809 protein-coding genes, 13 tRNA genes, 4 other RNA genes, 23 pseudogenes, 1 riboswitch and 2 other annotated features (1 of these 852 running past the window's edge) are annotated in these 851,046 nt (G+C 58.2%); of the genes and pseudogenes, 487 read left to right on the forward strand and 362 right to left on the reverse strand.

Going from position 1 to position 851,046, the window contains the following annotated elements:
- Positions 1 to 254, reverse strand: partial view of an S-formylglutathione hydrolase gene (gene fghA, locus ACLH1I_RS01570; RefSeq protein ID WP_004201634.1) — the 5' portion only. 580 nt of this gene lie to the left of the window's left edge; 254 of the gene's 834 nt are visible here — the first part of the coding sequence; it begins with the start codon at positions 252 to 254; its stop codon lies beyond the left edge, outside the window.
- A gap of 360 nt (positions 255 to 614) precedes the next feature.
- Here fghA and folE point away from each other — a divergent pair, with 360 nt between their 5' ends.
- The 6 genes from folE to mglC all read left to right on the forward strand — a co-directional run bounded on the left by folE (position 615) and on the right by mglC (position 7,593).
- On the forward strand, positions 615 to 1,283 hold the full coding sequence (gene folE / locus ACLH1I_RS01575) for a GTP cyclohydrolase I FolE (RefSeq protein ID WP_004201633.1): 669 nt from the start codon (positions 615 to 617) through the stop codon (positions 1,281 to 1,283).
- 15 nt (positions 1,284 to 1,298) lie between these two features.
- Complete coding sequence (yeiB, locus tag ACLH1I_RS01580; protein ID WP_017899326.1) at positions 1,299 to 2,456, forward strand: DUF418 domain-containing protein YeiB; 1,158 nt, start codon at positions 1,299 to 1,301, stop codon at positions 2,454 to 2,456.
- Between the two features lie 155 nt (positions 2,457 to 2,611).
- Complete coding sequence (galS, locus tag ACLH1I_RS01585; protein WP_017899327.1) at positions 2,612 to 3,634, forward strand: HTH-type transcriptional regulator GalS; 1,023 nt, start codon at positions 2,612 to 2,614, stop codon at positions 3,632 to 3,634.
- 295 nt (positions 3,635 to 3,929) lie between these two features.
- Positions 3,930 to 4,928, forward strand: coding sequence for a galactose/glucose ABC transporter substrate-binding protein MglB (gene mglB, locus ACLH1I_RS01590; RefSeq protein WP_004201626.1), 999 nt, complete (start codon positions 3,930 to 3,932; stop codon positions 4,926 to 4,928).
- A 118-nt stretch (positions 4,929 to 5,046) separates the two neighbouring features.
- The gene (mglA, locus tag ACLH1I_RS01595; protein WP_004201625.1) at positions 5,047 to 6,567 is read left to right on the forward strand and encodes a galactose/methyl galactoside ABC transporter ATP-binding protein MglA; all 1,521 of its coding nucleotides are present in this window, start codon (positions 5,047 to 5,049) and stop codon (positions 6,565 to 6,567) included.
- Between the two features lie 15 nt (positions 6,568 to 6,582).
- Positions 6,583 to 7,593, forward strand: a complete 1,011-nt coding sequence (gene mglC, locus ACLH1I_RS01600) for a galactose/methyl galactoside ABC transporter permease MglC (RefSeq protein WP_002912871.1) — start codon at positions 6,583 to 6,585, stop codon at positions 7,591 to 7,593.
- 70 nt (positions 7,594 to 7,663) lie between these two features.
- Here the strand turns inward: mglC and sanA are convergent, their stop codons facing one another.
- The 4 genes from sanA to ACLH1I_RS01620 all read right to left on the reverse strand — a co-directional run bounded on the left by sanA (position 7,664) and on the right by ACLH1I_RS01620 (position 10,758).
- Complete coding sequence (sanA, locus tag ACLH1I_RS01605) at positions 7,664 to 8,380, reverse strand: outer membrane permeability protein SanA (RefSeq protein ID WP_004201624.1); 717 nt, start codon at positions 8,378 to 8,380, stop codon at positions 7,664 to 7,666.
- A gap of 275 nt (positions 8,381 to 8,655) precedes the next feature.
- Positions 8,656 to 9,540: a cytidine deaminase gene (gene cdd / locus ACLH1I_RS01610; RefSeq protein WP_017899328.1), complete on the reverse strand. Its 885-nt coding sequence runs from the start codon at positions 9,538 to 9,540 to the stop codon at positions 8,656 to 8,658.
- Positions 9,541 to 9,668: 128 nt separating this feature from the next.
- Positions 9,669 to 10,364, reverse strand: a complete 696-nt coding sequence (locus ACLH1I_RS01615; protein WP_004201621.1) for a CidB/LrgB family autolysis modulator — start codon at positions 10,362 to 10,364, stop codon at positions 9,669 to 9,671.
- A complete protein-coding gene (locus ACLH1I_RS01620; RefSeq protein WP_004201620.1) occupies positions 10,354 to 10,758 on the reverse strand; it encodes a CidA/LrgA family protein in 405 nt (134 codons plus the stop codon). Before ACLH1I_RS01620 ends, ACLH1I_RS01615 begins: the two co-directional genes overlap by 11 nt.
- Before the next feature lie 357 nt (positions 10,759 to 11,115).
- On the opposite strand from ACLH1I_RS01620, the gene dusC reads away from it, so the two are divergent.
- The 5 genes and pseudogenes from dusC (at position 11,116) to ACLH1I_RS01645 (ending at position 18,168) form a co-directional block, all read left to right on the forward strand.
- The gene (dusC, locus tag ACLH1I_RS01625) at positions 11,116 to 12,048 is read left to right on the forward strand and encodes a tRNA dihydrouridine(16) synthase DusC (RefSeq protein ID WP_004201619.1); all 933 of its coding nucleotides are present in this window, start codon (positions 11,116 to 11,118) and stop codon (positions 12,046 to 12,048) included.
- A gap of 356 nt (positions 12,049 to 12,404) precedes the next feature.
- The gene (locus ACLH1I_RS01630) at positions 12,405 to 13,769 is read left to right on the forward strand and encodes a carbohydrate porin (protein WP_151628793.1); all 1,365 of its coding nucleotides are present in this window, start codon (positions 12,405 to 12,407) and stop codon (positions 13,767 to 13,769) included.
- Between the two features lie 155 nt (positions 13,770 to 13,924).
- The gene (gene bglG, locus ACLH1I_RS01635) at positions 13,925 to 14,758 is read left to right on the forward strand and encodes a transcriptional antiterminator BglG (protein ID WP_004201616.1); all 834 of its coding nucleotides are present in this window, start codon (positions 13,925 to 13,927) and stop codon (positions 14,756 to 14,758) included.
- A 28-nt stretch (positions 14,759 to 14,786) separates the two neighbouring features.
- A pseudogene (gene bglF / locus ACLH1I_RS01640) lies at positions 14,787 to 16,758 on the forward strand (PTS beta-glucoside transporter subunit IIABC).
- A 15-nt stretch (positions 16,759 to 16,773) separates the two neighbouring features.
- Entirely contained in the window at positions 16,774 to 18,168 is a 1,395-nt protein-coding gene (locus tag ACLH1I_RS01645) for a glycoside hydrolase family 1 protein (RefSeq protein WP_017899331.1), read from the forward strand.
- 33 nt (positions 18,169 to 18,201) lie between these two features.
- Here the strand turns inward: ACLH1I_RS01645 and ACLH1I_RS01650 are convergent, their stop codons facing one another.
- Positions 18,202 to 18,936 (reverse strand): class I SAM-dependent methyltransferase, encoded by a 735-nt coding sequence (locus ACLH1I_RS01650; protein ID WP_017899332.1) that lies wholly within the window; start codon positions 18,934 to 18,936, stop codon positions 18,202 to 18,204.
- 128 nt (positions 18,937 to 19,064) lie between these two features.
- On the opposite strand from ACLH1I_RS01650, the gene mdtQ reads away from it, so the two are divergent.
- The gene (gene mdtQ, locus ACLH1I_RS01655; RefSeq protein WP_017899333.1) at positions 19,065 to 20,504 is read left to right on the forward strand and encodes a multidrug resistance outer membrane protein MdtQ; all 1,440 of its coding nucleotides are present in this window, start codon (positions 19,065 to 19,067) and stop codon (positions 20,502 to 20,504) included.
- Between the two features lie 33 nt (positions 20,505 to 20,537).
- On the opposite strand, the gene ACLH1I_RS01660 is transcribed toward mdtQ, so the two are convergent.
- The gene (locus ACLH1I_RS01660; protein WP_023318737.1) at positions 20,538 to 21,107 is read right to left on the reverse strand and encodes a DedA family protein; all 570 of its coding nucleotides are present in this window, start codon (positions 21,105 to 21,107) and stop codon (positions 20,538 to 20,540) included.
- A 153-nt stretch (positions 21,108 to 21,260) separates the two neighbouring features.
- On the opposite strand from ACLH1I_RS01660, the gene ACLH1I_RS01665 reads away from it, so the two are divergent.
- Together ACLH1I_RS01665 and pbpG are read left to right on the forward strand one after the other, a co-directional pair.
- The gene (locus ACLH1I_RS01665; protein WP_004201605.1) at positions 21,261 to 21,848 is read left to right on the forward strand and encodes a Yip1 family protein; all 588 of its coding nucleotides are present in this window, start codon (positions 21,261 to 21,263) and stop codon (positions 21,846 to 21,848) included.
- Positions 21,849 to 22,036: 188 nt separating this feature from the next.
- Positions 22,037 to 22,987 carry a D-alanyl-D-alanine endopeptidase gene (gene pbpG, locus ACLH1I_RS01670; RefSeq protein ID WP_074194143.1) on the forward strand — a complete coding sequence of 317 codons (951 nt, stop codon included), beginning with the start codon at positions 22,037 to 22,039 and terminating at the stop codon, positions 22,985 to 22,987.
- A gap of 218 nt (positions 22,988 to 23,205) precedes the next feature.
- Here the strand turns inward: pbpG and ACLH1I_RS01675 are convergent, their stop codons facing one another.
- Both ACLH1I_RS01675 and dld read right to left on the reverse strand, forming a co-directional pair.
- Positions 23,206 to 23,760 (reverse strand): GNAT family N-acetyltransferase, encoded by a 555-nt coding sequence (locus ACLH1I_RS01675; RefSeq protein WP_002912829.1) that lies wholly within the window; start codon positions 23,758 to 23,760, stop codon positions 23,206 to 23,208.
- Between the two features lie 85 nt (positions 23,761 to 23,845).
- The gene (dld, locus tag ACLH1I_RS01680; RefSeq protein ID WP_065803059.1) at positions 23,846 to 25,591 is read right to left on the reverse strand and encodes a D-lactate dehydrogenase; all 1,746 of its coding nucleotides are present in this window, start codon (positions 25,589 to 25,591) and stop codon (positions 23,846 to 23,848) included.
- A 194-nt stretch (positions 25,592 to 25,785) separates the two neighbouring features.
- Here dld and bglX point away from each other — a divergent pair, with 194 nt between their 5' ends.
- The 5 genes from bglX (at position 25,786) to ACLH1I_RS01705 (ending at position 31,960) form a co-directional block, all read left to right on the forward strand.
- On the forward strand, positions 25,786 to 28,083 hold the full coding sequence (bglX, locus tag ACLH1I_RS01685; RefSeq protein ID WP_004201601.1) for a beta-glucosidase BglX: 2,298 nt from the start codon (positions 25,786 to 25,788) through the stop codon (positions 28,081 to 28,083).
- A 136-nt stretch (positions 28,084 to 28,219) separates the two neighbouring features.
- A complete protein-coding gene (locus ACLH1I_RS01690) occupies positions 28,220 to 29,137 on the forward strand; it encodes an ABC transporter substrate-binding protein (protein WP_004201600.1) in 918 nt (305 codons plus the stop codon).
- 7 nt (positions 29,138 to 29,144) lie between these two features.
- On the forward strand, positions 29,145 to 30,299 hold the full coding sequence (locus ACLH1I_RS01695) for an ABC transporter permease (RefSeq protein WP_198079950.1): 1,155 nt from the start codon (positions 29,145 to 29,147) through the stop codon (positions 30,297 to 30,299).
- Positions 30,292 to 31,239: an ABC transporter ATP-binding protein gene (locus ACLH1I_RS01700; RefSeq protein WP_048295203.1), complete on the forward strand. Its 948-nt coding sequence runs from the start codon at positions 30,292 to 30,294 to the stop codon at positions 31,237 to 31,239. The genes ACLH1I_RS01695 and ACLH1I_RS01700 overlap by 8 nt, the downstream gene beginning before the upstream one ends.
- Positions 31,223 to 31,960 (forward strand): ABC transporter permease, encoded by a 738-nt coding sequence (locus tag ACLH1I_RS01705; RefSeq protein ID WP_004201597.1) that lies wholly within the window; start codon positions 31,223 to 31,225, stop codon positions 31,958 to 31,960. The genes ACLH1I_RS01700 and ACLH1I_RS01705 overlap by 17 nt, the downstream gene beginning before the upstream one ends.
- On the opposite strand, the gene ACLH1I_RS01710 is transcribed toward ACLH1I_RS01705, so the two are convergent.
- The gene (locus ACLH1I_RS01710; RefSeq protein WP_002912762.1) at positions 31,935 to 32,048 is read right to left on the reverse strand and encodes a protein YohO; all 114 of its coding nucleotides are present in this window, start codon (positions 32,046 to 32,048) and stop codon (positions 31,935 to 31,937) included. The two genes, ACLH1I_RS01705 and ACLH1I_RS01710, sit on opposite strands and share 26 nt — an antisense overlap.
- Before the next feature lie 229 nt (positions 32,049 to 32,277).
- Here ACLH1I_RS01710 and ACLH1I_RS01715 point away from each other — a divergent pair, with 229 nt between their 5' ends.
- Genes ACLH1I_RS01715 through ACLH1I_RS01725 form a run of 3 tightly spaced genes read left to right on the forward strand, consistent with a single transcriptional unit; the run spans position 32,278 to position 35,197 of the window.
- Entirely contained in the window at positions 32,278 to 33,966 is a 1,689-nt protein-coding gene (locus ACLH1I_RS01715; RefSeq protein WP_004201596.1) for a sensor histidine kinase, read from the forward strand.
- A complete protein-coding gene (gene btsR / locus ACLH1I_RS01720) occupies positions 33,960 to 34,679 on the forward strand; it encodes a two-component system response regulator BtsR (RefSeq protein ID WP_004144215.1) in 720 nt (239 codons plus the stop codon). The genes ACLH1I_RS01715 and btsR overlap by 7 nt, the downstream gene beginning before the upstream one ends.
- Before the next feature lie 47 nt (positions 34,680 to 34,726).
- Positions 34,727 to 35,197: a DUF1456 family protein gene (locus tag ACLH1I_RS01725; protein WP_049092378.1), complete on the forward strand. Its 471-nt coding sequence runs from the start codon at positions 34,727 to 34,729 to the stop codon at positions 35,195 to 35,197.
- A 109-nt stretch (positions 35,198 to 35,306) separates the two neighbouring features.
- Here ACLH1I_RS01725 and metG read toward each other — a convergent pair whose 3' ends face one another.
- Positions 35,307 to 37,340 (reverse strand): methionine--tRNA ligase, encoded by a 2,034-nt coding sequence (gene metG, locus ACLH1I_RS01730; protein WP_004201594.1) that lies wholly within the window; start codon positions 37,338 to 37,340, stop codon positions 35,307 to 35,309.
- A 153-nt stretch (positions 37,341 to 37,493) separates the two neighbouring features.
- Between metG and apbC the strand changes: the two genes are divergently transcribed.
- Positions 37,494 to 38,603 carry an iron-sulfur cluster carrier protein ApbC gene (gene apbC, locus ACLH1I_RS01735; protein WP_198079952.1) on the forward strand — a complete coding sequence of 370 codons (1,110 nt, stop codon included), beginning with the start codon at positions 37,494 to 37,496 and terminating at the stop codon, positions 38,601 to 38,603.
- Here apbC and ACLH1I_RS01740 read toward each other — a convergent pair.
- Positions 38,600 to 39,061, reverse strand: coding sequence for a GNAT family N-acetyltransferase (locus tag ACLH1I_RS01740; RefSeq protein WP_017899343.1), 462 nt, complete (start codon positions 39,059 to 39,061; stop codon positions 38,600 to 38,602). The two genes, apbC and ACLH1I_RS01740, sit on opposite strands and share 4 nt — an antisense overlap.
- Positions 39,036 to 39,353, reverse strand: a complete 318-nt coding sequence (locus tag ACLH1I_RS01745; RefSeq protein ID WP_004201590.1) for an RcnB family protein — start codon at positions 39,351 to 39,353, stop codon at positions 39,036 to 39,038. The genes ACLH1I_RS01740 and ACLH1I_RS01745 overlap by 26 nt, the downstream gene beginning before the upstream one ends.
- A gap of 183 nt (positions 39,354 to 39,536) precedes the next feature.
- On the opposite strand from ACLH1I_RS01745, the gene ACLH1I_RS01750 reads away from it, so the two are divergent.
- Positions 39,537 to 40,436, forward strand: coding sequence for a LysR family transcriptional regulator (locus ACLH1I_RS01750; protein ID WP_004201589.1), 900 nt, complete (start codon positions 39,537 to 39,539; stop codon positions 40,434 to 40,436).
- On the opposite strand, the gene ACLH1I_RS01755 is transcribed toward ACLH1I_RS01750, so the two are convergent.
- The gene (locus ACLH1I_RS01755; protein WP_023318729.1) at positions 40,426 to 41,769 is read right to left on the reverse strand and encodes an NCS2 family permease; all 1,344 of its coding nucleotides are present in this window, start codon (positions 41,767 to 41,769) and stop codon (positions 40,426 to 40,428) included. The two genes, ACLH1I_RS01750 and ACLH1I_RS01755, sit on opposite strands and share 11 nt — an antisense overlap.
- A gap of 2 nt (positions 41,770 to 41,771) precedes the next feature.
- Positions 41,772 to 43,583 carry an adenine deaminase gene (locus tag ACLH1I_RS01760; protein ID WP_151628791.1) on the reverse strand — a complete coding sequence of 604 codons (1,812 nt, stop codon included), beginning with the start codon at positions 43,581 to 43,583 and terminating at the stop codon, positions 41,772 to 41,774.
- 120 nt (positions 43,584 to 43,703) lie between these two features.
- On the opposite strand from ACLH1I_RS01760, the gene ACLH1I_RS01765 reads away from it, so the two are divergent.
- Positions 43,704 to 44,618 carry a LysR family transcriptional regulator gene (locus ACLH1I_RS01765; protein ID WP_025999155.1) on the forward strand — a complete coding sequence of 305 codons (915 nt, stop codon included), beginning with the start codon at positions 43,704 to 43,706 and terminating at the stop codon, positions 44,616 to 44,618.
- Here ACLH1I_RS01765 and ACLH1I_RS01770 read toward each other — a convergent pair.
- The gene (locus tag ACLH1I_RS01770) at positions 44,615 to 45,037 is read right to left on the reverse strand and encodes a universal stress protein (protein ID WP_017899346.1); all 423 of its coding nucleotides are present in this window, start codon (positions 45,035 to 45,037) and stop codon (positions 44,615 to 44,617) included. The genes ACLH1I_RS01765 and ACLH1I_RS01770 overlap by 4 nt on opposite strands.
- A gap of 184 nt (positions 45,038 to 45,221) precedes the next feature.
- A riboswitch (TPP riboswitch) is annotated at positions 45,222 to 45,319 on the forward strand.
- Positions 45,320 to 45,353: 34 nt separating this feature from the next.
- Between ACLH1I_RS01770 and thiM the strand changes: the two genes are divergently transcribed.
- The 3 genes from thiM (at position 45,354) to fbaB (ending at position 48,124) form a co-directional block, all read left to right on the forward strand.
- A complete protein-coding gene (gene thiM, locus ACLH1I_RS01775) occupies positions 45,354 to 46,127 on the forward strand; it encodes a hydroxyethylthiazole kinase (RefSeq protein ID WP_151628789.1) in 774 nt (257 codons plus the stop codon).
- Complete coding sequence (thiD, locus tag ACLH1I_RS01780) at positions 46,124 to 46,924, forward strand: bifunctional hydroxymethylpyrimidine kinase/phosphomethylpyrimidine kinase (protein ID WP_009307429.1); 801 nt, start codon at positions 46,124 to 46,126, stop codon at positions 46,922 to 46,924. Before thiM ends, thiD begins: the two co-directional genes overlap by 4 nt.
- Positions 46,925 to 47,071: 147 nt before the next feature.
- A complete protein-coding gene (gene fbaB / locus ACLH1I_RS01785; protein WP_004201578.1) occupies positions 47,072 to 48,124 on the forward strand; it encodes a class I fructose-bisphosphate aldolase in 1,053 nt (350 codons plus the stop codon).
- 60 nt (positions 48,125 to 48,184) lie between these two features.
- On the opposite strand, the gene ACLH1I_RS01790 is transcribed toward fbaB, so the two are convergent.
- The 3 genes from ACLH1I_RS01790 to ACLH1I_RS01800 all read right to left on the reverse strand — a co-directional run bounded on the left by ACLH1I_RS01790 (position 48,185) and on the right by ACLH1I_RS01800 (position 51,933).
- Positions 48,185 to 49,468: an RbtT/DalT/CsbX family MFS transporter gene (locus ACLH1I_RS01790; RefSeq protein ID WP_004201577.1), complete on the reverse strand. Its 1,284-nt coding sequence runs from the start codon at positions 49,466 to 49,468 to the stop codon at positions 48,185 to 48,187.
- A gap of 80 nt (positions 49,469 to 49,548) precedes the next feature.
- Positions 49,549 to 51,156 (reverse strand): FGGY-family carbohydrate kinase, encoded by a 1,608-nt coding sequence (locus tag ACLH1I_RS01795; RefSeq protein WP_198079954.1) that lies wholly within the window; start codon positions 51,154 to 51,156, stop codon positions 49,549 to 49,551.
- 27 nt (positions 51,157 to 51,183) lie between these two features.
- Positions 51,184 to 51,933, reverse strand: coding sequence for an SDR family oxidoreductase (locus ACLH1I_RS01800; protein ID WP_049116329.1), 750 nt, complete (start codon positions 51,931 to 51,933; stop codon positions 51,184 to 51,186).
- Between the two features lie 255 nt (positions 51,934 to 52,188).
- Here ACLH1I_RS01800 and ACLH1I_RS01805 point away from each other — a divergent pair, with 255 nt between their 5' ends.
- Complete coding sequence (locus ACLH1I_RS01805; RefSeq protein WP_136084910.1) at positions 52,189 to 53,190, forward strand: substrate-binding domain-containing protein; 1,002 nt, start codon at positions 52,189 to 52,191, stop codon at positions 53,188 to 53,190.
- Positions 53,191 to 53,204: 14 nt separating this feature from the next.
- Here the strand turns inward: ACLH1I_RS01805 and ACLH1I_RS01810 are convergent, their stop codons facing one another.
- Entirely contained in the window at positions 53,205 to 54,146 is a 942-nt protein-coding gene (locus ACLH1I_RS01810; RefSeq protein WP_004201572.1) for a sugar-binding transcriptional regulator, read from the reverse strand.
- A 206-nt stretch (positions 54,147 to 54,352) separates the two neighbouring features.
- Here ACLH1I_RS01810 and dalD point away from each other — a divergent pair, with 206 nt between their 5' ends.
- The 4 genes from dalD to ACLH1I_RS01830 all read left to right on the forward strand — a co-directional run bounded on the left by dalD (position 54,353) and on the right by ACLH1I_RS01830 (position 59,252).
- The gene (gene dalD / locus ACLH1I_RS01815) at positions 54,353 to 55,720 is read left to right on the forward strand and encodes a D-arabinitol 4-dehydrogenase (protein ID WP_032456385.1); all 1,368 of its coding nucleotides are present in this window, start codon (positions 54,353 to 54,355) and stop codon (positions 55,718 to 55,720) included.
- Positions 55,721 to 55,729: 9 nt separating this feature from the next.
- A complete protein-coding gene (xylB, locus tag ACLH1I_RS01820) occupies positions 55,730 to 57,193 on the forward strand; it encodes a xylulokinase (protein WP_085845942.1) in 1,464 nt (487 codons plus the stop codon).
- 69 nt (positions 57,194 to 57,262) lie between these two features.
- Positions 57,263 to 58,540, forward strand: a complete 1,278-nt coding sequence (dalT, locus tag ACLH1I_RS01825; protein WP_069734087.1) for a D-arabinitol transporter — start codon at positions 57,263 to 57,265, stop codon at positions 58,538 to 58,540.
- Between the two features lie 49 nt (positions 58,541 to 58,589).
- Positions 58,590 to 59,252: an HAD family hydrolase gene (locus ACLH1I_RS01830; RefSeq protein WP_117263287.1), complete on the forward strand. Its 663-nt coding sequence runs from the start codon at positions 58,590 to 58,592 to the stop codon at positions 59,250 to 59,252.
- Between the two features lie 254 nt (positions 59,253 to 59,506).
- Here ACLH1I_RS01830 and yegS read toward each other — a convergent pair whose 3' ends face one another.
- The 8 genes from yegS to ACLH1I_RS01870 all read right to left on the reverse strand — a co-directional run bounded on the left by yegS (position 59,507) and on the right by ACLH1I_RS01870 (position 73,392).
- Positions 59,507 to 60,403: a lipid kinase YegS gene (gene yegS / locus ACLH1I_RS01835; protein WP_198079956.1), complete on the reverse strand. Its 897-nt coding sequence runs from the start codon at positions 60,401 to 60,403 to the stop codon at positions 59,507 to 59,509.
- 242 nt (positions 60,404 to 60,645) lie between these two features.
- Complete coding sequence (gene yegQ, locus ACLH1I_RS01840) at positions 60,646 to 62,007, reverse strand: tRNA 5-hydroxyuridine modification protein YegQ (protein WP_198079958.1); 1,362 nt, start codon at positions 62,005 to 62,007, stop codon at positions 60,646 to 60,648.
- A 317-nt stretch (positions 62,008 to 62,324) separates the two neighbouring features.
- Complete coding sequence (gene baeR / locus ACLH1I_RS01845) at positions 62,325 to 63,047, reverse strand: two-component system response regulator BaeR (protein ID WP_048295158.1); 723 nt, start codon at positions 63,045 to 63,047, stop codon at positions 62,325 to 62,327.
- Positions 63,044 to 64,540, reverse strand: a complete 1,497-nt coding sequence (baeS, locus tag ACLH1I_RS01850) for a two-component system sensor histidine kinase BaeS (protein WP_048295157.1) — start codon at positions 64,538 to 64,540, stop codon at positions 63,044 to 63,046. Before baeS ends, baeR begins: the two co-directional genes overlap by 4 nt.
- Positions 64,537 to 65,952, reverse strand: coding sequence for an MFS transporter (locus ACLH1I_RS01855; protein WP_004201556.1), 1,416 nt, complete (start codon positions 65,950 to 65,952; stop codon positions 64,537 to 64,539). Before ACLH1I_RS01855 ends, baeS begins: the two co-directional genes overlap by 4 nt.
- Before the next feature lies 1 nt (position 65,953).
- On the reverse strand, positions 65,954 to 69,031 hold the full coding sequence (gene mdtC, locus ACLH1I_RS01860; protein WP_198079960.1) for a multidrug efflux RND transporter permease subunit MdtC: 3,078 nt from the start codon (positions 69,029 to 69,031) through the stop codon (positions 65,954 to 65,956).
- Positions 69,032 to 72,154, reverse strand: a complete 3,123-nt coding sequence (locus tag ACLH1I_RS01865) for an MdtB/MuxB family multidrug efflux RND transporter permease subunit (protein WP_069135510.1) — start codon at positions 72,152 to 72,154, stop codon at positions 69,032 to 69,034.
- Entirely contained in the window at positions 72,154 to 73,392 is a 1,239-nt protein-coding gene (locus tag ACLH1I_RS01870; RefSeq protein ID WP_198079961.1) for an MdtA/MuxA family multidrug efflux RND transporter periplasmic adaptor subunit, read from the reverse strand. Before ACLH1I_RS01870 ends, ACLH1I_RS01865 begins: the two co-directional genes overlap by 1 nt.
- Before the next feature lie 300 nt (positions 73,393 to 73,692).
- On the opposite strand from ACLH1I_RS01870, the gene ACLH1I_RS01875 reads away from it, so the two are divergent.
- Complete coding sequence (locus ACLH1I_RS01875; protein ID WP_198079963.1) at positions 73,693 to 74,967, forward strand: dicarboxylate/amino acid:cation symporter; 1,275 nt, start codon at positions 73,693 to 73,695, stop codon at positions 74,965 to 74,967.
- 274 nt (positions 74,968 to 75,241) lie between these two features.
- Here ACLH1I_RS01875 and ACLH1I_RS01880 read toward each other — a convergent pair whose 3' ends face one another.
- From ACLH1I_RS01880 to yegD, 5 genes are all read right to left on the reverse strand, one after another.
- Positions 75,242 to 75,853, reverse strand: a complete 612-nt coding sequence (locus tag ACLH1I_RS01880) for a helix-turn-helix transcriptional regulator (RefSeq protein WP_004201550.1) — start codon at positions 75,851 to 75,853, stop codon at positions 75,242 to 75,244.
- Between the two features lie 116 nt (positions 75,854 to 75,969).
- Positions 75,970 to 76,110, reverse strand: a complete 141-nt coding sequence (locus ACLH1I_RS01885; RefSeq protein WP_004146563.1) for a small membrane protein — start codon at positions 76,108 to 76,110, stop codon at positions 75,970 to 75,972.
- A gap of 237 nt (positions 76,111 to 76,347) precedes the next feature.
- On the reverse strand, positions 76,348 to 77,055 hold the full coding sequence (locus ACLH1I_RS01890) for a response regulator transcription factor (RefSeq protein WP_198079965.1): 708 nt from the start codon (positions 77,053 to 77,055) through the stop codon (positions 76,348 to 76,350).
- 14 nt (positions 77,056 to 77,069) lie between these two features.
- Positions 77,070 to 78,926 carry a sensor histidine kinase gene (locus ACLH1I_RS01895; RefSeq protein WP_198079975.1) on the reverse strand — a complete coding sequence of 619 codons (1,857 nt, stop codon included), beginning with the start codon at positions 78,924 to 78,926 and terminating at the stop codon, positions 77,070 to 77,072.
- 288 nt (positions 78,927 to 79,214) lie between these two features.
- Positions 79,215 to 80,567 (reverse strand): molecular chaperone, encoded by a 1,353-nt coding sequence (gene yegD, locus ACLH1I_RS01900; protein WP_004201546.1) that lies wholly within the window; start codon positions 80,565 to 80,567, stop codon positions 79,215 to 79,217.
- Positions 80,568 to 80,704: 137 nt separating this feature from the next.
- Here yegD and alkA point away from each other — a divergent pair, with 137 nt between their 5' ends.
- The 4 genes from alkA (at position 80,705) to asmA (ending at position 84,859) form a co-directional block, all read left to right on the forward strand.
- Positions 80,705 to 81,553 (forward strand): DNA-3-methyladenine glycosylase 2, encoded by an 849-nt coding sequence (alkA, locus tag ACLH1I_RS01905; protein WP_130942612.1) that lies wholly within the window; start codon positions 80,705 to 80,707, stop codon positions 81,551 to 81,553.
- Between the two features lie 114 nt (positions 81,554 to 81,667).
- Entirely contained in the window at positions 81,668 to 82,309 is a 642-nt protein-coding gene (gene udk, locus ACLH1I_RS01910; protein WP_002912442.1) for a uridine kinase, read from the forward strand.
- A gap of 90 nt (positions 82,310 to 82,399) precedes the next feature.
- Positions 82,400 to 82,981: a dCTP deaminase gene (gene dcd / locus ACLH1I_RS01915; RefSeq protein WP_004151145.1), complete on the forward strand. Its 582-nt coding sequence runs from the start codon at positions 82,400 to 82,402 to the stop codon at positions 82,979 to 82,981.
- A gap of 30 nt (positions 82,982 to 83,011) precedes the next feature.
- On the forward strand, positions 83,012 to 84,859 hold the full coding sequence (asmA, locus tag ACLH1I_RS01920) for an outer membrane assembly protein AsmA (protein ID WP_004201544.1): 1,848 nt from the start codon (positions 83,012 to 83,014) through the stop codon (positions 84,857 to 84,859).
- A gap of 417 nt (positions 84,860 to 85,276) precedes the next feature.
- Here the strand turns inward: asmA and ACLH1I_RS01925 are convergent, their stop codons facing one another.
- Positions 85,277 to 86,860 carry a TerC family protein gene (locus ACLH1I_RS01925; RefSeq protein WP_117263282.1) on the reverse strand — a complete coding sequence of 528 codons (1,584 nt, stop codon included), beginning with the start codon at positions 86,858 to 86,860 and terminating at the stop codon, positions 85,277 to 85,279.
- Positions 86,861 to 87,618: 758 nt separating this feature from the next.
- Between ACLH1I_RS01925 and galF the strand changes: the two are divergent.
- Together galF and ACLH1I_RS01935 are read left to right on the forward strand one after the other, a co-directional pair.
- Positions 87,619 to 88,592 (forward strand): annotated as a pseudogene (gene galF / locus ACLH1I_RS01930) (GalU regulator GalF).
- A gap of 315 nt (positions 88,593 to 88,907) precedes the next feature.
- Positions 88,908 to 89,537, forward strand: a complete 630-nt coding sequence (locus tag ACLH1I_RS01935; protein WP_198079967.1) for a phosphatase PAP2 family protein — start codon at positions 88,908 to 88,910, stop codon at positions 89,535 to 89,537.
- Between the two features lie 544 nt (positions 89,538 to 90,081).
- Here ACLH1I_RS01935 and ACLH1I_RS01940 read toward each other — a convergent pair.
- A pseudogene (locus ACLH1I_RS01940) lies at positions 90,082 to 90,176 on the reverse strand (hypothetical protein).
- Positions 90,177 to 90,494: 318 nt separating this feature from the next.
- Between ACLH1I_RS01940 and ACLH1I_RS01945 the strand changes: the two are divergent.
- The 17 genes from ACLH1I_RS01945 (at position 90,495) to ugd (ending at position 111,584) form a co-directional block, all read left to right on the forward strand.
- On the forward strand, positions 90,495 to 91,928 hold the full coding sequence (locus ACLH1I_RS01945) for a capsule assembly Wzi family protein (RefSeq protein ID WP_198079969.1): 1,434 nt from the start codon (positions 90,495 to 90,497) through the stop codon (positions 91,926 to 91,928).
- 145 nt (positions 91,929 to 92,073) lie between these two features.
- Positions 92,074 to 93,210 (forward strand): polysaccharide export protein, encoded by a 1,137-nt coding sequence (locus ACLH1I_RS01950; RefSeq protein WP_048330978.1) that lies wholly within the window; start codon positions 92,074 to 92,076, stop codon positions 93,208 to 93,210.
- 1 nt (position 93,211) lies between these two features.
- A complete protein-coding gene (locus tag ACLH1I_RS01955; RefSeq protein WP_198079971.1) occupies positions 93,212 to 93,649 on the forward strand; it encodes a protein tyrosine phosphatase in 438 nt (145 codons plus the stop codon).
- Between the two features lie 14 nt (positions 93,650 to 93,663).
- Complete coding sequence (locus ACLH1I_RS01960) at positions 93,664 to 95,832, forward strand: polysaccharide biosynthesis tyrosine autokinase (protein WP_049093120.1); 2,169 nt, start codon at positions 93,664 to 93,666, stop codon at positions 95,830 to 95,832.
- 102 nt (positions 95,833 to 95,934) lie between these two features.
- Complete coding sequence (gene wbaP / locus ACLH1I_RS01965) at positions 95,935 to 97,362, forward strand: undecaprenyl-phosphate galactose phosphotransferase WbaP (RefSeq protein WP_198079973.1); 1,428 nt, start codon at positions 95,935 to 95,937, stop codon at positions 97,360 to 97,362.
- Positions 97,363 to 97,399: 37 nt separating this feature from the next.
- A complete protein-coding gene (locus ACLH1I_RS01970; RefSeq protein WP_075201785.1) occupies positions 97,400 to 98,311 on the forward strand; it encodes a glycosyltransferase family 2 protein in 912 nt (303 codons plus the stop codon).
- Positions 98,312 to 98,752: 441 nt separating this feature from the next.
- Positions 98,753 to 100,546: a hypothetical protein gene (locus tag ACLH1I_RS01975; protein ID WP_227679856.1), complete on the forward strand. Its 1,794-nt coding sequence runs from the start codon at positions 98,753 to 98,755 to the stop codon at positions 100,544 to 100,546.
- Between the two features lie 31 nt (positions 100,547 to 100,577).
- Positions 100,578 to 101,348: a glycosyltransferase family 2 protein gene (locus tag ACLH1I_RS01980; RefSeq protein WP_075201778.1), complete on the forward strand. Its 771-nt coding sequence runs from the start codon at positions 100,578 to 100,580 to the stop codon at positions 101,346 to 101,348.
- A 1-nt stretch (position 101,349) separates the two neighbouring features.
- Positions 101,350 to 102,600: an O-antigen polymerase gene (locus tag ACLH1I_RS01985; RefSeq protein WP_049092898.1), complete on the forward strand. Its 1,251-nt coding sequence runs from the start codon at positions 101,350 to 101,352 to the stop codon at positions 102,598 to 102,600.
- Positions 102,593 to 103,444: a hypothetical protein gene (locus ACLH1I_RS01990; RefSeq protein ID WP_232693621.1), complete on the forward strand. Its 852-nt coding sequence runs from the start codon at positions 102,593 to 102,595 to the stop codon at positions 103,442 to 103,444. Before ACLH1I_RS01985 ends, ACLH1I_RS01990 begins: the two co-directional genes overlap by 8 nt.
- 82 nt (positions 103,445 to 103,526) lie before the next feature.
- Complete coding sequence (locus ACLH1I_RS01995) at positions 103,527 to 104,957, forward strand: MOP flippase family protein (RefSeq protein ID WP_198080132.1); 1,431 nt, start codon at positions 103,527 to 103,529, stop codon at positions 104,955 to 104,957.
- Between the two features lie 198 nt (positions 104,958 to 105,155).
- Positions 105,156 to 106,562, forward strand: coding sequence for an NADP-dependent phosphogluconate dehydrogenase (gene gndA, locus ACLH1I_RS02000; RefSeq protein WP_000043542.1), 1,407 nt, complete (start codon positions 105,156 to 105,158; stop codon positions 106,560 to 106,562).
- Positions 106,563 to 106,785: 223 nt separating this feature from the next.
- A complete protein-coding gene (gene rfbB, locus ACLH1I_RS02005; protein WP_198080130.1) occupies positions 106,786 to 107,850 on the forward strand; it encodes a dTDP-glucose 4,6-dehydratase in 1,065 nt (354 codons plus the stop codon).
- 26 nt (positions 107,851 to 107,876) lie between these two features.
- Positions 107,877 to 108,746, forward strand: coding sequence for a glucose-1-phosphate thymidylyltransferase RfbA (gene rfbA, locus ACLH1I_RS02010; protein ID WP_135770620.1), 870 nt, complete (start codon positions 107,877 to 107,879; stop codon positions 108,744 to 108,746).
- Between the two features lie 31 nt (positions 108,747 to 108,777).
- Positions 108,778 to 109,668: a dTDP-4-dehydrorhamnose reductase gene (rfbD, locus tag ACLH1I_RS02015; RefSeq protein WP_198080128.1), complete on the forward strand. Its 891-nt coding sequence runs from the start codon at positions 108,778 to 108,780 to the stop codon at positions 109,666 to 109,668.
- Positions 109,669 to 109,682: 14 nt separating this feature from the next.
- Positions 109,683 to 110,237 carry a dTDP-4-dehydrorhamnose 3,5-epimerase gene (gene rfbC / locus ACLH1I_RS02020; protein WP_198080126.1) on the forward strand — a complete coding sequence of 185 codons (555 nt, stop codon included), beginning with the start codon at positions 109,683 to 109,685 and terminating at the stop codon, positions 110,235 to 110,237.
- A 180-nt stretch (positions 110,238 to 110,417) separates the two neighbouring features.
- Positions 110,418 to 111,584, forward strand: a complete 1,167-nt coding sequence (gene ugd / locus ACLH1I_RS02025) for a UDP-glucose 6-dehydrogenase (RefSeq protein ID WP_198080124.1) — start codon at positions 110,418 to 110,420, stop codon at positions 111,582 to 111,584.
- A 423-nt stretch (positions 111,585 to 112,007) separates the two neighbouring features.
- Here ugd and ACLH1I_RS02030 read toward each other — a convergent pair whose 3' ends face one another.
- Both ACLH1I_RS02030 and ACLH1I_RS02035 read right to left on the reverse strand, forming a co-directional pair.
- Positions 112,008 to 112,130, reverse strand: coding sequence for a small membrane protein (locus ACLH1I_RS02030; RefSeq protein WP_000429184.1), 123 nt, complete (start codon positions 112,128 to 112,130; stop codon positions 112,008 to 112,010).
- Between the two features lie 399 nt (positions 112,131 to 112,529).
- Entirely contained in the window at positions 112,530 to 113,534 is a 1,005-nt protein-coding gene (locus ACLH1I_RS02035; RefSeq protein WP_198080122.1) for an NAD-dependent epimerase, read from the reverse strand.
- 1,075 nt (positions 113,535 to 114,609) lie between these two features.
- On the opposite strand from ACLH1I_RS02035, the gene ACLH1I_RS02040 reads away from it, so the two are divergent.
- From ACLH1I_RS02040 to wbdC, 8 genes are read left to right on the forward strand one after another with little or no spacing between them, the layout of a single operon-like run.
- Complete coding sequence (locus ACLH1I_RS02040; RefSeq protein WP_102002442.1) at positions 114,610 to 116,025, forward strand: mannose-1-phosphate guanylyltransferase/mannose-6-phosphate isomerase; 1,416 nt, start codon at positions 114,610 to 114,612, stop codon at positions 116,023 to 116,025.
- Positions 116,026 to 116,048: 23 nt separating this feature from the next.
- Complete coding sequence (gene rfbK, locus ACLH1I_RS02045) at positions 116,049 to 117,431, forward strand: O9 family phosphomannomutase RfbK (protein WP_012967600.1); 1,383 nt, start codon at positions 116,049 to 116,051, stop codon at positions 117,429 to 117,431.
- A gap of 5 nt (positions 117,432 to 117,436) precedes the next feature.
- The gene (gene wzm, locus ACLH1I_RS02050) at positions 117,437 to 118,222 is read left to right on the forward strand and encodes an O9 family O-antigen export ABC transporter permease subunit (protein WP_004203602.1); all 786 of its coding nucleotides are present in this window, start codon (positions 117,437 to 117,439) and stop codon (positions 118,220 to 118,222) included.
- Positions 118,223 to 118,224: 2 nt separating this feature from the next.
- The gene (wzt, locus tag ACLH1I_RS02055; RefSeq protein WP_004203600.1) at positions 118,225 to 119,520 is read left to right on the forward strand and encodes an O9 family O-antigen export ABC transporter ATP-binding subunit; all 1,296 of its coding nucleotides are present in this window, start codon (positions 118,225 to 118,227) and stop codon (positions 119,518 to 119,520) included.
- A gap of 19 nt (positions 119,521 to 119,539) precedes the next feature.
- On the forward strand, positions 119,540 to 121,666 hold the full coding sequence (locus tag ACLH1I_RS02060) for a class I SAM-dependent methyltransferase (protein WP_017899710.1): 2,127 nt from the start codon (positions 119,540 to 119,542) through the stop codon (positions 121,664 to 121,666).
- Between the two features lie 10 nt (positions 121,667 to 121,676).
- Entirely contained in the window at positions 121,677 to 124,199 is a 2,523-nt protein-coding gene (gene wbdA / locus ACLH1I_RS02065; protein ID WP_017899709.1) for a polymannosyl GlcNAc-diphospho-ditrans,octacis-undecaprenol 2,3-alpha-mannosylpolymerase WbdA, read from the forward strand.
- 46 nt (positions 124,200 to 124,245) lie between these two features.
- Complete coding sequence (locus ACLH1I_RS02070) at positions 124,246 to 125,391, forward strand: glycosyltransferase family 4 protein (protein ID WP_004203596.1); 1,146 nt, start codon at positions 124,246 to 124,248, stop codon at positions 125,389 to 125,391.
- A gap of 9 nt (positions 125,392 to 125,400) precedes the next feature.
- Positions 125,401 to 126,516: an N-acetyl-alpha-D-glucosaminyl-diphospho-ditrans,octacis-undecaprenol 3-alpha-mannosyltransferase WbdC gene (wbdC, locus tag ACLH1I_RS02075; RefSeq protein WP_049092725.1), complete on the forward strand. Its 1,116-nt coding sequence runs from the start codon at positions 125,401 to 125,403 to the stop codon at positions 126,514 to 126,516.
- 38 nt (positions 126,517 to 126,554) lie between these two features.
- On the opposite strand, the gene hisIE is transcribed toward wbdC, so the two are convergent.
- From hisIE to hisL, 9 genes are all read right to left on the reverse strand, one after another.
- On the reverse strand, positions 126,555 to 127,151 hold the full coding sequence (hisIE, locus tag ACLH1I_RS02080) for a bifunctional phosphoribosyl-AMP cyclohydrolase/phosphoribosyl-ATP diphosphatase HisIE (RefSeq protein WP_198080120.1): 597 nt from the start codon (positions 127,149 to 127,151) through the stop codon (positions 126,555 to 126,557).
- Positions 127,145 to 127,921 carry an imidazole glycerol phosphate synthase subunit HisF gene (hisF, locus tag ACLH1I_RS02085; protein WP_101993210.1) on the reverse strand — a complete coding sequence of 259 codons (777 nt, stop codon included), beginning with the start codon at positions 127,919 to 127,921 and terminating at the stop codon, positions 127,145 to 127,147. Before hisF ends, hisIE begins: the two co-directional genes overlap by 7 nt.
- The gene (gene hisA, locus ACLH1I_RS02090) at positions 127,903 to 128,640 is read right to left on the reverse strand and encodes a 1-(5-phosphoribosyl)-5-[(5-phosphoribosylamino)methylideneamino]imidazole-4-carboxamide isomerase (protein ID WP_004200373.1); all 738 of its coding nucleotides are present in this window, start codon (positions 128,638 to 128,640) and stop codon (positions 127,903 to 127,905) included. Before hisA ends, hisF begins: the two co-directional genes overlap by 19 nt.
- Positions 128,640 to 129,230: an imidazole glycerol phosphate synthase subunit HisH gene (gene hisH, locus ACLH1I_RS02095; protein ID WP_198080119.1), complete on the reverse strand. Its 591-nt coding sequence runs from the start codon at positions 129,228 to 129,230 to the stop codon at positions 128,640 to 128,642. The genes hisA and hisH overlap by 1 nt, the downstream gene beginning before the upstream one ends.
- Positions 129,230 to 130,297 carry a bifunctional histidinol-phosphatase/imidazoleglycerol-phosphate dehydratase HisB gene (gene hisB, locus ACLH1I_RS02100; RefSeq protein WP_114505975.1) on the reverse strand — a complete coding sequence of 356 codons (1,068 nt, stop codon included), beginning with the start codon at positions 130,295 to 130,297 and terminating at the stop codon, positions 129,230 to 129,232. The genes hisH and hisB overlap by 1 nt, the downstream gene beginning before the upstream one ends.
- On the reverse strand, positions 130,294 to 131,355 hold the full coding sequence (gene hisC, locus ACLH1I_RS02105; RefSeq protein ID WP_064183786.1) for a histidinol-phosphate transaminase: 1,062 nt from the start codon (positions 131,353 to 131,355) through the stop codon (positions 130,294 to 130,296). The genes hisB and hisC overlap by 4 nt, the downstream gene beginning before the upstream one ends.
- Positions 131,352 to 132,656, reverse strand: a complete 1,305-nt coding sequence (gene hisD / locus ACLH1I_RS02110) for a histidinol dehydrogenase (RefSeq protein ID WP_198080117.1) — start codon at positions 132,654 to 132,656, stop codon at positions 131,352 to 131,354. Before hisD ends, hisC begins: the two co-directional genes overlap by 4 nt.
- Before the next feature lie 39 nt (positions 132,657 to 132,695).
- Positions 132,696 to 133,595 carry an ATP phosphoribosyltransferase gene (gene hisG, locus ACLH1I_RS02115; protein WP_002912152.1) on the reverse strand — a complete coding sequence of 300 codons (900 nt, stop codon included), beginning with the start codon at positions 133,593 to 133,595 and terminating at the stop codon, positions 132,696 to 132,698.
- A gap of 47 nt (positions 133,596 to 133,642) precedes the next feature.
- Positions 133,643 to 133,765, reverse strand: a sequence feature (His leader region).
- Positions 133,741 to 133,791 carry a his operon leader peptide gene (hisL, locus tag ACLH1I_RS02120; protein ID WP_004899375.1) on the reverse strand — a complete coding sequence of 17 codons (51 nt, stop codon included), beginning with the start codon at positions 133,789 to 133,791 and terminating at the stop codon, positions 133,741 to 133,743. (Overlaps the previous feature by 25 nt.)
- A 175-nt stretch (positions 133,792 to 133,966) precedes the next feature.
- On the opposite strand from hisL, the gene ACLH1I_RS02125 reads away from it, so the two are divergent.
- From ACLH1I_RS02125 to plaP, 4 genes are all read left to right on the forward strand, one after another.
- The gene (locus tag ACLH1I_RS02125; protein ID WP_198080115.1) at positions 133,967 to 134,791 is read left to right on the forward strand and encodes an SDR family oxidoreductase; all 825 of its coding nucleotides are present in this window, start codon (positions 133,967 to 133,969) and stop codon (positions 134,789 to 134,791) included.
- 38 nt (positions 134,792 to 134,829) lie between these two features.
- Positions 134,830 to 135,720 (forward strand): LysR family transcriptional regulator, encoded by an 891-nt coding sequence (locus tag ACLH1I_RS02130; protein WP_198080113.1) that lies wholly within the window; start codon positions 134,830 to 134,832, stop codon positions 135,718 to 135,720.
- A gap of 236 nt (positions 135,721 to 135,956) precedes the next feature.
- Positions 135,957 to 136,019, forward strand: a complete 63-nt coding sequence (gene yoeI, locus ACLH1I_RS02135) for a membrane protein YoeI (RefSeq protein WP_096335043.1) — start codon at positions 135,957 to 135,959, stop codon at positions 136,017 to 136,019.
- Complete coding sequence (gene plaP / locus ACLH1I_RS02140) at positions 136,009 to 137,367, forward strand: putrescine/proton symporter PlaP (RefSeq protein ID WP_004203583.1); 1,359 nt, start codon at positions 136,009 to 136,011, stop codon at positions 137,365 to 137,367. Before yoeI ends, plaP begins: the two co-directional genes overlap by 11 nt.
- Before the next feature lie 851 nt (positions 137,368 to 138,218).
- Here plaP and ACLH1I_RS02145 read toward each other — a convergent pair.
- The 4 genes from ACLH1I_RS02145 to nifL form a co-directional block, all read right to left on the reverse strand.
- Positions 138,219 to 138,734 (reverse strand): nitrogen fixation protein NifQ, encoded by a 516-nt coding sequence (locus ACLH1I_RS02145; RefSeq protein ID WP_004203576.1) that lies wholly within the window; start codon positions 138,732 to 138,734, stop codon positions 138,219 to 138,221.
- On the reverse strand, positions 138,734 to 140,140 hold the full coding sequence (gene nifB / locus ACLH1I_RS02150) for a nitrogenase cofactor biosynthesis protein NifB (RefSeq protein WP_049003992.1): 1,407 nt from the start codon (positions 140,138 to 140,140) through the stop codon (positions 138,734 to 138,736). The genes ACLH1I_RS02145 and nifB overlap by 1 nt, the downstream gene beginning before the upstream one ends.
- 164 nt (positions 140,141 to 140,304) lie before the next feature.
- Positions 140,305 to 141,879, reverse strand: coding sequence for a nif-specific transcriptional activator NifA (gene nifA / locus ACLH1I_RS02155; RefSeq protein ID WP_004203574.1), 1,575 nt, complete (start codon positions 141,877 to 141,879; stop codon positions 140,305 to 140,307).
- Entirely contained in the window at positions 141,876 to 143,360 is a 1,485-nt protein-coding gene (gene nifL / locus ACLH1I_RS02160; RefSeq protein ID WP_004203573.1) for a nitrogen fixation negative regulator NifL, read from the reverse strand. The genes nifA and nifL overlap by 4 nt, the downstream gene beginning before the upstream one ends.
- Positions 143,361 to 143,679: 319 nt before the next feature.
- On the opposite strand from nifL, the gene ACLH1I_RS02165 reads away from it, so the two are divergent.
- Positions 143,680 to 144,210 (forward strand): flavodoxin, encoded by a 531-nt coding sequence (locus tag ACLH1I_RS02165; protein WP_004203572.1) that lies wholly within the window; start codon positions 143,680 to 143,682, stop codon positions 144,208 to 144,210.
- Positions 144,211 to 144,232: 22 nt separating this feature from the next.
- On the opposite strand, the gene nifM is transcribed toward ACLH1I_RS02165, so the two are convergent.
- From nifM to nifH, 14 genes are all read right to left on the reverse strand, one after another.
- Positions 144,233 to 145,033 carry a nitrogen fixation protein NifM gene (gene nifM, locus ACLH1I_RS02170; protein WP_004203570.1) on the reverse strand — a complete coding sequence of 267 codons (801 nt, stop codon included), beginning with the start codon at positions 145,031 to 145,033 and terminating at the stop codon, positions 144,233 to 144,235.
- The gene (locus tag ACLH1I_RS02175; RefSeq protein ID WP_004203569.1) at positions 145,033 to 145,476 is read right to left on the reverse strand and encodes a nitrogen fixation protein NifZ; all 444 of its coding nucleotides are present in this window, start codon (positions 145,474 to 145,476) and stop codon (positions 145,033 to 145,035) included. The genes nifM and ACLH1I_RS02175 overlap by 1 nt, the downstream gene beginning before the upstream one ends.
- The gene (locus tag ACLH1I_RS02180; protein WP_004203568.1) at positions 145,473 to 145,730 is read right to left on the reverse strand and encodes a nitrogenase-stabilizing/protective protein NifW; all 258 of its coding nucleotides are present in this window, start codon (positions 145,728 to 145,730) and stop codon (positions 145,473 to 145,475) included. The genes ACLH1I_RS02175 and ACLH1I_RS02180 overlap by 4 nt, the downstream gene beginning before the upstream one ends.
- 2 nt (positions 145,731 to 145,732) lie before the next feature.
- Positions 145,733 to 146,875: a homocitrate synthase gene (nifV, locus tag ACLH1I_RS02185; RefSeq protein ID WP_032456840.1), complete on the reverse strand. Its 1,143-nt coding sequence runs from the start codon at positions 146,873 to 146,875 to the stop codon at positions 145,733 to 145,735.
- Between the two features lie 15 nt (positions 146,876 to 146,890).
- A complete protein-coding gene (gene nifS, locus ACLH1I_RS02190) occupies positions 146,891 to 148,093 on the reverse strand; it encodes a cysteine desulfurase NifS (RefSeq protein WP_049003989.1) in 1,203 nt (400 codons plus the stop codon).
- 15 nt (positions 148,094 to 148,108) lie between these two features.
- Positions 148,109 to 148,948, reverse strand: coding sequence for a Fe-S cluster assembly protein NifU (gene nifU, locus ACLH1I_RS02195; protein ID WP_004203564.1), 840 nt, complete (start codon positions 148,946 to 148,948; stop codon positions 148,109 to 148,111).
- A gap of 194 nt (positions 148,949 to 149,142) precedes the next feature.
- Entirely contained in the window at positions 149,143 to 149,613 is a 471-nt protein-coding gene (locus ACLH1I_RS02200) for a NifB/NifX family molybdenum-iron cluster-binding protein (protein WP_065877377.1), read from the reverse strand.
- Positions 149,600 to 150,985: a nitrogenase iron-molybdenum cofactor biosynthesis protein NifN gene (gene nifN, locus ACLH1I_RS02205; protein ID WP_049003986.1), complete on the reverse strand. Its 1,386-nt coding sequence runs from the start codon at positions 150,983 to 150,985 to the stop codon at positions 149,600 to 149,602. The genes ACLH1I_RS02200 and nifN overlap by 14 nt, the downstream gene beginning before the upstream one ends.
- A 9-nt stretch (positions 150,986 to 150,994) precedes the next feature.
- Positions 150,995 to 152,368 (reverse strand): nitrogenase iron-molybdenum cofactor biosynthesis protein NifE, encoded by a 1,374-nt coding sequence (gene nifE / locus ACLH1I_RS02210; RefSeq protein ID WP_004203560.1) that lies wholly within the window; start codon positions 152,366 to 152,368, stop codon positions 150,995 to 150,997.
- 583 nt (positions 152,369 to 152,951) lie between these two features.
- On the reverse strand, positions 152,952 to 153,614 hold the full coding sequence (locus ACLH1I_RS02215) for a NifB/NifX family molybdenum-iron cluster-binding protein (protein WP_151628755.1): 663 nt from the start codon (positions 153,612 to 153,614) through the stop codon (positions 152,952 to 152,954).
- Positions 153,615 to 153,624: 10 nt separating this feature from the next.
- Positions 153,625 to 153,843, reverse strand: coding sequence for a putative nitrogen fixation protein NifT (gene nifT, locus ACLH1I_RS02220; protein ID WP_004203557.1), 219 nt, complete (start codon positions 153,841 to 153,843; stop codon positions 153,625 to 153,627).
- A gap of 39 nt (positions 153,844 to 153,882) precedes the next feature.
- A complete protein-coding gene (gene nifK, locus ACLH1I_RS02225) occupies positions 153,883 to 155,445 on the reverse strand; it encodes a nitrogenase molybdenum-iron protein subunit beta (protein WP_151628753.1) in 1,563 nt (520 codons plus the stop codon).
- Between the two features lie 55 nt (positions 155,446 to 155,500).
- The gene (gene nifD, locus ACLH1I_RS02230) at positions 155,501 to 156,949 is read right to left on the reverse strand and encodes a nitrogenase molybdenum-iron protein alpha chain (RefSeq protein WP_004203555.1); all 1,449 of its coding nucleotides are present in this window, start codon (positions 156,947 to 156,949) and stop codon (positions 155,501 to 155,503) included.
- A gap of 16 nt (positions 156,950 to 156,965) precedes the next feature.
- Positions 156,966 to 157,847, reverse strand: coding sequence for a nitrogenase iron protein (gene nifH / locus ACLH1I_RS02235; RefSeq protein WP_004203553.1), 882 nt, complete (start codon positions 157,845 to 157,847; stop codon positions 156,966 to 156,968).
- A 403-nt stretch (positions 157,848 to 158,250) separates the two neighbouring features.
- Between nifH and nifJ the strand changes: the two genes are divergently transcribed.
- A complete protein-coding gene (nifJ, locus tag ACLH1I_RS02240) occupies positions 158,251 to 161,766 on the forward strand; it encodes a pyruvate:ferredoxin (flavodoxin) oxidoreductase (RefSeq protein WP_099441894.1) in 3,516 nt (1,171 codons plus the stop codon).
- 16 nt (positions 161,767 to 161,782) lie between these two features.
- Here the strand turns inward: nifJ and ACLH1I_RS02245 are convergent, their stop codons facing one another.
- Positions 161,783 to 162,091: an ArsR/SmtB family transcription factor gene (locus ACLH1I_RS02245; protein WP_151628751.1), complete on the reverse strand. Its 309-nt coding sequence runs from the start codon at positions 162,089 to 162,091 to the stop codon at positions 161,783 to 161,785.
- 240 nt (positions 162,092 to 162,331) lie between these two features.
- Between ACLH1I_RS02245 and fusA the strand changes: the two genes are divergently transcribed.
- Entirely contained in the window at positions 162,332 to 164,434 is a 2,103-nt protein-coding gene (gene fusA / locus ACLH1I_RS02250; RefSeq protein WP_198080110.1) for an elongation factor G, read from the forward strand.
- 222 nt (positions 164,435 to 164,656) lie between these two features.
- Here fusA and sbcB read toward each other — a convergent pair whose 3' ends face one another.
- Complete coding sequence (gene sbcB / locus ACLH1I_RS02255; RefSeq protein WP_198080108.1) at positions 164,657 to 166,081, reverse strand: exodeoxyribonuclease I; 1,425 nt, start codon at positions 166,079 to 166,081, stop codon at positions 164,657 to 164,659.
- A gap of 180 nt (positions 166,082 to 166,261) precedes the next feature.
- On the opposite strand from sbcB, the gene dacD reads away from it, so the two are divergent.
- The 6 genes from dacD to cobT all read left to right on the forward strand — a co-directional run bounded on the left by dacD (position 166,262) and on the right by cobT (position 171,878).
- Positions 166,262 to 167,425 (forward strand): serine-type D-Ala-D-Ala carboxypeptidase DacD, encoded by a 1,164-nt coding sequence (gene dacD / locus ACLH1I_RS02260; RefSeq protein WP_004203546.1) that lies wholly within the window; start codon positions 166,262 to 166,264, stop codon positions 167,423 to 167,425.
- A 185-nt stretch (positions 167,426 to 167,610) separates the two neighbouring features.
- Positions 167,611 to 168,084, forward strand: coding sequence for a DNA gyrase inhibitor SbmC (gene sbmC / locus ACLH1I_RS02265; protein ID WP_062914130.1), 474 nt, complete (start codon positions 167,611 to 167,613; stop codon positions 168,082 to 168,084).
- 98 nt (positions 168,085 to 168,182) lie between these two features.
- Positions 168,183 to 169,241, forward strand: a complete 1,059-nt coding sequence (locus tag ACLH1I_RS02270; RefSeq protein WP_004203544.1) for an FUSC family protein — start codon at positions 168,183 to 168,185, stop codon at positions 169,239 to 169,241.
- Between the two features lie 167 nt (positions 169,242 to 169,408).
- The gene (locus ACLH1I_RS02275) at positions 169,409 to 169,732 is read left to right on the forward strand and encodes a DUF496 family protein (protein WP_002911883.1); all 324 of its coding nucleotides are present in this window, start codon (positions 169,409 to 169,411) and stop codon (positions 169,730 to 169,732) included.
- A gap of 310 nt (positions 169,733 to 170,042) precedes the next feature.
- Positions 170,043 to 170,783: an adenosylcobinamide-GDP ribazoletransferase gene (gene cobS / locus ACLH1I_RS02280; protein ID WP_017899696.1), complete on the forward strand. Its 741-nt coding sequence runs from the start codon at positions 170,043 to 170,045 to the stop codon at positions 170,781 to 170,783.
- A gap of 27 nt (positions 170,784 to 170,810) precedes the next feature.
- Positions 170,811 to 171,878 (forward strand): nicotinate-nucleotide--dimethylbenzimidazole phosphoribosyltransferase, encoded by a 1,068-nt coding sequence (gene cobT, locus ACLH1I_RS02285; RefSeq protein WP_151628745.1) that lies wholly within the window; start codon positions 170,811 to 170,813, stop codon positions 171,876 to 171,878.
- A 34-nt stretch (positions 171,879 to 171,912) separates the two neighbouring features.
- Here cobT and ACLH1I_RS02290 read toward each other — a convergent pair whose 3' ends face one another.
- Positions 171,913 to 173,022, reverse strand: a complete 1,110-nt coding sequence (locus ACLH1I_RS02290) for an adenosylhomocysteinase (protein ID WP_198080165.1) — start codon at positions 173,020 to 173,022, stop codon at positions 171,913 to 171,915.
- A 198-nt stretch (positions 173,023 to 173,220) separates the two neighbouring features.
- Here ACLH1I_RS02290 and ACLH1I_RS02295 point away from each other — a divergent pair, with 198 nt between their 5' ends.
- The gene (locus ACLH1I_RS02295; protein WP_017899693.1) at positions 173,221 to 173,952 is read left to right on the forward strand and encodes an HPP family protein; all 732 of its coding nucleotides are present in this window, start codon (positions 173,221 to 173,223) and stop codon (positions 173,950 to 173,952) included.
- Between the two features lie 21 nt (positions 173,953 to 173,973).
- Here ACLH1I_RS02295 and ACLH1I_RS02300 read toward each other — a convergent pair whose 3' ends face one another.
- Positions 173,974 to 174,363, reverse strand: coding sequence for a tautomerase family protein (locus ACLH1I_RS02300; protein WP_004203532.1), 390 nt, complete (start codon positions 174,361 to 174,363; stop codon positions 173,974 to 173,976).
- A gap of 116 nt (positions 174,364 to 174,479) precedes the next feature.
- On the opposite strand from ACLH1I_RS02300, the gene ACLH1I_RS02305 reads away from it, so the two are divergent.
- Positions 174,480 to 175,436, forward strand: coding sequence for a LysR family transcriptional regulator (locus ACLH1I_RS02305; RefSeq protein ID WP_032456350.1), 957 nt, complete (start codon positions 174,480 to 174,482; stop codon positions 175,434 to 175,436).
- Here the strand turns inward: ACLH1I_RS02305 and ACLH1I_RS02310 are convergent.
- Together ACLH1I_RS02310 and shiA are read right to left on the reverse strand one after the other, a co-directional pair.
- Positions 175,396 to 176,136 (reverse strand): lipoyl protein ligase domain-containing protein, encoded by a 741-nt coding sequence (locus ACLH1I_RS02310; RefSeq protein ID WP_017899690.1) that lies wholly within the window; start codon positions 176,134 to 176,136, stop codon positions 175,396 to 175,398. The two genes, ACLH1I_RS02305 and ACLH1I_RS02310, sit on opposite strands and share 41 nt — an antisense overlap.
- Positions 176,137 to 176,182: 46 nt before the next feature.
- Positions 176,183 to 177,445, reverse strand: a pseudogene (gene shiA / locus ACLH1I_RS02315) (shikimate transporter); the annotation flags it as partial.
- A gap of 216 nt (positions 177,446 to 177,661) precedes the next feature.
- Between shiA and ACLH1I_RS02320 the strand changes: the two are divergent.
- The 4 genes from ACLH1I_RS02320 (at position 177,662) to ACLH1I_RS02335 (ending at position 180,979) form a co-directional block, all read left to right on the forward strand.
- Positions 177,662 to 178,159 carry a molybdopterin-dependent oxidoreductase gene (locus ACLH1I_RS02320; RefSeq protein WP_017899688.1) on the forward strand — a complete coding sequence of 166 codons (498 nt, stop codon included), beginning with the start codon at positions 177,662 to 177,664 and terminating at the stop codon, positions 178,157 to 178,159.
- A gap of 10 nt (positions 178,160 to 178,169) precedes the next feature.
- On the forward strand, positions 178,170 to 180,080 hold the full coding sequence (locus ACLH1I_RS02325; RefSeq protein WP_017899687.1) for a putative bifunctional diguanylate cyclase/phosphodiesterase: 1,911 nt from the start codon (positions 178,170 to 178,172) through the stop codon (positions 180,078 to 180,080).
- A 223-nt stretch (positions 180,081 to 180,303) separates the two neighbouring features.
- On the forward strand, positions 180,304 to 180,639 hold the full coding sequence (locus ACLH1I_RS02330) for a DUF1971 domain-containing protein (RefSeq protein WP_198080164.1): 336 nt from the start codon (positions 180,304 to 180,306) through the stop codon (positions 180,637 to 180,639).
- A gap of 4 nt (positions 180,640 to 180,643) precedes the next feature.
- Positions 180,644 to 180,979: a DUF1869 domain-containing protein gene (locus ACLH1I_RS02335; protein ID WP_151385333.1), complete on the forward strand. Its 336-nt coding sequence runs from the start codon at positions 180,644 to 180,646 to the stop codon at positions 180,977 to 180,979.
- 5 nt (positions 180,980 to 180,984) lie between these two features.
- Here ACLH1I_RS02335 and ACLH1I_RS02340 read toward each other — a convergent pair whose 3' ends face one another.
- On the reverse strand, positions 180,985 to 181,899 hold the full coding sequence (locus ACLH1I_RS02340; protein WP_198080162.1) for a LysR substrate-binding domain-containing protein: 915 nt from the start codon (positions 181,897 to 181,899) through the stop codon (positions 180,985 to 180,987).
- A gap of 131 nt (positions 181,900 to 182,030) precedes the next feature.
- Between ACLH1I_RS02340 and ACLH1I_RS02345 the strand changes: the two genes are divergently transcribed.
- The 3 genes from ACLH1I_RS02345 (at position 182,031) to ACLH1I_RS02355 (ending at position 184,812) form a co-directional block, all read left to right on the forward strand.
- On the forward strand, positions 182,031 to 182,606 hold the full coding sequence (locus ACLH1I_RS02345; RefSeq protein ID WP_032456345.1) for a hypothetical protein: 576 nt from the start codon (positions 182,031 to 182,033) through the stop codon (positions 182,604 to 182,606).
- Positions 182,607 to 182,798: 192 nt separating this feature from the next.
- Positions 182,799 to 183,635: an alpha/beta fold hydrolase gene (locus tag ACLH1I_RS02350; protein ID WP_004203515.1), complete on the forward strand. Its 837-nt coding sequence runs from the start codon at positions 182,799 to 182,801 to the stop codon at positions 183,633 to 183,635.
- 205 nt (positions 183,636 to 183,840) lie between these two features.
- On the forward strand, positions 183,841 to 184,812 hold the full coding sequence (locus ACLH1I_RS02355) for a sensor domain-containing diguanylate cyclase (protein WP_004203513.1): 972 nt from the start codon (positions 183,841 to 183,843) through the stop codon (positions 184,810 to 184,812).
- Here ACLH1I_RS02355 and ACLH1I_RS02360 read toward each other — a convergent pair.
- Entirely contained in the window at positions 184,809 to 185,912 is a 1,104-nt protein-coding gene (locus ACLH1I_RS02360) for an AarF/UbiB family protein (RefSeq protein WP_064149672.1), read from the reverse strand. The genes ACLH1I_RS02355 and ACLH1I_RS02360 overlap by 4 nt on opposite strands.
- A 281-nt stretch (positions 185,913 to 186,193) precedes the next feature.
- Positions 186,194 to 186,269: transfer RNA gene (locus tag ACLH1I_RS02365), tRNA-Asn, on the reverse strand.
- Between the two features lie 5 nt (positions 186,270 to 186,274).
- Between ACLH1I_RS02365 and ACLH1I_RS02370 the strand changes: the two genes are divergently transcribed.
- The 3 genes from ACLH1I_RS02370 to ACLH1I_RS02380 all read left to right on the forward strand — a co-directional run bounded on the left by ACLH1I_RS02370 (position 186,275) and on the right by ACLH1I_RS02380 (position 188,101).
- A complete protein-coding gene (locus ACLH1I_RS02370) occupies positions 186,275 to 186,454 on the forward strand; it encodes a DUF5951 family protein (protein WP_219633510.1) in 180 nt (59 codons plus the stop codon).
- Positions 186,455 to 186,462: 8 nt separating this feature from the next.
- The gene (locus tag ACLH1I_RS02375; protein ID WP_032456343.1) at positions 186,463 to 187,899 is read left to right on the forward strand and encodes an EmmdR/YeeO family multidrug/toxin efflux MATE transporter; all 1,437 of its coding nucleotides are present in this window, start codon (positions 186,463 to 186,465) and stop codon (positions 187,897 to 187,899) included.
- A gap of 126 nt (positions 187,900 to 188,025) precedes the next feature.
- Positions 188,026 to 188,101: transfer RNA gene (locus ACLH1I_RS02380), tRNA-Asn, on the forward strand.
- A 168-nt stretch (positions 188,102 to 188,269) separates the two neighbouring features.
- On the opposite strand, the gene ACLH1I_RS02385 is transcribed toward ACLH1I_RS02380, so the two are convergent.
- Positions 188,270 to 189,724, reverse strand: a complete 1,455-nt coding sequence (locus ACLH1I_RS02385; protein WP_004203506.1) for an AMP nucleosidase — start codon at positions 189,722 to 189,724, stop codon at positions 188,270 to 188,272.
- A gap of 129 nt (positions 189,725 to 189,853) precedes the next feature.
- Positions 189,854 to 190,099 carry a signal transduction protein PmrD gene (gene pmrD / locus ACLH1I_RS02390; protein ID WP_004203504.1) on the reverse strand — a complete coding sequence of 82 codons (246 nt, stop codon included), beginning with the start codon at positions 190,097 to 190,099 and terminating at the stop codon, positions 189,854 to 189,856.
- A 270-nt stretch (positions 190,100 to 190,369) separates the two neighbouring features.
- On the opposite strand from pmrD, the gene ACLH1I_RS02395 reads away from it, so the two are divergent.
- Positions 190,370 to 191,992, forward strand: coding sequence for an alpha/beta hydrolase (locus ACLH1I_RS02395; RefSeq protein WP_049004400.1), 1,623 nt, complete (start codon positions 190,370 to 190,372; stop codon positions 191,990 to 191,992).
- Here ACLH1I_RS02395 and ACLH1I_RS02400 read toward each other — a convergent pair.
- The 3 genes and pseudogenes from ACLH1I_RS02400 to ACLH1I_RS02410 all read right to left on the reverse strand — a co-directional run bounded on the left by ACLH1I_RS02400 (position 191,903) and on the right by ACLH1I_RS02410 (position 194,632).
- Entirely contained in the window at positions 191,903 to 192,835 is a 933-nt protein-coding gene (locus ACLH1I_RS02400) for a nucleoside recognition domain-containing protein (protein WP_017900815.1), read from the reverse strand. The two genes, ACLH1I_RS02395 and ACLH1I_RS02400, sit on opposite strands and share 90 nt — an antisense overlap.
- Positions 192,836 to 192,953: 118 nt before the next feature.
- Positions 192,954 to 193,868 (reverse strand): MDR family oxidoreductase, encoded by a 915-nt coding sequence (locus ACLH1I_RS02405; protein WP_227680094.1) that lies wholly within the window; start codon positions 193,866 to 193,868, stop codon positions 192,954 to 192,956.
- Positions 193,807 to 194,632 (reverse strand): annotated as a pseudogene (locus ACLH1I_RS02410) (TetR/AcrR family transcriptional regulator). The gene ACLH1I_RS02405 and the pseudogene ACLH1I_RS02410 overlap by 62 nt, the downstream one beginning before the upstream one ends.
- 492 nt (positions 194,633 to 195,124) lie before the next feature.
- On the opposite strand from ACLH1I_RS02410, the gene ACLH1I_RS02415 reads away from it, so the two are divergent.
- Positions 195,125 to 196,759, forward strand: coding sequence for a Na+/H+ antiporter (locus ACLH1I_RS02415; RefSeq protein WP_004203499.1), 1,635 nt, complete (start codon positions 195,125 to 195,127; stop codon positions 196,757 to 196,759).
- 93 nt (positions 196,760 to 196,852) lie between these two features.
- Here the strand turns inward: ACLH1I_RS02415 and ACLH1I_RS02420 are convergent.
- Positions 196,853 to 196,928 (reverse strand) — tRNA-Asn (locus ACLH1I_RS02420).
- 330 nt (positions 196,929 to 197,258) lie between these two features.
- On the opposite strand from ACLH1I_RS02420, the gene nac reads away from it, so the two are divergent.
- The 3 genes from nac (at position 197,259) to ldtA (ending at position 200,253) form a co-directional block, all read left to right on the forward strand.
- Positions 197,259 to 198,176 (forward strand): nitrogen assimilation transcriptional regulator NAC, encoded by a 918-nt coding sequence (gene nac / locus ACLH1I_RS02425; RefSeq protein ID WP_004203498.1) that lies wholly within the window; start codon positions 197,259 to 197,261, stop codon positions 198,174 to 198,176.
- Between the two features lie 106 nt (positions 198,177 to 198,282).
- Positions 198,283 to 199,233, forward strand: a complete 951-nt coding sequence (gene cbl / locus ACLH1I_RS02430) for an HTH-type transcriptional regulator Cbl (RefSeq protein WP_004180456.1) — start codon at positions 198,283 to 198,285, stop codon at positions 199,231 to 199,233.
- Positions 199,234 to 199,311: 78 nt separating this feature from the next.
- Complete coding sequence (gene ldtA / locus ACLH1I_RS02435; RefSeq protein ID WP_064757110.1) at positions 199,312 to 200,253, forward strand: L,D-transpeptidase; 942 nt, start codon at positions 199,312 to 199,314, stop codon at positions 200,251 to 200,253.
- An 89-nt stretch (positions 200,254 to 200,342) separates the two neighbouring features.
- Here the strand turns inward: ldtA and ACLH1I_RS02440 are convergent.
- Together ACLH1I_RS02440 and mtfA are read right to left on the reverse strand one after the other, a co-directional pair.
- Positions 200,343 to 200,418, reverse strand: a tRNA-Asn gene (locus ACLH1I_RS02440).
- Positions 200,419 to 200,518: 100 nt separating this feature from the next.
- Entirely contained in the window at positions 200,519 to 201,319 is an 801-nt protein-coding gene (mtfA, locus tag ACLH1I_RS02445) for a DgsA anti-repressor MtfA (RefSeq protein ID WP_072140495.1), read from the reverse strand.
- Positions 201,320 to 201,409: 90 nt separating this feature from the next.
- Between mtfA and ACLH1I_RS02450 the strand changes: the two genes are divergently transcribed.
- Positions 201,410 to 201,499: transfer RNA gene (locus ACLH1I_RS02450), tRNA-Ser, on the forward strand.
- Between the two features lie 112 nt (positions 201,500 to 201,611).
- On the opposite strand, the gene ACLH1I_RS02455 is transcribed toward ACLH1I_RS02450, so the two are convergent.
- The 9 genes and pseudogenes from ACLH1I_RS02455 to ACLH1I_RS02495 all read right to left on the reverse strand — a co-directional run bounded on the left by ACLH1I_RS02455 (position 201,612) and on the right by ACLH1I_RS02495 (position 209,588).
- On the reverse strand, positions 201,612 to 202,604 hold the full coding sequence (locus ACLH1I_RS02455; RefSeq protein ID WP_004184758.1) for a tyrosine-type recombinase/integrase: 993 nt from the start codon (positions 202,602 to 202,604) through the stop codon (positions 201,612 to 201,614).
- A 1-nt stretch (position 202,605) separates the two neighbouring features.
- Entirely contained in the window at positions 202,606 to 202,833 is a 228-nt protein-coding gene (locus tag ACLH1I_RS02460) for a DUF4224 domain-containing protein (protein WP_004184757.1), read from the reverse strand.
- A 307-nt stretch (positions 202,834 to 203,140) separates the two neighbouring features.
- The gene (locus tag ACLH1I_RS02465; protein ID WP_411302676.1) at positions 203,141 to 204,094 is read right to left on the reverse strand and encodes a hypothetical protein; all 954 of its coding nucleotides are present in this window, start codon (positions 204,092 to 204,094) and stop codon (positions 203,141 to 203,143) included.
- Positions 204,095 to 204,318: 224 nt separating this feature from the next.
- Positions 204,319 to 204,678: pseudogene (locus ACLH1I_RS02470) on the reverse strand (ead/Ea22-like family protein); the annotation flags it as partial.
- Between the two features lie 190 nt (positions 204,679 to 204,868).
- The gene (locus tag ACLH1I_RS02475) at positions 204,869 to 205,945 is read right to left on the reverse strand and encodes a DGQHR domain-containing protein (RefSeq protein WP_117069552.1); all 1,077 of its coding nucleotides are present in this window, start codon (positions 205,943 to 205,945) and stop codon (positions 204,869 to 204,871) included.
- Positions 205,942 to 206,730, reverse strand: coding sequence for a ParB/RepB/Spo0J family partition protein (locus ACLH1I_RS02480; RefSeq protein ID WP_411302677.1), 789 nt, complete (start codon positions 206,728 to 206,730; stop codon positions 205,942 to 205,944). Before ACLH1I_RS02480 ends, ACLH1I_RS02475 begins: the two co-directional genes overlap by 4 nt.
- A complete protein-coding gene (locus tag ACLH1I_RS02485; protein ID WP_040186300.1) occupies positions 206,730 to 207,029 on the reverse strand; it encodes a hypothetical protein in 300 nt (99 codons plus the stop codon). The genes ACLH1I_RS02480 and ACLH1I_RS02485 overlap by 1 nt, the downstream gene beginning before the upstream one ends.
- A gap of 87 nt (positions 207,030 to 207,116) precedes the next feature.
- Positions 207,117 to 208,034, reverse strand: coding sequence for a recombination-associated protein RdgC (rdgC, locus tag ACLH1I_RS02490; protein WP_411302678.1), 918 nt, complete (start codon positions 208,032 to 208,034; stop codon positions 207,117 to 207,119).
- Between the two features lie 894 nt (positions 208,035 to 208,928).
- Positions 208,929 to 209,588, reverse strand: a complete 660-nt coding sequence (locus ACLH1I_RS02495; protein WP_016530207.1) for a LexA family protein — start codon at positions 209,586 to 209,588, stop codon at positions 208,929 to 208,931.
- A 92-nt stretch (positions 209,589 to 209,680) separates the two neighbouring features.
- On the opposite strand from ACLH1I_RS02495, the gene ACLH1I_RS02500 reads away from it, so the two are divergent.
- The 36 genes from ACLH1I_RS02500 (at position 209,681) to ACLH1I_RS02675 (ending at position 237,223) form a co-directional block, all read left to right on the forward strand.
- On the forward strand, positions 209,681 to 209,878 hold the full coding sequence (locus ACLH1I_RS02500) for a Cro/CI family transcriptional regulator (protein ID WP_016530206.1): 198 nt from the start codon (positions 209,681 to 209,683) through the stop codon (positions 209,876 to 209,878).
- Between the two features lie 25 nt (positions 209,879 to 209,903).
- Positions 209,904 to 210,365 (forward strand): YmfL family putative regulatory protein, encoded by a 462-nt coding sequence (locus ACLH1I_RS02505; protein ID WP_000230161.1) that lies wholly within the window; start codon positions 209,904 to 209,906, stop codon positions 210,363 to 210,365.
- 237 nt (positions 210,366 to 210,602) lie between these two features.
- Positions 210,603 to 210,815, forward strand: coding sequence for a DUF4222 domain-containing protein (locus ACLH1I_RS02510; RefSeq protein ID WP_411302679.1), 213 nt, complete (start codon positions 210,603 to 210,605; stop codon positions 210,813 to 210,815).
- Positions 210,772 to 211,686, forward strand: a complete 915-nt coding sequence (locus tag ACLH1I_RS02515; protein ID WP_411302680.1) for a conserved phage C-terminal domain-containing protein — start codon at positions 210,772 to 210,774, stop codon at positions 211,684 to 211,686. The genes ACLH1I_RS02510 and ACLH1I_RS02515 overlap by 44 nt, the downstream gene beginning before the upstream one ends.
- Complete coding sequence (locus ACLH1I_RS02520) at positions 211,683 to 212,492, forward strand: DNA adenine methylase (protein ID WP_130940239.1); 810 nt, start codon at positions 211,683 to 211,685, stop codon at positions 212,490 to 212,492. The genes ACLH1I_RS02515 and ACLH1I_RS02520 overlap by 4 nt, the downstream gene beginning before the upstream one ends.
- A 9-nt stretch (positions 212,493 to 212,501) precedes the next feature.
- The gene (locus ACLH1I_RS02525) at positions 212,502 to 212,879 is read left to right on the forward strand and encodes a RusA family crossover junction endodeoxyribonuclease (RefSeq protein WP_004184734.1); all 378 of its coding nucleotides are present in this window, start codon (positions 212,502 to 212,504) and stop codon (positions 212,877 to 212,879) included.
- Positions 212,880 to 212,891: 12 nt separating this feature from the next.
- A complete protein-coding gene (locus tag ACLH1I_RS02530; RefSeq protein ID WP_411302681.1) occupies positions 212,892 to 213,872 on the forward strand; it encodes a DUF968 domain-containing protein in 981 nt (326 codons plus the stop codon).
- 13 nt (positions 213,873 to 213,885) lie between these two features.
- Positions 213,886 to 214,464, forward strand: coding sequence for a DUF1133 family protein (locus ACLH1I_RS02535; protein ID WP_208486891.1), 579 nt, complete (start codon positions 213,886 to 213,888; stop codon positions 214,462 to 214,464).
- 155 nt (positions 214,465 to 214,619) lie between these two features.
- Positions 214,620 to 215,006: a phage holin family protein gene (locus ACLH1I_RS02540; protein ID WP_001294159.1), complete on the forward strand. Its 387-nt coding sequence runs from the start codon at positions 214,620 to 214,622 to the stop codon at positions 215,004 to 215,006.
- Positions 214,993 to 215,274, forward strand: a complete 282-nt coding sequence (locus tag ACLH1I_RS02545) for a phage holin family protein (RefSeq protein ID WP_411302682.1) — start codon at positions 214,993 to 214,995, stop codon at positions 215,272 to 215,274. Before ACLH1I_RS02540 ends, ACLH1I_RS02545 begins: the two co-directional genes overlap by 14 nt.
- The gene (locus ACLH1I_RS02550) at positions 215,274 to 215,903 is read left to right on the forward strand and encodes a glycoside hydrolase family 19 protein (protein WP_208486890.1); all 630 of its coding nucleotides are present in this window, start codon (positions 215,274 to 215,276) and stop codon (positions 215,901 to 215,903) included. Before ACLH1I_RS02545 ends, ACLH1I_RS02550 begins: the two co-directional genes overlap by 1 nt.
- 2 nt (positions 215,904 to 215,905) lie before the next feature.
- Positions 215,906 to 216,181, forward strand: coding sequence for a hypothetical protein (locus tag ACLH1I_RS02555; RefSeq protein WP_241505271.1), 276 nt, complete (start codon positions 215,906 to 215,908; stop codon positions 216,179 to 216,181).
- Entirely contained in the window at positions 216,132 to 216,326 is a 195-nt protein-coding gene (locus ACLH1I_RS02560; RefSeq protein WP_241505270.1) for a hypothetical protein, read from the forward strand. Before ACLH1I_RS02555 ends, ACLH1I_RS02560 begins: the two co-directional genes overlap by 50 nt.
- Positions 216,323 to 216,607, forward strand: a complete 285-nt coding sequence (locus ACLH1I_RS02565) for a hypothetical protein (RefSeq protein ID WP_191973880.1) — start codon at positions 216,323 to 216,325, stop codon at positions 216,605 to 216,607. The genes ACLH1I_RS02560 and ACLH1I_RS02565 overlap by 4 nt, the downstream gene beginning before the upstream one ends.
- A gap of 104 nt (positions 216,608 to 216,711) precedes the next feature.
- Positions 216,712 to 216,957, forward strand: coding sequence for a DUF2560 family protein (locus ACLH1I_RS02570; RefSeq protein WP_064824393.1), 246 nt, complete (start codon positions 216,712 to 216,714; stop codon positions 216,955 to 216,957).
- A 61-nt stretch (positions 216,958 to 217,018) separates the two neighbouring features.
- Positions 217,019 to 217,369, forward strand: a complete 351-nt coding sequence (locus tag ACLH1I_RS02575; protein ID WP_021313631.1) for an HNH endonuclease — start codon at positions 217,019 to 217,021, stop codon at positions 217,367 to 217,369.
- A gap of 158 nt (positions 217,370 to 217,527) precedes the next feature.
- Entirely contained in the window at positions 217,528 to 218,025 is a 498-nt protein-coding gene (locus ACLH1I_RS02580) for a phage terminase small subunit P27 family (protein ID WP_411302683.1), read from the forward strand.
- A gap of 3 nt (positions 218,026 to 218,028) precedes the next feature.
- Positions 218,029 to 219,780 carry a terminase large subunit gene (locus ACLH1I_RS02585; RefSeq protein WP_004206689.1) on the forward strand — a complete coding sequence of 584 codons (1,752 nt, stop codon included), beginning with the start codon at positions 218,029 to 218,031 and terminating at the stop codon, positions 219,778 to 219,780.
- 147 nt (positions 219,781 to 219,927) lie between these two features.
- A complete protein-coding gene (locus ACLH1I_RS02590; RefSeq protein WP_000923127.1) occupies positions 219,928 to 221,154 on the forward strand; it encodes a phage portal protein in 1,227 nt (408 codons plus the stop codon).
- Positions 221,147 to 221,746, forward strand: coding sequence for an HK97 family phage prohead protease (locus ACLH1I_RS02595; protein ID WP_000999827.1), 600 nt, complete (start codon positions 221,147 to 221,149; stop codon positions 221,744 to 221,746). Before ACLH1I_RS02590 ends, ACLH1I_RS02595 begins: the two co-directional genes overlap by 8 nt.
- Before the next feature lie 9 nt (positions 221,747 to 221,755).
- A complete protein-coding gene (locus ACLH1I_RS02600; protein WP_004104235.1) occupies positions 221,756 to 222,994 on the forward strand; it encodes a phage major capsid protein in 1,239 nt (412 codons plus the stop codon).
- Positions 222,995 to 223,071: 77 nt separating this feature from the next.
- Positions 223,072 to 223,389: a head-tail connector protein gene (locus ACLH1I_RS02605; RefSeq protein WP_019705272.1), complete on the forward strand. Its 318-nt coding sequence runs from the start codon at positions 223,072 to 223,074 to the stop codon at positions 223,387 to 223,389.
- An 8-nt stretch (positions 223,390 to 223,397) separates the two neighbouring features.
- The gene (locus ACLH1I_RS02610) at positions 223,398 to 223,736 is read left to right on the forward strand and encodes a phage head closure protein (protein WP_019705271.1); all 339 of its coding nucleotides are present in this window, start codon (positions 223,398 to 223,400) and stop codon (positions 223,734 to 223,736) included.
- Positions 223,733 to 224,182, forward strand: a complete 450-nt coding sequence (locus ACLH1I_RS02615; RefSeq protein WP_019705270.1) for an HK97-gp10 family putative phage morphogenesis protein — start codon at positions 223,733 to 223,735, stop codon at positions 224,180 to 224,182. Before ACLH1I_RS02610 ends, ACLH1I_RS02615 begins: the two co-directional genes overlap by 4 nt.
- Positions 224,179 to 224,526 carry a DUF3168 domain-containing protein gene (locus ACLH1I_RS02620; protein WP_087851069.1) on the forward strand — a complete coding sequence of 116 codons (348 nt, stop codon included), beginning with the start codon at positions 224,179 to 224,181 and terminating at the stop codon, positions 224,524 to 224,526. The genes ACLH1I_RS02615 and ACLH1I_RS02620 overlap by 4 nt, the downstream gene beginning before the upstream one ends.
- Before the next feature lie 56 nt (positions 224,527 to 224,582).
- Entirely contained in the window at positions 224,583 to 225,287 is a 705-nt protein-coding gene (locus ACLH1I_RS02625) for an immunoglobulin domain-containing protein (RefSeq protein ID WP_004177142.1), read from the forward strand.
- 30 nt (positions 225,288 to 225,317) lie between these two features.
- Positions 225,318 to 225,722 (forward strand): phage tail assembly chaperone, encoded by a 405-nt coding sequence (locus ACLH1I_RS02630; RefSeq protein WP_021313622.1) that lies wholly within the window; start codon positions 225,318 to 225,320, stop codon positions 225,720 to 225,722.
- A gap of 11 nt (positions 225,723 to 225,733) precedes the next feature.
- A complete protein-coding gene (locus ACLH1I_RS02635) occupies positions 225,734 to 226,030 on the forward strand; it encodes a DUF4035 domain-containing protein (protein WP_411302723.1) in 297 nt (98 codons plus the stop codon).
- A 73-nt stretch (positions 226,031 to 226,103) separates the two neighbouring features.
- Positions 226,104 to 226,337: a YebO family protein gene (locus ACLH1I_RS02640; RefSeq protein WP_410215598.1), complete on the forward strand. Its 234-nt coding sequence runs from the start codon at positions 226,104 to 226,106 to the stop codon at positions 226,335 to 226,337.
- Positions 226,338 to 226,397: 60 nt separating this feature from the next.
- A complete protein-coding gene (locus ACLH1I_RS02645) occupies positions 226,398 to 229,994 on the forward strand; it encodes a phage tail tape measure protein (protein WP_411302685.1) in 3,597 nt (1,198 codons plus the stop codon).
- Positions 229,995 to 230,014: 20 nt separating this feature from the next.
- Positions 230,015 to 230,488 carry a hypothetical protein gene (locus ACLH1I_RS02650; protein WP_004177132.1) on the forward strand — a complete coding sequence of 158 codons (474 nt, stop codon included), beginning with the start codon at positions 230,015 to 230,017 and terminating at the stop codon, positions 230,486 to 230,488.
- Positions 230,475 to 230,951, forward strand: coding sequence for a DUF1833 family protein (locus ACLH1I_RS02655; protein WP_004864228.1), 477 nt, complete (start codon positions 230,475 to 230,477; stop codon positions 230,949 to 230,951). Before ACLH1I_RS02650 ends, ACLH1I_RS02655 begins: the two co-directional genes overlap by 14 nt.
- 12 nt (positions 230,952 to 230,963) lie before the next feature.
- Entirely contained in the window at positions 230,964 to 231,344 is a 381-nt protein-coding gene (locus ACLH1I_RS02660; RefSeq protein ID WP_040181864.1) for a nitrite transporter, read from the forward strand.
- A complete protein-coding gene (locus ACLH1I_RS02665; protein WP_411302687.1) occupies positions 231,341 to 234,418 on the forward strand; it encodes a host specificity factor TipJ family phage tail protein in 3,078 nt (1,025 codons plus the stop codon). Before ACLH1I_RS02660 ends, ACLH1I_RS02665 begins: the two co-directional genes overlap by 4 nt.
- Positions 234,419 to 234,495: 77 nt before the next feature.
- Entirely contained in the window at positions 234,496 to 236,454 is a 1,959-nt protein-coding gene (locus ACLH1I_RS02670) for a hypothetical protein (protein ID WP_411302688.1), read from the forward strand.
- Between the two features lies 1 nt (position 236,455).
- A complete protein-coding gene (locus ACLH1I_RS02675) occupies positions 236,456 to 237,223 on the forward strand; it encodes a hypothetical protein (protein ID WP_411302689.1) in 768 nt (255 codons plus the stop codon).
- A gap of 80 nt (positions 237,224 to 237,303) precedes the next feature.
- Here ACLH1I_RS02675 and ACLH1I_RS02680 read toward each other — a convergent pair whose 3' ends face one another.
- Positions 237,304 to 238,566, reverse strand: a complete 1,263-nt coding sequence (locus ACLH1I_RS02680; RefSeq protein WP_099721913.1) for a hypothetical protein — start codon at positions 238,564 to 238,566, stop codon at positions 237,304 to 237,306.
- A 137-nt stretch (positions 238,567 to 238,703) separates the two neighbouring features.
- On the opposite strand from ACLH1I_RS02680, the gene ACLH1I_RS02685 reads away from it, so the two are divergent.
- From ACLH1I_RS02685 to ACLH1I_RS02695, 3 genes are all read left to right on the forward strand, one after another.
- Positions 238,704 to 240,014, forward strand: coding sequence for a right-handed parallel beta-helix repeat-containing protein (locus ACLH1I_RS02685; RefSeq protein WP_094818666.1), 1,311 nt, complete (start codon positions 238,704 to 238,706; stop codon positions 240,012 to 240,014).
- Between the two features lie 105 nt (positions 240,015 to 240,119).
- Positions 240,120 to 240,359 carry a hypothetical protein gene (locus tag ACLH1I_RS02690; RefSeq protein WP_032443530.1) on the forward strand — a complete coding sequence of 80 codons (240 nt, stop codon included), beginning with the start codon at positions 240,120 to 240,122 and terminating at the stop codon, positions 240,357 to 240,359.
- Complete coding sequence (locus tag ACLH1I_RS02695; protein ID WP_101307362.1) at positions 240,316 to 240,687, forward strand: hypothetical protein; 372 nt, start codon at positions 240,316 to 240,318, stop codon at positions 240,685 to 240,687. The genes ACLH1I_RS02690 and ACLH1I_RS02695 overlap by 44 nt, the downstream gene beginning before the upstream one ends.
- 607 nt (positions 240,688 to 241,294) lie before the next feature.
- On the opposite strand, the gene ompC is transcribed toward ACLH1I_RS02695, so the two are convergent.
- Positions 241,295 to 242,431, reverse strand: a complete 1,137-nt coding sequence (gene ompC, locus ACLH1I_RS02700) for a porin OmpC (protein ID WP_017900242.1) — start codon at positions 242,429 to 242,431, stop codon at positions 241,295 to 241,297.
- Positions 242,432 to 242,968: 537 nt separating this feature from the next.
- Between ompC and drpB the strand changes: the two genes are divergently transcribed.
- The 4 genes from drpB (at position 242,969) to ACLH1I_RS02720 (ending at position 245,954) form a co-directional block, all read left to right on the forward strand.
- A complete protein-coding gene (drpB, locus tag ACLH1I_RS02705) occupies positions 242,969 to 243,250 on the forward strand; it encodes a cell division protein DrpB (RefSeq protein WP_198080020.1) in 282 nt (93 codons plus the stop codon).
- 41 nt (positions 243,251 to 243,291) lie between these two features.
- Complete coding sequence (locus tag ACLH1I_RS02710; protein ID WP_004203487.1) at positions 243,292 to 244,002, forward strand: phosphohydrolase; 711 nt, start codon at positions 243,292 to 243,294, stop codon at positions 244,000 to 244,002.
- Between the two features lie 76 nt (positions 244,003 to 244,078).
- Complete coding sequence (locus ACLH1I_RS02715; protein WP_192796518.1) at positions 244,079 to 245,479, forward strand: DNA cytosine methyltransferase; 1,401 nt, start codon at positions 244,079 to 244,081, stop codon at positions 245,477 to 245,479.
- Entirely contained in the window at positions 245,460 to 245,954 is a 495-nt protein-coding gene (locus tag ACLH1I_RS02720) for a very short patch repair endonuclease (protein ID WP_004203485.1), read from the forward strand. The genes ACLH1I_RS02715 and ACLH1I_RS02720 overlap by 20 nt, the downstream gene beginning before the upstream one ends.
- Here the strand turns inward: ACLH1I_RS02720 and yedA are convergent.
- Positions 245,929 to 246,840 (reverse strand): drug/metabolite exporter YedA, encoded by a 912-nt coding sequence (gene yedA / locus ACLH1I_RS02725; protein ID WP_117131191.1) that lies wholly within the window; start codon positions 246,838 to 246,840, stop codon positions 245,929 to 245,931. The two genes, ACLH1I_RS02720 and yedA, sit on opposite strands and share 26 nt — an antisense overlap.
- A 183-nt stretch (positions 246,841 to 247,023) precedes the next feature.
- On the opposite strand from yedA, the gene ACLH1I_RS02730 reads away from it, so the two are divergent.
- A complete protein-coding gene (locus ACLH1I_RS02730; RefSeq protein WP_023318643.1) occupies positions 247,024 to 247,935 on the forward strand; it encodes a DUF808 domain-containing protein in 912 nt (303 codons plus the stop codon).
- 116 nt (positions 247,936 to 248,051) lie between these two features.
- Positions 248,052 to 249,731 (forward strand): cellulose biosynthesis regulator diguanylate cyclase DgcQ, encoded by a 1,680-nt coding sequence (gene dgcQ / locus ACLH1I_RS02735; protein ID WP_017900237.1) that lies wholly within the window; start codon positions 248,052 to 248,054, stop codon positions 249,729 to 249,731.
- 299 nt (positions 249,732 to 250,030) lie between these two features.
- Here dgcQ and yodD read toward each other — a convergent pair whose 3' ends face one another.
- Positions 250,031 to 250,252: a YodD family peroxide/acid resistance protein gene (gene yodD, locus ACLH1I_RS02740; protein WP_004203478.1), complete on the reverse strand. Its 222-nt coding sequence runs from the start codon at positions 250,250 to 250,252 to the stop codon at positions 250,031 to 250,033.
- 135 nt (positions 250,253 to 250,387) lie between these two features.
- On the opposite strand from yodD, the gene dsrB reads away from it, so the two are divergent.
- Positions 250,388 to 250,579, forward strand: a complete 192-nt coding sequence (gene dsrB / locus ACLH1I_RS02745) for a protein DsrB (protein ID WP_004203477.1) — start codon at positions 250,388 to 250,390, stop codon at positions 250,577 to 250,579.
- Positions 250,580 to 250,611: 32 nt separating this feature from the next.
- Here the strand turns inward: dsrB and rcsA are convergent, their stop codons facing one another.
- Positions 250,612 to 251,235 carry a transcriptional regulator RcsA gene (gene rcsA, locus ACLH1I_RS02750; protein ID WP_004203475.1) on the reverse strand — a complete coding sequence of 208 codons (624 nt, stop codon included), beginning with the start codon at positions 251,233 to 251,235 and terminating at the stop codon, positions 250,612 to 250,614.
- Positions 251,236 to 251,609: 374 nt separating this feature from the next.
- On the opposite strand from rcsA, the gene yedD reads away from it, so the two are divergent.
- The gene (yedD, locus tag ACLH1I_RS02755; RefSeq protein WP_072140493.1) at positions 251,610 to 252,044 is read left to right on the forward strand and encodes a lipoprotein YedD; all 435 of its coding nucleotides are present in this window, start codon (positions 251,610 to 251,612) and stop codon (positions 252,042 to 252,044) included.
- A 41-nt stretch (positions 252,045 to 252,085) separates the two neighbouring features.
- Here yedD and amyA read toward each other — a convergent pair whose 3' ends face one another.
- Positions 252,086 to 253,573 carry an alpha-amylase gene (gene amyA, locus ACLH1I_RS02760; protein WP_004203469.1) on the reverse strand — a complete coding sequence of 496 codons (1,488 nt, stop codon included), beginning with the start codon at positions 253,571 to 253,573 and terminating at the stop codon, positions 252,086 to 252,088.
- A 200-nt stretch (positions 253,574 to 253,773) separates the two neighbouring features.
- Between amyA and tcyJ the strand changes: the two genes are divergently transcribed.
- From tcyJ to sdiA, 5 genes are all read left to right on the forward strand, one after another.
- The gene (gene tcyJ / locus ACLH1I_RS02765) at positions 253,774 to 254,574 is read left to right on the forward strand and encodes a cystine ABC transporter substrate-binding protein (RefSeq protein WP_004203468.1); all 801 of its coding nucleotides are present in this window, start codon (positions 253,774 to 253,776) and stop codon (positions 254,572 to 254,574) included.
- Between the two features lie 95 nt (positions 254,575 to 254,669).
- Complete coding sequence (dcyD, locus tag ACLH1I_RS02770) at positions 254,670 to 255,656, forward strand: D-cysteine desulfhydrase (RefSeq protein WP_151385234.1); 987 nt, start codon at positions 254,670 to 254,672, stop codon at positions 255,654 to 255,656.
- Between the two features lie 15 nt (positions 255,657 to 255,671).
- Positions 255,672 to 256,340 (forward strand): cystine ABC transporter permease, encoded by a 669-nt coding sequence (gene tcyL, locus ACLH1I_RS02775; RefSeq protein ID WP_004203466.1) that lies wholly within the window; start codon positions 255,672 to 255,674, stop codon positions 256,338 to 256,340.
- Entirely contained in the window at positions 256,337 to 257,089 is a 753-nt protein-coding gene (tcyN, locus tag ACLH1I_RS02780; RefSeq protein WP_004203465.1) for an L-cystine ABC transporter ATP-binding protein TcyN, read from the forward strand. The genes tcyL and tcyN overlap by 4 nt, the downstream gene beginning before the upstream one ends.
- 314 nt (positions 257,090 to 257,403) lie before the next feature.
- The gene (gene sdiA / locus ACLH1I_RS02785) at positions 257,404 to 258,126 is read left to right on the forward strand and encodes a transcriptional regulator SdiA (protein WP_004203458.1); all 723 of its coding nucleotides are present in this window, start codon (positions 257,404 to 257,406) and stop codon (positions 258,124 to 258,126) included.
- A gap of 67 nt (positions 258,127 to 258,193) precedes the next feature.
- Here sdiA and ACLH1I_RS02790 read toward each other — a convergent pair whose 3' ends face one another.
- Positions 258,194 to 258,418: a DUF2594 family protein gene (locus ACLH1I_RS02790; protein WP_004203457.1), complete on the reverse strand. Its 225-nt coding sequence runs from the start codon at positions 258,416 to 258,418 to the stop codon at positions 258,194 to 258,196.
- A gap of 461 nt (positions 258,419 to 258,879) precedes the next feature.
- On the opposite strand from ACLH1I_RS02790, the gene uvrY reads away from it, so the two are divergent.
- The 8 genes from uvrY to ACLH1I_RS02830 all read left to right on the forward strand — a co-directional run bounded on the left by uvrY (position 258,880) and on the right by ACLH1I_RS02830 (position 265,538).
- Positions 258,880 to 259,536, forward strand: coding sequence for a UvrY/SirA/GacA family response regulator transcription factor (gene uvrY, locus ACLH1I_RS02795; protein WP_002911539.1), 657 nt, complete (start codon positions 258,880 to 258,882; stop codon positions 259,534 to 259,536).
- Positions 259,533 to 261,365: an excinuclease ABC subunit UvrC gene (gene uvrC / locus ACLH1I_RS02800; RefSeq protein ID WP_004203456.1), complete on the forward strand. Its 1,833-nt coding sequence runs from the start codon at positions 259,533 to 259,535 to the stop codon at positions 261,363 to 261,365. Before uvrY ends, uvrC begins: the two co-directional genes overlap by 4 nt.
- Positions 261,366 to 261,422: 57 nt before the next feature.
- Positions 261,423 to 261,971 carry a CDP-diacylglycerol--glycerol-3-phosphate 3-phosphatidyltransferase gene (gene pgsA, locus ACLH1I_RS02805; protein ID WP_004141115.1) on the forward strand — a complete coding sequence of 183 codons (549 nt, stop codon included), beginning with the start codon at positions 261,423 to 261,425 and terminating at the stop codon, positions 261,969 to 261,971.
- Positions 261,972 to 262,121: 150 nt separating this feature from the next.
- A tRNA-Gly gene (locus ACLH1I_RS02810) sits at positions 262,122 to 262,197 on the forward strand.
- Between the two features lie 40 nt (positions 262,198 to 262,237).
- Positions 262,238 to 262,311, forward strand: a tRNA-Cys gene (locus ACLH1I_RS02815).
- A gap of 13 nt (positions 262,312 to 262,324) precedes the next feature.
- A tRNA-Leu gene (locus ACLH1I_RS02820) sits at positions 262,325 to 262,411 on the forward strand.
- 1,478 nt (positions 262,412 to 263,889) lie between these two features.
- Positions 263,890 to 264,771: a dihydrodipicolinate synthase family protein gene (locus ACLH1I_RS02825; RefSeq protein WP_017900232.1), complete on the forward strand. Its 882-nt coding sequence runs from the start codon at positions 263,890 to 263,892 to the stop codon at positions 264,769 to 264,771.
- A 98-nt stretch (positions 264,772 to 264,869) separates the two neighbouring features.
- A complete protein-coding gene (locus tag ACLH1I_RS02830) occupies positions 264,870 to 265,538 on the forward strand; it encodes a YecA family protein (RefSeq protein ID WP_032456330.1) in 669 nt (222 codons plus the stop codon).
- A gap of 25 nt (positions 265,539 to 265,563) precedes the next feature.
- On the opposite strand, the gene tyrP is transcribed toward ACLH1I_RS02830, so the two are convergent.
- Positions 265,564 to 266,775, reverse strand: a complete 1,212-nt coding sequence (gene tyrP, locus ACLH1I_RS02835; protein WP_004203453.1) for a tyrosine transporter TyrP — start codon at positions 266,773 to 266,775, stop codon at positions 265,564 to 265,566.
- Between the two features lie 191 nt (positions 266,776 to 266,966).
- On the opposite strand from tyrP, the gene ACLH1I_RS02840 reads away from it, so the two are divergent.
- Positions 266,967 to 267,206: a YecH family metal-binding protein gene (locus tag ACLH1I_RS02840; RefSeq protein WP_004203452.1), complete on the forward strand. Its 240-nt coding sequence runs from the start codon at positions 266,967 to 266,969 to the stop codon at positions 267,204 to 267,206.
- A 36-nt stretch (positions 267,207 to 267,242) separates the two neighbouring features.
- Here ACLH1I_RS02840 and ftnA read toward each other — a convergent pair whose 3' ends face one another.
- On the reverse strand, positions 267,243 to 267,740 hold the full coding sequence (gene ftnA, locus ACLH1I_RS02845) for a non-heme ferritin (RefSeq protein ID WP_004203451.1): 498 nt from the start codon (positions 267,738 to 267,740) through the stop codon (positions 267,243 to 267,245).
- Positions 267,741 to 267,797: 57 nt separating this feature from the next.
- Positions 267,798 to 267,962, reverse strand: coding sequence for a hypothetical protein (locus ACLH1I_RS02850; protein ID WP_032456329.1), 165 nt, complete (start codon positions 267,960 to 267,962; stop codon positions 267,798 to 267,800).
- Between the two features lie 187 nt (positions 267,963 to 268,149).
- On the opposite strand from ACLH1I_RS02850, the gene ACLH1I_RS02855 reads away from it, so the two are divergent.
- Entirely contained in the window at positions 268,150 to 268,788 is a 639-nt protein-coding gene (locus tag ACLH1I_RS02855) for an RpiB/LacA/LacB family sugar-phosphate isomerase (RefSeq protein WP_004203450.1), read from the forward strand.
- A gap of 37 nt (positions 268,789 to 268,825) precedes the next feature.
- Here the strand turns inward: ACLH1I_RS02855 and ACLH1I_RS02860 are convergent, their stop codons facing one another.
- A complete protein-coding gene (locus ACLH1I_RS02860; RefSeq protein WP_094309041.1) occupies positions 268,826 to 270,247 on the reverse strand; it encodes an MFS transporter in 1,422 nt (473 codons plus the stop codon).
- A gap of 147 nt (positions 270,248 to 270,394) precedes the next feature.
- Between ACLH1I_RS02860 and ACLH1I_RS02865 the strand changes: the two genes are divergently transcribed.
- On the forward strand, positions 270,395 to 270,646 hold the full coding sequence (locus tag ACLH1I_RS02865; protein WP_004203448.1) for a DUF2766 family protein: 252 nt from the start codon (positions 270,395 to 270,397) through the stop codon (positions 270,644 to 270,646).
- Between the two features lie 37 nt (positions 270,647 to 270,683).
- On the opposite strand, the gene ACLH1I_RS02870 is transcribed toward ACLH1I_RS02865, so the two are convergent.
- Positions 270,684 to 272,195 carry an MFS transporter gene (locus tag ACLH1I_RS02870; protein WP_004203444.1) on the reverse strand — a complete coding sequence of 504 codons (1,512 nt, stop codon included), beginning with the start codon at positions 272,193 to 272,195 and terminating at the stop codon, positions 270,684 to 270,686.
- Between the two features lie 66 nt (positions 272,196 to 272,261).
- Here ACLH1I_RS02870 and ACLH1I_RS02875 point away from each other — a divergent pair.
- Positions 272,262 to 272,339, forward strand: a pseudogene (locus ACLH1I_RS02875) (succinate dehydrogenase); the annotation flags it as partial.
- A gap of 160 nt (positions 272,340 to 272,499) precedes the next feature.
- Here ACLH1I_RS02875 and ACLH1I_RS02880 read toward each other — a convergent pair.
- Positions 272,500 to 273,009, reverse strand: coding sequence for a non-heme ferritin-like protein (locus ACLH1I_RS02880; protein WP_048324866.1), 510 nt, complete (start codon positions 273,007 to 273,009; stop codon positions 272,500 to 272,502).
- 892 nt (positions 273,010 to 273,901) lie between these two features.
- Between ACLH1I_RS02880 and ACLH1I_RS02885 the strand changes: the two genes are divergently transcribed.
- The 5 genes from ACLH1I_RS02885 (at position 273,902) to otsA (ending at position 279,801) form a co-directional block, all read left to right on the forward strand.
- Positions 273,902 to 274,882, forward strand: coding sequence for an arabinose ABC transporter substrate-binding protein (locus tag ACLH1I_RS02885; RefSeq protein ID WP_004203441.1), 981 nt, complete (start codon positions 273,902 to 273,904; stop codon positions 274,880 to 274,882).
- A 60-nt stretch (positions 274,883 to 274,942) separates the two neighbouring features.
- A complete protein-coding gene (araG, locus tag ACLH1I_RS02890) occupies positions 274,943 to 276,457 on the forward strand; it encodes an L-arabinose ABC transporter ATP-binding protein AraG (RefSeq protein WP_004203440.1) in 1,515 nt (504 codons plus the stop codon).
- A gap of 14 nt (positions 276,458 to 276,471) precedes the next feature.
- Positions 276,472 to 277,452, forward strand: coding sequence for an L-arabinose ABC transporter permease AraH (gene araH, locus ACLH1I_RS02895; protein WP_064189392.1), 981 nt, complete (start codon positions 276,472 to 276,474; stop codon positions 277,450 to 277,452).
- A 161-nt stretch (positions 277,453 to 277,613) separates the two neighbouring features.
- Complete coding sequence (gene otsB / locus ACLH1I_RS02900) at positions 277,614 to 278,402, forward strand: trehalose-phosphatase (RefSeq protein WP_004203436.1); 789 nt, start codon at positions 277,614 to 277,616, stop codon at positions 278,400 to 278,402.
- A complete protein-coding gene (gene otsA / locus ACLH1I_RS02905; protein WP_004203435.1) occupies positions 278,377 to 279,801 on the forward strand; it encodes an alpha,alpha-trehalose-phosphate synthase in 1,425 nt (474 codons plus the stop codon). Before otsB ends, otsA begins: the two co-directional genes overlap by 26 nt.
- 23 nt (positions 279,802 to 279,824) lie before the next feature.
- Here otsA and uspC read toward each other — a convergent pair whose 3' ends face one another.
- Positions 279,825 to 280,253 carry a universal stress protein UspC gene (uspC, locus tag ACLH1I_RS02910; RefSeq protein WP_004203433.1) on the reverse strand — a complete coding sequence of 143 codons (429 nt, stop codon included), beginning with the start codon at positions 280,251 to 280,253 and terminating at the stop codon, positions 279,825 to 279,827.
- Positions 280,254 to 280,605: 352 nt separating this feature from the next.
- Between uspC and ACLH1I_RS02915 the strand changes: the two genes are divergently transcribed.
- Positions 280,606 to 282,189, forward strand: a complete 1,584-nt coding sequence (locus ACLH1I_RS02915; RefSeq protein WP_017900226.1) for an MFS transporter — start codon at positions 280,606 to 280,608, stop codon at positions 282,187 to 282,189.
- 4 nt (positions 282,190 to 282,193) lie between these two features.
- The gene (locus ACLH1I_RS02920; RefSeq protein WP_004203430.1) at positions 282,194 to 283,333 is read left to right on the forward strand and encodes a glycoside hydrolase family 105 protein; all 1,140 of its coding nucleotides are present in this window, start codon (positions 282,194 to 282,196) and stop codon (positions 283,331 to 283,333) included.
- Positions 283,334 to 283,393: 60 nt separating this feature from the next.
- Here the strand turns inward: ACLH1I_RS02920 and argS are convergent, their stop codons facing one another.
- The gene (gene argS / locus ACLH1I_RS02925; RefSeq protein ID WP_151385198.1) at positions 283,394 to 285,127 is read right to left on the reverse strand and encodes an arginine--tRNA ligase; all 1,734 of its coding nucleotides are present in this window, start codon (positions 285,125 to 285,127) and stop codon (positions 283,394 to 283,396) included.
- A gap of 236 nt (positions 285,128 to 285,363) precedes the next feature.
- Here argS and ACLH1I_RS02930 point away from each other — a divergent pair, with 236 nt between their 5' ends.
- The gene (locus ACLH1I_RS02930; protein ID WP_048295107.1) at positions 285,364 to 285,933 is read left to right on the forward strand and encodes a VOC family protein; all 570 of its coding nucleotides are present in this window, start codon (positions 285,364 to 285,366) and stop codon (positions 285,931 to 285,933) included.
- Between the two features lie 76 nt (positions 285,934 to 286,009).
- A complete protein-coding gene (gene cutC / locus ACLH1I_RS02935) occupies positions 286,010 to 286,753 on the forward strand; it encodes a copper homeostasis protein CutC (protein ID WP_062914116.1) in 744 nt (247 codons plus the stop codon).
- Positions 286,754 to 286,833: 80 nt separating this feature from the next.
- Here cutC and cmoB read toward each other — a convergent pair whose 3' ends face one another.
- The 5 genes from cmoB to ACLH1I_RS02960 are packed head-to-tail and all read right to left on the reverse strand — an operon-like array spanning position 286,834 to position 290,448.
- Positions 286,834 to 287,838 (reverse strand): tRNA 5-methoxyuridine(34)/uridine 5-oxyacetic acid(34) synthase CmoB, encoded by a 1,005-nt coding sequence (cmoB, locus tag ACLH1I_RS02940; RefSeq protein WP_053810186.1) that lies wholly within the window; start codon positions 287,836 to 287,838, stop codon positions 286,834 to 286,836.
- Positions 287,835 to 288,578 (reverse strand): carboxy-S-adenosyl-L-methionine synthase CmoA, encoded by a 744-nt coding sequence (gene cmoA, locus ACLH1I_RS02945; RefSeq protein ID WP_004203422.1) that lies wholly within the window; start codon positions 288,576 to 288,578, stop codon positions 287,835 to 287,837. Before cmoA ends, cmoB begins: the two co-directional genes overlap by 4 nt.
- A 40-nt stretch (positions 288,579 to 288,618) precedes the next feature.
- Positions 288,619 to 289,014 (reverse strand): MAPEG family protein, encoded by a 396-nt coding sequence (locus tag ACLH1I_RS02950; protein WP_004203421.1) that lies wholly within the window; start codon positions 289,012 to 289,014, stop codon positions 288,619 to 288,621.
- A gap of 52 nt (positions 289,015 to 289,066) precedes the next feature.
- Positions 289,067 to 289,885, reverse strand: coding sequence for a DUF72 domain-containing protein (locus ACLH1I_RS02955; RefSeq protein ID WP_004203419.1), 819 nt, complete (start codon positions 289,883 to 289,885; stop codon positions 289,067 to 289,069).
- On the reverse strand, positions 289,882 to 290,448 hold the full coding sequence (locus ACLH1I_RS02960) for a hydrolase (RefSeq protein WP_017900220.1): 567 nt from the start codon (positions 290,446 to 290,448) through the stop codon (positions 289,882 to 289,884). The genes ACLH1I_RS02955 and ACLH1I_RS02960 overlap by 4 nt, the downstream gene beginning before the upstream one ends.
- A 267-nt stretch (positions 290,449 to 290,715) precedes the next feature.
- Here ACLH1I_RS02960 and aspS point away from each other — a divergent pair, with 267 nt between their 5' ends.
- The 6 genes from aspS (at position 290,716) to ruvB (ending at position 295,982) form a co-directional block, all read left to right on the forward strand.
- Positions 290,716 to 292,503: an aspartate--tRNA ligase gene (gene aspS, locus ACLH1I_RS02965; RefSeq protein WP_004203416.1), complete on the forward strand. Its 1,788-nt coding sequence runs from the start codon at positions 290,716 to 290,718 to the stop codon at positions 292,501 to 292,503.
- A 1-nt stretch (position 292,504) separates the two neighbouring features.
- Positions 292,505 to 292,948: a dihydroneopterin triphosphate diphosphatase gene (nudB, locus tag ACLH1I_RS02970; RefSeq protein WP_002911477.1), complete on the forward strand. Its 444-nt coding sequence runs from the start codon at positions 292,505 to 292,507 to the stop codon at positions 292,946 to 292,948.
- Between the two features lie 27 nt (positions 292,949 to 292,975).
- Positions 292,976 to 293,716: a YebC/PmpR family DNA-binding transcriptional regulator gene (locus tag ACLH1I_RS02975; RefSeq protein ID WP_002911459.1), complete on the forward strand. Its 741-nt coding sequence runs from the start codon at positions 292,976 to 292,978 to the stop codon at positions 293,714 to 293,716.
- A gap of 34 nt (positions 293,717 to 293,750) precedes the next feature.
- Positions 293,751 to 294,272 (forward strand): crossover junction endodeoxyribonuclease RuvC, encoded by a 522-nt coding sequence (ruvC, locus tag ACLH1I_RS02980; RefSeq protein WP_004203412.1) that lies wholly within the window; start codon positions 293,751 to 293,753, stop codon positions 294,270 to 294,272.
- A 79-nt stretch (positions 294,273 to 294,351) separates the two neighbouring features.
- Positions 294,352 to 294,963, forward strand: a complete 612-nt coding sequence (gene ruvA / locus ACLH1I_RS02985; RefSeq protein WP_151385199.1) for a Holliday junction branch migration protein RuvA — start codon at positions 294,352 to 294,354, stop codon at positions 294,961 to 294,963.
- Between the two features lie 8 nt (positions 294,964 to 294,971).
- Positions 294,972 to 295,982: a Holliday junction branch migration DNA helicase RuvB gene (ruvB, locus tag ACLH1I_RS02990; protein ID WP_004148860.1), complete on the forward strand. Its 1,011-nt coding sequence runs from the start codon at positions 294,972 to 294,974 to the stop codon at positions 295,980 to 295,982.
- 63 nt (positions 295,983 to 296,045) lie between these two features.
- Here the strand turns inward: ruvB and znuB are convergent, their stop codons facing one another.
- Both znuB and znuC read right to left on the reverse strand, forming a co-directional pair.
- Positions 296,046 to 296,831 carry a zinc ABC transporter permease subunit ZnuB gene (znuB, locus tag ACLH1I_RS02995; protein ID WP_004203408.1) on the reverse strand — a complete coding sequence of 262 codons (786 nt, stop codon included), beginning with the start codon at positions 296,829 to 296,831 and terminating at the stop codon, positions 296,046 to 296,048.
- Positions 296,831 to 297,550: a zinc ABC transporter ATP-binding protein ZnuC gene (gene znuC / locus ACLH1I_RS03000; protein ID WP_229583919.1), complete on the reverse strand. Its 720-nt coding sequence runs from the start codon at positions 297,548 to 297,550 to the stop codon at positions 296,831 to 296,833. The genes znuB and znuC overlap by 1 nt, the downstream gene beginning before the upstream one ends.
- A gap of 111 nt (positions 297,551 to 297,661) precedes the next feature.
- On the opposite strand from znuC, the gene znuA reads away from it, so the two are divergent.
- The 3 genes from znuA to lpxM all read left to right on the forward strand — a co-directional run bounded on the left by znuA (position 297,662) and on the right by lpxM (position 301,030).
- Positions 297,662 to 298,606, forward strand: a complete 945-nt coding sequence (gene znuA / locus ACLH1I_RS03005; protein WP_032431085.1) for a zinc ABC transporter substrate-binding protein ZnuA — start codon at positions 297,662 to 297,664, stop codon at positions 298,604 to 298,606.
- A 15-nt stretch (positions 298,607 to 298,621) separates the two neighbouring features.
- Positions 298,622 to 299,941: a murein DD-endopeptidase MepM gene (gene mepM, locus ACLH1I_RS03010; RefSeq protein WP_004203403.1), complete on the forward strand. Its 1,320-nt coding sequence runs from the start codon at positions 298,622 to 298,624 to the stop codon at positions 299,939 to 299,941.
- Between the two features lie 117 nt (positions 299,942 to 300,058).
- Positions 300,059 to 301,030: a lauroyl-Kdo(2)-lipid IV(A) myristoyltransferase gene (gene lpxM, locus ACLH1I_RS03015; protein WP_017900217.1), complete on the forward strand. Its 972-nt coding sequence runs from the start codon at positions 300,059 to 300,061 to the stop codon at positions 301,028 to 301,030.
- Positions 301,031 to 301,060: 30 nt separating this feature from the next.
- Here the strand turns inward: lpxM and dcuR are convergent, their stop codons facing one another.
- From dcuR to ACLH1I_RS03030, 3 genes are all read right to left on the reverse strand, one after another.
- Positions 301,061 to 301,777, reverse strand: a complete 717-nt coding sequence (dcuR, locus tag ACLH1I_RS03020; RefSeq protein ID WP_043520567.1) for a two-component system response regulator DcuR — start codon at positions 301,775 to 301,777, stop codon at positions 301,061 to 301,063.
- A 53-nt stretch (positions 301,778 to 301,830) separates the two neighbouring features.
- Positions 301,831 to 303,516 carry an NAD-dependent malic enzyme gene (locus ACLH1I_RS03025; protein WP_151628735.1) on the reverse strand — a complete coding sequence of 562 codons (1,686 nt, stop codon included), beginning with the start codon at positions 303,514 to 303,516 and terminating at the stop codon, positions 301,831 to 301,833.
- Positions 303,517 to 303,578: 62 nt separating this feature from the next.
- Entirely contained in the window at positions 303,579 to 304,526 is a 948-nt protein-coding gene (locus ACLH1I_RS03030) for an AEC family transporter (protein WP_004203397.1), read from the reverse strand.
- A gap of 416 nt (positions 304,527 to 304,942) precedes the next feature.
- On the opposite strand from ACLH1I_RS03030, the gene ACLH1I_RS03035 reads away from it, so the two are divergent.
- The gene (locus tag ACLH1I_RS03035; RefSeq protein ID WP_053810189.1) at positions 304,943 to 306,277 is read left to right on the forward strand and encodes a 2-hydroxycarboxylate transporter family protein; all 1,335 of its coding nucleotides are present in this window, start codon (positions 304,943 to 304,945) and stop codon (positions 306,275 to 306,277) included.
- A gap of 59 nt (positions 306,278 to 306,336) precedes the next feature.
- On the opposite strand, the gene pyk is transcribed toward ACLH1I_RS03035, so the two are convergent.
- Both pyk and ACLH1I_RS03045 read right to left on the reverse strand, forming a co-directional pair.
- Positions 306,337 to 307,779 carry a pyruvate kinase gene (pyk, locus tag ACLH1I_RS03040; RefSeq protein WP_151385201.1) on the reverse strand — a complete coding sequence of 481 codons (1,443 nt, stop codon included), beginning with the start codon at positions 307,777 to 307,779 and terminating at the stop codon, positions 306,337 to 306,339.
- Positions 307,780 to 307,904: 125 nt separating this feature from the next.
- The gene (locus tag ACLH1I_RS03045; protein ID WP_072096624.1) at positions 307,905 to 308,810 is read right to left on the reverse strand and encodes a MurR/RpiR family transcriptional regulator; all 906 of its coding nucleotides are present in this window, start codon (positions 308,808 to 308,810) and stop codon (positions 307,905 to 307,907) included.
- A 159-nt stretch (positions 308,811 to 308,969) separates the two neighbouring features.
- On the opposite strand from ACLH1I_RS03045, the gene ACLH1I_RS03050 reads away from it, so the two are divergent.
- From ACLH1I_RS03050 to ACLH1I_RS03065, 4 genes are all read left to right on the forward strand, one after another.
- Positions 308,970 to 309,119, forward strand: coding sequence for a hypothetical protein (locus ACLH1I_RS03050; RefSeq protein ID WP_032425929.1), 150 nt, complete (start codon positions 308,970 to 308,972; stop codon positions 309,117 to 309,119).
- A 10-nt stretch (positions 309,120 to 309,129) separates the two neighbouring features.
- The gene (gene zwf, locus ACLH1I_RS03055; RefSeq protein ID WP_004203394.1) at positions 309,130 to 310,605 is read left to right on the forward strand and encodes a glucose-6-phosphate dehydrogenase; all 1,476 of its coding nucleotides are present in this window, start codon (positions 309,130 to 309,132) and stop codon (positions 310,603 to 310,605) included.
- A gap of 222 nt (positions 310,606 to 310,827) precedes the next feature.
- A complete protein-coding gene (gene edd / locus ACLH1I_RS03060) occupies positions 310,828 to 312,639 on the forward strand; it encodes a phosphogluconate dehydratase (RefSeq protein ID WP_004203393.1) in 1,812 nt (603 codons plus the stop codon).
- A 38-nt stretch (positions 312,640 to 312,677) separates the two neighbouring features.
- Complete coding sequence (locus ACLH1I_RS03065) at positions 312,678 to 313,319, forward strand: bifunctional 4-hydroxy-2-oxoglutarate aldolase/2-dehydro-3-deoxy-phosphogluconate aldolase (protein WP_002911423.1); 642 nt, start codon at positions 312,678 to 312,680, stop codon at positions 313,317 to 313,319.
- A 58-nt stretch (positions 313,320 to 313,377) separates the two neighbouring features.
- Here ACLH1I_RS03065 and purT read toward each other — a convergent pair whose 3' ends face one another.
- Complete coding sequence (gene purT / locus ACLH1I_RS03070) at positions 313,378 to 314,556, reverse strand: formate-dependent phosphoribosylglycinamide formyltransferase (protein ID WP_151385202.1); 1,179 nt, start codon at positions 314,554 to 314,556, stop codon at positions 313,378 to 313,380.
- A 135-nt stretch (positions 314,557 to 314,691) separates the two neighbouring features.
- Between purT and ACLH1I_RS03075 the strand changes: the two genes are divergently transcribed.
- The 3 genes from ACLH1I_RS03075 (at position 314,692) to ptrB (ending at position 318,059) form a co-directional block, all read left to right on the forward strand.
- Entirely contained in the window at positions 314,692 to 315,039 is a 348-nt protein-coding gene (locus ACLH1I_RS03075) for a YebG family protein (RefSeq protein WP_017900213.1), read from the forward strand.
- Between the two features lie 179 nt (positions 315,040 to 315,218).
- Entirely contained in the window at positions 315,219 to 315,878 is a 660-nt protein-coding gene (locus tag ACLH1I_RS03080) for a tellurite resistance TerB family protein (RefSeq protein ID WP_004203389.1), read from the forward strand.
- Positions 315,879 to 315,998: 120 nt separating this feature from the next.
- Positions 315,999 to 318,059: an oligopeptidase B gene (gene ptrB, locus ACLH1I_RS03085; RefSeq protein WP_032456310.1), complete on the forward strand. Its 2,061-nt coding sequence runs from the start codon at positions 315,999 to 316,001 to the stop codon at positions 318,057 to 318,059.
- A gap of 3 nt (positions 318,060 to 318,062) precedes the next feature.
- On the opposite strand, the gene exoX is transcribed toward ptrB, so the two are convergent.
- Positions 318,063 to 318,722, reverse strand: a complete 660-nt coding sequence (exoX, locus tag ACLH1I_RS03090; protein ID WP_198080024.1) for an exodeoxyribonuclease X — start codon at positions 318,720 to 318,722, stop codon at positions 318,063 to 318,065.
- A 78-nt stretch (positions 318,723 to 318,800) separates the two neighbouring features.
- Positions 318,801 to 319,031 carry a DNA polymerase III subunit theta gene (locus ACLH1I_RS03095; RefSeq protein WP_002911406.1) on the reverse strand — a complete coding sequence of 77 codons (231 nt, stop codon included), beginning with the start codon at positions 319,029 to 319,031 and terminating at the stop codon, positions 318,801 to 318,803.
- A gap of 112 nt (positions 319,032 to 319,143) precedes the next feature.
- Here ACLH1I_RS03095 and yobA point away from each other — a divergent pair, with 112 nt between their 5' ends.
- Genes yobA through ACLH1I_RS03110 form a run of 3 tightly spaced genes read left to right on the forward strand, consistent with a single transcriptional unit; the run spans position 319,144 to position 320,746 of the window.
- Positions 319,144 to 319,518, forward strand: coding sequence for a CopC domain-containing protein YobA (yobA, locus tag ACLH1I_RS03100; RefSeq protein ID WP_004203386.1), 375 nt, complete (start codon positions 319,144 to 319,146; stop codon positions 319,516 to 319,518).
- A gap of 3 nt (positions 319,519 to 319,521) precedes the next feature.
- On the forward strand, positions 319,522 to 320,391 hold the full coding sequence (gene copD / locus ACLH1I_RS03105; RefSeq protein ID WP_043520552.1) for a copper homeostasis membrane protein CopD: 870 nt from the start codon (positions 319,522 to 319,524) through the stop codon (positions 320,389 to 320,391).
- 16 nt (positions 320,392 to 320,407) lie between these two features.
- Positions 320,408 to 320,746 (forward strand): YebY family protein, encoded by a 339-nt coding sequence (locus ACLH1I_RS03110; RefSeq protein WP_002911404.1) that lies wholly within the window; start codon positions 320,408 to 320,410, stop codon positions 320,744 to 320,746.
- A gap of 648 nt (positions 320,747 to 321,394) precedes the next feature.
- Here the strand turns inward: ACLH1I_RS03110 and ACLH1I_RS03115 are convergent.
- A complete protein-coding gene (locus tag ACLH1I_RS03115) occupies positions 321,395 to 321,538 on the reverse strand; it encodes an Ecr family regulatory small membrane protein (protein ID WP_032425946.1) in 144 nt (47 codons plus the stop codon).
- 103 nt (positions 321,539 to 321,641) lie between these two features.
- On the reverse strand, positions 321,642 to 322,610 hold the full coding sequence (locus ACLH1I_RS03120; protein ID WP_151628733.1) for a VirK/YbjX family protein: 969 nt from the start codon (positions 322,608 to 322,610) through the stop codon (positions 321,642 to 321,644).
- A gap of 156 nt (positions 322,611 to 322,766) precedes the next feature.
- Here ACLH1I_RS03120 and pphA point away from each other — a divergent pair, with 156 nt between their 5' ends.
- Positions 322,767 to 323,420, forward strand: coding sequence for a protein-serine/threonine phosphatase (gene pphA, locus ACLH1I_RS03125; protein WP_032456309.1), 654 nt, complete (start codon positions 322,767 to 322,769; stop codon positions 323,418 to 323,420).
- Here the strand turns inward: pphA and ACLH1I_RS03130 are convergent.
- The 5 genes from ACLH1I_RS03130 to yebS all read right to left on the reverse strand — a co-directional run bounded on the left by ACLH1I_RS03130 (position 323,417) and on the right by yebS (position 329,509).
- Complete coding sequence (locus ACLH1I_RS03130; protein WP_002911395.1) at positions 323,417 to 323,608, reverse strand: YebW family protein; 192 nt, start codon at positions 323,606 to 323,608, stop codon at positions 323,417 to 323,419. The two genes, pphA and ACLH1I_RS03130, sit on opposite strands and share 4 nt — an antisense overlap.
- Positions 323,609 to 323,705: 97 nt before the next feature.
- Entirely contained in the window at positions 323,706 to 323,945 is a 240-nt protein-coding gene (locus ACLH1I_RS03135; protein WP_002911393.1) for a YebV family protein, read from the reverse strand.
- A gap of 116 nt (positions 323,946 to 324,061) precedes the next feature.
- Positions 324,062 to 325,495 (reverse strand): 16S rRNA (cytosine(1407)-C(5))-methyltransferase RsmF, encoded by a 1,434-nt coding sequence (rsmF, locus tag ACLH1I_RS03140; protein ID WP_032456308.1) that lies wholly within the window; start codon positions 325,493 to 325,495, stop codon positions 324,062 to 324,064.
- Between the two features lie 128 nt (positions 325,496 to 325,623).
- Entirely contained in the window at positions 325,624 to 328,257 is a 2,634-nt protein-coding gene (locus ACLH1I_RS03145) for a PqiB family protein (protein ID WP_017900210.1), read from the reverse strand.
- Entirely contained in the window at positions 328,226 to 329,509 is a 1,284-nt protein-coding gene (gene yebS, locus ACLH1I_RS03150) for a membrane integrity lipid transport subunit YebS (protein ID WP_004203379.1), read from the reverse strand. Before yebS ends, ACLH1I_RS03145 begins: the two co-directional genes overlap by 32 nt.
- Before the next feature lie 132 nt (positions 329,510 to 329,641).
- On the opposite strand from yebS, the pseudogene ACLH1I_RS03155 reads away from it, so the two are divergent.
- The 4 genes and pseudogenes from ACLH1I_RS03155 to htpX all read left to right on the forward strand — a co-directional run bounded on the left by ACLH1I_RS03155 (position 329,642) and on the right by htpX (position 334,102).
- Positions 329,642 to 330,155: pseudogene (locus ACLH1I_RS03155) on the forward strand (GAF domain-containing protein).
- Positions 330,156 to 330,236: 81 nt separating this feature from the next.
- The gene (gene proQ, locus ACLH1I_RS03160) at positions 330,237 to 330,914 is read left to right on the forward strand and encodes an RNA chaperone ProQ (protein WP_151385203.1); all 678 of its coding nucleotides are present in this window, start codon (positions 330,237 to 330,239) and stop codon (positions 330,912 to 330,914) included.
- Positions 330,915 to 330,933: 19 nt separating this feature from the next.
- Positions 330,934 to 332,982, forward strand: a complete 2,049-nt coding sequence (gene prc / locus ACLH1I_RS03165; protein ID WP_004203373.1) for a carboxy terminal-processing peptidase — start codon at positions 330,934 to 330,936, stop codon at positions 332,980 to 332,982.
- Positions 332,983 to 333,217: 235 nt separating this feature from the next.
- Positions 333,218 to 334,102 carry a protease HtpX gene (gene htpX, locus ACLH1I_RS03170; RefSeq protein ID WP_004203371.1) on the forward strand — a complete coding sequence of 295 codons (885 nt, stop codon included), beginning with the start codon at positions 333,218 to 333,220 and terminating at the stop codon, positions 334,100 to 334,102.
- A 69-nt stretch (positions 334,103 to 334,171) separates the two neighbouring features.
- On the opposite strand, the gene ACLH1I_RS03175 is transcribed toward htpX, so the two are convergent.
- Positions 334,172 to 335,542, reverse strand: coding sequence for an MFS transporter (locus ACLH1I_RS03175; protein WP_004203370.1), 1,371 nt, complete (start codon positions 335,540 to 335,542; stop codon positions 334,172 to 334,174).
- A gap of 177 nt (positions 335,543 to 335,719) precedes the next feature.
- Between ACLH1I_RS03175 and kdgR the strand changes: the two genes are divergently transcribed.
- Positions 335,720 to 336,511 (forward strand): DNA-binding transcriptional regulator KdgR, encoded by a 792-nt coding sequence (kdgR, locus tag ACLH1I_RS03180; RefSeq protein ID WP_004203369.1) that lies wholly within the window; start codon positions 335,720 to 335,722, stop codon positions 336,509 to 336,511.
- Between the two features lie 55 nt (positions 336,512 to 336,566).
- Here kdgR and ACLH1I_RS03185 read toward each other — a convergent pair whose 3' ends face one another.
- Complete coding sequence (locus tag ACLH1I_RS03185) at positions 336,567 to 336,806, reverse strand: YobH family protein (protein WP_004203368.1); 240 nt, start codon at positions 336,804 to 336,806, stop codon at positions 336,567 to 336,569.
- A 159-nt stretch (positions 336,807 to 336,965) separates the two neighbouring features.
- Here ACLH1I_RS03185 and mgrB point away from each other — a divergent pair, with 159 nt between their 5' ends.
- From mgrB to rlmA, 6 genes and pseudogenes are all read left to right on the forward strand, one after another.
- A complete protein-coding gene (gene mgrB, locus ACLH1I_RS03190) occupies positions 336,966 to 337,109 on the forward strand; it encodes a PhoP/PhoQ regulator MgrB (protein ID WP_002911375.1) in 144 nt (47 codons plus the stop codon).
- Positions 337,110 to 337,183: 74 nt separating this feature from the next.
- On the forward strand, positions 337,184 to 337,474 hold the full coding sequence (locus ACLH1I_RS03195; RefSeq protein ID WP_151385256.1) for a YebO family protein: 291 nt from the start codon (positions 337,184 to 337,186) through the stop codon (positions 337,472 to 337,474).
- A 591-nt stretch (positions 337,475 to 338,065) separates the two neighbouring features.
- Positions 338,066 to 338,137: pseudogene (locus tag ACLH1I_RS03200) on the forward strand (DUF2627 domain-containing protein); the annotation flags it as partial.
- Positions 338,138 to 338,222: 85 nt separating this feature from the next.
- Complete coding sequence (cspE, locus tag ACLH1I_RS03205) at positions 338,223 to 338,432, forward strand: transcription antiterminator/RNA stability regulator CspE (protein WP_001062678.1); 210 nt, start codon at positions 338,223 to 338,225, stop codon at positions 338,430 to 338,432.
- Positions 338,433 to 338,619: 187 nt separating this feature from the next.
- The gene (ftsI, locus tag ACLH1I_RS03210; RefSeq protein ID WP_004203364.1) at positions 338,620 to 340,368 is read left to right on the forward strand and encodes a peptidoglycan glycosyltransferase FtsI; all 1,749 of its coding nucleotides are present in this window, start codon (positions 338,620 to 338,622) and stop codon (positions 340,366 to 340,368) included.
- Between the two features lie 61 nt (positions 340,369 to 340,429).
- Positions 340,430 to 341,224: a 23S rRNA (guanine(745)-N(1))-methyltransferase gene (rlmA, locus tag ACLH1I_RS03215; protein ID WP_004203363.1), complete on the forward strand. Its 795-nt coding sequence runs from the start codon at positions 340,430 to 340,432 to the stop codon at positions 341,222 to 341,224.
- Positions 341,225 to 341,227: 3 nt separating this feature from the next.
- Here rlmA and mntP read toward each other — a convergent pair whose 3' ends face one another.
- From mntP to manX, 5 genes are all read right to left on the reverse strand, one after another.
- Positions 341,228 to 341,794 (reverse strand): manganese efflux pump MntP, encoded by a 567-nt coding sequence (mntP, locus tag ACLH1I_RS03220; protein ID WP_017900206.1) that lies wholly within the window; start codon positions 341,792 to 341,794, stop codon positions 341,228 to 341,230.
- 419 nt (positions 341,795 to 342,213) lie between these two features.
- Positions 342,214 to 342,672: a DUF986 family protein gene (locus ACLH1I_RS03225; protein WP_004203361.1), complete on the reverse strand. Its 459-nt coding sequence runs from the start codon at positions 342,670 to 342,672 to the stop codon at positions 342,214 to 342,216.
- Between the two features lie 62 nt (positions 342,673 to 342,734).
- Entirely contained in the window at positions 342,735 to 343,586 is an 852-nt protein-coding gene (locus ACLH1I_RS03230; RefSeq protein WP_004145526.1) for a PTS mannose transporter subunit IID, read from the reverse strand.
- 12 nt (positions 343,587 to 343,598) lie between these two features.
- On the reverse strand, positions 343,599 to 344,399 hold the full coding sequence (locus ACLH1I_RS03235) for a PTS mannose/fructose/sorbose transporter subunit IIC (RefSeq protein WP_004203359.1): 801 nt from the start codon (positions 344,397 to 344,399) through the stop codon (positions 343,599 to 343,601).
- Positions 344,400 to 344,455: 56 nt separating this feature from the next.
- The gene (gene manX / locus ACLH1I_RS03240) at positions 344,456 to 345,427 is read right to left on the reverse strand and encodes a PTS mannose transporter subunit IIAB (RefSeq protein WP_004203357.1); all 972 of its coding nucleotides are present in this window, start codon (positions 345,425 to 345,427) and stop codon (positions 344,456 to 344,458) included.
- A 446-nt stretch (positions 345,428 to 345,873) separates the two neighbouring features.
- On the opposite strand from manX, the gene yoaE reads away from it, so the two are divergent.
- Positions 345,874 to 347,436, forward strand: a complete 1,563-nt coding sequence (gene yoaE, locus ACLH1I_RS03245; protein WP_004203354.1) for a CNNM family cation transport protein YoaE — start codon at positions 345,874 to 345,876, stop codon at positions 347,434 to 347,436.
- A gap of 36 nt (positions 347,437 to 347,472) precedes the next feature.
- On the opposite strand, the gene ACLH1I_RS03250 is transcribed toward yoaE, so the two are convergent.
- The 4 genes from ACLH1I_RS03250 to pabB form a co-directional block, all read right to left on the reverse strand.
- Complete coding sequence (locus ACLH1I_RS03250; protein ID WP_060656060.1) at positions 347,473 to 349,029, reverse strand: EAL domain-containing protein; 1,557 nt, start codon at positions 349,027 to 349,029, stop codon at positions 347,473 to 347,475.
- Positions 349,030 to 349,218: 189 nt separating this feature from the next.
- On the reverse strand, positions 349,219 to 350,583 hold the full coding sequence (sdaA, locus tag ACLH1I_RS03255; RefSeq protein ID WP_004203344.1) for an L-serine ammonia-lyase: 1,365 nt from the start codon (positions 350,581 to 350,583) through the stop codon (positions 349,219 to 349,221).
- A gap of 162 nt (positions 350,584 to 350,745) precedes the next feature.
- Complete coding sequence (locus tag ACLH1I_RS03260; RefSeq protein WP_004203342.1) at positions 350,746 to 351,324, reverse strand: CoA pyrophosphatase; 579 nt, start codon at positions 351,322 to 351,324, stop codon at positions 350,746 to 350,748.
- 3 nt (positions 351,325 to 351,327) lie between these two features.
- Entirely contained in the window at positions 351,328 to 352,683 is a 1,356-nt protein-coding gene (gene pabB / locus ACLH1I_RS03265) for an aminodeoxychorismate synthase component 1 (RefSeq protein WP_023318607.1), read from the reverse strand.
- Positions 352,684 to 352,771: 88 nt separating this feature from the next.
- Here pabB and ACLH1I_RS03270 point away from each other — a divergent pair, with 88 nt between their 5' ends.
- Positions 352,772 to 352,957, forward strand: a complete 186-nt coding sequence (locus tag ACLH1I_RS03270) for a YoaH family protein (protein ID WP_004203339.1) — start codon at positions 352,772 to 352,774, stop codon at positions 352,955 to 352,957.
- Here the strand turns inward: ACLH1I_RS03270 and ACLH1I_RS03275 are convergent, their stop codons facing one another.
- Positions 352,958 to 353,302, reverse strand: a complete 345-nt coding sequence (locus ACLH1I_RS03275; RefSeq protein WP_002910910.1) for a RidA family protein — start codon at positions 353,300 to 353,302, stop codon at positions 352,958 to 352,960.
- A 131-nt stretch (positions 353,303 to 353,433) separates the two neighbouring features.
- Between ACLH1I_RS03275 and ACLH1I_RS03280 the strand changes: the two genes are divergently transcribed.
- The 5 genes from ACLH1I_RS03280 to rnd all read left to right on the forward strand — a co-directional run bounded on the left by ACLH1I_RS03280 (position 353,434) and on the right by rnd (position 359,893).
- Positions 353,434 to 355,344: an ATP-dependent DNA helicase gene (locus tag ACLH1I_RS03280; protein ID WP_198080029.1), complete on the forward strand. Its 1,911-nt coding sequence runs from the start codon at positions 353,434 to 353,436 to the stop codon at positions 355,342 to 355,344.
- A gap of 145 nt (positions 355,345 to 355,489) precedes the next feature.
- Positions 355,490 to 356,185 carry a tRNA (adenosine(37)-N6)-threonylcarbamoyltransferase complex dimerization subunit type 1 TsaB gene (tsaB, locus tag ACLH1I_RS03285; RefSeq protein WP_004203334.1) on the forward strand — a complete coding sequence of 232 codons (696 nt, stop codon included), beginning with the start codon at positions 355,490 to 355,492 and terminating at the stop codon, positions 356,183 to 356,185.
- A 38-nt stretch (positions 356,186 to 356,223) separates the two neighbouring features.
- Positions 356,224 to 356,805 carry a Slp family lipoprotein gene (locus tag ACLH1I_RS03290; RefSeq protein ID WP_004203333.1) on the forward strand — a complete coding sequence of 194 codons (582 nt, stop codon included), beginning with the start codon at positions 356,224 to 356,226 and terminating at the stop codon, positions 356,803 to 356,805.
- A 205-nt stretch (positions 356,806 to 357,010) separates the two neighbouring features.
- Entirely contained in the window at positions 357,011 to 358,696 is a 1,686-nt protein-coding gene (fadD, locus tag ACLH1I_RS03295; protein ID WP_025999236.1) for a long-chain-fatty-acid--CoA ligase FadD, read from the forward strand.
- 81 nt (positions 358,697 to 358,777) lie between these two features.
- Positions 358,778 to 359,893, forward strand: a complete 1,116-nt coding sequence (gene rnd / locus ACLH1I_RS03300) for a ribonuclease D (protein ID WP_072140568.1) — start codon at positions 358,778 to 358,780, stop codon at positions 359,891 to 359,893.
- A 77-nt stretch (positions 359,894 to 359,970) separates the two neighbouring features.
- Here rnd and minE read toward each other — a convergent pair whose 3' ends face one another.
- Genes minE through minC form a run of 3 tightly spaced genes read right to left on the reverse strand, consistent with a single transcriptional unit; the run spans position 359,971 to position 361,778 of the window.
- Complete coding sequence (gene minE / locus ACLH1I_RS03305) at positions 359,971 to 360,240, reverse strand: cell division topological specificity factor MinE (RefSeq protein ID WP_004103270.1); 270 nt, start codon at positions 360,238 to 360,240, stop codon at positions 359,971 to 359,973.
- A gap of 3 nt (positions 360,241 to 360,243) precedes the next feature.
- Positions 360,244 to 361,056, reverse strand: coding sequence for a septum site-determining protein MinD (gene minD, locus ACLH1I_RS03310; RefSeq protein WP_080841590.1), 813 nt, complete (start codon positions 361,054 to 361,056; stop codon positions 360,244 to 360,246).
- 23 nt (positions 361,057 to 361,079) lie between these two features.
- Positions 361,080 to 361,778, reverse strand: a complete 699-nt coding sequence (minC, locus tag ACLH1I_RS03315) for a septum site-determining protein MinC (RefSeq protein WP_004203323.1) — start codon at positions 361,776 to 361,778, stop codon at positions 361,080 to 361,082.
- A 126-nt stretch (positions 361,779 to 361,904) separates the two neighbouring features.
- Here minC and ACLH1I_RS03320 point away from each other — a divergent pair, with 126 nt between their 5' ends.
- From ACLH1I_RS03320 to ACLH1I_RS03330, 3 genes are all read left to right on the forward strand, one after another.
- Positions 361,905 to 362,186 (forward strand): YcgL domain-containing protein, encoded by a 282-nt coding sequence (locus ACLH1I_RS03320; protein ID WP_004203320.1) that lies wholly within the window; start codon positions 361,905 to 361,907, stop codon positions 362,184 to 362,186.
- 16 nt (positions 362,187 to 362,202) lie between these two features.
- Positions 362,203 to 362,862 carry a fumarylacetoacetate hydrolase family protein gene (locus tag ACLH1I_RS03325; protein ID WP_023318603.1) on the forward strand — a complete coding sequence of 220 codons (660 nt, stop codon included), beginning with the start codon at positions 362,203 to 362,205 and terminating at the stop codon, positions 362,860 to 362,862.
- A 94-nt stretch (positions 362,863 to 362,956) separates the two neighbouring features.
- Complete coding sequence (locus ACLH1I_RS03330) at positions 362,957 to 363,403, forward strand: YcgN family cysteine cluster protein (RefSeq protein ID WP_017900197.1); 447 nt, start codon at positions 362,957 to 362,959, stop codon at positions 363,401 to 363,403.
- Between the two features lie 5 nt (positions 363,404 to 363,408).
- Here the strand turns inward: ACLH1I_RS03330 and ACLH1I_RS03335 are convergent, their stop codons facing one another.
- The 3 genes from ACLH1I_RS03335 to nhaB all read right to left on the reverse strand — a co-directional run bounded on the left by ACLH1I_RS03335 (position 363,409) and on the right by nhaB (position 366,111).
- Positions 363,409 to 363,753 (reverse strand): DUF1971 domain-containing protein, encoded by a 345-nt coding sequence (locus ACLH1I_RS03335; protein ID WP_002910895.1) that lies wholly within the window; start codon positions 363,751 to 363,753, stop codon positions 363,409 to 363,411.
- A 148-nt stretch (positions 363,754 to 363,901) separates the two neighbouring features.
- Positions 363,902 to 364,432, reverse strand: a complete 531-nt coding sequence (dsbB, locus tag ACLH1I_RS03340; RefSeq protein WP_004203315.1) for a disulfide bond formation protein DsbB — start codon at positions 364,430 to 364,432, stop codon at positions 363,902 to 363,904.
- 128 nt (positions 364,433 to 364,560) lie between these two features.
- Entirely contained in the window at positions 364,561 to 366,111 is a 1,551-nt protein-coding gene (nhaB, locus tag ACLH1I_RS03345; RefSeq protein ID WP_004203313.1) for a sodium/proton antiporter NhaB, read from the reverse strand.
- Between the two features lie 248 nt (positions 366,112 to 366,359).
- Here nhaB and fadR point away from each other — a divergent pair, with 248 nt between their 5' ends.
- Positions 366,360 to 367,079 carry a fatty acid metabolism transcriptional regulator FadR gene (gene fadR, locus ACLH1I_RS03350; protein ID WP_004203311.1) on the forward strand — a complete coding sequence of 240 codons (720 nt, stop codon included), beginning with the start codon at positions 366,360 to 366,362 and terminating at the stop codon, positions 367,077 to 367,079.
- Between the two features lie 73 nt (positions 367,080 to 367,152).
- Here the strand turns inward: fadR and ACLH1I_RS03355 are convergent, their stop codons facing one another.
- On the reverse strand, positions 367,153 to 368,685 hold the full coding sequence (locus ACLH1I_RS03355) for a SpoVR family protein (protein ID WP_004203310.1): 1,533 nt from the start codon (positions 368,683 to 368,685) through the stop codon (positions 367,153 to 367,155).
- A 76-nt stretch (positions 368,686 to 368,761) separates the two neighbouring features.
- On the opposite strand from ACLH1I_RS03355, the pseudogene ACLH1I_RS03360 reads away from it, so the two are divergent.
- The 3 genes and pseudogenes from ACLH1I_RS03360 to dadX all read left to right on the forward strand — a co-directional run bounded on the left by ACLH1I_RS03360 (position 368,762) and on the right by dadX (position 371,385).
- Positions 368,762 to 368,908: pseudogene (locus ACLH1I_RS03360) on the forward strand (hypothetical protein).
- Between the two features lie 98 nt (positions 368,909 to 369,006).
- Positions 369,007 to 370,305 carry a D-amino acid dehydrogenase gene (locus ACLH1I_RS03365; protein WP_023318600.1) on the forward strand — a complete coding sequence of 433 codons (1,299 nt, stop codon included), beginning with the start codon at positions 369,007 to 369,009 and terminating at the stop codon, positions 370,303 to 370,305.
- 9 nt (positions 370,306 to 370,314) lie between these two features.
- Positions 370,315 to 371,385 carry a catabolic alanine racemase DadX gene (gene dadX, locus ACLH1I_RS03370; RefSeq protein ID WP_004203306.1) on the forward strand — a complete coding sequence of 357 codons (1,071 nt, stop codon included), beginning with the start codon at positions 370,315 to 370,317 and terminating at the stop codon, positions 371,383 to 371,385.
- Positions 371,386 to 371,527: 142 nt separating this feature from the next.
- On the opposite strand, the gene ACLH1I_RS03375 is transcribed toward dadX, so the two are convergent.
- From ACLH1I_RS03375 to ACLH1I_RS03390, 4 genes are all read right to left on the reverse strand, one after another.
- The gene (locus ACLH1I_RS03375) at positions 371,528 to 371,980 is read right to left on the reverse strand and encodes a hypothetical protein (protein ID WP_198080033.1); all 453 of its coding nucleotides are present in this window, start codon (positions 371,978 to 371,980) and stop codon (positions 371,528 to 371,530) included.
- Positions 371,973 to 372,446: a hypothetical protein gene (locus ACLH1I_RS03380; protein ID WP_198080049.1), complete on the reverse strand. Its 474-nt coding sequence runs from the start codon at positions 372,444 to 372,446 to the stop codon at positions 371,973 to 371,975. Before ACLH1I_RS03380 ends, ACLH1I_RS03375 begins: the two co-directional genes overlap by 8 nt.
- 3 nt (positions 372,447 to 372,449) lie before the next feature.
- Positions 372,450 to 373,379, reverse strand: a complete 930-nt coding sequence (locus ACLH1I_RS03385; protein ID WP_198080048.1) for a tyrosine-type recombinase/integrase — start codon at positions 373,377 to 373,379, stop codon at positions 372,450 to 372,452.
- Positions 373,380 to 373,482: 103 nt separating this feature from the next.
- A complete protein-coding gene (locus tag ACLH1I_RS03390; RefSeq protein WP_032426921.1) occupies positions 373,483 to 373,782 on the reverse strand; it encodes a helix-turn-helix transcriptional regulator in 300 nt (99 codons plus the stop codon).
- A gap of 81 nt (positions 373,783 to 373,863) precedes the next feature.
- Here ACLH1I_RS03390 and ACLH1I_RS03395 point away from each other — a divergent pair, with 81 nt between their 5' ends.
- The 13 genes from ACLH1I_RS03395 (at position 373,864) to ACLH1I_RS03455 (ending at position 383,740) form a co-directional block, all read left to right on the forward strand.
- Positions 373,864 to 374,130 (forward strand): DNA-binding protein, encoded by a 267-nt coding sequence (locus tag ACLH1I_RS03395; RefSeq protein ID WP_198080035.1) that lies wholly within the window; start codon positions 373,864 to 373,866, stop codon positions 374,128 to 374,130.
- 11 nt (positions 374,131 to 374,141) lie between these two features.
- Complete coding sequence (locus tag ACLH1I_RS03400; RefSeq protein ID WP_227679901.1) at positions 374,142 to 374,372, forward strand: DUF4761 domain-containing protein; 231 nt, start codon at positions 374,142 to 374,144, stop codon at positions 374,370 to 374,372.
- A gap of 11 nt (positions 374,373 to 374,383) precedes the next feature.
- Positions 374,384 to 374,623 (forward strand): DUF4754 family protein, encoded by a 240-nt coding sequence (locus tag ACLH1I_RS03405; RefSeq protein WP_044784288.1) that lies wholly within the window; start codon positions 374,384 to 374,386, stop codon positions 374,621 to 374,623.
- A gap of 2 nt (positions 374,624 to 374,625) precedes the next feature.
- Entirely contained in the window at positions 374,626 to 374,898 is a 273-nt protein-coding gene (locus ACLH1I_RS03410; protein WP_032415217.1) for a hypothetical protein, read from the forward strand.
- 68 nt (positions 374,899 to 374,966) lie between these two features.
- A complete protein-coding gene (locus ACLH1I_RS03415; RefSeq protein WP_198080037.1) occupies positions 374,967 to 375,191 on the forward strand; it encodes a hypothetical protein in 225 nt (74 codons plus the stop codon).
- Between the two features lie 8 nt (positions 375,192 to 375,199).
- On the forward strand, positions 375,200 to 375,769 hold the full coding sequence (locus ACLH1I_RS03420; protein WP_227679915.1) for a 3'-5' exonuclease: 570 nt from the start codon (positions 375,200 to 375,202) through the stop codon (positions 375,767 to 375,769).
- Between the two features lie 232 nt (positions 375,770 to 376,001).
- Positions 376,002 to 376,196 (forward strand): hypothetical protein, encoded by a 195-nt coding sequence (locus ACLH1I_RS03425; protein WP_198080041.1) that lies wholly within the window; start codon positions 376,002 to 376,004, stop codon positions 376,194 to 376,196.
- Entirely contained in the window at positions 376,189 to 377,136 is a 948-nt protein-coding gene (locus ACLH1I_RS03430; RefSeq protein WP_198080043.1) for a DNA adenine methylase, read from the forward strand. Before ACLH1I_RS03425 ends, ACLH1I_RS03430 begins: the two co-directional genes overlap by 8 nt.
- 264 nt (positions 377,137 to 377,400) lie before the next feature.
- Positions 377,401 to 377,574: a hypothetical protein gene (locus ACLH1I_RS03435; RefSeq protein WP_198080045.1), complete on the forward strand. Its 174-nt coding sequence runs from the start codon at positions 377,401 to 377,403 to the stop codon at positions 377,572 to 377,574.
- Between the two features lie 138 nt (positions 377,575 to 377,712).
- The gene (locus ACLH1I_RS03440; protein WP_198080046.1) at positions 377,713 to 378,729 is read left to right on the forward strand and encodes a DNA cytosine methyltransferase; all 1,017 of its coding nucleotides are present in this window, start codon (positions 377,713 to 377,715) and stop codon (positions 378,727 to 378,729) included.
- Complete coding sequence (locus ACLH1I_RS03445; protein ID WP_198080047.1) at positions 378,722 to 381,316, forward strand: replication endonuclease; 2,595 nt, start codon at positions 378,722 to 378,724, stop codon at positions 381,314 to 381,316. The genes ACLH1I_RS03440 and ACLH1I_RS03445 overlap by 8 nt, the downstream gene beginning before the upstream one ends.
- A gap of 149 nt (positions 381,317 to 381,465) precedes the next feature.
- Complete coding sequence (locus ACLH1I_RS03450; RefSeq protein WP_411302699.1) at positions 381,466 to 383,037, forward strand: AAA family ATPase; 1,572 nt, start codon at positions 381,466 to 381,468, stop codon at positions 383,035 to 383,037.
- Positions 383,027 to 383,740, forward strand: a complete 714-nt coding sequence (locus ACLH1I_RS03455) for an HNH endonuclease (RefSeq protein ID WP_198079595.1) — start codon at positions 383,027 to 383,029, stop codon at positions 383,738 to 383,740. Before ACLH1I_RS03450 ends, ACLH1I_RS03455 begins: the two co-directional genes overlap by 11 nt.
- 389 nt (positions 383,741 to 384,129) lie before the next feature.
- Here ACLH1I_RS03455 and ACLH1I_RS03460 read toward each other — a convergent pair whose 3' ends face one another.
- Positions 384,130 to 385,182, reverse strand: a complete 1,053-nt coding sequence (locus ACLH1I_RS03460) for a phage portal protein (RefSeq protein WP_198079597.1) — start codon at positions 385,180 to 385,182, stop codon at positions 384,130 to 384,132.
- Positions 385,182 to 386,903, reverse strand: a complete 1,722-nt coding sequence (locus tag ACLH1I_RS03465; RefSeq protein ID WP_198079599.1) for a terminase large subunit domain-containing protein — start codon at positions 386,901 to 386,903, stop codon at positions 385,182 to 385,184. Before ACLH1I_RS03465 ends, ACLH1I_RS03460 begins: the two co-directional genes overlap by 1 nt.
- Before the next feature lie 159 nt (positions 386,904 to 387,062).
- Here ACLH1I_RS03465 and ACLH1I_RS03470 point away from each other — a divergent pair, with 159 nt between their 5' ends.
- The 17 genes from ACLH1I_RS03470 (at position 387,063) to ACLH1I_RS03550 (ending at position 399,581) form a co-directional block, all read left to right on the forward strand.
- A complete protein-coding gene (locus ACLH1I_RS03470; protein WP_198079601.1) occupies positions 387,063 to 387,896 on the forward strand; it encodes a GPO family capsid scaffolding protein in 834 nt (277 codons plus the stop codon).
- A 24-nt stretch (positions 387,897 to 387,920) separates the two neighbouring features.
- Positions 387,921 to 388,970, forward strand: a complete 1,050-nt coding sequence (locus tag ACLH1I_RS03475) for a phage major capsid protein, P2 family (RefSeq protein ID WP_032737919.1) — start codon at positions 387,921 to 387,923, stop codon at positions 388,968 to 388,970.
- A 47-nt stretch (positions 388,971 to 389,017) separates the two neighbouring features.
- Positions 389,018 to 389,914 carry a phage terminase small subunit gene (gene gpM, locus ACLH1I_RS03480; RefSeq protein WP_198079602.1) on the forward strand — a complete coding sequence of 299 codons (897 nt, stop codon included), beginning with the start codon at positions 389,018 to 389,020 and terminating at the stop codon, positions 389,912 to 389,914.
- 102 nt (positions 389,915 to 390,016) lie between these two features.
- Positions 390,017 to 390,514 (forward strand): head completion/stabilization protein, encoded by a 498-nt coding sequence (locus ACLH1I_RS03485; RefSeq protein WP_198079604.1) that lies wholly within the window; start codon positions 390,017 to 390,019, stop codon positions 390,512 to 390,514.
- Positions 390,514 to 390,714: a tail protein X gene (locus ACLH1I_RS03490; RefSeq protein WP_064169227.1), complete on the forward strand. Its 201-nt coding sequence runs from the start codon at positions 390,514 to 390,516 to the stop codon at positions 390,712 to 390,714. The genes ACLH1I_RS03485 and ACLH1I_RS03490 overlap by 1 nt, the downstream gene beginning before the upstream one ends.
- Complete coding sequence (locus tag ACLH1I_RS03495; protein ID WP_044784790.1) at positions 390,705 to 390,986, forward strand: hypothetical protein; 282 nt, start codon at positions 390,705 to 390,707, stop codon at positions 390,984 to 390,986. Before ACLH1I_RS03490 ends, ACLH1I_RS03495 begins: the two co-directional genes overlap by 10 nt.
- A complete protein-coding gene (locus ACLH1I_RS03500) occupies positions 390,983 to 391,534 on the forward strand; it encodes a lysozyme (RefSeq protein WP_198079605.1) in 552 nt (183 codons plus the stop codon). The genes ACLH1I_RS03495 and ACLH1I_RS03500 overlap by 4 nt, the downstream gene beginning before the upstream one ends.
- Complete coding sequence (locus ACLH1I_RS03505) at positions 391,531 to 391,926, forward strand: DUF2570 domain-containing protein (protein WP_198079607.1); 396 nt, start codon at positions 391,531 to 391,533, stop codon at positions 391,924 to 391,926. The genes ACLH1I_RS03500 and ACLH1I_RS03505 overlap by 4 nt, the downstream gene beginning before the upstream one ends.
- A 144-nt stretch (positions 391,927 to 392,070) precedes the next feature.
- A complete protein-coding gene (locus tag ACLH1I_RS03510) occupies positions 392,071 to 392,529 on the forward strand; it encodes a phage tail protein (protein ID WP_198079609.1) in 459 nt (152 codons plus the stop codon).
- Positions 392,526 to 393,167 carry a phage virion morphogenesis protein gene (locus tag ACLH1I_RS03515; protein WP_198079610.1) on the forward strand — a complete coding sequence of 214 codons (642 nt, stop codon included), beginning with the start codon at positions 392,526 to 392,528 and terminating at the stop codon, positions 393,165 to 393,167. The genes ACLH1I_RS03510 and ACLH1I_RS03515 overlap by 4 nt, the downstream gene beginning before the upstream one ends.
- Positions 393,167 to 393,751: a phage baseplate assembly protein V gene (locus ACLH1I_RS03520; protein ID WP_198079612.1), complete on the forward strand. Its 585-nt coding sequence runs from the start codon at positions 393,167 to 393,169 to the stop codon at positions 393,749 to 393,751. The genes ACLH1I_RS03515 and ACLH1I_RS03520 overlap by 1 nt, the downstream gene beginning before the upstream one ends.
- Positions 393,748 to 394,113 (forward strand): GPW/gp25 family protein, encoded by a 366-nt coding sequence (locus tag ACLH1I_RS03525; protein WP_198079614.1) that lies wholly within the window; start codon positions 393,748 to 393,750, stop codon positions 394,111 to 394,113. The genes ACLH1I_RS03520 and ACLH1I_RS03525 overlap by 4 nt, the downstream gene beginning before the upstream one ends.
- Positions 394,100 to 394,999 carry a baseplate J/gp47 family protein gene (locus tag ACLH1I_RS03530; RefSeq protein ID WP_198079615.1) on the forward strand — a complete coding sequence of 300 codons (900 nt, stop codon included), beginning with the start codon at positions 394,100 to 394,102 and terminating at the stop codon, positions 394,997 to 394,999. Before ACLH1I_RS03525 ends, ACLH1I_RS03530 begins: the two co-directional genes overlap by 14 nt.
- Complete coding sequence (locus ACLH1I_RS03535; protein ID WP_198079617.1) at positions 394,992 to 395,594, forward strand: phage tail protein I; 603 nt, start codon at positions 394,992 to 394,994, stop codon at positions 395,592 to 395,594. Before ACLH1I_RS03530 ends, ACLH1I_RS03535 begins: the two co-directional genes overlap by 8 nt.
- A gap of 1 nt (position 395,595) precedes the next feature.
- On the forward strand, positions 395,596 to 397,725 hold the full coding sequence (locus ACLH1I_RS03540; RefSeq protein WP_198079619.1) for a hypothetical protein: 2,130 nt from the start codon (positions 395,596 to 395,598) through the stop codon (positions 397,723 to 397,725).
- Between the two features lie 2 nt (positions 397,726 to 397,727).
- The gene (locus tag ACLH1I_RS03545) at positions 397,728 to 398,495 is read left to right on the forward strand and encodes a hypothetical protein (RefSeq protein ID WP_198079621.1); all 768 of its coding nucleotides are present in this window, start codon (positions 397,728 to 397,730) and stop codon (positions 398,493 to 398,495) included.
- A 12-nt stretch (positions 398,496 to 398,507) separates the two neighbouring features.
- Entirely contained in the window at positions 398,508 to 399,581 is a 1,074-nt protein-coding gene (locus tag ACLH1I_RS03550; RefSeq protein ID WP_198079622.1) for a phage tail protein, read from the forward strand.
- Between the two features lie 127 nt (positions 399,582 to 399,708).
- On the opposite strand, the gene ACLH1I_RS03555 is transcribed toward ACLH1I_RS03550, so the two are convergent.
- The 6 genes from ACLH1I_RS03555 to ACLH1I_RS03580 are packed head-to-tail and all read right to left on the reverse strand — an operon-like array spanning position 399,709 to position 405,335.
- Positions 399,709 to 400,197, reverse strand: coding sequence for a phage tail protein (locus ACLH1I_RS03555; RefSeq protein ID WP_198079624.1), 489 nt, complete (start codon positions 400,195 to 400,197; stop codon positions 399,709 to 399,711).
- Between the two features lie 9 nt (positions 400,198 to 400,206).
- On the reverse strand, positions 400,207 to 403,122 hold the full coding sequence (locus ACLH1I_RS03560; protein ID WP_198079626.1) for a phage tail tape measure protein: 2,916 nt from the start codon (positions 403,120 to 403,122) through the stop codon (positions 400,207 to 400,209).
- A complete protein-coding gene (locus tag ACLH1I_RS03565; RefSeq protein ID WP_032415160.1) occupies positions 403,112 to 403,252 on the reverse strand; it encodes a GpE family phage tail protein in 141 nt (46 codons plus the stop codon). Before ACLH1I_RS03565 ends, ACLH1I_RS03560 begins: the two co-directional genes overlap by 11 nt.
- A 32-nt stretch (positions 403,253 to 403,284) precedes the next feature.
- Positions 403,285 to 403,584 carry a phage tail assembly protein gene (locus tag ACLH1I_RS03570; RefSeq protein WP_198079628.1) on the reverse strand — a complete coding sequence of 100 codons (300 nt, stop codon included), beginning with the start codon at positions 403,582 to 403,584 and terminating at the stop codon, positions 403,285 to 403,287.
- A gap of 54 nt (positions 403,585 to 403,638) precedes the next feature.
- Entirely contained in the window at positions 403,639 to 404,154 is a 516-nt protein-coding gene (locus tag ACLH1I_RS03575; protein WP_032421201.1) for a phage major tail tube protein, read from the reverse strand.
- On the reverse strand, positions 404,154 to 405,335 hold the full coding sequence (locus ACLH1I_RS03580; RefSeq protein ID WP_198079629.1) for a phage tail sheath subtilisin-like domain-containing protein: 1,182 nt from the start codon (positions 405,333 to 405,335) through the stop codon (positions 404,154 to 404,156). The genes ACLH1I_RS03575 and ACLH1I_RS03580 overlap by 1 nt, the downstream gene beginning before the upstream one ends.
- Positions 405,336 to 405,488: 153 nt before the next feature.
- Here ACLH1I_RS03580 and ACLH1I_RS03585 point away from each other — a divergent pair, with 153 nt between their 5' ends.
- Entirely contained in the window at positions 405,489 to 406,643 is a 1,155-nt protein-coding gene (locus ACLH1I_RS03585) for a phage late control D family protein (protein ID WP_198079631.1), read from the forward strand.
- 44 nt (positions 406,644 to 406,687) lie between these two features.
- Positions 406,688 to 406,936, forward strand: coding sequence for an ogr/Delta-like zinc finger family protein (locus ACLH1I_RS03590; RefSeq protein ID WP_116696474.1), 249 nt, complete (start codon positions 406,688 to 406,690; stop codon positions 406,934 to 406,936).
- 579 nt (positions 406,937 to 407,515) lie between these two features.
- Here ACLH1I_RS03590 and ACLH1I_RS03595 read toward each other — a convergent pair.
- On the reverse strand, positions 407,516 to 409,249 hold the full coding sequence (locus ACLH1I_RS03595) for a potassium/proton antiporter (protein ID WP_004203303.1): 1,734 nt from the start codon (positions 409,247 to 409,249) through the stop codon (positions 407,516 to 407,518).
- Between the two features lie 92 nt (positions 409,250 to 409,341).
- Positions 409,342 to 410,256 carry a muramoyltetrapeptide carboxypeptidase gene (ldcA, locus tag ACLH1I_RS03600; protein ID WP_043520540.1) on the reverse strand — a complete coding sequence of 305 codons (915 nt, stop codon included), beginning with the start codon at positions 410,254 to 410,256 and terminating at the stop codon, positions 409,342 to 409,344.
- Between the two features lie 175 nt (positions 410,257 to 410,431).
- On the opposite strand from ldcA, the gene emtA reads away from it, so the two are divergent.
- Positions 410,432 to 411,043, forward strand: coding sequence for a membrane-bound lytic murein transglycosylase EmtA (gene emtA, locus ACLH1I_RS03605; protein WP_004203299.1), 612 nt, complete (start codon positions 410,432 to 410,434; stop codon positions 411,041 to 411,043).
- Between the two features lie 32 nt (positions 411,044 to 411,075).
- Here the strand turns inward: emtA and ACLH1I_RS03610 are convergent, their stop codons facing one another.
- The 4 genes from ACLH1I_RS03610 to ACLH1I_RS03625 all read right to left on the reverse strand — a co-directional run bounded on the left by ACLH1I_RS03610 (position 411,076) and on the right by ACLH1I_RS03625 (position 417,062).
- On the reverse strand, positions 411,076 to 411,885 hold the full coding sequence (locus ACLH1I_RS03610; protein WP_225983756.1) for a TIGR04222 domain-containing membrane protein: 810 nt from the start codon (positions 411,883 to 411,885) through the stop codon (positions 411,076 to 411,078).
- A gap of 27 nt (positions 411,886 to 411,912) precedes the next feature.
- Positions 411,913 to 412,455, reverse strand: a complete 543-nt coding sequence (locus tag ACLH1I_RS03615; RefSeq protein WP_225983755.1) for a hypothetical protein — start codon at positions 412,453 to 412,455, stop codon at positions 411,913 to 411,915.
- 489 nt (positions 412,456 to 412,944) lie between these two features.
- Entirely contained in the window at positions 412,945 to 415,065 is a 2,121-nt protein-coding gene (locus ACLH1I_RS03620) for a TonB-dependent siderophore receptor (protein ID WP_048324803.1), read from the reverse strand.
- A 251-nt stretch (positions 415,066 to 415,316) separates the two neighbouring features.
- Positions 415,317 to 417,062, reverse strand: a complete 1,746-nt coding sequence (locus tag ACLH1I_RS03625; RefSeq protein ID WP_151628729.1) for an alpha,alpha-trehalase — start codon at positions 417,060 to 417,062, stop codon at positions 415,317 to 415,319.
- A 486-nt stretch (positions 417,063 to 417,548) separates the two neighbouring features.
- Here ACLH1I_RS03625 and ACLH1I_RS03630 point away from each other — a divergent pair, with 486 nt between their 5' ends.
- The 4 genes from ACLH1I_RS03630 to ACLH1I_RS03645 are packed head-to-tail and all read left to right on the forward strand — an operon-like array spanning position 417,549 to position 421,486.
- Positions 417,549 to 418,988, forward strand: coding sequence for a circularly permuted type 2 ATP-grasp protein (locus tag ACLH1I_RS03630; RefSeq protein ID WP_004180417.1), 1,440 nt, complete (start codon positions 417,549 to 417,551; stop codon positions 418,986 to 418,988).
- Positions 418,982 to 419,911, forward strand: a complete 930-nt coding sequence (locus ACLH1I_RS03635; RefSeq protein ID WP_002910835.1) for an alpha-E domain-containing protein — start codon at positions 418,982 to 418,984, stop codon at positions 419,909 to 419,911. Before ACLH1I_RS03630 ends, ACLH1I_RS03635 begins: the two co-directional genes overlap by 7 nt.
- Positions 419,908 to 420,723: a transglutaminase domain-containing protein gene (locus tag ACLH1I_RS03640; RefSeq protein ID WP_004203291.1), complete on the forward strand. Its 816-nt coding sequence runs from the start codon at positions 419,908 to 419,910 to the stop codon at positions 420,721 to 420,723. Before ACLH1I_RS03635 ends, ACLH1I_RS03640 begins: the two co-directional genes overlap by 4 nt.
- 16 nt (positions 420,724 to 420,739) lie before the next feature.
- Positions 420,740 to 421,486, forward strand: coding sequence for a proteasome-type protease (locus ACLH1I_RS03645; protein WP_004203290.1), 747 nt, complete (start codon positions 420,740 to 420,742; stop codon positions 421,484 to 421,486).
- Between the two features lie 61 nt (positions 421,487 to 421,547).
- Here ACLH1I_RS03645 and ACLH1I_RS03650 read toward each other — a convergent pair whose 3' ends face one another.
- The 5 genes from ACLH1I_RS03650 to ACLH1I_RS03670 are packed head-to-tail and all read right to left on the reverse strand — an operon-like array spanning position 421,548 to position 426,576.
- Positions 421,548 to 422,633 carry an ABC transporter ATP-binding protein gene (locus tag ACLH1I_RS03650; RefSeq protein ID WP_411302704.1) on the reverse strand — a complete coding sequence of 362 codons (1,086 nt, stop codon included), beginning with the start codon at positions 422,631 to 422,633 and terminating at the stop codon, positions 421,548 to 421,550.
- Positions 422,620 to 423,582 carry a carbohydrate kinase family protein gene (locus ACLH1I_RS03655; RefSeq protein ID WP_004203288.1) on the reverse strand — a complete coding sequence of 321 codons (963 nt, stop codon included), beginning with the start codon at positions 423,580 to 423,582 and terminating at the stop codon, positions 422,620 to 422,622. The genes ACLH1I_RS03650 and ACLH1I_RS03655 overlap by 14 nt, the downstream gene beginning before the upstream one ends.
- A 2-nt stretch (positions 423,583 to 423,584) precedes the next feature.
- A complete protein-coding gene (locus ACLH1I_RS03660; RefSeq protein WP_004203287.1) occupies positions 423,585 to 424,424 on the reverse strand; it encodes a carbohydrate ABC transporter permease in 840 nt (279 codons plus the stop codon).
- Positions 424,414 to 425,322 (reverse strand): carbohydrate ABC transporter permease, encoded by a 909-nt coding sequence (locus tag ACLH1I_RS03665; protein ID WP_151628727.1) that lies wholly within the window; start codon positions 425,320 to 425,322, stop codon positions 424,414 to 424,416. Before ACLH1I_RS03665 ends, ACLH1I_RS03660 begins: the two co-directional genes overlap by 11 nt.
- Before the next feature lie 9 nt (positions 425,323 to 425,331).
- The gene (locus tag ACLH1I_RS03670; protein WP_151385253.1) at positions 425,332 to 426,576 is read right to left on the reverse strand and encodes an extracellular solute-binding protein; all 1,245 of its coding nucleotides are present in this window, start codon (positions 426,574 to 426,576) and stop codon (positions 425,332 to 425,334) included.
- A gap of 214 nt (positions 426,577 to 426,790) precedes the next feature.
- Here ACLH1I_RS03670 and ACLH1I_RS03675 point away from each other — a divergent pair, with 214 nt between their 5' ends.
- The 3 genes from ACLH1I_RS03675 to ACLH1I_RS03685 all read left to right on the forward strand — a co-directional run bounded on the left by ACLH1I_RS03675 (position 426,791) and on the right by ACLH1I_RS03685 (position 429,853).
- Positions 426,791 to 427,999, forward strand: a complete 1,209-nt coding sequence (locus ACLH1I_RS03675; RefSeq protein ID WP_004203282.1) for an ROK family transcriptional regulator — start codon at positions 426,791 to 426,793, stop codon at positions 427,997 to 427,999.
- Positions 428,000 to 428,073: 74 nt separating this feature from the next.
- Positions 428,074 to 429,060 carry a fatty acid desaturase gene (locus tag ACLH1I_RS03680; protein ID WP_074384497.1) on the forward strand — a complete coding sequence of 329 codons (987 nt, stop codon included), beginning with the start codon at positions 428,074 to 428,076 and terminating at the stop codon, positions 429,058 to 429,060.
- The gene (locus ACLH1I_RS03685) at positions 429,053 to 429,853 is read left to right on the forward strand and encodes a phosphate/phosphite/phosphonate ABC transporter substrate-binding protein (RefSeq protein WP_004203279.1); all 801 of its coding nucleotides are present in this window, start codon (positions 429,053 to 429,055) and stop codon (positions 429,851 to 429,853) included. The genes ACLH1I_RS03680 and ACLH1I_RS03685 overlap by 8 nt, the downstream gene beginning before the upstream one ends.
- A 47-nt stretch (positions 429,854 to 429,900) precedes the next feature.
- Here the strand turns inward: ACLH1I_RS03685 and ACLH1I_RS03690 are convergent, their stop codons facing one another.
- The 6 genes from ACLH1I_RS03690 to ACLH1I_RS03715 form a co-directional block, all read right to left on the reverse strand.
- Positions 429,901 to 431,325 carry an LLM class flavin-dependent oxidoreductase gene (locus ACLH1I_RS03690; RefSeq protein WP_306052944.1) on the reverse strand — a complete coding sequence of 475 codons (1,425 nt, stop codon included), beginning with the start codon at positions 431,323 to 431,325 and terminating at the stop codon, positions 429,901 to 429,903.
- The gene (locus ACLH1I_RS03695; protein ID WP_062914099.1) at positions 431,303 to 432,202 is read right to left on the reverse strand and encodes an ABC transporter substrate-binding protein; all 900 of its coding nucleotides are present in this window, start codon (positions 432,200 to 432,202) and stop codon (positions 431,303 to 431,305) included. Before ACLH1I_RS03695 ends, ACLH1I_RS03690 begins: the two co-directional genes overlap by 23 nt.
- A gap of 60 nt (positions 432,203 to 432,262) precedes the next feature.
- The gene (locus ACLH1I_RS03700; protein WP_004203269.1) at positions 432,263 to 432,931 is read right to left on the reverse strand and encodes an ABC transporter permease; all 669 of its coding nucleotides are present in this window, start codon (positions 432,929 to 432,931) and stop codon (positions 432,263 to 432,265) included.
- A complete protein-coding gene (locus ACLH1I_RS03705; RefSeq protein ID WP_004203268.1) occupies positions 432,931 to 433,560 on the reverse strand; it encodes an ABC transporter permease in 630 nt (209 codons plus the stop codon). Before ACLH1I_RS03705 ends, ACLH1I_RS03700 begins: the two co-directional genes overlap by 1 nt.
- Complete coding sequence (locus ACLH1I_RS03710; RefSeq protein WP_017899866.1) at positions 433,553 to 434,641, reverse strand: ABC transporter ATP-binding protein; 1,089 nt, start codon at positions 434,639 to 434,641, stop codon at positions 433,553 to 433,555. Before ACLH1I_RS03710 ends, ACLH1I_RS03705 begins: the two co-directional genes overlap by 8 nt.
- Before the next feature lie 437 nt (positions 434,642 to 435,078).
- Positions 435,079 to 435,201 (reverse strand): hypothetical protein, encoded by a 123-nt coding sequence (locus ACLH1I_RS03715; RefSeq protein WP_032447029.1) that lies wholly within the window; start codon positions 435,199 to 435,201, stop codon positions 435,079 to 435,081.
- Positions 435,202 to 435,398: 197 nt separating this feature from the next.
- Between ACLH1I_RS03715 and tdcA the strand changes: the two genes are divergently transcribed.
- The 5 genes from tdcA (at position 435,399) to pflB (ending at position 442,337) form a co-directional block, all read left to right on the forward strand.
- Entirely contained in the window at positions 435,399 to 436,337 is a 939-nt protein-coding gene (gene tdcA / locus ACLH1I_RS03720; RefSeq protein ID WP_004203266.1) for a transcriptional regulator TdcA, read from the forward strand.
- Between the two features lie 93 nt (positions 436,338 to 436,430).
- A complete protein-coding gene (tdcB, locus tag ACLH1I_RS03725; RefSeq protein WP_057215977.1) occupies positions 436,431 to 437,420 on the forward strand; it encodes a bifunctional threonine ammonia-lyase/L-serine ammonia-lyase TdcB in 990 nt (329 codons plus the stop codon).
- 25 nt (positions 437,421 to 437,445) lie between these two features.
- The gene (tdcC, locus tag ACLH1I_RS03730; protein ID WP_004203264.1) at positions 437,446 to 438,777 is read left to right on the forward strand and encodes a threonine/serine transporter TdcC; all 1,332 of its coding nucleotides are present in this window, start codon (positions 437,446 to 437,448) and stop codon (positions 438,775 to 438,777) included.
- 27 nt (positions 438,778 to 438,804) lie between these two features.
- A complete protein-coding gene (tdcD, locus tag ACLH1I_RS03735) occupies positions 438,805 to 440,013 on the forward strand; it encodes a propionate kinase (RefSeq protein ID WP_085845992.1) in 1,209 nt (402 codons plus the stop codon).
- Positions 440,014 to 440,042: 29 nt separating this feature from the next.
- A complete protein-coding gene (pflB, locus tag ACLH1I_RS03740; protein WP_151628864.1) occupies positions 440,043 to 442,337 on the forward strand; it encodes a formate C-acetyltransferase in 2,295 nt (764 codons plus the stop codon).
- A 51-nt stretch (positions 442,338 to 442,388) separates the two neighbouring features.
- Here pflB and ACLH1I_RS03745 read toward each other — a convergent pair whose 3' ends face one another.
- Positions 442,389 to 442,535 (reverse strand): hypothetical protein, encoded by a 147-nt coding sequence (locus ACLH1I_RS03745; protein ID WP_032425919.1) that lies wholly within the window; start codon positions 442,533 to 442,535, stop codon positions 442,389 to 442,391.
- A 289-nt stretch (positions 442,536 to 442,824) separates the two neighbouring features.
- Here ACLH1I_RS03745 and ACLH1I_RS03750 point away from each other — a divergent pair, with 289 nt between their 5' ends.
- From ACLH1I_RS03750 to ACLH1I_RS03770, 5 genes are all read left to right on the forward strand, one after another.
- On the forward strand, positions 442,825 to 443,883 hold the full coding sequence (locus tag ACLH1I_RS03750; protein WP_025999207.1) for a branched-chain amino acid ABC transporter substrate-binding protein: 1,059 nt from the start codon (positions 442,825 to 442,827) through the stop codon (positions 443,881 to 443,883).
- Positions 443,884 to 443,992: 109 nt separating this feature from the next.
- Positions 443,993 to 444,907, forward strand: a complete 915-nt coding sequence (locus ACLH1I_RS03755; protein ID WP_096833398.1) for an ABC transporter permease subunit — start codon at positions 443,993 to 443,995, stop codon at positions 444,905 to 444,907.
- Positions 444,908 to 444,916: 9 nt separating this feature from the next.
- A complete protein-coding gene (livM, locus tag ACLH1I_RS03760) occupies positions 444,917 to 446,203 on the forward strand; it encodes a high-affinity branched-chain amino acid ABC transporter permease LivM (RefSeq protein ID WP_004203256.1) in 1,287 nt (428 codons plus the stop codon).
- The gene (locus ACLH1I_RS03765; protein WP_004148803.1) at positions 446,200 to 447,075 is read left to right on the forward strand and encodes an ABC transporter ATP-binding protein; all 876 of its coding nucleotides are present in this window, start codon (positions 446,200 to 446,202) and stop codon (positions 447,073 to 447,075) included. The genes livM and ACLH1I_RS03765 overlap by 4 nt, the downstream gene beginning before the upstream one ends.
- A complete protein-coding gene (locus ACLH1I_RS03770; protein ID WP_032456283.1) occupies positions 447,072 to 447,791 on the forward strand; it encodes an ABC transporter ATP-binding protein in 720 nt (239 codons plus the stop codon). The genes ACLH1I_RS03765 and ACLH1I_RS03770 overlap by 4 nt, the downstream gene beginning before the upstream one ends.
- A gap of 5 nt (positions 447,792 to 447,796) precedes the next feature.
- Here the strand turns inward: ACLH1I_RS03770 and ACLH1I_RS03775 are convergent, their stop codons facing one another.
- The gene (locus ACLH1I_RS03775) at positions 447,797 to 448,690 is read right to left on the reverse strand and encodes a LysR substrate-binding domain-containing protein (protein ID WP_004203253.1); all 894 of its coding nucleotides are present in this window, start codon (positions 448,688 to 448,690) and stop codon (positions 447,797 to 447,799) included.
- 283 nt (positions 448,691 to 448,973) lie between these two features.
- On the opposite strand from ACLH1I_RS03775, the gene pckA reads away from it, so the two are divergent.
- The gene (gene pckA, locus ACLH1I_RS03780) at positions 448,974 to 450,617 is read left to right on the forward strand and encodes a phosphoenolpyruvate carboxykinase (ATP) (RefSeq protein ID WP_004203251.1); all 1,644 of its coding nucleotides are present in this window, start codon (positions 448,974 to 448,976) and stop codon (positions 450,615 to 450,617) included.
- A gap of 49 nt (positions 450,618 to 450,666) precedes the next feature.
- Here the strand turns inward: pckA and ACLH1I_RS03785 are convergent, their stop codons facing one another.
- Positions 450,667 to 451,143: a GNAT family N-acetyltransferase gene (locus tag ACLH1I_RS03785; protein ID WP_004203250.1), complete on the reverse strand. Its 477-nt coding sequence runs from the start codon at positions 451,141 to 451,143 to the stop codon at positions 450,667 to 450,669.
- A 99-nt stretch (positions 451,144 to 451,242) separates the two neighbouring features.
- Between ACLH1I_RS03785 and ACLH1I_RS03790 the strand changes: the two genes are divergently transcribed.
- From ACLH1I_RS03790 to ACLH1I_RS03800, 3 genes are all read left to right on the forward strand, one after another.
- Positions 451,243 to 452,175 carry a LysR family transcriptional regulator gene (locus ACLH1I_RS03790; protein ID WP_049003803.1) on the forward strand — a complete coding sequence of 311 codons (933 nt, stop codon included), beginning with the start codon at positions 451,243 to 451,245 and terminating at the stop codon, positions 452,173 to 452,175.
- A gap of 326 nt (positions 452,176 to 452,501) precedes the next feature.
- The gene (locus tag ACLH1I_RS03795; protein WP_151628725.1) at positions 452,502 to 453,797 is read left to right on the forward strand and encodes an MFS transporter; all 1,296 of its coding nucleotides are present in this window, start codon (positions 452,502 to 452,504) and stop codon (positions 453,795 to 453,797) included.
- 11 nt (positions 453,798 to 453,808) lie between these two features.
- On the forward strand, positions 453,809 to 454,618 hold the full coding sequence (locus ACLH1I_RS03800) for a substrate-binding domain-containing protein (protein WP_025999205.1): 810 nt from the start codon (positions 453,809 to 453,811) through the stop codon (positions 454,616 to 454,618).
- Here the strand turns inward: ACLH1I_RS03800 and ACLH1I_RS03805 are convergent.
- The gene (locus ACLH1I_RS03805; protein ID WP_017899856.1) at positions 454,593 to 455,492 is read right to left on the reverse strand and encodes a LysR family transcriptional regulator; all 900 of its coding nucleotides are present in this window, start codon (positions 455,490 to 455,492) and stop codon (positions 454,593 to 454,595) included. The two genes, ACLH1I_RS03800 and ACLH1I_RS03805, sit on opposite strands and share 26 nt — an antisense overlap.
- A 114-nt stretch (positions 455,493 to 455,606) precedes the next feature.
- Positions 455,607 to 456,089 (reverse strand): cold-shock protein, encoded by a 483-nt coding sequence (locus ACLH1I_RS03810; RefSeq protein WP_004203243.1) that lies wholly within the window; start codon positions 456,087 to 456,089, stop codon positions 455,607 to 455,609.
- A 191-nt stretch (positions 456,090 to 456,280) separates the two neighbouring features.
- Here ACLH1I_RS03810 and ACLH1I_RS03815 point away from each other — a divergent pair, with 191 nt between their 5' ends.
- Complete coding sequence (locus ACLH1I_RS03815; RefSeq protein WP_032456279.1) at positions 456,281 to 456,979, forward strand: RluA family pseudouridine synthase; 699 nt, start codon at positions 456,281 to 456,283, stop codon at positions 456,977 to 456,979.
- Between the two features lie 24 nt (positions 456,980 to 457,003).
- On the opposite strand, the gene ACLH1I_RS03820 is transcribed toward ACLH1I_RS03815, so the two are convergent.
- A complete protein-coding gene (locus tag ACLH1I_RS03820) occupies positions 457,004 to 457,543 on the reverse strand; it encodes a DUF2058 domain-containing protein (protein WP_017899854.1) in 540 nt (179 codons plus the stop codon).
- A 115-nt stretch (positions 457,544 to 457,658) separates the two neighbouring features.
- Entirely contained in the window at positions 457,659 to 457,988 is a 330-nt protein-coding gene (locus ACLH1I_RS03825; protein ID WP_004203231.1) for a gamma-glutamylcyclotransferase family protein, read from the reverse strand.
- Positions 457,989 to 458,285: 297 nt separating this feature from the next.
- Between ACLH1I_RS03825 and ACLH1I_RS03830 the strand changes: the two are divergent.
- The 3 genes and pseudogenes from ACLH1I_RS03830 to ACLH1I_RS03840 form a co-directional block, all read left to right on the forward strand.
- Positions 458,286 to 458,648: pseudogene (locus tag ACLH1I_RS03830) on the forward strand (VasL domain-containing protein); the annotation flags it as partial.
- 131 nt (positions 458,649 to 458,779) lie between these two features.
- A complete protein-coding gene (locus ACLH1I_RS03835) occupies positions 458,780 to 459,694 on the forward strand; it encodes a sugar ABC transporter substrate-binding protein (RefSeq protein ID WP_004203227.1) in 915 nt (304 codons plus the stop codon).
- 83 nt (positions 459,695 to 459,777) lie between these two features.
- Positions 459,778 to 460,107: a DUF1869 domain-containing protein gene (locus tag ACLH1I_RS03840; protein WP_004203225.1), complete on the forward strand. Its 330-nt coding sequence runs from the start codon at positions 459,778 to 459,780 to the stop codon at positions 460,105 to 460,107.
- A gap of 86 nt (positions 460,108 to 460,193) precedes the next feature.
- Here ACLH1I_RS03840 and ychF read toward each other — a convergent pair whose 3' ends face one another.
- Together ychF and pth are read right to left on the reverse strand one after the other, a co-directional pair.
- Entirely contained in the window at positions 460,194 to 461,285 is a 1,092-nt protein-coding gene (ychF, locus tag ACLH1I_RS03845) for a redox-regulated ATPase YchF (RefSeq protein WP_004203224.1), read from the reverse strand.
- 117 nt (positions 461,286 to 461,402) lie between these two features.
- Entirely contained in the window at positions 461,403 to 461,987 is a 585-nt protein-coding gene (gene pth, locus ACLH1I_RS03850; RefSeq protein WP_004180389.1) for an aminoacyl-tRNA hydrolase, read from the reverse strand.
- Positions 461,988 to 462,259: 272 nt separating this feature from the next.
- Between pth and ychH the strand changes: the two genes are divergently transcribed.
- The gene (gene ychH, locus ACLH1I_RS03855; RefSeq protein WP_002910437.1) at positions 462,260 to 462,535 is read left to right on the forward strand and encodes a stress-induced protein YchH; all 276 of its coding nucleotides are present in this window, start codon (positions 462,260 to 462,262) and stop codon (positions 462,533 to 462,535) included.
- 222 nt (positions 462,536 to 462,757) lie between these two features.
- Positions 462,758 to 463,804, forward strand: coding sequence for a MerR family transcriptional regulator (locus ACLH1I_RS03860; protein WP_048324773.1), 1,047 nt, complete (start codon positions 462,758 to 462,760; stop codon positions 463,802 to 463,804).
- Here ACLH1I_RS03860 and dauA read toward each other — a convergent pair whose 3' ends face one another.
- From dauA to lolB, 4 genes are all read right to left on the reverse strand, one after another.
- The gene (gene dauA / locus ACLH1I_RS03865; RefSeq protein WP_004203219.1) at positions 463,805 to 465,484 is read right to left on the reverse strand and encodes a C4-dicarboxylic acid transporter DauA; all 1,680 of its coding nucleotides are present in this window, start codon (positions 465,482 to 465,484) and stop codon (positions 463,805 to 463,807) included.
- A gap of 250 nt (positions 465,485 to 465,734) precedes the next feature.
- Positions 465,735 to 466,682: a ribose-phosphate diphosphokinase gene (gene prs, locus ACLH1I_RS03870; protein WP_002910407.1), complete on the reverse strand. Its 948-nt coding sequence runs from the start codon at positions 466,680 to 466,682 to the stop codon at positions 465,735 to 465,737.
- A 183-nt stretch (positions 466,683 to 466,865) separates the two neighbouring features.
- Complete coding sequence (gene ispE / locus ACLH1I_RS03875; RefSeq protein ID WP_072140567.1) at positions 466,866 to 467,714, reverse strand: 4-(cytidine 5'-diphospho)-2-C-methyl-D-erythritol kinase; 849 nt, start codon at positions 467,712 to 467,714, stop codon at positions 466,866 to 466,868.
- On the reverse strand, positions 467,714 to 468,325 hold the full coding sequence (gene lolB / locus ACLH1I_RS03880; protein ID WP_151385250.1) for a lipoprotein insertase outer membrane protein LolB: 612 nt from the start codon (positions 468,323 to 468,325) through the stop codon (positions 467,714 to 467,716). The genes ispE and lolB overlap by 1 nt, the downstream gene beginning before the upstream one ends.
- Before the next feature lie 271 nt (positions 468,326 to 468,596).
- Here lolB and hemA point away from each other — a divergent pair, with 271 nt between their 5' ends.
- From hemA to kdsA, 6 genes are read left to right on the forward strand one after another with little or no spacing between them, the layout of a single operon-like run.
- Positions 468,597 to 469,853, forward strand: a complete 1,257-nt coding sequence (hemA, locus tag ACLH1I_RS03885; RefSeq protein ID WP_151385249.1) for a glutamyl-tRNA reductase — start codon at positions 468,597 to 468,599, stop codon at positions 469,851 to 469,853.
- 42 nt (positions 469,854 to 469,895) lie between these two features.
- Positions 469,896 to 470,978, forward strand: coding sequence for a peptide chain release factor 1 (prfA, locus tag ACLH1I_RS03890; protein WP_004203214.1), 1,083 nt, complete (start codon positions 469,896 to 469,898; stop codon positions 470,976 to 470,978).
- Positions 470,978 to 471,826: a peptide chain release factor N(5)-glutamine methyltransferase gene (prmC, locus tag ACLH1I_RS03895; protein WP_017899848.1), complete on the forward strand. Its 849-nt coding sequence runs from the start codon at positions 470,978 to 470,980 to the stop codon at positions 471,824 to 471,826. Before prfA ends, prmC begins: the two co-directional genes overlap by 1 nt.
- Entirely contained in the window at positions 471,826 to 472,218 is a 393-nt protein-coding gene (gene sirB2 / locus ACLH1I_RS03900; RefSeq protein ID WP_008804389.1) for an invasion regulator SirB2, read from the forward strand. Before prmC ends, sirB2 begins: the two co-directional genes overlap by 1 nt.
- 3 nt (positions 472,219 to 472,221) lie before the next feature.
- Positions 472,222 to 473,034, forward strand: coding sequence for an invasion regulator SirB1 (gene sirB1, locus ACLH1I_RS03905; protein WP_017899847.1), 813 nt, complete (start codon positions 472,222 to 472,224; stop codon positions 473,032 to 473,034).
- Positions 473,035 to 473,073: 39 nt separating this feature from the next.
- Positions 473,074 to 473,928, forward strand: a complete 855-nt coding sequence (gene kdsA / locus ACLH1I_RS03910) for a 3-deoxy-8-phosphooctulonate synthase (protein ID WP_002910393.1) — start codon at positions 473,074 to 473,076, stop codon at positions 473,926 to 473,928.
- Between the two features lie 87 nt (positions 473,929 to 474,015).
- On the opposite strand, the gene chaA is transcribed toward kdsA, so the two are convergent.
- Positions 474,016 to 475,116, reverse strand: coding sequence for a sodium-potassium/proton antiporter ChaA (gene chaA, locus ACLH1I_RS03915; protein WP_004203207.1), 1,101 nt, complete (start codon positions 475,114 to 475,116; stop codon positions 474,016 to 474,018).
- Positions 475,117 to 475,379: 263 nt separating this feature from the next.
- Between chaA and chaB the strand changes: the two genes are divergently transcribed.
- Positions 475,380 to 475,610: a putative cation transport regulator ChaB gene (chaB, locus tag ACLH1I_RS03920; RefSeq protein ID WP_004203206.1), complete on the forward strand. Its 231-nt coding sequence runs from the start codon at positions 475,380 to 475,382 to the stop codon at positions 475,608 to 475,610.
- A 136-nt stretch (positions 475,611 to 475,746) separates the two neighbouring features.
- Entirely contained in the window at positions 475,747 to 476,427 is a 681-nt protein-coding gene (locus ACLH1I_RS03925) for a gamma-glutamylcyclotransferase (protein WP_004203203.1), read from the forward strand.
- Between the two features lie 56 nt (positions 476,428 to 476,483).
- On the opposite strand, the gene ACLH1I_RS03930 is transcribed toward ACLH1I_RS03925, so the two are convergent.
- Together ACLH1I_RS03930 and ACLH1I_RS03935 are read right to left on the reverse strand one after the other, a co-directional pair.
- Positions 476,484 to 476,726: a DUF1883 domain-containing protein gene (locus tag ACLH1I_RS03930; RefSeq protein ID WP_002910387.1), complete on the reverse strand. Its 243-nt coding sequence runs from the start codon at positions 476,724 to 476,726 to the stop codon at positions 476,484 to 476,486.
- A 238-nt stretch (positions 476,727 to 476,964) separates the two neighbouring features.
- Positions 476,965 to 477,318, reverse strand: coding sequence for a DsrE/DsrF/TusD sulfur relay family protein (locus ACLH1I_RS03935; RefSeq protein ID WP_002910380.1), 354 nt, complete (start codon positions 477,316 to 477,318; stop codon positions 476,965 to 476,967).
- Between the two features lie 68 nt (positions 477,319 to 477,386).
- Between ACLH1I_RS03935 and nasR the strand changes: the two genes are divergently transcribed.
- From nasR to ACLH1I_RS03970, 7 genes are all read left to right on the forward strand, one after another.
- Entirely contained in the window at positions 477,387 to 478,568 is a 1,182-nt protein-coding gene (gene nasR, locus ACLH1I_RS03940) for a nitrate regulatory protein NasR (protein ID WP_017899845.1), read from the forward strand.
- Positions 478,569 to 478,812: 244 nt separating this feature from the next.
- Positions 478,813 to 480,069: a CmpA/NrtA family ABC transporter substrate-binding protein gene (locus tag ACLH1I_RS03945; protein ID WP_049003798.1), complete on the forward strand. Its 1,257-nt coding sequence runs from the start codon at positions 478,813 to 478,815 to the stop codon at positions 480,067 to 480,069.
- A gap of 1 nt (position 480,070) precedes the next feature.
- Entirely contained in the window at positions 480,071 to 480,955 is an 885-nt protein-coding gene (ntrB, locus tag ACLH1I_RS03950) for a nitrate ABC transporter permease (RefSeq protein ID WP_017900761.1), read from the forward strand.
- Between the two features lie 9 nt (positions 480,956 to 480,964).
- Positions 480,965 to 481,753: an ABC transporter ATP-binding protein gene (locus ACLH1I_RS03955; protein ID WP_004203195.1), complete on the forward strand. Its 789-nt coding sequence runs from the start codon at positions 480,965 to 480,967 to the stop codon at positions 481,751 to 481,753.
- 10 nt (positions 481,754 to 481,763) lie between these two features.
- Complete coding sequence (nirB, locus tag ACLH1I_RS03960) at positions 481,764 to 485,831, forward strand: nitrite reductase large subunit NirB (RefSeq protein WP_077252857.1); 4,068 nt, start codon at positions 481,764 to 481,766, stop codon at positions 485,829 to 485,831.
- Positions 485,831 to 488,437, forward strand: coding sequence for a nitrate reductase (locus tag ACLH1I_RS03965; protein ID WP_126065618.1), 2,607 nt, complete (start codon positions 485,831 to 485,833; stop codon positions 488,435 to 488,437). Before nirB ends, ACLH1I_RS03965 begins: the two co-directional genes overlap by 1 nt.
- Before the next feature lie 153 nt (positions 488,438 to 488,590).
- Positions 488,591 to 489,973 carry a YchO/YchP family invasin gene (locus tag ACLH1I_RS03970; protein ID WP_049092153.1) on the forward strand — a complete coding sequence of 461 codons (1,383 nt, stop codon included), beginning with the start codon at positions 488,591 to 488,593 and terminating at the stop codon, positions 489,971 to 489,973.
- Here the strand turns inward: ACLH1I_RS03970 and narL are convergent.
- Together narL and narX are read right to left on the reverse strand one after the other, a co-directional pair.
- Positions 489,970 to 490,620, reverse strand: coding sequence for a two-component system response regulator NarL (gene narL / locus ACLH1I_RS03975; protein ID WP_002910198.1), 651 nt, complete (start codon positions 490,618 to 490,620; stop codon positions 489,970 to 489,972). The genes ACLH1I_RS03970 and narL overlap by 4 nt on opposite strands.
- 10 nt (positions 490,621 to 490,630) lie before the next feature.
- Positions 490,631 to 492,409, reverse strand: coding sequence for a nitrate/nitrite two-component system sensor histidine kinase NarX (gene narX, locus ACLH1I_RS03980; protein ID WP_017900764.1), 1,779 nt, complete (start codon positions 492,407 to 492,409; stop codon positions 490,631 to 490,633).
- 311 nt (positions 492,410 to 492,720) lie between these two features.
- Here narX and ACLH1I_RS03985 point away from each other — a divergent pair, with 311 nt between their 5' ends.
- From ACLH1I_RS03985 to narI (ACLH1I_RS04005), 5 genes are all read left to right on the forward strand, one after another.
- Positions 492,721 to 494,109, forward strand: a complete 1,389-nt coding sequence (locus ACLH1I_RS03985; protein ID WP_198079670.1) for a NarK family nitrate/nitrite MFS transporter — start codon at positions 492,721 to 492,723, stop codon at positions 494,107 to 494,109.
- 403 nt (positions 494,110 to 494,512) lie between these two features.
- On the forward strand, positions 494,513 to 498,256 hold the full coding sequence (locus tag ACLH1I_RS03990; RefSeq protein WP_411302707.1) for a nitrate reductase subunit alpha: 3,744 nt from the start codon (positions 494,513 to 494,515) through the stop codon (positions 498,254 to 498,256).
- Positions 498,253 to 499,788: a nitrate reductase subunit beta gene (gene narH / locus ACLH1I_RS03995; RefSeq protein ID WP_004203183.1), complete on the forward strand. Its 1,536-nt coding sequence runs from the start codon at positions 498,253 to 498,255 to the stop codon at positions 499,786 to 499,788. Before ACLH1I_RS03990 ends, narH (ACLH1I_RS03995) begins: the two co-directional genes overlap by 4 nt.
- A complete protein-coding gene (gene narJ, locus ACLH1I_RS04000; protein WP_004203182.1) occupies positions 499,785 to 500,495 on the forward strand; it encodes a nitrate reductase molybdenum cofactor assembly chaperone in 711 nt (236 codons plus the stop codon). The genes narH (ACLH1I_RS03995) and narJ overlap by 4 nt, the downstream gene beginning before the upstream one ends.
- Entirely contained in the window at positions 500,495 to 501,172 is a 678-nt protein-coding gene (narI, locus tag ACLH1I_RS04005; protein WP_057215919.1) for a respiratory nitrate reductase subunit gamma, read from the forward strand. Before narJ ends, narI (ACLH1I_RS04005) begins: the two co-directional genes overlap by 1 nt.
- Here the strand turns inward: narI (ACLH1I_RS04005) and ACLH1I_RS04010 are convergent.
- A pseudogene (locus ACLH1I_RS04010) lies at positions 501,169 to 502,064 on the reverse strand (DMT family transporter). The gene narI (ACLH1I_RS04005) and the pseudogene ACLH1I_RS04010 overlap by 4 nt on opposite strands.
- A 107-nt stretch (positions 502,065 to 502,171) precedes the next feature.
- On the opposite strand from ACLH1I_RS04010, the gene ACLH1I_RS04015 reads away from it, so the two are divergent.
- Entirely contained in the window at positions 502,172 to 502,615 is a 444-nt protein-coding gene (locus ACLH1I_RS04015) for an Lrp/AsnC family transcriptional regulator (RefSeq protein ID WP_004203179.1), read from the forward strand.
- 116 nt (positions 502,616 to 502,731) lie between these two features.
- On the opposite strand, the gene ACLH1I_RS04020 is transcribed toward ACLH1I_RS04015, so the two are convergent.
- From ACLH1I_RS04020 to ACLH1I_RS04050, 7 genes are all read right to left on the reverse strand, one after another.
- A non-coding RNA gene (locus ACLH1I_RS04020) (RtT sRNA) lies at positions 502,732 to 502,863 on the reverse strand.
- A 43-nt stretch (positions 502,864 to 502,906) separates the two neighbouring features.
- Positions 502,907 to 503,038, reverse strand: a non-coding RNA gene (locus ACLH1I_RS04025) — RtT sRNA.
- A 44-nt stretch (positions 503,039 to 503,082) separates the two neighbouring features.
- A tRNA-Tyr gene (locus ACLH1I_RS04030) sits at positions 503,083 to 503,167 on the reverse strand.
- Between the two features lie 38 nt (positions 503,168 to 503,205).
- Positions 503,206 to 503,338: non-coding RNA, RtT sRNA (locus tag ACLH1I_RS04035), on the reverse strand.
- A 43-nt stretch (positions 503,339 to 503,381) separates the two neighbouring features.
- Positions 503,382 to 503,466, reverse strand: a tRNA-Tyr gene (locus ACLH1I_RS04040).
- 159 nt (positions 503,467 to 503,625) lie between these two features.
- Entirely contained in the window at positions 503,626 to 504,468 is an 843-nt protein-coding gene (gene purU, locus ACLH1I_RS04045) for a formyltetrahydrofolate deformylase (RefSeq protein ID WP_004203178.1), read from the reverse strand.
- A gap of 42 nt (positions 504,469 to 504,510) precedes the next feature.
- On the reverse strand, positions 504,511 to 504,969 hold the full coding sequence (locus ACLH1I_RS04050) for a YchJ family protein (RefSeq protein ID WP_017900770.1): 459 nt from the start codon (positions 504,967 to 504,969) through the stop codon (positions 504,511 to 504,513).
- 112 nt (positions 504,970 to 505,081) lie between these two features.
- Between ACLH1I_RS04050 and rssA the strand changes: the two genes are divergently transcribed.
- From rssA to galU, 3 genes are all read left to right on the forward strand, one after another.
- Positions 505,082 to 505,984 (forward strand): patatin-like phospholipase RssA, encoded by a 903-nt coding sequence (gene rssA / locus ACLH1I_RS04055; RefSeq protein ID WP_004203175.1) that lies wholly within the window; start codon positions 505,082 to 505,084, stop codon positions 505,982 to 505,984.
- A gap of 89 nt (positions 505,985 to 506,073) precedes the next feature.
- A complete protein-coding gene (rssB, locus tag ACLH1I_RS04060) occupies positions 506,074 to 507,087 on the forward strand; it encodes a two-component system response regulator RssB (RefSeq protein WP_017900771.1) in 1,014 nt (337 codons plus the stop codon).
- 197 nt (positions 507,088 to 507,284) lie between these two features.
- Positions 507,285 to 508,187, forward strand: a complete 903-nt coding sequence (galU, locus tag ACLH1I_RS04065; RefSeq protein WP_048324758.1) for a UTP--glucose-1-phosphate uridylyltransferase GalU — start codon at positions 507,285 to 507,287, stop codon at positions 508,185 to 508,187.
- A gap of 122 nt (positions 508,188 to 508,309) precedes the next feature.
- Here galU and hns read toward each other — a convergent pair whose 3' ends face one another.
- Positions 508,310 to 508,717, reverse strand: coding sequence for a histone-like nucleoid-structuring protein H-NS (gene hns, locus ACLH1I_RS04070; RefSeq protein ID WP_002910103.1), 408 nt, complete (start codon positions 508,715 to 508,717; stop codon positions 508,310 to 508,312).
- 561 nt (positions 508,718 to 509,278) lie between these two features.
- Here hns and tdk point away from each other — a divergent pair.
- Positions 509,279 to 509,896 (forward strand): thymidine kinase, encoded by a 618-nt coding sequence (gene tdk / locus ACLH1I_RS04075; protein ID WP_025999297.1) that lies wholly within the window; start codon positions 509,279 to 509,281, stop codon positions 509,894 to 509,896.
- Between the two features lie 146 nt (positions 509,897 to 510,042).
- On the opposite strand, the gene adhE is transcribed toward tdk, so the two are convergent.
- A complete protein-coding gene (gene adhE / locus ACLH1I_RS04080) occupies positions 510,043 to 512,718 on the reverse strand; it encodes a bifunctional acetaldehyde-CoA/alcohol dehydrogenase (protein WP_004203165.1) in 2,676 nt (891 codons plus the stop codon).
- 77 nt (positions 512,719 to 512,795) lie between these two features.
- On the opposite strand from adhE, the gene ACLH1I_RS04085 reads away from it, so the two are divergent.
- From ACLH1I_RS04085 to ACLH1I_RS04120, 8 genes are all read left to right on the forward strand, one after another.
- Complete coding sequence (locus ACLH1I_RS04085) at positions 512,796 to 513,011, forward strand: hypothetical protein (protein WP_032456270.1); 216 nt, start codon at positions 512,796 to 512,798, stop codon at positions 513,009 to 513,011.
- A gap of 183 nt (positions 513,012 to 513,194) precedes the next feature.
- Positions 513,195 to 513,842, forward strand: a complete 648-nt coding sequence (locus ACLH1I_RS04090) for a YchE family NAAT transporter (RefSeq protein ID WP_002910095.1) — start codon at positions 513,195 to 513,197, stop codon at positions 513,840 to 513,842.
- Positions 513,843 to 514,585: 743 nt separating this feature from the next.
- Complete coding sequence (oppA, locus tag ACLH1I_RS04095) at positions 514,586 to 516,220, forward strand: oligopeptide ABC transporter substrate-binding protein OppA (protein WP_198079671.1); 1,635 nt, start codon at positions 514,586 to 514,588, stop codon at positions 516,218 to 516,220.
- An 85-nt stretch (positions 516,221 to 516,305) separates the two neighbouring features.
- Entirely contained in the window at positions 516,306 to 517,226 is a 921-nt protein-coding gene (gene oppB, locus ACLH1I_RS04100; protein WP_198079673.1) for an oligopeptide ABC transporter permease OppB, read from the forward strand.
- 14 nt (positions 517,227 to 517,240) lie between these two features.
- Entirely contained in the window at positions 517,241 to 518,149 is a 909-nt protein-coding gene (gene oppC, locus ACLH1I_RS04105; protein WP_004145396.1) for an oligopeptide ABC transporter permease OppC, read from the forward strand.
- An 11-nt stretch (positions 518,150 to 518,160) separates the two neighbouring features.
- Complete coding sequence (locus tag ACLH1I_RS04110; protein WP_004151853.1) at positions 518,161 to 519,174, forward strand: ABC transporter ATP-binding protein; 1,014 nt, start codon at positions 518,161 to 518,163, stop codon at positions 519,172 to 519,174.
- The gene (oppF, locus tag ACLH1I_RS04115; RefSeq protein ID WP_002910083.1) at positions 519,171 to 520,175 is read left to right on the forward strand and encodes a murein tripeptide/oligopeptide ABC transporter ATP-binding protein OppF; all 1,005 of its coding nucleotides are present in this window, start codon (positions 519,171 to 519,173) and stop codon (positions 520,173 to 520,175) included. The genes ACLH1I_RS04110 and oppF overlap by 4 nt, the downstream gene beginning before the upstream one ends.
- Before the next feature lie 54 nt (positions 520,176 to 520,229).
- Complete coding sequence (locus ACLH1I_RS04120) at positions 520,230 to 521,057, forward strand: ion transporter (protein WP_004203160.1); 828 nt, start codon at positions 520,230 to 520,232, stop codon at positions 521,055 to 521,057.
- A gap of 63 nt (positions 521,058 to 521,120) precedes the next feature.
- On the opposite strand, the gene ACLH1I_RS04125 is transcribed toward ACLH1I_RS04120, so the two are convergent.
- Complete coding sequence (locus ACLH1I_RS04125) at positions 521,121 to 521,450, reverse strand: HI1450 family dsDNA-mimic protein (RefSeq protein ID WP_002910079.1); 330 nt, start codon at positions 521,448 to 521,450, stop codon at positions 521,121 to 521,123.
- A 34-nt stretch (positions 521,451 to 521,484) separates the two neighbouring features.
- The gene (cls, locus tag ACLH1I_RS04130) at positions 521,485 to 522,945 is read right to left on the reverse strand and encodes a cardiolipin synthase (protein ID WP_004203158.1); all 1,461 of its coding nucleotides are present in this window, start codon (positions 522,943 to 522,945) and stop codon (positions 521,485 to 521,487) included.
- A gap of 143 nt (positions 522,946 to 523,088) precedes the next feature.
- Between cls and ACLH1I_RS04135 the strand changes: the two genes are divergently transcribed.
- The gene (locus ACLH1I_RS04135; RefSeq protein WP_023290120.1) at positions 523,089 to 523,262 is read left to right on the forward strand and encodes a YciY family protein; all 174 of its coding nucleotides are present in this window, start codon (positions 523,089 to 523,091) and stop codon (positions 523,260 to 523,262) included.
- Positions 523,263 to 523,540: 278 nt separating this feature from the next.
- On the opposite strand, the gene ACLH1I_RS04140 is transcribed toward ACLH1I_RS04135, so the two are convergent.
- Positions 523,541 to 524,188, reverse strand: a complete 648-nt coding sequence (locus tag ACLH1I_RS04140) for a YceI family protein (RefSeq protein ID WP_074437505.1) — start codon at positions 524,186 to 524,188, stop codon at positions 523,541 to 523,543.
- A gap of 683 nt (positions 524,189 to 524,871) precedes the next feature.
- A complete protein-coding gene (locus ACLH1I_RS04145) occupies positions 524,872 to 525,168 on the reverse strand; it encodes a YciI family protein (protein ID WP_151385216.1) in 297 nt (98 codons plus the stop codon).
- A 210-nt stretch (positions 525,169 to 525,378) separates the two neighbouring features.
- Here ACLH1I_RS04145 and tonB point away from each other — a divergent pair, with 210 nt between their 5' ends.
- Positions 525,379 to 526,125 (forward strand): TonB system transport protein TonB, encoded by a 747-nt coding sequence (gene tonB / locus ACLH1I_RS04150; RefSeq protein ID WP_004203153.1) that lies wholly within the window; start codon positions 525,379 to 525,381, stop codon positions 526,123 to 526,125.
- A 43-nt stretch (positions 526,126 to 526,168) separates the two neighbouring features.
- On the opposite strand, the gene ACLH1I_RS04155 is transcribed toward tonB, so the two are convergent.
- From ACLH1I_RS04155 to pfkB, 3 genes are all read right to left on the reverse strand, one after another.
- A complete protein-coding gene (locus ACLH1I_RS04155) occupies positions 526,169 to 527,041 on the reverse strand; it encodes a fructosamine kinase family protein (protein WP_004203150.1) in 873 nt (290 codons plus the stop codon).
- A gap of 105 nt (positions 527,042 to 527,146) precedes the next feature.
- Positions 527,147 to 527,431 (reverse strand): type V toxin-antitoxin system endoribonuclease antitoxin GhoS, encoded by a 285-nt coding sequence (gene ghoS / locus ACLH1I_RS04160; protein ID WP_065877460.1) that lies wholly within the window; start codon positions 527,429 to 527,431, stop codon positions 527,147 to 527,149.
- Between the two features lie 93 nt (positions 527,432 to 527,524).
- On the reverse strand, positions 527,525 to 528,457 hold the full coding sequence (gene pfkB / locus ACLH1I_RS04165) for a 6-phosphofructokinase II (protein WP_151628719.1): 933 nt from the start codon (positions 528,455 to 528,457) through the stop codon (positions 527,525 to 527,527).
- A gap of 356 nt (positions 528,458 to 528,813) precedes the next feature.
- Between pfkB and ACLH1I_RS04170 the strand changes: the two genes are divergently transcribed.
- The 10 genes from ACLH1I_RS04170 to ihfA all read left to right on the forward strand — a co-directional run bounded on the left by ACLH1I_RS04170 (position 528,814) and on the right by ihfA (position 537,675).
- Entirely contained in the window at positions 528,814 to 529,572 is a 759-nt protein-coding gene (locus tag ACLH1I_RS04170) for a YdiY family protein (RefSeq protein ID WP_004203142.1), read from the forward strand.
- A gap of 269 nt (positions 529,573 to 529,841) precedes the next feature.
- Complete coding sequence (locus ACLH1I_RS04175; protein WP_004203141.1) at positions 529,842 to 530,075, forward strand: hypothetical protein; 234 nt, start codon at positions 529,842 to 529,844, stop codon at positions 530,073 to 530,075.
- Positions 530,076 to 530,506: 431 nt separating this feature from the next.
- On the forward strand, positions 530,507 to 532,435 hold the full coding sequence (thrS, locus tag ACLH1I_RS04180) for a threonine--tRNA ligase (protein WP_017900777.1): 1,929 nt from the start codon (positions 530,507 to 530,509) through the stop codon (positions 532,433 to 532,435).
- Positions 532,436 to 532,438: 3 nt separating this feature from the next.
- Complete coding sequence (gene infC / locus ACLH1I_RS04185) at positions 532,439 to 532,981, forward strand: translation initiation factor IF-3 (protein WP_004189469.1); 543 nt, start codon at positions 532,439 to 532,441, stop codon at positions 532,979 to 532,981.
- A gap of 92 nt (positions 532,982 to 533,073) precedes the next feature.
- Complete coding sequence (rpmI, locus tag ACLH1I_RS04190) at positions 533,074 to 533,271, forward strand: 50S ribosomal protein L35 (protein ID WP_001124225.1); 198 nt, start codon at positions 533,074 to 533,076, stop codon at positions 533,269 to 533,271.
- A gap of 50 nt (positions 533,272 to 533,321) precedes the next feature.
- Positions 533,322 to 533,678 carry a 50S ribosomal protein L20 gene (gene rplT / locus ACLH1I_RS04195; RefSeq protein ID WP_000124850.1) on the forward strand — a complete coding sequence of 119 codons (357 nt, stop codon included), beginning with the start codon at positions 533,322 to 533,324 and terminating at the stop codon, positions 533,676 to 533,678.
- A 118-nt stretch (positions 533,679 to 533,796) separates the two neighbouring features.
- Positions 533,797 to 533,921: a sequence feature (Phe leader region), on the forward strand.
- Positions 533,802 to 533,846, forward strand: coding sequence for a pheST operon leader peptide PheM (gene pheM / locus ACLH1I_RS04200; protein WP_001386830.1), 45 nt, complete (start codon positions 533,802 to 533,804; stop codon positions 533,844 to 533,846). It overlaps the preceding feature by 45 nt.
- Positions 533,922 to 533,984: 63 nt before the next feature.
- Positions 533,985 to 534,968 carry a phenylalanine--tRNA ligase subunit alpha gene (gene pheS / locus ACLH1I_RS04205; RefSeq protein ID WP_002909105.1) on the forward strand — a complete coding sequence of 328 codons (984 nt, stop codon included), beginning with the start codon at positions 533,985 to 533,987 and terminating at the stop codon, positions 534,966 to 534,968.
- Between the two features lie 15 nt (positions 534,969 to 534,983).
- Positions 534,984 to 537,371, forward strand: a complete 2,388-nt coding sequence (gene pheT / locus ACLH1I_RS04210; protein ID WP_017900778.1) for a phenylalanine--tRNA ligase subunit beta — start codon at positions 534,984 to 534,986, stop codon at positions 537,369 to 537,371.
- Between the two features lie 4 nt (positions 537,372 to 537,375).
- The gene (gene ihfA / locus ACLH1I_RS04215) at positions 537,376 to 537,675 is read left to right on the forward strand and encodes an integration host factor subunit alpha (protein ID WP_002909098.1); all 300 of its coding nucleotides are present in this window, start codon (positions 537,376 to 537,378) and stop codon (positions 537,673 to 537,675) included.
- A 52-nt stretch (positions 537,676 to 537,727) separates the two neighbouring features.
- Here ihfA and ACLH1I_RS04220 read toward each other — a convergent pair whose 3' ends face one another.
- Genes ACLH1I_RS04220 through ACLH1I_RS04230 form a run of 3 tightly spaced genes read right to left on the reverse strand, consistent with a single transcriptional unit; the run spans position 537,728 to position 540,295 of the window.
- On the reverse strand, positions 537,728 to 538,081 hold the full coding sequence (locus ACLH1I_RS04220; protein WP_004203134.1) for a RidA family protein: 354 nt from the start codon (positions 538,079 to 538,081) through the stop codon (positions 537,728 to 537,730).
- Complete coding sequence (locus tag ACLH1I_RS04225; RefSeq protein ID WP_322966467.1) at positions 538,078 to 539,343, reverse strand: D-amino acid dehydrogenase; 1,266 nt, start codon at positions 539,341 to 539,343, stop codon at positions 538,078 to 538,080. Before ACLH1I_RS04225 ends, ACLH1I_RS04220 begins: the two co-directional genes overlap by 4 nt.
- A gap of 37 nt (positions 539,344 to 539,380) precedes the next feature.
- Entirely contained in the window at positions 539,381 to 540,295 is a 915-nt protein-coding gene (locus tag ACLH1I_RS04230) for a LysR family transcriptional regulator (RefSeq protein ID WP_411302708.1), read from the reverse strand.
- A gap of 276 nt (positions 540,296 to 540,571) precedes the next feature.
- On the opposite strand from ACLH1I_RS04230, the gene ACLH1I_RS04235 reads away from it, so the two are divergent.
- Together ACLH1I_RS04235 and btuC are read left to right on the forward strand one after the other, a co-directional pair.
- The gene (locus tag ACLH1I_RS04235) at positions 540,572 to 542,005 is read left to right on the forward strand and encodes a gluconate:proton symporter (protein ID WP_198079675.1); all 1,434 of its coding nucleotides are present in this window, start codon (positions 540,572 to 540,574) and stop codon (positions 542,003 to 542,005) included.
- A gap of 121 nt (positions 542,006 to 542,126) precedes the next feature.
- Positions 542,127 to 543,104 carry a vitamin B12 ABC transporter permease BtuC gene (gene btuC / locus ACLH1I_RS04240; protein ID WP_032456262.1) on the forward strand — a complete coding sequence of 326 codons (978 nt, stop codon included), beginning with the start codon at positions 542,127 to 542,129 and terminating at the stop codon, positions 543,102 to 543,104.
- Between the two features lie 45 nt (positions 543,105 to 543,149).
- Here btuC and ACLH1I_RS04245 read toward each other — a convergent pair whose 3' ends face one another.
- Entirely contained in the window at positions 543,150 to 543,950 is an 801-nt protein-coding gene (locus ACLH1I_RS04245; protein ID WP_004203125.1) for a MetQ/NlpA family ABC transporter substrate-binding protein, read from the reverse strand.
- A gap of 236 nt (positions 543,951 to 544,186) precedes the next feature.
- Between ACLH1I_RS04245 and ACLH1I_RS04250 the strand changes: the two genes are divergently transcribed.
- From ACLH1I_RS04250 to selO, 4 genes are all read left to right on the forward strand, one after another.
- Positions 544,187 to 544,738 carry a glutathione peroxidase gene (locus ACLH1I_RS04250; RefSeq protein ID WP_004203124.1) on the forward strand — a complete coding sequence of 184 codons (552 nt, stop codon included), beginning with the start codon at positions 544,187 to 544,189 and terminating at the stop codon, positions 544,736 to 544,738.
- Positions 544,738 to 545,487 (forward strand): vitamin B12 ABC transporter ATP-binding protein BtuD, encoded by a 750-nt coding sequence (gene btuD / locus ACLH1I_RS04255; RefSeq protein WP_017900780.1) that lies wholly within the window; start codon positions 544,738 to 544,740, stop codon positions 545,485 to 545,487. The genes ACLH1I_RS04250 and btuD overlap by 1 nt, the downstream gene beginning before the upstream one ends.
- Before the next feature lie 81 nt (positions 545,488 to 545,568).
- Positions 545,569 to 546,033 (forward strand): NlpC/P60 family protein, encoded by a 465-nt coding sequence (locus ACLH1I_RS04260; RefSeq protein ID WP_002909082.1) that lies wholly within the window; start codon positions 545,569 to 545,571, stop codon positions 546,031 to 546,033.
- A 113-nt stretch (positions 546,034 to 546,146) separates the two neighbouring features.
- Positions 546,147 to 547,589, forward strand: a complete 1,443-nt coding sequence (gene selO, locus ACLH1I_RS04265) for a protein adenylyltransferase SelO (RefSeq protein ID WP_151628717.1) — start codon at positions 546,147 to 546,149, stop codon at positions 547,587 to 547,589.
- Between the two features lie 29 nt (positions 547,590 to 547,618).
- Here selO and hemP read toward each other — a convergent pair whose 3' ends face one another.
- The 4 genes from hemP to ACLH1I_RS04285 all read right to left on the reverse strand — a co-directional run bounded on the left by hemP (position 547,619) and on the right by ACLH1I_RS04285 (position 550,251).
- Positions 547,619 to 547,798, reverse strand: coding sequence for a hemin uptake protein HemP (hemP, locus tag ACLH1I_RS04270; protein WP_023290103.1), 180 nt, complete (start codon positions 547,796 to 547,798; stop codon positions 547,619 to 547,621).
- Positions 547,799 to 547,952: 154 nt separating this feature from the next.
- Positions 547,953 to 548,999, reverse strand: coding sequence for a 3-deoxy-7-phosphoheptulonate synthase AroH (gene aroH / locus ACLH1I_RS04275; RefSeq protein ID WP_004203118.1), 1,047 nt, complete (start codon positions 548,997 to 548,999; stop codon positions 547,953 to 547,955).
- Between the two features lie 154 nt (positions 549,000 to 549,153).
- On the reverse strand, positions 549,154 to 549,987 hold the full coding sequence (locus ACLH1I_RS04280; protein ID WP_002909061.1) for a pyruvate, water dikinase regulatory protein: 834 nt from the start codon (positions 549,985 to 549,987) through the stop codon (positions 549,154 to 549,156).
- A gap of 144 nt (positions 549,988 to 550,131) precedes the next feature.
- Complete coding sequence (locus ACLH1I_RS04285) at positions 550,132 to 550,251, reverse strand: hypothetical protein (RefSeq protein ID WP_004203117.1); 120 nt, start codon at positions 550,249 to 550,251, stop codon at positions 550,132 to 550,134.
- Between the two features lie 75 nt (positions 550,252 to 550,326).
- On the opposite strand from ACLH1I_RS04285, the gene ppsA reads away from it, so the two are divergent.
- Entirely contained in the window at positions 550,327 to 552,705 is a 2,379-nt protein-coding gene (gene ppsA, locus ACLH1I_RS04290; RefSeq protein ID WP_004203115.1) for a phosphoenolpyruvate synthase, read from the forward strand.
- A gap of 85 nt (positions 552,706 to 552,790) precedes the next feature.
- Here the strand turns inward: ppsA and rprA are convergent.
- An RNA gene (gene rprA / locus ACLH1I_RS04295) (antisense sRNA RprA) lies at positions 552,791 to 552,898 on the reverse strand.
- Between the two features lie 190 nt (positions 552,899 to 553,088).
- Positions 553,089 to 554,201 (reverse strand): AI-2E family transporter YdiK, encoded by a 1,113-nt coding sequence (gene ydiK / locus ACLH1I_RS04300; RefSeq protein WP_198079676.1) that lies wholly within the window; start codon positions 554,199 to 554,201, stop codon positions 553,089 to 553,091.
- Positions 554,202 to 554,419: 218 nt separating this feature from the next.
- Between ydiK and ACLH1I_RS04305 the strand changes: the two genes are divergently transcribed.
- The 3 genes from ACLH1I_RS04305 (at position 554,420) to ACLH1I_RS04315 (ending at position 558,334) form a co-directional block, all read left to right on the forward strand.
- Entirely contained in the window at positions 554,420 to 557,476 is a 3,057-nt protein-coding gene (locus ACLH1I_RS04305) for an FAD-binding and (Fe-S)-binding domain-containing protein (RefSeq protein ID WP_032456259.1), read from the forward strand.
- Positions 557,473 to 557,883: a 1,4-dihydroxy-2-naphthoyl-CoA hydrolase gene (menI, locus tag ACLH1I_RS04310; RefSeq protein WP_004203111.1), complete on the forward strand. Its 411-nt coding sequence runs from the start codon at positions 557,473 to 557,475 to the stop codon at positions 557,881 to 557,883. The genes ACLH1I_RS04305 and menI overlap by 4 nt, the downstream gene beginning before the upstream one ends.
- A 202-nt stretch (positions 557,884 to 558,085) precedes the next feature.
- Positions 558,086 to 558,334 (forward strand): GlsB/YeaQ/YmgE family stress response membrane protein, encoded by a 249-nt coding sequence (locus ACLH1I_RS04315; RefSeq protein ID WP_004203110.1) that lies wholly within the window; start codon positions 558,086 to 558,088, stop codon positions 558,332 to 558,334.
- Positions 558,335 to 558,432: 98 nt separating this feature from the next.
- On the opposite strand, the gene ACLH1I_RS04320 is transcribed toward ACLH1I_RS04315, so the two are convergent.
- The gene (locus tag ACLH1I_RS04320; RefSeq protein WP_004203108.1) at positions 558,433 to 558,753 is read right to left on the reverse strand and encodes a hypothetical protein; all 321 of its coding nucleotides are present in this window, start codon (positions 558,751 to 558,753) and stop codon (positions 558,433 to 558,435) included.
- 597 nt (positions 558,754 to 559,350) lie between these two features.
- On the opposite strand from ACLH1I_RS04320, the gene ACLH1I_RS04325 reads away from it, so the two are divergent.
- Complete coding sequence (locus ACLH1I_RS04325; RefSeq protein ID WP_198079678.1) at positions 559,351 to 560,328, forward strand: DUF1852 domain-containing protein; 978 nt, start codon at positions 559,351 to 559,353, stop codon at positions 560,326 to 560,328.
- 23 nt (positions 560,329 to 560,351) lie between these two features.
- Positions 560,352 to 561,383: a methionine synthase gene (locus tag ACLH1I_RS04330; RefSeq protein WP_004203106.1), complete on the forward strand. Its 1,032-nt coding sequence runs from the start codon at positions 560,352 to 560,354 to the stop codon at positions 561,381 to 561,383.
- 64 nt (positions 561,384 to 561,447) lie between these two features.
- On the opposite strand, the gene ACLH1I_RS04335 is transcribed toward ACLH1I_RS04330, so the two are convergent.
- From ACLH1I_RS04335 to ACLH1I_RS04355, 5 genes are all read right to left on the reverse strand, one after another.
- Positions 561,448 to 562,680, reverse strand: coding sequence for an MFS transporter (locus ACLH1I_RS04335; RefSeq protein WP_087771280.1), 1,233 nt, complete (start codon positions 562,678 to 562,680; stop codon positions 561,448 to 561,450).
- Positions 562,681 to 562,691: 11 nt separating this feature from the next.
- On the reverse strand, positions 562,692 to 563,453 hold the full coding sequence (locus ACLH1I_RS04340; protein WP_064177687.1) for an ABC transporter ATP-binding protein: 762 nt from the start codon (positions 563,451 to 563,453) through the stop codon (positions 562,692 to 562,694).
- On the reverse strand, positions 563,453 to 564,490 hold the full coding sequence (locus ACLH1I_RS04345) for a FecCD family ABC transporter permease (RefSeq protein WP_004203101.1): 1,038 nt from the start codon (positions 564,488 to 564,490) through the stop codon (positions 563,453 to 563,455). Before ACLH1I_RS04345 ends, ACLH1I_RS04340 begins: the two co-directional genes overlap by 1 nt.
- Positions 564,490 to 565,488 carry an ABC transporter substrate-binding protein gene (locus tag ACLH1I_RS04350; protein WP_198079680.1) on the reverse strand — a complete coding sequence of 333 codons (999 nt, stop codon included), beginning with the start codon at positions 565,486 to 565,488 and terminating at the stop codon, positions 564,490 to 564,492. The genes ACLH1I_RS04345 and ACLH1I_RS04350 overlap by 1 nt, the downstream gene beginning before the upstream one ends.
- 157 nt (positions 565,489 to 565,645) lie before the next feature.
- Complete coding sequence (locus ACLH1I_RS04355) at positions 565,646 to 566,557, reverse strand: LysR family transcriptional regulator (RefSeq protein ID WP_135731014.1); 912 nt, start codon at positions 566,555 to 566,557, stop codon at positions 565,646 to 565,648.
- 96 nt (positions 566,558 to 566,653) lie between these two features.
- Between ACLH1I_RS04355 and ACLH1I_RS04360 the strand changes: the two genes are divergently transcribed.
- The 4 genes from ACLH1I_RS04360 (at position 566,654) to ACLH1I_RS04375 (ending at position 572,643) form a co-directional block, all read left to right on the forward strand.
- Positions 566,654 to 567,649, forward strand: coding sequence for an NAD-dependent epimerase/dehydratase family protein (locus tag ACLH1I_RS04360; protein ID WP_135731016.1), 996 nt, complete (start codon positions 566,654 to 566,656; stop codon positions 567,647 to 567,649).
- Between the two features lie 97 nt (positions 567,650 to 567,746).
- Positions 567,747 to 568,361, forward strand: a complete 615-nt coding sequence (locus ACLH1I_RS04365) for a TetR/AcrR family transcriptional regulator (protein ID WP_017900853.1) — start codon at positions 567,747 to 567,749, stop codon at positions 568,359 to 568,361.
- 74 nt (positions 568,362 to 568,435) lie between these two features.
- On the forward strand, positions 568,436 to 569,545 hold the full coding sequence (locus ACLH1I_RS04370) for an efflux RND transporter periplasmic adaptor subunit (protein ID WP_096833391.1): 1,110 nt from the start codon (positions 568,436 to 568,438) through the stop codon (positions 569,543 to 569,545).
- Complete coding sequence (locus ACLH1I_RS04375) at positions 569,542 to 572,643, forward strand: efflux RND transporter permease subunit (RefSeq protein WP_096833390.1); 3,102 nt, start codon at positions 569,542 to 569,544, stop codon at positions 572,641 to 572,643. Before ACLH1I_RS04370 ends, ACLH1I_RS04375 begins: the two co-directional genes overlap by 4 nt.
- 55 nt (positions 572,644 to 572,698) lie before the next feature.
- Here ACLH1I_RS04375 and lldD read toward each other — a convergent pair whose 3' ends face one another.
- The 4 genes from lldD to ACLH1I_RS04395 form a co-directional block, all read right to left on the reverse strand.
- The gene (lldD, locus tag ACLH1I_RS04380; RefSeq protein WP_198079686.1) at positions 572,699 to 573,883 is read right to left on the reverse strand and encodes an FMN-dependent L-lactate dehydrogenase LldD; all 1,185 of its coding nucleotides are present in this window, start codon (positions 573,881 to 573,883) and stop codon (positions 572,699 to 572,701) included.
- A gap of 272 nt (positions 573,884 to 574,155) precedes the next feature.
- Positions 574,156 to 574,788, reverse strand: a complete 633-nt coding sequence (locus ACLH1I_RS04385) for a TetR/AcrR family transcriptional regulator (protein WP_032456249.1) — start codon at positions 574,786 to 574,788, stop codon at positions 574,156 to 574,158.
- Complete coding sequence (locus ACLH1I_RS04390; protein ID WP_151385435.1) at positions 574,785 to 575,180, reverse strand: DoxX family protein; 396 nt, start codon at positions 575,178 to 575,180, stop codon at positions 574,785 to 574,787. The genes ACLH1I_RS04385 and ACLH1I_RS04390 overlap by 4 nt, the downstream gene beginning before the upstream one ends.
- A 118-nt stretch (positions 575,181 to 575,298) precedes the next feature.
- Positions 575,299 to 575,418: a hypothetical protein gene (locus tag ACLH1I_RS04395; RefSeq protein WP_032456247.1), complete on the reverse strand. Its 120-nt coding sequence runs from the start codon at positions 575,416 to 575,418 to the stop codon at positions 575,299 to 575,301.
- On the opposite strand from ACLH1I_RS04395, the gene ACLH1I_RS04400 reads away from it, so the two are divergent.
- The 8 genes from ACLH1I_RS04400 (at position 575,417) to ACLH1I_RS04435 (ending at position 582,705) form a co-directional block, all read left to right on the forward strand.
- Positions 575,417 to 575,614 carry a hypothetical protein gene (locus tag ACLH1I_RS04400; protein ID WP_004203090.1) on the forward strand — a complete coding sequence of 66 codons (198 nt, stop codon included), beginning with the start codon at positions 575,417 to 575,419 and terminating at the stop codon, positions 575,612 to 575,614. The genes ACLH1I_RS04395 and ACLH1I_RS04400 overlap by 2 nt on opposite strands.
- A gap of 480 nt (positions 575,615 to 576,094) precedes the next feature.
- Complete coding sequence (gene sufA, locus ACLH1I_RS04405; protein WP_004203089.1) at positions 576,095 to 576,472, forward strand: Fe-S cluster assembly scaffold SufA; 378 nt, start codon at positions 576,095 to 576,097, stop codon at positions 576,470 to 576,472.
- A 2-nt stretch (positions 576,473 to 576,474) separates the two neighbouring features.
- Positions 576,475 to 577,962 (forward strand): Fe-S cluster assembly protein SufB, encoded by a 1,488-nt coding sequence (gene sufB, locus ACLH1I_RS04410; RefSeq protein WP_002908877.1) that lies wholly within the window; start codon positions 576,475 to 576,477, stop codon positions 577,960 to 577,962.
- 16 nt (positions 577,963 to 577,978) lie between these two features.
- Positions 577,979 to 578,725, forward strand: a complete 747-nt coding sequence (sufC, locus tag ACLH1I_RS04415) for a Fe-S cluster assembly ATPase SufC (protein ID WP_004203085.1) — start codon at positions 577,979 to 577,981, stop codon at positions 578,723 to 578,725.
- Positions 578,700 to 579,974, forward strand: coding sequence for a Fe-S cluster assembly protein SufD (gene sufD, locus ACLH1I_RS04420; RefSeq protein ID WP_048295038.1), 1,275 nt, complete (start codon positions 578,700 to 578,702; stop codon positions 579,972 to 579,974). Before sufC ends, sufD begins: the two co-directional genes overlap by 26 nt.
- Positions 579,971 to 581,191 (forward strand): cysteine desulfurase SufS, encoded by a 1,221-nt coding sequence (gene sufS, locus ACLH1I_RS04425; protein ID WP_032456245.1) that lies wholly within the window; start codon positions 579,971 to 579,973, stop codon positions 581,189 to 581,191. The genes sufD and sufS overlap by 4 nt, the downstream gene beginning before the upstream one ends.
- An 11-nt stretch (positions 581,192 to 581,202) precedes the next feature.
- Positions 581,203 to 581,619: a cysteine desulfuration protein SufE gene (sufE, locus tag ACLH1I_RS04430; RefSeq protein ID WP_004203081.1), complete on the forward strand. Its 417-nt coding sequence runs from the start codon at positions 581,203 to 581,205 to the stop codon at positions 581,617 to 581,619.
- A gap of 99 nt (positions 581,620 to 581,718) precedes the next feature.
- Positions 581,719 to 582,705: a L,D-transpeptidase family protein gene (locus ACLH1I_RS04435; protein ID WP_004203079.1), complete on the forward strand. Its 987-nt coding sequence runs from the start codon at positions 581,719 to 581,721 to the stop codon at positions 582,703 to 582,705.
- Positions 582,706 to 582,766: 61 nt separating this feature from the next.
- Here the strand turns inward: ACLH1I_RS04435 and ACLH1I_RS04440 are convergent, their stop codons facing one another.
- Both ACLH1I_RS04440 and pykF read right to left on the reverse strand, forming a co-directional pair.
- The gene (locus ACLH1I_RS04440) at positions 582,767 to 583,003 is read right to left on the reverse strand and encodes a major outer membrane lipoprotein (protein ID WP_002908860.1); all 237 of its coding nucleotides are present in this window, start codon (positions 583,001 to 583,003) and stop codon (positions 582,767 to 582,769) included.
- A gap of 313 nt (positions 583,004 to 583,316) precedes the next feature.
- Positions 583,317 to 584,729, reverse strand: a complete 1,413-nt coding sequence (pykF, locus tag ACLH1I_RS04445; protein ID WP_004203076.1) for a pyruvate kinase PykF — start codon at positions 584,727 to 584,729, stop codon at positions 583,317 to 583,319.
- Positions 584,730 to 584,866: 137 nt separating this feature from the next.
- Between pykF and ACLH1I_RS04450 the strand changes: the two genes are divergently transcribed.
- On the forward strand, positions 584,867 to 584,998 hold the full coding sequence (locus tag ACLH1I_RS04450) for a hypothetical protein (RefSeq protein ID WP_004217210.1): 132 nt from the start codon (positions 584,867 to 584,869) through the stop codon (positions 584,996 to 584,998).
- 236 nt (positions 584,999 to 585,234) lie between these two features.
- Complete coding sequence (gene fumD, locus ACLH1I_RS04455) at positions 585,235 to 585,447, forward strand: fumarate hydratase FumD (protein ID WP_004203074.1); 213 nt, start codon at positions 585,235 to 585,237, stop codon at positions 585,445 to 585,447.
- Between the two features lie 17 nt (positions 585,448 to 585,464).
- Here the strand turns inward: fumD and ACLH1I_RS04460 are convergent, their stop codons facing one another.
- The gene (locus tag ACLH1I_RS04460) at positions 585,465 to 586,103 is read right to left on the reverse strand and encodes a TetR/AcrR family transcriptional regulator (protein ID WP_004203071.1); all 639 of its coding nucleotides are present in this window, start codon (positions 586,101 to 586,103) and stop codon (positions 585,465 to 585,467) included.
- A 126-nt stretch (positions 586,104 to 586,229) separates the two neighbouring features.
- On the opposite strand from ACLH1I_RS04460, the gene ACLH1I_RS04465 reads away from it, so the two are divergent.
- The 3 genes and pseudogenes from ACLH1I_RS04465 to ACLH1I_RS04475 all read left to right on the forward strand — a co-directional run bounded on the left by ACLH1I_RS04465 (position 586,230) and on the right by ACLH1I_RS04475 (position 590,328).
- Positions 586,230 to 588,083, forward strand: a complete 1,854-nt coding sequence (locus tag ACLH1I_RS04465) for a bifunctional sugar phosphate isomerase/epimerase/4-hydroxyphenylpyruvate dioxygenase family protein (protein ID WP_198079691.1) — start codon at positions 586,230 to 586,232, stop codon at positions 588,081 to 588,083.
- Positions 588,084 to 588,154: 71 nt separating this feature from the next.
- A pseudogene (locus tag ACLH1I_RS04470) lies at positions 588,155 to 589,476 on the forward strand (MFS transporter).
- Positions 589,477 to 589,491: 15 nt separating this feature from the next.
- The gene (locus ACLH1I_RS04475; RefSeq protein ID WP_151385436.1) at positions 589,492 to 590,328 is read left to right on the forward strand and encodes a shikimate dehydrogenase family protein; all 837 of its coding nucleotides are present in this window, start codon (positions 589,492 to 589,494) and stop codon (positions 590,326 to 590,328) included.
- Between the two features lie 87 nt (positions 590,329 to 590,415).
- On the opposite strand, the gene ACLH1I_RS04480 is transcribed toward ACLH1I_RS04475, so the two are convergent.
- Positions 590,416 to 591,228 (reverse strand): DNA-binding transcriptional regulator, encoded by an 813-nt coding sequence (locus ACLH1I_RS04480; protein ID WP_023318526.1) that lies wholly within the window; start codon positions 591,226 to 591,228, stop codon positions 590,416 to 590,418.
- A 177-nt stretch (positions 591,229 to 591,405) separates the two neighbouring features.
- Here ACLH1I_RS04480 and ACLH1I_RS04485 point away from each other — a divergent pair, with 177 nt between their 5' ends.
- From ACLH1I_RS04485 to ACLH1I_RS04520, 8 genes are all read left to right on the forward strand, one after another.
- The gene (locus ACLH1I_RS04485; RefSeq protein WP_151385437.1) at positions 591,406 to 593,070 is read left to right on the forward strand and encodes a bifunctional 3-(3-hydroxy-phenyl)propionate/3-hydroxycinnamic acid hydroxylase; all 1,665 of its coding nucleotides are present in this window, start codon (positions 591,406 to 591,408) and stop codon (positions 593,068 to 593,070) included.
- Position 593,071: 1 nt separating this feature from the next.
- Complete coding sequence (gene mhpB / locus ACLH1I_RS04490; RefSeq protein WP_198079693.1) at positions 593,072 to 594,016, forward strand: 2,3-dihydroxyphenylpropionate/2,3-dihydroxicinnamic acid 1,2-dioxygenase; 945 nt, start codon at positions 593,072 to 593,074, stop codon at positions 594,014 to 594,016.
- Positions 594,017 to 594,033: 17 nt separating this feature from the next.
- Positions 594,034 to 594,900 carry a 2-hydroxy-6-oxonona-2,4-dienedioate hydrolase gene (gene mhpC, locus ACLH1I_RS04495; RefSeq protein ID WP_017901283.1) on the forward strand — a complete coding sequence of 289 codons (867 nt, stop codon included), beginning with the start codon at positions 594,034 to 594,036 and terminating at the stop codon, positions 594,898 to 594,900.
- A gap of 9 nt (positions 594,901 to 594,909) precedes the next feature.
- Complete coding sequence (gene mhpD / locus ACLH1I_RS04500; RefSeq protein ID WP_017901282.1) at positions 594,910 to 595,716, forward strand: 2-keto-4-pentenoate hydratase; 807 nt, start codon at positions 594,910 to 594,912, stop codon at positions 595,714 to 595,716.
- Entirely contained in the window at positions 595,709 to 596,659 is a 951-nt protein-coding gene (mhpF, locus tag ACLH1I_RS04505) for an acetaldehyde dehydrogenase (RefSeq protein WP_004203053.1), read from the forward strand. Before mhpD ends, mhpF begins: the two co-directional genes overlap by 8 nt.
- Positions 596,656 to 597,672, forward strand: a complete 1,017-nt coding sequence (mhpE, locus tag ACLH1I_RS04510) for a 4-hydroxy-2-oxovalerate aldolase (protein ID WP_023318522.1) — start codon at positions 596,656 to 596,658, stop codon at positions 597,670 to 597,672. The genes mhpF and mhpE overlap by 4 nt, the downstream gene beginning before the upstream one ends.
- 71 nt (positions 597,673 to 597,743) lie before the next feature.
- Positions 597,744 to 598,940 carry a 3-(3-hydroxy-phenyl)propionate transporter MhpT gene (gene mhpT, locus ACLH1I_RS04515; RefSeq protein ID WP_151628673.1) on the forward strand — a complete coding sequence of 399 codons (1,197 nt, stop codon included), beginning with the start codon at positions 597,744 to 597,746 and terminating at the stop codon, positions 598,938 to 598,940.
- Between the two features lie 101 nt (positions 598,941 to 599,041).
- A complete protein-coding gene (locus ACLH1I_RS04520; protein ID WP_025999346.1) occupies positions 599,042 to 599,767 on the forward strand; it encodes a polyphenol oxidase family protein in 726 nt (241 codons plus the stop codon).
- A gap of 12 nt (positions 599,768 to 599,779) precedes the next feature.
- On the opposite strand, the gene ACLH1I_RS04525 is transcribed toward ACLH1I_RS04520, so the two are convergent.
- Both ACLH1I_RS04525 and ACLH1I_RS04530 read right to left on the reverse strand, forming a co-directional pair.
- A complete protein-coding gene (locus tag ACLH1I_RS04525; protein WP_065877489.1) occupies positions 599,780 to 601,360 on the reverse strand; it encodes a rhodanese homology domain-containing protein in 1,581 nt (526 codons plus the stop codon).
- A 5-nt stretch (positions 601,361 to 601,365) separates the two neighbouring features.
- Positions 601,366 to 601,968, reverse strand: coding sequence for a cysteine dioxygenase (locus tag ACLH1I_RS04530; RefSeq protein WP_004203047.1), 603 nt, complete (start codon positions 601,966 to 601,968; stop codon positions 601,366 to 601,368).
- Positions 601,969 to 602,074: 106 nt separating this feature from the next.
- Here ACLH1I_RS04530 and ACLH1I_RS04535 point away from each other — a divergent pair, with 106 nt between their 5' ends.
- The 7 genes and pseudogenes from ACLH1I_RS04535 to ACLH1I_RS04565 all read left to right on the forward strand — a co-directional run bounded on the left by ACLH1I_RS04535 (position 602,075) and on the right by ACLH1I_RS04565 (position 609,118).
- Complete coding sequence (locus ACLH1I_RS04535; protein ID WP_043519836.1) at positions 602,075 to 602,968, forward strand: LysR family transcriptional regulator; 894 nt, start codon at positions 602,075 to 602,077, stop codon at positions 602,966 to 602,968.
- 144 nt (positions 602,969 to 603,112) lie between these two features.
- A pseudogene (locus ACLH1I_RS04540) lies at positions 603,113 to 604,208 on the forward strand (LLM class flavin-dependent oxidoreductase).
- Positions 604,195 to 605,346 (forward strand): acyl-CoA dehydrogenase family protein, encoded by a 1,152-nt coding sequence (locus ACLH1I_RS04545; protein WP_048295024.1) that lies wholly within the window; start codon positions 604,195 to 604,197, stop codon positions 605,344 to 605,346. Before ACLH1I_RS04540 ends, ACLH1I_RS04545 begins: the two are co-directional and overlap by 14 nt.
- A gap of 5 nt (positions 605,347 to 605,351) precedes the next feature.
- Complete coding sequence (locus ACLH1I_RS04550) at positions 605,352 to 606,326, forward strand: ABC transporter substrate-binding protein (protein WP_151385518.1); 975 nt, start codon at positions 605,352 to 605,354, stop codon at positions 606,324 to 606,326.
- Entirely contained in the window at positions 606,323 to 607,360 is a 1,038-nt protein-coding gene (locus ACLH1I_RS04555) for an ABC transporter substrate-binding protein (RefSeq protein ID WP_151628671.1), read from the forward strand. The genes ACLH1I_RS04550 and ACLH1I_RS04555 overlap by 4 nt, the downstream gene beginning before the upstream one ends.
- Positions 607,341 to 608,336, forward strand: a complete 996-nt coding sequence (locus tag ACLH1I_RS04560; RefSeq protein WP_053810247.1) for an ABC transporter permease — start codon at positions 607,341 to 607,343, stop codon at positions 608,334 to 608,336. The genes ACLH1I_RS04555 and ACLH1I_RS04560 overlap by 20 nt, the downstream gene beginning before the upstream one ends.
- Positions 608,330 to 609,118, forward strand: a complete 789-nt coding sequence (locus tag ACLH1I_RS04565; protein ID WP_017901271.1) for an ABC transporter ATP-binding protein — start codon at positions 608,330 to 608,332, stop codon at positions 609,116 to 609,118. Before ACLH1I_RS04560 ends, ACLH1I_RS04565 begins: the two co-directional genes overlap by 7 nt.
- A gap of 255 nt (positions 609,119 to 609,373) precedes the next feature.
- On the opposite strand, the gene ACLH1I_RS04570 is transcribed toward ACLH1I_RS04565, so the two are convergent.
- The gene (locus ACLH1I_RS04570; RefSeq protein WP_198079732.1) at positions 609,374 to 611,446 is read right to left on the reverse strand and encodes a TonB-dependent siderophore receptor; all 2,073 of its coding nucleotides are present in this window, start codon (positions 611,444 to 611,446) and stop codon (positions 609,374 to 609,376) included.
- Between the two features lie 505 nt (positions 611,447 to 611,951).
- Here ACLH1I_RS04570 and ACLH1I_RS04575 point away from each other — a divergent pair.
- From ACLH1I_RS04575 to ACLH1I_RS04610, 8 genes and pseudogenes are all read left to right on the forward strand, one after another.
- A complete protein-coding gene (locus ACLH1I_RS04575; RefSeq protein ID WP_004203036.1) occupies positions 611,952 to 612,773 on the forward strand; it encodes an ABC transporter ATP-binding protein in 822 nt (273 codons plus the stop codon).
- Positions 612,770 to 613,795 carry a FecCD family ABC transporter permease gene (locus tag ACLH1I_RS04580; protein WP_130944637.1) on the forward strand — a complete coding sequence of 342 codons (1,026 nt, stop codon included), beginning with the start codon at positions 612,770 to 612,772 and terminating at the stop codon, positions 613,793 to 613,795. The genes ACLH1I_RS04575 and ACLH1I_RS04580 overlap by 4 nt, the downstream gene beginning before the upstream one ends.
- Positions 613,792 to 614,844, forward strand: coding sequence for a FecCD family ABC transporter permease (locus ACLH1I_RS04585; protein ID WP_060655985.1), 1,053 nt, complete (start codon positions 613,792 to 613,794; stop codon positions 614,842 to 614,844). The genes ACLH1I_RS04580 and ACLH1I_RS04585 overlap by 4 nt, the downstream gene beginning before the upstream one ends.
- Positions 614,834 to 615,811: an ABC transporter substrate-binding protein gene (locus tag ACLH1I_RS04590; RefSeq protein WP_074195275.1), complete on the forward strand. Its 978-nt coding sequence runs from the start codon at positions 614,834 to 614,836 to the stop codon at positions 615,809 to 615,811. The genes ACLH1I_RS04585 and ACLH1I_RS04590 overlap by 11 nt, the downstream gene beginning before the upstream one ends.
- A pseudogene (locus ACLH1I_RS04595) lies at positions 615,777 to 616,710 on the forward strand (MurR/RpiR family transcriptional regulator). Before ACLH1I_RS04590 ends, ACLH1I_RS04595 begins: the two are co-directional and overlap by 35 nt.
- Positions 616,711 to 616,802: 92 nt before the next feature.
- Complete coding sequence (locus tag ACLH1I_RS04600; RefSeq protein ID WP_004203029.1) at positions 616,803 to 617,570, forward strand: basic amino acid ABC transporter substrate-binding protein; 768 nt, start codon at positions 616,803 to 616,805, stop codon at positions 617,568 to 617,570.
- A 63-nt stretch (positions 617,571 to 617,633) separates the two neighbouring features.
- A complete protein-coding gene (locus ACLH1I_RS04605; RefSeq protein WP_004151161.1) occupies positions 617,634 to 618,398 on the forward strand; it encodes an amino acid ABC transporter permease in 765 nt (254 codons plus the stop codon).
- Positions 618,385 to 619,107: an amino acid ABC transporter ATP-binding protein gene (locus ACLH1I_RS04610; protein ID WP_151385375.1), complete on the forward strand. Its 723-nt coding sequence runs from the start codon at positions 618,385 to 618,387 to the stop codon at positions 619,105 to 619,107. Before ACLH1I_RS04605 ends, ACLH1I_RS04610 begins: the two co-directional genes overlap by 14 nt.
- Before the next feature lie 148 nt (positions 619,108 to 619,255).
- Here ACLH1I_RS04610 and ACLH1I_RS04615 read toward each other — a convergent pair whose 3' ends face one another.
- Entirely contained in the window at positions 619,256 to 619,582 is a 327-nt protein-coding gene (locus ACLH1I_RS04615; protein WP_135730026.1) for a nitroreductase, read from the reverse strand.
- A gap of 375 nt (positions 619,583 to 619,957) precedes the next feature.
- Here ACLH1I_RS04615 and ACLH1I_RS04620 point away from each other — a divergent pair, with 375 nt between their 5' ends.
- Positions 619,958 to 620,428, forward strand: coding sequence for a GNAT family N-acetyltransferase (locus ACLH1I_RS04620; RefSeq protein ID WP_198079696.1), 471 nt, complete (start codon positions 619,958 to 619,960; stop codon positions 620,426 to 620,428).
- A gap of 312 nt (positions 620,429 to 620,740) precedes the next feature.
- On the opposite strand, the gene ACLH1I_RS04625 is transcribed toward ACLH1I_RS04620, so the two are convergent.
- Positions 620,741 to 621,544 carry a helix-turn-helix transcriptional regulator gene (locus tag ACLH1I_RS04625; RefSeq protein WP_057215810.1) on the reverse strand — a complete coding sequence of 268 codons (804 nt, stop codon included), beginning with the start codon at positions 621,542 to 621,544 and terminating at the stop codon, positions 620,741 to 620,743.
- A 116-nt stretch (positions 621,545 to 621,660) separates the two neighbouring features.
- Here ACLH1I_RS04625 and ACLH1I_RS04630 point away from each other — a divergent pair, with 116 nt between their 5' ends.
- Positions 621,661 to 623,115, forward strand: coding sequence for an MFS transporter (locus ACLH1I_RS04630; RefSeq protein ID WP_057215806.1), 1,455 nt, complete (start codon positions 621,661 to 621,663; stop codon positions 623,113 to 623,115).
- Positions 623,116 to 623,180: 65 nt separating this feature from the next.
- Here the strand turns inward: ACLH1I_RS04630 and ACLH1I_RS04635 are convergent, their stop codons facing one another.
- The 3 genes from ACLH1I_RS04635 to ACLH1I_RS04645 form a co-directional block, all read right to left on the reverse strand.
- Positions 623,181 to 623,567: a VOC family protein gene (locus ACLH1I_RS04635; RefSeq protein ID WP_135730024.1), complete on the reverse strand. Its 387-nt coding sequence runs from the start codon at positions 623,565 to 623,567 to the stop codon at positions 623,181 to 623,183.
- A 41-nt stretch (positions 623,568 to 623,608) separates the two neighbouring features.
- Positions 623,609 to 624,043 (reverse strand): VOC family protein, encoded by a 435-nt coding sequence (locus ACLH1I_RS04640; RefSeq protein ID WP_017899595.1) that lies wholly within the window; start codon positions 624,041 to 624,043, stop codon positions 623,609 to 623,611.
- Between the two features lie 115 nt (positions 624,044 to 624,158).
- Entirely contained in the window at positions 624,159 to 625,358 is a 1,200-nt protein-coding gene (locus ACLH1I_RS04645) for an MFS transporter (RefSeq protein ID WP_023318505.1), read from the reverse strand.
- 296 nt (positions 625,359 to 625,654) lie between these two features.
- Between ACLH1I_RS04645 and ACLH1I_RS04650 the strand changes: the two genes are divergently transcribed.
- Positions 625,655 to 626,812 (forward strand): M20 aminoacylase family protein, encoded by a 1,158-nt coding sequence (locus ACLH1I_RS04650; protein ID WP_004203021.1) that lies wholly within the window; start codon positions 625,655 to 625,657, stop codon positions 626,810 to 626,812.
- 42 nt (positions 626,813 to 626,854) lie between these two features.
- On the opposite strand, the gene fdhF is transcribed toward ACLH1I_RS04650, so the two are convergent.
- Both fdhF and ACLH1I_RS04660 read right to left on the reverse strand, forming a co-directional pair.
- On the reverse strand, positions 626,855 to 629,005 hold the full coding sequence (fdhF, locus tag ACLH1I_RS04655) for a formate dehydrogenase subunit alpha (RefSeq protein ID WP_151628663.1): 2,151 nt from the start codon (positions 629,003 to 629,005) through the stop codon (positions 626,855 to 626,857).
- 246 nt (positions 629,006 to 629,251) lie between these two features.
- Positions 629,252 to 630,331, reverse strand: a complete 1,080-nt coding sequence (locus ACLH1I_RS04660; RefSeq protein ID WP_004203019.1) for a malate/lactate/ureidoglycolate dehydrogenase — start codon at positions 630,329 to 630,331, stop codon at positions 629,252 to 629,254.
- 303 nt (positions 630,332 to 630,634) lie between these two features.
- Here ACLH1I_RS04660 and ACLH1I_RS04665 point away from each other — a divergent pair, with 303 nt between their 5' ends.
- The 3 genes from ACLH1I_RS04665 (at position 630,635) to ACLH1I_RS04675 (ending at position 634,629) form a co-directional block, all read left to right on the forward strand.
- Positions 630,635 to 631,723 (forward strand): ABC transporter substrate-binding protein, encoded by a 1,089-nt coding sequence (locus ACLH1I_RS04665; protein ID WP_151385372.1) that lies wholly within the window; start codon positions 630,635 to 630,637, stop codon positions 631,721 to 631,723.
- 73 nt (positions 631,724 to 631,796) lie between these two features.
- Entirely contained in the window at positions 631,797 to 633,566 is a 1,770-nt protein-coding gene (locus ACLH1I_RS04670) for an ABC transporter permease (RefSeq protein WP_023318500.1), read from the forward strand.
- Positions 633,559 to 634,629 (forward strand): ABC transporter ATP-binding protein, encoded by a 1,071-nt coding sequence (locus tag ACLH1I_RS04675; protein WP_049115564.1) that lies wholly within the window; start codon positions 633,559 to 633,561, stop codon positions 634,627 to 634,629. Before ACLH1I_RS04670 ends, ACLH1I_RS04675 begins: the two co-directional genes overlap by 8 nt.
- A 7-nt stretch (positions 634,630 to 634,636) precedes the next feature.
- On the opposite strand, the gene ACLH1I_RS04680 is transcribed toward ACLH1I_RS04675, so the two are convergent.
- Entirely contained in the window at positions 634,637 to 635,008 is a 372-nt protein-coding gene (locus ACLH1I_RS04680) for a VOC family protein (RefSeq protein ID WP_198079698.1), read from the reverse strand.
- A gap of 501 nt (positions 635,009 to 635,509) precedes the next feature.
- On the opposite strand from ACLH1I_RS04680, the gene ACLH1I_RS04685 reads away from it, so the two are divergent.
- The 12 genes from ACLH1I_RS04685 to ccmI all read left to right on the forward strand — a co-directional run bounded on the left by ACLH1I_RS04685 (position 635,510) and on the right by ccmI (position 646,016).
- Entirely contained in the window at positions 635,510 to 636,265 is a 756-nt protein-coding gene (locus ACLH1I_RS04685) for a gluconate 2-dehydrogenase subunit 3 family protein (RefSeq protein WP_164877815.1), read from the forward strand.
- A 2-nt stretch (positions 636,266 to 636,267) separates the two neighbouring features.
- On the forward strand, positions 636,268 to 638,052 hold the full coding sequence (locus tag ACLH1I_RS04690) for a GMC family oxidoreductase (RefSeq protein WP_151385371.1): 1,785 nt from the start codon (positions 636,268 to 636,270) through the stop codon (positions 638,050 to 638,052).
- A 10-nt stretch (positions 638,053 to 638,062) separates the two neighbouring features.
- Entirely contained in the window at positions 638,063 to 639,403 is a 1,341-nt protein-coding gene (locus tag ACLH1I_RS04695) for a c-type cytochrome (protein WP_192796511.1), read from the forward strand.
- A gap of 83 nt (positions 639,404 to 639,486) precedes the next feature.
- A complete protein-coding gene (gene ccmA / locus ACLH1I_RS04700) occupies positions 639,487 to 640,107 on the forward strand; it encodes a cytochrome c biogenesis heme-transporting ATPase CcmA (RefSeq protein ID WP_151385370.1) in 621 nt (206 codons plus the stop codon).
- Positions 640,104 to 640,763, forward strand: a complete 660-nt coding sequence (gene ccmB, locus ACLH1I_RS04705; protein WP_017899585.1) for a heme exporter protein CcmB — start codon at positions 640,104 to 640,106, stop codon at positions 640,761 to 640,763. Before ccmA ends, ccmB begins: the two co-directional genes overlap by 4 nt.
- A 49-nt stretch (positions 640,764 to 640,812) precedes the next feature.
- On the forward strand, positions 640,813 to 641,550 hold the full coding sequence (locus ACLH1I_RS04710; protein ID WP_017899584.1) for a heme ABC transporter permease: 738 nt from the start codon (positions 640,813 to 640,815) through the stop codon (positions 641,548 to 641,550).
- Complete coding sequence (gene ccmD, locus ACLH1I_RS04715) at positions 641,547 to 641,777, forward strand: heme exporter protein CcmD (protein WP_004203001.1); 231 nt, start codon at positions 641,547 to 641,549, stop codon at positions 641,775 to 641,777. Before ACLH1I_RS04710 ends, ccmD begins: the two co-directional genes overlap by 4 nt.
- A complete protein-coding gene (gene ccmE, locus ACLH1I_RS04720) occupies positions 641,761 to 642,219 on the forward strand; it encodes a cytochrome c maturation protein CcmE (protein ID WP_198079705.1) in 459 nt (152 codons plus the stop codon). Before ccmD ends, ccmE begins: the two co-directional genes overlap by 17 nt.
- Positions 642,216 to 644,168: a heme lyase CcmF/NrfE family subunit gene (locus ACLH1I_RS04725; RefSeq protein WP_017899582.1), complete on the forward strand. Its 1,953-nt coding sequence runs from the start codon at positions 642,216 to 642,218 to the stop codon at positions 644,166 to 644,168. Before ccmE ends, ACLH1I_RS04725 begins: the two co-directional genes overlap by 4 nt.
- Positions 644,165 to 644,719 (forward strand): DsbE family thiol:disulfide interchange protein, encoded by a 555-nt coding sequence (locus tag ACLH1I_RS04730; RefSeq protein WP_004202997.1) that lies wholly within the window; start codon positions 644,165 to 644,167, stop codon positions 644,717 to 644,719. Before ACLH1I_RS04725 ends, ACLH1I_RS04730 begins: the two co-directional genes overlap by 4 nt.
- An 11-nt stretch (positions 644,720 to 644,730) precedes the next feature.
- Entirely contained in the window at positions 644,731 to 645,177 is a 447-nt protein-coding gene (locus tag ACLH1I_RS04735) for a cytochrome c-type biogenesis protein (protein ID WP_074447397.1), read from the forward strand.
- Positions 645,174 to 646,016: a c-type cytochrome biogenesis protein CcmI gene (ccmI, locus tag ACLH1I_RS04740; protein WP_049115554.1), complete on the forward strand. Its 843-nt coding sequence runs from the start codon at positions 645,174 to 645,176 to the stop codon at positions 646,014 to 646,016. Before ACLH1I_RS04735 ends, ccmI begins: the two co-directional genes overlap by 4 nt.
- A gap of 1,102 nt (positions 646,017 to 647,118) precedes the next feature.
- On the opposite strand, the gene ACLH1I_RS04745 is transcribed toward ccmI, so the two are convergent.
- Positions 647,119 to 647,814, reverse strand: a complete 696-nt coding sequence (locus ACLH1I_RS04745) for an alpha/beta fold hydrolase (protein WP_017899579.1) — start codon at positions 647,812 to 647,814, stop codon at positions 647,119 to 647,121.
- Positions 647,815 to 647,983: 169 nt separating this feature from the next.
- Complete coding sequence (locus tag ACLH1I_RS04750) at positions 647,984 to 648,208, reverse strand: hypothetical protein (RefSeq protein WP_158431848.1); 225 nt, start codon at positions 648,206 to 648,208, stop codon at positions 647,984 to 647,986.
- A gap of 26 nt (positions 648,209 to 648,234) precedes the next feature.
- On the opposite strand from ACLH1I_RS04750, the gene ACLH1I_RS04755 reads away from it, so the two are divergent.
- Entirely contained in the window at positions 648,235 to 648,597 is a 363-nt protein-coding gene (locus tag ACLH1I_RS04755; RefSeq protein ID WP_151385538.1) for a TonB family protein, read from the forward strand.
- A 124-nt stretch (positions 648,598 to 648,721) separates the two neighbouring features.
- Here the strand turns inward: ACLH1I_RS04755 and ACLH1I_RS04760 are convergent, their stop codons facing one another.
- Genes ACLH1I_RS04760 through budA form a run of 3 tightly spaced genes read right to left on the reverse strand, consistent with a single transcriptional unit; the run spans position 648,722 to position 651,984 of the window.
- A complete protein-coding gene (locus tag ACLH1I_RS04760) occupies positions 648,722 to 649,492 on the reverse strand; it encodes a (S)-acetoin forming diacetyl reductase (protein ID WP_004151179.1) in 771 nt (256 codons plus the stop codon).
- A 23-nt stretch (positions 649,493 to 649,515) separates the two neighbouring features.
- The gene (alsS, locus tag ACLH1I_RS04765) at positions 649,516 to 651,195 is read right to left on the reverse strand and encodes an acetolactate synthase AlsS (RefSeq protein ID WP_004202990.1); all 1,680 of its coding nucleotides are present in this window, start codon (positions 651,193 to 651,195) and stop codon (positions 649,516 to 649,518) included.
- A 9-nt stretch (positions 651,196 to 651,204) separates the two neighbouring features.
- Complete coding sequence (gene budA, locus ACLH1I_RS04770) at positions 651,205 to 651,984, reverse strand: acetolactate decarboxylase (RefSeq protein ID WP_002908205.1); 780 nt, start codon at positions 651,982 to 651,984, stop codon at positions 651,205 to 651,207.
- Positions 651,985 to 652,090: 106 nt separating this feature from the next.
- Between budA and ACLH1I_RS04775 the strand changes: the two genes are divergently transcribed.
- Positions 652,091 to 652,963, forward strand: coding sequence for a LysR family transcriptional regulator (locus ACLH1I_RS04775; RefSeq protein ID WP_004145376.1), 873 nt, complete (start codon positions 652,091 to 652,093; stop codon positions 652,961 to 652,963).
- Positions 652,964 to 652,982: 19 nt separating this feature from the next.
- On the opposite strand, the gene ACLH1I_RS04780 is transcribed toward ACLH1I_RS04775, so the two are convergent.
- The 6 genes from ACLH1I_RS04780 to ACLH1I_RS04805 are packed head-to-tail and all read right to left on the reverse strand — an operon-like array spanning position 652,983 to position 658,707.
- Positions 652,983 to 653,753 (reverse strand): 3-hydroxybutyrate dehydrogenase, encoded by a 771-nt coding sequence (locus tag ACLH1I_RS04780; protein WP_004202988.1) that lies wholly within the window; start codon positions 653,751 to 653,753, stop codon positions 652,983 to 652,985.
- A 23-nt stretch (positions 653,754 to 653,776) separates the two neighbouring features.
- Positions 653,777 to 655,171, reverse strand: a complete 1,395-nt coding sequence (locus tag ACLH1I_RS04785; RefSeq protein ID WP_196531944.1) for a GntP family permease — start codon at positions 655,169 to 655,171, stop codon at positions 653,777 to 653,779.
- A gap of 44 nt (positions 655,172 to 655,215) precedes the next feature.
- Positions 655,216 to 656,139 carry a 3-hydroxyacyl-CoA dehydrogenase family protein gene (locus ACLH1I_RS04790; RefSeq protein ID WP_048295006.1) on the reverse strand — a complete coding sequence of 308 codons (924 nt, stop codon included), beginning with the start codon at positions 656,137 to 656,139 and terminating at the stop codon, positions 655,216 to 655,218.
- An 11-nt stretch (positions 656,140 to 656,150) separates the two neighbouring features.
- A complete protein-coding gene (locus tag ACLH1I_RS04795; protein WP_151385315.1) occupies positions 656,151 to 657,332 on the reverse strand; it encodes an acetyl-CoA C-acetyltransferase in 1,182 nt (393 codons plus the stop codon).
- A 9-nt stretch (positions 657,333 to 657,341) separates the two neighbouring features.
- Positions 657,342 to 657,998, reverse strand: a complete 657-nt coding sequence (locus ACLH1I_RS04800; RefSeq protein ID WP_004202984.1) for a CoA transferase subunit B — start codon at positions 657,996 to 657,998, stop codon at positions 657,342 to 657,344.
- A 1-nt stretch (position 657,999) separates the two neighbouring features.
- Positions 658,000 to 658,707: a CoA transferase subunit A gene (locus tag ACLH1I_RS04805; protein WP_151628659.1), complete on the reverse strand. Its 708-nt coding sequence runs from the start codon at positions 658,705 to 658,707 to the stop codon at positions 658,000 to 658,002.
- Positions 658,708 to 658,847: 140 nt separating this feature from the next.
- On the opposite strand from ACLH1I_RS04805, the gene ACLH1I_RS04810 reads away from it, so the two are divergent.
- A complete protein-coding gene (locus tag ACLH1I_RS04810) occupies positions 658,848 to 659,738 on the forward strand; it encodes a LysR family transcriptional regulator (RefSeq protein ID WP_017899570.1) in 891 nt (296 codons plus the stop codon).
- Between the two features lie 44 nt (positions 659,739 to 659,782).
- Here ACLH1I_RS04810 and ACLH1I_RS04815 read toward each other — a convergent pair whose 3' ends face one another.
- Entirely contained in the window at positions 659,783 to 659,923 is a 141-nt protein-coding gene (locus ACLH1I_RS04815; protein ID WP_002908189.1) for a hypothetical protein, read from the reverse strand.
- 289 nt (positions 659,924 to 660,212) lie between these two features.
- On the opposite strand from ACLH1I_RS04815, the gene ACLH1I_RS04820 reads away from it, so the two are divergent.
- The gene (locus tag ACLH1I_RS04820) at positions 660,213 to 661,121 is read left to right on the forward strand and encodes a DUF535 family protein (protein ID WP_004202981.1); all 909 of its coding nucleotides are present in this window, start codon (positions 660,213 to 660,215) and stop codon (positions 661,119 to 661,121) included.
- Between the two features lie 60 nt (positions 661,122 to 661,181).
- Here ACLH1I_RS04820 and ACLH1I_RS04825 read toward each other — a convergent pair whose 3' ends face one another.
- Complete coding sequence (locus ACLH1I_RS04825) at positions 661,182 to 662,399, reverse strand: MFS transporter (RefSeq protein WP_049115475.1); 1,218 nt, start codon at positions 662,397 to 662,399, stop codon at positions 661,182 to 661,184.
- 236 nt (positions 662,400 to 662,635) lie between these two features.
- A complete protein-coding gene (locus tag ACLH1I_RS04830) occupies positions 662,636 to 663,097 on the reverse strand; it encodes a winged helix-turn-helix transcriptional regulator (RefSeq protein ID WP_048324517.1) in 462 nt (153 codons plus the stop codon).
- A 60-nt stretch (positions 663,098 to 663,157) separates the two neighbouring features.
- Here ACLH1I_RS04830 and ACLH1I_RS04835 point away from each other — a divergent pair, with 60 nt between their 5' ends.
- From ACLH1I_RS04835 to chrA, 4 genes are all read left to right on the forward strand, one after another.
- Complete coding sequence (locus ACLH1I_RS04835; protein ID WP_004202976.1) at positions 663,158 to 663,394, forward strand: tautomerase family protein; 237 nt, start codon at positions 663,158 to 663,160, stop codon at positions 663,392 to 663,394.
- Positions 663,395 to 663,591: 197 nt separating this feature from the next.
- Positions 663,592 to 664,785, forward strand: coding sequence for an MFS transporter (locus ACLH1I_RS04840; protein ID WP_004202975.1), 1,194 nt, complete (start codon positions 663,592 to 663,594; stop codon positions 664,783 to 664,785).
- Positions 664,786 to 664,914: 129 nt separating this feature from the next.
- Positions 664,915 to 665,874, forward strand: coding sequence for a chromate resistance protein ChrB domain-containing protein (locus ACLH1I_RS04845; protein WP_077258637.1), 960 nt, complete (start codon positions 664,915 to 664,917; stop codon positions 665,872 to 665,874).
- A complete protein-coding gene (gene chrA / locus ACLH1I_RS04850; RefSeq protein WP_017899566.1) occupies positions 665,843 to 667,210 on the forward strand; it encodes a chromate efflux transporter in 1,368 nt (455 codons plus the stop codon). Before ACLH1I_RS04845 ends, chrA begins: the two co-directional genes overlap by 32 nt.
- Positions 667,211 to 667,346: 136 nt before the next feature.
- On the opposite strand, the gene ACLH1I_RS04855 is transcribed toward chrA, so the two are convergent.
- The 10 genes from ACLH1I_RS04855 to ACLH1I_RS04900 all read right to left on the reverse strand — a co-directional run bounded on the left by ACLH1I_RS04855 (position 667,347) and on the right by ACLH1I_RS04900 (position 677,254).
- On the reverse strand, positions 667,347 to 667,829 hold the full coding sequence (locus ACLH1I_RS04855; protein WP_072071532.1) for a hypothetical protein: 483 nt from the start codon (positions 667,827 to 667,829) through the stop codon (positions 667,347 to 667,349).
- Positions 667,830 to 667,956: 127 nt separating this feature from the next.
- Positions 667,957 to 669,303 carry a patatin-like phospholipase family protein gene (locus ACLH1I_RS04860; RefSeq protein WP_227506507.1) on the reverse strand — a complete coding sequence of 449 codons (1,347 nt, stop codon included), beginning with the start codon at positions 669,301 to 669,303 and terminating at the stop codon, positions 667,957 to 667,959.
- A 265-nt stretch (positions 669,304 to 669,568) separates the two neighbouring features.
- The gene (locus ACLH1I_RS04865; protein ID WP_032425888.1) at positions 669,569 to 670,990 is read right to left on the reverse strand and encodes an FAD-binding oxidoreductase; all 1,422 of its coding nucleotides are present in this window, start codon (positions 670,988 to 670,990) and stop codon (positions 669,569 to 669,571) included.
- 26 nt (positions 670,991 to 671,016) lie between these two features.
- Positions 671,017 to 671,832 carry an ABC transporter permease gene (locus tag ACLH1I_RS04870; protein WP_004202964.1) on the reverse strand — a complete coding sequence of 272 codons (816 nt, stop codon included), beginning with the start codon at positions 671,830 to 671,832 and terminating at the stop codon, positions 671,017 to 671,019.
- Between the two features lies 1 nt (position 671,833).
- Entirely contained in the window at positions 671,834 to 672,664 is an 831-nt protein-coding gene (locus ACLH1I_RS04875) for an ABC transporter ATP-binding protein (protein WP_032431880.1), read from the reverse strand.
- Positions 672,661 to 673,644 carry an ABC transporter substrate-binding protein gene (locus ACLH1I_RS04880; RefSeq protein ID WP_048324513.1) on the reverse strand — a complete coding sequence of 328 codons (984 nt, stop codon included), beginning with the start codon at positions 673,642 to 673,644 and terminating at the stop codon, positions 672,661 to 672,663. The genes ACLH1I_RS04875 and ACLH1I_RS04880 overlap by 4 nt, the downstream gene beginning before the upstream one ends.
- On the reverse strand, positions 673,644 to 674,525 hold the full coding sequence (locus ACLH1I_RS04885; RefSeq protein ID WP_023318467.1) for a creatininase family protein: 882 nt from the start codon (positions 674,523 to 674,525) through the stop codon (positions 673,644 to 673,646). Before ACLH1I_RS04885 ends, ACLH1I_RS04880 begins: the two co-directional genes overlap by 1 nt.
- Positions 674,522 to 675,001: a RidA family protein gene (locus ACLH1I_RS04890; RefSeq protein WP_048324511.1), complete on the reverse strand. Its 480-nt coding sequence runs from the start codon at positions 674,999 to 675,001 to the stop codon at positions 674,522 to 674,524. The genes ACLH1I_RS04885 and ACLH1I_RS04890 overlap by 4 nt, the downstream gene beginning before the upstream one ends.
- Positions 674,991 to 676,274 carry an amidohydrolase family protein gene (locus ACLH1I_RS04895; RefSeq protein ID WP_151385314.1) on the reverse strand — a complete coding sequence of 428 codons (1,284 nt, stop codon included), beginning with the start codon at positions 676,272 to 676,274 and terminating at the stop codon, positions 674,991 to 674,993. Before ACLH1I_RS04895 ends, ACLH1I_RS04890 begins: the two co-directional genes overlap by 11 nt.
- Before the next feature lie 11 nt (positions 676,275 to 676,285).
- On the reverse strand, positions 676,286 to 677,254 hold the full coding sequence (locus ACLH1I_RS04900) for a PDR/VanB family oxidoreductase (RefSeq protein ID WP_004202954.1): 969 nt from the start codon (positions 677,252 to 677,254) through the stop codon (positions 676,286 to 676,288).
- A gap of 207 nt (positions 677,255 to 677,461) precedes the next feature.
- Here ACLH1I_RS04900 and ACLH1I_RS04905 point away from each other — a divergent pair, with 207 nt between their 5' ends.
- The 4 genes from ACLH1I_RS04905 to ACLH1I_RS04920 all read left to right on the forward strand — a co-directional run bounded on the left by ACLH1I_RS04905 (position 677,462) and on the right by ACLH1I_RS04920 (position 682,085).
- Complete coding sequence (locus tag ACLH1I_RS04905; RefSeq protein ID WP_004202952.1) at positions 677,462 to 678,361, forward strand: LysR family transcriptional regulator; 900 nt, start codon at positions 677,462 to 677,464, stop codon at positions 678,359 to 678,361.
- Between the two features lie 294 nt (positions 678,362 to 678,655).
- Entirely contained in the window at positions 678,656 to 679,645 is a 990-nt protein-coding gene (locus tag ACLH1I_RS04910) for an ABC transporter substrate-binding protein (RefSeq protein ID WP_043519923.1), read from the forward strand.
- Between the two features lie 11 nt (positions 679,646 to 679,656).
- Positions 679,657 to 681,075 carry an amidohydrolase family protein gene (locus ACLH1I_RS04915; protein WP_151628657.1) on the forward strand — a complete coding sequence of 473 codons (1,419 nt, stop codon included), beginning with the start codon at positions 679,657 to 679,659 and terminating at the stop codon, positions 681,073 to 681,075.
- A gap of 20 nt (positions 681,076 to 681,095) precedes the next feature.
- Positions 681,096 to 682,085, forward strand: a complete 990-nt coding sequence (locus tag ACLH1I_RS04920; protein ID WP_198079711.1) for an isopenicillin N synthase family dioxygenase — start codon at positions 681,096 to 681,098, stop codon at positions 682,083 to 682,085.
- 74 nt (positions 682,086 to 682,159) lie between these two features.
- Here the strand turns inward: ACLH1I_RS04920 and ACLH1I_RS04925 are convergent, their stop codons facing one another.
- A complete protein-coding gene (locus tag ACLH1I_RS04925) occupies positions 682,160 to 683,077 on the reverse strand; it encodes a LysR family transcriptional regulator (RefSeq protein ID WP_109938399.1) in 918 nt (305 codons plus the stop codon).
- A 116-nt stretch (positions 683,078 to 683,193) separates the two neighbouring features.
- On the opposite strand from ACLH1I_RS04925, the gene ACLH1I_RS04930 reads away from it, so the two are divergent.
- From ACLH1I_RS04930 to ACLH1I_RS04940, 3 genes and pseudogenes are all read left to right on the forward strand, one after another.
- Positions 683,194 to 684,726: an MFS transporter gene (locus ACLH1I_RS04930; protein WP_048324498.1), complete on the forward strand. Its 1,533-nt coding sequence runs from the start codon at positions 683,194 to 683,196 to the stop codon at positions 684,724 to 684,726.
- 159 nt (positions 684,727 to 684,885) lie between these two features.
- A pseudogene (locus tag ACLH1I_RS04935) lies at positions 684,886 to 684,999 on the forward strand (LuxR family transcriptional regulator); the annotation flags it as partial.
- 822 nt (positions 685,000 to 685,821) lie between these two features.
- Positions 685,822 to 685,959: a hypothetical protein gene (locus ACLH1I_RS04940; RefSeq protein ID WP_229583961.1), complete on the forward strand. Its 138-nt coding sequence runs from the start codon at positions 685,822 to 685,824 to the stop codon at positions 685,957 to 685,959.
- 13 nt (positions 685,960 to 685,972) lie between these two features.
- Here ACLH1I_RS04940 and ACLH1I_RS04945 read toward each other — a convergent pair whose 3' ends face one another.
- The 13 genes from ACLH1I_RS04945 to ACLH1I_RS05005 all read right to left on the reverse strand — a co-directional run bounded on the left by ACLH1I_RS04945 (position 685,973) and on the right by ACLH1I_RS05005 (position 698,396).
- A complete protein-coding gene (locus ACLH1I_RS04945) occupies positions 685,973 to 686,461 on the reverse strand; it encodes a DinB family protein (RefSeq protein WP_048324493.1) in 489 nt (162 codons plus the stop codon).
- A gap of 118 nt (positions 686,462 to 686,579) precedes the next feature.
- Positions 686,580 to 687,107, reverse strand: coding sequence for an anti-virulence regulator CigR family protein (locus ACLH1I_RS04950; RefSeq protein ID WP_048324490.1), 528 nt, complete (start codon positions 687,105 to 687,107; stop codon positions 686,580 to 686,582).
- Between the two features lie 368 nt (positions 687,108 to 687,475).
- Positions 687,476 to 688,447 carry an ABC transporter ATP-binding protein gene (locus ACLH1I_RS04955; protein ID WP_130944658.1) on the reverse strand — a complete coding sequence of 324 codons (972 nt, stop codon included), beginning with the start codon at positions 688,445 to 688,447 and terminating at the stop codon, positions 687,476 to 687,478.
- Positions 688,444 to 689,424, reverse strand: a complete 981-nt coding sequence (locus ACLH1I_RS04960; RefSeq protein ID WP_023318454.1) for an ABC transporter ATP-binding protein — start codon at positions 689,422 to 689,424, stop codon at positions 688,444 to 688,446. The genes ACLH1I_RS04955 and ACLH1I_RS04960 overlap by 4 nt, the downstream gene beginning before the upstream one ends.
- On the reverse strand, positions 689,421 to 690,371 hold the full coding sequence (opp4C, locus tag ACLH1I_RS04965) for an oligopeptide ABC transporter permease (RefSeq protein WP_151628655.1): 951 nt from the start codon (positions 690,369 to 690,371) through the stop codon (positions 689,421 to 689,423). Before opp4C ends, ACLH1I_RS04960 begins: the two co-directional genes overlap by 4 nt.
- The gene (locus tag ACLH1I_RS04970) at positions 690,368 to 691,327 is read right to left on the reverse strand and encodes an ABC transporter permease (RefSeq protein ID WP_004202926.1); all 960 of its coding nucleotides are present in this window, start codon (positions 691,325 to 691,327) and stop codon (positions 690,368 to 690,370) included. Before ACLH1I_RS04970 ends, opp4C begins: the two co-directional genes overlap by 4 nt.
- Positions 691,328 to 691,371: 44 nt before the next feature.
- Positions 691,372 to 693,075 carry an ABC transporter substrate-binding protein gene (locus ACLH1I_RS04975; protein ID WP_004202925.1) on the reverse strand — a complete coding sequence of 568 codons (1,704 nt, stop codon included), beginning with the start codon at positions 693,073 to 693,075 and terminating at the stop codon, positions 691,372 to 691,374.
- Positions 693,076 to 693,223: 148 nt separating this feature from the next.
- Complete coding sequence (locus ACLH1I_RS04980) at positions 693,224 to 694,267, reverse strand: methionine ABC transporter ATP-binding protein (protein WP_048326362.1); 1,044 nt, start codon at positions 694,265 to 694,267, stop codon at positions 693,224 to 693,226.
- A 52-nt stretch (positions 694,268 to 694,319) separates the two neighbouring features.
- Complete coding sequence (locus tag ACLH1I_RS04985; protein ID WP_017899539.1) at positions 694,320 to 695,096, reverse strand: MetQ/NlpA family ABC transporter substrate-binding protein; 777 nt, start codon at positions 695,094 to 695,096, stop codon at positions 694,320 to 694,322.
- A 31-nt stretch (positions 695,097 to 695,127) separates the two neighbouring features.
- A complete protein-coding gene (locus ACLH1I_RS04990) occupies positions 695,128 to 695,802 on the reverse strand; it encodes a methionine ABC transporter permease (protein WP_194418528.1) in 675 nt (224 codons plus the stop codon).
- A 1-nt stretch (position 695,803) separates the two neighbouring features.
- Positions 695,804 to 697,027, reverse strand: a complete 1,224-nt coding sequence (locus ACLH1I_RS04995; protein ID WP_198079713.1) for an SfnB family sulfur acquisition oxidoreductase — start codon at positions 697,025 to 697,027, stop codon at positions 695,804 to 695,806.
- Positions 697,028 to 697,297: 270 nt separating this feature from the next.
- A complete protein-coding gene (locus ACLH1I_RS05000) occupies positions 697,298 to 697,981 on the reverse strand; it encodes a CatA-like O-acetyltransferase, family 1 (RefSeq protein WP_151385226.1) in 684 nt (227 codons plus the stop codon).
- A 31-nt stretch (positions 697,982 to 698,012) separates the two neighbouring features.
- Entirely contained in the window at positions 698,013 to 698,396 is a 384-nt protein-coding gene (locus ACLH1I_RS05005; RefSeq protein WP_004202917.1) for a VOC family protein, read from the reverse strand.
- A gap of 90 nt (positions 698,397 to 698,486) precedes the next feature.
- Between ACLH1I_RS05005 and ACLH1I_RS05010 the strand changes: the two genes are divergently transcribed.
- Positions 698,487 to 699,257, forward strand: coding sequence for a DeoR/GlpR family DNA-binding transcription regulator (locus tag ACLH1I_RS05010; protein WP_004202915.1), 771 nt, complete (start codon positions 698,487 to 698,489; stop codon positions 699,255 to 699,257).
- Positions 699,258 to 699,260: 3 nt separating this feature from the next.
- Here ACLH1I_RS05010 and ACLH1I_RS05015 read toward each other — a convergent pair whose 3' ends face one another.
- Positions 699,261 to 699,890 carry a LysE family translocator gene (locus tag ACLH1I_RS05015; protein WP_023318448.1) on the reverse strand — a complete coding sequence of 210 codons (630 nt, stop codon included), beginning with the start codon at positions 699,888 to 699,890 and terminating at the stop codon, positions 699,261 to 699,263.
- A 249-nt stretch (positions 699,891 to 700,139) separates the two neighbouring features.
- Between ACLH1I_RS05015 and ACLH1I_RS05020 the strand changes: the two genes are divergently transcribed.
- On the forward strand, positions 700,140 to 700,775 hold the full coding sequence (locus ACLH1I_RS05020) for a carbonic anhydrase (RefSeq protein WP_004202911.1): 636 nt from the start codon (positions 700,140 to 700,142) through the stop codon (positions 700,773 to 700,775).
- Between the two features lie 47 nt (positions 700,776 to 700,822).
- Here ACLH1I_RS05020 and ACLH1I_RS05025 read toward each other — a convergent pair.
- The 4 genes and pseudogenes from ACLH1I_RS05025 to ACLH1I_RS05040 all read right to left on the reverse strand — a co-directional run bounded on the left by ACLH1I_RS05025 (position 700,823) and on the right by ACLH1I_RS05040 (position 703,480).
- Positions 700,823 to 701,837, reverse strand: a pseudogene (locus ACLH1I_RS05025) (zinc-dependent alcohol dehydrogenase family protein).
- A 152-nt stretch (positions 701,838 to 701,989) separates the two neighbouring features.
- Complete coding sequence (locus ACLH1I_RS05030) at positions 701,990 to 702,199, reverse strand: YdgH/BhsA/McbA-like domain containing protein (protein ID WP_004202908.1); 210 nt, start codon at positions 702,197 to 702,199, stop codon at positions 701,990 to 701,992.
- Between the two features lie 84 nt (positions 702,200 to 702,283).
- A pseudogene (locus tag ACLH1I_RS05035) lies at positions 702,284 to 702,999 on the reverse strand (hypothetical protein).
- A gap of 45 nt (positions 703,000 to 703,044) precedes the next feature.
- Positions 703,045 to 703,480, reverse strand: a pseudogene (locus ACLH1I_RS05040) (winged helix-turn-helix domain-containing protein).
- 400 nt (positions 703,481 to 703,880) lie between these two features.
- Between ACLH1I_RS05040 and ACLH1I_RS05045 the strand changes: the two are divergent.
- On the forward strand, positions 703,881 to 704,030 hold the full coding sequence (locus ACLH1I_RS05045) for a hypothetical protein (protein WP_002907802.1): 150 nt from the start codon (positions 703,881 to 703,883) through the stop codon (positions 704,028 to 704,030).
- A gap of 87 nt (positions 704,031 to 704,117) precedes the next feature.
- Here ACLH1I_RS05045 and ACLH1I_RS05050 read toward each other — a convergent pair whose 3' ends face one another.
- Together ACLH1I_RS05050 and ACLH1I_RS05055 are read right to left on the reverse strand one after the other, a co-directional pair.
- Positions 704,118 to 704,954: an MBL fold metallo-hydrolase gene (locus ACLH1I_RS05050; RefSeq protein WP_151385224.1), complete on the reverse strand. Its 837-nt coding sequence runs from the start codon at positions 704,952 to 704,954 to the stop codon at positions 704,118 to 704,120.
- A 7-nt stretch (positions 704,955 to 704,961) separates the two neighbouring features.
- The gene (locus tag ACLH1I_RS05055; RefSeq protein WP_048294980.1) at positions 704,962 to 705,477 is read right to left on the reverse strand and encodes a hypothetical protein; all 516 of its coding nucleotides are present in this window, start codon (positions 705,475 to 705,477) and stop codon (positions 704,962 to 704,964) included.
- A gap of 156 nt (positions 705,478 to 705,633) precedes the next feature.
- On the opposite strand from ACLH1I_RS05055, the gene ACLH1I_RS05060 reads away from it, so the two are divergent.
- Positions 705,634 to 706,518, forward strand: a complete 885-nt coding sequence (locus ACLH1I_RS05060) for a LysR substrate-binding domain-containing protein (RefSeq protein WP_032456178.1) — start codon at positions 705,634 to 705,636, stop codon at positions 706,516 to 706,518.
- A 1-nt stretch (position 706,519) separates the two neighbouring features.
- On the opposite strand, the gene ACLH1I_RS05065 is transcribed toward ACLH1I_RS05060, so the two are convergent.
- The gene (locus ACLH1I_RS05065) at positions 706,520 to 707,440 is read right to left on the reverse strand and encodes an AraC family transcriptional regulator (protein WP_057215636.1); all 921 of its coding nucleotides are present in this window, start codon (positions 707,438 to 707,440) and stop codon (positions 706,520 to 706,522) included.
- Positions 707,441 to 707,537: 97 nt separating this feature from the next.
- Here ACLH1I_RS05065 and ACLH1I_RS05070 point away from each other — a divergent pair, with 97 nt between their 5' ends.
- Positions 707,538 to 708,290: an SDR family oxidoreductase gene (locus ACLH1I_RS05070; RefSeq protein ID WP_004202898.1), complete on the forward strand. Its 753-nt coding sequence runs from the start codon at positions 707,538 to 707,540 to the stop codon at positions 708,288 to 708,290.
- A 121-nt stretch (positions 708,291 to 708,411) separates the two neighbouring features.
- On the opposite strand, the gene ACLH1I_RS05075 is transcribed toward ACLH1I_RS05070, so the two are convergent.
- The 3 genes from ACLH1I_RS05075 to ACLH1I_RS05085 all read right to left on the reverse strand — a co-directional run bounded on the left by ACLH1I_RS05075 (position 708,412) and on the right by ACLH1I_RS05085 (position 708,650).
- Positions 708,412 to 708,488, reverse strand: a tRNA-Val gene (locus ACLH1I_RS05075).
- A 4-nt stretch (positions 708,489 to 708,492) separates the two neighbouring features.
- Positions 708,493 to 708,569 (reverse strand) — tRNA-Val (locus ACLH1I_RS05080).
- A gap of 4 nt (positions 708,570 to 708,573) precedes the next feature.
- Positions 708,574 to 708,650: transfer RNA gene (locus tag ACLH1I_RS05085), tRNA-Val, on the reverse strand.
- Between the two features lie 253 nt (positions 708,651 to 708,903).
- Between ACLH1I_RS05085 and ACLH1I_RS05090 the strand changes: the two genes are divergently transcribed.
- Positions 708,904 to 709,482, forward strand: a complete 579-nt coding sequence (locus ACLH1I_RS05090; protein WP_004202897.1) for a TIGR00730 family Rossman fold protein — start codon at positions 708,904 to 708,906, stop codon at positions 709,480 to 709,482.
- A 139-nt stretch (positions 709,483 to 709,621) separates the two neighbouring features.
- On the opposite strand, the gene asr is transcribed toward ACLH1I_RS05090, so the two are convergent.
- Positions 709,622 to 710,086 carry an acid resistance repetitive basic protein Asr gene (gene asr, locus ACLH1I_RS05095; RefSeq protein WP_032456174.1) on the reverse strand — a complete coding sequence of 155 codons (465 nt, stop codon included), beginning with the start codon at positions 710,084 to 710,086 and terminating at the stop codon, positions 709,622 to 709,624.
- Between the two features lie 177 nt (positions 710,087 to 710,263).
- Entirely contained in the window at positions 710,264 to 711,637 is a 1,374-nt protein-coding gene (gene mdtK / locus ACLH1I_RS05100) for an MdtK family multidrug efflux MATE transporter (protein ID WP_004202895.1), read from the reverse strand.
- Positions 711,638 to 711,866: 229 nt separating this feature from the next.
- On the opposite strand from mdtK, the gene ACLH1I_RS05105 reads away from it, so the two are divergent.
- Entirely contained in the window at positions 711,867 to 712,502 is a 636-nt protein-coding gene (locus ACLH1I_RS05105; protein ID WP_004202894.1) for a riboflavin synthase, read from the forward strand.
- Between the two features lie 36 nt (positions 712,503 to 712,538).
- On the opposite strand, the gene cfa is transcribed toward ACLH1I_RS05105, so the two are convergent.
- Complete coding sequence (gene cfa, locus ACLH1I_RS05110) at positions 712,539 to 713,687, reverse strand: cyclopropane fatty acyl phospholipid synthase (RefSeq protein WP_198079717.1); 1,149 nt, start codon at positions 713,685 to 713,687, stop codon at positions 712,539 to 712,541.
- Positions 713,688 to 713,981: 294 nt separating this feature from the next.
- Positions 713,982 to 715,163 (reverse strand): purine nucleoside transporter PunC, encoded by a 1,182-nt coding sequence (gene punC / locus ACLH1I_RS05115; RefSeq protein ID WP_065802511.1) that lies wholly within the window; start codon positions 715,161 to 715,163, stop codon positions 713,982 to 713,984.
- A gap of 112 nt (positions 715,164 to 715,275) precedes the next feature.
- Here punC and punR point away from each other — a divergent pair, with 112 nt between their 5' ends.
- Entirely contained in the window at positions 715,276 to 716,187 is a 912-nt protein-coding gene (gene punR, locus ACLH1I_RS05120; protein WP_004202889.1) for a DNA-binding transcriptional activator PunR, read from the forward strand.
- Positions 716,188 to 716,205: 18 nt separating this feature from the next.
- Here punR and purR read toward each other — a convergent pair whose 3' ends face one another.
- Entirely contained in the window at positions 716,206 to 717,231 is a 1,026-nt protein-coding gene (gene purR, locus ACLH1I_RS05125; protein ID WP_004202888.1) for an HTH-type transcriptional repressor PurR, read from the reverse strand.
- Positions 717,232 to 717,523: 292 nt separating this feature from the next.
- Here purR and ACLH1I_RS05130 point away from each other — a divergent pair, with 292 nt between their 5' ends.
- Positions 717,524 to 717,616, forward strand: coding sequence for a YnhF family membrane protein (locus ACLH1I_RS05130; protein ID WP_002907776.1), 93 nt, complete (start codon positions 717,524 to 717,526; stop codon positions 717,614 to 717,616).
- A 167-nt stretch (positions 717,617 to 717,783) separates the two neighbouring features.
- Entirely contained in the window at positions 717,784 to 718,953 is a 1,170-nt protein-coding gene (locus ACLH1I_RS05135; protein WP_109883115.1) for an MFS transporter, read from the forward strand.
- A gap of 59 nt (positions 718,954 to 719,012) precedes the next feature.
- Here the strand turns inward: ACLH1I_RS05135 and sodB are convergent, their stop codons facing one another.
- Positions 719,013 to 719,594 carry a superoxide dismutase [Fe] gene (gene sodB / locus ACLH1I_RS05140; protein WP_004202885.1) on the reverse strand — a complete coding sequence of 194 codons (582 nt, stop codon included), beginning with the start codon at positions 719,592 to 719,594 and terminating at the stop codon, positions 719,013 to 719,015.
- 481 nt (positions 719,595 to 720,075) lie between these two features.
- On the opposite strand from sodB, the gene ACLH1I_RS05145 reads away from it, so the two are divergent.
- Positions 720,076 to 720,561: a helix-turn-helix domain-containing protein gene (locus ACLH1I_RS05145; protein WP_198079720.1), complete on the forward strand. Its 486-nt coding sequence runs from the start codon at positions 720,076 to 720,078 to the stop codon at positions 720,559 to 720,561.
- Here the strand turns inward: ACLH1I_RS05145 and ACLH1I_RS05150 are convergent.
- Positions 720,516 to 721,388: a C40 family peptidase gene (locus tag ACLH1I_RS05150; protein WP_004189707.1), complete on the reverse strand. Its 873-nt coding sequence runs from the start codon at positions 721,386 to 721,388 to the stop codon at positions 720,516 to 720,518. The two genes, ACLH1I_RS05145 and ACLH1I_RS05150, sit on opposite strands and share 46 nt — an antisense overlap.
- A gap of 340 nt (positions 721,389 to 721,728) precedes the next feature.
- Here ACLH1I_RS05150 and ACLH1I_RS05155 point away from each other — a divergent pair, with 340 nt between their 5' ends.
- Positions 721,729 to 722,076 carry a Grx4 family monothiol glutaredoxin gene (locus tag ACLH1I_RS05155; RefSeq protein ID WP_002907768.1) on the forward strand — a complete coding sequence of 116 codons (348 nt, stop codon included), beginning with the start codon at positions 721,729 to 721,731 and terminating at the stop codon, positions 722,074 to 722,076.
- Between the two features lie 47 nt (positions 722,077 to 722,123).
- Here the strand turns inward: ACLH1I_RS05155 and rnt are convergent, their stop codons facing one another.
- The 4 genes from rnt to ACLH1I_RS05175 all read right to left on the reverse strand — a co-directional run bounded on the left by rnt (position 722,124) and on the right by ACLH1I_RS05175 (position 725,145).
- Positions 722,124 to 722,771: a ribonuclease T gene (gene rnt, locus ACLH1I_RS05160; RefSeq protein ID WP_048294973.1), complete on the reverse strand. Its 648-nt coding sequence runs from the start codon at positions 722,769 to 722,771 to the stop codon at positions 722,124 to 722,126.
- A gap of 137 nt (positions 722,772 to 722,908) precedes the next feature.
- Complete coding sequence (gene gloA, locus ACLH1I_RS05165) at positions 722,909 to 723,316, reverse strand: lactoylglutathione lyase (RefSeq protein ID WP_004202879.1); 408 nt, start codon at positions 723,314 to 723,316, stop codon at positions 722,909 to 722,911.
- A gap of 78 nt (positions 723,317 to 723,394) precedes the next feature.
- On the reverse strand, positions 723,395 to 724,492 hold the full coding sequence (locus tag ACLH1I_RS05170) for an alkene reductase (protein WP_004202878.1): 1,098 nt from the start codon (positions 724,490 to 724,492) through the stop codon (positions 723,395 to 723,397).
- Between the two features lie 53 nt (positions 724,493 to 724,545).
- Positions 724,546 to 725,145: a TetR/AcrR family transcriptional regulator gene (locus ACLH1I_RS05175; protein WP_004202876.1), complete on the reverse strand. Its 600-nt coding sequence runs from the start codon at positions 725,143 to 725,145 to the stop codon at positions 724,546 to 724,548.
- 139 nt (positions 725,146 to 725,284) lie between these two features.
- On the opposite strand from ACLH1I_RS05175, the gene ACLH1I_RS05180 reads away from it, so the two are divergent.
- The 3 genes from ACLH1I_RS05180 (at position 725,285) to sodC (ending at position 727,063) form a co-directional block, all read left to right on the forward strand.
- Entirely contained in the window at positions 725,285 to 725,527 is a 243-nt protein-coding gene (locus ACLH1I_RS05180) for a DUF1289 domain-containing protein (RefSeq protein WP_017901094.1), read from the forward strand.
- 48 nt (positions 725,528 to 725,575) lie between these two features.
- Positions 725,576 to 726,472, forward strand: a complete 897-nt coding sequence (locus tag ACLH1I_RS05185) for an aldo/keto reductase family oxidoreductase (RefSeq protein WP_004202873.1) — start codon at positions 725,576 to 725,578, stop codon at positions 726,470 to 726,472.
- Positions 726,473 to 726,541: 69 nt separating this feature from the next.
- Positions 726,542 to 727,063, forward strand: coding sequence for a superoxide dismutase [Cu-Zn] SodC (gene sodC / locus ACLH1I_RS05190; RefSeq protein WP_017901092.1), 522 nt, complete (start codon positions 726,542 to 726,544; stop codon positions 727,061 to 727,063).
- Here the strand turns inward: sodC and ACLH1I_RS05195 are convergent.
- From ACLH1I_RS05195 to ACLH1I_RS05205, 3 genes are read right to left on the reverse strand one after another with little or no spacing between them, the layout of a single operon-like run.
- Positions 727,056 to 729,080 (reverse strand): FUSC family protein, encoded by a 2,025-nt coding sequence (locus tag ACLH1I_RS05195; protein WP_004202870.1) that lies wholly within the window; start codon positions 729,078 to 729,080, stop codon positions 727,056 to 727,058. The two genes, sodC and ACLH1I_RS05195, sit on opposite strands and share 8 nt — an antisense overlap.
- Positions 729,080 to 729,976 (reverse strand): HlyD family secretion protein, encoded by an 897-nt coding sequence (locus ACLH1I_RS05200; RefSeq protein WP_099441281.1) that lies wholly within the window; start codon positions 729,974 to 729,976, stop codon positions 729,080 to 729,082. The genes ACLH1I_RS05195 and ACLH1I_RS05200 overlap by 1 nt, the downstream gene beginning before the upstream one ends.
- 10 nt (positions 729,977 to 729,986) lie before the next feature.
- Entirely contained in the window at positions 729,987 to 730,223 is a 237-nt protein-coding gene (locus ACLH1I_RS05205) for a DUF1656 domain-containing protein (protein WP_151385221.1), read from the reverse strand.
- Positions 730,224 to 730,395: 172 nt separating this feature from the next.
- Here ACLH1I_RS05205 and slyA point away from each other — a divergent pair, with 172 nt between their 5' ends.
- A complete protein-coding gene (slyA, locus tag ACLH1I_RS05210; protein WP_017901090.1) occupies positions 730,396 to 730,836 on the forward strand; it encodes a transcriptional regulator SlyA in 441 nt (146 codons plus the stop codon).
- A 34-nt stretch (positions 730,837 to 730,870) separates the two neighbouring features.
- Here slyA and ACLH1I_RS05215 read toward each other — a convergent pair whose 3' ends face one another.
- Entirely contained in the window at positions 730,871 to 732,232 is a 1,362-nt protein-coding gene (locus ACLH1I_RS05215) for a GGDEF domain-containing protein (protein WP_116397426.1), read from the reverse strand.
- Positions 732,233 to 732,456: 224 nt separating this feature from the next.
- Positions 732,457 to 732,924: an outer membrane lipoprotein SlyB gene (slyB, locus tag ACLH1I_RS05220; protein ID WP_002907749.1), complete on the reverse strand. Its 468-nt coding sequence runs from the start codon at positions 732,922 to 732,924 to the stop codon at positions 732,457 to 732,459.
- Positions 732,925 to 733,192: 268 nt separating this feature from the next.
- Between slyB and anmK the strand changes: the two genes are divergently transcribed.
- The 6 genes from anmK to pdxY all read left to right on the forward strand — a co-directional run bounded on the left by anmK (position 733,193) and on the right by pdxY (position 737,768).
- On the forward strand, positions 733,193 to 734,317 hold the full coding sequence (gene anmK, locus ACLH1I_RS05225; protein ID WP_062914275.1) for an anhydro-N-acetylmuramic acid kinase: 1,125 nt from the start codon (positions 733,193 to 733,195) through the stop codon (positions 734,315 to 734,317).
- Positions 734,318 to 734,409: 92 nt separating this feature from the next.
- Positions 734,410 to 734,733: a C-type lysozyme inhibitor gene (mliC, locus tag ACLH1I_RS05230; protein WP_004202862.1), complete on the forward strand. Its 324-nt coding sequence runs from the start codon at positions 734,410 to 734,412 to the stop codon at positions 734,731 to 734,733.
- 57 nt (positions 734,734 to 734,790) lie between these two features.
- Positions 734,791 to 735,447 carry a pyridoxamine 5'-phosphate oxidase gene (pdxH, locus tag ACLH1I_RS05235; protein ID WP_025710831.1) on the forward strand — a complete coding sequence of 219 codons (657 nt, stop codon included), beginning with the start codon at positions 734,791 to 734,793 and terminating at the stop codon, positions 735,445 to 735,447.
- Complete coding sequence (locus ACLH1I_RS05240) at positions 735,448 to 735,585, forward strand: hypothetical protein (protein WP_017901085.1); 138 nt, start codon at positions 735,448 to 735,450, stop codon at positions 735,583 to 735,585.
- The gene (tyrS, locus tag ACLH1I_RS05245) at positions 735,572 to 736,846 is read left to right on the forward strand and encodes a tyrosine--tRNA ligase (RefSeq protein WP_004175868.1); all 1,275 of its coding nucleotides are present in this window, start codon (positions 735,572 to 735,574) and stop codon (positions 736,844 to 736,846) included. The genes ACLH1I_RS05240 and tyrS overlap by 14 nt, the downstream gene beginning before the upstream one ends.
- Before the next feature lie 61 nt (positions 736,847 to 736,907).
- Positions 736,908 to 737,768 carry a pyridoxal kinase PdxY gene (gene pdxY / locus ACLH1I_RS05250; RefSeq protein WP_004202858.1) on the forward strand — a complete coding sequence of 287 codons (861 nt, stop codon included), beginning with the start codon at positions 736,908 to 736,910 and terminating at the stop codon, positions 737,766 to 737,768.
- Between the two features lie 42 nt (positions 737,769 to 737,810).
- Here pdxY and gstA read toward each other — a convergent pair whose 3' ends face one another.
- The 13 genes from gstA to blr form a co-directional block, all read right to left on the reverse strand.
- Entirely contained in the window at positions 737,811 to 738,416 is a 606-nt protein-coding gene (gene gstA / locus ACLH1I_RS05255; protein ID WP_004202856.1) for a glutathione transferase GstA, read from the reverse strand.
- A gap of 110 nt (positions 738,417 to 738,526) precedes the next feature.
- The gene (gene dtpA / locus ACLH1I_RS05260) at positions 738,527 to 740,032 is read right to left on the reverse strand and encodes a dipeptide/tripeptide permease DtpA (RefSeq protein WP_004202855.1); all 1,506 of its coding nucleotides are present in this window, start codon (positions 740,030 to 740,032) and stop codon (positions 738,527 to 738,529) included.
- Between the two features lie 602 nt (positions 740,033 to 740,634).
- The gene (nth, locus tag ACLH1I_RS05265; RefSeq protein ID WP_023289926.1) at positions 740,635 to 741,270 is read right to left on the reverse strand and encodes an endonuclease III; all 636 of its coding nucleotides are present in this window, start codon (positions 741,268 to 741,270) and stop codon (positions 740,635 to 740,637) included.
- A 1-nt stretch (position 741,271) separates the two neighbouring features.
- On the reverse strand, positions 741,272 to 741,970 hold the full coding sequence (locus tag ACLH1I_RS05270) for an electron transport complex subunit E (RefSeq protein WP_017900824.1): 699 nt from the start codon (positions 741,968 to 741,970) through the stop codon (positions 741,272 to 741,274).
- A gap of 2 nt (positions 741,971 to 741,972) precedes the next feature.
- Positions 741,973 to 742,593, reverse strand: coding sequence for an electron transport complex subunit RsxG (gene rsxG, locus ACLH1I_RS05275; RefSeq protein WP_004202852.1), 621 nt, complete (start codon positions 742,591 to 742,593; stop codon positions 741,973 to 741,975).
- 10 nt (positions 742,594 to 742,603) lie between these two features.
- Complete coding sequence (gene rsxD / locus ACLH1I_RS05280; RefSeq protein ID WP_049004654.1) at positions 742,604 to 743,656, reverse strand: electron transport complex subunit RsxD; 1,053 nt, start codon at positions 743,654 to 743,656, stop codon at positions 742,604 to 742,606.
- On the reverse strand, positions 743,657 to 745,816 hold the full coding sequence (rsxC, locus tag ACLH1I_RS05285; RefSeq protein ID WP_151628651.1) for an electron transport complex subunit RsxC: 2,160 nt from the start codon (positions 745,814 to 745,816) through the stop codon (positions 743,657 to 743,659).
- Complete coding sequence (rsxB, locus tag ACLH1I_RS05290) at positions 745,809 to 746,387, reverse strand: electron transport complex subunit RsxB (protein WP_004202846.1); 579 nt, start codon at positions 746,385 to 746,387, stop codon at positions 745,809 to 745,811. Before rsxB ends, rsxC begins: the two co-directional genes overlap by 8 nt.
- Positions 746,387 to 746,968, reverse strand: a complete 582-nt coding sequence (gene rsxA, locus ACLH1I_RS05295; protein ID WP_002907658.1) for an electron transport complex subunit RsxA — start codon at positions 746,966 to 746,968, stop codon at positions 746,387 to 746,389. Before rsxA ends, rsxB begins: the two co-directional genes overlap by 1 nt.
- Before the next feature lie 78 nt (positions 746,969 to 747,046).
- Positions 747,047 to 747,487 carry a DUF2569 domain-containing protein gene (locus ACLH1I_RS05300; protein ID WP_004202845.1) on the reverse strand — a complete coding sequence of 147 codons (441 nt, stop codon included), beginning with the start codon at positions 747,485 to 747,487 and terminating at the stop codon, positions 747,047 to 747,049.
- A 75-nt stretch (positions 747,488 to 747,562) separates the two neighbouring features.
- Positions 747,563 to 747,778, reverse strand: a complete 216-nt coding sequence (ydgT, locus tag ACLH1I_RS05305; protein ID WP_004202843.1) for a transcription modulator YdgT — start codon at positions 747,776 to 747,778, stop codon at positions 747,563 to 747,565.
- A gap of 215 nt (positions 747,779 to 747,993) precedes the next feature.
- On the reverse strand, positions 747,994 to 749,364 hold the full coding sequence (locus tag ACLH1I_RS05310) for a GH1 family beta-glucosidase (protein WP_060655927.1): 1,371 nt from the start codon (positions 749,362 to 749,364) through the stop codon (positions 747,994 to 747,996).
- Between the two features lie 115 nt (positions 749,365 to 749,479).
- Positions 749,480 to 749,617 (reverse strand): division septum protein Blr, encoded by a 138-nt coding sequence (blr, locus tag ACLH1I_RS05315; RefSeq protein ID WP_012541534.1) that lies wholly within the window; start codon positions 749,615 to 749,617, stop codon positions 749,480 to 749,482.
- Positions 749,618 to 749,807: 190 nt separating this feature from the next.
- On the opposite strand from blr, the gene ACLH1I_RS05320 reads away from it, so the two are divergent.
- On the forward strand, positions 749,808 to 750,848 hold the full coding sequence (locus ACLH1I_RS05320) for an oxidoreductase (RefSeq protein WP_004202837.1): 1,041 nt from the start codon (positions 749,808 to 749,810) through the stop codon (positions 750,846 to 750,848).
- Between the two features lie 35 nt (positions 750,849 to 750,883).
- Here the strand turns inward: ACLH1I_RS05320 and add are convergent, their stop codons facing one another.
- Positions 750,884 to 751,885: an adenosine deaminase gene (gene add / locus ACLH1I_RS05325; RefSeq protein ID WP_004202835.1), complete on the reverse strand. Its 1,002-nt coding sequence runs from the start codon at positions 751,883 to 751,885 to the stop codon at positions 750,884 to 750,886.
- Positions 751,886 to 752,042: 157 nt separating this feature from the next.
- Positions 752,043 to 753,197 carry an MFS transporter gene (locus ACLH1I_RS05330; RefSeq protein WP_025999263.1) on the reverse strand — a complete coding sequence of 385 codons (1,155 nt, stop codon included), beginning with the start codon at positions 753,195 to 753,197 and terminating at the stop codon, positions 752,043 to 752,045.
- A 194-nt stretch (positions 753,198 to 753,391) separates the two neighbouring features.
- On the opposite strand from ACLH1I_RS05330, the gene ACLH1I_RS05335 reads away from it, so the two are divergent.
- Together ACLH1I_RS05335 and ACLH1I_RS05340 are read left to right on the forward strand one after the other, a co-directional pair.
- Positions 753,392 to 753,856, forward strand: coding sequence for a winged helix-turn-helix transcriptional regulator (locus tag ACLH1I_RS05335; RefSeq protein WP_017900466.1), 465 nt, complete (start codon positions 753,392 to 753,394; stop codon positions 753,854 to 753,856).
- A gap of 230 nt (positions 753,857 to 754,086) precedes the next feature.
- Positions 754,087 to 754,272 carry a hypothetical protein gene (locus tag ACLH1I_RS05340; RefSeq protein WP_004202827.1) on the forward strand — a complete coding sequence of 62 codons (186 nt, stop codon included), beginning with the start codon at positions 754,087 to 754,089 and terminating at the stop codon, positions 754,270 to 754,272.
- A gap of 9 nt (positions 754,273 to 754,281) precedes the next feature.
- On the opposite strand, the gene ACLH1I_RS05345 is transcribed toward ACLH1I_RS05340, so the two are convergent.
- Positions 754,282 to 754,650, reverse strand: a complete 369-nt coding sequence (locus ACLH1I_RS05345) for a hypothetical protein (protein WP_004202826.1) — start codon at positions 754,648 to 754,650, stop codon at positions 754,282 to 754,284.
- Positions 754,651 to 754,893: 243 nt separating this feature from the next.
- Between ACLH1I_RS05345 and cybB the strand changes: the two genes are divergently transcribed.
- The 3 genes from cybB (at position 754,894) to ACLH1I_RS05360 (ending at position 756,944) form a co-directional block, all read left to right on the forward strand.
- Positions 754,894 to 755,421 (forward strand): cytochrome b561, encoded by a 528-nt coding sequence (gene cybB, locus ACLH1I_RS05350; protein ID WP_004202824.1) that lies wholly within the window; start codon positions 754,894 to 754,896, stop codon positions 755,419 to 755,421.
- Positions 755,422 to 755,525: 104 nt separating this feature from the next.
- Positions 755,526 to 755,801: a metal/formaldehyde-sensitive transcriptional repressor gene (locus ACLH1I_RS05355; RefSeq protein WP_004202822.1), complete on the forward strand. Its 276-nt coding sequence runs from the start codon at positions 755,526 to 755,528 to the stop codon at positions 755,799 to 755,801.
- Between the two features lie 24 nt (positions 755,802 to 755,825).
- Positions 755,826 to 756,944: an S-(hydroxymethyl)glutathione dehydrogenase/class III alcohol dehydrogenase gene (locus tag ACLH1I_RS05360; protein ID WP_004202819.1), complete on the forward strand. Its 1,119-nt coding sequence runs from the start codon at positions 755,826 to 755,828 to the stop codon at positions 756,942 to 756,944.
- Between the two features lie 68 nt (positions 756,945 to 757,012).
- On the opposite strand, the gene ACLH1I_RS05365 is transcribed toward ACLH1I_RS05360, so the two are convergent.
- From ACLH1I_RS05365 to pcaH, 4 genes are all read right to left on the reverse strand, one after another.
- On the reverse strand, positions 757,013 to 759,385 hold the full coding sequence (locus ACLH1I_RS05365) for a glucose/quinate/shikimate family membrane-bound PQQ-dependent dehydrogenase (RefSeq protein ID WP_032456161.1): 2,373 nt from the start codon (positions 759,383 to 759,385) through the stop codon (positions 757,013 to 757,015).
- 277 nt (positions 759,386 to 759,662) lie between these two features.
- A complete protein-coding gene (locus ACLH1I_RS05370) occupies positions 759,663 to 760,586 on the reverse strand; it encodes a LysR substrate-binding domain-containing protein (RefSeq protein ID WP_004143800.1) in 924 nt (307 codons plus the stop codon).
- Between the two features lie 177 nt (positions 760,587 to 760,763).
- The gene (gene pcaG / locus ACLH1I_RS05375) at positions 760,764 to 761,384 is read right to left on the reverse strand and encodes a protocatechuate 3,4-dioxygenase subunit alpha (RefSeq protein WP_004202817.1); all 621 of its coding nucleotides are present in this window, start codon (positions 761,382 to 761,384) and stop codon (positions 760,764 to 760,766) included.
- The gene (gene pcaH, locus ACLH1I_RS05380; protein ID WP_004202816.1) at positions 761,381 to 762,121 is read right to left on the reverse strand and encodes a protocatechuate 3,4-dioxygenase subunit beta; all 741 of its coding nucleotides are present in this window, start codon (positions 762,119 to 762,121) and stop codon (positions 761,381 to 761,383) included. The genes pcaG and pcaH overlap by 4 nt, the downstream gene beginning before the upstream one ends.
- Positions 762,122 to 762,360: 239 nt before the next feature.
- Between pcaH and ACLH1I_RS05385 the strand changes: the two genes are divergently transcribed.
- The 4 genes from ACLH1I_RS05385 to rimL all read left to right on the forward strand — a co-directional run bounded on the left by ACLH1I_RS05385 (position 762,361) and on the right by rimL (position 767,853).
- Positions 762,361 to 763,704 (forward strand): VOC family protein, encoded by a 1,344-nt coding sequence (locus tag ACLH1I_RS05385; protein ID WP_023318417.1) that lies wholly within the window; start codon positions 762,361 to 762,363, stop codon positions 763,702 to 763,704.
- Between the two features lie 41 nt (positions 763,705 to 763,745).
- Entirely contained in the window at positions 763,746 to 765,251 is a 1,506-nt protein-coding gene (locus ACLH1I_RS05390; protein ID WP_062914271.1) for a carboxylesterase/lipase family protein, read from the forward strand.
- 315 nt (positions 765,252 to 765,566) lie between these two features.
- Complete coding sequence (locus ACLH1I_RS05395) at positions 765,567 to 767,222, forward strand: glucan biosynthesis protein D (RefSeq protein WP_032456160.1); 1,656 nt, start codon at positions 765,567 to 765,569, stop codon at positions 767,220 to 767,222.
- A 52-nt stretch (positions 767,223 to 767,274) separates the two neighbouring features.
- Entirely contained in the window at positions 767,275 to 767,853 is a 579-nt protein-coding gene (rimL, locus tag ACLH1I_RS05400; protein ID WP_004202802.1) for a 50S ribosomal protein L7/L12-serine acetyltransferase, read from the forward strand.
- Here the strand turns inward: rimL and ydcK are convergent.
- Positions 767,839 to 768,819, reverse strand: a complete 981-nt coding sequence (ydcK, locus tag ACLH1I_RS05405; protein ID WP_004202800.1) for a YdcK family protein — start codon at positions 768,817 to 768,819, stop codon at positions 767,839 to 767,841. The genes rimL and ydcK overlap by 15 nt on opposite strands.
- 111 nt (positions 768,820 to 768,930) lie before the next feature.
- On the opposite strand from ydcK, the gene tehA reads away from it, so the two are divergent.
- From tehA to ACLH1I_RS05420, 3 genes are all read left to right on the forward strand, one after another.
- Complete coding sequence (gene tehA, locus ACLH1I_RS05410; protein WP_032456157.1) at positions 768,931 to 769,935, forward strand: dicarboxylate transporter/tellurite-resistance protein TehA; 1,005 nt, start codon at positions 768,931 to 768,933, stop codon at positions 769,933 to 769,935.
- Positions 769,932 to 770,528, forward strand: a complete 597-nt coding sequence (tehB, locus tag ACLH1I_RS05415) for a tellurite resistance methyltransferase TehB (protein WP_017900473.1) — start codon at positions 769,932 to 769,934, stop codon at positions 770,526 to 770,528. The genes tehA and tehB overlap by 4 nt, the downstream gene beginning before the upstream one ends.
- A 262-nt stretch (positions 770,529 to 770,790) precedes the next feature.
- Positions 770,791 to 771,459, forward strand: a complete 669-nt coding sequence (locus ACLH1I_RS05420; RefSeq protein WP_004202796.1) for a DUF3313 domain-containing protein — start codon at positions 770,791 to 770,793, stop codon at positions 771,457 to 771,459.
- 47 nt (positions 771,460 to 771,506) lie between these two features.
- On the opposite strand, the gene ACLH1I_RS05425 is transcribed toward ACLH1I_RS05420, so the two are convergent.
- Entirely contained in the window at positions 771,507 to 772,403 is an 897-nt protein-coding gene (locus ACLH1I_RS05425) for a DMT family transporter (protein WP_032456156.1), read from the reverse strand.
- 185 nt (positions 772,404 to 772,588) lie between these two features.
- Between ACLH1I_RS05425 and ACLH1I_RS05430 the strand changes: the two genes are divergently transcribed.
- Positions 772,589 to 773,458, forward strand: coding sequence for an AraC family transcriptional regulator (locus ACLH1I_RS05430; RefSeq protein ID WP_004202793.1), 870 nt, complete (start codon positions 772,589 to 772,591; stop codon positions 773,456 to 773,458).
- On the opposite strand, the gene ACLH1I_RS05435 is transcribed toward ACLH1I_RS05430, so the two are convergent.
- Positions 773,435 to 774,601 (reverse strand): benzoate/H(+) symporter BenE family transporter, encoded by a 1,167-nt coding sequence (locus tag ACLH1I_RS05435; RefSeq protein ID WP_114465543.1) that lies wholly within the window; start codon positions 774,599 to 774,601, stop codon positions 773,435 to 773,437. The genes ACLH1I_RS05430 and ACLH1I_RS05435 overlap by 24 nt on opposite strands.
- Positions 774,602 to 774,785: 184 nt before the next feature.
- Here ACLH1I_RS05435 and ACLH1I_RS05440 point away from each other — a divergent pair, with 184 nt between their 5' ends.
- The gene (locus ACLH1I_RS05440) at positions 774,786 to 775,355 is read left to right on the forward strand and encodes a helix-turn-helix domain-containing protein (protein WP_004202791.1); all 570 of its coding nucleotides are present in this window, start codon (positions 774,786 to 774,788) and stop codon (positions 775,353 to 775,355) included.
- A 10-nt stretch (positions 775,356 to 775,365) separates the two neighbouring features.
- On the opposite strand, the gene ACLH1I_RS05445 is transcribed toward ACLH1I_RS05440, so the two are convergent.
- Positions 775,366 to 775,533 (reverse strand): hypothetical protein, encoded by a 168-nt coding sequence (locus ACLH1I_RS05445; protein ID WP_032425876.1) that lies wholly within the window; start codon positions 775,531 to 775,533, stop codon positions 775,366 to 775,368.
- Between the two features lie 33 nt (positions 775,534 to 775,566).
- Between ACLH1I_RS05445 and ACLH1I_RS05450 the strand changes: the two genes are divergently transcribed.
- Entirely contained in the window at positions 775,567 to 777,528 is a 1,962-nt protein-coding gene (locus tag ACLH1I_RS05450) for a peptidase U32 family protein (RefSeq protein WP_004202789.1), read from the forward strand.
- A 12-nt stretch (positions 777,529 to 777,540) separates the two neighbouring features.
- Here ACLH1I_RS05450 and ACLH1I_RS05455 read toward each other — a convergent pair whose 3' ends face one another.
- From ACLH1I_RS05455 to ACLH1I_RS05475, 5 genes are all read right to left on the reverse strand, one after another.
- Positions 777,541 to 777,774, reverse strand: coding sequence for a DUF2554 family protein (locus tag ACLH1I_RS05455; protein ID WP_017900476.1), 234 nt, complete (start codon positions 777,772 to 777,774; stop codon positions 777,541 to 777,543).
- A 149-nt stretch (positions 777,775 to 777,923) separates the two neighbouring features.
- Positions 777,924 to 778,208 (reverse strand): hypothetical protein, encoded by a 285-nt coding sequence (locus ACLH1I_RS05460; protein ID WP_004202787.1) that lies wholly within the window; start codon positions 778,206 to 778,208, stop codon positions 777,924 to 777,926.
- Between the two features lie 96 nt (positions 778,209 to 778,304).
- Positions 778,305 to 778,430 (reverse strand): DUF2474 domain-containing protein, encoded by a 126-nt coding sequence (locus ACLH1I_RS05465; protein WP_004202785.1) that lies wholly within the window; start codon positions 778,428 to 778,430, stop codon positions 778,305 to 778,307.
- Positions 778,430 to 779,440 carry a cytochrome d ubiquinol oxidase subunit II gene (gene cydB, locus ACLH1I_RS05470; RefSeq protein ID WP_065904367.1) on the reverse strand — a complete coding sequence of 337 codons (1,011 nt, stop codon included), beginning with the start codon at positions 779,438 to 779,440 and terminating at the stop codon, positions 778,430 to 778,432. Before cydB ends, ACLH1I_RS05465 begins: the two co-directional genes overlap by 1 nt.
- Positions 779,440 to 780,837: a cytochrome ubiquinol oxidase subunit I gene (locus ACLH1I_RS05475; RefSeq protein ID WP_151385263.1), complete on the reverse strand. Its 1,398-nt coding sequence runs from the start codon at positions 780,835 to 780,837 to the stop codon at positions 779,440 to 779,442. The genes cydB and ACLH1I_RS05475 overlap by 1 nt, the downstream gene beginning before the upstream one ends.
- 720 nt (positions 780,838 to 781,557) lie before the next feature.
- Between ACLH1I_RS05475 and ACLH1I_RS05480 the strand changes: the two genes are divergently transcribed.
- The 6 genes from ACLH1I_RS05480 to patD all read left to right on the forward strand — a co-directional run bounded on the left by ACLH1I_RS05480 (position 781,558) and on the right by patD (position 788,628).
- Positions 781,558 to 782,970 (forward strand): PLP-dependent aminotransferase family protein, encoded by a 1,413-nt coding sequence (locus ACLH1I_RS05480; protein ID WP_017900480.1) that lies wholly within the window; start codon positions 781,558 to 781,560, stop codon positions 782,968 to 782,970.
- A gap of 305 nt (positions 782,971 to 783,275) precedes the next feature.
- The gene (gene ydcS, locus ACLH1I_RS05485; RefSeq protein WP_017900481.1) at positions 783,276 to 784,421 is read left to right on the forward strand and encodes a putative ABC transporter substrate-binding protein YdcS; all 1,146 of its coding nucleotides are present in this window, start codon (positions 783,276 to 783,278) and stop codon (positions 784,419 to 784,421) included.
- Between the two features lie 16 nt (positions 784,422 to 784,437).
- Positions 784,438 to 785,451 carry an ABC transporter ATP-binding protein gene (locus ACLH1I_RS05490; protein WP_048294949.1) on the forward strand — a complete coding sequence of 338 codons (1,014 nt, stop codon included), beginning with the start codon at positions 784,438 to 784,440 and terminating at the stop codon, positions 785,449 to 785,451.
- A 1-nt stretch (position 785,452) separates the two neighbouring features.
- A complete protein-coding gene (locus ACLH1I_RS05495; RefSeq protein ID WP_004202776.1) occupies positions 785,453 to 786,382 on the forward strand; it encodes an ABC transporter permease in 930 nt (309 codons plus the stop codon).
- Positions 786,372 to 787,178, forward strand: a complete 807-nt coding sequence (locus ACLH1I_RS05500; RefSeq protein WP_017900483.1) for an ABC transporter permease — start codon at positions 786,372 to 786,374, stop codon at positions 787,176 to 787,178. Before ACLH1I_RS05495 ends, ACLH1I_RS05500 begins: the two co-directional genes overlap by 11 nt.
- Before the next feature lie 22 nt (positions 787,179 to 787,200).
- Positions 787,201 to 788,628: an aminobutyraldehyde dehydrogenase gene (gene patD, locus ACLH1I_RS05505; RefSeq protein ID WP_151385261.1), complete on the forward strand. Its 1,428-nt coding sequence runs from the start codon at positions 787,201 to 787,203 to the stop codon at positions 788,626 to 788,628.
- Between the two features lie 340 nt (positions 788,629 to 788,968).
- Here the strand turns inward: patD and ACLH1I_RS05510 are convergent, their stop codons facing one another.
- Complete coding sequence (locus ACLH1I_RS05510; protein WP_004175940.1) at positions 788,969 to 789,091, reverse strand: small membrane protein; 123 nt, start codon at positions 789,089 to 789,091, stop codon at positions 788,969 to 788,971.
- Between the two features lie 487 nt (positions 789,092 to 789,578).
- On the opposite strand from ACLH1I_RS05510, the gene ACLH1I_RS05515 reads away from it, so the two are divergent.
- Complete coding sequence (locus ACLH1I_RS05515; protein WP_151385260.1) at positions 789,579 to 789,830, forward strand: hypothetical protein; 252 nt, start codon at positions 789,579 to 789,581, stop codon at positions 789,828 to 789,830.
- A 51-nt stretch (positions 789,831 to 789,881) separates the two neighbouring features.
- Here the strand turns inward: ACLH1I_RS05515 and yncL are convergent, their stop codons facing one another.
- A complete protein-coding gene (yncL, locus tag ACLH1I_RS05520) occupies positions 789,882 to 789,974 on the reverse strand; it encodes a stress response membrane protein YncL (protein ID WP_002906891.1) in 93 nt (30 codons plus the stop codon).
- Positions 789,975 to 790,169: 195 nt separating this feature from the next.
- On the opposite strand from yncL, the gene ACLH1I_RS05525 reads away from it, so the two are divergent.
- Positions 790,170 to 790,343, forward strand: a complete 174-nt coding sequence (locus tag ACLH1I_RS05525) for a GhoT/OrtT family toxin (protein ID WP_004202771.1) — start codon at positions 790,170 to 790,172, stop codon at positions 790,341 to 790,343.
- An 88-nt stretch (positions 790,344 to 790,431) separates the two neighbouring features.
- The gene (locus ACLH1I_RS05530) at positions 790,432 to 791,181 is read left to right on the forward strand and encodes an alpha/beta fold hydrolase (protein WP_004202769.1); all 750 of its coding nucleotides are present in this window, start codon (positions 790,432 to 790,434) and stop codon (positions 791,179 to 791,181) included.
- 12 nt (positions 791,182 to 791,193) lie between these two features.
- On the opposite strand, the gene ACLH1I_RS05535 is transcribed toward ACLH1I_RS05530, so the two are convergent.
- Entirely contained in the window at positions 791,194 to 792,627 is a 1,434-nt protein-coding gene (locus ACLH1I_RS05535; RefSeq protein ID WP_017900487.1) for an aldehyde dehydrogenase, read from the reverse strand.
- Positions 792,628 to 792,899: 272 nt separating this feature from the next.
- On the opposite strand from ACLH1I_RS05535, the gene ACLH1I_RS05540 reads away from it, so the two are divergent.
- Both ACLH1I_RS05540 and ACLH1I_RS05545 read left to right on the forward strand, forming a co-directional pair.
- A complete protein-coding gene (locus tag ACLH1I_RS05540) occupies positions 792,900 to 794,498 on the forward strand; it encodes an ABC transporter substrate-binding protein (protein WP_198079722.1) in 1,599 nt (532 codons plus the stop codon).
- A 16-nt stretch (positions 794,499 to 794,514) separates the two neighbouring features.
- Positions 794,515 to 794,748, forward strand: a complete 234-nt coding sequence (locus tag ACLH1I_RS05545; RefSeq protein WP_004202765.1) for a YdcY family protein — start codon at positions 794,515 to 794,517, stop codon at positions 794,746 to 794,748.
- Between the two features lie 8 nt (positions 794,749 to 794,756).
- Here ACLH1I_RS05545 and ACLH1I_RS05550 read toward each other — a convergent pair whose 3' ends face one another.
- Positions 794,757 to 795,206 carry a DMT family transporter gene (locus ACLH1I_RS05550; protein WP_004202763.1) on the reverse strand — a complete coding sequence of 150 codons (450 nt, stop codon included), beginning with the start codon at positions 795,204 to 795,206 and terminating at the stop codon, positions 794,757 to 794,759.
- On the reverse strand, positions 795,203 to 795,721 hold the full coding sequence (locus ACLH1I_RS05555) for a GNAT family N-acetyltransferase (protein ID WP_004202758.1): 519 nt from the start codon (positions 795,719 to 795,721) through the stop codon (positions 795,203 to 795,205). Before ACLH1I_RS05555 ends, ACLH1I_RS05550 begins: the two co-directional genes overlap by 4 nt.
- A 160-nt stretch (positions 795,722 to 795,881) precedes the next feature.
- Between ACLH1I_RS05555 and ACLH1I_RS05560 the strand changes: the two genes are divergently transcribed.
- Complete coding sequence (locus tag ACLH1I_RS05560) at positions 795,882 to 796,463, forward strand: helix-turn-helix domain-containing protein (protein ID WP_004202756.1); 582 nt, start codon at positions 795,882 to 795,884, stop codon at positions 796,461 to 796,463.
- 65 nt (positions 796,464 to 796,528) lie between these two features.
- Positions 796,529 to 797,566: an NADP-dependent oxidoreductase gene (locus ACLH1I_RS05565; RefSeq protein ID WP_080935657.1), complete on the forward strand. Its 1,038-nt coding sequence runs from the start codon at positions 796,529 to 796,531 to the stop codon at positions 797,564 to 797,566.
- A gap of 62 nt (positions 797,567 to 797,628) precedes the next feature.
- Here the strand turns inward: ACLH1I_RS05565 and rihA are convergent, their stop codons facing one another.
- Entirely contained in the window at positions 797,629 to 798,564 is a 936-nt protein-coding gene (rihA, locus tag ACLH1I_RS05570; protein WP_048324425.1) for a pyrimidine-specific ribonucleoside hydrolase RihA, read from the reverse strand.
- Positions 798,565 to 798,841: 277 nt separating this feature from the next.
- Here rihA and ACLH1I_RS05575 point away from each other — a divergent pair, with 277 nt between their 5' ends.
- Positions 798,842 to 799,141 carry a DUF406 domain-containing protein gene (locus ACLH1I_RS05575; RefSeq protein WP_020481014.1) on the forward strand — a complete coding sequence of 100 codons (300 nt, stop codon included), beginning with the start codon at positions 798,842 to 798,844 and terminating at the stop codon, positions 799,139 to 799,141.
- A gap of 68 nt (positions 799,142 to 799,209) precedes the next feature.
- On the opposite strand, the gene pqqU is transcribed toward ACLH1I_RS05575, so the two are convergent.
- Complete coding sequence (gene pqqU / locus ACLH1I_RS05580; protein ID WP_198079724.1) at positions 799,210 to 801,315, reverse strand: TonB-dependent receptor PqqU; 2,106 nt, start codon at positions 801,313 to 801,315, stop codon at positions 799,210 to 799,212.
- A gap of 257 nt (positions 801,316 to 801,572) precedes the next feature.
- Here pqqU and ACLH1I_RS05585 point away from each other — a divergent pair, with 257 nt between their 5' ends.
- Together ACLH1I_RS05585 and ACLH1I_RS05590 are read left to right on the forward strand one after the other, a co-directional pair.
- Positions 801,573 to 802,634, forward strand: coding sequence for a YncE family protein (locus ACLH1I_RS05585; RefSeq protein WP_127113504.1), 1,062 nt, complete (start codon positions 801,573 to 801,575; stop codon positions 802,632 to 802,634).
- A gap of 148 nt (positions 802,635 to 802,782) precedes the next feature.
- Positions 802,783 to 803,004, forward strand: coding sequence for a YgdI/YgdR family lipoprotein (locus ACLH1I_RS05590; protein WP_002906779.1), 222 nt, complete (start codon positions 802,783 to 802,785; stop codon positions 803,002 to 803,004).
- A 50-nt stretch (positions 803,005 to 803,054) separates the two neighbouring features.
- Here ACLH1I_RS05590 and ansP read toward each other — a convergent pair whose 3' ends face one another.
- Entirely contained in the window at positions 803,055 to 804,509 is a 1,455-nt protein-coding gene (gene ansP, locus ACLH1I_RS05595) for an L-asparagine permease (protein ID WP_004202744.1), read from the reverse strand.
- 189 nt (positions 804,510 to 804,698) lie between these two features.
- Positions 804,699 to 804,950: pseudogene (locus ACLH1I_RS05600) on the reverse strand (hypothetical protein); the annotation flags it as partial.
- Between the two features lie 160 nt (positions 804,951 to 805,110).
- Between ACLH1I_RS05600 and dapF the strand changes: the two are divergent.
- Positions 805,111 to 805,977 carry a diaminopimelate epimerase gene (dapF, locus tag ACLH1I_RS05605; protein WP_151628645.1) on the forward strand — a complete coding sequence of 289 codons (867 nt, stop codon included), beginning with the start codon at positions 805,111 to 805,113 and terminating at the stop codon, positions 805,975 to 805,977.
- Between the two features lie 23 nt (positions 805,978 to 806,000).
- On the opposite strand, the pseudogene ACLH1I_RS05610 reads toward dapF, so the two are convergent.
- Positions 806,001 to 806,270 (reverse strand): annotated as a pseudogene (locus ACLH1I_RS05610) (class I SAM-dependent methyltransferase); the annotation flags it as partial.
- A gap of 104 nt (positions 806,271 to 806,374) precedes the next feature.
- Between ACLH1I_RS05610 and ACLH1I_RS05615 the strand changes: the two are divergent.
- From ACLH1I_RS05615 to pptA, 11 genes and pseudogenes are all read left to right on the forward strand, one after another.
- A complete protein-coding gene (locus ACLH1I_RS05615; protein ID WP_004202738.1) occupies positions 806,375 to 806,767 on the forward strand; it encodes a cell envelope integrity protein TolA in 393 nt (130 codons plus the stop codon).
- Between the two features lie 193 nt (positions 806,768 to 806,960).
- Positions 806,961 to 807,512, forward strand: coding sequence for a shikimate kinase (locus ACLH1I_RS05620; protein WP_043519654.1), 552 nt, complete (start codon positions 806,961 to 806,963; stop codon positions 807,510 to 807,512).
- 91 nt (positions 807,513 to 807,603) lie between these two features.
- Complete coding sequence (locus ACLH1I_RS05625; RefSeq protein WP_151385259.1) at positions 807,604 to 808,611, forward strand: MsnO8 family LLM class oxidoreductase; 1,008 nt, start codon at positions 807,604 to 807,606, stop codon at positions 808,609 to 808,611.
- The gene (locus ACLH1I_RS05630) at positions 808,601 to 809,722 is read left to right on the forward strand and encodes a M20 peptidase aminoacylase family protein (protein ID WP_080846777.1); all 1,122 of its coding nucleotides are present in this window, start codon (positions 808,601 to 808,603) and stop codon (positions 809,720 to 809,722) included. Before ACLH1I_RS05625 ends, ACLH1I_RS05630 begins: the two co-directional genes overlap by 11 nt.
- Positions 809,723 to 809,746: 24 nt before the next feature.
- Positions 809,747 to 812,010 (forward strand): annotated as a pseudogene (locus tag ACLH1I_RS05635) (NtaA/DmoA family FMN-dependent monooxygenase).
- Between the two features lie 11 nt (positions 812,011 to 812,021).
- Positions 812,022 to 812,531, forward strand: a complete 510-nt coding sequence (locus tag ACLH1I_RS05640) for a GNAT family N-acetyltransferase (RefSeq protein WP_004202731.1) — start codon at positions 812,022 to 812,024, stop codon at positions 812,529 to 812,531.
- A 9-nt stretch (positions 812,532 to 812,540) separates the two neighbouring features.
- Positions 812,541 to 813,467 (forward strand): amino acid ABC transporter permease, encoded by a 927-nt coding sequence (locus tag ACLH1I_RS05645; protein ID WP_004202730.1) that lies wholly within the window; start codon positions 812,541 to 812,543, stop codon positions 813,465 to 813,467.
- Complete coding sequence (locus tag ACLH1I_RS05650) at positions 813,451 to 814,230, forward strand: amino acid ABC transporter ATP-binding protein (protein ID WP_023318389.1); 780 nt, start codon at positions 813,451 to 813,453, stop codon at positions 814,228 to 814,230. The genes ACLH1I_RS05645 and ACLH1I_RS05650 overlap by 17 nt, the downstream gene beginning before the upstream one ends.
- A gap of 38 nt (positions 814,231 to 814,268) precedes the next feature.
- Positions 814,269 to 815,120 carry a transporter substrate-binding domain-containing protein gene (locus tag ACLH1I_RS05655; RefSeq protein WP_074440910.1) on the forward strand — a complete coding sequence of 284 codons (852 nt, stop codon included), beginning with the start codon at positions 814,269 to 814,271 and terminating at the stop codon, positions 815,118 to 815,120.
- A gap of 77 nt (positions 815,121 to 815,197) precedes the next feature.
- Complete coding sequence (locus ACLH1I_RS05660; protein ID WP_198079726.1) at positions 815,198 to 815,815, forward strand: glutathione S-transferase family protein; 618 nt, start codon at positions 815,198 to 815,200, stop codon at positions 815,813 to 815,815.
- A 70-nt stretch (positions 815,816 to 815,885) separates the two neighbouring features.
- A complete protein-coding gene (gene pptA / locus ACLH1I_RS05665; protein ID WP_032456134.1) occupies positions 815,886 to 816,113 on the forward strand; it encodes a tautomerase PptA in 228 nt (75 codons plus the stop codon).
- A 39-nt stretch (positions 816,114 to 816,152) separates the two neighbouring features.
- Here pptA and ACLH1I_RS05670 read toward each other — a convergent pair whose 3' ends face one another.
- The 3 genes from ACLH1I_RS05670 to ACLH1I_RS05680 are packed head-to-tail and all read right to left on the reverse strand — an operon-like array spanning position 816,153 to position 820,781.
- Complete coding sequence (locus tag ACLH1I_RS05670; protein WP_032456133.1) at positions 816,153 to 817,757, reverse strand: carbohydrate porin; 1,605 nt, start codon at positions 817,755 to 817,757, stop codon at positions 816,153 to 816,155.
- 43 nt (positions 817,758 to 817,800) lie between these two features.
- Positions 817,801 to 819,183, reverse strand: coding sequence for a glycoside-pentoside-hexuronide (GPH):cation symporter (locus ACLH1I_RS05675; protein WP_151628641.1), 1,383 nt, complete (start codon positions 819,181 to 819,183; stop codon positions 817,801 to 817,803).
- Positions 819,184 to 819,209: 26 nt separating this feature from the next.
- Positions 819,210 to 820,781, reverse strand: coding sequence for a family 78 glycoside hydrolase catalytic domain (locus ACLH1I_RS05680; protein ID WP_151385257.1), 1,572 nt, complete (start codon positions 820,779 to 820,781; stop codon positions 819,210 to 819,212).
- A gap of 203 nt (positions 820,782 to 820,984) precedes the next feature.
- On the opposite strand from ACLH1I_RS05680, the gene ACLH1I_RS05685 reads away from it, so the two are divergent.
- A complete protein-coding gene (locus ACLH1I_RS05685; protein WP_048324394.1) occupies positions 820,985 to 821,809 on the forward strand; it encodes a helix-turn-helix domain-containing protein in 825 nt (274 codons plus the stop codon).
- Positions 821,810 to 821,933: 124 nt separating this feature from the next.
- Here the strand turns inward: ACLH1I_RS05685 and ACLH1I_RS05690 are convergent, their stop codons facing one another.
- Entirely contained in the window at positions 821,934 to 822,515 is a 582-nt protein-coding gene (locus ACLH1I_RS05690; protein WP_048324393.1) for a flavin reductase family protein, read from the reverse strand.
- Positions 822,516 to 822,729: 214 nt separating this feature from the next.
- Here ACLH1I_RS05690 and ACLH1I_RS05695 point away from each other — a divergent pair, with 214 nt between their 5' ends.
- From ACLH1I_RS05695 to nhoA, 4 genes are all read left to right on the forward strand, one after another.
- Complete coding sequence (locus ACLH1I_RS05695; protein WP_048324392.1) at positions 822,730 to 823,431, forward strand: ABC transporter ATP-binding protein; 702 nt, start codon at positions 822,730 to 822,732, stop codon at positions 823,429 to 823,431.
- On the forward strand, positions 823,428 to 824,396 hold the full coding sequence (locus tag ACLH1I_RS05700; protein WP_151385542.1) for an ABC transporter substrate-binding protein: 969 nt from the start codon (positions 823,428 to 823,430) through the stop codon (positions 824,394 to 824,396). The genes ACLH1I_RS05695 and ACLH1I_RS05700 overlap by 4 nt, the downstream gene beginning before the upstream one ends.
- 55 nt (positions 824,397 to 824,451) lie before the next feature.
- Entirely contained in the window at positions 824,452 to 826,107 is a 1,656-nt protein-coding gene (locus ACLH1I_RS05705) for an ABC transporter permease (protein WP_151628639.1), read from the forward strand.
- Positions 826,108 to 826,183: 76 nt separating this feature from the next.
- Positions 826,184 to 827,029 carry an N-hydroxyarylamine O-acetyltransferase gene (nhoA, locus tag ACLH1I_RS05710; protein ID WP_004202712.1) on the forward strand — a complete coding sequence of 282 codons (846 nt, stop codon included), beginning with the start codon at positions 826,184 to 826,186 and terminating at the stop codon, positions 827,027 to 827,029.
- A gap of 551 nt (positions 827,030 to 827,580) precedes the next feature.
- Here the strand turns inward: nhoA and narI (ACLH1I_RS05715) are convergent.
- The 6 genes from narI (ACLH1I_RS05715) to ACLH1I_RS05740 all read right to left on the reverse strand — a co-directional run bounded on the left by narI (ACLH1I_RS05715) (position 827,581) and on the right by ACLH1I_RS05740 (position 836,481).
- Positions 827,581 to 828,261: a respiratory nitrate reductase subunit gamma gene (narI, locus tag ACLH1I_RS05715; RefSeq protein WP_023289864.1), complete on the reverse strand. Its 681-nt coding sequence runs from the start codon at positions 828,259 to 828,261 to the stop codon at positions 827,581 to 827,583.
- Entirely contained in the window at positions 828,258 to 828,953 is a 696-nt protein-coding gene (gene narW, locus ACLH1I_RS05720) for a nitrate reductase molybdenum cofactor assembly chaperone (protein WP_032453024.1), read from the reverse strand. The genes narI (ACLH1I_RS05715) and narW overlap by 4 nt, the downstream gene beginning before the upstream one ends.
- Positions 828,953 to 830,497, reverse strand: a complete 1,545-nt coding sequence (narH, locus tag ACLH1I_RS05725; protein ID WP_004202708.1) for a nitrate reductase subunit beta — start codon at positions 830,495 to 830,497, stop codon at positions 828,953 to 828,955. Before narH (ACLH1I_RS05725) ends, narW begins: the two co-directional genes overlap by 1 nt.
- Entirely contained in the window at positions 830,494 to 834,234 is a 3,741-nt protein-coding gene (locus tag ACLH1I_RS05730) for a nitrate reductase subunit alpha (protein ID WP_080846770.1), read from the reverse strand. Before ACLH1I_RS05730 ends, narH (ACLH1I_RS05725) begins: the two co-directional genes overlap by 4 nt.
- Positions 834,235 to 834,347: 113 nt before the next feature.
- Positions 834,348 to 835,730, reverse strand: a complete 1,383-nt coding sequence (locus tag ACLH1I_RS05735; protein ID WP_004202706.1) for a NarK family nitrate/nitrite MFS transporter — start codon at positions 835,728 to 835,730, stop codon at positions 834,348 to 834,350.
- Between the two features lie 175 nt (positions 835,731 to 835,905).
- On the reverse strand, positions 835,906 to 836,481 hold the full coding sequence (locus ACLH1I_RS05740; protein ID WP_004202704.1) for a TetR family transcriptional regulator: 576 nt from the start codon (positions 836,479 to 836,481) through the stop codon (positions 835,906 to 835,908).
- A 119-nt stretch (positions 836,482 to 836,600) separates the two neighbouring features.
- On the opposite strand from ACLH1I_RS05740, the gene kmrA reads away from it, so the two are divergent.
- Positions 836,601 to 838,100 carry an efflux MFS transporter KmrA gene (kmrA, locus tag ACLH1I_RS05745; protein WP_048294927.1) on the forward strand — a complete coding sequence of 500 codons (1,500 nt, stop codon included), beginning with the start codon at positions 836,601 to 836,603 and terminating at the stop codon, positions 838,098 to 838,100.
- Here the strand turns inward: kmrA and ACLH1I_RS05750 are convergent.
- The gene (locus tag ACLH1I_RS05750) at positions 838,095 to 838,985 is read right to left on the reverse strand and encodes an IclR family transcriptional regulator C-terminal domain-containing protein (RefSeq protein ID WP_072140467.1); all 891 of its coding nucleotides are present in this window, start codon (positions 838,983 to 838,985) and stop codon (positions 838,095 to 838,097) included. The genes kmrA and ACLH1I_RS05750 overlap by 6 nt on opposite strands.
- A gap of 118 nt (positions 838,986 to 839,103) precedes the next feature.
- On the opposite strand from ACLH1I_RS05750, the gene ACLH1I_RS05755 reads away from it, so the two are divergent.
- From ACLH1I_RS05755 to benD, 7 genes are all read left to right on the forward strand, one after another.
- Positions 839,104 to 840,267, forward strand: coding sequence for a muconate cycloisomerase family protein (locus ACLH1I_RS05755; protein WP_165455551.1), 1,164 nt, complete (start codon positions 839,104 to 839,106; stop codon positions 840,265 to 840,267).
- Positions 840,268 to 840,286: 19 nt separating this feature from the next.
- Positions 840,287 to 840,577 (forward strand): muconolactone Delta-isomerase, encoded by a 291-nt coding sequence (gene catC, locus ACLH1I_RS05760; protein WP_004202698.1) that lies wholly within the window; start codon positions 840,287 to 840,289, stop codon positions 840,575 to 840,577.
- 69 nt (positions 840,578 to 840,646) lie between these two features.
- Positions 840,647 to 841,573 (forward strand): catechol 1,2-dioxygenase, encoded by a 927-nt coding sequence (gene catA, locus ACLH1I_RS05765; protein ID WP_043519645.1) that lies wholly within the window; start codon positions 840,647 to 840,649, stop codon positions 841,571 to 841,573.
- A gap of 109 nt (positions 841,574 to 841,682) precedes the next feature.
- Entirely contained in the window at positions 841,683 to 843,065 is a 1,383-nt protein-coding gene (locus ACLH1I_RS05770; protein WP_004202694.1) for a Rieske 2Fe-2S domain-containing protein, read from the forward strand.
- The gene (gene benB, locus ACLH1I_RS05775; RefSeq protein ID WP_004202692.1) at positions 843,065 to 843,550 is read left to right on the forward strand and encodes a benzoate 1,2-dioxygenase small subunit; all 486 of its coding nucleotides are present in this window, start codon (positions 843,065 to 843,067) and stop codon (positions 843,548 to 843,550) included. Before ACLH1I_RS05770 ends, benB begins: the two co-directional genes overlap by 1 nt.
- Positions 843,551 to 843,559: 9 nt before the next feature.
- Positions 843,560 to 844,576, forward strand: a complete 1,017-nt coding sequence (gene benC, locus ACLH1I_RS05780) for a benzoate 1,2-dioxygenase electron transfer component BenC (protein WP_151385457.1) — start codon at positions 843,560 to 843,562, stop codon at positions 844,574 to 844,576.
- Positions 844,577 to 844,585: 9 nt separating this feature from the next.
- Complete coding sequence (gene benD / locus ACLH1I_RS05785) at positions 844,586 to 845,359, forward strand: benzoate diol dehydrogenase BenD (RefSeq protein WP_096833371.1); 774 nt, start codon at positions 844,586 to 844,588, stop codon at positions 845,357 to 845,359.
- Here benD and yddG read toward each other — a convergent pair.
- On the reverse strand, positions 845,356 to 846,234 hold the full coding sequence (yddG, locus tag ACLH1I_RS05790; RefSeq protein ID WP_096833370.1) for an aromatic amino acid DMT transporter YddG: 879 nt from the start codon (positions 846,232 to 846,234) through the stop codon (positions 845,356 to 845,358). The two genes, benD and yddG, sit on opposite strands and share 4 nt — an antisense overlap.
- A 225-nt stretch (positions 846,235 to 846,459) precedes the next feature.
- Here yddG and fdnG point away from each other — a divergent pair, with 225 nt between their 5' ends.
- From fdnG to fdnI, 3 genes and pseudogenes are all read left to right on the forward strand, one after another.
- Complete coding sequence (gene fdnG, locus ACLH1I_RS05795; RefSeq protein WP_096833368.1) at positions 846,460 to 849,507, forward strand: formate dehydrogenase-N subunit alpha; 3,048 nt, start codon at positions 846,460 to 846,462, stop codon at positions 849,505 to 849,507.
- Between the two features lie 11 nt (positions 849,508 to 849,518).
- The gene (gene fdxH / locus ACLH1I_RS05800; protein WP_032456118.1) at positions 849,519 to 850,403 is read left to right on the forward strand and encodes a formate dehydrogenase subunit beta; all 885 of its coding nucleotides are present in this window, start codon (positions 849,519 to 849,521) and stop codon (positions 850,401 to 850,403) included.
- A pseudogene (gene fdnI, locus ACLH1I_RS05805) lies at positions 850,396 to 850,935 on the forward strand (formate dehydrogenase-N subunit gamma); the annotation flags it as partial. The gene fdxH and the pseudogene fdnI, both read left to right, overlap by 8 nt.
- 15 nt (positions 850,936 to 850,950) lie before the next feature.
- On the opposite strand, the gene ACLH1I_RS05810 reads toward fdnI, so the two are convergent.
- Positions 850,951 to 851,046: IS1 family transposase (locus ACLH1I_RS05810; RefSeq protein ID WP_000851394.1), on the reverse strand; the 96-nt coding region annotated here is incomplete at its 5' end.

Consider the following 851,046-nt stretch of genomic DNA (forward strand, 5'->3'; position numbering starts at 1 on the left):
TCACCGCGCGGGCTGGTATCCGGCATCACCAGCGCGATGCCCAGCTCGGCGGCAATGCGCTGCGCGCCCGCCTTGGTGGTAAAGTTTTCATCGTTACAGGTCAGCCCGGACAGCCAGTACAGCACCGGCGGCGGCGTTTCGCGCTCAGGCGGTAAGAAAATGCTGAACGTCATGGCGCAGTTCAGGACAGGGGAGTGATGACGCCAGCGTTGTTGCCGGCCGTCAAAACAGCGATGCTCTTCAAGCAGTTCCATGCAAGGCTCCTCGGAAGGGGTGTGCGCGTAAACGTTCATAATACAGATATTTCATTAGCCGGTGAGCAACTTTCACTTTCTCCTTTTGAGAACTTACTGCATCATTAATGCAACTTATAGCCAACATGCCGGTGTAGCGATGGCGCTTATGGATGCGTACAGCGGTTGGATCATTCCGGATTCGGCGGTAGGGATTTGGCGCCGCGCTTGAGGCGAGACTTCGCGCCTTAATAAAAGGCAGCGCCAATTTCAATAATTATCGTTACGGCTACTGGATTCTGTGCGCCGCCTCACGCACAATGAATACAAACTTTGCCCCCAGAAAAAGCAAAGAGCGCCACACCTGCAGGAGAAACCCAAATGTCATCACTGAGTAAAGAAGCCGTCCTCGTTCATGAAGCGCTGGTCGCTCGTGGGCTGGAGACGCCGATGCGTGCGCCAGTACAAGAAATTGATAACGAAACACGCAAGCGTTTGATTACCGGTCATATGACCGAGATTATGCAACTGCTGAATCTGGATCTGAGTGATGACAGTCTGATGGAGACCCCGCATCGCATCGCCAAAATGTATGTCGATGAGATCTTCTCCGGACTGGATTATTCTCGCTTCCCGAAAATCACCGTCATTGAAAACAAAATGAAGGTCGATGAAATGGTCACTGTACGCGATATCACCCTGACCAGCACCTGTGAACACCATTTCGTCACCATCGATGGTAAAGCGACGGTAGCCTATATCCCGAAAGATTCGGTGATCGGCCTGTCGAAAATCAACCGTATCGTGCAGTTTTTCGCCCAGCGTCCGCAGGTCCAGGAGCGTCTGACGCAGCAGATCCTGATTGCGCTGCAGACGCTGCTCGGCACCAGCAACGTGGCGGTATCCATTGACGCGGTGCATTACTGCGTGAAAGCGCGCGGCATCCGCGACGCGACCAGCGCCACTACCACCACCTCCCTCGGTGGCCTGTTCAAATCCAGCCAGAATACCCGCCAGGAATTCCTGCGCGCAGTACGTCACCACAGCTAAAACGGAGCAGGGTACATGGAGAGAAATGTCACGCTGGACTTTGTCCGCGGCGTCGCCATCCTCGGTATCCTGCTTCTCAATATCAGCGCCTTCGGCTTGCCGAAGGCCGCTTACCTCAATCCGGCCTGGTCAGGAAGCGCGACCCTCAGCGATACCTGGACATGGGCGCTTCTCGACCTGCTGGCGCAGGTGAAATTTCTCACCCTGTTCGCGCTGCTGTTTGGCGCCGGTCTGCAGCTTCTGCTCCCCCGCGGAAAACGCTGGATCCAGTCGCGCCTGACCCTGCTGGCGCTGCTTGGTTTCATTCACGGTCTTTTCTTCTGGGATGGCGACATTCTGCTGGCCTACGCCCTGGTGGGGCTGGTGAGCTGGCGCATGGTGCGCGAGGCGCAGCATGTCAAATCGCTGTTCAACACTGGGGTGGTGCTCTACCTCACCGGCATTGCGGTGCTGGTCCTGCTGGGGATTATCTCGGGGACGGCCGCGAATCGCTCCTGGGTACCGGACGCGGCCAATCTGCAGTATGAGCAGTACTGGAAGCTGCACGGCGGCATGGAGGCGGTCAGCAACCGGGCGGATATGCTGTCGGACAATCTGTTGGCGCTCGGCGCGCAGTATGGCTGGCAGCTGGCGGGGATGATGCTGATAGGCGCGGCGCTGATGCGCAGCGGCTGGCTGAAAGGGCAGTTCAGCCAGCGTCACTATCGGCGCACCGGCGTGCTGCTGGTGGCGGCCGGGATGGCGGTGAATGTGCCGGCCATTGTCGCCCAGTGGTATCTGGCCTGGGACTATCGCTGGTGCGCGTTTTTACTGCAGGCGCCGCGTGAACTGAGCGCCCCGCTGCAGGCTATCGGCTATGCCTCGCTGGCCTGGGGCTACTGGCCGCAGCTCTGCCGTTTCCGCCTGGTGGGGGCTATCGCCTGCGTTGGACGCATGGCGCTGACCAACTATTTGCTGCAGACCCTGATCTGCACCACCCTGTTTTATCATCTCGGGCTGTTTATGCGCTTCGATCGTCTGCAGCTGCTGGCCTTTGTTCCCCCCATCTGGGCCGTAAACCTCCTTCTGTCATCACTCTGGCTGCGCCGCTTCCGCCAGGGGCCGGTGGAATGGCTGTGGCGTCAGTTAACCCTGCGTGCGTCAGGGACATCATTGAAAGACACATCCAGATAACGATCTCGATCACAATCATTAACAAAACGGATGTAAACGTTTCCAGCCGTGTGACCTCACTCACGTAGCGGACCGCGGGTCGCTGCCAGAATAGCCTCCTTGCTGAGCACAGGAGGTGAATGTGACGTGCTGTAATTCTCTTAAGGTCGCTGAGTATGATCACCATTCGTGATGTCGCCCGCCAGGCGGGCGTATCCGTGGCCACCGTGTCGCGGGTGCTGAACAACAGCGCGCTGGTGAGTCCGGATACGCGCGACGTCGTGATGAAAGCGGTGACCCAGCTGGGCTACCGGCCAAACGCCAATGCCCAGGCGCTGGCCACCCAGGTCAGCGATACCATCGGCGTGGTGGTGATGGACGTCTCCGATGCCTTCTTCGGCGCGCTGGTGAAAGCGGTGGATACCGTCGCCCAGCAGCATCAGAAGTATGTGCTGATCGGCAACAGCTATCACGAGGCGGAAAAAGAGCGCCACGCCATCGAGGTGCTGATCCGCCAGCGCTGCTCGGCGCTGATCGTCCATTCGAAAGCGCTCAGCGATGCTGAACTGAGCGACTTTATGCAACATATCCCGGGGATGGTGCTGATCAACCGCATCGTGCCGGGCTTTGCCCATCGCTGCGTGGGTCTCGACAACGTCAGCGGCGCGCTAATGGCTACCCGCATGCTGCTCAATCACGGCCACCAGCGCATCGGCTATCTCTCCTCAAATCACGGCATTGAAGACGACGATATGCGCCGGGAAGGGTGGAGCAAAGCGCTGCAGGAGCAGGGCATCATCGCCCCGGACAGCTGGGTCGGGTCCGGCTCCCCGGACATGCAGGGCGGCGAAGCGGCGATGGTCGAACTGCTGGGGCGGAATCTCGGCCTCACCGCCGTGTTCGCCTATAACGACAGCATGGCGGCCGGCGCGCTGACAACGCTAAAGGATAACGGCATTGTCGTGCCGCAGCATCTATCGCTGATTGGCTTTGATGATATTCCTATTTCCCGTTACACCGATCCTCAACTGACCACCGTGCGCTATCCGGTGATGTCGATGGCGAAGCTGGCCACCGAGCTGGCGCTGCTGGGGGCGGCCGGCAAGCTGGATCGCGAGGCGACGCACTGCTTTATGCCGACCCTGGTGCGCCGTCACTCCGTTGCCCAGCGGCAAACTGTGGGGCCGATCACTAACTGAAGCGGCAGCGGGATGTAACCGCTTTCAATTTGTGAGTAAATTCACAGTATATTAACATTCGCCTGATTATGATGGCAGCGTTTACCAGTCTGAACCACAAGGTGAGGGGAAATCCTCACTTTTACTATTAGGAACAAGGCGTTAAACGAGTATTAGATCCGTATTTTCCTGGAGCGTTACCCGACACGGAAGACCGAATTTTCGTCGTGAAATGCGTTGTGCGGTAACACTAATGCAACAAGTCCCGCCCGCACTTTTCACAAAAATGACCCTGCATAATAAAACCGGAGATTCCATGAATAAGAAGGTGTTTACCCTCTCTGCTGTAATGGCTGGTCTGTTATTTGGCGCCGCAGCACACGCAGCAGATACCCGTATCGGCGTGACGATTTATAAATATGACGACAACTTTATGTCGGTGGTGCGTAAGGCGATTGAAAAAGATGGCAAATCCGCGCCTGACGTCCAGCTGCTGATGAATGACTCGCAGAACGACCAGTCGAAACAAAACGATCAGATTGACGTGCTGCTGGCGAAAGGCGTGAAAGCCCTGGCGATCAACCTGGTTGACCCGGCTGCGGCGGGAACGGTCATCGAAAAAGCGCGCGGGCAGAATATTCCGGTGGTGTTCTTCAACAAAGAGCCTTCCCGTAAAGCGCTGGATAGTTATGACAAGGCTTACTACGTCGGTACCGACTCGAAAGAGTCCGGGATTATTCAGGGCGATCTGATCGCCAAGCACTGGAAAGCAAACCCGAACTGGGATCTGAATAAAGACGGCCAGATCCAGTACGTCCTGCTGAAAGGCGAACCGGGCCATCCGGATGCGGAAGCGCGTACCACCTACGTTATCAAAGAGCTGAACGATAAAGGTCTGAAGACCCAGCAGCTGCAGATGGACACCGCTATGTGGGATACCGCCCAGGCGAAAGACAAAATGGACGCCTGGCTCTCCGGCCCGAATGCGAACAAGATTGAAGTGGTGATCGCCAACAATGACGCCATGGCGATGGGTGCGGTTGAAGCGCTGAAAGCGCACAACAAGAGCAGCATTCCGGTGTTCGGCGTTGACGCCCTGCCGGAAGCCCTGGCGCTGGTGAAATCCGGCGCGATGGCCGGTACCGTGCTGAACGATGCTAACAACCAGGCGAAAGCGACCTTCGAGCTGGCGAAAAACCTTGCCGACGGAAAAGAGGCGGCGGCAGGCACCAACTGGAAAATTGACAACAAGATTGTTCGCGTCCCCTACGTGGGGGTCGATAAAGACAACCTGAGCCAGTTTACCGGCAAATAATCGTGATGTGAGTTGCGGGCGTGGGTTATCCACGCCCGATTATTCCTGATACAGAACCAGACTCCTGCTGGCGTTATTGCGCCGGACGGGGCGTGCATGAACGCAGCCAGGTATAACTATGGTCAGCAATAATAGCGAACGGTCAGGCGAATATTTGTTGGAGATGACCAACATCAACAAATCGTTTCCTGGCGTCAAGGCTCTTGATAATGTCAACCTGAAGGTTCGTCCGCACTCCATTCATGCGTTAATGGGTGAGAACGGCGCCGGAAAATCGACATTATTAAAATGCCTTTTTGGGATCTATCAAAAAGATTCCGGCAGCATTCTTTTTCAGGGAAAAGAGATCGATTTCCATTCGGCGAAAGAAGCCCTGGAAAACGGTATTTCGATGGTGCATCAGGAATTAAACCTGGTCTTACAGCGTTCGGTCATGGACAACATGTGGCTCGGCCGCTATCCCACCAAAGGCATGTTTGTCGATCAGGACAAAATGTACCGGGATACCAAGGCTATTTTTGATGAGCTGGATATTGATATCGATCCGCGCGCCCGCGTCGGGACTTTATCGGTATCTCAGATGCAGATGATTGAGATCGCGAAGGCGTTTTCCTATGACGCCAAAATCGTCATCATGGACGAGCCGACGTCATCGCTGACGGAGAAAGAGGTCAACCATCTGTTCAAGATCATCCGCAAGCTGAAAGATCGCGGCTGCGGTATCGTCTATATCTCGCACAAAATGGAAGAGATTTTCCAGCTGTGCGATGAAATTACCATCCTGCGCGACGGCCAGTGGATCGCTACCCAGCCGCTGGAAGGGCTGGATATGGACAAGATCATCGCCATGATGGTCGGGCGTTCGCTCAATCAGCGCTTCCCGGATCGTGAAAACACCCCGGGGGAAGTCATCCTCCAGGTGCGCAATCTCACCTCCCTGCGCCAGCCCTCCATTCGCGATGTCTCCTTCGACCTGCATAAGGGCGAAATTCTCGGTATCGCCGGTCTGGTGGGCGCGAAGCGTACCGACATCGTGGAGACCCTGTTCGGGATCCGTGAGAAGGCCAGCGGCACCATTACCCTGCACGGGAAGAAGATCAACAACCACAGCGCCAATGAGGCGATTAACCACGGTTTTGCGCTGGTAACCGAGGAGCGGCGCTCCACCGGAATTTACGCCTATCTGGACATCGGTTTTAACTCGCTGATCTCCAATATTAAGAAATATAAAAACAGCGTCGGCTTGCTGGATAACTCGCGGATGAAGAGCGATACCCAATGGGTGATTGACTCCATGCGCGTTAAAACCCCCGGCCAGCATACGCAGATTGGTTCGCTTTCCGGTGGTAACCAGCAAAAGGTCATTATTGGCCGCTGGCTGCTGACCCAGCCGGAGATCCTGATGCTGGACGAGCCGACGCGCGGTATCGACGTCGGTGCCAAATTCGAGATCTATCAGCTGATTGCCGAGCTGGCTAAAAAAGATAAAGGGATCATTATTATTTCTTCCGAAATGCCGGAACTGCTGGGGATTACCGACCGCATTCTGGTAATGAGCAACGGCCTGGTCGCGGGCATTGTTGAGACTAAAACCACCACGCAAAACGAAATACTGCGTCTTGCGTCATTGCACCTTTAAGATCAGGGGCTTCACATGAGTGCGTTAAATAAAAAGAGTTTTCTCACTTACCTGAAAGAGGGTGGGATATATGTCGTCCTTCTGGTCCTGTTGGCCATTATTATTTTCCAGGATCCGACATTTTTAAGTCTGCTCAACCTGAGTAATATTCTGACCCAGTCCTCGGTGCGTATTATTATTGCCCTCGGCGTGGCCGGGCTTATCGTCACGCAGGGCACGGACCTCTCCGCCGGCCGTCAGGTGGGACTGGCGGCGGTGATTGCCGCGACCATGCTGCAGGCGGTGGATAATGCCAACAAGGTGTTCCCGGATATGGCGACCATGCCGATCCCACTGGTCATCCTGCTGGTATGCGCCATCGGGGCGGTCATCGGCCTGATTAACGGGATCGTCATTGCCTATCTGAACGTGACGCCGTTTATTACCACCCTCGGGACCATGATCATCGTCTACGGCATCAACTCGCTGTACTACGATTTCGTGGGCGCGTCGCCGATCTCCGGCTTCGACAGTCACTTCTCCCATTTCGCGCAGGGGTTTGTGGCGCTGGGCTCGTTCCGCCTGTCCTATATCACCTTCTACGCGCTGATTGCCGTCTTCTTTGTCTGGATCCTGTGGAACAAGACGCGCTTTGGCAAAAACATTTTCGCTATCGGCGGTAACCCGGAAGCGGCGAAAGTCTCCGGGGTTAACGTGGCGTTGAACCTGCTGATGATCTATGCCCTCTCCGGGGTGTTCTACGCCTTCGGCGGCCTGCTGGAAGCCGGTCGTATCGGCTCGGCGACCAATAACCTCGGCTTTATGTACGAACTGGACGCCATCGCCGCCTGCGTGGTGGGCGGTGTATCGTTCAGCGGCGGGGTAGGGACCGTATTCGGCGTGGTGACAGGGGTAATTATCTTCACCGTGATCAACTACGGCCTGACCTACATTGGCGTCAACCCTTACTGGCAGTACATCATTAAGGGGGCGATCATTATCTTCGCCGTGGCGCTGGATTCCCTGAAATACGCCCGTAAGAAGTAATTTATGCCTGAGTAAAAACCCGCGCCTGGCGCGGGTTTTTTTATACCTGAAACGGATGCGATGATGGAGGCTACTTTTCTTTCTGCAGCTCCAGCAGCTGCTCCGGCGTGACCGCCGGGTAGGACTGGGCGTCATCCGGCACGTCGTGCTGCTGCGCCGGAATCGGGATTAAAGGGCCAAGGAAGCGCGGTTCCCGTTTGAAAATGTAGAGGTCCGCCAGCGCGCCGAAGCGGGCGCCGAATTCGCGCAGCCGCACGCTCCACATATCCTTCGGCGACGGCACCGCGTAGCACTGGGCCTGGATCCCCATATGCAGGGCGATAAACAGCGCCCGTTCGCAGTGGAAGCGCTGGGTGATGATAATGAAGTCGTTGGTGTCGAACACTTTGCGGGTGCGGACGATCGAGTCAAGCGTGCGGAAACCGGCATAGTCCAGCACGATATCCGCCGGATCGACGCCGCCTTTAATCAGGTCTCGGCGCATGGTCATCGGTTCATTGTAGCTTTGCAGAGCATTATCGCCGCTCAGCAGCAGATAGTTGACCTTGCCGCTGTTGTAGGCGTTCAGCGCGCCCTGGATGCGGTAGCGGTAATACTGATTGATGACGCCGGTGCGGTAGTATTTAGCGGTGCCCAGCACCACGCCGACCTGGCGGTAGGGGAGGTCCTGCAGCTCGTCATAGATATAGGGCGCGGTTTTCCAGCTCATCCAACGGTCAAGACCCAGCACGGTCAACAGCAGCAGGCCGAGCAGGACTAACAGGCTGTAGAACACACGCTTTAACATGAACTTGGCTCAATAATAGACAACGGAGTCTTCAGGCTACTTTACCCGCCGGGTAAGCGCAAGAAACCCGCGTTTGATTGCGGGGATTTTCAGCAATATAGACAGATCGCCGAACGCAGGCCGGGTAAGGCGTGAGCCGACACCCGGCATAGGGGTCTTCAGCTCGCCATGGCGCGAACCGTAGGTCGGGTAAGCGTAGCGCCACCCGACACCTAAGGGTATAAAAGGTAGGCCGGATAAGCCGAAGACGCCATCCGGCCGTCTGCGCAGGCGGATTAACCTAACAGCACGCGCTCGATATTGTGGCAGCCCAGCGCCTTCAGGGTGGCGACGGTGGCGTCCCACTGAATCAGCGCCGCATCGGCTTTCTCCGCCAGGATCGCCCGCTGGATGTCCGGATAATCATAGCCGTTGAGGCTGAGAAGATTCAGCGCCCCCTGCAGCGGCGGCAGCGTCGGGTTGAACGCCGCGTTTTCCGCATAGCTGCCGCTGAAAAGGGTGCCATCTTTCAGCTCCAGCGCCACGCCGGAAGGCGAATGGCTGTACGGCGCATGGCAGCGGTTAGCGGCCTCAATCGCCGCCTGCGTCAGGGCATCGCCGCTGACCGGGAAGCCGTGGTCCTGGTGGTCCATCAGCAGGGTTTTGATCTCCAGGTCTTTCGGGCCGAAGGCATCCGGCAGATAGTGCTGCAGAGAGTGGGCTTCGCGACCGGGCAGATGAATGCGCAGCGCCAGTCCGCTGTTCAGTTCGTTCATAAACTGACGGCAATGGCCGCACGGCGTGTAGTTCACCGTGATAGCGCGCAGGGAGGTTTCACCGCGCAGCCAGGCGTGGCTGATGGCGCTCTGCTCCGCATGGACGGTCTGCTGCATGGTGGCGCCGAGAAACTCCATGTTGCCGCCAAAGTACCAGCGGCCGCTGACGCCGCGGGCGATAGCCCCGACGTTAAAGTGAGAAAGGTCGGCGCGCGCGCAGGCGGCGGCCAGCGGCAGTAGCGCAAAGGCCAGCGCGTCTTCGTCCAGACCTGTCGCCTGTTGCAGCGTCGCCACCTGATCGGCTTCGAGCAGCGCCGGGAAGTGCGGGTCGGCGAGCATCGGGGAGATGGCCGCCTGCAGGTCTGCTGCCAGAGTCGTCAAAGCAGCTTGAAAACGTGAGTGCATAGCGTTGCCTCATAACAGTGTAATGGGGAACCAGTGTACGGGCGTCAAGGGGTTTCAAATGTGATTTACATCCCATTGCTAATGCAACTTTTCATTGTTGCATTAATAAATGTGACTTGAATCACAATTTATCCCACCACCGCGAGGATCAGTGGGAATAAAAATGGCGCCATCAACGAGGTGATGATCCCGCACAGCACCAGCGCCAGCGAGCTGAACGCTCCTTCCTGATAGTCCAGTTCCGCACAGCGGGCGGTACCGAGGGCGTGCGAGGCGGTGCCCATCGACAGGCCACGCGATGCTTTGGTGCGAATACGCATCAGGTTGAGCAGCGTATGGCCGAATACCGCGCCAAGGATACCGACAAAAATCACGCACACGGCGCTGATGGCCGGGATGCCGCCGATACTGCCGCTCACCGCCATCGCAATCGGCGTGGTCACCGATTTGGGCAGAACAGAGGCGGCGATTTGCGGCGTGGCGCCCATCAGCAGGGCCACGGTGGTACCGGTGATCATCGCCACGCAGCTGCCGATAAAGCAGATGGTGATGATCGATTTCCAGCGCGCGCGGATCTGGTGCAGCTGTTCATATAGCGGGAAGGCCAGCGCGACCACCGCCGGCTGCAGCAGATCGTTCAGGATCTTGCTGCCGGCAAAATAACGTTCATAGGAGATCCCGGTCAGCAGCAGAAAGGGAATGATCACCACCATCGCCACCAGCAGCGGGTTGAGCAGCGGGAATTTGAAGCGGGCCGCCAGTTTGCGAGCGAGGAAAAAGACGATCAGGGTAAGCGGTAGCGACCACCAGATTTCATGCATCATTTTTCTTTTCCTTTTGCCCAATCACTTTACGTTCGCCATGCACCAGATGGGAACTCCAGCTCACCACCACAAACACCACCAGCGTGCTGATGGCGCAGGAGATAACGACAGGCCCAAGCTGGGCGCGTAGCAGATCCCAGTACTGCATCACGCCGACGCCGATCGGCACGAACAGGAGCGCCATATAGCGGATCAGGATATTGCAGCCGGGGTTGACCCACTGCGGCGGCATAATTTGCAGCGCCAGCAGCACGAAGAGGATCAGCATGCCGATGATGCTGCCGGGGATGGTGATGGGCAGCAGCCCGGCGATAAATATTCCGGCGTACAAGCAGGCGTAAATCAGGACGAAAGCCCGCAGGTACTGCCAGATAATAGTCAGCGATTTACTCATGGTAATAACCCTTGATGAAGTGCATTCATCATACAATTAATCCCTAAAATGTGCTACCGATCACATCATGAATTCTATGCATAGCGCTGATAGCTTACGGGAACCATCGTCTCGCCCGTCAGAGTCCGAAGCCTTGCGGCTTAGACGGTTTCTCTCCCCACGCTACCTTGCTGGACGAGGCGCGGCAAATAAAGGTAAATGAGACGCCACAGGCCCCTGTAAAGCATAGAGATTATCTCGCCGTTTTGCCGCCTCGGGCGTCCGGGGACCGGAGTGCGCCGGGTCGGACGCATTGAGCGCTTTCAACCAACGCCCGGAGGCGCTACCATAGCGCCTCTTTTTTTTCCGGGTAACGATATGCGTGTACTACTGGCGCCGATGGAAGGCGTGCTCGATTCGCTGGTGCGCGAGCTGCTGACCGAGGTTAACGATTACGATCTGTGCATCACCGAATTTCTGCGCGTGGTGGACCAACTGCTGCCGGTCAAATCGTTCTACAGGCTGTGCCCGGAACTGCATCATCAAAGCCGTACCCCGTCCGGTACCCGCGTGCGCGTCCAGCTGCTGGGACAATATCCCGAGTGGCTGGCGGAAAACGCCGCCCGCGCGGTGGCGCTGGGTTCGTGGGGCGTTGATTTAAACTGCGGCTGTCCGTCGAAGCTGGTGAACGGCAGCGGCGGTGGGGCGACGCTACTGAAAGATCCAGAGCTGATCTATCGCGGCGCCAAAGCCATGCGCGAAGCGGTCCCTGCGGATTTACCGGTGACCGTCAAGGTGCGTCTCGGCTGGGATAGCGGCGAAAGGCGCTTTGAAATCGCCGACGCGGTGCAGCAGGCAGGGGCCAGCGAGCTGGTGGTCCATGGCCGCACCAAAGAAGATGGCTACAAAGCAGAGCGCATCAACTGGCAGGCCATCGGCGAGATCCGCCAGCGTCTGACTATTCCGGTGGTCGCCAACGGCGAGATCTGGGACTGGCAAAGCGCGCAGGACTGTATGGCCGTCACCGGCTGCGATTCGGTGATGATTGGCCGCGGGGCGCTCAACGTGCCGAACCTCAGCCGGGTGATCAAATACAACGAACCGCGCATGCCGTGGCCGCAGGTGGTTCAGCTGTTGCAAAAATATACCCGTCTGGAAAAGCAGGGCGATACCGGCCTGTATCATGTGGCGAGAATTAAGCAGTGGCTGGGCTATTTACGCAAGGAATATACCGAGGCGCTGACGCTGTTTAATGAAATTCGCGCCCTGCAAACCTCTGCTGAAATAGCGGCGGCGATCGCCCGCTATTAAGCGCCATATTGTTATTCGCTTCACATATTATTACTTGCATGCCTATTGATGATAGGCATGTGTTGAATAAAGTGATAATGTGCCGTCAATCAATTCAGGATTGCTACTGAACACAGGCAAAACCTAAGCACTTCCGTCATGCGTGGCGGCAAGTGCTTAGGTTTTTTTTTGGCAAAAATTTAACGGTGGGTAAATGATGACGTAAAACAAGCGGTTGTAATTAATCTTTTCTCTGGCTCGGTCGCGGTTTTATTACCGAAGGACGCCCCTTGCCATTCATTTTTTAAAAAAGAAAACAGGTAAATAAATAGCCTGGGGATCCCCTTTGTTTTTATTCAGTCACGGTGGAGATCACAATGTATAACAAAAAAATAAATCAGCTTTTTATCGGCGCGGCGCTGGCGACTATGGCGCCCGCCGTGAACGCGGCGCAAACCCCGGCGTGGAACGGCAGCGTGCTGGGGTTTGAAGCCGGACAGCCAGGGCTGCTGGGCGATATGCTGGGCATTCGTCCCATCCTTGAAGAGAACGGCTTTCATTATAATCTTGGCTATCTTAACGAGATGGCCTACAACGCCGGCGGCGGCTATAACCATGATAAACATCTGGCCTATATTGACCAGGTGTCATTGACCTTTACCCAGGATCTGGAGCGCTGGACCGGCATACCGGACGCGCGGCTTGAGGGTAATATCGTCAACCGCAACCATGATGATAACCTCACCACGAAACGGCTGCAGGATCCGCGGGTCAGCTTTAACGATCTGTCGCAGGAGAGCTGGGGCGGCGGGTCGATCACCCGTCTCGGCTGGCTGACCTTCGCCCGCAGCTTTGACGACCGTCGCCTGACCTGGCGTATCGGCATGATGAACAAGGTGCAAACCTTCGACCAAATCATTCCCTGCGATTTCCAGCTGCTGACCCAGTGCGGCGGCAAATCGGCCAACTCGCTGACGTGGAATAACTGGAATATCCACACCTGGGGCACCACCCTCGAGTACAAGCTGACGCCGACGGTCACCCTCAAAGGCGGGGTGATGGAGCAGAACCCGCAGGCCGCCTCGCGCAGCCACGCCTGGAGCTGGTCGACGAAGGGCAGCAAAGGCATTTTACTGCCAATGGAGATCGAAACCCGCCCGCTGATTAATGGCCTTCCGGGGGCCTATAACCTCGGTGTGGTCTGGACTAACGCGCCGCAAAGCGACCTCTATAGCGGCAAATCTGGCGGCGCCGGGGCGACGGACCCGCAAGGCTACGCCGAGCACGACAGCACCTGGTTTATTTACGCTGGCCTGAACCAGCAGATTACCCGCCATGCCGACGATCCGCTGCGGGGAATGAGCGTCTCGCTGAGCGGCAGCCTCAGCGACCAGCGCAGCAACTATATCCACTCCGCCGTCGCCGCCTCACTGCGCTACCGCGGGCTGTTTGACGCCCGTCCGGAGGACTGGATCGGCTTCGGCCTGACGTGGATCGACATGAGCAGCCACTACGCGCGCAATCAGCGCTATATGAACCAGCTCAGCGGCGCCACCGACTATAACGATCCGGCCTGGCTGCCGGTGGTAGGCCACTCGCTGAATGGCGAACTCTATTATCGCTTCCGCCCGGTCTCCTGGCTGGAGCTGCAACCGGGCCTGCAGTACTGGCACCGTCCGGGCGGCGTTGCGCAGACCCAGGACGCGTGGGTGGTGGAGTGGAAAACCGTCGTGACCTTCTGATAGTCGCGATCTTTATCACGTTTTTTCACTTGTCAGGTTGAGCGCGCAGCAGAAGTTGTTACAGTGCTGCCGTTGGATTGCAACTGCTGCGGCAGGCAAAACCTGATTACCTGGCGTTTCGTCGGGGGTCAGGTTTTTTTGTTTCTGGGGTCAATATGCAAATCGCCAAAGTACTCAATAACAATGTGGTGGTGGTTCTTGACGATCACCAGCGCGAACAGGTGGTGATGGGGCGAGGGCTGGCCTTTCAGAAACGCCCGGGCGACGCGCTGGACGACAGCAAAATTGAAAAAGTCTTCGCCTTACAAAGCGATGAACTGGTAGGCCGTCTGGGTGAGTTACTCAGTCAGATTCCGTTAGAAGTGATGACTACCTGCGATCGCATTATCGACCTGGCACGCGGGCGGTTGGGCAAGTTACAGGAAAGTTTGTACATCACGTTAACGGATCACTGTCACTTTGCTATCGAGCGGCAAAAAAAGGGCATCGCGCTGCGTAACGTACTGCTGTGGGAGATCAAGCGGCTCTATCCGAAGGAGTTCGCGCTGGGCCAGGAGGCAAGGGCCATCATTGCCAAAAGGCTCGGCGTGGCGCTGGCGGAGGATGAAGCCGGATTTATCGCCCTGCATCTGGTGACGGCGCAGCTCAACAGCGAAATGCCGGAGGTCATGCACGTGACCCGGGTGATGCAGGAGATCCTGCAGCTGGTGAAGTATCAGCTGCAGCTGAACTACGACGAGGAGTCGCTGAGCTATCAGCGTTTCGTCACCCACCTGAAGTTTTTCGCTCAGCGGATGCTGACCCGCACGGTGGTGGAAGATGACGACGTCTCGCTGCACAGCGCGGTGAAAGACAACTACGCCAAAGCGTGGAAGTGTGCGGAAACGGTGGCGACGCATCTGCAAAAGCAGTATCAGCGGGCGCTGACCACCGAAGAAATTATGTTTCTTGCCATTCATATTGAACGGGTAAGAAAAGAGGGACGCTAAGTCTCCCGACAAACTGGATTGTTACTGCATGATGCAGGCAAAACCTGAGCGCGACGCCTACCGGCGTGGTTCTCGGGTTTTTTTTATTTTTACTACTCAGTCGCCGGTTGTCTGCGGGCAGCGGCAGTAAGGAAAAGAGCATGGAATATAAAGCACTCGCGCAGGATATTCTCAACCGCGTCGGCGGCAAAGAGAACATTGTGAGTCTGGTTCACTGTGCGACACGTCTGCGTTTTAAACTGAAAGATAACGGCAATGCCGATGCCGAAGGGCTGAAGGCGAATCCGGGCGTCATTATGGTGGTGGAGAGCGGCGGCCAGTTTCAGGTGGTGATTGGCAACCACGTCCACGACGTCTGGCAGGCGGTGCGCCAGGAGGCTGGGCTGAGCGATGACAGCGAGCCGACGGCGGAAAGCGTTGAAAAAGGGTCGCTGCTGGGGCAGATCATCGATGTCGTGTCGGGGATATTCACGCCGTTTATCGGCGTGCTGGCAGCCTCTGGTATCCTCAAAGGAATGCTGGCGCTGGCGGTCGTCTGCGGTTGGCTGACCCCGCAACAGGGAACCTATAAAATCTGGTTTGCCGCCAGCGACGCGCTGTTCTTTTTCTTCCCGCTGTTTCTCGGTTACACCGCCGGTAAAAAATTTGGCGGTAACCCGTTTGTTTCAATGGTGATCGGTGGAGCGTTAACCCACCCGCTGATGATTCAGGCCTTTGAGGCCAGCCAGGCGCCGGGCGCGGCGGTGGAGCACTTTCTCGGCATCCCGGTGACCTTTATCAATTACAGCTCATCGGTGATCCCGATTATTCTCGCTTCATGGGTCTGCTGCTGGCTGGAGCGCAAGAGCAACGCGCTGCTGCCGTCATCGATGAAAAACTTTTTTACCCCGGCGATTTGTCTCGCCGTTGTGGTTCCGCTGACGTTTCTGCTGATTGGTCCTCTGGCGACCTGGCTCAGTCATCTGTTGGCCCAGGGGTATCAGATTATCTACGCGGTGGCGCCGTGGCTGGCGGGAGCGGCGATGGGCGCGCTGTGGCAGGTTTGTGTGATCTTCGGCCTGCATTGGGGGCTGATTCCGCTGATGATTAACAATCTGACGGTGCTTGGCCATGATTCCATGCTGCCCATGCTGTTGCCGGCCGTGATGGGACAGGTCGGCGCGGTGCTGGGTATTTTGCTGAAAACCCGCGACGCCCGCCAGAAAGTGCTGGCCGGCTCTGCGTTTTCAGCGGGCATCTTCGGCATTACCGAGCCGGCTATCTATGGCTTAACATTGCCGCTGCGCCGGCCATTTATCTTCGGCTGCGTGGCGGGCGCCATTGGCGGCGCGATTGTGGGCTTCAGCAACGCTCACGTCTATTCATTCGGCTTCGGGAACATTTTTACTGTCGCACAAATGATCCCGCCCCAAGGGCTTGATAGCACCGTTTGGGGCGGCGTAGTGGGTATCTTCGCGGCGTTGATTATCTCCTGTGGTTTAACTTTCTTCGCCGGCCTGCCGCGCGCCAGCGCCGCGCCGGGCGCCGTGGCGGTAGCGCCGGTCTCGGCAAATGACATCCTGGCGCCGATGAGCGGCAGCGTCATCGCCCTCGATCAGGTGCCGGACAGCACCTTCGCCAGCGGCCTGCTGGGGAGAGGAGTCGCCATTATCCCGGCGGTGGGAAAAGTCATTGCCCCATTCCCGGGCGAAGTGGCTTCCCTGTTTCAGACTAAACACGCCATCGGCCTGCAGAGCGACAGCGGCATCGAGCTGCTGATCCACGTTGGCATCGACACGGTCAAACTCGACGGCGTGCCGTTTACCGCGCATGTGAAAGAGGGCGACAGGGTACAGGCCGGCGATCTGCTGATTGAGTTCGATCGTCAGGCGATTCTGGACGCCGGTTACGACCTGGCGACCCCGATTATTATCAGCAACAGCGATGACTATCGTGAGATCGACACGGTGGCGCCCAGCGCCGTCGAAGCCGGTCAGCCGTTGTTGTCAGTCAGCCATTAATCACAGGAGAGAGAGATGAAAACATTCCCGACAGATTTTTTATGGGGCGGCGCGACCGCGGCGAATCAGGTGGAAGGGGCGTACCTGGAAGATGGCAAAGGGTTATCCACCTCCGATGTGCAGCCGCACGGCGTCTTCGGCGAAGTGGTCGAGCGCGTACCCGGCGACAGCGGCATAAAGGATGTGGCGATCGATTTTTACCATCGCTACCCGGAAGATATCGCCCTGTTCGCTGAGATGGGCTTTAACTGCCTGCGGGTCTCCATCGCCTGGACGCGAATTTACCCCAACGGCGACGACGCCGAGCCGAACGAAGCCGGACTCGCCTTCTACGACAAATTGTTCGACGAGATGGCGAAGCACAACATCACTCCGCTGGTGACGCTGTCGCATTATGAAATGCCATGGGCGCTGGTGAAAAATTACGGCGGCTGGGGCAGCCGGCAGGTGATTGGCTTCTTTGAGCGCTACGCCCGGACGGTGTTCAGCCGTTATAAAAACAAAGTCAAACTGTGGCTGACCTTTAACGAAATCAATATGTCGCTGCATGCCCCGCTGACCGGCGTCGGCCTGCCGGCCGGCAGCAGCAATGGCGAGGTGTATCAGGCCATTCATCACCAGCTGGTGGCCAGCGCTCTGGCGGTCAAAGCCTGTCATGAGCTGGTGCCCGAGGGCAAAATCGGCAATATGCTGCTCGGCGGGCTGATGTATCCCCTGAGCTGCAAACCGGAAGATGTGTTTGAGACGCTGCAGGAGAACCGCAGCTGGCAGTTCTTCGGCGACGTGCAGGCGCGCGGGGCGTACCCGGGCTATATGCAGCGCTTTTTCCGCGACAACGGCATCACGCTCGACATCACCGAGGCCGATCGCGAAACGCTGAAAACCACCGTCGATTTTATCTCCTTCAGCTACTACATGACCGGGTGCGTCACCGCCGATGAGGCGCTGAACCAGCAGGCGCGCGGCAATATACTTAGCATGGTGCCGAACCCGCACCTGGCGAGCTCGGAGTGGGGCTGGCAGATAGACCCCCTCGGCCTGCGTACGCTGCTGAACGTGCTGTGGGATCGCTATCAGAAGCCGCTGTTTATCGTGGAAAACGGTCTGGGCGCCAAAGATAAGGTGGAAGCCGACGGCAGCATTAATGATGACTACCGCATCAGCTACCTGAACGACCACCTGGTGCAGGCGCGGGAAGCCATTGACGATGGCGTTGAGCTGATGGGCTTTACCAGCTGGGGGCCGATTGACCTGGTGAGCGCCTCGAAGGCGGAGCTGTCGAAGCGCTACGGCTTTATCTATGTTGACCGCCATGATGACGGCACCGGCACCCTGGCACGCAGTAAGAAGAAGAGCTTTGACTGGTATAAAGAGGTGATTGCCAGCCGCGGCGCCAGCCTGAAAGCGTAATGCTTCCCCGCCCGGCCATCGCCGGGCGAGGGATCAGCCCGGTTTACGCGCGCGCAGTAAAAAGATCATCGGACGCTCTTTCTCTTCATCCAGGGCAGGCTGTTGAGCAATCTGTTCGGCGCTCGGACCCCACTCATCCAGCTGCTCCAGCACAAAACCAGCGGCGATAAGCGCGTTTACCCAGCTTGAGAGTTTGCGGTGCTGTTTAATGACGCCCTCGGCAAACCAGTTGCTTACGCGCTCGCCCTCCTGCTGATAGTGGCTGACCGGCCAGCTTTTTTGCCCCTGCTCATTTACCTGCCATCCCTGCTGCAGCGGCGCGGTATAGATGGGATGTTCCGCGGAAAAGACCAGGATGCCGCCAGGGACCAGCGCCTGCTGCAGGACGGTGAAGAGCGGGGCGATGTCTGGTAAGTAATGGAGCGCCAGTGAGCTGTAAACCAGATCGCAGCTGTTGGCGGGCAACGTCAGGGTTTGCAGATCGGCGCAGCGGTAGTCAATCTCATCCCCGCGGGTCATCTCTCGCGCCTGCGCCAGCATACGTCGGGAGATATCAAAACCAATTATCTGGCTGGCTCCCTGCTGCTGCGCCCAGCGGCAAAACCAGCCGTAGCCACAACCGAGATCCACCACCCGCAAACCGGTTACTGGCGGCAGCATTGCCTGCAGCGATGGCCACTCTGGTGCACCCTCCAGTCCCTTCACCGAGCGATCGAGGGTCGCATAGCCGGCAAAGAACTGCGGGTCGTCATAAATATTCTGACTCATATTCATCCCTTGAATTGATAAGGTTGTTTATTTTTAGCTAACTAATAATTTAGTCACACGCTTTACTAAACGCGTTTAATTCAATTAATTTATGATAACCAACCTGATTATGTTATCTGACCTGTTAAATGAAATTGATATTAAAAAATAGCGTGCTGGCGGCGTTGCCCCTGGCCATCGCGCTGGCTGGCTGCGCGCCTTCTCATGAGGTCGCTAATCCGCCGCAGCAGCAAATTCCGGCTTCCCACGTTTCCATGGATCTTCCCGCCGCCGTCAAAAATGGCTGGCCACACACCGACTGGTGGAAAGACTACCACGATGCCCAACTGGATAATCTGATTCAGCGCGCACTCGCCAACGCGCCGGACATGCAGATTGCCGAACAGCGCATCAGGCTTGCTGAAGCGCAGGCGCGAATGTCGCAGGCGAATCTTGGCCCGGAGATGGATTTCTCCGCCGATATCGAACGGCAGAAAATGTCCGCTGAAGGCCTGATGGGGCCGTTCGCCACCGATACCGACGGCAATACCGGCCCGTGGTACACCAATGGCACCTTCGGCCTGACTGCCGGCTGGGATCTCGATCTGTGGGGCAAAAACCGCGCGCAGGTGAAAGCGCGCATTGGCGAGCTGAAAGCCCAGGTGGCCGAGCAGGCCCAGACCCGCGAGCTGCTCTCCGGCAGCGTGGCGCGCCTGTACTGGCAGTGGCAGACGGAAGCGGCGATCAAAGCGGTGCTGCAGCAGGTGAAAAACGAGCAAAATAATATCGTGACGGTCGACAAGGCCCTGTATCAGCGCGGGATCACCAACTCCGCCGAAGGGGCGGAGAACGATATTAACGTCAGCAAAACCGACCAGCAGCTGGCGGACGTGGCGGGCACGATGAAAGAGATTGAAGCGCGGCTGATGGCCCTGACCAACAGCCAGAGCCAGTCGCTAAACCTCAAACCCGCCAGCCTGCCGACGGTCAGCGCGCAGCTGCCGGATACCCTCGGCTATGAGCTGCTGGCGCGCCGCCCGGATCTGCAGGTCGCTCACTGGTATATCGAGGCGTCGCTGAGCGAAGTGGACGCGGCGAAGGCGGCGTTTTATCCGGACATCAACCTGATGGCTTTCCTGCAGCAGGATGCCCTGCACTTAAGCGATCTTTTCCGCCATTCGGCGCAGCAGATGGGCGTCACCGCCGGACTGACGCTGCCGATCTTCGACAGCGGTCGTCTCAATGCTAATCTGGATATCGCCAGCGCGCAGAACAGCCTGTCCATCGCCCAATACAACAAAGCGGTGGTGGACGCCGTCAACCAGGTGGCGAAAACCGCCAGCCAGGTTGAGACGCTGATGGCCAAAAGCCAACAGCAGCAGCAGGTTGAAAAAGACGCCCAGCGGGTGGTGGATCTGGCGCAGGCCCGAATGGCGGCGGGGATCCTGCCCGGCTCCAGGGTGAGCCTGGCGAAACTCCCGGCGCTGCAGGAGCGTATCACCGCCTTGCGCCTGCACGGCCAGTGGATTGACGCCAGCATTCAGCTGACCTCGGCCCTTGGCGGCGGCTACCATCAGACGGTGAAGTAACCGCCAACCACGGTGCGCCCGCGGGCGCGCCGCTCAGTCTTTCTTCTTACTCTCGCGCCGCCTGAGCCACCAGTGGGCGGCCACGACCACCAGCACCGCGAGGATCAGCCAGATCCAATGCTTCAGATGGGCGTCCAGATGGTGCAGCCACGGGCCGACCACCTCGCCGCCAAGATAGCCTATGGTGGTAAACAGCAGGGCCCACACCAGCGCTCCGACAATATTCAGCGGCAGGAAAATGCGCGGCGGCAGGCGGCTGGCGCCGATCAGCAGGGGGCCGATCACCCGGAAGCCGTACATAAAGCGGGTGCCGATGACAAACAGCCACGGCCGGTGCTGGATCATGCGCTGCGCTTTCCGGATCCGCGCCTTCTGGCTGGCGAAACGGCGCAGAATGCGCCCGCCGAAGCGGCGACCAAGCAGATAGAGCAGCTGATCGCCAATCATCCCGCCGAGGGCGACGGCGATCACCACCAGGGGAAACTTCAGTAGCCCCTGATGCGCTGCGACGCCGCCCAGCAGGGTAATGGTCTCACCTTCCGCCATGCTGCCGACGATCAGCGCCGCGTAGCCATACTGGGAAATCAGGTGATTGATATCCATAAACAGCTTTTCTCCTTACCTCATCACCTCTTAATCATACACCCTGCTGACCAAAACGCGGCGAGGCAGATTTTTTGCGCTGTACACAAAATAATCTACAGGGTGAATTATACTTGGATCAGTGCAGTACGAAGCCGTGACAAGGGGGACGCTATGAACCATGTCTGGGGGCTCTTCGCTCATCCCAACCGGGAGATGAGCGTGATTAAGAGCGAGAATGAAACCATTTCTCATCACTATACGCACCATGTGCTGCTGATGGCGGCGGTTCCGGTGGTTTGCGCCTTTATCGGCACCACGCAGTTGGGCTGGAACTTCGGCGACGGCACTATTATTAAACTGTCGATGTTGACCGGGCTGGCGCTGGCGGTGCTGTTTTATGCCGTGATGCTCGCCGGGGTGGCGATCATGGGGCGGGTCATCTGGTGGATGGCCAGGCAATATCCACAGCAGCCTTCCCTGAAACGCTGCATGGTATTTGCCGGCTATGTGGCCACACCGCTGTTCCTGAGCGGGATTGTGGCGCTCTATCCGCTGGTCTGGCTATGCGCGCTGATCGGTACCATTGCCCTGTTCTATACTGGCTATCTGCTCTATCTCGGGATCCCGACCTTCCTGAGCATTAACCGGGAAGAGGGGCTCAGTTTCGCCAGCTCAACCCTGGCCATCGGGGTGCTGGTGCTGGAAGTCCTGCTGGCGATCACCGTGGTGCTGTGGGGGTATGGCTACCGACTCTTCTGATCGGACGTAACGGGTCAATATGCATTGCCGGCAAATATGTATTTTATGTCGGCAATGCAGCATTTCTTCACGATTCTTATTAGGCACAGGGCCTTACAGCGCGGTATGATGGCGTTTGCCAGCGAAGTTGCCCACTTAACCTCGCGGCGTACGTTGCATAACGTGCAAAAATACTTTTCAGAATGCCCATGATGCCGAAATTTCGAGTCTCTTTGCTCAGCCTGACCTTGCTGCTGGCTGTGCCTTTTGCGCCCCAGGCGTTAGCAAAAACCCCGATGGCGGTGACCGCCTCGCAGCCGGACATCGCTTCCGGCAGCGCCATGATCGTCGATCTGGCCACTAAAAAAATCATCTACGCCAGCCAGCCGGATCTGGTGCGCCCGATGGCGTCGATCACCAAGGTGATGACCGCCATGGTGGTGCTCGATGCCCATCTGCCGCTGGATGAGATGCTGACGGTGGATATCAGCCATACCCCGGAAATGAAGGGGATTTACTCGCGCGTGCGTCTCAACAGCCAAATCAGCCGCCGCGATATGCTGCTGCTGGCGCTGATGTCTTCCGAGAACCGTGCGGCCGCCAGCCTGGCGCATCACTATCCGGGCGGCTACGACGCCTTTATTCGCGCAATGAACGCCAAAGCGCAGGCGCTGGGGATGACCCATACCCGCTACGTGGAGCCCACCGGACTGTCGGTGCATAACGTCTCCACCGCCCGCGATCTGACCAAACTGCTGATCGCCAGCGAGCAGTACCCGCTGATCGGCCAGCTGAGCACCACCAAAGAAGAGACCGCCACCTTTGCCCATCCGGCCTACAGCCTGCCGTTCCGCAACACTAACCATCTGGTGTATCGCGACAACTGGAACATCCAGCTGACCAAAACCGGCTTCACCAACGCCGCCGGCCACTGCCTGATTATGCGCACGGTGATCAACCAACGCCCGGTGGCGCTGGTGGTGATGGATGCCTTCGGCAAATATACCCACTTTGCCGACGCCAGCCGTTTGCGCACGTGGATCGAGACCGGGAAGGTGATGCCGGTGCCGGCTTCGGCGCTGAGCTATAAGAAGCAGCGCGAAGCGCAGATGGCGGAGGCGATGCTGAAAGGCGGCGCCCAGACCGCGCAGAACGATTAATCTGCACATCCCCCGGATGACGGCGCATTGCGCCTTATCCGGGCTACGTGATTTGGCACCCGGTTCGCCCCCTTCGTAGGCCCGGCAAGCGCAGCGCCGCCGGGCAATCAGGCCGAGTGGCGGATGGTGGCTGACGCCTTATCCGGCCTGGGGAACCGCGCTGAACGGTAGCCCGGCTGAGGCGTTTACGCCGCGAGCCGGGGATTTGACGCCGAATATTACTCCGGGAGCGTCCAGTCGCCGTCACCCAGCGCGCGCTGCATAATCAACGTATCCCGCCAGTCGCCCATCTTATAGCCGACGCTGCGCAGCTGACCCGCCACGGTAAAACCGAACTTTTTATGGATCGCCAGCGAGCCGGCATTGTTATGGCCATCGCCGATGATCGCCAGCATCTGCCGCCACGGGCCTTTCTCGCATTCGGCGATCAGCCGCGACAGCAGCGCGCTGCCGATGCCGCGCCCGCCCATTCCGGACTCCACGTAGATCGATTCCTCGAGGGTATAGCGATAGGCCGGGCGCGGGCGATAGAAAGTGGCGTAGCAGTAGCCGACGATAGCCCCGCGCCACAGCGCGACCAGCCAGGGCAGCCCGTTATCGCGCACGGTCTGGATCCGTTTACGCATTTCGTCAACGGTGGGGGGGATCTCTTCGAAGGAGGCGCGGCCATTAAGCACGTGCCAGACATACAGCGCGGCGATGGCGTGCGCATCGTCGGGCAGCGCTTCACGAATTTCTAAATCACTGTCGAGTAACGGGGCCTCTGCGGGCATGGCGGCGCTCCTGAATCTGCCGGAGAGACATTCTCCGGCGTGCAGCGTAATACAGAAGCGCCAGGCTGAATAGCCCTGCCGCCGATTATTGCGGATCCGCCGGGGAGACCGGCGCCGGGGCCGCTTCACCCCAGTATTTTTGCTTGCTGGTTTTACCAATCCCCGGGTTCATGCTGTTGGTCGGATCGTTCTGGCGATAGAACTGCTGCAGGCTCTCCGACGCTTCATACAGATGACCCACGTTATGCTCCGCCGGGTACTGGGCGCCGCGCGCTTTAAGCAACTCCAGCATCTGCTCCTTCAGCGCATGGGCATCGACCCCTTTCTTGACGATGTAATCCTGATGGAACACATGACACATAAAGTGGCCATAGTAGAGCTTGTGCACCAGCTGGCTGTCGATCTCCGGCGGCAGATTTTCGAACCACTCGGTATCGTTGCGGCGCAGGGCGATATCCAGCGCCAGAATATCTTCGACTTCGTCGGCATGCACCGCCTGATAGCGGATCGCCGCGCCGGCGGCGGCAAAGCGGTGGAGGAATGCCTTGCTGCCTTCCTCCGGCGTACAGGCGAAGAAATCTCCCTCGGCCTGCTGGAAGTATTCCGTCAGCCAGCGCTGTGCTTCTTCGATGCCGTCGCCGGCCATCTTCAGCAGCAGATGGTGTTCATATTTGTCGCGCCAGGTTTTCATCCGCTCCGGTAAATGCGCCGGGAAGACGTGGCCGAGCTTCTGCATAAAGCGGTCGGTAAAGTGCGGTTTAAACAGCGACACTTTCTCCAGCATCGCGTCGGTTCGCCCCTTCATGGTGAAGAAGAACGGCATTTTGTCGGTGCCGAGCTTGTCGATCATCAGGAAGGTGTCTTTGCCATACTTCTCGGCGATATCGTAAATATCGCGGTGCATATATTCCCCGGCCACCGGCAGATGCTGGAACTCGGCGAGGATATGGCGGCGGATCTCGGTCAATACCTGCGGCTGGTTGGTGCCAATGTAAAACACCTGCTGGCGCTTTTCCGCCGGGAAGGTATCGAGACGCACGGCGAAAACCGCCAGCTTGCCGGCGCAGCCGGAGGATTCGAACAGGCGGTCCGGGTCGGCGTTGTAGCGCGCCGGGGTGTCGGCATCGACATCGCGCACGCGGGTAACATAGTCGTGATCGTGGGCGTGGCGGCCATCGTGCAGCACATCGCTATCGCTGATCCGCTCGTCGTCGAGTCGGCTGAGGATCTGCTCCGGCGTACTGCCGAGATCGATGCCCAGATGGTTGACCAGCTTCAGCTTGCCGTCGGCGTCAATCTGTGCGAACAGCGACATCTCGGTGTAGGCCGGCCCGCGCTGCACCAGGGAACCGCCGGAGTTGTTGCAGATCCCGCCGATCACCGACGCGCCGATGCACGATGAGCCGATCACGGAGTGCGGCTCGCGCCCCAGCGGTTTCAGCGCTTTTTCCAGTGAGTAGAGCGTGGTGCCGGGCCAGGCCAGCACCTGCTCGCCTTTGTCCAGCAGATGCAGTTTATCCAGGCGCAGAGTGCTGATAATCACGATCTCGCGATCGTAATCATTGCCGTTGGGGGTGGAGCCTTCGGTCAGGCCGGTGTTGGCCGCCTGCATCAGAATGATTTTATCGGCGTCGACGCAGGCGTTGAGCACGCGCCAGAGTTCCAAAAGGGTGCCGGGAAAGACAACCGCCAGCGCCTCGCCCTGACCGGAGCGGAAGCCTTTGCGGTAGCGCTGGGTTTTTGCCGGGTCGGTCAGCAGATGCGAAGGGCCAACCAGGCGCGCGAGGTCAGCCAGAAACGTTTTATTGGTGTTAGTGGGTGCAGATGACATGTTCCACTCCTTGTGGTGGTGCGCGAAATATCGAGGATAAGCATAGCGCTTTGTATGACAATTTGATGCATGAATGTTTCGCAAAAATCAGAGAAGAACCTTAGCATTCTGCGGGCGCGTTGTTTATATATATGGCAAACTGCGGTTTTTATTATGTTTTACCGAGTCCCCGTCTGAGAAAAAGCGAGATAACAATGAAATGGCTCTGCACTGTAGGCGTCGCCGTGAGTCTGGCGCTGCAACCCGCGCTGGCGGATGAACTGTTTGGTAACCACCCCCTGACCCCGCAGGCGCGGGATGCTTTTGTCACCGACCTGCTGAAAAAAATGACCGTAGACGAGAAAATCGGCCAGCTGCGTCTGATAAGCGTCGGCCCGGATAACCCCAAAGAGGCGATCCGTGAAATGATCAAAAACGGTCAGGTGGGGGCGATTTTTAATACCGTTACCCGCCCGGATATCCGCGTGATGCAGGATCAGGTGATGCAGCTCAGCCGCCTGAAAATCCCGCTGTTCTTTGCCTACGATGTGCTGCACGGCCAGCGCACCGTCTTCCCGATAAGCCTCGGCCTGGCCTCGTCGTTTAACCTCGACGCGGTGAAGACCGTGGGCCGGGTGTCAGCTTATGAAGCCGCCGATGACGGGCTGAACATGACCTGGGCGCCGATGGTCGACGTCTCCCGCGACCCGCGCTGGGGACGCGCTTCCGAAGGGTTCGGGGAAGACACCTATCTGACCACGATGATGGGTCAGGCGATGGTGGAGTCGATGCAGGGCAAAAGCCCGGCGGACCGCTATTCGGTGATGACCAGCGTCAAGCACTTCGCCGCCTACGGCGCGGTGGAGGGCGGGAAAGAGTACAACACGGTCGACATGAGCCCGCAGCGCCTGTTCAACGACTATATGCCGCCGTATAAAGCCGGGCTGGATGCCGGCAGCGGCGCGGTGATGGTGGCCCTGAACTCGCTGAACGGCACCCCGGCGACCGCCGATTCCTGGCTGCTGAAAGATGTCCTGCGCGACCAGTGGGGCTTTAAAGGCATCACGGTCTCCGACCACGGCGCCATTAAAGAGCTGATCAAGCACGGCGTGGCCTCCGACCCGGAAGACGCGGTGCGCGTGGCGCTCAAGTCCGGCATCAACATGAGCATGAGCGACGAGTATTACAGCAAGTACCTGCCGGGGCTGGTGAAGTCCGGCAAGGTGACCATGGCCGAGCTGGATGACGCCACCCGTCACGTGCTTAACGTCAAATATGATATGGGGCTGTTCAACGATCCGTACAGCCACCTGGGGCCAAAAGATTCTGACCCGCAGGACACCAACGCAGAAAGCCGTCTGCATCGTAAAGAGGCGCGGGAAGTCGCCCGCGAGAGCCTGGTGCTGCTGAAAAACCGGCTTGATACGCTGCCGCTGAAAAAATCCGGCACGATCGCGGTGGTGGGCGCGCTGGCGGACAGCAAACGCGACATGATGGGCAGCTGGTCGGCAGCGGGCGTGGCCGACCAGTCGGTGACCGTCCTGACCGGCATCAAAGAAGCGCTGGGCGATAACGGCAAAGTGATTTACGCCAAAGGGGCGAACGTTACCGACGACAAAGGCATTGTCGATTTCCTTAACCTGTATGAGAACGCGGTGCAGGTTGACCCGCGCTCGCCGCAGGAAATGATCGACGAAGCCGTCGCGGCGGCGAAGCAATCCGACGTGGTGGTTGCCGTAGTGGGCGAGGCGCAGGGCATGGCCCATGAGGCCTCCAGCCGGACCGACATCACCCTGCCGCAGAGCCAGCGCAACCTGATTGCCGCCCTCAAGGCCACCGGCAAACCGCTGGTGCTGGTGCTGATGAACGGCCGTCCGCTGGCGCTGGTGAAAGAGGATCAGCAAGCCGATGCGCTGCTGGAGACCTGGTTTGCCGGCACCGAAGGTGGGCATGCCATCGCCGACGTGCTGTTTGGCGACTATAACCCGTCGGGCAAGCTGCCGATGTCCTTCCCGCGCTCGGTGGGGCAGATCCCAACCTACTACAGCCACCTGAATACCGGTCGTCCGTATAATCCGGAGAAGCCGAACAAGTACACCTCGCGCTACTTCGATGAAGCCAACGGCCCGCTGTACCCGTTTGGCTACGGCCTGAGCTATACCACCTTTAGCGTCTCCGATGTCACCATGTCGTCGGCCACCCTGCCGCGCGACGGCAGCGTGACCGCCAGCGTGCAGGTGACCAATACCGGCAAACGCGAAGGGGCGACGGTCATTCAGCTGTATCTGCAGGACGTCACTGCCTCCATGAGCCGGCCGGTGAAAATGCTGCGCGGCTTTAAAAAGGTCAACCTCAAGCCGGGCGAAACGCAAACCGTCAGCTTCCCGATCGACGTCGACGCGCTGAAGTTCTGGAACCAGCAGATGAAATACGTCGCTGAGCCGGGCAAATTCAATGTCTTTATTGGCGTGGACTCCGCCCGCGTGAAGCAGAGCGAGTTTGAGCTGTTGTAAGGCATAGCCCTTAAGCCCAACGTCACACTTAAAAGGCCGATTAATCGGCCTTTTCTTTTTCGTATCGCTGGCAAATGGACTACGCTTTTCTCTTAAGCTTCTGTAAGCGAAGCGCAAAAGAACTGAGGGATGCGGGATGAAGATGGCGACGAAATGGTCCGGCGCGCTGGCGCTGGCCGCCCTGATAAGTGTGCCGCTGCAGGCGGCGGAGCCGGTGAAGGTCGGCTCGAAAATTGATACCGAAGGGGCGCTGCTGGGTAATATGATCCAGCAGGTGCTGGAAAGCCACGGCGTCAAAACGATTAACAAAATCCAGCTCGGCACCACGCCGGTGGTGCGCGGGGCGATTGTCGCCGGCGAGCTGGATATCTACCCGGAATATACCGGCAATGGCGCTTTTTTCTTTAAAGATGAAAACGACCCGGCATGGAAGAATGCTCAGCAGGGCTATGAGAAGGTGAAGCGCCTGGATCAGGAGAAACATCAGCTGGTATGGCTTACCCCGGCGCCGGCTAACAACACCTGGACCATCGCCGTGCGTCAGGAGCTGGCGGAGAAAAATCACCTGACTTCGCTGGCCGACCTCAGCCGCTATCTGCAGCAGGGCGGCGAATTTAAGCTGGCGGCCTCGGCGGAGTTTATTGAACGCCCGGACGCGCTGCCGGCGTTTGAAAAAGCGTATGACTTTAAACTCAACCAGAACCAGCTGCTGTCGCTGGCCGGGGGCGATACGGCGGTGACCATCAAAGCGGCGGCGCAGCAGACCTCCGGCGTCAACGCGGCGATGGCCTACGGCACCGACGGCCCGGTGGCGGCCCTGGGATTACAGACGCTGAGCGACCCGCAGGGCGTGCAGCCGATTTACGCCCCAACGCCGGTGGTGCGCGAGACGGTGCTGAAAGCCTACCCGCAGATCGCCGACTGGCTGAAGCCGGTCTTCGCCAGCCTCGATGAAAAGACCCTGCAGCAGCTCAACGCCCGCATCGCAGTGGAAGGCCAGGATGCGAAGCGCGTGGCGGCAGATTATCTGCAGCAGAAAGGCCTGCTGAAGTAAGCCTCCGGTGACCATTCGCTGTACTCACCGCGTCGGCCTGCTGACAGGCCTGCTGCTGGTTACGCTGGCGCTGCCGTTTATCACTTACGCGCCGAATCGCTTACTCTCCGGGGAAGGGCGCGGGCTGTGGCAGGTGATGCCCTGGCTCGCCGGCGTTCAGCTGGCGGCAGCCCTCGCCGGGATCCTGCTCTGCTGGCTGCCGGGCAGGGTCGCGCCGCTTCTCCATCTGCTGCTGGCCGAACTGCTCTTCCCGCTGCTTATCTGGGGCAGCGGCCAGGCGGCGCTTGAGCTCTCCCGGCACGGCTCGCCGCTGGCGTGCACCTCGCCCGGCAGCGGCCTGTGGCTGTCGCTGGCGCTCTGCCTGCTGCTGGCCAGCGAGGCCATTCGTCATCTTACCGCCCGGCCGCTGTGGCGCTGGCTGCTCAATGCGCAAGTCTGGCTTCTGCCCATCATCCTGCTCGCCGCCGGGGCGCTCGATCAGCTCTCGCTGCTGAAAGAGTATGCCAACCGCCAGGAGGTGTTTGACGACGCTCTGCGCCAGCATCTGCTTCTGCTGTTTGGCACCCTGCTGCCGGGCCTGCTGATCGGCCTGCCGCTGGGGGTATGGCTCTGGCGGCGTCCGCGATGGCAGGCGCCGGCCTTCACCGTGCTCAATGTGATCCAGACTATCCCGTCGGTGGCGCTGTTCGGCCTGCTGATTGCCCCGCTTGCCGGTGTGGCGCGCTATTTTCCGGCGCTGGGCGAGCTGGGCGTCTCCGGGACCGGCGTGGCGCCGGCCCTGATTGCCCTGACGTTGTATGCGCTGTTGCCGCTGGTGCGCGGGGTGGTGACCGGCCTGCAGCAGGTGCCGCAGGATGCGCTGGAGAGCGCGACGGCGATGGGCATGAGCGCCGGGCAGCGCTTTCGTCAGGTGCAGCTCCCGCTGGCGATGCCGGTGCTGCTGCGCAGCCTGCGGGTGGTCAGCGTGCAAACCGTCGGCATGGCGGTGGTGGCGGCGCTGATCGGCGCCGGCGGCTTTGGCGCGCTGGTATTTCAGGGGCTGCTGAGCAGCGCGCTGGATCTGGTGCTGCTGGGCGTGGTGCCGACCATTGCCCTGGCGGTGGTGGTGGATGCTCTGTTCGCGCTGTGGGGCGCCTGGCTAAAAGGAGAGGCCAATGATTGAATTTCAAGGGGTCAGCAAAGCGTTTGCCGGCCACCCGGCGGTGAAGGACCTGACCCTGGAGCTGCGCGAAGGCGCCTTTTCGGTGCTGGTGGGGACCTCCGGCTCGGGCAAGTCGACGACGCTGAAAATGATCAACCGCCTGCTGGAGCCGGACCGGGGCATGATTCGCTTTGCCGGCGAAGACATCCGCCAGCAGCCGCTCCTGACCCTGCGGCGACGGATGGGCTATGCCATCCAGTCTATCGGCCTGTTTCCCCACTGGACGGTGGCGCAGAATATCGCCACCGTGCCGCAGCTGCAAAAATGGCCGCGGGCGAGGATCGCCGACCGGGTCGACGAGCTGATGGCGCTGCTGGGGCTGGAGGCGACGCTGCGCGACCGCTACCCCCATCAGCTTTCCGGCGGCCAACAGCAGCGGGTCGGGGTGGCGCGGGCGCTGGCGGCAGACCCGGAGGTGCTGCTGATGGATGAACCCTTCGGCGCCCTCGACCCGGTGACCCGCGAGGCGCTGCAGCAGGAGATGCTGCGCATTCACCGCCTGCTGGGGCGGACGATTGTCCTGGTGACCCATGATATTGACGAAGCGCTACGTCTGGCGGACCACCTGGTGCTGATGGACGGTGGCGAGGTGGTCCAGCAGGGGGCGCCGCTGGCGATGCTCCTGCGGCCAGAGAATAGCTTTGTGCAGACCTTTTTTGGCCGCAGCGAGCTGGGCGTGCGCCTGCTGTCGCTGCGTGAGGTGCGGGACTATCTGCGCCCCGACGAGCGGCTGGCGGGCGAGGGGCTGACCGTCACCATGACCCTGCGGGAAGCGCTATCGCAGTTTGTCGCCCGGCGCTGCGAGGCGCTGCCGGTGGTGGATGCCGAGGGGCAGCCCTGCGGCACGCTGCATTTTGCCGATCTGCTGCGCCAGGAGGCGAGTCATGAAGGCGCTTCGTGAGCCGTTGTGGTGGCTTATCGCGCTGTTCATCGGCCTGCTGATGGGGCTACCCTACAGCGCGCCGCTGTTCAGCCGGCTGTTTCCGGAGCTGCCGCGGCCGGTTTACCAGCAGGAGAGCTTCTGGGCGCTCACTCTCGATCACGGCTGGCTGGTAGTGGTATCCAGCCTCGCGGCAACCGCCGTCGGGCTGGGGGCAGGGGTGGCGGTTACCCGGCCCGCGGGCAGCGCGTTTCGTCCGCTGGTGGAGACCATCGCCGCTATCGGGCAGACCTTTCCGCCGGTGGCGGTGCTGGCGATGGCGGTACCGGTGCTGGGCTTTGGCTGGCTGCCGGCGCTGATCGCCCTCGCGCTGTATGGCATACTGCCGGTGCTGCAGGGGACGCTGGCCGGGCTGGGATCGATACCGTCGGGCGTGTCAGATGTGGCAGAAGGGATGGGAATGACCGGCTGGCAGCGTCTGTATAAGGTGGAGCTGCCGCTGGCGGCCCCGGTGATCCTGGCGGGGATCCGCACCTCGGTCATCGTCAATATTGGTACCGCGACGATAGCCTCGACGGTGGGGGCCAATACGCTTGGGACGCCGATCATCATCGGCCTGAGCGGGTTTAATACCGCCTATATTGTGCAGGGGGCGCTACTGGTGGCGCTGGCGGCGATCATTGTCGACCGCGCGTTTGAGCGTCTGACCCGCTGGATCAGCCGACACCGCCACGCACAATAAAGGAATAGCCGGCCAGCATTACGCCGCTGATCCCGCCGATGGCCATAAGTAAGAAGAGAGTGACGACCGCGATTTTCGCTGGCTTCATAATAGGCTCCTGATGTTAACAGGGGGATTATACGGTGAAGCGCAGGTGTTAATGAAACATTAATTGCGGTTTAGCGCGCCGCGCCGGGCTTTTTGCCGCTTTGGCTGAGCAACGCGCCGCAAAAAAGTGTGATCCTGCCCGTCATTTTTCATTTTTATGCAGGGCTTCAAAGAAAGTTTTCGCCAGTCAGGGTATGGTACGCGCTTTCTGAAATGTGTGGTTTGCGGGTATGTACGAGTTTGATCTGGTGTTGCTGCTGCTTCAGCAGATGTGCGTATTTTTGGTCATCGCGTGGTTGATGAGCAAAACCCGACTGTTTATCCCCCTGATGCAAGTCACCGTTCGCCTGCCGCACAAGCTGCTGTGCTACGTCACCTTCTCCATTTTCTGCATTATGGGGACCTATTTTGGTCTGCATATCGAAGACTCTATCGCCAATACCCGCGCCATCGGCGCCGTGATGGGCGGCCTGCTCGGCGGCCCGGTGGTCGGCGGGCTGGTGGGGCTGACCGGCGGCCTGCACCGCTACTCGCTGGGGGGGATGACCGCCTTAAGCTGTATGGTCTCCACCATCGTCGAGGGGCTACTGGGCGGTCTGGTGCACAGCGTGCTGGTCAAACGCGGCCGGCCGGACAAAGTCTTTAGCCCGCTCACCGCCGGGGCGATCACCTTCGTGGCCGAGCTGGTGCAGATGATGATCATTCTGCTGATTGCCCGCCCGTTCCAGGACGCCCTGCATCTGGTGCAGAGCATTGCCGCGCCGATGATGGTGACCAATACCGTCGGTGCGGCGCTGTTTATGCGCATTCTGCTGGACAAGCGGGCGATGTTCGAGAAGTACACCTCCGCTTTTTCCGCCACGGCGCTGAAGGTGGCGGCGTCCACCGAGGGGATCCTGCGTCAGGGGTTCAACGAAGAGAACAGCATGAAGGTGGCCCAGGTGCTTATCCAGGAGCTGGATATCGGCGCGGTGGCGATCACCGATCGCGACAAGCTGCTGGCGTTTACCGGCATCGGCGACGACCACCATCTGCCGGGCAAACCTATCTCCTCGTCGTATACGCAACGGGCGATTGAGACCGGGGAGGTGGTGTATGCCGACGGCAACGAGGTGCCCTACCGTTGCTCGATTCATCCGCACTGTAAGCTGGGATCGACGCTGGTGATCCCCTTACGCGGTGAGAACCAGCGGGTGATCGGCACCATCAAACTGTATGAGGCGAAAAACCGTCTGTTCAGTTCGATCAACCGCACCCTCGGAGAGGGTATTGCTCAGCTGCTGTCGGCGCAGATCCTCGCCGGGCAGTACGAGCGGCAGAAGGCGCTGCTGACGCAATCCGAAATCAAGCTCCTGCATGCCCAGGTTAACCCGCACTTCCTGTTTAACGCGCTCAACACCCTGAAGGCGGTGATCCGTCGCGACAGCGAGCAGGCCGGCCAGCTAGTGCAGTATCTGTCGACCTTCTTTCGCAAGAACCTGAAGCGGCCGACGGAAATCGTCACCCTCGCCGATGAGATAGAGCATGTTAACGCCTATCTGCAGATTGAGAAGGCCCGCTTTCAGGCTAACCTGCAGATCCAGATGGCGGTGCCGGAAGGGCTGGCGCATCACCAGCTGCCGGCCTTTACCCTGCAGCCGATCGTGGAGAACGCCATTAAGCATGGCACATCGCAGCATCTAGGCGTCGGCGAAATTACCATTCGCGCCAGCCAGGACGATCGCTGGCTGCAGCTGGATATCGAAGATAACGCCGGGCTGTACCAGGCCAACCCTCAGGCCAGCGGGCTGGGGATGAATCTGGTGGACAGGCGGCTGAGGGCGCGTTTTGGCGCCGACTGCGGCATCAGCGTCACCTGCGAGCCGGAGCGCTTTACCCGTGTCACCCTACGTCTGCCCCTGGAGGAGAATGCATGCTGAGAGTATTGATCGTCGATGATGAGCCGCTGGCGCGGGAAAACCTGCGTATATTGCTGGAGACACAGCGCGATATCGAGATCGTCGGCGAGTGCGGCAACGCGGTGGAGGCGATTGGCGCGGTACATAAACTGCGTCCCGACGTGTTGTTTCTCGACATCCAGATGCCGCGCATCAGCGGTCTGGAGATGGTCGGGATGCTCGACCCGGAGCACCGCCCCTATATTGTGTTTCTCACCGCCTTTGATGAATACGCGGTGAAAGCCTTTGAGGAGCATGCTTTTGACTATCTGCTCAAGCCGATTGAAGCTGCGCGGCTGGAGAAAACCCTCGCCCGCCTGCGCCAGGAGCGTAATCTGCAGGATGTGTCGCTGCTGGATGATGCTCAGCAGACGCTGAAATACATACCCTGTACCGGTCACAGCCGTATCTGGCTGCTGCAGATGGAGGATGTAGCCTTCGTCAGCAGCCGGATGAGCGGCATCTACGTGACCGACCGCGAGGGCAAGGAAGGGTTTACCGAGCTGACCCTGCGCACCCTTGAGAGCCGCACGCCGCTGCTGCGCTGCCATCGCCAGTATCTGGTGAATATGGCGCACCTGAAGGAGATTCGCCTGGAGGAGAATGGTCAGGCGGAGCTGCTAATGCGCGCCGGGCAAACGGTGCCGGTGAGCCGACGCTATTTAAAAAGCCTGAAAGAGGCGATTGGCCTGTAAAGCTGCTACACTGCGCCCCATTGCATCATCGACAGTAAAAGGCACTCATGCTCAGTAATGATATTCTTCGTAGCCTGCGCTACACCCTGAAAGTCAATAATAACGATATGGTGCGCATTCTTGCGCTATCCGCGATGGAATCCACCTCCGCCAGCTTCGACACCTGGACCACGAAAGAGGATGAAGAGGGCTTTGTCCGCTGTCCGGACATTATCCTGTCGGGTTTCCTCAACGGCCTTATCTATGACAAGCGCGGCAAAGACGATTCGGCGCCGGAGTTAGCGCTGGAGCGTCGGGTGAATAACAACACGGTGCTGAAAAAGCTGCGGATCGCCTTCGCGCTGAAAACGGACGATATTGTGGCGATCATGAGCGAGCAGAAATACCGCGTGTCGGTGCCGGAAGTGACCGCCATGATGCGATCGCCTGACCACAAAAACTACCGCGAGTGCGGCGACCAGTTTCTGCGCAATTTCCTGCGCGGGCTGACCCAGCGGGTGCATCACCCGAAACCGTGATTTTTGCCGGGTGGCGGTTTCGCCTTACCCGGTCTACATAACCCGTAGGCCCGTGCAAGCGCAGCGCCGCCGGGCAAAAAAAAGCCGGATGGTTAATCCGGCTTTTTTATTATTTCACCTGCTGACCCGGCCTGGCGCCGTCGTCAGGGCTTAACAGGAAGATATCCTTCCCGCCAGGGCCGGCGGCCATCACCATCCCTTCCGAGATACCGAAGCGCATTTTGCGCGGCGCCAGGTTGGCGACCATCACCGTCAGGCGGCCAATCAGCGGCTGCGGATCCGGATAAGCGGAGCGGATGCCGGAGAAGACGTTACGCTTCTCGCCGCCCAGATCCAGCGTCAGGCGCAGCAGCTTGTCGGAGCCTTCAACAAATTCCGCGTTCTCAATCAGCGCCACGCGCAGATCGACTTTGGCGAAATCGTCAAAGGTGATGGTGTCCTGAATCGGATCGTCCGCCAGCGGGCCGGTCACTGGCGCAGCTGCGGCTTTCACCTCTTCTTTTGACGCTTCAACCAGGGCTTCCACCTGTTTCATCTCGATGCGGTTGTACAGCGCCTTAAACGGATTGACCTTATGCGCCAGCAGCGGCTGCTGAATGGCGTCCCAGCTCAGCTCGCTGTTAAGGAACGCTTCCGCACGCGCGGCCAGCTGCGGCAGGACCGGTTTCAGCCAGGTCATCAGCACGCGGAACATGTTCAGACCCATGGTGCAGATGGCCTGCAGGTCGGCGTCGCGGCCTTCCTGTTTCGCCACCACCCACGGCGCCTGCTCATCGACATAGCGGTTGGCCACGTCGGCGAGCGCCATGATTTCGCGGATGGCCTTGCCGAACTCGCGGCTGTCCCACGCTTCGCCGATGCTTTCCGCCGCGTCGGTGAAGGTTTTGTACAGCGCCGGGTCGGCCAGCTCAGCGGCCAGCACGCCGTCAAAACGCTTGCTGATAAAGCCGGCGTTGCGCGAGGCGAGGTTAACCACCTTGTTGACGATGTCGGCATTCACGCGCTGGATAAAGTCTTCCAGGTTAAGGTCGATATCATCGATGCGCGAAGAGAGCTTGGCGGTGTAGTAGTAGCGCAGGCTGTCGGCATCAAAGTGTTTCAGCCAGGTGCTGGCCTTGATAAAGGTGCCGCGCGACTTGGACATCTTCGCGCCGTTGACCGTCACGTAGCCGTGCACGAACAGGTTGGTCGGCTTACGGAACTGGCTGCCTTCCAGCATCGCCGGCCAGAACAGGCTGTGGAAGTAGACGATGTCCTTGCCGATAAAGTGATACAGCTCGGCCGTGGAGTCTTTCTTCCAGTATTCGTCGAAGCTGGTGGTGTCGCCGCGCTTGTCGCACAGGTTCTTGAAGGAGCCCATGTAGCCGATCGGCGCGTCCAGCCAGACGTAGAAGTATTTGCCCGGCGCGTTCGGAATTTCGAAGCCGAAGTACGGCGCATCGCGGGAGATGTCCCACTGCTGCAGGCCGGACTCAAACCACTCCTGCATTTTGTTCGCCACCTGCTCCTGCAGCGCGCCGCTGCGGGTCCACGCCTGCAGCATTTCGCTGAATGACGGCAGGTCGAAGAAGAAGTGTTCGGAGTCACGCATCACCGGCGTGGCGCCGGAGACCACCGATTTCGGGTCGATAAGCTCGGTAGGGCTGTAAGTCGCGCCGCACACTTCGCAGTTATCGCCGTACTGGTCTGGAGATTTACACTTCGGACAGGTGCCTTTCACAAAACGGTCCGGCAGGAACATGCCTTTTTCCGGATCGTAGAGCTGAGAGATGGTACGGTTTTTGATAAAACCGTTCTCTTTCAGACGAGTGTAGATCAGCTCCGACAGCTCGCGGTTCTCATCGCTATGCGTCGAGTGATAGTTATCGTAGCTAATGTCGAAGCCGGCAAAATCGGTCTGATGCTCCTGGCTCATCTCACCAATCATCTGCTCCGGAGTGATACCGAGCTGTTGCGCCTTGAGCATAATCGGCGTGCCGTGGGCGTCGTCGGCGCAGATGAAGTTGACTTCATGGCCGCGCATTCGCTGGTAACGGACCCAGACATCAGCCTGGATGTGCTCCAGCATGTGGCCGAGGTGGATGGAGCCGTTGGCGTACGGCAGGGCGCACGTTACCAGAATTTTCTTCGCGACTTGAGTCATAGTGAGCATTACATCTTCTGTTGTAAAAAGGGCTTCCGATATTACCAAAAGGGCTGTGGGTGCGCCATAAATGGCTGCCCATATATGGATAATCCTTACCTGTGATAAACTCTGTGATTACTGAAAGCATCTCAAAACAACAAAGGAGTCGGGATGAATTCGCAATCCCAGGCCAAATCCCCCGAGCGCCTACGTGCTATGGTCGCCGGGACGCTGGCCAATTTCCAGCACCCAACCCTGAAACATAACCTCACCACCCTCAAGGCGCTGCACCATGTCGCCTGGCTGGATGATACCATTCATATTGAGCTGCAGATGCCGTTCGTCTGGAGCAGCGCCTTCGAAGCGCTGAAAGAGCAGTGCAGCGCCGAGCTGCTGCGCATCACTGGCGCGAAGGCTATCGACTGGAAGCTGACCCACAGCATCGCGACCCTCAAGCGCGTGAAAAACCAGCCCGGGATCAACGGCGTGAACAACATTATCGCCATCAGCTCCGGGAAAGGCGGCGTCGGTAAATCCTCCACGGCGGTAAACCTGGCGCTGGCACTCGCCGCGGAAGGGGCGAAGGTGGGCATTCTGGATGCCGATATCTACGGCCCGTCGATTCCCACCATGCTTGGCGCGGAAGACAGCCGCCCGACCTCGCCGGACGGCACCCATATGGCGCCGATCATGAAGTACGGGCTGGCCACCAATTCCATCGGCTACCTGGTGACTGACGACAACGCCATGGTCTGGCGCGGCCCGATGGCCAGCAAGGCGCTGATGCAGATGCTGCAGGAGACCCTGTGGCCGGATCTGGATTACCTGGTGCTGGATATGCCGCCGGGCACTGGCGACATTCAGCTGACGCTGGCGCAGAACATTCCGGTGACTGGCGCGGTGGTGGTCACCACGCCGCAGGACATCGCGCTGATCGACGCCAAAAAGGGCATCGTGATGTTCGAGAAAGTGGAAGTGCCAGTGCTGGGGATCGTGGAAAACATGAGCATGCATATCTGCAGCAACTGCGGGCACCACGAGCCGATCTTCGGCACCGGTGGCGCGCAAAAACTGGCCGAGAAATACCACACCCAGCTGCTGGGCCAGCTGCCGCTGCATATTACGCTGCGGGAAGATCTGGATAACGGCACGCCGACGGTGGTGGCGCGTCCGGAAAGTGAATTTACCGACATTTACCGCCAGCTGGCGGGCCGGGTGGCGGCCCAGATGTACTGGCAGGGAGAAGTGATCCCGGGTGAGATTGCCTTCCGCGCCGTTTAAGGCCGCGGCGAGCGCATCAGCCAGTATCCGCCCTCGGGCGAGGCGCCCTGTGCTTCGATGGTCCAGCCGTGACGCTGGTAGAAGCGCAGGGCGTTTTTATTTTCCATCAGGCACTTCAGCGTCCCGCTGGCGGTAAAGGTCCGTTCGACCTGCGCCAGCAGCGCGCTGCCGATATGTTTGCCCTGCCAGTCCGGGTCGACGAACAGATGGTGAAGGAAATTATCGGCGGTCCATACGGCGGCAAAGCCCACCGGCAGGCCGTCGCATTCCGCGACCCACAGCTGTTCATCCGCGGTGGCGGCATCGAAATCTTCCAGCCGCCAGGTCGTGGAGGGAAGCCAGGTCCACGATACACTGCGCGCCCGCAGGAAGAGCTGGCGCAGCGCCGGAGAGTCCGCTGGTTCGCCGGGGCGGATGCGGATATTGAGCGGATCAGCGATGATAGAAGATCTCGCCATCGTACACCTTGAGGATTTTGCCTTCGGTGTCGGTGATCAGCACGTAGTTACCGCCCATATAGGTCCAGTGGCTGCCGGCGTCCGGCGCGGGAAGATTACGCTGCTGCCAGCCTTTGATGTTGTATTCCGGGGTAAGGTACATCGCCGGAACGGTGTCGCCAATGTGAAACTGGGTGAAGTCGGCGGTGAACTCTTTCAGCGCATACTGATCGATCCCCGCGGCAGAAGCCGTCCAGCTGGCGCCAGCGGTGGCAAGGAGTACGCCCAGAAGCATCATTTTTGTTTTACGCATAATTTCCTCAATATTACCTGGACTCAAAATAGCAGCCTCGTATCATTCCTGATGCGTTGCTGAAATGGCAAGCACTGGATTTTTAAAAAGTGTAAGCAAAACACGGCGCAAGTCCGGCGCCGCTTGCGTTGCAGCGACGGTGATGCGTATTTTGGGAGCAATCTGAAGCAGGGGAGAATCGGCATGTTCAGGCTGGAAGATCTGACCTTATTTGTCCGCGCCGCGGCACTGGGCAGTTTTAGCGACGCCGCGCGCGAGGCGGGGCAGCAGCCGGCGCAGGTGAGCGCGGCGATTAAACGTCTGGAGACGATCCTCAATATTCGCCTGTTCGCCCGCTCGACCCGCAGCCTGCGCCTGACGCCGGAGGGGGAGACCTGGCTGCCGTATGCCACCCAGATGCTCGATACCCTCGAGGCCGGCCTGCAGAAGATCCAGACCCCGGATGATGAAATTCGCGGCATGCTGCAGATTGCCGTGCCGTCAGACCTCGGGCGTAACCTGCTCCTGACCTTGTTCCGCGACTTTCGGCAACGCCATCCGGCGCTGCGCCTGCGGCTGCTCTTTTCCGACCAGCTGACCGACGTGTTTAAAGATCCGGTGGACGTCGCGTTTCGCTATGGCAATAACGATGACGCCTCGTTTATTTCGCTGCCGGTGGCGCCGGAAAATCGTCGGGTGCTGGTGGCCTCCCCAGAGTGGATCGCCCGCCACGGCGAGCCGCAGACCCTTCAGGAGCTCGGCCAGCACAATGCGTTGATCTACATTTTGCGCGGCCGCCCGTTCGACCGCTGGTCACTGAGCCTCGACGGAGAAGTTCAGCAGCAGAAGGTCTCCGGCACGGTGATGAGCGACGACGCGGAGGTGATCCGGCGGCTGGCGGTGGCCGGGGAGGGCATTGCCTATAAATCGATGCTCGACGTCAGCGACGATCTGCGGGCGGGCCGCCTGCGGCGCCTGCTACCGCGTTACCAGGGGGATATGGTGCCGTTGAACCTGATTTGTCCGCACCGCAAGCAGCTCTCTGCCGCGGTGCGTTTGTTATATGAAGAGGTGAAAGCACATTGTGAAGGGCTTAATGTCTAACTAAGGTCGCGAAGTAGTAGACCAGCGGGACGGCCAGCACCCACAGGCCAATCGGGATTTCCCGCCACTTGCCGGCGATGGCCTTGATCACAATGTAAAACAGCAGCCCGCCGGCGATACCGGTGCCGAAGCTGTTGGCGATGAGGGTGATCATCACCATCATCAGCACCGGCAGGCCGTCGGTGAAGTTGCCGAGATCCACTTTGCGCAGGCCGCTGAACATGTTCAGGCCGATCAGGATCAGCGCCGGGGCGGTGGCCTCCTTCGGGATCATCAGCGCCACCGGCGTGAACAGCAGCATCAGCAGGAACATCACCGCTGCCGACAGCGCGGTGAGGCCGGTTTTGCCGCCGGCTTCCGCTGCCGCAGATGACTCGATCAGCGCCGTTGCCGCCGGAATCCCCACCCACGGGCCGAGCGCCGCAGCAATCGAATCGACCATAAACGGGCGATTAATCTGCGGCATGTTGCCTTCTTCATCCAGCAGACCTGCCTCGCCGCCCACCGCCAGCGTCGTCCCCATGGTGGAGAAAAACTCAGAAGCGAAAAAGACGAACAGGAACGGCAGGAAGGCGATGTTTAACGCCCCCAGCAGGTCGACCTGTCCCAGCACCGGCGCCAGCGAGTGGGGGACATCGATAAAATGCGTCGGCAGTTTGGTCACGCCGAACGGGATCCCCACCAGGGTAGCGCACAGAATGGCCCACAAAATGGCGCCCGGCACCTTACGCGCCTGCAGGGCTATCGCCAGGAACAGGCCGCACAGCGCCACCAGCGCGCCGGGGGCGAGAAAGTCGCCGAGCATCAGGGCGTTGGTTTTCGCATTGGCGAGCACCAGCCCGGCGTTGCGAAAGCCGAGAACGGCGACAAACAGGCCGATGGAGGCCGTCAGCCCCAGCTTGATCGACTGCGGCACCGAGCGGGTGACCACTTCGCGCAGGCCAAAGCGGGTCAGCAGGAAGAAGAGAACCCCTGACCAGCAGGCGATCCCGAGGCCTGTCTGCCAGCCAATCCCCTCGCTACCGGCCAGCGTAACCCCTACCAGCACCGAGCCGCCAATGCCCGGGCCGACGATAAACGGCAGGTTGGCGTAAAACGCCATCAGCAGCGAACCGACGACGAAGACCAGAATGGTGCCGGTGGTGGCGGCGCCTTTGTCCATCCCGCCGATCGCCAGCAGTCCCGGGATGACCACCAGTAAATAGGCGGCGGCGAGGAAACCGGTGATCCCGGCCAGGCATTCAGTGCGTAGCGTGCCGCCGCGCGAGCGCAGCGCAAAGCGGCGCTCCAGCCAGTTATCGCGGGCGGAAGAGTGAAGTGTGTTATCGGCCATGCTCAGGCTCCCTGAGGATTATTGTTGTGAGGCGTTGGCGCCGGGGTCTCCCGGCAGGCTATCAACGGGTCGACTATCTGGCGGCTGCCGCCGTCGGTGAGACCCAAATCGGTTAAATGCGGCCCGGCGTTACAGGCAAGACAGGTGCCTTCAATAGCCTTGAAGACCCGGTACGGCGGCTCCCAGTCAGCGACTCTGCTGCTCAGATCGCGCAGCTCGCGGAACTGACGCGCCAGCTCGACGGCCGGCAGATCCGACAGCATGCCGGCAATCGGCATCGCCACATGGGCGAGGATCTCGCCCTGTTGCGCCAGCGCCATCCCGCCGCCGGAGGCGATAAGCTGGTTGGCCGCCAGCGCCATATCCTCAGCATCGCGCCCGAGCACCACCAGATTGTGTGAGTCGTGGGAGTAGCTGGTGGCGATGGCGCCGCGCAGCTCGCCCCAGCCTTCAAGCAGGGCGATTTGCGGCGTCGCCTGATGGCGGCCGTGGCGGTGCTTGACCCAGATCAGGCTGAAGCCGGCGGGCAGCTGGACCTGGCCGTCGCGGATCTGCACCTCGACCTCACCCCACTGGGTGAAGCGCGCGCCGCGGATATGGCGCAGGCGGGCGACGCCGTGGCGAATGCCCTTGATGCGCAGGATAAAGTCATCGGCGGCGAGGGGGGCTATCTGTAAGGTATCGCGCGGCGGCGTTACGCCCGGCGCCCGGGCGATCGGCTTCAGCAGGCGGCCGGCCTGGGCCAGCCGTTCCCCGCCAACATAGACTTCGCGGGCCGCCAGTTTTTCCAGGGAGTCAAACACCACCAGATCGGCGCGCCGCCCGGCGGCAATCAGCCCGAGATCGTGGCGCTGCAGACGAATAGCGGCGTTGAGGGTAGCGAAACGCAGCGCGTCGACCGCCGGTAAACCGTGCTCGATCAGCAGGTTGAGCAGGGCGATGATCCCGCCTTTCTCCAGCAGCATATCCGGCGGCACGTCATCGGTGCAGACGGTGATCTGCGAGGAGAGGTGCGGCAGCGTTTTCAACGCCGCGACGATATCCGGCAGCAGATAGGGGTGCGAGCCGCGGATCTCGATCGTCAGACCGGCGCGCAGTTTTTCCAGCGCGTCGTCCGCCGAGGTCAGTTCATGATCGGAGGTGACGCCGGCGGCGAGGTAGGCCTGCAGGTCGGCGCCGCTCAGGCCGCGGGCGTGGCCTTCAATCAGTTTGCCGCTGTTAAGACCGGCCTGGACAATCTCCTGCATCCGCTCGCTGCCGTGCAGCACGCCGTGCATATCCATCACTTCTGCCACGCCGCGCACTTCCGGCCAGCCGAGCATGGTCTCCATTTCCGCGCCGGCGAAATCGGCGCCGGACATTTCGAGGCCGGGGGTGGAGGGCACGCTCGACGGCGCGGCGACCATCACCTGCAGCGGCAGGTGGCGGCTGGCGTCTACCGCGTAGCGCACACCCTCGACGCCGAGGACATTGGCCAGCTCATGCGGATCCCAGAACACCGCGGTGGTGCCCTGGGTGAGGACGATTTCGGCGTAGCGCTCGGGCGGCAGGTGGGAGCTTTCGAGGTGCACGTGGGTGTCCATCAGGCCGGGCGACAGGTAGCCGCCGGACAGGGAACGCACTTCATGGGCGTCGACGCGACTGCCGCGCGGGTGGACGCTGGCGATCATCTCGCCGACGATACCTACATCAGCCGGGCGGATTTCGCCCGTGGCCATATCGACGATCTGCGCATCGACCAGCAGCAGATCAAACGGGGATTCGCCGCGCGCGGCCTGCACGGCGCGACGGCGGACTTGAGCATTGCTGGACATAACCACTCCGGCACAAGGATAATGCGGATACTCTAGGGGCACAGCAAACGTTTGCCCAGATGAATAAATTTATCACCCGATAAGTTCGGGTTATTGTGCAGGACCACCGTAGCGAACCCGATAATGAAAGAACCCTGGCAGCGACTGCCCGCGCTCTCACTTAAACAGCTTCAGTATTTCGTCACCCTGGCCCAGCTGCGCCATTTTACCGATACCGCCAGTCGGCTGGCGATTAGCCAGCCGGCGCTGAGCAGCGCCCTGCGGCAGATTGAAACGGTGCTCGGCGGCAAGCTGGTCAACCGCACCGCTTCGGCGGTCACCCTGACTGAGCTGGGGGCGGCGATTTTACCCCACGCCCAGCGGATCCTCAGCGTGGCGCAGGCGGCCTTTTTCGATATGCAGCAGATCGTCGAGGCGGGCGGCGACGGGACGGTGCGCATCGGCCTGGTGCCGTCGGTCAGTTCGCTGCTGTTTCCTCTGCTGCCGCAGACCCTGGCCCAGGCCTTTCCCCGCCTGCGCATTGAATTTCACGATCAGACCAACGATGCGCTTATCCTGGCGCTGCAGCGTGGCGAGATTGATTTCGGCATCGGGGCGATCGACAGCTCACTGCCCGCGGAATTGCTGGTCTATCCGCTGCGCGACGATCCCTTCGTGGCGGTGCTGCACCGCGACGATCCGCTGGCCGCGCAGGCGCATCTGCCGTGGAAACAGCTGGTGGGGCGGGACATTGCCGTGTTCTCGAAGGGCAATATCCAGCGGCTGGTGGCGGCATTAGTGGAGAGCCATCGCCTGACGCTAACCACCCGCTACCAGGTGGACTATATCGAAACCTTGTATGGCCTGGTACGCTCGCGCTTAGCGGTGGCGATTCTGCCGGAGCTGTACACCACCCATCTGCAGGACCCGGCGCTCAAGGTCGCGCAGCTGCAGCAGCCGGCGTTGACCCGCACGGTGGCCCTGATGCGCGGGCCGCAGGCGCTGCCGCCGCTTATCGAAGACTGTTTTTCCCTGCTACAGGCCGCCTTGCGCTAGGGCAGGTGCTTGATCAGCACGTCTATGGTTAAGTGGTTGATGTACTCCAGCGAGTGTGAGGAGAGGACGCCCAGCAGCCTGTTATGGTGCCCGGCAATAATTAAATCGATCTGCCGCTGTCGAATGCAGGCTTCGACATCTTCAAACCGGCGAGTGGTCACCAGCGAGAGAGTATCCACCGGCAGGGAGACGGTGCAGGCCAGCTCGTTGAGCAGGGCTTTGGCCTGGATCACCTCCTGCGAGACCTGATCGTCGCGCAGGCTGTCGGAAACATAGTTCAGCGCCCGGTAGTCGGTGCTGATGTGGGCGATGGTGATGCGCATGCCGTTCTCTTCCGCCATTCTGGCGGCATGCTCGAGCAGCGGGACGCCGTCCTGACTGCTGTTAATCAGTACCAGCGCATGGTGATAAACGGCCATGGCGTATATCCTCGGTAGGCTAAATAGCGCGTGATGTCATCATTTTCCGCTCGCCAGCAGCGGAATGCAATCTCGCCCGGTCGCTTGATGAGCATGATGGCCGCGATGGTGTCGTTGCAGGGCTAAAGGCTTGTTGTATGAACCGGTGAGTTGCGGTAAATTCCACAACGCTTAACAATTTCACTATTTTGACTCGGGGTGCCCTTCTTCGTTGAAGGCTGAGAAATACCCGTACCACCTGATCTGGATAATGCCAGCGTAGGGAAGTCAGAGACCGCAGGGTCATTGCTTCTACCTCGTCTGGCGGGAGCAAACCATGCCTGAGCTGCTGAATCCCGCGCCTGTCGCGCACCTGCGCCATCTGCTGCGCGCCCATTCCCCCCTTGTGCACTGCATGACCAATGACGTGGTGCAGACCTTTACCGCCAATGTTCTGCTGGCCGTCGGCGCCTCGCCGGCGATGGTGATCGATCCCCGCGAAGCGGCGCAGTTCGCCGCCATCGCCGATGCGCTGTTAATCAACGTCGGCACCCTGACCGCAGACCGCGCCGTGGCCATGCGCGCCGCAGTGGAGCAGGCCCGCCAGGCCGGCAAGCCCTGGACGCTGGATCCGGTAGCGGTCGGCGCCCTGACCGTGCGCACGGCCTTTTGTCACGAGCTGCTGGCCCTGCAGCCGGCGGCCATTCGCGGCAATGCCTCTGAAATTCTGGCGCTGGCCGGGATGAGCGGTGGCGGGCGCGGGGTGGATACCACCGATACGGCCGCCGCAGCGCTGCCGGCGGCCCAGGCGCTGGCTCGTCAGTTGACCACCGTAGTGGCGGTCACCGGCGAGGTGGATTACGTCACCGACGGCGAGCGGGTGCTCAGCGTGGCGGGCGGCAGCGCGCTGATGACCCGGGTGGTGGGCACCGGCTGTGCGCTGTCGGCGGTGGTGGCGGCGAGCGTGGCGCTGCCGGGCGACCGGCTGGAAAACGTGGCCGCCGCCTGCGGGCTAATGAAGCAGGCCGGGGAAATCGCCGCCCGTCACGGGGGACCCGGGAGCTTTGTTCCGGCGTTTCTCGACGCGCTGTATCAGGAGGTGCGCGCATGAAACGCATCAATGCCCTGACCATCGCCGGCACCGATCCCAGCGGCGGGGCCGGTATCCAGGCCGATCTGAAAACCTTCTCCGCGCTGGGGGCCTATGGCTGCTCGGCGATCACCGCCCTGGTGGCGCAGAATACCCGCGGCGTGCAGTCGGTCTATCGTATTGAACCGGACTTTGTGGCGGCGCAGCTCGATTCGGTATTCAGCGATGTGCGCATCGATACCACCAAAATCGGCATGCTGGCGGAGACCGATATTGTGGAAGCCGTAGCCGAGCGGCTGGCGCGCTACCGGGTGGCCAATGTGGTGCTGGATACCGTCATGCTGGCGAAAAGCGGCGATCCGCTGCTGTCGGCCTCGGCGGTGGAGACCCTGCGTCAACGATTGTTGCCGCAGGTGTCGCTGATCACTCCAAACCTGCCGGAAGCGGCCGCCCTGCTTGACGCCCCCCATGCGCGCAACGAGCGCGAAATGCTGGAGCAGGGGCGGGCGCTGCTGGCGCTGGGCTGCGGTGCAGTATTAATGAAAGGCGGCCATCTCGACGATGCCGAAAGCCCGGACTGGCTCTTCACCCGCGAAGGGGAACAGCGATTTACCGCGCCGCGAGTGCAGACCAAAAACACCCACGGCACCGGCTGCACGCTCTCCGCCGCGCTGGCGGCGCTGCGCCCGCGTCACGCCGACTGGGCGGCCACCGTTACCGAGGCCAAGGCCTGGCTGTCGGCGGCCCTGGCCCAGGCCGACTCCCTGGAGGTGGGCCACGGCATCGGACCGGTACACCATTTCCACGCCTGGTGGTAAATGGCAGCGTAACGGGACAGCAGAATCTCCTGAAAAAATGCCCTCCCGGCTGGAAAATAGGCTAAGTCGGTACCAGGCTTAACCTGCCCAAAATAATTGGGTTGGGATAATGCATGCCGGCTCCGGCCGGCCTTACGGGAGATTGCTATGACTGATATTACGCAGTTGCTGGGCAAAGATGCCGAGAGCCTTTTGCAGCACCGTTGTATAACCATTCCGGCCGACCAGCTGTATCTGCCTGGCGCAGATTATGTTGATCGGGTGATGGTGGATAACAACCGGCCACCGGCGGTGCTACGCAATATGCAAACCCTGTACAACACCGGACGTCTGGGGGGGACCGGCTACCTTTCCATTCTGCCGGTCGACCAGGGGGTGGAGCACTCGGCGGGGGCCTCCTTCGCCGCCAACCCGCTGTACTTCGATCCGAAAAATATCGTCGAGCTGGCGATCGAAGCCGGCTGTAACTGCGTGGCGTCGACCTACGGCGTGCTGGCCTCGGTGTCGCGCCGTTACGCGCATCGCATTCCTTTCCTGGTGAAGCTCAACCATAACGAAACGCTGAGCTACCCCACCGAGTACGACCAGACCCTCTACGCCAGCGTTGAGCAGGCGTTCAATATGGGGGCGGTGGCCGTGGGCGCGACGATCTATTTCGGCTCGGAACAATCGCGTCGTCAGATAGAAGAGATTTCCGCTGCCTTTGAGCGGGCGCATGAGCTGGGCCTGGTCACCGTGCTGTGGGCCTATCTGCGCAATTCGGCTTTCAAGAAAGACGGTGTCGACTATCATGTTTCCGCTGACCTGACCGGTCAGGCCAACCACCTGGCGGCCACCATCGGCGCCGATATCGTTAAGCAGAAAATGGCGGAGAATAACGGCGGCTACAAAGCGGTTAACTTCGGCTATACCGACGACCGGGTGTACAGCAAACTGACCAGCGATAACCCTATCGATCTGGTGCGCTACCAGCTGGCCAACTGCTATATGGGCCGCGCCGGGCTGATTAACTCCGGCGGCGCGGCGGGCGGGGAGACCGACCTTGCCGACGCGGTGCGCACGGCGGTGATCAATAAACGCGCCGGCGGCATGGGGCTGATCCTTGGCCGTAAAGCGTTTAAGAAATCGATGGCCGACGGCGTGAAGCTGATCAATGCCGTGCAGGATGTCTACCTCGACGGCAAAGTCACCATCGCCTAAGGCGAAAATCCGGGCGTCACCGCCCGGATTGCTCGTTGTTCCTACCCGATGTCGGGTTTATTAAGACTCCGCCGCGTTGGCGGTAAACGGTTTTGCACTCTGAGCACTGGTAAAGCCAGGCTGTTCAACGCGGATTAACGGGCACAGGAAGAAGGCCAGAATATATAAGGCGGTATAGGCAATCACCACCCCGATGGTGCTGAAATAGGGCAGCAGCACCACGGCGATCGCCGGCGCCAGAAAGTTCGACAGCCCGGCTGACAGGTTATAGACCGAAATCGCCGCGCCTTTATGGTTCGGCTCCAGCGCCGGGAACACCGCCGCCATCGGCACGAATGCGGCGACGAAAATACCCAGGGCAATAGCCGGCACCAGCGCCATCGCAAAGCTGTGGCCAAAGTGCTGAGGGATGTAGTAAAACGCCAGGCTGGAGAACGCCATCCCGATGCAGCCGAACCAGCGAATCACCTTCATCCAGCCCATTTTCTCCGCCACGATCCCCCAGAAAACGTTCGAAAAGATGGTGGTGAAGAAGAAGGCCGCCCACACCTGGAGCCACTCCGAGGTGGTAAACCCCAGCTCATCAACGAACATCATCGGCATAATCACCGCAAAACCAAACAGCGACAGGGTGTTAATAATGCGCACAATGCTCGAGAACAGGATGCTGCGGTTGGTATAGAGTAGCGTCGCGGCGCGCCCCAGTTCGGCGAGTTTTTCGCGAGTGGTCAGGTTCTGCATATGGCGCGGCGTTTCGGTATGACGCATCGACACCAGCGCAATGATGCCGCCGGTGGCGCAAAAGACCAGCGCCAGCCACAGGGTGCCCATTTCGCCAATGTGGGGAATGGTGAAACTCGGAATATAGCTGCCGAACACGCCGATGCCCACGGAGTAGACCGCCCAGAACCAGCCCAGCGCAGAGCTGGAACTGTCGCTGCGAACGTTGTGGATAATGGCGACGATAAATGAGTAGAGGAACAGCGGGTAGGCCAGGCCGCGGATGCCATAAAACAGCAGGATCAGCGCATAGTTGGCGCGACCGAGGCCGAAGACGAGGAACAGTACATGGAATACGCACCACAGCACGAAGCCGATCATCATGGCCTTGCGTGGGGTGATGATCTCCGCTACCACGCCGGAGACCCACGCCGACAGGGCGGCGGCCAGACCGTATAGCGTAAAGGCAAAGGAAGCCTGCGCCGGGGTGAATCCGAGTGCTTTGATGTAGTGCGACAGAAAAGCCAGCTCAAAGCCGTCGCCGGTCATAAACACGGCGATGGCGACATATCCCCAGATGAGGTTGAGCGGTAGACCGTACCACTGTTTGTTATTAACGGACATGTTGACCTCGATTTCAGAGTGCAGATGAGTGTCTCCGCTGCACAGCAGCGGAGCATTATTGTTATTAAAAAAGAGGGATGTTATTCGCGAATCAGCCTGCCGGCCTGTTGTAGCGCCTTATAGGCCTCATACCTGCGCTGATGTAGCGAGCTAAACGCAGTCTCGCTGTGATAGGTGGCATCCACCTGAGTAAATTGCTTCATGGCCTCCGGCAGTGAAGCCGCGATTCCGCCCGCGACGGCGCCGAGGATGGCGGAGCCTAACAGCACCGGCTCGCTGCAGGCGGTGCTCACGACGCTAACGCCACAGGCGTCGGCCAGCAGCTGCCGCACCAGCGGATGCTGTCCGGCCCCGCCGCTGATGACGATATTTTCACTCTCAATTCCGCAGGCGCGCTGGGCGTCGAGGATCTGTCGCAGGCCATAGCCAATCCCGCATAACCCGGCAACGTACAGCGCGGTCAGGTTATCCAGGTCCCGCTCCATCCCCAGCCCGGCAATCAGCGCTTTCGCGTGGGGGTCGGCAAGCGGCGCGCGGTTACCGAGAAACTCGGGCACCACGTGTAGACCGGCGGCCAGCTTGACAGCCTCAGAAGGCGAGGCAGCCTGCGCCAGTACGCGATCTGCCAGCCAGACCGGCAGAGGGACGCCCGCGGCTTTAGCCTGCTCGCAAGCCGCCGCCGCCGCCGGATGGAAGCTCAGCAGCTGGTCGATTGCTGCGCCGGCGGCGCTTTGTCCGCCTTCAATCAGCCAGTAGCCCGGGACCATCGCCGAATAGTAGGGGCCCCAGACGCCGGGGACGAACACCGCTTCCTCAGTGGTGGTCATGGTGCAGGAAGAAGTGCCGAAGACGTAGGCCATATTGTTGACCGCGCCGTTAAGCACCCCAACGGTGCCGATGCCGCCCGCGTGGGCGTCAATCATCCCCACTGCCACCGGCGTGCCGATCGGCAGGCCCATCTCTTCTGCCGCCGTGGCGCAAAGACCGTCGCCGCAGGGGGTTCCAGGGGCGACAATCCGCTGGCCGATGCGGACAAAATCTTCATCCGCCAGCTCGTCGAGGCCAATCTGGCGGAAGTAGCCGGCATCCCAGCGTTGTTCATGCGCCAGGTAGGTCCATTTACAGGTCACCGTGCAGACCGAGCGGGCGTCATCGCCGGTTGAGCGCCAGGTAAGGTAATCGGCGAGGTCGAAGAAGTGGCGCGCCTGCTGATAGATGTGCGGGCGATTCTCCTTCAGCCACAGAATTTTCGGCGTTTCCATCTCCGGCGAGATTTTGCCGCCAACGTACTGCAGCACCGGGTGGCCCGTCGCGTTGATCTTTTCCGCCTGCGCGGTGGCGCGATGATCCATCCAGACAATAATATTGCGGTCCGGATCGTCCGAAGGCCCGACCGCCAGCGGCGCGTCGTTATCGCCAATCACCACCAGCGAGCAGGTGGCATCGAAGCCGAGCCCGGCGATCGACGACGGCGGGACGCCGGCGCTGGCCACCGCGGTTTTAATGCAGTAGCACACCGCCAGCCAGATTTCACGGCTCGACTGCTCAACCCTATTCCCGGCGCTGCGAAACAGGGTAATTTCCCGGGTCGCGTGGGCGAGAAGCTCGCCCCGCAGATTGAAGACTCCGGCGCGCACGCTGCCCGAACCGACATCCACACCAATAATGTTTTGCGTATCGTTTTGCATCACATCCTCTCACAGGCTGGTTACGGGTCAGAGATCCACGCTGTTCGGCAGGATCACAATGTCGCGTACGGTGACGTTTTTCGAACGCGTCACCATAAACAGCACTGACTCCGCCACTTCAATCGGCTGCATCAGACTGCCGTTGGCCAGCGCTTCATCCATTTTGGCTTTTGGCCAGTCGTCCAGCAGCGCGGTCACCACCGGGCCCGGCAGTACGGCGCCGACGCGCACGCCATACTGCGCCACCTGACGACGAGTGGTGTGGACAAACGCCTGCACAGCGAATTTCGACGCGGTATAGACAGGCTCCCAGATCACCGGCACCACGCCCGCGATGGAGCTGGTGAAAATAATATCTCCGGATTGTTGCGCGATCAGATGCGGCAGGACGCTGCGCACGCAGCGGAAGGCGGCGTTGATGTTGAGGTGCAGCACGCGGTCCCAGACGTCCGGGTCGCCCTCGGCCACCGGCCCGCCGATATAGGCGCCGGCGTTGGCGTGGAAGATATCGAGACGCCCGGTAAGCTGCAAAATGCCCTGCAGAAGATTATCGACCTGCTCCGCCTGCATCAGATCCACCTGCAGAGCGAAGGCGTTTTCGCCAAGTTCGGCGACCAGTTTGTTGAGCTTTTCGCCTTCGCGGTCGATTAGCACTACTTTTGCGCCAGCCCCCAGCAGGGTCTTCGCGCACTCGAGGCCGATACCGGACGCCGCGCCAGTGATCGCGGCGACTTTACCGCTGAGGGAAGTATTCATAGAGGAGACAGAGTGGTTCATTTTATAATCCTTTGCCGTGTCTGGTTAAAACTATCGAACCCGAGGGCATCGCGTTCGAGGTTATGGACAAAAACCTGGTAACATATTGAATATCAGCATCATTATTCAGGCTTGCTGGCATGTTAAGGCAGTATGCGCGCGTACTTCCTGGCGTGAAATGGATGCTCAATCGATGAAGCTATGTTGCGCTCGCTTCATCGATTGAGCAAGTGGGGAAATTAACAGCGACATGATTTTGTGACGCAAGTTGGAAAAATGAAGAAGATAACGATTTACGACCTGGCGGAGCTTTCCGGCGTTTCGGCGAGCGCGGTGAGCGCTATCCTCAACGGTAACTGGAAAAAACGCCGCATCAGCGCAAAGCTTGCCGAAAAGGTGACCCGGATTGCTGAGGAGCAGGGCTATGCGATTAACCGCCAGGCCAGCATGCTGCGCAGTAAAAAATCACACGTCATTGGCATGATTATCCCCAAATACGATAACCGCTACTTCGGTTCCGTCGCCGAACGCTTTGAGGAGATGGCCCGCGAGCGTGGCCTGCTGCCGATTATCACCTGTACGCGCCGAAGCCCGGAGCTGGAGCTCGAAGCGGTAAAAGCGATGCTCTCCTGGCAGGTTGACTGGGTGATCGCGACCGGGGCGACCAATCCGGATAAAATTTCCGCGCTCTGCCAGCAGGCGGGCGTGCCTACGGTCAATCTCGACCTGCCGGGGTCTCTCTCTCCGTCGGTGATTTCGGATAACTACGGCGGTGCGAAAGCGCTGACCCACAAGATCCTCGCTAACAGCGCCCGCCGTCGGGGATCGCTGGCGCCGCTGACCTTCATCGGCGGGCGCAGCAGCGACCATAACACCAGCGAGCGTTTACGCGGTTTCCACGATGCGCATCACGAGCAGGGGCTGAGCGTGCCGCAGGCGAATATTCTGGCTCCCGGCTATTCGAAAGGTCACGTTGAGGACTGCCTGCAGGAGCGCTTTGGCAGCACGAAGACGCTACTGCAGGGGATATTTGTTAACTCGACGATATCCCTTGAAGGGGTTGTGCGCTGGCTGTCGCAGGTGGGGCTGACCGGCAGCGAGCAGCCGCCGATGGGCTGCTTCGACTGGGATCCGTTTGTCTATCTGCTGGGGCACGATATCGACATGGTGCAGCAGGACGTGCCGGCGATGCTGGACGCTGTTTTTTCGATTATTGACGCCGGCGAAGCCAGCCAGCAGCGGATTGAAATTCCGCCGCGACTGATGAGCAGCAGCTGAGTCGCTGTTTGCCGTTAGCGCGTCAGCAGCCAGCGAGCGGTATGTTCATCGGTCACCAGGCCGTTGATCCAGCCGCCTTTAAGGGCGGCCAGGATCGCCGGTCGTTTGTATTCTCCACAGGCCGCGGCAATCCGCGGGCAGTGGTTCTGGCGGATATCATAGCTGGTGATCATGCGGTTGATCTCGCTGTCGACCACCTCGCCTTCTGCATCAATAAACCGCCCGAGGATCTCCCCGATGCCGCCGCGGGCGGTCAGCTCATCCATCTGCGCCTGATTGATAAATCCGTCTTTAAAGATCGGGCTTTGCGTGCCCAGCGGACCAATACCGACAAAAATCACGTCCGCCTCCCGGGCGACGCCAGAGACGCTGCGGAATAAGCGATTGGTGCACCACATCTCATACTCATCCGCGGTCTGGGCGTAGCGCGGCGCCGGCCACTGATAGTACTTGGCTTTTATTTTGCTCGTCAGCAGCAGGGGCACGTCATCGTAATAGTTGCACTGCCCGTCGGCGTCCATGGCGCTGATCAGCGCCACGCAGCGGGTATTCAGGCTGTCGAAATCGATGCGCTGCAGCGCTTTTTTCAGGGTCAGGCCCGAGCCCAGACCGATGATTTTCTCTTTATCATCCTGCAGGTAGCGAGCCATCAGCTGATAGCAGCCAAACGATACGCTGTCGAGGGTGCTTTCTTCGCTAAAGGCGGGGACCACATTGCACTCAAGAAGCCGATACTTTTCCTGCAACAACTGCGCATAATCGAGGCAGTTCGCCACTGGATGGTGCAGATTAATCGACACAATCCCTTCTTCTTTCGCGGCGGCGATCAGCCGTTGCACCACCGGTCTGGAGGTGCCCAGCTGGCTGGCAATCTCGCTCTGATTCTGGCCGGCGATGTAGTACATCCATGCGGCACGCACCTTCTGATCCAACCGGATATCGTCTTCTTTACTCATGGTTTCCCGCCCTAAGTTGCTGGCCTGGGCACGCAATTGGCCCGGCGAATACCCGCATTCTCGCCGTGGTTGGCATAACTGGCAAGCTTTTGCTCTCGACTGGTCATTTGTAATTTAATTGGGTAATTGTTCTTTTGTGATCTGTGGCTCTTATTTTGGTCAAATGATCAATTACAGTGGCGCCATCAACTCAAGGAGAGCAGAACATGAACAATCAATTCACATGGCTTCACATTGGTCTGGGTTCTTTTCATCGCGCGCATCAGGCGTGGTATCTGCATCGTCTGATGGCTTCCGGGGATAAGCGCTGGCGCATCGCGGCGGGCAATATCCGCAACGACGCCGAGCAGGTGGTGCAGGCGCTGGCGGCGCAGGGAGGACGTTACGTGCTGGAGACCGTCAGCCCGGAAGGGGAGCGCGAATATGAAGAAATCACCTCTATTCAGAAACTGCTGCCGTGGCAGGCAGGGCTGCAGCCGCTGATTAACGAAGGGGCCAATCCGCAAACAAAAGTTATCGCCTTTACCGTGACGGAAGGGGGGTACTACCTGAACACCCGCCATCAGCTGGAAACCAGCAACCCCGATCTGCAGGCCGACCTGAAAGGCGAATGCAAAACCATTTACGGCACCCTCGCACGAATTCTGGAAAAGCGCATGGCGGACAACGCCGGGCCGCTGACCCTGCTCAACTGCGACAACGTGCGGCATAACGGTGAGCGCTTCCACGACGGGATGGTGGAGTTCCTGCAGCTTACCGGCAAACAGGCGGTGATTGACTGGATGGCCGCGAATACCACCTGTCCGAATACCATGGTGGACCGCATCACCCCGCGTCCGGCGGCCGATCTGCCGGCCCGTATCAAAGCGCAAACCGGCATTGACGATAAGGCGCCGGTAATGGGCGAGACCTTTATCCAGTGGGTGGTGGAGAACAACTTCCGCGATGCCCGCCCAAATCTGGAAGCGGTCGGCGTGGAGATGGTCGAGTCGGTTATCCCCTATGAAGAGGCGAAAATCCGCATCCTGAACGCGTCCCACAGCTGCATTGCCTGGGCGGGGACCTTAATCGGCCAGCAGTATATTCACGAAAGCACGCTCACCGATGCTATCTACGCCATTGCCGACCGCTACGTCACGGAGGATGTCATTCCTTGCCTCGGTGATAACGGCATTGATCTGCCGACCTACCGCGATGTGGTGCTCAAGCGCTTTACCAACCCGCATATCCAGGACACCAACCAGCGCGTTGCCGCCGATGGCTTCTCAAAGATTCCGGCGATGATCGCGCCAACCTTGCAGGAGTGCTATCAGCGCGGCGTCCGTCCGGAAGCGACCGCCATGCTGCCGGCGCTGTTCTTCGTCTTTATGGAGCAGTGGCATAAGGGAACCCTGCCGTATCAGTACCAGGACGGCATCCTGGATGAGCAGGCGGTGCATGAGATGTATGAGGCTCAGGATCCGGTGGCTGTCTTCGCCCGTGATAAAGCCCTGTTTGGTGACCTGGCCGACAACGCGGATTTCCTGGCGCTGATGCGCGAGAAAGTCGCCGCTGTTTACACGCTGATTAAATAAGAGGTGGCTATGTATCTGGGTATCGATCTTGGCACATCGGAAGTCAAAGCGCTGGTCATTGATGAGAACAATCAGGTTATCGCCAGCCATAGCGCGCCGCTGAGCATTCAGCGGCCTCATCCGCACTGGTCAGAACAATCGCCGGAGTTATGGTGGGAGGCGACGGAGTACCTGATGGCCACCCTACGGGAAAAATGCGCTCAGCACTGGTCGGCCGTCAAGGCGATAGGCCTCTCCGGACAGATGCACGGTGCGGTGCTGCTGGATGAAAAGGGGGAGACGATCCGTCCGGCCATTTTGTGGAACGACACCCGCTGCGCCGCAGAGTGCGCAGAGCTGGAGGAGATGGCGCCGGAGCTGCATCAGGTGGCGGGCAACCTGGCGATGCCGGGCTTTACCGCGCCGAAGCTGCTGTGGGTGCGTCGTCACGAGCCGCAAAACTTTCAGCGCACCGCCACGGTGCTGCTGCCGAAGGATTATCTGCGCTACCGGATGACCGGGAAGAAAGTCTCCGATATGTCGGACGCCGCCGGAACGCTGTGGCTGGACGTGGCGAAGCGCGACTGGTCCGACTCGCTGCTGGATAAATGCGGCCTGTCGCGCAGCCAGATGCCGACGCTGGTGGAAGGCTGTGAGGTTTCCGCCACCCTTGACCCGCAGGTGGCTGCGCGCTGGGGGCTGAACGCCTCGGTGGTGGTGGCCGGGGGCGGCGGCGATAACGCGGTCAGCGCCATTGGCGTCGGCGCGGTCTCGCCGGGGGACGCGTTTATTTCGCTCGGTACCTCCGGGGTGCTGTTTGTGGTGACCGACGCCTATCGTCCGGCGCCGCAGTCGGCGGTCCATGCGTTTTGTCACGTTCTGCCGAACCTGTGGCATCAGATGAGCGTGATGCTTAGCGCCGCCAGCTGTTTGCAGTGGTTCTGCCGCCTCACCGGCACCACGGAAGTGGCGCTGCTGGCGGAGATTGCCGAGCTAAGCGAGGAGGATAAAGCCAACGCGCCGTTCTTCCTGCCTTATCTCTCCGGGGAAAGAACCCCGCATAACGATCCTGACGCCCGCGGCATCTTCTGGGGCATGACCCACTCCAGCCTGCGTGCCCAGCTCGGCTACGCGGTGCTGGAGGGGGTGAGCTTTGGCATCAACGACGGCCTGCAGGCATTGAAAGAGAGCGGGACGCCGATCGCGCAGTGCTCGCTGGTGGGCGGGGGCGCCCGCAGTCCGTTCTGGGCCCAGCTGCTGGCCGATATTCTCGCTATGCCGGTGGTGACCCACAAAGGCGGAGAGACCGGCGGCGCACTGGGCGCGGCGCGGCTGGCCTGCCTGGCGACGGGCAAACCCATTGACGCGGTGTGTGAAAAACCGGAAGTCTGGCAGACCTGGCGTGCGGATCCTGTTCGCCACCACACCCTGATGCAACGCTATGCGCAGTTTAAGGCCCTGTATTTAAACGATCTGCACTATCGGCAGCACTAATTTTACCACCACAGCCGCTTCGTTGAACGTCGCGGAGCGGCCACCCTGTACCCTGAAAACGAGGTCATTATGTCTATCAATAATAAACAGTGGCTCGGTTTACCCCTGAACCTGCTCTGGGGATACATCGCCATTGCCGTATTTATGACCGGCGACGGTTTTGAATTAGCGTTTCTCTCACACTATATCAAAGCGCTCGGCTTCTCTCCGGCGGAGGCCTCCTTTGCCTTTACCCTCTACGGCCTGGCCGCCGCGCTGTCGGCGTGGATTTCCGGCGTGGTGGCGGAAATTATCACCCCGCTGAAAACGATGATGATTGGCTTCGTACTGTGGTGCGTGTTCCACGTGCTGTTCCTCGTTTTCGGCCTCGGTCACGCCAACTATGCGCTGATCCTGCTTTTCTACGGCATCCGAGGCTTCGCCTATCCGCTGTTCCTCTACTCGTTTATCGTGGCGATTGTCCATAACGTCAAAAGCGACAACGCCAGCTCGGCCATCGGTTGGTTCTGGGCGGTCTATTCCATCGGCATCGGGGTCTTCGGCAGCTATATTCCGAGTTTCACCATTCCGCATATTGGCGAAATGGGCACCCTGTGGCTGGCGCTGGCCTTCTGCCTTACCGGGGGGGTGATTGCTCTGGCTTCCCTGCGCCATATTCAAACGCCGCAGCATATGCAGAATCTCACCACCCGTGAGAAGTTTGCCGAGCTGGGACGCGCCGCGACGCTGCTCTATACCAACCGCAATATTCTGCTGTCGAGCATGGTCAGGATCATCAATACCCTCTCGCTGTTCGGGTTTGCGGTGATTATGCCGATGATGTTCGTTGATGAGCTGGGCTTCAGCACTTCAGAATGGCTTCAGGTGTGGGCGGTCTTCTTCTTCACCACCATTTTCTCTAACGTGCTGTGGGGCATTTTGGGTGAAAAACTGGGCTGGATGAAGGTGGTGCGCTGGTTCGGCTGCATCGGGATGGCGCTCTCCAGCCTGGCGTTTTACTACATTCCTCAGCACTTTGGCCATAGCTTTGCGATGGCGCTGATCCCCGCCATCGCCCTCGGGATCTTTGTCGCCGCCTTCGTGCCGCTGGCGGCCGTGTTCCCGGCGCTGGAGCCGAAGCATAAAGGCGCGGCCATTTCGGTGTATAACCTGTCGGCGGGGATGTCTAACTTTCTCGCTCCGGCGATTGCCGTGGTGCTGCTGCCGTTCTTCAGCACCATTGGGGTAGTCATCGCCTATACCGCATTGTACGTGGTGGCCTTTTTCCTCTGTGCGTTTATCCGCGTGGAGCAGCCGGGATTTTCCCACAAGGAAGCGACTGCCCGCGAGCAGGTTGAATTCTCTTAAGGTGATGTGGCTGGCATGGGCTCCATGCCAGCCTTAATGAGGTGAACGAATGAGTTTGCAGGCGGTTATTTTTGACATGGATGGCGTGATTATTGATTCCGAGGCGCTGTGGCGCCAGGCGCAGATTGACGCCCTTGCGCAGTGGGGAGCAACGGCGAGCGTGGCTGAGTGTGAAACCCTGACCAAGGGCAAGCGTCTCGACGAAATCGCCGACACCTGGTGCCGCTATTTTCAGCTTAACTTTGCCCCATCGCTGCTGGAAGAGGCCATATTGCAGCGCATCACCGGCCTGATTGCCGCCGATGGCGAGCCGATGCGTGGGGTGCAGGAGGCGTTAGGCTATTTTCGCGCTGCCGGCTATAAAATTGCGCTCGCCACGTCATCATCCCGCCAGGTTATCGCCGCCGTGCTGAACAAGCTTTCGCTCTGGCACTTTTTTGACGCGATCTCCAGCGCGGATGATGAACCACGCGGCAAACCGCACCCGGCGGTGTACCTCACGACGCTGCGGAAGCTCAATCTCAACGCCAGCCAGTGTCTGGTGATTGAGGATAGCTTTACCGGCTTTTGCGCGGCCCAGTCGGCGGGGATTGCCACGATAGTGATTGCAGAAGATAGCCAGCACGCGCGTTTCCAGGCCGCCGCTGGCCGCTATCAAACCTTACCTGAACTGCTGGAAGCGCTTAGCGCGGAGCCAGCGGCAGCGGTTTAAGTCAGCCATTTGTGGGCGCAGACATTCCCGGGATGTAGCTGGTCGGTTAATCTCTTCTCTGCGCTCACGCCCCATTCATCGCTTTAATTTGCGGGAAGGAGCCAGGGCGCTGCGCCGAACCGGTGTTTTGCCGGGTGGCGGCTGACCCGGCCTACATTGACTCATCGGATAGCGTGGCGCTTATCCGTGCTGATGAGATCTGTGTACCGCAGGCCCGGCAAGCCCAGCGCCGCCGGGCAGGATATCGGCCATCCTCAGCGCAACAGCGGGCAATCGGGCGGCAGCCGGCAGCGCAGGGCCGCCGGTAACAGCTCCATACGGAAGGTTTTGCCACTGAGCGGCTCGCCGTCGAGGTTAAACGTCATCTCATGGGGGGCGGTGATCTCAAACCACGAGGAGACGCCGTCGACAATATTCGGCGAGTTTTCCGGATTCGCCAGGGTGCTGAAGAGGGCAGGGATCAGCTCTTCGCCGGTGAAAATGCGCAGATGCAGCAGACCATCGTTAATCAACGCCTCCGGACATAGCTGCTGGCCGCCGCCCGCCTGGCGGCCGTTGCCGATGCCGATGACCAGCGCATCGCCCTGCCAGTGAAAGTTCTCCCCGCGGATCTCGCAGCGGTCCGGCTTCAGGGTATCCATGCGCATCAGGCCATGGATTAAATAAGAGACACCGCCAAGCGCGGCTTTGAGCTTTTCCGGCGTTTCGGTGGTGATCCGGGTGCCGAACCCGCCGGTCGCCATATTAATAAAGCCGGTCTTATCATTAACCCGGGCGATATCTATCGGCATATCGCGACCGACGATCGCCAGCTTGAGGGCGCTGGCCAGATCCTGTGGAATACCGACGCTGGTGGCGAAGTCGTTGGCCGTGCCCAGCGGTAAAATCCCCAGCGCCATGTTGCTGCCGCGCTCCACCAGCGCGGTCGCCACTTCATTAATCGTGCCGTCGCCGCCGCCGGCGATCACCGTTTCAACGTTCAGCTGCAGGGCTTCATCGATAAACCGCGCGGCATCGCCCTTTTCCCAGGTCACGCGGACGTGAATATCAATCCCTTCATCGCGTAACAGGTTAACCGCTTCGCGTAGCTGCGGTTCATTGGCACCTTTGCCGTTAAGGATCAGTAAGCTGGCAGGAAACGTAGACATCATCAAGGGAACCTTTATTGCTCAATGTTGCATAAAGTGTACCGCATGACGCAAGCGAAGGCCGGAAGAGAGGCAAAAAAATAAGCCCGCGTAAGGGAGATTACGCAGGCTAAGGAGGTGGTTCCTGGTACAACTAGCATTTATGGGTTATGTTTTTCAGCGAAATGGATGATACCTGTTTCGATCGAAACGGTATGTGATCCGATTCTAATATCCTTACATCGTGAAAAAATAACGCAAATTAACTAGTTACCGTGCGGGTTTCTGGTTGTCTGACCAGTAAAGTTGCGCATCAGCAGCGCATACTGCAGGGGCAGGTCGTCCGGCACAGGCAACCATACGGTATAGCCGTCGCCCGGGGCCACCGGCATGGCTTCGCCTTTGCCATTTTCCATGTGCTCGAGGGTGAAGTTGACGTTACCCTGCGGAGTCATCAGTTCAAGGCTGTCGCCAACGCTGAACTTATTTTTGACCGCCACTGCCGCCAGCGGGCCGTTCCGCTCCCCGGTGAATTCGCCGACAAACTGCTGGCGTTCGGAGAGGGAGTAGCCATATTCGTAGTTCTGGTAATCGTCATGGGTATGGCGGCGCAGGAAGCCTTCGGTGTACCCGCGATGGGCCAGCCCCTCAAGGGTTTCCAGCAGGCTGGTATCGAACGGTTTGCCGGCGGCGGCATCATCGATCGCCTTGCGGTAAACCTGGGCGGTGCGCGCGCAGTAGTAGAAGGATTTGGTGCGGCCTTCGATCTTCAGCGAGTGAACGCCCATCTGGGTCAGACGCTCAACGTGGGCGATAGCCCGCAGATCTTTCGAGTTCATGATGTAGGTGCCGTGCTCATCTTCGAAGGCGGTCATGTACTCGCCCGGACGTTTGGCTTCCTCGATCATAAAGACTTTATCGGTCGGTGCGCCAATGCCGAGGGTTGGCTCCACGGTCTGCACCGGAATCGGCTCATATTTGTGAACGATATTGCCGACGTCGTCCTCTTTACCTTCCGCCACGTTGTATTCCCAGCGGCAGGCGTTGGTGCAGGTTCCCTGATTCGGGTCGCGCTTGTTGATATACCCGGAGAGCAGGCAGCGGCCGGAGTAGGCCATGCACAGCGCGCCGTGGACGAAAATCTCAATTTCCATCTCCGGCACCTGGCGGCGGATCTCTTCGATTTCATCCAGCGACAGTTCACGCGACAGGATCACGCGGGTGAGGCCCATCTGCTGCCAGAATTTGACCGTCGCCCAGTTGACGGCGTTGGCCTGCACTGAAAGATGGATCGGCATATCCGGAAAGTTTTCCCGCACCAGCATGATTAAACCCGGATCGGACATGATCAGCGCGTCCGGACCTATCTCCACCACCGGCTTCAGATCGCGAATAAACGTTTTCAGCTTGGCGTTATGCGGGGCGATGTTGACCACCACATAGAATTTTTTACCCAACGCGTGGGCTTCATTGATGCCGAGCTGCAGATTTTCGTGATTGAATTCGTTGTTACGCACGCGCAGCGAGTAGCGCGGCTGGCCGGCATAAACGGCATCGGCGCCATAGGCGAAAGCGTAACGCATATTCTTCAGCGTTCCCGCCGGGGAAAGGAGTTCTGGTTTAAACATGGTGTTCTCGTTCTGATGACAGGTCAGATTCGCCGCACCGGGTGCGGCGAGTTGGGGAGTGTCCCCACATTAAGGGCGGGCATTGTAGCGCCGCGGCGAAGGGGAGTAAATATCAGATGGGTAACTTTCAGTATGGCTAATTTGTTTGCCATTTTGAACCTGGGCAGTGCTCACACTGACAGCACTCATAACGCCTGGTGGGATAGACGCTACGGAGTTTCCCGGGTTGCGGCGTAAACGCCTTACCCGGGTTACGGATTGCAGACGGCGGTGGACTTGTAGCCCGGCTAAGCGCAGCGCGAGCCGGGAAAGGCTCACTACGCCAGCCGGCAGGCGTCGGCTTCCCAGCGGTAGCCAACCCCGTACACGGCGCGGATAAACGACTGTTCGGCGTCCAGCGCCTCCAGCTTGCGCCGCAGGTTCTTGATGTGGCTGTCAATGGTGCGGTCGGTCACTACCCGATAGTCGTCATACAGATGGTTGAGCAACTGTTCGCGGGAGAAGACCTTCCCCGGCTCCTGGGAGAGAGTTTTCAGCAGCCGGAACTCGGCGGGAGTGAGGTCCAGCAGCTTGTCGCGCCACGAGGCCTGAAAACGGCCCTCGTCGACAATCAGCGGACTCTGCGCGTCCAGCGCCTGCAGGTCGCGCTGCGGCCTGCAGCGGCGGAGAATGGTTTTCACCCGGGCGACCACTTCCCGCGGGCTATAGGGCTTGCAGATATAGTCGTCGGCGCCAATCTCCAGCCCCAGCAGGCGGTCGATCTCTTCGATTTTCGCCGTCACCATCACCACCGGAACGTCGGAGAAGCGGCGAATTTCGCGGCACAGCGTCAGGCCGTCGGTACCGGGCAGCATCAGATCCAGCAGGATCAGGTGCGGCGGAGTCTGGCGAACGTAGGGCAGGACCTTGTCGCCATGGTTAATCAGCGTAGGCGCATAGCCGGCGGCCTGCAGATAATCAATCAGCAGCTGGCCGAGCTTGGGTTCATCTTCCACGATAAGAATGCGCGGGGTGTTTTCATCTACAGGCAATTCAGTCATACGTCTCTCGGTAAATCATGTTCCAGAGGTAACTCAACTTTAATGCTAACCCCGCCAAAAGGCGAATGGTCGGCACGCAGGGTGCCGCCGTGGGCCGCTACGATATTGAGGCAAATCGCCAGCCCAAGGCCGGAGCCGCCGCTGGCGCGGTTGCGCGATCCTTCCGCCCGGTAAAAGCGCTCGCACAGGCGGGCCAGCTGCTCATCGCTGACCCCGGGGGCGCTGTCGGCGAAGTCGATCACCAGCATCCGTCCGCTGCGGCGGGCGGTGATGTGCAGGCTGCCGCCGCTGTCGGTATAGCGCAGGCTGTTTTCCAGCAGATTGTTGAAGAGCTGCATCAGGCGGTCGCGGTCGCCGAAGATCATCGCCTGCTCCGGGAGCGACACCTGGATGCTCAGCTGCCGGCCGGCGAAGCGCTCGCGAAAAGCGCCTGCGGCTACCTCCAGCAGGGTGATGATATCCAGCGAGGTTTTCTGGTAGGCCAGCGCTCCCTCATCGGACATCGACAGCTGATGGAGATCGTCTACCAGCTTGGTGAGGGTGGCCACTTCAGCCTGCAGAGAGGGAATGGATTCAGGGGTAAAACGCCGGACCCCGTCCTGAATCGCCTCCAGCTCGCCGCGCAGCACCGCCAGCGGGGTACGCAGTTCATGGGAGATATCGGCCATCAGGTCGCGACGCATCTGCTGGTTGCGCTCCAGGGTGCTGGCGAGCTGGTTAAAATCCTGCGCCAGGCGGCCGAGCTCATCGCCGCCGGTCACCGTCACGCGGGTGGAAAAGTCGCCCGCCGCCAGCTTATGGGTGCCTTCCACCAGCCGTTTCACCGGCGCCAGCAGGCCGCGGGCCAGCGGGAAGGTGGCCAGCGCGGCAAGCAGGGTGGCGAGGGCGACAATCAGCCAGCTGGTGCGCTTCTGCTGCCGGTCGAAGTTAATGTCGGTATTGCGGGTTAGCCGCTCCACCGGCGAGGCGATCACTCTGCCTACCTCCACGCCGTTGACCATAATGCTGCGCTGGCTGCCGTCCTCCGGCACGCGCTCGCGGGGGCCCACCAGCACCCGGCCAGACTGATCGACCACCCAGAACATGGTGCGCCAGCCGTGGGGCGGCATTTCCGGCCTCGGGCGCGGGCCGTCAGGGGGACCATCCGGCGGCGGCCCATCGGGACCGGCGCCCGGCGCGTCCATCGCCCCCGGCTTCATGGCGTGCCCCGGCGGCGAGCGGTCGTCATTATCCCGTTCGAAGGTGCGCAGCAGCTGGAAGATAAAGCGGTCATTGTTGCGCAGAAACGCCCAGCTGCCGTGCTGGGCATACTGCTCGCTCAGCGCGTCGCTAAGCATGGTTAACCGCTGCTCATTGCCGCGCTTGATGTAATCGATAAACCCGCGTTCGAAACTGATGCGCACCGCCCAGTGCATGCTGATCAGCAGCACGATGCAGGTGGCGAAAATAGCGAGGAACAGCTTGCCGGTAATGCCCGGGCGCCAAAATTTCACGATCCACTCCTGTTGCGTCGACGGATGACGGTATTGCTGCCGACGTCATCCGGTACCCGGGAAAAGATGAGCGCCGGCAGGGCGATGATCGCCGCCATGCTCAGATAGGTATAGAGAAAGACCTGATGGGTGCCGGCGGCGTCGAGGCTCAGATGCTGCTGGCCGTACAGCCCCAGCAGCAGCCCGGCGATGGTCACGCCAATACTCATCGACAGCTGCATCACCATCGACAGCAGGCTGTTGCCGCTGCTGGCCAGATCGTCCGGGAGATCTTTCAGGGTCAGGGTATTCATCGACGAGAAGCGGCTGGCGTTGATCATCCCCTGCAGAAACAGGATCAGCGGCAGCGCGTAATACCAGCCCGCCAGGGCGCAAAACATAAACAGCAGGCTGACTGCCGCCAGCCCCAGAGTGCTGGCGACCAGCACCCGACGGTAGCCGAAGCGGTTGACCACCTGGACCACGATCCGCTTCATCCCCATGCTGCCGAGCACCATCGGGATCATCATCAGCCCGGCGTGGAAGGGGCTAAAACCGAGGCCGATCTGCAGGAACACCGGGGTCATAAACGGCAGCATGCCGCTGCCGATGCGCCCGGCGAAGCTGCCGCCGAGGCCAAGGGAGAAGGTGCGGTTGCGAAACAGGTTAAGGCTGAACAGCGCCCGGGCGTTACCGCGGGCGTGCCACAGGTAGAGCAGCAGGGCGGCGAGGCCGACGGCCACCAGTCCCGCCAGCCAGGCGGGGGAAATGCCGAGCCCTTTCTGGCCATCCAGCGCCAGGGTCAGGGTCGCCATCCCGGCCGCCAGCAGCACAAAGCCGGCGAGATCGAAGCGTCGGGTCTGCATGGTGTAGTTGGGCATCAGGCAGAGGGTGGCGATGGCGCCGACGATCCCCACCGGGATGTTAATGAGGAAGATCCAGTGCCAGGAGGCGTACTCCACCAGTACCCCGCCCAGCGCCGGGCCGAGCAGCGGGCCGACCTGGCCCGGCAGGGTAACGAAGGTCATCGCCGCCATGTACTGATCGCGCGGGACGATCTTCATCACCGTCAGGCGACCGACCGGCACCATCATCGCGCCGCCGATACCCTGCAGCACCCGCGCCATCACCAGCTGGTCAAGGGTGCTGGCCTGGGCGCAAAACAGCGATCCAGCGGTAAACAGCACGATGGCGGTAAAGAAAATATTGCGCACCCCGACCCGGTCGGCCAGCCAGCCGCTGGCCGGCAGCATCACCGCCACCGTCAGGACATAGGAGACGATGATCATATGCATATGCAGCGGACTCTCCCCAAGGCTTTTGGCCATCGAGGGGAGGGCGGTGTTGACGATGGTGGTGTCCAGCGACTGCATAAAGAAGCCGAACGCCACTATCCATAGCTGCCAGCGCACGCTGGCCGGGAGGTCTGTCATCTTATTCGCTTACCGGTTGAGTGGAATGACGCGAAAAACGCAGCCGCAAACGGTCAAAGAAAAGATAGACCACCGGCGTGGTGTAGAGCGTTAACAGCTGGCTCATCACCAGACCGCCGACGATAGTGATCCCCAGCGGCTGGCGCAGTTCGGATCCGTCGCCGCCGGAGAGCACCAGCGGCAGGGCGCCGAACAGCGCGGCGAGGGTGGTCATCATAATCGGCCGGAAACGCAGCAGGCAGGCCTGGAAAATCGCCTCTTCCGGCGTCAGGTTGCCGGTGCGCTGCGCCTCAAGGGCAAAATCAACCATCATGATGGCGTTTTTCTTCACGATGCCAATTAATAACATGATCCCGATAAGGGCGATTAGGCTGAACGGGGCATCGAATATCTCCAGCGCCAGCAGCGCGCCCACCCCGGCGGAGGGTAGCGTCGAAAGGATGGTCAACGGATGTACATAGCTCTCGTAGAGTATCCCCAGCACGATATAGACCGTGGCAATGGCCGCGAGGATCAGGATCACCTGCGCGTTCATGGTCTGCTGGAACACCTGAGCGGTACCGGCAAAGGAGCCACGTACGGTGGACGGCACCCCGAGCTGGGTCATCGCGCGGTTAATCGCCTCGCTGGCTTCCGACAGCGAGCGGCCGGTGGGCAGGTTAAAGGAGATTGTGGACGCCGCCGACAGCCCCTGGTGGTTCACCGACAGCGGGGCGTTGGCCGGCTGCCATTTGGCGAAGTAGGCCAGCGGGATCGGCTTGCCCTCGCTGTTGATGACAAACATCTTATCCAGGGCGCTGACGTCCTGGGTGTAGGCCGGATCCACCTCCATCACCACCTTGTACTGGTTAAGCGGCTGGTAGATGGTGGAGATCTGCCGCTGGCCGAAGGCGTTGTTCAGCAGGTTGTTGGCGTCCTGAACGCTGATGCCGAGGCGCGACATGGTATCCCGGTCATAGACCAGGTCCATTTCGGCGCCATTGTCCTGCTGATCCGAGTTGACGTCCGCCAGCTCAGGCAGCGCCGCCAGCGCTTTGCGGATCTTCGGCTCCCACTCGCGCAGCGCCGACAGGTCATCGGACAGCAGGGTGTACTGATAGCTGGCGTTCGACTGCCGGCCACCGACGCGGATATCCTGCACCGCCATCAGGAACAGGTTAGCCCCGGGCTCGTTGGCCAGCTTTTTGCGCAGCCGGTCGATCACCTGCTGCGCCGTCTCGTGGCGCTGGTCGCGCGGCTTGAGGGTGATAAACATCATCCCGCTGTTGACCCGCGAGCCGCCGGTAAATCCGGTGACGTTATCCACCGCCGGATCTTCGCGAATGATTTTCATAAAGTCCTGCAGCTTGCCGCGCATCGCCTGGAAGGAGATGCTCTGGTCGGCCTGAATGCCGCCCATCAGCACGCCGGTGTCCTGCTCCGGGAAGAAGGTTTTCGGGATCGAGATATAGAGCCAGACGCTGAGGGCGATGGTGCCCAGCACCACCAGGCCGGTCAGGCGGCTGTGCTTCAGCACCCATTTTAACGATTTACCATAGCCGCCCTGTACGGCCACCAGCAGGCGGCCAAAGCCGCGGTTGCGCGTCGGCTGGTGGGGTTTGCCGCTTTTCAGCAGCCAGCCGCACATCATCGGCGTCAGGGTGAGGGAGACCGCCAGCGAGATGCCGATCGCCACCGACAGGGTGACGGCGAACTCGCGCAGCAGGCGGCCCGGCAGGCCGCCCATCAGCAGCAGCGGTAGAAACACCGCCACCAGCGACAAGCTCATCGACAGGACGGTAAAGCCGACCTCGCGGCTTCCCTGCAGCGCCGCCTGCAGCGGTTTCATCCCCGCCTCCAGATGGCGGGAGATATTCTCCAGCACCACGATGGCGTCATCCACCACGAAGCCGGTGGCGATAGTCAGGGCCATCAGCGACAGGTTATTGAGGCTGAAACCGCATAAGTACATCGCGGCGAAGGTGCCGATTAAGGAAACCGGAACGGCGACGGCGGGGATCAGCGTGGCGCGTCCGGAGCGCAGGAACAGGAACACCACCAGGATCACCAGCGCCACCGAAATCACCAGCGTCTGCTCCACCTCCTCCAGCGAGGCGCGGATGGTCGGCGAGCGATCCTGGGCGATCTGCAGGTCGATGGCCGCCGGGATGGTCTGCTGTAGCTCCGGCAGGCGGGCGCGGATGCTGTCCACCGTCTGAATGATATTGGCTTCCGGCAGTTTGCGGATCATCAACAGGATCGCCGGCTTGGCGTTGGTCATCCCGGCGTTGCGCACGTCCTGCACCGAATCTGACACGGTGGCAACATCCCCCAGCCGCACCGCGGCGCCATTCTGGTAGTGGACGATCAGCGGCTGATAGTCGGCGGCGGTCTTCAGCTCATCGTTGGTATGCACCTGCCAGCGGTGGGCGCTGTCCTCCAGCGCCCCCTGCGGCTTGCGCACGTTGGCGTCGCTGATGGCGGTGCGCACCGCGTCCAGCGACACGCCCTGGTTGAACAGCGCCTGCGGGTTGAGGTCGACGCGCACCGCCGGCAGGGAGCTGCCGCCGACGTCGACATCGCCGACGCCGTCAATCTGCGCGATGGTCTGCGCCAGCTGGGTGGAGGCGAAATCATACAGCTCACCCTGGGAGTAGGTGTCGGAGGTCAGCGTCAGGATCATGATCGGCGCATCCGACGGGTTGGCTTTGCGGTAGGTCGGCCGGCTGGGCATCCCGCTCGGCAACAGGCTTTGCGCGGCGTTGATCGCTGCCTGGACATCGCGCGCCGCGCCGTTGATATCGCGGTCGAAGTTAAACTCGAGAATGATGCGGGTGCTGCCGAGTGAACTGGAGGAGGTCATCTCATTGACCCCGGCAATCCGCCCCAGGGAGCGCTCCAGCGGGGTGGCCACCGACGAGGCCATGGTCTCCGGCGAGGCCCCCGGCAGCGAGGCGCTGACCATAATCACCGGGAAATCGACCTGCGGCAGCGGGGCCACCGGCAGCAGCCGGAAGCCGAGAATGCCGCACAGGGTGATGGCCAGCGAGATGAGGATCGTCGCCACCGGGCGGTAAATGAAGAGGGCGAAAAACTTCACTTACGCCTCCTCTTCCTGACGCGGGAAGCGGCGCTTCAGGTGCAGCGACAGGCGGTCGAACAGCAGATAGATCACCGGGGTGGTGAACAGGGTCAGCACCTGGCTGAGCATCAGGCCGCCAACCATGCCGATCCCTAACGGACGCCGCAGCTCCGCGCCGACGCCTGTGCTCAGCATCAGCGGCAGGGCGCCGAGCAGGGCGGCGAGGGTGGTCATCAGGATCGGTCGGAAGCGGAGCAGGCAGGCCTGGTAGATCGCCTCCCGCGGCGGCATGCCCTGCTCGCGCTCGGCGGCCAGCGCGAAGTCGATCATCATGATGGCGTTCTTCTTCACGATGCCGATCAGCAGAATGATGCCGATGATGGCGATCACGTCCAGCTCGCTGCCCGCCAGCCACAGCGCCAGCAGCGCCCCGACCCCGGCGGTGGGCAGGGTGGAGAGAATGGTGATCGGATGGATAAAGCTCTCATACAGCACCCCCAGGACGATATACATCGCCACCACCGCGGCCACGACCAGCCAGACGGTGCTGCCCAGCGCCGACTGGAAGGCCAGCGAGCTGCCCTGGAACTGAGTGCGAATATCGCTCGGGAAATCCAGCGACTGTTCGGCGGTGAGGATAGCCTCTACCGCTTCGCCCAGCGAGTAGTTGTCCGGAACGTTAAACGAGATGGTGGTCACCGGGAACTGATCGAGGTGGTTCACCGACAGCGGGGTAAAGCGCTGCTCCACCGTGGCGATGGCGGTCAGCGGCACGATGCCGCCGTCGCTGCTGGTCAGGCGGATATTATCCAGCGCCGCCAGGCCCGGGGTCGCCTCGGTATCCTGCTCAAGCACCACGCGATACTGATTCGCCTGGGTGTAAATGGTGGAGATCAGCCGCTGGCCGAAGGCGTTGTACAGCGCGTTATCGACATCGGCCATCGAGATGCCGAGGCGGCTGGCGCTGTCGCGATCCACCTTGATATAGGCGGCCAGGCCTTTGTCCTGCCAGTCGCTGCTGACGTCGGCCAGCTGCGGCTGAGCCTGCAGGCGACTGAGCAGCGGCGGCACCCACGTGCTCAGCGCCTCGAGAGAGTTCGCCTGCAGAGTGAACTGGTACTGGGTGCGGCTCACCGTGGTGTCGATGGTCAGATCCTGGGTCGGCTGTAGATAGAGCGCCACGCCCGGGACACCGGCCACCGCCTGCTGCAGACGGCTAATCACCGTCTGGACGCGGTCGTCGCGTTCATCCAGCGGCTTGAGGTTGATCTGCAGGCGGGCGCTGTTCAGCGCCGGGTTGGTGCCGTCAACGCCGACGAACGAGGTCAGGCTCTCCACCGCCGGATCCTTGAGAATAATGTCGGAAACCTGCTGCTGGCGCTGGGCCATACTGGCGAAGGAGACCGACTGCGGCGCCTGGAGGGTGCCCTGGATAATGCCGTTATCCTGGATCGGGAAAAAGCCTTTCGGGATAAAGACCCACAGGAGGATCGACAGCGCCAGGGTGCTCAGGGCGACGCTGAGCGTCAGCCAAGGATGGTTCAGCACCCGGCTCAGCCAGCGGCCATAGACGGCGATCACCCGGTCGAAGAAGCGCTCGCTGGCCCGCGAGAAGCGGTTCTGCTTACGCAGCGATTCGTGGCTTAACATGCGGGCGCACATCATCGGCGTCAGGGTCAGGGAGACCACCGCCGAGATCAGGATGGCGACGGCAAGGGTAACGGCGAATTCGCGGAACAGGCGGCCAACGATATCGCCCATAAACAGCAGCGGGATCAGCACCGCGATCAGCGAGAAGGTGAGGGAGATAATGGTGAAGCCGATTTCTCCCGCGCCTTTCAGCGCAGCGGCCAGCGGCTTCTCGCCTTTCTCGATATAGCGCGAGATGTTCTCGATCACCACGATGGCGTCATCCACCACAAAGCCGGTGGCGATGGTCAGGGCCATCAGCGTCAGGTTGTTGATCGAGAAGTCGAGGAATACCATCACCGCGAAGGTGCCCACCAGCGACAGCGGCACCGCGACGCCGGGAATAATGGTCGCCGGCACGTTGCGCAGGAACAGGTAGATGATCATCACCACCAGGGCGATGGCCAGCATCAGCTCAAACTGGGTGTCGCGCACCGAGGCGCGAATGTTGGTGGTCCGGTCGGAGAGAACCTGCACCTTCACCGATTTCGGCAGGCTCTCGGTGAGCTGCGGCAGCATCTGGCGAATGCTGTCGGCGGTGTCGATGATGTTGGCCCCCGGCTGACGCTGGACGTTCATCACGATCGCCCGCTGCTGGTTGGCCCACGCCCCCAGCCAGCTGTTTTCGGCCCCTTGTTCGACGCTGGCGACATCGCCGAGCCGGATCGGCGCCCCGTTCTGATAAGCGATAATCAGGCGGCGGTAATCCTCAGCGGACTGCATCTGATCGTTAGCGGAAAGCGTTACCGCGCGGGCCGGGCCGTCGAGGCTGCCTTTCGCCGAGTTAACGTTGGCGCTGGTGATGGCGGTGCGCACGGTTTCGCTGGTCAGGCCGAGGGCGGCGATGGCCTGGGCGTTAAGCTTCACCCGCACCGCCGGGCGCTGGCCGCCGGCGAGGGTCACCAGACCGACGCCGGAAACCTGAGAGATCTTCTGCGCCACCCGCGTCTCCACCATATCCTCTACCTGGGTCATCGGGATCGCGGAGGAGGTAACGGCGAGGGTCATGATCGGCGGATCCGCCGGGTTCACCTTGCTGTAGACCGGCGGGTTGGGCAGATCGTTCGGCAGCAGGTTGGTGGCGGCGTTGATGGCCGCCTGCACTTCCTGCTCGGCAACGTCCAGCGGCAGGGTCAGCTGGAACTGGAGCGTGACGACCGAGGCGCCGCCGGAACTTTGCGATGACATCTGCTTAAGCCCGGACATCTGGCCGAACTGGCGTTCCAGCGGGGCGGTGATGGCGGAGGTCACCACGTCCGGGCTGGCGCCCGGATAGAGGGTGACTACCTGAATGGTCGGGTAATCCACCTCCGGTAACGCGGAGACCGGCAGAAAGCGGTAGCCGATGATCCCGGCTAACAGGATCGCTACCATCAGCAGAGTGGTGGCCACCGGACGCATAATAAACAGCCGGGACGGGCCGCCGGTGCGGCCTGGGGGTAACACCTGCATCAGGAACGCGCTCCGTGTTTACCGCTCTGGCGCGGGGCGGGCTGCGCCTGCTCGCTGCCGCTGGCGGTGACAACTTCCACTTTCGCCCCTTCGGTCAGGCGGTCAATCCCGTCGGTGACCACGCGATCCCCGGCGGAAAGCCCGGCGCCGATGACCACTTTCTGGCTGTCCTGGATCCCCGGGGTGACGCTGTGTTTGCTGACCTTATTCTCATCGTTCAGCACCCATACAAAATGCCCTTCGTTGCCCATCTGCAGGGCGGCGGCAGGGATGACCACCGCGTTCTGCTGGGTGTCCACCAGCAGGCGGGCGTTAACGAACTGGTTGGGGAACAGGGCGTCGTCCAGATTGCTGAAGCGCGCCTTCAGCTTGATGGTCCCGGTGGTCGCATCGATCTGGTTGTCGAGGCTCAGCAGCTCCCCGACGCTGATTTTCTGCTTATTTGTGCGGTCCCAGACTTCGACGCTGAGCGCTTTACCCGCTTTCTGCGCCTGCACCACCGTGGCGATGCTGTTTTCCGGCAGGGTAAAGACCACGTCGATCGGATGCGTCTGGGTGAGAACCACAATCCCGGTGGTATCCCCGCTGGAAATTTGGTTGCCGATATCCACCTGCTTTAACCCAACGCGGCCGTCGATCGGCGCGGTGATGCGCGTCCAGTCCAGCTGCAGCTGGGCGCTGGCGACGGCTGCTTCATCGGCTTTTACGGTGCCAGCGGATTCCACCACCAGCGACTGCTGGGTGTCGAGCTCCTGGCGGGAGACGAGATTGGTTTTCACCAGCTGCTGGTAACGGGCGAGATCGCGGCGGGCATTCGCCAGAGTGGCGTTATCTTTCGCCAGCTGACCCTGCGCTTGGGCGAGGGCGACTTTAAACTGGCTGGGATCGATCTGCGCCAGCAGATCGCCGGCTTTGACCTGCTGACCCTCCTGGAAGTGAAGGCTAAGCAGCTGGCCGTCGACCCGGCTGCGCACGGTGACGGTATTGGCTGCCGTCACGGTACCCAGCCCGGTGAGATAGCGCGGGACCGCTTGTTCGGTCGCGGTGGCGGCCTGCACCGGCGCCAGCGCGCCGCCAAAGCGGCCATGGCGCGCGCCACCCGGCCCCTGCGGACCCTGCCCGGCGGCGGGCGTCCCGCTGCCGCTCGTTCCACGATCGTGCCAGAACCAGTAGGCGGCCCCGGCGATAATCACTACCGCCAGCGCGGCGCCCCAACGACGTATGTTACTGCCTTTCATTAGTTTACGGTCTCATCCTGAAGCGTTTCGCTGAATGATACTAGTTTAGTGAGGGAAGGGGCCGTAAAAATGGAGGAATTATGAAAAGAAGGTTGAGAAATGTCTGGATAACGGCGGCGATGGCGGGCGGTCTCGCCGCTGATTTCCGGGGTGATATCAACTTTTAGTTTAAAAAAGTAAAAAATAGTTGTATCCGCGGGGGCTTTTATTAGATTTATGCGGTGAATAAATTAGTGCATTCTCATAATAACAAAATATGCACTTAAAAATCAACGTGTTAAATAATCAGGGGTCATTGCTGTGGCAAACGCAAACAAACTCACGCTCTTCATCGTCATTTTTATGCTGATGGGGATCCTCTCCGGCGCGGCTATCCATGACTACGCGACGCCGACTACCATCTCCGCCTGGGCAGACAACATCACGCTGCTGACCGATCTGTTTCTGCGCTTAATCAAAATGGTTATCGCGCCCTTGGTGTTCAGCACCCTGACGGTCGGGATCATGCGCCTCGGCGAGACGGCGACCATCGGCCGGGTGGGCGGTAAGGCGATGGTGTGGTTTATCACTTCATCGGTATTATCCATTCTCGTCGGGCTGGTGATCGTCACCTTCCAGCACCCGGGTGCCGGGTTGAACCTGACGGTACCGAAAGAGGCGGTGGATACCGGCCTGGCGGTCAGCGGCATGACCCTGAAAGGGTTCCTGTCGCATACCATCCCTACCAGCATCACCGAGGCGATGGCCAACAACGAGATCCTGCAGATCGTGGTGTTCTCGATGTTCTTTGGCATCGCCGGCGCGTCGCTGGGCGAGAAGTTTAATGCTCCGCTGGTGGCGGCCCTTAACGTGGTGTCGCACATTATGCTGAAGGTGACCGGCTATGTAATGTACGTTGCGCCGCTGGCCATCTTCGCCGCCATCTCGTCGGTGATTGCCTCGCAGGGGTTGGGGATTTTACTCAACTACGCTTCGTTCATCGGCGGTTATTACCTGGCGGTGCTGTTGACCAGCGCGGTGCTGATTGCCGTCGGCTATATGGTGCTGAAGAAAGAGGTCTTCCGTCTGCTGAACATGCTGAAAGATCCGGTGCTGGTAGCCTTTACCACCAGCAGCTCGGAAGCTGCCTATCCGAAGACCCTCGAACGGCTGGTGAAGTTTGGTTGTTCGCGCAATATCGTCTCGTTCGTTCTGCCGATTGGCTACTCGTTTAACCTCGTCGGCTCGATGGTCTACTGCTCCTTCGCCGCGATGTTTATCGCCCAGGCCTATAACGTGCCGCTGAGCTTCAGCGAGATTACGGTCATGATGTTGACCCTGATGCTGGCCTCGAAAGGCATCGCCGGGGTACCGCGCTCGGCGCTGGTGGTGCTGGCGGCCACTATCCCCAGCTTCCATATCCCGGTTGCCGGGATCCTGCTGCTGATGGGCATCGACCATTTCCTCGATATGGGGCGCTCCGCCATCAACGTACTGGGTAACGGCATCGCCACCGCTATGCTGTCGAAAAACGAAGGTCTGCTGACCGACGAGGAAGCGCAGCCGGACTGGCAAGTGGAGAAAGTGGAAGCCTGATCCTGCCGCGCCCTCGCGCAGAGGGCGCCATTCCACACCGAAAAAAAGACCCCTGACAGGCACGTCAGGGGCAATGTGACGAAGTATCAGTTTTCCTCGTAAATAGTCTTTTTTCTTATATAAAGGCGAGCGGTAACGTCTTTATACCGAGGAAGCGTCAGAGTTTAACGTTATGTCTGGCAGCGCTGGCGCTTTTTTAGCATCCTGTGGCTATTTTCGGATTTACGACAATATCGCCAGGCGAATATCTTATTCTCTTCTGCTCGCTATTTAGCTACCAGCGCTCTCGTAACAGATTCATAAACTGGAAAAAGTCATGGTTATTATTCAGACTGTATTTTTCCATAATCTTATTTTTATGATAGGCGGCGGTACGGGGACTGACGCGCTGCAGGGCGGCGATTTTACTCATATCCATCCCTTCGAGAATACCGTGCACCACGGCGGTCTGCGAGCGCGACAGCACGCGGTGCGGGCAGCTGGCGCAGCTGAGTTCCCGACCCGCGGCGTCGGTGGCTGACGGGCTCATACAATGCTGGAGCTCGCTTTTAATGATCGTCAGCAGTTGCGGAATACTGGCGGTTTTTAGCGAAACAAAAATAACCCCTTTCAGGCAGTTAATCATGAAATCATCTTCCGGCAACTGGTCGTAGCTGTGGAGGATAATCAGCGAACTGCCTTTTTTCCTGTTTTTAATCAGCGTATTGCACAGGTAGATTTCGCCGGGGATCACTTCGCAAATGATGATGTCTTCCCCTGACAGGTCATTATTACGCCAGGAAAAACGCGCCCGTATTTCGCCCTGCGTGAGGTCATTGACCATAGCCATCAGCGATTCACGGACAAAGGTATTGCGGGTGTTGATGGTGACATTAATGTTTCTCATGGCGTTATTTCCTTACGCAAAAACATAACGCCATGCTGTGACACATCCTCCGGGCCTATGCGGTGTGTTGACTGTATTAAAGTATCTACAATATGTTTTTATTATTCTAAAGTGAATTATTTACGACGCATTGAACGCTTATCGTTAAATGTAAATTTCTGCCGTCTCCTGTCTTTCAGATAGGAAATAAAACTGTATACAGAGATGCTGAAGAAAAAAATGCATAGCAATAAAACTAACCACGTTTGCATGGCCATTGTTTATACCTTGTTTGTGTTGCATGGTGTCAGAATTTGCCGCGAACGGCTAATACGTTTTGTTATATGCTTTTCTGTCCGATGAAAATCATACGACATCATCCTGATGTAGTAGCACTATAAGAAAGTTCTTAAGGTCATCGTCAGTCTCATTCCTCTCATTTCTCTCAGAAAATGAGAAAAATTAACACTTGCGAGTCATTCATATCCCGCGCGGCCGCCGACATGCCCCGTCGTTCAGGAGATAAAGGCCAGCCCCTTACCAAAGATTGCGCGTACGGGCAGATGGATCCCCTGCTGGCGAGCCTTGTGGCGCAGGCGGCTAACCACCACGTCGATACGGTGCAGGTCAGGCTCGCTTTCATGGGCAAACAGGCAAGCATGAAGCTCCAGTTTGCTACACACTTCGTTGCGATTGCGCATTAAGAGTTCCACCAGGCGATATTCCTGCTGGGTTAATTCCAGCGTCCGGGCGTCTGGGGAGATCAGTTTATCCTCATGCAGACGCCACAGTCCGGTGGCGGGAGCGGGAGCGGGGGCGGCGCTGGCCATCTCTGGCTGCTGGGGAGCCGGCCGATCCTGCTGCAGGCGGGCGCCGAGGGCGGTCAGGGTCTCCGCGAGATGGGCGAAGTTAACCGGCTTGATCAGATAGGCATCGGCCCCGAGGCTCAGCGCCTGCAGTTTATCCTGCTGTTGGCCGCGGGCGCTGACCACCACCAGACCGTAGTGCCCCAGCTCGTGCAGGTAGCTCAGCACGCTGAAGCCATCCTCGCCGGGCAGACCGATATCAATCAGCACGATGTCCACCGGATGGCTGTGCAGTTGCCGCCAGAAGGCCTCAGCGCTCCGCGTCCCCCATACCTCGAAGCCGCGATAGCCCAACCAGGCCAGCAGTTCATCCAGCAGATCGGGGTTATCTTCAATTATCGCCAGCCGTAAAGCCATGCGTTGTTCTCCTCTTAAGCAACCGTGGGGAGGGTGAGAATAAAGGTGCAGCCGTCCGGGCCATGCTCGGCCAGCCACAGTTTGCCATCATGAGCCTGCACGATCTGACGCGCAACATACAGTCCGAGACCGGTGCCGCCCGGCACCGGCGACGTATGTTCCCCGCGGCGATAGCGCTCAAAGATCAGTTCCGCCTGTCCGGCGGGGAGCCCAGGACCGTAGTCGCGAATGCGCAGCTCTGTTTGCCCGGCATCAGCGTGAATATCGATGGTGATTTCTCCCGGCGGCGAATACTTGACCGCGTTATCCAGCAGGTTAGCAATGGCGATGCACAGCAGGCCGGCATCGGCCTGCAGTTGGGGGCTTTCCACCGCGCCGTGATGGTGGATGTTCAGGTAGTGATCATGGGAGATGGCCACCACCGAGGCGGCCATGTTGATCACCGCCAGCAGGGCGGTCTGCTGGCGGTCGACGTGCAGATCGTGGGAGGCGAGGCGCGCGTCGGCGAGGCAGTTATCGGTGAGCTGTACCAGACGGGTGGTGGCGCGGCCGATGCGATCGAAGCGCGCCTCCTGGCTGGCGGAGGCCGCCGAGAGGCGGAGATTCTCCAGCGCCGCCTGGATCACCGCCAGCGGGGTGCGGAATTCGTGCGCCACCATGCCCATAAACTGCCGCTGGTGGAAGCTGGCCTCGCGCTCAATCTGCAGCTCGCGCGCCAGGCGCTGCTTCTGCTCCAGCTGGCGGTTTTCAGCCCGCACCCGCAGGATGGCAATGATCAGCACCGTAATGATGTGGACGATCAGCGCATACTGCCAGAGGGAATAGATCGCCATATGAAACGGGATAATGCCGTGGATCGACAGCTGCACCAACACCGCGGCGGCGACATAGAACGGCGGCAGGAGCCCCAGCAGGAGGGTGTTGCGGTCGATAGCTTTTTTGCGCCACAGCCACCAGGAGGTGAACAGCAGCACCGGGGTGATAATGATGAAGACGACCCCTTCAATCTGCATCGCGAGGCCGTAAAAACCCAGCGGAATACTGACCTGCAGCAGCAGGTTGAGCACCACGGCGGCGATCAGCAGCCGGTAAAGCCGCGGCATATTTTTCTTTAAATCGAATATCTCACTGTGTAGCCAGAGGGCGGTGGCATAGCTGAACAGCGAGAGGCTACTGATCATAAAATCCTGGAAGGGCAGCGCGGCGTGGCCGAAGAACCACTCCGGGAAGCCGTGCAGGGCAGCCACCAGCGGATAATTGAGCGAGAAGAAGCAGATGCCCCATAGCAGACGCCGGCGCAGGGCCAGGGCCAGCCACAGCGCCACGCCGCTGGCGACCGCCGCGAGACCAAAATAGAAGCTCCAGAAGGCGGTGTCGGCGGCGGCCCGTTGCACGTAGGCCTGCGGCGAGGAGAGCGAGGCCAGCAGGATCAGAGTGCTGGTGCTCTGCAGACGAAAGACTATCTCATAGCCGGCGGCGGTCGGCGGCGGAGGGAGGATCAGCACGCTTTCCCGATAGTGAAGATCGCTCTCGCGGGCCGGGTCGCGGTCGCCAAAGGTACGCGCTGTCCACGGCGCGTCGCTGCCCAGTGGCCGGTAATAGAGAGTCAGGTGGTCGACGAAAGAGGGACCAATCTGCAGCCAGCGCGACTCGCCGGCAAACCAATCACCCGGCAGCTCGCTGCGCAGCCACAGGGTTTTGCGTGAATAGCCGAAGGAGGGGATTTGCCGGGTGGTGGCGAGCCGGTCCACGGGCAGGTCGGCAAAGCGATCGATGGTCATCTGGCCGCTGTCGTCCGCGTACCATTCGACGGGAATATCCGTCCCCAGTTGTCGGGGCGCCGACTGCGCCTGCGGAGCGATCAGCAGCAAGAGCAATCCGCAGCTGACCAGCCAGCCTGCCAGGAACTGCGGCCGGCAACGCCGGACCGCTGCGAAGATCGCAGATACCCTTTTCAATCACGCCCCCTTGCGGCATGCAAAGATTACTGACCGCAGACGACTGGCTACGGTATGGATAATACGCCCCCGGAAGCTGAGGAAAGTGGACAGGCCTGTCCGGAAGAACAGGCCATTTTGCGTGGGAGACCAGGAATATTCCAGCGTAATCTGCAGCGCCACGATCAGGACAGACCTGCTGCGCGGCAGCGCCGGGGGGGACTAGCGGAAAACCACCTGCGCCCAGCGGGCCAGCCCGGCGGTTACCGAGCCAAAATCATCGCCACCGGCCAGCGGAATACCGGGCAGCCGGGCCGCCAGCGCCTTTTTGATCAGCGGCGAGCGGGCGCTACCGCCGGTAAGATAGATCACATCCGGGGTGGTCTGGCTGCTGTCGAGGGCGAGCTGCACCTGCTCCATAATGCGGGCCAGAGGCTGATCCAGCGCCGCTTCCAGACCCTGCTGAGCGATATCGGTAGCCAGCTCGTCCTGAATAAACGGCAGCGCGGTCTCAACGCGGGCTGCGCTGGAGAGGGCGATTTTGCTCTCTTCGGCGCTGCGCACCAGGCGATAGCTCAGACGCTGACGCCAGACCTTCAGCAGCAGGGCCACCTTATCGGCATCCCGGGCGCTGCGCAGCAGATCGTTCAGCAGTCGGCCATTGGCGGTACTGTAGAAATCGCTCTGCGCCGGGACGTCGTTGATCGCCACCGCATTCCACCACGGGAGGATCGGCAGCGCGGTGCCTTTCTCCGTTTCGCCGCCCATGCCGAGAAGGGGCATCAGGCATTTAAAGGCCAGGGCAATGTCGAGGTCGTTACCGCCGATGCGGCAGCCGCTGTGGCCGAGCAGGCTCTGCTGGCGGTCGGCGCGCTCCCGCCACTGCGGACCCATCAGCAGCAGGGAACAGTCGGTGGTGCCGCCGCCGATATCGACGACCAGCACCCGCTTCTCTTCATTGAGGGTAGCTTCGAAATCCAGGCCGGCGGCCACCGGTTCAAACTGGAAGACCACGTCGCGGAAACCGGCGCGGAGGGCGGCCCGCTCAAGGATCCCCTGCGCCTGGGCGTTGGCGTCGTCGCCGCCAAGGCCCTGGAAGTTAATCGGTCGGCCAATCACCGCCTGGTCAATCTGCTCGGGCAGCTGGCTTTCCGCCTGCAGTTTGATGTGCAGCATCATGGCGCAGACCAGGTCTTCAAACAGGGCCACCTGCTGCGGCTTGAGGCCGCTGGCGCCGAGGAAGGACTTTGGCGATTTAACGAAGTAGACCTCTTGCGGATCTTCAACATATTGATGCAGTGAGGCGAGGCCGAACTGCACGCTGTTGCGCAGCACCTCGATGTCTTCGTCGCGGTTGGCGGCAATCGCCCGGCGCAGCAGCGCCTGGTTTTCGTCGCTGTGGGTGGGCACATCGTGATGGCGATAGAGCCACTCGCTGACCGCTTCGCGCGTCGGCGCGCAGAGCATGGAGGGCAGCAGGGCGCTGCCGTTTTCCAGCGTCAACAGCTGGGGCTTGTTTTCCCGCATCACGGCCACCGAACAGTTGGCGGTGCCGTAGTCAAAACCAATAAACATCGTCTGCAAAATCCCCATGCCGGTGAAGAAGGGGGGCGACTTTAGCGGATCGCCGTCATGGCGACAACCGGAATTTAAAAGCAAGGCGCTGACGGTGAAGGGCGACTATCATTGAAACGCTATATAAAGGAGAGCTTATGGTGCTGTTACCCTGGACCCCGCCTTACGACTGGGCGTGGATGGTTGGTTTTCTGCAGGCGCGTGCGGTCGCTGGCGTTGAGCGTTTTCATGACGGCGGCTACAGCCGCAGCTTTCGCGTAGCAGGCCACGGCGGGCTGATTCATCTGACGCCGGACGAGGAGGCGCAAGGCCTGCGGGTGACGCTCTCCCCGGGGCTGCAGCCGGTGGCTGAGATCTGCTATGCGCGAATTGGCCAGCTGTTCGATCTGGCATGCGACCCGCAGCAGGTCGCTCGCACGCTGGGCGACCTGGCACAGGCGCGACCGGGGCTGCGCCTGCCCGGGGCGCTTGACGCTTTCGAACAGGCGGTGCGCGCGGTGCTCGGCCAGCTGGTGAGCGTGGCGATGGCCGCCCGGCTCACCGCCAAAGTGGCGGCCGGCTGGGGCGAACCGCTGGCGGACGCCCCCGGCTATATCTTATTTCCGACGCCGGAGGCGCTCTCCCGGGCCGATCCGCAGGGGCTGAAGGCGCTGGGGATGCCGCTTCGCCGCGCGGAGGCGCTGATCCACCTCGCCCGGGCGGCGCTCAGCGGCGAGCTGCCCCTGACGGCGCCGGCCGATATCGACGCCGGGCTGCGTCAGCTGCAGACTCTGCCCGGGATTGGCCGCTGGACGGCAAACTACTTTGCCCTGCGCGGCTGGCAGGCGAAGGATATCTTTTTGCCGGACGACTACCTGATTAAACAGCGCTTTCCGGGAATGACGCCAGCCGCCATCGCCCGCTATGCCCGCCGCTGGCAGCCGATGCGATCTTATGCGCTGTTGCATATCTGGTATACCGATGACTGGGCGCCGGCGGCGGAATAGCCGTCCGGGGCGCATACCACTGGTATCGGGACGCTGAAATCCCTATAATTGCCGCGTTTGGCGGTCCGCCGCCACCCTCCATCTCTATCCAGGTTAATCAGGTCGCAAAAATTTATGACTGATATGTCCCATCAGTGCGTCATTGTAGGTATCGCCGGCGCATCGGCTTCTGGCAAAAGTCTTATTGCCAGTACTCTCTATCGCGAATTGCGTGAACAAGTTGGCGACGAACATATTGGCGTCATTCCGGAAGACAGCTATTACAAAGATCAAAGTCATCTGTCGATGGAAGAGCGCGTCAAAACCAACTATGACCACCCGAGCTCAATGGACCACAGTCTGTTGTTCCAGCACCTGCAGATGCTGAAAAGCGGCCAGCCGATTGAACTGCCGGTCTACAGCTACGTCGAGCATACCCGCACGCCGAACACCATTCACGTCGAGCCGAAGAAGGTGATTATTCTTGAAGGGATCCTGCTGCTGACCGACGCGCGTCTGCGTAACGAGCTCAACTTCTCTATTTTCGTCGACACCCCGCTCGATATTTGCCTGATGCGCCGCATTAAGCGCGACGTAAACGAGCGCGGCCGCTCCATGGACTCGGTGATGGCCCAGTATCAGAAAACCGTGCGCCCGATGTTCCTGCAGTTTATTGAGCCGTCGAAGCAGTATGCCGACATCATCGTGCCGCGCGGCGGCAAAAACCGCATCGCGATTGATATTCTGAAGGCCAAAATCAGTCAGTTCTTTGAATAACCTGGCCGAATTGTGTAACGTGCAAAGAGTAGCCCTGTTGCCCTCTCCGCCGCGAAGCGTGCGGGAAGCAGCCTTATAAGGAGAAAGCCCATGCGTCTGTGTGACCGAGATATTGAAGCCTGGTTGGATGAAGGGCGACTGGCCATCAATCCGCGCCCGCCCGTTGAGCGTATTAATGGCGCGACGGTTGATGTACGGCTGGGTAATAAATTCCGCACCTTCCGCGGCCACACGGCGCCGTTTATCGATTTAAGCGGTCCGAAGGCCGAGGTCAGCGCCGCGCTGGACCGCGTGATGAGCGAAGAGATTGTCCTGCCGGAAGGGGAGGCCTTTTTCCTGCATCCGGGCGAACTGGCGCTGGCGGTGACCTATGAGTCAGTCACCCTGCCTGCCGATCTGGTGGGCTGGCTCGACGGACGCTCCTCACTGGCGCGGCTGGGGCTGATGGTGCACGTTACCGCGCACCGCATCGACCCGGGCTGGTCCGGCTGCATCGTGCTTGAGTTCTACAACTCCGGCAAACTGCCGCTGGCGCTGCGCCCGGGGATGCCCATCGGCGCGCTGAGCTTTGAACCCTTATCGGGCCCGGCGGCGCGGCCATATAATCGCCGTGAAGACGCCAAATATCGCGACCAACAGGGCGCGGTGGCGAGCCGAATCGACAAGGATTGATAACGTCAACGGGGTGTTGCTGAGGGTGCCATGAGACGAATACTGACAACGCTGATGATCCTGCTGGCGGTCATTGTCGCCGGGCTTACCTCGTTGGTATTGCTGGTCAATCCCAACGATTTTCGCGCCTATATGGTGCATCAGGTGGCAGAGCGCAGCGGTTATCAGCTTGAACTCGATGGCCCGTTGCGCTGGCACGTCTGGCCGCAGCTCAGCATTCTCAGCGGACGCATGACGCTGACCGCCCGAGGCGCCGAAGAGCCGGTGATCCGCGCCGACAACATGCGCCTCGACGTGGCGCTGCTGCCGCTGCTTTCGCACCAGCTGCAGGTGAAGCAGGTGATGCTCAAGGGGGCGGTGATCCAGCTGACCCCGAAAACCGAGGCGGTTCGCGACAGCGCCGCGCCGGTGGTGCCGCATGACAACACCCTGCCGCTGGCTCCGGAGGACCGCGGATGGTCCTACGACGTGCGCCAGCTGCAGGTGGCCGACAGCGTGCTCTTCTTCCAGCATGAGAACGGCGAGCAGGTGACCGTGCGCGACATCCGCCTGCAGATGGAGCAGGATGAGAACCACCGGGCCACCGTCGATTTCTCCGGCCGCGTCAACCGCGACCAGCGCGACCTGGCGCTGAGCTTCTCCGCCACCGTGCAGGGTGGCGACTATCCGCACTCGTTAAAAGCCGACTTTAGCCAGCTCAGCTGGCAGCTGCGCGGCGCCGAGCTGCCCCCCGACGGCATCAATGGTCAGGGGAGTCTGCAGGCCAGCTGGCAGGAAGATAGCAAAACCCTGCGCTTTGATAATCTGAACCTGATGGCCAGCGGCAGCACCCTCACCGGCAACGGCAGCGTGGTGCTGGGAGACCGCCCGGACTGGTCATTGGATCTGCACGCCACCACCCTGAATCTTGACAGTCTGCTGGCGTCCTCTTCGCCGGCGACCGACAGCAGCGCCAGCCAGCAGGGCCAGAGCCAGACGCGCCCGCTGCGTCCGGTGATCGCCGACAGCGATGAGCGCGAAGATTACCAGAGCCTGCGCGGCTTTAACGGCCGGATGGCCCTGAGCGCCGACCAGCTGCAGTGGCGCGGCCTGAACTTCACCCAGGTGCAGAGCGAAATCAGCAATCAGCAGGGGCTGCTGACGGTCAGCAAAATGCAGGGCAACCTCGACGGCGGCCAGCTCTCCCTCCCCGGGACCCTTGATGCCCGCGGCGACACGCCGCAGGCGACGTTCCAGCCGGCGCTGCAGAACGTGGAGATTGGTTCGCTGATCAAAGCCTTCAACTATTCATTAAGCCTGACCGGCAAGCTGTCACTGACCGGCGAGTTTTCCGGAACGCGCATTGACGCGGATGATTTCCGCCGTCACTGGCAGGGCCAGGCGCAGCTCCAGATGACCGATACCCGAACCGAAGGACTTAACTTCCAGCAGCTGGTGCAACAGGCCGTGGAGCGCAGCACCAACGTGCGGGCGCAGGAAAACTATGACAATGCCACCCGCCTGGATGCCGTGAGCAGCCAGCTCACGCTGGATAACGGGCTGGTGACGCTGAACCGCCTGCAGGGGCAGTCCGATGTGATGGCGATGACCGGCGAAGGTCAGCTCGATCTGCAGAAAGAGAACTGCGATATGCGCTTTAACGTGCGCGTGCTCGGCGGCTGGAAAGGCGAGGGCAAACTTATCGACCGCCTGAAACAGACCGCTATCCCGCTGCGCATCTATGGCGACTGGCAGTCGCTGAGCTACAGCCTGCAGGTCGACCAGATCCTGCGCAAACAGCTGCAGGATGAAGCGAAGCAGCGCCTCAACGACTGGGTCGAACGTAATAAAGGCAGCAAAGAGAGCAAAGACGCCAAAAAGCTGCTCGATAAGCTGTAATCGTCCAGACCAGCAGCCCGGGACTACCGGGCTGTGAGCATGTCGTCAAAGTAGGATGTCACGTGGATGCCGGGCGGCGGCTACGCCTGACTAGGCCTGGGTTGTGCGGCAGGGGGTAATTCCCCGGTTTGTGTCGCCATTCCGTAGGCCTGATAAGCGAAGCGCCATCAGGCAGTGTGGCGGCTGTAGAGCATCAATTCCCCGTGATGAGAGAATATCGTCAAAGTGTGATGTCACCTTAATGCCGGGCGGCGGCTACGCCTGACGCGGCCTGGGTTGTGCGTCAGGGGGTAATTCCCCGGTTTGTGTCGCCATTCCTTAGGCCTGATAAGCGAAGCGCCATCAGGCAATAAACAGGGTCCCTGGCTATCAATTTTACGGCCCGGGATACCCCGGGCCGTTATTTATCCCTTAGGATTACACCTCATAATCCAGCTCATCCTGCTTTACCGGCGGGACGATCTGCACCTTTTGCACCCGATGGCTGTCGACCTGCAGCGTGCGCAGGGTATAACCGTCAATCTCAATGGTTTCCCCCACCTGCGGCACATGCTGCAGATACTCCATCAGCAGACCGGCAACGGTGTGGTACTCACGTTTATCATCCAGTGGCAGCGGAACGTACTGCACCAGATCCTCCAGCGGCATATGGCCGTTAACTGTCCACGAACCGTCCTGATGATGCTGAATATCATGTCGGGCGTCGATCTCCTCCACCTCGTTGGGCAGATTGCCGGCGATAGTCTCCATCACGTCGCTCAGGGTCACAATCCCCTCGACGGAGCCAAACTCGTCCACCACAAAGGCAAAGTGGGTGCGGGCCTGACGGAACTGCTCGAGCGCGGAGAGGAGCGGCAGCCCCTCCGGAAAGACCAGCGGTTGGCGCACCAGCGCCTGCAGATCCAGCGGCTCCTGGCGCAGGGACTGCTGGAGCAGGTCGATAACATGCACCACTCCCAGCAGGTCTTCATTATCTTTCCCGCCGGTCACCACCAGGCGGGTATGCTGATTTTTTTCCACCAGGCTGCGGATCTCTTCCTCCGGCGCACTGAGGTTGATGCGCTCGATATCATGGCGCGACGTCATAATACTGCTGACGCTGCGCTGATTCAGGTTCAGCACCCGCTCAATCATCAACCGTTCCTGCGGATTAAACAGTGGATGATGATCCTGATCGGCGACTAGTGACGCTGTGTCAGCATCCAGTTCAGCTTTTTCTTTCTGACCGCTCAGCAGGCTCATCACCGCCTCGGTGGTGCGCTGACGCAGCGTCATATTGGCGGAAAGAAAGCGACGGCGGTTAAACAGCGCCAGCTGGTTAAGGGCTTCAATCATCACCGAGAAGCCAATTGCCGCGTACAGATAGCCTTTCGGAATAATAAAGCTGAAGCCTTCAGCAATCAGGCTGAAGCCGATCATCAGCAGGAAGCTAAGACAGAGGATCACGATGGTCGGATGGCTGTTAACAAAGCGCGTCAGCGCCTTGCTGGCCATCAGCATCAGGCTGATAGCGATGATCACCGCGGCCATCATCACCGCCAGGTGGTCGACCATGCCGACGGCGGTGATCACCGAGTCGAGCGAAAAGATGGCGTCGAGCACCACGATCTGCGCAACCACGGCCCAGAATTTCGCCCCTTTGCGCTGGGTGGGGTTATCGCTGTCTTTCCCTTCCAGCCGCTCATTAAGCTCGACGGTCGCTTTGAACAGCAGGAATAAGCCGCCAAACAGCATGATTAAATCGCGGGCGCTAAAGCTGAAGTCGCGAAAAGCAATTAACGGTTTGGTCAGGGTGACCAGCCAGGAGATAGAGGCCAGCAGCAGGAGACGCATGACCATCGCCAGCATCAGACCAGTGATCCGCGCGCGGTCGCGCTGGGCGGGCGGGAGCTTTTCGGCGAGGATAGCGATAAAGACCAGGTTATCGATGCCCAACACCAGTTCGATAACCACCAGCGTGACGAGACCTGCCCAGATTGACGGATCGGCAATCCATTCCATATGTATTAAAACCTGTACGACTGCGGTATGTGCTACCACGATCATGGATAAGATGAGTCTAAAATGCAATAACGACGCGGATATCGCCCTACCATGGATGGATATATTTCCAGCACATAAAGCGAACCGATAAGAATTATGTTCCGGTAAAGAACAGTGAAAAAATAACACCATGGCGACTGCTCTGGAATAAGCGAGCCGGTATCAGAACTTTTTCGGCTGCGTATCAGCGAGGGCGGTAAAAGGGCTTCATCCCACGGTTCGTCACGACGAGCATTGATGCGCACAGGAGAAGCGAAGCGCGAAGCCCGCTCACAAAACCGGCAAAATTCATATTATGAAGTGAGCGCAGAATAGGGCAGATCGCAGTTCATAGACGCGGAATTGCGGTAATATGTCACCATATCTGGCTGTTTATGCTGAAATATATTGTCTGGCAAAATTTATTATCTATATCTATTCTTTGCGGGCACAGGCGCGGCGTGGCGGGCACGGCGCCCCGGAAAGCCCGCCTGGCGCGCCTCTCCGCCACATGGCGCCGTGCATGAAACGAGCCGCTGAATAACCTGAACGAAAATAAGATTATTCTCAGCTCTAACTGTTGGTAAATGGAAGTTGTGTGTATTCTTTTAGGTGACAGTGAATTTAAGAATTTGGCGGGCAGATGCCCGGGCAGTATCCGTGTATTATCAGTTTCAATGGATTTGTGACATGTACAATTTTGCATAACTGCGTGTTTTGCAACCAAACAGGTGAAGATGAATATGGCGAATTTGAAAGCGGTTATTCCGGTCGCAGGACTAGGCATGCATATGCTGCCGGCCACAAAGGCAATTCCAAAGGAGATGCTGCCGATCGTTGATAAGCCAATGATTCAGTACATCGTTGATGAAATCGTCGCCGCCGGGATCAAAGAGATTGTCCTGGTGACGCACTCCTCGAAGAACGCGGTGGAAAACCACTTCGACACCTCCTACGAGCTGGAAGCCCTGCTTGAGCAGCGCGTGAAGCGCCAGCTGCTGGCGGAAGTCCAGGCCATTTGCCCGCCGGGCGTAACTATCATGAACGTGCGCCAGGCACAGCCGCTGGGTCTGGGCCACTCCATCCTCTGCGCCCGCCCGGTCGTCGGGGATAATCCGTTTGTCGTGGTGCTGCCGGATATCATCCTCGACGGCGGCACTGCGGACCCGCTGCGCTATAACCTCGCCGCCATGGTCGCCCGCTTTAACGAGACCGGCCGCAGCCAGGTGCTGGCGAAACGCATGCCGGGGGATCTCTCCGAATATTCCGTGATTCAGACCAAAGAGCCGATGGTGGCGGAAGGGCAGGTAGCGCGTATCGTCGAGTTTATTGAAAAACCGGACGAGCCGCAGACCCTTGACTCCGACCTGATGGCGGTGGGCCGCTATGTGCTGTCGGCGGATATCTGGGCCGAACTGGAGCGTACCGAACCGGGTGCCTGGGGCCGTATCCAGCTGACCGACGCCATTGCCGAACTGGCGAAAAAGCAGTCCGTTGACGCGATGCTGATGACCGGCGAAAGCTATGACTGCGGTAAGAAAATGGGCTACATGCAGGCCTTCGTCACCTACGGAATGCGTAACCTGAAAGAAGGCGCCAAATTCCGCGAAAGCATCAAAAAACTGCTGGCCTGACCGCTGGCGTAAAGATGAGCGGCAGGGCAGAACCTTTCGCCACGCCGCTCATAACGTTATGCAGAAATTATTCATAACGTGAATGTTATAACGATTGTAAAGAAACGTATGGCTTCGGAGACTTCTGGTAGTTTGTCTCTGGCCTCTGTGGTGCAATGGTCGGAGTAGCGGCAATAATGCTTTGCGAATAGTCACTTAGTGCGACAATTCCTAAAGTGCAGGGTAAGCGGTCAACGTCAGCCAAAAATAAAACTTGACTGCGATCATGTTTCCGCTTTAAACATCTCACTTGCATGCATAAAAATGTGAAATGAATTGGCATGCGAGCTGGTACAGACATTACGGATAATCCCTGAGCACGGCAGTGGACATCATCGAAGGATCACAGGTATATGAACTGGCAACTCATCTCATTTTTTGGCGATAGCACCGTTTTGCTGCCCAGCGCAGCGGCGCTGTTTATTGTCCTGATGCTGCGTAAAACGTCGCGGTTGCTGGCGTGGCAGTGGAGTTTGCTGTTCGGCATCACCGGCGCTATCGTCTGCGCCTCCAAACTGGCCTTTATGGGCTGGGGTCTGGGCATTCGTGAGCTGGATTACACCGGCTTCAGTGGCCACTCCGCGCTCTCCGCGGCCTTCTGGCCTATCTTCCTGTGGCTGCTCAGCGCTCGTTTTTCGGCGGGTGTGCAAAAAGCAGCGGTCGCCGCCGGCTATATTCTCGCCGCTGTGGTGGGGTATTCACGGCTGGTCATCCATGCGCATTCCGACTCGGAAGTGATCGCTGGCCTGCTGCTCGGCGCTGCCGGCAGCGCATTATTCCTGCGGCTGCAAAAACGTACCACCCATTCGGAAAGCGTGAGTATTTCCTGGGGCGGCGTCGCGTGCCTGGTGATGGTCCCCCTTATCCTGTTGCATAGCGGCAATAAAGCGCCGACTCAGTCCCTGCTTGGGGAAATCGCCACTGCAATTGGGCCGCTGGATAAACCCTTTACTCGAACTGATCTACATAAGCAGGTCTGGTAATCGCCATTTGTTTTACAGGGGAAATTAAGTTTTCGCAGGTTAATTAGACAAATAAGAAAATAATCTACTATATGCCAGGCGATTGATAATTCATATTTATGAAATAATGAAGTGCTACTACATTGCTATTGCATATTTGCCTGGATATTGCGGGGATGAGACGTTTCTTAAATGCACTGAGAAAGGACCTGAAGCACGTCTGCTGAATATTCTGATACCAGGAAACTATTAGAAATTGTAGTTGACTTAGACGCCATCATCTGATTTTTGAATGACGCGGCCTTTTCATAAAATATGTTGTTTTACAGATGGTTAGTCTCATGCTTGATAGGGTGGCAACAACGCTTCACTGTATGGCCGATTAGCTTAGTGAATAATCTTAAGCGTTGACCCGCTTATTTTCGCCAATAAAAGGGCAAGCGGCATTAATTGGCAGATATTCGGCAGCAAGACTCCCAATTGTGACCGAAATCCCGTAGACTTAACGCCGCAAAAAATAAAGGCCTGACCAATTATTCACCCAAAGGCCGATTAAATAAGCCGTTCAGGTAGTCAGTGCGCTGGTAGCTGTTAAGCCAGGGGCGGTAGCGTCGCTGAAATCGCCTGCTGCAACACAAAACACCTTCTTTGAACGGCTATAAAAATCGACACTCTCTGGGTGATTAACGCGATGAGATATCTATGATGCTTATCAGATATCCTCAAAAAGGGTCAGGAGCGGCTGCTGATAGCACCTTTAAACCAACTTTCCCGTCTCATCGATAGCCTGTAGGGTAAAATTCGCCTACATTGTGAGCTGGGTGGAAGTTATAAGGCTTACAAGCAGCTTAGGGTAACTGTACTTGCCTCGCCGGTGTTGCACAGTGAAGTCAGCTGGTGCCGCGAGCGCTTTCTATCTTGGTATTCCCCTCATTCTCATTGAGATACGACAGCGGGGCTGAAAATGGATCTTGTACAATGATAAAAATTGCGCGCATTGCCGTGACGCTGGGCTTGCTTTCCTCACTGGGAGTCCAGGCTTACGCGGCCGGGTTAGTAGCAAATGATAACGATCTGCGTAACGACCTGGCCTGGCTTTCCGATCGCGGGGTCATCCATCTGAGCCTGTCGACCTGGCCGCTGAGCCAGGAAGAGATTGCCCGGGCGTTAAAAAAGGCCAAACCGTCCTATTCTTCTGAACAAGTGGTGCTGGCCCGTATCAACCAGCGACTGTCTGCCCTAAAAGCGGATTTCCGCGTCACCGGCTACACTTCAACCGATCAGCCGGGCACCCCACAGGGTTTTGGCCAGACGCAGCCGGCAGATAACTCGTTAGGCCTGGCGTTTAACAACAGCGGCGAATGGTGGGATGTCCACCTTCAGGGGAACGTCGAAGGGGGGGAGCGGATCAGTAACGGATCGCGTTTCAACGCCAACGGCGCCTACGGCGCGGTGAAATTCTGGAACCAGTGGCTCTCCTTTGGTCAGGTTCAGCAGTGGTGGGGGCCGGGCTATGAAGGCAGCCTGATCCGCGGGGATGCCATGCGGCCGATGACCGGCTTTCTGATGCAGCGAGCCGAGCAGGCGGCGCCGGAAACCTGGTGGCTGCGCTGGGTAGGCCCGTGGCAGTATCAGATCTCTGCTAGTCAGATGAATCAGTACACCGCTGTGCCACACACTAAAATTATCGGTGGCCGCTTTACCTTCACGCCGTTTCAATCACTGGAATTAGGCGCATCACGCATTATGCAGTGGGGTGGGGAAGGGCGACCGCAATCATTTAGCAGCTTCTGGGATGGCTTTACAGGGAAAGACAATACCGGAACGGATAACGAACCGGGGAACCAACTGGCCGGCTTTGACTTTAAGTTTAAACTCGAGCCGACGCTTGGCTGGCCGGTCAGTTTCTACGGACAGATGATCGGTGAGGATGAATCTGGTTACCTGCCTTCAGCAAATATGTTCCTCGGCGGGATTGAAGGGCACCACGGCTGGGGTAAGGATGCGGTTAACTGGTACCTGGAAGCGCATGATACGCGCACCAATATGAGCCGGACCAATTACAGTTATACGCATCATATCTATAAGGATGGCTACTACCAGCAGGGTTATCCTCTGGGTGACGCAATGGGCGGGGATGGTCAACTCGTTGCCGGTAAGGTTGAGCTTATTACGGAGGATAACCAGCGCTGGAGTACACGCCTGGTTTACGCCAAAGTTAACCCGGAGAATCAGTCGATCAACAAAGCATTCCCTCATGCTGATACCTTGAAGGGGGTCCAGCTGGGTTGGAGCGGAGATGTTTATCAGTCGGTCCGTCTGAATACCTCACTGTGGTACACCAACGCTAACAATAGCGACAGCGATGACGTTGGGGCTAGCGCAGGGATAGAAATACCGTTTAGTTTATAAGGCTGAATGCTGAAAACAGGGGAGAGAGGGTGGTAGCGCTGCAGGACGCAGTCAGCTTTTATCTCTCCACAAGCCGGCAGGGAAGCAACGGCGATGACAGCTGCTCAGGAATTGGCAAATTGTGATTTACTGATAATGTGACATTATGAAGAAAAAAATTGTTAGATTTTCGGCATTAGCGTTGGCGATTGGGTTTTTATCGGGTTGTACCATTATCCCTGGTCAGGGATTAAACAGTCTGCGTAAGAACGTGGTTGAGCTTCCGGATAGCGACTACGATCTGGATAAACTGGTGAACGTGTATCCAATGACTCCAGGACTTATCGATCAGCTTCGACCGGAAACCGTTTTGGCTCGTCCAAATCCGCAACTGGATAATTTACTGCGTAGTTATGAATATCGCATTGGTGTGGGCGATGTATTGATGGTTACGGTATGGGATCACCCGGAGCTGACAACGCCTGCAGGTCAATACCGTAGCGCCAGCGACACCGGCAACTGGGTCAATTCCGACGGCACTATTTTCTATCCTTATATCGGTAAGGTGCAGGTAGCGGGCAAGACGCTTAGCCAGGTACGCCAGGATATAGCCAGCCGATTGACTACTTATATTGAAAGCCCACAGGTTGATGTTAGCGTTGCTGCGTTTCGCTCTCAAAAGGTTTACGTGACAGGCGAAGTGACAAAATCAGGCCAGCAACCTATTACCAATATTCCTTTAACGGTTATGGATGCAATAAATGCCGCTGGTGGGCTGGCACCAGACGCAGATTGGCGTAATGTTGTGCTGACTCATAATGGTAAAGATACAAAAGTATCACTTTATGCATTAATGCAAAAAGGGGATTTAACACAAAATCACATGTTATATCCTGGAGATATTCTCTTTGTACCAAGGAATGACGATCTTAAAGTGTTTGTCATGGGAGAGGTTGGCAAGCAGAGTACATTGAAGATGGATCGTAGTGGAATGACATTAGCAGAGGCAATCGGGAATGCGGAAGGCATGTCTCAAGCTTACAGTGATGCCACGGGAGTCTTCGTTATTCGCCAACTGAAGGGTGATAAACAAGGTAAAATTGCTAATATCTATCAGTTGAACGCGCAAGATGCCTCCGCGATGGTTCTTGGTACAGAATTTGAATTACAACCTTATGATATCGTCTATGTCACATCGGCTCCATTAGTACGTTGGAATCGTGTAATTTCCCAACTTGTACCTACCATTACTGGAGTACATGATATGACAGAAACTGTAAGATATATTAGGACCTGGCCATAAAATGTTTGAATCAATTTTAGTTATTTGTACGGGCAATATTTGTCGTTCTCCAATAGGAGAACGGCTTTTACGAAAATTGCTTCCCTCAAAGGTGATTAATTCGGCTGGTACGAATGCAATGGTTGGTTATGGCGCCGATTTGAATGCTTGTAAAATCGCATCATTGCATAATCTTTCGCTCGAAAATCATGTAGCGAAACAATACTCAGCGTCCATGGGGCGCAAGTACGATCTTATATTAGTAATGGAAAAGGCCCATATAGAGCAAATCGGGCGTATGTCACCCGAAGCCAGAGGGAAAACAATGCTTTATGGTCACTGGTGCAACCAGCGAGATATCCCAGATCCATATAGGAAAAGTGAAGAAGCATTTGCATCAGTATATAATTTAATAGAATTGGCCGGTGAGCGGTGGGCTGAAAAACTAGGCGCAAAATAATCAGGAATATTTTAATGTCACCAGTTATTAATAAACAAGCATCTCAGGAATCTGATGAAATCGATTTTGGTCGCTTAATCGGTGAATTGATTGACCATCGCAAATTGATAATTTCAGTAACGTCTCTATTTACCGTTATTGCATTGATTTATTCCATTTTTTCAACACCAGTGTATCAGGCGGATGCGTTGATTCAAGTGGAGCAAAAACAGGGTAATAGCATTTTAAACAATCTTAGCCAAATACTTCCGGATAGTCAGCCGCAGTCTGCACCTGAAATAGCGTTATTACAATCAAGGATGATTTTGGGGAAAACGGTAGATGATCTAAACTTACAGGCAGTTATTAAGCAAGATTACTTCCCTGTTTTTGGTAGGGGATTGGCTAGGTTGCTAGGGGACAAACCAGGCAATTTAACTGTCGGGCGGTTATATATAACAGGTAGCCATGATGAAATCCCGAAAATTATAATAACAACTAATGATAAGAATAGCTATACGGTAGAATATAATGATGAAAAGTTCAATGCTAGCATTGGAAAGTTAGTAAATAAAAATGATGTCACAATTAAAATTGATAAAATAGACGCTGAGCCAGGTACTAGCTTTACTGTATATTATACTTCTAAATTGGATGCAATAAGTGCGTTACAGAAGAAATTCAATATTTCAGAACAAGGCAAAGATACGGGTATTTTAAACTTAACTCTTACAGGAGAAAATCCGAAACAAATTAAAGAAATCATCAATAGTATTAGTGAGAATTACCTTGCACAAAATATCGCAAGGCAAGCAGCGCAAGATGCAAAGAGTTTAGCATTCTTGAATGAGCAATTACCAATTGTTAGAAGTGATTTAGATAACGCTGAAAGCAAACTTAATCAGTATCGGAGGCAGAATGATTCGGTTGATTTATCCTTAGAAGCCAAATCTGTACTTGACCAAATAGTAAATGTAGATAACCAATTAAATCAACTAACTTTTAGAGAATCAGAAATATCACAACTTTATACCAAAGAACATCCTACTTATAAGGCCTTACTTGAAAAAAGAAAAACCTTACAAGATGAAAAGTTAAAGCTTAATAAAAAAGTGTCAGCCATGCCGGCAACACAACAGGAAATATTACGTCTAAATCGTGATGTCGAATCTGGGCGTGCTGTCTTCATGATGTTACTTAACAGGCAGCAAGAACTGAATATAGCGAAATCAAGTGCAATTGGTAATGTTAGAATTATTGATAATGCAGTAACACAACCTGAACCCGTAAAACCGAAAAAAATTCTGGTTGTCATAGTCGGTTTTGTTCTTGGCTTACTGATATCAATTGGTGTTGTCTTATTACGTGTATTTTTGCGAAGAGGAATAGAAACCCCTGAGCAACTCGAAGAGTTGGGTATAAATGTTTATGCAAGCATTCCTATTTCTGAGTTACTTACCCAGAAAGCTACTAAATTAGAGGGTTTGAGAAAGAAAGAACAATCAGAACCTCAAACTTTTCTTGCGATTGAAAATCCTGCTGATATTGCAATTGAAGCGATTAGAGGATTACGCACAAGCCTGCACTTTGCAATGATGGAGGCTAGAAACAATATTTTAATGATATCAGGTGCAAGCCCTAATGCAGGTAAGACTTTTGTAAGTTCAAACTTATCAGCAGTAATAGCACAAACTGGAAAATCTGTTCTATATATTGATACAGATATGAGGAAAGGATATGCGCATAAGCTCTTTGAGTTAGATAACAATAACGGCCTTTCTGAAATATTGTCAGGGAAAGTTGAAGTATCCCAAGCAGTGAAAAAAGTACATAGCGCTGGTTTCGATTTCATTTCTCGTGGACAGGTTCCACCTAACCCGGCCGAATTACTTATGCACAGACGTTTTGGAGAGCTTTTAGCTTGGGCAGAAAAAATTTATGATATTGTGATTCTTGATACTCCACCTATTTTGGCTGTCACTGATCCGGCAATTATTGGGCATTATGCAGGTACAACCTTGCTTGTCGCAAGGTTTGAAAAAAACACAGCCAAAGAAATTGAAATTAGTGCGAAACGTTTTGAAAATAGTGGTGTAATAGTAAAAGGTTGCATCTTAAACGGCGTGGTGAAGAAAGCTAGTAGTTATTATGGTTATGGCTATAATAATTATGGTTACTCATATAATGACAAGGATAAGCACTAATTGAATGCTTACCCCAATTATCTTTATTGATATTTGGGGTAATGAGAAGGAAAATTTATATTAGTGTAATAATATATATTTAATTAATTTTGAGAGGATTTCATGAGGCTTCTCGTAAAGAATGTCATAGTTAGTATCACATTGGCTTTATCAGATTTCATTTCATTCATTCTTTCTTTATACATAGCATTGGGTGTGTTATCATTAATTGTGGAAAAGAATGATTATTTATTACTAACTAATGAAATTGATGGGTGGTTTTTACTTCATTGGATTCTCGGTGTTTGTTGTGTAGGCTGGTATTCAGTTAGACTAAGACATTATTTTTATCGTAAAACATTTTGGTTTGAACTTAAAGAAATACTTCGAACCTTGGTTATTTTTGCAATAATCGAAATTGCTGTTATGGCTTTTACCACTTGGTCATTCTCTCGTTACTTATGGGTGATAACGTGGTTATTTGTAATCATACTTGTTCCATTGTCAAGAATGCTAACGAAGACCTTATTGAATAAAGCGGGCTTGTGGCAAAGAGATACTTGGATAGTAGGTAGTAGTGAAAATGCTCATGAAGCATATAAAGCAATTAGCGGAGAAAAAAACTTAGGTTTAAACATTGTCGGTTTCATATCAAGTCCTGGCGGAGTTCAATCAGGAGAGGCAATTGATGGTATACCAGTGATTGAGAATAATCTAGAATGGCTTAATGATATTGATCCCAAAACACAATTCATTGTTGCTGTAGAGTCTCATCAAAGTAAAATAAGAAATGCGTGGCTTAGAAACTTTATGATTAAAGGCTATCGATATGTCTCAGTTATTCCAACATTACGTGGAATGCCACTTGATAGCACAGATATGTCATTCATATTCAGTCATGAAGTTATGATTTTTCGTGTACAGCAAAATCTAGCCAAATGGTCGTCAAGAATTCTCAAAAGACTTTTTGATATTATTGGCTCATTGTCTATAATTACTCTTCTTTCACCAGTGTTATTATATATAAGTATTAAAGTTAAAAAAGATGGAGGCCCGGCAATATATGGTCATGAAAGGATCGGGAAAGGAGGTAAACCCTTTAAGTGTTTGAAGTTCAGATCTATGGTAATCAATTCCAAAGAAGTTCTTGAAGAACTTCTAAATAATGATATAAATGCGCGAGAAGAATGGAATTTAACATTCAAATTGAAAAACGACCCAAGAATAACAAAGATAGGTGGTTTCCTTAGAAGGACAAGCCTGGATGAATTGCCGCAGTTATTTAATGTATTAAAAGGAGAAATGAGTTTAGTTGGACCAAGGCCTATCATTACTGCTGAGTTAGAAAGATACAATGAAGAAGTTGATTATTATTTATTGAGCAAACCAGGAATGACAGGCCTATGGCAAGTTAGTGGGCGTAGTGATGTGGATTATGAGACACGTGTTTATCTTGATGCTTGGTACGTTAAAAATTGGTCAATGTGGAATGATATCGCGATTTTATTTAAAACTGTGGGTGTTGTATTAAAAAGAGACGGTGCGTATTAACTTCCAGCCTTTATATAACAGTCAGGATAATCTATCAATGAAATACTATATTGCCATCCCAACTTATAATGGTGGAGATTTGTGGCGTACTACGGTCGATAATATAAAAAAAAACACGCCTGCAAACACATTGGTACACGTAATCGATTCTGGTAGTAAGGATGATACAGCCACCGTAGCTTTAAATAATGGTTTTGATGTGATATCTATTCAAAGCTCAGATTTTAATCATGGTGGAACTCGTAACGAAGCAATTAATCAATATATTGAGGATTACGATGTAGTCATATTCCTCACACAAGATGCTATACCTGAACCGGGATTTATTGAAAGCATAATAACTGTTTTTCAAGATGAAGAAATTGTATGTGCCTATGGAAGGCAGTTACCACATACTGATGCTAATCCATTGGCACAACATGCCAGAGCATTTAATTATCCAGATAAAGGGTATATTGCGTCTAAAAGCAGCATACCTAAGATGGGGTTGAAAACAGCATTTATGTCTAATTCTTTTTCGGCCTATAGATTATCTGTATTTAAAAAAATAGGCGGCTTCCCGTCGAATACAATATTATGTGAAGATATGTTTTACACGGCAAAAGCAATAATGGCAGGTTACAAAGTAGCTTATGTGCCCGAAGCAAAAGTACATCATTCTCATAATTATTCTCCATCAGAAGAGTTTAAACGCTATTTTGATATTGGTGTATTCCATACGGATGAACCTTGGATTAGGAATAATTTTGGAGGTGCAGGTGGTGAAGGCAAGCGTTTTATTATTTCAGAGTTCAAATTTTTGCTAAAAAATTATCCACACTGGATACCCGCCTCATTTTTATATAATGTTATGAAATTTATAGGTTTTAAAGCAGGTAAAAGTTATCAGTTCTTACCAAGGTTTTTGATTAAAAAATTCAGTATGCATAAGAGATTCTGGGGATATTAAAGTAATCTATAAAATCACATATTAAAAATCTTACTCTTTTATATTACGAGCTCCAATGAAGATTAATGAGTTGAGCTGTAAAGTATTCAACTCATTGTTTTTTTGGCCGTGTAACATATTAAGAATATTACTAACTTTTATTCTTCATGGTGTTCTGCTTTAAATTATTTATAACTAGTTCAATTTGATAAATATCATTCATTAGTACTATCATTGACTAATACTAATATATGGTATTTATCTATTTGTAAATGCCTGTGTCAATATATCCTCTCGGTTGCGAAAAGTATTATTTCTATAGTTTATGGCCCTTAAGTTATGGGCCATATAAAAATATTGTATATTAATACTAATATGTGAGTTTGAAACATTTCTTATTTTCCAATCTTTAAATAAAATGGTATAACAAACGCCAAAATTTGTGATTCGGGTGAGGGTAAAATGAGACGTAGAGATTTACTTAGAAGCATGGCGTTATCACCTTTAGTTATAAGCATTCCTTCAAAAGGTAAAGAAGGTTTTAAAACTCAACCTGAGAACCTTGGATGCCAAATAAGTACAGACTCAGTATCACCTGAAATGTTTGGTGCAAAATCTGATGGTGTTTTCAATAATAAAGAGGCTATTGAAAAAGCCCTACAATATGCTTATATTAATGGATTAAGTTGTACTTTTTTAAAAGGTCAATATTACAGCGAAGATATTTCTATTGACTTCCCTATAAGAATTGTTTTACAAAACGGATGTTACTTAAATTTTGAGCTTTCTATCATTGGTGGGCTCTTTTATTCTGAAAGCGAATCTATAATAAACCAAGATTGGGAAGCTTTTTCTCGCGGAACTCGCTCTTTTTCTAATAAAAACTCTAAAATGAATAAAGGTGATATGGTTTCAGTTTCATTAGATTATCGGCATGGTGGTAGTGCTCAAATTGGTAATGAAAATGGCATAGATATTCTGAATGTTGTTGATGTTAATGAAACTGATTTTATAGTTAAAAATGGAACTAGATTTCCGTATAGTTACCCAATCATAAGTAAACTTAAAAGCGTTATTGCTTTTAAAGGCGAAATACCAAAAGATTCATATATAATTAATGGTGACTTCATAAATAAATTTAGTCCCGGTGATATTATTCGTATCGAAAATGTAGACGGCACAGATAGTGTTGGTGGCGGTAAGTATTATTTCGAATATGTTGAAGTCAAGAGCGTTAATAACTCTCATATCATTTTGAGTGCCCGAACTGTATATTCTCACTCTAATCCGTGGTTAATAAAGACTAATTTTATAAACCATGTTAATTTAACAGGTGAAGGGCGCATAAAAAAACTTGTTCTAAGGAACATTAAAAACGTAAAGCTTTCTTCTTTATATATTAACCGCCTTATTATATCTAGCTGCTATGGAGTTAACGTTAGTAATTTAACTTTAACTGGTCTTGGCGAACCGTCAACAGTCAACATAACTTATTGTTTCGGGAAAAGTATTTTCCAGAACTTACAAATTTCAAATTCTGAAAGCAACAGTGATAATTCAACCTTAAAAATCATGAGTTCACCTCAGATTATTTTATCAAATATTACTATAAGTGATTCAAATTCATCCTCAAAAAAACAAAGTAATTACTCCCTTTTTGTCGATTCTTTATACACACCATATTCCTGCTGGAACGATAATATAATTGTTAATAATGTTATTTGCGAGCGTCCAAGGTCACATTTCAAACGTGGAGTATGGTTTTATGGTCTACGACGTTCAGTCATTGACTCGATCGTCGGAGCTGATGTGTTTCTACAGGGGTCAGTTGACTGTTATTTTAAAAATTTCAATGTATCAAACTATATGTTAGAAATTAAGGACTTAGTTAGATGTGATGTGACTGCTAAATGTATGAGCGCAGTTACTAGAGGTGGTATAGACAATGTATTAAGGCTAGAATTTGATGGACCTTTAACCGGAGATTTTTCGGACGAGAGTTATTATTGTAAATTTACTGCGGGAACATTAGACCCTGAAAAAGGAGGTAATTATTCCCAAGGAGATGGTAATTATCTTTATTTCAACTCTCCTACTTTAAATTCTACTGATAATAAAATAAATTTAAGCGTAGAGTTTCAAAAAAATTTGATTATTGAACCAACTAGATTATCGTTGGTTAGACAAAGAGAGTTTTTGAAGATTGGTAAAGATGTTTCAAATATCTATATCAAGAATAACTTTCAAAAATTTTAAATTATTTTAAATCAAATTTAAGGTGTCGTTAATGGATATCAGTGTTATTATTCCCTGTTATAATCGTGAAGCTAGCATTCAAGGGGCTGTACTTTCTGTTTTAAACCAAGTTGGTAATCATAATATCGAGGTTATCGTAGTTGATGATGGTTCTACAGATGGGTCTATTGATAGACTAAAAGGTTTAAATATAAAAGTTTTGCATACAAATGGAAGAACCGGAGCATGCAATGCTAGAAATATAGGAATAGAAGCGGCAATGAATGAGTGGGTTGCTTTTAACGATAGTGATGACTTTTGGAGAATTGATAAACTTAATTATATAGAGGGAGCTATTAATTCAAATAACGGTGATATAGATTACATTTTTCATCCTTTTATTCGTGTTGTTGGACTGAAATCAATCATAGGTGGAGTTTATCATTCCACATCAGGTGCTATTAAAAACGATTTTCTAAAAAAAATGTTAGCCAATAATATGATTAGCACTCAATGCTTAATTTCAAAAAAAAATACATTAATTGATTGTGGGTATTTTGATATTCATTTAAAAAGATTCCAAGATTGGGAATTTGCATTAAGGATAGCATGTAAATCTCAAGGCTTCTATATATCGGAACCTTTAGCTTTATGCATTGAATCCTCTGACTCAATATCGAAAGGTTTTAAAAAAGGTATTGCAGCACGAGAGTATATATTCGATAAACATCGATCACTTTATTTAAATAATAAATCTTCCATGTATAGGTTTTTATTCTCATTGCAACTTAGAAAGATTGTTAGTCTATTGAAGAGAGACTGAAATGGCTATATCGAATGCTATAAAAAATTTTTCAATACACAAGGGAAAATTAACATCACCATTATTTACTTTTTGCTTTATATGGTTTGGTGTTTTTATCCTCTATACTCTAAGTTTATCAGATTTATTGATATTTCCTATTAGTGAAATTGCGGTTACAGTAACAATCATTATTGTGCCTTTCTTGGTCGGATATTCACTTTTTACTTCAATAAATAAGTTGGCACCTAAGAAGAAAATAGATGTGAAGTATAGCGTTGTTGATTTCAATACTGTAGCTGCAAGGGCTTTAAGGAAAACAAGAAATTTGACTTTCATTTTTTTTGCTCTCGTATTAGTTGAAATTGCAATTGCTGGTTATATACCATTAATATCAATGGCTACAGGACGCACAGTTTCCCAATTCGCATTTGGGATTCCATCATTGCATGGTTTTGTTCTTGCATTTGGTTGTCTTTTGGTTGCATCTAATTATTATGATTATATATGTTTTAAAAATAAAAAGTCATTATGGTTCTCCTTTTTTATTATTTCTATTTTTGTTCTGCTCGTTACTAGAAAAATGATTATGGTATCCTTCATACAATTAGGAATGATACATCTAATCACAACAAAAATTAGGCCAAAAACAATTTTTTTAGTTGTTTTGTCTGTTTTGTTAGTGTTTTTATTGTTTGGATATATTGGTGATATCAGGACTGGCAGACAATTATTTATACAATTGGCTCATCCAAGTTTTGAATATCCCGACTGGATGCCAAGTGGGTTTATGTGGGCGTATATTTACATTGTAACGCCAATAGTAAATTTAACTAATGCTATTCACATGGGACAAACAGATACAAACCTTAATTTCTTATGCAGTCTTTTGCCAAAAGTTGCACGGGGGGCATTAGAATGTGTTGTAACAGATGAAGATGCATTTGCTAGATCTTATCAAATAAGTGGTGCGTTTAATGTTGGAAGTGGATATATTGAAATTTTCCTATCCCAAGGAATACTTGGAATGGTTGTTTTTAGCTTTGTACATGGCCTAATCTCATCTTATGTATTTAATCGTGTAAAAAAGAAAAAATCAGCAATTTTGCTTTTCTCTGTCATTAGCCAGATAAATTTGCTCTTAATTTTCGGAAACGGATATTTCAATCTCAATGTATTAGCACAGATTCCCATGGCAGTTTTATTCTTCAATAATAAAAAATTGAATTATATTTATGACTCTAATAACCTTGATGGAGTAATTCGTGAATAATATTATTGCAGTTGTTTTATATAACAAAGGATTCTCCTCATCTTTAACGTTAAATAATTTATTACATATAACTCTAAATGATACCCATTTAGTCATTATCAATAATGGGCCTAATGAAATTAAATTTGATTCTTTATATTATGAATTGAAAAGTAAATTTACAAGAGTGACGTATCTCGAATATCTTGAAAATAGATCCTTGGCTGTGATTTATAATACAATAATTAATAATTACAATGCGTACGATCGTTTTATATTATTTGATGATGATACCAATATATCTGATCTTTTTTTTCAAGATATGCAAAATTACTATAATGCCGATGTGATGTTACAAATCCCTCGAATTATTGATTCGGAACGAAAATTAATACATTATCCATTATGTAATGATAGAGTGTACAATGCAGACATTCCATATACTTTTAATGTCAATGATAAAATTATTTCAATTGGGTCTGGATTAGTTATTTATAAAAGTCTTGTTGAATGTTTCAGGAAAGATAATATAAAACTTTTTGATGAGCGTTATGCCCTCTACGGAGTCGATTACAGTTTTTTTCGTAGGATTCAAAGGATAAAAAAACAGTATGATATTCGGGTCCAAATTTTTAGCACATTGGAACACTCTCTTTCAAAAACAAATACATCCTTCTCCGAATGGCGGCATCGTGAACATTTATATGATTATGCAATTTCGTGCCGCTTTTATTCTAAATCTGGTATTCATATGGTTTTGGGAATGACAAGATGTTTTCTTAGAGAGATAATCAGCTGTAGGTTTAACAATTTGAAGTTGCTTACTTTAACTTTCATTAAAGGGCATCATCCCCGATGCCATTAATTTGATGCATTAACATCTCTCATACTAATCATAACTTCATAAACTCATATATCCCTAGTGCATACTCAAAGGCTCGCCTGATATGACATTGCTTTCAAATGCTAAATGGAACATGGCATCACAATTTATCAAAATGTTAGTGCAACTAACAAACATAGTCTATTTAGCAAAAATTATTCCTCCAAGCGAATATGGTTTAATGGCTATGGCTCTTGTTGTTGTGAACTTAGGTATCCTGTTACGAGATTTAGGCACTTCTGCTGCATTAATACAAAGGAAAGATCTTACTGAGTCTCTAATTAATACTGTTTTTTGGTTAAATCTCCTCATGGGATTGACTTTATTTGTTCTGGTTTTTTCGGGCTCTAGTGTGATATCCAGTATCTATCATCAGCCTAAATTAACTTTAGTATTGATGTTGCTAAGTTTTACATTTCCTCTTTCGAGCTGTGCGGCAGCTCACCTTGCTTTGCTTGAGAGAGACTCGAAATTCAAAACAGTCTCTAGGATAGAAATTTCTTCTTCACTTGCTTCATTAGTACTAGCGATTGTTTTAGCAAATATGGGGTTTGGTGTTTTCAGTCTTGTTGGTCAAGCTTTAATACTTAATCTGATGTCTGCTATACAATTCTGGCTTGCATCAAATTGGAAACCTTCTATTAGGGTTTTTATTGATTATAAGGATTTGAAAAGTATTTTTAGTTTTAGTGCAAATTTATCAATGTTTAATTTTATAAATTATTTTTCAAGGAACGCAGATAGCTTTATAATTGGTAAATTCATGTCTGCTTCAATTCTCGGGAGTTATAATCTTGCTTATAGAATTATGCTTTTCCCATTGCAAAGTCTTACCTTTGTCGCAACTAGGTCACTTTACCCAATATTAAGTAAACAACAAAGTAATAATCAGCATATATCAAAAATATATCTAAATTGTGTCTATGCTGTGTTGTTTATAACATGTCCATTGATGTCTGGACTGGCATTTTATAGTGAGCCTTTTATCCGACTAGTATTCGGTGATGAATGGTATCTGACGGGGATAGTATTAAAATGGTTAGCGCCAACTGCAATAATACAAGCGGTACTTAGTACTTCTGGTTCAGTTTTTATGGCTAAAGGTCGTACAGATATTTTACTAAAGCTAGGCATTATTGGAATGATCTTGCAAGTGGGAGCTTTCATCATAGGTGTTCAATATACAATAACTACATTTGCTATGTGTTATCTTCTCGCTAATGTTATTAATTTTTTTCCTGTCATGTGGTCTTTAATGAGTTTGTTAGGGGAGAGTCTCAATGTTTTTTTTAAAAAGAACTATTCAATTGTTTTGGCTACATTAGTCATGTTAAGTTACTTAAAACTCATCGATTATTTCTTTTTTCCCAATGCTATTGCGAGCCTTAATATTTTAGTGCTATTATCCTTCTCTGGTGCCGTTGTTTATTTATTAGTCTCTCTCACTCTTTCCACAACTCTTAGAACATTTGTGCTATCAAAGATTAAAAAATGATTGTCGCTCACAACAGTTGATTTTTAATCCAACTATGATTTGGTTATGATTTTTTCCTGATTAAATAGTTTTAAAGTTTAATGAAAGCTAATTACACATTTTTGTTATACTTTTAATCAAAAATTATAGTATAACTAGTTAGCTGGTCAAGGTCAGTAATTAATGTGATATTGTTTGATTCACCTACAGGAGTATGTAATGTCCAAGCAACAGATCGGAGTTGTTGGTATGGCTGTGATGGGGCGTAACCTAGCGCTGAACATCGAAAGCCGTGGTTATACCGTCTCCGTTTTCAACCGCTCCCGTGAAAAGACCGAAGAAGTGATTGCCGAAAATCCAGGCAAGAAACTGGTCCCTTATTACACAGTACAAGAGTTTGTTGAATCCCTCGAAACACCACGTCGTATCCTGTTGATGGTGAAGGCCGGGGCTGGCACCGACAGCGCCATCGATTCCCTGAAGCCTTACCTTGATAAAGGTGACATCATCATTGATGGCGGCAACACCTTCTTCCAGGACACCATCCGTCGTAACCGTGAGCTGTCTGCCGAAGGTTTTAACTTTATCGGTACCGGTGTTTCCGGTGGCGAAGAGGGGGCTCTGAAAGGGCCTTCCATCATGCCTGGTGGGCAGAAAGAAGCCTATGAGCTCGTAGCTCCGATTCTGAAGCAGATTGCTGCAGTTGCTGAAGACGGTGAGCCCTGTGTGACCTATATCGGTGCTGATGGCGCAGGCCATTATGTGAAGATGGTACATAACGGCATCGAGTATGGCGACATGCAGCTGATTGCTGAAGCTTATGCGCTGTTGAAAGGCGGTCTGGCTCTTTCCAACGAAGAGCTGGCGCAAACCTTCACCGAATGGAACGAAGGCGAGCTGAGTAGCTACCTGATCGACATTACTAAAGATATCTTCACCAAAAAGGATGAAGAGGGTAAATACCTCGTTGATGTTATTCTTGATGAAGCAGCAAACAAAGGTACCGGCAAGTGGACCAGCCAAAGCTCACTGGATCTCGGCGAACCTCTGTCTCTGATCACAGAGTCCGTGTTTGCTCGTTATATCTCTTCTCTGAAAGACCAGCGTGTAGCCGCTTCGAAAGTGCTGAGTGGTCCGCAGGCTCAGCCGGCCGGTGATAAAGCTGAATTTATCGAAAAAGTTCGTCGCGCCTTGTACCTCGGTAAAATCGTTTCCTATGCCCAGGGCTTCTCACAACTGCGTGCTGCTTCTGATGAATACAACTGGGATCTGAACTATGGCGAGATCGCTAAGATTTTCCGCGCGGGCTGCATCATTCGTGCACAGTTCCTGCAGAAGATCACCGATGCTTATGCGCAAAACGCTGGCATTGCTAACCTCCTGCTGGCGCCGTACTTCAAACAGATCGCTGATGACTATCAGCAAGCGCTGCGTGATGTCGTGGCTTATGCCGTACAGAATGGTATTCCGGTACCGACGTTCTCTGCGGCAATTGCTTACTACGACAGCTACCGTTCCGCAGTTCTGCCAGCTAACCTGATTCAGGCTCAGCGTGATTACTTTGGTGCGCACACCTATAAGCGTACTGATAAGGAAGGCGTTTTCCATACTGAGTGGTTAGATTAATATTTCTCTTATTAGACCTCCTGCAATTTAATGGAGGTCTAATGTTAAAGTACATATATAATCAAGCTCTACTCTGAAAAATAGCGGAAAATTAAGAATTTCGCTATTTGTTTTTAAAGTGTTCCTTCGATATTATCCCCATTAAATTACATCTCCAGCATTTTAATATATAGATTTATGCAATTATTTTCTTTTTGCATGAGTAATCAAAGGTAAATAAAATATGAAGATTCTTGTCACCGGTGGCGCGGGCTTTATTGGCTCTGCCGTAGTTCGTCATATCATTGAAAATACCCGGGATGAAGTCCGCGTGGTGGACTGCCTGACCTATGCCGGCAACCTCGAATCCCTGGAGCCGGTGGCTGGGAGCGAACGCTACTCGTTTTCCCAGACTGATATCACGGATGCCGCTGCCGTGGCGGCCCAGTTTAGCGAGTTCCGCCCGGATATCGTGATGCACCTGGCGGCAGAAAGTCATGTGGATCGCTCCATTGATGGCCCGGCCGCCTTCATCCAGACCAACGTGATCGGCACCTTCACTCTGCTGGAGGCAGCCCGCCACTACTGGTCCGGACTTGGAGAGGAACAGAAGCAGGCCTTCCGCTTCCATCATATCTCCACCGATGAAGTGTACGGCGACCTGCACGGCACCGATGACCTGTTCACCGAAGAAACCCCGTACGCGCCGAGCAGCCCGTACTCCGCCTCCAAAGCGGGCAGCGACCATCTGGTTCGCGCCTGGAACCGCACCTACGGCCTGCCGGTGGTGGTGACCAACTGCTCCAACAACTATGGTCCGTATCACTTCCCGGAAAAACTTATCCCGCTGACTATCCTTAACGCCCTGGCGGGTAAACCGCTGCCGGTATATGGCAACGGGGAGCAGATCCGTGACTGGCTGTATGTTGAGGACCATGCCCGTGCGCTGTACAAAGTGGCGACCGAAGGCAAGAGCGGCGAGACCTACAACATCGGCGGTCATAACGAGCGTAAAAATATCGATGTGGTGCGCACCATCTGCGCCATTCTCGACAAGGTGGTGTCGCAGAAGCCGGGTAACATCACTCATTTCGCAGATCTGATCACTTTTGTCACCGACCGTCCGGGACACGACCTGCGCTACGCCATTGATGCCGCGAAAATTCAGCGCGATCTGGGCTGGGTGCCGCAGGAAACGTTCGAGAGTGGGATTGAGAAAACCGTGCACTGGTACCTGAACAACCAGACCTGGTGGCAGCGCGTGCTGGACGGCTCCTATGCCGGCGAGCGTCTTGGCCTCAATGACTGATATCTGACTGATTAAGGAATAGATTTATGAAAGGTATTGTTCTGGCCGGCGGCTCCGGCACGCGTTTATATCCGATCACCCAGGGCGTCTCCAAGCAGCTGCTGCCAATCTATGACAAGCCGATGATTTTCTACCCGGTGTCCGTCCTGATGCTGGCGGGGATTCGCGATATCCTTATCATCTCCACCCCGGACGACATGCCTTCCTTCCAGCGCCTGCTGGGTGACGGGTCGCAGTTCGGGGTGAACTTCAGCTACGCCATCCAGCCGTCGCCGGACGGCCTGGCGCAGGCCTTTATCATTGGCGAGAAGTTTATCGGCAACGATGCCTGCGCCCTGGTGCTGGGGGATAATATCTACTTTGGCCAGAGCTTCGGTAAAAAGCTGGAGGCGGCAGCGGCGAAAACCTCCGGCGCCACGGTGTTTGGTTATCAGGTGCTGGATCCTGAGCGCTTCGGGGTGGTGGAGTTCGATGAGAACTTTAAGGCGCTGTCCATCGAGGAGAAACCGCTGAAGCCGAAATCCGACTGGGCGGTGACCGGGCTCTACTTCTACGACAACAACGTGGTGGAGATGGCGAAGGACGTGAAGCCTTCTGAGCGCGGTGAGCTGGAGATCACCACCCTGAACCAGATGTATCTGGAGCGCGGTGATCTGCATGTTGAACTGCTGGGGCGCGGTTTTGCCTGGCTGGACACGGGCACCCACGACAGCCTGATGGACGCATCACAGTTTATTCACACCATTGAGAAGCGCCAGGGGATGAAGGTCGCCTGCCTGGAAGAGATTGGTTACCGCAATCAGTGGCTGTCGGCGGAAGGTGTTGCGGCTCAGGCCGAACGCCTGAAGAAAACCGAGTACGGTGCTTATCTCAAGCGCCTGCTGAACGAGCGTTAATGCCTTCTCCGTCAACGACAGGATACAGAGAATGAAGATTTTACTGATTGGTAAGAATGGCCAGGTGGGCTGGGAGCTCCAGCGTTCACTGTCCACGCTAGGCGACGTGGTCGCGGTGGATTACTTTGATAAAGAGCTGTGCGGCGACCTGACGAATCTGGAAGGCATCGCGCAGACCGTGCGTACCGTCCGCCCCGACGTGGTGGTGAATGCCGCCGCGCACACGGCGGTGGACAAGGCCGAAAGCGAGCGAGAGCTCTCTGACCTGCTGAACGACAAAGGGGTGGCGGTGCTGGCGGCAGAGTCGGCGAAGCTGGGCGCCCTGATGGTGCACTATTCCACGGACTATGTGTTCGACGGCGCCGGCAGCCATTACCGCCGGGAAGATGAGACAACTGGCCCGCTGAACGTCTACGGCGAAACCAAACGTGCCGGTGAACTGGCGCTGGAGCAGGGCAACCCGCGTCACCTGATTTTCCGTACCAGCTGGGTGTATGCCACCCGCGGCGCCAACTTTGCCAAAACGATGCTCCGCCTGGCATGTGAGAAAGAGACGCTCTCCATCATTGACGACCAGCACGGGGCCCCCACCGGCGCTGAGCTGCTGGCAGACTGCACGGCGACGGCAATCCGTGAAACGCTGCGTGATCCAGCGCTGGCCGGCACCTATCATCTGGTGGCCAGCGGCGAGACCAGCTGGTGCGACTACGCCCGCTATGTGTTTGAGGTGGCGAGAGCGCACGGTGCCGAGCTGGCGGTTCAGGAAGTGAAGGGCATTCCGACGACGGCCTATCCGACGCCGGCGAAGCGTCCGCTCAACTCACGCCTGTCGAATGAAAAATTCCAGCAGGCATTTCGGGTGACTCTCCCGGACTGGCGTCAGGGTGTGGCTCGCGTGGTAACTGAAGTCCTGGGCAAATAAACGGGTAGCAAAAGATGAACATTATTAAAACAGATATTCCTGACGTGCTGATTTTTGAACCGCGCGTGTTTGGTGATGCGCGGGGTTTCTTCTTTGAGAGCTTCAGCAGCAAGGTGTTTAATGAGGCGGTGGGCCGCCAGGTGGAATTCGTCCAGGACAACCATTCCCAGTCCCAGAAAGGCGTATTGCGCGGGCTGCACTATCAGCTGGATCCGCACGCTCAGGGCAAACTGGTCCGCTGTGTGGAAGGTGAGGTATTTGACGTGGCGGTGGATATCCGTCGTTCATCGCCAACCTTTGGCAAATGGGTGGGCGCGGTGCTCAGCGCAGAGAATAAACGTCAGCTGTGGATCCCTGAAGGATTCGCCCACGGGTTTATGGCGCTGAGCGACACGGTGCAGTTTGTGTACAAGGCGACGAACTACTACGCGCCGCAGTCAGAGCGGAGCATCATCTGGAACGATCCGGAGATAGGGATTGACTGGCCGGCGCTGGGCGACTGCGCGCTGTCGCTGTCGGAGAAAGATCTGCAGGCACATACTCTGGCCACTGCAGAAGTATATAAATAATTGGGTTGTTTTTTCCTAAAATGGCGGGTTCCAAATGGAACTCGTCATGTTTATTCGTTTACAAGCCGGGCCGACCGACCGGCTTGACTTACCTTCCTTCTCAGCGTAAAAACGCCCACAGTATTATTTAATTTCGTGGCTATCCGCCATTATCCAGTTAACTGATTAAAGTGTAATCTCATGAAAATTACTATTTCCGGTACAGGTTATGTTGGTTTATCGAACGGTGTCCTGATTGCGCAAAACCACGAAGTGGTGGCCCTGGATATCGTACAGGCCAAAGTGGATATGCTTAACCAGAAGATCTCTCCGATTGTCGATAAAGAGATTCAGGAATATCTGGCAGAAAAACCGTTAAACTTCCGTGCCACCACGGATAAGCACGACGCATACCGTAATGCCGACTACGTGATCATTGCGACGCCGACCGATTACGATCCCAAAACCAACTACTTCAACACCTCTACGGTGGAAGCGGTTATTCGCGATGTCACCGAGATCAACCCGAACGCGGTGATGATCATTAAATCGACCATCCCGGTGGGGTTCACCCGCGACATCAAAGAACGTTTAGGGATTGATAATGTTATTTTCTCTCCTGAGTTCCTGCGTGAAGGCCGTGCGCTGTACGACAACCTGCATCCATCGCGCATTGTCATTGGTGAGCGCTCTGCGCGTGCCGAACGTTTCGCAGACCTGTTGAAAGAAGGCGCGATTAAGCAGGATATCCCGACCCTGTTTACCGACTCCACCGAAGCGGAAGCGATCAAACTGTTCGCGAACACCTATCTGGCGCTGCGCGTTGCCTATTTCAACGAGCTCGACAGCTATGCTGAAAGCCAGGGGCTGAACAGCAAGCAGATTATCGAAGGGGTATGCCTGGATCCGCGTATCGGCAACCACTACAACAACCCGTCCTTTGGCTACGGCGGCTACTGCCTGCCGAAAGATACCAAGCAGCTGCTGGCGAACTACGAATCGGTCCCGAACAATATCATCGCGGCTATCGTCGATGCCAACCGTACCCGTAAAGACTTTATCGCGGATTCTATTCTCGCTCGTAAGCCGAAAGTGGTGGGTGTGTATCGCCTGATCATGAAGAGTGGTTCGGACAACTTCCGCGCCTCTTCTATTCAGGGCATTATGAAGCGCATCAAGGCGAAAGGTATTCCGGTTATTATCTATGAACCGGTGATGCAGGAAGATGAGTTCTTCAACTCCCGCGTCGTGCGCGACCTGAATGCCTTCAAACAAGAGGCGGATGTCATCATTTCCAACCGTATGGCGGAAGAGCTGGCGGATGTCTCAGAAAAGGTTTATACCCGCGATCTGTTTGGTAACGATTAATCCTGCCTGTCTGACACTGGCGGCTCCTCGCCGCCAGTATGCTTCTTTATCTCCCCGCTATATCCCTCACTGCGCGTATTTCTCGCACATTCAGATTAACCTCAATAAATTGTGATGGACATTACGATCCTGCACGAAACCCGTTGCGGGTTGAAAACAGGTCCGATAAGTTAAACTTACCTTGTGAAGAGCTACCGTCACTGTGATGTAGATGCCGGAGATAAGCGCCGGGAGGTAAAACAAAGCCTGCAACGCAGGCTTTTGTTATTTATGCCCTGGGGAAATACGAGGGACTGGGCGCGAATAGCTTTATTTTTTTCTTGCCTTAAGGCCATGCCAAAACGCAGAATGAACGGTCATTCTGTCATATCATTTTTTTATCTCTTAATATTATCTTAATCTAATTGCAATATGGAGCGGGCCTTACCACTTGCGTTTATTAAACGTCAGTTTCGTTTTCTTTCTGTCTTTCAGATATGAAATTAAAAAGAAAACAGACACAGCAAGTAGTATGGCAGCCACCACTAAGAAAAACAGGTTTTCCATAATATCTACCACAGCTTTAGTTGGTTGAATCATTAGCAAGTTAAGCAATATATCAGCGTGGAAGGTGCTGTATTGCGATGTCTAACATATCCTCTTCTTAAGAAAATTCCTACAGAAAGTAATGTCTTTTATTTATCAGGAGAAAATGCTGAAGGAGCCATTAAAAATAGTATTGAAAAGAGTGACAGCAGCGGACCAGGCTTATAGTTGTTGTCTTTTTCGCTGGCGGGCAGATGAAACTGGTTTCAGCACCGTCGTTAAAACCAGTAAAAATTATTCTTTAGCACAAAAAAGTATAGCCTGTGCCTGGCTCGGGTAAAGAAATGAATGATAAATGAAGGCAATACGGGATGTTTATCCATTGCCGCAATCAGCTGATCGCGGCAGGGCAGAGACAGGTTAGATCTGATAGTAATCCTTATACCACTCCACGAAGTTCTTCACGCCTTCCTTCACTGACGTCTGCGGCTTGAAACCCACCAGGTCATATAGCGGTTGGGTGTCTGCGTTGGTGTCCAGCACATCGCCCGGCTGGATCGGCATCATATTCTTCTTCGCTTCCATTCCCAGCGCCTCTTCCAGAGCGGTGATGTAGTCCATCAGTTCCACCGGCGAGCTGTTGCCAATGTTATAGACCCGATACGGCGCGGAACTTGTCGCCGGGGAACCGCTCTCAACGGTCCAGTCGGCATTGGCCTGCGGGATCACATCCTGGACGCGCACCACCGCCTCGACGATGTCGTCGATGTAGGTGAAGTCGCGCTTCATTTTGCCGTAGTTGTAGACGTCAATACTTTTCCCTTCCAGCATCGCTTTCGTGAACTTGAACAGCGCCATATCCGGGCGTCCCCACGGACCATAGACCGTAAAGAAGCGCAGGCCGGTAGTCGGGATGCCGTACAGATGGGAATAGGTATGCGCCATCAGCTCATTGGCTTTCTTGGTGGCGGCATACAAGGAGACCGGATGATCGACGGAATCCTCCGTGGAGAACGGCATTTTGCGGTTAAGGCCGTAAACCGAACTGGAGGAGGCGTACACCAGGTGTTTCACTTTGGTGTGACGGCAGCCCTCCAGAATGTTCAGATACCCCATCAGGTTAGCGTCCGCGTAGGCATAGGGGTTTTCCAGCGAATAGCGCACGCCCGCCTGGGCCGCAAGGTGGATCACGCGGTCAAACTGTTCTGCGGCGAACAGCGTCGCCATCCCCTCACGGTCGGCAAGATCCAGCTGCTGGAAATGAAATGCCGGAGATGCCAGACGATCCAGGCGAGCCTGCTTCAGGCTGACGTCATAATAGTCATTCATGTTGTCGATCCCGACAACATCATGCCCTTCATCCAGCAGGCGCTGCGCGATATGAAAGCCGATAAAACCTGCGGCACCAGTGACCAAAAACTTCATATTTTTCCTCCGGGGTGTGGATATCCCGTTCTACATAAGTGCCGATTTTACACTGGCTTGCGGTTGGGATCACTTGCTTTGCCGCGTCTATTCCGCCAGGCGTGAACTGAAAGGCGTTTTTTCTGACAAAACCGTGGTGGCAAAGGCAGATAAATAACAACGTTTCTCATTTGACCGTTAGCTGTCGAATAATAACCTTGTGACTGGTCAGCGGCTTAGCGATTCATGGCGATACCATGAAGGCAGTCAATACCCTCAGGCACGGCGTAATTTTGTTTAAAGTTATATTTTTGGTCGGCGGATCATTTAGCAAATGGGCAAAATTCTCGTCGAGCTTGCATTTTTTATCTTAAATATCAATTGGTTAATGTTGATCTTTTTGTTTAACGAATGTTTAAGATGTGTATTATTTGAGTAATCCATTAATCAGTAGGCTTTTTTATTTTTATTCCCCGCGACCAGCGCTATAATCTGCGGACGATTTTCTTAGTGGAATGTGCATTGTAGAGCATGAGTCGTTTATCCCACCTGTCGGAACGTAGCGCCGTCGCCATGTGCAAAGGGCAACCAGGCCCGCAAGCGCGTTGTCTCCTCAGCGGCGAAGACGATGTCTCTTCTCATCTTTCCCTTTATCGTGAACGCCCCTCTATAACGGTTACTGGCATCGGTAAACCGCCGGTTTCGTTTTCTTCGGTGGCGGCAAGCGCGTGCGTTTTGCCCTGCGTAAATGAGAAAGTCCTGATGGTTAACCCGGCGGCAAATGCGGAAAGTGTGGTGCATTTCGCGGCCAGGTGAGGGAAGATGCATGTTAAAAGCAGAGATATGCCTGAAGGTATATCTCTGCTTTTAGGTTTTCAGGACACCCGTTCCGTCAGGCTGGCTTTTCAGACCGCTGAGTGAACGTTCTGCCGATAGCCTGAAGCGAAAGAGGGTGGCGTTTAGCCTGAAACACGGGAGCAGTACGCATTTTGGTTGCGACAGCCAATGGCGGTAGCGTGCCTGAAAAAGGCCATTCCACCCGACGGTCGATTGATTGATAGTAAAATAAAGCAATTATTTATTTAAGGATTTCATTATGTTACTTCCTGTAATTATGGCTGGTGGTACCGGCAGTCGTCTCTGGCCGATGTCTCGCGAGCTTTACCCGAAACAGTTCCTCCGGCTGTACGGGCAGAACTCCATGCTGCAGGAAACCATCACCCGACTCTCGGGCCTTGAAATCCATGAACCGATGGTCATCTGTAACGAAGAGCACCGCTTCCTGGTGGCCGAACAGCTGCGTCAGCTCAACAGGCTGTCCAACAACATTATTCTCGAGCCGGTCGGGCGCAACACCGCCCCGGCCATCGCCCTGGCGGCCCTCCAGGCCACCCGCCACGGCGACGACCCGCTGATGCTGGTCCTCGCCGCCGACCATATCATCAATAACCAGCCGGTCTTCCACGACGCCATCCGCGTCGCCGAGCAGTACGCCGATGAAGGCCATCTGGTCACCTTCGGTATCGTGCCGAACGCCCCGGAAACCGGCTACGGCTACATCCAGCGCGGCGTGGCCCTCACCGACAGCGCCCACACCCCGTACCAGGTGGCCCGCTTCGTGGAGAAGCCGGACCGCGAGCGCGCCGAGGCCTACCTCGCCTCCGGGGAGTACTACTGGAACAGCGGCATGTTTATGTTCCGCGCCAAAAAATACCTCTCCGAGCTGGCCAAATTCCGCCCGGATATCCTCGAAGCCTGCCAGACCGCGGTGAACGCCGCCGACAACGGCAGCGACTTCATCAGTATCCCGCATGACATTTTCTGCGAGTGCCCGGACGAGTCCGTGGACTACGCGGTGATGGAGAAAACCGCCGACGCGGTGGTGGTCGGTCTCGATGCCGACTGGAGCGACGTCGGCTCCTGGTCCGCCCTGTGGGAGGTCAGCCCGAAAGATGAGCAGGGCAACGTCCTCAGCGGCGACGCGTGGGTGCACAACAGCGAAAACTGCTACATCAACAGCGACGAGAAGCTGGTGGCGGCCATCGGCGTGGAGAACCTGGTGATTGTCAGCACCAAGGACGCCGTGCTGGTGATGAACCGCGAGCGTTCCCAGGACGTGAAGAAGGCGGTCGAGTTCCTCAAGCAGAACCAGCGCAGCGAATACAAGCGCCACCGCGAGATTTACCGTCCCTGGGGCCGCTGCGACGTGGTGGTCCAGACCCCGCGCTTCAACGTCAACCGTATCACGGTGAAACCGGGCGGCGCCTTCTCGATGCAGATGCACCACCACCGCGCCGAGCACTGGGTCATTCTCGCCGGCACCGGCCAGGTGACGGTCAACGGCAAGCAGTTCCTGCTGACCGAGAACCAGTCCACCTTTATTCCGATTGGCGCCGAGCACAGCCTGGAAAACCCGGGCCGCATTCCGCTGGAAGTGCTGGAGATCCAGTCGGGGTCGTACCTCGGCGAGGACGACATTATTCGTATTAAAGACCAGTATGGTCGTTGCTAATTTTTTTCGGGACAAAACGCAGAATGACACAGTTAACATGCTTTAAGGCTTATGACATCCGTGGTGAACTGGGCGAGGAGCTGAACGAGGACATCGCCTACCGTATCGGCCGCGCCTACGGCGAATTTCTGAAACCCGGGAAGATAGTGGTGGGGGGCGATGTGCGCCTCACCAGCGAGTCGCTGAAGCTGGCGCTGGCCCGCGGGCTGATGGACGCCGGCACCGACGTGCTGGATATCGGCCTGAGCGGTACCGAAGAGATTTACTTCGCCACCTTCCACCTCGGGGTGGACGGCGGTATCGAGGTGACGGCGAGCCACAACCCGATGAACTACAACGGCATGAAGCTGGTGCGCGAGAACGCGAAGCCCATCAGCGGCGACACCGGCCTGCGTGACATCCAGCGCCTGGCGGAGGAAAACCAGTTCCCGCCTGTTGACCCGGCGCGTCGCGGCACCCTGCGCCAGATTTCGGTGCTGAAGGAGTACGTTGACCACCTGATGGGCTACGTGGACCTGGCGAACTTCACCCGTCCGCTGAAGCTGGTGGTGAACTCCGGCAACGGGGCGGCGGGGCACGTGATTGATGAGGTGGAGAAACGCTTTGCGGCGGCCGGGGCGCCGGTGACCTTTATCAAGGTGCATCACCAGCCGGACGGCCATTTCCCGAACGGTATCCCGAACCCGCTGCTGCCGGAGTGCCGCCAGGACACCGCCGACGCGGTGCGTGCGCATCAGGCAGACATGGGCATCGCCTTTGACGGCGACTTCGACCGCTGCTTCCTGTTCGATGACGAGGCGTCGTTTATCGAGGGGTACTATATTGTCGGCCTGCTGGCGGAAGCGTTCCTGCAGAAGCAGCCGGGGGCGAAAATCATTCACGACCCGCGCCTGACGTGGAACACGGTGGACATCGTGACCCGCAGCGGCGGGCAGCCGGTGATGTCGAAGACCGGGCATGCGTTCATCAAGGAGCGGATGCGCCAGGAAGATGCCATCTACGGCGGGGAGATGAGCGCGCACCACTACTTCCGCGACTTCGCCTACTGCGACAGCGGGATGATCCCGTGGCTGCTGGTGGCGGAGCTGCTGTGTCTGAAGAACAGTTCGCTGAAATCGCTGGTGGCGGACCGCCAGGCGGCATTCCCGGCGTCGGGGGAGATCAACCGCAAGCTGGGTAATGCGGCGGAGGCGATCGCGCGCATCCGGGCGCAGTATGAGCCGGCGGCCGCACACATCGACACAACGGACGGTATCAGTATTGAATACCCTGAGTGGCGCTTTAACCTGCGCACGTCCAACACGGAGCCGGTGGTGCGTCTGAACGTGGAGTCCAGAGCGGATACGGCGTTGATGAACGAGAAAACCGCCGAGCTGCTTAACCTGTTAAAAGAGGAATCGCTTTGAGTCCTATGTTTTCAGCGATCTATCGCTACCGTGGCTTTATTATTGACAGCGTTAAACGGGACTTTCAGTCCCGTTACCAGACCAGCTTTTTAGGCGCGGCATGGCTGATTTTACAGCCGATCGCCATGATTTCCGTCTATACATTAATCTTTTCTGAGTTAATGCGTGCCCGCCTGGCGGGCATGGACGGCCCTTTTGCCTATAGCATCTACCTCTGTTCCGGGGTGTTAACCTGGGGGCTGTTCACGGAAACGCTTAACAGTCTGGTCAACGTTTTTCTGACCAACGCCAACATTCTTAAAAAGCTCAGCTTTCCGCGGATCTGTTTACCGATCATCGTCACGGCTTCGGCGTTCATTAACTTTCTGATCATTTTCGGTCTGTTTGTGCTGTTTCTGATCGTCACGGGGAATTTCCCGGGCATGATTTTCTTTGAAATCATTCCGGTGCTGATCGTCCAGATGCTGTTCACCCTGGGCCTCGGGATCATCCTCGGGGTGCTGAACGTTTTTGTCCGCGACATCGGCCAGTTCGTCAATATCCTGCTGCAGTTTTGGTTCTGGTTTACGCCTATTGTTTACGTGTCCAAAACGCTGCCGGAATGGGTATCAGGCCTGCTGGCCTATAACCCGATGGCGACCATTATCGGTTCCTACCAGAATGTGATGCTCTATCACCAGAGCCCTGACTGGATGGCGCTACTTCCGGTCACGGTGGTGTCCGTCATTCTGTTTTTATTTGCCTGGCGTTTATTTAAAAAACATGCCGCTGATATTGTGGACGAGATTTAATCATGAGTATCAAAGTTCAGCACGTCGGCAAGGCGTATAAATATTACCCATCCAAATGGAACCGGGTCATTGAGAAACTGCTGCCGGGCGATAAGCCGCGGCACAGCAAAAAATGGGTGTTAAAAGACATCAATTTCAGCATTGAACCCGGTGAAGCGGTCGGCATTGTTGGGGTGAACGGCGCAGGTAAAAGTACGTTACTGAAGCTGCTGACTGGCACCACCCAGCCCACCAAAGGCAGCATTGAGATCCAGGGGCGCGTCGCTGCGCTGCTGGAGCTGGGCATGGGTTTCCATCCCGACTTTACCGGCCGGCAGAACGTGTATATGTCCGGGCTGATGATGGGCCTGAGCCGCGAAGAGATCGAGCGCTTAATGCCGGAGATCGAAGCCTTTGCAGATATCGGCGACTACATTGAAGAGCCGGTCCGTATCTATTCCAGTGGCATGCAAATGCGTCTGGCGTTCGCCGTGGCTACCGCTTCTCGCCCGGATATTCTGATCGTCGATGAAGCGCTCTCCGTTGGCGACTCCCGCTTTCAGGCGAAGTGCTACGCCCGCATCGCAGACTTCAAAAAGCAGGGGACCACGCTGCTGCTGGTTTCCCACAGCGCCGGGGATATCGTCAAACACTGCGACCGCGCCATCTTCCTCAAAAATGGTGACATCTGCATGGACGGCACCGCCCGTGACGTGACCAACCGTTACCTGGATGAGCTGTTTGGCAAACCTGATAAAGACAGCGCGAAGAAAAGCGAAACGGCTACCTCGTCAGCCAGTGGTGAAAGCCAGATGTCGCTCGATGAGATTGAAGATGTGTACCACACGCGACCAGGCTACCGTCCGGAAGAGTACCGCTGGGGGCAGGGGGGCGCGAAAATCATCGATTACCATATTCAGAGCGCCGGGGTTGATTTTCCGCCCTCGCTGACGGGCAATCAGCAGACAGATTTTCTGATGAAGGTCGTGTTTGAATACGATTTTGATTGCGTGGTGCCAGGCATCCTGATTAAGACCCTCGATGGCTTATTCCTCTACGGAACCAACTCTTTCCTCGCCTCAGAAGGGCGCGAGAATATTTCGGTTTCCCGCGGTGATGTTCGGGTGTTTAAATTTAGCCTTCCGGTGGATTTAAACAGTGGCGATTACCTGCTGTCATTTGGTATCTCTGCCGGCAACCCGCAGACGGATATGACGCCGCTGGACAGACGTTACGACTCCATTATTTTACATGTTACCAAGAGCATGGATTTCTGGGGTGTCATCGATCTTAAGTCGTCCTTTACTAGCTACCAATGACGTTGAGAAAAACGATTCCATGACTAAAAACTTAAACACGCTGGTTAGCGAATTACCTGAGATTTATCAAACTATTTTTGGACATCCCGAGTGGGATGGCGACGCCGCTCGCGATTGTAATCAACGTCTCGATTTGATTACCGAACAGTACGATAACTTATCCCGGGCGCTGGGCCGCCCGCTTAAAGTTCTCGATCTGGGCTGCGCTCAGGGCTTTTTCAGCCTGAGCCTGGCAAGCAAAGGCGCGACTATCGTTGGTATCGATTTCCAGCAGGAAAATATTAACGTGTGCCGCGCGCTGGCCGAAGAAAACCCCGACTTTGCCGCCGAATTCCGGGTAGGCAGAATTGAAGAGGTGATCGCCGCGCTGGAAGAGGGCGAGTTTGATCTGGCCATTGGCTTAAGCGTGTTTCATCATATTGTTCATCTTCATGGTATCGATGAAGTTAAACGTCTGCTCTCGCGCCTGGCGGATGTTACCCAGGCGGTGATCCTTGAGCTGGCGGTGAAAGAAGAACCGCTCTACTGGGGCGTTTCTCAGCCGGAAGATCCGCGCGAACTGATTGAGCAGTGCGCGTTTTATCGCCTGATTGGCGAGTTTGATACCCATTTATCCCCCGTTCCGCGCCCGATGTACCTGGTCAGCAACCACCGGGTGCTGCTCAACGATTTTAATCAGCCGTTCCAGCACTGGCAAAATCAGCCCTATGCCGGGGCCGGCCTGGCGCATAAGCGCAGCCGTCGCTACTTCTTTGGCGAAGATTATGTGTGCAAGTTTTTCTATTACGACATGCCTCACGGCATCCTGACGGCGGAAGAGAGCCAGCGTAATAAACATGAACTGCATAATGAAATAAAGTTCCTGGCGCAACCGCCAGCGGGCTTTGACGCGCCGGCATTACTGGCCCACGGCGAAAACGCCCAGTCTGGCTGGCTGGTGATGGAAAAGCTCCCGGGTAGCTTGCTGAGCGATATGCTGGCGGCCGGGGAAGAGATCGATCGTGAAAAAATCCTTGGCAGCTTGCTCCGTTCCTTAGCGGCGCTGGAGAAGCAAGGGTTCTGGCATGACGATGTACGCCCGTGGAACGTGATGGTCGATGCCCGGCAGCATGCCCGCTTAATCGACTTCGGGTCTATCGTCACCACCCCACAGGACTGCAGCTGGCCGACAAACCTTGTCCAGTCGTTCTTCGTGTTTGTGAATGAGCTGTTTGCCGAAAACAAAAACTTAAACGGTTTCTGGCGCTCGGCGCCCGTGCATCCGTTCAACCTGCCGCAGCCGTGGTCAAACTGGCTGTATGCAGTCTGGCAGGAGCCGGTTGACAGCTGGAACTTTGCTCTGCTGTTGTCGCTGTTCGACAAGAAAGCGAAACTGCCGTCAGCTGAACAGCAGCGTGGGGCGACGGAGCAGTGGATTATCGCTCAGGAAACGGTGCTGCTGGAGCTTCAGTCCCGGGTGCGCAATGAAAGTGCCGGCTCGGAGGCGATGCGTGGGGAAATCCAGGCTCTGGAGCAGCAGATCGTTCAGCTGCAGGCGGCACAGGATGCGTTAGTCGAAAAAGCGCAACAGCCAGTGGAAGTCAGCCATGAGCTGAGCTGGCTGACTGAGAATATGGCGCAGCTGACCGCGCTGCTGGAGTCGGCAAAAGCTCACGCCCAGGCTGACATTCAGCCCGAGCTGCCGCCGGAAACCGCTGAGCTCCTCCAGCGACTGGAAGCCGCGAACCGGGAGATTCACCATTTACATAACGAAAACCAGCAGCTTCGCCAGGAAATTGAAAAAATCCATCGCAGCCGTTCCTGGAGAATGACCAAGGGTTATCGTTATCTGGGACTGCAGATCCATTTGCTGAGACAGTATGGTTTCGTGCAGCGTTGTAAACATTTTATTAAGCGCGTCCTGCGCTTTGTTTTCTCGTTTATGAGAAAACATCCGCAGGTAAAACATACCGCGGTAAATGGGTTACATAAGCTGGGTCTTTATCAACCGGCATACCGTTTGTATCGTCGTATGAATCCGCTGCCGCATAGCCAGTATCAGGCTGATGCGCAGATTTTATCGCAGACTGAGCTGCAAGTGATGCATCCGGAGCTTCTACCTCCGGAGGTTTATGAAATTTATCTCAAACTAACGAAAAATAAATAAGGAGATTAACTTGCATATTTTGATTGATGTCCAGGGCTACCAGTCGGAAAGCAAATTCCGCGGTATCGGTCGCAGTACCCTGGCCATGAGCCGCGCCATTATTGAAAATGCCGGTGAGCATCGCGTCAGTATTCTGATCAATGGTATGTATCCCATTGACAATATTAATGATGTAAAAATGGCTTATCGGGACCTGCTGACGGACGAAGATATGTTCATCTTCTCCGCCGTCGCGCCAACGGCCTATTGCAATATCGATAACCACGGTCGTAGCAAAGCCGCCCAGGCGGCCCGCGATATCGCTATCGCCAATATCGCGCCTGATATTGTCTATGTTATTAGCTTCTTCGAAGGCCATGGGGATAGTTATACCGTGTCTATTCCGGCGGACAATGTGCCGTGGAAGACGGTGTGCGTATGCCACGATCTGATCCCGCTGTTAAATAAAGAACGTTATCTCGGCGACCCGAATTTCCGCGAGTTTTATATGAACAAGCTGGCGGAGTTTGAGCGGGCGGATGCGATCTTCGCTATTTCGCAGTCGGCGGCCCAGGAAGTGATCGAATATACCGACATCGCCAGCGATCGGGTATTGAACATCTCCTCGGCGGTGGGCGAAGAGTTTGCGGTGATCGATTATTCCGCTGAGCGTATTCAGTCTTTAAAAGACAAATACAGCCTGCCGGATGAGTTTATCCTAACGCTGGCGATGATCGAGCCGCGGAAAAACATTGAAGCGCTTATTCATGCTTACAGCATGCTGCCTGCCGAACTGCAGCAGCGCTATCCGATGGTGCTCGCGTATAAGGTGCATCCTGAAGATCTGGAGCGTATTCTGCGTCTGGCGGAAAGCTATGGCCTCTCCCGCAGTCAGCTTATCTTTACCGGCTTCCTGACCGACGACGATCTGATTGCCCTGTACAACCTGTGCAAACTGTTTGTGTTCCCGTCGCTGCATGAAGGTTTCGGCCTGCCGCCGCTGGAAGCGATGCGCTGCGGGGCGGCGACCTTAGGTTCAAACATTACCAGCCTGCCGGAAGTCATTGGCTGGGAAGATGCGATGTTCAATCCGCATGACGTGCAGGATATTCGCCGGGTGATGGAGAAGGCGCTGACCGATGAGGCGTTTTACCGTGAGCTGAAGGCGCATGCTCTGACGCAGTCGGCCAAATTCTCCTGGGCCAATACCGCCCATCTGGCGATCGATGGTTTCTCTCGTCTGCTGCAGTCGTCCAAAGGGGCACATGCTGGGCAGGCGGAAGGCGTGACCGCCTCGCGGATTCAGACGATGCAGAAAATTGATGCGCTGAGCGAAGTCGACCGTCTCGGTCTGGCGTGGGCCGTTGCGCGCAATGGCTTTAAGCAGCATACCCGCAAGCTGCTGGTGGACATTTCGGTTCTGGCGAAGCATGACGCGAAGACCGGGATCCAGCGCGTCTCGCGCAGTATTCTCAGCGAATTACTGAAATCCGGCGTGCCGGGTTATAAGGTTTCCGCCGTCTACTACACCCCAGGCGAGTGTTACCGCTACGCTAACCAATATCTGTCCAGTAACTTCCCGGGCGAATATGGTGCCGACGAGCCGGTGCTGTTCAGCAAAGATGATATTCTGATCGCCACCGATCTGACCGCGCATCTCTTCCCGGAGGTGGTGACGCAAATTGACAGCATGCGCGCCGCCGGGGCGTTCGCCTGCTTCGTGGTGCATGATATTTTGCCATTACGACGCCCGGAGTGGAGTATCGAAGGCATTCAGCGTGAATTCCCGATCTGGCTGTCCTGCCTCGCGGAGCATGCCGACCGGCTGATCTGCGTCTCTGCAAGCGTCGCCGAGGATGTGAAAGCGTGGATTGCGGAAAATAGCCATTGGGTGAAACCGAATCCGCTGCTGACCGTCAGCAACTTCCATCTGGGCGCCGACCTCGATGCCAGCGTACCGTCCACTGGCATGCCGGACAATGCACAGGCGCTGTTAGCCACGATGGCCGCAGCCCCGTCATTTATCATGGTGGGCACCATGGAGCCGCGCAAAGGTCACGCCCAGACGCTGGCCGCCTTCGAGGAGCTGTGGCGCGAGGGCAAAGACTACAACTTGTTTATCGTCGGCAAACAGGGCTGGAACGTTGACAGCTTGTGCGAAAAATTACGCCATCATCCTCAGCTGAACAAAAAGCTGTTCTGGTTGCAGAATATCAGCGACGAGTTTTTGGCCGAGCTATACGCTCGTTCACGGGCGCTGATCTTTGCCTCGCAGGGGGAGGGCTTTGGCCTGCCGTTGATTGAAGCGGCGCAGAAAAAGCTGCCGGTGATTATCCGCGATATCCCGGTGTTTAAAGAGATTGCTCAGGAACATGCGTGGTATTTCTCCGGGGAGGCGCCGGCTGACATTGCTAAGGCCGTCGAAGACTGGTTAGCCCTGTATGAGCAAAACGCGCATCCTCGCTCCGAAAATATCAACTGGTTAACCTGGAAGCAGAGCGCGGAATTTCTCCTGAAAAACCTGCCGATTATCGCGCCAGCCGCGAAGCAATAATCGCTATCAACAGGGCCGCCCCGGTGGCCCTTGTGATGAGTTCGTTATGAAAATTATTTTTGCTACTGAGCCAATTAAATATCCGTTAACGGGCATCGGTCGGTATTCCCTGGAACTGGTTAAGCGGCTGGCGGTTGCTCGTGAAATCGAAGAGCTGAAGCTGTTTCACGGCGCGTCGTTTATCGACCAGATCCCCCAGGTTGAGAATAAAAGCGATACCAAAGCCAGCAATCATGGTCGTCTGTCGGCGTTTCTGCGCCGCCAGCCGCTGCTGATTGAGGCGTATCGCCTGCTGCATCCGCGGCGCCAGGCGTGGGCATTGCGCGATTACAAAGACTACATTTACCATGGCCCTAACTTCTATCTGCCGCATCGCCTGGAACGCGCCGTAACCACGTTTCATGACATCTCTATATTTACCTGCCCGGAATATCATCCAAAAGATCGGGTTCGCTATATGGAGAAGTCCCTGCACGAGAGCCTGGATTCGGCAAAGCTGATCCTGACCGTCTCTGACTTCTCGCGCAGTGAAATCATCCGCCTGTTCAACTATCCGGCGGAGCGGATCGTTACCACCAAGCTGGCCTGCAGCAGCGACTATATTCCGCGCAGCCCGGCGGAGTGCCTGCCGGTCCTGCAGAAATATCAGCTGGCGTGGCAGGGCTATGCGTTGTATATCGGCACCATGGAGCCGCGTAAAAATATCCGCGGTCTGCTGCAGGCCTATCAGCTGCTGCCGATGGAGACCCGCATGCGCTACCCGCTGATCCTCAGCGGTTATCGCGGATGGGAAGACGATGTGCTGTGGCAGTTAGTCGAGCGCGGTACGCGAGAAGGGTGGATCCGTTACCTGGGCTATGTCCCGGATGAAGACCTGCCTTATCTGTACGCGGCGGCCAGAACCTTTGTTTATCCCTCCTTCTACGAGGGATTCGGTTTACCTATTCTTGAAGCGATGTCTTGCGGTGTGCCGGTAGTATGTTCCAATGTCACTTCTTTGCCTGAGGTGGTTGGCGATGCCGGCCTCGTTGCCGATCCTAATGATGTAGACGCGATTAGCGCGCATATTTTGCAGAGCCTGCAGGATGATAGCTGGCGGGAAATCGCCACCGCGCGCGGTCTTGCCCAGGCGAAACAGTTTTCGTGGGAGAACTGTACGACCCAGACCATTAACGCCTATAAATTACTCTAAGGGTGTCAGTTGAGAGTTCTACACGTCTATAAGACCTACTATCCCGATACCTACGGCGGTATTGAGCAGGTCATTTATCAGCTCAGTCAGGGCTGCGCCCGCCGGGGAATCGCAGCCGATGTTTTTACTTTTAGCCCGGACAAAGAGACAGGACCTGTCGCCTACGAAGACCATAGGGTCATTTATAATAAGCAGCTTTTTGAAATTGCCTCCACGCCGTTTTCGCTGAAAGCGTTAACGCGTTTTAAGCAGATTAAAGATGACTACGACATCATCAACTACCATTTTCCGTTTCCATTCATGGATATGTTGCATCTCTCGGCGCGGCCTGACGCCAGAACAGTGGTGACCTATCACTCGGATATTGTGAAACAAAAACGGTTAATGAAGCTGTACCAGCCGCTGCAGGAGCGATTTCTCGCCAGCGTCGACTGCATCGTCGCCTCGTCGCCCAACTACGTGGCCTCCAGCCAGACCCTGAAAAAATATCAGGATAAAACGGTGGTGATCCCGTTTGGTCTGGAGCAGCATGACGTGCAGCACGATCCGCAGCGGGTGGCGCACTGGCGGGAAACCGTCGGCGATAACTTCTTCCTCTTCGTCGGCGCTTTCCGCTACTACAAAGGGCTGCACATTCTGCTGGATGCCGCCGAGCGTAGCCGGCTGCCGGTGGTGATCGTCGGGGGCGGGCCGCTGGAGGCGGAAGTGCGGCGTGAAGCGCAGCAGCGCGGGCTGAGCAATGTGGTGTTTACCGGCATGCTCAACGACGAAGATAAATACATTCTCTTCCAGCTCTGCCGTGGCGTGGTCTTCCCCTCGCATCTGCGCTCCGAGGCGTTTGGCATTACGTTACTGGAAGGCGCGCGCTTCGCCAGGCCGCTGATCTCCTGCGAGATCGGCACCGGGACCTCGTTCATTAACCAGGACAAAGTAAATGGTTGCGTGATCCCGCCGAATGACAGTCAGGCGCTGGTGGAGGCGATGAATGAGCTCTGGCATAACGATGAAACCGCCAGCCGCTATGGCGAAAACTCGCGTCGTCGTTTTGAAGAGATGTTTACTGCCGACCATATGATTGACGCTTACGTCAATCTCTACACTACGCTGCTGGAAAGCAAATCCTGAGGCCAGCTACCCCCGCCGTTGCGGCGGGGGTCAACGCGTTAGTGCCGACTCTTCAGATTATCAATCACTTCCCCGAGATCCAGCCCCTGGTCCTGCAGCAGCACCAGCAGGTGATACATCAGGTCTGACGCCTCATTCTTCAGCTCGAAGCGGTCGTTCACCGTGGCGGCCAGCGCGGTCTCCACGCCTTCTTCTCCCACTTTCTGCGCGATGCGCTTGGTGCCGCTGGCATACAGCTTCGCCGTGTAGGAGCTCTCCGGGTCGGCGTGCTTGCGCTCGGCCAGCAGCTGCTCCAGCTGATACAGGAACAGCCACTGGTGGCCGGCGTCGCCGAAGCAGCTGGTGGTGCCTTTGTGGCAGGTCGGCCCAATCGGGTTCACCAGCACCAGCAGCGTATCGTTGTCGCAGTCCGGTGTGATGCTCACCACGTTGAGGACATTGCCCGAGGTTTCACCCTTGGTCCACAGCCGCTGTTTGGTGCGTGAGTAAAAGGTGACCTTGCCGATGGCTTCGGTTTTCTCCAGCGCGTCCTTGTTCATGTAGCCCAGCATCAGCACTTCGCCGGATACGGCGTGCTGCACGATGGCCGGCATCATGCCGTCCGTTTTTTCCCAGTCCAGCTGTTCAGTCAACATACCCTTATCTCCACGCCCTGTGTCGCCAGGTACGCTTTCAGTTCGCCAATATTAATAATCTGTTTGTGGAATACCGAGGCCGCCAGCGCGCCGTCAACGTCGGCGTCGCGGAAGGCTTCGAGGAAGTGTTCCATGGTGCCTGCGCCGCCGGAGGCGATCAGCGGCACATGGCACACCGCGCGGACCTTCGCCAGCTGCTGCAGGTCGTAGCCGTTGCGCACCCCGTCCTGGTTCATCATATTGAGGACGATCTCGCCCGCGCCGCGCTTCTGCACTTCCTCCACCCAGTCGAGGGTTTCCCACTGCGTCACCCGGGTGCGGCTCTCGTCGCCGGTGTACTGATTAACGTGATACTTGCCGGTCTGTGCATCAAACCAGGTATCAATCCCCACCACGATGCACTGCACGCCAAAGCGGTCGGCAAGGCGGGTGATCAGCGTCGGGTCGGCGAGAGCAGGGGAGTTAATCGAGATCTTATCGGCGCCGAAGGAGAGGATCTGCGCCGCGTCTTCCAGCGACTTGATCCCGCCCGCCACGCAGAAAGGAATATCGATTACTTCCGCCACCCGCGACACCCAGCTCTTGTCGACCACCCGGCCGTCGCTGGAGGCGGTGATATCATAAAACACCAGCTCGTCGGCACCTTCGTCGGCATAGCGCTTGGCCAGCGGGACGATATCGCCGATGATCTCATGATTACGGAACTGCACGCCTTTCACTACCTGGCCGTCGCGGACGTCGAGGCAGGGGATTATCCGTTTTGCCAGCATTGAATGGCCTCCGTTACGTTGAATTTGCCTTCCAGCAGCGCGCGACCGACAATCACGCCGCGCACCCCGGTGCCGCGCAGGGCGGCAATATCATTGAGATCGCCGATGCCGCCGGACGACTGAAACGCCACCTGCGGGTAGCGGGCGCAGACTTCCTCGTACAGCGAGACGTTGGAGCCCGCCAGCGTGCCGTCGCGGGAGATATCGGTGCACAGCACATGCTGCAGGCCGACCGGCAGATAGCTCTCCACCAGCTCCTCCAGGGTCACGCCGGAGTTTTCCTGCCAGCCGCTGACCGCCACCTGCTTATTGCCGTCGGCGTCGATACGCACGTCGAGGGCCAGCACCAGCCGCTCAGGGCCAAAGCGTTTAAACCAGCCTTTCACTTCCTCCGGGGATTTCACCGCAGTGGAGCCGACCACCACGCGGGCGACGCCGGCTTCAAGCAGGGCCGCGACATCCGCCTCGGTCCGCACGCCGCCGCCGACCTGCACCGGGACGTCAACGCCGGCGACCAGCGATTTCAGCAGCGGGATCTGGCGCTTCGCCGGATCCTTCGCCCCGGTCAGGTCGACCAGGTGCAGGACTTCCGCTCCCTGAGCGGCATAGGACTGCAGGCGCGGCAGCGGATCGCTGCCATAGTCGCGCTGCTGGCCATAATCGCCCTGGTGGAGACGAACGACGGTGCCGTCGATTAAATCTAAAGCAGGAATAATCATCACATCTCCAGGAAGTTTTTCAGCAGCTGCGCCCCGGCGCTCCCGGAGCGCTCCGGATGGAACTGCACGCCAAAGAAGTTATCTTTCTGCACCGCGGCGGTGAACGCCTCGCCGTAATTGCACTGGGCGATGGTGTACGGGTTGACCGGCATGGCGTAGCTGTGCACGAAGTAGAAGTAAGCCCCTTCTTCAATGCCGCGGAACAGACGATCGCCTGCTTTGGCATACACCCGGTTCCAGCCCATGTGCGGCAGCGGCAGGCCGTAGTCGGTCATCTTCGGCACCTCTTCCTCGATAATGCCCAGCAGATCGACGCCGTTGTTCTCTTCACTGCGCTTGCCGAGCAGCTGCATGCCCAGGCAAATCCCCAGCACCGGCTGGGTACAGGCTTTGATCAGGTCGATCAGTTCGCGGTTGCGCAGCTGGTCCATCGCCGCCTGGGCGGTGCCGACGCCGGGAAGAAACAGTTTATCGGCACGCAATACCACCTCCGGGTCGCGGCTGACCACCGGCTCATAGCCGTGGCGGCCAATCGCCGATTTCACCGAATTGAGGTTGGCGCACCCGGTATCAAGGATCACCACATTCATTACAGCACCCCTTTGGAAGACGGCAGGGCATCGCCCTGGACGCGGATCGCCTGGCGCAGCGTACGGCCAAAGGCTTTGAACAGGCTCTCCACGCGGTGGTGATCGTTCTTGCCCTTGGTTTTCAGGTGCAGCGTCACCGCCATGGTGTAAGAGAGCGAGCGGAAGAAGTGTTCCACCATCTCGGTGCTCAGATCGCCGACGCGCTGATAGGTGAAGTCCGCCTTATACTCCAGGTGTGGACGGCCGGAGATATCCAGCGCGCAGCGGGCGAGACACTCGTCCATCGGCAGCACGAAGCCGAAACGGTTGATGCCGCGCTTGTCGCCAAGCGCCAGCTTCAGGGCTTCGCCGAGGGCCAGGCCGGTATCTTCCACCGTGTGGTGATCGTCGATGTACAGATCGCCGCCGACGTTGACCTCCATGCGGAAGCCGCCATGGGTGGCGATTTGGTCGAGCATATGGTCAAAAAAGCCGACGCCGGTGTGGATCTTGCTGCCGCCTTCGCGGTCCAGCCACACTTTCACATCCACCTGGGTCTCTTTGGTGATGCGCTCGACGTGGGCATAGCGGTCACGGCGGGTCAGTTGCTCGCAGATGGTCGGCCAGTTCAGCGTCTCGCGGTCATAGCGCAGACCGATAATCCCCATGTTATCCGCCAGCTCAAGGTCGGTGGCCCGGTCTCCAATCACATAGCTGTGGGCTTTATCCAGTACGCCCTCTTCCAGCCACGGCAGCACCAGCTGGGTTTTCGGCTTGCGGCAGGCGCAGTTGTCGCCCGGGAAGTGCGGACAAATCAGCACTTTTTCAAAGTTAACGCCCTGCGAGGCGAAGATCTGCATCATCAGGTTGTGCGGGCCATCAAACGCCTCCTGCGGCAGGCTGTCGGTGCCCAGACCATCCTGGTTGGTGATCATCACCAGCTTATAGCCTTCCTGCTGCAGCTTCAGCAGCGCCGGGATCACCTGCGGCTCAAACGCCAGCTTGTCGAAACGGTCCACCTGGAAATCCACCGGCGGTTCGGAAATCAGGGTGCCGTCACGGTCAATAAAGAGATACTTCTGGGTCATACATTCTCCGCAGTCAAGGCGTCAATCACGCGCTGGCTCTCGGCACGGGTACCGATAGTGATACGCAAACAGCCGCTCAATGAAGGTTGTTTATTCTGGTCACGTAAGATAATGCCCTGATCCCACAAAGATTTAAACACTGCGCTGGAGGCGGTTATCCGCGCCAGGACGTAGTTGGTTTCGGAATCGAAGACCTGCTCCACGCAGGCGATGCCGCGCAGCTGTTCCACCAGGTAGCGGCGCTCGTCGAGGATCTGCGCCACGCGCTGACGCATCGCGGCGATCCCTTCCGCGCTCAGCGCCTGGGCGGCGATATCGGCCACCGGCGTGGAGAGCGGGTACGGGGCGATCACTTTCAGCAGCACGTTAATCACCTCGGCGTTGGCGAGGGTGAAGCCGCAGCGCAGGCCGGCGAGGGCGAAGGCTTTGGACAGCGTGCGCAGCACCACCAGGTGCGGGTAGTCGCTGAGCCAGCCGGCGAGCGTCGCCTGCGGGCAGAATTCAATATAGGCTTCGTCGGCTACCACGATAGCTTTGCCGCGGGTCATCTCCAGCAGGTCGCGCATCGACTGCGGGTCGATAATCTGCCCGGTCGGGTTGTTCGGGCTGCAGACGAAGACCACCTTCACCCCGCCCAGCTGCGCCTCGATGCCCGGCAGGTCGAGCTGCCAGTCGGCCAGCGTCGGCACGGTGCGGCACTCGACGCCGATGGTCTCGGCGCTGACGCTGTACATGCCGTAGGTCGGCGGGCAGTAGAGCACGGCGTCTTCGCCTGGCTCGCAGAAGGCGCGGATCAGCAGCTCAATGCCTTCGTCGGCGCCGCGGCTGACCAGCACCTGCTCCGGTTTAACCTCGGCGTAGCGGGCGTAGCTCTCAATCACCGCCTTCGGCTGCGGCTCCGGATAGCGGTTCAGCGTCTGCTCGGTCAGCTGGAAGGCCACGGCGGTGGGGAATTCGTTAGCGTTCAGCCAGACATCGCCTTTCCCGCCCAGGCGGCGAGCGGATTGATACGGGGTCAGCGCGCGAACGTTGGCGCGGGCTAAATCTTCAATGCTCATGCTTGCTCCTTCAGGGCGGCAACGCGCAGCGTTACGGCGTTTTTGTGGGCGTCAAGGCGCTCGGCGGCGGCCATAGTCTCAATCGTCGAGGCGAGGGCGGCAAAGCCGTCGCGCGACAACTCCTGCACGGTCATCCGTTTCTGGAAATCGGCCAGACCGAGGCTTGAGCAGGTGGCGGTGTAACCATAGGTCGGCAGGACGTGGTTGGTGCCCGAGGCGTAGTCGCCCGCGGATTCCGGTGACCAGTCGCCAAGGAAAACGGAACCGGCGCTGGTGATGCTATCCACCAGCTCGCGGGCCTGACGGGTCTGAATGATCAGGTGCTCCGGGCCGTACTGGTTGGAGATGGCCACGCACTGCGCCAGGTCGCGGGCCACGATGATCCGGCTGGCGGAGAGCGCCACGCGGGCGGTTTCGGCGCGCGGCAGGGCGGCCAGCTGGCGCTCCACGGCCTCGGCGACGCGGTTGCCCATCCCGGCGTCCGGGGTCAGGAGGATCACCTGCGAGTCCGGGCCGTGTTCCGCCTGCGACAGCAGGTCGGAGGCGACGAAGTCCGGGTTGGCGCCGCTGTCGGCGATCACCAGCACTTCCGACGGGCCGGCCGGCATGTCGATGGCCGCGCCGTCCAGACGCTGGCTGACCTGGCGTTTGGCCTCCGTGACGTAAGCGTTACCCGGGCCAAAGATTTTATCCACCTTCGGCACCGACTCGGTTCCGAGGGCGAGGGCGGCGATGGCCTGCGCGCCGCCGACGTTAAAGATGGTTTTCACGCCGCACAGCTGCGCGGCGTAGAGGATCTCATCGGCAATCGGCGGCGGCGAGCAGAGCACCACCTGCTGACAGCCGGCGATGCGCGCCGGCGTCGCCAGCATCAGCACCGTGGAGAACAGCGGCGCCGAGCCGCCGGGAATGTACAGCCCGACGGAGGCGATAGGGCGGGTGACCTGCTGGCAGCGCACCCCCGGCAGCGTTTCGACATCCACCGCCTGCAGCTTTTGCGCGTTGTGGAAGGTCTCGATGTTTTGCACCGCCACCGCCATCGCCTGCTTCAGCTCGTCACTGAGGCGCTCGCCGGCGGCGGCGATCTCCGCCTCGCTCACCTGCAGCGCGGCGACGGTGGTTTTATCAAACTTCGCGCTGTATTCGCGCAGCGCCGCATCGCCATTGGCTTTGACGTTATCGAGGATCTCCGCCACCGTTTTACTGATGCTGTCGGAGGCGGAAATCGCCGGGCGCGTTAAGAGTTGTCGCTGTTGGTCAGCGCTACAGCCGTTCCAGTCGATGATTGTGTTGAAGCTCATGATTGTTTTCCCCTGTGTGTCCCGTGACCGGCTGGCCGATTACTCCATCATCTTCTCAATCGGCAGCACCAGAATGGAGCTGGCTCCCAGCGCCTTCAGTTTTTCCATGGTCTCCCAGAACAGGGTTTCGCTGCTGACCATGTGCATCGCCACGCGCTGCTTGTCGCCTGCCAGCGGCAGAATGGTCGGACGCTCGGCGCCCGGCAGCAGGGCAACCACTTCCTCAAGGCGTTCGGTCGGGGCGTGCATCATGATGTATTTCGACTCGCGGGCCTGGATCACGCCCTGAATACGGGTCAGCAGGCGGTCAATCAGCTGCTGTTTGGCGTCGGCCATTTCGCCGTCGCGCTGGATCAGGCAGGCTTTGGAGCGGTAGATCACTTCCACTTCGCGCAGGCCGTTGGCTTCCAGGGTGGCGCCGGTGGAGACGAGGTCGCAAATGGCGTCGGCGAGGCCGGCGCGCGGCGCCACTTCCACGGAGCCGTTCAGCAGACAGGATTTAAAGGAGATACCTTTTTGATCGAGGTAGCGCTTCAGCAGGTGCGGGTAAGAGGTGGCGATACGTTTGCCGTCCAGCGCCGCCGGGCCGTTCCAGGCTTCATCCACCGGGGTCGCCAGCGACAGGCGGCAGCCGCCGAAGTCCAGACGGCGCAGGGTGAAATAGCGCGGGTCTTCGCCCTGGGCGCGGCGGCTGAGCAGCTCTTCTTCCAGCACGTTTTCGCCGATAATGCCGAGGTCGACAACACCGTCCATCACCAGGCCCGGGATATCGTCATCACGCACGCGCAGAATGTCGATTGGCATATTTTCCGCCAGCGCAATCAGACGCTGGGTGTGCAAATTGACTTTAATGCCGCAGCGGCTGAGTAATTCGCGTGAATCTTCGCTTAAACGGCCTGATTTCTGAATAGCTATGCGTAAACGGGTGTTGTCTAACATTGTTCTTTTCCTCTGAATACCTGTCTGAATCTGTCCGAATTTGGTCCAAAAAAAAGCCCCCGGAAGTGAATCTTCCGGGGGCTCTCTGCGCGTTCATGCACCACTGGAAGATCCAAATGTCTTCCAGCACACATCGCCTGAAAGACTAGTCAGGATGATGGTGATGATGGTGGTGTTTAAATTGAACGCGGTTCATAAAATTCTCTGTGAATGACTATGCATTTGATGTCCTTTAACCTAAACCACTTCCGCCGCAGAAAGCAAGGGCTTTTTTCTATCATTAATTCATTTCACATTGAGCGAAGAAATTGTCAGTTGCCGCTGGCTGGCGTAGCCTGTAATCAGCACAGCGAAAGAGTCAGGAGCCTGGGATGAAAAAGGTCGCGATAGTCGGTTTGGGATGGCTGGGGATGCCGCTGGCGCTGTCGTTGACGGCGCGAGGCTGGCAGGTCACCGGCAGTAAAACCACGCAGGATGGCGTGGAGGCGGCGCGGATGTGCGGGATCGACAGCTATCCGCTGCGCCTGGAGCCGCAGCTGGTCTGTGATACCGAGGACCTCGACGCGCTGATGAACGTCGATGCGCTGGTGATCACGCTGCCGGCCCGGCGGACCGGCGCGGGGGAAGGGTTTTATCTGCAGGCGGTGCAGGAGATCGTCGATACCGCGCTGGCGTACCATATTCCGCGGATCGTCTTCACCAGCTCCACCTCGGTGTATGGCAACGTCAACGGCACGGTGAAAGAGAACTCCCCGCGCCTGCCGGAGACCGCCAGCGGGCAGGTGCTCAAGGAGCTGGAAGACTGGCTGCACAACCTGCCGGGGACGTCGGTGGATATTCTGCGCCTGGCCGGGCTGGTGGGGCCGTCCCGTCATCCGGGACGTTTTTTCGCCGGCAAGTCGGCGCCGGATGGCCAGCATGTGGTCAATCTGGTGCATTTGCAGGATGTGGTGGCCGCCATCGAACTGCTGCTGCAGGCTCCGAAGGGCGGGCACATCTATAATCTATGTGCGCCCCGCCATCCGGCACGCGGCCTCTTTTATCTGCAGATGGCCCGCGAGCTGGGGCTGCCGCCGCCGGTGTTCAGCGACAGCCCGGACGGCGGCCAGGGCAAGATTGTGGATGGCAATCGAATCTGCAATGAGCTGGGGTTTGAGTACCAGTACCCCGATCCGCTGGTGATGCCGATGGAGTGATTCGCCAGCGGTGATTCGCATACCGTAAGGGGGTAGCGATGAAACCACTGCTGGATGTCCTCGTGATCCTCGACGCACTGGAAAAAGAGGGGAGCTTTGCCGCGGCGTCGGCAAGGCTCTTTAAAACGCCCTCGGCGCTGAGCTACACCATTCACCGGCTGGAAAGCGATCTCAATATTCAGCTGCTTGACCGCAGCGGTCACCGCGCGCGCTTTACCCCCACCGGACAGATGCTGCTGGAGAAAGGACGGGAAGTGCTGCATATCGCCCGCGAACTGGAGATCCGGGCGGTTAAGCTGCAGCAGGGGTGGGAGCATACCCTCCGCCTGGCGGTGGACAGCACCTTTCCCGTGGCGCAACTCTCGCCGCTGATCGCCGCATTTTATCAACAGCAGCCGCTGACCCGGCTGCACTTCACGCTGAACCCCTCGCTGCTGGACTGGCGGCCGCTGACTGAAGGGCAGGCCGATCTCCTGCTGGGGGCGCTCGGCGAGCCGCCGCCGCTGAGCGGCTATGATTATCTTCCCCTTGGCGAGCTGGATCTGGAGCTGGTGGTCTCCCAGCAGCATCCTCTGGCGGAGCGTCGCGCCCCGTTGAGCTGGCGAACTCTGCGTCGTTACCGCGCGGTCGCCACCGGCGAGGGCGGGGCGCTGCTCGGCGATCAGGAGACCCTGACGGTATGTGACGTTACGGGTCAGCTGGCGCTGCTGCGCATGGGGCTGGGGTGGGGCTGCCTGCCGCGTTACCAGGTGCAGGGGCTGCTGGAGAGCGGCGAACTGGTCAGCTTGACCGTGCGCGGGCAGTCGCCTCGTCAGCACGCGTGGATCGCCTGGAATGACGCTACCTGCGGTTTGGCTGGCAAATGGTGGCGGGATACGCTATTAGCAAATAGTGCTATTTTTACAATTTATCATATGGAAACCGTATAGATATTAGCACGTTAAAAAATATGCTTACGCAATGAACTTCATAACATCTTGTCAACGCCGTTGAATTTGTTGCAAAATATGCGGCCTGAAAACCAGAGACTAGCCGACGCTTTTTTTAAAGTGTCGGTTATTTTTTTGGTCGAAAGACACATCATTCAATACCAAGAGGCCGGGCTTCGTACCGGATAGATATTTACTAAAAACCGACAGTCGTTGTCGCTGAGGAATAGAAAGAAATGGGGCAATTTTTTGCTTACGCGCTGGCGTTCACCGTAAAAGGGGATAACTATGTCGCATAACGCTACTCCAAATACCTCTCGCGTGGAATTACGTAAAACACTTACGCTAGTTCCGGTTGTAATGATGGGCCTGGCCTATATGCAGCCGATGACGCTGTTCGATACGTTTGGTATCGTCTCTGGTATGACCGACGGTCACGTGCCGACGGCCTACGCCTTTGCGTTAATCGCTATCCTGTTTACTGCGCTGAGCTACGGCAAGCTGGTACGTCGTTACCCGTCCGCCGGCTCGGCGTATACCTATGCGCAGAAATCCATCAGCCCGACCGTTGGCTTTATGGTGGGTTGGTCCTCGCTGCTCGACTACCTGTTCGCGCCGATGATCAACATTCTGCTGGCGAAAATCTATTTTGAAGCGCTGGTGCCTTCGATTCCGTCGTGGGTGTTTGTTATCGCGCTGGTCGCCTTTATGACCGCCTTTAACTTGCGCAGCATTAAATCCGTGGCCAACTTCAACACCGTGATCGTGGTGCTGCAGGTGGTGCTGATTGCCGTGATCCTCGGCATGGTGATTTATGGCGTGTTTGGCGGCGAAGGCGCCGGTACGCTGGCCAGCAGTCGTCCGTTCTGGTCCGGTGACGCGCACGTGATCCCGATGATTACCGGGGCGACGATCCTGTGCTTCTCGTTTACCGGCTTCGACGGCATCAGCAACCTGTCTGAAGAGACCAAAGATGCAGAGCGCGTCATTCCGCGCGCGATCTTCCTGACCGCGCTGATCGGCGGCCTGATCTTCATCTTTGCCACCTACTTCCTGCAGCTGTACTTCCCGGATATCTCGCGCTTCAAAGATCCGGATGCGTCACAGCCGGAAATTATGCTCTACGTGGCAGGTAAAGCCTTCCAGGTGGGCGCGCTGATCTTCTCCACCATCACCGTACTGGCTTCCGGTATGGCGGCGCACGCTGGCGTGGCGCGTCTGATGTACGTGATGGGTCGTGACGGCGTGTTCCCGAAAAGCTTCTTCGGCTACGTCCACCCGACCTGGCGCACTCCGGCGATGAACATCATCCTGGTCGGCGCTATTGCCCTGCTGGCGATTAACTTCGACCTGGTGATGGCGACGGCGCTGATTAACTTTGGTGCGCTGGTTGCGTTTACCTTTGTTAACCTGTCGGTAATTTCGCAGTTCTGGATCCGTGAGAAACGCAACAAGACGCTGAAAGACCACTTCCAGTATCTGTTCCTGCCGATGTGCGGCGCCCTGACCGTCGGCGCGCTGTGGGTCAACCTGGAAGAGAGCTCGATGATTCTGGGCCTGATCTGGGCCGGTATCGGTCTGGTCTATCTGGCCTGCGTGACCAAAAGCTTCCGCAACCCCGTGCCGCAGTACGAAGACGTGGCGTAAGGCGTAGCGTGATGTGAATGAGAAAAGCCGGAGGGAAACCTCCGGCTTTTTTTCGTTTGGCCCGGTGCTATATCTTTTGCCCGGCGGCGCTGCGCTTGCCGGGCCTGGGGTATATAAGCTGACGGGAGGCCTCCGTAGGCCGGGTCAGGCGCAGCCGCCACCCGGCACAAAAGCGGCTCCGCGCCCGCTGCCCTTGCCCGGCAATATGTTGGCCACGGAAACGACTGCCGGACGGTTCCCTCTCCCCCCGGGAGAGGGTTAGGGTGAGGGAAAGCACTGCTGGGAAGTCTTTTATGTTATCTGTGGCTTCAGCGGGCATTGCGCTCCCGGTAAGTCTTCTGCGTTATGTCTCTCATGGCGCAGGGAGCGCACAGGGGGCGGCCAGTCGCCGCCGCCCCCTGTACCCCCGGGATCCGGCCAGCAAAATCGCCGCTACGCGGTACCTTCGACTTATCCCTGCAGGCTTCGGGTCGGGCCGAGGCAGCGTCCGTGCAAAACACGGCCCTCAGCCCGCATCCATGCGGGCTGCCCCGGCCTTCCGGGAACGTCTCAGCGATTTTGAGGCCGCCAGCACCGGCAGTTTCAGTCACGCAAGTGGGTAAATCAAGGACAGGTCGCACGAACCCTGTAGGCCGGGTAAGGCGCCAGCCGCCACCCGGCACAAAAGCGGCTCCGCGGCCGCTACCCTTGCCCGGCGGCGCTGCGCTTGCCGGGCCTACGGTAATGAATAACCTTCTGATATATAAATGGCTTTGTAGGCCGGGTAAGCGAAGCGCCACCCGGCAGATATTCGCGTAAAGCGGTAAAACAGAAGCAGTATTGGGTTAGCGGTCAGGACACCTGCGGGTTGTTTATTGCGGCGGCGGTTCGAAGCAGAGGCTGCGCTCCAGGCACTCGTCGCAGCTCGGCGAGCGGCAGACGATCTCCCCCTGCGACTGCAGGCAGCGCTGGCGATAAAAGAACTTTTTCCAGCGCATATGGTGGACGTTCTGCGCCACCAGCTGCGGAAAGCAGTCGCGCATCAGCCGGCCCAGTTCCGCCCGCGAATCCAGACCCAGATCCTCCCACAGATGATTAAACGCCAGCGCCGCCCCGGCGACGATCGGCGCCATCGGTTCGGCTCCCGGCGCCATCCACTCCGCCAGCCACCGCGCCAGCTGGCGGCGCTCTTCGTCGCGGGTGGCATTCAGCTCCGTCATCAGCCGGCGGCGGCTCAGCGCCTCGCTGTCCAGCGGCGTCGCCATCTCACCCAACCGCTGCTGCAGGGCCAGCCACGCCTCGACGCTCAGACCCATCCGCAGCGGAAAGCAGCCTTTTCCGGCGTGATACAGTCGCCACAGGCGGGTCAACCAGTCAACCGGCGCCATCAGGCGACCCCCTGACGCAGACGCGATGCCGCCAGGCTCTGTCGCCGCCGCTGCCACCAGGCGGGCAGCACCTCGGCGACCGACCGCCACGCGCCGTCCACCTGCGGCTCAATGCCCTGTCGCTCGAGCTGTTGCCATGGCGTATGGCCGATACGCACGCAGAACACCGCTTTCACGTCGGCTAGCAGCGCGAGGAGCGCCGCCAGTCTGGCCTCGTTCTCCTGCGGTTCGCACTCCCCCGCGCCGCGGCAATATTTCGGCGTAAAGCGCTCGCCTACCAGCACCATGCCGGCGGCCGACAGGCTGTAGATCGAGAAGCGGTCGGCATGGCCAAAATGACAATCAATCACCTCGCCGCGGCTGGAGGCTACCGCCACCAGACAGGCGTCATCCGCCTCCGACTCTCCCCGGGTGGCGAGGCTGGCATGAAGTTCGGCGCGTTGGTGGAGGATGGGTAGCCAGTCGGGGAGGCTGTCCGGGTCCGGAAGCTGGGTAAACTGCTGGCTGCGATCTTCGCCCAGCATGCCGATGGCGTCGGCGCGGCACTGGTGGCAGTGGGTCATCTGCGGCATCGCTGCCCCGCACTGGCTGCGGATCGCGGCGAGCATCCCGGCGTCTGGCTCTGGCTGGCCGTTGAGGCCAAAGACCGTGCCGTGCTCCGGTCTGGCAATCAGCGGCATAATATTGTGAATAAACGCGCCGCTTTCCCGCAAACAACGGCTGACCTCGGCCATGCCGCTGTCGTTGATCCCCGGGATCAGCACCGAGTTTATCTTGACCAGCACCCCGGCGTTGGTTAGCCTGCGGACCCCCTCCAGCTGGCGGGCTATCAGGATCTCCCCGGCTTCCCGGCCGCGGTAGCGTTCGCCGTCGAGCCACAGCCAGGCGTAGATTTGCCCGGCGATCTCGGCATCCAGAGTGTTGATGGTCACCGTAACGTGATCCACGCCGACCTCCAGCAGGCGATCCACCGCGTCGGGCAGCATCAGCCCGTTGGTCGACAGGCATAATTTCAGGTCCGGAAGCTGGTCGCGGACCAGCTCCAGGGTGCGGAAGGTGCGGGTCATATTGGCCAGCGGATCGCCGGGCCCGGCAATGCCAACCACCGACAGCTGCGGAATGGCCTGGGCCACCTGGCGCACTTTCAGCACCGCCTGCTCGGGGGTCAGCAGCGTCGATGACACCCCGGGGCGGGATTCATTGCTGCAGTCGAATTTACGGTTGCAGTAGTTGCACTGCAGATTGCAGGCCGGGGCGACCGGGAGATGCATCCGGGCGAAACGGTGGTGCCCGCTGCGGGAGTAGCAGGGGTGCGCGGCGACCTTATCGGCCACTCGCGGCGCTAACGCGCTGGCGTCCGCCGACTGACAGGCGTTGCCGCCGGAAAAAGAAGAGCAGGAAGTCATGGTCGTACCTTCTTGGTTGGGCGATACCTTCCTGCTGCAAAGGGCATACCAGAGAGCGATTTTATATCACACTGAAAAATAATGAGTTATTCCGCTTCCCTGCGGCAAAATATTGTCGTGTTCCCGCCGCACGGGCGACAATGTCCTGAACCTGACACCGCGGCCTACAGACGCGGCAGGGTGATATCCATGATCTGGATCCGGTAGGCGACCTGGCGCGGCGTCATCCCCAGCAGCCGCGCCGCCTTGGCCTGCACCCAGCCGGCTTTTTCCAGCGCGGCGATCAGCCGCTGGCGTTCATCCAGGCTGTTGTCCAGCCAGCTGTCTTCCGCTGGCCCGCTGGCGGGCAGGGCTTTGGCCGGACGTTCCTGGTGGGTGAAGAGGATCACGTCGCGATCGATCAGGCCGCTCTCGGACATCACCGCCGATCGTTCGAGGCAGTTCTCCAGTTCGCGGACGTTGCCCGGCCAGCTGTACTCCATCAGCAGGCGGATCGCCCCCTCGCTGATCCGCAGCGTGCGCCCCTGATGCTGGCCAATTTTGCGCACCAGAAAGTGCGCCAGCTCGGCGATGTCCTCCTGACGCTCGCGCAGCGGGGGCAGGGCGATGGGCATCACGTTCAGGCGATAGTAAAGATCCTCGCGGAAGTGGCCCAGCCGGACCTCCTCCTCCAGGTGGCGGTTGGTGGCAGCGATGATGCGGACATTCACCCGCAGGGTCTCATCGCCGCCGACCCGCTCCATCTCCCCCTCCTGGAGGATGCGCAGCAGCTTAGCCTGGAATGAGGCGCTGCTTTCGCCAATCTCGTCGAGAAACAGGGTGCCACCATCCGCCAGCTCAAAACGCCCCTTACGCTGGCGCACCGCCCCGGTAAAGGCGCCTTTTTCATGGCCGAACAGTTCGCTTTCCAGCAGGTTGTCCGGCAGCGCCGCGCAGTTAAATTTGACGAAGGCGGCGCCAGCCCGCGGCGAATGGTGGTGGATGGCATTGGCGATCAGCTCCTTCCCGGTGCCGCTTTCGCCGCGCACCAGCACGGTGGTGTCCCAGCGCGAAACCTGGCGGATCACCTCCACGATCTGGCGCATCGCCGGGCTCTTGCCGACCATATTGTCAAGGCCCACCCCGCGCGACGACGAGCAGGCCGGCGGCCGTTCCACCTTCGGCGGCTGGCGGCCCGGCAGGGTGGCGGAGGCCGGGAGGATCATCAACCGGATGGTCTGGGCGATGAGGTTGGCGACGGTTTCGAGAAAGCGGGTGCAGGCCGGCAGCCGCTCTTCCTGGCGCGCCATCGGCTGGGCCGCCAGCACTCCCATGGGCCGGGCGTTGGGCCCCATCAGCGGCACGGCGATAAACGGCAGGTCATAATCGTAGAGGCTCAGACGGTCGAGAAAACGCTGATCGTCGGCGACCCGCGGCAGCACCAGCGACTGCCCCTGGGCCAGCACCGTCCCCACCAGCCCCTCGCCGGGACGATAGCGGATCTGCGCGCTGCCGGGGAGGGTCTGCTGCTCGGTTTGCTGCAGCGCTTCGATACTGAGGATCTCCTGCTCGCTGTCGTAAAGACAGATCATCCCATGCTGCATAAAGGCATCGTTGTGCAATACGCTGAGCACCTCCTGTAGCGTTTTGCTGGCCTCGGTGGCGCGGCTCAGCACCACGCTTATCCGCTGCATGGCGGTGAACTGCTGAGAGAGGTCGAAGCGTCTGACGGTGGTGTCCGGGTCGGATTCGGGGATCATGCTTCACCTCCGTTCAGGGTGTTAAACAGCGGGAAACGCAGGGTCAGGCAGGTGCCGCCCTGCGGCCGGGAAGCCAGCTCGATGGCCCCGCGATGGTGCGCCACCAGGGTCTGGATCAGCCGCAGCTCCATGCCTTTGCCCGGCGAATTCAGCGCGTCGGGGGAGTGGGCGTAGCGCACCTGCAGCAGCGGCACGTTGTCGGTCAGGTACAGCGCCAGCCAGCCGTCGTTTTCCTCGGCATAGAGCTGCATCGCCAGCGGGACGGAAGGCAGCTCGGCGGCGAGGGCCAGGGTGCGGTCGAGCCACAGGCTTAAGCACGCCAGCAGCTGAGTGCGCTGGCCAAAACCGATCAGATGCGGTGAGGCCATTTCCAGCTGTAGCCCCTCGGGATCGAAGCGGGTGCGGTAGAGGGCGCACAGGTCGTCGAAAAAGGGCTGCAGCGGCCAGACGGCGGGGCTTTCGAGTTCCAGCGACGGGCGACAGCGCTGGAGCCGGGCCATCGCCTCTTCCCCTTCTCGCCAGGCGGCCTCCAGCGCCACGTTGCCGCTGCTCTCGCCGTTCAGCCGACGGGCCGCCGCCAGCATGTTAATCGGGCAGTTCAGCTGGATCAGCGCGGCGTCCAGCGACTCGCGGATCGCCGCCAGCAGCTTGCCGGCGGTCATTTGCTGCTTCAGCCGGTCGAGGCGGCCCTGCTCCTGCTGCTGGCGCTGCTGGGTACAGTCGGCGATCACCACCAGGCTTCGCGCCAGGGCGCTGTCGATAAAGTAGCGGCTGGCCTCTTCGCTGACGCCGGGCAGCGGCCAGCAGGTCACCGACAGCCAGCGCGCGGCCCCGCGGATCGCCACCGGCAGGATCTGTTCCACGCCGGGCGTCATTCGGCCAGGGGAGACCTGCAGCTCGGTGAGCAGCTCCCGGCCGCCGCAGTCGGCGCAGAAGGTTTTATAGGCGAGGTTGTCCATCACCACCCGATCCTGCTCGTCCACCACCACCACGGCGGCGGGAATATTATTCAGCACCGCCTCCATCAGGGTCATATGGTTGCGCAGCCGCTGCTCCAGGGTATAGCTGACGCTGATATCCCGCTGCATCGCCAGATAGTGCTCCAGTTCCCCCTGCGGACTGAGCACCGGAGTGATGTCAATCTCCACCAGGTACAGGCCGCCGTCACGCCGCTGGTTAATCAACTGGCCGCGCCACGGCTGACGCTGGAGCAGGGTGTGCCACATCTCCTGATAGATCTCGCGCGGCGTCTGGCTGCTGGCCAGCAGGCGCGGGTTCTGATTTAACAATTGCGCCAGCGAATAGCCGGTCTGGCGGCAAAACGCCGGGTTGGCGTAGATGATCCTGGCGCTGGCGTCGGTGAGTGAGATCGCCACCGAGGCCTGTTCCACCATGGTAAAAAACAGCCCCGGATGTTGTTGAGTCAGCGCGCCGGCGATGGCTTCCGGCGCGGCGTTATCGAGCATCATATTCAGGGTCATCGTAAACTCCTGTGTCGCAGTTATGACAAATTGTCCGACACCCTGCGCGGATCGCGGCGGGCTGAGCCGAACCCGGATAACCATGCAAACTGTGCGCCCTTATCGAAACGACCGAACGAAACATTGATCCGACAGGGGGAAAATCCGCTGATTTTTACCTTTCGGCCCGCCGGGGCCGCCTTTCGCGGGCGCTGCTGCGGCGGGAAGCGATCCTGATGGGGCAGGGATGGGCCGTCACGGTGCAGGGCAACCTGGCACAGCCTTCGCAATACCCCTGCGGTTATCCCTATTTCCGACACCATTCCGACAGGAGCGTACTATGGCGAACATTGGCATTTTCTTTGGCACCGATACCGGTAAAACCCGCAAAATCGCGAAAATGATCCACAAGCAATTAGGGGAGGCCGCCGCCGCCCCGGTCAATATTAACCGCGCCACGCTGGCGGACCTGCTGGCCTACCCGGCGCTGCTGCTGGGCACGCCGACGCTTGGCGACGGCCAGCTGCCGGGCCTTGAGGCCGGGGGCGAGAGCGAGTCGTGGGCGGAATTTCTTCAGACCCTCGGCGACGTCAGCCTGCAGGGGAAAACGGTGGCGCTGTTTGGCCTCGGCGATCAGCGCGGCTATCCCGATAACTTCGCCAGCGGGCTGCGGCCGCTGTACGACGCCCTGCGCGCCCGCGGGGCGACGATGATCGGCAGCTGGCCGAACGAGGGGTATGAGTTCAGCGCCTCATCTGCGCTGGAGGGGGAGCGGTTTGTCGGGCTGGTGCTGGACCAGGATAACCAGTTCGACGAGACCGACGCGCGTCTGGCGACCTGGCTTGAGGAGATTAAACCGCATCTGCTGTAGGCGATGGCGGGTAGCCTGTCGGCTACCCGCACAGCCCCGGCTGGCGCGCTAACATCTCAGCCAGCCACTGGCGCTGGTGGCGGCGCTGGCTCTGTTGACTGAGGTAATCGCGGGCGCTTTCCAGCGCCTGCTCAGGCGTCATCGGCGCGGCGGGGCGGATGGCTTCGCACCATACCAGGTGCCAGCCCAGCTCGCTGGCCACCGGCGCGCTCAGCGCGTTTTCCGTCAGCGCAAACAGGGCCTCCTCCAGCTGCGGATAAAGCAGCCCCCGGCCGATCCACCCCAGCAGTCCGCCGTCCAGCGCGCTCGGACAGTGGGAGTGTCGCTGGGCCAGCGGCGCAAACGCCTCGCGGGAGGCCGCGATTTGCCCATGAAGCGCCTGGATGCGCGAGTAAACCGCCTGCTCATCGCCATCGACGGTGAGCAGCAGATGGCGGGTCAGGCGCTGTTCCGGGCGGATAAACTGCGCCTGATGCCGCAGATACCAGGCCTGCACCGTGGCGGGATCCGGCTGCGGCGCCTGGCTGGCAATCCCGGCGAAGGCGGTTTCCAGCCGGGCATGGTGCAGGACGATCGCCGCCCGCTCCGGCGGGGTAAACCCGCCCTCATCCAGCCAGGCGCCCAGCGAAGCGGCGAGGCCTTCCCGTAGCGCGGCGGGGATCGCCTCCGCCGCGACCTGGGCGACCAGCGCCTGCTCCACGCTGGCCTGACGCTGCCAGGCCGCCTCGAAGGCCTCCCGGTCCGCCGCGGCGATGGCCGCCGGTTCGCAGTTCCAGCGGCTCTGCGCCAGCCGCCGCCGGCCAAATCGTTGCCATGGCTGCATTATTCTTCCTCCTCTGCCAGGGCCAGCGCGGTCACCGGCACCTGGAACCAGCGGCCGCCGAAGTCGACGATATAGCCGTCGCCGCGCTCGCCCCGATCGGTGGCTTCAATGCGCCCCTGCTGACCGACGTTGACCACCACTTCGCCCTGCAACGTCAGCGCCGTCTGGCAGGTGACGTTATCGCCATACTGCAGATTCCCCGCCAGCCAGGGCCGATCGCCGGCAATCAGCTCCTGTTCGCGGCAGCCGACAACCCGGTCACAGTCCGGGAAGTGGATCTGGTAGATGATCTGGTCCTGCAAGAACACCCCCCAGTCGCGGACATAGCCGATGCTGCCCCGGCGCACCAGCAGGGCGCCGGATGGCAGGCCCGCATAGGTGCCATCGTTGCGGATGGCGCGCACGACGCGGACCGCTTCGCTAAAGGTGAATGTGGGTCTCATGGCCTGTTCTCCTCGAACTGTTGCTGATAACTCTCCGCCAGCAGCCGGCGCGCCAGCAGCCAGTGCGCGCGCGGGTTCTCCTCCAGCTGGTTGAGCAGAGGCACTTCCGCCTTCAGCTTACGGTGAAAGGCGGCCAGCACCGGCAGGCTGCAATGGGCCAGACGCTCGGGCTGGTAGGGAACGGCGAAAAACTGAAAGAAGGCGTCGGCGGAGCGCAGGTCGTCTACGCCGGGGATCTGATAAAACCACTCCATGCTTACCCCCTGGCCTGCAGCGTTTCGGCGCCGCAGAGCGCGTGAAAGATTGCCGCCAGCTCATCATCCCGCGGGCTGCGTTTACCGGTTTCCGCAAAGTGGCGGAGCGCGGGCAGCAGCTGGTCAATTTGCGCTGACGTCAGGTGATAGCCCATCCGGTCGAAGACGCCGTTAACCGCCTGGCGACCAGAGTGTTTGCCCAGCACCAGCCGATAGCCGCGGCCCAGCAGGGCGGGGTCGATCGCCTGATAGCTCTCGCTGTCGCGCAGCAGCGCCGCGACGTGCACGCCGGATTCGTGGGTAAAGACCAGCTCACCCACCAGCGGCTGCTGGGGATCCACCGGGCGGCGGGTGGCGAGGGCCACCTGTTCGCACAGCGCCGGCAGGGCGGTGAAACGCACCCCGGTCTCGACGCCCAGGCAGCGCTCCAGCCCGAGCGCCACGGTCTCCAGCGCCGCGTTGCCCGCGCGTTCGCCCAGGCCCAGCACGGTGGTGTTCACGCTGGTGGCCCCGGCGCGGACCGCCGCCAGGGTGTTGGCGGTAGCCAGGCCCAGATCGTTATGGGCGTGCATCTCGAGTTCGCCGGGCCAGACGCGGCGCAGGGCGGCGATCTGCGCCGCGGTAGTGAACGGGTCGAGGATACCGAGGGTATCGGCATAGCGCAGACGGGTGGCTCCCGCCTCGCCGGCCTGCCGGGCAATGTCCTGCAGCGTCGCGTCGCTGGCTCGCGAGGCGTCCTCACAGCCAATGCAGACCTTCAGGCCAAGGGTGTGGGCGAGGTGGATCAGGGCCGCCAGCCGCTCCAGCAGCAGCGGTAAGCTCTCGCGCAGTTTGTACTGCCGCAGCTTGTCGGAGGCGGGAATGGAGATATCCACCCAGTCCATGCCCAGCTCGGCGCTCTGGCGAATTTCGCCGGCCTGCATTCGGCACCAGGTCATCAGCGTGGCGCCCGGGAGCTGACGGCGCACCAGCCGGATACGGGCGCACTCCTCCTCGCCCATCGCCGGGGTGCCGACCTCCAGCGCCTCGATCCCCGCCGCGTACAGCGCCTCGGCGATGGCGATTTTTTCGCTGGCCTGGAAGGCCACGCCGGGACTCTGTTCGCCATCGCGCAGGGTGGTGTCATTGATCAGTACGCGTCCCATTTTCGTCTCTCCGTCTTAACCGTAGACCGGCGTGAAGGCGCCATCCTGCAGGTGCGGCTGGCCGTTCCGCCAGTAGGGCGACAGGGCGCGCAGCCGGTCGATAATGGGCGGCAGGGCGGCGATGACGTAGTCGATCTCTTTTTCCCGGGTGTAGCGCGAGAGGGAGAAGCGAACGGTGCCGTGGGCCGCGGTGTAGGGGATATTCATCGCCCGCATGACGTGCGACGGCTCCAGCGAGCCGGAGGTGCAGGCGCTGCCGCTGGAGGCGGCGATCCCGGCCTGATTCATCAGCAGCAGGATCGCCTCGCCTTCAATGCACTCGAAGGCCAGATTAAGCGTGCCGGGCACCCGCGGCTGGCTGCCGCCCATCACCGTTACCGCCGGGATAGTGGCCTGGAGATGGTGTGCAAGGCGATCGCGCAGCTGGCTAATCTGCGCCATGCCCGGGAGATGGACCTGCGCCAGCTCGCTGGCGGCGCCCATCCCGACAATGCCGCTGATATTTTCCGTACCGGCCCGCCGGCCATGCGCCTGGTGGCCGCCGCGCAGCAGCGGGCGAAACCGCGTTCCCCGCCGCAGCCAGAGGCAGCCCACCCCTTTGGGGCCGTGGAATTTATGCGCCGAGCAGGAGAGCATATCGATCCGCGTCTGGCTGAGCGCCATCGGGATTTTGCCCACCACCTGCACGGCGTCGCAGTGAAACAGCGCGCCCTGCTCATGGGCCAGCTCCGCCAGCTCGGGCACCGGGAACATGACGCCGGTTTCGTTATTGGCCCACATAATGCTGACCAGCGCCACGCGCGGGCTAAGCGCCGCCCGAAACTGCGCCATATCGAGGGCCCCCTGCCGATCCACGGCGATACGGTGGATCAGGTATCCCTGGCGCTCCAGCTGTTCGCACACCGCCAGGGTGGCGGGATGTTCGACCACGCTGGTGATGATCTCGCGCCGCTCCGGCATCAGGGCCACCGCCGAGACGATGGCGGTGGTGGTGGCCTCGGTGGCGCAGGAGGTAAAGATGATCTCGCTGGGGTAGTCGGCTCCGAGCAGGGCGGCCACCTGTTGGTGCGCCCGTTCAAGGGCGGCCTGCGCCGGCAGACCAAAATCGTGTATCGACGACGGATTGCCGTAAAAGTCGGTCAAAAAGGGCATCATCGCGTCGAGAACCATCGGGTCGAGACGGGTGGTGGCGTTGTTATCGAGATAAACAGGTTTCATCGTATCCCCCTTGGGTTAGTTAACCGCGGCCGGGGCCGCCACCACGTCCATGTAACTTCCGGTACGCTCCATCAGCTTCTGCTGCAGCCAGGCGAGGGTCATGTCGGTCATCATGCAGCCGCTGCAGCTGCCGGAGAGGCTGACGGTCACCTGGCGCGGGGTGACGCTCACCAGCGTCATGTCGCCGCCGTCGGCCTGAATGTGCGGGCGCAGCTCGTTGATGGTATCGACCACGCTTTGCCAGTGCGCATCCTGGGTCGTCTCCGCCGGCAGGGGGGCGGGCGGCTGTTGGGCGAGGATCGCCGCCAGCGCCAGCTCAATTTTTTCATGGCAGGCGGTACAGCCCCCGCCGGCCTTGGTGTAGTTGATCACTTCCTCGAGGGTGGTCAGGCCGTTGTTCACCACGGCCCGGCGAATATGCCCTTCGTCGACGCCGAAGCATTTACAGATCAGCTTGCCCTCCTCATGCTCCTCCTCAAGGCTTTCGCCGCGAAAATGGGCGATGGCCGCACGCAGCGCCTCCTGGCCCATCACCGAGCAGTGCATTTTCTCCGGCGGCAGACCGTCGAGGTAGTCGGCGATCTGCTGGTTGGTGATCTGCCCGGCTTCGGTCAGGGTGTGGCCGATAATCAGCTCCGTCAGCGCGGAAGAGGAGGCGATGGCGCTGCCGCAGCCGAAGGTCTGGAAGCCGGCCTCCTCGATGATCTCGGTGTGCGGATCAACCCGCAGCATCAGGCGCAGCGCATCGCCGCAGCTTAATGAACCCACATCGCCCACCGCGTTGGCGTTGTCGACCACGCGCGCGTTGCGGGGATGAAAAAAATGGTCTTTCACTTTCTCGGAGTAGTTCCACATGCTGTCAGCTCCAGGGATGATGACGAAAACGCCGGGGCGCGGTGCACCGCAGACTGGCGGTGGTACTGTTCCCCAAGCAATTGCAGTACCAACGCATAAAAACCTTATTTATTAATTATCTGGCTGAATCAGCTCCCCCGACAGAGCCGACACTGTTGTGGCGTTTTGTGGGCTTTGTCACATAAACGACAGGCTCAGGGCTGCGGGTCGGGCTCCTCCCGCCATGTCTGCTCCTCCAGCAGGCGGTTAAAGCGCTGCGGGTCGCGTTGCCGCGCGCTGCGGCGCTGCGCTTTTTCATACCAGGAGAGCTGGATCTCCTGCAGTAAGCCGAGGATGGTGGTTTGGTCGGGAACCCGTTCGGCGCGGACGCCCACCTGCAGCAGCTGGCGAAAAACCGCCTCGCCAATCGCCACGCAGAACAGGGTGACGCAATCCTCCAGGGCGTGGACACGCTCGGCTATCTTCTCGGTCTGATGGCCGCTGACGACCGGGAACTCCACCACCCGCAGCAGGGTGACTCGATCCGCCTTGACGCCGTAGACCACCAGCCGGGGCGTGGCGCCAAAATGCTGATCGACGTGGCGGTAATCGGAGCTGGCGAAGGCGACTTTCATCGACCACTCGTCGGCGTGGACCATCTCAAACTGTCGGTTAATGGGCGGCATAAGTGTCTCCTGAAGCCGGCTGGGGGTCGGCGCCCTGGCGAAGCGGCGAGCGGTAGAGGGCGGTGTGGTGATGGCGGTCGCGCAGCAGATTGGCCAGCTCAAACAGCGTGTCGCGCATGCCGGCGTACCCCTGGCGGACCCGGCGAAACTCGCCGAGCCGGTCGAAAAGGGGAAAGCCGACGCGGATCAGCGGCAGGGCAAACTGCTCCGCCAGATCGCGGGCGTGCGAGTTAGCCACCAGCAGATCGGCGGGTTGGTGGCTCAGCAACTGCTGGAGATCCTCAAGATCCCCCGGCACCACCTGCTCGACCGGCAGCTGGCGCAGGCTGGGGTGGCTGGTGGGGGCGACCAGCGGGCCGGGCTGGATCCCCTGGCTGCGGGCGAAATCACACCATGCCGCCAGCAGGTCGCCCTCCGCGGCCATCGCCATGCGCTGGCCCTGCAGCCACATATGGCAGTCGATCATCGCATCCTGCAGCTGGCCGCGCTGGCGCTCAATCCAGGCCGGTACGCGGCGTCCGGACAGCTTCGCCAGCTGATGGATAAAGGTATCGCAGTGGTCGAGAGTCATCAGGTGCGGCAGGGCGATCACGTCCCCCCGGCTGCGCTGGCTCAGGAGGGATGCCGCCCGCTGCATTGACACGCCGATGGCGAAGCTGCCCAGACTCTGGCCCATCTGCGCAATCTGGCGCAGCGAGGCGCCGCCCTGGGTCAGGGGCGTAAAATCCCCCTGACCGAGGTGGCCATCCATCGACAGCGAGAGGTCCGGCAGGACCACCGGCTGCAGGCCAAAGGCCTCCACGCAGCGGCTCAGCCATTCGATATCCCCTGGCGAACAGAGGTGGCTGACCAGCAGGTTGACCCGCCGGGGGCGCTGCCCCGGCCGCGGCGTCGGCGCCACCCACTGCTCGATGATGCTCTCGATCACCGCGCTGTAGCCGTTTTCCATAGAGCCAAAAAAATCCGGGGTGTTGACGGTGAGGATCGCCACCCCGTTATGGCGGGGATGCGCCTCGCGAAACTGGCGCACCACCCGGGCGATATCGCTGCCCTGCGCTTCCGCCAGACCGGTGCTGAGCAGCACGATGGCCTGCGGACTGTGGCGCTGGCAGAGGGTGTCGAGCGCGGTGAAGATATTGCCGTCGGCCCCCATGATCGTGGCGGTCGGATCCATGGCCGTCGACTGCAGCGGCACCGGGTCATGGAAATGCTGAATAAAGAAAACTTTGGCGAAGGCGCTGCAGCCCTGGGCGCCGTGGACCAGCGGGATGGCCTGGGCCAGCCCGAGGCTGGCGAGGATCGCCCCGAGCGGTTGCCCGGTTTTAATCGGGCTCACCGCCAGCGGTTTTTCGCTACGGATAAGGTCTGCCATGGTGTTCTCCTAGCGCCACGGGGCGCGGGCATGCGTTTGCGGCCAGACGGGGCTGGCGAGGGTCAGACAAAGCTGGCGGGCGAGGGTGATGATGCCCTGGTAGCCAGCGTAGGCGTGCTCCCGCTCCTGATTGATATCGAGAAATGGCAGCCGGGCTTTCCAGGCGGTGTACATATTGCGTCCGCCGGCGATCATCAGATCCGCCTGATAGCGGTACACCACGTCGAGCAGGGTGCGGGCGTTGCCCTCCTCAAGCATCACCGCCTCGTCGCCCATCAGCTCCCGGATCCGCTGTTTATCCTCCTCGGTGGATTTCCGCGTGCCGGTGGCCACCACGGTCATGCCGAGATCCTGCAGGGCCGAGACCACCGACCAGGATTTCACGCCGCCGGTGTAGAGCAGCACCTTGCGCCCGCGGAGCTGCTCGCGCCACGGCGCCAGCGCCTGCTCCGCCGCTCGCTCCTCGCGGGCGATCAGCGCCTCGGTGCGGCGGCACAGGTCGTCATCCCCCAGCAGCGCCGCCAGCTGGCGCAGGGCGTCGGAGGTGGCGCGGATCCCGTAGAAGCTGCCTTCAAACCACGGCGTGCCGTAGCGCAGCTCCAGCCCCCGGGCGACGTTGATCAGCGCCCGCGAGCAGACCAGCATATTGGCCTGCGCCCGGTGCAGGGTCTGGATCTCGGCAAAGCGGCCGTCGCCGGAGAGGCTGCCGAGGACGCGGATCCCCAGCTCGTCGAGCAGCGGCTGGACCTGCCAGAACTCGCCGGCGATATTGAATTCGCCAATCAGGCCGATATCGTGGCGCTGGGCCGGGGCAAAGGGCGTGTTGTCCGGCCACGGGGCGGGTTCGCGCTGGCCAATCACCTGCCTGAGCATCACATCGCCCGCCATCCGGTTGCCAAGATTTTTGCTGCCGTAGAAGCCGGCGGCGTCAATGGCGATGACCGGCACGCCGGTGGCGGTCTGCGCGGCCTGGCATACCGCCTCGATGTCATCGCCCTCCATCGCCGGTACGCAGGTGTTGTAGATAAAGACCGCCGCCGGATGATAGCGGTCGACGATGTGACGCACGGCGTGGAACAGGCGGCGTTCGCCGCGGCCCATAATCACATCCTGTTCGTTGAGATCGGTGGTAAAGCCGAGCCGGTTGAGGGCCGGGCCGGCGCTGATGCTGCCGCGGTTATCCCACGAGCTGCCCGCGCAGCCGATGGGGCCGTGCACCAGGTGCGCGACGTCGGCGATGGGCAGGAGCGTTATCTGCGCGCCGTCGAAGGCGCAGCCGCCGGCGGTGGCGCCGGGCTTAGGGGCGCTGCAGCCGGATTTTTGCTTCTGGTTGTGCTCGCAGGCGGGTTCGTCCAGCAGCGCCAGAATTTCCTTTCCCTTCATAGTGACCTCGTTGACGGTGGGAGACCGGAGAGGTGATGCAATTCGCGCTCCAGGGAGAGGGGGATTGATTTTTAAGGAAAAAGGGTTGTGGGTTTTGCGACAAAGGCAACAATCGGACAAGGGGGGCATGATTTATCGCGCTGATAACTGGATTTACCGCGACAGTATTGCTGCAGACTGGTGAATGGCGGGAAAGGTCGATAAGGTGGACTATTCCGTTCACCGACCTTCCTCTCTATTTCATCGCGCCCTCTGCGGGTGAACGGCATGGGGGGCGTTTCGCCCGCCCCCCATGACCCCCCGCATGGCGCTGAAAATTGCCGCTGCGCGGTCCGCTCCACTCCGGCTTCATCTGGCGGAACGGGCGGACTCGACATCCCTGTCTCGACCGCCCTCTGGCCGCCGTCCTGGCGGCCAGTCCTGGATGCGCGCCTGCGTTCTCGCCAATTTTCCTGATGCGCCCAACCCCCCGCTGTCACTTTTGTCCCTGTCCTGCGGCGCTTGCCTTGCTGAAAGAAAGGATGTCCCTGCAGGGGTAAAAAAAGGCCCGCGGGGTCGGCGGGCAACAAGCACAACACAACGATTAAAAAACACGTTCCTCCAGAGGGTTATCCCGGTTGAGGCGCTTCGCCAGCCACGGCGGCAGCCGACCGGCCAGCATCGCGCTCACCGCGGCGCACTGCGCCTGAATCGTCGTGCCCGGCGGCGCTTTCATCGGATGGATCTGATGGCGGATCAACCTCGCGGCGGCAGGCCCGCCAATCTCCTGACAAAACAGCAAATGGCAATCCTTCAGTAGCCTGGCGCGCATCTCGCTGGCGTCAGACACCGCCGAAGGGGAGGCATAGCGGCGCAGATCCTCCAGCCAGCCGCCCTGGTCATCGAAGGTATAGATAAAAAACAGCCGGTTCTGGCCAAAATGGCCATTGATGGCCAGGCCATCCTGCGAACAAAAGGCGACCCGCAGCTGCGGCGTTCGCTGAGGGTGGCGGGCGATGCGCAAATGGCCGGGCAGCGCCCCCTGCAGGCAGGCGATGACCCGCGCCCAGCGGGCCGGGGACATCACCGCCGTCGCCGAAGGAAAGCTGGCGGCCAGCTGAGACTGCGTCAGGGTGGTTAAGCGTGCCGGGGTCAAGGTCTCGCCGCACTCCTGCGCCAGCCAGTCGACGACTTGCACCGGCTGCAGCTCCGGCAGCGTCTGGAACAGCGCCAGCAGACGCCAGAAAAGGGTATCGTTATCGGACATTTCCAGCTCCTTATAGCAGCGTGCTGCGGGTGGCGCGCAGGCTTATCGGGAAGACCGGCCGCCCCGGCTGCGGATTGACGTAGTAGCGACGCCCCCCTTCAAGGGCAATCGCGCCGCCCCAGCGGTCGGTCTCGTCATGTTCGACCTGGAGCACCCGAGCCTCCAGATCCTGTTTGGCGATATAGGCATACAGCGCCTCGCCGCGCTCACGGAAAATCACGATGGGCATACTCCCTCCTGGCCCCGCCTGCGGCGGGGCGCCTGATGGTTAACGAACGAGGTCGAAGCTGTAATCGGTTTTGCCCAGCTGGCTGGTGTCGTGGTCCAGTTTTTCCAGCACGGCGTTCACCAGCGTCGTGACGATGTTCATTGCGCCTTCATAGCCCCAGGTGGTCTGGCGGTGCAGATGATGGCGGTCGAACAGCGGAAAGCCGAGACGGATCAGCGGCACTTCGAAGGCTTTGCCCTTCGCCAGGGTATCGCGCTGGATAAACTTGCCGTAGGAGTTACCGATCATAAAGTCCGGCTGGCGGGTGAACATCAGCGACCGGAAGTGCCACAGGTCGCAGTTGATGAACACTTCGCTGTCCTGGCCGTACGGCGAGGCATCGAGCATTTTCTTCATCGCTTTTTGCCAGCGTTTATTGGCGTTATGGCTGAGGATCACCGTCGGCTCGCAGCCCAGCTCCAGCAGGAAGCGCGTCAGGCCCATCACGAAATCCGGATCGCCATAGAGGCCGAATTTTTTGCCGTGCAGCCAGGTGTGGGAGTCCAGCATCATGTCCACCAGCCGGCCGCGCTCCAGGGTCAGGGCGTCGGCGATCGGTTTGCCGGTTAGCTGACTGACGGTCATCAGCAGCGCGTCGGTAGCGGCCAGACCCAACGGAACGGCCACCTCCGTCGCGGGCTGATTCCACATCTCCTGAACCACCTTTTTGCTTTTCACCAGCTGCCACGGCTGCAGCAGCAGGGTGTCAATGGCGTCCGGCGCGGTTTTGATCTCCTGCTGGCTGGTGCCGCCGGCGTACATCCGGTAATGGCCGTCGGCGGGGGTGTCGAGCACCTCGGATGGGTCGGAGAGCAGGCTGCACGGGACATCCATCTGCGCCATCATCCGCTTCAGCACGCGGAAGTTGCCGAGATAGGTCTCAAATCCGGTCACCAGATTGAGCTTTTGCAGTTTGCCCGGCTGCCCGGCGTAGTCAGCGGTAAAGGTCTTCGCGAACCCTTCGAACATATTGTCCCAGCCGGTGACATGGCTGCCGATAAAGCTGGGGGTATGGGCGTAAGGAATGGCGATGCTGTCGTCGACAAATCCCTCTTTTTTGGCATTGGCGATAAACGCCTGCAGATCGTCGCCGATCACCTCGGCCATGCAGGTGGTGGAGACGGCGATAATCTCGGGTTTATACAACGCGCTGGCATTCTGCAGGCCCAGATTCATGTTGTTGTTGCCGCCGAACACCGCCGCGTCCTCGGTCATGGAGTCGGAGACGCAGGCCACCGGCTCTTTAAAATGGCGGTTAAAGTAGGTGCGAAAATAGGCGACGCAGCCCTGGGAGCCGTGCACGTAGGGCAGGGTACCGGCGAACCCCAGCGCGCAGAGTACGGCGCCGAGCGGCTGGCAGGCTTTGGCCGGGTCGACGGTCAGCGCCTCGCGCTGGAAGTTCAGCGCTTCATACTCGGCGGTGGTGGTCCAGGCAAACACCTCCTGGACGCGCTGTGCGTCGTGCGCCTCTTCAAGGCTCTTTTTGTTCTGGAACAGGGTCTGGTATTCATCCTGTTCAAACAGCGGATAACAGCTGAGAATTTTATCGATCGTTTGGCTCATGGTGTTCTCCTCCCGCGCCACAAATCGGTGGACTGACGGGATAGTGAAGGGGCAATCACGCAGACTTCAGCCACGGGGCAGTCAGTTCGTTCCACGCCGGATTGTTCAGGGTCATATCCATATCGCGGGCAAAGATGGCGAAGCCGTCATAGCCGTGATAGGGGCCGGAATAGTCCCAGGAGTGCATCTGGCGGAACGGCACCCCCATTTTCTGGAAGATATATTTCTCTTTGATCCCGGAGCCGATGAGGTCGGGCTTCAGCGCTTTGACGAAGGTCTCCAGCTCATAGCTGCTGGCATCGTCAAACAGCAGAGTGCCCTCTTTCAGGTCCGGCAGGGTGCGGTCGTAATCATCGTTATGGGCAAACTCGTAGCCGGCGGCGATGATCTCCATCCCGAGATCCTCATAGGCGCCGATGACGTGGCGCGGCCGCAGCCCCCCCATGTACAGCAGCACTTTGCGCCCCTCCAGCCGCGGGCGATATTTGGCGATGATGGCCGCCATCTGCCCCTCATATTTGGCGATCACCGCTTCCGCATTGGCGCGAATGGTGTCATCAAATTGATCGGCGATTTTGCGCAGTGATTCGGCGATTTTGGTCGGGCCGAAGAAGTTATATTCCATCCACGGGATCTGATGTTTCTCCTCCATATGGCGGGCGATATAGTTCATCGAGCGGTAGCAGTGGACGAGGTTGAGCTTAACGAACGGGGTGTTCTCCATCTCCACCAGGGTGCCGTCGCCGGACCACTGCGCCACTACCCGCAGCCCCATCTCTTCCAGCAGAATGCGCGAGGCCCAGGCGTCGCCGCCGATGTTGTAATCGCCAATGATGGCGACATCGTACGGGGTGCTGGCAAACGGCTGCCCTTCGCGATTGTTCAGCACCCAGTCGCGCACCACGTCGTTGGCGATATGGTGGCCCAGCGACTGTGAGACGCCGCGAAAGCCTTCGCAGCGCACCGGGATCACCGGTTTTTCCAGCGCCTTGCTGCTGGCGTTGGCCACGGCGCTGATGTCATCGCCGATGAGGCCCACCGGGCACTCCGACTGGATAGTGATCCCTTTGGTCAACGGGAACAGCAGCTCCATCTCTTCGATCAGTTTGCTCAGCTTTTTATCGCCGCCGAAGACAATATCGCGCTCCTGAAAATCAGAGGTGAAGTTCAGGGTGCCGAAGCTGTCGACACCGCTGACGCCGGTATAGTAGTTGCGCCGTCCGGCGCGCGAGTACTGGCCGCAGCCGATGGGGCCGTGCGAGATATGGGCCATGTCTTTGATTGGCCCAAACACCACCCCTTTCGAGCCGGCGTAGGCGCAGCCGCGCACGGTCATCACTCCGGGCTGCGATTTACGGTTCGAGATAATGCACTTGCCGACGCTCTCCATCTGCGGATCGCTGATCATCATGTGCTTTCTGCGCTCTTTGCGCGCGGTTTCGGGAAACACCTCCAGGACTTCCTGGATGAGCGCAAGGTTACGTTCGCCTGTTGCGTTGGTCATGGTGAGGATCCTGTACTCAGGCCGCGTTTTCTTCAGCGGCGGTTTTACCAATGATGCTGGTGTCTTCTTCTTCCATGATGCCGAACTCCATCAGCAGCGACTCCAGCTCGTCCATGGTGCAGGGGGTCGGCACCACTTTTTTGGTGTTATTGACGATCTTCTGCGCCAGTTGACGATATTCGTTGGCCTGCTGACAAGTCGGGTCGTACTCGATCACCGTCATCCGGCGGATCTCCGCGCGCTGCACAATGTTGTCGCGGGGAACGAAGTGGATCATCTGGGTGCCAAGCTTCTCCGCCAGGGCGATGATCAGCTCATCTTCGCGGTCGGTTTTACGCGAGTTACAGATCAGGCCGCCGAGGCGTACCTTGCCGGATTTGGCGTACTTCACGATCCCTTTGGAGATATTGTTGGCGGCATACATCGCCATCATCTCGCCGGAGCAGACGATGTAGATCTCCTGGGCTTTGTTTTCGCGGATCGGCATAGCGAAGCCGCCGCAGACCACATCGCCGAGGACGTCATAGAAGACGAAATCCAGATCTTCTTCATAGGCGCCTTCTTCTTCGAGGAAGTTGATGGCGGTGATCACCCCGCGTCCGGCACAGCCGACGCCTGGCTCCGGGCCGCCGGATTCGGCGCAACGGACATCGCCATAGCCGATTTGCAGCACGTCTTCGAGCTCCAGATCCTCGACCGAGCCCACTTCCGCCGCCATCTCCATAATGGTGTTCTGGGCTTTCGCATGGAGGATCAGACGGGTGGAGTCCGCCTTCGGATCGCAGCCGACGATCATCACTTTCTTACCCATCTCGGCGAGAGCCGCGACGAGATTCTGGGTGGTGGTGGATTTACCGATACCGCCTTTACCGTAGATAGCGCATTGACGCATGGTCATGGTGACTTCTCCTGTTGTTGAGTGTTTGCCAGCAGAGAAGTGCAGGGAACATACCAGCTGTAATTTTTTATTTATGCGTTTGATAAGTAAGTATTTTTTGTAAATCGGCCGCGCAGGGGGCCTGCGCAAACGGCACAATAACGCCACCAAATGTGCGAAACAGAACAATTTCCCGCCACCGGCCCGGCGCGGCGCTTTGTCGCCTGTTCAACAGCTTGTCGCGCCCTGTGTCTTATTCCCCGCAATTCCGCCGGACGGATCTGCGCCTTTCTTCCCTTAACCTGTTGAATTAATAAGCGACAGGCGGCAATTCGCGAGCTGGCACAGGCTGTGCTTGAAGAGGAAACAGGGTTTGCCGCGGGCTGTCGCGGTAAAGAGAACGCTCACCTTCGAGGATTGAACGATGTCCGGAAACATGAAAACAATGGATGGCAACGCGGCGGCGGCCTGGATCTCCTACGCCTTTACCGACGTGGCGGCCATCTATCCCATCACCCCCTCCACGCCGATGGCGGAAAATGTCGATGAATGGGCCGCTAAGGGGAAAAAGAACCTCTTTGGTAGACCGGTGCGCCTGATGGAGATGCAGTCTGAAGCCGGTGCCGCCGGGGCGGTGCACGGCGCGCTGCAGGCGGGGGCGCTCACCACCACCTACACCGCGTCGCAGGGGCTGCTGCTGATGATCCCCAATTTATACAAAATCGCCGGGGAGCTGCTGCCGGGCGTCTTTCACGTCAGCGCCCGGGCGCTGGCGACCAATTCGCTGAATATTTTTGGCGACCATCAGGACGTGATGGCGGTGCGCCAGACCGGCTGCGCCATGCTGGTGGAGAATAACGTTCAGCAGGTGATGGACCTGTCGGCGGTGGCTCACCTGGCGGCGATCGCCGGGCGGATACCGTTTATCAACTTCTTCGACGGCTTTCGTACTTCGCACGAAATACAGAAGATCGAGGTGCTGGCGTATGAGCAACTGGCGACGCTGCTGGACCGCCCGGCGCTGGAGCGCTTTCGTCGTCAGGCGCTGCACCCGGATCACCCGGTGATCCGCGGCACCGCGCAAAACCCGGATATCTACTTCCAGGAGCGGGAGGCCGGTAACCGCTTCTACCTCGCGCTGCCCGATCTGGTGGAAAGCTATATGGCGAAAATCACCGCGCTGACCGGGCGGGAATATCACCTGTTTAATTACCACGGCGCGCCGGACGCCGAGCGGGTGATTATCGCCATGGGCTCAGTGTGCGACACCGTCCAGGAGGTGGTGGAGACGCTCAATGCGGCGGGGGAGAAGGTGGGGCTGCTCAGCGTTCATCTCTATCGGCCGTTCTCGCTGGCGCACTTCTTCGCCCAACTGCCCGCCAGCGTGCAGCGTATTGCCGTCCTTGACCGCACCAAAGAGCCGGGGGCGCAGGCAGAACCGCTGTGCCTCGACGTTAAGAACGCCTTCTATCAACGCGACGATGCGCCGCTGATCGTCGGCGGCCGCTACGCGCTCGGCGGTAAGGACGTGCTGCCCAACGATATCGCCGCGGTGTTTGATAACCTCAGGCAGCCGCTGCCGAAGGACGGCTTTACCCTGGGCATTGTCGATGATGTCACTTTTACCTCGCTGCCCGCCCGGCAGGAACCGCTGGCGGTCTCCCATGCCGGGATCACTGCCTGCAAATTCTGGGGCATGGGCTCGGATGGTACCGTCGGGGCGAACAAAAGCGCCATCAAGATCATCGGCGATAACACGCCGCTCTACGCTCAGGCCTACTTTTCCTACGACTCGAAAAAGTCCGGGGGGATCACCGTCTCACACCTGCGCTTTGGCGATCGGCCGATCACCTCGCCCTACCTGATCCACCGGGCCGATTTTATCGCCTGCTCTCAGCAATCCTATGTCGACCGCTACGACCTGCTGGAGGGGCTGAAGCCGGGGGGCACTTTTCTGCTCAACTGCAGCTGGTCCGAGGCGGAGCTGGAGCAGCACCTGCCGGTCAGCGTCCGGCGCTATCTGGCGCAGGAAAAGATCGACTTTTATACCCTCAACGCGGTGGACATCGCCCGCGAGCTGGGCCTCGGCGGGCGCTTTAACATGCTGATGCAGGCGGCGTTCTTTAAGCTGACGGCCATTATCGATCCGCAAACCGCGGCGGACTATCTCAAGCAGGCGGTGGAGAAAAGCTATGGCAGCAAAGGGGCGAGCGTCATTGAGATGAACCAGCGGGCTATCGAGCTGGGGATGGCGGCGCTGCGTCGGGTGACGGTTCCCGCCCACTGGGCGACCCTCGAGGCGCCGGCGCCGCAGGCGACAACCCTGATGCCGGACTTTATCCGCGATATTCTGCAGCCCATGAACCGCCAGCGCGGCGACCTGCTGCCGGTGAGCGCCTTCGCCGGGATGGAAGACGGCACCTTTCCCTCCGGCACCGCCGCCTGGGAGAAGCGCGGCATTGCCCTGGAGGTGCCGGTCTGGCAGCCCGACGGCTGCACCCAGTGTAACCAGTGCGCTTTCGTCTGCCCGCATGCGGCGATCCGCCCGGCGTTGCTGAGCGCTGAAGAGCAGGACGCGGCGCCCGCCGGGCTGCTGAGCAAACCGGCCCAGGGGGCCAAAGACTACCACTATCATCTGGCTATCTCGCCGCTGGACTGCTCCGGCTGCGGCAACTGTGTGGAGAGCTGCCCGTCGCGCGGCAAGGCGCTGCAGATGGTCTCCCTCGACAGCCAGCGCGCGATGGCCCCGGTCTGGGATTACGCCCTGGGGCTGGCGCCAAAAGACAACCCGTTTCGCAAAACGACGGTCAAAGGCAGCCAGTTCGAAACGCCGCTGCTGGAGTTTTCCGGCGCCTGTGCGGGCTGCGGCGAAACACCCTATGCCCGGCTGATCACCCAGCTGTTTGGCGACCGGATGCTGATCGCCAACGCCACGGGCTGTTCTTCGATTTGGGGCGCCAGCGCGCCTTCAATGCCCTATACCACCAACCACCGCGGCCACGGGCCGGCCTGGGCAAACTCGCTGTTCGAGGATAACGCCGAGTTCGGGCTTGGCATGATGCTTGGCGGCCAGGCGATCCGCCAACAGATCGCCGAGGAGATGACCCGCGCCCTGGCCCTGCCGGTCAGCGACGCGCTTCACGCCGCGATGCGGCAGTGGCTGGCGCAGCAGGATGAGGGGGAGGGGACCCGCGAACGCGCGGACCGCCTCAGTGCGTTGCTGGCGGCGGAAAAAGAGGGGGTTCCGCTGCTGGAGCAGCTCTGGCAGAACCGTGACTATTTCGTCCGGCGTTCGCAGTGGATCTTCGGCGGCGATGGCTGGGCCTACGATATCGGCTTCGGCGGCCTCGATCATGTGCTGGCCAGCGGGGAAGACGTCAATATTCTGGTGTTTGATACCGAGGTCTACTCCAACACCGGCGGCCAGTCGTCCAAGTCGACCCCGGTGGCGGCGATCGCCAAATTTGCCGCGCAGGGGAAACGCACGCGGAAAAAAGATCTCGGCATGATGGCGATGAGCTACGGCAATGTTTACGTCGCCCAGATCGCCATGGGCGCCGATAAAGATCAGACCCTGCGGGCCATCGCCGAGGCCGAAGCCTGGCCGGGGCCGTCGCTGGTGATCGCCTACGCCGCCTGTATCAACCACGGTCTGAAAGCCGGGATGCGCTGCAGTCAGCGCGAGGCGAAGCGGGCGGTGGAGGCGGGATACTGGCACCTGTGGCGCTATCATCCGCAGCGCGAAGCCGAGGGCAAAACGCCGTTTATACTGGACTCCGAAGAGCCGGAAGAGAGCTTCCGCGACTTTTTGCTCGGCGAGGTGCGCTATGCCGCGCTGCACAAAACCACACCGGATCTGGCGGACGCCCTGTTCCGGCAAACGGAGGACGATGCCCGGGCCCGTTTCAGACAGTATCAGCGGCTGGCGGGGGAGGAGTAGGCTGTCGGTTAGCGATTCATGGCTGCTGCATCACGTTCAGCAGCGTATCCAGCAGGCCGGGAAAACGGGCGTCCAGATCTTCCCGGCGCAGCGAAATCATATTCTCCCGTCCCTGAGGCCGCTGCCAGATCACACCGCTGTCGCGCAGGACGCGCCAGTGGTGGGTCATGGTGGACTTGGCCACCCCTTCCTGACGCAGCGCGTTGCAGCTCTGCTCGCTGCCGTCGGCCAGCGTGCGGATGATCTCCAGTCGCAGCGGGTTGCCGAGCGCGGAAAGGACATTTTCCAGGCGAATTTGTTCTCGTTCGGGGTGATTGGCGATCATAATAATCCTGTGTCGGCGTTGGCGCGGCGCATGGCGGTCGCAGCCCGTATCGGCGGCTGGCGGCTACTATACCCAAACTCCAGGTCTGATACCACGCGCGCCGCCGCAACCTGACCAATCATAATAATAGTCAAAATAGTTCGAATATACTCGTACAATTGTACTATCATAAGCGGCAGTGAAATGAACTGCGGATCATTCCGACCGCAGACTGACAGTCAAAACGACTAAGGACGCATCATGCCCCGACCCATCCCCCTCGAACGTTATCGCAACATCGGTATCTCCGCGCATATCGATGCCGGTAAAACCACCACCACCGAGCGCATCCTGTTTTACACCGGGATGAGCCATAAGCTGGGTGAAGTACACGATGGCGCGGCAACCACCGACTGGATGGCCCAGGAGCAGGAGCGCGGGATCACTATTACCTCGGCGGCGGTGAGCTGCTTCTGGCCGGGTATGGACCGCAGCTTCGAGCCGCACCGGATCAATATCATCGACACCCCGGGGCACGTGGATTTCACCATTGAGGTGGAACGTTCCATGCGCGTGCTCGACGGCGCAGTGATGGTGTATGACTCCGTCGGCGGAGTGCAGCCCCAGTCGGAGACCGTCTGGCGCCAGGCGAATAAATACCATGTCCCGCGGCTGGCCTTCGTCAACAAGATGGACCGCCCCGGGGCGGATTTCTTCCGCGTGGTGCAGATGATGGTCGACCGCCTGAAGGCCAACCCGGTGCCGATTGTCATCCCCATTGGCGCCGAAGAGCATTTCACCGGCGTCGTCGACCTGGTGAAAATGCGTGCCATCCTGTGGGATGACGCCACTCAGGGCATGACCTTCAGCTACGGGCCGGTCCCTGACGATCTGCTGGCGACTGCCCGCGAGTGGCGGGAGAAAATGGTCTCGGCGGCGGCGGAGGCCAGCGACGCGCTGATGGACAAATACCTCGAAACCGGCGAGCTGGACGAGGCGGAGATCGTCGCCGGTCTGCGCCAGCGCACGGTGAAGGGGGAAATCCAGGCGGTGCTCTGCGGGAGCGCCTTTAAAAACAAAGGTGTGCAGCGCATGCTCGATGCGGTGGTGGAGCTGATGCCGTCGCCGCTGGATATTCCGGCGATACAGGGCGTGGATGAGAAAGGCCAGCCGGCGGAACGCCATCCGAGCGACGATGAGCCGCTGTCGGCGCTGGCGTTCAAACTGATAACCGACCCCTACGTCGGCCAGCTGACCTTTATCCGCGTCTACTCCGGGACGCTGAAGAAAGGCGATGCGGTGTGGAACCCGGTGAAGGGCAAGAAAGAGCGCATCGGGCGTATCGTGCTGATGCAGGCCAACGATCGCCATGAAGTTGACGAACTGCACGCCGGGGATATCGCGGCCTGCGTTGGGCTGAAGGATGTGACCACCGGTGATACGCTATGCGATCCGGATGCGATTATTACCCTTGAGCGCATGGAGTTTCCGGAGCCGGTGATTTCGCTGGCGATTGAGCCGAAGACCAAAGCGGACCAGGAGAAAATGGGCATCGCGCTGCAGCGGCTGGCGGCGGAAGATCCGTCGTTCCGTCTGCATACCGATGAAGAGTCCGGCCAGACGATTATCTCCGGCATGGGCGAGCTGCATCTGGAGATCATTGTCGACCGGATGAAGCGCGAGTTTGGCGTTGAGGCCAACATTGGTCGTCCGCAGGTCACCTACCGCGAAACCCTGCGCAAGAAAGTGACGGACGTGGAAGGCAAATTTGTGCGCCAGTCCGGCGGTAAAGGACAGTACGGGCACGTCGTGCTGACCCTGGAGCCGCTGGAGCCGGGCAGCGGTTTCGTCTTCGAGGACGCCACCAAAGGCGGGGTAGTGCCGCGCGAGTACATCCCTTCCGTGGAGAAAGGGCTGCGCGAAGCGATGGGCACCGGCGTGCTGGCGGGCTATCCGGTGGTTGACGTGAAAGCGACCCTGACCTTCGGGTCGTACCACGACGTGGACTCCTCGGAAATGGCGTTCCGCATGGCGGCGATCTTCGGATTCCGGGAAGGGGCGCGCAAAGCGGACCCGGTGATCCTTGAGCCGGTGATGCATGTGGAGGTGGAGACGCCGGAAGAGTACGCCGGGAATATCATGGGCGATCTCTCTTCCCGTCGCGGGATGGTGCAGGGGATGGAAGAGCGCTTCGGCAGCCAGATCATCCGCGCCGATGTGCCGCTGGCGGAGATGTTTGGTTATTCCACCACGCTGCGCTCGATGTCTCAGGGACGAGCAACCTACAGCATGGAGTTCCACCACTACGCGGAAGCGCCGCGCAACGTAGCGGATGAAATCATCGCCAGCCGTGCGAAAAGTTAAGCCAGTCATCCCGGGTAGCGGCTAGCGCCTTACCCGGGCTACTCTGGTACCAGCGTCCAGGCCCGGTAAGGCGAAGCCGCCACCGGGCAAAAAGGTAAGCACGAACTGGGGAGGCAATGCCCGGCGGCGCTGCGCTTGCGCGTGCCTGCGGTCAGGCGTCCTCCCCGGTCATCGTTTGTAGCCCGGGTAAGGCGTTAGCCGCAACCCGGGCATATCTGCCAATCAGACGATATCCTGAGCGTACTGCCACAACGCCTTCAGCTGCGCCAGCTTCTCTTTATCATCCGCATACTCCTGATACAGCATCTGCAGCTCATCGGCATAGGCCTGCAAAAACTCAGGCGTAAATACCTGACGACGGTGTTCTAACCAGCGCTGCTGCTCATGTTCATCGAGCGTGCCGGGGAAGTTGCGCGCCCGGTAGTTAAACAGCAGGCGTTCGATGCGCTTGTCGGCGAAGGTGATATCCAGCGCCGGCAGATTGCGCGGTTCGGTTTCCAGCACGATTTTCATCGCCGCGCGGTCGGCATCGCTAAAGAACCCATTGTAAAGCTGGGCGTCGACGTTTTCGGACGGCACGAACGGCTCGGCTTCGGCATAGACCGCCACCACTTTCTCCCGCACCTGCGGATTCGCCCGCAGCAGCTGGGCATTCTCCAGACAGCGTTGAATGGAGATCCCCAGCCGGTCGGCATCCTGCGGGCGCAGGGTATTGGCCTGGGCCAGCACCGGACATTTGTTCAAATGCACCAGCTTAATCGGCGCCGCCGGAAGATCGCCAAGCTCGGCGCGCGGGGTGTAAAGCCGCTCGTGCAGGGCGTCGGCATCCAGTTCCAGCAGCGGCGCCATATCCCCCGCCAGATCGACCATGATCACCGCATTGCGGTTTTCCGGATGCCAGGCCAGGGGCGCCACCAGGCTGGTGTTGCCGCGCGCGGCGCCGAACATGCCGGAGACATGCACCAGCGGCTTCATTTGCGGCACGTCGATGAGCGTCGCCAGCTTGCGCTTATTGCGGTGGCTGTAGAGATAGTCAAACAGCCGCGGCTGCCGGGTTTTCACCAGCTTCGCCATGGCGATGGTGGCGTAAACGTCGGCCATCGCGTCATGGGCGTTCTGGTGTTCAATACCGTTGGCGACGGTCAGATGTTCAAGCCGGAAGCTCGGCAGACCCTCGTCATTCTCCGGCCAGGCGATCCCTTCCGGACGCAGGGCATAGCAGGCGCGCATCACGTCGAGCAGATCCCAGCGCGAGTTATCGTGCTGCCAGCTCCAGGCATAAGGGTCATAGAAGTTGCGATAGAAGATATTCCGCGTCACTTCGTCGTCAAAGCGCACGTTGTTATAGCCGACGATGCAGGTCTGCGGCACCGTGAACAGATCGTGGATGCGGCGGGCAAACGCGGCCTCGTTATCCCCTTTGGCCAGCGCTTCCTGCGGGGTGATCCCGGTGATCATCACCGCCTGCGGCTGCGGCAGATAATCGTCAGCGGGCTTGCAGTAAAAGACCTCGGGCTCGCCGAGCACGTTTAACTCCGCGTCGGTGCGGATGGCGGCGAACTGCGCCGGCCGGTCGAGGGAAGGGCTGGTGCCGAAGGTTTCATAATCGTGGAATAAAAATCCGGGCTGGTTGACGCTATCTTGCATAGTCTGTTCATTATCCGTGGTGGCGTGCGACCGGTATGGTAAACGATTTGCCCGGTCATCAGAAGGGTAACGGCAAGCAACTTCCTCTGCTGTGTCATATTTTCTTGCAATTAAACCCTGATATGAAACGCGAAGTTCCGTAAAAAGGACGGCGGATCTGTAAATCTAGAGGATATGCCGTTGAAAGGCCGTTTGTTTATTGCTGTATCTTTGCTCGCTTCGAGCGTTTCCTGCGCATTTGCCGTCGACTTACCTGCTACGGTCGCGCCGCCTTCCATTCAGGCTGGCTCCTGGGTGCTGATGGATTACACCACCGGTCAGGTGCTGACCGCGGGTAACGAACATCAGCAGCGTAATCCTGCCAGCCTGACCAAACTGATGACCGGCTACGTGGTCGATCGCGCCATCGACAGCCATCGTATCACCTTTGACGATATCGTCACCGTAGGTAAAGACGCCTGGGCGAAGGGCAACCCGGTGTTCGACGGGTCATCCCTGATGTTCTTAAAGCCAGGGGACCGCGTCAGCGTCCGCGACCTCAGCCGTGGGCTGATTGTCGACTCCGGCAACGACGCCTGCGTCGCGCTGGCCGACTATGTCGCCGGCGGCCAGCCGCAGTTTGTCGCCCTGATGAATCAGTATGTCGAAAAACTGCATCTGCAGGACACCCATTTCGAAACCGTCCACGGCCTTGATGCCCCGGGCCAGCACAGTTCGGCCTATGATCTGGCGGTGCTGTCGCGGGCGATTATCCATGGCGAGCCTGACGTCTACCACATGTACAGCCAGAAAAGCCTGACGTGGAACGGCATTACCCAGCAAAACCGGAACGGTCTGCTGTGGGATAAAACCATGAACGTCGATGGCCTGAAAACCGGCCACACATCGGGCGCCGGGTTCAACCTGATCGCCTCGGCGGTGGATGGCCAGCGCCGGCTGATCGCCGTGGTGATGGGGGCCGACAGCCCGAAAGGCCGCGAGCAGCAGGCCGCGAAACTGCTGCACTGGGGGCAGCAGAACTTCGACACCGTGCAGGTGCTGCAGAAGGGGCAGAAGGTCGGCACCGAGCGCATCTGGTACGGCGATAAAGAGCAGATTAAGCTCGGCACCGATCAAGATTTCTGGTTAGCGCTGCCGAAGGCGGAAGTATCGCGGATTAAGGCGAAATACGTGCTGGATAAAAAGGATCTGGAGGCGCCGATCGCCGCCAACCAGCGGGTCGGCGAGATTTCGCTGTATGACGGCGACAAGGTCGTGGGCCACTATCCGCTGGTCACCCTCGAAAGCATTAATAAAGGCGGGGTGTTCTCGCGAATGAGCGATTACCTGCACCACGAGCTGTAACCATGCCAACCGCCTCTTTGCAGGCGGTTTTTTTTCGCCTGCCGCCCGGCAGACGCGGCGACAAAATCGCCGTTTTTTTCATCAGCCGCAATGGCGACTCTGTGAATTCGCGCACATACTGAGGGGGGATCTCCTGCTAGATTAACTGTATATTTATACAGTAATATGTTCACGAAGGAGGCAAGATGAACTACAGCGTCACCACCCTCGGCAAGAAAATCATTGCCGGTTTCCATCTGGTCGGGCCCTGGGATCAAACCGTCAAGCAGGGGTTTGAGCAACTGATGATGTGGGTTGAGAACCATCAGGTGCCCGCCCGCGAGTGGCTTGCCGTCTACTACGATAACCCGGAGGACGTGCCAGCGGAAAAACTACGCTGCGCCACCGTGGTCGCCGTTGACGAGGATTACGTCATTCCCGCCAACAGCGAAGGGGTGATACTGGCGGCGATTGCCGGCGGGGATTACGCCTGCGCCCGCGCGCGAGTGGTGGATTACGATTTTGCTACCCCGTGGATGCAGTTTTTCGACAGCCTGCTGCAGAGCACGGCGTATCGCATCGCCCCCCAGCCCTGCTTTGAGGTCTATCTTAACGACGGCAACCACGACGGCTACTGGGATATCGACATGTATGTCCCCGTTGAGCGCGTCGCGTCGTAGCGGTTTACCCCTGTTCCGGACAAGGATTTTTACATTCCCGGCATGCTCCGGGCGAAAAAGCAGTTACAATTGGCCTTTTCGTTTTGCCGGAGAGGGTTGTGCGCGCTGATAAATCACTCAAGCCATTTGAGATCCGCTTGTATCGCCATTATCGGGTGGTGCATGGTGTGCGGATTGCGCTGGCCTTTGTGCTCACCTTTTTGCTGGTGCGGCTGCTGAACGTGCCCGAGGGGACCTGGCCTCTTATCACCCTGGTGGTGGTGATGGGGCCGATCTCCTTCTGGGGCAACGTCGTGCCGCGGGCGTTTCAGCGCATCGGCGGCACGATCCTCGGCTCGGCGCTGGGGCTGGTGGCGCTGAAGCTTGAGCTTATCTCCCTGCCGCTGATGGTCCTCTGGTGCGCAGCGGCAATGTTCCTCTGCGGCTGGCTGGCGCTGGGCAAGAAACCCTATCAGGCGCTGCTGATCGGCATTACCCTGTCGGTGGTGGTCGGGGCGCCGCCCGGCGATATGCATACCGCGCTGTGGCGAAGCGGCGACGTGATCTTCGGCTCGCTGCTGGCAATGCTGTTTACCGGTATCTGGCCGCAGCGGGCGTTTATCCACTGGCGTATCCAGATGGCCAGCTACGTCACCAACTTCAACCGCCTCTACCAGGCCGGCTTCTCGCCAAATCTGGTGGATCGGCCGCGCCTGGAAAAACATCTTCAGCAGGCGCTCAACGACGTCGTCAAAATGCGCGGGCTGATCACTCCCGCCAGCAAAGAGACGCATATTCAGAAGGCGATCTTCGAGGCTATCCAGACCGTCAGCCGCAACCTCGTGTGCATGCTGGAGCTGCAGATTAACGCCTGGTGGGCAACCCGTCCGGGTCACTTCGTGATGCTCAATGCGCACACCCTACGCGAGACGCAGCAGATGACCCAGCAGACGCTGTTGGCCATCGCCCACGCGCTGTACGAAGGAAACCCTCAGCCTGTGCGCGCCAACAATGAAAAGCTGAATGAGATTGTCCTCGAACTGCGCCAGCTGATGAAAGAGCAGGGGGACGACAGCCTGGCGGAAACCCCGATCCATGGCTATGTTTGGCTCTCAATTGAACTGGCACGCCAGCTGGAGCTGCTGTCGCATCTGATCTGCCGCGCATTGCGCAAATAAGCACCAGATGCGCTGGGTAACAGCATGGGTTGTTTCGATTCAGCAGCGTTTAGGGTTATGATAAACGCAAAGGAAAAAACATTGTCATCAGCGACTGCTAGCAGTTATGTTAGCCCTATAACGCAGTCGCTTTACGAATCCGAATCTCAATTATTAGGGGTGTAAAAATGGAAACAACTAAGCCTTCTTTCCAGGACGTACTGGAGTTTGTTCGTCTGTACCGTCGTAAGAACAAACTGCAGCGTGAAATTCAGGACGTTGAGAAAAAGATCCGTGATAACCAGAAGCGCGTTCTGCTGCTGGACAATCTCAGCGACTACATCAAGCCGGGCATGAGCGTGGAAGCTATCCAGGGCATCATCGCCAGCATGAAGAGCGATTACGAAGACCGCGTTGATGACTACATCATCAAGAATGCCGAGCTGTCCAAAGAGCGTCGCGACATCTCCAAAAAACTGAAAGTGATGGGCGAAGCCAAAGTCGAAGGCTAATGCCTGCTGTCCGGCGGCGGTCAGCGTCGCCGGGCTGTTCTGCACTACCAGCTCCTGTCTCTTTTTCTGCGAAAACTTTGTCCCGGCAACTGCCTCTCCTCACCGACTCTTTGCTATACTGCCCCGCGAAAACGTATTGATATCGGAAAGGTTTCTCTCATCCTGGCCGGGCATCTGACGCAGCGGCGTCAGGGCGATATCTCAACACCTCTCACCTCTCCGACGATCGATTCGCCAGAAGACAAACTCAGGTGCTGACCGGGCGCGACAGAACTCTTCCGCTGCTTTCGCCGACAGGAGTCAACCCCACGTGATTAAGTCATTCTTTGCTGCACTCTCGTTTATCAGCCGTCTGCCGGTCCCGGCGCGGTTATCCCAGGGGCTGGAGATCGAACAGTACCAGCGCAGTATCGTTACCTTCCCGCTGGTCGGTTTACTGCTCGGCGCCATCGCCGGCGCGGTGGTGTACCTCCTGCAGCCATGGTGCGGCGTCCCGCTGGCGGCGCTGTTCGGCGCGCTGGCGCTGGCGCTGCTCACCGGCGGATTTCACCTTGACGGGCTGGCCGATACCTGCGACGGCATCTTCTCCGCCCGCACCCGCGATCGGATGCTGGAGATCATGCGCGACAGCCGGCTGGGTACCCACGGCGGGCTGGCGCTGATTTTTGTGCTGGTGGCCAAGGTGCTGGTGGTCGGCGAACTGCTGCTGCGCGATGTCAACCCCATCGCAGCGCTGGCGGCGGCCTGCGCCGTCGGTCGCGGGATGGCGGTACTGCTGATGTATCGCCATCGCTATGCGCGGGAAAAAGGGTTGGGCAATCTGTTTATTGGCAAAATTAGCCTGCAGCAGACGCTAACGACGTTGGCGATAGCGATCGCGCTGGCCACCGCCCTGCTGGGGCTGCAGGGGCTGCGCGCCGCGCTGATCGCCCTGGTGCTGATCGGGGGCCTGGGGTGGGCGCTGAAGCGCACCCTCGGCGGGCAGACCGGGGATACCCTCGGAGCGGCGATCGAGCTGGGCGAATTATTCTTTTTACTGGCGCTACTGTAAGGCCTGGCATCCACGGTGAGGAACAGAATGGACACACTTTCGGCGTTACTGGCTGCCATTCCGCAGCCCGATGTGGCGGGCATGGCGCGCGCGCAGCAGCATATTGACGGCCTGTTAAAGCCGCCCGGCAGCCTTGGCCGTCTGGAGAGCCTGGCGGTGCAGCTGGCCGGTCTGCCGGGGCTGCAGGGGCAGCTGGCGCTGAGCGATAAAGCCATCGTGGTCATGTGCGCCGACCATGGCGTCTGGCATGAAGGCGTGACCCCTTCGCCGCAGGCGGTGACGGCCATTCATGCCGGCAATATGGTGCGGGGCAACACCGGGGTCTGCGTGCTGGCGGCGCAGGCCGGGGTGAGAGTGGAGGTGGTGGATGTCGGCATCGACGCCGAGCCGCTGCCGGGCCTGATCAACCTCAAGGTGGCCCGCGGCAGCGGGAATATCGCCCGGGCGGCGGCGATGAGCCGTCAGCAGGCGGAGACGGTGCTGCTGGCCAGCATGCGTTTCACCCGCCAGCTTGCCGCCGACGGAGTGAAAGTCTTTGGCGTGGGAGAGCTGGGGATGGCTAATACCACTCCGGCGGCAGCGACGATCAGCGTCCTGACCGGCAGCGACCCCGACGCGGTGGTGGGCTGCGGGGCTAATCTGCCGCTGGCACAGCGGGGCCATAAGGTGGCGGTGGTGCGCCAGGCGATCGCTTATAACCAGCCGAACCCGGCGGACGGGCTGGACGTGCTGGCGAAGGTGGGCGGTTTTGATCTGGTGGGCATGACCGGGGTGATCCTCGGGGCGGCTTCCTGCGGTCTGCCGGTGGTGCTGGATGGTTTCCTCTCCTACGCTTCGGCTCTGGCGGCCTGCCGCATGGCCCCGGCGGCGCACCCGTATCTTATCCCTTCGCACCTGTCGGCGGAGAAAGGGGCGCGGATCGCCCTCGACGCGCTGGGTCTGCGCCCGTATCTCGATATGGACATGCGCCTGGGGGAGGGCAGCGGCGCCGCGCTGGCCATGCACCTGCTGGATGCCGCCAGCGCGATGTACCATCAGATGGGGACCCTGGCGCAGAGCAACATTGTGCTGCCCGATAGCGCGCCAACGTCCTGAAGATAAAGCGCATCGTTTCGACGATGCGCCGGGTTTACAGCGCCTGCTGCCAGACCGCCTGCGGTAGCAGGTAAACCTGCGCCGGGGCGCGCATACCGTCGCTGACAATATGACCGATACCGCTGGCCATCACCGCCAGGGTGACGTCAAAGGCGTTCAGGCTGTCGCCGAAGCCGGCGGTCAGGTTGAGCATCGAGCCATTGGCCATCAGGTAGACGGTTTTGTCAGCCATGCGGTAGGCGTTGATATACGGCATCACCTCTTCCTGAGGATACTGGCGCAGGTATTCGCCGTCGATCTCTTCCGCCACGTGGCCGACGTTAAGGATAAACACTCCCGCTTTCGCCCGGTCCAGCGCCTGGCGATTAACCACGTTTTTACCGCCTGTCGCCGTGGCGACCACGTCCGCCGAGGCGATAGCCTCCTGGAGATCGACCACGTGCCAGCCGTCATAGGCCGCCTGCAGTCGACGGGCAGGATCGATCTCCGTCACCATCACCTGGCCGCCAAAAGCTTTTGCCGCCGCCGCGACGCCCTGGCCAACCAGGCCGTAGCCGATTACCAGCACTTTTTTCTCATGCAGGGTGAGATGAGTGGTCTGGAAGAAGGTATGCCAGGCGGTGAGTCCGACCATATGGCGGTTATGCAGCCCCTCTTTGACCGGCAGATCGTCCCAGTTAAAGATCGGATAGCCGGGCTGAATATCCCCCAGCCGATTGACGCCGGAGCCGGTGGCTTCCAGACCCGCCACGATGTTGCCGAACTCGCCGCGCTGGTGGAGGAGGGGGGTGATATCGGCTCCCATTTCGCACAGGTGAGTCGGCTGCCAGGCGATCGCTTTTTCCCATGACTGTTGCCAGTCGGCATCGCTCATATTGCGCCAGGCGCAGGCCTCGGCGCCATGCTCCACCAGCCAGGCCACCACGTCGTCCTGCACGGTGGTGGGGTTACAGGTGGTTAAAAAGACCTGAGCGCCCTTGTCGAGGATCCCCTGCACCAGCGGGATCATTTTCATGTCGAGGTGCATACAGCAGGCCAGGCGGACGCCGCTGAGGTCGGGCAGGGCGGCGACCTGGCGCAGGGTACGCGGCATATTCTGGCTGGCCCATGCCACTTCTTTCGCTAAAGAGATTTTATTATTCACTGGGTTATGACCTTCAGTTCGCAAAGGGGTATCCCCCTGACAGAAAAGGGATTCTATCAGTCCGGGCGAGAATTCACAGCCCTGTGCCGCCTGGAAATCGCCGCCCGTGCAATCCCCTGCGAAATACAGGGTTGTTAATGAAAGGTTAAAAAAAGAAAATAAAATATAAGTTATTCCTATGATCTGAGCGATAAAGCGATGTTGAGTGTCATTCCCGCGGGCCTGTTTTCACGGCTGCGGATTTTCCTTGGGCGGTTGAAGCCGCATGCGCTGCCGGTGGCTCGACGGCATATTGTGCTGGGATCCATCGGCGCCGGCACCGGCCTGGCGGTGACCAGCATGTTCAGCCACTGGCTGCTGGGCGAAGTTAACCTGTGGTTTATTGCCCCCATGGGCGCCTCGGCGGTACTCCTGTTTGGCGTGCCGAGCAGTCCGCTGGCGCAGCCGTGGTCGATTGTCGGCGGCAATGTGCTGTCGGCGCTGATCGGCGTCACGGTGGGTATGCTGGTGCCCGACCCGGCGCTGGCCTGCGGGCTGGCGGCGGCGCTGGCCATCGCCGGAATGTATTTTCTGCGCTGCCTGCATCCTCCCGGCGGCGCGGTGGCCCTGACGGCGATCCTCGGCGGCGCCGGGGTGCACAGCGAAGGCTATCACTTTGTGCTGACGCCGGTGCTGCTCAACTCCCTGATGCTGGCGCTGCTGGCCATCGTGTTTAACAATCTGGTTGGCCGCCGCTACCCCCATCCGCTGGCGGCAGAGGAGGTCAAATCCCGGACGGTGCCGCTGGGCATTTCGGTTACCCGGGAAGATATTCACGCCGCGCTGCTGGAAGGACAGTTCCTCGATATTGACGAAGACGATGTCCAGGAACTGCTGGAAAATATCGAACAGCAGGCGCGCCAGCGCATCGCGGCGGCTGGCCGCCGCTGACAGCGCTCTCCCGGCCGCGGGTTAAAGATCGCCGGTAAGATACTGGGCGACCCCGCGGCCAAAGCTCCAGTCGCCTTTCTGGTTGCTGATAATCGACACCATCAGATCATCGCCGCTCAGGCCGCAGTGTTCCGCCAGCTCCTCCTGCAATATGGCGAAGAAGCGCTGCTTCTGCGCGTCGCTGCGCGGGCTGGTATAGACCCGCACCACCACCAGATCCCGCGTGCGGGTCAGTCCGAGACCGGTATCTTCAATCACCATATGATGGGCCTTGTTTTCGTGAACAATCTGGTAGCGGTCGCGTTCCGGTACCTCGAAGGCGCGCAGCACGGCGCGATGAGCGGCATCCAGCAGGGTTCTGATCTCCTGTTCCGTACGGCCTTCAATCAGATCAAATGTCAGTAATGGCATGCAGGTGTTCCTTATCGTTAGGCAATAATCGCGGTCTGATAAAGATGCTAGCCGATGCCGTCGCGGGCAAAAACCGCTATAGTTGAATACATTGTTTTTACTGGTGAACAATCAACATGAGCGAGAGTCGTCCGGAGAGTTACTGGGCCCATCTCTACTGGCTAACGGTGCTGGAAGAGCAGAAAAGCTATACCCGGGCCGCGGAAAAGCTGGGGATCAGCAAGTCGGCCATCAGCCAGAAAATCAGCGAGCTGGAGCGGGTGACCGGTAAAACACTGGTCCATCGCACCACCCGCAGCGTCAGCCTCAGCGACGACGGGCTGCGGCTGGTGGCGGAGCTCAATGAGCCGTTTGGCCAGCTGCGGGATATTTTCACCGGCGCTTGCGATGAGGGCGGGCCGCTGCGGGGGACGCTGCGCCTGACCGCGCCGGTGGCTTTTTCCCGTCAACAGCTGGTGCCGGCGATCGCGCCCTTTTTGCATCAGCATCCCCAGCTGCATCTGCAGCTGGAGGTGACCGACCGGCTGGTCTCTCTCGGCAGCGAAGGGTTCGACCTCGCCATCCGCCACTGTCGGCGCGAGGCGCTCCCGGACACCCACGTCGCCTGGCCGCTGTGCCACACCGCGACGCTGATCGTCGCGTCCGCCGACTATATCCGCCGCCATGGCCGCCCCGAGACGCCTGACGATCTGCGTCATCACCAGTGCCTGACCTACCCCCGTGGGCCCCAGCGCCCGCAGTGGACGTTTGCCTCCCGCCAGACGCCCGATGAACGGGTGACCATCAACGTGCAGGGGCCGTTCGCCACCAACAACAGCGAGTCGCTGCGCGATGCGGTGCTGGCGGGGTTGGGGGTGGCGCTGCTGCCGGATTTTAGCGCCCGGGAGGCCATCGGCCGCGGGCAGGTGCAGGAGCTGCTGCCGGCGTGGCAGCCGGTGGAAGTGTTCGCCGATCGGCTGTACGTCATCCGGCCCTATACTCCGCGGGTGTCGCGCGCGGTGGAGACATTCAGCCGCTACCTGAAAGCAACCTTCAGCGAGCCGCGTCCAGCTCCCGCGCCAGCGCTTCGCTGAATCGGGGGAGCAGATGGCGCTCGCCGGGAAGCAACTGCGCCAGGGTGACGGTTTTGTCGGCGCGGTAGACCCGCCCGCTGCCGAGCTGCGCTTCGAAGGCGTTCGCCGCCTGATGCGCCGCGCTCAGGTCGGCGTCAATAAGGATCACCGCATGGGCCAGCACCACATGGCCGCCGCTCGCCGTCAGCGGCCGCCAGTACTGGGCGGTACCGACAATCTTACGCGCCGCCTCTCCCTCCCCGCAGGCGAGGTTATACCGGCCATCGCAAAAGGAACCGCTCACCGCCCGGGGGTGGCTGGCAACGCCGAAGCGCGCGAGGGTGCGCTGAAGCACAGCGCACAGCGAGTGATAGATGGGTTCGGCGGCTTCGCCGAGCGGCTGCTGCACCGGCCAGGCGAGGCTGAGGTTGATAATCCCCGGCCCCTGGGGCACCAGACCGCCCCCGGAGCGGCGGAGCCATACCGGCCAGCCCCGCGCGGCAAAATGCGCGCTGACCGCCGGCAGGTCCGCAAACTGACGATAGCTCCCCGGCACCACGAATCCCTGCGGCGCCTGCCAGAGCTGGGCGACGGCCTCGCCGGCGCAGGCTTTGGCAAACAGCGGCTGTTCTGCCAGGGTGGGGTCCTCGCAAAACTGCAGCGCCAGCGAGGCGGGGGTAAAGCGGCGTGGCCAGCAGTCGGCCAGAGGCAATAAAGACATGCATTCTCCTTACCGGAGGGCGCGGGTCGCGCCCTCCGAAGGCTGGTCAGTCGACGGTACGTTTTTTCATCAGCAGCGCGGTGAGTGCTGACAGCAGGCATCCCGCGGTCAGATAGAGGGCCACGCTGTGCCAGGCTCCCCCGGAGAAGGTGACCAGCGCCGCGGCGATAAACGGCGTAAAGCCGCCGCCGACTACGCTCGCTACCTGGTAGCCGACGCCGGCGCCGCTATAGCGATAGCTGGCGCCGAACAGCTCGGTAAACATCGGCTGCTGGACGCAGACCACCATATCATGAGCGATATTGGCCAGCATCAGGGCGAAGAACAGGATCCAGAAAACGGACTGACTCTCCAGCGCCATAAAGAACGGGAAACCGCTCAGCGTGCCGATTAGCGCCCCGGTAATGTAGATCCGCCGACGGCCAAAGCGGTCCGCCAGCCAGGCGAAGCAGGGGATAGTCAGACAGCTGAGGCCGCCCACCAGCAGGCCGATGTTGAGGAACAGCTCGCGCGGCAGGCCGAGGTTTTGCGTTGAGTAATTGAGGGCGAAGGCGGTAACGATATACATGGTCAGCAGTTCGCACAACCGCAGGGCAATAATCAGTAAAAACGCCCCGGGATGGCGAAGCAGGGCTTCCACCACCGGCAGCCGCTTTTTCACCTGCGGCGCGTTGGTCTGGCGCTGTTGGGCCTCAAACTCCTGCGATTCGGCCATACCGTTACGGATCCACAGCGCAATCAGGACCAGCGCCACGCTGAACAGGAAGGGTAAGCGCCAGCCCCAGCTGAGAAATTGCTCGTCGGTGGTCAGGCTGCTGATCAGCGATACCAGCCCGGTGGAGAGCAGCAGGCCGACGCCGTAGCCCACCTGCACGCCGCTGCTGTAAAAGGCTTTTTTTCCCTTCGGGGCGTTCTCCACCGAGAGCAGCGCCGCGCCGCCCCATTCGCCGCCGACGGCAAAGCCCTGAACCGCCCGCAGGAATACCAGCAGCACCGGCGCCCACCAGCCGATCTGGCTGAACGACGGGAGCAGGCCGATGCAGGCGGTGGCGATACCCATCATCCAGACGGTCATCATCAGCATCCGCTTGCGCCCGAGACGGTCGCCGAAGTGGCCAAAGATAATCCCGCCCAGCGGGCGAAAAAGAAACCCGACGCCGAAGGTGGCAAATGCGGCAAGGGTGCCCATCGCCGGGCTGATTTGCGGGAAAAATTCGCGGTTGAACACCAGCGCGGCGGTAATGCCATAGAGAAGAAAATCGTACCAGTCGACCACGGCGCCGGCAAAGCTGCCCCATGCCGCCCGCCGTGGAGGAAAGTAGTTTGCCTGCTAAGCGGAGAACTGGTGCAAAAATAAGCGGCCGGAAAGGCGGGCGAAATCACACCCTTTACTAAACATTCTGGCAATTTGCCAGCCAGCTTATACTTTTAATTAAATCAACGGATAACAAAGAGGAGCACCTTTTAAGAATTGACGTAAATGGTTTACACTTAACATGTCTCCTTCTCTGGAATGGTGAGTTAAATGCGTCTACTTCTTGCAGTTTTATTTTGTTCTGTCATGTTGCCTTCTGCTTATGCTGAAAAACTGCCTGCGCCGACAGGAAAACCTGTACTGACCATTTCCGGGAAAATCGGAAATACGAACGTCGGTGACAAGGCGGTTTTTGATCTCGCGATGCTGGAAAAACTGGGCATGAAGACGGTGGAAACCACCACCCCCTGGTACACCGGGAAGGTCCGTTTTGATGGCATTCCCCTTAATAAACTCATGGATTTAGTCGGCGCTAAAGGCCAATCCGTCCGCGTGCTGGCGCTCAACGACTACACCACCCTTATCCCGATGGACGATTTTTATAAATTCCCGGTCATTATGGCGTTAAAAATGAACGGCGAATATATGCGCGTTCGGGATAAAGGCCCGTTATTTATCGTCTACCCTTACGACAGCAGTGCTGAATTACAGAACCAGATCTATTATTCCCGATCGGCCTGGCAAGTTTCTAAGATTATTATAGAGTAAGGGTTGGATCTTGAATCGAATACTCACGGCTATTATTTTGTCGTTGTTTATTGTTACTGGATATATTACTTATCTGGTGCATGAGCGACAAAGTGAGTTGCAAAAATTTACCCGCTATACGGACTCGTGGTCAATGTCGCAGATGGTATCGGAATATATGCGACTGGAGTCTCGTCTGGCGGGCATGGCGATTGGGGCCGAAGGGGCGGACCACGATGAGGTGCGCCTGCGCCTCGAGATCATGATGAGCCAGATCGAACTTCTGCAGCAGGGCGATCTGGGTCGCTTTATTAATAAAAGCGAACAGCGGAAGGCGGTGGTCGCCACGCTGATCCGCAATCTTCATTTGCTTGATAAACAAGTTGACACCATGACGCCGGCACAGGTTAAAGCGATCCTGCCGGTGTTAAGCGAGCTGGATGGTCCCCTGACCTCAATGGCGGCCGCCACGCTGACGCAAGATATTAATATCGTTAATATCACCCATGATAAAATTCAGCATCTCTATTATATCTACTCGGTGATCTCCATTTTGCTGATCGCCATGTGTATTACCCTCGGGCTGCTGATGCTGCGGCAGAATAATAATCTGCGGCGCGCCCACGTTCGTATGAAAACCCTGGCCAACGATCTGCAGGTCTCGAAAGAGAAGCTGCAGGTGCAGAACCGTCGTCTGCAGTACGACGCCTACCATGATTCGCTGACCGGTATGCCAAACCGTCTCTCTTTCTGGCAGCGTCTGCAGGAGATCGTCAATCAGGTGCGTCCCTATAACGGATGCGCCGTGGTGATGCTTTTTGACCTCGACAGCTTTAAGGATGTAAACGATACCCTCGGCCATGACGCCGGCGATAAGCTGCTGCAGGATCTGGCCAGCCGCCTCTCTTTTTTCCGTAAAACCTCTGAGACGCTGTATCGCCTCGGCGGCGATGAGTTCGCGATGCTCTCTTACGATCTCACCGAAGAGATGGCCCTCGAGCGGGCCAATGTTATCCGGGAGAAGATCAGCCAGCCCTATCAGATCTACGATGCGCAGATTAATATCGACGCCTGCATCGGGATCGTGATCTCTGATGGCGAAAGCCGGACCGATTATCTGTACAAGTGCGCCGACCTCGCGCTGTATGAGGCGAAAAAAGAGGGCAGCGGCCATGTACAAATCTTCCGGCCGGGGATGCTGCAGCGTCTGCAGGAGAATAAATCGTTTGAAGACGATCTGCTGCAGGCCCTATCCCATGACGAATTCAAAGTCTACTACCAGCCGATCGCCGATACCGTCACGCGCGAAATCTACGGCTACGAAGCGCTGGTTCGCTGGTTCCATCCGGTGCGCGGCGCCGTGCCGCCGACGGTGTTTATCCCGGTGGCAGAGAAAATCGGCCTTATCAATGCCCTCGGCGAGTGGGTGCTGAAAACCGCCTGTGCCGAAGCGGCCAGCTGGGCGACGCCGCTCAAGGTCTCGGTCAACGTTTCGCCGATTCAGCTGATGAACACCTCGCTGACCGACACCATTATCAGCGTATTGCAGCAGACTGGCCTCGACCCGCGACGGTTGGATCTGGAGATCACCGAGTCGGACGTGTTCAATGAGAACACCCGTTCGCTGGAAATTCTCAGCCAGCTGCGCGAGCAGGGCATTCAAATCTCCATCGATGACTTCGGTACCGGCTATTCTTCGTTGTCACGTTTAAGCTACTTCCCGTTCGACAAAATCAAAATCGACCGCTCGTTTGTTATTAATATTCCGGAGCAAAAAGACGATCTGGATATCGTGCGCCTGATTATCAGCATGGGAAAGAGCCTGCATATGCGTATTGTGGCTGAAGGCGTGGAGACCGAAGAGCAGTTGGCCTCGCTGCAGGCGCTGGGCTGCGATCTGGTGCAGGGCTATTTAATCGGCAAACCGAGTCCGCTGCGCTAATTTAAATGTAAACGGCTTAACATAATTATTGCGGGGCGATTTCAGGACACTGTAATCGCCTTTTTTATTTTATCAAAGCGTTAATCCCTGAGGGGTATAAAAAGGAGTAGAGGTAAAATTCACCAGCAAAATAATATCCTTCCCCTTTGAAAGAGGTATATGATATGCATCATATCGATTATTTCTGACCGTATCCTGTGCGACGGTAAAGTGAGGCGCAATCATGCAGCGACGAATTATTATTCCCACCCATTACGTTCATACCCGCAGCACGCCGCTGTGGACAAAGGAGACCGCGCCGGCCTCTATCTGGCGCCGCCATCTGGACGCTGGCACCCGCCAGGGAGTCTATCCCCGGCTGTCGGTGATGCAGGGGGCGATCCGCTATCTCGGCTATGCCGATGAGAGCAGCCCCGAGCCGGTTGAAACCCTGACCATTGAAGCCGGCCAGTTTGGCGTTTTTCCGCCGGAAAAATGGCACTGCATTGAGGCCCTGTCGGAGGACACGGTATTTAATGTCGACTTCTATGTTGATCCGAATATTCTTATCGAGGGCTAAAAGCATGAACAGTGAAAATAAAGGTTATACCTTAGCGGTAGAGAATGGCCGCCTTCAGCGGAAACAAGAAAAAATATTCCTCAAACCGATGGCATTGTATATTCCGCAGCAGGCGGTGGAGGCCGTTAATGGGCTGCTGAGCGATCTGCCGGACGACAATGTAGAGGGGGAGTTTGTGCTGACGGTCACCAATAACAATAACGGCGTCTCGGTCGATAAAAGCTTTTCCTCGCTGGCGGCGCTGCGCGATCCGCTCGCCGCGGCCGATGCAGTGAAGGAGCTGATCAATATCGTCCGCGGCTATGAGTCCGACGAAGAGACCAACGTTTGCGGCTGGTAAGGCCGCTATCCCGCTGCCGGCTGGCCGCTGTCGCCCGAGGCCATCTGCCCCACCAGCCACTCCCGCAGCGCGATAATATCCCCCCGCTGCGCTGCCGCCTCGGTGGTGACCAGGTAGTAGCTGGCGCCCGGTAACGCGCTGCTGAATGGCGCGGATAACACTCCGCGCTGCAGCAGATCCCGCGCCAGCAGTTCGCTGGCGATCACCGCCCCCTGGCCAGCCACCGCCGCCTGCAGGGCATGGGTTTCATCGCTAAAAGTTAACCCCGTGTCAATATTCAGCGTCGGCGGTCCATAGCGGCGACGCCAGTTCTCCCAGCTCGGCGAATCCGCCGGTACGTGCCGGTTGGCGACGTGAAACAGTGTTACTTCCGCCAGATCGTCAGGCCGACTGAGGGCCAGCGTCGGGCTGGCGACCACGATAAAGCGATCCTCATGCAGCAGCGTACAGCACAGATCCGGCTCGGGCGTTTCGCGATAGCGAATCGCGGCGTCCACCGTGCCCAGATGCAGATCCACCCGTTCGACGCTGGTGTGCAGACGCAGGTCGATAGCCGGAAAGCGGGCGGTGAAGTCCGCCAGCCGTGGCACCAGCCAGTGGGTGAGAAAATTGGAGGTGGTGGTGACGGTTAAGGATGGCGGCTGGCGGGCCTGGGCTATCTGCACAACGGCCTGCTCCAGGGCGCTGAAGGCGCGCTGGGTGGCGGCGTAGAGGATCTCGCCGTCGGCGGTCAGGCTGACGCCCTGCGCGCTGCGCTCGCAGACCCGGCACTCCAGGACCGATTCCAGCAGTTTAATCTGATGGCTGACCGCCGTCGCGCTGACGCCGAGCGCCCCGGCGGCCAGTTTAAAACTACGCTGGCGGGCGACGGCGTGGAAGGCGCGCAGGGCGCCCAGCGGCGGCAGGCGGGGTGTTCTCATGGCTGAGTTTTTCTCATCTATGGCTGAAAACTATGCGTTTGTGTGTCCCTGTATAGTGGCGATAGGCTACGGGCATGTAAAGACGATGGCATGAGTTATTTTCATGTCGTTTACAGTGTCAGGAGCTGAATATGCACGTTTTACACCACCATGCCGCCGCGGACGCGGCGGGAACCATCGACCCGCGCGGCCGCGCCATCGCTCTCAGCGTGCTCTTCGCCGCCGGGGCCTTGCTGTTAATCATGGCTCCCGTTATCGGGGCGAGCGGCACGCTGGGTCTGCTGGCGCTCCTGATCGCGGCCTTCGGCGCCGGATGGGGATTCGCGCGCGCGCAGCCCAGGCTCTATCGGGCGCCCCTGGCGGCAACGCGCTGGGCTTTCCTGCTGTCGGCGGCCGGCTGGCTGCTGGCGCTGGTGGCGTGGTATGGCGGCCAGGCCTGGCCGGCGCTGCTCCCCGGAGTGACGTTCGGCAGCGCGGGGGCGGCTGTCGCCTGGCGCGTTGCCGCGGGACGGGCGGCACTGTCGGGTAGCCGCGTCAGCGGCGCCACGGCGCTGAGCGTGGCTGTCGCCATCGCGGCGACGCTGCTGACCTGGCACACCGCCGGGGCAGGACGCGGCGGTGTGTGCTTTGCCTTCGCCGTGCTGCTGGACTGGGCGCTGCTCGGCGCGCTGATTGTGCGGATCCGCCAGCAGGAGAGTGCGGCGTAGCCGCTGGCGCTTGCTGGGCTTGAGCGAGCCGATCAAGCGAGACGGGATAAGTCGTCCGGCGGGGTGATAAATTTCTTCTACACTGTTACTGGCATCACATTCCTGCGCGGCTGGCATCTCAGCCGGCCGCCGTCGGCATTCAGCCCAGGCACGGGCCTGCAGGCTGGTTATCCTGAGAGAGGAGTCTGTAACATGGCATTTGTCACCACCCAAGACGGCGTCAATATTTACTTCAAAGACTGGGGTCCAAAGGAAGCTCAGCCGATTGTTTTCCATCACGGCTGGCCGTTAAGCGCCGACGACTGGGATAACCAGATGTTGTTTTTCCTTGCCGAAGGTTTTCGGGTCATCGCTATCGACCGCCGGGGCCATGGCCGCTCCGATCAGGTCAGCGAGGGGCATGATATGGACCATTATGCGGCAGACGTCTCGGCGGTAGTGGAGCATCTGGATCTGCACAATGCGGTCCATGTTGGACACTCTACCGGCGGTGGCCAGGTCGCCCGCTACGTGGCCCGCTACGGTCAGCCGCAGGGGCGGGTGGCGAAGGCGGTGCTCATCAGCGCCGTCCCGCCCCTGATGGTCAAGACCGAACAGAATCCTGGCGGCACGCCGATCGAGGTGTTTGACGGTTTCCGCAAAGCGCTGGCGGCTAACCGCGCCCAGTTCTATCTCGACGTCGCCTCTGGCCCGTTCTATGGCTTCAATCGTGACGGGGCGGAGGTGTCGCAGGGGACGATCCAGAACTGGTGGCGACAGGGGATGATCGGTAGCGCCAAAGCCCATTATGAAGGCATCAAGGCGTTTTCAGAAACCGACCAGACCGAAGATCTTAAGTCGATTACGCTGCCGGTGCTGGTTATGCAGGGGGATGACGATCAGGTCGTTCCCTATAAAAATGCCGCTATCCTGCAGGACCAGCTGCTGCCCAACAGCCAGCTGATCATTTATCCTGGCTTCCCGCACGGGATGCACACTTCTCACGCCGATACCATCAACGCCGACCTGCTGGCGTTTATCCGCGCCTGATCTTCCCTTTCGCCGGGCGGAAAGCCGTCAATGGCCTTCCGCCAGCGCCCTGGCCGCCAGTCGCCGGGGCGCGCCGGTTGACGAGCAGGGGAAATCTGCTTAACTCATGGGATACCTGACGACTATTTTTCCCCTGGCAGGATAAAACACCGGGTTTCCAGCGGGAATCCCGGTGGAATTCTGCGCAAGAGACAAGAGAGAGACAATGAAATTAGCCGGACTTCATCCCGACGAGCAGCGTCGCCTGCAATCGCTTCGCTCTTCCGGGCTGTTGAATAGCGGAAAAGAAGAACGCTTTGATCGCCTGACCAGGCTTGCCCGTTCGCTGTATAACCTGCCGGTGGCCTCCATCAGCCTGGTAGGGGAAGATCTGCTGCACATCAAATCCTGTGCCGGTCTGGATGTGGACACGGTGCCGAGAGATATTTCATTTTGCGCCCATACCATTTTGCAAACCGACCCGCTTATCGTTAACGACATGCAGCAGGACGAGCGTTTTCACGACAATCCGCTGGTGATTCAGGCGCCGTTTATCCGCTTTTACGCCGGGTACCCGGTTCAGCTGCCGGATGGCGCGACGGTGGGGTCTTTTTGTCTGATGGACCATCAGCCGCGTTCGTTCTCCGCGCATGAAATACAGATCTTAAGCGATCTGGCGGCGATCGTGGAGGATGAGTTCAAGGTGCTGGATGCGGCAACCTCCGATGAGCTGACGGGACTGTTTAACCGCCGGGGATTCCTCACCCTCGCCGAGTATGCCCTGCTGACGGCCCAGCGCCGCCATGAGCCGGTGAGCCTGGCGTTTGTCGACCTCGATCGCTTTAAGCACATCAACGATACCTGGGGGCATGAAGAGGGCGATCGCGCGCTGATCGCCATCGCCGATTTGATGAAAAGCGCCTTCCGTGAATCCGATATCCTCGCCAGGCAGGGAGGCGATGAGTTTATTATTCTGTTCGCCAATACCAGCCGCCACGATGCCGCGGCGGCAATGGAGACGCTCAGCCACAACGTAGCGCGTTTCAATCAACAGGCGGCTCACCCCTGGCAGCTGGCGTTCTCCTGGGGCTGCGTCGAGTACGATCCCGCCAGCCATCCCAGTCTCAACGCGCTGGTGGCCACCGCCGACCGCCTGATGTATCAGGCGAAGCAGAAACAGGGGCGCGAACGCCGTTAATCCTTTGCCGCGGCGGCATTGAGCAGGTACTGCTGCGCCTGCTGCCGCTTCTGCGCATAGTCACCGAGCAGCGCCTGCTGCGATTTCCCAGCGTTGTCGTAAAACAGGCCGCCTTCGTCGGCGATAAAGCGATAATGCTGTTCCAGCTGGCCTATCACCCAGTCGATACGTTGCAGGGTGAGCAAGGTGCAGGACTGGCCATGCAGGTCGTCTTCAATATCCAGCACATGGGAGCGGAAGGCTTCCAGGGCGAACAAGCGGCGCAGCGCGGCAGGGTCAGCCAGCGCCGTCTCCCAGCGCGTCGTTATCTGCTGAAAATGAGCCTGCACCTGCGGGGCTGCCCGCCGGGCGCGAAGCCAGACCAGCTTGCGCCGGTAGCTTTCGACGGCCAGCCGCTTCATCTCGCGATACTGCGCCAGCTGCTGTTCGGCATCGGGCACCCGGGTCATCAGCCAGCTAAAAAAGAAGCGGGTCTCAAAGCGCTCGACAAAGTGAAACAGGGGATCGGCCAGACCGTTGCTGTTGAATTCTTTCAGCGGGTCGAAGGGATACATATAGCCAAAATCGAACAGCCACAGCTGCTCCTCCCGGTCCACCAACAGGTTCCCGCTACAGAGATCCCACTCCATCAGCCCCTGCTCCTCGCAGGCTTCCAGCGTGGTGAACAGCTGGGCGATCAGCGGCGGGGTCAGCTGGTGAATCGGCTCGCCATCGATCCAGGGGGAGAGCAGGATGCCGAGGCGATAGTCGGCATACAGCGTTGGGACGATGTGGGTGAAGCGCGGTGCGGTATTTGGGTCATCCTTCAGCCGTTGCAACGCCTGCCGGCGCTGTACCTCATTCAAAAACGACAGCTGGCCGTTAAGGTTGGCAACGCCGGCGACGGCGCGTCGTTTCTTTAAATTATACTCTTTACCGGCGATGCGCAGCCGGTAAACCTCGCCGGTCAGACCCGAACCGTATACCTGCGCCACATAGGGGGAATCCGGACCCAGCGCGGCGAGGGTCTCCGGCGGCAGTGGACAGTGGTTGACGTCGCCGACGATAAGCGGCTGACCGCTGCGGTCAAACGCCTGCTGCTGCTGTTGTCTGAGGTTCATGGCGCCTCCTTATAAGACATGGGACAGAGTGATTCATTCACGCTATCTCACCCGCAAGCGTCAGCAAAATCATCCTACCGCCGGGCGCTTTTTCAGGCTGAGCGGTGGCGCGTTCATGGAGGATACCTGGGGCGTAGGGCGGCGGTAGCGAAATGCAAGCGTCTGAAACGCATACCTGTCGCCGTTGTCAATGAGGTGCTTGCCGGGCTGGATGCGATTCTGCGCTAAGGCCAGAGACGCAGAAAAGCAAAAAGCCTGCTCGAAAGCAGGCTTCTTAAATGTGGCTCCTCTGACTGGACTCGAACCAGTGACATACGGATTAACAGTCCGCCGTTCTACCGACTGAACTACAGAGGAATCGTGTGGAGTCGTATCTTAGCGGCGAAAAATCTTTTGTCAAACATCAATTCGTCCGTTCAGGTGCAACTGCCGCTTCCATCAACAATTTGTTGTCATTTCCGACAATTATTACGGAAAAATACTTTGCAGGATATCCATTTCTCGATCATCATTTGAAATGTTGTTTCAACATCTCTCACTAAGGTCTCTCTTGAACGTCACCTCCGCCGTACGCCAGGCAGTCGAACGGACATCCTGGTTTAAAAAACGTCAGCGTTATCGTGTGCTGTACTGGCGCGAAATCAGCCCCCTCGCTGTGCCCATCCTGCTGGAAAATGCCTGCGTATTGTTGATGGGGGTGTTGAGCACCTTCCTTGTCAGCTGGCTGGGAAAAGAGGCCATGGCCGGGGTGGGTCTGGCCGATAGCTTTAACATGGTGATCATGTCGTTCTTTGCCGCCATCGATCTGGGTACCACGGTGGTGGTGGCCTTTAGCCTTGGCAAGCGAGATCGGCGGCGGGCGAGAGCGGCCGCGCGCCAGTCGCTGGCCATTATGACCCTGTTTTCCATTGTGCTGGCGGGGGTGATCCACGCCTTTGGTCAGGAAATTATTAATTTTGTCGCCGGCGATGCCACCCCCCAGGTCAAGGACCTGGCGCTGACCTATCTCGAGCTGACGGTGCTGAGCTATCCGGCGGCGGCGATTGCGCTGATCGGCAGCGGGGCGCTGCGCGGGGCCGGTACCACTAAAATCCCGCTGTTGATCAACGGCGGGATGAACATCCTCAATATCCTAATCAGCAGCGTGCTCATCTATGGCCTCTTCTCCTGGCCGGGGCTGGGCTTTGTCGGCGCCGGTCTCGGGCTGACCATTGCCCGCTATATTGGCGCCATCGCCACTATCTGGGTGCTGATGGTGGGCCTCAATCCCGCGCTGCGGCTGTCGCTGAAAGGCTACTTCAAACCCTTTAACTTCGCCATTATCTGGGAAGTGATGGGGATCGGCATCCCGGCCAGTATCGAATCGGTTCTCTTCAATGGCGGTAAGCTGCTGACCCAGATGTTCGTCGCCGGGATGGGCACCAACGTTATCGCCGGCAACTTCATTGCTTTTTCGGTGGCGTCGCTGATTAACCTGCCGGGCAACGCCCTCGGCTCCGCCTCGACGATCATCACCGGCAAGCGGCTGGGGAAAGGGCAGATTGGTCAGGCGGAATTCCAGGCCTGGCATGTGTTCTGGCTGTCGACCATTATTCTGACGCTGATTGCCTGGGGCAGCGCCCCGTTCGCGGGCTTTATCGCCTCTTTCTATACCCATGAAGAGGATGTAAAAGAGGTGGTGAAGCAGCTGCTGTGGCTCAACGCCCTGTTTATGCCGATCTGGTCGCTGTCGTGGACTTTACCCTGCGCCTTTAAAGGCGCCCGTGACGTACGCTATACCATGTGGGTGTCGATGCTCGGCATGTGGGGCTGTCGGGTGGTGGCGGGCTATACGCTGGGCATCGTGCTGGGGATGGGGGTGATCGGCGTCTGGTTAGGGATGGTGCTCGACTGGGCCGTGCGCGGCGCGCTGTTTTACTTCCGCATGGTGAGCGGTCGCTGGCTGTGGAAGTACCCGCGGGTTAAGGCCTCAACGCCGGAAACCTGATCCGTTTGCCGGATAAACGCCATTTTTTGCGCAAAGTGAGGAATAATTCGGCAAACGATTCATTTTATTAAAAACAGGCTTTACAGCGTCCGGTGTCATCGTTAATATTCGCCCCGTTCACACGATTCCTCTGTAGTTCAGTCGGTAGAACGGCGGACTGTTAATCCGTATGTCACTGGTTCGAGTCCAGTCAGAGGAGCCAAATTTAAAAAAGCCTGCTTTCGAGCAGGCTTTTTGCTTTTCTGTCTGCCTGTTTCCTTGCGGACGAAAAAACCGGAGCCACCGCCGGGCCGTTCGTTTCGCTCACCCGAGCGCTGACGCTCCCCTGCGGGGAACGCCAGCGTTTTCCTCTCTCTTCCCCCGTTGCCGGTTAGCGGAACGGCGGTTCGTTGAAGGTGCGTAGCTTACGCGAGTGCATGTGATCCCCCTCGGCGCGCAGCAGATCGATGGCCCGGATGCCGATCTGCAGATGCTCAGAGATGGCCCCCTCATAGAAGCGGTTGGCCTGACCGGGGAGCTTGATCTCACCGTGCAGCGGTTTGTCCGAGACGCAGAGCAGCGTGCCGTAGGGGACGCGAAAGCGATAGCCCTGGGCGGCGATGGTCGCGCTCTCCATATCGATAGCCACCGCGCGGCTGAGATTAAAGCGCAGCGCGGAAGCGGAATAGCGCAGCTCCCAGTTACGGTCGTCGGTGGTGACCACCGTCCCGGTACGCAGCCGCTGCTTCACCTCCTCGCCCGGCATCCCGCTCACCTGCTTGGTGGCGTCGTACAGGGCGCGCTGCACTTCGGCAATGCTGGGGATGGGAATATCCGGCGGCAGCACCGCATCCAGTACATGGTCGTCGCGCAGATAGGCGTGGGCCAGCACATAGTCGCCGATGGCCTGGCTTTCGCGCAGGCCGCCGCAGTGGCCGATCATCAGCCAGACATCCGGGCGCAGCACCGCCAGGTGGTCGCAGATGGTTTTGGCATTGGCCGGGCCGACGCCAATGTTAATCAGGGTGATCCCTTTGCCGTCGTGGGTGATCAGATGCCAGGCCGGCATCTGGTGCTTCTTCCACGCCAGATCGGAAATGGCCTGCTCCGGCGCTTCGGTTTCGGCGGTGATCCAGATCCCGCCGGCGCAGGAGAGAGCGATATAGGGGCTGTCGGGATCGAGGATCTGGCTGCAGCCCCAGCTGACGAACTCATCCACGTAGCGGGTATAGTTGGTGAACAGCACGTAGGGCTGGAAGTGTTCCGCCGGCGTGCCGGTATAGTGCCGCAGACGCGCCAGCGAAAAATCGACGCGGCGGGCGTCAAAGTGCGACAGCGGATAGAACTCGGTAGGATGGAACAGGCCGTCTGCGGTCTCATCGCCAATCTGCGACAGCTCGGTGGTAGGGAAATAGCGCGTCAGACCGGCGCTCATCGAGCGGTCGAGTGTCAGGGTGGAACCATCTATCACGTAAGGATAGGGGATCTCATGCTGCGACAGCTCGACGCTGATATGCGCGCCATAGTCCTGATACAGCAGGGTCAGCTGTTCCAGCAAATAGTGGCGGAACAGTTTCGGATTCGTGATGGTGGTGGTATAGCACCCGGCATGGGTGAAACGTCCCCAGGCGCGCGTTTTGAGGGCTTTATGATCGGCGCCGTCCCAGGAGACCGAGAGCTGCGGGTAGACAAAAAGACCTTCCGCGCGGGCTTCGGTATCGGGGAGCGTATTATGGTCGATATAGTCGCCGATGGCTTTGCGTAATGCCGTGACCGAGGCTTCATAGCGCGCTTCCAGCTCGGCAAGCGCTTGTTCCGGGGTCAGACTGGCGGCCTTGTTATTCATGATTCGCTCCTTGTTTCAGGTCTGCTGACATTCCCGATAGTATGTCACAGCGTGAAAAGGGCGAAGGGGAATTTATCTGTCAGATGCGAAGAGACCCCGATCATCTCTGGCAAAGGGGTCGGACCCGATTTATTTGCCGGCGTTTGCCCAGCGCTCACTGCTATAATGGGTTGCTTTGAGGATCTTCAACGTCTGTGTCGGGTTATTATTCAGACAATAACGCGCATCGGCCAGCGGAGTAAGTTTATCGCCTTCCTGCAGGTGAAGGCGACAGGCTTCAATTTCAGCAATCATCGCTAATGTACCGCTCTGAAGCACGACGCAGCAGGGGCTGGTCATTGAATTTTTTCTCACTTTTTTTACCCACCACTCCATCTATATCTTCCTGTCCTGATCACATCCCTGCCGATAATTCATGTTTCCTGAAGGCCTGACAATAAGATTATCCCCTTGGTTTATACAGTGTTTAAAAATAGGCGACCTAACGTTGATCTCAGCGGTAGGCTTTTTTTCGCTGAACATGAATGATCTGCCGGGTTTAATTTGCCGGAGCCGATGGCTATGCTGAGAAGCAGACAGTGAAAATAGCCTGTCAGGAATAGGGCAGCTGAGTTCGGCTATGCGAAAAATAATAGAGAGAGCGTCATGAAGCATGTTTTACGCCACTGGCGAACGTCAGGCGCCGTTATTGGCTCACTGTTAAAAAAAGGGATCGTTGCGGTGCTGGCGCTGCTGGTGGTGTTTCTCGCCGGACGGATCTATGAGTCCCAGCGCGGCCCCGCGCTGCATTCCTGGCATACCTGGCATGGCAACGAGATGACGGCCAAAGAGATCGACCAGGCGACCTTTGCCCAGTATCTGGCGCGGGAGAAAACGATTTTCGCCGATCTTCAGCGCGAGGTGACAGAGGCCTTGCCGGAAGAAGATAAAACCCCTGTCAACCGCTTTTATCGCCATAGCCGGGTCTGGCCGGGGCAGTTTACGCAGGACTGGAACCGCTCTTTTGTACTATTGCCGCAGGGCAAACCGCGCGGCAGCGTGGTGCTGCTCCATGGCCTGACCGATTCGCCCTACAGCGTGCGCTATCTGGCGCAACTCTGGCGGCAGCGGGGCTATGTGGCGGTGGCGCCGCGTTTGCCGGGCCATGGCACCGCGCCGGGGGCGTTAACCGCCGTTGACTGGGAGACCTGGCTGGCGGCAACGCGTCTGGCGGTGCGCGAAGCGACGCGCCTGGCCGGGGCGGACGTGCCGCTGCATCTGGTCGGCTACTCTAACGGCGGCGCGCTGGCGCTCAAGTATGCCCTCGATAGCCTGGAGGACAGCCATTTGCGCCAGCCGCAGCAGATTATCCTGCTGTCGCCGATGATCGGCGTGACGGCGTTTGCCCGTTTTGCCGGTCTCGCCGGGCTGCCGTCCATCTTCCCGGCGTTTGCCCGCGCGGCCTGGCTAAACGTGGCGCCTGAATTTAATCCGTTCAAGTACAACTCTTTTCCGGTAAAAGCGGCGAGACAGTCCTGGCTGTTAAGCCAGGCGCTGCAGCAGCAGATTATTCGTGCGTCCCGTCAGGGGGAGCTGAAAGCGCTGCCGCCAGTCCTCACCTTTCAGTCGGTGATGGATTCCACCGTCAGCACCCGGGCGGTGGTGGAGTCCCTGTATCGCTACCTGCCGGACAACGGCAGTGAGCTGGTGGTGTTCGACATAAACCAGGCGGCGGATCTCCGTGTCCTGTTCCGTCCCGCGCTCTATGCGGCGGTGAATACGCTGCTGCCGCCGGCGCCGAGGGCCTATACCACCACGGTGGTGACCAACGCGACGGCGCACACGCTGCAGACCGTCGCCCGCACTACGCTGGCGCAGGAACGGGAAGAGCATCGTTATCCTCTACACCTTGCCTGGCCGGCGGATATGTACTCCCTGTCGCATGTGGCGGTGCCGTTTCCCCTGAGCGACTCGCTGTATGGCCGCGAGCCGGACGAGAAGAACCGCTACGGCATTAGCCTGGGCACCATTTCACTGCGTGGAGAAACCGGAACGCTGAGCGTGGGGCTGGAGACGTTAATGCGCGTCACCTCTAATCCTTTCTTTCCGTGGATGCTGGCGCGCGTCGATGAGCATATCGCCTGCGGCGAACAGGCGGCGGTAGTGGCCTGCCTGAAGGCGCAGGCCAGCGCGCAGGCGTTAAAAGAGGCTCAGGTGCAGGACGGTGCGCAGCAGAATGCCGACGATCGCCGCGGGAACCACGAAGCGAAACAGGCGGACAAACCGTGAGCTGATGCCGAGGAAAATACCGATTCCGGGCAGATCGAAGGTCTGGATCAGCAGGCCTGCCGAGGCGTTGACCTGGCTGACGGTGACTTTGCCCTGCTGGATCAGCTCGGAAATGACGCCAAAGTAAGCGGTGCCTCCGGCGACGCACTTCACCAGCGCCGGCAGCACAAAGTTCTGCGGAATGTGCAGCCAGCCGAGCACCGGTTTCAGCAGCTGCTGCAGCAGGTCGATGGCGCCAGCGCCCTGCAGCAGTCCGACGATGGTTAACGACAGGATCAGCATCGGCACCGCGCCGAGCGCCAGGCGGATGGCGTCGGAGCCGGCGCTATTGATCACCGCCAGAATGCCCTGACTGTTCTGCTCGGCGTTGGGCAGCGTTTCCGCGCGAGGATTCTCGGCGACCGATAAGCGCCGTCCGGTGACGTGCCAGGCGACGGCCGCCGCGCACAGGCCGCCGACCACTGAGATAACGATCGAGGCCAGCCAGTGGAGGCCGAAAGGGGTGAGGGGATAGAAGACGTTGCCTTGCCCCATGGCGAAGACCATGGCCAGCGTGGCGGCCATTTGCCGGTCAGAAACGCCGCGTTTGTCCATAATCGACAGCGTGGCCAGCGGGGCGGCGAAGCTGACAAAGTTAATCTGGATCAGGGCGAAGGCGCTCATCCCGGTTAAGCCGAAGGGCTTCAGCAATGGCGCAACCCAGCGCACAATCACATCGAGGATGCCGCGGACCTCCAGATATTTCATGATAATCAGCATGATCACCATGATCGGCAACAGCGTATACAGCGCGACGTCAACGGACGATTTGCCCGCCGCCATAATGATGCTTATGACATCCATTTACGTTCTTTACCACTCGCAAAGCCATTCGTTCGCGTCATCATAATCCCGTGGGGAAGGAAATGATATGTCAGGATCGCCCGGGGGACCGGCGCCATAGGGCGCCGGGAGGAGAGAATTACTGGCCGATGTTGACCAGCGTGCGGCCATGAATATTGTTGCTGAGGAAATCTGCGGCATACGCTGGCGCCTGCTCCAGCGTGATTTCGGTGGCTGCCTGCTGGTAGTAGCCCTCCGGCAGCAGCTGGGCCAGACGCTGCCAGACCGCGTCGCGTTCTGCGGTGGGCACCATCACCGAATCCACCCCCTGCAGACGCACATTGCGCAGAATAAACGGCATTACGGTGGTCGGCAGATCGAAGCCCCCGGCCAGACCGCAGGCGGCGACGCAGCCGCGATATTGCGTTTGCGCCAGCACTTTAGCCAGCATCGTGCCGCCAACGGTATCCACCGCGCCCGCCCACAGCTGTTTCTCCAGCGGGCGGGTCTCTGCGAAGTCGCTGCGTGGCAGGATGGCGTCGGCGCCGAGCTGGCGAAGGTAATCGTGCGTCGACTCGCGGCCCGATACGGCTGTCACCCGGTAGCCGAGCGCTTTCAGCAGTACCACGGCGGTGCTGCCGACCCCGCCGCTGGCGCCGGTGACCAGGATATCACCGTTTTCCGGGGTGATGCCCGCACTGACGAGGGCATCGACGCACAGCATTGCGGTAAAGCCGGCGGTGCCGATGATCATCGCCTGGCGCGCGCTGAGTGCCTCCGGCAGGGCAACCAGCCAGTCGCCTTTGACACAGGCCTCGGTGGCCAGACCGCCCCAGTGGTTTTCGCCCACGCCCCAGCCGGTGAGGATCACGGCCTGGCCGGGAACAAAGCGCGGATCGCGGCTTTCACTTACCCTGCCGGCAAAATCAATCCCCGGCACCATCGGGAACTGGCGGATGATTTTGCCTTTGCCGGTGATCGCCAGGGCATCTTTATAGTTGAGACTCGACCAGTCGATGGCGACCCGCACGTCGCCTTCGGCAAGGGCGGGCAGGTCAATCGCTTTGACGGCGGCCACGGTGCGGTTGTCAATCTGGTCCAGAACTAATGCTTTCATGACTGAGTATTCCTCGTCTGAAGGGAGTTATCGGCGCTATCGCCGTCCTGTGCAGGTGTTATTGTCATCATATTGTGCGCAAAGAAATCCCAGTACTGGTTAAGGGGAGCGGCGGACTGGACCAGCCTGGCGCGCATCACCGCGCCTTCCCAGCCGATCCAGAACACCTGGGCCAGCGCCTCCGGTGAGGTGTCGCTGGCGATCGCCCCGGCAGCCTGCGCCTCGTGCAGGCAGCGGGCCACGCGCGCCTCCCATGCCGCCAGGATGGCCTGCAACCGCTGGGTAAATGCCTCGGGCAACAGCGGAGCTTCCTGCAGCAGGTTGCCTACCAGACAGCCGCGACGAAACTGGTATTTCTCCATTCCCTGACCGGCATCTCGCACGAAGGCCGCCATCCGTTCCAGCGGCGGCACGGCGTCGTCCAGCAGGAATTTATCTAATTTATGCGCAAAGTAGTCGCCATAGGCGGCAAGCACGGCGAGGCCAAAGGCCTCCTTGCTTTTGAAACAGTGGTAAAACGACCCCTTTGGCACGGCGATATTCTTGATTACCGCATCAATCCCCGCCGCGAGATAGCCCGTTTCGGTCAGCACCTCCAGGCCCGAGCGAATCAGCGCCTGGCGGGTGTCGACAAACTGCCGATCGGCCTTTGGCGGTCGGCCGCGGCGGGGCTTCAGGTTGGCGGAGATAGCGGGATTCATCATTTAGACCGTGTGGTTTAATTGTTTGTCAGAGTACCCCCAATCCTGGTATGGGGCAAGCAATGTATGGCAGCGAAGGGCGGGATTTCGAGGCATTCGGCTTATGAAGGCGACGCGGATTATCCATAATGGCTAATGCATGGATATCGGGCCGTTACGACAGAGAATATCAATCCGCTGAGGCTATTCCGCTGACCATATATCTCTCTGGTCGCCACGGAATGATAAGGATGAATGGTAGAGATTATATTGCCGGGCTGACGATGATTTGCAGACCATGGCGGATTGACAATGCCGGCATGATAAAACACATTGTCCCCCCTGAACGGGCGCCGGTTGCCACCTCAGTTTAAATAAACACGCCGCCAGACAGGAAAGCCTGTCCTTTATTATCGGCGTCTGGATAAATAACCCGCCGCTGAAACCACACCTGCGAAAAAGGAATAACAGCCTGATGTACAGAATGAATATTGCCGTTAAAGGAGGGGAGGAATGTCGCTAATCGCTATTGTGCTGGTCTTTATCATGGCCATCGTGGTGACGGTGTTCATTTCCCATCTTCTGCCCGTTAAAGTGCCGCTGCCGTTGATCCAGATTGCGGCGGGCGCCGCGCTGGCCGCCGGTGGTTTTCAGGTCGATTTCGATCCGCACATCTTTTTGCTGTTGTTTATCCCGCCGCTGCTTTTCCTCGATGGCTGGCGGATCCCGAAAGACGCGTTTTTCCGCGATATGAAGCCGATTCTGTCGCTGGCGATAGGCCTGGTGATGGTGACTATCCTCGGTATTGGCCTGTTTATTCACTGGCTTATTCCGGCGATTACCGTGGCGGCGGGGTTCGCCCTGGCGGCGATTCTGTCACCCACCGATCCGGTGGCGGTATCGGCAATGACCGCCAGCTCGCCGCTGCCTTCCCGGATGGCGCATATCCTCGAAGGGGAGTCGCTGTTAAACGATGCTTCGGGTCTCGTCGCTTTTAATTTTGCCATCGCCGCGGTGCTGACCGGCAGCTTCTCACCGGGAGAGGCGGTGATGAAGTTTTTCCTGATGGCGTTCGGGGGTATCCTCAGTGGGCTCGTGGTGGTGTGGGTCACCGGCAAATGTAATAACTTTCTGGTGCGGCGCACTCGCGAGGAGCCGGCCATCCAGATCCTGATCAGCCTGCTTATCCCCTTCGCCGCCTACCTGCTGGCCGAGGCGTTCCATGTCTCCGGCATTCTTGCCGCCGTCGCCGCCGGCATTGCGATGCACTATGAGCAGCTGTCGGGGCCACGGCTTCCCGCGACGCGCATGAAAAGCAGCGCGGTGTGGTCCATGCTGCAGACTACCCTCAATGGGATGATCTTCCTGATGCTGGGCGAGCAGTTGCCCCGCATGCTCAGGACGTTGCCGGCGGTAGCCAGCCAGGCCGGCGTCCCTTCGCCCTGGTATCTGCTGCTGTACGCCGTGGCCATCACTCTCGCGCTCGGTCTGATGCGTTTCGCCTGGGTATGGCTGTCGATGACGCTGACCATTTTTCGCCGTAAACGCCGGGGCAAGGCCATCACCGTCCGTCCGCGATTCAGCATCCTCGCCGTCATGGCGCTGGCGGGGGTTAAAGGCTCCGTGACGCTCGCCGGTATTCTGACGCTGCCGGCGGTGCTGGCGGATGGTTCACCATTCCCGGGCCGCGAACTGCTGATCTTTCTCTCAATGGCGGTGATCCTGATGTCGCTGGTGGTGGCGGCTATCGGTCTGCCGTTCATGACCCGCTATCTTGCCGATGATTTACCCCATGACACCGGCAAGGACGATATTGGCGCCGTCATGACCGAAGTGGCCATCAACCGGCTAAATGCGCTACTCGACGAGCCGGTGGAGGATCCCACTGAGCAGGCCCTGCGGGCGGATGCCGGCAATATGCTGCTGGAAACCTACCAGCGTCGGCTTCACTATAACGACAATGACGAAGGGCAGGACGTCGGGCTGGAGCTGGCGAAGCGCGCCAGGCTGGAGAAATATATGCAAAGAGAGGTCATTATCGCCCAGCGTCAGGAGCTGTTCCGGCTGCGTCGCGCTCACAACATTAGCGATATCACCTTTTATGAGGTGCTGCGGGAGATAGACCTGAAGGAAGAGAGTTTGCGCTAGGGGCGCCATTGCTGGAGGGGAGCCTTCGCCCTCCGGCCGCGCAGCTGGCGCGGAAAAGCAAAAAGCCTGCTCGAAAGCAGGCTTTTTTAAATTTGGCTCCTCTGACTGGACTCGAACCAGTGACATACGGATTAACAGTCCGCCGTTCTACCGACTGAACTACAGAGGAATCGTGTGAACGGGGCGCATATTAACGATGCCACCCGGCCTTGTCAAAGCCTGATTCAAAGAATTGCGTTCGACTGCTGACAATTTCAGCAACCTCCGCTCATGCGCTGTTTTTTTCAGCAGATTGCACCGTTGTAGTGCGAATGTACCCCTAATGGGGCATACCACAATCTGCTTACCGGGCAAATAAAAACCGGATTGCTATCACTATCCCTTATAACACCGCCTGTGGCGGGCAGCGGCAGCGGAAATGAAAAGCTGGCAAGCAAATTGCAAAACCAGTTTCATCATACTTCCAGCGTTGACGCTGGCGTTCCTTACAGGAGGCAAAATGAACTTAAGACGACTGAAATATTTTGTGAAAATCGTCGATATCGGCAGTCTGACCCAGGCCGCTGAAGTCTTGCACATCGCCCAACCGGCCCTCAGCCAGCAGGTCGCGACCCTGGAAGGTGAAATGGACCAGCAGCTGCTGATACGCACCAAGCGAGGGGTCACGCCAACGGAAGCCGGTAAAATCCTTTATACCCATGCGCGGACCATCCTGCGCCAGTGTGAGCAGGCGCAGCTGGCGGTCAATAACGTCGGCCAGACGCTGCGTGGCCAGGTCTCGATCGGCCTGGCGCCGGGCACAGCGGCCTCCGCCATTACCATGCCGTTGCTGCAGACGGTGCGTAATGAACTGCCCGAGGTGATGGTCTATCTGCAGGAAAGCAGCGGCACGGCGCTGAATGACAAGCTGCTGGCGGGCCAGCTGGATATGGCGGTGCTGTATGAGCGTTCACCGGTGGCCGGCATCGTCAGCCAGCCGCTGCTGAAAGAAGACCTCTACCTGGTCGGCACCCGCGACTGCCCGGGGCAGAGCGTGGACCTCACGGCGGTGGCGGAGATGAACCTGTTCCTGCCGCGAGATTACAGCGCGGTACGGGCGCGGGTCACTGAGGCGTTCACCCTGCGTCGTCTGTCGGCGAAAATTATCGGCGAGATCGAATCCATTACCACCCTGACCGCGGCCATCGCCAGCGGCATGGGGGCGACGGTCCTGCCGGAATCCGCTGCCCGCTCCCTGTGCGGCGCGGCAAACGGCTGGATGGCGCGGATTAGCACGCCGTCAATGAGCCTGTCGCTGTCGCTGAACATGTCGGCGCGCGGCGGTTTGTCGCCGCAGGCGCAGGCGGTGAAGGAGATCCTGCTGTCTCTGGTGAGCCGTCCGTCGCTGGAGAACCGCGAACTGCAGCTGGTTAGTTAGGCTATATTCTCTTAAGGAATAAGTTGCTGGTTTTTATTATTTGTTACCCGGGACAACAGACTTTAACAATAGCAGATACGTTAAGTCCATTGGCCCGGAGGAAAGGGTGAACTTCCAGCAACTGAAAATTATCCGTGAGGCGGCCCGTCAGGATTACAACCTGACGGAAGTCGCGAATATGCTCTATACCTCGCAGTCAGGCGTCAGCCGCCATATCCGGGAACTGGAAGAGGAGCTGGGGATTGAGATCTTTATCCGTCGCGGCAAACGCCTGTTAGGCATGACCGAGCCGGGTAAAGCGCTGTTATCCATTGCTGAGCGGATCCTCAATGAAGCCAGCAACGTCCGGCGGCTGGCGGATCTCTTCACTAACGATGCCTCCGGCGTCTTAACCATCGCCACCACCCATACTCAGGCGCGCTACAGCCTGCCCCCGGTGATTAAAGCTTTCCGCGAGCTGTTCTCCGACGTTCGCGTCGAGCTGGTGCAGGGCACCCCGCAGGAAATCGAAGCGCTGTTGCATAACGGCGGGGCGGATATCGGCATCGCCAGCGAGCGTCTGAGCAACGATCCTACGCTGGCGGCTTTCCCCTGGTTCCGCTGGCATCACAGCCTGCTGGTACCCAAAGACCATCCCCTGACCCAGGTGTCTCCTCTGACGCTGGAGGCGATTGCCCGCTGGCCGTTAATCACCTATCGCCAGGGGATCACCGGCCGTTCGCGGATCGATGAGGCCTTCAACCGCAAAGGGCTGATGCCGGATATTGTGCTGAGCGCCCAGGATTCCGATGTCATCAAGACCTACGTCGAGCTGGGGCTGGGCGTCGGGCTGGTCGCCGAGCAGTCCGGGGATGCCCGCGAAGCGGACACCTTTACGCGCCTCGATACCCGCCATCTGTTTGATGCCAATACCGTGTGGCTGGGACTGAAGCGGGGCCAGCTACAGCGTAATTACGTCTGGCGCTTTATCGAATTGTGCAATGCCGGACTGTCGCTGGATGAGATCAAGCGCCAGGCGATGGAGCCGGAAGAGGCCGCTATCGACTATCAGATTTAAGGAAATGCTGGCCAGCGGATCGGGGAGAGGAAATACCGCTATAATTCACACATGAGAGTCGCGACTGAGGAAGGGAAAATGACGATGCGGCGTGTGAAATTACTTTGTTCGGCGCTGATGCTGCTCGCCAGCCACAGCGCACTGGCCGTTAGCTATCCGCTGCCGCCGGAGGGGAGCCGTCTGGTGGGCAGCGCATTTACCATTGCCGTGCCGGAGAATAACACTCAACCACTGGAAAGTTTTGCCGCCCAGTACGGCCAGGGGTTGAGCAATATGCTGGAAGCTAACCCCGGCGTCGATGTCTATTTGCCGCACTCCGGATCGACGCTGACCATTCCGCAACAGCTGATCCTGCCTGACACCGTGCGGGAGGGGATCGTCATCAACGTCGCCGAGATGCGTCTCTATTATTACCCGCCGCTGGGCAATAGCGTGGAAGTCCTGCCAATCGGCATTGGTCAGGCGGGACGCGAAACGCCGCGTAACTGGGTGACGGCGGTAGAGCGCAAGCAGGAGGGACCCACCTGGGTACCGACCGCCAATACCCGCCGCGAGTATGCGAAAGAGGGCAAAACGCTGCCGGCTATGGTGCCGCCCGGGCCCGATAATCCGATGGGGCTGTATGCGATCTATATCGGCAGGCTGTACGCCATCCACGGCACCAATGCCAACTTTGGTATCGGGCTGCGCGTCAGCCAGGGATGCATCCGCCTGCGTAATGACGACATTAAATTCCTGTTTGATAACGTGCCGGTTGGGACGCGCGTCCAGCTCATCGATCAGCCGGTGAAGTACAGCGTGGAGCCGGACGGCAGTCACTGGCTGGAGGTGCACGAGCCGCTGTCGCGCAACCGCGCGGAGTTTGAATCCGACAGAAAAGTCCCCTTGCCGATGACCTCGGCGCTGCGCGAGTTTACTCAGGGGCCGGGAGTGAGTCCTTCGCAGGCCGAGCAAACCCTGCAGCGCCGCTCCGGCATGCCGGTGAATATCAGCGCCACAGCGGCGCAGGGAAGTTTGTAGCGGTGGAAAAAGTTAAGCCTTGATGCGGGATGGCGGCCCGGCGGGACCCGAAAAGCAAAAAGCCTGCTTAAAAGCAGGCTTTTTAAATTTGGCTCCTCTGACTGGACTCGAACCAGTGACATACGGATTAACAGTCCGCCGTTCTACCGACTGAACTACAGAGGAATCGTGTGAACGAGGCGCATACTACTGGCCCGGCATTTTTGTGTCAACACTAAAATTAACCTGCTGATTCAAATGGCTAAATTTAGCTCAACACGTTGTTTTAGTGAACAGTGCGCCGATCGTCTTCGTCCTGCAGGCCATTCTCCCGTCTGCGCGCCAGCGGATCCTGGCGGTAAAAATGGCAAAAACGCTGCCACAGGGCCGGGAAGCGGGGCGCGAACAGTTCAGGCGCGCTGAAAAAATATTCCGATAGGACGGCAAAGCACTCAGCGGGATCGGTGGCGGCATAGGCGTCAATGCTGGCTGCGCTTTCCCCCACCAGATCTATCTCATCCTGAATGTTGTTCATCGCCGCGTGGAGATCGTGCTCCCAGCCGGCGACTTCGCGCAGTGGGATCAGCGGCACCCCGCTGGCCCGATCGCCATTCCGCGTATCGAGCTTATGCGCTACCTCATGCACCACAAGGTTAAAGCCTGACGCATCAAAGGAGTCCTGAATATCCAGCCAGTTCAGCACCACGGGACCCTGCTGCCAGCTTTGCCCCGATTGCACCACCCGCTGGTTGTGGACCAGGCCAATATCATCCTCCCATTCATCATCCACGACAAACGGGGCAGGGTAGATCAGCACTTCATGAAAACCGTCCAGCCACTCTATCCCCAGCTCAAGTACCGGCAGGCAAAAGAGCATAGCTATCCGCGCCTGATGCAGCGGAGTCAGCTCCAGTCCCTGAAGCGCTACCAGACGTTTTTGCTGTAGGAAACGGCCAGCCATCTGCGTCAGCTTATGCTGCTCAGCGGGCGAAAGGTGGGCTAAAACCGGAATGGCAAGCGCTTGCTCCCAGGGCATCTCTGCGTTGCCGGACTCATCATCTGCTTTCCAGGGCCATTTAAACATCATATTGCTCGCAAAGTCGTCACTTGAACACGATTACCGAAACGGGAGCTATTAAAATGCCAAAGATCCTGGCATTATAGCAACCACAACAGCGGAGAGATGCCGGAGCGGCTGAACGGACCGGTCTCGAAAACCGGAGTAGGGGCAACTCTACCGGGGGTTCAAATCCCCCTCTCTCCGCCACTATTCAAACACTTACAGCATTCCATTTCAGTGACCTGCCTCCCGATGAGAAAAATTGAGAAAATCCACTGAGAAAAATTCTAGCGCCGAAGCATGCTCCGACGCCAAAGAATCATCTCATTTTCTTGTTCAAAGTCGGGCTGATTTTAACTTTCCTGTCGTAAACAAGTACCTGTGATTCTGTCTTATGACCACTGAATTTTTGCTTATCTCTGCCAGATCCTTCATAGTCTGAAATCCCTTTAGCCTTTAGATCATGGAAGGTGCAATCAAGTGGCCTACCAAGTTCTTCAGAAGCCGCATTTCTCGCTTTTCTCCATGCTTCATTAAATCCCTTATATGAATAACGCTCACCATACATTGTCCTGATAACAGGGCCATCCTGTCCCCATTCCCTGCAAATATCAACAGCCGCACTGAGACGCTCAGTCCAGGCTTTGATCTGTTTAATACCAGTCTTACCTTGCTGTATGAAAATTCCTTTATCAAGAATCTGATTCCAGTTCATTTTAAGAACATCAGAAACCCTTGCAGCGCATAGATACGCAATTTCCATCGCGGCTTTAACTGCAGGAGTCGCATGAGTGAAGATAGCAATGTACTCTTCATCGGTTATGTAGCGGTCGCGCTGGGGTTTAGGAAACTTATCGACACCAACACACGGATTACCTGGTACATAACCACGCTGATAACCCCAGCGGTATACACGAGACATTGAACTATGCTCGTGATTAGCCTGAACACGGCTTTTTTTACCACGTGCATCCATGTAGCGCCGGACGTGTTCAGGTTTAATGGCCTTTGCTTCTGCATCGCCGAAAACCGCTAACAAGTATTTTTCATGTGCCAGGTAATCTTTTTGTGTCCTGGGGGCAAGGTCTGCATAGTCAGCACTATTTAAAAATTTTTTCCACAATTGTTGAAAGGTGAGAAGTTTTTTTCGACCTTCAACGACTTTCTCGTAAGCTAACCAAACCTCCGCTTTAGAAGCGTTTGCTGGGGCTAGATTCTCGGTAGTACCTCCTGGCTTCCAGTAGTAACCGGAAGGGCGGAAAAACACACCCTTCGGCATCCACTCATTACCAGGCGCTCTTTTGCGGCCCATATTATCTCTCTACAGCGTCAAAGTTCATGCCTGGAGTAGGCATATGGCCTGCTGGTGGAAGTATGCGTTGTACGGGATGGTTAATATGAAACCAGGTCGTTTTAATTGCTCCGTCCCGGCGTTCAATAAAAAAGATCCCGTTCTGCGTTAATACCTCTTTCTGCAGTGACTTTTGGGGCGAACCCGTTGCCTCTGTCAGTTCTTCATCAGTCAGGAAGCGATCGCTCATGAGTTGTTCTCCACTAAACCGGCTGCAACCGGTTATCTGCCACTATATGAACAAGACGAACAGCCACCACGCAGTCCGTCATTACACCTTTTACACAGCTGGTGGTCCTCCCTTACCCCTTTAAACTGGTTATAAATTTCCGCTGGTACAATTACCGGCATAGGGACCAACAATCGTTGACTACGTAGTGATGCGATTTCTGCAGTGCGTTCGAGGTACAACGATTTCCAGTCACTTGCTTCAGTCTTATATGCGGCCAAAGCATCCCGCATGCGCCGCCAGCGGCGACGCTTCAGCTTGTTCGTTTTCACTTCACCTCCTGCGGGGCGGCTGCGAGCATGGCGGCGCGGCAGGCGTCATCAGCCTGCTTAACCCTCTCGATATAAGCTGGCAGCAGCGTTTCAGGGAATGTATCTTCCCACGGTTTAACGTTGCGCCTGGCTGAGTCCTGCAACTGCTCTACGTGCTTAACCAGCTCTCTGACCAAATCAGGCCAGCTATCGACTTCGTAAAATTCGCAGAGCATTTCATCCGGCACTACCGGCGCTGGCTGTGGTCCTGCTTCGCGATACACTGGAATATATCCGGGGCCTGCATCTTCGCTACCCGCCTCACCGTCAACTACGCCGCGAGCTAAGTATGCGTCATTGAGCCAGGCGATGGGCTCACGTTCTACTACCGGCTGCTGCGCGTGGCGATAGAGCGTCATGAATTCAGCATTTTCATCAGTGTGTTGTTTTAAATGTCTAAATTCTTCAGGGTCTAACTCAGCCCAATATGTCTTCATTCCATTCGCCGGATTCACCTGCCGGAAGAGTATCACCGGCTCGCTGTCAGCCTTGCGGCGTTCCTGTAGCTCCGCCAAGGCGTGGCGCACCACCTGTTTACCTGCTGCGTTAATCCCTGCAGGGTGCTCCAGTGCGTCGATCACGCCCTGCAGGTCTTTGTCTTGCAGTGGCAATACCTGTTCGCTTATCGGCGCTGGCTGCGCGTGGCGATAGAGCAGAATAATTCGGCGCTCGTCTGCATGCGGAGTAACAGGGTTAACAGTGAAAAGGTACCCGCAACCACCACGATCAACATCTCTCAACTCCTGCTCATCTGTCCACGCCACCGGCTCGCTGTCCATTGCGGCCAGCGCTATACGAGCCAGCTCCTCGGCCTCCTCAGCTGGCAGCATTACGTTGCTTCCGGCGCCGTAGGTTTCACGCCATGATTTAATTTTTTCTAGGCGCTCTCTGTTTAACTGGTTATTGGTCATTGGTTGGCTCCCCGAAATAAAATTGCCTGCTGAAAACCGATTAAGAACCACAGCCCATCTGCGCGCTGGCTCATTTCGTACCAGTCCTCTTTGTTGAGGTCAGAAACGAGGTTGTCGCCACAAATGCAGATATCGGTACCGCGAGGTTCTGAGTCGTATACGGCGCCAGGAGTAAACCAGGCTGGCGTAGTGGAGCTGACGCATATCATTTTTTTTACGCCCATCTACTCAGCCTCCACCTTGATGCCAGCGGCGGCACGTTCAGCCTCGCTCTGTTCCCAAAACCACTTGTGAAGCGCCATAAGCTCTTCATCGAGCGGAGCATATTTGCGGTCGAAATAGGCCTGTGCGTCTTTCTCCGCTTCATCAGGCAATTCGCCTGGCCCGAAGAGCGTGTTATAAATCCACGCCAGCCCGTTTTTAGCATCGCCAGTGGCCTGCCATTCGATGATTGCAGCCTGCATAACCAGGATATTTTTCCCGATCAGCAGATCGAGCTGCTGATAGCGCTTACGGATATATTCGTTTTGCGCTTCAAGTTCTGCGTTGCGCTGCTGCGCCTTCTCCAGCGCCTCTACCAGCGCGCCAATGACTTTGGCTGCTTGTCCACATTCATCAACGATAGAGACGTTGGTGCCGGTATCCCTGCCATCCACCTCTAACCGCAAATCAACGTCATCGGAGTCAATATCAGCAGGCTCAAACTGGGAAATATATTCCAGGGTAAATACAGACGCTTTCGCTTTACTGACGAGTAGCGCCAGTTCGGTGATATCAGTCATGGCTGGCCTCCTTACTGCGACTAACAGACAAAGTTTTATTCATGATGGCATCCATCAGACGTGATGCAGCCGCCTTTTGAGCAGATACATTCGCAATGACCGTTGGCCTGGCTTTCTCACAGCTGGCACAAATCCCGTCCCATGATGAAATGAGGAAAAAATCTTCACGCTCGGCAATGCCGGTATTAATTGCCAGGTCCTCAATCATCAGCGTGACCCCGCGAACTCCCCGACCTTCGCTTAATCTCTGCACTGCGTAGCCGAAGGCGTTGATCATCACAGCATGGAACTGGATATACTCGCGTTTGTACTCTGCCTGGTTCGTACCTTGGCGAATATCATCTAAACCAGTCAGCATTAGCCACGCATTCCACAACCCTTCAAGATCATCTTTTGAGCAGGAACCTGAAAATTTTGCCGTGGCATCACTAAGGGCCTTGAAGCTGACCCACTTATCACTTTTCGCAGGAACGACGTTATGCTCAAAATCGGTGACTTCAGAAAAGACGTCGTGTGAACTGATAAAGCTGACCATCTCCTGCGCGTTCTTATCGCGCCCGTTATAGGCCATGTTGATAGCCGCAGATGGCTTCGAAACATTGTTGTTAATGTCCGAGAAAAACTGCTGCCGCGTCTTCAGTGGCAACTGCAGAGTAAGCATCATCGGAACATGGATAGGTTCATCAATGGTGCGGCAATACTCCGCAATACCGGCTGCACGATGCTGACCATCAAACAATTTAATCTCGGCATCCATCGGGAAACGGGCCACCCCGACATTAGTGTTTCCGAACTCTTCGAATTCAACATACGAGTCGCAGTTACCCACAAGTGGCGGAATAATGAACGGCTCCTTGTTCTCGTATGCTTCAAGGAGATACTGATAAAACTTTTTCGCCCTGGCGGGGTTAAGTTCTCGCTGAGATCGATCAAGGGTGTCCCCGTAGTTATCGCTGGCGAGGACTCGCGTTAGTGTCCGTGCAGGTACTGTCAGCATCAGGACAATTGAATCCCCCTGAGTTCCACGCGACGCCGGAAATTCAAAGAAATGATCGCCTATTTTGCTCATAATGATTCCTCCCCAAGCACCCAACGAAGTGCGCTTGCATACTCACCCTCGGCTGATTCCAGGGCTTTTGTGATTTCTTTGCGGGTTTTCAGACGTGGCTTAGTTTCGCCAAGCACAGCTCGCTGACGCCTGGCTTTTTCATGGCCGGTTGTGCCAGCAGTTGCCGCTTTGATTTCAGAGACCTTCTCCCGCTGCTCTTCAGGTTTAAGCGATGCCAGCTGACGCGCCTGGGTAACGGTGACAGTTCCGGACTCCACTGCATCGCGAACAGCCTGGGTGGCATCCAGCAGTGACAGCGTTGCGCGTACGGTCTGGACACTCACGCCAAACATCAGCGCTAAATCATCCTCATCGTGCCCGCGCTCCAGCGCATCAGCCATTTTCTTTGCTCGGCCCAGTGGTGTATCTGCCTGGCGGATTTCGTTAGCACTTACCATCGCCTGCGCCATGCGAACGGCGGAGCCACGTTTAGCGACTGCTGGAACCAGTAACGGTTCTTTACCCTCTTTCAACAGTCGCTTGTTGGCTTCCAGTGTATGGCGCACACGCTGGCGACCATCGACCACACAAGACAGCCCTGTTTCCGGGTCTTTCCAGACGATAATCGGCTCAAGAACGCCCTGGTCCATGATGTTCAGCACCATTGCCTCGCTGATAGGCAGGTGGATACGCTCATCGTAAAGCGGGTGTGTTTTGTCGGTAACCAGGTGCAGGCTTTCAGGTTCGAACGTTAAAACGTTCGTTTTGCCGCTGGCGCCGTATACAACCTTTGAGTCTTTAGCCATCAGACAGCCTCCGCATTGCTGGTGGATGTCGTTGAGATACTCTTCAGATCGCGCATTGCTTCCAGGACGTGCATATTGCTGCGGGTTTTTGTGTGACGCTCAACAATTCGATCGCATTCTTTCGCCCAGGAAATAACTTCTTCCTTCATAGCGTCACGTTCTTTACATGCCTGCCGAAGGGTAATATTCGAAACATCGAGCATTGTTGCCAGCTCTTTAATAAGTTCTGAATTTGCAGGAGGCATTGTTTTAGCTGCCTCAAAGGCATTTTTAATTAACTGCTGTACTGTTTTTCCCATTTTGTATTTCTCCAACTGACGCGCTGCAACGCGCTTTAGGGTGCAGCAACCCAACCCATGAGAATGGGGTAATTGCTGCTGTTCTAATCAGTCTGCTGGTTTTTGTTCTTCGGGCTCTTTGTAGGCGAGCAGATCACAAAGCTGGTTAATTACTTTACAGAACTGGAACATGTCCGTACCTGCCTGGTGACGCCAGCGGTAGGCTTTGTCGTCATCATCAGAATAATCATTATCCTTGGTATCGATCCGCCGGAAATGGAACTTATCTGTAAGCAGAAAAGAGACGCCACAGCCTCTTAATTCCATGTTATCGACGATAAAACCTGTGTTCAGGCTCTCCAGAATTTCACTGGTAACGGAAGTGTGTTCCGCAGAGTAGCGAATAACTTCTTTCTGTTCTGCCAGGCGGGATAGCTGGACATAATCACCGACCTCAAACCCGGCAAAGGCTGATTCTTCGCCGTCCAGATGGTTTTTAAGGCGCGTTGTCAGTCCGTTTTTGATATCACTTATGTTGATCGTGACTGTTTTTACTGAGCCGATCACTTTAACCAGCATCGCCCCGACTACATTGGCAATATTTTTATTGGCGGAATTAATGATCAGCAGATTTTCTTCAGTGTTATACAGGACCAGGATCAGAGACGACTTGATGAATGCCTGTTTGCAAAGCTGAACCTTAGCATCCTGGATAATGGTGTTACGGTCAGCGCGCTTTAGTTTCTGACCACATGCATTTTCAATGCGCTGGATACGCTCATTGGCTTCTTTCATCACGACGTGCTGGGGGATTATTTTCTCATCGCGGCGAACCACGATTGCATAACCGCCAGTAATTGGCGTAACCAGCTCGCCGGTAATCGGATTAGGGACGAAGGAAGCCCGCGCGAACTCCGTTTCTGTAAATTCAGAGTATGGCAATTCCTGCAGGTGCCCTTCAACCGCTTCAATGCTGGGCAAAGTAGCCCGATAGACAATGGCGTTACGTAACTTTGATAATTTCATTTCTGTGTCCTCTGCAAAGGATTAGTTAGTTATCTCCACACAACGGAAAGAGCACTGAAGCACTGGAAACTCACTTGACTAACACAGTGCTTTTTCCTGTTGTGTGCCGGGCTTCCACCGGCTCCCATCTGTTTTTAAAGCCACTCAGATATCGTCTGGGCTGTGCCGTCTACTTCCGGCTGTCACTGCCGTCGAGAGTGCTGGCAGCTCACTGACCTGATAACTCCCAGGATCAACTGGAGTGGTTGTTATCGCTACCAAAGCGCCACTGTCCAGGACATTTAAAAGGACCGTCTCCAAGTGGTAACTCTTCCAGTCCCGATAAACCTCCTCAGTAGAAGGGGGCTTATCGGGAATGAATGTTGTGACACCAGATCGCTAATCTGCTTACTTCCCGCCGCTCTGTTTTGGTATTGGCAACCAGCTGCTGTTGCTCAGTCGATTTCCGGGTCTTTGCGTCGACCGGCGCTGCAGTACGCTTATACACGTCACAACGAGGAGAGCACTGATACGATTAGCTATTGCGTTCGGATCGGCTTACGGCTTGTGTGTTTGCCCGTTCACCGCCAATGCTCTCATCTGTTGTGTCCCGGACTCTTCCCGGGCGTCACACCTTTTCGCCGCGCTGGTGGGGCGCACGTCGTGCCTGAAACACTTAGCTTGCACATTCCGGTTGTTCTGAGAGGCATGGATAAAGGGACTCTCAGGCCGCTGCGGCACATGTGCCATATGCCGTAATGCTCACTACCACACCAGAGCATGTAACTACCGGTACTCGTGATGTGATTTAAATGTACCTTTAGTTACCAATATGGTCAAGAGAGCTATGTACTTTTTGTTACCTGTGGATTGAAAAAAAAGCCAGAAGGAGATCTGGCTTTAGAAATGAGTAACTTAAATGTTTTGGGTAATCTGAACCACTTTACCAACAATCCGGCAATTACCATCTATCGGGATGGGTTTGAAGGCAGGGTTAAGTGGCATCAAGTATGCGAAAGGGCTATCCCATACCAGCTTTTTAACGGTAGCTTCAGCAGAGCCGTCGAGTATTGCCACTACAATTTTTCCGTAAAGGTCATCCAATTGACCATAGTGCGGTTCAACAATAACGATCGATCCTTCTGGGATGGATGGCAGACCATGAGGGTTAGTCATAGACTCCCCGCGAACTACCAGTCCGAATGCTTCATTAGAAACGTTTGCAGTGGTTTGCGTCCATGAAATCACATCAGAAAGCCTTGAGCATGCATAAGTATCAGTCCACATCCCAGCTTGAACAGCGGAGATAATAGGAACTGCCGTGGGTGGCTTAAGGAACGGAATAACTTTTGTATCATCCGGCGTTTCCTCACCTCGACCGTAAAGAATCCATTCTGGAGTTGTCTGCAGCGCCACCGCCAGCTGATGGAGATTCTCACCATCAGGTTTAGTAGTGCCGCTCTCCCATTTTGTTACGGAAACACGGCTTACCCCTAAGCGTTTAGCCAGGGTCTGCTGTGTTATGTCGAGCTGGACTCGACGGGATCTTATTCGGTCTTTCATCTCTGTTTTCATGTAACCAATGTTACATTGATTCCTTGTAACTGTTGTTTGCTATTTAATGTACCTTTTGTTACCTTTAAGGCGTAAGTTAACCAGGAGGAACCATGCGTAAATCAGAAGTTATCGAACACTTCGGAGGCGTATCAAAAACCGCAAGTGTTCTTGGTATTTCCCACCCGGCAGTTTGCCGATGGGGTGAAGTCATCCCTCAAAAACAAGCATTCGTCATCGAACGAATTACGAAAGGCAAGCTGAAGTACGACGCCAGCCTTTACCAAAAGGCTACAGATTCAGCCGCTTGAAAGTAACTACAAAAGGAAAATCAATATGGTAGAGCCAAACCTCAAAGAAGCCGTCAAAGCGATGTGCAAAGCATATCCAGGTGGGCGCGAAGCAATGGCTGGCGCACTGGGAATGACGGTGACGCAGTTTAACAACAACCTTTACGAGAAAAACGGCTGTCGTTTCTTCGAAGTCAGCGAGCTGGAAGCGATGGAAGACATTTCCAACACGTCGTTACTGGCTGATTACTTCGCTCGCCGTCGTGGTGCTCTGCTGGTGGATGTTCCGCACTTGGAAGAGCTGGATCGCGTGGACTTGTTCAGCCGGGCAATGCGTACCTCTGCCGCCAGAGGACAGGTTGATCAGATTATCGAACAGGCACTTGAGGATGGGGTAATCGAAAGACATGAAGCTGAAGAAATCATGGTGCATCACCGCCGCCACCTGGCTGCGCGTGAAGAAGAGATTGCCGCAATTATCACGTTATTTGCACGCAAAAAGAAGTGACGCCAGCGAGTTGCAGCTCCTGGCGTCGTGGCGTGTCGTTATCAGTGGAGATTACTAACGCATGAACAGTTTATCAACACAATACCGCAGGTCGCAACTTGTAGCGCGGCCAGTTCCTGGTGGAGCAGGACCGGTGCAGTTCGTGTATGGGGTAAGAGTACCAGGCGGATTCGAACCTGTCTGCTACCAGTTTGCTCAGTGGGTGGTAGGGGACTTTAACGGCCAGGCAAAGAAAGTATGCGAGAGCTCATTCGATGGTTCAGAGATCACTACGGTGTCCCGGTCAGGGTCATACGCTGGGAGCCCCAAACACAGCGCGTTATATACCTGCGCGAAGGGTATAAGCACGAGTGTTTCAGCCCCCTCGAGCAGTTCAGACGAAAATTCAGGGAAATAGAGGGGTCTTATGAGCCTGTTAATGCCATCAAGGCCGATAGTCATCAATCCTGACCTTGCCTATAGCATCGGCCTGAATGAAGCCATTGCGCTGCAGCAGCTTAACTACTGGCTGCAGGAGACTAACTCAGGGCTGGAGCGTGACGGCGTACGCTGGATCTACAACACGACAGAGCAATGGCTGGAGCAATTCCCGTTCTGGTCTGAATCCACTCTGAAGCGCACCTTCACCCGGCTGAAGAGCCTGGGCGTGCTTAAAGTTGAGCAGCTGAACAAGTCCCAGCGCGACATGACGAACTACTACACGATCAACTACGAGAGCGAGCTTTTAGATGAGGTCAAAGTGACCAAATCGAAGAAGTCAAAATGCGCCGTTCCATCAGGTCAAAATGACACGATGGAAGAGGTCATTGTGAAACGCTCCACCGGGTCAAAACGAACCGCTGTCATCAGGTCAAATTGGCACGATGATCTTACAGAGAATACAACAGAGAGTACTACAGAGATTACAGGTAAAGACTCTTGTCCGGTTGCGCTGCAACCAGACCAGACCGATCCGGCAGATCTCGTTCTGGATCATTTCAATCGGGTAACCAACTCGACCTATGGCAAGGGGGGACGAACCAAAACGACGCTGGGTTATATCCGGGGACGCCTGGCCGAAGATTACAGCCCTGAAGACCTGATGCTGGTGGTTGACTACCTGAACGCGAAATGGGCCCAGGATCCGAAGATGAGCGACTACCTGCGGCCCAAAACGCTGTTTGCTCCTGAGAACTGCGTCGAGTATTTCGACAAGGCCAAAAAATGGGAAGCAGCCGGACGCCCAGCCTGGACTGGAGGAAAGTGGGTTAAACAAGACACGGCGTTCAAGTCCAGTTATTCCGACGTGGATTATTCAGTGCCATCGGGGTTCCGTTCATGAGCAAGCCATTTCTGAAATGGGCAGGTGGAAAGTATACCCAGCTGGCTGACCTGTTCGTGCATATCCCGGCAGGGAAACGCCTGATAGAGCCATTCGTTGGTGGTGGGTCGGTATTCCTGAACAGCGATAAACACGCAGATTATCTGCTGGCGGACGTTAACCCGGACCTGATTAATCTGTATCAGATGTTAGCGATCGTGCCGGATGAAGTGGAATTGAAGGCCCGCTGGATGTTCGAGCACATGCGGTCACCAGAGGGCTATGAGCTGATCCGTTCCGAGTTCAACGCACAGACGCTGGATGCTACTGAACGCGCAGCTGCATTCCTGTATCTCAACCGGCATTGCTTCAATGGCCTGATGCGCTACAACCAGGCGAACAAGTTCAATGTGGGCTGGGGAGGCTACAAGGCCCCGTATTACCCGATGGATGAGATGAAAGCCTTCGCGGCTATGGCGCATAACTGCGTATTCATGACCGCTGACTATCGCCGGACAATCAGCCTGGCCGGGAAAGGGGATGTGGTTTACTGCGATCCGCCTTACGAACCGATGCCTGGAACAACCGGATTCACCGCCTACGCCGCTGGTGGTTTTAACTGGGAGTGCCAGGTAGACCTGGCGAAGCAATGTGTATCTGCCTTTCACCGTGGGGCTCGGGTAGTCATTTCTAACTCATCCGCACCGAAGGTTCTCGACCTGTACCGGGAGCATGGTTTTAACCTGCAATTCATCAATGCGCGCCGTTCGATCTCCTGCAAAAGCAGTACGCGGGAAGTCGCAAAAGACGTTGTAGCGATCCTTTAAGGGGGCTAAATGAAACTGACTTTACCATTTCCACCGAGCGTAAATAGTTACTGGCGCGCCCCGAGCAAGGGACCGCTGAAAGGCAGGCATCTGGTAAGCGAGACAGGGCGCAAGTTCCAGCAGGCAGCGAGAGCGGCGATTATTGAGCAACTGCGGGCCGTTCCCCGGCCATCCTCTGATCTGGCCGAGGTTCACATAGTGTTGTATCCGCCGGATCAGCGCCGTCGGGATATCGATAACTACAACAAAGCGCTGTTCGATGCCCTGACTCTAACAGGCGTCTGGGAAGACGACAGTCAGGTTAAGCGCATGCTGGTGGAGTGGGGGAACATCGTGAAGAAAGGGAAAGTAGAAATCACCATCCGACGTTTTCGTGCAGTTGCCTGACGTGGAGATGATATGAGAGCACTACTAACCCCTGAGATTGCCCCACGCATGGGCGTTGTTCTTCTTCGCCCAGGTGCTGATCTCATGCCGATGTTCAGGAGAGGGCGGGTACTGATTGAGCCTGCACCGGAAAAATACAGCGACTACGCAACCGGCGCCATCCCTCCCGCCACGCAGCCACTGGCAGAAGACCCGGTTTTGAAGCCAGTCTTCGAAAACAAAGACGTCATTCTGCGCGCGGGTGGTATCAGCTCGCTGGAGGCCGAGCTGGAGCGTCGTTTTGAATGCCAGTATCCCCACGGCTCGTGGCACAGCGAAAATTTTACGCTGTTCCGGCATGAGCCTGGCAGCATCCGCCTTTGCTGGGCCTGCGATAACCTGCTGCGTGATCAGTACACAGAGACGCTGGCAGGCATTGCGCGTGAGAACCTGGTATCCTGGCTGATAACGGTCATCCGCTCACAGCTGGGGTTCAACGAAGACCATCAACTGACGATCCCCGAGTTGTGCTGGTGGCTGGTAATAAACAATCTGGCGCACGTCATCCCTGAATCGCTGGCCCGGAAAGCCCTGCGATTGCCGGAAATAAAGCATCAACCAGTGATGAAGGAGAGCGATATTGTGCCGGAGCCAGCGGCGAGTGAAGTGGTGCAGAAAAAGATTCTCGGTCTTCGCATAGATCCTGAAACGCCGGAATCATTCATGCTGCGACCAAAGCGCCGCCGCTGGGTAAACGAGAGCTGGACGCGCTGGGTTAAGTCTCAGCAGTGTGTCTGCTGTAACAAACAAGCAGATGATCCCCATCACCTGATAGGCCACGGACAAGGTGGAATGGGAACAAAAGCGCATGACCTGTTTGTGTTGCCGCTTTGCAGAGCGCATCACGACGAGTTGCACGCTGACACCGTGGCATTTGAGGAGAAGCACGGCTCACAGCTCGAGCTGCTGTTTCGATTTCTGGATCGTTCGCTGGCAATTGGCGTGCTGGCATAGTGGAGAACGCATAATGATTAACCCGTCCGAGGTTGGAAAAGCTGGTGAAATGGTCAGGCTGAAAACGCTGGAGGCCATCTGGATTCAAGGGAAGCTGCGCATGTGGGGCCGCTGGTCTTACATCGGCGGCGGTAGTGGTGGAAATATGTTCAATCAGCTGTTGGCGTCAGGGAAGATAACGAAGACGGCTATAAACGATGCTTTGCGCCGTATGAAAAAATCAGGCATTACCAAGCCAGAGCTGGAAGCGTTCTTTAAGGAAATCCTCAGTGGTAAAAATAAAAGCGGCCTGGCGTTTTGTACTGACGAGGAAGGGTTGATGATTGATTCTGTGCTTAGTGCTCAGCTTGTGCGTTCCGGTAATAAAGCTCTCTATAAGTTAATAAAGGATCGATATGTCTACCGCATGAGTAAGAAGGCGATGGCGAAAGCGCTAAACGAAAAGCATCCAGAATGGTGCTTGCGGACTTGTGAGAGCAGGATCGATGTTTGGCTAAATCTTGCAGAATCGATGCTTTACGCGCCAATGTGTGACGCATTTGGCACAAATGGCGACAGATTTTACTTGAATAGTTGCGCGGAAAGTGCTTGAATTGTGATAGGCTCGGGACGTTAAAGCGAACTGAGCAGCAAAACAAAACATAAACCCGCCACCTGTGCGGGTTTTTACATTTAAGAGGCTGCCAACAGGCGGCCTTTTTTGTTTCCCCTCGCACTGAGAGGATTCACAGCAATAGAGGGGGACCGATGTCCGAACCAATAACCGGCACAGGCTTAGCTGGTGGCGCTTTAACTGGGGCGAGTGTTTACGGGCTATTAACCGGTACAGACTACGGTGTTGTGTTCGGGGCATTTGCTGGTTCCGTCTTTTATATAGCGACAGCGGCCGATTTGAGCGCCCCACGACGGATGGCATATTTCGTTGTGTCCTATATCGCTGGAGTTCTGTGCTCCGGGCTGGTCGGTTCTAAGTTATCCGACCTGACCGGGTACAACGATAAGCCTCTGGATGCAATTGGTGCCGTAATCATTTCGGCATTGGCCGTAAAAATACTCACCTTCCTGAACAATCAGGATATTGGCTCGCTGGTGGCGCTAATAACGCGCCGGGGAGGTTCCGGTGGTACTAAATGATCCAACTGCAACCATCAATGCGCTGTTATGTGCTGATGTCGTTGTTACGTTGATGTTCTATCGCCGCAGAGACTCACGTCATCGTAAGTGGGTGTCGCGGCTGGCATGGCTGATAACAGTGATATACAGCTCTGTGCCGTTGGCGTATCTGTGCGGCATCTATCCCTATTCATCATGGCCCACCATTGCGGCCAATATCATGATCCTTGTTGTGCTGCTGAGCGTAAGAGGCAATGTAGCGCGGCTGGTTGATGCACTGAGGCACTAATGAATCAAACACAATTCCAGAAGGCGGCTGGTATCAGCGCCGGGTTAGCTGCGCGCTGGTATCCGCATATTACAGCGGCGATGAAAGAGTTTGGCATCACTTCCGCTATCGACCAGGCAATGTTCATTGCTCAGTGCGGCCATGAAAGCCTCGGGTTTAACAGGGTAGTGGAGAATTTCAACTACAGCATCGCCGGGCTTGCTGATTTTGTTCGTTACGGCAGGTTAACGCAGGATCAGGCCAATTCCCTCGGGCGCAGCCAGTCGGAAAAAGTGTTACCCCTGGAGCGCCAGCGGGCTATCGCCAACATTGTCTATAGCAAGCGGTTGGGTAACAACAGGGCAACTGATGGCTGGGTTTATCGAGGGCGCGGACTTATTCAAATAACCGGACTGTCTAATTACCGGGACTGCGGTAACGGGCTGAAGGTTGATCTGGTGGCACAGCCAGAATTACTGGAGCAGTCCTTGTACGCGGCCCGTAGTGCAGCGTGGTTCTATGTCTCAAAAGGTTGCTTGAAATATCCGGGTGAGCTTGTCCGGGTCACGCAGATTATCAACGGCGGACAAAACGGGATTAATAATCGGCGCGCTCGTTTCCTGAAAGCAAAATCGGTACTGGTGGTGTGATTATGGGAATCGAAGCAATCGCGGGGCTGGTGGTTGTCATCCTGAGTGCTATCGCTGGCGCGTTCGGCATTGGTCATTCACGCGGGACCAGTAAGGCGGAAGCAAAAGCCGAACAGCAGCGTACCGAAGAAAACGCCGCTGCTACTGTCGCCGCAGCAGAACGCCGTGCTGAAGTCACGAAAGGGGCCAGTGATGTACAGGAAGACGTTAAGCGTATGGGTGATGACGATGTTGATCGCGAGCTGCGCGAGCACTTCATCCGCCCCGGTAGTCGTTGATACGGCCTGCAGCTGGGTACGGATCATCTACCTTACTGACCATGATATCGATGTGCTGGATACGCAGACTAAGCGCGACATCCTGGCGCACAACAAATCTGTGCTGGCCAATTGCCCGCAATCAACCGAAAAGGCTACGAAATGAGTGAAGCAAAACCGCAGGACGGCACCACCGTAAAGGGTTATCGGACCCTTACTGCTGACGATATCGCGCAAATGAATGAGCTGAAAGAAATTAGCCGTGATTTTTGCGAGAAGCTTGATATCGAACGTACTCACCTTTCTCTGGAGGTTGTAGAGGTCAACTCTCAGGAGGCTATCGAGCGTGCTGAAGCGCTGCGTTGTCTCGCCATTGCGCGCACCAAAATGCAGGAAGCCTGTATGTGGGCATGCCGCGCAGTTTCCCGGCCAGATGCTGACTGTTAACCCCACTAAGGGATAAATCAGCCCTCATCCCTACGTGAGGATATTACAGAAGCCACTAACTGAGTGGCTTCGATAATGCTCCCCACATCGCACAGAGGTAAGACATGGCAGAGATCACACCTGCAGAACAGATTCGACTGAATCTGCTTTCCACCCTGAACTACGACACAGCAGCAGCAAAAGAGGCTATTGCGTTCGTTCAGGATAGCCAACTCAAATATCAGCTGTTTATCCAACAGTACAGCCGCGTAACAACTGAATCAGAAGTGGTGGCGCGGACAATCAAAGCAGTTCAGGAATCGACCGAGGCGCTGGCGCTGTTTGATACCGCGGCTGAGCAGGCCAGTTAAGGCATTACAGCAGGCATTCACTGAGTGCCTGTGATAATGCAAATTTCATAAGGACTTAATCATGCCCGCACTAATCCCCCGAGCATGTCGTAAGCGTGGATGCGCAGGCACAACAACCGACCGCTCAGGCTACTGCGAAAAGCACCGCAATGAAGGCTGGCAACAGCATCAACAGGGAAAGAGTCGCCACGAGCGTGGCTACGGTAGCCAGTGGGATATCAGGCGTGCGCGCATCCTGAAACGCGACAACCATTTGTGCCAGAACTGCCTCCGCAGCGGGCGAGCTGTCGCAGCAAAGACGGTTGACCACATCAAGGCCAAGGCTCATGGGGGTACCGATGACGATTCGAACCTCGAAAGCCTGTGTTGGCCCTGCCATCGAACGAAAACCGGGCGCGAACGCATCAAATGATATCGATTCTCATTTGATCCGTGGCAGAGGGGGGGCGGGGTCAAATCCCTGACGGCAAAGGCCAAAAGGACCGCCGCCTAACCTTTTTTCACACCGCCGCAGGTTAGAAAACTTTTTTTTGGGGTCCCCCATCCAATGATTAATAGGAGTTTTCGATTATGCCTGGACCACCGAAAACCCCGACACATCTGGCTTTAGTGAAGGGGAACCCATCCAAGCGCCCGATCAATAAGAACGAGCCAAAACCCCCGTCAGGGGTCCCCCCAATACCGAAACATTTCGATAAACAGGGTAAGTACTGGTTCAAGCGTATTGGTGAGGAACTTGATGCCGTCGGCGTGTTGACCACGCTGGATGCTAAAGCGCTGGAGTTGTTGATAGAAGCCTATGTTGAATACCGGCATCACTGCGACACGCTTGATCGTGAAGGTTACACCTATGCCGTCTACAGCGAAGATGATTCAGACGAAAGAGGGGAGCGGGAAATCAGAATGATCAAACCGCACCCTGCAGCAGTCATGAAGGCTGACGCGTGGAAACGGATCAGAGCGATGCTGAGCGAATTCGGCATGACACCTGCCAGCCGATCAAAGGTTGGTGCAAAAGGCCCGGCAGAAGCCGACCCACTGGAAGAATTTCTTAAAAAGCGCAAATGATGAATGGCAACCGTTGCAGATGGATTCCGCTACGCCGAGCGCGTGGTATCTGGCGATATCGTTGCTGGCGAACTGGTGCGTCTTGCGTGCCAGCGGTTCTTTCATGATTTAGAGCACGGCCCGGAGCGCGGTGTTTATTTTGATGAAGGCCGCGCCCAGCACGTTCTCGATTTTTATAACTTCGTCCCCCATGTGAAGGGGCACTTGACCGGCAAGCCGATCGAGTTGATGGACTGGCACACCTTCATCCTGATTAACCTTTTCGGGTTTGTCGTCCCGCTGATAGATGAAATAACGTTTGAGAGCATTCTTGACGACGATGGCGACCCCATGTTTGTGCGTCGCTTTCGTACCGCCTATGACGAAGTAGCGCGTAAAAATGCAAAATCAACGCTTTCGTCTGGCATCGGGCTTTATATGACTGGTGCCGACGGTGAGGGTGGTTCTGAGGTTTATTCCGCAGCAACAACCAGGGACCAGGCCCGCATCGTGTTTGATGATGCGAAGCGCATGATTAAGCTGGCTCCTAAAACACTGGGCCGGTTGTTTGGTAGTAACAAGCTGAATATTCACCAGGAGCGGACGGGCTCAAAATTCGAACCTGTAGCCAGTGATGCGAATAACCTCGACGGCCTTAATATTCACTGCGGGATCGTTGATGAGCTGCACGCACATAAAACCCGTGACGTCTGGGAAGTTCTGGAAACAGCGACCGGTGCGCGCCTGCAGTCCCTTATTTTTGCAATCACCACTGCGGGTTTTAATAAGGAAGGTATCTGCTACGAGCAACGTGATTATGCAATCAAGGTTCTGAAGAACTTTGATAACCCTGACCCGCTTTCAATTAAGGATGACAGCTATTTTGCGCTGATTTATACCCTGGATGAGGGGGACGATCCTTTCGACGAGGCAAACTGGCCGAAAGCAAATCCCGGCCTGGGGATATGTAAGCGTTGGGACGATATGCGCCGTCTGGCTAAAAAGGCGAAAGAGCAGGTGGCGGCGCGTGTCGGTTTTTTTACCAAGCATCTCAATATCTGGGTGCAAGGTGAAAAAGCATGGATGGATATGGCGCGCTGGGAAAAATGCCGTGACGACTGGGACGACTCCACTTCGGCCAACTGGTCAATGTGGCTCGGCGTTGACCTTTCCAACAAAATTGATATTTCAGCTGCAGTTAAAGTCTGGCTTGCTCCAAATGGCGATGTTTATGTCCGCTCCAGATTCTGGATACCTGAAGGTCGGCTGGAAGCCTGTTCCAAGCAGCAGGCGGACCTTTACAGAAAATGGAATCTCGCTGGATTCCTTGAGTTTACCGATGGCGATGTCGTTGACCATGCAGTAATTAAAGAGGAAACGATCGAATGGGCGCGAGGTGACTCGCTGAACGAGTTTGCATACGACCCGTGGAGTGCCACTCAGTTTGCTTTGTCGGTAGCAGCTGAAGGTGTACCAATTGTTGAAGTCCCTCAGACGGTTAAAAACCTGTCTGAAGCAATGAAGGAAGTCGAGGCGAAAATTTACGCCGGGCGTTTTCATCACGATGGCAATCCAGTGATGACATGGATGATGTCAAACGTCACCGTCAAACCAGACAAAAACGAGAATATTTTCCCCAACAAGGCCACGCCTGAAAACAAAATTGACGGTCCTGTCGCGATGTTTATTGCGATGAGTCGCCTGCTTGTTAACGGTGGTGGTGAAGTTGACTTCCTGTCCACTATCGATCCTGACGAAGACCTTTTACTTCTATGAAAACTCTAATCACTGATGTTATCGGGCTTACCGGGTTCGGTTCGCTTGCTGCAGGCGTTTATCTCCAGTTCGGGCTGGCGATGTCTCTGATGATGTCGGGAACCCTGCTACTCATTTATGCGCTGTTAGCGGCAATGAGGGGGAATAATGCTGCTTGATGCTCTTTTTCGCAGTGAACCACTGGAAAACCCGGCTACTCCGATCACGAGTGAATCGGCAGAAACCGATAACGTGTTTGCCCGAGATGTATTTGTCAGCCCGCAAACGGCGATGAAGCTGGCTGCGGTGTATGCCTGTATTTACGTTATCTCTTCGAATATCGCTCAGATGCCACTGCATGTTATGCGGAAAACCAATAACAAGGTTGAAGCTGCCCGCGATCACCCTGTGTTTTACCTGGTTCACGATGAGCCGAATATGTGGCAGACAAGCTATAAATGGCGTGAGTTAAAACAGCGTCATATTTTGGGCTGGGGGAATGGTTACACCTGGGTGAAGCGTTCCCGTCGTGGTGAAGTTTCCGGGCTGGAATGCTGCATGCCCTGGGAAACGACACTGCTTAACACGGGTGGTCGGTATACCTATGGCGTTTACAACGAAGAGGGGGCGTTTGCCGTCAATCCCGACGATATGGTGCATATCCGGGCGCTGGGTAACAACCAGAAAATGGGGCTTAGCCCAATCATGCAGCATGCCGAGACGATAGGCATGGGGATGAGCGGGCAGGCTTATACCAGTTCATTCTTCAACGGTAATGCGCGACCCGCTGGCATTATTTCGGTGAAAAGCCAGTTGAATGAAGAAAGCTGGGGGCGTTTAAAAAGCATGTGGCAAAAAGCTACAGCTGCTTTGCGCAGCCAGGAGAATAAAACAATGCTTCTCCCGGCAGAGCTGGATTACAAAGCGCTCACCGTTTCCCCGGTTGATGCCCAGATCATTGATATGTCGAAGCTGAATCGGTCGATGATTGCCGGGATATTTAATGTACCGGCGCACATGATTAACGATCTCGAAAAAGCCACTTTCTCAAATATTACGCAACAGGCCATTCAGTTTGTCCGCTACACGATCATGCCGTGGGTAACGAACTGGGAACAGGAACTCAATCGCCGCCTGTTCACCCGTGCTGAACTGGCCGCCGGGTATTACGTCAGGTTTAACCTGACAGGCCTGCTACGCGGGACCCCACAGGAACGTGCTCAGTTCTACCACTTTGCGATCACTGATGGCTGGATGAGCCGCAATGAAGCGCGAGCCTTCGAAGACATGAATCCGGTAGATGGCCTGGATGAAATGCTGGTGAGTGTTAACGCCGCGAACCCCGCAGACGATTTTAAGGCACCTAAAACCGACGAGGAAAAGCCCAATGAATGACCGTGAAACGCGCTGCTACAGCGGGGAGGTCAGAGCCGAGCAACGCACCGATGAACCTACCCGCATTCTGGGCTATGGCTCGGTGTTCAACAGCCGTTCTGAACCCCTGTGGGGATTCCGTGAAATCATCAAGCCCGGAGCATTTGACGATGTGCTGAATGATGATGTTCGCGGGCTGTTTAACCATGACCCCAACTTTATTCTGGGACGGAGCGCTGCCGGGACGCTATCCCTGTCTGTCGATGAGCGCGGCCTGCGTTACGACATTACAGCGCCGGATACGCAAACTATCCGCGATCTGGTGCTGGCGCCGATGATGCGCGGTGACATTAACCAGTCATCTTTTGCCTTCCGGGTATCCCATGACGGTGAAAATTGGTACCAGGACGATGAAGGGATCGTTATTCGTGAAATATCGAAGTTTTCCCGGCTGTTTGATGTCAGTCCGGTGACTTATCCCGCATATCAGGAGGCCGACTCCGGCGTCCGATCGATGAAAGCCTGGCAGGAGGCGCGCGACAGCGGTGCGCTAAAGAACGCCATTAATCAACGAATGGCGCGTGAGCGCCTGCTGACCCTTCTTAACGCGTAAGGAAAAATCATGAAACTGCATGAAATGAAGCAAAAACGTAACATCATCGCCAAAGATATGCGTGCCCTGCATGACAAAATTGGCGATACACCCTGGACCGATGAGCAGCGTACTCAGTGGAACGCTGCAAAATCGGAGCTTGACGCTCTTGATGAGCGTATTGCACGCGAAGAGGAACTGCGCCGCCAGGATCAGGACTATATCCACGAAAACGAGCCGGAACAGCGCCAGCAGCAGAATCGTGATCCAGCAAACCCGGAAGCACAGGCTAACGAACGCCGTGCTGCGGCGTTTAATGCGTTTTTGCGCCGTGGTCTTGGCGAGATGAGCGCTGAAGAACGCCAGGCTTTAAAGGAGCTGCGTGCTCAGGGCACGACGCCGGATGAAAAAGGGGGTTACACCGTACCAACCCAGTTCCGAAATAAGATCGTCGAAGCACTGAAAGATTACGGTGGAATTGCCAGTGTGGCGCAAATTCTGAATACCGCCAACGGCCAGGACATTGACTGGGCAACCTCTGACGGTACTACTGAAGAAGGTGAACTGCTGGGCGAAAACACTGAAACCAGTGAAGAAGACGTGTCTTTCGGCGGTGCAACGCTGGGGGCTAAAAAACTGTCCTCTAAAATCATTCGCGTATCCAATGAACTGCTCCAGGACAGCGGCGTAGATATCGAGGCGTTCCTGGCCGCGCGTATCGCCACTCGCATCGGACGTGGTGAAGCGAAGTATCTGGTATTAGGGACCGGCACCGGCACCCCGCTGCAGCCTAAAGGGTTGGCTGCGTCGGTAACTGGCACCAAAAATACCGCAGCAGCGACCACCTTTACCTGGAAAGAGCTGAACGCACTGAAGCACTCTGTCGACCCGGCATACCGTAACGGTCCAAAGGTGCGCTGGGCCTTTAACGATGCAACGTTGCAGCTGGTGGAGGAAATGGAGGACGGACAGGGCCGCCCGCTCTGGTTACCGAACATTATCGGTGGCGCACCTGCCACTGTTCTGCAGGTGCCGTATGTCGTTGACCAGGCTATTCCTGATATCGCGGCTGGTGCCAAATTTGCCTACTTCGGCGATTTTAACCGCTTTATCGTTCGTCGCGTCACTTACATGACGCTGAAACGACTGGTTGAGCGCTACGCAGAGTACGATCAGACTGGCTTCCTGGCCTTCCACCGCTTCGACTGCGTACTGGAAGATACTGGCGCGATTAAGGCGCTGGTGGGTAAACCGGCATCTGGCGGCTAAGGCAACAATCAGCTTCAACCTCCACCGCTCCGGCGGTTTTTTTATGCCCGCAGTTCGCTGCGGGCCAGGGAAAATATATGAGCACAACGATTGAGAAGTTACGGGCTCAGTGCCGGATTGATATCGACGACACCACGGAAGATGAGGTGCTTACGCTCTATTATGGTGCTGCGCGCCGAAAGGCGGAGAACTTCATCAACCGCCATCTTTATGAAGACGAAGTGCCGGAAACTGATCCTGACGGGCTGGTGATTGCTGACGACATTCTCCTGGCGTTGATGCTGCTTGTCGGGCACTGGTATGAAAACAGAGAAGAGTCGTCAGACGCAGCAAAAACCAGCATCCCATTTGGCTTTACATCACTGATAGAGCCGTACCGCTATATTCCGCTCTAGGAGGAATTATGCAGGCAGGACGATTACGGCATCGCGTCACTATTCAGAACTTCACAATATCAAAAACACCTTCCGGCCAGCCGGTAGAAAGCTGGACTGATGGAAAAACTATCTGGGCCGAGGTTAAAGGGATCAGCGGTAGGGAGCTGCTAGCCGCTGGCGTTGAGCGTGCTGATGCCACCATTCGCGTCTGGGTGCGTTTTCGTACAGACATCTCAGCTTCTTCCCGTTTGAAAGTACTGAATGGCCCATACAAAGATGCGGTCCTGAATGTCACTGGGCCTCCGGTTCCGGATATAAAAGGTACCCGGCTGGAAATTCTCTGCAAACAGGGGACCGAAAAATGATTGATGTGAATCTGGATTTTTCCGGGTTGCAGGATATTGCCCGCGATCTGCAAACGCTCAGCAAGGCCGAAAATAATAAAGTTCTCCGGGAGTCGACCCGTGCTGGTGCCGAATTGCTCCGCGAGGAGGTGATTGATCGCGCTCCTGAGAAATCCGGAAAACTGAAGAAAAACGTTGTTGTCGTCACCCAGAAAAGTCGCCGTCGCGGTGAAATTTCATCTGGGGTGCATATTCGTGGCGTTAACCCGCGAACGGGGAACAGCGACAATACAATGAAGGCCAGCAACAAGCGGAATGCGTTTTACTGGCGCTTCGTGGAGTTGGGAACATCTACAGCTCCTGCACATCCGTTTGTTCGCCCAGCTTTTGATACCCGCATGGAAGAAGCTACGCAGGTGGCGATGCAGCGGATGAATCAGGCTATCGATGAGGTGTTATCAAAATGACAGAGGATGATCTCTATGACCTGCTGTCGACGCTGGCAGACGGGCGGGTTTATCCGTATGTGGTGCCGCTAGGCAGCGACGGACTTCCTGCAGTTTCCAGTCCCTATGTCATTTTCTCGATACCGACTGATGTTGCCGGGGATGTTTTCTGCGGCCAGGCAGAGTCGACACTGCGCATTCAGGTTGATGTATGGGCTGAAACGAATGACGAAGCCAGAGCGTTACGCCTGGACGCCCTGGCTCGCCTGCAGGTTCTTTCACCTGTCGAGGTGACAAAAATTCCTGGCTACGACACGACAACCCATCTTCATCGGGCAACCCTCGAAATAACGGTCATTGCCTGACAAAAACCAATCCAATCCGACCGCCGCTGGCGGTTTTTTCATTTATGGAGGCTGCGATGTCAGCACTATTTGAACGTGCCCAAAAAACGGTAGTAATGATTACCTCTGTGCCGGTCACCGCGGCAGAGCTGGATACCGCAACCTGGTTAAACCTGAGTTGCACTATCAAACAGGCCAGCTTTACCGCTGGTCAGAAAAACGATATTGACGTGACAACGCTCTGTTCGGATGAAACGGAAAATATCAACGGCCTTCCTGCTCCGTCTGAAATGTCACTTTCCGGTAACTTCTACCGCAACCCGGCGCAGGATGCACTTCGTGAAGCATATGATAACGACGGGGTTTATGGGTTTAAGGTTATTTTCCCGTCTGGTAATGGATTCCTGATGCGCGCTGAGGTACGTCAGCACACCTGGGATTCTCAAACCAACGGTGTTGTTGCTGCAACGTTCTCGCTGCGTCTGAAAGGTAAACCGACCAATATTAACGCCCCAGGAGTTCTGTCGTTTGCTACTGACCTTCCGGCGTCCCAAACGGTCGCGGCAGGAAGCGCCCTGACTATGGGCGTAGTCGTCCAGGGCGGTACGGCACCTTATACCTACGTCTGGAAAAAGGGCACCTCGACGGTCAGCGGCCAGACCAGCGCAACGTTTACGAAAGCCAGCGCTGTATCCGGTGATGCCGGGGTTTATTCCTGCGTGGTTACTGATGCCGATGGCACTGTGATCACTTCTTCTGATTGCACCGTCACCATCAATTAACGGAGCGCCGGGAGACCGGCGATAAAATTAATGTCAAAACCGAGTCTTAAAGCACTGGCACTGGCACCGATGGCGGGCTTTCGTAAAAAAGAAGTCTCCGTTCCGGAGTGGGATAACGCCAAAGTCATCATTCGTGAGCCATCAGCAGAAGCCTGGATTCGCTGGCAGGGCATTGCCAGCCCGGAACCACCCAAACTACCGGAAGGGCAGGAGCCCCAGGAGGCACCAGAACTGACCCCTTCAGAACGAGCCTTCCGCACGATGCGGGCCGACGTCACGCTTTTCATCGATATTTTGCTGGATACCGACCTGCAGCCCGTCTTTACTGTCGATGACACCGAACAGGTTGAAGCGATCTATGGCCCTGTGCATTCCCGGCTGTTGAAGCAGGCACTTGATCTCATTCGTGACGCGGACGATGCTAAAGCAAAGTAAAAATGCCTGGCATGCAGTTCCTGATGGCGCTGGCGCTCCGGATGGGCCGCACGCTGGGCGAACTGCGACAAACCATGACGGTTGGCGAATTCAGGATGTGGGCTGAGTACGACCGTATCAGCCCAATCGGCGATATTCGCGGCGATATCCTCAATGCTCAGCTGGTATCTGCGGTTTACGGAGCGCAGGGCATTAAAGTCACCATTGAAGATGCTCAGCTTCAGTGGAGCACAGAAGAGGATGAGGTAAACGACAGCGGCGATCCCTTTGCAGGGCTGGAAGCGGCGCTGCTGGCTGCGTCAGCATAGCCGGTAATAATTCGTGTGGATGCCACTCATAACAGGTGTTATGTTGTTTTTTTTGACACACGGAGTGCTTTAAATGACTACTACTGGCTGGATATTATTATTTGTTTTTGCTCGCCTTATTGATCTTGTTATCTGGTATTTCCTGAACAGAGGAAGCGTAAGAGCTAATGATCAGATCGCTATGCTTAAAGAAATCTCTAAAAAGCAAAGTGCTCAAATTGATCTTCTGATTGCACTTGCTCATAAAAAAGAGGAACCAGAAAAAGATTATCTGGAAGAAGCAAGGAAAAAAGCTGGTTTAATTTAATAATATTGAAATCATAAAAAAGCCCCACAATGTGGGGCTTTTTGTTTCTGAGGAAATGAAATGGCAACCCTGCGTGAACTTATCATTAAAGTTTCTGCTAACTCTCAGTCATTCCAGACTGAGATAGCCCGCGCGTCACGCATGGGACAAGACTATTATAAAACTATGCAGGATGGCGGGCGTCAGGCCGCTGCCGCTTCTAAGGAAAGCCAAAAAGCTCTTTCCGAGTTAACGGATGGATTTGCTTCCGCTGGCCGAGCTGCTACGGCTGCAGCTGCAGCATTTGCTACAGGTAAACTGGTTCAAATTGCAGATCAATGGAACTCAGTGAATGCTCGGCTTAAACAAGCATCAATATCTACGAATGATTTTACTTTATCTCAGACTCGTTTAATGGCGATTAGCCAGAGCACTGGGACTGCTTTTACTGATAATGCCAATCTATTTTCGCGCGCAGCTGCATCCATGCGTGAATTTGGCTATAGCTCTGATGAAGTGCTTAAAATCACTGAGGCTGTATCCACGGGGCTTAAGCTCTCTGGTGCAAGCACAGAAGAATCCAGTTCTGTTATTACCCAGTTTAGCCAGGCGCTTGCTCAAGGTGTTTTGCGTGGCGAAGAGTTTAACGCGGTTAACGAAGCTGGGGATCGTGTCATCCGTGCCCTGGCTGCTGGTATGGGGGTTGCCCGAAAAGATCTTAAAGCGATGGCTGACCAGGGGCAACTCACGATTGATAAAGTCGTACCAGCATTAATCAGCCAGTTAGGTGTGTTACAGGGGGAGTTTTCCTCGTTACCGCCGACAGTGTCCGGCTCAATGCAAAAAGTCACTAACTCGTTTATGGCATGGGTCGGTGGGGTAAACCAGGCGACTGGTGCAACAGGCGCACTTTCTGGCGGTCTAGATGGGCTGGCAGGTACGCTGGATTCTCTTACATCTTCTGCTGTCAGCGGGGCCCTCAGTGACGTAGCAGATAATATGTCACTGGTTACCACCGCTGCAGGTGGTCTGGTTGGAATTGGATTAGCACGGTATCTTGGCGGGATTGTTACCAGCGCAAGCAGTGCTACTGGCGCACTTATCTCAGCGGCAAAATCCGAGGTAGCTCTTGCAGTCGCTCAGGAAAAAGCCGCGCAATCTTCTGTTGCCGCTTCCCGCGCCGCCGTTTATCGCGCCCAGCAAGCCCTTCAGAGTGCTAAAAGTGCAGATGTTCAGGCTGCTCAACAGGAGAGGGTCGCGGCCGCAGAAGCAAGGGTTACCGCGGCACAGGGTCGATTGACTACAGCCCTAACCACCGGGACGGCTGCGGAAAAAGTACGAGCACGAACAGCTCTGGAGCGGGCTCAGGCTGGGCTTGTGGCTGCAAAAAATGCCGACGCACAGGCTATTGCAGAAAGAAAATTGGCTGCGGCTCAGTCCGCTCTTGGTCGTAATATTGCAGGTCGGGTTTCTGCTCAAAATAACCTTAACAGCGTTACCTCTGTCGGCACCCGGTTGATGAGCGGCGCCCTTGGCCTGATCGGTGGTATACCCGGGTTAGTTATGCTGGGGGCTGGTGCATGGTACGCTGTTTATCAGAATCAGGAACAGGCCCGTAAATCAGCTCAGGAGTACGCCAGCACGATTCAGGAGGTTAGCGACAGATCTAAAACGATGACGCTAACTGAGGCCTCTGACAACGAAGATAAGGCGCGCAAATCACTAAAAGAGCAAAATCGACTTATATCGGAACAATCTAGCAAGGTTAAAGCGTTAAAAGAAGATATCGCCGGGTATCAATATATGCTCGCCAACAGGGGGCCAACTACGAGTGGTGGTTTTATGATAAACCACCTCACAAGCGTAGAGGCAGCAACGAAAGGATTGGCCTCTGCAACTGAATCATTGGCTGTAGAGCAGGAGCGCTTAACGCAACTGCAGGCTAAAGCCCAGGAGATTCAGCAGGTGCTTGAGGGTCTTGAGCATCGTCGAGTCGTTCTTATTCGCCAGCAAGCCGCAGAACAGAATGCTGCCTATCAGTCTTTGATAATGATGAATGGTCAGCATACAGAATTTAACCGTCTTCTTGGGCTAGGAAATAATTTACTGATGGCCCGGCAGGGATTGGTTAACGTACCAATGCGTATGCCTCAGGCTGATTTAACATCACAGCAAACAAATGCCCTTGAGAAAAGTCGCCGAGATTTGGATCTTTCCAAACGCAAAGGTGAAGACAAAGAGCGCACCAGGCTTGGCTATGCTGCAGATGATTTAGGGTTAACCAATGAACCGCAGTTCTATAAGGCCAGGCAAGAATTAATTAATAATGGAATTGCTGAGTGGAGAAATAATGAAGCTAATAAGCCAAAAAGGAAAGGTCCAAAAACTGATGAAGAAAAAGCAGAGGATGTTTATAAGCGACTGCTAAAACAACAGCGAGAACAAATAGCCCTTGCGAGTCAGAATACTGAACTGGCAAAAGTGAAATACCAGGTCACGCAGGGTGAGTTAGCCTCTCTTGAGCAAGCTAAAAAAGAAACTCTTCTGCACAATGCCGCGCTTATCGATCAGAAAAACATTGCTGAACAGTTAAAAACGTTCCGTGAGGGGCTGGCTGACAGCAACGCTGCTGCACGCGACAGGGGGAATATAGATTTTCTTGGCGCCGGGATGGGAGATAAAGCCCGCGACCGCATGAAGGAAATGGCGGATATTCGCACTGATTTTCTCAAACAGCAGCGGGACCTGCAGCGGGATTTCAGCAAAGGTCAGATTTCTGAAGACCTGTACAAACAGCAAACAGAAGCACTGCAGGCTGCGCTTGCTCAACGGTTAGCGATTCAGGAGGACTACTACAAAAAAACCGATGAACAGCAGTCAGACTGGCGCGCGGGGATCAGCGATTCCCTGATGAACTATGCCGATCAGGCTGCTGACCTGAGTTCAATGTCAGCGACGGCGACCAGCGAGATTCTGAACAATGTCACAAACTCGATCTCCACCAATATGACAGACCTTCTTACCGGGGCAACCAGCTTTAAAGACGGTATGTCGAACATTTTTATGTCTCTGGGAGAAACAGTGATTAAGACGCTGATCCAGATGGCAACACAGGCGTTGATCACCAAAGCGATTATGGCGTCATTTGGCGGTGGGGCTGGGGGGTTGTTCGGTAGTATTTTTGGCGGTGCCAGCGGTGCGGTAAGTAGTGGTACCGCTATTCAAAGCGCGGGAGCTAATTTTTCATTCAACGCTCTCGGAGGAGTTTACGATTCTCCGTCACTTTCTGCCTACAGCAATGGTGTTTACAGCACTCCCCAATATTTTGCGTTTGCGAAAGGGGCGGGTGTATTCGGCGAGGCCGGGCCGGAAGCCATCATGCCGCTTACCCGTGGCGCTGATGGTTCGCTGGGGGTCAGAGCTGTTGGGCGGGAATCACCGGCGGTACAGAACGCTGCGAGGCAGCAGCAGGAAAGGCAACTTCTTTCAACTGGTGACATCAACGTCAATTACCACCTCACTGGAAAACCGGATGATGTGATGATGCAGACATTGGATGCCCACGGCCGCCGCCTGGCTAAACAGATAAAATCTGAACTGACGAGCGACGTAAACAATCCTCAAAATGCCTTCGGTAGAGCTCTTTACTCCAACCTTCAGCCCAAAAAACCACGATAACCTGCCCGGAGGGAATATTCATGGCAGATATTTTCTACCCGGACGAATACCTGCCCATGCCGCTTATGGACGGGTACGGGTTTAAGCCCATATCACCTTTGCTGCGAACGGAGATGACGTCCGGTCGAGCTCAACAACGAAGGCGATATACCTCAACACCCACCCAGGCATCGGTTAAATGGATTTTTAAAACTGATGCTCTGGCACAGGTGTTTGAGGCGTTTTTCAGGGATGCGCTTAAAGATGGCCAGTCCTGGTTCTATCTGAAACTCCAGACTCCCATCGGGGTAAAGCCCTATAAAGCCAGGTTCGTGGATATTTACGAAGGGCCGACGCTGGTCGCGCCAAAATACTGGCAGTACAGCGCAACGCTGGAATTATGGGAACGCCCGTTACCGCCTTCTGGCTGGGGGAATTACCCGGAATGGCTGGCGGGCCAGTCGTTACTGGATATTGCGCTAAACAGAGAGTGGCCGAAGCATGACAATTCTTGAGCGGCTATATGCCAGCAGCGGATCGGAGGTTATTCACGATACGCTGCAGATATCGGCAGGAGATGATAACTACTGGCTAACCAGTGGCTGGGATGACGTTTCAGTGACGCTGGAAAATGGTCAGCCGGTGACGTTTGATGCCAGCGCGATAGATATCGCCTTACCAGCCAGGAACGCCGACGGGACACAGGATTTAAAGTTTGCTATCAGCAATATTGACGGACGGGTTTCAGAGGCGATCGATAAAATTCTGGATGAAATGAAATCAGCCACGCTGACATTCCGGCGGTACATTTCATCCGATCTGTCTGCTCCGGCATCATCACCGTATACGCTCGATATCAAATCCGGCTCCTGGACCCCGACAGCAGTTCAGGTCACGGCAGGCTATATGAATGTCCTCAAAACAGCCTGGCCCCGTAAACGTTACAACCTCGCCGAGCATCCGGGCTTACGTTACTAACCTGAGGCAAATATGTTTAATCCTGATAAATACCGTTCTGTTAAATGGCAGAAGGGCGGTAGAGCCTACCCGCTACTCGACTGCTTCGGCATTGTAAATGAGATACGTCGCGACCTGGGGCTACCTGAATGGCCGGATTTTGCAGGTGTGACCAAAGACGGCGGGGGCCTCGACCGGGAAGCGAGAAAGCTGATGCTTTCGCTGAAACGTTGTGAACCCTGTGAAGGTGCCGGAGTGGCTTGCTATTCGGGCTCAACAGTTTCCCATGTTGGGATCGTTGTAATGCTTGATAACCAGCTGCAGGTCGCGGAATGCAATCCAGGCTCGGGGGTTACGTTTCTGCCACTGTCGCGATTTATCCGCCGCTTTAACCGCGTGGAGTTCTGGCAATGACGATAAAGTTTTACCCGTCCCGGCTACCGGGTGAACCCCTTGAAACGCACGAGCATGGTGTGCTGACGCTGCATGAGTGGATGAGCAGAAATGTCCCGAGCTATTCACAGGATAAAACTCATCCTGTCGTGATCGAGCTGAACGGCCAGGCAGTCTCCCCGGCGGAATGGCCGTTATGTTTGTTGCGGCCAGACAGTGACGTCCGGATATATCCCATTCCGTATGGCACGGGTCTTGAAATTGCCGCGTGGGTTTCGGTGGCCGTATCCATTGCGTCTACGGCCTATGCATTATTCTTTGCCCCTAAACCAGAGCTGGGCGGCTTTTCATCCAGTAACGCTTCATCGCTGGATCTGAATCCGGCTAAAGCCAACACAGCGAAGCTTGGCGATCCCGTAAGGGAGGCTTTTGGTCGAAACCGGATTTACCCGGATTACCTGGTGCAGCCGGTAACGCGATTCGACCCCGCTGATCCAACCAGAATGACGGTCGAAATGTTTGTCTGCCTTGGATATGGGCGTTTCTCCTATACCGGTGGGGATTTTCGGGTGGGAGAAACTCCGGCGCTGACCTTAGGCGAGGGCTTTTCATATACCAGCTATGGGCCCGGAGATAATGTGGCCGGGGATCGGCGCAGTGAGATATGGTTCAACTCAACGGAAGTTGGGGGAACGTCGAGCGGCAGCGGCCTCGATATGGCTCAGACTGCCCCTGAAGCCAGTGATATCGTTGCTGATGCCATGACCGTCAGCGGTGCCTCTGTCTCGTTTTCGGGCCTCGATGTCGATGATGATAATGATGAAGACGAGGATGAGAACAAACTTCCTCCTGGCTGGATCGCCGGTGCAATTGTCACCCTGAAAGTGCCAGTGAATTATCAGGTATCCATCGAGGGCGGTTTTAACGTGCTGACAGGAGACGTCGTGTCAGAGATTGCGCCATTCAGCGGAATGCCTGTCACCCTAACGTTTAACGGTACTGACTATGATCTCCAGATCGCGACGTATACCCCTCACCAGGACGCCATTCCGGGAACAGGTGGAGCGACTGCGGTATTACGCGCCAGTGCGTCGCCGTCAACGTATGACTTTACGACAACCAGCCAGACCTTTGCTCTGACCTGGCAGGGTATCACCTATACCATATCTCTGGTCGCCAACTACGGCACAATGTCTGGCTTGCTCGCAGCGATTAATGGCGGGTTGAATGGTTCGGGGCTCATTGCTCAGGATGATGGCGGCGTGATACGTATCGTCGAGATCTCCAGCCCCTGGCGTGGCGGTTCCATTACATCATCATTCCTGCCTGCGTCAGTATTTGGCGACAGCCCGGTATTTACAGCTGGTACAGCCTCCAGCGGCGGAAGCCCTGCGGTAACAGCCAGCGTCACGCTGGCTTACGATTCTGGCACCGCCTTTTCAGGACTGCCGGAAGGTTCTCAGCGGATTTCCCTGGCGCACCGTGGCAACGAATACCAGATAGCGTCTACTGATGGCCCCTCTGCGAACGTACAGCGTGTGGTTAACGGTGTCGTGGACAGCACCTGGTCAGGCTTTATGACCCGTACCGTCGTGGATTTTGCCGCGTCTGGTATTAACGATAATGAAACCTGGCTCGGCCCCTTTCTGGCCTGCCCGCAAAATGAAGTTGTGGATGCCTTCGAGGTCAACTTTGCTTTCCCAAACGGAATTTGCGGGTTCCAGAACAACGGGAATAAGCGGGTCCGCCATGTCGAGTATGAAATCCAGTATCGCGTTTATGGTTCCGGATCAGGGTGGACGAGTAAGCCTGGGGTTTACGCGCTTAAAAACGTTAATGGCCTCGGTTTTACAGAGCGGTTTGATCTCTCCTCTCCTGGGCTGGTTGAGGTTCGCTGCCGCCGCCGCAATGAGCAGGGCTCAAACAATGCCAGGGATTCGATGTTCTGGCAGGCGCTCAGAGGTCGTTTGCTTTCCCGTCCAACATCCTACGCAGGGATATCAACAATTGGGATCACGGTTGAAACCGGCGGCCAGCTGGCGGCCCAGTCAGACAAGCGTGTGAGTGTTGTCGCCACACGAAATTATGATGGCGGTGGTGACAGGACAATCAGCGGTGCGTTCCTGCATCTTGCCCGCAGTCTTGGATATCGCGACGACCAGATCGACATTGCGGCGCTCAGTACGCTGGAGGCTACCTACTGGACGCCAAGGGGAGAATATTTTGATCACCAGGCAAGCAGTGACAGCACGTCAGCAAAGGATATTTTCGACAAAATAGCCGAGGCTGGCATGGGGTATTTTCTGCTATCTGACGGGTTGCTTTCTATCGGGAGAGAGGGCGTCAAAAGCTGGACAGGGATCATTACACCTCAGGATACCGTCGAGGAAATGCAGACGTCATTCAGGGTCCCGTCGGAGGATGATTTTGATGGCGTGGATGTGAAATATATCAACCCTGTGACTTGGGCGGAGGAAACCGTACAGTGCCGGACGCCGGAAAATCCTTTTCCGCGCAAAACGGAGGCATACACCATTGATGTTGCCATGACTGCAGATCGCGCCTGGCGTATCGGGATGCGTCGGTTAATGAAATATCTCCACCAACGCCGAACGTATACGGCTACGACTTCAATGCTGGGATGGTGTCATGACTTCGGTGATCACATCATTTTGTCCGACGACATTCCAACCGGGAAAACCCAAAGTTGCCTGATTGACGCGATGATTTACGACTTGCAGGAAATTACGCTGCACGTCACGGAGCCACTGGACTGGAGCTACGCGAATCCTCGCTGCTGGATACAGTTTCAGGACGGTCGACCATCATCGCGAATGCTCATGCCGCAACGGGTAGATGATTTCACGCTGACGGTGCCGTACAACGACGACCTGCATCCCGGCGACTGGATTATGGACGACCCAGATATTGATCTGCCGAAGTTATTGTTCTGCGACAGTGAAAAGGGTGCGCGGCATGGGATAGTCCAGGAGGTTGCCCCATCGGGTGACAGCAACTGTCAGATTACTGCGCCTGAATATAAAGAAATTTTCTACCAGTACGACAACGCCACATACCCCGGCGACGTCGCGTAATACCCCATAACAACCCCTAATTAACTCTTTTCGCTCAAACCCTCGTTTGCGCGAAGCCTCTTTTTGGAGCAAAAAACATGGCTGCAGATGAACTGAATCCGCCGCTGGGAACAACCACGCCTGAAATTTTTCTGGATAACGTTAAACGGGCCGATCGGCTGGTGAACGGGCCAGAGGAGACGGTCGATGACCGCGGAGGGAAACCGCTCGATACCTGGCGCCAGATGATGGCGAAAAACGATGAGGTCAGACAGAACCTTATCCCGCTCAGTAAGCAATACCAGACGCTGGCAGCGGCGCAGGCGGATATCGCGAATATCCCTGAGGGCAGCACCACGTATGTGCGCAGTTCTGATGATGCTTATCTGGCTATTGAGTACAAAAACACTGGAGGCGTACTGCAACCTACAGGAAGAACCATGATTTCTGGAAAGACAGCCGTAAGACGAACAGATGAATACTCTGACGGTGTGACTTACGCCTGGGGAAAGGTTATGTCCAGCGGGGAATTACTGCCGGGTACTCTTCAGGGAATTGACGGGTTACCAGCACCTGAAAACGTTGCTGCATATGCAGCTAAAGGTGTCGCAGTCTATGACCTTGATCCGGCCGACATTCCTGTCGGTCACGCGATTGTCAAAGACGGGGTAGTTTTGCTGGAAGCCGACCAGTCAGGGCGGCTTAATTACCTCCCACCGCTCAATCGTCGCGCCCGTCAGTCGGTGAATCAACGCCCGGAAATGGTCCTCACTCAGCTTCCAGCGTCCGTGCGAACCGCTGTCGAACCACTCGCCCTGCGCGCCTGTAAATACATGCTGTCTACCTGGATTCCTACGTGGGTTCCCCTGGCGGGCGGTACGGGACTACCGACGAGCGGTTCAACGATGGACAGCATAGAACAATATCCACTGATGCTGGCCGGGGTTGTTCACTGGATTAGCTGGTGTGATGCCGGTTATGCCACCTGGGATGAAACGTTTATTGGCGTCAGTTATGATACTGCCGTTTCATGGATTGTGCAGGGGCTGGATTTGGTGGTCAGTGCGCACCTGGCGAATGGTGGTTGGTGGGGAGGCCCGCCGCCGCCGTGGAGCGAAGCCTCTGAAGATGTGGCAGTGACCTTTGGCTCACAGGCGGCAGAGCTGGCGCGTAATGTGGCCAGCCACTGCGACCTGATGGGCGCACACCTGACGGCTGCTCAGAAAACAAAAGTCGCCGCAATGGTGGTACATGAGGCTAACCGCTTCGTGAAGTACACGCCCAAATACCGCTGGACGCGCCCGGATATCCGGGGGCAGGTGACGGATAACTACCCGACAGGCGATTCCAAATCAGAAGAACTGGCATGGAACCTCGGTATTCTCGCCCGGGCACTGATTGTAGCCCCGGATAACGCCAATGCTGAGCGCTGGGCCGAGCGACTGGTTACGATGCAGATTGCGGCGCTGGGTGACAGAAACGACCTTTCCGAGACGATGACCATTAACGGCCTGGCACCCTGCGACGTGATGAACGGGACAAACGTTAACCCGACCCGCCTCGTTGAAAACCATGGCGTCGCTGACGGGCAGGACGTGTCCCGCTGGTACACGATGGCTTCACTGTCAGGCAGTGAGTGGATGCTGCGTACCTTCATTCTGGCGGGCAAGCCGGTGCCATTAGCCGCTTTATGGCATATGGCCGATACTATGAGAGCATTGGCGTACAACCCAGACGGTTCAGTATGGAGCATGGACTGGAGGGTACCGGTTGGCGAACTGTCTTATGCACCGACTATTGCCTACATGTTCGCCGATCCGCGCCAGGACTATATCGACACGCTGTTGCACCGCCTGGCGATTTTTGACAGCCAGCAGGACGACATCACCGGGGCGTTGCCTGCCGGGGCGTTCAACTGGCCGGTGTATGGTTCTTCCCAGCCTGGAGAATTCCTGAGCTATATCCGCATGTCTGACCGTATGCAAAACCCGCTGACCTGTCCGCGTGCCACCAATGCACATTACACCAGCCTTGCCGCTATTTACCGGAGTGTTTGATATGACCCTTGAAATTGTACCAGGCAGCCTGACAAACCCTGATCCTTCCATTAAAAACTATGCCCCCTATGCTCCCGCTATCGGCGTGACCGGTTATACCGACCGCTGGCGCCCGGCGCTGGATTTTGCGACCAGCGCAGTCGGTGATGCGGTGTCCACGTATCCCAGCCCACTGATGCCGGATAACATCCTTGTGGGTGACACAACCAATCGGCCGATGATTGTCGATCAGTCAGGTGTTCGTATGGTCGACTGTGCCATGGCAGGGGCGCAGGCAGCACTGACGGACATTAACCGCAAATTCGGTGATGTCAGTCTGCTTGCAGTATGGTATGAGGTTCATGGCTCCGCATCTCACTCCATTCTGACCATCGGAGGATTGCGGTTCAGCCGGGCAAGCGCCAGCTGGGGGCTGTCCAAAATGTCCGGTGCTGCTGGTACAACACTTAGCATTTCCAACGATCCGGCAACGGGAGGTGTGGCTATTTCAGCGCGTCGATATGCTGCTGTTCTGACCATCCCAGCTGATGGAGCGGCTGCTGTAACGTTGCAACTGATCGGAGCTGGAACTGCGGCCGTAACGAAATCGGGTGTGGTGACACGAGGAGGATCAATGGATGAGCAGAGACGCCTGCGTTTCGGTAAGGATTCTGGCGGCTCAGCTAATACTGGACCGCAATTTGCCGAAATGGTTATCTGGGAGCGCCTGCTGACAACGGATGAAATTAATTCCGTTGCAAATTATGCTGCAGACAAATATAGTCTGTGAATTTTATTGACAAACTATTAAAACTGATAAAATAAAATGGATGGTCGTTATAGATGGCCATCCATTTTTTTGATGAGCAATCAGCTCTTAACAAATGCAGAGTCGTGTCTATTTATACTTTCTTGTCTAATTAGCGCTCTTTCTGTTTTTTTCTTCTTCTGGTAATAACCAGCCAGAAGGAGCATCATCGACATTACTTTATAAGACATGTAGATATCGATCATCAGCATGTTTATACAAAATGCGATAACACATAAAGACATTGTTGGTGATAATCTCTTTACGCGCATGAGGAACATCACGAACAGTAATAGCCCGATAATTCCCGTCTCTGTAGTGATCCTCAACCAGCCACCATCAAGTGCATTTCCAAATGATCCAGCCCCGACGCCTATCATCCAGTACATAGGATGCGATAGATATAATTTAACGGCGTAAATCCATTTAATACCCCTCATGCTCCAGCTTGCATCAACCTCATCCCCCCTGGAAAGAACGCCCAAATCACCCCATGACGGAACTGATTCTGTAATCCTTACAGATGAATATGAGTCGAGTAACTGATCTATATTATCACTGTTCATGAGGCTATCTGAACGGGTAGCAACTGTACTATCCCCAAAGAAGAAATACACTGCAAACAGTAATGGAATGACAACTAGGCATCTTTTAATGATGGTAACCAGACTTGCACTAAGCTTCATATACCATACCAGAATGACAATCTGTGCAAGCAAAGACATCCTTGATCCTGTCATCATTATAATTAATGTTGCGACACCGAATATGATATATTTCTTAAACTCGCTCTTTTCTTCCGCAAGAAAATAGCATGTAATAAAGTTAAGTATAACCCCAAGTTCCCAAGGCCCGCTAGTTAATCCAATTACGCGCTCAGACATGTTTGGCTGATAACCTCTAACGTTGAACCCGCCAACAACTCCAAAGTGTTGAAGGATCGCAACGGCAGAGTTTGCTATAAGCAAAAGGAGGAGTAATTTTCGAATGTTTGCCCCTCCTTTGTACAAAAAGAAACCCATATAGAAAAAAACAAAGTATTCAAAGAATCGTATAGGAAATAGAACTGTTCCCCTTCCGTATTGAGTTGAGCTAAATAGCGATCCAAGGAAAGTAACAAACAGAAATAATATAAAATAAAGCTCTATTTTACTAACCTTTGTCTTTTTATTCTGTGCAGCATATAAGAAAAAAAAGAAAAATAATAAGCAAATAATTAAATCATCCACCCTCAACCCAGCGTTAAATCCTCCCCCGAGAGAAATTAAATCCATTTTTGGTATAAAAAACATTACGTAAACAAAAAAAAGAACAATGCTTGCCATCTTTCCATTTCCATAGGATTAGTCTGCTTTAGCATACTTTAGCTTTAAGAGTAAAGCCATGATCTGATCACAAAAAACATGCTATTGATATTGGTGGTCAATTTCTTAATCCACATCTAACAAAATCAGGTAAATACATGAAAAACAGGAGAGATTTCTTACTTTCAGGCGCTGGGGCAGTAGGACTTCTGGCACTATCTGCACAAGCGAAATCGTCCCCTCAACAGGCTCCGGCCTACCTGAAGGTGTCATCTGAGATTTCACAAACTGGCATGGCTAGCATCAGGAGCTTCCTGCCTGCATCGTTTAATGCGTCAGATCCGAGCGCTGATTGCACAAAGTACATACAGAACGCCATCAATGAGAGGGTGCAGCTGTTTCTTCCAGCAGGAGTTTACAACGTGGCACCTAACCCTGATTCACCTGAAATAAAAAATGCGCAGTCTAAAGGTGGAAGTTGCATTAACTTGCTTCCAGGGTGCGCAATCATTGGTGTTGGAACTATAAGGCTATTGCCTGGAAGCTATTCCGGTGTTGGTTCAATCATAACAAACTGGGATGATGAAGAATTATCAGATGTCATAATCTCAGGGGTAAGGATTGATGGTAACTCACAAAACGTTGATGGGGCAATAAACTGCATTAATATTATCGGCTCTAGAGGACTAACGATAGATAACGTTAATGCTATAAATCCTCCAGCAAGAAAAGGTAACGGCGGAATAGGAATAGGGCTTCGCTCATCTAAAAGCAATAACGGACCAGTCGACAGTAATATTACAAACTGTCGAGTAGAGAATTGCGGATACATAGGTATAAGCATCGACAGGCCAAATGGAGTTATCATCAGTTCTTGCACAGTAGATGGAACAAACGATAACGGGATTGATATTTTTGGTAACGATTATAGCGGTGGGCGTTTCAACTCTGGGGAATCGCGTAATGTGATTGTTAGCAACAGTATAATAAAAAATGCTAAAGGTTCTGGTATTTTCCTTGAGTCATGCGGAGATGCTGTTATTTCCGTATGCCATATAGATAATCCGGGCTCTAACGGGATCATTCTTAATAGAATGAATTCAGCATCATTAAACAATGTTATTAACGCTGTTAAAATTAAGGGTAACGGAAAAGGCATTGGCGTAAAATTCAAAAATACGACTGGTAGCACTCAATTATCCAGTATGCGTTTTGAGAATCTTGAAAGCAGTTATCACATGGATGGGGCGGAATTTGTTTTTATTGATAAGGGTATCCATAAAGATATTTCAGGAGAATTAATAAAAATCACCAACAAAAATAAGGTAAGACTTAATAGCTCTCTTATTGAAAGGCAGGTGTATCAAGGAGGTCAGCAACCAAGACTTCTTGACGCCGAATACTCCAGTGCTTTAGCGAACACGACAACTGATGGGATTCATTGGTTAAATGCCAATAAAGTCTTATGATTCAGTAACATCGGCTGTCAAGTAAATTGATGGCCGCAATCGTACTTGATCTTAAGCCTCAATAAAACTACTGTATATAAAAACAGTTCTTTATGGTGTGAGATTATGCCGCGAAACTCAGATATCGAAATAGCCTGGCGTCAGGCAATTGTCATTGAGCCTAATGGCCGCCGCACCGTGACAACGTCCGGTTTTATCCGGGAACTCGCAAAAGTTAACTGGCACTGGTCGCCACGGCAGGCTAACCAGTGGATAGAGCACTATGTGACGACATTCCGGGATGTCTCAACGCAGGAAGGAGATGAAAGAACGTTCCAGTTATACAACCCGAACGGAGGGCTATAACGTGGGGTTTCCGTCGCCAGCAGCAGACTATGTGGAGGGGCGGTTAACCGTCGATAAACTCTGCGGTACCGGCCCTAATACTCGGGTTGTAGTAACAGAAACAGGCTATGCCGTTGTGGATTTCTCCGTTAAACCAAAACAAGGAGACACCGTTTTAATTCAATACACCGGCGGTACGGATTTTGCGAAAGTTATGGGGAAGGCGTTTATTACTCGAGATGGTGAGGCATTGGAAGGCGAAGCACTCGACGACGTCGTAGTGTTAGGGATAGTGACATTCGTTATTAACCGGATATGGAAGGATGATGATGATTATCCAGTAATATGAAAAGTGGTGCGCACCTAAATTTCATCCTTACCCCTGGATCAAAAGCCTATAAAAACATGCTGGTAAAGTAGCGCCATTCGATACTGGAAAGGCGCTCGCAACTTCTTTCAGAGGCGAAAGTATTCCCAGCCAATCATTAAGGGCTAATGTCAAAAATTTCATGAGAAAATGAAGTTTTGAAGAGGGCTAACTTATTGAAAAGGTTGTGTGTGAAATTTGAGGTATTTTCTCAGAAAAATAGGTAACTATCTGTTTTTAAAGAAAAGCAGTCCGGTCTCGAAAACCGGAGTAGGGGCAACTCTACCGGGGGTTCAAATCCCCCTCTCTCCGCCACTCTTCTTTCTCTGACCATTCCCCTTCAATAACACCGTTAGCTTCAGGTATAACGCCTGCGCTGGGGTATCGCCATCATCATCGTCCTGGTTTCAGCGTAAAGACGCGGTACTGTGCCTTGTCTTTTTGTGGTCTTACCGCCGCAATTTGCCCGAACGAGCTTAAACGCATCATAAAGAGGGAAGGTACGCCTGGAAAGCGGCAATGTCGAAAAGAGTGATCTCAACGGAGCGGGAACAAGAAAAAGCCCGCTGAGCGCGGGCTTAGATGGGGATCAGAACTGGTAAACCAGACCGAGGGCCACGATATCATCGGTCGAGATACCGTTGTTGCTGTAGAAGCGGTCGTCTTCGTCCAGCAGGTTGATTTTGTAATCCACATAGGTGGACATATTTTTATTGAAGTAGTAGGTCATGCCGATGTCGACATACTTGACCAGATCCTTGTCGCCGAAGCGAGAAGAGGAGTAGAGATCTTTACCCTTTGATTGCAGATAGGCCACAGACGGACGCAGCGGTAAATTATACTCATCGAACTGGTACTGGGCGACGACTTCAAAGTTCTGCGTCTTGTTGGCAATAGCGCCGTTGCCGTAGAAGGTCATGTTGCGGGTCTCCGCATACATGGCGGCCAGATAGATGTTGTTGGCGTCATATTTGGCGCCGACGGTCCAGGCGTCGGCTTTATCACCGTTGGCATAAATATGGCTGCTACGTGCTGCCGCCAGCTGGTTATGGGTACGGTCAGAAGATGAGTAGGCGGCCCCGAAGCTGATGCCCATATCGAGATCGTAGTAGCTGGAGATACCAAACCCGTCGCCATTTTCCCGCGCCAGTTTACGAGCACCACCGTTGTTAGTGCCTTCGCCAGAACCGGCGTTTTCATTATTACCCTGATACTGCAGGGCGAAATGCAGGCCGTCGACGAGGCCGAAGAAATCGCTGTTACGGTAGGTGGCCACCCCGTTGGTGCGGCCGGTCATGTAAACGTCGGTCTGGGTGTAGGTATCGCCGCCGAATTCTGGCAGCATATCAGTCCAGGATTCGATGTCGTACACCACGCCGTAATTACGGCCATAGTCCAGTGAGCCATAGTCAGCAAACTTCAGACCGGCGAAGGCCAGACGGGTCCAGGAATTCGCTCCTTCATTTTCGCTGGTATTGGCCTTGATATTGTATTCCCACTGACCGTAGCCGGTTAACTCGGAAGCGATCTGCGTTTCGCCTTTGATGCCAAAGCGTGCATAGGTCTGATCGCCGTCCTCTGAAGTGTCGTCTGAGAAATAGTGCAGGCCGGCGACTTTCCCGTAAAGGTCCAGTTTGTTGCCGTTGTTGTTATAGATTTCCGCGGCATTAACGGCATTGGCCATTAATAATGCCGGAACCATGAGAGCCAGTACTTTTCTTTTCATTATATATTCCCTTTTAATAATAATTTCTGTGAATTATGACAATCCCTCCGGAATGACTATCAGATACTAACGACCAGGTTCATTTTTATTTAAAATAAAATATGTAAATAAATAATGTAAGATATTGCAAAATATTTCCAAATGGTTCGTTATATTAAATTTAAATGAATCTTCTTTTATTATTATTTTATTATATAGCAATGGGTTATGTTGTTTTGTTGCGGGCTCGGTTAACCAAATGAAATTATTTGTATAAATTTACGGCGAGAGGGTTATTCAGCATTTAAATATAATTTATGAGTCAAACTCGCTGGGGAAGATAAGTACAATACGCGGCATGGTTGATGTCGTTAATGTTTAATCCTGTGGGTAAGTAATAAAGAACAAACCCTTGGGTATTTCCATTGGCAGCATAAGTGATAAGTAGGTGCAGAAGACAAGGATGAAACTGCTGCCTGTGGCGCAGGTTGGCGGTATAATGTGATGCGTGTCACGTTTTGGGTGACAGTAGTATGATTTGTCACGGAGAAGAATGAGATGGAAGAGCAGGCAAAACGCAGCCCGGGCGGCAAACTCGCGTTCTGGGCGTTGTATGCCTTTTGCGGATATTGTGTCTGGGTCATTGTGCGTTACTGGTGGGTGGTAGGGAAAATTCACAGCGTTCCCGGCGCCAGCGCGGAGGGCGACTTTGGCACAATGGCAGGGAAATGGCTTGGCGCCCTGTTGGGGATGCTGGTGCTCGCCGGCATTGGCGCGATCCTAGGTGCTGTCGTCTGGTATACACGGCCCGCCAGAAGCAGGCGGGATCATCAGTCGTAAAGTTGCTATGCTCGAGGCTGACCTTCAGATAAGGAACGCTTATGAACCTGGTAGACTGGCAGCAACGATTTGAGCACTGGATACTGACGCACCACGCCCAGGAGGATGCGGCGCACGATCTGTCCCATTTTCGTCGCGTCTGGGCCACCGCCACCCGGCTGGCCGCCGGGGAGGTGGAAGTCGACAGGCTGGTGCTTCTCACGGCCTGCTATTTTCATGACATTGTCAGTCTGCCTAAAAATCATCCGGAGCGAAGCCGCTCTTCGATGATGGCTGCCGAGAAAACCCTTGCGATTTTGCAGTCGTCGTTTACCGATTTTCCCGCAGACCGCTATGCGGCGGTCAGCCATGCTATTGAGGCGCACAGCTTTAGCGCGGCGATCCCGCCGCGCACGCTGGAGGCGAAAATCGTCCAGGACGCCGACCGTCTCGAGTCGCTTGGGGCGATTGGCCTGGCGCGGGTCTTCGCCGTCGCCGGCGCCCTGAACACCATTCTGTTTGATGCCGACGATCCTTTCGCCGACCGGCGAGCGCTGGATGACAGAAAATATGCCCTCGACCATTTCCAGTGCAAACTCCTGCGCCTGCCGGAAACCATGCAGACCGCCGCAGGAAGGGCTATGGCGCAGCATAATGCGCGCTTCCTCGTTGAGTTTATGGCCAAGATCAGCGCGGAGCTGAAGGGGGAGCCTATGGCGCTGGATGAGGCGGTTTTACGCCGCTTTGCACCACAGCCGTCAACCGACCAGTGATTTATGGTACTCTCTGCAAAAATCGTCCGCGCTGGTTGAGGATATGCCACAAAAGTTAATCAAGGAAAACAGGTCGTTGTCATTGACGGAGCAGGCCGGTGAAGAGGCTCAGGCGCTGCTGCGTCAGCTGATGACGATCTACGATGTGAAAACGCTGGTCGCCGAGCTGGTTAGCGTCGGGGAGCAGCACTGGAGCGCGGCGATCCTCAAGCGCGTGGCGGCCCTCGGCCGCGCGGCGGGGCGTTTGCGTCCGCAGGAGGTCGCTCATCTGGCGACGCTGCTGCCGGCGCCGCCGGCCCATCATCCGCACTATGGGTTCCGCTTTGTCGATCTGTTTGCCGGTATCGGCGGGATCCGCAGCGGTTTTGAAGCCATCGGCGGGCAGTGCGTCTTTACCAGCGAGTGGAATAAGCATGCGGTGCGCACCTATAAGGCCAACTGGTATTGCGATCCGCAGCAACACCGTTTCAATGAAGATATCCGCGATATCACCCTCAGCCATCGCCCCGACGTTAGCGATGACGAGGCGGCGCAGCATATCCGCGAGACTATCCCGCAGCATGATGTGCTGCTGGCCGGCTTTCCATGCCAGCCTTTCTCACTCGCCGGCGTATCGAAAAAAAATGCCATGGGTCGCGCCCACGGCTTTGCCTGCGAAACCCAGGGGACGCTGTTTTTTGATGTGGTGAGAATTATCGCCGCCCGTCAGCCGGCGATCTTTGTGCTGGAGAATGTTAAAAATCTCAAAAGTCACGATCAGGGACGCACCTTCCGCATCATCATGCAGACACTGGATGAGCTGGGGTATGAGGTCGCTGACGCCGGGCATAGCGGGCCGGACGATCCGAAAGTGATCGACGGGCGCCATTTCTTACCACAGCACCGGGAGCGCATCGTGCTGGTAGGCTTCCGTCGCGATCTGCACCTGCACGAAGGGTTTACGCTGCGCGATATCGCGGCGCTTTACCCGGCGGTTCGGCCAACGTTTGGCGAGCTGCTGGAGCCGACGGTGGATGCCAAATTTATCCTCACGCCGGTGCTGTGGAAATATCTTTATCGCTATGCGCGCAAGCATCAGGCGCGGGGCAATGGCTTTGGTTATGGCCTGGTGGACCCCGCCAATCCCCACAGCGTGGCCCGGACGCTCTCCGCCCGCTACTATAAAGATGGCGCCGAAATTCTCGTCGATCGCGGCTGGGACCGGCCGCTGGGCGAGACGCATTTTGACGATCCGCAGAATCAACAGCGGCGTCCTCGTCGGCTGACGCCGCGGGAGTGCGCCCGATTGATGGGCTTCGAATCGCCTCAGGGGGCGCGTTTCCGCATCCCGGTGTCGGATACCCAGGCCTATCGTCAGTTCGGCAACTCGGTGGTGGTTCCGGTCTTCGCCGCGGTGGCGAAGCTCCTGGCCCCGCGCATCGCTCAGGCGGTGTCGCGTCGCGAAGCGGATGATAACGATGGCGGATGTTCACGATAAAGCCACACGCAGTAAAAATATGCGGGCTATCGCCACGCGCGATACGGCGATCGAAAAGCGGATAGCGGCGCTGTTGACTCAGGCGGGATTCACCTTTATTGCCCAGGATCGCGAGCTGCCGGGGCGCCCTGATTTCGCTTTACCCGACTACCGTTGCGTCATCTTTACCCACGGCTGTTTCTGGCACCACCATGACTGTTACCTGTTTAAGGTGCCGGCCACCCGGACGGCGTTCTGGCTGGACAAGATCGCCGGCAACGTAGCGCGCGATGCCCGTGACCGGCAAAAGCTGGCCGCGCAGGGCTGGCGGGTGCTTATCGTCTGGGAGTGCGCCCTGCGCGGTCGCCTGAAGCTGAATGACGAGGCGCTCACCGAGCGTCTGGAAGAGTGGATCTGCGGCGCCGGACACGACGCGCAGATCGACACCCAGGGGATCCGCGAACTGGCGCTTATTTCGACGCCTTACAAGGGGTAGCTTCGCTGCGAACCGGGAAGAGATATTTGCCCAGCGTCACCAGCACTACGGCGAAAATAATCACCGCCAGCGCCAGCCACTCGATCAGTGACAGGCTTTCGCCACCGAATCCGGTGCCAAGGAGAACCGCTACCACCGGGTTGACATAGGCGTAGCTGGTGGCCACCGCCGGGGTGACATTGCGGATCAAAAACATGTAGGCGTTGATGGCAATCAGCGAGCCAAAGATAGCCAGATAGGCTACGGCGGCGATCCCGGACCACGACGGAATGCGGGTTAAGGTTTCACCGCTCAGCCATGAGGCGGCCAGCAGGACGATCCCGGCGGCGAGCATCTCGATTGCCCCCGCCATCATGCCGGTCGGCAGCACGATCCGCGAGCCGTAAACCGAGCCGAAGGCCCAGCTCAGGGAGCCAATCAGAATCAGCAGTGCGCCCCAGGGGTTGCCGTTCAGGTTGCCCCCGCTGTTAAGCATCACAATACCCGCGAGGCCAATGGCAATCCCCAGCCACTCCAGCTTCCGAGTGGCGATGCCGAAAAAGCGGCTGAAGCACAGGGTGAACAGCGGAACGGTGGCGACCATCACCGCGGCGATCCCGGAGGGAACGTGCTGATGTTCGGCCAGGGTGACAAAGCCGTTGCCGACGGCCAGCAGCAAAACCCCGATCAGCGCGGCATTAAGCAACGGCCTGCGGGCCGGCAGTTTATGGCCGGTGGCCAACAGCCATCCCAGCAGCAGCACGCCGGCAGAGAGAAAGCGAATTCCGGCCATCATCAGCGGCGGCCAGCTGGCGACGCCGACGGCGATGGCGAAATAGGTAGAGCCCCAAATGATATACAGCGCAAACAGCGCCCCGATAAGCGGTAACAGCTGACGGGTAGACATACTTCCTCACGACGGTGCAGAGATAGAAAGGGGACATATAGTAAACGTGAAAACTATCCTGCTGGCGAGCGCTTAATTTGCGCCAGGTTGTTAAATTTATATTGACTAATTGTACCTTGGGCAGCGGCCGTTTTTTAACGCATACTCGAGGGAGACATTGATGAAAAGAGAAGGAAAATCATTTTGGCAGGAAGTAGTCTTTTAACATTACTTGATGATATCGCCACGCTGCTGGACGATATCTCCATGATGGGCAAGCTGGCGGCGAAAAAAACGGCGGGGGTGCTGGGCGACGATCTTTCCCTGAATGCCCAACAGGTGACCGGCGTGCGGGCAAATCGTGAGCTGCCCGTGGTCTGGGGCGTGGCGAAAGGGTCGTTCGTCAATAAAATCATCCTCGTGCCGCTGGCCCTGCTGATCAGCGCCTTTATTCCCTGGGCGATCACGCCGCTGCTGATGGTAGGTGGCGCGTTTCTCTGTTTTGAAGGGGTGGAGAAGGTGCTCCACAGTCTGGAAGCGCGTAAGCACAAGGAGGATCCAGCGCAACGGCAGCAGCGTCTTCAGGCGTTGGCGGATCGTGACCCGCTGGCCTTTGAGCGTGACAAAGTAAAAGGGGCGATTCGCACCGACTTTATTTTGTCCGCGGAAATTGTCGCCATCACCCTCGGCATTGTCGCGGAAGCGCCGCTGCTGAATCAGATCCTCATTCTCTCAGGGATCGCGATTCTGGTCACCGTCGGGGTCTATGGCCTGGTGGGGGTGATCGTCAAGCTGGATGACATGGGTTACTGGCTGGCGGAGAAACGCAGTACGCTGGCGCAGTGGCTGGGCAAAGGGTTATTGGCCGTGGCTCCCTGGCTGATGAAACTGCTCTCTGTCGTCGGGACGCTGGCCATGTTCCTCGTTGGCGGCGGGATTGTGGTCCACGGTATTGCGCCGCTGCACCATGCCATTGAGCACTGGAGCGCGGGCCTGGGCGGCATGTTGGCCGCCTTGCTGCCGATGGTGGTCAATCTGGTGCTGGGTTTTATCATCGGTGCGGTGGTCCTGGCCGGCGTCAAGGCGGTGAGCCGCCTGCGTGGCGCTGCGAAGTAGTCAGGTGCGGCGCAGCGTATTGGCGCCGCGTGGTCTACGCTAAAAGCGCGTCCGGTATCGACAGAAACCGCGTGCGCTGACGACGTCAGGTTTGCGCAACGTACTACGAGAGAAAGATGGATAAGCCACTGCGGTTGAAGTTGAAAAAGCGCTACTTCCTGACTCGCCCGGCACATGTGGTTAACGTTTGTTTTATCGTGGTGCTATTTTTCTCCACGCTGCTGATCTGGCGTGAAATCAACGTCCTGGAAGAGGCCTACGTGGCGAACCAGCGCAATAATCTGGCTAACGTCGCGCATGAAATGGATGGGCTGCTGCAGTTTAACATCGACAGGATGATGTTTTTTCGCCACGGTATGCAGTCCGCACTTGAACGCCCCCTCGACGTCGATGTGTTGCACGAGGCCAGCCAGCGCTATCTGAACCAGCGCCATCAGGAGATTTGGCGGGTGGCGCTCCCGAACCGCCGGACGCTGCCGGTGTTTGGCGTCTCGGAGAGCGTCGTCAGGGAGCACCCGCTGCTCTTGCCGGACGATCCGCTGGTGGTCAATGAACTGATGGCGACGCTGGAGCTGGGTTATCTGTTAAATCTGACGCAGCATGACCGCGATTTTGCCGAGCGGATGCAATATATCTCCCGCAGCGGCTTTTTCACCTCGACCCTGCCGCTGCGCGATGAATCGCAGGTGAAGACGCACTATTCGCGCGCTATCAGCGCCCTCTGGTTTACCCGGCAGACCCAGCGGAACAATCCGTACCGCGGCGTTATCTGGCAAACCTTTCCTGACGATGACCCGCAGCTGGAAGAGCAGGTGGTTACCGCCTCGATACCGCTGGATTTTGCCGGTTACTGGCGCGGCGTGCTGGCGATGGATTTCTCAGTCAGCGAAATAAAAGCATTTTTAATCAGCGCGATGAAGGGCGGGCAGGAGGGGGAATACCAGCTTTATGACAGCCATCTTAGCCTGCTGGCCTCCTCTGCGCCGGGGAATGTCCTGACGCTGCTGTCGCCGCGCGAGCAGGAGCTGCTCAGCCGCGCGTTTGCCCATGATAACCAGGGCGGCCTGCGTCTGCTGACGCGCTATATCAGTTGGGCCAAACTACGGAATTTTGACGGCGTGCTGCTGCGGATCCACACCCTGCGGGAAGGCGTACGCGGCAACTTTGGCACCATCACCATCGCCCTGACCCTGATGTGGATCCTCTTCACCTTGATGCTGCTGCTCTCCTGGCTGGTGATCCGCCGTATGGTCCGCAATATGAGCGTCCTCCAGACCTCTCTGGAGTGGCAGGCCTGGCACGATGCCTTAACCCGCCTGCTCAATCGCGGGGCGCTGTTTGAAAAGGCGATGGCGCTCGCCAGCGCCTGCCAGCGCAGCGGACTACCGCTGGCGGTGATCCAGCTCGATCTGGATCACTTTAAGAGCATTAACGATCGCTATGGTCATCAGGCGGGTGACAGGGTGCTGTCGATGGTGGCCAGTACCCTTGCCGGCACTGTGCGGGAAGGCGATTTGCTGGGCCGCGTGGGGGGAGAGGAGTTTTGTGTCGTGCTGCCGAATACCACGCTGCAGGAAGCGGCGGCGATAGCGGAGCGGCTACGCCTGCGTATTCATGGCCGGGAGGTCTTTTTGCATAACAACGTGACGCTGCGGGTCAGCGCGTCGTTAGGGGTAAGCGCCAGCGAAGAGCAGGGAGAGTATCACTTTGAAGCGCTGCAGTCGGTCGCCGATGGTCGACTGTATCTGGCCAAGCAGAATGGCCGCAACCAGGTCTGTTATCGCAGCGAAGCGTGAGTAAAACGTTTCGCTCGCGCCAGCGTATTTGAGATTTATCTTAAAGTAATGTCTGGCGATCGTACTATCAGATGAAACCGGTTTGCGGCTAAGCCTTCTCGCATCAGCCCTGCAGCCCTTTCTGCTGCGAAGCGCCGACTTTCTCAATATTTTGCGTCATGAATATCTCTTGTCATGCAAAATAATTGAGGATAATGTTTCAACGCATCGGATTTCCCGGTGTAACGAATTTTCAAGTGCTTCTTGCATTAGCAAGTTTGATCCCGACTCCTGCGAGTCGGGATTTTTTTCGCCCATCACTAGCGGTTGGCTTCACTGGCGCTGAAATCATGAATATCGAGTTCAAATGCCTCCGCCAGTTCGCGCCAGGTATGCGCCCCGCGGCCATCGATACTGGCGCGCTGAGGGTCATCGAGGATGCGGTGGACTTCGCTTTCGCTGATCTCATTAATCGCCGCCAGTAGAGCATCAACGTTCACATCAACGTCGTTCCCGGTCTGGTCTGTCAATCGGTTCTTCATCATTACCCCCCTCGCTGAGCGTCGCTCAAGCCTTTTTAAGTATAGTCGGTCTAAAAAAACGCCAGTCACCGGCCGCGACGCTGCGAGCGGCGTGGTTTTGTTCTACACTGGCTGAAAATAGAGAGGAGATGGATTATGCAGGTGAACGATCGTGTCACGGTGAAGACCGACGGTGGCCCACGTCGATCGGGCGTAGTGCTGGCAATTGAGTCGTTTAGCGAAGGGACGATGTATCTGGTTTCGCTGGAAGACTATCCCCTGGGGATCTGGTTTTTCAATGAAATAGGGCACCCGGATGGGATCTTCGTGGAAAAAGAAATCTCGTAAAACCGAACTGGCGGGACCACCGCCAGTTTGTTTCAGCGTAGATTCACCTGAATACCACTGGTAATGTTTTCGGTCAGCCGAACGATGTGGTAAATCACCTGCTTATTATGCGTCTGTATTTTCTTTTTAATATTACCTTTGTGCGATGATACCGTTTTCGCTTTGATGTTCATTTGCGTTGAAATTTGCGAAGTACCATGCCCGGCCATCCACATTTGCAGCATATTTGATTCTGTTTTGCTTAGCGACAACGTCGGTAAATTCAACTGCCCCAGGCTCGTGTTCTTGTATTTAAGATAATTAACCAGAATGACATCAAGGTCTTTTGGGGTGATCGATTTTGAACTGATTAGCAGATTCTTACGTACCCGCAGATAGCGGTCAAAATGGATGTTCGCCAGCGACATAAAAATCACAAACAGCGTCGCCGGATTTTGCGTGATGATCTGGCGAATAATGTTATTACTTTCATCATCATGCACAAAGCAATCTTCATTCAGAAACACCACCGCCGGGCAACATGACGCACAGTGCCTGTGCAGATCCTCAGCGCAGTTGACCTCAACGATTTCCTGTTTTTTAATTCCCCGACTGGTCAGATATCCCGTAAGTCCTAACCGGGTATAACTGCACAAATCCATAATCATCGTTGACATGACCCATCCTCAATCAACACGTAACGATATACACTTCGCACTGGCTGTGCGAAGCAGTCCTTGCGGGCGGTAATAATAGTAGGTTTAAGAAAGAACCCATTAGTTCCATTAAACTATTCCGCATCTCTGCATATAATTTGCCAGGAAAACTCTTAAAGTAAAGTCGAGAACCGGTAGTGTGAGCGAATTAAAAACAAAAAGTGCCCGTGGCTGCTATGGTTAGGCGCCAAAGATTCTTTTACTTTCAGAATTTCCTTATTTCATATGAAGGTCGCGATGCCTGGCCGTGTTTTACCCGGCTTCTCCGCCCGCAGCGGGGGTGGAAGGCTTAACGCTTTAATGCCACAATACTTTTTTATCAGCTTGTGGGATGAATGATGAAACAGTTAGTTTTTGCTGGCATGGTGGTGGCGCTGGCCGGATGCGTGCAGGTTGATCGTTACGAAGACGTTGTTAAAGCCCCCGCGCCGGCAGGCCTGGAAGGCTACTGGCAGACGAAAGGGCCGCAGAGTGAGATGATGAGTCCGGACGCCATCGCCAGCCTGATCGTCACCAAAGATGGGGACACCTTCGACTGCCGCCAGTGGCAGCGCGTGATCGCCCAGCCGGGGAAACTGATGAACCGCGATAGCGATATCTACAACGTGACCGCTTCCCTGGATATCTACCCGATCGAGCGCGAGGGCAACACCCTTTCCTACGATCGTATGACGTTGACCCGCGTTGAACGTCTCACCCCGGAGTGCGAGAAAGCGTGGGCTAAAGCGCGTGCCACCGCTCCAGTCAGCGCGCCGACCACCGCGCACTAAGATTCCGGCGGGCCACCGCTGGCCCGTCCGGCGTCAGATGACTACAGCACCGCCTCCAGCACCCACACGCTGACGCTTCCTCCGTTACAGGTAAAGGTGGCGCAGCCTTCGCCGTCGGTTTCGACAATCTCTTCCCGATTGCCCAGGAAATCCCGCCAGCGTTTGTTGCCATAATTCTCGCCCAGCGTCAGGGTCTTTTCTCCCTCATCACCATTGGACATCACCACCACGCAGCCGGGATCCTCGTCCGTGCCGCTGCGGCTGAAGGCAATGCAGTTGGGGTGATCGAACCAGAGAGTCTGCACGCCGTGGGCAAAACGCTGACGGGCGTCGATCAGCTCGTGGAGTTGTTCGATAACGGGCATTTCTATGGCGTAGGTTTGTCCGTCGCCGCCGGTATCCTCATAGGAGGCGCCGAAGAGATCGGCATAGAAGACCGAGGGTACGCCATTTTCACGCAACAGGATCAGCGCATAGGCCAGCGGTTTAAACCATGGCTCAACAGGCGCCTCGAGCGCCTGCAGCGGCTGGGTATCATGGTTGGTGACCAGGGTGACGGCATGGAAGGGGTCGGCTTCCACCAGCGTCCCGCTGAAAATCTGGCTCATGTCGTAATCGCGCCCCTGGCGGGACGCTTCATGAAATTTCATCTGCAGCGGGGCGTCAAACAGCATCGTCTTGCCCTCGACCAGATCGATATACTGCTGGAGCTTTTCCACTTCATGGGACCAGTATTCCGCAACAATAAACAGCGGCTGCGGGGCCACCTCCTGAACATGCTCGATCCACGCTTTGTAAAACCATGCGGGGATATGCTTCACAGCGTCAAGACGAAAACCGTCGCAACCGGTTTGCTCCATCACCCAGCGCGCCCAGTATTTGATCTCTTCGGTGACGGCGTGATTACGAAAATCGATATTGGCGCCCATCAGGTAGTCGAAGTTGCCAAGCTCGTCATCGACCTGTTCATTCCAGCCTTCGCCGGTGTAGTCGTTGACGATTTTAAATACACCGTCTTCTGTCGGATTCTCGATGTGGTCAATGCCGCTAAAGCACTTGTAGTCCCAGACAAACTGCGAATACTGCCCGGCGCGCACCGGGAAGGTATAGCGAGTCCATGCCTCGCACTCGATAATCGTCTCGTCAATTTGCGTGCGATCCTGCTCATCGACGCGCTGCACGCGCAGGGCCTCTTTTTCATCGGCGCCCATTTTATGGTTCACCACCACGTCCAGCAGCACGGCGATGTCGTGCTCCTTCAGGGCGTTGATTGCCGCCAGCAGCTGGGTCTTATCGCCATATTTGGTGGCGACAGAGCCCTTTTGATCAAACTCGCCGAGGTCGAAGAGATCGTAGGTGTCATAGCCGACGGAATAGCCGCCCGAGGCGCCTTTGTAGGCGGGGGGCAACCAGACCATATTGATGCCGATTTCGTTAAGACTGGGGGCCAGCGCTTCGACTTCACGCCACAGTTCGCCGCCGGCGGGGTAGTACCAGTGAAAACATTGCAACAAGGTGGGGTTTTTCATCTTCCATGCTCCAGACGTCAACAGGCTGACCTTTGCAGTATGGGAGATATCCCGCAAAACGGGTGAGGAAAGCCCTGAATTTCGCTATACCCTAAAGCGGATCATATATAATAAATTTGCATAAGATGTAGCGTAACGATGTTGGTGTCGGGCCGTTAAGCGCTTTACACTACAGGAAAATCCTAACCTTCGGGGTATCTATGAAATTAGCACTTCTGGGTCGTCAGGCGCTGATGGGCGCGATGGCCGTTGTTTTGATGGCTGGCGTTAGCGTGAAAACTTTTGCGGCGGAAAACCTGCTCAATCAGATTAAAGAGCGCGGCACCCTGCGCGTGGGCCTCGAAGGCACCTATCCTCCTTTTAGCTTCCAGGGCGATGACGGTAAGCTGACCGGCTTTGAAGTGGAGTTCGCCAACGAGCTGGCGAAACATCTGGGCGTGAAGGCTGACCTCAAACCGACCAAGTGGGACGGTATGCTGGCCTCGCTGGATTCCAAGCGCATTGACGTGGTGATTAACCAGGTCACTATCTCTGATGAACGTAAGAAAAAATACGATTTCTCTACCCCGTACACGATCTCCGGTGTGCAGGCGCTGGTGAAGAAAGGCAACGAAGGCGCGATTAAAACCGCGGCGGATCTGAAAGGCAAGAAAGTGGGCGTCGGGCTGGGCACTAACTATGAAGAGTGGCTGCGTCAGAACGTCCAGGGCGTGGATGTCCGCACCTATGATGACGATCCGACCAAATACCAGGATCTGCGCGTAGGCCGTATTGACGCCATTCTGGTTGACCGTCTGGCGGCGCTGGATCTGGTGAAGAAAACCAACAACACGCTGGCGGTAACCGGCGAAGCGTTCTCCCGTCAGGAAGCTGGCGTTGCACTGCGCAAAGGCAACGATGACCTGCTGAAAGCGGTAGATGGCGCGATCGCGGATATGCAGAAAGATGGCAGCCTGAAGGCCCTGTCAGAGAAATGGTTTGGCGCTGACGTGACAAAATAAAGGCCAGCGGTGAAAAAAGGCGCTCCTGGAAGCGCCTTTTTTTATTTAGCGCGTAACTGTGTGCATAATGAAGCATAACTGAGTCAGGAGGGGCCATGTCACTGCAAAATTTAACCCGCTTTCCGCGTCTGGAATTGATCGGCGCGCCGACGCCGCTGGAGTATCTGCCGCGTCTGTCCGATCACCTCGGGCGCGAAATATTTATCAAACGTGATGATACGACGCCGCTGGCGATGGGGGGAAACAAACTGCGCAAGCTGGAGTTTCTCGCCGCCGATGCGCTGCGCGAAGGGGCGGATACTTTAATTACCGCCGGCGCGATCCAGTCTAACCATGTGCGCCAGACGGCGGCGGTCGCCGCCAAACTGGGCCTGCACTGCGTGGCGCTGCTGGAAAATCCCATCGGCACCCGTGCGGAGAACTATCTGAGCAATGGCAACCGCCTGCTGCTGGATCTGTTTAATACCCAGGTTGAGATGTGCGATGCCCTGACCGATCCCGCTGCGCAGCTCGAAGAGCTGGCGACCCGTATCGAAGCGCAGGGGTACCGCCCGTATGTCATTCCGGTCGGCGGTTCAAACGCCCTTGGGGCGCTAGGCTATGTGGAAAGCGCGCTGGAAATCGCCCAGCAGTGCGAAGACGCGGTGGAGATTTCGTCGGTGGTGGTCGCCTCCGGGAGCGCCGGCACCCATGCCGGACTGGCGGTCGGCCTTGAACAGCTGATGCCGCAGGCGGAACTGATTGGGGTGACGGTGTCGCGCGCGGTTGCCGACCAGCTGCCGAAAGTGGTAGCGCTGCAGCAGGCCGTGGCCAACAGCCTTGAGCTGCAGGCGAAAGCCGACATCATCCTGTGGGACGATTACTTTGCCCCAGGCTACGGGACGCCAAATGAGGAAGGAATGGCCGCCGTGAAGCTGCTGGCGCAACTGGAAGGTATTTTGCTCGACCCGGTTTATACCGGCAAAGCGATGGCCGGACTTATCGATGGCATTACGCAGAAACGCTTTAAGGATGAAGGGCCGATTTTGTTCGTCCATACCGGCGGAGCGCCGGCGCTGTTTGCCTATCATCCTCACCTCTAATACAGAAACCACAGCATGCAAGAAAGTATTCAACTGGTCATCGATTCTGCGCCTTTTCTGCTGAAAGGCGCCGTCTTTACGCTGCAGCTGAGCATTGGCGGGATGTTTTTCGGCCTGGTGCTGGGCTTTATCCTGGCGCTGATGCGCATGTCGACCCTCTGGCCGGTAAAATGGCTGGCGCGCATGTATATCTCCATTTTTCGCGGGACACCGCTTATCGCTCAGCTGTTTATGATCTACTACGGCTTGCCGCAGTTTGGCATTGAGCTTGACCCGATCCCGGCGGCGATGATCGGCTTATCGCTGAACACGGCGGCCTACGCGGCGGAAACCCTGCGCGCGGCCATCGCCTCGATTGACAAAGGGCAATGGGAAGCGGCGGCCAGTATCGGTATGACCCCCTGGCAGACGATGCGTCGGGCTATTTTACCCCAGGCGGCGCGGGTCGCTTTGCCGCCGCTCTCTAACAGTTTTATCAGCCTGGTAAAAGATACCTCGCTGGCGGCGACGATCCAGGTGCCGGAGCTGTTCCGTCAGGCGCAGCTTATCACCTCGCGTACGCTGGAGGTCTTCACCATGTATCTGGCCGCCTCTCTGATCTACTGGGTGATGGCGACGGTACTCTCCTCGCTGCAGAACTATTTTGAAAACCAGCTGAACCGCCAGGAGCGTGATCCGAAATGAGTGCGATTGAAGTAAAAAGCCTGGTGAAAAAATTCCATGGCCAGACGGTGCTCCACGGTATCGACCTGGAGGTGCAGGAAGGCGAAGTGGTGGCAATCATCGGCCCCAGCGGCTCGGGTAAAACCACCCTGCTGCGCAGCATTAATCTGCTGGAGCAACCGGAGAGCGGCACTATCCGCGTCGGCGATGTGACGATCGACGCTGGTCGCAGCCTCGGGCCGCAAAAAGGGCTTATCCGTCGGCTGCGCCAGCACGTTGGCTTTGTCTTCCAGAACTTCAACCTGTTTCCCCACCGGACGGTGCTGGAGAACATCATTGAAGGGCCGGTCATCGTAAAAGGTGAAGACAAGCAGGAGTCGATGGCGCGGGCGCGCGATCTGCTGGCGAAAGTGGGCCTCAGCGGCAAAGAGAACAGCTATCCGCGCCGCCTCTCTGGCGGGCAGCAGCAGCGGGTCGCGATTGCCCGCGCGCTGGCCATGCGTCCGGACGTGATCCTGTTTGATGAACCGACCTCGGCTCTCGATCCCGAGCTGGTAGGGGAGGTGCTCAATACCATCCGCCAGCTGGCGCAGGAGAAACGTACCATGGTTATCGTGACCCATGAAATGAGCTTCGCTCGCGACGTTGCCGATCGGGCGATTTTTATGGATCAGGGACGCATCGTTGAACAAGGCGAGGCCAAAGCGCTGTTCGCCTCGCCTCAGCAGCCGCGAACCCGCCAGTTCCTCGAAAAATTCCTGATGCAATAGAGCAGGCGCAGGCGCGGCGGCTCGCTTTCGTGTGAGCCGCCGCAATGAGCCCAATTCCACGCTGGGGTAACACCCCATCGTCACGTCTTTGTGCTATTTACTCCCCTGGCCGTATACACCGCTTCCCATCCCCCCTTGTAGGGTGTAGAAAATGAAGGGAGGGGCCTTAGTTTCAGCGCAGCGAACTGGGAAAAGGCAAGTCTTCAGGCTAATAAATGCGACAGCTACGATATTTTATACATATAAATAAGATTTATGTGTTAGTTTTCTGTATTTATAATAATGATTATCAATCAGGAGTTATTTGCACAGCTATGAGGGACAATGATTTTTTCAGCTGGCGGCGGGATATGCTGCATCAATTTCAGTCCATGGCCGCCGCTCAGGAGGTTTATAATCTCCTGCAACGAGAAACAGAAACGCTGGAATATGATTTCTATACGCTTTGTGTGCGTCACCCGGTGCCTTTCACTCGCCCCCGCGTCACGTTTCAGTCGACCTATCCCCGCGCATGGATGTCTCATTACCAGGCAGAGAATTATTTCGCCATAGATCCCGTATTACGCCCGGAGAATTTTATGCGTGGCCATCTGCCGTGGGAAGATGGGCTGTTTCGCGATGCGCAGGCGTTATGGGACGGCGCGCGCGACCATGGTCTGCAAAAAGGGGTGACACAGTGCCTGACGTTGCCGAATCATGCTCAGGGTTTTCTCTCCGTCTCCGCGAACAACCGTTTGCCGAACGCTTATGCTGAAGATGAGCTGGAGCTGCGCTTGCGAACGCTGACGGAGCTGAGCCTGCTGACGCTCTTGCGTCTTGAAGATGAGATGGTGATGCCGCCGGAGATGAAATTCAGCCGGCGCGAACTGGAGATCCTCAAATGGACCGCGGAAGGAAAGACCTCTGCGGAGGTGGCGATGATTCTCTCGATTTCGGAAAATACGGTCAATTTCCATCAGAAGAATATGCAACGGAAATTTAACGCGCCGAATAAAACGCAAATTGCCTGTTACGCTGTGGCGACAGGGTTAATCTGAAGGCGCCTGCCGTTCTGCGTGCCAGACGTGATACCGGCTGTCAGTCATACTTTCAGCCGGTACAGGATTACTGCCGATAAGCTTGTTTAATTTGCTTAACGGTGCTGGAGAATACGGCGGCCTGAGCCTCATCTTCCATCTGCGCGATCTGCTTTTCCATTTTAATAATCACGCGACCCGCATCTGCCTGGCCCATCGCCTGCAGCATCAGCGTCATCATCGCTTTCAGGCAGGAGACTTCCTGCGCCAGTTCCTGATTATTTTCTGCAGTGGAAAAATCTGGTGTGCTCATCGATATCCTCGTTTACTCGCTGCGCTATTGCGCTCTACTCAATGTGAAGGCCGCGCAGTATACCACAAGCGACAGAAAAAAAAGGAGTGCTTAATTTCTGTTCTCTCATCTGAGCTGTGAATGGTTTTATGCTTCAGATAAGACGTAATAGCCATCGTCAGGCCAATAACTGCCACTATCTATTTAGTACGTTAATAATTGTTACATATTTAGCTTCGTATTTATGCGCTACGTAATCTGTTGTGTTTTTTGTGCCTTCTGTATGGGGATTGTTAAAAAATAAGACTCGTGCAACCGACTGTTCGCAATGACTTTCCACTGAGTGTGCACAGACATTGCCATAAATGAGAGCCAAATCGAGGCGAGGGCATTTTTTTGCCTTTTAAAATAGCAATAAAACCCGGTAATATGTGGGAGATAAAGTATCAGTAGCGTTATCCCTCATTCTGGAGATTATTCCTTTGATCAACGTTCTTCTTGTTGATGACCACGAACTGGTGCGCGCAGGGATACGACGCATTCTGGAAGATATAAAAGGGATTAAAGTCGCTGGCGAAGCCTGCTGCGGCGAAGACGCCGTCAAGTGGTGCCGGGCTAATTCCGCCGATGTCGTCCTGATGGACATGAACATGCCCGGGATCGGGGGTCTGGAAGCGACGCGCAAAATTGCGCGCTCGGTAGCGGGCACGAAAGTGATCATGTTGACCGTGCATACTGAGAATCCCTTACCTGCCAAGGTCATGCAGGCGGGGGCGGCCGGCTATCTCAGTAAGGGCGCCGCGCCACAGGAAGTGGTGAATGCGATTCGCTGCGTCGCGTCAGGGCAACGTTATATTGCCTCTGATATTGCTCAGCAAATGGCGTTAAGTCAGATTGAACCGGAAAAAACAGAATCGCCGTTTGCCAGTTTGTCTGAACGCGAATTGCAGATTATGCTGATGATCACCAAAGGTCAGAAGGTGAATGAGATCTCAGAGCAGCTGAATCTGAGTCCTAAAACGGTTAACAGCTATCGCTATCGGATGTTCAGCAAATTGAACATTCATGGCGATGTCGAGCTGACCCACCTGGCAATTCGCCATGGCCTGTGTAATGCGGAGTCGTTAGCAAGCCAGTGAGTGATGTTTTTGACGCAAAAGCTTTCCTGAAAACGGTAACTAGCCAGCCCGGTGTGTATCGGATGTATGATGCTGGCGGAACCGTCATCTATGTTGGCAAAGCCAAAGATTTGAAAAAGCGGCTCAGCAGCTACTTCCGCAGCAACCTCGCGTCGCGTAAAACGGAAGCGCTGGTGGCGCTGATCGCGCAAATCGACGTGACCGTCACCCATACCGAGACGGAAGCGCTGCTGCTTGAGCACAACTATATCAAGCTGTACCAGCCGCGGTACAACGTGCTGTTGCGCGACGATAAGTCGTATCCTTTTATTTTCCTCAGTGGCGATACCCATCCGCGTCTGGCGATGCATCGTGGCGCCAAACATGCGAAGGGCGAGTATTTTGGTCCTTTTCCCAACGGCTATGCCGTGCGCGAGACCCTGGCGCTGCTGCAGAAGATCTTTCCCATCCGTCAGTGTGAAAACAGCGTCTACCGCAATCGCTCCCGTCCCTGTCTACAGTATCAGATTGGCCGCTGCCTCGGGCCGTGCGTGGCGGGGCTGGTCAGTGAAGACGAGTATGCTCAGCAGGTGGAGTATGTGCGGCTGTTTCTTGCCGGCAAAGATGACCAGGTGCTGACTCAGCTCATCGCGCGGATGGAGAAGGCGAGCCAGAACCTTGAGTTTGAAGAGGCGGCGCGCATTCGCGACCAGATTCAGGCCGTCCGCCGCGTGACGGAGAAACAGTTTGTCTCTAACACCGGCGACGATCTTGACGTGATCGGGGTTGCCTTCGATGCCGGCATGGCTTGCGTCCATGTACTGTTTATCCGCCAGGGTAAAGTACTGGGCAGCCGCAGCTACTTCCCGAAAGTGCCGGGCGGTACCGAGCTGGGCGAGGTCGTCGAGACCTTTGTCGGCCAGTTCTATCTGCAGGGCAGCCAGATGCGCACGCTGCCGGGGGAAATTTTGCTCGACTTTAACCTCGGAGATAAGACGCTGCTGGCCGAGTCGCTGTCAGAACTGGCGGGGCGTCGAATCCATGTGCAGACCAGGCCGCGCGGCGACCGGGCGCGTTATCTTAAGCTGGCGCGCACCAATGCCGCGACGGCGTTAACCACCAAATTGTCTCAGCAATCGACCATTCATCAGCGTCTGCAGGCGCTGGCCTCCGTGCTGGAGCTGCCGGCGGTGAAGCGGATGGAGTGCTTTGATATCAGCCACACCATGGGCGAACAGACCGTCGCCTCCTGCGTGGTATTTGACAGCAATGGTCCGCTGCGCGCGGAGTACCGGCGATACAATATCGCCGGCATCACCCCGGGCGATGACTACGCGGCGATGAATCAGGTCCTGCGCCGTCGCTATGGCAAAGCGATTGATGACAACAAGATTCCGGATGTGATCCTGATAGACGGCGGCAAGGGGCAGCTGGCGCAGGCGAAAGCGGTGTTTGCGGAGCTGGACGTCCCCTGGGATAAACATCATCCGCTGCTGCTGGGCGTGGCGAAAGGTAGCGATCGTAAAGCCGGCCTGGAAACGTTATTCTTTGAGCCGGAAGGCGAGGGGTTTAGCCTGCCGCCGGATTCGCCGGCTCTGCACGTGATCCAGCATATCCGCGATGAATCGCATGATCATGCAATCTCCGGCCATCGCAAAAAACGGGCGAAAGTGAAGAACACCAGCTCGCTTGAGACTATCGAGGGGGTGGGGCCGAAGCGTCGCCAGATGCTGCTGAAGTACATGGGTGGACTGCAGGGGCTGCAGCAGGCCAGCGTCGAAGAAATTGCCAAAGTACCGGGCATCTCTCACGCTCTGGCAGAAAAGATCTTCTACTCGTTGAAACATTAGGGGCTCTGTAGCAACATAGGGCTAATTTTTACTTACAACAGATAGTTACCCGTCACTATGCAATTTAATATCCCTACGTTGCTTACTCTGTTCCGCGTCATCCTGATCCCGTTCTTTGTGCTGGCGTTTTATCTGCCCTTTAGCTGGGCGCCGTTTGCCTGCGCGCTGATTTTCTTTGTTGCCGCTGTGACCGACTGGTTTGATGGTTTCCTCGCCCGTCGCTGGAACCAGAGTACCCGGTTCGGCGCCTTCCTCGATCCGGTGGCCGATAAAGTCATGGTGGCTATCGCCATGGTGCTGGTCGCTGAGCACTATCACACCTGGTGGGTCACGCTGCCGGCGGCGACGATGATTGCCCGGGAAATTATTATCTCCGCGCTGCGCGAGTGGATGGCGGAGTTGGGAAAACGCAGCAGCGTGGCGGTCTCGTGGATTGGCAAAGTAAAAACCACCGCGCAGATGACCGCCCTGGTGTGGATGCTGTGGCGTCCTTATCCGTGGGTGGAATGGGCAGGGATCGCGCTTTTCCTCGTGGCGGCGGTGCTGACGCTGTGGTCGATGCTGCAATATTTGAACGCGGCGCGCGGCGATTTGCTTGATCAGTGATCGTTTCGCCGTTATTTTCAGCAAACGATGCAAAGTTACGAAAAATACCGTTGACTCACCGCGAGAGATAAGTAGAATGCAACGCATCGAACGGCGGCACAGTCTTCCAGACGATAACAAAATCAAGTGATTAGCAAATAACTTGATAATGCGGGAATAGCTCAGTTGGTAGAGCACGACCTTGCCAAGGTCGGGGTCGCGAGTTCGAGTCTCGTTTCCCGCTCCAAATTAATAGCATCGGCATAGGCGGGTGCTTCAGTATCAAAGGCGCGTTAGCAAAGCGGTTATGTAGCGGATTGCAAATCCGTCTAGTCCGGTTCGACTCCGGAACGCGCCTCCACTTTATATCCCGAGCCCGGATGGTGGAATCGGTAGACACAAGGGATTTAAAATCCCTCGGCGTTCGCGCTGTGTGGGTTCAAGTCCCACTCCGGGTACCATTGGGATAAAAGCAGAATAATCAAAGCAATAAGCAGTGTCGTGAAACCACCTACGGGTGGTTTTTTTGTTTTTAAATCCCTCTTCATCACGACATGTCATCCTGTTTCTCTTGTCCATCTTGCGCTACACCCGAATTATTGTCACTGGTTAAGCCTGCGCCTGATGATACGGTATGGCGTTCTGACTCCGGGCAAGGAGAGGCTTGAAGTCAAGGTCTGTGGTTGGCACAGACTTCTGGCATAGAAGCTTACCGTAGTGAAGCAGGTCCGGGTCGCGGTGGATAATCGGCTTAACGGGTGGGGGATAAGGCGTTCGGGACGATCTCGCTCCCCCAGGCCAGCAGGGAGGAAGCGATTGGGTACAAGACGAGACAGCGGACCGGCGTTGAAACCGTCTCTATAGTTCGAGGTTGAAAGAAAGTACTGCCGATATAAATACCATCTCATCCGTAAGCGAGGGGAATTTGCCGGTAAATTTTTCTTCAGACTCAGGGGTAAAACGATATAGCGAATAATTGTCCCCAGGAGCGATGCTCTCCAGTTGAATATGAGAGGGTTTCCGCAGTGAAAAAGCTAACAGATAGAAGTTCGTCGTATGCTGAGCAAGTTCGGCGACTAATGCCGGGGGCACCTTTACAAGATTGATCTCTTCTCTGCAGCAAATGACAAAAAGCTTGCCATCCGCGCTTATTAATATGTTCCTGAACCTCTTTACTGCCCGGACGTAATACGCCTAAACGGTTCGAGGGATCGCGATGGGTGAAAATCGTCCTTCAGGCAATCGATGACCATCGCGGGGCAGGAAAAAATCCAGTCAAAAGGCAGAGTGGTGTTTTCAGATTGAATTTTTTCAGTGTCCGCGATGTTAAACAATGGCTTCCTGGCGACACAATGTGCTTTACAGCCAACCGCTCTTGAGTCTCCGTCCCTGATACACAATGTGGCGGGAGACACATATTCTCGAATGCCATTCTGGATGTTGTTAATCCCTTGAACTCGTCACTGTTTATCAGCGATGCGTTAAGAAGTTGTGTTGATTCTGCAAGCGGCTTGTCAGAAGTTGCGTGAGGATCTCCAGGTCGACCCAGTAATATTTTATACGTTGACTTTATTAATCATATTTTTAGATATTTTTCCTGGTTGTCATCTGCCATTTTTTATCCATTTGAAGCCGTAGTGGTACCTTATTTAATTGCTGCTTATATATAACAACATCAATCATGCGGTCTTATGGCAAATTGATTTAAGATTGGCAATGCAGCAAAAATAGCGACTGCAGGGAACGGCGTCGTTGAATATCCTCGGCAGAATCGGGTGGCTATCGATGTCTGGGCTGAAAGCGGCAATATCGCGAATGGGATCACCCCGTAGTGGGGAACCACCCCATTGTCACCGGCAATCGCTCATTTGTCCCAGGACAAAACGATCTCTCCCTGCTACTATCGTCCGGACACTTCTCCCTGCCTGCCGGAGGCATCATGTTCACAGGGCTTTGCGCATTTCCGTTAACGCCGCTGCATCAGCAAAATATCGATGAAAAAGCGTTTATTCGTATTCTTGCTCGTCTTACCGATGCCGGAGTCGACTCCCTGGGCATCTTAGGCTCAACCGGCAGCTACGCTTATCTCAGTCGTGAGCAGCGCAAGCGGGTCGTGCAGGTGGCGAAGGCGCATGCCGGGTCGACCCCGATGATGGTCGGCGTCGGCGCCATCGCCACCAGCGAGGTGCTGCGGCTGGTGGAAGATGCCCAGCAGGCCGGGGCGGATGCATTGCTCCTGCCGATGATGTCCTATCAGCCGCTGTTTGCGGAGGAGATCTATGCTTTTTACGAGGAGGTCTGCCGGCATGCCTCGGTGCCGGTTTGCCTGTATGACAATCCCCGTACCACCCATGTGACGTTATCGGATGAGCTGCAGGGGCGCATTGCCGCCTTACCGGCCATCGCCTCGATTAAAATTCCCGGTCTGCCCGCGCCACAGGCCAGCGAACGGGTGGCGGCGCTGCGTCGTCATCTGCCTTGCGGCGTCACGCTTGGCGTGAGCGGTGACGTCCGGGCGACAGCGGGCTTGCAGGCCGGCTGTGAGGTCTGGTACTCGGTCTGCGGCGGACTCTTTCCCCGGATCTCACTGGCGCTGGTAAAAGCCATCCGTCACGGCGACGCGGAACAGGTGGCGGCGCTGAATAAGCAACTGGCGCCCCTCTGGCGGTGCTTTGACCGCTACGGCGGCAGCCTGCGGGTGATCGCCGCCGCTGCGGCCATCCTGGGATTGTGCGACCCTGACTCGCTTCCCCGCCCCTTGCTGCCGTTAGGGGAGGAGGCCTGTCGCGACGTGGCGGCGGCGCTACAAGGGCTGGCCTGATTGTGTCGGGTCGGCGCAGGCGCAATGGGCGCAGCCGGGTGGCTTTCTGCCGGCATTTCGGCTACTGTAGGCCCGATTTTTACCATGCGAGCCTGTGAATGAATACCGGACCCTTAAACGAAAACGAACTGGAATGGCTGGACGAGACGCTGGCGAAATACGCTACCGAAGGCGCTATTCTGGATGTCTCTGAACTGGATGGCCTGCTGACGGCGATCCTCTCGGCGCCCACCGCTATTGAACCCGCCCAGTGGCTGTTGGCGATCTGGGGTGGCGCAGATAATGTGCCACGCTGGGCCAACGACCGCGAGCGCGATCGCTTTGTCAATCTGACGCTGCAGCATATGAGCGATATCGCCGAACGACTCGAGTCTTATCCCGATCAGTTCGAACCGCTGTTCGGCACCCGCGAAGCGGAAGGTCAGGAACTGACCATCGTTGAAGAGTGGTGTTTTGGCTATCTGCGCGGCGTGGCGCTGAGCGACTGGTCGACGCTGCCCGCTGAACTTCAGCCTGAGCTGGAGGCGATTGCGCTTCACGGTAGCGAAGAACAGTTTTCCGCGCTGGATAATCTGACGGCGGATGAATTTATCGCCAGTATCGAGCGTATCACCCCGGCGGCGCTGGCGCTTTACCAGTACTGGATGGCGAATCCGCAGCCGGAGGTGGTCCCGCAGCCGGTAAGAAATGAGGCGAAAGTCGGACGTAACGATCCCTGCCCGTGCGGCAGCGGTAAAAAGTATAAGCAGTGTTGCTTAGCGAAATGAAAAAGGGGCCGGCTGGCCCCTTCTTTTATCCCACCGCCGGTAACAGCCCGGCGACGATGCAGAACTGGATCGCCACGATGCCGATCCCGCACAGCAGGACCAGCCACAGCGCCGGGGCGCCGCCGGCCACCCGCCAGGCGGCCTGCGGATGCAGTCGGCGACTCTTCATGACCAGCATGGCCGGTAACATCAGGGCCAGAACGGCCAACGCCACCCCGGCGTAGCCCAGGGCCATGACGAAGCCGCGGGGATAGAACAGGGCGAACGCCAGCGGCGGCAAAAAGGTGATCATCCCGCTCTGCAGACGCCCGCTGACGTTGTTTTTGCGCTGAAACATATCGGCCAGATAATCAAACAGCCCGAGCGAGACGCCGAGGAAGGAGGTCGCCAGCGCAAGGTCGGCAAACAGGTGTACTGCCAGCTCCACGTGCGGTGACGCTACCACTTCGCGGATCGCCTCCAGCAGACCGTTCAGACCGGCATGTTGCGCCAGCAGGGCGGTAAAGGCTGGGGCGTCAATACTGCCCAGCGTCGCCAGCTGCCAGAAAATATAGGCCACCAGCGGAATAAAACTGCCGATAATAAACACCCGACGCAGTTTACGGATATCGCCCCCCAGATAGCTGACGATGCTCGGCACGCTGCCGTGAAAGCCGAAGGAGGTAAAGATCACCGGAATGGCCGACAGCGCCAGGCCTTGCTCAACCGGCAGCGTGAGGAGATTCACCTGATGAATGTGCGGCATCAGCAGGGCCAGCATAATCACCAGGAAGACGATTTTGGCGCTAAACAGGAAGCGATTGAACAGGTCGACCAGCGCGGTGCCAATGCACACCACCGCCCCGCCGAGCAGGGTGAAGATCAGTACGCCTGCGGCCGGCGGCAGCTGCCAGTCCAGCCACTGGTTGAGGCTGGAAGCGAGTAATTCGCCGGCGCCACTGATGTAGGCCGCCGTGAGGGCGTATAACAGAAACAGCATGCACAACCCGGTGATCCACTGTCCGTAACGGCCCAGATAGCGCGCCGCCAGAGAACCGAGCCCCATATCGGCAGGGACATGCTGGTAGACTTCCAGCAGCAAAAGGGCGGTATAGCACATCAATGCCCACAGGGTGAAAAGTAAACCCAGCGTGACGGTAAACCCGACGCCTGCGGCGGCCAATGGCATTGCCAACATTCCTGCACCGATTGTGGTGCCGGCTACGATTAAAATACTGCCCAGAGTGCGGTTCTTCACGCTTTTCGCTATCCCTACAGCAAATCACAATAATTTATGCCGCGCAGAGTAGGGGATATTGCGTCTTTCGTCAAATCAGGGTTACAAGCAGTGTAATTAAAACTTTACGAACTCGAAAGGGCGAAAGCCTGCGCTGGCGCAAGGCACGGGCCGCCGGTCTGGCCTAAGCTGACGTTTTTTCCGGAGGGGTTATGTCTTCTATTCATGGTCATGAAGTGTTGCAGATGATGCTGGCGTCGGGGGAGTGCTGGACGGCAGCTTCGCTGGAGGCGGCCATTCACCGTCGCTTTGGCGCAGAGGCGCGCTTTCATACCTGTTCGGCGGAAAATCTGAGCGCTGCGGAGCTGGTGGCGTTTTTAGAGCAAAAAGGTAAATTTATTGCCAGAGCGACAGGGTTTACCACCGCAGAAAATAAGATTTGCCAGCATTAAAAATGCCGCGACGGAGAAGCGTCGCGGCGCGAGCAATTAATTCTGCGTATCGAGAGTGGCCAGCTCTTTGTCGATAAAGTACAGACCTTCACCGCTTTTCCCGGCGAGGGTCAGTTTGTCAATTACCGATTTAAATAATTTCTCTTCTTCATGCTGTTCGGCGACATACCACTGCAGGAAATTAAAGGTCGGGTAATCCTGACTGGTCATAGCCGCGTGCGCCAGTTCATTAATTTTTTGCGTGATCAGCTGCTCGTGCTCATAGGTCTGGCGGAACAGTTCATCCAGTGACGCATACTCGGCAAACGGGGAGGCGATGGCGTTGATGCGCGGCAGGCTGCCGGTGTCGGTCAGGTAGTCGAACAGGCGCTGCATATGGGTCATCTCTTCCTGGGCATGGCGACGCAGGAAGGCCGCAGCCCCTTCAAAACTATGGTAACTGCACCAGGCGCTCATCTGCTGATAAAGAAGAGAAGAATAAAGTTCAAGATTCATCTGTTCATTCAGTTTGTCGATCATTTCCGTTTTCAGCATCGTCGCGCTCCTGGAATTAAAAAATAGATGTTATCGGCTGCCACTATAATTTGTTATTTAATTATTTGCAAAAAGTAAATTTAAAAATATTTTATTTAAAATGCTAATGGGAATAACACGCATTGGCAATTTAATAATAAATGAGAATAGTTTTAATTTATTATTAGTTTTTTGCGGAAGCGAAACGACGCCCTCTGCGGGTTGCCTGGTGGGGAGCGCCAGGCGGAGTCGTCCTGATGAGGGGCGACACGGTAACCTGAGCGGCAGAGGCGGTGAAAGTGTGAAGCGCTGCTTAATTTTTAAAACAACTTTTCATAAAATTTGAAAGTTTGTTTTCCAGGTAGTAGAGTGCAGTCAACGCCAATGACATTCTGCGGGCAGGCCCGCACAGCATTCAGGAGAGTAAACCATGAAGATTGCACTGATGATGGAGAACAGCCAAGCGAACAAAAACGCCATCATCCTCAAGGAGCTTAACGCGGTTGCCGACGAAAAAGGATTTCCGGTCTTTAACGTCGGTATGAGCGATGAGAACGATCATCATCTGACCTATATTCACCTCGGGATCATGGCCAGCATCCTGCTGAATTCGAAGGCGGTCGACTTCGTGGTCACCGGCTGCGGTACCGGCCAGGGAGCGCTGATGTCGCTGAACATCCATCCTGGCGTGGTCTGCGGCTACTGTATCGACCCGGCGGACGCGTTCCTGTTTGCCCAGATCAACAACGGTAACGCGCTGTCGCTGCCGTTTGCCAAAGGTTTCGGCTGGGGCGCCGAGCTGAATGTGCGCTTTATCTTTGAAAAAGCCTTTACCGGTCGTAACGGCGAAGGCTATCCGCCGGAGCGCAAAGAACCGCAGGTGCGTAATGCCGGGATCCTCAACCAGGTCAAAGCGGCGGTAGTCAAAGAAAATTATCTCGACACCCTGCGCGCCATCGATCCGGAGCTGGTGAAAACTGCGGTCTCTGGCCCTCGCTTCCAGCAGTGCTTCTTCGAAAACTGCCAGGATAAAGCGATCGAAGCGTTCGTCCGTCAGATCGTCGGGTAATCGTTATCAGGGCCAGCGCCGCTGGCCCTTCCATCATTCAGGTTTTCTTCGCCGACACGCTGCTGCCTGCCGTTTTAGCCAGATGAAGGCTGTCGATCATCCCCACCAGACAGATCACCGCGATAAACACAAACGCCAGGCGAAAGCTGATCCCCGGCACGGCGGAAAGGTGCAGCCAGTCGCCGACCTGTTCCCCCAGGCGAATGCCGATCGCCCCAAGCGTGATCCCCAGCCCCACCGCCAGCTGCGACGCGGTACTAAACAGGGTATTGGCATCGCTCATCTGCGCGGCGGGGACATCGGCAAAGGCCAGCGTGCTCACGCCCGTGAACTGAACAGAGCGAAACACCCCGCCGAGATAAAGGATCAGCATGATCGCCCAGACCGGGGTTTGCGGCGTGAGCAGCGCGCATGCCAGCAGCGAACAGACGTTCAGCGCGCCGTTGATCAACAGCAGGCGACGAAAGCCCAGCCAGCGGATCAGCGGCGTGGTGGCGGGTTTAATGGTTAAATTGCCGACAAATACCGCCAGCACCAGCAGGCCGGAGTGAAAAGGATCCATACCGAACCCCACCTGGAACAGCAGGGGGAGCAGAAAGGGCACCGCGCTGATGGAGGCCCGGAACAGCGAGCCGCCGTACATCGTCACCCGGAACGTCGGCACCTGCAGGGCGTCGAGACGAACCATAGGCGCCGCCGCCCGGCGGAAATGACGAATGGAATATAACAGACAGCCGAAGCCCAGCGCGGCGAGGGCCAGCGTCGGCCAGAACTGCGGCTGACGATCGCCGAGCCGTTCCATCGCCGTGACCAGGCTAACCATCGCCACCGCGGTCGTGATAAATCCTGTCATATCGAAGGCGCGCCGCTCCGTTTCGCGGATATCAGGAATGATGCGCAGCGACAGGATAATCGCCGCAACGCCCAGCGGGACATTGATAAAGAAGATCCAGTGCCAGCTGGCGTAGCGGGTAATAAAGCCTCCCAAAGGCGGGCCGATAATGGGGGCCACCAGCGCAGGCCAGGTGAGGGTGGCGATGGCCTTGATCAGCAGGTGTTTCGGCGTGGTGCGCAGTACCGCCAGACGGCCGACGGGGACCATCAGCGCGCCGCCGATCCCCTGCAGGATACGCATGGCGACAAAGGTATGCACGTCGCTGGAGAGGCCGCAAAAGATCGAGGCAAGGGTAAAAATGGCCAGAGCGAGGGTGAAGATAGCCCGGGCGCCGAAGCGATCGGCGATCCAGCCGCTGGCCGGGATCAGCACCGCGAGGGTTATCAGATAGGCGCTGATGCCGATATTAAGCTCGACGGCGGTGACGCCAAAATCTCTCGCCATGTCGGGCAGGGCAGTAGCGATCACCGTCCCGTCGAGAAACTCCATAAAAAAGGCGCCAGCCACCAGCAGCGCCGGGGCTGAAAAGGCACGTTCGTTACCGGAAGAGATCGCGGTGTTCATGTTGTCGCTGCCATCAAGAGGATCCTCGGCAAAGCGGCAGCAGAGGCGCCGCCAGCCACTCGGGTGGTGAAAAAAACCTGCCGCGGCAGGTTTTATTATCGTTATCGATTTAGGGTACTATTACGCTCCTGAAAAAAGGAGTAATTAATGTCTCAACATCTTACCGAACACGACGAGCTGGTTTCCGATGTGGTTGCCTGCCAGCTGGTTATCAAGCAGATCCTCGACGTGATTGACGTCATCGCGCCGGTGGAAGTGCGTGAAAAAATGACCAGTCAGCTGAAAGCCATCGACTTCGCCAGCCACCCGGCTTCTGCCGACCCGGTGACGCTTCGCGCGGTGCAAAAAGCGATTGCCCTGATTGAGCTGAAGTTTACCCCGCAGGAAGAAACGCATTAATAACCGGCCCCGCGGATTACCGCCGGGGCCTTTTTCTTTAATGAGAAACCACGGTCTGCACTGGCGCAGGCTCAGCGGTTTTAAACAATTTGCTGTTGCCCCAGCACTCTTCGTAGCGATGGCCAACCAGATCCTCAACGATTGCCCGCACCTCCGGCGCAATATCACTGATTTTACCGCCAGCTTTAATCCGCGCGACTTCCTGCAGAACCACCAGATGAGCTTTACGGTCCAGTTTCATCTGCTTACTGAAGACGATGGCGGCCAGGGCTAAGGCGACGACACCGACGCAGAATACCACCGCGATGGCGGTCACGGCGCTTTCCGGTTGGCTGTGCGCTTTTGACTGGAAACCGTAAAAGCTCAGGATGGCCCCCATCGAAAACACCACAATCGAGCGCAGAATTTTCCCTGAAAAGGTCATGGCGCCGGCATAGATGCCTTCCCGGCGGCGTCCGGTGTAGATTTCGTCGACGTCGGCGAGGAAGGTGTAAACGGTCCAGGGAATATAGTAAACCCCGCCGGTCCCCAGGCCGAACAGCACGGTAATACCGAACATCAGCACTGTCGCCAGGCCTGACGGCAGATGGAAGAACCACAGCGAGGTATACAGCAGGACTGCGAAAATCACGATCCCCAGCGCGAGGATATAGGGTTTGCTAAAGCCCTTTTTCACACACAGGCCGATAAACAGCGCGGTGGAGATCAGCTGCAGAATCGAGTTCAGGCTGTTCAGCCCGGCCACCATTGCCGGATCGTGCTGCAGAACGAATATCACGAAATAGGTGAAGATGGAGGCAAACAGCCATTCCGCGCCAAACCCGCACAGGTACATACCGAGATGTTTGCGGAACACGCGCAGATAAAAGGTGGAACGCATGTCTTTCGCCAGCGACAGCAGGGTGCTCAGCAGCCCCTTTTTCGCGCTGGTATCCACGGCTTCCGCACGCTCGCGCTCCCAGCTGCACAGCCACAGGCAGGTAATCGCGACGATCAGGATCGCGCCATAGGTCAGCCCGGTGAGGAAGAAAGGGGTGGCGGAATCTTTGCCGTACAGCAGAATGAACTGTCCGGGAATAAACGCGGCGAGGAAGTTGGCCAGCTTCCCGAAGATGGCTTTATAGCCGGTGAGCTTTGAGCGTAGCGAGAAATCATCGGTCATCTCTGTCGCCAGCGTCTCATAGGGCACCATGATGGAGGTATAGATGATCTCAAACACCACATAGGTACACAGGTAGTACCAGAAACTCAGGCCCTCTACCCATAGCAGCGGGTAGAACAGCATCAGAGGAATGCCGATCAGCAAAAAGAAGCGCCGACGTCCAAAGCGCTTGCCTAACCGCGTTTTGCCAAAATTATCCGTCAGATAGCCCATCAGCGGGTTGCTGATGGCGTCGATGATGCTGGCGACGGAGAAGATAAATGAGGCCTCGATCAGCGTCAGGCCGCAAAAGGTCGTATAAAAATAGAGTAGCCATGCTCCGCTTATCGCCAGTGCGCCACTCCCTAACAGATTACCGCCGCCGTAGGCTAACTGATGGCGTAACAAGATCGGTCTTCCCTGCAGCCCTTCAGAGGCTGAAGCCGTGTATCTAGCCATAAAAAAATAAACCTCGTGTTTTATATTTTTGAAACACTGTTTTTATATTTCTTTATGACCCAACAAAAAGTGACCGCGCTCACTAATCCCCCCTAAGGGGTAACGGTGACGAGGGAATGGGATCGAGTTAAAACTTTTTTATTCGTTTGAGGAATAAATAGCAGGGGAGAATAGCAAGAACGGATTAATAAACAGGGCGGGGCAGCGCGAACGCGCTCCCCCTGACCGGGCGAGAAAGGCCCGGCGCGTCTGATTAGTGGGGGTTCTGTGACGCTCCGACGAGGGCCATCAGACGGCGATCGGTCTGTTCCATACCTATCCCGGCTTTGTCGGCATTGCGAATTTCCTCGAGCACGCTTTGCAGCAGCAGCCCATCCTGCTGCTGCTCTTCCGCCAGGCGGGTCAGAAAACGCCAGGTGTTGTCATCGCTCTGCGCTTTGGCTTCCTCGGCGAGACCGCTCAGCATACTGCTCCGCTGGCGGTAATCGACCAGGGTTTGGGTAAAGAGATCTTCCAGCGAGGTACATTCGGGATTACAGGCGCGGTCGGGATTGACTATCGGCCAGTTGCCGGCTTTTTTCAGATAGTCAAATACGCGCATGGTGAGGGTGATGCTGCATTGCGCGCGGTTGCGCAGAAATGTCGCGGCGCCGTCGAAGCGATGCCGGGCACACCACTCACTTAAGTTCAGGTAAACGTTAGAGGCGTGGAACTCAAGGTTCATCTGGGTGTTTAGCTTTTGTGCCATTCCTGGAACTGCCATAAAAATATCCTTATTAACCGGGAAGGGGTTACTGGTGCGCGTCAGCGATTCCTGGAGCAAACAACAGGATAAAAGAGTGACGCGCTGCACTGTTGCAGAATAATAAAACTCTACACATTCCGTATGAGTCGGGTAATTTTTCCACTTGCCGACAATTTAAGAATACTCGCTGAATGCGATTAAGAAAACTCTCAAGATGGATAATTTACGTTTTGTTACACCATTATTCCTGCATGACGACATGCAGTGGGATTGCGGCTCAGGCTGGGTCAAGAGTGCGGCGTGTCAGGTATAAGTTATAGATATTTGACTACGAGATTCATCGTATAAGTCAAAGCTATAAGTTATTTCAGAGGGCAATGTTTCGTTGTGATGATAATTATTTTTATTTTTTGTTGCAGGCTTTTCTATGCAGCGGGAATATCTTTTATCAATTCGGAATAAATTACGAAAAAGATCCGTTTTATCGCGATATAAAACGGCCGACGCTGGACTGGCGGCGCGCGTCTGTTGCACAACAGCGCCGGCGGGCAGTCGACCGCCGCTGCGATCCCCTTAGCCGCTGGTTATAACAGTGCCGTAACCCTCTGTTAAACACCCACTGACATAACAAGGATAAGCCTGCTGGTGGTATAGATGATCCTGCTATTCACTGGTTAAATTGTATGACAATTATGTCTTTTTTTATGTCTTTTTTTGCTAAATCTATGTACGCAATTACTGTAATTCCGCGATGTGATAATGCTCTCGTATGGAGAAATAATTTCCGGGTATTACTACTCTAACAACGGCAGTAGGGGATGCGATTTTTCTAATGCCTTGTTTTGATGCTGATAAAAAAGTTAATTCCGATTTTTCCCTACATGAAAGCGAATTAAAGCTGGAGTTTACCATGCACAAATTTACTAAAGCGCTGGCGGCCATTGGTCTCGCAGCGGTTATGTCACAATCAGCTATGGCGGAAAACCTTAAATTAGGTTTTCTGGTGAAACAGCCGGAAGAGCCATGGTTCCAGACCGAGTGGAAATTTGCTGATAAAGCAGGAAAAGATTTAGGCTTTGACGTCATTAAAATAGCGGTACCGGATGGTGAGAAAACCCTGAACGCCATCGATAGCCTGGCGGCCAGCGGCGCGAAGGGCTTTGTCATCTGTACCCCCGATCCTAAGCTCGGCTCGGCGATAGTCGCTAAAGCACGCGGCTATGACATGAAGGTGATTACCGTCGATGACCAGTTCGTCAACGCCAAAGGTAAACCGATGGAGAGCGTGCCGCTGGTGATGATGGCGGCCAGCGAAATTGGCGCCCGCCAGGGACAGGAGCTGTATAAAGAAATGCAGAAACGCGGCTGGGATGTCAAAGACACTGCGGTGATGGCCATCACCGCCGATGAGCTGGACACCGCCCGTCGTCGCACCACCGGCTCCATCGATGCCCTGAAGGCGGCCGGCTTCCCGGAAGCGCAAATCTACCGCGTTCCGACAAAATCTAACGATATCCCGGGGGCGTTTGACGCCGGTAACTCAATGCTGGTCCAGCACCCGCAGGTGAAACACTGGCTGATCGTTGGGATGAACGATAACACTGTGCTTGGCGGCGTGCGTGCCACAGAAGGGCAGGGCTTTAAAGCGCCGGATGTGATTGGTATTGGCATCAACGGCGTGGATGCTGTCAACGAACTGTCGAAGGCGCAGCCGACCGGCTTCTATGGCTCCCTGCTGCCAAGCCCGGACATCCATGGCTATAAAACCAGTGAAATGCTCTACAACTGGGTCACCAAGGGCGTTGAGCCGCCGAAGTTCACTGCGGTGACCGATGTGGTGCTGATTACCCGCGATAACTTCAAAGAAGAGCTGGCGAAAAAAGGGCTGTAACAGCCCGGTTGAACTGGCCCCCGCCGCGGCGGGGGCTGAGTGCAGAAGAGCGGAGTCGTTATGCAACAGTCTACCCCTTATCTCTCATTTCGCGGCATCACCATGACGTTCCCTGGCGTAAAGGCCTTGTCCGATATCAGTTTTGACTGCTACCCAGGACAGATCCACGCGCTGATGGGCGAAAATGGCGCAGGCAAATCGACGCTGTTGAAAATTCTCAGCGGTAACTACATCCCCACCGCTGGCCACCTGCAGATCGGCGGCCAGCAGATGGCGTTCACTAATACGATGGCGGCGCTCAACGCCGGCGTGGCGATTATCTATCAGGAGCTGCATCTGATCCCGGAGATGACCGTCGCCGAAAATATCTATCTTGGCCAGCTGCCGCACAAAGGCGGCATCGTCAACCGCTCGCTGCTCAACTATGAGGCCCGTCTGCAGCTGGAGCATCTGGGACTGGATATCGACCCGGAGACGCCGCTGAAGTATCTCTCCATTGGCCAGTGGCAGATGGTGGAGATTGCCAAAGCGCTGGCGCGTAACGCCAAGATTATCGCCTTCGATGAACCGACCAGCTCGCTCTCCGCCCGGGAGATCGACAACCTGTTTCGCGTTATCCGCGAGCTACGGGAGGAGGGGCGGGTCATCATCTATGTTTCACACCGGATGGAAGAAATTTTTGCCCTCAGCGATGCCATCACCGTCTTTAAGGATGGTCGCTACGTCTGCACCTTTGACGATATGTCGAGCGTCAGCCACGACGCGCTGGTTCAGGCGATGGTCGGGCGCAATCTGGGTGATATTTACGGCTGGAAACCTCGTCCCTATGGCGAAGAGCGGCTGCGTCTGGAGGAGGTCAAAGCCCCGGGCGTGCGCACGCCGGTCAGCCTCTCGGTGCGCAGTGGCGAAATCGTCGGCCTGTTCGGGCTGGTGGGCGCCGGGCGCAGCGAACTGATGAAAGGTCTGTTCGGCGGGACGCGGATCACCGGCGGTCAGGTGTATATCGATGGCCAGCCCGTCGACATCCGCAAACCGGCCCAGGCCATCCAGGCCGGGATGATGCTGTGTCCGGAAGATCGTAAAGCGGAGGGGATTATTCCGGTTCACTCCGTGCGCGACAATATCAATATCAGCGCCCGGCGCAAGCATATCCACGCCGGCTGCCTGATCAACAACGCCTGGGAGGCGGACAACGCCGATCAGCATATCCAGTCGCTGAACATTAAAACGCCGGGCCCGGAACAGCTGATCATGAACCTGTCTGGCGGCAACCAGCAGAAAGCGATCCTTGGCCGCTGGCTGTCGGAAGAGATGAAGGTGATCCTGCTCGATGAGCCCACCCGCGGCATCGATGTCGGCGCCAAACATGAAATTTACAACGTGATATATGGCCTCGCCGCCGCCGGTGTCGCCGTGGTATTTGCCTCCAGCGACCTGCCGGAAGTGCTGGGCGTCGCCGACCGCATCGTGGTGATGCGTGAAGGGCAAGTCGCCGGCGAACTGCTGCATGAAGAAGCCAATGAACAGCAGGCGTTAAGCCTTGCGATGCCAAAAGTGAGTCAGGCTGTCGCCTGAGTAAGGAGTAAATGATGTCATCAGTGACTACGTCCGGCGCTACCCGCTCTGCCTTTAGCTTCGCCCGTGTCTGGGATCAGTTTGGCATGCTGGTGGTGTTTGCGGTGCTGTTTATCGGCTGCGTAATTTTTGTGCCTAACTTTGCCTCATTCGTCAACATGAAGGGGTTGGGGCTGGCGATCTCGATGTCCGGGATGGTGGCCTGCGGCATGCTCTTCTGCCTGGCCTCCGGCGATTTCGACCTGTCGGTGGCGTCGGTTATCGCCTGTGCCGGGGTCACTACCGCGGTGGTGATTAACCTGAGCGAAAGCCTGTGGCTGGGGATTGCCGCCGGTCTGCTGCTGGGGGCGGTCAGTGGCCTGGTCAACGGCTTTGTCATTGCCCGTCTGAAGATAAACGCCCTGATCACCACGCTGGCCACTATGCAGATTGTCCGCGGCCTGGCCTACATTATCTCCGACGGTAAAGCGGTGGGGATCGAAGATGAGCGCTTCTTCACACTCGGTTACGCCAACTGGTTTGGTCTGCCGGCGCCGATCTGGCTGACTGTCGCCTGCCTGGTGGTTTTCGGATTATTACTAAACAAAACCACCTTTGGCCGTAATACGCTGGCTATAGGCGGCAATGAAGAGGCGGCGCGTCTGGCCGGCGTTCCGGTGGTGCGCACCAAGATTATTATCTTTGTGCTCTCCGGTCTGGTGTCGGCCGCGGCGGGGATTATCCTGGCGTCGCGAATGACCAGCGGCCAGCCGATGACTTCGATTGGCTATGAGCTGATTGTTATTTCGGCCTGTGTGCTGGGCGGGGTGTCGCTGAAGGGCGGGATCGGCAAGATCTCCTACGTGGTGGCCGGGATCCTGATCCTCGGGACCGTGGAGAATGCGATGAACCTGCTTAACATCTCGCCGTTCTCGCAATACGTCGTGCGCGGGGTCATCCTGCTGGCGGCGGTGATTTTTGACCGTTACAAACAAAAAGCCAAACGTGCGGCCTGATTTCAGGCATAACTTTTAAGTCTACAGAGTAATTGCCGCCAGCGCCCGTTTCGCTGGCGGTATCTATCAAAAATGGCGAGGTTGGTCACACTGTCTATACTTACATGGCTAACATATAATTAACAACCAGCTTCGGCTGGCCATGATAAGGAGGAAACAGGGTGGATAACCAGATATCTGTACCGCCTGCGCTAACCGGAAACTACGCTTTTTTCTTTGACCTCGACGGTACTCTTGCCGATATCCAGCCGCACCCCGATCAGGTGGTGATACCCGACAACACGCTGCAGGCGCTCAACGCGCTGGCCCGGCAGCAGGGCGGGGCGGTGGCATTGATTTCAGGGCGCTCAATGGCTGAACTTGACGCGCTGACCCATCCCTGGCGGCTACCGCTGGCCGGCGTTCACGGGGCCGAGCGCCGTGATATCAATGGTAAAACCTATATTGTCTCTCTGCCGTCGGCCCTGCGGGATGAAATCGCGGCTGAGCTGAGCTCGGCGCTGCAGGCGCTCCCCGGGTGCGAGCTGGAGAGTAAAGAGATGGCCTTCGCGCTGCACTACCGTCAGGCCCCGCAGCAGCAGACCGCGGTGCTGGAGCTGGCGCAGCGCATTGTTCAGCGCTACCCGCTGCTGGCGCTGCAGCTTGGCAAGTGCGTGGTGGAGATTAAACCCCGCGGTGTCAACAAAGGGGAGGCGATCACTGCCTTCATGCAGGAAGCGCCGTTTGCCGGTCGCGAACCGGTTTTTGTCGGCGATGATTTGACCGACGAGGCGGGATTCAGCGTGGTGAATCAACTGCAGGGAATGTCGATAAAAGTTGGCGCTGGGGAAACTCAGGCGCACTGGCGGTTGGCGGATGCCGCCGCCGTAAGGACGTGGTTGCAACATCTGGCGTATGACGCGCAAACCGAAAGGAGGGATGACCATGAGTCGTTTAGTCGTAGTCTCTAACCGTATCGCCTTACCGGACGATAAAAAATCGAGCGCTGGCGGTCTGGCCGTCGGCATCCTGGGGGCACTGAAAGCGGCAGGGGGTCTGTGGTTTGGCTGGAGCGGCGAAATTGGCGATGACCAGCAGCCGCTGAAGCAGGTCTCCCGCGGAAATATTTCATGGGCATCGTTCAACCTTAACGAACGTGACCATGATGAATACTACAACCAGTTCTCTAACGCCGTGCTGTGGCCGGCCTTCCACTATCGTCTTGACCTGGTCAGCTTCCAGCGCGAAGCCTGGGAGGGATATCAGCGAGTTAACGCCATGCTGGCGGACAAGCTTCTACCGCTGATCGAGCCAGATGATACGTTGTGGATCCATGATTACCATCTGCTGCCCTTCGCCAGCGAACTGCGCAAGCGCGGGGTCAACAACCGCATCGGCTTCTTCTTGCATATTCCTTTCCCGACGCCGGAGATTTTTAACGCGCTACCGCCGCACGCTGAGCTGCTGGAGCAACTGTGCGACTACGATCTGTTGGGCTTCCAGACTGAAAGCGACAGAACCGCCTTTCTCGACAGCATAGCCATGCAGACCCGACTCTCCGACCTCGGAGACAAACGCTATCAGGCGTGGGGTAAAGCGTTTAGCACCGAGGTTTATCCGATAGGGATCGATCCGGACGAGATTACGCGCAACGCCAAAGGTCCGCTGCCGCCGAAGCTGGTCCAGCTGAAAAACGAGCTCAAAAACGTGAAGAATATCTTCTCAGTGGAGCGCCTTGACTACTCGAAAGGGTTGCCGGAGCGGTTTCTCGCCTATGAGACGCTGCTCGAGAAGTATCCTCAGCATCACGGCAAGATCCGTTATACCCAGATCGCGCCGACGTCCCGCGGCGATGTGCAGGCCTATCAGGATATCCGCCACCAGCTGGAAACCGCAGCCGGACGCATCAATGGCCAGTTCGGCCAGCTTGGCTGGACTCCGCTTTACTATCTGAACCAGCATTTTGACCGTAAGCTGCTGATGAAGGTCTTCCGCTACTCTGACGTTGGGCTGGTGACGCCGCTGCGCGATGGCATGAACCTGGTGGCGAAGGAATACGTGGCGGCGCAAGATCCGGATAACCCTGGCGTACTGGTCCTGTCGCAGTTTGCCGGCGCGGCGCAGGAGCTGAACAGCGCCCTGATCGTCAATCCCTACGATCGCGACGAGGTTGCCGCCGCGCTGGATCGCGCCCTAAGCATGCCGCTGGCGGAACGTATTGCCCGTCATTCCGCGATGCTGGATGTGATTAGAGAAAATGATATTCATAACTGGCAGGCGCGCTTTGTCGACGATCTGCAGCATATTTCGCCGCGCAGCGAGGAGAGCCGCCTGCGGGGGAAGATAGCCACGTTCCCTAAACTGGCCTAGTTCAGGAAAAGGGCTAACCGGCGTTAGCCCTTTTCAAGGGAAACCAGCAGGACATCGACGCCGCAGCTGCCGACGATATTTTTCGCCGAGCAGGTGGCGCGCGAAAAAAGGGAATGGTTATGATTGCCGCAGATCACCAGATCGACCTGGTGTGACCGGCAGAAGTCCTTAATATGATGACCCAGTTCGCCGCAGGCGATGGTCATTTTTTCTATCGGGTAGTCCGCATGACGCGCCAGCTCGTTGAGAAAATCACGCGTCTCTTCCTGCATCACCTCGCGCAGATTTTCCATCATCGGCGCGGCGAACTGGTTATACAACTCCGGATCCGTGGCGAGGGTGATAAAGCTCACTTTCGCGTTCACGGGGCGGGCAATTGACACCGCTTTTTTAATTAATACCTGACTCTCCGGCGTTGGCGCGACGGCAACCAGCAGATGTGAATAAGGCATCTGGCCTCCTTGAGATACGCGGAATAACCCTTTCTTTCCTTCTTTACTCCTGTTTACCCGGCTACGCAAGGACCGCTCCCGTGATTTGCGACGCTCTTCGCCAGTCCGCGTTTTCCCGACAAGATCACATAAATGAACCTAGCTTTTTATTTAAAAGAAATGCTGTTTTATAAATGAGTGAAGTTGAGACATCGTCTCTTTGTCATTTTGCCATCGGCGGTTCTTCCGTGGCAAAAACACAAAGGTAACGTCGTTTCACTGCTTTTAGTGTAGCCAGGTACCCACTCCCTTCCGGTGGCAAATCCGGAAAGATTGTCGGCGTTCTCTTAAAAAAAGACACAGGATCACGGCGATGAAAACACGAAAGATTGGACTGGCTAACTACCTGGCCTACGGCGCGGGCGATTTTCTCGGCGCCGGCACCACGGCGCTAACCGCCGCATGGCTGCTCTACTTTTACACCACCTTCTGCGGACTCTCCCCGATAGAAGCCACGCTTATATTCGCTTCCGCCCGCGTACTGGATGCGGTGGTGAGCCCGCTGATGGGCTTTCTCACCGATAACTTCGGCACCACCTGGCTCGGCAAGCGCTTCGGCCGCAGAAAATTCTTTATTCTGCTCGGCATCCCCTGCGTATTCAGCTACTCGGCGATGTGGGTCGGCGAGATGGGATTCTGGTACTACCTGGTCACCTATCTGCTGTTTGATATGGTCTACACCATGATTCTGGTGCCCTACGAGACGCTGGTGCCGGAGATGACCGATGACTTTAAACAGAAAACCAAATTCTCCGGCGCGCGCATCTCAATGGCGCAAATGTCGGCGATTTTAGCCTCCTTTCTGCCGGGGATCCTCCTTACCTGGCTCGGCAAAGACAATGCCAGCTCGTTCTTTTATGCCAGTCTGGTGTTCTCGGTCCTGTGCGCGGTGATGCTGACCTTCGTCTGGTGTTTCACCTGGGAGCGGCCGCGTGAGGCCTGGTCAGAGGCGGCGCTGCGGGCGGAAGCGGAAAAACAGAACCTCACTCTCGCCCAGAGCCTCAATCGCCTGGTGATTGAGCTGAGCTCTACGCTGCGGATAAAAATTTTCCGCCAGCACCTCGGCATGTATCTGGGGGGCTATATCGCCCAGGACGTCTTCAATGCCGTGTTTACCTACTACGTGGTCTTTGTTCTGATGCAGGAAGCTTCTGTCGCCTCGAATCTGCTGGGGACGATGGCGATTTTCCAGTTTATTGCCGTGATCGCCATGATCCCGCTGTGCATTCGCTTTGGCCCCGCGCCGTCGTACCGCATGGTGGTGGTCCTCTTTGGCCTGAGTTCGCTCTCCTATGCGCTGCTCTATTACGCCGGACTGAGCGACGTCTATTCATTATTGTTGCTCATCTCTGCTGTCGCCGGACTGGGACGCGGCGGGATTAACTACGTGCCGTGGAATACCTACACCTATATTGCCGACGTCGACGAAGCGATCACCGGCCAGCGCCGGGAGGGGATTTTTGCCGGCATCATGACCCTGACCCGCAAAGCCTCGCAGGCGGGGGCGGTGATGCTGGTGGGCATCATTATGCAACTGTCGGGGTTTGTCTCCGGGCAAAAAATACAGCCTGAAGGGGTCAGCCATACCATTCTGCTGATCCTCAGCGTCGGTACATTGGTGGTGTTAGCCTGCGGCTTCCTCGTTTCACTGCGCTTCAAACTCAATCTGCACACCCACAGCGTCCTGCGCAGCGAAACCCTCAGAATGCGCGAAAGCGGTCACGCCCGGCCGGAGCTGACCAGTGCGGAACACCGCGCGGTGGTCGAGATGCTGGCGGGGATGCCCTACGACTGCCTGTGGGGGAATAACAATATTGGCTATCTGAATCGTCATAAACCTGCTGCCCCGGCGCTCACCCAGGGCGGCGCTTTGAATTCGACATATACCCGAGGTTAACAACATGAAAGTTTGGCCGGTCAAACATAGCCCATTACTCTGTCAGCCTGAGCGTTTTATCGCCCGCAGCGAACTGCAGGCGCTGATCCGCAACGTGACGCAAAACCTGGTGAATATTAAGGATGAGAGCGGGCAATTTTTACTGCGCCTGGATGACGGGCGCGTTATTGATACCAAAGGCTGGGCCGGCTGGGAGTGGACCCACGGCGTAGGGCTGTACGGCATCTATCAGTATTATCAGCAAACCGGCGATATCGAGATGCGCGATATCATCGACCGCTGGTTTGCCGACCGCTTCGCCGAGGGGGCAACGACCAAAAACGTCAACACCATGGCGCCGTTCCTGACCCTGGCTTATCGCTTTGAAGAGACCGGATGTAAGGCGTATCTGCCGTGGCTGGAGAGCTGGGCGGAGTGGGCGATGTATGAGATGCCGCGTACCGAGCAGGGCGGTATGCAGCACATCACCCTGGCGGAAGAGAACCACCAGCAAATGTGGGATGACACGCTGATGATGACCGTGTTGCCGTTAGCCAAAATAGGCAAGCTGCTTCACCGTCCGCATTATGTGGAGGAGGCGACCTATCAGTTCCTGCTTCATGTGCAAAACCTGATGGACCGGGAAACCGGACTGTGGTTTCACGGCTGGAGCTATGACGGTCGGCATAACTTTGCCCGGGCGCGCTGGGCACGGGGCAACAGCTGGCTAACCATGGTGATCCCGGATTTTCTTGAGTTAGTGGATCTTCCAGAAGGGAATGCGGTACGGCGCTATCTGACCGAGGTGCTGAACGCGCAAATTGCCGCTTTAGCGAAATGCCAGGATGACAGCGGCCTGTGGCATACCCTGCTGGACGACCCGCACTCTTATCCTGAGGCTTCGGCGACCGCCGGCTTTGCCTACGGCATACTTAAAGCGGTGCGCAAGCGATATGTCGGGCAGCACTATGCCGGGGTGGCAGAAAAAGCGATTCGCGGAATTGTGCAGAATATATCGCCGCAGGGGGAGCTGCTGCAGACTTCCTTTGGCACCGGAATGGGGTCAGACCTCGATTTCTATCGCCAGATCCCACTCACCTCGATGCCCTACGGCCAGGCGATGGCGATCCTCTGTCTGACCGAGTATCTGCGCAAGTATTTCTGAGCAAGAGAGCCCGCTGGCGCGGCGCCTGAAAAAATTAACCCGGCTTTCGCCGGGTTGGTTTTACATACGCTCGACGGTTTCGATACCGAGGGTATCAAGACCCAGCTTGAGGGTTTTCGACGTCAGCAGCGCCAGCTTCAGGCGGCTGTTGCGGGTCGCTTCGCTCTCCGCGCTGAGGATCGGGCAGTGCTCGTAGAAACCGGAGAACAGGCCTGCCAGATCGTAGAGGTAGGCGCACATCACGTGCGGCGTCCCTTCGCGAGCGACCACGGAGAGGGTCTCTTCAAACTGCAGCAGGCGCGCGGCCAGCTGGGCTTCGCGATCTTCTGCAATCACCACCGGTGCGTCGGTGAGGGCGTTTTCGTCAATGCCGGCTTTGCGGAACACGGAGAGCACGCGGGTATAGGCATACTGCATATACGGCGCGGTGTTGCCTTCGAACGCCAGCATATTATCCCAGTCGAAAACGTAGTCGGTGGTGCGGTTTTTCGACAGGTCGGCATATTTCACCGCGCCGATACCCACCACTTTCGCCAGATTTTCCAGCTCATCAGCGGACATCTCCGGGTTCTTCTCGGCCACCAGGCGACGCGCGCGCTCCAGCGCTTCGTCCAGCAGATCCGCCAGCTTCACGGTGCCGCCGGCGCGGGTTTTAAACGGCTTGCCGTCTTTACCCAGCATCATGCCGAACATATGGTGCTCCAGCGGCACGGAGTCCGGCACATAGCCTGCCTTGCGCACGATGGTCCACGCCTGCATCAGGTGCTGGTGCTGACGGGAGTCGATGTAGTAGAGCACGCGGTCGGCGTGCAGCGTTTCATAGCGATACTTCGCACAGGCGATATCGGTGGTGGTATAGAGGTAGCCGCCATCCTTTTTCTGGATGATGACGCCCATCGGTTCGCCTTCCTTGTTTTTATACTCATCAAGGAACACCACGGTGGCGCCTTCGCTCTCAACGGCCAGCCCTTTGGCTTTCAGATCGGCGACGATCCCCGGCAGCATCGGGTTGTACAGGCTTTCGCCCATCACGTCATCGCGGGTCAGCGTCACATTCAGGCGATCGTAGGTGATCTGGTTCTGCGACATGGTGATGTCGACCAGCTTACGCCACATCTGCAGGAAGTACTCATCGCCGCCCTGCAGCTTAACCACGTAGCTGCGCGCGCGCTCGGCGAAGGCTTCGTCTTCGTCGTAGTGTTTTTTCGCTTCGCGATAGAAACCTTCGAGGTCGGCCAGGGCCATCTCACCGGCGTTTTCCTGCTGCTGTTTTTCCAGATACGCGATCAGCATGCCGAACTGGGTGCCCCAGTCGCCGACGTGGTTGGCACGGATCACCTTATGGCCAAGAAACTCCAGGGTACGGACCGAGGCATCGCCAATGATGGTCGAACGCAGATGGCCGACGTGCATCTCTTTCGCCACGTTCGGCGCCGAGTAGTCGACGACGATGGTCTGTACCTGCGGCGTGGCGACGCCCAGGCGTTCGGACTGCAGCGCGCGGTTGACGTTGTCCGCCAGGAACGCGGGGTCAAGGAAAATATTGATAAAGCCCGGCCCGGCGATTTCAACCTTGCTGGCAATGCCGTTGAGGTCAAGATGAGACAGTACCTGCTCTGCAAGTTGTCGCGGCGCCATGCCCAGTTTTTTGGCGACAGCCATCACGCCGTTGGCCTGATAGTCACCGAACTGAACTTTTGCTGACTGGCGGACCTGAGGTTCGCAATCGGCAGGCGCGCCTGCCGCGATCAGGGCCTGGCTGACTTTTTCTGAGAGAAGAGCCTGAATATTCACCGGAATACCTTACGTGTAATGCGCCAGCCCCCGAGGGAGGCGGCGCCGGAATGTGGACAAATTAGGGCGGGAGTATACTGCATTTGTCCCCGTCCGTCAGCATCGCGCGCGGCCCGGCGGCGTGGGCAATCCATCGCCGGTCAGTCACGCATCGGCAGGGTGGCGGTTGGTCCGCGGCCGGAAACACGGTAGATTAGCCTTTTTATTATTGACGAACCTAATTGACGAGCAAACCCATGGCGAACTGGCAGCAGATTGAACAACTGGCCGATATTACGGCGGATCTCCCGCGATTTTCCGATGCGCTGCAGCGCTTCGCTGCGCGACTGGGACTGGAGATCGGCGGACTCGACGCCGACCATATCTCCCTGCGCTGTCATCAGAACGCTACCGCGGAGCGCTGGCGCAGCGGTCTGGCGCAGTGCGGCACTCTGCTGTCGGAGAATATAATCAACGGCCGGCCTATCTGCCTGTTTAAACTGGCGGAGCCGGTCTGCGTGGCGCACTGGCGCTTCCATATCGTTGAGCTGCCGTGGCCGGGTGAAAAGCGCTATCCCCATGAAGGCTGGGAGCATATCGAAATTGTCCTGCCCGGCGATCCGGCTACCTTAAATGCCCGCGCTCTGGCGCTGCTGGCCGATGACGGACTCAGCCAGCCGGGGATCGTCGTCAAAACCAGCTCGCCGAAAGGGGAACACGAGCGCCTGCCGAATCCCACCCTGGCGGTCACCGACGGCAGCGTGACGGTCAAATTTCATCCGTGGTCTATTGAACAAATCGTCGCCAGCGAGCAAGCCGATACGTAACAGTGTGAAGCTGCGCGGCGTCTGCCGCGTGAAATCATGACATGCTAAGAAAGTTGTCTGAATCAGGGAGTGAGGAATGGCGGTACTGGAAGTTTGTTGTTACAGCATGGCGTGCGCCAGGGAAGCTGAGCGCTGCGGCGCCGATCGTATTGAACTCTGTGCCGCGCCGCAGGAAGGGGGATTAACCCCCTCTTACGGGGTGCTGGTCTCGGTCCGCGAGGCGATTACTCTCCCGGTGCATCCGATTATCCGCCCGCGTGGCGGCGATTTCAGCTATACCGAAGAGGAGTTCGCCGCGATGCTTAGCGACATCCGCATGGTGCGGGAGCTCGGCTTTCCCGGGCTGGTGACCGGCGTACTGAATGTCGATGGTCAGGTCGATATCCCGCGGATGAAAAAAATAATGGCTGCGGCCGGGCCGCTGGCGGTGACCTTTCATCGCGCGTTCGATCTGTGCGCCGACCCGCGTCAGGCCTGGAAGACGCTGGGTGAGCTGGGGGTTAAACGTATCCTGACTTCCGGTCAGCAATCCTCGGCGGAGAAAGGTATTTCATTAATTACGGAACTTATTGCCGCAGGGGATACTCCAATCATTATGGCCGGTGCGGGAGTGCGCGCCGCGAACCTGCCGCTGTTTCTGCAGGCGGGGGTGAAAGAGGTTCATAGCTCTGCAGGCCAGTGGTTGCCATCGGAAATGCGCTTTCGTCATCCAGGCGTTTCGATGTCAGCCGATCCCGATGCGGACGAATACAGACGCTACGCCGTGAATGGCGCAGCGGTGGCGGAGATGAAAAAGATAATTTCCGCTAACAGAAGTTAAACGGTTTTTGCTGCACATCATGTCGCCCAATATGATGATTGCCCGTACCAGGCCCCTGCCCATTAAACAGGGGCCTTTTTTTATCTCGCTTTTTTTGCCAGCGATTGCTGGGTTTCCGGTTTAGTGGCGATAATCACCGCGCGCAGCGGCGCCGGATAGCCTTCCACGGTTTTGCGCTGATCCTGCGGGTCGAGGAAATCGGCCAGCGATTCGCTGGTCATCCATTCTGTGCGCCGCTGCTCCTCCGTCGAGGTGACGCAGGCGTCGACGATGCGCACATCGATAAATCCGCACTTCTCCAGCCACATTTTCAGGGCCGCCGCCGAGGGGATAAAATAGACGTTGCGCATCTGCGCATAACGGTCGCCCGGAACCAGCACCGTATTTTCATCCCCTTCGACCACCAGCGTCTCCAGCACCAGCTCGCCTCCCGGCGCCAGCTGATCTTTCAGCTGCCATAGATGATCCAGCGGCGAGCGGCGGTGGTAGAGCACGCCCATCGAGAACACGGTGTCGAAGGCCTCCAGCGCCGGCAACTGCTCGATGCCCAGCGGCAGGAGATGCGCCCGCTGGTCGTTGCCGAGGAGCTTACGTACCGCTTCAAACTGGCACAGGAAGAGCTGGGTAGGATCGATGCCGACCGCCAGATGCGCGCCGGCGCCGATCATCCGCCACATGTGATAGCCGCTGCCACAGCCCACGTCGAGGATGGTCCGCCCGGTGAGATCGGACAGGTGCGGCAGGACACGCTCCCATTTCCAGTCGGAGCGCCATTCGGTATCGATGTTGATGCCGTACAGCGAATAAGGCCCTTTGCGCCATGGCATCAGGTTTTTCAGCAGATTTTCTATCCGCAGCCGATGGCCTTCGCTGAGCGGCGTTTCGCTTTCGGCGGTGACGCTGTGCAGGAGGTCCAGACGCCAGGGCGTTAATTCCGGAAGAAACTCAACGGCGCGCTCCCATTCGCGAAACTTGCCGTGCAGGGCCTCGCGCTGCCAGGCGGCTACCTGGGCAGGCAGCGTCTCCAGCCAGTGAGACAGCGGGCTTTTGGCGATCAGCTGATAGAAGTTACTGAAGTCGATCATGCCTGCTCCCCGGATTTTACTGCCACCAGCGAGCCAAAGTTAAAGCACTGGAACCACAGTTCGGCATGTTCGAACCCAGCCTGACGCAGGCGTTTTTTATGGGTTTCCACAGAGTCGGTCAGCATTACATTTTCCAGCATGCTGCGTTTTTGACTGATCTCCAGCTCGCTGTAGCCGTTCGCGCGCTTAAAGTCATGATGCATATTGAACAGCAGCTCGCCGACGTGGGCGTCTTCGAAGCTAAATTTCTCCGAGAGCACCAGCGCGCCGCCGGGATTCAGCCCCTGATAGACTTTATTGAGGATCGCCTGGCGATCGCCCGGCTCAAGGAACTGAATGGTAAAGTTCAGGATCACCAGCGAGGCGTTTTCAATGGCCACATCGCGGATATCCCCTTCAATCACCTCGACCGGCGTCGGTGCTTTATAGGCGTCAATATGGCGACGGCAGCGCTCCACCATCGCCGGGGAGTTATCGATGGCGATAATGCGGCAGCCCGGATGGCTAATATTGCGGCGCACGGAAAGAGTGGCGGCGCCCAACGAACAGCCAAGATCGTAAACCTGGGTGTGGGGCTGAACGAAGCGCTCAGCCAGCATGCCGATCATCGAGATGATATTGGAGTAGCCAGGCACAGAACGCTGGATCATATCGGGGAAGACTTCAGCAACCCGTTCATCAAAGGTCCAGTCGCCGAGGCTGGCAATCGGCGCGGAAAAAAGCGTATCGCGGTGAGACATAACGTTAAACCCGATAAAAACGAAAACGGCGTATTGTGCGCTAACGGAGGGAGAAAACCAACTCCCAGGGCATATACCATAGATTGGCCAGCACCATCAGCAACAACGCGCACCAGGTGGCGCTCATGCCGGAGCGGCGCCAGTGGTAGACACGGTGATGAAAACCCCAGGAGTGCATCAGTCGTCCGAGGATCAATAAAATGCCGCAAACGTGCACCATCCAGGTCTGGGCGCCGTTCATCTCCATAAATAACAGCAAAATGAGGCCAATCGGCACATATTCGACGGCATTGCCGTGAACGCGGATGGCGACCTGCAGCTCGCTGAAGCCGCCGTCGCCATAGCCTACATGGTATTGAGTGCGCAAACGCACCACGTCAAATGAGAACTTCACTAACAATAACGCACCTAAAACGGCATACAGCGCGCTGACCATACGAAAACTCCCTTTAACTCTGGCAGATGGCTCCGGATATGATAGCAGGATATCAGAAAAGAGAAGATTGCTGCGGAATCGACGGCGCATTTCCTAGCGCCGGCAGGGCAGCGCGCAGATCGCCCCACAGGGTATCCACCAGCGCCGGCGCGTAAGCAATGTCGGGGGTATGGAGGAACAGCCACGGCGTTCCCGACTGATGCCATTTCGGCAGCGTCTGCAGCCAGACGCGAAACAGTTCCCGATTATGGACCATATCGTCGCCGCCAATAAAGCGCACCATTGGCTGCCGGGCGGTCATCACTGCATGCACCGGCACCTTCGGTTTCTTTTGTTGCGCGTCGATCATCGCCGGACTGGTGGCCGCGGCGCTGTGGACCGGGCGGCTGTCGAGGATCACGCGGTTGACGTTGCGCTGGTGCAGCCCGCGGTTGAGCTGCTGTTCCGCTTCCCCTTTGGCGAAGAACTCGGGGTGACGAACTTCGACGCCGTAGGTGAAATCCTTCGGTAGCCCATCGAGAAAGTGCCATAGCGCGGGCAGATCGCGAGGACCAAAGGTCGCCGGCAGCTGCAGCCAGTACTGGCCGATGCGCGAGGCCAGCGGCGCCAGGCGGGTGAAGAATTCACTACTTAACTCGTCGCAATGGCGCAGGGCGGCCTGGTGCGAGATAGTCGCCGGGAATTTAAAGCAGAAGCGGAAGTCATCGTGGGTCTGCTCGTACCAGCGAGCGACAATCTCCGGCTTGGGCAGCGCATACAGGGTGGTGTTGCCCTCGACGCAATTGAAGTGGCGGGCGTACTCTTCAAGGCTGGTGATGCCAAGGCGCACCCATTTCGGGTGCGACCACTGGGGAAGCCCAATATAAATCATAACGCGGCGAGGATCTCCTCGGTGCTGCGCACGCGGCCGATGCGCGGGAAAATATGCGTCATGCTGCCCTGATGCTGCTCGGCGGAGGCGGCGCTGCAGGCATCTTCGGCGATGACCAGGTTAAAGCCCAGCTCCCAGGCGTTGCGGGCGGTGGATTCGACGCCGATGTTGGTGGATATGCCGCAGAGAATAATGGTGTCGATACCGCGGCGGCGCAGCTGAAGCTCAAGGTCGGTGCCATAGAACGCGCCCCACTGGCGTTTGGTCACTTCGATATCGCGCTCTTGTTTACCCAGCGCGGCCGGATAGGCCCACCAGTTCTCAGGCAGCGTATGCGCCCCGGCCTGAGCGTCGACAGGCTGTTTCAGCGCTTCGGCGAAATCGGCCGACCAGCCGACGCGGACCATGATCACCGGCGAACCCTGTTGCCGGCATTTGTCTGCCAGGCGAGCGGCGCGCGCCACCACCTCGTCAGCCCGATGTGGGCCGCCGGCGAAAGGCAGAATGCCTTCCTGCAGATCGATCACCACCAGCGCCGTGTTTTTCGCATTGAGTTCTAACATGGTATCCCCGTATCTTCATCTGTTGTCAGGCGGCTACAATACCTTTGCGGCTTCAGCAAAAGGGTAACAAATTTTGTTAATTTATGTGAGTGTGGACGTTAAGCGCGCAGCAAAGCAGCGTACATCGTGCGTCGGACTTATCGAACGACAGAATTTCCAGTATAATAGCCGCCTTTTTTCATTCAGTTGTGACATCAGCTAAAGCTGCGACCTCGTCGCCTGCAGGGCAGACGACAATCCGCCGACGGCTAAGTTAAGGGATATCTCATGCGTACAGAATATTGCGGACAGCTTCGACAGTCCCACGTTGGGCAGCAGGTGACTCTGTGTGGTTGGGTCAACCGCCGTCGCGATCTCGGTAGCCTCATTTTTATCGATATGCGCGACCGCGAAGGCATCGTTCAGGTGTTTTTCGATCCGGATCGTGCGGATGCGTTGAAGTTAGCCTCTGAACTGCGTAATGAGTTCTGCATTCAGGTCACTGGCACCGTTCGCGCGCGTGAAGAGAAAAACATCAACGCGGACATGGCCACCGGCGCTATCGAAGTGCTGGCTTCCGATCTGACGATCATTAACCGCTCAGAATCGCTGCCGCTGGACTCCAATCACGTCAACACCGAAGAAGCGCGTCTGAAATACCGCTACCTCGACCTGCGTCGTCCGGAAATGGCGCAGCGTCTGAAGACCCGCGCGAAAATCACCAGCTTTGTGCGCCGCTTTATGGATGACCATGGCTTCCTCGACATCGAAACCCCGATGCTGACCAAAGCCACCCCGGAAGGCGCCCGCGATTACCTCGTGCCTTCCCGCGTGCATAAAGGCAAATTCTACGCGCTGCCGCAGTCGCCGCAGCTGTTTAAACAGCTGCTGATGATGTCCGGCTTCGACCGCTACTATCAGATCGTCAAATGCTTCCGCGATGAAGACCTGCGTGCCGACCGTCAGCCTGAATTTACCCAGATCGACGTGGAAACCTCCTTTATGACCGCGCCGCAGGTGCGTGAGATCATGGAAGCGATGGTGCGTCAGCTGTGGCTGGAGATTAAAGGCGTCGACCTGGGCGATTTCCCGATCATGACCTTCGCCGAAGCCGAACGTCGCTACGGTTCCGATAAACCGGATCTGCGTAACCCGATGGAGCTGGTGGACGTCGCCGACCTGCTGAAATCGGTGGAGTTCGCGGTCTTTGCCGGTCCGGCCAACGATCCGAAAGGGCGCGTGGCGGCGCTGCGCGTTCCGGGCGGGGCTTCTCTGACCCGCAAGCTGATTGACGAATACGGCAACTTTGTGAAGATCTACGGCGCGAAGGGGCTGGCCTATATTAAAGTGACCGAGCGTGCCAAAGGCATGGACGGGATCAACAGCCCGGTGGCCAAATTCCTCACCGCTGAAATCGTGGAAGCGATCCTTGACCGCACCGGCGCGCAGGACGGAGACATGATCTTCTTCGGCGCCGATAATAAGAAAGTGGTGGCCGACGCGCTGGGCGCGCTGCGTCTGAAGCTGGGTAAAGACCTGAGCCTGACTGACGAGAGCAAATGGGCGCCGCTGTGGGTGATCGACTTCCCGATGTTCGAAGACGACGGCGAAGGCGGCCTGACGGCGATGCACCATCCGTTCACCTCGCCGAAAGATATGACGGCGGACGAGCTGAAAGCCGCGCCGGAAGAGGCCGTGGCCAACGCCTACGATATGGTGATTAACGGTTATGAAGTCGGCGGCGGTTCGGTGCGTATCCACCGCGGCGACATGCAGCAGACGGTATTTGGTATTCTGGGCATTAACGAGCAAGAGCAGCGTGAGAAATTCGGCTTCCTGCTCGATGCGCTGAAATACGGTACCCCGCCGCATGCGGGCCTGGCGTTCGGTCTTGACCGTCTGACCATGCTGCTGACCGGTACCGATAACATCCGCGACGTTATCGCTTTCCCGAAAACCACCGCGGCCGCCTGCCTGATGACCGAAGCGCCAAGCTTCGCCAATCCGGCGGCGCTCGGTGAACTGGGTATTCAGGTTGTGGAGAAAGAGGCAAAAGCGTCTCTGGAGAACAAGTAATATGTCATTTAAGCTGCCCGTTTCGGTGCTGGTGGTGATTTACGCCGAAGATACGAAACGGGTGCTGATGTTGCAGCGGCGCGACGATCCCGCGTTCTGGCAGTCGGTCACCGGCAGCCTGGAAGCAGGAGAGACCGCGCTGCAGGCTGCCGCGCGTGAAGTAAAGGAAGAGGTCGCCATTGACGTTGCCTGCGAGCAACTGACCTTAATCGACTGTCAGCGCACGGTGGAGTTTGAGATCTTTTCTCATTTGCGTCATCGCTATGCGCCGGGAGTGGAGCGAAATACGGAATTCTGGTTCTGTCTTGCGCTGCCTCATGAGCGGGAAATTACCTTTACCGAACATCTGGCCTACCGCTGGGTCAGCGCGACGGAAGCCGCTGCGCTGACCAAGTCGTGGAGCAACCGGCAGGCGATTGAAGAATTTGTAATTAACGCCGCCTGAAAGGGCGCGCTTTTTGGAGAGTTTTTTATGGCAGGTCATAGTAAATGGGCCAACACCAAACATCGCAAAGCGGCACAGGATGCCAAGCGCGGTAAAATCTTTACGAAAATCATTCGCGAACTGGTTACCGCAGCGCGTCTGGGCGGCGGCGATCCGGCGTCCAACCCGCGTCTGCGTGCGGCGGTGGATAAAGCGCTGTCTAACAACATGACCCGCGACACTCTGAACCGCGCCATCGCGCGCGGCGTCGGCGGCGATGAAGACGCGAACATGGAAACCATCATTTACGAAGGCTATGGCCCTGGCGGCACCGCGGTGATGGTGGAATGTCTGTCCGACAACCGTAACCGTACCGTTGCGGAAGTGCGTCACGCCTTCACTAAAACCGGTGGTAATCTCGGCACCGACGGTTCTGTCTCCTACCTGTTCAGCAAAAAAGGCGTCATCTCCTTCGAGAAAGGCGATGAAGACACTATCATGGAAGCGGCGCTGGAAGCTGGCGCTGAAGACGTGGTGACCTATGACGACGGCGCGATCGACGTCTACACCGCATGGGAAGAGATGGGCGCCGTGCGCGACGCGCTGGAAGCCGCTGGCCTGAAAGCCGACGCTGCTGAAGTCTCGATGATCCCGTCCACCAAAGCGGATATGGATGCTGAGACGGCGCCGAAGCTGCTGCGTCTGATCGATATGCTCGAAGACTGCGACGACGTGCAGGAAGTGTACCATAACGGCGAGATCTCCGACGAGGTCGCAGCCACCCTGTGATGCAGCCGCATCCACGGTTCACCGGAGGCGCGTGATGGCTATTATTCTCGGCATTGACCCGGGGTCGCGCGTTACCGGTTATGGCGTGATCCGTCAGGTCGGCCGGCAGCTGAGCTACCTTGGCAGCGGCTGTATCCGCACCAAAGTGGACGATCTGCCGTCGCGGCTGAAGCTGATCTACGCCGGGGTGACGGAGATCATCACCCAGTTCCAGCCCGACTTTTTCGCCATTGAGCAGGTCTTTATGGCCAAGAATGCCGACTCGGCGTTAAAGCTCGGGCAGGCGCGCGGGGTGGCGATCGTGGCGGCGACCAATCAGTCGCTACCGGTGTTTGAATACGCCGCCCGCCAGGTTAAGCAGACGGTTGTCGGCATTGGCAGCGCTGAAAAGAGTCAGGTCCAGCACATGGTGCGCACTTTGCTCAAGCTGCCTGCCAATCCGCAGGCGGATGCGGCGGATGCGCTGGCGATCGCCATCACCCATTGCCATGTCAGCCAGAATGCCGCTCAGATCAGCGAGACCCGGCTCAATCTGGCGCGAGGGCGCTTACGATAATCGCAAATCAGGCTGGATATCTATCCAGCCTTTTTTTATGATACCGCCAGATACTTAGACCATAACGCAGGAGCCCCACGTGATAGGCAGACTCAGAGGCATCATTCTCGAAAAACAACCCCCGCTGGTGTTGCTGGAAACGGCGGGCGTCGGCTATGAAGTGCACATGCCAATGACCTGCTTTTATGAGCTGCCGGAGGCCGGGCAGGAGACGATTGTCTTCACCCACTTTGTGGTGCGTGAAGATGCCCAGCTGCTGTATGGGTTTAACAACAAACAGGAGCGTACCCTGTTTAAAGAGCTGATTAAAACCAACGGCGTAGGGCCAAAGCTGGCGCTGGCGATCCTCTCCGGCATGTCGGCGCAGCAGTTCGTCAACGCCGTTGAGCGGGAAGAGGTCGCCTCGCTGGTGAAGTTGCCGGGGATTGGTAAAAAAACCGCTGAACGCCTGATCGTCGAGATGAAAGACCGCTTCAAAGGGCTGCACGGCGATCTGTTCACCCCGGCGGCCGATCTGGTGTTAACCTCGCCGGCAGGCCCGACGGCGGACGATGCCGAGCAGGAAGCGGTTGCCGCGCTGGTCGCGCTGGGCTATAAACCGCAGGAGGCCAGCCGGATGGTCAGCAAGATCGCGCGTCCGGACGCCAACAGTGAAACGCTAATCCGCGAAGCGCTGCGCGCCGCGTTGTGAGGTAAGGGATGATTGAAGCAGACCGGCTGGTATCGGCAGACAGCAGCGGCTTCGAAGAGGCCGCTGACCGCGCCATCCGCCCAAAATTGCTGGCAGAGTATGTCGGCCAGCCGCAGGTGCGTTCGCAGATGGAGATCTTTATCCAGGCGGCGAAGCTGCGCGGCGACGCCCTCGATCACCTGCTGATTTTTGGCCCGCCAGGGTTGGGGAAAACCACCCTGGCCAATATCGTCGCCAATGAAATGGGGGTGAATCTGCGTACCACCTCCGGCCCGGTGCTGGAGAAAGCGGGCGATCTCGCCGCGATGCTCACCAACCTCGAACCGCACGATGTGCTGTTTATCGATGAGATCCATCGCCTCTCGCCGGTGGTGGAAGAGGTGCTCTATCCGGCAATGGAAGACTACCAGCTGGATATCATGATTGGCGAAGGGCCGGCGGCGCGCTCGATTAAAATCGACCTGCCGCCGTTTACCCTGATCGGCGCCACCACCCGGGCCGGTTCGTTGACCTCGCCGCTGCGCGACCGCTTTGGCATCGTGCAGCGTCTGGAGTTCTATCAGATCCCCGATCTGCAGCATATTGTCAGCCGCAGCGCCCGCCATATGGGGCTGGAGATGAGCGACGAGGGCGCGCTGGAAGTGGCCCGCCGTTCACGCGGCACGCCGCGTATTGCCAACCGTCTGCTGCGCCGGGTGCGTGACTTCGCGGAAGTGCGCCACGACGGCACCATCTCCGCCGACATTGCCGCCCAGGCGCTGGATATGCTCAACGTCGATGCGGAAGGGTTCGACTATATGGACCGCAAGCTGCTGCTGGCGGTGATAGATAAGTTCTTCGGCGGGCCGGTGGGGCTGGATAACCTCGCCGCCGCGATTGGCGAAGAGCGGGAAACCATTGAAGATGTGCTGGAGCCCTACTTAATTCAGCAGGGTTTTCTACAGCGTACGCCGCGGGGAAGAATGGCGACGGTGCGCGCCTGGAACCATTTCGGGATTACGCCGCCGGAAATGCCGTAGCGCGTTGTGGTTGAGCCGTTCATGGTGAAGCCCGGTCAGCAGCGCGACCGGGCTTTTTCACTTTTAGCTGGCGGCTTTTTTCGTCATGCTGAGAATAAACAGCACCGCAGCGCTCAGCACCACCGACGGCCCGGCCGGCGTGTCGTAGAAAGCCGAGAAGGTTAACCCGCCGGTGACGGCCAGCATGCCCACGCCCACCGCCACGGCGGCCATCTGCTCCGGCGTGCGGGCAAAACGGCGGGCGGTAGCGGCCGGGATAATCAGCAGAGAAGTGATGATCAGCGCCCCGACGAACTTCATCGCCACGCCGATAGTCAGGGCGGTGACCAGCATCAACAGCAGCTTGACCCGCTGCAGCTTCACGCCATCGACAAACGCCAGGTCCGGACTGATGGTCATAGCCAGCAGATTCCGCCACTGCCAGAGCAGAATGCCAATCACAATCACCACGCCAATAGCAATGGCGATCAGATCCTGCGGCGTGACCGCCAGCAGATCGCCGAACAGGTACGCCATCAAATCGACGCGGACGTTAGACATCAGACTGACCACCACCAGCCCAAGGGACAGCGCGCTGTGCGCCATGATGCCCAGCAGGGTATCAATCGCCAGATGCGGCCGTTTTTCCAGCCATACCAGCCCGCCGGCCAGCAGCAGGGTCACGGCGATCACCGCATAAAACGGATTGACGTTAAGCAGTAAACCGAAAGCGACGCCGAGTAGCGACGCATGCGCCAGCGTATCGCCGAAATAGGACATGCGGCGCCAGACCACAAAGGAGCCCAGCGGGCCGGCGGCGCAGGCCAGCATCATCCCGGCCAGCCAGCCAGGTAAGAGAAGTTCAATCATTAGCGGCTGTTTCCCCGACGCAATACAATTCGCCCCTGAAGATCGTGGCGGTGATTATGGTGATGGCGGTAGATCCCCAGCTGTTCCGCGCCGCGCGGGCCGAACATAGAGATAAACTCCGGATGCATCGAGACGACTTCCGGTGCGCCAGAGCAGCAGATATGCTGGTTCAGGCACAATACCTCGTCGGTTTTGGCCATCACCAGATGCAGGTCGTGGGAGACCATCAGCACCGCGCAGTCCAGCTCATGGCGCAGCTGGTCGATAAGATCGTAGAGCGCCACCTGGCCATTGACGTCGACGCCCTGGGTCGGTTCATCCAGCACCAGCAGCTGCGGACGATTGAGCAGGGCGCGGGCCAGCAGCACGCGCTGGGTTTCGCCGCCGGAAAGTTTTTGCATCGGCGCGTCGATCAGGTGCCCGGCCTGCACGCGCTTCAGCGCCGGCAGGATGTCGTCTTTGCGGGTGCCTGGACGTAAACGCAGGAAGCGGCTGACGGTCAGCGGCAGCGTGGCGTCCAGATGCAGTTTCTGCGGTACATAGCCGATCCGCAGGCGTTCTTCGCGCTTGATAACACCCTGTGTCGGTGCTACCAGCCCGAGAACCACCCGCACGAGCGTCGATTTACCGGCGCCGTTGGGCCCCAGCAGGGTTAATATTTTGCCTGGCGTGAGAGCCAGCGAGATGTCAGACAGCACGCGGCGTTGGCCAAAGGCCACCGAGACATTTTCCAGCGTTACAAGGTTTGTCATAATCATTTAGGGGTTGCACAAGCTAGTGAATGTTATAATATCACATCACACTCACTCGTTTCGATGACTAGACGCATTATGTTACATAAAAATACGCTTCTTTGCGCTGGACTTAGCGCTGTTTTTTTGTTCGCACAGGTACCGCAGGCCAGCGCCGCCGTGGTGACTTCCATGAAACCGCTGGGCTTTATCGCAGCAGCCATCGCAGATGGGGTCACCGACACCCAGGTGCTGCTGCCCGATGGTGCCTCTGAGCATGATTATTCCCTGCGTCCTTCCGATGTAAAACGCTTACAGAACGCAGACTTAGTGGTGTGGATCGGTCCGGAAATGGAAGCCTTTATGGATAAGTCGACGCAAAGCATTGCGGCGAATAAAAAGGTGACCATCGCTGAGCTGGATGGGGTCAAACCGCTGCTGATCGCCGGCGCTGACGATGATGACGATCATCATGGTCATGACCATGGCGCAGCGGAAAAAAGTGACGGCGATCACCATCACGGTATCTACAATATGCATCTGTGGTTATCCCCAGAGATAGCGCGGCTTTCGGCGGTTGCAATCCACGATAAATTATTGGAACTTATGCCGCAGAGTCGAGCCAAACTCGACAGCAACCTGCAGCAGTTCGAGGCCGCGCTGGCGGCGACCGACAAGCAGGTTAGCAATGAGCTGGCACCGCTGAAAGGAAAGGGTTATTTCGTTTTTCATGACGCCTACGGTTACTTTGAAAAACACTACGGTTTAACCTCGCTGGGGCATTTTACCGTCAATCCTGAAATACAGCCTGGTGCGCAGCGTTTACACGAAATCAGAACACAACTGGTTGAGCAGAAAGCCACTTGCGTTTTTGCTGAGCCACAGTTCAGGCCAGCGGTTATCGAAGCTGTTGCCCGGGGCACGTCTGTGCGCATGGGGACCCTGGATCCACTGGGTAGCGGAATTAAGCTGGGTAAAGCGAGTTACCCGCAATTCCTCACCCAACTGGCGAATCAGTATTCGAGCTGCCTGAAAGGAGATTAACGAGGAAGTGAATACGTGCAACAGATAGCCCGCGCTGTCACTCAGGCATTTAACAATCTGCCACGACCTCATCGCGTTATGCTGGGGTCGCTTAGCGTTCTTACCTTAGCGGTCGCCGTCTGGCGACCCTACATTTACCACCCGGAATCTGCCCCCATCGTCAGAACCATTGAGCTGGAAAAAAGCGAGATCCGCTCCCTGCTGCCGGAAGCCTCCGAGCCGATCGATCAGGCCCCGCAGGAAGAAGAAGCCATTCCTCAGGATGAACTCGACGAAAAAGCCGATAGCGATGCCGGCGGGCACGAATACGTGGTGTCGACCGGCGATACCCTCAGCAGCATCCTGAATCAGTACGGTATCGATATGGGTGATATCGCCCAGCTCTCCTCCGCCGATAAAGAGCTGCGTAATCTGAAGATTGGCCAGCAGCTCTCCTGGACCCTGACCGCCGACGGCGATCTGCAGAGTCTGACCTGGGAGATGTCCCGCCGCGAAACCCGCACCTACACCCGCGTGGATAACGGCTTTAAAATGAGCAGCGAGCTGCAGAAAGGCGACTGGGTCAACAGCGTGCTGAAGGGCACCGTCGGCGCCAGCTTTGTCTCCAGCGCGCGCGATGCCGGGCTGACCAGCACGGAAATCAGCGCGGTGATCAAGGCCATGCAGTGGCAGATGGATTTCCGTAAGCTGAAGAAAGGCGATGAGTTCTCGGTATTGATGTCCCGCGAAATGCTTGACGGCAAACGCGAGCAAAGCCAGCTGCTCGGCGTGCGTCTGCGCTCCGACGGTAAGGACTACTTTGCCATCCGTGCCGAAGACGGTAAATTCTACGACCGCAACGGGACAGGGCTGGCGAAAGGCTTTATGCGCTTCCCGACAGCGCGTCAGTTCCGCGTCTCCTCTAATTTTAACCCGCGTCGTCTGAATCCGGTCACCGGGCGCGTCGCGCCGCACCGTGGCGTCGATTTTGCGATGCCGCAGGGAACGCCGGTGCTGGCAGTGGGCGATGGCGAAGTGGTGGTGGCCAAGCGCAGCGGCGCCGCCGGGTATTACGTGGCGATCCGCCACGGCCGTACCTATACCACTCGCTACATGCACCTGCGTAAGCTGCTGGTGAAGCCGGGGCAGAAAGTGAAGCGCGGCGATCGTATTGCGCTATCGGGGAATACCGGACGCTCTACCGGGCCGCACCTGCACTACGAAGTGTGGATCAACCAGCAGGCGGTCAACCCGCTGACGGCGAAACTGCCGCGTACCGAAGGGCTGAGCGGTTCCGACCGTACCGATTATCTGGCGCAGGTCAAAGAGGTCGTTCCGCAGCTGCGGTTTGACTAACCACCGGTCAGTGGAAAGCCGGTGCCCCAGGGCGCCGGCTTTTTCTTTTGTAGGATACCCAACGTCTCGCTACACTATCCCATTATCTTGATTAAGCAGTCGATCTGCGGATTGGGCATGGAAACGAAAAAAAATAATATTGAGTTTATCCCTAAGTTTGAAAAATCTTTTTTACTGCCGCGCTACTGGGGCGCCTGGCTGGGTGTTTTTGCCTTCGCCGGTATTGCGCTGACGCCGCCATCCTTCCGCGATCCGCTCCTCGGCAAACTCGGTCGTCTGGTCGGGCGTCTGGCGAAAAGCTCGCGCCGCCGGGCGCAGATTAATTTGCTGTATTGCTTCCCGGAAAAAAGCGAGCACGAGCGGGAAGCGATCATCGACGCCATGTACGCCTCGGCGCCGCAGGCGATGGTGATGATGGCCGAGCTGGGCCTGCGCGATCCGCAGAAAATTCTCGCCCGCGTCGACTGGCAGGGTAAAGCGATCATCGACGAGCTGCAGCGCAATAACGAGAAGGTGATTTTCCTCGTCCCGCATGCATGGGGCGTGGATATCCCGGCGATGCTGATGGCCTCCGGCGGGCAGAAGATGGCGGCGATGTTCCACAACCAGGGCAACCCGGTCTTCGATTACGTGTGGAATACCGTGCGTCGTCGTTTTGGCGGACGGATGCATGCGCGCAACGACGGGATCAAACCGTTTATTCAGTCGGTGCGCCAGGGCTACTGGGGCTACTATTTGCCCGATCAGGATCACGGCGCCGAGCACAGCGAGTTTGTGGATTTCTTCGCTACCTATAAGGCCACCCTGCCGGCGATTGGCCGCTTAATGAAGGTATGCCGCGCCCGCGTCGTTCCGCTGTTCCCGGTCTATGATGGCAAGACGCATCGCCTGACGGTGCTGGTGCGCCCGCCGATGGACGATCTGCTGGACGCTGACGATACAACAATCGCCCGGCGGATGAACGAAGAGGTGGAGGTGTTTGTTACGCCGCACACCGAGCAGTACACCTGGATCCTGAAGCTGCTGAAGACTCGCAAACCGGGTGAAATCGAGCCCTACAAACGCAAAGAGCTGTACCCTAAGAAGTAGACTGCAAGCGCGCCAGTGGGCATTCCAGGCTCACTGGCTATATTGCGTCAGCAACATCACGCTCTCGGCCACAAGCCGGTAGCGATACTCCGGGCGGCCGGTGATGCCGTAGTGATTGCTGGTGAAGAGCACGTTGATCTGCTCAAGCCAGATCAGGTATTTGCGGCACGATACTCGGGAGATCTGCAGCGCCGCCGCCAGCTCATTGGTTGAAAAATCCCGCGCCTGATGCGCGATTATCCACCGGCACACCAGGCGAAGCGTTTGCGGCGTCAGCCCTTTCGGCAAGCGGCGGGGACCGTCCTGTTGCAGAACCCCGCGGCGTAGCAGGGTATCGATATCCGCCTGGGCGTAGCAGGATTTCGCTTGCTTCGCATCGCGTTTATTGCGCCAGGTCCGCAGCGCCTCCTCAAAGCGCGAAAACTGAAACGGTTTAATCAGGTAATCAACCACGCCATAGCGCAGTGCCGTCTGGACGGTGAGCGCATCGGCGGCGGACGTCATCATGATGACGTCAATATTCCGCCCCTCAGCGCGAAGCGCCGGCAGCAGGTCCAGGCCACTCTCCTGGTGCATATAGACATCCAGCAGCAGCAGATCGACCTGCGCCAGATGGCTTAGCATCGCTTTGGCGTCGGCGATCGTCGCCGCTACTCCACAGCAGTGAAAATCAGCTACCCGGCTGATAAATAACTGGTTCAGTTCGGCCACCATGGGATCATCATCGACAATCAGCACATTGAACATGAGTGGTTCCCCCGAGTGGCGGGAAGCCTGCCGGCTTCCCGCGAGATGAGCGATCACAATGACGAACGTTTATACGCGGTGTAGCGCGCTCGCCAGAAGGTTTTATCGATATTCGCCGCCAGTTGCACCTCGTCAATCTGCGGCGCTACGCCGTCCTGCTGAGCCGCGCGGGCGACATCAGCGGCAATGGCCCGGGAAATCATTTCGATCTCTTCTACCGGCGGCAGCAACCCGCCGGTTTCGCGGGTCGCCAGAGGCGAGTGGGCGGCCAGCGTTTTACTGCAGGTGATAAGCATTGCTTCGGTGACGCGCTCGGCTTTACTGGCAAGGATCCCCAGCCCCAGACCGGGGAAAATATAGGCGTTATTGCACTGGGCGATGTCGTAGGTTTTGCCGTCATAGAAGACGGGGTCGAACGGGCTGCCGGTGGCGATAAGCGCGCTACCCCGAGTCCACTCCAGCAGATCCTTCGGCTGGGCCTCGGCCCGGGAAGTGGGGTTAGAGAGCGGCATAATAATCGGACGCGGGCAGTGCCGATGCATCTCTTTCACTATCTCTTCGCTAAACAGCCCCGGCTGGCCTGACACGCCGATCAGAACGGTAGGGTGGACGTTGCGTACGACATCCATCAGCGACAGCTGGGCCGCCTCGGTATCCCAGTGGGCGATACTGGCTCGGGGGGTGGCCAGCTCGCGCTGAAAATCGAGCAGATTAGGCATCTGAACAGTCAGCAGACCAAAGCGGTCAACCATAAAGATGCGGCGGCGTGCTTCCGTCTCTGAGAGCCCATCATCCACCATCAGCGCAATGATTTTTTCCGCAATGCCGCATCCGGCCGAACCGCCGCCAAGGAAAACCACCCGCTGATCGCGGAGCGGCGTCCCGGCGGCGGCAGCGGCGGCGATCAGCGTCCCCGATGTCACGGCGGCGGTTCCCTGAATATCATCGTTAAAACAGCACAGCTGGTGTCGATAGCGGTTGAGCAGTCGCGTGGCATTTTTTTGGGCAAAATCTTCAAACTGGAGCAAGACATTCGGCCAGCGCTGTTGAACGGCATGGACAAACATGTCCATAAACTCCAGGTATTGCTCGTCGCTGATGCGCGGATGTCGCCAGCCCATATACAGCGGATCTTCCAGATGCTGCGGATTGTTGGTACCGACATCTAACATAATGGGCAGCGTTGATGCCGGATGAATACCCCCGCAGGCGGTATATAACGAGAGTTTGCCGATGGGGATCCCCATCCCGCCAATCCCCTGGTCGCCTAGCCCCAGAATACGCTCGCCATCGGTCACCACGATGACTTTGATATCGTTGCGGGAAAATCCCTGCAGCATCTCGTCAATATGGTGACGGTTGGGCCAGGAGATGAACAGGCCGCGTCCTCGGCGATATATTTCTGAAAAATGTTCGCATGCTTCACCCACCGTCGGGGTATAAATAATCGGCAGCGTCTCTTTCATATGGCTGCGCAGCAGGTTATAGAATAACGTCTCGTTGGTGTCCTGAATATTTCTGAGATAAATATGGCGCGAAATACTTTTTTTGAACTGGCAAAACTGGCCCCATGCGCGCTCGGTTTGTTCTTCAATGGTTTCCACATTGTGCGGTAACAGTCCCTGAAGATTAAACGCTGTGCGTTCGCTTTCCGTAAACGCGAGGCCTTTATTTAATAACGGGTTTTCCAGCAGGACGGCACCATTATAGGGGGTGTATAAGGTTTCTGTGGCTAACATGACATGACTCCTGAATATCAAATTAAAACGTTGCCTGATGTCTAGGTATTTTATTTCCGTGATTACGAAATGAGATAAATCATGACGCCTTCGGTGACCACGCCGATGGCGGTGCCCAGCAAAATAGAAGATGAGGCGGGTTCAATATAGGTATCGCTGCGCAGGGCAAACATCCCTGCCGCGATAGCGGAAGGCGTCGCGCCGATGATAATAACCTGTTGCATCAGGGTATGACTGAGCCCAAAGGCTAGCCCGGCCAGCGCCATCATGGCCGGCTGGATCAGGTTTTTAATACTGATGTTGGTGCAGGTTTGAATATTGACCGTCGGACGTTCACCGTAAAACAGCAGCCCAAGGGCGAAGAGTGACAGACCGCCGGCGATTTTACCCACCATTTCAACGGGTACGCTGAGCAGATGCGGCAGCTGGATCCCGGCCAGGCTGAGCAGTACTCCGGAAATGGGGATCCAGACAATGGGGTTTCTCACGGCTTTCAGCAGGTTTTGCAGGATCAACTGCCCGGCGTGGAGCTGGGGAGCCCCAGCGTCTCCGGGCTGGTCTCCCATGCGGATCAGGATGATGGTCAGAGGGATCATCAACACGCTGGTCACCAGGTTTCCGATAAGCACCCCGAGAAAGCCCTCCGGACCTATCAGCACCGCCAGCACGGGAGCGCCGAAGTAGGCCATATCGGGGAAGGCGCAAACCAGCGACTGAATCGCGCTAGTTTTAATATCATGACGAAAAACATAGCGCGAGATCAGTAGCGTAAGAAAATACGACCCCATTAGACCGATAACCAGCACCGCCATAAAGGTGAAGTTTTTTATTTTATCCGGGCTGGTATGTAATGCGCCGATAAAAAGATGAAAAGGAAGCGCAAAGCGGATAACTACCGTGGCGAGAACGGAGGCGTCCTCACGGCGGGTATAGCCGAGTTTGCCGCTAAGCCATCCGAGCAGCATGATAAATACCAACGGGAAAAGAGATTGCAAGAGCAGTGAAGGCATAAAAGGTCCTGACATATATTATCGGTTTGTTGTGCTGCCAATCTAACGATCCCCTAACATTTAAAAGGTGATAGCCATCACAGTCATCTGGCTTTAAATAATTTCGCCTTGGCTACTTTACTTACAAATAGGGAAAAGAGGATTAAATCATAGGGTTGCATTAACAGGGCTTATTATTTTAGCGGACGATAACTTTAGCTTCGTGATAATAAATTAAATTACTTAAAATAAACTTTATGGCTCAGTCACAAAGCCGACAGCGTTAATACGGTTGTCGTTTTTAGTTTTAAAGTCCTGTGTTACCGTTTCGGTGTATTTAGTTGATACGGCGTTTAGCGCTTTTGAATTCATAGTGCTGCGCAATTTTAATATTGCATCCTGACCCTACGTGACCTCTTTATTATTCAGGTAAAAATATGAAAAATAATTCACTCAACCAACCGATAGATAAAACATTGCCGAACGGGCAAGCGACTCGACTTTTCGCCAATATCGAAGTCGGCGCTGTGCCATTAACGCTGTTCATCGGTATCGCCGCGATAGTGGCGCTCTCCGCGGGCGCGGGGTTGTTGCCAAAAAACATGATTGGCGGACTGGCGGTCATCATGACCCTGGGGTTCGCGCTGGCGAAAATTGGCCGCATGGTGCCGGTGTTAAAAGATATTGGCGGTCCGGCGATTTTGTGTTTGATGATGCCCTCAGTGCTGGTCTACTTTGGCGTGTTTGAAGCGCATACGCTCGATACCGTGCATTTGCTGATGAAGGAGGCCAATCTCCTCTATTTCGTCATCGCCTGCCTGGTGGTCGGCAGTATCCTGGGAATGAACCGCACGATTCTGATCCAGGGGATGGTGCGCATGTTTGTCCCGCTGGTGGTTGGGACCGGCGCGGCAATCGCCACCGGCCTGCTGGTGGGCAGCTTATTCGGCTACAGTCTGTATCACACCTTCTTCTTTATCATTGTGCCGATTATCGGCGGCGGCATTGGCGAAGGGATCCTGCCGTTGTCGCTGGCTTATTCGGCGATCCTCGGGCAGACGCCTGATGTCTACGTGGCCCAGCTGGCGCCGGCGGCGGTGGTGGGTAACATCTTCGCCATTATCTGCGCCGGCTTTCTGGCCCGCATGGGCGCCCGTCGCCCGGCGCTGTCCGGCAACGGGCTACTGATCCGCAGCCATGAAGATAACAGCGTCTTTGCGCAGAATCAGAGTACGCAGCCGACCGATTTTCAGCTCATGGGCGCCGGGTTGCTGATGATTTGTGCCTTTTTTATTGTCGGCGGCCTGCTGGAGAAGGTGGTGCATATTCCGGGGCCGGTGCTGATGATTCTGGCGGCGGTATTCTGCAAATATACCAAAGTTATCCCGGCGGCGATGGAGCTGGGGGCGCACAGCTGCTACAAGTTCGTCTCCGCCGCGCTGGTGTGGCCGCTGATGATCGGCCTGGGCATGCTGTATGTACCGCTGGAGAGCGTGGTATCGGTCTTCTCCGTTGGCTACGTCGTGGTGTGCGGCTCAATTGTCATTGCCATGGCGCTGAGCGGGTTCTTTATCGCTTCACGTCTAAATATGTATCCTGTGGAAGCCGCCATTGTCACCAGCTGCCACAGCGGGTTAGGCGGAACGGGGGATGTGGCCATTCTCTCGGCCTCAAACCGCATGGGATTGATGCCGTTTGCACAGATTGCGACGCGTATCGGCGGGGCGTCGACGGTGATCGCCGCGACGCTATTACTGAGCTGGATGGTGTAGCCTGCCGGAGGGCAAAAAAAAACCTGCCAGCCGTATCGCTGGCAGGTAGACACCGAGGCTTACTCGACGGTGAGGATACGCGTGGTGTTGGTGCTGCCGATGGTGCTCATCACGTCACCCTGGGTAACAACCACCAGATCGCCGGAGACCAGGTAGCCTTTGTCCCGCAGCAGATTGACGGCATCGTGCGCAGCGGCCACCCCGTCATTCTGGCTGTCGAAGAACACCGGCGTCACCCCGCGGTAGAGGGCGGTCAGGTTCAGGGTGCGCTCGTGGCGGGAGAGAGCGAAAATTGGCAGACCGGAGCTGATGCGCGAGGTCATCAGCGCGGTGCGGCCTGATTCGGTCATGGTGATGATAGCCGTGATGCCTTTCAGGTGGTTGGCGGCATACATCGCCGACATAGCAATCGCTTCTTCCACGTTGTCGAACTGGACGTCCAGACGGTGTTTGGAGACGTTGAGGCTCGGGATTTTTTCGGCGCCCAGACACACGCGCGCCATCGCGGCCACGGTTTCGGACGGGTATTGGCCGGCAGCGGTTTCCGCGGAGAGCATCACGGCATCGGTACCATCCAGCACGGCGTTGGCCACGTCCATGACTTCCGCACGGGTCGGCATCGGGTTGGTGATCATCGACTCCATCATCTGGGTGGCGGTAATGACGGAACGGTTCAGCTGACGTGCACGACGAATCAGCGCTTTCTGGATGCCCACCAGCTCCGGATCGCCGATTTCGACGCCAAGGTCACCGCGGGCAACCATCACCACATCGGAGGCGAGGATCACGTCGTCCATGGCGTCCTGATCGCAGACGGCTTCCGCACGCTCGACTTTGGCGACGATTTTCGCATCACAGCCGGCATCGCGCGCCAGGCGACGGGCGTGGTTCAGGTCTTCGCCGCAGCGCGGGAAGGAGACGGCGAGATAGTCGACGCCGATTTTAGCGGCGGTGACGATATCGGCCTTGTCTTTGTCGGTCAGCGCTTCGGCAGACAGGCCGCCGCCGAGCTTGTTGATCCCTTTGTTATTGGACAGCGGGCCACCAACGGTCACTTCAGTGAAGACTTTCATCCCCTGAACTTCGAGGACTTTCAGCTGCACACGACCATCGTCGAGCAGCAGGATATCGCCAGGCACGACGTCCGCCGGCAGGCCTTTATAGTCGATTCCGACTTTCTCTTTATCGCCTTCGCCCTTGCCGAGGTTGGCATCGAGCAGGAATTTGTCGCCGACGTTGAGGAAAATTTTGCCTTCTTTGAAGGTCGATACGCGAATTTTTGGTCCCTGGAGGTCGCCGAGGATGGCCACGTGACGGCCCAGTTTTGCCGCAATCTCACGCACTTTATCGGCACGGAGCTGATGATCTTCCGGGGTGCCGTGAGAGAAGTTCATACGCACTACGTTTGCGCCCGCGGCGATAACTTTTTCCAGGTTGTTATCGCGGTCAGTTGCCGGGCCTAAGGTAGTAACGATTTTGGTTCTGCGAAGCCTTCTGGACATGTAATACTCCGTTGACTGATACAACTTTGGTGTTGCGTGAACATGGATTCGGTAGCGCCAGCCTGCAACGTCGCACAGCCGGATCGTTATCGAAGGTGTAATGGGGTACTGCTTGTTATCAACTTTTATTGATTATCACTGGGTACGAACGGTTCTTTATCAAAACGCGATTCCTTCAGCGCTTCCTTGACCCTCTTCAAGTTATCTCTGAATTTTGCCCCCCGGCGCAGGGTAAAGCCTGTCGCCAGCACGTCAATGACGGTCAACTGGGCCAGACGCGAGACCATCGGCATATAGATGTCGGTATCTTCCGGCACATCCAGGGTAATGGCCAGCGTGGCTTCCCGGGCCAGCGGCGAGCCGGGGGAGGTGAGAGCGATCACCATGGCATCGTTTTCACGCGCCAGCTGCGCCAGCTCTACCAGGCTCTTGGTTCTTCCGGTATGTGAGATAATCACCACCACATCATCGTCATCGCAATTCATACAACTCATGCGTTGCAGGACAATGTCGTCGGAATAGATGACCGGCACGTTAAAGCGGAAAAATTTGTTCATCGCGTCATGAGCGACCGCCGCCGAGGAGCCGAGGCCGAAAAAGGCGATTTTTTTTGCCTGAGTCAGCAGATCCACCGCGCGATTCACCGCCGACATGTCGAGAGAATGATGGACCTGATCTAAACTCGCCATGGCCGATTCAAATATTTTTCCCGTGTATGACTCAACGCTGTCGTCTTCATCAACATTGCGGTTAACATAGAGCGTGCCGTGCGCAAGGCTCTGGGCGAGATGCAGTTTGAAGTCAGGAAAGCCGCGGGTTTCGAGACTACGGCAGAAGCGATTGACGGTCGGTTCGCTCACTCCGGCCTCAAGGGCGAGGGCGGCGATGCTCGAATGAATGGCCTGCGCGGGGGTGGCAAGGATCACTTCCGCCACTTTGCGTTCAGATTTGCTAAGGTGTTCCAGTCGGGACTGGATTTTTTCCAGCATGTTCATTAGTAACAGGGCGCTCATCAATGGAAACGATTTCATTAATGGGTGAAATCATCGGGCGTTTTAGCAAGAATATACCCCTCCGCAAGCGCAAGCGGTGAGGAATGACGGGAAAAAATGTTGTTTTTTTTCATTACATGATCAGAGTCGTATTTTACTGACCTGAAACAGGTACAAACAACGAACAATATCAGCCAGATGCCTAAATCATCGCCGAATGTTTTCACCCTGTGCGGTTTTCCCGCTGCAAACGGAGGGGAAGGCTTTCGGGAAACAGGTAAACACAGTACAGTGCAGTGTAAGAAAATTACAAATATAGCCTGGCAAAAGCACCAGACTATCAACTGAGGAGAATGACATGGCGGTAACGCAAACGGCCCAGGCATGCGACCTGGTCATTTTCGGCGCGAAGGGCGACCTGGCGCGGCGTAAATTGTTGCCTTCCCTGTATCAGCTTGAAAAGGCGGGCCAGATCCACGCCGACACCCGGATCATTGGCGTCGGCCGTGCCGACTGGGATAAAGCGGCTTACACCAAAGTGGTGCGCGAAGCGCTGGAAACCTTCATGAAGGAAAAAATTGATGAAGGTTTGTGGGATTCCCTGAGCGGCCGCCTGGAGTTCTGTAATCTTGACGTCAATGACACCAGCGGCTTCACCCGCCTGGGTGACATGCTGGACCAAAAGAATCGCGTCACCATCAACTATTTCGCCATGCCGCCGAGCACCTTTGGCGCCATCTGTAAAGGTCTGGGCGAAGCGAAGCTCAATGCCAAGCCTGCGCGCGTGGTTATGGAAAAACCGCTGGGCACCTCGCTGGAAACCTCGCGGGAAATCAACGATCAGGTCGGCGAGTTTTTTGAAGAGTGCCAGGTCTACCGTATCGATCACTACCTCGGAAAAGAGACAGTCCTCAACCTGCTGGCGCTGCGCTTTGCCAACTCTCTGTTCGTCAATAACTGGGACTGCCGTACCATCGATCATGTGGAAATCACCGTCGCGGAAGAGGTAGGCATTGAAGGGCGCTGGGGGTACTTCGACCAGGCCGGACAGATGCGCGACATGATCCAGAACCACCTGCTGCAGATCCTGTGCATGATTGCCATGTCGCCGCCGTCCGATCTCAGTGCCGACAGCATCCGTGATGAAAAGGTCAAGGTGCTGAAATCCCTGCGCCGTATTGACCGCTCCAATGTGCGCGAGAAAACCGTTCGCGGCCAGTACACCGCCGGCTTTGCCCAGGGCAAAAAAGTGCCAGGCTACCTCGAAGAAGAGGGGGCGAACAAAACCAGCAACACCGAAACCTTCGTGGCGATCCGCGTTGATATCGATAACTGGCGCTGGGCTGGCGTACCGTTCTATCTGCGTACCGGCAAACGTCTGCCAACCAAATGTTCCGAAGTGGTGGTTTACTTCAAAACGCCGGAGCTGAACCTGTTTAAAGAGACCTGGCAGGAGCTGCCGCAGAACAAGCTGACCATTCGTCTGCAGCCGGACGAAGGGGTGGATATCCAGGTCCTGAACAAAGTGCCGGGCCTCGACCATAAGCACAACCTGCAGATCACCAAGCTGGATCTGAGCTACTCCGAAACCTTCAACCAGACGCATCTGGCCGATGCCTATGAACGTCTGCTGCTCGAGACCATGCGCGGTATCCAGGCGCTGTTCGTCCGCCGCGATGAAGTGGAAGAGGCATGGAAGTGGGTGGACTCCATCACCGAAGCCTGGGCGGCCGACCGCGATGCGCCGAAACCGTATCAGGCCGGGACCTGGGGACCGGTGGCCTCGGTGGCCATGATCACCCGCGATGGACGCTCGTGGAACGAGTTTGAGTAAGCTCGCGATCTTATCCGTCAGGGTTATTTTACCGGTAACATGATCTGACGCAGAAAGTCGCACGCTTTTTAATCTTTTAAGCCCCGTGAGGATTCACCCACGGGGCTTTTTTTATTACACTGCCTTCAGACATTTTGCCCCTGAGCGCTGGTGTTGGTGGCTTCGGACACCAAAACACGTCATCTCGCAGCGGCCGGACAGATAAAATTTTGAGGAGCCTTTATGAATTCGACAATGTTACGGGTAACAAATCGCATTATCGAACGGTCGCGTGATACCCGCGCGGCTTACCTCGCAAGGATTAACCAGGCCAAAACCGACACCGTGCATCGTGCGCAACTGGCCTGCGGCAATCTGGCTCACGGTTTCGCGGCCTGTCAGGCCGACGACAAAGCCTCTCTGAAAAGCATGTTGCGCAACAACATCGCCATCATCACCTCCTACAACGATATGTTGTCCGCGCACCAGCCCTATGAACACTACCCGGATATCATTCGCAAAGCGCTGCACAGCGCCAATGCGGTCGGTCAGGTGGCCGGCGGCGTGCCGGCGATGTGCGATGGCGTGACCCAGGGACAGGACGGCATGGAACTCTCTCTCCTGAGTCGCGAAGTGATCGCCATGTCCGCGGCCATCGGCCTGTCGCATAACATGTTCGATGGCGCTCTGTACCTCGGCGTGTGTGATAAAATTGTGCCCGGACTGACCATGGCCGCGCTCTCATTCGGCCACCTGCCGTCGGTCTTTATTCCCTCCGGTCCGATGGCCAGCGGCCTGCCTAATAAAGAAAAGGTTCGCATTCGCCAGCTGTACGCTGAGGGCAAAGTTGACCGCATGGCGCTGCTGGAGTCCGAAGCCGCTTCTTACCACGCGCCGGGAACCTGTACGTTCTACGGTACGGCGAACACCAACCAGATGGTGGTGGAGTTTATGGGCATGCAGTTGCCGGGCTCGTCCTTTGTCCATCCGGATGCTCCGCTGCGGGAAGCGCTGACCGCCGCCGCCGCGCGCCAGGTCACCCGCATGACCGGCAATGGCAACGAGTGGATGCCGTTGGGCAAAATGTTTGACGAAAAAGTGGTGGTCAACGGCATTGTGGCGCTGCTGGCGACCGGCGGCTCCACCAACCACACTATGCACCTGGTGGCGATGGCCCGCGCGGCGGGCATTATCATTAACTGGGATGATTTCTCCGACCTGTCAGACGTGGTACCGCTGCTGGCGCGCCTCTACCCCAACGGTCCGGCGGATATCAACCATTTCCAGGCAGCGGGCGGCGTTCCGGTTCTGGTGCGCGAGCTGCTGAAAGGCGGCCTGCTACATGAGGACGTTCACACCGTCGCTGGCTTCGGTCTGTCGCGCTACACCCTCGAGCCGTGGCTCAACAACGGCGAGCTGGACTGGCGGGAAGGGGCGACGGCGCCGCTTGACGATCAGGTCATCGCGACATTCGAGAAACCCTTCTCACGTCACGGCGGCACCAAGGTGCTGAGCGGTAACCTGGGACGCGCGGTCATGAAAACCTCGGCAGTCCCGGCTGAGAACCAGGTGATCGAAGCGCCGGCGGTGGTGTTCGAGAGCCAGCACGACGTGTTGCCGGCCTTCGAAGCGGGTCTGCTGGACAAAGACTGCGTGGTGGTGGTCCGTCATCAGGGGCCAAAAGCGAACGGGATGCCAGAATTACATAAACTTATGCCGCCACTTGGTGTATTATTGGACCGCCGTTTCAAAATAGCGCTGGTGACCGATGGCCGACTCTCTGGCGCCTCCGGTAAAGTCCCGTCAGCCATCCACGTCACGCCTGAAGCCTATGACGGCGGGTTGCTGGCGAAAGTGCGCGATGGCGACCTTATTCGCGTGAACGGGCAGACGGGGGAACTGACGCTGCTGGTGGACGATGCCGAACTGGCGGCGCGTCAGCCGCATATCCCTGACCTCAGCGCGTCGCGCGTAGGAACCGGTCGGGAGATGTTTGGGGCGCTGCGTGAGAAGCTCTCTGGCGCGGAGCAGGGCGCAACCTGCATCACTTTTTAAGACGATTTAATTTGTAGATCTGGCGAGAGAAAATCCTGATGAAAAACTGGAAAACAACAGCAGAAGCAATCCTCACCTCCGGTCCGGTTGTCCCGGTTATCGTAGTGAAAAAGCTGGAACACGCGGTACCGATGGCGAAAGCGCTGGTCGCGGGCGGCGTGCGCGTCCTGGAAGTGACTCTGCGCACCGAGTGCGCCCTGGAGGCGATCCGCGCGATTGCTAAAGAAGTGCCGGATGCGATTGTCGGCGCGGGCACGGTTACCAACGTCGAGCAGCTGAAAGCGGTAACGGAAGCCGGCGCGCAGTTCGCTATCAGCCCGGGGCTGACCGAATCTCTGCTGAAAGCGGCGACCGAAGACGGCACTATTCCGCTGATCCCAGGGATCAGCACCGTCTCCGAGCTGATGCTGGGCATGCAGTACGGTCTGAAAGAGTTTAAATTCTTCCCGGCAGAAGCCAACGGCGGCGTGAAAGCGCTGCAGGCGATTGCGGGTCCGTTCGGTCACATTCGTTTCTGCCCGACCGGCGGTATCTCCCCGGCTAACTACCGTGATTACCTGGCGCTGAACAGCGTGCTGTGCATCGGGGGCTCCTGGCTGGTGCCGGCCGACGCCCTGGAAGCTGGCGACTACGATCGCATCACCACCCTGGCGCGTGAAGCGGTGGAAGGCGCGAAGTAAACCGCGCCTCAAGGTCAACAACCCGGTCAGCGGCAACGCGACCGGGTTTTTTTTGTCTTTACCCTTCGACGATAACCGCCGCGGCGGCGGTTTTAGCCCGCGCCACAGCCTCTTCCACCGAATCGGCGACGGCGAGAGTCACCCCCAGACGACGGGTGCCGTCAATCTCCGGCTTGCCGAACAGACGCAGCTGCAGGCCAGCTCCGACGGCCGACTGCAGCTGGCCGAAGCTGACGTTCTGACTGGTCAGCTGCGGAAGGATCACCGCGGAAGCGGCTGGGCCATACTGGCGGATGGCGCCGATAGGCAGCCCAAGAAAGGCGCGAACGTGCAGGGCGAATTCCGAGAGATCCTGCGAGATAAGCGTTACCATTCCGGTGTCGTGCGGGCGCGGGGAGACTTCGCTGAAGATCACCTCATCGCCGCAAACGAACAGCTCCACCCCGAACAGGCCATAACCTCCCAGCGCCAGCACCACCTTGCGGGCGATATTCTGCGCGCGTTCAAGGGCCAGGTCACTCATCTGCTGCGGCTGCCAGGATTCACGATAATCGCCATCTTCCTGACGATGACCGACCGGGGCGCAGAAATGCACGCCATCGACGGCGCTGACGGTGAGCAGGGTGATTTCAAAGTCGAAATTCACCACCCCTTCGACGATCACCCGCCCGGCGCCGGCGCGGCCGCCCTGCTGGGCGTAGCGCCAGGCTTCGCTGAGCTGGTCAGACGAGCGGATAAAGCTCTGGCCTTTACCGGAGGAGCTCATCACCGGCTTGACGATGCACGGCAAGCCGATCTCCGCTACCGCCGCGCGGAAGGCTTCTTCACTGTCGGCGAAACGGTAGCTGGAGGTGGGGAGCTGCAGCTCTTCGGCCGCCAGACGGCGTATGCCTTCGCGGTTCATGGTGAGCTTCGCTGCCCGCGCCGTGGGGACCACTTTTTGCCCGGCCTGCTCCAGTTCGACCAGGGTATCGGTGGCGATAGCTTCGATCTCCGGCACGATGTAATCGGGTTTTTCCTGTTCGATCAGCGCGCGCAGGCTCTCGCCGTGCAGCATATTGATGACGTGGGCGCGGTGGGCGACCTGCATCGCCGGGGCGTCGGGGTATCGGTCGACGGCGATAGTTTCAATGCCCAGACGCTGACATTCGACGGCGACTTCTTTACCCAGCTCGCCGGAGCCTAACAGCATAACTTTGGTGGCTGCCGGGCGCAGCGCGGTGCCTAATACAGTCATAACTCTCTTCCGCAGTAAAAAAAGATGCGGTCGATTATAAACGAAAACGTTTGCGTCTGTCTTTATGCGCGTGAGTTGAGTCCGGAAGGGAAATTTGCTATACTGTATAAAAATACAGTACTAAGAGGCTGCAGCATGGCGGTTGAAATTAAATATGTAGTGATCCGCGAAGGTGAGGAAAAAATGTCTTTTGCCAGCAAAAAAGAGGCCGACGCTTACGACAAAATGCTCGATCTGGCAGAGGTGCTGAATGACTGGCTGGTAGCATCGCCGCTGGAAATGGACGATGCCCAGCGCGATACCATGGCGATGTGGCTGGCGGAGCGTAAAGAGGCGCTGCAGCATATTCTGCGCGCCGGCAGACTGCCGGAGCAGGATGCGACTGTGCACGATGCGCCCGCGCCGTCAACGGACGCTGAGGCTTCCCCGGCGGAAGAGGCCGCCGCGCCGGCTGCCAAAACGCGGAAAGCCAAAGCGGCCTGATGGCTGGCGGTCAGTCGCTGATGGGCTGATGGGCTGATGGGCTGATGGGCTGGTCTGTCGGTCGGCAGGACCCGGTGCCGCCGCCGCGCGCACCTTTGCGCATCTTTAGCCATGTCTAACATTTCCTGACATCGCGTCGTTTAGGCTGATAACAGTGTTTGTCACCTGAGAGGAAAACCATGGCTAACTGGCTAAATCAACTGCAGTCGTTGCTCGGACAGCAGGGCGCGTCGCCGTCCGGCGAGTCGTCAAAAGGGAGCGCCCTGCTGCCCGGCGCCATCGGCGGGCTGGCGGGGCTGCTGGTGGCCAGCAAATCGTCACGCAAGCTGCTGGCGAAATATGGCACCAGCGCGCTGCTGGCTGGCGGTGGGGCGGTGGCGGGTACCGTATTGTGGAACAAGTATCAGCAGAAAATGCGTGCTCAGAACACGCCCGCTCCGACACCCGAGACGGCTGCGGCGCCGACGGAGGTCGATCCGCGCAGCGTGCGGTTGATCACCGCCCTGGTGTTTGCCGCCAAAAGCGATGGTCATATCGACGATCACGAGCGGGCGAGGATTGAAGCCCAGCTTCGGGAGGCCAATATTGACGTGCAGGCCCGGGTGCTGATTGACCAGGCGCTGGCTCAGCCGCTGGATCCGCAGCGTCTCGCCGAGGGCATCGTTGACCCGCAGGAGGCGCTGGAGATCTACTACGTCAGCTGCGCGGTGATTGATATCGACCACTTTATGGAGCGCAGCTATCTCAACGCCCTGGGTGAGGCCCTGGCGTTGCCAAAAGATGTCCGGGCCGACATCGAACAGGACATCCAGTCACAAAAACAGGCGCTAAGCGTTTAAATTATCACGTTTCGCTTGCATCGCCCGCGTCTTTTGCCACCCTTATAGACACGTCATCATTCAGGCGCCACCCTGCGGCCTGAATGCTCTTGTGTCACGAAAAAGCAGCAGAAGAATAACATGCCACCTAAAGCCAAACGGATCCCTCACGCCATGACCTTGCATGGCGATACACGCATCGATAACTATTACTGGCTGCGCGACGATGAACGCGCGCGGCCTGATGTGCTGGAATATCTGCACGCGGAAAATGCCTACGGCAAGCAAGTGATGGATACGCAGCTCAGCCTGCAGGAGCGTCTGCTGAAAGAGATTATCGACCGCATTCCGCAGCGGGAAGTCTCTGCTCCCTATAGTAAAAACGGCTTTCGCTACCGGCAGGTGTATGAGCCGGGCTGCGAATACGCTATCTACCAGCGACAGTCGGTGCTGAAAGAAGAGTGGGACGAGTGGGAGATCCTGCTTGATGCCAACCAGCGGGCGGCAAAGAGCGAGTTTTACACCCTGGGCGGGCTGGGCATTGCGCCCAACAACCAGTTGATGGCGGTGGCGGAAGATTATCTCTCCCGTCGCCAGTACGGTCTGCGTTTTTGCGACCTCAGCAACGGCGAGTGGTATCCGGAGACCCTGGAAAATGTCACCTCCGGCTTTGCCTGGAGCAATGATTCACGCTTTGTGTGGTACGTGCGTAAACATCCCACCACGCTGCTTCCTTATCAGGTCTGGCGCCACACCGTCGGGACGCCGGCGCAGAGCGACGTGCTGGTCTACGAGGAAAAAGATGAGACCTTCTACGTCAGCGTGCATAAAACCACATCCCAGCAGTTCGTGGTGATTTATCTCTCCAGCGCCACCACCAGCGAAGTACTGCTGCTCAACGCCGAACTGCCAGACGCTGAGCCGGTCTGCTTCCTGCCGCGGCGTAAAGATCATGAATATAGCCTCGATCACTATCAGCACGCCTTCTATCTGCGATCCAACCGGGACGGGAAGAATTTTGGTCTCTATCGTACCGTGCTACGCGATGAAGATCAGTGGACCACGCTGATCCCGCCGCGTCACGACGTGATGCTTGAAGGATTTACCCTGTTTACCGACTGGCTGGTCGTCGAGGAGCGTCAGCGCGGCCTGACCAGTCTGCGGCAGATTAACCGCAAGACCCGGGAGGTGGTGGGGATCGCCTTTGACGATCCGGCCTATGTCACCTGGCTTGCCTATAATCCGGAGCCCGAAACGTCGCGCCTGCGCTACGGCTACTCCTCGATGACGACGCCCGACACCCTGTTTGAACTGGATATGGATACCGGCGAACGACGGGTGATCAAGCAGCAGGAGGTGAAGGGGCTGGACACCCGCTGCTATCAGAGCGAGCACCTGTGGGTGACCGCCCGCGATGGCGTCGAAGTCCCGGTCTCGCTGGTCTACCATCGCGACCATTTTCGTAAAGGGAGCAATCCGCTGCTGGTCTATGGCTATGGCTCGTATGGCGACAGTATCGATGCCGATTTCAGCGCCAGTCGGCTGAGCCTGCTCAACCGCGGCTTTGTCTACGCCATCGCCCACGTCCGCGGCGGCGGCGAGCTGGGTCAGCAGTGGTATGAGGACGGTAAATTCCTGTGTAAGAAAAATACCTTTAACGACTATCTCGACGTCTGCGACGCGCTGCTGGCTCAGGGGTACGGCGACCCGCGGCTCTGCTATGGCATGGGCGGCAGCGCCGGCGGGATGCTGATGGGGGTGGCCGTTAACGAGCGTCCAGAGCTGTTCCACGGCGTGATAGCCCAGGTGCCGTTCGTCGACGTGGTAACCACGATGCTGGATGAGACCATTCCGCTGACGACCGGCGAATTTGAAGAGTGGGGGAACCCGCAGGATGAAACCTATTACCACTACATGAAAAGCTACAGCCCCTACGACGGCGTGAAGGCGCAGGCGTATCCGCATATGCTGGTGACCACCGGGCTGCACGATTCCCAGGTGCAATACTGGGAGCCGGCGAAGTGGGTGGCAAAACTGCGTGAACTGAAAACCGACGATAACCTGCTGCTGCTTTGCACCGATATGGACTCCGGGCATGGCGGAAAATCCGGGCGCTTTAAAAGCTATGAGGGGGTGGCGCTGGAGTACGCCTTTTTCATCGCCCTGGCGCAAGGGACACTGCCGGGGAAAGCGGCAGTGTAGGGGCTATTCCCCAAGGTAATGCTTGAGCGTGAGGCGCAGTTCGGGGCTCATGCGGTCGAGATTGTTGAATAACCAGCGCAGATAGCCTGGATCGTTTTCAGCAATCTCGGCGACGGCTTTACCGCGATATTTGCCGAAGGTAAAGGTGGTGAGCAGCGCCGGCCGACCGGTGATATCGGCCATTTCGTCAGGCGTCCAGCCGGAAACGTTGATGATATCCAGCAGCAGCGCAGCGGTGATATAGCAGTCATACAGCGCCCGGTGGTGATGCAGCCCCGGCGGCGTGGCCACGTTCAGCTTACGTGATTTATAGAGCCCCATATTACTGTATTTGATCCCCGGCCACAGCCGGCGGGCCAGCTTCATCGTACAGATCCACTCGCCATGCATCTCCGGTAGCACCCGACGATCGAAGCTGGCGTTATGCGCGACGTACCACGGGCTGCCATGATAGTGCGGAATAATCTCCTCAATCCACGGCTTATCGGCGACCATCTCTTCGGTAATCCGGTGGATAGCCATCGCCTGCGGGCTGATGGGGTGGTCAGGACGCACCAGATGACTCATGGGATTGGTGATTTGCCCGTCGACAATGTCGACCGAGGCGATTTCAACGATGCCCCCCTGCAGTCCGCAGGTTTCGGTATCAATGACGCGCAGCATGGCTCGCTCCAGAGCAAAACAATAAGCGTAAAGTAATTGGTCGGGCTTGCCAACCGACGGCGAGGGGGCAAGTAGGCATTATTTCTGTTTCGGCTCCCAGGGCAGGCGGGACAGTGAAACGGAGGCCAGCCGATGGGCGATCAGCCGTTCGCGGAACCAGTCGCGCAGATGGGCGGGCTGTTCACGCTCGACCAAATCAGCGACCACCGGCATATTATACCGCTCTTTAAAGGCGACGCCGGCGGCGGCGAGATCGACGTTAACTTTATCCATCTCATCTTGCGAAATTTTGGCCAGATTTCTTTCCATCATACACTCCACTCTGCTTGTAAACCCGGTCAGGGCCTGACGCCCGGCTCGACTCTGCCATTATACAGGGTTATTCTCTGTGCTACAGACATAACAAAAGGGAATGACGAATATGCGACTTCTTGCTGGACGCGCATTGCGCCTCTCCGTTGCGTTTGCCGGGCTATTAACCGCGGCGGGCGCGCTCGCCCACGCTCACCTGCAGCAGCAGATCCCCGCCGCCGGAGCGCAGCTGGCGGCCTCCCCGCAGACGTTGACGCTCAGTTTCTCCGAAGGCATTGAACCCGCGTTCAGCGGCGTGACCGTCACCGGTCCACAGCAGCATGCGGTAGCCACCGGCAAACTGACCCGCAGCGCCGACAACCCCGCCCAGGTCACCGTGCCTGTAGCGGAAACCTTGCCGCCGGGAGAATACACTGTGGCTTGGCATGTGGTCTCAGTGGATGGCCATAAAACCAAAGGGCAATACACCTTTAGCGTGAAGTAAGCGATGCTGACCGGGCTCTACATTACTCTGCGCTTTGGGCACTTTATCACCCTGATGCTGGCTTTTGGCTGCGTGCTGTATGGCGCCTGGTGGGCGCCCGTGCCGCTGCGACGCGTACTGATGCTGCGCTTCTATCCGCTGCTGCGCCCGCTGCTGCTGATCGGCGCCCTCTCTACCCTGGCGCTGTATCTGCTGCAGGGGGGATTGATGGGCGACGGCTGGGCAGATGTCTGGCAACCCGCCGTCTGGCAGGCGGTGGCGGGCACCCGCTTCGGCGGGGTGTGGATCTGGCAGATCCTGCTGGCGTGGAGCGCCCTCGCCGTAGTGTGGATCCGTCCCCGACATGGCGCTCGCCAGCTGGTGGCCCTGCTGGCGGCCCAGCTGCTGCTTTCCGCTGGGGTAGGGCATGCCGCCATGCATGATGGTTTACTCGGCGCCCTGCAGCGGACTAATCATGCTGTCCACCTCTTCTGCGTTGCCAGCTGGTTCGGCGGCCTGTTGCCCTTTATCTATTGCCTGCGCCTGGCGCAGGGGCGCTGGCGGCAGGCCGCGGTCTATACCATGGCGCGCTTTTCACGTTACGGGCATCTGGCCGTCGCCGGCACCCTTGCCAGCGGGGCGATCAATGCGCTGTTGATCCAGGGAGGGATGATTGGCGCATCGCCCTGGGGACGTCTGCTGTTGATCAAATGTGCGCTGGTGGCCGGGATGGTGGTAATTGCGTTAGTGAACAGGTATGTTCTGGTACCGCGCATGTCGGCAAGCGGTTCGCGGGCGGAAAGTCTGATCCTGCGAACCACGCAGGCTGAGATAGGGCTGGGCGCGCTGGCGCTGCTGGCCGTCAGTCTGTTTGCCACCTGGGAACCTTATTGAATTAACTGGCAAAATCATGAAAAAAATTGTTCTGACCATGTTGTTACTGGCAAGCTCCGGCGCTGCACTGGCGGCGCCGCAAATTATCACCGTGAGCCGCTTTGAGGTAGGGAAGGAGAGCTGGGCGTTCAACCGTGAAGAGGTGATGTTGACCTGTCGTCCGGGCAATGCCCTTTACGCTATCAACCCGAGCACTCTGGTCCAGTATCCGCTCAATGAGGTGGCTGAGCAGCAGGTCAAAGCCGGCAAAACCACCGCCCAGCCGATCTCAGTGATCCAGATCGACGATCCGCAGCATCCTGGGCAAAAAATGAGCCTCGCGCCGTTTATCGAGCGCGCGCAGAAGCTCTGCTAGATTTTCGCGCTATCTCGCTGTAATGGCATAAAAAAAACCGCCCTTGCCGGACAACGGCAGTGGCGGTTTTTTGGCTGGCAGCGCCCACTTTTCCAGGAATTATTCGGCCACATTGGCCGCAGACTGGAAAAGCTGACGCGTTAAACTATTCTTATAGTGCAAGGCGACTTAGCCTGCATTAATGCCAACTTTTAGCGCACGGCTCTCTCCCAAGAGCCATTTCCCTGGACCGAATACAGGAATCGTATTCGGTCTCTTTTTATCTTAATCTGTCTGCTTTCGCGATCACCAGCGACATCCTGTCAGTCAATTCAGTCAATCACCAGGCTGGCCTCTGGATGTCCCGTTATAGCACACCGTTTTTAGCATACACAATTCATTTACACACAAATTGCATCCTGCGGAAGAACGGTATGGGGAAGGCGGAACCGTAAGCGAGGGGAGAGGAAAAGAAAAAACCTGCACCTAAACAGGCCCGGCGTGCAGGTTAACTGGCGGGCCAACATCGGAAGGCTGCTAGTATACATATTTGTATGATAAATAGAATAAACAAAACCTTATTGATTTGGCAATTCATGCGATTAGCCGTCCGCGCCCCACGAAAGGGCGGGAAATAATATTGAGGGGCGTAGTTCCGAGCGTCCGGTATTATTCCGGAACGCTGAAGGTGGGAAATATCTGACTTTCCAGATAGCAGAGTAAAAGCCAAATTTCATCGCTGAAAATAAACCATATGCTGCCCAGCAGGACGACCGCGAGAATAATCAGCAGGAAAATTTCGGTTTTACTCATCATGCTAACGACTATCCAGTGGTCTGCGGGGACCATGATAGTAGCGAAATAAGAACATAATAAGCAAACGCCGCGTGACGGGGCGAGTTCACTGGTCGTGAAATTACTCGCCCGGCAGTGGCTGCGTCAATATTGCCACCTGCTCCGCCAGCTGATCCAGCAGCTGGAATCGACGCCGGTATTCGGCCCGTTTTTTACTGGCGATGCTCTCCAGCGGTTTTCTTTCCAGACGCAGCGGTAGCTGCCAGCGCCAGGGGCTTTCCGGCTTGCCGTCGATGGATTGCCAGAATTCGTCGTAGCTGGCGTGGAAATGGCGCCCCTTGCTCAGGCGATAGCGCAGGGCGCGAAACACATGGCCATTATCGCTAACGCCGTAAATCGCTGCGATATGGCTGCGAGCGGCCAGCAGCCAGATAAACTCCAGCAGCAGGCGCTTCGGGAACAGACCGTAGCAGGCGCGGGTCGCCTGCTTGATCACCTCGTGAGAAACGTGGCGTCGCGGTCCCTGCAAGCCGCCGATGATCAGCTGCCAGGCTTTGCCATCCCAGGTCACGCTGAAGGTGGCGCTGGCCAGCAGGGTATGATCGCTGTCGCGCAGCCACAGGGTGGTTTCACCCTCACGCTCGGCCTTCCCGGCCGAAGAGGCCGAGAGGGAAAACTGGCGCTCATCCTTTCCATTGAGCGTCAGCAACGGGACCTCGCACACTGCGGTCATGGCATGCGCCAGCCGGGAACCGCGCAGGGTATCGACGTAGCGATAATGGCTTATTACCGCCATCGCCCGCTGCCAGGCGTTGAGATCGCGCGTTAGATATTGACGGTGCACTTTCCCCGGCAGCGTCGCCTGCGCCGCCAGCAGCTGGTTAAAATCGTCACGAGCGCTCAGCGCCTCCAGCATCGCTTTAGTCGGGCTATAAAATAATGCCGTGCGCAGTAGAAATTTAAAGCGGTAATTTTTCTGCCGCCATATAGGTGCGGGTGTTAATCTACCCATCACCAGATCGGCAATGAGATGCGAGCGCGGCGTAAGCACGCTGGATGAATGCAGGCTATTGTCTGTCACGATAAACACCTCGTTGCTATTTCCTGCTATTTTAAAACGAGGCGCTGATAAGCTTAATCCTCTGGCCGACTATATTTGCCGTTTGTTTAAAATCGATTGAGGTGTAAATAAAAAACAGCGGCTATAAGCTGGAATTACCTATAATTACAGCAGAGAGGTAATTATATGTATCAGCGTATTAATGGCAGAGACTGGCGTAATATCTGGCTGATGGGCGATCTGCATGGCTGCTTTGCGCTGCTGATGGCGCGCCTGCGCCGACTGCGCTTTGATCCCTGGGCCGATCTGCTGATCTCGGTGGGCGATCTGATCGATCGCGGGCCGCAAAGCGCTGACTGTCTCGGCCTGTTGCGCAGCCGCTGGTTCCGGGCCGTGCGCGGGAATCATGAGCAGATGGCGCTCGAGGCGCTGGAGAGCGGAGATATGACGCTCTGGCAGATGAACGGCGGCGACTGGTACGCCCGGAGCAACGTGCGGCAGCGGGATGACGTCGATCGCCTGCTGGCGCGCTGTCAGCGGCTGCCGTTGATTATTGAAGTGGAGTGCGCAAAAGTGCGGCATGTGATCGCCCATGCCGATTATCCGGCGCCGGTCTATCGCTGGCAGCAGCCGGTGGATCCCCAGCGGGTCCTGTGGAGCCGCCATCGTCTGAGTGAACATCTGGCCGGGCGTCATGGCGCTATCGCCGGGGCTGACCATTTCTGGTTTGGCCATACGCCGCTTCGCGCGCGTTATGACTACGACAATCAACACTATATTGACACCGGCGCTGTGTTCGGCGGCACGCTGACGCTGGTGGCGCTGCAGTCGGCAGACTAAAAGTCACTGTATTCGCTGGCGGGTTGCCAGAAGCCGTCAATAAAATCTTCTATCGGGTAGCAGCCGCCGTGGCGGATCCGCTGATCTTCCATCGCCACCAGGCACTGCGTTTCCTCGCGGTAGACGTCAACCACAATGTCCTCGCAGCCGCCATCCAGATAGCAAATAAACAACACTAAGGCAAACATCCTGGCCTCATGTTCGGGGGGACATACTGTTTAGTGTAGGGGATGACGGCGGGACGGGGAAATAAATAACCCGTCTCAGGCGACGGGTTCATTGGCGTCAGGCAAGGCGCATGACCCAGGCATCGGACTGGCGGTCGTAATGTTTACGGTAGAGGACGGAATGCTCACCATTGAGAATCGCGGGAACGCTGGTGTCGGCATCCCAGGCGTCAAGCTGCATACATAAATCTGGATCGGATTTGCAGGGAATGCTTAACGTTCGCTCACCCTGATGTTCACCATGCAGTTCGGCATCGTCTATCTCAAACGCGCCGATGCGGACATTGGTTTTACTCATCGCTTCACCCCATTTTTTCAGCTGAGTTGTGGTACGACCAGTTGCGGCCGTCATTTTTCAGCGTAGTCAATGGGGGGAAAACCGCCAGTCAAAAAGTGCGTATTTTTTGCGCGGCGTCACACCTTGCCGGCAAAAAGTTTCCCATCGCGTACCAGCTCGCGCGGGTAACTGTTCTTCAGACGGGAGCCGACGCGCTTGGCCAGGCCCAGCGGCACGCCCTGGAAGGTGACAATGACTTCATCCTGCGCTGGCGGGGTTTGCGGATAGACGTCGCGTCCGCGATACCATTCCTCCGCTTCCTCCAGCGTCAGCTCGAAGGCGCGCTGCGGCGCGGCAAAGGCAATAACCGCCTCATGCTGCCAGCGGTAACCCTTATTGTGCAGTTCCGCCAGACGCACGCCAATGCGCGAAAACCGCACCTGACCAAACAGAGGCTCCATAGACTGCGGAAACAGCCACAGCTCTTTATCCCGTTGCCACAGCGTGTGGCTCGCGTCCCATTCCAGCCCGACAGCGCGGGCGGCGGCGGTCGCCGCGGCGGCCTCCCGGCCCTTCAGCGGCGCAAACGGGAACTTGCCGACCTTGTAGCCCGGCGCCGGGAGCGGATCGATCGACGCCGTCTTGCGCAAGCGGGCGACAAAGAAGCCTTCACAATCGAAGATCTGCGGGAAGACATGCAGAAATCCCTCGGCGGTTAAGGCATCGGCCGCGCCGGGAAACAGCTCTCCCAGCGGCTGGATCGCCACCGCCTGCGGGTAGCGGGACAGCAGCCAGTGAATGACGGACTGATTTTCTTCGCGGTTAAGGGTGCAGGTCGAATAGACCAGCGTCCCGCCGGGGCGCAGGGCATGGAAAGCGCTGTCGATAAGCTCGCGCTGGGTGGCGGCGATGTCGAGGTTGCTCTCCGGCGACCAGTTTTTCAGCGCGTCCGCATCTTTGCGTACCACCCCTTCGCCGGAGCAGGGGGCATCAAGCAGAACGGCGTCGAAGGCTTCGGGCAATGCCGCGCCGAACACCCGGCCGTCGAAATGGGTCAGGGCGACGTTGCTGATGCCGCAGCGGCTGATGTTGGCATGCAGCACTTTCACCCGGCTGGCGGAGAACTCATTCGCCAGGATGCCGCCCGCATTGCCCATCCGGGCGGCGATCTGGGTGGTTTTCGACCCCGGAGCGGCAGCAACGTCCATGACTCGTTCAGGCTGCGGGTTATCGGCGAACAGGGCGGCGACCGGCAGCATTGAGCTTGCTTCCTGTATATAGAACAGACCGCTGAGATGTTCGGCGGTGCTGCCCAGCGGCAGCGCGTCGTCGTCGTCCCGCTCGATCCAGAATCCCTCCTCGCACCAGGGGACCGGCGTCAGCTGCCAACCATAGGGGGCGACCAGAGAGAGAAAATCATCGACGCTGATTTTCAGCGTATTGACGCGAATACTTCGGCGTAGCGGGCGCTGACAGGCGGCGATAAATTCGTCGAAAGAGAGGTGCGCCGGCATCGCCGCGCGCATTTGAGCAAGAAACGCTTCAGGGAAATAGACAGTATTTTCGGCCACAGGCAGCGCACCACAGAAAAAAAGGGTGCGCAGTTTAGCACAAACGCCCCGGTGCAGGACACCGGGGCGTGAGGTTTGTGTCTGCCCGCGCCCGGCGTTTGCCGGGGCGGGAGAAGGGGAGGCGAGGATTACTGCGGCAGGGCGGTGCCCCACTCCCGCCACTCTTTCGGCTCGCTCTCCAGCAGCAGGAAGTGCTTGCCGTCCTGGGCTTTCGGCGCCAGCGGCGTACCCGGCGGCGTGGCAAAGGCGATCCCGCCGCGGATAAACTGATTGAAGGTCCCGGTTTTCACCACGCCGCCAACCAGGCCGAAGTCGAGGCTGTAACCCGAGGCCAGCCAGAACACCGAGTTATTGCGCACCAGGTACTGGTAGCGCTTGCTGATGCGCATCTTAACCATGACCCGGTCAGACATCGATCCCAGCGACAGACCGGTCACCGTCCCGACTTCCAGGCCGCGGAACAGCACCGGCGTGCCGATGCCGAGCGATCCGGCCTCCGGCGCTTCCACCACGATATTCAGGCCGTCGATATAGCGCGAGTCGCTGATCGTCGTATCCTGGATCTCAAAGTCGCGGCGCGCCGGGCCGCGTCCGGGCTCAACGTTAATATAGGACTGGAACAAGGTGTCGAGATGCTCCACGCCCGCGGCGGAGATCTGCGGGGTGATCACCGAGAAGCGGGTCCCGGCGCGGGCAAACGTGCCGACGTATTCCGGATAAAGCACGGCTTTCGCCTGCACCTCGTTTTTGGCGGTGATCAGCTCCAGCGACTGGATCTGACCGATATCGATGCCGAGATAGCGAATCGGCATCCCGGCCGCCATCTTCCCGGCGTCGAACGCATGCAGGGTGATCTGGCCGCCCACGGCGCGCGCCGCCGTTTCAGAAGCGTAAAGGATGCGTTTGTTATTCAGCCGCGCATTGGCGCTGCTGCCGTTGAGGTTGTCGAAACTGATCGCCCCTTTTATGGCGCGGGCCAGCGGCGAGGCCTGAACGGTGAGTCCGTTGCCGTCAAGTTTAACCTTCGCGCCCCCTTCCGCCCAGAAGACGCTGTTGTTGGTCAGCAGGTAGCGGTACTCGGGCTTGATATGCAGATCGATATCGAAAGCGTCTTTGCGCGGTTTGACGGCGATGATCTCGCCGACGGCGAATTTACGATACAGCACCACCGAGCCAGCCTGAACGTCAGGTAGCGTCTCAGCGGAGAGGCTCAGGGTGGTGGTCGGCACTTCGCTCAGGCTGTTTTCCTGCGCCTTTTCGAGGTTGGCGTACAGCGGATAGCTGCTCTGCATTTCGCCTTTTTCACCCGGGATCACCCGGATCCCGCCGTTCACCCATTCGCTGGCGCTGGCGCCCAGCACCTGTACGCCATCAAGTCCCACTTTGACGTCCAGACGACTGTTCACCACAAACTTGCTGTCGCCGCGAATCAGATCGCGGTATTCCGGGGCAATCGCCACCTGGAAGGTTACCCCTTTGGCCGTCAGCTTGCGCTCCAGCACCTGGCCGACTTTCACTCCGTGAAGCACCAGCGGCTGGCCGCCGTCGATCCCGTAGCTCTCCGGCGCCGAAAGGGTGACGGTGGCGACATTGGGCTCCTCCAGCAGCGCTTTATCCGCTGGCATGACGGAGAAGTGATTACGTGGCTCGCCTTCGCCGGGCACCAGCTCAAAGGTATTGCCGGTGAGCAGGGCGCTGACGCTGGGGTTATCGAGGGAGATCTTCGGCTTCTTCATCTGAATCAACGTTTTCTCCCGCAGCAGGGTCACCACGCTTGGATCGACGGTCATCTCGCCAGTGACTTTGCCGCCGGGGTTAAGATTCAGTTTGCTTAACTGGCCCACTTCCAGCCCCTGATACATCAGCGGCGTCGAGCCCGCTTTCAGGCCGTCGCCGTCAGGCAGGTCAAGGGTCACCACCACCCCGCGCTGGCTGTGCGCCAGGTCTTCATACAGATGATAGTCATCGTTTTGCGACGCGACCTGCGAATCGGCAGGGGAGTCAAAGGCGATGGCACCGTTCACCAGCGCGGAAAGGTTCTCCAGCTGCACTTTGGCCCCGCTCAGGCCGACATCGGCTTTGATCCCAGAGACGTTCCAGAAACGGCTGCCTTTTTTCACCAGGTTGGTGAACCGGCGCTCGATCAGCACATCAATGGTGACCCCCTGATTATTATCATTCAGCGTGAAGTCATACACCCGCCCGACCGGGATCTTACGGAAGTAGACCAGCGAGCCGCTGCTCAGAGAGCCAAGGTCGGGCGCCTGCAGGTGGATCATCAGCTCGCCGTTGTTGATACGGTATTTTGGCTGAGTGTCGAGGGCGACGAAGTGATCTTCGGGTTCGCCCTTGCCCGGCATCATGCCGATATAGTTCCCGCCCACCAGCGCATCGAGGCCCGACACGCCGGCCAGAGAGGCTTTCGGCGTGACCAGCCAGAACTGCGTATCTTTGCGCAGCGCCTCTTTCATATCGCGCTTGATGCTGGCGGAAACTTCAATCTTGCTCAGGTCTTTACTGAGACTAATATCCTGGACGGTACCGACTTCCACCCCCTGATAGCGGATAGGCGTCCGCCCCGGCACGATGCCGTTAGCAGACTGGAAATCGATAGTAATCGTCGATCCGCGGTCGTCAAAGCTGGTCCAGATGAGCCAGGCGGCAATCAGCAGCGCGATGACCGGCAACAGCCAGAATGGCGAGATACGACGTTTGGTTTTTATTCTGGCTTCAGTCTGCGAAGCGGGCGTTTCCTGACTCATGTGCGTCCCAAAGTAAGCGGCTGTCCAGCCATTCAACTGCAAGAATAGTTAAAATTACCGCGCCGCCAAAGTAAACCGCGGCCGGCCCCATCGTAAAGGCGAGGAGCTGATCGCGATTAATGAGCGACATGGTGAGTGAGATAACAAACAGATCCAGCATCGACCAGCGGCCAATCCAGGTTATCAGCCGCAGCAGCAGGATGCGGGTGCGCAGCCCCTGCTCGCACTTGAATTGTATGCTGAGCAGCAGGGTAAATAACACTATAACTTTGGTGAATGGCACCAAAATACTGGCGATAAACACCACGCCGGCGATGGCGATATTGCTGCTGGCGAGGGAGATGATCCCGGAGAGGATGGTGTCTTCCTGGCGCGCGCCGTTGACGTAGATGATAGAGATCGGCAGCAGGTTGGCCGGTAGGAGGAAAACCAGCGAGGCAATCAGCGCCGCCCAGCTGCGCTGCAGGCTCTGCGGCCGGCGATGGTGCAGCGGCGTGTGGCAGCGTCGGCAGCGGCCGCGGGCGTCGCGGTAGCCGGTGTAGTGGCAGCCGGTGCACACCTGCAGATTGTTATCGGCGCGGGTCGCCGGCCGTTCGGGATAGAAGCGCTCCCATAGCTCTTCGACGTTCATATGGATAAGCGTCAGGATGCTCAGCAGCGTCAGGGAGATAAACGCCACCAGGCCGATGCCGGGCTGCAGAAAGGCGTAATCCTGCACCTTGATGGAGGCGACGCCGATGCCCACCAGATAGATATCCAGCATCACCCACTCCTTGAGCTTATCGAGCATCAGCAGCACCGGGCGCAGGTTCATCCCCAGCACGTTGCCCAGCCACAGATAGCTAATCGAGACCACCAGCAGTACCGGGGCGACCACCGCGCAAAACAGCACCATCGCGGCGGTAAGCGGGTCGCCCTGCGCGGTCATCTGCCAAATCCCCTGCAGGACGTTGGCGTCAATGCGAACCCCCAGCAGGTGAAGGCGCAGTAGGGGTTCGGACCAGGCAAAGGGCATTAACAGCAGCATGGCCAGGGCCATGCTGCCCAGACGGGTCAGCGACCAGTCGCGGCCATCGCGCACCTTCGCGTTACAGCGTGGACACCAGGCGCTTTGGTTGCGTTTGAGCACCGGTAAGCGGAACAGCATGTCACACTGCGTACAGCGCTGATAATGCGCATAGGGAAGCGGCGTGCTGACGGCATGCACGACCATCTTATTCGCAGGCTTAAGGGTGGGGGTTTTTATCGGCATTTATTACGTACAGGAATGAATGTATCTCACTATCTTAACCTATGAATGAATTCATCTTGAGCCCAAGCGCATTTAATGCTTATTTTAGTAGGCTGTACGTATCAGGCAGTAAGACAACCAAGTGAAGATATAATGAGCAAAACAGAATTTTACGCGGATTTGAACCGCGATTTCCAGGCATTAATGGCAGGTGAAACCAGTTTTCTGGCGATGATCGCTAATACCAGCGCGCTGCTGTTTGAACGACTGGGCGAGGTCAACTGGGCCGGTTTCTATCTTCTGGAAGGCGATACCCTGGTGCTGGGGCCGTTCCAGGGCAAACTGGCCTGCGTCCGGATCCCGGTTGGGCGCGGCGTATGCGGCGCGGCGGTGGCGCAAGCCCAGGTGCAGCGCGTCGAGGACGTCCACGCCTTTGACGGCCACATTGCCTGCGATGCCGCCAGTAATTCGGAAATTGTCTTCCCCCTGCGCGTGAACGACCAGATTATCGGCGTGCTGGATATCGACAGTCCGGCTTACGGCCGCTTCACTGCTGAAGATGAGCAGGGGTTGCGCACACTGGTCGAGCATCTGGAAAAACTTATCGCGGCCACTGATTATCAAAAAATCTTTACCCGTGTCGTGGGATAATCAACGGATAACGTAGCATTTAGCGAGGACGTCATTATAATGTCGCCTGTTCATGCCTGCGGCTTGTTGGCTACGTCCGTTGTAATCAGGAAATTTCATGGAAAATCAACCTAAGTTGAATAGCAGTAAAGAAGTTATCGCCTTTCTGGCCGAACGTTTCCCTCAGTGCTTCAGCGCTGAAGGCGAAGCGCGCCCCCTGAAAATCGGAATTTTTCAGGATCTCGTTGAGCGAGTGGGTGGTGAGATGAATCTCAGCAAAACCCAGCTTCGCGCTGCATTACGTCTCTATACCTCGAGCTGGCGCTATCTCTACGGCGTAAAAGCCGGCGCTATCCGCGTTGACCTGGACGGCAACCCGTGCGGCGAACTGGAAGAGCAGCACATTGTCCATGCGCGTCAGCAGCTGGAAGAAGCGAAAGCTCGCGTTCAGGCGCAGCGCGCTGCCCAGCAGGCGAAAAAACGCGAAGCCGCTGCCGCTGCAGGCCAGCCGGATGAAGGCGTTCGCCGCGAGCGTAAACCGCGTCCTCAGCAGCCGCGTCGTAAAGAGGGCGCTGAACAGCGTAAACCGCGTCCTGTTGCGGCCAAAGCTCCGCGTGAAGAGCGTCTTACTCCGGTATCGGATGTTTCCGTTCTGACCGTCGGCCAGGCGCTGAAGGTAAAAGCAGGCAATAACGCAATGGACGCCACCGTTCTGGAAATCACCAAAGATGGCGTTCGTGTACAGCTGACTTCTGGTATGTCAATGATTGTACGCGCAGAACACCTGGTGTTCTGAAACGGAGGCCGGGCCAGGCATGAACACATTTTTTAAAATCACCGCGCTTGCGGGCCTGCTGGCAATAGCAGGCCATGCTTTCGCTGTTGATGAAATAACCCGTGCAGATCAAATCCCCGTGCTGAAAGAAGAGCCGCAGCACGCGACGGTGAGCGAGCGCGTGACGTCGCGCTTTACCCGCTCTCACTACCGTCAGTTCGATCTCGACAACGCCTTCTCGGCAAAAATTTTTGACCGTTATCTGAACCTGCTGGACTACAGCCATAATGTGCTGCTGGCCAGCGATGTGGCGAAGTTCGCGGCGAAAAAAGACCAAATCGGCGACGAACTGCGCACCGGGAAACTGGATGTCTTCTACGACCTCTACAACCTGGCGCAGCAGCGCCGCTTCGAGCGCTATCAGTATGCTTTGAAGGTGCTGGAACGTCCGATGGACTTTACCGGCAACGACAATTTCAACCTTGACCGCTCCAAAGCGCCGTGGCCGAAAGACGAGGCCGAGCTGAACAAGCTGTGGGACGCCAAGGTTAAATTTGACCAGTTAAGCCTGAAGCTGGCGGGAAAAGACGATAAAGAGATCCGCGACACCTTAACCCGTCGCTACAAGTTCGCTATCCGTCGTCTGGCGCAAACCAACAGCGAGGATGTCTTCTCGCTGGCGATGACCGCCTTCGCCCGCGAAATCGACCCGCACACCAACTATCTGTCGCCGCGCAATACCGAGCAGTTCAACACCGAGATGAGTCTCTCACTCGAAGGGATCGGCGCTGTGCTGCAGATGGATGATGACTACACGGTGATTAATTCGCTGGTGGCCGGTGGTCCGGCTGCGAAGAGCAAAGCGATCAGCGTCGGCGACCGCATCGTTGGCGTCGGCCAGACCGGGAAGTCGATGGTCGATGTCATTGGCTGGCGTCTGGATGACGTCGTGGCGCTAATTAAAGGGCCGAAGGGCAGCAAGGTTCGCCTTGAGATCCTGCCGGCCGGCAAAGGGGCCAAGACGCGTATCGTCACCCTGACCCGCGAGCGCATCCGTCTGGAAGATCGCGCGGTGAAGATGTCGGTGAAAACCGTTGGTAAAGAAAAAGTCGGCGTGCTGGATATCCCGGGCTTTTACGTTGGCCTGACCGATGACGTGAAGGTGCAGCTGCAGAAGCTGGAAAAACAGAACGTCAGTAGCATCGTTATCGATCTGCGCAGCAACGGCGGCGGGGCGCTGACCGAAGCGGTATCGCTGTCGGGGCTGTTTATTCCGTCCGGCCCGGTGGTGCAGGTGCGGGATAACAATGGCAAGGTGCGCGAAGACAGCGATAACGATGGCGTAGTCTATTACAAAGGGCCGCTGGTGGTGCTGGTTGACCGCTTTAGCGCCTCGGCGTCTGAGATCTTTGCCGCCGCAATGCAGGATTATGGCCGCGCGCTGATCGTTGGCGAGCCGACCTTCGGCAAAGGTACCGTACAGCAGTATCGCTCGTTGAATCGTATCTACGATCAGATGCTGCGTCCGGACTGGCCGGCGTTAGGTTCCGTGCAGTACACTATCCAGAAGTTCTACCGCATTAACGGCGGCAGTACTCAGCGCAAAGGCGTTACGCCGGATATCATGATGCCAACCGGCAATGAAGATCGCGAAACCGGCGAGCAGTATGAAGACAACGCGCTGCCGTGGGATAGCATCAACGCGGCCACCTACGTGAAGTCCGGGGATCTGACCCCATTTGGACCGGAACTGCTCAAGCGCCACGACGAGCGTATTGCCCAGGATCCTGAGTTCCAGTACATCATGAAGGATATTGCCCGTTATAACGCGATGAAGGACAAACGTAACATCGTCTCTCTGAACTACGCTCAGCGTGAAAAAGAGAACGAAGAGGATGATGCGATTCGTCTGGCGCGGATTAACGATCGCCTGAAACGCGAAGGCAAACCGCCGCTGAAAAAACTGGACGATTTGCCGAAGGATTACCAGGAGCCGGATCCGTATCTTGATGAGACGGTCCATATCGCGGTAGACCTCGCCCATCTCGAAAAAGCGCGCCCGGCGGTGGAACCGCCGGCCAGCCAATAAGTCGCCAACGGGCACCCTGAGAGGTGCCCGTTTTTTTTATGCCCTTTGTCATCGCCATTCAGCTCATCTAACAAAATGTCAACCTGCTCTGCCGCTGTCAGCAAGATGCTACAAAATGTAAAGTTGTGTTTTTATCGTGACTTAGCGGGGGCTGATGGTTGAAAATTGCAGCCTGACCCATACGATGTGGGTAATCGCATAGTGCGTTTTGTTAAATTGAGGTAAAAAGAAAATTATGATGCGAATCGCGCTTTTCCTGCTGACGAACCTGGCAGTGATGGTCGTGTTCGGGCTGGTGTTAAGCCTCACGGGGATCCAATCCAGCAGCATGACCGGTCTGTTGATTATGGCCCTGCTGTTCGGCTTCGGTGGTTCTATCGTTTCGCTGATGATGTCGAAATGGATGGCGCTGAAGTCTGTGGGTGGGGAAGTGATCGAGCAGCCGCGCAACGAAACGGAACGCTGGCTGATGAACACCGTTGCGCAGCAGGCGCAGCAGGCGGGCATTGCCATGCCGCAGGTGGCTATCTATCACGCCCCTGACATCAACGCCTTCGCTACCGGTGCGCGTCGCGACGCCTCGCTGGTCGCTGTCAGTACCGGGCTGTTGCAAAACATGAGCCGTGATGAAGCGGAAGCGGTCATCGCCCATGAAATCAGCCACATCGCCAATGGCGATATGGTCACCATGACTCTGATTCAGGGGGTGGTGAACACCTTCGTTATCTTTATCTCCCGCGTTATCGCGCAGATTGCGGCCGGCTTCCTCGGCGGCAACCGGGAAGATGAAGGCGAGAGCAGCAATGGCAACCCGCTGATCTACTTCGCCGTCGCCACGGTGCTGGAGCTGGTGTTCGGTATTCTGGCCAGCATTATCACCATGTGGTTCTCTCGTTATCGCGAATTCCATGCTGATGCCGGCTCGGCGCGTCTGGTGGGCCGCGAAAAGATGATTGCCGCCCTGCAGCGCCTGAAAACCAGCTATGAGCCGCAGGAAGCCAGCAGCATGATGGCGTTCTGCATCAACGGTAAAGCGAAGTCTATGAGCGAGCTGTTTATGACCCACCCGCCGCTGGACAAGCGTATTGAAGCGCTGCGTAGCGGAGAATATCTGAAATAGTCCGTCAATCTGACGCTGAAAATAAAAATCCGCAGCCCGAAGGCTGCGGATTTTTTTTGTCCTTAATCGTCAGGCTGCGCGCGGCTGAGTGACGCGCAGACCGCTAATCAGCGCAGCGACGGTCGCCAGGATGCCGGCCAGCAGCAGGGCGGTGTGGGTGCCGCTGTTGCCGAGCAGGTTGAATAAAAGGGCCACCAGCGCGGCGCCGGTGCTCTGGCCGAGCAGGCGAGCGGTACCCAGCATGCCGCTGGCGCCGCCGCTGCGATGGCTCGGGGCCGAGGCGACAATGGTGTGGTTGTTTGGCGACTGGAACAGCCCGAAGCCGGCGCCGCACAGCGCCATACGCCAGATAATATCCAGATCGCTGGGCGACGCCGGAAGCAGCGCCAGGCCGAACAGGCCGCAGGCCATAACCAGCAGCCCAATGGCCCCCAGCAACCCCGCATGGCATTTTTCAATTAAATAACCGGCCAGCGGCGCCATCACCATCGTTGCCAGCGGCCACGGCGTCAGCAGCAGGCCGGTCTCCACTTCGCTGCGCCCGATCATTGTTTGCAGGAAGAAGGGCAGAGAGACCATCGCCAGCATCTGCGCACAGAAAGAGCAGATGGAGGTGCAGATAGAGAGGGAGAAGAGTGGGATGCGCAGCAGATCGACCGGCAGCAGCGGGACGGGCATCGTGAGCTGACGGCGAACGAAGAAAAAGCCCACCACCAGCATAGCGGCGACCTCCGCCAGCACCAGCTGAGTGGACTGGCCCTGTGCGAAACCGCTCAGGGCGGTGATCAACAGCCCGAAGGTCAGCGCGTTCATGATGGCGCTCGGCAAATCGAAGCGGACGATTTTGCTGCGCGCGCTGTTGGGCGGCAGAAAGCGCATCGCCAGGAGTAAGGCGACGATGCCGAGAGGCACGTTAATTAAAAACAGCCATTGCCAGGAGGCAAGGGAGAGGATCGCAGCGGCGATCGTCGGGCCTGCTGCTGAAGAGACGGCGACGACAAAGGAGTTGATACCCATGCCGCGACCGAGAAAGCGTTGCGGATAAATCAGGCGGATCAACGCGGTGTTTACGCTCATCAGCGCGGCGCCGCCCAGCCCCTGGGCGACGCGAGCGAAAGTCAGCATTTCGAGGCTGCGCGAGAGGGCGCAGGCTAGTGAGGTAAAGATAAACACCACCAGGCCTATCTTATAGATACGGCGATAGCCGACCATGTCGCCGAGGAAAGAGAGCGGTAGCAGGGCGATCACAATGGCGATTTGGTAGGCGTTAACGATCCAGATTGAAGCCGCCGGGGAGGCGTTAAGATCGCTGGCGATGGTCGGCAGCGCGACGTTGGCGATGGCCCCGTCGAGCACGGCCATGGTCAGCCCAAGCACAATGGTCAGAATGGCGCCATAGCGCTGCGGCAGCGGCACGCCATCGGAAGAGTTTTTATCCATGGTGAAAATGAGTCTTAAATGAAACGGTTTTTTGAATGATGAGTTTAGCATTGATTATTCCGCCGTATGTCGCAGATTTGTAACGAAGTGGCAGAAGAATGATTGCGGCGCAGAGGCAGCGAATTTATAATAAAAACCGGTTCTAAATTTTATAAAACAGTTACGACGAGGTGATAAATGGCAGGTGCAGATTTGGATAAACAGCCAGATTCTGTCTCTTCGGTATTGAAGGTTTTCGGCATCCTGCAGGCGCTGGGTGAAGAGCGTGAAATTGGCATTACCGAACTGTCCCAGCGCGTCATGATGTCGAAAAGCACCGTTTATCGCTTTTTACAGACCATGAAATCACTGGGCTATGTGGCGCAGGAGGGAGAGTCTGAGAAATACTCCCTCACGCTCAAACTGTTCGAGCTGGGGGCGCGCGCGCTGCAGAACGTCGACCTGGTGCGCAGCGCCGATATTCAGATGCGGGAACTCTCCCGACTGACGAAAGAGACTATCCATCTCGGCGCGCTGGATGAAGACAGTATTGTTTACATTCACAAGATTGATTCGATGTATAACCTGCGGATGTACTCTCGTATCGGCCGTCGCAATCCGTTGTACAGCACCGCGATTGGCAAAGTACTGCTGGCGTGGCGCGATCGCAGCGAAGTGGAGCAGATCCTTGACGGCGTGGAGTATAAACGCAGCACCGAGCGGACCATCACCAGTACCGCTGAGTTGCTGAAGGTGCTGGATGGCGTTCGCGAGCAGGGATACGGCGAAGATAATGAAGAGCAGGAAGAGGGGCTGCGCTGCATTGGGGTACCGGTATTCGACCGTTTCGGCGTAGTCATCGCCGGGTTGAGCATCTCTTTCCCGACCTTACGGTTCTCTGAAGAACGTTTGCATGAATATGTGGCGATGCTGCACCAGGCGGCGCGCAAGATTTCTGAGCAGATGGGCTACAACGACTACCCCTTCTGACCGCGCTGAAGCATTCGGCGACCGCGGCGCTATCGTCGCGGTCGCCGATTCGATATTAGCCGTTATCCACGACGGTTGCGCTTTTACGCAGCAGCGGGCAGCTGCTGACGCCGATCACGCCGCTATCGGAATGCACATAAAGTGCGGTACTGACCCCACGGGCGGTGAGATATTGACACTTCAGGCCTAGGCCGCCGACGTTTTCTTCACTGTGGAATAATACCCCGTAGCCGCTTAATAATACGCCAATCCATAAGATAGCCACGACCACAATAGTACGAATGATTAATCGCATTGATGCCTCATTATTTGTATGATCCTTGCCGTGATTTTGACACGAACACGTTTTGAAACAAGTCGATGATTCCTAAACTTGCCTTTCGTATTACAGTTAGCCGCGGTTTAAGAAGGCCGTGTTATCCTGGCGACATAAAGTACTGATGCGGAGAGTGGAGTGAAAAAATTACGGTGGGTTTTACTGATAGTCATCATAGCAGGCTGCCTGTTGCTGTGGACTCAGATGCTTAACGTAATGTGCGACCAGGATGTTCAGTTTTTCAGCGGCATTTGCACTATCAATAAATTTATCCCGTGGTAAGACATTTTTCTGACGACTGATTTCCTTCTGCGCCGCGGGTGGTAGAATGAACGCCTTCTCTTTGAGGTGGTGAAATGAGTGAGTTACTAAATCCTGGGATCTTAAATCTGGCATCGCTGGCCGTGTCTGCGGCGCTGCTGCTTGTCGGTCTGTTGTTATGGTTCTTCGTCAACCGCGCCAGCTCGCGGGCGAATGAGCAGATAGAACTGCTGCAGGCTCTGCTGGATCAGCAAAAGCGGCAGAATGCGCTGCTACGTCGCTTGTGCGAAGCCAGTGCGCCGGAAAAAGAGGACGTGGTCGAGCCGACCGTCGCCGATAAGGCGAAAGGGGAGGATGAGTTTATCCGCCTGGTGGCAGAGCGCTAAGTACCTCGACAGGTGTGCATCATATGATGCGCACCTGCATGATAGCGGTCGGTAATATCTTATTCTTATTCCATTATTCCTTTCTCAATGCACTATCCTCTTTTATACACGCTGTAAATAAAGTGATCCCCGCCGCGTTTATTGTCGGATAACGTGACGCTGTCATCTTTTTTTCATTATTAAGGTGCAGAATTAGCACTATTTTTAGCGAGACGACTGAAAGGATTTATTATCACTACACTGGCCTGGCTTTAGCGATTTTTCGTCTGGGGTTATAACGAATTTTGCGCATCAATATTCATCACGGCTCGTCAGTCGCCCGTATACTGGCAGTTCGTATACGGACATACCTGGACGAAGCGAAGTTGTTGAGCTATGGTAAAAAAGTTGCAGTTATAAGGCAGCGCTCCGGCGTTATTGATAAACGCCATAGCGCCTTGCCAGGGGCGGCAAAGACGCATAAATGTGCAGGCGATCAAAGGATTACCTTATAATTTGTGCGAACGATCGAGACACGTTTAAAAATGGCTTGCCATTATTTACGTAGTGTGTGATAACACCTTTCGGGTTAAACGAGGTACAGTTCTGTTTATGTGTGGCATTTTCAGTAAAGAAGTCCTGAGTAAACACGTTGTCGTTGAATACCGCTTCTCTGCCGAACCTTAAATTAGTGCCTCATGCAGTTATGTGTCAGTTTTATCTATGTAAACGCCAGCAGGCGAAGAAAACAGTCTAAGGAATTTTGCAAATGGCAAAGATTAAAGGTCAAGTTAAGTGGTTCAACGAGTCTAAAGGTTTTGGTTTCATTACTCCGGCTGATGGCAGCAAAGATGTGTTCGTACACTTCTCCGCTATCCAGGGTAACGGCTTCAAAACTCTGGCTGAAGGCCAGAACGTTGAGTTCGAAATTCAGGACGGCCAGAAAGGTCCGGCTGCAGTTAACGTAACTGCTATCTGATACAAGACCACTCTTCTTGTATAAAAGCCTCGCCTGTGCGGGGCTTTTGCGTTTTTATTGCAAAGCATGTCATTTTTCCCCCTCTCGTCGCGTCTTGTTGCAAATACTCAACTTTATTAGCATTGTGTAGCAGTCTGTTTTGCTAATTTTCTGTTAAATCAGTTGGTTGCAAAACAATGCCGGAGCTATGGTGCTAAACAAAAAAATGAAGTCCGCCGCCAGCTTTACCCCGATTCGCTTCGGGTTACTCTGTGTGGCCATACTCGGTTGTCTGGGACTGCTATTGGCCCGCGTGGGCTGGCTGCAGATTGTTTCCCCCGATAATCTGGTAAAGCAAGAGGATATGCGTTCTCTGCGCGAAGAGCCCGTTGCGGTTGAGCGGGGGATGATCACCGACCGGGAAGGACGACCGCTGGCGGTGAGCGTTCCGGTTAGCGCGATCTGGATCGATCCGCAGACCACCATGGAGAAAGGCGGCGTCGGCTACGGCCCCCGCTGGCAGGCGATGGCCGAAGCGCTGCATCTCAACCTCGGGGAACTGGCCCAGCGGGTACAGAGCCATCCTCATGCCCGCTTTCTCTATCTGGCGCGGCAGATCAATCCCGAGCAGGCGGAGTGGATTGATAAACTGCATCTGCCTGGCGTCTACCTGCGTGATGAATCGCGGCGTTTCTATCCGGCAGGCCACGTGGCTGCCAATCTGCTGGGCTTTACCAATGTCGATAATCAGGGCATCGAAGGGGTGGAGAAAAGCTTCAACGCCCAGTTGACCGGTAAACCCGGGCGACGTCTGGTGCGTAAAGATAAACATGGCAATGTGATTGAGAATATTACCGAAGTACCGCCGGTGCCGGCGCATAATCTGCAGTTGAGTATCGATGAGCGCCTGCAGACGGTAACGGAAGATGCCCTCGACAATGCTGTTCGCTGGAATAAAGCCGAGTCCGGGGCAGCGGTGCTGATCAAAATCGATACCGGCGAGATCCTGGCGATGGCCAGCTATCCCGACTTCAATCCAAACAATCGCGATGCCGCAACGCTGGATGATTTTCGCAACCGGGCCATCAGCGATACCTTCGAGCCGGGGTCGACCGTCAAACCGCTGGTGATCATGACCGCGCTGCAGCAGGGGATTGTCCAGCCGGACAGCGTCGTGGACACCCATCCGTTTGTCCTTGACGGCCACCGTATCCGCGATGTCGGCTATTATCCGGAGCTGAGCCTGACCGGGATCCTGCAGAAATCCAGCGATACCGGCGTGTCGCATCTCTCTCTGGCCATGCCGGTGCAGCATCTGATTGACACCTATACGGCTTTCGGTTTCGGCGAGCCGACGGGGCTGGGGTTGACCGGGGAAAGCGCTGGGCTGATGCCGCATCGTCGCTACTGGGGGCAACTGGATCGCGCCACCTTCGCTTTCGGCTATGGTTTGATGGTGACCCCGCTCCAGCTGGCGCATGTTTATGCCACCATCGGCGGCTTCGGCATTGAACGACCGTTGTCGATCACCCGCATCGACCCGCCAGTGATTGGCACGCGCGTAATGCCGGAGAATATTGTCCACAGCGTGGAGCATATGATGGAGAGCGTGGCGCTCCCGGGCGGAGGCGGCACCAAGGCGGCGGTGCGCGACTACCGGGTGGCGGTAAAAACGGGGACGGCGAAGAAGATCGGCCCGGACGGCAAATATATTGATAAATATGTGGCCTATACCGCCGGCGTGGCGCCCGCCAGCCGTCCGCAGTTCGCGCTGGTGGTAGTGATGAACGATCCCAGCAATGGCTCGTATTACGGCGGGGCCGTTTCCGCTCCGGTATTCAGCCAGATTATGGGCGACGTCCTGCGGCTGGAGAACGTCATGCCGGACGGTATGCCGCAAGGCGCGGAGAATCTGATCGTCATGCACGACAGCCACCCGCTGGCGCCGGCGCTGTAACAGTGGTCTGCAAGGGCGAATAGCGCTACACTTTCGCCCTTTCAGCGACACCGGAGCCGTCATGTCATACAGTTGCCCCCTTTGCCACGCGCCGCTCAGCCGTAGCGACAACCACTATTCCTGCCCGCAGCGGCACCAGTTCGATCTGGCGAAAGAGGGGTACGTCAATCTGCTACCGGTGCAGTTCAAACGGTCGCGCGATCCCGGCGATAGCGCTGAGATGATGCAGGCCCGTCGGGCGTTCCTCGACGCCGGGCATTATCAGCCGCTGCGGGACGCTATCGCTGAGCGATTGCGGCACGCTGCCCCTCAGGCGTTACTGGATATCGGCTGTGGCGAAGGATATTACACCCACGCGTTTGCCGCCATCGCCAGCCGCAGCTGGGGGCTGGACGTATCGAAGCCGGCAATCCGCGCGGCGGCAAAACGCTATCCGCAGGTGAATTTTTGCGTCGCCTCCAGCCAGCGTCTGCCGTTCTCCGATAACAGCTTCGATGCGGTAGTGCGCATTTACGCCCCCTGCAACGCCGGTGAGCTGGCGCGAGTGGTGCGGCCTGGCGGGTGGGTGATCACCGCCACGCCGGGACCCCGCCATTTGCTGGAGCTGAAAGGGCTGATTTACGATGAGATCCGCCTGCATGAGCTGAAGACGGAAGCGATGCCGGGGTTCCGCCTGGATGCGCAGCAGCAGCTGGCTTATCCGATGACCCTGACGGGCAGTGAAGCGCAGGCCCTGCTGCAGATGACGCCGTTCGCGTGGCGGGCCAACGCCGACGTGCATGACGCGCTGCGTCAGCAGGCAACCTTTGGCTGCCAGACCGATTTTATGATCCATTGCTGGCAGCGCGAGGAGTAAAGCTTAACCGGCGAAATGGCTCCAGAGGATTTCGCTGCCGATGCCAATCAGCACGATACCGCCGAGAATTTCGGCCCGTTTGCCCAGCAGCGGGCCGATAAAGCGACCTACCATGATCCCCAGCGTCGACATGATAAAGGTGGCGCAGCCGATCGCCAGCGCGGTGGTGACAATGCTGACCTGCAGGAAGGCCAGGCCGACGCCGACCGCCATGGCGTCAAGGCTGGTGGCGAAGGCGGTGGTGACCAGCAGCCAGAAGCCATGCCGGCGAGGCGCCTCGCACGCCTCGTCGCTGTCGCCGCGAAACCCCTCGATGATCATCCGCCCGCCGAGAAACACCAGCAGAATAAAGGCAATCCAGTGGTTCCATTCGAGAACAAACTGGCTGGCCAGCATGCCCAGTCCCCAGCCGACCAGCGGCGTCAGGGTTTCAATAGCGCCAAAAATCAGCCCGGTGCGCACTGCTTCTGAGAATTTGGGTTTGTGCAGGGTGGCGCCTTTGCCAATAGAGGCCGCGAAGGCGTCCATAGACATGCCGAAAGCGAGAAGAAGGGTTGCGGATAAATTCATGTGCCTGTCCTGACCGGGGATAATCCATATGACACATCGCTGCCCCCAGTAAATATACGCGGAGCCGCTCAATGGCTGAGCAATACGTACAGCAGTGATGTATCTATGGTCTCGCCTGATTGAATCACTTCAACCCGTACGTGCCACGTTTTGCAACGAGTATGTTGACACGTACATTTCCTGGCGGGCAGGAAATCGGCTACTCCCCAACGACGGGCGCAACCTTAACATATTTTTAGAATATAAAACAATAACAGAAGAGGGCTATTTTAATAACCAAATGATAACGATTTTCATTTGAATTTATAAGTAAATAAATAGTTAATGAAAAACAGAAGAGCAGGTGGGGAAATATAGCCATGGCTATATAATCCCCCAGACAAAATCGGAAAAAACATAGCGCTGGCTATATTTTTAACTCATTGAGTTGAAACAAGAAGTTTGTATATTTTCTCCAGATCGTCGATATTTCGTACGCGAATCAGCAGCCGCCGTTGCTCTAATTGCATCACCAGCACGCCGTCTTCGGATAAATTCATCTCTTTAATTCGCTGATATTCTATCCACACGTTGGCGAAGAAAAAGCCGCGCGGTTTGAAAATGATTTTCGGCGTACGGATCCAGAATAAATAGAGTCCCATCAGCGCCAGCGCAGACAATAGCCAGGTGGTGATCGGGGTACCGTGCTGGGTGATGTTGTTATAGATCAGAATGGCGATGAGGCCGACAAAGATCAGGCCGTCAACGCGGCTGCGGCGAAGCAGGGGAATGGCCAGCAGCACCGGGCCGTTGCGCCTCGGCATAATAAACTGGTCATACACCGCGTAGGCCAGTAGCGCAAGGATGAACAGGATGATCACCAGGTCCGTGAATGTCATTGCTTTGCGTTCCTCCTGATAAAAAAAAGCCGGGGGCAAGCCCCCGGCGTACAACCTGGAAATTACAGACCCAGCAGGCCGACAGCGTAGCCTGCGATACCGATGACGAAGAAGCCAACGATGATCCACAGCGGGTTAACTTTCTTACGCAGCAGCCACATACAGGCGAAGGTCAACAGCAGCGGTACCAGGCCCGGCATCAACTGATCGAGGATGGTTTGCACCGTGGTGACGTGAACCTGTCCGTCAGAGCCGGTGATTTTTGACACCACCATCGGAATATTCACGTGCGTCCACTTGTTAACCAGCGCCCCCATGACAAACAGGCCGAGGATTGACGCCCCCTCAGTTAGTTTCTGCAGGAAGCCGCCGCCCATATCTTTAACGATGTCCACGCCTTTGCGGTAACCATAGGCGACGCCATAGTAGCGGGTCAGCAGACGCACTGCGTTGAACAGGATAAAGAACAGCAGAGGACCGAGCAGGCTACCGCTCATCGCGATCCCAGCGCCTAAGGCCGCGAACACCGGACGCACAGTGCCCCAGAAGATCGGGTCGCCGACGCCGGCCAGCGGTCCCATCAGACCGACTTTGATGCCGTTGATGGCGCCATCGTCAATCTCTGCGCCATTGGCGCGCTGCTCTTCCATCGCCAGGGTTACGCCCAGTACCGGAGCGGCAACGTAAGGATGGGTATTGAAGAACTCAAGGTGACGCTTAATCGCCTGCTTACGCGCATCGTTATTCTCCGGGTACAGACGACGAATCGCCGGAACCATAGAGAAGCAGAAGCCCAGCGCCTGCATACGTTCGAAGTTCCATGAACCCTGGAACAGGTTAGAACGAATGAACACGCCACGAATATCACTCTGAGTGAGTTTTTTCTCGGTGGTATTTTTAGTCATATCAACCATTTCGCTCACCTGTTAGTCCAGTTCGTTATCGAGATCGTTGTTACCAGCCGCCTGAGCCGGGGCACCGGCGACGCGGTTATATTTCGGGCTCAGCTGGATGTAGAGGATTGCCATGACCGCGCCAATCACGCCCAGGGCCACCAGGTTGAAGTTGGTGAAGGCGGCGGTGACGAAGCCGAGGTAGAAGAACGGCATCAGGTAGCCCGCGCGCATCATATTGATGACCATCGCGTAACCAACCACCACGATCATGCCGCCGGCGATGTTCAGGCCGCTGGTGACCACTTCAGGGATTGCGTTCAGCAGGCCCTGGACTTCGCTGGTACCGACGGAAATGGCCACGATGACGGCCGGGATAGCGATACGCATCGCCTGCAGGAACAGGGACGAGACGTGCAGCCACGACAGGGCGGTCAGGTTGCCATTCTCCGCCGCTTTATCCGCCGCGTGCTGGAAGGCTACGGTGATAGTACGCACGATGATGGTCAGCACCTGGCCTGCAGCCGCCAGCGGGATAGCCAGCGCGATGCCGGCGCCGATGCTCTGATGGCCGGCAATAACCAGAACGGTGGAAATAATGGACGCCAGCGCGGCATCAGGGGCAACCGCCGCACCGATGTTCATCCAGCCCAGGGCGATCATTTCCAGCGTACCGCCGATAATAATACCGGTTTTCATATCGCCGAGAACGGCGCCGATCAGCGTACAGGCGACCAGAGGACGGTGGAACTGAAATTCATCAAGCACCGACTCCATACCCGCAATACACGCGACGATGAACACCAGCACAATCTGAAGAAGGGTAATCTCCATTGTACTTCTCCTGTTGATTAAGTCTTAAAGTGAAAACTGGGGCGCGATCGTCCGGGTTATTTATCGACCTTGGCGATCAGATCCATCATTTTCAGTTTCGGGTCGGTGGACACTTTACGTGCCTCCAGCTCGATACCGCGTGCGTTCAGCTTGTTAAACGCCTCAATATCTTTGGCATCGACCGAAATCGCGTTGTTAACCTGGGTTTTGCCCTGGCGGAACGCCATACCGCCGATGTTGACGCTGGTGATTTTCACGCCGCCCTCGACGACGCGCTCAACGTCGGTCGGGTTAGTAAACAGCAGCATGACGCGCTGTCCGGCGTACATCGGGTTGTTGTAGACGCGGATCATTTTGGCGACGTCCACCACGTGGGCGGTGACGCCCGGCGGCGCAACCTGGGTCAACAGGGTTTTGCGCACGGTATCTGCGGCGACTTCGTCGCTGACGACGATGATGCGGGTGACGTTGGTCTCTTTGGTCCAACGGGTGGCGACCTGACCATGGATCAGGCGATCGTCGATACGCGCGAGGCCAATCACCATGTAGTCATTCGGACCCATCGGTTTGGCCGGTGCTGCGGCTTTAGGCGCCGCGGCTGGAGCGGGCGCAGGGGCCGCTTTTTCCACCGGTTTGGCCTTCAGCGCTTTCACGCCTTCGCTGCCGGTCTCTACCGCTAAGGCGACCAGCTCATCAAAGGAAGGATCGTCATCGCGGGCCATGAAGGTTTCCACCAGCATCGGGATGTTGACGCCGGCGATAACTTCGTAGTGCTCTTTATCGACGACAATGCGGCTCGCAGCGTTGAACGGGCTGCCTCCCCATGTATCGACGAGAAACAGCACGCCTTTACTGGTATCCAGTTTTGCCAACTGGGCATTGTATTTCTCGATCAGCGTTTCGGCGTTTTCACCCGGAACGAAATCGATCCAGCCAACGTTTTCCTGCTCGCCCAACAGCATCTCTGCTGTTTTCAGCAGCTGTTCTGCAGCCCAACCATGTGTGCCTATTACAATAGCAATCGTCACTTGCTACCTCCTTTATTATCGTGAATGCATCATCTGCTTTGATACATCCTGAATCACTCTTGAGGACAAAATCGATTCAGTTAGGGTGTAAGATAGAAAATAGTTACTACCGCGAATTATTTTAGACAGTGAAAAAATAATTAATGTGATGAAGATCCGTTAATCAGGCATCGCCTGCTAATAATTTTGCAGCGCAAAAAATAGCCTTAGTTATTGCAAATTCAGGTAAATCTTTTCCAATTTCGCTCTATATTTTGCTATGTTTAACTTCCGTTTAATTACTCAGGAGTATAGGGCATAGCCCGCAGTATGGACCGTCATCGACGTCTTTTCACTTTCTGGCACCTGGTTGCCACCTCCACGCATCACGCTTATCTTTCAGCATCTATTGTCGCGTCCGTGCATGACATGGCGATGACTGACCTTGCCGCTAACCGGAGTCGCACATGGAATTGTTAATGGATCCCTCAATCTGGGCCGGCCTGTTGACGCTTATCGTTCTGGAAATTGTGCTCGGTATTGATAACCTGGTGTTTATTGCCATCCTGGCGGACAAACTGCCGCCGAAGCAGCGTGATAAAGCGCGACTGATCGGCCTGTCGCTGGCGCTGGTGATGCGCCTGGGGCTGCTGTCGGTGATCTCCTGGATGGTGACGCTGACGAAGCCGCTGATTACTATCGCCGATTTCTCCTTTTCCGGGCGTGACCTCATCATGCTGCTTGGCGGGATCTTCTTGCTGTTCAAGGCGACAACTGAGCTGCATGAACGGCTGGAAAACCGCCAGCACGATGCCGGTCACGGGAAAGGCTATGCCAGTTTCTGGGTGGTGGTACTGCAGATCGTAGTGCTGGATGCCGTCTTCTCACTGGACGCGGTGATCACCGCGGTCGGGATGGTGAACCATCTGCCGGTGATGATGGCAGCGGTCGTGATCGCGATGATCATGATGCTGCTGGCCTCCAAGCCGTTGACGCGCTTTGTCAACCAGCACCCGACGGTGGTGGTGCTCTGTCTGAGCTTCCTGTTGATGATCGGCCTGAGTCTGGTGGCGGAAGGGTTTGGCTTCCATATTCCGAAAGGGTACCTTTACGCGGCGATCGGTTTCTCGATCATCATTGAGTTCTTTAACCAGGTGGCGCGCCGCAACTTTGTACGTCACCAGTCGACGTTGCCGCTGCGCGCCCGTACCGCGGATGCGATCTTGCGTCTGATGGGCGGCCGTAATAAACAGGCCTCCGTCAACCACGACGCTGACAGCCCGGCGGCGGTGCCGGTACCGGAAGGCGCCTTTGCGGAAGAAGAGCGCTACATGATTAACGGCGTGCTGACCCTGGCTCAGCGCTCTCTGCGCAGCATCATGACGCCGCGCGGGGAAATCAGCTGGGTCGACGCCGAGCAGAGTGAAGATGAAATTCGCCGTCAGCTGCTTTCGTCGCCGCACAGTCTGTTCCCGGTCTGCCGCGGAGAACTGGATGAAATCATTGGTATCGTGCGGGCGAAGGAGATGCTGGTGGCTCTGGAGTCGGGCGAAAACGTCGCGGCGCTGGCCTCCGCCTCCCCGGCGATCGTGGTACCTGAAACGCTGGACCCGATCAATCTGCTCGGCGTCCTGCGCCGCGCCCGCGGCAGTTTCGTCATCGTGACCAATGAATTTGGCGTGGTGCAGGGATTAGTGACCCCGCTGGACGTTCTGGAAGCGATCGCTGGAGAATTCCCGGACGCCGATGAGACGCCGGAGATCGTTATCGATGGCGACGGCTGGCTTATTAAGGGGTCGACCGACCTGCATGCGTTGCAGCAGGCGCTGGGGCTGGATCCGCTGATCAATGACGATGAGGATATTGCTACGGTTGCTGGTCTGGTGATCTCCGCCAATGGCCATATCCCGCGCATTGGCGACGTGGTGTCATTACCGCCGCTGCATTTCACCGTGGTGGAAGCGAATGACTACCGGGTCGATCTGGTTCGCGCGGTGGTCACCCGTCCGCCGAGCGACGAAGAAGAGTAATCGTCCTGCGCACCGGTCCCCTTGGGGACCGGTGCGTTATTCTGTTGCCTCTCGACTGGCCAGCCACGCCGGGAATGCCTCCACCGGCATCGGCCGGGCATAATAAAACCCCTGCAGCACATCGACACCGTGGTCTCTGAGGTAGCTTTCCTGTTCCTGCGTCTCCACCCCTTCGGCAACGGTAATAATATTCAGCCGGTTGGCGAGGGCGATAATGATATCGGTCACCGTGGCATTGACGCTGTCTATCCCCACCGAGCTGGTAAACGAGCGGTCAATCTTCAGCACGTCCGGGCGCAGTGTTTCCAGCCACGACAGGGAGCTGTTGCCGGTGCCAAAGTCATCGATCGCCAGCTGGACGCCTTTCTGGTGCAGATCTTCGGCCATGTGCTGGTCGCCATCCTGCAGGACATCGCGTTCGGTCAGCTCGACCACCAGCTGCTGTACCGGGTTCATGCTGAACCAGTAATTATGCAGGTCATGCAGCAGTAAGCCGTTGGCAAAGTGGCGGGCAGCGACGTTAATCGCGATATGAAATTGGCGGTCGCGGGGAAAAGCATCCAGACGGCGGGCGGTTTCGGCAATCACATAGCGGGTGAGGGGGATGATCAGATTGTCCCCTTCGGCGATGGGAATAAACACCTCCGGCGAAATCGCACCGCGGCGAGGGTTGTTCCAGCGCAGCAGGATCTCCACCCCGCAGCAGCGGCCGCTGCGCGCATCCTGCAGCGGCTGGCACCAGAGAGCAAACTCCCGGGCGGAAATACCGAGGCTTATCTCCCGCGAGAAGCTCATTCTGCCGGCGGTGGCCAGCCAGGCGATGCCGGTCATCAACAGGCTGAAGATCAGCGCCAGCGGCAGCTCGCCGGGCAGCTCCTCAAGCGCAATCGCCGAGGCGCCAGGGCCATTGATATTGACGATAAACGGAAACTCGGTAGAGCGCTGGCGATAAATCACCGTTCCCGGCGGGGTATGCGCTTTCTCGAGAAGCCCATGGCTGCTGCTAAAATAACGATCGCCAACCTGCAGGCTGACGTCGCTTATCAGGGATGATTTTTCGTTGAGAATTAAGGTCCCCAGCAGCTCGATATTGACAATCAGCATCACGCCGTCCACGCCTCTCTCCGAGGCTGGATACCACTGTATCAGCACCGGTGAGCCTTTGAGCAAGGAGCTGTCGTTCGAAAAGAGCAGCAGAGGACGGGGGGCAGGAAGCGCAGGCTGCAGGCGATGTAAATCCGCCTGTCGCGGCCCAAAAATACTCGAACAGTAAACGATACCTGACGTCACGAGCGCGACGGAACGAACGGTCTGCAACGAGGCCGCGATTTTACGCAGCGACAAATGGATATCCGGGCAGGGGTGACCCACCAGAGGAAGCAGGGTGGTTCGCTGCGCGCTCAGCGGACGCAGGATATTATCCAGCGCCGCCACCCGTTGGCTGGCGGCCATGCGAATATAGCCTTCATTTTCGCTACGCTGCGAAATAAATCGGATGGCTAAGGTGGTGCCCAGGGTCACCAGGGCTACCAGCAGGCAGACAATAATGCGTTTGCGACGATAGGCCGTAATGACTTTTTGTGCAGTCTGCATGTGCGACACCCTGTCGACAGGACGAGTGGTTAAGCGTGGCTTATTTAATAGAGCAATTGTAGTGGCAGAATATCGTCAGGTATAGAAAAAAGAAATGCGCCACAGAGGGCGCATCAGGAAGGCAGGGGGCTTTCAGTTCCCCTCGCTTCACGCCTGCGCACCGGGAGGGGGCAGGCGTAAGCCAACACTTTAGTCACACTGAACTTTAATCGCCAGTCCGCCGCGCGAAGTTTCGCGGTACTTGGCGTTCATGTCTTTGCCGGTTTCGTACATGGTCTCGATCACTTTATCGAGCGAGACGCGCGGTTCGCTGGTGCGGCGCATTGCCATCCGCGCGGCGTTGATCGCTTTCACGGAGGCGATGGCGTTACGTTCAATGCACGGCACCTGTACCTGGCCGGCGACCGGGTCGCAGGTCAGGCCGAGGTTGTGTTCCATACCGATCTCCGCCGCCACGCAGACCTGCTCCGGGCTGGCGCCGAGCAGTTCAGCCAGACCCGCCGCCGCCATCGAGCAGGCGACGCCCACTTCGCCCTGACAGCCGACTTCGGCGCCGGAAATGGAGGCATTCATCTTGTACAGCGCGCCGATCGCACCGCAGGCCATAAAGTAGCGGATATAGATCTCCGGGCTGACGGATTCGATAAAGTGATCGTAATAGGCGAGTACCGCCGGAACGATGCCGCAGGCGCCGTTGGTCGGCGCGGTCACCACGCGACCGCCGGCGGCGTTCTCTTCATTGACCGCCAGCGCGAACATGTTGACCCAGTCAACGACGTTCATCGGATCGCTGGAGAGCTTATCGCTGGCCACCAGCAGACGACGCAGCGCCGAGGCGCGACGCGGCACGCGCAGCGGGCCAGGCAGCACGCCTTCGGTGTTCATGCCGCGGTCGATACAGGCGCGCATGGTCTGCCAGACATTAGCGAAATAGTCCTCGATCTCTTTTTTGCTGTGCAGCGCCAGCTCGTTCTGCATCACCATCCCGGAGAGCGACAGGCCGGTCTCTTTGCAGTAGGCCAGCATTTCCTGCGCCGATTTAAACGGGTAGGGCACCTGCAGTTCGTTGGCGTTTTCTTTGCCGAAGTGCTCTTCGTCGACGATAAAGCCGCCGCCAATCGAGTAATAGGTCTTGCAGTAGATCTCTTTCTCGCCGGCCCAGGCATGAATGGTCATGCCGTTTTCGTGCAGCGGCAGATTGTCGCTGCGAAAACGCATGCCGTCATCCGCCGGGAAGTCGACTTCGTGCTGACCGTTGGCCAGCAGCAGACGGCCGCGTGTCTCGACGTCACGGATAAATGCCGGTATCGCGTCTATATCGACCGTATCGGGCTGATTGCCCGCCAGTCCCATGATAATGGCGATGTCCGTATGGTGGCCTTTGCCGGTTAATGACAGCGAACCGTAGACGTCAACCGCCACGCGGGTCACTGCATTAAGCAATCCTTTTTCGACCAGGTCATCGACGAACTGTTTACCGGCCTTCATCGGGCCAACAGTGTGGGAAGATGAGGGACCAATCCCCACCTTGAACATGTCGAATAGACTAATCACGATAATACTCCTGACAGGGTTACCGCGGGTGCGGTAACGATGTAATAACTGCGCATAGTGTAAGAGGGAAGCGCCCTGTCAGTTCAACTATTCACATGAATTAAACTAATGGATAACCGCGATTTTACTAATAGTGAGAGCGCCCTCTCATAATCAGTATAGCTAAGGGCGCGCGCCTATCTGCAGCGCCAGCTCGCGAATGATCCCGGCGGTCATTCCCCAGACAAAATAATGCTGGTACCAGGAGAGCCAGACGCGGTGGTCGTTGCCCCGGCGGTGGATATCGAGCGGATGGTAGCGCCCGAGGCGCAGGGCTTCGGCGAGCGGCATTTCAAATACCGCTGAGACCTCGTCCTGGCTGGCGTGATAGTGCAGATCCGGCGGAATAATGCCCACCACCGGCGTCACCTGGAAGCCGGTGACACTGTCCACCGGCGGCAGAACGCCAATCACCTCAACCTTCTCTGGCGGGATCGCCACCTCTTCCTGGGCTTCGCGCAGAGCGGCGGCGATAAGCGTCGCATCGGTATTATCTACCGCCCCGCCGGGAAAGGCGACCTGGCCGGCGTGCTTGCGCAGCAACGGCGAACGCTGGGTCAACAGCAGGCCAGGCTGCGGCCGGCGTACGATCGGTACCAGCACCGCCGCCTGCCGCTGGTTTAGCGCCTGTGGCGAAGGCTGTGGACGCAGCAGCTGAAAGCGGGACAGAAAGTCATCCAGATTGAGGGCGCGGTCCGCCATGGTCTAGTTCTCCAGTTGGTGCAGGATACGATTAACTTTATCAAAAGTTTCCTGATATTCTGCGGCTTCCTCACTATCCGCCACAATCCCGCCGCCGGCGGAACAGTACAGTTGCCCCTGCCAGGCCGTTAGGGTGCGAATGGTGATGCTGGTATCCATATTGCCGCAATAGCTCAGATAGCCGATGCTCCCGCACCAGGCGTTACGTCGCTGGGGTTCCAGTTCATCAATAATCTCCATCGCCCGGACCTTCGGCGCGCCGGTGATCGACCCTCCCGGGAAGGCGGCGCGCAGCAGATCGCTGGCGTGCAGCGTCGCCGGCAGGCGGGCGGTGATGGTGCTGACCAGATGATGGACCGCCGGGAACGGCTCCACCACGAACAGCTCGGGGACCCGCACGCTGCCCGGGACGGCGACGCGGCCGATGTCGTTGCGCATCAGGTCGACAATCATTAAATTCTCGGCGCGATCTTTCGGCGAGTTCGCCAGCTTCTCCGCCTGCTGCGCATCCGCCAGCGGCGAATCGAGCCGCGGCAGGGTGCCCTTAATCGGGCGCGTCTGGATTTCCCCCTGGCGGAGCTGAATAAATCGCTCCGGCGACAGGCTTAAAATCGCCCCTTCCGCAAGGCGGATGAAGGCGCTAAAGGGGGCGCGGTTGGCGGCGTTCAACTGGCGGAAAGCCTGCCATTCATTCCCGACGTAGCGGGCCTGAAAACGCTGGGCGAGATTGACCTGATAGCAGTCACCGCTGCGCAGATAGGCCTGCACCTGACGAAATTTCTCGCCGTATTGCTGGCGGCTCATATTTGACTGCCAGGCAGAGGTCAAGGTGAAGGTTTCACCTGGCGCCGGCGTTTGCGCCTCCAGCCACTGCAGACGCTGCTGCGGGTCGTCATAGCTGAGCAGCGACACCTGCTGGCGCTGATGGTCGACGATTAGCGCCCAGTCATAAATCCCCACCGCCATATCCGGCAGCGCGATATCGGCCTGCGCCACAGTGGGAAGTCGCTCAAAACGGCGGCCCAGATCGTAACCGAACAGCCCCAGCGCGCCGCCAAGAAACGGCAAATCCTCATGGGGCTGCGGCGTGAACGGCTGACGATCCAGCTGCTGCTGGAGTAGTTGCAGCGGATCGTCCGCCGAGACAAAAGTGGTCTCGCCGTCATCGACCCAGGTCTGTTCACCGCGCGTCAGCAGCGTGGCGCGCGGGGCCGCCACCAGGATATCAAAACGGTTATGCGGATGGTCGGCAAAGCCGGAATGTAGCAGCATCGCCCAGGGCAGGGCGCTTAACGGCGTAAAATAGTGTTCGGCGGCATCCGGGCGCCAGGGCAGGGTAATAATCGCGGGGGACAACATCTTTCTCGATCCTGAACGTTACCGTCCCTCTGGCGTAGGCGGGGACGGCGTGAAATAATTACGCCCCACAATGTAGCAGGAGTACAAGATGTTTGCAGGTTTACCTTCGCTGAGCCACGAGCAACAGCAAAAAGCGGTCGAACGTATCCAGGAACTGATGGCCCAGGGGATGAGCAGCGGCCAGGCGATTGCCCTGGTGGCGGAAGAGCTACGCGCGACGCATACCGGCGAACGGATCGTCGCGCGCTTTGAAGATGAAGACGAAGACGAGTAATTACACCGCGGCGATAATTTTGATTTCAACCTTATACTGCGGGTTCATCAGCGTTGCTTCCACCGTGCAGCGCACCGGGGCGTGACCGGCTACCACCCAGGCGTCCCACGCTTTATTCATCGCCGCAAAGTCGCTTTTGTCGGCGAGGAAAATGGTGGCGTCAAGAATGCGCGACTTGTCGCTGCCCTGTTTTTCCAGCACCGCGTCAATCTGCGCCAGGGTGTTGGCGGTCTGCTCGAAGGCATCGGCATCAAGATTCGCCGGCACGCCGGTGTAGTAAAGGGTCTGATTGTGGATCACTACATCTGACCAGCGGGCTTCGGCATCAATACGCGTAATTGTCATTTCTCATTCCTCTCTGAGCATTCCATTTAGCTGCGGCAAGACTGCCATAATGTTCCGCTCGCGTCACTACCCGGACTGGCGAAACGCCGCCCTCCCTGACATAATCACTGTCCAAATAACCAGGGGGCAATGTGATCGACGATTTTGCAGCAGACGGCCAGCTAGCCAAAGCCATACCGGGATTTAAACCGCGCGAGCCGCAGCGCCAGATGGCGGTGGCGGTCAGCGAAGCGATTGAGGCCTCCCGGCCGCTGGTGGTGGAAGCGGGGACCGGAACCGGTAAAACCTACGCTTACCTGGCGCCAGCGCTGCGGGCGAAAAAAAAGGTGATTATCTCCACAGGGTCGAAAGCGCTGCAGGATCAGCTCTACAGCCGCGATCTGCCCACCGTCGCCAAAGCGCTCAAATTCACCGGCAAACTGGCGCTGCTCAAAGGGCGCTCCAACTACCTGTGCCTCGAACGCCTGGAACAGCAGGCGCTGGCGGGCGGCGATCTGCCGGTGCAAACCCTCAGCGACGTGATCCTCCTGCGCTCCTGGTCGAACCAAACTCAGGATGGCGATATCAGCACCTGCGCCAGCGTGGCGGAAGATTCCCAGGCCTGGCCGCTGGTCACCAGTACCAACGATAACTGCCTCGGCAGCGACTGCCCGCTGTATAAAGATTGCTTCGTGGTGAAGGCGCGTAAAAAAGCGATGGACGCCGACGTAGTGGTCGTCAACCATCACCTGTTCCTTGCCGATATGGTGGTCAAAGAGAGCGGCTTTGCCGAACTGATCCCCGAGGCGGAGGTGATGATCTTCGACGAAGCCCATCAGCTGCCGGATATCGCCAGCCAGTACTTTGGCCAGTCGCTCTCCAGCCGCCAGCTGCTGGATCTGGCGAAAGGCATCACCATTGCCTATCGCACCGAACTGAAAGACACTCAACAGCTGCAAAAATGCGCCGACCGCCTGGCGCAAAGCGCCCAGGATTTCCGCCTGCAGCTGGGGGACCCTGGCTACCGTGGCAACCTGCGCGAACTGCTGGCGGACAGCCACATTCAGCGGGCGCTGCTGCTGCTCGATGATGCGCTTGAACTGTGTTACGACGTCGCCAAACTCTCGCTGGGACGCTCGGCGCTGCTCGATGCCGCCTTTGAGCGCGCCACCCTTTATCGCGGGCGCCTGAAGAGGCTGAAAGAGATCAATCAGCCGGGCTACAGTTACTGGTATGAGTGCACCTCGCGCCACTTTACCCTTGCGCTGACGCCGTTGACCGTGGCCGAGAAGTTTAAAGAGGTGATGGCGCAGAAGTCGGGGAGCTGGATCTTTACCTCGGCGACACTGTCGGTAAACGACGATCTGCACCATTTCACCGCCCGGCTGGGGATCGACGAGGCGCAGACACTGTTGCTGCCGAGCCCCTTTGACTATCAGCATCAGGCGTTGCTCTGCGTGCCGCGTAACCTACCGCTGCCGAACCAGCCCGGCGCGGCGCGCCATCTGGCGGCGATGCTCAAGCCGCTGATCGAGGCTAACGACGGTCGCTGCTTTATGCTGTGCACTTCGCACGCTATGATGCGCGATCTGGCGGAGCAGTTCCGCGCCACCATGACTTTGCCGGTGCTGCTGCAGGGCGAGACCAGTAAAGGCCAGCTTCTGCAGCAGTTCGTCAGCGCCGGCAATGCCCTGCTGGTGGCCACCAGCAGCTTCTGGGAAGGGGTCGACGTGCGCGGCGACGCGCTGTCGCTGGTGATCATTGATAAGCTGCCGTTTACCTCGCCGGACGATCCGTTGCTGAAAGCGCGGATGGAAGATTGCCGGCTGCGCGGCGGCGATCCGTTCGATGAAGTGCAGCTCCCGGACGCGGTGATCACCCTTAAGCAGGGGGTGGGCCGCCTGATCCGCGATATCGACGATCGCGGGGTGCTGGTGATCTGCGATAACCGGCTGGTGATGCGCCCCTACGGCGCGGTCTTTCTGGCCAGTCTGCCGCCGGCGCCGCGAACCCGCGATATCCGCCGGGCGGTGCGCTTTCTCGCCGTGCCGCCGGCAAGGTAATCCGCCCTGAAATGTGTTAAGCTGCGCGCCATTTTGTTAATTAGCGGTTCCCACTAGACTTCGGGCGGTGTGGCGACGGGTTGTCCGTCTGCCGGAAAACAGGCTGCCTGAAGGCCTGAACTATGTAACGAGAGCGTGACCACCCATGCGAATTTTGGCTATCGATACCGCCACAGAAGCCTGCTCCGCAGCGCTGTGGAATGATGGCACCCTTAGTGCTCATTTCGAAATTTGTCCCCGCGAACATACCCAACGTATCCTGCCGCTGGTGCAGGAGGTCCTCGCCGAGAGCGGCACCACCCTGACCGAGCTGGACGCGCTGGCCTTTGGCCGCGGTCCTGGCAGCTTTACCGGCGTACGCATTGGCATCGGTATCGCTCAGGGGCTGGCGCTGGGCTCGGAGCTGCCGATGATAGGTGTTTCCACACTGGCCACCATGGCGCAGGGCGCGTGGCGCAAAACCGGCGCCACCCGCGTGCTGGCGGCGATTGACGCCCGGATGGGGGAAGTCTACTGGGCCGAGTATCAGCGCGACGAGCAGGGCGTCTGGCACGGCGAAGAGACGGAAGCGGTGCTCAAACCGGACGCGGTGGCCGAACGGCTGGCACAGCTTTCCGGCGAATGGGCCACCGTCGGCACCGGCTGGCAGGCGTGGCCGGATCTGGCGAAAGAGAGCGGACTGACCTTAAGCAGCGGCGAAATTGAACTGCCGGCGGCAGAGGATATGCTGCCGTTAGCCTGTTATCTGCTGGCGGCAGGGAAAACCGTGGCCGTGGAGAAAGCGGAGCCGGTTTATTTGCGTAACGAGGTGGCGTGGAAGAAACTTCCGGGCCGCGAGTGAATCTCAGTAACAAGAAGACTGAGAAAAGGAGTCGCATCATGGCGGGTCAAAAACAGGGCGTTCGCTTGCTGCTGGCCGCGGCGGTTGCCGTTGCGCTGAGCGGCTGCGTATCGGTGCCGGATGCCATCAAAGGCACCAGCCCCACGCCGCAGCAGGATTTAGTGCGGGTGATGAATGCCCCGCAGCTGTACGTCGGTCAGGAAGCGCGCTTTGGCGGCAAGGTGGTCAACGTGCAGAACCAGCAGGGGAAAACCCGCTTAGAAATCGCTACCGTGCCGCTGGACAGCGGTGCGCGACCGGAACTTGGCGAACCCTCGCGCGGGCGGATCTATGCCGATGTTAATGGCTTCCTCGATCCGGTGGACTTCCGCGGTCAGCTGGTGACCGTGGTCGGGCCGATTGCCGGAGTGGTCGAAGGCAAAGTAGGCAGCACGCCCTACAAATTTATGCTGATGAACGCCACCGGCTACAAACGCTGGAACGTGGTGCAGCAGGTGGTGATGCCCCCGCAGCCGATCGACCCGTGGATGCTGGGTCCGCGCCCCTGGGGTTACGGCTATGGCGGATGGGGGTGGTACAACCCCGGCCCAGCTGAGGTCAGAAACGTTGTAACCGAATGATTTTGTTGTTTTTGTTAGTTCAAAGAAACAGCGGCCGGTCCGCTGTTTCTTTGTTTTCAGTCGAATAAGAAAAAAAATAGTGACGCGCTTCGCAACCTGCTCATTGCCTAATTAATAAACTGGTACGCTGAGTTAATATAATGTTAATAAAATGTATTTTCCAGGGGCTGTGATGACGACGAATAACTATTTCAGAGGTGATGCAGTGAAAAAGGTTTGGCTAAACCGTTATCCCGCAGATGTTCCGGCGGAGATAAATCCTGACCGCTATCAATCCCTGGTTGAACTGTTTGAACATGCCACCACCCGCTACGCCGACCAACCGGCGTTTATCAATATGGGTGAAGTGATGACCTATCGTAAGCTGGAAGAGCGCAGTCGCGCCTTCGCCGCTTACCTTCAGGAGGGCTTAGGACTACAGAAGGGCGACCGGGTGGCCCTGATGATGCCTAACCTGCTGCAGTATCCGGTGGCCCTGTTTGGCATCCTGCGCGCCGGGATGATCGTGGTTAACGTCAACCCCTTATATACCCCGCGTGAACTGGAGCATCAGCTCAACGACAGCGGCGCGGCGGCGATCGTCATCGTCTCCAACTTTGCCCATACCCTGGAAAAAGTGGTGGCGAAGACCCAGGTGAAACACGTGATCCTGACGCGCATGGGCGACCAGCTCTCCACCGCCAAAGGCACGCTGGTGAACTTTGTGGTTAAGTACATCAAGCGGCTGGTGCCGAAGTACCATCTACCGGATGCCATCTCGTTTCGCAGCGCGCTGCAGCACGGCTATCGCATGCAGTACGTGAAGCCGGAGATCGTTGCGGAAGATCTGGCGTTTCTACAGTACACCGGGGGCACCACCGGGGTGGCTAAAGGGGCGATGCTGACCCACCGCAACATGCTGGCCAACCTTGAGCAGGTCAATGCCACCTACGGCCCGCTGCTGCATCGCGGCAAAGAGTTTGTGGTCACCGCGCTGCCGCTGTATCACATTTTCGCCCTCACCATGAACTGCCTGCTGTTTATCGAGCTGGGCGGGCAGAATCTGCTGATCACCAACCCGCGCGATATCCCCGGGCTGGTGAAGGAGCTGGCGAAATATCCGTTTACCGCCATGACCGGGGTCAACACCCTGTTCAACGCCTTGCTGAACAACAAAGAGTTCCAGCAGCTTGATTTCTCCTCGCTGCACCTCTCCGCCGGCGGCGGCATGCCGGTGCAGCAGGCGGTGGCTGAGCGCTGGGTGAAACTGACCGGACAATATCTGCTGGAGGGCTACGGCCTGACCGAGTGTTCGCCGCTGGTCAGCGTCAACCCGCACGACATCGACTACCACAGCGGCAGCATTGGCCTGCCGGTGCCCTCCACTGAAGCCAAACTGGTGGACGACGACGATAACGAAGTGGCGCCGGGTCAGCCGGGCGAGCTCTGTATCAAGGGGCCGCAGGTGATGCTGGGCTACTGGCAGCGTCCTGACGCGACGGATGAGATTATTAAAGACGGCTGGTTGCACACCGGGGACATCGCGGTGATGGATGAAGAGGGATTCCTGCGCATCGTTGACCGGAAAAAAGATATGATCCTGGTGTCGGGTTTTAACGTCTATCCGAATGAAATCGAAGATGTGGTCATGCAGCACAGCGGCGTGCTTGAGGTGGCGGCCATCGGCGTGCCGTCCGGCAGCAGCGGCGAAGCGGTGAAGATCTTCGTGGTGAAGAAAGATGCCGCGTTAACCGAAGAAGCGCTGATTACGTTCTGCCGTCGCCATTTGACCGGTTACAAGGTACCGAAGCTGGTGGAATTCCGTGACGAACTGCCGAAATCCAACGTCGGGAAAATTTTGCGGCGAGAACTGCGTGACGAAGCGCGCGCTAAAGTGGACAATAAAGGCTAAGTAACGAATGAGTCGCCAGACGCCGGCTACGCCGGCGTTTTTTATGGGCGCAAGTTAAGAGAGTATGCTTTGAACTATCAGATGATCACCACCGACGATGGCCTGCGCGCTGTCTGCGAAGCGGCAAGCGCCGCCTCCGCCGTCGCTCTGGATACGGAATTTGTCCGTACCCGCACCTATTACCCGCAGCTGGGGCTGCTGCAGCTGTTCGACGGCCGCCAGGTCTCTCTGATCGATCCCTTGACGATTACCGACTGGGCGCCGATGCGCGACCTGCTGCTCAACCCGGATGTGACCAAATACCTGCATGCCGGCAGCGAAGATTTAGAAGTCTTTCTTAACGCGTTCAACCTGATGCCGCAGCCGCTGATCGACACCCAGATCCTGGCGGCCTTCTGCGGTCGGCCGATGTCCTGGGGCTTCGCCTCGATGGTGGAAGAGTATTCCGGGGTTGCGCTGGACAAAAGCGAATCCCGCACCGACTGGCTGGCGCGTCCGCTAACCGAGCGTCAGTGTGAATATGCCGCGGCCGACGTCTGGTACCTGTTGCCGATCGCCAGCCAATTAATGGCGGAGACCGATCGCGCGGGCTGGCTATCGGCGGCACTGGACGAATGCCGCCTGATGCAGCAGCGTCGCCAGGAGGTGGTCGACCCGGCCGAGGCCTGGCGCGATATCGGCAACGCCTGGCAGCTGCGTACCCGCCAGCTGGGCTGCCTGCAGCTGCTGGCGGAGTGGCGCCTGCGCAAAGCGCGTGAGCGCGACCTGGCGGTGAACTTTGTGGTGCGGGAAGAGCATCTGTGGAGCGTGGCGCGCTATATGCCCACCAGCCTCGGCGAGCTCGACAGCCTCGGGTTGTCCGGTAGCGAAATTCGCTTTCATGGCAAAACGCTGATTAGCCTGGTCGAGAAAGCACAGGCGCTGCCGGAGTCGGCCCTGCCGGCGCCGCTGCAGAATCTGATCGACATGCCGGGCTACCGCAAAGCCTTTAAAGATATTAAAGCGCTGGTGCAGGAAGTGAGCGCTGAGAAGGGCGTAAGCGCGGAGCTGCTGGCGTCGCGTCGGCAGATCAACCAGCTGCTGAACTGGCACTGGCAGCTGAAAACGCAGGCCGCTGAGCCTGAGCTGATTTCCGGTTGGCGTGGTGAGCTGATGGCCGAACGGCTGAAGAGGCTGTTAAGCGACTATCCGCGCTAGCGGACGGTCTGGTTCAGGCCATAAAAAAACCGGCGGCGCGTGGCGTAGCCGGTTTTTTTTCGGGATGGAACAGCAGGTCAGGGTTTCGACTCTTCCGTTTCGGGTAGGGTCACGTTCAGCTCAAGAATGGAAATATCACCGTCCCGCTGCTCCAGTTGCACGCTGACCATCTCCGGGTCGATCTGCACGTATTTACAGATCACTTCCAGGATATCTTTGCGCAACTGCGGCAGGTAATGCGGCTCCGCGTCCCCGCGGCGGCGCTCGGCGACGATGATTTGCAGGCGTTCTTTCGCAATATTAGCCGTGTTCTTTTTTCGCGAGAGAAAAAAGTCGAGTAAAGCCATAATTTATCCTCCGAACAGGCGTTTGAGGAATCCTTTCTTCTCTTCTTCAATGAAGCGGAAAGGGCGTTCTTCTCCGAGCAGACGTTCAACGGTATCGGCATAGGCTTTGCCTGCGTCCGACGCGGCATCGAGGATCACAGGCTCACCCTGGTTGGATGCGCGCAGGACTGACTGGTCTTCCGGGATCACGCCCACCAGGTTGATGCGCAGAATCTCCAGCACGTCTTCCATGCTCAGCATATCGCCTTTATTGACGCGGCCTGGATTGTAGCGGGTCAGTAGCAGGTGCTCTTTGATCGGCTCTTCGCCATTTTCCGCACGACGGGATTTGGAGGCGAGAATGCCAAGGATACGGTCGGAGTCGCGAACGGAGGAGACTTCCGGGTTGGTAGTGATAATGGCTTCGTCAGCGAAATAGAGCGCCATCAGCGCACCGGTTTCAATGCCTGCCGGGGAGTCACAGACGATGAATTCGAACTCCATCTTCTTCAGTTCTTCGAGAACTTTGTCGACGCCTTCGCGGGTCAGGGCGTCTTTATCCCGGGTCTGGGACGCCGGAAGAATGTAGAGGTTTTCCGTGCGCTTATCTTTGATCAGCGCCTGGTTCAATGTGGCATCGCCCTGGATGACGTTGACGAAATCATAAACGACGCGACGTTCGCAGCCCATAATCAGGTCGAGGTTACGCAGGCCGATGTCGAAGTCGATAACGACGGTTTTCTTTCCCTTCTGGGCCAAACCTGTAGCGATGGCCGCGCTGGAGGTGGTCTTGCCAACGCCCCCTTTACCCGAAGTCACAACAATAATGCGTGCCATAGAAATTCCTTGTTAAAAAGGGATTAATTTAACGGTTGAATTGTCAAAGCGCTTTCGCCTAAACGCAGGCGTGCCGCTTTGCCATAAAATTCGGCCGGGATGTTATCGCTCAGCCAATATTCCCCGGCGATGGAGACCAGCTCCGCCGCAAGGTGGGTACAAAATATCTGGGCGTCTCTGTCGCCACCGGCGCCTGCCAATGCGCGTCCCCGCATCATGCCATATACATGGATATTGCCGTCAGCGATAAGTTCCGCACCGGCACTCACATGATTTGTAACAATAAGATCACAGTGTGGCGCATAAATGCGCTGACCGGAACGTACCGGCTGATCAATCAAACGCGTTTTTGTGATCTGACTAGCAACTGGCGGCGGCGGGGCGGGTTCGGACGGTGCCGGACGAGGGGCTTTTTCTTTCCCTTCGGTTAATAACGGGATCCCGGCGCGGTCGATTTCAGTTTTCAGGCGCGGGATTTTGCATCCGCTGACGCCCATAATGCGTAAACCGGTCGCGGCGATAGCCTCGTTGACGGCGCGCCATTCGACACTCTCCTCGACGCTGGCGATATTCACCACCACCGGAGCATGGCGTAAAAAGGCGGGAGCCTGGGCGATTTTGTCTTCTAACGCCTGACGAATAACCTCGGGATTTGCATCGTGCAAATGAACGACAGATAACGTGAAGCTACTGCCTTTAAGTTCGATTGGCGTATTTGACATCCTGGCCTTACTCAATTTGCTGTTTATCGACCGCCGAAGTGCGGTGATATTCCGAAGACTAAAAGGCATGTTATAGTCACTGATATATTGAGGCAAGTGACCACGGGTCTAATTCCGAGTAAAACTATGTTTTGTGTGATCTATCGAAGTACTAAACGTGAACAAACCTATTTATACGTCGAAAAAAAGGACGATTTCTCACGCGTTCCTGACGAGCTCATGCGCGGTTTCGGCACGCCGCAAATGGCGATGCTGCTGCCGCTGGATGGGCGCAAAAAACTGGTTAACGCCGACCTTGAAAAAGTGAAACAGGCGCTAAGCGAACAGGGCTATTACCTGCAACTTCCTCCGCCATCTGAAAATCTACTAAAGAAACACCTGGCGGAACAGGGGAAACAATCCGATTAACCCACGAGGGAAAATAATGTACCAACATCATAACTGGCAGGGAGCGCTCCTGGATTATCCGGTGAGCAAAGTGGTTTGCGTCGGCAGCAATTATGCAAAGCACATCAAGGAAATGGGCAGTGCGACGCCAGAAGAGCCGGTGCTGTTTATTAAACCTGAGAGCGCGCTGTGCGATCTCCGTCAGCCGTTGGTGCTTCCTGAGGGGCTGGGTTCGGTGCATCATGAAGTGGAGCTGGCGGTGCTGATCGGCGGTACGCTGCGTCAGGCGACGGAAGAGCATGTGCTGAAAGGGATTGCCGGCTATGGCGTCGCGCTGGATCTCACCCTGCGCGACCTGCAAGCTAAAATGAAAAAGGCCGGGCAGCCGTGGGAGAAGGCCAAAGGCTTCGATAACGCCTGTCCGATCTCCGGCTTTATTCCGGCGGCCGAGTTCCACGGCGACCCGCAGAATACGCCGTTAAGTCTGAAGATTAACGGCGAAGTGCGCCAGCAGGGCACTACCGCCGACATGATCCATAAGATTGTGCCGCTGATCGCCTATATGTCGCGCTTCTTTACCCTCAAAGCCGGCGACGTGATCCTCACCGGCACCCCGGAAGGGGTGGGACCGCTGCACAGCGGCGACGAGCTGGAGGTCGGTTTCAACGGCCTGTCGCTCACCACCCGCGTCCTCTAAGCGCGGTTTGCCGCCTTTTGGGGCGGCAAAACTTGCATCGTCGTGCCAGACTGGTTATAAGGTGCACCCTTAACTGGCAACGACGGACATTCCGATGAGCGAACAACCTTTCTGGCAACAAAAAACCCTGGATGACATGACCGACGCGGAGTGGGAATCGCTGTGTGACGGCTGCGGCCAGTGCTGCCTGCATAAGCTGATGGATGAAGATACCGATGAGATCTACTTCACCAACGTCGCCTGCCGTCAGCTCAATATCAAAACCTGCCAGTGCCGTAACTACGAGCGTCGCTTCGAATATGAGCCGGACTGCATCAAGCTCACTCGTGAAAATCTGCCGACCTTCGAATGGCTGCCGCCGACCTGCGCCTATCGCCTGCTGGCGGAAGGCAAACCTCTGCCGGCCTGGCACCCGCTGCTGACCGGCTCAAAAGCGGCGATGCACGGCGAACGCATCTCCGTCCGCCATATAGCGGTGCCCGAGTCCACCGTTGTCGACTGGCAGGACCATATCCTCAATCTGCCTGACAGGGCGCGGTAAGCCCGTCACGCTTTCTTCGCGTGAAACAGCCCGTTTTCACCGTCGGTTTCTTCCGCCACCCAGAAGTGAATATTGAAGCGGGCATCGTCGCTGAGTTCGACGCGGTGCCAGTACTGCGGCGGACTGGTGGCAAACTGCCCGGCATGAATCACGACTTTTTTCTCCGGCTCCGTCGCCTGTTCATTGGCAAAACCGTAATAGGTGACCGTACCTTCCATGACGCACAACTGACCGAAGACACCGGCCGCGGTGTTGTGGTGGCTCAGCAGGGCGGCGGGGACGTTCTCTTTGGTAAAGAACGGGGTGGAGCGTTTAACTTTCCAGTCTGCGGGGATCAGTAAAGATGACATGTGAGCTCCTGTGGGGTTATAAAAGATGTATTTAATATGCACCTTTTGGTGTCTGTGGTCAACCACGGACAGGAAACGATTCAGTGATGAACGGCAGGCACAAAAAAACGCCCCGTAGGGCGTTTCAGTGTGCGGTACTCGCTGCGGCTTAGCGGCCAAACAGATCGCGCTTTTTGGCTTTAAAAGGCTGAGCAACGATCACCAGGATAGCGACCACCAGATAAGCCGCGAAAATTCCCACCAGCCATTGCGGCATCTCCAGCGACAGGAACTGCCACTGGCGTACCGAACAGTCGCCGGACGCGACAAACACCTGCGGCAACCATTTATCCAGCGGCAGCCAGCTCGGGAAACGGGCGGCGAAATCGCAGGTCTGGAACGGCGATGGGTGCAGCTGAATCATCGTATGTTCCCACGCCAGCTGTAGCCCACGTACCGCGCTGTACAGCCAAATCAGCATGGCGACATAGCGCAGCGGCGTTTTAGGGGCGATAGCGCCCACCAGCCCCGCGCCCATGATGCCAAACAGGGCGCAGCGTTCATAAATGCACATCACGCACGGCTGCAGCAGCATCACGTGCTGGAACCACAGCGCGACGAGTTCGAGAATGAACGCGGTCAAGGCCATCAGCAGCCAGGCGCCGCGTCCCCGCGAGCACTGGTTTAAATATTGCAACATAATCATTTCCCTGGAAGATGCTAAATCATGACAGTGTAAACGAAAACCGTACCGACGCCAGCGGCCCGGCGGAAAATATTACGTAACTGGTTATTGAATCGCCCGGGCGAACCCGGGCGACGCGTGGATCACGGCAGGGTGGGGGTAACCAGCCAGCCGTGAGCCAGCAACCATTCGGTGACCGGCATCAGGGTGAACTCGACGCACAGCAGGCCGACCAGCGTCAGTACGAGGGTGTAGGGGAGGGCCATCCACACCATGCGGCCATAGGAGAGTCGGATAAGCGGCGCCAGCGCGGAAGTCAGCAGGAACAAGAATGCCGCCTGGCCGTTCGGGGTGGCCACTGACGGCAGGTTGGTGCCGGTGTTGATTGCCACCGCCAGCATCTCAAACTGCTTCAGGCTGATGGCGCCATGCTCGAGGGCGGTTTTCGCTTCGTTGATGTAGACCGTGCCGACAAAAACGTTATCCGAGATGGACGACAGCAGGCCGTTAAACAGATAAAACAGCGACAGCTGCGCGTGCGGAGAGGCCTGCAGAACAAACTCGATGACCGGCGTGAACAGCTGCTGGTCGATGATCACCGCCACTACGGCAAAGAACACCGTGAGCAGCGCGGTGAAGGGCAACGCCTCGGTGAACGCCTTGCCAATCGCGTGCTCATCGGTCACCCCGGTAAAGGTGGTGGCGAGGATGATCACCGACAGGCCAATCAGGCCGACCTCAGCCAGGTGAAAAGCGAGGGCGACGATCAACCAAACGCCAATGAGCGCCTGGGCAATCAGCCGTAGCCGCTCCTGACGACTGCGCTGGGCGCGGCTGCGATCGTCAAACTCCTGCAGCACCTTGCGCACCGTCGGCGGCAGCGGTTCGCCGTAGCCAAACAGGCGATACTTTTCCACCAGCAGACAGGTTAACAGACCGCAGACCATCACCGGCAGGGTGACGGGCGCCATGCGGAGAAAGAACTCGCCAAAATGCCAGCCCGCCGCTTTGGCGATAATCAGGTTTTGCGGTTCGCCGACCATGGTCATGACGCCGCCGAGCGCGGTCCCGACGCCGGCGTGCATCATCAGGCTGCGTAGAAAGCCGCGGAACTGCTCCAGCACCTCGCGGTAGTGTTGCTCGATATGGCTGTCGTCGAGCAGGTCGCTATCGTCCGGGCGCGCCGAGGCGACGCGGTGATAGATGCCGTAGAACCCGACGGCGACGCTTATCACCACCGCCACCACCGTCAGCGCATCGAGAAAGGCGGAGAGGAAGGCAGCGGCCAGGCAGAAGGCCAGCGACAGCAGCATCTTGCTGCGGATCCCTAACAGCAGGCGCGTAAAGACAAACAGCAGCAGCTGCTTCATAAAGTAGATGCCCGCCACCATAAACATCAGCAGAAGCAGCACTTCCAGGTTGCTGGCGATCTCTTCCCGCACGTGCGCTGGGCTGGTCATGCCGATCAGCAGCGCCTCGATAGCCAGCAGGCCACCCGGCAGCAGCGGATAGCACTTCAGCGCCATGGCGAGGGTAAAGATAAACTCAACCACCAGCAGCCAGCCGGCGACAAATGGCGCCACGGCGAACACCAGCGGATTGATAATTAAGAAAATGATTAATGCCAGCTTGTACCAGTCAGGCGACTGGCCAAGAAAATTGCGCCACAGCGCGCGGCCATAAGAAATTTCCACGACAGAATCCTTCCCCGTCAATTAGTGCATGATTTTGTGCGTAACTATTGGCAAGAGTACCAGTTGAGCAAAATGAGAAGCAACTTTCTTCGCAGCGCTGCGGCGGTTACGGGAGATAAGGAAAAGCGTAAAGTAAAAACGGAAAATGAAACGGCGATCCCTTTTTAATTCACTTGCGATGCTATCTGCGCTATAGCGGCTCTGGTATGATGAGTGCAATTGCAACAATGTGTAATGGAAATATTATTATGGTCATTAAGGCGCAGAGCCCTGCGGGTTTCGCGGAAGAGTATATCATTGAGAGCATCTGGAATAACCGCTTCCCACCTGGATCGATTCTCCCCGCTGAACGCGAGCTTTCTGAGCTGATCGGTGTCACCCGCACCACGCTGCGCGAAGTGTTGCAGCGTCTGGCGCGTGACGGCTGGTTGACCATTCAGCACGGCAAACCCACCAAAGTGAACAACTTCTGGGAGACCTCCGGGCTGAATATCCTTGAAACGCTGGCGCGTCTCGATCACGACAGCGTCCCGCAGTTGATTGATAACCTTCTCTCCGTGCGCACCAATATTTCCACGATTTTTATTCGCACCGCGTTCCGTCAGCATCCGGATAAAGCGCTGGCGGTGCTGGACAGCGCCCGGGAAGTGGAAGATCACGCCGACGCCTTCGCCGATCTCGATTACAACATTTTCCGCGGTCTGGCTTTCGCCTCCGGCAACCCGATTTATGGCCTGATCCTCAACGGCATGAAGGGGCTATATACCCGCATCGGCCGCCACTACTTCTCCAGCCCGGAAGCGCGCAGCCTGGCGCTGGGCTTTTATCATCAGCTGGCGAAGGTGTGCGAAGGCGGCCTGCACGATCAGGTGTATGAGCTGGTTCGTCGCTACGGCCATGACAGCGGCGAGATCTGGCACCGGATGCAGAAATCGCTGCCCGGCGATTTAGCCATGAATGTGCGTTAAGCCGGCTATTCGCGATCGATAAATAAAATAAGGGGGCCGATGGCCCCCTTCGTCGTTTTAACGTCCCGCAATGCTATAGCGCGTTTGGCCGCGCCGGGCAGCGGTCCAGCAGCTCAATGCTGCCGTCGGCGTTCTGCTGCTCCAGCAGCACATCGAACCCCCACAGACGATGCACATGTTTCAGCACTTCGCGCCGCCCTTTGTCCAGCGGGACGCGGTTGTGCGGCACATAGCGCAACGTCAGCGAGCGGTCGCCGCGCAGGTCAACGTTCCACACCTGGATATTCGGCTCGAGATTGCTGAGGTTATATTGCGCCGAGAGCTTGTTGCGGATTTCGCGATAGCCCTCTTCGTTGTGGATCGCCGAGATCTCGAGATAATTGTTGTGATCGTCGTCGAGCACGGTAAAGAAGCGGAAATCGCGCATGATCTTCGGCGACAGGAACTGGCTGATAAAGCTCTCATCCTTGAAGTCGCGCATGGCGAAATGCAGCGTTTCCAGCCAGTCGGAACCAGCGATATCCGGGAACCAGTACTTGTCCTCTTCGGTAGGCGACTGGCAGATGCGCTTGATGTCCTGGAACATGGCGAACCCCAGCGCGTAGGGGTTAATCCCGCTGTACCACGGACTGTTGTACGGCGGCTGGAACACCACGTTCGTGTGGCTGTGGAGAAACTCCAGCATAAAGCGTTCGGTCACTTTCCCTTCATCATAGAGATGGTTGAGGATGGTATAGTGCCAGAAGGTGGCCCACCCCTCGTTCATCACCTGGGTCTGTTTCTGCGGGTAGAAATACTGGCTGACTTTACGCACGATGCGCAGGATCTCGCGCTGCCACGATTCCAGCAGCGGGGCGTTCTTCTCCATAAAGTACAGCAGGTTCTCCTGCGGTTCGGAAGGGTAGCGGCGGGCGGACTCAATCGCCTTCTCCTCTTCGCGCTTCGGCAGGGTACGCCACAGCATATTCACCTGGCTCTGCAGATACTCTTCCCGGCTTTTCTGCCGTGCCTTCTCCTCCTGCAGCGAGATTTTTTGCGGACGTTTATAGCGGTCGACGCCGTAGTTCATCAGCGCGTGGCAGGAGTCGAGCAGTTTCTCCACTTCGTCGACGCCATAGCGCTCTTCGCACTCGGTAATGTATTTGCGGGCGAAAATCAGGTAGTCGATGATTGAGCTGGCGTCGGTCCAGCTGCGAAACAGGTAATTGTTTTTGAAGAACGAGTTATGCCCGTAGCAGGCGTGCGCCATCACCAGCGCCTGCATGGTGATGGTATTTTCTTCCATCAGATAGGCGATACAGGGATTGGAATTGATGACGATCTCATACGCCAGGCCCTGCTGGCCGTGCTTATAGGCCTGCTCGGTCTCAATGAATTTTTTGCCGAACGACCAGTGCGGATAGTTGATGGGCATGCCGACGCTGGAGTAGGCATCCATCATCTGTTCGGAAGTAATGACTTCGATCTGGTGCGGGTAGGTGTCAAGACGATAGAGCTTAGCGACCCGGTCCACTTCGGCCAGGTAGGTCTCCAGTAACTCGAACGTCCAGTCGGGTCCATCGCTTAAACGGGTGGTGTCCCTGTTCATGGAGTCAATCGTAGCCATTAGCGCGCCCTCGTTGTTGTTGGTTTTCTCTGAACGGAAAACCTCTAAACAAGCATAGAACACCGCACAGCAAACTGTGTTGTCAGCCAATCGCTTTTCTTCGCGATTTCCCCATCTCAAAGCCGTTTTTTGCGCTTATTTGCAGAATTAAATGCTGGGTAAAAATAAAGCGCAGCATGAGATCGTAAATCTTACAGCTCAGGACTGGTGCGGTTTGCTGTGAGTTAAGTCACCATAAATAAAGCGTATGTTGAATAATATTTTCAACTGAGTTATCAATTTGTAATTAGATGATTGTTCTTTAACTGTTACGGAGTTGCTATGCGTGTCGTCATACTGGGAAGTGGGGTGGTTGGGGTAGCCAGCGCGTGGTATTTGAGTCAGGCGGGTCATGAGGTGACGGTCATCGACCGTCAGCCCGGTCCGGCAGAGGAGACCAGCGCGGCCAACGCCGGGCAGATATCTCCCGGCTATGCGGCGCCCTGGGCGGCGCCGGGAGTGCCGCTGAAGGCGATCAAATGGATGTTCCAGCGCCATGCGCCGCTGGCGATCGGCCTTGACGGCACGTCGTTCCAGCTGAAGTGGATGTGGCAGATGCTGCGCAACTGCGACACCCGCCACTATATGGAGAACAAAGGCCGGATGGTGCGCCTGGCGGAGTACAGCCGCGACTGCCTGAAGGCGCTGCGCGACACCACCGGCATTCAGTATGAAGGGCGTCAGGGCGGGACGCTGCAGCTGTTCCGTACCGCCAAACAGTATGAAAACGCCACCCGCGACATCGCGGTGCTGGAGGACGCCGGCGTGCCCTATCAGTTGCTGGAGGCGAAGCGGCTGGCGGAAGTGGAGCCCGCGCTGGCGGAGGTTAGCCACAAACTGACCGGCGGTCTGCGTCTGCCAAACGATGAAACCGGCGACTGCCAGCTGTTTACCACCCGTCTGGCGGCGATGGCGGAACAGGCCGGGGTCACCTTCCGCTTTAACACCGCGGTGGACGCCCTGCTGCAGGAGGGCGATCGCATTGCCGGGGTGAAATGCGGCGATGAGATTATCAAGGGCGACGCCTATGTCATGGCCTTTGGCTCTTACTCGACGGCGATGCTCAAGGGGCTGGTGGATATTCCTGTCTACCCGCTGAAAGGCTATTCGTTAACCATCCCGATTGCCCAGGAAGACGGCGCGCCGGTTTCCACTATCCTTGATGAGACCTATAAAATCGCCATCACCCGTTTCGATCAGCGCATTCGCGTCGGCGGTATGGCCGAGATCGTCGGTTTTAATAAAGCGCTGCTGCAGCCGCGTCGCGAAACCCTGGAGATGGTGGTGCGCGATCTGTTCCCGCGCGGCGGCCACGTTGAGCAGGCCACCTTCTGGACCGGCCTGCGGCCGATGACGCCGGACGGCACGCCGGTGGTCGGGCGCACGGCGTTTAAAAACCTGTGGCTCAACACCGGCCACGGCACGCTTGGCTGGACCATGGCCTGCGGCTCCGGGCAGCTTATCAGCGATCTGATCTCCGGCCGCACGCCGGCGATCCCTTACGACGATCTGGCTGTCGCCCGCTATAGCCCCGGGTTTACCCCGGCGCGTCCGCAGCATCTGCATGGCGCACACAACTAAGGAGCTTGCATGACCCGTCCGGTAGTGGCCAGTATCGACTTGCTGGCCTTGCGGCAGAATTTACAGATAGTGCGTCGCGCGGCCCCCGGGTCGCGCCTGTGGGCGGTGGTCAAAGCAAATGCTTATGGCCATGGCGTGGCGCGGGTATGGAGTGCGTTAAGCGCGGCGGATGGTTTCGCCTTGCTCAACCTGGAAGAGGCGATCCTGCTGCGCGAGCAGGGCTGGAAAGGGCCGATCCTGTTGCTGGAGGGCTTCTTCCATGCCGATGAGCTGGCGGTGCTGGATCAATATCGCTTAACCACCAGCGTCCACAGCAACTGGCAGATTAAGGCGCTGCAGCAGGCGAAGCTGCGCGCGCCGCTGGATATCTATCTCAAGGTGAACAGCGGTATGAACCGGCTGGGCTTTATGCCGGAGCGGGTGCATACCGTCTGGCAGCAGCTGCGGGCGATAAGCAACGTCGGCGAGATGACGCTGATGTCGCACTTCGCGGAGGCGGAGAACCCGCAGGGGATTGTTGAGCCGATGCGCCGGATCGAACAGGCGGCGGAGGGGCTGGATTGCCCACGCTCGCTGGCCAACTCGGCGGCGACGCTCTGGCATCCGGAAGCGCATTTTGACTGGGTTCGTCCCGGCATCGTGCTGTATGGCGCATCGCCCTCCGGGCAGTGGCAGGATATCGCGAACACCGGCCTGAAGCCGGTGATGACCCTGCGCAGCGAAATCATCGCCGTGCAGAACCTGCGCCCCGGCGAAGCGATTGGCTATGGCGGCCTGTATCGCACCACCCAGGAGCAGCGGATCGGCATCGTCGCCTGCGGCTATGCCGACGGCTACCCACGGGTAGCGCCGAGCGGCACGCCGGTGCTGGTGGACGGCGTACGCACCACCACCGTCGGGCGCGTGTCGATGGATATGTTGGCGGTCGATTTAACGCCCTGTCCGCAGGCCGGGATCGGCGCGCCGGTCGAACTGTGGGGCAAAGAGATTAAAATCGACGACGTGGCGGCCAGCTGCGGCACCGTCGGCTATGAGCTGATGTGCGCCCTGGCGCCGCGGGTGCCGGTTGTGACCCTGTAACCTGTTCCGGGGCGGATCACTCCGCCGATCATATATGCCGTTATTTCAATAAGTTACTGAAATTCCGGCATTTCGATAACCTCAAACTACCCGCCAAAACCCGCCCTAACTCGGCGGGTGTGGACACTTTGTGGATCCCAACTCAGGCACCAGCTTTTGCCACTAGGTACGCAACTACAGCACCGAATACACCCATCACTATAGGGATGATAATGTTGCCCCATTTCCAGCGAGCGATTTCATCAAGCTTATCGAAACGATCCTGCACCACCTTGAGTGTGGACTCTTGAGACTCTTTTATCGCTTTGAAGGTATTTAGGTTTATCTCTGCAACACTTGCTTTGATATCACCCTTAAGACCGATAATTTCGGACTTCAAATCACCCTTAAGCTCTGATAAATCAGTCTTTGTGACAAATTGCTCCGAACGCTCCGTCAGCCGTACAAGGTCGAGTTTGACTGCGGACATACCGTCTTCGAGTTTTTCTACGCGTTTTTCGAGATTGTCAGACATATCATCACCCCCACTCCCATCTTTCTTCCATATTACATCATCAGTACCTCTGCGGTTGGGAAGTTCCGAAACGTTACTCATTGCCTTCCGCCTCTTTTGATTCCTGACGTGCAAACCACTTAAGGACAACACTAGCGCGGTAAAGTGTGAGATGACCGCAATTTAAGCAATTCATCTGATAGTAGCTATTTAGTATTCCCCTCGGCTGGTCTACATCGTCAAAAGAAACATACTGAACGTAGGGAGGCGACCTTAACAAGTCGTCATTTATTTTCCCATTTTCTATAGCTGGAGCTTTAATTCCTTCCAGAGAGAATGCTTGCGGGACTGATAGCTTTTCAGAGCCACATGATATGCATTTTCCTGAAACACCTTTCTCAGCGAGAAACTGGAAAAACAACATAGGCGTAATTTGTCTTAATTTTTCTGTTTGCTGCTTCACAATTTTCTGTGAATCTTCATCAGCTTTTTTATTGAGATTTTCCTCAAGGTATAGCTTGGTAAGGTATTTTTTTAGCTCATCATCAGGTATTTCTAAGTTATCCATAGCTTAATTCTCCAGAGGATTAAACCGCACTGCATCCTGAAGGTAATCAGGTGCAAGATGCGCGTAAACCATTGTTTGTTGTATGTTCGAATGACCCAGTATTTTTTGCAGGGTCAGAATATTGCCGCCGTTCATCATGAAATGGCTGGCGAAGGTATGCCGAAGAACGTGAACTCCTTGGCCGTCCGGCAGATCCGGAGCTACCTGCTTGATAGTCCGACGCAGCAACTCGTAATCCACGTCCGCAAAAATATCGCCTGTTCCCCGCTCGCACAGCTCACCAAACAGCTTATTGCTGACGGGCACGGTTCTGTTTTTGCTGTTCTTGGTGTTAATAAACATCGCTTTAGAATGAGCAAGATGCGTTCGTCTTAGCTTAACGACCTCACCCCAGCGGGCACCGGTCGCCAGACTTAATCGCGCCGCGAGGTTTTCCGGCTCAGGCAGGGTAGTCAAAAGCTGGTTAATCTGCGACTTCAGCAGGTAGCCCATTTCATGCGCGTGTACTTTTAGCGGTGAGACGCCTTTAAAGGGGTTTTCGTGGTGATAATTCCCGGTTTCAATGAGCGTACCGAACAGAGAAGAAAGCGTTTCCTGTTCGCGATTGAGCGTCTTGGCCTTTATGCCTGCGGCGTACCGGCCAGCGCGATAATCAGCCCAAGTGTTTTTATTTACCTTGTCGGTGACGGGAAAGCCCATCGCCTCATTAACACGCTCAAGCTTACGCCGTGTGCTTTCGCCTGATTTCATGGTCTGGCCTTTGATGCGCCACCATAACTCGATGAGTTCGGAGAATGGGCGCTTGTCCGGAGCTTTGTCTAGCCAGCCCTTATTATGCTGCGAAGACAAGATCCACCGCTCATACTGCTGGGCTTCGGATTTAGTGGCGAATTTTTTTCGTATACGACGGCCTTCGCGACCCTGCGGGCGCATGTCAACCATGTAGCCATCTTTAAGAGATTTAATGCTCACCAGAAAATCCCCCTCTCATGACAGATCCCACCCTTACCCCATCTTTCCATTATGTTTAAAGCAGTTAGCCAACCTTCTTCGCGCTTCGGCGGCTCAATGTTCCGTTTTGCCCATCAGGGGAGAGAGCCGGAGCTATCTGACCGGATGCTTCATTGGTTTCATCGCTCATTAGCCACAAGGTGTACTTTTTGAAGACCTCGTGAGTTGTGATTTTTCTCAGTGTTACCCCACCAGGCTCCATTATCCCAACCTCATATTTCTTAATTGTGCTTATGGAAATACCTGTTAAATCGGCAAATTTTGCCTGGCTTAAATTTTCAGCTTCCCTAATCAGCTTTAGTTTCTCGCTTAGCTCGCTTGACATGGTTCATTCCTATGATCTAAAGTTGGTTCATGTTAATGAACCAATAAAACCCCAAACTACCCAAACAAGGCAGGATAACACATGGCAAGAAACGCAAGAAGAGCCACCACGCCACCTGAAATCAGGGATTTGCCGGGGGATTACCCATTCGGCGATCGTGTTTCTGAGTCCCTGGCCGACTATGCAAAACGTACCGGTTTGACGCTGAAAGCAGTTCAGCACCGCGCAGATAATGGTCGCTTACCGATCATCCAGGCACGCCCACGAGCAAAGCGGGAAGTAAACTTGCTCGCCATCTACATGAACGCCCGCTACAAAGCTGAACGCTTTGTTGAGTCAATGAACTAAAGGGGATAGTCATGCAGAAAGGGAGCGGAATTACGCGAGATAACTTGCCGAAAGTCACCTGGATAAATAAGCACGCCGGGATTTGTTGTGGCTTCACCATTCGCGTATTACCGCGCAGGGTAGGCAAGAAGCGTTATCAAATCATGAAAGACGGTGATTCTTTCGGGATTGATTTTGCGTTATCGGAAGCACGTAAAACGATAAACCGTATTATCACCAATCACCGCTTTATTAATCATTAGGAGAACGGGAAATGAAACGCCTTTATGCTGAACAGATTAATAAAATGCTGGAAGATTATTATTTCAATCTGGAAAACAACCCACAGGGCCGCGAGTCGCATTACGGCGTATTAGCTAGCGGCGTCCAGCACGTTTACGGTGCAGCCTTCTGCATGAATGATGATGACGCCCTCAGCGATCTTCGTCCGTTCGTTAGCGCCATTATGAATGGTGAGATACCGTCACCAGCAGTTGTAGGGCTTGCTGTATGAGTATCTTCACCGAAGAGAAAACATCATGGGAACAGGAGATGCTGATCCGTGAGGCGATAGAAAACGCCGAACAGGGATTTACGGTTCACCTGAGAAACGGTGCGCGTATTGCCGTTAGCCCTGACAGCCCGTCAATTGACTTAATTATTTACGGTCTGGAGAAAACAATTCGCGGTAATCATGAGCGTGCGCGAATGACCTTTATTGATTTTCTGTATTACTGGCATGAGAGGGTATTCAAGTCAATTAAACGAAAGCCACGCCCTAACCACTAATTAACCAGCGTTAAAAACAACGGCATTTATTTTGCCGGGGACTCGTTTTGCCTTTTTCTGGAGGTCGCATGGGGGTTAAGTCAATCAAGCTGGAAAGCGGAATAAGCGATCCGGATTTTGTGGAAATAAGCACCAACGCACGGAAACACGAACGCTCTCACCTGCTGGGCCTGCTGCGTATTTATGTCGGCCTGCTGAAAAAGGAAAGCGCCACCCCGGAAGAGATTTATCAATCAATCGAACGGTGGGTCGATGCCCGCGAATTAACTATTACCGAGGAAAGCAAACAATGAACCATTTAATGATCGACATTGAAACACTCAGCACCCAGCCGAATGCAGTGATTTGCGCGATCGGCGCGGTTTTCTTCGAACCATCAACCGGCAAAACCGGCCCGTCGTTCTATCAGACCATTGATCCGCGCACCTCTCAGAATCGCGGCGCCCATATCAGCGCCGACACGGTGATGTGGTGGCTTAAACAGGACAAGGAACCTATTAGCGAGCTGGTAAGCGCGAAGTCACATGAAATTGAGGTGATGCTGGATTTCGCCAGATTCATTGAAGGCGCATTCCCCGGGGAGGCCACGAAAAAAAATCTGAAGGTATGGTGCAAGGGTGGCTCATTTGATTTTCCGATCCTCAAATCTGCATTTGAGCGCTCATCGCTCGAAGGCGTTCCCATGCTGCCGTGGCATTTCTGGAATGAGTGCTGCTTCAGATCGCTACTCACCGTGGCCGGTGTTATCGGTTACGCCCCCCACCCGCGCCGCTATGTCGCGCACAACGCCTTAACAGACGCCGTCTATCAGGCGGAGCAGGTTTGCGAGATCTGGCAGCGCCTGACCTCTCCGTACTTTGAATCGCTGTGAGGTGCGCCATGTATCCGCGTCTCTCCGTTGTTTGCAGTGCACCGCTGCCAGTCTGCGCCAGGGCGCTTGCCGCCCTGAAATGCTTTTCGCGCGGTCAACACAATTTCTCCCGCGTTAAACCGCATGCCTATCTCGTGATCCGCATTGGCCGCCGCTGGCGTCTGCTGAGTAAGAACGGCGGCAAGCAGTGGCGGCTGATGACTCACGAAACATACAACCAGGAGTACCGCAAATGAAATGGTCGCCTGAATACGCCCGGGGCGCAGTAGCTGCACTTAATGAAGCCAAAGTGATCAACCTCGCAAACGCGACAGCGATCGGTGTACTTGAGGGGCTAGCGGCCGCGAAGACCTTCATTAGCCTGATGAGTCTGGCGATTGACCCGTTAATCAAAAAATACACCGATATGGAGGTGAAAAGTGATTAAGTCACCCATCAAATGGGCGGGCGGCAAAACCCGCGTGATGCCGGAGTTGCTGAAGCACCTCCCGAAAGCTGATTGCCTGGTAGAGCCATTCGTGGGCAGCGGTACCGTGTTTATGAATACGGAATACCGCCGTTACGTTCTCTGTGATACCAATCCCTCGCTAATCAACTTTTTTATCGTGCTCAGGGATAACACCGAACAACTGATCGCATCTGCTCGTAGCCTGTTCATGCGCGGGAACGGCGAGGAAACTTATTACAGCGAACGCCAGTTTTTTAATAGCCTTATGCGCGATCCGGAAGAGGGCAGCGCAGTGATCCGCGCAGCGTTGTTTTTATACCTCAATCGCCACCGCTACAACGGTCTGTATCGCGTTAATGCGTACGGCGAGTTCAATGTGCCATTTGGCCGATATAAGCAACCCTATTTCCCCGAAGCTGAAATGCGCTTATTCGCCGAAAAGGCGCGGGATACCGATGCGCTATTTCTTTGTGATGATTTTCGATCTTCAATTCCGTACATCGCGAAGAATCGTCCGGACTCAGTAATTTACTGTGACCCCCCCTACATCCCGGCCAGCAAAACCGCCAACTTCACCGCCTACGGCAAGCCTTTTGCCTTGGACGATCATCGCGCCCTGGTTACAACGCTGCTCGATGCTCATCACCAGCACGGTACCCGCTCGGTGATATCCAACAGCGACACCCCGGAAACCCGCGAAATCTACTCCGCTTTCAATCTCCACGCCTTCAGCGTCCGCCGCTCTGTCAGCGCCAAAAGCCGCGATATGGCCGGGGAGGTGATTGGCGTGCGTCGTGTCTGCGATGGTTGCGGCCGCTCTGGCGGTGGTAACTGCCCGGACTGCGGGCCAGTGATGGGCGCTTCCACTTACGGCGCAATGGCTGCGGCGGGTGTATTCGACGGGGCGGAGGGATTCTGATGAGTGAGCCAGTCTGGTTAGCAGTAGATCCCGCCGATGAATCAGGGGATTGCACCATCGTGTCAGCACTGATTTACCGCATAACCGGTAGTCAGCAGTGCCACACCTTCACCCTGATTGATTTTAGAGCATTCATCCTTGATGCGAGTGTACCGGTCTCCAGGTCATGCGTATCCGGTACAGGCTACGCGGAACAGGGCATCAGAAAAGGTGGATTCGTGTCGCTACAGCTTCCTTCCGACCTGATGAGGAGTCGCCATTCCGATGAACACCATTGATGCCATCGTGACCCGCGTTCTGGACGTTCGCCCATATCGCCATTTCTGGGTCGTCGAGGTGGAGGCGTTGAGCTGGGGCAGATACAGCAACACGACCATCATCCGCGACAGCGAAAAAGAAGCCCGCCACGTTAATCCCGGCGACACAGTGACGATCTGAGGGCCAGCAAATGAACGAAACCAATTACCGCCGGTTCTGGCGAAACCTTGTTATCTGCTGCGCGATCTGCTCGCTGCTGTTCTGGCTCCCGATGGGTTATCTCGCTTTTCGTGTTTTCTCTGTTATGTGGGGGGCGCTGTGGTTGCTTATTACAACGAAATAGCCCCCCATGCAGCACAGCACCTGCGCAACCTTATCGACGCTGGCCATATTGCGCCGGGCGTCGTTGATACCCGCTCAATTGAGGATGTAACGCCCAATGACCTTATCGGATTCAATCAGTGTCATTTCTTCGCCGGGATCGGCGGATGGTCGCTTGCCCTGCGTCGCGCAGGATGGCCAGACAGTCGCCCGGCATGGACAGCATCATGCCCCTGCCAGCCTTTCAGCGCGGCAGGCAAAGGGCTTGGGTTTGCTGACGAGCGGCACTTATGGCCCTCCGCACATTGGCTTGTCGGCCAGCGCCGCCCTGTCGTGGTCTTTGGCGAGCAATCTGGCAGCGCTGACGCGAACGACTGGATCGACCTTGTACAAGCTGACGTGGAGGCCATGGGCTATGCCTTCGGGGCGGTTGCGTTTCCGTCTGCGAGCGTCGGCGCGCCGCACCAAAGAGACCGTGCTTATTGGGTGGCCGACGCCGATTGCCAGCAATGGGAGGGGCGCGGGGAATTTCAACCGACAGGAGGGGGTAAACCTTCAGACAGCGGCGTTATTATCGGGTTGGCCCACACCGACGGCAACGGACGGGAAGGGCGGTTATCAGGGAGGACGGATCCGCAACGGGAGGCTGTCAACGGACAGGCTGGACGTGGCTGCGCAATTAGCGGGCTGGCCGACGCCAACCACGAGCAACGATCGTTCACCATGCCCGCAAGAGGCTATGCGGACGTATCGCGACAATGGAACAAAGATTCAGAAGCGCTTGCAGGATGTGGCGGCCCTGAGTGGCCCGGCCCGGTTAACGGCTTCTGGCGAGACGCTGACTGGCTCTACTGCCGGGATGGAAAGTGGCGGCCAGTTAGACCCGGATCATTCCCGTTGGCTAATGGGGTTCCCGCCAGAGTGGGAAAACTGCGCGCCTACGGAAACGCTATCAATATTGAAGCGGCGGCAGCGTTCATAAAATCCTACATGGCAGCGGTGGATTATGTCTGATTCCTCTGCTTTGGCATGGAGATGGAATGCTCCACGGCAGGCAATTAGCCCCGACGATACCGAAGATAGCCCTATTGAGTATCTCACCCCAAAAGGCGAGCGTAAGGCGCTCGCCTATGGTGATCTTGTTGACGTCGTTTATCGGGAGCCGCTGCGCCCGCGCGAAGGCGAGGCGCGAGAGGCGTTTGATCGCACAAGGCGAGCTCGCCACCTCCGCCGCCGCGTGCAGGCTCTCCCTGCTTTTATCCGCAAGCGATTCTCTCAGCGACTGGAGTCGCTGGAGCGGCAGGATCCAAAAGCCGCTGTACGCTGGCTGTTTAGCACATTTGAACGTCATGTATTGCGTCGCGTTGATGCCGTAAACGCCCAATATCTGCCACAGGACAACCTTCCAGCAATCCTTTTCCCGCTGCGTGATGATTTTCACTTGCTGCCGTGGGCAGATAAAAAACGCCTGAAACGACTGGCTTATAAGCTCGCTAACCTGATGAAAAGCGAGTTTATGCGCGAGTTTGATTTCCAGTATGAGAAAACCACCGATGTAGAGTTTTCCACGATCTATGCGTATGGCGCGATTGCCAGCAAAGCAACAGCGCTCAATATCGCGATCCCATCATGGGGAAGGTATTGCGATGAGAAACTGGAGGCTGAAGAAGCGCTGCGCGCCGTCGCGCGCCTTCAGTCGGAAAAGTGGTGGTTAAGTAAAATCCGCAAAATACATGACCGCTGGCGTGAGCACCTCATGATCGCCACCGGCTACGTGAGCAAAATAGCATCACCGTATTGCTCCGATCCCTGCTTCAGAGAGTGGATAGCCCAGAAAAAGGCAAACTTTGAATTTCTTCAGGCGATGGAGCTGGAAGATCAGGACACTGGCGAGCGCAGCTCTTTGCTGGACAAGGTCATGGGGAGCACGTCCAACCCCAAAAACGCCCGCGCAGAGCTGATGGTGCGCATGCGTGGCTTTGAGGATATGGCCAATGAGATGGGGTTGGTTGGCATGTTCTACACGCTAACCGCGCCGTCTCGCTATCACTCCACACACGTAAAGTCAGGCAGGCGCAACGATAAATATCGCGACGTCAGCCCGCGCCATACGCAGAAATACCTCTGCAAAGTCTGGGCGAGTGTCCGTGCGAAATGGGGGCGCGAGAAGATACGCACCTTCGGATTTCGTGTTGCTGAACCGCATCACGACGCAACCCCACACTGGCACCTGTTGTTATTCCTGCGCCCGGAAGAGGTGGAATATGCAACGGCTATTTTCCGCAAACATGCACTGAAAGAGGACGGCAACGAGCCGGGGGCGCAGGAGCACCGCTTTACCGTTACGCCGATTGATGAAAAATTTGGATCGGCAACGGGCTATATCGCGAAATACATCTCGAAAAATATCGACGGCTACGGCATGGACGGCGAGTTAGACGATGAATCAGGCCAGTCCGTCAAAGAGATGGCAAAGCGCGTGCGCGCGTGGGCGTCGCGCTGGAATATCCGCCAGTTTCAGCAGATCGGCGGCGCCCCGGTGACCACCTGGCGCGAGCTGCGCCGGTTAGGTAACCGCGAGCTGGTTCTACATCCTGAGATCGAAGAGGCTCGCGCAGCTGCTGACGCGGCGGACTGGCCGGGGTACACCAACGCCCAGGGCGGCCCGTTGGTGTCTCGTGACTGCCTGCGCGTTCGTCTCAGCTACGAATACACCGAGGAGGGCAATGATTATGGTGACACGGTCGCCAAAATAACCGGTGTCTATTGCCCTCTCACCATCCGTGAATCCGTCATTTTTACCCGTACCACCGAATACAAAATTGTACCGAAGCGTAAGCCATCGCCGATCGAGGTCTTGACCTTAGAAGGCCGCGCAGCGGCCCCTCGGAGTTCTGTCAATAACTGTACGGGGCGCGCCGGATCGAACGAAAAACCACCGTCAGAAACGGCGGTATCAGCTGATAAAACCGCGCCCGACGACAGTTCAGTGACAGAACTTCCGCTGAATATCGATGTTTTGAGGCGATATTCACGCCAGCAAAGGCAGGAGATCACCAACAGGCTAAGAAAATCCGCCCGGGAAAGCTCAGATCAAGCCTTCACGCGTACCGCGCGCGGCCTGCGCACGTCGATTGATGACGAAACCGCGCTGGAATGGGGGCCAAAAGTTACCGCCGCGGAAGATATGAGCCTGACGCCGGAAGATGCCGAGCGGCGCTGGCGCGAGCAGCTGCGGATCGAGGCGGAACGGCGCGCAGATAACTACGCGGCCGCGGTTGCGGAGTATCAGAAGAAAAAGGCAGAAGCCGCATTGCGCCAGGCGCAACAAAAAGAAGCGTCGCAAAAACACGGCGTCTCCGAAGAGATGATCGCCAGCATCGGCGCGCAGCTCCGTGACTGTCGGATTTTCGTCAGCGATGAGGTTGTGCGGTCAATAGCCGACGGCGCTCGCCTTCGCCACGGCGGCGGCCTGCTCGCGGCGGAAAATGGCCGGTTGCGTGAGGTGAAGGTATGGCGTTCGGGAGAAAAAGACAAATCAACCAGTGAATATATGGTTGCATGGTTTTTAGTTACTAGATGGCAAAACGCAATAAAATAGATGTAAGAATAGTTGTGATAAATTCTTTTAAATCAATTTGATAACTTACGCTGTCAAATTTATTGTAGTTGCGGCAATTTTTTCTTGAAAAAACAATTAAAATGCTCTAGATAATAAGTTTAATCTAAAAATATCAAAAAGGTCGAGTTATGGGTGGGCAATTCTTAGTTAAAAAAATAAAGTTTAACGATAGACATGTAAATGTAATAAATGAAGATTTGATGTTGTGTAATGATAATTATTTTTCAATAGTGGTTGGTAAAAATGGATGTGGTAAAAGTAGTCTTTTAGAGGCTATTGCCAGAGGTTGTTTAACATTACAAGCACTTCCGAACAGTGAGAGGGAAAGTTCTGGGGAGGATGAATGCAATATTGATTATTACACTGTTAAAAATGACTCTCTTTATAAAGAAATAGAAATGCATTTTAGCTTCGAGGGCGAGGGGTATATAGCTTTGACAACGCATGAGGATGTCAGAGGGAATGGTATGCCTATGTTTACGACAAAATATAAATATCTTATGCCAACTGAAATCCCTAACGTAATATGTATTTCCAATGGTTTTTTTAATAGGTTTCCTGATTTCGAAAAAAACTTTTTATGCTCTAGAAATAACTCTGAGGATAAGTTCAGTAATCTTTCATTGACTCAGTCCTTTGTAACTAAACCAGGGCGAAGGCTGCGAGGTTTGCTTGATGAGTCCATATCCCATGAAATAATATTGGCATTTTTTTCATTGCGATTGAATAATACCTTGCTTTTTTTAAGGAATTTTGGCGTTGCTGGTCTTGTTCGAGTGCTCATAAAACCGAATAGAATGCTACGTGGGGTTGGGGAAAAAGGTATTGTTAATGAATTGGAACTTGATAATTCTTTGCGTGATATAGGTGAGTTTAGACAAGCTAAAAATAGCGATGAGATTCTACCTTCGCTTAAGGTGGCTATTCATGATACATTTGAGACTCTTTTTTCTAATATACAATTAGAGCTGAGACAAATAGATATTGAAAGAGAGTTTAATTATATCTGTTTTCCATTTTCGTTTTTATTAAATACTGCCATTGATAATGATTGGGGGAGTGACGGTGCCGAGCTTGCCAAAAATATAACGTTGTTATCAGAGTATAATATAATTCAAGTTGAAGATGTCTTTTTGCCCAAAGGGTGGGATGATGTTCGTTTAAAAAAAATGAGCTCTGGTGAGTTATGTATACTGCTGATGCTTTTTAAAATAAATTCTAAAATAAAAGACAATTCACTAATATTAATTGATGAGCCAGAAATAAGTCTGCACCCAGCATGGCAAAAAGAAATAATCCCATCTCTTGAGAAGTGTTTTTCATCATATAAAGGATGTCATTTCATTATTGCAACACATTCGCCACAAATTGTCTCAGGTATTCCTGAAGAAAACTCATGCGTCGTCCTCCTTGAGGAACCAGGCAAGGTTATAAAGGGAAAGGATGTGCATGGTAAATCATCTGACTTCCAATTGTTCAATACATTAAATTTTGCTGGGGATTCTAATGAATATATTATCAGGGAATTGTTGTTGATAATATCTAAAATTGATACATCACAGACTTTAAGTGATGAGGATGAGAGATTTCTGATGCATGCGGCTCATTTATTAAAAGATGCCGAGGAATATGATACAGCCAAATATTTATTGTTACAAGCAGTAGCTTTGGTTGAAGGGCGCAAAAATAATGGAAAATAAAAAATGCTTGCTTAACCCTATTGTGTTTTCTAAAGATTTGCTGCATTTTATTAATTCCTATGATGGTAAAGATTATCATATGTGGGGGCGGGACTGCGAGGAAATGAAAAAAATAAGAAGCGAGTTGCGTGAGCATTATCGGCCAGAGCAAAACAATTTATGTTCATATTGTAGGCTTGAGAATCCACAGTCACACGGACTAAGTTGGGATGTGGAACACATCGCACCAAAAAAAGATTTCCCGCAATACTTATTCGAGCCTCGGAATCTTTCTCTTTCTTGTAAAGATTGTAATAATTATAAAAATAAGAAGCCTGTTGTAAATGATGAGCTGATCAAGAATGATGCACCTTATCCTGAAAGTGGTGATGTTTTTAATATAATTCATCCACACTATGATGAGTATGAATGTCATATACAAACAACTAAGGTGGATAATAAATATATTTATAAGCCGGTGTCTAAAAAAGGCTGGGCAACATATGAGCAATGTAAATTATCAAGGTTCGCTACTTACCACAGCCATAATATTAATAATGCTAATGTTGCTGAGGCATTACTACTCAGGCTTCAAGAATTGAGCCGAAGCGGAAAAATAGTAATATCTGAGGTAGATATGAGTTTGATAGAAGATGACCTTAGTACGAAGCCTCTTGAAATCGTAGTCGAAACGGCTTTCAAATCTCATTTTTCAGAAGAGTAGCAATAGAAAAAACGGCGGACAATCAAGCACAAATTTGCACAATTTTTGAAGTGCCATTTTTGCTACGCAACGCCAGCACTGGCGGGGCCCGGACGGTTCGCAAAAGTGCACAAAAAGACGCATGTTTAGCGCGCAGGCGAGGCGGGGGAGCAAGCGCGCGCTTTGGGGGTAGGGAAGGGGTCGGCATACCTCGCCAAAAGCCGCCTGACGGGCGCGCACTTTCGCGGTGCATCAGGCGAGCGGACAGGTAAAAGCCCGCCAGAATGGCGCTGGCTGCGTCTGGTTGGGGATATGGCGTTGAGATTTTGCAGGCTGGCCGACATGGCCGGGAATGGTGGTGCTGCAGGTCGGTACCACACCGCCGGGAATGGCGGTGCGGTACCTTCAGATTACTTCGGGGTTTCCAGCAGGGCGTAAGGGTTGAAGCGGATCGCCTCTTCGCCCAGCCAGTCGTTAACATGCTTCATCGCTTCCATCACCGGCGTCAGCTCGTTGACTGCGAATACCCTTGCCGCCTTCTCGACGTCGCCGAACGATCCGTTGCCTTCCGGGATGGCACCCATCAGTTGCGGTGGAACACGGTGAGCCGCGAGCATGTCGTCACGCGTGGAGGATTTCACGCCGACAAACTCATCCTTTGCCGATATCTGGCTGAACGGCAGGATTTGCACGGCATCTTTGCCGACACCGGGCGCACTCAGCAGGATGTTTTTAAATGCCCCGCCTCGCCGGGTGTCGGTCAATGTCTTCTTCAGGTTCTCCAGACTTTCCCCGTCAGCCACTGCGCTGCTGACGTAGACAATACAACCGGCATGCGACCCGTTGTCGTAGTAGAGCTTACGGAACTTGTCGGCGGAGTGGGCCAGATTGGCCGACAGCAGACCGGCGAAGTACTCCGGCATGCCGTAGATCTCCTGGTGAATATCCGGGTTGATCACATGGCACACCGAACCGGTTTCGAACTGGTGATCATCAAGGCCGGACTGAATAAACCAGTATGTGTCAAGGTCGGAGCCTCGCCGGGTGTACTTCGCCAGCGAGTTACGAAAGCCCATTGGCCCATGCAGGCGGTTGCGGCGCATCTCAAGATACGCATTGCCGAACACAAACCAGTCGAGCGCAAAGGCGCTGAACGCCTGGCGCGATAACAGTTTGTGTGGGATAAAGCATCCAGCCAGCACGTTACGCTTGAAGAACAGCGCCGACTGGTGCCAGCTCGCATAGCCGAACTGGCGGGCCAGTCCGTACCAGCTGATCGGCGTCTCGTAGTACCGGCCATTGTTGGCGCAGTACATGTTATCCAGCAGGTCATGAGCACCGGTCACCGGCCACGGGCCGTCGAACGTGAACGCGCTCAGGCCGGGGGCTGACTTCAGCGCGTCGGCGAGGTCGGCTTGCTTGCTGGCATACTGCCTGCCGCGCGGGGGTTTTCGTCTGCTCATCAGTACTCCATAACAGTCATTGTGTTACCGCCTTCCTGACCCAGCGGCTCGTTAACAGTGGCGAGCATGGTTGCCCAGGCAAGGTCGCCGTGACTCACGCCACGGGCGCGGTCAGTGTCGTAAGTGATAACGCCGCCGGGCGTGACAACCTTGCGCACGGCACTGAAGGCGGTGATCAGGTCATACTCGCCCCGGTCATATTCCCAGCGACCGGCGCGAACAAGTTGCAGCATTTTAAGTACCAGCATGCGCTTGCTGGCTGGGGAGAACTGGTAGCATACCGCCGCCGGGAAACGTTTTTTCACGAGCTGGTAAACCGCCTCGCCAATACCGCTGCCATCAATACCAATGTGCTGCACGTTGTAGCGCGTGAGCATGTTGATAATCATGGCGGCCTGCGCCTCGAACTCCATGCCGCGTATGCGCTGCGTCTCAATCGTTCGGAACTTACCGCCCGGGATCAGTGGCGCCGCGTTAACAGAGATGGCCCCGCTGTCGCCTTTGCCGCTGGCTCCGTTGGGGTCGTATCCAATCCATACCGGGCGATCGGCCATCGGGCGCATGGCGTAGGGCTTCCAGTCCGGCCACTCGTCATAGCCGTCAGCACCGCAGCTCAGCAGCATGTTGTAGTCAAACGCGGTTTCACCGTTCTTGATGAAGGTACAGGCGTAGAGGTTGTCGTACTCTTCCGGGCTGTTTTCCTCGCGAATTTCATCAATATCAGTGAGATCCCAGCCGTGATCGACTGCATCCTGCAACGTGACAATCTGGCGCCAGATTTTGTCCGGACACATCAACCCGCTGTTCAGCGTTTTCCAGGACGTGTCGAACTCCACGCGCTTACCGTGGCTGCGGCCTTTGTTGAAGGCTTCACCCGACCAGAAGGGGTACGCTTCATGACTCTCCGCTGACGGCGTCGAGAAGTAGGTGCGCGTCAGCCCCTTCAGGGTCGCCATCGCGCCGGCCACTTTCTTCAGGTTGGCAAACTGCCCGACCCAGAAAAACTCATCAAAGTACAGGTTGCCGGTATACGACTGCGCGGTTGCGGCAGACGTACCGAGAAAGTGAAGCTCTGCACCGTTAAACAACTGGATCATGTCGCCGCCTTTCAGCTCAACGTCTACCTCTTCCGCTGCCGAACGAATGAAGCTGCGGAACTGGTACGCCTGACGACGGCTCGCTGATAAAAAGATCTGGTTACGCTGATGTTTGTACTTCACCTCATCAGACAGCGCGCGCAACAGCGCCTCGCGGGCAAAGTACCAGGTCGCACCAATCTGACGGCTCTTCAGAATGGCCCGGTTGCGGTGGTGATGGTTCTCATACCAGGTTTTCTGATGCCAGTGCAGTGAGTCGATAATGTTGGCCCGCAGCGCGGAGATCTGCGCCTCTGAGAAGAAGTTCTGTTTCTTGCGGATCTTCTTCTTCGGTTGCGTCGCTGGCGTTCCGTTGTCCAGCTTCTTGAGCTGTCGCGTCAGCAGGTCAATTTCCTTGAAGTCGCCACCGGTTTTTGTGTCCTTACTGGTGAGCTGGATCAGTCGTGCATCAATGGACGTCGTAACGCGCTGGATCGGTGGCGTGGTGTCCCATTCGTCACGTTTTTTCCATGAGTAAATCGTATTCTGATTGATACCCATCAGGCGCGCGATCTCCGCCGGGGGATACCCCTGCCAGTAGAGCTGCCGTGCCCGCAGCATGATGAATGCTTCTTCAGTCGCCATTAATCCTCCTCGCTTCCTGCCGGGGAGATTAACCCGCGCGCGCGTGCCCTTTCGCCCGCTTTTGGTTGTGGCAATCCCCTCACAACAACAACGCGTTGAGCGCGTGCGCCAGCCCCTGCCATCATCTCCGGGAACTCAAAAACCAGCGAGTAAACGAACATGGCAGGCACAGCTAAACCCCGTAAGAAGTTTCGCGTTGCCGTCTCCGGGAATACCGTGGATGGCCGCGAAATTCAGCCGCAACACCTCCGCGATGCGGCGGCGAACTACAGTCCGGAGGTGTACGGCGCACGCGTCAACATTGAACACTATCTCTCTATGTTTCCGGGTAGCGATTTTGGCGCAATGGGAGATGTGGTGGCACTCAGCACCGAAGACATTACCGATGGCCCGTTAGCCGGGCGAACGGCGCTTTATGCTGAGATCGAACCATCTGATCGCATGGTGCAGATGACCAATAAAGGCCAGAAGGTCTACTCCAGCATTGAGCTGCATCCGCAGTTCGCTCTTAACGGTAAAGCCTATGTTGTCGGGCTGGCAATGACTGACACCCCGGCAAGCCTGGGTACCGAACGCCTCAAGTTTGCGGCACAGCAACGCGCATCGGTGATGGCCTTCAACAACCAGCAAGGTGAGGCGCCAATGTTTACCGAGGCCCTGGAGGCCGAAGTGATCGAGCTGGCTGTACAGCGCAGCGATGAGGGTAAGCAGTGGTTTAACCGGGTCATGGGCATTCTCGGCAAGGGGCAGAAAACCGACGATCAGCGCTTCGGTCAGGTGCATCAGGCTGTTGAAGCGGTGGCGCAATCACAGGTTGATCTTGGCGAGCAGTTCAGTACTGCCGAACAGGAACGCCAGCAGGACAAAGCCACTATCCAGAAGCTGACCACTGAACTTGCCGCACTTCGCCAGCAGCTTGAAGGGACGGACGGCAATTTCAGCCAGCGCCCGCCGGCCGGCGGTGGCGACAGCGCGCAGCTCGCTGACTACTGATATCCATAACGAGAGATCCCGCACATGAGAAACCCTACCCGTAAGCTGTTTGACAGCTACGTTGCCCGCCAGGCGCAGCTTAACGGCGTCAGCGCCGCTGCCGTTGCGGCACAGTTCAGCGTTGACCCGACCGTACAGCAGCGTCTTGAAGCTGCCGCGCAGCAGGATGATGCCTTTCTGAAGCTGATTAACGTCTTTGGCGTTGAAGAGCAGATCGGCCAGAAAATCCTGATCGGCAGCAAAGGCCCGCTGGCGGGCGTCAACAACAGCACCACCAACCGCCGCAATCCCGGCGCTAACGACAAGATGGATCCGTACAACTATCTGTGCCGTAAAACCAACTACGACTACGCCGTCAGCTACGCGCAAATGGATGCGTGGGCGCATCAGCCGAACTTCCAGCCGCTTATCAGCTCGGCGATGGCCCGTCAGATGTCGCTTGACCGCATCATGATCGGCTTTAACGGTACCAGCTACGCCGACCCGTCAGACCGCGCAGCGAATCCGCTGTTGCAGGATTGCGGTATTGGCTGGCTGGAGAAAATCCGCCTTGAGGCTGCACACCGTCGCATTACCGGCGTGACGATCACCTCGCGTGACCAGAACAACGCCATTGTCGCCCAGGGCACCTATGGCAACGTAGCGGCGGCGGTCTATGACGCTAAAAACAGCCTCATGGACGAATGGCATAAGCGCAACCCTGACAACGTGGTGATTTTGTCCGGCGATCTGCTGACAACCAGCAATTTCCCGACCATCAACGCCATGAGTCAGACTAACCCGAACACCGAAATGCTGGCCGGTCAGCTGATTGTGGCGCAGGAACGCGTAGGTAACATGCCGACCTTTATCGCGCCTTACATGCCGGGTAACGCCATCCTCATCACGCCGTTTAAAAACCTCTCGATCTACTACCAGCGTGGCGGTCTGCGCCGGACGATCAAAGAGGAGCCGGAATACAACCGCGTGGCAACGTATCAGTCCTCTAACGATGACTTCATTGTTGAGGATTACGGCGCGGTGGCCTTTATCGACGGCATCACCTTCGCTGAAAAAGCAGAAGGCGGCGAGTAACCGTGCACAGGGCGGGCTACGGCCCGCCGTTATTCGGGGAAGAGATAATGCTGACACCGGCACAAAAACATTTTCAGAAGGTCATGGCTGAGCGCCATGGCAAAACCGACGATCTTTCGGATACAGCCAGAACGGCGCACGAGCAAATCATGCACCGGCTGCGCATGGATCAGAGTGCATTGAAGCGAGTGCAGTCTGACCAGGCGAAAGCGGCCATGAAACGGCAGTTGCTGCCGCATTACGAGGGCTGGATTGAGGGCACGCTCGACGGCGACAGTGGCCGACAGGATGAGGTGATTGTCACCCTGATGGTCTGGGCGATTGATGCCGGTAATTACGCGCTGGCTGCCCGCATTGGTCGCTACGTCGTCACGCACGGCCTGCTGATGCCTGACCGCTTCAACCGTACCGCCGCTACCGTTCTGGTCGATGAGATTTGCGATCCGATTCTGGTGCAGGTCAAGGCAGACGATACCACCGACGTCACGCCATATCTGGCGGTACTCGGTGAAGTGGCGGAGTTCACCGCCGGCAGTGATATGCCCGACGTGGTTCGCGCCAAGCTCTGCAAGGTGCGCGCCTTTGCGCTGCGTAACGGCACAACTGAAGAGCAGGCGACCGCGCTGGAGTTGTTGCGCCAGGCGCTGACGCTTGATGCGGGCGCCGGGGTGAAAAAAGAGATCGACCGGCTGGCTCGTGTGGTGAAAAAAGCCGCCGCGCAGACAGGCGCTGACGGGACTGAGAGCACCGATGGTTCCGATGGCACTGGCGATGCTGACGGAGGCGCCGCAGCGGACAGCGCGGGGGCGGGAGACGCTGCAGCATCGTCAAATCCGGCGGTGGCGGCCAGCGCCACAGCGACAAAAGCCACCCGAAAAAGCACAACCCGTAAACCAGCGGCGCGCAAAACAACAGCGAAAAAAACGCCTGCCGCTAAAAAATAACCGACTTGCGCCCCGTGCGCTGGCGGCGCGGGCGGAGATCTGCAACGCATGGCGTTTGCTTTTCTCCGTCTGCTCACCGCCACCCATTCAGGAGACGACGCGATGAGCCTTGTAGCCGGTCGCACTGTTACCCCCTCTGCGGAGGACGTGCCGGACACTGACGACGGTGGCGAGAAAGTCACCGCCGGGGAGTTCTGGCCGGAAATCGCCCTGAGCGATGTGCGCATGGAAATGCGCATCAATGGCGCGGTGACGACTTCGCGCCTGAAACAGGCCGTGATCGAGGCTGTCTCGCACACTCTCGACCAGCTTGCTGACTGGCAGGCCGGACAGATAGCAGCAGGGTACGCCCGACTGGCTGACGTCCCGGCGGTCAGGGTTAACAGCGAGAGTATTAAGGTTCATCGCTTCCGTCGGGCGGTATTCAGTATCGCCCGCGCGCACATCCTCGGAACGAATCGGGACGTGGACACCACCGGTGATGCAGGCGAGAAGCGCGCCGTTGCACTGGCGTCGCAGGCCGATGATATGTGGCGCGATGCACGCTGGGCGATATCCGACATTCGCGGCACTGTGCGCAATTCTGCGGAGGCATTCTGATGAAAGTGCAGGCATTGCAGGGCGACACCGTGGATTTGCTGTGCCAGCGGCACTACGGCACCACGCAGGGCGTGACCGAAATCGTACTGGCCGCCAATAAGGCGCTGGCCGGTCAAATCTTCCTTGGGGCGGGGCAGGTAGTGGAGTTGCCAGAAATCAGCACCACGGCGGCACAGGAGACCGTACAGCTATGGACTTAATCAATCGCATCTGGAATGGCGTGACGTACTCCTGGTCAACGCTGCTGACCAGCATCGGCGTGATGACGCAAAAGGACTGGCTGGCGGCCATCGGTGTGCTGATCGGTATTGCTGCCGCTGTATTCGGCGAGCTGCATCGTCGTCGCATGGCACGCATCCAGGAGACAAACAACACGCTGCTGAACGAACTGATCGACGCCATTCGAGACGATACCGAGAACCGCCAGGACGTTAAAGAGCTGATCCGCAGTATCCGGGGAGCACAGCGATGAAAAAACGCATTATTGCCTGCTCAACTGCGGCGATCATCTCGCTGGCCGCCACGCTATGGCCGCAGACGCTGCGAACCAGCCCGGAAGCACAGCAGAAAATGGCGAAGTACGAGGACTGCCGTAAGACCCCGTACTACTGCCCGGCAGGTGTGCTGACAGTGGGGATCGGCTCCACCTCAAAGGTAGAGAACCGCCAGTACGCCGAGGGCGAGATTGCCGAGCGCTGGGTTAACGATCTGATACGTGCCGAAAAATGCACCAACCGCGAGTTTAACGGCGCCGCAGCACCGCAGAAGGTTTTTGAAAGCATGACCGATGGCAACTTTAACGTCGGCTGTACCGGGCTGGGGTGGTACACCAACAGCAAAGGCCAGAAGGTACGAACCACCCTCTGGCGCCATGCGCAGGCGGGCAACTGGAAGGGCGTTTGCGAACGGCTGACGGACTTTGTCAATTCCGGCGGTGAGCGCTCGCAGGGGCTGGTCAACCGCCGGGAAGATTTTCAGGCGTGGTGCTTATCCGACCCCGCGCTGAAGGGGGCGAAATGAAAGCGATAGCCATTCTCGCCATCGTGATGTTTGTCCTGCTGATTACCGCCGTCAGCGGCCTTGCGTGGCAAAGTCATAAGCGCGAACAGGCAGAGAAATCACTGACCAGCACCCGGGAAGAACTGAAACAGACCGGCGACGTGCTGGCCGAGGTCAGGGCGCTACGCCAGGACTTCAGCCAGGTGGAAGCCGGACTGAAGAAACTAAACCAGCAGCGAACAGCAACGGGAGAGCACCGACGTGAAAACATCAAAACCGCACTGGCCGGTAACGGCTGCGCCGCTGCTCCTGTGCCTGTTGTTGGTGCTGACAGCCTGTACCAGCGAGCCGAAGAAGTCAGTACCGCAGATTATTCAGGAGCCTTTACCGGAAAGTCTGACGGCAAAAACTGACGTTCCACCACCACCGGACAGGCCGATGACGTGGGGCGGGCTGGCTGTCTGGACAGATTCATTGCTTGACGCACTGGATACCTGCAACGCCGATAAGGCGGGCATTCGTGAACTGGAACTGCGGCGTATCGCCAGGGGGATAAAGTGAAAAAAGCGGAACTGCTGCGTGCTGCGCTGATTGCCGGTAACACATGGTGCAAGGCCAACCCGGAGATGATCACTGTCTGGGTGGAAAAAGGCCATATCCAGATCGAGGCGACCGGCGAAGCGTCGTTCATGTATCACTACACCATCCAGGTACTGGCGATGGATTTTCCCGGCCAGATTGACGATCTGATGTTGCCGTTGCTGGCGTGGATTTGGCAGCAGCAACCCGATCTCCTGCTGAACCCGGACAATAACCGCAAGGTGGAGTTTGACGCCGATATTATCAACGACGACGTCGCCGACATTCTGTTTAAAGTGCCGGTCTGGGAGCGCGTCATAGTGACCACGGAAAACGGTACGCAGAAAGCGGAGCACCTGGCCGAATCGCGCCCCCGCTTTAGCGGCAGTGAGTGGGAAATGGTCTTCAATCCGGAATCGGGAGGCGCGCTGGCATGAGCAATAACGACGCACTCTTCAGCCAGCTTGATGAGGTATTTGCGACCATCCTGTCGGGCATGTCTCCGGCAGGGCGGCAGCGTACCGCCCGCAGCGTCGGAACCATGCTGCGTCGAAGTCAAAGCCAGCGTATCGGCAGGCAGGAAGCACCTGACGGGTCGACGTTCCCGACCCGCCGCCGTCGCGTGCTGCGCTCACAGGCCGGGATCGGTTTTGTCTGGCAGGGTGAAAACCGTCGTCTGCGCAACTGGCGGGCCACTCGCGGCCCTCATGGCCGCATGCTGACCGGATTTGATGAAGAACGCGGCGCGGTTCGCTCGTTCTACAGAGAAGACATTGAGCGCTATCTCGATATCAACTTTAACGAGACGCGCCGCAATACCACGAAAGCCGATCCTATGTTCCGCCGCCTGCGTACCGCTCGTTTTCTCAAAACCAGCGCCACACCTGACGGTGTCGAGGTGGGATATTCCGGCGTCGCTGCGCGTATCGCCCGCGTCCATCAGCTCGGCCTGCGGGACAAAGTCAACGACAGTGGCGCGATGGCAACCTACCCGCGCCGTGAACTGCTGGGCTTGAGCAAAGCAGATCGCATGGCAATAGCTCGCCAGGTGATCGACTCGCTGGGGGCGCGCTGATGGATTTCGTCGAACTGCTTCGCTCGCTTGAGAACGTCGTACGCACCGGCACAGTAATGGAAGTCGACGAGGAAAAATGGCGAGTTCGCGTGCAAAGCGGCGGACTTGAAACCGCATGGTTACGCTGGAACGCGCAGCGGGCCGGGGCGTTTAAAGTCTGGGTGCCGCCGTCAGTCGGTGAGCAGGTCTGGTTTTTGTGCCTGGGCGGCAACACCAACGTAGCTTTAATCGGTGGCAGTTTGTACAGCGACGATAACCCGGCACCGGGTGCATCGCGTAACGAGATGGTGGTGACGGCGCCAGATGGCGCGACGTTTCGCTATGACGCGGAGGCGGGCGCATTGCAGGTGAAGGGCATCAAATCGGCAGTGATTGAGGCGTCGGTGATCGTCACTCTGGATACGCCAGAAGTGAACTGTACCAACCTGTTGCGCGCGAAAAATCTTGATATCGCTGAAGGCGGAGAAATGCGCGGCAACTTCACTCACACCGGCGGTAAGTTCACGTCCAACGGTGTGCAGGTGGATGATCACAGTCACGGCGAGGTTGAGCGCGGTGGCGACTGGACGGTGGGCACAAAATGACAGAGCGCTATCGCGGTATGAATACCGCAGGTACCGGCACCCTCACCGACGAGGATCATGTGTGGCAGTCGGTTAACGATATTCTGCTGACGCCGGTTGGTAGTCGCCTGATGCGCCGTAACTACGGCTCTTTGTGCCCTGACCTTATAGACAGCCCGCAAAACGACGTCACCCGCCTGCAGCTGATGAGCGCAGCAGTCATCGCGCTGGCGGCATGGGAGCCACGGATAGTACTGGACACGATCAACGTGACGTACTCCGCCAGTGGTGCCGTGACTGCCGAACTCTCCGGCATGCTGACGGAAACGATGGAAAAAAGCACCCGCGCGGTGACATTAAGGAGCACCAATGCCAACGATTGACCTTTCACAGCTGCCATCGCCGACCATTATCGAAGAGTTGGATTTTGAAACCATTCTCGCCGAGGTGAAAGCGGTCATGGTGGCCGCGTTCCCTGATGATCAGCAGTCCGCTGTTGCGGCAGCGATGACGCTGGAGTCCGAGCCGCTGAACATCATTGCTCAGGCGATGGCATACCGCGAACTGCTGCTGCGCCAGCGCATCAATGAAGGGGCGGCGGCCTGCATGCTGAGCCACTCGACCGGCGACGACCTGGACAATATCGCCGCCAATCTGGACACGGAACGTCTGGTCATCACTGAAGCGACGGACACCGCCGACGCTGTAATGGAAAGCGACGAAGCCCTGCGCCTGCGCGCGCAGGCCGCGTTCGAGGGGATGAGCGTGGCCGGGCCGTCGGCAGCCTATGAGTATTTCGCCCGCAGCGCCAGCGGCCAGGTCTCTGACGCGCGGGCAACCAGTCCGTCACCGGCGGAAGTGGTGGTAGCGGTGCTGTCTACCGAAGGCGATGGCACTGCGTCGGCGGCACTGCTGGCCGCCGTTGCTGCCGCCGTCAATGACGAAGAAGTGCGCCCCCTGGGGGACAGGGTGACGGTACAAAGTGCAGAGATCGTGCCGTACACGATTGACGCCACGCTGTACCTGTATCCCGGCCCAGAGTCGGAACCGATTATTAACGCGGCGATGGCGTCACTTCAGACATTCCTTGCTGATAACGATAAGAAAATCGGCCGCGATATTGTGCGTTCTGCCATCTCCGCCGCCCTGCATGTGCAGGGGGTACAACGTGTGGTGATTAATGCACCGGCGGACGATCTGCAGATCGACAACACCCAGGCGGCACGTAATACCGGTTACACCGTGGACAATGGCGGAACGGATGAGTAATTCACTGCTCCCCCCGTCTTCCACCACCTGGCTTCGCAGCACAGAGGCGGCTACCGCCAGATTGTCCGCGATTACGGTAGCCCTTCGCACCTTGTGGACGCCGAACGCCTGCCCGGTAGATTTACTGCCGTACCTGGCCTGGGCGCTGTCGGTAGACCGGTGGGATAAGAACTGGCCGGCCGTTAAAAAGGTCACGGCTATTCAGCAGTCATACTGGCTGCATCGCCGAAAAGGCACTCGCGCCGCCGTGCGACGAGTGATTGAAGATATGGGGGTTTCTGCCACGTTCGCGGAGTGGTTTGACGTCGGCGACGAGCCCGGAACGTTCAGGCTTGAAGTGGACGTGAATGACGTCGGACTGACGCCAAAAACACTGGACGAATTAAACCGCCTGGTTGCTGACGCAAAACCGGTCAGCAGACATTTATCCCGAATGACCATATCGACCAGCTCACAAGGGGATATCTGGACAGGACTGGCCTTGTTTGACGGGGATGTTATCAGCGTTTACCCGCCGGGTTATCAGCCTGATGGCAGCATTCACTACGACGCGCAGCAGTATTTCTTTGGTAGCGTGACTTTTTCAGGAAAGTGATATGAATATTCCAGAAGCAATTAGCTGGGTTGATTTTATCTATCAAATCGCCCGGGAGGATAAGGTTGAAGGGGGAACCGGTGGCGTTGCCAATCTTCAGGCAAAGCAGCTGGCAGACCGTACGCAGTTTCTGAGAATGCTTATCGAAAGCATGTCAGATTACCGCGAGTATACGTTTATTAAAACAGAGGCAGACCCGGACGGAACGATCGCCGGCCTCAACAGTACGCCTGCCGGGAAAATGTTTCGTGTGGCTCAGAGCGGCGCGGAAATACTCAGTTTTCGTTACTACCTCAATAATTCTGGTGTAGCTGAAGAGGTCACCGGGTTGCTGGGGAGAGGCTCCATCACGAATAACATTCGCACGTTTGATTCACTCTCTCTTGCTGAAGAGGATTTGTCTGTCGGAAATATTTTACCCGGCGCGCGCGTTTATATTCGCAGCGCCGACAATTCAGCCATTGCTGATGAATATATTAATCTTGACGGCGTGCTTGAAAAAACCGGGGAATACATTCCGTCAAAAGACGGTGTCGTTAAACCTACTGATGAATACCGCGATGGAGTTAATTACGCCTGGGGAAAGGTTATGTCCAGCGGGGAAATACTTCCGGGTACTCTTCAGGGAATGGACGGATTGCCAGCGCCTGAAAACGTCGCAGCATACGCTGCCAAAGGCGTGGCGGTCTATCAGCTTAATCCCGCAGATATTCCGGCAGGACATGCGATTATCAAAGACGGCATTGTATTGCTGGAAGCCGACCAGTCGGGGCGCCTTAATTACCTCCCACCGCTCAATCGTCGCGCGCGGCAGTCGGTGAATCAACGCCCTGAAATGGTCCTCACGCCGCTACCCGCATCAGTACGCGCGGCAGTCGAACTACTCGCCGAGCGTGCCTGTAAATACATGCTTTCAACGTGGGTGCCGACATGGGTTCCCCTGGCTGGCGGGACCGGGCTTCCGGCCACTGGCTCGACGATGGACAGCATAGAGCAATACCCGCTGATGCTGGCCGCAGTAGTTCACTGGATAAGCTGGTGTGATGCCGGTTACGCGGCCTGGGATGAAACGTTTATTGGCGTCAGTTATGACACTGCCGTTTCCTGGATTGTGCAGGGGCTGGATTTAGTGGTAAGTGCGCATCTGGCAAACGGTGGTTGGTGGGGAGGCCCGCCGCCGCCGTGGAGTGAAGCCTCTGAGGCTGTTGCGGTGACATTCGGTTCACAGGCGGCAGAGCTGGCGCGTAACGTAGCCAGCCACTGCGACCTGATGGGAGCCCACCTGACGACAGCCCAGAAAACAAAAGTCACGGCAATGGTGGTGCATGAGGCTAACCGCTTTGTGAAATACACCCCCAAATACCGCTGGACGCGCCCGGATATCCGGGGGCAGGTGGCGGATAACTACCCGACAGGCGATTCCAAATCAGAAGAAATCGCCTGGAATCTGGCTATCCTCGCCCGTGCACTGATTTTAGCTCCGGATAATGCCAATGCTGAGCGCTGGGCCGAGCGGATGATTACGATGCAGATTGCGGCGCTGGGCGACAGAAACGACCTGACTGAGACGATGACGATTAACGGGCTGGCACCCTGCGACGTGATGAACGGGACAAACGTTAACCCGACCCGCCTCGTTGAAAACCACGGTGTCGCTGATGGGCAGGACGTGTCCCGCTGGTACACGATGGCTTCACTGTCAGGCAGTGAATGGATGCTGCGTACCTTCCTGCTGGCCGGGAAGCCGGTACCCTCGGCTGCGATGTGGCATATGGCCGACACCCTGCGCGCGCTGGCCTACAACCCGGATGGTTCGGTGTGGAGCATGGACTGGAGGGAGCCTGTCGGCGAACTGTCCTATGCACCGGCGATTGCCTACATGTTTGCCGAGCCTCGCCAGGACTATATCGATACGCTGCTGCACCGCCTGGCGATTTTTGCTGGTCAGCAGGACGACACCACCGGGGCGTTGCCTGCCGGGGCGTTTAACTGGCCGGTGTATGGTTCTTCCCAGCCTGGCGAGTTCCTGAGTTACATCCGTCTGTCTGACCGCATGCAAAACCCGCTGACCTGTCCGCGGGCCACCAATGCACATTTCGCCAGCCTTGCCGCTATTTACCGGAGCGTTTAACCATGACCCTTGAAATTGTACCGGGCAGCCTGACCAGTCCTGACCCTTCCATTAAAAACTATGCCCCCTATGCTCCCGCTATCGGTGTCACCGGTTATACCGACCGCTGGCGTCCGGCACTGGATTTTGCGGCCAGCGCAGCCGGTGATGCGATATCCACGTATCCCTGCCCCCTGATGCCAGATAACATCCTTGCAGGTGACACAACCAATCAGCCGGTGATTGTCGATCAGTCCGGTGTTCGTATGGTCGACTGTGCCACGCCGGGGGCACTGGCAGCACTGACGGACATTAACCGCAAATTCGGTGACGTCAGTCTGCTGGCGGTGTGGTATGAGGCACATGGTGGAGCGTCCCACTCAATCCTCACCGCCGGTGGACTGAGATTTCTCCGTGCAAGTAACGGGTGGACGATTACAAAAATGTCCGGCACCGCAGGAGCCATACTGAGTATTTCCAATGATCCGGCGGCAGGAGGTGTGGCGATTTCAGCCCGTCGTTATGCCGCTATTCTGACCATCCCGGCTGATGGTACTGCTGCTGTAACGTTACGACTTATCGGTGCCGGAACGGCGGCAGTATCGACGTCAGGCCTGGTAACGCGAGGTGGTTCAATGGATGAGCAGCGGCGTCTGCGTTTCGGTAAGGATTCAGGTGGCTCAACCAATACCGGCCCGCAGTTTGCCGAAATGGTTATCTGGGATCGCCTGCTGACGACGGAAGAAATCGCCATCGCTGCTGGCTATGCCGCGAGCGCATACAGTCTTTAGCCAGGAAAATATATGAGCAGAACATACAGCGCCATACTGACAGCGGCGGGGGTGGAAAAACTGGCGGCAGCGGCACTGTCCGGCGAATCTGTCGGGTTCGCTGTGATGGCTGTGGGTGACGGCGGCGGAACATTACCCACTCCCTCATGGGAGCAGAGCGGGCTGATTAATGAAATTTACCGCTCACGGCTAAACCGGGTGGTGATTGCAGACCAGGCGAATAACGTCATCCGCGCGGAACTGCTGATACCTCCGCAGGTGGGTGGGTTCTGGCTGCGGGAGGCGGCACTATACGACGATGAGGGCGCCTGTCTTGCGGTGGCAAACATGCCGGAATCGTACAAGCCTTTACTGGCTGAAGGGGCGGGCCGCTTCCAGGCGGTCAATTTGTGGATAGCCGTCAGCAATACTGCCAGCGTGGAGCTGAAGGCCGACCCGTCCGTTATTATGGCAACGGTGGAAGAGGTTGCCCGCGCCAAAAGCGAAGCGAAAGATTACACCGATGAGGTGGCCGGCTCGATAAATACCGACACTCAACAGGCTATCGCAGACGCCATCACAGCGGCAAAGCGTGATTTCTGGGAAGAAGATAACCCGATCGGCACAGTGAAGTTTTACGCGCAGAACGTCAATCCGAACGATCGCTATCCGTGGTCAACGTGGACGTATACCGGCGAAAACAAAACGATCCGTGTCGGTAAGTCTGACGGCTCGGACGTTGCCACCACTGGCGGCAGCGATACCGCCACCATCCAGCGCGTTAACCTGCCCGCAGAGCAAATTAGTATCAGTGGGACAACCAGTGAAAAAGCGGCACAGGAGCTGATTACCTCGGAGAGCGGTAATCACACACACGGCGGAGTGGCGAGTCGGGTTAATCCGTGGGAAATCGGCGGTGATATCAGCCAGCGCTTCAACCCGGCGAACCTGGGCGAAACCGACGAAGCGGGAAACCATAACCATACGGTGACCGTCCCTGCGCATAATCATACCGTGTCAGGTAATACAGAGAATCTCGGGAGCGGTCAGGCAATCAGCGTGGTGGAAGCTCATATTCTGCTGATGTGCTGGGCTCGGGTAGCGTGAGTATCGAGTACCGTCAAAATTAACAGTGCTGCAGGTCGTCAGAAGTGGCGGTGCGGTACCGTCATAGTCAGGAATGGAGATGTTTGCCGGAAGTGAAAGCCCCTCAGGTGAGGGGCTTTTTTGCTGATCAGAACAGGCTACTGAGGGAGTTTGATACCGAGTTAACAGCTTTGGTCGCACTGGTCTTCAGGTCATCCAGCACATCACTGACAGACGACGTCTGTAGCTTCTCGCGGAAATCCGCATCGGCGCGACTGAGGCTGATCGTAAATTCTATCTTTTTGGGGTTGCCGTAGCGATCGAACTCCGTTTTTCCCCGCTCCAGACGCGTCATGACGTACATCCCGTAAATCATCCCGTCACCTTCAATCAGCGGCCAGGGGCGACCGGCAAAGCCGATTGTCTCCAGTGCCGACAGCGACCACCGTCCGCCGGTGATTTCCGGGTAGAGCACACCGTCAAGGGTGATCGTGTCGTCACCGGGACCGATATACTGCCATCCCGCCGACTGATTGACCCGGTCATTCTTAACGTGACGCCACTCCTGCGAGTGCCGCAGCTGCTGATACGGAACAGTGCGCAGCGTAAAAACAAACATCCCGAATACCATCATCATAAAACCTCCTTACTCCCGATCGCGGAATGAACCACGGTTAGTTTTGCGGGTGCCGGCCATTGCATCACGCACAGCGTTGCGAACCATTTTTTCAAGTTCCTGATCCGAGCGCTTACCGACGTCGTTGAAGACAAGCTGGAAGAACGGCGCGGCGCCTGAAGCTGCTGCAACCGGCGCAGACGTCGCCCCTTGCGTTGCCGTCGGTACCGACAGAATGCCGCCAGCCGCCGCCGCAGAAACGCGCGGCACCGATTGCGGAATAACCCGCGCTTCCTGATAGGGCCCACGCAGCGCCAGCGCACGCGGCAGGTTTTTAAAGACAATATCGCCGGGGCCGATCTTCTTCGTGTTGTTGGCCGTTGCTTTCGTGTTATCGGCGATGTTATTCAGGCGCCTCAGCGTGCCGTTGTCGCCAGTGATAACCGGTGGCTTAGTACCTGCGGACACGGTAGCCTGAGCGAGGGGGAGCTGATGCCCGGCCAGCGCAACCGCTGATGCTTCAAGCGCCTGCTGGGCTTTGTCAGCCTGCTGCCTGGCTCTTTCGATCCCGTCAGGAATAAGATCCAACTTTTCAAGCAACCAACTGACGCCATTCATTAACTGTTGAAGCGGCCAGAGCAGAACGCTAAGCGCTGTCCCCATCACGCGCCCGAAGGTTTCACCCGCTGACGCGCACTTATCCAGCGTGTCCTTACTGGTCTGCATCGGGGTTAGCAGGTTTTTGAACCACTCCCAGATAGCCTTGATGCCATTACCCAGCGCGGAGAAAACAGGCGACAGTGCAGAAAAGGCGCTTCTGACAGGCGTTAGCGCCTGCCACACACCAGAAAAGAAGCCAGAGAAAAAGGCTTTGATAGGCTCCCAGTAGCGCCAGATCAGCAGCCCGGCGGCGACAAATGCTGCACCAATCAGCCCTATTGGGCTTAACAGGAAAGATAGTGCGCCACCCAGCACAGATACCGCACCAGTAATCATCCCCCATAATGCAGGGAGGCCGGTAAGTCTGAGCATCAGCATGGCAAGGTTTTTACCCAGGGAGGTCAACGCAGCACCAGGCGCGAGAAATGCACCTAACAATCCTGCACGGATAGCGGGAAGTATTGTTGAGATCCTCCCGAAACTGGATGCGACACCCGATACAACGACGGGCCAGCCGCGCATACTTGCCATCACCGGGCCAGCGGCAGTACCCAGAGTGCGGAATGCGGCAATTGTGCCGAGAATACCCCGACCACCGGTTAACACTGTGAAGCCGAGCTGCAGTTTGGCCAGTGGGCCAATCAGAATGCCGACAGCAAGCGAGAGCGCGCCAACAGCGACAGTCAACGCCAGCGCACCGCCCGCAACAAGCAATAGGGTCTGCGCGAGACGTGGGTTGGCTTTAACCCATTCAATCGCTGTTGTAATCGCATCGCTTAAACCTTGCGTTAATTTACGAAGCGGCCCATCAATAGTTTCTTCAACCTGAATGCGAAATCCTTCCCAGGCGCTATCGAGGTTCTTCAGATCGCCACTCAGGTTGTCAGCCATTTTTTTAGCGACGGCGGATGCTTCGCCTCCCGCGCCCTTTAGTTCGCGAACGAGCTTTTGCAACTCCCCGCTTCCAGCGCCAGCAACCAGTGTTTGCAGACCAACAAAAGCCTCTTCCCCTGCGATATCTTTAAAAAAGCTGACCTGATCAACCTGTCCGTATTTTTTTGTCGCCTTGTAGAGATCGGAAAGAATAGTTTCTATTGGCCGCATTTTGCCACCGGCATCAGATACTGATACGCCGAGCTGTTTTAATGCCTTTGCCGCCCCGGCTGTAGGGGATGCGAGGCGGGCCAGCGAAGCACGCATAGCTGTACCAGCATCGCTACCGCGAAGCCCGTTGTTGGCCAGGATGCCTGCCATCCCGGCTGCCTCCTCCAGACTGATACCAAGCTTTGACGCGACAGGCCCGGCATACTTCATCGTATCACCCAGACTTCGCAGATCGGTGTTGGTGCGGGTGAATGCGGCGGTCAGTACGTCACTGACGCGATTCATTTCGCCAGCGGGGAGGGTAAATTGAGAAAGGATGTTTGACCCGATATCGGCACTTTCACCCAGCTCCATCCCGCCAGCTAGCGCCATATTCAGTACGCCAGGTAAGGCTGCCTGGATTGATTGCGGAGTAAAGCCAGCCATCGCAAGGAACGCCTGGCCACTGGCGGCATCACGGGTAGTGAAGGCCGTTTCCGCGCCAAGCTTTTTCGCCTGCGCACGCAGTGCAGCAAGCTGAGAATCACCTTTATCAAGCCGTGTCAGTGCTTGTACGCGCGACATTTCCTCATCAAAGCCAACAGCAGGAGCAAGAAAGCGCCCACCCGCGTACCCCGCCGCCGCTGCACCGGCCACCGCCATCGTGCCGCCGCCGCGCAGTTTCGCGCCGGTTTCTTTTGCCTTCTCATAGCTTGCCTGCGCGCGAGTTACCGCCGCGAGGCGCTGTCGCTCACGCTCAAGCGCCTGGTTGTATTGTTCTGTTCGCCGGATGGCAGATTGCACCGCACCGCTACCGGCATTGAGGTTAACGCCGTGCTGGCGCACTGCCTGACCAGCAGAGCGTAGTTGGGTAGTCTGCTTATTGTAGGTATCAGTCAGGCGTGAGAGTTTGTTGCGCAGCGTTTCAAGCCGTGCCGTCTGCGCTTCGGTAAGCTGGCCGCCTTCGCGCTGCTTCTGGTTAAGACCATCAAAGGCGCGCTGAGTGCTCCGGAGCTTCAGAGCTGTGTCGTTAGCTTGCGAGCGCAGCTTGTCGAAAGACGCTGCACCTTTCTCCAGGTCTTTAATGGAAGACTGTGTTTTTTTGAGGGAGTCAGAAAGGCCGCCAATTGCTTTACTGGCGGCACTGACCGGGCGGGTGAGCTTATCAATTGCACTGAACGCAACGCGAATACTAAGATCCATCGTCGTCATCCTCCTGTTCATGATTGCCGCTTCTGATGGCCGCCTTCTCGCGCCAGGCCATCAGCTCGCGCAGCTCCATGCCGTACATCTCGGAGGGCGGCCAGTGAAAAATAACTGCAATGTCGGCGATAAGATCGTCGACCTCAGAAAATACCGCTTCTCTTACTCGCTCTCCGTCTCCGCTTCGCTCGGTACGGACGGCGCCGGTTTCGTCAAAAAAGGCGTGATCTCTTCACAGAGCGCGGTGAAGTCACCCGTTGCCAGCGTGGCAATTTCGGTACTGGTCAGCTGCGGACTGGTGGTGCGCGTCAGCAGGGTTGAGACCGAATCGAAATCGAAGTTCAGCACATCAACCAGACGCAGGCCGCGCAGGGATCCCGCTTGTTTGATCGTGTCGGTGATAGTGATGGTGATAATTTCCTGATCGCCGCGCTTAACCGGCTTACTGAGAATAACGGACATAGCATTTTCTCCGGGCGGCCAGCGGGCCGCCTTAAAGGTGAGTAAAAAGGGTTATCAGCTGCCGAGGCCCAGCGCCGACATAATGCGATCCGGGTAGAGATTTTCCCCGTTGCGCTTGTAGATAAAGTTCAGCAGGTCGATTTCCAGCAGCGGCTTATCGTCTACCGACTCTTTGTAGTAGGTATTTTTGATAGCGTAAGTGTGGTTGGTGTCATCACCCTGTTTCGCATCACCCGGATCGATTTCGGTAATGCGGCCACGCATCTCAACTTCCAGCAATGAGCTGGTACCGCCGCTGTAAATCTCACCAACAAAACGCAGGCGTACTTCGTCAATATCGCCGCCATATTTCAGGATCAGCGCCTCGACCACACCGCCGACCACCATCGACGCATCCAGCGCCCCGGAGTCAAGACCCAGATCTACCGCCACCGAGCCGACCATGCCGCCGCCCTGGTAGTCTTCCGTTTTCCGGGTGAGTTTCGGGAGCGTGACGCTCGGCACTTTCCCGATGAAGTTTTCCCCGTCAACAAAGAGGGTAAACAGCCGGAGTTTTTTAGGAATAGCCACTATTCACCTCCCAGCGATGCAAAAGCGGATTCGTAGTACTGATCGGTGAATGTTTGAATCATCGTCAGGTCTTCAAGTGGTGGCACCGGGCTGTAGTTGTAGCGCACGATAGCTTTACCCTGGCGCAGGCCTACTGTTGGGTTATCGAAAATATCAAACCAGCAGGCCGCGCCAATCAGCTTGCCCGCCGTGACCAGCGCCTGAAGTTTGGCGTTAATCCCGCTCACCACGTCTTTCACGTTCGCCGGGGTTAGCGGGGTATCCACAGTGGTGAACTGTGCTTCTGCGATACTGTCTGCCAGGATCTGCGCGGTTCGCGTGTACACCTCGAAAATAAATTCTTCGGTGTCGGTGGTGCGGTTGCCCCAGAAACGGAAGCCGTCGCGCTTAATGAGCGTGGTGATCTCGTTGGCGTTCAGCTCGTTGGCGTCGGAGTCTTCCGCCTGAAGCGCCCAGAACACATCCTTCGCAATCCCCAGAACATTTTTCACCGGCACGTTAGACAGTGATTTATGCCAGCCCTGCTCGTTGTCGATCAGCGCCCGCAGACCCAGTGCATACGCAACGGCGGGAAACTCTTCATTGGCGCCGGTCGCTGGGTTGTATGCGATGAAGTTCGGCCAAATTAGCATTCCCTCACGCTCCGCAAACGTCTCGCGGTAGGATTTTGCCTCCGCAATAGTGTCGCAGCCGTCGCAGTAGCTGTATGAGAACGCCCTCAGTTGCTTCGCGATAACCCGCAGCTGCGCGGTCACTTCGGCGGTGTCATACTCAGGAATGCCGAGAATGCGCGGGCGATAGCCGGTTTTCTGCTCCGCCGTCAGAAAGGCAAACATACCGGTGTAACTGCCGTCCGCCTGCGTGCCGCCGATAATCAGCTGCGACTGTGTCGGATCGTTCTCGCCGGTTCCGGCCTCTGCCACGCGCACGACAATCACGCGGGTGCTGACCTGGTCGGAAATGGCCTTCAGCGATTTGTAGAGCGAACCGGTTTTACCTGCTTTGCCGAGCACGCTGATAACACGCGTCACAAGCACCGGAGCGTTAAGTGGAAAGGTGAGGGGGTCGGCGTCTTCGGCTACCGCAACCAGACCAATGACCGTTGAATCAATGTCATTGATTGCTGTCTGGAGGTCGGTATTTTCCTTGACGCGCGCCCCGTGAAAAAAGTTGTCGGTCATACTCTACCGCCATCATGTTGAGTGAGTTCGCGGTCATCATCGCCGGGATGGCGGCCCGCTGTCGTGCCATCAGGGTTGTGACCGGTCTGTCACAACAAAAAGCCATCGCCAGTATCGCGCGCGCATGAAACCATCAACGGCGGGGGAATGCATATGGCACTGACGACAGACACTATCGACAAAGCAAAAGCGCTACTGGACGAAGGGGCGCAGCGATTCCAGGACTATCAGTCCGAACTGTCGCGCGTGCCGGCGTTCAGTATCCTGATGGGCGGCAAAGCACTGACGCAGCTGGATCCTCGCATCATTTCACTGGAGCTGACCGACAACCGCGGCTTTGAGGCCGACGAGTTGACCATTGCTATCGACGACAGCGACGGCTTGATCGAGCTACCGCCGCGCGGTGCCGAGCTGTCGGTATCCCTGGGGTGGCAGGGCGAGCCGCTGGTTTACAAAGGGGTTTACACTGTTGACGAGGTCGCCCATTCGGGGCCGCCGGACAGGCTGGAGATAACCGCCCGCAGCGCGGATTTTCGGGACGAGTTTAACGTCAAGCGCGAGGTGTCCTGGCACGACGTGACGGTCGAGCGGATTGTGTCGGCCATTGCCCGACGCTACAAGCTGACGCCGGTGATTTCAGAGCAACTGATGAATGCCGAGATTGACCACGCTGATCAGACCCAGGAAAGCGATATGTCATTTCTGACGAGGATGGCCGACCTGCTGGGTGCGATTGCTACCATCAAAAACGGCTGTCTGCTGTTCATTCTCCCCGGGGGAGGCGTCAGTGCGAACGGCAAAGCGTTACCAGAGTTTGCGATCACCCGCTCCAGCGGTGACAGGCATTCATTCCGCATTGCCGACCGTGACGCTTACACCGGCGTGCAGGCGTACTGGCTGGATATGGAGTTTGGCAAAAAGAAAAAAGTGACTGTGAAAACTCGCAAGAAGAAGACCCAGAAGAAGCCGCGCAGTAGCGCCAGGGAAGGGGATTATATCGCGGGCGAAGACGGTAACGTTTTTGTATTACGGACAACGTACGCCAGCGAGACTGCTGCTCAACGCGCCGCCGCAGCAAAATGGCAACAACTCAAGCGCGGCGCTGCTGAATTTAATATGACGCTCGCCCGCGGCCGTGCGGATCTGTACCCGGAAATGCATGGCACCGTGTCGGGCTTTAAAGCAGATATTAATAATCAGGACTGGATAATTGCGAAGGCCACGCACACGATCGACGAGGGCGGATTTAAAACGCAACTTGAGCTTGAAGCGAAAATACCTGAATGGATTGCAGAAAGTGAGAGTTAACGGCCATAATATGAGCGAGTTCAACTCCCGCCTGGGAGGCCATCATGTTCAAGTGTCCCATTTGCGGTGCCGTTGCCAAAACGCGCACCAGTCGTCCATTGAGTAACACAACCGTTCGGCATTATCACCAGTGCCAGAACTTCGAGTGCAGCATCACTTTCACCACCCTGAACAGTGTTGAAAAACTGGTGACAAAGCGTGGTCATCGCGAAAAGTTGCCACCTGGCTTTATCCCCGCAGATGCGTTTCCTGCCTCGCATTACGGCAACGATCAGCTTACTTTTGCTATATGAAAAAGCCCCGCTTTGCGGGGCTGGTTCTAAAGATTATGAGTGTAGGTTGATATAACCAATCCCGCATCATCCCCCTTGGATTTGGCGACTTCTTTACATGATTTCCTTGGGGATTCGAATGCAAATCCATTGTGCCCAAAGCGATTCAGCACACGCACTTCGCTGGTATTCTTTAAATACCAGACATGGGCATTTTGTGATAGAAAAGGCACGCAAACCCCCATAAGAATTATGGATTCGTAAACCTGAGGTGTAACACGGTCTTCGTTCGTGACCATAGTGATGATGCCACCATTGTCGTTTATCGAGAGGGGCCGCCAAGGTTTAAGAGATTTTTGCAAGACGGATTCGTTAGATGTCTGAGCCGTAACGCTAGCCGAGGCTAGCAGCAGTAAGAGAAAGAATTTTTTCATTGTTTAATTAATCCAGAGTTTGATAACAAAACACTCAACTATTTGCTGCTGCTTAGTTGAAGGAGCGATCTTTTAAATAAACCAATAACCAGCATGGGTCTTTTTGTGGTCTTTATTTTTTTAAATTTTAATTAAAACAATTGGTTATGTGGTAATTTGAGGCGGATCACTCCGCCTCGTCTTCCGCGACCCGTACCCCTACCTTCAGCACGTGATCGTTCTCTTTTTCCGCGACTGTCCATACCATCCCGGCGAACTCCACCTGGTCGCCCACCACCGGCGCGGCGCCCAGCAGCTGCTGCACCACTTCCCCCAGCGACTGCTGATGTTCGCGGAACTCCTCTCCGCCGTCGAGGCCGTAGATTTGCGCCACATCGGCGAAGCGGGCCTCGGCATCAAGTATAAAGTCGCCGAAAAAACGCTGATCGAGCGCCACCGGCGGCGACTGGCTGAACATTTTGCCCAGCGCCGGCAGGTCGTGCTCGCGGCCAATGACGCACAGGATATCGCCTTCCCGCAGGCGGGTGCTGCCGGTGGGGTGCAGCAGGGCATTGTTGCGAAACAGGGCGGCAATCCGCGTCTCCGGCGGCATATGCAGGTCGCGCAGCGCCGCGCCGATGCACCATTTATCGGCGCCCAGCTGGTAGACAAACTGCTCCCACGGGTTTTCCGGATGAATATCCAGCCCGACGCGGGAGATGGGCCAGCTGACGGGCGGCACCACCACTTTGGCTTTTTTCGCCGCCCACGATAGCGATGTGCCCTGGAGCAGAAGCGACACCAGCACCACGAAGAAGGCGACATTGAAGAACAGGCGGGCGTTGTCCAGGCCGGCCATCATCGGGAACACCGCGAGAATAATCGGCACCGCGCCGCGCAGGCCGACCCAGCTGATAAATACCCGTTCACGGAGGTTGAACCCGCGGAACGGCAGCAGACCGGCAAATACCGACAGCGGACGGGCAATGAAAATCATCCACATCGACAGCAACAGCGCCGGGATAGCGATCGGCAGCAGGTCGGAGGGCGTCACCAGCAGGCCCAGCACCAGGAACATGGCGATTTGCGCCAGCCACGCCAGACCGTCGAAGTTCTGCAGGATACCGTGCCGGTTGCGGATAGGCCGGTTGCCCAGCAGAAAGCCGCAGAGATAGACGGCGAGGATACCGCTGCCGTCGAGGGTAGTGGTGACGGCGAAAATCATGATCCCGCCGCTCAGCGCCAGCAGCGGATAGAGCCCGGCGGGCAGCACGATGCGGTTGATCATCTGCAGCAGCAGGTAGCCGCCGCCGAGGCCGATGGCGATCCCGAGACCGAACTGTTGAATGATATGCACGGCGAACATCCAGCTGAGGCCGGTCTGGTGCTGCTGGATCATTTCGATCAGGGTGATGGTCAGGAAGACCGCCATCGGGTCGTTACTGCCTGACTCAATCTCCAGCGTCGAGCCGACGCGCTCGTTGAGCCCCTTGCCGCCGAGCAGCGAGAAGACCGCCGCGGCGTCGGTGGAGCCGACAATGGCGCCGATCAGCAGGCCTTCGATCATATCCAGTTTGAACAGCCAGGCCGCCATCATCCCGGTCAGCGCCGAGGTGATCAGCACCCCGACCGTCGCCAGCGACAGTGCTGGCCACAGCGCGACGCGAAAGGAGCTGGCCTGGGTGCGCATCCCGCCGTCCAGCAGGATCACCGCCAGCGCCAGGTTACTCACCATGTAGGCGAAGGGGTAGTTGTCGAAGGGGATGCCGCCGATGCCGTCAATGCCTGCCAGCATCCCGATGGCCAGAAAGATGACCAGAATCGGGATGCCAAGGCGCGAAGAAAAGGAGCTCAATAAGATACTGCAGGTTACTAAAACAGAACCCAGAATAAACAGACTAATGACCGCAGCGGCGTCCAATGTTCACGTACTCCCTGACTGGCGTGAAAAAATGGCTAAAAGTGACACTATTTTAACAATTCGCAGGGAATCCGCCTATGCGTCTGGGAAATTTATTCTGCCAGCACCGGGTGGCCGCTGATTGTCAGGGTGGTGGCTGATGGCTGGTTGACCAGCCGCGCGCGCGCGCCCAGCGGCAGGGTCACCGTACGCTGCTCGTGGCCAAACTCCAGTCCGCTTATCAGCGGTACAGAGAGCTGCTGGCGCAGATAATCAAAAACCTGCGGCAGGTCATATCCCACGTCATAGTCGTTCGGCGTGCCGCCGGTGAAGCTGCCGAAGATCACCGCCTTCTGCGCCGCCAGTACGCCGCTGTGCAACAGCTGAAGCAGCATGCGTTCGACGCGGAACGGGTGCTCATTGATATCCTCTACCACCAGGATGCCGTCGCGGATCGCCGGTAGCCACGGGGTACCGATAAGCGAAGTCAGCATCGCCAGATTCCCGCCCCACAGGGTGCCTTCCACCCGGCAGTTCGGCCCTTCGCCCGGCCATTCGAGGGTGAATTCAGGCTGGCGCAGCGCCTGCCAGAAATGCTGTTCGGTAAACGGATCGAGGGTCTCCGCGCCGAAGTTCCCTGCGAGCATCGGCCCGCTGAAGGTGACGACGTTGCCCATGGCCAGCAGGCCCGACTGGATGACGGTGAAATCGCTGTGGCCGCAAATCAGCAACGGGTCACGCTGCTGGCGGGCAATCAGCCCCTGCCAGTCGATATGCGGCAGCAGGCGGCTGGCGCCGTAGCCGCCGCGCACCGCGAGAACGATCCGGTTGCGGCCAGGCAGCTGGGCAAGCTGGTTAATATCGGCCAGCCGTTCATGTTCAGTCCCGGCGAAACGCTGCTGCCGACGGGGAATGACCTGCTGGTGGGCCACCTCGTGCCCGGCCTGCTGCAGACGCTCGACGCCGCGGGCCGCCGCCTGCTGGTTGATGCAATAACCGGATGGCGCGACCAGATAAAACTGAGACATGATAATTCCTTGCTATGAATGAAAGGGTTATGATGCCGCCTGGAATGGCGATTGTCATCTCCAGGTGGCTAACTTCAATCCGCACCCGTCATCCATCAGGCTGTCGGCGGGCGGGGGACGTACCGCTGCCGTCGTTCTGCAGCATGATGGCGTTTGGGTAGATAAGGATAGATGTGTGAAATTGAGATGGTTGCTTATTTTAGTCGTTTTTCTGGCCGGTTGTAGTTCGAAACACGATTACACCAATCCACCGTGGAACCCCGAGGTCCCGGTGAAGCGGGCGATGCAGTGGATGCCGATCAGTGAAAAAGCCGGCGCCGCCTGGGGCGTGGATCCGCAGCTGATCACGGCGATCATTGCCATCGAGTCGGGCGGTAACCCTGCGGTAGTGAGTAAATCCGGCGCCGTCGGGCTGATGCAGCTTAAGCCGTCGACCTCCGGACGCGATGTTTACCGGCGGATGGGCTGGCGCGGCGAGCCGTCGGTCAGTGAGCTGAAAAACCCGGAACGGAATATCTCGATGGGGGCCGCCTATCTGAGCATTCTGGAGAATGGTCCGCTGGCGGGGATCAAAGACCCGCAGGTGATGCGCTATGCGGTGGTGGTCTCCTATGCCAACGGCGCTGGCGCGCTGCTGCGCACCTTCTCGTCAAACCGGCAGGACGCCATCGAGGAGATTAACGACCTCGACGCCGATGAGTTCTTCGAGCATGTGGCGAAAAAACACCCGGCTCCGCAGGCGCCGCGCTATATCTGGAAGCTGCAGAAAGCGCTGGACGCCATGTAACCTTACCTTCGCCCCGCCGGCCTGGCGGGGTCCTAATCCTCTGTGCGCAGCGACGTGATAACGCTAATCGGCGCTATTAACGCTTTATATTCCCGGTAGCGCTCGGGAAGCGATTCCACGCCGTTTACCGCCACGCAGAGCATGGCCGTCGCGTCATCCTCCTGCGCGCCTTTACGCGCTAACGCTTCTCGTAACGCATTGATGCAGGCGTGGGCGTCATGATGCGAAATGCCGTTGATATCGAGACGAATGGTTTTGCTAATGGCCTCTATCCATAATCCGCCCCACAGAACGCACCCCGAGGGCATGAGCAGGCAACTGAAGATGCTGTAAGCGGTGAGGTCGAGCCAGATAAAGGTCTTACTGGCAACGATAACGCCGAGGGCGACCGAAGGGATGCTGATGGCCAGCATATTCCATCCGCGGCGCAGCGGACTTAAGGCTAAACCCGCGCTTGCTATCTGTTCCTGCCAGAGGTTACGTCCGGCGATACTCAGGCTGCAGGGCAGATCTTCATGACACGGCTTTCGCACCGCAAAATGGTCAAATAGTATGCTTTCAATGACGTTCATTTCGTGGTTTGCATAGCGTCCGTTAGCCAAAACCTGCCCGGGCTCCGGGATCCACAGATGTTTATTACTGAGTAAGCTGAACATTGCCAGCTGAATCACCCGGGTCCCTTCTCCGGTCAGCCACGCCAGCAGCCAGGGGCTAACCTCCATCGCGTGCGGCTGGGGCTGAGCCGCTGGCCGCGACAGGATAATCATTATACCAATAGCAATATAGATACCCGGGACGATAAGTATAAAACCGCCGAGAAACAGCAGTGGATGCAGATGCATTATAAAATTCCACATACCATCCCCTCGTTAATCCAGCCTCTGCAGACAAAAGGGATACTTAATAAGGTTGATGATTTTTACATATTCAGCAAATCTTTCGGGAAGCAGGGCGGTTTTACCGATCGCCACGCAATAATCGGCGTTTTCATCGGTCAGGGTATCTGAGTCAGCAATAAGCGTCTCCTTCAGGGTATCAATATAGTGATGAAAGATATTAACGGCGATCCCTTCCCGGTCCAGCCGGGTGGCATTTAAGGTGATGCATAACAGCCACAGCCACCACAGGCCGGAAACCATCCCCATTGTCAGCCAGCTGAACACGCTGGAGTGAATTATCGCCTGATTATCAAAAAGCGTTTTCCAGGCGAGCGCGGCGATCAATAGCAGGGAGGGCGCGGCAATCAATATCATATTCCACGTTTGGTGCGTCGGGCTGAGCCGCAGCCCTTGGCAGTGAGGATCGGTGGCCCAGTGGTTCTTTTCGGCGACGTGCAGAGAAAGCGGCAGATCCTGGTCACTGGATTTTGGCGTAGCGAAATGGTCAAACAGTATTTTTTCCACACAGGTCATTTTGCATTCTGCGTACTGCTGATTGGCGCAGAGTTGAATATTGTCCGCAGAATGGATGAGAGTGACATAGTTTTTTCTTAACAGCCTGAACATGGCCAGCTGAATGACGCTGGTGGCGCTATTACGTAGCCAGGCTAAAAAAGAGGGTGAGATAGAATAGGGCGCCGGAACGGCTGTGGTATTTTCAGTAGGGCGGGTCTTCGCAATAATTATATTTACCAGAATATATATCACTGTGGTGGATAATATATGGTAACCCATAAATGATAACGGATGTAAATTGGTGAGATAGCTAATGACAGGGTTCACTTTTATTCCTTGTGAGCGTCCTAACCTGTTTTCGCCAGCATATTAAGTCCTCTCATCACAGGGGGGCAAGTGAAATAATGGCCTGGCATCTTTAAGTTAATATTAGCCATCAAAGCGTGACGTCACCTGTTAACGAAAGCCTCCGCCGTCACGGGCGGAGGCTTATCTTTACGCTGTCAGTTAAAAGTCGTAGCCCACGGTGGCCATGACGCTGCGCTCTGCTCCCCAGTAGCAGTTGCCGGTGCCGTAGCAGCCGGAAACGTATTCACGATTGCCGATATTGTTGGCGTTGACCTGCACATAAGCGCCTTTCAGCCCCGGCGACCAGACGCCGAGGTCAGCCCGCATCATGGCGTCCATCAGCGTGACCGACGGCAGCCGCGCGGTGTTGGCATCATCCGCCCACTGTTTACCAATGTAGCGGACGCCGGCGCCCAGCGAGATCCCCGCCGGAAACTGATAGCGCGCCCAGAAGGAGGCCATCTGATCCGGGGTCAGCTGCGGCGTGTTGTTGTCGGTACCGTCCTTAGTGTCCTGGAAGCGCAGACGATTCCAGGTATACGAGGCGAGGGTGCTCAGCTGCGGGGTGATCTGGTGGTGCGCTTCCAGCTCAACCCCCTGGGAATGGACCTTACCCGCCGGAATATAGGTGGCGGTGGCGATGTTGGGGTCGCGGGTGGCGACATCCTTTTGCATCAGATCGTAAATCGCGATGCTATAGAGGTCGCTGCTGCCCGGCGGCTGGAACTTCAGGCCGGCTTCGACCTGTTCGGCGGTGGTCGGTTTCAACGGTTTGCCGTCAGCGCCGGGCAGCATCGCCGGGGTAATCGCCTGGCTGTAGCTCAGGTAGGGCGAAAGACCGTTGTCCAGGGCGTACAACAGCGAGGCGCGGCCGCTGATATGGTCGTCTGAACGGCGGTTTGAGGTGCCGAAGGTATCGCTGACCTGCTGGGAAACGATGCGGTCATAGCGGGCGGAAACATCCACATGCCAGCGGTCCCAGACCATCTCATCCTGCAGATACAGCCCGGTCTGGTAATAACGGCGATTATTATCATCGCTGTAGGTCACGGTATGCCCGGTCTGGGCGGTATAGCCGGTAAACGGGTTAAGGGGCGCCGCGCCGCCGGCGCCGGTCCACAGATCGTTGCGGAAGCGATGGTATTCAGCGCCGAGGATCAGGGTATGCGCCAGATTGCCAGTATTGAAATCGGCGCGCAGGCGGTTATCGGTTGACCAGCCGTCCAGCGAACCGCGCGAGCCGCTGTAGCCGCGAGCCAGCATGTCGCTGTCATCTATCCAGCCGACCTGGTAGACCTGATCGAGGGAGACGTTGGTGTGGGTGTAGCTTCCCGCGGAATAGACCGACCAGACATCGGTGAACTGGTGGTCAAACTCATAGCTGTAGATCTGCTGGCGGCGCTGATAGCCATCTCCCGGATCGCCCTCGTTGGTGCTGGTGGAGAGCTTACGGCCATTGTGCGCGTAGCGGGTGCCGTCCAGCGGCAAAGAGCCATGATAGCCACCGGAAGGATCTTTTTGCAGATAGGCGCGTAGCAGCAGCGAGGTATCGCTGTCCGGCTGCCACAGCAGGGAAGGTGAAATGGCGTAGCGCTCTTCGCGGGTATGGTCATACTGCGTGTCGCTGCTGCGGGTCATACCGATCAGCCGCCATGCCCACTGCTCATTGATGGCGTCGGTGTAATCGAAGGCCGCGCCTTTGGTATTTTGCGTCCCGCCAGTCAGGCGGACGTGGCCCTGCTGGCTGAACTGTGGGCGCTTGGAGGTCAGGTTGACCACGCCGCCCGGCACGCTCTGCCCGTAGAGCGCGGAGGAGGGGCCGCGGATCACATCGACGCGTTCGATAAACCACGGGTCGATCTGCACCACGTTATGGCTGCCGCCGTCGCTCATCAGACGCATGCCGTCGAGGAACAGGTTATCGACGTCGCCGCCGTGGTAGCCGCGCAGGGAAATGGCGTCAAATCGGGTGGCGCCACCGCCGAAGCTGGAGTAGACCCCCGGGGTATATTCCAGCGCCTGGCTGATGGTATTCGCCCCCTGATCCGCCATCTGCTGGCGGGTGACAACCGACACCGACTGGGCGGTGGTGATTAACGGCTGGTCGGTTTTCGTCGCCCCGAGCGAGGTGCTGGCGCTATAGCCTTCAGTCGGCGCGCTGGCGGATGCCGGCGGGCTGGCCGTCACCACCACCGTCTCTTCGGCCTGCGCGGTGAAGGGAAGTGCGACCGCGAGGGCGTACAGCAGCCCCGGGCGTTTGCGAGAAATAGCCACGTTCATAAGATCATCCTGAACCTGCGCGGTCTGGTACTCCTGTACGCCGCCGCGGGAAAAACGAATCTATCATTATTCGTTAAAAAGTAATGCGAATTATTATTGTTTGTATTTATGCAATCAAGCGAAAAGGTGATCTGTTCAGCGCGAGGGGATGGAGAAGGGTTTCCCGCGAGCCGCAGAATGGGCCTGCGCGGGACGGTAGTGAGCAGGGAGACCGCTTCCCCCTACCGATTTTGGTAGGGGGCGGCAAAGCGTCAGGAGCCGGTCTTTTGCGGTTCCGCAGGGGCGGGGTCGTTAGCCGCGGGCGCCGCAACAGGTTTGTCCTGCGGTGAAGGCGTTGTCGCCGGACGGTTAGCAGGCAGCGCATCGCAGGGTTTCTCCTGCGGGCAGATCAGATCCAGCATCTTAAGGGTGACGCCGTTGGTCCAGCCAAAGCCGTCCTGCAGTGGATATTCCCCACCGCCGCCACCGGTGCCGGTCGAACTCACATCATACTTCTCCACCAGCTTTTGTTTGCTGTCATAGGTATGCTGCACATTGGTCAGGAAGCGCCAGGTGACCTCCATGGCGATCTTCTGCTGGCCATAGTTTTGCAGCCCCTCGACGGCCACCCACTGCAGCGGCGCCCAGCCGTTGGGGGCGTCCCACTGCTGGCCGCTGTTGACGGTGGTGGTGGTCAGCCCGCCGGGTTTGAGCAGCCGCGACTCGGCGGCGGCCGCCACTTTCGTCGCTCGCTCGCGCGACGCGGCATTGACGTACAGCGGGAACAGCGCCGCGGCGGTCAGCTGATTGCGCACCTTGTGGGTTTTCAGATCGTAATCGGCGTACCACCCCTCTTTTTCATTCCACAGGTATTTCTCGATAGCCTGCTGGCGGGCGTTAGCCAGCGCGTCGTACCGGGTAGCGCCGGCGCTGTCCCCCGCTGCTTTACTGGCGCGGGCGAGGGTTTTCTCCAGATGGAACATCAGGGCATTGAGATCGACCGGGATAATCGAGGTGGTGCGAATGGTGGCGAGCTGCTGCGGATTGTCCATCCAGCGGGAGCTGAAATCCCAGCCGGAAGCGGCGGCGGAGCGCAGGTCGCGATAGATCTCGGTGGCCGGACGATTCGGGTTGCTTTTGGCGGTTTTGACGTCGTCAAGCCAGGACTCGGGACGTGGGGTGTCGTTATCGTCCCAGTAGCGGTTGAGCAGCGCGCCATCCGCCATCTGCACTGCCCGTTTGTCGGCGCTGCCGGGTGCCAGCGCGTCCGCCCCGGCCATCCAGTAGCGATACTCTTTCTCCAGCTGCGGCTGGTAGGTTTTCAGCACCTGGTCGCCATCGTGCGTCGCCAGCAGGCTTACCATAAAGGAGAAGAAGGGGGGCTGCGAACGGCTGAGGTAATAGGTGCGGTTACCGTTGGGGATATGGCCCCAGGTGTCAATTTCCGCAGCGAAGTTGGCGACCATATCTTCGACTTTATCCCAGTGACCGCTTTCGGCAAGACCCAGCATGGTGAAATAGCTGTCCCAGTAATAGACTTCGCGAAAGCGTCCTCCGGGGACCACGTAGGGCTTAGGCAGCGGCAGAAGCGAGTCCCACTTTTCCACCTCGACGGTGCTGCGGGTCAGGACCGGCCACAGGCCGTCGATATGCTGACGCAGGGTTTGCCCTTTGGGCGGCACATAGGCGTCGTTCTCTTTCGGCAGCGTGAAGTTCAGCTCAACGAAGTGACGCAGGTCGAAGCTGGCCTGGTTTTTTTGCATCCGGTAATCGGCAAGGATCATCAGCGGATCGCTGTTAGGGATCGCGTCGGCGAAGGTTTTTTGATCGGCAAAGAGCTTTGCGCTCTGGACATCATTGAACAACGGGCCCAGCAGAATATCCGGCGAGGGTGGCGGCGCGGTTTTGCCGTCTTCCGCCTGGACATTCAGGCTCATCAGGGCGAGCAGGGCGCCGCCGATCGCCAGGCGCAGGGAACAGGGCAAAGCAGCGGGACGATGTGCATCAGTACTCGTCATGGGGAGTTCTCCTTATCATTATCGACTGCGGGCCACGACGTTTGGCCATCCAAAAACCTTAGACGAATATCTGCCGCTGCGTGTGTCAGGGGTAACATTTTGCGCGAAAACAGAGGATTTACCTGCCTGGTTTTCTGCTACAACCGCCGGCAACGCGATTAGTCTTACAGACAAGCCAACGCGCCCGGGCCACTGGCCACGGCGCGCTGGAGGCGAATACCAGCGGATCGAGAAGGGCTGTGAGGCCCGGCCTGCGGCACACTGGCTGACGGCGCTGGCGTCCACCATGGCGCAAAAATCGTCGCCCTGCCTCACGACGGTGCAACCGCAGCCGGGCGCAGGCGGCCATTGTGGCGATTTTTTGCACAATCAGACGGCGGGTCAGAACCGATTTGCACAACGCCGCGGCGGCGGATGACCTGGCATAATTAATGCTTATCTCTTATCGGGATTACCACAAAGTGAGTACAACCGGAGGAGACGGCCATGATAAAAATAACGCTTCCTGACGGGCATTATTATGACGAGATGCTGACCGCCCAGGGTGAGCAGCGGCCGCACTATAATGCCTGGTGGCAATGGTTTCGCAACACCGATCAATTCTCTATCCGGCAGAAAAAAGCGCAAGCGGAACTGCTTTTTCACCGTATCGGCATCACCTTTAACGTGTATGGCGAGGATGAGGGAACCGAGCGGCTGATCCCGTTTGATAGCGTGCCGCGGATCATACCCGCCGGGGAGTGGCAGCGCATTGACCGCGGCATTCGCCAGCGGGTGAAAGCGCTGAACGCTTTCCTCTATGACATCTATCATGAACAGAATATCCTGCGCGCGGGGCTGATACCGGCCGAGCAGGTGCTGGCCAACGAGCAGTATCAACCGTGCATGCAGGGCATCAACCTGCCAAACAACACCTATGCCCATATCACCGGCGTCGATATGGTGCGCAATAACGACGGTCAGTACTACGTGCTGGAGGATAATCTGCGCACGCCGTCCGGCGTCTCCTACATGCTCGAAAACCGTAAGATGATGATGCGCCTCTATCCGGAGATGTTCGAGCAGCATCACATTGCGCCGGTGGAGCGCTACCCGAGCTACCTCCTGCAGACCCTGCGCGAAAGTTCGCTGGTGGATGATCCCTGTGTCGTGGTGATGACCCCGGGTCGCTTCAACAGCGCCTACTTCGAGCACAGCTTCCTGGCGCAGCAGATGGGGGTCGAGCTGGTGGAAAGCGCCGATCTGTTTATTAAAAACGGCGCGGTGTATATGCGCACCACCGAGGGGCCGCGGCGGGTGGATGTGATTTATCGCCGCATCGACGACGCCTGGCTCGACCCGCTGGCCTTCCGCGCCGATTCGATGCTCGGCGTCCCGGGGCTGCTGTCCGTCTATCGCGCCGGCGGCGTAGTGCTGGCCAACGCCATCGGCACCGGGGTGGCTGACGACAAATCGATCTATCCGTACGTCCCGGAGATGATCCGCTTTTACCTCGGCGAACAGCCGATCCTCAGCAATATCCCCACCTGGCAGTGTCGGAAAGCGGAGGACCTGCGCTACGTGCTGAGCAATCTGGAGCTGATGGTGGTCAAGGAGGTCCATGGCGCCGGGGGCTACGGCATGTTGGTCGGCCCGCGTTCCACCAAAGAGGAGCGGGAGGCCTTCCGCCAGCGCCTGCTGGCCAATCCGGCCAACTATATCGCCCAGGACACCCTTGCGCTGTCGACCTGCCCAACCTTCGTTGATGAAGGGCTGTCGCCACGGCATATCGATTTACGCCCCTATGTGCTTTCCGGACAGGAGATGCGGCTGGTGCCCGGCGGCCTGACCCGCGTGGCGCTGACCGAAGGGTCGCTGGTGGTCAACTCGTCGCAGGGCGGCGGAACCAAGGATACCTGGGTGATGGAGGATGACGCATCATGCTAAGTCGTACGGCGAGTGAACTGTTCTGGATGGCCCGCTACCTTGAGCGGGCGGAGAGCTACGCCCGGGTGCTGGACGTGACCTGGAAATTATCAATGATCCCCCGCCACAGCCAGCAGTCGCGGGATCTGGCGCTACCGCTGAATTTGTCAATGACCCACGAGCTGTTTCAGGCGCGCCATGCCCGCTTTACCATGAGCAATCTGCTCAACTTTTTTGCCCTCGATGGCAACAACCCCTGCAGTATTTACAGCTGCGTGGAGATGGCGTGGAACAACGCGCACGCGGTGCGCGGCAGTCTGTCGGCCGAAGTGTGGGAGAGCATCAATGCCACCCGCATCGAACTGCGGACCCTCCGCCAGCAGGGGCTGGGCGAACTGGGGAGCGACGGCTTTTTCGAGTGGGTGAAAGAGCGGGTGCATCTGTTTCGCGGAGCGGTGATAGGCACGCTGCTGCGCAACGACGCCCTGAGTTTTATCGGTATCGGCACGCTGATCGAGCGCGCGTTCGCCACCACCCAGCTGCTGCTAATTAAGGATCAACAGCTGACCAACGATCCGGACCCGGTGCGCGAATACTACCGGCTGGATACCCTGCTCAATGCGGTCAGCGCCCGCGAAGCTTACAACAGCCTCTACCGCCAGCCGGTCAGTCGCGAAACGGTGATGGAGCTGCTGATCCTGCGTAACGATATTCCACGTTCGCTGCGCGCCAGCATTGCCGACCTGGTGGGCGAACTGGAGAAGATCGCCAACGATCGCTCTTATCAGCCGCTGCGCCTCGCCCATCAGCTCAACGTTGACCTGCGCTTCAGCACCCGTGACGACCTGGCGCAGGCGGACCTGCAGACCACGCTTAACGGACTGCTGGCGAGAATTAACGCCCTGTCCGACAGCATCAGACAAACCTATCTGGAGGCCTTATGAAACTGGTCATCGATCATCTCACCCGCTATGGCTACGATGAAGAAGTGAAGTTTTCCACCCAGTATCTGCGCCTGACCCCGCGCAGCACCGGACGGCAGACGATCACCGCCTGGACGCTGACCCTGCCGGACGGCGCGGCGGTGACCACGACCGACGGCTGGGGTAATGTGCTGCATGTGCTGACGCTGGATAACCCGCATAAAGAGATCACCATCCGCGCCAGCGGGATTGTCGATATCGCCGACGAGGGGGAAGAGACGCGTGATGAAGAGGCCGAGCTGCTGTCGCCGCTGGTTTTTCTGCGCAGTACGCCGCTGACCCGCGCCGATACAGCGATCCGTGAGTTCGCCCAGCGCCTCTATCGTCCCGATGCGGCGGAAGAGAGTTTGAATCAACTGATGGCGGATCTGCTGTTAAGAATGCCATACTCCCCCGGCGCGACCCAGGTCCAGGACTCCGCTGCCGACGCCTTCGCCCGGGCGAAGGGCGTGTGCCAGGATCATACCCATGTTTTTCTCGCCTGCTGCCGGGCGCTGGAGATCCCGGCGCGCTACGTCAGCGGCTATGTCTACAGCGATAACGCCCAGCATGTCGCGATGCATGCCTGGGCGGAAGTGTGGCTCGACGGCCGTTGGCTGTCGTTTGATATCACCAATAATACCCGTCGCCTGAATCAGCATCTGCGGCTGGCGACCGGACTGGATTATCTCGACGCCTGCCCGGTACGGGGCACCCGGCTGGGCGGCGGCGGGGAGATTATGTTAACCAACGCTGAAGTGCGCGAACACAGCCAGCAGGCGCAGCAGCAATAATACGGGAATAACCGCAATGACCTACTGTGTGGCCATGTGCCTGGCGGATGGACTGGTGTTTGCTTCCGACTCCCGCACCAACGCGGGCGTCGACCATATTGCCACTTTTAAAAAGCTGCACGTTTTCCATCAGGAAGGAGAACGGGTGCTGGTGCTGCAATCCGCCGGCAACCTGGCCACCACCCAGAGCGTGATAAGCCTGCTCAGCGCGCGGATCCGTACCCAGCAGGAGCCGAACCTGATGCAGGTGACTTCCCTCTACGACGCCGCCATGCTGATCGGTAAAACGCTGCTGGAGGTGATCCAGCGCGACAGCAGCAACCAGCAAAACTGCAGTAACACCAACTTCAACTGCAACCTGTTGCTTGGCGGCCAGATCGCCGGCGAAACCCATCGTCTGTTCCATATTTATCCGGAGGGCAACTTTATTGAAGCCACCCGCGACACGCCTTATTTCCAGATTGGCGAAAGCAAGTACGGCAAGCCGATCATCGATCGGGTGCTGACCATCGATACGCCGCTGGAGCAGGCGATGTGCTGCGCCTTGATCTCCATTGACTCGACGCTGCGCAGTAATCTGTCCGTTGGCCTGCCGCTGGATACGCTGCTCTACCGCAGCGGCAGCCTGAGCAGCGCCGGGCAGCATCGCATCACCGACAGCGATCCCTACTTCAACCGCATCCGCAAGGCGTGGTCCGAGGGGCTGTTGCACACCTTCCAGACTCTGCCGGCCTGGACGCCAGCAGAGCGGGAAGGGGAGTAGCCCTGGAATACGACCTCGCCCGGAGCCCGGCCACACGGATGATGACCGGCTCCCTTCGCCCTTAACGCGTCTCCGCCAGCCGCTCGCCGCTGGCGGCATCAAACAGATGCAGGTTCTCGCGGCGGAGAGTCAGCCCCAGCGTCTGCTGCGCCGCGACCGCCACCCTGCCGGCAACCTGCACATGCACCGGAAAACCCTGCCAGTCGAGATGCAGCAGGGTGAACTCCCCCGTCACCTCCATAATGTTTACCGTTGCCAGCGCGCCATGCGCATCCGGCAGAATATCCTGCGGGCGCAGGCCGACAATCAACGGGGCATCGCCCTGGTTCGCCACCGCCTGATGCCAGCGTTCGGCCAGCGGAAACCACAGCGCGCCGCAGGCGACGCCGGGCTGGCCATTGCGCACGTCGCGCTGACCGGGCAGGAGGTTCATCGGCGGGGAGCCGATAAAACGGGCGACGAAGGTGTTGCATGGCTGGTCGTAAATGGCCAGCGGCGCCCCCTGCTGGACGATCTGCCCGTCGCGCATCACCACAATCTGATCGGCCAGAGTCATTGCCTCCACCTGGTCATGGGTGACATAGATCATGGTGGTATTGATGCGCTGGTGCAGGGATTTGATCTCCGCGCGTAGCTCCATCCGCAGCTGAGCGTCAAGGTTCGACAGCGGCTCATCGAACAGAAAAACCTGCGGGTTCCTGACCATTGCCCGGCCCATCGCCACCCGCTGGCGCTGGCCGCCGGAGAGCGCACGCGGATAGCGAGCCAGCAGTTTATCAATCCCCAGCAGGCTGGCGACCTGCTGCACTTTGCTTTTCTGCAGCTGCTTATCCACCTTTTTCACCTGCATATGAAAGGCGAGATTTTCCGCCACCGTCAGGTGGGGGTAAAGCGCATAGCTCTGAAAGACCATCGCCACATCGCGGTCGGCGGGATCCAGATCGTTGACCGGCCGCTGGTTCATCAGAATGGTGCCGCCGGAAAGCGTTTCGAGACCGGCCAGCAGGCGCAGCAGGGTCGACTTGCCACAGCCGGAAGGGCCCACCAGCACGGTAAAGCTGCCGTCGGGGATGGTGAGGTCCAGCGGCTGGAGCACCGTCTGTTTGCCGTATCGCTTGGCGACATCGATCAGTTCAACACTGGCCATCGGTGGCCTCCTCAAGGTGATGTTGCAGGGTATGCCAGTCGGGATAGCGGCGCGGGGAGGTGCCGATCGCCTGCGCGGCGACGGTATTTCCCCAGCGCAGCGCTTCTGGCACCGGTTTACCGCTTAGCAGCGCGGCAAGAAAGCCCGCGTTAAAGCTGTCGCCAGCGCCGATGGTATCGATGACGGTGACGGGCCGGGTTGGCGCATGGTGATGGCTGTCGGTCGTCCAGCAGTCCGCGCCGTCAGCGCCGCGCTTCACCACGCACCCGCCGCTGCCGCTGAGCCGTGCCGCCAGGGCTGCGGCGGCTTCGGCGAGGGTGGGGCGGGCGGCCAGCTGCTGGGTTTCAACGTCGTTGAGCAACAGCCAGTCGCAGTCGCCCAGCCAGCGGTCGACCTCATGACGCAGCGGGTCGCTCCAGCCCTGGGGCGGCCAGCCGGTATCGACGGCAAGGGTAAACCCGCGCTGGCGGAGCGTGGCGAGCAGCTGCGGATAGTCGGACAGCAGCCTGGTACAGAGAAAGGTGCCGCAGAGCAACACGATATCGCCCTCGCCAGCGGCGGCAGGCAACTGGTCCAGCACATCCCCGGCGGTCAGGCGGGTAATGTGTCCGTGGTTGCTGAGGAACGAGCGCTCTTTGTTGGGATGGGTGACCGCCACCGTCAGCGAGGTTTCACAGGGATACTGCGGCCAGCGCGCGCTATCGCCGGGAAACTGTGCCGCCAGCCACGGGGTAAACGCGTCGTCGCCCTGACAGCCGACCGCGCAGTGCGGCAGCTGCATGGCGGCGGCGGCCAGCGCGCAGTTGCCAGCAGAGCCGCCGGGCCGCAGAGCGCTGTGCTCGAGCATCATCTCAGTTCCCTGCGCGGGCCAGTGGGGCAGGGTTCCCATCACTAAATCAATATTGTAATTGCCCACGATATAGAGCACAGGTGTCCTGGTGTTATCCATAGTTATCCTTTACTTCCCCCGTTGGTGAGGCCACTGACCAGCGATTTTTGCAACCAGATTGCAATCAGCAGCGGAGGGACTGAGGCGAGTATGCCTACCGCCGCCACCAGTCCGTCATCGGTGGCGCGGCCGGCGGTGAAGCCGGCGATGGTCACCGGCAGCGTTTGGGCGGCGAGGTTGCTGGTAAACAGTAGCGCATAGAAAAACTCATCCCACGCCAGCAGCCAACCGAACAGCGCGGCGGCGCCAAGCATCGGTTTCGCCAGCGGCAGGGTGATGCGCAGCAAGACTTGCCAGATGCGCAGACCGTCAAGCCGTGCCGCCTGTTCGATATCCTGCGGTAGGGTATCGAACTGGTTTTTTACCATCCACGTCAGAAACGGCACGATCAGCGAGCAATAGACCAGCACCAGTCCGCTGCGGGTGTTGAGCAGGCCAAAGTGTTCGAGAATAAAATAGAGCGGCAGCACAAAGGCTACGGGCGGCACCATATAGATGCCGAGGCCGGCGTACAGCCAGCCGTCGCGTCCGGGGTAGCGAGAAAAGCTGAAGGCGGCGGGGATCGCCAGCAACAACGAGACCAGCGTCGCGCCAGCGGCCACCAGCACGCTGTTGCCCAGCGCGGGGAGAAACAGCGCCCCGGGTTCGCCAGGGGCCAGCGACAGCAGATGGCCATAGCGGCTAAAGTCCCACTGCCGCGGGATCCACGCCAGCGGGACGCGGGTGAGGTCCGCGGTGGTGCTGACGCTCATCAAAAATAGCCACAGCATCGGGGCGAGGATCGAGACCGCCACCGCCAGCGCCGCCATGTAACGCAGCACGATGTACCCTTTACGCTTCATCATCAATACTCCGGCGCCGCTGACGCAGCAGCAAAAACAGATACAGGGCGATCAGTACGGCGCACATCAGGCTCATCAGCATGGCGTAGGCCGCGCCGCTGCCGGCGCGCAGATAGCTGAATGACTCCTGATAGACAAAAAAGCTCAGCGTTTTGGTACTGTCCAGCGGGCCGCCGCGGGTCATAACATAGATAATGTCGAACACTTTGAAGGCATCAATGGTGCGTAGCACCAGCGCGACGCCAAGGGAGCCCACAATGGCCGGAAAGGTAATGGCGCGAAAGCGCCGCCAGGAGGAGGCGCCGTCGAGCCGCGCCGCCTCGTACAGATCGTCGGGGACGGACTGCAGCGCGGCCAGCACCAGCAGAGTGACCAGCGGGTAGTTTTTCCAGATATCCGCCAGCATCACCGCGTGCAGCGCAGAATCCGGCGAGCCCAGCCAACTGCGATAGCTGTCAATCAGCCCCAGCTGGCTGAGCAGGGCGTTAACGCTGCCGTAGTCGGGATTAAAGTTAAGCCGCCACATCATGGCGTTGACGATCGTCGGCAACGCCCACGGCAGGATCACCAGCACCCGCAGGACATTACGCCCGACAAAACGCTGATTCAACAACAGCGCCACCAGTACGCCGATCGCCCCCTCAATCGCCACCGAGACCACGGTGAAATAGAGCGTTCGCGCGAAGGCGGCGCGAAAGTCCGGGTCGGTCAGGGCATAAAGATAATTATCCAGCCAGACGTAGTGGGTCGCCTCGCCGCTTCCCGCCAGCGCAGTATCAGTGAAACTCAGCCACAGGGTGCGCGCCAGCGGCCACGCAGTGAGGATAAACATCGCGATAAGCATGGGCGCTAACAGCACCCATGCCTGACGATGCTCGCGTCGTTGCAGACTCAGCATCACGCCTCCTTAACGCAGACGGGCCGCGCTGGTGTCGACCGCCTTGAGGGCGACGTCGGGCGTGGCTTTACCCTGCAGTACCGATTGAAGCTGCTGTTGCAGGGTGTTTGACAGGCGCGAGTAATCTGCCGTTTCGGGGCGAGAGAGCATCACGTTCAACGACTTGTCGGCGGCGGCGATCAGGCTCTCCTGGCCTTTGGCAACGGCAGGATCCTGGTACGAGGCTTTCCATACCGGCAGGCTCAGTTTGGCATACTTGTCCTGTACCGGCTGGGAGGTGAGGTAGTGAATATACTGCCAGGCCTCTTCCGAATGCTGACTGGCTTTGGCGATGCCCAGCCCCATTGAACCGTTGACAGCGCCGGGTTTATCCGGGGTATCGCCTGGGGCGGGGACAATGCCAACATCACCTGCGACTTTACTCTGTTTCGGATCGTTGGCCATGTTGTACATATAGGTCCAGTTGAGCGCAAAGGCGGCGTCGCCATTGGAGAAAGCCTTACGCACATCCTCCTCAAGGTATTCACGTGATGCCGGGTTGCTCAGCCCCTGATCGAGCGAGGTTTTCATCAGCGTGACCGCTTTCAGCGAGGCGGGCGTCGAAAAATCGAGCTTGCCGTTCTGGTAGAAGCTCCCGCCGAAGCCGGAGACGAGGGTGGTGTAATCACAGACCAGCGCTTCCGCTTGCGACCAGCTCCAGACCAGAGGATATTTAACGATCCCTTTGTCCTTAAGCACTTTAGCGTCGTCCATCACCTGCTGCCAGCTGACTGGCGGCGTTTTGATCCCTGCTTTATCCAGCATGGCTTTGTTGTAGTACAGATATTTGGTGTCGAGGATCCACGGCATGCCGAGGGTTTTGCCTTGATACACCACGGTATTCATCGCCCCGGGGAAAATCTTCTCACGCTCGTCTGGGGCAATTCGTGAAGAGACATCCTGCAGCAGATCGAAGCGGCTAAACTCCGCCGGCCAGATCGCGTCGAACAGCACCACGTCGTAGCCGTTACCCCCCGCGCCGCGGGCGGCGACGATCTTGTCGTGCAGCGCTTCGTAGGGAACGAATTCGAGGTTGACCTTCACATCAGGATGTTGCTTTTCGAAATCGCTGGTCATCGCGCGAATGTCGTTTTCGCTATAGGCCGCCTGGGTCATAAACAGGGCATTAATCTGGGTCTCTGCGCTGACGCTCCCACTGATAACGAGCATCGCCAGCAGACAGGCGTTGACCCGTAGTGCGCTGTGGTATTTCATCTTTGCTCTCCGCTGTGCTGTACTGAAAGGGGTTATGATTTATTAAATCAATTTGATTGATTTAATCAGGGCGACACTATCGGCAACATCTCCCGAGTGGCCCTGGGACTAAGCGTAGCAAAGGGTATGCCATCGCGAAGGCTCGCCTGCGCGGGTCGTTGTCAGATCTGTGATGCCGGCTAAAATTTCACCAGTCCAGCCTGGAAGGGAAACGATGAAAACATCAGGTACAAACCTTGAACATGCCCGGGTGCATAACCGCCGGGTGATCATTGAGGCGGTGCGTTTACATGGCGAGCTGACCCGCGCCGAGCTGGCGCGGCTGACCGCGCTGACCCCGCAGACCGTGTCGAATATTGTGGCGGAGCTGGAGCAGATGGATCTCCTGACCAGCCACCAACCGCGGCGCGCCAGCGGCCGGGGACAGCCAGCGGTGCCGGTGAGCCTCAATCCCGCCAGCGCCTGGTCGATTGGCATCCATCTTGATCATCAGACGCTGATTGTGGTGCTGGTGGATCTGACTGGCGAGGTCCATTTTCGCCGACTCATTCTGGTGCAAAAGCCCCAGCCTGGTGCGACCTTTGCCCGCCTCGCTGAGGTGCTGGATGAGATCCGTGCGCTGCCGGCGCTGGACTGGTCGCGGGTGCTGGGGATGGGGGTTGTGATGCCGGGGCCCTTTGGCGTGGAAGGGATTTCGTCGACGGGACCCACGACGCTTAACGGCTGGGAAGGGGTAGACGTAGCGGCGGAGCTCGGGCGACTGAGCGGCCTGCCGGTGACCCTCGAAAACGACGCCACGGTGGCCGCCATTGGCGAACGCTTTCACGGCGTGGCGCGGCAGCTCAACTCCTTTGTCTATCTCTACATAGGCACTGGTCTGGGCGCCGGAATTTTTACCGATGGTCATGTGTATACCGGCCATGCTCATAACGCCGGCGAGGTCGGGCATATTGTGGTCGCGCCGAATGGTCGCCCTTGCTATTGCGGGAATGAGGGATGTCTTGAGCGCTATGTTTCCCTGCAGGCGGCCTATGAGTTTTGCGGCCTCGATCCCTATCGCGCCCTGCCGGAGGATCTGCTGTCGGTGGACGCTGCGCTTTTCGACCAGTGGATCACCAGCATCCTGGCGCCGTTGCGTCAGGCGATCAATTTGCTGGAGTGCGTCTTCGATGCCGAGACGGTAGTGGTGGGCGGCATGATGCCCGCCCCGCTGCTGGAGAGAGTGCTGGCGCGTCTGCCGCCGCTGTATCAGTCCGTCCGCGGGCGTTACCTGCCGGCCCAGCGTGTCAAAATGGGGATGACCGGCACTGATACCGCCGCGCTGGGCGCCGCTGCGCTGCCGATCTTTGACGAATTTAATCCGCAGTTTCAGGTGTTGATGAAAGCGGTAAATACAAACGCGCTTTTTGGCAAAGCTAAGTAAATTAAATACTTTGTTATTTAACGTGTTATCTCACATCTTCGGAGGGAATGAGGCAACACGGCAAGGTATCGGAAGTGACGGAAAAGAAGACGGCTGTCTATGTGGATGACCAACAGCGCATCCTGATCCGCCAGCTGGCGCGCAGCTGGCTGTGGCGCAGCGAGCTGCCGACCTGGCTGCTGTTGGTGACGGTTTACGGCGGCTGGTTTGCCTGCGTGGCGGGCTGGCGGACGCTGGGCCTGTTTCCGGCCACGCTGCTGCTGATCTGGTTTACCGCCTGGTATATGTCCTTACAGCATGAGCTGATCCATGGGCATCCCACCCGGCTGGCATGGTTTAACCAGCTGCTGGGGACGCTGCCGCTGGCGGTCTGGTATCCCTATGGCGTCTATCGCGACAGCCATCTGGCGCACCATCGCAACCATCTGCTGACGCACCCCGAGGATGATCCCGAATCGTACTACGTGACCGCGGAAAGCTGGCAGCGCTTCTCAGCCTGGCAACGCCGCCTTATCCACCTGCGCAATACCTTCTGGGGGCGTCTGCTGCTGGCGCCGCTGATGGATATCGTTCACACCCTGCGCAGCGCGCTGCGGGCTTTCCGCGAGGGCGACCACCGCGCCATCGCCATGTGGAGCCTGCATCTGTTGCTGCTGACGGGCCTGCTGGCCTGGATGGCGGCGCAGGGTTTATCCCCGCTGTGGTTTGTGCTGGCGGTGAGCTACCCGGCGCTGGCCCTGACCAAAGTGCGCTCTTTTCTCGAACACCGGGCCGCGGATGACCCGCTGGCCCGCTCGGTGATCAACGAGGCCGGGCTCCCCTGGCGAGTGCTGTTCCTCAATCTCAACTACCATGCGGTGCATCATGACCTGCCAGGGGTTCCCTGGTACGCTTTACGTCAGCTGTATCTGCATCGCCAGACGGCCTATCTGCAGCGTAATCAGGGGTTCCTGGTGCGTGGGTACGGTGAGTGGCGACGCCATTTTAGCCGCCGGGCGGTGGCGGTGAACGCCCATCCGGGCTTTGGCGAGCAGGCGCAGGCGGGAGGAGAACATGGCTGAACGCATGACCTTTCCGATGTATGCCATCCACCGTCAACAGACCCAGGCTCTGTGGCAGGCGGTACAGTCGCTGCTGGCGGAACGCGGCGTGATGGTGGCGGGGGACCCGCCGGCGGATGACCCCGAGGATCTGCTGGCCCACTGGCGTCAGCCGAGGCTGTTGCTGAGTCAGACCTGTGGCTATCCGCTGGTGACCCAGCTGCCGGAGGTGCAGACGGTGGGCTGCTTCCACTACGCCGCGCCCGGTTGCGAAGGGCGCCGCTACCGCAGCCTGCTGGTGGTCCGCGAAGCGGATAGTCACCGGATGCTGGCGGACTTTTTTGGCCGCCGGGCCGTGTGCAATGCCGAGCACTCGCAGTCCGGCTACAACGTGCTGCGCAAAATGGTCGCGCCGCTCTCGCGGGAGGGGCGATTTTTTTCGGCTGTGGTGTTTAGCGGCAGCCATCGGCAATCGCTGCGCGAGCTGCAGCAGGAAAACGCCGATATCGCCGCCATCGACTGTGTGACCTACGCTCTGCTGCAGCGACATCAGCCGCAGGCCCTGGCAGGACTGGTGGCGATCGGCTGGAGCCCGGACGCGCCAGGGCTGCCGCTGATCACTGCCAGCGCCACCCCGGCTTCGACGCTGAACAGCCTGCGCGAGGCGCTCCAGCAGTTAGTGAGCGATGCGCGCTATCGTTCCCTGTGCGACGCCTTGCTGATCTGCGGCTATAGCGATATGTCGCGGGAGGCCTATGCTCCGCTGCTGGCGTGGCGGGATGAGGCCGCGGCGCAGGGAGTCAGCCAGCTATAGGTAAAATGCCCCGGCCAGCGATCTGCGCCGGGGCGGGTCATGGCAGACTACGGCGTCGGCGGTAACGCGGGGCGGGAAGGGGCGGTGAAGCGGTTTGCCACCGCCGGCAGACCGAGCTTTTCACGCAGGGTGCCGGGCGGATAGCGGTCACGCATGACGCCGTTACGCTGCAGAAGCGGCACCACCTGGTCAACAAAGCGGTCAAAGTCTCCCGGCAGCAGCGGGAACATCAGGTTGAACCCATCGGCGGCGCCCGCCTGCCAGGTCTCCGTTAAGGTGGCGGCAATCTCCTCGGCGCTGCCCAGCAGCAGCCAGCTATCAGAACTCTGTAATAACAACTTCCCCAACTCCAGCAGAGTGAGCCGCGGATCGTACTGGCGGATAAGCTTCAGCGCGGTACGGATGCCGTCAAAGCTCTCTTCATCAGGGAGCGGCGGCAGGGGCTGGTCCCTCGGCAGGGCGCTGAGATCCATTCGAAGATAAGAGGAGAGCAGATCGATAGCCATCTGGTCGCTCATCAGCTGTTCGTTAAGCTGCTGGCGGGCCGCCTTCTCCTCGTCGGAGTTCACCACCACCGGCAGGACCCCGGCGATGATTTTGAAATGGGCCGGATCGCGCCCGTGCTGGCGCAGCCGTTGATTCATCTCTTCGCGATAGGCCAGCCCCTCGGCGATCGAGTGAATAAACACGAAGTGCATATCGGACCAGGCGGCGGCCAGCGCTTTCCCTGCTTCCGAAGAGCCGGCCTGCACCAGCAGTGGATGGCCCTGCGGCGGGCGAGGGACGTTGAGCGGGCCGCGCACGCGAAAGTACTCGCCCTGATACTCGAGATGATGCACCTTGTCGGCATCGGCAAATAATCCGCGCGCTTTATCGAAGATCGCCGCGCCATCTTCCCAGGAATCCCACAGACGAGTGACCACGTCGATGAATTCATTGGCCCGCTGGTAGCGCGTGCCGTGGCGGGGAAGCTGCTCCAGACCGAAGTTTGCTGCTTCTTCTTCCAGCCACGACGTGACCACATTCCAGCTTGCCCGGCCATTGCTGAGGAAATCCAGCGAGGCAAAGTAGCGAGCCAGGTTATAGGGTTCGTTATAGGAAGTGGACGCGGTGGCCATCAGGCCGATATGCTCCGTCACCGCGGCGAGGGCGGAGAGCAGCGTCAGGGGTTCAAGCCGGGCGTTGGCGTAGTGGGTCAGGCCGCTGGGCACCGTATCCCACACCGCGATATGGTCGGCGACAAAGATAGCGTCGAGGGTCGCCGCTTCGGCCTTGCGCGCCAGACTGGCGTAATAGTTGAGGGTAAATATGTCCGCTTCAGGCGCGTCAGGGTGACGCCAGGAGAAACGGTAATCCCCCTGTGGGTTATAAAAGAACAGGTTCAGGATCATGTGTCGGGTAGACATAGCGTGGACTCGCGGCTGAACGCCATCCGTGGCGGAGTGAAGGTCAGTGTTGGGATAGGTTGGCATTAACCCACTGGTCGGCGACGGCCGCTGGATCTTTATGCTGAAGATCTACCTGCTGGTTGAGGGCAATCAGCGTGGCATTGTCCAGTTTGCCGGAGACCTCATTGAGCACGGCGCCGATCTCCGGCGTCAGACTGGCTTTGCGCACCAGCGGCACCACGTTCTGACTCGGTTGCTCATGTTTATCATCTTCCAGAACCACCCATTTCTCCTTCGCCAGATTGCCCTGGGTGGAGACGACCGTCGCGACATCGATTTTGCCCGAATTGAGCGCCAGCCGGGTCAGCGGCCCGCCCATGTCCAGCGATTTCACCGCTTTGAACTCAAGACCATAGACGCGTTTCAGCCCCGGCAGGCCCAGGGCGCGTACCGCCAGCTCCGGCGGTCCGCCGATCACCAACTGCGGGGCGACGGGCTTCAGGTCGGAGAGGGTGCGCAGATGGTATTTCCCCGCGGTCTCGGCACGTACCGCCCAGGCGGTGATCGAGGTGGCCGGGGCCGGGTTCAACAGAGTGAAATCGGCAGGCAGGACCTGAGCCAACTCAGCGCTGACGTCCTGCTGGCTGGTGGCCTCGGTTTTGCCGTTATAGAAATTGAGCAGGGCGCCAAGATATTCCGGAACGATATCGATCTCACCGCTCTGCAGCGCCGGAATAATAATTTCCCGGTTGCCGAGGTTGAGACGGGTGTTGGCCTCGATATGATTTTTCTTTAGCGCGCTGGCGTAGATGTTGGCGAGAATGGAACTTTCGGTAAAGTTGGCCCCGCCCACCGTGACGCTGGCGGCATAGGTGTAAACGCTCAGGCTGAACAGCCCGGCGGCCAGCAACGAGAGACGAAATCGACGGGCGGTGACGGCCTTGCCAAATAATTGCTTCATAATACCTCTTTTATTTTCAGGTTAATCAGCGCCAGGCGCTGGGGTCATGTCAGTGTCACGCTAATAAGGCGCGGCAATACGGCGATGAACCAGGCGGCCGGCGCAGCGGGCGAAAAGCAGTTCGCCGCCTATCGCCAGCAGGGAAACCACCAGCGAGCCGCCGATCACCTGCGGGATATCCCGTTGCCCGAGTCCGTCGATCAGAAATCGTCCCAACCCGCCCAGACCGGCATAGGCTGCGACCACCGCCGTGGCGATAAGCTGAACCAGCGCGGTGCGCACTCCGGCGAGGATCAGCGGCGCCGCCAGCGGGATCCGCACCTGCCACAGGCTTTGCCAGGGGGTCATGCCCAGCGCGATGGCCGCATCGCACAGCGGGCGGTCGGCGTGATAAATCCCCACCCAGGTGTTAGTGAGAATCGGCGGAATAGAAAGCGCGATAAGCGCCGCCAGCACCGGGATATCGTTAAAGCCAAAAACGATGATGCATAATAAAATCAGCCCTAACGAAGGGATGGCGCGGCCAAGATTAAACAGGTTGATCACCACGAAGGCGCCTTTGCGCCAGTAGCCCAGGGCGATACCAAGCGGCAGGGCAATGGCGCAGGCCACGGCCATGCTGACCAGCACGTAATAAAGGTGTTGGCCCAGGCGCAGCAGGATGCCCTCGTCGCCCAGCCAGTGCTCCGGCTGGGTCAACCAGTGAAAGGTGGCGAGAAGCAGTGTCATCATTTCGTCCACGGCGTTAGCCAGTCGCCGAGACGGGCGATCAGCCCGTCAAAGACCAGCGACAGCAGCAGGCTCAGGACCAGGCTGACGATAATCGGCGTCAGAAAGTCCTGATTAAAACCCGCCAGCAGCAGCTGTCCCAGCCCGCCCTGGCCGATCAGCGCGGTGACGGTGACCAGGCCGACCAGCGTTACCGAGGCAATGCGCAGCCCGGCAAACAAGGAGGGCAGCAGCAGCCACAGCTCGATATCGAAGAAGCGGAATCCCCGGGTGTAGCCGAGCGCCCGCGCCGACTCCAGCGCCGCCTGTGGCAGCTTTTCTATGCCGGCCAGCATGTTGCGCAACAGGATCAGCAACGAGTACAGCGTCAGGCCAATCAGCGAGGTAGTCAGCGACAGCCCGGTAAACGGCAGCAATAAAATAAATAGCGCCAGCGAGGGAATGGTAAACAGCACGCCGCAAAGGGTGATGAGCGGCTGCGCCGTCGCGGGCCAGCGCAGGGTAATGGCTAACAGGCCGCCGGTGAGCAGGGAGCCGAAAAGTAGCGCCAGCAGGACCATCCGCGCATGCTGCCAGAGGAGATCGCCGATCATCGCGCGGTTATCGATAACCCAGCCCCAGTCAATCATGAGGTCTCACCCCCACCGCGCCGTCGAGCACTTGCTGCAGCAGGGCGTGAGACACCGCCCCCTGGTATTGTCCTTCGCCATCCACATGCACCAGCACGCCGGTCGCCACGTCGAGCAGCGCGCTATAGGCAAAACGCAGGCTGTGGCTGCTGGCGAGCGGGCGCTCCACCGGCAGGGTGAGACCCCGCAGCGGATCAAACCAGTGCAGCGGGCGTCGCTGGCGGTCAAGCACCAGGCGCAGCGGGCTGGCCAGCGGTGGATGGGCGCTGGCGATCGGCGTTAGCGCTTCGTCGAGCAGGGGGACATCGTGACGCGGCAGCTGGCCGACCTGTATCATGCCCAGCCGCTTCAGATTGGGTTCCGGACCAATAAAGCGGCGCACGAACTCGCTTGCCGGGTGGGCCAGAATACGGTCGGGGGTATCAAACTGCGCCAGCACGCCGCCTTCCTGGAAAATGGCGATTTTATCGCCGAGACGGATCGCTTCATTGATGTCGTGGGTCACCAGTACAATGGTTTTCTGCAGCCGCTGCTGCAACAGCAACAGCTCGTCCTGGAGGCGTTCACGGACCACCGGGTCGATGGCGGCGAAGGGCTCATCCATCAGTAAAATCGGCGGATCGGCGGCGATGGCACGGGCGATGGCTACGCGTCCCTGCTGGCCGCCGGAGAGCTGATGCGGATAGCGGTGCAGCAGATGGCTGTCGAGCGACATCAGCGCCACCAGTTCGTCAATGCGCGCGCGGATCCGCGCTTTGCTCCAGCCCGCCAGCCGCGGTACGGTGGCGATATTTTGCGCCACGGTACGATGGGGAAAGAGCGCGGCGCTTTGCATCACGAAGCCGATCTGGCGGCGGACCTGGATAATATCAGCGTCAGCGAGGCGGACGCCCTGAATATAGACGTCGCCGCTGTCGGGAATATCCAGCTGGTTAATCATGCGCAGGATAGTCGTTTTTCCGCAGCCGCTCGGGCCGACGAAGGTGCAGAATTCGCCATGATCAATATCCAGACTGAGGTTGCGAATGGCCGGCTGGGCGCTGCCTGGGTAGGTTTTGCAAAGATGCGTTAATTTAATCATGGTGGAATTCAACACTCTGAATAATAAAGTCCTGACCCGGATAAAGTAGCGCCGGGATCCTGGCTCAAACTACAGAGCGCCTGCGGGGAGGGCAAATACGTTATTTGCATTTGCATAGTGAAAAGCTGGTTAATCAGTTGCGGTGGAAGAAAAGCCGGAAGGTTGTTTTATGGATTTGTGATCGGCAACACAAATGACTCTCAAGCGGCCACCGTAAAAAATAAATTACCAGGGTTGATTTTAATCAAAGTATGACCGCCTGCGATAGGGCGGAAAAAGCCGTACCGTCCGCCGCACAAGAAAAACTAAATTGTGAATATAATGTTTCTTTGATGTAAATAATGCCTGTGCCCTTTTCCCGCCCGCCGCAGATAAAATGTGATGCCAAACCGACTTGTCGTTAAATAAGGGCGTTGATTACGTCTGCTTTTTATTCTTTACAGCATTAATTTAATTTTCGGCTCTCTTCTCACCCTGACAGCGTTGGTTAAATAGCGTGCAAAAGGCGTATTTTTTATCGCCATTCTGCCGTCGATGTTATTGCCATCAATTATTTTTATCCCCGCATTCGGTCACGACAAAAGGCGTGCAAATAGCGTTCATGATGCTTTTAATGTATTGATTTTAATTTATTTATTCTGACTTGTGACTCTTGCTCATCCGCCGCGGCGGAGCCTTTGTGAGAGCTCTCACATAACCCGGTGATCGCGATTTGTTACACTTTCCGCCGTCAACAAAGGAATGAAAGCGAGACGTGATGAATACTTTTTCTCTGCCTAAAACTCAGCATCTGGTGGTTTTCCAGGAAGTGATCCGCAGCGGGTCAATCGGGGCTGGAGCAAAAGCGTTAGGACTCACTCAGCCGGCGGTCAGTAAAATCATTGGCGACATGGAAAGCTATTTTGGCAGCGAGTTAATCGTTCGGCGAAATACCGGCGTCTCGCTCACCGAGGCCGGGCAGGTATTTCTTAACTGGTCAGAGACAATCACCCGTGAAATGAAAAATATGGTCAATGAAATGAATGCCCTGACCAACAGCACGGTAGTGGATGTCTCCTTTGGTTTCCCCTCGCTGGTGGGGTTTACCTTTATGTCGGAGATGGTGCATCAGTTCAAAATGACCTTCCCCAAGGCGCGGGTCTCAATGTATGAGGCGCAGCTCTCCGCCTTTTTGCCGGCAATCCGCGACGGCCGCCTCGACTTCGCCATCGGGACGCTGAGCGATGAGATGAAGCTGCAGGACCTGCACGTCGAGCCGCTGTTTGAGTCTGAGTTTGTGTTGGTGGCGAACCGGGCGCGGATCGGCAACGGCACCGTCCGCCTGGCCTCGCTCCAGCACGAGCAGTGGGTGCTGCCGGAGACCAATATGGGTTACTACAGCGAACTGCTGACCACCCTGCAGCGCAGCGGCATCCGCCGTGAAAATATCGTCAATACCGATTCGGTGGTGACGATCTATAACCTGGTGCTCAATGCCGATTTTTTGACGGTCATTCCCTGCGACATGACCACGCCGTTCGGCTCGAGCCAGTTTGTCACCATCCCCATTAAAGAGGCCTTGCCGGTGGCGCGCTATGCGGCGGTGTGGTCGAAAAATTACCGGCTGAAAACCGCGGCGGCGTCGCTGGTGGAGATGGCGAAACAGTACTCATCGGGGCAGGGCAACCGCCACTGGCAGCCAATAGAAATTGCCTGACTGATAGTTATTAAATAACCCAACACCCATCCTCGCTGTTATCAGCAGGATGACGCCCGGTTATTGACTTTATCTTAAGAAACAGAGGCCATCATGCATATTACCTACGATCTTCCGGTATCGATTAACGATATTCTCGAAGCGAAACAACGCCTGGCAGGAAAAATATATAAAACGGGTATGCCGCGTTCGAATTATTTTAGCGAACGCTGCAAGGGGGGAATATTTCTTAAATTCGAAAATATGCAGCGCACGGGCTCATTTAAAATTCGCGGCGCCTTTAATAAGCTCAGCGGGTTAACCGCGGCGGAAAAACGCAAAGGGGTGGTGGCCTGCTCAGCGGGCAACCACGCCCAGGGCGTCTCGCTCTCCTGCGCCATGCTCGGCATTGACGGGAAAGTGGTGATGCCGAAAGGGGCGCCGAAATCGAAAGTCGCCGCCACCTGCGATTATTCAGCGGAGGTGGTGCTGCATGGCGATAATTTTAACGATACCCTCGCCAAAGCCAGCGATATTGTTGAACTTGAAGGCCGTATTTTTATTCCCCCCTATGACGACCCGCAGGTTATTGCCGGGCAGGGCACCATCGGTCTCGAAATATTAGAAGATCTGTATGACGTGGATAATGTCATCGTGCCGATTGGCGGCGGTGGCTTAATTGCCGGCATCGCGATTGCGATTAAATCCATTAACCCGACGATCCGTATTATCGGCGTGCAGTCGGAGAATGTTCACGGTATGGCCGCCTCCTGGTACGCCGGAGAGATCACCAGCCATCGCCACGCCGGCACTTTAGCCGATGGCTGCGATGTCGCCCGCCCGGGGAAACTGACCTATGAAATCGCCCGCCAGCTGGTGGATGACATCGTCCTCGTCAGTGAGGACGACATTCGCCAGAGCATGGTCGCCTTAATTCAGCGCAATAAAGTGATCACCGAAGGGGCCGGGGCCTTGGCCTGCGCCGCGTTATTAAGCGGCAAATTAGACAGCTATATCCAGAACCGCAAAACGGTCAGCCTGATTTCCGGCGGCAATATCGATCTCTCGCGGGTCTCGCAAATTACGGGTTTTGTTGACGCTTAATTCAATACAGAAGTGAGGACAGGATATGAGTACGACTGAGAGCATTGCATCCAGCCAGACAAGCCTTTCGTCCTGGCGTAAATCTGACACCACCTGGACCCTGGGCCTGTTTGGCACCGCTATCGGCGCCGGGGTACTGTTTTTCCCCATCCGCGCCGGCTTCGGCGGGCTGATCCCGATCCTGGTGATGCTGGTGCTGGCCTATCCCATTGCCTTCTATTGCCATCGGGCGCTGGCGCGGCTGTGCCTGTCGGGGGCTAACCCCTCCGGCAATATCACCGAAACAGTGGAAGAGCATTTTGGCAAAACCGGCGGGGTGGTGATCACCTTTCTGTACTTCTTCGCCATCTGCCCGCTGCTGTGGATTTATGGCGTCACGATCACCAATACCTTCATGACCTTCTGGGAGAACCAGCTACAGATGCCGGCCCTCAACCGCGGGGTGGTGGCGCTGCTCCTGCTGCTGCTGATGGCGTTTGTCATCTGGTTTGGTAAAGACCTGATGGTCAAGGTGATGAGCTATCTGGTGTGGCCGTTTATCGCCAGCCTGGTGGTGATCTCCCTGTCTCTGATCCCTTACTGGAATAGCGCGGTGATTGACCAGGTGAACCTCAGCGATATCGCCTTAACCGGTCATGACGGCATTCTGGTGACAGTATGGCTGGGCATCTCCATTATGGTGTTCTCCTTCAACTTCTCGCCGATCGTCTCCTCGTTTGTGGTCTCCAAACGCGAAGAGTATGAAGCGCAGTTTGGCCGGGAGTACACCGAACAAAAATGTTCGCAGATTATCTCCCGGGCCAGCATGCTGATGGTGGCGGTGGTGATGTTCTTCGCCTTCAGCTGCCTGTTTACCCTCTCGCCGCAGAACATGGCGGACGCCAAGGCGCAGAATATCCCGGTGCTCTCCTATCTGGCGAATCACTTTGCCTCGATGTCGGGCACTAAATCCACCTTTGCCACCCTGCTGGAATATGGCGCGTCGATTATCGCCCTGGTGGCCATCTTCAAATCGTTCTTCGGCCACTATCTCGGCACGCTCGAGGGGCTGAACGGGCTGATCCTGCGCTTCGGCTATAAAGGGGATAAAACCCGCGTCTCCAGCGGCAAGCTCAATACCCTGAGCATGGTGTTCATCATGGGCTCGACTTGGGTGGTGGCGTATGCCAACCCCAATATCCTCGACCTGATTGAGGCCATGGGCGCGCCGATTATCGCCTCGCTGCTGTGCCTGCTGCCGATGTACGCCATTCGTAAAGCGCCTTCGCTGGCCAAATACCGTGGCCGTCTCGACAACCTCTTTGTGACCGCTATTGGTCTGCTGACCATCCTCAACATCGTTTACAAACTGTTCTAATCCGGCTCAGGCCACGCGGAGTACAACATGACTGAATTTCCGGTAGTTCTGGTGATCAACTGCGGCTCGTCGTCGATCAAATTTTCCGTGCTGGACGCCGCCAGCTGCGACTGCCTGCTCAACGGCGTGGCCGAGGGCATCAACGCAGACCAGGCGTCTCTCTCGCTTAACGGCGGCAAACCGGTGGCGCTGGCGCCGCGCGGCTACGAAGGCGCCCTCCAGGCGATTGCCGGGGCATTAGCCCAACGCGACCTCATCGGCAGCGTGGCCCTGATTGGCCACCGCGTCGCCCACGGCGGCGACCACTTCACCGAGTCGGTCATTATCAGCGAGGAGGTTATCGACAATATTCGCCAGGTGTCCTCCCTGGCCCCCCTGCATAACTACGCCAGCCTCAGCGGCATCGCCTCGGCGCAGCGGCTGTTCCCGGAGGTGATGCAGGTGGCGGTCTTTGATACCAGCTTTCACCAGACCCTGGCCCCGGAAGCTTTTCTCTATGGTCTGCCGTGGGAGTATTACCAGAATCTCGGGGTGCGCCGCTATGGCTTCCACGGCACCTCGCACCGCTATGTCTCCCGGCGCGCCCTGGCGCTGCTCGGGTTGCCGGAGCAGGAGAGCGGTCTGGTGATCGCCCACCTGGGCAATGGCGCCTCGGTCTGCGCGGTGCGCAACGGCCGCAGCGTGGACACCTCGATGGGGATGACGCCGCTGGAGGGGCTGATGATGGGCACCCGCAGCGGCGATGTCGACTTCGGCGCCATGGCGTGGATTGCCGCGGAAACCCGGCAGACCCTCAGTGACCTGGAGCGGGTGGCCAACACCGCCTCCGGCCTGCTGGGGATCTCCGGCCTTTCCTCCGACCTGCGGGTGCTGGAGCAGGCCTGGCATGAGGGCCATGCCCGCGCCCGCCTGGCGATCAAAACCTTCGTCCATCGCATCGCCCGCCATATCGCCGGCCACGCCGCCGCGCTGCAGCGTCTCGACGGCATTATTTTTACCGGCGGGATTGGCGAAAACTCGGTGCTGATCCGCCGGCTGGTAAGCGAGCGGCTGGCGGTCTTTGGCCTTGAGATGGACGCCGCCCGCAACCAGCAGCCCAATTCGGACGGCGAGCGTCTGATCTCCGCCGACGGCAGCCGGGTGCGCTGTGCGGTTATCCCCACCAATGAAGAGCGCATGATTGCCCTCGATGCGATCCGCTTAGGCCGGATCCACACCGCGGCGGCGCTGGCCTGATTTTTTTATTCTGTAGAGAGACGATGTTCATGAAAGTAGATATCGACACCCACGACGCACAACACGCCGACGCCTGGCAGGGCTTTCGCGGTACGGCGTGGCAAACGCAGATTAACGTTCGCGACTTTATTCAGCATAACTACACCCCTTACGAGGGCGATGAGTCTTTCCTCGCCGACGCGACGCCGGCCACCACCGCCCTCTGGGAGCAGGTGATGGCCGGGATCCGCGTCGAGAACGCCACCCATGCGCCGGTGGATTTCGACACCAATGTCGCTACCTCCATCACCGCCCACGCGGCGGGCTATATCAACCAGCCGCTGGAAAAGATCGTCGGCCTGCAAACGGACCAGCCGCTGAAGCGCGCTCTGCATCCCTTTGGCGGCATCAATATGATCAAAAGCGCCTTCGAGGCCTATGGTCGCGAAATGGATCCTGACTTTGAGTATCAGTTTACGGCGCTGCGCAAGACCCACAATCAGGGCGTTTTTGACGTCTATTCCCCGGATATGCTGCGCTGCCGTAAATCCGGGGTGCTGACCGGGCTGCCGGACGGCTACGGTCGCGGACGGATCATCGGCGATTACCGCCGCGTGGCGCTGTACGGCATTCGCTTTCTGGTCCGCGAACGTGAGCTGCAGTTTGCCGACCTGCAGCCAGCCCTGGAGCGCGGCGAGGCGCTGGAGGCCACCCTGCGCCTGCGCGAAGAGCTGGCCGAACAGCGGCGCGCGCTGCTGCAGATGGAGGAGATGGCGGCCCGCTACGGCTGCGATATTTCCCACCCGGCGCGCACTGCCCGTGAGGCGGTACAGTGGCTCTACTTCGCCTACCTGGCGGCAGTGAAGTCGCAGAACGGCGGCGCCATGTCGCTGGGGCGCACGGCCACCTTCCTCGACATCTATATTGAACGCGATCTGCGCGCCGGCTTACTGAATGAGGAGCAGGCCCAGGAGCTGATTGACCACTTTATCATGAAGATCCGCATGGTGCGTTTCCTGCGCACCCCGGAATTTGATTCGCTGTTCTCCGGGGATCCCATCTGGGCGACGGAAGTGCTGGGCGGCATGGGGCTGGATGGTCGCACCCTGGTCAGCAAAACCACCTTCCGCTATCTGCATACCCTGCACACCATGGGCCCGGCGCCGGAGCCCAACCTGACCGTGCTCTGGTCGCAGGCGCTGCCGGTGGCGTTTAAAAAATACGCCGCCCGGGTCTCTATCGCCACCTCGTCGCTGCAGTATGAGAACGACGATCTGATGCGCAGCGATTTCCACAGCGACGACTACGCCATCGCCTGCTGCGTCAGCCCGATGGTCATCGGCAAGCAGATGCAGTTCTTCGGCGCCCGCGCCAATTTGGCCAAAACGTTGCTCTACGCAATTAACGGCGGGATGGATGAGAAACTGAAGATCCAGGTGGGGCCGAAAACCGCGCCGCTGCGCGATGAGGTGCTGGACTACGACACCGTGATGGCCAGCCTCGACCACTTTATGGACTGGCTGGCGGTGCAGTACATCAGCGCGCTGAACATCATCCACTGCATGCATGATAAATACAGCTACGAGGCGGCGCTGATGGCCCTCCACGACCGCGACGTTTACCGCACGATGGCCTGTGGCATCGCCGGCCTGTCGGTGGCGGCGGATTCGCTGTCGGCAATAAAGTACGCCCGGGTGAAGCCGGTACGCGACCATCACGGGCTGGCGGTGGACTTTGTCATTGAGGGGGATTATCCGCAGTATGGCAACAACGACGATCGCGTCGATGCCATCGCCTGCGACCTGGTGGAGCGCTTTATGCGCAAAATTCAGGCGCTGCCCACCTGGCGCCAGGCGGTGCCGACCCAGTCGATCCTGACCATCACCTCCAACGTGGTGTACGGGCAGAAAACCGGCAACACGCCGGACGGACGTCGGGCGGGGACGCCGTTCGCCCCGGGGGCCAATCCGATGCATGGCCGCGATCGCAAAGGGGCGGTGGCGTCGCTGACCTCGGTGGCGAAACTGCCGTTTACCTACGCCAAAGATGGCATCTCGTACACCTTCTCCATCGTGCCGGCGGCCCTCGGCAAAGCGCCGTCGGCGCAGGAAAATAACCTGGTGGGGCTGCTGGACGGCTACTTCCATCACGAGGAGACGGTGGAGGGGGGACAGCATCTCAACGTCAATGTGCTGAACCGGGAAAAGCTGCTCGATGCGATAGAACATCCGGAGCAGTATCCGAATCTGACGATCAGGGTCTCCGGCTATGCGGTCCGCTTTAACGCGCTGACCCGCGAGCAGCAGCAGGATGTGATCTCCCGAACGTTCACCAGCCAACTCTGAGCGGCCGCCGGGCCACAGGGGAGCCCTTAACGGGCTCTCCTGTTATCATCTTCACATTACCGCAACAAAATAATCACCACTGTTGATCATATTCGCATTTTTGCACCACGCTGGCGCGCAGCGAGCGCTAACTGCATCTATGTTTAGCTCACGGGCCGGTACGGATACCGCGTTGTCCGGCTCGCCACGTGATGGCAACCAATCTCCTGACCTGAAAGGGAATGCGCCCTTGCCGGATGCGGCACGGGTTGCCGTCGCGTGCGCACCGACCGGGGCGTCCGCTCTCCGGCGCGCCCTCTCTACCTGGCGGGATTTTTGCTTCTTCCACCCTGGCCGTCCTGGCGCTGCGCCTGCGTCGGCACCACACGGTAAGTGATATTTTCTGCGTCATTCCATGACGCCAGGCTCTAAATCGCTGAGGAATATCCGAATGTCTTTGAAACTGAAAACAATGACGCTTCATGTTGTGATAGCAGGTTGTATGAGCATGGCCTTTTACGCCCAGGCTGACGTGAAGATCGGCGTCGCCGGGCCCTTCACCGGCCCCAACGCTACCTACGGCGCCCAGTACTGGAAAGGGGCCTCGCAGGCGGTGGCTGATATCAATGCCGCCGGCGGCATCAAAGGCGAAAAAATTGTGCTGGTGCAGGGGGATGACGCGTGCGAACCGAAACAGGCGGTAGCGGTGGCTAACCGGCTGGTGGACGAAGCGAAAGTCTCCGCCGTGGTGGGGCACTTTTGCTCTTCCTCAACGATGCCAGCCTCCGAGGTGTATGACGAAGCCGGGATTCTGACCATTACCCCCGGCTCCACCAACCCACAGATCACCGAGCGCGGTATGAAGGATCTCTTCCGCATGTGTGGTCGCGACGATCAGCAGGGGGCGATTGCCGCCAACTATATGCTGGACGTGCTGAAGGCGAAGAAAATTGCCGTCATCCATGATAAAGACACCTATGGCCAGGGGCTGGCCGATGCCACCCGCGCAGCGCTTGCGAAGCGGGGCACCAAAGAAGTGTTGTACGAAGGCCTCTCCCGCGGTGAAAAAGACTTTAACGCCCTGGTGACCAAGATCGGCGCCCTCAAGCCGGACGTGGTCTACTTTGGCGGCTGCCACCCTGAGGCCGGCCCGCTGGTGCGCCAGATGCGCGAGCAGGGAGTGCAGGCTAAATTCTTCTCCGGCGACTGTATCGTCACCGAGGAGCTGGTGACGGCCGCCGGCGGGCCGCAGTTCACCAACGGCGTGCTGATGACCTTTGGTCAGGACCCGCGCACCCTCCCGGAAGGCAAAGCGGTGATCGAGAAGTTCCGCGCCAGCGGCTTTGAGCCAGAAGGCTATACCCTCTACGCCTACGCCTCCATTCAGGCTATTGCCGCGGCCTGGAACGCCGTCGGCACCGATAACGCCAAAGCCAGCGACTGGCTGAAGAACCACGACGTCGAGACGGTGATGGGCAAGAAAGCCTGGGATGGCAAAGGCGACCTCAAGGTGTCCGACTACGTGGTCTATCAGTGGGATGACAAGGGCAAATATCACCAGCTCTGATCGGCCACGACCTGAGGACGTTCTGTCCTTTTGACTTGCGAATCGTCACATGACGGCGGTCGACCGGGTACCCATCCCGGCGGCCGTCGGCCTGGCGGCTGGAGGGGCTATGACGGCGTTTTTTCTACAACAACTGATCAATGGGTTGACGCTGGGGGCGGTGTACGGCTTAATCGCCATCGGCTACACCATGGTGTATGGGATCATCGGCATGATCAACTTCGCCCACGGCGAGGTGTATATGGTCTCCGCCTACCTGTGCGCCATCGGCCTGGCGCTGCTCTCTTTCTTCGGGATCCACTCCTTTCCGCTGCTGATTTTCGCCACCCTGGTGTTCACCATCGTGGTCACCGGCGTGTACGGTTGGGCGATCGAGCGCATCGCCTACCGGCCGCTGCGCAACTCGACGCGACTGGCGCCGCTGATCTCGGCTATCGGGATGTCGCTGATCCTACAGAACTATGTCCAGCTGAGCCAGGGGCCGAACCAGCAGGGGATCCCGACGCTGCTTAGCGGCGCGCTGCGCATGACGGTGGGCGATGGGGTGGTGCAGATCACCTGGACCAAGGTGTTTATTCTCGTCGCGGCGCTGGCGGGGATGCTGATCCTGACCTGGATTATTCAGTACACCCGGCTGGGGCGCATCTGCCGTGCCACCCAGCAGGACCGGCGCATGGCGGCGATCCTTGGCATCAATACCAACCGGGTGATCTCCCTGGTGTTTGTCATCGGCGCGGCGATGGCCGGCCTGGCCGGGGTGCTGGTGACCATGAACTACGGCACCTTCGACTTCTACATCGGATTTATTATCGGCATCAAAGCCTTCACCGCCGCGGTGTTGGGCGGGATTGGCTCGCTGCCGGGCGCGATGCTGGGCGGACTGCTGCTTGGGGTGGCCGAAGCCCAGTTCGCCGGGCTGGTGAATTCGGATTACAAAGATGTCTTTTCCTTTGCGCTGCTGGTGGCGATCCTGATTTTTCGCCCGCAGGGGCTGCTGGGTCGTCCGCTGGTGGCCAAGGTCTGAGGGGGCTCTATGGGTGAACTGACGCGCCAGCCTGCGCGGGAAATCAAAAGCGCGCTGATCGACAGCGTGCTGGCCGGTCTTTGCGCATTAATTGTCTTTGGCCCGATCGTCGGCGTGGTGCTCAAAGGGTATGGCTTTACCCTCGCGCCCGCGCGGGTGGCGATCCTGGTGGCGGTGGTGATGGCCGGCAGGCTGGCGCTCAGCCTGCTGCTGCAGAGCCACAGGGGAAAAGCCTTTATTGCCCGCTTTGAGGGGGCGGATGACGGGGTGTACGTCCGGCCGCCGGGCTACCGCTCGCGGCTGCGCTGGATAATGCCGATGCTGGTGGGCCTGGCCATTGTCTTTCCGTTTCTCGCCACAAAATATCTGCTGACCGTGGCCATCCTTGGGCTGATCTACGTTCTGCTTGGCCTGGGGTTAAATATTGTGGTGGGCCTCGCGGGGCTGCTCGATCTGGGCTATGTGGCGTTTTACGCCATCGGCGCCTACGGCCTGGCGCTGGGCTACCAGTACCTCGGGCTCGGCTTCTGGGCGATGCTGCCGCTGGGGGCGGTGATGGCGGCCCTCGCCGGGGCATTGCTCGGCTTTCCGGTGTTGCGCATGCATGGCGACTACCTGGCTATCGTCACCCTCGGCTTTGGCGAAATTATCCGCCTGGTGCTCAACAACTGGGTGAGCTTCACCGGCGGCCCTAACGGCGTACCGGTGCCGTCCCCTACGCTGTTTGGCCTCGAATTTACCCGCCGGGCTAAGGATGGCGGCATCCCCGTCCATGAGTTCTTCCACGTCAGTTACAACCCCAACCTGAAATTCATCTTTCTCTACGCCGTGCTGTGCCTGGTGGTGATGCTGGTGCTGCTGGTGAAGCATCGCCTGACGCGGATGCCCATCGGCCGCGCCTGGGAGGCGCTGCGCGAGGATGAGATCGCCTGTCGGGCGATGGGGCTCAACCACGTGCTGGTCAAGCTCTCGGCGTTTATGCTCGGCGCGTCGACCGCCGGCATCGCCGGGGTGTTCTTCGCCAGCTATCAGGGATTTGTTAACCCGACGTCGTTCACCTTTTTTGAGTCGGCGCTGATCCTGGCGATTGTGGTGCTGGGAGGAATGGGCTCCACCCTGGGGGTGGTGCTGGCGGCGTTTGTCCTGACGGTCACCCCGGAGCTGCTGCGCGGGTTTGACGAATATCGCGTGCTGCTGTTTGGCGTACTGATGGTGATGATGATGATCTGGCGGCCGCGCGGCCTGGTGCGCACCAGCCGCAGCGGGGTAGCGTGGCGAAAAGGAGTCGCGCCATGACCGACAGCATCTTACGCGTTGAGCATCTGATGATGCATTTCGGCGGCATCAAAGCGCTGAATGACGTCAATCTGGAGGTGGAGCGGGGGTCGATCACCGCCCTGATCGGCCCCAACGGCGCGGGCAAAACCACGGTATTTAACTGCCTGACCGGCTTTTATCGGGCGACGGGGGGGAGCATCGTGCTGCGGGCGCGGGAAAAGGTCACCGATGTCATTCAGGTGCTGGGGCAAAAGCTTCACCCGGACGATTTTCTCCACCCGGCGCAGCTGGGGCGGCGGATCTATTACAAGATGTTCGGCGGCACCCATCTGGTGAACCGTGCCGGCCTGGCGCGTACCTTCCAGAATATTCGCCTGTTCCGCGAGATGTCGGTGATTGAGAACCTGCTGGTGGCCCAGCATACCCAGGTTAACCGCCATCTGCTGGCCGGGATCCTCAATACCCGCGGCTATCGGCAGGCGGAGAGTCAGGCGCTGGATCGCGCTTTTTACTGGCTGGAGGTGGTGGAGATGGTGGACTGCGCCAACCGTCTGGCGGGAACGCTTTCCTACGGACAGCAGCGGCGGCTGGAGATCGCCCGCGCCATGTGCACCCGCCCGGAGATGATCTGTCTGGATGAGCCGGCGGCCGGACTCAACCCGGTGGAAACCCAGGCTCTGAGCCGGATTATCCGCTTTCTGCGTCAGCAGCACGGCATCACGGTGCTATTGATCGAACATGATATGGGGATGGTGATGGAGATTTCGGATCATATCATCGTGCTCGACCACGGGGACGTCATCGCCCGCGGCGCGCCGCAGGCGATCCAGGCCAACGCCAGCGTGATTGCCGCCTATCTTGGCGCTGAGGAAGAGGAGACCCGCCGATGAGCCAGCCACTGCTTGCCTTTGATGAGGTGGATGTCTTCTACGGGCCGATCCACGCCCTGAAGCAGGTCTCCCTCACCGTCAACGAGGGGGAGACGGTGGCGCTGATTGGCGCCAACGGCGCCGGTAAATCAACGCTGCTGATGTCGGTCTTCGGCCAGCCGCGCATTGCCGGCGGGGAGATTTTCTATCGCGGGGAGGCGATCAGCCGGAAATCGACCCACTTTATCGCCAGCAACGGCATCGCCCAGGCCCCGGAAGGGCGGCGCATTTTTCCCGATATGACCGTCGAGGAGAATCTGCTGATGGGGACCATTGCCATCGGCAACCGCTATCAGGCCGAGGACAAGGCCCGGATGTACCAGCTGTTCCCCCGGCTGGAAGAGCGGCGGGGACAGCGGGCGATGACCCTCTCCGGCGGCGAGCAGCAGATGCTGGCCATCGCCAGGGCGCTGATGAGCCGGCCGCGCCTGCTGCTGCTGGATGAGCCGAGCCTGGGGCTGGCGCCGCTGGTGGTGAAGCAGATATTTCAGATCCTGCGCGAGCTGACGGCCCAGGGAATGACGCTGTTTCTGGTGGAGCAGAACGCCCGCCATGCCCTCAACCTGTCGGACCGCGCCTATGTGATGGTGAACGGTCAAATCCGCCTGAGCGGTAGCGGCCAGGCGCTGCTCAACGACCCGGAGGTGCGTAAGGCGTATCTGGGGATCAGCGGCTGAGAGAGTTAATCCTGCGCTTCGTTACGGGTTTTAATGTGCTGCCAGAAACGTTCGGCGGCCTGGTTAAGCCGCGAGCCGGAGCGGTAGAGCCAGGCGCCGATCGGCAGCGACAGGCTCTCATCGAGGATCGTCAGACGGCCTTCGTCCAGCTCGCGCTGAATAGAGTACTGCGGCAGCCAGCCCACGCCGTCGCCATTGAGGATCATGCGCTTGAGCAGCTCGCTCATGGAAGAGACAAAGGTGAGGGAGAAGGTGATCTCCGGCGTGCGGTCGATGACCTGGTTCACCTGGCGCCCCATATAGCTGTCGTTGGCGTATTTCATCAGCGGCAGCACGCCGCGATGTAAATGAAACAGCGGCCGGCCATGTTCGTCGCAGGGGGAGACCAGGTGCAGGTAGGAATCAAAAATTTTATGATTAATAAACGGATAGTTCATTAATTCTTCATTATAGAAGGAGAGGATAAAATCGCTTTTACCCTCTTTCAGGTTAAATACGGCGTCGTTGACGTTAATCGATTCAACATGAAAAGTCTTATTTTTACGGTCGGTGTAACCGGCGATAATTTCCGGCAGCAATAACACCGACAGCGAAGGCGCGGCGTCGATTCTTATTTTTTGCGTGGTGTTATTTAAACCTTTAATACGGCTGATCTGAAAATCCATATCGTCGAGCATATTTCGCGCATAGCCGACAAAAATTTTCCCGCGGTTGGTCAACTGCAGGGGGTTGGCGCTGCGGTCGAAGATGCTGAATCCGAGGGAAGCCTCCAGCGACTGGATGCGTCGGCTGAACGAGGACTGGGAAATATTGCGGGCTTTGGCCGCCAGGGTAAAGCTGCGTGACTCCTCGAGAGCAATCACATCATACAGCCATTTAACTTCCAGATTTGCCAACACCGATCCAGTCCTCAAAAACGCAATAAAGGCTATGCAATTTTAGCATAGCGCATAGAAACTATGCAATTAACATAATTATCGACAGGTGTTAACATTTTTTGGAAAGTTGAGATTTATGAATGCGTATCGGCGACCCTACATGAGCACGATATGAAATCGCGACTCACGGTTATTTATTGCTTTATTTCATTGCCCCGGAATTATCTTATTCAATAGCGGGCGACGAAGACGAAAGCAATGAATAACCCAGGCCTCTTACCTTAAATAGTTTGTCAGGAGTTCCATGTCACAACAAATTGAATCAGTAAAAATGGCTCTGCAGGAGCTGGGGATTAATGCAAGCGGCGAATTGTTTTACAACCCTGATTACGATTTGCTTATTGCACATGAAACCTCCCCTGAGCTGACCGGCGCGGCCCGCGGCGTGATGACCGACTCTGGCGCTGTGGCAGTGGATACCGGTATCTTCACCGGCCGTTCGCCGCGCGATAAATATATCGTCAGAGACGAGCAGACTCGCGACACCGTATGGTGGGCTGACTCCGGCCTCGGCCGCAATGACAATAAGCCATTATCGCCAGACGTGTGGCGCAGCCTGAAAAGCCTGGTCGCAGGCCAGCTGAGCGGCAAAAAACTGTACATCATCGACGCCTGGTGCGGCGCCAGCCCGGACACCCGCCTTGGCGTGCGCTTCGTTACCGAGGTGGCGTGGCAGGCCCACTTTGTCAAAAACATGTTTATCGTGCCGAGCGCCGACGAGCTGGCCAGCTTTACGCCAGACTTCGTGGTGCTCAACGGCGCCGGCTGCACCAATGCCAACTGGCAGGCGCAGGGCATGAACTCCGAGAACTTCGTCGCCTTTAACCTGAGCGAGCGTATTCAGCTCATCGGCGGCACCTGGTACGGCGGCGAAATGAAAAAAGGGCTGTTCTCGGTCATGAACTACCTGCTGCCGCAGAAAGGCATCGCGTCGATGCACTGCTCGGCCAACCGTGGCGAAGCAGGGGACGTCGCGCTGTTCTTCGGCCTCTCCGGTACCGGCAAAACCACGCTGTCCACCGACCCGCATCGTCAGCTGATTGGCGATGACGAGCACGGCTGGGACGATGACGGGGTATTTAACTTCGAAGGCGGCTGCTACGCCAAGACCATTAATCTCGACCCGCAGGCGGAGCCGGAGATTTATGGCGCCATCCGCCGCAATGCGCTGCTGGAAAACGTGGTGGTGCGCGCCGACGGCAGCGTGGATTATGCCGACGGCAGCAAAACCGAGAATACCCGCGTCTCCTATCCGCTGTCGCATATCGACAATATCGTCAAGCCGGTGTCCCGCGCAGGCCATCCGTCGAAGGTCATTTTCCTTGCCGCTGACGCGTTTGGCGTCCTGCCGCCGGTCTCCCGTCTGACCACCGAGCAGATGCAGTACCATTTCCTGTCGGGCTTCACCTCGAAGCTGGCGGGCACCGAGCGTGGCATTACCCAGCCGACGCCGACCTTCTCCGCCTGCTACGGCGCGGCGTTCCTGCTGCTTCACCCGACCCAGTACGCCAGCGTCCTGGCGGCGAAGATGGCGGAATCCGGTGCGGAAGCCTGGCTGGTCAACACCGGCTGGAACGGCGAGGGCAAACGCCTGTCGCTGCGCGATACCCGCAGCATCATTAGCGCAATCCTCAACGGTACCACCGGCCCGCTGCGCGATGAGGCAATCCCGGTATTCAATCTTGCGATCCCGCAGAGCATTCCGGGAGTCGACAGCGCGGTGCTGGATCCGCGTAATGGCTGGAGCTCAGCGGATAAGTGGCAGGAGAAGGCGGAGAGTCTGGCTCAGCTGTTTATGGATAACTTTAAGCAGTACAGCGATACCGAAGCGGGCGCGCGTCTGGCGCTGGCCGGTCCGCAGCTGCAGAATAGCGCGGTCGAAGCCTGATCCGCGGCCAGCAGGTCGACGCCTGGCGCCGACCTGCTGGCGAGCCGCTTTACTCCGCAAAGGCCCGCAGCGCATCGCCCGTGAGGCGATAACGCACCCACTCATCCTGCGGCTGCGCGCCAATGCTCAGATAGAAATCAATCGCCGGCTGGTTCCAGTCGAGCACGCTCCACTCCAGACGCCCGCACTGACGCTGTACAGCATATTGCGCGATGGTTTTCAGTAGCGCTTTCCCGGCGCCGATCCCGCGATAGTCGGGGGTCACGTACAGATCTTCCATATAGATGCCATTGCGGCCAAGCCAGGTGGAGTAGCTGGTGAAGAACACGGCGTAGCCCACCGCTTTGCCCGCCACCTCGCAGATCAGCGCCTCAGTTTTGCTGCTGCTGGCAAACAGCGTCTCTCTGATCTCCTCTGCCGTCGTCACCACCTCTTCGGGGGCTTTCTCGTAGACCGCGAGTTCATAAATCATGTCGTAAATGGCGGTGGCGTCGTCCGGGGTGGCCTGGCGGATCGTGATGCTCATGGGTCGTCCTGTCTGAATGGTATCAAGGAAAGCAACATTGCTGACCCAGAGCATAAGCGGTATTGTGAAAAGAATTAAGTGCAATGAAATCAGCAAATGATGAATATTATGCATCCAGTCCTGCGCCGGATTGACCTCAACCTGCTGCCGGTCTTTGACGCGGTCTATCGCTCCCGCTCGGTGCGCCTGGCGGCGGAAGAGCTGGCGATGAGCACCTCGGCGCTGAGCCATGCGCTTTCCCGGCTGCGCAGCGCCCTCAACGACCCGCTGTTCTATCGCGAAGGCCACCGGATGTGTCCCAGCGTCTATGCCAGCCAGCTGGCGCCCTCTATCGCTTCGGCGCTGAAATTTCTCAATCAGGAGCTGACGCCGCCGGCGGCGTTTGTGCCGACCGCCAGCACCGACTGCATGCAGATTGCGATCACCGATTTCACCGCATTCTGCGTCTTTCCGACGCTGATGCACCGCCTGCAGCGGGAGGCGCCCGGGCTGCGGTTTGAGCTTCGTTATCTGCCCCATAGCCCGGCGCTGACCGAGCTGCTGGCGGGCGAGGTCGACCTGGCTCTCGGGTTCAACACCCCTGACGAGCCAGCCCATCCCGATCTTGAGGAGATCAACTGGCTGCGGGACGAATATGTGGTCATCAGCCAGGCTGACCGCACGGCGCTGACCCTGGACGCCTATCTTGCGGCCCGTCATCTGGTGGTAACCCCGTGGAATGAGCGGCAGGGGGTGCTGGACTGCGAGCTGGAGCGGCAGGGCTATTCGCGGCAGGTGGCGGTGAAAACGCCCTCGATGCTGAGCGCCCCCTTTATTATTGAGCAGAGCGATCTGCTGATGGCGCTGCCCCGGCGGGCGGCGGAGACGATGGCTCGCGCCGCCCGGCTGACCATTTTCCCGCTGCCGTTTCCGGTTCCCCCGTTTGACGTCAAGATTTACGCCCATAAACGCAGCGGGAAACGCGAGGCCACCCGCTGGCTGATCTCCCTGCTGCAGACGCTGGGGAACGTCGCCACGGCGCCGGCGCCCTGAGGCCACATCCGGGTTATTAACCTATCGCCGCTGCGCATCGCGTTAACCATCCCGGACCAGGCATGTCTTATACCGTCGGGGGCGCAACCGCGTACCCTGGCCTCGGTCACAAAACGGAAAACTCACATTTTCATCTCCACCACCGATGCTGAGGGTACAGAAAGTGTTAAATGATTGTATATAAAAGTAATGTTAATTAGCTAAATGTTATTTATGCGTAAATTGCATCAATGGATGCGTTTATTACGCTTATTTCATACCGGGTTCTGTTTCAGTCTTCAGCAACAGGCGCGCGACAACGCGTGGATAACAAACTGGAGACCTGCATGCATTCGACAACCTCACTGATGAGTACCCGTGATCGGCTCGGCGCCATTCTGCGCGTCACGTCCGGTAACTTTCTCGAACAGTTCGACTTTTTCCTGTTCGGGTTTTATGCCACCTACATCGCACATACCTTTTTTCCGGCCAGCAGTGAATTCGCCTCGCTGATGATGACCTTTGCGGTCTTTGGCGCCGGCTTTCTGATGCGGCCCATCGGCGCCATCGTGCTTGGCGCCTATATCGACAAGGTTGGGCGGCGCAAAGGGCTGATTGTGACCCTGTCGATCATGGCCACCGGCACCTTCCTGATCGTGCTGATCCCCTCTTACCAGACCATTGGCCTGTGGGCGCCGTTGCTGGTGCTGATCGGCCGTCTGCTGCAGGGCTTCTCCGCCGGCGCTGAACTGGGCGGGGTATCCGTCTATCTGGCCGAGATCGCCACCCCGGGCCGCAAAGGGTTTTACACCAGCTGGCAGTCGGGCAGCCAGCAGGTCGCCATCATGGTGGCGGCCGCGATGGGCTTTGCCCTCAACGCCGTACTGGAGCAGAGCGCCATCAGCGACTGGGGATGGCGTATTCCGTTCCTTTTTGGCTGCCTGATCGTGCCGTTCATTTTTGTGCTGCGCCGTAAGCTGGAGGAGACCCAGGAGTTTACTGCCCGCCGCCATCACCTGGCGATGCGCCAGGTGTTCGCCACCCTGCTGGCGAACTGGCAGGTGGTCATCGCGGGGATGATGATGGTGGCGATGACCACCACCGCGTTCTACCTGATCACCGTCTATGCGCCGACCTTTGGCAAAAAAGTGCTGATGCTCAGCGCCTCTGACAGCCTGCTGGTCACGCTGCTGGTGGCGATTTCCAACTTCTTCTGGCTGCCGGTGGGCGGGGCGCTGTCCGACCGCTTTGGCCGCCGGCCGGTGCTGATTGCCATGACGCTGCTGGCGCTGGCTACTGCCTGGCCTGCGCTGACCATGCTGGCGAACGCGCCGAGCTTTTTGATGATGCTGAGCGTGCTGCTGTGGCTGTCGTTTATCTACGGCATGTACAACGGGGCGATGATCCCGGCGCTGACCGAAATTATGCCCGCCGAAGTGCGCGTGGCAGGCTTCTCGCTGGCCTATAGCCTGGCGACCGCGCTGTTTGGCGGCTTCACGCCGGTGATCTCCACGGCGCTGATCGAATATACCGGTGATAAAGCCTCCCCTGGCTACTGGATGAGCTTTGCCGCCGTCTGCGGTCTGCTGGCCACCTGCTACCTCTATCGCCGCAGCGCCGTCGCGCTGCAGACGGCACGTTAATCAGGGAGAGGATGATGCGTAAAACGACAGGAACCCTGCTGGCCACGCTGCTGCTGGCCGCCACCGGCGGCAGCGCGCTGTCCGCTGAGGTCACCGTGATGATCTCCGGCGGCTTCAAAGCGGCGCTGGAAAAGCTGGCCCCGGCGTGGGAAAAACAAACTGGCAACCATCTCGTGGTGATCCCCGGCCCGTCAATGGGGAAAACGCCGCAGGCGATCCCTAACCGCCTGGCGCGGGGCGAACACGCGGACGTGGTGATTATGGTCGGCGACGCGCTGACCAGCCTCGAGAAAGCGGGCCGAACGCAGCCGGATTCGCGCCGGGAGCTGGCCGACTCGCCCATCGGCGTGGTGGTGAAAGCGGGAGCGCCGCTGCCGGCCATCCGCAGCGCAGACCAGCTGCGGGCGGCGCTGCTGGCTGCCCCGTCGGTCGCGTACTCCGACAGCGCCAGCGGACGCTATGTCAGCTCGACGCTGTTCCACCGCCTGGGCATTGATGAGGCGATGCAGAGCAAAGCGCAGATGGTGGAGCGTATTCCGGTGGCCTCGGAAGTGGCGAAGGGACGTTATGCGATCGGTTTTCAGCAGGTGAGCGAACTGCTGCCGGTGCCCGGCGTAACCTTCGTCGGCGAACTGCCGGATAACCTGCAGTACATCACCCGCTTTGCCGGGGCGGTGACCGTCAGCGCCGACCACCCGCAGGAAGGAAAGGCGCTGCTGACCTATCTGGCCTCACCGGCGGCGCAGGAGACCATCCACGCCACCGGTATGCGAAGCGTGGCCGCCGCTGCGCCGGTCAGCCAGAAGGATACTGTTCAATAATCAGCTTCTCCAGCTCTGCCGCTACGTAGGACTGAATACGGCCGCTGAGGCGGATCAGGCCTACCGTGCGGGTGACCACCGGGTCAGTTAGCGGCACGGCGCGGAGAACGGAATGCTCCCCAGCGGGCATTGACATCGCGGGCACGGCGGCAATGCCGATGCCCGCTTCCACCATCCCCAGCATCGTGGTGACGTGGCGGGTTTCGCAAATGCTTGGCCGCGCCGGCGTCAGATGCGCCAGCTCCCGGTCGAGCAGCGTCCGGTTGCCGGAGACCCGATCGAGGCCAATATAATCCTGTTCAAAATATGCCTGCCAGCTGAGGTGCGTCCTGCCTGCCAGCGGATGGTCATGCCGACAGGCGGCGACATAGCGGTCGTCGGCCAGCGGGGTGAATTCGATGCTGGCCGGCAGGTTTTTGGCAAAGCAGAGCCCAAAGTCAGCCTGTCCGCTGCTGACCGCCTCGATCACATTCCCGACGCTGCTGTCAATCAGCCGGATACGCACCTGGGGATAACGCGCCTGAAAGCTGCGGATGATGTCCGGCATAAAGTAGTAGGCGGCAGAGGGTACCGTCGCCACCGTCACCAGCCCGGTGCGCGCCTTGCTGACCTGGCTGATATCCGCCAGCACCGTCTCGACGTGGGCCAGCAGCTGCTCTGAACGTTCGGCAAAATTCTGTCCATACAGCGTAAGGGTCACGCGGCGGGTGGTGCGCTCGAACAGCCGGTTGCCCAAGGCGGTCTCCAGCTTTTCGATGCGCCGGCTGAGGGCCGACTGCGACAGGCAAATGGATTCTGCGGCCAGCCGAAAGCTGCCATACTCCATCAGGGCGCGAAAGGCATAGAGATCGTTGAAGTCAAAATTTACGGGCATGGCGGCGGCATCCTTATCGGCTGTCTGACGCCTCGCCCCGTCCGGTGAGGGGCGATGGCGACGAAAATCGGCTCGGCAGGTGACTGGGCGCGCGGCTGACCGCACGCCGGGTCGTCAAACCTTGAGCAGTTTTACCGTGGCATCGATATCGATTTCGTCTTCCGAGAAGATCAGGGTTGTCCCCTGAAAGGTGGTGATCGCCAGCTTTTTCACCGAGCGCATCTCTCCCGGCTGCACCGTGGATTTTGGCCGGATGCTGTTCATCAGCAGCCCGACCGACAGTACCGCGTTTTCTTTATCCACGCGGGTCTCGACCGGCTCTTCTTCCCGGTAAACCACATAGGACTTGATGGAGGTCAGCTTCAGCCGCTCGCCGGCGATATAGATATATTTGCTCTCCGGAATGACCTTGACCGCGTAGGCCGACAGCCCTTTATTGTTGGTGGTTGGTTCGAAAGTCACCGCCGCGTCTTTCTTGATGAGATCGGGATTGGCGACCTTAATCACATGAAAATACCGGTTTTCGCCGTTTTCATCTTTGATAAATCCAAAACCTTTATCTTTAAACCACGTTGTGATTGTTCCGTTCATCGCCATTACCGTTCTTACTCGTTGGTTAACTCAAATTTTGCAGCGCGCAGTGTAAAGCACATTGCCTGCGCAGACCATGCCTTTACGATAAGTGTGGGTGATAAATGACACCGCCGCGAGGGCGGATCGTGCGCCAGCGTCGTACCGGCGGACAAAATGGGGTACTATCGCCGGCCACTCCTTCTTCGGGCCGCCTGATGTCCACCATTATCGATACCTTTGTCGCGCCGCCGTGCCGCGACCAGATCACCCTCTTGTATCAGGATGAACACCTGCTGCTAATCAATAAACCGGCCGGGCTGCTGAGCCTGTCAGGCAAAGATCCGCGCAACCTCGACTCTGTCCATCATCGACTGGTCCAGCGCTTTCCGGGCTGTACCCTGGTACACCGCCTTGACTTCGGCACTTCCGGTCTGATGGTGGTCGCCCGCAACAAGGGGATTAACGCTGCGCTGTGCCAACAGTTCAGCCAGCGCACGGTGGGTAAGGTCTATACGGCGCTGCTGTGCGGCCATCTGCCGGAAGACGAGGGGGTCGTGGAGGCGGCGATCGCCAAAGACCCGGCCCGTTTCCCGCGCATGTCGATCAGTGTCCGGCACGGCAAACCGGCGCGTTCGCGCTACCGGGTCATTGACCGCCTGTACCAGACGCGGGAAGGGGAGAGGGCGCTGGCGCTGACGAGGGTGGCGCTTACCCCGGAGACCGGGCGCACCCATCAGCTGCGGATCCACTGTCAGCTGCTGGGCTATCCGATCCTTGGCTGCGATCTGTATGGCGGCCGGGAATTGCCGGGCACGGAACAGGCTCCGCGGCTGATGCTGCACGCCAGCGAGCTGCGCTTTGTCCATCCCGTCAGCCGCGAGCCGATGCATATCCAGCAGGCAAGCTCGTTCTGATCGCCTGCCGCCGGAAGCCCGCGATCACCACATCAGGTCGTCGGGCACCTTAAAGTCGGCGTACGGATCGTCTTCATCCTGTTCATCCTGACTCAGGGCGCTGTGCAACACGATGCTGCTGGCATCGCGCTGGGCAATTTTCTCTGCCACGACCGCCGGAATAATCGCATACTCCCCTTCAGGTTTGTTATCCACCGCCAGGCGGGCAATCGCCAGACGGCCGTTAATCAGCTGGGTTTGGGTGGTCTTGTCGACCATGATTTTTTTGATCAGATTATTATCGGTAAAGTTAAAGCCGATATCGCCCCGGGCGACCGTAATGCGGTTCATCTCAATCAGCTGCTTGACCTGGGCTTTATACTCTTTCGCCAGCACCGCCTGCTTTTGCTGCTCGCTGAGCAGTTTATCGCGCTCCAGCTGGGCTTTTTTATTCTCTTCCACCGCTTCCCGGGCCTCACGGGCCTGCACGCGGGATTTTTTCGCCGTTCTCTGGACTTTGGCCATTTTTTTGCTGCTGACCAGGCCGGCTTTGAGCATCTGCTCTTGTAAGGTAAGTTTTGTCATTTGCGTATCTGAAGCTTAGGAAACATCTGGCAAGTATACCTGCATTGGCGGAAACGACGCCAGACCCGCGGACGTGCTGGGCCGCTGTGGCTAGTAGCGCGAGACTGGCGGGGGATTACTCCCGGGGCTGGAGCTGATAAATCCAGGCGCTGACCTGCTGTCCATCGTCGGTGGTCACCTCAACCGACACCCGATCGTACCCCTCCTCAAACTCGTCCAGCATGGGCCAGTGCGCCGCCAGCCGGTCGGACAGGAACAGATAGCCGTTGACCCGCGGGCCGTTGGCGTCGAGGACGATCCCCGGAAAATCAGCGGCAGCGCCCCAGCCGCGCGCGTAAAAGGTGCCAGTGACGTAGCCCGGACGCCACTCGCCCCCGATCGTCTCCAGAATATGCGCATTGCTGCGACCGGGACAGAGCGTCCCATAGACAAATAACGGTTTCATTGTTCCTCTCGCGATCGTGACTTCATCCGCCCACAGCGGAAACCCAAAATACGGGGTAATGTAGCGCCTGGCAATGGCCGGGTGTTGATCCGCCACCTCAACCGCCAGCAGTACCTTGACGCTCGCTCCGCCCGCTAATCCTCGCGCTGACAGACATCATGATGACAACACATACAGACCTCCGCTATTAAACCGGTGGCGACCCGCGCACGCTGGCCGATTTTATTGCGCTGCGTGCAGAAATGAACAAGCTCAACCACCCGGCGCGGCCGAATATTAACTGGCCGTATGCCGAGCAGCTTGCCCGCGGAACACCTCACCGGCTGGGCGGAGGGCATGCGGCAGCTGCAACGGCTCGCCGGTCAGCTCAATGCCCTCGACGAGCAGAAGGGGAAGCACCTGACGGTGAGCGAACTGAAAACGGCGGTGTTTGCCATCATGCAGTCGCTTAACCGCGCCGTTCCGCTGGAAGAGCAATTGCGCGAGGTGGCCGCGCTCCCCGTGGGTCAACCCTGGTCTGCCGCCCGCGGCAGCCTCGCCGAACTGCATCTGCAACAGCCGATCGTGGAGAATGCCCTACTGAAGCGAAATCAGCCGGCCTCGCCGCCCGCTGCGCTCCCCGAAACCGGTGAGGCCTTGATGAGTGAGGCGGTAAAATAAAATGTGCGCATGGCAACATTTTCTTTACATCATGATTGCAAGAACCGAACGCCCTTCGTAGTCTGAAAATGATTTAAATATACCGTTTGTGTTTATATTGAAAATTTTATTTCGACCTCTGAGGGCATGCTATGAAGCACTGTAAAATCATCCTGTTAGTAGGCCTTCTGGCCAGTTCCGCTTCGGCATTAGCGGATAAGATCGGCGTCTCGATGGCTTACTTCGATCAAAACTTTCTCACCATTATCCGTCAGTCCATTGAGAAAGAAGCTCAAGCCCGTCACGTCGATGTGCAGTTCGAAGACGCCCGCGGCGACACCGGACGCCAGGCCGATCAGGTGCAGAGCTTCATCGCCTCCGGCGTGGACGCCATCATCGTGGACCCCGTGGACTCCGCCAGCACCCCGCAGCTGACGAAGATGGCGCAGCAGGCCAGAATGCCGCTGGTGTATGTGAACCGGACGCCGGGGGATAAAACGTTACCGCCTGGCGTGGTGTTTGTCGGATCGGACGAGCGGGAGTCCGGTACATTACAGATGGAAGCGCTGGCGAAGCTGGCAAACTACAAAGGCAACGTCGCCATCATGATCGGCAATCTCACCGATGCCGGCGCGCTGCAGCGCACCAAAGACGTAGAGCAGGTGGTGGCCAAATACCCGGCGATGAAAGTGGTGCAGAAACAGCCGGCCAACTATTCCCGCAGCGAGGGAATGGATCTGATGCAGAACTGGGCAGGTAACGGGGAAGAGATTGATATTGTGGCGGCGAACAACGATGAGATGGCGATTGGCGCGGCGATGGCGCTAGAGAAGAGCCAGAAGAAGTTGCTGATCGGCGGGATCGACGCCACGCCGGATGGGCTAAAAGCGTTGGCCAGCGATAAGATCCAGGTAACAGTCTTCCAGGATGCCGTTGGTCAGGGCAAAACGGCCTTAGCGGTGGCGCTGAAGCTGATTAAAGGAGAAAAAGTCGAGTCCCATGTCTGGATCCCGTTTGAGTTAGTGACCAAAGAAAATATGCAGACCTATGTGGAAAAGAGTCATTAACGGCAAGGCGGAAGTGTTCGAACTTTGCTGATAAAACCGGGCTGAGAATGTGTCGCCCGGGCAATGAAACCGGAGGATAAGACATGGCAATGGCAAAAAGCGGTTATACGCTGCAGGTGATAAAGGCAGGGCAGCAGGGGCATGTTGAAATGAGGTGGGGGCATCTCGCGGAAGTCGATACGCGCGCGGCGGCGGCGACCATCGCGCAGCATATCGGGCGACCCTCGTCTGCGGCGGATCCGCAGGAGATTAGCCTGTCGCTGACCAATGCTGCCAGCGGCATCTCGGTGGAGCTTCATCACCCGGCCTCAGGGGAAAGCGCCACCCCGGCTTTTATTGAGGACGAGTTAAAAAAGATTGTGCAGATCGTTGATGGCTACGAAGCGGCAGAAGAGACCCATATCGTGGAGTAGCGCGCCGTCTGGCGCACGAAAAAAAATCCACGCCGGAGCGTGGATTTTTTATTACTCGATGGCGGCAGAAATGCCAGCCAGCGGGATCAGACGTTGAACAGGAAGTTCATCACATCGCCATCTTTGACGATGTAATCTTTACCTTCAGCGCGCATTTTACCGGCTTCTTTCGCGCCCTGTTCGCCTTTGTAGGCGATAAAGTCTTCATAAGCGATGGTCTGCGCGCGGATAAAGCCTTTCTCGAAGTCGGTGTGGATCTTACCGGCTGCCTGCGGCGCAGTCGCCCCTACCGGGATGGTCCATGCGCGCACTTCTTTCACCCCAGCGGTGAAGTAGGTCTGCAGGTTCAGCAGGGCGTAACCAGCGCGGATCACGCGGTTCAGACCCGGCTCTTCGAGGCCCAGCTCAGCCATAAACTCGTCACGTTCTTCATCGTCCAGCTCGGCGATGTCCGCTTCAACCGCGGCGCACACCGGCACCACCACAGACCCTTCCTGCTCGGCGATGGCGCGAACCTGATCGAGGTACGGGTTGTTCTCGAAACCGTCTTCGTTGACGTTCGCGATGTACATGGTCGGCTTCAGGGTCAGGAAGCTCAGATAGCGGATGGCGTCTTTCTCTTCTTTGGTCAGATCCAGCGCGCGCAGCATACCGGCGTTTTCCAGCTGCGGCAGGCATTTCTCCAGCGCGGCCAGCTCAACTTTCGCGTCTTTATCGCCGCCTTTGGCTTTTTTGGAGACGCGGTGAATCGCGCGTTCGCAGGTATCAAGGTCAGACAGCGCCAGTTCGGTGTTGATAACGTCGATATCTTCCGCCGGGTTCACTTTCCCCGCGACGTGAATGATATTGTCGTTTTCGAAGCAGCGAACCACGTGACCGATAGCTTCGGTTTCGCGGATGTTGGTCAGAAACTGGTTGCCGAGACCTTCGCCTTTGGACGCGCCTTTAACCAGGCCCGCGATATCAACGAACTCCATGGTGGTCGGCAGGATACGCTGCGGTTTGACGATTTCAGCCAGCTTGTCCAGACGCGGATCGGGCATCGGTACGACACCGGTGTTCGGCTCAATGGTACAGAAGGGGAAGTTGGCCGCTTCAATACCCGCTTTGGTGAGCGCATTGAACAGGGTGGATTTGCCGACGTTGGGCAAACCGACGATACCGCATTTGAATCCCATGATTTAAATCACCTTAATCTTTGGATAATCAATCTGTTACAAGGAACAGATTGCAGAAAATTGAATAGCTTTGCCTATTATACACGGTGCGCGGCAAAAATGCCGCACGACAACGGCTTATTGCGCCTTAAAGGCGTGTAAACGGTTGGTCGCTTTGGTGAGACCATCCTTTAACCAGATTTCCGTACAGCGCGCCGCTTCGTCGACGGCATCATCAATCAGTTTCTGCTCGCTGGCCGGCGGTTTGCCGAGCACAAAGCCGACAACCTTGTTTTTATCGCCCGGATGGCCGATCCCGACGCGTAAGCGGTGAAAGTTCGGGTTATTGCCGAGCTTGCTGATGATGTCCTTCAGGCCGTTGTGGCCGCCATGGCCGCCGCCAAGCTTAAATTTCGCCACGCCCGGCGGCAAATCCAGCTCATCATGGGCAACCAGAATTTCGTCCGGGTTGATGCGATAAAAGGTTGCCATCGCGGCCACGGCTTTACCGCTAAGGTTCATAAAGGTGGTGGGCACCAGCAGGCGAACATCCTCGCCCGCCAGGTTGATGCGCGAGGTGTAGCCGAAGAATTTGCTCTCTTCGCGCAGCGGCGCGCGATGGCGATCCGCCAGTAAATCCACATACCAGGCGCCAGCGTTGTGCCGGGTGGCGGCATATTCCGCACCGGGGTTGGCCAGGCCGACAATCAGTTTAATGGTCACGTTTTCTATCCTGCATGGGGCATTCTCTGCCGCGTAGTGTACTGTCTGCGGGCGCGCTTGACAAAATTCTGGCTATAAGACAATACCGGCATTGATGATTTACTCACTAAATCATTAGAATTTGATATGGTTCATAGACTTATTTGTAAATTTTTGTCTATTCGCTGTTCACTAATGTGATCGTGGGCGCACTCCGCAGAAGAGACCTTGTCTATACTACACCTATAAGATTTGGGGACATTCCCTGGCAACCCAAAGTCCGGAGGTGACACATGAAACGCAAAAACGCTTCGTTACTCGGTAACGTACTCATGGGGTTAGGGTTGGTGGTGATGGTTGTGGGGGTGGGTTACTCCATTCTGAACCAACTTCCGCAGCTTAACCTGCCACAATTCTTTGCGCATGGCGCTATCTTAAGCATCTTCGTCGGTGCTGTGCTCTGGCTGGCCGGAGCCCGTATTGGCGGCCACGAGCAGGTCAGCGACCGCTACTGGTGGGTGCGCCACTACGATAAACGCTGCCGTCGTAACCAGCATCGTCACAGCTAACCGCAACCGCATTTTCCGCATCGGCCTTCCGCGGCCGATGCGTTTTTCTCTGACTCTCGTTATCGCTTCTTCTTTTTCCCGCCATATAACGACCCCCATTCCGACCTGAGCTTCGTGATGCTATGGTTGCCGCCAAAAGTGAATATTAAGCGCGTTTTATGCTTGACCCTGACGTTACGTCAGGCAGCAGAGTAGCGGACCTGGCCACAGAGAGGAGCAGTCATGTTAATTCAGGTGGGAGAGCTGGCGAAGCGCGCCGGACTGACGGTGCGTACGCTGCATCATTATGAACAGACGGGGCTGTTAACGCCTTCGGCCAGAAGCGAGGCGGGCTATCGGCTCTATAACCTGTCAGCGGTTCAGCGCCTGCATATGATAAAGGCGCTGGCGCAGACCGGGCTGACGCTCGCCACCATCAAGGACTATCTCGATCGGCAAACGCTGTCGCTGCCTGAGCTGCTGACGCAGCAGATAGAGACGCTGAATGACCAACTGCGTGATGTCGCCAGGCTGCGCGACCGGCTGTTGGCGCTGCGCGAGGCGCTGGCGAGCGGCAATGAACCCGATCTGGAGTCCTGGCTACAGACGCTGGAGTTAATGAAAATGTACGATCGTTGGTTTAGTCAACAGGAGTTAGCCGCGCTGCCGTTTGCGGCACAGGATGAACAGCGCGCCCAAGCGTGGCGCGAGCTAACGGAGGAGGTGCAGACGCTGATGGCGAGCGGCTGCCCGACGGACAGTCCGCAGGCGATGAGTCTGGCGACGCGCTGGATGGAGCGCCTGGAGCAGGATACAGCAGGGCGCCCGGAGTTTCTGACCCGCCTGAACGCGATGCATGCCGCCGAGCCGCAAATGGTTGAACAGACCGGCGTCACGCCGGCCATCATCGCCTTTATCACCGAAGCCTTTGCCGAAAGCAAACTGGCCATCTGGGCGCGGTATCTCGACGATGAAGAGATGGCGTTCACCCGCCAGCACTATTTCGACCGGCTAAAGGAGTGGCCAGCGCTGGTGGCGAAGCTGCATCAGGCATGTCGGGAGGGTATAGCGCCGGATTCAGCGTCGGGTCAGGCGCTGGCCCGGGCGTGGCTTGAGCTGTTTCAGTCCTACGCCGGTACCCGGCCGCAGACGTTGCAGAAGTTTCGTCGGGCAATGGAGCAGGAGCCGCATTTGATGAAGGGCACCTGGATGACGCCGGCGGTGCTGAGCTGGCTACAACAGGCGACGGGGGCGTTGATGCGGCAGGCGCAGGGGCCTGCCGCCGGGTGATCACAGGTCAGCCAGCGCGGCCTGACGATCGGGGTAGAAGCTCAGGCGGCCTGGCAGCGGCTTGACGCCGGCGCGCGCTAACGTGCGTAGCGGCTGAAACTCGAGGTTAGATACGCGCAATTCACAGCCTTCCGGCAGCTTGTTCACAAAGCGCTGGAAGGCATCCAGACCGCCGGCGTCGAGAACCGGCACGGCGTCCCACTTCAGCACCACGATGCGCTTGCCGGCGATCCGGGTCTCCAGATCGTTGAATAAACCTTCGGCGGCGGCAAAGAATAGCGGACCGATCACCCTCAGCACCAGCACATCGTCTGGCACTTCGACGTTGACCGGCGCCAGATGCGTCATGCGCGCGATACGGCGCATAAACAATAGCGAAGCCAGCACGATCCCGACGCTGATGGCGATCACCATATCAAACAGCACCGTCAGCGACATGCACATCAGCATCACCACGATGTCGTCCTTCGGCGCGTGGCGCAGCAGATTGATGACTTTATGCGCCTCACTCATGTTCCATGCCACCATCAGCAGCAGGGCGGCCATCGCCGACAGCGGCAGCCAGGAGAGCAGCGGGGCGAGGATCAGCAGCGCCATGATCACCAGCAGGGCGTGGATCACGGCGGCAACCGGCGATGTGGCGCCGGCGCGCACGTTCGCCGCCGAGCGGGCAATCGCCGCGGTGGCGGTGATTCCGCCGAAGAACGGCGCAACGATGTTGCCTAGCCCCTGGCCAATCAGCTCGCTGTTGGCTTTATGCTTGGTACCGGTCATACCGTCGAGCACCACCGCGCACAGCAGAGATTCAATCGCGCCGAGCATCGCCATGGAGAAGGCGGCAGGCAGCAGCGCCTGCAGCGAAGCCCAGCTCAGGGTAAAGCTGGAGCCCGGCATATCCCAGGGCAGCACCAGCTGCGGCAGCAGCTGCGGAATGCCGTTGCCCTGAGTGCCGTCCGCCAGCTGATAGTGAAACTGCGAGCCGATCGTCGCCACATCGCCGCCGAGCAAGTTGACTACCAGCATCACCGCGCAGCCGGCCAGCAGCGCGGGGAGGTGGCCCGGCAGACGGATACCCAGCCGCGGCCAGAAGATCAGGGTGCCGAGGGTGACGACGCCGATGGCGGCGTCCCCGACGTTAATGGTCGGCAGGGCCATCGCCAGCGCGGCCACTTTCTGCAGATAATGCTCCGGCACATGGGGCATCTGCAGGCCGAGAAAATCCTTAATCTGCATGGTACCGATAGTGATACCGATCCCGGAGGTGAAGCCGAGGGTGACCGACAGCGGGATATATTCGATCAGGCGGCCAAAGCGCGCCAGGCCGAAAAGAATTAAAAAGATTCCCGACATCAGCGTCGCCACCAGCAGCCCCGCCAGGCCGAACTGCTGGGAAACCGGATAGAGGATCACCACAAAGGCGGCGGTCGGGCCGGAAACGCTAAAGCGCGACCCGCCGGTTAAGGCGATCACAATCCCTGCCACCGCTGAGGTATAGAGGCCGTACTGCGGCGGCACACCGCTGCCAATCGCCAGCGCCATCGCCAGCGGAATCGCAATGATCCCGACGGTGATCCCGGCGATCAGGTCACGCGTGAAGCGGGCCGTGGTGTACTGTTCTTTCCAACAAGCGTCGATGAGGGCGCGGAAAGGCATCACATGTGAGGAAAATAATCTGTTCACAATAATGTTTCATCCATGAGCGCATCATCTGTCAACTAAATGGCAGGTGAAGGAGGCATTGATCATTTCCACGTCATCTTTCGGGATGCCTCTGTGTTGGCTGCGTTCATTTACCCCAGTCACGTACTGCCTGTACGCTCCCGGGGATTCATTCACTTGCCGCCTTGACGCATGCCGAATGATGTTGTGGAAGAATTAAAAATGCAGAGACAAAAAAACCCGCCGCAGCGGGTTTTTGTGCTCGGCTCGATTAATGTTCGAACATAGCAGAGATTGATTCTTCATTGCTGATACGGCGAATAGCTTCAGCCAGCATACCGGAGAGCGTCAGAGTACGCACTTTATCCAGCGCTTTAATTTCTGGTGCCAGCGGAATGGTATCGCAGACGACAAATTCATCGATCACTGAGTTTTTGATGTTCTGGATTGCGTTGCCGGAGAAGATTGGGTGCGTCGCGTAAGCGAATACGCGTTTCGCGCCGCGCTCTTTCAGCGCTTCTGCCGCTTTACACAGGGTGCCGCCGGTGTCGATCATATCGTCGACCATCACGCAGTCACGACCAGCGACGTCGCCGATGATATGCATCACCTGGGAGACGTTGGCGCGCGGACGACGCTTGTCGATGATGGCCATATCGGTATCGTTCAGCAGTTTAGCGATAGCGCGAGCACGAACTACGCCGCCGATGTCTGGAGAAACCACGATCGGGTTGTCCAGGTTCAGCTGCAGCATATCTTCCAGCAGGATTGGGCTGCCGAACACGTTATCAACTGGCACATCGAAGAAGCCCTGGATCTGTTCTGCGTGCAGGTCAACGGTCAGCACGCGGTCAACGCCGACGCTGGACAGGAAATCCGCCACCACTTTCGCGGTGATTGGCACACGAGCAGAACGAACACGACGGTCCTGACGAGCATAACCGAAGTAAGGGATAACGGCGGTGATACGACCTGCCGAAGCACGACGCAGAGCATCAACCATAACAACCAGTTCCATCAGGTTGTCATTGGTGGGAGCACAAGTGGACTGGATGATGAAAATATCACCACCGCGTACGTTTTCATTGATTTGTACGCTGACTTCGCCGTCGCTAAAACGACCTACAGCGGCGTCGCCAAGAGAAGTGTACAGGCGGTTGGCAATACGTTGTGCTAGTTCCGGGGTGGCGTTACCAGCAAAAAGCTTCATATCAGGCACGAGAAGAACCTCAGGCATGCGTCCAGTGGTGGATGAATGGGCCAATAATGTGCGGGCTGGCGCCATTCGATCCAGTCGGTGTATTTAAAGAGCACGATGCAACGTCTGGAACAGGGTGACGTTGTCACCGTAACTCAATTTCCCCGGCTGACTCATGATCGTTGCGCCATCACAGCGCAGGAATCAGAGCAGGGCCTGCTTGAGCGGCGAAAGATTGACTCCGCGCGCCACAAAGCCATTTAGCCATGCCGGGGCAGTGTCCAGCACCTGACGGGCAGCGGATTCGGTGTTAAATTCAGCAAACACACAGGCCCCTGTGCCGGTCAGGCGTGACGGCGCATATTCTAACAGCCAGGAAAGCGCGGCATCAACCTCGCGAAAACGTTTTCTTGCGATAAGCTCGCAATCGTTGCTGAATTCGCAATTTAATAACGTATTAATTGACCGGCGCGGGGTATTTCGTGGTAGCTCCGGGTCGCGAAAAATGATCGGCGTCGGAATACTGACGCCTGGATGAGCCACCAGGTACCATTTTTCCTCGGGCTCCACCGGCGTGAGAATTTCACCCACTCCCTCGGCAAAGGCGGCATGGCCGCGCACGAAGACCGGCACATCGGCCCCCAGCTGCAGACCAAGGGTCGCCAGCTCATCTTCCGAAAGCCCGCAGCCCCAGAGATGGTTAAGCGCCACCAGCACGGTGGCGGCATTGGACGAGCCGCCCCCCAGGCCGCCGCCCATCGGCAGGCGTTTATCGATACTGATATCGGCGCCGCTGCCCGCCGGCAGGCGGCCGCTTTCGCCGGCGGCGCGCATCAACAGACGCGCGGCGCGAATAATCAGATTTTCTTCATCCGGTACACCGGCCACCGGCGTAAGCAAACGCAGTTCGCCGTCAGCGCGCGGTTCGATGGTCAGCGTATCGCCATAGTCGAGGAACTGAAACAGCGTCTGCAGGGTGTGGTAACCATCGGCCCGCTGGCCGGTGATATATAAGAACAGATTCAGTTTTGCAGGTGAGGGCCAGCGGCTCATCATTTCACGATCCAGTTATCCATCTTCAGCTTGATGCGCTGGGCGCCATTGTTTAGCTCGACATTAGACGGCAGGGCTGGCTGGGTATCGGTGGTGTAGCCGCCGTAGGTGACCTGCCAGGTTTTGCCGTTTTGCGTGTAGTTCAGTTCGCGCAGACGGTACCGATCGTCCAGCGAATAGTCGGTGGCGTCACCCGGCAGGCCGATGATCCACTGGCGCAGGCTGTTCAGCGGGATCGGCATCCCGGTCAGGCGGCCAATCATCTCTTCGGCATCGGTGGCGGTATAGGTCTGGCCTTTGTTGTCGATCAGCTGCACGCTGCCCGGCTGGGCGGTCAGCGACAGCTCGGTGCTGCCCAGCGGGTTAGTTAGCAGCAGGCGATAGCGGTCCTGACCGGTTTGCTGCCAGAAGAAGCGGGCATAGACTTTTTGCTCGTCGGAGAGATAGGCAAACGCCCCGCGGGTCTGGAACTGGTTGAGGCTGCGAACAGCCTGCTGGTGCTGGCGCCACTGCGGCGAATCCGGGCTTTTGCCAGGCCCCTGGGGGGTATGAACAGAACAAGCGGTCAGGACGAGGCTGGCCAGCGGCAGCAGGCGGAACAGTCGATTCATAATGATGACAAATCCTTGATGTCTACAGTGAAATCCGGCGGCAGGGGAACAGCGGGCCGATTTGTGTAGCAGGTTACATTTATAACCCTTAATGCTAGCGTCGCCGGGCGATAGCGTCTACGTTCAAGTTGTCTGAAATCAAAAAATTAACCTTAATGGCGGTCTTGCTTTGGCTATTACTCCAAAAGGGGAGCCTCTCTTTTATTGATTACGCGCATCCTGTATGATGCACTCAGACTAACCTTAGCAACGCTGGTACTACTCCCTCACAATGACCCTTTTAGCTCTTGGCATCAATCACAAAACAGCTCCGGTCGCCCTGCGAGAACGCGTCACGTTTTCGCCGGAAACGCTCGATAAGGCGCTGGAGAGCTTGCTGGCACAGCCGATGGTGCAGGGTGGAGTGGTGCTGTCGACCTGCAACCGCACGGAACTCTATCTCAGCGTCGAAGAGCAGGATAACCTGCAGGAAGCGCTGATCCGCTGGCTGTGCAATTACCACGGCCTCAATGAAGAAGACCTGCGTAAAAGCCTCTACTGGCACCAGGATAACGACGCCGTCAGCCATCTGATGCGCGTCGCCAGCGGCCTTGATTCGCTGGTGCTGGGCGAACCGCAGATCCTCGGCCAGGTGAAAAAAGCCTTCGCCGATTCCAGCCGCGGCCACCTCAACGTGAGCGAACTGGAGCGGATGTTCCAGAAATCGTTCTCGGTGGCCAAGCGCGTGCGTACCGAAACCGATATCGGCGCCAGCGCCGTTTCCGTCGCCTTCGCCGCCTGTACCCTGGCGCGGCAAATCTTTGAATCCTTGTCGAGCGTGACGGTGCTGCTGGTCGGCGCCGGTGAAACCATCGAACTGGTGGCGCGTCATCTTCGCGAACATCACGTGCGCAAAATGGTGATCGCCAACCGCACTCGTGAACGCGCCCAGGCGCTAGCGGAAGAAGTGGGCGCCGAGGTGATTGCCCTTAGCGATATCGACGAACGGCTGAAAGAGGCCGACATCATTATCAGCTCCACCGCTAGTCCGCTGCCGATCATCGGCAAAGGCATGGTGGAGCGCGCGCTCAAGGCGCGGCGTAACCAGCCGATGCTGCTGGTGGATATCGCCGTCCCGCGCGACATCGAACCGGAGGTCGGTAAACTGGCTAACGCCTACCTCTACAGCGTCGACGATCTGCAAAACATCATTCAGCATAACCTGGCGCAGCGTAAGGCAGCGGCGGTGCAGGCGGAATCGATCGTCGAGCAGGAGACCAGCGAATTTATGGCCTGGCTGCGCGCGCAGAGCGCCAGCGAGACCATTCGTGAGTACCGTTCGCAGTCTGAGCAGGTCCGTGAGGAGCTGACGGCGAAGGCGCTGGCCGCGCTGGAGCAGGGCGGCGATGCCCAGGAAATTATGCAGGATCTGGCGCGTAAGCTCACCAACCGCCTGATCCACGCGCCAACCAAATCTCTTCAGCAGGCCGCCCGTGACGGGGACGACGAACGCCTGCATATTCTGCGCAACAGCCTCGGGCTGGAATAGCGCACCTTTCTCTTATTTTCAGGACAGGGTGAATTCACGCCTATGAAGTCTTCTATTGTTGCCAAACTGGAAGCGTTGTACGAGCGCCACGAAGAAGTGCAGGCGCTGCTCGGCGATGCCGCGACGATTGCCGATCAGGATAAATTCCGCGCGCTGTCGCGGGAGTATGCTCAACTGAGCGATGTGGCGCGCTGCTATACCGACTGGCGTCAGGTGCAGGAGGATATTGAAACCGCACAGATGATGCTCGACGATCCGGAAATGCGCGAAATGGCGCAGGAAGAGCTGCGGGACGCCAAAGATAAAGGCGAACAGCTGGAGCAACAGCTGCAGGTCCTGCTCCTGCCGAAAGATCCCGATGACGAGCGTAACGCCTTCGTGGAAGTACGCGCCGGGACCGGCGGCGACGAAGCGGCGCTGTTTGCCGGCGATCTGTTCCGCATGTACACCCGTTACGCGGAATCGCGCCGCTGGCAGGTGGAGATCCTCAGCGCCAACGAAGGTGAACACGGCGGCTTTAAAGAGGTGATCGCCAAGATCAGCGGCGACGGCGTCTACGGCCGGCTCAAATTTGAATCCGGCGGTCATCGCGTGCAGCGCGTGCCGGCCACCGAGTCGCAGGGGCGTATCCACACCTCCGCCTGTACGGTGGCGGTGATGCCGGAGCTGCCGGAGGCGGAAATGCCGGATATCAACCCGGCGGATCTGCGCATCGATACCTTCCGCTCCTCCGGCGCGGGCGGGCAGCACGTTAACACCACCGACTCGGCGATCCGTATTACCCACCTGCCCACCGGCATCGTGGTGGAGTGTCAGGACGAACGTTCTCAGCATAAAAACAAAGCCAAGGCGCTGTCGGTGCTGGGTGCGCGGATCCGCGCCGCCGAAGTGGCCAAGCGTCAGCAGGCGGAAGCCTCCACGCGCCGCAACCTGCTGGGCAGCGGCGACCGCAGCGATCGCAACCGTACCTACAACTTCCCACAGGGCCGCGTGACCGACCACCGCATCAACCTGACCCTTTACCGTCTGGATGAGGCGATGGAGGGCAAACTCGACATGCTGATTGAGCCGATTGTCCAGGAACACCAGGCCGATCAGCTGGCGGCGCTGTCCGAGCAGGAATGATGACCTTTCAGGCCTGGCTGCAGCAGGCAATCGCCCGCCTGGCGGAGAGCGACAGTCCGCGACGCGACGCCGAGATCCTGCTGGGACACGTCACCGGCCGGGCGCGCACCTGGATCCTGGCCTTCGGCGAAACGACGCTCTCCGCTGACGAGGCGACGACGCTGGAGGCGCTCCTGCAGCGACGCCAGCGCGGGGAGCCCATCGCCCATCTGGTCGGGCAGCGGGAGTTCTGGTCGCTGCCGCTGTTTGTCTCCCCGGCGACGCTGATCCCCCGCCCGGATACCGAATGTCTGGTAGAGCAGGCGCTGGCGCGTCTGCCCGTCGCGCCGTGCCGTATTCTCGACCTCGGCACCGGGACCGGCGCCATTGCCCTGGCGCTGGCCAGCGAGCGTCCGGACTGTGAGATCACCGCGGTGGACGTCATGCCGGACGCCGTGGCGCTGGCGTTGCGTAATGCCGCCCATCTGGGCATCGCTAACGTGACGATACGGCAAAGCGACTGGTTTGCCGCGCTGGCCGGGCAGCGTTTCGCCATGATCGTCAGCAATCCCCCCTATATCGACGCGGCAGACCCGCATCTCGCCGAGGGCGATGTGCGCTTTGAGCCGCTAACGGCGCTGGTGGCGGGCGATGAGGGGCTGGCCGATCTGGCGCAGATTATCCGCGAGGGGCGGCAGTATCTGCAGCCCGGCGGCTGGATGCTGCTGGAGCATGGCTGGACCCAGGGCGAAGCGGTGCGCGCGCTGTTCCGCGAAGCGGGCTATCTGGACGTCGCGACCTGTCGCGACTATGGCGACAATGAGCGTCTGACCCTCGGACGTTTACCCGACATGGAGAACGTTGGCTGATGAACTTATTCACGGCTGTCCTCTATCTGCACATCGCCAGCGTGGTGGTGTCGGTAGGATTGTTCGTTTTACGTTACTGGTGGATGTATCACCAGAGCCCGCTGCTGAACCAGCGGTGGGTGCGAATTGCGCCGCACTGCAGCGATACGCTGCTGTTTCTCAGCGGTGCGGGATTAATGGCGATAACGCACTACCTGCCGTTCACAGAAGACGGCGCATGGCTGACTGAAAAGCTGTTTGGCGTTATCATTTATATCGCATTAGGTTTTATCGCGCTGGGCCGTCGTCGTCCGCGCAGCCAGCAGAGCCGCTTTATCGCGTTCCTGCTGGCGCTGGTGGTGTTGTTTATCATCATTCAACTCGCCATCACAAGAATACCGATACTGGGGTAGGTCATGGGGTCATTAGCGGATTTCGAATTTAACAAAGCGCCATTGTGTGATGGCATGGTCCTCATTTCTGAACAGGTTCGCGACGATTTTCCGACGCGTTTTGTCGAGGAAGAGCTGCAGCGGCTGCTGCGCCTCGCGCAGGAGGAGATTGCGCCTTCGTGGGACCAGGAACGCCAGATAGAACGCCTGCTGGCGCTGTTTTACGAGGAGTGGGGCTTTGGCGCCTCGCAGGGCGTTTATCGTCTTTCCGACGCGCTTTGGCTGGATAAAGTGCTGGTCAACCGTCAGGGGAGCGCGGTGTCGTTAGGCGCGATCCTGCTGTGGATCGCCCAGCGTCTGGGGCTGCCGGTGGTGCCGGTGATCTTCCCGACCCAGATGCTGCTGCGCGCGGACCCGGAAACCAGCGAAGAGATGTGGCTGATTAATCCGTTCAATGGCGAAACCCTCGACGAACATACTCTGGAGGTATGGCTGAAGGGCAACATCGGGCCGGTGGCGGAACTGTTTAATGAAGATCTCGACGAAGCGGATAACGCCGAGGTGATCCGCAAGCTGCTGGACACCCTGAAGTCGGCGCTGATGGAAGAGCGGCAGATGGAGCTGGCCCTGCGCGCCAGCGAAGCGCTGCTGCAGTTTAACCCGGAAGACCCGTATGAGATCCGCGACCGCGGGCTGATATATGCCCAGCTGGATTGCGATCACGTGGCGCTGCTGGACCTGAGCTATTTTGTCGAGCAATGTCCGGAGGATCCGATTAGCGAGATGATCCGCGCACAAATCAACACGATTTCGCACAAACAAATTACATTGCATTAGTCTGGAACCATTCCGGTTACACCCTGATAAGGCGAACTTATGAAACAAAAAGTGGTTAGCATTGGTGATATCAACGTAGCGAACGACCTGCCGTTCGTGCTGTTCGGCGGGATGAACGTGCTGGAGTCACGCGACCTGGCGATGCGTATCTGCGAACATTACGTCACCGTTACGCAGAAGCTCGGCATCCCCTACGTCTTCAAAGCCTCCTTTGATAAAGCCAACCGTTCCTCCATCCACTCCTATCGTGGGCCGGGTCTGGAAGAAGGGATGAAGATTTTTCAGGAGCTGAAGCAGACCTTTGGCGTGAAAATCATCACCGACGTTCATGAAGCCAGCCAGGCGCAGCCGGTGGCTGACGTCGTGGACGTGATCCAGCTTCCCGCCTTCCTCGCGCGCCAGACGGACCTGGTGGAAGCGATGGCCAAAACCGGGGCGGTGATCAACGTCAAGAAACCGCAGTTCGTCAGCCCGGGCCAGATGGGCAACATCGTCGATAAGTTCATCGAGGGTGGTAACGACAAAGTGATCCTCTGCGACCGCGGCGCTAACTTCGGTTACGACAACCTGGTCGTGGATATGCTTGGCTTCGGCGTGATGAAGAAAGCCTCCAACAACTCACCGGTTATCTTCGACGTCACCCACGCGCTGCAGTGCCGCGACCCGTTTGGCGCTGCCTCCGGCGGTCGCCGTGCGCAGGTGAGCGAGCTGGCCCGCGCCGGTATGGCGGTAGGTATCGCCGGTCTGTTTATCGAAGCGCATCCGGATCCGGACCACGCGAAATGCGACGGCCCTTCCGCGCTGCCGCTGGATAAACTGGAGCCGTTCCTCAAGCAGATGAAAGCGATTGACGATCTGGTGAAAAGCTTCGACGAGCTGGATACCAGCAAGTAAGCCTGACCTCATCAGTTAAAAAGCCTGCCGGCGTCAAAACCGGCAGGCTTTTTTTTCGCCCGGACTCCGCCGGGCGGGGAAGCGAGGTCAGGCGAAAATGGTCATCAGGTAGGCGGCGAAAAGCGCCAGATGGGCCGCGCCGTTCAGCACATTGGTGCGTCCGGTGGAGAAGGAGATATGGCACAGCACCAGCGAGGCGACCATCACCACCATTTCCGGCGCGCCAAGGCCAAAGCGCAGCTCATTGCCGGTCAGGAAGGCGATGAGGGTGACTACCGGGACCGTCAGTGAGATGGTGGCCAGCACGGAGCCGAAGAACAGGTTCATCGCCCGCTGTACCTGATTGTTGAGCACCGCTTTGAGCGCGCCAAGGCCTTCCGGCGACAGGATCAGCAGGGCTACCAGGAAGCCGGTAAAGGCCACCGGGGCGTTCATGCTGGTCAACAGCGTTTCCAGCGGGTTGGCGTTCATTTTCGTGACGGCGATAACCGCCACCAGGTGCACCAGCAGCCAGGCGGTATGCCACCCGCTGCTGTGGGCGGACGGTTTACCGTGGTGCGGGTCGTCATCGTCGCCGTCGTCTTCATGCTCATAAACAAACAGACTCTGATGGGTTTTGGTCTGAATAAGCAGGAAAACACCGTACATGGCCGCCGAAATCACCGCCACCAGCAGCGATTGCCCGGTGCTAAAGTTCGCGCCCGGCAGCGCCATGGGAAACACCAGCACGATAATCGCCAGCGGAAACAGGGCGATAAGATACTGCTTAATGCCGAACAGATTCATATATTGGGTGGCGAATTTACGCCCGCCCAGCAGCAGGGAAAAACCGACCAGACCGCCGGTGACGATCATAATGATGGAGTAGAGCGTGTCACGCATCAGGGTCGGCGCGGCGTCGCCGGTGGCCATTAACGCCGAGATCAGACTGACCTCAAGGATAACCACCGACAGGCTGAGGATCAGGGAGCCATAGGGTTCGCCCAGGCGGTGGGCAAGAACGTCGGCGTGGCGGACCACGCTGAAGGCGCTGCTTAAAATACCGACCAGCGCGAGGATGTTAATCGCGATAACCACTGGCAGTGACTGGCTGCTGCCCCAGAAAAACAGCACCGCCAGCGCTAGCACCGGAAAGACGAGGGAGGACTCCTTATGGCGGGTTTTTACCGCCTCATGTGCATGGGTCATGAACCATCTCCATTTATGCAGGTGTTATAATTATAAAAACGCAGGGCGATAAAGTAACAGATTTTGCTAAATTGCCGCTGGATTTTTACTTAAATTTACGGGTGTCGAGAGATATCTTGATTAGTTTATTATAATTTGCGATTACTCTATTTTTATTATTAATATTCAGATAATTACTAAAATTCATTTTTAACTCATCATCGGCTTGATAGCCTGCCGCCTGCGTTCCAGACTTAAACTTTATGCTCAAACAGGAGGCCATAATGCCCTATCACAGTAAACAAGAGCTACCCGACAGCGTTAAGCATGTTCTGCCTGCCCATGCGCAGGAAATTTATAAAGAAGCGTTTAACAGCGCCTGGGATCAATATAAGGATAAAGACGACCGGCGCGATGACGCCAGCCGCGAAGAGACGGCACACAAAGTCGCCTGGGCGGCGGTGAAGAACAGCTACGAGAAAGGCGATGACGATAAGTGGCATAAGAAAAAATAATTGCTGACGCCGCTTTTACGCTTGCCAGCGCCCCGCTGATTGCTTATTGAAAGATAAAGCTGGATAATATTTCAGCAATATTGACGGATGCATGAGACGAACGCCGGGAAGCGGGCAGTGGCGGAGGTAGTAAACAGTGTTAACTCGTGATTTCTTGATGAATGCGGATTGTAAGACAGCGTTTGGCGCTATTGAGGAATCGCTACTCTGGTCGGCAGAACAACGCGCAGCCTCGCTGGCGGCGACGCTGGCCTGCCGCCCGGATGATGGCTCAGTATGGATCTTTGGCTACGGTTCGCTTATCTGGAACCCGGCGCTCAATTATCGCGAGTCCTGCACCGGCACGCTGCCGGGCTGGCACCGCGCGTTTTGCCTGCGGTTGACCGCCGGGCGCGGAAGCGCCTGCCAGCCGGGACGCATGCTGGCTCTGAAAGAGGGCGGCCGGACTACCGGCGTCGCTTATCGTCTGCCGGACGACACGCTGGAAGAAGAGCTGACTCTGCTGTGGAAACGAGAGATGATCACCGGCTGCTATCTGCCCACCTGGTGCAAGCTGGAGCTGGACGACGGGCGAACGGTAAATGCTTTGGTGTTTATTATGGATCCGCGTCATCCGCTGTTTGAGCCGGATACCAGCGCCCAGGTCATCGCTCCGCTGATCGCCCGGGCCAGCGGGCCGCTCGGGACCAACGCCCAGTACCTGTTTTCGCTGGAACAGGCGTTAAGTAAGCTCGGGATGCACGACGCCAGTCTTGATGATCTGGTGGCCAGCGTCCGCGCGCTGTTGGGCGAGAGCCCGACGCCAGGCCTGGCCTGAGCGTGCGGAAAAGAAAAACGCCCGGCATGGCCGGGCGGGTGTTCTGTCAGTGGCGGTCAGGCTGGCACGTAGCTGATGGAGTGCTCCAGTGACTGGCTGTGACTGTCGATAAGCACGTTCCAGGTGCCGCTGTAGGGCACCGTCAGATAGGCGCTGTCCCGATCCTGCACGCTCAGGATATCCGCATGGCTGTCGCCAGGGACCTTCGCGCTCATCAGATGAATATGGCAGCGCTCTGAGCACCGCACCACCAGCGTGTCACCGCCAAACAACGTCAAACTTGCTTTTACCATCGCCATTTTTGTACCCCGTTTCTGTCCTGCTACAGCATCCTGCCCACCCAGTCCTCGCGTGATATTGTTCACACTTTGCTCTGTGCATCACACCAAACGGCGCGGGTCGGGATGCTGATTTTGATCAAAAAAAGGGATAAAGATTAAACAAAAATGACGTTGTTCCTGAAAGCATTCAGCTAACGTTTTTTTCGCCTCTTCAGGTGGCGAAACCTGATATTTCCTGCCGTTCGGCACCCCAGATTCAGAAGGTCAGCACTTTATCTGCCGCCAGGGTCCACTGGGCCAGCTCAACGAGAGTGCCAACCTCCACCCCGTCAACCAACGGCAGTGCGCTGACCCCGCGGCCGTCCGCGCAGGTTTTGCACAGCTTCACGGGAACCTGCTGGGCGGTGAGGATCTCCAGCATCTGCTGCACATTATACCCTTCCGCCGGCTTCTGCCCGCGCAGCCCGGCGGTGACCGCGTCGGACATCAGAAACAGCTTGAGATCGAGGTCGGACTGCTGTTCGCGCAGGGCAATGGCCAGGCGCAGGCTGTTGAACAGGGATTCACTGCCGTAGGCGGCGCCGTTGGCGATAATCACAATACGTTGCATACAAACTCCTTCTTAAAGGCACGGTTATTGCTTTACCGCAGTATAAAGCGTTAACCCGGAGGAGGGGTATGAATAATACGACTGGTCACGCGGACGAGGCGACGGCCTGGCTGCAGCTGGCGCGCCGCCTGCAAAAACAACAGCTTCAGCAACTAGCCCGGCTGGGCGAGCTGGCAAGTCAGCTCAGCGCGCTGGTGCATATGCTGCAGTGCGAGCGCGGGGCGTCGAATATTTTTCTTTGCTCGGGCGGCCAGCTGTACGCGGCGGAGTGTCGGGCGGGTGGGGCGCTGGTTGATGAGCGGCTGGCCTTGTTCTATGCCGCCCTCGAACGGGCGCGCGCGGTCGCCGGCAGCGCGCTGTGCTGGCGCATCGCCCGGGCGGTAGGCGATCTGGCGCAGCTCCCGGCGCTGCGTGAGCAGGTCAGCCGTCGGCAGGTAGCCGCTGAAGCCGCGACGGAGCAGTTCAGCCGTATTATCCGCCATCTGCTGAATATCGTCCCGCAGCTCAATGACAGTATTGACGACCCGCCGGTAGCCGGGCGTATGGTCGCCCTGTACAGCTTTATGCAGGGAAAAGAGCTGGTGGGTCAGGAGCGCGCGCTGGGAGCATTGGGCTTTACCCGCGGCGAGTTCAGCGACAGCCTGCGCCAGCAGCTGGTGGACCGTATTGACGGTCAGCAGCCCTGCTTCGACAGCTTCCTGGCGCTGGGCAGCCCGGCGACCGTCCAGCTGTTTACTACCCAGTGTCAGGCCGGTCTGGACATAGAGCAGCTGCGGCGGATCGCCTGCACCCGCCAGCCGGCGGCAGACGGTGGGGAAACGGCGCTGCGCTGGTTCGGCCTGCAGACCCAGCGGCTTGAGCAGCTGCGCGAAGTGGAAGAGCAACTGATCGACGATCTGCTGGACGCCACCGACGCGCTGTTAGAAGACGACGCGCCTGGCTGGCTGGCCGGGGAGGAGAGCGACAGCGTGACGCCGCGGCTGGATAAACAGCTGCTGCCGCTGGTGCGCCAGCAGGCCTATGAGCTGCAGCAGCTCTCCAGTCAGCTGGCTTCGCTGAAAGACGCACTCGAGGAACGCAAGCTGATCGAAAAAGCGAAAAGCCTGCTGATGACACACCAGGGGATGCCGGAGGAGCAGGCCTGGCAGACGCTGCGCAAGATGGCCATGGACAAGAATCAGCGGATGGTTGAGATAGCCCGCGCGCTGCTGATGGTGAAGGCGATCTGGCCAGTAACTCCAAAGGAGTAGATGCACAACCGATGGGCATTTGCTGCCTGTCGGCGGTGCACTTTTGCCTGACAAACCGACCCGGGCGAAAGGAAAAGCCCGCCCGTGCGCCATTGCCAAAGCTGGCATCCCCTTTGCATTAATTATAGTGAGTGAATAAAAGTCCGGGCGACGAACCAATGGCGGTTCGGGTGTCCGTGGATAAAGGCGTCCTGCAGTGCATATGCACTGTCGGGCGCTTTTTTTTTGCGCGTGTGGAGCGGATATGAGCGATAAATTTTCAATTTCACGGCGGCGCTTGCTGCAGGCAGGGGCCGCGCTGGGCGGCGCGATGCTGCTGCCGGGCGTGATGCAGGCCGCATGGGCCGGCGGCTCGGACAGACCGGAGCAGACCACCGTGCGGGTCGGGTTTATTCCGCTGACCGACTGCGCGCCGCTGGCCATCGCTGCGGCGAAGGGGTTTGACAAAAAATATGGCATTAGCCTGGCGCCGAGTAAGGAGGCCAGCTGGGCGGCGGTGCGCGACAAACTGGTGGCCGGTGAACTGGACGCGGCGCATATTCTCTATGGCCTGCTGTACGGACTTGAACTGGGGATCGCCAGCAAGCCGCAGGCGATGGCCAATCTGATGACCCTCAACCGCAATGGTCAGGCCATCACCCTCTCCAGCGAACTGCAGGAGAAAGGGGTGACCGACCTCGGCGGTCTGAAGCGGCTGATCGACCGCAGCGCGCCGGGCAGCTACACCTTCGCCCATACCTTTCCCACCGGCACCCATGCTATGTGGCTCTACTACTGGCTGGCGAGCGCCGGCATCGATCCCTTTAACGATGTGCGCACCGTCGTGGTGCCGCCGCCGCAGATGGTGATGAACATGCGCATCGGCAATATGAGCGGCTTTTGCGTCGGCGAGCCGTGGAACGCCCGCGCCATAAACGACCGTATCGGCTTCACCGCGGCCACTTCCCAGGATATCTGGCCCGAGCATCCGGAAAAGGTGCTGGGCGCCCGTCGCGACTGGGTGGAACGCCAGCCGAACACCGCCCGCGCGCTGGTGGCGGCCCTGATGGAGGCGCAGCGCTGGATCGCCGCCTCGGCGGAGAACACCCGGGAGACGGCCCGCCTGCTCGCCAGGCGCGGCTGGCTCAATACCAAAGAGCAGTACCTCACCGGCCGGATGCTTGGGGAGTATGACAACGGCCTCGGCCGCCGCTGGCAGGATCCCCATCCGATGCGCTTTTACGCCGAGGGCGAGGTGAGCTTCCCCTGGCTGTCGGACGGGATGTGGTTCCTCACCCAGTTTCGTCGCTGGGGGCTGCTGAAACAGGCTCCGGATTATCTCGCGGTGGCGTCGCGCATTAATCGCATCGACGTCTGGCAGGCTGCCGCCCAGGCGGTAGGGGGGATCAGCGCGCCGGCAGCCACGATGCGCAGCAGCACACTGATGGACGGTACGGTCTGGAACGGGTCCGACCCGGAAGGCTACGCCCGCCATTTCGCTATTCAACGTAAGGGGGCATGAGATGAAGCAGGCACAACGTAAGCAACCGGCCGTCAGCGTGGAGAACGCGCCTGGCGAAGTGATTCTCCTGCCGCCGGTGCAGGTCCGGCGCACCACGCCAACCGTCACGCGCTGGCTGCGTGAGCTCATCCAGCGCCTGCTGCCCCCGCTGCTGGGGCTGGGGGTGCTGCTGCTGGCCTGGCAGCTGGCGGCGATGCACAGCAAAGGCTTTCCCACGCCGCTGAGCACGCTGGACTCGGCGCTGACCCTGTTTGCCGATCCGTTCTATCAGGACGGGCCGAATGACATGGGCATCGGCTGGAACGTGCTGGCTTCCCTGCAGCGCGTGGCGGTGGGCTTCGGCCTGGCGGCGCTGGCGGGCATTCCGCTGGGGTTTTTGATCGGCCGTTCGCTGTTCTTCGCCCGCATGTTTAATCCGCTGATTGCTCTGCTGCGCCCGGTCAGCCCGCTGGCCTGGCTGCCGATTGGCCTGCTGCTGTTCCAGAAGGCGGAGCCTGCTTCCAGCTGGACCATTTTTATCTGCTCCATCTGGCCGATGGTGATCAACACCGCGGAAGGCGTGCGGCGGATCCCGCAGGACTATCTCAACGTCGCCCGCGTCCTCCAGCTCTCGGAGTGGACGGTGATGCGCAAAATTCTCTTTCCGGCGGTGCTGCCGGCGGTGCTTACCGGCGTGCGCCTCTCCATCGGCATCGCCTGGCTGGTGATCGTGGCGGCGGAAATGCTTACCGGCGGGCTGGGGATCGGCTTCTGGATCTGGAACGAGTGGAACAACCTCAATGTGGAAAACATCATCATCGCCATCGTCATTATCGGCGTCGTCGGCCTGCTGCTGGAGCAGGGTCTGATGCTGCTCGCCCGCCGCTTTAGCTGGCAGGAAAAATAAGGAGCCAACATGAAACCATTAATTCAGGTGCAGGCCGTCAGCCAGCGCTTCAACACCGCCAGCGGCGAGTTTCTGGCGCTGCAGAATGTCTCCTTCGATATCGTCGAAGGGGAGACCATTAGCCTGATCGGCCACTCGGGTTGCGGAAAATCGACTCTGCTAAACCTGATCGCCGGGATCACCACCCCTACCGAGGGCGGACTACTGTGTGATAACCGGGAAATTGCCGGTCCCGGGCCGGAGCGGGCGGTGGTTTTCCAGAACCACTCACTGCTGCCGTGGCTGAGCTGTTTCGACAATGTGGCGCTGGCGGTGGATCAGGTGTTCCGTCGCACCATGAGCAAGCATGAGCGTCGGGAGTGGATTGAACACAATCTCGCGCGCGTGCAGATGGGTCATGCGCTGCATAAACGGCCCGGGGAGATCTCCGGCGGCATGAAGCAGCGGGTGGGTATCGCCCGGGCGCTGGCGATGAAGCCGAAAGTGCTGCTGCTTGATGAGCCCTTCGGCGCTCTGGACGCGCTGACTCGCGCCCACCTCCAGGACACGGTGATGCAGATTCAGCAGGAGCTCAATACCACCATCGTCATGATCACCCACGACGTTGATGAAGCGGTGCTGCTCTCCGACCGGGTGCTGATGATGACCAACGGCCCGGCAGCGACGGTCGGCGAGATCCTCGCGGTCGATCTGCCGCGTCCGCGCCACCGCGTTCAGCTGGCGGACGACAGCCGGTATCACCATCTGCGCCAGCAGATCCTCCATTTCCTGTATGAAAAACAGCCGAAAGCGGCGTAAGGAGGCGGTCATGACGCGGCGACTGGTGGTGATCGGTAACGGCATGGCGGCCACCCGTCTGGTGCAGCGGCTGGTTGAGCGCGACCCTGCGCGGTTTGCCATTACCGTCGTCGGCGACGAGCCGCACCCGGCCTATAACCGCATCCAGCTCTCGCCGCTGCTGGCTGGCGAAAAAACAGCGGCGCAGCTCCCGTTGCTGCCGGCGGAGTGGTACACCCGGCACGGGGTGTGCCTGCGGTCTGGCGAGGCGGTGGATGAAGTCGATGTTGTGCAACGGCGGCTGCGCATCGCGGAGACCTGGCTGCCGTGGGATGAGCTGGTGTTCGCCACCGGTTCGCGGCCCTTTATCCCGCCGCTGCCGGGCATTGATCGTCCGCAGGTTATGCCCTTCCGCACCCTGGCGGACGTGGAACGTATTCTGGCGATACCCGGCCCGGCGGTGGTGATTGGCGGTGGGGTGCTGGGGGTGGAAGCGGCGGCGGCGCTGCGTCGCCACGGCGGGGAGGTCACTCTCCTGCATCGCGGCGGCGGATTAATGACGCCGCTGACCGACGCTTTTGCCGCCGATGAGCTCAGGCAGCAGCTTGAAGCGCGCGGCATTCGCTGTGTGCTGGAGTGCCGGATCGCCGCCATCGACGCCGACGGCGTGCGGCTGGCGGATGGGCGGGTATTCCGCGCCAACAGAGTGGTGCTGGCGACCGGCGTGCAGCCCAACAGCCGTCTGGCGGCGCAGTCCGGTGTGCTGTGCCAGCGGGGGATCGTGGTTGACCGCCAGATGGCCGCCTCGCTGCCGGGGATCAGCGCCATTGGCGAATGTTGCGAAATTGACGGCCAGACCTGGGGGCTGGTGGCTCCCTGCCTGCGCCAGGCCGAAGTGCTGGCGGATCGCCTGTGCGGCGTCCCCGGCGCGGGCTTTGTCTGGCAGGACGCCGGCACCCGGCTGAAGGTCACCGGCATTGAACTCTTTAGCGCTGGCGAGCAGCAGGCCGGCGAACAGGATGACATTTTTACCAGCTGGGACCCCATCGACCGCCACTATCGTCGCCTGCTGCTGCGCGACGGCCGCCTGCGCGGCGTGCTGCTGATGGGCGATTGCACTGCCGCCGCCGCGCTCACCGCGCGCCTGGAAAGCGACGAGCCCGCCACCGCGGACTGGCTTTTTGATCCTTCTTCAACGCAGCCGCAGGCTGCAGGAATAATGACGATGACGAAACCTGTATTAGTGCTGGTGGGACATGGCATGGTCGGCCACCATTTTCTCGAACAATGCGTGAGCCGCAACCTGCATGAGCAATATCGTATCGTGGTGTTTGGCGAAGAGCGTTACGCCGCCTACGACCGGGTGCACCTCTCCGAATATTTCGCCGGACGCAGCGCCGAATCGCTGTCGCTGGTGGCCGATGATTTCTTTCACCGGCACGGCATCGAACTCCGCCTCGGCAAGGCGGTGGCGACGATCGACCGCGACGCGCGGCTGGTGCGGGACGCCGAGGGACATGAAACCCACTGGGATAAACTGGTGCTGGCGACCGGCTCCTATCCCTTTGTTCCGCCTGTCCCTGGTAGCGATCTCGACGGGTGCTTTGTCTATCGCACCCTTGACGATCTGGACCGCATCGCCGCCCATGCCGCCGCGGCGAAGCGCGGGGTGGTGATCGGTGGCGGCCTGCTCGGGCTGGAGGCCGCCAACGCCCTGAAACAGCTGGGGCTGGAGACGCACGTGGTGGAGTTTGCCCCGAACCTGATGGCCGTCCAGCTGGATAACGGCGGGGCGGCGATGCTGCGGGAGAAGATCGTCGCCCTCGGCGTGGGGGTGCATACCAGCAAAGCCACCACCGCCATCGTGAGCGAGGCCGACGGCCTGCGGCTGAACTTTGCCGACGGTGACACGCTGTTGACCGACATGGTGGTCTTCTCGGCAGGGATCCGCCCGCAGGACGCGCTGGCCCGCGGCTGCGCGCTGCAGGTCGGCGAGCGCGGGGGGATTGGCATTGATGGCCAGTGCCGCACCTCTGACCCGGACGTGCTGGCGATAGGCGAATGCGCCCTGTGGGATAATAAAATTTACGGCCTGGTGGCGCCGGGCTATCAGATGGCGCGGATCGCCGCAGCCACCCTCGCAGAAGAGGACGCCTGCTTTAGCGGCGCCGACATGAGCACCAAACTGAAGCTGCTGGGGGTTGACGTGGCCTCGTTTGGCGATGCGCAGGGGCGCACGCCGGGCTGCCAGAGCTATCAATGGACCGACGGTCCGCAGCAGGTTTACAAAAAAATCGTCGTCAGTCAGGACGGCAAAGCCCTGCTTGGCGGCGTGCTGGTGGGGGACGCCAGCGACTATGCCACGCTGCTGCAGATGATGCTGAACGGCATGGCGCTGCCGCCGCGTCCGGAGAGCCTGATCCTGCCGGCGCTGGAGGGGGCCGCGCCGAAGGCGCTGGGGGTGGCGGCGCTGCCCGACAGCGCGCCGATCTGCTCCTGCCATAGCGTCAGCAAAGGCGATATCTGCCAGGCGGTGAACAATGGCGCGGGGGATATGGCGGCGATAAAAAGCTGCACCAGAGCGGCCACCGGCTGCGGCGGCTGCAGCGCGCTGGTGAAACAGGTGATGGAGTACCAGCTGGCGGCGCAGGGCGTCGAAGTGAAAAAAGACGTCTGCGAGCATTTCCCGTGGTCGCGCCAGGAGATCTACCACCTGGTGCGGGTCAACCATATCCATACCTTCGAGCAGCTGATTAGCCGCTACGGCCAGGGGCATGGCTGCGAGGTTTGTAAACCGCTGGTGGCCTCGGTGCTGGCCTCCTGCTGGAACGAATACCTGCTGAAGCCGGCGCACCTGCCGCTGCAGGATACCAACGATCGCTATTTCGCCAACATTCAGAAGGACGGAACCTATTCGGTGGTGCCGCGGATGGCGGCGGGGGAAGTGACGCCGGACGGGCTGATCGCCATCGGGCAGATCGCCAAACGTTATCAGCTCTACAGCAAAGTGACCGGCGGCCAGCGCATCGACCTGTTTGGCGCGCGGCTGGAACAGCTGCCGGCTATCTGGCGCGAGCTGGCCGACGCCGGGTTTGAAACCGGCCACGCCTATGGCAAGTCGCTGCGCACGGTGAAGTCCTGCGTCGGCGCAACCTGGTGTCGCTACGGCGTGCAGGACTCCACCGGGCTCGCGGTGCGGCTTGAGCATCGCTATAAAGGGCTACGCGCCCCGCACAAGATCAAGATGGCGGTCTCTGGCTGCACCCGCGAGTGCGCCGAAGCCCAGGGCAAAGATATCGGAGTGATTGCCACCGACAAAGGCTGGAATCTCTACGTCTGCGGCAACGGCGGAATGAAACCGCGTCACGCCGACCTGTTTGCCAGCGATCTCGACGAAGCGACGCTGATCCGCAGCATCGATCGTCTGCTGATGTTCTATATCCGTACCGCCGACCGCCTGCAGCGCACCAGCACCTGGATGGACAACCTGGAGGGCGGCGTCGCCTACCTGCGGCAGGTGGTGCTGGAGGATAGCCTCGGCATTGGCGAGGAGCTGGAGCAGGAGATGGCCCGCATCGTCGACAGCTACCAGTGCGAGTGGCAGACCACCCTCAACGATCCGCAGCGTCTGGCGCTGTTCCGCTCCTTCGTTAACAGCGACCAGCCCGACGAGGCGGTGCAGCGCCACGATCTGCGCGGTCAGCCGCAGCCGTTGCCTGCTGAAGTGTTGCCCGAAGGCGAACTCCCATCCCGGCCGTGGCAGGCGATTTGCGACCTTGACGCCATTCCGGCGCAGGCGGGGATCGGTGCCCGGTTAGGCGAGCGGCAGATCGCCCTGTTCCGCTTCGGCGATCGGGTGTATGCCCTGGACAACCGCGAGCCGGGCAGCGCGGCCAACGTGCTGTCGCGGGGGCTGTTAGGGGACGTCAGCGGGGAACCGGTGGTGATCTCCCCGCTGTACAAACAGCGGATTCGCCTGCGCGACGGCTGGCCGTGCGACGGCGGTGAACAGGCGGTGCGCGCCTGGCCGGTGAAAGTGGAAAACGGCAAAGTGTGGGTGGGCAGCCAGCAGCTGCTGGCGCGAGCGGAGGCCTCCTGATGAAGACCATCCGAACGACCTGTCCCTACTGCGGCGTAGGCTGTGGGGTGCTGGCGAGCGTAGATGACGCGGGGCGGGTGAGCGTGCGCGGCGACGACCAGCACCCGGCCAACCTCGGCCGTCTGTGCGTCAAAGGGGCTGCCCTCGGGGAGACCACGGGCCTGGCGGGGCGGCTATTGGCGCCGGAGGTGGACGGCCAGAAGGTGACCTGGCCTCAGGCGCTGGCGGAGACCGCTTCTCGCCTGCAACAGGTTATCGACCAGCACGGCCCGCAGGCGGTGGCCTTCTACGCCTCCGGCCAGCTGTTAACCGAGGATTACTATGCCGCCAACAAGCTGATGAAGGGGTTTATCGGCGCGGCGAACATCGACACCAATTCGCGGCTATGCATGTCGTCGGCGGTGACCGGCTACAAGCGGGCCTTTGGCGCCGACGTGGTGCCCTGTAGCTATGAGGATGTGGAAAACAGCGATCTGGTGGTGCTGGTCGGCTCAAACGCTGCCTGGGCGCATCCGGTGCTGTACCAGCGTCTGGCGCAGGCGAAGCGGGACAATCCCCGGTTGCAGATCGTGGCGATCGATCCCCGACGCACCGCCACCTGCGAGATCGCCGATCGCCATCTGGCGCTGGCGCCGGGAAGTGACGGCGGGCTGTTCGTGGGGTTGCTTAACGCCCTGGCGCAGGCTGGAGCCTGCGTCGACGGTTTTCGCGATGGCGCGCAGGCGCTGGCCGAAGCGAGTGGCTGGGACGTGGCGAAAGTAGCTGATTTTTGCGGCCTGGCTGCCGATGAGGTGGCGGGTTTCTATCGCGATTTTATCGCCGCCCCGCGGGCCATCACCCTCTACACCATGGGAATTAACCAGTCAGCCAGCGGCAGCGACAAATGTAATGCCATCATCAACGTCCATCTGGCTAGCGGAAAGTATGGCCGCCGCGGCTGCGGCCCCTTTTCGCTGACCGGTCAACCCAACGCCATGGGCGGGCGCGAAGTCGGCGGGCTGGCGACGATGCTGGCGGCGCACATGGATTTTGTGCCGGCCGATCTGCAGCGGCTGGCCCGCTTTTGGGGAACCGAGCGGCTGGCGCAGACTCCGGGGTTGACCGCCGTGGAGCTGTTTGCCGCCATCGGCCGCGGCGAGGTGAAAGCGGTCTGGATCATGGGCACCAATCCGGTGGTATCCCTCCCCGACAGCCACGCGGTGAGCCAGGCGCTGGCCGGCTGTCCGCTGGTGATCGTCTCGGATGTCGCCGCTGAGACGGATACCGGACATTTCGCCCACATCCGTTTTCCGGCGCTGGCCTGGGGCGAGAAAAATGGCACGGTCACCAACTCGGAGCGGCGCATCTCCCGTCAGCGCAGCTTTCTGCCGCCGCCGGGGGAGGCGAAAGCGGACTGGTGGATCATCGCCCGAGTGGGGCAGGCGCTGGGATATCGCGAGGCGTTTGCCTGGCAGCATCCGCATGACGTTTTCCGCGAGCATGCGGCGCTGTCCGGTTTCGAAAACGACGGCCAGCGGGCGTTTGATATCGGCGCGCTGGCGGATCTCAGCCGCGAGGCGTGGGACGCCATGGCGCCGGTCCGCTGGCCAGTCAGCCGCCGCCGCGCCGACCTGGATGTCACGCGCGGCTGGCATCGCGATGGCCGGTTGCGAATGGTGCCGGTGACGCCTCAGCCGACCCGGGCGGCAACCGATGTCTTTTATCCGCTGATCCTCAACAGCGGGCGGATCCGCGATCAGTGGCACACCATGACCCGCACCGGTGCTGTGCCGCGGCTGATGCAGCATATCGCGGAGCCGGTGGTGGAGGTGGCGCCGCAGGACGCCGTTCGCTACCAGCTTGTCGCCGATGGGCTGGCGCGGATCTGGTCGCGCCATGGGGTGATGGTGGCGAAAGTGGCGATCAGCGAAGGCCAGCGCCCCGGCTCGCTGTTTGTCCCCATGCACTGGAACAATCAGTTCGCCCGCCAGGGGCGGGTGAATAACCTGCTGGCCGCCGTCACGGACCCGCATTCCGCCCAGCCGGAGAGTAAACAGGCGGCGGTGGCCATCGCCGCCTGGCAGCCTGCCTGGCACAGCGAACTGTTTTGTCGCGAACCGCTGCCATTTCCTGCGGCCTGGCACTGGCGGCGGCGGGCGGCGACAGGAGTGCTGCACTACTCGCTGGCCGGGGAGGCGTCAGCCCGCCAGTGGCTCAGGGTCTGGTGCGAGCAGCGCGGCTGGCAGCTGCAGATAGCAGACGGCGGCGCAGTGTGGAACCTGCTGGCGTGGCATCAGGGGAGGCTGATGCTGGGCTGGTGGAGCGATGCGCGCGAGCCGGCGGTGGATAGCGCAGGAGTAAGCGCCGCCTTCGCCACGCCGCCGTCCGATGCCGCCCGGCGCCATGCGCTGCTCAGCGGCCGACCGGACGCCGCCGCCGCGCTGCCGGGGCGGATTGTCTGCAGCTGCTTTGGGGTCGGCGAGCGGGCGATCGGCGAGGCCATCGCCAGCGGCTGCGCCAGCGTCGGGGCTTTGGGCGCCAGGCTGAAGTGCGGGACCAACTGCGGCTCCTGCGTGCCGGAGCTCAACGCGCTGCTGGCGACGCAACCGGCCCGCGCCGGGGCCTAACGGCGCGGCGATATCTTCTGTGGTTGGGCGACAGATTGCCCAACCGGTTTCAGCATATTCCTGGAATTGTCCGCAGGGCTGCGGGAGAGGGCAAAAAACGATAAACTAAAACCATCTTCCAATTTTTTCTGCGAGCCCGCGCAAAACCAGTTGATGCCTGTGTCGTACCGTTTGCTGCCATCCCTGATCATTCTCCTGCTGCTGCCGGGCGTTCCCGTCTGGGCGCTGACCGCCAGTCACACCACTTTTACTCCCCAGGAAGAACCTTCCTTGCCCGATTTGGGGATCGCCCCGCAGGTCGATGACGACGCCAGACACTTTGCCGAAGTGGCTAAGAAGTTCGGCGAGGCCAGCATGAGCGATAACGGACTGACGGCGGGCGAACAGGCGCAGATGTTCGCCATCAACAAACTCGGCAATGAAGTGAGCCACCAGCTGGAGAGCTGGCTCTCGCCATGGGGCAACGCCAATGTCGACCTGCTGGTCGATAAAGAGGGGAAGTTCACTGGCAGTAAAGGGAGCTGGTTCGTGCCGTTGCAGGATAACGATCGCTACCTGACGTGGAACCAGTATTCGGTAACCCGGCGCGAGAACGATCTGGTGGGCAACATTGGGCTTGGCCAGCGCTGGCGGGTCGGCGGCTGGCTGCTGGGCTATAACTCGTTTTATGACAAGGTGCTGAGCGAAAGCCTGGCTCGCGGCAGCGTCGGCGCCGAGGCGTGGGGAGAATATCTCCGCCTGTCGGCGAACTACTACCATCCGCTGGGCGACTGGCAGCTGCGGGAGAATCAAACCCAGGAGCAGCGGATGGCCGCAGGGTATGACGTTACCGCCCAGGCGCGACTGCCGTTTTATGAGCACATCAACACCAGCGTCAGCGTCGAACAGTACTTCGGCGACAGCGTCGATCTGTTTCATACCGGCACTGGCTACCATAACCCGGTGGCCGTCTCCGTCGGGCTCAATTACACCCCGGTCCCGCTGGTCACCGTGACCGCCAAGCATAAGCAAGGGGAAAATGGCGTCAGCCAGAATAACGTTGGCCTGAAGCTCAACTACCGCTTTGGTGTGCCGCTCAAGCAGCAGCTGGCGGCGGACGAGGTGGCGTTCAGCAACTCGCTGCGCGGCAGCCGCTTCGACAGCCCGGAGCGGGATAATCTGCCGGTAGTGGAGTATCGGCAGCGCAAAAATCTGACGGTCTATCTGGCCACGCCGCCCTGGGATCTACAGTCCGGGGAAACGGTGCAGCTGAAGCTGCAGATCCATAGTCTGCACGGTATCAAGTCGCTGCACTGGCAGGGCGACACCCAGGCGCTCAGCCTGACGCCGCCGGTGGATGCCCGCAGTCCCGATGGCTGGAGCGTGATTATGCCGGTGTGGAACAGTGAACCGGGCGCCGCGAACCGCTGGCGCCTGTCGGTGGTGGTAGAGGATAAACAGGGGCAGCGCGTCTCATCCAATGAGATCGCCCTGGCGCTGACCGAGCCGCTGGTCAAGTTCACCGCGCCAGGCGTCTCCTGGACGGACTCGCCTTAAAAAATTCGCTCCTGGTGGACCCATACCGCGGCTTCCACCCGGGATTTGAGCTTCATTTTCTTCAGCATGTGCTTGACGTGCACTTTGACGGTGCTTTCGGTGATATCCAGTCGGCGGGCGATCATTTTGTTCGGCAGCCCCTGGGCGATCAGCTTGAGGATGTCGCGCTCGCGCGGGGTCAGCTGGCTGATGTCGCGATCGGAGGTGGCGCGGTTGGCGCGCAGGCTGGCGGCCAGCACCGGGGTTAACGCTTCGCTTAATACCATTTCTCCGGCGGCCGCCTGCTGCAGCGCTTTCAGCAGATCTTCCGGCTCCATGTCTTTCAGCAGATAGCCATCGGCGCCGCGCTTGAGGGCGGTAACAACGTCCTCTTCATGGTTAGAGACGCTGAAGACCACCACCCGCCCAGACAGCGATTTCTCACGCAGTTTGTCCAGCGTTTCCAGGCCGTTCATGCCCGGCATATTGAGGTCCAGCAGGATCAGATCCGGATCCAGCGACTCCGCCAGCTCGATACCTTGCGCGCCATTGCTGGCTTCGCCAATCACCTGGATGTCCGGCGCCATGCTAATCAATTGTTTCACGCCGGTGCGCAGCATCGGATGGTCGTCAATGAGAAGGATGGTTGCCCGTTCCTGTTGACTCATGGGGGTCTCCTTATTGGATGGAAAACGTTTTTTCCGGGATAAACGTGACGATCACTTCGGTCCCGCCGGTTTCCCGGCGCCGAACCTGACAGTCGCCGCGCAGGCTTTGCGCGCGATCCCGCATAATAATTAAACCGTAATGGTTACTCCGCTCGGCGTGGTCCGGCACGCCGCGGCCGTTATCCGCCACCACCAGACGGACCTGGTTATCGCGTTGTGACACCGTCACGGTCACTTCCGTCGCGCTGGCATGCTTCAGGGCGTTGCTTAACGCTTCGCGGGCGATCTGCAGCAGGTGTATGGCCTGATGCGACGGCACAAAGCGCGGCGGAAGCTGATAATCAAGCTGCACCGTAAAGCCGAAGTGGGCGCTGTACTCCTGACAGCTGGCCTCCAGCGCCGGGCGCAGGCCCGGCTCGGTCAACTGCAGGCGGAAGGTGGTTAACAGCTCCCGCAGTTGGGCCCACGAGGTATTCAGCTCGTTACGTATTTGCCCCAGCAGCTGGCGGCTCTCCGCCGGCAAGGCGTCGCCTTGCATCTGCAGACAGCTAACCTGCATCTTCATACAGGATAGCGACTGGGCTATGGAGTCATGCAGCTCGCGAGCGATAGTGGCCCGCTCTTCCATGACGATCAGCTGCTGCTGTTTCTCCTGATGGCGGTCCAGCGCCAGGGTGCTGGTCAGTTGTTCAACCAACGTATCCACCAGCTGCTGCTGATCGTGGCTGAGATGACGGCCAACCGGCAGCGTCGCCAGCAGGATGCCGTACTGATTATGCGCATCCGACAGCCGCCACTTCAGCGTTGTGCCGCCATCCGGTAGCGGCGGCAGGTTGCGTGGGCAGAGGTAGCAGCCCATGTCATCACATTCATTATCCGAGTGGCAGGTAAACTCCTGATGGTTGTCTTCATCTTCCAGATCGTAGACCCGCACCTCGATATCGCGCAGCAGCGTCAGACCCTGCAGACCGTTCAGCACCGGCGAAATGCGTTCGCAGAGCGGGGCGTTGGCGTGCAGCCGGCGGTTGGCCTGCCATAAGAAGGCGAGGATCTCGTTCTTCTGTTCCAGCCCGGCGGTCTTCTCCTGCACCCGGCGCTCCAGCACGGCGTAGCTTTCCGCCAGCTCTTCCGACATGTTATTTAGCGCCATGCCGAGAGTCGCCATTTCGTTGCGCCCGCTGATGTGCGCCCGCTGGGTGAAATCACGCTGGCTCACCGCTCGCGCCATGCTCAGCAGCTGTTTCCATGGCCGCAGCAGTCGGGCGCGTAGCCAGATGATGGTGAAGATCAGCAGTAGCGCCATGCCGATGGCGAGGAGGCGATGGATCCAGACCACCCGTTCGATACGCTGCTCGGTGGTATGGTCGAATGCGGTCACCAGCTGGTCGATACGATCGACAAAGTCGGCGACATCCTGGGCGACCTCCGCCTGGTTGACCGCGCGCTGCATGCCGGGAGCCAGCGCCAGCTGCCAGTACTGCTGCAAGGCCTGCAGCTGGCGCTCCTGTCCGTCGCGGCGGGCGGAGTTTTGCAGCTCCGGACTAAAGACGGTGGCGGTCATATCATCGACCAGCTTTTGATCGTGTTCATTCAGCGGGATCGCCGCCAGCAGCCGGTAGCTCTGCATGCGTAATGACCCAGCTTTGTTAATGGCGTGCGCGCTGCCCTGCACGCCGTTGACCAGGCGCGCGGAGATCGCCATGCCGGCGACGCCTGTAAGGGTGGCAAGCAGGACGATCAACGCCAGTTGATTGACCAGCGTCAGCGGGGTAAAAAGACGTTTTAACATGGAATGCGTGGCTCCTGACCGGTCGTGTCTCCGGGAGTGGCGCTTATTCTCGGCTATCCCCTGGAGTATACCCATACCCCCAAAGAGTTACTCCTTAATTGTCGGTGGTAGGCACCGTTGGGAGAGGGGTTATACGCATCCCGGCAGCCGTGTGAAAAACCACACTTTTTTTCCCACCATTCTCTACTCACTTCGGAGCATGGTCTATTTTTGCACAAATTAGTCCGCGCTTTTCCTTTGATTTATATCAACTTACCGCCCCGGGCAACCCCTAAGGTAGCGGCAGGAAATATGAATAATCAGAGGTATCTATGAGTCAATCTTCCCTCCCGGAGAAGGCTAATCGCTCGGTCATTACCGACTGGCGGCCTGAAGATCCTGAATTCTGGCAACAGCGCGGCCACCATGTGGCGAGCCGCAATTTATGGATCTCCGTTCCCTGTCTGTTATTGGCGTTCTGCGTATGGATGTTGTTCAGCGCCGTTGCCGTTAACCTCAACAAAGTGGGCTTTCAGTTTACGACCGATCAGCTGTTTATGCTGACCGCGCTGCCGGCGCTCTCCGGCGCGTTGTTGCGCGTGCCGTACGCCTTTATGGTGCCGCTGTTCGGCGGCCGTCGCTGGACGGCGTTCAGCACCGGGATCATGATTGTGCCGTGCGTGTGGCTGGGCTTTGCGGTCCAGGATACTTCCACGCCGTTTAGCGTCTTCGTCATCATCTCTCTGCTGTGCGGCTTCTCCGGGGCCAACTTCGCCTCCAGTATGGCCAACATCAGTTTTTTCTTCCCGAAAGCGAAGCAGGGCGGGGCGCTGGGCGTCAACGGCGGCCTCGGCAATATGGGCGTCAGCGTGATGCAGCTGGTCGCACCGCTGGTGGTGTCGGTCTCGGTGTTTGCCATTTTTGGCGGGACCGGCAGCCAGCAGCCGGACGGCTCGATGCTGTATCTGGAAAACGCCGCGTGGATCTGGGTACCTTTCCTGATTATCTTCACCCTGGCGGCGTGGTTCTTTATGAACGACCTGTCCGCTTCCAAAGCCTCGCTGAGCGAACAGCTGCCGGTGCTTAAACGTCTGCATCTGTGGATCATGGCGCTGCTCTATCTGGCGACCTTCGGCTCCTTTATCGGTTTCTCCGCCGGTTTTGCCATGCTGTCGAAAACCCAGTTCCCGGACGTGCAGATCCTGCACTACGCCTTCTTCGGTCCGTTTATTGGCGCGCTGGCGCGTTCGATGGGCGGGGCGATCTCCGACCGTCTCGGCGGTACCCGCGTGACGCTGGTGAACTTCGTGGTGATGGCTGTATTCTGCGCGCTGCTGTTCCTGACGCTGCCGACCAATGGCCAGGGCGGCAACTTCATCGCCTTCTTTGCAGTGTTTATGGTGCTGTTCCTTACCGCCGGGCTGGGCAGCGCCTCCACCTTCCAGATGATCTCCGTGATCTTCCGTAAGCTGACCATGGACCGGGTGAAGGCCCAGGGCGGCAGCGAAGCCCAGGCGATGCGCGAGGCGGCGACCGATACCGCGGCGGCGCTGGGCTTTATCTCCGCCATTGGCGCCATCGGCGGCTTCTTTATTCCGAAGGCGTTCGGAATCTCGCTGGATCTGACCGGCTCGCCGGCCGGCGCGATGAAAGTGTTCCTGATCTTCTATATTGCCTGCGTAATCATCACCTGGGCGGTATACGGCCGTAAGCGTCAGTAATTCGCCATAGTCGTATCGCTTCATAAAGGCGCACTCCTGAGGGAGGCGCCTTTTTTACTGGCTTAATTAGTTACAACATACTATTGGGCTTTTTTATTCATTTTGGCCACTGAGCCGGGAAGGGATGGCTTACCAGCGTCACCGCTCTACCCCTTAATACCTCCCTGGTGAACCATCCCGCGTCTGGCGAGCTATTTTTCGCTAAAAAACCTTAAAAAACATCAAATTAAAAAACTGAGTTTTGTACCACCTTGGTGGTAATTGCCAATTTGCGCCATGTTAACAAGCCAGTCCGTATTGATCGCTATCAATTCCCGCCCGCTTTCATGGCGTTACCTTCGCTGCAAATCCAGCAATGTCGATTTATCAGAGAGCCGTCAGGCTCCATATCAGGAGAAACCCGATGAGTAAATTCCTGGACCGGTTTCGCTACTTCAAACAGAAGGGTGAAACCTTTGCCGATGGGCACGGCCAGCTTCTAAACACCAACCGGGACTGGGAGGATGGATACCGTCAACGTTGGCAGCATGACAAAATTGTGCGTTCCACTCACGGTGTTAACTGCACCGGTTCATGCAGCTGGAAGATTTATGTCAAAAACGGGCTGGTGACCTGGGAAACCCAGCAAACGGACTATCCGCGCACCCGTCCGGACCTGCCAAACCACGAACCGCGCGGCTGCCTGCGCGGCGCCAGCTACTCCTGGTATCTGTACAGCGCGAACCGCCTGAAATACCCGCTGATGCGCAAACGCCTGATGAAGATGTGGCGGGAGGCGAAGGTTCAGCATAGCGATCCGGTCGCGGCATGGGCCTCGATTATCGAAGACGCCGACAAAGCCAAAAGCTTCAAACAGGCTCGCGGTCGCGGCGGGTTTGTCCGCTCCTCATGGCAGGAAGTGAACGAGCTGATTGCCGCTTCCAACGTCTATACCGTGAAAACTTACGGTCCGGACCGCGTGGCCGGCTTCTCGCCGATCCCGGCGATGTCGATGGTCTCCTACGCCTCCGGCGCCCGTTACCTGTCGCTGATCGGCGGCACTTGCCTGAGCTTCTACGACTGGTACTGCGACCTGCCGCCGGCCTCGCCGATGACCTGGGGCGAGCAGACCGATGTGCCGGAATCCGCCGACTGGTACAACTCCAGCTATATCATCGCCTGGGGCTCCAACGTGCCGCAGACCCGTACCCCGGATGCGCACTTCTTTACCGAAGTTCGCTATAAAGGGACCAAAACCGTGGCCATCACTCCGGACTACGCCGAAATCGCCAAGCTCTGCGATCTGTGGCTGGCGCCGAAGCAGGGTACCGATGCCGCGATGGCGCTGGCGATGGGCCACGTGATGCTGCGTGAGTTCCATCTTGATAAGCCGAGCCAGTATTTCACCGATTACGTGCGTCGCTACACCGACATGCCGATGCTGGTGATGCTTGAGGAGCGCGACGGCTATTACGCCGCCGGCCGCACGCTGCGCGCGTCCGACCTCGTGGATTCCCTTGGTCAGGAAAAGAATCCGGAATGGAAGACCGTCGCCTTTGACGAGAAAGGCGATCTCACCGTGCCGAACGGTTCCCTCGGATTCCGCTGGGGCGACAAAGGCAAATGGAACCTCGAACAGCGCGATGGCAAAACCGGCGAAGAGATTGAGCTGCGTCTGAGTCTGCTCGGCAGCCATGACGAGGTGGCGGACGTTGGCTTCCCGTACTTCGGCGGCGAAGGTTCTGAGCACTTCAACAAAGTCGCTCTTGAAAACATTCTACTGCACAAACTGCCGGTCAAACGCCTGCAGCTGGCCGACGGCTCCAGCGCGCTGGTGACCACCGTGTACGATCTGACCATGGCCAACTATGGCCTGGAGCGCGGTCTGAACGATGACAACTGCGCCGCCAGCTATGATGAAGTGAAAGCCTACACCCCGGCCTGGGCGGAGAAAATTACCGGTGTCTCCCGCGCGCATATCATCCGTACCGCCCGCGAGTTTGCCGATAACGCCGATAAAACCCATGGTCGCTCAATGATTATCGTCGGGGCGGGTCTCAACCACTGGTTCCACCTCGACATGAACTACCGCGGTCTGATCAACATGCTGATCTTCTGCGGCTGCGTCGGCCAGAGCGGTGGCGGTTGGGCGCACTATGTGGGCCAGGAAAAACTGCGTCCACAGACCGGCTGGCAGCCGCTGGCGTTCGCCCTTGACTGGCAGCGTCCGGCACGCCATATGAACAGCACCTCGTACTTCTACAACCACTCCAGCCAGTGGCGCTATGAAACCGTGACCGCGCAGGAGCTGCTGTCGCCGATGGCGGATAAATCCCGCTACAGCGGCCATCTGATCGACTTCAACGTCCGCGCCGAGCGGATGGGCTGGCTGCCGTCGGCGCCGCAGCTGGGCGTTAACCCGCTGCGCATCGCCGATGAGGCGAAAAAAGCCGGCATGACGCCGGTGGATTACACCGTCAAATCCCTGAAAGAGGGCTCGATTCGCTTTGCGGCGGAGCAGCCGGAAAACGGTAAAAACCATCCGCGTAACCTGTTTATCTGGCGTTCCAACCTGCTGGGCTCCTCCGGTAAAGGCCATGAGTACATGCTCAAGTACCTGCTGGGTACGGAGAACGGCATTCAGGGTAAAGACCTTGGCAAGCAGGGCGGCGTGAAGCCGGAAGAAGTCGAATGGCGAGATAACGGCCTCGACGGCAAGCTGGACCTGGTGGTGACCCTCGACTTCCGTTTGTCGAGCACCTGTCTCTACTCCGACATTGTGCTGCCGACCGCCACCTGGTATGAAAAAGACGACATGAATACCTCGGATATGCATCCGTTTATTCATCCGCTGTCGGCGGCCGTTGACCCGGCCTGGGAATCGAAGAGCGACTGGGATATCTATAAAGGTATCGCGAAGAAATTCTCAGAACTGTGCGTGGGCCACCTCGGTAAAGAAACCGACGTCGTTACGCTGCCGATCCAGCATGATTCCGCCGCGGAAATGGCGCAGCCGCTGGACGTCAAAGACTGGAAGAAGGGCGAATGTGACCTGATTCCGGGGAAAACCGCGCCGCATATTATTCCGGTCGAGCGTGATTATCCGGCGACTTACGAGCGCTTCACCTCTATTGGTCCGCTGCTGGAAACCATCGGCAACGGCGGGAAAGGCATCGCCTGGAATACCCAGAGCGAAATGGACCTGCTGCGTAAGCTCAACTACACCAAGGCGGAAGGCCCGGCGAAAGGTCAGCCGAAGCTGGAGACGGCCATTGACGCCGCGGAGATGATCCTCACCCTGGCGCCGGAAACGAACGGTCAGGTGGCGGTGAAGGCGTGGAAAGCGCTGAGCGAGATCACCGGCCGCGAGCACGCGCACCTGGCGCTGAACAAAGAAGACGAGAAGATCCGTTTCCGCGACATTCAGGCGCAGCCGCGGAAAATTATCTCCAGCCCGACCTGGTCAGGTCTGGAAGACGAACACGTCTCCTATAACGCCGGATACACCAACGTTCACGAGCTGATCCCATGGCGTACCCTGTCCGGTCGTCAGTCGCTGTATCAGGATCACCAGTGGATGCGCGACTTTGGCGAAAGCCTGCTGGTTTATCGTCCGCCGATTGACACCCGCTCGGTGAAAGCGGTGATGGGCGAGAAGTCCAACGGCAACCCGGAGAAGGCGCTGAACTTCCTGACCCCGCACCAGAAATGGGGTATCCACTCGACCTACAGCGATAACCTGCTGATGCTGACCCTGTCACGCGGCGGACCGATCGTCTGGATGAGCGAGGCGGATGCGAAAGATCTGGGGATCGAAGATAACGACTGGATCGAAGTGTTCAACGCCAACGGCGCCCTGACGGCGCGCGCCGTGGTGAGCCAGCGCGTACCGGCCGGGATGACCATGATGTATCACGCACAGGAACGCATCGTAAACCTGCCAGGCTCTGAAGTTACCGGCCAGCGCGGCGGGATCCACAACTCGGTTACCCGTATTACGCCGAAACCGACCCATATGATCGGCGGCTATGGCCATCTGGCCTATGGCTTTAACTACTACGGCACCGTCGGCTCCAACCGCGATGAGTTTGTGGTGGTACGTAAGATGAAGAACATTAACTGGTTAGACGGCGAAGGCAATGACCAGGTACAGGAGAGCGTAAAATGAAAATTCGTTCACAAGTCGGCATGGTGCTGAATCTCGATAAGTGCATCGGCTGCCACACCTGCTCGGTCACCTGTAAAAACGTCTGGACCAGCCGGGAAGGGATGGAGTACGCCTGGTTCAATAACGTGGAGAGTAAGCCTGGCGTCGGTTTTCCGAACGACTGGGAAAACCAGGAGAAATGGAAGGGCGGCTGGATCCGCAAAATCAACGGCAAGCTGCAGCCGCGCATGGGCAACCGCGCGATGCTGTTAGGTAAAATCTTCGCGAACCCGCATCTGCCGGGCATCGATGATTACTACGAGCCGTTCGATTACGACTACCAGAACCTGCATAACGCCCCGGAGAGTAAGCACCAGCCGATCGCCCGTCCGCGCTCGCTGATCACCGGCCAACGGATGGACAAGATCACCAGCGGTCCGAACTGGGAAGAGATCCTCGGCGGCGAGTTTGAAAAGCGCGCCAAAGACCAGAACTTCGACAACATGCAGAAGGCGATGTACGGCCAGTTCGAGAACACCTTCATGATGTATCTGCCGCGCCTGTGCGAGCACTGCCTGAACCCGGCGTGCGTCGCGACCTGCCCGAGCGGCGCCATCTATAAGCGTGAAGAAGACGGCATCGTGCTCATCGACCAGGACAAGTGCCGCGGCTGGCGGATGTGCATCACCGGCTGCCCGTACAAGAAGATCTACTTCAACTGGAAGAGCGGAAAGTCCGAGAAGTGCATCTTCTGCTACCCGCGTATTGAATCCGGAATGCCGACGGTATGCTCCGAAACCTGCGTGGGCCGAATCCGCTATCTCGGCGTCCTGTTGTATGACGCGGATGCGATCGAAAATGCCGCCAGCACCGAGAACGAGAAAGATCTCTATCAGCGTCAACTGGATGTGTTCCTCGATCCGAACGACCCGAAAGTGATTGAGCAGGCGCTGAAAGATGGCGTACCGCAGGGGGTGATTGAAGCCGCGCAGCAGTCGCCGGTGTGGAAAATGGCGATGGACTGGAAGCTGGCCCTGCCGCTGCACCCGGAATATCGCACCCTGCCGATGGTCTGGTACGTGCCGCCGCTGTCGCCGATTCAGTCCGCCGCCGATGCCGGCGAACTGGGCAGCAATGGGATCCTGCCGGACGTGGAAAGCCTGCGTATTCCGGTGCAGTATCTGGCGAACCTGCTGACCGCCGGCGATACCCAACCGGTCCTGTTGGCCCTGAAGCGGATGCTGGCGATGCGTCACTATAAGCGGGCGGAAACCGTTGACGGCGTTGTCGATACCCGCGCGCTGGATGAGGTGGGCTTAAGCGAAGCGCAGGCTCAGGAGATGTACCGCTACCTGGCGATCGCTAACTACGAAGATCGTTTCGTGGTGCCAAGCAGCCATCGTGAACAGGCGCGGGAAGCGTTTCCGGAGAAAAACGGCTGCGGCTTTAGCTTTGGTGACGGCTGCCACGGCTCTGACAGCCAGTTCAACCTGTTCAACAGCCGTCGCATCGACGCCATCGACGTGACCAGCAAAACGGAGCCGCACGCATGATTGAACTTGTGATTGTGTCGCGCCTGCTCGAATACCCTGACGCTGCCTTATGGCAGCATCAGCAGGAGATGTTCGAGGCGCTTGCGTCATCAGAGAAACTCAGCAAAGAGGATGCTCACGCGCTGGGCGTTTTTCTGCGCGATCTGCTGACTCAGGATCCGCTGGATGCCCAGGCGGCCTATAGCGAACTGTTTGACCGCGGCCGGGCCACCTCGCTGCTGCTGTTTGAACACGTGCACGGCGAATCCCGCGATCGCGGGCAGGCGATGGTTGATCTGATGGCGCAGTATGAGCGCCACGGTCTGCTGCTCGATAGCCATGAGTTGCCGGATCATCTGCCGTTGTATCTGGAGTATCTGGCGCAGCTGCCGGAAGAGGAAGCGCTTGGCGGCCTGCGGGACGTTGCGCCGATCCTCGGCCTGCTCAGCGCGCGGCTGCAGCAGCGCGAGAGCCGCTATGCGGTGCTGTTCGAACTGCTGCTGAAGCTGGCAAACACTCAGGTCGACAGCCAGAAGGTGGCGGAGAAGATTGCCGACGAAGCCCGCGACGATACGCCGCAGGCGCTGGACGCGGTCTGGGAAGAAGAACAGGTGAAATTCTTTGCCGACCAGGGCTGCGGCGAGTCGGAGATTTCCGCTCACCAGCGTCGTTTTGCCGGAGCCGTGGCCCCGCAATATCTGAATATCTCTAACGGAGGACAGCAATAATGCACTTCCTGAATATGTTCTTCTTTGACATTTATCCGTACATTGCGGGCTCGGTGTTCCTGATCGGCAGCTGGCTGCGCTACGACTACGGTCAGTACACCTGGCGCGCCGCCTCCAGCCAGATGCTGGACCGTAAGGGAATGAACCTGGCGTCGAACCTGTTCCATATCGGCATCCTCGGCATTTTCGCCGGCCACTTCCTCGGCATGCTGACCCCGCACTGGATGTATGAATCCTTCCTGCCGATCGACGTCAAGCAGAAGATGGCGATGATCGCCGGCGGCGCCTGCGGCGTGATGACCCTGGTGGGCGGTTTACTGCTGCTCAAGCGTCGTCTGCTCAGCCCACGCGTGCGCGCCACCACCACCGGCGCGGATATTCTGATCCTCTCCCTGCTGATGGTGCAGTGTGCGCTGGGTCTACTGACGATCCCATTCTCTGCCCAGCATATGGACGGCAGCGAAATGATGAAGCTGGTCGGCTGGGCGCAGTCGGTGGTCACCTTCCACGGCGGTGCGTCGCAGCACCTGGATGGCGTGGCGTTTATCTTCCGCATCCACCTGGTGCTGGGTATGACCCTGTTCCTGCTGTTCCCATTCTCTCGCCTGGTTCATATCTGGAGCGCGCCGGTAGAGTACCTGACGCGCAAATACCAGATTGTCCGCGCCCGTCGCTAACTGGCCCGCGACCGCTGACTGACCCCGCCCTGGCGGGGTTTTTTTCGCCCCAGCCGAGGTTATTCCCGGCGGCGGCAAACAGAATAAGCATCCCGCCGAGCAACTGCACAGGGGTTAACGCATGATGGAAGACCAGATAGTCGACCCCCATCGCCACCAACGGATAAATAAAGGAGAGCGAACCGGTAATGGGCGTCGGCAGCTTCTGTATCGCGCTATATAAAAGCTGATACATGATCCCGGTATGGACGACGCCGAGGATCAGCAGATAGCGCCAGGGGAAGCTGGCAGAAAAGTCGGGCATTTGCACCAGCGGCAGCAGCATCACGACGCCGACGAGCACCTGAATAAAGGCAATATGCTGAGCAGGGAGCGGATGCAGTTTGCGGGCGATGATGGCGGTCAGGGCATAGAAAAATGCCGCGCCTAATGCCAGCAAAACGCCGGCCGTGAGACTTTCGCCGTGCGTCGGGGCAAGCTCGCTTGACAGCAGGATCACCACGCCGCCGAAGGCCAACAGTAACCATCCCCATTTTACGGCGCTGACCCGTTCCCCCAACACCATGCCCATCAGCACCAGCATAAACGGCTGGGTGTTGTAGATCACCGTGGCCATGCCAATTGAAATACGCGAGTAGGCGGCAAACAGCAGCAGCCAGTTGATGACCAGCGCGATGCCGCCAAGTACCGCGAGGGCGAGGGTGAAGCGCGTGAGACGACTGAAGGGCTGGCGGCTGAGAACGATAAACAGCAGCAGGGTGAGCGCGCCAATCAGGCAGCGCCAGAACACCACATCAATTACCGGCAAACCAGTGAGCAGCACGAACGCGCCGATCGAGCCAGAAATTATCATCGCCAGGCTCATTTGCCAGACGCCGCGGGTAATTTGCATATTTCACCTCCAGAAGTTTTCCAGTATTGTGCAAAAAATCCTGACAGCCTGACATGGCTGAATTAAGGCAAACAGGGGGAAATCCCTTTCATAATTAGGTAAAAAACATGAATGACGTACTTGATGAAATTGACCGGGCGATCCTTACTTGCCTGACTCAGGATGCCAGAGTCTCGTTGAAGGTATTGAGCGCGCGGGTGGGGCTGACCTCGCCGAGCATCGCCGAGCGGGTGAAGCGCCTGGAGGAGCGGGGCGTGATTCAGGGCTATGGGGCGCGGGTGAATCTCGCCGCGCTGGGCTACAGCCTGCAGGCGCTGGTGCGGGTTCGGCCGCTGCCTGGTCTACTGCAGAAGGTGGATAAATATATCCAGGCGATGCCGGAGTGCATCGAAAGTGACAAAGTGACCGGAGAGGATTGTTTCGTGATGCGACTGGTGGTGCGTGATATTGCCCAGCTGGATACGCTACTGGACGGCCTGGCCGAATTTGCGCAGTGCAATACCTCGGTGGTGAAAAGTTCGCCGGTGAAGAGGCGACTGCCCCCGCTGTGAGTTTTCCCGGAGGCGGTGCGGCGCACCTGACCGGACTACCAGACGGCACACCTGTAGCCTCGCTAAGCGAAGCGCGAGCGAGGAGATAGCAGAACAGGTGGCTGACGAGAGTGCAACAGCGGTGGGGGAAGGATGACTCGGCGCTAAAGCGCCTCGCCCTTCGGGCCGTTGCCTTCGGCAACGTTCTCTCGCTACGCTCGAGTCGAACCTTAGTCGAAGCTTCTCATCCTTTCCCGTAGGGCAGAATATAGAGTATCGCAAGTGGAGTAAGCTGGGTAATACATGAAGGGATGGTGGTGGGGGAAGGATTACTCGGCGCTAAAGCGCCTCGCCCTTCGGACCGTTGCCTTCGGCAACGTTCTCTCGCTACGCTCGAGTCGAACCTTAGTCGAAGCTTCTCATCCTTCCCCGTGGGGCAGAATATAAAAGATCGTCGAGTAATTGAGCTGAGGTGTTTTTTAAGATGATGGTGGTGGGGGAAGGATTCGAACCTTCGAAGTCGATGACGGCAGATTTACAGTCTGCTCCCTTTGGCCGCTCGGGAACCCCACCAGGGGAAAATCACATTGTAGGCTATTCAGCAAAATGAATGGTGGTGGGGGAAGGATAACTTGTCACTATCGCTCCTCGCCCTTCGGGCCGTTGCCTGTGGCAACGTTCTCTCGCTGGCGCTCGAGTCGAACCTTAGTCGAAGGTTCTTACCCTTCCCACTAAGTGCAAACATCGTTTACGCTTGTTGGGGAAACCATATCACTGTAGTGAATAATGGTGGTGGGGGAAGGATTCGAACCTTCGAAGTCGATGACGGCAGATTTACAGTCTGCTCCCTTTGGCCGCTCGGGAACCCCACCACGGGGTAATGCTTAATACTGGCCTGCTTCCTTCTCGGGAAGCGGGGCGCATCATACCAAATGATGCGCCCCTGTAAAGCATTCCTTTGACAAAAATAAACTGGTTGCCTGATTTTTACCCGTAACGCCGTAAAGCTAACCAATTCATTTCTCAGTCGATTAAAGAATAATCGTCCGGTTGCCGTAGACGAAGACGCGCTGCGCCAGTACCTGATACAGCGCCCGGCTCAATACGTTTTTTTCGACATCGCGCCCGGCACGCATCATATCTTCTGCGGTATAAGTATGATCGACGTGAATGACGTCCTGCATAATGATGGGGCCTTCGTCCAGATTATCATTCACGTAGTGGGCGGTGGCGCCGATGATCTTCACGCCACGCTCATAGGCCTGATGATACGGACGCGCGCCGATAAACGCCGGCAGGAACGAGTGGTGAATGTTAATGATCTTGTTCGGGAAACGGGCGACAAATTCCGGCGTAAGCACGCGCATATACTTGGCCAGCACCACGTAATCCGGCTCGTGGGCGGCAATCGCGTCGCCCATCTGTTTGTCGTGCTCTTCGCGGCTCAGCCCTTCATGGCTGACCAGTTCAAACGGGATGCCAAAACGTTCCACCAGCGGGCGCAGGGTGTCATGGTTACCAATAACCGCGGCAATATCGACATCCAGCCCGCCGTAATTGGCTTTCATCAGCAGATCGCCGAGGCAGTGGGCCTCTTTCGTCACCAGAATCACCACCCGGCGGCGGCCTGCCGGATTGAGTTCACGAATCGAGCCTTCCGGCAGGGCGCTGTCCAGATCGGCCAGCAGAATAGCGTCGTTGAAAATGCCTTCCAGTTCGGTGCGCATAAAGAAACGACCGGTACGGTGGTCAACAAATTCGTTGTTCTGCACAATGTTAAGTTCGTGCTTGTAGCAGATATTGGTGATACGCGCGATGAGGCCTTTCTGATCAGGGCAAATAGTGCGTAGTACTTTACGTTGTAATGAATGCATCGCGAGGAAAATCCTGTAGTGTTTGCAAGCGCTGCGGCAGCGTTACTGGCCGCAGCATTTTTTAAATTTTTTACCTGAACCGCAAGGGCAGGGGTCGTTACGGCCAATCAGCGGTCGTGTCCCGTCGATATAGTACCACTGTCCATTTTCTTTTAAGAATCTGGAACGTTCAATAATGGCGCCCGGGCGGTTATTGTCATTAAAGCGGGCGATAAAGCTGACAAAGCCTTCATTTGCGGCTCGTCCTTCATCGCTGGCGAACAGGGTTAAGCCCAGCCATTCTGTGTGGGCAAAGCCTTTCTCCAGTTCGGCGCGAAACTGCCGCGCCTGACAGGACGGATGCCAGGTTTTGATCAGATAGTCGGCATCTTTCATGACGAACGCGCTGTAACGGGAGCGCATAAGCTGTGACGGGCCTGGCGCAAGCTCAGCGCCGGACAGATATCGCTGGCAACATGAGCTATACTCCAGTGCGCTGCCACAGGGGCATAATTGCGACAAAACAGCCTCCATGGAAGAATGAGTAACGGCGCTTCTACGCCAAAGGGCTTTATGTTAACTGAGCCGTGACAATGTTGCCACGCTCAGAGTGGAAGGATAGTTATCAGTACTAATGAGAAAGCTTAAAATTGGTCTGGCGTTAGGTGCGGGTGCCGCCCGCGGATGGTCGCATATTGGCGTCATCAACGCCCTCCAGCAGGCCGGCATTGAGATTGATATCGTGGCCGGTTGCTCTATCGGTTCGCTGGTAGGGGCGGCGTATGCCTGTAACCGGCTCCCGGCGCTTGAGTCCTGGGTCTGCTCTTTCAGCAACTGGGACGTTCTGAAACTGATGGACCTCTCCTGGCGCCGCGGTGGACTGTTGCGGGGTGAAAAGGTATTCAATCATTATCGCCGCATCATGCCCGTGACCGATATCGAACACTGCGAACGGCGATTTGCCGCCGTCGCGACAAATTTAAGCACTGGCAGGGAGCTGTGGTTTACCGAAGGCGATCTGCATTTAGCGATTCGAGCCTCCTGCAGTATGCCGGGGTTAATGTCGCCGGTAAGGCATAATGGTTACTGGCTGGTCGATGGCGCGGTGGTCAATCCGGTTCCCGTGTCGCTTACGCGGGCAATGGGGGCCGATATCGTGATTGCCGTGGATCTGCAACATGATGCCCACCTTATGCAGCAGGATTTATTCTCCCTCGAAACGCCGCGGCGCGAAGCCGAAGCGAAGGAGGGGCCATGGCATACTCGTCTGCGCGCACGCTTGACGCAAATGAGTTCCCGCCGGACGGCCGTGACGCCGACGGCGATGGAGATCATGACCACCTCTATCCAGGTCCTGGAGAATCGTCTTAAACGCAATCGTATGGCGGGTGACCCGCCGGATATCCTGTTGCAACCGTACTGTCCACAAGTCTCGACGCTTGATTTCCATCGCGCCGGCGAGGCGATTACCGCAGGGCAGCTGGCGGTAGAAAAGAAAATGGATGAATTATTACCCTTAGTGCGTACCGCGATTTGACGCACGAGTACCTGACTTAAGCAAATTCTGACAGGCGATAGTGAGAATAGCGTGCCACTATTGAATTATCGTCAGCCAGGGGAGATATCATGACGCAGCCATTGGCGGGAAAACAGATTCTGATAGTTGAAGACGAACCCGTTTTCCGCTCACTCTTGCATGGATGGCTGACCTCGCTGGGAGCAACGACCTTCCAGGCGGAAGATGGCAAGGATGCCCTGCATAAAATGACGGAGGTGCATCCGGACCTGATGATTTGCGACATTTCGATGCCGAGAATGAACGGTCTGGAGCTGGTGGAGACGTTGCGTAATCGCGGCGAGCAGCTACCGATCCTGATGATTTCCGCTACCGAAAACATGGCCGATATAGCCAAAGCGTTGCGGCTTGGCGTTCAGGACGTGTTGTTAAAGCCAGTAAAAGATTTCAATCGCCTGCGTGAAACCGTTTATGCGTGCCTCTATCCTGCGATGTTCAGTTCACGTGTGGAAGAGGAAGAGCGTCTATTTGAGGACTGGGACGCGCTGGTCAGTAATCCTACCGCCGCCTCACGATTACTGCAGGAATTACAGCCGCCGGTGCAACAGGAAATGTCGCACTGCCGCATTCATTATCGCCAGCTGGTGTCGGCGGATAAACCCGGTCTGGTACTCGATATCGCGCCGCTCTCGGACAATGATTTGGCCTTCTATTGTCTGGATGTCACACGAGCAGGAGATAATGGCGTACTGGCAGCTTTATTATTGCGCGCGTTGTTCAATGGCTTGTTACAGGAGCAACTGGCGCATCAGGGACAACGGCTTCCAGAAATGGGGAGTCTGCTAAAACAGGTGAATCAGCTGCTGCGTCAGGCAAACCTTCCCGGTCAGTTTCCTTTGTTAGTGGGGTATTACCACAGCGGACTAAAAAACTTAATTCTGGTGTCGGCGGGGCTCAATGGCACGCTGAATACCGGTGAGCATCAAATTCAGATTAGTAATGGCGTTCCTTTGGGAACGTTGGGAGATGCTTACCTTAACCAAATTAGCCAGCGTTGTACCTCATGGCAGTGCCAAATTTGGGGGGCTGGAGGGCGTTTACGCTTAATGTTGTCTGCGGAATGAGCAATTACGGTTATATCTAAGCAGACGGGATTACCCGTTGCCCTTTAGCGGTGGTAACATCGAGCAGTTTTATGCGTAAAAGTCCTAATTCGAGGCTATCGGAAGCTTTTCAGACCAGTGAATACGCGGTTGACTGATATACTCGACACGTTATTTGTAACGAGAAGTTTAAAAAACAAACAGTCCAGGAGATTTCAATGGCTGCCCTTAATTCTAAAGTCAGAAAAGCGGTTATCCCGGTTGCGGGATTAGGCACCAGGATGCTGCCGGCCACCAAAGCGATTCCAAAAGAAATGCTGCCGCTGGTAGATAAGCCGTTAATTCAGTACGTTGTTAATGAATGTATCGCTGCAGGAATTACTGAAATTGTTCTGGTAACGCACTCGTCCAAAAACTCTATCGAAAACCATTTCGATACCAGTTTTGAGCTGGAAGCGATGCTGGAAAAACGCGTAAAACGCCAGCTGCTGGAAGAAGTGCAGTCTATTTGCCCGCCGCACGTAACCATTATGCAAGTTCGTCAGGGCCTGGCGAAAGGTCTGGGGCACGCGGTACTTTGCGCCCATCCGGTAGTGGGTGATGAGCCGGTCGCGGTTATTCTGCCAGACGTTATTCTGGATGAATATGAATCCGATCTGAGCCGCGATAACCTCGCGGAGATGATTTCTCGTTTCGATGAGACCGGCGCCAGCCAGATTATGGTTGAGCCTGTCGAGGACGTGACCGCCTATGGCGTGGTTGACTGCAAAGGTGAATCTCTGCAGCCGGGCGAAAGCGTACCGATGGTGGGTGTGGTAGAGAAGCCGAAAGCTGACGTTGCGCCGTCCAACCTGGCGGTGGTGGGGCGCTATGTCCTCAGCGCCGATATCTGGCCACTGCTGGCGAAGACTCCTCCGGGTGCTGGTGATGAAATTCAGCTGACTGACGCGATTGATATGCTGATCGAAAAAGAGACAGTCGAAGCATATCACATGAAAGGCAAGAGCCATGACTGCGGTAATAAGCTTGGCTACATGCAGGCGTTCGTCGAATATGGTATTCGCCACAAAACGCTGGGCGACGATTTTAAAGCCTGGCTGGAAACCGCGGTTGCGAAGTAATCCGCCGCGCTGCTGAAAGCACAAAACCGGGAGCTGCAGATGCGCTCCCGGTTTTTTATATCGGCCCCGAGGGCAAAAAAAATCCCGCCGCAGCGGGATTTTTTATATCGAAACAACGGAGATTAGATCAGGAAATCGTCCAGTGATTTACCTTGCTCATCCATTGCTTTTTTGATCACCGCCGGGGTACGGCCCTGGCCGGTCCAGGTTTTGGTTTCGCCGTTTTCGTCGACATAGCTGTATTTAGCCGGACGTGCAGCACGCTTGGTTTTGGTACCGGCTTTAACGGCTGCCATGGTGCTCAGCAGTTCATTCGGATCAATACCGTCAGCAATCAGCATTTCACGGTATTGCTGCAGCTTACGCGTACGTTCTTCAATTTCTGCTGCGGCGGCGTTTTCTTCTTCACGGCGCTCGTTAACAACGACTTCTAATTTTTCCAGCATTTCTTCGAGCGTTTCCAGGGTGCATTCTCTTGCCTGCGCACGAAGAGTACGGATGTTGTTCAAAATTTTAAGTGCTTCGCTCATTGTAGTAATCTCAAACTTATATTGTGGGGTGGTTTGTTGAACTAATAATAGAGCGATAAAATGCGTTGTGCAATAGGGGGGAATGTAAGGAATTCAAAATTACTGGTTATTTGTCGCGAGAATTAATTAATTTAAGTTAAAATTCCCGTGCCGCTTCACATCTTTCATCCTTATAGCGATGAGGAGAAGGTAAGCTAAAACCCTGAGACGGTATGCTTTTTCTGAGGTACGGTGAGAAAAATTATCCTTTACATGGGTAAATAACCCTCGTCAGTATTAGCGCATTTTTGGTTACGAGACTTAATATAAAACAACGTGCGGCCCAGCTTATAGCCCCATAGTTAACCGCCCTATAAGCACGAAAAGACAATGGTTACCCCGCCAGTAGCGTAACGGGGCGCACAAATAATGGCCCTGTAAATTCAATTCATCCTCTTAATCCTTTGGCTTTGCAGGCTCTTCGGCTGCGATACAATACCCCTGCTAAATGGGCGGCTGTACGCATAAAATATGGTATAATCGCCGCCGCGATAAAACACTTTGATTGGGGTCACGCAGCCGATGGCACAACTTTATTTCTACTACTCTGCAATGAATGCAGGTAAGTCGACCGCTCTGTTGCAATCTTCGTACAATTACCAGGAGCGGGGGATGCGTACCGTCGTTTATACCGCTGAGATTGATGACCGCTTTGGCGCCGGAAAAGTTAGCTCGCGTATCGGTCTCTCATCGCCGGCCCGTTTGTATAATCCACAGACGTCGCTATATAACGATATTGCCGCAGAGCACAAGTTAAAACCGATTCACTGCGTGCTGGTGGATGAAAGCCAGTTTCTGACGCGCGAGCAGGTTCATGAGCTGTCTGAAGTTGTCGATACGCTGGACATTCCGGTGCTTTGCTATGGCCTGCGGACAGACTTTCGCGGTGAGCTCTTCACCGGTAGCCAGTATTTGCTGGCCTGGTCAGATAAGCTGGTGGAGCTAAAAACCATCTGTTTCTGCGGACGAAAGGCTAGCATGGTGCTGCGCCTCGATCAGGAGGGGCGTCCTTATAATGAGGGCGAGCAGGTCGTCATCGGCGGTAATGAACGATACGTTTCAGTCTGTCGTAAGCATTATAAAGAAGCGCTGAGCGTCGGCTCGTTAACCCAGGTACAAAACCTGCACCGCCCCTGCTAATACGCGCAGAAGCTCGTCCAGGCGCCTGTAGGCGCCTTTTTTATTGCCTGCGCTCCGTTGGGTTAGCAGGGTTAAAGCATGGCTGACGGCAGGCAAAAAAAAGCCCCGTCAGATGACGGGGCTTGCAGAACGTTTATGCTTGTTGATTAAGCGGATTTTTTCGCTTTTTTCTCAGCTTTCACTGGTGCCGCTTCGGCTTTCGCGGCGGCTTCGCCTTCGACGAACTCGCGACCGTAGTAGGTATCCAGCAGGATCTGTTTCAGTTCGGAGATCAGCGGGTAGCGCGGGTTAGCGCCGGTGCACTGGTCATCGAATGCATCTTCAGACAGCTTATCAACGTGGGCCAGGAAGTCAGCTTCCTGAACGCCAGCTTCGCGGATAGATTTCGGAATACCCAGCTCAGCTTTCACGCTTTCCAGCCATGCCAGCAGTTTCTCGATTTTCGCTGCGGTGCGGTCGCCCGGTGCGGAGAGACCCAGGTGATCGGCGATTTCAGCGTAGCGACGACGAGCCTGCGGACGGTCGTACTGGCTGAACGCGGTCTGCTTGGTCGGGTTGTCATTCGCGTTGTAGCGGATAACGTTGCAGATCAGCAGGGCGTTGGCCAGACCGTGCGGGATATGGAACTGGGAACCCAGTTTGTGCGCCATGGAGTGGCACACGCCGAGGAAGGCGTTAGCAAACGCAATACCGGCGATGGTAGCGGCACTGTGTACGCGCTCGCGGGCAACCGGGTTCTTGGAACCTTCGTGGTAGGACGCCGGCAGGTACTCTTTCAGCAGCTTCAGCGCCTGCAGAGCCTGGCCGTCAGAGAACTCAGAAGCCAGAACGGAAACGTAAGCTTCCAGGGCGTGGGTCACTGCATCCAGACCACCGAACGCACACAGCGATTTCGGCATATCCATCACCAGGTTGGCATCGACGATGGCCATATCCGGGGTCAGCGCGTAGTCCGCCAGCGGATATTTCTGACCTGTCGCGTCGTCGGTCACAACGGCGAACGGCGTAACTTCAGAACCGGTACCGGAGGTGGTAGTGATCGCCACCATCTTGGCTTTAACGCCCATTTTCGGGAACTTGTAGATACGTTTACGGATATCCATAAAGCGCAGGGCCAGTTCTTCGAAGTGGGTTTCCGGATGTTCGTACATGACCCACATGATTTTCGCCGCATCCATCGGGGAACCGCCGCCCAGCGCGATGATCACGTCTGGTTTGAAGGAGTTCGCCAGTTCAGCACCTTTACGTACGATGGTCAGCGTCGGGTCAGCTTCAACTTCGAAGAAGACTTCAGTTTCCACACCCGCAGCTTTCAGTACGGAGGTGATCTGATCGGCATAACCGTTGTTGAACAGGAAGCGGTCAGTCACGATCAGCGCGCGTTTGTGACCATCAGTAATCACTTCATCCAGTGCGATAGGCAGGGAGCCACGACGGAAGTAGATAGATTTCGGAAGTTTGTGCCACAACATGTTTTCAGCTCGCTTAGCAACGGTTTTCTTGTTGATCAGGTGTTTCGGACCAACGTTTTCAGAGATGGAGTTACCACCCCAGGAACCACAACCCAGAGTCAGGGAAGGAGCGAGTTTGAAGTTGTACAGGTCACCGATACCACCCTGAGAAGCCGGGGTGTTGATCAGGATACGCGCCGTTTTCATCATCTGGCCGAAGTAAGCCACGCGAGCCGGCTGGTTATCCTGGTCGGTGTACAGGCAAGAGGTATGACCGATACCGCCCATGGCGACCAGTTTTTCTGCTTTGGTCACGGCGTCTTCGAAATCTTTCGCACGGTACATCGCCAGCGTCGGAGACAGTTTTTCGTGAGCAAACGGCTCGCTTTCGTCAACGTCGGTGACTTCGCCAATCAGGATTTTAGTCGTGGCCGGTACGGTGAAGCCTGCCAGTTCAGCGATTTTCGCTGCAGGCTGACCAACGATAGCGGCGTTCAGCGCGCCATTTTTCAGGATAATGTCCTGAACGGCTTTCAGCTCTTTACCCTGCAGCAGGTAGCCGCCGTGGCTGGCGAAACGTTCGCGAACCGCGTCATAAACGGAATCAACCACCACAACGGACTGCTCAGAAGCACAGATAACGCCGTTATCGAAGGTTTTAGACATCAGAACGGAAGCAACGGCGCGTTTGATGTCAGCCGTTTCATCAATCACCACCGGGGTGTTACCGGCACCTACGCCGATAGCAGGTTTACCGGAGCTGTATGCTGCTTTCACCATGCCTGGACCACCGGTTGCAAGGATCAGGTTGATATCCGGGTGGTGCATCAGGGCGTTAGACAGCTCAACAGACGGCTGATCGATCCAACCAATCAGGTCTTTCGGTGCGCCGGCAGCGATGGCAGCCTGCAGGACAATGTCAGCCGCTTTGTTAGTGGCTTCTTTAGCACGCGGGTGCGGAGAGAAAATGATGGCGTTACGCGTCTTCAGGCTGATGAGCGATTTGAAGATGGCTGTTGAAGTCGGGTTCGTGGTCGGAACGATACCGCAGATGATGCCGATAGGTTCAGCGATAGTGATGGTACCAAAAGTGTCGTCTTCTGACAGGACGCCACAGGTTTTTTCGTCTTTATAAGCGTTGTAGATGTATTCGGAAGCGAAGTGGTTTTTGATCACTTTGTCTTCAACGATGCCCATGCCGGATTCGGCAACGGCCATTTTGGCGAGAGGGATTCGAGCATCTGCAGCGGCCAGCGCGGCGGCGCGGAAGATTTTGTCGACTTGTTCTTGAGTGAAACTGGCATATTCACGCTGGGCTTTCTTGACACGCTCAACAAGCGCGTTCAGTTCAGCGATATTAGTAACAGCCATAATGCTCTCCTGATAATGTTAAACTTTTTTAGTAAATCAGTCGCTCGATTCGACATTATAGACAGGCTGTAAACAGCTTGCATGTAAATGTTTATGTAGGAAAATCAGGACGCTGTTTTACCGATTTACTAAAAAAGCTTTATCTTTTTAACTTTCAGGTACTGCTGCCTTCCACTCTGTTGGTGTCATCAAGATTACTCACTTCTGAGTACAAATTACGTGATTTAGATCAAGTATTGGCACTGCTGATACCTTTCAGCTGGCTGCTTTTTGACCGGTTCGATCAAGTGTAATGGGAGGGTTTTGAAATTAAAAAAACGATTAGCATTAAAACTACAAATAGCTAACATTCGATACATATCACCGGGTTATGCATATTTATAATGAATATTGCATGCAAAAAGCGTATGTTTCGCGCAGTTATTTTATGCTGTTAACAGTCAACCGCCAATTTTGATGATGCTGCGGAGCCCATTGTGACTCAATCACTGTTCGATTTTTCTGCATATTTCAAGTTTTTCATCGGCTTATTTGCTCTGGTTAACCCGGTGGGCATTATTCCGGTGTTCATTAGTATGACCAGCTACCAACCGGCAGCAGTGCGCAATAAGACCAACCTGACCGCCAACCTGTCGGTGGCGATCATCCTCCTGACGTCATTGTTTCTCGGCGATGGCATTCTGCAGATTTTTGGTATCTCCATTGATTCGTTCCGTATCGCCGGCGGCATCCTGGTGGTGACCATCGCGATGTCGATGATCAGCGGTAAGCTCGGTGAAGATAAGCAGAACAAGCAGGAGAAGTCGGAGACGGCGGTGCGGGAGAGCATCGGCGTGGTTCCTCTCGCGCTACCGCTAATGGCCGGACCGGGGGCAATCAGTTCCACTATCGTGTGGGGTACGCGGTATCACTCCTGGGTGCACCTCGTCGGTTTTTCACTGGCGATTGCCGTCTTTGCCCTCTGCTGCTGGGGGATTTTCCGCATGGCGCCGTGGCTGGTGCGTCTGCTAGGGCAGACAGGGATCAACGTTATCACCCGTATTATGGGCCTGCTGCTGATGGCCCTTGGCATAGAGTTTATTGTGACGGGGATTAAAGCGCTCTTTCCGGGGCTGCTGAGTTAGCTGGTTGCCACGCAGGCGGGTAGGTTCCCTTCTCGCCTGCGCGATTATTAGCAAAACCTATTAGCCAGCGCGTAACCGGCGGTAGGAATAACATTTTGCGATATCGCTATTAATTCCATAATTTTCATTAATATATGAAATATTTCTCTTAACATTCCCCTCACGTCTCCCCATCCTGTGATGTTATTTTCTTCACATCATTCTCTGGTACTTGCTGTCGGATCATCGAAATGATATTAGTAATTTTAACAAGGCTGTAGATGAATGTGCTAAAAAGTAATCTATTGTTAAATTTTTGTACAAAAAATCATCTTGCGGTCGTTGATCAGTATGTTGGCTGGTGAAAGCATCATAACTAAATGATTAATAATGATATTTTTCTATCGGTGTTTTGTGGCAACCGCGAGTAACGCTGGCAAAGCCGGCAATAAAAGAGAATCCGGTAACATATTTGCAAATTGCATTGGCGGAGGTGTTTACCTTTTGGTACTTTCCGCCGTTATCGTCTGCTGAATTATGTGCGTAAATGAGAATCATTTTTAATGATCTCGCTATGCCGGAACTGCCCCCCAGCGAGGGGGAACGAATCGACGTTAAGACTGCCGTTCGAGCGGTCGTAATAAATAAGTCGGTGATAGCAATCTGCCAATCGCAAACACTCCTGCGCTGGACAGATCCCCTAAACGGGAAAAAAACAGGCTGGTTAAAAAACCAGTAATTATAATGACTGGAGTTACAACACAATGACCATCATCACTAAAAAACGTTTGATCGCCGCAGGAGTGCTATCCGCACTCATAGCCGGCAATATGGCTATGGCAGCGGATGTCCCGGCCAGTGTGCAGCTTTCGGATAAGCAAACGCTGGTGCGAAATAGCGGCGCCGAACCGCAATCGCTGGACCCGAATAAAATCGAAGGGGTGCCTGAGGCGAATATTAGCCGCGACCTGTTCGAAGGCTTGCTGAATACCTCGCCGAAAGATGGCCACCCGATCCCTGGCGTGGCAGAGAGCTGGGATAATAAAGATTTCAAAGTCTGGACTTTCCATCTGCGTAAAGATGCGAAATGGTCTAACGGCGAGCCGGTGACCGCCCAGGACTTCGTTTATAGCTGGCAGCGTCTGGTGGATCCGAAAACCGCGTCTCCTTATGCCAGCTATCCGCAGTATGGTCATATCGTGAACGTCGACGAAATCATTGACGGCAAGAAAGCTCCGAGCGAACTGGGCGTAAAAGCCATTGACGACCACACGCTGGAAGTCACCCTCAGCGAGCCAGTACCCTATTTTTATAAACTGCTGGTTAACCCGGCGATGTCTCCTGTCTACAAACCAGCGATTGAAAAATTTGGCGAGAAGTGGACGCAGCCTGGCAATATCGTCACCAATGGCGCTTACACCCTGAAAGACTGGGTGGTCAACGAACGTATCGTCATGGAGCGCAACCCGCATTACTGGGATAATGCCAAAACCGTCATTAACACTGTCACCTGGCTGCCGACCTCTTCTGAAGTGACCTATGTTAACCGTTACCGCAGCGGTGAGCTGGATATGACCTATAACCAGCTGCCGATCGAGCTCTTCCAGAAACTGAAAAAAGAGATCCCGAACGAGCTGCACGTTGACCCGTATCTGTGTACTTATTACTACGAAATTAACAACCAGAAAGCACCGTTCACCGACGTGCGCGTACGTACCGCGCTGAAGCTGGGTCTGGACCGCGATATTATTGCCAATAAGGTAAAAGGACAGGGCGATCTTCCGGCCTACGGCTACACCCCGCCGTATACCGATGGCGCGAAACTGACCGAGCCGGAATGGTTTACCTGGTCGCAGGAAAAACGGAATGAGGAAGCGAAAAAACTGCTGGCCGAAGCCGGCTATAGCGCCGATAAACCGTTGACCTTCAACCTGCTGTATAACACCTCTGATTTGCACAAGAAGCTGGCGATTGCCGCCGCCTCGCTGTGGCGTAAAAACCTGGGCATTGACGTGAAGTTGGTCAACCAGGAGTGGAAAACGTTCCTCGATACCCGTCATCAGGGTACCTATGACGTGGCGCGTGCAGGCTGGTGCGCCGACTATAACGAGCCAACCTCATTCCTGAATACCATGCTTTCAGACAGCTCAATGAACACTGCGCACTATAAGAGCCCGGCGTTCGATAAGATTATGGCTGAATCCGTGAAAGCATCCGATGAAGCGCAGCGCACTGCAGCCTATGCGAAAGCAGAACAGCAGCTGGACAAAGACAGCGCGATCGTACCGGTCTATTACTACGTTAACGCCCGCCTGGTGAAACCGTGGGTCGGTGGCTACACCGGTAAAGACCCGATGGATAACGTCTATACCAAAGACCTTTACGTTATCAAACATTAATGGCAATACGTGGAGCGGGCCTGTGCTCGCTCCATCGTGTCTTATTTGAGAGCAGTGCAAAGGCACACGCCAGAAGGTACGGGCAATGTTAAAATTTATCTTACGTCGCTGTCTGGAAGCGATTCCGACGCTATTCATTCTTATTACCATTTCATTCTTCATGATGCGTCTGGCTCCGGGAAGTCCTTTTACCGGGGAACGCACGCTACCGCCGGAAGTCATGGCGAATATTGAAGCAAAATACCATTTAAACGACCCCATCATGACGCAGTACTTCAATTACCTGAAGCAGCTGGCGCATGGCGATTTTGGTCCCTCCTTTAAATACAAAGATTATTCGGTCAACGATCTGGTGGCGGCCAGCTTCCCGGTTTCGGCGAAACTGGGCTTCGCTGCCTTTTTGCTGGCGGTAGTGATCGGCGTCGCTGCGGGCGTTATTGCCGCTTTGAAGCAGAATACCCGCTGGGACTATGCGGTGATGGGGGTAGCCATGACCGGCGTGGTGATTCCGAGCTTTGTGGTGGCGCCTCTGCTGGTGATGATCTTTGCTATTACCCTGCACTGGCTGCCGGGCGGCGGCTGGAACAGCGGGGCGTTGAAATTTATGATCCTGCCGATGGTGGCGCTTTCCCTGGCCTATATCGCCAGCATCGCGCGAATTACCCGCGGCTCAATGATTGAAGTGCTGCACTCTAACTTTATCCGCACCGCGCGGGCGAAGGGACTGCCGATGCGCCGCATTATTTTGCGCCATGCGCTGAAGCCGGCGCTGCTGCCGGTGCTCTCCTATATGGGGCCGGCTTTCGTGGGCATCATTACGGGCTCAATGGTCATTGAAACCATTTACGGCCTGCCGGGGATTGGCCAGCTGTTCGTTAACGGGGCGCTTAACCGCGACTACTCGCTGGTGCTCAGCCTGACGATCCTCGTGGGCGCCCTGACTATTCTGTTCAACGCCATCGTTGACGTGCTTTACGCCGTTATCGATCCGAAGATTCGCTACTGAAGCCGGAGTTCGCCATGATGTTAAGTAAGAAAAATAGCGAGGCGCTGGAAAACTTCAGTGAGAAGCTGGAAGTGGAGGGGCGTAGCCTCTGGCAGGATGCGCGTCGCCGCTTTATGCATAACCGCGCCGCGGTCACCAGCTTGATTATGCTGGTGCTCATTGCGCTGTTCGTGACCTTCGCGCCGATGGTGTCGTCATTCTCCTATTTCGATACCGACTGGGGCATGATGTCCAATGCCCCGGACATGGCCTCTGGCCACTACTTTGGGACCGACTCCTCCGGTCGCGATCTGCTGGTGCGCGTGGCGATCGGCGGGCGTATTTCGCTGATGGTTGGGGTGGCGGCGGCGCTGGTGGCGGTGATCCTCGGCACGCTGTACGGTTCGCTTTCCGGGTATCTCGGCGGCAAAGTGGATTCGGTGATGATGCGTCTGCTGGAGATCCTCAACTCCTTCCCGTTTATGTTCTTCGTTATCCTGCTGGTGACCTTTTTTGGTCAGAATATCCTGCTGATTTTTGTCGCTATCGGCATGGTCTCCTGGCTGGATATGGCCCGTATTGTACGCGGACAGACCTTGAGCCTGAAGCGCAAAGAGTTTATTGAGGCGGCGCAGGTCGGCGGTGTCTCCACAGCGAGCATCGTGCTGCGCCATATCGTTCCTAATGTGCTGGGCGTGGTGGTGGTGTATGCCTCGCTGCTGGTCCCCAGTATGATCCTCTTCGAATCTTTCCTCAGCTTCCTGGGGCTGGGGACGCAGGAGCCGCTCAGCAGCTGGGGGGCGTTGCTCAGCGATGGCGCCAACTCAATGGAGGTCTCGCCCTGGCTGTTGCTGTTCCCGGCGGGTTTCCTGGTGGTGACCCTGTTCTGTTTCAACTTTATCGGCGATGGTCTGCGTGATGCCCTCGACCCGAAAGACCGCTAAGGAGCGCTGCCATGACCATGATTGAAACGGCAAAAGCGCCGCAAGCGCAGAGTCACAGCGGCCTGCTGCTGGACGTGAAAGATCTTCGCGTCACCTTTAAAACGCCGGATGGCGATGTCACCGCCGTCAATGATCTGAACTTCACCCTCCAGGCGGGCGAAACGCTCGGTATTGTCGGGGAGTCCGGCTCCGGTAAATCGCAGACCGCCTTCGCCCTGATGGGGCTGCTGGCGGCCAACGGTCGCATCGGGGGTTCCGCCACCTTTAACGGTCGGCAAATCCTCAATTTGCCCGAGCGTGAGCTGAACAAACTGCGCGCCGAGCAAATCTCGATGATTTTCCAGGATCCGATGACCTCTCTGAACCCATATATGCGGGTGGGAGAGCAGTTAATGGAAGTCCTGATGCTGCATAAGGGGCTGAGCAAAGCCGAAGCATTTGAGGAGTCGGTCAAAATGCTCGACGCGGTGAAAATGCCGGAAGCGCGCAAGCGCATGAAGATGTTCCCGCACGAGTTCTCCGGCGGGATGCGCCAGCGCGTGATGATTGCCATGGCGCTACTGTGCCGGCCGCGGCTGCTGATTGCCGATGAGCCGACCACCGCCCTGGACGTCACTGTGCAGGCGCAGATCATGACGTTACTGAATGAGCTGAAACGCGAATTTAATACGGCCATCATTATGATCACCCATGACCTCGGAGTCGTGGCGGGGATCTGCGATAAAGTGCTGGTGATGTATGCGGGCCGCACCATGGAGTACGGTCAGGCGCGCGATGTCTTTTATCAGCCGTCGCACCCATACTCTATTGGGCTGTTGAATGCGGTTCCTCGTCTGGATGCCGAAGGCGATGCGTTATTGACCATTCCGGGCAACCCGCCGAACCTGCTGCGTTTGCCGAAAGGCTGCCCATTCCAGCCGCGCTGTCCGCATGCAATGGAACAGTGCAGCAGCGCGCCGCCGCTGGAGTCTTTCGCGCCAGGTCGCCTGCGCGCCTGCTTTAAACCGGTGGGGGATCTGCTATGAACGCCGTAACTGAACAACGAAAAGTCCTGCTCGAAATTGCCGACCTGAAGGTGCATTTCGATATTAAAGATGGCAAACAGTGGTTCTGGCAGCCGTCGAAAACGCTGAAAGCCGTAGATGGCGTGACGCTGCGTCTCTATGAAGGCGAGACCCTCGGCGTGGTGGGGGAGTCAGGCTGCGGTAAATCGACTTTCGCCCGCGCCATCATTGGCCTGGTGAAGGCCACCGATGGCAAAGTGGCCTGGTTGGGTAAAGATCTGCTGGGCATGAAGCAGGAAGAGTGGCGCGACGTGCGCAGCGATATCCAGATGATCTTCCAGGATCCGCTGGCCTCGCTGAACCCGCGTATGACCATCGGAGAAATCATCGCTGAACCGCTGCGTACCTATCATCCGAAGATGCCGCGTCAGGAAGTGCGCGATCGCGTGAAGGCGATGATGATGAAAGTCGGGCTGTTGCCTAACCTGATCAACCGCTATCCGCACGAGTTCTCTGGCGGTCAGTGTCAGCGCATCGGCATCGCGCGGGCGCTGATCCTCGAGCCGAAGCTGATTATCTGCGATGAGCCGGTGTCCGCACTTGACGTGTCCATCCAGGCCCAGGTGGTCAACCTGCTGCAGCAGCTGCAGCGTGAAATGGGACTGTCGCTGATATTTATCGCCCACGATCTGGCGGTAGTTAAGCACATCTCCGATCGCGTACTGGTGATGTATCTGGGCCATGCGGTGGAGCTGGGAACCTACGATGAGGTGTACCATAATCCGCTGCATCCCTATACCAAAGCGCTGATGTCGGCGGTGCCGATCCCCGATCCGGACCTCGAAAAAACGAAAACCATCCAACTGCTGGAGGGCGAATTACCCTCGCCGATTAATCCGCCTTCGGGCTGTGTCTTCCGCACCCGCTGTCCGCTCGCCGGACCGGAGTGCGCCAAAACCCGTCCGGTGCTGGAAGGCAGCTTCCGCCATGCGGTTTCCTGCCTTAAGGTAGACCCGTTATAATCTCAGGGGCTGACGCAGGTCAGCCCTTTTTTTTGCGAGGTTAACGAAGTGGGTATGCTTTCTGCCGCTCGCCTGCGGCTTTATCATTTGCTTTTCGATCAAAACCGACGTTCCGGCCGCCGCTTCGAAGGTCTGTGCGGACTTTTCGCATTGCTCAGCGTGGTGGTGATATTTGTCGAGTCGGGGCTGGGCACGCAATATCATCTGACATTAGATGAATGGCATATTTTCGTCTGGCTGGAGCTGCTGGTGACCGCGGTCTTTACCCTGGAGTATCTGCTGCGTATTGCGACATGGCCCAATCCGCTCCACTACATTTTCAGCTTCTGGGGGTTTATTGACTTAGCGACCATCCTGCCGCTGTACGTGATGTGGCTGTGGCCGGAAATTAGCCTCAATTATGTCTTTGCCTGGCGGGCAATGCGGGCGATCCGCGCGTTGCGTATTCTCAAACTGTTGCGCTTTATGCCTTCGCTCAATGTGTTCTGGCGGGCGATTGTCAGCGCGCGCCATCAGCTGATCCTGTTCTATTCGTTTATCGCCATTGTGATGGTGATTTTCGGCTCGTTAATGTACCTGATAGAAGGGCCAGAGTATGGTTTTACCACGCTCAACGCTTCGGTCTATTGGGCCATTGTAACCATCACTACCGTCGGCTACGGGGATATCACGCCGCATACACCGCTGGGCCGCATCCTGGCCTCCATTCTCATCCTGATCGGATACTCCATTATTGCCATTCCGACCGGGCTTATCACCACCCATATGACCAGCGCCCTGAACCGGCGGCGTCAGCAGCGGGTATGCCCGCAGTGCCAGCAGGGCCACCATGACGATAACGCCCGGTTTTGTCACGCCTGTGGCCATGCGTTACCGCAGTAAACCCTCGGCATAAAAAAAGCCTGCCGGGAGGAACGCGGCAGGCTTTTCACTGGCTAGTCAGCGTTATTCACGCCACAGAATATGACACAGCTTATGATCTTTCTCGCGGCACAGCAGTACGCGGGCGAAGATATCATTGATTTCCCCGCCGTCGGTATCCGCCAGGCCAATCACCACTTCGGCGAAGAAATCCGGGTTCAGATCGTAATCCACATGCTCTTCCCAGTCTGCAGACGGGTCGAACAGCTCGGCGCCGCCGCGCTCCTCAAACTGCAGGTTAAACAGAATGATGTCCGCCGGGTCGAGGTTATCGGCCGCCAGTTCGAGGAAGATGTCGTATGCCTGCTCAAGCGTTTCGTCTTCGGTCAGACGGTTGTTTAAATCCATATCCATGATTGCTACTCATTCGGTATCTGATGGGCACGTTTTACAGCAACGGGCTGAAGAAGTAAAACAGTCGCTCGGCGATCCGCTGCCACAGCGGACGTTTTAACCAGCGACGGGCGTCCAGCAGGCGCGAGCGCGAGATATAGTCATCCTGGACCGCCGCCAGATCGCTGCCGAAGCCGGCGTCATCGATGACCAGCGTGATTTCAAAATTGAGCCACAGGCTGCGCATATCCAGATTCACGGTACCCACCAGACTCAGTTCGCCATCGACCAGCACGCTCTTGGTATGCAACAGGCCGCCTTCGAACTGGTAAATCTTCACCCCTGCTGCCAGCAGCTCGGTGAAAAAGGCCCGGCTGGCCCAGCCCACCAGCAGCGAATCGTTCTTGCGCGGTAAAATAATACTCACGTCCACGCCGCGCTGGGCAGCGGTACAGATCGCGTGCAGCAGGTCGTCGCTGGGTACGAAGTAGGGCGTGGTCATGATCAAATGCTCTTTCGCCGCATAGGCGGCGGTGAGGAGAGCCTGATGAATCAGATCTTCCGGAAAGCCCGGTCCGGAGGCGATCGTGTGAATAGTATGTCCGCTGGCCTCTTCGAACGGCATGATATTGACGTCCGGTGGCGGCGGCAGAATGCGCTTGCCGGTCTCGATCTCCCAGTCACAGGAGTAGACGATGCCCATCGAGGTCGCCACCGGGCCTTCCATGCGCGCCATCAGGTCAATCCATTGTCCGACCCCTGAGTCCTGTTTAAAGTAGCGGGGATCAACCATATTCATGCTGCCGGTGTAGGCGATATAGTTATCGATCATCACCATTTTGCGATGCTGACGCAGGTCCATCCGGCGCAGAAACACACGCATCAGATTGACCTTGAGAGCCTCGACCACTTCAATGCCGGCGTTACGCATCATTGCCGCCCATGGGCTGCGGAAAAAAGCCACACTGCCCGCGGAGTCGAGCATCAACCGGCAGTGAACCCCGCGACGGGCGGCGGCCATCAGCGATTCGGCGACGCTGTCGGCCATGCCGCCCGGCTGCCAGATATAGAAGACCATCTCAATGTTATGGCGAGCCAGTTGAATATCGCGGATCAGGGCCTGCATGACGTCGTCAGATTCCGTCAGCAGCTGCAGCTGGTTGCCTTTTACGCCGCCAATGCCCTGGCGCCGTTCGCACAGCTTGAACAGGGACTCGGCCACCGGGCTGTTATCTTCCGCGAAGATATGTTTGCAGGCTTTGAGGTCGTTTAACCATTTGGCCGTGGAAGGCCACATCGCCCTCGCGCGTTCTGCCCGCCGCTTGCCAAGATGCAGCTCGCCAAAGGAGAGATAGGCGATGATCCCCACCAGCGGCAGAATATAAATGATCAATAACCATGCCATCGCGGACGGCACAGCGCGGCGTTTCATTAGAATTCGTAATGTTACACCGGCGATCAACAGCCAGTACCCCAGAATGACCAGCCAGTTCACCACCGTGTAAAAGGTTGTCATAGATGTAAAATCCTTTTGAATGACGTTATGTGATGAGTTTACGCATCAGTATTTTTCTGGCAAATAAAAACGCAGCGAAAGCGGTGGTCAGCCGCAGGCAGAGGTTTATAATGGGGGCTGTTTTCACTCGTAGAGTCGTTGCAATGAAGCGTAGTAGAACGGAAGTAGGGCGCTGGCGCATGCTGAGACAGGTGAATCGCCGTAAAGCGCGCTGGCTGGAAGCCCAATCACGCCGCAATATGCGGATCCTCGCTATCAGGAAGGGGCTGGTGAAACGGCAGCGTCATGCACTGCTGTTTATTTTCCCCGACTGTTAAGCGAGCAGGCTAACGGCACCGTGCGCGGTGCCGTTGTCGTTTTCTCAGCCCTGCGCCGAACTCCCTTTTAACATCGCCAGGTGGCCTAATGAAATATCTATGCGATGTCTGTCAGGGTATGACGGGGAATTACCGACAGAACTCCTTATTCTGCGACAGACATTAACCGCCCTGCAGAAGCCTGAACAGGGCGCGGGGTTATCGATCGTTTTTCAATTTCATGCTAACTATCGGGGTGACCACTCTGATTAAAATGCACCGCTTTTGTGGGTGTAAATTTATTTGGTATAGGCTTCCGTAGATAACGTGATGGTCACGTTATCACTCACCGCCGGAACATATTTATCAAGCTTGAAGTCTGAACGTTTTATTACCCCAGTGGCATCAAAACCAATGGCCTCTTTTTTCACCATCGGATGCATGTCCTGCTTGTTCAGGGTGGCATGCAATACTACCGGTTTGGTGATGTCTTTAATGGTCAGGTTACCTTCAACATCATATTTATTGCCGCCTTTACTTTCCACCCGGGTGCTCTGAAAGGTTGCCTCAGGATACGTTTTGACATCGAAGTACTCTTTGCCTAAAAACTCATCCGTTAACGCTTTGACATGCGTATCAATGGTTTTGACTGGCAGCGTGACGTGCACAGAGGATTTCTCTGGGTTATCTTTGTCAAAAGAGAGTTTCCCTGAAACATCAGAGATATAGGCGGTAGGGTTAGAGAAACCAAAATGGTTCCAGGCAATAACAACCGAAGTATGCTGTGGATCCAGGCTATATTCTGTCGCAGCGGCCTGTGATACAGGAATATATAAGGCAAGCAGAGAAAATAATGCGGTTTTTTTCAGGGTGTTCATACAAAAATCCTCATAAGCGTCAGGTGCATAAATGGTAGCCCAAAAAAATGCAGGGCTTATTGAAAACATTTGTTATTCCCGTTCAAATATTTTAACCAACCAATAATAACCCTACAATCACTCCGCGTGAATTTTACCTAACGAAATTAATAGGCATTAAAAAAATCCTCTGTAACGTAAATCTGGTCACGTGATCTTTATACGTTCATCCCTATGGGATGTGCCTGGATCAGCGCATTTTTTTATTTCCGGTTGCTTTCCAGACACCGCGATCCTGAATGCAGCAAGATAGGCGATATTTGGTCCTATGTCAGCTGAACCGGATATACATGCTTATTTACTCCAGGCGTTAATATCTGTTGCTGAGAATCCCTCTCTCTTTAACGATCTTCTTTCAACTGTGTTTAAGATTTACCGGACGATGTCGGGATGCGCTGGCATGCAAAGCAAGCGATAGATCCATGCAAGATCTCTGTCACAGACTTATTCAATATATTAGCCATTCAATATCATGCCCGGCGTCGACGTTTGGTCGGCATTTTCTGTTGCCGCAAAAGGCGAGGTGATGGTCGATGATGTCGTCGCTGGGGAAGAGATGTGCTCATCTTCCAGGCATCTCAGGCGGATAACAGCCAGCGCTTTCGTGCGGTTAAAAAGGGCGGCATTTTAATGTTGTGTAGAAAAATGCGCCCTTTCATCTGATGGCCTGGTGTGTTTTTGCGGTTAACCAGAAAAATAGCAGGGGATTTTTTTCAAAATACTTTTTTGTACGGCTTAACAGAGACCTGGCGGTAGACGCCAGCTGCAATGTACGGATCGTCATTGGCCCAGGCCTGAGCCGCTTCCAGCGAATCAAACTCAGCGATTACCGTTGAGCCGCTGAATCCAGCTGCGCCCGGTTCGTTGCTGTCAACGGCCGGCATTGGTCCGGCGGTAAGCAACCGACCTTCATCATGTAAAAGTTGTAGACGCGCAAGATGCGCGGGGCGAACCGAGAGCCGCTTTTCCAGAGAATCGGCGATATCTTCAGCGTAGATAACGTAAAGCACGGCAAAGCTCCTTATCAATAAACAGGCGAATTACGTTAAGTTAAACGACGATGGACTGCAATGCAAAGATGCGCCCCGGCGCCGAATGCCCTGCCGACGCGGCTTTTTTCCGCAAATGGTGGCAAAAATTGACTCAGGTTAAGACGGCTTATTGAATATGATTGCTATTTGCATTTAAAATCGGAGCATCATTTTTCAACAGAAACGACTATGAGCGCAATGACCCTTGATTTACCTCGCCGCTTCCCGTGGCCAACGCTGCTGTCCGTGGCTATCCACGGTGCCGTTGTGGCGGGGTTGCTTTATACCTCGGTACATCAGGTTATTGAACAGCCTTCCCCGACGCAGCCGATAGAGATCACCATGGTGGCGCCGGCCGATCTTGAGCCGCCCCCGGCGGCGCAACCCGTCGTGCAGCCCGTTGTTGAACCCGAACCAGAGCCGGAACCTGAGGTGGTCCCTGAGCCGCCGAAAGAGGCGCCGGTGGTGATCCATAAACCAGAACCTAAGCCGAAGCCCAAACCTAAACCGAAGCCCAAGCCGGAGAAAAAGGTTGAGCAGCCGAAGCGGGACGTCAAGCCGGCAGCGGAGCCGCGTCCGGCTTCACCGTTTGAAAACAACAATACGACGCCAGCGCGCACCGCGCCGAGCACCTCCACCGCAGCGGCCAAACCCACCGTCACTGCCCCGAGCGGCCCGCGGGCCATCAGCCGTGTCCAGCCGACCTATCCGGCGCGCGCTCAGGCGCTGCGCATTGAAGGGACGGTGCGGGTGAAGTTTGACGTCACGCCAGATGGCCGAATTGATAATTTGCAGATCCTCTCCGCCCAGCCGGCCAATATGTTCGAGCGCGAGGTGAAAAGCGCGATGCGCAGATGGCGTTACGAGCAGGCAAGACCGGGAACCGGCGTGACGATGACCATTAAATTCCGCCTCAACGGCGTCGAGATTAACTGATAATGCAGGGCGGCGGACCGGTGAGGTCCGCCGTAAACCTTGTCTAACGCGTTTTTTCCATCAGGACATCGTCCAGCGCCTGCTGGACTGTCACCAGGTGCTGGCCACCGAACAATATCGCCCGGTTCAGCAGGGTATAAAGCTGGTAAATCGGCTGACGCTCGAGAAAACCAGCCGGTAGCGGCGAGACGGACTGATAGCCGTCATAGATCTGCGGGGGTTGTTCCGGGTGCATCGGCAGCATTGCTAAATCACACTCGCGGTCGCCCCAGTAGCAGGCCGGGTCGAAGATGTAGGGGCCATCCGGCCCTAAGGCGCAGTTGCCGGACCACAGGTCCCCGTGCAGCAGCGAAGGTTGCGGCTGATGGTTGGCCAGCCGCTGCTGTACCACATCGACTAAGGTATCGATATCGCCAAAGTGCAACCCTTTCTCCGCCGCCAGCTCCAACTGCCAGCCGATACGCTGCTCGGCAAAAAACACCGACCAGCGACGCTGCCAGGCGTTGGGCTGCGGCGTGGTGGAAAGATCGTTATCAAAATCCAGACCGAACTGCGGCTGATCGCTCCACCGATGCAGGTGGGCTAACTGCTGGCCAAGCAGGAAAGCGTTATGCGCATCCAGCGGACGGGGAGGGAGGTATTCCATGACCACGAAGCTGTAGTCGCGATCGCTGCCGACGGCAAAGACCTGCGGTACGCGAACGGTTTTGCTTCGCGACAGCAGCTCCAGCTGATCGGCCTCGGCGGTGAAGATAGGCAGGAGTTCCCGTTCGTCGCATTTCACGAAGTAATCTTTGCCGCCGAAGCGCAAATGCCAGGCGGAATGGATCTCTCCGCCGGGCAGCTCGGTTTTCAGTTCGATTTCAGCGTCTTCGGTATGCCAATCGCGTAAAAGAGTACTGATTGCTTGCCACATGCTGTCTCTCCCCATGTTTTCCACCATATCATAAGGTTAGCGCATTACTACCGGGTAAACCTGGAACTGACGCACAACTGACGCTTTCCGTTGCGCTAAACGCATTTATTGAGCTTTTAACCACTCGGCGAATGTGCTGACGGCGATTTCTGCCGGACGGCCAAGGGCCGCTTCCGCCAGGCCGGCGCTGAGAGCTTTCACTTCCTCGGCTGTTTGGGCGCTCAGCAGGCCAAAGGTATTGGTGCCCAGCTCATGGGGCGTGCCCTCTTCATCATTGAGCGTTAGTACAAACCCGGCACGGGTAAAATGGTTGCTGACCTCATTGATCTCAGTCAGCACCTGCTCATGGAAGGTTACGCTGACGACCCAGGCGGTAATTTCATTGCTCATCTCGACACCCCGTTGTTATGTATGGCCTTTCCAGCATAGACCATCCTGCAAATCTCGCGGCTCCCCTCCGCCGGCGCGGAGGGGCAGGGGAAATCAACGTCCGCAGAGATAATCGTAGATTTTTTGCGTATTGGCCTGCGAACAGAGGCGGGTACCCTGGTTGATGGTCGCGGCACTACCGGCGGCGACGCCAAAGCGTACCATGTTTTCGAGGCTGGCGTTTTCCGCCAGACGCAAGGTCATGGCGCCCACCATGCTGTCGCCGGCGCCGACGGTGCTCTGGCTTTTCATTGGCGGCGGCACCACCTGAACGCTGCCGCTGGCGTCAATCCCTAACGCCCCCTGCGGACCGAGGGAGACCACCACCCGGCGCACTTTACCGGACTGGATCAACGACTGAGCGGCAAGGCGGACGTCATCAGGCTGGCTCAGATCGCGCTGCACGAGGGCGCTGAGCTCTTTCTGGTTTGGCTTCACTAATTCAATATTGCCGACGTCCAGCGCGGCGGCCAGCGCATCGCCGGAGCTGTCGATAATGCAACGCAGGCCTTGCTGTTGCGCATTTTTAACAAGCTGCATCAGATTTTCGACGCTGATACCTGGCGGCAGGCTGCCGCTGATCACCAGCAGTGAGCCGGGGTCGATGGTCAGGACTTTTTCTTCCAGGCGGCGGAATTCATCGTCTGTCAGCGCGGCGCCGGGCATCACAAAGCGATACTGTTCGCCGCTGGCGGCCACGTGAACGTGCAGGTTCTGTCGCGTCCAGTCGCGGGTTTCGACGGTCTCGATCGGCACCTGCTCATCGGCCAGCAGGGCGGCAAGGTGCTCGCCGGTGGCGCCGCCAATCGGGAAAATGGCGGTGGCTTTGCCGCCGAGAAAGGTCACGGCGCGGGCGACGTTGATCCCGCCGCCGCCGGGTTCAAATACCGGCGCGCTGCAGCGGAGTTTCCCTTCCGGGTAGATCTGCGGGGTCTGGGTGGCGCTATCCAGCGAGGGGGCCAGCGTGAGCGTATAAATTTTGGTCATTCCTTCTCCTCCTTAATACGGCGACTGTGCTTTATTTAAGCATGGCACGATGATTCAGGGAGGGAAAGTGCTGTCCCTGAGAGATTTGCAAAGAAGCCTGTATTTTCATTATGAAATAAAGATTGTTTCCGGAGCTGTCTTATTCAAAAAACGAAAGAGTAAGTGATTGCTATGTTATTCGTGCTTTTTTATAATTTGCTACCTTTCTTAGGACCTGCACTCCGCGATCCTCGCGAAAGTTTCCGGGACCCACAGGTCTCTTTTATGTTGTACGGACGCTAAATTCAATGAGCCGGCATGGTTAGGCCTGTTCATCATTTGTACTGTCCTAAAAAAATGTATTTTAGAGAGTTATAATGAAGCTTTTAAAGACAGTACCCGCAGCGGTCATGCTGGCGGGGGGGCTTTTTGCGTCTGTTGGCGCAATGGCCGATGATTCTGTATTTACCGTCATGGATGACCCTTCCGCTGCCAAAAAACCGTTCGAAGGGGTGGTCAACGCAGGTTACCTGGCGCAGTCCGGCAACACCAAGAACTCCTCAATGACGGCTGATTCCACCCTGACCTGGTATGGCAACACCACCGCCTGGTCCCTGTGGGGCAACGCCAGCAACACCTCGTCCAACGATGAGCGCTCCTCTGAGAAATATGCAGTCGGTGGTCGTAGTCGCTATAACCTGACCGATATGAACTACGTCTTTGGGCAGGGCAGTTGGCTAACCGACCGTTATAACGGCTATCAGCAGCGCGATGTCCTGACGGCGGGCTATGGTCGTCAAATCCTCAACGGACCGGTGCACAGCCTGCGGTTTGAATTTGGTCCTGGCGTCCGCTATGACGAATACACCGACGGGGATACCGACACTCAACCGCTGGGCTACGCCTCCGGAACCTGGGCCTGGCAGATGACCGATAACGCCAAATTTACCCAAGGGGTATCGGTATTTGGCGCCGAGGACACCACGGTCAACTCAGAGAGTGCGTTAAACGTGGCGATTAACGCCCACTTTGCGTTGAAAGTGGCGTACAACGTCACCTGGAACTCGGAGCCGCCGGCGTCTGCGCCGGAGCATACCGATCGCCGGACCTCGCTCTCCCTCGGGTATAAAATGTAATATTTTCAGGCCGGGTTTCCCGGCCTGATCGTTTTAGATTTAGCAATAAGTGACATTATTTTTTCTGGCAATTCGTTTTAGTTTTTATAAAAAGAAACTGGCCTCCATTTTTTCTCCATTATTCTCCATTTGCTGACAAATATTCATTCTATTTGACACGAAAAGCTAAATATTCGACGGACAAATATGTGATCTGGATCTATACTAACAGCCACTGACCGAATGGAGACATTGTTCGGTCCGTCTTCCGTAATAAGAGAATAAACATCATGAAAAAAAGCCAATTTACCATCGCAGCCCTGGCGCTGTGCGTGCTTTCCTTTGGCGCATCGGCCGCCACGCCAGTTCCGCCGTCGGGTAACCAGGACCATACGCAGGTAGGTATCGCCAAAGCTACCGACGTTGAGGCCGGATCGAATATTGCCCCCGGTTCCCGTAGCACCGGACAATCCATGAGCGATGCCTTTAATGTGCATACGCTGGTGGCAGGCGAGTGGTCTTAATATCGCAGGCTACTGCTTCACGGGCAGTCTATTAAGCCGGGTAAAGTGGTACCGGTTTAACGACCCGCGCTAAACATCACGCAGGCAATATCAACGCGTCTCTTTTAGTTTGTCCGCATAATATCGTCCGGCTTCGCTGGTGATTATTATCGCCCCTTCCTGGCGGATATTCTGCTTTTATCCGCGCCGCTCTTGTTTTCTCCGCATTCCGCCATCATTTATGCTATTGCGGCTTTAATCACGTACCAATGATGTGTAAACTACTCCCCGGTGTTATCAGCAGGCGGCAGCAGGCGGGAACGATCGCTCCGGTCGTGCTCCTCTTTTCGCAGAGTGAAGCGGGAACTGCGCCTTAACCTGGTGATAATTATGATTATATTGTTTTGTATGTGCTCTTTCGTGTGGGGCACCACTGCAAATAAGGACATAAAATGCCTGTAATTACGCTTCCTGATGGCAGCCAACGCCATTTTGATCACGCCGTCAGCCCGATGGACGTCGCGCTGGATATCGGCCCAGGCCTGGCGAAAGCCACCATCGCCGGGCGGGTAAACGGTGAACTGGTAGACGCCTGCGACCCGATCGAAACCGATTCCACCCTCTCTATTATCACGGCTAAAGATGAAGAAGGGCTGGAGATCATTCGTCACTCCTGCGCGCACCTGTTAGGCCATGCTATCAAACAGCTGTGGCCCAACACCAAAATGGCTATCGGTCCGGTTGTTGATAATGGCTTCTACTATGACGTAGACCTCGACCACACCCTGACTCAGGAAGATATCGACGCGCTCGAAAAACGTATGCATGAGCTCGCCGAGAAAAACTACGATGTCATCAAGAAGAAAGTGAGCTGGCACGAAGCGCGTGAAACCTTCGTGAAGCGCGGCGAAAGCTATAAAGTTTCTATTCTTGACGAAAACATTGCTCATGATGACAAGCCTGGCCTGTATCATCATGAAGAATATATCGATATGTGCCGCGGTCCACACGTGCCGAACATGCGTTTCTGCCATCACTTCAAGCTGATGAAAACCGCAGGCGCGTACTGGCGCGGCGACAGCAACAACAAGATGCTGCAGCGCATTTATGGTACCGCGTGGGCCGATAAGAAAGCCCTGAACGCCTACCTGCAGCGCCTGGAAGAGGCCGCGAAGCGCGACCACCGTAAAATCGGCAAGCAGCTCGACCTGTACCACATGCAGGAAGAAGCGCCGGGTATGGTCTTCTGGCATAACGACGGCTGGACTATCTTCCGTGAACTGGAAACCTTCGTGCGCTCCAAGCTCAAAGAGTACCAGTACCAGGAAGTGAAAGGTCCGTTCATGATGGACCGCGTGCTGTGGGAAAAAACCGGCCACTGGGACAACTACAAAGATGCGATGTTCACCACCTCTTCTGAGAACCGTGAATACTGCATTAAGCCGATGAACTGCCCGGGCCACGTGCAGATCTTCAACCAGGGGCTGAAATCCTACCGTGACCTGCCGCTGCGTATGGCGGAGTTCGGTAGCTGCCACCGCAACGAGCCGTCAGGTGCGCTGCACGGTCTGATGCGCGTTCGTGGCTTTACCCAAGATGATGCGCATATCTTCTGTACTGAAGATCAGGTTCGCGATGAAGTGAACGCCTGTATTCGTATGGTCTACGATATGTACAGCACCTTTGGCTTCGAGAAGATCGTTGTCAAACTGTCGACTCGCCCGGAAAAACGTATCGGCAGCGACGAGACCTGGGATCGCGCGGAAGCGGATCTGGCGGTGGCGCTGGAAGAAAATAATATCCCATTTGAATATCAACTGGGTGAAGGGGCGTTCTACGGCCCGAAAATTGAATTTACCCTGTATGACTGCCTCGATCGTGCATGGCAGTGCGGTACGGTACAGCTGGACTTCTCTCTGCCGCAGCGTTTAAGCGCCTCCTATGTGGGCGAAAACAACGAGCGTCAGGTGCCGGTCATGATCCACCGTGCGATTCTCGGTTCTCTGGAGCGCTTCATTGGCATCCTGACCGAAGAGTTCGCTGGCTTCTTCCCAACCTGGATTGCGCCAGTGCAGGTGGTGGTCATGAATATCACCGATTCTCAGGCTGAATACGTTAACGAATTGACGCGTAAACTACAAAATGCGGGCATTCGTGTAAAAGCAGACTTGAGAAATGAGAAGATTGGCTTTAAAATCCGCGAGCACACTTTACGTCGTGTCCCGTATATGTTGGTCTGTGGCGACAAAGAAGTCGAAGCCGGCAAAGTGGCCGTGCGCACCCGTCGCGGGAAAGACCTCGGCAGCATGGACGTAAATGAAGTGATCGAGAAGCTGCAACAAGAGATTCGCAGCCGCAGTCTTCAACAACTGGAGGAATAAGGTATTAAAGGCGGAAAACGAGTTCAAACGGCACGTCCGAATCGTATCAATGGCGAGATTCGCGCCCAGGAAGTTCGCTTAACAGGTCTGGAAGGTGAGCAGCTGGGTATTGTGAGTCTGAGAGAAGCTATCGAAAAGGCTGAAGAGGCTGGAGTAGATTTAGTTGAAATCAGCCCTAACGCCGAGCCGCCAGTTTGTCGTATCATGGACTACGGCAAGTTCCTTTATGAAAAGAGTAAGTCTTCTAAGGAACAGAAGAAGAAGCAGAAAGTTATCCAGGTTAAGGAAATTAAATTCCGCCCTGGTACTGATGAAGGTGACTATCAGGTAAAACTCCGCAGCCTGATTCGCTTTCTCGAAGATGGCGATAAGGCCAAAATCACGCTGCGTTTCCGCGGTCGTGAGATGGCCCACCAGCAGATCGGTATGGAAGTGCTTAACCGCGTGAAAGACGATCTGGTTGAACTGGCAGTAGTCGAATCCTTCCCAACGAAGATCGAAGGCCGCCAGATGATCATGGTGCTCGCTCCTAAGAAGAAACAGTAAGGCCATCAAGAAACATTTCCGGTGGGCTTCGGCTCACTGGTTTTGTTCGCCTTTGTTTCGTTTATTAACAATGCGAAGTGGAAGTTATTAAAATGCCAAAAATTAAGACCGTACGCGGTGCTGCTAAGCGCTTCAAAAAAACCGGTAAAGGTGGTTTTAAGCACAAGCACGCTAACCTGCGTCACATTCTGACTAAAAAAGCTACCAAGCGTAAACGTCACCTGCGTCCGAAAGCCATGGTTTCCAAAGGCGATCTGGGCCTGGTTATCGCGTGCCTGCCGTACGCATAAGTCGTTAACGTTTAACTTTTTTAACTTAGAATAGATACAGGAGAGCACACATGGCTCGCGTAAAACGTGGTGTAATTGCACGTGCACGTCACAAGAAAATTTTGAAACAAGCTAAAGGCTACTACGGTGCGCGTTCTCGCGTATACCGCGTTGCCTTCCAGGCTGTTATCAAAGCTGGTCAGTACGCTTACCGTGACCGTCGTCAACGTAAACGTCAGTTCCGTCAACTGTGGATTGCACGTATCAACGCAGCAGCACGTCAGAACGGTATTTCTTACAGCAAATTCATCAATGGCCTGAAAAAAGCCTCTGTTGAAATCGACCGTAAGATCCTGGCTGACATCGCCGTATTCGACAAAGTAGCGTTCACCGCTCTGGTCGAAAAAGCGAAAGCAGCTCTGGCATAAGCCAGTTGAAAGAGGGAGCTTGTCTCCCTCTTTTCGTTTCAACACCATCAATACATTGACTTTTATCGGCGCAGGCTTTTCAATACAGGTCTGACGTTTCTTACCAGACAAGGTAATGCAAGCATGAATGCTGCTATTTTCCGCTTCTTTTTTTACTTTAGCACCTGAACTCAGGAGGCTAGCGCGTGAAAGAAGAAACGGAAAACAGCGCCAGAAAGCCTCCCCTGTGGAGGCTTTTTTCGTATATGGATTCGGAATATTAATTTCACTATAACCGGTGTCTGCACCGACATAATGAGGAAAACCATGTCACATCTCGCAGAGCTGGTTGCCAGTGCCAAGGCAGCCATTAACGAGGCATCAGATGTTGCTGCGCTGGACAACGTCCGCGTGGAATACCTGGGTAAGAAAGGGCATCTGACCCTGCAAATGACCACCCTGCGTGAGTTGCCGCCGGAAGAGCGTCCGGCAGCCGGTGCGGTCATCAACGAAGCGAAAGAGCAGGTACAGCAGGCGCTGAATGCGCGCAAAGCCGAACTGGAAGGGGCGGCGCTGAATGCTCGTCTGGCTGCAGAGACCATCGACGTCTCGCTGCCGGGTCGCCGCATTGAAAATGGCGGCCTGCATCCGGTCACCCGCACCATCGACCGTATTGAAAGTTTCTTCGGTGAGCTCGGCTTTACCGTGGCGACGGGCCCGGAAATCGAAGATGATTACCACAACTTCGATGCGCTGAATATCCCGGGTCACCATCCGGCGCGCGCTGACCACGACACTTTCTGGTTCGATGCCACTCGCCTGCTGCGCACCCAGACCTCCGGCGTGCAGATCCGCACCATGGAAAACCAGCAGCCGCCGATCCGTATTATCGCGCCGGGACGCGTCTATCGTAACGACTACGATCAGACCCACACCCCGATGTTCCACCAGATGGAAGGTCTGATCGTTGATAAAAACATCAGCTTCACCAACCTGAAAGGAACCTTGCACGATTTCCTGAACAACTTCTTTGAAGAAGATCTGCAGGTACGCTTCCGTCCGTCTTACTTCCCCTTCACCGAACCGTCCGCGGAAGTCGACGTGATGGGTAAAAACGGCAAATGGCTGGAAGTGCTGGGCTGCGGGATGGTGCACCCGAACGTGCTGCGCAACGTGGGTATCGATCCGGAAGTGTATTCCGGCTTCGCCTTTGGCATGGGCATGGAGCGTCTGACCATGCTGCGCTATGGCGTCACCGATCTGCGCGCGTTCTTCGAAAACGATCTGCGTTTCCTCAAACAGTTTAAATAAGGGCAGGACAGAACAATGAAATTCAGTGAACTGTGGTTACGCGAGTGGGTTAACCCGGCGATCGACAGCGAAGCGCTTTCCGATCAGATCACCATGGCGGGCCTCGAAGTGGACGGCGTTGAGCCGGTTGCCGGCAGCTTCAACGGCGTCGTTGTTGGTGAAGTCGTGGAGTGCGGTCAGCACCCGAACGCCGACAAACTGCGCGTCACTAAAGTCAACGTCGGCGGCGAACGCCTACTGGACATCGTCTGCGGCGCGCCAAACTGCCGTCAGGGGCTGAAAGTCGCCGTGGCGACCATCGGCGCCGTGCTGCCGGGCGATTTTAAAATCAAGGCTGCGAAGCTGCGCGGCGAACCGTCAGAAGGGATGCTGTGCTCCTTCTCCGAGCTGGGCATTTCCGACGATCATAGCGGAATTATCGAGCTGCCGGCGGATGCGCCGATCGGTACCGATATTCGCGAATACCTTAAGCTAGACGATAACACCATCGAGATCAGCGTCACCCCGAACCGCGCCGACTGCCTGGGCATCATCGGCGTCGCGCGCGACGTGGCCGTGCTGAACAAGGCGCCGCTGAACGCGCCGGAAATCACCCCGGTTGCCGCCACCATTGACGATGTGCTGCCGATTCAGGTTGACGCCCCGCAGGCGTGCCCGCGCTATCTGGGCCGCGTGGTGAAAGGCATCAACGTCAAAGCGCCGACGCCGCTGTGGATGAAAGAGAAACTGCGCCGCTGCGGGATCCGCTCCATCGACGCGGTGGTTGACGTAACCAACTATGTGCTGCTTGAGCTGGGCCAGCCGATGCACGCCTTTGACCGTGACCGTATCGAAGGCGGGATCGTGGTGCGTATGGCGAAAGAGGGCGAAACCCTGGTCCTGCTTGATGGCTCCGAAGCGAAGCTCGACAGCGATACCCTGGTCATTGCTGACCACAACAAAGCGCTGGCAATGGGCGGGATCTTCGGCGGGGAGCACTCCGGCGTTAACGACGAAACCCAGAACGTGCTGCTGGAGTGTGCCTTCTTCAGCCCGCTGTCCATCACCGGCCGCGCGCGCCGTCACGGCCTGCACACCGATGCCTCTCATCGCTATGAGCGCGGCGTCGATCCGGCCCTGCAGTATAAAGCGCTGGAGCGCGCCACGCGTCTGCTGATCGACCTCTGCGGCGGCGAAGCCGGCCCGGTGATCGACGTGACCAACGAAGAGACTCTGCCAAAACGCGCCACCATCACTCTGCGTCGTAGCAAACTGGATCGCCTGATTGGCCACCATATCGACGACGCGCAGGTCACCGACATTCTGCAGCGCCTCGGCTGCGAAGTGACGGTGGGCGAAGGCGAATGGCAGGCGGTGGCCCCGAGCTGGCGTTTCGACATGGAGATCGAAGAGGATCTGGTCGAGGAAGTGGCTCGCGTTTATGGCTACAACAACATTCCTGATGAGCCGGTGCAGGCGGGTCTGATCATGGGTACCCACCGTGAAGCCGATCTGTCGCTGAAGCGCGTGAAAACGCTGCTGAATGACAAAGGCTATCAGGAAGTGATCACCTACAGCTTCGTCGACCCGAAAGTCCAGCAGCTGATCCACGCGGGTGAAGAGGCGCTGATTCTGCCAAGCCCGATATCCAGCGAAATGTCGGCGATGCGCCTGTCGCTGTGGACTGGCCTGCTGGGGACCGTGGTCTACAACCAGAACCGTCAGCAGAGCCGGGTACGCATCTTTGAGAGTGGTCTGCGCTTTGTGCCGGACACCAACGCGCCGCTGGGCATTCGTCAGGATGTGATGCTGGCCGGGGCCATCTGCGGCAACCGCTACGAAGAGCACTGGACACTGGCGAAAGAGACGGTCGATTTCTATGATCTGAAAGGCGATCTGGAAGCCGTTCTGGATTTAACCGGAAAATTAGCGGATATCGAATTCCGTGCTGAAGCGACCACCGCGCTGCATCCGGGGCAGTCCGCAGCGATTTATCTTAAAGGTGAACGCATTGGTTTCATTGGGGTTGTTCATCCTGAGCTGGAACGTAAACTGGATCTGAACGGTCGCACTCTGGTGTTTGAACTGGAGTGGAACAAGCTCGCAGACCGCGTGGTGCCTCAGGCGCGCGATATTTCCCGCTTCCCGGCGAACCGTCGCGACATCGCGGTACTGGTCGCGGAAAACGTGGCTGCCGCCGATGTTTTAGCCGAATGTAAGAAAGTTGGCGTAAATCAGGTAGTTGGCGTAAACTTATTTGACGTGTACCGTGGTAAAGGTGTGGCGGAAGGGTATAAGAGCCTTGCGATTAGCCTGATCCTGCAGGATACCAGCCGTACACTCGAAGAAGAGGAGATTGCCGCTACCGTTGCCAGATGTGTAGAGGCATTAAAAGAGCGATTCCAGGCATCATTGAGGGATTGAACCTATGGCGCTTACAAAAGCTGAAATGTCAGAATATCTGTTTGATAAGCTTGGGCTTAGCAAGCGGGATGCCAAAGAACTGGTCGAGTTGTTTTTCGAAGAGATCCGTCGTGCTCTGGAAAACGGAGAACAGGTCAAACTCTCCGGGTTCGGCAACTTCGATTTGCGGGATAAAAACCAACGCCCGGGACGTAACCCGAAGACGGGGGAGGATATTCCCATTACAGCCCGGCGCGTGGTGACCTTCAGACCCGGTCAGAAGCTGAAAAGCCGTGTCGAAAACGCGTCGCCTAAAGACAAATAATCTGAACTAATTAAAAAGGCCGCATCGCGGCCTTTTTCTTTTCTGTCGAAACTTACGCTTTAACGGCAGTGAGCATGATCTCCACCAGGATTTCTGGTCGCGCCATCTCCGCCTGCACGGCCGCTCGCGCCGGGCTATGGCCGTCCGGCATCCACTCCACCCACGCCTCATTGAACGCAGCAAAGTCACGTTCGATATTTTTCAGCCAGATCTGCGCGGAGAGAATGTGCCGCTTATCGCTCCCGGACTCTGCCAGCAGGGCGTCGATCTTCTCCAGCACTTCGCGGGTCTGCAAGGTGATCTCCTCCTCGTTGCTTTTCGGCGTCTGTCCGGAGAGGAACAGCAGATTGCCATACTCAACGCTGGCGGAAAGACGAGGTTGTGGATGATTGCGAATAATTGTCATGCGGTTTGTTTCCATGTGAGACCTTCTAAAGAAATGTCTGGCATCTGATTGTCGATTAACGCGCCCAGCACCACCGCGCTGCCGGCGGCGAGGGTAAAGCCGAGGCTTCCCTGGCCGAGGTTCATCCACAGGTTGGGGTAGCCGGCGCGTCCCAGCAGCGGTGGGCCGGCTGGCGTTGAGGGGCGCATGCCGGTCCAAGCTTCGGCCTTGTCCAACCCCTCGAGTTCGGGAAAGCTACGGGCGACGATGCTCTTCAGCGCCTGAATGCGGCTTTCGCGCAGTTCGTCGCCGTCGTAGCCGATGTCCACCATCGCTGCGATGCGCAACTGCTGGCCAAGGCGGGCATAGACAATTTTGTGCCCATAGTCGGTAACGCTGATGTCCGGCGCAATGCCCGTCTGTTGGGGATAGGGAAGGGTCAGGCTATACCCCTTCAGGGCGCAGAGCGGCACGCGAACGCCCAGATGTCCCAGCAGCGGGCCGCTGCCGTTTCCGGCGGCGACGACATACTCATCGCCGGTGATGCTCCCGCGGCTGGTCTCCAGGGCGCTGACGCGTCCGCCGCGCTTAGTGAGCTGCAGCACCTCACAGTGGGTCAGCAGGCTGAAGCGGCTGCTGGCGGTGAGCTTGTCGAGCAGCGCAAGGCAAAACTGATGGCAATCCGCCGTTTCATCCCCCGGCGAATAAATGCCGCCCTGTAGCGAAGGGCTGATATGTTTTAGCGCCGGCTCCAGCCGCAGGCAGGCTTCAGCATTCAGCACCTGCTGATATTGAGGATCTATCCCTTTTGCCGCTTTAGTAAAATCGTATTCCCGGCGATGGATAATTAATTTTCCGCTGCGTCGCCAGTGAAAATCGGCAAGCCTATCCTCTTCCCGCCACGACTGCATAACCTGCCGGCTGAGCAGCGACAGACGCAATATATGGTCGCCGTTTATTTTATTGGTCTGGCTATTACAGGCGCGCAGGAACTGCAGCAGCCAGCGCCACTGCTGAAAAGAGATATTGAGACGCATATTGAGCGGCGAATCGGCTTTACCCATCCATTTCATCCCCTGCAGGGGAACGCCGCTGTCGGCAAGGGGAGCGACGTAGCGGTAACTTAATTGTCCGCCGTTGGCAAAACTGGTGGCGCTGGCCGGTTCGCCATTGCGCTCCAGTAATTGCACCTGATGGCCGCGCTTAATCAGTTCCCAGGCCGTGGCCAGACCGACCACGCCGCCGCCGATAATGACAATGCGTTTGTTCATAACCCGATATATCCACCGCTGATCAATTTATCGGGTTATGTCAAAGCATTTACCCCAGCGGCGCAATTGACTTTTTATGGTCAGGGTATAACCGCAGGTTAATCTCCTTGAGCTGCTGGCGCAGGCGCTGGCAGAGAAAATCGACGAACTTTTGCGCCATCGGGCTCAGGGAAACGTCGGCCCGCCGTAACAGGCAGAGGTTAATCGCGATCGGCGGCGTAATGGGATGGATCATCTCGGGAGAAAGGTTGTGCTGGGCGGAAAAGATATCGGTAATGCTGCAGCCCATGCCGCGCTTCACGAACTCGGTGGCCATATAGTAGGTCTGGACGTTTAGCCGGGTAGTGGAAAAGTCGCGACGGGTGGCGATGGCGGCGGAGAGCGAGTGCGGCCCCGGCGAGATCCACCGCTGCTGGTCGATCTCGCTGATGTCCACCGCACCCTGACGATAATGACGGTCGATATATACCAGCGGCACTTCGGCAATCAGGGTGGTAAGGATCTCTCCCTGCTGCACCGGCTGCAGCGTCAGCGCTAAATCTATCTCGCGTAAATCCAGTTTTCTAACCAGCGTCTCGGTGTGTTCTGTGGTGAGCGTCATTACCAGGTTGCTGTTTTGTTGATAAAAATCGGTCACCAGCTCCGGTACCAGGCTTAACCCCAGGCTCAGCAGGCAGCCTAAGGTGATTTTAGCGCGCGGATCGCGGGCCAGGTTATCGGCCAGCAGGCGCAGGTTATCGAGGTCCTGATAAATAGTCTGCGCTTTTTCGAAAAGTGTGATCGCCTCGCTGGTCGGCAGCAGCTTGCCGCGCACCCGCTGAAAGAGGGTAAAGCCCAGCTTCAGCTCGGCGCTTTTTAACGCTTTGCTGGCCGCTGGCTGGGAGATATTGAGCGATTCCGCAGCCCGCGACAGAGAGCCGCAGGTCATGACGGCATAGAAGATTTCCAGATGACGCAGTTTCATGAACAGTTAACTCAGGGTTATAGCCTACCGATAAAAAGTCATTTTCTACTAACACTAAGTTAACATAAATTTAATCACCAATCAGCGCATTGGTTACATATTGTGCTGCTGGCCCCGCCTGATGGCGGAATAAAACGCTCTCAGAATCGTTTCCTTTGTACCCCACCAGACCCTCAGGCCGCGGCCAATAATGAAAAAGAGGGAGGATATTTTCTGAGCAGGCCCCAATACACCACCTGACCTTTACGGTCGGATTGATTGGCATTAAGGAGTGTTATGAGTGACTCAACGCTCGCAGGCAATACGCCTGTCAGACGAAATATCACGCGAAAAAACGTTATTACCGGTCTGTTATTGCTGCTGTTCGTGTTGATTGCGCTGTGGTGCCACGGTCGACCGGGCAGCGAGCTTGGCCTGCTGGGATTTACGCCGCTGGTGGCGTTAGCGATATTATCGCTGATCGGCGTCGATATTGTGCTGGCGGTCATCTCCTCGATTATTATCGCCATGATCATGACCTCAACCGGTCTGCCGGAAATGGGCGTGATGTTGGCGAAATCCACCGGGTCATTTATTGCCACCGTCGGGCTTATCATTATGCTCGGCGCCGGCGTGGGGGAGGTAGCCACCCGCACCGGCGCGGCGGTTGAGCTGGTGAAATTCGTGGTCCACCGTATTGGGCTGTCGAGCCAGACGCGGGTCAAGTTCGGCATTGTGGTGTCATCGATTTTAATTTGCGGTTCGCTGGGCACCATGGCCGGTGGCAACGCGATTATTGTCGCAGTGATTATCCCCGTAGCGGCGGCGGTACGCTTAACGCCGCCGACGGTGGCCGCGCTGATGATGACCGCCGGTTCCGTTGGACTCTTTACCGGGCCTTTCACCCCCAGCACCGTGACGATCCTCAGCCTTGGCGGACTGAGCTATCCGGATTATCTGCTGTATGTCGGCCTGCTGATGAGCGCCGTCACCCTGTTAGCCGGCTGGATCATGGCGGGACGGATCCAGAAGATGACCGAAGGCAAACTGTGCTATGAGGTCGATCTCTCGGAAAAGCCGCAAGAGGAACTTAACGCCGCGCAGCAGCGCCGGCGTAAATTAAGCGCGCTGGCTTTCGCCGCGACCATCATCGTGATGGCGGTAGTTGGAGTGGTGATTAAAGCCGGCTTTAGCTTTGCAATTATCGTCATGCTGCTGGTGGCGCTGATGACCGGGCTGGTGGGCGGCCTGCGGCCGACGCAGATCCTGCAGGCCCTCTATCACGGCTGCGGTCGTCTGGTGTGGATGTTTATTCTCTACTGGCTGTACAACCCGATCCTTGAGCTGATGGATGGCCTGCACGCCTATCAGGGGCTGCTGGAGTATACCCAGCCGTTGCTGGAGGGGATCTCCCCGGCCTGGCTGTGCTTTAGCATCTTCGCGTTCAATATTATCGGCCATGTGCCTGGCGCGGCGGTGGCCCAGATGACCTTTACTCATAAAATCTTTGGCCCAATGCTGATGGCCGCCGGCGTGCCGCCGCAGGGGACCACCGCGGTGCTGCTGGCCTCGTCTCAGGTGGACTGGTTCGGGCCGTTCCCCTCATCGGACATGTTCGGCCAGATGGGGCTGGCACAGTCTACTCATCTGAAATACATGCTCTATAACGGCTGGGCAATCGTGGTGGCGAACATCATTCTCTTCGCGCTGCTGTTTCAGATCCTGGTGTAAAGCGGGATGGTCGACGCGGGGGAGCCTCCTCCGCGTCGACGTTTGGCTGTGAGGTTTTCCTTTTCTCACCGCGACAGCCACCGTAAAATCAGCCTCTTGTTCCCAGTGCGTAATGGAATCTATGCTGACTCTCGCCCATCTCCAACAGCGCCGCAGCCGGCGTTGGCTCTTTGGTTTAACGCTGTTGCTGCTGGTCACCCTGCTGATCAGTCTGTGCGCGGGGGATCAATGGATCCCGCCCGGTGAGTGGTTCAGCGCCAAGGGGCATCTGTTTATCTGGCAGATCCGCCTGCCGCGGACCCTGGCGGTGCTGCTGGTGGGGGCGGCGCTGGCGCTCTCCGGGGCGATAATGCAGGCGCTGTTTGAAAATCCGCTGGCGGAACCGGGTCTGCTGGGCGTCTCCAACGGCGCGGGCGTCGGGCTGATTGCCGCCGTCCTGTTGGGCAAAGGCCTGTTACCAGGCTGGGCGCTTGGGCTGTGCGCGATCCTCGGCGCGCTGCTGATCACCTTTATTCTGCTGCGTTTCGCCCGCCGCCATCTTTCCACCAGCCGTCTGCTGCTGGCGGGGGTGGCGCTGGGCATCATCTGCAGCGCCCTGATGACCTGGGCGGTGTACTTCTCCACCTCTTTTGACCTGCGGCAGCTGATGTACTGGATGATGGGCGGGTTTGGCGGCGTCGACTGGCAGCAGCTGTGGCTGATGATAGCCCTCCTGCCGGTACTCTGCTGGGTCTGTCTGCAGTCACAACCCCTGAATTTACTGGCGCTGGGCGAAGTCTCCGCCCGTCAGCTCGGGCTGCCGCTGTGGCTGTGGCGCAAGCTGCTGGTGGTGGCGACCGGCTGGATGGTCGGCGTGAGCGTGGCGCTGGCGGGGGCGATTGGCTTTATCGGCCTGGTGATCCCACACATTCTGCGGCTGTGCGGCTTGAGCGATCACCGGGTGTTGCTCCCGGCCTGCATGCTGGCGGGGGCAAGCGCTTTGCTGGGGGCGGATATTATCGCCCGGCTGGCGCTTTCCGCCGCTGAGCTGCCGATTGGCGTGGTGACGGCGACGCTGGGCGCGCCGGTCTTTATCTGGTTGCTGCTGCGCTCGCGGTGACGGGGATAGCGCGACGCCGTCTGCAGGGACGGCGCCGGCTCGGGCTTACCAGCCTTTGATCGCGTCGCCTTTGTAGACTTCCTTCGCTTTTTCCGCGACTTCACTGGTCTGGAAGGCGGCTTTCAGTTCCTGAATTTTCTTGCTGTCCTTGTTATCCTCGCGGGCGACGATCGCATTCACGTAAGGGGAATCCGGTCCCTCCATGAACAGACCGTCGCGGGCGGCCGACAGGCCGGCCTGGGCGGAGAAGTTGGTGTTAATGATTGACAGGCTGACGTTCGGGTCATCCAGAGTACGAGTCAGCTGCGGGGTATCCACCTCCACAATTTTCAGCTGTTTTGGGTTGTCGATGATATCCAGCGTGGTGGGTAAATAGCCGACGCCCGGTTTCAGCTTGAGCAGTCCCTGCGCCTGAAGCAGCAGCAGGCTGCGGCCCAGGGTGGTGGTTTCATTAGAGATGGTCACTGTCGCCCCCTCAGGGAGCTCGCTGATATTTTTGATACGATGTGAATAGGCGGCGATAGGGAAGACAAAGGTTTTACCCACCACCGCGAATTTATAGCCGCGCTCCTTCGACTGCGCCTCAAGGTAAGGCAGGGTCTGGAAGGCGTTGGCATCCACATCTTTGTTGTTCAGCGCTTCGTTAGGCAGCACGTAATCATTGAAGGAGACCACTTCGACGTCGAGGTGATATTTATCCTTCGCTACCTGCTCCACTACTTTCCAGATGGCTTCGTCCGGCCCGGTATTGATAGCGACTTTCACTTTATTATCTTCATCCGGAGAGCAGGCGCTCAGCAGGGCGACAGAGGCGGCGATTAACGCCAGGCTAAACAACTTCTTCATCAATAAAACTCTCTTAAATTAACAAGTAACAAAACCATATTACATTCATGGAACACTGTACACGGAAATGGTTGCCTGCCCAATTGAGAGGATTTCATGTTGCCGACGGGCAGCGAAGCGCTGTTACATCATGCGACAACTCGCGGGGATTGGCAGTAGAATGGCGGGCGCTGAATCCGCTACAGTAGATAGGGATCACCTTCACCGGAAACCGGTTTATCCATTGAGGACAGGCTATGCAACATGACATTCTGAATACCGAAGTGACGACCATTGATGGCGAGAAAACCACCCTGGCATCCTTTGCCGGCAAGGTGCTGCTGATCGTCAATGTGGCCTCCAAATGCGGCCTGACGCCGCAGTATGAGCAACTGGAGGACCTGCAAAAGCAGTTTGCCGGCGAGGGCTTCAGCGTCCTGGGCTTCCCCTGCAACCAGTTCCTCGGCCAGGAGCCGGGCAGTGAAGAAGAGATTAAGACCTTCTGCAGCACCACCTACGGCGTCACCTTCCCGCTGTTCAGCAAGATTGACGTCAACGGCGAACATCGCGCGCCGCTCTATCAAAAGCTGGTTGCTGCCGCGCCGAAGGCGGTGGCCCCGGAAGGCAGCGGTTTTTATGAGCGGATGGCCAGCAAGGGCCGGGCGCCGCTGTACGTGGACGACATTCTGTGGAATTTCGAAAAATTCCTCGTCGATCGCCAGGGCAACGTCATTCAGCGCTTCTCTCCGGACATGACGCCGGACGATCCGCAGCTGGTGGCGGCGATTAAAGGAGCGCTGGCGAAATAATGTCGTTTCTGATGCAGCTACAGGATGTAGAAGCGGCGGGGCGTTTGGCCCCGTTTTCTGCGGCCTTTCGCGCCGGGGAGATCGTCCACCTGGTGGGGCCTAACGGCGCAGGGAAGAGCACGCTGCTGGCCCGCATGGCGGGACTGTCCGACGGCCCCGGTACGATTCATTTTAACGGACGACGGCTTGACGAGTGGCCGGCGACGGAGCTGGCGCGCCGTCGCGGATATCTGTGTCAACACCAGACCCCGCCGTTCGCCATGCCGGTGTGGCACTACCTGGCGCTGCATATGCAGCAGCAGGGTGATAGCGCCCGTCTGAGCGATATCGCGGCCCGGCTTGGTCTGGACAATAAGCTGGGCCGTCCGGTCAATCAGCTGTCGGGCGGCGAGTGGCAGCGCGTGCGGCTGGCGGCAGTGATCCTGCAGATCGATCCCTTAAGCAATCCCGTGGGTCAACTGCTGCTGCTGGATGAGCCGATGAACAGTCTGGATGTGGCCCAGCAGGCGGCGCTGGATCGGCTGTTACGCGAGCTAAGCGCGGCGGGAATTGCGGTGGTGATGAGCAGTCACGATCTCAACCACACTTTGCGCCATGCCGGACAGAGCTGGCTGCTCTGCCAGGGGGAAGCCATCGCCTGCGGGGAGACCGCCGAGGTGCTGAATGAGGAAAATTTAACCGCCGCCTATGCGATCCCGTTCCAGCGCGTGGAGGTGGCCGGTCATATTATGCTCATCGCGTCACAGTAGCACGCAGTTATCTTGTCACTATATTGATAAACAAGCTAAATTATTGCGATAAAGAGACTAGGGACAGAGGGATCATCTGAAATGCGCTTCTGGTTCATGTTGGCGGCGGCGTTAATTTTAGCCGGCTGCAGCAGCCATCGGGCACCGCCGCCGAATCCTCGGCTGGCTGACTCCATTACGGTGGTGGCGAATCTGAACGAGCAGCTGCGCAGCTGGCGCGGCGCACCGTATCGCTACGGCGGCATGACGCCGCGCGGCGTCGACTGCTCCGGCTTTGTGGTGCGCACGTTTCGCGATAAATTTGCCCTCCAGCTGCCGCGCGAAACCCGCGAGCAGGCGGAAATCGGTACCCGGATTGATAAGCGCGATCTGCTGCCTGGCGATCTGGTGTTCTTCAAAACCGGCTCAGGCGAAAGCGGCCTGCACGTCGGCATCTACGATACCGATAACCAGTTTATACATGCCTCCACCAGTCAGGGCGTCACCCGTTCCTCGCTGGATAACGTCTACTGGAACAAAAAGTTCTGGCAGGCGCGGCGTATCTGACGTCATTCAGCGGCCTGAGGGAAGCGAGCGCTTCCCTTTTTTATGCCGATAACCCTGCACTCCGCCCGTGTTAATCCGCTGTTCCAGGCACTACACTGGAGAGAGGAGGAACCATGACCCTTTCTTTTACCACCCACTGGCGGGATGAACTGCCGGACTTTTACACTTCCCTGTCACCAACGCCGCTGGATAACGCCCGACTCATCTGGCGCAACGCCCCGCTGGCGCAACAGCTGGGCGTCCCTGACGCGCTGTTTGCGCCTGAAAACGGGGCCGGCGTCTGGGGCGGGGAAGCGCTGCTCCCGGGCATGTCCCCGCTGGCGCAGGTATACAGCGGCCATCAGTTTGGCGCCTGGGCCGGCCAGCTGGGCGACGGCCGCGGGATCCTGCTCGGCGAGCAGCAGCTGGCGGATGGCCGTCGTTACGACTGGCATCTGAAAGGCGCCGGCCTGACCCCCTATTCGCGGATGGGAGACGGCCGCGCCGTGCTGCGCTCGACGATCCGGGAAAGTCTGGCGTCAGAGGCGATGCACGCCCTGGGGATCCCGACGACGCACGCCCTGGCGATGGTGACCAGCGATACGCCGGTCTACCGCGAGCGCGTGGAGCCTGGCGCGATGCTGATGCGGGTGGCCGAGAGCCATGTCCGCTTTGGCCATTTCGAACATTTTTACTATCGTCGCGAGCCGCAGAAGGTCCAGCAGCTGGCCGACTATGTCATTCGCCACCACTGGCCGCAGCTGCAGGATGAGGCGGACAAGTACCTGTTATGGTTCCGTGACGTTGTCACGCGTACCGCGCAGACCATCGCCAGCTGGCAAACCGTGGGCTTTGCCCATGGGGTGATGAATACCGACAACATGTCGATTCTCGGTTTGACCATCGACTACGGCCCGTATGGCTTCCTTGACGATTTTCAGCCGGACTTCATCTGCAACCACTCCGACTATCAGGGGCGCTACAGTTTTGAAAACCAGCCGGCGGTGGGGCTGTGGAATCTGCAGCGTCTGGCCCAGTCGCTGTCGCCGTTTATCAGCGCCGAAGCGCTGAATGCGACGCTGGATGAGTATCAGCACGCCTTGCTGACCGCCTATGGCCAGCGGATGCGCGACAAGCTTGGCCTGTTCAGCCAGCAGAAAGGGGATAACGACCTGCTCGACGGTCTGTTTGCCCTGATGATCCGCGAGAGAAGCGACTATACCCGAACGTTCCGCCTGCTGAGCCACAGCGAACAGCTCAGCGCCGCCTCGCCGCTGCGCGACGAGTTTATCGACCGTGCAGCTTTCGACAGCTGGTTCGCCGGATATCGCGCGCGGCTGCGTGATGAACAGGTGGGGGATGCCCAGCGCCAGCAGCGGATGCAGGGCGTCAACCCGGCGCTGGTATTACGTAACTGGCTGGCGCAGCGGGCGATCGAGCAGGCTGAGGCTGGCGATATGGGGGAGCTGGAGCGTCTGCATGCCGCGCTGGCCGATCCCTTCACCGATCGCGAGGACGACTACGTCCGCCGGCCGCCGGACTGGGGGAAACGTCTGGAAGTCAGCTGCTCGAGCTAACTCACCTCGCCCCGCGCACCGCGGGGCGACTATTTGGTCAGGATCAACTTCCCGGCGTGGGTCTGGCGCAGCAGATAGCGCTGGCCGCCATGCTCAATGACTACCCGTCCTTCGCTGCCTAACAGAACCCGACTGCTGATCTGTCTGTCCGTCGCCACGGGATAGGGGGCATTGTCTTTTGGTTTTTCAGCTGTGGCAGTGTTATCCATACGCGTCATAGCTCTCAAAATAAAAATCAAAGCAACAATGATAATCATTATCAATAATGTTGTTTTTGACGGCAAGCGTTATTTATCGTGTTACCGAATTTGGTAGGGAATGTCAGAAGGGGTTCGCCCACCGCATGCGCGGTGGGCGGAGCGGTCACAGACGGGTGGCCGTGGCGGCCGCCAGCTCACTCAATAAACGTTCGCTGTCTTCCCAGCTCAGGCAGGGATCGGTGATCGACTGGCCCCAGGCCAGCGGCTGGCCGGGAACCACTTTCTGGGTCCCTTCCTGCAGGAAGCTCTCCGCCATAATGCCGGCGATGGCGGTAGAGCCCGCGCGAATTTGCTGACAGATATCGGCGCACACCTCCAGCTGACGGCGATGCTGCTTCTGGCAGTTGCCATGGCTGAAGTCGACCACCAGCTGCTCCGGCAGATCGAATTCCCGCAGCGCCTCGCCGGCGGCGGCGATGTCCTCGGCGTGATAGTTCGGCCGTTTGCCGCCGCGCATAATGATATGCCCGAACGGGTTGCCGCTGGTCTGGTAAATCGTCATCTGCCCCTGCTTGTCCGGGGAGAGGAACATATGGCTGGCGCGGGAGGCGCGGATGGCGTCCACGGCGATGCGCGTATTGCCGTCGGTGCCGTTTTTAAACCCGACCGGGCAGGAGAGCGCCGAAGCCATTTCACGGTGGATCTGACTTTCAGTGGTGCGCGCCCCGATGGCTCCCCAGCTGATGAGATCGGCGATAAACTGACCGGTCACCATATCGAGAAACTCGGTGGCCGTCGGCACCCCCAGCTCATTGACCTGCAGCAGCAGGCGCCGTGCCAGCTCAATCCCGTGGTTGACCCGGTAGCTGCCGTTGAGGTCCGGATCGGAGATTAAGCCTTTCCAGCCCACCACAGTACGGGGTTTTTCAAAGTAGGTGCGCATCACGATCTCCAGCTGCGGCTGGTAGCGCTCGCGCATGGTCTGCAGGCGGCGGGCATACTCCATCGCCGCGTCGGTGTCGTGAATGGAGCAGGGGCCGATAATCACCAGCAGGCGGCGGTCTTCGCCGTTGAGGATTTTTTCAATTCGGCGACGGGAGGCCGAGACGTGGGCGGCCACGTCGGCCGTAACGGGATGGCGCTGGGCCAGCTCCGCGGGCGTTACCAGGCTTTCAATGCGCGCGGTACGCAATTCGTCTGTTTTATTCATTGGGGTCTCAAAAATCTGTTTCTTCGCCAGCGAAAATGCCGGGAAGTGATGCGCATCACGATAAACCAATCCCTGCTTATTGCAAGAGCAGGGCATGATCCTGTATAGGCCACGGGTGATAGCATAAACAAATTTTTAATAATGTACTAGTGTATTAGTACATCCTGCGATTCAGCCCCATGATGTCCATGATTTTTGTCGCTATTTCCTCAACGGAATAGTTGGTGCTGTTCAGGCAGGGGATTTTATTCTTGCGATACAGCGCCTCCACTTCGGTCACTTCCATCCGACACTGGCGCAGCGAGGCGTAGCGGCTGTTCTCCCGGCGCTCCTCGCGGATCGCCGCCAGACGTTCCGGATTGATGGTCAGGCCGAACATCTTATGCTGCAGGGGTTTCAGCGAGGCCGGCAGAACCAGATTGTCCATATCGTCGGCGATAAACGGATAGTTGGCGGCGCGAATGCCGTACTGCATGGCGAGGTACAGACTGGTGGGCGTCTTGCCGCAGCGCGACACGCCGAGGAGGATCACCTGCGCCTGGTCAAGGTTGCGCAGCGAGATGCCATCGTCATGGGCGAGGGTGTAATCGATGGCGGCGATACGCGCATCGTATTTGATCAGGTTCCCGGGGTTCAGGCCGTGGGTGCGGTGCGCCACCGGGGTCGGGTCGAGGTTGAGCTCCTGCTGCAGCGGGGCCACCAGCGCCTGAACGATATCCTGACAAAAGCCCTCGCTTTGCAGAATGATATCGCGGATCTCCGGAATGACGATGGAATAGAACACCAGCGGGCGGATGCCCGTTTGCTGATAAATCGCGTCAATCTGCTCTTTCACCGCCCGCGCACGGCTGATATTTTCCACAAACGGCAGGGTCACGCTGCTGATGGCGACCGGGAATTGCGACATGACGGCATGTCCCAGCACCTCCGCCGTAATGGCGGTACCGTCAGAAATATAAAATACGTGGCGATCTACAGCACTTTCCATTTTGACCATCCGGTATAATGAGTTTAATTGCCTGAAAGCGGATATTAAATTTAAGCATATCCCTGTTTGATTTGTCTCTTGTTAAAATTGAAACACTATTTTTGTTTTTTATGAAAAGGGTGGTTCATTTTCTTTTTTTTGCCGTTATTTCCAGCGTTTCTCGTCATAATTCCTAAAAATCATCAAGTTATCTATATCAGAGGAACAGTCCGAAAAAAGAAAAAATAATTTGCTTGAACGATTCACCGTTTTTTTCAGCACCATAAATATGTCAGGATAATCTTGCAGTCGATCGTGAAATTTTTTTCACTGGTATTAAATCACAAAAGGATTGTCTCGATGTCCAACAATGGCTCGTCACCGCTGGTGCTTTGGTATAACCAACTCGGCATGAATGATGTAGACAGAGTTGGGGGCAAAAATGCCTCCCTTGGTGAAATGATTACGAATCTGTCCGGTATGGGTGTTTCCGTACCTAACGGGTTTGCCACCACCGCTGATGCTTTCAACCAGTTCCTGGACCAAAGCGGTGTTAACCAGCGCATCTATGCGCTGCTGGATGAAACCGACATTGACGACGTTTCCGCATTAGCGAAAGCGGGCGCGCAGATCCGACAGTGGATCATCGATACCCCCTTCCAGAGCGAACTGGAAAACGCGATTCGCGATGCTTATGACCTGCTGTCCGCCGATGACGCCGAGGCCTCATTCGCCGTGCGCTCTTCCGCCACCGCGGAAGATATGCCGGATGCCTCCTTCGCCGGGCAGCAAGAGACATTCCTCAACGTGCAGGGCTTTGACGCCGTGCTCGTTGCCGTGAAGCACGTATTTGCTTCACTGTTTAACGATCGCGCGATCTCCTATCGCGTGCATCAGGGTTACGATCATCGCGGCGTGGCGCTCTCCGCCGGGGTGCAGAGGATGGTCCGCTCCGATCTGGCCTCCTCCGGCGTCATGTTCTCCATCGATACCGAATCGGGCTTTGACCAGGTGGTGTTTATCACCTCGGCGTGGGGTCTGGGCGAGATGGTGGTGCAGGGCGCGGTGAACCCGGACGAATTCTACGTCCACAAACCGACGCTGGCCGCTGGCCGCCCGGCGATCGTGCGCCGCACTATGGGCTCGAAAAAGATCCGCATGGTTTACGCGCCGACCCAGGAGCACGGCAAGCAGGTGCGTATCGAAGATGTGCCGCAGGCGCAGCGCGATATCTTCTCGTTAACCAACGAGGAGGTGCAGGAGCTGGCGAAGCAGGCGGTGCAGATCGAGAAGCACTACGGCCGTCCGATGGATATCGAGTGGGCGAAAGATGGCCACACAGGTAAGCTGTTTATCGTCCAGGCGCGTCCGGAAACCGTGCGTTCCCGCGGCCAGGTGATGGAGCGTTATACCCTCCACGCTCAGGGGCAGATCATCGCCGAAGGGCGCGCCATCGGCCATCGCATTGGCGCCGGTCCGGTGAAGGTGATCCACGATATCAGCGAGATGAACCGCATTGAGCCGGGCGACGTGCTGGTTACCGATATGACCGACCCGGACTGGGAACCGATCATGAAGAAAGCCTCGGCGATCGTCACCAACCGCGGCGGCCGTACCTGCCACGCGGCGATCATCGCCCGTGAGCTGGGTATTCCGGCGGTGGTCGGCTGCGGCGATGCCACCGATCGCATTCAGGAAAACCAGAACGTGACCGTCTCCTGCGCCGAAGGCGATACCGGCTATGTCTACGCCGAGCTGCTCGACTTCAGCGTCAAGAGCTCCAGCGTCGGCGACATGCCGGATCTGCCGCTGAAGGTGATGATGAACGTTGGCAACCCGGATCGCGCCTTCGACTTCGCCTGCCTGCCGAACGAAGGCGTGGGTCTGGCGCGGCTGGAGTTTATCATCAACCGCATGATTGGCGTGCACCCGCGCGCGCTGCTGGAGTTTGACGACCAGGAGCCGGGCCTGCAGAACGAAATCCGCGAGCTGATGAAAGGCTACGATTCGCCGAGAGAGTTCTACGTTGGCCGCCTGACCGAAGGGATCGCCACCCTCGGTGCCGCTTTCTATCCGAAACGGGTGATCGTGCGTCTGTCGGACTTCAAGTCGAACGAATACGCCAACCTGGTAGGCGGCGAGCGCTATGAGCCGGAAGAGGAGAACCCGATGCTCGGCTTCCGCGGTGCCGGACGCTACGTTTCCGAAAGCTTCCGCGACTGCTTCGCGCTGGAATGTGAAGCCATGAAGCGCGTGCGTAACGACATGGGGCTGACCAACGTTGAAGTGATGGTGCCGTTCGTCCGTACCGTTGCCCAGGCGAAAGCGGTGGTCGAAGAGCTGGAGCGTCAGGGGCTGAAGCGCGGCGAGAACGGGCTGAAGATCATTATGATGTGCGAGATCCCGTCGAACGCATTGCTGGCGGAGCAGTTCCTCGAATACTTCGACGGCTTCTCCATCGGTTCGAACGACATGACCCAGCTGGCGCTCGGTCTGGACCGCGACTCCGGCGTGGTCTCTGAGCTGTTTGATGAACGCAACGACGCGGTGAAAGCCCTGCTGTCGATGGCGATCCGCGCCGCGAAGCAGCAGGGTAAATACGTCGGCATCTGCGGCCAGGGGCCGTCTGACCATGAAGATTTTGCCGCCTGGCTGATGGAGGAGGGGATCGATAGCCTGTCCCTCAACCCGGACACCGTGGTGCAAACCTGGTTAGGTCTGGCGGAACTGAATAAATAAGTTCGCCCTGACAACACCGATCCCCGGCAGCGATGCCGGGGATTTTTTTTGCCTGTGTCAGAGCGCCAGGCAACGTGAGCGCAGGACAAAAAAAAGCCCATCGTGGGAGATGGGCAAAGACTACACACAGCAATTCGTTGTTTCACTCAGGGGATTTCCATGCTTATAAATCAAGGTGTTGATTTATAACCGTGAGCTAATAGTAGGCAGCGGGGCCTTTGCCGTCGATCAGATTCCTCTCAATAGTTAAATTGTTGTGAAGGTCCGGAAGGTGAAACGCGGGTGAGGGGCCTACAAGTCTGGCGTTGAGCCGGCGATCAATAAATTTTGCTTAACAATTGTGCTGGCGGGGAAACAGGCGGGTCTCCCCGCCTGACAATGCATTACTTGCGCCCGGCCTCCAGCTCGCTGAGCTCTTCGAGCACGACGTCGGGATATTTCGGCGGCGGCGGCACTTCGTGCACCCAGGCGTCATACAGGCGCCAGGAGACGGCCAGCAGCACCGGACCGATAAACAGACCGATCATGCCGAAGGCGATCAGGCCGCCAATGACGCCGGTAAGAATGAGGATCATCGGCAGGTCGGCGCCCATGCGGATAAGCACCGGGCGTATAACGTTGTCCATGGTGCCGACCACGCAGCTCCACACCAGCAGCACGGTGCCCCAGGTGGTGTCCCCGCTCCAGTAAAGCCAGATAATCGACGGCACCAGAACCAGCAAAGGCCCGAGCTGGACCAGACAGGTAAAGATCATCACCACGGTCAGCAGAGCGGCGTAGGGCACGCCGGAGATGGCAAGGCCGATACCGCCCAGCACCGCCTGGGTGAGGGCTGTCACCACCACGCCCAGCGCCACGGCGCGCACGGCCTGGCCGGCCAGCAGCACGGCGGCGTCACCGCGTTTAGCCGCCAGGCGCGTGGCGAAATAGCGGAAACCGTAGGCCACCTGCTCACCGCGCCAGTAGAGCAACGCGCTGAACAGCAGCATCAAACCGCAGTAGACCAGAAGCTTGCCGATGTGCGCCGCCTGACCGACAAACCAGCTGGTAGTGGTGCCAATATAGGGGCGAACCTTGGCCATAATCGCCGAGCCGCCCATATCCAGCAGGCCATGCCAGGCGGAGTAGAGCTTATCGCCCACCAGCGGCACGCTGTTGAGCCAGGCGAAATCCGGCAGCGTCACATTTCCGCTGCTGATGAGTTTGATCAGCGGAACGCTGTTATCCACCAGGCTGTTGACCAGCAGAGCGATAGGAATAACGAATAGCAAAAACAACAGCAGGGTCATCGCCAGCACCGCCAGCATCCGTTTGCCGAACAGCACACGCTGCAGACGCAGCAGCACCGGCCAGGTGGCGATCACCACGGTGCCGGCCCAGGCGAAGGACAGAATAAACGGCTGCACAACCCACAGGCAGGATATGATAATCAGGGCCAGGAACAGCACCGACAGCAGTATTTGCGGTATGTCCCGAGGCTGATGGGGGTTAATCATAGATAAATTTTACCTTTCCAGTCGCGCCAAAAAGCTGGCGCCGCGTAAATCCATGTACTGATAATAATCTCAATAATTTTGCCGGGCTGATTTTGCACAGAAAACACGTGGGCGCATATGAAAAAAATGTGATAAAAAGTTGAATGCGCTACGCAAACGTTTAGTTAGCACCAACACAATATTTTCAAACACAACATAGTCAGGCAGGGTCAAGTGTGATGATCCCACAAATTTCTCAGGCGCCAGGGGTAGTTCAGCTGGTGCTGAATTTTTTGCAGGTACTGGAGCAACAGGGTTTTACCGGCGATACCGCCACCAGCTATGCCGACAGGCTGACGATGGCCACCGACAACAGCGTCTATCAGCTGCTGCCGGATGCGGTCCTTTTTCCACGTTCCACGGCAGACGTCGCGCTACTGGCGCGCGTCGCCGCCGAACCACGCTTTAAATCGCTGATCTTCACCCCGCGCGGCGGCGGCACCGGCACTAACGGCCAGGCGCTGAACGGCGGAATTATCGTCGATATGTCCCGCTATATGAACCGCATTATCGAAATCAACCCCGAAGAGGGTTGGGTGCGCGTTGAAGCCGGAGTCATCAAAGATCAGCTGAATCAGTTTCTCAAGCCCTATGGCTATTTCTTTTCCCCGGAGCTCTCCACCAGCAACCGCGCTACCCTGGGCGGGATGATTAACACCGACGCGTCCGGACAGGGATCGCTGGTGTACGGTAAGACGTCGGATCACGTGCTTGGCCTGCGGGCGGTGCTGATGGGCGGTGATATCCTCGATACCCAGGCGGTGCCGGTGGCGCTGGCGGAGACGCTGGGCAATACGCCCTCGACGATCGGCCGGATCTACAACACGGTCTACCAGCGCTGCAAGGCGCAGCGCGAGCTGATCATGGATAAGTTTCCCAAACTCAACCGCTTCCTCACCGGATACGATCTGCGCCACGTCTTTAACGATGAGATGAGCGAGTTCGACCTGACCCGGATTTTAACCGGTTCGGAAGGGACGCTGGCGTTTATCACCGAAGCGCGGCTGGATATTACCCGCCTGCCGAAGGTGCGCCGGCTGGTCAACGTCAAATATGACTCCTTTGACTCTGCGCTGCGTAATGCACCCTTTATGGTGGAAGCCAAGGCCCTGTCGGTGGAGACCGTCGACTCTAAAGTCCTCAATCTGGCGCGCGAGGATATCGTCTGGCACTCGGTGAACGAACTGATCACCGACGTACCTGATAAAGAGATGCTCGGGCTGAATATCGTCGAATTCGCCGGGGATGACGCGGCGCTGATTGACCAGCAGGTCACCACCCTGTGCCAGCGGCTGGACGAGCTGATGGCCCGCAGCGAGGCGGGAGTCATCGGCTGGCAGGTTTGTCACGATCTTGATGGCGTGGAGCGCATCTATGCCATGCGCAAGAAGGCGGTAGGCCTGTTGGGTAATGCCAAAGGTGCCGCCAAGCCGATCCCCTTTGCCGAGGATACCTGCGTCCCGCCCGAACACCTGGCGGATTATATCGTCGAGTTCCGCGCGCTGCTCGACAGCCACGGCCTGAGCTACGGCATGTTTGGCCACGTCGACGCCGGGGTGCTGCATGTGCGCCCGGCGCTGGACATGTGCGATCCGCAGCAGGAGGTGCTGATGAAGCAGATCTCCGACGATGTGGTGGCGCTGACGGCGAAGTATGGCGGCCTGCTGTGGGGGGAACATGGCAAAGGCTTTCGCGCGGAGTACAGCCCGGCCTTCTTTGGCGAGGCGCTGTACGGCGAACTTAGGAAGATCAAAGCGGTCTTCGATCCCGATAACCGCCTGAACCCAGGGAAAATCTGCCCTCCGGAAGGAGTCGACGCGCCGATGATGAAAGTCGACGCGGTGAAGCGTGGCACCTGGGATCGGCAGATCCCCATCGCGGTGCGCAGCAGCTGGCGCGGGGCGATGGAGTGTAATGGCAACGGGTTGTGCTTCAACTTTGACGTAAAAAGTCCGATGTGTCCGTCGATGAAAGTCAGCAACCAGCGCATCCACTCGCCGAAAGGGCGGGCGACGCTGGTGCGTGAATGGCTGCGCCTGCTGGCGGATCGCGGCGTCGATCCCAATCAGCTGGAGAAGGCGCTGCCGGAGCAGGGCGTTAGCCTGCGCTCGCTGGTGGCGCGCACCCGTAACAGCTGGCATGCGCGCAAAGGGGAATATGACTTCTCGCACGAGGTCAAAGAGGCGATGTCCGGCTGTCTGGCCTGCAAAGCCTGTTCGACCCAGTGCCCGATCAAAATCGATGTCCCGGAGTTCCGCTCGCGCTTCCTGCAGCTGTATCACAGCCGCTATCTGCGTCCGGTGCGGGATCATCTGGTGGCGTCGGTGGAGTCCTATGCGCCGCTGATGGCCCAGGCGCCGAAGACCTTTAACTTCTTCATTAACCAGCCGTGGCTGAAAAAGCTGTCGGAGAAGCATATCGGGATGGTCGATCTGCCGCTGCTCTCGGCGCCGTCGCTGAAGCAGCAGATGGCCGGCCACCGCTCCGCCAATATGACCCTTGAGCAGCTCGAAGCGCTGAGCGACGAGCAGAAGGCGAAGATGGTGCTGGTGGTGCAGGATCCCTTCACCAGCTATTACGACGCTCAGGTGGTGGCTGACTTTATCCGTCTGGTCGAGGCCTTAGGCTATCAGCCGGTGCTCCTGCCGTTCTCGCCGAACGGCAAGGCGCAGCATATTAAAGGATTCCTGACCCGCTTCGCGCGCACCGCGCAGAAAACGGCAGACTTCCTTAACCGAGTGGCGCAGCTGGGTATGCCGCTGGTCGGCGTCGATCCGGCGCTGGTGCTTTGCTACCGCGATGAATATAAGCAAACGCTCGGCGACAAGCGCGGCGATTTCCAGGTCATGCTGGTGCATGAGTGGTTGCCGAAGGCCCTGCCGACCGACGCCCGTCCCGATCTCGGCGGCGAGCCCTGGTACCTGTTCGGTCATTGTACGGAAGTGACCGCGCTGCCGGCGGCGACAAAGCAGTGGGCAGAGATTTTTGCCCACTTCGGCGCGAAGCTGGAAAACGTCAGCGTTGGGTGCTGCGGGATGGCAGGCACCTATGGTCATGAAGTGAAAAACCATGCCAACTCGCTGGCCATTTACGCGCTCTCCTGGCAGCAGGCGATGCAGCGGCTGCCGCGTAACCGCTGTCTGGTGACGGGCTACTCCTGCCGCAGCCAGGTGAAGCGCATTGAAGGCAGCGGCGTTCGCCACCCGCTGCAGGCGTTACTGGAGATAATCGGATGATTTGGAAACGTCAGACCACGCTGGAGCAGCTCAACCGGCTCGGTGAGGGAAACATGGTAGGGCTGTTGGATATTCGCTTTGAGACGTTTACCGACGATACGCTGGAGGCCACCATGCCGGTGGATGGCCGCACCCAGCAGCCGTTTGGTCTGCTGCACGGCGGGGCGTCGGTGGTGCTGGCGGAGACGCTGGGGTCGGTGGCGGGTTATCTGTGCAGCGAAGGCGAACAGAAGGTGGTGGGGCTGGAGGTTAACGCCAACCACATCCGTTCAGCGCGTGGGGGCCGGGTGCGGGGCGTGTGCAAAGCGCTGCACGTCGGGACTCGCCATCAGGTCTGGCAAATTGAAATCTTCGACGAACAGTCGCGATTGTGCTGTTCATCGCGGCTAACCACCGCGGTAATATAAACCGTAAGGGGGAGGCGAATAGCCTCCCTTTTTTCAAGGTAATAAGCGGCAAAGGGCCTGGCAGCGCGAGAGATGGCGTGAGAACACTACCGCGCAGCGGCAAGAAATTATCTAATAAATAGATTATCACCGATCCAATCTCGTTATATATGCTACTCTTTTCAATACGAAATGCATAAAGGTAACAAGAGGACGGTTAACCATGGGTATTCTTTCCTGGATCATTTTTGGACTTATTGCCGGTATTTTAGCCAAGTGGATTATGCCGGGGAAAGACGGCGGCGGGTTTATTGTAACCATTATTCTGGGGATCATCGGCGCCGTGGTCGGCGGCTGGATCAGTACCTTCTTTGGTTTTGGCAAAGTCGACGGGTTTAATTTCGGCAGCTTCGTGGTGGCGGTAATCGGTGCGCTGGTTGTGCTGTTTATCTACCGTAAAGTGCGCAGCTAATTCTCTGCATTCTGTTTTATTCAAGTTAACAAAAGCTGCCGCTTATCGCGGCAGCTTTTTTATTATCGCAGGACTCAGGCAGCGTGCCCACGCCAGGGCTACTGCCCGTCGGCATCCTCCGCAACCGGCACCACCTCCACGTGAACTTCGTAGTGCTTCGCCTGACCAGTTGGGATCAGGGCGGTTAGTTTGTTAATGGTTTCCGCCGGCGTATCGGTCGCGACCGTTGCTGAAAACAGCACCGGCTTGCGCGGCGGAAACGGTGGCGGGAACGGCGGCAGGGGACCATGACCCATCTCCAGCGGAGGACGGCCGCCGTTGTCGACAGCGGGCGTCGGAGCGTCGGTTTTATCAGCCGCAAAAGCGCTGGCGGCGGCCACGGCAGCAATAGCGAACAGCGCAAAGAGAGCTTTTTTCATCTGGTTTTCCTCGATAAGCAAGTGCATAAAGAGTAGAGGGCGGCGGCAGGCGGGACAATGCCGTGCGGCGCGAATCCTCTGAATCTCCTTTATTCCTCGCGAATGTGAAGGTCAGATGAGAGCGGGTGTCATTGTGTTCGGGAGCCTCTTAATTCAGCAGCACGCTCATAATCAGCAGCACGGCCATGCACATCGACATAATACTGATATCAACAATCATTCTTTACGACAAAAGCTCCAGCAAACGGGTACGGCGGCCAGGTCACAGCACGTATTATAGTGGTTAAAGATTGTACCCTGCATGCATTCCCTGGACAAACGATTATTAGCCTGGCGTTGCCTGAACTGCCGCGCCTGACCATGGCGTCATGATGATACCGCGAACCGCACCTTGCCCTTAGCGGAGCAACATGAGGATAGCTCATGTTGCAATGAATTTAAGTCGCTTTCCCTCCATCACCGACTCTGGCAAAAATAGACCCATTAACGAATCAACAACATTTACCGGTTGAAGCGCGCCAGGTCTGACTCTGCGTCGCCAGTGGAGAGTACTCCGCTTATTCCGCTTTATGCCCGACACCAGGATGGACAATCGCCATGAATAACGAATTTACCTATACGATTAAGCGCAGCCGGTTTGATGAAAATTATAACCCTGCGGAAAATACGCGTATTACCACCAATTTTGCCAATTTGGCGAGAGGGGAGAGCCGTCAGGACAATCTGCGCAATACGTTAATCATGATGAATAACCGGTTTAATACCCTGGCGCACTGGGATAATCCCTACAACGATCGCTATGCCGTGGAACTGGATATTATTTCTGTCGAGATGAATATTGCTGATGCCGCCAGTTTTCCGGTGATAGAGATCCTGCAAACGCATATTGTCGATAAAAAAACCGGTGAGCGCCATGCCAGTATCGTCGGCAATAACTTCTCTTCCTGGGTACGGGATTATGATTTTAGCGTGCTGCTGCTGGAGCATAATAAAGACCAGAGCCGCTTCAGCGTGCCCGAAAACTTTGGCGAGCTGCACGGCAATATCTTTAAGGATTTCGTGCAATCCAGCGCCTATAAGACCAGTTTCAGCAAGGCGCCGGTGATTTGTCTGAGCGTATCCAGCAAAGATGTTTATCGTCGCACCGGTAATGAACATCCGGTTCTCGGTATTGAATATGCCCAGGAAGGCGTCTCGCTGACCGAGCGCTATTTCAGCAAAATGGGGCTGCAGGTGCGCTATTTTATGCCGAAACACAGCGTCGCGCCGTTGGCCTTCTATTTTTCCGGCGATCTGCTCAGCGATTACACCAGCCTGGAGCTGATCGCGACCATCAGCACGATGGAGACGTTTCAAAAAATATATCGCCCGGAGATTTACAACGCGAATTCCGCGGCGGGGCAATACTATCAGCCCAATCTCAATCACCTGGATCATTCTGTCACCAAAATTGTGTATGACCGGGAAGAGCGCAGCCTGTTGGCGATAGAGCAGGGTAAATTTACACAACAACATTTTATCGACCCGCACAAGACGTTGCTTGAGCAATGGTCTGCTAACTTCGCGCGTTGCTAAACCAATATAAAAGGCTACTTATTATGAAAACATGGCTTCCGACCTCCACCGCTGGCAGTTTACCGAAACCTTCCTGGCTGGCGCAGCCAGAGACCCTGTGGTCGCCCTGGAAACTGTCCAGCGAAGAATTACTGGCCGGCAAGCGCGACGCCCTGCGTTTGTCCCTCGACGACCAGCTGCGGGCCGGGATCGATATTGTCAGCGACGGCGAGCAAACGCGGCAGCACTTTGTCACCACCTTTATTGAACACCTCAGCGGCGTTGATTTTGCCAAACGCGAGATCGTGAAAATTCGTAACCGCTATGAGGCCAGTGTTCCAACCGTGGTGGGCGCCGTAGAGCGCCAGAAACCGGTCTTCGTTGAGGACGCGCGCTATCTGCGTCAGCTCACCAGTCAGCCGATAAAATGGGCGCTGCCGGGCCCCATGACCATGATCGACACACTGTATGACAACCACTATAAAAGCCGGGAAAAGCTGGCCTGGGAGTTCGCCAAAATCCTCAATCAGGAAGCGAAAGAGTTAGAGGCCGCCGGGGTCGATATTATTCAGTTCGATGAGCCGGCCTTCAACGTCTTCTTCGATGAGGTGAACGACTGGGGGATCGCCGCGCTGGAACGAGCTACTGAAGGGCTGAAGTGCGAGACGGCGGTGCATATCTGCTACGGCTACGGCATCAAGGCCAATACCGACTGGAAAAAAACGCTGGGCTCAGAGTGGCGTCAGTATGAGGAGGCCTTCCCGCAGCTGCAGAAATCGTCCCTCGATATTATCTCTCTCGAGTGCCACAACTCGCGGGTGCCGATGGATCTGCTGGAGTTGATCCGCGGTAAAAAGGTGATGGTCGGGGCGATCGATGTCGCCAGCCATGCGATTGAAACTCCGGAAGAGGTGGCTGCTACCCTGCGCAAGGCGCTGGCGTTCGTCGATGCCGACAAGCTCTACCCCTCCACCAACTGCGGTATGGCGCCGCTGCCGCGCCAGGTCGCGACCGGCAAACTGCACGCCTTAAGCGCCGGTGCCGAGATCGTTCGCCGCGAGCTGGCGGTAAAATAAGGCGGACTGGCTTTCGTGCGCTTCTCCCGGTTAACCTCCTGAGCGGGCCGTTACCCGCTCAGCGTCAGGTTGCCGCCAGCGGGCGGCAGATCGCCCGCAGGGCGACGGCACTGCACAACGGAAACAGCGCCAGCAGAAGCCAGGGATAGACCGCCTGCGGCGAGGGGGTGAGCGCCTGGTCAAGCAAATGGCCGAGCAGCAAATTCCCGGCTAACACCGCGCACCCCCCCGCAGTGGCGAGCGCCCCGTAGTGGGCGCCCAGCGTCGACTCCTCGGCAAACAGCGGGATTAGATCCTTGGCTGAGGGCACCAGCAGCATCTGGCCGAGGGTGAGCAGTGTGACAAAGCAGGCCGACGGCAATAATCGCAGCCAGCCGGCGGCGGGCGGCGAGGCGGCGAATAACGCCACGCTCACGAAGGAAGCCGACAGCAGCAGAAAGCCCACCGGCAGAATGCGCACGGCGCCAATACGACGGGCGAAGCGGGCGAGAGGAAGCTGTAGGGTAATAATCAACAGCGAGGCCAGCATAAAAAGCGGCGCCAGATCCTGCTCACGGCCGCCTGCGCGTTGGATCTCCACCGGCAGGGCGAGATACAGCTGGTTGTAGCTCAACAGCCATGAACTGTAAGCAATAATAAACGCGACGAAGCGCGGCTGGCGCAAAGGGGTCCACCACGGAACCCGGCTGCGCGTTTGGGGCCTCTGCCCGTCGGCGGGCAGACAGAAAAAGAGCACCAGCAGCGCCAGAAGAAATAGCCCCGCACCGGCGAGGGCGATATGCCGAAAGCCGATCCCGCTCAGTAACCCTCCGGCCACCGGGCCGATAACCGCTCCCAGCTCACCGCACACCGCAAACAGCGCAAACCACTCTGCGCGGCTGCGTTTTCCGTTGGCCTGGCTGTGGGTCCCGGTTCGCGCCAGCAGGGCCTCGATCGACGGGGAAAACAGCGCCCCGCCGACGCCCGTCAGGCAGGCGCCGAGGATAATCGGCTCCAGTGTTGTGCCGCACGCCAGCAGCAGATAGCCGGCAACGCGGACCACGCAGCCGGCGAGGATGATCGCCTTAGCGCCGTAGCGGTCGGCCAGCGTCCCGCCGATGATAAACATGCCCTGCTGAGAGAAGGTGCGCAGCCCGAGGATCAGGCCGATAAGCCCGCCGGAAAGCAGCATCTCGTCGCGCAGGAAGAGGGCAAGGAAAGGGACGACCGCATAAAAGCCAATATTAAAAACGAACTGGCTTCCCAGTAAAACGGGAGGCCAGAGCGTCGCGGCAGGGCGCAGGGGGAAGAGAGGCATACTCGCCCAACCTAAACGATGAAATGAATGTGCTTTTTACCGTGGTATGGGGAGATCTCGATTTTGGTTTTCACCCGGAAAACGTCCCACAGCAGCGCTTCGGACAAAATCTCCTCCGGCGTCCCGTTGGCGAGGATCTGCCCCTGCTGCATCACGATCAGCGAATCGCAGAACATCGCGGCATGGTTAAGATCGTGAATGGCCACAATGCTGGTCACCGGCAGCTCGCTGATCAACTGCATCAGCTGCATCTGATGGTGAATATCCAGATGGTTGGTAGGTTCATCCAGCAGGATCTCACTCGGGTTCTGCGCCAGCGCGCGGGCGATATGCACCCGCTGCCGCTCGCCGCCGGAGAGGCTCAGCCACCCCTGGTCGCTTTTCTCCAGCATCGCCACCCGCTGCAGCGCGGCGGTGACCGCCTCGTCATCCTGAGCGCTCCAGTTGGAGAACGGCGAGTGGTGCGGAATACGTCCCAGCCGCACGACGTCGCGCACCCGCATATTGGCCTCGGTCATGCCGTGTTGCTCGACGAACGCCACCCGGCGGGCGAGCTGCTTTTTCGCCATCCGGGCGATGTCGTGGCCGTCGAGGGTGACGCGACCCGCATCCGGGCGGCGCAGGCCCGCCAGAACCCGCAGTAGCGAGGATTTGCCGCAGCCGTTGGGGCCCAGCAGACCCACCGTTTCGCCGCGCGAGACCCGCAGCGAGACATTATTGACGATGATCTTTTTGCCTGCCTTCCAGGTGATATTTTCAGCGCAAATACTCATCACTTATTCCTTGAGCGGTAGATAATCACGGCAAAGAAAGGCACCCCGACCAGGGCGGTCACCACTCCGACCGGCAGACTCTGCGGGGCAATCAGCAGGCGCGAGGCAATGTCCGCCAGCACCATCAGGATCGCCCCCGCCAGCGCGCTGGCGATCAGCAACGTCCGGTGCAGCGGGCCAAAGAAGAAGCGCATCACGTGCGGCACCACCAGGCCGACAAAGCCGATCGAGCCGGCCATGCTGACGATGGTGGCAGTGATCACCGCCGCGGTGGTGAAGAGGATCAGGCGCACGCGCGGCACGGCAATGCCCAGCGAAGCGGCGGCATCGTCGCCGAAGGTGAACGCGTCCAGCGCCCGGGCATACCACAGGCAGACCGCCAGGCCCGCGAGGACCACCACCAGAACCAGCTGGAATTCGGGCCAGCGGACGCCGCTGAAGCTGCCCAGCAGCCAGAACATCACATCGCGCGCCTGCTGCGCGCTGGCGGAGGTGCTGATGGTGTAGGCCGTGAGGGCGTTAAATAATTGCGAGGCGGCGACGCCCGCCAGGATGGTGCGCTCATTGCCGCCGCGCGCGCCGTTGGTCAGAAAGGCAACAAAGGCGAAGGCGGCGAAGGCACCGGCAAACGCCCCGGCGGAGAGGGAGATCGCCCCGGCGCCAAGGCCCAGCACCACAATCGATACCGCGCCGGTGGAGGCCCCGGCGGAGACGCCGAGGACGTAGGGCTCCGCGAGGGCGTTCTTCAGCAGGCTTTGCAGCACGGCGCCGCAGATAGCGAGGCCGGCGCCGCAGCAGGCGGCGACCAGCGCGCGGCTGAGGCGGAAATCCCAGATAACGCTCTCGGAGATACGATTGAGAGGCACCGCGGTTAAGCCGGTTTTATTGCTGATAGCGTAAAAGACGTTCTGCAGCGGGATGGGCAGTTCGCCGACGCTGACGCCCACCGCAATCACCAGCGCCAGCACGCACACGGCGACGACACACCAGCCGGTGAGCAGCATGCTGCGGCGCGTCTGCAATACGGCGGCGCTCATCAGTTAAGCCCCATTTTTCTCAGCTGTTCGCCCACCTGCTCCGCGCCGTATAGGGTGCGGATGGTCGGATTCATCGCCTGGCCGTCCATCACCACGATATGGCCTTTTTTCACCGCCTCCAGCTGGCTGACGGCGGGATCGCTTTTGAGGAATTTAATCTTCTCCTCGGCCTTATCCAGCGCCCAGCGGTTACGATCCAGGCTCGAGACCACGATCACATCCGGGTTGGCGGCAATGATGCTCTCCCAGCTCACCGTGGGCCACTCGGTCTCGGAGGTTATCGCATTATGACCGCCCAGCACGTTGGCGATAAAGCCGGAGGCGCTGTTTTTACCGCCGACATAGGCATCGGCCGATGGCGAGGCGCTGGAGAACCAGAAGACGAAGGAGAGATCTTTTTTGCTTTTACCGAACTCCTGACGCAGGTCGGCTTCACGTTTTTTGAAATCGGCGATCAGCGCCTGGCCACGATCTTCGACGTTGAAAATGCGGGCGAAATCGCTAATTTCCTGATACAGCCAGGTCATGTCCCACAGCTTCTGCCGGCTGCCGTACATATCGCCGGTAGCCTTTTTGGTGGCGCACATCCCCGGCGACACGTAGCTGTTCACGCCAACGGTGGCAAGATCTTCACGCCTGGCGACTTTGCTTTCCGGCCCCAGCAGCAGCGGCAACTGGGCGGGAACGAAATCGGGATTTTGCGCCAGCACGGATTCCAGGCTCGGGATTTCCACCGTCAGGGTTTTAATCTTCGCGTTTTGCTCAGCCAGCTGCGGTAATACCGTAGTCGGCCAGAAGGCGCTGGCCACCACCTGCTTATGCAGCCCAAGCAGCAGCAGGATTTCGACCGTATTTTGCCCCAGCGCGACCACGCGCTCCGGCGGCCGGGTAAAGGTCTCCTGATAGCCACAGTTTTCAATCGTCAGGGGGTAGGTTGTTGCCAGCCCGGAACTGACGGCGGTGAACATCAAGCCTAACGCGCAGAGGACCTTCTTCATTAAACGCTATCCTTGTAAACAGGCGAGTAAATGACCAGCAAATGGGAGGAATGCAAATGAAACTCATTATTGGGGCGGGGTTTTATACAATGCCGTATTTACAGTGTCAATGAGTGACTATTTCAGCAGGGAAGGGATTACCCGCGAGGCGGGTGGGTCAGCGCGCCAGAGGGCCGCGAATATACGTCTGCAACCCCTCGGCGAGGAAATTAAATACCCGCTTACAGGCGGGGCTATGGCGCAGGTCCTCATGCATCACCAGCCAGGTATCGAGATACAGAGAAAAGTCGGCCGCCAGCACTCGCTGCAGGGGAATAATGCCGTCGGCGAGGGGCGCCTGGCAGATGCCGATCCCTGCCCCGGCGCGGATCAGGCTCAGCTGGGCGAGGTCGCTATCGGTGCGCATCGCGAAGACCTCGCGCTGAAAACGGGGATAGCGCGCAAGAGCCCGGCGAACGAGGGGCGTGGCGCTGTCGAAACCAATCAGCGCGTGGCCGTCAAGCTCCTCGAGCGTAGCGGGCCGACCCTGGCGGGTCAGATAGGCATCGGTAGCATGCAGCCCAAGCTCGATCCTGCCGAGACGCCGCGCGATAAGCTGCTCCTGCTGCGGAGCGACCATCCGCACCGCGATATCCGCCTCCCGGTGAAGCAGATCCTGAAACCGATTGGAGAGCATCAGTTCGATGACGATACTCGGGCACGCTTGCCTGAGCCGTGCAATCAGCGGCGGCAGCACCTCAGCGCCGACCACCTCGCTGGCGGCCACCCGCACCACGCCACGCAGATCGGTGCTGTCGCGACTAAAGTTAGCCGCCGTGCGTTCCAGCGCCCGGGCGGTGTTGGCCATTGTCTCAGCGTGCGCCTGCAGCGCCAGCGCCGCGTCGGTCGCCAGCAGGCCGGTTTGCGAGCGGGTAAATAAGGTCTGGCCGAGGGCGGCCTCCAGGCCGGCGATATGGCGACCCGCCGTCGGCTGAGTGATGTTCAGGGTGCGCGATGCGCCCGATAAAGAGCCTTCCTGCAGGACGGCGAGAAAGGTTCGGTACCACTCCCAGGGAATAGAGGTATTCATACAAAAATGTATAGCCGCTCGATGATGGTATGCAATTTCATTTGATATGAGCCGCAGGTAGGCTGTCAAGCATCCATTAGCGAACGGGGAAAGACGATGAACAGCAGCGGCAAAGTCCTGATTTTGGGAGCAAGCGGGGGCATAGGCGGGGAAGTGGCGCGTCGGCTGGCGGCGGACAACTGGCAGGTTCGGGCGCTGAAGCGCGGCGCCCAGCTTCATGGGCCCCAAGAGGGCATGCAGTGGATTGCCGGCGACGCGCTGGATGCCGGGCAGGTGGCGGCGGCGGCTGCCGGTTGCGACGTGATCGTCCATGCGGTCAATCCGCCGGGCTACCGGCACTGGCGGCAGCAGGTACTACCTATGCTGCGCAACACCCTGCAGGCCGCCGCCCAGCAGCGGGCGTTAGTTGTCCTGCCCGGCACGGTCTACAACTATGGACCGGATGCCTTTCCGCTGATTGACGAAGCGGCCGCGCAACGGCCGGTGACCCGCAAAGGCGCCATCCGGGTGGAAATGGAGCAGGCGCTGGAGGATTACGTACAGCGCGGCGGCAGGGCGTTGATTGTCCGGGCGGGCGATTATTTTGGTCCGCGTGCCGGAAATAACTGGTTTTCCCAGGGGCTGGTCAAGCCAGGTCAGCTTCCCCGGACTATCAGCCTACCAGGGGCGATCGGCGTGGGGCATCAGTGGGCCTGGCTGCCCGACGTTGCCGCCACCATCGCCGCGCTGCTGGCCCGCAGGCATGAGCTTGAGCCGTTTGCCCGCTTTCATATGCAGGGCCACTGGGACCCGGACGGCAGCGAGATGAGCCAGGCGATCCAGCGGGTGGTCGCCCGCTATGGCGGCAGGGCGGTAGTGAAGTCCTTTCCCTGGTGGCTGGTGAAGCTGGCGGCGCCCTTCAACGCCACCCTGCGCGAAATGGTCGAGATGCACTATCTCTGGCGTCTACCGGTACGCCTGCGCAACGATAAGCTGGTGGCTTTTTTAGGCGCGGAGCCGCATACCCCGCTCGATCGTGCCGTACATCTGACGCTGCAAGGCCTGGGCTGTCTGCCCGCCGGCGCGATTAACCATGAGGCGCGTGAGGCATAACGCGGCGAGAGAGGTGAGCAGGGTGGGGTGTTATTGTGACCAAATCATGATAACGTCACTCGTTGTCAAACGATAGCGATCGCATTAAGCTAAACGGATGACGAAAATTACCCCCACCCCAGCAAGCCGTGGCCCCGTTGACCACAGCGTTCGGGACCAGATTCTTGACGCGGCCATGGCGCACTTCAGTCGCTATGGCTATGAAAAGACCACGGTCACCGATCTCGCCAAAGCAATAGGCTTTTCCAAAGCCTATATCTACAAGTTTTTTGACTCCAAGCAGGCGATTGGCGAGGCAATCTGCGCCAGCCGGCTGGAGAAGATCATGGTGGCCGTCAGCGAGGCCATCGCCGATGCACCCTCCGCCAGCGAGAAGCTGCGCCGCCTGTTCCGGGCGCTGACCGAGGCCGGCAGTGAACTGTTTTTCGAGGATCGCAAACTGTACGATATCGCCGCCGTCGCGGCGCGCGATAAATGGCCCTCAACGGAGCAGTATGCCGGTCATCTGCAGCAGCTGATTGGTCAAATCCTGGTCGAAGGCCGCCAGGCGGGTGAGTTCGAGCGCAAAACCCCGCTGGATGAGGCGACCCTGGCAGTCTATATGGTGATGTGTCCTTTCATCAACCCGGTGCAGCTGCAATATAATCTCGACACCGCGCCCACCGCGGCGGTGCTGCTTGCCTCCCTGATCCTGAGAAGTCTCTCCCCCTGATTTGTGACCATTGACTTTATTGGTCACTAGTCTGAGAATGCAGTCACCAACCGGTCTTTTCATTAAGGTGACCCATGCTCAGGCCCAACGCCGTCCATCTTGCCGTCTGCCTCCTGCCGCTGGCCCTCGCGGGCTGCGGCGAACCTGCCGATCATGACGATCCCCGCACCCGGCCGCCGCTGGTGCGGGTGGCGACCGTCGAGCGCGCGGAGGCCAGCTCGCGGGCCTTTACCGGCGTGGTGGTCGCTCGTACCCAAAGCGATCTCGGCTTCCGGGTATCGGGGAAAATCCTTGCCCGGCTGGTGGAGACCGGGCAGAGCGTCCGGCGCGGTCAACTGCTGCTGCGCCTGGATCCGGCTGATCTAACCTTGCAGGCGCAGTCCCAACAGCGGGCGGTCGACGCCGCGCGGGCGCGAGCCAAAAAGGCGGCCAACGATCTGGCCCGCTATCGCGGCCTGGTGGCCAGCGGCGCCGTCTCGGCGGCGGAGTTCGACCAGATCAACGCGACGGCAGAGGCGGCGAGAGCCGACCTCAGCGCGGCCCAGGCGCAGGCAAACGTGGCGCAAAACGCCACCGACTATGCCGGACTGCTGGCGGATGCCGACGGCGTGGTGGTGGAAACGCTCGCCGAGCCGGGACAGGTGGTCAGCGCCGGGCAGGTGGTGATCCGCCTGGCGCGGGCAGGGCAGCGCGAAGCGCGGGTGCAGCTTCCGGAGACGCTGCGCCCGGCGGTCGGCAGCGAGGCGCTGGCGACACGCTATGGCAGCGAATCTCAGCCGGTCACCGCGACCCTGCGGCTGCTTTCGGACGCGGCTGACGCCGCCACCCGCACCTTTGAAGCGCGCTATGTGCTGAACGGCGCGCTGGCGAATGCGCCGCTGGGGTCTACCGTGACCCTGCGTATCAGCAGCGACCAGGGGCCAGGCGAGGTGCTGGAGGTGCCCCTGGCGTCGGTCTACGATCCGGGCAACGGCCCTGGCGTCTGGCGCATTGCGTCGCGCCCGGCCACCGTCTCCTGGCAACCGGTGACGGTGATCGGCCTGAATGATGAAACGGCGCGGGTGACCGGCCCGCTGAAGCCCGGGGAGCCCATCGTCGCCCTGGGCGCCCATCTTCTGCACCAGGGCGAGACGGTGCGGCTGGCGGACCGACCCGAGCATGATGCCGACGGGAGTCAGCCATGAGCGGCGGGCGTTTTAATCTCTCCGCGCTGGCCGTCCGCGAGCGGTCGGTAACCCTGTTTTTAATTATCCTTATCTCGGTCGCCGGGCTGGTGGCCTTCTTCGGGCTCGGGCGGGCGGAAGATCCGCCCTTCACGGTCAAGCAAATGACGGTCATCACCGTCTGGCCGGGCGCCACCGCGCAGGAGATGCAGGATCAGGTCGCCGAGCCGCTGGAAAAACGGCTCCAGGAGCTGAAGTGGTACGATCGCACCGAGACCTATACCCGTCCCGGGATGGCGTTAATCACCTTATCGCTGCAGGATCAGACGCCGCCTTCCGAGGTGCCGGATCAGTTTTATCAGGCGCGCAAAAAGCTCGGGGATGAGGCGAATAACCTGCCTGCCGGCGTCTCCGGCCCGATGATGAATGACGAATTCGCCGATGTCACCTTCGCCCTCTTTGCCCTGAAAGCGCGGGGAGAGCCGCCGCGGCAGCTGGTGCGTGACGCTGAAGCCCTGCGCCAGCAGCTGCTGCATGTACCTGGGGTGAAAAAAGTGAATATTCTCGGTGAACAGGCGGAGCGCATTTATCTCTCCTTTTCTCATGACCGTCTCGCCACCCTGGGGCTCTCGCCGGAGGCGATTTTTGCCGCGCTGAACAATCAGAATGTGCTGACCGCCGCCGGGGCCATTGAGACCCGTGGCGGGCAGATCTTTATCCGCCTCGACGGGGCGTTCGACCGCCTGCAGCAGATCCGCGACACGCCGATTATTGCCGGGGGCAGAACGCTGAAACTCGCCGATGTCGCCACGGTTGAGCGGGGGTATGAAGATCCTGCTACCTTCCTGATCCGCAATCAGGGCGAACCGGCGCTGCTGCTGGGGGTGGTGATGCGCGAGGGCTGGAATGGTCTGGCGCTGGGGAAAGCGCTGGACGCCGAAACGGACAGCATCAATCAGAGCCTGCCGCTCGGCATGTCGTTGGCCAAAGTGACCGATCAGTCGGTGAATATCAGCGCGGCGGTCGATGAGTTCATGATCAAATTTTTTGTCGCTCTGTTGGTGGTGATGGCGGTGTGCTTTGTCAGCATGGGCTGGCGCGTGGGGGTGGTGGTCGCGGCGGCGGTGCCGCTCACCCTGGCCGTGGTGTTTGTGGTGATGGCCGCCACCGGTAAAAACTTCGACCGCATCACCCTCGGCTCGCTGATCCTCGCCCTGGGGCTGCTGGTGGATGATGCCATTATCGCCATTGAAATGATGGTGGTAAAAATGGAGGAGGGGTATGACCGCCTCAAAGCCTCCGCCTATGCCTGGAGCCACACCGCGGCGCCCATGCTGGCCGGCACCCTGGTGACGGCCGTGGGTTTTATGCCTAACGGGTTTGCGCAATCCACCGCCGGGGAGTATGCCAGCAACGTGTTCTGGATCGTCGGTATCGCGCTGATTGCCTCCTGGATCGTGGCGGTGATTTTTACCCCCTGGCTGGGCGTACACCTGTTACCGGAGAGGAAGTCCGCGGCGGCAGGCCACGCCGCGCTGTATGACACCCCGCGCTATCAGCGCTTCCGCCGGCTGCTGACCCGGGTTATCGCCGGCAAATGGCGCGTGACCGCCGGGGTGGTGGTGCTGTTTATGGTGGCGTTACTGGGAATGAGCGTGGTGAAAAAGCAGTTTTTCCCCACCTCCGATCGCCCGGAAGTGCTGGTTGAGGTGCAGATGCCTTACGGGTCGTCGATTATTCAGACCAGCGCCGCGACGGCGAATATTGAGCGCTGGCTGCAGCAGCAGCCGGAGGCGAAGATTGTCACCAGCTATATCGGCCAGGGCGCGCCGCGCTTTTACCTGGCGATGGCTCCGGAATTGCCCGATCCCTCATTTGCCAAGCTGGTGGTATTGACCGACGGTCCGGCCTCGCGCGAGGCGCTTAAGCTGCGGCTGCGGGAGGCGGTGGCCAATGGCCTTGCGCCGCAGGCGCGGGTGCGTGTCACGCAGTTGGTCTTTGGCCCTTATTCGCCTTATCCAGTCGCCTGGCGGGTGATGGGGCCCGATCCGCACACCCTGCGCGACATCGCCGATCGGGTGAAAGCGGTGCTGCAGGCCAGTCCGCTGATGCGCACCGTCAATAGCGACTGGGGGTCGCGGGTACCGGTGATGCATTTCAGCCTCAATCAGGACCGGCTGCAGGCGAGTGGGCTCAGCTCCCAGGCCGTCGCCCAGCAGCTGCAGTTCCTGCTGTCAGGGATCCCCATCACCACCGTCCGGGAGGATATTCGCGCGGTGCAGGTCATCGGCCGCGTGGCGGGCGATATCCGTCTGGACCCGGCGAAAATCGCCGACTTCACTCTCGTAGGCAGCGGCGGGCAGCGGGTTCCTTTGTCGCAGATCGGTGAAGTCGACGTCAGGATGGAAGAACCCCTGCTCCGTCGTCGCGACCGCACGCCGACCATTACCGTCCGGGGAGATGTCGCGGATAACCTGCAGCCGCCGGATGTCTCCAGCGCGCTGATGAAGCCGCTGCAGCCCATTATCGACTCCCTGCCGCCTGGGTATCGCATCGAGACGGCGGGGTCGATCGAGGAGTCAGGCAAAGCCACCCGGGCAATGGTGCCGTTATTTCCGATCATGATCGCCCTCACGCTGCTGATCATTATCCTGCAGGTACGTTCCCTGTCGGCGATGGTCATGGTTTTCCTGACCGCGCCGCTGGGGCTGATTGGCGTGGTGCCGACGCTGCTGTTGTTCAATCAGCCGTTTGGCATCAATGCCCTTGTGGGCCTGATCGCCCTGTCAGGGATCCTGATGCGAAATACGCTGATCCTGATTGGTCAAATCCACCATAACCAGCAGGCGGGGCTCGATCCGTTCCACGCTGTGGTGGAGGCGACGGTGCAGCGAGCCCGTCCGGTTCTGCTGACCGCGCTGGCGGCGATCCTGGCGTTCATTCCGCTGACGCATTCGGTTTTCTGGGGGACGCTCGCCTATACGCTGATTGGCGGGACGCTGGGGGGAACCATCATGACCCTTATCTTCCTGCCGGCCATGTATGCGATCTGGTTCCGCATCCGCCCCGAGCGACCGGCTGACGCAGCGCAACGTCCGGCGCTGGACCCTCAGGGGTAATTCCCCCTTGCCGGACCGGGCCAGGGCACGCGGTCAGGCCCGGCCCCGGGCTGCGTCAGGCAGATAAGGATACCGGGACCGCACGGCTGCGCTGTTGATCTTTTTCCAGCCGGTCGAGGCAATCGAGGCTGATGGCGGAGGGCGAGGTGGCGCCGGTGAGGGTCATGGTGACCTTCATATCCTCGGCAAATAAGCGCAGCAGGTGCGCCACCCCCGCTTCGCCTGCGGCGGCGAGGGCATAAATATAGGCCCGACCAAGCAGGACTCCCTTCGCGCCGAGGGCGAGCAGGCGAATAACGTCCACGCCGGAGCGCACTCCGGAGTCGGCAAGGACCGTCAGATCGTCGCCGACCGCATCCGCCACCCGCGGCAGCGCCCGGGCGGTGGGGATGGCGCCATCGAGCTGTCTGCCGCCGTGATTGGAGACCACAATGCCATCGGCGCCCAGCCGCACGGCATTGCGCGCATCGTCGGCATCGAGGATCCCTTTGATGATCAGCTTTCCTGGCCAGCTGTCGCGGATCCACTCCAGATCGTGCCAGGCGATGGACGGGTCGAAGTTGTTGCTGATGAACCCCATATAGTCATCCATGGTCATTTTGTGGCCGGTATAAGCTTCGATGTTACCGAACGACAGGGGTCTGCCCGCCAGGCCGACGTTCATTGCCCAGCGCGGGTGGGTGCAGGCCTGAAGATACTGTCGCAAGGTGGCGTGCGGCCCGGACATTCCTGAACGGTTATCGCGATACCGTGAGCCGGGGATCGGCATATCGACAGTGAATACCAGGGTTTTCATGCCGGCAGCCCAGGCGCGTTCCAGGGCATTACGCATATAGCCGCGATCTTTCAGTACGTACAGCTGGGACCAGAGCGCGCCGCTGGCGTGGCTCGCTACCTCCTCAATGGAGCAGACCGACACGGTGGACAGAGTGTAAGGGATCCCGGCGCGGGAGGCGGCGCGGGCCGCCTGGACTTCGCCGCGGCGGGCGTACATTCCGGTGGCCCCGACCGGCCCCAGCGCCACGGGCATCGCCCATGGGGCATCAAGGATGGTGGTGGCCAGCGTCGGCTCACCCGCTCCGCACAGCACGCGCTGGCGAAGGGCTACCGAGGCGAGCTCGGCGGTATTAGCGTTCATGGTATTTTCCGCCACCGAGCCACCGTCAATATAGTCAAAAAGGAAACGTGGCAGACGGCGACGAGCGGCTTCGCGATAATCGCTGGGGGCTGAAACAATCATGATTATATCCTTATGTCTTTTAACCTAAGTGGATGTTCTGCAGGCAAAAAAACTATAGGCTTCTAAAAGGCGGTGAGGAAATGAAATATTAGCATCCAAGCCATTCCCTAACGGAATAAACTGGATTTGTCGCTTAAATGGTTATTTCTTTTTTTTGCCTTGGGCACGCGCGTTATTTTTATTTATTTCCGCGAAGCGTGAATTCGGGCCAAATAAAAGACCCGATGTGGTGCGACAGCGTTTTGCGCTATCGTCATAGCAAGGAAGCGTGGTCAGCTCGGCGCCTGCGAATAGGCGCGTAGAAAAACCTCCAGCGCGCGCTCAACCCGCAGTTTGATTTCGTCGTCGGATAAAGGCCGTCTTGCGCCAAGCTTTATTGCCAGGCTGGTCATCCCCAACCATAAACCGGCCAGATCGTCGGCAGCCTCCTGCGGATCGCATGCCCGCAGAGCACCGGCTTCGATTGCCTCGGCGATAATCACCTCCAGCATCTGCTGTGCCCGCCCCGGCCCGGCGGCGTAAAAGCGGCCGGGCAGTTCAGGATGACGCAGGGCGGCGGAGGCAATCAGCCGGTCCCAGCCGGTCAGTTCCCGCTGATTGATAAAGCGGACAAAGCGATTGCCAAATGCGGTCAGCACCTCGACCAGCGGCAGGTGATGGCGCTGGGCGAAATCGTGGTCGCTGATGGTGAGATCTGATTCCCGGCGCAATACCGCCTCTATCAATTGTTCTTTATCGCTGAAATTGGCATACAAGGTGGCTTTCGCCACCCCTGCCACCCGGGCGATTTCAGCCGTCGTGACCTCCAGGCCTTGTTCAAGGAACAATTTACGGGCGGCCTGAAGGATGGCCTGCATTTTCAGCGGATCTTTTGGCCGTCCTTTCTGACGAGGGGTATCGCTCATCGCCGATAACCTGCAAACAACGCGCTCATGATTAATCCTCCCACCACGGTAATGTGTTCAAGCGCAACGTGGAATTCCTCTGTGCGCCGGGGCTCGCTAAAGGCCCAGAAAGCGTGTCCCAGCGGAATGGTCAGTAATGTAAACACAATCAGCATCAGCGATCCAATCCAGCCGTAGCCGGCAGGATTAAAAACGATCAGCGCGGAGCCCGCCAGCTGGCAACCAATCGTACCAACCGCGAACAATACTGGCCATGGCAGGCCAACGGCCAACATCTCCCGAACGATCTCCGTGAAATGAAAGACGCCGTAGACGCCAGCCAGCCAGAAGAAAAAAGTCACCAGGACGCGGGAGAGACAGAGAGTAATGAAAAATGAGGTTGAATTAGTCATGAGATTTTACGCAAATGTGAATTAACAGACCGCGGAGTCTAAGAAATAATTATAAGACTAACAAGTCTGTTAATTGTCCGTGAGTGTTATTTTATTTAAATCAACAAATTAGTTTGAATTATCCAGGCCGTGATGCCTTTCGCGCACTTTTCTCATGGCGTAAAGAAGGTGATTTTGAAATTGAGCAGATGCTATCTTTTGCTAGCCTTTCTGAGGAGGACAGACGGAGCGACACCATGAAAGATAAAGATGAACAAACGGCATTGATTGGCATGGCTATCGGCGCGGCGGTCATTAGCTTAGTGGCGACCCAAAAGCAGATTAATCAGGGGAGTATCGTGGATGAGCTGGTGCGGCTGGGCAGACAGAAGGGGGATGGGGTGGAGGATGAAGTTTTTGTCCAGGCCGCCCGCCTGGTGAGAAAAGGAACTTAGCCAACCGTTAGCCTTCCTGGCTACCCGCTTTATCGCGGTTTATCTCCCCCCGATCGCGGCCACGTCCCCCGCCAGGCCGCGACCGCCCCTGCCGAAAGCGTTGCGCCTTGACGCTTTCTGCTTACGCTTTCTCATTCCGCAGGCCAGCGCCTGTTCAGCGCGCATGGCTGCTCAGTGACGCCGTCACTTTTTTGGTTTCTACGACAAGGTTAATCAGGAAGGTGGTCTGCTGCTATCGCATAAATCGGTATTTTCGATACATCTTTGCCATTGCGTGCGGTGATAGAACGATATCAGAATAAAATATTATAAATCATATGATTAGGTTCAACTTGCGCACCCTGATAATCCCCGGGCAAGGGTCTATGCTTATAAAAAGCGCTAATTGGGGCAATACCCCTGCTGGAGAAGGGTTGAAGTGATAATCATTATCACTAACATGGCGGTATGCCTTGATGGCGCCAACCTGGAGGTCTATCGATGGAAGTACAAGCAGGAACCTTTAATCCCGCCGATTTCAGCTGGCAGGGACTGACCATGACGCCGGCCGCTGCCGCGCATATTCGCGATCTGATGCGCAAGCAACCGGACAAAAAGGGGCTACGGCTGGGTATTAAAACCAGCGGCTGCGCCGGTTTTGGCTACGTGCTCGAAATGATTGCCGAGCCGGCGCCCGACGATCTGCTCTTTGAATCTGAAGGGGCGAAGCTGTACGCGCCGCTGCAGGCGATGCCGTTCATTGACGGTACGGAGCTGGATTACGTCCGGGAAGGATTAAATGAAATCTTTAAATTTCATAACCCGAAAGCGCAGCATGAATGCGGCTGCGGCGAAAGTTTTGGGGTGCAGGCGGAGTAACTATGTCGCGTAATACTGAAGCAACAGACGATGTCAAAACCTGGACCGGCGGCCCGCTCAATTATAAAGAGGGCTTTTTCACTCGCCTGCAGACCGATGAGCTGGCCAAAGGCATTAATGAAGAAGTGGTTCGCGCCATCTCCGCCCGCCGCAATGAGCCGCAGTGGATGCTGGAGTTCCGGCTCAATGCCTACCGGGCGTGGCTGGAGATGGAAGAGCCGCACTGGCTGAAGGCGCATTACGATAAGCTGAATTATCAGGATTACAGCTACTATTCCGCCCCCTCCTGCGGCAACTGCGATGAGACCTGCGCCTCCGAGCCCGGCGCGGTGCAGCAGACCGGGGCCAACACCTTTCTGACCAGCGAGGTGGAAGAAGCCTTTAACCAGCTGGGCGTACCGGTGCGCGAAGGGCGCGAGGTGGCGGTGGACGCGATATTCGACTCGGTGTCGGTGGCGACCACCTACCGTGAAAAGCTGGCGGAGCAGGGGATCATCTTCTGCTCTTTCGGCGAGGCGATCCACGACCATCCGGAACTGGTGAAAAAGTATCTGGGGACCGTGGTGCCGGGCAATGACAACTTCTTTGCCGCGCTGAACGCCGCGGTGGCTTCGGATGGCACCTTTATCTATGTGCCGAAGGGCGTCCGCTGTCCGATGGAGCTATCGACCTATTTCCGCATCAACGCCGAAAAGACCGGCCAGTTTGAACGCACCATTCTGGTGGCCGATGAAGGCAGCTATGTCAGCTACATCGAGGGCTGCTCGGCGCCAGTGCGCGACAGCTATCAACTGCACGCCGCGGTGGTGGAGGTCATCATCCATAAAGACGCGGAAGTGAAATACTCCACGGTGCAGAACTGGTTCCCGGGGGACAACAACACCGGAGGGATCCTCAACTTTGTCACCAAGCGCGCTCTGTGCGAAGGGGAGAACAGCAAAATGTCATGGACCCAGTCGGAAACCGGCTCGGCCATCACCTGGAAATACCCCAGCTGCATCCTGCGCGGCGATAACTCGATCGGCGAATTCTTTTCGGTGGCGCTGACCAGCGGCCATCAGCAGGCGGACACCGGCACGAAAATGATCCATATCGGCAAGAACACCCGCTCGACCATCATCTCGAAAGGGATCTCCGCCGGACACAGCCAGAATAGCTATCGCGGGCTGGTCAAAATCATGCCGACCGCCACGAATGCCCGCAACTATACCCAGTGCGATTCAATGCTGATCGGCCCGGACTGTGGGGCGCATACCTTCCCCTATGTCGAATGTCGCAACAACAGCGCTCAGCTGGAACACGAAGCGACCACCTCGCGGATCGGTGAGGACCAGCTGTTCTACTGCCTGCAGCGCGGGATCAGCGAAGACGATGCCATCTCGATGATCGTCAACGGCTTCTGTAAAGACGTCTTCTCCGAACTGCCGCTGGAGTTCGCCGTAGAGGCGCAAAAATTGCTGGCCATTAGCCTTGAGCATAGCGTCGGCTGATAATTAAGGAAAAAAGATGTTAAGTATTCAAGATTTACATGTCGCCGTTGAAGATAAAGCGATCCTGCGCGGGCTGAACCTTGAGGTGCGTCCGGGGGAGGTCCACGCCATTATGGGGCCAAACGGCTCGGGGAAAAGTACGCTTTCGGCCACTCTGGCCGGGCGCGAAGATTACGAGGTCACCGGCGGCAGCGTCGAATTTAAGGGCAAAAACCTGCTGGAGCTCGCCCCGGAAGATCGCGCCGGGGAAGGCATCTTTATGGCCTTCCAGTATCCGGTGGAGATCCCCGGCGTCAGCAACCAGTTCTTCCTGCAGACTGCGCTGAATGCCGTACGGAGCTATCGCGGCCAGGAGCCGCTGGATCGCTTCGATTTCCAGGACCTGATGGAAGAGAAAATTAAGCTGCTGCAGATGCCGGAAGATCTGCTGACCCGTTCGGTGAACGTAGGTTTCTCCGGTGGCGAGAAAAAGCGCAACGACATTCTGCAGATGGCGGTGCTTGAGCCGGAGCTGTGCATTCTCGATGAATCGGATTCCGGGCTGGACATCGATGCTCTGAAAATCGTCTCCCAGGGCGTGAACGCGCTGCGCGACGGCAAACGCGCCTTCATCATCGTCACCCACTATCAGCGCATCCTTGACTATATCAAGCCGGACTATGTCCATGTGCTCTATCAGGGGCGGATTGTGAAGTCGGGGGATTTCACCCTCGTCAAACAGCTGGAGGAGCAGGGCTATGGCTGGCTTACCGAACAGCAGTAACGCGCTGCAGCAGTGGCACCATCTGTTTGAAGCGCAGGGCGACCAGCGTACGCCGGAGGCCAGCCAGCATCTGCAGCAGTTGTTGCGCCTGGGGCTGCCGACGCGCAAGCAGGAGGACTGGAAATACACCCCGCTGGACGCGCTACTTAACGGCCGCTTCGTCGCCGAGGAGGGGGCGTCGCTCAGCGCCGAACAGCGTGACGCGCTGGCGCTGCCGCTGGACGCCTGGCGTCTGGTGTTTATCGACGGCCGCTATCATCCTGAGCTGAGCGACGATCTCGCCGCCAGCGGCGTGGAGGTTAGCGTTGATAACCAGCGCCAGCATCTGCCGGATGCCCTGCAGCCGGAAGTGTTTCTCCATCTGACCGAAAGCCTGGCGCAGTCGGTGACCCGCCTTCGCGTGCCGCGCAACCGTCGCCTGGATAAGCCGCTGCTGCTGATGCATATCACCCGCGGCCTGGCCGGCGATGCGCTGAATACCGCCCACTATCGTCACCATCTGACGCTGGAGAGCGGGGCGGAGGCGACGATTGTCGAGCATTACCTCAGTTTCGATGAGCAACCGCACTTCACCGGCGGGCGGCTGACCATGACGGTGGCGGACAACGCACGCCTGCAGCACATCAAGCTGGCGTTCGAGAACGCGCATAGCTACCACTTCGCCCATAACGACCTGCAGCTGGGCCGCGACGCCTCGGCCTTCAGCAGCAGTTTCCTGCTCGGCGGCCAGGTGCTGCGTCACCACACCAGCACGCGTCTGGGCGGCGAAAATAGCGACCTGCGCCTTAATTCGCTGGCGATGCCGGTAAAAAATGAGGTCTGCGACAGCCGCACCTGGCTGGATCACCAGGTGGGGTACTGCACCAGCCGCCAGCTGCACAAAACCATCGTCAGCGATAAGGGCCGGGCGGTGTTTAACGGGCTGATCAACGTCGCGCCGCACGCGCTGAAAACCGACGGCCAGATGACCAACAACAATCTGCTGCTCGGGCGGCTGGCGGAAGTCGACACCAAACCGCAGCTGGAGATTTACGCCGATGACGTGAAATGCAGCCACGGGGCGACGGTCGGGCGCATAGACGAAGAACAGCTGTTCTATCTGCGCTCGCGCGGGATTGAACAGCAGGCGGCGCAGCAGATGATCCTCTACGCCTTCGCCGCCGAGCTTACCGAAGCTATCCGCAGCGACGCGCTCAGAGAGCAGGTGCTGGCGCGAATTGGAGAGCGTTTGCCGGGAGGCACAGCATGACATTTTCAGTAGAACGGGTTCGCGCCGATTTTCCGGTACTGAGCCGGGAGGTCAACGGCCAGCCGCTGGTCTATCTTGACAGCGCCGCCAGCGCCCAGAAACCGGAGGCGGTGATCGGCGCCGAAGCGGAATTCTATCGTCACGGCTACGCGGCGGTGCATCGTGGGATCCATACCCTCAGCGCGGAAGCCACCGCGCGGATGGAAGCGGTGCGGCAGCAGGCGGCCACTTTCCTTAACGCCGGATCGGCGGAGGAGCTGGTATTCGTGCGCGGCACCACCGAGGGCATCAACCTGGTGGCCAACAGCTGGGGAAATGCCAACGTCGGCGCCGGGGATAACATCATCATCAGCGAGATGGAGCACCACGCCAACATCGTACCGTGGCAGATGCTCTGCGCCAGGGTGGGGGCTGAGCTGCGGGTGATTCCCCTCAACCCGGACGGCACCCTGCAGCTGGACGTGGTTCCCGGGCTGTTTGACCAGCGTACCCGCTTGCTGGCGATCACCGAAGTCTCCAACGTGCTGGGCACCGAAAACCCGCTGTCGGCGCTGATTGCCCTTGCGCATCAGCATGGCGCGAAGGTACTGGTGGACGGCGCTCAGGCGGTGATGCACCACCCGGTGGACGTTCAGGCGCTGGGTTGTGATTTTTATGTCTTCTCCGCCCACAAATTGTATGGTCCGACCGGGATCGGCGTGCTCTACGCCCGGGCCGAGCTGCTGCAGACCATGGCGCCTTGGGAAGGGGGCGGGTCGATGATCGCCACCGTCAGCCTGACGGAGGGCACCACCTGGAACCAGGCGCCGTGGCGCTTTGAGGCCGGCACGCCGAATACCGGCGGGATCATTGGCCTCGGCGCCGCGCTGAGCTACGTCAGCCAACTGGGACTGACGCAGATCGCCGAATACGAGCAGACGCTCATGCGCTACGCGCTGGAGGCCCTGCGCGCGGTGCCGGACCTGATCCTCTACGGTCCGGCGCAGCGCAAAGGGGTGATTGCCTTTAACCTCGGCCAGCATCACGCCTATGACGTCGGCAGCTTCCTCGATAACTACGGGATCGCCGTGCGGACCGGGCACCACTGCGCCATGCCGTTGATGGCCCGCTATCAGGTACCGGCCATGTGTCGGGCGTCGCTGGCCATGTACAATACCACGGAAGAGGTGGACCGCCTGGTGGCCGGCCTCCAGCGGATCCACAAACTATTAGGGTAAAGGACGTGACGATGACGGCATTACCGGACAAAGATAAACTGTTGCGCAATTTTAGCCGTTGCGCCAACTGGGAAGAGAAGTATCTCTATATCATTGAGCTGGGCCAGCGGCTGGCGCCGCTGAGCGACGCGGAGCACAGCCCGCAGAATATTATTCAGGGCTGTCAAAGCCAGGTATGGATCGTGATGGCGCAGGATCCTTCCGGCGTTGTCACCCTGCGCGGCGACAGCGATGCGGCGATTGTCAAAGGGCTGATTGCGGTGGTGTTTATCCTTTATGACCGGATGACCGCCCAGGACATCGTCGAGTTCGACGTCCGCCCGTGGTTTGAAAAAATGGCTCTCACCCAGCATCTTACCCCCTCCCGCTCGCAGGGCCTCGAAGCCATGATCCGCGCGATACGCGCGAAAGCCGCAAATATTAGCTAGAATAAACAGGTAGATTTCATTCTGTTACGTCCGGCAGGGCGCTGACCCTGCCGCCGTTCAGTCTCCTGGCGTTTTATCAGCGAAAGAAGGAATCTCAGTATGAAACGCAAAACGATGATCACCTTAGCCCTTCTCAGCGCCCTTGGCGCCTCCCCGGCCGCCTGGGCCGTCGACTACCCTCTGCCTCCGGCTAACAGCCGGCTGATTGGCCAGAACCAGTACTGGACGGTTCAGGAGAGCGATCGCAACCTGCAGGCGATTGCCCGCCATTTCGATACCGCGGCGATGCTGATCCTCGAAGCCAACGATACCATTGCGCCGGTGCAGCCGAAGCCCGGGACCCAGGTGCTGATCCCTTCGCAGATGCTGCTGCCTGACGCGCCGCGGGAGGGGATTGTCGTCAACCTCGCGGAGCTGCGGCTGTACTACTTCCCGCCGGGAGAGAATCAGGTCCAGGTTTATCCCCTGGGCATCGGCCAGTTAGGACTGGAAACCCCGGAGATGACCACCCGCGTCGGGCAGAAGATCCCTAACCCGACCTGGACACCCACCGCCGGCATCCGTGCGCGCTCGCTGGAGAAAGGGGTGACGCTGCCGGCGGTGGTGCCGGCCGGGCCGAATAACCCGCTGGGTCGCTATGCGCTGCGTCTGGCCTACGGTAACGGCGAATATCTCATCCACGGGACTAACGCCCCGGACAGCGTTGGGCTGCGCGTCAGCTCGGGCTGTATGCGGATGAACGCTGATGACATCAAGGCGCTGTTCAGTCAGGTGAAAACCGGGACGCCAGTGCGGATCATCAATCAGCCGGTGAAGTTTGCCGTCGAACCGGATGGTAAACGCTACGTAGAGGTCCACAGGCCGCTGTCGCAGACGGAAGGGGAAAACACCCGGACCATCGCTTACACGCTGCCAGCGGCGTTTCACGCCTTCGCAGAGGATAAAGCGGTGGATGACCAGCAGTTGAAAAAAGCGATGTCGAGAAGGGCGGGCTATCCGGTGGTGGTATCGACGGGGGCGGGGAGCGCGGCGACGTCGCTGTCGGCGCAGAACAGTTCGTCTGATAACGGCCTGCTCACCCAGTAGCCGTCAGCGCGAGGGCAAAAAAAATGGCGCACTGAGTGCGCCATTTTTATTACCAGAACTCTTACTTACGGTAAGAGTGAGCCTGGTTGTCCAGACGCTGGTTAGCGCGAGCTGCGTCGTCTTTAGCAGCCTGAACGTCGGAACGCATTGCGTTCACGTCGTTGCTCAGCTGGTCAACTTTAGCGTTCAGAGTCTGAACGTCAGAAGACAGCTGATCGATTTTAGCATTGCTGGAGCAACCAGCCAGCAGAGTAGAACCCAGGATTACCGCGCCCAGTACCAGTTTAGTACGATTCATTATTAATACCCTCTAGATTGAGTTAATCTCCATGTAGCGTTACAAGTATTACACAAACTTTTTTGGGATGAGAATATTTTTTTTACCTGAACGCACTTATTTTTGATCGTTCGCTCAAAGAAGCATCGAATTGGTCAAAATCGCTGAAAAAGGCGAGTGAAAACAGCGCGCTTCCATCGGATTCATCTTAGATAATCTCTTATTAAATAGTAAATTCCGATTTGCATTTTTAATAGGAAGAGCTAGCCGATGAATAAAAAAAAAGCGCCCCGAGAGGCGCTTTATTAAAAAAAACCAATTAACCTGTAAATTATTACAGCACGTGCACGGAAGCGGTATTAGTAGTGCCGCTCGGGACTAATGCGCCAGAGACCATCACTACCACGTCGCCTTTGCGCGCGAGGCCGCTCTTCAGCGCCAGATCTTTGCCCAGGTGATAGAAGTCATCAGTAGAGGCAATCTCTGTCACCAGCTGCGGCACAACGCCTTTGCTCAGCACCAGCTGGCGAGCGGTGGTTTCGTTGGTGGTCAGCGCCAGGATGGTGGCATCCGGGAAGTATTTGCGCACAGCGCGTGCGGATTTACCGCCCTGGGTGGCGACGACGATCAGCGGCGCTTCCAGTTTCTCAGCGGTTTCTACCGCGCCGCGGCACACCGCTTCGGTGATGCGCAGTTTACGGTTGTCGTTGTTGAAATCCAGACGGCTGGTCATGACGCGGTCGGTACGTTCGCAGATAGTCGCCATGATGGTGACTGCTTCCAGCGGGTATTTACCTTTCGCGGATTCGCCGGACAGCATCACCGCATCGGTGCCGTCGAGGATGGCGTTGGCCACGTCGCCGGCTTCAGCGCGGGTCGGACGCGGGTTCTTGATCATGGAGTCCAGCATCTGGGTGGCGGTGATAACCACTTTGCGCGCGCGGATACATTTTTCGATGATCATTTTCTGCGCGAAGATAACTTCTTCAACCGGGATCTCAACGCCCATGTCGCCACGAGCAACCATGATGCCGTCAGAGGCTTCGAGGATTTCGTCGAAGTTGTTCAGGCCTTCCTGGTTTTCGATTTTGGAGATGATCTGGATATTTTCGCCGCCGTGGGCTTTCAGGTGCTCACGGATCTCGACGACGTCGGAACGCTTACGGATGAAGGAGGCCGCGACGAAGTCCACGCCCTGTTCGCAACCGAAGATCAGATCCTGTTTGTCTTTTTCCGCCAGCGCCGGCAGGGCGATGGAGACGCCCGGCAGGTTCACGCCTTTGTTCTCGCCAAGGTCGCCGTTGTTCAGCACTTTACAGATAACTTTGTTGCCTTCGATAGCGGTCACTTCCATGCCGATCAGGCCATCGTCCACCAGAACGGTGTTGCCGACGCTCAGGTCAGAGGTGAAGCCTTCATAGGTTACCGCTACGATTTCGCTGTTGCCGATAACGGATTTATCGGTGGTGAAGGTGAAAGTCTGGCCCGCTTTCAGGGAGACGTCGTTGCCGCCTTCCAGCTTGATGGTACGAATTTCCGGTCCTTTGGTGTCCAGCAGAATAGCGGCTTTCTTACCGGTTTTGCTCATCACATTGCGCAGGTTCTGGATGCGCTGACCGTGTTCCGCATAGTCACCGTGAGAGAAGTTCAGACGCATCACGTTCATGCCGGCTTCCAGCATTTTGGTCAGCATCTCTTCAGATTCGGTTTTCGGACCGATGGTGCAAACAATTTTGGTCTTTTTCATGACAGTTTTAGTCTTTAAGTTGTGAAGGATATGGAATTCTCGCTCCGCGGGCGCACTGCCGGGGAGCCAAACCTGTATTACGAAAGTTGCTAAGCCACGCCCTAAGGATAGGTGACAACCCTGAAGCGTGCAGAAGAATGTGTGCTGGCGGTTCAGCCCATGAAATGTGGCAAGGTGTTATGCGTTTTATCATGCAGTCCAATGCGCTGAAACCATTCAAGAAAGAATCGAAGCGCATTATACGCTGCCGAAATCAAAAAGGAAAATAAAAACCTCGTTTCAAATTATGGACAAAACGCGTAACAAAACCGGCACGTTATGCATAAAACTACGCAACACAATATTTCATCAGGCGGCATGAAAAGGGGCGTAAGAAAGGGATTTTACTGACATCATGAGGCGCTAAAATACCCCATTGAGCCGTTAACGGTGGGATGATTTGCGTTGCCGGAAAAATCTATCAATAATGATTTGATTGATAATGAGAAAATGCGAGCCAGACTCAATGGGAAATAAAGCGAAAGACGACGAGCTGTACCAGGAAATGTGCCGCGTGGTGGGCAAAGTGGTGCTGGAGATGCGTGACCTTGGTCAGGAGCCGAAACACATTGTCATCGCCGGCGTGTTGCGCACCTCGCTGGCGAACAGCAAAATCCAGCGTTCACCGCTCACCGAAGAGGCGATGGCGAAGGTCATTCATGCCCTCTCCGGACACTGACGCCTTTCGCCGGCGGGTCAGGAAATCACAAAGCGGACTACCGCCCGGACGGCAATGTCGCAGTGGTGGGCCACCATCGCTTCATCGTCAATGGCGGGCAGCGGATCGTCAAGGTACAGACTGCTGAAGGTGTAGAAATTCGACACCTGATAAAAGCTGAAGCTGCTGATCAACCGGTGAACATCGCGCGCTTCCAGCCCCGCCTGAAAGACGCCCTGCTGTTGGCCGCGTTGCAAAATGTCTTCCAGAATCGACAGGGCGGTTCGATTCAGCGGCTTCAGATCCCCTGAGGTCTTCAGCCACTTGCCGCGCTGCATGTTCTCCATGCAAATCACCCGCATATAGTCCGCATGGGTGGCGTGATAGCGCACGCTCCAGCGCACCAGCCGCACCAGCGCCTCTACCGGCGGCACATTCTCCAGCCCCAACTGCTGCTCGGTTTCGCGGATCCGCGCATATACATGCTGCAGCACCTCCTGATAGAGCTGCTCTTTGCTTTTGAAGTAGTAGACCACCATGCGCTTGGTGGTCTGCGCCTCGGTGGCGATCTGCTCCATGCGGGCGCCTGATAGCCCGTGTTCGGCAAAGACGGCGATAGCGGCGCTGAAGATCCGCTCCTTCAGAGATTGTGCTTCATCATGAGCAACGGCGGTCATGGCAACTCCTTTTTCTTGGGTGACAAAAAATACACATAATGATCACAATTTAGCAACCTGATATGGCGCAAATGAACCAAATGATACATATTCAAGACTCACGTCAGCTATTGACCCGAGGACCTTATGCTGCGCTCTATCGCCACCGTTTCGATTTCCGGCACCCTGCCAGAGAAGCTGCACGCTATTGCGGCGGCGGGCTATCAGGGTGTGGAAATTTTCGAGAACGATCTGCTCTATTATACGGGGACGCCGGCGGAAATCCGCCAGCTGGCCGCCGATTTAGGGTTAAAAATCACGCTTTTTCAACCCTTTCGCGATTTTGAAGGCGCCAGCCGGGCGCAGTTTGCGGCCAATATGACCCGCGCCAGACGCAAATTTGCGCTGATGCGCGAGCTGGGCTGCGACACGCTGCTGCTGTGCAGCAATGTGCAGCCGGACTGCTCGGCGGATAGCGAACTGCAGGTGGCGGACCTGCGGGCGCTGGCCACGCTGGCGGAAGAGGAGGGGATCGTAATCGGCTATGAGGCGCTGGCTTGGGGAACCCATGTGAACCGCTGGCAGCAGGCCTGGGAGCGGGTGCAGCAGGTGGACAGCCCGGCGCTGGGCCTGGTGCTCGACAGCTTCCATATCCTGGCCCGGGGCGACACCCTCGACGCGCTGCCATCGGTGCCGGTGGAGAAAATCACCTTCGTTCAGCTCGCCGATGCGCCGTATATGAAAATGGATCTTCTGGAGTGGAGTCGCCATTTCCGCTGCTTCCCCGGGCAGGGGGAGCTGCCGCTGGAGGCGTTTGCCGAGCAGATCACCCGCTGCGGCTATCGCGGCCCCTGGTCGCTGGAGATCTTTAATGACGGTTTTCGCGCCTCGCCAAACGGCGCGACGGCCAAAGATGGTTATCGTTCGCTGCTGTGGCTGGAGGAGCAGACTCGACGCCGGCTCCCGGCGTGCGATGCCGATCTGTTTTCACCGCCGCCGTTGCCGAACTATCACGGGCTGGAGTTTATTGAATTCGCCGCCAGCGTCGCCGAGGCGCAGCGCCTGGGGCAGCATCTGCAGGCTTTGGGTTTTCAGCACGAGGGAAGCCACCGCTCCAAACAGGTCACGCTGTGGCGCAACGGCGGGGCGCGGATCGTGATTAACCATCAGCCCCACAGCTGGGCCGATCACTTTTATCAACGCCATGGGGTATCGCTCTGTGCGATGGCGTTGCGGGTCGACAGCAGTGCGCCGATTGTCGCTCGCGCCCGCGCGCTGGGGTATGCCACCTGGCAGGGCGACGCCGGGCCGAACGAGACGCCGATCCCGGCGATCTGCGCCCCTGACGGCAGCCTGGTCTATCTGATCGACGCCGGAGAGGCGATCTACGAGCGCGATTTTCTCCTGCGCGACGGTTTGACGGTGCGCGAAGATTACCTCGGTATCGACCATCTGGCGCTGGGGATGGAGGCAGACAGCCGCGACAACTGGGTGATGTTCTTCCGCGCGGTGTTTGGCTTTACCCTTGAACATGAGCAGACGCTGCCGGACCCCTATGGACTGGTGCGCAGTCTGGCAGTGCGCAGCCCGCAGGGCGATATCCGCCTGGCGCTGAATATCTCCCAGAGCCGGGCGACGCAGATCGCCCGATCGGTCGCCTGCTACCAGGGGGCAGGGCTGCAGCATGCCGCCTTTGCCTGCCGCGATCTGCCGGCCACCTGCGACCAGCTCGCCGCGGTTGCCGGCCATGCGCTGCCGATCCCGGCCAATTACTATGACGATCTGCTGGCGCGTTTTGGCGGCGAGTTGGACGTCGGGCAGCTCCAGCGGCGGCAGCTTCTCTACGACCGCGATCCGCAGGGCGGGGCGTTCCTGCACCTGTATACCCGGCCCTTCACCGCCGGGCGCTTCTTCTTTGAATTAACCGAACGACGGGCAGGCTACGCGCTCTATGGCGCGGCGAATGCGGCCGTCCGCCTGGCGGCGATGCAGTATTGTTAGCCTGAATCAAATGGTTCATTATGCCTGAAACACAATAACAACACCCTCTGTACCCGAGACAGGAACTGACTATGAGCTCATATAGCCCTAACCCGACGGCTGCCGCCCAGCCGGCCGTCACCGCGCGCCGCTCCCGGCGGCGCATCGGCATTCTTGCGCTGCTGGCCATCGGCACCATGATCAACTACCTCGACCGCACCGTGCTGGGGATCGCCGCCCCAAAGCTCACCGCTGAGCTGGGGATCGATCCAGCGATCATGGGGATACTTTTCTCCGCTTTCGCCTGGACCTACGCCCTGGCGCAAATCCCCGGCGGGCTGTTTCTTGACCGCTTTGGCAACAAAGTCACCTATTTTCTGTCGCTGACCCTGTGGTCGCTGTTTACCCTGTTCCACGGCATGGCGGTGGGGCTGAAAACGCTGCTGCTGTGCCGTTTCGGGCTTGGCGTCAGCGAAGCGCCGTGCTTTCCGGTCAATAGCCGGGTGGTCAGCGCCTGGTTCCCGCAGCAGGAGCGCGCGAAGGCCACGGCGGTGTACACCGTGGGGGAGTATCTTGGGCTGGCCTGCTTTGCCCCGCTGCTGTTCTGGATCATGGATGGCTTCGGCTGGCGGGTGCTGTTCGTCAGCGTCGGCGCGGTTGGCATTCTGTTTGCCCTGGTGTGGTGGCGCTGCTACCGCGAACCGCATGAAGATCCTCGTCTCAGCCAGCAGGAGCGTGAGCATATCGAAAACGGCGGCGGCCTGAGCGCCCCGACGGACCAGCAGGTGGCGTTCAGCTGGCCGCTGGTCCGCCAGCTGCTGAGCAAACGCCAGATCATCGGCGCCAGCATCGGTCAGTTTGCCGGCAATACCGTGCTGGTGTTCTTTCTCACCTGGTTCCCGACCTGGCTGGCCACCGAACGCCATATGCCGTGGCTGAAGGTTGGTTTCTTTTCCATCCTGCCGTTTGTCGCCGCCGCCGGTGGGGTGATGTTTGGCGGCTGGATCTCCGACAAGCTGCTCAAAGCCACCGGGTCGGCCAACCTGGGGCGTAAGCTGCCGATCGTCGCTGGCCTGCTGATGGCCAGCTGTATCATCTCCGCCAACTGGCTGCAGAGTGACCTGGCGGTGATCCTGGTGATGTCGTTTGCCTTTTTTGGCCAGGGATGGTGGGCCTCGGCTGGACGCTGATCTCCGACATCGCCCCGAAGGGGCTGGGCGGACTTACCGGTGGCCTGTTCAACTTTTGCGCCAACCTCGCGGGGATCCTCACCCCGCTGGTGATCGGCTTTATCGTCGCCGGGTTCGGCAATTTCTTCTACGCGTTGATCTACATCGGCGGCGCCGCGCTGCTGGGTGTGGTGGCCTATCTGTTTATCCTCGGCGACGTCAAACGTATCGAGTTATCGCAGTAAACAAAGGAGCAAGGCATGGTGATTAGTGGGAATACGCGGCTGATAGCGCATCTTGGCTATCCGACCGCCAGTTTTAAGGCGCCGATGATCTACAACCCGTGGTTTGTCGACCAGCAGGTGGACGTGAAGGTGGTGCCGATGGGGGTCAAACCGGAGGACTATGCCGCGTTTATTCCGCCGCTGTTTACGATGACCAATATCATCGGCGCGCTGGTGACGATGCCGCATAAAATCGCCACCTGCGAGCTGGTGCGGCGCCTGAGCCCGACGGCGGCTATCGCCGGCGCCTGTAACGCCATCCGTCGCGAGGCGGACGGCAGCCTCTCCGGGGACATGTTCGATGGCGACGGCTTTGTGCTGGGCCTGCGCCGCAAAGGATTTCATCCTGAGGGGACGCGGGCGCTGGTGGTCGGCAACGGCGGAGTGGGGTCGGCTATCGCCGCCTCTCTCGCGGCGGCAGGGGTTAGCGCTCTGACCCTGTACGATACCCGACCGGAGGTGGCGCACGCTCTCGCCGGACGGCTGCATCAGCACTATCCGCAGCTCGATATCACCCTGATGCAGCGCGATCCGGCCGGACACGAGCTGGTGGTTAACGCCACGCCGCTGGGGATGAAGGTCAGCGATCCGCTGCCGCTGGACGTGGACCGTCTGGCGCCTGGCACCTGGGTGGGGGAGGTGGTGATGACCCAGGAGTATACCCCGCTGCTGAGGGCCGCCCAGGCGCGACAGTGCCCCATCCAGCGCGGGACCGACATGCTGTTTGAAATGATCCCCGCCTATCTGCGCTTTTTCGACCTGCCGGTAGCCACCCCCGAACAGCTGCGGGCGCTGGCGGAAATTCGCTACTGACGCGACGCCCATCCGGCCGCACCGCGCAGTGTGGCCGGGTTTATCATCACGTTATCTGCAGGCGGTTTCTCACATGCCAGCGGACGTTCAGGGCATTTCGTACCACACTTCTTGATCCTCCATGCGCGCCTCTATCTGGCCCGCCACCCTCTGCAGCGTAGAGAGATGCTTTTGCGCCGCCTGCTCAATGGTCATGGCGCTGGCGATATAGACCAGGTTGAGGCAGCCGATGACCCGCTGCTGGCTGCAGACCGGCACGGCGATAGAGGCGATTTTCTCCTCCTGCCGCCAGCCGCGGAAGTTTTCTCCATAGCCGTTCTGGCGGGTGCGGGCGAGGATCGCCGCCAACCGCTCCGGCTCACGGGCCAGCTGATACTCCGCTTCCGGACGGGCGGCCAGCATGCTGAGAATGGCGTCGCGCTCCGCGTCGGGAGCAAAGGCCAGCCACGTCAGACCGGAGGCGGTGAGCAGCAGCGGCAGTCGCCGTCCGACCATCGCCCGGTGAAACGACAGCCGACTGAAACGGTGGGTGGTTTCGCGCACCACCATGGCGTCGACGTCGAGGGTGGTGATGTCCGTCGGCCACTGTACTTCGCGCAGCAGCTCGCCGAGCAGCGGCGTGGCGAGGGCAGAAATCCAATGTTCGTCACGAAATCCGTCGCTCAGCTGGCGGACGTTAATGGTCAGACGAAAGCTGTCATCGGAGCGGCTGCGGCGGACAAAACCCTCCTCCTGCAGCGTCTCCAGCAGCCGGCGCACGGTGGTGCGATGCAGGCCGCTAAACTCCGCCAGCAGGCCAGGCGTCGCGCCGCCGTCGAATTTATTTAACAATTTTAATAACAATAAACCCCTGCTTAATCCGCGCACCGTTTTGTACGCTGTGGACCCATCGTCATGCATCAAACCCTCCTGAAAACGCTTTATAAACAGCGCTGTGCACCTGGTGCACATTCGATGATGTTTTGATTGTAGCCGAAAACCCCCGTCCTATACTCAGCCCATTATAAAAATACGTTTACACATGATTAACAAATGGCCTGCCGGTCTGGCCGTTTCCGAGTCGTGAGGTCGCTGAGAATGACAACATCTACACCCGATATTCAACCCGCCGTGCAGCATACCGCCCAGGTCGCCATCGCCGGCGCCGGTCCGGTAGGCCTGATGATGGCCAACTACCTTGGCCAGATGGGCATCAGCGTGCTGCTGGTGGAAAAGCTCGACAAACTGATCGATTACCCGCGGGCCATCGGTATTGACGATGAATCGCTGCGGGCGATGCAGGCGGTGGGGCTGGTGGATGACGTGCTGCCGCACACCACGCCGTGGCACGCCATGCGCTTTCTGACCCCGAAGGGCCGCTGCTTTGCCGACATCCAGCCGATGACCGATGAGTTTGGCTGGTCGCGGCGCAACGCCTTTATCCAGCCGCAGGTGGATGCGGTGATGTATCACGGCCTGCAGCGTTTCCCACAGGTCCGTTGCCTCTTCTCCCGCGAGGTGGAAGCCTTTAGTCAGAACAGTGACAGTGTCACGTTAAATATCAAAGGGCCGGACGGCGAGCGGGAGACGGTGCGCGCGGACTGGCTGGTGGCCTGCGACGGCGGCGCCAGCTTTATTCGCCGTACGCTAAACGTCCCCTTTGAAGGCAAGACCGCGCCGAATCAGTGGATCGTCATCGATATTGCCAACGACCCGCTGGCCACCCCGCACGTCTATCTGTGCTGCGACCCGGTGCGGCCCTATGTTTCCGCTGCGCTGCCACACGGCGTGCGCCGCTTTGAATTTATGGTGATGCCCGGGGAAACCGAAGCCCAGCTCAGCGAGCCGCACAATATGCGCCGCCTGCTGAGCAAAGTGCTACCGGACCCGGATCGCGTCGAACTGATCCGCCAGCGGGTCTACACCCATAACGCGCGCCTTGCCGAGCGCTTTCGCATTGACCGGGTGCTGCTGGCCGGCGACGCCGCGCACATCATGCCGGTCTGGCAGGGCCAGGGATACAACAGTGGCATGCGCGACGCCTTCAACCTGGCGTGGAAGCTGGCGCTGGTGGTCAACGGCAAAGCGGGAGAGGCGCTGCTTGACAGCTACCAGCAGGAGCGTCGCGACCACGCGAAGGCGATGATTGACCTGTCGGTGACCGCCGGCCACGTGCTGGCGCCGCCGAAGCGCTGGCAGGGGGCCGTGCGCGATGGCCTCTCGTGGCTGCTGAACTACCTGCCGCCGGTGAAACGTTACTTCCTCGAAATGCGCTTTAAGCCGATGCCGCAGTATCGCGACGGGGCGCTGCTGACCGATGGCGCAGATAAATCTTCGCCGGTGGGCAAAATGTTTATTCAACCGCAGGTGACGCTGGAGAATGGCGAGAGCCTCCTGCTCGACGAGGTTATCGGGGCGAATTTCGCCATTATCGGCTGGGGCTGCAACCCGCAGTGGGGGCTCGACGCCGGGCAGATCGCTCGCTGGCGCGCGATAGGGGTGCGCTTTATTCAGGTGGTGCCGGAGGTGCAGATCCACCGCGAGCAGGATAACGCTCCGGGCACGCTGCGGGTGGGGGATAAGCAAAACCGACTGAAGAGCTGGTTTGCGCAACATCATACCGCCATCGCCGTGGTCAGGCCGGACCGCTTTGTCGCCGCCCTCGCTATCCCGCAAACCCTCGGCGCGCAGCTGACCGCCCTGGCGGAAAAAATGACCCTCGCAGCCGGGGATACCGCCCACGCTGAAGAGAAGGTGGCCTGATATGCATGCCTATCTGCACTGTCTGTCGCACACCCCGCTGGTGGGATTCGTTGACCCTGAACAGGCGGTCCTTGATGAGGTCAACGGGGTGATTGCCGACGCCCGGCGGTGGATCGCTGAATTCGATCCCGAACTGGTGGTGCTCTTCGCCCCCGATCACTACAACGGTTTTTTCTATGACGTGATGCCGCCGTTCTGCCTCGGCATCGGCGCCACCGCCATCGGCGACTTCGCCAGCGCCGCCGGCGACCTGCCGGTGCCCACCGAGCTGGCAGAAGCCTGCGCTCACGCCGTGCTCAACAGCGGTATCGACCTGGCGGTGTCGTACAACATGCAGGTGGACCATGGCTTCGCCCAGCCGCTGGAGTTTTTGCTGGGTGGGCTGGATCGCCTGCCGGTGCTGCCGGTGTTTATTAACGGCGTCGCCGCGCCGCTACCGGGTTTTCAACGCACCCGGCAGCTTGGCGAGGCGATGGGCCGCTTCCTCAACACCCTCAATAAGCGGGTGCTGATCCTCGGATCTGGCGGGCTGTCGCACCAGCCGCCGGTGCCGGAGCTGGCGAAGGCCGACGCCCATCTGCGCCACCGCCTGCTCGGCAGCGGCAAACAGCTGCCGCCGGACGAACGCGAGCTGCGCCAGCAGCGGGTGATCAGCGCTGCCCGCCGGTTTACCGAGGACCCGCGCTCGCTCCATCCCCTCAATCCGGTGTGGGACAACCGCTTTATGAGCCTGCTGGAGCAGGGGCGGCTGAGCGAACTGGACGCGATCGGCAACGACGAGCTGTCGGCGATGGCCGGCAAATCGACGCACGAAATTAAGACCTGGGTGGCCGCCTTTGCCGCGCTATCCGCTTTTGGCCGCTGGCGTAGCGAAGGCCGCTATTACCGGCCGATCCCCGAGTGGATCGCCGGATTCGGCTCGCTGAGCGCCACCACCGAGATTTGATTAACCGGGAGACTAACATGAGCTATCAACCGCAAACCGAAGCCGCCACCAGCCGATTCCTCAACGTCGACGAAGGGGGCCGCACGCTGCGTATCCATATCAATGACTGCGGCGACGGGAAAGAGACCGTGGTGATGCTCCACGGCTCCGGGCCGGGGGCTACCGGCTGGGCCAACTTCAGCCGCAATATTGACCCGCTGGTCGAGGCGGGCTATCGCGTGCTGCTCCTCGACTGTCCGGGGTGGGGGAAGAGCGATTCGATCATCAACAGCGGCTCGCGTTCGGATCTCAACGCCCGCATTTTGAAAAGCGTGGTCGATCAGCTGGGGATCGATAAAGTCCATCTGCTGGGCAACTCGATGGGCGGCCACAGCGCAGTGGCCTTCACCCTGAGCTGGCCGGAGCGGGTGGATAAGCTGGTGCTGATGGGCGGGGGGACCGGCGGCATGAGCCTGTTCACGCCGATGCCGACGGAGGGCATCAAGCTGCTGAACGCCCTGTACCGCGAGCCGACCATTGAAAACCTGAAGAAGATGATGAGCATTTTCGTCTTTGACACCCGCGACCTCACTGACGCGCTGTTCGAGGCGCGGCTAAACAATATGCTGTCGCGCCGCGACCATCTGGACAACTTCGTCAAGAGCCTCGAAGCCAACCCGAAGCAGTTCCCTGACTTTGGCCCGCGGCTCGGCGAGATCGCTGCGCCAACTCTGATCGTCTGGGGACGCAACGACCGCTTCGTGCCGATGGACGCCGGGCTGCGCCTGCTCGCCGGGATCGCCGGCTCTGAGCTGCATATTTACCGCGACTGCGGCCACTGGGCGCAGTGGGAACATGCCGACAGTTTTAATCAGCTGGTGCTCAATTTCCTCGCACGAGCCTAAGGAGTAATGATGACTTTTTCTCTTGACGCGCTGGCGCAGCAGCTGCGCGACGCCGAACGGACCGGCCAGGCGATCGCCCCGCTGCGCGATATCCTCGGCGTCGACAACGCCGACGCCGCCTACGCCATCCAGCGTCTGAACGTTCAGCACCACGTGGCCCATGGCCGGCGGGTAGTGGGCCGCAAGGTAGGCCTGACCCATCCCAAAGTGCAGCAGCAACTGGGGGTCAACCAGCCGGATTTCGGCACCCTGTTTGCCGACATGTGCTACGGCGACAACGCCGACGTGCCGTTTGGCCGCGTGCTGCAGCCGAAGGTGGAGGCCGAGATCGCCCTGGTGCTGAAACATGATCTGCCCCATGCCGATACCACTTTTGATGAACTGTATAACGCCATCGAATGGGTGCTGCCGGCGCTGGAGGTGGTGGGCAGCCGCATTCGCGACTGGTCAATCGGCTTTGTCGACACCGTCGCCGATAACGCCTCCTGCGGCCTGTACGTCATCGGCGGCCCGGCGCAGCGCCCGGCGGGGCTGGATCTGAAGCAGTGCGCCATGCGGATGACCCGCAACCAGGAGCTGGTCTCCAGCGGCCGGGGCAGCGAGTGCCTGGGGCATCCGCTGAACGCCGCGGTCTGGCTGGCGCGCAAGATGGCCAGCCTCGGCGAACCGTTGCAGGCGGGGGATATCGTGCTCACCGGGGCGCTAGGCCCAATGGTGGCGATTAACGAGGGGGACAGCTTTGTCGCCCATATTGAAGGTATTGGCTCAGTCGCGGCACGCTTCGTCGCCGCCGGAGAAGGACATCGTGATGCGTAAACGTAAAGTCGCCATTATCGGCTCCGGAAATATCGGCACCGATTTAATGATTAAAATTCTGCGCCACGGCCAGCATCTTGAAATGGCGGTGATGGTCGGCATCGACCCGCAGTCGGATGGTCTGGCCCGCGCCCGGCGCATGGGGGTAGCGACCACCCACGAAGGGGTGGGCGGCCTGATGCAGATGGCGGAGTTTGCCGATATCGACTTCGTCTTCGACGCCACCAGCGCCGGGGCGCACGTCAAAAACGATGCCGCGCTGCGCGAAGCGAAGCCGGGGATCCGCGTCATCGACCTGACGCCGGCGGCGATTGGCCCATACTGCGTGCCGGTGGTCAACCTCGCGGCCAACCTCCACCAGGGCAACGTCAATATGGTGACCTGCGGCGGCCAGGCGACCATCCCGATGGTCGCCGCGGTTTCGCGGGTGGCGAAAGTGCATTATGCAGAGATCGTGGCCTCCATCGCCAGTCAATCCGCCGGGCCGGGCACGCGGGCGAATATCGACGAATTCACCGAAACCACCTCGCAGGCGATTGAAAAAGTCGGCGGCGCGGGCAAGGGCAAGGCGATTATCGTGCTCAACCCGGCGGAGCCGCCGCTAATGATGCGCGATACCGTGTATGTGCTGAGCGAGATGGCGTCCCAGGAGGCGATTGCCGCCTCGATCGCCGAGATGGCGGCGGCGGTGCAGGCTTACGTGCCTGGCTACCGGCTGAAGCAGCAGGTGCAGTTTGAGGTTATCCCCGAGGATAATCCGGTCAACCTCCCCGGCGTGGGCCGTTTTTCCGGCCTGAAAACCGCGGTTTACCTCGAAGTGGAAGGGGCGGCGCACTATCTGCCGGCGTACGCCGGCAACCTCGATATTATGACCTCGGCGGCGCTGGCGACGGCGGAGCAAATGGCCGGGGCAATGAATAGCGCGGCGGGAGCGACAGCATGAACGGTAAAAAACTCTACATTTCGGATGTGACGCTGCGCGATGGTATGCACGCTATTCGTCACCAGTATTCCCTGGCGCAGGTGCAGCAGATTGCCGGCGCGCTGGATAAGGCGGGGGTGGACTCCATCGAAGTGGCCCACGGCGATGGGCTGCAGGGATCCAGCTTCAACTACGGCTTTGGCGCCCACAGTGATATCGCCTGGATTGAAGCGGCGGCGGCGGTGGTCAGCCAGGCGAAAATCGCCACCTTGCTGCTGCCGGGCATCGGCACGCTGCACGACCTGAAAGCCGCGTATCAGGCCGGGGCGCGGGTGGTGCGAGTCGCCACCCACTGCAGCGAAGCGGACGTCGCGGCGCAGCATATTGCCTTTGCCCGCGAGCTGGGGATGGACACCGTCGGTTTTCTGATGATGAGCCATATGATCTCCCCGCAGGCGCTGGCGCAGCAGGCGCTGAAGATGGAATCCTATGGGGCGACCTGCATCTACGTGGTGGATTCCGGCGGGGCAATGAACATGAACGACATTCGCGACCGCTTCCGCGCGCTGAAGGCGGTGCTGAAGCCGGAGACCGCCACCGGGATGCATGCCCACCATAACCTGAGCCTCGGGGTGGCCAACTCTATCGCCGCGGTGGAAGAGGGCTGCGATCGCATAGACGCTAGCCTGGCCGGGATGGGGGCGGGGGCGGGCAATGCGCCGCTGGAGGTGTTTATTGCCGCCGCCGACAAGCTCGGATGGCAACATGGCACCGATCTCTATGCGCTGATGAACGCCGCCGACGAGCTGGTGCGGCCGCTGCAGGACCGCCCGGTGCGCGTCGACCGCGAAACGCTGGCGCTGGGCTACGCCGGGGTCTACTCCAGCTTCCTGCGCCACAGCGAAGCGGCGGCGGCGCGCTATGGCCTCAGCGCGGTGGATATTCTCGTCGAGCTGGGCAAACGGCGGATGGTCGGCGGCCAGGAGGATATGATCGTCGACGTCGCGCTGGATCTGCTTAACCGCCAAAAATAACAACGCGCGGCTGACCACGCATCAGCCGCCCATCACCTGATCCGCTTGTCCGGCTATCGCCAAGGTACCCTATGACCAAGATAACGACCGCAAACTCCTCGCGCCTGATGGTCACCATCGGGCTCTGTTTTATGGTGGCCCTGATGGAGGGGCTGGATCTGCAGGCGGCGGGGATCGCCGCCGTCGGCATGGCGCAGGCCTTTGCGCTGGATAAAATGCTGATGGGCTGGATCTTCAGCGCCGGGATCCTCGGCTTGCTGCCCGGCGCGCTGGTGGGCGGCATGCTCGCGGACCGCCACGGGCGCAAACGCATCCTGCTGAGCTCGGTGCTGTTGTTTGGCCTGTTCTCGCTGGCCACCGCGGTGGCCTGGAGCTTCCCGACGCTGCTGCTGGCGCGCCTGCTCACCGGCGTCGGGCTGGGGGCGGCATTGCCGAACCTGATTGCCTTAACCTCGGAAGCCGCTGGCCCACGCTTTCGCGGCCGGGCGGTGAGCCTGATGTACTGCGGCGTGCCCATTGGCGCCGCGCTGGCGGCGGCGCTGGGGTTCTCTGGCCTCGCCGCGGCCTGGCAGACCATCTTCTGGATTGGCGGCGTGGTCCCGCTGCTGCTGATCCCGCTGTTGATGCGCTGGCTGCCGGAGTCGCAGGCGTTTCAGCGCGTGGAGACCAGCGTGCCGCTGCGCACCCTTTTTGCCCCGGGACATGCTGCCGCCACGCTGCTGCTGTGGCTGGGCTATTTCTTCACCCTGCTGGTGGTCTATATGCTCATCAACTGGCTGCCGATGCTGCTGGTGGGCCAGGGGTTCAGCGCCAGCCAGGCGGCGGGGGTGATGTTCTCTCTGCAGATCGGCGCCGCCTGCGGCACTTTGCTGCTGGGCGCGCTGATGGATAAGCTTACTCCGCTGCGCATGTCGCTTCTGATATACAGCGGCATTCTGGCATCGCTGCTGGCGCTGGGCAGTGCGTCGACGCTGAGCGGGATGCTGCTGGCGGGGTTTGTGGCCGGGCTGTTCGCCACCGGCGGCCAGAGCGTGCTCTACGCGCTGGCGCCGCTCTTCTATCCCGCGGCGATCCGCGCTACCGGGGTCGGCACCGCCGTGGCGGTGGGCCGCCTCGGGGCGATGAGCGGCCCTTTGCTGGCCGGCAAGATGCTGGCCCTCGGCACCGGCACCGTCGGGGTGATGGCAGCCTCAGCGCCGGGCATCGTGCTGGCCGGCGTGGCGGTGTTCTGGCTGATGCATCGCCAGCAGCGCGCGGCCATGGTCTGATGCTGTCCGGCGGTCTGGCGGAAAAATGCCGGGCCGCCGCCTTGCCTCTCCGCGTGTCCTGGCCTAAGGTAAGACATCATTCCCTGTCGTTTATCGTCTCTATGGCTTACCGCTCCCGCTTGCTCGACGCTATCCCTGGCATCCGCCACGCGTTTCTCGATGTCCACGAAACCGCCGCTTTTCCCTATGCCGAATTGGCCCCGGTGAAGCTGGTCCATGGCAATGAGGTGCATCACTATCAGCAGCCGCTGCCGACGCGGCCGCACGCCGACGCGGTGTTTACCGCCGTGGCCGGGCAAAAGGTGGGGGTGGTGACCGCCGACTGCCTGCCGATACTGATCGCCTCGCGCGACGGTCGCTTCGTCTGCAGCGTCCATGCCGGCTGGCAGGGGCTGGCCAGCGGCATTGTCGACAACAGTCTGGCGACTTTTCGCCAGCAGGGGGTGGCGCTGGCCGATCTGGTTATCGCCGTGGGGCCGCATATTCACCCTTGCTGTTACGAAGTCTCCGCCGGATTTTATCAGCAACTGCTGGACCAGCCCGGCGGTGATCGGGTGGCCCGGCACCGCCAGCGGCTGTTCCATTCCCGTTCGGGCCCGGTCAGCGATCCGCTTAAAGCCGCCGCACGCGGCAGCGATAATCTGTGGTTTGATCTGCGCGCTTTCGCTGAAGCGATCTTCGCAGAGGCGGGGGTGGCGCCGGCGAGCGTTGAATGGCTGGGGAGCTGCACCTATTGCACGCCGCAATCGCTGGGCTCCTACCGGCGCCGGACCCATTTTCCGGCGCCGAAGAGCTTTCAGTACTCGTGGATCATGCGTCAGGCCTGAGGCGCGCTGGCGTTAGATCACCCGAAAACCGTGGGTGCCGTCGCGGGCCAGCTGATCCACCAGGCCGTACTCCCACTCCAGATAGGCCTGCATGGCCTCTGCGGAATTATCGGTCCCTTCATAGGGACGGCGATAGCGGTCCCGGCGCTCGACGGCGAGGCCGTCGTCGCCATGGGCCAGCGGCAGACCGGCGGCGATCCACGCCAGCGTCCCGCCGCGCAATACCTGTACCGGCTTATCGGTTAAGGCCGCCACCTCGGGCACCGCGTAGCGGGCCAGCAGGCTGCTGCCGCAGGTCACCACGTAACGTTGCGCGGGAGGGATCGCTTCCAGGGCCTGGCGCAGCTGCGAGCGCGTCAGCCACCACGCGCCGGGGATATGGCGGGCGACAAAGTTGGCGCTGGTGGTAAAATCGAGCACCACCGTCCCGGGCTCCTCCAGCTGTTGCGCCAGCTGCGCCGGGCTTATCTCCTCCGCCGGCGGGGCGGGGGGCACTTCGGCGGCCGGCACCCCGCGCTCGCTCAGCTGGCTGGCCGACAGCGCGCTCAGCCGCGCCGTCTCCCAGCCCATCTGCGCCAGCCACGAGCCGGTCATCGCCGCCCGGACGCCATCGTCATCCAGTAACACTATCCGCGCTCCCCGCACGCTGGCGAAGTGATCGGTCTCCTGCACCAGCTGGCCGCCTGGCGCGCTCAGGCTGCCAGGATAGTGGCCCGCCGCGTACTCCTCGGGGCTGCGGACATCAAACAGGAAGGTGGTGCGGTCGCTCTGCTGCCGCCAGCGTTGTAGCGTCGCTTCATCGATGACTGCCACCCCGGCCCGTTCGGCGAGATGCGCCGCCTCGGCGGCCCGGACGCCAGAGGCGCGGGCGGAGGGGTCGTATTGCCGCTGCTGCTGGTGCGCCAGCGTCTGACCGGCCAGCGTCCAGCCGATAGTGCCATTGCGCAGGGCATGGACCGGGTTCGGCACTCCGGCGTTGATCAGCGACTGGGTGCCGATGATGCTGCGGGTGCGTCCGGCGCAGTTGACGATGATCGGCGTCTGCGGGGAGGGCGTCAGGCTCTCCACCCGCAGGACCAGCTCGCCGCCGGGCACGCTGATGCTGCCGGGGATGCTCATGGTCTGGTACTCATCGAAGCGCCGGGCGTCGACGATCACCACCTCCTGCCGGTTGTCGATGAGCGCCTGAACCTCCTGGGCGCTGAGCGACGGCGTGTGACGCACGCTTTCCACCAGCTCGCCAAAAGCTTTACTGGCAGAGTTGACGTCCTGAAACAGCTCGCCGCCGCTGCGGCGCCAGCCGGCGAGACCCTCGGCCAGCAGGGCCACATCCTGATAGCCCCAGGTCCGCAGCCGTTCGACGGCGATCTCCGCCAGCCCTTCGCCGTTGTCGTAGACGGTGATCGGGGTAGTGAAGCGCGGTATCCGCCGGCGGACCTCCAGCTCCAGTTTGCTGAGCGGCAGATTGACGGCAAACAGTGGATGAGCGGTGGCGAAATCGGCCTCTTCACGGACGTCGATGAGCGCCAGTTCACGACGGTCGAGCAGCGCCTGACGGATCCCGGCGGCCTGGCGATAAGCGTAAGTGGACATAATGGTTATCCTTGGTGTTCGCGGGAGGAATCCCAGATATTGGGTAAATGGCGGTTGGAGTAGCCGGATATAAACGGTTTTTGCTGGCCTTCCGGGGTATACACTGCGCGCTTCACCGCGCCGATGTTGCCGCCGTAAACATGTATGCTGATGGAGACGCGATCCGCCAGCGCATTGCTGACGCGATGAATGTCGCCATCGTCAGCGGAGACTTTCTCCACCTGACCTGCCTGCAGAAGCGTGGCGGCGCCCAGCGCGCGCGGTATGCCATCGGCATCCAGCTGGTAGCGTTGATTTTCCTCCGCGCCGCGCAGCATCCCAATGGCGCCCCACACCCGGTGGTCATGGATCGGCGTCGCCTGTCCCGGCCCCCAGACGAAGCTGACGATCGAGAAGCGCTCGCCGGAGTCGGCATGCAGCAAATACTGCTGGTAATGGTGTGGGTGCGGCAGGGTGTACTCTTCCGGCAGCCAGTCGTCGTGACGCACCAGCGCCGCCAGCCGCTGCGCCACGGCGTCAAGCAGCGGCGCGGTCGAGTGGTGTTCCCGGTGCAGACGGTCAACCTCATGAATAAAATGGCGTAATTTTTCCAGTCGTGGTGCAGTCATGTGCGCTTCCTGTCAGAGGGACTGGTCTAAACGCTAACAGAGGCGTTAATATTATTTAAATGCAATTTACGCATATATTAATATGCAAATTTCACATAAGGATCCTATGCGCATCGACGATATTGACGCTCTGCTGGCCACAGTGCAGTTTTCTTCCCTCAATCAGGCGGCGGATTATCTGGGGATCACCCAGTCGGCGATCACCCGGCGCCTGCAGCGTCTGGAGCAGGAGCTGAACGTCACGCTGTTAGCGCGTCAGACCCGCCCGCTGACCCTGACCGCCGCCGGTCAGCGGGTGTACGAGCAGTGCCTGAGCATTAAGCGCGAGACGAAAAAGCTCTACAGCCTGTTGGATCCGCAAGGCGAGCCGCGCGGCGCGCTGCGTCTCGGCGTACCGCAGAGTATCAGCGAGATCGCGCTGCCGGCGGCGCTGGCGGCGCTGAGCCAGCAGTTTCCCGCACTGTCCCCGCAGGTCACCTGCGGCTGGAGCGGAGAGCTGCAGCGCCGGCTGGAAAACGGCGAACTGGACGGCATGCTGGCGATGGGCCCCGCCCAGCAGACCCTCGCCGAGGGCTACAGCGGGCGTCTGCTGTGCCCCCTGGAGGTGGTGCCGATTGCCGCCCGGCGGCTGAATCTGCGGGCGTCGTCGCTGCGGGAGTGCGTCGAACAGGGCTGGATCCTTAACCCCGATGGCTGTGGCCTGCGCGCCGGGCTCATCCGCGAGCTGCAAAGCCAGGGCCTGCGCCTGAAGCTTAACGTCGAGAGCGCGGGCGCCCAGCTGCAGATGGCGCTGGTGGCGCAGGGACTGGGGCTGGGTCTGGTGCCGCGGGCGGCGCTGGCGGCCAGCCCGTGGCGGGACGAGATCGAGGTCGTCAACCTCAGCGATTTTCAGCCTGCGGTGTCGCTGTGGCTGATCCACGCTCAGTATCTGGCCAACCTGCAGTCGCCGCTGATCTTTTTCGCCAGCAAAGTGGTGCAGCAGCTGACAGTATCCGACTGAAAACACTACTCATTTTCTATTAATGCAAGCCTTGCATATTAAGATATGATAAAAATGCATTTTGTTCATTAACACACTCTGTATAGGGTAATGACCAGCGCCGCCGTCGCGGCCACTCCATTACCCTGACGCAAGGAGTTGTTCATGAGCATTCAGTTTCTTGGCATGATTGGCCACCGCCTTTCTTCCGAAACGATTGCCCCGGTGGGGCCGATCTTTGACCGCGACTATATTGTTCGCTTCGCGCAAACCCATGAAGCCGCCGGGTTCGATCGCCTGCTGGTGGGTCACTGGTTCGATCAACCCGACGGCTTTCTGGTAACCGCCCTGGCCGGACTGTCGACGCAGAAAATTCAGTACCTGCTGGCCCATCGCCCCGGTTTTGTATCGCCGACCCTCGCCGCGCGCAAATTCGCCACCCTTGAGCATCTGCTGGGGGGCCGGCTGGCGGTGCATATCATCAGCGGCGGCAATGACGCCGAGCAGCGCCGGGACGGCGATTACCTCGACCACGACCAGCGCTATGCCCGCACCGACGCCTTCCTCGACGTGGTGCGCCAGGTGTGGACCAGCGAGCAGCCTGTCGATATTCACAACGATTTTTATCAGGCCGAACAGGCCTGGTCAGCTATTCGTCCGCTGCAAAAGCCGCATCTTCCCATCTACTTTGGCGGCTCGTCGGCAGCGGCCATCGCCGTCGCCGGCAAACATGCCGACGTCTTCGCCCTGTGGGGCGAGTCGCTGGCGCAAACCGGCGAGACCATCCAGCGCGTGCGCGCCGAAGCGGCGAAACACCAGCGTGACATCGGTTTCAGCGTCTCGTTCCGGCCGATTATCGCCGACAGCGAAGCCGAGGCCTGGGAGAAAGCCGAGCATATCCTGCATGTCGCCACCGAGCAGGCGGCGCAGCGCGGGGGCGGTTTCAAGACCAAACCGGACAGCATCGGCGCCCAGCGGCTGCGGGCCACCGCCGCGCAGGGCAGAGTGGTGGACAAACGCCTGTGGACCGGCATCGCCCAGCTGGTGGGCGGCGGGCATAACTCTACCGCCCTGGTGGGCACCCCGGAGCAGGTGGCCGATGCGCTGCTCGATTACTACGACCTCGGGGTGCGCAACTTCCTGATCCGCGGATTCGACCCGCTGAACGATGCGGCAGACTACGGCCGGGCGCTGTTGCCGATCGCTCGTGAAAAAGCCGCGCGGCGTGCGGCGGCGGAGCGCGCATCGTGATCCATCCTGAGCGCGACGACTGGGCGCAGCAGCTGACGGCGGTACGCCAACAGATGGCGGAGCAGGCGGCCAGCCTCGACGCCAGCGGCGACTTTCCCTGGCGCAATATCGACCACCTGCGCGCGGGGGGCTGGTTAAGCCTCGCCGTGCCGCGTGCTTACGGCGGCGCGGGCGCCAGCCTGGCCCAGTTGCAGCAGGCCATCGCCGCCATCGCCTGGGGTGAGCCGGCGACGGCGCTGATCGTCTGCATGCAGTATCTGCACCATTTGCGGCTGGCGGAAAACGACGCCTGGCACGCGCCGCTGCGCCAGCAGGTTTTTCACGACGCCGTCGAACGCGGTGGCCTGATCAACAGCCTGCGCGTTGAGCCGGAGCTGGGTTCCCCGGCGCGCGGCGGCCTGCCGGACACCGTGGCGAGCCGCTGCGCGGACGGCTGGGACATCAACGGTCATAAAATCTATACCACCGGCATTGAAGGGCTACGCTGGCTGGCGGTATGGGCGAGAAGCGATGATAACCCGCCGCGGGTGGGCACCTGGCTGGTGCCTGGCGACAGCGCCGGGATTAGCGTGGTGAAAAGCTGGGATCACGCCGGGATGCGGGCCACCGGCAGCCATGAGGTGATTTTTCGCCACGTGCGGGTGGCGGCAGAGCACGCGGTGGATGTCTGGCCTGTCGATGCACCACCCTCTGCCCAGGCGGAACCGTTGCGCCTGTTCGCCAACCGGCAGACGGCGCTGCTGGCGGCGATCTATGACAGCATCGCCCGCGCCGCTCACCACTGGCTGGTGAGGTGGCTGACGGGGCGGGTGCCCGCGGGCCTCGGCCATCCGCTTTCCCGCCTGCCGCGGGTGCAGGAGAAGGTCGGGCAGATCGCCGGGCTGCTGCTGGTGAACCGCAGCCTGCTGGAGCAGGCCGCCGCGCTGCGCTTTTCCGCCATCGAGGCCAATCTGGCGAAAGTCACCATTACCGACAACGCCATTCAGGCGGTGAATATCGCGCTCGAGCTGACCGGTAATCATGGCCTCAGCCGACAGAACCCGCTGGAACGCCACTACCGTAATGTGCTCTGCGGCCGGGTGCATACCCCGCAGAGCGACAGCGCCTGGCTGGCAGCCGGCCACTTCGTCTTTCAATCACAAGGATAATCACGATGCGTCTATCATTCTCAGGCCGGGTGGCGGCAGCGCTGATGCTGCTGGCGCTGGGCGGTTACGCGACGGCGCAGGAGCGGCTTACCCTGCGCATCGCCGATCAAAAAGGCGGCATGCGTTCGCAGCTGGAGGCGGCCAACGCCCTGCAAAACCTCCCCTATGACATTAAGTGGGCTGAATTCCCGGCCGCCGCGCCGCTGGCGGAAGCCCTTAACGCGGGCGCCGTGGACGCGGGGATCATCGGCGATGCGCCGCTGCTCTTCGCCCTGGCTAACGGCGCGCCGGTGAAAGCGATTGCCGTGGACAAAAGCAATCCGGCGGGGACCGCGGTGCTGGTTTCCCCCGGCAGCGCGATAAAAACCGCCGCCGGGTTAAAAGGCAAGCGCATTGCCACCGGCAAAGGGTCGATTGGTCATTTCGTGGCGCTGAAAGCGCTCGAGCAGGCGGGCATCTCGCCGAAGGAGGTGCAGTGGGTGTTCCTCGGCCCGGTGGACGCCAAAGTGGCGCTGCTTAACGGTTCGGTGGACGCCTGGGCGACCTGGGAGCCCTACACCACCCAAATGGTGAAGACCAACGAGGGGCAGATCCTGGTGAGCGGCAAAGGGCTGCTGCCGGGGAATACCTTCCTTGCGGCAACGAATTCCGCGCTTAACGATCCGCAAAAGCGCGCCGCGCTGCAGGATTATCTCCAGCGCCTGGCCGGCGCCGAGCGCTGGGCCTACGCCAATCTCGACAGCTACGGCAAAACGCTGGGGGAGATCATCCGCTTCCCGGCGGAGATCGCCCGCGCACAGTTTGCCAACCGCCAGTCGCAGTGGCAGCCGCTGGCAGAGGAAACCGTGACCCAGCAGCAGGCGACGGCGGACTTTTATCTCGCCAACGGCCTGATCCGCACCCGGCTGGACGTGAAGCCGACCTTTGACCCCAGCTTTAGCGTGCCCGCCGCGCCGGCCCACGCGGAGGTGACGCCATGAGCCGATCCGCTTTTTCCCGCCGCCGTTTTTTACAGCTTAGCGGCGGCCTGGCGCTGGCCGGGGTTTCTCTGCCGCTGTGGGCTCACGATATGGCGGAGATGGCCAGCGGCGATGCCCATCCGGCGCTGCGCCTGCCAGAGCCCTACAAGATCAAGCTGGCGATCAACAAAAGCGCGGTATGCCTCGCGCCGGTCGCCGTCGCCGAGCAGCATAAGATTTTCAGTAAATATAACCTCGACGTTGAGTTTGTTAACTTCGGTAACTCCACCGATGTGCTGCTGGAGGCGATCGCCACCGGCAAGGCCGACGCCGGGGTGGGGATGGCGCTGCGCTGGCTGAAGGCGCTGGAGCAGGGCTTTGACGTCAAGCTCACCGCCGGTACCCACGGCGGCTGTCTGAACCTGCTGACGGCCAAAGACTCGCCGTTCGGCGGCCTCGAGAGCCTGAAGGGACAAACCATCGGCGTCACCGACATGGCCGGGCCGGATAAAAACTTCTTCGCCATTCTGCTTAAGCGCCACGGTATCGACCCGATCAGCGACGTGCAGTGGAAAGTCTACCCGGCGGATCTGCTCAGCGTGGCGCTGGACAAGCGCGAAATCGCCGCCATCAGCGGCAGCGAGCCGTTCAGCTATCGGCTGCTGGAGACCGGCAAGTATCAGCTTGTCGCCAGCAATATGACCGGAGATTATGCCAACCTCAGCTGCTGCGTGCTGGGGGTGAGCGGGAGCCTGGCGCGGGACCATAAACCGGCCGCCGCGGCGCTCACTCAGGCGATCCTTGAAGCGCACAGCTATGCCGCAGAACACCCGGAAAGCGTGGCGCAATCCTTCCTTGCCCATGCGCTCAATACCAATGAAGCGGAGGTGAGCGGCATTCTGCACGGGCAGGGGCACGGCCACCACGCGGTGGGTGAGGCGTTCGTGAAAGAGCTGACGCAGTACGCGGTCGACCTGCAGCGGGTGCAGGTGATCAAACCGGGCACCGATCCCCATCAGTTTGCGGAGAGTATCTATGCCAACGTCTTCGCCTGAGCAGGTTCTGGCGCGCCCCACCGTCCGCGCGCCGCTGTGGGGAGAAGGGCTGCTGGCCGCCGCGCTGTGGCTGCTGGGCGGTCTGTTTACTCTGACCTGGCCCGATGCCGGGCGGCGCTGGCCGTTTAGCGAGGGCTGGGCGCTGGCGCAGTTCACCTTCGGCGGCGGCTTGCTGCTGCTGGCGCTGAGCTATCGCTACTGGCGAGCGCGCGGCGCGCGCGTGCGGCATGCCGGCAAGTGGCTGGCGCTGCTGCCGGTGCTGTTCGCTGCCTGGGAAGGGCTGACCGCCAAGAGCGGCGTGCTGCCGGTGCCGTTTTTCGCGCCGCCGCAGGCGCTGATCGAGGTGCTGCATGATGACTGGCCGCGTCTGCTCGACAGCCTGTTGCACTCCCTGGGGCTGCTGGGGCTCGGCGTGCTGCTCGGCACCAGCAGCGGGTTCATCACCGGTCTGGCCATTGGCTGGTCGCAACGGATTGGCTACTGGGTCCATCCGGTGTTACGCCTGCTGGGGCCGGTGCCGTCTACCGCGCTGCTGCCGCTGTGCCTGTTTATTTTTCCGTCAAGCTTCGGCGCCAGTGTGTTTTTGATTGCGCTGAGCACCTGGTTCCCGGTTACGGTGCTGACCTGGTCCGGGGTCATTGGCATTGACAAGGCATGGTACGACGTGGCGCGGACCCTCGGCGCCAGCCAGCGTTTCCTGATCCTGCGGGTGGCGATCCCCGCCGCGCTGCCGAACGTCTTTGTCGGCCTGTTTATGGGGCTTGGCGCGTCGTTTTCGGTGCTGATTGTGGCTGAAATGGTCGGGGTGAAGTCGGGGATCGGCTTTTACCTCCAGTGGGCCCAGGGCTGGGCGGCCTATCCCAATATGTACGCCGCGCTGCTGGTGATGGCCTTGCTGTGCTCCGGCCTGATTAGCGGATTATTTATGCTGCGCGATAAGCTGCTGAGCTGGCAGCGGGGAGGGATGCAATGGTAACCGCGACGTCAGGTTCGCAGACGATAGCGCGCGGCGCGGCGGTATCGATAAGCCATCTTCATCACGCGTTTACGCTCGGCAAACAGGCGGTGCCGGTGCTGGAGAATATCAGCCTGCAGCTGCGGCCGGGGGAAAGCGTGGCGCTGCTGGGTCCTTCCGGCTGCGGTAAATCCACCCTGCTGCGGCTGCTGGCCGGGCTGGAAGCGCCGCAGAGCGGACAGATGCAGTTCGACGGCGCGCCGCTCGGCGCTCCGGGGCCGGAGCGCATACTGGTGTTTCAGGATCCGACGCTCTATCCGTGGCTGACGGTGCGGCAGAACGTACTGCTGGGCCCGCAGGCGCAGGGCAAAAGGGGGCTGGAAGCAAAGGCCGACGCGCTGATTGACCGCATCGGGCTGCAGGCCTTCAGCGAGGCGTGGCCGCGGCAGCTGTCAGGGGGGATGGCGCAGCGCGCCGCGCTGGCGCGCGCGTTGTTGAACGAGCCGCGCCTGCTGCTGCTCGACGAACCGCTGGGCAAGCTGGACTCGCTGACCCGCATCAGTATGCAGCGGGAGCTGATCGCCCTCTGGCAGCAGCAGGGTTATACCAGCCTGCTGGTGACCCACGATATCGAAGAGGCGCTGCTGCTGTGCGAGCGGGTGCTGGTGATGTCGCCGCGTCCGGGGCGGATTATCGCCGAGTTCGCCTTGCCGCTGGCCTTTCCCCGCCATCGCGATAACCCGCAGCTGCTGCAGCATCGTCAGGATATATTGCGCATCCTCGGCCAGGAGGAGGACTGGTAAGGTGAACGCAATGCCCGGTGGCGGCTGCGCCTTACCGGGCCTACGAACTCCACAGGAAGGGGAAGGACCGCAGGCCATGCTGTTGTAGGCCGGTGCAAGCGCAGCGCCGCCCGGCAATGGGCATCCGGCGCCATGCGCCACGTTTTGCCCGGTGGCGGCTGCGCCTTACCGGGCCTACGAACTCGAGGGGAAGGTCCGTAGGCCGGTGCAAGCGCAGCGCCGCCCGGCAATCGACATCCGTTGCCAGGGTAAGGGTTAAAAATCCATCTTCACCGTGAACTGCACCTCACGCGGATCGCCAATCTGGTTACCGAGGTTATTGGTGCCGATGGAAGAGGTGTAATAGGTCTTATCAAACAGGTTCTTCACGTTCACCTGCAGCGTCACCGGATACTGCAGCTTCATCTTATAGGCGGCGAACACGTCTGCCACCGCATAGCCCGGCAGATAATAATCCGCGCCGTTGGTGCCGGAGCGCTTGCTGACCGCATGGCCGCCGCCGCCGACCGTCAGGGTGTTGCTGTTGTAGACGTTATGAATGTCATAGGTCAGGAACAGCGAACCGGTGTGCTTCGGTACGTTCTGCAGCGGTTTCCCGGCGTAATCCGGATCTTCCAGCACTTTGGCGTCGGTATAGCCGTAGCTGGCAATCATGCTGAGGTTATCGGTAATTGACCCGGCCAGATCCACCTCCACCCCCTGGGAACGCACCTTGCCCGCGGTTTTCGCCACCGTCTCATCACCAATACTCTCGGTGTACAGCACGTTGCGCTTATGGATATCAAACAGCGCGATATTGGCGGTAATGCCCTCCAGCAGGTCGAATTTGGCGCCCACTTCGTAGGCGGTGGACTCTTCCGGCGGCAGTTCGCCGATATAGCTGGCGATCGACGACTGCGGCATAAACGACTGGGCGACGTTGGCGAACAGGGAGACGTTCGGCGTCACCTTGTAGACCAGGCCGGCTTTCGGCGTCCATTTCTCATCGCGGCTGTCGGTATTGACGTTAAATGGTCGGCCTTTACCGGCGTACTGGGTGTAGTACTGGTAGCGCACGCCGGCGACGGCGATCCAGTTGTCGGTGAGGTACAGCGCGTCCTGCACGTATGCGGCATAGCTCTCCTGCTGGATACGCTGATCGCTGTCGGAGGCGGAGACGGTATTACAGGTGTCGAGGGTGCCGTAGACCGGATGATAGATGTTAAAGCCTTTCACGTTCTTGCAGCGCAGCATATCGGTGCGCAGCAGATCGTAATTCTCATAGGCGACGCCGGTCAGCAGTTCGTTATAAAAGCCGCCCACCACCACGTTGCCCTGCAGGTCGGCGCGGGTGGAGTGCATCTTCTGCGTGGAGCCATGGGTACCGTCAACCCGGCGGGTGAGGTTGCCGGTCGCCGAGTCATAGGCCATCACCCGCGCCTGGTTATCGTTATAGTGATCCTGGCTGTAGCTGTAATCGAAGCGCGCGGTCCAGGCGTCGTTAAGGCGATACTCGGCGTTGAGCTGGGCGAGGTCGGAATAGCCATCGGTAATATTAAAGGCTTCATCGAAGCGGGTTTTGCGATCGACGTTCACCGCATGCCCGGTATTGAGATCGAAGATAGTGCCGCGGTCGAAGGGGGCGCTGTAGTCGCGGTGCGAATAGGACGCGGTCACCGTCGCCCGGTCGCCAAACCAGGTCAGGGAAGGGGCGATAAAGCGGCTTTTGTTTTTACCAAAGTTGCGCCAGTAATCCTCATTCTGATATTCGCCGATCAGCCGGTACGCCAGATTCGTGCCTTCGATGGGGCCGGTGACGTCGACGCTGCCGGTGCCGCCGCCAAAGCTGGTGGACGTCCCGGAAACCGAACCGGAGAACTGCCGCTCCGGACGTTTGGTGATGACGTTGATCAGCCCGCCGGGGTCGAGAATACCGTACAGCGTCGAGGCGGGTCCCTTCAGGACTTCCACCCGTTCGGTGGCGGCGTTAAAGCTGCGCGGCAGCACGGTGCGCAGGCCGTTGGTCATGATCGAGCCGTCGCGGTTAGCGCCGAAGCCGCGGCGGGTAAAAGCGTCCTGGGTGCCGCCAAGGGTGTTGGTCTGCACCACGTTGGCCACGTTATACAGCGCCTCATCGAGCGAGGTGGCGTGCTGATCTTCGAGAACCCGATCGCTGACGGTATTCACCACCTGCGGAATATCCAGCAGCGGCATTGAGGTCAACGTCGCGGTAGAGGAGCTGAGCGGTTGATAGCCGCTGGTGGCGCTCTGCCGGGCGTCGTTGGCCACCACGGTGATGGTCTCTTCCGCATCGTTGTTATCTTTCGCCGCGTGATTTTCCGCGGCCATTAATCCCGGTGAGGCCAAAAAAAGAAGCGAAAAAAGCGCCCGCCCTTGCAACGAGGTGAAGGCGACATGGGGTTGAGTCATTATCTTTTTCTCGTGAACGAATCTGCCTTTGCGGTCAGATAAAGCCAATAAAATCATTGCCCTGAATAATAAAAACACGTGGTTTAGCGTCTGAATGCGCGTTTATATGTGTAATTGAGAATCATTCAACCATGAAGGAATGTAGTAGTAAACGTTATGCAAGATAAAATTTCAGCGGCGAGGAACAGGACGTTTTAAACGCCTTCAGTAGGGAGCGTTATGTAGTTATCTCTTTGATATTATTTTATTTAAATTATGTTGCGTTGGCGCAGCCTCGCTGTAGTCAGCGTCCCCGCAGGAAGACGATGGCGACTATTGACTACTACATTCATCCCCGTCATGATCAAAAGAGAATGAGATTTATTTTGATTTGACTGCAGAATGTCCAGCCATCGCCTGGAACGCTGCGGCGCAGGAGCGAGTTATGCCACAGCGGGTGACACCTGCAGAGCAGGGGATCGTACTGGATGCCCTGTCAGCCGGCTACGGCCAGACCCTGATCGTTGACGACATCAACCTGACCATCCCCAGCGGCAAAATGACGGTGCTGGCAGGGGCGAACGGCTCCGGCAAATCAACGCTGTTGTCGACTATCGCCAGGATGCTGAAGCCGCTCGGCGGCTGCGTGCGTCTGGACGGGCAAGCCATTCATCAGATGCCGACGAAGGCCGTCTCGCGCCAGCTCGGCATCCTGCCGCAATCGCCGCTGACCCCGGAAGGGTTAACGGTTTTCGAGCTGGTCTCGCGTGGGCGCTATCCGTGGCAGGGTCTGATGCGCCAGTGGTCAGACGCCGATGAGCTGGCGGTGGAGGAGGCGCTGCGCTTAACGGGCACCCGCGAGTTCGCTCATCTGCCGGTGGACAGCCTCTCCGGCGGCCAGCGTCAGCGCTGCTGGATCGCCATGGCGCTGGCCCAGCAAACGGCCACCATTCTGCTCGATGAGCCGACCACCTGGCTCGATCTGCGCTATCAGGTCGATATCCTCGAGCTGCTCCAGACCCTGACCCGCGAACATGGCCGCACGGTGGTGACGGTGCTCCATGACCTCAACTTTGCCGTGAACTACGCCGATCTGCTGGTGTTTCTCAAACAGGGGCGCATCGCCGGTACGATTAGCGACAACGAAGTCTGTAGCCCTGAGCTGATTAAACGCGTGTTTGACGTTGACGTGCAGATGTCGATTAACCCGCAAACCGGCAAACCCTTCTTTATGCCGTTTCGCGCCCGCCAGGCGGCGGCGCAATGAGCGTGACTATCCAGCATTCCGCGCGGCGGCGCGCCCGTCCCCGGCTGGCGCTGCTCCTGCTTACGGTGCTGCTTATCGCCGGTTCGCTGGTGCATCTTGGCCTGGGCGCCCGCTGGATCGCCCCGCAGACGGTGCTGCAGGCGCTGCTGGAGTACAATCCTCGCAATTTCGAGCAGCGGATTATCGTCGAACTGCGCCTGGTGCGGCTGGCGGCGGCGCTGCTGACCGGCGCGGCGCTCGGCGTCGCCGGGCTGCTGCTGCAGACGGTGATCCGCAACCCGCTGGGCGAGCCGCATATCCTCGGCCTTAACGCCGGCGCGTCGCTGGCAGTGGTGGCGACCTCCGCGCTGGGGCTCTCTCTCGGCGCTTTCCCCGCCGCGCGGCCGCTGACCGCCGCCTGCGGCGCGGCACTGCTGTTCGGCGGGGTGATGGTGCTGGCCTCTGCCGGTCGCGGCGGAGCGACGCCGCTGCGCATCACGCTGTGCGGGGTAGCGCTGTCGGCGTTTGCGTCGGCGGTGACGGCGGCGATATTAATTCTCGATGAACAAACGCTGCTGGCGATGCGCACCTGGCTGGCGGGCGATCTGGCCGGGCTGAACTGGAGCACGCTGTGGACGGCGCTGGTCCCGGCGCTGATCGGCCTTGGCGTCGCGCTGTTCCTTGCCCCGCGCCTTAACGTGCTGGCTCTGGGGGATAAGGTGGCGCTGGGCCTCGGCGTGAACCTCGTCCAGACGCGGCTGCTGGGCCTGCTGGCGATTGCGCTGCTCTGCGGCGCGGCGGTGGCGGTGGCCGGACCGATCGGCTTCGTCGGGCTGGTGGTGCCGCACGTGGTGCGCCGTCTGGTGACGGAAGATATCCGCCTGGCGCTGCCCCTGGCGGCGCCGGTAGGGGCGCTGGTGCTGCTTCTGGCGGATATCGCCGCCCGGACGCTGGTCGCGCCGCAGGAGCTGGCCACCGGGGCGATGACCGCCCTGGTGGGCGCACCGCTGTTTATCTTTATCGCCGCGAGGTTTTTTAAATGACGCGCGCCGTTCACCGGGCCGGTTTTCGGCCGCTGCTTTTCGCTTCCCGCCAGCTGCTGCTGCGCCCGGCGGCGCTGAAAATTGCCGCCTTTATGCTGCTGATGCTGCTGGCGCTCGGGCTGTACAGCCTCAGCCGCGGCAGCTATCCGCTGCCCGCATCGACGCTGGCGCAGGCCCTGCTGGCGCCACAGGAGATGGGCGAGCAGCCGCGCTTTATTCTGTTTGATATCCGCCTGCCGCGGATCCTGATGGCGCTGCTGTGCGGGGCCATGCTGGGGCTGGCCGGCGCGGCGATGCAGAGTATCACCCGCAACGGGCTGGCCGACCCGGGGCTGATCGGCGTTAAAGAGGGGGCCAGCATCGTGGTCCTGGCGCTGGTGCTGTTTTTCCCGGCGGTAGGCCTGGTCTGGCGGCCGCTGGCGGGGATGGTCGGTGGCGTGGCGGTGGCCCTGCTGGTCCTGACGCTGGCCCGCGACTGCTCGCGGCCGCGCTTTATTTTAATTGGCATCGGCGTCTCCTGGACCCTGGCGGCGGCGGTCGGCATCTTTATGACCACCGCCGACGTACGCGACGTGCAGACGGCGATGATCTGGCTGGCGGGCAGCCTGCAGGCCGCCACCTGGCCGCTGCTGGCGGTGGCCTTTTGCTGGGCGCTGCCCGGGGCCATCATCCTGTTCTGTACCGCCCGGGCGGCGGACGCGGCGCTGCTGGGCGACCGAACCGCCATCGGCCTCGGGGTGCGTCTGCAGCAGTTGACTCTGCTGCGCTTTTTCGCCCCGGTGCTGCTGACCTCGGCCAGCGTCTCCTGCGTCGGCAGCCTGGGCTTTGTGGGCCTGATGGCGCCGCATATGGCGCGTTTCGTGCTGCGCGGCGGCCAGGTCTCGCTGCTGAGCGGCAGCGCCCTGATTGGCGCCTTGCTGGTGCTGGCGACCGATACCCTTGGCCGGTTGGCGTTTGCGCCGCTGCAGATCCCGGCGGGGATTGTGATTGCCCTGGTGGGCTGCCCGTTCTTTGTTGTCTTGCTCTGGCGTCGCCGTGATGCCCTTTAATCAGGAAGGTATTATGCGTTGGTTCGTCTCATTGCTGCTGTTGCTGACGGGGGCCGTCAGCGCCGCCGACCCACATACTCAAACTTTTACCGATGATTTAGGCCGCACGGTCACCGTCCCGCTGCATCCGCAGCGCATTGTTTCGATGCACGATCTCGATATTACTATTCCGCTGATTGAGCTAGGGGTACCACCGATCGCCAGCCACGGCCGCACGCGCCCGGACGGCAGCCACTATCTGCGCTCCAGCGCCCAGCTCACCGGTGTCGATTTCGATAACAGCGATATCCGCTTTATTGGCACCGCCGATATCGATCTGGAAGCGGTGGCTGCCGTCAGGCCGGATCTGATCATCACCGAGCCCAGTCGCCACGTGTCGGTGGAGCAGCTGGAGAAGATTGCCCCGACGGTGAGTATCGACCATCTGCAGGGCAGCGCCCCGGAGATTTACCGCAAGCTGGCCCAGCTGACCAGCACCCAGCCGCGTCTGGCAATCCTTGAGCGTCGCTATCAGGAACAAATCAAGCAGCTGAAAGCGATGGTCAACCCTTCTCAGTACACCGTCTCGGTGATCCAGGCGAACAATGGCAAGGTCACGGTGCATCATTCGTATCATGCCCTGGGCCGGGTGCTGCGCGACGCCGGGTTCCGCTTTCCGCCGCTGATTGAGCGGATCCCCGACGGCCAGCGCATTGACGTCAGCGCGGAACAGCTGCCGGAGCTGGACGCCGATTTTGTCTTCGCCACCTGGCGGTCGGATACCGGCGGTAAGCCGCAGGATGAGCTGCAGGCGATGGAAGCGGTGATGCCCGGCTGGTGCGACTTTATGCGCGCCTGTCGCACCGGGCACTATATTTTACTGCCGCGGGAGGAGGTGATCTCCAACTCCTACGCCGCACTCTCCCTGATGGTGGCCCAGGTGCAGTCGCATATTGCCGGCAGGCCGCTCCCGGCGGAGGCCAAATGAAAAGCGCGATAAAAAAAGAGAAGGGGCGGGTCGACCTGTTCGGCGAACGCTATCGCGCCCGGGCGCATCAGCTCTCTCCCCGACTGCGGGCCGTGGTCAGCTATATCAACGACAACCGCGAGGTGGTGCTGGAGCAGACGGCGATGGAGATCGCCGCTGCGACCCAGACCTCCGACGCCACGGTGGTCCGCGCCATCCAGGCGCTGGGCTTCGCCGGGCTGCGCGAGCTTAAGCAGACCATGGAGCGCTGGTTCGGCACCTCGGTCACCTCGGCGGAAAAGATGCGCTCCACGGTCACCGCGCTCTCCAGCGACGTCAATTCCAGTATTGATTTTGTGCTGGAAGGCCATCAACGGGTTTGCGAGGTCCTGTCGCGGGCCGACAACCGCGCGGCGGTGGCTCAGGCGGTGGCATTGCTCAGCGACGCACGCCAGGTGGGGATCTTCGGTATCGGCGCCTCGGGGATCCTCGCCGAGTACTCCGCCCGGCTGTTCAGCCGCATTGGCCTGCCGGCGTATGTGATGAACCGCACGGGTTTCAGCCTCGCCGAGCAGCTCATCGGCCTGCAGCGCGGCGATGTGCTGATCATGATGGGGCAAAAATCGCCCCATCGTGAGGGGATGACCACCCTGCGCGAGGCGAAGCGCTTGGGTATTCCGACCATCCTGCTGACCCAGGCGGTGGACTCGCGCTTCAGCCAGGAGGCGCAGGTGGTGATTGACGTCCCGCGCGGCGGGGACAGTAGCCGGATGCCGCTGCACGGCACGGTGCTGGTCTGTCTGGAGATGATTGTTCTGTCGGTGGCCTCCACCACGCCACAAAAAACGGTGAAATCCCTGAAGCGAATCAACGACCTGCACCGGGCCATTGGTAAATCCGGCGGTAAACGCGGCAGTTGATAAGATAATTCACCAGCAGGAAGGTTTCCGGTTGCATATAAAAGTCAGTGTGTGTATTTTTATGCAAAATAAATGCATAAAAAGGAAATCTCATGGTCAAGAATTTGCTCAAAGCGTGTTTCATGATGGCCGCGCTGACGGCAGCCGGACAGGCGGCTGCGGAAACCTATACCGTCGGCTCCGGCGGCACCTACCGGCCGTTTGAATTTGAAAACAGCCAGAAACAGCTGGAAGGTTTCGACATCGACATCATTAAAGCCATCGCCAAAGCCGAAGGCTTTGACGTCAAGCTGGTCAATACCCCCTGGGAAGGCATCTTCGCCACGCTGAACACCGGCGACCGCGACATCATCATCTCCGGGATCACCATCACCGATAAACGCAAACAGATGGTCGATTTCTCCGCGCCGTACTTCCCGGCTGAGCAGTCTATCGTCGTCGCCCAGGACTCGAAGGTGGATTCGCTGGCGGCCCTGAAAAACGAGAAGGTCGGGGTGGTGAACTCCAGCACCGGCGATATCGTGGTTTCTGAGGTGCTGGGCAAGAACAGCACGGCGATCAAGCGCTTCGACAATACCCCGCTGATGCTCCAGGAGCTGTTCGAGGACGGCGTCAGCGCCGCGGTGGGTGACGTCGGGGTGGTGAAGTACTACATCAAACAGCACCCGGAGAAGCAGTTCAAGCTGGTGCCGGATGCCAAATTCGAACGTCAGTATTTCGGTATCGCGGTGGCGAAAGGCAACAGCGAACTGCTGGGCAAAATCAACGCCGGTCTGCAGAAGATCGTTGCCGACGGGACTTACGCCAAAATCTATAAAACCTGGTTCGACGACAACGTGCCGACGCTGCCAGCGCAATAAGCCACCTTTTTCAGTGACCACGGCTATCGCCCAGGCGATAGCCGTATTTTTTAGGGAAGGACTATGACGGGATTCCGTTGGGAGATCATCGAGGAGTACGGCCCGCTGTTTGTGGACGGCGCCCTGATGACGATTAAATGTACCATTATCTGCGTGATCCTCGGGACGCTGTGGGGGTTAACCCTCGGTCTCGGACGGATGGCGAAGGCCGAGCACGGGCCGTGGAAATATATTCTCCGCTACCTGGTGCAGTTTCCGGTGCGCTTTTACGTTAGCGCCTTCCGCGGTACGCCGCTGTTCGTGCAGATCATGGTGGTGCACTTTGCGCTGGTGCCGCTATTTATCAACCCGCGCGACGGCCTGCTGGTGACCAGCGGCCTGATGAGCGCCGACTTTGCCCGCGAGCTGCGTGCCAGCTACGGGGCGTTCCTCTCCTGCATCGTGGCGATCACCCTTAACGCCGGGGCCTATGTGTCGGAGATTTTCCGCGCCGGCATCCAGTCGATCGACAAAGGGCAGATGGAGGCCTCCCGCGCGCTGGGCATGCCGTGGTGGAAAACCATGCGCAAGGTGATCCTGCCGCAGGCGTTTCGCCGCATTCTGCCACCGCTGGGCAACAACGCCATCGCCATTGTTAAGGACTCGTCGCTGGCCTCGGCGATTGGCCTGGCCGATCTGGCCTACGCCGCGCGCACCGTCTCCGGCGCCTACGCCACCTACTGGGAACCCTACCTGACCATCTCCCTGGTCTACTGGGTGATCACCTTCCTGCTGGCGCAGCTGGTTAACCGTCTGGAAAAGAGGTTTGGCAAAAGTGATTCACATTAATAACTTACATAAGCGCTTCGGCGACAGCCACGTGCTGCGCGGCATCAGCTGCGATATTAAACCGCAGGAAGTGGTGTGCATCATCGGCCCGTCCGGCTCGGGGAAAAGTACCTTCCTGCGCTGTATGAACGCCCTGGAGACAGTCAGCGAAGGCGAGGTGGTGGTCAACGGCTTTGCCGCTCACGACCGCACTACCGACCTCAACAAGATGCGCGAAAGCGTTGGCATGGTGTTCCAGCGCTTTAACCTGTTCCCGCATATGACGGTGCTGGAAAACCTGATTATGGCGCCGATGAATCTGCGCAATATGCCGCGCCAGCAGGCGGTCGACCTGGCGGAAGCCTTGCTGGCGAAGGTGGGCTTAAGCGATAAGCGCGACGCCTGGCCCTCGAGCCTGTCCGGCGGCCAGCAGCAGCGGGTAGCCATCGCCCGCGCGCTGGCGATGAAGCCGTCGATTATGCTGTTTGATGAGCCCACTTCGGCGCTGGATCCGGAGCTGGTGGGCGACGTGCTGGAGGTAATGAAAAACCTCGCCAGCGAGGGGATGACCATGGTGATCGTGACCCACGAAATGGGCTTTGCCCGCGAAGTGGCCGACCGGGTGCTCTTCATTGACCAGGGCGTGATCCAGGAAGAGGGCAAGCCGGGGCAGATCTTTAGCGCGCCGAGCAACCCACGCACCGCCGCGTTCCTCAGCAAGGTGCTGTAAACCGAGCGGGCTGGCGCCAGGCCAGCCCGCTGAGTGTTGGTTGGGAGCGTGAGGGAATGTAGGCGGCTTTTAGCGTGTTTGGGGACGGTGTAAGTCAGGGTGGGGGCTGAGTTGGGCCAGGAACGGACCATATCGGCCATTGACATGGTTAACGCCCCGATACGCCTGATTTATCCGCCTCGACATTTACGCTGACATTTAATCTTTTGGCTTTCATCGTTAACATTTTTTGCGCAAGCGCCATGTCCCCACCATGCGCCCGGTCAATTAACGTCTGGACGATTGTCATCATCAAAAACGGCAGATTGGCAGGATAAAACTCTGTCATATCAATGCCATGCTCCGCGAGTTCCTGGTGTGCGGCTTTTTCTGTTTGTTCAACAATATTAGCGACTTCCGCAGTCATTTTATCGATATGGTTGAAGACCACACGATTGATAAAGTCAATTTGCTCAGGGGTGAAATTCTTTTCCATCCGGACTTGCCTTTGAGTATTTTAAGTATCCTGGAGCATATCCTACCCTGACCAGACGCGACGGAACCACCGGACGCCTGATGTTGTCTTGTCTTTCCTTGCCAGTATCAGCCTGAAGCAGCAGGTATGACTCACCGAATGGCGCTCAGAGCGGAACAATTTATTCCATTGCTAACAATATATTTGAATTCCCCAGGGAAGGGGCTGAGCGTGGTTGAGTCTTGCGTCCCCATTTGACTTATCTCCGACATTCAGCCGTCTATTATCGTTAGCTCTGTGCGGGAGCGGACTAGACTATTTTGTTAAACAAAGAGGTTGAAACGAAACCGTTTTATGATAAATCTATAAATATAATAAGACGAAATGGAAGAAAAAATGCAAATCAGACTTGCAGTACCTGAAGAGGCAGAGGAATGCTGGAATATAAGGAATCTTTCCATCCGGCAAGGATGTAAGCTAAGTTATAACGCCAGGGTGCTTGAGGCCTGGACGCCTGAAGCTATGCCTGAACACTACAGAGAGGTTATTACGGTAAATCCTTTCTTTGTTGTCGAAATGCCCGATGCCGGATTGGTGGCAACGGGGTATCTGGATCTTACCGGGGGAAGCGTAGAAGCGATTTTTACCTTGCCGGATTATATGGGTAAAGGTTTCGCCAGCCTGATTATTGAAAAAATTAAAGATGAGGCGATGAAAAGAGGGCTGAAACAGTTAACCCTGACCTCAACACCCAACGCGCAAACCTTCTACGAAAAGCATTGCTTTATGTTTATCAGGGAAAGTAAATACCCATCAAGACTTGCCCAGACAGATTTACGCGGTATGGAAATGTCTATTGCACTATAAATTTGAGTTTCCTGTTGCCTTTGAATGTCAACCCTTCGCTCAGCGCTGAAAATCACCAAACCCGCCATCGCCTGGATTCTCTGCCACAGGTCAAAGCGAGTGCGCGGTCCCTTTTTTAGAATGGCAGTTTCACCCGCGAATGAGAGCTTTCACTCCAAATGGAAATACCGAAAAGGCCTTAAGCGACTGGGAATATTTCACTTTATGATGTGAGCGAACCCAATGTTTTTTACCTTGTTATACTCTGCTTTAATAATTCACTGAAGTGCCATCAATTTTTAAACTCCACAACGCCTATCTTCTGTTAAATATTTATCCCGAAAGACTGGTTTCCTGTTCCTTTCGGGCATACACAACCAGCCGCAGGTGTCGGTCTTCATCAACGGTCAGTGAGGTGAATTCGAACGGGACGGGCTGCTCGTCGACCAGTAAATGACGGACACCATGGCACGGGGCCTGCACCTGATGTTGCCGCCACCATAATTTAAACGCCGGCGAGATCCGTTCCAGATCGTTGACCAGTTCAGGAATGTCGGTACTTTGGCTGGCGCGGGTAAAATCCCGGCGAAAGCTGGACAACATCAGCGGCGCCTGTTGCTCCCAGTCAACGATACGCGCTTGCAGGACCGGGTCGGTGAACAGCAACCACAGCAAATTGCGCTGCCCGGGGGCATGGCGGGCGAAAGTGAACCGCTCATCGGCTAAGGCGTTAAATCCCAGCACATCCCAGCGTAAATTGATAACGAAAGCAGGGTGCGGCAGATCGTGCATCAGGCGTCGCACCAGCGGCGGCAGCACGCACCAGGTTTTTCCTGGTTCGGCAGGAGGGCGATCGTGAGCGAGCATAAACAGATGACGACGTTCAGCGGCATCCAGCTTCAGCACCCGTGCCAGATTATCCAGAAAGGTGGACGACACGCCAATATCCCGACCCTGTTCCAGCCATGTGTACCAGGTAAGGCCGACGCCGGCCAGGGCCGCGACTTCTTCCCGTCGAAGACCGGGCGTCCGTCGCCGTGCCCCGCTGGGAAGCCCAACGTCAGCCGGTGACAGCCGTTCCCGCTGCGTCCGCAGAAAGTCCGCCAGATCGCGTCGTGTTCGCTTAAGGGTTCGCATCGTTTGCCTCCTTCGCTGAGCTCATTGCTTTAAGTAATAGCATAAACTGTTAAATTGTAATAGTTTAAAAGAAAGGTAAGAATCGTCGTATCTTCTCCTTACAGCGGATATGCGATATGAGCTCCACCTCCTGTATTTCGATGCCCCCTGAACATGAATCCTGCTGCAGGCCCCCCTGGGCTGGCCTGTTTGTCCTGCTCCTGGCGGGATTCGTCACTCTCTTTGACCTGTTTGTCGTGAATGTGGCCATCCCCAGCATTCAGCGCGGACTGGGGGCTAATTTCGCCGACATTGGTCTTATCGTCGCCGGATACGAACTGGCGTTTGGCGTTTTATTGATCACCGGCGGGCGGCTGGGAGATCGGTATGGTCGCCGGCGACTCTTTGTTATCGGTATGGCGGGTTTTACGCTGGCGTCGGCCTGTTGTGGCTTGGCGCCAGGAACCGGGTATCTCATCGGCGCCCGGGTCTTGCAGGGCCTGGCCGCCGCCCTGTTGTTCCCGCAGGTGTATGCCTCCATTCGGGTTAACTTTGCGGGCGACGACAGGCGCAAAGCGTTTGGTCTGTTGGGGATGACGCTGGGGCTGGCGGCGATTGCCGGTCAGGTGCTGGGCGGGTGGCTGATACATGTCGATCTGTTCGGCCTGAGCTGGCGCAACCTCTTTCTGATCAATGTGCCTGTCGGGCTCCTCGCTATTCTCACCGCCCGATTGATTCCCGAATCCGCCGCCCCGCAAAGACCGCAGCTGGACGGGATCGGCGTGGCGTTGGTCAGCATTGGGCTGACACTGTTACTGGTTCCATTGATCGAGGGGCCGGCGCAGAGTTGGCCGGCATGGAGTCTGTGGTCACCGGGCATCGCGCTCATCGTCATCGCGATCTTTGGTCGACACCAGGCGCAGCGTCGAATTGCGGGTAAATCGCCCCTGGTGGATATGCGTCTACTGGCAAAGCGTCATTTCGCGCTGGGAACATTGCTGGTGCTACTGATTTACTCGACATCAAGTTCCTTTTTTCTCTGCTTTGCGCTGCTGGTACAGACCGGTATGGGGCTGGATCCTTTCCTGGCGGGAAGCCTGTTCGCGCCCTGTAGCGGTGGGTTTGTGCTGGCGTCGTTGACGGCCCCGCGGCTGGTTTCCCGATGGGGAGCTCGAACCCTTCTCTGGGGATCCCTGGTTTATACAGCGTCTATTGCGCTTCTTATCACTCAGGTAGGGATGGCGGGAGCGGAGCTAAAGCCAGCGCACCTGCTCCCGGCGCTGATTGTGCTCGGCGCCGGACAGGGATATATCATGACGCCCTTGCTGAACCTGGTGCTGGGTGTCGTTGATGAAGCCGACTCCGGTATGGCCGCTGGGGTGGTATCGACAGTGCAGCAGGTGGGCGCTGCGCTGGGTGTCGCCGTCGTGGGTATCCTGTTCACTAGCGTGCTCACCGAGGCGACCTCTCTGTCGCAGCGCGGACAGTATGCTTCTGCTTTTGTCGCCGGCATGTTTTATAACCTGGCAGCGGCAGTACTGGTCTGCTGGCTGCTGTGGATGATGCAAAAATCGCCACGACTATCGAGATAAACGGCGTTTATCCCTTAACGTCCGGGTCATACTTAACCGCGAATATGCAGGGTGAGATATGGGGCTCACCGCGCATAATAAACAAACGCCAGCTTATTGCCGTCGGGATCGCGGACGTAGGCGCTGTGAAAGCCGTTGCCATATTGTGGGCGATGACCGGGAGCGCCTTCGTCACGTCCGCCGAGTTGCAGGGCGAGGGCATGCAGTTCCGCAATATGTTCGACGGAGCGGGCGTTAAGCGCCACCATCGTTCCATTACCCACCCCGGCAGGCTGCAGGTCAAAAGGAACGCCCACGCACAGCCCACAGGTGTGGTTGCCGTTGAAGGTGCCCCAGGACGCCCCCTGTTCGTTACGGCCGGCTTTGACGTGTCCTAGCAGCGCCATTAACGGGTCATAGAACTTGATGGCGCGTGGCAGGTCATTGGTTCCCAACATGATGTATGAAAACATAGTGTCCTCCTGTTGCGGGCAAAAAGGTGTCTTTCGCCCGCTTACTGCGTGAAGCTGATCGCAACAGACCCGGCGCTGCGCTCAGCCTCGCCATGGTAGACCGCCTCAATATTATTCCCCTGCGGATCCAGCACAAAAGCGGCATAGTAACCAGGATGATAGTGTCGTTCGCCAGGCGCGCCGTTATCGCGGCCGCCATGGGTCAGCGCCGCATGGTAAAAAGCGTCCACCCTGTCACGATCTCTGGCCTGGAACGCCAGGTGGTGGCGTCCTGTCAGTTTCCCGGCAGCCTCCGGGCTGTGGCGTGAGGCCACCACCAGTTCGTCGGCCAGCAAGTAGTCATTAGCGGTGGTAATAACCGGGATCTCCAGCGCCGACAGTACGGCAGTATAGAAGTCTTTGCTTGCCTCAAAGTCTTCGACAACCAGCAGGATATGATCGATCAATCTGCCACGATGTAACGTCATGCTTTCCATGGAATTTCCTCTCGGCAGGGGGCCGGCAATGGTTATAGCAGTGAGCCAGCAAGAACAGGATTCCCTCAGGTAAGGGCCATAAAAAAAGGGCTGGCGCCAGGCCAGCCCGTCAGGACTACTGCGCGGACTCCGTCGCTTCGTCCATGTCGTCTTCCTGCTCGCTGGCGAGCAGGGTTTTCTCGTTTTTGCACAGACACTGGATCAGCAGGAACAGCACGCCGCTGGCCACCAGGGTGGCGATCAGGCCATCGTAGCCGGTGATGCCGATCAGCATGCCGCTGACTACCGGCCCGGCGACGCTGCCGGCGGACCAGAAAAAGCCGAACAGGGCGTTAATCATAATCAGCTTCTGTCCGCTGAAGGTTTTCCCCGCTCGCACCAGCGACAGGGTATAAAGCGCCCCCGCCGCGGCGCCCAGCAGCAGGCAAATGGCCATCAGCTGAATGCGCGAACCGAGCATCAGCGGCAGGGCCAGCAGCGACAGGCTGAAAACCACCGCGCAGGCCAGATGCACGCGGCGAATGCCGACCCGGTCGGCCAGCCAGCCGAGCGGGGTCTGGAACATCGCATCCCCGGTAAGTACCACGGTCACCAGCAGCACCGCCATTCCTTCATTAAGCCCTTTATCCATACCGTACAGTGGCAGCAGGGCGAGGATGCTGGCGTCGAAGAAAGCGAAGCAGAAGACCCCGGAGGCCAGTACCGGCAGGAAGGCGCCGAGGCTGCGCCAGCTGGCGCGCTCCCCAAGGCTTTCGCGGGTGCCGGTGGGCAGATGGCGCAGCATCAGCAGGCAGACGGCGGTGACCGCGACGATCGCCATCAGCGCCGAGGCCTGCCAGGCGGGGCCGACGGAGATCAGCAGCGGCCCGGCCAGCTGGCAGCCGGTAAAGGCCGAGGCGTAGATACCGGTGAGGGTGGCGCGCTGGCTGCCTGCCGCGCCGCCGGTGATCCAGCTTTCACCGAGGACGATAATGACCCCGGAGGCCAGGCCGGTCAGCAGGCGCGGCAGCAGAAGCAGCGTCATATCGGTGGTCATGCATGAGGCGATGGTCGCCAGCGCCAGCAGGATCAAACTGCCGCTCAGCAGCACGCCCATCTCAACGCGCCGGCACAGCGCAGGAGAGAGGAAAGAGGAGATCATCATGCCGGCGGGCGGCAGGGCGGCCAGCAGGCCGACATACAGCGGCGCGATCTGCTGCTGCGCCAGCTCAAGACTGATTAACGGCACCGTATAGCCGGTGATAAATCCCACGAGCGACGCGGCCATGATCATCGCCAGCGTGGGAGCAAGACGATTCTGGTCTGGGTTAAACATTTTATTTCCGATGACGGAGAGGTCAGTAGTGGATCCTTCGGCAAATTGCCGTCCTGAGCTGCATAATAATTAATCGCCTGGCCGTTGTCACCGTTGAAATCACTACCAAAAAAGGACCGCCGGGCGACGGCAGGCCTGTACGCCGCGCCGCCGCCGCATTTCGTGACGTTGTCAGCGTGTTAACGACAGGATATAACGGAGGGAGCGGCAGCGAACCGACGCCGGTGAGCGACGGGTAAAAACGCAACGCATGACCAAATTATTCAGCATTACGCTATGCAGGAAAGGAGTAATACATGGCCGTATCGCCGTCACTGATCGCCGAAGCCACAGGCTGGCGACGTGAGTTTCACGCCGCGCCTGAGCTCGGATATCAGGAGCAGGAGACCTCGCGCCGCGTCGCCGAGCTGCTGGCCTCGTTTGGCCTGCAGGTTCATCGCGGGCTGGCCGGCACCGGCGTCGTGGCGACGCTGGAAAACGGCCCCGGGCCGGTCATCGGCCTGCGCGCCGATATGGACGCCCTGCCGATCACCGAGCTGGGGAGCGTCAGCTACCGTTCGCGCCGCGCCGGGGTCATGCACGCCTGCGGCCACGATGGCCACACCGCGATGCTGCTGGCGGCCGCCGCCCATCTGGCGCAGACCCGTCAGTTCAGCGGCACCGTCCACTTTGTTTTCCAGCCAGCGGAAGAGAACCTCGGCGGCGCGCGCAAAATGGTGGAAGAGGGGTTATTCGAACGCTTCCCGATGGATGCGATTTACGCGCTGCATAACTGGCCGGGGATCCCGCTTGGCGAAGTGGCGCTCAGCGATGGCGCGATGATGGCCTCCCTCGACGCCTTCGAGATCACCCTGCGCGGCAAAAGCTGCCATGCGGCGATGCCGGAGAGCGGGGCCGATCCGATCGTCGCTGCGGCGCAGCTGATTATGGCGCTGCAGACCATTCCCTCCCGCCGCCTGTCACCACAGGATTCGGCGGTGGTCAGCATCACCCAGATAAACGGCGGCGAGGCGATCAACGTCCTGCCGGACACCGTGGTGCTGCGCGGCACCTTCCGCTGCCTGAGCAATCGCGTTCGCGCCCGCGTGCGGGAGCTTATCGAAAGCTATGTGGCGACCCAGCCACAGGTGTCCGATGTGCAGGGCGAGATTAGCTGGTTTCCGGGGTATCCGGTGACCAAAAACCATGCGCCGCAGGCGCAGCTGCTGCGCGAGGTGGCGGTCGCCACCCTTGGCGCGGAGGCGGTGCGCTGGAACCAGGCGCCGTCGATGGCCTCTGAGGATTTTGCCTGCATGCTGGAGGCCTGTCCGGGGGCCTATTTCTGGATCGGCACCGATGGCGAAACGCCGTCGAAGCCGCTGCATAACGCCAGCTATGACTTTAACGATGCGCTGATTAGCCACGGGGTGGCGATGTGGGTGGCGCTGGTGGAGAAACAGCTGCCGGCGGCGTAACCCACCGGCAGCGGCAGCAGGGAGCGCGCGCGCTCCCTGAGGTCAGACGTCGGCGGCGGCTTTCAGTCGCGCCTTCATGTCGCTGTAGGCCGTCCAGGCATAGCGCTCCGCCCACTGCTGGTCGGCTATCGCTTCCACTTTCACCGCACAGTATTTGGTTTCCGGCGTTTTGGAGATCGGATCGAGGTTATCCTGGGTCAGCTCATTGCAGGCGCCCACCCACCACTGATAGGTCATATAGACCGCGCCCGGGTTGATGCGATCGCTGAGGTCGGCGCGGGTGATGACTTTCCCGCGTCGGGAGCTAACCCACACCAGCTGTTTGTCAGCGATCCCCAGCCGTTGCGCATCCACCGGATTCATCTGCACCCGTCCCGGCTCGTCGGCCAGCGACTGCAGCGCGGCGCAGTTGCCGGTCATCGAGCGGCAGGAGTAGTGCCCCACCTCCCGCACCGTGCAGAGCACCAGCGGCCATTCATCATCCGGACGCTCCGCCGGCGCGCGCCAGGCGGTGGCGAACAGCTGCCCTTTACCCGATGGGGTGTCGAAGCGGTTGTCTTTATACAGCCACGGCGTGCCGGGGTGGTCGAGGGTCGGGCACGGCCACTGAACATGGCCCATATCGCCCATTTTCTCCCAGGTCACGCCGTAGAAAAGCGGGCAGAGCTCGCGCATCTCGTCCCAGATCTGCTGGTTGTTCTCATAGTGCATCGGATAGCCCATTTCGCTGGCCAGCAGACTGATGATCTCCCAGTCGCGCTTCACATTCCCCGCCGGAGGGATTGCCTGTTCAAACCGCTGAAACCCGCGGTCGGCGCAGGTGAAGACGCCACCGTGCTCGCCCCAGGAGGTGGCCGGCAGCAGGACATCGGCAATCTCCGCCGTTTTGGTCATGAAGATATCCTGCACCACCACGAAGTCCAGCGCCTCGATGCCTTTGCGCACCAGGCCGAGGTCGGCTTCGGTCTGCAGCGGATCTTCGCCCATGATGTAGTAGGCTTTGATCTCGCCAGTCAGCGCTTTATGCGGCACTTCGGTGATGCGGGTGCCGACCTGGTCATCCATCTGCGCCGGGTCGATCCCCCAGGCGGCGGCGAATTTGGCCCGCACGGCGGGGTCGGTGACCTTCTGATAGCCGGGGAACAGGTTCGGCAGCACGCCCATATCGCAGGCGCCCTGCACATTGTTTTGCCCACGAACCGGGCCCACGCCGACGTTCGCCCGCCCCAGGTTGCCGGTGAGCAGCGCCAGGCTTGCCAGACCGCGCACCACGTCCACCGCCTGGCCAAACTGGGTGACCCCCATGCCCCACATAATGGTGGCGGAAGGGGCGGCGGCAAACATGCGCATCGCCTCGCGAATTGCCTGCGCGCTGACCCCGACAATCTCTTCCACTGCTTCCGGGGCGTAATCCTTCACCGCCTCGCGGTAGGCGTCCAGCCCTTCGGTGTAGCGTTCGACATAGGCTTTGTTGTACAGCTCCTCCTCCAGCAGGACATAGCCGAAGGCGTTCACCAGCGCCATATTGCTGCCGTTGTTGAGCTGCAGATGACGGTCGGCTATGCGTGCGGTTTCAATGCGTCGCGGATCGCAGACGATGATCTTAGCGCCGTTTTCCCGGGCTTTGATCACCCGGCGGGCGACGATGGGATGGGAGTCGGCGCAGTTGTAGCCAAAGACCAGCAGGCACTTCGAGTTTTCGATGTCGCTTATCGAGTTGCTCATCGCCCCGTTGCCCAGCGCCTGCTGTAGCCCGGCGACGGAAGGGCCGTGGCAGACGCGGGCGCAGCAGTCGACGTTATTGGTGTTCAGCACCGCGCGGGCGAACTTTTGCATCACATAGTTGGTTTCGTTGCCGGTGCCGCGCGAGGAGCCGGTGGTCATGATGGCGCGCGGGCCATGCTTCTCTTTGATCTCCCTGAGCTTGCTGGCGGTATAGCGAATCGCCTCCTGCCAGCTGACCGGCGTAAAGGCGCCGCCTTTCTGGTAGCGGATCATCGGTTGTTTAAGACGGGGCGTCAGGAGCTGCGTGTCGTTCAGAAAATCCCAGCCGTAATAGCCTTTCAGGCACAGCTGGTTCTGGTTGGTGACGCCGTCGGCGGCTTCCGCGCGAATGATTTTATTGTTGTCGACAACCAGTTTAAGTTTGCAACCCGCCCCGCAGTAGGGGCACACGCTCGTGATTTTTTTCATCAGTAACAGACCTGTTAACAGTGAACAGAGGATCGCTGTCGCGCCGGGCCCGACGGGCAACGATCGCGGTATCGCCTGGTGGTGATGCGGACGCAGGCCCGCTGCGCTATGCAGGTCTCGTGCCAGATTTTAATTTGTTGATTTATAATGCAAAATTTCAGATGGATGATGACGGGAGCGTGACCTCGTCACTAATGACGATGACGCAGAGCGCCGACGTCAGACGCTCTGCGGGGGAAAACGCCGCTACGCGAGAGGGCGGCAGCGGGTGATATGCGACTCGCTCAGGCCGACGTCGCGTGCGGCGGCGCAGATTGCCTGCCAGCTGCCCGCATCCAGCGGGATCCCCTCGGCCAGGCGCGCTTCGCGGTTGGCGGCTTCCCATTCGCCGGGGGCCAGCACCGGGGCATCGGGATCGTGCGGCGACTGTTTACACCATGCGATAAAGGCCTCCGTCTGCGCCTGGCTGTCCGGGGCATCGAACGCGTCCGGGCGCAGGATCACGGTGGTCATGCAGTTAAAGATGGCGTCGACGCTGGTCTGCAGGCTTTCCTGATGGGTGGTTTGCCCCCCGGAGAGCGCGCCGCCGAGCACTTCGCACAGCGTCGCCAGGGCATAGCCTTTGTGCTGGGCGAAGGTGAGCAGGGCGCCCAGCGGCGAGGTTTGCATCACTGCCGGGTCGGTGGTGGGCAACCCCTCGGCGTCGATCAGGCAGCCGGGGGCCACGGCTTCCCCTTTGTGCCAGGCGACGCGGGTTTTACCAAAGGCGATGGCGCTGGTGGCGTAGTCCAGCAGCAGCGGCGGATGGCCCTCTCGCGGAAACACCACGCACAGGGGGTTGGTGCCGAAGCGACTGTCTTTTCCGCGGAACGGAGCGACCATCGGGTCGCCGATTACGCTGACGAAGTGAATGGAGATCAGTCCGGCGGCGGCGCACTGCTCGGCCCAGTAGCCGATGCGCCCGACGTGATGCGCATTGCGCAGGGCGATAGCCGCCATGCCGTGCTGCTTCGCCTTTTCGATACCTAACTGCATCGCTTCGTGGGCGACCACCTGGCCGAAGCCGGCGTTGCCGTCGAGGGTGACCACGGCGCCGGCATCTTTGGTGACCGTGGCGTGGCGGTTGAGCTGCAGAAAACCGCCGGCATGGGATTTCACATAGCTTGGGATCATCCCGACGCCATGGGAGTCATGCCCGGCCAGGTTGGCGGCGATCAGGTGGTCGGCGACCAGCGTCGCTTCTTCTGAGCGGCTGCCGAGATGGGTAAACAGTGAGACGACAAACTGATGCAGATCCGTCGCCAGAAAGCGGTGTCCTGTTGGCACTGATTCTCTCCTGTAGTCTGTTGTTATTTTGTTATGTTTGCCGTTTTATGCTGCGCCGCCCGGCGCAGAAGGTCAAGGGCGGGGGCTCCGGGCGTCACGCCACTGCGCCAGCGTCTGCGTTATACGCCAGACGATAAAAAACCGGTCCGCGATCGCGTTTTAATTAACGTCATAAACACCACATTTTTAAATTCTGCCACTGTCACAAAAGCCAGAAAAAAGCCAGCCCCGGCGTTGCAAGGGCAGCTGATACCACTATATGTTAAATTTGTGTTTATTAATTGATGATTAAAGGTTGGTATCATGTATAAGAAAATAAGTGGTTTAGTGGTTTCACTGACGGCCGTTTTCGCCTGTGCCGCCTGGGCGGAGGTGCCTGCGGGCTATCCGGCGGATTATCAAAAAACGGTTGATGCCGCCGTCAAAGAGGGCAAGGTGGTGATCTATTCCACAACCGATACCAAAGCCGCCGGGCCGTTAATTAAAGGATTCGAAGCGCAATATCCGGGCGTCAAAGTCGAATATAACGACATGAACAGCACCGAGCTGTATAACCGCTATATCAGCGAGCAGGCCGCCGGGGGCGGCAGCGGGGACGTGGTGTGGAGCTCATCGATGGATACGGCGCTGAAATTAGCCACCGAATACGCGGAACAATATGCCTCGCCGGAGGTGAAGCAATTGCCCGACTGGGCGGTGTGGCAGCAGAAAGCCTATGGCACCACCTACGAGCCGGTGGTATTTATCTATAACAAACGGCTGATCCCGCAGAATGAGGTTCCGGATTCGCATACCGCGCTGGCAAAATTGATCGCCAGCCAGGCCGATGAATTTAAAGGCAAAGTCACCACCTACGATATCGAAAAATCGGGCCTCGGCTTTATGCTGGCGGTGCAGGACAGCCAGGCCGACGCGAACTATTTTACCGACCTGGCGAATATCGCCAAAGGCGGCCTGACGGTGCAGTCTTCCACCGGCACGATGATGGAGCGCGTCTCCTCTGGCGAAAACCTGATCGGCTATAACATCCTTGGCTCCTATGCGGAAGCGCGGGCGAAAAACGATCCCTCTTTAGGCATTGCCTATCCGAAAGATTACGTGCTGGTGCTCTCCCGCGTCTCGTTTATTAGCCAGGAGAGCGAACATCCCAATGCGGCAAAATTGTGGCTGGACTATGTCCTGTCGGAAAAAGGCCAGCAGATCCTCGCCAGTCAGGCGGATATTCCCTCTATTCGTCGCGATATTGAAGGCAAAAATGATATCGACGGCATGACCGCGCTGCTGGGCAAAGCGTTAAAACCGATCCCGGTCAACGAAACGCTGCTGGATTATTTACAGCCGCAAAAACGTCTGCAGTTTATTAAACAATGGCGCAGCGCCGCCGCGAAATAATCCTCCCCCGGGGCATCGCCGATGCCCCTATTCACACCCGGCGGGTTTATTCACCTGACCGAAGGGATGAACCATGAACGTATTACGCAGAAAGTGGCAGGGGCTGCCGCGCGGCGTGGTGGTGTGCATCACGGCGCTGGTGATTTATGTCCCGCTGTTATTTATTGTGGTGCAGAGTTTTCTCTCCGCGCCGTTCTTTTCCCGCTCCAAATCCTGGAGCCTGGAAGCCTTCGCCTTTATTTTTACCGACCCGGATTTTTATCTGGCGTTAAGGTCAGGCTTTATTCTGGCCTTTGGCCTGGTGATTATCGCCATTCCACTGGGCGGTATTTTGGCCTTTCTGATGGTACGCACCGATTTACCCGGCCGGCGTTTCATTGAGCCGCTGATCCTGGTGCCGATCTTCGTCTCGCCGATGGTGCTGGGCTTTGGCTACGTGGTGGCCGCCGGGCCGGTAGGCTTCTTTTCCCAGTGGGCGCAGCAGCTGATCGGCTTTGTGCCGTGGAATATCTACTCGATGTTCAGTATTGTGGTCATCGCCGGCTTAACCCACGTGCCGCACGCCTATCTCTATATCTCCTCGGCGCTGCGCAGCGTCGGCTCGGACGTGGAAGAGGCGGCGCGCACCGTCGGCGCCACGCCGCTGCAGGTGATGACCTCGGTGAGTCTGCCGATGGTGCGGCCGTCCATCCTTTACGCCTGCGTGCTGCTCTTTTTCCTCGGTCTGGAAGTCTTCGGTCTGATGCTGGTGCTGGGCGACCCCGAGGGCAACATGGTGCTGGCGACCTATCTCTACAAGCTGACCAATAAGCTCGGCACCCCCTCCTACCATCTGATGGCGGCGGTGGCGGTGGTGCTGATCTGCATCACCATCCCGCTGGTGATGCTCCAGCGGCGGCTGATGCGCACCGCCAACCGCTTTGTCACCATGAAGGGCAAGGCGTCGCAGGCGCGGGCGCTGCCGCTGGGCAAATGGCGCTGGGTGGCCGGGGCGGTGGTGGTGGCCTGGCTGACGGTGACCATCGGCGTGCCGCTGCTCGGCGTGGCGCTGCGCGCCTTTATCTCCAACTGGGGCGTCGGGGTGTCGCTGTGGGATGAGCTGTCGCTGGCGACGTTCCACAATATCTGGCAGCAGCCCAACCTGCTGCGGGCGATCGTCAACTCGATGGCTATCGGCATCGTCGGCGGCGCGCTGGCGGTGATCTGCTATCTGTTTGTCGGTATCGCCATGCACCGCAAAGCGGACAACGTCACCCGCTTTCTTGACTACAGCGTGCTGGTCCCGCGCGCGGTCCCGGGGCTGCTGGCCGGTCTGGCCTTTCTGTGGGTGTTCCTGTTTGTGCCGATGTGGCTCGATCAGTCGCTGAAGCACGGCTGGCTCTCGGCGCTGCCGGTGGCCGACTGGCTGCGGGAGCACCTTATCGTGCAGCTGCGCGCGCTGCGCAACACCATCTTCAGCGTCTGGTTGGCCTACACCGTGGTATGGATGGCTTATGGCCTGCGGCTCATCTCTTCGACGCTGCTGCAGGTGGGCCCGGAGCTGGAGGAGGCGGCGCGCAGCACCGGCGCCTCGCGGGGGCAGATCACCCGCCACGTCACCGTTCCGCTGTCGCGCTATGGGCTGATTGGCTCCTGGCTGCTGATGTTCCTGATCTTTGAGCGCGAATATTCCACCGGCGTCTATCTGCTGTCGCCGGGTACCGAAACCATCGGCTCGATGCTGGTGTCGCTGTGGGCGGCGGGGGCCATCGATATCGTCGCGGCGCTCTCCTTTATCAATATTCTGCTGGTGGTGATTGGCCTTGGCATCGCCCTGCGCTTTGGAGTGAAATTACATGATTGAGTTATCGGTAGAAAATCTGCATCTCACCTATGGCGACAACCCGGTGCTGAAAGGGGTGTCGATGACGCTCGGCCGGGGAGAGGTGGTGTCGCTGCTGGGGCCGTCGGGAAGCGGCAAAACCACGCTGCTGCGGGCGGTGGCCGGGCTGGAGAAGCCGACGAGCGGACGGATCGCCATCGGCAACCGCACGGTGTACGACGGCACGCCGCGCAGCGAAATCCCGGCCGAAGAGCGTAACCTCGGGCTGGTGTTCCAGTCCTATGCCCTGTGGCCGCACAAAACGGTGTTCGACAACGTGGCCTATCCGCTGAAGCTGCGTAAAGTGGCCGCCGGGGAGATAAAAGAGCGGGTGCAGCGCGTGCTGGATCAGCTGGGGCTCGGGCACCTTGGCAACCGCCATCCGCACCAGCTCTCCGGCGGCCAGCAGCAGCGGGTGGCCATCGGCCGGGCGTTGGTCTACAACCCGCCGGTGATCCTGCTGGATGAGCCGCTCTCCAACCTTGACGCCAAGCTGCGCGAAGAGGCGCGGGTGTTTCTGCGCGAGCTGATCGTCAAGCTGGGCCTGTCGGCGCTGATGGTCACCCACGATCAGAATGAGGCGATGGCCATCTCGGATCGTATTCTGCTGCTGAACAATGGCGTCATCGAGCAGCAGGGGACGCCGCAGGAGATGTACGGCAGCCCGGCGACGCTGTTCGCCGCCGAGTTTATGGGCAGCAATAACCGCCTGCACGGCAAGGTAATGGCGCTGGAGAACGGCAGGGCGCGGATCGAAGGCGCCAGCTGGAGCCTGTGGGGGCGAGCGGGCGAGGGGGTTAGCGTCGGCGAGCCAGCGACGGCGGTGATCCGCGTCGAGCGCCTGCGTCTGGACGGCGCGGCGCAGGATAACAGTCTCCAGCTACCGCTGCTGACCAGCATGTACCTCGGCGACCGCTGGGAGTACCTGTTCCGCACCGAAGGCGACGACTTCCCGCTGCGCGCCTACGGAACGGCGCTGCGCGATGCCGAACACTGTCATCTGACGCTCCCGGCGGAGGATGTGTGGGTTTTTCCGCAGCGGTAACCGCTGGTTAAGACGCCAGATGGCACACGGCTTCAATATTGTGCCCGTCTGGCGCAATCACAAAGGCGGCGTAGTAACTGGCGTGGTAGTTTGGCCGTAACCCCGGCGCGCCGTTGTCCTTTCCTCCGGCGGCCAGCGCCGCCTGCCAGAAGGCGTCGACCTGTTCGCGGCTGTCGGCGCGAAAGGCAATGTGCAGCGGCGCCGGTTTCTCCGTACTTTGATAGAGACACAAAGAGACATCGCCGCTGCCGGCCAGCTCTGCGCCGTAGGTCGGCTCGCCTTCGCCGACAAGCGTTACGCCAAGCGGGGCAAGGGCTTGTAAAAAGAACGCTTTGCTCGCGGCATAATCACTGACGCCGAATTTCACATGACCGAACATATCTTCTCTTCTCCTGTGGACGGGATATCGCCAGCCGAACGCGTTAGCCGGGAAATAGATGCAAAATAGTTAACAACGGTTATTAACTTTTTTAACAGCTCAAAATGTTTAATTATTCCTAATACGAGTATTTACAGACGTTTAATCTGCCATGTACCATAAACAAAAAATAACATTTGTGATGCAAGTCACTCTTTTTTGGCGCATGGGTAAGCTCAGCGCGGTGTGAACGCCGCCGGTTTACCGCCTCAAGGTTATGGCAGCACCCTTCTCACGATGACATTCCGGTGAATTTCTCTCCGATTTCCCGCGTTTCGTTGAGAATCGTCTACTATCCAAACGATAACCCTATAAATGATATCGCCTCTGGCGACGTTTTATCCGACTTGCCGGGCCGGGCCAGACGCTAAGCGGTTTAAAAGCGCAATGGTATCGGTTCCAGCACGACATTCACTGGTTTTGTCAGCGACAAAAACAGTAATTTTCAATGACAGGAATGTGATGATGTCGAGCGAGAAAACTAACAATTCCAGGCGTGATTTCCTGGTGAAGTCGATGGCGCTGATCCCGACGGTGGTGATCGGCGGCGCGGGAGCAGGGGCCATTGGCGTGGCCACCAGCGCGACCGCGCAGGCAGCCCCCGCTTCAGAGCCAGCCTCCGGGAACACGGCGGCGGTCAGCGACTGGAAGCCGCAGTTCTTCAACGATCGTGAGTGGGCGTTTATCAACGCCGCCGTCGCGCGCCTGATCCCAGCGGATGAACTTGGCCCCGGCGCCAAAGAGGCCGGCGTGCCGGAGTTTATCGACCGCCAGCTCAATACCCCTTACGCCACCGGCTCCATCTGGTATATGCAGGGGCCCTTCAACCCCGACGTGCCGAAAGAGATGGGCTATCAGCTGCCGCTGGTGCCCAAACAGATCTATAACCTCGGGATCGCCGACGCCGAGGCCTGGTGTCAGGACAAGTATCACAAGACCTTCGCTGAACTGAGCAACGAGCAACAGGACGAGGCGCTTGGCCTGTGGGAATCCGGCAAAGCCGAGTTCAAACAGCTTCCGGCCTCGCTGTTCTTCACCTATCTGCTGCAGAACACCCGAGAAGGCTTCTTCAGCGACCCGATCCATGGCGGTAATAAAGGCATGGTCGGCTGGACGCTGATTAATTTTCCCGGCGCGCGCGCCGACTTTATGGACTGGGTTGAACGGGGCGAACGCTACCCCTTCCCGCCGGTATCAATTAATGGGGAGAGGGCGTAATCATGGCCACCGTATTGAAAAAAACCGATGTCGCGATCGTCGGCTTCGGCTGGGTTGGGGCGATCATGGCCAAAGAGCTGACCGAAGCCGGGCTCAACGTTGTGGCGCTGGAGCGTGGCCCGATGCGCGACACCTGGCCGGACGGCGCCTATCCGCAGGTGATTGATGAGCTGACCTACAACATCCGCCGCAAGCTGTTCCAGGATCTGTCGAAAAGCACCGTCACCATCCGCCATAACACCAGCCAGCAGGCGGTGCCGTATCGCCAGCTGGCGGCTTTCCTGCCGGGTACCGGCGTGGGTGGGGCCGGGCTGCACTGGTCCGGCGTCCATTTCCGCGTCGATCCCATCGAACTGCGGATGCGCAGCCACTATGAAGAGCGCTACGGCAAAAACTTCATTCCCCAGGATATGATCATCCAGGATTTCGGCGTCACCTACGACGAGCTGGAACCGTTCTTCGATAAAGCGGAGAAAGTGTTCGGCACCTCCGGGACCGCCTGGTCGATCAAGGGCAAGGTCGTCGGTAAAGGCCGCGGCGGCAACGCTTTCGCCCCGGACCGCTCAGACGACTTCCCGCTGCCGGCGCAGAAAAACACCTGGTCAGCGCAGCTGTTTGAAAAAGCGGCGCTCGAGGTGGGTTACCATCCCTACAACCTGCCGTCGGCCAACACCTCCGACTCCTATACCAACCCCTATGGCGCGCAGATGGGTCCGTGCAACTTCTGCGGTTTCTGCAGCGGCTACGCCTGCTACATGTACTCTAAAGCCTCGCCGAACGTGAACATCCTGCCGGCGCTGCGCCAGGAAAAACGCTTTGAGCTGCGGACCAACGCCAACGTGCTGAAGGTCAACCTGACCGACGACAAATCCCGCGCCACCGGCGTGACCTACGTCGACGGCCAGGGGCGCGAAATGGAGCAGCCGGCGGACCTGGTGATCATCGGCGCCTTCCAGTTCCATAACGTGCACCTGATGCTGCTCTCCGGGATCGGTAAACCGTACAATCCGGAGACCGGCGAAGGGGTGGTGGGGCGTAACTTCGCCTACCAGAACATGACCACCATCAAGGCCATTTTCGACAAAGACACCTATACCAACCCGTTTATCGGCGCGGGCGGCAACGGCGTCGGCGTCGACGACTTCAACGCCGACAACTTCGACCACAGCGCGGCCGGCTTTGTCGGCGGTTCGCCGTTCTGGGTCAACCAGGCCGGGACCAAGCCCATCTCCGGTTTCCCGGTACCGCCGGGCACCCCGGCGTGGGGCAGCAAGTGGAAAGCGGCGGTGGCCGATACCTACACCCATCACCTGTCGATGGATGCCCACGGCGCGCACCAGTCCTATCGGCAGAACTACCTCGATCTTGATCCGAACTACAAAAACGTCTTTGGCCAGCCGCTGCTGCGCATGACCTTCGACTGGCAGGAAAACGACATCAAGATGGCGCAGTTTATGTTCGATAAGATGGCGCCGATCGCCAAAGCGATGAAGCCGAAATATATCCTCGGCAGCCCGAAAAACGCCAACAGCCACTTTGATACCACCACCTACCAGACCACCCATATGAACGGCGGGGCGGTGATGGGGGAGGATCCGAAAACCAGCGCCGTTAACCGTTATCTGCAAAGCTGGGACGTGCATAACGTCTTCGTCATCGGCGCCTCCGCTTTCCCGCAGGGGCTGGGCTATAACCCAACCGGCACGGTGGCCGCGCTGGCCTACTGGTCAGCGAAGGCGATCCGCGAGCAGTATCTGAAAAATCCGGGTCCCCTGGTGCAGGCATAAAGGAAGGCAGATGATGAAAATGCAATGGTTATCGGCCCTGGTGCTTGGGGCATTGAGCTGCGCGGCCTTCGCCGAAGAGGCGCCTGTGGACAGCAATCTGATTAAGCAAGGGGAGTATCTGGCGCGGGCGGGGGACTGTGTCGCCTGCCACACCAACGGCAAAGCGGGCAAACCTTTCGCCGGCGGTCTGCCGATGGAGACGCCGATCGGCACCATCTACTCCACCAATATTACGCCGGATAAAGAACATGGCATTGGCGGGTACACCTTCGAAGAGTTCGACGACGCGGTGCGCAAGGGCGTGCGGAAAGATGGTTCCACACTCTATCCGGCGATGCCGTATCCCTCGTTCGCACGGATCAGCGAAGCGGACATGCGCGCCATGTACGCCTACTTTATGCACGGCGTGGAGCCGGTGAATGTCGCCAACAAGGACACCGACATCCCGTGGCCGCTGTCGATGCGCTGGCCGCTGGCGTTCTGGCGCGGCATCTTCGCGCCGACGCCGAGCGACTTTGTCGCCAACCCGCAGGTTGACCCGGTGCTGGAGCGCGGCCGCTATCTGGTGGAAGGCCTGGGCCACTGCGGCGCCTGTCATACCCCGCGTAGCCTGACGATGCAGGAAAAAGCGCTCAGCGAAAGCGAAGGCGATGATTACCTGGCGGGCAGCAATGCGCCGATTGACGGCTGGGTTGCCTCCAGCCTGCGCGGCGAAAACCGCGACGGTCTGGGGACCTGGAGCGAAGCCGAGCTGGCCGAGTTCCTGAAAACCGGACGTAACGATAAATCGGTGGTCTTCGGCGGCATGAGCGATGTGGTGGAGCACAGTCTGCAGTATCTCTCTGATGACGACATCACCGCCATCGCCCGCTATCTGAAGTCGCTCCCGCCGCGCGGCGGCACACAGACCCCAGCCCCGGTGGAAGACAGCGTGGCGAAAGATCTGTGGAAGGGTAACGACAGCAAAACCGGCGCCGCGCTGTACGTCGATAACTGCGCCGCCTGTCACCGCACCGACGGCGTAGGCTATAAACGCGCCTTCCCGTCGCTGAAGGGCAATCCGGTGGTGCAGACCGAAGATGCCACTTCGCTTATCCATATCGTTCTGACCGGGAGCACCACGCCGGCGGTGAAAGACGCGGTCTCCAACCTGACCATGCCATCGTTCGGCTGGCGTCTGGACGACCAGCAGGTGGCGGATGTGGTCAACTTCATCCGCACCAGCTGGGGCAACAACGCGCCGGCGGTCAGCGCCAGCGATGTGGCGAAGGTGCGTAAGGAGACCGCGGCGCACGATGAGAAGGCGTTAGGCAACGCTGATATCTCGAAGCTGCCGGGGGCCGGACAGTAACCGTCAGGGTTGCGTCGCCCACGCGGCGCAACCCATACTTAGCCAGGACGTAAAATACTGTCTGAATCAAGGAGTTTGCCTTCATGCTGCATGCAGAGCGACTGACCTGCATCGTTGACGATCGACCGCTGTTTGCGGAGCTGACGCTGTCCCTTGCTGCCGGTGAGCTGCTGCAGGTCGCCGGTGATAACGGCGCGGGGAAAACCTCGCTGCTGCGGATCCTCTGCGGCCTGGCGCGCCCGGAAAGCGGCGGGGTGAGCTGGCAGGGCCAGCCGCTGGCGAAGGTCCGGGAGTCATTTCATCGTCAGCTGCTGTGGCTGGGCCATAAGCCCGGCGTTAACGCGGCGCTGACCGCCGATGAAAACCTGCGTTTCTTCTTTCCGGCCAGCCGCCTTCAGCAGCGGGAACGCGCCCTCGCCGCCGTCGGCCTGGCGGGCTATGAAGATCTCCCCTTGAGCCAGCTCTCCGCCGGGCAGCAGCGCCGGGTGGCGCTGACCCGCCTGTGGTTAACCGACGCGCAGCTGTGGATCCTCGATGAGCCGTTCACCGCCCTCGACGCCACAGCGATGGAAACCCTGACCCGACGCCTGGAGCAGCACGCCCGGCAGGGGGGAAGCGCGATCCTCACTACCCACCAGCCGCTGCGGCCGCTGCGCTGCCCGTTGCGAACCCTGCGCCTCGGCGGCGACGGGAGGTGGCAATGATGCGGGCGCTGTTGGCCCGGGAACTGCGCCTGGCGTGGCGCAGCGGGGCGGAGATCCTCAATCCGCTCTGGTTCTTTCTGATCGTCATCACCCTGTTTCCGTTCGGCGTCGGCGCCGCGCCGCAGCTGCTGGCGCAGATTGCGCCGGGCGTGGTGTGGGTCGCCGCGCTGCTGGCGGCGCTGCTGGTGATGGATCGGTTGTTTCGTGACGACTGGCAGGACGGCTCCCTGGAGCAGCTGTTGCTTCTGCCGACGCCGCTGGTGGCGGTGGTGCTGGTGAAGGTGGTCGCCCACTGGATGATGAGCGGCCTGCCGCTGCTGATCGTCTCGCCGCTGGCGGCGCTGCTGCTGGGGATGAGCGTGCACGATGCCGGCGTGCTGGCGCTGACCTTGCTGCTCGGCACCCCGACGCTCAGTTTTCTCGGCGCGGTGGGGGTTGGCCTGACGGTCGGCCTGAAGCGCGGCGGCGTCCTGCTGAGCCTGCTGGTGCTGCCGCTGGCGGTGCCGCTGCTGATTTTCGCCACCGCGGCCTGCCAGGCCGCCGCCGCCGGGCTCCCGGTCGGCGGCTATCTGGCGATGCTGGCGGCGTTCTTAACCGCCAGCGCCACCCTGTGTCCGTTCGCCACCGCCGCCGCGCTGCGGCTGACCGTGCAATAATTCGCTGCGCCTGCGGGCGCGGCCATCATAACCGTGTGAGTAAGCGTCTATGTGGAAAGCGTTACATCAACTGGCGATCCCCGAGCGGCTGTACCGCCTGTGCGGATGCTGGATCCCCTGGCTGGCGGCGTTGAGCGCGCTGTTGCTGGTCATCGGCCTGGGATGGGGCTTTGGCTTCGCCCCGGCGGACTATCAGCAGGGGGAGAGCTACCGGATCATGTATCTTCACGTCCCGGCGGCGATGTGGTCGATGGGGCTGTACCTGGCGATGGCCGTCGCGGCCTTCATCGGGGTGGTCTGGCAGATCAAAATGGCCGATCTGGCGATTGCCGCCCTGGCACCGGTGGGGGCGGTCTGCACCCTGGTGGCGCTGGTCAGCGGCGCGGCGTGGGGCAAGCCAATGTGGGGAACCTGGTGGATCTGGGACGCCCGCCTGACCTCGGAGCTGGTGCTGCTGTTTCTGTATGCCGGGGTCATCGCCCTGTGGCACGCCTTTGACGACCGGCGGCTTGCCGGGCGCGCAGCGGGGATCCTCGTGCTGGTCGGGGTGGTCAATCTGCCCATCATTCATTACTCGGTCTACTGGTGGAATACCCTGCACCAGGGTTCGACCAACCTGCAGCAAACCATCGACCCGAGCATGCGTCTGCCGCTGCGGATCTGTATCTTTGCTTTCCTCGCGCTGTCGGTCACCCTGACCCTGATGCGCCTGCGTAACCTGATACTCCAGCTGGAGCGCCGTCGACCGTGGGTGGTGGCGCTGGCTAACAAAGGAGCCGTCCGATGAGTCCCGCCTTTTCGTCTTTCGCCGCCTTCCTGAATATGGGCGGCTATGCCCTGTACGTCTGGCTGGCGGTGGCGGTGGCCGTCGCCGCCTTTGGCTTGCTGACGGTGCACACCCTGTGGGCGCGGCGGGCGCTATTCCATGAAGTGCGACGCCAGCAGGCGCGCGAGCGGCGGATCGCGGCTGCCCGCGAACATGACAAGGAGGCCGCGGATGCAAGCGCGTCGTAAAACCCGGCTGTATATCGTGCTGGCGGTGCTCGCCGGACTTGGGCTCACCGTCAGCCTGACGCTGTACGCCCTGAGCAGCAATATCGATCTGTTCTACACCCCGGGGGAAATTATCTACGGCAAAACGGAAACCCGGGCGCTACCCCATACCGGGCAGCGCCTTCGGGTAGGAGGCTACGTTCAGCCGGGCTCCCTGCAGCGCGACCCGCAAACTCTCGACGTGCGCTTTAAGCTGTATGACGCCCGCGGGGTGGTGGACGTTAGCTATAAGGGCATTCTGCCGGACCTGTTCCGTGAGGCGCAGGGCGTGGTGGCCCAGGGCGTGCTGGACGGCGAGCGGCATATTACCGCCCAGCAGGTGCTGGCCAAACATGATGAAAATTACACCCCGCCGGAGGTGAAAAACGCCATGACGCCGGAGAAAACGGGGGCGCAGCCATGATGCCGGAGCTGGGCAACTTTTTACTGTGTCTGGCGGCGGGGCTGGCGCTGCTCCTGAGCGTCTATCCCTTGTGGGGCGCGGCGCGGCAGGACCGGCGGCTGATGGCCCTGGCCCGGCCGCTGGCCTGCGGGCTGTTCGCCTGTATCGGCGGCGCCTTCCTGCTGCTGGTGCACGCCTTCGTGGTCAACGACTTTACCGTCCGCTACGTGGCGGAAAACTCCAACAGCGCGCTGCCGGTGTGGTATCGGGTGGCGGCGACCTGGGGGGCGCATGAGGGCTCGCTGCTGCTGTGGGTTCTGCTGCTCAGCGTCTGGACCTTCGCCGTCGCCCTCTTCAGCCGCCGGATGCCGCTCGACGCCGTCGCCCGGGTGCTGGCGGTGATGGGGATGATCGCCTTGGGGTTCCTGCTGTTTATCCTCTTTACCTCCAACCCGTTCAGCCGCGGCCTGCCGCAGTACCCCATTGATGGCCGCGACCTTAATCCGCTGCTGCAGGATATCGGCATGATTTTCCATCCGCCGATCCTCTATATGGGGTACGTCGGCTTCTCGGTGGCTTTCGCCTTCGCCATCGCCTCGCTGCTGGCGGGCCGGCTGGATACTGCCTGGGCGCGCTGGTCGCGTCCCTGGACCCAGGCGGCATGGATGTTCCTCACCCTCGGCATCGTGCTGGGCTCGGCGTGGGCCTATTACGAACTGGGCTGGGGCGGCTGGTGGTTCTGGGACCCGGTGGAAAACGCCTCGTTTATGCCGTGGCTGGTGGGCACCGCGCTGCTGCACTCCCTGGCGGTGACCGAGAAGCGGGGCAGCTTCCGCGCCTGGACGGTGCTGCTGGCCATCGCCGCCTTCTCCCTGTGCCTGCTGGGCACCTTCCTGGTGCGCTCCGGGGTGCTGGTCTCGGTGCATGCCTTCGCCTCGGATCCGTCGCGCGGGCTGTTTATTCTGGCGCTGCTGATTGTCGCCATCGGCGGGTCGCTGCTGCTGTACGCCCTGAAGGGCGGCCGGGTGCGGGCGCGGGTGGAACATACCCTGTGGTCGCGCGAGTCGTTCCTGCTTGGCAACAATATTTTGCTGATGGCCGCGATGCTGGTGGTGCTCCTCGGAACGCTGCTGCCGCTAGTGCATAAAGAGCTGGGCCTCGGCAGCATCTCCATCGGCGAGCCGTTCTTTAACACCATGTTCACCGCCCTGATGGCGCCGTTTGCGCTGCTGCTGGGGCTGGGGCCGCTGATCCGCTGGCGGCGCGATGACATCGCCAGGCAGATTAAGCGCCTGATTATCGCCCTGGTTGTGACGTTGTCACTTTCTCTGGCGCTGCCGTGGCTGCTGCAGGATCGTATCACCGCCATGGCGGTCATTGGCCTGATGATGGCCCTGTGGGTGCTGATCTTCGCCCTGCTGGAGGTTCACGAACGGGCCACTCATCGCCACGGCTTCTGGCGCGGCCTGCGGACGCTGACCCGCAGCCAGTGGGGGATGGTGCTCGGTCACGTCGGCGTGGCGGTGACCGTTATCGGCATCACTTTTAGCCAGAACTACAGCGTGGAGCGCGATGTACGGATGCGCCCCGGCGACAGTATCGATATCCATCGCTATCACTTTGTGTTTAACGGCGTGCGCAATATCGTCGGCCCCAACTGGACCGGTGGCGAAGGCATTATCACCGTGACCCGCAGCGGACGCCCGGAAGCGACGCTGTATGCTGAGAAGCGCTTTTACACCGCCAGCCGGATGATGATGACCGAGGCGGCGATCAGCGGCGGGCTGACCCGCGATCTTTACGCCGCGCTGGGGGAAGAGCTGAGCGACGGCAGCTGGGCGGTGCGTCTGTACTACAAACCGTTCGTTCGCTGGATCTGGTACGGCGGGGTGCTGATGGCCCTCGGCGGTCTGTGCTGCATGCTCGACCCACGCTATCGGATGCGTAAGAAACTGCAGGAGGCCTCATGAACCGGAAGCTGCTGTTTATCCCGCTGGCGCTGTTTCTGGCGCTGGCCGCCGCGCTGTTCTGGCAGCTGATGCGCAACGCCGATGGCGACGACCCGACGACCCTTGAGTCGGCGCTGATTGGCAAACCGCTGCCGGAGTTTCGCCTTGAAGCGCTGAATACCCCCGGTCAGACTCTGGACCGGCGGACGCTGATTGACGGCAAGCCACTGCTGCTCAACGTCTGGGCCACCTGGTGCCCAACCTGTCGCGCCGAGCATCAGTTTCTCAACGGCCTGGCGCAGCAGGGCGTGCGGGTGGTGGGGATGAACTACAAAGACGATCGCCAGAAGGCGATGAGCTGGCTGCAGCGCCTGGGTAATCCGTACAGGCTGAGCCTGTACGACGGCAACGGCATGCTCGGCCTGGATCTGGGGGTTTATGGCGCGCCGGAGACGTTTCTCATCGACGGTCAGGGCATCATCCGCTGGCGGCACGCCGGCGACCTGAACGAACGGGTGTGGCGCGAGGAGCTCCAGCCGCTGTGGAATCAATACAACCGGGGGGCGGGCTGATGAGAGGGGTAATGGGCATCCTGCTGGCGCTGATGCTGACCGGCCAGGCGTGGGCCGCCATCGATACCTGGCAGTTTAAGGATGAGGCCCAGGAGCAGGCCTTTCGCGAGATCACCTCCCAGCTGCGCTGCCCGAAATGCCAGAACAACAGCATCGCTGACTCGAACGCGATGATTGCCGCCGATATGCGGCAGAAGGTGTACGAGCTGATGCAGCAGGGGAAAACGAAAGGGCAGATCGTTAACTATATGGTGGCCCGCTACGGCAATTTTGTCAGCTACGAGCCGCCGCTGACCGCGGGCACGGTGCTGCTGTGGCTGGGGCCGGGGCTGTTCGTGCTGGCGGGCGCCGGGATGATTGTCGCCCGCGCGCGTCGTCGCGACATCCCTGACGCGGCGCTCAGCGCTGAAGAGCGCCAGCGGCTGGCGGAATTATTAAAAGAAGGAAAAGAACGATGAGCCTGTTGGTGGTTATCGCCGGGCTGTTGCTGGCTGGCGCGCTGGGACTGCTTTATTACCCATGGACGGGCAACGGGGCGGTGGACCGCGATACCCTCCACCGCGCCCTGTATCAGTCGCGCCTGCAGGAGCTGACGCAGGAGCGCGGCGAGGACAACCCGGCGCTGGTCGTCGAGCTGCAGCGCACGCTGCTGACCGATATCCCGCCCCAGGCACAGCCTGGCGAACGGCCGCTAAGCCGCTGGGCGCTGCTTCCGGGGGCGCTGCTGCTGGTAGTCCTGAGTCTGGGCCTGTATCTGAAAACCAGCGATATCGGCCAGGTGCTGCTCTGGCAGCAGGCTGAACGGCATTATCCTGCGCTGTTGCAGCAGGTTAAGGACCCGACGGCGGCGCCGCTGCGAATGGATGAGCTGGCGGAGCTGCGGCTTGGCCTGCGCAGCCACCTGCAGGATACCCCGAATGACCTCCCCGGCTGGCAGCTGCTTGGACGGCTGGGCCTGTTGTTAAACGATGGCGAGACGGCGATCGGCGCCTTTGGCCGGGCGCATGCGCTGGCGGCGGATGACCCGGCGGCGGCTTTCGATTACGCCAGCGCGCTGGTGCGGGCGGGAGATAGCGGTCAGGTTCGGATGGGCGAGCTGCTGCTGCGTGACCTGCATCAGCGGCAGCCGAACAGCCTGCCGGTGCTGGAGATGCTGGCCCTGAGCGCGGTGCGCAATGAAGATTACCCCGAGGCCGTGGCAGCCCTGCAGGCGCTGCTGGCCCGGCTGCCGGAAGGGGATGCGCGGCGCGAGGCGATCGTCCGCCAGCTGGCGCAGGCGCAGCAGCAGGCGCAGTAACTGACCGGCGGCGCTGAACGTGGGGTCTGCCGCGAGGGCGGTACGGACAGCCCTGGTTTTGTAGGCCGGGTCAGGCGCAGCCGCCCCCCGGCACAAAATCGGCTCCGTGCCCGCTGTCCTTGCCCGGCGGCGCTACGCTTGCGCGGGCCTACGAAGGGCGCGAATAGAGCGCCAAATCGCGGGCAGCCTTTGTAGGCCGGGTAAGCGAAGCGCCACCCGGCAACATGTTGAGCTCGGAGCCTGATATCTTCCCGGCGGCGCTGCGTTAGCGTGGGCCCGGGGATATGAGCTGACGGGAGGTCTTTGTAGGCCGGGTAAGGCGCAGCCGCCACCCGGCAACATGGCGGCCACGGTGCGATATCTTGCCCGGCGGCGGGGGAGACTGTTATCGGTTTTACAGGTTCTCAGCCCGGGCAAAGCGTTTATCACGCGTGACTTCAGCGTAGTTTGCGCTCCAGGTTAATCGTCTGCGTTATGCCTGGCATGGCGCAGGGAGCGCACAGGGGGCGGCCAGTCGCCGCCGCTCCCTGTACCCCCGGGCTCCGGCCAGCAAAATCGCCACTGCGTGGTGCCTTCGACTTATCCCTGCAGGCTTCGGGTCGGGCCGAGGCAGCGTCCGTGCAAAACACGGCCCTCAGCCCGCATCCATGCGGGCTGCCCCGGCCTTCCGGGAACGTCTCAGCGATTTTGAGGCCGCCAGCACCGGCAGTTTCAGCAAGGCTGGTGAATAAATTAACGACAGGTCGCACGAACTGTAGGCCGGGTAAGGCGTAGCCGCCACCCGGCACAAAATCGGCTCCGTGCCCGCTGTCCTTGTCCGGCGGCGCTACGCTTGCGCGGGCCTACGAAGGGCGCGAATAGAGCGCCAAATCGTGGGCAGGGTAAGGTGTAGCTGTCACCCGGCAAAAATACGGCACAAGAGCGGCCCAACAGCGTAGCCGGGATAAGGTGCCATACGCCGCCATCCGGGATTTTCTCTGCTGTCGCTATGCTCAGCCGCTTCCGTGTTGCTATTGCAGAACTTCATGTTTGCTGGTGACCAGGAACAGACCATACCCTGATGAAGTCAGTCAGGATATTTGCCGGATAAACGCCCAATAATTTACGTAGCCGGGAGCCATTCAACAATAGTTCTTGCCAACTCCCTGGGCTGTTCGAGCGGAATCATATGGCCGCAATCCCGAATAATTCTTAACGACGCAGAAGGTATGGCTTCGACCAACTCTTTTGCCTCCTTCATCGAACGGATGGCATCATCTTCACTGGCTATAACCAATGTTGGACAGCATATTGTTGCAGAAGGTATACCTTGTCTGGATAAGGATGATTGCGTGATGAAGGCTTCAAATCCCAGAGAGTATCCCATTTTCTGGATAGCTGAAATCATATCCTGATTTGATGTGTTGAGAGGGTGGAGTGACCGGGCAATAGCATAGCTGCTCAGCCCCTTAAACGTTGTGGGGGACAATGACTGCACATTTTTCCGCTTTGCTTCAGCCTCTAACGGCGTATCTTCCCGTAAGGAACTGGCAATAAGCACTAAGGACTCTACACGTTCAGGGAATTCTGCTGCCAGTTGTCGGGCAATATACCCTCCCATCGAAAAACCTATCAAAGAAAACTTCTCAGGCAGAAAAGTAATCAGATGCTGCACTACATCATGAATGGTTCGTCCTTCAGTTACAGATGCATGATGAACAATACAGTTTGACGGCAGGTATCTTTCAAATTCATGCCACAGCATTTCATTCAGCATAAACCCGGGAATTAAAACGATTTTACGCGGCTTTAAACTCATATGTCTCGCTTAAATGTATCAGTGTATTTATTGGGTTTGACAGGTCAAAAATATCTTATTTAACGTTGCAAGCGCTGTGGATCCCGAGCACCGGAGTTAAAAATGATTAGCTGAACGTCTTCAGCGCGGGACGCGAATCCATGCTAATCACTTGAGGGGGTTAGCTCGCTCATGTTCCCCGACGAGCCGGATAGCGCTGCCGACAGCTGGCAAAAGAGTCGTTGATATAGTCGCTCAGCGCCCACTTGTCCTGATAGCGAAACGTCCTCGGGAATGGATGTAGAACGAAGCGCCAGGTCAGGAGGTCAACGTGATTGCCGCTGAAGACGCGGTGTTCAGGGATCATCTCATCTGGTAACCTGTCACGCGCGCCGTTGGTAACGTGAATATTCATGGTTAATTTTGGAACTCAGACGATTAATGAAAACTAGCAGACTATTCACTCTAATTTTGCCATTGTTACTGACACTCTGCGCCGGCACAGAGGCCAGCGCCAGCACACCTTCAGGCAGCATTTCCTCTGCAAACACATCAATTACCACTCGTGATAAGAACGGAAACCTACTGCCGAGTTTCCTGCGGCTTCAGTACGATGTGGATTCAGATGGCAGAGTTCAGAATGTAAAGATACTTGAATCGACAACGACTCCGGAGTTGGAACATCAAATCATTGATAAAATGATTAAAAAATGGCGCTTTGAAAAGGGCAAACCGGGAATAGCTCAAAGATTAGTCGTCAAGATCCAACCCAAATCAGACGGCGGTCCCGCGAATAAGCAATAAGCACTTTTGAGGATTAATAGCCTGACGCATCAATACAGGGTTCGTTTTACCGTAATGCTTACTCTCCAACAAAAAAAGCCCCTGCATATCAGCAGGGGCAAGCCATGTCAGAGCTTATTTTTTATTAGTTAAATACCATCCCGCCGTCGATCAGCAATGACTGACCGGTCATGTAATCAGAATCCGGGCTGGCAAGATAGGAGACGCAGGCGGCGACATCTTCCGGCTCGGATAGCCGACCGAGGGTGATGCGTTTGGCGAACTCGGCGGTACCGTAGCCCAGCGGTTTACCGGCGGCTTCTGACACCTGGCGGTCAATTTCGGCCCACATCGGCGTTTTGACAATCCCCGGGCAGTAGCCGTTGACCGTGATGCCCAGCGGCGCGAGGTCGCGAGCGGCGGTCTGGGTTAAGCCGCGCACCGCGAATTTACTGGAGCTATACACCGCCAGCTCCGGGTTGCCGACGTGGCCGGCCTGGGAGCAGGCGTTGATGATTTTCCCGCCGTGCCCCTCTTTCTTAAAGGCTTCGACCGCCGCCTGAATGCCCCAGATCACCCCTTTGACGTTGATGTTGTAGACTTTATCGACAATTTCCGGGGTAATGGACTCGATCGGCGTGGACGGCGCTACGCCGGCGTTGTTGACGATGACGTCGAAGCCGCCCAGCGTTTTGCGCGCCTGTTCGACGGCGGCGAACACCTGATCGCGGTCGGAGACATCCACTTTCACCGCCATGGCGCGGCCGCCGGCCTGGTTGATTTCGGAGGCGACCGCTTTGGCGGTGGCGTCGTTATAATCGGCAATGGCCACGGCAAATCCATCCTTCACCAGACGAAGGGCGATAGCTTTACCAATCCCCTGGCCGGCGCCGGTAACAAGTGCGACTTTTTTCATTTTCCTTTCCTTATTGTGATGACTTACAGAATCTGACTCAGATGCAGCTGGCCCATCAGCAGCGGGTTATCGCGATAATCCACCGGAATGGCCACCACCGCCGGGCCGTCGACGTCCATTGCCGCGCGCAGGGTCGGCTCCAGCGCCTCGGCGCTTTCCACGGCAAACCCTTTGGCGCCGAAGGACTCGGCATAGGCTTTAAAATCCATCGGCCCGAACTCGACGCCGGACAGGCGCTGATATTTTTTCTCTTCCTGGATGGCCACCATGTTGTAGCCGTTATCGACCCAGATCAGGTGCAGCACGTTGGCTTTCAGGCGGACAGCGGTCTCCAGCTCCATGCTCGACTGCAGGAAGCCGCCGTCGCCGGAGACGGAGACCACTTTGCGCTCAGGATTGACCAGCCAGGCGCCGATGGCCCAGGGCAGGGCGACGCCCATGGTCTGCTGGCCGTTGGAGATCATCACCTGACGGGCGCGGAAGCTGTACAGGTAGCGGGCAATCCAGATATGGAAGCTGCCCATGTCCACGGTCAGCGTGACGTCGCTGTTGACGATATCCTGCATGGCGCGAACGATGCGCAGCGGATGCAGAGCAAACTGATTCAGCTGCGCGCCGCGGCGGTCCAGCAGTTCGCGCTGGTGCTGGCGGTCGCGGAGGATCTCCGCCGCCTGCGGGGAGAGCACCAGCCGGCGATCGATATTTTGCGCCAGCTTGTTGAGGGTGCCGGCGATATCGCCCACCAGCTCGACGTCCGGGGTGTAGTTGCGCTCTTCATAGGCGGGCAGGACGTCGATATGCACCAGCGTCGCGTTGCCGCTGTTCCACATCGCCGGTTCATATTCCACCGGGCTGTAGCCGATGCAGATCACCAGGTCGGCGAGCTGCAGCAGACGGTCCCCGGCCTGGTTGTTAAACAGCCCGACCCGGCCGGCGAAGCGAGAGAAGTTATCCTGATTCACCGCCCCGGCGGCCTGATAGGTGCTGGTGACCGGAATATGGCTGGCCTCCAGCAAACGGCGCAGCGCCGCGCTGTTCTCCGGCTGGCTGGCCATCAGGCCGAGCAGGAAGATCGGGTTTTTCGCCTGAGCGATAAGCTTCGCCACCTGGTCGATGGCGGCATCCGGCGCGGCGCCCATCTGCGGGGCCCCGCTGGCCGGCAGTACTTTGCCGCTGACCGGGCCATCGACCACATCCTGCGGCAGGCTGACGAAAGCGCTGCCCGGGCGGCCCTGCTCGGCGGCGCGGAAGGCGTTGGAGACCACTTCCGCCAGCGCGTCCGGCGCGGTCACCTCGACGGCGTATTTCGTCACCGGGCTGAACATCGCCACCGTATCCATACTCTGGTGGACCTGTTTGGCTTTATCGGCGCGTTTCACCGCGCCGCCCAGGGCCACCACCGGGTCGCCTTCGCTGTTGGCGGTGGCCATACCGGTGATCAGGTTGGAGCAGCCCGGGCCGGAGGTGACCAGCGCCACGCCGGCTTTACCGGTAATGCGCCCGACGGCGGCGGCCATAAACGCGGCGTTGGCTTCGTGGCGTACCGGAATAATGCGAATGGAGGAATCCAGCAGTGAGTCGAATACCTTGTCGATTTTGGCGCCAGGGATGCCGAACACCTGACGTACCCCCTGGGCTTCCAGCTGGCTGACGACGAGATCGGCGCCGTGCGCCCACTGGCGTACCGGATACTGTTTGTCCATGTGACCCCCTTAACTTTCTACGGAACGGATGGCGGCATCGAGATTATCGGGATGCAGATTGGCCTGCAGGAACGCGCTGTCGGCGGGCAGGTCGATCATCAGCTTGTGAATTTCGCCGAAGGTCAACACTCCGTGGTCGAGCTGGTAATCCAGCAGGTGACCGCCGCCTTTGCGGTCATCGGTAATAAAGTGCTCGTGATACCCGGCGACGTTGATCCCCTGCATATGCTGCGGGGTACGGAAGCCGACCAGTACCCCTTCGCGCTGGTTAAAGCGGAACACCGGCTGATCGTCGAGGACGTCGGTCATCGCCCGGTACGGCGGCGTCTGGCGCGGTACGGTGCGGGTATGGGCATGGCGGAAATGGCCATCGATGCGCAGGGCGCAGAACAGGTTGTCAGAGGGAATTTGCTGGTCGATCACCTCGTGCAGCTGCTGGCGGCTCACCGGGTGGTCGAAAGTTTTCCGGTACTGCGGCTGGAACCAGGTCATCACCGCGAACGGCGTTTTCTGCTCCGGCTGGGCTTTGCGCGCGCTGCCGTCGGCCCGCAGCTGATAGACCTGACTGCTAAAAGCGATCAGCTCCCCGTCCAGCTCATTAAAGGTGCCGAGACCGAAATCGCCGTGCTTCAGCAGGTCGGCGATGGTGGTGCTCCCTTCGTAAACCCCGCTCAGCAGGGCGCTCATGAGCGATGTCTGATAGAGCACGCTCTCGGGATGCTGCGCGGAAAACGCCCGCAGGGTTTCGCATAGACTCTCTTCGCAGGTGCATTCAGCAGAATGATTCATATACCACTTCCTCGTTCAACAAATATAAGAAAGGTTAAATAAATGTTGACCCGATTCAGCTCACAGTTCCAATATAGAAACCATGCTGGTTTGAGACGTTTTCGATATGGAACTTCGTTATCTTCGCTATTTTGTCGCCGTCGCCAGGACGCGGCACTTCACCCAGGCCGCCAAGGAACTGGGTATTTCACAGCCTCCGTTAAGTCAGCAAATTCAGCGGCTTGAGCGCGAGGTGGGGACCCCGCTGTTTCGGCGTTTGACCCGCGGGGTGGAGCTCACCGAGGCCGGTGAGTCGTTCTATGAGGATGCCCGTCAGATCCTCGCCATGAGCGATGCGGCGCTGGAGAAGGCCAAGGGCATTGCCCGCGGGATGAACGGCAGCCTGTCGCTAGGCATTACCAGTTCTGATGCTTTCCACCCGCAAATCTTCACGCTGCTGCACCGTTTTCAGCTCGACCACCCCGGGGTGACCCTGCACCAGATGGAAGACAACATGGCCAATCTGATGACCGCCCTGAGCGAGGCCGAGCTGGATATTGCCTTCGTCCGTCTGCCGTGCGAGAGCAGTAAGGCCTTTAATCTGCGGATTATCGATGAGGAGCCGATGGTTATCGCGCTGCCGCGCGATAACCCGCTGGCGACGCAGCCGACCCTGGCCCTGGAGCAGCTGCGCGACGTGGCGCCGATCCTCTTCCCGCGGGAAGTGGCTCCGGGGCTGTATGAGCTGGTGTACAACAGCTGCCTGCGCGCCGGCATCGATATGGAGCGCGCCTGGCAGTCGTCGCAGATTTCGTCGTCGCTGAGCATGGTCAATGCCGGGTTCGGCTTCGCGCTGGTCCCGCAGTCAATGACCTGCATCCAGCAGCCGAACGTCAGCTATCACCCGCTCAGCGGGGCGCCGCTGAAGACCGATATCGCCATCGCCTGGCGGCGCTTCGAGCGCTCGCGCACGGTGAAACGCTTTCTGGCGATGTTCTGATCTTCGCGACGCCTGCGGCTTACTGCGCCACCCAGCCGCCGTCCATGTTCCACGCCGCGCCGCGCACCTGGGCGGCGGCGTCGCTGCACAGAAACAGCGCCATTTCGCCCAGTTGCTGCGGGGTGACAAACTCCCCGGAGGGCTGCTTTTCCGCCAGCAGCTGGGCGCTGGCCTGCTCCGGGTCGACCCCCTCGGCGATGCGCTTATCGATCTGCTGCTGCACCAGCGGAGTCAGCACCCAGCCGGGGCAGATGGCGTTGCAGGTGATGCCGCTGCGCGCGGTTTCCAGGGCCACGGTTTTGGTCAGGCCGACCACCGCGTGCTTGGCGGCGACATAGGCCGATTTCTCTTTCGACGCCACCAGGCCATGCACTGAAGCAATGTTGATGATGCGCCCCCAGTTGCGCTGGCGCATGCCCGGCAGCGCCAGGCGAGTGGTGTGGAAGACGCTGGAGAGATTGATCGCGATGATGTCGTTCCATTTGTCCACCGGGAACTGCTCCACCGGGGCCACGTGCTGGATGCCGGCGTTATTGATCACGATATCGACGCCGCCGAAGGTGCTTTCGGCATAGCGCATCATCGCCTCGATCTGCCCGACGTCGCGCAGGTCGGCGTCGTGATAGCCGGGGATCTTGCCCAGCGCGGCGACTTCAGCCCGGGCGTGGCTGCTGTCGCCGAAGCCATTGAGCACCAGCTGGGCGCCTGCCTGCGCCAGCACTTTGGCGATCCCTAAGCCGATGCCGCTGGTGGAGCCGGTGACCAGCGCTGTTTTACCGTTTAAATTCATCATATTTCTCCTTCAGTCGGGTCTCAGACAATGCCGGTCACATAGAACGTGGCAATGACAAACAGTACCGCGAGGCTTTTGATCACCGTGATGGCGAAAATGCCGCCGTAGGCCTGGCGATGGCTCAGGCCGGTGATCGCCAGCAGGGTGATCACCGCCCCGTTATGCGGCAGGGTATCCATGCCGCCGCTGGCCATGGCGGCGACGCGGTGCAGGACCTCCAGCGGAATATTGGCGGCGTGGGCGGCGGCGACAAAGGTCTCGGACATCGCCGCCAGGGCAATGCTCATTCCCCCGGAGGCCGAGCCGGTGATCCCGGCCAGCACCGTGACGCTGATCGCCTCGTTTAACAGCGGATTGGGAATAGCCGCGAGGGCTTTCGACAGCACCAGGAAACCCGGCAGGGCGGCGATAACCGCGCCGAAGCCATACTCAGAGGCGGTGTTCATCGCCGCGAGAATAGCCCCGCCCACCGCCGTCCGGCTTCCTTCTGCCAGCCGGCCGCGAATATTGCGGTAGCCGCAGACCAGTACCAGCACAATGCCGGAGAGCAGCGCCGCCTGTACCGCCCAGATGGCGGTGATTTTCCCCACCTCGGTGACCACAGGCTTCGCCAGACCCGGGAGGGTGAGCTCATGGCTGGCGCCGTACCACTGCGGGATCCAGTGGGTAAACAGCAGATTCAGCACCCCCACCAGCAGCAGCGGGGCGATAGCGATCAGCGGATGCGGCAGGTTGATGTCATCCGGGGTCTCCGGCTCATTTTGCAGGTCGGTCCCATAGCCTTCGCCGCTGGCCTGCGCTTTGCGGCGCTGGCGCTCCAGCCACAGCAAACCGAAGAGGATAATGAACAGCGAGCCGATAAGCCCCAGCCACGGGGCCGCCCAGGCGTTGGTGCCGAAGAAGCTGGTGGGAATAATATTCTGGATCTGCGGCGTGCCGGGCAGGGCGTCCATGGTAAACGAGAATGCCCCGAGGGCGACGGTGGCTGGGATCAGCCGTTTGGGGATCCCGCTCTGGCGAAACAGCTCGGCGGCGAAAGGGTAGACGGCAAAGGCCACCACAAACAGCGATACCCCGCCGTAGGTCAGCAGGGCGCACACCAGCACGATCACCGGGATCGCATGGCGGCGTCCAAGGATGCGGATGGCGGCGGCGACAATCGACCGCGAGAATCCCGACAGCTCAATCAGCTTGCCGAATACCGCGCCCAGCAGAAACACCGGGAAATAGAGCTTCACAAAGCCGACCATTTTTTCCATAAACAGGCCGGTAAAGGCCGGGCCGACCGCGCCCGGGTCGGTGAGCAGCACCGCGCCGAGGGCGGCGATCGGCGCAAAGAGGATCACGCTGTATCCACGGTAGGCTGCCAGCATCAGTAATGCCAGCGCGGCCAGGGCTATTATCACACTCATCACGACGTCTCACTCTCATTGTTATTGTAGGGGTACAGAACGAGATACTAGGGTTTCAGGGCGAAGCGCAGCTGGTGTTCCCGGCGCGACTGGATGCGCTGGCGCCGGGCCTCGTCCCAGCGGTAAAAGCCTTGCCCGCTGCGGGCGCCGGTGTCGCCTCGCGCTACTTTCTCCGCCACCAGCGACATCATCTCGGTGCCGCTGGCCAGCTCCGGCAGCAAGTGCTGGCAGATATCCTGGACCGTCGCCAGGCCGGTCATGTCCGCTGCCTCCAGCGGGCCGACCATCGCATAGCGGCGCCCCAGCGAGGCGCGCATCACCTGGTCCACCACCTCCGGGGACGCGATGCCGCTGTGGACGATATGCAGCGCTTCGCGCAGCAGGGCGAACTGCAGCCGGTTGCCGACAAAGCCCGGCGCGGCGCGGTTGAGCACCACCGCTTCCAGCGCGCAGGCGGCGCAAAAGTCGCTCACCTGGCGCGCCAGATGAGGCAGGGTGGCGCTCCCGGGCACCACTTCCACCAGCGGGATCAGGTGCGGCGGATGCCAGAAATGGGCGATCAGTAGCCGTTCCGGGAGGCGCATGCCCTGCGCCAGCTGATCCGGCGGCAGGCCGCTGGTGTTGCTGGCGATAATCGCCTCGTCGGCGATCAGCGTTTCCAGTTCGGCATACAGGGCGTGCTTCAGCCCCAGCCGTTCGGGGATCGCTTCAATCAGCAGCGTGGCGTCCGCCAGCGCTTGCAGCGCCGGGGTAGGGGTTAAACGGCTCAGCACGGCGTCGCGGTCGGCGGGAGCCTGCTGACCGCTCGCCTCCAGCTCGCGCAGGATCGCCTCGGCTACTGTGGGTATCTCGGCGAGACGTTGCGGATCGGTGTCATACAGGCGGACGGCGTGACCGTGACGGGCGAAATGGCAGGCAATGCCGACGCCCATCAGTCCGGCGCCGAGTACCGCCAGGCGTGGTGTAAACATAGTGGCTCCTGTTAACGTTGAAGGGTCATGGCGATGCCCTGTCCGCCGCCGACGCACAGGGTGGCCAGCCCTTTGCTGGCGCCCCGGCGCTGCATCTCATGCACCAGACTGACGAGGATCCGGCAGCCGGAGGCGCCGATGGGATGGCCCAGGGCGATGGCGCCGCCGTTAACGTTGACCTTCTCGCTGTCCCATTCGAGCAGCTGGCCGACGGCCAGCGCCTGCACGGCAAAGGCCTCGTTGGCTTCGATCAGATCCACCTCGTCCAGCGTCCAGCCGGCGCGCTGCAGCGCCAGGCGGCAGGCGCTCACCGGGCCGATGCCCATCACCGACGGGTCGACCCCGGCGACCGCCGCGCTGACAATGCGCGCCAGCACCGGCAGCCCAAGCTCGTGCGCTTTATCGACGCTCATCAGCAGGACCGCCGCAGCGCCGTCGTTCAGCGATGAGGCATTCCCGGCGGTGACGCTGCCGTCAGCCGGGCGAAACGCCGGGCGCAGCTTGGCCAGCTGCTGCTCGCTGGTCTCCGGGCGCGGTTGCTCATCGTCGGTCACGACACGCGGAGGTTTTTTGCCCTGCGGGACGCTGACCGGGACGATCTCCTCGCGAAAGCGTCCGGCGGCGATAGCGGCCGCCGCTTTGCGCTGGGAGCTGGCGGCGAAGGCGTCCTGGCGCTCGCGGCTGATGTCGAAGGCGTCGGCAAGGTTCTCGGCGGTAATGCCCATGTGGTAGTCGTTAAAAGCGTCCCATAGGCCGTCCTGGATCATGCTGTCCTGCAGGCTGGCATGGCCGAAACGCAGGCCGTCGCGGGCGCCATTCATCAGATAGGGAGCATTGCTCATGCTCTCCTGGCCGCCGGCGATAACGATCTCGGCGTCGCCGCAGCGGATCGCCTGCACCGCCTGCTGAACCGCTTTCAGCCCTGAGCCGCACACCAGATTGACGGTGACCGCTGGAGTGTCCACCGGCAGGCCGGCCCGCAGAGCGGTCTGGCGCGCCGGGTTCTGCCCGCAGCCGGCGGTGAGCACCTGGCCGAAAATCAGTTCATCGACCGCTGCGGCGGGCAGCTGGCAGCGTTCAAGCAGGCTGCGCACCACTGCCGCGCCGAGGTCGACGGCGGAAAGCGGGGCGAAGGCGCCGCGAAAGCTGCCGACCGGGGTGCGTACGGCAGCAACTATGGCAATATCGGTCATGGTCTCTCCTTAGCTGAAGCGCATTTCGCGCACGTCGTCGGCGACGATCAGCCGTCCCGCCGTTTTACGCATCACTTCGTCGGGGCTGACCCCCGGGGCCACTTCGCGCAGGACAAACGCCCCGTCGACAATGTCCAGCAGGGCCAGGTCGGTGAGCACCCGGCGAATGCAGCCCACGCCGGTGAGCGGCAGGGTGCACTGCGGCAGCAGTTTGGATTCGCCGTTCTTTGAGGCGTGGGTCATCACCACGATGATGTTCTGCGCGCCGGCCACCAGGTCCATGGCGCCGCCCATCCCCTTGACCATTTTTCCGGGGATCATCCACGAGGCGATATTCCCTGCGACGTCGACCTCAAAGGCGCCAAGAACCGTAAGATCGACGTGGCCGCCGCGGATCATGGCGAACGACTGGGCCGAATCGAAGATCGCCGCCCCGGTTTGCGCGGTGACGGTCTGTTTGCCGGCGTTGATCATGTCGGCGTCGAGAGTTTGCTCATCGGGAAACTCGCCCATCCCCAGCAGGCCGTTCTCCGACTGGAGCATCACTTCAATGCCGGCGGGAATGTAATTGGCCACCAGCGTCGGGATACCGATCCCGAGGTTGACGTAGTCGCCGTCGCGCAGCTCCTGGGCGACGCGCATCGCCATTTGTTCGCGGGTTAACATCTCAGTGCCCTCCGGCGCGCAAGGTGCGCTGTTCAATGCGTTTTTCGAATTGCCCGACGATCAGCCGGTCGACATAGATCCCCGGGGTGTGAATGGCGGAGGGCGGCAGTTCGCCCGGCGGCACAATCTCTTCCACCTCCACCACCGTAATGCGCCCGGCGGTGGCCATCAGCGGGTTGAAATTCTGTGCGGTATGGCGATAAACCACATTGCCGTACCAGTCAGCCTTCCAGCCCTTCACGAGGGCGAAATCGCCGCGAATAGCTTGTTCAAGAATGTAATTTTTACCGTCGAACTGGCGCACCTCTTTGCCTTCGGCGACCGGCGTGCCATAGCCGGTCGCGGTGTAAAAGCCGGGGATCCCGGCGCCGCCGGCGCGGATTTTTTCCGCCAGCGTTCCCTGCGGGGTGAGCTCTACCGCCAGCTCGCCGCTCAGCACCAGCTGTTCAAACAGCGCGTTTTCCCCGACGTAAGAGGCCACTACCTTGCTGACCTGGCGCGACTCCAACAGCATGCCGAGACCGAAGCCATCGACGCCGCAGTTGTTGGAAACCACCGTCAGCCCCTTCACCTGGCGACGCTTCACCTCGGCGATCAAATTCTCGGGTATACCGCACAGGCCGAAGCCGCCGGCGAGCAGCGTCATGCCGTCCGTTACCCCTTCCAGCGCCGCTTCGTAGCTGGCGACGCGTTTATCCAGTCCTGCCATCTTGTCTCTCCTGCCTTGCGATACCCTTATCATTGGCGCGGGCGACTGATTTGATAATTTTGAATTTGTGACTCACTCATTTGGAAATTTAATTAATTTCCTGTTAACTAATTTCTTTCAATTAGTTAACAGGATGAAAAATGAGAATGAGTGTCAAACAGTTACGCGCGTTTTTAGCGGTAGCTCACACTCTCAATTTCGCCCACGCCAGCGAAAGGCTGAATCTGTCGCAGCCAGCGCTCAGCCTGACCATCAAAGGGTTGGAGGAGGCGCTGGGGGGCGCGCTGCTGCAGCGCAGCACCCGCAAAGTGACCCTCACCCAGGAGGGGGAACTCTTTCTGCCGATGGCCCGTCAACTGCTGGCCGACTGGGATAACGTTGAGGAGGCGATGCGCCAGAGCTTTACCCTGCAGCGCGGCAAAATCTCGGTCGCCGCGATGCCGTCGTTCGCCGCCAACGTTCTGCCGGAGGCGCTGAAAGCCTTCCGCGACCGCTATGCCGGGGTGAACGTCACGGTGCATGATGTGATCAATGAGCAGGTAATCGAGATGGTGCGTGAGGGGCGGGTAGAGATGGGCATCGCTTTCGAGCCATCGCCCAACCACAACCTGCTGTTTACCCCGCTGGCGGTGGACCGCTTCGTGGCGATCGTTCCCCGGCAATCGCCGCTGGCGAAGAAAAAAAAGCTCACCTGGCAGGAGCTGTTAACTCTCGACTTTATCACCCTCCAGCGTCCCTCGGCGGTGCGCCTGATGCTGGAGGAGGCGCTGGCGCGCAGCGGGCGTCAGCTGGACGTGGCGCTGGAGAGCCACCAACTGGTGACGGTGGGGAGGATGGTAGCCAGCGGTCTGGGAGGCAGCGCGGTGCCGGCGCTATGCAAAACGCAGATGACCTCGCTGGGGGCAGTGTGCATTCCGCTCAGCGATCCGCCGATTGAAAAGTGCGTTGGGGCGATCCATGCCGGACATCTGCCGCTGTCGAAGGCGGCGCAGGCGCTGCTGGATACGTTGAAAGGGTATTTACCCACCTGAGGGGGCGTGGGGAAAAAAAACCGGCCCGCAGGCCGGTTTGATAATCAGATTTTGCAGGCGTCGCCGCAATCGTCATCGGCAACGATCGCCTGGGCTTTTTTGTCCGCTTCTTCCAGACGCTCCGCGTTGCGCTCTTCCGCTTCATCCAGGCCGCTGAAGACCAGGTTGTCGAGATCAATTTCCATAAGTTACCTATCGTTGCTGGTTTTGAATCAGCGTCAAGTATAGGGCATAACCGCCTGCGGAGGTAACCGCTCTTCGCGCCGAACGCACAGAGCGTTAAGTCCGCCGGCAGCAGATAAAACCCACCATAAATAACCGTTGACAGGATGGCGTTAGCTTTAAATATCTCCACCAGAATAATTTCCTGCCTAAATATTAAATGAAAGGACAACGAAGGTGTAATTAAGCATTGACGAATGGCTTTTATGTTAATATGGCCGCGATTATGGATGAATCTATGGATCTTAATCAATGGAACATACTGTTACAGGCGCCATCAAAGAATGGCGTAAACATAATAAAGTGATCGGTCAGGTCAAAATAAGCTATAAAAAATTCTTACGAAAATGCAGAGAGCTCTCGCTCGCAGGAGGTAAATACAGAGAATATCAAGGACTTTGCGCCAAATATCAGTGCGCACGATTGACCGCCGTGACCCAGGGACTGGTGCCTTTCGAGGATAAACCCTTTAAGGCCTATCTTAATAAACGGATGTCAAAACGGCGCAAGCTGGATATTGCCCACGGTTCGCTGAATTTTATCGAGAAAACGTTTCAGCCCGATGTGCTACCGCAGCTCTATAACGTGGCGGATTTTGGCCGGACGATGTTTGCTATTCCTCTGAAAAATGGCGAAAAGCTTGACGTTAAGCTGCTGGCATCGCCGTTTCAGGAGGAGGGTGAGCTGATGCTGCAGCTGTTTCTCGGCGACCGGCGCGTTTATAGCGTCTGTTTTTCCTGTACCGACGATGGCCGCGCTTATATCGGCGGAATACAGGGCGGGAAAGATATCACCAATGATGAGGTGAAGGTGCTAACCAAAGAGCTGCATGGCGCGCGGCCGAAAAATATCATCATGAGCGTGCTGTATGGTTTCCTGCGTTATTTCGGCATCACTACGGTCTACGCGATCGATTCCGATTACCACGTGAAAAGCGATCTGGTGAAAGCCAGTTATTCATCGCTGTGGCTGGAAATGGGCGGAGAGAAACAGGCTCGCGGCTGGTATAAACTGCCGGCGCAGGAGATCAAAAAAAGTCTTGAAGAGGTAAAAAGTAAACACCGCAGCCAGTTTATTAAGCGCGAAGGTGTCAAAGAGCTGATTCAGCTCGAAATGGCGAACGCTCTGCGGCAAATAACCTTGAATCCGCAGATGAATTAACGCCTTTCCCACGTCAGGCAGGCAGCAGGGGGCTGTTGTCCGCCTGACGATATCCTTTTCCTACTGGCCGCTCTCGCCGATCGGCGGCGACACCGAGTTGGTGAGCAGCGGGGCGCTGCGCCACCATACTATCAGCGCGACCAGCGCGATAACGCTCAGCACGCCGAAGGCGATAGCAAAAGAGTAGCGCCCGGCGATAGCGCCGGTTAACGCCGGACTCATCGCCGCCCCGGCGCCCTGCATCAGCATCACCACGCTCTGTCCGGCGTTGACGTGCCCGCTGCCGCGCAGCAGCGAGACGATAAAGCTGGGCACCGCCACCCCCAAAATCCCTGCCGCCAGACCATCAAGAATTTGCACCGGGACCATCATCGCCGGGGCGTCGCTGGCGGCCGCCAGCGCCGCGCGGATGGGCATGATCAGCAGCGCCAGCAGAATGCATCGCCAGTAACCATATTTGTCGATGCTGCCGGCGACCCGGATGGCCACCGGGATCATTACCACCTGCGAAATAATCACCGTGGCGGCGGCAAACAGCCCCGGATTGAGGTGTCCCGGCGCGGTGGCGATCCGCATGCTGAGCATCGGCAACAGCGCGGCGTTGGCGAGATGGAACAGCATCAGGGTCACGCCGGCGATCAGCAGCGGCGTATGGCGGAACAGGATGGCAAACCCAGGCAGCGCGGGCGGGATTGCCGACTCGAGGCCGCGGGCGGCGTCATCGTCAATATCGCTGCTGCGGATTGCCAGCAGGGCGATCAGGGTAAACAGGGTGGTACAGGCCATCAGGATGAAAATGCCGCCGATGCCCCAGTACCAGGCGATGGCCCCGGCAATCAGCGCGGTGAAGAAATTCCCCGCGTGGTTGAAGGCTTCGTTTTTTCCCATCTGAGCGCTAAAGCCGCGCTGTCGGGTCAGCCCAAGGGTGATCCCGGCGATTAACGGTCCGACAAAGGCCGCGCAGATCCCGCTGGCAACCTGTGAAAGAGCCACCACGCTGGTCTTCTGACTGAACCAGAGCAGGAGGGTGGTCAGGGTGATCGCCAGGCAGACCCCGGCCAACAGCACGCGCTTATGCCGCGAGGTGTCGGTGATGAAGCCGGCGGGCAGGGTCGCCAGCAGGCCGGCCACGCCGCCGACGGTCATCAACAGGCCGATGTCCTCCGCCTGCCAGTGACGCTGGGTGAGAAAGATCCCCAGAAACGGGCCGAGGCCGTCGCGAACGTCGGCGATAAAGAAGCTGGTCAAACATAAAGCCCGCAGTGAACGAAGCGACATTTTCTTCCTTTAGCATGAACGATCCGCGGATCAGCGGCGGACCAGGGCGGTCATGGCGTGCGCCACGAATAATAGCCGGGATCGGACCCGGCAGAGAGCCTCATTCTTTATCGCACCGTTCGATGAAACCAAAATGTCACCCAGTCGTCGGGTAACGTGGCAATGCAACATACCTGCTCGTCGCGGCTTCCGCCAGAGGCCTACGAAAGTTCTGTATCAGGGCAACCGCGCCGCTCTCAGCGTTCGTCTGCCTTAACGATCTGCAGCGCGGCGGGATTCGCCACGCTGCCGCTGGCGGTGACGAACCCGGGATGGACGGCCTCGCCGCTGGCGCTGTCCACCAGCGCAATATGCGGCGTGCTGTGCAGCACCTGCTGGTGGCCCCATTCCATCAGGGCGAACAGCACCAGCGCCAGGCTACGGCTTTTTTCGGTGAGAACATATTCATAGCGCTCGCGAGCCCCCGCTTCCCGATAGGGGACTTTGCGAAGCAAGCCCATTTCGGTCATGGTTTTCAACCGGATGGTGAGCGTCTGGCGGGTAATATGGGTATGCGCCTGCATCGTTTCAAAGCGCGTCACGCCGTAAAACGCCTCGCGGAGGATCAGCAGCACCCAGCGGTCGCCCAGTATTTTGGCTCCTTCCGCCAGGCCGCACAGCTCAGGATCGAGGTAGGGCAATGATTTATTTTTTGACATCGTGAGATTGGCCTTCTACTCTGAGTTTGAAATTTAGACTTAGATGCTAAGGAGCATAGCGTGCCATTTGTTAACGTGCAAACCATTAAAGGGATCATGACCGCGGAACAGAAAAGTGAGCTGCTGCGGCGGATGACCGATCTGCTGGTGGAAATTGAGGGGCAGGGCGATCCGCAGTTCCGCCAGTCGGTGTGGATCCGCATTGATGAACATGACCCGGAGCAGTGGAGCCTGGGGGGCGTCCAGCCGACGGCCGCGATGATTGCGGCTAAATTCGCCGCGGCGCGGCGCGACTGATTCCCTGAAAAAAGCGGGCGGCGAAGCCCGGCCCGGCTATCTGGCGCAGAAGAGGGCCAGGTCGCCGGGTAATATTGCTATTCGCTATGGTGCAAAAGCGTATTTTGCGGCTAAGGTAACGGTCAGGGAACCCAACAAACAGGGCGCGATGCCAGACGACCCGCCTGGCGCCACTCTCAAACTGGTGAAAACAACGGATGTCTAGCGAACAGATGCTGCCGCTGGCGGCGCAGAACAACAATATCATCCGCCTGGCCGTCGCTCAGGCGCTGGCCGGCGCCAACTCGGTGGTGTTCTACGCCACCGGCGCTATCGTCGGCAATACTATCGCCCCCAGCCCGTCGCTGGCCACGCTGCCTATCACGCTGTTTGTGCTGGGGATGGCAGCCTCGATTCTGCCTTTCGGCGCGCTGGCGCGTAAGCGGGGCCGCAAAGCCGCGTTTATGGCCGGTACCGGCGCCGGGGTGGTTACCGGTCTGGCGGCCGCTCTGGCGGTGGTGCTGGGCTCTTTTCTGCTGTTTTGTTTCGCCGCGATGCTTGGCGGCGCCTATGCCGCGGTGGCGCTCAGTTTTCGCTTTGCCGCCACCGACGGCGTCGCTCCGGAACGTCGCGCCCGCGCGCTGTCGCTGGTGATGGGCGGCGGCGTGGCCGCCGGGATCATTGGCCCGATGCTGGTCACCGGCACCATGCACCTCTGGCCGACTCATACCTTCGCCTTCACCTTCCTCGCTCAGGCGCTGGTGGCGGCGCTCGCCGCCATTCTGCTGGCAGGCGTGACGCCAGCAGAGCCCGCGGCGGCCAGCGTTCGCGGAGGGCGGCCGCTGCGCGAGATTGTCCGCCAGCCAGGCTTTGCCACCACGGTGTTCAGCGGCGCGGTGGCCTATATGGTAATGAATTTTCTGATGACCGCCGCGCCGCTCTCCATGCATATGCACGGCCTTTCCCAGCAGGCCGCCAACCTCGGGATCCAGTGGCATGTGATGGCGATGTACGGTCCGGGATTTGTCACCGGCCGGCTGATCCAGCGCTTCGGCGCAGCGCGCATGGCGGCGGCGGGATTGCTGATCACCGGCGCCTCGGTGGCGGTCGGTCTCAGCGGCGTCGGGGTGTATCATTACTGGCTGTCGCTGATTTTGCTCGGCATCGGCTGGAACTTTGGCTTCACCGGCGCCTCGGCGAAAATCATCGATTTCCACCGCCCGGAAGAGAAGACCCAGGTTCAGTCGCTCAACGATTTTCTGGTCTTCGGCGTGATGATCGTGGGTTCGTTTTCGTCCGGCGTTCTGCTCAACGCCTTCGGCTGGAACGCGGTGCTGTGGGGATCCCTGGCGCCGGTGGGGCTGGCGCTGTTCACCCTGCTGCTGCGTCCGTTATCGCCGCCCCGCGCTTAGCGCCTGGCCTGCCGCTGCGCGGGCCCTCGTTTTGTGCTTTTTAGCTATGCATTGCTGAAATTCATCTTAACCTGCGCGCGAATGAACGTCACACACGCTACATGCTGTAGTAATCTCTACATCATGACAATGCATCTCTTGATCCTTAACCTGACGACGTCTCAAGCCACGCTGCGCATGCGTGTCTGGCGAACCCTGAAGCAGAGCGGGGCGGCGGTCCTGCGCGACGGGGTCTATCTGCTGCCCGACGTGCGCCAGGGCTATGACATTTTCCTCAGCACCTGCCAGGCGATCCACGCGGAGGGCGGGGCCGGGTATGTGTTTACGATTGAGTCGGCGGAAGAGGAGGCGCTCAGGCCGCTATTCGATCGTCGCGAACAGTATGATGCGCTGTTGCAGGATCTGCTGGCGCTGCAGGGGGCGTTATCCGCCGACGGACTGGCGGCTCAGCTCAAACAGCTGCGTAAAATTCAGCGTGACTACCAGCGGATCGCGGCTATCGATTTTTTCCCGGGGGCCGCCCGGGAGCAGGCCGCTGAGCGACTGGCCATCCTCGAGCAGGCGATTAATCAGCGGCTATCGCCGGACGAGCCGCAGGCGGTTGCGGGCGAACTGAGCCTTCTGGATAGAGAGGCCTTTCGCGGCCGTTTGTGGGCCACCCGCCGACGCCCGTGGGTCGATCGTCTGGCCAGCGCCTGGCTAATTCAGCGCTTTATCGACCCTGAGGCGCGGTTCCTGTGGCTGGCCGCGCCTGAGGACTGTCCGGCGACGGCGCTTGGTTTTGATTATGACGGGGCGCCGTTCAGCCACGTTGGCACGCGGGTGACCTTCGAAGTTCTGGTCCGGCGCTTTGCTCTGGAGGCCGCGATCCCCGACGCTCTGGGCCGGCTGATCCACTTCCTGGACGTCGGTGGGCTATCCACCCCGGAGGCGGCGGGGGTGGAAAGCATTCTTGCAGGGCTGCGGGAAACCATTACGGACGATGACCAACTGCTGGCGGCAGCCTGCTCGCTGTTCGACGGCTTACTGAAGTCCTGTGAAATGAGGTCTGGTAATCATGAGCAAAACGGTGGTTCTTCCGCAGACTGACAGCCCTTCCGTCGTCGCTTCCGTATCCTTCTGGCAGGCATTTCGCTTCTGGCTGAAGCTCGGCTTCATCAGCTTCGGCGGACCTGCCGGGCAGATCGCCATGATGCACCAGGAGCTGGTGGATAACCGACGCTGGATCTCGGAAGGGCGATTCCTGCACGCGCTCAACTTTTGTATGGTCCTGCCGGGCCCGGAGGCCCAGCAGCTGGCGACCTATATCGGCTGGCTGATGCATAAAACCTGGGGAGGCATCATCGCCGGGGTGCTGTTTATTTTGCCCTCGCTGGTGTTGCTCATCGCGCTGGCGTGGATCTACCTCGTTTGGGGAGATGTCGCGGTGGTGGCGGGGATTTTTTATGGCATCAAACCCGCCGTGGCGGCGATCGTGCTGCAGGCGGCGCACCGCATCGGCTCGCGGGCGCTGAAAAATGGCGCCTACTGGGCCATTGCCGCCGCAGCCTTTGTCGCTATTTTTGCGCTGAACGTACCTTTTCCGCTGATCGTCCTGACCGCGGCGATCGTCGGGTTTATCGGCGGACGGGTGGCGCCGGCGACCTTCGGCAAAGCCGACGCCCATCGCGCGCAGAGTCAGCCTGGCGGGGCCGCCATTATTGATGACGCGACGCCGATCCCAGCCCACGCCCTGTTCAGCTGGCGGCGCACTGCCCGGGTGCTGATCGCCGGGATACTGCTGTGGCTGGTGCCGATGGCCACCCTGGCGCTAATGCTGGGCTGGGCGCACCCGCTGACCCAGATGAGCTGGTTCTTTACCAAAGCCGCGTTGATGACTTTCGGCGGGGCGTATGCCGTCTTGCCTTACGTTTACCAGGGGGCGGTGACACACTATGGCTGGCTGAGCGCAGGGCAGATGATGGACGGCCTCGCCCTGGGGGAATCCACCCCCGGACCGTTGATCATGGTGGTGACCTTTGTCGGGTTTGTCGGCGGCTACACCAAAGCGGTGTTGGGCGTTGATGATGTGCTGCTGGGGGGCATCGCGGCGGCGTGCCTGGTGACATGGTTTACCTTTTTACCCTCGTTTATCTTTATTCTCGCCGGCGGGCCGTTTATTGAAACCACGCATAATAAAGTGGGATTTACCGCGCCGTTGACCGCCATTACCGCCGCGGTGGTGGGCGTTATCCTGAATCTGGCGCTGTTTTTTATCTGGCATAGCGTCTGGGGGCCATCCGGTTTCGACCCATGGTCTGCGGCCATTGCTCTCGCCGCCGCCGGGCTGCTGTTTCGCTATAAGTGGAAGCTGACCTGGGTACTGGCCGCCGCCGCCGCGGTGGGGCTTATCGTCCATATGGCGGGACTGTCCGGCGCAGGGTGAGGTCGGCTTCGGGCTGAAAAGGCGGGAGGCAGGGACGGTATGGGGAAAGGGGCCGATGCCTGGTGAAACAGTCGTCGGCCGGAAGGTATGGTAATAGCAATGTCTCTATTTCTCAAAGCATCTATAAGACTTCGCGTTACCAAAAGCGAGCTGCGTAATTAAAATGCTTCATCTGATGTTCATCAACATATGAGCTAGTTTCATCGGTGACTACAGGATTTGTGGAGACGGTGTTACCTGAGATATATAACGGGATGCCTGCCTTATTTTTACCTGTGTAAATCCCGGCGTGATCTCCTGGCTTTTTGCCGTTAGACTGGGCGGGATAATCTACTCTTAAAACAATATCGCCAACGGCAATGTCGGAAATATTTATTATTTTTCCGTGCGCTAATGACTCCTGATAGAATTTCGCTACGCTGCCGGTTTTAGGCAGGCCGGGAATACCAGCCTGACAGCTACACCAGTAGATAAAAGCCATACACCATGGCGAGCAGGAGGGGCTACCCACGTAGTCGAGATAGGTATTTACCATCGGGCCAGAGTTGCTGTTAAGTGGTTCCTCTTTAACATTAAGCTGACTTCTTGCTGCGTTTATTAAATCATTACCATTAGGCATGGTCTTATCCTCATCAGGTAGATTGTTAAATTGTGGATGGCAGAAAATGATTTTTTCGAGTTTCGCTCCTTATCTGGCTGAACTTTTCTGTTTTTATCTTTGAAGTATTTATTTGTTCTTGAAGTATCTATTTAATTTTGTAAGGGGAAGGCTTGTCTGATAAGCAGAAGTAATATCTCGCCTGATTTTTTTTGTAATTATGCCAATCAAAATTAATAAGAAATTGATAAGCGGTTTCTGCGCCAAGTCTAAACAATTTAAGTTTGTTGGCATCGCACATACTGAAGTCTAACCAGCCAATGTCTCCAGTGTCTATGAATGATACTAGCTTATTGTAATCAGGGTTTTTTTTAATGAAATCGTAATTCATGGCATGTCTGGCGGTGTTGAACGATTGAGCAAATATATCAAGGGTGCTATTAATTTCATGACTGTGATCGTCAAGTTGCAGTTTGACACCAAATGTGGGTCTTGCTGGAATTTTTGTGGGGTTGTGAAAAACATCAATCGGAAAGTTTGACATGATGCCGCCATCAACAAAACAAGCGATAGGTGGCGGAAATCGAGTGGCTAATCTGCTTTGAAAACTAATGCCGGTATATTTTTGCCATTTCAATTGTAGATTATTATCCATATGAGGTATTTTTACCGTGTAGGGCTGAAAAACAAAAGGGATAGACATAGAGCAGCGGCAGAACACCGCGGGATTTACATCGTTCGGTTTTTCCCAGTATAGTTCTGCCATGACAGGAAGTTCAACTTTATATTCGGTGGCTAAATCTGCTGTTATCAGGCATAAATAGTCATGATTTACATCCAGTTCATCAAGGGATTGTTTACCTTCAAGTTGGGATGGTTTATCAATGCTGGTGCTTCTAAGCTTCCATCCGTATGGAGTCGTCGCCATTCTTTTTCTAAGATCGTTGACTGTATAAATATTAAAAGATGATAGCTGTTTTTTTAGCCAGGACTCAAATTCATCGCCTCTATTAAGTCCTTGCATTATTTTTAAGTTGTCCGTTGTCGTAAGAAACCTTAAAAATGCACTAAAATATTTAAATCCTGACTTGTTTTTAGAGTTCATTAAGCCTGTGGCAGTATCCATAAATTTCTTTGGGTCATAATCTCCGTCCTTTTTCCCATCAATAAATGTATTTATTGGCATATTGGCGATCATATCTATTAGGCGTTCGCTTTTTTCTTTTTCAGGTACATCTATTGCAGATAATAACAAGGCGGCAATTGAACCGGCTGACGTGCCTGCGATACCAATGAATCTTATCCCTGCTTGCTCTAAAATATATATGTAACCTACAAGGGCTAATCCGAGGACGCCGCCACCCTCCATTACCAGATCAACGTATTGATGGCCATTTTCATCAATAGTGTCACTGAATTCTTTATTGGACAGGGCGGTGGCTTTATTTTTTATTTCTTCAACTTCTTTTAGGTAGCTATTCACGGATAATGACATTTTAATTTCCTTAGCAACGGATCTGATCATTGTTGATCATACAAGGGAATTTATTGGCCGTTATCAGAAGACCTCTTTTTTGCTCAAAGAGAAAATGCTGTGAACAATTTTTAACGGCCGTCTCGTCAACTACAGAAAAGTATAACGGAGGAAACAGAGACACCACTCATTCATATGAATGAGTGACGTAAAAAAACTCGCCGTGCGGGCAGGGGGAAGAGAGACGGGCCCGCTCCGCGTTAGCCCGCACGCGGAGCGGGGGCGATCAGGTCGCGGGGCTTTCGCGGGTGGCCCGCGCCAGCGGGTTGCTGTCCAGCTCCAGCTGGTCGCGCAGCGCCCAGCCGCGCAGCTTGCCGGGGTTAAGCAATCCTGCCGGGTCGAGAGATTGTTTAACCGCCACCACGTCAGGGCGAATAACCCCCTGTTTGCCGTCCTCAACCTGCAGCACGTGGGGATTGTTAATTTTGACGTCGTTATCGCGAAATATCTGCATGATCGCGTTGAGACGTTCGGGCGTGGTATAGCGCACCAGCTGCAGACCGCTGGCGGTAAGGTTGCCTTCGATATCGCGCAGAAATTCAATATGGGAGATCACCTCCCCGGCGAAATGCTGCTCCATCTGTAAAATTTGCTGCGGATAGCGCAGCGGATCAAACGCCGTCTGTAGATAGGTCAGCGTATTGTCCACCTTGAGCGCATGCAGGGTGGTGTGGTTCCAGCAGTATTCCATTAACGAGGCGTTTTGCGCCCGGGCCTCGTCGCTGGTCTGACGGATGGCGTTGCTCCCGCGATGGCGCGGTAACAGGCTGGCGCAGAGTCCTTCGCTCTCCTCGGCGATCAGGCTGATAACCGCATGCTGGCCGGCGCGGTAACGATCGTTCAGGTGGCTAAAATAATCGGCGATCGGCGTGGCCAGCAGCGCCACCTGGCGCTTCACCAGTCCCGGGGAGCGGACGCAGGCGTTGGCATAGTTCAGCGCATCGGCGAAATCGTCAAACACGTCCAGGCGTTCTATCCACTGGTGCGCGGGAGCCAGCGCCAGCTCAACCTCGAGAATGATGCCGTTGGTGCCGTAGGCGTGATGCAGCAGCAGCGCTTCGGGAGCCGGGACGGTCAGTACGCGAGGGACCGGCTCGACGGTCATCACTTTGACGCTGAGCACATTGCCGGGCGCCGCCAGCGGCCCATAGTTGATGGAGCCGATGCCGCCGAACCCGCCGCCGTAGAGGCCGCCCAGGCTTGCCAGGCGATAGGTCGACGGCATACAGCGCAGCTCCCAGCCCGTCGGGCGGACGGCGGTTTCGATGTCCGCCAGGCGAATGCCGGCCTGGGCTCTTACCGTGCCGTTGCCGAGAGCGACGATCTGGTTGAGCCCGGTCATATCCACCAGCATCCCGCCTTCGAGGGGGACCAGTTGGCCATAGTTGCCGGTGGCGCTGCCGCGCAGGGTCAGCGGCAGCTGGTGCTGCGCGCAGGCGGCGACCAGTTGCCGCAGCTCCTCTTCATCGCGCGGACGAACCACCGCGTCCGCCTGTTTTCCCGCCAGCTGCTCGGTGAGCACCGGACTGAACCAGTGAAAATCGCGGGAAAGCCGTTTGAGTTTCGCCGGCTGCAGGGTCCACTCCAGCGCCGGGAGTGCCTGCTGGATCGCCGCTATCGCTTGTTGACGCTGTTCATCAGTCATCATTCTTTTTCCTGTTCGTCAGCAGAACATTAATGAGATTGCACGGCTTCGCTTTCATGCCAGGCGCTGAGCGCCCGACGCGAGACCCAGGACATCACGCCGAACAGCGCAATCCCGGCGAGAGAGATCAGCAGCAGCGCGGCAAACATCAGCGGGATATCCAGCTGATAGCCGGCCTGCAGGATCTGATAGGCCAGCCCGGTATTGGTCCCGCCAGTGCCGGCGACAAACTCCGCTACCACCGCGCCAATCAGCGACAGCCCGCTGGAAATACGCAGCGCGCCGAAGAAATAGGGCAGCGCCGAGGGGATACGCAGTCGCACCAGCGTTTGCCAGCGGCTGGCGTGATTGAGGCGGAAATAGCTCAGCAGGCCGGGAGAGACGCTGCGCAGTCCCTGGGTGGTATTGGAGATGATGGGGAAGACCGCCATCAGGGTGGCGCACACCACCAGCGAGAGGGTGGCGTCCTTCACCCAGATGATAATCAGCGGGGCGATGGCAACGATCGGCGTCACCTGCAAAAACACGATGTAGGGAAACAGGGCGGTTTCCACAAACCGGTTCTGCACCAGGATAAACGCCACGGCGGCGCCGATGACAATCGACAGCAGAAACGAGATCAGGGTGATCTTAAGGGTGAACAGCAGCGCCAGCAGCAGCGGCGTGAGATGCGTCCACAGGCTGTCCAGCATCACCAGCGGCGACGGCACCAGAAAGGCCGGGATGCGGAAATAGCTTACCGCGCCCTGCCACAGGAGCACCACCGCCACCGCGACGAGGGTCGGATAGAGAATTTTGAGAAAACGCGGATGCTGGATCCACGGCGTTGCGGTTGTGGTTTTCATATTATGGCTCCATACCAGACTGGCTGGCCTGCAACAGACTGTCCTGCAGCTGACGGGCATACAGGGAAAAGGCCGGACTGACGCGGAACGCCTCGCTGCGCGGGAACGGCTCCCGGATGGCGATATCTTCCACCACCCGTCCGGGACGGGCCGCCATCATGATCACCCGCTGCGAGAGAAACACCGCTTCGTGGATCGAGTGGGTGACGAAGACCACCGTCAGGTTCTGCTCCTGCCACAGACGCAGCAGATCGCTGTCGAGCTTGTTGCGCGTAATTTCATCCAGCGCGCCGAAGGGCTCATCCATCAGCAGCAGCTTTGGCCGGGTGACCAGACCGCGGGCGATGGAGACGCGCATTTGCATGCCGCCGGAGAGTTCGCGCGGCAGGACGTCGGCGAACTTGCCCAGCCCCACCAGCTCAAGGACTTCACTCACCCGGGTATTACCTTCCGCGCGCGGCACGCCGGCCAGATCCAGCGGCAGCCTGACGTTATTGCGCACGCTGCTCCACGGCATCAGGGTGGCTTCCTGGAAGACGAACGAGAGCGGATGCTGGGCCTTTTCCCGGCTGTCGCGCCGCCACAGCATCAGCTTGCCGTCGCTGGGCTCCACCAGGCCGGCGACCATCTTCAGCAGCGTACTTTTACCGCAGCCGGACGGACCGAGCAGGGTAATGAACTCCCCCTGATTGATGGTCAGGTTGACGGGCAGCAGCGCCCGGGTGCCGTTGCTGTAGATCTTCTCCGCCGACAGCACCTCAATGGCCGGCGTGGCGGAGGCGGGCGTAAAGCGGGTGTCGCTCATCACGGTCAGTTTCGGGGCGGTATTCATGGCATCACTCCGGCGTCTTTGACCATCTCCAGGGTGTAAGTCTGCTCAAACGGCACCTTGCTGGCGTCGATCAGTTTGTTTTTCACCAGCATGTCCCAGGTTTTTTTCAGCCGCGGCTCGGTGATGATGCCGATGCCGCCGGTCTTAGCATCGCCGCCGGTCACCAGCTGGTAGTGCTTCATCTGGGCAATGCCAAAGGCGATCTGCTCGGCGCCCATTTGTGGATTCGCTTTGCCGATCAGGTTGTTTCCGGGGGTGGGATTCTGCAGGTAGCTTTTCCAGCCCTCCATGGAGGCTTTGACGAAGGCCGCCACCGCCGCCGGACGTTTGCGGATGGTGTCCGCCATACAGATGATCGAGTTGCCGTAGGGCGGGTAGCCCCAGTCGCTGAGCGGATAGACATAGAACGGCTGCCCGCCTTTGGCGACGGAGAACGGCTCGGAGGTGACGTAGCCCTGCTGCACCAGATTTTTGTCGGCGAGGAACGGCTGGACGTTAAAGGTATAGGGGCGCACTTTGCTGCCAGCCAGACCCAGCTCGCTCTTCGCCCACGGCCAGAAGGAGGTATAGGCCTCGGTGGCGAGCAGGAAGGTTTTGTCTTTAAGCTCAGCCGGGTTGCTTACTTTGTCATGGGTGATAAACACCGTCGGCGAGTGCTGGAACACGGTGGCGACGGTTACCGCATGCACCCCGGCCTGCCAGGTCTCCAGCGCCTGGCCGTTGTCGCCAAGGGTGCAGTCCGCCTGACCGGCCGCCATCAGCTGCATAACGTTGATCTGCGGGCCGCCCATTTTAATTTCGACATCGAGACCGGCGTGTTGGTACAGCCCGGTGGCCTGGGCCTGGTAAAACCCGCCGTGCTCCGCCTGGGCATACCAGTTGGTGAGAAACGTAAACTTCTCCGCCGCGAAGGAGGAGGCTGAGGTGGCGAGGGCGGTCACGGTCAGCAGGGTTAAAACTGGCGTCGATCTGGTATTCATCAGGGCTCCTTGGAATCAGCAGCGAAAGAGGGGGGGAGGGACTGGACAAAGCCATGCCAGTGCTGTTTGCCCCAGGTCGGTTCGCGACGTTCGACCCAGGCCATGCGGTGGATCTCGATGATTGCCTGCGCCCAGCTGGCGGCGAGGGAGTCGAGCAGCCCTTCGCCTTGCTCCCGCGTCGCCGGGGTCGGGTCGCCAATCACCCCGCTGGGGCCAAAGTCATACGCTGCCCATGCCGCCGCCGGGCGGCCTTTCGACAGGGTCGGGCAGGGGAATTCCGGCGGGAAGTTGGCGACCGCCCGCTCCATATGAACGCACTCCGGCGCCAGCGCCAGCATCAGCGCCGTTTCGCTATGGCCGGCGTGCATCGCCATCCGCTGTTCATGCGGGCTGAGAAACTGTTTTTCGCAGTTGGGCACGTTGAACACATCGTGCGGGATGGCGATAAAATCCCCGTGGCGCAGGCGCATTTCCCGGCAGGCGATCTGCAGGATCTGCGGCTGGCCGCCGTGGCCGTTGATCATCAGCAGCTTGCGAAAACCGGCTCGATAGAGAGATTCGGCGATCTCCAGCAGCGTATGCAGCAGCGTATCGCCGCTGAGGGTCAGGGTGCCGGGAAAATGCAGATGCTCCTCTGACTTACCGTAGACGATCGGCGGGATGGCGTAGGCCGGGATCGCCGCCGGCAGCCGGGCGAGGGCATGGCCCGCCACGCCGGAAGATATCACGCTGTCCACCGAGCAGGGCAGATGCGGGCCGTGCTGTTCGATCGCCCCGGTAGGGAGGACGATAACCGTATTGCTTTTATCCGGCAGGGCGGCCACGTCCGTCCAGCTCAGAAAAGGGAGAAAGCGCGCTGCAGGAATGTAACCGTTAATCATCGCGGTGCCTCGGAGTGAATTGGCTGGGGTAACCAGACGGTTGCTTCGACTTCAATCAATACCGTGGCGTCGGGCAGCATTTCGCTGACCTGCACTACGGTGGAAACGGGCGGCTGGCCGGGATAAAACAGCTTCCTGACCCTGCTGTAATAGGGAAAATGGTCAAGGTTGCGAAAGTACTGCACCAGCTTGATAACGTCGCTCATCTGCCCTCCCGCGGACTCCACGGTGCGGCGGATACTTTCCAGGACGTACCAGCTCTGGGCGAGGATCGGCCCCTGTTTCGCATCGGTTGAAAATTCGCCGGTCGCCCCCAGAAGCTCCCGCACCGGCTCAGGCACATCCTGAAAGCCGTTGACGATGGTGCCGGTCAGGGGATTGACCGGAATAATGCCGGAGAGAAAGATAAAATCGCCGGCTCTGCGCCAGGCGGCATACCGCGCCAGCGGCGCCCCCGCGCCTGCTTCAAGACTCATGTGCCATCTCCTCCTGCCACACGCGCCGGTGGGTTAACCTGCCGTGGTTAACCACCAGACGGGCGGCGCTGTTTAAAGGCCAGGTATAACGGTCGCTACCCGGGAAAATCACCACGCTGGCCGCCGCCCCGACGGCAAAGGGCGCCGCGTCTGCCGGCGAACCGGTTAGCGCCGCGCGATCGCAGATCAGCCGCGACTGCCGGTCGAACGGGTCGCTGAGCTGGGCGCTGAACAGGCCGCAGGCCAGGGTGTCCAGCGGGTCGTAGCTTCCCGCCGGACAAAAAGCGTCCTGCACGTTGTCGCAGCCGAGCAGGGTGGCCACGCCGGCGGCCTGCGCCTCGTGCAGCAGGGTGATCCCCCGCTGGCGCGGCGTGCGACCGAACGTCGCATCCTGCAGCAGCAGGTTGGTCATCGGCAGAGCGATAAGGGTGATCCCGTGCGCCGCCAGCTGGCGCAGGATTTGCGCCGCCTGCGCGTCGCTGCCGGCGGCCAGCGCGCAGCCGTGGCTGCAGCAGATATGCCCGGGGAAAGGGTGGCGGGAGAGATGATCCGCCAGCCAGGTCAGCCCCTGAGACACCTCGCTGAGCTCCTCATCGATATGCAAATCCAGATCCAGTTTCCAGCGGGCTGCGCTATGCAGCAGGTTTGCCATGGCGGCGGCGTCCCAGTTGGAGGAGTGGATGAAGCCGCCCAGCAGGCAGCGCTCTCCGCTGTTGGCGACCGCACGGGCAATGGCCTCGGCATCCGCCGGATCCTGAAACAGGGGCAGCGGGACCAGCGCCACCCGCTCCAGGGTGATGCCGCCGGTATCGAGGCGGGCGATCTCCTGCCAGGCGTCCGGCGCGTCGGCGGTAAACCAGTCGATATGGCTGCGCAAATGGGTCACGCCATTCGCTGCCGCCCGGGCCAGCGCGGCGGACGCCCGACGTTGAATATCCGCCCCGGTCCAGTGTCGGCGATCCTCATGCATGGCGTGGATCGCCGGCAGCAGCCCGGCCTGCGCCGGACGGCAGCGTTCAATGGTGAATGTCTTGTCCAGATGGGCATGGGGTTCCACCAGGCCGGGGAGCGTCAACGCCCCCGCCAGATCCCACAGGCCGGGAGCCGGCTGGTCGGTTGGGGTCAATGCGGCGATCCGGCCATCGCGAAAGGCCAGGTCCGCCAGCAGCGGTTCACCGTTGGCCTGCGTCGGCCAGCCTTCGGGCAGCGCCCAGGCCGGGAGTCGGGCGCGGCTGATACCGGTGAGCGGCGCGCAAGAGGAGGAGAATGTCATCGTCAGTCTCCTCACAGATCCAAAACCAGACCCGGTGATTTCGCCCGCGAACAGCAGAGCGTGATCTGGTCGTTGCCAGCTTTCTCTTCCGCCGTCAGCACGCTGTCCCGGTGCTCGGGGATCCCGTCGAGGACCCCGGTAATACATGACCCGCACATTCCCTGTTCGCAGGAGAGCATGACCTCCACCCCGGCGTGCTGTAATACCTGAGCAATGGTTTGATCCGCGGCGACCTGCAGACGCTGCCCGCTGGAGGCCAGCTCAATATAAAAAGCGTTTTTCGCCGCAGTATTATTTTCCGCCGCGGGAGTGAAGCGCTCGAATACAAATTGCGACGGCGACCAGCGATATTCATCCATGACCGACCGCAGTCGCTGAATAAAGCCCTCCGGGCCGCAGGCCACCACCGCGGTATCAGGATCGGGCGCGGTTAAGCATGGGGGGATCTGCTGGCGAAACGACTCGCCTTCCTCGCTGCAGTGAATCGCCACCGTGCCGCTCGCGGCCAGCTGAGCCAGGCGCGGGGAGAAGGCGGTCTGGCGCGAGCTGGCGACATAATAATGCAGCTCCAGCTCACCCTTTCTGGCGGCAATCGCGTCAGCCATCGCCAGCAACGGCGTGATGCCGATACCGCCGGCAAACAGCAGGTAGCGCCCGGCTTGCGGCAGGGGGAAATGGTTGCGCGGCTGCGAAATGGAGAGCCGATCGCCGGCTTTGAGCTGCTGGTGCAAATAGCGTGAGCCGCCGGTGGAAGCGTCCGCCAGCCTGACGCAAACTTCATAGCGATTTCCGCGGTCAGGCATGCCGCACAGGGAATATTGCCGCGGGCCAACGCCGGGAATAATAATATCGATATGCGCCCCGGCGGAGTAGGCCGGTAATATTTCCCCGGCCGCTGCCTGCAATATTAAAGACAGATTTCCCTCGCCGTTAGGCCGTATTTCCCCGACCGAGACCGAAATAAAATCGTGGCTGTGCATTACCGTTTACTTTCCCTCATTCCGCTGTCTGCAGGGCGGCCAGGGTCGGCGAAGAGATAACTCCCCTTCGCGGTGAACTGTCCGGCGTGCAAGAAAATGGGTGAAACGATCGTTTCTCCGCTATGAATGCTACGGTATTGTGATTAAACTGTTGCGTCCAGAGCTTTGATTCGCACAACCCGTTGCAAAAAAGAGAGCACCCAAACGATGTTTGCCTTCTCCCGATTTCTGCTCTATTTCACTGAAGTGGCCCGTCAGGGGTCGTTTCGTAAAGCGTCAGAGGCGCTGCATGTCTCTGCGTCCTCTATCGACCGTCAGATTTTGCGCGTGGAACAGGAGCTGGCGATGCCGCTCTTCGAGCGCCATCCCACCGGGCTGCGGCTGACCGCCGCCGGGGAGCTGCTGCTGCATGCGGCCAATAACTGGAAAAAGGACTTTACCCGGGTCTGTGAGCAGCTGGATGACCTGCGCGGACTGCGGCGCGGGCATGTGCGCATCGCCACCATCGATGCCATTAACCGGCATTTCTTTTCGACGATGCTCAAAGAGGTGCATAAACATTATCCCAACATCTCTTTTACATTGACCACCATCAACAATATCCACATCCAGCAGGCGCTGATCTCCGGCGAGGCGGATTTCGGCATCATGCTCAATCCGCAGACCTCCCGTGAACTGCAGGTGAGGGCGTTTGCCGAAATGAATATGGGGATCGTGGTGCCGACCGGCCATCCGCTGGCCAGCCGCAGCGCTGTGCGCTTTAGCCAGTGCATCGACTACCCGTTTATCCTGCCCTCCGCCCCATTGATGATCAGCGAACCGGTAGAGGCGCTGGTGAACATCAGCGGCAACGAGGTGAAGGAGGTGGCAGTGTCGAATAACATCCACATGATCCGCACCCTGATTAAAGAGCAGATGGGTATCGGCATCCTGTGCCGGCTGGATATTCTCGATGAGATTGAGTCCGGCCAGCTGGCGTTTGTGCCGCTTACCGATCCGCAGCTTAAGCCTTTCACGCTGGCGCTGTGCGTCTCGCCCGCCCGCCAGCTTTCACTTGCCGCCTCGATGATGTTGAACCAGCTGGAGATGCTCTTCAGCCAGCTGTGAGAGACCGGCAGGCACTAAAATCATTCATTAGCGCACCATAATGGTGCGTTTTTTGTGTGCATGAATCAAAGGTTGCATGCCCCAGGGCGGCGGCGCAGGCGATTTTGCGCGGCCGCGCGCGGGCGATAAAATCTGGCATTGTTTTTGTATAGCTAAGTGTGAGTAGAAGCGGTCAGTACGGGTTATCCATACGGGACATTGCTCAGTCACCATGTCGCGGTTCAATGTTGACCGGGATGGGAGGCTGAGCCACATTCGCTCGCTCCCCCTCCCGGCGTAAAGAGGAGAGGGATAATGAAAACAGGCGCACGCCTTCCCCGGGGTTTACGCTGGCTGGGCCTGATGGCCCTCGGCGGTGTCTCGCTGGCCGTTCAGGCCGAGGAGAAAATCGTTCTGCTGACCTCCTGGTACGCTCAGGCGGAGCAGGGGGGGTATTATCAGGCTCAGGCCACTGGGCTGTACAAAAAATATGGTCTCGACGTCGAGATCCGCTCCGGTGGTCCCCAAGTCAACGGCATGCAGTTGCTGTTGTCGAAGCGGGCCGATGTGATCATCGGTTACGATCTGCAGCTACTGGAAGGCATTCAGCGCGGCTTCCAGGCGAAAGCCATTGCCGCTCCCTTTCAGTACGATCCCCAGGGGCTGCTGACCCATGCCGATGTCACCTCCCTGCAGGGGCTGAAAGATAAAACCATTCTGGTCTCCAGCTCCGGTCAGGCGACATGGTGGCCGTGGCTGAAGGCGCAATACCAGCTGAGCGACGCTCAGGTTCGCCCCTACACCTTCAATATTCAACCCTTTGTCGTCGATGACGCTGTCGCCCAGCAGGCTTATGTCAGCTCCGAGGTGTTCCAGGTGCAGAAGGCTGGAGTGAAGGCGAACTTCTTCCTCTTTTCTGAGCATGGTTACCCTCCCTATGGCGGCATTCTTATCGCCCGCCCGGACACCATCGCCGAGCGTAAAGCGGCGATGGCGAAGTTTGTCCGCGCTTCAATGGAGGGCTGGGTGAGCTATCTCAAGGATCCGGCGCCGGGCAATGCGCTGATTAAGCAGGACAACCCCAAAATGACCGACGATCTGCTCGCCTGGGGCGTGACCCAGATCCGTGAGCATCATCTGATCGACGGCGGGGATGCCGCCAGTCAGGGCTGGGGGACGATGACCGACGCGCGCTGGCAAAAGACGCGTGATTTTATGGTCAGCGCCGGTCTGCTGGCGGCGGCCACCGACTGGAAACAGGCCTACACCACCGAATTTGTTCAGGCCATGCAGGTTAAACCCTGAGGAGCGACGCCATGTCATTAATGATTAAAAATGCCCATGCCATCCTCAGCGGTCTGTCCGGAGAGGCGGCGCGGCTGGCCGGGCCAGATATTCGCATCCGCGACGGCAAGATTGCGGCCATCGGCAGCCTGACGCCGCTGCCGGAAGAGCGACAGATCGATGCCCGCGACTGTGTGATCTATCCGGCATGGGTGAACACGCACCACCATCTTTTTCAGTCGCTACTGAAGGGCGAGCCGCAGGGGCTGAACCAGAGCCTGACGGCCTGGTTGAGCGCCACGCCGTACCGCTTTCGCGCGGCTTTCGATGAACATACCTTTCGTCTGGCGGTGCGCATTGGCCTGGTGGAGCTTCTGCGCTCGGGCTGCGCCAGCGTGGCGGATCACAACTACCTGTACTGGCCAGATATGCCTTTCGATACCTCGGAGATTGTCTTCAGCGAAGGGGAAGCGCTGGGGATGCGCATCGTTCTGTGCCGGGGTGGGGCGACCCAGGGGCGGGCGGTGGAACAGGATCTGCCGGTGGCGCTGCGTCCGGAAACCTTCGACGGCTATATGGCGGATATCGAACGGCTGGTCAGCCGCTATCACGACCCCCGGCCCGATTCTCTGCGCCGGGTGGTGATGGCGCCCACTACCGTCCTGCACTCCGCGCCGGGCGTCCAGCTGCGGGAGATGGCGAAGCTGGCCCGCCAGCTGGGGATCCGGCTGCACAGCCATTTATCGGAAACCGTCGATTATCTTGACGCCGCGCGGCAGAAATTCGCCATGACGCCGGTGCAGTTCTGCGCGGAGCATGACTGGCTGGGAAATGACGTGTGGTTTGCCCATCTGGTGAAGCTGCTGCCGGAGGAGATTGCCCTGCTGGGCCGCACCGGAACCGGCATCGCCCATTGCCCGCAAAGCAACGGTCGGCTGGGCAGCGGCATCGCCGATCTACTGGCGCTGGAGCAGGCCGGGGTCCCGGTCTCGCTGGGGGTGGATGGCGCTGCCTCCAATGAGGCGGCGGATATGCAAAGCGAAGCCCATGCCGCATGGCTGCTGCAGCGCGCGCGCAAGGGGATGCTGGCGCAGCCGCGCTACGCCGGAGGCACCTTCGAGGGCGGGGCCGATGCGGCCACGGTGGAGGTTGTGGTGCGCTGGGGCAGCGCCGGCGGGGCGCAGATCCTCGGCTTAGCGCAGAGCGGCACTCTGCAGGTCGGGATGCAGGCGGACCTCGCCATTTACCGGCTGGACGATCCGCGCTACTTCGGCCTGCACGATATGGCCATTGGGCCGGTGGCCTGCGGCGGGCGCGCCGCGCTGAAGGCGCTGCTGCTCAATGGCCGACCCATCGTGGAAGATGACGCCATTCCCGGTCTCGACCTTGACGCGATGCGCCACGACGCGCTGGCGGCCGTCCGTACCCTCCAACAGCGCGCCGCTGTTTAACTGATAACAGGATAATGAAGATGAACGCAACCACCCAGAATCAACGCTATGCCTTACAGGAACTGGAAAAAGAGGCGCTGATGGGCGCCGAGGGCGAAGAGACCTTCGCCCGCGAAGTGCGCTGTATCGACCTGTCGAACTTTGCCGAAAGAAAACATGATATTGCCGAACAACTGTGGGAGGCGGCGGTGGAGATCGGCTTCTTCCAGGTCAGCCACCATGGTATTCCGCTGGCGGAGATCCGCCAGGCGTTCAGCACGACCGAGGCGTTTTTCAACCTGCCCGACGAGGTGAAGCGCCAGTATCCGCTGGCCGGCAACGCCGGCTGGGAGAGCAAGGCGCAGGTTCGGCCATCGACCCGCACGCCGGATCAAAAAGAGTCCTATCAGATAACCCGTCCGCTGATGGATAGGCGCTGGCCCAGCGATCGGGAGCTGCCAGGCTTCCGGCAGACGATGCTCGGGTTTGAATCGCAGTGCTGGCAGCTGGGGATGAAGATTCTCTCCTGCTTTGCGTTAAAGCTCGGTTTTCCGGAATCGTTTTTCACCACCGCGCACGATCCGCAGCGTGACACCTATCAGAGCACCTTGCGCATGCTGCACTACTATGCAACCGAGCAGTCGCAGCAGGGAATGTGGCGGGCCGGCGCGCATACCGATTTTGACTGTCTGACGCTGCTGTTCCAGCACCCCGGTCAGGGCGGCCTGCAGGTTTGTCCCGGTAAAGACCGCGAAAGCCAGCAGTGGACCAGCATTGAGCCGCGCGAGGAGGTCATCACCTGCAATATCGGCGATATGCTAATGCGCTGGAGCGACGACCAGTTGCCGTCTAACTTCCACCGGGTGAGAAACCCGCTGCCCCACGAATATCAGGGGCCGCGCTACAGCCTGGCGTTTTTCTGTCAGGCCAATAAAGATGTCGAGATCCTCGGGCCGCAGAGAAAGTACCCGCCCATCAGCGCCGAGGATTATCTGCAGCAGCGGATCCAGGCCAATTTTGCCAAAGGGTAAGATGCTCCCTTGAGTGGTATGTCCTGCCGCCGGCTTTCGCTGGCCGCGCGGCAGGACATCCGGCGCTGAGCTTTTCAGGGGGTAGGGCTTGCCGATACGGGTGACAAGGGTATCTCTGCCGCAGCTATAAAATCAATAAAACAGCGTATTCGCGGTGACAGGTAGCGGCTGGCGGGCCACAGGACCGAGAAATGCCCATCCTTGACGCAACAGCCGGGCAACACCTCCTGCAGTTGTCCCTCGTTGATGGCCTCGCGCACGACAAAATCAGGCACATAAGCGATGCCCATCCCCGCCGCGCTCAAGCGAATGGCGGCCTCAATGTTATTGACTGTCATAATGGCAGCGGCCCTGAAATCTCCCGTCAGCCGCATATCGCGCAGTTCCCAGGGCTGGATCAGCCCTGTCGCGGGGAAGCGAAAAAAAATACACTTGTGCGCCGCTAATTCCGCTGGCGAGCCGGGAACGCCGTATTCCGCCAGATAGGCCGGACTGGCGCAGAGCACAAAACGAAAGCCCCCCAGCTTTCTGGCGATCAAGCGGGAGTCCGCTAGTTCGCCGCTGCGGATAGCGACATCAAATCCTTCATCGATCAGATTGACCAGCCGGTCACTAAAGTCGAGATCCAGTTCAACCTGCGGATAAAGACGGCTAAAGGCGGTGAGGGCGGGGAGCAGCAGGCGGTAGCCGATGACAGGCAGTGAAATCCTCAGTTTACCGGTGGGCTGTGAGAGACTGCTGGTCAGCTCAGACTCGGCCTCCTGGATCTGCTCCAGGATACTCTGGCAGCGGGTCAGAAACGCGGCCCCCTCCGCCGTCAGGCTGACGTTTCTGGTGCTACGGTTGAACAGCCGGACCCCCAGCTTATGCTCAAGCCGGGCGACATTCTTACCCACCGCCGAGGCAGATATCCCCAGCAGCCTGGCGGCCTGAACAAAGCTTAGCGTTTCGGCGGTGCGGACAAAGGACGTCAGCGAAGTGAGGCTGTCCATCGATTATAAACCTTTTGTCTCTTAAGAAGATATTTTCAGTCTATTTATCGGCAAGAACATCCGCAATAGGATGGCGATAGTTTATTCATTCCTTGCCGACTGATGAGGGCCGCCCGATGTTACTCACCGCCAGAACACCTTCCCGATACGCCAGCGCCCTGGCCGCGCTTTCTGTCTTTATGGCGGCCTTGCTGCTGCCGTTAAGTTTTACCGGCGGCGTCATGACCACCCCGGCGATACAGCAGTCGCTGGGCGGCTCTCCCGCTGCGCTGTCGTGGCTGACCAATGGCTTTATGCTGACTTTCGGCAGCTTTTTGCTGGCCGCAGGGGTGACGGCGGATGCCATCGACAGAAAACGTATTTTTATCGCCGGCGCCGCGCTGTTTTGCCTGAGCAGCCTGCTGTTTTGTCTGACGCACAATCTCTTCCTGTCAGGCGTGCTGAGGGCGCTGCAAGGTCTGGCCGCGGCGATGATTTTAGCCAGCGGCAGTGCGGCGCTGGCCCAGCTGTATGACGGCGCTCAGCGGACGCGGGCATTCAGCATCCTGGGCACGGTGTTCGGCGCCGGCCTGGCGTTCGGCCCGCTGCTGATCGGCTTCATGACCGACGCGGTGGGTTGGCGCGGCGTATACGCCCTGTTTGCGCTGCTCTCGGCGATGGTTCTGCTTATCGGTCTGGCGTATCTGCCGGCGGCAGAACAAAGCCAGCCGCGGACACCTGACAACCTCGGCTTAACCCTGTTTACGCTGGCCCTGATGCTGTTTACTGCATCGCTTATGGTCATTCCGGCTCGCGGCTTTTTATCGCTGACCACGCTGGCCTTGTTCATCGCGTCGGGGGGGCTGTTCGTGGCGTTTGCCGTGCGCTGCCAGAGGGTGAGCAACCCGGTGCTGGAACTCTCCCTGCTGCGCCATCCGCGTTTTGTCGGCGTACTGTTGCTGCCTGTCGCCACCTGCTGTTGCTACGTGGTCCTGCTGATTGTTGTTCCACTGCATTTTATGGGCGGAGAGGGGATGAGTGAGTCGCAGAGCGCGCTATATCTGATGGCGCTGACCGCGCCGATGCTGATTTTCCCATCCGTTGCGGCCCTGCTCACCCGCTGGTTTTCACCGGGGCGGGTATCCACGGGAGGGCTGATGATGGCCTCCGTCGGGTTGCTGTTGCTGGGCGATGCTTTTCACAGTAACCATCTTTCGCAACTGGTGCTGGCTCTGATCCTCTGTGGGGCGGGGGCGGCGCTTCCCTGGGGGCTGATGGACGGCCTGGCGATATCCGCTGTGCCGGTGGCGAAAGCCGGTATGGCGGCAGGCCTGTTCAACACCGTTCGCGTTGCCGGCGAGGGGATCGCCCTGGCGATAGTCTCCGCGGTATTAACGGCAAGCAATACCCTGACCCTGCAGAGTCGCGTTCACGGGTATACCCCCGAGGTGATTCACCGCGCCGCAGGCTGGCTGGGAGCCGGCAATATGCCGCAGGCGGCTGCGCTTTTGCCTGACTTTTCCCTCCGGGCGCTGCGCGAGAGCTATGACTCTGCTTATACGCTACTGTTTAGTGGGCTGGCGGTCGTCACCCTGCTGTGCACCCTGATGGTCTGGCGGACGCTATGCCGGAAGGGGAGCGCTATCCAAACCCGCAACAGCGGATCCTGAGCCCCCTTGATAGCGCATTGGCGTCACGCTCCCGGCAACCGCCTTTCCCGGTCTGCTTAGCGAACCGGGACTGTCATTGTTTCGCTGGCGGAACTATGCTGATCAGGGCGGCCACATGCGCCGCTCCGGCAGCGGAAACAGTGACTCACAGGTGGCGGTATGGCGATTGATCCGGAACTGATTTACATCGAGATCCTGGAAACGGTGCTGATGGCCACCCTGGATCCCGATTTGTGGAAATCGGCATTGCAGAAACTGGCGTTCCTCACCGGCCATCAGTACGCGGCATTTCTGTTCTACGATAAAGGCAATGCGCATCTGTTGACCGATTCATTCCTGCTGGAGGAGAAGGTCTTCACTGCCTATCGCGACGTGTTTCTGGCCATCGATCCCGCCGAAAAAATATTGACCGCGTTACCGGTCGGGCAAATGTACCGAGACCGCGAGTATTTAGGCGATAAATTTATTGCCGGCAGCGTCTATTACAATGAGTTTCATCACCCCAACGATCTGAATAATCTTACCAGCGTCAAGCTATGCACCCTCAATGGCTATGCCACCTATCTGTCACTGATGACGGCCAATACGGCGGCTTATCCGCAGCCGGCGCAGTTTGAACTGTTCAGGCGCTTGATCCCGGCGTTAAAAACCGCCTGCCAGCTTCACGCCCGATTTGAACAGCTGCGAGACACCATAAAATACCAGAGCGCGGTGATGGACAACGGGATCTACCCGGTATGGCTGGTGGATCATGGCGGTAAAATTCTCTACGCCAGCGCGCATGCCGAACGCTACCTGCGCGCTAACACCCGCCTCTCCTGGTATAGCGGGGGTGATACGCTGTGCCTCAATACCGACAGCAAAAAACTGAAACGGGCTATCGAGCAGGCCACCCGGACGGCAGAGCCGCCGAGGGCAGGGGTGTGCTATACCGCCGGGCGTCAGCCGAAACCGATCCTCGTGATCCCGACGGCCCGCCTTGCCGGGGTCGCCTGCGTGATTATTCCCGAGCCGTTTCTCACCGGCAGCGCCTTGATGGAACTGTTTAACGTCAAGCCTGCCGAAAATGCGGTGGCGGAGTTGCTGGTGCGGGGCATGACGCCGGATGAATGCGCCTTACATCTGGGCGTATCTATCGCCACCATCAGAACCCACCTTAGCGCCCTGTACCGGAAAACCCACACCCGTAATCAGGCAGAACTACTGCTGATCATCCGCGCGATTCACGGCTGATGGTCTCGCATCCTCAGGAATGATGGTCGCGCAGGAAAACGGTCAGCACATCTTTCGGCGGCACGCCGCCGCATTCGCCAATCATCCAGCCTACCGCGCCGCGGTGATAGGCGCCGTGAAAGAGCATGTGGTTCAACATCTCCATCGCGGTCATATTGCCGTCGCCGCCGTCGACAAATTTGAAGGCGATACGTTCGTGGAAATCAGCGGGGGTCATGGCGCTGACGTACTGAATGTATTCATCCGTACAGGCGGTCATTGCCGTTTCCAGCTCATCAATGGTTGGCGTCTCGGGGGTATTCAGCGCGGTGTAACCGTGCGTAATGCCGCGAAGATTCGCCCGGAAAATCATGTCAACGACATGGATATGGTTCATCAGCCTGAGGGTCAGGTGGCGTTTTTCGCCATGTACTGTTCCGTCTATCGTGCGGATCGCCTGTAAGGTGGCAAGGTCAATCCAGCGCTTGTACTTCAACAGCGTCACTACAGTGTCTTTGTCCATAGTCGGTCCCGGGTTGGTTGAGCCATTATCTTAGCGATGATGCCAGTGAGTTGTCACTCTCGAGCGCCAGGCACAAAAAAAGCCTCGCCGGGGCGAGGCTTTTCAATAAGCAGGTGAGTTAGTCAAACACACCGTTAATCACGGCGGTGACAATGGCAGTGCTCAGCGCTACCAGCACCAGGTCATCGCCGACCGCCCGCCATTCATAGCCCGGATAATAGGGCAGATCGTTAATCATAGAAGCTGGCAGGGTCTTTTTCGCGATACCCGGAGGGAGCGGTTTGCCGCGGGCGACATTTTTGGCGATACCCGGAGGCAGCGCCTGATAGCCGACCAGACCGTAGTTCACGGCCAGGGAGCGCGCCCGTGAGAAGCTAATATCGCTGTCGACGTGGTCCGGCTTGCCGTAGCTTTTGCGGTTGCCATGATCGGCGGTGGACTGACCTTTATTTTGTCCTTTATTACCATGGTCGCCGCTGTTACCGCTGTTACCATGATTGCCGCTATTGCCATGGTTACCACTGTTCCCGTGATTACCGCCGCCATTGCCATTACCGTTACCCGGGTTGGCATAGGCCGGTGCCGCCATGACGGCGAGAGAAATAACCGCCGCCAGTGCTGTTTTAATAGTGCGACGCTTAAGCATGATCTTGCTTCCTTAATGTGGAGTACACGCTTAAAAAATAAGATAACGCTATGCCTCAGGCAATCTCATATAGTCTTATTTTTTTCCGGGATTTCACGGGAAGGTCATTAAGGGATAGCGGGACGCGGGCGAGCAATTCCATTGCTGCGTTTTGACAGACGGGCGCCCGCGCCCCGCTAAATTTGTCGCCGGCAGGATCGCTCCCGGGCGTGTCGCAAAAAAATGCCCGAAGCCATCGGGCAAAAATGAACAAAAATATTACGCTTCATTCATAACGCGTCTCACAAGACGGAGCGGATAGTAAATCCTGGCGCCGCTGCGCACAATCGACCGGTTGTTTAGAAATAAATAACCCCCGTCGGCCGCGCTCAGGACGCGACCCAATGGCAGGCTACTCGATGGCCAGGGGCCATCTCGCGCAGCGCCGGCGCTTCTCTGCGGCACCGATCGCCGGCCTGCGGGCAGCGAGATGAAAAGCGGCAGCCGGCGGGAGGGTTGGTCGGATCCGGGATCTCGCCTTGCACCAGCGCCTGCGGTTCGCTGTGCGGGTCGAGGGTCGGCACCGCCGCCAGCAGAGCGCGGGTGTAGGGATGGAGGGGGCGGCTGAACAGCGCATCGCGGCTGGCGCTTTCCACCAGTTGCCCGAGATACATTACCGCCACATCGTCACATAAATGCTCCACCACCCCGAGGTCGTGGGAGATAAACAGAAACGTGACGCCGCGGTCGTCGCGCAGGTCGGAAAACAAATTGATGATCTGCGCCTGAATCGATACATCGAGGGCCGAGATGGGCTCATCGGCGACGATAAAATCCGGGTTGAGGATCAGCGCCCGGGCAATACCGATCCGCTGGCGCTGGCCGCCCGAAAACTGATGCGGAAAGCGGGCGTAGTGTTCCGGCGCCAGGCCGCAGATCTTCATCACGTCGATCACCCGGTCATAGAGCTCATCGCGGGTGCAGAGCTTGTGCTGCAGCATGGCTTCGCCTATCGCCTCGCCAATACGCAGCCGCGGGTTCAGCGAGCTGTAGGGATCCTGAAATACCAGCTGCATCCTCGGCCGTATGGCGCGCAGGGCGGGCCCGGGCAGGTCGGCCAGCTCCTGACCGTGAAATTTCACGCTGCCGGCGCTCTTCTCGTACAGGCCAAGCAGGGTTCGGCCGACGGTGGTTTTGCCGCTGCCGGACTCACCCACCAGGCCAAAAATAGTGCCCAGACGGATGTTAAAGCTGACGCCGTCCACCGCGCGAAGCTCGCCGGTCTGCTGGCCAAAGAGGCCGTCGCGCAGCGGAAAATACTTCTTCAATCCATCCACTTCAATAACATAGCGATCGCTCATGCTGTCGCCTCCGCAAATTCGCTATAAAAGCAGGCGGCCCGCTGGCGCTCGCCGAGCAGCGGCGGAATCGCCTCCCGGCAGCGCGGCGTCGCCCGTTCGCAGCGCCCGGCAAAAGCGCAGCCCGCCGGCAGGGCGGCCAGATCCGGTACCTGACCGGGAATCGAGTACAGTCGCCGACGCCGCTCGCCCGGCACCGGGCGGGAGGCGATGAGCCCCCGCGTATAAGGGTGCTGCGGATGGCGTAGCACCTCCGCCGTGGCGCCCTGTTCCACGATCCTCCCGGCATACATCACCACCACCTGTTCGGCCATCTGCGCGATCACCCCCAGGTCGTGGGTAATCAGCATCATCGCCATCTGGCTGGCCCGCGCCCGGTCCCGCAGCAGGCGCAGGATTTGCGCCTGCACGGTGACGTCCAGCGCGGTGGTCGGTTCGTCGGCAATCAGCAGTTTGGGCTGACAGCTCAGCGCCATGGCGATCATCACCCGCTGCAGCATGCCGCCGGATAGCTGGTGGGGGTAGCTGGCCATCAGGCTGTCGCCGCGCGCCAGGCCGACCTCGCTTAGCAGCCGGGTAGCCAGCTGCCAGGCGGCTTTCGGCGTGGCGCCGAGGTGGCGGATCGCTGGTTCGCACAGCTGTTCGCCGATGGTCAACACCGGGTTCAGGGCCGACATCGGTTCCTGAAAGATCATGGCCAGCTGGTGGCCGCGCAGGTCGGCCATCTGTCTGGGGTTCAGCCGCAGCAGATCGCGGTCCGCGAAACGAATTTCGCCGCCGTCGATGCGCGCTGCCTGCGACGGCAGGAGGCCCATCAGCGCCATGGCGGTGACGCTTTTGCCGCAGCCGGACTCGCCCACCACGCCAACGGTTTGCCCGGCCTGAATCGTGAAAGAGACGTCCTGCACCGCGCGCACGCGATGACGTTCGCCAGCGAAAGAGACGGAGAGATGATTAAAAGAGACTAACGGTAGGGTCATTTCAGCCTCGGTTTCATATTGGGATCCATGGCGTCGCGCAGGCCATCGCCCAGCACGTTAATGGCGATCACGGTGAGAAAGATGGCGATCCCAGGCGGCATCCACAGCCAGGGACGGCGCTGGAAATCGATCAGGCTATTGGCGGCATCCATCATATTGCCCCACGACGGCGTTGGCGGCACCACGCCGAGGCCGAGATAGCTCAGCGCGGATTCGCTGAGAATGGCGTTGGCGACAGCCATGGTCGCCATCACCACCAGAATCGGAATGGTATTCGGCAGCAGGTGGCCAAACAGCCGGCGACGCGCCGACAGGCCCAGTACTTGGGTGGCCAGCATAAAATCGCGTTCGCGCAGGGAGAGACATTGCCCGCGCACCAGCCGCGCCAGTCGGGGCCACTCCAGCAGGCTGAGCATTACCACCACCATATAGATGCGCGAGTCCGGGGAAAAATCGAGCTCGGAAAGCATCGCCCCGGCAACAATCAACAGCGGCAATCCAGGGATGGTCATCACCAGGTCGGCCACGCGCATGATCACTCTGTCGGTTAACCCACCGACATAACCCGAGAGGGCGCCGAGCAGATAGCCGAGGAATACCGACATCACCATGGTCAGCAGGCCGATAATCAGCGAGATGCGCCCGGCCAGCAGCAGGCGGGTGTAGACATCGCGACCAAGGAAATCGGTCCCCAGCCAGTGTTCCGCGCCGGGCGGTTGGTTGATGCTCAAGGCGTCGGTGGCATCATCTTTCCACGGCGACCAGACGGGCCCCAGCACGCACCACACCGCCATTACGGCCAGCAGGATCAGGCAGAACATGGCTAGCCGGTTACGGCGCAGCTGTCGCCATCCCTGGCGCCAGGGAGAGGGGGGAATGTGCGCCAGCACCGGGATAGCCGCCTGCCGCTGGCGGCGACGGGAAGCAAAGTAAGACAGGATCATCATGACCTCACCCGAATACGCGGATCGGCCCAGGCGTACAGCACGTCGGCGAGCAAATTACCGACTATCGTCAGCACCGCCAGAAACAGAGTAAACCCCATCAGCACCGGATAGTCGCGGGCGGCCAGCGAGTCGATATGGATGTGGCCTGCCCCCGGCCAGTTGAATACCTTTTCGGTAATGATCGCCCCGGAGAACAGCCCCGGCAGCTCAAAGCCCAGCAGGGTGATGATCGGCAGCAGGGCGTTGCGCAACGCATGTTTAAGGATCACCGTGCGCTCATGTAACCCCTTGGCGCGGGCGGTACGGATAAAATCCATTTTCACCACGTCGAGCATACTGGCGCGCACATAGCGCGTCAGGCTGCCCGCCTGCAGCATCACCAGCGCCAGCACCGGCAGCGCCAGGTGGGCAGCCACTTGCAGCACATACTGCCAGCCGCTTTCGTCGCTGCCGGTATTGGTCATCCCGCCTACCGGCAGCCAGTGGAGATCGACGGCAAACCATTTAATCAGCAACAGGCAGAGGAAAAAGGTGGGGAATGACATGGCGGCAAACACCGCAACGCTCACCAGATGATCAAACCAGGAGCCAGGTCGCAGGGCCGACACCACGCCGACCGCCAGGCCAATGCCCCAGTAAAAGACCAGCGCGACGCTGGCCAGCAGAAAAGAGTTCCAGATGTACTGATTGAGCAGTTGGCTGACCGGGATCTGATACTGCAGCGAAAAACCTAAATCGCCTCGCAGAAGCTGTCCCAGCCAGTGGAGATAGCGGGTGAACAGCGGCTGGTCGAGGCCATAGATCGCCTTCAGCTCCGCAGCGCGGGCGGCGGTCAGGGTAATATTGCCATCGATAAAGTCGCCGGGGGTTTTGGCAAACAGCATAAAAATAATGAACGAGGCCAGCAGTAGCATCGGCAGCGTTTGCAGCAGGCGCCTCAGGATGAAATTTTTCATGACGATCTCGCATCAGCCGCCGGTTAACCCGGCGGCCAGGGGATTTACTTAACGATTTTCACATCCGGCAGGCTGCCGGTCAGGCCGTTGTAGATATCCGGTTTAAAGCCGGTGACGCGGGCGCTGCTGGCGGAAAGGATGTTGCGATAGCCGAGCAGGATCACCGGCGGATCGTCGGCCAGCACTTTATACAGCTGGTGATAGATCGGCTTGCGCTTTTCGATGTCGAGCACCGCGTTGCCGGCGTTAATCAGCTTATCGACCTCCGCGTTGTGGTAGCCGGACTCTTTAGCTTCGCTGCTGTAGAAATCCCATACCCCGTCGTGCGGGTCGTTGAGAGTGCTGGTGCTGAACGAGGCGAGATCGTAATTTCCGGCTTTGCGCTGCGCCATCAGAGCGTTGAAATCCACCACCTGCGGCTTAAGCAGCACGCCGATCTGCCGCCAGTTCTCTTTGGCGATGGGGATCAACGCATCGTTGAGCACCTTCTTGCTCACCAGCAGGGTTAGCTCCAGGCGTTGGCCCTCTTTGACGCGGATACCGTCGGCGCCAGCTTTCCAGCCGGCCTCATCCAGCAGCTTTTTCGCCTGCGCCGGATCGTAATGGTAAGGATTGACGCCTTCTGCGTTAAAGGCCCAGGAGATCGGGGCGATCGGCTCGATGGCGACTTTGCCGTACCCCTGATAGACCACGTCGATCAGCTTCTGCCGGTCCAGGCCGTAAATCAGCGCCTGGCGCACCCGCTTATCCTGCAGCGCCGGACGATGAACGTTGAATTCCACCTGGCTGTAGTCGCTGGAGCCGTAAAGATTAATGTTGGCGAAGCCGAGCATCTTCAGCTGTTCGATATCGTCAGGACGCGAGGTAAAGGCGTCGTAGTCGGTCTCCCCGGTCTGGAACAACTGGAAGTTGGTCGACGGATTGGTCACGCGATAGATAAAGCGCGGCGTTGGCGGCGTCCCACGGTAAAAATGGCTATTGGCATGGAAGCGAATTTCCTGACCGGGAATATAGGTATCGTACACGTAAGGGCCGTTGCCCAGCGGCTTGCCGTGCAGTGAGCGCAGATAGTCGAGATGTCCCCGTTGATATCCTTTGCCGTACCAGGCTTTCGACAGCACTGGCCCGCCAATTTTGGCCAGCGTGGTGGCGCCTGGCTGGGTGGTGGTCACCTGAAGAGTGAGCGGGTCGATGACCTTCAGGCCGCTGACGCTGTCAGCCTTGCCGGCTTTGTATTCTGCGCCGCCAGCGATATTGGCCAGGGTGATGTCGGTATCGCCATCATATTTGGGGTCGAGCAGGACCGTCAGGGTAAAGGCGACATCTTCCGCCGTCAGCGGTGAACCATCGCTGAAGGTCAGACCAGGGCGCAATTTAATGGTATAGACTTTACTGTCCGGGCTGACCGTCCAGCTCTCCGCCAGCCCCGGGACCAGCTTGCCCTGGCTGTCCCAGTCGATCAGGCGTGAAAAAATGACGTTCGTGACGTTCTCATCCCAGCCGTTGACGAAAAAGTAGGGGTTAAAGATCCCCTGCGGCTCGGAGATCCCGGCCACCACCGTGTCTTTGCGCAGCTTGGCGCTGGCCGGGATCTGACTGGCGTCAGTGGCCGGGGTGATGCCTTCTTTCAGGAGACCCTCAGCAAAGACAGCAGAAGAAAATGCTACCACGCCGCCGAGCAGGGCCACTTTTAGCGCCAGGGCGAAGCGGGTTTTTTGGGTTTTTAATCCTTGTTGTAATCTGGACAAAAGTGCTACCTCATCAAGTGATTGCGTGGTGATTTACAATTCATGACGAAAGATAAGAGGCGCACTTCGCCCTGTCTAACACTGAAACGCTATGATTTATAACCAATTATCCTTAGCAAAGGATCGGAAATATAATTCCATTCTATGGCTATGGCGCAGTGGTTTCCGCTGCCTGAAGAGGGTGGGTCAAAATGCTGTCCGCGACCCAGCCATCCTGCACCAGCGCGCTGGCGGCCAGCGGCCCGCTCAGCCGGACCTGCAGCTGGCCGATGACCCGGCCCTGGATACGCTCGCAGTTGCTGTACAGCAGGCGGGCGTCGCCCCCCAGCAGGCTGGCGATATGCTGCAGATTGGGTTCGCGACCGCTGCTGCCGTCAAACCGTAAGGTCACGATCTGCTCGCCGTCGCGCAGCGATGGCCCGGCCTCCGGGCGATCGGGGTGCTGCAGGCCGAGCATAGCGCGCGTCACCGGATGCTGCGGGTTGCCAAACACGCGCCAGACCTCCCCCTGTTCGACAATGCGTCCGCCTTCGAGCACACTGACCCGATCGCAGAGGGTGCGAATAACCTCCATTTCGTGAGTGATCAGCACGATAGTCAGCCCCAGGCGCTGGTTAATCTCCTTCAGCAGGGTTAACACCGACAAGGTGTTTTCCGGATCCAGCGCCGAAGTTGCCTCATCGCACAGCAGAATTTCCGGTTGAGTGACCAGCGCCCGGGCGATGCCGGTTCGCTGTTTCTGGCCGCCGGAAAGGCGGGCAGGGTAGCTGTCGCGCAGGGCGCTGAGGCCCACCAGCTCAAGCATTTCCGTAACCCGCCGCTGACGTTCGCCGGCCGGGATGCCAGCCATCTTCAGCGGCAGCGCAATATTCTGCGCCACGGTTTTGGTGGCCATCAGGTTAAAGTGCTGAAAAATCATCGCCACCCGCCGACGCAGGTCGCGCAGCTGGCGCGGGGAGTAGCGAACGGTCGACTCGCCGTGGATGAACATCTCGCCGCTATCGGCACTTTCCAGGCGATTAAACAGGCGCAGCAGGGTGGATTTTCCGGCGCCGCTGCGGCCGATGATGCCGAAAATTTCGCCCTGACGGATGGTCAGGTCAATGTCCTGTAGCGCCTGCACGCCGTTAGGATAGGCTTTGCTGATACCAGCAAACTCAATATGGATCGGTGGGGCGGGGATATGCGTCACGATGATGCGCTCCGTTTGCCCGGGCAGCGGCTGTCGCCGCTGCCCGCGGTGATTAAAATCCGGGTAAAATTTTGCCCTGATAACGCGTCAGAATGAACTGACGAACGGCGTCCGAATGCAGCGCTTGCGCCAGTTTCTGAATGCCCGGGTCCTGAATATTGTCCGGACGCGCCACCAGATATTCGACGTACAGATCGCTGCCTTTTTCCACCAGCAACGCTTTATCGGTGTCGATACCGGCCTCCAGCGCATAGTTGGCAAAGATAAAGGCGAGGTCGACCTGCTTCACCGCCCGCGCCAGCATGGCGCCCTCCAGTTCGCGGATTTTAAAGTGATGCGGGTTGCTGGTGATGTCCTTCGTTGCCGATTGCGGATTGTGCGGATCCTTGAGGGTAATCAGCCCGGCGTTGCTTAACATCACCAGCGCGCGTCCGGTGTTCACCGGATCGTTAGGAATGGCGATCGTCGCCCCGTCCGGCACCGCGGTGAGACTCGTGTATTTGCTGGAGTAGGCGCCGAAAGGTTCGATATGCACCCCGACTACCGGAACAAGGTTGGTATGCCGGGTCTGGTTGTAGTTATCGAGAAACGGACGGTACTGGTAGTAGTTAGCGTCGAGGTGTTTCTCCGCCAGCTGCTGATTGGGCTGTATAAAATCGTTAAATACTTTGATCTGTAAATCGACGCCTTCCTTTGCCAACACGGGCTTCACAAACTCCAGGATTTCCGCATGCGGTACCGGCGTGGCGCCGACGATCAGCGTCTCGTTAGCCATTGCTGTGGTGGAGAAGAGGGCCAGAAGTCCGGCGGCGATAATGGATTTTTTCATGATAGTGATTCCTGAAACCTGGAAAGGTAAGTTATTTACGGCTGACGTAGCGCACCAGGCGGTCGCCGCTCATTTGCAGAAGCTGTACCAGCGCAATCAGCATCAGGACGGTGACCACCATCACGTCAGTCTGAAAGCGCTGATAACCAAAACGAATGGCCAGATCGCCCAGCCCACCGCCGCCAATCACCCCCGCCATCGAGGTGTAGTCGACCAGCAAAATGGCCGTCACGGTCACAGCGGCGATCAGCCCGGCCCGCGACTCCGGTAACAGCGTGTGCCAGATAAGCTGCCAGGTGCTGCCGCCCATCGACCAGCTGGCCTCCACCAGGCCGTGCTCCACCTCGCGCAGAGCGGTTTCCACCAGCCGGGCGAAGAACGGGGCGCAGCCGGCGACCAGCGGCGGAATGGTTCCTTCCACCCCCAGCGAGGTGCCGGTCAGCAACGTGGTCAACGGGATCATGACAATGAGTAAAATGATGAACGGCAGGGAGCGCAGCACGTTGACGCACAATGACAACAGGTGGTAAAGACGCGGGGCGTACAGCAAACGCGGCTCGCCGGTGAGATAGAGTACGATCCCCAGCGGAAGGCCCAGCAGCACGGTCCAGCCCAGCGACCAGGCCAGCATGGTGAGGGTATCGAGGGCGGCCTGGGCCACATCGCTCCAGTCGATTTGTGCGAAAAATGCCAGCAGACTTGTCATATCAGTTCCAGTCATGTCGTTGCGGACGAATACCGAGCACCCAGTTTCCGAGCAGCTGATACTTCCAGCGTACCGGGTCGTGCAGGGTGTGCACCCGGGCATTGCGCCAGTGGCGGTCGAGGTTGAGCGACTCACCGGTAGCCCGCGTGCCCCCCAGCTCAAACAGGCGGCTGGCGGCCTCCAGCGCCACTTCAGTGGTCCAGATTTTGGCGCGGGCGACGGCCAGCGACGCCTCGGCGACATGTTCCTCACTGAGGTCATTTTTATAGCGGTCGAGCACCCGTCCGGCCCGCTCCAGCAGCGCGTCGGCAGCGGCAAGACGGCTATCCAGCTGACCGATATGGTAGATAGTCAGCGGGTCGTCACTGGCCCGCGCCACACCGGCGTCGATCCACGGTCGGGCGCTGTTGCGCACGAACGCCACGGTATCGTCCAGCGCCGCGCGGGCGATACCGGCGTCTATCGCCGCGGTGGTCAACTGGGCGAAGGGGCCGGCAAGGGTCGGGCTGGCGTAGGACTTCCACGTTGGGAAAAGGTGGAAGGGATTGACCGGAAGATTATCGGCCAGTACGGTGCCGCTGGCGGTAGTTCGCTGACCGAGGCACGCCCAGTCATCGACCACCGTCAGCCCCGGGCTGTTCTGTGGCACAAAGGCGAGCTGGGCGCGATCGTCAGCATCCAGCGCCAGAATGCCAATCCAGTGGGCATACAGTGATCCGGTGCAATAGCCTTTACGGCCATTGATCCGCAGCCCCTCGGCGCCTTGCACGATACGGGTACGAATATCGAGGACCGTTTTCCCCCCGGTTTCCGACAGGGCATTGGCGAAGCGATAGCCTTGCAGTACCTGGGCGAAAAAGAACGCCTGCTGGTCGTCGCTGCCCTGCAGACGAATATCTTCCAGCAGGCAATAGTGGTTCTGGGGAATCTGACCTAACGATGGATCGGCCGCGGAAAGAATGGCAATGACCTGCGCCAGGATCGCGGCCGAGACCTCGGCGCCGCCAAAGCGGCGCGGCACCGTAATACCCCACAGCCCGCTGTTGGAGTAGGTGTTGACGATCTCCACCGGGACGATACCCGTGCGGTCGCGCTCGGCGGCGCCGGGTTTGAGCACGGCGGCGATCTCATCGGCGATGGCGAGGGCTTCCGCATCGCTGGCAATAATATGCGCCTGCGGCGAGGACTGGGTGTAAGGCAGAGCGGGTGAACTGGCTGACATCATCTTCTCTCTTATTCAGTGAATAGCTTATGCGTAAATTGGATAAATAAATTATTCGTAATGCTCATGGGTTATATGTATGAGTAAGCAAAACACATGCCAGCGAGAGAGGAAGGCCGGTTGGCGATATTTAGCGGGCTGGCTATGTCTGCTGACGGAGCGGACTGCTGCAAATGCAGCGCACTTTTGCGCTGCCTGTTGCAAAGGCGACAGTTAGGGAAAAGCGACCTCCGGACAGAGGGAAGGCTGCCCGGCGGTGAGTGTGGTGAGTTCTCAGCGATCCTTCGCCGTAGGGGGAAGCAGTGAGGGGGCGGTCGCGGTTAGCGGCTGCCAGAGCCGCTCGGGGTCGCGAAACCCCGCTTCGACGAGGGCGTAAAAGCGGCTGGCATGGAGACCATCGACGAAGGCATGGTTAAATCGCCCGGCTACCGGGATCACGCCGTTCTGCAGTTTCCCCCAGGTGAGCGCAGGAACCGCGGCGCCCACCGCGTATTCCGCATGGGTCATCGAAGTAAAGTGGAGCCACGGCAGACAGCTGGCGCAGATAAAATGTTCGCCATCGACGATGAGCGGCGCCGGCGATGTCTCTCTTGCCGCGACGATCTTCGGCGTTGCCGCGGCGCTGAAGGCGGTGAACTGGGCAGCGTTGTCGCACCATACCTGGCGGAAGCCCTCCTCAACGGTCATCACCGGCGTCATGACCGCCAGGCTGTCATATTCAATCACCTCGCCATCGCGCACGCGCTGTCGGAGCTGCGGCACCCCGTTGGCCGCGCGCAGCAGGGCATAGAGCGCGAGCTGAAAAAATGAGACCCGCCGGTCCTTCGCACATTCGTACAGGCGCTGCGCCTCTATCGGAACGCAGAGATTAAAGCTGGGGTTGGCAAATTGTCGGTAAAAGGTGAAATGGTCCCGGCGGGGCCAGGCCGCGGTGTCGATGATCCGGTAACGTGCCATGGATGCCTCCTTATAGCTGGCGGTCTACTGACTATGCGACGATTTCAATCAGGTTGCCATCGGGATCGGCGATCACCGCCTCATAATAGCCGTCGCCGGTGGTGCGCGGGGGTGAAACCAGTATTCCCGCCGCTCCGGCGCGTTGGGCAAGGGCATCGACCTGCTCTGCACCGCCCACCGAGAGGGCCAGATGCGCCCAGCCGGTATGGTTATTATCCGCGCTGGCCTGCTGCAGGCCAGGCTTGGTCATCAGCTCGATCACCACCTCGTCGTCGATGGTGACAAAATAGGAGGCAAATCCGGGGTTGGTCTGGCTGAGGTATTTTTCATTGATACTGGCGGCAAAGAACTCGACCCAGAAGCGGGCCTGAGCCTCAAGCTGTTGGGTCCACAGAGCGAAATGGGCAATTTTCATAGTAAACCTCCGGGCTGGAACATTGACAATCACAGCAGGGCAGACGATCATGCTTACTGTTGCTCGTTTATGATTATTTAAGGAGTTGCTTTGCTCGATTATGCTGCTTTTCCCCAACAGCGACAAGCGCTGATTTGCCAGATCCTGCAGGAAAACGGCAGAGTGGTGTGTGCGGATCTGGCGGCGCGTCTTCAGGTGTCTGAGCATACTATCCGCCGCGATCTGCATGAGCTTAGCCGCGAAGGCGTCTGTAAAAAAGTCTACGGCGGGGCGGTGTTGAGCCTGCCGGAAGCGGGAGACTACAGTGAACGGAAAGATAAAAACCGAGCAACAAAACTCAGGATCGCGCAGCAGTGCGCCCGGCTGGTGAAACCCGGCGGCACTATTTTCATTGATACCGGCACCACCAATCTGGCGATGGCCGAGGCGCTGCCCGCCGAGCTGGCGCTGACGGTGGTGACGAACTCTCCGGAGATCGCCGCGGTGCTGGTGAAAAAGCCGCTCTACGACGTGGTGATGCTCGGCGGCCAGGTACAGCGGGCAAGCGGGGGCTGCGTTGGGGCCGCGGCGGTGGCTCAGGTGCAGGGGATGTTATTCGACCAGGGGTTTATCGGCGGCTGCGCCATGGCGCCAGAGTCAGGCCTGACCGGTTTTGACTATGCCGACTGTGAGTTTAAGAAAGCGGTGATTAAGCAGTGCAGCGAAATTATCATCGGCCTGACCTCGGATAAAATTCCGGCGGTGGCGCGGTTCGTGGTGGCCGCGAGCAGCGATATCGATGTGCTGGTGGTGGAGGAGAATATTAGTCGCGAATATCGCGTTGCCTTTCAGCAACACGATATCCGTATCCATACCGTGTAGCCGCTAGCGGGTGAGAGAGGTAGCGATAAGCCGCAGGCCCAGCGCCCCCAGCACCGTCGCGGTGGCGATATCGATTCGCCGCTTCAACCGCAGGTAGACCCGACGCGGGCGATCGGCGGAGAGCACCAGCGCCACCAGTGAATACCAGCTAACGTCAATCAGAAAACTCATCAGCGGCACGATGTAATAGAACGCGGTGGGGATCTGCGTCGGCAGCAGGGCGGTAAAAATCGAGGCAAACACCAGCGCGGTTTTGGGATTGCTCAGCTGGGTATACAGCCCGTCGCGGAAGGTCTTCAGCAACGAATGGTTGCCGGCCATACCGCTGGCGGAAAAATCCATCGGCTGCGCCGAACCGCGGAAAATCTTATAGCCCAGCCACAACAGGTAGAGCCCGCCCGCTACTTTCAAGCCAATAAACAGCTCTGGCACCGCGGTGAGCACCTTCTGCAGGCCCAGCATCGCCATAATAGAAAAAATGGCGGCGCCGGCGCCGGTGCCGAGGGCGGTCACCAGACCGTGCAGGCGCGAGCGGGCGACCGCATTGCGCGCGACAAAAATAAAGCTCGGGCCGGGACTGATCACGCCCATGATCAGCACCGCGGCAATGGCCATCAGGCTGGATAAGAACATAGCAACTCCTGGTGTGTTCGCCGCCGTCAGGCGGTCGGCAACGTGGGGACGGTACGAGCAGACAGAGTAGCAAACTGGCTCAGGAAAGCACGTGAAAACCCTGTGGAATAGGCGAGGCTGAATGGGCATCCGCGGCGCGCGTTTTCTGCGCAACTGTTTGAATAACGATTCCCATTCTTGTCAGCAATGGTAAACTGAATAACTGTGATCTTTGTCATACCGTAATAACTACAGAGAAGAGACACTGCTATGCAACATATCATTGAGGGCTTCCTCAACTTCCAGAAAGAGATCTTCCCCCAGCGTAAAGAGCTCTTCCGCAGCCTGGCTTCCAGCCAGAATCCCAAAGCGCTTTTCATCTCCTGCTCTGACAGCCGTCTGGTGCCGGAACTGGTTACCCAGCAGGAGCCGGGACAGCTCTTTGTTATTCGTAATGCCGGGAATATCGTGCCGTCTTTCGGGCCGGAGCCGGGTGGTGTATCCGCGACCATTGAGTATGCCGTGGTTGCGCTGGGCGTGACTGATATCGTGATCTGCGGCCACTCAAACTGCGGGGCGATGAAAGCGATCGCCACCTGCCAGTGCCTGGAGCCGATGCCGGCGGTGTCTCACTGGCTGCGCTACGCTGATGCTGCAAAAGCGGTGGTGGAAAAGAAAACCTGGGCCAGCGAAACCGATAAGGTCAACGGCATGGTGCAGGAAAACGTCATCGCTCAGCTGAACAACATCAAAACCCACCCGTCGGTGGCGGTCGGCCTGCGCGACCATACCCTGCGCCTGCACGGCTGGTTCTACGACATTGAAAGCGGCGAGATTCAGGCGCTGGATAAAAACACGAAATCCTTTGTTTCGCTGTCGGACAATCCGGACGTCTTTTTCGAATAAAGCCGTTCCCAGGGCACGGAGGCCCTGTTCATCTCATTTCCTCACCCCTACCACTCCACGCAAATTTTGCCGAAATGGGCGCCGCTTTGCAGATAGCGGAAGGCGTCTGGTAAGGCCGCAAAATCAAACACTTTATCGATGACCGGCCGCGACGCCTGCAGGTTCAGCACGTTGACGTAGTCCTGTTGTTGCCGGCGATGACCCACCACCAGCCCCTGCAACCGGGCCTGTTTACTCATCAGCAGATGGGTGGGCACATGACCTTCGAAGCCAGTCAGGACGCCGATGAGGGCGATGTGTCCGCCAACACGTACGGCTTCGAACGACTGGCTCAGGGTGCCCGGTCCGCCGAGCTCGAGGATAATATCGGCCCCGCGATGACCGGTGATGTCCTGCACCGTAGCACCCCACGCCGGGGTGGTGCGGTAATTGATGAGATGGTCAGCCCCCAGGGCGCGCGCGGGCGAGCTTTTCATCTGATGAGGAGGTGACGATGACTTGCGCGCCCATGCTTTTCGCCAGCTGCAGGGCGGTTATCGACACGCCGCCGGTGCCGAGCGTCAGCACCGTATCGCCCGCTTTTAGCCGCCCCTCCACCACCAGCGCGCGCCAGGCGGTGAGGCCGGAGGTGGTGATAGTCGCCGCTTCCCTGAAGCTCCATCCGTCAGGCGCATGGGTAAAATGGCTGGCCGGTCTGACCACATACTGGCAGGCAAACCCCTCGGCGCCGTCGCCCGGGGTCTGGCTGAAGTCCTTCACCTGCGGGCCAGGACGGCCATCCAGCCACTGCGGGAAAAAGCCAGCCACCACCCGGTCGCCTGGCTGAAACTCGCTGACTCCGGCGCCAACCGCTTCGACCACCCCCGCGCCGTCCGCCATCAGGATCCGCCGATCGGCGGTAGGAATCACCCCCGTCGCTATCAGCAAATCGTGATAATTCAGGGAGGTGGCGTGGAGCGCTACGCGGATCTCGCCTGCCGCCGGCGCGCCGGGGTCGGCAAGATCGACAAGCTGCAGATTGTCCAGTGAACCGGGTTTGTTGACGATCCAGGCTTTCATCATCGGGTTCTCTTTTCCGGGGGATACGGTAAGTATTGGCCCGGAATTGGCTGAACGCCACAGCGCGCCGCTCAGGAAATCACTGCCCGGAGAAAGAGGCGAAAAAAAAGCGCCGTTTTTGACGGCGCTTTTTTCATTGCGAAAGAACGAAGAGATTATTTGCTCAGCTCAGCCGTCATATGGACGCGATTATTAAACTGGGCGCTGGTGATTTTATAGGACGCACCCTGCTCGGCGGCCTGGGCGGCGATTTTGGCTTCAGCACGGTCCAGGGTGGAGGCGGTGGCGCTGACGCTCTGGGCGAAGCTAACGGAAGAGAACAGTGACAGTGCAGCAACAGCAACGAAAGTTTTGATGGATTTCATGGTCGTATTCCTTAATCTGGTGTCTGATATAGGGCTTGTCGCCCTGATGTGATAAAGAATACGCGCAATACCTCGTGGTTAAAATCAAAACAATTTGCGAAACTCATTCAAATTATATGAATGATTTTCGGCGGTCGCGATGCGGCACGTCGTTGCCGGGCTGGCCGTACTCCTGGTCTATAGCAACTGTGATCGGCGCAGAGGTGGCTAAACGTGGCCTCCGCGGTCATAAAATGATGAAAATGAGTATGGCTGACGAGGCGAAAATTCATTTTGATCCGCTCCAGTCCGTTATAAACCCGCTTTCGATTAACCCCCAGCGCGTCCGCCATCTGATTAATTGACTGTCCGTCGACCACGCCACAAATCATCTGCATCTCCAGGTCATTAAGTGGGGCTCGCAGCCGGGAGGAGTGACTCTGACGCTGATGGCGCGGCGCGAAAGGGCGGCTACGGTCTGCCAGCCGGCGCAGAAGGCGGCCGATCTCGTGAACGCTTTCCCGCTGGCTGACCCACAGGAGGGTATCTGCGTAAAAGGCGCGCCCGCGTCTCACATTGTTAGCGGAGGTAAATCCGACCACCAGACCGGGATAGCGCAGGGCTAATTCAGCAGCGGCCTGATAATCGTGATAGTTTTCCAGCGCTAAAATAATCACATCCATCCCGGCCAGATCGGGCAGATGGCTGAGCGGCAGTGAATGAATAATATTCAGACCGGACAGGGTTTCCTGAATATCTCTGAAACACTGGGCGAGGCCGATATTAAAATAAATATTATTGCTGTGAATTAAAATATTCAAAGAATAAACCCTGTTGCAAGCGATCTAAACGGCGTGGAGAGGAGATTAATTGCGAACCAGGAGCTTATTCATATCAGCAGGCGAGTTGTTTATATAATTCATCATGCCCGGCGGTTTGAAGGAATAAATTTCGGCTACGCAAGCAGGATTAATATAATACCCTGCGCATTTAACGCGGACAATTAACGTGCTTTCGACCCCCCGCCTGGTTTAAGCGAGATTTTAGGGTCTGGATAACCTGCCATAATCGCTGCGCGGACGGACGGAGATTATTTTTTTCCCAGACGTTAATCATTAACTCTTCATCGCTGACCAGACGTTCTCTGCCATGCGCCAGCAAATACTCCAGTAAACAAGCCATGGTGCTGCGCAGCTGAACCTGCGTTCGCGTCCCACGTAACGCGATAATTTCCCGATGATGCAGGCAGTAGAAAATATTATCCGCTAACTTATAGCCAAGTAGTTTATAGCCTGTAGTCATCCACCACTCCCTGACAAATCCCCGTATTGCCGGTGCAGAGTACCCGCCTGCGGCGGTCTGACCAAGTGAATTTTATTAGCTAGAATAATCAAAACAATTAACCACATTGGCATACATAACTAGAATAAAAATCTGATAATCTTGCTCTCTTCTGTTGGATTATGTGGTATAGGAAAAGTCTTAATCAAGCGGTGGCCGAAGTTAAACGGTTGAAAATATAGGTGGCGAAATCAAAAAATCGCACTTACATTGATCTAGATCAATTTAATACCTTTCAGGTGGCAATCACCATTTACATAGCAAAACAAAGATTGAAATAACTACGTTTAAGCGGTGATAAGCTAATTCTGAACTTATGGAATTACCCAGGGAACTGTTCATTACTTTCAGGAGCGTTTTTATGGTCATTGCAACTCGTAAGCCTCTGTGCAACAAACGCTGGTCCGCCAGCCCGGCCTCTCAGGATCTTCAGTTGACCCAGCTGCGTCACCCATGGGTCGCCACCAAAGCCAGCTGCAAAAGTAAAAAAGGCTGGAAGAGCCGCGGTTAACGGCTAGTCCACTTCCCCAGACACCACGCCCCGGTCGCGTTAATGTCACGACCGGGGTTTCGCTGTGATCGGTGTTCGCCGCGAAGGTCACACCGGGCGCAGGCAGTAGCCTGAGGCGGTATTCTCCACGCGGGCGAAACCCGGCAGGCCAAGATGCATACCGGCGATGAGCCACCCTTCGCGGGCGGCCTGGCGCAGCAGACTTTCCCGTGTATGCCGGGCCTGGTCAGGATCGACGTCAAATGCCACCGACACCTCTGGCCGGGCGCTCTGGATCGAGGGAAAGTGGACGATATCCCCCCATATTAGCAGCGACGTTCCGCCCGCCTCAAGGCGATATCCGGTATGCCCTGGCGTATGCCCGGGCAGGGGACATGGCCGGATCCCGGCTACCGGCTCGTCTTCATCAATATCACGAATTTGCGTCGCGCAGATCGCCATTATGCGGCGGACGCGCAGCACGTTACGTTGTCCACGATCGCTGGCGTTGTCCAGTGTCGATGGCGCCAGCCAGTAAGCGCTTTCCCGTGAGGGCAGGAACACCATGGCGTTGGGATAAGCCGGTGTACCGGCGGCGGTCAGCAGGCCGCCGATATGGTCCGGGTGCGCGTGGGTGAGAAGGATGGTGTCAATTTCCTCAGGGCGCACGCCGAGCAGCGCCAGATTGGCAATAAGCGCGCCGCCGACGCCGTTGGCCCCGCCGGTGCCGGTATCCACTAGCAGCGTGTGCCCGCGTCCGCGGATCAGGTAAGCGCCGATCTCGATGGCCTCCGGCGAGGTTAACCCGGCCTGGCGCTGCAGACGCGCCGCCTCTTCAGGGGCGATCCCCGCGAGTAGCGTCAGCGGCGCCGTCATCTGACCATCACTGATGGCGCTTATCGTCAGGTCGCCTGCTGTCAGGGTATAAAAGGGAGCTGGTGTCATGTTGACCTCACGCTTGCTCCGCCGGGTGACGCAACCTGGCGGTAATGGGCTGATAGATAAAGACCGCGGCAGAGGTGACCCGGTGATGCAGGTCGTCACGCGGGACGATGGCGGCATAGCGGGTATGCCGGGTGGCCAGACCCCCGGGCTGCAGGACGATCGGCGCAGCGACGGGCAGGGCTTCCGCGGTATCGCTCAGCAGCAGCACCTCGTCAGGAGCCACCTCCCGCAGCGCGTGAGTCGTGAGATAGAGGTGGCGATGCCAGTCGGCGATCGCCGATTGCCAGCGGGCAAAATGACCCCCACCATTGCGGCGATAGGCGTCGCTGTCGAGGACGGCGGCATCGCGGATATCGTGTAGGGCCAGGTAGCGAGGGCAGCCCTCGCTGAACGCGCAGAAGCGCTGGGAGGCATGAAAACCGGGCACCGAGACCAGCGCCGGCAATTTTTCCCGATTGTAAAAGGTATTCCACGCCGCTTCGCTTTGCGGGTCGGTGTAGGCGCATTCGACGACATAGAGCATAGTGACCTCGAGAGACAGATGATTCAGCGCATAACGCGCTTTAGTGAGTTTTATTCATCCTATCCGGCAATAATGGCGCTGAAAAACGATGTTTATTCATCACTCAGTGATATTCTGTCACTGAATTTCAATGGGCCCGCACAAGGAGCATTGGCTATGCGTCGTAAAATCCCCAGCAGCGCTGCGCTACTGGCCTTTGAGGCCGCCGCCCGCCACGGCAACTTTGCCCGCGCGGCGGCGGAGCTCGCGTTAACGGAAGGGGCCATCAGCCGGCAGATCGCCCGTCTGGAAGCGCTCCTCGACAGCAAACTATTTGACAGGATCGGGAGCCGGGTACGGCTCAATCCGGCCGGCGCCCGCTATGCCAGACAGGTCCGCGAGATCCTCAGCAGGCTGGAGCGGGAAACCCACGACGTTAGCGGGATGCCCGCCGATGGCCGCAGTCTCGAGATCGCCGTGCTCCCCACCTTCGCCAGCCGCTGGCTCATCCCCCGGCTCGGGCAGTTCACGGCGCAGCATCCGCATATCGTGGTCAATATCGCCGCCCGCAGCGACCCCTTTATTCTGCCGGGCAGCGGATTTGATGCGGCCATCCATTTTGATCACCCGGCGTGGACCGGAATGGATGTGACGTTTTTGTTTGCGGAATATCTGCTGCCGGTCTGTCATGCCGCGCTGCTGACGGATGACGATCTCCCGGGGCTGCTGAACCGGCTGCCGCGCATTCATCGGCGGCAAAACCCGGACGCCTGGCTGCACTATGCCCGCGAGTGCGGTCTGGCGCTGGATAACCCGGCGCAGGGGCCGCGCTATGATCTGCATGAGATGGCGATCGCTGCGGTACTCAGCCAGCAGGGCGTGGCCCTGGTGCCGAAGATGTATGTGGAGAGCGAACTGCGCAGCGGGACGCTGGTCGCCCCATGGCCGGGCTTGCCGACGCTGGCCAAGCGCTTTTGCCTGATCAAACCCGGCGGCGGCGAGGGGGAGCCGGCGCTGCAGGTGTTTGAGCGCTGGCTGCAGACGACGATTGCGGCAGGTTAACTTATGGCGGGCCTGGGGGGCACTGCGCCGCCCGCTGGCGGGCATATTTGCCCGGCGATATCCCGGCATATCGGGTAAAGGCCACGCTGAACGCGCTGGTCGAGCCATAGCCGAGGCGCTCGGCGATATCCGTTATGCTGATGCCCGTCTCGCCCAGCCACTGCATGGCCAGGGTCATGCGCCAGCTCAACAAATAGCCCATCGGGGTCATTCCGGTCAGGCCGGTAAAGCGTTCAAATAACGTCGAGCGAGACAGCGCGCAGTCGGCGGCCAGGGCGTTGACGGTCCAGCGTCTGGCGGGGGCCTGATGTAGCAGGCGGATTGCCTGGGCGACCCGCGGATCGCTCAGGCCGCGCATCAGTCCGGGGGTGGCGAGCGTTCCGCAGGATCGGATGGCCTCGATAAACAGCAGCTCAACCATCCGCGCCAGAACGAAAGATTTGCCTGCGCGATCCGCCTGGGCTTCCTCTTTCAGCAGCCCGACAAAGGTGGCCAGCCGCGGCTGGTCGCGAACCACCACTAAGGCGGGCAGCAGGGAGGTTAGCAGGCTGGCGTTATCCGAATCGGCAGCGCAGTGGCCAATCAGCGCCTGCATCTCCGCTGGCTGGTCGAGAGCTCCCAGGCGAAAGTGTTCCGCCGCCAGTTTCACCGGGGTGGTCTCCAGCGCCGGTGAAGGCGGCGGGGTCAGGCTGGTTAACGCGAAACGGTACGCCGCCGGGATCAACATAAAATCCCCGGCGCGCAGGATCTGCGGCGCATGCTGGTCTATTTCCAGCCGACAACCGCCTTCCAGTACCACGCCGTAGAACGACATTCCCTGGTCTGAACGTTTAACGCGCCATTCTCCCGCCCCCTCAATGGTTTTGGTCAGCACCGCTCTGAGATTGAGCATCGCTATGATTTCCGCCAGCGGGTCGCTCATTTCCGGACTCCTGCTAAAGAATAATGGATTATTGACCCTATATCGTCCGGAGCGGGCTGTCTATGATGAAAAGGAAGAAACCAACGGAGACAGAGAGATGCAAACGATTATGATCACCGGCTGTTCATCGGGTTTTGGTCTGGAGACGGCACGTTATTTTCTTGAACAGGGCTGGAAGGTTATCGCCACGATGCGGGTTCCGCGCGAGGATCTGTTGCCGGCCAGCGACCGTCTGCGGCTGGTGCGTCTTGACGTCACCTCAGCGCAGAGTATCGCCGAGGCGATTGCCGAGGCCGGAGAGATTGACGTTCTGGTCAATAACGCCGGAGTGGGGATGCTCAACGCCCTGGAGGGGGCGTCGCACGAGGCGATAGCGAACCTGTTTGCCACCAACACGCTTGGGACTATCGCCATGACCCAGGCGGTACTTCCCCGGTTCAGAGCGCGCCGTAGCGGGACGATCGTTAATATCACCTCGGCGGTCACCCTGCAGCCGATGCCCCTGCTGGCGGTCTATACCGCGAGTAAAGCGGCGGTGAATGCCTTCACGGAGTCGCTGGCGCTGGAGCTGCGGCCCTTTAATATTCGCGTCGGTTTGATCCTGCCGGGACGCGCTCCCCAGACCCGCTTCGGGGAAAACGCGCGTCGAACGATGGGCCAGCTCCCGGAGAGCTATGCGCCGCTCGGCCAGCAGATCCTCGACAGCATCCAGGATAACGCCAGCGTGACGCAGGCTGTCGATGTGGCTCAGGCCGTCTGGCGGATGGTGAACGATCCTCAAGCCCCTTCGCGGTTGCCGGCAGGGGAGGATGCCCTGGCGATGGCGCAGGCTATTCATAGTCGCGAATAATCGGGTTTTGCTTTGTCGCTGGCAGGGTTTGATGACGTTCAGGCTGGAAGCGCAGAAGGCGTGCGTTTTCCGGTCACGATGCAGCAGGCTAATGTTGAGAGGGAATGATACGAAACGAGATTGGTGCGTCTGAATGGACTCGAACCATCGACCCCCACCATGTCAAGGTGGTGCTCTAACCAACTGAGCTACAGACGCATTATGGTGCGTTTAATTGGACTCGAACCAACGACCCCCACCATGTCAAGGTGGTGCTCTAACCAACTGAGCTATAAACGCATAATGGTGCGTTCGATTGGACTCGAACCAACGACCCCCACCATGTCAAGGTGGTGCTCTAACCAACTGAGCTACGAACGCAATGTTGTGGTGACAACGGGGACGCATATTAGCGGCAGGCAGGGGATGTGGCAAGAGGTAAACGTCACTTTTCTTGTACATTGTATGCGATTGCGGATCTTTTACCCACTCCGGAGATATTTTACTGAACCACAAGGATATTTCTTCGCCAGCAGGCGCCTCGCCTCTCTTTTCTTTGCCGGTCTCACCCTGCGCGTAAGGGTTGCCGTTGTGTTAAATTATCGCCCACCAGAAGAGAGGAGTAATAAGGAAGATGAAATCGATTGGTATTTTCTGCGGTTCTTCAGCTGGCGAACATCCGCTGTATCTCGAAACCGCCCGACGGGTTGGCCACATGCTGGCGCAGCAGGGACTGGCTGTTGTCTATGGCGGCGGCAAAGTTGGCTTGATGGGGGCGGTTGCCGATGCGGCGCTGGAGGCCGGGGGCACGGTCATCGGCGTAATGCCGCGCGGCCTGGTGGAGCGGGAAATTGCCCACCGCGGGTTGACGGAGCTGCATGTGGTGGAGGATATGCACGAACGGAAAACCAAAATGGCGGCGCTGGCCGACGGCTTTATTGCTCTGCCGGGCGGAGCGGGGACGCTTGAAGAGATTTTCGAACAGTGGACCTGGGCGCAGTTGGGCATCCATGAAAAACCGTGCGCATTCCTGAATATCAAGGGGTATTACGATCCGCTGCAGGCGATGGTCAATAACATGGTACGGGAAGGATTTATGCACCCGCGCTACGCGGAGATGCTGCCGTTTGCTGCTTCGCCAGAGGAGATTATCGCCGGTTTCCGCGACTATACGCCGCCGGCCCGTAAATGGGTTCAGCAGCCCGCTATTTAAACATCAAGCGAAGGGTAAACAGCGCGCAGACGATGAGCATAACCAACAGCAATTCGAAGCGATAGCGTTGCAGCATGATGTCCTCCTGAAAAAAAACCGGCGCTATTCAGCGCCGGTTTATTACCTTAACGCCTGACCGTTATGCCGCCGGTTGTACCGCCGGTTTGGCTGCGTGGTGCGCCGCTTTATGGTGCTTCTTCGCCGCCTGGGCTTTCTGCGCTACGGCCGGTTTTGTCGCCGCTTTATGGTGTTTCTTTGCTGCCTGGGCTTTCTGCGCTACGGCCGGTTTCGCCGCGGCTTTATGGTGTTTCTTTGCTGCCTGGGCTTTCTGCGCTGCTTCCGGTTTCGCCGCGGCTTTGTGATGCTTCTTCGCTGCCTGGGCTTTCTGCGCTACGGCCGGTTTTGTCGCCGCTTTATGGTGTTTCTTCGCTGCCTGGGCTTTCTGTTCGGCTGCCGGTTTCGCCGCCGCTTTGTGATGTTTCTTGTGGTGAACGGTGGTGTGGCTGGCTGCGGTAGCCGGGGTGGTGGTCGCGGCGTCGGCTGCGAAAGCAACAGATGACAGACCCATAGCAGCGGCAACAACCAGAGCTAATACTTTTTTCATGCTGAAATCCTCGAATTGGTTTCCTGAGTAACCCCACTGCGGGGCTGTTGGCCACACTATATGCATCTCCGGGGCGCTCATCAGTGAGTCTTTGGTGTCGGGGAGTAACGGAATGTACAACGTCGGAACATAACTGAAGAAAGAAAAAGCCCGCCAGGGTGGCGGGCTTTGGCAGGATTAGCGCGCGGCGCGCTGTAAGATGATGCTGGAGGGCTGGCGCTGCAGAAAACGCATCCGCAGCATCATCATAATAGCGGCGGAGGTCAGGCCGATGATAAATCCGCACCAGAAGCCGGCGGGCCCCATGCGGGGGACAATCACGTCGGTCAGCGCCAGCAGGTAGCCGCTGGGTAAACCCAGCACCCAGTACGCGGTAAAGGTGATAAAAAAGATAGACCGCGTATCTTTATAGCCGCGCAGGATACCGCTGCCGATCACCTGAATAGAGTCCGAGATCTGGTAGACCGCCGCCAGCAGCATCAGATGCGAGGCCAGCATCACCACCTCCGGGTTATCGTTGTACAGCAGGGCAATTTGCTTGCGCATCAGCACGGTAAAGATAGCGGTAAACACCGCCAGGCAGACGCCCACGCCCACACCCGTACGGGCGGAAACCTGGGCATCGATCGTTGAGCCCTGGCCGAGGCGGAAGCCGACGCGAATGGTGACCGCGGCCGCCAGCGACAACGGCAGAACGAACATCAGCGAGCTGAAGTTCAGCGCAATCTGGTGGCCGGCGACGTCAATGATCCCGAGCGGGGAGACCAGCAGCGCGACGACGGCAAACAGGGTCACTTCGAAGAATAGCGCCAGGGCGATGGGTAGCCCCAGCTGCACCAGCCGCAGCAGGACGGCGAAATCGGGGCCGCTGAAGCCCTCGGCGCAGCGGATATCGCGCATCGAACGCGACCGGCGCACCCACCACAGCATACTGGCAAACATCACCCAGTAAACGGAGGCGGTCGCCACGCCGCAGCCGACGCCGCCCAGCTCTGGCATGCCGAAATGGCCATAGATAAAGATGTAGTTCACCGGAATGTTGACCAGTAAACCGATAAAGCCCATGACCATTCCGGGCTTGGTTTTTGCCAGCCCTTCACACTGGTTACGGGCGACCTGGAAGAACAGATAGCCCGGCGCCCCCCACAGCAGCGCGCGCAGATAGCCAACCGCTTTCTCCGCCAGCAGCGGGTCGATATTATGCATGGAGCTGATGATATACCCGGCATTCCACAGCACGACCATGATCAGCACCGAGACCAGCCCCGCCAGCCAGAAGCCCTGACGCACCTGCGGCGCGATACGCTCCCGCCGCCCGGAGCCATTAAGCTGCGCCACCACCGGGGTCAGCGCCAGCAGCAGCCCATGGCCGAAGAGAATGGCCGGCAGCCAGATGGAGGTTCCGATGGCCACCGCAGCCATATCGGTGGCGCTGTAGCCGCCCGCCATCACGGTATCGACAAAACCCATCGCCGTCTGCGCTACCTGCGCAAGAATGACGGGTATAGCCAGAGCTAATAACTGACGCGCTTCAATGAAATACTTCTGCACGTGAACACCTTTGTATTGTTGTTATTTTGAGACTAAAAAAGCCGCCGTAACTGGCAGCAAGGGGATAAAAATGAGGAAATTCCAGTCTATTGTAGCGAGGATTAGCCATTAAGCCAGTGAAAAAAGAGTCGAGGCACGAAGCGCGCTGGCAACCGCTCAGCCCTCCTGTTATTGTTCCCGATAGCGAAAACGGTAATGATACCGTCATGATTTTCAACAGGAGCCAAACATGTTTACTGGTATTGTTCAGGGAACCGCGAAAGTGGTCTCCATTGATGATAAACCCAATTTTCGCACCCACGTGGTGGAGCTGCCGGCGCATATGCTGGAGGGGCTCGAAACCGGGGCATCGGTAGCCAACAACGGTTGCTGTCTGACGGTGACCGACATCAACGGCGCGCGCATCAGCTTTGATCTCATGAAAGAGACGCTGCGGATTACCAATCTCGGCGATATTCAGGTCGGGGATGAAGTTAACGTTGAGCGGGCGGCGAAATTCAGTGATGAAATCGGCGGGCATTTGATGTCCGGCCATATTATGACCACCGCGGAAATCGTGAAGATCCTCACTTCCGAAAATAACCGTCAGATCTGGTTTAAAGTACAGGACCCGACGCTGATGAAATATATCCTTTATAAAGGATTCATCGGTATCGATGGCATCAGCCTGACGGTAGGTGAGGTGACGGCAACCCGATTCTGCGTGCATCTTATTCCGGAGACGCTGCAGCGGACCACGCTGGGGGCGAAAAAGCTGGGCGACCGCGTCAATATCGAGATCGACCCGCAAACCCAGGCGGTTGTCGATACGGTCGAACGCGTGCTGGCGGCGAAAGAGATGGCGGCAAAGGTCAGTGAAGCCTGAAAAAAAATCCCCCGCCGGTGAGCGGGGGACTGTGTTTTAACGGGCGACGCGCAGTCCGTGTTCAACCCCGCGCGAGAACACCACCTGCCAGAGCTGAATGTCGCGGGCGCGGAAGGCGCCGGCGCAGGCGTTCAGGTAATAACTGAACATGCGTTTGAAACGCTCTGAATAGTTATCGGCAATTTCCGGCCAGCTCGCGAGGAAACGCTCATACCAGGCCATCAGGGTGGTGTCGTAATCGGCGCCGAAGTTGTGCCAGTCTTCCATCACAAAGTGCTTCTCGCTGGCATCGGCGATCTGCCGTACCGACGGCAGGCAGCCGTTGGGGAAGATATATTTATTGATCCACGGGTCAACGTTATGGTCGGTGACTTTGGAACCGATGGTGTGCAGTAAGAAGCGGCCGTTGGGTTTTAAATTACGATCGGCGACCTCAAAGTAGGTGGCGTAATTTTTGGGACCCACATGCTCGAACATGCCGACGGAGACAATGCGGTCGAAGCTGTCGTGCAGATCGCGATAATCCTGAAGACGAATCTCTACGTCAAGGCCATCGCAGCGCGCCTGGGCCATCTTTTGCTGTTCGGCGGAGATGGTCACGCCGACAACGCTCACCTGGTAATTTCGCGCCATATAATCGGCAAGACCGCCCCAGCCGCAGCCGATATCCAACACTCGCATGCCTGGCTCGAGCTCCAGCTTACGGCAGATGAGATCCAGCTTATCCTGCTGCGCGGCTTCGAGGGTCTGCGCCTCTTTCCAGTAACCGCAGGAATATTGCATGTAGGGATCCAACATCCGGCTGAAAAGATCGTTGCCGAGGTCATAGTGCTCTTTGCCGACAATCCAGGCGCGTTTTTTACTTTGCAGGTTAAACAGGCGAGCGCCTGCGATGCGGAGTGTGTCTTTGAAATGATGAGGGAGTTGTTTTTCCAGCCCGGCGCGGAGCACTTTATGGAAGAATATATCCAGACGCTCGCAGTCCCACCAGCCGTCCATATAGCTTTCACCTAAACCCAGCGACCCCTCCTGCAATACGCGTTTAAAAAAAAGAGGGTTTTTAATCCGCAGGTCTGACGGCGCGGAGCCGTTGATTTCAATTCCCGCACGGCCCAACAATTCAGCTGCAATCCGGTACCAGTCATCATTTGGTACACTTACTTCTTCTATACACGATGAACTCATAGCTTCTCCATCACGCCCAAGTGATCAGAACCTTAAAACAGCGTAGACGCTTTTTTGGCTTTGTGAGAAATCTCACGGATAATCCGTGAAGTCGCTATCCGACGTAGAACAGAGGAAGGGAGATAACCCTTGCCGAAAGGCCTTCCATGGTGAAACGGAGGCATCCTGCATCCGTTAATCTGTTAAATATTTTTTATTTATGTGAACCCGGATCCAGTATAGGACGCTAAGTACTGGCTTTCAATAAAAATATCTTAGCGTGCTAATCACTGGTCCGGGCTCTGGCGACGGGCGTCAGGCTTGGGAAGAGTGGGCCGCCAGCTCTGGCGTCTGCTGCAGTCGGTAACCCACTCCGGCTAACAAAATAGAGACCAGCATCACGCTGGTGGTGGTCAGCAGCGGCGTGGCGATCAGCGCGGAGACTAACAGGCTGGTCAGGAAGCACAGGCCAAGCTGGAGCGTGTTCTGCAGCGCCGCCGCGCGGCCGGTTGCCTGCGGGAAAGGCTTCAGCGCCTGAGCGACCACAATAGGGTAGATCCCACCGTTGACTACCGCCATCAGGCAGAACGGGATCATTAACGCCACCAGCGAGGCATGCGTTTGCAGACCCACCAGCCAGGTGGCGGCGACGCTGACGGCGAAGATCACCAGCAGCCAAGGTAGCATCTGCTGTCCGGACCATTTTTGCAGCAGCGCGCGACAGCCATAACCGCCCACCAGAAAAGCGATGGTCTGCGGGATATAGCTCAACCCTATAGCGGTTGGGCCGTAGCCCATCTCATGAAGGATAAACGGCGAACCGGTAAGCCAGGCGAAGAAGCTGGCGGAACAGGCGGCGTAGATCAGGACGTTGCCGCTGTATTCCCGGGAGCGCAGCAGCGCGAGAAAAGTGATTTTCTTTTCAGTCACAGTGGCCGACTTAGCGGCGGCTTTCAGGCGCAGGGCAGGCAGCATCAGCAGCAGGGTGATGGCAAACAAGGTGGCGAAGATGGCCTGCCACTCGAAATGCACCAGCAGCCAGCTGCCCAGCAGCGGGGCCAGCGCAGGGGACAACCCTACCAGCGGCATAATGGTGGCGAAGATGCGGTTGGTGCGCTGGGCGGGATAGTAATCGGTCACCATCGCCTGCCAGGTGACCGCCGCGGCGCAGACGCCAATCGCCTGCAGAAAGCGCAGCGCCAGCATCAGAGTGGCGTTCTGCACCCACAGCATCCCCAGGCAGCCGACCGCGAAAATCGCCAGGCCGCTCAGCAGCACCGGTTTGCGCCCGTAGCGGTCCGATAGCGGCCCCCAGAACAGCTGGCCCAGCGCGAAGCCGGCCAGGAACAGGCTCAGGCTGGCGCTAATGGATGCGGCGGAGGTGTCGAGATCCTGCTGCATGGCGGCAAATGCCGGCAGATACATATCGGTGGCCAGAAAGCCCAGCACGCTCAGGCCGGCCAGCCAGACTAAAAATCCTTTCCCAGGTTGTGACATAACGTTCTCATTTTTGGAGTACAGGTACGATGCCGCAGAGTGTAGGGAGTGCATGGTGGCTTGTGAAACGCTAATATTTGTCACATGCATTCAAAAATTTTGCAGGCAGAAAATGTGGTCTGAATACTCTCTGGAAGTGGTTGATGCCGTCGCCCGTAACGGCAGCTTCAGCGCGGCGGCGCAGGAGCTGCACCGGGTGCCTTCCGCCGTCAGCTATACCGTGCGTCAGCTGGAAGAGTGGCTGGCCGTCCCCTTGTTTGAGCGCCGTCATCGTGACGTGGAGCTGACCCCTGCCGGGGTCTGGTTTTTACAGGAAGGGCGCTCTGTTATCAAAAAAATGCAGATCACCCGCCAGCAGTGCCAGCAAATCGCTAACGGCTGGCGTGGGCAGTTGTCAATCGCGGTGGACGATATCGTGAAACCCGCGCGGATGCGCCAGATGATCGTGGATTTCTATCGCCATTTTCCCGACGTCGAACTGATCGTTTTCCAGGAAGTGTTCAACGGCGTATGGGATGCACTGGCCGACGGCCGCGTGGAGCTGGCGATTGGCGCAACGCGTTCGATTCCTGTCGGGGGGCGCTACGCGTTCCGCGATATGGGGATGCTGAGCTGGGACTGCGTGGTGGCGAGCGATCATCCGCTGGCGAAGATGGCGGGTCCGCTGAGCGATGATGTCCTGCGCAACTGGCCGTCGCTGGTGCGGGAGGATACCTCGCGTTCATTGCCCAAAAGGACAACGTGGCTGCTGGATAACCAGAAGAGGGTGGTGGTCCCCGACTGGGAATCGTCGGCCACCTGTCTGTCGGCAGGGCTCTGCGTCGGCATGGTGCCAAGCCATTTCGCCCGGCCATGGGTAGATCGCGGCGAGTGGACCGCGCTGGCGCTGGAAAATCCGTTTCCGGATGCGGCCTGCTGTCTGACCTGGCAGCAGAATGATGCTTCACCGGCGTTAAACTGGATGCTGGACTACCTGGGGGACAGCGACACGTTGAATCGGGAGTGGCTGCGGGCGCCGGAGTGATCCGCGCCCGCCAGTGCTTTAGCGACGATAGTCGACAAACGGGCCATCCGCCACTGAGCGGCGTTCGACCAGCCGAGGGTGCACCTCGATAGACTGCGACTCTTCGCGCTTGTTGACGATACGATCCAACAACATATTGAACGCGGCTTCGCCCAGCGAATCTTTCGGCTGATGAATGGTGGTTAACGCCGGGCTGAAATAGCGGGCGTTGCGCACATTATCATAACCGATCAGCGAAATGTCCTGTGGCACGCGCAGCCCCATTTCATCCGCGGCGCAGATGGCGCCCATCGCCATAATGTCGCCGCCGCAGAAGACCGCCGTTGGACGGTGCTGCTGGCTGAGGATCTGCTGCATGGCGCGGTAGCCGGACTCCGGCTCGAAGTCGCCCTGTACAATCCAGTTTTCCGGCACGCTGATATGCGCCTCTTTCATCGCCTGCATGAAGCCGGCCAGTCGCCCCGCGCCGGTGTTGCGCTCCAGCGGGCCCGGGATCACGCCGATTTCGCGGTGACCGCGTTCAATCAGGTAACGTCCGGCGATATACCCGCCCTGGAAGGCGTTATCGATCACCGCATCGGTAAAGTCGGCTTTGGCTTCGCCCCAGTCCATCACCACCATCGGAATATGGCGGTACTCTTCCAGCATGCTCAGGACGGAATCCGGATATTCCGAACACATCACCAGCAGACCGTCGACGCGTTTTTGCGCCATCATCGACAGATAGGCACGCTGTTTTTCCGGGTCGTTCCAGGCGTTGCCGAGGATCAGAGTATAGCCTTTCTGGAAACAGCTCTTTTCCACGGACTCAATGATTTCAGCGAAATAGGCGGCTTCGCTACTGGTCGCTAGCAGGCCAATCGATTTTGTATGATTGACTTTCAGGCTGCGGGCCACCGCGCTCGGCGAGTAGTGCAGCTCTTTAATCGCCGCCCATACCGCATTACGCGTCTCTTCGGCAACGAAACGGGTTTTGTTAATTACATGTGACACAGTTGTAGTGGAAACGTTTGCGCGCTTCGCTACATCTTTAATAGTTGCCATTACATCTCACTCCATGCCTTGACCTGATCGCCTGATCATCGATACGTAAACGTTTGCCTACACACACCCTGAATACAATTTTCAACATTGCATCACGTCGGGAAAACGACACAGAACGACAGGAAGGGGTCAATGGCCGATACGCTTTTAAATTAGCGTGGGATTTTGTCCGATCTTGGGGCAAAGTGGAAGAGCAAAAATGTGCATCGCCCTAAATCCCGGAAGATTTTTGCGATTTTTTGTGCAAAAATGAGCAAGCTCACTTTTGGTGTGGGGATAACAAGAGGGAAAAATGATGGATACCAATTTAAAGTTTTCGCTGATCACCACGATTATTGCTCTCGGCGTGATCGTCGCATTCAGCCTGACCGCCATACTGCACTAATGCTCCAATGAGGGAGGAGCGCGGCTTCCTCCCCGTATCCCGCCATTATTATCAATTCTGCAAAAATCTTTTGTCATTTCGTTCACTTTTGTTTTTTTGTGATTGATGTCATGCTTTTGGCTTCTGATGTTATGCCGTCCCTCCCGACGGTCTGATGGAGTCATTGAATGAAAATCAACTTTCCTTTACTCGCGCTGGCGATCGGCGCCTTTGGCATCGGTACCACCGAGTTCTCCCCAATGGGATTGCTGCCGGTGATTGCCAAAGGCGTGGACGTTTCAATACCGGTGGCGGGAATGCTGATCAGTGCATATGCCATCGGCGTCATGGTCGGTGCGCCGCTGATGACTCTGCTGCTGTCGCATCGCGCCCGACGCAATACGCTGATTTTTCTGATGGGGATCTTCACCGTCGGCAACCTGCTGTCATCCATTGCGCCGGATTACACTACGCTGCTGCTGTCGCGCATTATTACCAGCCTCAACCACGGCGCCTTTTTTGGCCTGGGGTCGGTGGTGGCGGCCAGCGTGGTGCCCAGGCACAAGCAGGCCAGCGCGGTGGCCACCATGTTTATGGGCCTCACCATCGCTAATATCGGCGGCGTGCCTGCCGCGACCTGGCTTGGGGAAACCATCGGCTGGCGGATGTCCTTCCTCGCCACCGCGGGGTTAGGCCTGCTGGCAATGGTGAGCCTGTGGTTCTCCCTGCCGAAGGGCAGTGCGGGCGAGCGGCCGGATGTCAAACAAGAGCTTTCGGTCCTGTTACGGCCGCAGGTGCTCTCAGCCTTGCTGACCACCGTGCTGGGCGCCGGGGCGATGTTTACGCTGTATACCTACATTTCGCCGGTCCTAAATACGCTGACCCATGCTTCATCGTTGTTTATTACCGCGATGCTGGTGCTGATTGGGGTTGGTTTTTCGCTGGGCAACTATCTGGGTGGCAAATTCGCCGACCGGTCGGTCTCCGGCACGCTGAAAGGCTTTCTGCTACTGCTGATGGCGATCATGCTGGCGATCCCGCTGCTGGCGCAATCCCAGGCGGGTGCGGCCATCAGTATGATCGTCTGGGGCGCAGCCACCTTTGCGGTGGTGCCGCCGCTGCAGATGCGAGTGATGCGCGTGGCGCATGAGGCGCCGGGGCTCTCATCTTCGGTGAATATTGGGGCGTTCAACCTTGGCAACGCGCTGGGCGCCGCCGCCGGCGGGGCGGTGATCTCCGGCGGACTGGGATACGCTTTTGTGCCGGTGATGGGCGCGATCATTGCCGGTCTGGCGCTGCTGCTGGTCTGGTTTAGCGGACGAGCGCAGCCGGAAGAGGCCTTTGCCAGTCAGTCATAAACGGGTGGGAAAGCGCTAAAAAAACCGCAGCCGGGGGGGACCCAGCTGCGGTTTGTCGTTTATGCGGCCAGGTTAGCGGCAACAAACTTCCAGTTAACCAGCGCCCAGAAGTGATCCAGATAGCTTGGACGGGCGTTGCGGTAGTCGATGTAGTAAGCGTGTTCCCAGACGTCAACGGTCAGCAGCGGCTTGGCGTCGGTGGTCAGCGGGGTACCGGCGTTGCTGGTGGAGACAATAGCCAGGCTGCCGTCGGCATTTTTGACCAGCCAGGTCCAGCCAGCGCCAAAGTTTTTCGCCGCGGCGTCGGTAAATTTGGCCTTAAACTCAGCGAAGCTGCCGAAGGATTTGGCAATAGCGGCAGCCAGCTCGCCTTCCGGTTCGCCGCCGGCGTTCGGTGCCAGGCAGTTCCAGTAGAAGGTGTGGTTCCAGACCTGCGCCGCGTTATTGAAAACACCGCCTTCAGAGGTGCGCACGATCTCTTCGAGCGACTTCCCTTCGAATGCGGTGCCTTTGATCAGGTTGTTAAGGTTAGTGACATACGCCTGGTGATGTTTACCGTAGTGGTATTCCAGGGTTTCTGCGGAAATGTGCGGCGCCAGGGCGTCTTTTGCATATGGTAATGCAGGTAATTCAAACGACATTGCTACTCTCCTTATAACTTTTTTGTTTTATCTCACATTGACAAGATGAGGTTTTCACCTGAATCGAGTGCTGACCGCCCGACGCTGTCGCGTCCCGGGCCTGTTATTGTATTGAGAATGTTAACATTTGCCGCAGGCAGTGAAAAGCCTTACAACGATAAAGGCTATTATCACAGGCGCAACTGCCGAAGGCTTAACCGTTTTCTGCGGAGCAGAGCGTTAAGACGCCCGTAGATGTTGCAAAAATGTATAAGTTAAAGGGGGCAGGGGCACGGGTCTCTCGCCGCGATGGTTCATTCCTCAGCTCGTCATTCGAAGATCCCTGCAGCGCAAGCGCCTGAGTGGAAATAAGCATTTTAAATCAATTAATTAATGATGCTATGCTTTCAGGTAATCGCCGCTATGCCAATAATTCATTGTCTATTTTTATATTTGTATGACAAATATAGCCGCCGGCAGCAATTTCCACAGGATGGCTACGATGGCAAAAACAGATGAAGTGGTAAGCCCGAAAATGATCCCGGTAGTGCAGGGGATCGTTGAATGGATTGAAGCACATATTTTTGACACCCTGCCGGTGAGCGCGATAGCGAAAAAGTCCGGCTACTCGCACTGGTATTTCCAGCGGCAATTCGCCATGGTGACCGGCTGTACGCTGGCGAGCTACGTCAGCCGACGGAAGATGACCATCGCGACAATCTACTTAACGCAGACCGAGGCCTCGATGCAGAGTATTTCTCAACGTTTGGGGTACGACGGGCAGGCGGCATTCTGCCGCACCTTTCACCGTCACTTTGGCATGTCGCCCACCCGCTATCGTCGGGAATCGCCGGTCACAGAGGCGAATATGCAGTTTCCCCTGACGGTAGGGGCGGAGAACGGGCAGGTGAAGAGGGCTGCCGCCGTAGCGGCAGACCGGGATCAGCGAATGGTTTTCGGGGTCATGACGCGCCGGGCGCCGACGTAATGGCGAACCCAGTAATCTTCGCTCAGGGAGGTGATTTGTATATCGCGACCTGTGCGTGGTGACTGAATGAATTTCCCGTTGCCGACGTAAACGCCTACGTGGTCGGCAGTGCCGCGTCCGCGGGTGCGGAAGAAGACGAGGTCGCCGCTCTGCAGTTCGTCACGATCGACCGGACGCGCATCGCGCAGGTGATACATTTCGTTGGCGGTACGCGGGATATGAATCTTGACCAGGTCTTTGTAGGCGTAATAGACCAGCCCGCTGCAGTCGAACCCGGTGCGCGGGGAGGTGCCGCCCCAGCGATACGGTTTACCCAGCTGGCCCATCAGTTTGTTCATGGCGGTACTCTGCGCTTTTTGCACCCGGACTTTATGCGCATCGGCGATCGTCAGATTCGCTTCGCTGGCCTCGGGTTTACAGCGCTTTTTATAGCCTTTACGCACCACGCATTTGCTTTTGACGCTGTTCAACGCCAGGGTCGGCTCGGCGCTGGCGGCCACCGTTTTCGCGCACTGCTTTTTATACCCTTTACGCAGCACGCATTTTTTCGTGGCGCCGACGGCCTGACGATGAAGCGCGGTTTGGCTTGCTGCGGTAGTACGGGTAGGGAGCCGGGTGCTCGAGGACTTTTTACTGGTGGTTTTAGCGGTGGTTTTACTTTTTTGACTGGTTGCTTTTTTCTTGCGCTCTGAGCCGCTTTTCGCGGGCAACGCCTTTGGCGAGGCGGAGGCGTGCGTATGCCCTGAAGCCTGAGCCAGTGGTGTGAATGAGATAGATGTGAACAGTAATGCACAGAGCGATATCGCGATTTTGTTTAGCCGCGCCACTGAGCAATCCCCTGATTAATTACAGACATGTACAAATGCCTGACGATGAATGACAAACCGGAACGATTCTAAAGCATAAAAACCCGGAAAGTTAATATTCTTTTGTATCAAAAATGTCGATTGGTTAACGATTGCAAGAAAACGCGTCAGACATTGACCGCCTCGCACAGAAAATGCGCAACGCACGCCTGCCGGCGGCGTCAAAATGATATTTTTAAGGCAACTTCGCGCAACAGAAGATAAAATATGAATAGTGAAAAAAATGTTATTATCGGTCCTGCCCTCGGGACGCTACAATGACAAGTTACTGCCGTAGAAAGAAGTTTAAGGAAGCACGACAATGAGCTCGACTTTAGAAAAGATCCAACGCCAAATCGCTGAAAACCCGATCCTGCTGTACATGAAAGGTTCGCCGAAGCTGCCAAGCTGCGGTTTCTCCGCTCAGGCCGTTCAGGCGCTGTCCGCCTGTGGCGAACGTTTCGCTTACGTTGATATTCTGCAGAATCCGGATATCCGCGCTGAGCTGCCAAAATATGCTAACTGGCCGACCTTCCCGCAGCTGTGGGTGGACGGTGAACTGGTGGGCGGCTGCGATATCGTCATCGAAATGTACCAGCGCGGTGAACTGCAGCAGCTGATCAAAGAGACTGCGGCGAAATATCACACTGACGAGCCGAAAGCGGAATAATTCCCGCTGTCAGTAAAAAAGCGACTTCCTGGAAGTCGCTTTTTTTATCACTCCGGCGTCGCTACCGGCAGCGGCCAGCCGCCCAGACGCTTCCAGCGGTTCACTATCTCGCAAAACAGCTGCGCCGTCTGCTCGGTATCGTAGAGGGCGGAATGGGCCTGCGCGCCGTCGAACGGCATCCCCGCGGCAATACAGGCTTTCGACAGCACCGTCTGGCCCAGCGCCAGCCCGCTCAGCGCGGCGGTGTCGAAGGTGACAAACGGATGGAACGGGTTGCGTTTTAGCCCCGCCCGTTCGGCGGCGGTCATGGTGAAGCTGTGGTCAAATGTGGCGTTGTGCGCCACCATGATAGCCCGACTGCAGTCGCTTTCTTTCATCCCTTTGCGTACCATTTTGAAGATGGCATGCAGGGCATCGTATTCGCTAACGGCGCCGCGCTCTGGATCGTGCGGGTTAATCCCGTTAAAGGCCAGCGCTTCGGGCTGGAGATTGGCGCCCTCGAAAGGTTCAACATGGAAATGCAGCGTTTCATCGGGCATCAGCCAGCCATGCTCATCCATCTTCAACGTAATGGCGGCGATCTCCAGCAGGGCGTCGGTTTTGGCATTAAATCCTGCGGTTTCAACATCAATCACCACTGGATAAAAACCGCGGAAACGGTCGCACAGACCATTCAGTTGAGCGTTCTCGGACATCAGATTCTCTTAGCTGGTAAAAAGTAGCGCGCATTATGGCAAATTTTGCCACGGCTTGCAGCAGGCAGGGGTGAAAACAACGGGCGCCGCAGCGCCCGGGCGAGCGATGAAAATAAAGACGCTATGGTCGGGAGGGGTTAGTTGCCCAGCCCTTTGCCGGCGTCTTTCTCTTCAATCAGCTCAATTTTGTAACCGTCAGGATCTTCCACGAAGGCGATAACGGTGGTGCCGCCTTTTACCGGCCCGGCTTCACGGGTGACGTTGCCCCCGTTCTGGCGGATCCGCTCGCAGGCTTCGGCGGCGTTGTCGACGCTCAGCGCGATGTGACCGTAGGCGGTGCCCAGCTCATAGCTGTCCACGCCCCAGTTGTAGGTCAGTTCGATCACCGCGGTATCGCTCTCTTCGCCGTAGCCGACGAAGGCGAGGGAGTATTTGTACTCCGGGTTTTCGCTGGTGCGCAGCAGCTTCATGCCTAACACGTTGGTATAGAAGTCGATAGAACGTTGCAGGTCGCCAACGCGCAGCATGGTATGGAGTAAGCGCATAATGTCCCCTATGCAGTTTATTTGCTAGATCAGAGCGTTGAGTATAGCGGCGATACGTCGCCGCTATCAATGGAGGGATTACAGCGTAGGATAATCGGTGTAGCCTTCCGCGCCGCCGCCGTAGAAGGATTCCGGGCGCTGTGGGTTAAGCGCCGCTTTTTTCTGCAGGCGGGCCACCAGATCCGGGTTGGCGATGTAATCGCGGCCAAAGGCCACGGCATCAATCAGCCCTTTGTTGATCAGGTCGTTGGCTTTTTCAACGGTGTAGGCGCCAGCGCCAATGATCACGCCAGGGAAGCGGTCGCGAACTTTCTGACGGAAAGCTTCACTATACGGCTTGCCGCCCGCCCAGTCCGGCTCGGACATGTGCAGATAGGCGATACCGCGTTTCGCCAGCTCGCTAATCAGATACAGCGCGTCTTCTTCTTCATTCGGGCCATTATCCACATTCTGGAAGCTGCCAATCGGCGACACGCGGATGCCAATCCGGTCAGCGCTCCACTCTTTGCTCACGGCGTCGACCACTTCCAGCACCAGACGGGCGCGGTTTTCCACGCTGCCGCCATACTGGTCGGTACGCTGGTTCGCCGACGGCGAGAGGAACTGGTGCAGCAGATAGCCGTGGGCCGAGTGCAGTTCAACCAGATCGAAACCGGCGTCACGGGCATTGCCCACCGCCTGACGGAAATCATCGACGATCCCCGGGATCTCTTCGGTTTCCAGAGCGCGAGGCATCGAGGTGTCGACGCGGATGGCGTGGCCGTTTTCGTCGCGCAGCGAGGTGCGGGTGCCGGCGCTCAGCGCAGACGGCGCTACCGGTGCGGCGCCGCCGGGCTGCAGGCTGCTATGGGAAATTCGTCCGGTGTGCCACAGCTGCACGGCGATATGGCCGTTTTCCGCGTGAACGCCGGCGGTGATTTTCTGCCAGGCGGCAATCTGCTCCGGGCTGTGCAGCCCTGGCGCGCCGGCATAGCCTTTGGCCTGGGCGGAAATCTGCGTCGCTTCGGTGATGATCAGCCCGGCGCTGGCGCGCTGACGGTAGTATTCGCCCATCAGCGGGGTAGGGATATCGCCCGGCTCGATGCTGCGCAGACGCGTCAGTGGAGCCATAAATACGCGATTAGGGACGGTGACGGCACCGACTTTCAACGGGGTGAATAATTTTGATTCCGACATAATGACTCCTGAGTAGACCGGTCGTCTAGGAACTGATGAAATAAAAACGCCTGTTATACAGCAGGCGCCGCAATAATCTGTTTCGCGTGGGCAAGGGCGCTCTCCAGCGGCGTTGCGCTACGCGTTATTTTGGCCTGCAGGTTGGCGCCGAGCCACAGGGAATAGAGTACCTGCGACAGCGTCCTGGCCTCGCCGTCAAAGGTCAGACTGCCTTCCTGACGCCCTTTCTCCAGCGCGTCGCCCAGCAGGGCGATGATCTGGCTGGCGCCGTGGTCCATGGCGGTGCGCATGTCTTCCGACAGATCGCAAACCTCTGCCGACAACTTGACGGTGAGACACCCGCTAATAATCCCCTGCTGGTAAAACTGATTCAGCGTGTGCTGATAGTAGGCCAGCAGCCGATCGCGATAGTTGCCCTCGCCATGGGCGAAGTGATCGACCAGGCGCTGCAGATATCCGGCGTAATGGTTTTCAAGCAAGGCGACGCCGAAGGCTTCTTTAGAGCGAAAGTAATGATAGAAAGAGCCCTTGGGCACTTCCGCCGTCTTCAGGAGTTCGCTCAAGCCCATGCCGGTAAAGCCGCGATGCATGCATAGCTGCTCGCCGGTGGCCAGGATATGTTCTCGGGTATCGCAATCGCTGTGTCTGTTCATGGCGCACACTGTAGTAGACCGATTGGTCTAATGCAAGACTTAGCGCAAAAATGTTAACTGGCGCAGCACGGAGTGAACAAAATTTGCGTCGGCGCAGGGAAACGTCTTCAATGAAAGGAGATGAGGGGACAGGAGGCGTGTGGTGGCAGAGCAGTTAGAGTTTTTCCCGGTGCAGAGCCCGTGCCGGGGAATTTGTCAGACCGATGAGCGCGGCTACTGTCGCGGCTGTTTCCGTAGCCGTGAGGAGCGTTTTAACTGGCAAACGATGAGCGATGCGCAGAAACAGGAGGTATTGCGTCTGTGCCGTCAACGCCTGCTGCGCAAAATACGCGCGAACAGACCAGAGGCGGCGGAAGAACCGCAGCAACCCTCACTGTTTTAAGCCAAAAATTACGTATACTCAGAGCATTTTTTTATTGAGGAAGCGGTTATGGTTCAGCGTATTGCTATGGCTCCCCAGGGGCCGGAATTTTCGCGTTTTGTGATGGGCTACTGGCGTCTGATGGACTGGAAAATGTCGCCAGACGAGCTGGTCGGCTTTATCGAACAGCATCTCGATTTAGGCATTACCACCGTCGATCACGCCGATATCTATGGCGATTACCAGTGTGAATCCGCCTTTGGTGAAGCCCTGAAGCTGGCGCCGCATCTGCGTAGCCGGATGGAGATTGTCAGCAAATGCGGCATTGCCACCCGGGCGCGCGCTGAAAACACCATCGGTCACTACATTACCGACCGGGACCACATCGTGCTCAGCGCCGAGCAATCGCTGCGCAACCTGGCAACGGACCATCTCGATCTGCTGCTGATCCACCGGCCGGATCCGCTGATGGACGCCGACGAGGTGGCTGAAGCCTTCCTCGCGCTGCACCACAGCGGCAAGGTACGTCATTTCGGCGTCTCGAACTTTACCCCTGCCCAGTTCACCCTTCTGCAGTCGCGCCTGCCGTTTACGCTTGCTACCAACCAGGTGGAGATCTCGCCGGTGCATCAGCCGTTGCTGCTTGACGGTACCCTCGACCAGCTGCAGCAGCTGCGTATTCGTCCGATGGCCTGGTCCTGCCTCGGCGGCGGCCGCCTGTTTAATGAAGAGGGCTTTCAGCCGCTGCGCGACGAGCTGGCCCAGGTGGCCCACGAGCTCAACGCCGACAGCATCGAGCAGGTGGTTTACGCCTGGGTGATGCGCCTGCCGTCGCAGCCGCTGCCGATTATCGGCTCGGGTAAAATTGAGCGCGTGCGCTCGGCGATTGTGGCCGAAAAACTGAGTATGACCCGCCAGCAGTGGTTCCGTATCCGCAAAGCCGCGCTCGGTTACGACGTGCCGTAACGGGCATTTCGCCTCCGGAAAGCAGTTCCTGGTTTACACTTAACAGAGAGACAGCCATCCGGAGGTGTTATGCAACGATGTATTCTCGCTATCCTTTCCCTCGCATTTTGCGCTGGCGCGCAGGCCGTCAGTGAAGATGTGCCACTTAATCTCGTGACCAGCCAGGGCGTTGGTCAATCCATCGGCAGTGTAAAAATCACCGAAACCGACCGCGGACTCGAATTTGCTCCTAATCTGCGGGCGTTACCGCCGGGCAAGCACGGCTTTCATATTCATGCTGAAGGCAGCTGCCAGCCGGCGATGAAAGAGGGCAAAGCCGTAGCCGCCGGAGCGGCGGGCGGACATTACGATCCGCAACATACCGGTAAACATGAAGGGCCGTTGGGCACCGGGCATCTTGGCGATCTACCGCTGCTGGTGGTCAACGACGCGGGTGTGGCTGACCAGCCGATTATCGCTCCGCGTCTGAAAACGCTGGCGGAAGTGAAAGGCAAAGCGCTGATGGTTCATGTCGGCGGCGATAATATGGCCGACAGTCCGCAGCCGCTGGGCGGCGGCGGCGAACGGTTTGCCTGCGGGGTGATTAAGTAATCTTTTCGCCAATCGTTCCGGCGACCGGAGCCTGTTCCAGCTGCGACAGCGCGCAATACAGTCGCCATATCGCGGCGGCCAGCTCCCGGGCCGCCGGCTGATGATGGTGGTTCAGAACTTCGCAGATCCGCAGCAGCTCCTGCAGCGTGGAGGCCAGCGGCCGCTGCTGCACGCCACGCTCGCTCATCACATCGCGCAGCAGGTTGATACACAGGTCGCGCACCTGGGCGAGAGGATCGGAGCGCGTTTCCCACTCGCGAAGCTGCCAGACCACGTGGGAGCAGTTCAGCAATACCACCCCCCAGCGCAGCAGCCAGCGGCGAGCCAGCGCATCCTGGCTCTGACTGAGCTGGCTGACATGGTGATATACCAGCGATTCAAATTCGTGCTCGCTGTGCTGGGGGTGGCGGCTGAGCTGATCGACAAAGTGACGCCGTAACGCTCTGATATGGCGTCGACCTTTACGGGCGTCCGAGCCGGGACTGAGCACCGCAAAGGCCAGCCATGCAAAGCCCACGCCGACAATCTTACTTAAATTGTCATTAAAAAAGGCCGCATAGTCGTAAACCGGTGGGTTGGTGACGGAGATAAACGAGCCCATAAAGACGATAAGCTGCCCCCACAGGCCGGCAAATTTTGGCCACTGCAGCTTGAGTAACTGCATGGTGGTCAGCAACGGGAACAGAAACAGCAAGAACTGCCACAGGTCGGTTATCTGCACCATCAGGCCAAATTTCACCACAAAACTGAACAGCGACAGCAGCACCAGGGTCTGCATCAGCAGCGTCAACGAACGAAACGGCGAGGCGGAAACCGAATAGAGCACGCAGCAAATGGAGGCCAGGGTCAGGGCCGCCGCGCAGCTGGTCCACTGGGTACTGATCCCCCACGCGCCAATCGCCACCAGCGCGCAAAAGGTACGGATGCCGTTGAGCAATGCCTCTGCCTGGTCGGTGTGGCGGGCCAGCGCGGGCGCGGAAGGGACATTGAACTCGGCGATCGCCGAGGCATTTTCAACCCGGCGGATCCAGCGGCTGCTTTCCAGATAAATGCGGCAGAAATAGCGTAACCGCGCCCAAAAGGCGAGGTGGCGGTAATCCGCGTCCGGCGGCGGCGCCAGCGGCGCCAGAATGCGGGCGACGTGATAGCTGTCAGCACTGGAGGTGGCGAGCTCCGCGAGCAACGATTCCAGCACCTGGCGGGTATTGGCCGGGGCGTCAGGCCAGTTCAGCAGCATACGCCGCAGACTGGAAATGACGCTGGTCATGCGGAGCTGCTGGTGCAGCAGGTAGTTCAGCAGGGGATTTTGCCGACGGAAGCGGTAGTGGCTCCAGAAGGCCTGGATGCGCAGCAGGTTCATGGTCAGGATCTGGCCAATTACGCTTTCATGGGCGGTGCGGATGGCATCCGTCGTTTCCGGGACCCACAGCAGACTGGCGTGCTCCAGCAGGCGGGCGTGCATGGTTTTCAGGGCCGTCAGCAGATTGCTGCCATCGGAGGTGCTGGGCAGGATCATCATCATCAACCCGCCGCACAAGATCCCAACGATGACTTCGCACACGCGCGACTGGGCAATCACCCATAGCTCGTAGCTGTCGCTGATATTAATCACCGGAAAGGCGATGATGGCGCAGGTATAGCCCGCCAGCTGAAAGGCGTAGGCCACGTTATTGGTGAACAAGGCGCAGGCCCAGGTGCACAGCGCCAGCCAGCCGGAGATACTGAACAGGAACAGCCAGGGATCGTTGAGCGTATGGCCCGCCAGCAGCAGGGCGGCGCAGGCGCCGAGAAGGCTGCCGGCAATGCGGCCAAAACTTTTACTGATCACCCCGCCGACGGTGGGAAAGCTGACCACCGCCGCGGAGGTCATCGCCCAGTAGGGCTCATCCAGATCCAGTGCGTAGGCGATGCTTAACGCGAGACACATGGCGATGCCGTTGCGTAGCGCGTATCGCCACTGCGGTCGGGTGGCTTTAACCCAGGGCAGCGTGCGCCATGACAGGGTCTGCAGATTCATCACTGTCCGCCGATCGAGACGGTGCAGGTGGTACCGGAGACCAGAGTGACATCGGCCGGCAACGTCTCAAAGGCAATCCGCACCGGCACGCGCTGGGCGAGGCGGACCCAGGGGATATTCGGTTTGATATTGGCCACCAGCCCGGTTCCCTGTTCCACGCTCTGGTCGACAATCGCGCGACCGATGCTGGCGACATGCCCCTGCAGCGTCTGCTGATTGCTGTAGAGAATGATTTGCGCCGGATCGCCGATGCGAATATGGCGCAGTTTGGTCTCTTCAAAGTAGCCCAGCACGTAGAACGAATGGCTGTCCACCAGGGCAAAGACCGGATGGCCGGTGGTGGCGTAATCACCGACCCGGGTGGAGAGGTTAGTCACCCAGCCGTCTACCGGCGCTTTGACGACCGTCTGGCTGAGCTGCCACTGCGCATGTTTCAGCGCCGCCTCGCTGACACCGACTCCCGCTCTGGCGGCCGCCAGGGTAGTGGTGGCGGTATTCAGGGCGGTATTGGCGTTTTCAAGGTCTTCAGCTGAGATGGCATTTTGCGACAGGTTTCTGCGACGGCGGGCTTCGCTGGCGGCTTTGCTTTGCTCCGCCTGCGCTTTCGCCACCTCAGCTTGCGCTTTCGCCAGCTGCGCCTGGGCGTTCAGCACCGCGATGCGGTAGGGGGTGTCGTCGAGGGTAAACAATACCTCACCGGCCTTGACCTGCTGGTTATCGGCCACGTTCAGCTGCAATATACTGCCGGAAACCTGAGGGGTGATCCCGACCTGCTCGGCGCGCACTTTACCGTCGCGGGTCCAGGGGGACTGAGTGTAGAAATTCCATAACAACCACGCGGCAACCAGAGCGATGGCCGCCACCAACAGTGTTGAAAGATATTTTAATTTTTTCATAGCAGGAAGATCACCAGACAATCAGTAACACCAGGGCCAGACAGACCGAGAGCGCGAACAGGGAGAGATCCATCAGCAGTGGATGCCAGATGTCGCCCGCATACATCCAGTCACGCAGCTGGCGATGTAAAAACAGCCAGATAAAGAAGCCCAGCAGGACGGCTTTGAACAACGGAGGGAAATAGACGGATGCGCCGAACACCAGGTCCTGCAGCGGCAATCCGGATGAATTAAGACTCAGTTTCACAAGCAAAAATCCTTTGCCATAACAGGGATAACCTCAGGACGTGCTACTCTTTAACAGTGTAAATCATTGTTTTGGTTTTTGTTGAATCAAGTAATTCATTTGTTTTGATTATTCAAATGCTGCACACTATTCTAAAATCAGTATAATAACTTAGCAAGCTAATTATAAGGAGATGAAATTGGAATCGCCACTTGGTTCTGATCTGGCACGTTTAGTTCGCGTCTGGCGCGCGCTAATCGACCATCGCCTGAAACCTCTGGAGTTAACGCAGACCCACTGGGTTACGCTGCATAACATCCACCAGCTGCCGCCTGAGCAGTCGCAGATCCAGCTGGCGAAAGCCATCGGTATTGAACAACCGTCCCTGGTGCGCACGCTCGATCAGCTGGAGGAGAAAGGGCTTATTTCTCGCCAGACCTGCGCAAGCGATCGGCGAGCCAAACGCATCAAGCTGACGGAAAAAGCCGAACCGCTGATCAACGAGATGGAAGAGGTGATAGGCAAAACCCGCGATGAAATCCTCGCAGGGGTCTCGAAGCAGGAAGTGGAAACGTTGCTTCACTTAATTCGTAAACTTGAACAAAATATCCTCGATCTCCAGGCAAAAGATTAATCGTTTTGCGGCCCGGTTTATCCCGGGCCTTTTTTTACCTGCCCTGGCGTCGCCAGATTACCACCCGGTTACGTCCGCTGTTTTTTGCTTCATACATGGCTTCGTCCGCGCGTTGGACGCACTCTTCGGCTGTCACACTGCCGTCATGGGTCGTATACACGCCCATACTGATGGTCATCCGCTCTGGCAGAGGGGTTTGTTCGGCGCTGACCGCCAGGCGGATGCGCTCGGCGATCGCCTGCGCCTCGTCCTCTGCGGTGTTGACCAGCAGCAGGGCAAACTCCTCACCGCCAATGCGGGCGGCCGCGTCATCCTTACGCGAATGGCTGTCCAGCACCGAGGCGGCAAACTGGATCACCTTGTCGCCGGCGATGTGGCCATAGTTATCGTTGATGCGTTTAAAATGGTCGAGGTCGCAGATGATCACCGACAGCGGATGCTGGGCCTTCACCTTTGCCAGCTGCTGGTTGAGGGTATCGTAGAAGAAGCTGCGGTTGTAAAGCCGGGTCAGCGGGTCGCGTATCGAATTCTGGTATGAGTTGACATACTTGTGGTTAGACTCGCGATAGAGGATAAAGACGTCTACCAGCAGCACCAGGATCAGGAACAGGGTGCACAGCGTTTCAAAAAAACGCGCCTGATACCAGGCCTGATCGAGCTCCCCAACGGCAGAGAGCAGCTGGAAAATGGTGAACAAATATGCGCTGCAAAAAAAAGCGCCGCTGTACCAGAAAATATTGCGAAGTTTGCTAAACCAAATTATTAAAATCAGCGCGATAAACCAGACTGCCATCAGCAGCCAGCCAATAATACTTCGCCACAGCGGCGTAAAAGTATGGCTCAGATCGTCAATAAACCTAATGCTCAACCATGGCGAGTGGCTGGAGAAGATCCATGACAAAAAAATTATCATTAACGTAAAAACAATACATGCCGCGAAAGTCATTACATGGGCTTTAAAGGAGTGCATGATCCGTCGGCGAAAATAATACAAAATAATTGACGACGTGAATAAGACGGCCATCATTATATTGCGAAAGAAATAATATATCACAGCGTCATTTTGTTTCACCACCGGCGCGGGATTACAGCTGAGCCAGTCCGGATAGCTACTGAGGGTGCCCAGCATCAGTAACGCCGAACAGGCAAAACCGAAAGCGACAGGCGTCAGATACAGGCGACGCTTGCTGCTCCAGTATTTCATGCCCATAAAACAGGCAATAGTGATATGAAAAACCATCAGAAAACTGGTCAGCAGGGGAAATAGTATTGATGAGGTGCTGTTGAATCTGGTCTCAAAAGAGCTGGTTAACCCGGTAATGCCGACTCCGGCCAGCAAACAAATAAAAAAATAAATGATAAGACGTCTAACAACATGACTCACATGTTTGGTCATAGGCAATATTCCAGAATAATAAACAACAGCAACGAGGTTGGGTTGGCTTAATAATATTAACGGTTATAAGAGTAGTGGGGGCTGTGGGCAAAGATATTGCGCAGGCGCAATGATTGATGAAATATTAAAATTAATATGTGTTATCGCTAATACAAAACTTTTACGGCGAGATAAATGTGGGTGATAAGTACGATGCGGCGCAACTGGCCGCATCGTGACAGGTGTTAGCGAGGAGAGACGGTGACCTGGCTGCCGCTGCCGGCAATGGCTACGCGCTGTCCAACAGAGAACGGGGTGCTGCCCTGTTTCTGTACCACCATGATGGTGTTGCCATCATCTTTACGAATTTCCAGTTCCACGCCCTGGGTTTTATTCATGGCGCCCTGTACGCCCTGACCGGCTACGCCGCCCGCGACCGCGCCAGCCGCAGTGGCCAGAGAACGTCCGGTGCCGCCGCCGATGGTATTCCCGAGGAAGCCGCCCAGAACCGCGCCGCCAATCGCCCCGATGGCATTGCTGTCGTCGCCGCTCTGGATCTGTACGGCGCGGGTATGCACGATGGTACCGTATGTCACGCTCTGCACCTGTTTGGCTTCAGATGCGGAATAAACGTCGCCGGACAGGCCGCTGCTGCTCACACAGCCCGCGAGCGTAAAACCAATCATCGATACAGCCAAAACACGTAAAATCATTTATGAATCTCCTGTTCACCGAAGGTGTTCAATTGAACGTCCATGCGGTTAATTATATGGCATTTAGTCGTCGGCGGGCATAGCTTCCCCCCGGGATATACAAAAAATAATAATTAATGGTGCTTCAACCTAAACTAAACGCCGGTTCTTTACGATGTTCTCCGAAATGTCTCTCTATTGTTAAAAAGTATTATTACAACATAGCATTAGCAGACACTTTATGATGGAGTGAGACGCATACGAGGGTCATGGAATGAAGGAAAAACGTATGAGATCGGGTCGCTTTATTGGCGTTATGTCGGGTACCAGCCTTGATGGTATTGATGTCGTTTTAGCCGCTATCAACGAAAACATGGTGGCGCAGCAGGCCAGTCTCACCTGGCCCATCCCACACGCGATAAAAGAAGAGATCCTGGCGATTTGTCAGGGCCAGTCGCTGACCCTCTCGCAGCTGGGGCGTTTGGATACCCGCCTCGGAAGGCTGTTTGCCGAGGCCGTGCTGGCGCTGATGCGTCAGGAAAGTCTCAAACCCGCGGACGTCATCGCCATCGGCTGTCATGGGCAGACTGTATGGCACGAGCCGCAGGGCGATGCCCCGCACACGCTGCAAATTGGCGATAACAACCAGATCGCCGCCCATACCGGCGTCACTGTGGTGGGGGATTTCCGTCGGCGTGATATGGCGCTTGGCGGACAGGGGGCGCCGCTGGTGCCGGCTTTTCATCATGCGCTGCTGGCGCACCCCGTTGAGCGGCGGATGGTGCTGAATATCGGCGGGATCGCTAATGTGTCGCTTCTGGTGCCGGGCCAGCCGGTGCGCGGCTATGATACCGGGCCGGGCAATATGTTGCTGGACGCCTGGATCTGGCGTAAGCAAGGTAAACCTTACGATAAAGACGCCCAATGGGCCAGTGAAGGCAAAGTGATCCTGCCGCTGCTGCAGGATATGCTGAGCGATCCGTGGTTTGCCTTGCCGGCGCCGAAAAGCACCGGTCGGGAATATTTCAATTACGGCTGGCTGGAGCAGCATCTGGCTCGTTACCCTGGGCTGTGCGGACAGGATGTGCAGGCAACCCTCGTGGAATTAACCGCCGTGACCATCAGTGAGCAGGTATTGTTAAGCGGTGGCTGCGAGCGTTTGTTAGTGTGCGGCGGCGGCGCGCGTAACCCATTGTTAATGGCGCGCCTGGCGGCCCTGCTGCCGGGAACCGAAGTCTCCACCACCGATGAAGCGGGGATCAGCGGCGATGATATGGAAGCGCTGGCCTTTGCCTGGCTGGCCTGGCGCACCATCGCTGGCCTGCCGGGGAATCTGCCCTCTGTGACTGGCGCCAGCGAAGCCACGGTGCTGGGCGCCATTTTCCCTGCTAACCCGCCGCAGAATCGGAGTTAACTGAAATCTTAAATACGACGCGACCGGTAAACTGGACAAGTTAAGCGGAGGGCGGAGTGCCCTCCGTGACCGGGAAAGTCGAAGGCAAACGAATGAAAAAAATTCTTATCGCAGTTGTACCTTTTATGCTGGCGGGCTGTAGCTACTACAACCAGTTTGTCGAGCGGATGCAGACGGACACGCTGGAGTATCAATGCGACCAGAAACCGTTGACGGTCCATCGCAATAACTCACGCCAGCAGGTGAGTTTTATCTATGACAACCAGCAGCTGAATCTGTCAGAGGGGCTGTCGGCTTCCGGAGCGCGCTACACCGACGGCGTCTATGTCTTCTGGTCGAAAGGCGATACCGCCACCGTCTATAAGCGCGACCGCATCGTTCTCGATAACTGCCAGCTGCAGACCGCCAAACGTTGAGATTTCTGTCCGGGGGGCGCACAATAGCGCCACCTTATGACTATATCCTCAATGGCCATGTCTGATAACGACGAACTCCAGCAAATCGCGCACTTGCGCCGTGAATACACCCGTGGCGGTTTGCGTCGCCACGATCTTCCTGCTGAACCTCTGCCGCTGTTTGAGCGCTGGCTGCGTCAGGCCTGCGACGCGAAACTCGCCGACCCGACGGCCATGGTGGTTGCCACCGTTGATGAACGCGGCCAACCTTATCAGCGTATTGTGCTGCTAAAGCATTACGACGAAAAAGGGCTGGTGTTTTATACCAACCTTGGCAGCCGCAAAGCCCATCAGATTGAAAATAACCCGCAGGTCAGTCTGCTGTTTCCGTGGCATATGCTGGAGCGCCAGGTGATGGTGATCGGCAAAGCGGAACGCCTGTCCACGCTGGAGGTGGTCAAATATTTCCACAGTCGCCCGCGCGACAGCCAGATCGGCGCCTGGGTCTCGAAGCAGTCGAGTCGGATCTCTGCTCGGGGTATCCTGGAGAGCAAATTCCTCGAGCTGAAGCAGAAATTCCAGCAGGGTGAAGTACCGCTGCCGAGTTTCTGGGGCGGATTCCGCGTCAGCATTGAGCAGATGGAGTTCTGGCAGGGGGGCGAACATCGCCTGCACGATCGCTTTTTATACCAGCGCGATAACGGCGCCTGGAAAATAGACCGCCTGGCACCGTAATTGCCGAAATTAGTTATCGAAGCGCTGGCGCTGAAAGGGCCGGCGCTTTATTCTATGTACTTTTCGCATCTGGCGAAAAGTCGTGTACCGGCAGAGGTGCAGTCGTTTATACATGGAGAATTTGATGGCAAGCAGTAACTTGATTAAACAATTGCAAGAGCGGGGGCTGGTAGCCCAGGTGACGGACGAGGAAGCGTTAGCAGAGCGACTGGCGCAAGGCCCGATCGCGCTCTATTGCGGCTTCGATCCTACCGCTGACAGCTTGCATTTGGGGCATCTTGTTCCATTGTTATGCCTGAAACGCTTCCAGCAGGCAGGTCATAAACCTGTGGCGCTGGTGGGCGGCGCTACCGGTCTGATTGGCGACCCAAGCTTTAAAGCCGCTGAGCGTAAGCTGAATACCGAGGATACCGTGCAGGAGTGGGTGGATAAAATCCGCAAACAGGTAGCCCCGTTCCTTGATTTTGACTGCGGCGACAACTCGGCGATCGCGGCGAACAACTATGACTGGTTTGGCAGCATGAACGTGCTGACCTTCCTCCGCGATATCGGTAAACACTTCTCTGTTAACCAGATGATCAATAAAGAAGCGGTGAAGCAGCGCCTGAATCGTGACGATCAGGGCATCTCCTTTACCGAGTTCTCCTACAATCTGCTGCAGGGTTACGACTTCGCCTGTCTGAACAAACTGCATGGCGTGGCGCTGCAGATTGGCGGCTCCGACCAGTGGGGCAACATTACCTCCGGTATCGATCTGACCCGTCGTCTGCACCAGAACCAGGTGTTTGGCCTCACCGTGCCGCTGATTACCAAAGCGGACGGCACCAAGTTCGGTAAAACCGAGGGCGGCGCCGTGTGGCTGGATCCGAAAAAGACCAGTCCGTATAAATTCTATCAGTTCTGGATCAACACCGCGGATGCTGACGTCTATCGCTTCCTCAAGTTCTTCACCTTCATGGACATTGCAGAGATCAATGCCCTGGAAGAAGAAGATAAAAACAGCGGTAAAGCGCCGCGCGCCCAGTACGTGCTGGCAGAGCAGGTGACGCGTCTGGTGCATGGCGAAGAGGGTCTGGAAGCGGCGAAACGCATTACCGAGAGCCTGTTCAACGGCAACCTGAGCGACCTCAGCGAAGCTGACTTCGAACAGCTGGCTCAGGACGGCGTGCCGATGATCGAGATGGAAAAAGGCGCCGATCTGCTGCAGGCGCTGGTGGATTCCGAGCTGCAGCCGTCCCGCGGCCAGGCGCGTAAAACCGTCGCCTCTAACGCGGTGACCATCAACGGTGAAAAACAGGCCGATCCGGAATATGTTTTTGCTGACAGCGATCGCCTGTTTGGCCGCTACACCTTGCTGCGCCGCGGTAAGAAGAATTACTGCCTGGTCTGCTGGAAATAAAAAAATACTACCAGGGCGTGGGAAACCACGCCCTTTTTCTTTTTAGGGTTGTGGTAAGAAAATGAAGAACATCCTCGCCATTCAGTCTCACGTAGTGTTTGGCCACGCCGGCAACAGTGCCGCCGAGTTCCCGATGCGCCGCCTGGGCGCCAATGTCTGGCCCCTCAATACCGTACAGTTCTCTAACCATACGCAGTACGGCAAATGGACCGGCTGTGTGATGCCGCCTTCGCACCTGACGGAGATCGTCCAGGGCATCGCCGACATTGACAAGCTGCAGACCTGCGATGCGGTACTGAGCGGCTATCTCGGATCTGCTGAACAGGGCGAGCATATCCTGGGCATCGTGCGTCAGGTAAAAGCGGCCAATCCGGAGGCGAAGTATTTTTGTGACCCGGTGATGGGCCATCCGGAAAAGGGCTGCATCGTCGCCCCGGGCGTGGCGGAATTCCACGTGCGCTACGCGCTGCCGGCCAGCGATATCATTGCGCCTAATCTGGTGGAGCTGGAGATCCTCTGCGGTCATCCGGTCGCCAGCGTGAGCGAGGCGGTGGCCGCCGCGCGGGAGCTGATTGTCCAGGGGCCGGAGGTAGTGCTGGTTAAGCATCTTTCCCGCGCCGGCATGAGCATGGACCGCTTTGAGATGCTGCTGGTGACCGCAGAGGAAGCCTGGCATATCAGCCGGCCGCTGGTGGATTTTGGCCTGCGTCAGCCGGTGGGCGTTGGTGATGTGACCAGCGGTCTGCTGTTGGTGAAACTGCTGCAGGGCGCCAGCCTGCGCGACGCGCTTGAGCACGTCACCGCCGCGGTGTACGAGATCATGTTGACCACCAAAAACATGCAGGAGTATGAACTGCAGGTGGTGGCGGCGCAGGATCGTATTGCCGTGCCGGAGCACTGCTTCAGCGCTACCCGGCTGTAACTTTCTGACTCTGCCCGGCAGACCGCCGGGCAGAGTCTGGTCTTACTTTAAGCCTTCCGCCGCCAGTGCGTCAGCCACTGCCGGACGCGCCGCCACCTGCGCCATCCAGCTGCCGATATGACCGCAGGCGGCCATATCCAGTTTAATCGCATAGCCCCAGCGCAGCACCGTGAACAGATAACCATCGGCGATGGTGAAGCGATGGCCGGTCAGCCACTGTTTATCCGCCAGCGAGGCATCCACGTACTGCAGTTTTTTCTCGAGCAACGCGCGGGCAACGGGCTTATAGTCTTCCGGGGTGTCCGGGCGGAACAGCGGCGTAAAGCCTTTATGCAGTTCGGTAGCCACGTAGTTCAGCCATTCCAGGGTCTGGTAACGGGCAACGGAGCCCACGGGCGCCAGCAGATGGCGGTCCGGCACCTGATCGGCGATGTACTGCATAATAGCCACGCCCTCGGTGAGCAGGATGTCATCATCCAGCAGCAGCGCCGGCACCTGACCTTTCGGGTTGATCAGCAGATAATCTTCCCCGTTTTCCAGCTGTTTCCTTGCCAGATCCACGCTCTGCAAAGTGAAATCCAGGCCGCTTTCGCGCAGGGCGATGTGTGAGGCGAGGGAACAGGCGCCGGGTTTGTAGAACAGTTTCATGCGTTACTCCTCGTGGCTGCAGTTTTCTGTATGTTAGTCCCGCCAGGGGTAAAAAAAAAGCCGCTAACCTAACGTTAGCGGCTTAAAAATAATTGGTTTTCCCTGCGGCGTCAGGCTGCCGCGGTTTCGCGTGCTTTTACGTCCGCGCTGTCGTCCTGAGTCATTCGGTTCAGCTTCGGCGCGGTCAGCAGCATCAGGGCGGCGATGACTGCGGTGACGATACCGATCTGCAGGAACACGTGGCCGTACACTTCCAGCGACACCAGCGGATCGGTGACGTTTTCCGGTACCGCCATCAGGTTGGCGATTTTCCCGGCGATGATTGCCGCACCGGCGGTGGTGAGGAACCAGCTGCCCATAATGAAGCCCATCAGACGCTGAGGAACCAGCTGAGCGACCATCGCCAGGCCGAGGCCGGAAATCATCAGCTCACCGATAGACTGCAGCGCATAGCTCAGGATCAGCCAGTTAACCGAGACGATACCAGCGTCGCTGGCGAACTTCGCCCCTAAAGGCAGGACGAGGAACGCGCCGGAGCACAGCACCATACCGATAGCGAACTTGTGCGGCATCGGCAGGCGGTCGCCCATCTTGTTATAGATGGCGGCCAGAATAGGGCTACCAATCATGATCCAGAACGGGTTCAGCGCCTGATACTGTTCCGGCTCGAAGGCGATGCCGAGGATCGAGTGCTCCACGTTGCGGATAGCGAAGAAGTTCAGAGAGGTTGGCATCTGGCTGTACAGTACGAAGAAGACGATCGCTTCTACCATCAGCAGGAAGGCGACGATCATTTTCCGACGCGCGGCGCCTTTCAGGCCCATCGCTTCTTTGGCGAAAATCACCACGATACCCAGCGCGATGACGCCCAGCGCCATGCGTGCGATACCCTGGTTGTGCAGCAGCCAGGTCGCGATAGCGACCAGCACCACCACGCCAGCGATGGTCGCCAGCAGTTTACCCATATGCACCGGGGCAAAGTCCGGTTTCGAACCGTACTGTTTCACCCATTTCTGGCAGAAGGCGAAGTTGATGATAGTGATCACCATCCCCACCACGCTCAGGGCGAAGGCGACGCTCCAGCCGAAACGCGCGGCCAGCCACGGAGTTGCCAGCATCGAGAAGAACGAACCGATGTTGATGGACATGTAGTACATGGTAAATGCACCGTCCAGACGCGGGTCGTTTTTGTCATAGCAGGTAGAGAGCAGGGAAGACGGGTTGGCTTTAAACAGGCCGTTACCGACGGCGATTGTCGCCATACCCATATAGACGATAGCGGCGTCATGGCCGGACCAGGCGACCAGCGCATAGCCGATGGCCAACACGATAGCGCCCAGCATAATGACGCGTTTGGTACCCAGCACTTTATCGCCCAGCCAGCCGCCAATGGCGACCAGGCCATAAACCAGCGCGCTAAAGGAGGAGAACAGAGTAATGGAATCCGCTTCCGACATACCCAGCTGTTTTACCAGGTAAACGGCCATGATCCCTTGCAGGCCGTAGTAACCAAAACGCTCCCACAACTCGATCGAGAAAATGAGATAGAACGCGCGTGGTTGTTTGAAAGCGTTCAGACTCACGCTTTCTGCTGGTTTATTGTTTGCAGTAGACACATATACCTCTTTTTTTACATCCCATATTTACTGGGGGGTGTTCGGGGCGCAATCTCGTTGGACCGCCGCCTTTATAGTTATTCTTGGAGGGAAAACGGCAGGTAATGTTCACTATCCTGGCGCATCAGGCAAGGCTTTTGTAATAATCTGTTACACATAATCAGGGTGGCATAATGCTCCGGACATATGAATGTTATCCAGAGTTAAATTTCACCGTTACGTTATCGTTGATATTTTTATCTTTTTGATTGCCCGCTTTTCGCCAAAACGGCGATATATTCTGCTGATCGCGCAGTGAGGTAGTGATATGGTCCATTATCCTAAAAATTCATGGGCTATTATCCTGGTGATCTTTGCTCAACCGTTGTATTACCTGACTTTAATTTCCATTTTCATAACATTCGTTCAACATTGAGTTGCGAGCATGATCTTGATCACAAATGTATAGAAATTTTGCGTTGATAAAAAATGAATGAGCTAGTTGTTTGTTATATAACCGGATAATTGCCCAGCAAAATGCGGTTTATGCGGTGTTAACGGCGGGTTAAATAGCTAAATGCGGACCATAACCCAGAGTGAGGCTATGGTCGTGAGAAAGGCGCTCAGGCGTAGACTTTGTCTTTGAATTCGCAAAGGTCTTCAATCAGGCAAGAGCCGCAGCGCGGCTTGCGAGCGATACAGGTGTAACGGCCGTGCAGAATAAGCCAGTGATGGCAGTCGACCTTAAACTCGGCGGGAACGACCTTCAGAAGCTTCTCTTCAACCTGTTCGACGTTTTTCCCGGGAGCGAATTGCGTCCGGTTGCAAACACGGAAGATATGGGTATCCACGGCGATCGTCGGCCAGCCAAAGGCGGTATTCAGCACCACGTTGGCGGTTTTGCGGCCCACGCCGGGCAATGCCTCCAGCGCCGCTCTGTCCTCTGGTACCTCGCCGTTGTGCTGCTCCAGCAGGATACGGCAGGTTTTGATGACGTTTTCCGCTTTGCTGTTAAACAGGCCGATGGTCTTGATATAGGATTTCACGCCCTCCACCCCCAGCGCCAGCATCGCCGCGGGCGTGTTGGCCACCGGGTAGAGTTTGGCTGTCGCTTTATTGACGCTCACGTCGGTTGCCTGCGCCGAGAGCAGGACGGCAATCAGCAGCTCAAACGGCGAGCTGAAGTGCAGCTCGGTGGTGGGGTGGGGATCATTGTCCCGCAGCCTGGTCAGGATCGCCAGGCGTTTGGCTTTGTTCATGTTACGCTTTCCCTGTCGCGTCAGACGGGGCGACAGCGTCGGCCCGGGCCGCCTGCGCCTTCCGCTGCTTGCTACGTTCATCGATAAGGTATTTTACCGCCAGCATCATGCCGAGGCCAATAAAGGCGCCTGGCGGCAGCATAGCCAGCAGGAAAGGGGTGTCCGTATGGAAAACCTCGATGCGCAGCACCTTTGCCCAGCTGCCAAGCAGGCTGTCGGCGCCGTCAAACAGCGTGCCATTGCCGAGGATTTCGCGCAGGGAGCCCAGCACGAACATCGCGCAGGTGGCCCCCATACCGATAGAGAAACCGTCCAGCGCCGACAGCGCCGGCCCTTTTTTGGCGGCAAAGGCTTCGGCACGGCCTACCACGATGCAGTTGGTGACGATAAGCGGGATAAATATCCCCAGAGACTGATACAGACCGAACGCATAAGCGTTGATCAGCATCTGCACCACGCTCACTACCGAGGCGATGATCATCACGTAGATCGGGATGCGGATCTCCGCCGGGGTCCAGCGGCGCAGGCTGGAGATGGTCAGGTTGGTCAGGGTCAGCACCAGGGTGGTCGCCAGACCCAGCCCAAGGGCGTTGGTGGCCGTCGAGGTGACTGCCAGCAGGGGACACATCCCTAACAGCTGAACCAGAGCGGAGTTGTTTTTCCACAGACCCTGGACGATGACGTCTTTAACTTCGCTCATGGTTACTCTCCACAGGCGCTGAATTCAGGAAGTTGCGCAGGCAGCGTTTGTGCATACAGGCCTGCGCGCTTAACGGCATTGACCACCGCCCGGGGGGTGATGGTGGCGCCGGTGAACTGGTCAAAATCGCCGCCGTCTTTTTTGACCGCCCAATGGCTGTCGCCCTGACCGTGGATGACTTTCCCGGCAAAATGGGTGATCCAGTCCGACAGGCGAAGCTCGATTTTATCCCCCAGACCCGGGGTCTCATGATGCTCGGTCACGCGGGTGCCGAGGACCGTGCCGCTAAAATCGGCGGCCACCAGCAGCTGGATCGCTCCGGAATAGCCGTCCGGCGCGGTGGCTTCCATGACCGCGCCAATCGGCTGGTCGTTATTTTTGGCGATCCACACTTTATGCTGGCCTTTGCCCAGCGCCGGGGCGCTGACCAGATAGCAGCTCTTGAGCAAATCGTTATTATAGCGGTCGGCAGGTAAAACCTGGTCGAATAACGCTTTCTGCTGCAGGGCCGCCTGCTGGTCGATGGTGCTTTTGGTCAGCTCATTGATCGCCGCCGTTAGCCCGGTGGAGCCGGCGGCAAAAAGCGCCAGCGTGACGCCGTGTTTTCGCATCGTTTTTAACATCATCGTTCTCTCAACGGTGGCCATACACGCGCGGGCGCGTGTAGTAATCGATCAGCGGCACGGTAATATTCGCCAGCAGAACGGCAAACGCCACACCGTCCGGGTAACCGCCGAAGCTGCGAATAAGCCACACCAGCAGGCCGGCGAGGGCGCCGAAGATCAGACGTCCGCGGTTGGTTGTCGAGGCCGTCACCGGGTCGGTCAGAATAAAGAAGGCGCCAAGCATGGTGGCCCCGGAGAATAAATGCATCTGCGGCGAGGCCAGACTCTGCGGCGAGAAGATCCAGCCGAGGGTTGCGCACAGGCCAAGGCTGACGAGGAAGCTGACCGGTATATGCCAGCGGATCGCCTTCTGCCACAGCAGGAACAGACCGCCCGCCAGCCAGGCGATATTCACCCACTGCCAGCCCAGCCCCGCCAGAACGCCGCCGTAAACCGGCAACTGCAGTACCTGCTGGACGCTATGCCCGGAATGCAGGGAGGTTTTGAAAGTATCCAGCGGGGTGGCCTGACTGATGCCGTCGATACCCAGCCGCAGGGTGGCCATGTCGTCTCCGACGGCGGTATGACCGGTGAAGATCATCTGCAGCGTATCGCTGAACGTCGGGATATGGGCGGCAATCTCGTAAGAAGGCAGCCAGGAGGTCATCTGCACCGGGAACGAAATCAGCAGCACGACATAGCCGATCATCGCCGGGTTGAAAGGGTTATGGCCGAGTCCACCGTACAACTGCTTGGCGATCACTACGGCAAAGGCGGTGCCGAGCACCACCATCCACCAGGGGGCCAGCGGCGGAATACTCACCGCCAGCAGCAGGCCGGTGAGCAGGGCGGAGTTATCCCTCAGGGTGGCCGCAACAGGCTGTTTGCGCAGTTTGAGAATAGCGGCTTCCGTTGCCCAGGCCGTCAGGGCGGCGAGGACAATCTGCAGGACGGTGCCCCAGCCGAAAAACCACGTCTGGATCACAATACCAGGCACGGCGGCGAGCAGCACCAGCAGCATAATGCGCGAGGTCTGCCGCTGGTTATGGGTATAGGGGGAGCTTGCGATTCTGAAAACCATTTATTCCTCGTTAACTGCCTGCTGTGTTGCTTTGCGCGCCTGAACGCGAGCGATCGCCGCGGCGACGGCCGCTTTGCGTGGGTCGTCATTGGCTGCGGTTGACGCTATATCCGCCTGGGCAGCCTGCTGTTCGGCTTTGCGCGCTTTGGCGCGGGCGATAGCGGCTTCCACCGCCGCCTTGCGTGGGTCGACCGGCTCGGCTGCCGGGGCTTCCGCCGGCGCGGCCTGCTGTTCGGCTTTGCGCGCTTTGGCGCGGGCGATAGCGGCCTCCACCGCGGCCTTGCGCGGGTCGACCGGCTTGGCTGGCGGGGCTTCCGCCTGGGCATCCTGCTGTTCAGCTTTGCGCGCTTTGGCGCGGGCGATAGCGGCTTCCACCGCCGCCTTGCGCGGGTCGACCGGCTCGGCTGGCGGGGTTTCCGCCGGCGCGGCCTGCTGTTCGGCTTTGCGCGCTTTGGCGCGGGCGATAGCGGCTTCCACCGCCGCTTTGCGGGGATCGGCTGCGTCGGTCGACGGGGATTCCGCCGGCGCGGCCTGCTGCTGCGCTTTACGCGCCCGGGCTTCGGCCTTCCGCGCTTCGCGGGCGGCAATCGCCTCGCTGTTGTCCGGTCTGGCGCCGGCCTGAATCACGATAGGCTGCGCGGCGTCGCGCTGTTTATCACGTACCCGGGCCAGGGCGGCGTTAATCGCATCCTGATCTTTGGCGGCTGGCTGGACGGCGGCTTTTTTATGCCGCTCGGCGCGGGCCGCTTTCTCACGCTCCAGGCGCGCCTGTCGGGCCTCGAATCGCGCCTTGGCTTCCGCAGCGCGCTGCTCTTCCAGACGAATCGCCGCGATCTCGGCTTTCTCCTGGCGGAAGTACTGCACCAGCGGAATATTACTTGGGCATACCCACGCGCACGCGCCGCATTCGATGCAGTCCGCCAGATTGTGAGCGGTGGCTTTATCGTGCTGCTGGCCTTTGCTGAACCAGTACAGCTGCTGCGGCAGCAGATCGGCCGGGCAGGCGTCGGCGCAGGCGCTACAGCGAATGCAGCCTTTTTCTTCCTGCGGCTCGCCCATTTCGCTGGCGGAGGGCGCTAACAGACAGTTGGTGATCTTCACTACCGGGACGTCGAGCCCCGGCAGAGTAAAGCCCATCAGCGGGCCGCCCATGATCACCATCGGCTCAGCGCTGGCGCAGAATCCGGCGTCGTTCAACAGATGGCGCACCGGCGTGCCAAGGCGCGCCCAGACATTGCCCGGCCGGGTTACCGCCTCGCCGGTGAGGGTGACCACGCGCTCGGTTAACGGTTCGCCGTCAATTACCGCGCGTTTCACCGCGTAGGCTGTACCGACGTTCTGCATTAGCACGCCAATGTCCGAAGAACGACCGCCGTGCGGCACCTGTTTGCCGGTGAGAATCTGGGTGAGCTGCTTGGCGCCACCGGAGGGGTATTTGGTGGGGATCACGCGCAGCGAAATGCCATGGGCGTCGCAGAGTACCGCCCGCAACATGGAGATGGCCTGCGGCTTATTGTCTTCAATGCCGATCAGCACCTCGTCAGGCTGCAGAATGTGGGCGAGGATGCGGATCCCTTCGACAATCTGCGCCGCGCAGTCCTGCATCAGGCGGTCGTCCGCCGTGATATAGGGTTCGCACTCGGCGGCGTTAATGATCAGCGTTTTAATTTTATCGCCGCCGCCGCGCAGTTTACTGCCGGTGGGGAAGCCGGCGCCGCCGAGGCCGGCAACGCCAAACTGGTGGATGCGCTCAATCAGCGCTTCACGTGTGCGGGTCTGGTAGTCGCTCCAGCCGTCGCGTTCGATCCAGCGGTCTTCGCCGTCGGCGTCAATGATCACGCTCATCTCCGCCAGCGCGGATGGATGGGCGGTGGTGTGCGGGGCGATAGCGGCAACGGTGCCGGAGGTGGGGGCGTGAACCGGCAGCATTCTTCCCCAACCGCGGGTTAGCGGCTGGCCGCGCAGCACCCGGTCACCTACTTTGACGCACAGTTCGCCTTCGGCGCCGATGTGCTGCTTCAGCGGGATCACAAAGCGCTGCGGCAGGGAAACCTGGCGCAGCGGGGTGCCGTTTGACTGGGTTTTCATCTCCGGCGGGTGAATACCGCCGTTAAAATCCCAGACTTTGTCTTTTCGGAAAGCGGAAAATAGCTTAAACATGTTGTTCCACAGGAATATTTCGCACCGGGATCGTGTGCAGATCCCATTTCCAGGTCTCCGGGGTGGTCGCCACCGGAACGAGTGAAATGCACTGGGTCGGGCAGGGGGCAACGCACAGGTTGCAGCCGGTGCATAGGTCGCTCATCACGGTATGCATGGCGCGGGTCGCCCCGACAATGGCATCCACGGGACACGCCTGAATACATTTGGTGCAGCCGATGCAGTTCGGCTCGTCAATCACGGCGAGCATGCGGGCCGGCTCGGCTGCCTGCTCGTCGCCATCGACAGGCTGCGGGTCGACGTTGAGCAAGGCGGCGATTTTTAACATCACCGCTTCACCACCCGGCGCGCAGCGATTAATTTTCTCACCCTGCACGCCCACCGCTTCCGCATAGGGGCGGCAGCCAGGGTAGCCGCACTGCCCACATTGGCTCTGCGGTAACAGTTCATCAATTTTTTCCACCACCGGGTCGTCCTGCACCGCGAAACGGCGCGACGCATACCCCAGTATTAAGCCGAAAATCAGCCCTAACAGGCTGATGGCGATCACGGCTATCCAGACTGCGCTCATTACAACTTCACCAAACCACTAAAGCCCATAAAGGCCAGAGACATTAAACCGGCGGTAATCAGCGCGATGGCATTACCGCGGAACGGCGCGGGGACATCGGCCACCACCAGACGTTCGCGGATCGCCGCGAACAGCACCATCACCAGCGAGAAGCCGACGGCGGCGGCAAAGCCGTACAGCGCCGACTGCAGGAAATTGTGGCCCAGGTTGATGTTCAGCAGCGCCACCCCGAGCACCGCGCAGTTGGTGGTGATAAGGGGCAAAAAGATGCCCAGCAGGCGATAGAGCGCCGGGCTGGTTTTACGCACCACCATCTCAGTGAACTGGACCACCACGGCGATAACCAGAATAAAGGCCAGGGTACGTAAATAAACCAGATTTAGCGGGATAAGGATCCAGGTATCAATCAGCCAGGCGCAAATAGAGGCCAGGGTCATCACGAAGGTGGTGGCGAGCCCCATCCCCATTGCGGTTTCCAGCTTTTTGGAAACCCCCATAAACGGACACAGGCCAAGGAACTTCACCAAAACGAAGTTATTGACAAGGACAGTACCGATAAAGAGCAGTAAATAATCAGCCATCATGCGACCTGAAACGAAAAAAAGCCGCTTATTATCGAATAAAACGATACCGGCGACAACAGGTTAAGTGTGGGGTTATTACGGATTAACAAAGGTCCGTTTTACCCGCTGTGAACGGCGAAAATAGGGCGCCAGCAGCGCGGCGGCCAGCAGCGGAAACAGTAGCTGACGCAGTGCAAGGACATCCGAAACGGGGGAGAAGGCAAACGCCTTTATCGCCAGCAGCAGCGTAATGAGCAGCCAGATAATATAGTGTTTCGGCACCAGCGAGCGCCGCTTGAAAAAGGCGATGGTCAGCCAGAGCGTATAAAACCACATGGCGAGGGCAAACAGCAACGAGGCGACCCACAGCGCCATGTGTCCGGTGCTCATGGCGCGCAGCAGGGCCCAGGTTTGCGGCGACATGAGGGCATTGGCAAAAAACAGCAGCGATAACGAGGCGCTCAGCAGCGCCACCAGCAACCAGGCCAGCGGTGCCAGCAGCCATCCGCCGATGCGTTCCGCAGATTGAGACGTCATGGTTCTCCCCTATTTAACGCCAGTATATAAAAGCAGGCCGGGAAGTATAAGCAACTGGCGTGAAGGATGACAGTCTTACTGCACGAATCGCCAAACGGATTTAGGCACCTGGCCCACATCGAACAATTTACCGCCGGAAACCAGCTCTGCCCGGCGGTGATCGGCGGCGCGATACATATTAACGATCTCTTCGGTGTCTGTCAGGGAGTAGTTAAGGTGATCAAATAGTTTTTCAAGACTTTCCAGCGAACTGATTTTGCGGAATTTTAATAAATAGTCCAGAACGGTCATTTTCGTATCCATTTTATAATCGGAATAATTACGTTGAATATTATCAGCATTCACTAAACCTACTCTCAACCAACGGCGCCTTCTGCCGGGGCCGCGTGGAATGTTTCAGGTTATATAAACCCATGACAAGGGGCAAAGCCAGCCTTGAAGAGCAGGGAGATGTTTAAGAATATTCTAAATCAGACCGGGCGCCGAATGGCGCCCGCAGGAGAAGATTAACGCTGTTCGCCGCGACTGGCAATAACAGATTTGTACCAATAAAAACTCTTCTTTCGTTTCCGTGCCAGATTTTGCTGGTGGTCCACATAGACAAAGCCATATTGCTTTTGATATCCGTTGAGCCAGCTAAGCAGATCGATAAACGACCAGGGATAATAGCCGCGAACGTCAGCTCCCTGCGCCAGCGCCTTTTCCAGAGCGCCAATATGGCTGCTCAGGTAGTCGATTCGCGGATCGTCGACCACCTCACCGGCAATAATCGGGTCTTTCGCTCCCAGGCCATTCTCGGTGATATAGATCGGGATATCGCCATAGCGCGCCTTGATCATCATAATGCCGTCGGTTAGCCCCTGCGGCCAGATCTCCCAGCCCCATTCGGTATAAGTGCTCTGCGGATTACGCACGAAATAGAATAACCCCTCCACGCCAGGCTCGCCGCCGGTGGGGATTTCGGGCGGCTGGGCGGATACCGTTTCCCGACGATAGTAATTCAGACCGATAAAGTCACAGCGGTTGTCTCGCAGCAGCGCGTCGTCGCCTGGAGCAAAGCGCGGTACTCCCCACAGGGCTTGAGTCTGCGCCAGCAGGGCAGCAGGATAGGTGCCTTTTAGCACCGGATCGTACAGCCAGTGGGTATGGATGGCGTCAGCCAGGTCGGTAGCCTGCCTGTCCGCCTCGCTGTCGGTGAGCGGGGTATGCGGCTGCAGCACATTGACGAAACCAATCTCGCCTGCCACGGCCATCTCGCGAAACGCCTTCACCGCCAGCGCATGGGCGATAAACACGTGATGACAGGCCTGGATGGCGCGCGCCGGATCGCGAACGGCCGGCGGATGCAGGCCGTTAATGTAGCCGTGGCCGATAAAGACGATGGTCTCGTTAAAGGTAGCCCACAGCTTCACCCGCGAACCAAAGCGGGCGTAGCACAGGCGGGCGTACTCGGCGAAGGCTTCGGCGGTGCTGCGTGCTTCCCAGCCGCCCTCATCCTGCAGGGCCTGCGGCAGGTCCCAGTGATAGAGGGTAATCATCGGCTCAATATTATGCGCCAGCAGTTCATCGATCAGATCGCTATAAAACTGCACGCCTGCTTCATTAATCTCGCCGCGCCCGGTGGGCAGCAGGCGCGGCCAGGAGATGGAAAAGCGATAGCTCTGCAGGCCCATCTCGGCCATCAACGCCACGTCTTCGCGAAAACGGTGATAGTGATCGACGGCGATATCGCCGGTGGTCCCTTCAAAGGTGGTTCCCGGCAGGTGAGAGTAGATATCCCAGATTGACGGTCCCTTACCGTCAGCGTCGTGCCCACCTTCAACCTGATACGCTGCGGTAGCGGCACCCCATAGAAAATGTTGCGGAAAAGCGGCCATGAAAAAACTCCCAGTCTGATGATAGAGGGAGTGTAATCAAAGCAAGGATAGCTGTGCAACCGGTTTCTGAAACCGGTTGCACAGTTGCGAAGCGGGTCACTGTTTCACGGCGGCGCTACTTTGTCTGCACCACATCCGCTGGCGGTGGCGACTGGTAGTTATCAATATGGTGCGCGATAACCAAAAGCAGTGCGGAAATCCCAAAAACAATCCAGCCAATAAGTTCTACAATACGAGTAAAAACAGTCGTCATAACACTTCAATATCCTTTGAACACAGTGGGAAATGTTACTCTATGGTCAGCAGATCACAAGGGGTATCTGTCTGATTTTGCACGCATGCGTTAAAACCTTAAGTGAAAAAATGATAAGTTTTATTCACGTTTTGTAAGAATATTCTCATTAGTCAGATATTGACATCAGCTGAATAAGAGAGGCGGTTAAATGAGTGATGCGATCCGGGTGGGGCTGGTGGGCTATGGCTATGCCAGCAAAACGTTTCACGCGCCATTAATCAGCGGCACGCCGGGCCTGGCGCTGACGACGGTCTCCAGCAGCGACGCGGCCAAAGTTCATGCCGACTGGCCTGGCGCGAAGGTGGTCAGTGCGGCGGGTGAATTGCTGAACGACCCTGAGATCGATCTGGTGGTCATCGCCACGCCGAACGACACCCACTTCCCACTGGCGAAAGCGGCGCTGGAGGCCGGTAAGCACGTGGTGGTGGATAAACCCTTTACCGTGACACTGTCACAGGCTCGTGAGCTGGAGAGCCTGGCGAAGCACTGTGGCCGGGTGCTGTCGGTATTTCACAATCGGCGCTGGGACAGTGATTTCTTAACGGTCAGAACGTTAATCGACGAAGGCCTGCTGGGAGAGGTGTGTTACTTCGAATCCCATTTCGACCGCTTCCGCCCGCAGGTACGCCAGCGCTGGCGGGAACAGGCGGGCCCCGGGAGTGGAATTTGGTATGATCTCGGACCGCATCTGCTCGACCAGGCGGTGGTGCTGTTTGGTCTGCCGGTGAGCATCACGGTGGATCTCGCTCAACTTCGGCCCGGCGCGCAATCCACCGACTATTTTCACGCGGTGCTGGCCTATCCACAGCGGCGGGTGGTGCTGCACGGCACATTGCTCGCCGCCGCGGAGAGCGCGCGCTTTATCGTCCACGGCTCGCGGGCCAGCTTTATCAAGTACGGTCTCGACCCGCAGGAGGAGCGGCTGAAAAATGGCGAGCGTTTGCCGCAGGAGGACTGGGGGTATGATATGCGTGACGGTACCCTGACCCGCGCCGAAGGCGACGAACGTAGCGAGGAGACATGGCTGACGCTACCGGGCAATTATCCCGCTTACTATGCCGCTATCCGCGATGCGCTCAATGGGGTGGGAGAAAACCCGGTTCCGGCCAGCGAGGCGATTCAGATCATGACCCTGCTTGAGCTCGGTATCGAGTCGGCCCGGCATCGCGCCACGCTCAGCCTTGTGTAAGAGATAGCCCGGCAGCGCGGCTGCCGGGCTGGCTATCAGCCTTTGGCCACCCGCTGAATGAGCGCGGCTTTTTCCTGTTCGCTCAGAAACGCCTGGGTCAGACCATTGATCTGGGCCTGGCGGATCTGCTCCCGGCTCAGGCCCGCCGCTGGCGCCGCCACGGTGTATTCGTGGATAATATCGACCCCCTGGACCGCCGGATCGTCAGTGTTGAGGCTCGCCAGCACGCCGTGCTCAAGGAACTGCTTCAGCGGATGCTGGGCCAGAGAGGGTACGGTGCTGGTTTGCACGTTCGAGGTGAGACAGGATTCAATCCCGATGCGGTGCTCGGCCAGATAGTCCATCAGGGCGGGATCCTGTACCGCTTTTACCCCGTGGCCGATACGCTCGGCGCCCAGCTCACGAATGGCCTGCCAGATACTTTCCGGGCCGGCCGCTTCGCCAGCGTGAACGGTGATATGCCACCCGGCATCGCGGGCCTGGTTAAAATGACTGAGGAACAGCGCCCCCGGGAAGCCCAGCTCATCGCCAGCGAGGTCGAGGGCGGTGATGCCATCGCGGTGGGCGAGCAGCGCCGCCAGCTCTTCCTGACAGGCCGCTTCGCCAAAGGTGCGGCTCAAAATGCCGATCAGGCGGGCGTCGACCTGAAAATCGCGGCACCCCTCACGTACCCCGGCGATCACTGCCTCTACCACGCCGTCAACCGGCAACTGGTGGGTCATCGCCATATAGCGTGGGGAGAAGCGCAGCTCCACGTAGTGCAGGCCATTGCGCGCCGCGTCTTCGACGTTCTCATACGCCACGCGACGGCAGGCTTCCAGCGAGGCCAGGACTTTCACCCCCCAGTCGAGCTTGGCGAGAAAACTGACCAGATCGGGCTCCAGGCTGGTGACCTGGACGTGGGGACGCAGCGTGTCAAGGGTGGTAGCGGGAAGGGTGATATTAAACTCGCGGCCAAGATCGAGGATGGTTTGGGCCCGGATGTTACCGTCAAGGTGGCGGTGAATGTCGGTTAATGGCAATGAGGAATCAATCATGGTCGCACTCTTTTTTTAGTTAAAGTGCACGTCATTATACAACATGAGCATAACTGTTTAAAAGCATTGAAAAAATCTATGCGATACAAACAGCTGGGGGCAATCAGGTCATTTTTACGCGCTTTTTGACTGGCCCCTTCAAAACAGGGGCCGAATGTCATGATCGACGCGATCCTGACCAGACAAGAAAAGCACACGCGCTGACCGCGGCACCCGCAAGGCATACCGCCTGCCATCCCCAGTGGGAATAAAGCTGTGTGGCAACGATAGCCCCTGCCGCGCTACCCAGCGAATAAAAACACATGTAAGCCCCAACCAGGCGGCTTGCCGCTGCAGGCCTGGCGGCAATGATCAGGCTCTGGTTAGAGACATGTACGGCCTGTACCGCAAAGTCCAGCGCAATGACGCCAACTAACAGCCAGAGCAAAGAGGTTTCAACATAGGCGATAGGCAGCCATGAGAGAGCCAGCAGCGCCAGCGCCAAGCCGGTAGTACGCTGAGCCCATCCCTGGTCAGCCCACTTTCCCGCTCTTGAGGCGGCCAGCACGCCAGCGATGCCGGCTAAGCCAAACATCCCCGCCTGGGTGTGCGAGAGGGAAAGGGCGGTAAGCGGCATGACCATAGTTGTCCATAGCATGCTGAAGGCGGCGAAGATAAGAAGCGCCAGGATGCCGCGCTTTCTCAGTTGCGGTTCAGTGATATATAGCTGAAACACTGACTTCAATAAGGAAAGGTAGGTGGACTTTTGTGGCTGCGATTGCTTTGAGGGCGAAGGCATGACCTTCCAGACGACACCGGCCATCAACAGCATCATACAGGCAGCCGTGAGATAAACGGCTCGCCAGCCGGCAATATCGGCTATCGCGCCTGAGATAAACCGAGACAACAGGATGCCTGAAACAATTCCGCTGGTCAGGGTACCCACCGCCTGGCCTCGTTTCTGCGGTGTCGCCAGTATTGCCACCCACGCCACCATCAACTGCACCACAACGGCCATCAGGCCAACGATCAGCATGGCGCCAAGCAGAGTGGCTATATTGGGGGATAACCCTGCTACAACTAACGCCGCCGCTGAAAGCAACAGCTGAGTCATCGCCACGTATTTACGGTTCAGCCAGTCCCCGAGCGGAACCAGGAACAGTAAGCCAATGGCATAGCCCAACTGCGTAGCGGTGATGACGCCGCCAATCATGCCTGGCGCCACCTTGAGGCTGACCGCCATCGAGTCGAGTAAAGGTTGAGCTGAATAAACGTTGGCTACCGCCAGCGCGCAGGTCAGTGAAAACAACGTCGTTATCCCTGCGGTGAGCATCGCGTCAGGGGCTGACGCGGTTTGAATTCCGTGGCCGGTACACCTGCTTGTCTTATCTTTCATAAGAGACCTTCTATCTGGTTGCTTTTTAAAACTCGTTTACCTATAGAAATAGCCATAGTGGTTTTTTTTTGCAACTGGTAAAACGGAAGATTAAGCTAGCATTAGTAGACAGATTGATGAGGAGCGCGCAGATGGCAAAACAGGAATCACTCAGAACCAGTGAATGTCCGGTGGCGAGAACGTTGGAATCAATTGGTGAACGCTGGTGCCTGATGATTATCCGCGAAGCATTTGACGATGTACGGAGATTCAGCGAGTTTCAAAAAAATTTAGGGCTGGCCAAAAATATCCTTGCCGCGCGCCTGAAGCACCTGGTCGAGATCGGTATTTTCGAGATTTTACCGGCATCGGATGGCAGCGCATATAAGGAATACGTCCTGACTGAAAAGGGGCGCTCCGTGTTTCCCATTGTTGTGGCGATGCGTCAATGGGGAGAGCGTTATATGTTTGAGCAGGGAGAAACCTACTCTGTCCTGCTGGATAACGAACACTGCCAGCCGCTTCAATATCTGGATGTGCGTTCCGCTCAGGGAGATAAATTGCAACCAGGCGACTGTCATCGCCGGCGCGTTGTATCAGATACCAGCGCCGAATAATGTCGTGAAGGGTTTGCGGGATTCTAGTGAGAATACGATCGTACCGCTAAAGGGTTGTGGAACAATCCTGACCTATTTTTTGCGCACTGCTTCTGATGCTAACTCCCCGGACGCGTAACAGTGACCCGCCGCCAGCCGCATAATCATTTACATTTATATTTTATTTGAATGTATTCATGTTACATATTAAATTCTGCTTACTTTATCGACGATGAGGCAGGGATGCGGATGTGGAAAGCGTAATCCATAATAATATTGAGGGTTTTCTGCTGTTGTTATTAAGCATGTGGCCCATTCTGCTGGTGGTATTCGTTGGCGTCGCGATCTCCTTCTATACCATGCTGTTACGCAAAACGGCGCTGGCCTGCCTGCTGTTCGCCGTCGCCATCGGCGCCGCAGGCTGGAGCTTTGCCTGACGCCAGGCCTCAGGGTTTATCCAGCAGGCTCATACTGGAGGTGGCGGCGCCATCATTCAGATTGGACGGCGAATGCCAGTCGCGACCCGCCAGGGCGCTGTCTCCCTGACCACTACTGGCGACGCTGTCCTGCTGCGTCGACAGCGTTGACCCTTCAAGCGCTTCCTCTGCCCCCGACTGGTCGGGCAGAGAACTGCTATACCCGCCATTATTCGAATACGTATCCATACCGTTGACTTCATTCGGCACCGTGTCGGTAGTGGTCCCGTCATCGTTAATGCAAAATGAGCCGCCGATGCCGTTAGGCTGACAGTCCGCGGCGAAAGTCGGGCTGGCCAGCGCGGTCAGCAGCAATAGCGGTAAGCTGATTTTCTTCATTTTCATCTCCATACGCAGCGTGGCCGACAGATGTTCTCAACTATAGAAGGGAGAGCGCGGCGGCAGGTAACAAAAATGTTTAATTTTGTAATAGCGGATGGTATCCGGCGCCCGTTTGCGTGGTCCGGGTGCAGCGGCTCAGCACAATGCGGTAATCAATTGTTAATTCAACGTAAAGGTTAATGAAAATTTAAGAGAAGGCCGCTATGTTGGCACAATCACACTTTCCATTAAGGATATTCCATGCGCGATAAATATTCCGGCCTGCAGATCGGCATCCACTGGCTGGTCTTTCTGCTGGTGGTGGTGGCCTATGCGGCGATGGAGCTGCGCGGATTTTTCCCCCGCAGCGATCGGCCGCTGATCAATATGGTTCATGTTTCCTGCGGAATCACCATTTGCGTGCTGATGGTGGCGCGTCTGCTGGTGCGGCTGAAAATGCCGACGCCGCCGATCGTGCCAAAGCCGTCACCGATGATGACTGGTTTCGCCCATCTCGGCCATCTGATTATCTATCTGCTGTTTATCGTCCTGCCGCTGATTGGCATGGTAATGATGTACTGGCGCGGGAATCCCTGGTACGCCTTTGGCCTGACGATGCCGTATGCTCCGCAGAGCGATTTTGAGCGGGTGGACACCCTGAAAGCGATCCATGAATGGTTAGCGAACGCCGGTTACTTCGTGATTGGCCTGCATGCCTTTGCTGCGCTGCTCCATCATTACTGGTGGAAAGATAATACCCTGCTGCGAATGATGCCCCGTAAGCGCTGAAGGGTTTGCTTCAACATTCAGACCCCGTCCCGCGACGGGGTTTTTTTTGCCTTTGTGGTGAATAAAATATAGTATACCCCCCTATATGATACGGAGGCGTTATCGTGCCACATTCACCTGAAGATAAAAAACGGGCGCTCAGCCGCGTACGACGCATCCGCGGCCAGGTTGAAGCCCTTGAACGCGCGCTGGAGTCCGGCGAGCCCTGTATGACTATCCTGCAGCAGATCGCCTCGATTCGCGGGGCGGCAAACGGTCTGATGGGCGAAATGGTGGAGATCCACCTGCAGGACGAGCTGGTCAGCGGCGACACCACCCCGGACCAGCGGGCCGCGAGAATGGCAGAGGTCGGTCATCTGCTACGATCCTATTTAAAATAACATCACGACGAGGAAGAGACAGTTATGAAATCACGCGCAGCAGTGGCCTTTGGCCCCGGTCAGCCGTTAAAAATCGTAGAGATTGACGTCGCGCCGCCGAAAAAAGGCGAAGTTCTGGTGAAAATCACCCATACCGGCGTGTGCCATACCGATGCTTTCACCCTTTCCGGCGACGATCCGGAAGGGGTCTTCCCGGCGGTGCTGGGCCATGAAGGCGGCGGCGTGGTCGTGGAAGTGGGCGAGGGCGTCACCAGCCTTAAGCCGGGCGATCATGTCATCCCGCTGTATACCGCCGAATGCGGCGAGTGCAAATTCTGTAAGTCGGGTAAAACCAATCTCTGTCAGGCGGTACGCGCTACCCAGGGCAAAGGGCTGATGCCGGACGGCACCACCCGTTTCTCGTATAACGGCGAACCGATTTATCACTACATGGGCACCAGCACCTTCAGCGAATACACGGTCTGCGCTGAGATCTCGCTGGCGAAAGTCAATCCGCAGGCGCCGCTGGATAAAGTGTGTCTGCTGGGCTGCGGCGTGACCACCGGTATCGGCGCGGTGCACAACACGGCGAAGGTTAAGGCCGGGGATACCGTCGCGGTCTTTGGTCTGGGCGGCATCGGCCTGGCGGTGATCCAGGGCGCTGTGCAGGCGCAAGCCGGGCGCATTCTGGCAGTCGATACCAACCCGGATAAGTTCACTCTCGCTAAAGAGATGGGGGCTACCGACTTTATCAACCCCAACGACTACGATAAGCCGATTCAGGATGTGATTGTTGAGCTGACCGACGGCGGGGTGGATTTCAGCTTCGAGTGCATCGGTAATGTCAATGTGATGCGCGCGGCGCTGGAGTGCTGCCATAAGGGCTGGGGCGAGAGCGTCATTATCGGCGTGGCCGGCGCCGGGCAGGAGATCAAGACCCGTCCGTTCCAGCTGGTGACAGGCCGCGTGTGGCGCGGCTCCGCCTTTGGCGGCGTGAAAGGCCGTAGCCAGCTGCCGGGAATGGTGGAAGACGCGATGGCGGGTAAAATTCGCCTCGACCCGTTTATTACTCATCGCCTGCCGCTGGAGCAGATTAACGAGGCCTTTGACCTGATGCATGAAGGCAAATCGATTCGCACCGTGATCCACTTTGGCGACCAGTAATCGCTAACGCGCAAGGCGTTTCGGCAACAGCAAAAAAGGGCCCGGATGGGCCCTTTTGCTTAAGTCAATCAGTGATGGTCAGGGAGCGCGTAGGCGATAATGTAATCGCCGCGATCCGGAGACTGACGGGCGCCGCCCGCATTGATAATGATGTACTGCTTACCGGTTTTCGGCGACACGTAGGTCATCGGGCCTGACTGGCTGCCAACCGGCAGACGGGATTTCCAGATCTCCTTGCCGTTAGCGGTATCAAAGGCGCGCAGGTAGAAATCCTGAGTGCCGGCGAAGAACAGCAGCCCGGACTGCGTCGCCAGCGACGCGCCAAGGGTCGGCATACCGATCGGAATCGGCATGTGCATGCGGATCCCCAGCGGCCCGGTATCCTCTACGGTACCTACCGGCACCTGCCACACCAGTTTCCCGGTTTTCAGATCCACCGCGGACATGGTGCCGAACGGCGGCTTCTGGCACGGAATGCCCAGCGGCGACAGGAAACGTTCGCGCATGGCGCCAAACGGCGTGCCTTCCATCGGCACGATGCCCATCTCGATGCCGCTGGCGTCTTTCGCCACCTTCTCGCGCGGCACCATATAGTTGGCGAGACCCAGACGCATATCGTTAACGAACATCAGGCTGTTGTTGGGATCCACCGAGACGCTGCCCCAGTTCATGCCGCCAAGCGAGCCCGGGAACTGCAGGGAGCGGTCTTCCCCCGGCGGGGTAAAGACGCCCTGATGGCGCATCTCTTTGAACTGGATACGGCACAGCAGCAGGTCGATCGGCGTCGCTCCCCACATATCGGACTCGGTCAGCGTCTGGTTACCGATCATCGGCATTCCCACCGAGTAAGGCTGCGTCGGCGAGTAGCGCTCGCCTTTGACATTGCCCACCGGCACCGGCCGCTCTTCCACTTTCGCCACCGGCTCGCCGGTTTCGCGGTTGAGCATAAAGATCATGCCCTGCTTGCTGGTCTGCACCAGCACCGGGGTGGTGCCGCCCTTGCCGTCAGGCAGATCGTACAGCAGCGGCTGGGACGGCAGGTCAAAGTCCCACAGGTCGTGGTGGGTGGTCTGGAAGTGCCAGCGTACCTGGCCGGTAGCGGCATCCACGGCGACGATGGAGGAGCTGTATTTATCGTCCAGCGCGGTTCGTTCGCCGCCAAAGAAGTCAGGCGTAGCGTTACCGGTCGGCAGATAGATCAGGTTCAGCTTCGCGTCGTAAGACATCGCCGACCAGACGTTCGGCGTGCCGCGCGTATAGGTCTGGCCCTCCGGCGGTACGCCGGTCAGCGCCGGATTACCCGGATCCCACGCCCAGGCCAGTTTACCGGTGTGGACGTCAAACGCACGGACCACCCCCGGCGGTTCGCCGGTAGAGTAGTTATCCGCGACGCGGCCGCCGACCACCACCACATTACCCGCGACCAGCGGGGTGGAGGTCTGCTGATAGTAGCCTGCTTTGACTTCGCCCATCCCGACGCTAAGGTCGACAATACCGCGATCGCCGAAGCTCTCGCACAGTTTGCCGGTGTCGGCATCAATGGCGATCAGGCGGGCATCGATCGTTGGCAGGAACAGACGACGGGAGCAAGCGGCAGGCTGAGCGCCTGACGCTGGCGTCGTCTGCGCCTGGCTATCTTCGTAATAGCCTAAGCCGCGGCAGCGCTGCCAGTTAGGCGAAGAGGATTTGGAGTCATAGCGCCATTTCTCTTTGCCGCTGTCGACATCCAGCGCCAGCACTTTGCTGTAAGGGGTACAGACGTAGAGGGTATCGCCAATCTGCAACGGGGTATTCTGATCTTCCGCGCCGGAGCCATTGCTCTGTGGGATATCGCCAGTATGCGCCACCCAGGCTACCTGCAGCTGGTTGACGTTTTGCTTGTTGATTTGATCCAGGGCGGCGAAGCGGTCTCCGTGGGTGGTGTTGCCCCAGTGCGCCCAGTTTTTCTGCTCTTCGCCCGGCGCGACGGGTTTCACCGGCACCGCTTCCGTGGCGCTGACCAGCGGTTCGGATTTAAACATCCAGCCAAAGCTTCCCGCCAGCGCCACGGCGAGCACGGCGGCGATGGCAAAAGCCGGGCCTTTTTTCGCCGGCGAGCTGGCAAGGAAAGGCCAGACCAGGGCGGCGAGGAAGGCCAGCACGCCAAGGGCGAACAGACGCGAGAAGAGCGGCCAGAAGTTCCAGCCAGCGTCGCCGATCGCCCAGATCACCGAAGCGATAAACGCCACGGCGTACAGCAGAATACCCCCGCGGCGGCGACGGAAAATCAGCACCGCCGCGATAACCATCACCACGCCCATCAGCGCGAAGTACAGCGTGCCGCCGACGAGAGCCAGTTTTACCCCCAGAATACCGATAGCCAGACCGATGATGAGCATCAGTCCGGCGAGAAGCCACTGCAGGATCCGGGGGAATCCGCGCGGCGCGTTGCCAGTTGTCATGAAATCTCCTTAACCACACCAGCCACCTCAGTGCGAACCAAATGAAACAAAGTTATTTTGTTTTATTTTTGAATGAAGTGGTTTGTATCTTCATAAAGCCAAATTTATTGCCTGTTTTGATTTCGTATGAACCATTTGGTGAAATCGCGATATGATAGATCTGTTAAAGAAATTTGCGCAAATGTTAATAAATAATTTCGCACTAAATGATTATTTTGCTGAATGTGACGCAGTCAGCGTTGGCTCCCCGGCCGCTACGGGCCGGGGGATCATCGGATCAGGCAGGCATTGATTTACGAATAGCGCTGAGCAGGGTTTGTGTCCCGGGGGTCAGCGTCGCATCGACGCGGGTTAGAATGCCGATGGGCTCCCCGGCGCCCTGGGTGGCAATCGGCAGGGCGGTCAGTACGCCACGGCGAAGATCGTCTTTCACCGCCCCGGAAGGGACGAACCAGACATAGTCAAAATCGACCGTCAGCTGGCGCGACAGTGAAGCGGAGAGGGTCTCGATGCAGCCGGCGGGCATTTTACAGCCCTGGCTCTGGAGCAGCGCTTCGGCGTTTTGCCGCGGCACGGTGCCCTTTGGCGAGACCACCACCGGCCACTCCATCACCCGACTGAGGGTCACGGTCTCCTGCAGCAGAGGATGTCCCGGGCGTACCACCAGCTTAAGGGATTCCAGGAACAGCAGTTCGTAATGCAGCCCGCTCATCAGCTCCGGATCGGACATCCGTCCGATGCCGATGTCGATCTCCCCGGATTTTAAGCCGGCGAGCAGCATGGTGTTGTTCATGGTGGCGACCTGCAGCGTGATATCTTTTTGCTGCTTATGGAACTGGCCGATCACCGTCGGCAGGATCCCCAGCGCGGCGGTAGGCAGCGCGCCGATGCGCACGATATCGTTATTCAGCCCCTCTTTACGGTTCAGCGCCTGGCCCGCCGAGTTAAGGGCATCAAGCACTTTCACGGCATGAGTCAGAAACTGTTCCCCGACCAGGGTCAATTGCGCCCCCAGACGTCCCCGCTCAAACAGACGGGTACCGGTCAGCTGTTCAAGCTCGTTAAGCGTTTTTGAAAGTGCTGGCTGGCTCAGATTTAAAGTTTCAGCCGCGCGCCCCAGCGTTCCCTGTTGAGCGACGGCCACGAAGGTGTGTAGATGGCGCAAGCGAATGCGCTGACTGAAGAGACCATTTTTTTCCATAGTAAGATGATGTTAAAAACACAGCGGTGAAAGAGACAAGCGGCCTTGTTTAAATTTGATAACCAGATAGCAAAATATTATTAACATTTGAGCTGATTACATTACAAGATCTTTCCCTATGGTTTAACACGCCGTCGCCCCGGCTGTGCGGGGCGACGGCGGTGGTCAGCATGGCCGCTAGATATCGAAAAAGACGGTTTCGTTCTCGCCCTGCAGATAAATGTCGAAACGATAGACCACTTCCGCACCGCGAACCTCGCGCTCGGCGATTAAGGTTTTGCGTCTCACCTCCCATTCGATGAGATTCAGCACCGGGTCGCTGGCATTGGCCTCGTGCTCATCGGCGAAATACATCCGCGTATTCAGGCCAATGTTGATCCCCCGCGCCACCACCCACAGATTGACGTGCGGCGCCATCAGACGGCCGTCGCGGCCAACCACCGCGCCGGGCTTGATGGTTTCAAAGCGCCAGACGCCGGAGGTGAAGTCAGAGCAGGTGCGCCCCCAGCCGCGAAAGCCTGGGTCGACCGCTTTCTGCTGCTGACGGTCCTCAGGATGGTTATAGCGTCCCGCGGCGTTAGCCTGCCAGATCTCCAGCAGCACGTCGCGGACCGGGGTTCCGGAGCCGTCGATAACCCGGCCTTCAATGGTGATCCGTTCCCCGACCGTATCGGCGGTGGTGAGAACCGGACCAAAATTTTTTTCAAAAATATGAAAACCCGCCGCGTCCGGTGCCAGACCGATATGAACATAGGGTCCCGCAGTCTGCGAGGCGGTTTCAGGCAGATACTCTTTCATCGGGCGGCCCCCTGAGTGCGATTTTCAAACAGCGTGGCGCGATGGCCGCGCAGAACAAGGTCGAAGCGGTAGGCCAGACAATCCAGCGGCACGGCGGCGTGCATGTCCAGCTCGGCGATCAGGGTGCGCACGGCGTCGTCATTATTAATGGTCCTGACGATCGGGCACTGCTTGATCAACGGGTCGCCTTCGAAATACATCTGGGTGATCAGGCGCTGGGCCCAGGCGTCGCCTGAAAGCGAGAAATGAATATGCGCCGGACGCCAGTCGCTGGCCTGGTTGCGCCAGGGGTAGGGGCCGGGCTTGATGGTGCGAAAACAGTAATAACCGTTCTCGTCGGTCAGCACCCGACCGCAGCCGCCGAAGTTCGGGTCAATCGGCGCCAGATACTGATCTTTTTTATGTCGATAGCGGCCGCCGGCATTGGCCTGCCACACTTCCACCAGGGTGTTTTTCATTGGTCGGCCGAAACCATCCCGCACATAGCCGTGCACAATGATCCGCTCGCCAATCGGCAGGCCTTCTTTGGCATAGTTAAGGATAAGGTCATTATCCAGCGGTCCCAGGTCGTCGCGGCTAAACACCGGGCCGGTGATCTCTGACAGCGAGTTCTGCAGGGAGATTAGGGCGTTTTTCGGGGAGCGCAGGACGCTGGTTTTATAGCCCGGGGCGTAAGCGGGCGGGTGACTACTGTAATCGCGATGGATAACCTCGCGCGGGGACCATTTATCGTTCATCGGGTACTCCGTATAGAGGGTAGAGAGGCATGTTGTTGTAATGTCGCCAGAAACAGTGTGTGTAAATATATTGTTAATTTAAAGTGAAATTACCGGGTGTTTTTCATAACCGTCGGTTATGCCCTGCGCCATGCCCATGACCGGAAGCAGGTTATCGCCATCACAGTTTGTAAATTCTTCCCCCCGCCGGGAGGCAGCTTTCCTACACTCCAGGAAGTATTCACTGGAGGTAACACATCATGGCGAACACCATCACGGCTGATGAGATTCGGGAGCAGTTTTCGCAGGCCATGTCGGCCATGTACCAGCAGGAAGTTCCGCAGTACGGGACGCTGCTGGAGCTGGTGGCTGACGTCAACCTGGCGGTACTGGAAAATAATCCGAAGCTGCATGAACAACTGGCCAACGCCGACGAGCTGGCTCGCCTGAACGTTGAGCGCCACGGGGCGATCCGCGTGGGCACAGCGGAGGAACTGGCGACGCTGCGTCGCATGTTTGCCATCATGGGGATGTATCCCGTCAGCTATTATGATCTTTCACAGGCCGGCGTGCCGGTTCATTCCACGGCGTTTCGTCCTGTCGACGATGCCGCGCTGGCGCGCAATCCGTTTCGGGTTTTTACCTCGCTGCTGCGTCTGGAGCTGATCGAAAACCGCGCTCTGCGTGAGCGAGCCGAGGCGATCCTCGCCCGGCGCAACATATTCACTCCCCGCTGTCTGGCGCTGATCGCCCGGCATGAGGCCGAAGGGGCGTTCACCCCTGCGGAAGCCCGCGAGTTCGTGCAGGAGGCGCTGGAGACCTTCCGCTGGCACCGGCATGCCACCGTCGATGAGGAGACCTACCACGCGCTGCATCGCGAGCATCGCTTGATAGCCGATGTGGTCTGCTTCCCGGGATGCCATATCAACCACCTCACGCCGCGAACGTTGGATATTGACCGCGCGCAGGCCCTGATGCCGGAGTGCGGCATTGAGCCAAAGGCCCTGATCGAAGGTCCGCCGCGCCGGGAGGTACCGATCCTCCTGCGACAGACCAGCTTCAAGGCGCTTGAGGAACCAGTAATGTTCGCCGGCGAACACCGCGGCACTCACAGCGCCCGCTTCGGCGAAATTGAGCAGCGCGGCGTGGCGCTGACGCCAAAAGGACGCGCGCTATACGACCGATTGCTGCAGGCAGCAGGGACCGGCAAAGACAATCTCAGCCACCAGCTGCATCTGCAGGAGGTATTCCGCGAATTTCCCGACAGCGAATTTCTGCTGCGTCAGCAGGGGCTGGCCTGGTTTCGCTACCGCCTGACGCCGGCTGGCGAGGCCCATCGCCACGCGTTTCGCCCGGGCGACGATCCCCAGCCGCTGATCGAGCGCGGGTGGATAGTGGCCCAGCCTATCGTCTATGAGGATTTTTTACCGGTCAGCGCGGCGGGCATTTTTCAGTCCAATCTGGGTAACGAAACCCAGGCCCGCAGCCACGGGAATGCCAGCCGCGAAGCCTTTGAAGCGGCGCTGGGCTGTCCGGTGCAGGATGAATTTGAACTGTACCAGCAGGCGGAGGAGCGCAGCAAACGACGTTGCGGTCTGCTGTAAAATCAGTAACCTGCTGGCATCAGCCTTACAGGGAGCAGGTTATGCAACATCCGTCGAAACCGCTGGCGAAAACCCGGCAGGGCACGCTGGTCGGGAGTGCAGAGCAGGGGATCCATATCTGGCGCGGCATTCCGTACGCCGCGCCGCCCGTGGGGCCGCTGCGCTGGCGCGCGCCGCAGCCTCCCGCCCGCTGGCCAGGCGTGCGTCAGGCCGACGCTTTTTCCGCCGCCAGCTGGCAGGACATTGACTACTGCCGCGAACTTGGCGGCGGGGATCCCGGTCGCTTCAGCGAAGACTGTCTCTATCTCAACGTCTGGGCCCCCGCCAGCGCAGCGCAGCCGCTGCCGGTGATGGTCTGGCTGCACGGTGGCGGGTTTACCATCGGCGCCGGTAGCCTGCCGCCTTACGATGGCCTGGCGCTGGCCAGCCGCGACGTGGTGGTGGTGACGGTCAACTACCGTCTGGGCCACCTCGGCTTTTTCGCCCACCCGGCGCTGGAAGAAGAGGCGGGCGAGCGGCTGTATAACTTCGCGCTGCTCGACCAGATCGCCGCCCTGCAGTGGGTCCAGGAAAACATTCACGCCTTCGGCGGCGACGCCGCCAACGTCACGCTGTTTGGCGAATCCGCCGGGGCGCGCAGCGTGCTGTCGCTGATGGCCTCGCCGAAAGCGAAAGGGTTGTTCCATAAAGCGATTATTCAGAGCGGGTATACCTTACCCGATCTGCCGCGGGAAAAGGCGCTGGAGAAAGGCCGTCTGCTGGCGGAGCATTTCGCCTTACCACAGGCCAGCGCTGAGCAACTGCGGGCAATCCCGGCGGAGGCCTTCTGGTCGCTTTCCGCCCCGCTGAATATCGGGCCAGCGCCCATCGCAGGCGATATCGTGCTCCCGCAGCCGATGCTGGAGACCTTTTTTGCCGGGCGCCAGCATCCGATGCCGGTGATCATCGGCTCCAACAGCGATGAAGCCAGCGTGATGGCGGTGTTTGGCGTCGACATCGCCGGGCAGATCCAGAAACTGCGCCGTGAGCGCCGTCTGGGTCTGGGACTGATCAAACTCCTCTATCCCGGCGTAAAAGGCGATGAAGCGCTGGGGCGGGAAGTCTGTCGGGATATGGCGTTTACCACCCTCGGCTATGTGGTGATGCAGGCCCAGCAGCGCGTGGGCCAGCCATGCTGGCGGTACTGGTTCGATTATGTCGCGGAAGCGGAACATGACGCCTATCCGCACGGCGCCTGGCACGGCAACGAGGTGCCCTACGTGTTTGATAACCTGCGGCTCACCGATCCGGTGCGGCAGTATGCCAGTGAAGCGGATCTGGCCTTCGCCGCTCAGGTCGCTGACTACTGGGTCCAGTTTGCCCGCGTCGCCAGCGGCGAGCAGGTGCTTGCCGGCGCGGTGCGCTGGCCGGCGTGCCTGCGCGGACGGGATCGTTTGCTGCGCATTGGCCTGCATAAGCGTGCCGGGTTTAAAGTGGAGAATCGCTTTATGCGCGCCCGGCTGGCGCTGTTTCGCCGGGTGATGAAGCACCACGTGACCCTCGAATAAAGGGGGGGGGGGCGGCTCAGCGGGGCACGCCCCTGCTGCAGGCCGCGGGTGGCTAAGAAACGGCCCGGCGATGAGACAGGGTGCCGGGAGAGTGCTGTCCGCTTTGTTTAAGGCGGGTTTGCGTTAGATATTGCGCTCTCCCTCCGCCGGCGATGAAAAAACAGCCTGTTCTGGTAGACAGGGCTTTTTTACCGTTTTTCTGCTGGCAACAATTGGATTATTAATCGTTTTTGTCTAGAGTGGGCGGAAATTATCACGCAGCGTGATGACGCGTTGCGAATCATTTCACCCGTGCAGAAGGACGCTTTCTCAGGCATGAACCGCAGACGTTTTCTTAAATCTTCCATGGCTGTTGCCGCCGTATGCGGAACGTCAGGAGTCGCTTCCTTATTCAGTCAGGCCGCGTTTGCTGAAGACGCGGGCATTGCCGACGGGCAGACGCGTCGGTTCGATTATGCCGTGCTGCAGGCGATGGCCCACGATCTGGCGCGCCAGCCGTGGGGCGGGGCACCGCGCGATCTACCGCCGACGCTGGCCAATCTCACCCCGCAGGCTTATAACAGCATTCAGTATGACGCTAACCACTCGCTATGGAACAACATTGAAGAACGCAAACTGGATATCCAGTTTTTCCACGTCGGGATGGGGTTCCGTCGCCGCGTGCGCATGTTCTCTTTAGACGCCGCCACCCAGCAGGCGCGCGAGATCCACTTCCGTCCGGAGCTGTTCAAGTACAATGACGCCGGGGTAGATACCCGGCAGCTGGAAGGGCAGTCCGACCTCGGCTTCGCCGGGTTCCGGGTATTTAAAGCACCTGAGCTGGCGCGCCGGGATATCGTGGCGTTTCTCGGCGCCAGCTATTTTCGCGCGGTAGACAGCACCTACCAGTATGGCCTGTCGGCCCGTGGGCTGGCGGTGGATACCTTTACCGATACCCCGGAAGAGTTCCCCGATTTCACCTCTTTCTGGTTCGAAACGGTCAAAGGGGACGCCACGGTCTTTACCGTTTACGCCCTGCTCGACAGCCCGAGCATCACTGGCGCCTACAAGTTCACCATCCACTGCCAGGATACCCAGGTCATTATGGACGTCGAGAACCATCTCTACGCCCGCAAGGATATCAAACAGCTGGGGATCGCGCCGATGACCAGCATGTTCAGCTGCGGCAACAACGAGCGTCGGATGTGCGATACCATCCACCCGCAGATCCACGACTCCGATCGGCTGTCGATGTGGCTGGGCAACGGCGAATGGGTCTGCCGGCCGCTGAACAACCCGCAGAAGCTGCAGTTCAACGCCTTCCAGGACAAGAACCCGCGCGGCTTTGGTCTGCTGCAGCTGGACCGTGATTTTTCCCACTACCAGGACGTGATGGGCTGGTATAACAAGCGTCCCAGCCTGTGGGTTGAGCCGCGTAACCAGTGGGGCAAAGGGGCGGTCAGCCTGATGGAGATCCCGACCACCGGTGAAACGCTGGATAACATCGTCTGCTTCTGGCAGCCGGAAAAGGCAGTGAAGGCGGGCGACGAACTCGACTTCCGCTACCGTCTCTACTGGAGCGCACAGCCGCCGGTCAGCACACCGCTGGCGCGTGTGCTCGCCACCCGCACCGGGATGGGGGGCTTCCCGGAGGGGTGGGCGCCGGGCGAACACTACCCGGACAAGTGGGCGCGTCGTTTTGCCATCGACTTTGTTGGCGGCGATCTGAAAGCGGCCGCGCCGCGCGGTATTGAACCGGTGATCACCCTCTCCAGCGGCGAAGCGAAGCAGATTGAAATCCTCTACGTCGAGCCGTTCGATGGCTACCGGATCCTCTTCGACTGGTATCCGACCTCCGACTCGACCGACCCGGTGGAGATGCGTCTGTTCCTGCGCTGTCAGGGAGAAGCCATCAGCGAAACCTGGCTCTATCAGTACTTCCCGCCGGCGCCGGATAAACGTAACTACATTGACGACCGGATCATGAAATAACCCCGTGACAGCCGTGGCCCCAGGCACCCCCTGCGGGCCCGTAGAGAGCCCCATGACCACAGACATTCCAGCAGTACCGGAGTCGATCCCGGTGACCGAGGCGCTGACGCTTATCGCCATTGATGAACGCTACGTCAGCGACCTGCACCAGCTGGTGGTGAAAAACCAGCGCTGGCTACAGCAGTCGCTCAGCTGGGCCGGCGAGGTGCGCAGCGAAGAGGAGACCCGCCGCCATGTGCAGGGTAACGTGATGCTGCATCAGCGGGATTACGCCAAAATGTTTTTGCTGTTTCTCGAAAAGCGGCCGATTGGCGTTCTGTCGTTTAACCAGATCGAGCCGCAGAATAAGACGGCCTATATTGGCTACTGGATCGATGAGGATCACCAGGGGCAGGGGTATCTGTCCCGTTCCCTGCAGGCCTTTATCCACCACTATGCCCGCAGCGGGCTGGTGCGCCGGTTTGTGATCAAATGTCGGGTGGCGAATACCCGCAGCAACCAGGTGGCGTTGCGTAACGGGTTTGTTCTGGAAGGCTGTCTCCGACAGGCCGAGTATCTGAACGGCAGCTATGACGATCAGAATATCTACGCCCGTATTATTGACCGCGACGAGGCGCTACAGGGCGCCTAACAGCGGCGTTCGGGTGATCTGCTGTTGGCCGCCGAGGGTCTTCGGGCCGCGCAGGTGAATGGCTTCTCCTTCCCGTGCGGCGATTTGCACCTCGTCCCCAAGAGTGACCTGGTGCTCAACGATCACATCGCCGACGATGACAGCCCGCCCCTGGATCAGCACGTCATCATCAAGCAGAATCGGTCCACCGCGCAGCTGCGCCTCGCCGCCCACCATCGCCCGATGCTTTAGCAGACAGTTGCCTTCAATCACCGCATTCTCCGCGACCTGCGAGCTGTAGCGCACGGTGGGAATGGCGTCCTCACCGCGTCCCGCGATCAGACGGGCATGCCCGTAAATCCGCGCGTTATCGCACACCCAGACGTCGTTCTCCTCGTTTCCCTCGAGCCTGGCATGGTCAAAGACTTCCGCCCGATGTTCGACAAAAGCGTGTTCGACGAAGGCCTCGCCATAGATCTGCGCCTGGTGGAGAATGCGCGACGCGCTGACGGTGGCTCGCTGATAAATCTGCAGCACTTTGTCGCGATCGGCGGTCAGCCCACGGGCGGCAATGACTTGACAGTGGGGCAGAAGACGCGCCTCGTCGGCGAGGCGACAGTAGCCGCGCACCAGACTCTGGCTAATCGTGACGTTGTCACCAATCTGCGCGTGATGGCTGACCTGCGAGGCGTGAATGGATGCCCGTCCGCTGATGATAGCCCCATGGCTGACCACGCAGGGGCCATTGAGTCGGGCATCGTCGAGGATGCGCGCCCCGGCGAAGACCACGCTATTGGCATCGTATATCCAGCACTCTCCCTGCTGGCTGAGGGCGCTTTCTTCATCCACCCAGCCGCCTTCGCTGCCCGCTTTGACGTCAGCGAAATCGATAAGCGCCACAATCTGGCGCAGGGTGACGCACTGTTTGCCATCCTCTTCCTGGTAACAATACTGCCGGGTCTGTTCGCTGAGACGGTATTTACGCATTCCCGATCCTCATTACTTATGGTTAACATAAACATAGCAAAGATCGCCGTAGCGCGTGGTATAAGGTTCCTTTAGAATGCAACTTCAAATTTAATTGATAACATCAATAAAATGAACAAAACGTATAGGTCGCAGCAGGTGCTTAACCTGCCGGCGGGATATTTTGGCATGGTGCTTGGCACCATCGGGATGGGCTTTGCCTGGCGTTACGCCAGCACCCTCTGGCCGGTCAGCCGCAGTATTGGTGATGGGCTGGTGACGCTGGCGATAGCGATATGGGTCCTGCTCAGTATGGCGTTTATCAGCCGGGCGATCCGCTTTCCGGCGAGTGTGCTGCAGGAGATGCGACATCCGGTCAGCAGCAGCTTCGTCAGCCTGTTTCCCGCCACCACGTTGCTGGTATCGATTGGTCTGGCGCCCTGGTGCCGACCGCTGGCCATCGGGCTGTTTGTGCCGGGCGTGGCGCTGCAGCTGGCCTATGCCGCCTGGCAAAGCGGCGGCCTGTGGCGGGGAAACCATCCTCGCGAGGCCACTACGCCGGGGCTGTATCTGCCCACGGTGGCGAATAATTTTATCAGCGCGATGGCCTGCGGCGCGCTGGGGTTTACCGACGCCGGACTGGTGTTCCTTGGCGCCGGGGTCTTCTCCTGGCTGAGCCTCGAGCCGGCTATCCTCCATCGTCTGCGCAGCGCAGGCGAACTGCCGACCGCGCTGCGCACGTCGCTGGGGATCCAGCTGGCGCCTGCGCTGGTGGCCTGCAGCGCCTGGCTCAGCGTTAACGGCGGTGAGGCCGATACCTTCGCTAAGCTGCTGTTCGGCTACGGTCTGTTACAACTGCTGTTTATGCTGCGTCTGATGCCCTGGTATCTTCGCCAGCCGTTCAATGCTTCTTTCTGGAGCTTCTCGTTCGGTATCTCCGCCCTGGCCACCACCGGCCTGCATCTGGGCCAGGCGAAGGCGGACGGCTTTTTTCATCATCTGGCGCTGCCGCTCTTTATTTTTAGCAATCTGGTCATCGGCCTGCTGCTGCTGCGCACAGGGCTGCTGTTGGTCAGCGGGAAACTGTTGCTACAGGTCGACCGGGAAACACTCCTGAATAAGAAGGAAGGATCATGACAACGCGAGACGCGGATTATTTTAGTGAAAAATATGGCCTGACCCGCACCCACTCTGAGGTGCTGCATGCCGCGACGATTGTGCCGCCGGGAAGGGCGCTGGATCTGGGCTGCGGCAACGGACGTAACAGTCTTTATCTGGCGGCGAATGGCTTCACGGTGACGGCGTGGGATAAAAATGCGATGAGCATCAACAATCTGGAGACTATTCGCGCCGCCGAAGGGCTGGATAATCTGCAGACTGCGGTGAAAGACCTCAACAGCCTGGCCTTTGACGGCGAGTATGATCTGATCCTCTCCACCGTAGTGATGATGTTCCTCGAGCCTGACACCATCCCTGGACTCATCGGCAATATGCAGCGCTGCACCGCCGCCGGGGGCTATAACCTGATTGTCGCGGCGATGGACACCGAGGACTATCCCTGCACCGTCGGCTTCCCGTTTGCTTTTAAACCCGATGAACTTCGGGAGTACTACCGGGACTGGGAATTACTGAAATATAATGAGGACGTCGGTGAGCTGCATCGGACCGACGCCAGCGGCAACCGGATCAAATTGCGCTTCGCCACGCTGCTGGCGCGCAAGCCCGCATAATCCTCAGCGGCGCGTGTAATTACTGAGATTGACCGCGCCGCCTCTCACGAATACACCTCGGATCAAGAAGCGCGAAAATCCTCGCTGAAAAGAAAGGTTAAAGCCGACCTGTTAACGTTTTAAGTAATTATTTAATAACGTAATGTTGATCCCATCAATATTTGTATATCTTCCTTGACGAAGCCCTCATTTTGTCACAAAACTAGTGGGTCTTATCTGCTATAACGTCTGCCGAAAAAACTGCATTTACAGGGATCTCTTTATGCGTACTCGCGTGTTATTTAAAGTCGCCGCTCTGGCGGGGATGTTAGCGTTGACGGGCTGTGCGTCCAAACTGGCGCAACCGAATCAGTATTCGGGCTTTTTAAAAGACTATTCCAACCTGAAAGAAGCCACCACTGCCTCCGGTAAGTCGGAGCTGCGTTGGATCGATCCAAACTACAATCCGGCCAACTACGATAATGTCGTCTACCATCCGGTAACGTACTATCCAGTACCGAAGCCGACGACCCAGGTGGGTGAAAAGGCGCTGCAGGATATTTTGAATTACACCAACAAACAGCTCAAACAGGCCATTTCCGAGCGTAAACCGCTGGCAACCACCGCCGGCAAGCGTAGCCTTATTTTCCGCGGGGCGATTACCGGAGTGGACTCCAGCAAAGAAGGGCTGCAGTTCTATGAAGTGGTTCCGGTAGCGATGATTGTTGCCGGTACTCAAGCCGCCACCGGCCATCGTACGATGGACACCGACCTCTATTTTGAAGCCGAACTGATTGACGCCAGCACCAACAAGCCGGTGATCAAAGTGGTTCGTAAAGGTGAGGGCAAAACCCTGGCCAATGAAAACACGCCGCTGACTATCGAAACCATGAAGCAGGTGATCGATGATATGGCGGTAGACGCCGTCAAATTCGACCCTTCCCAGCGGTAATCTCGTCAGCGCCGTCTGCCGACGGCGCTGATTTATCTTCCGCCGTTTCAGGCCAGCTTTCGGCGCAGCAGCAGCTGTTCCGGTTTGGCAAACATCACCAGATTACCCAACAGGATCAGCGCCAGTCCGATAACGGCGTTGCTGTGCCATACATACCCTTCATAGACGGTGGAGATGGACAGGGCGACCAGCGGAAACAGCAGCGTACTGTAGGCGGCTTTGCTGGCGCCGATGCGCCCTACAAGGGTGAAATAGGCGCCGAAGGCGACAACTGAGCCGAACAGCGCCAGGTAAAGCAGGGCGCCAAGATAGCTGACGGTCCACTCCGGCATGAAATTATCCCCGCGGAGCAGAGCGATAGCCCCCATCACCAGCGTGCCGTACAGCATCGCCCAGCTGTTGGTGGTCAGCGTCTCCAGCCCCCGCCGCTGGTGACGAATACTGAACATATTGCCCAGCGAAAAGCCATAGGTGCCCAGCGCGCTCAGACCGATCCCCCACAGTAGCGTAGCGTTTAGCCCGTTGGCCAGCAGGTCATCCCAGAACAGGGTGACGATACCGGCCAGACCGAGCGCGGCGGCAGCCCAGAAGCGTCCCGGCGGCTGCTGGCGGAAGAAAAGAAAGCTGTTGATGGCGTTAAACAGTACCGCCATGGAAAAGATCACCGACTCCAGACCGGTGTTGATCCAGGCGGCGGCGGTATAAAAGCACCAGAAATTGAAGCAGAAGACGCAGCAGCCCTGCAGCAGGCAGCAGAAATGGTCCTTCGCGCCCAGCGGCCGCAGACGTCGTGTGACGAGCAGAATCGTCAGCATTGTGACGCTGGCCACGGCGAAACGCCAGAATATCGATACCGGCGCCGCCACCGGCCCCTGTTGTAAAAAAATAGCAATCCACGTCGTCCCCCAGATAACGACAACGAGTGCATAAAGTAATGCGTTCACCCTGGTTCTCCTCTGCTTGTTGAACGGAGGAGTATGCCGCCTGCCGCAACCTGCGGCTTTCATCCGCTTGTTGTCGGCTTGCAAATTCTTGCGCTTATTTGTCTTTTGCCGGCGGTGAGGACTGGAAACCGCATCGCAGTCTCCCTAGACTAGAGTTTTCTTGACAGAACAGATGTGTGAAGGCGATGGGTTACGGGACGTTTGAAACATTACGGCGACAGAATGCGGTGCTGAAGGGCACCGTGGAGCTGAATTCCGGTATTCAACTGGCCGCGTGGTATAACAACTGCGATACCGTGACGGTGCGCAGCGATCATCATACCTTAAGCCTGTACATCGCCGATGGTTATGAAAGCTATCAAAAGACGCCGCACGGCTGGAAGAATGGCGGCGGCCCGGATCGCTTTTGCCTGATGCCGAAAGGCGATGAAAGCGTCTGGGATATCCGCGGCGATCTGTCGTTTGTCCATCTCTATTGTACCGATGCGCATCTGCGCCGCGTTGGGGAGGAAGTGTGGGATCGCAGCCCGGCTAACTTCACCCTGCAGGAAAAAACCTTCGCCAGCGATGACAAAATCACCAGCGTGTATCGTCAGTTTTTGCTGGCTAATGACTGGCGACAGCCGGCGAACCAGCTGACCCTTAGCGCCGCCAGCAGTTTGTTGCTCACCCATCTGATCCAGCACTATTCCACAGTGCAGTGGCGCTTGCCCTCGGTCACAGGAGGACTGGCGCCAGGGGTGAAGCGTCACGTGCTGGCCTGGATTGACGCTCATCTCGATCAGCCGTTGACCCTGGCCGACCTGGCGCAGCAGGCGGGACTGAGTGAATTTCATTTTGCCCGTATGTTCCGCCAGTCGCTGAATATGGCTCCGCATCAATATGTGATGCAGCAGCGAATGGCGAAGGCGCAAAACCTGATCTGCCACAGCGCGCTGCCGCTCACCGAGATCGCTCTGGCCTGCGGTTTCAGCTCCGCCAGCCATTTCAGCCATCGGGTCAAAGCCGCCACCGGCCTGACGCCCTCCCAGCTACGGGCGGCGCAGCGCGGATAACACGCCGTAGCTCACTCCGCCGAGCATCACGCCCCAGAACGCCGAACCAATTCCCGCCAGCGTCACCCCGCTGGCGGTGATCAGAAAGGTCAGCACCGCCGCGTCGCGCTCACTGGCCTGGTGTACCGCCTGAAACAGGCTACCGCCGATGGTGCCGAGCAGCGCCAGGCCGGCCAGCATCTGGATCCACGCTGTCGGCAGGGCCGACATCAGCGCAGTGATCGATCCCCCGAACAGACCGGCCAGCAGATAAAAACCGCCGGCAGCCATGGCCGCCAGCCAGCGCTGCTGAGGATCCGGGTGCGCTTCCGGGCTCTGGCAGATGGCGGCAGTGATCGCCGCAATACAGATGGAGTAGACCCCAAACGGCGCCAGCAGCAGCGCCAGCCCCCCGCAGACAACGATCAGCGCGGAGACCGGTACGACATAGCCTGCTGCCTGCAGGGTAGCGAACCCGGGCGCGTTCTGTGAAGCCATGGTGACGAGGAAGAACGGCAGGCCGACGCTGAGAAGCAGCGCCGGGGTAAACTGCGGGGCGATCCATTCCGGTGCGACAAACGCCAGCGGCACAGCGGCGCTGGCTACTTCCCCGGAGACCGCGGCTACCAGCGCCCCCGCAGCCAGCGCGGCCACCACGGCGAAGCGGGGCCACAGCGCCTTACACAGAAGCCAGGCGGCGAGCATGCCGCCGCACAGCAGCAGATGATCCTGTAAGCCGGCGAAGGCTTGCAAACCGAAACGCAGCAGAATGCCGGCCAGCATTGCGGCGGCCAGCGAATGGGGAATGATTTTCATCAGCCAGGCAAACAGGCCTGTGACGCCGCAGAGGACGATCAGCGCATTGGCGAAGATAAATACCCCCACCGCCTCGGGGAGGGTCACCCCCTGCAGGCCGCTGACCAGCAGGGCGGCGCCCGGCGTTGACCAGGCGGTGAGCACCGGCACTTTTCGCCAGCCACTCAACGCGAGGGTGCTGACGCCCATGGCGAGGCCCAGGGCCGTCATCCAGCCGGCGATCTGCCCGGGCGTGGCGCCGGCGGCCGCGGCGGCCTGCCAGATGATGGCGGCAGAACTGGCGTAGCCCACCAGCACGGCGACGAAGCCGGCGAACAGGGTGGGAAGCGGAACGGTAAACGAGCGCATAGTTTTCTCTTGTGCGTTATAACGTCCGTTTACTCTATCATTGTACGTTATAGCGCACAAGCTATCCGCGGCGTGAGGGTAGCGCCACCGAGGCGCTCGCCGCAAACGGCCCGCGATGCCGCTAATCGCCCTGTAGAATGAGGCAAATGGGGGTATACTCTGGGCTGAAAAATCAGGAGGTAGGATGAATATTGCGCAACATCTGGCGGCCACCCTCAAACATCTGCGTCAGCAGCGCGGCTGGAGCCTGTCGCGTCTGGCGGAAGAGACCGGGGTGTCGAAAGCCATGCTCGGGCAGATAGAGCGGAATGAATCGAGTCCGACGGTAGCGACGCTGTGGAAGATTGCCACCGGGCTGAACGTGCCGTTTTCGGCATTTATCGTTCCGGATGACAGCGTGGCGCCCTCCGCGTTTGACCCGCAGCAGCAGGCGATGGTGGTAACCCCGGTCTTTCCGTGGGACCCGGAGCTGCGCTTTGATCATTTCTCGATAACCCTCGCCCCCGGGGCGTTGAGTGAATCGACGCCGCATGAACAAGGGGTGATTGAGCATGTGGTGGTGATTAGCGGTACTCTGGAGCTCTGCTTACAGGGGGAATGGCACTCGCTGCAGGCGGGTGAGGGTCGGCGCTTTGCCGGCGATGCGGCGCATGCCTATCGGAACAGCGGCGTCCTGGCGGCTCATTTCCATTCGCTTATCCATTATCCAAAAGAAAAAACCGCGGGCGAACCCGCGGCCAGACAAGATGACTGATGATAACCACTCACAACGTGACGAGGAAAATCCGGAATACGTAATGACAGTACTCTGTACGGTGATTTGAAGGAAATATCTTTTCCTTCAATACTTTGCTGAAAACTGAAAATTCGTCGTCCCATGACGGCGGAAAAGGTTTTCGTCTGCGCCCGGTTCTGACTACAATAGCCGCCATTTCGACCCCCTTATACTGGATAACAACACGCGTATGCGCCTGCACAATCATCGTCTTGAACTTCTTAGTCCTGCCCGCGACGCCGGTATCGCTCGCGAAGCGATCCTTCACGGCGCTGACGCCGTTTATATCGGTGGACCTGGCTTTGGCGCCCGCCACAACGCCAGCAACAGCCTGAGTGACATCGCCGGGCTGGTGCCTTTCGCCCATCGCTTTGGCGCCAAGGTCTTTGTGACGCTGAACACCATTCTGCATGACGATGAGCTGGAGCCGGCGCAGCGGCTGATCACGGATCTCTATGACGCGGGCGTCGATGCGCTGATTGTTCAGGATATGGGGATCATGGAGCTGGATCTGCCGCCAATCGAGCTGCACGCCAGCACCCAGTGCGATATCCGTAGCGTGGAGAAAGCAAAGTTTCTCTCAGACGCCGGCTTCAGCCAGATCGTGCTGGCGCGCGAGCTGAACCTCAGTCAAATCAAAGCCATCTACGATAATACTGACGCCACCATTGAATTCTTTATCCATGGCGCACTGTGTGTGGCCTATTCCGGCCAGTGCTACATTTCCCACGCCCAGACCGGACGCAGCGCCAACCGCGGCGACTGCTCGCAGGCCTGTCGCCTGCCGTATACCCTGAAGGACGATCAGGGGCGCGTGGTGGCCTATGAAAAGCATCTCCTGTCGATGAAAGACAACGACCAGACCGCCAACCTGGCGGCGCTGATCGACGCCGGGGTACGCTCCTTCAAAATTGAAGGCCGTTACAAAGACATGAGCTACGTGAAAAACATCACCGCTCACTACCGCCAGATGCTGGACGCCATAATCGAAGACCGCGGCGACCTCGCGCGCGCTTCAGCCGGCCGCACTGAGCATTTCTTTATCCCGTCCACCGATAAAACCTTCCACCGCGGCAGCACCGACTACTTCGTTAATGCCCGTAAAGGCGATATCGGCGCCTTTGATTCGCCAAAATTTATCGGACTGCCGGTGGGCGAAGTGCTGAAGGTGGGTAAAGACCATCTCGACGTCGAGGTTAGCGAACCGTTAACCAACGGCGACGGCCTTAACGTGATGATTAAGCGCGAAGTGGTGGGTTTCCGCGCCAATACCGTGGAAAAAACTGGCGAAAATCGCTATCGAGTGTGGCCGAACGAGATGCCTGCGGATCTGCATAAAGTGCGTCCGCATCAGGCGCTTAACCGCAACCTCGACCACAACTGGCAGCAGGCGCTGCTGAAGACCTCCAGCGAACGCCGCATCGCCGTAGACGTCACCCTAAGCGGCTGGCAGGAGCAGCTGGTTCTCACCATGACCTGTGAAGATGGCGTCAGCGTGACCCATACCCTTGACGGGGTGTTTGCCGAAGCTAACCAGGCAGAGAAAGCGCTAACCAACCTGCGTGACGGTGTCACAAAACTGGGGCAAACCATTTATTATGCGCGCGATGTGCAGGTCAACCTGCCGCCGCTGTTTGTTCCCAACAGCCTGCTCAACCAGCTGCGTCGTGAAACCGCCGAAATGCTGGATGACGCGCGTCTCAACGCCTGGCAGCGCGGTACCCGCAAGCCGGTCTCCGTGCCGCCCCCGGTTTACCCGGAGACCCATCTCTCCTTCCTCGCCAACGTCTATAACCATAAGGCGCGGGCGTTCTACCAGCGCTATGGCGTGCAGCTGATTGATGCCGCCTATGAAGCGCACGAAGAGAAGGGCGATGTGCCGGTGATGATCACCAAACACTGCCTGCGCTTTGCCTTCAATCTCTGTCCGAAACAGGCGAAAGGCTCCATCAAGAGCTGGAAAGCCACGCCGATGCAGCTGATCCATGGCGATGAAGTGTTGACCCTGAAGTTTGACTGCCGTCCGTGCGAAATGCACGTGGTCGGCAAGATCAAAAACCATATCCTCAAAATGCCGCATCCGGGGAGCATCGTGGCCTCCGTTAGCCCTGACGAGCTGATGAAGACCCTGCCGAAGCGCAAAGGGGCCTGATCTGCGGCGACGCTACTGGCTGTGTGATGCCCGCGGTTTGCGGGCGTCCTGCCAGCGGTGATGCTCGCGCAGGTCGGCGGCGTTCTCTTCGCACCGGCTGCGAAGCTCATCGCTATCCGCCTCATGCAGCAGCTGCTGTTCGAGACCCTGTACCGGAAAGTAATCGTGCCCCTGACGGTGGGCCAGCAGATGCCCGGAAAATAGCGCGCACAACAACAGCAGGGCACTCGTGCTTCTTCTCAACATACCTTTTCTCTGCGAATCAATGGCGTGGGCTTACTATGCCAGGGGCTGTGCAGGTTTTTTTCCCGGTTTATCAAAGAAGGGCAAGGGTTTGTCAATGTCTGCTGAAAGAGGGTGAAAAAAGCCTGGCGTAGAAGGCCAGGCCTGAGGGATTACGCTTTTGGCGGCAGTGGTTTCCCGCTGTGCTCGCCGCCTTTTGGCGGCTGCTTACCACCATGCTGCGGTTGTTTGCCGTCTCGTTGCGGCTGCTTGCCATCATGCTGCGGCTGCTTGCCGTTGTGTTGCACTTGCTTACCGTCGTGTTGGCCCTTTTTCGCCGGCAATTTACCCTGATGGTGCGCGCCTTTTTCTGGCGGCGGCGGCGGGTTGTCGGCAGCGAAAGCCCATGACGATATTCCCAGCGTCAACGCGGCGGAGAGTAAAGCTAACTTCTTCATAGCAATATCCTTTATTCTGATGTGTCCGCGTATTTCAGCAGGTAAAAGTGAAGACAAGATGGAGAAGTCCAGATCCGGAATACTCTGCATCCCGGTTCAAACTTTAAGACCTGCGGCGGTCATCAGCAGGCGAAATAGCAGGCTGATGGCGGCCAGCGTCAGCACGCTGCCTCCCCACAGCGCGATCAGCCACAGCAGACGTTTGGACCAGACGGTTTTCATCAATGATAACCCTCCCCTGGCTGGACTTTGCCGCGGAACACGTAATAGCTCCAGCAGGTATAGCCAAGAATAACCGGAATAATCAGCAGCGCGCCCACCAGCATAAAGCCCTGGCTTTGCGGCGGGGCGGCGGCCTGCCACAGGGTGATCGATGGCGGAATAATATGCGGCCAGATGCTGATCCCCAGGCCGCTAAAGCCGAGAAACACCAGGCCCAGCGTTAGGGTGAAAGGCGAGACATGGCGGTCGTGCAGAGGCAGTGTGCGCCACAGCCAGGCGCTAATCAGGAGCACCAGCAGCGGCACCGGCAGCAGGAAATAGAGATTCGGCAGGCTGAACCAGCGGGCGGCGATCGCCGGGTGCGCCAGCGGCGTCCACAGGCTGATGACGGCAAACACCGCCAGCAGGGCAACCAGCAACTGTCGCGACGTGCTGCGCATCCGCTGCTGCAGCGCGCCTTCGCTCTTCATCACCAGCCAGGTGGCGCCGAGCAGCGCATAGGCCACGCACAGCCCGAGTCCGCAAAACAGGCTGAACGGGGTCAGCCAGTCAAACATGCCGCCGCTGAAGGCGCGACCGCTGACGGTAAAACCATTAATCACCGCTCCGACCACCACGCCCTGGCTGAAGGTCGCCAGCAGGGAACCGCCAAAGAAGGCGCGGTCCCAGAATGGCCGGTGCGACGGCGTGGCCTGGAAACGAAATTCAAAGGCCACGCCGCGAAAGATCAGGCCGATCAGCATCAGGGTCAGGGGGATCGACAGGGCGTCGATTATCACCGCGTAGGCGAGGGGAAAGGCGCCAAACAGACCGGCGCCGCCCAGCACCAGCCAGGTCTCATTGCCATCCCATACCGGGGCGACGCTGTTCACCATCACGTCGCGCTCTGTGCTGCCCCGGACCGTGCCGAACAGCATGCCAATGCCCAGATCAAAGCCGTCCATGACGATGTACATCAGCGTGGCAAAGACGATAATCACGAACCAGATCACCGATAATTCGATACCCATTAGCGGGACTCCTTCTGCAGATAACCTTCAGTAGCGGCGGACAGCGGGCGGGCTGGCGTACCGGTTGTCGCGGGTTGCACCTCCTGCGGCCCCTTGCGGATCAGGCGCAGCATGTAGCTGTAGCCGACCCCGAAGACGGCGCTATAAACCACAATAAAGGTCAACAAACTGACCGAAATATGCAGATCGCCGTGGGCGGAAACCGCCTCGGCGGTGCGCTGAACGCCATACACCACCCATGGCTGGCGGCCCACTTCGGTAGTCACCCAGCCGGCGAGAATCGCAATCAGTCCTGAGGGGCCCATCCACAGGGCAAAGCGCAGAAACGGCCGCGAGTGGTACAGCCGGTCGCCGCGGCGCAGCCACAGGGCCAGCGCCCCGAGCAGCAACATCAGCATGCCGAGACCGGCCATCAGGCGAAATGACCAGAACACCACGGTGGAGTTTGGCCGATCCTCAGGGGCGAACTCCTTCAGCGCCGGCACCTGTTTATCCAGGCTGTGGGTGAGGATCAGACTGCCCAGCGCCGGGATCTCAAGCCCGTAGCGGGTGCGCTCCTGTTCCATATCTGGCCAGCCAAACAATAGTAACGGCGTCGGCTCGCCGGGCGGGTTTTCCCAGTGGCCCTCAATGGCGGCGATTTTTGCCGGCTGGTGTTTCAGGGTGTTCAGGCCATGCATATCGCCGATCAGCGCCTGGACCGGCGCGACCAGCAGCGTCATCCATAGCGCCATGGAGAACATCTTGCGGATCGCTGGCGACTGATTGCCGCGCAGCAGATGCCAGGCCGCCGAGGCGCCGACGAACAGCGCGCTGCTGAGAAATGCCGCCACCGTCATGTGCAGTAAGCGGTAGGGGAACGACGGGTTAAAAATCACCGCCAGCCAGTCGACGGGCACCACCTGGCCATCGACGATTTCAAATCCCTGCGGAGTCTGCATCCAGCTGTTGGAGGCGAGGATCCAGAAGGTTGAGATGATGGTCCCCAGGGCTACCATGCAGGTGGCGAAAAAGTGCAGCCCCGGCCCCACGCGGTTCCAGCCGAAGAGCATGACCCCGAGAAAACCGGCTTCGAGAAAGAACGCCGTCAGGACTTCATAGGTCAGCAGGGGGCCGGTGATGCTGCCCGCGAACTGCGAGAAACCGCTCCAGTTAGTGCCGAACTGATAGGCCATCACCAGCCCGGACACCACTCCCATACCGAAGTTGACGGCGAAGATCTTCGACCAGAAATGGTACAGCGAGCGCCAGGTGGGATTTTTGCTTTTCAGCCACAGGCCTTCGAGAACCGCCAGGTAGCTCGCCAGGCCAATGGTGATGGCGGGAAAGATAATATGAAACGAGACCGTAAAGGCGAATTGAATTCGCGCCAGATGGAATGCATCAAGACCGAACATGCAGGACTCCACAACAAAATTGATTCAGCGCAATTTTAGGCAGGGTGGCGGCAAGGGGGCAGAGGCAGTCGGTTCATTTTTTATCATAACAGTTGGCGGCTGTTATGATCTTTTTGCCGGTCTCCGGGGACCGCCAACATGGAGATCCCCCGGGTGAACAGCGTCATTTTTAACGCTGAAAGCAAAGCCAGATTGTTGGCCAGGAAAATATTAATAATCTATTTCACTGTATTATCGTAGTCTTACGGATCAGCTTAGACCTATAGCTGCCCGGGAAAGCGCGGTCGTTTAATTTTTGTGAGCAATATCTTCTGATTACGACAGATATAGCATTTTATTATCTGTTCTTTATTAATGAATTTAACGTCTGCACACGTTTGCTAGTATGAGAATCAGTAAAAAGGATGAGTCAGTTAATTATGAATTAAATAATTTTAAATTGTCGTATTTAGCCGTGCTTTGTATTTTATTCTCAGGATATCAATAAAAGGGAATGGTCATGTCAGAAAAAGGATTACATAGCTTATGTATTACCATCGGTATCATGTTCATTTTTTGGTTATGCATCATATCGTTTTTTTGGACAATTTTCTCGTGAACCTTTCCTGCGGGCGTTCTGTGTGACCGGGTTGCGCTGTTTTACATAACAGTTTCTTAAAACTGTTAATTTATAACAACTGATATATGATAAAAGGAGGTTGCAGCAAGGAAAGGGTAACAATGAAAAAGTATCAACAGCTGGCGCAGCAGTTGACCGACCAGATCGCGCTGGGCGTCTGGTTACCGGGCGATCGGCTCCCCTCGCTGCGCGAGCAGGTGATCAGCAGCGGCATGAGCTTTATGACCGTCAGCCATGCCTATCAGCTACTGGAAAGCCAGGGGCGCATCGTCGCCCGACCACAGTCAGGGTATTACGTTGCCCCCCAGCCGGTGAAGCTTCGTCAGCCGGCGCCGCCTGCCCAGGTGACCCGCGATGAAGCGGTTGATATCAATACCTACATCTTTGAGGTGCTTCAGGCCAGCCGCCAGGCGTCAATGCTGCCCTTTGCCTCGGCCTTCCCGGATCCGCGCCTCTTTCCGCTCCAGCAGCTTAACCGTTCGCTGGCGCAGGTGAGTAAAACCGCCACCGCCATGAGCGTGATTGAGAACCTGCCGCCGGGCAACGCGGAGCTACGGCACGCCATTGCCCGGCGCTATGCTCTGCAGGGGATGAACGTCTCGCCCGACGAGATCGTCATTACCGCCGGAGCGCTGGAGGCGTTAAACCTTAGCCTGCAGGCGGTGACCGAGCCGGGGGACTGGGTGGTGGTGGAAAATCCCTGTTTTTACGGGGCCCTGCAGGCGCTGGAGCGGCTGCGCCTGAAGGCGCTGTCGGTGGCCACCGACGTCAAGGAGGGCATTGACCTGACGGCGCTGGAGGCGGCCCTGCAAAACTATCCGGTCAAGGCCTGCTGGCTGATGACCAACGGTCAGAACCCGCTCGGCTTCACCCTCCGCGCCGAAAAAAAAGCGGCGCTGGTGGCATTGTTGGCGCGCTATAACGTGATGCTGATTGAAGATGATGTTTACAGTGAGCTCTATTTTGGCCGCGAGAAGCCGTTGCCGGCGAAGTTCTGGGATCAACAGGATATGACGCTGCACTGCAGTTCGTTTTCAAAATGTCTGGTGCCCGGCTTTCGTATCGGCTGGGTGGCTGCCGGGAAACAGGCGCGACGGATCCAGCAGTTGCAGCTGATGAGTACGCTCTCCACCAGCTCGCCGATGCAATTAGCCCTGGTGGATTACCTGTCGACCAAACGCTACGACGCCCATCTGCGCCGTCTCCGTCGCCAGCTGGCGGAACGTAAACAGCAGGCCTGGCAGGCGCTGCTGCGCCATCTGCCGCCGGAGGTCACTATTCATCACAGCGACAGCGGCTATTTTCTGTGGATCGAACTACCGGAAGGGGCGGATGCCAGCGTGCTGAGCGCCCGGGCGCTGGCGTCGCACATCAGCATCGCTCCGGGAAAAATGTTTTCCACCTCTGCCAGCTGGACCTCGTTTTTCCGTTTCAATACCGCCTGGGGCTGGGGAGAACGCGAAGAGCAAGGGGTGAAGCGGCTGGGTGAACTAATTCGTGAGCAGCTTACCTGATCGCTTTGGCTATTTTTCGCCGCGATAACCAATCGCTATAAATAAACGAAGAGTTTTTTTTATCGAGGCCGGTCATTATTTTACCGGCGCTCACCATAGGAAATATGCATACCCCTCCTTTTTCTCTAACTCGTTGTCTATAATCCATAAAGTCATTCTTGTGTTGGCGATTTTTGCGTAATGCGTCCCGGGTCACAACCTGAATAAATTCCCTCGAGGGCGTTAATCCGCTGACTACCCTTATTTCAGGAGATATTTTTACGGCACGGCTGCCGCTAATTCCCTTGTGACAGGAGTAACACCTGATGAGCAAAAAATTGGCCCGTTGCAGCCTTTATGTGCTGGGGATGGCCTGCCTGACCGTACAGGCGGCTGAGCCACTCACCTCGCTGGATAAACCGGAAGGGCGCCTGGATATTATCGCCTGGCCGGGGTATATCGAACGCGGTCAGACCGACAAGCAGTACGACTGGGTCAGCCAGTTTGAAAAGGAGACCGGCTGTCAGGTCAATGTGAAAACCGCCGCCACCTCCGACGAAATGGTCAGCCTGATGGCTAAGGGGGGCTACGATCTGGTGACCGCCTCGGGCGATGCTTCGCTGCGTCTGATCATGGGTAAACGCGTTCAGCCGATTAACACAGCGCTGATTGCCGGGTGGCGCACTCTTGACCCGCGCATTGCGCAAGGGGCATGGTTTAACGTCGGGGGCAAAGTCTACGGCACGCCGTATCAGTGGGGACCGAACCTGCTGATGTACAACACCCGCGTATTCCCGACGCCGCCGGACAGCTGGAGCGTGGTCTTCGTGAAGCAGGATCTTCCGGATGGCAAAACCAATCAGGGGCGAGTGCAGGCCTATGATGGCCCGATCTATATCGCCGACGCCGCGTTGTTTGTCAAAGCCACCCAACCACAGCTCGGGATCGATGACCCCTATCAGCTGACCGAAACCCAGTACAACGCGGTGCTGAAAGTGCTGCGTGACCAGCAACCGCTGATTCACCGCTACTGGCATGACGCCACCGTGCAGATGAACGACTTCAAAAACGAAGGGGTGGCCGCCTCCAGCTCGTGGCCCTATCAGGCCAACGGCCTGAAGGCGGAAGGCCAGCCTGTCGCCACCGTATTTCCGAAGGAGGGGGTGACCGGCTGGGCGGATACCACCATGCTGCACAGCGAGGCGAAGCACCCGGTTTGCGCCTATAAATGGATGAACTGGTCGCTCACGCCGAAGGTGCAGGGCGATGTGGCGGCCTGGTTCGGCTCGTTGCCGGTGGTGCCTGAGGGCTGTAAAGCCAGCGCGCTGCTCGGAGAGAAAGGCTGTGAGACCAACGGCTATGACCAGTTTACCCGCATCCACTTCTGGAAAACGCCGATTGCCGAGGGGGGGAAATACGTTCCCTACAGCCGCTGGACGCAGGACTACATTGCGATAATGGGCGGCCGCTAAGGATCGGAGGTAAACAATGACGTACGCGGTCGAGTTTCAGAATGTATCGCGCCTGTATGGCGATGTACGGGCAGTGGACGGGGTCAGCATTGGCATCCGTGACGGCGAGTTTTTCTCGATGCTGGGTCCTTCGGGCTCGGGGAAAACCACCTGCCTGCGGCTGATTGCTGGTTTTGAGCAGCTCTCCGGCGGCACCATTCGGATCTTCGGTCAGCCGGCCAGCGAGCTGCCGCCCTGGCAGCGGGACGTCAATACCGTGTTCCAGGACTATGCGCTGTTTCCCCATATGTCGATCCTCGACAATGTTGCTTACGGCCTGATGGTCAAAGGCGTGGCGAAGAAAGCGCGCCATGCCCGCGCCCAGGAAGCGCTGGAGAAAGTGGCCCTCGGTTTTGCGCACCATCGCAAGCCCTCCCAGCTCTCCGGCGGTCAGCGGCAGCGGGTCGCCATCGCCCGGGCGCTGGTGAACCAGCCGCGGGTGCTGCTGCTCGACGAGCCGCTGGGCGCTCTGGATTTAAAGCTGCGCGAGCAGATGCAGGTGGAGCTGAAAAAGCTACAGCAGTCGCTGGGGATCACCTTCATCTTCGTTACACACGACCAGAGCGAAGCGCTGTCGATGTCCGATCGCGTGGCGGTGTTTAACAACGGGCGCATTGAGCAGGTGGATGCCCCGCAGGATCTTTATCTGCATCCGAAGACCGCCTTTGTCGCCGGTTTTGTCGGCACCGCCAACGTCTTTGAGGCCGAGGCGGCCCGGCGGCTATGCGGCCTGGCGGGCTGCTGGTCGCTGCGCCCGGAACATGTTCGCCTGCAGGGCGGCGGCGAAGTGCAGGTGCAGGGTGTGGTGCAGGCGGTACAGTATCAGGGGGCGGCGACGCGGATCGAGCTCCGGCTGGCGGATGGCGACAAGCTGCTGGTCAGCCAGGCCAATATCGACGGCGCGGCGGCGGCGAGCGTTCCGCGAGCCGGGCAAACGGTGCAGGCGTCATGGTCGCGCGCGGCGATGACCCCGCTGGAAAGCGGAGGCTGAGATGACCATGGCGATTGTTCCTGCGCAGGCCGGACGCGTATCGGGGATCTTCTGGCGCCGGCCGGCGCTGGGCCTGTTTTTGCTGCTGCTTGGGCCGTTGATGTGGTTTGGCATCGTCTATCTGGGATCGCTGCTGACCCTGCTGTGGCAGAGTATCTACACTTTTGACGACTTCACCATGTCGGTGACCAGCGACTTCACGCTGGCCAATCTGCAGGCGCTGTTCAACCCTGCCAACTACGACATTATCGTTCGCACCCTGGTGATGGCGCTGTGCGTGACCTTGGCCAGCGCCCTGCTGGCGCTGCCGATGGCCTGGTATATGGCGCGCTACACCAGCGGCAAAATGAAGGCCTTCTTTTATATCGCGGTCATGCTGCCGATGTGGGCCAGCTATATCGTCAAAGCCTACGCGTGGGTGCTGCTGTTAGCCAAAGATGGCGTGGCGCAGTGGTTCCTCGGCCATCTCGGGCTGGAAGGGGCGCTGAACGCTCTGCTGACCGTCCCGGCGGTGGGCGGCAACACCTTATCCACTTCCGGCCTCGGACGCTTTCTGGTCTTCGTCTACATCTGGCTGCCTTTTATGATCCTGCCGGTGCAGGCGGCGCTGGAGCGTATTCCGGGCTCTCTGCTCCAGGCCTCGGCCGATCTTGGCGCTGCCCCACGGCAGACCTTTCGCTACGTGGTCCTGCCGCTGGCTATTCCCGGAATTGCCGCCGGGTCGATCTTCACCTTTTCTCTGACGCTGGGCGATTTTATCGTGCCGCAACTGGTCGGCCCACCGGGGTACTTTATCGGCAATATGGTCTACTCGCAGCAGGGGGCGATCGGCAATATGCCGATGGCGGCGGCGTTTACCCTCGTGCCGATCGTGCTGATTGCCCTTTATCTGGCGTTCGTGAAACGTCTGGGAGCCTTCGATGCACTCTGAACGCGCACCCTGGTACCTGAAACTGGCGACATGGGGCGGGGTGGTCTTTCTCCACTTTCCGCTGCTGATCATCGCCATCTATGCTTTTAATACCGAAGATGCTGCCTTCAGCTTTCCGCCGCAGGGGCTGACGCTGCGCTGGTTCAGTGAGGCGGCAGGGCGCAGCGATATTTTGGAAGCTGTGACGTTGTCACTTAAGATCGCCGCCCTGTCGACGGCCATTGCCTTAGTGCTTGGCACGCTTGCTGCAGGCGCCCTGTGGCGGAGCACCTTTTTTGGTAAGAACGCGGTGTCGCTACTGCTGCTCCTGCCCATCGCCCTGCCGGGGATTATAACCGGCCTGGCGCTCCTGACAGCCTTTAAAGCGGTCGGCCTGGAGCCTGGTCTGCTGACCATCGTGGTGGGGCACGCGACCTTCTGCGTGGTGGTGGTGTTTAACAACGTCATCGCTCGCTTCCGCAGGACCTCCTGGAGCCTGGTGGAGGCCTCGATGGATTTGGGGGCGACTGGCTGGCAGACCTTTCGCTACGTGGTGCTACCCAATCTGGGTTCGGCGCTGCTGGCGGGCGGGATGCTGGCATTCGCCCTGTCATTTGATGAAATCATCGTCACGACTTTTACCGCGGGGCATGAGCGAACCTTGCCGCTGTGGTTACTGAATCAGCTGGGGCGGCCGCGAGATGTGCCCGTCACCAACGTTGTCGCGCTGTTGGTGATGCTGGTAACAACGATACCAATCTTAGGGGCCTGGTGGCTCACCCGCGACGGCGATAACGTCGCCGGAAACGGGAAATAAAACCATGAAACAGGATAATGCTATGCAACACAACCTCTTAATAAACGGTAAGTTAGTGGCAGGTGAAGGCGAAAAGGTGCCGGTATACAACCCTGCGACCGGCGAAGTGATCCTGGAGATTGCCGAAGCGACAGCGGCCCAGGTGGATGCCGCCGTTGAGGCGGCGGATCGGGCGTTCGACGCCTGGAGCCAGACGACGCCGAAAACGCGCGCGGAATGCCTGCTGAAGCTGGCGGATGCCATCGCGGCACAGGCGGAGTCCCTGGCGCAGCTGGAGTCGCTGAACTGCGGCAAGCCGCTGCACTGCGTGCTTAACGATGAGATGCCGGCCATTGCGGACGTTTTCCGCTTCTTCGCCGGGGCCGCCCGTTGCCTGCCGGGGATGGCGGCCGGAGAGTATCTGGAAGGGCATACCTCGATGATCCGTCGCGACCCGGTGGGCGTGGTAGCCTCCATCGCGCCGTGGAATTATCCCCTGATGATGGCGGCCTGGAAGCTGGCCCCGGCGCTGGCGGCAGGCAACTGTGTGGTGATAAAACCCTCCGAGATCACGCCGCTGACGGCGCTGAAGCTGGCAGAGCTGGCAAAAGATATTTTCCCGGAAGGGGTGATCAACGTACTGTTCGGCCGCGGCAAAACGGTGGGCGATCCGCTGACCGCCCACGCGAAAGTGCGGATGGTTTCCCTGACCGGGTCGATTGCCACCGGCGCCCATATCATCGGCCATACCGCCTCGTCGATTAAACGTACCCATATGGAGCTGGGCGGTAAGGCGCCGGTCATCGTCTTTGACGACGCGGATATCGACGCGGTAGTGGATGGCGTTCGGACCTTCGGGTTTTACAACGCCGGCCAGGACTGTACGGCCGCCTGCCGGATCTACGCCCAGCAGGGTATTTATGAGCAGCTGGTGGAGAAGCTCGGGGCGGCGGTGGCCAGCCTGAAAATGGGGGCGCCGGAGGATGCCGCCACCGAGCTGGGGCCGCTGAGCTCGCTGGCCCATCTTGAGCGGGTCAGCGCCGCGGTGGAAGCCGCAAAGGCGCTACCGCATATTAAAGTGGTTACCGGTGGCAATCGGGCTGACGGCGCCGGCTATTATTTCCAGCCGACGCTGCTCGCCGGCGCCCGGCAGGAGGACGCTATCGTGCAGCGCGAAGTGTTTGGCCCGGTGGTCAGCGTGACGCCTTTCAGCGATGAAGCGCAGGCCCTGAGCTGGGCAAATGACTCCCAGTATGGGCTGGCCTCTTCGGTGTGGACGAAAGATGTTGGCCGCGCCCACCGGCTCAGCGCCAGGCTGCAGTACGGCTGCACCTGGGTCAACACCCACTTTATGCTGGTGAGTGAAATGCCGCATGGCGGCCAGAAGCTGTCGGGCTTCGGGAAAGACATGTCGATGTATGGCCTTGAGGATTACACCGTGGTTCGCCATGTGATGGTTAAACATGGCTAACGGATTGACCCTTAAGCGGCAAAAGATTATTACGCAATGGGTGTGTTAGTGCGCTAATAGTCACGATGGCAAAAATGGTTAAAACTCGCGGCGGGGGATGTGAGATTATTCTGATACCCCTTCAAGAGCTAAGCCATCGTGAGTGCCGGAGATAAGCGCCGGATGGGGTTCGCCAGCCACCCTGGGCGCATCGCGCCCGGCGGGTGAGGCGGCAACGTCGCGGTTTGCGACCGGATACCGGCCCCTGCCTGATGGCAGGGGCTTTTTTATGTCCACAGTAAGCCAGGAAGAGGAGGATGCCAGCGACGCTGGAGCAGGGAGAAATTTGTTTTAACCGTGTTCAGCGTTTGGTTTTTTTGCTCGGCAAGCTGGCGCTGCGACGGTCACGTATATAGGAAATAAGATTATACACCGCCGCGACCAGCAGGATCAGCGCGATGACCAGCGTGATGATTCCGGACATATCCACCTCGAAATATAAAAGCGCACTGCGCTAAAAACATTACCAATAGTTATGAATGTAAGTATTCTCTGCAGAGAAGGCAAATGATATTTGTTGTCATTTAGCGCTATTTTGGGCCCTGGCCAGCGAGGCCAGACAGGAAAAGGTTTGGTTACAATAGCTTGTAGTCGCCTGTTATCTTATTCAGATCCAGCGCCAGCGTGGTATATCGCATTTTCGGTCAAGGCGCGCTAATCTTTTCATTTGCGATTGGCGAAATATTATCTTTATCAGATGAATCAGATTGCGCTGAACAGAAACTATTTCACGACTATAAATAAGGCTTTTATATTTGCAGTCAGCGGGTGATATTTATTCGCAATATTTAATCACCGACGAATCAATCCACCATACGCGCCAGCGCGGTGGCGCACGCTCCCGGGTTTGACTTTCCGCCGCCGCTCATGCGATCATTTAACGCATATTCAGTTTTAACGTTGATGTCGCTGTGAAAATTTTTGCTTTTATTCTGCTGGCTGTCGGCACCGTGGCGCTGGGCTATGGTAACGCGCCGGCAAAACGTATTCAGGGCTGTGAGAACGCGGGAGTGGGGCAGGCCGTCTGCGCCGCTGCCGAATGGGATAATGAGAAAGTGAATGTTCTGCCTCATTATAACCCTGAGCTGAACAAGGTTATTATCGCAGGCCATTCAGCCCGTAGCGTTTATGACCCTGATAATGGCGCCAGCCTCCGCACGTAAAAAAGCAGCCCAGTGGGCTGCTTTTTTAGGTTTCGTTGCTGAGAAAAATGATTAAAACCAGCCAAATCTCACCGACAGCAGGCTGATAAGCGCGAACGCGGCGCAGACATTAATCATAACGACGGTCTTGCTGGAGACATCCATAACGCCACCTTAATGAGTAAGTCCCTAAAGGTATAGTACGGCGGGCGCGGTTGCGCTATCGGATTAAGACGAATCAGGCTTTGTTCTGAATATTGAGCCCGATTCTGAATTTGTTATACAGGTATCTCTGAATCACGACGTCATGGCAGATAATTATCCCACCATGGAACGCTCCTCAGGGAAGGAAAACTAAGAATGACGTTATATCAAAAAATGTTGGTGTTTTACGCCATTATGGGCGTGATCTGTGCCGTAATTAGCTGGTTTTTAACCAAAGAGAGTTGGGTGATCCGCCTGCTGGCGGCCCTGTTGATCGGTGCCACCTGGCCGTTCAGCTTCCCCATGGCGCTGCTCGTCTCGCTGTTTTAACCTTCCGGCGGCGGACGACAGAAAAGGGTGGCGGCAAAGGTAAGGTTACTGTATAAAAACACAGTAACCTTATCATGGAGGCAAACAGGTGAACGGTTTCTTTTCGTCCGTCGCAGGCGCCACATTGCGCTGGCTCGATCTCCCGGGAGAGGGGCTTCCGCTGGTGTTTATCCACGGCCTCGGCTGCGCGTCCTCTTACGACTACCCCCGCGTCGCCAGCGACCCCGCGCTCAACGGGCGGCGCAAAATACTTATCGACCTCCCGGGCTTCGGCTACAGCGATAAACCGCACGACTTTAGTTACAACATACATAAGCAAGCGCAAGCTGTGGAGCAGGTCCTCAACCACCTGCGCCTGCAGCGCTTCGCGCTGTATGGGCATAGCATGGGTGGAAGCATCGCCATCGAAGCGGCAGGGCTGCTGGCGGAGCGAGTGACGACGCTGCTGGTGTCTGAACCCAACCTGTTCGCCGGAGGCGGTGAGTACAGCAGACGCATTGCGGCGCAGGCAGAGGGGGCCTTTATCGCTGAAGGTTACGCCAGGATGCTGGCGGAAGAGCGCTCGCCGTGGGCCGGCTGTTTGCAAAACAGCGCCCCCTGGGCCGTCTGGCGAGCCGCCAGCAGCCTGATAAACGGCAGCGACACGCCCTGGTTTACCCAGCTCTGCCAGCTGCGCTGTCAGAAGATGCTGATCGTCGGCGAGCAGTCGCTCCCTTATGCGGATATCGAACGGGTAGAGGCGCACGGGATCCCAGTCGGGATTGTGCCCCACGCGGGGCACTCGATGGCGTGGGAAAACCCGGAAGGGCTGGCGCAACTCATCGCCAGCCACGGCTAAGGGGAGACGGCGTCAGAAAGGCAGTTCGCGGGGCTGGGTCTGGAGCGTTATCCAGCGCAGCTCAGTGAATTCTGCAATTCCGGCCCGGCCGCCGAACCGGCCATAGCCGGAGGCTTTGCAGCCGCCAAACGGCATCTGCGCTTCATCATGAACGGTTGGACCATTGATATGGCAAATGCCGGTTTGCAGACGTTGCGCCAGGTTCCACGCTCTGGCGCTGTCGCGGCTGTAGACCGCCGCGGAAAGGCCATATTCGCTGTCGTTGGCTACCGCCAGCGCCTCTTCGTCATTATTAACCCGAATAATCGCTTTTACCGGGCCGAAGGACTCTTCGTTCCACAGCCGCATCTCGCGGGTGACGCCGTCCAGTAAGGTCGGCGCCATGTGGGTATCGCTGGCTTTACCGCCGGTCAGCAGGCGGGCGCCCTTGGCTAAGGCATCGTCGATTAACGCGTTGCAGCGGGTGACGGTATTCATGTCGACCACCGGGCCGGTCAGGCTGGCGGGGAGAGAGGCGGCGCGCCTCGCCAGCAGAGGGATAAAGCGCTCCGCCACGGCGTTGTCGACAATAATGCGCTCGGTGGACATGCAGATCTGTCCGGCGTTGGCGAAGGCGCCAAAAATGGCGCCCGCCGCCGCCTGTTCGATATCGGCATCGTCGAGGACCAGCAGCGGCGCTTTGCCACCGAGCTCCAGCACCGCTGGTTTCAGATACTGCCCGCAGGTGCGGGCGATAATCCGCCCCACCGGCGTGGAGCCGGTAAAGTTGACGCGCCGCACCGCCGGATGGGCGATCAGCGACTCCACCAGCGCCGGCGCGTCTTGCGGCGCGCAGGTAAGATAGTTCACCACACCCGGCGGGAAGCCCGCCGCGTCGAGGGCGTCGATAATCAATCCTTGTGTCGCCGGGGAGAGCTCAGCGCCCTTGAGGATCACCGTGTTGCCGCAGGCCAGCGGCGTCGCCAGCGCCCGGGTGGCAAGGATCAGCGGCGCGTTCCACGGCGCCATGCCCAGCACCACGCCAGCCCCCTGGCGGACGCCCATCGCCAGATTGCCCGGCACGTTGGATGGAATGATCTGTCCTTCAATCTGGGTGGTCAGCGCCGCCGCTTCGCGCAGGATATCAGCCGCCAGATGGACGTTAAATCCGGCCCAGTGCGCGGTCGCGCCGGTTTCCGCCGCCATGGCGGCGATAAATTTAGCCTCCCGCAACAGCATATGTTCCGCCGCGTCGAGCAGTAAGCGACGCCGTTCCGCCGGGAGCGTATCGCGCCACTGTGGGAAGGCGCTGGCCGCGGCCTCGACGCAGCGTTTGCCGTCGGCGAGACTGGCGGCAGCGGCAACCGAAGCGACATCGTCTTGGGCCGGGTGGCGCCGGGTGAAGGTCCGACGGTCTTCGGCATCATGCCACTGGCCATCAATGTACAGATTGCAGGTGATTGTCATGGGGGTAGTAACCTCTTGTTCTGCGGTCCCTCCAGTGTACCGGTCGCCGCTGATGGCGAGCGTGAGCGGGGCGGTTATCGCACATTTTTTTGCCGGAATTGTGCGTAGCTCACAACATCCCAATCGTGCCTGACGCAAAAAGCAGCGCGACGCCGATTAAACCAGCAAATTCAGCGCGATTGGCATAAGGTGATAGCCATTGATTATTTGCCGGTGGCGAGGGGCTGTGCTGTTATTACTGTTCTTATAATCAATAATCAGGACTTATAACCATGTCTACAGGGAAAACTACGCTGGCGCTGCTGCTGAGCGCGCTGTTGCCGGTCAGCGCCGCATGGGCCGCGGGCAATGATACGCTGGTCTATTGCTCAGAGGCCTCCCCGGAGTCTTTCAACCCGCAGATCGCCAGCTCCGGCCCGTCGTTCGTCGCCAGCTCGCAGGTGCTGTATAACCGCCTGGTCACTTTTGACCCGGTGAAGAACACGCCGATCCCGTCGCTGGCCACCGAGTGGCACGTCTCTGAGGATGGCAAGACCTGGACCTTCACGCTGCGTCAGGGGGTGAAGTTCAACAGCAATAAATTCTTCAAACCGACCCGCGATTTTAACGCCGACGACGTCCTGTTTTCCGTGCTGCGCCAGATGGATCCTCAGCATCCTTATCACAAGGTGTCGCAGGGGAACTATGAGTACTTCCACGACGTGGGCCTCGATAAGCTGATTAAGTCGGTGAAAAAGGTCGATGACTATCACGTCCAGTTCGTACTTAACGAGCCGAACGCGGCGTTTCTTGCCGACTGGGGAATGGACTTCGCCTCTATTCTGTCGGCGGAGTATGGCGAGGCGATGCTGAAGAAAGGGACGCCGGAAAACGTTGATAACTGGCCTGTCGGTACCGGACCCTATGCCCTGCAGCAGTATAAAGTGGATTCGCAAATCCGCTATATCGCCAATCCCCACTACTGGGAAGGCGAGGTGCCGACTAAGCACTTAATCTTTTCCATCACGCCAAACGTCGAGACACGCCTGGCGAAACTGCAGACTAACGAGTGCCAGATTATTCCTGCGCCTTCGCCGGTTCAGTTCCCGGTAATTAAGGGCAATAAAGATCTGGCGCTGCACGCCGTCGAGGCGCTGAACGTCGGCTACCTGGCGTTTAACACGGAGAAAAAACCGTTTGATAATGTGCTGGTGCGCCAGGCGTTAAACTATGCCACCGACAAGCAGGCAATCGTTAAGGCGGTGTTCCTCGATTCCGGTACGGTGGCGAAGTCACCGATCCCGTCCACCATGCTCGGGTATAAAAAAGACCTCCCGGACTACGACTACGATCCGCAGAAAGCGAAAGCGCTGCTCAAGCAGGCGGGTCTGGAGCAAGGGGCGGAAGTGACCCTGTGGTCGATGCCGGTTCAACGTCCGTACAACCCGAACTCAAAACGCATTGCTGAAATGATCCAAAATGACTGGGCGAAAGTCGGGGTGAAAGCGAAGATCGTCAGCTATGAGTGGGGCGAATACCTCGCCGGCATGCGTAAAGGTGAACACGATAGCGCGCTGTACGGCTGGATGTCGGACAATGGCGACCCGGACAACTTTGCCGGCACGCTGCTCAGCTGTGATAATATCCAGACCGGCTCTAACGCCGCCCGCTGGTGCGATAAGTCGTATGACGCGCTGGTGAAGAAAGCGCTGCTGGTGAGCGATCCGCAGGCGCGCGCCACACTCTATGAACAGGCGCAAGAGATCTTCTACCAGCAGGCGCCGTGGATCAACCTGGCGACCGGCAAGACCTTCTATGCCACCCGCAGTAACGTCAGCGGCTACCGCGTGAGCATGATGGGCAGCGATTTTTCCAAAGCGAAGCTGAATTAAGCGAAAGGAGAACAGGATGGCACATCTGGATGAGGTTATCGTCAAAGTCGATGACACTATTGCCGAGGGGGTTATCGCTCATATGAATGAGCTGCTGATCGCCCTGAGCGATGACGCGCAGCTCAGTCGTGAGGAGCGCTATACCCAGCAGCAGCGCCTGCGCACCGCTATCGCCCACCATGGCCGACAGCATCAGGAAGAGCAGGACGCGCGCCGCGAGCAGTTGACCAAAGGCGGCGCGATCCTCTGAAGAGGTGCTCAGAACTGGCGTCTGGCCACCAGCCAGGCGCCCACTACCAGCATCACCGCGCCGCATAATGGCCCGATCAGCGCCCGCAGCGGTACGCCGTGGGCGCGAATTAAATCCATGATCAACCCGCCGACCAGCTGGCTGGCCACCAGTACCGCAATGGTAGTGGCCGCGCCGACGTTTTGATAGCCGCTGATGCTGGCAAAAACGAAAAAGGACCCCAGCAGGCCAGGGATCAGCGTCCACCACTTCACGCTCAGGGCCAGCTCCTGAAAGCCAGCGGCGCCCTGGCGCAGGAGCAACAGGGTCACGAAAATAACGATACCCACCAGCGAATTGAGCAGCATGGCGATGAGGATCGTCGACGCCGACTGGGTGATGCGCACCATCAGGGTGTTCTGTAGTACCAGGCCTACGCCGGCGGCCACCAGACAGGCGAGGGTGAGCGACGCATTCATGCCTTACCGTCCGGTTCCTGGCGCGCATCCAGCTGCAGCTGCATAAAGGTGAGATCCAGCCAGCGGCCAAATTTGGTTCCCACCTGCGGCATCTGCCCGGTGGTGATAAAGCCCAGCGTTTCATGCAGGTGCAGCGAGGCGTGGTTCTGCGACTCGATCCCGGCGACCATCACATGTTTATTCAGCCGCCGCGCTTCGGCGATCAGCGCAACCAGCAGTTTGCGGCCCAGGCCTTTCCCCTGATGGTCGGGGTGAACGTACACCGAATGCTCCACGGTGTGGCGAAAGCCGTCAAACGCGCGCCAGTCGCCAAAAGAGGAATAGCCGGTGATGACGCCGTTTTCCTCGCTCACCAGCACCGGAAAGCCGGCCAGCTGGCGGGCTTCAAACCACGCGATGCGGTTGTCGGTATCCACGGTTTTATCATTCCAGATAGCGGCGGTATGCACGACGGCGTGGTTATAGATCTCGGCGATCGCCGCGCAATCGTCTTTAATGGCAGGGCGGATGGACATAGCAAACCTCAGTTCTCGTACACTATAGTAGTACGTTATTATTACAATAATGAACGTCACGCTGTCATCCATTTTCAGCGAAATATTGCTGATGGGCCAGGGGGGGCGCGGCCCAACGGGCGATTGTGTAATGCGGGCGCGCACACTATAGTGTTACGTTATGAATACTATAGAAGACAACCTCAATCAGCGCATTAGCGCGCGCATCCGCATCGAGCGCGAATCCCGCGGCTGGTCGCTGAACGACCTCGCCGAACGGGCTGGCGCTTCGCGGGCGATGATCCATAAGATCGAGCGCGGTGAAAGCAGCCCGACGGCCTCAATGCTGGGCCGCCTTTCCGGCGCCTTCGGGATCAGTATGTCAACGCTGATCGCCCGGGCGGAAATGCAGGAAGGCAAGCTGCTGCGCTTTGCCAGCCAGCCGGTGTGGCACGACCCGCAAAGCCACTATCTCCGTCGCCACGTCTCGCCGCGCAGCGATCTGCCCATTGACATGGTGCAGATCGAGCTGCCGCCCGGCAGCGATGTGCCGATGCCGGCCTCGTCCTACGCGCTGGCCCGCCAGCTGATCTGGCTGCAGCAGGGCGAACTGGTGTTCATGGAAGGGAATACCCGCCACGAGATGCAGACAGGGGACTGTCTGGAGCTCGGCCCGCCGAACGACTGCCGCTTTATCAATGAGTCCGCAGAGACCTGCGTCTATCTGGTGGTGCGCCTTAATCAATCGCCATCCGGCTCTTAATGTTAAAGCGCATTGCGCATAAAGCAGCTAGCCTCAGTACAGTCTGCTAACAAGAGGAGTTTGCTATGACAGAACAAACGCAACGCCATCGCCGCTGGGTACTGGCTTCCCGTCCCCATGGTGAACCGACGGCAGAGCATTTCCGCCTGGAAGAGAGCGAGGTACCGACGCCAGGGCCGGGCCAGGTTCTGCTGCGTACCGTTTATTTATCGCTGGATCCCTATATGCGCGGGCGGATGAGCGACGCGCCGTCCTATTCACCGCCGGTGGCCATCGGCGCGGTGATGGTGGGCGGGACCGTGAGTCGCGTCGTGACCTCGCAGCATGATGATTTTCAACCAGGCGACTGGGTGCTGGGCTACAGCGGCTGGCAGGATTATGAGCTTTCCGACGGCAGCGGACTGGTGAAGCTGGGGGACAACCCGCAGCACCCGTCCTGGTCGCTGGGGGTTCTGGGGATGCCGGGCTTCACCGCCTACATGGGGTTGCTGGACATTGGCCAGCCGAAGGCGGGTGACACGCTGGTGGTCGCTGCGGCCACCGGGCCGGTGGGCGCCACGGTCGGACAGATCGGCAACATTAAGGGCTGCCGTACCGTCGGCATCGCCGGCGGCGCGGAGAAGTGTCGCTATGCGGTTGACACCTTAGGCTTTGATGTCTGCCTTGACCATCGCGCAGCGGACTTTGCCGAAGAGCTGGCCCAGGCCTGCCCGCAGGGCATTGACGTCTACTACGAAAACGTCGGCGGCAAGGTGTTTGACGCGGTGCTGCCGCTGCTGAATACCGCGGCCCGGGTTCCGGTCTGCGGGCTGGTGAGCGGCTATAACGCCACCGGTCTGCCGGATGGGCCGGATCGTCTGCCGTTGCTGATGGCGACCATCCTCAAGAAACGCATCCGGATGCAGGGCTTTATTATCGGCCAGGATTACGGGCATCGGATCGCGGAATTCCAGCAGCAGATGGGGCGCTGGGTGCAGGAGGGGAAAATTAAATATCGCGAACAGCTGATTGACGGTCTGGAGCAGGCGCCGCAGGCGCTGATCGGCCTGTTGAAAGGCGAAAACTTTGGTAAGGTGGTGATCCGCGTGTCGGCGGACGACTAATACGCCGGGTTTAGCCTGAATGCGCCTCTCTCCCGGCCGGGAAGAGAGGCGCTGCATGAATATCAGGCGTAAAAGGCTAACCGCTGGGCGAGCAGATCGACAAAGGCTTCGCGGTCCACATCCAGCAGCAGGGTGGTATTGGGCGGATTGCCGGTCAGATGGTAGTAATCGACCACCGTCATCCCCTGGGTATATTTTCCTTCCGTTTCCACGCCGACCCAGCGCTCGATGGTGGTAAAGAGCTCCGGCTTGAGGAGCCAGGCGATGGTGCAGGGGTCGTGCAGCGGCGCGCCGTCGAAGCCCCACTTTTCATCCTTATGGTAGGCCATAAAGAAGTCGAGCAGTTCGGCGACGATAGTGGATACCGGATTGCCAATCTTGCGGAATCGCTCAATATCCGCAGGAAGGATCTGCGCCCGGTGGGTGACATCCAGGCCCGCCATTACCACCGGGATCCCCGACTGAAAGACCATCTCCGCCGCCTGCGGATCAACGTAGATATTAAACTCCGCCGCCGGCTGCCAGTTGCCCAGCCCCATGGCGCCTCCCATGATCACGATGCGGGCGATCTTCACGTGCAGCTCCGGATGGCTGGCGAGCAGCAACGCCACGTTAGTCTGCGGCCCGGTGGCCACCAGCGTCACCGGCTCCCGGCTTTCCCGCAGCACTCTGGCCATCAGCTCGACGGCGGTGCAGTTCTGCGGGGAAAAGGCCGGCTCCGGCAGGTTCGGTCCATCCAGTCCGCTTTCCCCGTGCACGTTATCGGCGATGATCAGATCGCGCATCAATGGCTTCCACGCGCCGCCGGCGACCGGAATATCCGCGCGGTTCAGCAAGGTCAGCATACGCAGCACGTTGCGCAGAGTCTTCTCCGGGGTCTGGTTGCCTGCGGAGGCGGTGACGGCTTTCACCTCCAGCTCCGGCGAGGCGAGGGCGAGGACCAGGGCGATCGCGTCATCATGTCCCGGATCGCAATCAATCATTATCGGCAGTGCCATAGCAGCTCCTTGTTGGCGTTGTTCTGTGACCAGACTAACGCTGCGGCGCGAGGCAGACGAGAAAGTGTGCAGAATAGTGTGATGGCTAGCACGGTTGCAGGGGCAATCGCGCGGTGAGTCGCGGCGGTCCTGCATCATCATGCCTCGCCTTGCGATGGCGCAAGCTAGCGTCCGGCGCGGCGCGATAGAATAAAAATCGCTAATCCTTACGGATATTAATGGTTTGCTTTTCGGCGAGCGGATTCTTATCCTTAAGAAAACTCAAGAGGTTATGACGATGAAAGATGTAGTAGATAAATGCAGCACCAAAGGCTGCGCCATTGATGTCGGGACAATCATTGATAACGAGGACTGCGTCTACCGGGCTGAGAAGTTATTCCCGAGCCGCGAGGAAGCGGAGTCAACCGTAGCCGCCGTTCGCGAGCGTGCCGCCGCGGCGGCGCCGGCCAGTGAACCACCGCAGGTTGACTACACGCTCGCCGCCGCCGGCGACGAGGTGAAACTCGATCTGTCCATCGCCTTCTCCTGCCAGGCGGAAAAGATCATTTTCGAATTGTCCCTGAGAAACCTGCTTTAATCAGCGCCCCGGGCGCCAGCGCCTGAGGGTAACGCCTTCGCCCGCTGGTCCGCGGGCGAAGGCGAGCATTATTCGAAGCGCCAGGCGAGGTTCAGCCCGATACCATAGTTGCGTCCCGGCGCGGGCTCGTAGTAGCGTCCGTTGGACTCGTTAACGATGACGGACCCGACGTATTCGCGGTCGAACAGGTTGTCGACCCGGCCGAACAGATCCATATCCATCCTGCCATAGCTCCACTTATAGCCGGTCGTCAGGCCGACCACCGTCCAGGAAGGGGCTTTGGCGGTGTTTTCGTCGTTCGCCATGATGTCGCTCATGTAGCGAATATCGCTCCCGGCGTACCAGCCCTGCTCCGGCTGATAGCCGAAGGAGGCGTAACCCATATTGCGCGCGATCCCCGGAATACGGTTGCCGTTGCAGCTGGCGTCGCCGCAGACGTTGGTGCGATAGGTCGCGTCCAGCCAGGTCCAGGCCGCCTTCAGGCGCCAGCTCTCGCCAAACTGCTGATCCAGTCCCAGCTCCATGCCCTGACGACGGGTCTTGCCGGCGTTTTTATAGCTGGTGCGCCCGCCGCTGCTGCTGTCGACCACGATCTCATTATCGGTATCAGTCTGGAACAGGGCGGCGGTGAGCAGCCCATTGCCGATCCGCGTCTTGCTGCCGATCTCCACCGTGTCGTTGGTGGAGGGCTTCAGGCCGAAATTAAGGCCGCTCTGGTTATCGGAGCGGTATGACAGTTCGTTGATGGTCGGCGTCTCGAAGCCGCGGCCGGCGGAGAGGTAGACGTTCCACGCGTCGGTCAGGGCATACTTCAGCGAGCCTGCGGGCAGCCATTTGTGATAGCTGGCATCGCCGCTGTCATCGCCATTGCCCGGCGTGATGTAGTAGTCATTCGAATCGAACCATACCGAGCTGTAGCGCACCCCGGCATCGAGCGAAAGTTTGTCGGTGAGCTGCCACTGGGTCTGCAGGTAAGGGTCGACGTTCCACATCAGGTTGCGTTCGTTACGACGCAGCGCGCCCTGTTCGCCATACTGCGGCGCGCCGTTGACCATCACAAAGTTTTCATAGCCTTTGCGGCGCTCGCTCATGTTCTCGTAGTCAAGACCGGCGGTCAGGGTGACCGGCACCAGCAGCTCCCCGCGATGGGTCAGCCGGGTATCGATCCCCTGGTAGTGGCGGGTGAGGTCAATCACCCCGCCGGCGTGGCTCGGCTTCAGCTGCGGCGCGCGCGGGATCGACTGGTACTGGGTGGTTTCGCGTTCCCCGGCGTACATCATGACGCTGAGATCGTCCTGGGCGCTCAGCTGGCGCTCATAGCGCAGACCTGCCTGGGTCTGCTGGGTATTTTTGCGGGTATTATACTGGTCGCCGCGCGGCGACTGGCGCGGGTTATCGCGCCATTCATCGGCGGTTAAGCCGCCGGCGTCATTGGCTTTAATATCGACGCTATTCAGCAGCAGAGTCAGCTTACTGACGTCGTTGATACGCACCCCCAGCCGGGCGTTGGCCAGATTTTTGCGCGCGCCGCTGTGATCGCGATAGCCGTGGGTGGTGAAGCGGTTAGTCGACACCGTGTAATCCACATCGCCCGCGTGGCTGCCGTCGCCAACGGCGCCGGTGGCTTTCATTCCATAGTGCCAGGTGCCAAAGCTGCCATAGTAGCTGCTGGCTTCGACGGTGGGTGGCTGGGTGCCGGTCTGGCTGGTGACGTTGATCACCCCGCCGGACGAGTTACCGTAGAGGGCAGAGAAGGGGCCGCGCAGCACCTCAATGGTGTCGACGCTGCCGATATCGATATTGGACGTCTGCCCCTGGCCGTCGGGCATGGTCGCCGGAATGCCGTCCACATAGATGCGCAGCCCGCGCACGCCGTAGGTGGAGCGGGAGCCAAAGCCGCGAATCGACAGTTGCAGATCCTGGGCATAGTTTTGCCGGTTCTGCACCTGCAGGCCCGGCACGGCGCCTAGCGATTCAGAAAGGTTGACGCGCGGCGCGGCCTGGCGCATCTCATCCCCATTGACCACGCTGACGGCGGCGGGGGTATCCAGTTCAGAAACGGTGGTTGGCGCAGCGGTCACCACCATAGTTTGTTCATCGGCGGCCTGGGCGGCGGCGATGAGCGGCAGCAGCAGGGCCGGCAATGCCGCATGTCGCACGGATAGGATTTTCATCGATAGTACTCGGGAGACGAACCAAATGGAACATATGTATATATGTTACCCCGTTTGTAAAATATTTGAAAATTATTAACTGCCGTTGGTTAACGGATAGTGCTCAAGGCTGACGAATTTACCGAACAACAACAATTAGCGCTCCACTTTAATAAGAATAATGATTACTATTCTCATTCAAAACAAGGTAGAGCCATGACTTTGCCGCCGGAAGCGATGTCGGGTCAGCACATACAGGTTTATCAAAGGGAGTCGTCATGTCATTACGTCAGTTTGCCGCGCCGCGTCTGCGCCATTCACTGTTATTCACTTCTCTGCTGCTGGCAGGCAGCTTTAGCGCCCACGCCGCGGAAGAGATGCTGCGCAAGGCCGTCGGGAAAGGGGCCTACGAAATGGCCTACAGCCAGCAGGAGAACGCGCTATGGGTTGCCACTTCGCAGAGTCGTTCGCTGGACAAGGGCGGGATTGTGTATCGTCTTGACCCCACCACCCTCGACGTGACGCAGATTATTCACAACGATCTGAAGCCGTTCGGCGCCGCTATCAACCATGCCACCGGTACGCTGTGGTTTGGCAATACCGTTGACAGCACCGTCACCGCCATTGACGCCAAAACCGGCGCCGTGAAGGGGCGACTGGTGCTGGACGAGCGTCAGCGCAGTGAAACCGTGCGCCCGCTGCAGCCGCGCGAGCTGGCGGTCAATGAGCAAACCAACACCGTCTACATTACCGGTCTGGGCAAAGAGAGCGTGATTTGGGTGGTGGACGGCGCTACCCTGAAGCTGAAAACGACCATTACCAACACCGGGGCGATGGCCACAGGCCTGGCGATCGATCCGCAGGCAAAACGCCTTTATACCACCAACGCCGACGGCGAACTGCTGACCATTAACAGCGAGAACAACACCATTGTGTCGCGCAAAAAATTGCTGGATGACGGCAAAGCGCATTTCTACCTTAACCTGAGCCTAGATACCGCCGGCCACCGCGCCTTTATTACCGACAGCAAGCAGCCGGAAGTGCTGGTGGTCGATACCCGCGACGGCAAGGTGCTGGAGAAAATCGCCGCGCCGGAATCGCTGGCGGTGCTGTTCAACCCCACCCGCAACGAAGCCTATGTGACGCATCGTAAAGCGGGGGAGGTGAGCGTTATCGACGGCAAGAGTTATAAGGTGGTGAAGACCTTTAAAACGCCGACCCATCCCAACAGCCTGGCGCTCTCTGATGACGGCAAAACGCTGTACGTCAGCGTGAAACAAGCTTCCAGCCGTGAGAAAGAGGCCACCGCCCCGGACGATGTGATCCGCATCGCGCTGTAAGGTCCCCGGGCGCGACGACCACTGCCACCGGTGGTCGCGCCCGGCATCTCACCCTCTGTTACAAACGCGTATTGGCCTGATAAACCAGATGGTTATACACTTATCCCTTTCCCGCCTCGCGCGGGCAGTGGTAATCAGTGGAGATAAAATGAAAAAGCCATTTATGGTGATTTGCGCCGGCGCGATGCTGGCCTTGCTGGCAGGCTGTTCGTCCAACTACGTTATGACCACCAAAAGCGGTCAGACGATCGTGACTCACGGCAAGCCGCAGCTGGATAAAGAAACGGGGATGACCAGCTATATCGATGAGTCTGGTAATAAGCGGGAAATTAACAGCAGCGACGTGTCGCAGTTGGTTGAGGATAACTAAGTCCTGACCTCCCGGTTTGCCCGCGATGGACAAACCGGGAGTCCTGCCATTTACTGCTTGAGCGTCGGCGCTGTGCTGTGAATCGCATGCACGCGTTTACGTACGCCAAACCAGCCCGCCACCAACAGCACCGCCAGCAACGGGATGGAGCCAATGGTATAGGTGCCGTTCGGATAATCGAAGGCCATCAGCACCAGCACGCTAAACAGGAACAGCAGCGTCAGCCACGAGGTGAACGGCGCCCCCGGCATTCTGAAGCTCACCTGAGCCGCTTTCCCTTCCTTAATCGCTTTGCGCAGACGCATCTGACACACCACGATAAAGCCCCAGGAAGCAATGATCCCCAGCGAAGCGACGTTGAGGACGATCTCAAACACCTGCGACGGCACCAGATAGTTGAGGAACACCCCGACCACGTACACCGCCAGCGTCGCCAGGATCCCGGCGTAAGGGACGTGGTGACGGCTCATCTTCGACATGAACTTCGGCGCGGAGCCCCCCATCGACATGGAGCGCAGAATACGTCCGGTGCTGTAGAGGCCGGAGTTAAGGCTGGAGAGGGCGGCGGTTAATACCACGATGTTCATCACGCTGCCGATGTACGGCACGCCCAGTTTTGAGAAGAAGGTAACAAACGGGCTCTGTCCCGCCTGGTAGGCGTTCCACGGCAGCAGCAGCACCAGCAGCACCACCGACCCAACGTAGAACAGGCCGATACGCCAGATCACGCTGTTGATGGCCTTCGGCACCATCCTCTCCGGATCTTTACACTCACCGGCCGCGGTGCCCACCAGCTCAATGGAGGCGAAGGCGAAGACCACGCCCTGCACCAGCACCAGCGCCGGCAGGAGGCCGTGCGGGAAGAAGCCGCCGTTATCGGTGATCAGGTGGAAGCCTGTGGCATTACCGTCCAGCGGCTTACCGGAGCCGAGGAAAATGGTACCGACCACGAGAAACGCGACGATCGCCAGTACTTTGACCAGTGCGAACCAGAACTCCATCTCGGCGAACCACTTCACGCCGATCATGTTCATGGTGCCAACGATGGCTAGCGCGCCAAGGGCGAAGACCCACTGCGGCACATCGCCAAAGGCGCCCCAATAGTGCATATACAGCGCCACGGCGGTGATATCGACGATCCCGGTCATTGCCCAGTTAACGAAGTACATCCAGCCGGCCACGTAGGCGGCTTTTTCGCCGAGGAATTCCCTGGCATAAGAGACGAAGCTGCCGCTCGAGGGGCGGTGGAGAACCAGTTCGCCGAGCGCGCGAAGAATAAAGAAAGAGAAGATGCCGCAGACCAGATAGACCAGTGCGAGCGCTGGCCCTGCCATTTGTAAACGTGCCCCGGCGCCGAGGAACAAACCGGTACCGATGGCGCCGCCGATGGCAATCATCTGTACCTGACGGTTGCCCATCGCTTTGTGATAACCCGCTTCGTGTGAGTTGAGCCAGTGGCGTTTTGCAGCATGGTGCTCCGCTGCAGTGTCGTGTTTCGTATTCATTGATGTATCAGTTTCCTGTCAATGCCCATGTTTGCAGCCGGTGTGGAGGACGGCTGGCACATTATGCTGGCTTTCTCATCATTCTGACGTAGGAGATAAGCTCAGACATGGCGCTGAATCCTACACGTAACCTAATAGTTACGCACCTAAAACATTTACCGATAGCATTTGACAGATTTATCAATGAGATCAGCGTCGCAGAGTTTCCCGCAACAGAATGAAAGCGCTGGTATGTTGGCGTCGACTGGGGTAATAGCGAGGCTGTCCGGGGACGGCGTGGGGCCAGTTCGCCTGCTGGCGCATTCGTTGGTCACAGGCGATAGCCAGCTGTTCGCCGAGTCGCAGCCCAGCGTTTAACCGGTCATCGACGACCACCGTTTGGCCATTATCATCAGTGCTTTTGATGTTAATATCCGGATATTCCAGCATAAATGGCTTCAGCGTCAGTCACGGCGGGGATGCGCAGACGGGAGAAGCATGACGCCTGCCTGCCGAAGAGCAGAATGAACAGAGCGGTTAAGCCTTAGTGTTTAATTCATTCTGGCGGCGCAGGTATTGTAAGATGCAAGATCAGACCCATAGCGCCAGGCGACCCCACACAATGACCCCCTTACACTTTCATAAATATCACGGACTGGGTAATGATTACCTGGTATGCCATCGCGCCGTTGCCGACCAGCTGAGCAACGAGCATATTCGAATTCTGTGCCATCGCCACTATGGCGTTGGTTCCGATGGTCTGCTGATCGACAGCGGCGATCAAACCCATCCCACGCTGCGTATTATCAATCCGGACGGCTCCGAGGCGGAGAAAAGCGGTAATGGGCTACGGATCTATGCGCGCTATCTGTTTGATATCGGTCGCGTCGGCCATGAGCCTTTTTTAGTGCACACGGCGGGCGGAGATGTCTATTGCACCGTGGAGAGTGATTTTCATCAGATTAGCGTGGATATGGGGCGGGCGAATTTCAATCCGGCGGCGTTACCCGCCTTAGTGAATTTGCCCGAGGCGGTGAATTATCCGTTGACGCTGGCGGATGAAACCCTGTCCGTCGTGCTGGTCTCCATGGGCAATCCCCACTGCGTTGTCCTCGTGGATAAGCTCGACCTGGAACAGGTTCATCGTTTAGGACCGCAAATTGAACATCATCCCTTATTCCCCAAACGCTGCAATGTGCAGTTCGTGGAAATTGTCGATCGCCATACGCTGAAGATTGGTATCTGGGAGCGGGGCGCCGGGTTTACGATGGCCTCCGGGAGCAGCAGCTGCGCGGCGGCCAGCGCCATGCGCCGGTTAGGGAAGGTGGACGATCGGGTGGATGTCAACATGCCTGGCGGCCAGCTGTGCATCACCTTCGGCGCGGATTTTCAGGTCCGTATGCGTGGCCCGGTGCATAAAATCGCCAGCCTGACGCTGGATAAAGACTGCTTTGTTGGCGGCAGCGCCATCTTCACTGGCGCTGCATAACAGATGGCGCGGTCAGCCTGAAATTAACTCTCCTGAGGATCAGCCGACGGCCCGTTTGCCGAACAAACGATGGTGGCATGATCCCACCAGGCATTGTGCTTAACGTTGGTGGTAAGGACGCTAAACTGCGCCTGCTGTATCTCATTCAGTAAAGCCGGGAGGGGTTTAAGCGTACGCCAGGGCTGCCCCTCTTTCAGGAGATGATGCTTGACAGGATCGTAAGTGGCGAGGTCTTCAGCATAACGAGGAAGCCCGCACATCGAGCCGATCACCAGCCGGCCTGCGGGTTGAAGTCATCTTCTCGCCCCGTCAGAGCCTGGCTCCGCTCTCTGGTGCCTCGCCTGCGAGTAGCGCATAATGGCAACCTTTCCAATTCGTTACGGGCAGGAAAGCCGGTATGTTGAAGAAATTGTGTTTATTAACCCTTATCTCTGCCTTGGGCGCGGGCTGCGCACCGTTACAGCCCTCCGGCTGTCATAAAACGACCGCGACGGGAAGCTGTGGCTCTGGCCGCTGGGACGATCGGGATGAGTGGGGCGCCCAGGCGCGGGCCATCAGGGCCGCGATACTAGCCCAGATGGATACCCCCGAGCGCTGGCAGGGTAAGAAATGCAGGTTGCATTTAGCCTTTGCGCAGGATGGCACGGTTTTACATGTCTCGACCAGCAACGGTAACAAAGCCTATTGTGACGAGTTAGCCGCTGCTGCCAGGAAGGCCACGTTCCCGCCTTTTAACAACCCCGATGTCTTCCGGGATTTTCAGCAGTCCGGCTTTGATATGCAGGGTTAAATTGACTGTCTGGTCGGCTTTTGCCGGCTGGAAAAGCCTGGCGACACCGCGTGTGCGTGGCTGACCGTGGTTGCCGGGGAATCTCACCACTTTTTTCATTGCGCTTGCTGTCGTCAGCGGCTGTTACACATTGCCTTTTCTCATCCGGGCAAAGGCGGCGAACAACGGGAATGGCTACCAGGGAGAAACAGAGATGAACATCAACGTGGTCGGCACCAGCGGCTCAGGTAAATCCACCCTGGCTCGTCGCCTGGCGCACCGGCTGGGACTACCCTGGATCGAGCTCGATCGCCTGTACTGGCGGCCGAACTGGCAGGGCACGCCGGATGAGGCGTTTTTCGCCGCCATTGCCGCCGCTACGGCCTCGCCGGGCTGGGTGCTGGATGGCAACTACAATCGCAGCCGCGGGGTCAAATGGCGCGAGGTGGATCTGGTGATCTGGCTGGATTATGGCCTCTGGCGCACGCTGCGCCAGGCGGTGTGGCGGGCCGCGAGCCGGGCGTGGCGACAACAGGAGCTATGGCCGGGCACCGGCAACCGCGAGAGTTTCCGCCGTTCGTTCTGCAGCCGGGAATCCATCATCCTCTGGACGCTGAAGACCTGGCGGCAGAATCGTCGACGCTATCTGGCCGATATGCAGGATCCGCAATATCGGCATATTCGCTTCGTCCGGCTGCGCAGTCCGCGGCAGGCCGAGGCGCTGCTCCGCGAGCTGGAAGCGCAGCGGTCAGGCGGGCATATCTAATTTTCAGCAGTACACATGTGAATTAATTGTTTCTCAATAGTTAGCAGAGATTTTAATAATGCAGGCACGTACTTTCATATGAGCCTGCGAAATGTCTTATCGAATCAGTATCCTGGATAAAAGTCCGCTTGCCGCCGGGGAAACCGCCGCGCAGGCGCTGGCGCGTACATTAACGCTGGCGCAACACGCCGAAGCCTGGGGCTATCACCGCTTCTGGGTCGCCGAACACCACAATACCGATCAGCTGGCGAGCCCCTCGCCGGAGCTGGTTATCGCCTGGCTACTAGGCCACACCCGGCGGATCCGCCTCGGGTCTGGCGGCGTCATGCTCCAGCACTATAGCCCCTATAAGGTCGCAGAAAACTTTAACCTGCTGGCGGCCCTCGCGCCGGGCCGCATCGATCTCGGGGTCGGCAAGGCGCCTGGCGGCCTGCCGCTCTCCACCCGCGCTCTGCAGCAGGGCCTGCATCAGGAGGAGAAAGGCACCTTCGCCGACCAGCTGGCGCAGCTCGATAACTGGCTGTCGCTGACTGAGCCCGGAGGGGAAGAGAGCCTGCGCGCCACGCCGATCCCGCCGCGCCGGGCCGACGGATTTCTGCTCGGCGCCAGCCTGGAGAGCGCTGAACTGGCCGCCCGTCTTGACTGGAACTTCGTGTTTGCGGCCCATCTCAATGGCGACAGCGCGCTGCGCCGCACGGTGATCAACCGCTGGCGCGAGCTCAGCCCGCGTGAGGCGATCGTCGCCGTGCAGGTGGTGGTGGCTGACGACCCGGCCACCGCCGCTGCGCTGGCGCAGCAGGTCGAGGCGTGGGGCGTTGAGCTGGAGAACGGCCAGCGGGTAACCGTCGGCAGTGAGGCGCAGGCCGTCGCCTTTGCCCGCCAGGCCGGCAGCCGTCCCACCCGTATCGCCCGCCGCGAATCTTCACTGATCTCCGGTACCCCCGAACAGGTGAAAGCCCGGCTGGACGCGCTGCAGGCGGAAGATCGGCTGGATGAACTCATCATTGATACCCCCATTAGCGACGGGCCAGCGCGCCTGCACTCCCTGCGCCTGCTGGCGCAGGCTCACTACGGCAAGGAGGTGCTGAATGTCCTTTGAACAACAACTGATTAGCTGGCGGCGCGAGCTGCACCAGAACCCGGAGCTCTCCCTACAGGAAGTAGCCACCACCGCGCGGATCCGCGACTGGCTGCAGAGCGGCGGGCTGACTCTGCTGCCCTTCGATCTGAAAACCGGGCTGGTCGCCGAAGTCGGCAGCGGCGACAAGGTGATTGCCCTGCGGGCGGACATCGACGCGTTGCCCATCGAGGAGGCGACCGGTCTGCCTTACCGCTCACAAAATGAAGGGGTGATGCATGCCTGCGGCCATGATATTCACACCAGCGTGATGCTGGGGGCGGCGCTGCTGCTGAAGGAGCGGGAAGCGGAACTCCCGGGGCGGGTACGGATCCTGTTTCAGCCGGCGGAGGAAAATTTTGGCGGCGCGAAAACCCTGATCCGCGCCGGGGCGCTGGAGGACGTGTCGGCGATCTTTGGTATGCACAATGAGCCCGGCCTGCCGGTGGGCGAATTTGCCACCCGCGGCGGCGCGTTCTACGCCAACGTCGATCGCTTCGTCTTCAAAGTGACCGGGAAGGGGGCGCATGCCGCCCGCCCACATGAAGGAAAGGATGCGATCCTGCTGGCCAGCCAGCTGGTGACGGTGCTGCAGAGCGTGGCCAGCCGGGAAGTGAACACCCTCGACTCAGTGGTGCTCAGCGTGACGCGGGTCCAGGGAGGCAATACCTGGAACGTGCTGCCGGAGAGCGTCGAACTGGAGGGGACGCTGCGCACCCACAGCAGTGAAGTGCAGCAGCGGGTCAAGGCCCGGGTCAGCGAGATCGCGGCCGGTTTCGCCAGCGCCTTTGGCGCACAGATTGACGTCTTCTGGTATGCCGGCCCGACGGCGCTGGTCAATGACGCCCGCTGGGCCGACTTCGCCAGCGACGTGGCGGCCCAGGCCGGGTACCGCACCCATCACGCCGATCTGCATCTCGGTGGCGAAGATTTTGCGGTCTATCTTCAGCATATTCCCGGGGCGTTCGTCAGCATCGGCAGCGCCAGCGAATATGGTCTGCACCATCCGGCATTTAATCCGGATGAACGGCTGATTGCGCCCGCGGCGCATTATTTCGCCCGGCTCGCGGAAGAAGCGTTACAACACATTTAACGGATGGCAGGGGAAGGGGTAGCTATGTCTGAAAATCGACAATTGCGTCTGGGAACCATATTACATGGTGCATCGGGAAATATGTCCGCATGGCGTCATCCGGCGGCCCAGGCCGACGCCAGTATTAATTTTGATTTTGTTACAGAGACGGCGTTAAAAGCGGAAGCGGGTAAGCTGGATTTTATTTTTGTCGCCGACGGTTTATATATTAATGAAAAATCGATTCCCCATTTTTTAAATCGCTTCGAGCCCTTAACGGTGCTTTCCGCGCTGGCCGCGGTTACCCGGCGGCTGGGGCTGGTGGGGACCTTATCCACTTCGTACAGCGAGCCGTTTACCTCCGCCCGACAGTTCGCCAGCCTTGACCATTTAAGCCAGGGGCGGGCGGGCTGGAACGTGGTCACTTCGCCGCTGGAAGGGTCGGCGAAAAACTTCTCCCGGGCCCAGCATCCGGATCATGCGCTGCGCTATCGCATTGCCGATGAATATCTGCAGGTGGTGAAAGGCTTATGGGATTCATGGGAAGAGGACGCCTTTGTGCGCAATAAGGAGACTGGCCAGTTCTTTGATAAAAATAAACTGCATACGCTCGATCACCATGGCGATTTCTTTAAAGTGGCCGGGCCGCTAAATATTGCCCGCACGCCACAGGGACGGCCGATTATTTTCCAGGCCGGCGCGTCGGACGACGGCAAGAAATTAGCCGCACGCCACGCCGATGCCATTTTTACCCATCAGGAATCGCTGGCCGAGGCGCAGGCATTTTACCAGGACGTGAAAAGCCAGCTGGCGGCATGGCAGCGCACCCCGGATCAACTGCATATTTTCCAGGGCGTCAGCGTCATTGTCGGAGATGACGCCGAGGACGCGGAGCGCCAGTACCAGGCCACCGCGGCGCTGGTCTCCATCGAGGATGCGCTGAACTATCTTGGGCGCTATTTCGAGCACCATGATTTTTCGCAGTACCCGCTTGATGAACCGTTCCCGGATATTGGCGACCTGGGACAAAACAGCTTCCGCAGCACCACCGACGAGATTAAACGTCACGCCCGCGAGCGGGGATTAACCCTGCGCCAGGTGGCCCTGGAGGCCGCGAGCCCACGTCCGCGCTTTACCGGCACCGCCAGCGATGTCGCCGATGGCCTGCAGCTGTGGTTCGAACAGCGCGCGGCGGACGGTTTCATCATTCAGGGCGGCACGCCGGAAACCTTCCCGCGTTTTGTTGACGAGGTGGTGCCTCTGTTACAGGCGCGCGGTCTGTTCCGTCGCGACTATCCGGGCACCACCCTGCGGGAAAGTCTGGGCCTGGCGCTACCCGCTAATCAATTCCAAAAATAAGAAAAGAGAATCACGCTATGCAGAAAACAACACTCTTGCTGGCCGTCGCGTTGGCATTTAGCGCCTCGTCGTGGGCACAGGACGTCAAGATCAATGGCACCGGGGTAAGCCTGGAGGCCAACAAAACGCCGATTCACACAGCGAAAAACCCGAAGGCCATTGCCCTGTTGCCGAAAGACCTGCATCTGGCGGTGCCGGGGAAATTCACCGTCGCGGTGGCGGCCCTGAACTCACCGCCGCTGACGGTTTTCGCCGATGACAACAAAACCCTGCTCGGCAGCGAGGCGGATATCGCCCGGCTGGTGGCTGAGAGTCTCGGGCTGGAGGTGAACGTAGTTCCCACCTCCTGGGAAGACTGGCCGCTGGGAGTCACCTCCGGCAAATATGATGCCGCGATCAGCAATATTACCGTCACCAAAGAGCGAAAAGAGAAGTTCGATTTCGCCACCTACCGCAAAGACTCGCTGGGCTTCTACGTCAAAAGCACCAGTCCGCTGAGCAAGATTGACAAGGCGGAAGACATCGCCGGGCTGAAGATTATCGTTGGCTCCGGTACCAACCAGGAGGCGATCCTGCTGGCGTGGAACGCGGAGAACGTCAAAAAAGGGCTAAAACCGTTTACCCCGGTTTACACCAAGGATGATGCCGCCCAGACGCTGGCTCTGCAAACCGGACGAGCCGACGCCTTTTTCGGCCCTAACGTAATTGGCGCATGGAAGGCGGCGCTGACCGGCAAAACCAAACTGGTGGGCAGCGTCGATGGCGGCTGGCCGAAAGCGGCGCATATCGCGGTAACGCTGAAAAAAGACAGCGGGCTGGTGAATGCCGTCCAGGCGGCGCTGAACGGCGCTATCGCCAGCGGGGACTACGCCAAAGTGCTTAACCGCTGGGGAGAAGGGGTGGAAAGCATACCGCAATCGGAAATCAACCCGCCCGGGCTGGGCGACTGACAGGAGGCGCGATGAGCGAAGCATTCCGCGATATTTCTCCGGACGCCCCGGAGCTGCAGCCGATTATTAGCGGGCTGTTTGCTGAATACGCCGCCCGCTACGGCGACTATTTTTCCCGCGATGCGGAAGTGGAGTTGAGCGAGTGGTATTTGCCGCCGCAGGGGCTGTTTATCGTCCTTGAGCGTGAGGGCGAAATTATCGCCACCGGCGCTTATAAACCTAAGGATCGCCACACCGCAGAGATCAAACGTATCTGGACGCACCGCCGTCTGCGCCAGCAGGGGCTGGCGGCGAAAGTAGTTCAGGAGCTGGAGCGGCGGGCGGTGCTGGCCGGGTACAGCCATATCTACCTGACCACCGGCTTCCGCCAGCCGGAGGCGGTAAAGCTCTATCTCAGCCAGGGGTATGAGGCGCAGTTTGACCTCGCGCGAGACCCGGAAGAGTACAGTCAGCCGCCTTACGATGGCCGGCTGCGGTTCACTAAAGCGCTGGCGGTGAGCGCCTTTAGCCACAGCGCCTGAGGAGGCATTATGCATACATCTGAAACGATAAAAGTGGTGCCGGCGCGCTATCCGCTGCGGGTGGTGGGAGCCCTGGTGGCCCTGCTGGTGCTGGCGGTAGTGATCCAGTCGGTGGCCTTCAACCCGCGCTGGGAGTGGGGCGTCTTCGCCCGCTGGTTCTTTGACCCGGTGATCCTCGAAGGGCTGGGACAAACCCTGCTTCTGACCCTGCTCGGCACGGTGCTGAGCGTGATCTTCGGCGGCCTGCTGGCGCTGGCCCGCTTGTCCTCATCCTGGCTGCTCAGCAGCCTCGCCTGGAGCTATATCTGGCTGTTTCGCTCGCTGCCGCTGATTGTAGTGCTGATCATTCTCTACAACTTCTCCTATCTTTACGACACCCTGTCGCTGGGGATCCCGTTTACCGGCGTCACCTGGGCCAGCTACCAGACGATAAACGTGCTGGGGCAATTCTCCACGGCGGTGGTGGGCCTGACCCTGGTGCAGAGCGCCTATACCGCGGAGATTATTCGCGGCGGCTTCCTCGGCGTTGACCATGGGCAGTATGAGGCCGCTGCCGCGCTGGGGCTGCCCGCCTGGCGACGCACGCTGCGCATTATTTTGCCGCAGGCGCTGCGCACCATTCTGCCATCCGGCTTCAATGAGATCATCAGTCTGGCGAAAGGAACGGCGATGGTGTATGTCCTGGCGATGCCGGAGCTGTTCTACACCATCCAGATGATCTACAACCGTACCCAGGAGGTGATCCCGCTGTTGATGGTCGGCGCCGCCTGGTATCTGGCGATCACCAGCGTTCTCTCCGCCATTCAGTACCTGGTGGAACGTGGCCTGGCGCGCAGCGAGCGCCGCTCGGCGGTGAACAGCGCCCGCAGCAGCCGTCTGAATCAACCCGCACGTCAACCACAGCCCCAGGAGGCCGTCCATGCCCAGCTCTCGTAATGGCCATATCTCTATCACCGGCGTCAGCAAATACTATGGCCGCCACAAAGCGCTGGACGATGTGTCCTTGGAGATACCTCCGGGCACGGTGACGGTGATCCTCGGCCCTTCCGGTTCGGGCAAGTCCACGCTGCTGCGCACCATTAATCACCTCGAGCGCGTTGATGAAGGGTTTATTCAGATTGATGGCGACTATATCGGCTATCGCCGCAAAGGCGACAAGCTGTATGAGATGAAAGAGAAGGAGATCCTCCGCCAGCGGATCAACGTCGGCTACGTGTTTCAGAACTTTAACCTGTTTCCGCACCTGACGGTGCTGGAGAACCTGATAGAGGCGCCGATCGCCCACAAGCAGGCCACGCGCAAAGAGGCCATTGCCCGTGCCTGGGAGCTGCTGGACGTGGTTGGACTGCGCAATAAAGCAGATGCCTGGTCGCGGCATCTCTCCGGCGGCCAGCAGCAGCGTATCGCTATTGCCCGGGCGCTGGCGCTGGACCCGCGGGTGATCCTGTTTGATGAGCCCACCTCGGCGCTGGATCCGGAGCTGGTGGGCGAGGTGCTGGATGTCATCAAGAAGCTGGCGCGCTCTGGCACCACTCTGGTGGTGGTCACCCACGAGGTTGGCTTTGCCCGCGAGGTGGCCGATCAGGTGGTGTTTATGGTCGACGGCAGGATCGTCGAGCAGGGCAGCAGCGACGAGGTGCTCAACCATCCGCAGCATCCGCGTACCCGGCAGTTTTTATCCAGGGTGCTGCCGTCATGAACAGAGCGATAGCGACCCTTGTATTCAGCGCCCTGGCGCTGGACGCTCACGCGGCGCTGGATCTGCGCGCCAATGAGCAGCCATTGCCGGTCACCCGCGACCCGCAGGCGATCGCGAAAATTCCACCGGGCTATCGCTTCGTGGAACCGGGGACGCTGACGGTGGCGATCTCGGCGCTCAATTCTCCGCCGCTGGCGCTGCTTGCCAGCGACAACCGCACGCGGATCGGCAGCGACCCGGATATAGCCCGCCTGCTGGCCGGGAGCCTTGGCCTGAAGCTCAGGCTGGTGCCCACCGCGTGGGAGGACTGGCCGCTGGGCATCGCCGCCGGCCGCTACGATGTGGCGCTGATCAATATCGCGGTAACCGAGAAGCGCAAAGAGAAGTTCGATTTCGCCACCTACCGGGTGGACTCCCTGGCCTTCTCGGTGAAATCCACCAGCGACATCGCCGCGGTAAACGGACCCGCAGACCTCGCCGGGCGCAAAGTGATCGTCGGGTCTGGCACCAACCAGGAGCGGATCCTGCTGGGCTGGAATGAGGACAACCGGGCCGCCGGGCGGCCGCCGGCCCAGCCGGTCTACCTGACCGATGATGCCTCCGGCAACCTCTATATCCAGTCCGGGCGGGCGGATATCTTTTTCGGCCCGCAGTCGGTGGCCGCCTATAAAGCGGCCCTTAATGGCCAGACCCGGGTGGTAGGCCTGGGGCCGAAAAAAGCGTGGGTGGCGACAACCACCAAAAAAGGCAACGGCCTGGTCTTTGCCCTGCAGGCAGCCCTCGACGGGGCGATTGCCCGCGGTGAATATCAGCAGGTGCTGGCGCGCTGGGGAGAGCAGGGCGAGGCGGTGGCGCAGTCGGTGGTCAACCCGCCGGGGATCACCTACTAACCACCCGGGCCATGGTGTGCCGGTTGGGTGAGCGGTAATTTTCTGCCTACACTTAGGCTTTATCCTGGAGGCAGACCATGATTACCGTTTATGGCGTGCCGGGATGGGGCTCGACGATTAGCGAGCTGATGCTCTCCCTGGCCGATATTCCCTACGAGGTGGTTGACGTTGAGGGCTTTGACCAGCCCGGCCCGGCGCGCGAGCGCCTGCGGCAGATTAACCCGCTGTGTCAGGTGCCCACCCTGAGGCTGGCCGACGGCAACATCATGACCGAAACCGCCGCCATCGCGCTGATGATCCTCGACCAGCGTCCCGACCTGGCCCCCGCGCCGGGGACGCCGCAGCGTCAGCAGTTTCAGCGCCTGCTGGTCTGGCTGGTGGCTAATGTCTATCCTACCTTTACCTATGCCGACTATCCGGAACGCTGGGCGCCCGCCGCGGCGGAGCAGCTGGTGGAGAATTGTCGCCAGTACCGGAACAATCTCTATCTCTGGTTCGAACAGCAACTGGCCGCCGGGCCGTGGGCGCAGGGCGCGTCGATTACCCTCCTGGACTGCTATATCGCGGCGATGTACAGCTGGGGGCCGCGGCTGGCGTGGTTTGACGACCACGCGCCAAAATTCGCCGCCGTCGCCCGGGCGGTCTACCAGCGACCGGAGCTGGCCGCGACGCTGCGCCGTAACAAGCTGATTTAACGCACGCGATGCCAACCATAACGGCCATTGTGTGGTAGCGTTATGGCTCTGACCACAAGGAGTCTTTGCTATGCCGCATGTAGATATTAAATGTTTTCCCCGTGAACTGACTGAGGAACAAAAAACCGCACTGGCCGCCGACATTACCGAGGTGCTGATCCGTCATCTGAACAGCAAAGAGAGCGCGGTCAGCGTCGCGCTCACCCAGGTTGAGCCGGACGCGTGGCAGGCGGTGTGGGATAGTGAGATCGCCCCGCAGATGGCGCAGTTGATTAAGAAGCCGGGTTATAGCATGTAATTGCCACTGGCGGGCATGATGCCCGCCAGTGACGCTCGGTCAGAACCAAATCTCCGTCTGCACGCCGAAGTTCCATGTCCCGCCAGCGGTAAAGCCTTTGCTGCCGAAATCATCGTTGATCGCATAACGATCCAGGTCTTTATCCCAGTTCATCCAGGTGGCAAAGAAGCGGATTTCCGGCCGCGCCTTGATGTCCAGCACATCACCCACTTTAAAGGTGGGGGCGAAGGTCAGCTTGTAGAAATCACCGCGCACCGCCTGATACTGATAAACGTTGTCATTATAGCGATAGCTGCGCCCGTTCGGATTGAGATCCATATACTGCCACGAGGCCTCATACAGCAGGGCGAAGTGAGCGGAGATCCCTTGCGATACCCGCAGGTTAAACGTCGCCCAGTCGTAGCGGTCGCCGTCGCGATAGCGGTCTTCGCTGTGCTGGGCGATCACCGACGGCGCCAGCTGCCAGTTTTTCCCCAGCGGCAGGATCCCGTACGACGCAAAGCGCAGGGAGGCCGCGTTCTCGGTCAGGTCGCCATCGCTCCCCGGCTGACGCGCTTCGGCGCCCAGCCCGACGCCGTACTGCAGGGCGCTTTCCGACACCCCCGGCGCCAGGCCGTAGAACTGCTGTTTGTCGTGGAGGGCCAGCATCGCGTAGTAGCCGTTTTTGGCGGTGTTATCGCTGCGCAGGGCATAGCTCCCGGTGGTCGAGGTATTATCTTTCAGGTCATCGTTGCCCTGGGCGGTCATCACCGTGGTCATCAGCTGCCAGTTGCCGTAAAAATGGTTGGCGGTGAACAGCAGATTCTGGATGTCATTATCCGCGTAATTATCGCTGCCAAGGTCGCCGAAGTTACGCGCATACACCGAATAATCGCCGCGCAGGCCGCTTCCCCAGTCGACATCATTGATCCCGCCGCCGGTGCCACCGAGGAACATGATGTCGCTATCGGTAAAGTGGATATCGAAGTTATCCCGATCGAAGCGCTTGCCAGCCCAGATCGAGGCGCGTTTTAACGGCCCGGTGAACTCGGCGAAGTCGCCCATCTCGACGTACAGCTGACGAATGTTCAGATGGTGGCTGTCGTTATCCTGAACCCACGGATCCGGGTTGGTGGCCCCGTCGGCGAGCATGGTCTTAAAGCGCGCCCATGAGCCATCGTTGAAGGTAAGCTTTTTGCCAAAGCTCAGCTCAGCGTAATTATCTTTTTCGTTGCCGAGACGGCCGACGTGGGCATCGCCGTTGAGCGAACTGGCCGGGGAGATACCTGGCCCGCCGCGGGCGCCTTTGCCGTGGCTGTTGACTAACATTCCGGAGCGGGCGTAGGCGTTGAACTCGAAGCCATCGCTGAGGCTGCTTTTCGCCAACTGTTTGTCGGTGTCCTGCTGCTTTTGCTCGGTCGCTGCGGTGCGCTGACTGAGCGCCTGCACCTGCTTTTCCGCTGCCGCCGCGCGCTGTTCCGCGGCGCTGGTGCGCAGCTCCGCCTGCTGCGCCCGGCGTTTAGCTTCTCCCGCCTCCTGCTCCGCATGATTTAGCCGGGCCTCCAACAGAGCCAGCCGTTGCTCGACAGTGAGTGGGGCCGCACTCGCGCCGTAAGCCGAAAAAAGGGCGCAGCAAACCGCTGCGCTTATCAAAGAGATACGCATATCAATCCTTATTTTTTCAGAGGTATGAAGGGTGTGCTGCGCCTTACAGGGCGTGGTTTTCTCCACCAACAGACGATGCGTTCGACGGCGCACGGCGTCCAGCGTCAAGGTCAGCGCGGATCTGCTCGTACTGGTCGTCGAGGCGGTAGAAGCGACCCATCCACAACATTGAGGCCACAATCAGCAGCGCGGGGATATAGAGGTAGCAGGCTTTTATCGCCAGCATCGCGCCGTCGCTTTGCGTCTGGTTAGCGATATAACCGGCGGATGAGAGCAGTACCCCGGTAATGGCTCCTGCGCCCGCCATAGCCACCTTGCCAAGAAAGCCGTTGATGGAGGTTAAAATGCCGGCGGTATTGATGCCGGTTTTCCATACCCCGTAATCCACCGGATCGGCCTGCATGGAAAAGTAAATTGCCGTGCGCTGTCCGGCGCCAAGCGATAACACGACCGCTCCGGCAACCAGACCCCAGCTATTAACGCCTGCCGCCATCATCATACCCATGCCGACCAGGTTGATCGCGCTGGCGACCAGATACACGTGGCGCTTTTTCATTCGGCTGGCGAGCAGCGGCACGGTGAGGGTGCCCAGCAGGGGAACGAAGGTGGAGATTCCGGCGACGACCGCCGTGAGTTCGTTATTGCCGACGTAATAATGGAAGAAGTAGACCAGCGCCCCGGTTTGAAAGAAAAACGCGCCCCACATCAGGAAAATGTTGATGGCGAAGACGAACCACGGTCGATTGGCGCGCAGGCTGACCCAGGCGCGTTTTAAGGTCATGCGCTCCTGAGTAATGCTGATATTTTCCTTAACGTTCCGGAAGCTCACCAGCAGAAAAAAGGTGGCAATAACGCCGAAAACTACCGCCGTATAGAAGAAGCCGTGCTCCTGATTGCCTTTCCCCAGCGCGCCAACCAGCGGCAGAGTGGCGACCGCGACAATGGTCGCCCCGAGCGAGCCGAGCAGAATACGCACTGCCGACAGCGTCGTGCGCTCTCGCGAGTCGTTCGTCAGAAACGGCAGCATGGCGCAGAATGGAATATTAACGAGGGTATAGAGAAACGACAGGCACAAATAGGTGACAAAAGCGTAGATCAGCTTACCGGTGGTGCCGAAATCAGGCACGTAAAAGGCCAGAATACACAGCAGTCCGAAGGGGATCGCGCCAACCAGCAGATACGGACGGCAGCGCCCCCAGCGGGTGGCGGTATTGTCGATAACCAGCCCCATTAGCACGTCGGCAACGCCGTCCACCAGGCGCGTCACGAGGAACATCAGGCCTACGTAATAAGCGGGCAGGCCCATCACGTCGGTGTAAAAGAACATCAGATAAAGAGAGATCATCTGCCACACAAGGTTGCAGGAGAGGTCGGCGATGCCATAGCCAAGGCGTTGCCGCCAAAGGGTAAAGGTTGTTTCTGCCATAAAAGTAAACTCGCTTATCGTTGTTGTTAAAGTCCGTACTGGCGAATAAACCAGGCCGGGGTACAGCTCCACGCATGGCAGTAACTATTGATGAGCTTACTGCCATAGGGGGAAAAGTCAGGATGCTGCGGATCGAAAATTTCCCAGAAGGTGTCGGCGCCGTAGTCGACCATCGCTCCCCAGTAGGCTTTGATCTGCGCAATAGCGTCGTCGCGCAGCCCGCACTGCAGAAGAGCGGCAATATAGTGGTGACGCAGGTATGGCGTGTTCATGGCGATCGCGGGGGGATTTTGCTCCAGATTATGCATGATCTCCCGGCGCTGCTGAGGAGTACCGACTTCCGCCAGTACCAGCCAGATTTGCGATGCCCATGAGACCTGCCGCTGCTCGCCGCTGATGTAGAAGCCTTGCTGCTCGTCCCATAAGACATCGAGGGCCGCAGCTTTAAGCTGCTGTAAACGCTGGCGATAGCGGACGGCCAGCTCAGGTTCGAAACGCTCCGCCAGCCAGACGGCGCGCTGCAGGCAGTAAATCAGCACGCCCTGCGCTGCAGCCTGTTTATTCAGCGATGCCTGCCAGTCGATAAACACCCACCAGTCGTCGCTATCGCGCACAACCTCGGAGGCGTCGCAGCGTTTCAGCGCCAGTTCAATCTGACGACGGGCCGTGGGCCACAGCTCGCGGGCCGTAGCAATATCCTCCGCGCTTTGCAGATAGTTGTAGAGAACGTCAACAAAAAACAGAGAATAATCAAAAAGAAAGGTATCGTCAGCAATGATATCCGGCTGCACGAACACGTTGGCCGATACCATACCGTCCTCACGAGTATGTCCGGCGAAAAGGTACAGGCAGCGGCGTACTAAATCGTGACGGGCGAAGGTCACATCGTTCACCAGCGCCTGCAAACGTAAATCGCCGAGCCACAGGCGGCGGTCGCGTTTGGGGCCATCCTCAAACACCTCCTGCATGCAGTTTTGCAGGGTCAGAACGGCAACGCTGTCGATGGCCTTGAGCTGCGGGTCGGCGGTTGTCGCTGCCGGGCATGCGCCGCTGGCGGAGGTAACGGCATTCACCTGAATCTGGTTGAACTGCAGACGAAACTTGCGCGACACGGCTTTGACCTCCACCTTCAGATAGCGGAAGCAGTAGCGGCGCGGCAGATCAACGTCGGCCGGCAGGACATCAAGCCACAGATCCTGCTGCTGCAGCCAGCTGCTGCTTAGCCAGCCCTGGTAATCGCTGAACGGCTCACACACTTCGCTCAGCGTTTCGCCGAAGGTGAACTGCAGATGGGCCGGAGCGTCCGGCGGGCTCCCGACGCTCTGACAGAGAAAATGCAGGTAGCCAACAAAGTGGCTGCCAAAATCAATAATGACGCTATCGCCGCTGCTCAGCTCGCGCTGATAAAACGCGGCCAGGGAACTTACCGGCTCAGCGCGCCAGCCAAACAGCGCCGTGGCGTCGGCGTGGGCTTCCACCACGGCGATCGGCGGGTACGCTTGGCGGCGTAGCGCGGGCCGGAGCGTCTCGGCGGTGCGTAGAAAATCCGGGTGGCGGGTCATCGAGACCTGAGAATTATGCTGAATTGCCTGTGACATACTGCGTCCTCTGTATTTATTTGTCCGCAGCATAAGATGCCGGCCACGGGGGCAACCACTCTGGCAATGCCAATGCATTTGCCAGATTGGCACTGATAATGAGATGGGCGAGTTGCCGATCACAATTCCAAACATCTTGCTCGTGGCGGTCGGGAAAATGCATTATCTTGCCTCTGCGCCGTAAGCCGTTTTGGACTTTACAGATGATGATGTTGACCGTTGAGTATTATTTCACCCATCCGCAGGATAAGCTGGGCATGTATGCCAGCGATCCGGAAGATAATAGCCATGAACATTGTCATGAATTTGCTGAGCTGGTGATCGTTGAGGAAGGGCACGGTTTACACGTTATTAATGGCAGACCACTATATATTCAACAGGGCGACGTTTTTTACGTTCAGCCTGGCGACGTTCATTATTATGATGAGCTAGGGACGCTTAAGTTAATTAATGTGCTGATTAATCCGTTGGTAGAGTTTCATTATTTACAGCCTCTCGATACCTTATTACAGACTTTCTCTGCGCAGAATGCGTCCTGCTACGGTTGGCTGGCGCCGGACACCCGCCATATCTGCAAGGAACTGGTGGATAAGATATTTTCTGCCGAGCTGCGGCAGGGGCAAAATATTGCTCTGCGCGAAGCCGCGTTTTTCCAGCTGGTGACGACGATTCTGCATGCCGAAACCGAAGCGGAATATAGCACCACCAAATATAAGCTGCATAAATTGCTGACCTGGTTACAGGAGCACTGCTTTGAAGAGCATAACTGGCAGCAACTGGCGGAAAAATTCCATCTGACCACGCGGACCGCTTTTCGCCATATTAAAGAGGCGACGGGATTGACGCCGGATAATTATTTAAAGCGTCTGCGATTAGTTTCGGCGCGCGTAAAATTACGCGAGACCGATATGACGATTACCGAAGTGGCCTATCTATGCGGCTTTGCCAACAGTAATCACTTTACCACTTTATATAAAAAAGTTTTTGGCCTGACGCCCAGCGAAGACCGGCGGCGTTTGCAGCGCTAGTTCTCTCCCCGGAGGCGATGCTGCGCATCTGTCCGGGCCACGCGTCTCCAGCGATCTGCGGCCCGGTAGCCCGGGCAAGGCGCTGTGCGCCGCCCCCGGGAGAAAGTGCGCAGCAGTTGAATCTTTATTCTTCCGGAGTATTGGCCCGCACGTGGCGGCCGCTGGCGACAAAATTGCCGGTCCCCAGATGATGCAGGGTATTGATCTTATCGTCATCGAACTGCCAGCGTCCGGTGACGAATGCGCGTTCATCGGCGGCGGCAGACACCACCTCCCCGAACAGGGTGTCGTACTGGGTCTGGGCCGCCGTCGCCGGCAGCAGACGGCACTCCATCCATGCCAGACACTTCTCCTCGATCAGCGGCAGGCCCAGCTCCGGACCGGTCACCACCGGAATTCCGTAAGCATTGAATTTGTCTTCATCGCGGCCACTGACGCTGCCGACGGCGTAGGTCCAGCTGGCGGCGGCCACGCCGGGAACCACGATGCCGAAGGTGCCGTTGCGCTCGATGATTTCCCGCGTCCAGGTGCTTTTATCCACCACGATAGCCACCCGCGGTGGGGCGAATTCCACCGGCATCGACCAGGCGGCGGCCATGACGTTGCGCCGGTCGGACGCAGCGTCGTAGCTGGTGATCAAAATGGTCGGACCGTGGTTGAGCAGGCGGCTGGCATACTGCAGTTCCACGTGGCGAAAGCGGCTCATAGGCGTTCCTTGAGTAATGGGTCGGTTGGCGGGTAATACGTTAAGCCGCAATGAAAATGTAATCAATACGTCATCTCGTCTGACTATAGTCGCCAGCACAAAGTCCCAAAGAGGATCACAATATGTTGGCTCCCCTGATGTTATCCCAGGTGAGCGCGTCCCGTCGGATGTCGACCGCCGGGCAGGGGTTGCTTTCCCGCAAGGGAGGGCGACAATGCGCGCGCTGACCCCTATCACTCTGCAGGCGGTCTCATTCGCCTTCGCAGAGACCCCCATTCTCGATCGCTTCTCGCTGCATATCGAACCCGGCAGCATTGTGGCGCTGCTGGGCCCGTCCGGCTGCGGCAAAAGCACCTTGCTGCGCCTGCTGGCGGGGCTGAGCGTGCCGGCCAGCGGTGAAATCCGCTTTGGCGATCGGCTGGTGGCCCGCGCAGGATGGGGATTGCCCCCTGAACAACGCGATATCGGCATGGTTTTCCAGGATTACGCCCTCTGGCCGCATATGAGCGTGGCGCAGAACGTCGCCTTTCCGCTGCGCATGCGCGGCGTTGCCCGCGCCGAACGCGAGCGCCGGGTGAGCGAGGCGCTGGCGCGGGTGGGCCTCGACGGCTTTGCCGAACGTAAACCTTCAGGCCTTTCCGGCGGCCAGCAGCAGCGGGTGGCGCTGGCGCGGGCGATCGTCGCCGCGCCGCGGGTGCTGCTGTTTGATGAGCCGCTCTCCAACCTGGACAGCGAACTGCGCGAATCGCTGTGTGGCGAAATGAGCCGCCTGCTGCGCCAGCTCGGCATCACCGCCGTGTATGTTACCCATGACCGCCGTGAAGCCGAGCTGTTAGCCGACCGGATAGTCCATTTATCCGCGGGCCGCGTGGCCGCTGTCCGCGCCGTTACGCCAACCTCGGGGGACGTTGTATGAACACCGTTATGACCGTTAAGAAAGGAGTGGTACTCGCGATGGCTCTCTCCGCCATGATGCTCTCAAGCGCCCATGCGCTGACCGTTTACACCGCCGGCCCTGGCTCGCTGGCGAAAAGCCTGGCCAGCGGTTTTGAACAACAGACCGGGGTGAAGGTGACCGTTTTCCAGGCCACCACCGGCAAAGTGATGGCCCGTCTGGAGGCCGAGCAGGCCAACCCACAGGCGGATGTGCTGATCTCCGCTTCATGGGATACCGCGGAGGATCTGCACCAGCGGGGTTGGTTGCTGCCTTTTCACAGCGCCAACGCCGACAAGGTACCGGCTAATCTGAAATCGGCGGACTATATCGCCCAGGGGGTCTCGGCGCTTGGCATCGTCTGGAACAGCAAAAGCGGCACTCCGGAGCCGAAAGAGTGGCGGGATCTCACCCAGCCGGCGTTTAAAGATAAGGTAACGACGCCTGACCCGGCGCTCTCCGGCGCGTCGCTGGATCTGCTGATTGGCCTGCAAAACAGCATGGGCGACCAGGCCTGGCAGCTGTTTGACGATCTGAAAAAGAACGGCATGGTGGTCAGCGGCCCCAACGCCCAGGCGGTGACGCCGGTGATGCAGGGGGCGAAAGCGGCGGTGTTCGGCGCGGTGGATTATGTCTCCTACGGCAATATTCAGCAGGGCGAGTCGCTGAAGGTGATCTTCCCGGCCAGCGGGACGGTGATTGCCCCACGCCCGATGATGATCCTCAAAACCAGCCAGCATGCCGACGACGCCAAAGCCTTTATCGATTACGTGCTGTCGCCGGAAGGTCAGGCGCGGGTCGCCGACGCCTGGCTGATGCCCGCTCGCCGCGATGTGGCCGCTAAACGCCCGCTGCTGGACGCGCTGAAGGTCTTGCCCACCAGCGGCGAGGGGAGTAGCGAGCGTAGCGCCGTCCTCAGCCGCTTCAGTCAGCTGTATGCCCAATAATTGACACGATTCTCCGGCGCTGGCCGCCGGAGAACGCTTCGTTTCAGGAACCGCTGTGAAACAAAAATTCCTTTCCGGCGTGACCCTTGCTGCCCTGACGCTGCTGGTCGCGTTACCGCTGTTGTTTATTCTGCTGCAGGCGATTTTTCCCCATTTTAGCGCCGGTTCGCTCCATGACGCCTTTGGCGGCGTCTCGCCGCTGCTGGCCGACCCTCAGCTGATGTCGATGCTCGGCGGTACGCTGTGGATCGCCGGCGGCGTGGCGCTGGCCAGCGTCCTCATTGGCCTGCCGCTCGGCATTCTGCGCGGTATGTTTTCGTTGCCGCTGCCCCGGCTATGGGACCTGCTGTTTTTGATCCCCTTTCTGACGCCGCCCTATATCTCGGCGCTCTCGTGGATGTTGGCGCTGCAACGCCAGGGCTATCTGCAGCAGCTGACCGGCTGGCAGCTAAACGATCTGCTATTCAGCCGCAGCGGGATCGTGCTGGTGATGACCTTTAATATTTTTCCCGTGGTCTACTTTGCCGTTTCCCGCAGCCTGCTGGCGAGCGGGCAACGGCTGGCGATGGTCGCCCGGGTCCATGGCGCCAGCGCCTGGCGCGCCTTCTGGCACGTGACGCTGCCGATGCTCTCCCCGGCGCTGGCGGCGGGGATGCTGTTGGCGTTTACTCTCGCCATCGAGGAGTTTGGCGTACCGGCGGCGCTGGGCAGCCGGGCGGGAGTGGTGATGCTGACGGTGGGCATTGAGAAAAAGCTGGCCGACTGGCCGGTGGATCTCACCGGCGCTGCGCTGCTGTCGCTGCTGCTGATGGCGGTAGCGCTGTTCGCCTGGTGGCTGCAAACGCGGCTGGTGGGGGAGAAGGAGGTCACCAGCGTCACCGGCAAACCGGGAGAAAACCGTGGGACATCGCTGGGCTGGATGACGCTGCCCGCGCTGCTGGCGATGGCGGCCGTCGGCGGCCTGGCGGTCGGGGTCCCCGCCGCCTCGATGATGCTCACCAGCCTGATGGGCACCCTCTCGGGCGGAGTCAGTCTGGAGAATGTCACGCTGCGTCACTTCGCGGCGCTATTCGACCAGCAGGGCGATGCCCTGTCGGCCCTCGGCGTCAGCCTTTCTCTGGCGCTAGGTTCGGCGCTGATCGTCGGCGCGCTGGGGCTGCTGGCCGCCTGGCTGGTGATGGTGCAGAAGATCAAAGGGCGCAGGGTGGTGGATGCGCTGTCGCTGATGCCGGCGGCGCTGCCGGGCGTGGTGGTGGGGGTGGGATTGATCCTGCTATGGAACCAGCCCTTCTGGCCGCGCTCGCCCTACAACACGCTGTGGATGCTGCTGCTCTCCTATTGTTGCCTGCTGCTGCCCTGGCCGGTGCGCTATGTCGGCAGCGCGTTGCGCCAAATCGGCCCCAATCTTGAGCCCGCCGCCCGGGTCCACGGCGCGTCGCCGCTGCAGGCGCTGCGGCTAATTGTTCTGCCGCTGGTCTTTCCGGCGCTGCTGGCGGCGATGCTGATGGTGTTTGCGGTGGCGTCCCGGGAGCTGGTGACCTCGCTGCTGCTGGCGCCCGCCGGCACGCAGACCGTGGCGGTGTTTATCTGGCGCCAGTTCGAACAGGGATCCGTTGGTCAGGGCATGGCGATGGCCAGCCTGACGCTGTTGACCGGTCTGCTCCTGATGCTGACGGCGCTGGCGCTGATGCAGCGCAGCACGCGCGGTTAACGACAAGCGCACAAAAAAGAGGGTCGGCGCGGGAATATAGGCTATAAATGTCGGACACCAACAGCTGGAGACCCTGATGAGTCCCTTTTTACGCGCCTATTTTTCCCGTCTGGGCTGGACGGGAGAGCCTGATGTTTCTATTGATACCTTGCGCCAACTGCATCTGCAGCATAACAGCGCTATCCCTTTCGAAAACCTCGACGTCCTGCTGCCGCGCGAGATCCATCTTGACGACCTGGCGCTGGAAGCGAAGCTGATCGCCGGCCGACGCGGGGGGTATTGTTTTGAACAAAATGGCCTGCTGGAGCGCGCGCTACGCGAAATAGGTTTTAATGTCCGCAGCCTGCTGGGCCGGGTGGTGTTGGCCAATCCGCCGCAGATGCCGCCGCGCACCCATCGTTTATTGCTGGTGGAAGTGGCGGGTGAGCGCTGGATCGCCGACGTTGGCTTCGGTGGCCAGACGCTGACCGCGCCGATTAAGCTGCTGGCCGATATCCCGCAGCAGACGCCGCACGGCAGCTATCGTCTGGTGCATGAAGGGGATGAGTGGACGCTGCAGTTCAACCATCACGAGCATTGGCAGTCGATGTACCATTTCGATTTAGGTCGCCAGTATGCGTCTGATTATGTGATGGGTAACTTCTGGTCGGCGCACTGGCCGCAGTCACACTTTCGTCACCACCTGCTGATGTGTCGTCATCTGCCGGACGGCGGCAAAATGACCCTTACCAATTTCCACTTTACCCACTGGGAAAATAACCACGTGGTGGAGAAGGTCGATTTTGCCGATGTCTCCGCGCTGTACGAAGGGCTGCAAACCCGCTTCGGCCTGGGCGTGGACGATCCTAAACATGGCTTCAGCGAAGCGGCGCTGGCGGCGGTGATGGCGGCTTTCGATACGCATCCGGAAGCCGGGAAGTAAATTTCCTCATGCCCGGCGGCGCTGCGCTTGCGCGGGCCTACGGGGTATGAGCCTGTGAGAGCGCCCCGTAGGCCGGATAAGGCGACAGCCGCCACCCGGCGAAATTACAGGTACCGTGCCTGATATCTTGCCCGGCGGCGCTGCGCTTGTGCGGGCCTACGGGGGATGAGCCTGTGAGAGGGCCCTCTAGGCCGGGCAAGGCGACAGCCGCCACCCGGCGAAATTACAGGTACCGTGCCTGATATCTTGCCCGGCGGCGCTGCGCTTGCGCGGGCCTACGGGGTATGAGCTTGTGAGAGGGCCCTGTAGGCCGGGTAAGGCGACAACCGCCACCCGGCGAAATTACAGGTACCGTGCCTGATTTCTTGCCCGGCGGCGCTGCGCTTGCGCGGGTCTACGGGGGATGAGCTCTGTGAGAGGGCCCTGTAGGCCGGGTAAGGCGACAGCCGCCACCCGGCATAACGGCTGGAGCCGGGTCGATAACTACCCGGACTCGCGCGAAGGCCGCGTCCGGGCTACCGGTTAGGATGAATGATAACAGCCGCCAGCGCTCAGCGTCGGGAGCGCACCACCTGGTAGCGGCGGGTGAAATACTCCACCGGCGCGCTCCAGACGTGAACCAGACGGGTGAACGGGAAGATCAGGAAGATGGTCATCCCCAGCACCAGGTGGACGCGGTAAATCCAGGCCACGCCGTCCAGATGCGCCGAGGCGCCGCCGTGGAAGGTGACCACCGCCTGCGCCCAGTCCACCAGCTTGAGCATTTCGCTGCCGTCCGGATGCTGGGCGGAGAAGGGGATCGTCGTCAGCCCCAGCGCGCACTGAATCAGCAAAATGCACAGGATCAGAATATCTGCCGTGGTGGAGGTGGCGCGAATGCGCGGGTTGGTCAGGCGGCGAGCCAGCAAGCCGATGCCGCCCACCAGGGTGAGCACCCCACACACGCCGCCGAGGATCATCGCCATCAGCTGCTTCTGCGACATTGGCAGGAACCACGAGTAGACCCAGTGCGGGGTCAGCATGCCAAAGAGATGGCCGAAAAAAATGCCGAGAATGCCGATATGAAACAAGTTCGACCATAGCACCATCCCGCGTTTATCCAGCATCTGGCTGGATGACGCGCGCCAGGTATACTGCCCATAGTCGTAGCGTAGCCAGCTGCCGAGCAGAAACACGGCGCCGCAAAGGTAAGGGTAGATATCGTAAAAGAAGACGTTCAGATACTGGATCATTTCGGGCCTCCGGCGCGGATGTCGACGTACAGCGGCGCCACATCCTGGCTAAAGCGTCGTTGATAAGCTTGCATAGGCGAGCTGTCGCAAGCGGTCGCATTATCTTCAATAAACTTCACCTGCTCTTCTTCCCACACTTCGTCCAGCGCCTGACAGGTATCGTCGCGCTTTTCTCCCGCCACCTGTTTGGTGACACTGTCACTGGTGAGCGGGCTTTTTGCCAGTTCCAGCAGGGCGTCAAACAGTTGATAATACGAGCATTCTCGTTGCTTCAGGCGGCCGCCGATCAGCGCCAGAATCGGCGCGATATTCTGCAGCCCTTCACGGGCGTCGGCGAGGGGTAAAATACTGAGATACTCCAGATACAGCGGCAGATAGTCGGGCAGTTCTCGGCAATCGATCAGCAGACCTGCCTGCTGATACTGATTCATCAGGTCCACCATCGCCTGGCCACGGTCGCGGGACTCAGCATGCACATGTTCAAACAGCAGCAGCGAGGTGGCGCGCCCTCGCTCGAACACCTCGCACCAGTCGGCCTGGCGATCCAACAGCGGCGCCGCCAGCAGCTCCCCGACAAAGGGCGTCAGGGAAGGGATATCGGCGCTGACCAGCGCCAGGGCTTCGTCGCGGTTCTCCCACAGCACCTCGTCGGGATACTCCAGCAGCAGACCGAGCACTTTCAGGATCCGCATCACTCGCCCTCCCCATGCTTACGCACGCCGCTGACGTCGATGGCGTCAATCCGCCGGCTGTTAAACAGGTTGAATTTCGTATCTGACCCGTGGCAGCCGTCGCCGAAGGTAAAGCCGCAGCCGTTGCGTTCCGGGAAGGCGTCCTCCGCCAGTTCGCGATGGCTGGTGGGGATCACGAAGCGGTCTTCGTAGTTGGCGATCGCCAGATAGCGATACATCTCTTCGACCTGCTCAACGCTGAGTCCCACCTCTTCAATTGCCCGGGTATCGGTCACGCCCTCAACGGTTTGCGAGCGCTTGTAGTGGCGCATCGCCATCATCCGTTTCAGCGCGCGCAATACCGGCCCGGTATCCCCGGCGCTCAGCAGGTTCGCCAGGTACTGGACCGGAATGCGCAGGCTCTCAACCGCCGGCAGGATGGCGCCGTTGTTGGGCAGGCCGCCGGCGTCGGCAACCGACTGGATCGGCGACAGGGGCGGCACATACCAGACCATCGGCAGGGTGCGATACTCCGGATGCAGCGGCAGGGCCAGCTTCCAGTCCATCGCCAGCTTATAGACCGGCGATTTCTGCGCCGCCTCAATGACATTGTGGGGGATGCCTTGTTTTAACGCTTCCTCGATGACCGCCGGATCGTTTGGATTAAGGAATACCTCGCACTGGCGCTCATAGAGGTCGGTTTCATGCTCGGTGCTGGCAGCTTCTTCGATACGGTCGGCGTCATACAGCAAGACGCCGAGATAGCGGATGCGCCCGACGCAGGTTTCGGAGCACACCGTTGGCTGCCCGGACTCAATGCGCGGATAGCAGAAGATGCATTTTTCCGACTTGCCGCTCTTCCAGTTAAAGTAGATTTTTTTATATGGACAGCCGCTGATGCACATCCGCCAGCCGCGGCATTTGTCCTGGTCTATCAGCACGATGCCATCTTCCTCACGCTTGTAGATGGCGCCGCTCGGGCAGGTGGCTACGCAGCTCGGGTTGAGGCAGTGCTCGCACAGGCGCGGGAGGTACATCATAAAGGTGTTTTCGAACTGGCCGTACATCTCTTTCTGCATGGCTTCGAAGTTACGGTCGCGGGCGCGTTTCTCGAATTCACCGCCGAGCAGTTCCTCCCAGTTCGGGCCCCAGTCAATTTTATCCATCCGCTCGCCGCTGATCAGCGAGCGTGGGCGGGCGGTAGGCAGATATTTGCCCTCCGGCGCGTTGTGCAGATGCTGGTAATCGTAGGTGAAAGGTTCGTAGTAATCGTCAATCGCCGGCAGCACCGGGTTGGCGAATATCTTCGACAGCACGCTAACCCGATTGCCGAGGCGGGGCGTCAGTTTACCGCTGATGCCGCGGATCCAGCCGCCTTGCCACTGCTCCTGATCTTCCCAGTTTTTTGGGTAGCCAATGCCCGGTTTGGTTTCCACATTATTGAACCACGCGTACTCCATGCCCTCCCGGCTGCTCCAGACGTTTTTACAGGTGACCGAGCAGGTGTGACAGCCGATGCATTTGTCCAGATTCAGCACCATTCCAACCTGAGAACGGATTTTCATTTTTTCGCCTCCTGTACCTGATCGCGACCTTCGTCATCCAGCCAGGCAATATTTTTCATTTTGCGGATCATGATGAACTCGTCGCGGTTGGAGCCGACGGTGCCGTAGTAGTTAAAGCCATAGGCCAGCTGGGCGTAGCCGCCGATCATGTGCGTCGGCTTCGGGCAGACGCGGGTGACGGAGTTATGAATGCCGCCGCGGCGGCCGGTCACTTCCGAACCCGGGATATTCATAATCCGCTCCTGAGCGTGATACATCATGGTCATCCCCGGCGGCACGCGCTGGCTCACCACCGCCCGGGCGGTGAGGGCGCCGTTGGCGTTGAACGCTTCAATCCAGTCGTTATCTTCAATGCCCAGCTCTCTGGCGTCAGTTTCACTGAGCCAGACGATCGGCCCGCCGCGCGACAGCGTCAGCATCAGCAGGTTTTCGCTGTATGTGGAGTGGATCCCCCATTTCTGGTGCGGGGTCAGGAAGTTCAGCGCTTTCTCCGGAAAACCGTTCGGCGGCACGGCCTTCATCTGGCTGACGCTGCGGGTATCAATGGGCGGGCGATAAGCCACCAGGCTTTCGCCGAAAGCCCGCATCCACGGATGGTCCTGATACAGCTGTTGCCGCCCGGAGAGGGTGCGCCACGGGATCAGTTCGTGCACATTGGTATAACCGGCGTTGTAGGAGACGTGCTCGCTTTCCAGTCCGGACCACGTTGGGCTGGAGATGATCTTGCGCGGCTGCGCCTGAATATCGCGGAAGCGGATCTTCTCATCCTCTTTATTCAGCGCCAGATGAGTGTGGTCGCGACCGGTAAATTCTCCCAGCGCCTGCCAGGCTTTCACCGCCACCTGGCCGTTGGTTTCCGGCGCGAGGCTGAGAATAACTTCGGAGGCGTCAATGGCGCTGTCGATCCGCGGCCGGCCTTTGGCCGGACCGTCCTGCTTGAGGTAGTTAAGCTTGCCGAGGAAATCGACTTCGCTTTGCGTATTCCACGAGATGCCTTTTCCGCCGTTGCCAAGCTTATCGAGCAGCGGCCCGAGAGAGGTGAAGCGTTCCCAGGTGGCGGGATAGTCGCGCTCCACCAGGGCAATCGACGGAGCGGTTTTCCCGGGGATCAGATCGCATTCCCCCTTGCGCCAGTCAAGCACCTCGAACGGCTGCGCCAGCTCAGCCGGAGAGTCATGCTGCAGCGGGACCAGCACCACGTCGGTCTCTTTCCCGAGATGGCCGACGCAGACCTGCGAGAAGGATTTGGCGATATCTTTGTAAATCTCCCAGTCGCTCTTTGCCTCCCACGCCGGGTCGACGGCGGCGGAAAGCGGGTGGATAAACGGATGCATATCCGAGGTGTTCATATCGTCTTTTTCGTACCAGGTGGCGGTCGGTAGAACAATATCGGAAAAGAGACAGGTACTGGACATGCGGAAATCCAGCGTCACCAGCAGGTCGAGTTTGCCCTCGATAGCCGCCGTCTGCCACTCGACTTCCTCAGGTTTCACCTCATCGCTGGCGCCCAGTTCATCCCCCTGAATACCGCTGTCGGTCCCGAGCAGGTATTTCAACATGTACTCATGCCCCTTACCGGACGATCCCAGCAGGTTAGAGCGCCAGATAAACAGGTTCCGCGGATGGTTTTTGCCGCTGTCCGGCTGCTCGGCGGCAAAGCGGATCTCGCCGGATTTTAGCGACCGCACCGTGAACGCCGAGGGCGATAGCCCGGCGGCCTCGGCCTGCTGCTTGATGGCCAGCGGGTTGACGTTGAGCTGTGGCGCAGAAGGCAACCAGCCCATCCGTTCCGCGCGGACGTTGAAGTCGATAAGGCTGCCGCTAAATTTGCTGGCGTCGGCCAGCGGCGACAACAGCTCCTGCGCGGTCAGTTTTTCATAGCGCCACTGGCTGGCGTGATTGTAAAAATAGGAGGTGCTGTTCATCTGCCGCGGCGGACGGTTCCAGTCCAGCGCGAACGCCAGCGGCAGCCAGCCGGTCTGTGGGCGCAGCTTCTCCTGGCCGACATAGTGCGACCAGCCGCCGCCGCTCTGGCCGACGCATCCGCAGAACACCAGCAGGTTAATCATCCCCCGGTAGTTCATATCCATGTGGTACCAGTGGTTTACCCCGGCGCCGAGGATAATCATCGAACGGCCATGGGTTTTATGCGCCGTATCGGCGAACTCGCGGGCGATTTGTTCAATATGCTGGCGCGGCACGCCGGTGATCTGCTCCGCCCACGCCGGGGTATAGGCTTTGACCTCGGCGAAATCTTTCGCCGCATTGACATCATCAAGCCCGCGGTCCAGGCCGTAGTTAGCCAGAATCAGGTCATATACACTGGCCACCAGGGCGCTTTCGCCACTGGCCAGCGTCAGCTGTTTCACCGGGAGCGGATGAAGGGTTACCGGTGACTGCGGCACGCTGCGGAAATGTGGATTTTCATTGCCGCCGAAGTAGGGGAAGGCGACGGACGCCACGCTGTCGCGCCTGTCGAGCAGGGACAGCGTTAGCTCCACCGGTTTACCGTCTGCCAGCGGTTCGAGATTCCATTTACCTTTTTCGCCCCAGCGAAAGCCGATGGAACCGTTCGGCGCCACCAGTTCGCCGTCGGCGTTATACGCCACGGTTTTCCATTCCGGATTATTCGTTTCGCCCAGCCCATTCAGCAGGTCGGAGGCGCGCAGCATGCGGCCTGGCACATAGCTGCCATCGTCGCGCGGCTCAAGCATCACCAGCATCGGCATGTCGGTATAGGTGCGGCAGTAGTTAAGAAAGTAATCGCTCGGGTTATCAAGGTGGAAGGTTTTGAGGATCACGTGGCCCATGGCCATCGCCAGCGCGCTGTCGGTACCTTGCTTCGGCGCCAGCCAGTGGTCGCACAGTTTGGCCACTTCCGAATAGTCCGGAGTGATGGCGATGGTTTTGGTGCCTTTGTAGCGCACTTCGGTGAAGAAGTGGGCATCCGGGGTCCGGGTCTGCGGCACGTTGGAGCCCCAGGCGATAATGTAGCTGGCGTTGTACCAGTCGGCGGATTCCGGCACGTCGGTCTGCTCGCCCCAGGTCATCGGCGAGGCGGGGGGCAGGTCGCAGTACCAGTCATAGAAGCTAAGGCAGGTGCCGCCGATAAGGGATAAATAGCGGGTACCCGCGGCGTAGGAGACCATCGACATCGCCGGGATCGGCGAGAACCCGGCGACGCGGTCCGGACCGTAGTGTTTGATGGTCCAGACGTTGGCGGCGGCGATAAGCTGATTCAGCTCTTTCCAGCTGGAGCGGACAAAGCCGCCTTTGCCGCGCGCCGCTTTATAGCTGGAGGTTTTGGCCGGATCCTGCATGATGCTATCCCAGGCCTGCACCGGGTCGGGAAACTGCGCCAGTGCTTCGCGCCACAACGCAATCAGCCGTTTACGCGCCAGCGGGTACTTCAGACGGTTGGCGCTATAGAGATACCAGGAGTAGCTGGCGCCTCGCGGGCAGCCGCGTGGTTCATGGTTCGGCAGATCCGGGCGGGTACGCGGATAATCGGTCTGCTGGGTTTCCCAGGTCACCAGACCGTTTTTGACATAAATTTTCCAGCTGCAGGAGCCGGTGCAATTCACGCCGTGGGTGGAGCGGACAATTTTGTCGAACTGCCAGCGTTGACGGTAGCTATCTTCCCAGTCACGGTTGTTGTTGTAGACCTGACCGTGGCCGTTGGCAAAGGTCTCGCCTTTCTGCTTAAAGTAGCGAAAGCGATCCAGTAGTTTACTCATGACATTTCTCCTGCTCCGATGATGTCCGGCATCGTGCCACCCGGCCGGATGAGCGAACGAACGCGTAGGCCGGATAAGGCGTAAGCCGCCATCCGGCAGATAAATCGTTATGGTTAAGCGGGTTTACGTCGGCCGTAGACCAGCCAGGTCACCAATACGCAAACCACGTAAAAAACGAAGAAGACCTTCATCGCCCCGACCGGCGAACCGGTCATCGCCAGCGAGGTGCCGAAGGCTTTCGGGATAAAGAAGCCGCCGATGGCGCCAATTGCCGAGATAAAGCCCAGCGCGGCAGCGGTATCGGTTACGGCTTCGTGCTGCGCTTCTTCTTCGCTGCCGCCGCGCTGCCTCACGCTGTCGATGGTGAGCTGACGGAAGATGACGGCGATCATCTGGAAGGTGGAGCCGCTGCCGAGTCCGGCGGTTAAAAACAGCCCCATAAACACCACGTAGAAGGCGAGGAAGCTGCCGGATCCGCTGCCCGGCAGGGTGAGGAACAGCAGGCCGGTAAAGAGCGCCATCAGCACGAAATTGACCAGCGTCACCCGCACACCGCCCAGACGGTCGGAGATGATCCCGCCGAACGAGCGCGCCAGCGCGCCGATAAACGGCCCAAAGAAAGCCAGCTTGAGAATGTCGACCGCAGGAAACTGGGTTTTCGCCAGCATGGCGAAGCCGGCGGAGAAGCCGATAAATGAGCCGAAAGTCGCCAGATAGAGCAGGCTCAACAGCCACATATGCGGACGCTTGAGCACCGGGAGTTGATCGCGAATCGAGGCCTTCGAACTGGCGATGTCATTCATACCGAACCAGGCGGCAGCGGTGGCGAACAGCAGGAGCGGCACCCAGATGAGCGCCGCATTGCTCAGGGCTATCGTTGAACCATCGGGCTGGGTGACGCCATGGACGCCGAGGAAGGTGAAGAGCGGCAGGAAGATTACCGCCGGAGCGACCATCTGCATCACGCTGACCCCCAGATTGCCAAGGCCGCCGTTGATCCCCAGCGCGCTGCCCTGTTTGGCTTTGGGAAAAAAGAAACTGATATTTCCCATACTGGAAGCAAAATTCGCCCCGGCAAAACCACACAGCAGCGCAATAACAATAAATACCCAAAATGGAGTAGCAATATTCTGGATCGCCACGCCCAGCCAAATACAAGGCACAATCAGGATCACTGTACTTAATACAGTCCAGTAGCGCCCGCCGAAGAGGGGCACCATAAAGGAGTAGGGCACCCGTAATATCGCGCCGGAAAGTGAAGGAAGTGCGGTTAATAAAAAAAGCTGGTCGGTAGTGAAATGAAAACCGACCTTATTAAGATTGACCGCCACGGCGCTGAATAACATCCAGACGCAGAAGGCCAGTAGTAAGCAGGTTACTGATATCCATAAGTTTCTTCTCGCAATAGCCTGGCCCTTGTTTTCCCAGAAGGCCTTATTTTCTGGCCGCCAGTTTTTCAAAAGGTAATGATTATCCTTCTCATTTTGTACCGACATATTGCCCTCTAATTGCCCGGAATGGAGTAAATAAATAAGGTCAACAGCTGAATACAAGGGGACGGAGAATAACCCTTAATTGGCGTTATCTAAAAAGCGTAGATAAAAAAAACGTGCTGTCGGAGAGCACGTGGAGAGCGTAGCGGGATTAATTGTTACTAAATGTAAAATTTAACTAAAATAACTCCAGGGTTATCATCTTATTGACGTAACGGCTAAACGCCGTCTCGTCCAGGGTCTGGGTGCCGAGGGCGTAAATCCCGTCGAGGCCGCACACCAGGGCGATAAAACGCCAGGCGATATCCGCCGGCGGCTCGGTCGAATGAAACTCACCGCAGGCGAGGCCCTGCTCAACGATCGCCACGGTCTCGGCATGCCACATGGTCATGGTTAGCAGGTAGGCCGCTTTGATGTCCGGGTCGCTGTCGGCCAGTACCTGGCCTTCCCGCCACAGGCGGATATAGGGTTCCAGCCGGCCATCCTCGCTGCCGATCATCGAGAATAACCGCTCGCGCCAGCTGGCGTCCTCGGCCACCAGCGGCATGTCGAGCATCTCGCGGATAAGACGGATGAACACCTGGGACTTCAGCTCGCCGATGGAGGCGAAGTGGTGGTGCAGTTGCCCGGCGGCCACCTGCGCTTCGCGGGCGATCTGCCGCACGGTCATGGCGCTGAAGCCGCCGCGCAGCGCCAGGCGCATGGCGGCCTGCATAATCCCTTCCCGTCGCTCATCCCGCTGTAAATAGTGCATAGGACCCCGCTGATATCTGGCTTTGGCCGAGTGTAACAAAAAGTTGGACATGCGTTCAACAATCCGGCAGGATCGCCATCCTGGACGTGTGTCCAAGTTCTAACATTGAGGTACAAGCTATGTCACGGCAATGGATGACGCTGATGGCGATTTTGCTGGTTTATATTCCGGTGGCGATTGACGCCACGGTGTTGCATGTGGCCGCGCCGACCCTCAGCGTCGCGCTGGGCAGCAGCGGCAATGAGCTGCTGTGGATCATTGATATCTATTCATTGGTGATGGCCGGGATGGTGCTGCCGATGGGCGCCCTTGGCGATAAAATCGGCTTTAAACGTCTGCTGCTGCTCGGCAGCGCTATTTTTGGCGTCGCCTCGCTGTGCGCCGCACTGTCGCCGACGGCTCTGACGCTGATTGCCTCCCGTGCCCTGCTGGCGGTGGGGGCGGCGATGATCGTGCCGGCGACGCTGGCCGGGATCCGCAGCACCTTTGCCGAGGCCAGCCAGCGCAATATGGCGCTGGGGCTGTGGGCGGCGGTGGGCTCCGGCGGCGCGGCCTTTGGCCCGCTGGTGGGCGGCATGCTGTTGGAGCATTTCTACTGGGGATCGGTGTTCCTGATCAACGTGCCGATTGTGCTGGTGGTTATCGCCATTAACGCCAAAGTGGTGCCGCGTCAGCCCGCGCGCCGCGACCAGCCGCTGAACCTGCTGCAGGCGCTCATTTTGATTGCGGCGATCCTGATGCTGGTGTTTAGCGCCAAATCGGCCCTGAAGGGCCAGCTGGCGCTGTGGCTCACCGCGCTGGTGGCGATCGGCGGGGCGGCGATGCTCACCTGGTTTATCCGCAAACAGCTGTCGGCGGTCCGGCCGATGGTGGATATGCGACTGTTCACTCATCGCATTATTTTAAGCGGGGTGATGATGGCGATGACCGCCCTGATTACCCTGGTGGGTTTTGAGCTGTTGATGGCTCAGGAGCTGCAGTTTGTGCATCAGAAAACGCCGTTCGAGGCGGGGATGTTTATGCTGCCGGTGATGGTGGCCAGCGGCTTTAGCGGGCCGATTGCCGGGATGCTGGTGTCGAAGCTCGGGCTGCGCGAGGTGGCGACCGGCGGGATGTTGCTCAGCGCCTTCAGCTTTCTGGGCCTGGCGCTGACCGATTTCAGCACTCAGCAATGGTTGGCCTGGGGGCTGATGACGCTGCTCGGCTTTAGCGTCGCCAGCGCGCTGCTGGCCTCCAGCTCCGCCATTATGGCGGCGGCGCCGAAGGAGAAAGCGGCGGCGGCCGGGGCGATCGAAACCATGGCCTATGAGCTGGGCGCTGGCCTCGGCATTGCCCTGTTCGGCCTGATCCTGACCCGCAGCTACAGCGCCACCATTGTGCTACCGCCCGGGCTGAATGAGACCATGGCGCAGCGGGCGTCGTCATCGATCGGCGAGGCGGTTAGCCTGACCCAGGCGCTACCCGCCGGGGTAGCGGAGGCGCTGATGGCGGCGGCGAAGGCGGCCTTTACCCAGGCGCACAGTCTGGTGCTGGCGACAGCGGGGGTCATGCTTCTGCTGCTGGCCGCCGGGATCTGGCGCAGCCTCGCCACGGTGACGAAGCCGCAGACGGCGCTATAGCTGTAGCGACAGGTCCATCGCCGCGCGGCGTAGCGGGGCGAGGGCCTTCTCTTTTAACGCCGCGGCGCTGACCGTCGCGGCCGGCACCCCGACATTCAGCGCGGCCACCACCTGGCCATGACGCGACAGCACCGGCACCGCCAGCGAGCACAGGCCCACCTCTATCTGCCGGTCGGCGAGGGCATAGCCCTGCATGCGCACCCGATCAATCTCCGCGCGTAGCCCGGCCATATCGCACAGGGTGTGTGGGGTGTAGCGAATGAGCACGGCGCGTGACAGTGTCACCTCCAGCTGCTCTTCCGGCAGCGCGCTGAGCAATACCCGACCCATCGACGTCGCCCACGCCGGCAGGCGACTGCCGCGTCCGATATCGACGCTCAATAAATTATTCACCGCCGCGCGGGCAATATAGAGCACGTTATCCCCGTCGAGCGTCGCCGCCGAACAGGATTCGCCGAGGGCTTTGCCGAGGCTGTCCAGCGCCGTCTGCGCCACTTTCGCCAGCGGGGTGCCGGCGAGATAGGCATGGCCCACCGCCAGCACACGGGGGAGCAGCTCATAATGGCGGCCATCCGGGCTATGGACCATGCCCAGCGCGGCGAGGGTATACAGGCACCGGCGTACCGCCGCGCGGGAAATTTGCGTTTTCTGGCTTAACTGGGAAATGGTCAGCCGCTGACGCTGTGGGGTGAAGGCGTTAAGCACCTCCAGACCGCGGGCCAGAGACAGCATAAAGTTGGGATCGTGCTCGGCCTGCCTGGCGCTCAGCGTATTGGGGATATTGTCGCTCATCGCATCCTTCTCCGTTGCAGCGTAAAGCTCACGGCAGATCACTATACCTTGCGCAAAATGGGGCGCGCTGAATTGTGCCGGTTTTACCACCACGATCACATTAATAACCGTCTTTTAACAAACGCGTCGATAATCGCACAACATTTCGATTATCGCCGTTGACCATCCGCCAGGCCGAACCCTATTGTCAATGGCACAGCCCCCCCCCGTTATGGATGTGGGTACAAAAAGTTATACATCTCATCAGGAAGCGAAAATGACTGCCACCGTAGAACGTATTGAGAGCTGGATTGTGGATGTCCCAACCATCCGGCCACATAAATTGTCGATGACCACCATGGGATGTCAGACGCTGGTGATCGTGCGCCTTACCCGCTCCGACGGCATCTGCGGCATTGGCGAGGCCACCACCATCGGCGGCTTGAGCTATGGCGTCGAGAGCCCGGAGGCTATCTCGTCGGCGATAACGCATTACCTGACGCCGCTGCTGCTGGGGCAACCGGCTGATAACCTGAATGCGCTGACCGCCCGCATGAACAGCGCCATTAAAGGCAACACTTTTGCCAGGTCCGCCATTGAAACCGCGCTGCTGGATGCTCAGGGCAAAGCGCTGGGGCTGCCGGTGTCGGCGCTGCTCGGCGGCGCGCTGCAAACGGCGTTGCCGGTGCTGTGGACGTTAGCCAGCGGCGATACCGCGAAAGATATTGCCGAAGGGGAAAAACTGTTAGCCGAGCGGCGCCATCAGGCGTTCAAGCTGAAAATTGGCGCACGCGAATTAGCGACCGACCTGCGCCATACTCGCGCCATTGTGGAGGCGCTAGGGGATCGCGCCAGCATTCGCGTCGACGTCAATCAGGCCTGGGACGCCGCAACCGGCGCGAAAGGCTGCCGCGAGCTGGCGGCGATGGGCGTCGACCTCATCGAACAGCCGGTCAGCGCCCACGACAACGCGGCGCTGGTGCGGTTGAGCCAGCATATTGAAACCGCGATCCTCGCCGACGAAGCGGTGGCCACCGCTTACGATGGCTATCAACTGGCGCAGCAGGGCTTTACCGGCGCTTACGCGTTGAAAATCGCCAAGGCCGGCGGACCGAACAGCGTACTGGCGCTGGCCCGCGTCGCCCAGGCGGCGGGTATTGGCCTGTATGGCGGCACCATGCTGGAGGGGACCGTCGGGACTGTCGCCTCGCTACACGCCTGGTCGACGCTGCCGATGCAGTGGGGCACCGAAATGTTCGGCCCGCTGTTGCTGAAAGACGATATCGTCAGCGTACCGCTCTCTTTTGCCGACGGCGAGGTGGTGCTCCCGCAAATCCCGGGTCTTGGCGTCGAGCTGGATGAAGACAAACTGCGTTTTTACACCCGCCAGGCGTAGCGGGAAACAGGAGAAACAGATGCTATTTAAAGTGGATATGACCGTGAATATACCGCTCGGCTTTCCCGTCGCCGAAGCGGAGGAAATAAAACAACGCGAAAAAGCCTATTCGCAACAATTACAGCGGGAAGGCAAATGGCGACATATCTGGCGCGTCGCCGGTCTTTACGCCAATGTCAGTATTTTCGATGTCAAAGATACCGAAGAGTTACATCAAATATTAATGGGATTGCCGCTGTATCCTTTTATGGATATTCGCGTCGAGGCGCTGTGCCGCCATCCCTCGTCTGTTCGTGACGATGATAGCTAATAATAATAACACCTGACCTCATGCCGGGGTGACCCGGTAAATACCCTACAACGATAAGAGAGAATAATAATGAGTAATGCTTTCGTACAACAAGAAGCCGTGCAGAAATTATTACGTGAAGGGGCGGGTTTACACGTCCCTGGCGGAAACGAACGTTTTAAAGCCATTATTCACCGTCTGCTGGAGAATATCTGTACGCTGATCGACGACTATAACATCACCGAAGAAGAGTTCTGGCATGCGGTGAACTATCTGCATGCGCTGGGTGGTCGTCAGGAGGCGGCGCTGCTGGCGGCAGGGCTGGGTCTGGAGCATTTCCTCGACCTGCGTCAGGACGCCATCGACGCAGTGGCGCGCCGGGAAACCGGCACCCCGCGCACCATCGAAGGGCCGCTGTATGTGGCCAATGCGCCGCTGGCCGAAGGTCACGCCCGGATGGATGATGGCGCCGACCCGGGGGAAGTGATGTGGCTGCATGGCCAGGTCAAAGATACCGAGGGCCGGCCGGTGGCCAACGCCATCGTCGATATCTGGCACGCCAATACCCTCGGCAATTACTCCTTCTTCGACCCGAGCCAGAGCGAATACAACCTGCGCCGTCGGATCCGTACTGGCGCCGATGGCCGCTATAGCGTGCGCAGCATCCTGCCTTCCGGCTACGGCTGTCCGCCGGATGGACCAACGCAGAAATTGCTGGATCAGTTAGGCCGCCACGGCAACCGTCCGGCGCATATTCACTTCTTCGTCTCCGCGCCGGGGCATAAACATCTCACCAGCCAGATCAACCTCAGCGGCGATAAATACCTGTGGGATGATTTTGCCTTTGCCACCCGCGACGGTCTGATTGCCGACCCGATTAAAGTGACGGACCGCGAGACTATCGCGCAGCGCGACCTTGAGGGAGAGCACACTGAGGTCTGTTTTGATTTCACCCTGTGTAAAGCGCTCAGCGCCGACGAAGAGCAGCGCGGCGCCCGCCTGCGCGCCAAAGCGTAATCTGCTGTAACGGCCCCGGGCACGCGGTTGCCCGGGCCAGACATTGCACCTGAAAGCTAACAATTCACCCGGTTTATTTCATCCTGAATACCGCAGGAGGGACTGACTCATGCAAAAAACGCTATCAGCGCTTAAAGACAAAATTAACAACGCCTTAATTGTCGATCGTGAAAATCATATTTACCGCTGCCACCGGTCGATATTTACCGACCCGCAGCTGTTTGAATTTGAAATGAAGCATATCTTCGAAGGTAACTGGGTATTTCTCGCCCATGAAAGCCAAATTGCCGAACCGGGTGATTATTATACCCTGACGCTGGGGCGTCAGCCGGTGATTATTACCCGCGATAAAAAGCATGAGCTGCATGCGTTAATTAACAGCTGCGCTCATCGCGGCGCCATGTTATGCCGACGGAAAACCGGGAATAAAAACTCTTTTACCTGTCCGTTTCACGGCTGGACCTTCAGCAATAACGGCAAATTATTAAAAGCCAAAGATGAAAGCACCGGCGCTTATCCTGACACCTTCAAACAGGAAGGATCTCACGACCTGCAAAAGCTGCCGCGTTTTCAGTCCTATCGCGGTTTCTTATTCGGTAGTCTCAGTGCCGACGTGCAGCCGCTGGAAGCCTATCTCGGGGAAACTTGTAAAATCATCGATCTGATCGTCGACCAGGCGCCGGAGGGGCTGGAAGTGCTCAAGGGTTCGTCGAGCTACGTTTACGAAGGCAACTGGAAGCTGGGCGCGGAGAACGGCGCTGATGGCTACCATGTCAGCGTAGTGCACTGGAACTACGCCTCCACCATGTCACGCCGCAACTATGAAGCGCAAGGCACCCATGCGGTGGACGCCAACGGCTGGTCAAAAAGCCTCGGCGGCGGCTACGGATTTGATAACGGCCATATGCTGCTGTGGACCCGGGCGCTGAACCCGGAGGTGCGCCCGGTGTATGCCCATCGCGAGCGTCTGCAGGCGGAATTCGGCGAACGGCGCGCCGACCAGATGGTCAACGAAACCCGCAACCTGTGCCTGTACCCCAACGTCTATCTGATGGATCAATTCTCCACCCAGATCCGCGTCATTCGTCCGCTGGCGGTGGACAAAACCGAAGTCACTATCTGGTGCTTTGCCCCGAAGGGGGAATCCGACCAGGCGCGGGCCCTGCGTATCCGCCAGTATGAAGATTTCTTTAACGTTAGCGGGATGGGCACCCCGGACGATCTCGAAGAGTTCAGCGCCTGTCAGCGCGGCTATCTCGGTGAAAATCTGGCGTGGAGCGATCTCAGCCGCGGCGCGCTGCGCTGGGTCGATGGTCCGGATGAGCATGCGCAGCACGCCGGATTTAATCCGCGCTTAAGCGGCGTGAAATCGGAGGACGAGGCGCTGTACATCGCCCATCACCATCACTGGCAGACGCTGATGCTCGCGGCGATTGAACAAGAGCAGCAGCGCTATGACCAGTCGATCACCCAGCGTGTGGAGGTGGCCTGATGCTGAACCTCGAACAGGTACGCCAGTTTCTCTATCACGAAGCCCGTCTGCTGGATGACCGTCAGTGGGATGAATGGCTCAGCTGCTACAGCCCGCAGGTGATCTACTGGATGCCGGCGTGGGGCGACGACGATCAGCTGACGCGCGACCCGCAAAAAGAGATTTCGCTTATCTACTATCCCAACCGGGAAGGGCTGGAGGATCGCGTCTACCGTATTAAAACCGAGCGCTCCGGGGCCAGCACGCCGGAGCCGCGGACCACCCATATCATCAGCAACGTCGAACTGCTGGGGGAGAGCGACGAGGGGCTGGAGGTGCGTTACAGCTGGGTGACCTGGAGCCACCGCTATCAGCACACCGATGCCTTTTTCGGCGCCACCTGCTGCACGCTGACCGAGCAGGACGGCCGGCCGCAGATCGTGCGCAAAACCGTGCGCCTGAATAACGACTATATCCGTCAGGTGATTGACGTTTACCACATTTAAGAGGCGCCTATGACCTTCACTATTGCTCTTAATTTTGAGGACGGTATCACCCGCTTTATTCAATGCCATGCCGGAGAGAAAGTCCTGGATGCTGCCTATCGGCAGAAGGTGAATCTGCCGATGGACTGCTCGGACGGCGTGTGCGGCACCTGCAAATGCCACTGCGCCAGCGGGGAATACGATCTCGGCGAGGAGTATCTCGACGAGGCGTTAAGCGATGAGGAAGCGCAGGCCCGCCAGGTGCTGACCTGCCAGATGGTGCCCACCAGCGACTGCGTTCTCGATGTGCCGGTGGCCGCCGCGCAGTGTAAAACCGCCCTGACGAACACCGGGGCGCAGGTGCGACAGGTGAATTGTCTGTCCGATACCGCCATCGAGCTGGTGGTCGCCCTCGATGAGCCGCTGGACTTCCTGGCGGGGCAGTACGTCAACATTCAGGTGCCAGGCACGCCGCACGTTCGCGCCTATTCCTTCAGCTCACGGCCAGGCTCGGCAGAAGGGCGTTTCCTGATCCGTAACGTGCCCGGCGGCATGATGAGCCAGTGGTTAACCCTGCAGGCGCGGCCCGGCGATCGTCTTACCCTCAGCGGCCCGATGGGCAGCTTTTATCTGCGCCACGGCGAACGTCCGTTGCTGATGCTGGCCGGCGGTACCGGGCTGGCGCCGCTGCTCTCCATGCTCGAGACCTTGCAGGCGCAGAACGCCGCGCGCCCGGTGACCCTGATGTATGGCGTCACGCGCGACGCGGACCTGGTGAAGACCGAGGCGCTGGAGGCATTCCGTCAGCAGTTAAACCACTTTCGCTGGCTACCGGTAGTGGCGGAGGAAAACAGTCCTTGCCCGCAGCGCGGCTTCGTCACCGATCATCTTGACGACGCCATGCTGAATAATGGCGAGGTCGATATCTACCTTTGCGGACCGCCGCCGATGGTCAACGCGGTCGCCACGGCGCTGCGTGAGCGAGGGATCACCCCGGCGGGCTTCTGGTACGAGAAATTTATCGCCAGCCAGAGCGCGGCGGCATAAGGAGGCAGTATGCGTTTTAGCGATAAAGTGGTCGCCATCACCGGCGCGGCCCAGGGCATTGGCCGACAAACCGCGGAGCAGGCGGCTGCGGAAGGCGCGGCTCTGCTGCTCATCGATCGTTCGCCCAGGGTGCATGAGCTGGCGGCGACGCTGGATCAGTCCGGCAGTCAGGTGCTGGCGCTGGAGGCGGACCTGGAACAGTGGCCGAGCGCCGAGCAGGCGTTTGCCGACGGGGTGGCGCATTTTGGCCGCATCGATGTGTTAATCAATAACGTCGGGGGGACCATCTGGGCGCGGCCGTTTGCCGAATACCAACCGGAGCAGATTGAGAAAGAGATCCGCCGCTCGCTGTTTCCCACCCTGTGGGGCTGCCGCGCGGCGCTACCGTGGATGCTGAAGCAGGGCAAAGGCTGCATCGTCAATATCTCGTCGGTGGCGACAGCAGGGGTCAACCGGGTGCCTTATTCGGCGGCGAAGGGAGGTGTGAATGCGCTGACCCGGTCGATTGCCATGGAGTACAGCGGCAGCGGCATCCGCATCAATGCCGTCGCACCGGGCGGGACGGAGGCGCCGCCGCGCCTGACGCCGCGTAACGACGAGCAGCCCAGTGAACAGGAGAAGGCGTGGTATCAGCAGGTGGTCGATCAGACGGTGGCCAGCAGTCTGATGCACCGCTACGGCACGCTGGCGGAACAGGCAAACGCGATCCTGTTTCTCGCCAGCGATGAGGCCAGCTATATCACCGGCGTCACCCTCCCGGTGGCGGGCGGCGATCTCGGTTAACGGCGGGTCGCGTACCAGCAGAGCAGGGAGCCGAGACACACCATCCCGGCCCCTTGCCAGAACGACCACGATAGCGCGGCGCTAAGCAGGATCGCCGCCAGCGCGGAGGAGAGCACCGGGGTGAAGTAGGAGGCCGCCGCCAGCAGGCTGACGTTGCCGTGGAGGATCCCCACGTTCCACGCGGCGTAGGCCAGACCGAGGGCCACCGCTACCGTCAGCAGCTTGATGCTGACCGGCCAGCTGAAGTCCATCGGCGGCTGCGGCGTGGCGAGAAACTTCAGCCACAGCGTCAGCGCGGTTAACAGGACGAACAGGGTAATGGCATTTTTGCCACGGGCATATTTGGCCGTTACCGTGCAGTAGGCCGCCCAGATAAAGGCGCCGATAAAGGCCAGCAGATAGCTGAGCGGACTGGAGATGACGTTGCTGATAATCTCGTCCAGCTGCAGGCCGTGCTCGCCCCCCAACACCCAGCCGACGCCAAGCAGGGCGAGAAGCAAACCGGGGATCACCAGCCAGCTGCTTTTCTGACCATTAAACAGGATGGCGAACAGGATGGTCAGGCTGGGCCACAGATAATTGACCATCCCCACCTCAATGGCCTGTTGACGGCTGGCGGCATAGCCCAGGGACAGCGCGAGGCAGATTTCATAGCTGACGAACAGCACGCTGCCGGCCAGCAGATAGCGGCGCGGGATCTGGCGCAGGTTGGGAAAACCAACGGTAAAAATCAGCAGCAGGCCGCTGAGGCTGTAAATCATCGCCGCGCCGCCGACCGGGCCCAGTCCTTCGCTGACGCCGCGAATCAATCCGACCATCGTGCTCCATAAAATAATGGCGGCGAAGCCGATAGTCGTGGCTCTCTTTTTCTCCATGCTTATCCTGAGGGTTACGCGAATGCAGCCGGCATATATATCATCTTTTGACCGCCGCGGGGCGAAATTTTCCGACATGGGTAACCCCTGGGGATTAGTGAAAACGGCCGCGGCTGGCGATTAAGGGGGAGTGGGTTTTGCTCCTTGATTTGACGCAAATTTTCCCGGGATTTTGCTGTTAGTTTCCTCCGCGCGATGAATCAACATCCTGCATGGAGGAATGCAATGGACGTCAGCCGCAGAAAGTTCTTTAAGATCTGCGCAGGCGGTATGGCCGGAACCACAGCTGCCGCCCTGGGCTTTGCCCCCAAAATGGCGCTGGCTCAGGCACGCAACTACAAATTGCTGCGTGCGAAAGAGATCCGCAACACCTGCACTTACTGCTCCGTTGGCTGCGGGCTATTAATGTATAGCCTCGGCGACGGCGCGAAAAACGCCAAAGAAGCGATTTACCATATCGAAGGAGATCCGGACCATCCGGTGAGCCGCGGCGCGCTATGCCCGAAAGGCGCCGGCCTGCTGGACTATGTCCACAGTGATAACCGCCTGCGCTACCCGGAGTACCGCGCCCCGGGATCCGATAAATGGCAGCGACTCTCCTGGGATGAAGCCTTCAGCCGCATTGCCCGGCTGATGAAAGCCGACCGCGACGCCAACTTTATGGAAAAGAACGAGCAGGGCGCGACGGTTAACCGCTGGCTTTCCACCGGTATGCTGTGCGCTTCGGCGGCGAGTAATGAGACCGGCATGCTGACGCAAAAATTTGTGCGATCGCTCGGCATGCTGGCGGTAGACAACCAGGCGCGCGTCTGACACGGACCAACGGTAGCAAGTCTTGCTCCAACATTTGGTCGCGGTGCGATGACTAACCACTGGGTGGATATCAAAAACGCGAACGTCGTGGTGGTGATGGGCGGTAACGCCGCGGAAGCCCACCCGGTGGGATTCCGCTGGGCGATGGAGGCGAAGAACAACAACGACGCCACGCTTATCGTCGTCGACCCGCGCTTTACGCGCACTGCGTCGGTGGCCGATATCTATGCGCCGATTCGCTCCGGTACCGACATTACCTTCCTGTCGGGGGTGCTGCTGTACCTGATCGAACATAACAAAATCAATGCCGAGTACGTGAAGCACTACACCAACGCCAGCCTGCTGGTGCGGGATGATTTTGCCTTCGAAGAGGGGCTGTTCAGCGGCTATGATGCGGACAAACGCCAGTATGATAAATCGTCCTGGAACTACCAGTTCGATGAAAACGGCTACGCCAAACGCGATGAGACGCTAAGCCATCCGCGCTGCGTGTGGAATCTGCTGAAGCAGCACGTTTCCCGTTACACGCCAGAGGTGGTCGAAAACATCTGCGGTACGCCGAAAGCGGACTTCCTCAAGGTGTGCGACGTGCTGGCCTCAACCAGCGCCGCCGATCGCACCACCACCTTCCTGTATGCCCTGGGCTGGACGCAGCACACCGTCGGCGCGCAGAACATTCGCACCATGGCGATGATCCAATTGCTGCTCGGCAATATGGGCATGGCCGGCGGTGGCGTGAATGCCCTGCGCGGTCACTCTAATATTCAGGGGCTGACCGACCTTGGCCTGCTGTCTACCAGCCTGCCAGGCTACCTGACCCTGCCTTCTGAAAAGCAGCCGGATCTGCAGACGTACCTGGCGGCCAACACGCCAAAAGCGAGCCTGCCGGACCAGGTGAACTACTGGAGCAACTACCCGAAATTCTTTGTCAGCCTGATGAAATCCTTCTACGGCGAGGCGGCGCAAAAAGAGAACGACTGGGGCTTTGAGTGGTTACCAAAGTGGGACCAGGCTTACGACGTTATCAAATACTTCAACATGATGGATAACGGCAAAGTCACTGGCTATATCTGCCAGGGCTTTAACCCGGTCGCGTCCTTCCCGGACAAAAACAAAGTGGTTCGCAGCCTGAGCAAGCTGAAGTATATGGTGGTTATCGATCCGCTGGTCACCGAAACTTCCACTTTCTGGCAGAACCACGGCGAGTCTAATGACGTCGACCCGTCGACGATTCAGACGGAAGTCTTCCGCCTGCCATCGACCTGCTTTGCCGAAGAGGACGGTTCGATCGCCAACTCCGGCCGCTGGCTGCAGTGGCACTGGAAAGGTCAGGATGCCCCAGGTGAAGCACGTAACGACGGCGAGATCCTGGCCGGGATTTACCATCGCCTGCGCGAACTGTACCGCACCGAAGGCGGGAAGGGTGCGGAACCCCTGCTGAAGATGAGCTGGCGCTATAAGCAGCCGGACCATCCGGAATCGGAAGAAGTCGCGAAAGAGAACAACGGCTACGCACTGGCGGATCTTTATGACGCCAACGGCACCCTGGTGGCGAAAAAAGGCCAGCTGCTGAACAGCTTCGCGCTGCTGCGTGACGACGGGACGACGGCGTCTTCCTGTTGGATCTATGCCGGCAGCTGGACGGAGCAGGGCAACCAGATGGCGAATCGCGATAATGCCGACCCTTCGGGTCTGGGCAATACGCTGGGCTGGGCCTGGGCGTGGCCGCTTAATCGCCGGGTGCTCTATAACCGCGCTTCGGCCGATATCAACGGCAAGCCGTGGGATGCGAAGCGGATGCTGATCCAGTGGAACGGCAGCAAGTGGGTCGGGAATGATATTCCGGACTTCAATACCGCGCCGCCGGGGAGTAACACCGGGCCATTTATCATGCAGCAGGAGGGGCTGGGTCGCCTGTTCGCGCTGGATAAGCTGGCGGAAGGACCGTTCCCGGAACACTACGAGCCGATGGAAACCCCGCTTGGCACTAACCCGCTGCACCCGAAGGTGGTCTCCAGCCCGGTGGTGCGTTTGTATGAAGAGGACGCCATCCGCTTAGGTAAGAAGGATAAGTTCCCGTATGTCGGGACCACCTATCGTCTGACCGAGCATTTCCATACCTGGACCAAGCATGCGCTGCTCAATTCCATCGCGCAGCCGGAACAGTTTGTCGAAATCAGCGAAGGGCTGGCAAAAGCGAAAGGGATTGCCAACGGCGACCGGGTGAAAGTCAGCAGCCAGCGCGGCTTTATTCGCGCGGTAGCGGTGGTGACGCGCCGCCTGCAAACGCTCAACGTCAACGGCCAGCAGGTGGAGACCGTCGGGATCCCGCTGCACTGGGGTTTTGAAGGCGTGGCTCGCAAAGGCTATATCGCTAACACCCTGACGCCGAACGTTGGCGATTCCAACTCGCAAACGCCGGAATATAAGGCGTTTCTGGTCAACATCGAGAAAGCGTAAGGAGCGATTCAATGGCGATGGAAACACAAGACATTATTAAACGCTCCGCGACCAACCCGATCACCCCCGCGCCGCGCGCGCGGGACCATAAGGCGGAAGTCGCCAAGCTTATCGATGTCTCCTCCTGCGTGGGCTGTAAAGCCTGCCAGGTGGCCTGCTCCGAGTGGAATGACATCCGCGATGACGTGGGGCACTGCGTCGGGGTGTACGATAACCCGGCGGATCTTAGCGCCAAATCCTGGACGGTAATGCGCTTTAGCGAGACCGAACAGAACGGCAAGCTGGAGTGGCTTATCCGCAAGGATGGTTGTATGCACTGCGCAGAGCCGGGGTGTCTGAAGGCCTGCCCATCCGCCGGGGCGATTATTCAGTACGCCAATGGCATCGTCGATTTCCAGCAGGAAAACTGCATCGGCTGCGGCTACTGCATTGCTGGCTGTCCGTTTAACGTACCGCGTCTCAATAAAGAGGATAACCGGGTCTATAAATGCACCCTGTGCGTGGACCGGGTCAGCGTCGGTCAGGAACCGGCGTGCGTGAAAACCTGTCCTACCGGCGCGATCCACTTCGGCACGAAAAAAGAGATGCTTGAGGTGGCCGAGGAGCGGGTGGCTAAGCTGAAAAAACGCGGTTATGCCAACGCCGGGATTTACAACCCGCAGGGCGTCGGCGGCACCCACGTGATGTACGTATTGCATCATGCCGACCAGCCTGAGCTGTATCACAAGCTGCCGAAGGAACCGCAGATCGATACCAGTATCAATCTGTGGAAGGGGGCGCTGAAGCCGCTGTCGGCGGTGGGCTTTATCGCCACCTTTGCCGGGCTTATCTATCACTACATCGGTATCGGGCCGAACAAGGAAGTTGACGACGACGAGGAGGAGCATGATGAGTAAATCGAAGATGATAGTGCGCACGACCTTTATCGATCGCGCCTGTCACTGGACGGTGGTTATCTGTTTCTTCCTCGTGGCGCTGTCGGGAATATCGTTTTTCTTCCCGACGCTGCAGTGGCTGACCGAAACCTTCGGTACCCCGCAGATGGGGCGTATTCTGCACCCCTTCTTTGGCGTGCTGATTTTTGTCGCCCTGATGTTTATGTTCGTTCGTTTTGTCCACCACAACATCCCGGATAAACAGGATATTCCGTGGCTGAAAGGTATCGTCGAGGTGCTGAAAGGCAACGAGCATAAGGTGGCGCGCGTCGGTAAATATAACGCCGGGCAGAAGATGATGTTCTGGACCATCATGAGCATGATTTTCGTGCTGCTGGTGACCGGGGTGATTATCTGGCGGCCCTGGTTTGCCCAATATTTCCCGATTCCGGTGATTCGCTATAGCCTGCTGATACACGCCACTTCGGCCATTATTCTGATCCACGCCATCCTTATCCATATGTATATGGCGTTCTGGGTGAAGGGGTCGATTGGTAATGACTCCAATTTACTGATAGTGTTTTATGTTCAGATAGTGCCCGATGACTTTGTCATGCAGCTCCACCGATTTTGAGAACGACAGGGACTTCCTGCCCAGCCTTGC

It is taken from the genome of Klebsiella sp. 1SOBk10mer, from assembly GCF_046602535.1.
In the GTDB taxonomy this organism is placed as follows: Bacteria; Pseudomonadota; Gammaproteobacteria; order Enterobacterales; family Enterobacteriaceae; genus Klebsiella; species Klebsiella quasipneumoniae.

Coding starts and splice junctions, on each gene's coding strand:
- folE (WP_004201633.1), top strand. CDS start 615: ATGTCATCACTGAGTAAAGAAGCCGTCCTCGTTCATGAAGCGCTGGTC.
- yeiB (WP_017899326.1), top strand. CDS start 1,299: ATGGAGAGAAATGTCACGCTGGACTTTGTCCGCGGCGTCGCCATCCTC.
- galS (WP_017899327.1), top strand. CDS start 2,612: ATGATCACCATTCGTGATGTCGCCCGCCAGGCGGGCGTATCCGTGGCC.
- mglB (WP_004201626.1), top strand. CDS start 3,930: ATGAATAAGAAGGTGTTTACCCTCTCTGCTGTAATGGCTGGTCTGTTA.
- mglA (WP_004201625.1), top strand. CDS start 5,047: ATGGTCAGCAATAATAGCGAACGGTCAGGCGAATATTTGTTGGAGATG.
- mglC (WP_002912871.1), top strand. CDS start 6,583: ATGAGTGCGTTAAATAAAAAGAGTTTTCTCACTTACCTGAAAGAGGGT.
- sanA (WP_004201624.1), bottom strand. CDS start 8,380: ATGTTAAAGCGTGTGTTCTACAGCCTGTTAGTCCTGCTCGGCCTGCTG.
- cdd (WP_017899328.1), bottom strand. CDS start 9,540: ATGCACTCACGTTTTCAAGCTGCTTTGACGACTCTGGCAGCAGACCTG.
- ACLH1I_RS01615 (WP_004201621.1), bottom strand. CDS start 10,364: ATGATGCATGAAATCTGGTGGTCGCTACCGCTTACCCTGATCGTCTTT.
- ACLH1I_RS01620 (WP_004201620.1), bottom strand. CDS start 10,758: ATGAGTAAATCGCTGACTATTATCTGGCAGTACCTGCGGGCTTTCGTC.
- dusC (WP_004201619.1), top strand. CDS start 11,116: ATGCGTGTACTACTGGCGCCGATGGAAGGCGTGCTCGATTCGCTGGTG.
- ACLH1I_RS01630 (WP_151628793.1), top strand. CDS start 12,405: ATGTATAACAAAAAAATAAATCAGCTTTTTATCGGCGCGGCGCTGGCG.
- bglG (WP_004201616.1), top strand. CDS start 13,925: ATGCAAATCGCCAAAGTACTCAATAACAATGTGGTGGTGGTTCTTGAC.
- ACLH1I_RS01645 (WP_017899331.1), top strand. CDS start 16,774: ATGAAAACATTCCCGACAGATTTTTTATGGGGCGGCGCGACCGCGGCG.
- ACLH1I_RS01650 (WP_017899332.1), bottom strand. CDS start 18,936: ATGAGTCAGAATATTTATGACGACCCGCAGTTCTTTGCCGGCTATGCG.
- mdtQ (WP_017899333.1), top strand. CDS start 19,065: ATGAAATTGATATTAAAAAATAGCGTGCTGGCGGCGTTGCCCCTGGCC.
- ACLH1I_RS01660 (WP_023318737.1), bottom strand. CDS start 21,107: ATGGATATCAATCACCTGATTTCCCAGTATGGCTACGCGGCGCTGATC.
- ACLH1I_RS01665 (WP_004201605.1), top strand. CDS start 21,261: ATGAACCATGTCTGGGGGCTCTTCGCTCATCCCAACCGGGAGATGAGC.
- pbpG (WP_074194143.1), top strand. CDS start 22,037: ATGATGCCGAAATTTCGAGTCTCTTTGCTCAGCCTGACCTTGCTGCTG.
- ACLH1I_RS01675 (WP_002912829.1), bottom strand. CDS start 23,760: ATGCCCGCAGAGGCCCCGTTACTCGACAGTGATTTAGAAATTCGTGAA.
- dld (WP_065803059.1), bottom strand. CDS start 25,591: ATGTCATCTGCACCCACTAACACCAATAAAACGTTTCTGGCTGACCTC.
- bglX (WP_004201601.1), top strand. CDS start 25,786: ATGAAATGGCTCTGCACTGTAGGCGTCGCCGTGAGTCTGGCGCTGCAA.
- ACLH1I_RS01690 (WP_004201600.1), top strand. CDS start 28,220: ATGAAGATGGCGACGAAATGGTCCGGCGCGCTGGCGCTGGCCGCCCTG.
- ACLH1I_RS01700 (WP_048295203.1), top strand. CDS start 30,292: ATGATTGAATTTCAAGGGGTCAGCAAAGCGTTTGCCGGCCACCCGGCG.
- ACLH1I_RS01705 (WP_004201597.1), top strand. CDS start 31,223: ATGAAGGCGCTTCGTGAGCCGTTGTGGTGGCTTATCGCGCTGTTCATC.
- ACLH1I_RS01710 (WP_002912762.1), bottom strand. CDS start 32,048: ATGAAGCCAGCGAAAATCGCGGTCGTCACTCTCTTCTTACTTATGGCC.
- ACLH1I_RS01715 (WP_004201596.1), top strand. CDS start 32,278: ATGTACGAGTTTGATCTGGTGTTGCTGCTGCTTCAGCAGATGTGCGTA.
- btsR (WP_004144215.1), top strand. CDS start 33,960: ATGCTGAGAGTATTGATCGTCGATGATGAGCCGCTGGCGCGGGAAAAC.
- ACLH1I_RS01725 (WP_049092378.1), top strand. CDS start 34,727: ATGCTCAGTAATGATATTCTTCGTAGCCTGCGCTACACCCTGAAAGTC.
- metG (WP_004201594.1), bottom strand. CDS start 37,340: ATGACTCAAGTCGCGAAGAAAATTCTGGTAACGTGCGCCCTGCCGTAC.
- apbC (WP_198079952.1), top strand. CDS start 37,494: ATGAATTCGCAATCCCAGGCCAAATCCCCCGAGCGCCTACGTGCTATG.
- ACLH1I_RS01740 (WP_017899343.1), bottom strand. CDS start 39,061: ATGGCGAGATCTTCTATCATCGCTGATCCGCTCAATATCCGCATCCGC.
- ACLH1I_RS01745 (WP_004201590.1), bottom strand. CDS start 39,353: ATGCGTAAAACAAAAATGATGCTTCTGGGCGTACTCCTTGCCACCGCT.
- ACLH1I_RS01750 (WP_004201589.1), top strand. CDS start 39,537: ATGTTCAGGCTGGAAGATCTGACCTTATTTGTCCGCGCCGCGGCACTG.
- ACLH1I_RS01755 (WP_023318729.1), bottom strand. CDS start 41,769: ATGGCCGATAACACACTTCACTCTTCCGCCCGCGATAACTGGCTGGAG.
- ACLH1I_RS01760 (WP_151628791.1), bottom strand. CDS start 43,583: ATGTCCAGCAATGCTCAAGTCCGCCGTCGCGCCGTGCAGGCCGCGCGC.
- ACLH1I_RS01770 (WP_017899346.1), bottom strand. CDS start 45,037: ATGGCCGTTTATCACCATGCGCTGGTACTGATTAACAGCAGTCAGGAC.
- thiM (WP_151628789.1), top strand. CDS start 45,354: ATGCCTGAGCTGCTGAATCCCGCGCCTGTCGCGCACCTGCGCCATCTG.
- thiD (WP_009307429.1), top strand. CDS start 46,124: ATGAAACGCATCAATGCCCTGACCATCGCCGGCACCGATCCCAGCGGC.
- fbaB (WP_004201578.1), top strand. CDS start 47,072: ATGACTGATATTACGCAGTTGCTGGGCAAAGATGCCGAGAGCCTTTTG.
- ACLH1I_RS01790 (WP_004201577.1), bottom strand. CDS start 49,468: ATGTCCGTTAATAACAAACAGTGGTACGGTCTACCGCTCAACCTCATC.
- ACLH1I_RS01795 (WP_198079954.1), bottom strand. CDS start 51,156: ATGCAAAACGATACGCAAAACATTATTGGTGTGGATGTCGGTTCGGGC.
- ACLH1I_RS01800 (WP_049116329.1), bottom strand. CDS start 51,933: ATGAACCACTCTGTCTCCTCTATGAATACTTCCCTCAGCGGTAAAGTC.
- ACLH1I_RS01805 (WP_136084910.1), top strand. CDS start 52,189: ATGAAGAAGATAACGATTTACGACCTGGCGGAGCTTTCCGGCGTTTCG.
- ACLH1I_RS01810 (WP_004201572.1), bottom strand. CDS start 54,146: ATGAGTAAAGAAGACGATATCCGGTTGGATCAGAAGGTGCGTGCCGCA.
- dalD (WP_032456385.1), top strand. CDS start 54,353: ATGAACAATCAATTCACATGGCTTCACATTGGTCTGGGTTCTTTTCAT.
- xylB (WP_085845942.1), top strand. CDS start 55,730: ATGTATCTGGGTATCGATCTTGGCACATCGGAAGTCAAAGCGCTGGTC.
- dalT (WP_069734087.1), top strand. CDS start 57,263: ATGTCTATCAATAATAAACAGTGGCTCGGTTTACCCCTGAACCTGCTC.
- ACLH1I_RS01830 (WP_117263287.1), top strand. CDS start 58,590: ATGAGTTTGCAGGCGGTTATTTTTGACATGGATGGCGTGATTATTGAT.
- yegS (WP_198079956.1), bottom strand. CDS start 60,403: ATGATGTCTACGTTTCCTGCCAGCTTACTGATCCTTAACGGCAAAGGT.
- yegQ (WP_198079958.1), bottom strand. CDS start 62,007: ATGTTTAAACCAGAACTCCTTTCCCCGGCGGGAACGCTGAAGAATATG.
- baeR (WP_048295158.1), bottom strand. CDS start 63,047: ATGACTGAATTGCCTGTAGATGAAAACACCCCGCGCATTCTTATCGTG.
- ACLH1I_RS01855 (WP_004201556.1), bottom strand. CDS start 65,952: ATGACAGACCTCCCGGCCAGCGTGCGCTGGCAGCTATGGATAGTGGCG.
- ACLH1I_RS01865 (WP_069135510.1), bottom strand. CDS start 72,154: ATGCAGGTGTTACCCCCAGGCCGCACCGGCGGCCCGTCCCGGCTGTTT.
- ACLH1I_RS01870 (WP_198079961.1), bottom strand. CDS start 73,392: ATGAAAGGCAGTAACATACGTCGTTGGGGCGCCGCGCTGGCGGTAGTG.
- ACLH1I_RS01880 (WP_004201550.1), bottom strand. CDS start 75,853: ATGAGAAACATTAATGTCACCATCAACACCCGCAATACCTTTGTCCGT.
- ACLH1I_RS01885 (WP_004146563.1), bottom strand. CDS start 76,110: ATGGCCATGCAAACGTGGTTAGTTTTATTGCTATGCATTTTTTTCTTC.
- ACLH1I_RS01890 (WP_198079965.1), bottom strand. CDS start 77,055: ATGGCTTTACGGCTGGCGATAATTGAAGATAACCCCGATCTGCTGGAT.
- yegD (WP_004201546.1), bottom strand. CDS start 80,567: ATGTTTATTGGTTTTGACTACGGCACCGCCAACTGTTCGGTGGCCGTG.
- alkA (WP_130942612.1), top strand. CDS start 80,705: ATGGTGCTGTTACCCTGGACCCCGCCTTACGACTGGGCGTGGATGGTT.
- udk (WP_002912442.1), top strand. CDS start 81,668: ATGACTGATATGTCCCATCAGTGCGTCATTGTAGGTATCGCCGGCGCA.
- dcd (WP_004151145.1), top strand. CDS start 82,400: ATGCGTCTGTGTGACCGAGATATTGAAGCCTGGTTGGATGAAGGGCGA.
- asmA (WP_004201544.1), top strand. CDS start 83,012: ATGAGACGAATACTGACAACGCTGATGATCCTGCTGGCGGTCATTGTC.
- ACLH1I_RS01925 (WP_117263282.1), bottom strand. CDS start 86,860: ATGGAATGGATTGCCGATCCGTCAATCTGGGCAGGTCTCGTCACGCTG.
- ACLH1I_RS01935 (WP_198079967.1), top strand. CDS start 88,908: ATGAACTGGCAACTCATCTCATTTTTTGGCGATAGCACCGTTTTGCTG.
- ACLH1I_RS01945 (WP_198079969.1), top strand. CDS start 90,495: ATGATAAAAATTGCGCGCATTGCCGTGACGCTGGGCTTGCTTTCCTCA.
- ACLH1I_RS01950 (WP_048330978.1), top strand. CDS start 92,074: ATGAAGAAAAAAATTGTTAGATTTTCGGCATTAGCGTTGGCGATTGGG.
- ACLH1I_RS01955 (WP_198079971.1), top strand. CDS start 93,212: ATGTTTGAATCAATTTTAGTTATTTGTACGGGCAATATTTGTCGTTCT.
- ACLH1I_RS01960 (WP_049093120.1), top strand. CDS start 93,664: ATGTCACCAGTTATTAATAAACAAGCATCTCAGGAATCTGATGAAATC.
- wbaP (WP_198079973.1), top strand. CDS start 95,935: ATGAGGCTTCTCGTAAAGAATGTCATAGTTAGTATCACATTGGCTTTA.
- ACLH1I_RS01970 (WP_075201785.1), top strand. CDS start 97,400: ATGAAATACTATATTGCCATCCCAACTTATAATGGTGGAGATTTGTGG.
- ACLH1I_RS01975 (WP_227679856.1), top strand. CDS start 98,753: ATGAGACGTAGAGATTTACTTAGAAGCATGGCGTTATCACCTTTAGTT.
- ACLH1I_RS01980 (WP_075201778.1), top strand. CDS start 100,578: ATGGATATCAGTGTTATTATTCCCTGTTATAATCGTGAAGCTAGCATT.
- ACLH1I_RS01985 (WP_049092898.1), top strand. CDS start 101,350: ATGGCTATATCGAATGCTATAAAAAATTTTTCAATACACAAGGGAAAA.
- ACLH1I_RS01995 (WP_198080132.1), top strand. CDS start 103,527: ATGACATTGCTTTCAAATGCTAAATGGAACATGGCATCACAATTTATC.
- gndA (WP_000043542.1), top strand. CDS start 105,156: ATGTCCAAGCAACAGATCGGAGTTGTTGGTATGGCTGTGATGGGGCGT.
- rfbB (WP_198080130.1), top strand. CDS start 106,786: ATGAAGATTCTTGTCACCGGTGGCGCGGGCTTTATTGGCTCTGCCGTA.
- rfbA (WP_135770620.1), top strand. CDS start 107,877: ATGAAAGGTATTGTTCTGGCCGGCGGCTCCGGCACGCGTTTATATCCG.
- rfbD (WP_198080128.1), top strand. CDS start 108,778: ATGAAGATTTTACTGATTGGTAAGAATGGCCAGGTGGGCTGGGAGCTC.
- rfbC (WP_198080126.1), top strand. CDS start 109,683: ATGAACATTATTAAAACAGATATTCCTGACGTGCTGATTTTTGAACCG.
- ugd (WP_198080124.1), top strand. CDS start 110,418: ATGAAAATTACTATTTCCGGTACAGGTTATGTTGGTTTATCGAACGGT.
- ACLH1I_RS02030 (WP_000429184.1), bottom strand. CDS start 112,130: ATGGAAAACCTGTTTTTCTTAGTGGTGGCTGCCATACTACTTGCTGTG.
- ACLH1I_RS02035 (WP_198080122.1), bottom strand. CDS start 113,534: ATGAAGTTTTTGGTCACTGGTGCCGCAGGTTTTATCGGCTTTCATATC.
- ACLH1I_RS02040 (WP_102002442.1), top strand. CDS start 114,610: ATGTTACTTCCTGTAATTATGGCTGGTGGTACCGGCAGTCGTCTCTGG.
- rfbK (WP_012967600.1), top strand. CDS start 116,049: ATGACACAGTTAACATGCTTTAAGGCTTATGACATCCGTGGTGAACTG.
- wzm (WP_004203602.1), top strand. CDS start 117,437: ATGTTTTCAGCGATCTATCGCTACCGTGGCTTTATTATTGACAGCGTT.
- wzt (WP_004203600.1), top strand. CDS start 118,225: ATGAGTATCAAAGTTCAGCACGTCGGCAAGGCGTATAAATATTACCCA.
- ACLH1I_RS02060 (WP_017899710.1), top strand. CDS start 119,540: ATGACTAAAAACTTAAACACGCTGGTTAGCGAATTACCTGAGATTTAT.
- ACLH1I_RS02070 (WP_004203596.1), top strand. CDS start 124,246: ATGAAAATTATTTTTGCTACTGAGCCAATTAAATATCCGTTAACGGGC.
- hisIE (WP_198080120.1), bottom strand. CDS start 127,151: ATGTTGACTGAACAGCTGGACTGGGAAAAAACGGACGGCATGATGCCG.
- hisF (WP_101993210.1), bottom strand. CDS start 127,921: ATGCTGGCAAAACGGATAATCCCCTGCCTCGACGTCCGCGACGGCCAG.
- hisA (WP_004200373.1), bottom strand. CDS start 128,640: ATGATTATTCCTGCTTTAGATTTAATCGACGGCACCGTCGTTCGTCTC.
- hisH (WP_198080119.1), bottom strand. CDS start 129,230: ATGAATGTGGTGATCCTTGATACCGGGTGCGCCAACCTCAATTCGGTG.
- hisB (WP_114505975.1), bottom strand. CDS start 130,297: ATGACCCAGAAGTATCTCTTTATTGACCGTGACGGCACCCTGATTTCC.
- hisC (WP_064183786.1), bottom strand. CDS start 131,355: ATGAGCATTGAAGATTTAGCCCGCGCCAACGTTCGCGCGCTGACCCCG.
- hisD (WP_198080117.1), bottom strand. CDS start 132,656: ATGAGCTTCAACACAATCATCGACTGGAACGGCTGTAGCGCTGACCAA.
- hisG (WP_002912152.1), bottom strand. CDS start 133,595: ATGTTAGACAACACCCGTTTACGCATAGCTATTCAGAAATCAGGCCGT.
- ACLH1I_RS02125 (WP_198080115.1), top strand. CDS start 133,967: ATGAAAAAGGTCGCGATAGTCGGTTTGGGATGGCTGGGGATGCCGCTG.
- ACLH1I_RS02130 (WP_198080113.1), top strand. CDS start 134,830: ATGAAACCACTGCTGGATGTCCTCGTGATCCTCGACGCACTGGAAAAA.
- plaP (WP_004203583.1), top strand. CDS start 136,009: ATGTCGCATAACGCTACTCCAAATACCTCTCGCGTGGAATTACGTAAA.
- ACLH1I_RS02145 (WP_004203576.1), bottom strand. CDS start 138,734: ATGGCGCCGGTTGACTGGTTGACCCGCCTGTGGCGACTGTATCACGCC.
- nifB (WP_049003992.1), bottom strand. CDS start 140,140: ATGACTTCCTGCTCTTCTTTTTCCGGCGGCAACGCCTGTCAGTCGGCG.
- nifA (WP_004203574.1), bottom strand. CDS start 141,879: ATGATCCCCGAATCCGACCCGGACACCACCGTCAGACGCTTCGACCTC.
- nifL (WP_004203573.1), bottom strand. CDS start 143,360: ATGACCCTGAATATGATGCTCGATAACGCCGCGCCGGAAGCCATCGCC.
- ACLH1I_RS02165 (WP_004203572.1), top strand. CDS start 143,680: ATGGCGAACATTGGCATTTTCTTTGGCACCGATACCGGTAAAACCCGC.
- nifM (WP_004203570.1), bottom strand. CDS start 145,033: ATGCAGCCATGGCAACGATTTGGCCGGCGGCGGCTGGCGCAGAGCCGC.
- ACLH1I_RS02175 (WP_004203569.1), bottom strand. CDS start 145,476: ATGAGACCCACATTCACCTTTAGCGAAGCGGTCCGCGTCGTGCGCGCC.
- ACLH1I_RS02180 (WP_004203568.1), bottom strand. CDS start 145,730: ATGGAGTGGTTTTATCAGATCCCCGGCGTAGACGACCTGCGCTCCGCC.
- nifV (WP_032456840.1), bottom strand. CDS start 146,875: ATGGGACGCGTACTGATCAATGACACCACCCTGCGCGATGGCGAACAG.
- nifS (WP_049003989.1), bottom strand. CDS start 148,093: ATGAAACCTGTTTATCTCGATAACAACGCCACCACCCGTCTCGACCCG.
- nifU (WP_004203564.1), bottom strand. CDS start 148,948: ATGTGGAACTACTCCGAGAAAGTGAAAGACCATTTTTTTCATCCCCGC.
- ACLH1I_RS02200 (WP_065877377.1), bottom strand. CDS start 149,613: ATGCCGCCCATTAACCGACAGTTTGAGATGGTCCACGCCGACGAGTGG.
- nifN (WP_049003986.1), bottom strand. CDS start 150,985: ATGGCAGACCTTATCCGTAGCGAAAAACCGCTGGCGGTGAGCCCGATT.
- nifE (WP_004203560.1), bottom strand. CDS start 152,368: ATGAAGGGAAAGGAAATTCTGGCGCTGCTGGACGAACCCGCCTGCGAG.
- ACLH1I_RS02215 (WP_151628755.1), bottom strand. CDS start 153,614: ATGTCCGATAACGATACCCTTTTCTGGCGTCTGCTGGCGCTGTTCCAG.
- nifT (WP_004203557.1), bottom strand. CDS start 153,843: ATGCCCATCGTGATTTTCCGTGAGCGCGGCGAGGCGCTGTATGCCTAT.
- nifK (WP_151628753.1), bottom strand. CDS start 155,445: ATGAGCCAAACGATCGATAAAATTCTCAGCTGTTATCCGCTGTTTGAA.
- nifD (WP_004203555.1), bottom strand. CDS start 156,949: ATGACCAACGCAACAGGCGAACGTAACCTTGCGCTCATCCAGGAAGTC.
- nifH (WP_004203553.1), bottom strand. CDS start 157,847: ATGACCATGCGTCAATGCGCTATCTACGGTAAAGGCGGTATCGGTAAA.
- nifJ (WP_099441894.1), top strand. CDS start 158,251: ATGTCCGGAAACATGAAAACAATGGATGGCAACGCGGCGGCGGCCTGG.
- ACLH1I_RS02245 (WP_151628751.1), bottom strand. CDS start 162,091: ATGATCGCCAATCACCCCGAACGAGAACAAATTCGCCTGGAAAATGTC.
- fusA (WP_198080110.1), top strand. CDS start 162,332: ATGCCCCGACCCATCCCCCTCGAACGTTATCGCAACATCGGTATCTCC.
- sbcB (WP_198080108.1), bottom strand. CDS start 166,081: ATGCAAGATAGCGTCAACCAGCCCGGATTTTTATTCCACGATTATGAA.
- sbmC (WP_062914130.1), top strand. CDS start 167,611: ATGAACTACAGCGTCACCACCCTCGGCAAGAAAATCATTGCCGGTTTC.
- ACLH1I_RS02275 (WP_002911883.1), top strand. CDS start 169,409: ATGGAAACAACTAAGCCTTCTTTCCAGGACGTACTGGAGTTTGTTCGT.
- cobT (WP_151628745.1), top strand. CDS start 170,811: ATGGACACACTTTCGGCGTTACTGGCTGCCATTCCGCAGCCCGATGTG.
- ACLH1I_RS02295 (WP_017899693.1), top strand. CDS start 173,221: ATGTTGAGTGTCATTCCCGCGGGCCTGTTTTCACGGCTGCGGATTTTC.
- ACLH1I_RS02300 (WP_004203532.1), bottom strand. CDS start 174,363: ATGCCATTACTGACATTTGATCTGATTGAAGGCCGTACGGAACAGGAG.
- ACLH1I_RS02305 (WP_032456350.1), top strand. CDS start 174,480: ATGAGCGAGAGTCGTCCGGAGAGTTACTGGGCCCATCTCTACTGGCTA.
- ACLH1I_RS02310 (WP_017899690.1), bottom strand. CDS start 176,136: ATGTCTTTATTGCCTCTGGCCGACTGCTGGCCACGCCGCTTTACCCCC.
- ACLH1I_RS02320 (WP_017899688.1), top strand. CDS start 177,662: ATGCGTCTACTTCTTGCAGTTTTATTTTGTTCTGTCATGTTGCCTTCT.
- ACLH1I_RS02330 (WP_198080164.1), top strand. CDS start 180,304: ATGCAGCGACGAATTATTATTCCCACCCATTACGTTCATACCCGCAGC.
- ACLH1I_RS02335 (WP_151385333.1), top strand. CDS start 180,644: ATGAACAGTGAAAATAAAGGTTATACCTTAGCGGTAGAGAATGGCCGC.
- ACLH1I_RS02340 (WP_198080162.1), bottom strand. CDS start 181,899: ATGAGAACACCCCGCCTGCCGCCGCTGGGCGCCCTGCGCGCCTTCCAC.
- ACLH1I_RS02345 (WP_032456345.1), top strand. CDS start 182,031: ATGCACGTTTTACACCACCATGCCGCCGCGGACGCGGCGGGAACCATC.
- ACLH1I_RS02350 (WP_004203515.1), top strand. CDS start 182,799: ATGGCATTTGTCACCACCCAAGACGGCGTCAATATTTACTTCAAAGAC.
- ACLH1I_RS02355 (WP_004203513.1), top strand. CDS start 183,841: ATGAAATTAGCCGGACTTCATCCCGACGAGCAGCGTCGCCTGCAATCG.
- ACLH1I_RS02360 (WP_064149672.1), bottom strand. CDS start 185,912: ATGAACCTCAGACAACAGCAGCAGCAGGCGTTTGACCGCAGCGGTCAG.
- ACLH1I_RS02385 (WP_004203506.1), bottom strand. CDS start 189,724: ATGAATAACAAGGCCGCCAGTCTGACCCCGGAACAAGCGCTTGCCGAG.
- pmrD (WP_004203504.1), bottom strand. CDS start 190,099: ATGGAGTGGTGGGTAAAAAAAGTGAGAAAAAATTCAATGACCAGCCCC.
- ACLH1I_RS02395 (WP_049004400.1), top strand. CDS start 190,370: ATGAAGCATGTTTTACGCCACTGGCGAACGTCAGGCGCCGTTATTGGC.
- ACLH1I_RS02400 (WP_017900815.1), bottom strand. CDS start 192,835: ATGGATGTCATAAGCATCATTATGGCGGCGGGCAAATCGTCCGTTGAC.
- ACLH1I_RS02415 (WP_004203499.1), top strand. CDS start 195,125: ATGTCGCTAATCGCTATTGTGCTGGTCTTTATCATGGCCATCGTGGTG.
- nac (WP_004203498.1), top strand. CDS start 197,259: ATGAACTTAAGACGACTGAAATATTTTGTGAAAATCGTCGATATCGGC.
- ldtA (WP_064757110.1), top strand. CDS start 199,312: ATGACGATGCGGCGTGTGAAATTACTTTGTTCGGCGCTGATGCTGCTC.
- mtfA (WP_072140495.1), bottom strand. CDS start 201,319: ATGATGTTTAAATGGCCCTGGAAAGCAGATGATGAGTCCGGCAACGCA.
- ACLH1I_RS02455 (WP_004184758.1), bottom strand. CDS start 202,604: ATGGGCCGCAAAAGAGCGCCTGGTAATGAGTGGATGCCGAAGGGTGTG.
- ACLH1I_RS02460 (WP_004184757.1), bottom strand. CDS start 202,833: ATGAGCGATCGCTTCCTGACTGATGAAGAACTGACAGAGGCAACGGGT.
- ACLH1I_RS02465 (WP_411302676.1), bottom strand. CDS start 204,094: ATGACCAATAACCAGTTAAACAGAGAGCGCCTAGAAAAAATTAAATCA.
- ACLH1I_RS02475 (WP_117069552.1), bottom strand. CDS start 205,945: ATGAGCAAAATAGGCGATCATTTCTTTGAATTTCCGGCGTCGCGTGGA.
- ACLH1I_RS02480 (WP_411302677.1), bottom strand. CDS start 206,730: ATGGCTAAAGACTCAAAGGTTGTATACGGCGCCAGCGGCAAAACGAAC.
- ACLH1I_RS02485 (WP_040186300.1), bottom strand. CDS start 207,029: ATGGGAAAAACAGTACAGCAGTTAATTAAAAATGCCTTTGAGGCAGCT.
- rdgC (WP_411302678.1), bottom strand. CDS start 208,034: ATGAAATTATCAAAGTTACGTAACGCCATTGTCTATCGGGCTACTTTG.
- ACLH1I_RS02495 (WP_016530207.1), bottom strand. CDS start 209,588: ATGAAAACAGAGATGAAAGACCGAATAAGATCCCGTCGAGTCCAGCTC.
- ACLH1I_RS02500 (WP_016530206.1), top strand. CDS start 209,681: ATGCGTAAATCAGAAGTTATCGAACACTTCGGAGGCGTATCAAAAACC.
- ACLH1I_RS02505 (WP_000230161.1), top strand. CDS start 209,904: ATGGTAGAGCCAAACCTCAAAGAAGCCGTCAAAGCGATGTGCAAAGCA.
- ACLH1I_RS02510 (WP_411302679.1), top strand. CDS start 210,603: ATGCGAGAGCTCATTCGATGGTTCAGAGATCACTACGGTGTCCCGGTC.
- ACLH1I_RS02515 (WP_411302680.1), top strand. CDS start 210,772: ATGAGCCTGTTAATGCCATCAAGGCCGATAGTCATCAATCCTGACCTT.
- ACLH1I_RS02520 (WP_130940239.1), top strand. CDS start 211,683: ATGAGCAAGCCATTTCTGAAATGGGCAGGTGGAAAGTATACCCAGCTG.
- ACLH1I_RS02525 (WP_004184734.1), top strand. CDS start 212,502: ATGAAACTGACTTTACCATTTCCACCGAGCGTAAATAGTTACTGGCGC.
- ACLH1I_RS02530 (WP_411302681.1), top strand. CDS start 212,892: ATGAGAGCACTACTAACCCCTGAGATTGCCCCACGCATGGGCGTTGTT.
- ACLH1I_RS02535 (WP_208486891.1), top strand. CDS start 213,886: ATGATTAACCCGTCCGAGGTTGGAAAAGCTGGTGAAATGGTCAGGCTG.
- ACLH1I_RS02540 (WP_001294159.1), top strand. CDS start 214,620: ATGTCCGAACCAATAACCGGCACAGGCTTAGCTGGTGGCGCTTTAACT.
- ACLH1I_RS02550 (WP_208486890.1), top strand. CDS start 215,274: ATGAATCAAACACAATTCCAGAAGGCGGCTGGTATCAGCGCCGGGTTA.
- ACLH1I_RS02555 (WP_241505271.1), top strand. CDS start 215,906: ATGGGAATCGAAGCAATCGCGGGGCTGGTGGTTGTCATCCTGAGTGCT.
- ACLH1I_RS02560 (WP_241505270.1), top strand. CDS start 216,132: ATGTTGATCGCGAGCTGCGCGAGCACTTCATCCGCCCCGGTAGTCGTT.
- ACLH1I_RS02565 (WP_191973880.1), top strand. CDS start 216,323: ATGAGTGAAGCAAAACCGCAGGACGGCACCACCGTAAAGGGTTATCGG.
- ACLH1I_RS02570 (WP_064824393.1), top strand. CDS start 216,712: ATGGCAGAGATCACACCTGCAGAACAGATTCGACTGAATCTGCTTTCC.
- ACLH1I_RS02575 (WP_021313631.1), top strand. CDS start 217,019: ATGCCCGCACTAATCCCCCGAGCATGTCGTAAGCGTGGATGCGCAGGC.
- ACLH1I_RS02580 (WP_411302683.1), top strand. CDS start 217,528: ATGCCTGGACCACCGAAAACCCCGACACATCTGGCTTTAGTGAAGGGG.
- ACLH1I_RS02585 (WP_004206689.1), top strand. CDS start 218,029: ATGGCAACCGTTGCAGATGGATTCCGCTACGCCGAGCGCGTGGTATCT.
- ACLH1I_RS02590 (WP_000923127.1), top strand. CDS start 219,928: ATGCTGCTTGATGCTCTTTTTCGCAGTGAACCACTGGAAAACCCGGCT.
- ACLH1I_RS02595 (WP_000999827.1), top strand. CDS start 221,147: ATGAATGACCGTGAAACGCGCTGCTACAGCGGGGAGGTCAGAGCCGAG.
- ACLH1I_RS02600 (WP_004104235.1), top strand. CDS start 221,756: ATGAAACTGCATGAAATGAAGCAAAAACGTAACATCATCGCCAAAGAT.
- ACLH1I_RS02605 (WP_019705272.1), top strand. CDS start 223,072: ATGAGCACAACGATTGAGAAGTTACGGGCTCAGTGCCGGATTGATATC.
- ACLH1I_RS02610 (WP_019705271.1), top strand. CDS start 223,398: ATGCAGGCAGGACGATTACGGCATCGCGTCACTATTCAGAACTTCACA.
- ACLH1I_RS02615 (WP_019705270.1), top strand. CDS start 223,733: ATGATTGATGTGAATCTGGATTTTTCCGGGTTGCAGGATATTGCCCGC.
- ACLH1I_RS02620 (WP_087851069.1), top strand. CDS start 224,179: ATGACAGAGGATGATCTCTATGACCTGCTGTCGACGCTGGCAGACGGG.
- ACLH1I_RS02625 (WP_004177142.1), top strand. CDS start 224,583: ATGTCAGCACTATTTGAACGTGCCCAAAAAACGGTAGTAATGATTACC.
- ACLH1I_RS02630 (WP_021313622.1), top strand. CDS start 225,318: ATGTCAAAACCGAGTCTTAAAGCACTGGCACTGGCACCGATGGCGGGC.
- ACLH1I_RS02635 (WP_411302723.1), top strand. CDS start 225,734: ATGCAGTTCCTGATGGCGCTGGCGCTCCGGATGGGCCGCACGCTGGGC.
- ACLH1I_RS02640 (WP_410215598.1), top strand. CDS start 226,104: ATGACTACTACTGGCTGGATATTATTATTTGTTTTTGCTCGCCTTATT.
- ACLH1I_RS02645 (WP_411302685.1), top strand. CDS start 226,398: ATGGCAACCCTGCGTGAACTTATCATTAAAGTTTCTGCTAACTCTCAG.
- ACLH1I_RS02650 (WP_004177132.1), top strand. CDS start 230,015: ATGGCAGATATTTTCTACCCGGACGAATACCTGCCCATGCCGCTTATG.
- ACLH1I_RS02655 (WP_004864228.1), top strand. CDS start 230,475: ATGACAATTCTTGAGCGGCTATATGCCAGCAGCGGATCGGAGGTTATT.
- ACLH1I_RS02660 (WP_040181864.1), top strand. CDS start 230,964: ATGTTTAATCCTGATAAATACCGTTCTGTTAAATGGCAGAAGGGCGGT.
- ACLH1I_RS02665 (WP_411302687.1), top strand. CDS start 231,341: ATGACGATAAAGTTTTACCCGTCCCGGCTACCGGGTGAACCCCTTGAA.
- ACLH1I_RS02670 (WP_411302688.1), top strand. CDS start 234,496: ATGGCTGCAGATGAACTGAATCCGCCGCTGGGAACAACCACGCCTGAA.
- ACLH1I_RS02675 (WP_411302689.1), top strand. CDS start 236,456: ATGACCCTTGAAATTGTACCAGGCAGCCTGACAAACCCTGATCCTTCC.
- ACLH1I_RS02680 (WP_099721913.1), bottom strand. CDS start 238,566: ATGGCAAGCATTGTTCTTTTTTTTGTTTACGTAATGTTTTTTATACCA.
- ACLH1I_RS02685 (WP_094818666.1), top strand. CDS start 238,704: ATGAAAAACAGGAGAGATTTCTTACTTTCAGGCGCTGGGGCAGTAGGA.
- ACLH1I_RS02690 (WP_032443530.1), top strand. CDS start 240,120: ATGCCGCGAAACTCAGATATCGAAATAGCCTGGCGTCAGGCAATTGTC.
- ACLH1I_RS02695 (WP_101307362.1), top strand. CDS start 240,316: ATGAAAGAACGTTCCAGTTATACAACCCGAACGGAGGGCTATAACGTG.
- ompC (WP_017900242.1), bottom strand. CDS start 242,431: ATGAAAAGAAAAGTACTGGCTCTCATGGTTCCGGCATTATTAATGGCC.
- drpB (WP_198080020.1), top strand. CDS start 242,969: ATGGAAGAGCAGGCAAAACGCAGCCCGGGCGGCAAACTCGCGTTCTGG.
- ACLH1I_RS02710 (WP_004203487.1), top strand. CDS start 243,292: ATGAACCTGGTAGACTGGCAGCAACGATTTGAGCACTGGATACTGACG.
- ACLH1I_RS02720 (WP_004203485.1), top strand. CDS start 245,460: ATGGCGGATGTTCACGATAAAGCCACACGCAGTAAAAATATGCGGGCT.
- yedA (WP_117131191.1), bottom strand. CDS start 246,840: ATGTCTACCCGTCAGCTGTTACCGCTTATCGGGGCGCTGTTTGCGCTG.
- dgcQ (WP_017900237.1), top strand. CDS start 248,052: ATGGATAAGCCACTGCGGTTGAAGTTGAAAAAGCGCTACTTCCTGACT.
- yodD (WP_004203478.1), bottom strand. CDS start 250,252: ATGAAGAACCGATTGACAGACCAGACCGGGAACGACGTTGATGTGAAC.
- dsrB (WP_004203477.1), top strand. CDS start 250,388: ATGCAGGTGAACGATCGTGTCACGGTGAAGACCGACGGTGGCCCACGT.
- rcsA (WP_004203475.1), bottom strand. CDS start 251,235: ATGTCAACGATGATTATGGATTTGTGCAGTTATACCCGGTTAGGACTT.
- yedD (WP_072140493.1), top strand. CDS start 251,610: ATGATGAAACAGTTAGTTTTTGCTGGCATGGTGGTGGCGCTGGCCGGA.
- amyA (WP_004203469.1), bottom strand. CDS start 253,573: ATGAAAAACCCCACCTTGTTGCAATGTTTTCACTGGTACTACCCCGCC.
- tcyJ (WP_004203468.1), top strand. CDS start 253,774: ATGAAATTAGCACTTCTGGGTCGTCAGGCGCTGATGGGCGCGATGGCC.
- dcyD (WP_151385234.1), top strand. CDS start 254,670: ATGTCACTGCAAAATTTAACCCGCTTTCCGCGTCTGGAATTGATCGGC.
- tcyL (WP_004203466.1), top strand. CDS start 255,672: ATGCAAGAAAGTATTCAACTGGTCATCGATTCTGCGCCTTTTCTGCTG.
- tcyN (WP_004203465.1), top strand. CDS start 256,337: ATGAGTGCGATTGAAGTAAAAAGCCTGGTGAAAAAATTCCATGGCCAG.
- sdiA (WP_004203458.1), top strand. CDS start 257,404: ATGAGGGACAATGATTTTTTCAGCTGGCGGCGGGATATGCTGCATCAA.
- ACLH1I_RS02790 (WP_004203457.1), bottom strand. CDS start 258,418: ATGAGCACACCAGATTTTTCCACTGCAGAAAATAATCAGGAACTGGCG.
- pgsA (WP_004141115.1), top strand. CDS start 261,423: ATGCAATTTAATATCCCTACGTTGCTTACTCTGTTCCGCGTCATCCTG.
- ACLH1I_RS02825 (WP_017900232.1), top strand. CDS start 263,890: ATGTTCACAGGGCTTTGCGCATTTCCGTTAACGCCGCTGCATCAGCAA.
- ACLH1I_RS02830 (WP_032456330.1), top strand. CDS start 264,870: ATGAATACCGGACCCTTAAACGAAAACGAACTGGAATGGCTGGACGAG.
- ACLH1I_RS02840 (WP_004203452.1), top strand. CDS start 266,967: ATGTCTTCTATTCATGGTCATGAAGTGTTGCAGATGATGCTGGCGTCG.
- ftnA (WP_004203451.1), bottom strand. CDS start 267,740: ATGCTGAAAACGGAAATGATCGACAAACTGAATGAACAGATGAATCTT.
- ACLH1I_RS02855 (WP_004203450.1), top strand. CDS start 268,150: ATGAAGATTGCACTGATGATGGAGAACAGCCAAGCGAACAAAAACGCC.
- ACLH1I_RS02860 (WP_094309041.1), bottom strand. CDS start 270,247: ATGAACACCGCGATCTCTTCCGGTAACGAACGTGCCTTTTCAGCCCCG.
- ACLH1I_RS02865 (WP_004203448.1), top strand. CDS start 270,395: ATGTCTCAACATCTTACCGAACACGACGAGCTGGTTTCCGATGTGGTT.
- ACLH1I_RS02880 (WP_048324866.1), bottom strand. CDS start 273,009: ATGGCAGTTCCAGGAATGGCACAAAAGCTAAACACCCAGATGAACCTT.
- ACLH1I_RS02885 (WP_004203441.1), top strand. CDS start 273,902: ATGCACAAATTTACTAAAGCGCTGGCGGCCATTGGTCTCGCAGCGGTT.
- araG (WP_004203440.1), top strand. CDS start 274,943: ATGCAACAGTCTACCCCTTATCTCTCATTTCGCGGCATCACCATGACG.
- araH (WP_064189392.1), top strand. CDS start 276,472: ATGTCATCAGTGACTACGTCCGGCGCTACCCGCTCTGCCTTTAGCTTC.
- otsA (WP_004203435.1), top strand. CDS start 278,377: ATGAGTCGTTTAGTCGTAGTCTCTAACCGTATCGCCTTACCGGACGAT.
- uspC (WP_004203433.1), bottom strand. CDS start 280,253: ATGCCTTATTCACATCTGCTGGTTGCCGTCGCGCCAACGCCGGAGAGT.
- ACLH1I_RS02915 (WP_017900226.1), top strand. CDS start 280,606: ATGAAAACACGAAAGATTGGACTGGCTAACTACCTGGCCTACGGCGCG.
- ACLH1I_RS02920 (WP_004203430.1), top strand. CDS start 282,194: ATGAAAGTTTGGCCGGTCAAACATAGCCCATTACTCTGTCAGCCTGAG.
- ACLH1I_RS02930 (WP_048295107.1), top strand. CDS start 285,364: ATGGCGAACTGGCAGCAGATTGAACAACTGGCCGATATTACGGCGGAT.
- cutC (WP_062914116.1), top strand. CDS start 286,010: ATGGCGGTACTGGAAGTTTGTTGTTACAGCATGGCGTGCGCCAGGGAA.
- cmoB (WP_053810186.1), bottom strand. CDS start 287,838: ATGATCGACTTCAGTAACTTCTATCAGCTGATCGCCAAAAGCCCGCTG.
- cmoA (WP_004203422.1), bottom strand. CDS start 288,578: ATGTCTCACCGCGATACGCTTTTTTCCGCGCCGATTGCCAGCCTCGGC.
- ACLH1I_RS02950 (WP_004203421.1), bottom strand. CDS start 289,014: ATGGTCAGCGCGCTGTATGCCGTTTTAGGTGCGTTATTGTTAGTGAAG.
- ACLH1I_RS02955 (WP_004203419.1), bottom strand. CDS start 289,885: ATGATTTATATTGGGCTTCCCCAGTGGTCGCACCCGAAATGGGTGCGC.
- ACLH1I_RS02960 (WP_017900220.1), bottom strand. CDS start 290,448: ATGTTAGAACTCAATGCGAAAAACACGGCGCTGGTGGTGATCGATCTG.
- aspS (WP_004203416.1), top strand. CDS start 290,716: ATGCGTACAGAATATTGCGGACAGCTTCGACAGTCCCACGTTGGGCAG.
- nudB (WP_002911477.1), top strand. CDS start 292,505: ATGTCATTTAAGCTGCCCGTTTCGGTGCTGGTGGTGATTTACGCCGAA.
- ACLH1I_RS02975 (WP_002911459.1), top strand. CDS start 292,976: ATGGCAGGTCATAGTAAATGGGCCAACACCAAACATCGCAAAGCGGCA.
- ruvC (WP_004203412.1), top strand. CDS start 293,751: ATGGCTATTATTCTCGGCATTGACCCGGGGTCGCGCGTTACCGGTTAT.
- ruvB (WP_004148860.1), top strand. CDS start 294,972: ATGATTGAAGCAGACCGGCTGGTATCGGCAGACAGCAGCGGCTTCGAA.
- znuB (WP_004203408.1), bottom strand. CDS start 296,831: ATGATTGAACTTCTCTTACCTGGCTGGCTGGCCGGGATGATGCTGGCC.
- znuA (WP_032431085.1), top strand. CDS start 297,662: ATGTTACATAAAAATACGCTTCTTTGCGCTGGACTTAGCGCTGTTTTT.
- lpxM (WP_017900217.1), top strand. CDS start 300,059: ATGGAAACGAAAAAAAATAATATTGAGTTTATCCCTAAGTTTGAAAAA.
- dcuR (WP_043520567.1), bottom strand. CDS start 301,777: ATGTTCAATGTGCTGATTGTCGATGATGATCCCATGGTGGCCGAACTG.
- ACLH1I_RS03025 (WP_151628735.1), bottom strand. CDS start 303,516: ATGTTAGCCACAGAAACCTTATACACCCCCTATAATGGTGCCGTCCTG.
- ACLH1I_RS03030 (WP_004203397.1), bottom strand. CDS start 304,526: ATGCCTTCACTGCTCTTGCAATCTCTTTTCCCGTTGGTATTTATCATG.
- ACLH1I_RS03035 (WP_053810189.1), top strand. CDS start 304,943: ATGAAAAATAATTCACTCAACCAACCGATAGATAAAACATTGCCGAAC.
- pyk (WP_151385201.1), bottom strand. CDS start 307,779: ATGTCCAGAAGGCTTCGCAGAACCAAAATCGTTACTACCTTAGGCCCG.
- ACLH1I_RS03045 (WP_072096624.1), bottom strand. CDS start 308,810: ATGAAATCGTTTCCATTGATGAGCGCCCTGTTACTAATGAACATGCTG.
- ACLH1I_RS03050 (WP_032425929.1), top strand. CDS start 308,970: ATGCCTAAATCATCGCCGAATGTTTTCACCCTGTGCGGTTTTCCCGCT.
- zwf (WP_004203394.1), top strand. CDS start 309,130: ATGGCGGTAACGCAAACGGCCCAGGCATGCGACCTGGTCATTTTCGGC.
- edd (WP_004203393.1), top strand. CDS start 310,828: ATGAATTCGACAATGTTACGGGTAACAAATCGCATTATCGAACGGTCG.
- ACLH1I_RS03065 (WP_002911423.1), top strand. CDS start 312,678: ATGAAAAACTGGAAAACAACAGCAGAAGCAATCCTCACCTCCGGTCCG.
- purT (WP_151385202.1), bottom strand. CDS start 314,556: ATGACTGTATTAGGCACCGCGCTGCGCCCGGCAGCCACCAAAGTTATG.
- ACLH1I_RS03075 (WP_017900213.1), top strand. CDS start 314,692: ATGGCGGTTGAAATTAAATATGTAGTGATCCGCGAAGGTGAGGAAAAA.
- ACLH1I_RS03080 (WP_004203389.1), top strand. CDS start 315,219: ATGGCTAACTGGCTAAATCAACTGCAGTCGTTGCTCGGACAGCAGGGC.
- ptrB (WP_032456310.1), top strand. CDS start 315,999: ATGCCACCTAAAGCCAAACGGATCCCTCACGCCATGACCTTGCATGGC.
- exoX (WP_198080024.1), bottom strand. CDS start 318,722: ATGCTGCGCGTCATTGATACCGAAACCTGCGGACTGCAGGGGGGCATC.
- ACLH1I_RS03095 (WP_002911406.1), bottom strand. CDS start 319,031: ATGGAAAGAAATCTGGCCAAAATTTCGCAAGATGAGATGGATAAAGTT.
- yobA (WP_004203386.1), top strand. CDS start 319,144: ATGCGACTTCTTGCTGGACGCGCATTGCGCCTCTCCGTTGCGTTTGCC.
- copD (WP_043520552.1), top strand. CDS start 319,522: ATGCTGACCGGGCTCTACATTACTCTGCGCTTTGGGCACTTTATCACC.
- ACLH1I_RS03110 (WP_002911404.1), top strand. CDS start 320,408: ATGAAAAAAATTGTTCTGACCATGTTGTTACTGGCAAGCTCCGGCGCT.
- ACLH1I_RS03115 (WP_032425946.1), bottom strand. CDS start 321,538: ATGAGTAAAACCGAAATTTTCCTGCTGATTATTCTCGCGGTCGTCCTG.
- pphA (WP_032456309.1), top strand. CDS start 322,767: ATGTATCAGCGTATTAATGGCAGAGACTGGCGTAATATCTGGCTGATG.
- ACLH1I_RS03130 (WP_002911395.1), bottom strand. CDS start 323,608: ATGTTTGCCTTAGTGTTGTTTATTTGCTATCTGGATGGCGGCTGCGAG.
- ACLH1I_RS03135 (WP_002911393.1), bottom strand. CDS start 323,945: ATGAGTAAAACCAATGTCCGCATCGGCGCGTTTGAGATAGACGATGCC.
- ACLH1I_RS03145 (WP_017900210.1), bottom strand. CDS start 328,257: ATGAGTCAGGAAACGCCCGCTTCGCAGACTGAAGCCAGAATAAAAACC.
- yebS (WP_004203379.1), bottom strand. CDS start 329,509: ATGCCGATAAAAACCCCCACCCTTAAGCCTGCGAATAAGATGGTCGTG.
- proQ (WP_151385203.1), top strand. CDS start 330,237: ATGGAAAATCAACCTAAGTTGAATAGCAGTAAAGAAGTTATCGCCTTT.
- prc (WP_004203373.1), top strand. CDS start 330,934: ATGAACACATTTTTTAAAATCACCGCGCTTGCGGGCCTGCTGGCAATA.
- htpX (WP_004203371.1), top strand. CDS start 333,218: ATGATGCGAATCGCGCTTTTCCTGCTGACGAACCTGGCAGTGATGGTC.
- ACLH1I_RS03175 (WP_004203370.1), bottom strand. CDS start 335,542: ATGGATAAAAACTCTTCCGATGGCGTGCCGCTGCCGCAGCGCTATGGC.
- kdgR (WP_004203369.1), top strand. CDS start 335,720: ATGGCAGGTGCAGATTTGGATAAACAGCCAGATTCTGTCTCTTCGGTA.
- ACLH1I_RS03185 (WP_004203368.1), bottom strand. CDS start 336,806: ATGCGATTAATCATTCGTACTATTGTGGTCGTGGCTATCTTATGGATT.
- ACLH1I_RS03195 (WP_151385256.1), top strand. CDS start 337,184: ATGAGTGAGTTACTAAATCCTGGGATCTTAAATCTGGCATCGCTGGCC.
- cspE (WP_001062678.1), top strand. CDS start 338,223: ATGGCAAAGATTAAAGGTCAAGTTAAGTGGTTCAACGAGTCTAAAGGT.
- ftsI (WP_004203364.1), top strand. CDS start 338,620: ATGGTGCTAAACAAAAAAATGAAGTCCGCCGCCAGCTTTACCCCGATT.
- rlmA (WP_004203363.1), top strand. CDS start 340,430: ATGTCATACAGTTGCCCCCTTTGCCACGCGCCGCTCAGCCGTAGCGAC.
- mntP (WP_017900206.1), bottom strand. CDS start 341,794: ATGAATTTATCCGCAACCCTTCTTCTCGCTTTCGGCATGTCTATGGAC.
- ACLH1I_RS03225 (WP_004203361.1), bottom strand. CDS start 342,672: ATGACATTCACGGACCTGGTGATCATCCTGTTCATCCTTGCGCTACTG.
- ACLH1I_RS03230 (WP_004145526.1), bottom strand. CDS start 343,586: ATGGTTGATATGACTAAAAATACCACCGAGAAAAAACTCACTCAGAGT.
- ACLH1I_RS03235 (WP_004203359.1), bottom strand. CDS start 344,399: ATGGAGATTACCCTTCTTCAGATTGTGCTGGTGTTCATCGTCGCGTGT.
- yoaE (WP_004203354.1), top strand. CDS start 345,874: ATGGAATTGTTAATGGATCCCTCAATCTGGGCCGGCCTGTTGACGCTT.
- ACLH1I_RS03250 (WP_060656060.1), bottom strand. CDS start 349,029: ATGCAGACTGCACAAAAAGTCATTACGGCCTATCGTCGCAAACGCATT.
- ACLH1I_RS03260 (WP_004203342.1), bottom strand. CDS start 351,324: ATGGCGGACCGCGCCCTCAATCTGGATGACTTTCTGTCCCGCTTTCAG.
- pabB (WP_023318607.1), bottom strand. CDS start 352,683: ATGTTGTCCCCCGCGATTATTACCCTGCCCTGGCGCCCGGATGCCGCC.
- ACLH1I_RS03270 (WP_004203339.1), top strand. CDS start 352,772: ATGTTTGCAGGTTTACCTTCGCTGAGCCACGAGCAACAGCAAAAAGCG.
- ACLH1I_RS03275 (WP_002910910.1), bottom strand. CDS start 353,302: ATGACAATTACGCGTATTGATGCCGAAGCCCGCTGGTCAGATGTAGTG.
- tsaB (WP_004203334.1), top strand. CDS start 355,490: ATGCGAATTTTGGCTATCGATACCGCCACAGAAGCCTGCTCCGCAGCG.
- ACLH1I_RS03290 (WP_004203333.1), top strand. CDS start 356,224: ATGGCGGGTCAAAAACAGGGCGTTCGCTTGCTGCTGGCCGCGGCGGTT.
- rnd (WP_072140568.1), top strand. CDS start 358,778: ATGATCACCACCGACGATGGCCTGCGCGCTGTCTGCGAAGCGGCAAGC.
- minE (WP_004103270.1), bottom strand. CDS start 360,240: ATGGCTTTACTCGACTTTTTTCTCTCGCGAAAAAAGAACACGGCTAAT.
- minD (WP_080841590.1), bottom strand. CDS start 361,056: ATGGCACGCATTATTGTTGTGACTTCGGGTAAAGGGGGCGTTGGCAAG.
- minC (WP_004203323.1), bottom strand. CDS start 361,778: ATGTCAAATACGCCAATCGAACTTAAAGGCAGTAGCTTCACGTTATCT.
- ACLH1I_RS03320 (WP_004203320.1), top strand. CDS start 361,905: ATGTTTTGTGTGATCTATCGAAGTACTAAACGTGAACAAACCTATTTA.
- ACLH1I_RS03325 (WP_023318603.1), top strand. CDS start 362,203: ATGTACCAACATCATAACTGGCAGGGAGCGCTCCTGGATTATCCGGTG.
- ACLH1I_RS03330 (WP_017900197.1), top strand. CDS start 362,957: ATGAGCGAACAACCTTTCTGGCAACAAAAAACCCTGGATGACATGACC.
- ACLH1I_RS03335 (WP_002910895.1), bottom strand. CDS start 363,753: ATGTCATCTTTACTGATCCCCGCAGACTGGAAAGTTAAACGCTCCACC.
- dsbB (WP_004203315.1), bottom strand. CDS start 364,432: ATGTTGCAATATTTAAACCAGTGCTCGCGGGGACGCGGCGCCTGGCTG.
- fadR (WP_004203311.1), top strand. CDS start 366,360: ATGGTCATTAAGGCGCAGAGCCCTGCGGGTTTCGCGGAAGAGTATATC.
- ACLH1I_RS03355 (WP_004203310.1), bottom strand. CDS start 368,685: ATGGCTACGATTGACTCCATGAACAGGGACACCACCCGTTTAAGCGAT.
- ACLH1I_RS03365 (WP_023318600.1), top strand. CDS start 369,007: ATGCGTGTCGTCATACTGGGAAGTGGGGTGGTTGGGGTAGCCAGCGCG.
- dadX (WP_004203306.1), top strand. CDS start 370,315: ATGACCCGTCCGGTAGTGGCCAGTATCGACTTGCTGGCCTTGCGGCAG.
- ACLH1I_RS03375 (WP_198080033.1), bottom strand. CDS start 371,980: ATGAGTAACGTTTCGGAACTTCCCAACCGCAGAGGTACTGATGATGTA.
- ACLH1I_RS03380 (WP_198080049.1), bottom strand. CDS start 372,446: ATGGATAACTTAGAAATACCTGATGATGAGCTAAAAAAATACCTTACC.
- ACLH1I_RS03385 (WP_198080048.1), bottom strand. CDS start 373,379: ATGCGCCCGCAGGGTCGCGAAGGCCGTCGTATACGAAAAAAATTCGCC.
- ACLH1I_RS03390 (WP_032426921.1), bottom strand. CDS start 373,782: ATGTCAAGCGAGCTAAGCGAGAAACTAAAGCTGATTAGGGAAGCTGAA.
- ACLH1I_RS03395 (WP_198080035.1), top strand. CDS start 373,864: ATGGCAAGAAACGCAAGAAGAGCCACCACGCCACCTGAAATCAGGGAT.
- ACLH1I_RS03400 (WP_227679901.1), top strand. CDS start 374,142: ATGCAGAAAGGGAGCGGAATTACGCGAGATAACTTGCCGAAAGTCACC.
- ACLH1I_RS03405 (WP_044784288.1), top strand. CDS start 374,384: ATGAAACGCCTTTATGCTGAACAGATTAATAAAATGCTGGAAGATTAT.
- ACLH1I_RS03415 (WP_198080037.1), top strand. CDS start 374,967: ATGGGGGTTAAGTCAATCAAGCTGGAAAGCGGAATAAGCGATCCGGAT.
- ACLH1I_RS03420 (WP_227679915.1), top strand. CDS start 375,200: ATGATCGACATTGAAACACTCAGCACCCAGCCGAATGCAGTGATTTGC.
- ACLH1I_RS03425 (WP_198080041.1), top strand. CDS start 376,002: ATGAAATGGTCGCCTGAATACGCCCGGGGCGCAGTAGCTGCACTTAAT.
- ACLH1I_RS03435 (WP_198080045.1), top strand. CDS start 377,401: ATGAACACCATTGATGCCATCGTGACCCGCGTTCTGGACGTTCGCCCA.
- ACLH1I_RS03445 (WP_198080047.1), top strand. CDS start 378,722: ATGTCTGATTCCTCTGCTTTGGCATGGAGATGGAATGCTCCACGGCAG.
- ACLH1I_RS03450 (WP_411302699.1), top strand. CDS start 381,466: ATGGGTGGGCAATTCTTAGTTAAAAAAATAAAGTTTAACGATAGACAT.
- ACLH1I_RS03455 (WP_198079595.1), top strand. CDS start 383,027: ATGGAAAATAAAAAATGCTTGCTTAACCCTATTGTGTTTTCTAAAGAT.
- ACLH1I_RS03460 (WP_198079597.1), bottom strand. CDS start 385,182: ATGAGCAGACGAAAACCCCCGCGCGGCAGGCAGTATGCCAGCAAGCAA.
- ACLH1I_RS03465 (WP_198079599.1), bottom strand. CDS start 386,903: ATGGCGACTGAAGAAGCATTCATCATGCTGCGGGCACGGCAGCTCTAC.
- ACLH1I_RS03470 (WP_198079601.1), top strand. CDS start 387,063: ATGGCAGGCACAGCTAAACCCCGTAAGAAGTTTCGCGTTGCCGTCTCC.
- ACLH1I_RS03475 (WP_032737919.1), top strand. CDS start 387,921: ATGAGAAACCCTACCCGTAAGCTGTTTGACAGCTACGTTGCCCGCCAG.
- gpM (WP_198079602.1), top strand. CDS start 389,018: ATGCTGACACCGGCACAAAAACATTTTCAGAAGGTCATGGCTGAGCGC.
- ACLH1I_RS03485 (WP_198079604.1), top strand. CDS start 390,017: ATGAGCCTTGTAGCCGGTCGCACTGTTACCCCCTCTGCGGAGGACGTG.
- ACLH1I_RS03490 (WP_064169227.1), top strand. CDS start 390,514: ATGAAAGTGCAGGCATTGCAGGGCGACACCGTGGATTTGCTGTGCCAG.
- ACLH1I_RS03495 (WP_044784790.1), top strand. CDS start 390,705: ATGGACTTAATCAATCGCATCTGGAATGGCGTGACGTACTCCTGGTCA.
- ACLH1I_RS03500 (WP_198079605.1), top strand. CDS start 390,983: ATGAAAAAACGCATTATTGCCTGCTCAACTGCGGCGATCATCTCGCTG.
- ACLH1I_RS03505 (WP_198079607.1), top strand. CDS start 391,531: ATGAAAGCGATAGCCATTCTCGCCATCGTGATGTTTGTCCTGCTGATT.
- ACLH1I_RS03515 (WP_198079610.1), top strand. CDS start 392,526: ATGAGCAATAACGACGCACTCTTCAGCCAGCTTGATGAGGTATTTGCG.
- ACLH1I_RS03520 (WP_198079612.1), top strand. CDS start 393,167: ATGGATTTCGTCGAACTGCTTCGCTCGCTTGAGAACGTCGTACGCACC.
- ACLH1I_RS03525 (WP_198079614.1), top strand. CDS start 393,748: ATGACAGAGCGCTATCGCGGTATGAATACCGCAGGTACCGGCACCCTC.
- ACLH1I_RS03530 (WP_198079615.1), top strand. CDS start 394,100: ATGCCAACGATTGACCTTTCACAGCTGCCATCGCCGACCATTATCGAA.
- ACLH1I_RS03535 (WP_198079617.1), top strand. CDS start 394,992: ATGAGTAATTCACTGCTCCCCCCGTCTTCCACCACCTGGCTTCGCAGC.
- ACLH1I_RS03540 (WP_198079619.1), top strand. CDS start 395,596: ATGAATATTCCAGAAGCAATTAGCTGGGTTGATTTTATCTATCAAATC.
- ACLH1I_RS03545 (WP_198079621.1), top strand. CDS start 397,728: ATGACCCTTGAAATTGTACCGGGCAGCCTGACCAGTCCTGACCCTTCC.
- ACLH1I_RS03550 (WP_198079622.1), top strand. CDS start 398,508: ATGAGCAGAACATACAGCGCCATACTGACAGCGGCGGGGGTGGAAAAA.
- ACLH1I_RS03555 (WP_198079624.1), bottom strand. CDS start 400,197: ATGATGATGGTATTCGGGATGTTTGTTTTTACGCTGCGCACTGTTCCG.
- ACLH1I_RS03560 (WP_198079626.1), bottom strand. CDS start 403,122: ATGGATCTTAGTATTCGCGTTGCGTTCAGTGCAATTGATAAGCTCACC.
- ACLH1I_RS03570 (WP_198079628.1), bottom strand. CDS start 403,584: ATGTCCGTTATTCTCAGTAAGCCGGTTAAGCGCGGCGATCAGGAAATT.
- ACLH1I_RS03580 (WP_198079629.1), bottom strand. CDS start 405,335: ATGACCGACAACTTTTTTCACGGGGCGCGCGTCAAGGAAAATACCGAC.
- ACLH1I_RS03585 (WP_198079631.1), top strand. CDS start 405,489: ATGGCACTGACGACAGACACTATCGACAAAGCAAAAGCGCTACTGGAC.
- ACLH1I_RS03590 (WP_116696474.1), top strand. CDS start 406,688: ATGTTCAAGTGTCCCATTTGCGGTGCCGTTGCCAAAACGCGCACCAGT.
- ldcA (WP_043520540.1), bottom strand. CDS start 410,256: ATGTCTCAGTTTTATCTGGTCGCGCCATCCGGTTATTGCATCAACCAG.
- ACLH1I_RS03610 (WP_225983756.1), bottom strand. CDS start 411,885: ATGCATCTGCATCCACTGCTGTTTCTCGGCGGTTTTATACTTATCGTC.
- ACLH1I_RS03615 (WP_225983755.1), bottom strand. CDS start 412,455: ATGACCTGTGTGGAAAAAATACTGTTTGACCATTTCGCTACGCCAAAA.
- ACLH1I_RS03620 (WP_048324803.1), bottom strand. CDS start 415,065: ATGAACGTGGCTATTTCTCGCAAACGCCCGGGGCTGCTGTACGCCCTC.
- ACLH1I_RS03625 (WP_151628729.1), bottom strand. CDS start 417,062: ATGACGAGTACTGATGCACATCGTCCCGCTGCTTTGCCCTGTTCCCTG.
- ACLH1I_RS03630 (WP_004180417.1), top strand. CDS start 417,549: ATGATAAAAATAACGCTTCCTGACGGGCATTATTATGACGAGATGCTG.
- ACLH1I_RS03635 (WP_002910835.1), top strand. CDS start 418,982: ATGCTAAGTCGTACGGCGAGTGAACTGTTCTGGATGGCCCGCTACCTT.
- ACLH1I_RS03640 (WP_004203291.1), top strand. CDS start 419,908: ATGAAACTGGTCATCGATCATCTCACCCGCTATGGCTACGATGAAGAA.
- ACLH1I_RS03645 (WP_004203290.1), top strand. CDS start 420,740: ATGACCTACTGTGTGGCCATGTGCCTGGCGGATGGACTGGTGTTTGCT.
- ACLH1I_RS03650 (WP_411302704.1), bottom strand. CDS start 422,633: ATGGCCAGTGTTGAACTGATCGATGTCGCCAAGCGATACGGCAAACAG.
- ACLH1I_RS03655 (WP_004203288.1), bottom strand. CDS start 423,582: ATGGATAACACCAGGACACCTGTGCTCTATATCGTGGGCAATTACAAT.
- ACLH1I_RS03660 (WP_004203287.1), bottom strand. CDS start 424,424: ATGAAGCGTAAAGGGTACATCGTGCTGCGTTACATGGCGGCGCTGGCG.
- ACLH1I_RS03665 (WP_151628727.1), bottom strand. CDS start 425,322: ATGCTGAGTCTGCAACGACGCGAGCATCGTCAGGCATGGGTGCTGTTA.
- ACLH1I_RS03670 (WP_151385253.1), bottom strand. CDS start 426,576: ATGAAATACCACAGCGCACTACGGGTCAACGCCTGTCTGCTGGCGATG.
- ACLH1I_RS03675 (WP_004203282.1), top strand. CDS start 426,791: ATGAAAACATCAGGTACAAACCTTGAACATGCCCGGGTGCATAACCGC.
- ACLH1I_RS03685 (WP_004203279.1), top strand. CDS start 429,053: ATGGCTGAACGCATGACCTTTCCGATGTATGCCATCCACCGTCAACAG.
- ACLH1I_RS03690 (WP_306052944.1), bottom strand. CDS start 431,325: ATGCCAACCTATCCCAACACTGACCTTCACTCCGCCACGGATGGCGTT.
- ACLH1I_RS03695 (WP_062914099.1), bottom strand. CDS start 432,202: ATGAAGCAATTATTTGGCAAGGCCGTCACCGCCCGTCGATTTCGTCTC.
- ACLH1I_RS03700 (WP_004203269.1), bottom strand. CDS start 432,931: ATGACACTGCTTCTCGCCACCTTTCACTGGTTGACCCAGCCGGAGCAC.
- ACLH1I_RS03705 (WP_004203268.1), bottom strand. CDS start 433,560: ATGATTGACTGGGGCTGGGTTATCGATAACCGCGCGATGATCGGCGAT.
- ACLH1I_RS03710 (WP_017899866.1), bottom strand. CDS start 434,641: ATGATTAAATTAACGCATCTTTGCAAAACCTACCCAGGCAGCGCCCAG.
- tdcA (WP_004203266.1), top strand. CDS start 435,399: ATGAATACTTTTTCTCTGCCTAAAACTCAGCATCTGGTGGTTTTCCAG.
- tdcB (WP_057215977.1), top strand. CDS start 436,431: ATGCATATTACCTACGATCTTCCGGTATCGATTAACGATATTCTCGAA.
- tdcC (WP_004203264.1), top strand. CDS start 437,446: ATGAGTACGACTGAGAGCATTGCATCCAGCCAGACAAGCCTTTCGTCC.
- tdcD (WP_085845992.1), top strand. CDS start 438,805: ATGACTGAATTTCCGGTAGTTCTGGTGATCAACTGCGGCTCGTCGTCG.
- pflB (WP_151628864.1), top strand. CDS start 440,043: ATGAAAGTAGATATCGACACCCACGACGCACAACACGCCGACGCCTGG.
- ACLH1I_RS03750 (WP_025999207.1), top strand. CDS start 442,825: ATGGCCTTTTACGCCCAGGCTGACGTGAAGATCGGCGTCGCCGGGCCC.
- ACLH1I_RS03755 (WP_096833398.1), top strand. CDS start 443,993: ATGACGGCGTTTTTTCTACAACAACTGATCAATGGGTTGACGCTGGGG.
- livM (WP_004203256.1), top strand. CDS start 444,917: ATGGGTGAACTGACGCGCCAGCCTGCGCGGGAAATCAAAAGCGCGCTG.
- ACLH1I_RS03765 (WP_004148803.1), top strand. CDS start 446,200: ATGACCGACAGCATCTTACGCGTTGAGCATCTGATGATGCATTTCGGC.
- ACLH1I_RS03770 (WP_032456283.1), top strand. CDS start 447,072: ATGAGCCAGCCACTGCTTGCCTTTGATGAGGTGGATGTCTTCTACGGG.
- pckA (WP_004203251.1), top strand. CDS start 448,974: ATGTCACAACAAATTGAATCAGTAAAAATGGCTCTGCAGGAGCTGGGG.
- ACLH1I_RS03785 (WP_004203250.1), bottom strand. CDS start 451,143: ATGAGCATCACGATCCGCCAGGCCACCCCGGACGACGCCACCGCCATT.
- ACLH1I_RS03790 (WP_049003803.1), top strand. CDS start 451,243: ATGAATATTATGCATCCAGTCCTGCGCCGGATTGACCTCAACCTGCTG.
- ACLH1I_RS03795 (WP_151628725.1), top strand. CDS start 452,502: ATGCATTCGACAACCTCACTGATGAGTACCCGTGATCGGCTCGGCGCC.
- ACLH1I_RS03800 (WP_025999205.1), top strand. CDS start 453,809: ATGATGCGTAAAACGACAGGAACCCTGCTGGCCACGCTGCTGCTGGCC.
- ACLH1I_RS03805 (WP_017899856.1), bottom strand. CDS start 455,492: ATGCCCGTAAATTTTGACTTCAACGATCTCTATGCCTTTCGCGCCCTG.
- ACLH1I_RS03810 (WP_004203243.1), bottom strand. CDS start 456,089: ATGGCGATGAACGGAACAATCACAACGTGGTTTAAAGATAAAGGTTTT.
- ACLH1I_RS03815 (WP_032456279.1), top strand. CDS start 456,281: ATGTCCACCATTATCGATACCTTTGTCGCGCCGCCGTGCCGCGACCAG.
- ACLH1I_RS03820 (WP_017899854.1), bottom strand. CDS start 457,543: ATGACAAAACTTACCTTACAAGAGCAGATGCTCAAAGCCGGCCTGGTC.
- ACLH1I_RS03825 (WP_004203231.1), bottom strand. CDS start 457,988: ATGAAACCGTTATTTGTCTATGGGACGCTCTGTCCCGGTCGCAGCAAT.
- ACLH1I_RS03835 (WP_004203227.1), top strand. CDS start 458,780: ATGAAGCACTGTAAAATCATCCTGTTAGTAGGCCTTCTGGCCAGTTCC.
- ACLH1I_RS03840 (WP_004203225.1), top strand. CDS start 459,778: ATGGCAATGGCAAAAAGCGGTTATACGCTGCAGGTGATAAAGGCAGGG.
- ychF (WP_004203224.1), bottom strand. CDS start 461,285: ATGGGATTCAAATGCGGTATCGTCGGTTTGCCCAACGTCGGCAAATCC.
- ychH (WP_002910437.1), top strand. CDS start 462,260: ATGAAACGCAAAAACGCTTCGTTACTCGGTAACGTACTCATGGGGTTA.
- ACLH1I_RS03860 (WP_048324773.1), top strand. CDS start 462,758: ATGTTAATTCAGGTGGGAGAGCTGGCGAAGCGCGCCGGACTGACGGTG.
- ispE (WP_072140567.1), bottom strand. CDS start 467,714: ATGAGCCGCTGGCCCTCACCTGCAAAACTGAATCTGTTCTTATATATC.
- lolB (WP_151385250.1), bottom strand. CDS start 468,325: ATGAATCGACTGTTCCGCCTGCTGCCGCTGGCCAGCCTCGTCCTGACC.
- hemA (WP_151385249.1), top strand. CDS start 468,597: ATGACCCTTTTAGCTCTTGGCATCAATCACAAAACAGCTCCGGTCGCC.
- prfA (WP_004203214.1), top strand. CDS start 469,896: ATGAAGTCTTCTATTGTTGCCAAACTGGAAGCGTTGTACGAGCGCCAC.
- prmC (WP_017899848.1), top strand. CDS start 470,978: ATGACCTTTCAGGCCTGGCTGCAGCAGGCAATCGCCCGCCTGGCGGAG.
- sirB2 (WP_008804389.1), top strand. CDS start 471,826: ATGAACTTATTCACGGCTGTCCTCTATCTGCACATCGCCAGCGTGGTG.
- sirB1 (WP_017899847.1), top strand. CDS start 472,222: ATGGGGTCATTAGCGGATTTCGAATTTAACAAAGCGCCATTGTGTGAT.
- kdsA (WP_002910393.1), top strand. CDS start 473,074: ATGAAACAAAAAGTGGTTAGCATTGGTGATATCAACGTAGCGAACGAC.
- chaA (WP_004203207.1), bottom strand. CDS start 475,116: ATGACCCATGCACATGAGGCGGTAAAAACCCGCCATAAGGAGTCCTCC.
- chaB (WP_004203206.1), top strand. CDS start 475,380: ATGCCCTATCACAGTAAACAAGAGCTACCCGACAGCGTTAAGCATGTT.
- ACLH1I_RS03930 (WP_002910387.1), bottom strand. CDS start 476,726: ATGGCGATGGTAAAAGCAAGTTTGACGTTGTTTGGCGGTGACACGCTG.
- ACLH1I_RS03935 (WP_002910380.1), bottom strand. CDS start 477,318: ATGCAACGTATTGTGATTATCGCCAACGGCGCCGCCTACGGCAGTGAA.
- nasR (WP_017899845.1), top strand. CDS start 477,387: ATGAATAATACGACTGGTCACGCGGACGAGGCGACGGCCTGGCTGCAG.
- ACLH1I_RS03945 (WP_049003798.1), top strand. CDS start 478,813: ATGAGCGATAAATTTTCAATTTCACGGCGGCGCTTGCTGCAGGCAGGG.
- ntrB (WP_017900761.1), top strand. CDS start 480,071: ATGAAGCAGGCACAACGTAAGCAACCGGCCGTCAGCGTGGAGAACGCG.
- ACLH1I_RS03955 (WP_004203195.1), top strand. CDS start 480,965: ATGAAACCATTAATTCAGGTGCAGGCCGTCAGCCAGCGCTTCAACACC.
- nirB (WP_077252857.1), top strand. CDS start 481,764: ATGACGCGGCGACTGGTGGTGATCGGTAACGGCATGGCGGCCACCCGT.
- ACLH1I_RS03965 (WP_126065618.1), top strand. CDS start 485,831: ATGAAGACCATCCGAACGACCTGTCCCTACTGCGGCGTAGGCTGTGGG.
- ACLH1I_RS03970 (WP_049092153.1), top strand. CDS start 488,591: ATGCCTGTGTCGTACCGTTTGCTGCCATCCCTGATCATTCTCCTGCTG.
- narL (WP_002910198.1), bottom strand. CDS start 490,620: ATGAGTCAACAGGAACGGGCAACCATCCTTCTCATTGACGACCATCCG.
- narX (WP_017900764.1), bottom strand. CDS start 492,409: ATGTTAAAACGTCTTTTTACCCCGCTGACGCTGGTCAATCAACTGGCG.
- ACLH1I_RS03985 (WP_198079670.1), top strand. CDS start 492,721: ATGAGTCAATCTTCCCTCCCGGAGAAGGCTAATCGCTCGGTCATTACC.
- ACLH1I_RS03990 (WP_411302707.1), top strand. CDS start 494,513: ATGAGTAAATTCCTGGACCGGTTTCGCTACTTCAAACAGAAGGGTGAA.
- narH (WP_004203183.1), top strand. CDS start 498,253: ATGAAAATTCGTTCACAAGTCGGCATGGTGCTGAATCTCGATAAGTGC.
- narJ (WP_004203182.1), top strand. CDS start 499,785: ATGATTGAACTTGTGATTGTGTCGCGCCTGCTCGAATACCCTGACGCT.
- narI (WP_057215919.1), top strand. CDS start 500,495: ATGCACTTCCTGAATATGTTCTTCTTTGACATTTATCCGTACATTGCG.
- ACLH1I_RS04015 (WP_004203179.1), top strand. CDS start 502,172: ATGAATGACGTACTTGATGAAATTGACCGGGCGATCCTTACTTGCCTG.
- purU (WP_004203178.1), bottom strand. CDS start 504,468: ATGCATTCATTACAACGTAAAGTACTACGCACTATTTGCCCTGATCAG.
- rssA (WP_004203175.1), top strand. CDS start 505,082: ATGAGAAAGCTTAAAATTGGTCTGGCGTTAGGTGCGGGTGCCGCCCGC.
- rssB (WP_017900771.1), top strand. CDS start 506,074: ATGACGCAGCCATTGGCGGGAAAACAGATTCTGATAGTTGAAGACGAA.
- galU (WP_048324758.1), top strand. CDS start 507,285: ATGGCTGCCCTTAATTCTAAAGTCAGAAAAGCGGTTATCCCGGTTGCG.
- hns (WP_002910103.1), bottom strand. CDS start 508,717: ATGAGCGAAGCACTTAAAATTTTGAACAACATCCGTACTCTTCGTGCG.
- tdk (WP_025999297.1), top strand. CDS start 509,279: ATGGCACAACTTTATTTCTACTACTCTGCAATGAATGCAGGTAAGTCG.
- adhE (WP_004203165.1), bottom strand. CDS start 512,718: ATGGCTGTTACTAATATCGCTGAACTGAACGCGCTTGTTGAGCGTGTC.
- oppA (WP_198079671.1), top strand. CDS start 514,586: ATGACCATCATCACTAAAAAACGTTTGATCGCCGCAGGAGTGCTATCC.
- oppB (WP_198079673.1), top strand. CDS start 516,306: ATGTTAAAATTTATCTTACGTCGCTGTCTGGAAGCGATTCCGACGCTA.
- oppC (WP_004145396.1), top strand. CDS start 517,241: ATGATGTTAAGTAAGAAAAATAGCGAGGCGCTGGAAAACTTCAGTGAG.
- ACLH1I_RS04110 (WP_004151853.1), top strand. CDS start 518,161: ATGACCATGATTGAAACGGCAAAAGCGCCGCAAGCGCAGAGTCACAGC.
- oppF (WP_002910083.1), top strand. CDS start 519,171: ATGAACGCCGTAACTGAACAACGAAAAGTCCTGCTCGAAATTGCCGAC.
- ACLH1I_RS04120 (WP_004203160.1), top strand. CDS start 520,230: ATGCTTTCTGCCGCTCGCCTGCGGCTTTATCATTTGCTTTTCGATCAA.
- ACLH1I_RS04125 (WP_002910079.1), bottom strand. CDS start 521,450: ATGGATATGGATTTAAACAACCGTCTGACCGAAGACGAAACGCTTGAG.
- cls (WP_004203158.1), bottom strand. CDS start 522,945: ATGACAACCTTTTACACGGTGGTGAACTGGCTGGTCATTCTGGGGTAC.
- ACLH1I_RS04135 (WP_023290120.1), top strand. CDS start 523,089: ATGAAGCGTAGTAGAACGGAAGTAGGGCGCTGGCGCATGCTGAGACAG.
- ACLH1I_RS04140 (WP_074437505.1), bottom strand. CDS start 524,188: ATGTTTTCAATAAGCCCTGCATTTTTTTGGGCTACCATTTATGCACCT.
- tonB (WP_004203153.1), top strand. CDS start 525,379: ATGAGCGCAATGACCCTTGATTTACCTCGCCGCTTCCCGTGGCCAACG.
- ACLH1I_RS04155 (WP_004203150.1), bottom strand. CDS start 527,041: ATGTGGCAAGCAATCAGTACTCTTTTACGCGATTGGCATACCGAAGAC.
- ghoS (WP_065877460.1), bottom strand. CDS start 527,431: ATGAGCAATGAAATTACCGCCTGGGTCGTCAGCGTAACCTTCCATGAG.
- pfkB (WP_151628719.1), bottom strand. CDS start 528,457: ATGACCAAAATTTATACGCTCACGCTGGCCCCCTCGCTGGATAGCGCC.
- ACLH1I_RS04170 (WP_004203142.1), top strand. CDS start 528,814: ATGAAGCTTTTAAAGACAGTACCCGCAGCGGTCATGCTGGCGGGGGGG.
- ACLH1I_RS04175 (WP_004203141.1), top strand. CDS start 529,842: ATGAAAAAAAGCCAATTTACCATCGCAGCCCTGGCGCTGTGCGTGCTT.
- thrS (WP_017900777.1), top strand. CDS start 530,507: ATGCCTGTAATTACGCTTCCTGATGGCAGCCAACGCCATTTTGATCAC.
- rpmI (WP_001124225.1), top strand. CDS start 533,074: ATGCCAAAAATTAAGACCGTACGCGGTGCTGCTAAGCGCTTCAAAAAA.
- rplT (WP_000124850.1), top strand. CDS start 533,322: ATGGCTCGCGTAAAACGTGGTGTAATTGCACGTGCACGTCACAAGAAA.
- pheS (WP_002909105.1), top strand. CDS start 533,985: ATGTCACATCTCGCAGAGCTGGTTGCCAGTGCCAAGGCAGCCATTAAC.
- pheT (WP_017900778.1), top strand. CDS start 534,984: ATGAAATTCAGTGAACTGTGGTTACGCGAGTGGGTTAACCCGGCGATC.
- ihfA (WP_002909098.1), top strand. CDS start 537,376: ATGGCGCTTACAAAAGCTGAAATGTCAGAATATCTGTTTGATAAGCTT.
- ACLH1I_RS04220 (WP_004203134.1), bottom strand. CDS start 538,081: ATGACAATTATTCGCAATCATCCACAACCTCGTCTTTCCGCCAGCGTT.
- ACLH1I_RS04230 (WP_411302708.1), bottom strand. CDS start 540,295: ATGAAACTGCGTCATCTGGAAATCTTCTATGCCGTCATGACCTGCGGC.
- ACLH1I_RS04235 (WP_198079675.1), top strand. CDS start 540,572: ATGAGTGACTCAACGCTCGCAGGCAATACGCCTGTCAGACGAAATATC.
- btuC (WP_032456262.1), top strand. CDS start 542,127: ATGCTGACTCTCGCCCATCTCCAACAGCGCCGCAGCCGGCGTTGGCTC.
- ACLH1I_RS04245 (WP_004203125.1), bottom strand. CDS start 543,950: ATGAAGAAGTTGTTTAGCCTGGCGTTAATCGCCGCCTCTGTCGCCCTG.
- ACLH1I_RS04250 (WP_004203124.1), top strand. CDS start 544,187: ATGCAACATGACATTCTGAATACCGAAGTGACGACCATTGATGGCGAG.
- btuD (WP_017900780.1), top strand. CDS start 544,738: ATGTCGTTTCTGATGCAGCTACAGGATGTAGAAGCGGCGGGGCGTTTG.
- ACLH1I_RS04260 (WP_002909082.1), top strand. CDS start 545,569: ATGCGCTTCTGGTTCATGTTGGCGGCGGCGTTAATTTTAGCCGGCTGC.
- selO (WP_151628717.1), top strand. CDS start 546,147: ATGACCCTTTCTTTTACCACCCACTGGCGGGATGAACTGCCGGACTTT.
- hemP (WP_023290103.1), bottom strand. CDS start 547,798: ATGGATAACACTGCCACAGCTGAAAAACCAAAAGACAATGCCCCCTAT.
- aroH (WP_004203118.1), bottom strand. CDS start 548,999: ATGAATAAAACAGACGAATTGCGTACCGCGCGCATTGAAAGCCTGGTA.
- ACLH1I_RS04280 (WP_002909061.1), bottom strand. CDS start 549,987: ATGGAAAGTGCTGTAGATCGCCACGTATTTTATATTTCTGACGGTACC.
- ACLH1I_RS04285 (WP_004203117.1), bottom strand. CDS start 550,251: ATGGTGCTGAAAAAAACGGTGAATCGTTCAAGCAAATTATTTTTTCTT.
- ppsA (WP_004203115.1), top strand. CDS start 550,327: ATGTCCAACAATGGCTCGTCACCGCTGGTGCTTTGGTATAACCAACTC.
- ydiK (WP_198079676.1), bottom strand. CDS start 554,201: ATGATTAACCCCCATCAGCCTCGGGACATACCGCAAATACTGCTGTCG.
- ACLH1I_RS04305 (WP_032456259.1), top strand. CDS start 554,420: ATGATCCCACAAATTTCTCAGGCGCCAGGGGTAGTTCAGCTGGTGCTG.
- menI (WP_004203111.1), top strand. CDS start 557,473: ATGATTTGGAAACGTCAGACCACGCTGGAGCAGCTCAACCGGCTCGGT.
- ACLH1I_RS04315 (WP_004203110.1), top strand. CDS start 558,086: ATGGGTATTCTTTCCTGGATCATTTTTGGACTTATTGCCGGTATTTTA.
- ACLH1I_RS04320 (WP_004203108.1), bottom strand. CDS start 558,753: ATGAAAAAAGCTCTCTTTGCGCTGTTCGCTATTGCTGCCGTGGCCGCC.
- ACLH1I_RS04325 (WP_198079678.1), top strand. CDS start 559,351: ATGAATAACGAATTTACCTATACGATTAAGCGCAGCCGGTTTGATGAA.
- ACLH1I_RS04330 (WP_004203106.1), top strand. CDS start 560,352: ATGAAAACATGGCTTCCGACCTCCACCGCTGGCAGTTTACCGAAACCT.
- ACLH1I_RS04335 (WP_087771280.1), bottom strand. CDS start 562,680: ATGCCTCTCTTCCCCCTGCGCCCTGCCGCGACGCTCTGGCCTCCCGTT.
- ACLH1I_RS04340 (WP_064177687.1), bottom strand. CDS start 563,453: ATGAGTATTTGCGCTGAAAATATCACCTGGAAGGCAGGCAAAAAGATC.
- ACLH1I_RS04345 (WP_004203101.1), bottom strand. CDS start 564,490: ATGAGCGCCGCCGTATTGCAGACGCGCCGCAGCATGCTGCTCACCGGC.
- ACLH1I_RS04350 (WP_198079680.1), bottom strand. CDS start 565,488: ATGAAGAAGGTCCTCTGCGCGTTAGGCTTGATGTTCACCGCCGTCAGT.
- ACLH1I_RS04355 (WP_135731014.1), bottom strand. CDS start 566,557: ATGAATACCTCTATTCCCTGGGAGTGGTACCGAACCTTTCTCGCCGTC.
- ACLH1I_RS04360 (WP_135731016.1), top strand. CDS start 566,654: ATGAACAGCAGCGGCAAAGTCCTGATTTTGGGAGCAAGCGGGGGCATA.
- ACLH1I_RS04365 (WP_017900853.1), top strand. CDS start 567,747: ATGACGAAAATTACCCCCACCCCAGCAAGCCGTGGCCCCGTTGACCAC.
- ACLH1I_RS04370 (WP_096833391.1), top strand. CDS start 568,436: ATGCTCAGGCCCAACGCCGTCCATCTTGCCGTCTGCCTCCTGCCGCTG.
- ACLH1I_RS04375 (WP_096833390.1), top strand. CDS start 569,542: ATGAGCGGCGGGCGTTTTAATCTCTCCGCGCTGGCCGTCCGCGAGCGG.
- lldD (WP_198079686.1), bottom strand. CDS start 573,883: ATGATTGTTTCAGCCCCCAGCGATTATCGCGAAGCCGCTCGTCGCCGT.
- ACLH1I_RS04385 (WP_032456249.1), bottom strand. CDS start 574,788: ATGAGCGATACCCCTCGTCAGAAAGGACGGCCAAAAGATCCGCTGAAA.
- ACLH1I_RS04390 (WP_151385435.1), bottom strand. CDS start 575,180: ATGACTAATTCAACCTCATTTTTCATTACTCTCTGTCTCTCCCGCGTC.
- ACLH1I_RS04400 (WP_004203090.1), top strand. CDS start 575,417: ATGAAAGATAAAGATGAACAAACGGCATTGATTGGCATGGCTATCGGC.
- ACLH1I_RS04395 (WP_032456247.1), bottom strand. CDS start 575,418: ATGGTGTCGCTCCGTCTGTCCTCCTCAGAAAGGCTAGCAAAAGATAGC.
- sufA (WP_004203089.1), top strand. CDS start 576,095: ATGGAAGTACAAGCAGGAACCTTTAATCCCGCCGATTTCAGCTGGCAG.
- sufB (WP_002908877.1), top strand. CDS start 576,475: ATGTCGCGTAATACTGAAGCAACAGACGATGTCAAAACCTGGACCGGC.
- sufC (WP_004203085.1), top strand. CDS start 577,979: ATGTTAAGTATTCAAGATTTACATGTCGCCGTTGAAGATAAAGCGATC.
- sufD (WP_048295038.1), top strand. CDS start 578,700: ATGGCTGGCTTACCGAACAGCAGTAACGCGCTGCAGCAGTGGCACCAT.
- sufS (WP_032456245.1), top strand. CDS start 579,971: ATGACATTTTCAGTAGAACGGGTTCGCGCCGATTTTCCGGTACTGAGC.
- sufE (WP_004203081.1), top strand. CDS start 581,203: ATGACGGCATTACCGGACAAAGATAAACTGTTGCGCAATTTTAGCCGT.
- ACLH1I_RS04435 (WP_004203079.1), top strand. CDS start 581,719: ATGAAACGCAAAACGATGATCACCTTAGCCCTTCTCAGCGCCCTTGGC.
- ACLH1I_RS04440 (WP_002908860.1), bottom strand. CDS start 583,003: ATGAATCGTACTAAACTGGTACTGGGCGCGGTAATCCTGGGTTCTACT.
- pykF (WP_004203076.1), bottom strand. CDS start 584,729: ATGAAAAAGACCAAAATTGTTTGCACCATCGGTCCGAAAACCGAATCT.
- ACLH1I_RS04450 (WP_004217210.1), top strand. CDS start 584,867: ATGTGTGCTGGCGGTTCAGCCCATGAAATGTGGCAAGGTGTTATGCGT.
- fumD (WP_004203074.1), top strand. CDS start 585,235: ATGGGAAATAAAGCGAAAGACGACGAGCTGTACCAGGAAATGTGCCGC.
- ACLH1I_RS04460 (WP_004203071.1), bottom strand. CDS start 586,103: ATGACCGCCGTTGCTCATGATGAAGCACAATCTCTGAAGGAGCGGATC.
- ACLH1I_RS04465 (WP_198079691.1), top strand. CDS start 586,230: ATGCTGCGCTCTATCGCCACCGTTTCGATTTCCGGCACCCTGCCAGAG.
- ACLH1I_RS04475 (WP_151385436.1), top strand. CDS start 589,492: ATGGTGATTAGTGGGAATACGCGGCTGATAGCGCATCTTGGCTATCCG.
- ACLH1I_RS04480 (WP_023318526.1), bottom strand. CDS start 591,228: ATGCATGACGATGGGTCCACAGCGTACAAAACGGTGCGCGGATTAAGC.
- ACLH1I_RS04485 (WP_151385437.1), top strand. CDS start 591,406: ATGACAACATCTACACCCGATATTCAACCCGCCGTGCAGCATACCGCC.
- mhpB (WP_198079693.1), top strand. CDS start 593,072: ATGCATGCCTATCTGCACTGTCTGTCGCACACCCCGCTGGTGGGATTC.
- mhpC (WP_017901283.1), top strand. CDS start 594,034: ATGAGCTATCAACCGCAAACCGAAGCCGCCACCAGCCGATTCCTCAAC.
- mhpD (WP_017901282.1), top strand. CDS start 594,910: ATGACTTTTTCTCTTGACGCGCTGGCGCAGCAGCTGCGCGACGCCGAA.
- mhpF (WP_004203053.1), top strand. CDS start 595,709: ATGCGTAAACGTAAAGTCGCCATTATCGGCTCCGGAAATATCGGCACC.
- mhpE (WP_023318522.1), top strand. CDS start 596,656: ATGAACGGTAAAAAACTCTACATTTCGGATGTGACGCTGCGCGATGGT.
- mhpT (WP_151628673.1), top strand. CDS start 597,744: ATGACCAAGATAACGACCGCAAACTCCTCGCGCCTGATGGTCACCATC.
- ACLH1I_RS04520 (WP_025999346.1), top strand. CDS start 599,042: ATGGCTTACCGCTCCCGCTTGCTCGACGCTATCCCTGGCATCCGCCAC.
- ACLH1I_RS04525 (WP_065877489.1), bottom strand. CDS start 601,360: ATGTCCACTTACGCTTATCGCCAGGCCGCCGGGATCCGTCAGGCGCTG.
- ACLH1I_RS04530 (WP_004203047.1), bottom strand. CDS start 601,968: ATGACTGCACCACGACTGGAAAAATTACGCCATTTTATTCATGAGGTT.
- ACLH1I_RS04535 (WP_043519836.1), top strand. CDS start 602,075: ATGCGCATCGACGATATTGACGCTCTGCTGGCCACAGTGCAGTTTTCT.
- ACLH1I_RS04550 (WP_151385518.1), top strand. CDS start 605,352: ATGCGTCTATCATTCTCAGGCCGGGTGGCGGCAGCGCTGATGCTGCTG.
- ACLH1I_RS04555 (WP_151628671.1), top strand. CDS start 606,323: ATGAGCCGATCCGCTTTTTCCCGCCGCCGTTTTTTACAGCTTAGCGGC.
- ACLH1I_RS04560 (WP_053810247.1), top strand. CDS start 607,341: ATGCCAACGTCTTCGCCTGAGCAGGTTCTGGCGCGCCCCACCGTCCGC.
- ACLH1I_RS04565 (WP_017901271.1), top strand. CDS start 608,330: ATGGTAACCGCGACGTCAGGTTCGCAGACGATAGCGCGCGGCGCGGCG.
- ACLH1I_RS04570 (WP_198079732.1), bottom strand. CDS start 611,446: ATGGCCGCGGAAAATCACGCGGCGAAAGATAACAACGATGCGGAAGAG.
- ACLH1I_RS04575 (WP_004203036.1), top strand. CDS start 611,952: ATGCCACAGCGGGTGACACCTGCAGAGCAGGGGATCGTACTGGATGCC.
- ACLH1I_RS04580 (WP_130944637.1), top strand. CDS start 612,770: ATGAGCGTGACTATCCAGCATTCCGCGCGGCGGCGCGCCCGTCCCCGG.
- ACLH1I_RS04585 (WP_060655985.1), top strand. CDS start 613,792: ATGACGCGCGCCGTTCACCGGGCCGGTTTTCGGCCGCTGCTTTTCGCT.
- ACLH1I_RS04590 (WP_074195275.1), top strand. CDS start 614,834: ATGCCCTTTAATCAGGAAGGTATTATGCGTTGGTTCGTCTCATTGCTG.
- ACLH1I_RS04600 (WP_004203029.1), top strand. CDS start 616,803: ATGGTCAAGAATTTGCTCAAAGCGTGTTTCATGATGGCCGCGCTGACG.
- ACLH1I_RS04605 (WP_004151161.1), top strand. CDS start 617,634: ATGACGGGATTCCGTTGGGAGATCATCGAGGAGTACGGCCCGCTGTTT.
- ACLH1I_RS04615 (WP_135730026.1), bottom strand. CDS start 619,582: ATGGAAAAGAATTTCACCCCTGAGCAAATTGACTTTATCAATCGTGTG.
- ACLH1I_RS04620 (WP_198079696.1), top strand. CDS start 619,958: ATGCAAATCAGACTTGCAGTACCTGAAGAGGCAGAGGAATGCTGGAAT.
- ACLH1I_RS04625 (WP_057215810.1), bottom strand. CDS start 621,544: ATGCGAACCCTTAAGCGAACACGACGCGATCTGGCGGACTTTCTGCGG.
- ACLH1I_RS04630 (WP_057215806.1), top strand. CDS start 621,661: ATGAGCTCCACCTCCTGTATTTCGATGCCCCCTGAACATGAATCCTGC.
- ACLH1I_RS04635 (WP_135730024.1), bottom strand. CDS start 623,567: ATGTTTTCATACATCATGTTGGGAACCAATGACCTGCCACGCGCCATC.
- ACLH1I_RS04640 (WP_017899595.1), bottom strand. CDS start 624,043: ATGGAAAGCATGACGTTACATCGTGGCAGATTGATCGATCATATCCTG.
- ACLH1I_RS04645 (WP_023318505.1), bottom strand. CDS start 625,358: ATGTTTAACCCAGACCAGAATCGTCTTGCTCCCACGCTGGCGATGATC.
- ACLH1I_RS04650 (WP_004203021.1), top strand. CDS start 625,655: ATGGCCGTATCGCCGTCACTGATCGCCGAAGCCACAGGCTGGCGACGT.
- fdhF (WP_151628663.1), bottom strand. CDS start 629,005: ATGAAAAAAATCACGAGCGTGTGCCCCTACTGCGGGGCGGGTTGCAAA.
- ACLH1I_RS04665 (WP_151385372.1), top strand. CDS start 630,635: ATGTATAAGAAAATAAGTGGTTTAGTGGTTTCACTGACGGCCGTTTTC.
- ACLH1I_RS04670 (WP_023318500.1), top strand. CDS start 631,797: ATGAACGTATTACGCAGAAAGTGGCAGGGGCTGCCGCGCGGCGTGGTG.
- ACLH1I_RS04675 (WP_049115564.1), top strand. CDS start 633,559: ATGATTGAGTTATCGGTAGAAAATCTGCATCTCACCTATGGCGACAAC.
- ACLH1I_RS04680 (WP_198079698.1), bottom strand. CDS start 635,008: ATGTTCGGTCATGTGAAATTCGGCGTCAGTGATTATGCCGCGAGCAAA.
- ACLH1I_RS04685 (WP_164877815.1), top strand. CDS start 635,510: ATGATGTCGAGCGAGAAAACTAACAATTCCAGGCGTGATTTCCTGGTG.
- ACLH1I_RS04690 (WP_151385371.1), top strand. CDS start 636,268: ATGGCCACCGTATTGAAAAAAACCGATGTCGCGATCGTCGGCTTCGGC.
- ACLH1I_RS04695 (WP_192796511.1), top strand. CDS start 638,063: ATGATGAAAATGCAATGGTTATCGGCCCTGGTGCTTGGGGCATTGAGC.
- ccmA (WP_151385370.1), top strand. CDS start 639,487: ATGCTGCATGCAGAGCGACTGACCTGCATCGTTGACGATCGACCGCTG.
- ccmB (WP_017899585.1), top strand. CDS start 640,104: ATGATGCGGGCGCTGTTGGCCCGGGAACTGCGCCTGGCGTGGCGCAGC.
- ACLH1I_RS04710 (WP_017899584.1), top strand. CDS start 640,813: ATGTGGAAAGCGTTACATCAACTGGCGATCCCCGAGCGGCTGTACCGC.
- ccmD (WP_004203001.1), top strand. CDS start 641,547: ATGAGTCCCGCCTTTTCGTCTTTCGCCGCCTTCCTGAATATGGGCGGC.
- ccmE (WP_198079705.1), top strand. CDS start 641,761: ATGCAAGCGCGTCGTAAAACCCGGCTGTATATCGTGCTGGCGGTGCTC.
- ACLH1I_RS04725 (WP_017899582.1), top strand. CDS start 642,216: ATGATGCCGGAGCTGGGCAACTTTTTACTGTGTCTGGCGGCGGGGCTG.
- ACLH1I_RS04730 (WP_004202997.1), top strand. CDS start 644,165: ATGAACCGGAAGCTGCTGTTTATCCCGCTGGCGCTGTTTCTGGCGCTG.
- ACLH1I_RS04735 (WP_074447397.1), top strand. CDS start 644,731: ATGGGCATCCTGCTGGCGCTGATGCTGACCGGCCAGGCGTGGGCCGCC.
- ccmI (WP_049115554.1), top strand. CDS start 645,174: ATGAGCCTGTTGGTGGTTATCGCCGGGCTGTTGCTGGCTGGCGCGCTG.
- ACLH1I_RS04745 (WP_017899579.1), bottom strand. CDS start 647,814: ATGAGTTTAAAGCCGCGTAAAATCGTTTTAATTCCCGGGTTTATGCTG.
- ACLH1I_RS04750 (WP_158431848.1), bottom strand. CDS start 648,208: ATGAATATTCACGTTACCAACGGCGCGCGTGACAGGTTACCAGATGAG.
- ACLH1I_RS04755 (WP_151385538.1), top strand. CDS start 648,235: ATGAAAACTAGCAGACTATTCACTCTAATTTTGCCATTGTTACTGACA.
- ACLH1I_RS04760 (WP_004151179.1), bottom strand. CDS start 649,492: ATGAAAAAAGTCGCACTTGTTACCGGCGCCGGCCAGGGGATTGGTAAA.
- alsS (WP_004202990.1), bottom strand. CDS start 651,195: ATGGACAAACAGTATCCGGTACGCCAGTGGGCGCACGGCGCCGATCTC.
- budA (WP_002908205.1), bottom strand. CDS start 651,984: ATGAATCATTCTGCTGAATGCACCTGCGAAGAGAGTCTATGCGAAACC.
- ACLH1I_RS04775 (WP_004145376.1), top strand. CDS start 652,091: ATGGAACTTCGTTATCTTCGCTATTTTGTCGCCGTCGCCAGGACGCGG.
- ACLH1I_RS04780 (WP_004202988.1), bottom strand. CDS start 653,753: ATGAATTTAAACGGTAAAACAGCGCTGGTCACCGGCTCCACCAGCGGC.
- ACLH1I_RS04790 (WP_048295006.1), bottom strand. CDS start 656,139: ATGTTTACACCACGCCTGGCGGTACTCGGCGCCGGACTGATGGGCGTC.
- ACLH1I_RS04795 (WP_151385315.1), bottom strand. CDS start 657,332: ATGACCGATATTGCCATAGTTGCTGCCGTACGCACCCCGGTCGGCAGC.
- ACLH1I_RS04800 (WP_004202984.1), bottom strand. CDS start 657,998: ATGTTAACCCGCGAACAAATGGCGATGCGCGTCGCCCAGGAGCTGCGC.
- ACLH1I_RS04805 (WP_151628659.1), bottom strand. CDS start 658,707: ATGGCAGGACTGGATAAACGCGTCGCCAGCTACGAAGCGGCGCTGGAA.
- ACLH1I_RS04810 (WP_017899570.1), top strand. CDS start 658,848: ATGAGAATGAGTGTCAAACAGTTACGCGCGTTTTTAGCGGTAGCTCAC.
- ACLH1I_RS04815 (WP_002908189.1), bottom strand. CDS start 659,923: ATGGAAATTGATCTCGACAACCTGGTCTTCAGCGGCCTGGATGAAGCG.
- ACLH1I_RS04820 (WP_004202981.1), top strand. CDS start 660,213: ATGGAACATACTGTTACAGGCGCCATCAAAGAATGGCGTAAACATAAT.
- ACLH1I_RS04825 (WP_049115475.1), bottom strand. CDS start 662,399: ATGTCGCTTCGTTCACTGCGGGCTTTATGTTTGACCAGCTTCTTTATC.
- ACLH1I_RS04830 (WP_048324517.1), bottom strand. CDS start 663,097: ATGTCAAAAAATAAATCATTGCCCTACCTCGATCCTGAGCTGTGCGGC.
- ACLH1I_RS04840 (WP_004202975.1), top strand. CDS start 663,592: ATGTCTAGCGAACAGATGCTGCCGCTGGCGGCGCAGAACAACAATATC.
- ACLH1I_RS04845 (WP_077258637.1), top strand. CDS start 664,915: ATGCATCTCTTGATCCTTAACCTGACGACGTCTCAAGCCACGCTGCGC.
- chrA (WP_017899566.1), top strand. CDS start 665,843: ATGAGCAAAACGGTGGTTCTTCCGCAGACTGACAGCCCTTCCGTCGTC.
- ACLH1I_RS04855 (WP_072071532.1), bottom strand. CDS start 667,829: ATGCCTAATGGTAATGATTTAATAAACGCAGCAAGAAGTCAGCTTAAT.
- ACLH1I_RS04860 (WP_227506507.1), bottom strand. CDS start 669,303: ATGTCATTATCCGTGAATAGCTACCTAAAAGAAGTTGAAGAAATAAAA.
- ACLH1I_RS04865 (WP_032425888.1), bottom strand. CDS start 670,990: ATGATGACTGATGAACAGCGTCAACAAGCGATAGCGGCGATCCAGCAG.
- ACLH1I_RS04870 (WP_004202964.1), bottom strand. CDS start 671,832: ATGAAAACCACAACCGCAACGCCGTGGATCCAGCATCCGCGTTTTCTC.
- ACLH1I_RS04875 (WP_032431880.1), bottom strand. CDS start 672,664: ATGAATACCGCCCCGAAACTGACCGTGATGAGCGACACCCGCTTTACG.
- ACLH1I_RS04880 (WP_048324513.1), bottom strand. CDS start 673,644: ATGAATACCAGATCGACGCCAGTTTTAACCCTGCTGACCGTGACCGCC.
- ACLH1I_RS04885 (WP_023318467.1), bottom strand. CDS start 674,525: ATGATTAACGGTTACATTCCTGCAGCGCGCTTTCTCCCTTTTCTGAGC.
- ACLH1I_RS04890 (WP_048324511.1), bottom strand. CDS start 675,001: ATGAGTCTTGAAGCAGGCGCGGGGGCGCCGCTGGCGCGGTATGCCGCC.
- ACLH1I_RS04895 (WP_151385314.1), bottom strand. CDS start 676,274: ATGACATTCTCCTCCTCTTGCGCGCCGCTCACCGGTATCAGCCGCGCC.
- ACLH1I_RS04900 (WP_004202954.1), bottom strand. CDS start 677,254: ATGCACAGCCACGATTTTATTTCGGTCTCGGTCGGGGAAATACGGCCT.
- ACLH1I_RS04905 (WP_004202952.1), top strand. CDS start 677,462: ATGTTTGCCTTCTCCCGATTTCTGCTCTATTTCACTGAAGTGGCCCGT.
- ACLH1I_RS04910 (WP_043519923.1), top strand. CDS start 678,656: ATGAAAACAGGCGCACGCCTTCCCCGGGGTTTACGCTGGCTGGGCCTG.
- ACLH1I_RS04915 (WP_151628657.1), top strand. CDS start 679,657: ATGTCATTAATGATTAAAAATGCCCATGCCATCCTCAGCGGTCTGTCC.
- ACLH1I_RS04920 (WP_198079711.1), top strand. CDS start 681,096: ATGAACGCAACCACCCAGAATCAACGCTATGCCTTACAGGAACTGGAA.
- ACLH1I_RS04925 (WP_109938399.1), bottom strand. CDS start 683,077: ATGGACAGCCTCACTTCGCTGACGTCCTTTGTCCGCACCGCCGAAACG.
- ACLH1I_RS04930 (WP_048324498.1), top strand. CDS start 683,194: ATGTTACTCACCGCCAGAACACCTTCCCGATACGCCAGCGCCCTGGCC.
- ACLH1I_RS04940 (WP_229583961.1), top strand. CDS start 685,822: ATGACGCCGGATGAATGCGCCTTACATCTGGGCGTATCTATCGCCACC.
- ACLH1I_RS04945 (WP_048324493.1), bottom strand. CDS start 686,461: ATGGACAAAGACACTGTAGTGACGCTGTTGAAGTACAAGCGCTGGATT.
- ACLH1I_RS04950 (WP_048324490.1), bottom strand. CDS start 687,107: ATGCTTAAGCGTCGCACTATTAAAACAGCACTGGCGGCGGTTATTTCT.
- ACLH1I_RS04955 (WP_130944658.1), bottom strand. CDS start 688,447: ATGAGCGATCGCTATGTTATTGAAGTGGATGGATTGAAGAAGTATTTT.
- ACLH1I_RS04960 (WP_023318454.1), bottom strand. CDS start 689,424: ATGACCCTACCGTTAGTCTCTTTTAATCATCTCTCCGTCTCTTTCGCT.
- opp4C (WP_151628655.1), bottom strand. CDS start 690,371: ATGATGATCCTGTCTTACTTTGCTTCCCGTCGCCGCCAGCGGCAGGCG.
- ACLH1I_RS04970 (WP_004202926.1), bottom strand. CDS start 691,327: ATGAAAAATTTCATCCTGAGGCGCCTGCTGCAAACGCTGCCGATGCTA.
- ACLH1I_RS04985 (WP_017899539.1), bottom strand. CDS start 695,096: ATGAAAAAATCCATTATCGCCGCCGGACTTCTGGCCCTCTTCTCCACC.
- ACLH1I_RS04990 (WP_194418528.1), bottom strand. CDS start 695,802: ATGACAAGTCTGCTGGCATTTTTCGCACAAATCGACTGGAGCGATGTG.
- ACLH1I_RS04995 (WP_198079713.1), bottom strand. CDS start 697,027: ATGATGTCAGCCAGTTCACCCGCTCTGCCTTACACCCAGTCCTCGCCG.
- ACLH1I_RS05000 (WP_151385226.1), bottom strand. CDS start 697,981: ATGGCACGTTACCGGATCATCGACACCGCGGCCTGGCCCCGCCGGGAC.
- ACLH1I_RS05005 (WP_004202917.1), bottom strand. CDS start 698,396: ATGAAAATTGCCCATTTCGCTCTGTGGACCCAACAGCTTGAGGCTCAG.
- ACLH1I_RS05015 (WP_023318448.1), bottom strand. CDS start 699,890: ATGTTCTTATCCAGCCTGATGGCCATTGCCGCGGTGCTGATCATGGGC.
- ACLH1I_RS05020 (WP_004202911.1), top strand. CDS start 700,140: ATGCAACATATCATTGAGGGCTTCCTCAACTTCCAGAAAGAGATCTTC.
- ACLH1I_RS05030 (WP_004202908.1), bottom strand. CDS start 702,199: ATGAAATCCATCAAAACTTTCGTTGCTGTTGCTGCACTGTCACTGTTC.
- ACLH1I_RS05045 (WP_002907802.1), top strand. CDS start 703,881: ATGGTCATTGCAACTCGTAAGCCTCTGTGCAACAAACGCTGGTCCGCC.
- ACLH1I_RS05050 (WP_151385224.1), bottom strand. CDS start 704,954: ATGACACCAGCTCCCTTTTATACCCTGACAGCAGGCGACCTGACGATA.
- ACLH1I_RS05055 (WP_048294980.1), bottom strand. CDS start 705,477: ATGCTCTATGTCGTCGAATGCGCCTACACCGACCCGCAAAGCGAAGCG.
- ACLH1I_RS05060 (WP_032456178.1), top strand. CDS start 705,634: ATGCGTCGTAAAATCCCCAGCAGCGCTGCGCTACTGGCCTTTGAGGCC.
- ACLH1I_RS05065 (WP_057215636.1), bottom strand. CDS start 707,440: ATGAGCGACCCGCTGGCGGAAATCATAGCGATGCTCAATCTCAGAGCG.
- ACLH1I_RS05070 (WP_004202898.1), top strand. CDS start 707,538: ATGCAAACGATTATGATCACCGGCTGTTCATCGGGTTTTGGTCTGGAG.
- ACLH1I_RS05090 (WP_004202897.1), top strand. CDS start 708,904: ATGAAATCGATTGGTATTTTCTGCGGTTCTTCAGCTGGCGAACATCCG.
- asr (WP_032456174.1), bottom strand. CDS start 710,086: ATGAAAAAAGTATTAGCTCTGGTTGTTGCCGCTGCTATGGGTCTGTCA.
- ACLH1I_RS05105 (WP_004202894.1), top strand. CDS start 711,867: ATGTTTACTGGTATTGTTCAGGGAACCGCGAAAGTGGTCTCCATTGAT.
- cfa (WP_198079717.1), bottom strand. CDS start 713,687: ATGAGTTCATCGTGTATAGAAGAAGTAAGTGTACCAAATGATGACTGG.
- punC (WP_065802511.1), bottom strand. CDS start 715,163: ATGTCACAACCTGGGAAAGGATTTTTAGTCTGGCTGGCCGGCCTGAGC.
- punR (WP_004202889.1), top strand. CDS start 715,276: ATGTGGTCTGAATACTCTCTGGAAGTGGTTGATGCCGTCGCCCGTAAC.
- purR (WP_004202888.1), bottom strand. CDS start 717,231: ATGGCAACTATTAAAGATGTAGCGAAGCGCGCAAACGTTTCCACTACA.
- ACLH1I_RS05130 (WP_002907776.1), top strand. CDS start 717,524: ATGATGGATACCAATTTAAAGTTTTCGCTGATCACCACGATTATTGCT.
- ACLH1I_RS05135 (WP_109883115.1), top strand. CDS start 717,784: ATGAAAATCAACTTTCCTTTACTCGCGCTGGCGATCGGCGCCTTTGGC.
- sodB (WP_004202885.1), bottom strand. CDS start 719,594: ATGTCGTTTGAATTACCTGCATTACCATATGCAAAAGACGCCCTGGCG.
- ACLH1I_RS05145 (WP_198079720.1), top strand. CDS start 720,076: ATGGCAAAAACAGATGAAGTGGTAAGCCCGAAAATGATCCCGGTAGTG.
- ACLH1I_RS05155 (WP_002907768.1), top strand. CDS start 721,729: ATGAGCTCGACTTTAGAAAAGATCCAACGCCAAATCGCTGAAAACCCG.
- rnt (WP_048294973.1), bottom strand. CDS start 722,771: ATGTCCGAGAACGCTCAACTGAATGGTCTGTGCGACCGTTTCCGCGGT.
- gloA (WP_004202879.1), bottom strand. CDS start 723,316: ATGCGCTTACTCCATACCATGCTGCGCGTTGGCGACCTGCAACGTTCT.
- ACLH1I_RS05170 (WP_004202878.1), bottom strand. CDS start 724,492: ATGTCGGAATCAAAATTATTCACCCCGTTGAAAGTCGGTGCCGTCACC.
- ACLH1I_RS05175 (WP_004202876.1), bottom strand. CDS start 725,145: ATGAACAGACACAGCGATTGCGATACCCGAGAACATATCCTGGCCACC.
- ACLH1I_RS05185 (WP_004202873.1), top strand. CDS start 725,576: ATGGTTCAGCGTATTGCTATGGCTCCCCAGGGGCCGGAATTTTCGCGT.
- sodC (WP_017901092.1), top strand. CDS start 726,542: ATGCAACGATGTATTCTCGCTATCCTTTCCCTCGCATTTTGCGCTGGC.
- ACLH1I_RS05195 (WP_004202870.1), bottom strand. CDS start 729,080: ATGAATCTGCAGACCCTGTCATGGCGCACGCTGCCCTGGGTTAAAGCC.
- ACLH1I_RS05200 (WP_099441281.1), bottom strand. CDS start 729,976: ATGAAAAAATTAAAATATCTTTCAACACTGTTGGTGGCGGCCATCGCT.
- slyA (WP_017901090.1), top strand. CDS start 730,396: ATGAAATTGGAATCGCCACTTGGTTCTGATCTGGCACGTTTAGTTCGC.
- ACLH1I_RS05215 (WP_116397426.1), bottom strand. CDS start 732,232: ATGACCAAACATGTGAGTCATGTTGTTAGACGTCTTATCATTTATTTT.
- slyB (WP_002907749.1), bottom strand. CDS start 732,924: ATGATTTTACGTGTTTTGGCTGTATCGATGATTGGTTTTACGCTCGCG.
- anmK (WP_062914275.1), top strand. CDS start 733,193: ATGAGATCGGGTCGCTTTATTGGCGTTATGTCGGGTACCAGCCTTGAT.
- mliC (WP_004202862.1), top strand. CDS start 734,410: ATGAAAAAAATTCTTATCGCAGTTGTACCTTTTATGCTGGCGGGCTGT.
- pdxH (WP_025710831.1), top strand. CDS start 734,791: ATGTCTGATAACGACGAACTCCAGCAAATCGCGCACTTGCGCCGTGAA.
- tyrS (WP_004175868.1), top strand. CDS start 735,572: ATGGCAAGCAGTAACTTGATTAAACAATTGCAAGAGCGGGGGCTGGTA.
- pdxY (WP_004202858.1), top strand. CDS start 736,908: ATGAAGAACATCCTCGCCATTCAGTCTCACGTAGTGTTTGGCCACGCC.
- gstA (WP_004202856.1), bottom strand. CDS start 738,416: ATGAAACTGTTCTACAAACCCGGCGCCTGTTCCCTCGCCTCACACATC.
- nth (WP_023289926.1), bottom strand. CDS start 741,270: ATGAACAAAGCCAAACGCCTGGCGATCCTGACCAGGCTGCGGGACAAT.
- ACLH1I_RS05270 (WP_017900824.1), bottom strand. CDS start 741,970: ATGAGCGAAGTTAAAGACGTCATCGTCCAGGGTCTGTGGAAAAACAAC.
- rsxG (WP_004202852.1), bottom strand. CDS start 742,593: ATGTTAAAAACGATGCGAAAACACGGCGTCACGCTGGCGCTTTTTGCC.
- rsxD (WP_049004654.1), bottom strand. CDS start 743,656: ATGGTTTTCAGAATCGCAAGCTCCCCCTATACCCATAACCAGCGGCAG.
- rsxC (WP_151628651.1), bottom strand. CDS start 745,816: ATGTTTAAGCTATTTTCCGCTTTCCGAAAAGACAAAGTCTGGGATTTT.
- rsxB (WP_004202846.1), bottom strand. CDS start 746,387: ATGAGCGCAGTCTGGATAGCCGTGATCGCCATCAGCCTGTTAGGGCTG.
- rsxA (WP_002907658.1), bottom strand. CDS start 746,968: ATGGCTGATTATTTACTGCTCTTTATCGGTACTGTCCTTGTCAATAAC.
- ACLH1I_RS05300 (WP_004202845.1), bottom strand. CDS start 747,487: ATGACGTCTCAATCTGCGGAACGCATCGGCGGATGGCTGCTGGCACCG.
- ydgT (WP_004202843.1), bottom strand. CDS start 747,778: ATGACCGTTCTGGACTATTTATTAAAATTCCGCAAAATCAGTTCGCTG.
- ACLH1I_RS05310 (WP_060655927.1), bottom strand. CDS start 749,364: ATGGCCGCTTTTCCGCAACATTTTCTATGGGGTGCCGCTACCGCAGCG.
- blr (WP_012541534.1), bottom strand. CDS start 749,617: ATGACGACTGTTTTTACTCGTATTGTAGAACTTATTGGCTGGATTGTT.
- ACLH1I_RS05320 (WP_004202837.1), top strand. CDS start 749,808: ATGAGTGATGCGATCCGGGTGGGGCTGGTGGGCTATGGCTATGCCAGC.
- add (WP_004202835.1), bottom strand. CDS start 751,885: ATGATTGATTCCTCATTGCCATTAACCGACATTCACCGCCACCTTGAC.
- ACLH1I_RS05330 (WP_025999263.1), bottom strand. CDS start 753,197: ATGCTCACCGCAGGGATAACGACGTTGTTTTCACTGACCTGCGCGCTG.
- ACLH1I_RS05335 (WP_017900466.1), top strand. CDS start 753,392: ATGGCAAAACAGGAATCACTCAGAACCAGTGAATGTCCGGTGGCGAGA.
- ACLH1I_RS05345 (WP_004202826.1), bottom strand. CDS start 754,650: ATGAAGAAAATCAGCTTACCGCTATTGCTGCTGACCGCGCTGGCCAGC.
- cybB (WP_004202824.1), top strand. CDS start 754,894: ATGCGCGATAAATATTCCGGCCTGCAGATCGGCATCCACTGGCTGGTC.
- ACLH1I_RS05360 (WP_004202819.1), top strand. CDS start 755,826: ATGAAATCACGCGCAGCAGTGGCCTTTGGCCCCGGTCAGCCGTTAAAA.
- ACLH1I_RS05365 (WP_032456161.1), bottom strand. CDS start 759,385: ATGACAACTGGCAACGCGCCGCGCGGATTCCCCCGGATCCTGCAGTGG.
- ACLH1I_RS05370 (WP_004143800.1), bottom strand. CDS start 760,586: ATGGAAAAAAATGGTCTCTTCAGTCAGCGCATTCGCTTGCGCCATCTA.
- pcaG (WP_004202817.1), bottom strand. CDS start 761,384: ATGAAAGAGTATCTGCCTGAAACCGCCTCGCAGACTGCGGGACCCTAT.
- pcaH (WP_004202816.1), bottom strand. CDS start 762,121: ATGAACGATAAATGGTCCCCGCGCGAGGTTATCCATCGCGATTACAGT.
- ACLH1I_RS05385 (WP_023318417.1), top strand. CDS start 762,361: ATGGCGAACACCATCACGGCTGATGAGATTCGGGAGCAGTTTTCGCAG.
- ACLH1I_RS05390 (WP_062914271.1), top strand. CDS start 763,746: ATGCAACATCCGTCGAAACCGCTGGCGAAAACCCGGCAGGGCACGCTG.
- ACLH1I_RS05395 (WP_032456160.1), top strand. CDS start 765,567: ATGAACCGCAGACGTTTTCTTAAATCTTCCATGGCTGTTGCCGCCGTA.
- rimL (WP_004202802.1), top strand. CDS start 767,275: ATGACCACAGACATTCCAGCAGTACCGGAGTCGATCCCGGTGACCGAG.
- ydcK (WP_004202800.1), bottom strand. CDS start 768,819: ATGCGTAAATACCGTCTCAGCGAACAGACCCGGCAGTATTGTTACCAG.
- tehA (WP_032456157.1), top strand. CDS start 768,931: ATGAACAAAACGTATAGGTCGCAGCAGGTGCTTAACCTGCCGGCGGGA.
- tehB (WP_017900473.1), top strand. CDS start 769,932: ATGACAACGCGAGACGCGGATTATTTTAGTGAAAAATATGGCCTGACC.
- ACLH1I_RS05420 (WP_004202796.1), top strand. CDS start 770,791: ATGCGTACTCGCGTGTTATTTAAAGTCGCCGCTCTGGCGGGGATGTTA.
- ACLH1I_RS05430 (WP_004202793.1), top strand. CDS start 772,589: ATGGGTTACGGGACGTTTGAAACATTACGGCGACAGAATGCGGTGCTG.
- ACLH1I_RS05435 (WP_114465543.1), bottom strand. CDS start 774,601: ATGCGCTCGTTTACCGTTCCGCTTCCCACCCTGTTCGCCGGCTTCGTC.
- ACLH1I_RS05440 (WP_004202791.1), top strand. CDS start 774,786: ATGAATATTGCGCAACATCTGGCGGCCACCCTCAAACATCTGCGTCAG.
- ACLH1I_RS05445 (WP_032425876.1), bottom strand. CDS start 775,533: ATGGCGGCTATTGTAGTCAGAACCGGGCGCAGACGAAAACCTTTTCCG.
- ACLH1I_RS05450 (WP_004202789.1), top strand. CDS start 775,567: ATGCGCCTGCACAATCATCGTCTTGAACTTCTTAGTCCTGCCCGCGAC.
- ACLH1I_RS05455 (WP_017900476.1), bottom strand. CDS start 777,774: ATGTTGAGAAGAAGCACGAGTGCCCTGCTGTTGTTGTGCGCGCTATTT.
- ACLH1I_RS05460 (WP_004202787.1), bottom strand. CDS start 778,208: ATGAAGAAGTTAGCTTTACTCTCCGCCGCGTTGACGCTGGGAATATCG.
- ACLH1I_RS05465 (WP_004202785.1), bottom strand. CDS start 778,430: ATGAAAACCGTCTGGTCCAAACGTCTGCTGTGGCTGATCGCGCTGTGG.
- cydB (WP_065904367.1), bottom strand. CDS start 779,440: ATGGGTATCGAATTATCGGTGATCTGGTTCGTGATTATCGTCTTTGCC.
- ACLH1I_RS05475 (WP_151385263.1), bottom strand. CDS start 780,837: ATGTTCGGTCTTGATGCATTCCATCTGGCGCGAATTCAATTCGCCTTT.
- ACLH1I_RS05480 (WP_017900480.1), top strand. CDS start 781,558: ATGAAAAAGTATCAACAGCTGGCGCAGCAGTTGACCGACCAGATCGCG.
- ydcS (WP_017900481.1), top strand. CDS start 783,276: ATGAGCAAAAAATTGGCCCGTTGCAGCCTTTATGTGCTGGGGATGGCC.
- ACLH1I_RS05490 (WP_048294949.1), top strand. CDS start 784,438: ATGACGTACGCGGTCGAGTTTCAGAATGTATCGCGCCTGTATGGCGAT.
- ACLH1I_RS05495 (WP_004202776.1), top strand. CDS start 785,453: ATGACCATGGCGATTGTTCCTGCGCAGGCCGGACGCGTATCGGGGATC.
- ACLH1I_RS05500 (WP_017900483.1), top strand. CDS start 786,372: ATGCACTCTGAACGCGCACCCTGGTACCTGAAACTGGCGACATGGGGC.
- patD (WP_151385261.1), top strand. CDS start 787,201: ATGCAACACAACCTCTTAATAAACGGTAAGTTAGTGGCAGGTGAAGGC.
- ACLH1I_RS05510 (WP_004175940.1), bottom strand. CDS start 789,091: ATGTCCGGAATCATCACGCTGGTCATCGCGCTGATCCTGCTGGTCGCG.
- yncL (WP_002906891.1), bottom strand. CDS start 789,974: ATGGATGTCTCCAGCAAGACCGTCGTTATGATTAATGTCTGCGCCGCG.
- ACLH1I_RS05525 (WP_004202771.1), top strand. CDS start 790,170: ATGACGTTATATCAAAAAATGTTGGTGTTTTACGCCATTATGGGCGTG.
- ACLH1I_RS05535 (WP_017900487.1), bottom strand. CDS start 792,627: ATGACAATCACCTGCAATCTGTACATTGATGGCCAGTGGCATGATGCC.
- ACLH1I_RS05540 (WP_198079722.1), top strand. CDS start 792,900: ATGTCTACAGGGAAAACTACGCTGGCGCTGCTGCTGAGCGCGCTGTTG.
- ACLH1I_RS05545 (WP_004202765.1), top strand. CDS start 794,515: ATGGCACATCTGGATGAGGTTATCGTCAAAGTCGATGACACTATTGCC.
- ACLH1I_RS05550 (WP_004202763.1), bottom strand. CDS start 795,206: ATGAATGCGTCGCTCACCCTCGCCTGTCTGGTGGCCGCCGGCGTAGGC.
- ACLH1I_RS05555 (WP_004202758.1), bottom strand. CDS start 795,721: ATGTCCATCCGCCCTGCCATTAAAGACGATTGCGCGGCGATCGCCGAG.
- ACLH1I_RS05560 (WP_004202756.1), top strand. CDS start 795,882: ATGAATACTATAGAAGACAACCTCAATCAGCGCATTAGCGCGCGCATC.
- ACLH1I_RS05565 (WP_080935657.1), top strand. CDS start 796,529: ATGACAGAACAAACGCAACGCCATCGCCGCTGGGTACTGGCTTCCCGT.
- rihA (WP_048324425.1), bottom strand. CDS start 798,564: ATGGCACTGCCGATAATGATTGATTGCGATCCGGGACATGATGACGCG.
- ACLH1I_RS05575 (WP_020481014.1), top strand. CDS start 798,842: ATGAAAGATGTAGTAGATAAATGCAGCACCAAAGGCTGCGCCATTGAT.
- pqqU (WP_198079724.1), bottom strand. CDS start 801,315: ATGAAAATCCTATCCGTGCGACATGCGGCATTGCCGGCCCTGCTGCTG.
- ACLH1I_RS05585 (WP_127113504.1), top strand. CDS start 801,573: ATGTCATTACGTCAGTTTGCCGCGCCGCGTCTGCGCCATTCACTGTTA.
- ACLH1I_RS05590 (WP_002906779.1), top strand. CDS start 802,783: ATGAAAAAGCCATTTATGGTGATTTGCGCCGGCGCGATGCTGGCCTTG.
- ansP (WP_004202744.1), bottom strand. CDS start 804,509: ATGAATACGAAACACGACACTGCAGCGGAGCACCATGCTGCAAAACGC.
- dapF (WP_151628645.1), top strand. CDS start 805,111: ATGACCCCCTTACACTTTCATAAATATCACGGACTGGGTAATGATTAC.
- ACLH1I_RS05615 (WP_004202738.1), top strand. CDS start 806,375: ATGTTGAAGAAATTGTGTTTATTAACCCTTATCTCTGCCTTGGGCGCG.
- ACLH1I_RS05620 (WP_043519654.1), top strand. CDS start 806,961: ATGAACATCAACGTGGTCGGCACCAGCGGCTCAGGTAAATCCACCCTG.
- ACLH1I_RS05625 (WP_151385259.1), top strand. CDS start 807,604: ATGTCTTATCGAATCAGTATCCTGGATAAAAGTCCGCTTGCCGCCGGG.
- ACLH1I_RS05630 (WP_080846777.1), top strand. CDS start 808,601: ATGTCCTTTGAACAACAACTGATTAGCTGGCGGCGCGAGCTGCACCAG.
- ACLH1I_RS05640 (WP_004202731.1), top strand. CDS start 812,022: ATGAGCGAAGCATTCCGCGATATTTCTCCGGACGCCCCGGAGCTGCAG.
- ACLH1I_RS05645 (WP_004202730.1), top strand. CDS start 812,541: ATGCATACATCTGAAACGATAAAAGTGGTGCCGGCGCGCTATCCGCTG.
- ACLH1I_RS05650 (WP_023318389.1), top strand. CDS start 813,451: ATGCCCAGCTCTCGTAATGGCCATATCTCTATCACCGGCGTCAGCAAA.
- ACLH1I_RS05660 (WP_198079726.1), top strand. CDS start 815,198: ATGATTACCGTTTATGGCGTGCCGGGATGGGGCTCGACGATTAGCGAG.
- pptA (WP_032456134.1), top strand. CDS start 815,886: ATGCCGCATGTAGATATTAAATGTTTTCCCCGTGAACTGACTGAGGAA.
- ACLH1I_RS05670 (WP_032456133.1), bottom strand. CDS start 817,757: ATGCGTATCTCTTTGATAAGCGCAGCGGTTTGCTGCGCCCTTTTTTCG.
- ACLH1I_RS05675 (WP_151628641.1), bottom strand. CDS start 819,183: ATGGCAGAAACAACCTTTACCCTTTGGCGGCAACGCCTTGGCTATGGC.
- ACLH1I_RS05680 (WP_151385257.1), bottom strand. CDS start 820,781: ATGTCACAGGCAATTCAGCATAATTCTCAGGTCTCGATGACCCGCCAC.
- ACLH1I_RS05685 (WP_048324394.1), top strand. CDS start 820,985: ATGATGATGTTGACCGTTGAGTATTATTTCACCCATCCGCAGGATAAG.
- ACLH1I_RS05690 (WP_048324393.1), bottom strand. CDS start 822,515: ATGAGCCGCTTTCGCCACGTGGAACTGCAGTATGCCAGCCGCCTGCTC.
- ACLH1I_RS05695 (WP_048324392.1), top strand. CDS start 822,730: ATGCGCGCGCTGACCCCTATCACTCTGCAGGCGGTCTCATTCGCCTTC.
- ACLH1I_RS05700 (WP_151385542.1), top strand. CDS start 823,428: ATGAACACCGTTATGACCGTTAAGAAAGGAGTGGTACTCGCGATGGCT.
- nhoA (WP_004202712.1), top strand. CDS start 826,184: ATGAGTCCCTTTTTACGCGCCTATTTTTCCCGTCTGGGCTGGACGGGA.
- narI (WP_023289864.1), bottom strand. CDS start 828,261: ATGATCCAGTATCTGAACGTCTTCTTTTACGATATCTACCCTTACCTT.
- narW (WP_032453024.1), bottom strand. CDS start 828,953: ATGCGGATCCTGAAAGTGCTCGGTCTGCTGCTGGAGTATCCCGACGAG.
- narH (WP_004202708.1), bottom strand. CDS start 830,497: ATGAAAATCCGTTCTCAGGTTGGAATGGTGCTGAATCTGGACAAATGC.
- ACLH1I_RS05730 (WP_080846770.1), bottom strand. CDS start 834,234: ATGAGTAAACTACTGGATCGCTTTCGCTACTTTAAGCAGAAAGGCGAG.
- ACLH1I_RS05735 (WP_004202706.1), bottom strand. CDS start 835,730: ATGTCGGTACAAAATGAGAAGGATAATCATTACCTTTTGAAAAACTGG.
- ACLH1I_RS05740 (WP_004202704.1), bottom strand. CDS start 836,481: ATGCACTATTTACAGCGGGATGAGCGACGGGAAGGGATTATGCAGGCC.
- kmrA (WP_048294927.1), top strand. CDS start 836,601: ATGTCACGGCAATGGATGACGCTGATGGCGATTTTGCTGGTTTATATT.
- ACLH1I_RS05755 (WP_165455551.1), top strand. CDS start 839,104: ATGGATGTGGGTACAAAAAGTTATACATCTCATCAGGAAGCGAAAATG.
- catC (WP_004202698.1), top strand. CDS start 840,287: ATGCTATTTAAAGTGGATATGACCGTGAATATACCGCTCGGCTTTCCC.
- catA (WP_043519645.1), top strand. CDS start 840,647: ATGAGTAATGCTTTCGTACAACAAGAAGCCGTGCAGAAATTATTACGT.
- ACLH1I_RS05770 (WP_004202694.1), top strand. CDS start 841,683: ATGCAAAAAACGCTATCAGCGCTTAAAGACAAAATTAACAACGCCTTA.
- benB (WP_004202692.1), top strand. CDS start 843,065: ATGCTGAACCTCGAACAGGTACGCCAGTTTCTCTATCACGAAGCCCGT.
- benC (WP_151385457.1), top strand. CDS start 843,560: ATGACCTTCACTATTGCTCTTAATTTTGAGGACGGTATCACCCGCTTT.
- benD (WP_096833371.1), top strand. CDS start 844,586: ATGCGTTTTAGCGATAAAGTGGTCGCCATCACCGGCGCGGCCCAGGGC.
- yddG (WP_096833370.1), bottom strand. CDS start 846,234: ATGGAGAAAAAGAGAGCCACGACTATCGGCTTCGCCGCCATTATTTTA.
- fdxH (WP_032456118.1), top strand. CDS start 849,519: ATGGCGATGGAAACACAAGACATTATTAAACGCTCCGCGACCAACCCG.